The 922,746-nt window shown below is 51.5% G+C and carries 840 protein-coding genes, 17 tRNA genes, 2 other RNA genes, 4 pseudogenes and 3 riboswitches (1 of these 866 only partly in view); of the genes and pseudogenes, 351 read left to right on the forward strand and 512 right to left on the reverse strand.

The features are described from left to right. Window positions 1-264 (forward strand): sensor histidine kinase (locus LG202_RS02660; protein ID WP_459724347.1); only part of this gene is annotated, 264 nt, incomplete at its 5' end. 7 nt (window positions 265-271) lie between these two features. Here LG202_RS02660 and LG202_RS02665 read toward each other — a convergent pair. Continuing rightward, entirely contained in the window at window positions 272-964 is a 693-nt protein-coding gene (locus LG202_RS02665; RefSeq protein WP_230346872.1) for a DUF2490 domain-containing protein, read from the reverse strand. 226 nt (window positions 965-1,190) lie between these two features. Here LG202_RS02665 and LG202_RS02670 point away from each other — a divergent pair, with 226 nt between their 5' ends. Next, window positions 1,191-1,706: a BON domain-containing protein gene (locus LG202_RS02670; RefSeq protein ID WP_230346873.1), complete on the forward strand. Its 516-nt coding sequence runs from the start codon at window positions 1,191-1,193 to the stop codon at window positions 1,704-1,706. Between the two features lie 63 nt (window positions 1,707-1,769). On the opposite strand, the gene LG202_RS02675 is transcribed toward LG202_RS02670, so the two are convergent. The 6 genes from LG202_RS02675 to LG202_RS02700 all read right to left on the reverse strand — a co-directional run bounded on the left by LG202_RS02675 (window position 1,770) and on the right by LG202_RS02700 (window position 7,697). After that, on the reverse strand, window positions 1,770-2,345 hold the full coding sequence (locus tag LG202_RS02675) for a lipocalin family protein (protein WP_459724352.1): 576 nt from the start codon (window positions 2,343-2,345) through the stop codon (window positions 1,770-1,772). Then, window positions 2,342-2,824: a YaiI/YqxD family protein gene (locus LG202_RS02680; RefSeq protein WP_230346874.1), complete on the reverse strand. Its 483-nt coding sequence runs from the start codon at window positions 2,822-2,824 to the stop codon at window positions 2,342-2,344. Before LG202_RS02680 ends, LG202_RS02675 begins: the two co-directional genes overlap by 4 nt. A 17-nt stretch (window positions 2,825-2,841) precedes the next feature. Further along, window positions 2,842-4,671 (reverse strand): DNA helicase RecQ, encoded by a 1,830-nt coding sequence (gene recQ, locus LG202_RS02685; protein ID WP_230346875.1) that lies wholly within the window; start codon window positions 4,669-4,671, stop codon window positions 2,842-2,844. Between the two features lie 12 nt (window positions 4,672-4,683). Next, entirely contained in the window at window positions 4,684-6,258 is a 1,575-nt protein-coding gene (locus tag LG202_RS02690) for a DEAD/DEAH box helicase (RefSeq protein WP_230346876.1), read from the reverse strand. A gap of 204 nt (window positions 6,259-6,462) precedes the next feature. Continuing rightward, window positions 6,463-7,176, reverse strand: coding sequence for a pseudouridine synthase (locus tag LG202_RS02695; RefSeq protein ID WP_230346877.1), 714 nt, complete (start codon window positions 7,174-7,176; stop codon window positions 6,463-6,465). Window positions 7,177-7,193: 17 nt separating this feature from the next. Further along, window positions 7,194-7,697 carry a DUF3617 domain-containing protein gene (locus LG202_RS02700; protein ID WP_230346878.1) on the reverse strand — a complete coding sequence of 168 codons (504 nt, stop codon included), beginning with the start codon at window positions 7,695-7,697 and terminating at the stop codon, window positions 7,194-7,196. Window positions 7,698-7,786: 89 nt separating this feature from the next. On the opposite strand from LG202_RS02700, the gene LG202_RS02705 reads away from it, so the two are divergent. The 7 genes from LG202_RS02705 to LG202_RS02735 all read left to right on the forward strand — a co-directional run bounded on the left by LG202_RS02705 (window position 7,787) and on the right by LG202_RS02735 (window position 11,750). Further along, on the forward strand, window positions 7,787-8,407 hold the full coding sequence (locus LG202_RS02705; RefSeq protein WP_230346879.1) for an Nmad2 family putative nucleotide modification protein: 621 nt from the start codon (window positions 7,787-7,789) through the stop codon (window positions 8,405-8,407). A gap of 78 nt (window positions 8,408-8,485) precedes the next feature. Continuing rightward, window positions 8,486-9,049 carry a LysE family translocator gene (locus LG202_RS02710; protein WP_230348029.1) on the forward strand — a complete coding sequence of 188 codons (564 nt, stop codon included), beginning with the start codon at window positions 8,486-8,488 and terminating at the stop codon, window positions 9,047-9,049. Window positions 9,050-9,079: 30 nt separating this feature from the next. Further along, window positions 9,080-9,604 carry a GNAT family N-acetyltransferase gene (locus LG202_RS02715; RefSeq protein ID WP_230346880.1) on the forward strand — a complete coding sequence of 175 codons (525 nt, stop codon included), beginning with the start codon at window positions 9,080-9,082 and terminating at the stop codon, window positions 9,602-9,604. A gap of 186 nt (window positions 9,605-9,790) precedes the next feature. After that, window positions 9,791-10,129, forward strand: coding sequence for a zinc ribbon domain-containing protein YjdM (locus tag LG202_RS02720; RefSeq protein WP_230346881.1), 339 nt, complete (start codon window positions 9,791-9,793; stop codon window positions 10,127-10,129). 3 nt (window positions 10,130-10,132) lie between these two features. Then, window positions 10,133-10,471 (forward strand): tRNA-binding protein, encoded by a 339-nt coding sequence (locus LG202_RS02725; protein WP_230346882.1) that lies wholly within the window; start codon window positions 10,133-10,135, stop codon window positions 10,469-10,471. A gap of 152 nt (window positions 10,472-10,623) precedes the next feature. Continuing rightward, window positions 10,624-11,133: a GIY-YIG nuclease family protein gene (locus LG202_RS02730; RefSeq protein ID WP_230346883.1), complete on the forward strand. Its 510-nt coding sequence runs from the start codon at window positions 10,624-10,626 to the stop codon at window positions 11,131-11,133. A gap of 188 nt (window positions 11,134-11,321) precedes the next feature. Continuing rightward, on the forward strand, window positions 11,322-11,750 hold the full coding sequence (locus tag LG202_RS02735; protein ID WP_230346884.1) for a VOC family protein: 429 nt from the start codon (window positions 11,322-11,324) through the stop codon (window positions 11,748-11,750). A 76-nt stretch (window positions 11,751-11,826) separates the two neighbouring features. On the opposite strand, the gene dhaK is transcribed toward LG202_RS02735, so the two are convergent. The 3 genes from dhaK to rpiA are packed head-to-tail and all read right to left on the reverse strand — an operon-like array spanning window position 11,827 to window position 14,174. After that, window positions 11,827-12,816, reverse strand: a complete 990-nt coding sequence (gene dhaK, locus LG202_RS02740) for a dihydroxyacetone kinase subunit DhaK (RefSeq protein WP_230346885.1) — start codon at window positions 12,814-12,816, stop codon at window positions 11,827-11,829. Between the two features lie 27 nt (window positions 12,817-12,843). Next, the gene (gene dhaL, locus LG202_RS02745) at window positions 12,844-13,482 is read right to left on the reverse strand and encodes a dihydroxyacetone kinase subunit DhaL (RefSeq protein ID WP_230346886.1); all 639 of its coding nucleotides are present in this window, start codon (window positions 13,480-13,482) and stop codon (window positions 12,844-12,846) included. Beyond that, window positions 13,479-14,174: a ribose-5-phosphate isomerase RpiA gene (gene rpiA / locus LG202_RS02750; protein ID WP_230346887.1), complete on the reverse strand. Its 696-nt coding sequence runs from the start codon at window positions 14,172-14,174 to the stop codon at window positions 13,479-13,481. The genes dhaL and rpiA overlap by 4 nt, the downstream gene beginning before the upstream one ends. Window positions 14,175-14,253: 79 nt before the next feature. Between rpiA and LG202_RS02755 the strand changes: the two genes are divergently transcribed. Then, the gene (locus tag LG202_RS02755; protein ID WP_230346888.1) at window positions 14,254-15,048 is read left to right on the forward strand and encodes a TrmH family RNA methyltransferase; all 795 of its coding nucleotides are present in this window, start codon (window positions 14,254-14,256) and stop codon (window positions 15,046-15,048) included. Between the two features lie 13 nt (window positions 15,049-15,061). On the opposite strand, the gene hslO is transcribed toward LG202_RS02755, so the two are convergent. Then, window positions 15,062-15,943, reverse strand: a complete 882-nt coding sequence (gene hslO, locus LG202_RS02760) for an Hsp33 family molecular chaperone HslO (protein ID WP_230346889.1) — start codon at window positions 15,941-15,943, stop codon at window positions 15,062-15,064. A gap of 173 nt (window positions 15,944-16,116) precedes the next feature. On the opposite strand from hslO, the gene LG202_RS02765 reads away from it, so the two are divergent. Beyond that, window positions 16,117-17,805, forward strand: coding sequence for a diguanylate cyclase (locus LG202_RS02765; RefSeq protein ID WP_230346890.1), 1,689 nt, complete (start codon window positions 16,117-16,119; stop codon window positions 17,803-17,805). A gap of 16 nt (window positions 17,806-17,821) precedes the next feature. Here LG202_RS02765 and gluQRS read toward each other — a convergent pair whose 3' ends face one another. The 3 genes from gluQRS to LG202_RS02780 all read right to left on the reverse strand — a co-directional run bounded on the left by gluQRS (window position 17,822) and on the right by LG202_RS02780 (window position 20,299). Beyond that, window positions 17,822-18,724: a tRNA glutamyl-Q(34) synthetase GluQRS gene (gene gluQRS, locus LG202_RS02770; protein ID WP_230346891.1), complete on the reverse strand. Its 903-nt coding sequence runs from the start codon at window positions 18,722-18,724 to the stop codon at window positions 17,822-17,824. Between the two features lie 64 nt (window positions 18,725-18,788). After that, window positions 18,789-19,115: a DUF3301 domain-containing protein gene (locus LG202_RS02775; RefSeq protein WP_230346892.1), complete on the reverse strand. Its 327-nt coding sequence runs from the start codon at window positions 19,113-19,115 to the stop codon at window positions 18,789-18,791. Further along, a complete protein-coding gene (locus LG202_RS02780) occupies window positions 19,115-20,299 on the reverse strand; it encodes a PilT/PilU family type 4a pilus ATPase (RefSeq protein ID WP_230346893.1) in 1,185 nt (394 codons plus the stop codon). The genes LG202_RS02775 and LG202_RS02780 overlap by 1 nt, the downstream gene beginning before the upstream one ends. A 295-nt stretch (window positions 20,300-20,594) precedes the next feature. Between LG202_RS02780 and LG202_RS02785 the strand changes: the two genes are divergently transcribed. After that, window positions 20,595-21,266, forward strand: a complete 672-nt coding sequence (locus LG202_RS02785; protein WP_230346894.1) for a hypothetical protein — start codon at window positions 20,595-20,597, stop codon at window positions 21,264-21,266. 41 nt (window positions 21,267-21,307) lie between these two features. Here LG202_RS02785 and pap read toward each other — a convergent pair whose 3' ends face one another. Beyond that, window positions 21,308-22,801, reverse strand: coding sequence for a polyphosphate:AMP phosphotransferase (gene pap, locus LG202_RS02790; protein WP_230346895.1), 1,494 nt, complete (start codon window positions 22,799-22,801; stop codon window positions 21,308-21,310). A gap of 252 nt (window positions 22,802-23,053) precedes the next feature. On the opposite strand from pap, the gene LG202_RS02795 reads away from it, so the two are divergent. Continuing rightward, a complete protein-coding gene (locus tag LG202_RS02795; RefSeq protein ID WP_230346896.1) occupies window positions 23,054-24,262 on the forward strand; it encodes an ammonium transporter in 1,209 nt (402 codons plus the stop codon). Window positions 24,263-24,341: 79 nt separating this feature from the next. Here the strand turns inward: LG202_RS02795 and LG202_RS02800 are convergent, their stop codons facing one another. From LG202_RS02800 to LG202_RS02820, 5 genes are all read right to left on the reverse strand, one after another. Beyond that, a complete protein-coding gene (locus tag LG202_RS02800; RefSeq protein WP_230346897.1) occupies window positions 24,342-27,548 on the reverse strand; it encodes a type I restriction endonuclease subunit R in 3,207 nt (1,068 codons plus the stop codon). A gap of 339 nt (window positions 27,549-27,887) precedes the next feature. Further along, window positions 27,888-28,802, reverse strand: coding sequence for a hypothetical protein (locus LG202_RS02805; RefSeq protein WP_230346898.1), 915 nt, complete (start codon window positions 28,800-28,802; stop codon window positions 27,888-27,890). Then, a complete protein-coding gene (locus tag LG202_RS02810) occupies window positions 28,795-29,994 on the reverse strand; it encodes a restriction endonuclease subunit S (protein WP_230346899.1) in 1,200 nt (399 codons plus the stop codon). The genes LG202_RS02805 and LG202_RS02810 overlap by 8 nt, the downstream gene beginning before the upstream one ends. A 97-nt stretch (window positions 29,995-30,091) precedes the next feature. Continuing rightward, on the reverse strand, window positions 30,092-30,847 hold the full coding sequence (locus tag LG202_RS02815) for a DUF3800 domain-containing protein (protein ID WP_230346900.1): 756 nt from the start codon (window positions 30,845-30,847) through the stop codon (window positions 30,092-30,094). Continuing rightward, complete coding sequence (locus LG202_RS02820) at window positions 30,844-32,385, reverse strand: type I restriction-modification system subunit M (protein ID WP_230346901.1); 1,542 nt, start codon at window positions 32,383-32,385, stop codon at window positions 30,844-30,846. The genes LG202_RS02815 and LG202_RS02820 overlap by 4 nt, the downstream gene beginning before the upstream one ends. Window positions 32,386-32,576: 191 nt before the next feature. Between LG202_RS02820 and LG202_RS02825 the strand changes: the two genes are divergently transcribed. Genes LG202_RS02825 through ispF form a run of 3 tightly spaced genes read left to right on the forward strand, consistent with a single transcriptional unit; the run spans window position 32,577 to window position 34,183 of the window. Then, window positions 32,577-32,957 carry a YbaN family protein gene (locus LG202_RS02825; RefSeq protein ID WP_230346902.1) on the forward strand — a complete coding sequence of 127 codons (381 nt, stop codon included), beginning with the start codon at window positions 32,577-32,579 and terminating at the stop codon, window positions 32,955-32,957. A 48-nt stretch (window positions 32,958-33,005) separates the two neighbouring features. After that, entirely contained in the window at window positions 33,006-33,704 is a 699-nt protein-coding gene (gene ispD / locus LG202_RS02830; protein WP_230346903.1) for a 2-C-methyl-D-erythritol 4-phosphate cytidylyltransferase, read from the forward strand. Continuing rightward, the gene (gene ispF / locus LG202_RS02835) at window positions 33,701-34,183 is read left to right on the forward strand and encodes a 2-C-methyl-D-erythritol 2,4-cyclodiphosphate synthase (protein ID WP_230346904.1); all 483 of its coding nucleotides are present in this window, start codon (window positions 33,701-33,703) and stop codon (window positions 34,181-34,183) included. The genes ispD and ispF overlap by 4 nt, the downstream gene beginning before the upstream one ends. Window positions 34,184-34,247: 64 nt before the next feature. Here ispF and LG202_RS02840 read toward each other — a convergent pair whose 3' ends face one another. From LG202_RS02840 to LG202_RS02865, 6 genes are all read right to left on the reverse strand, one after another. Beyond that, window positions 34,248-37,334 (reverse strand): efflux RND transporter permease subunit, encoded by a 3,087-nt coding sequence (locus tag LG202_RS02840; RefSeq protein WP_230346905.1) that lies wholly within the window; start codon window positions 37,332-37,334, stop codon window positions 34,248-34,250. Window positions 37,335-37,344: 10 nt separating this feature from the next. After that, the gene (locus tag LG202_RS02845; protein WP_230346906.1) at window positions 37,345-38,463 is read right to left on the reverse strand and encodes an efflux RND transporter periplasmic adaptor subunit; all 1,119 of its coding nucleotides are present in this window, start codon (window positions 38,461-38,463) and stop codon (window positions 37,345-37,347) included. Between the two features lie 17 nt (window positions 38,464-38,480). Then, window positions 38,481-39,782: a TolC family protein gene (locus LG202_RS02850; protein ID WP_230346907.1), complete on the reverse strand. Its 1,302-nt coding sequence runs from the start codon at window positions 39,780-39,782 to the stop codon at window positions 38,481-38,483. Window positions 39,783-39,895: 113 nt separating this feature from the next. Further along, window positions 39,896-40,435, reverse strand: a complete 540-nt coding sequence (locus LG202_RS02855; protein ID WP_230346908.1) for a Smr/MutS family protein — start codon at window positions 40,433-40,435, stop codon at window positions 39,896-39,898. Window positions 40,436-40,485: 50 nt separating this feature from the next. After that, window positions 40,486-41,436, reverse strand: a complete 951-nt coding sequence (trxB, locus tag LG202_RS02860; RefSeq protein ID WP_230346909.1) for a thioredoxin-disulfide reductase — start codon at window positions 41,434-41,436, stop codon at window positions 40,486-40,488. A gap of 44 nt (window positions 41,437-41,480) precedes the next feature. Beyond that, the gene (locus LG202_RS02865; protein WP_230346910.1) at window positions 41,481-41,951 is read right to left on the reverse strand and encodes a Dps family protein; all 471 of its coding nucleotides are present in this window, start codon (window positions 41,949-41,951) and stop codon (window positions 41,481-41,483) included. Window positions 41,952-42,284: 333 nt separating this feature from the next. Here LG202_RS02865 and LG202_RS02870 point away from each other — a divergent pair, with 333 nt between their 5' ends. From LG202_RS02870 to serS, 7 genes are all read left to right on the forward strand, one after another. Further along, window positions 42,285-42,488 carry a hypothetical protein gene (locus LG202_RS02870; protein ID WP_230346911.1) on the forward strand — a complete coding sequence of 68 codons (204 nt, stop codon included), beginning with the start codon at window positions 42,285-42,287 and terminating at the stop codon, window positions 42,486-42,488. A 152-nt stretch (window positions 42,489-42,640) separates the two neighbouring features. Beyond that, window positions 42,641-44,938 carry a DNA translocase FtsK gene (locus LG202_RS02875; RefSeq protein WP_230346912.1) on the forward strand — a complete coding sequence of 766 codons (2,298 nt, stop codon included), beginning with the start codon at window positions 42,641-42,643 and terminating at the stop codon, window positions 44,936-44,938. A 17-nt stretch (window positions 44,939-44,955) separates the two neighbouring features. Next, window positions 44,956-45,564 carry an outer membrane lipoprotein chaperone LolA gene (gene lolA / locus LG202_RS02880; protein WP_230346913.1) on the forward strand — a complete coding sequence of 203 codons (609 nt, stop codon included), beginning with the start codon at window positions 44,956-44,958 and terminating at the stop codon, window positions 45,562-45,564. A 39-nt stretch (window positions 45,565-45,603) separates the two neighbouring features. Beyond that, entirely contained in the window at window positions 45,604-46,935 is a 1,332-nt protein-coding gene (locus LG202_RS02885; RefSeq protein WP_230346914.1) for a surface lipoprotein assembly modifier, read from the forward strand. Continuing rightward, window positions 46,919-48,181: a FecR family protein gene (locus tag LG202_RS02890; protein ID WP_230346915.1), complete on the forward strand. Its 1,263-nt coding sequence runs from the start codon at window positions 46,919-46,921 to the stop codon at window positions 48,179-48,181. Before LG202_RS02885 ends, LG202_RS02890 begins: the two co-directional genes overlap by 17 nt. Before the next feature lie 30 nt (window positions 48,182-48,211). After that, window positions 48,212-49,534, forward strand: coding sequence for a replication-associated recombination protein A (locus LG202_RS02895; RefSeq protein ID WP_230346916.1), 1,323 nt, complete (start codon window positions 48,212-48,214; stop codon window positions 49,532-49,534). 51 nt (window positions 49,535-49,585) lie between these two features. Further along, complete coding sequence (gene serS / locus LG202_RS02900) at window positions 49,586-50,881, forward strand: serine--tRNA ligase (RefSeq protein ID WP_230346917.1); 1,296 nt, start codon at window positions 49,586-49,588, stop codon at window positions 50,879-50,881. A gap of 47 nt (window positions 50,882-50,928) precedes the next feature. On the opposite strand, the gene LG202_RS02905 is transcribed toward serS, so the two are convergent. The 5 genes from LG202_RS02905 to LG202_RS02925 form a co-directional block, all read right to left on the reverse strand. Next, entirely contained in the window at window positions 50,929-52,689 is a 1,761-nt protein-coding gene (locus LG202_RS02905; protein ID WP_230346918.1) for a cation:proton antiporter, read from the reverse strand. A 96-nt stretch (window positions 52,690-52,785) separates the two neighbouring features. Then, complete coding sequence (gene mltF / locus LG202_RS02910) at window positions 52,786-54,204, reverse strand: membrane-bound lytic murein transglycosylase MltF (protein WP_230346919.1); 1,419 nt, start codon at window positions 54,202-54,204, stop codon at window positions 52,786-52,788. 176 nt (window positions 54,205-54,380) lie between these two features. Beyond that, the gene (locus LG202_RS02915) at window positions 54,381-54,950 is read right to left on the reverse strand and encodes an FxDxF family PEP-CTERM protein (protein WP_230346920.1); all 570 of its coding nucleotides are present in this window, start codon (window positions 54,948-54,950) and stop codon (window positions 54,381-54,383) included. A 196-nt stretch (window positions 54,951-55,146) separates the two neighbouring features. Continuing rightward, a tRNA-Ser gene (locus LG202_RS02920) sits at window positions 55,147-55,237 on the reverse strand. A gap of 97 nt (window positions 55,238-55,334) precedes the next feature. Next, the gene (locus LG202_RS02925) at window positions 55,335-56,207 is read right to left on the reverse strand and encodes a DMT family transporter (protein ID WP_230346921.1); all 873 of its coding nucleotides are present in this window, start codon (window positions 56,205-56,207) and stop codon (window positions 55,335-55,337) included. Between the two features lie 216 nt (window positions 56,208-56,423). Between LG202_RS02925 and yegD the strand changes: the two genes are divergently transcribed. From yegD to LG202_RS02940, 3 genes are all read left to right on the forward strand, one after another. Beyond that, window positions 56,424-57,680: a molecular chaperone gene (gene yegD, locus LG202_RS02930; RefSeq protein WP_230346922.1), complete on the forward strand. Its 1,257-nt coding sequence runs from the start codon at window positions 56,424-56,426 to the stop codon at window positions 57,678-57,680. Window positions 57,681-57,947: 267 nt separating this feature from the next. Continuing rightward, window positions 57,948-62,303, forward strand: a complete 4,356-nt coding sequence (locus tag LG202_RS02935; RefSeq protein WP_230346923.1) for a response regulator — start codon at window positions 57,948-57,950, stop codon at window positions 62,301-62,303. A gap of 24 nt (window positions 62,304-62,327) precedes the next feature. After that, on the forward strand, window positions 62,328-63,425 hold the full coding sequence (locus LG202_RS02940; RefSeq protein ID WP_230346924.1) for a response regulator: 1,098 nt from the start codon (window positions 62,328-62,330) through the stop codon (window positions 63,423-63,425). Between the two features lie 74 nt (window positions 63,426-63,499). On the opposite strand, the gene LG202_RS02945 is transcribed toward LG202_RS02940, so the two are convergent. The 15 genes from LG202_RS02945 to guaB all read right to left on the reverse strand — a co-directional run bounded on the left by LG202_RS02945 (window position 63,500) and on the right by guaB (window position 84,613). Continuing rightward, a complete protein-coding gene (locus LG202_RS02945; RefSeq protein ID WP_230346925.1) occupies window positions 63,500-65,095 on the reverse strand; it encodes an ABC-F family ATPase in 1,596 nt (531 codons plus the stop codon). A 42-nt stretch (window positions 65,096-65,137) separates the two neighbouring features. After that, window positions 65,138-65,743 carry a nitroreductase family protein gene (locus LG202_RS02950; RefSeq protein ID WP_230346926.1) on the reverse strand — a complete coding sequence of 202 codons (606 nt, stop codon included), beginning with the start codon at window positions 65,741-65,743 and terminating at the stop codon, window positions 65,138-65,140. 13 nt (window positions 65,744-65,756) lie between these two features. Then, complete coding sequence (locus LG202_RS02955) at window positions 65,757-66,254, reverse strand: GreA/GreB family elongation factor (RefSeq protein WP_230346927.1); 498 nt, start codon at window positions 66,252-66,254, stop codon at window positions 65,757-65,759. Between the two features lie 221 nt (window positions 66,255-66,475). Next, window positions 66,476-68,932 (reverse strand): ferric-rhodotorulic acid/ferric-coprogen receptor FhuE, encoded by a 2,457-nt coding sequence (gene fhuE / locus LG202_RS02960; RefSeq protein WP_230346928.1) that lies wholly within the window; start codon window positions 68,930-68,932, stop codon window positions 66,476-66,478. A gap of 107 nt (window positions 68,933-69,039) precedes the next feature. Further along, window positions 69,040-69,999 (reverse strand): FecR domain-containing protein, encoded by a 960-nt coding sequence (locus tag LG202_RS02965; protein ID WP_230346929.1) that lies wholly within the window; start codon window positions 69,997-69,999, stop codon window positions 69,040-69,042. An 8-nt stretch (window positions 70,000-70,007) separates the two neighbouring features. Further along, the gene (locus tag LG202_RS02970; RefSeq protein WP_230346930.1) at window positions 70,008-70,511 is read right to left on the reverse strand and encodes a sigma-70 family RNA polymerase sigma factor; all 504 of its coding nucleotides are present in this window, start codon (window positions 70,509-70,511) and stop codon (window positions 70,008-70,010) included. 129 nt (window positions 70,512-70,640) lie between these two features. Continuing rightward, window positions 70,641-73,097, reverse strand: a complete 2,457-nt coding sequence (locus tag LG202_RS02975; RefSeq protein WP_230346931.1) for a TonB-dependent siderophore receptor — start codon at window positions 73,095-73,097, stop codon at window positions 70,641-70,643. A gap of 91 nt (window positions 73,098-73,188) precedes the next feature. Continuing rightward, the gene (locus LG202_RS02980) at window positions 73,189-74,214 is read right to left on the reverse strand and encodes a FecR domain-containing protein (RefSeq protein ID WP_230346932.1); all 1,026 of its coding nucleotides are present in this window, start codon (window positions 74,212-74,214) and stop codon (window positions 73,189-73,191) included. An 18-nt stretch (window positions 74,215-74,232) separates the two neighbouring features. Beyond that, window positions 74,233-74,745, reverse strand: coding sequence for a sigma-70 family RNA polymerase sigma factor (locus tag LG202_RS02985; protein ID WP_230346933.1), 513 nt, complete (start codon window positions 74,743-74,745; stop codon window positions 74,233-74,235). Window positions 74,746-74,860: 115 nt separating this feature from the next. Then, window positions 74,861-75,856 (reverse strand): HD domain-containing phosphohydrolase, encoded by a 996-nt coding sequence (locus LG202_RS02990; protein WP_230346934.1) that lies wholly within the window; start codon window positions 75,854-75,856, stop codon window positions 74,861-74,863. Further along, window positions 75,856-79,560 (reverse strand): PAS domain S-box protein, encoded by a 3,705-nt coding sequence (locus tag LG202_RS02995; RefSeq protein ID WP_230346935.1) that lies wholly within the window; start codon window positions 79,558-79,560, stop codon window positions 75,856-75,858. Before LG202_RS02995 ends, LG202_RS02990 begins: the two co-directional genes overlap by 1 nt. Window positions 79,561-79,689: 129 nt before the next feature. Next, entirely contained in the window at window positions 79,690-80,709 is a 1,020-nt protein-coding gene (gene trpS / locus LG202_RS03000) for a tryptophan--tRNA ligase (protein WP_230346936.1), read from the reverse strand. A gap of 59 nt (window positions 80,710-80,768) precedes the next feature. Then, complete coding sequence (gene guaA, locus LG202_RS03005) at window positions 80,769-82,349, reverse strand: glutamine-hydrolyzing GMP synthase (RefSeq protein WP_230346937.1); 1,581 nt, start codon at window positions 82,347-82,349, stop codon at window positions 80,769-80,771. A gap of 63 nt (window positions 82,350-82,412) precedes the next feature. Further along, window positions 82,413-83,138, reverse strand: coding sequence for an SIMPL domain-containing protein (locus tag LG202_RS03010; protein ID WP_230346938.1), 726 nt, complete (start codon window positions 83,136-83,138; stop codon window positions 82,413-82,415). Window positions 83,139-83,152: 14 nt separating this feature from the next. Beyond that, a complete protein-coding gene (gene guaB, locus LG202_RS03015; protein ID WP_230346939.1) occupies window positions 83,153-84,613 on the reverse strand; it encodes an IMP dehydrogenase in 1,461 nt (486 codons plus the stop codon). Window positions 84,614-84,771: 158 nt separating this feature from the next. Here guaB and LG202_RS03020 point away from each other — a divergent pair, with 158 nt between their 5' ends. Further along, entirely contained in the window at window positions 84,772-85,245 is a 474-nt protein-coding gene (locus LG202_RS03020) for a DUF4124 domain-containing protein (RefSeq protein WP_230346940.1), read from the forward strand. 32 nt (window positions 85,246-85,277) lie between these two features. Here the strand turns inward: LG202_RS03020 and LG202_RS03025 are convergent, their stop codons facing one another. Both LG202_RS03025 and LG202_RS03030 read right to left on the reverse strand, forming a co-directional pair. After that, window positions 85,278-85,613 (reverse strand): RnfH family protein, encoded by a 336-nt coding sequence (locus tag LG202_RS03025; protein ID WP_230346941.1) that lies wholly within the window; start codon window positions 85,611-85,613, stop codon window positions 85,278-85,280. After that, window positions 85,610-86,047, reverse strand: a complete 438-nt coding sequence (locus LG202_RS03030) for a type II toxin-antitoxin system RatA family toxin (RefSeq protein ID WP_230346942.1) — start codon at window positions 86,045-86,047, stop codon at window positions 85,610-85,612. The genes LG202_RS03025 and LG202_RS03030 overlap by 4 nt, the downstream gene beginning before the upstream one ends. Window positions 86,048-86,191: 144 nt before the next feature. Between LG202_RS03030 and smpB the strand changes: the two genes are divergently transcribed. Together smpB and LG202_RS03040 are read left to right on the forward strand one after the other, a co-directional pair. Beyond that, window positions 86,192-86,656, forward strand: a complete 465-nt coding sequence (gene smpB, locus LG202_RS03035; RefSeq protein WP_230346943.1) for an SsrA-binding protein SmpB — start codon at window positions 86,192-86,194, stop codon at window positions 86,654-86,656. A 108-nt stretch (window positions 86,657-86,764) separates the two neighbouring features. Next, window positions 86,765-87,205 (forward strand): hemerythrin domain-containing protein, encoded by a 441-nt coding sequence (locus LG202_RS03040; protein WP_230346944.1) that lies wholly within the window; start codon window positions 86,765-86,767, stop codon window positions 87,203-87,205. A 7-nt stretch (window positions 87,206-87,212) separates the two neighbouring features. Here the strand turns inward: LG202_RS03040 and LG202_RS03045 are convergent, their stop codons facing one another. Together LG202_RS03045 and LG202_RS03050 are read right to left on the reverse strand one after the other, a co-directional pair. Beyond that, a complete protein-coding gene (locus tag LG202_RS03045; RefSeq protein ID WP_230346945.1) occupies window positions 87,213-87,743 on the reverse strand; it encodes a thermonuclease family protein in 531 nt (176 codons plus the stop codon). 178 nt (window positions 87,744-87,921) lie between these two features. Beyond that, window positions 87,922-88,215 carry a c-type cytochrome gene (locus LG202_RS03050; protein WP_459724647.1) on the reverse strand — a complete coding sequence of 98 codons (294 nt, stop codon included), beginning with the start codon at window positions 88,213-88,215 and terminating at the stop codon, window positions 87,922-87,924. A 516-nt stretch (window positions 88,216-88,731) separates the two neighbouring features. On the opposite strand from LG202_RS03050, the gene glgX reads away from it, so the two are divergent. The 4 genes from glgX (at window position 88,732) to infA (ending at window position 92,063) form a co-directional block, all read left to right on the forward strand. Then, entirely contained in the window at window positions 88,732-90,810 is a 2,079-nt protein-coding gene (gene glgX, locus LG202_RS03055; RefSeq protein ID WP_230346946.1) for a glycogen debranching protein GlgX, read from the forward strand. A 184-nt stretch (window positions 90,811-90,994) separates the two neighbouring features. Then, window positions 90,995-91,201: a cold-shock protein gene (locus LG202_RS03060; protein ID WP_230346947.1), complete on the forward strand. Its 207-nt coding sequence runs from the start codon at window positions 90,995-90,997 to the stop codon at window positions 91,199-91,201. A gap of 333 nt (window positions 91,202-91,534) precedes the next feature. Then, a complete protein-coding gene (locus tag LG202_RS03065) occupies window positions 91,535-91,780 on the forward strand; it encodes a hypothetical protein (RefSeq protein ID WP_230346948.1) in 246 nt (81 codons plus the stop codon). Window positions 91,781-91,799: 19 nt separating this feature from the next. Continuing rightward, entirely contained in the window at window positions 91,800-92,063 is a 264-nt protein-coding gene (infA, locus tag LG202_RS03070) for a translation initiation factor IF-1 (RefSeq protein WP_230346949.1), read from the forward strand. A 122-nt stretch (window positions 92,064-92,185) separates the two neighbouring features. Here infA and ssrA read toward each other — a convergent pair. The 3 genes from ssrA to LG202_RS03085 all read right to left on the reverse strand — a co-directional run bounded on the left by ssrA (window position 92,186) and on the right by LG202_RS03085 (window position 97,115). Next, window positions 92,186-92,546: a transfer-messenger RNA gene (gene ssrA / locus LG202_RS03075) on the reverse strand. Window positions 92,547-92,701: 155 nt separating this feature from the next. Further along, window positions 92,702-94,915 carry an EAL domain-containing protein gene (locus LG202_RS03080; RefSeq protein ID WP_230346950.1) on the reverse strand — a complete coding sequence of 738 codons (2,214 nt, stop codon included), beginning with the start codon at window positions 94,913-94,915 and terminating at the stop codon, window positions 92,702-92,704. Window positions 94,916-94,925: 10 nt separating this feature from the next. After that, the gene (locus tag LG202_RS03085) at window positions 94,926-97,115 is read right to left on the reverse strand and encodes an HDOD domain-containing protein (protein ID WP_230346951.1); all 2,190 of its coding nucleotides are present in this window, start codon (window positions 97,113-97,115) and stop codon (window positions 94,926-94,928) included. 483 nt (window positions 97,116-97,598) lie between these two features. On the opposite strand from LG202_RS03085, the gene LG202_RS03090 reads away from it, so the two are divergent. Next, window positions 97,599-97,964: a thioredoxin family protein gene (locus LG202_RS03090; protein WP_230346952.1), complete on the forward strand. Its 366-nt coding sequence runs from the start codon at window positions 97,599-97,601 to the stop codon at window positions 97,962-97,964. 55 nt (window positions 97,965-98,019) lie between these two features. Here LG202_RS03090 and LG202_RS03095 read toward each other — a convergent pair whose 3' ends face one another. Continuing rightward, the gene (locus LG202_RS03095; protein ID WP_230346953.1) at window positions 98,020-98,559 is read right to left on the reverse strand and encodes a peroxiredoxin; all 540 of its coding nucleotides are present in this window, start codon (window positions 98,557-98,559) and stop codon (window positions 98,020-98,022) included. A 184-nt stretch (window positions 98,560-98,743) separates the two neighbouring features. Here LG202_RS03095 and LG202_RS03100 point away from each other — a divergent pair. The 3 genes from LG202_RS03100 (at window position 98,744) to LG202_RS03110 (ending at window position 99,454) form a co-directional block, all read left to right on the forward strand. Next, window positions 98,744-98,819: transfer RNA gene (locus LG202_RS03100), tRNA-Val, on the forward strand. A 61-nt stretch (window positions 98,820-98,880) separates the two neighbouring features. Further along, window positions 98,881-98,957, forward strand: a tRNA-Asp gene (locus tag LG202_RS03105). A gap of 110 nt (window positions 98,958-99,067) precedes the next feature. Then, a complete protein-coding gene (locus tag LG202_RS03110; RefSeq protein ID WP_230346954.1) occupies window positions 99,068-99,454 on the forward strand; it encodes a surface-adhesin E family protein in 387 nt (128 codons plus the stop codon). A gap of 39 nt (window positions 99,455-99,493) precedes the next feature. On the opposite strand, the gene LG202_RS03115 is transcribed toward LG202_RS03110, so the two are convergent. The 10 genes from LG202_RS03115 to ylqF form a co-directional block, all read right to left on the reverse strand. Beyond that, window positions 99,494-99,568: transfer RNA gene (locus tag LG202_RS03115), tRNA-Arg, on the reverse strand. Window positions 99,569-99,655: 87 nt separating this feature from the next. Further along, window positions 99,656-101,212, reverse strand: coding sequence for an alkyl hydroperoxide reductase subunit F (ahpF, locus tag LG202_RS03120; protein WP_230346955.1), 1,557 nt, complete (start codon window positions 101,210-101,212; stop codon window positions 99,656-99,658). Between the two features lie 88 nt (window positions 101,213-101,300). Beyond that, complete coding sequence (gene ahpC / locus LG202_RS03125) at window positions 101,301-101,870, reverse strand: alkyl hydroperoxide reductase subunit C (RefSeq protein ID WP_230346956.1); 570 nt, start codon at window positions 101,868-101,870, stop codon at window positions 101,301-101,303. Window positions 101,871-101,967: 97 nt separating this feature from the next. Then, the gene (locus tag LG202_RS03130; RefSeq protein WP_230346957.1) at window positions 101,968-103,158 is read right to left on the reverse strand and encodes a GGDEF domain-containing protein; all 1,191 of its coding nucleotides are present in this window, start codon (window positions 103,156-103,158) and stop codon (window positions 101,968-101,970) included. 77 nt (window positions 103,159-103,235) lie between these two features. Further along, window positions 103,236-105,140: an ATP-binding cassette domain-containing protein gene (locus LG202_RS03135; protein ID WP_459724402.1), complete on the reverse strand. Its 1,905-nt coding sequence runs from the start codon at window positions 105,138-105,140 to the stop codon at window positions 103,236-103,238. An 80-nt stretch (window positions 105,141-105,220) separates the two neighbouring features. After that, window positions 105,221-107,320, reverse strand: coding sequence for an AsmA family protein (locus LG202_RS03140; protein ID WP_230346958.1), 2,100 nt, complete (start codon window positions 107,318-107,320; stop codon window positions 105,221-105,223). 47 nt (window positions 107,321-107,367) lie between these two features. Next, entirely contained in the window at window positions 107,368-108,507 is a 1,140-nt protein-coding gene (locus LG202_RS03145) for an MFS transporter (RefSeq protein ID WP_230346959.1), read from the reverse strand. Between the two features lie 129 nt (window positions 108,508-108,636). Beyond that, window positions 108,637-110,634 (reverse strand): UvrD-helicase domain-containing protein, encoded by a 1,998-nt coding sequence (locus tag LG202_RS03150; protein ID WP_230346960.1) that lies wholly within the window; start codon window positions 110,632-110,634, stop codon window positions 108,637-108,639. Between the two features lie 174 nt (window positions 110,635-110,808). Then, window positions 110,809-111,531, reverse strand: coding sequence for a PEP-CTERM sorting domain-containing protein (locus LG202_RS03155; RefSeq protein WP_230346961.1), 723 nt, complete (start codon window positions 111,529-111,531; stop codon window positions 110,809-110,811). Window positions 111,532-111,747: 216 nt separating this feature from the next. Next, window positions 111,748-112,662 (reverse strand): ribosome biogenesis GTPase YlqF, encoded by a 915-nt coding sequence (ylqF, locus tag LG202_RS03160; RefSeq protein ID WP_230346962.1) that lies wholly within the window; start codon window positions 112,660-112,662, stop codon window positions 111,748-111,750. A gap of 259 nt (window positions 112,663-112,921) precedes the next feature. On the opposite strand from ylqF, the gene LG202_RS03165 reads away from it, so the two are divergent. The 4 genes from LG202_RS03165 to LG202_RS03180 all read left to right on the forward strand — a co-directional run bounded on the left by LG202_RS03165 (window position 112,922) and on the right by LG202_RS03180 (window position 116,942). Beyond that, window positions 112,922-113,692 (forward strand): PEP-CTERM sorting domain-containing protein, encoded by a 771-nt coding sequence (locus tag LG202_RS03165; RefSeq protein WP_230346963.1) that lies wholly within the window; start codon window positions 112,922-112,924, stop codon window positions 113,690-113,692. A 21-nt stretch (window positions 113,693-113,713) separates the two neighbouring features. Beyond that, window positions 113,714-115,231, forward strand: coding sequence for an alkaline phosphatase (locus LG202_RS03170; protein ID WP_230346964.1), 1,518 nt, complete (start codon window positions 113,714-113,716; stop codon window positions 115,229-115,231). A gap of 102 nt (window positions 115,232-115,333) precedes the next feature. Beyond that, entirely contained in the window at window positions 115,334-116,056 is a 723-nt protein-coding gene (locus tag LG202_RS03175; protein WP_230346965.1) for a hypothetical protein, read from the forward strand. 64 nt (window positions 116,057-116,120) lie between these two features. Then, window positions 116,121-116,942, forward strand: coding sequence for a class I SAM-dependent methyltransferase (locus tag LG202_RS03180; protein WP_230346966.1), 822 nt, complete (start codon window positions 116,121-116,123; stop codon window positions 116,940-116,942). Window positions 116,943-116,987: 45 nt separating this feature from the next. On the opposite strand, the gene LG202_RS03185 is transcribed toward LG202_RS03180, so the two are convergent. Genes LG202_RS03185 through LG202_RS03195 form a run of 3 tightly spaced genes read right to left on the reverse strand, consistent with a single transcriptional unit; the run spans window position 116,988 to window position 118,695 of the window. Then, a complete protein-coding gene (locus LG202_RS03185; RefSeq protein ID WP_230346967.1) occupies window positions 116,988-117,926 on the reverse strand; it encodes a YihY/virulence factor BrkB family protein in 939 nt (312 codons plus the stop codon). 23 nt (window positions 117,927-117,949) lie between these two features. Further along, window positions 117,950-118,399 (reverse strand): copper chaperone PCu(A)C, encoded by a 450-nt coding sequence (locus tag LG202_RS03190; protein ID WP_230346968.1) that lies wholly within the window; start codon window positions 118,397-118,399, stop codon window positions 117,950-117,952. Then, window positions 118,399-118,695, reverse strand: a complete 297-nt coding sequence (locus LG202_RS03195; RefSeq protein WP_230346969.1) for a hypothetical protein — start codon at window positions 118,693-118,695, stop codon at window positions 118,399-118,401. The genes LG202_RS03190 and LG202_RS03195 overlap by 1 nt, the downstream gene beginning before the upstream one ends. 249 nt (window positions 118,696-118,944) lie before the next feature. Between LG202_RS03195 and hrpA the strand changes: the two genes are divergently transcribed. The 3 genes from hrpA (at window position 118,945) to LG202_RS03210 (ending at window position 125,416) form a co-directional block, all read left to right on the forward strand. Next, window positions 118,945-123,006 carry an ATP-dependent RNA helicase HrpA gene (gene hrpA / locus LG202_RS03200; protein ID WP_230348032.1) on the forward strand — a complete coding sequence of 1,354 codons (4,062 nt, stop codon included), beginning with the start codon at window positions 118,945-118,947 and terminating at the stop codon, window positions 123,004-123,006. Between the two features lie 90 nt (window positions 123,007-123,096). After that, window positions 123,097-124,350 (forward strand): lytic murein transglycosylase, encoded by a 1,254-nt coding sequence (locus tag LG202_RS03205; RefSeq protein WP_230346970.1) that lies wholly within the window; start codon window positions 123,097-123,099, stop codon window positions 124,348-124,350. A 55-nt stretch (window positions 124,351-124,405) separates the two neighbouring features. Continuing rightward, window positions 124,406-125,416, forward strand: a complete 1,011-nt coding sequence (locus tag LG202_RS03210) for a Gfo/Idh/MocA family protein (protein WP_230346971.1) — start codon at window positions 124,406-124,408, stop codon at window positions 125,414-125,416. Window positions 125,417-125,437: 21 nt separating this feature from the next. Here the strand turns inward: LG202_RS03210 and LG202_RS03215 are convergent, their stop codons facing one another. The 3 genes from LG202_RS03215 to LG202_RS03225 are packed head-to-tail and all read right to left on the reverse strand — an operon-like array spanning window position 125,438 to window position 127,390. Further along, window positions 125,438-125,830, reverse strand: a complete 393-nt coding sequence (locus LG202_RS03215; protein ID WP_230346972.1) for a MoaF-related domain-containing protein — start codon at window positions 125,828-125,830, stop codon at window positions 125,438-125,440. Between the two features lie 4 nt (window positions 125,831-125,834). Beyond that, entirely contained in the window at window positions 125,835-126,518 is a 684-nt protein-coding gene (locus LG202_RS03220; RefSeq protein ID WP_230346973.1) for a DsbA family protein, read from the reverse strand. After that, complete coding sequence (locus LG202_RS03225) at window positions 126,503-127,390, reverse strand: MBL fold metallo-hydrolase (protein WP_230346974.1); 888 nt, start codon at window positions 127,388-127,390, stop codon at window positions 126,503-126,505. The genes LG202_RS03220 and LG202_RS03225 overlap by 16 nt, the downstream gene beginning before the upstream one ends. Before the next feature lie 110 nt (window positions 127,391-127,500). Here LG202_RS03225 and LG202_RS03230 point away from each other — a divergent pair, with 110 nt between their 5' ends. Continuing rightward, window positions 127,501-128,397: a LysR family transcriptional regulator gene (locus LG202_RS03230; RefSeq protein WP_230346975.1), complete on the forward strand. Its 897-nt coding sequence runs from the start codon at window positions 127,501-127,503 to the stop codon at window positions 128,395-128,397. On the opposite strand, the gene LG202_RS03235 is transcribed toward LG202_RS03230, so the two are convergent. Further along, window positions 128,394-129,305, reverse strand: coding sequence for a LysR family transcriptional regulator (locus LG202_RS03235; protein WP_230346976.1), 912 nt, complete (start codon window positions 129,303-129,305; stop codon window positions 128,394-128,396). The two genes, LG202_RS03230 and LG202_RS03235, sit on opposite strands and share 4 nt — an antisense overlap. A gap of 133 nt (window positions 129,306-129,438) precedes the next feature. Here LG202_RS03235 and metE point away from each other — a divergent pair, with 133 nt between their 5' ends. Further along, window positions 129,439-131,700: a 5-methyltetrahydropteroyltriglutamate--homocysteine S-methyltransferase gene (metE, locus tag LG202_RS03240; RefSeq protein WP_230346977.1), complete on the forward strand. Its 2,262-nt coding sequence runs from the start codon at window positions 129,439-129,441 to the stop codon at window positions 131,698-131,700. On the opposite strand, the gene LG202_RS03245 is transcribed toward metE, so the two are convergent. Next, the gene (locus LG202_RS03245) at window positions 131,697-132,020 is read right to left on the reverse strand and encodes a thioredoxin family protein (protein ID WP_230346978.1); all 324 of its coding nucleotides are present in this window, start codon (window positions 132,018-132,020) and stop codon (window positions 131,697-131,699) included. The genes metE and LG202_RS03245 overlap by 4 nt on opposite strands. Window positions 132,021-132,209: 189 nt before the next feature. After that, window positions 132,210-132,434, forward strand: a riboswitch (cobalamin riboswitch). 145 nt (window positions 132,435-132,579) lie between these two features. On the opposite strand from LG202_RS03245, the gene nrdA reads away from it, so the two are divergent. From nrdA to LG202_RS03285, 8 genes are all read left to right on the forward strand, one after another. Then, window positions 132,580-134,859, forward strand: a complete 2,280-nt coding sequence (gene nrdA, locus LG202_RS03250) for a class 1a ribonucleoside-diphosphate reductase subunit alpha (protein ID WP_230346979.1) — start codon at window positions 132,580-132,582, stop codon at window positions 134,857-134,859. 65 nt (window positions 134,860-134,924) lie between these two features. Beyond that, entirely contained in the window at window positions 134,925-136,058 is a 1,134-nt protein-coding gene (nrdB, locus tag LG202_RS03255) for a class Ia ribonucleoside-diphosphate reductase subunit beta (RefSeq protein WP_230346980.1), read from the forward strand. Further along, a complete protein-coding gene (yfaE, locus tag LG202_RS03260) occupies window positions 136,055-136,471 on the forward strand; it encodes a class I ribonucleotide reductase maintenance protein YfaE (protein WP_459724411.1) in 417 nt (138 codons plus the stop codon). Before nrdB ends, yfaE begins: the two co-directional genes overlap by 4 nt. Window positions 136,472-136,597: 126 nt before the next feature. Beyond that, window positions 136,598-138,835 carry a TonB-dependent siderophore receptor gene (locus LG202_RS03265; protein ID WP_230346981.1) on the forward strand — a complete coding sequence of 746 codons (2,238 nt, stop codon included), beginning with the start codon at window positions 136,598-136,600 and terminating at the stop codon, window positions 138,833-138,835. Window positions 138,836-138,894: 59 nt separating this feature from the next. Next, a complete protein-coding gene (locus LG202_RS03270; RefSeq protein ID WP_230346982.1) occupies window positions 138,895-139,860 on the forward strand; it encodes an alpha/beta hydrolase-fold protein in 966 nt (321 codons plus the stop codon). After that, window positions 139,857-140,129, forward strand: a complete 273-nt coding sequence (locus LG202_RS03275) for an iron transporter (protein WP_230346983.1) — start codon at window positions 139,857-139,859, stop codon at window positions 140,127-140,129. Before LG202_RS03270 ends, LG202_RS03275 begins: the two co-directional genes overlap by 4 nt. After that, window positions 140,126-141,685, forward strand: coding sequence for a PepSY-associated TM helix domain-containing protein (locus LG202_RS03280; protein ID WP_230346984.1), 1,560 nt, complete (start codon window positions 140,126-140,128; stop codon window positions 141,683-141,685). The genes LG202_RS03275 and LG202_RS03280 overlap by 4 nt, the downstream gene beginning before the upstream one ends. Before the next feature lie 43 nt (window positions 141,686-141,728). Next, entirely contained in the window at window positions 141,729-142,085 is a 357-nt protein-coding gene (locus LG202_RS03285; RefSeq protein ID WP_230346985.1) for a DUF3325 domain-containing protein, read from the forward strand. 15 nt (window positions 142,086-142,100) lie between these two features. Here the strand turns inward: LG202_RS03285 and LG202_RS03290 are convergent, their stop codons facing one another. From LG202_RS03290 to LG202_RS03300, 3 genes are all read right to left on the reverse strand, one after another. After that, window positions 142,101-143,159, reverse strand: a complete 1,059-nt coding sequence (locus LG202_RS03290) for an AI-2E family transporter (RefSeq protein ID WP_230346986.1) — start codon at window positions 143,157-143,159, stop codon at window positions 142,101-142,103. Window positions 143,160-143,209: 50 nt separating this feature from the next. Then, window positions 143,210-143,512: a DUF1840 domain-containing protein gene (locus LG202_RS03295; protein WP_230346987.1), complete on the reverse strand. Its 303-nt coding sequence runs from the start codon at window positions 143,510-143,512 to the stop codon at window positions 143,210-143,212. A 65-nt stretch (window positions 143,513-143,577) separates the two neighbouring features. Further along, window positions 143,578-143,754: a PLD nuclease N-terminal domain-containing protein gene (locus LG202_RS03300; RefSeq protein WP_230346988.1), complete on the reverse strand. Its 177-nt coding sequence runs from the start codon at window positions 143,752-143,754 to the stop codon at window positions 143,578-143,580. A 179-nt stretch (window positions 143,755-143,933) separates the two neighbouring features. Here LG202_RS03300 and LG202_RS03305 point away from each other — a divergent pair, with 179 nt between their 5' ends. Further along, on the forward strand, window positions 143,934-144,938 hold the full coding sequence (locus tag LG202_RS03305; RefSeq protein ID WP_230346989.1) for a CobW family GTP-binding protein: 1,005 nt from the start codon (window positions 143,934-143,936) through the stop codon (window positions 144,936-144,938). A gap of 41 nt (window positions 144,939-144,979) precedes the next feature. Here the strand turns inward: LG202_RS03305 and LG202_RS03310 are convergent, their stop codons facing one another. The 4 genes from LG202_RS03310 to LG202_RS03325 all read right to left on the reverse strand — a co-directional run bounded on the left by LG202_RS03310 (window position 144,980) and on the right by LG202_RS03325 (window position 148,395). Next, window positions 144,980-146,002 (reverse strand): CobW family GTP-binding protein, encoded by a 1,023-nt coding sequence (locus tag LG202_RS03310; protein WP_230346990.1) that lies wholly within the window; start codon window positions 146,000-146,002, stop codon window positions 144,980-144,982. Between the two features lie 164 nt (window positions 146,003-146,166). Continuing rightward, window positions 146,167-147,387 (reverse strand): zinc metallochaperone GTPase ZigA, encoded by a 1,221-nt coding sequence (gene zigA / locus LG202_RS03315; RefSeq protein ID WP_230346991.1) that lies wholly within the window; start codon window positions 147,385-147,387, stop codon window positions 146,167-146,169. Between the two features lie 31 nt (window positions 147,388-147,418). After that, the gene (gene dksA, locus LG202_RS03320; protein WP_230346992.1) at window positions 147,419-147,838 is read right to left on the reverse strand and encodes an RNA polymerase-binding protein DksA; all 420 of its coding nucleotides are present in this window, start codon (window positions 147,836-147,838) and stop codon (window positions 147,419-147,421) included. A gap of 155 nt (window positions 147,839-147,993) precedes the next feature. Continuing rightward, window positions 147,994-148,395 (reverse strand): Fur family transcriptional regulator, encoded by a 402-nt coding sequence (locus LG202_RS03325; RefSeq protein WP_230346993.1) that lies wholly within the window; start codon window positions 148,393-148,395, stop codon window positions 147,994-147,996. Window positions 148,396-148,475: 80 nt separating this feature from the next. Between LG202_RS03325 and LG202_RS03330 the strand changes: the two genes are divergently transcribed. The 7 genes from LG202_RS03330 (at window position 148,476) to LG202_RS03360 (ending at window position 158,799) form a co-directional block, all read left to right on the forward strand. Continuing rightward, a complete protein-coding gene (locus LG202_RS03330; protein ID WP_230346994.1) occupies window positions 148,476-150,344 on the forward strand; it encodes a ribonuclease catalytic domain-containing protein in 1,869 nt (622 codons plus the stop codon). Beyond that, the gene (locus LG202_RS03335; RefSeq protein WP_230346995.1) at window positions 150,344-151,147 is read left to right on the forward strand and encodes a polyamine aminopropyltransferase; all 804 of its coding nucleotides are present in this window, start codon (window positions 150,344-150,346) and stop codon (window positions 151,145-151,147) included. Before LG202_RS03330 ends, LG202_RS03335 begins: the two co-directional genes overlap by 1 nt. 18 nt (window positions 151,148-151,165) lie before the next feature. Continuing rightward, entirely contained in the window at window positions 151,166-152,323 is a 1,158-nt protein-coding gene (locus LG202_RS03340; RefSeq protein WP_230346996.1) for a THUMP domain-containing class I SAM-dependent RNA methyltransferase, read from the forward strand. After that, window positions 152,316-152,693, forward strand: a complete 378-nt coding sequence (locus LG202_RS03345) for a nucleotide pyrophosphohydrolase (protein WP_230346997.1) — start codon at window positions 152,316-152,318, stop codon at window positions 152,691-152,693. The genes LG202_RS03340 and LG202_RS03345 overlap by 8 nt, the downstream gene beginning before the upstream one ends. A 265-nt stretch (window positions 152,694-152,958) precedes the next feature. Beyond that, window positions 152,959-155,556: a bifunctional diguanylate cyclase/phosphodiesterase gene (locus LG202_RS03350; RefSeq protein ID WP_230346998.1), complete on the forward strand. Its 2,598-nt coding sequence runs from the start codon at window positions 152,959-152,961 to the stop codon at window positions 155,554-155,556. Window positions 155,557-155,642: 86 nt separating this feature from the next. Further along, window positions 155,643-158,249 carry an aminopeptidase N gene (gene pepN / locus LG202_RS03355; RefSeq protein WP_230346999.1) on the forward strand — a complete coding sequence of 869 codons (2,607 nt, stop codon included), beginning with the start codon at window positions 155,643-155,645 and terminating at the stop codon, window positions 158,247-158,249. Between the two features lie 139 nt (window positions 158,250-158,388). After that, window positions 158,389-158,799: a group III truncated hemoglobin gene (locus LG202_RS03360; RefSeq protein ID WP_230347000.1), complete on the forward strand. Its 411-nt coding sequence runs from the start codon at window positions 158,389-158,391 to the stop codon at window positions 158,797-158,799. 112 nt (window positions 158,800-158,911) lie between these two features. Here LG202_RS03360 and LG202_RS03365 read toward each other — a convergent pair whose 3' ends face one another. From LG202_RS03365 to LG202_RS03380, 4 genes are all read right to left on the reverse strand, one after another. Further along, window positions 158,912-159,328 (reverse strand): hypothetical protein, encoded by a 417-nt coding sequence (locus LG202_RS03365; RefSeq protein WP_230347001.1) that lies wholly within the window; start codon window positions 159,326-159,328, stop codon window positions 158,912-158,914. Further along, a complete protein-coding gene (locus LG202_RS03370; protein ID WP_230347002.1) occupies window positions 159,325-159,516 on the reverse strand; it encodes a hypothetical protein in 192 nt (63 codons plus the stop codon). The genes LG202_RS03365 and LG202_RS03370 overlap by 4 nt, the downstream gene beginning before the upstream one ends. 97 nt (window positions 159,517-159,613) lie before the next feature. Continuing rightward, the gene (gene tpx, locus LG202_RS03375) at window positions 159,614-160,114 is read right to left on the reverse strand and encodes a thiol peroxidase (protein WP_230347003.1); all 501 of its coding nucleotides are present in this window, start codon (window positions 160,112-160,114) and stop codon (window positions 159,614-159,616) included. A gap of 83 nt (window positions 160,115-160,197) precedes the next feature. Further along, window positions 160,198-161,343: an FIST signal transduction protein gene (locus LG202_RS03380; protein WP_230347004.1), complete on the reverse strand. Its 1,146-nt coding sequence runs from the start codon at window positions 161,341-161,343 to the stop codon at window positions 160,198-160,200. A gap of 309 nt (window positions 161,344-161,652) precedes the next feature. On the opposite strand from LG202_RS03380, the gene LG202_RS03385 reads away from it, so the two are divergent. The 8 genes from LG202_RS03385 to tilS all read left to right on the forward strand — a co-directional run bounded on the left by LG202_RS03385 (window position 161,653) and on the right by tilS (window position 175,434). Beyond that, the gene (locus LG202_RS03385) at window positions 161,653-162,033 is read left to right on the forward strand and encodes a response regulator (protein WP_230347005.1); all 381 of its coding nucleotides are present in this window, start codon (window positions 161,653-161,655) and stop codon (window positions 162,031-162,033) included. After that, a complete protein-coding gene (locus LG202_RS03390) occupies window positions 162,034-162,399 on the forward strand; it encodes a response regulator (protein ID WP_268867559.1) in 366 nt (121 codons plus the stop codon). A gap of 1 nt (window position 162,400) precedes the next feature. Further along, window positions 162,401-162,925 (forward strand): chemotaxis protein CheW, encoded by a 525-nt coding sequence (locus tag LG202_RS03395; protein WP_230347006.1) that lies wholly within the window; start codon window positions 162,401-162,403, stop codon window positions 162,923-162,925. Window positions 162,926-162,944: 19 nt separating this feature from the next. After that, the gene (locus LG202_RS03400; protein ID WP_230347007.1) at window positions 162,945-164,570 is read left to right on the forward strand and encodes a methyl-accepting chemotaxis protein; all 1,626 of its coding nucleotides are present in this window, start codon (window positions 162,945-162,947) and stop codon (window positions 164,568-164,570) included. 9 nt (window positions 164,571-164,579) lie between these two features. Further along, window positions 164,580-169,508 (forward strand): hybrid sensor histidine kinase/response regulator, encoded by a 4,929-nt coding sequence (locus tag LG202_RS03405; RefSeq protein ID WP_230347008.1) that lies wholly within the window; start codon window positions 164,580-164,582, stop codon window positions 169,506-169,508. Between the two features lie 87 nt (window positions 169,509-169,595). Next, on the forward strand, window positions 169,596-173,042 hold the full coding sequence (gene dnaE, locus LG202_RS03410; protein ID WP_230347009.1) for a DNA polymerase III subunit alpha: 3,447 nt from the start codon (window positions 169,596-169,598) through the stop codon (window positions 173,040-173,042). A 6-nt stretch (window positions 173,043-173,048) separates the two neighbouring features. Continuing rightward, on the forward strand, window positions 173,049-174,038 hold the full coding sequence (locus tag LG202_RS03415) for an acetyl-CoA carboxylase carboxyltransferase subunit alpha (RefSeq protein WP_230347010.1): 990 nt from the start codon (window positions 173,049-173,051) through the stop codon (window positions 174,036-174,038). A 52-nt stretch (window positions 174,039-174,090) separates the two neighbouring features. Further along, entirely contained in the window at window positions 174,091-175,434 is a 1,344-nt protein-coding gene (gene tilS, locus LG202_RS03420) for a tRNA lysidine(34) synthetase TilS (protein WP_230347011.1), read from the forward strand. Between the two features lie 36 nt (window positions 175,435-175,470). Here the strand turns inward: tilS and LG202_RS03425 are convergent, their stop codons facing one another. After that, entirely contained in the window at window positions 175,471-176,091 is a 621-nt protein-coding gene (locus LG202_RS03425) for an arylesterase (protein ID WP_230347012.1), read from the reverse strand. Window positions 176,092-176,093: 2 nt separating this feature from the next. On the opposite strand from LG202_RS03425, the gene LG202_RS03430 reads away from it, so the two are divergent. The 6 genes from LG202_RS03430 (at window position 176,094) to LG202_RS03455 (ending at window position 185,003) form a co-directional block, all read left to right on the forward strand. Further along, window positions 176,094-176,780: an ABC transporter ATP-binding protein gene (locus LG202_RS03430; protein ID WP_230347013.1), complete on the forward strand. Its 687-nt coding sequence runs from the start codon at window positions 176,094-176,096 to the stop codon at window positions 176,778-176,780. After that, on the forward strand, window positions 176,777-179,284 hold the full coding sequence (locus LG202_RS03435) for an ABC transporter permease (RefSeq protein WP_230347014.1): 2,508 nt from the start codon (window positions 176,777-176,779) through the stop codon (window positions 179,282-179,284). The genes LG202_RS03430 and LG202_RS03435 overlap by 4 nt, the downstream gene beginning before the upstream one ends. Window positions 179,285-179,498: 214 nt before the next feature. Further along, window positions 179,499-181,835, forward strand: coding sequence for a TonB-dependent receptor (locus tag LG202_RS03440; RefSeq protein WP_230347015.1), 2,337 nt, complete (start codon window positions 179,499-179,501; stop codon window positions 181,833-181,835). A 33-nt stretch (window positions 181,836-181,868) separates the two neighbouring features. Next, the gene (locus LG202_RS03445; RefSeq protein ID WP_230347016.1) at window positions 181,869-183,287 is read left to right on the forward strand and encodes a sigma-54-dependent transcriptional regulator; all 1,419 of its coding nucleotides are present in this window, start codon (window positions 181,869-181,871) and stop codon (window positions 183,285-183,287) included. 97 nt (window positions 183,288-183,384) lie between these two features. Then, window positions 183,385-184,587 carry a formate-dependent phosphoribosylglycinamide formyltransferase gene (gene purT, locus LG202_RS03450; RefSeq protein WP_230347017.1) on the forward strand — a complete coding sequence of 401 codons (1,203 nt, stop codon included), beginning with the start codon at window positions 183,385-183,387 and terminating at the stop codon, window positions 184,585-184,587. A 2-nt stretch (window positions 184,588-184,589) separates the two neighbouring features. Beyond that, window positions 184,590-185,003: a group II truncated hemoglobin gene (locus LG202_RS03455; RefSeq protein WP_230347018.1), complete on the forward strand. Its 414-nt coding sequence runs from the start codon at window positions 184,590-184,592 to the stop codon at window positions 185,001-185,003. A 178-nt stretch (window positions 185,004-185,181) separates the two neighbouring features. Here the strand turns inward: LG202_RS03455 and LG202_RS03460 are convergent, their stop codons facing one another. Continuing rightward, window positions 185,182-185,856: an XRE family transcriptional regulator gene (locus LG202_RS03460; protein WP_230347019.1), complete on the reverse strand. Its 675-nt coding sequence runs from the start codon at window positions 185,854-185,856 to the stop codon at window positions 185,182-185,184. Between the two features lie 188 nt (window positions 185,857-186,044). On the opposite strand from LG202_RS03460, the gene LG202_RS03465 reads away from it, so the two are divergent. Genes LG202_RS03465 through LG202_RS03485 form a run of 5 tightly spaced genes read left to right on the forward strand, consistent with a single transcriptional unit; the run spans window position 186,045 to window position 192,771 of the window. Continuing rightward, window positions 186,045-188,465 (forward strand): TonB-dependent receptor plug domain-containing protein, encoded by a 2,421-nt coding sequence (locus LG202_RS03465; protein ID WP_230347020.1) that lies wholly within the window; start codon window positions 186,045-186,047, stop codon window positions 188,463-188,465. Between the two features lie 10 nt (window positions 188,466-188,475). Then, window positions 188,476-189,561: an ABC transporter substrate-binding protein gene (locus tag LG202_RS03470; protein WP_230347021.1), complete on the forward strand. Its 1,086-nt coding sequence runs from the start codon at window positions 188,476-188,478 to the stop codon at window positions 189,559-189,561. A gap of 44 nt (window positions 189,562-189,605) precedes the next feature. Then, a complete protein-coding gene (locus LG202_RS03475; protein WP_230347022.1) occupies window positions 189,606-190,307 on the forward strand; it encodes a class II aldolase/adducin family protein in 702 nt (233 codons plus the stop codon). A 21-nt stretch (window positions 190,308-190,328) separates the two neighbouring features. Further along, a complete protein-coding gene (locus LG202_RS03480; RefSeq protein ID WP_230347023.1) occupies window positions 190,329-191,495 on the forward strand; it encodes an LLM class flavin-dependent oxidoreductase in 1,167 nt (388 codons plus the stop codon). 58 nt (window positions 191,496-191,553) lie between these two features. Beyond that, on the forward strand, window positions 191,554-192,771 hold the full coding sequence (locus tag LG202_RS03485; RefSeq protein WP_230347024.1) for an MFS transporter: 1,218 nt from the start codon (window positions 191,554-191,556) through the stop codon (window positions 192,769-192,771). A gap of 46 nt (window positions 192,772-192,817) precedes the next feature. On the opposite strand, the gene LG202_RS03490 is transcribed toward LG202_RS03485, so the two are convergent. Next, entirely contained in the window at window positions 192,818-194,206 is a 1,389-nt protein-coding gene (locus LG202_RS03490; protein WP_230347025.1) for a DEAD/DEAH box helicase, read from the reverse strand. A 39-nt stretch (window positions 194,207-194,245) separates the two neighbouring features. Continuing rightward, complete coding sequence (locus LG202_RS03495) at window positions 194,246-195,634, reverse strand: DEAD/DEAH box helicase (protein ID WP_230347026.1); 1,389 nt, start codon at window positions 195,632-195,634, stop codon at window positions 194,246-194,248. A gap of 348 nt (window positions 195,635-195,982) precedes the next feature. Here LG202_RS03495 and typA point away from each other — a divergent pair, with 348 nt between their 5' ends. The 8 genes from typA (at window position 195,983) to LG202_RS03535 (ending at window position 204,679) form a co-directional block, all read left to right on the forward strand. Continuing rightward, a complete protein-coding gene (gene typA, locus LG202_RS03500) occupies window positions 195,983-197,791 on the forward strand; it encodes a translational GTPase TypA (RefSeq protein ID WP_230347027.1) in 1,809 nt (602 codons plus the stop codon). 247 nt (window positions 197,792-198,038) lie between these two features. After that, window positions 198,039-199,760 (forward strand): tetratricopeptide repeat protein, encoded by a 1,722-nt coding sequence (locus tag LG202_RS03505; protein WP_230347028.1) that lies wholly within the window; start codon window positions 198,039-198,041, stop codon window positions 199,758-199,760. A gap of 117 nt (window positions 199,761-199,877) precedes the next feature. Then, window positions 199,878-201,221, forward strand: coding sequence for a DNA recombination protein RmuC (locus tag LG202_RS03510; protein ID WP_459724439.1), 1,344 nt, complete (start codon window positions 199,878-199,880; stop codon window positions 201,219-201,221). A 4-nt stretch (window positions 201,222-201,225) separates the two neighbouring features. Then, window positions 201,226-201,405 (forward strand): hypothetical protein, encoded by a 180-nt coding sequence (locus LG202_RS03515; RefSeq protein WP_230347029.1) that lies wholly within the window; start codon window positions 201,226-201,228, stop codon window positions 201,403-201,405. Next, entirely contained in the window at window positions 201,402-201,653 is a 252-nt protein-coding gene (moaD, locus tag LG202_RS03520; protein WP_230347030.1) for a molybdopterin converting factor subunit 1, read from the forward strand. The genes LG202_RS03515 and moaD overlap by 4 nt, the downstream gene beginning before the upstream one ends. Next, on the forward strand, window positions 201,654-202,103 hold the full coding sequence (gene moaE, locus LG202_RS03525) for a molybdopterin synthase catalytic subunit MoaE (RefSeq protein WP_230347031.1): 450 nt from the start codon (window positions 201,654-201,656) through the stop codon (window positions 202,101-202,103). 37 nt (window positions 202,104-202,140) lie between these two features. Then, on the forward strand, window positions 202,141-204,291 hold the full coding sequence (locus tag LG202_RS03530) for a Lon protease family protein (protein ID WP_230347032.1): 2,151 nt from the start codon (window positions 202,141-202,143) through the stop codon (window positions 204,289-204,291). Further along, the gene (locus LG202_RS03535) at window positions 204,284-204,679 is read left to right on the forward strand and encodes an RNA-binding S4 domain-containing protein (protein WP_230347033.1); all 396 of its coding nucleotides are present in this window, start codon (window positions 204,284-204,286) and stop codon (window positions 204,677-204,679) included. The genes LG202_RS03530 and LG202_RS03535 overlap by 8 nt, the downstream gene beginning before the upstream one ends. 56 nt (window positions 204,680-204,735) lie before the next feature. Here LG202_RS03535 and LG202_RS03540 read toward each other — a convergent pair whose 3' ends face one another. Both LG202_RS03540 and LG202_RS03545 read right to left on the reverse strand, forming a co-directional pair. After that, window positions 204,736-205,851: a PA0069 family radical SAM protein gene (locus LG202_RS03540; RefSeq protein WP_230347034.1), complete on the reverse strand. Its 1,116-nt coding sequence runs from the start codon at window positions 205,849-205,851 to the stop codon at window positions 204,736-204,738. Then, window positions 205,820-206,518, reverse strand: coding sequence for an SDR family oxidoreductase (locus tag LG202_RS03545; RefSeq protein WP_230347035.1), 699 nt, complete (start codon window positions 206,516-206,518; stop codon window positions 205,820-205,822). The genes LG202_RS03540 and LG202_RS03545 overlap by 32 nt, the downstream gene beginning before the upstream one ends. Window positions 206,519-206,651: 133 nt before the next feature. Between LG202_RS03545 and LG202_RS03550 the strand changes: the two genes are divergently transcribed. Genes LG202_RS03550 through LG202_RS03565 form a run of 4 tightly spaced genes read left to right on the forward strand, consistent with a single transcriptional unit; the run spans window position 206,652 to window position 210,241 of the window. Next, complete coding sequence (locus tag LG202_RS03550) at window positions 206,652-206,984, forward strand: MarR family EPS-associated transcriptional regulator (protein WP_230347036.1); 333 nt, start codon at window positions 206,652-206,654, stop codon at window positions 206,982-206,984. 28 nt (window positions 206,985-207,012) lie between these two features. Further along, complete coding sequence (gene gmd, locus LG202_RS03555) at window positions 207,013-208,101, forward strand: GDP-mannose 4,6-dehydratase (protein ID WP_230347037.1); 1,089 nt, start codon at window positions 207,013-207,015, stop codon at window positions 208,099-208,101. A 5-nt stretch (window positions 208,102-208,106) separates the two neighbouring features. Continuing rightward, window positions 208,107-209,078 (forward strand): GDP-L-fucose synthase family protein, encoded by a 972-nt coding sequence (locus LG202_RS03560; RefSeq protein WP_230347038.1) that lies wholly within the window; start codon window positions 208,107-208,109, stop codon window positions 209,076-209,078. After that, on the forward strand, window positions 209,075-210,241 hold the full coding sequence (locus tag LG202_RS03565; RefSeq protein WP_230347039.1) for a nucleotide sugar dehydrogenase: 1,167 nt from the start codon (window positions 209,075-209,077) through the stop codon (window positions 210,239-210,241). Before LG202_RS03560 ends, LG202_RS03565 begins: the two co-directional genes overlap by 4 nt. Window positions 210,242-210,273: 32 nt before the next feature. Here LG202_RS03565 and LG202_RS03570 read toward each other — a convergent pair whose 3' ends face one another. The 13 genes from LG202_RS03570 to LG202_RS03630 all read right to left on the reverse strand — a co-directional run bounded on the left by LG202_RS03570 (window position 210,274) and on the right by LG202_RS03630 (window position 225,327). Then, the gene (locus LG202_RS03570; RefSeq protein WP_230347040.1) at window positions 210,274-211,524 is read right to left on the reverse strand and encodes a glycosyltransferase family 4 protein; all 1,251 of its coding nucleotides are present in this window, start codon (window positions 211,522-211,524) and stop codon (window positions 210,274-210,276) included. Between the two features lie 9 nt (window positions 211,525-211,533). Beyond that, complete coding sequence (gene wecB / locus LG202_RS03575) at window positions 211,534-212,670, reverse strand: non-hydrolyzing UDP-N-acetylglucosamine 2-epimerase (protein WP_230347041.1); 1,137 nt, start codon at window positions 212,668-212,670, stop codon at window positions 211,534-211,536. A 2-nt stretch (window positions 212,671-212,672) separates the two neighbouring features. After that, complete coding sequence (wbjC, locus tag LG202_RS03580; RefSeq protein ID WP_230347042.1) at window positions 212,673-213,815, reverse strand: UDP-2-acetamido-2,6-beta-L-arabino-hexul-4-ose reductase; 1,143 nt, start codon at window positions 213,813-213,815, stop codon at window positions 212,673-212,675. After that, window positions 213,812-214,840 (reverse strand): polysaccharide biosynthesis protein, encoded by a 1,029-nt coding sequence (locus tag LG202_RS03585; RefSeq protein ID WP_230347043.1) that lies wholly within the window; start codon window positions 214,838-214,840, stop codon window positions 213,812-213,814. The genes wbjC and LG202_RS03585 overlap by 4 nt, the downstream gene beginning before the upstream one ends. Next, complete coding sequence (locus LG202_RS03590; RefSeq protein ID WP_230347044.1) at window positions 214,840-216,018, reverse strand: glycosyltransferase family 4 protein; 1,179 nt, start codon at window positions 216,016-216,018, stop codon at window positions 214,840-214,842. The genes LG202_RS03585 and LG202_RS03590 overlap by 1 nt, the downstream gene beginning before the upstream one ends. Further along, window positions 216,015-216,896 carry a class I SAM-dependent methyltransferase gene (locus LG202_RS03595; protein ID WP_230347045.1) on the reverse strand — a complete coding sequence of 294 codons (882 nt, stop codon included), beginning with the start codon at window positions 216,894-216,896 and terminating at the stop codon, window positions 216,015-216,017. Before LG202_RS03595 ends, LG202_RS03590 begins: the two co-directional genes overlap by 4 nt. After that, the gene (locus LG202_RS03600) at window positions 216,880-217,974 is read right to left on the reverse strand and encodes a CgeB family protein (protein WP_230347046.1); all 1,095 of its coding nucleotides are present in this window, start codon (window positions 217,972-217,974) and stop codon (window positions 216,880-216,882) included. Before LG202_RS03600 ends, LG202_RS03595 begins: the two co-directional genes overlap by 17 nt. After that, window positions 217,971-219,020 (reverse strand): glycosyltransferase family 2 protein, encoded by a 1,050-nt coding sequence (locus tag LG202_RS03605; RefSeq protein WP_230347047.1) that lies wholly within the window; start codon window positions 219,018-219,020, stop codon window positions 217,971-217,973. The genes LG202_RS03600 and LG202_RS03605 overlap by 4 nt, the downstream gene beginning before the upstream one ends. Before the next feature lie 2 nt (window positions 219,021-219,022). Next, window positions 219,023-220,954 (reverse strand): asparagine synthase (glutamine-hydrolyzing), encoded by a 1,932-nt coding sequence (gene asnB / locus LG202_RS03610; RefSeq protein ID WP_459724453.1) that lies wholly within the window; start codon window positions 220,952-220,954, stop codon window positions 219,023-219,025. A 24-nt stretch (window positions 220,955-220,978) separates the two neighbouring features. After that, window positions 220,979-222,253: a lipopolysaccharide biosynthesis protein gene (locus LG202_RS03615; protein WP_459724457.1), complete on the reverse strand. Its 1,275-nt coding sequence runs from the start codon at window positions 222,251-222,253 to the stop codon at window positions 220,979-220,981. 80 nt (window positions 222,254-222,333) lie between these two features. Beyond that, window positions 222,334-223,041 (reverse strand): class I SAM-dependent methyltransferase, encoded by a 708-nt coding sequence (locus tag LG202_RS03620; RefSeq protein ID WP_230347050.1) that lies wholly within the window; start codon window positions 223,039-223,041, stop codon window positions 222,334-222,336. Then, window positions 223,038-224,354: a glycosyltransferase gene (locus tag LG202_RS03625; protein ID WP_230347051.1), complete on the reverse strand. Its 1,317-nt coding sequence runs from the start codon at window positions 224,352-224,354 to the stop codon at window positions 223,038-223,040. Before LG202_RS03625 ends, LG202_RS03620 begins: the two co-directional genes overlap by 4 nt. Then, on the reverse strand, window positions 224,311-225,327 hold the full coding sequence (locus LG202_RS03630; RefSeq protein ID WP_230347052.1) for an NAD-dependent epimerase: 1,017 nt from the start codon (window positions 225,325-225,327) through the stop codon (window positions 224,311-224,313). Before LG202_RS03630 ends, LG202_RS03625 begins: the two co-directional genes overlap by 44 nt. 407 nt (window positions 225,328-225,734) lie before the next feature. Between LG202_RS03630 and LG202_RS03635 the strand changes: the two genes are divergently transcribed. The 5 genes from LG202_RS03635 (at window position 225,735) to LG202_RS03655 (ending at window position 230,697) form a co-directional block, all read left to right on the forward strand. After that, window positions 225,735-226,682, forward strand: coding sequence for a UDP-glucose 4-epimerase family protein (locus LG202_RS03635; protein ID WP_230347053.1), 948 nt, complete (start codon window positions 225,735-225,737; stop codon window positions 226,680-226,682). Next, window positions 226,679-227,230: a sugar transferase gene (locus LG202_RS03640; protein WP_230347054.1), complete on the forward strand. Its 552-nt coding sequence runs from the start codon at window positions 226,679-226,681 to the stop codon at window positions 227,228-227,230. Before LG202_RS03635 ends, LG202_RS03640 begins: the two co-directional genes overlap by 4 nt. 186 nt (window positions 227,231-227,416) lie before the next feature. Next, window positions 227,417-229,240 (forward strand): polysaccharide biosynthesis protein, encoded by a 1,824-nt coding sequence (locus LG202_RS03645; RefSeq protein WP_230348035.1) that lies wholly within the window; start codon window positions 227,417-227,419, stop codon window positions 229,238-229,240. A gap of 18 nt (window positions 229,241-229,258) precedes the next feature. Then, complete coding sequence (galU, locus tag LG202_RS03650) at window positions 229,259-230,134, forward strand: UTP--glucose-1-phosphate uridylyltransferase GalU (RefSeq protein WP_230347055.1); 876 nt, start codon at window positions 229,259-229,261, stop codon at window positions 230,132-230,134. A gap of 5 nt (window positions 230,135-230,139) precedes the next feature. After that, a complete protein-coding gene (locus LG202_RS03655) occupies window positions 230,140-230,697 on the forward strand; it encodes a hypoxanthine-guanine phosphoribosyltransferase (RefSeq protein WP_230347056.1) in 558 nt (185 codons plus the stop codon). Window positions 230,698-230,710: 13 nt separating this feature from the next. Here the strand turns inward: LG202_RS03655 and LG202_RS03660 are convergent, their stop codons facing one another. Beyond that, on the reverse strand, window positions 230,711-231,097 hold the full coding sequence (locus tag LG202_RS03660) for a response regulator (protein ID WP_230347057.1): 387 nt from the start codon (window positions 231,095-231,097) through the stop codon (window positions 230,711-230,713). 179 nt (window positions 231,098-231,276) lie between these two features. Here LG202_RS03660 and LG202_RS03665 point away from each other — a divergent pair, with 179 nt between their 5' ends. The 5 genes and pseudogenes from LG202_RS03665 (at window position 231,277) to LG202_RS03685 (ending at window position 237,827) form a co-directional block, all read left to right on the forward strand. Next, the gene (locus tag LG202_RS03665) at window positions 231,277-231,915 is read left to right on the forward strand and encodes a response regulator (protein WP_230347058.1); all 639 of its coding nucleotides are present in this window, start codon (window positions 231,277-231,279) and stop codon (window positions 231,913-231,915) included. Then, window positions 231,902-232,141: pseudogene (locus LG202_RS03670) on the forward strand (hypothetical protein); the annotation flags it as partial. The gene LG202_RS03665 and the pseudogene LG202_RS03670, both read left to right, overlap by 14 nt. Window positions 232,142-232,180: 39 nt before the next feature. Next, a complete protein-coding gene (locus LG202_RS03675) occupies window positions 232,181-233,800 on the forward strand; it encodes a PAS domain-containing sensor histidine kinase (RefSeq protein WP_230347059.1) in 1,620 nt (539 codons plus the stop codon). A 315-nt stretch (window positions 233,801-234,115) separates the two neighbouring features. Continuing rightward, window positions 234,116-236,038, forward strand: a complete 1,923-nt coding sequence (locus LG202_RS03680; RefSeq protein WP_230347060.1) for a beta strand repeat-containing protein — start codon at window positions 234,116-234,118, stop codon at window positions 236,036-236,038. 88 nt (window positions 236,039-236,126) lie between these two features. Continuing rightward, on the forward strand, window positions 236,127-237,827 hold the full coding sequence (locus tag LG202_RS03685) for a ShlB/FhaC/HecB family hemolysin secretion/activation protein (protein WP_230347061.1): 1,701 nt from the start codon (window positions 236,127-236,129) through the stop codon (window positions 237,825-237,827). A gap of 73 nt (window positions 237,828-237,900) precedes the next feature. Here LG202_RS03685 and gdhA read toward each other — a convergent pair whose 3' ends face one another. Then, the gene (gene gdhA / locus LG202_RS03690) at window positions 237,901-239,244 is read right to left on the reverse strand and encodes an NADP-specific glutamate dehydrogenase (protein WP_230347062.1); all 1,344 of its coding nucleotides are present in this window, start codon (window positions 239,242-239,244) and stop codon (window positions 237,901-237,903) included. A gap of 269 nt (window positions 239,245-239,513) precedes the next feature. Here gdhA and LG202_RS03695 point away from each other — a divergent pair, with 269 nt between their 5' ends. The 3 genes from LG202_RS03695 to ykgO all read left to right on the forward strand — a co-directional run bounded on the left by LG202_RS03695 (window position 239,514) and on the right by ykgO (window position 241,009). After that, a complete protein-coding gene (locus LG202_RS03695) occupies window positions 239,514-240,506 on the forward strand; it encodes a serine/threonine protein kinase (RefSeq protein ID WP_230347063.1) in 993 nt (330 codons plus the stop codon). A gap of 24 nt (window positions 240,507-240,530) precedes the next feature. Next, on the forward strand, window positions 240,531-240,809 hold the full coding sequence (locus LG202_RS03700) for a cupin domain-containing protein (RefSeq protein ID WP_230347064.1): 279 nt from the start codon (window positions 240,531-240,533) through the stop codon (window positions 240,807-240,809). Between the two features lie 74 nt (window positions 240,810-240,883). After that, the gene (gene ykgO / locus LG202_RS03705; protein ID WP_230347065.1) at window positions 240,884-241,009 is read left to right on the forward strand and encodes a type B 50S ribosomal protein L36; all 126 of its coding nucleotides are present in this window, start codon (window positions 240,884-240,886) and stop codon (window positions 241,007-241,009) included. Window positions 241,010-241,087: 78 nt separating this feature from the next. On the opposite strand, the gene LG202_RS03710 is transcribed toward ykgO, so the two are convergent. After that, window positions 241,088-242,266: a CynX/NimT family MFS transporter gene (locus tag LG202_RS03710; RefSeq protein WP_230347066.1), complete on the reverse strand. Its 1,179-nt coding sequence runs from the start codon at window positions 242,264-242,266 to the stop codon at window positions 241,088-241,090. A gap of 139 nt (window positions 242,267-242,405) precedes the next feature. Here LG202_RS03710 and LG202_RS03715 point away from each other — a divergent pair, with 139 nt between their 5' ends. After that, on the forward strand, window positions 242,406-242,699 hold the full coding sequence (locus tag LG202_RS03715) for a hypothetical protein (RefSeq protein WP_230347067.1): 294 nt from the start codon (window positions 242,406-242,408) through the stop codon (window positions 242,697-242,699). Window positions 242,700-242,741: 42 nt separating this feature from the next. Continuing rightward, window positions 242,742-243,233 carry a regulatory protein RecX gene (locus LG202_RS03720; protein WP_230347068.1) on the forward strand — a complete coding sequence of 164 codons (492 nt, stop codon included), beginning with the start codon at window positions 242,742-242,744 and terminating at the stop codon, window positions 243,231-243,233. 73 nt (window positions 243,234-243,306) lie between these two features. Here LG202_RS03720 and cyoE read toward each other — a convergent pair whose 3' ends face one another. The 7 genes from cyoE to LG202_RS03755 form a co-directional block, all read right to left on the reverse strand. Continuing rightward, on the reverse strand, window positions 243,307-244,227 hold the full coding sequence (gene cyoE / locus LG202_RS03725; RefSeq protein WP_230347069.1) for a heme o synthase: 921 nt from the start codon (window positions 244,225-244,227) through the stop codon (window positions 243,307-243,309). A 10-nt stretch (window positions 244,228-244,237) separates the two neighbouring features. Then, window positions 244,238-244,576 (reverse strand): cytochrome o ubiquinol oxidase subunit IV, encoded by a 339-nt coding sequence (locus tag LG202_RS03730; protein WP_230347070.1) that lies wholly within the window; start codon window positions 244,574-244,576, stop codon window positions 244,238-244,240. Next, window positions 244,577-245,194, reverse strand: coding sequence for a cytochrome o ubiquinol oxidase subunit III (locus tag LG202_RS03735; RefSeq protein ID WP_230347071.1), 618 nt, complete (start codon window positions 245,192-245,194; stop codon window positions 244,577-244,579). 2 nt (window positions 245,195-245,196) lie between these two features. Further along, window positions 245,197-247,176, reverse strand: a complete 1,980-nt coding sequence (gene cyoB, locus LG202_RS03740) for a cytochrome o ubiquinol oxidase subunit I (protein ID WP_230347072.1) — start codon at window positions 247,174-247,176, stop codon at window positions 245,197-245,199. Window positions 247,177-247,178: 2 nt separating this feature from the next. Further along, on the reverse strand, window positions 247,179-248,066 hold the full coding sequence (cyoA, locus tag LG202_RS03745) for a ubiquinol oxidase subunit II (RefSeq protein WP_230347073.1): 888 nt from the start codon (window positions 248,064-248,066) through the stop codon (window positions 247,179-247,181). A gap of 415 nt (window positions 248,067-248,481) precedes the next feature. Continuing rightward, window positions 248,482-248,970 carry a serine protease inhibitor ecotin gene (eco, locus tag LG202_RS03750; protein ID WP_230347074.1) on the reverse strand — a complete coding sequence of 163 codons (489 nt, stop codon included), beginning with the start codon at window positions 248,968-248,970 and terminating at the stop codon, window positions 248,482-248,484. 347 nt (window positions 248,971-249,317) lie between these two features. Continuing rightward, window positions 249,318-249,674 carry a hypothetical protein gene (locus LG202_RS03755; protein WP_230347075.1) on the reverse strand — a complete coding sequence of 119 codons (357 nt, stop codon included), beginning with the start codon at window positions 249,672-249,674 and terminating at the stop codon, window positions 249,318-249,320. Window positions 249,675-249,974: 300 nt separating this feature from the next. On the opposite strand from LG202_RS03755, the gene LG202_RS03760 reads away from it, so the two are divergent. Continuing rightward, the gene (locus LG202_RS03760) at window positions 249,975-252,194 is read left to right on the forward strand and encodes a RelA/SpoT family protein (protein WP_230347076.1); all 2,220 of its coding nucleotides are present in this window, start codon (window positions 249,975-249,977) and stop codon (window positions 252,192-252,194) included. 24 nt (window positions 252,195-252,218) lie between these two features. On the opposite strand, the gene LG202_RS03765 is transcribed toward LG202_RS03760, so the two are convergent. After that, window positions 252,219-252,839 (reverse strand): DNA-3-methyladenine glycosylase family protein, encoded by a 621-nt coding sequence (locus LG202_RS03765; RefSeq protein ID WP_230347077.1) that lies wholly within the window; start codon window positions 252,837-252,839, stop codon window positions 252,219-252,221. Between the two features lie 168 nt (window positions 252,840-253,007). Between LG202_RS03765 and LG202_RS03770 the strand changes: the two genes are divergently transcribed. The 4 genes from LG202_RS03770 (at window position 253,008) to LG202_RS03785 (ending at window position 256,141) form a co-directional block, all read left to right on the forward strand. Beyond that, window positions 253,008-253,862, forward strand: coding sequence for a methylated-DNA--[protein]-cysteine S-methyltransferase (locus tag LG202_RS03770; RefSeq protein WP_230347078.1), 855 nt, complete (start codon window positions 253,008-253,010; stop codon window positions 253,860-253,862). A 21-nt stretch (window positions 253,863-253,883) separates the two neighbouring features. After that, the gene (alkB, locus tag LG202_RS03775; protein WP_230347079.1) at window positions 253,884-254,531 is read left to right on the forward strand and encodes a DNA oxidative demethylase AlkB; all 648 of its coding nucleotides are present in this window, start codon (window positions 253,884-253,886) and stop codon (window positions 254,529-254,531) included. Between the two features lie 181 nt (window positions 254,532-254,712). Next, window positions 254,713-255,411 (forward strand): glutamine amidotransferase, encoded by a 699-nt coding sequence (locus LG202_RS03780; protein ID WP_230347080.1) that lies wholly within the window; start codon window positions 254,713-254,715, stop codon window positions 255,409-255,411. A 16-nt stretch (window positions 255,412-255,427) separates the two neighbouring features. Then, window positions 255,428-256,141, forward strand: a complete 714-nt coding sequence (locus LG202_RS03785) for a GNAT family N-acetyltransferase (RefSeq protein WP_230347081.1) — start codon at window positions 255,428-255,430, stop codon at window positions 256,139-256,141. Here the strand turns inward: LG202_RS03785 and LG202_RS03790 are convergent. Then, window positions 256,110-256,583 carry an HAD domain-containing protein gene (locus tag LG202_RS03790; protein ID WP_230347082.1) on the reverse strand — a complete coding sequence of 158 codons (474 nt, stop codon included), beginning with the start codon at window positions 256,581-256,583 and terminating at the stop codon, window positions 256,110-256,112. The two genes, LG202_RS03785 and LG202_RS03790, sit on opposite strands and share 32 nt — an antisense overlap. Window positions 256,584-256,716: 133 nt before the next feature. After that, window positions 256,717-257,241: a hypothetical protein gene (locus LG202_RS03795; RefSeq protein WP_230347083.1), complete on the reverse strand. Its 525-nt coding sequence runs from the start codon at window positions 257,239-257,241 to the stop codon at window positions 256,717-256,719. A gap of 172 nt (window positions 257,242-257,413) precedes the next feature. Between LG202_RS03795 and LG202_RS03800 the strand changes: the two genes are divergently transcribed. The 6 genes from LG202_RS03800 (at window position 257,414) to LG202_RS03825 (ending at window position 265,224) form a co-directional block, all read left to right on the forward strand. Continuing rightward, window positions 257,414-258,700: a TolC family protein gene (locus LG202_RS03800; protein WP_230347084.1), complete on the forward strand. Its 1,287-nt coding sequence runs from the start codon at window positions 257,414-257,416 to the stop codon at window positions 258,698-258,700. After that, window positions 258,697-259,794, forward strand: coding sequence for an efflux RND transporter periplasmic adaptor subunit (locus tag LG202_RS03805; RefSeq protein WP_230347085.1), 1,098 nt, complete (start codon window positions 258,697-258,699; stop codon window positions 259,792-259,794). Before LG202_RS03800 ends, LG202_RS03805 begins: the two co-directional genes overlap by 4 nt. Further along, window positions 259,794-262,883 carry an efflux RND transporter permease subunit gene (locus LG202_RS03810; protein ID WP_230347086.1) on the forward strand — a complete coding sequence of 1,030 codons (3,090 nt, stop codon included), beginning with the start codon at window positions 259,794-259,796 and terminating at the stop codon, window positions 262,881-262,883. The genes LG202_RS03805 and LG202_RS03810 overlap by 1 nt, the downstream gene beginning before the upstream one ends. Before the next feature lie 47 nt (window positions 262,884-262,930). Next, window positions 262,931-263,602, forward strand: coding sequence for a response regulator (locus tag LG202_RS03815; RefSeq protein ID WP_230347087.1), 672 nt, complete (start codon window positions 262,931-262,933; stop codon window positions 263,600-263,602). Beyond that, a complete protein-coding gene (locus tag LG202_RS03820; RefSeq protein ID WP_230347088.1) occupies window positions 263,599-264,963 on the forward strand; it encodes a sensor histidine kinase in 1,365 nt (454 codons plus the stop codon). Before LG202_RS03815 ends, LG202_RS03820 begins: the two co-directional genes overlap by 4 nt. Window positions 264,964-265,138: 175 nt before the next feature. Beyond that, window positions 265,139-265,224, forward strand: a tRNA-Leu gene (locus LG202_RS03825). A 43-nt stretch (window positions 265,225-265,267) separates the two neighbouring features. On the opposite strand, the gene LG202_RS03830 is transcribed toward LG202_RS03825, so the two are convergent. After that, complete coding sequence (locus LG202_RS03830) at window positions 265,268-265,573, reverse strand: tyrosine-type recombinase/integrase (RefSeq protein ID WP_230347089.1); 306 nt, start codon at window positions 265,571-265,573, stop codon at window positions 265,268-265,270. A 65-nt stretch (window positions 265,574-265,638) separates the two neighbouring features. On the opposite strand from LG202_RS03830, the gene LG202_RS03835 reads away from it, so the two are divergent. Both LG202_RS03835 and LG202_RS03840 read left to right on the forward strand, forming a co-directional pair. Next, complete coding sequence (locus tag LG202_RS03835) at window positions 265,639-266,052, forward strand: hypothetical protein (RefSeq protein WP_230347090.1); 414 nt, start codon at window positions 265,639-265,641, stop codon at window positions 266,050-266,052. 123 nt (window positions 266,053-266,175) lie between these two features. Beyond that, window positions 266,176-266,673, forward strand: a complete 498-nt coding sequence (locus tag LG202_RS03840) for a DUF2059 domain-containing protein (RefSeq protein ID WP_230347091.1) — start codon at window positions 266,176-266,178, stop codon at window positions 266,671-266,673. 12 nt (window positions 266,674-266,685) lie between these two features. On the opposite strand, the gene LG202_RS03845 is transcribed toward LG202_RS03840, so the two are convergent. Next, window positions 266,686-267,648, reverse strand: a complete 963-nt coding sequence (locus LG202_RS03845) for a hypothetical protein (RefSeq protein ID WP_230347092.1) — start codon at window positions 267,646-267,648, stop codon at window positions 266,686-266,688. A 39-nt stretch (window positions 267,649-267,687) separates the two neighbouring features. After that, complete coding sequence (locus tag LG202_RS03850; protein WP_230347093.1) at window positions 267,688-268,206, reverse strand: hypothetical protein; 519 nt, start codon at window positions 268,204-268,206, stop codon at window positions 267,688-267,690. 220 nt (window positions 268,207-268,426) lie between these two features. On the opposite strand from LG202_RS03850, the gene LG202_RS03855 reads away from it, so the two are divergent. After that, window positions 268,427-270,115 (forward strand): EAL domain-containing protein, encoded by a 1,689-nt coding sequence (locus tag LG202_RS03855; protein WP_230347094.1) that lies wholly within the window; start codon window positions 268,427-268,429, stop codon window positions 270,113-270,115. 77 nt (window positions 270,116-270,192) lie between these two features. Next, window positions 270,193-275,088, forward strand: coding sequence for an autotransporter domain-containing protein (locus LG202_RS03860; RefSeq protein ID WP_230347095.1), 4,896 nt, complete (start codon window positions 270,193-270,195; stop codon window positions 275,086-275,088). 84 nt (window positions 275,089-275,172) lie between these two features. On the opposite strand, the gene LG202_RS03865 is transcribed toward LG202_RS03860, so the two are convergent. Then, entirely contained in the window at window positions 275,173-276,366 is a 1,194-nt protein-coding gene (locus LG202_RS03865) for a pyridoxal phosphate-dependent aminotransferase (RefSeq protein WP_230347096.1), read from the reverse strand. 219 nt (window positions 276,367-276,585) lie between these two features. Then, window positions 276,586-277,638 carry a trypsin-like peptidase domain-containing protein gene (locus LG202_RS03870; protein WP_230347097.1) on the reverse strand — a complete coding sequence of 351 codons (1,053 nt, stop codon included), beginning with the start codon at window positions 277,636-277,638 and terminating at the stop codon, window positions 276,586-276,588. Between the two features lie 117 nt (window positions 277,639-277,755). On the opposite strand from LG202_RS03870, the gene uvrB reads away from it, so the two are divergent. Then, entirely contained in the window at window positions 277,756-279,795 is a 2,040-nt protein-coding gene (gene uvrB, locus LG202_RS03875; RefSeq protein ID WP_230347098.1) for an excinuclease ABC subunit UvrB, read from the forward strand. A 131-nt stretch (window positions 279,796-279,926) separates the two neighbouring features. Here the strand turns inward: uvrB and LG202_RS03880 are convergent, their stop codons facing one another. After that, window positions 279,927-282,632: an Rne/Rng family ribonuclease gene (locus LG202_RS03880; protein ID WP_230347099.1), complete on the reverse strand. Its 2,706-nt coding sequence runs from the start codon at window positions 282,630-282,632 to the stop codon at window positions 279,927-279,929. Between the two features lie 586 nt (window positions 282,633-283,218). Here LG202_RS03880 and LG202_RS03885 point away from each other — a divergent pair. The 4 genes from LG202_RS03885 to LG202_RS03900 are packed head-to-tail and all read left to right on the forward strand — an operon-like array spanning window position 283,219 to window position 286,123. Then, window positions 283,219-284,202 carry an RluA family pseudouridine synthase gene (locus tag LG202_RS03885; protein ID WP_230347100.1) on the forward strand — a complete coding sequence of 328 codons (984 nt, stop codon included), beginning with the start codon at window positions 283,219-283,221 and terminating at the stop codon, window positions 284,200-284,202. Next, entirely contained in the window at window positions 284,195-284,851 is a 657-nt protein-coding gene (locus tag LG202_RS03890; protein WP_230347101.1) for an HAD-IIIA family hydrolase, read from the forward strand. Before LG202_RS03885 ends, LG202_RS03890 begins: the two co-directional genes overlap by 8 nt. After that, entirely contained in the window at window positions 284,830-285,192 is a 363-nt protein-coding gene (locus LG202_RS03895) for a Rieske 2Fe-2S domain-containing protein (protein ID WP_230347102.1), read from the forward strand. The genes LG202_RS03890 and LG202_RS03895 overlap by 22 nt, the downstream gene beginning before the upstream one ends. Beyond that, a complete protein-coding gene (locus LG202_RS03900; RefSeq protein WP_230347103.1) occupies window positions 285,185-286,123 on the forward strand; it encodes a S49 family peptidase in 939 nt (312 codons plus the stop codon). The genes LG202_RS03895 and LG202_RS03900 overlap by 8 nt, the downstream gene beginning before the upstream one ends. 71 nt (window positions 286,124-286,194) lie before the next feature. On the opposite strand, the gene pgi is transcribed toward LG202_RS03900, so the two are convergent. Beyond that, entirely contained in the window at window positions 286,195-287,847 is a 1,653-nt protein-coding gene (gene pgi, locus LG202_RS03905; RefSeq protein ID WP_230347104.1) for a glucose-6-phosphate isomerase, read from the reverse strand. A 303-nt stretch (window positions 287,848-288,150) separates the two neighbouring features. Here pgi and rpsF point away from each other — a divergent pair, with 303 nt between their 5' ends. From rpsF to LG202_RS03945, 8 genes are all read left to right on the forward strand, one after another. Beyond that, complete coding sequence (gene rpsF / locus LG202_RS03910) at window positions 288,151-288,531, forward strand: 30S ribosomal protein S6 (protein WP_230347105.1); 381 nt, start codon at window positions 288,151-288,153, stop codon at window positions 288,529-288,531. Between the two features lie 3 nt (window positions 288,532-288,534). Then, window positions 288,535-288,834 carry a primosomal replication protein N gene (gene priB / locus LG202_RS03915; protein WP_230347106.1) on the forward strand — a complete coding sequence of 100 codons (300 nt, stop codon included), beginning with the start codon at window positions 288,535-288,537 and terminating at the stop codon, window positions 288,832-288,834. Window positions 288,835-288,846: 12 nt separating this feature from the next. Further along, the gene (gene rpsR, locus LG202_RS03920; RefSeq protein WP_230341869.1) at window positions 288,847-289,074 is read left to right on the forward strand and encodes a 30S ribosomal protein S18; all 228 of its coding nucleotides are present in this window, start codon (window positions 288,847-288,849) and stop codon (window positions 289,072-289,074) included. Between the two features lie 11 nt (window positions 289,075-289,085). Next, window positions 289,086-289,532, forward strand: a complete 447-nt coding sequence (gene rplI / locus LG202_RS03925) for a 50S ribosomal protein L9 (RefSeq protein WP_230347107.1) — start codon at window positions 289,086-289,088, stop codon at window positions 289,530-289,532. Between the two features lie 118 nt (window positions 289,533-289,650). Continuing rightward, on the forward strand, window positions 289,651-291,036 hold the full coding sequence (gene dnaB / locus LG202_RS03930; protein ID WP_230347108.1) for a replicative DNA helicase: 1,386 nt from the start codon (window positions 289,651-289,653) through the stop codon (window positions 291,034-291,036). A gap of 2 nt (window positions 291,037-291,038) precedes the next feature. Then, a complete protein-coding gene (alr, locus tag LG202_RS03935; RefSeq protein WP_230347109.1) occupies window positions 291,039-292,112 on the forward strand; it encodes an alanine racemase in 1,074 nt (357 codons plus the stop codon). Further along, a complete protein-coding gene (gene radA / locus LG202_RS03940) occupies window positions 292,112-293,473 on the forward strand; it encodes a DNA repair protein RadA (protein ID WP_230347110.1) in 1,362 nt (453 codons plus the stop codon). The genes alr and radA overlap by 1 nt, the downstream gene beginning before the upstream one ends. 150 nt (window positions 293,474-293,623) lie before the next feature. After that, a tRNA-Ser gene (locus LG202_RS03945) sits at window positions 293,624-293,713 on the forward strand. An 83-nt stretch (window positions 293,714-293,796) separates the two neighbouring features. Here LG202_RS03945 and LG202_RS03950 read toward each other — a convergent pair. The 21 genes from LG202_RS03950 to LG202_RS04050 all read right to left on the reverse strand — a co-directional run bounded on the left by LG202_RS03950 (window position 293,797) and on the right by LG202_RS04050 (window position 319,845). Continuing rightward, window positions 293,797-294,261: a type II secretion system protein gene (locus tag LG202_RS03950; RefSeq protein ID WP_459724464.1), complete on the reverse strand. Its 465-nt coding sequence runs from the start codon at window positions 294,259-294,261 to the stop codon at window positions 293,797-293,799. Window positions 294,262-294,271: 10 nt separating this feature from the next. Then, window positions 294,272-294,673, reverse strand: coding sequence for a prepilin-type N-terminal cleavage/methylation domain-containing protein (locus tag LG202_RS03955; RefSeq protein ID WP_230347112.1), 402 nt, complete (start codon window positions 294,671-294,673; stop codon window positions 294,272-294,274). Between the two features lie 2 nt (window positions 294,674-294,675). Continuing rightward, window positions 294,676-295,161, reverse strand: a complete 486-nt coding sequence (locus LG202_RS03960; RefSeq protein WP_230347113.1) for a type II secretion system protein — start codon at window positions 295,159-295,161, stop codon at window positions 294,676-294,678. Then, entirely contained in the window at window positions 295,158-297,101 is a 1,944-nt protein-coding gene (locus tag LG202_RS03965) for a secretin and TonB N-terminal domain-containing protein (RefSeq protein ID WP_230348036.1), read from the reverse strand. Before LG202_RS03965 ends, LG202_RS03960 begins: the two co-directional genes overlap by 4 nt. A gap of 17 nt (window positions 297,102-297,118) precedes the next feature. Further along, window positions 297,119-297,640, reverse strand: coding sequence for a hypothetical protein (locus tag LG202_RS03970; RefSeq protein WP_230347114.1), 522 nt, complete (start codon window positions 297,638-297,640; stop codon window positions 297,119-297,121). After that, entirely contained in the window at window positions 297,637-298,203 is a 567-nt protein-coding gene (gene pilO, locus LG202_RS03975) for a type 4a pilus biogenesis protein PilO (RefSeq protein WP_230347115.1), read from the reverse strand. Before pilO ends, LG202_RS03970 begins: the two co-directional genes overlap by 4 nt. After that, window positions 298,185-298,718, reverse strand: a complete 534-nt coding sequence (locus LG202_RS03980) for a hypothetical protein (protein ID WP_230347116.1) — start codon at window positions 298,716-298,718, stop codon at window positions 298,185-298,187. Before LG202_RS03980 ends, pilO begins: the two co-directional genes overlap by 19 nt. Next, a complete protein-coding gene (locus LG202_RS03985) occupies window positions 298,709-299,512 on the reverse strand; it encodes a hypothetical protein (RefSeq protein ID WP_230347117.1) in 804 nt (267 codons plus the stop codon). The genes LG202_RS03980 and LG202_RS03985 overlap by 10 nt, the downstream gene beginning before the upstream one ends. A 40-nt stretch (window positions 299,513-299,552) precedes the next feature. Next, window positions 299,553-301,274 (reverse strand): GspE/PulE family protein, encoded by a 1,722-nt coding sequence (locus LG202_RS03990; protein WP_230347118.1) that lies wholly within the window; start codon window positions 301,272-301,274, stop codon window positions 299,553-299,555. Further along, entirely contained in the window at window positions 301,271-302,458 is a 1,188-nt protein-coding gene (locus tag LG202_RS03995; protein ID WP_230347119.1) for a type II secretion system F family protein, read from the reverse strand. The genes LG202_RS03990 and LG202_RS03995 overlap by 4 nt, the downstream gene beginning before the upstream one ends. Window positions 302,459-302,479: 21 nt before the next feature. Beyond that, window positions 302,480-302,947: a type II secretion system major pseudopilin GspG gene (gene gspG, locus LG202_RS04000; RefSeq protein WP_230347120.1), complete on the reverse strand. Its 468-nt coding sequence runs from the start codon at window positions 302,945-302,947 to the stop codon at window positions 302,480-302,482. Between the two features lie 10 nt (window positions 302,948-302,957). Continuing rightward, window positions 302,958-303,920: a hypothetical protein gene (locus tag LG202_RS04005; protein ID WP_230347121.1), complete on the reverse strand. Its 963-nt coding sequence runs from the start codon at window positions 303,918-303,920 to the stop codon at window positions 302,958-302,960. Beyond that, a complete protein-coding gene (locus LG202_RS04010; RefSeq protein ID WP_230347122.1) occupies window positions 303,921-305,282 on the reverse strand; it encodes a TolC family outer membrane protein in 1,362 nt (453 codons plus the stop codon). 12 nt (window positions 305,283-305,294) lie between these two features. Continuing rightward, on the reverse strand, window positions 305,295-306,668 hold the full coding sequence (locus tag LG202_RS04015) for an HlyD family type I secretion periplasmic adaptor subunit (protein WP_230347123.1): 1,374 nt from the start codon (window positions 306,666-306,668) through the stop codon (window positions 305,295-305,297). 220 nt (window positions 306,669-306,888) lie between these two features. Next, the gene (locus tag LG202_RS04020) at window positions 306,889-308,640 is read right to left on the reverse strand and encodes a type I secretion system permease/ATPase (RefSeq protein ID WP_230347124.1); all 1,752 of its coding nucleotides are present in this window, start codon (window positions 308,638-308,640) and stop codon (window positions 306,889-306,891) included. Then, window positions 308,637-310,349: a type I secretion system permease/ATPase gene (locus LG202_RS04025; protein WP_230347125.1), complete on the reverse strand. Its 1,713-nt coding sequence runs from the start codon at window positions 310,347-310,349 to the stop codon at window positions 308,637-308,639. The genes LG202_RS04020 and LG202_RS04025 overlap by 4 nt, the downstream gene beginning before the upstream one ends. A 66-nt stretch (window positions 310,350-310,415) precedes the next feature. Beyond that, on the reverse strand, window positions 310,416-312,566 hold the full coding sequence (locus LG202_RS04030; protein ID WP_230347126.1) for a calcium-binding protein: 2,151 nt from the start codon (window positions 312,564-312,566) through the stop codon (window positions 310,416-310,418). Window positions 312,567-312,652: 86 nt separating this feature from the next. Beyond that, window positions 312,653-313,753 carry a hypothetical protein gene (locus LG202_RS04035; RefSeq protein WP_230347127.1) on the reverse strand — a complete coding sequence of 367 codons (1,101 nt, stop codon included), beginning with the start codon at window positions 313,751-313,753 and terminating at the stop codon, window positions 312,653-312,655. Window positions 313,754-313,934: 181 nt separating this feature from the next. Then, window positions 313,935-317,531, reverse strand: a complete 3,597-nt coding sequence (locus tag LG202_RS04040; RefSeq protein ID WP_230347128.1) for a TonB-dependent receptor domain-containing protein — start codon at window positions 317,529-317,531, stop codon at window positions 313,935-313,937. A gap of 710 nt (window positions 317,532-318,241) precedes the next feature. Continuing rightward, complete coding sequence (locus LG202_RS04045) at window positions 318,242-319,288, reverse strand: FecR family protein (protein ID WP_230347129.1); 1,047 nt, start codon at window positions 319,286-319,288, stop codon at window positions 318,242-318,244. 41 nt (window positions 319,289-319,329) lie between these two features. After that, window positions 319,330-319,845 carry an RNA polymerase sigma factor gene (locus LG202_RS04050; protein ID WP_230347130.1) on the reverse strand — a complete coding sequence of 172 codons (516 nt, stop codon included), beginning with the start codon at window positions 319,843-319,845 and terminating at the stop codon, window positions 319,330-319,332. A gap of 255 nt (window positions 319,846-320,100) precedes the next feature. Between LG202_RS04050 and LG202_RS04055 the strand changes: the two genes are divergently transcribed. The 4 genes from LG202_RS04055 to LG202_RS04070 all read left to right on the forward strand — a co-directional run bounded on the left by LG202_RS04055 (window position 320,101) and on the right by LG202_RS04070 (window position 325,586). Beyond that, complete coding sequence (locus tag LG202_RS04055) at window positions 320,101-321,042, forward strand: M14 family metallopeptidase (RefSeq protein ID WP_230347131.1); 942 nt, start codon at window positions 320,101-320,103, stop codon at window positions 321,040-321,042. 36 nt (window positions 321,043-321,078) lie between these two features. Further along, a complete protein-coding gene (locus tag LG202_RS04060) occupies window positions 321,079-321,669 on the forward strand; it encodes a YceI family protein (RefSeq protein WP_230347132.1) in 591 nt (196 codons plus the stop codon). 56 nt (window positions 321,670-321,725) lie between these two features. Beyond that, window positions 321,726-325,244 carry a DUF748 domain-containing protein gene (locus tag LG202_RS04065; RefSeq protein ID WP_230347133.1) on the forward strand — a complete coding sequence of 1,173 codons (3,519 nt, stop codon included), beginning with the start codon at window positions 321,726-321,728 and terminating at the stop codon, window positions 325,242-325,244. Between the two features lie 102 nt (window positions 325,245-325,346). Then, window positions 325,347-325,586 (forward strand): hypothetical protein, encoded by a 240-nt coding sequence (locus LG202_RS04070; protein WP_230347134.1) that lies wholly within the window; start codon window positions 325,347-325,349, stop codon window positions 325,584-325,586. A 50-nt stretch (window positions 325,587-325,636) separates the two neighbouring features. On the opposite strand, the gene ribA is transcribed toward LG202_RS04070, so the two are convergent. From ribA to LG202_RS04085, 3 genes are all read right to left on the reverse strand, one after another. Further along, window positions 325,637-326,266, reverse strand: a complete 630-nt coding sequence (gene ribA, locus LG202_RS04075) for a GTP cyclohydrolase II (RefSeq protein ID WP_230347135.1) — start codon at window positions 326,264-326,266, stop codon at window positions 325,637-325,639. Window positions 326,267-326,404: 138 nt separating this feature from the next. Then, the gene (locus LG202_RS04080) at window positions 326,405-327,454 is read right to left on the reverse strand and encodes a sigma-54 interaction domain-containing protein (RefSeq protein ID WP_230348037.1); all 1,050 of its coding nucleotides are present in this window, start codon (window positions 327,452-327,454) and stop codon (window positions 326,405-326,407) included. Between the two features lie 71 nt (window positions 327,455-327,525). After that, window positions 327,526-328,734, reverse strand: a complete 1,209-nt coding sequence (locus tag LG202_RS04085) for an acyl-CoA dehydrogenase family protein (RefSeq protein ID WP_230347136.1) — start codon at window positions 328,732-328,734, stop codon at window positions 327,526-327,528. A gap of 366 nt (window positions 328,735-329,100) precedes the next feature. Between LG202_RS04085 and ssuD the strand changes: the two genes are divergently transcribed. Next, a complete protein-coding gene (gene ssuD / locus LG202_RS04090) occupies window positions 329,101-330,258 on the forward strand; it encodes an FMNH2-dependent alkanesulfonate monooxygenase (RefSeq protein ID WP_230347137.1) in 1,158 nt (385 codons plus the stop codon). A 43-nt stretch (window positions 330,259-330,301) separates the two neighbouring features. Then, complete coding sequence (locus LG202_RS04095; RefSeq protein ID WP_230348038.1) at window positions 330,302-331,477, forward strand: acyl-CoA dehydrogenase family protein; 1,176 nt, start codon at window positions 330,302-330,304, stop codon at window positions 331,475-331,477. A gap of 125 nt (window positions 331,478-331,602) precedes the next feature. On the opposite strand, the gene LG202_RS04100 is transcribed toward LG202_RS04095, so the two are convergent. The 4 genes from LG202_RS04100 to LG202_RS04115 form a co-directional block, all read right to left on the reverse strand. Next, window positions 331,603-332,874: a bifunctional O-acetylhomoserine aminocarboxypropyltransferase/cysteine synthase gene (locus tag LG202_RS04100; protein ID WP_230347138.1), complete on the reverse strand. Its 1,272-nt coding sequence runs from the start codon at window positions 332,872-332,874 to the stop codon at window positions 331,603-331,605. A gap of 84 nt (window positions 332,875-332,958) precedes the next feature. Beyond that, complete coding sequence (locus LG202_RS04105; protein WP_230347139.1) at window positions 332,959-334,179, reverse strand: SfnB family sulfur acquisition oxidoreductase; 1,221 nt, start codon at window positions 334,177-334,179, stop codon at window positions 332,959-332,961. A 15-nt stretch (window positions 334,180-334,194) separates the two neighbouring features. Further along, window positions 334,195-334,809, reverse strand: a complete 615-nt coding sequence (locus LG202_RS04110) for an OmpW/AlkL family protein (RefSeq protein ID WP_230347140.1) — start codon at window positions 334,807-334,809, stop codon at window positions 334,195-334,197. Between the two features lie 260 nt (window positions 334,810-335,069). Next, entirely contained in the window at window positions 335,070-336,395 is a 1,326-nt protein-coding gene (locus LG202_RS04115; RefSeq protein WP_230347141.1) for an SfnB family sulfur acquisition oxidoreductase, read from the reverse strand. A 317-nt stretch (window positions 336,396-336,712) separates the two neighbouring features. On the opposite strand from LG202_RS04115, the gene msuE reads away from it, so the two are divergent. From msuE to LG202_RS04160, 9 genes are all read left to right on the forward strand, one after another. After that, complete coding sequence (gene msuE / locus LG202_RS04120; RefSeq protein ID WP_230347142.1) at window positions 336,713-337,303, forward strand: FMN reductase; 591 nt, start codon at window positions 336,713-336,715, stop codon at window positions 337,301-337,303. Between the two features lie 123 nt (window positions 337,304-337,426). After that, window positions 337,427-338,230 (forward strand): ABC transporter ATP-binding protein, encoded by an 804-nt coding sequence (locus LG202_RS04125; protein WP_230347143.1) that lies wholly within the window; start codon window positions 337,427-337,429, stop codon window positions 338,228-338,230. A 41-nt stretch (window positions 338,231-338,271) separates the two neighbouring features. Next, window positions 338,272-339,372: a dimethylsulfone monooxygenase SfnG gene (gene sfnG, locus LG202_RS04130; RefSeq protein ID WP_230347144.1), complete on the forward strand. Its 1,101-nt coding sequence runs from the start codon at window positions 338,272-338,274 to the stop codon at window positions 339,370-339,372. A gap of 15 nt (window positions 339,373-339,387) precedes the next feature. Beyond that, entirely contained in the window at window positions 339,388-340,533 is a 1,146-nt protein-coding gene (locus LG202_RS04135; protein ID WP_230347145.1) for an AMP-binding protein, read from the forward strand. After that, complete coding sequence (locus LG202_RS04140) at window positions 340,533-341,303, forward strand: ABC transporter ATP-binding protein (RefSeq protein ID WP_230347146.1); 771 nt, start codon at window positions 340,533-340,535, stop codon at window positions 341,301-341,303. The genes LG202_RS04135 and LG202_RS04140 overlap by 1 nt, the downstream gene beginning before the upstream one ends. 25 nt (window positions 341,304-341,328) lie before the next feature. Continuing rightward, on the forward strand, window positions 341,329-342,210 hold the full coding sequence (locus LG202_RS04145) for a branched-chain amino acid ABC transporter permease (protein ID WP_230347147.1): 882 nt from the start codon (window positions 341,329-341,331) through the stop codon (window positions 342,208-342,210). A gap of 21 nt (window positions 342,211-342,231) precedes the next feature. Continuing rightward, window positions 342,232-343,299 carry a branched-chain amino acid ABC transporter permease gene (locus tag LG202_RS04150; RefSeq protein WP_230347148.1) on the forward strand — a complete coding sequence of 356 codons (1,068 nt, stop codon included), beginning with the start codon at window positions 342,232-342,234 and terminating at the stop codon, window positions 343,297-343,299. Window positions 343,300-343,483: 184 nt separating this feature from the next. Continuing rightward, window positions 343,484-344,821 (forward strand): ABC transporter substrate-binding protein, encoded by a 1,338-nt coding sequence (locus LG202_RS04155; RefSeq protein ID WP_230347149.1) that lies wholly within the window; start codon window positions 343,484-343,486, stop codon window positions 344,819-344,821. A gap of 241 nt (window positions 344,822-345,062) precedes the next feature. Then, complete coding sequence (locus LG202_RS04160) at window positions 345,063-345,377, forward strand: hypothetical protein (protein ID WP_230347150.1); 315 nt, start codon at window positions 345,063-345,065, stop codon at window positions 345,375-345,377. Window positions 345,378-345,665: 288 nt separating this feature from the next. On the opposite strand, the gene LG202_RS04165 is transcribed toward LG202_RS04160, so the two are convergent. The 4 genes from LG202_RS04165 to LG202_RS04180 form a co-directional block, all read right to left on the reverse strand. Beyond that, window positions 345,666-346,754 (reverse strand): porin, encoded by a 1,089-nt coding sequence (locus LG202_RS04165; RefSeq protein ID WP_230347151.1) that lies wholly within the window; start codon window positions 346,752-346,754, stop codon window positions 345,666-345,668. Between the two features lie 279 nt (window positions 346,755-347,033). Then, window positions 347,034-348,443: an efflux transporter outer membrane subunit gene (locus LG202_RS04170; protein WP_268867561.1), complete on the reverse strand. Its 1,410-nt coding sequence runs from the start codon at window positions 348,441-348,443 to the stop codon at window positions 347,034-347,036. Then, window positions 348,440-351,553, reverse strand: a complete 3,114-nt coding sequence (locus tag LG202_RS04175; RefSeq protein WP_230347152.1) for a multidrug efflux RND transporter permease subunit — start codon at window positions 351,551-351,553, stop codon at window positions 348,440-348,442. Before LG202_RS04175 ends, LG202_RS04170 begins: the two co-directional genes overlap by 4 nt. Window positions 351,554-351,576: 23 nt before the next feature. Further along, a complete protein-coding gene (locus LG202_RS04180) occupies window positions 351,577-352,731 on the reverse strand; it encodes a MexX/AxyX family multidrug efflux RND transporter periplasmic adaptor subunit (RefSeq protein ID WP_230347153.1) in 1,155 nt (384 codons plus the stop codon). A 149-nt stretch (window positions 352,732-352,880) separates the two neighbouring features. Here LG202_RS04180 and LG202_RS04185 point away from each other — a divergent pair, with 149 nt between their 5' ends. Then, complete coding sequence (locus LG202_RS04185; protein WP_230347154.1) at window positions 352,881-353,513, forward strand: TetR family transcriptional regulator; 633 nt, start codon at window positions 352,881-352,883, stop codon at window positions 353,511-353,513. On the opposite strand, the gene LG202_RS04190 is transcribed toward LG202_RS04185, so the two are convergent. Continuing rightward, on the reverse strand, window positions 353,510-354,079 hold the full coding sequence (locus LG202_RS04190) for a manganese efflux pump MntP (RefSeq protein ID WP_230347155.1): 570 nt from the start codon (window positions 354,077-354,079) through the stop codon (window positions 353,510-353,512). The two genes, LG202_RS04185 and LG202_RS04190, sit on opposite strands and share 4 nt — an antisense overlap. A 251-nt stretch (window positions 354,080-354,330) precedes the next feature. After that, window positions 354,331-355,119 (reverse strand): lipopolysaccharide kinase InaA family protein, encoded by a 789-nt coding sequence (locus LG202_RS04195; protein WP_230347156.1) that lies wholly within the window; start codon window positions 355,117-355,119, stop codon window positions 354,331-354,333. Window positions 355,120-355,252: 133 nt separating this feature from the next. Here LG202_RS04195 and LG202_RS04200 point away from each other — a divergent pair, with 133 nt between their 5' ends. Further along, the gene (locus LG202_RS04200; protein WP_230347157.1) at window positions 355,253-355,867 is read left to right on the forward strand and encodes a LysE family translocator; all 615 of its coding nucleotides are present in this window, start codon (window positions 355,253-355,255) and stop codon (window positions 355,865-355,867) included. Here the strand turns inward: LG202_RS04200 and LG202_RS04205 are convergent. Together LG202_RS04205 and glgB are read right to left on the reverse strand one after the other, a co-directional pair. Next, the gene (locus tag LG202_RS04205; protein ID WP_230347158.1) at window positions 355,846-356,184 is read right to left on the reverse strand and encodes a hypothetical protein; all 339 of its coding nucleotides are present in this window, start codon (window positions 356,182-356,184) and stop codon (window positions 355,846-355,848) included. The genes LG202_RS04200 and LG202_RS04205 overlap by 22 nt on opposite strands. Window positions 356,185-356,392: 208 nt before the next feature. Then, window positions 356,393-358,570, reverse strand: coding sequence for a 1,4-alpha-glucan branching protein GlgB (gene glgB / locus LG202_RS04210; protein WP_230347159.1), 2,178 nt, complete (start codon window positions 358,568-358,570; stop codon window positions 356,393-356,395). Between the two features lie 201 nt (window positions 358,571-358,771). On the opposite strand from glgB, the gene glgC reads away from it, so the two are divergent. The 10 genes from glgC to LG202_RS04260 all read left to right on the forward strand — a co-directional run bounded on the left by glgC (window position 358,772) and on the right by LG202_RS04260 (window position 371,346). Then, window positions 358,772-360,055: a glucose-1-phosphate adenylyltransferase gene (gene glgC, locus LG202_RS04215; protein WP_230347160.1), complete on the forward strand. Its 1,284-nt coding sequence runs from the start codon at window positions 358,772-358,774 to the stop codon at window positions 360,053-360,055. 72 nt (window positions 360,056-360,127) lie between these two features. Next, entirely contained in the window at window positions 360,128-361,870 is a 1,743-nt protein-coding gene (locus LG202_RS04220; protein ID WP_230347161.1) for a glycoside hydrolase family 57 protein, read from the forward strand. Between the two features lie 22 nt (window positions 361,871-361,892). Then, window positions 361,893-363,914, forward strand: coding sequence for an alpha-amylase/4-alpha-glucanotransferase domain-containing protein (locus LG202_RS04225; protein WP_230347162.1), 2,022 nt, complete (start codon window positions 361,893-361,895; stop codon window positions 363,912-363,914). Window positions 363,915-363,960: 46 nt separating this feature from the next. Next, window positions 363,961-364,881 carry an ROK family protein gene (locus LG202_RS04230; protein WP_230347163.1) on the forward strand — a complete coding sequence of 307 codons (921 nt, stop codon included), beginning with the start codon at window positions 363,961-363,963 and terminating at the stop codon, window positions 364,879-364,881. Between the two features lie 97 nt (window positions 364,882-364,978). Then, window positions 364,979-365,491 (forward strand): sigma-70 family RNA polymerase sigma factor, encoded by a 513-nt coding sequence (locus LG202_RS04235; protein ID WP_230347164.1) that lies wholly within the window; start codon window positions 364,979-364,981, stop codon window positions 365,489-365,491. 3 nt (window positions 365,492-365,494) lie between these two features. Beyond that, window positions 365,495-366,469, forward strand: a complete 975-nt coding sequence (locus tag LG202_RS04240; RefSeq protein WP_230347165.1) for a FecR domain-containing protein — start codon at window positions 365,495-365,497, stop codon at window positions 366,467-366,469. 108 nt (window positions 366,470-366,577) lie between these two features. Continuing rightward, window positions 366,578-369,034, forward strand: a complete 2,457-nt coding sequence (locus LG202_RS04245) for a TonB-dependent receptor (protein ID WP_230347166.1) — start codon at window positions 366,578-366,580, stop codon at window positions 369,032-369,034. A gap of 96 nt (window positions 369,035-369,130) precedes the next feature. After that, entirely contained in the window at window positions 369,131-369,445 is a 315-nt protein-coding gene (locus tag LG202_RS04250; protein WP_230347167.1) for a hypothetical protein, read from the forward strand. 28 nt (window positions 369,446-369,473) lie between these two features. After that, window positions 369,474-371,045, forward strand: a complete 1,572-nt coding sequence (locus tag LG202_RS04255) for a PepSY-associated TM helix domain-containing protein (RefSeq protein WP_230347168.1) — start codon at window positions 369,474-369,476, stop codon at window positions 371,043-371,045. Further along, complete coding sequence (locus LG202_RS04260; protein WP_230347169.1) at window positions 371,038-371,346, forward strand: DUF3325 domain-containing protein; 309 nt, start codon at window positions 371,038-371,040, stop codon at window positions 371,344-371,346. Before LG202_RS04255 ends, LG202_RS04260 begins: the two co-directional genes overlap by 8 nt. A 76-nt stretch (window positions 371,347-371,422) precedes the next feature. Here LG202_RS04260 and LG202_RS04265 read toward each other — a convergent pair whose 3' ends face one another. Together LG202_RS04265 and LG202_RS04270 are read right to left on the reverse strand one after the other, a co-directional pair. Beyond that, entirely contained in the window at window positions 371,423-374,005 is a 2,583-nt protein-coding gene (locus tag LG202_RS04265) for a glycosyltransferase (RefSeq protein WP_230347170.1), read from the reverse strand. 42 nt (window positions 374,006-374,047) lie between these two features. Continuing rightward, on the reverse strand, window positions 374,048-375,655 hold the full coding sequence (locus LG202_RS04270) for a glycoside hydrolase family 17 protein (RefSeq protein WP_230347171.1): 1,608 nt from the start codon (window positions 375,653-375,655) through the stop codon (window positions 374,048-374,050). A 235-nt stretch (window positions 375,656-375,890) separates the two neighbouring features. Between LG202_RS04270 and LG202_RS04275 the strand changes: the two genes are divergently transcribed. Further along, a complete protein-coding gene (locus tag LG202_RS04275) occupies window positions 375,891-376,415 on the forward strand; it encodes a hypothetical protein (protein ID WP_230347172.1) in 525 nt (174 codons plus the stop codon). A gap of 32 nt (window positions 376,416-376,447) precedes the next feature. Here LG202_RS04275 and LG202_RS04280 read toward each other — a convergent pair whose 3' ends face one another. From LG202_RS04280 to queG, 5 genes are all read right to left on the reverse strand, one after another. Beyond that, window positions 376,448-377,269: a ChbG/HpnK family deacetylase gene (locus tag LG202_RS04280; RefSeq protein ID WP_230347173.1), complete on the reverse strand. Its 822-nt coding sequence runs from the start codon at window positions 377,267-377,269 to the stop codon at window positions 376,448-376,450. A 1-nt stretch (window position 377,270) separates the two neighbouring features. Beyond that, window positions 377,271-377,666, reverse strand: coding sequence for a GtrA family protein (locus LG202_RS04285; protein ID WP_230347174.1), 396 nt, complete (start codon window positions 377,664-377,666; stop codon window positions 377,271-377,273). Continuing rightward, window positions 377,663-378,634 (reverse strand): glycosyltransferase family 2 protein, encoded by a 972-nt coding sequence (locus LG202_RS04290; protein ID WP_230347175.1) that lies wholly within the window; start codon window positions 378,632-378,634, stop codon window positions 377,663-377,665. The genes LG202_RS04285 and LG202_RS04290 overlap by 4 nt, the downstream gene beginning before the upstream one ends. 35 nt (window positions 378,635-378,669) lie before the next feature. After that, complete coding sequence (locus LG202_RS04295) at window positions 378,670-380,283, reverse strand: ArnT family glycosyltransferase (RefSeq protein WP_230347176.1); 1,614 nt, start codon at window positions 380,281-380,283, stop codon at window positions 378,670-378,672. A 79-nt stretch (window positions 380,284-380,362) separates the two neighbouring features. Beyond that, the gene (gene queG / locus LG202_RS04300; RefSeq protein WP_230347177.1) at window positions 380,363-381,430 is read right to left on the reverse strand and encodes a tRNA epoxyqueuosine(34) reductase QueG; all 1,068 of its coding nucleotides are present in this window, start codon (window positions 381,428-381,430) and stop codon (window positions 380,363-380,365) included. Between queG and tsaE the strand changes: the two genes are divergently transcribed. The 6 genes from tsaE to miaA all read left to right on the forward strand — a co-directional run bounded on the left by tsaE (window position 381,431) and on the right by miaA (window position 387,899). Beyond that, the gene (gene tsaE / locus LG202_RS04305) at window positions 381,431-381,901 is read left to right on the forward strand and encodes a tRNA (adenosine(37)-N6)-threonylcarbamoyltransferase complex ATPase subunit type 1 TsaE (RefSeq protein ID WP_230347178.1); all 471 of its coding nucleotides are present in this window, start codon (window positions 381,431-381,433) and stop codon (window positions 381,899-381,901) included. Then, window positions 381,871-383,205 carry an N-acetylmuramoyl-L-alanine amidase gene (locus LG202_RS04310; protein WP_230347179.1) on the forward strand — a complete coding sequence of 445 codons (1,335 nt, stop codon included), beginning with the start codon at window positions 381,871-381,873 and terminating at the stop codon, window positions 383,203-383,205. The genes tsaE and LG202_RS04310 overlap by 31 nt, the downstream gene beginning before the upstream one ends. A 2-nt stretch (window positions 383,206-383,207) precedes the next feature. Then, window positions 383,208-384,575 (forward strand): MBL fold metallo-hydrolase RNA specificity domain-containing protein, encoded by a 1,368-nt coding sequence (locus LG202_RS04315; protein ID WP_230347180.1) that lies wholly within the window; start codon window positions 383,208-383,210, stop codon window positions 384,573-384,575. A gap of 71 nt (window positions 384,576-384,646) precedes the next feature. Continuing rightward, window positions 384,647-385,012 carry a putative quinol monooxygenase gene (locus tag LG202_RS04320; protein ID WP_230347181.1) on the forward strand — a complete coding sequence of 122 codons (366 nt, stop codon included), beginning with the start codon at window positions 384,647-384,649 and terminating at the stop codon, window positions 385,010-385,012. A 78-nt stretch (window positions 385,013-385,090) separates the two neighbouring features. Next, window positions 385,091-386,932 carry a DNA mismatch repair endonuclease MutL gene (gene mutL / locus LG202_RS04325; RefSeq protein ID WP_230347182.1) on the forward strand — a complete coding sequence of 614 codons (1,842 nt, stop codon included), beginning with the start codon at window positions 385,091-385,093 and terminating at the stop codon, window positions 386,930-386,932. Window positions 386,933-386,948: 16 nt separating this feature from the next. Continuing rightward, window positions 386,949-387,899, forward strand: a complete 951-nt coding sequence (miaA, locus tag LG202_RS04330; protein ID WP_230347183.1) for a tRNA (adenosine(37)-N6)-dimethylallyltransferase MiaA — start codon at window positions 386,949-386,951, stop codon at window positions 387,897-387,899. Here miaA and dapC read toward each other — a convergent pair. Further along, window positions 387,896-389,089: a succinyldiaminopimelate transaminase gene (dapC, locus tag LG202_RS04335; RefSeq protein WP_230347184.1), complete on the reverse strand. Its 1,194-nt coding sequence runs from the start codon at window positions 389,087-389,089 to the stop codon at window positions 387,896-387,898. The genes miaA and dapC overlap by 4 nt on opposite strands. A gap of 51 nt (window positions 389,090-389,140) precedes the next feature. After that, window positions 389,141-390,235: a PilT/PilU family type 4a pilus ATPase gene (locus LG202_RS04340; RefSeq protein WP_230347185.1), complete on the reverse strand. Its 1,095-nt coding sequence runs from the start codon at window positions 390,233-390,235 to the stop codon at window positions 389,141-389,143. 292 nt (window positions 390,236-390,527) lie between these two features. Here LG202_RS04340 and LG202_RS04345 point away from each other — a divergent pair, with 292 nt between their 5' ends. Then, window positions 390,528-392,954: an EAL domain-containing protein gene (locus tag LG202_RS04345; protein ID WP_459724477.1), complete on the forward strand. Its 2,427-nt coding sequence runs from the start codon at window positions 390,528-390,530 to the stop codon at window positions 392,952-392,954. Here LG202_RS04345 and LG202_RS04350 read toward each other — a convergent pair. Beyond that, window positions 392,926-395,004: an O-linked N-acetylglucosamine transferase family protein gene (locus tag LG202_RS04350; protein ID WP_230347186.1), complete on the reverse strand. Its 2,079-nt coding sequence runs from the start codon at window positions 395,002-395,004 to the stop codon at window positions 392,926-392,928. The two genes, LG202_RS04345 and LG202_RS04350, sit on opposite strands and share 29 nt — an antisense overlap. Window positions 395,005-395,032: 28 nt before the next feature. Then, entirely contained in the window at window positions 395,033-396,973 is a 1,941-nt protein-coding gene (gene mnmC / locus LG202_RS04355) for a bifunctional tRNA (5-methylaminomethyl-2-thiouridine)(34)-methyltransferase MnmC2/FAD-dependent 5-carboxymethylaminomethyl-2-thiouridine(34) oxidoreductase MnmC1 (protein ID WP_230347187.1), read from the reverse strand. 100 nt (window positions 396,974-397,073) lie between these two features. Here mnmC and modA point away from each other — a divergent pair, with 100 nt between their 5' ends. From modA to LG202_RS04380, 5 genes are all read left to right on the forward strand, one after another. Next, on the forward strand, window positions 397,074-397,844 hold the full coding sequence (modA, locus tag LG202_RS04360) for a molybdate ABC transporter substrate-binding protein (RefSeq protein WP_230347188.1): 771 nt from the start codon (window positions 397,074-397,076) through the stop codon (window positions 397,842-397,844). 6 nt (window positions 397,845-397,850) lie between these two features. Beyond that, window positions 397,851-398,531 carry a molybdate ABC transporter permease subunit gene (gene modB, locus LG202_RS04365; protein ID WP_230347189.1) on the forward strand — a complete coding sequence of 227 codons (681 nt, stop codon included), beginning with the start codon at window positions 397,851-397,853 and terminating at the stop codon, window positions 398,529-398,531. Continuing rightward, complete coding sequence (locus tag LG202_RS04370) at window positions 398,521-399,573, forward strand: ABC transporter ATP-binding protein (protein ID WP_230347190.1); 1,053 nt, start codon at window positions 398,521-398,523, stop codon at window positions 399,571-399,573. The genes modB and LG202_RS04370 overlap by 11 nt, the downstream gene beginning before the upstream one ends. A gap of 4 nt (window positions 399,574-399,577) precedes the next feature. Beyond that, the gene (locus LG202_RS04375) at window positions 399,578-400,126 is read left to right on the forward strand and encodes a methyltransferase domain-containing protein (protein ID WP_230347191.1); all 549 of its coding nucleotides are present in this window, start codon (window positions 399,578-399,580) and stop codon (window positions 400,124-400,126) included. A gap of 218 nt (window positions 400,127-400,344) precedes the next feature. Next, window positions 400,345-400,572: a hypothetical protein gene (locus tag LG202_RS04380; RefSeq protein ID WP_230347192.1), complete on the forward strand. Its 228-nt coding sequence runs from the start codon at window positions 400,345-400,347 to the stop codon at window positions 400,570-400,572. Window positions 400,573-400,630: 58 nt separating this feature from the next. Here LG202_RS04380 and LG202_RS04385 read toward each other — a convergent pair whose 3' ends face one another. Further along, a complete protein-coding gene (locus tag LG202_RS04385; protein WP_230347193.1) occupies window positions 400,631-401,617 on the reverse strand; it encodes a DUF4062 domain-containing protein in 987 nt (328 codons plus the stop codon). 13 nt (window positions 401,618-401,630) lie between these two features. Continuing rightward, window positions 401,631-402,410: a nucleoside 2-deoxyribosyltransferase gene (locus LG202_RS04390; RefSeq protein WP_230347194.1), complete on the reverse strand. Its 780-nt coding sequence runs from the start codon at window positions 402,408-402,410 to the stop codon at window positions 401,631-401,633. 310 nt (window positions 402,411-402,720) lie between these two features. Here LG202_RS04390 and LG202_RS04395 point away from each other — a divergent pair, with 310 nt between their 5' ends. The 3 genes from LG202_RS04395 (at window position 402,721) to LG202_RS04405 (ending at window position 403,713) form a co-directional block, all read left to right on the forward strand. Beyond that, the gene (locus LG202_RS04395; RefSeq protein ID WP_230347195.1) at window positions 402,721-403,164 is read left to right on the forward strand and encodes a hypothetical protein; all 444 of its coding nucleotides are present in this window, start codon (window positions 402,721-402,723) and stop codon (window positions 403,162-403,164) included. Between the two features lie 89 nt (window positions 403,165-403,253). After that, complete coding sequence (locus LG202_RS04400; protein WP_230347196.1) at window positions 403,254-403,490, forward strand: DUF4160 domain-containing protein; 237 nt, start codon at window positions 403,254-403,256, stop codon at window positions 403,488-403,490. Beyond that, window positions 403,471-403,713: a DUF2442 domain-containing protein gene (locus LG202_RS04405; RefSeq protein ID WP_230347197.1), complete on the forward strand. Its 243-nt coding sequence runs from the start codon at window positions 403,471-403,473 to the stop codon at window positions 403,711-403,713. The genes LG202_RS04400 and LG202_RS04405 overlap by 20 nt, the downstream gene beginning before the upstream one ends. 137 nt (window positions 403,714-403,850) lie before the next feature. On the opposite strand, the gene LG202_RS04410 is transcribed toward LG202_RS04405, so the two are convergent. The 8 genes from LG202_RS04410 to LG202_RS04445 all read right to left on the reverse strand — a co-directional run bounded on the left by LG202_RS04410 (window position 403,851) and on the right by LG202_RS04445 (window position 408,709). After that, the gene (locus LG202_RS04410; protein ID WP_230347198.1) at window positions 403,851-404,924 is read right to left on the reverse strand and encodes a zonular occludens toxin domain-containing protein; all 1,074 of its coding nucleotides are present in this window, start codon (window positions 404,922-404,924) and stop codon (window positions 403,851-403,853) included. Further along, window positions 404,921-405,196, reverse strand: a complete 276-nt coding sequence (locus tag LG202_RS04415) for a DUF2523 domain-containing protein (protein ID WP_230347199.1) — start codon at window positions 405,194-405,196, stop codon at window positions 404,921-404,923. Before LG202_RS04415 ends, LG202_RS04410 begins: the two co-directional genes overlap by 4 nt. Further along, the gene (locus LG202_RS04420; protein WP_230347200.1) at window positions 405,196-406,473 is read right to left on the reverse strand and encodes a virulence factor TspB C-terminal domain-related protein; all 1,278 of its coding nucleotides are present in this window, start codon (window positions 406,471-406,473) and stop codon (window positions 405,196-405,198) included. The genes LG202_RS04415 and LG202_RS04420 overlap by 1 nt, the downstream gene beginning before the upstream one ends. A gap of 100 nt (window positions 406,474-406,573) precedes the next feature. Beyond that, window positions 406,574-406,918: a hypothetical protein gene (locus tag LG202_RS04425; protein WP_230347201.1), complete on the reverse strand. Its 345-nt coding sequence runs from the start codon at window positions 406,916-406,918 to the stop codon at window positions 406,574-406,576. Window positions 406,919-406,924: 6 nt separating this feature from the next. After that, the gene (locus tag LG202_RS04430; RefSeq protein ID WP_230347202.1) at window positions 406,925-407,107 is read right to left on the reverse strand and encodes a major capsid protein; all 183 of its coding nucleotides are present in this window, start codon (window positions 407,105-407,107) and stop codon (window positions 406,925-406,927) included. A gap of 41 nt (window positions 407,108-407,148) precedes the next feature. Continuing rightward, the gene (locus tag LG202_RS04435) at window positions 407,149-407,310 is read right to left on the reverse strand and encodes a hypothetical protein (protein ID WP_230347203.1); all 162 of its coding nucleotides are present in this window, start codon (window positions 407,308-407,310) and stop codon (window positions 407,149-407,151) included. Between the two features lies 1 nt (window position 407,311). Continuing rightward, window positions 407,312-408,286: a phage/plasmid replication domain-containing protein gene (locus LG202_RS04440; RefSeq protein ID WP_230347204.1), complete on the reverse strand. Its 975-nt coding sequence runs from the start codon at window positions 408,284-408,286 to the stop codon at window positions 407,312-407,314. 108 nt (window positions 408,287-408,394) lie between these two features. After that, window positions 408,395-408,709: a hypothetical protein gene (locus tag LG202_RS04445; RefSeq protein WP_230347205.1), complete on the reverse strand. Its 315-nt coding sequence runs from the start codon at window positions 408,707-408,709 to the stop codon at window positions 408,395-408,397. A 123-nt stretch (window positions 408,710-408,832) separates the two neighbouring features. On the opposite strand from LG202_RS04445, the gene LG202_RS04450 reads away from it, so the two are divergent. Continuing rightward, complete coding sequence (locus tag LG202_RS04450; RefSeq protein ID WP_230347206.1) at window positions 408,833-409,240, forward strand: helix-turn-helix domain-containing protein; 408 nt, start codon at window positions 408,833-408,835, stop codon at window positions 409,238-409,240. 19 nt (window positions 409,241-409,259) lie between these two features. On the opposite strand, the gene LG202_RS04455 is transcribed toward LG202_RS04450, so the two are convergent. The 9 genes from LG202_RS04455 to LG202_RS04495 all read right to left on the reverse strand — a co-directional run bounded on the left by LG202_RS04455 (window position 409,260) and on the right by LG202_RS04495 (window position 415,435). Then, entirely contained in the window at window positions 409,260-409,691 is a 432-nt protein-coding gene (locus LG202_RS04455; protein ID WP_230347207.1) for a hypothetical protein, read from the reverse strand. A 226-nt stretch (window positions 409,692-409,917) separates the two neighbouring features. Further along, entirely contained in the window at window positions 409,918-410,694 is a 777-nt protein-coding gene (locus LG202_RS04460; RefSeq protein WP_230347208.1) for a hypothetical protein, read from the reverse strand. A gap of 61 nt (window positions 410,695-410,755) precedes the next feature. Continuing rightward, the gene (locus LG202_RS04465; RefSeq protein WP_230347209.1) at window positions 410,756-411,799 is read right to left on the reverse strand and encodes a zonular occludens toxin domain-containing protein; all 1,044 of its coding nucleotides are present in this window, start codon (window positions 411,797-411,799) and stop codon (window positions 410,756-410,758) included. Further along, window positions 411,796-412,077 (reverse strand): DUF2523 domain-containing protein, encoded by a 282-nt coding sequence (locus LG202_RS04470; protein WP_230347210.1) that lies wholly within the window; start codon window positions 412,075-412,077, stop codon window positions 411,796-411,798. The genes LG202_RS04465 and LG202_RS04470 overlap by 4 nt, the downstream gene beginning before the upstream one ends. Continuing rightward, window positions 412,074-413,381, reverse strand: a complete 1,308-nt coding sequence (locus LG202_RS04475; protein WP_230347211.1) for a virulence factor TspB C-terminal domain-related protein — start codon at window positions 413,379-413,381, stop codon at window positions 412,074-412,076. The genes LG202_RS04470 and LG202_RS04475 overlap by 4 nt, the downstream gene beginning before the upstream one ends. A 67-nt stretch (window positions 413,382-413,448) precedes the next feature. Then, window positions 413,449-413,685: a hypothetical protein gene (locus LG202_RS04480; RefSeq protein WP_230347212.1), complete on the reverse strand. Its 237-nt coding sequence runs from the start codon at window positions 413,683-413,685 to the stop codon at window positions 413,449-413,451. A gap of 57 nt (window positions 413,686-413,742) precedes the next feature. Continuing rightward, window positions 413,743-413,943: a major capsid protein gene (locus LG202_RS04485; protein WP_230347213.1), complete on the reverse strand. Its 201-nt coding sequence runs from the start codon at window positions 413,941-413,943 to the stop codon at window positions 413,743-413,745. 247 nt (window positions 413,944-414,190) lie between these two features. After that, window positions 414,191-415,087, reverse strand: a complete 897-nt coding sequence (locus LG202_RS04490) for a rolling circle replication-associated protein (RefSeq protein WP_230347214.1) — start codon at window positions 415,085-415,087, stop codon at window positions 414,191-414,193. A 72-nt stretch (window positions 415,088-415,159) separates the two neighbouring features. Further along, window positions 415,160-415,435 (reverse strand): hypothetical protein, encoded by a 276-nt coding sequence (locus tag LG202_RS04495; protein WP_230347215.1) that lies wholly within the window; start codon window positions 415,433-415,435, stop codon window positions 415,160-415,162. Window positions 415,436-415,610: 175 nt separating this feature from the next. Here LG202_RS04495 and LG202_RS04500 point away from each other — a divergent pair, with 175 nt between their 5' ends. Beyond that, on the forward strand, window positions 415,611-416,105 hold the full coding sequence (locus LG202_RS04500; RefSeq protein WP_230347216.1) for a hypothetical protein: 495 nt from the start codon (window positions 415,611-415,613) through the stop codon (window positions 416,103-416,105). Between the two features lie 330 nt (window positions 416,106-416,435). Here the strand turns inward: LG202_RS04500 and LG202_RS04505 are convergent, their stop codons facing one another. The 7 genes from LG202_RS04505 to LG202_RS04535 all read right to left on the reverse strand — a co-directional run bounded on the left by LG202_RS04505 (window position 416,436) and on the right by LG202_RS04535 (window position 421,516). After that, a complete protein-coding gene (locus LG202_RS04505) occupies window positions 416,436-417,617 on the reverse strand; it encodes a zonular occludens toxin domain-containing protein (protein ID WP_230347217.1) in 1,182 nt (393 codons plus the stop codon). After that, window positions 417,614-417,937 (reverse strand): DUF2523 domain-containing protein, encoded by a 324-nt coding sequence (locus LG202_RS04510; protein ID WP_230347218.1) that lies wholly within the window; start codon window positions 417,935-417,937, stop codon window positions 417,614-417,616. Before LG202_RS04510 ends, LG202_RS04505 begins: the two co-directional genes overlap by 4 nt. Next, window positions 417,937-419,415, reverse strand: a complete 1,479-nt coding sequence (locus tag LG202_RS04515) for a virulence factor TspB C-terminal domain-related protein (RefSeq protein ID WP_230347219.1) — start codon at window positions 419,413-419,415, stop codon at window positions 417,937-417,939. The genes LG202_RS04510 and LG202_RS04515 overlap by 1 nt, the downstream gene beginning before the upstream one ends. 104 nt (window positions 419,416-419,519) lie before the next feature. Next, the gene (locus LG202_RS04520) at window positions 419,520-419,729 is read right to left on the reverse strand and encodes a major capsid protein (protein ID WP_230347220.1); all 210 of its coding nucleotides are present in this window, start codon (window positions 419,727-419,729) and stop codon (window positions 419,520-419,522) included. Between the two features lie 234 nt (window positions 419,730-419,963). After that, the gene (locus tag LG202_RS04525) at window positions 419,964-420,113 is read right to left on the reverse strand and encodes a hypothetical protein (protein WP_230347221.1); all 150 of its coding nucleotides are present in this window, start codon (window positions 420,111-420,113) and stop codon (window positions 419,964-419,966) included. Next, a complete protein-coding gene (locus tag LG202_RS04530) occupies window positions 420,113-421,222 on the reverse strand; it encodes a phage/plasmid replication domain-containing protein (protein WP_230347222.1) in 1,110 nt (369 codons plus the stop codon). The genes LG202_RS04525 and LG202_RS04530 overlap by 1 nt, the downstream gene beginning before the upstream one ends. Then, window positions 421,223-421,516: a G5P family DNA-binding protein gene (locus LG202_RS04535; protein WP_230347223.1), complete on the reverse strand. Its 294-nt coding sequence runs from the start codon at window positions 421,514-421,516 to the stop codon at window positions 421,223-421,225. Between the two features lie 122 nt (window positions 421,517-421,638). On the opposite strand from LG202_RS04535, the gene LG202_RS04540 reads away from it, so the two are divergent. Then, on the forward strand, window positions 421,639-422,022 hold the full coding sequence (locus LG202_RS04540; protein ID WP_230347224.1) for a helix-turn-helix domain-containing protein: 384 nt from the start codon (window positions 421,639-421,641) through the stop codon (window positions 422,020-422,022). 463 nt (window positions 422,023-422,485) lie between these two features. Here LG202_RS04540 and LG202_RS04545 read toward each other — a convergent pair whose 3' ends face one another. The 18 genes from LG202_RS04545 to smc form a co-directional block, all read right to left on the reverse strand. Further along, window positions 422,486-423,004, reverse strand: coding sequence for a hypothetical protein (locus tag LG202_RS04545; protein WP_230347225.1), 519 nt, complete (start codon window positions 423,002-423,004; stop codon window positions 422,486-422,488). A 290-nt stretch (window positions 423,005-423,294) separates the two neighbouring features. Further along, on the reverse strand, window positions 423,295-425,187 hold the full coding sequence (locus tag LG202_RS04550; RefSeq protein ID WP_230347226.1) for a SurA N-terminal domain-containing protein: 1,893 nt from the start codon (window positions 425,185-425,187) through the stop codon (window positions 423,295-423,297). A gap of 199 nt (window positions 425,188-425,386) precedes the next feature. Beyond that, a tRNA-Asp gene (locus LG202_RS04555) sits at window positions 425,387-425,463 on the reverse strand. Window positions 425,464-425,513: 50 nt separating this feature from the next. Then, window positions 425,514-425,589, reverse strand: a tRNA-Val gene (locus tag LG202_RS04560). Window positions 425,590-425,609: 20 nt separating this feature from the next. Further along, a complete protein-coding gene (locus LG202_RS04565; RefSeq protein WP_011479634.1) occupies window positions 425,610-425,885 on the reverse strand; it encodes an HU family DNA-binding protein in 276 nt (91 codons plus the stop codon). 117 nt (window positions 425,886-426,002) lie between these two features. Then, on the reverse strand, window positions 426,003-428,438 hold the full coding sequence (gene lon, locus LG202_RS04570; RefSeq protein WP_230347227.1) for an endopeptidase La: 2,436 nt from the start codon (window positions 428,436-428,438) through the stop codon (window positions 426,003-426,005). A gap of 154 nt (window positions 428,439-428,592) precedes the next feature. Then, window positions 428,593-429,858: an ATP-dependent Clp protease ATP-binding subunit ClpX gene (clpX, locus tag LG202_RS04575; RefSeq protein WP_230347228.1), complete on the reverse strand. Its 1,266-nt coding sequence runs from the start codon at window positions 429,856-429,858 to the stop codon at window positions 428,593-428,595. Window positions 429,859-429,902: 44 nt separating this feature from the next. Then, window positions 429,903-430,544, reverse strand: coding sequence for an ATP-dependent Clp endopeptidase proteolytic subunit ClpP (gene clpP / locus LG202_RS04580; RefSeq protein ID WP_268867562.1), 642 nt, complete (start codon window positions 430,542-430,544; stop codon window positions 429,903-429,905). Continuing rightward, entirely contained in the window at window positions 430,544-431,848 is a 1,305-nt protein-coding gene (gene tig, locus LG202_RS04585; protein ID WP_230347229.1) for a trigger factor, read from the reverse strand. The genes clpP and tig overlap by 1 nt, the downstream gene beginning before the upstream one ends. 327 nt (window positions 431,849-432,175) lie before the next feature. Beyond that, window positions 432,176-432,379: a cold-shock protein gene (locus LG202_RS04590; RefSeq protein WP_230347230.1), complete on the reverse strand. Its 204-nt coding sequence runs from the start codon at window positions 432,377-432,379 to the stop codon at window positions 432,176-432,178. A 161-nt stretch (window positions 432,380-432,540) separates the two neighbouring features. After that, the gene (locus tag LG202_RS04595; protein WP_230347231.1) at window positions 432,541-433,212 is read right to left on the reverse strand and encodes a mechanosensitive ion channel family protein; all 672 of its coding nucleotides are present in this window, start codon (window positions 433,210-433,212) and stop codon (window positions 432,541-432,543) included. Window positions 433,213-433,399: 187 nt separating this feature from the next. Beyond that, window positions 433,400-433,996 (reverse strand): protein-methionine-sulfoxide reductase heme-binding subunit MsrQ, encoded by a 597-nt coding sequence (locus LG202_RS04600; protein ID WP_230347232.1) that lies wholly within the window; start codon window positions 433,994-433,996, stop codon window positions 433,400-433,402. A 2-nt stretch (window positions 433,997-433,998) separates the two neighbouring features. Then, window positions 433,999-434,961 carry a protein-methionine-sulfoxide reductase catalytic subunit MsrP gene (gene msrP / locus LG202_RS04605; RefSeq protein WP_230347233.1) on the reverse strand — a complete coding sequence of 321 codons (963 nt, stop codon included), beginning with the start codon at window positions 434,959-434,961 and terminating at the stop codon, window positions 433,999-434,001. A 50-nt stretch (window positions 434,962-435,011) separates the two neighbouring features. Next, the gene (locus tag LG202_RS04610) at window positions 435,012-435,884 is read right to left on the reverse strand and encodes a tetratricopeptide repeat protein (RefSeq protein ID WP_230347234.1); all 873 of its coding nucleotides are present in this window, start codon (window positions 435,882-435,884) and stop codon (window positions 435,012-435,014) included. Between the two features lie 32 nt (window positions 435,885-435,916). After that, window positions 435,917-436,717: a 3'(2'),5'-bisphosphate nucleotidase CysQ gene (gene cysQ / locus LG202_RS04615; RefSeq protein WP_459724479.1), complete on the reverse strand. Its 801-nt coding sequence runs from the start codon at window positions 436,715-436,717 to the stop codon at window positions 435,917-435,919. Further along, window positions 436,714-438,798, reverse strand: a complete 2,085-nt coding sequence (ligA, locus tag LG202_RS04620; RefSeq protein WP_230347235.1) for an NAD-dependent DNA ligase LigA — start codon at window positions 438,796-438,798, stop codon at window positions 436,714-436,716. The genes cysQ and ligA overlap by 4 nt, the downstream gene beginning before the upstream one ends. 2 nt (window positions 438,799-438,800) lie before the next feature. Beyond that, a complete protein-coding gene (locus LG202_RS04625; protein ID WP_230347236.1) occupies window positions 438,801-440,168 on the reverse strand; it encodes a cell division protein ZipA C-terminal FtsZ-binding domain-containing protein in 1,368 nt (455 codons plus the stop codon). 99 nt (window positions 440,169-440,267) lie between these two features. Further along, a complete protein-coding gene (gene smc / locus LG202_RS04630; protein ID WP_230347237.1) occupies window positions 440,268-443,774 on the reverse strand; it encodes a chromosome segregation protein SMC in 3,507 nt (1,168 codons plus the stop codon). Window positions 443,775-443,835: 61 nt separating this feature from the next. On the opposite strand from smc, the gene queF reads away from it, so the two are divergent. The 5 genes from queF to LG202_RS04655 all read left to right on the forward strand — a co-directional run bounded on the left by queF (window position 443,836) and on the right by LG202_RS04655 (window position 448,859). After that, window positions 443,836-444,255 carry a preQ(1) synthase gene (queF, locus tag LG202_RS04635; RefSeq protein ID WP_230347238.1) on the forward strand — a complete coding sequence of 140 codons (420 nt, stop codon included), beginning with the start codon at window positions 443,836-443,838 and terminating at the stop codon, window positions 444,253-444,255. Between the two features lie 32 nt (window positions 444,256-444,287). Next, a complete protein-coding gene (locus LG202_RS04640) occupies window positions 444,288-446,306 on the forward strand; it encodes an LTA synthase family protein (RefSeq protein ID WP_230347239.1) in 2,019 nt (672 codons plus the stop codon). 4 nt (window positions 446,307-446,310) lie between these two features. Next, complete coding sequence (locus LG202_RS04645) at window positions 446,311-448,593, forward strand: lipopolysaccharide kinase InaA family protein (protein ID WP_230347240.1); 2,283 nt, start codon at window positions 446,311-446,313, stop codon at window positions 448,591-448,593. 74 nt (window positions 448,594-448,667) lie between these two features. Next, a tRNA-Ala gene (locus LG202_RS04650) sits at window positions 448,668-448,743 on the forward strand. 40 nt (window positions 448,744-448,783) lie between these two features. Beyond that, window positions 448,784-448,859 (forward strand) — tRNA-Glu (locus LG202_RS04655). Window positions 448,860-448,920: 61 nt separating this feature from the next. Here the strand turns inward: LG202_RS04655 and LG202_RS04660 are convergent. Beyond that, window positions 448,921-449,967, reverse strand: coding sequence for a phospholipase A (locus tag LG202_RS04660; protein WP_230347241.1), 1,047 nt, complete (start codon window positions 449,965-449,967; stop codon window positions 448,921-448,923). Window positions 449,968-450,170: 203 nt separating this feature from the next. Further along, window positions 450,171-450,656, reverse strand: coding sequence for a hypothetical protein (locus LG202_RS04665; protein ID WP_230347242.1), 486 nt, complete (start codon window positions 450,654-450,656; stop codon window positions 450,171-450,173). 157 nt (window positions 450,657-450,813) lie between these two features. On the opposite strand from LG202_RS04665, the gene LG202_RS04670 reads away from it, so the two are divergent. After that, entirely contained in the window at window positions 450,814-451,533 is a 720-nt protein-coding gene (locus tag LG202_RS04670) for a S24 family peptidase (protein WP_230347243.1), read from the forward strand. Window positions 451,534-451,786: 253 nt separating this feature from the next. Here the strand turns inward: LG202_RS04670 and LG202_RS04675 are convergent. The 3 genes from LG202_RS04675 to LG202_RS04685 all read right to left on the reverse strand — a co-directional run bounded on the left by LG202_RS04675 (window position 451,787) and on the right by LG202_RS04685 (window position 453,207). Further along, window positions 451,787-451,874, reverse strand: a tRNA-Ser gene (locus LG202_RS04675). Window positions 451,875-451,937: 63 nt separating this feature from the next. Further along, window positions 451,938-452,471, reverse strand: a complete 534-nt coding sequence (gene def, locus LG202_RS04680) for a peptide deformylase (RefSeq protein WP_230347244.1) — start codon at window positions 452,469-452,471, stop codon at window positions 451,938-451,940. Further along, window positions 452,461-453,207: an S-methyl-5'-thioinosine phosphorylase gene (locus LG202_RS04685; protein ID WP_230347245.1), complete on the reverse strand. Its 747-nt coding sequence runs from the start codon at window positions 453,205-453,207 to the stop codon at window positions 452,461-452,463. The genes def and LG202_RS04685 overlap by 11 nt, the downstream gene beginning before the upstream one ends. A 99-nt stretch (window positions 453,208-453,306) precedes the next feature. On the opposite strand from LG202_RS04685, the gene hpnC reads away from it, so the two are divergent. From hpnC to glgA, 5 genes are all read left to right on the forward strand, one after another. Beyond that, window positions 453,307-454,161 (forward strand): squalene synthase HpnC, encoded by an 855-nt coding sequence (hpnC, locus tag LG202_RS04690; RefSeq protein WP_230347246.1) that lies wholly within the window; start codon window positions 453,307-453,309, stop codon window positions 454,159-454,161. Then, on the forward strand, window positions 454,158-454,994 hold the full coding sequence (hpnD, locus tag LG202_RS04695) for a presqualene diphosphate synthase HpnD (protein WP_230347247.1): 837 nt from the start codon (window positions 454,158-454,160) through the stop codon (window positions 454,992-454,994). Before hpnC ends, hpnD begins: the two co-directional genes overlap by 4 nt. Continuing rightward, complete coding sequence (hpnE, locus tag LG202_RS04700) at window positions 454,979-456,301, forward strand: hydroxysqualene dehydroxylase HpnE (protein WP_230347248.1); 1,323 nt, start codon at window positions 454,979-454,981, stop codon at window positions 456,299-456,301. The genes hpnD and hpnE overlap by 16 nt, the downstream gene beginning before the upstream one ends. A 17-nt stretch (window positions 456,302-456,318) precedes the next feature. Continuing rightward, the gene (locus tag LG202_RS04705; protein WP_268867563.1) at window positions 456,319-456,729 is read left to right on the forward strand and encodes a phage holin family protein; all 411 of its coding nucleotides are present in this window, start codon (window positions 456,319-456,321) and stop codon (window positions 456,727-456,729) included. Window positions 456,730-456,856: 127 nt separating this feature from the next. After that, on the forward strand, window positions 456,857-458,314 hold the full coding sequence (gene glgA, locus LG202_RS04710; RefSeq protein ID WP_230347250.1) for a glycogen synthase GlgA: 1,458 nt from the start codon (window positions 456,857-456,859) through the stop codon (window positions 458,312-458,314). A 241-nt stretch (window positions 458,315-458,555) separates the two neighbouring features. Here glgA and orn read toward each other — a convergent pair whose 3' ends face one another. Next, on the reverse strand, window positions 458,556-459,104 hold the full coding sequence (orn, locus tag LG202_RS04715; RefSeq protein ID WP_230347251.1) for an oligoribonuclease: 549 nt from the start codon (window positions 459,102-459,104) through the stop codon (window positions 458,556-458,558). A gap of 105 nt (window positions 459,105-459,209) precedes the next feature. Here orn and LG202_RS04720 point away from each other — a divergent pair, with 105 nt between their 5' ends. Genes LG202_RS04720 through queD form a run of 4 tightly spaced genes read left to right on the forward strand, consistent with a single transcriptional unit; the run spans window position 459,210 to window position 462,757 of the window. Beyond that, entirely contained in the window at window positions 459,210-460,460 is a 1,251-nt protein-coding gene (locus LG202_RS04720) for a M48 family metallopeptidase (RefSeq protein ID WP_230348043.1), read from the forward strand. 6 nt (window positions 460,461-460,466) lie between these two features. Beyond that, window positions 460,467-461,339, forward strand: a complete 873-nt coding sequence (rsgA, locus tag LG202_RS04725) for a ribosome small subunit-dependent GTPase A (RefSeq protein WP_230347252.1) — start codon at window positions 460,467-460,469, stop codon at window positions 461,337-461,339. Next, on the forward strand, window positions 461,336-462,259 hold the full coding sequence (locus LG202_RS04730) for a histone deacetylase family protein (RefSeq protein ID WP_230347253.1): 924 nt from the start codon (window positions 461,336-461,338) through the stop codon (window positions 462,257-462,259). The genes rsgA and LG202_RS04730 overlap by 4 nt, the downstream gene beginning before the upstream one ends. 57 nt (window positions 462,260-462,316) lie before the next feature. Next, window positions 462,317-462,757, forward strand: a complete 441-nt coding sequence (gene queD / locus LG202_RS04735) for a 6-carboxytetrahydropterin synthase QueD (RefSeq protein WP_230347254.1) — start codon at window positions 462,317-462,319, stop codon at window positions 462,755-462,757. Between the two features lie 10 nt (window positions 462,758-462,767). Here the strand turns inward: queD and dnaQ are convergent, their stop codons facing one another. Genes dnaQ through LG202_RS04750 form a run of 3 tightly spaced genes read right to left on the reverse strand, consistent with a single transcriptional unit; the run spans window position 462,768 to window position 464,639 of the window. Next, the gene (gene dnaQ, locus LG202_RS04740; RefSeq protein WP_230348044.1) at window positions 462,768-463,457 is read right to left on the reverse strand and encodes a DNA polymerase III subunit epsilon; all 690 of its coding nucleotides are present in this window, start codon (window positions 463,455-463,457) and stop codon (window positions 462,768-462,770) included. A gap of 8 nt (window positions 463,458-463,465) precedes the next feature. Next, entirely contained in the window at window positions 463,466-463,924 is a 459-nt protein-coding gene (gene rnhA, locus LG202_RS04745; RefSeq protein ID WP_230347255.1) for a ribonuclease HI, read from the reverse strand. Continuing rightward, the gene (locus tag LG202_RS04750; RefSeq protein ID WP_230347256.1) at window positions 463,917-464,639 is read right to left on the reverse strand and encodes a methyltransferase domain-containing protein; all 723 of its coding nucleotides are present in this window, start codon (window positions 464,637-464,639) and stop codon (window positions 463,917-463,919) included. The genes rnhA and LG202_RS04750 overlap by 8 nt, the downstream gene beginning before the upstream one ends. Before the next feature lie 51 nt (window positions 464,640-464,690). Here LG202_RS04750 and gloB point away from each other — a divergent pair, with 51 nt between their 5' ends. The 5 genes from gloB (at window position 464,691) to LG202_RS04775 (ending at window position 470,681) form a co-directional block, all read left to right on the forward strand. Further along, a complete protein-coding gene (gene gloB, locus LG202_RS04755) occupies window positions 464,691-465,443 on the forward strand; it encodes a hydroxyacylglutathione hydrolase (protein ID WP_230347257.1) in 753 nt (250 codons plus the stop codon). Window positions 465,444-465,557: 114 nt separating this feature from the next. Next, window positions 465,558-467,120 (forward strand): lytic transglycosylase, encoded by a 1,563-nt coding sequence (locus LG202_RS04760; RefSeq protein WP_230347258.1) that lies wholly within the window; start codon window positions 465,558-465,560, stop codon window positions 467,118-467,120. Between the two features lie 12 nt (window positions 467,121-467,132). Then, the gene (locus tag LG202_RS04765) at window positions 467,133-468,788 is read left to right on the forward strand and encodes a peptide-binding protein (RefSeq protein WP_230347259.1); all 1,656 of its coding nucleotides are present in this window, start codon (window positions 467,133-467,135) and stop codon (window positions 468,786-468,788) included. Between the two features lie 52 nt (window positions 468,789-468,840). Next, on the forward strand, window positions 468,841-469,860 hold the full coding sequence (locus LG202_RS04770; RefSeq protein ID WP_230347260.1) for an ABC transporter permease: 1,020 nt from the start codon (window positions 468,841-468,843) through the stop codon (window positions 469,858-469,860). Then, a complete protein-coding gene (locus LG202_RS04775) occupies window positions 469,857-470,681 on the forward strand; it encodes an ABC transporter permease (protein ID WP_230347261.1) in 825 nt (274 codons plus the stop codon). Before LG202_RS04770 ends, LG202_RS04775 begins: the two co-directional genes overlap by 4 nt. A gap of 8 nt (window positions 470,682-470,689) precedes the next feature. On the opposite strand, the gene LG202_RS04780 is transcribed toward LG202_RS04775, so the two are convergent. From LG202_RS04780 to LG202_RS04860, 17 genes are all read right to left on the reverse strand, one after another. Beyond that, a complete protein-coding gene (locus tag LG202_RS04780) occupies window positions 470,690-472,600 on the reverse strand; it encodes a putative bifunctional diguanylate cyclase/phosphodiesterase (protein ID WP_230347262.1) in 1,911 nt (636 codons plus the stop codon). A 241-nt stretch (window positions 472,601-472,841) separates the two neighbouring features. Beyond that, window positions 472,842-473,216, reverse strand: coding sequence for a hypothetical protein (locus tag LG202_RS04785; RefSeq protein WP_230347263.1), 375 nt, complete (start codon window positions 473,214-473,216; stop codon window positions 472,842-472,844). Between the two features lie 64 nt (window positions 473,217-473,280). Continuing rightward, on the reverse strand, window positions 473,281-474,051 hold the full coding sequence (locus LG202_RS04790) for an MBL fold metallo-hydrolase (RefSeq protein WP_230347264.1): 771 nt from the start codon (window positions 474,049-474,051) through the stop codon (window positions 473,281-473,283). Further along, window positions 474,042-474,818, reverse strand: a complete 777-nt coding sequence (locus LG202_RS04795) for a TatD family hydrolase (RefSeq protein WP_230347265.1) — start codon at window positions 474,816-474,818, stop codon at window positions 474,042-474,044. The genes LG202_RS04790 and LG202_RS04795 overlap by 10 nt, the downstream gene beginning before the upstream one ends. Window positions 474,819-474,863: 45 nt before the next feature. Continuing rightward, window positions 474,864-475,232, reverse strand: a complete 369-nt coding sequence (locus LG202_RS04800; RefSeq protein ID WP_230347266.1) for a PilZ domain-containing protein — start codon at window positions 475,230-475,232, stop codon at window positions 474,864-474,866. 8 nt (window positions 475,233-475,240) lie between these two features. Then, window positions 475,241-476,254: a DNA polymerase III subunit delta' gene (gene holB, locus LG202_RS04805; protein WP_230347267.1), complete on the reverse strand. Its 1,014-nt coding sequence runs from the start codon at window positions 476,252-476,254 to the stop codon at window positions 475,241-475,243. Continuing rightward, window positions 476,251-476,862, reverse strand: a complete 612-nt coding sequence (gene tmk, locus LG202_RS04810; protein ID WP_230347268.1) for a dTMP kinase — start codon at window positions 476,860-476,862, stop codon at window positions 476,251-476,253. Before tmk ends, holB begins: the two co-directional genes overlap by 4 nt. Then, on the reverse strand, window positions 476,852-477,856 hold the full coding sequence (mltG, locus tag LG202_RS04815; protein WP_230347269.1) for an endolytic transglycosylase MltG: 1,005 nt from the start codon (window positions 477,854-477,856) through the stop codon (window positions 476,852-476,854). The genes tmk and mltG overlap by 11 nt, the downstream gene beginning before the upstream one ends. Window position 477,857: 1 nt before the next feature. Beyond that, complete coding sequence (pabC, locus tag LG202_RS04820; RefSeq protein WP_230347270.1) at window positions 477,858-478,673, reverse strand: aminodeoxychorismate lyase; 816 nt, start codon at window positions 478,671-478,673, stop codon at window positions 477,858-477,860. Window positions 478,674-479,004: 331 nt separating this feature from the next. Continuing rightward, window positions 479,005-480,237 (reverse strand): beta-ketoacyl-ACP synthase II, encoded by a 1,233-nt coding sequence (fabF, locus tag LG202_RS04825; RefSeq protein ID WP_230347271.1) that lies wholly within the window; start codon window positions 480,235-480,237, stop codon window positions 479,005-479,007. A gap of 37 nt (window positions 480,238-480,274) precedes the next feature. Beyond that, window positions 480,275-480,511, reverse strand: coding sequence for an acyl carrier protein (gene acpP / locus LG202_RS04830; RefSeq protein ID WP_230347272.1), 237 nt, complete (start codon window positions 480,509-480,511; stop codon window positions 480,275-480,277). A 113-nt stretch (window positions 480,512-480,624) separates the two neighbouring features. Continuing rightward, window positions 480,625-481,359 (reverse strand): 3-oxoacyl-ACP reductase FabG, encoded by a 735-nt coding sequence (fabG, locus tag LG202_RS04835; protein ID WP_230347273.1) that lies wholly within the window; start codon window positions 481,357-481,359, stop codon window positions 480,625-480,627. Between the two features lie 21 nt (window positions 481,360-481,380). Further along, window positions 481,381-482,310 carry an ACP S-malonyltransferase gene (gene fabD, locus LG202_RS04840; protein ID WP_230347274.1) on the reverse strand — a complete coding sequence of 310 codons (930 nt, stop codon included), beginning with the start codon at window positions 482,308-482,310 and terminating at the stop codon, window positions 481,381-481,383. Between the two features lie 37 nt (window positions 482,311-482,347). Then, window positions 482,348-483,304, reverse strand: a complete 957-nt coding sequence (locus LG202_RS04845; protein WP_268867564.1) for a beta-ketoacyl-ACP synthase III — start codon at window positions 483,302-483,304, stop codon at window positions 482,348-482,350. Next, window positions 483,301-484,356 (reverse strand): phosphate acyltransferase PlsX, encoded by a 1,056-nt coding sequence (gene plsX / locus LG202_RS04850; RefSeq protein ID WP_230347275.1) that lies wholly within the window; start codon window positions 484,354-484,356, stop codon window positions 483,301-483,303. The genes LG202_RS04845 and plsX overlap by 4 nt, the downstream gene beginning before the upstream one ends. Window positions 484,357-484,429: 73 nt before the next feature. Continuing rightward, window positions 484,430-484,609: a 50S ribosomal protein L32 gene (rpmF, locus tag LG202_RS04855; protein WP_230341835.1), complete on the reverse strand. Its 180-nt coding sequence runs from the start codon at window positions 484,607-484,609 to the stop codon at window positions 484,430-484,432. A gap of 18 nt (window positions 484,610-484,627) precedes the next feature. After that, entirely contained in the window at window positions 484,628-485,203 is a 576-nt protein-coding gene (locus LG202_RS04860) for a YceD family protein (RefSeq protein ID WP_230347276.1), read from the reverse strand. Window positions 485,204-485,225: 22 nt separating this feature from the next. Here LG202_RS04860 and LG202_RS04865 point away from each other — a divergent pair, with 22 nt between their 5' ends. The 5 genes from LG202_RS04865 (at window position 485,226) to LG202_RS04885 (ending at window position 491,387) form a co-directional block, all read left to right on the forward strand. Beyond that, the gene (locus tag LG202_RS04865) at window positions 485,226-486,644 is read left to right on the forward strand and encodes an acetyl-CoA carboxylase biotin carboxylase subunit (RefSeq protein WP_230347277.1); all 1,419 of its coding nucleotides are present in this window, start codon (window positions 485,226-485,228) and stop codon (window positions 486,642-486,644) included. Between the two features lie 39 nt (window positions 486,645-486,683). Continuing rightward, window positions 486,684-488,534, forward strand: coding sequence for a sodium-extruding oxaloacetate decarboxylase subunit alpha (gene oadA / locus LG202_RS04870; RefSeq protein WP_230347278.1), 1,851 nt, complete (start codon window positions 486,684-486,686; stop codon window positions 488,532-488,534). Between the two features lie 108 nt (window positions 488,535-488,642). Continuing rightward, window positions 488,643-489,221 (forward strand): Maf family nucleotide pyrophosphatase, encoded by a 579-nt coding sequence (locus LG202_RS04875; RefSeq protein WP_230347279.1) that lies wholly within the window; start codon window positions 488,643-488,645, stop codon window positions 489,219-489,221. A 25-nt stretch (window positions 489,222-489,246) separates the two neighbouring features. Next, window positions 489,247-490,680, forward strand: a complete 1,434-nt coding sequence (locus tag LG202_RS04880; RefSeq protein ID WP_459724491.1) for a DUF4139 domain-containing protein — start codon at window positions 489,247-489,249, stop codon at window positions 490,678-490,680. 17 nt (window positions 490,681-490,697) lie between these two features. Further along, window positions 490,698-491,387, forward strand: coding sequence for an SAM-dependent methyltransferase (locus tag LG202_RS04885; protein WP_230347280.1), 690 nt, complete (start codon window positions 490,698-490,700; stop codon window positions 491,385-491,387). Window positions 491,388-491,442: 55 nt separating this feature from the next. Here LG202_RS04885 and rnhB read toward each other — a convergent pair whose 3' ends face one another. The 15 genes from rnhB to rpsB all read right to left on the reverse strand — a co-directional run bounded on the left by rnhB (window position 491,443) and on the right by rpsB (window position 505,776). Further along, entirely contained in the window at window positions 491,443-492,024 is a 582-nt protein-coding gene (rnhB, locus tag LG202_RS04890) for a ribonuclease HII (protein WP_230347281.1), read from the reverse strand. Continuing rightward, on the reverse strand, window positions 492,021-493,157 hold the full coding sequence (gene lpxB, locus LG202_RS04895) for a lipid-A-disaccharide synthase (protein ID WP_230347282.1): 1,137 nt from the start codon (window positions 493,155-493,157) through the stop codon (window positions 492,021-492,023). The genes rnhB and lpxB overlap by 4 nt, the downstream gene beginning before the upstream one ends. Window positions 493,158-493,171: 14 nt before the next feature. Then, entirely contained in the window at window positions 493,172-493,954 is a 783-nt protein-coding gene (lpxA, locus tag LG202_RS04900) for an acyl-ACP--UDP-N-acetylglucosamine O-acyltransferase (RefSeq protein WP_230347283.1), read from the reverse strand. Window positions 493,955-493,956: 2 nt separating this feature from the next. After that, a complete protein-coding gene (gene fabZ / locus LG202_RS04905; protein WP_230347284.1) occupies window positions 493,957-494,418 on the reverse strand; it encodes a 3-hydroxyacyl-ACP dehydratase FabZ in 462 nt (153 codons plus the stop codon). A gap of 28 nt (window positions 494,419-494,446) precedes the next feature. Then, window positions 494,447-495,499: a UDP-3-O-(3-hydroxymyristoyl)glucosamine N-acyltransferase gene (lpxD, locus tag LG202_RS04910; protein WP_230347285.1), complete on the reverse strand. Its 1,053-nt coding sequence runs from the start codon at window positions 495,497-495,499 to the stop codon at window positions 494,447-494,449. 25 nt (window positions 495,500-495,524) lie between these two features. Further along, window positions 495,525-496,028 carry an OmpH/Skp family outer membrane protein gene (locus LG202_RS04915; RefSeq protein WP_230347286.1) on the reverse strand — a complete coding sequence of 168 codons (504 nt, stop codon included), beginning with the start codon at window positions 496,026-496,028 and terminating at the stop codon, window positions 495,525-495,527. A gap of 70 nt (window positions 496,029-496,098) precedes the next feature. Then, window positions 496,099-498,429, reverse strand: a complete 2,331-nt coding sequence (bamA, locus tag LG202_RS04920) for an outer membrane protein assembly factor BamA (RefSeq protein ID WP_459724493.1) — start codon at window positions 498,427-498,429, stop codon at window positions 496,099-496,101. 17 nt (window positions 498,430-498,446) lie between these two features. Continuing rightward, entirely contained in the window at window positions 498,447-499,814 is a 1,368-nt protein-coding gene (rseP, locus tag LG202_RS04925) for an RIP metalloprotease RseP (RefSeq protein ID WP_230347288.1), read from the reverse strand. Continuing rightward, window positions 499,808-500,992 (reverse strand): 1-deoxy-D-xylulose-5-phosphate reductoisomerase, encoded by a 1,185-nt coding sequence (gene ispC / locus LG202_RS04930; protein ID WP_230347289.1) that lies wholly within the window; start codon window positions 500,990-500,992, stop codon window positions 499,808-499,810. Before ispC ends, rseP begins: the two co-directional genes overlap by 7 nt. A 2-nt stretch (window positions 500,993-500,994) precedes the next feature. Beyond that, the gene (locus LG202_RS04935; RefSeq protein ID WP_230347290.1) at window positions 500,995-501,822 is read right to left on the reverse strand and encodes a phosphatidate cytidylyltransferase; all 828 of its coding nucleotides are present in this window, start codon (window positions 501,820-501,822) and stop codon (window positions 500,995-500,997) included. Between the two features lies 1 nt (window position 501,823). Beyond that, window positions 501,824-502,576, reverse strand: coding sequence for an isoprenyl transferase (locus LG202_RS04940; RefSeq protein ID WP_230347291.1), 753 nt, complete (start codon window positions 502,574-502,576; stop codon window positions 501,824-501,826). A 65-nt stretch (window positions 502,577-502,641) separates the two neighbouring features. Continuing rightward, entirely contained in the window at window positions 502,642-503,199 is a 558-nt protein-coding gene (frr, locus tag LG202_RS04945) for a ribosome recycling factor (protein WP_230347292.1), read from the reverse strand. Window positions 503,200-503,229: 30 nt separating this feature from the next. Further along, the gene (gene pyrH, locus LG202_RS04950; RefSeq protein ID WP_230347293.1) at window positions 503,230-503,946 is read right to left on the reverse strand and encodes a UMP kinase; all 717 of its coding nucleotides are present in this window, start codon (window positions 503,944-503,946) and stop codon (window positions 503,230-503,232) included. Window positions 503,947-504,050: 104 nt separating this feature from the next. Beyond that, window positions 504,051-504,926, reverse strand: coding sequence for a translation elongation factor Ts (gene tsf / locus LG202_RS04955; protein WP_230347294.1), 876 nt, complete (start codon window positions 504,924-504,926; stop codon window positions 504,051-504,053). Window positions 504,927-505,026: 100 nt separating this feature from the next. After that, window positions 505,027-505,776, reverse strand: a complete 750-nt coding sequence (gene rpsB / locus LG202_RS04960) for a 30S ribosomal protein S2 (protein WP_230347295.1) — start codon at window positions 505,774-505,776, stop codon at window positions 505,027-505,029. Window positions 505,777-505,998: 222 nt separating this feature from the next. Here rpsB and map point away from each other — a divergent pair, with 222 nt between their 5' ends. Together map and LG202_RS04970 are read left to right on the forward strand one after the other, a co-directional pair. Then, on the forward strand, window positions 505,999-506,799 hold the full coding sequence (gene map / locus LG202_RS04965) for a type I methionyl aminopeptidase (protein ID WP_230347296.1): 801 nt from the start codon (window positions 505,999-506,001) through the stop codon (window positions 506,797-506,799). A 5-nt stretch (window positions 506,800-506,804) separates the two neighbouring features. Beyond that, window positions 506,805-509,375 carry a [protein-PII] uridylyltransferase gene (locus LG202_RS04970; RefSeq protein ID WP_230347297.1) on the forward strand — a complete coding sequence of 857 codons (2,571 nt, stop codon included), beginning with the start codon at window positions 506,805-506,807 and terminating at the stop codon, window positions 509,373-509,375. 65 nt (window positions 509,376-509,440) lie between these two features. Here LG202_RS04970 and LG202_RS04975 read toward each other — a convergent pair whose 3' ends face one another. The 6 genes from LG202_RS04975 to LG202_RS05000 form a co-directional block, all read right to left on the reverse strand. Further along, complete coding sequence (locus LG202_RS04975) at window positions 509,441-509,716, reverse strand: cupin domain-containing protein (RefSeq protein ID WP_230347298.1); 276 nt, start codon at window positions 509,714-509,716, stop codon at window positions 509,441-509,443. Between the two features lie 136 nt (window positions 509,717-509,852). Then, entirely contained in the window at window positions 509,853-511,022 is a 1,170-nt protein-coding gene (locus LG202_RS04980; RefSeq protein ID WP_230347299.1) for an LLM class flavin-dependent oxidoreductase, read from the reverse strand. Between the two features lie 18 nt (window positions 511,023-511,040). Next, the gene (locus LG202_RS04985) at window positions 511,041-512,099 is read right to left on the reverse strand and encodes an LLM class flavin-dependent oxidoreductase (RefSeq protein WP_230347300.1); all 1,059 of its coding nucleotides are present in this window, start codon (window positions 512,097-512,099) and stop codon (window positions 511,041-511,043) included. 246 nt (window positions 512,100-512,345) lie between these two features. Beyond that, window positions 512,346-512,993 carry an HAD hydrolase-like protein gene (locus LG202_RS04990; RefSeq protein WP_230347301.1) on the reverse strand — a complete coding sequence of 216 codons (648 nt, stop codon included), beginning with the start codon at window positions 512,991-512,993 and terminating at the stop codon, window positions 512,346-512,348. After that, window positions 512,974-513,600 carry a nitroreductase family protein gene (locus tag LG202_RS04995; RefSeq protein ID WP_230347302.1) on the reverse strand — a complete coding sequence of 209 codons (627 nt, stop codon included), beginning with the start codon at window positions 513,598-513,600 and terminating at the stop codon, window positions 512,974-512,976. The genes LG202_RS04990 and LG202_RS04995 overlap by 20 nt, the downstream gene beginning before the upstream one ends. Window positions 513,601-513,775: 175 nt before the next feature. Next, window positions 513,776-514,465: a class II aldolase/adducin family protein gene (locus LG202_RS05000; protein WP_230347303.1), complete on the reverse strand. Its 690-nt coding sequence runs from the start codon at window positions 514,463-514,465 to the stop codon at window positions 513,776-513,778. Between the two features lie 514 nt (window positions 514,466-514,979). On the opposite strand from LG202_RS05000, the gene LG202_RS05005 reads away from it, so the two are divergent. The 6 genes from LG202_RS05005 to LG202_RS05030 all read left to right on the forward strand — a co-directional run bounded on the left by LG202_RS05005 (window position 514,980) and on the right by LG202_RS05030 (window position 523,493). Further along, window positions 514,980-517,346 (forward strand): TonB-dependent receptor, encoded by a 2,367-nt coding sequence (locus tag LG202_RS05005; RefSeq protein ID WP_230347304.1) that lies wholly within the window; start codon window positions 514,980-514,982, stop codon window positions 517,344-517,346. A gap of 153 nt (window positions 517,347-517,499) precedes the next feature. Further along, window positions 517,500-519,281 carry an ABC transporter ATP-binding protein gene (locus tag LG202_RS05010; RefSeq protein WP_230347305.1) on the forward strand — a complete coding sequence of 594 codons (1,782 nt, stop codon included), beginning with the start codon at window positions 517,500-517,502 and terminating at the stop codon, window positions 519,279-519,281. Continuing rightward, window positions 519,271-521,112, forward strand: a complete 1,842-nt coding sequence (locus LG202_RS05015) for an ABC transporter ATP-binding protein (RefSeq protein ID WP_230347306.1) — start codon at window positions 519,271-519,273, stop codon at window positions 521,110-521,112. Before LG202_RS05010 ends, LG202_RS05015 begins: the two co-directional genes overlap by 11 nt. Window positions 521,113-521,333: 221 nt before the next feature. Next, the gene (locus tag LG202_RS05020) at window positions 521,334-522,377 is read left to right on the forward strand and encodes an ABC transporter substrate-binding protein (protein WP_230347307.1); all 1,044 of its coding nucleotides are present in this window, start codon (window positions 521,334-521,336) and stop codon (window positions 522,375-522,377) included. 160 nt (window positions 522,378-522,537) lie between these two features. Next, window positions 522,538-523,179, forward strand: a complete 642-nt coding sequence (locus LG202_RS05025; protein ID WP_230347308.1) for a peroxiredoxin — start codon at window positions 522,538-522,540, stop codon at window positions 523,177-523,179. Window positions 523,180-523,417: 238 nt separating this feature from the next. Then, window positions 523,418-523,493 (forward strand) — tRNA-Asn (locus tag LG202_RS05030). A gap of 19 nt (window positions 523,494-523,512) precedes the next feature. Here LG202_RS05030 and LG202_RS05035 read toward each other — a convergent pair. The 4 genes from LG202_RS05035 to LG202_RS05050 form a co-directional block, all read right to left on the reverse strand. Next, on the reverse strand, window positions 523,513-524,583 hold the full coding sequence (locus tag LG202_RS05035; RefSeq protein WP_230347309.1) for an integrase: 1,071 nt from the start codon (window positions 524,581-524,583) through the stop codon (window positions 523,513-523,515). 207 nt (window positions 524,584-524,790) lie between these two features. Further along, window positions 524,791-525,324 (reverse strand): hypothetical protein, encoded by a 534-nt coding sequence (locus LG202_RS05040; protein ID WP_230347310.1) that lies wholly within the window; start codon window positions 525,322-525,324, stop codon window positions 524,791-524,793. Further along, a complete protein-coding gene (locus tag LG202_RS05045) occupies window positions 525,278-526,126 on the reverse strand; it encodes a hypothetical protein (protein ID WP_230347311.1) in 849 nt (282 codons plus the stop codon). The genes LG202_RS05040 and LG202_RS05045 overlap by 47 nt, the downstream gene beginning before the upstream one ends. A gap of 403 nt (window positions 526,127-526,529) precedes the next feature. Further along, window positions 526,530-527,159: a hypothetical protein gene (locus LG202_RS05050; RefSeq protein ID WP_230347312.1), complete on the reverse strand. Its 630-nt coding sequence runs from the start codon at window positions 527,157-527,159 to the stop codon at window positions 526,530-526,532. A 76-nt stretch (window positions 527,160-527,235) separates the two neighbouring features. On the opposite strand from LG202_RS05050, the gene LG202_RS05055 reads away from it, so the two are divergent. The 5 genes from LG202_RS05055 (at window position 527,236) to LG202_RS05075 (ending at window position 532,737) form a co-directional block, all read left to right on the forward strand. Further along, window positions 527,236-528,108, forward strand: a complete 873-nt coding sequence (locus LG202_RS05055; RefSeq protein ID WP_230347313.1) for a phosphoribosyltransferase — start codon at window positions 527,236-527,238, stop codon at window positions 528,106-528,108. Next, entirely contained in the window at window positions 528,065-528,433 is a 369-nt protein-coding gene (locus tag LG202_RS05060) for a hypothetical protein (protein ID WP_230347314.1), read from the forward strand. The genes LG202_RS05055 and LG202_RS05060 overlap by 44 nt, the downstream gene beginning before the upstream one ends. Before the next feature lie 243 nt (window positions 528,434-528,676). Further along, window positions 528,677-529,729 carry a reverse transcriptase domain-containing protein gene (locus tag LG202_RS05065; RefSeq protein ID WP_230347315.1) on the forward strand — a complete coding sequence of 351 codons (1,053 nt, stop codon included), beginning with the start codon at window positions 528,677-528,679 and terminating at the stop codon, window positions 529,727-529,729. A gap of 505 nt (window positions 529,730-530,234) precedes the next feature. Continuing rightward, on the forward strand, window positions 530,235-531,272 hold the full coding sequence (locus LG202_RS05070) for a sulfite exporter TauE/SafE family protein (RefSeq protein ID WP_230347316.1): 1,038 nt from the start codon (window positions 530,235-530,237) through the stop codon (window positions 531,270-531,272). 76 nt (window positions 531,273-531,348) lie between these two features. After that, window positions 531,349-532,737 carry an exonuclease domain-containing protein gene (locus tag LG202_RS05075; RefSeq protein ID WP_230347317.1) on the forward strand — a complete coding sequence of 463 codons (1,389 nt, stop codon included), beginning with the start codon at window positions 531,349-531,351 and terminating at the stop codon, window positions 532,735-532,737. On the opposite strand, the gene LG202_RS05080 is transcribed toward LG202_RS05075, so the two are convergent. The 12 genes from LG202_RS05080 to LG202_RS05135 all read right to left on the reverse strand — a co-directional run bounded on the left by LG202_RS05080 (window position 532,734) and on the right by LG202_RS05135 (window position 545,574). After that, window positions 532,734-534,566, reverse strand: coding sequence for an ABC transporter ATP-binding protein (locus LG202_RS05080; protein ID WP_230347318.1), 1,833 nt, complete (start codon window positions 534,564-534,566; stop codon window positions 532,734-532,736). The two genes, LG202_RS05075 and LG202_RS05080, sit on opposite strands and share 4 nt — an antisense overlap. Continuing rightward, a complete protein-coding gene (locus LG202_RS05085) occupies window positions 534,559-536,349 on the reverse strand; it encodes an ABC transporter ATP-binding protein (protein ID WP_230347319.1) in 1,791 nt (596 codons plus the stop codon). Before LG202_RS05085 ends, LG202_RS05080 begins: the two co-directional genes overlap by 8 nt. Before the next feature lie 89 nt (window positions 536,350-536,438). After that, window positions 536,439-537,221 carry an ABC transporter permease gene (locus LG202_RS05090; protein WP_230347320.1) on the reverse strand — a complete coding sequence of 261 codons (783 nt, stop codon included), beginning with the start codon at window positions 537,219-537,221 and terminating at the stop codon, window positions 536,439-536,441. After that, window positions 537,218-538,036, reverse strand: coding sequence for an ABC transporter permease (locus LG202_RS05095; RefSeq protein WP_230347321.1), 819 nt, complete (start codon window positions 538,034-538,036; stop codon window positions 537,218-537,220). Before LG202_RS05095 ends, LG202_RS05090 begins: the two co-directional genes overlap by 4 nt. A 36-nt stretch (window positions 538,037-538,072) precedes the next feature. Further along, a complete protein-coding gene (locus LG202_RS05100; RefSeq protein ID WP_230347322.1) occupies window positions 538,073-538,480 on the reverse strand; it encodes an ExbD/TolR family protein in 408 nt (135 codons plus the stop codon). Beyond that, window positions 538,480-539,217, reverse strand: coding sequence for a MotA/TolQ/ExbB proton channel family protein (locus tag LG202_RS05105; protein WP_230347323.1), 738 nt, complete (start codon window positions 539,215-539,217; stop codon window positions 538,480-538,482). The genes LG202_RS05100 and LG202_RS05105 overlap by 1 nt, the downstream gene beginning before the upstream one ends. Window positions 539,218-539,253: 36 nt before the next feature. Next, window positions 539,254-540,084, reverse strand: a complete 831-nt coding sequence (locus tag LG202_RS05110; protein ID WP_230347324.1) for an energy transducer TonB — start codon at window positions 540,082-540,084, stop codon at window positions 539,254-539,256. Between the two features lie 34 nt (window positions 540,085-540,118). Next, window positions 540,119-540,949, reverse strand: a complete 831-nt coding sequence (locus LG202_RS05115; protein WP_230347325.1) for an ABC transporter ATP-binding protein — start codon at window positions 540,947-540,949, stop codon at window positions 540,119-540,121. Between the two features lie 414 nt (window positions 540,950-541,363). Further along, entirely contained in the window at window positions 541,364-542,410 is a 1,047-nt protein-coding gene (locus LG202_RS05120) for an ABC transporter substrate-binding protein (RefSeq protein ID WP_230347326.1), read from the reverse strand. Next, window positions 542,407-543,501, reverse strand: a complete 1,095-nt coding sequence (locus LG202_RS05125; RefSeq protein WP_230347327.1) for an ABC transporter substrate-binding protein — start codon at window positions 543,499-543,501, stop codon at window positions 542,407-542,409. Before LG202_RS05125 ends, LG202_RS05120 begins: the two co-directional genes overlap by 4 nt. Window positions 543,502-543,772: 271 nt before the next feature. Then, entirely contained in the window at window positions 543,773-544,831 is a 1,059-nt protein-coding gene (locus tag LG202_RS05130) for an ABC transporter substrate-binding protein (protein ID WP_230347328.1), read from the reverse strand. A gap of 14 nt (window positions 544,832-544,845) precedes the next feature. Next, the gene (locus LG202_RS05135; RefSeq protein ID WP_230347329.1) at window positions 544,846-545,574 is read right to left on the reverse strand and encodes a class II aldolase/adducin family protein; all 729 of its coding nucleotides are present in this window, start codon (window positions 545,572-545,574) and stop codon (window positions 544,846-544,848) included. 358 nt (window positions 545,575-545,932) lie between these two features. On the opposite strand from LG202_RS05135, the gene LG202_RS05140 reads away from it, so the two are divergent. Next, window positions 545,933-547,093 carry a sigma-54 interaction domain-containing protein gene (locus LG202_RS05140; RefSeq protein WP_230347330.1) on the forward strand — a complete coding sequence of 387 codons (1,161 nt, stop codon included), beginning with the start codon at window positions 545,933-545,935 and terminating at the stop codon, window positions 547,091-547,093. Window positions 547,094-547,145: 52 nt separating this feature from the next. On the opposite strand, the gene LG202_RS05145 is transcribed toward LG202_RS05140, so the two are convergent. The 5 genes and pseudogenes from LG202_RS05145 to LG202_RS05165 all read right to left on the reverse strand — a co-directional run bounded on the left by LG202_RS05145 (window position 547,146) and on the right by LG202_RS05165 (window position 551,637). Then, window positions 547,146-547,748, reverse strand: a complete 603-nt coding sequence (locus tag LG202_RS05145) for a DUF5610 domain-containing protein (protein ID WP_230347331.1) — start codon at window positions 547,746-547,748, stop codon at window positions 547,146-547,148. A 156-nt stretch (window positions 547,749-547,904) separates the two neighbouring features. Further along, window positions 547,905-548,456, reverse strand: a complete 552-nt coding sequence (locus LG202_RS05150; RefSeq protein ID WP_230347332.1) for an NADPH-dependent FMN reductase — start codon at window positions 548,454-548,456, stop codon at window positions 547,905-547,907. 201 nt (window positions 548,457-548,657) lie between these two features. Further along, window positions 548,658-549,422: pseudogene (locus tag LG202_RS05155) on the reverse strand (methyl-accepting chemotaxis protein); the annotation flags it as partial. A 294-nt stretch (window positions 549,423-549,716) separates the two neighbouring features. Beyond that, a pseudogene (locus tag LG202_RS05160) lies at window positions 549,717-550,214 on the reverse strand (Tar ligand binding domain-containing protein); the annotation flags it as partial. Between the two features lie 169 nt (window positions 550,215-550,383). Next, window positions 550,384-551,637, reverse strand: coding sequence for an adenylate/guanylate cyclase domain-containing protein (locus LG202_RS05165; RefSeq protein WP_230348047.1), 1,254 nt, complete (start codon window positions 551,635-551,637; stop codon window positions 550,384-550,386). 129 nt (window positions 551,638-551,766) lie between these two features. On the opposite strand from LG202_RS05165, the gene ffs reads away from it, so the two are divergent. The 4 genes from ffs (at window position 551,767) to recR (ending at window position 554,652) form a co-directional block, all read left to right on the forward strand. Then, window positions 551,767-551,864, forward strand: an RNA gene (gene ffs, locus LG202_RS05170) — signal recognition particle sRNA small type. 116 nt (window positions 551,865-551,980) lie between these two features. Further along, window positions 551,981-553,681, forward strand: coding sequence for a DNA polymerase III subunit gamma/tau (gene dnaX / locus LG202_RS05175; RefSeq protein ID WP_230347334.1), 1,701 nt, complete (start codon window positions 551,981-551,983; stop codon window positions 553,679-553,681). Between the two features lie 21 nt (window positions 553,682-553,702). Then, complete coding sequence (locus LG202_RS05180; protein WP_230347335.1) at window positions 553,703-554,029, forward strand: YbaB/EbfC family nucleoid-associated protein; 327 nt, start codon at window positions 553,703-553,705, stop codon at window positions 554,027-554,029. A 23-nt stretch (window positions 554,030-554,052) separates the two neighbouring features. Beyond that, window positions 554,053-554,652 carry a recombination mediator RecR gene (gene recR, locus LG202_RS05185; protein WP_230347336.1) on the forward strand — a complete coding sequence of 200 codons (600 nt, stop codon included), beginning with the start codon at window positions 554,053-554,055 and terminating at the stop codon, window positions 554,650-554,652. Here recR and LG202_RS05190 read toward each other — a convergent pair. From LG202_RS05190 to LG202_RS05280, 19 genes are all read right to left on the reverse strand, one after another. Continuing rightward, window positions 554,649-555,356: an HAD family hydrolase gene (locus tag LG202_RS05190; RefSeq protein WP_230347337.1), complete on the reverse strand. Its 708-nt coding sequence runs from the start codon at window positions 555,354-555,356 to the stop codon at window positions 554,649-554,651. The genes recR and LG202_RS05190 overlap by 4 nt on opposite strands. Window position 555,357: 1 nt before the next feature. Then, entirely contained in the window at window positions 555,358-556,077 is a 720-nt protein-coding gene (gene ubiG, locus LG202_RS05195) for a bifunctional 2-polyprenyl-6-hydroxyphenol methylase/3-demethylubiquinol 3-O-methyltransferase UbiG (protein ID WP_230347338.1), read from the reverse strand. Then, window positions 556,044-557,414, reverse strand: a complete 1,371-nt coding sequence (locus tag LG202_RS05200; RefSeq protein ID WP_230347339.1) for a TRZ/ATZ family hydrolase — start codon at window positions 557,412-557,414, stop codon at window positions 556,044-556,046. Before LG202_RS05200 ends, ubiG begins: the two co-directional genes overlap by 34 nt. A gap of 57 nt (window positions 557,415-557,471) precedes the next feature. After that, a complete protein-coding gene (locus tag LG202_RS05205) occupies window positions 557,472-558,566 on the reverse strand; it encodes an OmpA family protein (RefSeq protein WP_230347340.1) in 1,095 nt (364 codons plus the stop codon). A gap of 80 nt (window positions 558,567-558,646) precedes the next feature. Further along, on the reverse strand, window positions 558,647-559,357 hold the full coding sequence (locus LG202_RS05210) for a (5-formylfuran-3-yl)methyl phosphate synthase (protein ID WP_230347341.1): 711 nt from the start codon (window positions 559,355-559,357) through the stop codon (window positions 558,647-558,649). Then, a complete protein-coding gene (locus LG202_RS05215) occupies window positions 559,354-559,929 on the reverse strand; it encodes a DUF447 domain-containing protein (RefSeq protein WP_230347342.1) in 576 nt (191 codons plus the stop codon). Before LG202_RS05215 ends, LG202_RS05210 begins: the two co-directional genes overlap by 4 nt. Beyond that, the gene (locus tag LG202_RS05220; RefSeq protein WP_230347343.1) at window positions 559,926-561,443 is read right to left on the reverse strand and encodes a DUF6513 domain-containing protein; all 1,518 of its coding nucleotides are present in this window, start codon (window positions 561,441-561,443) and stop codon (window positions 559,926-559,928) included. The genes LG202_RS05215 and LG202_RS05220 overlap by 4 nt, the downstream gene beginning before the upstream one ends. After that, window positions 561,419-561,967 carry a flavoprotein gene (locus LG202_RS05225; protein WP_230347344.1) on the reverse strand — a complete coding sequence of 183 codons (549 nt, stop codon included), beginning with the start codon at window positions 561,965-561,967 and terminating at the stop codon, window positions 561,419-561,421. Before LG202_RS05225 ends, LG202_RS05220 begins: the two co-directional genes overlap by 25 nt. Before the next feature lie 7 nt (window positions 561,968-561,974). Continuing rightward, window positions 561,975-563,297, reverse strand: coding sequence for an adenylosuccinate synthase (locus LG202_RS05230; protein WP_230347345.1), 1,323 nt, complete (start codon window positions 563,295-563,297; stop codon window positions 561,975-561,977). Between the two features lie 21 nt (window positions 563,298-563,318). Beyond that, complete coding sequence (locus LG202_RS05235) at window positions 563,319-564,482, reverse strand: ATP phosphoribosyltransferase regulatory subunit (protein ID WP_230347346.1); 1,164 nt, start codon at window positions 564,480-564,482, stop codon at window positions 563,319-563,321. Window positions 564,483-564,502: 20 nt separating this feature from the next. Further along, window positions 564,503-564,688 (reverse strand): DUF2065 domain-containing protein, encoded by a 186-nt coding sequence (locus tag LG202_RS05240; protein WP_230347347.1) that lies wholly within the window; start codon window positions 564,686-564,688, stop codon window positions 564,503-564,505. Window positions 564,689-564,703: 15 nt separating this feature from the next. Then, window positions 564,704-565,588 (reverse strand): protease modulator HflC, encoded by an 885-nt coding sequence (gene hflC, locus LG202_RS05245; protein ID WP_230347348.1) that lies wholly within the window; start codon window positions 565,586-565,588, stop codon window positions 564,704-564,706. After that, window positions 565,588-566,763: an FtsH protease activity modulator HflK gene (hflK, locus tag LG202_RS05250; protein WP_230347349.1), complete on the reverse strand. Its 1,176-nt coding sequence runs from the start codon at window positions 566,761-566,763 to the stop codon at window positions 565,588-565,590. Before hflK ends, hflC begins: the two co-directional genes overlap by 1 nt. Window positions 566,764-566,801: 38 nt before the next feature. After that, complete coding sequence (gene hflX, locus LG202_RS05255) at window positions 566,802-567,917, reverse strand: GTPase HflX (RefSeq protein WP_230347350.1); 1,116 nt, start codon at window positions 567,915-567,917, stop codon at window positions 566,802-566,804. Window positions 567,918-567,939: 22 nt separating this feature from the next. Beyond that, a complete protein-coding gene (gene hfq / locus LG202_RS05260) occupies window positions 567,940-568,185 on the reverse strand; it encodes an RNA chaperone Hfq (RefSeq protein ID WP_230347351.1) in 246 nt (81 codons plus the stop codon). A gap of 262 nt (window positions 568,186-568,447) precedes the next feature. Then, window positions 568,448-569,845 (reverse strand): glutamate--tRNA ligase, encoded by a 1,398-nt coding sequence (gene gltX, locus LG202_RS05265; RefSeq protein WP_230347352.1) that lies wholly within the window; start codon window positions 569,843-569,845, stop codon window positions 568,448-568,450. 153 nt (window positions 569,846-569,998) lie between these two features. Next, window positions 569,999-571,444, reverse strand: coding sequence for an efflux transporter outer membrane subunit (locus LG202_RS05270; RefSeq protein WP_230347353.1), 1,446 nt, complete (start codon window positions 571,442-571,444; stop codon window positions 569,999-570,001). Further along, entirely contained in the window at window positions 571,441-574,554 is a 3,114-nt protein-coding gene (locus LG202_RS05275) for an efflux RND transporter permease subunit (RefSeq protein WP_230347354.1), read from the reverse strand. The genes LG202_RS05270 and LG202_RS05275 overlap by 4 nt, the downstream gene beginning before the upstream one ends. Window positions 574,555-574,566: 12 nt before the next feature. Beyond that, window positions 574,567-575,775 carry an efflux RND transporter periplasmic adaptor subunit gene (locus LG202_RS05280; RefSeq protein WP_230347355.1) on the reverse strand — a complete coding sequence of 403 codons (1,209 nt, stop codon included), beginning with the start codon at window positions 575,773-575,775 and terminating at the stop codon, window positions 574,567-574,569. 130 nt (window positions 575,776-575,905) lie between these two features. Between LG202_RS05280 and LG202_RS05285 the strand changes: the two genes are divergently transcribed. Together LG202_RS05285 and LG202_RS05290 are read left to right on the forward strand one after the other, a co-directional pair. Beyond that, window positions 575,906-576,538, forward strand: coding sequence for a TetR family transcriptional regulator (locus tag LG202_RS05285; RefSeq protein WP_230347356.1), 633 nt, complete (start codon window positions 575,906-575,908; stop codon window positions 576,536-576,538). Between the two features lie 65 nt (window positions 576,539-576,603). After that, a complete protein-coding gene (locus LG202_RS05290; RefSeq protein ID WP_230347357.1) occupies window positions 576,604-576,924 on the forward strand; it encodes a hypothetical protein in 321 nt (106 codons plus the stop codon). Between the two features lie 27 nt (window positions 576,925-576,951). Here the strand turns inward: LG202_RS05290 and rimO are convergent, their stop codons facing one another. After that, window positions 576,952-578,277 carry a 30S ribosomal protein S12 methylthiotransferase RimO gene (gene rimO / locus LG202_RS05295; protein WP_230347358.1) on the reverse strand — a complete coding sequence of 442 codons (1,326 nt, stop codon included), beginning with the start codon at window positions 578,275-578,277 and terminating at the stop codon, window positions 576,952-576,954. A 58-nt stretch (window positions 578,278-578,335) separates the two neighbouring features. Then, entirely contained in the window at window positions 578,336-579,118 is a 783-nt protein-coding gene (locus LG202_RS05300) for a ZIP family metal transporter (RefSeq protein WP_230347359.1), read from the reverse strand. A gap of 182 nt (window positions 579,119-579,300) precedes the next feature. On the opposite strand from LG202_RS05300, the gene LG202_RS05305 reads away from it, so the two are divergent. The 11 genes from LG202_RS05305 (at window position 579,301) to LG202_RS05355 (ending at window position 588,803) form a co-directional block, all read left to right on the forward strand. Then, complete coding sequence (locus LG202_RS05305) at window positions 579,301-579,525, forward strand: hypothetical protein (protein WP_230347360.1); 225 nt, start codon at window positions 579,301-579,303, stop codon at window positions 579,523-579,525. 143 nt (window positions 579,526-579,668) lie between these two features. After that, complete coding sequence (locus tag LG202_RS05310; RefSeq protein ID WP_230347361.1) at window positions 579,669-580,364, forward strand: PEP-CTERM sorting domain-containing protein; 696 nt, start codon at window positions 579,669-579,671, stop codon at window positions 580,362-580,364. A gap of 88 nt (window positions 580,365-580,452) precedes the next feature. Continuing rightward, window positions 580,453-581,073, forward strand: a complete 621-nt coding sequence (locus LG202_RS05315; RefSeq protein WP_230347362.1) for a PEP-CTERM sorting domain-containing protein — start codon at window positions 580,453-580,455, stop codon at window positions 581,071-581,073. Window positions 581,074-581,106: 33 nt separating this feature from the next. Beyond that, complete coding sequence (locus LG202_RS05320) at window positions 581,107-581,730, forward strand: PEP-CTERM sorting domain-containing protein (RefSeq protein WP_230347363.1); 624 nt, start codon at window positions 581,107-581,109, stop codon at window positions 581,728-581,730. Between the two features lie 136 nt (window positions 581,731-581,866). After that, the gene (locus LG202_RS05325; RefSeq protein WP_230347364.1) at window positions 581,867-584,077 is read left to right on the forward strand and encodes a TonB-dependent receptor domain-containing protein; all 2,211 of its coding nucleotides are present in this window, start codon (window positions 581,867-581,869) and stop codon (window positions 584,075-584,077) included. A gap of 42 nt (window positions 584,078-584,119) precedes the next feature. After that, the gene (locus LG202_RS05330; RefSeq protein ID WP_230347365.1) at window positions 584,120-585,163 is read left to right on the forward strand and encodes a hemin-degrading factor; all 1,044 of its coding nucleotides are present in this window, start codon (window positions 584,120-584,122) and stop codon (window positions 585,161-585,163) included. Between the two features lie 7 nt (window positions 585,164-585,170). Beyond that, window positions 585,171-586,013, forward strand: coding sequence for an ABC transporter substrate-binding protein (locus tag LG202_RS05335; RefSeq protein ID WP_230347366.1), 843 nt, complete (start codon window positions 585,171-585,173; stop codon window positions 586,011-586,013). Then, a complete protein-coding gene (locus tag LG202_RS05340) occupies window positions 586,010-587,113 on the forward strand; it encodes a FecCD family ABC transporter permease (protein WP_230347367.1) in 1,104 nt (367 codons plus the stop codon). The genes LG202_RS05335 and LG202_RS05340 overlap by 4 nt, the downstream gene beginning before the upstream one ends. A 14-nt stretch (window positions 587,114-587,127) precedes the next feature. Further along, on the forward strand, window positions 587,128-587,913 hold the full coding sequence (locus tag LG202_RS05345; protein WP_459724652.1) for a heme ABC transporter ATP-binding protein: 786 nt from the start codon (window positions 587,128-587,130) through the stop codon (window positions 587,911-587,913). A gap of 18 nt (window positions 587,914-587,931) precedes the next feature. Beyond that, window positions 587,932-588,294 (forward strand): VOC family protein, encoded by a 363-nt coding sequence (locus LG202_RS05350; RefSeq protein ID WP_230347369.1) that lies wholly within the window; start codon window positions 587,932-587,934, stop codon window positions 588,292-588,294. A gap of 86 nt (window positions 588,295-588,380) precedes the next feature. Beyond that, a complete protein-coding gene (locus LG202_RS05355; protein ID WP_230347370.1) occupies window positions 588,381-588,803 on the forward strand; it encodes a cupin domain-containing protein in 423 nt (140 codons plus the stop codon). A gap of 16 nt (window positions 588,804-588,819) precedes the next feature. Here LG202_RS05355 and pgeF read toward each other — a convergent pair whose 3' ends face one another. Then, window positions 588,820-589,554 carry a peptidoglycan editing factor PgeF gene (gene pgeF / locus LG202_RS05360; RefSeq protein ID WP_459724654.1) on the reverse strand — a complete coding sequence of 245 codons (735 nt, stop codon included), beginning with the start codon at window positions 589,552-589,554 and terminating at the stop codon, window positions 588,820-588,822. Beyond that, window positions 589,544-590,614: a 23S rRNA pseudouridine(1911/1915/1917) synthase RluD gene (gene rluD, locus LG202_RS05365; RefSeq protein ID WP_230347372.1), complete on the reverse strand. Its 1,071-nt coding sequence runs from the start codon at window positions 590,612-590,614 to the stop codon at window positions 589,544-589,546. The genes pgeF and rluD overlap by 11 nt, the downstream gene beginning before the upstream one ends. An 85-nt stretch (window positions 590,615-590,699) precedes the next feature. Between rluD and LG202_RS05370 the strand changes: the two genes are divergently transcribed. Further along, window positions 590,700-591,503: an outer membrane protein assembly factor BamD gene (locus LG202_RS05370; protein ID WP_230347373.1), complete on the forward strand. Its 804-nt coding sequence runs from the start codon at window positions 590,700-590,702 to the stop codon at window positions 591,501-591,503. Window positions 591,504-591,591: 88 nt separating this feature from the next. On the opposite strand, the gene der is transcribed toward LG202_RS05370, so the two are convergent. From der to rnr, 13 genes are all read right to left on the reverse strand, one after another. Further along, complete coding sequence (gene der, locus LG202_RS05375) at window positions 591,592-593,085, reverse strand: ribosome biogenesis GTPase Der (RefSeq protein ID WP_230348048.1); 1,494 nt, start codon at window positions 593,083-593,085, stop codon at window positions 591,592-591,594. Then, window positions 593,085-594,257, reverse strand: a complete 1,173-nt coding sequence (bamB, locus tag LG202_RS05380; RefSeq protein ID WP_230347374.1) for an outer membrane protein assembly factor BamB — start codon at window positions 594,255-594,257, stop codon at window positions 593,085-593,087. Before bamB ends, der begins: the two co-directional genes overlap by 1 nt. A gap of 32 nt (window positions 594,258-594,289) precedes the next feature. After that, window positions 594,290-594,916, reverse strand: coding sequence for a YfgM family protein (locus LG202_RS05385; protein ID WP_230347375.1), 627 nt, complete (start codon window positions 594,914-594,916; stop codon window positions 594,290-594,292). 14 nt (window positions 594,917-594,930) lie between these two features. Then, window positions 594,931-595,746, reverse strand: coding sequence for an ABC transporter ATP-binding protein (locus tag LG202_RS05390; RefSeq protein ID WP_230347376.1), 816 nt, complete (start codon window positions 595,744-595,746; stop codon window positions 594,931-594,933). After that, window positions 595,746-596,579, reverse strand: a complete 834-nt coding sequence (locus LG202_RS05395) for an ATP-binding cassette domain-containing protein (RefSeq protein ID WP_230347377.1) — start codon at window positions 596,577-596,579, stop codon at window positions 595,746-595,748. Before LG202_RS05395 ends, LG202_RS05390 begins: the two co-directional genes overlap by 1 nt. Then, window positions 596,576-597,835: a histidine--tRNA ligase gene (gene hisS / locus LG202_RS05400; RefSeq protein WP_230347378.1), complete on the reverse strand. Its 1,260-nt coding sequence runs from the start codon at window positions 597,833-597,835 to the stop codon at window positions 596,576-596,578. Before hisS ends, LG202_RS05395 begins: the two co-directional genes overlap by 4 nt. Before the next feature lie 25 nt (window positions 597,836-597,860). After that, window positions 597,861-599,147, reverse strand: a complete 1,287-nt coding sequence (ispG, locus tag LG202_RS05405; protein WP_268867567.1) for a flavodoxin-dependent (E)-4-hydroxy-3-methylbut-2-enyl-diphosphate synthase — start codon at window positions 599,145-599,147, stop codon at window positions 597,861-597,863. Window positions 599,148-599,150: 3 nt separating this feature from the next. Beyond that, on the reverse strand, window positions 599,151-600,089 hold the full coding sequence (locus LG202_RS05410; protein WP_459724514.1) for a RodZ domain-containing protein: 939 nt from the start codon (window positions 600,087-600,089) through the stop codon (window positions 599,151-599,153). A 2-nt stretch (window positions 600,090-600,091) separates the two neighbouring features. Next, window positions 600,092-600,835 carry a type IV pilus biogenesis/stability protein PilW gene (gene pilW, locus LG202_RS05415; RefSeq protein WP_230347380.1) on the reverse strand — a complete coding sequence of 248 codons (744 nt, stop codon included), beginning with the start codon at window positions 600,833-600,835 and terminating at the stop codon, window positions 600,092-600,094. Further along, window positions 600,832-601,920, reverse strand: a complete 1,089-nt coding sequence (rlmN, locus tag LG202_RS05420) for a dual-specificity RNA methyltransferase RlmN (RefSeq protein WP_230347381.1) — start codon at window positions 601,918-601,920, stop codon at window positions 600,832-600,834. Before rlmN ends, pilW begins: the two co-directional genes overlap by 4 nt. A gap of 10 nt (window positions 601,921-601,930) precedes the next feature. Continuing rightward, the gene (gene ndk, locus LG202_RS05425; protein ID WP_230347382.1) at window positions 601,931-602,356 is read right to left on the reverse strand and encodes a nucleoside-diphosphate kinase; all 426 of its coding nucleotides are present in this window, start codon (window positions 602,354-602,356) and stop codon (window positions 601,931-601,933) included. A 229-nt stretch (window positions 602,357-602,585) separates the two neighbouring features. Further along, window positions 602,586-603,341, reverse strand: coding sequence for a 23S rRNA (guanosine(2251)-2'-O)-methyltransferase RlmB (gene rlmB / locus LG202_RS05430; protein WP_230347383.1), 756 nt, complete (start codon window positions 603,339-603,341; stop codon window positions 602,586-602,588). Between the two features lie 4 nt (window positions 603,342-603,345). Then, window positions 603,346-605,712: a ribonuclease R gene (gene rnr / locus LG202_RS05435; RefSeq protein WP_459724656.1), complete on the reverse strand. Its 2,367-nt coding sequence runs from the start codon at window positions 605,710-605,712 to the stop codon at window positions 603,346-603,348. 199 nt (window positions 605,713-605,911) lie between these two features. Here rnr and LG202_RS05440 point away from each other — a divergent pair. Both LG202_RS05440 and LG202_RS05445 read left to right on the forward strand, forming a co-directional pair. Continuing rightward, window positions 605,912-605,998 (forward strand) — tRNA-Leu (locus tag LG202_RS05440). A gap of 773 nt (window positions 605,999-606,771) precedes the next feature. Then, a complete protein-coding gene (locus LG202_RS05445; protein ID WP_230347385.1) occupies window positions 606,772-607,749 on the forward strand; it encodes a hypothetical protein in 978 nt (325 codons plus the stop codon). 115 nt (window positions 607,750-607,864) lie between these two features. Here LG202_RS05445 and LG202_RS05450 read toward each other — a convergent pair whose 3' ends face one another. The 7 genes from LG202_RS05450 to LG202_RS05480 all read right to left on the reverse strand — a co-directional run bounded on the left by LG202_RS05450 (window position 607,865) and on the right by LG202_RS05480 (window position 612,305). Beyond that, a complete protein-coding gene (locus LG202_RS05450) occupies window positions 607,865-608,629 on the reverse strand; it encodes a plasmid recombination protein (RefSeq protein ID WP_230347386.1) in 765 nt (254 codons plus the stop codon). 26 nt (window positions 608,630-608,655) lie between these two features. After that, window positions 608,656-609,288, reverse strand: a complete 633-nt coding sequence (locus LG202_RS05455) for a Rha family transcriptional regulator (RefSeq protein ID WP_230347387.1) — start codon at window positions 609,286-609,288, stop codon at window positions 608,656-608,658. Then, window positions 609,285-609,569 carry a helix-turn-helix domain-containing protein gene (locus LG202_RS05460; protein ID WP_230347388.1) on the reverse strand — a complete coding sequence of 95 codons (285 nt, stop codon included), beginning with the start codon at window positions 609,567-609,569 and terminating at the stop codon, window positions 609,285-609,287. The genes LG202_RS05455 and LG202_RS05460 overlap by 4 nt, the downstream gene beginning before the upstream one ends. Window positions 609,570-609,571: 2 nt before the next feature. Beyond that, window positions 609,572-609,790: a helix-turn-helix transcriptional regulator gene (locus LG202_RS05465; RefSeq protein WP_230347389.1), complete on the reverse strand. Its 219-nt coding sequence runs from the start codon at window positions 609,788-609,790 to the stop codon at window positions 609,572-609,574. Between the two features lie 78 nt (window positions 609,791-609,868). Next, window positions 609,869-610,627 carry a hypothetical protein gene (locus tag LG202_RS05470; protein WP_230347390.1) on the reverse strand — a complete coding sequence of 253 codons (759 nt, stop codon included), beginning with the start codon at window positions 610,625-610,627 and terminating at the stop codon, window positions 609,869-609,871. A gap of 89 nt (window positions 610,628-610,716) precedes the next feature. Beyond that, window positions 610,717-610,974: a hypothetical protein gene (locus tag LG202_RS05475; RefSeq protein WP_230347391.1), complete on the reverse strand. Its 258-nt coding sequence runs from the start codon at window positions 610,972-610,974 to the stop codon at window positions 610,717-610,719. A gap of 113 nt (window positions 610,975-611,087) precedes the next feature. After that, window positions 611,088-612,305, reverse strand: coding sequence for a tyrosine-type recombinase/integrase (locus tag LG202_RS05480; protein WP_230347392.1), 1,218 nt, complete (start codon window positions 612,303-612,305; stop codon window positions 611,088-611,090). A 638-nt stretch (window positions 612,306-612,943) separates the two neighbouring features. Between LG202_RS05480 and LG202_RS05485 the strand changes: the two genes are divergently transcribed. The 3 genes from LG202_RS05485 to LG202_RS05495 all read left to right on the forward strand — a co-directional run bounded on the left by LG202_RS05485 (window position 612,944) and on the right by LG202_RS05495 (window position 613,862). Next, on the forward strand, window positions 612,944-613,225 hold the full coding sequence (locus tag LG202_RS05485; RefSeq protein ID WP_230347393.1) for a hypothetical protein: 282 nt from the start codon (window positions 612,944-612,946) through the stop codon (window positions 613,223-613,225). A gap of 120 nt (window positions 613,226-613,345) precedes the next feature. Beyond that, window positions 613,346-613,430, forward strand: a tRNA-Leu gene (locus tag LG202_RS05490). 183 nt (window positions 613,431-613,613) lie between these two features. Then, complete coding sequence (locus LG202_RS05495; protein ID WP_230347394.1) at window positions 613,614-613,862, forward strand: hypothetical protein; 249 nt, start codon at window positions 613,614-613,616, stop codon at window positions 613,860-613,862. 2 nt (window positions 613,863-613,864) lie between these two features. Here the strand turns inward: LG202_RS05495 and LG202_RS05500 are convergent, their stop codons facing one another. The 3 genes from LG202_RS05500 to LG202_RS05510 form a co-directional block, all read right to left on the reverse strand. Continuing rightward, entirely contained in the window at window positions 613,865-614,464 is a 600-nt protein-coding gene (locus LG202_RS05500; RefSeq protein WP_230347395.1) for a YbhB/YbcL family Raf kinase inhibitor-like protein, read from the reverse strand. A 58-nt stretch (window positions 614,465-614,522) separates the two neighbouring features. Next, window positions 614,523-615,737 carry a PQQ-dependent sugar dehydrogenase gene (locus tag LG202_RS05505; RefSeq protein ID WP_230347396.1) on the reverse strand — a complete coding sequence of 405 codons (1,215 nt, stop codon included), beginning with the start codon at window positions 615,735-615,737 and terminating at the stop codon, window positions 614,523-614,525. A 70-nt stretch (window positions 615,738-615,807) separates the two neighbouring features. After that, window positions 615,808-618,165 carry a TonB-dependent receptor gene (locus LG202_RS05510; protein WP_230347397.1) on the reverse strand — a complete coding sequence of 786 codons (2,358 nt, stop codon included), beginning with the start codon at window positions 618,163-618,165 and terminating at the stop codon, window positions 615,808-615,810. A 342-nt stretch (window positions 618,166-618,507) separates the two neighbouring features. Here LG202_RS05510 and LG202_RS05515 point away from each other — a divergent pair, with 342 nt between their 5' ends. The 4 genes from LG202_RS05515 (at window position 618,508) to sugE (ending at window position 624,720) form a co-directional block, all read left to right on the forward strand. Then, window positions 618,508-619,953 (forward strand): TolC family protein, encoded by a 1,446-nt coding sequence (locus tag LG202_RS05515; protein WP_230347398.1) that lies wholly within the window; start codon window positions 618,508-618,510, stop codon window positions 619,951-619,953. Continuing rightward, the gene (locus LG202_RS05520) at window positions 619,950-621,002 is read left to right on the forward strand and encodes an efflux RND transporter periplasmic adaptor subunit (protein ID WP_230347399.1); all 1,053 of its coding nucleotides are present in this window, start codon (window positions 619,950-619,952) and stop codon (window positions 621,000-621,002) included. Before LG202_RS05515 ends, LG202_RS05520 begins: the two co-directional genes overlap by 4 nt. Window positions 621,003-621,015: 13 nt before the next feature. Further along, window positions 621,016-624,156 carry an efflux RND transporter permease subunit gene (locus LG202_RS05525; protein WP_230347400.1) on the forward strand — a complete coding sequence of 1,047 codons (3,141 nt, stop codon included), beginning with the start codon at window positions 621,016-621,018 and terminating at the stop codon, window positions 624,154-624,156. Window positions 624,157-624,402: 246 nt separating this feature from the next. Next, window positions 624,403-624,720 carry a quaternary ammonium compound efflux SMR transporter SugE gene (gene sugE / locus LG202_RS05530; protein WP_230347401.1) on the forward strand — a complete coding sequence of 106 codons (318 nt, stop codon included), beginning with the start codon at window positions 624,403-624,405 and terminating at the stop codon, window positions 624,718-624,720. Between the two features lie 12 nt (window positions 624,721-624,732). On the opposite strand, the gene LG202_RS05535 is transcribed toward sugE, so the two are convergent. From LG202_RS05535 to LG202_RS05615, 17 genes are all read right to left on the reverse strand, one after another. Further along, a complete protein-coding gene (locus LG202_RS05535; protein ID WP_230347402.1) occupies window positions 624,733-626,523 on the reverse strand; it encodes a TadG family pilus assembly protein in 1,791 nt (596 codons plus the stop codon). A gap of 8 nt (window positions 626,524-626,531) precedes the next feature. Beyond that, on the reverse strand, window positions 626,532-626,804 hold the full coding sequence (locus tag LG202_RS05540; protein WP_230347403.1) for a DUF3613 domain-containing protein: 273 nt from the start codon (window positions 626,802-626,804) through the stop codon (window positions 626,532-626,534). Continuing rightward, window positions 626,801-627,562 carry a tetratricopeptide repeat protein gene (locus tag LG202_RS05545; RefSeq protein ID WP_230347404.1) on the reverse strand — a complete coding sequence of 254 codons (762 nt, stop codon included), beginning with the start codon at window positions 627,560-627,562 and terminating at the stop codon, window positions 626,801-626,803. Before LG202_RS05545 ends, LG202_RS05540 begins: the two co-directional genes overlap by 4 nt. Before the next feature lie 2 nt (window positions 627,563-627,564). Then, window positions 627,565-628,467 carry a type II secretion system F family protein gene (locus LG202_RS05550; RefSeq protein WP_230347405.1) on the reverse strand — a complete coding sequence of 301 codons (903 nt, stop codon included), beginning with the start codon at window positions 628,465-628,467 and terminating at the stop codon, window positions 627,565-627,567. A gap of 1 nt (window position 628,468) precedes the next feature. Then, window positions 628,469-629,380, reverse strand: a complete 912-nt coding sequence (locus LG202_RS05555; RefSeq protein WP_230347406.1) for a type II secretion system F family protein — start codon at window positions 629,378-629,380, stop codon at window positions 628,469-628,471. 8 nt (window positions 629,381-629,388) lie between these two features. Next, window positions 629,389-630,642: a CpaF family protein gene (locus LG202_RS05560; RefSeq protein WP_230347407.1), complete on the reverse strand. Its 1,254-nt coding sequence runs from the start codon at window positions 630,640-630,642 to the stop codon at window positions 629,389-629,391. Further along, window positions 630,639-631,892: an AAA family ATPase gene (locus LG202_RS05565; RefSeq protein ID WP_230347408.1), complete on the reverse strand. Its 1,254-nt coding sequence runs from the start codon at window positions 631,890-631,892 to the stop codon at window positions 630,639-630,641. Before LG202_RS05565 ends, LG202_RS05560 begins: the two co-directional genes overlap by 4 nt. Then, window positions 631,892-633,310 (reverse strand): type II and III secretion system protein family protein, encoded by a 1,419-nt coding sequence (locus LG202_RS05570; RefSeq protein ID WP_230347409.1) that lies wholly within the window; start codon window positions 633,308-633,310, stop codon window positions 631,892-631,894. The genes LG202_RS05565 and LG202_RS05570 overlap by 1 nt, the downstream gene beginning before the upstream one ends. Next, a complete protein-coding gene (cpaB, locus tag LG202_RS05575; RefSeq protein ID WP_230347410.1) occupies window positions 633,311-634,210 on the reverse strand; it encodes a Flp pilus assembly protein CpaB in 900 nt (299 codons plus the stop codon). Between the two features lie 41 nt (window positions 634,211-634,251). After that, window positions 634,252-634,746, reverse strand: coding sequence for a TadE family protein (locus LG202_RS05580; protein ID WP_230347411.1), 495 nt, complete (start codon window positions 634,744-634,746; stop codon window positions 634,252-634,254). Beyond that, window positions 634,734-635,228, reverse strand: coding sequence for an A24 family peptidase (locus LG202_RS05585; protein WP_230347412.1), 495 nt, complete (start codon window positions 635,226-635,228; stop codon window positions 634,734-634,736). The genes LG202_RS05580 and LG202_RS05585 overlap by 13 nt, the downstream gene beginning before the upstream one ends. Window positions 635,229-635,240: 12 nt before the next feature. Then, window positions 635,241-635,429, reverse strand: a complete 189-nt coding sequence (locus LG202_RS05590; protein ID WP_230347413.1) for a Flp family type IVb pilin — start codon at window positions 635,427-635,429, stop codon at window positions 635,241-635,243. A 217-nt stretch (window positions 635,430-635,646) separates the two neighbouring features. Next, window positions 635,647-636,021, reverse strand: coding sequence for a 4a-hydroxytetrahydrobiopterin dehydratase (locus tag LG202_RS05595; protein WP_230347414.1), 375 nt, complete (start codon window positions 636,019-636,021; stop codon window positions 635,647-635,649). 12 nt (window positions 636,022-636,033) lie between these two features. Further along, the gene (locus LG202_RS05600) at window positions 636,034-636,663 is read right to left on the reverse strand and encodes an amino acid kinase family protein (RefSeq protein WP_230347415.1); all 630 of its coding nucleotides are present in this window, start codon (window positions 636,661-636,663) and stop codon (window positions 636,034-636,036) included. Further along, a complete protein-coding gene (gene pabB, locus LG202_RS05605) occupies window positions 636,650-638,032 on the reverse strand; it encodes an aminodeoxychorismate synthase component I (protein ID WP_230347416.1) in 1,383 nt (460 codons plus the stop codon). Before pabB ends, LG202_RS05600 begins: the two co-directional genes overlap by 14 nt. Beyond that, window positions 638,032-639,105, reverse strand: a complete 1,074-nt coding sequence (locus LG202_RS05610; RefSeq protein WP_230347417.1) for a hydantoinase/oxoprolinase family protein — start codon at window positions 639,103-639,105, stop codon at window positions 638,032-638,034. The genes pabB and LG202_RS05610 overlap by 1 nt, the downstream gene beginning before the upstream one ends. After that, window positions 639,098-640,084: an ATP-grasp domain-containing protein gene (locus tag LG202_RS05615; protein WP_230347418.1), complete on the reverse strand. Its 987-nt coding sequence runs from the start codon at window positions 640,082-640,084 to the stop codon at window positions 639,098-639,100. Before LG202_RS05615 ends, LG202_RS05610 begins: the two co-directional genes overlap by 8 nt. A 37-nt stretch (window positions 640,085-640,121) precedes the next feature. Between LG202_RS05615 and LG202_RS05620 the strand changes: the two genes are divergently transcribed. Then, the gene (locus LG202_RS05620; protein WP_230347419.1) at window positions 640,122-640,826 is read left to right on the forward strand and encodes a HisA/HisF-related TIM barrel protein; all 705 of its coding nucleotides are present in this window, start codon (window positions 640,122-640,124) and stop codon (window positions 640,824-640,826) included. Window positions 640,827-640,911: 85 nt separating this feature from the next. Here LG202_RS05620 and fae read toward each other — a convergent pair whose 3' ends face one another. The 10 genes from fae to LG202_RS05670 all read right to left on the reverse strand — a co-directional run bounded on the left by fae (window position 640,912) and on the right by LG202_RS05670 (window position 650,221). Beyond that, window positions 640,912-641,448, reverse strand: a complete 537-nt coding sequence (gene fae / locus LG202_RS05625) for a formaldehyde-activating enzyme (protein ID WP_230347420.1) — start codon at window positions 641,446-641,448, stop codon at window positions 640,912-640,914. 346 nt (window positions 641,449-641,794) lie between these two features. After that, on the reverse strand, window positions 641,795-642,340 hold the full coding sequence (gene hxlB, locus LG202_RS05630; RefSeq protein WP_230347421.1) for a 6-phospho-3-hexuloisomerase: 546 nt from the start codon (window positions 642,338-642,340) through the stop codon (window positions 641,795-641,797). 117 nt (window positions 642,341-642,457) lie between these two features. Beyond that, window positions 642,458-643,087 (reverse strand): 3-hexulose-6-phosphate synthase, encoded by a 630-nt coding sequence (hxlA, locus tag LG202_RS05635; protein ID WP_230347422.1) that lies wholly within the window; start codon window positions 643,085-643,087, stop codon window positions 642,458-642,460. 144 nt (window positions 643,088-643,231) lie between these two features. Beyond that, window positions 643,232-644,182, reverse strand: a complete 951-nt coding sequence (gene tal / locus LG202_RS05640; RefSeq protein ID WP_230347423.1) for a transaldolase — start codon at window positions 644,180-644,182, stop codon at window positions 643,232-643,234. Between the two features lie 136 nt (window positions 644,183-644,318). Continuing rightward, window positions 644,319-645,167: a triphosphoribosyl-dephospho-CoA synthase gene (locus LG202_RS05645; protein WP_230347424.1), complete on the reverse strand. Its 849-nt coding sequence runs from the start codon at window positions 645,165-645,167 to the stop codon at window positions 644,319-644,321. Then, a complete protein-coding gene (locus LG202_RS05650) occupies window positions 645,164-646,087 on the reverse strand; it encodes an ATP-grasp domain-containing protein (protein WP_230347425.1) in 924 nt (307 codons plus the stop codon). The genes LG202_RS05645 and LG202_RS05650 overlap by 4 nt, the downstream gene beginning before the upstream one ends. Next, window positions 646,087-647,070: a methenyltetrahydromethanopterin cyclohydrolase gene (gene mch / locus LG202_RS05655; RefSeq protein ID WP_230347426.1), complete on the reverse strand. Its 984-nt coding sequence runs from the start codon at window positions 647,068-647,070 to the stop codon at window positions 646,087-646,089. The genes LG202_RS05650 and mch overlap by 1 nt, the downstream gene beginning before the upstream one ends. Then, a complete protein-coding gene (locus LG202_RS05660) occupies window positions 647,051-648,193 on the reverse strand; it encodes an ATP-grasp domain-containing protein (protein WP_230347427.1) in 1,143 nt (380 codons plus the stop codon). The genes mch and LG202_RS05660 overlap by 20 nt, the downstream gene beginning before the upstream one ends. Before the next feature lie 26 nt (window positions 648,194-648,219). Then, window positions 648,220-649,116 (reverse strand): NAD(P)-dependent methylenetetrahydromethanopterin dehydrogenase, encoded by an 897-nt coding sequence (locus LG202_RS05665; protein WP_230348050.1) that lies wholly within the window; start codon window positions 649,114-649,116, stop codon window positions 648,220-648,222. Window positions 649,117-649,210: 94 nt separating this feature from the next. Next, on the reverse strand, window positions 649,211-650,221 hold the full coding sequence (locus LG202_RS05670; protein ID WP_268867568.1) for a beta-ribofuranosylaminobenzene 5'-phosphate synthase family protein: 1,011 nt from the start codon (window positions 650,219-650,221) through the stop codon (window positions 649,211-649,213). Between the two features lie 257 nt (window positions 650,222-650,478). On the opposite strand from LG202_RS05670, the gene LG202_RS05675 reads away from it, so the two are divergent. From LG202_RS05675 to LG202_RS05695, 5 genes are all read left to right on the forward strand, one after another. After that, the gene (locus tag LG202_RS05675; RefSeq protein WP_230347428.1) at window positions 650,479-651,774 is read left to right on the forward strand and encodes a molybdopterin-binding domain-containing protein; all 1,296 of its coding nucleotides are present in this window, start codon (window positions 650,479-650,481) and stop codon (window positions 651,772-651,774) included. 21 nt (window positions 651,775-651,795) lie between these two features. Next, entirely contained in the window at window positions 651,796-653,472 is a 1,677-nt protein-coding gene (locus LG202_RS05680; protein WP_230347429.1) for a formylmethanofuran dehydrogenase subunit A, read from the forward strand. Then, window positions 653,472-654,380 (forward strand): formylmethanofuran--tetrahydromethanopterin N-formyltransferase, encoded by a 909-nt coding sequence (gene fhcD, locus LG202_RS05685; RefSeq protein WP_230347430.1) that lies wholly within the window; start codon window positions 653,472-653,474, stop codon window positions 654,378-654,380. The genes LG202_RS05680 and fhcD overlap by 1 nt, the downstream gene beginning before the upstream one ends. Further along, complete coding sequence (locus LG202_RS05690; RefSeq protein ID WP_230347431.1) at window positions 654,377-655,183, forward strand: formylmethanofuran dehydrogenase subunit C; 807 nt, start codon at window positions 654,377-654,379, stop codon at window positions 655,181-655,183. Before fhcD ends, LG202_RS05690 begins: the two co-directional genes overlap by 4 nt. A gap of 163 nt (window positions 655,184-655,346) precedes the next feature. Beyond that, entirely contained in the window at window positions 655,347-656,003 is a 657-nt protein-coding gene (locus LG202_RS05695; RefSeq protein WP_230347432.1) for an OmpA family protein, read from the forward strand. 85 nt (window positions 656,004-656,088) lie between these two features. Here the strand turns inward: LG202_RS05695 and LG202_RS05700 are convergent, their stop codons facing one another. The 3 genes from LG202_RS05700 to LG202_RS05710 all read right to left on the reverse strand — a co-directional run bounded on the left by LG202_RS05700 (window position 656,089) and on the right by LG202_RS05710 (window position 659,220). After that, entirely contained in the window at window positions 656,089-656,649 is a 561-nt protein-coding gene (locus LG202_RS05700; RefSeq protein ID WP_230347433.1) for an IMPACT family protein, read from the reverse strand. A 32-nt stretch (window positions 656,650-656,681) separates the two neighbouring features. Next, window positions 656,682-658,175, reverse strand: a complete 1,494-nt coding sequence (locus tag LG202_RS05705) for a helicase HerA-like domain-containing protein (RefSeq protein WP_230347434.1) — start codon at window positions 658,173-658,175, stop codon at window positions 656,682-656,684. A 106-nt stretch (window positions 658,176-658,281) separates the two neighbouring features. After that, on the reverse strand, window positions 658,282-659,220 hold the full coding sequence (locus LG202_RS05710; RefSeq protein ID WP_230347435.1) for a CysB family HTH-type transcriptional regulator: 939 nt from the start codon (window positions 659,218-659,220) through the stop codon (window positions 658,282-658,284). 155 nt (window positions 659,221-659,375) lie between these two features. Between LG202_RS05710 and LG202_RS05715 the strand changes: the two genes are divergently transcribed. From LG202_RS05715 to fdxA, 6 genes are all read left to right on the forward strand, one after another. Next, the gene (locus LG202_RS05715; protein ID WP_230347436.1) at window positions 659,376-660,173 is read left to right on the forward strand and encodes a sulfite exporter TauE/SafE family protein; all 798 of its coding nucleotides are present in this window, start codon (window positions 659,376-659,378) and stop codon (window positions 660,171-660,173) included. 10 nt (window positions 660,174-660,183) lie between these two features. After that, on the forward strand, window positions 660,184-661,860 hold the full coding sequence (locus tag LG202_RS05720) for a nitrite/sulfite reductase (protein ID WP_230347437.1): 1,677 nt from the start codon (window positions 660,184-660,186) through the stop codon (window positions 661,858-661,860). Further along, window positions 661,853-662,476, forward strand: a complete 624-nt coding sequence (locus LG202_RS05725) for a DUF934 domain-containing protein (protein WP_230347438.1) — start codon at window positions 661,853-661,855, stop codon at window positions 662,474-662,476. Before LG202_RS05720 ends, LG202_RS05725 begins: the two co-directional genes overlap by 8 nt. 120 nt (window positions 662,477-662,596) lie before the next feature. Then, window positions 662,597-663,532, forward strand: coding sequence for a sulfate adenylyltransferase subunit CysD (cysD, locus tag LG202_RS05730; RefSeq protein WP_230347439.1), 936 nt, complete (start codon window positions 662,597-662,599; stop codon window positions 663,530-663,532). A gap of 101 nt (window positions 663,533-663,633) precedes the next feature. Beyond that, a complete protein-coding gene (gene cysN, locus LG202_RS05735) occupies window positions 663,634-664,932 on the forward strand; it encodes a sulfate adenylyltransferase subunit CysN (RefSeq protein ID WP_230347440.1) in 1,299 nt (432 codons plus the stop codon). A gap of 117 nt (window positions 664,933-665,049) precedes the next feature. Then, window positions 665,050-665,373, forward strand: coding sequence for a ferredoxin FdxA (fdxA, locus tag LG202_RS05740; RefSeq protein ID WP_230347441.1), 324 nt, complete (start codon window positions 665,050-665,052; stop codon window positions 665,371-665,373). A 74-nt stretch (window positions 665,374-665,447) separates the two neighbouring features. On the opposite strand, the gene fabV is transcribed toward fdxA, so the two are convergent. The 3 genes from fabV to LG202_RS05755 form a co-directional block, all read right to left on the reverse strand. Continuing rightward, window positions 665,448-666,641, reverse strand: a complete 1,194-nt coding sequence (gene fabV, locus LG202_RS05745) for an enoyl-ACP reductase FabV (protein WP_230347442.1) — start codon at window positions 666,639-666,641, stop codon at window positions 665,448-665,450. Between the two features lie 76 nt (window positions 666,642-666,717). Then, a complete protein-coding gene (locus LG202_RS05750; protein ID WP_230347443.1) occupies window positions 666,718-667,911 on the reverse strand; it encodes a multidrug effflux MFS transporter in 1,194 nt (397 codons plus the stop codon). A gap of 60 nt (window positions 667,912-667,971) precedes the next feature. Then, on the reverse strand, window positions 667,972-669,168 hold the full coding sequence (locus tag LG202_RS05755; protein ID WP_230347444.1) for a class I SAM-dependent methyltransferase: 1,197 nt from the start codon (window positions 669,166-669,168) through the stop codon (window positions 667,972-667,974). A 160-nt stretch (window positions 669,169-669,328) separates the two neighbouring features. Between LG202_RS05755 and LG202_RS05760 the strand changes: the two genes are divergently transcribed. Next, window positions 669,329-669,949: a phosphoadenosine phosphosulfate reductase domain-containing protein gene (locus LG202_RS05760; RefSeq protein WP_230347445.1), complete on the forward strand. Its 621-nt coding sequence runs from the start codon at window positions 669,329-669,331 to the stop codon at window positions 669,947-669,949. A gap of 86 nt (window positions 669,950-670,035) precedes the next feature. Here the strand turns inward: LG202_RS05760 and LG202_RS05765 are convergent, their stop codons facing one another. From LG202_RS05765 to gyrA, 11 genes are all read right to left on the reverse strand, one after another. Further along, entirely contained in the window at window positions 670,036-671,481 is a 1,446-nt protein-coding gene (locus tag LG202_RS05765) for a DUF6056 family protein (protein ID WP_230347446.1), read from the reverse strand. Between the two features lie 472 nt (window positions 671,482-671,953). Beyond that, window positions 671,954-673,147, reverse strand: coding sequence for a pyrroloquinoline quinone biosynthesis protein PqqE (gene pqqE, locus LG202_RS05770; RefSeq protein ID WP_230347447.1), 1,194 nt, complete (start codon window positions 673,145-673,147; stop codon window positions 671,954-671,956). 53 nt (window positions 673,148-673,200) lie between these two features. Further along, window positions 673,201-673,524 carry a pyrroloquinoline quinone biosynthesis peptide chaperone PqqD gene (pqqD, locus tag LG202_RS05775; protein WP_230347448.1) on the reverse strand — a complete coding sequence of 108 codons (324 nt, stop codon included), beginning with the start codon at window positions 673,522-673,524 and terminating at the stop codon, window positions 673,201-673,203. Beyond that, entirely contained in the window at window positions 673,496-674,248 is a 753-nt protein-coding gene (pqqC, locus tag LG202_RS05780) for a pyrroloquinoline-quinone synthase PqqC (RefSeq protein WP_230347449.1), read from the reverse strand. Before pqqC ends, pqqD begins: the two co-directional genes overlap by 29 nt. A gap of 9 nt (window positions 674,249-674,257) precedes the next feature. Beyond that, complete coding sequence (gene pqqB / locus LG202_RS05785) at window positions 674,258-675,175, reverse strand: pyrroloquinoline quinone biosynthesis protein PqqB (protein ID WP_230347450.1); 918 nt, start codon at window positions 675,173-675,175, stop codon at window positions 674,258-674,260. A 69-nt stretch (window positions 675,176-675,244) separates the two neighbouring features. Continuing rightward, window positions 675,245-675,316 (reverse strand): pyrroloquinoline quinone precursor peptide PqqA, encoded by a 72-nt coding sequence (pqqA, locus tag LG202_RS05790; protein ID WP_081774944.1) that lies wholly within the window; start codon window positions 675,314-675,316, stop codon window positions 675,245-675,247. 224 nt (window positions 675,317-675,540) lie between these two features. Then, the gene (hisC, locus tag LG202_RS05795; RefSeq protein WP_230347451.1) at window positions 675,541-676,650 is read right to left on the reverse strand and encodes a histidinol-phosphate transaminase; all 1,110 of its coding nucleotides are present in this window, start codon (window positions 676,648-676,650) and stop codon (window positions 675,541-675,543) included. A gap of 44 nt (window positions 676,651-676,694) precedes the next feature. Next, window positions 676,695-677,846: a diguanylate cyclase domain-containing protein gene (locus tag LG202_RS05800; protein WP_230347452.1), complete on the reverse strand. Its 1,152-nt coding sequence runs from the start codon at window positions 677,844-677,846 to the stop codon at window positions 676,695-676,697. 139 nt (window positions 677,847-677,985) lie between these two features. Further along, complete coding sequence (gene pheA / locus LG202_RS05805) at window positions 677,986-679,053, reverse strand: prephenate dehydratase (RefSeq protein ID WP_230347453.1); 1,068 nt, start codon at window positions 679,051-679,053, stop codon at window positions 677,986-677,988. A gap of 10 nt (window positions 679,054-679,063) precedes the next feature. Further along, complete coding sequence (gene serC / locus LG202_RS05810; RefSeq protein ID WP_230347454.1) at window positions 679,064-680,146, reverse strand: 3-phosphoserine/phosphohydroxythreonine transaminase; 1,083 nt, start codon at window positions 680,144-680,146, stop codon at window positions 679,064-679,066. A 17-nt stretch (window positions 680,147-680,163) separates the two neighbouring features. After that, a complete protein-coding gene (gyrA, locus tag LG202_RS05815; protein WP_230347455.1) occupies window positions 680,164-682,728 on the reverse strand; it encodes a DNA gyrase subunit A in 2,565 nt (854 codons plus the stop codon). A 242-nt stretch (window positions 682,729-682,970) separates the two neighbouring features. Here gyrA and LG202_RS05820 point away from each other — a divergent pair, with 242 nt between their 5' ends. After that, complete coding sequence (locus LG202_RS05820; protein WP_230347456.1) at window positions 682,971-683,573, forward strand: peroxiredoxin; 603 nt, start codon at window positions 682,971-682,973, stop codon at window positions 683,571-683,573. A gap of 68 nt (window positions 683,574-683,641) precedes the next feature. Here the strand turns inward: LG202_RS05820 and LG202_RS05825 are convergent, their stop codons facing one another. The 23 genes from LG202_RS05825 to LG202_RS05935 all read right to left on the reverse strand — a co-directional run bounded on the left by LG202_RS05825 (window position 683,642) and on the right by LG202_RS05935 (window position 706,618). Further along, window positions 683,642-683,863, reverse strand: coding sequence for a hypothetical protein (locus LG202_RS05825; RefSeq protein WP_230347457.1), 222 nt, complete (start codon window positions 683,861-683,863; stop codon window positions 683,642-683,644). 34 nt (window positions 683,864-683,897) lie between these two features. Further along, window positions 683,898-684,188 carry a sll1863 family stress response protein gene (locus LG202_RS05830; protein ID WP_230347458.1) on the reverse strand — a complete coding sequence of 97 codons (291 nt, stop codon included), beginning with the start codon at window positions 684,186-684,188 and terminating at the stop codon, window positions 683,898-683,900. A gap of 74 nt (window positions 684,189-684,262) precedes the next feature. Beyond that, entirely contained in the window at window positions 684,263-685,441 is a 1,179-nt protein-coding gene (locus LG202_RS05835) for an O-succinylhomoserine sulfhydrylase (RefSeq protein WP_230347459.1), read from the reverse strand. A 201-nt stretch (window positions 685,442-685,642) separates the two neighbouring features. Continuing rightward, complete coding sequence (purF, locus tag LG202_RS05840) at window positions 685,643-687,178, reverse strand: amidophosphoribosyltransferase (protein ID WP_230347460.1); 1,536 nt, start codon at window positions 687,176-687,178, stop codon at window positions 685,643-685,645. 58 nt (window positions 687,179-687,236) lie between these two features. Then, window positions 687,237-687,728: a CvpA family protein gene (locus tag LG202_RS05845; RefSeq protein WP_230347461.1), complete on the reverse strand. Its 492-nt coding sequence runs from the start codon at window positions 687,726-687,728 to the stop codon at window positions 687,237-687,239. Between the two features lie 6 nt (window positions 687,729-687,734). Beyond that, entirely contained in the window at window positions 687,735-688,427 is a 693-nt protein-coding gene (locus tag LG202_RS05850; RefSeq protein WP_230347462.1) for an SPOR domain-containing protein, read from the reverse strand. 25 nt (window positions 688,428-688,452) lie between these two features. Continuing rightward, entirely contained in the window at window positions 688,453-689,754 is a 1,302-nt protein-coding gene (gene folC / locus LG202_RS05855; RefSeq protein WP_230347463.1) for a bifunctional tetrahydrofolate synthase/dihydrofolate synthase, read from the reverse strand. A 15-nt stretch (window positions 689,755-689,769) separates the two neighbouring features. Beyond that, window positions 689,770-690,639, reverse strand: coding sequence for an acetyl-CoA carboxylase, carboxyltransferase subunit beta (gene accD / locus LG202_RS05860; protein ID WP_230347464.1), 870 nt, complete (start codon window positions 690,637-690,639; stop codon window positions 689,770-689,772). Between the two features lie 106 nt (window positions 690,640-690,745). Continuing rightward, window positions 690,746-691,552, reverse strand: a complete 807-nt coding sequence (trpA, locus tag LG202_RS05865; RefSeq protein WP_230347465.1) for a tryptophan synthase subunit alpha — start codon at window positions 691,550-691,552, stop codon at window positions 690,746-690,748. A gap of 13 nt (window positions 691,553-691,565) precedes the next feature. Beyond that, window positions 691,566-692,768 carry a tryptophan synthase subunit beta gene (gene trpB / locus LG202_RS05870; protein ID WP_230347466.1) on the reverse strand — a complete coding sequence of 401 codons (1,203 nt, stop codon included), beginning with the start codon at window positions 692,766-692,768 and terminating at the stop codon, window positions 691,566-691,568. After that, the gene (locus LG202_RS05875) at window positions 692,755-693,378 is read right to left on the reverse strand and encodes a phosphoribosylanthranilate isomerase (RefSeq protein WP_230347467.1); all 624 of its coding nucleotides are present in this window, start codon (window positions 693,376-693,378) and stop codon (window positions 692,755-692,757) included. Before LG202_RS05875 ends, trpB begins: the two co-directional genes overlap by 14 nt. Window positions 693,379-693,455: 77 nt before the next feature. Continuing rightward, window positions 693,456-694,241, reverse strand: a complete 786-nt coding sequence (truA, locus tag LG202_RS05880; protein WP_230347468.1) for a tRNA pseudouridine(38-40) synthase TruA — start codon at window positions 694,239-694,241, stop codon at window positions 693,456-693,458. Between the two features lie 64 nt (window positions 694,242-694,305). Further along, window positions 694,306-697,392, reverse strand: a complete 3,087-nt coding sequence (locus LG202_RS05885; RefSeq protein WP_230347469.1) for a FimV/HubP family polar landmark protein — start codon at window positions 697,390-697,392, stop codon at window positions 694,306-694,308. 161 nt (window positions 697,393-697,553) lie between these two features. Beyond that, window positions 697,554-698,666: an aspartate-semialdehyde dehydrogenase gene (asd, locus tag LG202_RS05890; RefSeq protein ID WP_230347470.1), complete on the reverse strand. Its 1,113-nt coding sequence runs from the start codon at window positions 698,664-698,666 to the stop codon at window positions 697,554-697,556. A 56-nt stretch (window positions 698,667-698,722) separates the two neighbouring features. Beyond that, window positions 698,723-699,778 carry a 3-isopropylmalate dehydrogenase gene (gene leuB / locus LG202_RS05895; protein WP_230347471.1) on the reverse strand — a complete coding sequence of 352 codons (1,056 nt, stop codon included), beginning with the start codon at window positions 699,776-699,778 and terminating at the stop codon, window positions 698,723-698,725. A 75-nt stretch (window positions 699,779-699,853) separates the two neighbouring features. Beyond that, window positions 699,854-700,492 carry a 3-isopropylmalate dehydratase small subunit gene (leuD, locus tag LG202_RS05900; protein ID WP_230347472.1) on the reverse strand — a complete coding sequence of 213 codons (639 nt, stop codon included), beginning with the start codon at window positions 700,490-700,492 and terminating at the stop codon, window positions 699,854-699,856. Between the two features lie 20 nt (window positions 700,493-700,512). Then, on the reverse strand, window positions 700,513-700,626 hold the full coding sequence (locus tag LG202_RS05905) for an entericidin A/B family lipoprotein (RefSeq protein ID WP_459724658.1): 114 nt from the start codon (window positions 700,624-700,626) through the stop codon (window positions 700,513-700,515). A 23-nt stretch (window positions 700,627-700,649) separates the two neighbouring features. Beyond that, window positions 700,650-702,056, reverse strand: a complete 1,407-nt coding sequence (gene leuC, locus LG202_RS05910; protein WP_230347473.1) for a 3-isopropylmalate dehydratase large subunit — start codon at window positions 702,054-702,056, stop codon at window positions 700,650-700,652. A gap of 75 nt (window positions 702,057-702,131) precedes the next feature. After that, window positions 702,132-702,626 carry a YajQ family cyclic di-GMP-binding protein gene (locus LG202_RS05915; RefSeq protein WP_230347474.1) on the reverse strand — a complete coding sequence of 165 codons (495 nt, stop codon included), beginning with the start codon at window positions 702,624-702,626 and terminating at the stop codon, window positions 702,132-702,134. Between the two features lie 275 nt (window positions 702,627-702,901). Continuing rightward, window positions 702,902-703,213, reverse strand: a complete 312-nt coding sequence (gene ppnP, locus LG202_RS05920) for a pyrimidine/purine nucleoside phosphorylase (RefSeq protein ID WP_230347475.1) — start codon at window positions 703,211-703,213, stop codon at window positions 702,902-702,904. A 25-nt stretch (window positions 703,214-703,238) separates the two neighbouring features. Continuing rightward, complete coding sequence (locus LG202_RS05925) at window positions 703,239-704,459, reverse strand: argininosuccinate synthase (protein WP_230347476.1); 1,221 nt, start codon at window positions 704,457-704,459, stop codon at window positions 703,239-703,241. A gap of 40 nt (window positions 704,460-704,499) precedes the next feature. Continuing rightward, window positions 704,500-705,420, reverse strand: a complete 921-nt coding sequence (argF, locus tag LG202_RS05930; RefSeq protein WP_230347477.1) for an ornithine carbamoyltransferase — start codon at window positions 705,418-705,420, stop codon at window positions 704,500-704,502. Window positions 705,421-705,439: 19 nt separating this feature from the next. Beyond that, on the reverse strand, window positions 705,440-706,618 hold the full coding sequence (locus tag LG202_RS05935; RefSeq protein WP_230347478.1) for an aspartate aminotransferase family protein: 1,179 nt from the start codon (window positions 706,616-706,618) through the stop codon (window positions 705,440-705,442). Here LG202_RS05935 and LG202_RS05940 point away from each other — a divergent pair. The 4 genes from LG202_RS05940 to LG202_RS05955 all read left to right on the forward strand — a co-directional run bounded on the left by LG202_RS05940 (window position 706,618) and on the right by LG202_RS05955 (window position 709,855). Beyond that, entirely contained in the window at window positions 706,618-706,905 is a 288-nt protein-coding gene (locus tag LG202_RS05940) for a hypothetical protein (protein ID WP_230347479.1), read from the forward strand. The two genes, LG202_RS05935 and LG202_RS05940, sit on opposite strands and share 1 nt — an antisense overlap. A 155-nt stretch (window positions 706,906-707,060) precedes the next feature. Continuing rightward, window positions 707,061-708,185, forward strand: coding sequence for an aromatic ring-hydroxylating oxygenase subunit alpha (locus tag LG202_RS05945; RefSeq protein WP_230347480.1), 1,125 nt, complete (start codon window positions 707,061-707,063; stop codon window positions 708,183-708,185). Between the two features lie 64 nt (window positions 708,186-708,249). Beyond that, window positions 708,250-709,113 carry a DMT family transporter gene (locus LG202_RS05950; protein ID WP_268867569.1) on the forward strand — a complete coding sequence of 288 codons (864 nt, stop codon included), beginning with the start codon at window positions 708,250-708,252 and terminating at the stop codon, window positions 709,111-709,113. Between the two features lie 31 nt (window positions 709,114-709,144). Continuing rightward, window positions 709,145-709,855, forward strand: coding sequence for a hypothetical protein (locus tag LG202_RS05955; protein WP_230347481.1), 711 nt, complete (start codon window positions 709,145-709,147; stop codon window positions 709,853-709,855). Between the two features lie 4 nt (window positions 709,856-709,859). Here the strand turns inward: LG202_RS05955 and LG202_RS05960 are convergent, their stop codons facing one another. Then, complete coding sequence (locus tag LG202_RS05960) at window positions 709,860-710,498, reverse strand: response regulator (protein ID WP_230347482.1); 639 nt, start codon at window positions 710,496-710,498, stop codon at window positions 709,860-709,862. Window positions 710,499-710,502: 4 nt separating this feature from the next. After that, entirely contained in the window at window positions 710,503-712,212 is a 1,710-nt protein-coding gene (locus tag LG202_RS05965; protein WP_230347483.1) for a PAS domain S-box protein, read from the reverse strand. A 137-nt stretch (window positions 712,213-712,349) separates the two neighbouring features. Between LG202_RS05965 and LG202_RS05970 the strand changes: the two genes are divergently transcribed. From LG202_RS05970 to LG202_RS05980, 3 genes are all read left to right on the forward strand, one after another. Next, window positions 712,350-712,505, forward strand: a complete 156-nt coding sequence (locus LG202_RS05970) for a DUF1757 domain-containing protein (protein ID WP_230347484.1) — start codon at window positions 712,350-712,352, stop codon at window positions 712,503-712,505. 5 nt (window positions 712,506-712,510) lie between these two features. Beyond that, a complete protein-coding gene (locus tag LG202_RS05975; protein ID WP_230347485.1) occupies window positions 712,511-713,122 on the forward strand; it encodes a DUF2238 domain-containing protein in 612 nt (203 codons plus the stop codon). A 107-nt stretch (window positions 713,123-713,229) separates the two neighbouring features. Then, window positions 713,230-713,913: a hypothetical protein gene (locus LG202_RS05980; protein ID WP_230347486.1), complete on the forward strand. Its 684-nt coding sequence runs from the start codon at window positions 713,230-713,232 to the stop codon at window positions 713,911-713,913. Window positions 713,914-713,975: 62 nt separating this feature from the next. On the opposite strand, the gene LG202_RS05985 is transcribed toward LG202_RS05980, so the two are convergent. Next, window positions 713,976-715,844 (reverse strand): PQQ-dependent dehydrogenase, methanol/ethanol family, encoded by a 1,869-nt coding sequence (locus LG202_RS05985; protein WP_230347487.1) that lies wholly within the window; start codon window positions 715,842-715,844, stop codon window positions 713,976-713,978. A 244-nt stretch (window positions 715,845-716,088) separates the two neighbouring features. On the opposite strand from LG202_RS05985, the gene LG202_RS05990 reads away from it, so the two are divergent. Both LG202_RS05990 and LG202_RS05995 read left to right on the forward strand, forming a co-directional pair. Then, window positions 716,089-716,778, forward strand: a complete 690-nt coding sequence (locus LG202_RS05990; RefSeq protein ID WP_230347488.1) for a PEP-CTERM sorting domain-containing protein — start codon at window positions 716,089-716,091, stop codon at window positions 716,776-716,778. A 183-nt stretch (window positions 716,779-716,961) separates the two neighbouring features. Further along, entirely contained in the window at window positions 716,962-718,584 is a 1,623-nt protein-coding gene (locus LG202_RS05995) for a Na/Pi cotransporter family protein (protein WP_230347489.1), read from the forward strand. On the opposite strand, the gene LG202_RS06000 is transcribed toward LG202_RS05995, so the two are convergent. After that, window positions 718,581-719,738: a methyltransferase gene (locus LG202_RS06000; RefSeq protein ID WP_230347490.1), complete on the reverse strand. Its 1,158-nt coding sequence runs from the start codon at window positions 719,736-719,738 to the stop codon at window positions 718,581-718,583. The genes LG202_RS05995 and LG202_RS06000 overlap by 4 nt on opposite strands. A gap of 92 nt (window positions 719,739-719,830) precedes the next feature. Between LG202_RS06000 and LG202_RS06005 the strand changes: the two genes are divergently transcribed. The 3 genes from LG202_RS06005 to LG202_RS06015 all read left to right on the forward strand — a co-directional run bounded on the left by LG202_RS06005 (window position 719,831) and on the right by LG202_RS06015 (window position 722,579). Continuing rightward, window positions 719,831-721,147 carry a PQQ-dependent sugar dehydrogenase gene (locus LG202_RS06005; protein ID WP_230347491.1) on the forward strand — a complete coding sequence of 439 codons (1,317 nt, stop codon included), beginning with the start codon at window positions 719,831-719,833 and terminating at the stop codon, window positions 721,145-721,147. Window positions 721,148-721,272: 125 nt separating this feature from the next. Then, window positions 721,273-721,818 (forward strand): DUF3828 domain-containing protein, encoded by a 546-nt coding sequence (locus LG202_RS06010; RefSeq protein WP_230347492.1) that lies wholly within the window; start codon window positions 721,273-721,275, stop codon window positions 721,816-721,818. 137 nt (window positions 721,819-721,955) lie between these two features. Further along, the gene (locus tag LG202_RS06015; protein ID WP_230347493.1) at window positions 721,956-722,579 is read left to right on the forward strand and encodes an HD-GYP domain-containing protein; all 624 of its coding nucleotides are present in this window, start codon (window positions 721,956-721,958) and stop codon (window positions 722,577-722,579) included. Here LG202_RS06015 and glnE read toward each other — a convergent pair whose 3' ends face one another. Continuing rightward, complete coding sequence (glnE, locus tag LG202_RS06020) at window positions 722,580-725,321, reverse strand: bifunctional [glutamate--ammonia ligase]-adenylyl-L-tyrosine phosphorylase/[glutamate--ammonia-ligase] adenylyltransferase (RefSeq protein ID WP_230347494.1); 2,742 nt, start codon at window positions 725,319-725,321, stop codon at window positions 722,580-722,582. Between the two features lie 113 nt (window positions 725,322-725,434). On the opposite strand from glnE, the gene acs reads away from it, so the two are divergent. Next, window positions 725,435-727,399: an acetate--CoA ligase gene (gene acs / locus LG202_RS06025; RefSeq protein WP_230347495.1), complete on the forward strand. Its 1,965-nt coding sequence runs from the start codon at window positions 725,435-725,437 to the stop codon at window positions 727,397-727,399. Between the two features lie 89 nt (window positions 727,400-727,488). Here acs and LG202_RS06030 read toward each other — a convergent pair whose 3' ends face one another. The 5 genes from LG202_RS06030 to LG202_RS06050 form a co-directional block, all read right to left on the reverse strand. Continuing rightward, entirely contained in the window at window positions 727,489-727,833 is a 345-nt protein-coding gene (locus LG202_RS06030; protein WP_230347496.1) for a protein tyrosine phosphatase family protein, read from the reverse strand. A gap of 64 nt (window positions 727,834-727,897) precedes the next feature. Continuing rightward, entirely contained in the window at window positions 727,898-730,084 is a 2,187-nt protein-coding gene (gene mtlD / locus LG202_RS06035) for a bifunctional mannitol-1-phosphate dehydrogenase/phosphatase (RefSeq protein ID WP_230347497.1), read from the reverse strand. 293 nt (window positions 730,085-730,377) lie between these two features. Further along, window positions 730,378-732,858, reverse strand: coding sequence for a TonB-dependent siderophore receptor (locus LG202_RS06040; RefSeq protein WP_230347498.1), 2,481 nt, complete (start codon window positions 732,856-732,858; stop codon window positions 730,378-730,380). Window positions 732,859-732,955: 97 nt separating this feature from the next. Then, complete coding sequence (locus LG202_RS06045; RefSeq protein ID WP_230347499.1) at window positions 732,956-733,954, reverse strand: FecR domain-containing protein; 999 nt, start codon at window positions 733,952-733,954, stop codon at window positions 732,956-732,958. Next, the gene (locus LG202_RS06050; RefSeq protein WP_230347500.1) at window positions 733,951-734,460 is read right to left on the reverse strand and encodes a sigma-70 family RNA polymerase sigma factor; all 510 of its coding nucleotides are present in this window, start codon (window positions 734,458-734,460) and stop codon (window positions 733,951-733,953) included. The genes LG202_RS06045 and LG202_RS06050 overlap by 4 nt, the downstream gene beginning before the upstream one ends. A 290-nt stretch (window positions 734,461-734,750) precedes the next feature. On the opposite strand from LG202_RS06050, the gene LG202_RS06055 reads away from it, so the two are divergent. Continuing rightward, a complete protein-coding gene (locus LG202_RS06055; protein WP_459724659.1) occupies window positions 734,751-735,446 on the forward strand; it encodes an MBL fold metallo-hydrolase in 696 nt (231 codons plus the stop codon). Window positions 735,447-735,597: 151 nt separating this feature from the next. Further along, a complete protein-coding gene (locus LG202_RS06060) occupies window positions 735,598-736,323 on the forward strand; it encodes a Crp/Fnr family transcriptional regulator (RefSeq protein ID WP_230347502.1) in 726 nt (241 codons plus the stop codon). 2 nt (window positions 736,324-736,325) lie between these two features. Here the strand turns inward: LG202_RS06060 and LG202_RS06065 are convergent, their stop codons facing one another. The 4 genes from LG202_RS06065 to LG202_RS06080 are packed head-to-tail and all read right to left on the reverse strand — an operon-like array spanning window position 736,326 to window position 740,120. Continuing rightward, window positions 736,326-736,979 (reverse strand): hypothetical protein, encoded by a 654-nt coding sequence (locus LG202_RS06065; protein ID WP_230347503.1) that lies wholly within the window; start codon window positions 736,977-736,979, stop codon window positions 736,326-736,328. Then, window positions 736,976-737,344 (reverse strand): response regulator, encoded by a 369-nt coding sequence (locus LG202_RS06070; protein WP_230347504.1) that lies wholly within the window; start codon window positions 737,342-737,344, stop codon window positions 736,976-736,978. The genes LG202_RS06065 and LG202_RS06070 overlap by 4 nt, the downstream gene beginning before the upstream one ends. Window positions 737,345-737,356: 12 nt before the next feature. Next, a complete protein-coding gene (locus tag LG202_RS06075) occupies window positions 737,357-739,531 on the reverse strand; it encodes an ATP-binding protein (protein ID WP_230347505.1) in 2,175 nt (724 codons plus the stop codon). Further along, window positions 739,506-740,120: a biliverdin-producing heme oxygenase gene (locus tag LG202_RS06080; RefSeq protein WP_230347506.1), complete on the reverse strand. Its 615-nt coding sequence runs from the start codon at window positions 740,118-740,120 to the stop codon at window positions 739,506-739,508. Before LG202_RS06080 ends, LG202_RS06075 begins: the two co-directional genes overlap by 26 nt. Before the next feature lie 253 nt (window positions 740,121-740,373). On the opposite strand from LG202_RS06080, the gene LG202_RS06085 reads away from it, so the two are divergent. The 3 genes from LG202_RS06085 to LG202_RS06095 are packed head-to-tail and all read left to right on the forward strand — an operon-like array spanning window position 740,374 to window position 743,591. Further along, the gene (locus LG202_RS06085; protein WP_230347507.1) at window positions 740,374-741,948 is read left to right on the forward strand and encodes a peptide chain release factor 3; all 1,575 of its coding nucleotides are present in this window, start codon (window positions 740,374-740,376) and stop codon (window positions 741,946-741,948) included. Between the two features lie 5 nt (window positions 741,949-741,953). After that, window positions 741,954-742,349: a YchJ family metal-binding protein gene (locus tag LG202_RS06090; RefSeq protein ID WP_230347508.1), complete on the forward strand. Its 396-nt coding sequence runs from the start codon at window positions 741,954-741,956 to the stop codon at window positions 742,347-742,349. Window positions 742,350-742,352: 3 nt separating this feature from the next. Further along, a complete protein-coding gene (locus tag LG202_RS06095) occupies window positions 742,353-743,591 on the forward strand; it encodes a glycosyltransferase family 4 protein (protein ID WP_230347509.1) in 1,239 nt (412 codons plus the stop codon). On the opposite strand, the gene LG202_RS06100 is transcribed toward LG202_RS06095, so the two are convergent. After that, the gene (locus LG202_RS06100) at window positions 743,578-744,981 is read right to left on the reverse strand and encodes a sensor histidine kinase (RefSeq protein ID WP_230347510.1); all 1,404 of its coding nucleotides are present in this window, start codon (window positions 744,979-744,981) and stop codon (window positions 743,578-743,580) included. The two genes, LG202_RS06095 and LG202_RS06100, sit on opposite strands and share 14 nt — an antisense overlap. A gap of 2 nt (window positions 744,982-744,983) precedes the next feature. Beyond that, window positions 744,984-745,667 carry a response regulator transcription factor gene (locus LG202_RS06105; protein WP_230347511.1) on the reverse strand — a complete coding sequence of 228 codons (684 nt, stop codon included), beginning with the start codon at window positions 745,665-745,667 and terminating at the stop codon, window positions 744,984-744,986. 178 nt (window positions 745,668-745,845) lie between these two features. On the opposite strand from LG202_RS06105, the gene LG202_RS06110 reads away from it, so the two are divergent. Both LG202_RS06110 and LG202_RS06115 read left to right on the forward strand, forming a co-directional pair. Further along, window positions 745,846-746,391, forward strand: coding sequence for a Spy/CpxP family protein refolding chaperone (locus LG202_RS06110; protein ID WP_230347512.1), 546 nt, complete (start codon window positions 745,846-745,848; stop codon window positions 746,389-746,391). 122 nt (window positions 746,392-746,513) lie between these two features. Then, complete coding sequence (locus LG202_RS06115) at window positions 746,514-747,113, forward strand: EF-hand domain-containing protein (protein ID WP_230347513.1); 600 nt, start codon at window positions 746,514-746,516, stop codon at window positions 747,111-747,113. A 72-nt stretch (window positions 747,114-747,185) separates the two neighbouring features. On the opposite strand, the gene LG202_RS06120 is transcribed toward LG202_RS06115, so the two are convergent. The 5 genes from LG202_RS06120 to LG202_RS06140 all read right to left on the reverse strand — a co-directional run bounded on the left by LG202_RS06120 (window position 747,186) and on the right by LG202_RS06140 (window position 751,294). Further along, on the reverse strand, window positions 747,186-747,467 hold the full coding sequence (locus LG202_RS06120; RefSeq protein ID WP_230347514.1) for a type II toxin-antitoxin system RelE family toxin: 282 nt from the start codon (window positions 747,465-747,467) through the stop codon (window positions 747,186-747,188). Then, window positions 747,457-747,705, reverse strand: a complete 249-nt coding sequence (locus LG202_RS06125) for a type II toxin-antitoxin system Phd/YefM family antitoxin (protein ID WP_230347515.1) — start codon at window positions 747,703-747,705, stop codon at window positions 747,457-747,459. The genes LG202_RS06120 and LG202_RS06125 overlap by 11 nt, the downstream gene beginning before the upstream one ends. Before the next feature lie 99 nt (window positions 747,706-747,804). Continuing rightward, on the reverse strand, window positions 747,805-748,722 hold the full coding sequence (locus LG202_RS06130) for a hypothetical protein (RefSeq protein ID WP_230347516.1): 918 nt from the start codon (window positions 748,720-748,722) through the stop codon (window positions 747,805-747,807). Between the two features lie 52 nt (window positions 748,723-748,774). Continuing rightward, window positions 748,775-749,341: a hypothetical protein gene (locus tag LG202_RS06135; protein ID WP_230347517.1), complete on the reverse strand. Its 567-nt coding sequence runs from the start codon at window positions 749,339-749,341 to the stop codon at window positions 748,775-748,777. Between the two features lie 51 nt (window positions 749,342-749,392). Further along, window positions 749,393-751,294, reverse strand: coding sequence for an ATP-binding cassette domain-containing protein (locus tag LG202_RS06140; RefSeq protein ID WP_230347518.1), 1,902 nt, complete (start codon window positions 751,292-751,294; stop codon window positions 749,393-749,395). A 219-nt stretch (window positions 751,295-751,513) separates the two neighbouring features. Between LG202_RS06140 and LG202_RS06145 the strand changes: the two genes are divergently transcribed. From LG202_RS06145 to LG202_RS06170, 6 genes are all read left to right on the forward strand, one after another. Next, window positions 751,514-755,368, forward strand: a complete 3,855-nt coding sequence (locus tag LG202_RS06145) for a YhdP family protein (protein ID WP_230347519.1) — start codon at window positions 751,514-751,516, stop codon at window positions 755,366-755,368. A gap of 66 nt (window positions 755,369-755,434) precedes the next feature. After that, window positions 755,435-756,292, forward strand: coding sequence for a carbon-nitrogen hydrolase family protein (locus LG202_RS06150; protein ID WP_230347520.1), 858 nt, complete (start codon window positions 755,435-755,437; stop codon window positions 756,290-756,292). 230 nt (window positions 756,293-756,522) lie between these two features. Beyond that, complete coding sequence (gene tldD, locus LG202_RS06155) at window positions 756,523-757,998, forward strand: metalloprotease TldD (RefSeq protein ID WP_230347521.1); 1,476 nt, start codon at window positions 756,523-756,525, stop codon at window positions 757,996-757,998. Window positions 757,999-758,076: 78 nt separating this feature from the next. Beyond that, complete coding sequence (locus LG202_RS06160; protein WP_230347522.1) at window positions 758,077-758,352, forward strand: DUF2934 domain-containing protein; 276 nt, start codon at window positions 758,077-758,079, stop codon at window positions 758,350-758,352. Between the two features lie 153 nt (window positions 758,353-758,505). Further along, window positions 758,506-761,910, forward strand: a complete 3,405-nt coding sequence (gene mfd, locus LG202_RS06165) for a transcription-repair coupling factor (protein WP_230347523.1) — start codon at window positions 758,506-758,508, stop codon at window positions 761,908-761,910. Window positions 761,911-761,912: 2 nt separating this feature from the next. Beyond that, the gene (locus tag LG202_RS06170; protein WP_230347524.1) at window positions 761,913-762,551 is read left to right on the forward strand and encodes a DedA family protein; all 639 of its coding nucleotides are present in this window, start codon (window positions 761,913-761,915) and stop codon (window positions 762,549-762,551) included. 160 nt (window positions 762,552-762,711) lie between these two features. Here the strand turns inward: LG202_RS06170 and LG202_RS06175 are convergent, their stop codons facing one another. From LG202_RS06175 to LG202_RS06185, 3 genes are all read right to left on the reverse strand, one after another. Then, the gene (locus LG202_RS06175; protein WP_230347525.1) at window positions 762,712-763,659 is read right to left on the reverse strand and encodes a choice-of-anchor A family protein; all 948 of its coding nucleotides are present in this window, start codon (window positions 763,657-763,659) and stop codon (window positions 762,712-762,714) included. Window positions 763,660-763,931: 272 nt separating this feature from the next. After that, window positions 763,932-767,306 (reverse strand): UvrD-helicase domain-containing protein, encoded by a 3,375-nt coding sequence (locus LG202_RS06180; protein WP_230347526.1) that lies wholly within the window; start codon window positions 767,304-767,306, stop codon window positions 763,932-763,934. Beyond that, window positions 767,303-770,056: a PD-(D/E)XK nuclease family protein gene (locus LG202_RS06185; protein ID WP_230347527.1), complete on the reverse strand. Its 2,754-nt coding sequence runs from the start codon at window positions 770,054-770,056 to the stop codon at window positions 767,303-767,305. Before LG202_RS06185 ends, LG202_RS06180 begins: the two co-directional genes overlap by 4 nt. A 114-nt stretch (window positions 770,057-770,170) precedes the next feature. Between LG202_RS06185 and greB the strand changes: the two genes are divergently transcribed. Genes greB through efp form a run of 3 tightly spaced genes read left to right on the forward strand, consistent with a single transcriptional unit; the run spans window position 770,171 to window position 772,393 of the window. Continuing rightward, entirely contained in the window at window positions 770,171-770,668 is a 498-nt protein-coding gene (greB, locus tag LG202_RS06190) for a transcription elongation factor GreB (RefSeq protein WP_230347528.1), read from the forward strand. 7 nt (window positions 770,669-770,675) lie between these two features. Further along, on the forward strand, window positions 770,676-771,776 hold the full coding sequence (gene earP / locus LG202_RS06195; protein ID WP_230347529.1) for an elongation factor P maturation arginine rhamnosyltransferase EarP: 1,101 nt from the start codon (window positions 770,676-770,678) through the stop codon (window positions 771,774-771,776). A 59-nt stretch (window positions 771,777-771,835) separates the two neighbouring features. Next, window positions 771,836-772,393, forward strand: a complete 558-nt coding sequence (efp, locus tag LG202_RS06200) for an elongation factor P (RefSeq protein ID WP_230347530.1) — start codon at window positions 771,836-771,838, stop codon at window positions 772,391-772,393. Between the two features lie 78 nt (window positions 772,394-772,471). Here the strand turns inward: efp and LG202_RS06205 are convergent, their stop codons facing one another. The 4 genes from LG202_RS06205 to LG202_RS06220 all read right to left on the reverse strand — a co-directional run bounded on the left by LG202_RS06205 (window position 772,472) and on the right by LG202_RS06220 (window position 776,679). Then, the gene (locus LG202_RS06205; RefSeq protein ID WP_230347531.1) at window positions 772,472-773,110 is read right to left on the reverse strand and encodes a hypothetical protein; all 639 of its coding nucleotides are present in this window, start codon (window positions 773,108-773,110) and stop codon (window positions 772,472-772,474) included. Then, window positions 773,107-774,435 carry an ammonium transporter gene (locus tag LG202_RS06210; RefSeq protein WP_230347532.1) on the reverse strand — a complete coding sequence of 443 codons (1,329 nt, stop codon included), beginning with the start codon at window positions 774,433-774,435 and terminating at the stop codon, window positions 773,107-773,109. The genes LG202_RS06205 and LG202_RS06210 overlap by 4 nt, the downstream gene beginning before the upstream one ends. 70 nt (window positions 774,436-774,505) lie before the next feature. After that, complete coding sequence (locus LG202_RS06215; protein ID WP_230347533.1) at window positions 774,506-775,423, reverse strand: TIGR03915 family putative DNA repair protein; 918 nt, start codon at window positions 775,421-775,423, stop codon at window positions 774,506-774,508. A gap of 20 nt (window positions 775,424-775,443) precedes the next feature. Beyond that, window positions 775,444-776,679 carry a putative DNA modification/repair radical SAM protein gene (locus LG202_RS06220; RefSeq protein WP_230347534.1) on the reverse strand — a complete coding sequence of 412 codons (1,236 nt, stop codon included), beginning with the start codon at window positions 776,677-776,679 and terminating at the stop codon, window positions 775,444-775,446. A 206-nt stretch (window positions 776,680-776,885) separates the two neighbouring features. Between LG202_RS06220 and LG202_RS06225 the strand changes: the two genes are divergently transcribed. Beyond that, complete coding sequence (locus LG202_RS06225; protein WP_230347535.1) at window positions 776,886-779,519, forward strand: chemotaxis protein CheW; 2,634 nt, start codon at window positions 776,886-776,888, stop codon at window positions 779,517-779,519. Window positions 779,520-779,547: 28 nt separating this feature from the next. On the opposite strand, the gene LG202_RS06230 is transcribed toward LG202_RS06225, so the two are convergent. From LG202_RS06230 to LG202_RS06315, 18 genes are all read right to left on the reverse strand, one after another. After that, window positions 779,548-780,486, reverse strand: coding sequence for a response regulator transcription factor (locus tag LG202_RS06230; protein ID WP_230347536.1), 939 nt, complete (start codon window positions 780,484-780,486; stop codon window positions 779,548-779,550). Next, window positions 780,473-783,916, reverse strand: a complete 3,444-nt coding sequence (locus tag LG202_RS06235) for a hybrid sensor histidine kinase/response regulator (protein WP_230347537.1) — start codon at window positions 783,914-783,916, stop codon at window positions 780,473-780,475. The genes LG202_RS06230 and LG202_RS06235 overlap by 14 nt, the downstream gene beginning before the upstream one ends. 152 nt (window positions 783,917-784,068) lie before the next feature. Continuing rightward, complete coding sequence (locus tag LG202_RS06240) at window positions 784,069-784,635, reverse strand: HupE/UreJ family protein (protein WP_230347538.1); 567 nt, start codon at window positions 784,633-784,635, stop codon at window positions 784,069-784,071. A 26-nt stretch (window positions 784,636-784,661) separates the two neighbouring features. Continuing rightward, entirely contained in the window at window positions 784,662-785,273 is a 612-nt protein-coding gene (ureG, locus tag LG202_RS06245) for an urease accessory protein UreG (RefSeq protein ID WP_230347539.1), read from the reverse strand. A 34-nt stretch (window positions 785,274-785,307) separates the two neighbouring features. Further along, on the reverse strand, window positions 785,308-786,033 hold the full coding sequence (locus LG202_RS06250; RefSeq protein WP_459724527.1) for an urease accessory protein UreF: 726 nt from the start codon (window positions 786,031-786,033) through the stop codon (window positions 785,308-785,310). Next, a complete protein-coding gene (ureE, locus tag LG202_RS06255) occupies window positions 785,978-786,469 on the reverse strand; it encodes an urease accessory protein UreE (RefSeq protein ID WP_230347540.1) in 492 nt (163 codons plus the stop codon). The genes LG202_RS06250 and ureE overlap by 56 nt, the downstream gene beginning before the upstream one ends. Before the next feature lie 145 nt (window positions 786,470-786,614). Next, the gene (gene ureC / locus LG202_RS06260; RefSeq protein ID WP_230347541.1) at window positions 786,615-788,318 is read right to left on the reverse strand and encodes an urease subunit alpha; all 1,704 of its coding nucleotides are present in this window, start codon (window positions 788,316-788,318) and stop codon (window positions 786,615-786,617) included. Beyond that, window positions 788,315-788,623: an urease subunit beta gene (locus tag LG202_RS06265; protein WP_230347542.1), complete on the reverse strand. Its 309-nt coding sequence runs from the start codon at window positions 788,621-788,623 to the stop codon at window positions 788,315-788,317. Before LG202_RS06265 ends, ureC begins: the two co-directional genes overlap by 4 nt. Before the next feature lie 249 nt (window positions 788,624-788,872). After that, window positions 788,873-789,175: an urease subunit gamma gene (gene ureA, locus LG202_RS06270; protein WP_230347543.1), complete on the reverse strand. Its 303-nt coding sequence runs from the start codon at window positions 789,173-789,175 to the stop codon at window positions 788,873-788,875. A gap of 75 nt (window positions 789,176-789,250) precedes the next feature. Then, a complete protein-coding gene (locus LG202_RS06275) occupies window positions 789,251-790,120 on the reverse strand; it encodes an urease accessory protein UreD (protein ID WP_230347544.1) in 870 nt (289 codons plus the stop codon). 75 nt (window positions 790,121-790,195) lie between these two features. After that, window positions 790,196-790,885: an urea ABC transporter ATP-binding subunit UrtE gene (gene urtE / locus LG202_RS06280; RefSeq protein ID WP_230347545.1), complete on the reverse strand. Its 690-nt coding sequence runs from the start codon at window positions 790,883-790,885 to the stop codon at window positions 790,196-790,198. Between the two features lie 64 nt (window positions 790,886-790,949). Then, window positions 790,950-791,693: an urea ABC transporter ATP-binding protein UrtD gene (urtD, locus tag LG202_RS06285; RefSeq protein WP_230347546.1), complete on the reverse strand. Its 744-nt coding sequence runs from the start codon at window positions 791,691-791,693 to the stop codon at window positions 790,950-790,952. Continuing rightward, entirely contained in the window at window positions 791,690-792,850 is a 1,161-nt protein-coding gene (gene urtC / locus LG202_RS06290) for an urea ABC transporter permease subunit UrtC (protein ID WP_230347547.1), read from the reverse strand. The genes urtD and urtC overlap by 4 nt, the downstream gene beginning before the upstream one ends. A 15-nt stretch (window positions 792,851-792,865) precedes the next feature. Further along, entirely contained in the window at window positions 792,866-793,783 is a 918-nt protein-coding gene (gene urtB, locus LG202_RS06295; RefSeq protein ID WP_230347548.1) for an urea ABC transporter permease subunit UrtB, read from the reverse strand. A gap of 118 nt (window positions 793,784-793,901) precedes the next feature. Continuing rightward, complete coding sequence (urtA, locus tag LG202_RS06300) at window positions 793,902-795,146, reverse strand: urea ABC transporter substrate-binding protein (protein ID WP_230347549.1); 1,245 nt, start codon at window positions 795,144-795,146, stop codon at window positions 793,902-793,904. A 61-nt stretch (window positions 795,147-795,207) separates the two neighbouring features. Further along, complete coding sequence (locus tag LG202_RS06305; protein WP_459724528.1) at window positions 795,208-795,558, reverse strand: FmdB family zinc ribbon protein; 351 nt, start codon at window positions 795,556-795,558, stop codon at window positions 795,208-795,210. A 46-nt stretch (window positions 795,559-795,604) separates the two neighbouring features. Further along, window positions 795,605-796,828 carry a formamidase gene (gene fmdA / locus LG202_RS06310; protein ID WP_230347551.1) on the reverse strand — a complete coding sequence of 408 codons (1,224 nt, stop codon included), beginning with the start codon at window positions 796,826-796,828 and terminating at the stop codon, window positions 795,605-795,607. A gap of 71 nt (window positions 796,829-796,899) precedes the next feature. Continuing rightward, a complete protein-coding gene (locus LG202_RS06315) occupies window positions 796,900-798,078 on the reverse strand; it encodes a porin (protein WP_230347552.1) in 1,179 nt (392 codons plus the stop codon). 212 nt (window positions 798,079-798,290) lie between these two features. Here LG202_RS06315 and LG202_RS06320 point away from each other — a divergent pair, with 212 nt between their 5' ends. After that, window positions 798,291-798,854, forward strand: a complete 564-nt coding sequence (locus tag LG202_RS06320; RefSeq protein ID WP_230347553.1) for a hypothetical protein — start codon at window positions 798,291-798,293, stop codon at window positions 798,852-798,854. A 171-nt stretch (window positions 798,855-799,025) separates the two neighbouring features. On the opposite strand, the gene LG202_RS06325 is transcribed toward LG202_RS06320, so the two are convergent. The 5 genes from LG202_RS06325 to LG202_RS06345 form a co-directional block, all read right to left on the reverse strand. Continuing rightward, on the reverse strand, window positions 799,026-799,610 hold the full coding sequence (locus LG202_RS06325; protein ID WP_230347554.1) for a LexA family protein: 585 nt from the start codon (window positions 799,608-799,610) through the stop codon (window positions 799,026-799,028). A gap of 89 nt (window positions 799,611-799,699) precedes the next feature. Continuing rightward, window positions 799,700-799,945: a hypothetical protein gene (locus tag LG202_RS06330; RefSeq protein ID WP_230347555.1), complete on the reverse strand. Its 246-nt coding sequence runs from the start codon at window positions 799,943-799,945 to the stop codon at window positions 799,700-799,702. A gap of 85 nt (window positions 799,946-800,030) precedes the next feature. Next, entirely contained in the window at window positions 800,031-801,290 is a 1,260-nt protein-coding gene (locus tag LG202_RS06335) for an MgtC/SapB family protein (protein ID WP_230347556.1), read from the reverse strand. Window positions 801,291-801,359: 69 nt separating this feature from the next. After that, a complete protein-coding gene (locus LG202_RS06340; RefSeq protein ID WP_230347557.1) occupies window positions 801,360-802,649 on the reverse strand; it encodes an LLM class flavin-dependent oxidoreductase in 1,290 nt (429 codons plus the stop codon). Between the two features lie 10 nt (window positions 802,650-802,659). Further along, the gene (locus tag LG202_RS06345; protein WP_230347558.1) at window positions 802,660-803,445 is read right to left on the reverse strand and encodes a 3-oxoacyl-ACP reductase; all 786 of its coding nucleotides are present in this window, start codon (window positions 803,443-803,445) and stop codon (window positions 802,660-802,662) included. A 44-nt stretch (window positions 803,446-803,489) separates the two neighbouring features. Further along, window positions 803,490-803,595, reverse strand: a riboswitch (TPP riboswitch). 105 nt (window positions 803,596-803,700) lie between these two features. Then, window positions 803,701-803,805: riboswitch (TPP riboswitch) on the forward strand. A gap of 46 nt (window positions 803,806-803,851) precedes the next feature. Between LG202_RS06345 and LG202_RS06350 the strand changes: the two genes are divergently transcribed. Continuing rightward, window positions 803,852-805,303: a sodium:solute symporter family protein gene (locus LG202_RS06350; RefSeq protein WP_230347559.1), complete on the forward strand. Its 1,452-nt coding sequence runs from the start codon at window positions 803,852-803,854 to the stop codon at window positions 805,301-805,303. 83 nt (window positions 805,304-805,386) lie between these two features. Here LG202_RS06350 and LG202_RS06355 read toward each other — a convergent pair whose 3' ends face one another. Beyond that, complete coding sequence (locus LG202_RS06355; protein ID WP_230348055.1) at window positions 805,387-806,943, reverse strand: protein adenylyltransferase SelO; 1,557 nt, start codon at window positions 806,941-806,943, stop codon at window positions 805,387-805,389. A 265-nt stretch (window positions 806,944-807,208) separates the two neighbouring features. Here LG202_RS06355 and LG202_RS06360 point away from each other — a divergent pair, with 265 nt between their 5' ends. Beyond that, the gene (locus tag LG202_RS06360; RefSeq protein ID WP_230347560.1) at window positions 807,209-808,207 is read left to right on the forward strand and encodes an LLM class flavin-dependent oxidoreductase; all 999 of its coding nucleotides are present in this window, start codon (window positions 807,209-807,211) and stop codon (window positions 808,205-808,207) included. 48 nt (window positions 808,208-808,255) lie between these two features. Here LG202_RS06360 and LG202_RS06365 read toward each other — a convergent pair whose 3' ends face one another. Next, window positions 808,256-808,900, reverse strand: coding sequence for a PEP-CTERM sorting domain-containing protein (locus tag LG202_RS06365; protein WP_230347561.1), 645 nt, complete (start codon window positions 808,898-808,900; stop codon window positions 808,256-808,258). A gap of 229 nt (window positions 808,901-809,129) precedes the next feature. Here LG202_RS06365 and LG202_RS06370 point away from each other — a divergent pair, with 229 nt between their 5' ends. After that, a complete protein-coding gene (locus tag LG202_RS06370; RefSeq protein WP_230347562.1) occupies window positions 809,130-809,837 on the forward strand; it encodes a Crp/Fnr family transcriptional regulator in 708 nt (235 codons plus the stop codon). A gap of 3 nt (window positions 809,838-809,840) precedes the next feature. Here LG202_RS06370 and LG202_RS06375 read toward each other — a convergent pair whose 3' ends face one another. Beyond that, a complete protein-coding gene (locus LG202_RS06375; protein WP_230347563.1) occupies window positions 809,841-810,854 on the reverse strand; it encodes a LysR family transcriptional regulator in 1,014 nt (337 codons plus the stop codon). A 270-nt stretch (window positions 810,855-811,124) separates the two neighbouring features. Between LG202_RS06375 and LG202_RS06380 the strand changes: the two genes are divergently transcribed. The 4 genes from LG202_RS06380 (at window position 811,125) to LG202_RS06395 (ending at window position 817,999) form a co-directional block, all read left to right on the forward strand. Further along, window positions 811,125-811,937 (forward strand): alpha/beta hydrolase fold domain-containing protein, encoded by an 813-nt coding sequence (locus tag LG202_RS06380; protein ID WP_230347564.1) that lies wholly within the window; start codon window positions 811,125-811,127, stop codon window positions 811,935-811,937. Window positions 811,938-812,058: 121 nt separating this feature from the next. Next, entirely contained in the window at window positions 812,059-813,297 is a 1,239-nt protein-coding gene (locus LG202_RS06385; protein ID WP_230347565.1) for an efflux RND transporter periplasmic adaptor subunit, read from the forward strand. A 24-nt stretch (window positions 813,298-813,321) separates the two neighbouring features. After that, the gene (locus LG202_RS06390; RefSeq protein ID WP_230347566.1) at window positions 813,322-816,510 is read left to right on the forward strand and encodes an efflux RND transporter permease subunit; all 3,189 of its coding nucleotides are present in this window, start codon (window positions 813,322-813,324) and stop codon (window positions 816,508-816,510) included. Between the two features lie 13 nt (window positions 816,511-816,523). Further along, a complete protein-coding gene (locus LG202_RS06395) occupies window positions 816,524-817,999 on the forward strand; it encodes an efflux transporter outer membrane subunit (RefSeq protein ID WP_230347567.1) in 1,476 nt (491 codons plus the stop codon). Window positions 818,000-818,179: 180 nt separating this feature from the next. On the opposite strand, the gene LG202_RS06400 is transcribed toward LG202_RS06395, so the two are convergent. Beyond that, window positions 818,180-818,503 carry a BON domain-containing protein gene (locus tag LG202_RS06400; protein WP_230347568.1) on the reverse strand — a complete coding sequence of 108 codons (324 nt, stop codon included), beginning with the start codon at window positions 818,501-818,503 and terminating at the stop codon, window positions 818,180-818,182. Window positions 818,504-818,760: 257 nt separating this feature from the next. On the opposite strand from LG202_RS06400, the gene LG202_RS06405 reads away from it, so the two are divergent. Together LG202_RS06405 and LG202_RS06410 are read left to right on the forward strand one after the other, a co-directional pair. Continuing rightward, window positions 818,761-818,994 carry a hypothetical protein gene (locus LG202_RS06405; protein ID WP_230347569.1) on the forward strand — a complete coding sequence of 78 codons (234 nt, stop codon included), beginning with the start codon at window positions 818,761-818,763 and terminating at the stop codon, window positions 818,992-818,994. Window positions 818,995-819,295: 301 nt separating this feature from the next. Further along, window positions 819,296-821,242: a putative bifunctional diguanylate cyclase/phosphodiesterase gene (locus LG202_RS06410; protein ID WP_230347570.1), complete on the forward strand. Its 1,947-nt coding sequence runs from the start codon at window positions 819,296-819,298 to the stop codon at window positions 821,240-821,242. 60 nt (window positions 821,243-821,302) lie between these two features. Here LG202_RS06410 and LG202_RS06415 read toward each other — a convergent pair. The 7 genes from LG202_RS06415 to LG202_RS06445 form a co-directional block, all read right to left on the reverse strand. Continuing rightward, window positions 821,303-821,378, reverse strand: a tRNA-Gly gene (locus tag LG202_RS06415). A gap of 26 nt (window positions 821,379-821,404) precedes the next feature. Next, a tRNA-Cys gene (locus tag LG202_RS06420) sits at window positions 821,405-821,478 on the reverse strand. 77 nt (window positions 821,479-821,555) lie between these two features. After that, window positions 821,556-821,631 (reverse strand) — tRNA-Gly (locus LG202_RS06425). Between the two features lie 60 nt (window positions 821,632-821,691). Next, window positions 821,692-822,258 carry a CDP-diacylglycerol--glycerol-3-phosphate 3-phosphatidyltransferase gene (gene pgsA, locus LG202_RS06430; protein ID WP_230347571.1) on the reverse strand — a complete coding sequence of 189 codons (567 nt, stop codon included), beginning with the start codon at window positions 822,256-822,258 and terminating at the stop codon, window positions 821,692-821,694. Next, window positions 822,258-824,057: an excinuclease ABC subunit UvrC gene (gene uvrC / locus LG202_RS06435; RefSeq protein ID WP_230347572.1), complete on the reverse strand. Its 1,800-nt coding sequence runs from the start codon at window positions 824,055-824,057 to the stop codon at window positions 822,258-822,260. The genes pgsA and uvrC overlap by 1 nt, the downstream gene beginning before the upstream one ends. Window positions 824,058-824,113: 56 nt before the next feature. After that, window positions 824,114-824,299 (reverse strand): tautomerase family protein, encoded by a 186-nt coding sequence (locus LG202_RS06440; protein WP_230347573.1) that lies wholly within the window; start codon window positions 824,297-824,299, stop codon window positions 824,114-824,116. A gap of 32 nt (window positions 824,300-824,331) precedes the next feature. After that, window positions 824,332-825,282 (reverse strand): cation diffusion facilitator family transporter, encoded by a 951-nt coding sequence (locus tag LG202_RS06445; RefSeq protein WP_459724531.1) that lies wholly within the window; start codon window positions 825,280-825,282, stop codon window positions 824,332-824,334. A 215-nt stretch (window positions 825,283-825,497) separates the two neighbouring features. Here LG202_RS06445 and LG202_RS06450 point away from each other — a divergent pair, with 215 nt between their 5' ends. Then, complete coding sequence (locus tag LG202_RS06450) at window positions 825,498-826,343, forward strand: 23S rRNA (adenine(2030)-N(6))-methyltransferase RlmJ (protein ID WP_230347575.1); 846 nt, start codon at window positions 825,498-825,500, stop codon at window positions 826,341-826,343. 44 nt (window positions 826,344-826,387) lie between these two features. Beyond that, window positions 826,388-826,927 (forward strand): TIGR00645 family protein, encoded by a 540-nt coding sequence (locus tag LG202_RS06455; protein WP_230347576.1) that lies wholly within the window; start codon window positions 826,388-826,390, stop codon window positions 826,925-826,927. 39 nt (window positions 826,928-826,966) lie between these two features. Here the strand turns inward: LG202_RS06455 and LG202_RS06460 are convergent, their stop codons facing one another. The 6 genes from LG202_RS06460 to LG202_RS06485 are packed head-to-tail and all read right to left on the reverse strand — an operon-like array spanning window position 826,967 to window position 831,233. After that, on the reverse strand, window positions 826,967-827,749 hold the full coding sequence (locus tag LG202_RS06460) for a sulfite exporter TauE/SafE family protein (protein ID WP_230347577.1): 783 nt from the start codon (window positions 827,747-827,749) through the stop codon (window positions 826,967-826,969). 3 nt (window positions 827,750-827,752) lie between these two features. Further along, complete coding sequence (locus LG202_RS06465; RefSeq protein WP_230347578.1) at window positions 827,753-828,169, reverse strand: DUF6691 family protein; 417 nt, start codon at window positions 828,167-828,169, stop codon at window positions 827,753-827,755. 10 nt (window positions 828,170-828,179) lie between these two features. After that, window positions 828,180-828,605 (reverse strand): YeeE/YedE family protein, encoded by a 426-nt coding sequence (locus tag LG202_RS06470; protein WP_230348056.1) that lies wholly within the window; start codon window positions 828,603-828,605, stop codon window positions 828,180-828,182. Further along, window positions 828,602-828,799, reverse strand: a complete 198-nt coding sequence (locus LG202_RS06475) for a YgaP family membrane protein (RefSeq protein ID WP_459724532.1) — start codon at window positions 828,797-828,799, stop codon at window positions 828,602-828,604. The genes LG202_RS06470 and LG202_RS06475 overlap by 4 nt, the downstream gene beginning before the upstream one ends. Before the next feature lie 30 nt (window positions 828,800-828,829). Then, complete coding sequence (locus LG202_RS06480; protein ID WP_230347579.1) at window positions 828,830-830,503, reverse strand: bifunctional protein tyrosine phosphatase family protein/NAD(P)/FAD-dependent oxidoreductase; 1,674 nt, start codon at window positions 830,501-830,503, stop codon at window positions 828,830-828,832. A 43-nt stretch (window positions 830,504-830,546) separates the two neighbouring features. Next, window positions 830,547-831,233 carry an MBL fold metallo-hydrolase gene (locus LG202_RS06485; protein ID WP_268867570.1) on the reverse strand — a complete coding sequence of 229 codons (687 nt, stop codon included), beginning with the start codon at window positions 831,231-831,233 and terminating at the stop codon, window positions 830,547-830,549. A 169-nt stretch (window positions 831,234-831,402) separates the two neighbouring features. Here LG202_RS06485 and LG202_RS06490 point away from each other — a divergent pair, with 169 nt between their 5' ends. Continuing rightward, window positions 831,403-832,728: a sigma-54 interaction domain-containing protein gene (locus tag LG202_RS06490; RefSeq protein ID WP_230347580.1), complete on the forward strand. Its 1,326-nt coding sequence runs from the start codon at window positions 831,403-831,405 to the stop codon at window positions 832,726-832,728. Here the strand turns inward: LG202_RS06490 and LG202_RS06495 are convergent. Next, entirely contained in the window at window positions 832,725-833,246 is a 522-nt protein-coding gene (locus LG202_RS06495; RefSeq protein WP_230347581.1) for a DUF3016 domain-containing protein, read from the reverse strand. The two genes, LG202_RS06490 and LG202_RS06495, sit on opposite strands and share 4 nt — an antisense overlap. A gap of 107 nt (window positions 833,247-833,353) precedes the next feature. Here LG202_RS06495 and LG202_RS06500 point away from each other — a divergent pair, with 107 nt between their 5' ends. Beyond that, window positions 833,354-833,713: a VOC family protein gene (locus LG202_RS06500; RefSeq protein WP_230347582.1), complete on the forward strand. Its 360-nt coding sequence runs from the start codon at window positions 833,354-833,356 to the stop codon at window positions 833,711-833,713. A 63-nt stretch (window positions 833,714-833,776) separates the two neighbouring features. On the opposite strand, the gene acnB is transcribed toward LG202_RS06500, so the two are convergent. Further along, entirely contained in the window at window positions 833,777-836,344 is a 2,568-nt protein-coding gene (gene acnB, locus LG202_RS06505; protein ID WP_230347583.1) for a bifunctional aconitate hydratase 2/2-methylisocitrate dehydratase, read from the reverse strand. Between the two features lie 544 nt (window positions 836,345-836,888). Here acnB and purB point away from each other — a divergent pair. The 9 genes from purB (at window position 836,889) to LG202_RS06550 (ending at window position 847,253) form a co-directional block, all read left to right on the forward strand. After that, on the forward strand, window positions 836,889-838,259 hold the full coding sequence (purB, locus tag LG202_RS06510) for an adenylosuccinate lyase (protein WP_230348059.1): 1,371 nt from the start codon (window positions 836,889-836,891) through the stop codon (window positions 838,257-838,259). After that, window positions 838,243-840,075 carry an autotransporter assembly complex protein TamA gene (locus LG202_RS06515; RefSeq protein ID WP_230347584.1) on the forward strand — a complete coding sequence of 611 codons (1,833 nt, stop codon included), beginning with the start codon at window positions 838,243-838,245 and terminating at the stop codon, window positions 840,073-840,075. Before purB ends, LG202_RS06515 begins: the two co-directional genes overlap by 17 nt. After that, window positions 840,075-843,245, forward strand: coding sequence for a translocation/assembly module TamB domain-containing protein (locus tag LG202_RS06520; RefSeq protein ID WP_230347585.1), 3,171 nt, complete (start codon window positions 840,075-840,077; stop codon window positions 843,243-843,245). Before LG202_RS06515 ends, LG202_RS06520 begins: the two co-directional genes overlap by 1 nt. A gap of 46 nt (window positions 843,246-843,291) precedes the next feature. After that, a complete protein-coding gene (locus LG202_RS06525; protein ID WP_230347586.1) occupies window positions 843,292-843,744 on the forward strand; it encodes a cysteine peptidase family C39 domain-containing protein in 453 nt (150 codons plus the stop codon). A 5-nt stretch (window positions 843,745-843,749) separates the two neighbouring features. After that, a complete protein-coding gene (wrbA, locus tag LG202_RS06530) occupies window positions 843,750-844,349 on the forward strand; it encodes an NAD(P)H:quinone oxidoreductase (protein WP_230347587.1) in 600 nt (199 codons plus the stop codon). A gap of 78 nt (window positions 844,350-844,427) precedes the next feature. Beyond that, window positions 844,428-845,171: a 5'/3'-nucleotidase SurE gene (gene surE, locus LG202_RS06535; RefSeq protein WP_230347588.1), complete on the forward strand. Its 744-nt coding sequence runs from the start codon at window positions 844,428-844,430 to the stop codon at window positions 845,169-845,171. A gap of 2 nt (window positions 845,172-845,173) precedes the next feature. Beyond that, window positions 845,174-845,845, forward strand: a complete 672-nt coding sequence (locus tag LG202_RS06540; RefSeq protein ID WP_230347589.1) for a protein-L-isoaspartate(D-aspartate) O-methyltransferase — start codon at window positions 845,174-845,176, stop codon at window positions 845,843-845,845. Further along, the gene (locus LG202_RS06545; RefSeq protein WP_230347590.1) at window positions 845,845-846,882 is read left to right on the forward strand and encodes a peptidoglycan DD-metalloendopeptidase family protein; all 1,038 of its coding nucleotides are present in this window, start codon (window positions 845,845-845,847) and stop codon (window positions 846,880-846,882) included. Before LG202_RS06540 ends, LG202_RS06545 begins: the two co-directional genes overlap by 1 nt. A 29-nt stretch (window positions 846,883-846,911) precedes the next feature. Continuing rightward, entirely contained in the window at window positions 846,912-847,253 is a 342-nt protein-coding gene (locus tag LG202_RS06550) for a hypothetical protein (RefSeq protein ID WP_230347591.1), read from the forward strand. Between the two features lie 82 nt (window positions 847,254-847,335). Here LG202_RS06550 and LG202_RS06555 read toward each other — a convergent pair whose 3' ends face one another. From LG202_RS06555 to LG202_RS06585, 7 genes are all read right to left on the reverse strand, one after another. After that, on the reverse strand, window positions 847,336-848,121 hold the full coding sequence (locus tag LG202_RS06555; protein ID WP_230347592.1) for a PEP-CTERM sorting domain-containing protein: 786 nt from the start codon (window positions 848,119-848,121) through the stop codon (window positions 847,336-847,338). A 297-nt stretch (window positions 848,122-848,418) separates the two neighbouring features. After that, complete coding sequence (locus LG202_RS06560; RefSeq protein WP_230347593.1) at window positions 848,419-848,787, reverse strand: thioredoxin family protein; 369 nt, start codon at window positions 848,785-848,787, stop codon at window positions 848,419-848,421. Between the two features lie 59 nt (window positions 848,788-848,846). Beyond that, window positions 848,847-849,449, reverse strand: a complete 603-nt coding sequence (locus LG202_RS06565; RefSeq protein ID WP_230347594.1) for a nitroreductase family protein — start codon at window positions 849,447-849,449, stop codon at window positions 848,847-848,849. 4 nt (window positions 849,450-849,453) lie between these two features. Further along, on the reverse strand, window positions 849,454-850,530 hold the full coding sequence (locus tag LG202_RS06570; RefSeq protein ID WP_230347595.1) for an alkene reductase: 1,077 nt from the start codon (window positions 850,528-850,530) through the stop codon (window positions 849,454-849,456). A gap of 83 nt (window positions 850,531-850,613) precedes the next feature. Further along, window positions 850,614-851,195: a YceI family protein gene (locus tag LG202_RS06575; RefSeq protein WP_230347596.1), complete on the reverse strand. Its 582-nt coding sequence runs from the start codon at window positions 851,193-851,195 to the stop codon at window positions 850,614-850,616. A 38-nt stretch (window positions 851,196-851,233) separates the two neighbouring features. Continuing rightward, entirely contained in the window at window positions 851,234-851,800 is a 567-nt protein-coding gene (locus LG202_RS06580) for a flavodoxin family protein (RefSeq protein WP_230347597.1), read from the reverse strand. 26 nt (window positions 851,801-851,826) lie between these two features. Next, window positions 851,827-852,540, reverse strand: a complete 714-nt coding sequence (locus LG202_RS06585; protein WP_230347598.1) for a pirin family protein — start codon at window positions 852,538-852,540, stop codon at window positions 851,827-851,829. Window positions 852,541-852,678: 138 nt separating this feature from the next. Here LG202_RS06585 and cysZ point away from each other — a divergent pair, with 138 nt between their 5' ends. The 5 genes from cysZ (at window position 852,679) to LG202_RS06610 (ending at window position 855,801) form a co-directional block, all read left to right on the forward strand. Further along, window positions 852,679-853,440, forward strand: a complete 762-nt coding sequence (gene cysZ, locus LG202_RS06590; RefSeq protein ID WP_230347599.1) for a sulfate transporter CysZ — start codon at window positions 852,679-852,681, stop codon at window positions 853,438-853,440. Beyond that, window positions 853,437-854,342 (forward strand): LysR family transcriptional regulator, encoded by a 906-nt coding sequence (locus tag LG202_RS06595; RefSeq protein WP_230347600.1) that lies wholly within the window; start codon window positions 853,437-853,439, stop codon window positions 854,340-854,342. The genes cysZ and LG202_RS06595 overlap by 4 nt, the downstream gene beginning before the upstream one ends. A gap of 132 nt (window positions 854,343-854,474) precedes the next feature. Then, the gene (locus tag LG202_RS06600) at window positions 854,475-854,930 is read left to right on the forward strand and encodes a phosphate-starvation-inducible PsiE family protein (protein WP_230347601.1); all 456 of its coding nucleotides are present in this window, start codon (window positions 854,475-854,477) and stop codon (window positions 854,928-854,930) included. A gap of 99 nt (window positions 854,931-855,029) precedes the next feature. Beyond that, window positions 855,030-855,530, forward strand: a complete 501-nt coding sequence (gene tadA / locus LG202_RS06605; protein ID WP_230347602.1) for a tRNA adenosine(34) deaminase TadA — start codon at window positions 855,030-855,032, stop codon at window positions 855,528-855,530. Window positions 855,531-855,582: 52 nt separating this feature from the next. Further along, entirely contained in the window at window positions 855,583-855,801 is a 219-nt protein-coding gene (locus LG202_RS06610; RefSeq protein ID WP_230347603.1) for a hypothetical protein, read from the forward strand. A gap of 6 nt (window positions 855,802-855,807) precedes the next feature. Here LG202_RS06610 and LG202_RS06615 read toward each other — a convergent pair whose 3' ends face one another. Further along, complete coding sequence (locus tag LG202_RS06615) at window positions 855,808-856,881, reverse strand: rhomboid family intramembrane serine protease (protein ID WP_230347604.1); 1,074 nt, start codon at window positions 856,879-856,881, stop codon at window positions 855,808-855,810. Window positions 856,882-856,960: 79 nt separating this feature from the next. Next, complete coding sequence (locus tag LG202_RS06620; protein ID WP_230347605.1) at window positions 856,961-857,647, reverse strand: Bax inhibitor-1/YccA family protein; 687 nt, start codon at window positions 857,645-857,647, stop codon at window positions 856,961-856,963. A gap of 348 nt (window positions 857,648-857,995) precedes the next feature. Between LG202_RS06620 and LG202_RS06625 the strand changes: the two genes are divergently transcribed. Next, on the forward strand, window positions 857,996-858,514 hold the full coding sequence (locus tag LG202_RS06625; protein ID WP_230347606.1) for an FxDxF family PEP-CTERM protein: 519 nt from the start codon (window positions 857,996-857,998) through the stop codon (window positions 858,512-858,514). A gap of 63 nt (window positions 858,515-858,577) precedes the next feature. On the opposite strand, the gene nagZ is transcribed toward LG202_RS06625, so the two are convergent. From nagZ to LG202_RS06680, 11 genes are all read right to left on the reverse strand, one after another. After that, window positions 858,578-859,627, reverse strand: a complete 1,050-nt coding sequence (gene nagZ / locus LG202_RS06630; protein WP_230347607.1) for a beta-N-acetylhexosaminidase — start codon at window positions 859,625-859,627, stop codon at window positions 858,578-858,580. Window positions 859,628-859,658: 31 nt separating this feature from the next. Then, complete coding sequence (locus LG202_RS06635) at window positions 859,659-860,357, reverse strand: queuosine precursor transporter (RefSeq protein WP_230347608.1); 699 nt, start codon at window positions 860,355-860,357, stop codon at window positions 859,659-859,661. Window positions 860,358-860,381: 24 nt separating this feature from the next. Next, on the reverse strand, window positions 860,382-861,176 hold the full coding sequence (locus LG202_RS06640) for an ABC transporter permease (protein WP_230347609.1): 795 nt from the start codon (window positions 861,174-861,176) through the stop codon (window positions 860,382-860,384). Beyond that, the gene (gene nikB, locus LG202_RS06645; RefSeq protein ID WP_230347610.1) at window positions 861,173-862,084 is read right to left on the reverse strand and encodes a nickel ABC transporter permease; all 912 of its coding nucleotides are present in this window, start codon (window positions 862,082-862,084) and stop codon (window positions 861,173-861,175) included. Before nikB ends, LG202_RS06640 begins: the two co-directional genes overlap by 4 nt. Then, on the reverse strand, window positions 862,077-862,559 hold the full coding sequence (locus LG202_RS06650; protein ID WP_230347611.1) for a L,D-transpeptidase family protein: 483 nt from the start codon (window positions 862,557-862,559) through the stop codon (window positions 862,077-862,079). Before LG202_RS06650 ends, nikB begins: the two co-directional genes overlap by 8 nt. Next, the gene (locus LG202_RS06655) at window positions 862,560-864,059 is read right to left on the reverse strand and encodes an ABC transporter substrate-binding protein (protein WP_230348060.1); all 1,500 of its coding nucleotides are present in this window, start codon (window positions 864,057-864,059) and stop codon (window positions 862,560-862,562) included. It lies immediately after the preceding gene. Next, window positions 864,059-865,396 carry a 23S rRNA (uracil(1939)-C(5))-methyltransferase RlmD gene (rlmD, locus tag LG202_RS06660; protein WP_230347612.1) on the reverse strand — a complete coding sequence of 446 codons (1,338 nt, stop codon included), beginning with the start codon at window positions 865,394-865,396 and terminating at the stop codon, window positions 864,059-864,061. The genes LG202_RS06655 and rlmD overlap by 1 nt, the downstream gene beginning before the upstream one ends. Window positions 865,397-865,430: 34 nt before the next feature. Next, the gene (locus LG202_RS06665; RefSeq protein ID WP_230347613.1) at window positions 865,431-866,207 is read right to left on the reverse strand and encodes a 3'-5' exonuclease; all 777 of its coding nucleotides are present in this window, start codon (window positions 866,205-866,207) and stop codon (window positions 865,431-865,433) included. A 25-nt stretch (window positions 866,208-866,232) separates the two neighbouring features. Further along, entirely contained in the window at window positions 866,233-866,649 is a 417-nt protein-coding gene (locus LG202_RS06670) for a YdbL family probable chaperone protein (protein ID WP_230347614.1), read from the reverse strand. After that, entirely contained in the window at window positions 866,650-866,844 is a 195-nt protein-coding gene (locus LG202_RS06675) for a hypothetical protein (RefSeq protein WP_230347615.1), read from the reverse strand. It abuts the gene before it with no gap. A 74-nt stretch (window positions 866,845-866,918) separates the two neighbouring features. Next, window positions 866,919-868,742: a hypothetical protein gene (locus LG202_RS06680; protein WP_230347616.1), complete on the reverse strand. Its 1,824-nt coding sequence runs from the start codon at window positions 868,740-868,742 to the stop codon at window positions 866,919-866,921. A 178-nt stretch (window positions 868,743-868,920) separates the two neighbouring features. On the opposite strand from LG202_RS06680, the gene LG202_RS06685 reads away from it, so the two are divergent. Next, a complete protein-coding gene (locus LG202_RS06685) occupies window positions 868,921-869,229 on the forward strand; it encodes an antibiotic biosynthesis monooxygenase family protein (protein WP_230347617.1) in 309 nt (102 codons plus the stop codon). A gap of 103 nt (window positions 869,230-869,332) precedes the next feature. On the opposite strand, the gene cysM is transcribed toward LG202_RS06685, so the two are convergent. Both cysM and LG202_RS06695 read right to left on the reverse strand, forming a co-directional pair. After that, window positions 869,333-870,220: a cysteine synthase CysM gene (gene cysM, locus LG202_RS06690; RefSeq protein WP_230347618.1), complete on the reverse strand. Its 888-nt coding sequence runs from the start codon at window positions 870,218-870,220 to the stop codon at window positions 869,333-869,335. A gap of 50 nt (window positions 870,221-870,270) precedes the next feature. Next, the gene (locus LG202_RS06695) at window positions 870,271-870,771 is read right to left on the reverse strand and encodes a disulfide bond formation protein B (RefSeq protein WP_230347619.1); all 501 of its coding nucleotides are present in this window, start codon (window positions 870,769-870,771) and stop codon (window positions 870,271-870,273) included. 109 nt (window positions 870,772-870,880) lie between these two features. On the opposite strand from LG202_RS06695, the gene xseA reads away from it, so the two are divergent. The 10 genes from xseA (at window position 870,881) to LG202_RS06745 (ending at window position 881,581) form a co-directional block, all read left to right on the forward strand. After that, entirely contained in the window at window positions 870,881-872,080 is a 1,200-nt protein-coding gene (xseA, locus tag LG202_RS06700; protein ID WP_230347620.1) for an exodeoxyribonuclease VII large subunit, read from the forward strand. 1 nt (window position 872,081) lies between these two features. Further along, a complete protein-coding gene (locus LG202_RS06705; protein WP_230347621.1) occupies window positions 872,082-872,414 on the forward strand; it encodes a TfoX/Sxy family protein in 333 nt (110 codons plus the stop codon). 88 nt (window positions 872,415-872,502) lie between these two features. Further along, window positions 872,503-874,380 carry a potassium transporter Kup gene (locus LG202_RS06710; protein WP_230347622.1) on the forward strand — a complete coding sequence of 626 codons (1,878 nt, stop codon included), beginning with the start codon at window positions 872,503-872,505 and terminating at the stop codon, window positions 874,378-874,380. Window positions 874,381-874,475: 95 nt separating this feature from the next. After that, a complete protein-coding gene (locus LG202_RS06715; RefSeq protein WP_230347623.1) occupies window positions 874,476-875,321 on the forward strand; it encodes a M48 family metallopeptidase in 846 nt (281 codons plus the stop codon). A 107-nt stretch (window positions 875,322-875,428) separates the two neighbouring features. Continuing rightward, the gene (dapD, locus tag LG202_RS06720; RefSeq protein ID WP_230347624.1) at window positions 875,429-876,253 is read left to right on the forward strand and encodes a 2,3,4,5-tetrahydropyridine-2,6-dicarboxylate N-succinyltransferase; all 825 of its coding nucleotides are present in this window, start codon (window positions 875,429-875,431) and stop codon (window positions 876,251-876,253) included. 399 nt (window positions 876,254-876,652) lie between these two features. After that, on the forward strand, window positions 876,653-878,791 hold the full coding sequence (locus LG202_RS06725) for a putative bifunctional diguanylate cyclase/phosphodiesterase (protein ID WP_230347625.1): 2,139 nt from the start codon (window positions 876,653-876,655) through the stop codon (window positions 878,789-878,791). A 41-nt stretch (window positions 878,792-878,832) separates the two neighbouring features. Then, window positions 878,833-879,183, forward strand: a complete 351-nt coding sequence (locus LG202_RS06730; RefSeq protein ID WP_230347626.1) for an ArsC family reductase — start codon at window positions 878,833-878,835, stop codon at window positions 879,181-879,183. Next, on the forward strand, window positions 879,180-880,307 hold the full coding sequence (gene dapE, locus LG202_RS06735) for a succinyl-diaminopimelate desuccinylase (protein WP_230347627.1): 1,128 nt from the start codon (window positions 879,180-879,182) through the stop codon (window positions 880,305-880,307). Before LG202_RS06730 ends, dapE begins: the two co-directional genes overlap by 4 nt. Beyond that, window positions 880,304-881,203: a 50S ribosomal protein L3 N(5)-glutamine methyltransferase gene (prmB, locus tag LG202_RS06740; RefSeq protein WP_230347628.1), complete on the forward strand. Its 900-nt coding sequence runs from the start codon at window positions 880,304-880,306 to the stop codon at window positions 881,201-881,203. Before dapE ends, prmB begins: the two co-directional genes overlap by 4 nt. Window positions 881,204-881,218: 15 nt before the next feature. Continuing rightward, window positions 881,219-881,581, forward strand: a complete 363-nt coding sequence (locus LG202_RS06745) for a YidH family protein (protein ID WP_230347629.1) — start codon at window positions 881,219-881,221, stop codon at window positions 881,579-881,581. Window positions 881,582-881,629: 48 nt separating this feature from the next. On the opposite strand, the gene LG202_RS06750 is transcribed toward LG202_RS06745, so the two are convergent. The 10 genes and pseudogenes from LG202_RS06750 to LG202_RS06795 form a co-directional block, all read right to left on the reverse strand. Then, complete coding sequence (locus LG202_RS06750; RefSeq protein ID WP_230347630.1) at window positions 881,630-884,008, reverse strand: restriction endonuclease subunit S; 2,379 nt, start codon at window positions 884,006-884,008, stop codon at window positions 881,630-881,632. Then, window positions 884,001-885,041 carry a PDDEXK nuclease domain-containing protein gene (locus LG202_RS06755; protein WP_230347631.1) on the reverse strand — a complete coding sequence of 347 codons (1,041 nt, stop codon included), beginning with the start codon at window positions 885,039-885,041 and terminating at the stop codon, window positions 884,001-884,003. Before LG202_RS06755 ends, LG202_RS06750 begins: the two co-directional genes overlap by 8 nt. Beyond that, window positions 885,038-886,401, reverse strand: a pseudogene (locus LG202_RS06760) (type I restriction-modification system subunit M). Before LG202_RS06760 ends, LG202_RS06755 begins: the two are co-directional and overlap by 4 nt. 25 nt (window positions 886,402-886,426) lie before the next feature. After that, the gene (gene hsdR / locus LG202_RS06765; RefSeq protein WP_459724663.1) at window positions 886,427-888,820 is read right to left on the reverse strand and encodes an EcoAI/FtnUII family type I restriction enzme subunit R; all 2,394 of its coding nucleotides are present in this window, start codon (window positions 888,818-888,820) and stop codon (window positions 886,427-886,429) included. Window positions 888,821-888,919: 99 nt separating this feature from the next. After that, window positions 888,920-890,080: a pseudouridine synthase gene (locus tag LG202_RS06770; RefSeq protein WP_230347633.1), complete on the reverse strand. Its 1,161-nt coding sequence runs from the start codon at window positions 890,078-890,080 to the stop codon at window positions 888,920-888,922. A gap of 69 nt (window positions 890,081-890,149) precedes the next feature. Continuing rightward, complete coding sequence (scpB, locus tag LG202_RS06775; protein WP_230347634.1) at window positions 890,150-890,704, reverse strand: SMC-Scp complex subunit ScpB; 555 nt, start codon at window positions 890,702-890,704, stop codon at window positions 890,150-890,152. Window positions 890,705-890,707: 3 nt separating this feature from the next. Then, window positions 890,708-891,508 carry a segregation and condensation protein A gene (locus LG202_RS06780; RefSeq protein WP_230347635.1) on the reverse strand — a complete coding sequence of 267 codons (801 nt, stop codon included), beginning with the start codon at window positions 891,506-891,508 and terminating at the stop codon, window positions 890,708-890,710. 84 nt (window positions 891,509-891,592) lie between these two features. After that, complete coding sequence (locus tag LG202_RS06785; RefSeq protein WP_230348061.1) at window positions 891,593-892,231, reverse strand: site-2 protease family protein; 639 nt, start codon at window positions 892,229-892,231, stop codon at window positions 891,593-891,595. After that, complete coding sequence (locus LG202_RS06790) at window positions 892,231-892,860, reverse strand: L-threonylcarbamoyladenylate synthase (RefSeq protein ID WP_230347636.1); 630 nt, start codon at window positions 892,858-892,860, stop codon at window positions 892,231-892,233. The genes LG202_RS06785 and LG202_RS06790 overlap by 1 nt, the downstream gene beginning before the upstream one ends. Window positions 892,861-892,873: 13 nt before the next feature. Beyond that, window positions 892,874-893,728, reverse strand: a complete 855-nt coding sequence (locus LG202_RS06795) for a 3',5'-nucleoside bisphosphate phosphatase (RefSeq protein ID WP_230347637.1) — start codon at window positions 893,726-893,728, stop codon at window positions 892,874-892,876. Window positions 893,729-893,827: 99 nt separating this feature from the next. Here LG202_RS06795 and LG202_RS06800 point away from each other — a divergent pair, with 99 nt between their 5' ends. From LG202_RS06800 to LG202_RS06825, 6 genes are all read left to right on the forward strand, one after another. Then, window positions 893,828-894,364 carry a septation protein A gene (locus LG202_RS06800; protein ID WP_230347638.1) on the forward strand — a complete coding sequence of 179 codons (537 nt, stop codon included), beginning with the start codon at window positions 893,828-893,830 and terminating at the stop codon, window positions 894,362-894,364. 1 nt (window position 894,365) lies between these two features. Beyond that, window positions 894,366-894,668 carry a YciI family protein gene (locus LG202_RS06805; protein WP_230347639.1) on the forward strand — a complete coding sequence of 101 codons (303 nt, stop codon included), beginning with the start codon at window positions 894,366-894,368 and terminating at the stop codon, window positions 894,666-894,668. Then, entirely contained in the window at window positions 894,665-894,943 is a 279-nt protein-coding gene (locus LG202_RS06810) for a BolA family protein (protein WP_230347640.1), read from the forward strand. The genes LG202_RS06805 and LG202_RS06810 overlap by 4 nt, the downstream gene beginning before the upstream one ends. A 19-nt stretch (window positions 894,944-894,962) precedes the next feature. Beyond that, a complete protein-coding gene (locus LG202_RS06815) occupies window positions 894,963-895,814 on the forward strand; it encodes a peptidylprolyl isomerase (RefSeq protein ID WP_268867572.1) in 852 nt (283 codons plus the stop codon). 79 nt (window positions 895,815-895,893) lie between these two features. Further along, window positions 895,894-897,648 carry a M61 family metallopeptidase gene (locus LG202_RS06820; RefSeq protein ID WP_230347642.1) on the forward strand — a complete coding sequence of 585 codons (1,755 nt, stop codon included), beginning with the start codon at window positions 895,894-895,896 and terminating at the stop codon, window positions 897,646-897,648. Window positions 897,649-897,695: 47 nt separating this feature from the next. Continuing rightward, window positions 897,696-899,642, forward strand: a complete 1,947-nt coding sequence (locus tag LG202_RS06825; protein ID WP_230347643.1) for an FTR1 family protein — start codon at window positions 897,696-897,698, stop codon at window positions 899,640-899,642. A gap of 116 nt (window positions 899,643-899,758) precedes the next feature. On the opposite strand, the gene LG202_RS06830 is transcribed toward LG202_RS06825, so the two are convergent. The 7 genes from LG202_RS06830 to sucC are packed head-to-tail and all read right to left on the reverse strand — an operon-like array spanning window position 899,759 to window position 905,592. Further along, window positions 899,759-900,139, reverse strand: coding sequence for a VOC family protein (locus tag LG202_RS06830; protein WP_230347644.1), 381 nt, complete (start codon window positions 900,137-900,139; stop codon window positions 899,759-899,761). A gap of 18 nt (window positions 900,140-900,157) precedes the next feature. Next, a complete protein-coding gene (locus tag LG202_RS06835; RefSeq protein WP_230347645.1) occupies window positions 900,158-900,502 on the reverse strand; it encodes a DMT family protein in 345 nt (114 codons plus the stop codon). 14 nt (window positions 900,503-900,516) lie between these two features. After that, on the reverse strand, window positions 900,517-900,855 hold the full coding sequence (locus LG202_RS06840; RefSeq protein ID WP_230347646.1) for a P-II family nitrogen regulator: 339 nt from the start codon (window positions 900,853-900,855) through the stop codon (window positions 900,517-900,519). 33 nt (window positions 900,856-900,888) lie between these two features. Then, the gene (locus LG202_RS06845; protein WP_230347647.1) at window positions 900,889-902,502 is read right to left on the reverse strand and encodes an NAD+ synthase; all 1,614 of its coding nucleotides are present in this window, start codon (window positions 902,500-902,502) and stop codon (window positions 900,889-900,891) included. Window positions 902,503-902,547: 45 nt separating this feature from the next. Next, window positions 902,548-903,501: an ankyrin repeat domain-containing protein gene (locus LG202_RS06850; RefSeq protein ID WP_459724538.1), complete on the reverse strand. Its 954-nt coding sequence runs from the start codon at window positions 903,499-903,501 to the stop codon at window positions 902,548-902,550. Between the two features lie 46 nt (window positions 903,502-903,547). After that, window positions 903,548-904,426: a succinate--CoA ligase subunit alpha gene (gene sucD, locus LG202_RS06855; RefSeq protein WP_230347649.1), complete on the reverse strand. Its 879-nt coding sequence runs from the start codon at window positions 904,424-904,426 to the stop codon at window positions 903,548-903,550. A 2-nt stretch (window positions 904,427-904,428) separates the two neighbouring features. Beyond that, on the reverse strand, window positions 904,429-905,592 hold the full coding sequence (gene sucC / locus LG202_RS06860; protein WP_230348062.1) for an ADP-forming succinate--CoA ligase subunit beta: 1,164 nt from the start codon (window positions 905,590-905,592) through the stop codon (window positions 904,429-904,431). Window positions 905,593-905,723: 131 nt separating this feature from the next. Here sucC and serB point away from each other — a divergent pair, with 131 nt between their 5' ends. After that, window positions 905,724-906,596, forward strand: a complete 873-nt coding sequence (gene serB, locus LG202_RS06865) for a phosphoserine phosphatase SerB (RefSeq protein ID WP_230347650.1) — start codon at window positions 905,724-905,726, stop codon at window positions 906,594-906,596. 10 nt (window positions 906,597-906,606) lie between these two features. Beyond that, complete coding sequence (locus LG202_RS06870) at window positions 906,607-907,164, forward strand: peptidylprolyl isomerase (protein WP_268867573.1); 558 nt, start codon at window positions 906,607-906,609, stop codon at window positions 907,162-907,164. 40 nt (window positions 907,165-907,204) lie between these two features. Here LG202_RS06870 and LG202_RS06875 read toward each other — a convergent pair whose 3' ends face one another. The 3 genes from LG202_RS06875 to fabA form a co-directional block, all read right to left on the reverse strand. Further along, window positions 907,205-908,623 (reverse strand): aminotransferase-like domain-containing protein, encoded by a 1,419-nt coding sequence (locus LG202_RS06875; protein WP_230348064.1) that lies wholly within the window; start codon window positions 908,621-908,623, stop codon window positions 907,205-907,207. Between the two features lie 108 nt (window positions 908,624-908,731). Next, window positions 908,732-909,955: a beta-ketoacyl-ACP synthase I gene (gene fabB / locus LG202_RS06880; protein WP_230347651.1), complete on the reverse strand. Its 1,224-nt coding sequence runs from the start codon at window positions 909,953-909,955 to the stop codon at window positions 908,732-908,734. A 60-nt stretch (window positions 909,956-910,015) separates the two neighbouring features. Further along, window positions 910,016-910,531, reverse strand: a complete 516-nt coding sequence (fabA, locus tag LG202_RS06885; RefSeq protein ID WP_230347652.1) for a 3-hydroxyacyl-[acyl-carrier-protein] dehydratase FabA — start codon at window positions 910,529-910,531, stop codon at window positions 910,016-910,018. A gap of 247 nt (window positions 910,532-910,778) precedes the next feature. Here fabA and LG202_RS06890 point away from each other — a divergent pair, with 247 nt between their 5' ends. The 8 genes from LG202_RS06890 to LG202_RS06925 all read left to right on the forward strand — a co-directional run bounded on the left by LG202_RS06890 (window position 910,779) and on the right by LG202_RS06925 (window position 917,158). Further along, window positions 910,779-911,795: an AAA family ATPase gene (locus LG202_RS06890; RefSeq protein ID WP_230347653.1), complete on the forward strand. Its 1,017-nt coding sequence runs from the start codon at window positions 910,779-910,781 to the stop codon at window positions 911,793-911,795. Window positions 911,796-911,800: 5 nt separating this feature from the next. Beyond that, window positions 911,801-912,661, forward strand: a complete 861-nt coding sequence (locus LG202_RS06895) for a DUF58 domain-containing protein (RefSeq protein WP_230347654.1) — start codon at window positions 911,801-911,803, stop codon at window positions 912,659-912,661. Between the two features lie 2 nt (window positions 912,662-912,663). Continuing rightward, window positions 912,664-913,614, forward strand: coding sequence for a hypothetical protein (locus LG202_RS06900; protein WP_230347655.1), 951 nt, complete (start codon window positions 912,664-912,666; stop codon window positions 913,612-913,614). Continuing rightward, window positions 913,611-914,591, forward strand: a complete 981-nt coding sequence (locus tag LG202_RS06905; RefSeq protein ID WP_230348065.1) for a vWA domain-containing protein — start codon at window positions 913,611-913,613, stop codon at window positions 914,589-914,591. Before LG202_RS06900 ends, LG202_RS06905 begins: the two co-directional genes overlap by 4 nt. Continuing rightward, window positions 914,582-915,118 carry a hypothetical protein gene (locus LG202_RS06910; RefSeq protein ID WP_230347656.1) on the forward strand — a complete coding sequence of 179 codons (537 nt, stop codon included), beginning with the start codon at window positions 914,582-914,584 and terminating at the stop codon, window positions 915,116-915,118. The genes LG202_RS06905 and LG202_RS06910 overlap by 10 nt, the downstream gene beginning before the upstream one ends. Before the next feature lie 7 nt (window positions 915,119-915,125). Beyond that, window positions 915,126-916,085 (forward strand): vWA domain-containing protein, encoded by a 960-nt coding sequence (locus LG202_RS06915; protein WP_230347657.1) that lies wholly within the window; start codon window positions 915,126-915,128, stop codon window positions 916,083-916,085. Between the two features lie 162 nt (window positions 916,086-916,247). After that, window positions 916,248-916,691 carry a hypothetical protein gene (locus tag LG202_RS06920; RefSeq protein WP_230347658.1) on the forward strand — a complete coding sequence of 148 codons (444 nt, stop codon included), beginning with the start codon at window positions 916,248-916,250 and terminating at the stop codon, window positions 916,689-916,691. Continuing rightward, window positions 916,685-917,158, forward strand: a complete 474-nt coding sequence (locus tag LG202_RS06925) for a hypothetical protein (RefSeq protein ID WP_230347659.1) — start codon at window positions 916,685-916,687, stop codon at window positions 917,156-917,158. Before LG202_RS06920 ends, LG202_RS06925 begins: the two co-directional genes overlap by 7 nt. A 65-nt stretch (window positions 917,159-917,223) precedes the next feature. Here LG202_RS06925 and LG202_RS06930 read toward each other — a convergent pair whose 3' ends face one another. From LG202_RS06930 to LG202_RS06940, 3 genes are read right to left on the reverse strand one after another with little or no spacing between them, the layout of a single operon-like run. Next, a complete protein-coding gene (locus LG202_RS06930) occupies window positions 917,224-917,820 on the reverse strand; it encodes a hypothetical protein (protein WP_230347660.1) in 597 nt (198 codons plus the stop codon). 1 nt (window position 917,821) lies between these two features. Beyond that, window positions 917,822-918,328, reverse strand: a complete 507-nt coding sequence (locus LG202_RS06935; RefSeq protein ID WP_230347661.1) for a type II toxin-antitoxin system YhaV family toxin — start codon at window positions 918,326-918,328, stop codon at window positions 917,822-917,824. After that, window positions 918,325-918,654 carry a type II toxin-antitoxin system PrlF family antitoxin gene (locus LG202_RS06940; protein WP_230347662.1) on the reverse strand — a complete coding sequence of 110 codons (330 nt, stop codon included), beginning with the start codon at window positions 918,652-918,654 and terminating at the stop codon, window positions 918,325-918,327. Before LG202_RS06940 ends, LG202_RS06935 begins: the two co-directional genes overlap by 4 nt. A 219-nt stretch (window positions 918,655-918,873) precedes the next feature. Between LG202_RS06940 and LG202_RS06945 the strand changes: the two genes are divergently transcribed. Next, entirely contained in the window at window positions 918,874-919,248 is a 375-nt protein-coding gene (locus LG202_RS06945) for a hypothetical protein (RefSeq protein WP_230347663.1), read from the forward strand. Window positions 919,249-919,325: 77 nt separating this feature from the next. Here LG202_RS06945 and LG202_RS06950 read toward each other — a convergent pair whose 3' ends face one another. Both LG202_RS06950 and LG202_RS06955 read right to left on the reverse strand, forming a co-directional pair. After that, window positions 919,326-920,018, reverse strand: coding sequence for a DUF2490 domain-containing protein (locus tag LG202_RS06950; protein ID WP_230347664.1), 693 nt, complete (start codon window positions 920,016-920,018; stop codon window positions 919,326-919,328). A 65-nt stretch (window positions 920,019-920,083) separates the two neighbouring features. Next, entirely contained in the window at window positions 920,084-920,554 is a 471-nt protein-coding gene (locus LG202_RS06955) for a protein YgfX (protein ID WP_230347665.1), read from the reverse strand. 14 nt (window positions 920,555-920,568) lie between these two features. Between LG202_RS06955 and ygfZ the strand changes: the two genes are divergently transcribed. Continuing rightward, window positions 920,569-921,573, forward strand: coding sequence for a CAF17-like 4Fe-4S cluster assembly/insertion protein YgfZ (ygfZ, locus tag LG202_RS06960; RefSeq protein WP_230347666.1), 1,005 nt, complete (start codon window positions 920,569-920,571; stop codon window positions 921,571-921,573). Window positions 921,574-921,642: 69 nt separating this feature from the next. Beyond that, window positions 921,643-922,002 (forward strand): DUF3147 family protein, encoded by a 360-nt coding sequence (locus LG202_RS06965; protein ID WP_230347667.1) that lies wholly within the window; start codon window positions 921,643-921,645, stop codon window positions 922,000-922,002. 33 nt (window positions 922,003-922,035) lie between these two features. Here the strand turns inward: LG202_RS06965 and LG202_RS06970 are convergent, their stop codons facing one another. Further along, on the reverse strand, window positions 922,036-922,746 hold the 3' end of the coding sequence (locus LG202_RS06970) for a sensor domain-containing diguanylate cyclase (RefSeq protein ID WP_230347668.1). Its footprint extends 738 nt past the window's final position; 711 of the gene's 1,449 nt are visible here — the last part of the coding sequence; the start codon falls outside the window, past its right edge; it ends in the stop codon at window positions 922,036-922,038.

The raw sequence follows: 922,746 nt of genomic DNA on the forward strand, positions 1-922,746 counted from the left end.
GTCGTGCAGGAAAGCCTGAATAATGCTAGCAAATACGCCTATGCGACCAAGGTGTCAGTGCATATGGTGGATGAGCTGGATTACCTCAAGCTGGAAATTGAAGATAATGGTGTGGGCGTTGATCTTGCCAAGACGGTGGCAAGCACTCATGGTCTTTCTGGTATTCGTAACCGCATTATGGCGATAGGGGGGCGCGTGGATATTACCAGCGCCCCTAACCAAGGTTTTCACCTGTTGGCGATCATTCCTACCAAGCTGTCGTAGTGTCAGCCTAGAAACGCAGGAACAGCGAAGTCGACAGGATATGGTTCATGCGGTCAAAGCTATTGCCGCGTACATATTGATTGACATAGCCGATCTCGAACCTGGCATTGGAGGCCGCTTGCCATGCCACGCCGGCAAAGGCACGGTTCTGGTCAAAGCCACTGAGAGCACCCCAATCCGTGCTGCGGGTGCTGACAAACAACTCATCCCATACCAGCCAGCTCAGCGATTCGGAGCCTTCGATTTTCTTGATCGCGCGTACCAGTTGGCGTACACGGTGTCCTGTATCATTGCCAATATCAAAATTACGCTGTTCCAGCCGGGTGCGGCTGGTGATGACGATCCCGTTTGCTGTAGGTGGGAAGGTATACATGAACTGCTGCCACCAGCGTTGTTCGTGATTAGACCCTTGTGCGGTGTGTGTCCTGACATCGGCATAACCCAGCCAGATACTGGCCCGGTCTGAAATCCAGTAGTTGATGGCGGGGCGGATGATGGTTTGGTCGTGCTCTCTACCCTCCTCTTTTAGGCGGGGCTGTAGCTCTGCGTACCAGCCGACATGATTTTCCTTCGATACCATGCCTTCCATGGTCAGATTGATCCAGAAGCGACCATCTTCCTCGACTTCGGCGTTTGCCAAACTGCTGGCACCCAGTGTGGCCATCAGTAACCCGTGCATCAGGCGTGTATTCAATTTCATGCAAATTCCTTGTTGTGACTCAAGCCATAGTCTTTACGACGACTATGGCAAATTGTTGAGGGGGGACTGTACCTTACACATGTAAAAAACGCGAATTGAAAGAGGCATGAAGTGTCAGTTGCTTCTGACATGATGTATAGCGATAGGCCGACGGTGATGGCTGTCGGAAGACATTACCATGCAGTCATGGGTAGTCATTTATCGTTGCACTTTTGAGGAGAGTAATATGCATCGTCATATCAAGACCAATATGATTTCTGCTGTTATCAGCGTGTTACTGGGCGTTGCGGCAAGCAGCGCATGGGCAGTATCCATTTCTGATGAACTGAATCAGAGCCCCGACGTCAAGCAGTTCCACGAGCTTGATACCAATAATGACGGGCACTTGAACTACACCGAGGCCAGTCGGGATAGCTTTTATACCAAAGAGCACTTCAATGCTGCCGACAAGAACAAGGATGGCAAGCTGACCCAGGAAGAGTACAGTAACTACAAGACTGCACAGCAGAAAAAAGAGGTAGGCCGCATCGTGGATGACAGCACGATCACAACCAAGGTCAAAGCCAATATTCTCAAGGAAGAGGGCTTTAAGGGCTTGCAAGTGAGCGTGGAAACCTACAAAGGTGTCGTGCAGTTGAGCGGCTTCGTGAATACCAAGGCCCAGATCAAGAGAGCTGGCGAGGTGGCAAAGGCAGTTGAAGGCGTGAAGTCGGTGAAGAATAACCTGATCGTCAAGAGCTAACTGCCTCGATGGAAAACAAAAAGCCTGTGGTTAGCCACAGGCTTTTTGTTTTGTTGGTGCGTGTTAGTGGCGCATGGTGTCCTGATGGGGCAGCTTCATCCCTGTCTGGATGTTATGTTCGACAAAAATGAGTTTGCTCGTATCGAAACCTAGGTGTTGTGCCCTGGCAATCAACTCAGCCTTGACCGGGTAGGAGAGTTCCGGGGTACGCGACAGTATCCAGAGATAATGACGATCAGGACCGGCGACCAGCGAAAAATTGTAATGAAGGCGGTCCAATACCAGAATGTTGTAAGCACCATAGAATGGCCCAAAAAATGAGACTTTCAGTTTGCCGATATTAGGGCCATCAACAAAATAGGCTTTGCCTTCTGCTTCTTTCCAGCGTTGCTTTACCGGGTCGTAGCCACGGTTGATCACCTTCAGGCCACCATCTTCGCGTTTGCTGTAAGTTGCTGTTACTTCGTGCAAGCCGCGCTCGAATGAGTGATCCAGGCGGGCGATTTCATACCAAGTGCCCAAATATTCATCTGGCTTGAAGTCTGCTACAGGGCTTAAGCCCTCGGGTGTTCCGGTACCCGTGCAAGCCAATAGGCAGCATGAGAGCACAAGGCACAATATACGTTTGATAGTCATCATGTTTTTTTTACATCTGGCTGGTTTGATGTTGTTGTCGCATTCCGGGCAATAAAGCGGTCCAGTGCCGCCGCAAATGCCTGTCTATCTGCCTGGCTGAATGAAGATGGGCCACCCAGTTCAACGCCACTGTTGCGCAAGTCTTCCATCAAGTGCCGCATGGCAAGCCGTTCGCCTATACTGCCCTTGTCATACATTTCCCCACGCGGGTTAAGCGCATGGGCATCGTTGGCGATGACTTCTGCCGCGAGTGGAATATCTGTGGTAATGACCAGATCACCCGGCTGAAGTTTTTGCACGATTTCCTTATCTGCGACATCAAAGCCGCCAGGCACCTGCAAAGCGCGGATATGCGCTGAAGGCGGTACACGCAATAGCTTGTTGGCAACCAGTGTCACCATGATGCCGGTACGGTCAGCTGCGCGGAACAGGATTTCTTTCACTGCCACCGGGCAGGCGTCTGCATCAACCCAAATCTGCATGATAGTCGGCCTTTGTGTTAATGGGCATGTTCTTCCAATACCTCCAGGAATTCATCGCCATATCGTTCCAGTTTGCTGGTGCCAATGCCGCTGATCCGGCTCATTTCATCTAGGCTGCCAGGGCGGCGATTGAGGATTTCCAGCAAGGTGCTGTCGTGGAAAATCAGATACGGCGGCACTTCTTGCTCTCGGGCCAGCTCCAGGCGCTTGGCCTTGAGGGCAATCCAGAGCGGGTCATCCTGCACCTCCTTGTAAGCCTCGCGGCTGCGGCTGGCGCGCTCGGCAGTGCTTGCACGCGCATCGGGAGGATCGCTGCGGAGCCAGATTTCACTTTCACCACGTAATAGTGGTCGGGCTTCCTCAGTGAGGCGTAGGCCGCCATAGCCTTCCATGTCAGTCGAAAGCAGGCCGGCTGCGACCAATTGGCGAAACACGCTGCTCCATTGCGTCTGGCTCAAGCTTTTGCCAATGCCAAACGTGGATAACGATTGATGGTTAAAGCGCTTGATTTGTTCGGTGGTCTTGCCCAGCAAGATGTCGATGAGGTGGCCTGCGCCAAAGCGTTGCCCGCTGCGATACACGCATGAAAGCGCCATGCGGGCAGCCTCTGTGCCGTTCCAGGTGTCCACTGGGTTGAGGCAATTGTCGCATTGCCCGCAATTACCTGGATGCTGCTCGCCAAAGTAACGCAAGATACCTTGGTGGCGGCAGGCCGTGGATTCGCAATAGCCGAGCAGGGCATCTAGCTTCTGGCGCTCTAGGCGTTTTCTTTCTTCTGGCGTATCGCTGCTGTCTAAGAGCTGGCGCATGCTCACCAAGTCGCCCAAGCCATAGACCATCCAGGCATTGGCATCCAGCCCGTCGCGGCCTGCACGGCCAGTTTCCTGGTAATAGCCCTCCATGCTCTTGGGCAAGTCGAGGTGAACGACAAATCGCACGTTGGGTTTATCTATGCCCATGCCAAAAGCAACGGTAGCCACCATGATGATACCTTCCTCGCGCAGGAAACGCTGCTGGTTGGCCTGGCGCACGCTTGCATCCAAGCCAGCATGGTAGGGCAGGGCATCCCAGCCTTGTTCCTTGAGCCAGGCTGCTGTTTCTTCCACCTTGCGCCGTGACAGGCAATAGATGATGCCTGCATCGTTGGCATGCTCGGATTCGAGGAAGTTGAGTAATTGCTTGCGGGCGTTGTTTTTCAATGCCACGCGGTAGCGAATGTTAGGGCGGTCAAAGCTGGAAATAAACTGACGGGCGTCTTCCAGGTTGAGGCGCTCGACAATTTCACTACGAGTCGGGGTATCTGCCGTAGCGGTCAGCGCAATGCGTGGTACTGCGGAGAATTCCTGGTGTAGCACCGTGAGCTGGCGGTATTCTGGCCGGAAATCATGGCCCCATTGCGATACGCAGTGCGCCTCGTCAATTGCAAACAGGGCGATGCCAAAGCGCTGCTGGATTTCATGCAGGGTGCTGAGGAAATTAGGCGTCATCAGCCGCTCGGGAGCAACATACAGTACCTTTAGCTCACCACGCATCAATGCTTGGTAAACACTGCGTGCCGTTTCAACATCCAGGCTGGAGTTGAGAAAGGCAGCATTAATGCCGAGCTGGCGCAAGGCATCCACCTGATCCTGCATCAAGGCGATTAATGGTGAAACAACAATGCCGACGCCTGGCCGCAGCAGGGCCGGAATCTGGTAGCAGAGTGATTTGCCACCACCCGTCGGCATCAGTACCAGAGCGTCGCCACCGCCTACCACATGATTGACGATGGCTTCTTGTTCGCCACGAAAGGCACTATAGCCGAAGGTTTGCTCCAGCAGTTGCTGGGCAGCAGTGTTCTCCTGCATATGGTTCAAATGCTAGCGGCGACCCCGATTAGGGCGCTGCCCGGAGTTGTTGTTAAACTGGCGTTTGGGTGGCTGTGGCGGCACGAATAGGCCCACCTGTGGCATGGCCTGGTGGCGAGCAGCTTCGGACAAGAATTTTTCTGGCTTTTTCTTGGATTGATCCGCTTGCCCTTGAGGCTTGTTGCGCTGACCTTGATGCTGGGCGGGCTGTTGTTGGCCTTGAGCACGCTGAGGCCTAGCTTGGTTTTTGGCCTGGTTGTTCCTGCCTTGACGTTGCTTGTTGCTGCGCGGTTCGGCACTATTGCCTACGCTATCGTCACGCTCGCGCTGACCTTGACCTTGCGGACGGTTGTTCCTAGCCTGGCGTGATGGTGCCTGTTGCGGTCTTGGTGGGCGGCTTTCTACAGCGGGTTTTTCGCTAGGGACGAACTCACCAGGAATGTCCAATTTCGGAATTTCACGCTTGATCAGGCGCTCGATACCCTTGAGCAGTTTGACTTCCTCGCCATCCACCAGTGAAACGGCAGCACCTGAGCAACCAGCGCGACCAGTGCGGCCAATACGATGCACGTAGTCTTCCGGTACATTGGGCAGCTCGAAGTTCACTACTTGTGGCAATTGGTCGATGTCGAGGCCACGTGCAGCAATATCGGTTGCGACCAGCACTGGTAAAGTGCCGTCCTTGAACTCAGCCAGTGCCTTGGTGCGAGCAGATTGGCTCTTGTTGCCATGAATCGCGGCGGCGGCAATGCCGTCCTTGCTGAGTTTTTCTGCCAGGCGGTTGGCACCGTGCTTGGTACGGGTAAAAATCAGCACCTGCTTCCAATCGTGGTGGCGAATCAGGTGTGCGACCAAGTCACGCTTGTGACTTTGGCTAACGAGGTGCACGGTCTGATCGACCAGTTCCGATGCCGTGTTGCGGCGAGCCACTTCTACATAGCCAGGGTTGTGCAGCAGGCCATCAGCCAGTTCCTTGATTTCATCTGAGAAGGTGGCCGAGAACAGCAAGTTTTGCCGTTGCTTGGGTAGTAGCGCCAATACACGCTTGATGTCGCGGATAAAGCCCATGTCCAGCATGCGGTCGGCCTCGTCCAGCACCAGTATCTCAATCGCGGAAAGGTCTATGGTTTTTTGTGCCGCGTGATCAAGCAAGCGACCAGGTGTTGCGACCAGGATATCGACCGGTTTTTTCAGGCGCTCGATCTGCGGGTTGATACCTACACCGCCAAACATCACCATGGATTTCAATGAAAGATGTTTGCCGTAAGTTTGCACCGATTCTTCCACCTGCGCGGCAAGCTCGCGCGTCGGTGTCAGGATCAGGCAGCGTGGCTGGCCTGCCTTGGACTTGAGTGGCTTGCTATGCAGCAAGTGCAGCAAGGGCAGGGTAAAGCCTGCGGTCTTGCCCGTTCCGGTCTGTGCGCCTGCTAACAGGTCGCCGCCATTGAGTACTAGCGGAATAGCCTGGGCCTGGATCGGTGTTGGGTTGGTATAGCCAGTATCGGCAATCGCACGCAGAATAGGTTCTGCCAGGCCGAGGTCGGAAAATTGTAGGTTGGAAAGCGCAATGCTCACGTCAGAAGACAAGCTGAAACTCCATTATATTCAAGGGTGTTTTGTCGGCCTGTTACGATGACATAACTCCAATCTAGGCAGACAGCAGGAAGGTGTCTTTGGGATTCAAGACCGCTGCGCGGATTGGATGTAGCGCAGGGAAAGCAAATTATACGGCAAAAATATGCCAGCTGGGCAAGGAATGCATGAGATGTTTTTCATGCATTCCCATCGTGGTTATGCCTGGCGTACTGGAGAAACGGCCTCCAGCATGGCGGCATCCAGCCAGCGCCATTCGCCTTCGGCGAGGTCATCAGGCAAGGTCAGGTTGCCAATGCGGATGCGCTTTAATGCCTCAACGCGGTTGCTCACCGCAGCCAGCATACGCTTGACTTGGTGGTATTTACCTTCTGCCAGTGTCAGGTGCAGCACATGGTCGCTGATGATGTCAGCGGCGAGTGCTGCAACAGGAGCTGGTTCATCCAGCAACTGCACGCCGCTCAGCAGCAAGGTGATTTGCGCCTCATCCAACGGATGCTTGGTGGTAACTTCGTAGACTTTGGGCACTTTCCATTTCGGCGAGCTCATGCGGTGGATGAATTGGCCATCATCCGAGAGCAGCAGCAGGCCCGTCGTGTCCTCGTCCAGCCGGCCTATGCTTTGTACGCCGCGCTCCAATAAAGCAGCAGGTAGCAGGCTAAAAATACTGGGGTGGTGCTGAGGCTTGTGTGAGCATTCGTAATGCGCTGGTTTGTTGAGCATCAGGTAAGCTTGGGTGCGGAATTGCCAAGCTACGCCACGCACCGTGAAGTGCAGGTTGTCTGTCTCGAATTCAGTGAAAGGGAAATCGCAGAGTTCGCCGTTGACCGTCACTTCGCCGTGGCGAATCATGGAGCGGCAAATCTTGCGGGAGCCAAAGCCCTGCGAATGCAGGATACGTTCTATTTGCATAAGTTGATTCAAACCGGTTATGGCTGGTAAGTTGGAATATCAGCATCGCAAGCAGGCTTTACCCATTTGCCGCTGATGGAAGAATTCTGGTTGACGGGCAGGCCTTGTGCAGTTCCCTGCATGGATATATTGCCCTGGAAGGTACTTTCACTGAGCAACGTCATATCGAAGCGGCCATTACCCTTGATGGCACCGTTGCAACTAACATCGCCAGTGACTTTATCACCTTGATGCTTGTAATTGCGCACACTACAGCCATCTTCTGTCTGCGGCAGCAGCGGTTGTTTCAGCTTGGCTTGTTCCGGTGTGACGCATTGTTGCGTTGCGATGGCATTGCCGCCCACGGGCAATTCAATACCGAATTGGCGTAATTGTTCCAGCTGCTCAGGGGCAATGGCGGGTAGTCCCTGGAGTGAAACTGAAATTTCCCACTGGCCTGGCTTGATCTGGTCTACGGCGAAAGTCGGCAGTGAAACAACGGAGAGAAGACATAAAAGTAGTGCGGCAATACGGTTTGGCATGGATGGGCTCATCAAAGAGGCAGCCAAAGTATAACACTTGCCAACAGTGAGGCTGTAGAGTGGTCGCATAATGAAAGAGGATAGTTAGGATGAAGCTTTATTCCTATGTGGTAGATCATGATCGTGGTTACGCGCCAAATCCAGAAGATGGATTGTGTACCTTGGTGTACTGTAAGTTCAGTCACCATGGGCAACGCCGCAATATTGTTGAAACGGCTGAGGTTGGCGATTGGGTGCTGGGCACAGGTGGTCAAAGCAGTGAAAGCTCTGGGAACGGCACGATTATTTATCTCATGCGTGTAGATGAAAAATTAGCATATGCTGATTTCTTGCTAGATCCTCGTTTTCACAAGCATATAGACAATAGTGTGCAACGCACAGATGATGCAAAAGCGCTTATTTCAAACACTTTTTATTACTTTGGTAACCATGCACCCAACATTCCAATTCAGTTTCGAAAGATGTTGCTTGAGAAAAGGGGCCCCGGGTATCGCGCTGATCTTTCACCAGATCACCTTCAGCAATTGATAGCATGGTTTCAAGAGACTTACCAGCTTGGAAAGCACGGAGAACCATGCTCTCCCCCTAAGGACAACACTCAATCGTGCATGCATGCTTGTGCATCCTCATGCGAAAAAAGCTTACCAGCTCCAGCGGAGATCAATAAAAAATATGTTAAAACTATGGTTGATAGTCTTGGGGATTTTTAGATAGAAGAGGTAGCATAGTCATTGATATTTGGTATCCAGAATTATGGCAGTTTTATCCTTGCCACCCTTATCTACCAGATGATTCCAGGCCCCGGTACGATAGCAATTTTAAACGCTGCTTCACGTAGTTATGTAGCTGGCATGGCCGCAGTAGCTGGCACTTTGTTGGGCGACATGGTCTGGATGATCGCGGCACTCGCCGGGCTGGCTGCTCTGATGCAGGCACACCCCTTGCTGTTTTCATCCTTGCAGTGGTTGGGCGCTGGTTATCTGTGCTGGATAGGCATACAGTTGTGGCGTACCAGATCAGGTGCAGCGGTCGAGTTAAAGGGGGTCATGCCTAGTGGAGGCGCATATTTTCGGCTTGCATTCGCGGTTTGTATGACCAACCCCAAGGCAGTACTATTTTTCTTTTCCTTCTTTCCTTTGTTTCTTAAGCCAGATGTTGCTGTAGGCACATTGCTGATCATGATGTTGCATGTCACGCTCGTATGTTTGTTTTATCAAGTGCTGCTGGTGTGGCTGGGGAGCAAGGTTACCCAGCGTTTAGGCAGGCGATCGGATTTATCGCTATGGGGCAGGCGGGTCGCAGGGGTTGCCCTAATTGCTTTTGGCATCAAGTTAGCACTGCATAATCCATAATTACGTTTTTGTAGGGGAGTAATCGCGAAAATGGATGGTTTCAGCATAGACCAAGCGACTGAACTAGATGCTGATGCAATTGCGTCACTGGTCAATCAGGCATACCGCCCTGAAGGGCATGACTATGGGTGGACACACGAAGCAGCATTGGTATCAGGCCTGCGGATATCGCTTGCACAGGTTCGTGCGCTTTTCCGGGTAGGCTCAAGTGTATTGGTGATGCGTAGCGAGCATGGTTTGCTGGCTTGCGTGCATATCGAACAAGCGGGGCAAGCTTGTTACATTGGTATGCTGGCCACTTTGCCGAGCACACAGAATCAAGGTTTGGGCAAAGCCATGCTGCAAGCCGCCGAAGCACTCGCTACCCAGCAATATGGTGCCAATAGTCTAAAAATGCTCGTGTTGTCCTCCAGGCCAGAGTTGCAGGCTTATTACGAGCGCAGGGGCTATACCTTGACCGGACATCGTGAGCCTTATCCTCTTTATGCCGGGGTGGGCGTACCCCGACGGGATGACCTGATTGTTATGGAAATGAGCAAGCCTGTTATACAGTGAGTCATAAGGGTAATTTAGATGTAACGTATCTTTGCAATCCACGATTGGCTGAATTATTGGGCTTACCCAGTTCGATTTGAGATAATCCCTGGCGAAACGGCATGCAGCTGCATTACCGCAAGCATTTCAGCCCGAGATCAAGGCCGCATTGCCTCAATATAACCATGATTTGAATAGGTGTTAGTAATGAGTGAATTACCCAATTGTCCACAATGCAGTTCCACATATACCTACCAGGACGGTGAATTATTGATTTGTCCGGAATGCGCGCATGAATGGAGCGCTACTAGTGAAGAGTCCACGGCGAGTGATTTCATCGTCAAGGATGCCAATGGCAACCTGCTGCAAGATGGTGACACCATTACCGTGATCAAGGATCTCAAGGTGAAAGGATCATCGCTGGTGGTCAAGGTTGGCACCAAAGTGAAGAACATCCGCCTGGTGGATAGCGATCACAATATCGACTGCAAGATCGACGGAATCGGCGCGATGAAGCTGAAATCGGAGTTCGTGAAGAAGGCCTGAGCCATGAACGACATCAGCTTCGAGGATTTTCTCAAGGTGGAATTGCGCGTGGGCGAAGTGGTTTCCGCCGAGATATTCCCCGCAGCCCGCAAGCCCGCCTACATATTGCATATTGATTTCGGCCCGGAAATAGGGGTCTTGAAATCCAGTGCCCAAATCACTGTGCATTACCAGCCGGATGAATTGGTCGGCAAGCAGGTAGTGGCGGTGGTGAATTTTCCTGCGAAGCAGATCGGCCCGATTCAGTCGCAATGCCTGGTGACTGGGTTTCATGATGAGAACGGGGCAGTGGCTTTGTGCGTGCCGGATAAATTGGTGCCTAAGGGGACGAAGCTGCTTTGATATGACAATGAGTTAAGCCTGTTAACTAGGCGGTCTAAATGGCCTAACACCAAGCCTGTGATATTGGATGATTCGCAGAGTTATTGATTTGACTCGTTAGGCTTTCATACTGTGCGAGCATCTAAAATATGATTATGTTTTTGGAGAAAATCGTGACGTTTGCTGACCTCATCAGAAAAATATTGCATGAGCATCCTGAAGGGATGACTCCGCAGCAGGTACGAGATATGGTCAAATTAAATCATCCAGATTTCTATGGTACGGAATCACATCGTCGAAATGTTGAAAAGGGCCACTATAAAGACCTAGATCATGCGCTCTTGGCTCAGATATATGTTGCTTCTCGAACAGGTGGGCAGATTTTTGTGGATAAATCACAAAAACCAATTCGCTTATCATTGGCTCTTGGTGTAAACCAAGATGTAAGTGTTCCAGACGAAGAAATAGATACAGAAAACTTAGAGAGGCTTGAGGCAGGTATCGGAAGGCTTTATGTCTTAGGGACAGCTCTTTATACAAAGAATGGAGAGGAAATAGTAAAAATAGGCATTACTACTGGCGCAGTTGAAAGTCGAATTACGCAACTCTATACAACCGGAGTACCGTTTCGATTTAGAGTGATAAAAGACATCGAGAAGAAAAATTACTATACTATGAGTTAGAGCAATCACTTCATAAGCTGCTCGACCCTTATCGAATAAATAAGTCACGTGAGTTTTTCACCGATAAATGTATGCCGTATATTGAGAAGATCGTTGCGATACACAATGAAATTCATGGCAATGCATGATAACTCATGCCATGCAGCGTACATTTGACGACGTGCTTGAGTCGTCACTAGGGGTACTTTATGGAAACGCAAGAACTGCATCGAGGTCGTCTGATTGATCATATTCAGTTGGTAGTGCAAGACCTTTCTGCCAGCCAAGCCTTTTATGCCGCTGTCCTTGACGCTCTCAATGTGCCTATGGGTGGTGTGGGTGATGGTTACTTCTGGGCCGATGAGCTGTTTGTCACTTCTGTTAATAGTCCCGCAGCGCTAGGGTCATTAACTGGTCGCCATCACTTAGCGTTTCAAGCGCAAGATCAAGCGATGGTCGACAACTTTTACAAGGCGGCGCTTGCGTATGGTGGCAAAGATAATGGTGCTCCTGGGGAGCGTGCTTATCACCCGGGTTACTACGCTGCTTTTGTCTTAGATCCAGACGGTAACAATATAGAAGCTGTTTATCACGGTGAGGCGACTCGAAGCTCTGGTTCTGTGATGATTACTTTCTAGCCGTGATTTATCAATGAAATGCTTAAACTAAAATAAACATGCCGCATTTAGCGGCATGTTTATTTTATGCGGCGCCTCAACACTGCCAGCGCAACGCGGCCGTATGTACCGGGCTATCCCAGTGCTGCCTGATTTCATTATCAAGCAGGGTGACGGTGATAGAAGCGCCCGCCATGTCTAGGGCGGTGGTGTAGTTGCCTACCAGTGAGCGGCTGATAACCAAGCCATGCGCTTGCAGCAGCCTTGCTGCGCTGTTGTAGAGCAGGTACAGCTCCATGAGTGGGGTGGCAGCAAAGCCATTGACCATGAGCAGTACTTCGCTGCCCGGCGTCGGCTTGAGGTCTTCCAGGATGGCGGTGACCAGGTCTGCGACGATGGCGTCGGCGTTTCTCATTTTTTCGCGCTTGCGACCAGGTTCACCGTGGATGCCGACGCCCATTTCCAGTTCTGTTTCGTCAATATCAAAAGTCGGGCGACCCGCTGCGGGAACGGTACAGCTAGTGAGGGCAACGCCCATGGAGGCGGTGCGGCTGTTGACCTTGTCTCCCAGCGCCTTGCAGGCGGAAAGGTCGGCGCCGGTCTCGGCCAGGCTACCGACCACCTTCTCCACGATCACAGTGCCTGCAACGCCGCGGCGACCGGTGGTGTAGGTAGAGTTTTCCACGGCGACATCGTCGCTGGTGAGCACGGTGGCGTTTTCGAACGGCAGCATTTCAGCCGCCATTTCGAAGTTCATGACATCTCCGGCATAGTTCTTGACGATGAACAGCACGCCCTTGCCAGCATGTACGGCTTCAGCCGCTGCAAGCATCTGGTCTGGGGAAGGGGAGGTAAACACGTGGCCAGGACAAGCGGCATCCAGCATGCCGTAACCGATGTAGCCGCTGTGCAGTGGCTCATGCCCAGAACCACCGCCTGAGATGATGGCAACCTTGTTTTCCGCTTTCTGTCTGCGCGTAAGGAAGTGCGGCTCTAGGTTAAGGCTGACGATGTCAGCATGCGCTGCGGCAAAGCCGCTTAGGCTCTCGGTGAGAATATCGTCGACGTTGTTGATGAATTTTTTCATGTTGTTTTCTCCTCCTTTGAGCTGGCTTCAGGCGGCCTGATGCTGTTTTGCCAGTTCGGTAATGGTGTGGATGATGATCTGGCTGCTGCGCGCCCCTGGGTCGATATGGCCGATGGCGCGCTCCCCGAGGAAGGCGGCGCGGCCCTTGGTGGCGATCATTTCCTTGGTCGACAGCATGCCTTGCTCGGCGGCCTGCTGAATGGCATCGAATACCTGGGTCGGTTCGGCGTTTGCTGCTGTGAGGCGGCTAAAAGTGTCCGCTACCGGGATCAGGGTATCCAGCATGGTTTTTTCACCAGCATTGGCCTTGCCGCGCTGCTTGATGGCCTCGACGCTGGCAGTGAATGCCATGGATATTTCGGCTAGTGTGCTGATGTCGCCAGCTTTTTCCACCTTGGCCATCGTCATGAAGAAGGTAGCGATCAGCGGGCCCGAGGCGCCGCCTATGGTGGATAGTAGTTTCATGCCGATGCGCTGCAACGCGTCGGCGGGTGGTAGCGGCGCAAGCTCCTCACGCATTGCGAGTAGGGTGGCGCAGCCGCGCTTGAGGTTGATGAAGTGATCGCCGTCGCCGATCTCGCGATCCAGCGACTCCAGTTCGGCCTCGCTATTGAGCACGGCATTGTTGACTGCGGTAATGGCTGCAAGGATAAATTCAGTTCTCATTGGCTATGCTCAGTTGTCTTCCAGACTTCTTCCACTTGGCCTTGATCGGCAACAAATACGGCATCAGCCAGCTCCTCGAAAACGCCATGTTCAACAATGCCAGGAATATCGTTGAGCAATTGGTTGAGTTCTCTGCTCTGCAATGTCTTGGGTAGCGTCAGCTCAAGTACCAGGCTGCCATGCGAGGTAATGGCCCACCCATCCTTGGCGGCATTTTGCCGCAGGCTGCTTGCGATACCCAGTTGTTGCAAGGAGGCCTGAACCAGTTGCCAGGCAAAGGGAATAACTTCGACCGGGATGGGAAATTTCTCACCCAGGTGGCCCACCAGCTTGCTTTTGTCGACCAGTACAATGAAACGATCACTGGCACGCGCCAAGAGCTTTTCACGCACCAGGTCATAGCCACGTCCCTTGAGAAGGGCAAGATTAGGGGTGACTTCATCTGCGCCATCTACATAAAGGTCCAGCGTGCCCAAGTGCTCAAGCGCAACTAGGGGCAAGCCTTGCTCTCGCGCCTGGATAGTACTAGCCACCGAGCTGGCAGTTGCAGTAATGCGCAGGCCCTCTTCACGATGGCGGCGTGCCAGTTCCGCGATAAAGTAATTCGCGGTTGACCCTGTGCCTAGGCCTACTACCATGTCATCTTGCACATGGCGTGCCGCCTGGATGGCGACCAGTTGTTTGTCGTTCATGAGTTCTCCTCCGTCGTGACGGGTGTTTTGATGCGGATGCGGTAAAATGGCCCGCATCTTGTGCTGAATGCGATTTTTCATGACATTTAAACATATCACCTCTCGCGATAACAGCCTGTTCAAGCAATTGAAAAAGCTGGCTGACAATACGCGGGAACGCCGCAAAAACAATGAAACTCTGTTGGATGGCGTACATTTGCTACAGGCCTATATTGAGCATTTTGGCCTGCCCAAGTTGTTGATCACGGCAGAGGGAGAGTCGACATATGAGGTGGGGGCCATCTTGCAGGAGTTGTCTGATGTGCCAACCGTGATGTTCACCACCCTGATGTTTGCCGAGCTATCGCCCGTGGCAACGCCGACTGGGATTCTTGCCCTGGTGGATATTCCGAGTTTGCCAATGCCTGAGCAAGCAGATTTTGTGCTGATGCTGGAAGACATCCAGGACCCAGGCAACCTGGGTAGCATGCTGCGTTCTGCGGCAGCGGCTGGGGTGGAAGGCGTGTATCTTTCTATGGGCTGCACCGATGCCTGGTCGCCCAAAGCTTTACGTGGCGGCCAAGGCGCGCAGTTTGTGCTGCCTATCGTCGAACGTGCAGATCTAGTGGAGGTAGCACAGGAATTTGCTGGGCAGACCCTTGCGACTACGTTGGCTGGTGACTCTCTCTATAGTCTTGATTTGCAGCAGCCTACTGCATTCGTGATCGGCAATGAAGGTGCTGGCTTGAGTGAGGCGCTGATTGCGGCTGCTAGTCAACAGGTGAGTATCCCGATGGCAGGGCAGGTGGAGTCACTGAATGCCGCAGCAGCGACGGCGGTGTGTCTATTTGAGCGTAGCCGCCAGAAGGCGACCACTACTCAATTGGGAGATTGATCGAAAAGTGAAATTAGTGACGGACGTTGTTACCGGGTAGCACAATTTCCGTGCTGAACAATTGTTCGGCATCTACTTGGTCAAAATGATATTCGGTGTTGCAGAAGTCGCAGTTGATATCAATCGTATGCTGCTCTGCCAGAATCTCGGCCACTTCTTCTTCACCGAGCATGCGCAGCATGTTGCCTACGCTTTCACGCGAGCAGTTGCAATGAAACTTGAGGGCTTGCTCCTTGAACAGGCGAACATCTTCCTCATTAAATAAACGCTTGATCAATGAAACAGCAGCGAGGTTAAGCAGTTCTTCATCTTGCACGGTATCTGCCAGCATGGCGATACGATTCCAGGCATCTGGGTCGGCTGCATCGGGCTGGTCTGGCAACTTCTGCAGCAACATGCCCGCAGCACTTTTGCCATCGCAGGCAAGCCACATACGCGTATCGATTTGCTCCGAGCGTTGCATGTAGTTCTGCAATATCTCGGCGATGCTGTTTCCCTCGACCGGCACAATTCCCTGATAAGGCTGTCCACCATCGCGTGGGTCCAGGGTAATGACGAAATGTCCGTCACTGACCATATCGCTGAAGCTCATCTCATTGAGATCGTCAGACCATTTTGCCGTGGCGCGAACGCCTAAGTCAGCCGTGCATTCCACGACCAACAGCTTGAGCGGGCCTTTGCCTTGTACCTGCAAAATCAAGGCACCGCCTTGCAGTTTGAGTGTGGCAGCCAGCAATGCACTGGCTGCCATCAATTCGCCAAGCGATTGGCGCAAGACCGCAGGAAAATGATGGTGCTGCAAGGCCTGGGTAAAACTATCGTCCAGATGAACAATATTGCCTCTGAGAGGGGTGCTTTCAAATAGGAAGCGGTGCAGTTGGTCGCTGATTTGCATGGATATCTTAGACTTTAAAACGCGGATGGCTAAGATGGAATGATACCATTTGTGCTAAATCTCGAAGAATGGATTGCACATATCGTGTAGCCAGCTGGCTTGCCCAGCTAAAATAATTTGACTATAGTGGTCTTGAAATTGACTATTTTAATTTATTTGAAAAAGCAAACTGAATGGCAGTGAACCAGTATTGGAAAAAGTGGTGGGCAAAGATACAAAAATGGCTGGCATTGCGCCACTTGGCGTTAATTGTTGTGTTGACATTGGTACCTTCGTTCTTATGGATGATGAACCGACTGACAAATGAACTGATCGGCTCGCGCAATTTATTGGAACATACCTATCAGGTGCTTGCCCGGATTGAGCATTTGCGAACCGACATTGATGCACTTGAGCTGGGACGTATCAGCTATTTCGTCAGCCACAACATTGAAAGCTTGCAACAGACTAATCACGCCAGAGGATTGCTTGGTGTTGAAATTGAAGAGCTCAAGGCGCTGACATCCAATCATTACCTGCATAGAAAACTGAACCAGTTTGAACATGTGGCCAAGGCCTTACTAGAAGAAACCGCACGTAATATTGAAGGCTTGGATCTCGGTAATACCACGTATACAGCATTTAGCCATCAAGCGCAGATGTTGATGCTGCAGGCACGAAGCCTGCTGGAGGAAATGCATCGGCATGAAAACTCCTTGCTGAGCAGTCGCATGGATAGCAGTAACAGCAAGGAGCTGGAGTGGGAGCATATGTTGGGCCTGACCGGGATCAGCTTATTATTGATGCTTGGCTTCATCTTGATTCATATGTATCGCGAGATCGTGCAGCACCGCCGCTTGGAAGTGACATTGCGGGAGATTCAGGGGCAAAACCAGGTCACCTTGCGTAACCAGGCCTTGATGGGGGAACTGAGTAGTTTGCTGCAGGCTTGTAGCAGCGTTGATGAGTCACTGGGCGTGATCCGGCAATTTGCCATGCAATTGTTCAATGTTGATGCTGGTGCACTTTACCTGTTCCGCGAATCACGCAACCAACTTGAGGAAAGAATGAGTTGGGGCATAGGCCTCAAAAGTGAGCCTGTTTTTCAACCCGAGAGCTGTTGGGCTTTGAGGCGAGGGGAAATTCATGTCATGAATGGCCAGCCTGAGTCCTTGACATGTCGTCATGTGCAAGTGATCGAAGGCGTTTGTTGTCTTTGTGTGCCTATCATCGCCCAGGGAAATGTATTAGGCGTACTGTATTTAGAAAATCACCATGAGCAGGTTTTCGATGATGTGCAATTGAAGCTGGCTTCTACCGTCACTAATCAGGTGGCATTGACGCTAGCTAGCATGAAAATGCAGGAAACCCTGCGTAACCTCTCGGTGCGGGATCCACTCACAGGGTTGTTCAATCGCAGGTATATGGAAGAGTCGTTACAGCGCGAGCTTGCCATTGCCCAGCGTAAACAACGCCAGTTGGGTGTGGTGATTCTCGATCTAGATCATTTCAAGAATTTCAATGATACCTTCGGCCATGATGCGGGTGACTTCCTGCTGCGCGAAGTAGGAGCGTTGCTCGTGTCAAACTCGCGTTCCAGCGATATTGTGTGCCGATTTGGTGGCGAGGAGTTTGTGCTGATTTTCCCGGAAACTGAAGCTGAGATCATGATGGAGCGCACAGAGCATTTGCGCAAAGTGATTTTTGCTTTGCAGTTACAGCACTTTGGCCGTTCGCTAGGACAGGTTTCGGCCTCGTTTGGCCTGGCTTTCTTCCCCGTGCATGGGAGCACGGCGGATGAGCTGCTCAGGTTGGCGGACAAAGCACTTTACCGTGCCAAGGCAGCCGGGCGTAATCGCCTGGAAATGGCAGCGCGTCCTTAACTCCTGAATTGCTGGGCTAGATCACGATAGCGCGTTGCCGCGGGATATGAGCGGGTTGCCAATGCGACAAAGCCCACTGCCATATCGCTGCATGATGATCTGTTTGGAGTTCGGCTGGCGGCTCTTGCCCCAGGAATGCCAGCACCTGCCATAAATCATGGCTTGTATTATCGCTATCTAGCGCTTGCGCCAGTGTTTGCTTGCTGAGTTTTTCGCCGGCCGTATTGGCTGCCACTGGCACATGCAGGTAAGCCGGATGAGCGTAGCCTAGCGCTTGTTGCAGGAAAATCTGTCGAGGGGTCGAATCCAGCAAATCAGCACCGCGCACGATATGCGTGATGCCTTGCATTTCATCATCTACCACTACTGCGAGTTGATAGGCAAACAACCCATCGGCACGCTTGAGGACAAAATCGCCGATATCGCGTGACAGCACTTGGCTGATTTTTCCTTGTACCGCGTCATGGAAATGGATAGGTGTATCGTCTACCTGAATACGCCATGCGCGCGCATCTTTCCCTGAGGCCAGCCCTCGACGACAGGTGCCGGGATATACCAGGCCATCAATGCCGTGTGTGGCGGAATCGGCGATTTCCTTGCGTGAGCAGCCGCAGGGGTAGACCAAGCCACGTGTTGCCAACATGTGCAAGGCATCCTGGTAATAGTGATCGCGTTGGCTTTGGTATATCACTTCGCCATCCCATTCAAAGCCATAGGCTTCCAGGGTGCGTAAAATCAAGTCGGCAGCGCCGGGCATTTGCCTGGGGAGGTCTAAGTCTTCAATACGTACCAGCCATTCCCCTTGATTGCTGCGCGCATCCAGATAGCTTGCTACTGCAGCAATCAGCGAACCGATATGTAACGGTCCCGTAGGGGAGGGGGCAAAACGGCCCCTGATGTTGCTAAGCTGTGACATCATCGAGAAAGGCTGGGTTAATGTCTTTTTATGGGCAAGTTGCTCTGCTAATGCAGATGATGTAGCGCTAATACAGCGGGTTGGACGGCACGGGTTGCAAATAAGGTGGGATATGCCAGCTTTGCAAATGGCGGCCCAGCATGACCAGTTCACATGACAGGCGATCACTACCGCGGGCACTGACTTCAAATTGATACGTACGTTGTAATTGCATGCGCCCACGGCTGTTGCGTCCAAACCAGACCTTGCTGCACGAAACGGTTTCGTCCAGCAATTGCAGGTTCCAGCGCTCTGCCAGTTCGCGCCCACAGGCAATGGCTTGTTCACGGCTGGAAATGCTGTCTATCCAGTACCAGGCGCCGATGATTGCAATGATGAGTAAATAGAGTTCCATTATGGTGTCAGTGGGTCAGGTTCTTCTTCGGGTTCTTCTTCGGGTTCTTCTTCATGCAGTGATAGTGCATCCACGCGTGCGTTGTTATCTTCGGCAGCGGCGTGTTTGCCATGCAACTTGAAGCGCAGGCGTAGCTCGTTATAGGAGTCAGCGTTGCGTAATGCATCCTCTTCGGTAATGCGGCCTTCTTCACATAGGGTAAATAGGGCTTGGTCAAAGGTCTGCATGCCCAGCTCGACCGATTTTGCCATGGCATCCTTCACCATGCCGGTTTCGCCTTTGAGGATGAGGTCGGCCACTAGCGGTGAATTGAGCAGAATCTCAATGGCCGCACAGCGCCCACCGCCTTTCTTGGGAACCAGGCGCTGCGAGATAAAGCCGCGCAAGTTAAGCGATAAATCCATGTGTAGCTGGGCATGGCGCTCTTCTGGGAAAAAGTTGATGATGCGGTCTATCGCCTGATTGGCGCTGTTGGCATGCAGTGTTGCCATGCATAAGTGGCCAGTTTCGGCAAAAGCCAAGGCAAATTCCATAGTTTCGCGGTCGCGGATTTCGCCGATGAGAATCACGTCAGGTGCTTGGCGCAAGGTGTTCTTGAGTGCGCTAAACCAGTCGTTGGTGTCACGTCCGACTTCGCGATGCGTGATCAGGCAGTTCTTGCTGGCGTGGACATATTCCACCGGGTCTTCCACGGTGATGATATGGCCATGGCTGTTTTCATTGCGGTAATCGATCAACGCGGCCAGTGTAGTGGATTTACCGGAACCGGTGCCACCCACCAGGATCACCAGGCCACGCTTGGCCGAGATCACTTCCTTGAGTACCGGCGGTAGGCCCAGATCATCAAAGCGCGGTATTTGCGTGGTGATGGTGCGCAATACCATGCCGACTTTTTCCTGCTGGATAAAGACATTGACGCGGAAGCGTCCTATCTCCTTGGGCCAGATGGCAAAGTTACATTCTTTGCTTTGCTCGAATTCCAGACGTTGTTTGTCGTTCATCAGCGCATAGGCAAAAGCTTTGGTGTGTTCGCCACTCAGCTTCTGCTGGGTGACTGGCGTCATCTTGCCGTCTATCTTCATCGCCGGGGGGAAGTCTGCGGAAATAAACAGATCGGACGCTTTTTTCTCCAGCATCGAGCGTAGCAATGTATGCATATAGGCCAGGGCTTGTTCCTGATTCATGCCAAATCCAATCCGTGATGCGGGTTTAAAGGGCAGACGCCATATTAAATGAGGTTAAACGCTGCTGTCATTATGTATGGCTGGGCTGGTAACGCAATGTCATCCTATGTGGTTTCTTATCCTGGACAGGTGATTGGCAAGAAAGACTGGAATAACGTGTGATATGAGGTCATGTATTCCTACTATCAAGTCCCTAAATTTCATTTGGAGGATGTCGCTAATATGCTTACACTGCGATGGTATCCCGATTGGGAGCAGTTTTCTGAATTGACCGTAAGCGAGTTGTACCAAGCCCATGAATGATATCCGCGAACGCGAGGCCATGACCGCCTATCTCAGGTTGCTCAAGAACAAGGGCGTTGATGATGAAGGGCTTAAAGAGCGAGAGCATTGGCTACTCGCGTTGATTCCCGCGATTACCGGGCAACCGGTAGATGGCCTGATTTACCGGGAAGCCGTTGAGCAGCTGTTGACCGAAGTAGAGCGCGAGCAATGGCCATTTTTCCTCTCTGTGGTACGCGAGTACTACCACTTCTGGAATCAGGATATCAAAGCGATTGCCGCTTTGAATGCTGGGCATGAGTTTGAGCTTAACCCAACGAAGTGGCAGCCCGTCGAGCACGATCTCAAAACCTTGTGGCAACGCCTTGATAGCGAGAAGTTTGGTGTGGCGGATACCTGGCCGCTCAAGGCTTATAGCCATGCATTGCGCCAGGAGGGCGCTGACCAGGCATTGGTTGATACTCGATTGCGCTTAGTCAAGCTACTACTACTCAAGCTACGCGACGCACCAGAGCGCGACCATAAAGTTTACCGGCATGCGGTGGATGCCACGGTAGGTGTTTTTACCATGAAGCCTACCCAGCGTTTATTCCTGGCCGTGGTGCGGGAGTTTTACTATTTCTGGATCGGCGATCCAGATGCCATCCAGCACATCCAGATTGAACGGGCAGAAAATATTGCCTGAGGATGTGAATCCCACATAGCTGCGCGCGCTACTGAGGTGTGTTACTTCAGCGTTTCAAGCTTACGCTCTAGCTGGTCGCAAATCGTCTTGAGTATTTTGATGCGTGCGTATTTCTTGTCATTGGACTCTACCAATGTCCAGGGTGCCCGCTCGGTGCTGGTGCGGTCTATCATGTCGCAGACTGCTCGTTGATAGTCGTCCCATTTCTCACGATTGCGCCAATCTTCGTCGGTGATTTTGTAGCGCTTGAACGCGGTGTCTTCCCTTGCCTTGAAGCGGGCCAACTGCTCTTTTTGATCTATATGCAGCCAGAATTTCACCAGTACGATGTCGTGATTGAGTAATTGTTCCTCGAAATCATTGATTTCTGCGTAAGCACGCATCCAGTCTTGAGTGCTGCAGAAACCTTCCACCCGCTCTACCAACACCCGGCCATACCAGGTTCGGTCAAAAATCGTGACGCGCCCACGGCGCGGTAATTGTCGCCAGAAACGCCAGAGATAGGGTTGAGCATTTTCTTCATCTGACGGAGCCGAAATAGGGATGATGCTATAGGTGCGTGCATCAAGCGCCTGGGTGACGCGGCGAATGGCGCCACCTTTGCCAGCGGCATCTACACCTTCAAAAGCAACAATTACTGAAAGCCGGTTGAATTTTTCGTGCCGGGTGAGCAGGTTAAGTTTGCCTTGATATTCCTCAAGCTGATCTTCGTAGTCATCCTTGTCCAGGGATTTGCTCAAGTCCAGCGTATTGAGCACATTGAGATCGTCCACGGGTTTGAGCGCCAGGGCAGGCGCAGCTGCCTTGCGCAGCGGGGGGGCTTTGCTATCAAGCCGGGCGCGGATGATATCGAGCAAGTATTTTCCTGTTGTCAGGCTGCGATAGTTGGGGTCAAACCCCTCAATCACCATCCAGGGCGCGTTGGCAGTGCTGGTTTCACGCAGGATATGACCAGTCAGCGTGCGGAACTCGTCATAGTGCTTCAGATGTTGCTTATCTTGCTCTGTGACGCGCCAGCGTGTCTTGGGATTGGCTTCCAATTCGGCAATGCGGTTTTTCTGCTGTTTTTTGGAAAGGTGAAACCAGAGCTTGATGACCAGTGCGCCTTCATCGGTCAGCATACGCTCGAAACGCACAATATCGCTGAGATGGCTATCCAGCTTTTTACGCAGTTTTCCACCTTCCAGATTCTCCAAAATCGGTGCGGTATACCATGAGCCGAAGAAAATACCGATTTTGCCCTTGGGGGGTAATTCCCGCCAAAAGCGCCACATATGCGGGCGTTCAGCTTCATCCTGCGTGGCCGGACCAAACGCACAAGTGTGTATCAGGCGTGGATCCATCCACTCATTGAGCAGGTTCGCTGTTTCTCCCTTGCCCGCACCATCCACACCACCAATCAGAATCAGCACGGGGAAAACCTTGGCCTCAGCCAGGTCGAACTGAAGGTCAAGCAAGGCTTCACGCAGAGCAGGAAGCTCTTTTTTGTAGAGGTCATCAGGGATGCTATGGCCAAGTTCGGCTGATTCAAACATGCGGTCACTTTCCGGTTAGAGGCCTGTTGAGACCGGTTCATGGTGCATAAATTCATGATAGGTGTCAAAACTGGAAGTGGTGAATTCAAAATTGCACTTTATTGGTGCGATGCACGGTCGATGGTTTTAATTTGGTGCGTTGTGTGGTTGTGTTGGTAGGTAAGTTATTAATAAACAATTGGTTATTGATTGGCCTGGTTTTTGCTAAGAATACCGCACTATAAAAATAGCACGATGAATCTAGGAGATAAAATGGATACTACGCAGTCAGGAAATGACGTATTTTTTATATTGCTAGGCGCTATTATGGTGCTTGCCATGCATGCCGGTTTTGCCTTCCTTGAAGTTGGCACAGTGCGCCGCAAGAATCAGGTCAATGCGCTGGTCAAGATCATGGTGGATTTTTCAGTGTCTACCATTGCTTACTTTTTCATTGGTTATAGTGTGGCTTATGGTGTCGGTTTCCTGCAGGGGGCCGAAGCGCTCTCTGCACACCATGGTTATGAGTTGGTGAAGTTCTTTTTCCTGCTGACGTTTGCCGCTGCTATTCCTGCCATTATTTCAGGTGGCATTGCCGAGCGAGCCAGGTTTAATCCCCAATTGGCAGCAACCTTTGCCATTGTCGGGCTGGTTTATCCTTTCTTCGAGGGTATTGCCTGGAACGGTCATTTTGGTTTCCAGGATTGGCTGGAAGCCTCTTTCGGTGCGCCGTATCATGACTTTGCCGGCTCTGTAGTTGTGCATGCCATGGGTGGCTGGATCGCCTTGGCGGCCGTATTGTTACTTGGGCCGCGTATTGGGCGTTACAGCAAGGATGGAAAATTGCACGCTTTCCCACCCTCCAGCATCCCTTTTCTTGCGCTTGGCGCCTGGATACTGACTGTGGGCTGGTTTGGCTTCAATGTCATGTCTGCCCAGACTGTAGATGCGGTCACGGGCCTGGTGGCGCTCAATTCACTGATGGCGATGGTGGGTGGCACCCTGGCCGCCTTGCTGGCAGGCAAGAATGACCCTGGCTTCGTACACAATGGTCCTTTGGCTGGCTTGGTTGCTATCTGCGCTGGCTCTGATGTGGTCAATCCGCTTGGGGCCTTAGTGATTGGTCTGGTAGCCGGGGCAGTATTTGTCTGGACTTTTACCCTGACACAGAACCGCTGGAAGATTGATGATGTGCTGGGCGTGTGGCCTTTGCATGGGATATGTGGTGCCTGGGGCGGTATCGCCGCTGGCATCTTTGGAGCCACTGCACTGGGTGGTATGGGTGGCGTCAGCCTGGTATCACAGGCATTAGGCACTGCACTGGGTGTGGTGGTTGCGCTGGCTGGTGGTTTTATTGTGTATGGCACACTCAAGCTGGTTGTTGGTTTGCGGTTAGATGCCGAGCAGGAATATGATGGCGCGGACTTATCCATCCACAAAATTGCAGCTACGCCTAACCTCGCTGCTGGGCAGGATGAATAGTCACCTGCAGTCATTGTATATATCCGCAAAGCCCTGCTAGGCAGGGCTTTGGGTTTTCTTTTATCAAATTAACGAAATATTAGCGTTGCAACTCAGCCGCAATCAATTCTGCCTGGCGAAGTACTGTTTCAGTTGCCAGAATTTCCATATCAGGTGGATAACCAAAATGACGTAAAGTGCGTTTGACGATCACTTTCAGTTTGGCTTTTGCACTTTCTTTAATGGTCCAGTCTATAGATGCATTTTCCCGTACTTTTTGCAGTAATACGACGGCTAGCTCCCTGAGGTTTTCTTGCTGCATCAGCTCCCGAGCACTATCGTTATTCGCAACAGCAGTATAGAAAGCAAACTCTAGCGGGGTGAGTTTTAAGCGTTCAGCTTCACTATCACCATGTACAATTTCTTTACTGACTTTGATGAGTTCATCCATCAATTCAGCGGCGGTGATAATTTTGTTCTGATAGCGCTTGATGGAGTTCTGCAGCATTTCCATCAAACTGCGGCTTTGAATCAAATTAGTTCTTTCACGAACTTTGATTTCTTCACTAAGCAGCTTTTTTAGCACTTCGAGCGCAATATTCTTGTGCTGATGGTTTTTGAGCTCCAGCAAGAATTCTTCACTCAATATCGAAATATCAGGTTTCTTAATTCCTGCTGCATCAAATACATCAATGACTTGCTCACTGACTAACGCCTGGTCGATTACCTGACGAATTGTGGTTTCAATTTCCTCACTAGTTCGATTTTTTCCAGTGCCATCAAACTTGGCCAGTCTTGCCTTTACTGCCTGAAAAAATGCCACGTCATCTTTTGCATCCATCGCCTGCTCATGTGGAATGGCAATCGCAAAAGCCTGAGAGAGCAGGGTGACTTCATTGAGATAACGCTTTTTGCCATCATCCAGCCCAAGAATATGCTCCTCGGCAGCCAGGATCAGGGATAATTTTTTCGAAGTGTCTGCATGAAAATAAGCCTTGTAATCAAAGCCGTGATATAGGTTGGCGACAACTTCCAGTTTTTCCTGCATCAATTGTAGCGCCTGCTCCTGCGCCACTGCAGGGTCTCCCTTGCCACCTGCATCCGAGTAAAAAGACAGCGCTTGCTTTAAGTCTGCTGCAATACCAAGGTAATCCACCACTAGCCCGCCCGGCTTATCTTTGTAAACCCGATTAACACGGGCAATCGCCTGCATCAGGTTGTGGCCCTTCATGGGCTTGTCGATATACAAGGTATGCATGCTGGGCGCATCAAATCCTGTCAGCCACATGTCACGCACAATCACCAGTCTGAGCGGGTCTTCCGGGTCTTTCATGCGCTCTGCCAATGCACGGCGTTGTTGCTTGGTGGTGTGGTGCTTGGCAAGCGCAGGGCCATCGCTAGAGGATGCTGTCATCACCACTTTAATTGCACCCTGGCTCAAATCATCTGAATGCCATTCTGGCTTGAGCTTGATGATCTCGGCATATAGCGCAGCTGCAATGCGGCGCGACATGCTCACAATCATGCCTTTGCCTGCAAATACCTCTTGCCGCTGTTCAAAATGCGTGACGATATCCCGCGCGATATTCTGCATGCGCCTTTCACTGCCGATTAATGCTTCAATCTGTGTCCAGCGGGCCTTGGCTTGTTCTGTCTCGTTGAGATCATCATTCGCCAGTTCCTCATCCAGATCTGCCACCAGTTTGCGGCCCTCATCTGAAAGCTGCACCTTGGCCAGGCGACTCTCGTAATAAATCCTTACAGTGGCGCCGTCTTCCACCGCCTGGGCAATGTCGTAGATATCCACATAATTTCCAAACACCGCTGGCGTGTTCACATCGGTGCTTTCAATCGGTGTGCCGGTAAAACCGAGGTAAGTCGCATTGGGCAGGGCATCGCGCATATATTTGGCAAAGCCATATACAATTTTCTGACCAATCACCTCACCATCTGCATTTTTATCCTCAACGGTTTTTGCCTTGAAGCCATATTGGGTGCGGTGCGCTTCATCAGCAATGACTACAATATTGCGACGCTCAGACAAGGTTTCATACACATTGCCTGCTTCCGGCTGAAATTTCTGGATAGTGGTGAAAATCACGCCGCCTGAGGCTACTTTAAGCAGCTCTTTCAGTTGTAGCCGGTCTTCCACTTGCCGTGGTTCCTGCCGCAATAGCTGGCTAGATGCTGCAAACGTATCAAACAACTGGTCATCCAGATCATTACGGTCAGTAATCACCACAATGGTCGGGTTGTTCAACGCCAGCACAATCTTGCCGGTGTAAAACACCATGCTCAAAGATTTGCCGCTGCCTTGCGTGTGCCACACCACCCCTGCTTTGCGGTCACCCTTGGGCTGAATGCGTACATCAGGCAAGCCGTAACTGGCTGGCGGCTCCTCAAGCACAGTAGCTGCAGCACTCGCACGCAAGGTCGAGGCCACCGCTGCATTCACTGCATAATACTGGTGATAGGCTGCCAGCTTTTTCACTGTGTTGATGCTGATCTGCTTAGTGACTGGGTCTTCTCTGGATGTTTTTTCAAACACAATAAAATGGCGAATCAAATCCAGCAGCGTAGCCTTGTTCAACATACCCGCAATAAGCGTTTCAAGCTGGCTGGTCAGATGTGATGCATCAGCTGTGCCATCAGCACTTTTCCAGGCCATAAAACGGCTTAAACCTGCGGAAATACTGCCTGCTTTAGCTTCCAAGCCATCAGACACCACCACAAACCCGTTATAGGTAAACAAACTTGGGATGGTGGATTTGTAAGTGCTGATCTGCTGGTAGGCGTTACGGATAGTTGCGTTCTCATCCACCGCATTCTTCAGCTCCAGCACCACCAATGGCAAACCATTCACAAACAAGATCAGGTCAGGCCGCTTGTTCTGATTGCTTTCGATGATGGTGAACTGGTTCACCACCACAAAATCATTATTGCCCGGCTTTGCAAAGTCCAGCAGCCATACCTTGTCACCACGTGTTACGCCATCTTGCTGATAGCTGACATTAATGCCTTCTGTCAGCAGGCGGTGGAAGGCCTCGTTGTTGGCAAGCAATTCAGGTGAACTGATACGTTGAACCGTCTTGATTGCCTCATCCAGAACAGCAATGGGCAGGGAAGGGTTGATGCGGGCAGCGGCATCACGCAAACGCTCCAGCAACAGCACATCAGCAAAGCTCTCGCGCTCGGGTGTTACAGCATCTGGTGCAATGTCCGGGCCATACATATAGTCATAACCCAACGCCTGCAAATGCTCGATGGCAAGCGTTTCAATCGCAGATTCTGTTAATTTTGCCGACATCAAGCATTTCCCAATGTATTAATTTCTTTTTCTAGTGCATTCAAGGTAGGTTTCATCTTATTGGCTCAAAGCCTCCAATGCCTGCACAATCAAGCACAAGTATTTGGTTGGAAAACCTGAGCATACTATTCTGGGCCAAATCTAGAGAGCGGATTGTCAATTTGCTGGCGCGCAAAGTGGCCAGCTAAATCACTGGATGAGAATTTCCACCCCTTGCCGTGGTCATGTGTAAATTAAAGTGCTGATTTATATATGTTTTTTCATATGGTAAATATAAACAAATATCTAGAAAAAGTATAGGATTTTTCTAGATATTTCATTGTACTTATTAGCTTTAATTTATGAATTTCCTTCATCATCTCTATCGAACAATGATTGTTGATCTCTCTTTTCTTTTTTCTTATACCCAAGAGATCTGAGTGTGTAATTTGTCGAACCACTTTCTTTTGTTCCATAAACCTTCTGTACTGAATAACTTCGGCGTTTTTCATCACCAAATTCATCGAAAGTTGTAGTTACCTGTAATAAGCAATTCATTACAAAACCGTTAGCAAACTGATGCTGTCCATTAATAACTTCGTTCTTAAATTTTGCATCTCCCATGCTAAAGTCAATTCTTTGCTCTTTATATGAACCACGCCAGTTAAATGTACCCTCTTTTAAAACAGGAGAAATAATTTCAATCTCTGCATCGTCATCTTCAGTGACTGTTTTATCATCGACCAAAATAAAATCTTTAAATTTGCTTCTTGGTATAACGATCTCTTCAGTTTTCCTGCTCAAGTTTTTGAAACCAACTCTGTCTATTTTCTCGTACCCAAGAATTCTTGAGTAATAGTTTGAAACATGCTTTTTAACCAGTTTGTCCTCTAAGGAATTGGAAAATTTATTTTCATAATCAAGCTCTTTTAATGCATTGTCGAGTTGCAAACCTTTTAGAGTTTCTTCTTTGATTGCGTCATCAGTTTTATTTTTTGTGAAATGGTGCTTTAGAATCTCATTAATTGCGGGTGATAAAAAAATTGCAACTGCACTTAGACTTGGAACTATGAGATTTAATGTTTCAATCAAGCCACCTTCTTTAAATGCCTCTGTTTCAATTTCAGCGGCTGTGCTTGTAAGTTCTAAAATCCTTTTTACCGCTTCTAATAAATCTTTCTCAGCGCGATTTCTAACAAATGCATTCATTGAGTGACTGTCGTCATCAAAGTAATAATGTACTTGAAACTTCTGAGACAGATTTTCTTTAGCCATTTTTTATCCTTATTTCCCCGCTCATTAGTTTGGGAAGCAGATTATCACGGAGATTTTCTAAGGTTTGGATTTGTTCAATGTTCTTAAACTTCTTACTAAATAAGTCCTTGGCAATGTCTGTGAAACTTTCAATTTTATCTTTAGGCGGCAAGAAAAACTCAAAAGCTGGTATAGCTTGTTTGCTTAAATGCAGAACCGTTGATCCATTTGAGTAACCTAAGCAATGCTCTTTAAATTCTCTAGTTCGCATCATTCGGTATAAAAATTCCTTTGATAGCCACTCAAATTTGGATTTAACTTTTACCAAATCCATTGAAATAACCATATGCTCATATCTTACATCGTTAACGACCAACACCGGGTTTCCTATCACTTCTGCATCTTGAGTAATATCGGTGTGCGCCACAACCAAGTCACCTTGAGCCACAATATGCTGCTCCTTAAAGCGTCCAGTAAACTCTTTAAATCCGTCTAATCTAAAGCCACCATTTCTATCAAAGCTTTTTAATGTCACCATCGCAATTTTTGAAGGGTTGAGTTCCGAGCTTTTGTAAGATACGCCATTAAAACACTCAACATATTCACCTAGCTGTACCAAATTCCAATCTTCTTGAGCCTCTTCTAAAAACCACTGTCTAAACAGCGTTTCTGCCATGCATTCTAGGGTGGTGTTTTGGCGGTGGAGCAGGTCGATTTTGTCATCCAAGCTGCTGAGGACTGAGACGATGGCTTTTTGTTCTTTCTTCTCAGTAGGCAGATAAAAAGGTATTGAGGTTAAAGAAGCTTTATTGAGTTTGGGCTGAACAGCACCAGTTATGAACTCATTCAGATCTAGATTTCTGAAGTAATGGATAATTAAATTATTGTGGAAGTCCTTTTTTCCTTTGATAATGTGAGCATGATTATTAACCCAAAATTTACCAGTTGCTTTAAATGCAATGGGAGTATTGCGTGATTTAAGATTTTCACCATCTTCTGAAATCAACACATATTCTCCATCAAAAGTATAATCATCAATATGGTCAACAATCCCTGATGCACCATAGTATGGGTAGATGCCTTTTCTCTTTGCGCGTTGCATGCTACTTAGAGGCACTCTTTTGGTATTGTGAATCTCGGCTAAATCTTCGAGATAAAATTCTTTCCACTCACTCATTGCTTCATCCTCGCCAAGCCCTTGATTATTCTTCATGCTGGTTTATTTAACACTAATTGTTTGTTATAGTACGCCCATGGATTGGGAATGCCCGGTCGGCGGACGTTTTCTGGGAAACTGGAAGCGTCCGTTTTCATTTGGGGTATACCTTAAGCCCATTGATCTTGCCTGATGTATAAATGTGCGGCCTCACAACATCGAATGCCTGATTGGCTATATCCGGCTTGAGTAAGTGGCGAGCCGTAGGGTGTGCGCATAGATCGGCCACCTGGATGCCACTGATGTTATCTTGTTTGCGCCGGAAGCTGATCGGGCAGATGAGTTTCTGAAAACGTTCTGCGCTGTTGTAATAGGTGCCTTGAGTCATCAGTTTATGAAAGCTGGCCCTCAATGCATCGTCTTCTTGCTGGCCCCGAGCTTCAGCAATAACGGGTAGCTGGCTTTCCTGTTGAGCTTCCATAAAGTGCAGTATCCGTTCAAAGCTATATTCAAGCGCTACATCGTAAGGGTTTCTGGCTTCCTTGCCATAGCGTGCAGCATAAGCATTTTTATGGATGGCGGTAATAAATAGGGTAAAGGGTAGTGTAGCCATTAGCTTGCTCAGCTCTGCAAGGAAGCTCTGACGTACACCGGCGTTTTGCAGAATGCTGAAAGGGCCTTCTGCCTTGCGAATTTCACGACTATGCAGGTTGATGCCTTCATGTGCGAAGTAGCGAAGTTTGAATTGTGCCAATGCGGGAATGATCTGCCGGGCATAGGCGTCTCTTTCGACAATCACTGTGCAGAGTAGAAATAACGGAAAATCCTTATCAATTTTGGTGAGTGAGTGGTCTCCGCACTCATCAAAAAATGCAATGAAGCGTGACTGTGAAAGGCATGTATCTGTCATAGCTTCACTCTTGCCAGATTCTCCAGAATTGCTTTGTTTAGTTTTTCTTCTTCAACCAGCTGTGCTTCAAACTCTGCTTTAAGTGCGTTAAAGCGCTCGACAAAGTTAAAGTCATCTTCATCATCGGGCAGACCAACATAGCGGCCTGGGGTGAGCACGTAATCCAGTTCTTTCACACGTTCCAGGCTGATGGAGGCGCAGAAGCCTGCAATGTCTTGGTATTCTCCCTTTGGGTTTCGCCAGTTGTGGTAGGTATCGGCGATTTGTTTTATATCTTCGTGGCTCAGCTCTTTGGTGCGGCGGTTGATGAGGTGGCCGAGGTTGCGGGCGTCTATAAACAATATCTCATTGCTGCGGTTTCTGAATTTGCCATTGGTTCTGTTGCGGCTCATAAACCATAGGGCGGCGGGGATTTGTGTATTGAGGAACAGTTTGGCAGGCAGGTTCACAATGCAATCAATGACGTTGCCTTGCTCAATCAGCGCTTTACGGATTTCACCTTCGCCACTGGTTTTGCTGGTGAGTGCGCCTTTGGCCAGCACCACGCCTGCTTGGCCTGTGGGCGAAAGGTGATAGATAAAGTGTTGCAACCAGGCAAAGTTGGCATTGCCTGCGGGAGGGGTGCCGTATTGCCAGCGGCCATCGTTGCGCAGCAGTTCGCCTGACCAATCGCTGACGTTAAAGGGTGGGTTGGCAATAATGTAATCGGCTTTTAAATCTTTGTGCGCGTCGTTTAAAAAGCTGCCTTCGTTGTTCCATTTCACCTGGCTGGCTTCAATGCCACGAATGGCAAGGTTCATTTTGGCGAGGCGCCAGGTGGTCTGGTTGCTTTCCTGACCGTAGATGGAAATGTCGTTGACCTTGCCCTGATGTTCCACCACAAACTTTTCAGATTGCACAAACATGCCGCCGGAACCACAGCAGGGGTCGAACACGCGGCCTTTGTAGGGCTCCAGCATTTCTACCAGTAACTCAACCACTGAGCGGGGCGTGTAAAACTGGCCGCCTTGCTTGCCTTCTGCCAAGGCAAATTCGCCAAGAAAATATTCAAATACATGGCCCAGCACATCAGCACTGCGGGCTTTGGCTTCGCCCAGGGCTATGTTGCTGATGAGGTCGATCAACTGGCCCAGGCTGCTGGGGTCAAGGTTATCGCGTGCGAACACTTTGGGCAGCACGCCCTTGAGAGAAGCGTTTTCACGTTCAATGGCGTCCATGGCGTCATCCACGGTTTTGCCAATCGTAGGTTGCTTAGCATGGCTGCTCAGGAAACTCCAGCGGGCGGATGGCGGCACGAAGAAGATATTTTCGGCGGCGTATTCATCTTTATCTTCTGGGTCGGCACCTGCATATTCGCCCTCACCGGCCAGCAATTTTGCGTGATGTTCTTCAAACGCATCGGAGATGTATTTGAGAAAGATCAGCCCGAGTACGACATGTTTGTATTCTGCGGCATCAATGTTCTTGCGCAGTTTGTCTGCGGCTTTCCATAAGGTTTTTTCGAGGGATTCTTGTTTGATTTGTTTTTGTTTTGCCATGAGTCCAGATGCTGTTGTCACTAAAAGTTACTGGAGATTATAAGAGATTATGACGGATGGGATATGGGGCAGCTCATCGTGGCCTGTTTAGGTATCAAATGGGAGGGGGGCTTTATCGGGTCAATGATTAGGGTTGGGCGTTTAGCCTGTCGCCGTGGTATCTTCGGATTGTTGTCGATTTCAGGTGTTGTATGCTCAGGCAAACCAAGATTTTGTTATGGCGTTTGTTGGCCATTATTTCATTGATATTGGGTGTGATTGGTGCCTTTCTGCCCATCATGCCCACTGTGCCTTTTGTCTTGGTGGCCGCATGGGCGGGCGGTCATGGCTGGCCTGCGTTGGAGCATTATCTGCTTAATCATCCCAAGTATGGTCACCATATTCGGGACTGGCGCGAGCGCGGTGCAGTGTCGCGCAAAGCGAAGTATATTGCCATTTTTATGATGTCATGCAGTGGCACTGGGTTGTGGTTTTCTCCTGCGCCGCTGTGGGCGAAATGGGGTGTCAGCCTCACCATGGCGACGGTGGCGCTTTGGCTATCATTGCGGCCTGAGCCAGTGCCTTGCAAATAGCCTGCTCCTGCTGCGGCAGCGCGATTTGCCCATGCTAGAATGCCGCCCATGTCGAAATTTCATGTCCTGATCCCCGCCGCTGGCTCTGGCAGCCGAATGGGGGTTACATTGCCCAAGCAATACTTACCCTTGAACGGCAAGCCGCTTATCCATCATGCCTTGTCTCTGTTTGCTGCTGCGCCTCGTATTACCTCCGTGCATGTGGTGATTGCGCCAGACGATGCCTTGTGGACAAAACATGAGGTGGATCACGGCAGCAAGGTGGTGGTGCATGCGCTGGGCGGAGCTACCCGTGCCGCGACGGTGTTGAACGGCCTAGAAGCGATTGCGGGCCAGGTGGCAGAGGATGACTGGATATTGGTGCATGATGCAGCTCGACCTGGCTTGAGCATGGCAATGCTGGATCGCCTGCTGGACAGCTTGCAGGAAGATGCCGTAGGTGGCCTGTTGGCTATACCGCTGGCGGATACACTCAAGCGTGAGGGTGCTGGTCAGCGTGTGGCTAGGACAGAGCCACGCGATGGCTTGTGGCAAGCGCAAACACCGCAAATGTTTCGTTATGCCTTGCTGAAGCAGGCGCTACAGCAAGCTGGTGGTGCGCCGACAGATGAGGCGCAAGCCGTAGAGGCGCTTGGATTTAGTCCTAAGCTAGTGCCGGGCGAACTGCGCAACCTCAAGATTACTTACCCGCAGGATTTGCAGTTGGCCGAGGCGATCCTGCTTGCAGATGCAAGGAGCAATACATGATCAGGATAGGAAATGGGTTTGATGTGCACCAATTGGTAGAGGGGCGCCCGTGCATTATCGGCGGGGTGGATATTCCTTTTGCCAAGGGCCTGAAAGGCCATTCGGATGCGGATGTGTTGTTGCATGCGATTAGTGATGCCTTGCTGGGAGCGGCTGCGATGGGCGATATTGGCAAGCATTTCCCAGATACCGATGATAATTTCAAGGGTGCGGATTCACGCCTATTGCTGCGCCATGTGGTGGCTTTGCTCAAGGTTAAGCATTACAACGTCGTGAATATTGATGCCACCATTATTGCCGAAGCGCCGAAGATGGCACCGCACATTGCGCAGATGGTGCAACATATTGCAGGTGACTGTGATATCCCCGCTGATTGCGTTAACGTGAAGGCGACAACCAGTGAAAAGCTGGGCTTTACTGGCAGAGGTGAAGGTATCGCAGCGCAGGCGGTATGCCTGATTCAGAAGTACCAGATTTGAGTAATTCACTTTATAAAAAAAGCCCATGGTATCTACCATGGGCTTTTTTATTGCTGAAAATGGCTTAATCCCTACGTTCTTCAGAAAAATATGGATAGAGCAAAGGCAGTAACAGTAAGGTGAATAGTGTAGCGGAGACTAGGCCGCCGACGATCACGACGGCAAATGGGCGCTGGGTTTCCGAGCCTATGCTGTGGGAGAGGGCAGCAGGCAGCAGGCCCAGGCCAGCCATGAGGGCGGTCATCATGATAGGCCGCAGGCGGGCTACTGCACCTTCAATGACGGCCTTCTTCATGGCATAGCCTTCGCGCATCAGATGCTTGATCTGCTCCACCATGATGACGCCATTTTGCACCGAGACACCGGCAAGGGCGATAAAGCCCACGGCAGCAGAGACGGATAAGTGCAATCCAGCCAGTCCCAGCGCAGCCAGGCCGCCGATCAGAGTGAAGGGGATCATTAGTAGTACCAGCAGGGCATTTTTCACTGACTTGAATGCCATGAACAACAAGACGAAGATCAGCATCAGCGACAGTGGCACGATGACTTGCAGGCGCTTCATGGCGCGTTGCTGGTTCTCGAATTGCCCGCCCCAGGTAATGCTGTAGCCAGGCGGCAATTTCACTTGTTGCTTGACCTTGTCCATGGCCTCGGCAACGAAGCTGCCCTGGTCGCGGTTGATGAGGTTGGCTTTGATGGCGACGATGCGGGAGACACCCTCGCGGCTGACGCGTGATGCGCCCTGCTTGATGCTGATGTCGGCAATTTCGCCTAGCGGAATGGTGCCAGCATTATCTGGCAAGGCCACCGGAAGCTCGGCAATATCATCCACGCCATCACGGTATTGCCTGTCGAGCCGCAAGGTGACATCAAAGCGGCGGTCACCGTCATAGAACGTGTTGGCGGCATTGCCAGCCAGCGCAGTCTGGACGGTGGCATTCACATCATTGACGCTCATGCCGTAGCGCGCGAGTTTGGCTCGATCCAGGGTGATGTCGAGTTCGGAGTTGCCGGAGATGCGGATGGCGGCAACATCGGTTGCACCCTGGATGCTGTTGAGCACATCGACTACTTGGTCAGCCTTGTCCTCAAGGATGGCTAGGTCAGGGCCGAATATCTTCACCGAGATTTCCCCCTTCACGCCGGATAGCGCTTCTTCCACGCTGTCTTGAATGACTTGAGAGAAGTTGGTGGGGATGCCGGGAATCGTGTGTATCTTGGCTGAAATGCTCTCGATCAGTGCTTCTTTGTTCTTGAAGCGCCATTCGTCATGTGGCTTCAAGTCAGCGAGGATTTCGATATTGTTGGGTCCCTTGGGGTCTGTGCCATCGTCGGGGCGGCCTACATGGCTCACGACCAGGCGTACCTCAGGATAGCTTTGCAGAATGCCGCGCACATGCTGCTCGACTTCCTTGGTTTTCAGCAGGCTGGTCGAAGGTGGCAAGCTGATCGTGAGCCATATGTTGCCTTCGTCCAGCTTGGGCAGAAACTCGGAGCCAAGTTTGGGTGCCAGCAACAGGGATACGACCAACAATGCGATAGACGCACCTGTCAGGGGCCAACGGATACCAGTGGTTTTGAGCAATAGCTTACGATAGCCCTCTTGCAGCTTATGCATCCATCCGCTGTGTTTTTCTGCCATGTCCTCGCGGCGCATGGTGTAGGAGAGTAGGGCTGGCACCAGGGTGAGCGTGAGCAGAATGGCGCCCAGCAAGGCAAAGCTCAGCGTAAAGGCCATGGGCGAGAAAATCTTGCCCTCTACCCGCTGGAAAGTGAAGATGGGCAGGAAGGCCAGGATGATAATGGCCTTGGAAAACAGGATGGGGCGACCCATTTCCACGGCAGTTTGGCGCAAGGTGTGCAGCCGCCAGCCATAGGTAGCCTGTTGCGGCATCTTGTCGACTTGTGTTGTTGCTAGCCTCACCATGAGGGCCTCTACCAGCACCACGGCACTGTCAATAATGATGCCGAAGTCCACAGCGCCAAGTGAGATCAGGTTCGCAGAAACGCCGCGGATATTCATGACGACGAAGGCGAACAATAGCGACAAGGGAATAACCGAGGCCACGATGAGTGCAGCACGCCAGTTGCGCAGGAAGACGATGAGAATGGTGACGACCAGTAGTGCACCGACAATCAGGTTTTCCGTTACGGTATGTACAGTGTGCTGGATCAGTGTTGTGCGATCATAGAAAGGCGCAATGCTGACGCCTGGCGGCAGCTTGCTGTTGATCTCGGCCACTTTCTCGCGCAGGGCATCAATCACCCGGGCCGGGTTCTGGCCCTTGTTCATGATGACGATACCTTCTACCACGTCATCTTTTTCATTGAAGGCGACAATGCCCGAGCGGGTACGATCACCGATCACCACCTGGCCAATATCGCTGACGAGAATAGGTTTGCCGCCGCGTGAATCAATGACGGTGTTGGCAATGTCATCCAGGCTTTTGTAAAGGCCGATGCCACGCACAACCAGGTCCTCATCGCCCCGGTGCATGAGTCCCCCACCAACATTGCTGCTGTTGCCGCTTAGTGCCTGGTTGACCTGATCGACAGTAATGTCGAATTTCCTTAATAAATAAGGATCAAGCTTGACCTGGTATTCCTTCACACTGCCACCAAAGCTGGTGATATCAGCGACGCCGGGCACGGTGCGTAGCATGGGGCGGATCTGCCAATCCTGGATGGCGCGGATCTCGCGTTGCGGCATGTCCTTCGGGGCTTCAACCAGGTAACGGAAAATTTCGCCTACGGCGGTGGATAGAGGTGCCAGTGTTGGCTGGTAATCTGGCGGCAGGTCGGCGCTTTGCAGGTGCTCCAGCACTTGTTGGCGGGCAAAGTAGTCATCGGTCTTCTCTGAAAAGGTAAGGGTGATGACGGAGAGGCCAGTGATGGAGACCGAGCGCATCTGGGTGAGGTGGGGCACGCCGCTCATCTCGTGCTCAATGGGCAAGGTGACGACGCGTTCGACCTCTTCTGGTGCCAGGCCAGGCACTTGTGTCACGATGCCGACGTGCACGTCCTCAACATCGGGAAATGCCTCGATCGGCATATTATCCACGGCAAAATAGCCGGAAATGATCAGGGCCAGGGTGCCAAGCAGCACGAAAACGCGCTGTTGTAGCGAGAAGGTAATCAGTTTTTCCAACATGATGTGGCCCTTATTTGCCTGCAGCGAGTTCGGAATTCAGCAGGATGGCGCCGGATGTCACCAAACGCTCGTTCTTGATCAACCCCTGCTTGACGGTGGCGAAATCACGCCCTTGTACATCCAGCGTGACTCGGCGTTTCTTGATATGGCCGGGGCTGGTTTCCACGAAGACGTAACTGTATAAACCTTCAGTAATCATTGCGCTATTGGGGATGCGGATGACTTTGCGCTGGTCCAGGCTGAGCGGCGTAATGCGGGCATACATTTCCGGCTTGAGCCTGCCTTTGCTCTCGATGGCGCAACGAATCGGGATGCGACGTGTGGTGGGATCTATCATGCCGCCAATTGATAACACCTTGCCAGTGAATGTCTCGCCTGGGTAGGCGTCTACTTCTACGGAAATCGGCTGGCCGATGCTGACCTTGCCAAGGTCACGTTCGGGCAGATCTATACTGGCCCAGAGATGATTGGGATCGGTGATGATGAATAATGGATTTGCGGCGTCTGGGCGGATTTCGCCACCTGGGTTCACTTGCCTGTCTACAATGATGCCAGCTAGGGGCGCGCGAACAGTATAGCTTTCGCTGCTGTTGTGATTGGCACCGAGGTTGTTGATACGGGCATTGGCACGAGCGGCTTCTGCAGCGGCCTCATCCAGGTCGGCCTTGCTGGCTTCCAACTCCTTTTTCGGGATTACGCCGCCATCCAGCAGCATATGGCTACGATCATATGCCTGCTTTTTCAGGGCCAGTTCTGCTTGCGCCTTGCGGGCATCCGCGAGTGCGCTACCGAGGTCTGGCGAATCCATGGTCATGAGGGCTTGTCCGGTTTTGACGCTATCGCCAATTTCGGCGCTGATCTTGAGTGCGCGGCCAGCAACAGGAGAGCTGATCCTGGCGGTGTAGTTCTCGTTGAAAATGATCTTGCCATTCAAGGGTGATGCAGCGGGGGCGATGATTTCGCTGACGGTCTCAATCTTGAGGCTGGCTAGTTGTGGAGCATCCTGGGCAAGGATGATTTCATCAGAAGGTTTTGCTGGGGCTTTGGCAGGGGGGGCAGGTTCAGCGGCCAATGCAGTGTTGCTGGCGAAGGCAATGGATAGCAACACTAAGATAAGTTTTTTCTGCATGCTTCAGTCTTTCGTGATTATTCAGTCGTGTTGCTATTCAAGGCGGCATGCCAGTTGGCAAGGGATTTGGCAAAATCGGCATGTGCGGTCGCTGCATCTAGCTGCAAGGCACGCAATACGCGGCGTGCATCCAGCAGGTCGGTCACTCCCATGGCACCATGCTGGTAGGCAAACTCCGCTGCCTGCGCCGTTTTTTCCGCTTCCTGCATCATGTTCTGGTCGTAGCGGTCCACTTTTTCGATAGCCGCATCAAGATCAGCGCGTGCACGCTGGACTTCACTTGCAGCATTGGCGCGTATGCGCTCTTCTGCCTCAATGGCGGTGGTGTAATCCACCTCGGCACGGGCGATCTCCCCCTGGTATTGGTAACCGGTAAACAAGGGGATGCTGAAGCCAGCGCCTATGGTATTGCGTCCGTTATTATTGCCGCCTCCACCGCCGCCCATGCTGGGGTAGTGTTCGTACTGCATGCCGATGGTGATGTCGCGCACGGTTTGGGCTTGTGCCAGCTTGCGGTTTTCATTCGCTATCTGGATGCGCGTCATGGCTGCCTGGATATCCGGGCGTTGATCCAGGCTGGCGGCATTAAGCTCTGCGAGTAGGGAGGCTGTGTTGGGCCAAGTGTCGCCGATGACAATACGTTGTGCCTCCTGCTCCTTACCCATTAAGTAACCAAGGTCGACCTGGGCTTTTTCCTTGTCGGCACGCGCTTGCCGCAGGTCATTTTGCGCGCGCAGCACATCAATCCTGATACGGGCGGCATCGGTAGCAGCGATATCTCCCGCCTTCAGGCGCAATTCAGCGGCCTTGAGCATATTGTCGAACAAGGCTTGGTTTTCCAGCAGGATGCGCTCGATTTCTTGTGCCAGAAGCAGATCGTAATAGGCACCATGAAGAGAACGCTTTTGCTGACGCAGGCTGTCGCGTAAATCCAGTTCACTGGCTTGCAGGGCATTATCTGCAACCGCCATGCGCAGGGCGCGCTTGTTTCCGCGCTCAATCGGTTGCTCAATGCGGGCGATTGTATCCAACGTGCGATCATTGATACCGCCGTCGCCATTGCTGCCACTGAGCTTGAAATTATTGGAGTTAAGGGAGAATGTGGGGTTGGGGCGTTGTGCTGCGGTGAGGGTGTCGGCCTTTGCGCTATCTACTCCACGTTTGGAAAGCAGTAATTCTCGATTATTGCGGTTAAATAGCTCGCTTGCCTTGGCCAGGGTCAGGCTGCCCAGATCATCGGTTTCTGCAGCCTGGATGATGGTCGAGATGCTTAACCCTAGTAGCACCATGCCGACACACGTCAAATGACGCAACTGCATCTTGTTATTCTCTCTTTCAGACAAGCACCACGCGGTGCGAAGCATATAAACGTGAGATAACTACTTTAGTTTACAGTCGTACGAAGTTTATTTTATCAGGTCATGTGCAACGCTTATGCCTTGAGTAGCACGATGACAGCGCCACTGCCACCATCTTGTTGCCGCGCTTGCGCATAGGCAATCACTTCATCCTTTTGCATCAACCAGTTACGCAATTTGTGTTTGAGCACAGGCTCGCGGTTGCGTGAGCTCAATCCCTTGCCGTGAATGATACGCACGCAACGAATACCGCGTTTCTTGCAATGGGCGAGGAACTCGGCAACATAAAGCCGGGCTTCGTCGCTGACCATGCCATGCAAATCAATGGCCGCTTGCACCACCCAGTGTCCACGGCGCAATTTGCTCAGGATGTCGGGAGAATGACCATCGCGCAAGTAGAGTAGCTCTTCGCCACTCTCCAGCTCGTGAGCGGGGATATAGCCATCACTCAAGGAATCAGCCAATGCCTGGCGTTCATCACGCAGAAACTGTTTGGGGATAGGTTTGGGATTGGGCGCTTGGTGATACAGTCGGCTGGGCTTGAGCGGACGCACATCCTTGACTGCATCAAGGAACAGCCGGTTCTCTTCGTCCTTGTCGTCGTGATCTGCCATCTACTGCAACCAGAAAAGAAGCCCGCAGGGAGGCCCTGCGGGGGTAGGATTTAGGACAATTGATCCAGGTAACGCTCGGCATCCAGTGCTGCCATGCAACCTGTACCAGCGCTGGTGACAGCCTGGCGATAGATGTGGTCTTGCACATCACCAGCAGCGAATACACCAGGTACGCTGGTGGCAGTGAAGTTGCCTTCACGGCCAGCCTTAGTGATGATGTAGCCGCCTTCCATGTCCAACTGGCCTTCAAAGATATCGGTATTGGGCTTGTGACCAATCGCGATGAATACACCCTTGAGGGCGATTTCCTTGGTGCTGCCGTTGTTGGCATCCTTGAGGCGCATGCCTGTTACGCCAGAGTCATCACCTAGCACTTCATCAAGGGTTTGGAAGGTTTCCAGCACAATACGGCCTTCCTTCACGCGTTCCATGAGCTTGTCCACCAGGATCGCTTCTGCCTTGAACTTGTCGCGGCGATGCACCAGAGTCACCTTGCTGGCGATATTGGCCAGGTATAAGGCTTCTTCCACGGCTGTATTGCCGCCACCGATAACGGCGACTTCCTGGTTGCGATAGAAAAAGCCATCGCACGTTGCGCAGGCAGAAACACCTTTGCCGGCAAACGCCTCTTCTGAAGGCAAGCCAAGGTACTTGGCAGAGGCACCAGTGGCGATAATCAACGCATCACAGGTGTATTCGCCAGCATCGCCCACCAAACGGATTGGCTTTTCGGTGAGATGAGTCGTGTGGATATGATCAAAGATCATTTCCGTGTTGAAGCGCTCAGCATGCTTCTGGAAGCGTGCCATCAACTCTGGGCCTTGAACACCATCAGCATCAGCAGGCCAGTTATCTACCTCGGTTGTGGTCATAAGCTGGCCACCTTGGGCGATGCCAGTGATCAGTACTGGCTTCAGGTTGGCACGAGCTGCATAGACAGCCGCAGAGTAGCCTGCCGGGCCAGAACCCAGGATCAGCAAGCGAGCATGTTTTGTTGCCATACAGTGAGTACTCCTAGAATGCGATATTTCAAAAAGTCAGAATGTTAGGGTTTTTCTAGCAAGCTACGCAACATCCATGCGGTTTTTTCATGGATTTGCAGGCGCTGGGTCAGCAGGTCGGCTGTGGCTTCATCCGAGGCTTTTTCTGCTGTGGGGAATACCGAGCGGGCAGTACGCACCACAGCTTCGTGGCCTGCAACCAGCTCCTTGATCATGTCTTGCGCATGAGGTACGCCATCTGTTTCAGCAATCGAAGTCAACTTGCTGAACTCCTTATAAGTGCCTGGCGCTGGGAAATCCAGTGAGCGGATGCGTTCTGCAATCTGGTCTACTGCTGTCCATAGTTCATTGTATTGCTCCTCAAACATCAGGTGCAGGGTACGGAATTGCGGGCCAGTGACGTTCCAGTGGAAATAATGTGTCTTGAGATACAGGGTGTAAGTATCTGCAAGAAAGCGGGAAAGTCCTTCGGCAATCTTCTTGCGGTCTTTTTCACTGATGCCAATGTCTACCATCTTGTTCTCCTTTATTTGAGGTGAAATGCAATCCGCAAGCTTGTTCATGCGGAAAGGTTGTGGATGAGCTTAAGCCTGTTTTCTAGCAGACAATCATTACAATTCTTAGTTTCGCTAGTGTAGGCGTCGCCACAGGTGAGTGCAAATTGATTGTGTTGATGTGACTGATAAGCTGGATTAATCATCCTGCAGAGTGCCTGAGTCCACTAAAGCCAATCAGTACCTGCCTTAGGGGCGCTGTAGGAACTATCTGACGCTGATGTCATCCAACCTAATGTGCGAAACACAATTTCGTGCAATTTGGTTGTCATCTCCCAAAAGGAAATTTACATTATGTTGGTATTAGCAGTTCGTTCACAGCCTAGCCCTGCGCCTGTCATTCAGCCCATGGATACCGTGGCTACTCGTTTACATCACTCCGATTATGTTCCCGCTGAAAATGTTGCAGAAAAAGAAGCGGCATTTGATCGTATCAGTTTCGCGGGAAATCGACGTGCGTTGGTGAAAAATATTGATGCATTTTGTGATTGTGTCTGAAGTCTTTTGTTGGTATCCCTGACAGTGGTTAAAGCAGTCTTCGGTCACTGTGGGAGTATCACTGCCAGCCACTCATCAGTACGCCAGACCGAAACAGGATTGATGCTGATATAATCAGAGCAGCTTAATTTTGTGCCGGGTACTGAATCATCTTGTTTTTCCAGAAAAAAAGCACGCCGCTCAATAGCCGTCGTCAATCCGAACCTGAACCGACCCCTGGTATTGTCAAGGAAGCCTGGTGGTTGGTGCTTGTCGTCGTTGGTCTCTATCTCGCCCTGATTTTATTCACTTATCACAGCACCGATCCCTCATGGTCGCATAGCACTAGTGATGGCGATATTACGCAAAATGCTGGTGGTGCGCTAGGTGCATGGTTATCTGATATCTTATTGTATTTATTTGGATTCTCTGCCTGGTGGTGGGTTGTACTGGCATTTTATGCCATGTGGTTGGTTTACCTGCGACTTGAGGTTGTAGAAGCTGAACGTAAGCCATTGATCTGGCTTAATCTTGCTGGCTTCGCCATGTTGTTGCTGTCTTCTGCTGCATTAGAGGCTGGGCATTTTCATGCCATGGCGGTGGAGTTGCCGATGGCGGCTGGCGGGATGCTGGGATCACTGGTCGATGCTGGCTTACAAGCCATCCTGGGATTTGCAGGTTCCACATTGGTGTTGTTATTGCTGTTGGCTGTGGGCTTCAGCCTGTTTACGGGCTGGTCATGGATAGCCATTGCGGAGAAATTTGGTGCTGGCCTGGAGTTTAGCTATCACTACGTCATTCAGCGCTGGCAGGATTACCAGGATCGCAAGCTGGGTAAAAAGGCCGAGCAGGAACGTACTGAATTTGTCGTGAGCGAACGCAAGCGCACGGAAGACAGGCCACCGGTGCAGATTGAGGTGCCGCAGACTTTTGAGATTGTGAAGAGTGAGCGGGTGCAACGCGAAAAGCAGACCCCCTTGTTCGAGACCTTGCCAGATTCGCCTTTGCCACCCTTGCATTTGCTGGATGAGCCAAATGGTGTGGTAGAAGTGCAATCTGCTGAAACCCTGGAATTCACTTCGCGCCTGATTGAACGCAAGCTCATGGATTTCGGGATTGAGGTCAAGGTAGTAACGGCGCTGCCTGGCCCCGTGATTACGCGTTATGAAATTGACCCGGCTGCAGGGGTCAAAGGTAGCCAGGTGGCTAACCTTTCCAAAGACTTGGCGCGCGCCTTGTCTGTGGTGAGCGTGCGCGTGGTGGAGACGATCCCAGGTAAGACTTACATGGGCCTGGAAATTCCCAACCCCAAGCGCCAGATTGTGTACTTGTCCGAGATACTCGGTTCACAGGTTTATGCCGATGTCACTTCGCCGCTGGCCATTGCGATGGGCAAGGATATTTCCGGCAAACCAGTAGTGGCGGATCTGGCCAAGATGCCTCACGTGCTGGTTGCAGGTACAACCGGTTCAGGCAAGTCCGTGGCGATCAATGCCATGATATTGAGCTTGGTGTACAAGGCAGAGCCTAGCAAAGTGCGCCTAATCCTTATCGACCCCAAGATGCTGGAGCTATCGGTATACGATGCTATTCCGCACCTGTTAGCTCCGGTGATTACCGACATGCGCCAGGCAGGCAATGCGCTCAATTGGAGCGTGGCCGAGATGGAGCGCCGCTACAAGCTGATGTCCATGCTGGGTGTGCGTAATCTTGCCGGATATAACCAGAAAATTCGTGATGCTGAAAAAGAGGGTACGTCTATCCCGCATCCGTTTAGTTTGACGCCGGACGAGCCTGAACCATTAGACGAATTGCCATTGATCGTGGTGGTGATTGACGAACTGGCCGATCTGATGATGGTCGTTGGCAAAAAGGTGGAAGAGCCGATTGCGCGCTTGGCGCAAAAGGCACGCGCTTGCGGTATTCACCTGGTGGTGGCGACCCAGCGACCTTCTGTAGATGTCATCACTGGCCTGATCAAGGCCAATATCCCTACCCGGGTGGCGTTCCAGGTATCGAGCAAGATCGATTCACGTACCATTCTGGACCAGATGGGGGCGGAAGCCTTGCTGGGGCAGGGCGACATGCTTTACCAGCCACCAGGAACCAGTGACCCACAACGTGTACACGGTGCCTTTGTTTCTGACCAGGAAGTGCACCGCGTGGTTGAGCACCTCAAGCAGCAAGGCGAGCCGAATTACATTGAGGGCATTCTCACTGGTGGTAGTGAAGATGGCGGCGAGGCTGGAGAGCTTGGCGAAAGTGGTGGCGAGACAGATCCGCTCTACGATGAGGCCGTTGCCATTGTGCTCAAGTCGCGGCGTGCCTCTATTTCATCAGTGCAGCGCCAGCTACGAATTGGTTATAACCGTGCTGCGCGCCTGATCGAGGAGATGGAGCGGGCCGGCTTGGTGTCCGCGATGCAGAGCAACGGCAATCGCGAAGTGATTGCGCCGAATAATCATGATTAAGCACGAAAGATAACAAGATGAGATTGATGGCAGGGGCATTGCTGATGGTGATGCCGTTCTTGGCCCATGCAGATGGCGTTGCATCGCTCAAGACTTTTTTCAAGGCGACCAGTGCCATGCGGGCGCATTTTCACCAAGTGGTGACCGATGCGCAGGGTAATAAGGTGCAGGAGGTCGAGGGCAATATGCAGTTGCAGCGCCCGGGCAAGTTCCGCTGGGATTACGATAAGCCTTATGTGCAGCAGATCGTGGGCGATGGCGAGAAGGTCTGGCTGTTTGATCCTGACCTTAATCAGGTGACGGTGCGTGCCATGAGCAAGGCGATTGGTTCAAGCCCTGCGTCATTATTGGCGGGCGCTCAGGATGCAGAACGTAATTTTACCCTGACTACCGTGAGTCGTTCTGATGGCCTGGAGTGGGCACAAGCCGTGCCTAAGGCTGAGGATAGTGGTTTTGATAAGGTCTTGTTGGGCTTCAAGGGCGACGAACTGCAAAAGATGGAGCTACACGACAGTTTCGGTCATACCACCAGCATTCAGTTTAGCAAGCTGCAGCGTAACCCATCCATTGCCAATGGTAGTTTCAAGTTTGTCGCTCCTGCAGGGGCTGATGTTGTTGGCGAGTAATCCAGAGTGCTTTACCAGTCTATAGGCAGTAGCAAAACCATGCTGTACAAGGCTGCCGTTGTCGGGGCAGCCTGGCTATTGATGGGAGAGGGTGTTGCCTTGGCGCAGGATACTGATGTGCTGCACAAAGCTAGCCAACTGATCAGCAAGCGGGATTATGCAGCGGCCTATGGATTGCTGGAGCCGGTGGAGTCAGATCATTCGGGTAATCCTGAGTACGACATGTTGTTTGGCTTAGCTGCCATCGATAGCGGGCATGTCACGCGAGGCGTGTTTGCGCTGGAACGTGTGCTTGCCTTGCAGCCAGATAATGCCAATGCCCGTGCGCAAATTGCCCGCGCCTATTTCCTGCTCGGCGAGCAAGATGCTGCCCGTGCTGAATTCAGGAATGTATTGAACCAGCAGCCGCCTGAGGATATCAGCAAAGTCATCAATCGTTATATGAGCGCTATCGACAAGGCGCAAGGGCTGAAGACGAGTTACTCGGCATATCTGGAAGGTACTGTGGGGCATGACAGCAATGTCAACAGTGCGACTACTGCGGCTTCAGTTGCAGTGCCTGGCATCGCCAATAACCTTGATTTGGTATTGTCGCGGGCTTCCCGTGCGAACTCGGATAATTTCATGACGCTGGCCGGTGGTGTATCGGTGAGTACGCCGGTGACTACAGGCTTGTCCGCTTTTGCTGGCCTGAATGCGTCGCAACGCTCGAACCATCAAGAAAGGGCATTCGACATAGGCTCGCTGGATGCGAATGCCGGGTTACGCTATCGGCGCTTTGTCGACACCTTCACACTGGCAGTGCAGGATGCCAATATCTGGGTAGACGATAAGCGCTTCAGGCGTGCCTATGGTTTTAACACGCAGTGGCAGCACGATATCAGTAACCAAGACCAGATCAACCTATTTGCCCAGGCATCTCGTATCAGTTATCCAGATAACGAGATTCGCGATGCCAACCGCTATGTATTCGGCGGTGGTTGGGCGCACGTATTTTCCGGGGATAAAACGCCAGTGCTATTTACCAGTGCTTATGCTGGTCGTGAAAAGGTAAGGTCGTCCGGGTACGATTTCCTTAGTAACGATCTCTATGGTGCAAGAGTAGGTGGGCAGTTGACGCTCAAGCCATCACTCGTCGCTTATGGCATATTCAGTTACGAGCATCGCCACCATGATGATGAAGACCCATTTTTCCTCAAGGCCCGCGAGGATAATCAATACGATATCAATCTAGGCTTGAGGTATCTGGTAGGCGGCAACTGGTTGATCAGGCCGCAGGTGAGCTATATCTGCAATGATTCAAATACCAAAATCAATGATTTTGATCGTTATATGTTCTCAGTGAGTGTGCGCCATGATTTCAATTGGTAAAGCCAGGGAGGGCGTGATGTATCGTCCAGATATTCGGTTGTATCGCATGACATTGAAGTTACTAGCTTTCTGCCTGCTCATGCCAGCATTGGCGATAGCAGCCGCTGGCAAGGTCGAATTTGTTGCAGGCGATGCCCAGATTTTGGATGCCTCTGGTACAGCCAGGCTTGCCAGCAAGGGCAGCGAGTTTGATGCTGGTGAAACCCTGCAAACTGTAGATGGGCGGATGCAGGTGAAATTTATCGACGGTGGTTATATTTCCTTGCAACCCAATACCAGCTTCAGAGTCGAGGAATACCATTTCAACGGGCAGGCAGATGGTAGCGAGCGCGGCATTTTCCACCTGATCAAAGGCGGTTTGCGGGCGATTACTGGTGTGATCGGTCATGCCAACAAGCCTAATTACCGCATGGATACACCGGTGGCTACCATCGGCATACGTGGCACTGAGTTCACGGCATCACTTAACGACGCGCAGCGACTATTGGTAAAAGTGGGCGATGGCGCGGTATTTATGGAAAACAACGTGGGCAATCTGGTGCTCTACAAGGGGCAGGCGGGTGAGGTCGGCGAGCTGGTCAAACCGACGTATAGCGAGCAACAGCCCTTGCTGGCGGCTGCAGGCCCGAGTGGTGCTACGCCCGAAGATGCGCAACAACATCAACAACGCGAACAGGCAGAAACCCAAGGGTTTGTGCTGGGAGATAACAAGAGTATTAGCGGAGGTCCTTGTCTTGGTGGGCTGGGCGGCAATTGCGTCTGGGGTAGTGATCCGACGGAGCGCCTGATCAGTGCGTACAACCTTGCGGGAGTGCAGGGGCAGTGGTCAGGAAATGCTGATAATGTACAAAGTAGCAACGGAACGGTGTCGGCTAATGGATTGCTTAATGTAGATTTCAGTCGTTATAACGCGACATTTGTATTAACACTCACGAATCCTTTTGATAATCCGGGATGGAATAGCGAGGCCATGACAGGGACTGCAACAGGTAGACTAAACCCCCAAAATGGGCGTTTAAGTTTTGCTGACACTACTATGGGTGCAGGGCTTGGGCGTGAAGGAGTTTGTACCAATGGCGGATGTGATTTGATTGTAAATCAGGGGCAACTTGGCGGTCGTCAGTTTTCCAGTGCAAATATTAATTTTACCGTTAGGGCGAATAATATACTTGATAGTCCACAACCATTTATTGATCGCCATGACCTAGAGTTGCAGCGTGTTGATGGCTTATCTAATCTACGTTAATCATGATGCTTGTCCTAATATTGTATTGAAATGACCGGACTATTTGAACCCATCACTCCTCAAGCACCGCTTGCGGAGCGCTTGCGTCCTAAATCTCTGGATGAGGTGGTTGGGCAAAAGCACCTGCTGGGCGAAGGCAAGCCGCTACGGCTAGCTTTTACCTCTGGCAAGTTGCCTTCTATGATCCTGTGGGGGCCGCCGGGCGTTGGGAAAACTACGCTGGCGAGGTTGATTGCGAATACTGCCGATGCCGAGTTTATTCCTTTATCCGCTGTGCTGGCTGGCATCAAGGATATTCGCGAAGCTGTGGAGCGTGCTGAGCATACATTGCAGCAGTCAGGGCGTAAAACGATCTTGTTTGTCGATGAGGTGCATCGCTTCAACAAAGGTCAGCAGGATGCCTTTCTGCCGTTTGTCGAAAGTGGCTTGATCACTTTTATTGGTGCGACCACGGAAAATCCTTCATTCGAGGTCAACAGTGCTTTGTTAAGCCGGGCGCAGGTGTTTGTGCTCAATGCTTTGTCCGAGGATGAGTTGAAACAGCTGCTCGAACGTGGCAAGCAGGAAATGCAACTTGATATTCCATTGAGTGATGAGGTCGTGGAGCAAGTGCTGGGCTATGCTGATGGTGATGCCCGGCGTTTGTTGAATTTTGCCGAAGGCTTGTTCAATGCCGCAATTGCTGCTGGCGTGGCAGAAATCAATGCTGAGTTCCTGCAATCGACCATGGCGAGCAAATTGCGCCGCTTTGATAAAGGTGGTGAGGCATTCTACGACCAGATTTCCGCCTTGCACAAATCTGTGCGCGGCTCCAATCCAGATGCGGCTTTGTACTGGCTGACCAGAATGCTGGATGGTGGCGCTGATCCTCGCTATTTATCCAGAAGAATTATTCGCATGGCTTGGGAAGATATCGGGCTTGCTGATCCACGGGCCATGCAAATAGCAAATGATGCAGCCTTAACCTATGAACGCTTGGGTAGCCCTGAAGGTGAGCTAGCCCTTGGGCAAGCGGTGATCTATCTGGCTGTGGCTGCAAAGAGCAATGCTGGCTACATGGCTTACAACCAGGCCAAGGCGTTTGTCGCGAGCGATAAGTCGCGCCCAGTGCCACTGCACTTACGCAACGCACCGACCAAGCTCATGAAACAACTGGATTATGGCAAGGAGTACCGGTATGCCCACAATGAGCCAGGGGCTTATGCGGCAGGCGAGGACTACTTTCCCGACGATCTTGAGGCAATTCAGTTTTATGTGCCCACGCCACGCGGGCTTGAAGGTAAAATCAGCGAAAAAATGGCACATCTAAGAGCGCTGGATGACGAAGCCCGCGCCAGTAAGCGGAAGAAATAATTTCATATTCAACGTGCACTAGCACATTTGCAATCAAACCCAGGAATTTTCATGTTAGACATCCAGCAGTTACGCAATGATCTTGATAACGTCGTGACACGTCTTGCCATTCGTGGCTTTTCTCTTGATACCAATGCCTTTACCGCGCTGGAAAACGAGCGTAAGACCGTGCAAACCCGCACCCAGGATTTGCAGGCCAAGCGCAATGCTACTTCCAAGCAGATCGGCATTGCAAAATCCAAGGGTGAAGATGTGGCACCTATCATGGCGGAGGTAGCTGGCCTGGGTGCGCAGTTGAAGGCGGACGAGGAGCGGCTTGCCGCGATTCAGGCAGAGCTGCAGCAATTGTTGCTGAATGTACCTAACCTGCCGCATGAGAGTGTGCCTGTAGGCAGATCTGAGGAGGAAAATGTCGAGGTGCGCCGCGTAGGTACGCCTCGTAACTTCGATTTCGAGATCAAGGATCATACCGACGTTGGTACGCCGCTGGGTCTGGATTTTGATACTGGTGCAAAACTGGCCGGTGCGCGCTTTACCCTGATGCGTGGTCAGATTGCTCGCCTGCACCGTGCACTAGCGCAATTCATGCTGGATACGCAGACAGACAAGCACGGCTATACCGAATGCTACACGCCTTATATCGTCAATGCTGATACCCTGCGTGGTACTGGTCAATTGCCCAAGTTTGAGGAAGATTTGTTCGCGGCGCAGAAGGGTGGGCAGGAAGGGGAAAGCAACGAAGCGCTTTACCTGATCCCGACCTCTGAGGTGACGCTGACCAACACTGTGCGTGATGAAATCGTGGCGCTGGATAGCTTGCCGATCAAGCTGACTGCCCATACGCCGTGCTTCCGCTCCGAGGCTGGCTCCTATGGTAGGGATACGCGCGGCATGATACGCCAGCACCAGTTCGACAAGGTGGAGATGGTGCAGATTGCCCATCCCGAGCAGAGCTACACCGCCCTCGAGGAAATGGTCGGGCATGCAGAGCATGTATTGCAGGCGCTTGGCTTGCCTTACCGTGTTGTGCTGCTATGTACTGGTGATATGGGGTTTGGTGCAGCCAAAACTTATGATCTGGAAGTCTGGTTACCTGCCCAAAATACTTATCGCGAGATTTCCTCTATTTCCAATTGCGAGGCCTTCCAGGCACGCCGCCTGCAAGCGCGCTTTCGCAATGAGGCTGGCAAGCCAGAATTGGTACATACCTTGAACGGTTCTGGCCTTGCTGTTGGACGTACCCTGGTGGCCGTGCTAGAGAACAACCAGCAAGCGGATGGCAGCGTAATCGTGCCGGAAGTGCTGCGCCCTTATATGGGTGGCCTGGAAGTGATTAGCGCCAAATAATATCACTGGCGCTGTAGTTTGCCGCACACAGCATGTGTGCGGCAGTTTTAATGTTCTTCTTTTTCCTGGTTCAATGTCTCGATCAAGGCAATCTGCATGCGATAGTGCAGCACCACGAACCAGCGCCACAGCAGGGTGATCAACCCAGCAACTACCAGTAAGACAATGACCCAGACATCCAGTGGCGGCATGATGCTGTTCCCCAATGCCAGGATCAACAATATCATGCCAGCTCCAGCCAAGGCATTGACTGTCTTGGCAATAAAGCGCTGCACGCGGCCACAGTCGTTGCCTGTCATGCCTTGTGTGGTGTGATCCGCCAGCAGCAAGCCCAGCGATTGCAACTTCCTGAATGCGGCAATGAGGAAAGGGGTTGCCAGCAGTAAAGTGCTACCCCAGATAACAGCTTGTTGCCACATGATGTCACGCATGGGTGATGGCATGCCTACCAAGTACACATTGACCAGCCATGCCGCTGCCAGAAACAAGGCGCTCACCATGCACAGGTTGACGAAGACTTGCAGTAGTAACTTGCGGTAAATTCCGGCGAGGATGGCTTTATCGCTATCGGGTGCATGGTCATTCGAGGCTAGCCAGTCGCTATACAGCCGGAAGAATTGCGATATCTTGCTCGGCATGTTGCGCGCCAAGATACCGGAAAGTGGATCAGCCGCCTTGATGAGATAGGGCGTGGTTAGCGTGGTGATCACAGAAGCCGCTACGGCGATGGGGTAGAGAAATGAACTAGTGACGCCAAGCGTCAGCCCTAGAGACGCGATGATGAAGGAAAACTCGCCGATCTGCGATAAGCCCATGCCTACGCGCAACGAGGTGCGGCCATCATTACCAGCCGCCATGGCACCCAGCGTGCAGGCGAATATCTTGCCGAAAATGATGACCAAGATGACTACCATTACTGGTTTTGCATGTTGCATGATGATGGCAGGGTCAAGCATCAGGCCAATAGCGACAAAGAAGATCGCGCTGAACATATCGCGAATCGGCATGATCAGCCGCTCGATCGCACGAATTCGACGTGATTCCGCCATGATGGCACCTATCATGAAGGCACCGAGGGCTACGCTGTAATCGAGTTTGATCACCAGCAGGCAAAAGCCAAAACATAAGCCGAGGATGGTGATCAGCAGCATTTCATCACGCTTGAAACTGGCAACGTATTCCAGCAATTTTGGCACCAATATGATGCCCAGTACCAAGGCGACCACCATGAACAATGTGAGGTTTGAGATGGTGATGGCTGCATCCAGCGTAGAGACATGGCCAGTGGCGGCGATGCCAGAGAGCAAGGCAATGATGCCGATGCCTAATATATCCTCGACGATCAGCACGCCGAAGATCATTTGGGCAAAGCGCTCATGCTTCATGTTGAGCTCATCGAGCGCCTTGACGATGATGGTGGTGGAGGAAATGGCAAGCATGGCTCCTAGGAAGATGGCATCCATGGGCTTCCAGCCAAAATAAGTGCCGATTTCGTAGCCCAGCCAGACCATCACCACAATTTCCACCAGCGCGGCTACGACGGCGGTTGCACCAACTGCCCGTAATTTTCGTAGGCTGAACTCCAGGCCAAGGGAAAACATCAGGAACACAATCCCAAGCTCTGCCAGGATTTCAATCGTATGGTTGTCTTGCACCATGGAAAATGGTGGCGTATGAGGCCCAAGGATCAGGCCTGCAAGGATATAGCCCAGCACCACCGGTTGTTTCATGCGGTGGAAAATGATGGTGACTATGCCTGCCACCAGCATGATGACAGCCAGGTCCTGTATGAAGGCGGCAGCGTGCATAAATGTATGTTTTCTTTATTTTTGAGGCTGGTTCAGGCCTCTATTTTATAACGATCCTGGCTGCGGAAATGGCAGGATAGCGATTGATAAGGCTGCTTATTCCTGGCTAGGGGCGTTCGCGATACCATTCAGCCCGGCGACTTCAAAGCTGGGAAAGATCGGTGTGTGCCTTGGTTCGCGTCGTGCAAGTATTTTGTGATACGTACGCACAGACTCGACAAAGACAACAGGTGCTCCACCACGTGCAAACCCATATTTCAGGTTGGAGAAATGCTCCTCCTTGCTGAGCATGGGCAAGGCTTTCTTCACATCGACCCACCGATCAGGGTTCAACTTCAGCCGCTTGGCCAGTATTCGTGCATCCTGCAAATGCGCATAACCAATGTTGTAAGCAGCAAGTGCCATCCAGGTACGGTCCGGCTCGTGTACTGTATCCGGGATCAAGTCCTTGAGCATAAGCACATATCGTGCCCCGGCGACGATACTTTGACGCGCATCCAGGCGGTCAGTCACACCTAGTCGATCAGCTGTATCTTCTGTCAGCATCATCATGCCGCGTACATTGGTAGGAGAGGTATTGAACCTATCCCAATGTGACTCCTGATAGGCAATGGCTGCCACCAGGCGCCAATCCAGCCCAGTTAGTTCTTGAGCTTCATAGAAGTAGCGTTTGTACTGAGGCAAAAGTGTCTCAGAACGCTGCATGAAGGCCGTGACATCTACTGGTTTCAGACGGTCAGCATGACCATAGTAGCGATCAATGAGGTTGCGTAAGGTGCCATCTTGGCTAATGCGGGCAAAAAAAGTATTGGCCTTGTCGTAAAGCCATTTATCGCCAGTTTTGGGAAAAGCCCATGCGACCTGTTCTGGTTTACCCAATCTTAGGCTTGCACCAAGATTGGGATAATAGTTTTGTACCAGTGATATCAAGTGTCCATCGGCGACCGTGTAATCCAGCTCTCCTTCTGCCACTTGTGCCATCAACTCATCGGAGTTGGCATGAGAGGTTTCGGTCCAATGAAGCTGGGGGTCTTTTTCCCTTAAACGTTGCAGGCGTTCCGAATAACTGGTGCCAGAAGAAACAGTTATTTGCTTGCCGAACAGATCCTTAACTTTAGTGGGGGCCTTGGATAGCTCGGTATTGAAGACGATTTGTTGCTGTACCTGATGATAAGGCTTGGTGAAGCTGACCAAGTGTTCGCGAGTGCTCGTGATAGTGAGGTCGGCAGCAGCAAAATGCGCTTTGTGTTTAAGCAGGGCGGGGATGACTTGGGAGATATTATGAACGACCAGAAACTTTACACTGTATTCTGGACCAAGCTCCCGCACGAAATTGCGGACCAAGTCGTGCTCAAGCCCGGCATATTGATTATTGCCACTATAGTAGTAAGTGCTAGGGCCATTGTGGGTGACCACAATGATTTCCTTGGTTTGGCGCGGGTCTGCAAGCGGCTTGGGTGCTTCCTTACAACCCATCAGCAACAGCGCTAATAAAAAGATAACGAGTGAACGCATTCGATCAAGTTTCCTAAAGATTGCTCTCTTTGTCCAGTATGAGCAATGTTTAGTTCTTGATGCGTGATTAAAAACAATGGGATAGCAATCACAAAAGTGCTGTAAACCTGTGTTTGATGAACGGCACCCATAAAAAAGGCTGCGGAAACCGCAGCCTTGAATCGAACTGGATGCTATTAAGCGAACTTGCTTGCGTTCTTGCGAGCGCGAGCAGCAAAACCAACCAAGCCAAGACCTAGAGCCAGCATGCCGTAGGTGGATGGTTCTGGAACAGCTGCGGTGAAGGTGATATTGCCACCATAAGAAGATTTGTAGCTGGGCGTTGACTGATCACCGGCAATTCCAGATACAGTCAATTGATAAGTACCAGCAGTCAAACCATCCAAGGAAAATGTATACGTTTCACTTGTTCCGCTAGCACCTGGTACACCAGTTGTTTGAAACGTATGATTAGCACTAACACCTGCCAAGACTACGCTGGTCAGATCAACCCCGTAAAAAACCGCAGAGGCACCAAAGCTGAAGTAAGTAGAACTAGCTGTGCCGGAAACATCAGTGGGGGCCGTCAAGGTGAATTCAAATACATCAGTAAATGTACCTGGAGTCCCGAAGTCATTACCGAAGTAAATTTTACCATCGGTTGCTGTAATGATAATTGGATCAGCGGCAAATGCACTTGTTGCCGCAAGGGAAGTCAAACCAAACGCCAGTGCAACGGCACCTTTTTTGAAAGTTGTAGCTAACATAGTAAACCCCTATAAAAGTTGAGTGTAGAAACAATATCAAGCGTTTATTGAAGTTATAGTTGGCTTGTGAGACACATACTCCTTGATCTATGAATTGCACTCAATAGTGCAAATGGACTAAATAGTCTGATTGGACTAAAGGCTCATAATGTATTGTCACAAAAAGGGATATTGCGGGGAAAAGCGGGTATGCGGCTGGCGGAGAGGGAGGGATTCGAACCCTCGATACGCTTTCACGTATGCCTGATTTCGAGTCAGGTACATTCAACCAGCTCTGCCACCTCTCCGGGAGCGCGGATTATAGCTTACGGACATGTCTAAGTAAAACTGCCAGCAATCCGTATTGATTGATCCAGCTCGGTTGGTGACCGGCATTGAATCCGGCTAGCTAGTCGATCTAGGCCGTTGGGACAATGTCAGTATTCCGCTTACGCAAATGATGGTGATGCCCAGGAAGCCATAGCGGTCGGGCATGTGGCCGAACATGATGTAGCCGATCAGCCCAGCGAATATCAATTGACCATAGGTGAACGGGGCCAATGTGGCTGGATTGGCATGGTGGTAGGCTTCTGTCATCAGGAGGTGACTCAGCAATGCTGATATCCCTAATCCCAGCAGTAACAAAGCATGGAATGCGCTGGGTGTTTGCCAAAAAAATGGGGCAACAAAGGTTAGCACTGTACTGCCGACTAGTCCGCTAAGCAGGTTGGTGGTGGCGGAGCTATCTGTCGCATTGAGCTTACGGGTGATCAGTTGATAAAGGCTGAAACTGAAAGCCGCACCCACTGCGAGCAGGCTAACAGGCGTAAATAGTACACCTCCAGGCCGTAAGATCACTAAAACACCAACAAAACCCAGGGAAACAGCAAACCATTGTAATGGCCTGACTCTCTCGCCTAGTAACGGTCCTGACAGTACGGTGACGATTAACGGCGTCAGATAGATAATGGCTGTGCCTTCTGCCAGCGGTATATAGCGCAGCGCAGAAATGAACAGCATGTTAGTGCCAACCATGCACAGCCCACGTAATAGCTGTAGGCCAGGGCGACTTGTCTTAAAGATAGAGAGGCCATGGCGGGGTAATAGCACACTGAGCATGAGGCCGCTATGAATGACATAACGTACCCAGATCACCATGACGACAGCATAGAATCCGGCCAGGTATTTTGAAAGAGCATCGCTGCCTGCAAAGAGGAAAATCGCACCACAAATATAAAGGACGCCTTGAAGAAGTTGTGCTTTTGTGTCCTGGGTCATGTGGTGAAGCGTCGAGTGTGCTGCGAAATTAAGATTGGCGAGGAGTGTATCACGCGGCTTATTTGCATTGATGTTCTTGCTGAATGAAATACAAGTGGCAAGAAGAGGTTACTTTGCCGATTTTTGCCTGACTGATTGGCTGCTGTATGCGCGAGCGCTACGCGTATAATCTCGTTTTTTGTTCAACGGCTTCGGCCCATTCAGCAGGTAGTAAAGATGCATTGTGGAATAGATTATGGCACCTCGAACTCATCCCTTGGCGTAGTCAAGGCTGGCAAGGTAGTGCAAGCCATGCTTGAACCGGGGGGAGTGTATCTCCCATCTGCTATTTATCGTGCATTTCCCGAGCATGAACTCAACGATGATATTGAGTCGCGTACTATTCGCCAGCAGTTGGGAAATGCGCAGGGGTTGGTATATGGCACCGAGGCGATTAATGATTATATTCGTCATCCTGGTGATGGCTTGTTTATGAAGTCGCCTAAGGTGTTTTTGGGGAGCGATCTCAACAAAGACCAGATGGACTTCTTTGAGGTCATCATTGCCAAGATGATGACGCATATTCTGGAACAGGCTAGGCAGTTTTACGGGCATGATTTACGCCAGGCTGTGATTGGGCGACCCATTCGATATCACGGTATTCGTGGTGAGCAGGGTGATCAGCAAGCCTTGGCGATTATGCAACATGCCGCTGCCGAGGCTGGTTTGGACGAAATAGTGTTTATGTATGAGCCCTTGGCGGCTGCATTAGATTATGAGCAAGGGCTTGATCAGGACGAAGTGCTGTTGGTGGTGGATGTTGGTGGCGGCACGACCGATTGTTCCGTGGTCAAGGTGGGGCCGTCTTATCGTGATAAGCGCGAGCGCAGCGATGATCTGCTGGCTTATTCAGGTAACCGGATTGGCGGGGTCGACCTGGATATCAATCTGGGTTGGCACAGTATCATGCCTTTGTTCGGGCGAGGGACTGATGAGTTACATAACAAGGCATTTGATGCGATTGCCGTGAATAGCATCCCTAGCCAGCAGGCATTTTATTCCCGGTTTGAAATGCCGATACACGCCAAGGCAGATGTCGTTAGAGAGCGGCTTTACAAGGTATGGCTGGATAAGCTCAGTAGCCATTTGGTGCGCAGTGCAGAATTGACCAAGATTGCTTTGTCCTCTGCCGAGTTGGATGCACTTGACTTGGCGTATGTCGAGGATGGCTTGCAGGTGCAGGTGACGCGCGAGGATTTTCGTGAGGCAATTGTGCGATCTGCCGAGAAAATTCGTCAGGTGATTGATGACGCGCGCCAGGCGAGTGATACCCGTATCGACAAAATTTATCTCACCGGGGGGTCTGCAGTATCGCCGGTCATTCAGCAACTGATCCGAGAGGTGGTTGGTGATCAGGTGCCATTTGTTTCCGGCAATATGCATGGCAGTGTTGCTTGTGGCTTGAGTGTATTTGCCAGCCGTCATTTTGCTTAGTTCTTGATGACACCCTGTTGAATCATATAGAGTATTGATATGTGATACAGCCTATATATTGCTGCAAGTTGCAGTTACTCGTTTGTTACAATGGGGCGGCAGCTTGAATATCGTATAGATTGTTTGATCTGAGCGTTGGGCACGGATATTTGGGGAGATCCGATTGCCTAGTATTTTAAGTACCAGTAGAAGCATTGTCGAAGAAGCTATGGGGGCAACTTGCCCGCATCCCATGCTTCATAACAATTACACTGAACGAAAGTGCTTATGGGGAAGAAAAAATATGGGTGGTCATGGGCCGCAGGTGTATTTATCCTCGGTGTGGTCGTAACGGCAATCATCGCCCGTGCTCAGTTTTATAACAGCAGCCTACAGTCCCGTCAGTTCGAGCTGGTACACACGGCTAGTCAAGAACTCCAGCATTCCATCCAGTCTGAAATCCAGCATTCCATAGACTTTGTGCAGGCGACGGGATGGTTGTTCAATGCTAGTCAATCTGTCAGTCGCAAAGAGTTTGCCGAGTTTGCCGTACAGGCACTCCAGCATAGTCATATGCTCACTGAGTTACAGTGGAGGCCCCGCGTCAAGGCCGCCGAGATACCGGGTTTGGTAGAGGCGGCTACGCAGGATGGGCTGATAGGCTTCCGCTTGCTGGAACAGTCTAGCAATGGTGCTTTTGTTCCCGCCCATGTTCGCGCCGAGTATTTCCCAATTTTCTATAGTGAGATGTCCTTTGAGGAAACAGCCAATCCTTCCTTATTGGGGGTAGATACTGCTGGAATGCCTGATTTTGAGGTGCTTGAGCAGGGGGTGGCTAATGGACATACGGTGATGGTGAGCCAGATGGATACTCGCCAGATCATGGTCACTGTGCCTGTTTTTTCAGGGGGTGAGCGCAATATGGCTGCCCTTACTGGCTATGTGGCTGGTCGCTTATCTCTACAGCAATTATTGCATACTGTGGAGCAGCAGGCTGAAAAGCTGGGCCTGGATGTCATCCTGCTTGACCATGCAGGTATGCGGCTGCCTGTCCTGCAAGTCATTGGCCAGAATAGTAGCTTGCTTCAGCTAGATCCCAAACAAGCTTATGAGCCAGGCGTATTCGATGTCAGTCTGCCGTTCAATGTTGCCGATTTTTCTGGCACTTTGGTGGTGCATCCGCATGCGGGATTGTCTGATCAACATGCGTGGTCGCTAGTGGCGATTGTTGGGATGGGCGTTTTGATTTCCTTGCTGCTTGCAGGTCTGCTGTATCGCATGTTGGGTGAGCAACGTGCTGTCAAACTGTCGCAAGAGCAGTTGGATAGCCTGACTGGCAATTTACCTGTGGGAGTTTTCCAGATCCATGCCGGCAATGGTACGCCCGCGCGTTTTACTTTTGTGAACGCCAGTGCCTGCCAACTGCTTGAGGTGAAAGAACAGCAGATATTGGCGAATTGGCAGGAGGCTTTTGCGCATGTCGTGCTAGAGGATAAACAGGATTTATTACTAGCATTGCGTCACGCCAAGGATCACAAGCAGTTGTGGGAGGGTGAGTTCCGCTTGCAAGTAGGCGATAAGTTTCGATGGATACGTGCTCGTGCCATTCCCAGGCATACCCTGCTAAGGGAGTTGGTATATAACGGTTTTCTCGAGGATGTGACTGAACACAAACGCATCGAGACGGAAATTAGGTCACAAAGCCTGTTCTTGCAGCAACTGATTGATAATATTCCCAGCCCCTTGTTCTTCAAGGGCAGTGATAGCCGCTTTCTTGGGTGTAACCGTGCTTATGAGCATGAGTTTGGTATTCCCCGAGATCACATGATTGGCAAGACAGTATTGGAAATGGAGTATTTGCCATATGAGGATCGCTTGGCTTATCAGGATGAAGATGAGCACGTAATCGCGACGGGTGCCACGGTGCATAAAGCCCTGTCATTAAGGTTTGCCGATGGAAAAATGCATCAGGTGCTGTATTGGGTCAGTGGCTTCAAATTGCCAGATGGGACGATAGGTGGCTTGGTTGGGTCTATTGTCGATATTACCGCGCAGCGTGAAGCTCAGCAGGCGCTGAGCCTTGCCATTGACCAGCAAAAAGCTTTGTTTGATTCTGCTCCATTGGGTATCTTGGAGTTGAGGAATCGTCGTGTTATCCAGTGCAACCGCAAATTTGAGGCGATGTTGGGCTATGAACCAGGTGAGTTACTCGGGCATTCAACCCGGGAGTGGTTCTCGAGCGATGAGGATTTTGCCCTAGTAGGCAAAAGTTACGACATGTTGCGGCACGGTGAGACTTATATCGGTGAACATCAATTCACCCGCAAGGATGATAGTAAGTTGTGGTGTCGGATTTTTGGTCATGCCGTCGATATTCACGATCCTGAGCATCATAGCGTGTGGCAGTTTGAGGACATTACGGAAAAACGCCTAATCGATGAGCAGTTGCGTCTGGCACGTGACATGGCAGAAGAGGCGACCTTGGCTAAGTCGATGTTCCTTGCCAATATGAGCCATGAAATCCGTACTCCAATGAATGCAGTCATTGGTTTGGCACATTTGGCCTTGAAAACTGAGTTGGACCCCAGGCAGCGTGATTACATTACCAAAATCCACAGCGCAGGTATTTCATTACTGTCAGTCATCAATGACATCTTGGATTTCAGCAAGATCGAGTCAGGCAAGATGGATCTTGAGCAGGTGGAATTCTCGCTTGACCAGGTCTTGAGCAGTGTCACCAATACCTTGGTACATCCTGCGAGTGATGCCAGCTTGGAGTTGTTGTTTGATGTAGCGGATGATGTGCCACGTAACTTGGTCGGTGATCCTTTACGATTGGGGCAGGTTTTACTTAATCTGGTTAGCAATGCCATCAAGTTCACCCACGACGGTGAAGTCATTATTCGCTGCCAACTCCTGGATTCCAATGATCAACAGATCAAGTTGCAGTTTTTCGTGATCGATTCCGGGATTGGCATGGATGAGGAAACCTGCTCGCGCCTATTCCAGCCATTTGTGCAGGCCGATGGTTCCACTACGCGTAAATATGGCGGTACCGGCTTGGGCCTGACCATATGCAAACGGCTGGTTGGCATGATGCAAGGGGATATTTGGGTAACCAGCATGCCCGGGCAAGGCTCCACATTTACGTTTACTGCCTGGTTTGGCAATGGACAGCCAACTAGGCCTTATATCCTCACCAATGAACTCAATGACCTGCATGTGTTGGTGGTGGATGATAACCTCACGGCCAGGAGCATTCTTGCTAGCCAATTGAGCTTCCTGCCTTGCAAGATCAGCCATGCCAATTCAGGCATGGAGGCGGTGGCGACAGTCAGGGATATGCAACATGTCTTGCCTGTAGACCTAGTGTTGATGGATTGGAAAATGCCCGGCTTGAGTGGGCTAGAGGCTGCTCGCCTGATCAGACACGACAGTAGCTTGAGCAAAATGCCTGCCATTATCATGGTGACAGCCTATGGGCGTGATGAAATCATCAAGGAATGCGAGGATTTGAAGCTAGAAGGTTTTCTCATCAAGCCTGTGAGCCAATCCACCCTGATTGATACATTGGTCGGTATCTACAGTAAGCCCATGGAAAACTGGGAGTACGTGCCTCAAGGCGAGCATTATGATCTCACAGGCATGCGCTTGTTGGTGGTCGAGGATAATGAAATCAATCAGCAGATTGCTGCTGAGCTACTACAGGCTGTGGGTGCAATCGTACAGATTGCTGAGCATGGTCAGGTTGCACTAGATAAGCTTGGTGAGCCAAGTGCGCATTATGATGCCGTATTGATGGACTTACAGATGCCAATCATGGATGGATACGAGGCAACACGCCAGATTCGAGCCAATCCAAGTTTCGATCATTTGCCGATATTGGCGATGACGGCGCATGCCACCATGGAAGAGCGCCAGCGCTGCATAGAGCTTGGCATGGTGGCCCATATCACCAAACCGATTGATCCAGATATGCTCTATCAGGCTCTTGCCTGTATTTATGTTCAACATGAGTCTGCAGTTGAAAATGCAGCATACATTGCAGGGGAATATACAGTGCTGGAAATTCAAGGGTTTAATGTCTCAGATGCATTACGGCGTGTTGCGGGTAACCAGGAGTTGTATCGTCGTTTGCTGATGCAATTTAGTCAGAGCCAGCAAGGCACAGTGGAGCAGATACGCAGCAACTTACTGGAGCATCGTCAAGCTGATGCCATTAGGCTGGTACATAACTTGAAAGGTGTGGCGGCTAACTTGGGGGCACAAGGCTTGGCTGATGTGGCTGCAGAGCTTGAGCAAGTCTTGGTCGAGGCAAGGGATGAGAAGGCAGTGCTGGAGCAGCTTGATGTAGCGTTGACGGATGCCATAGCAGCGGTGATGCGCGTATTGGCACATCCAGTTGCCGAAACCTCGGCGATTCAACTTACACAGCAGGAGCGGCAGCGATTGCTACAGCAGTTAAGTCAATATCTGGAAGCAAGAGATGCCAGTGTGCAGGATTTTCTTACTCAGCAGTCAGCGGAGTTAAGGTCGATGTTGACTGCACAGCAATATGGCAGGTTGATTGAGTTTGTCAGCGTTTATCAATTTGATGCGGCTTTACTGTTGGTGAAGCCATTATTGGTCACAACTTCTCATTAGAAAAATCTCCTAGGAATCACGGCGATGCACAATATACCGGATACAAAAAGCAAACAAACGATCCTGGTCATTGACGATACCCCGGAAAATCTCTCGGTGATTAATGCCTTGCTGCGTGAGTTCTATCAAGTCAAAGTCTCCACCAGCGGGGTGGATGGCCTCAATGTAGCGCAGATGCAGGCACAGCCTGACTTGATCTTACTCGATATCATGATGCCGGATATTGACGGTTATGAAGTCTGCCGACAGCTCAAGGCTAATCCGGTGACAGAAAATATTCCTGTCATTTTTCTGACGGCCAAAATTCACATGGAAGACGAACAACGTGGTTTTGATGTAGGTGCAGTGGATTACATCGTCAAGCCCATCAGTCCTCCCATTGTATTAGCCCGTATCCAGACGCATCTTTTTCTCAAGGATCAGCGCCGTTTCCTGGAGTACCAGGTTGAGCAACGCACGCGCGAGATCGCACTGATCCAGGACGTAACCATCTATGCCTTGGCCTCGCTGGCTGAAACACGCGATAACGAGACTGGAAACCATATTCGCCGTACGCAGAATTATGTGCGGTTATTGGCGGAAAAGCTGCGCGATCACCCGCGATTTTCTGCGCAACTGACCACTCCGGTGATTGCGTTGCTATACAAATCTGCCCCATTGCACGACATTGGCAAGGTAGGTATTCCCGACCATATTCTGCTCAAGCCCGGGCCATTGACGGCGGAAGAGTACGAGATCATGAAAAAGCATGCCCAATTGGGTGCCAATGCCTTGATTGAGGCAGAAAAGCTGATTGGGCGCGAAAACAACTTCCTGCAATATGCGCGCGAAATCGCCATGTGGCACCATGAGCATTGGGATGGTTCAGGGTATCCGGATGGGCTGCGTGGTGAAGATATCCCTGTTTCAGCACGTTTGATGGCATTGGCTGATGTCTATGATGCCTTGATCAGTGAGCGGGTATATAAACAGGCATTCGATCACGATGTGGCGGTGCAAACTATTATTGAGGGGCGCGGCACGCATTTCGATCCTGATATCGTTGATGCATTTCTTGCTGTGAAAGATCAGTTCCAGCATATTGCTGAGCAATATCATGACCGTTATACCAAACTCAAGTGAATAGGCAGTGATGAGCATAAAAAAAGGATTGCAGATGCAATCCTTTTTTATTTAGACAGAATATTCAGGTCTGATTATTCAACACCTTGGCTGGTGAGGTAGTCTTCATAATTGCCACTGAAATCGACAATGCCATCGGCCTTGATTTCAATGATGCGGGTAGCCAGCGAGCTGACGAATTCGCGGTCATGGCTGACGAAGAATAAGGTGCCCTTGTATTTGTCCAGCGCAGTATTCAGTGCTTCGATGGATTCCATATCCATGTGGTTGGTGGGTTCATCCATCAGCAGCACGTTACTGCGAGCCAGCATTAGCTGACCATACAGCATGCGGCCCTTTTCACCACCGGATAATACCTTGACGGACTTTTTGGTATCCTCGCCGGAGAACAGCAAACGTCCCAACATGCTGCGTACGGATTGATCGTCATCGCCTTGTTGCGTGAATTGCGACATCCAGTCGAACAGGTTGAGGTCTTTCTCAAACTCGTATTCGTGATCCTGCGCGAAATAACCCAGCTTGGCCTTGTCCGTCCACTTGATTTCACCGTGATTCGGTACTAGGTCGCCGGCCAGGCAACGTAGGAAGGTGGTTTTACCAATGCCGTTTTCCCCGATGATCGCGACCTTTTCACCGGCTTCAAAAATTAATTCCACGTCATTAAACAATTGGCGATCAAAACCATGGCTGACTTTCTTCAGTTCCACAGCGTTGCGGTGTAGCTTGTCGCGCTCGTCATATTCAAAGCGGATGAACGGATATTGACGGCTTGAAGGCTTGAATTCTTCAATCTTGATCTTGTCGATCTGTTTGGCGCGGCTGGTTGCCTGCTTCGCCTTGGAGGCGTTTGCGGAGAAGCGGCGCACGAACTCTTGCAGGTCGGCAATTTGTTGCTTGGCCTTGGCATTGTCCTTGGCTTGTTGCGCGCGTGCCTGGGCTGATGCTTCCATGTAGTCATCGTAATTGCCGGGGTAGACGGTCAGCTTGCCAAAGTCCATATCCGCAGTATGCGTACAGACTTGATTCAGGAAGTGTCGGTCGTGTGAGATGATGATCATGGTGCAATCACGATTGTTCAGCACATCTTCCAGCCAGCGGATGGTGTTAATGTCCAAGTTATTGGTTGGCTCATCCAGCAGCAGAATGTCAGGGTTGGCAAACAGCGCTTGTACCAGCAATACCCGCAATTTCCAGCCTGGCGCTACTGCGCTCATGAGGCCATTGTGTTGTTCAATCGGGATACCCACACCAAGCAACAGTTCGCCTGCACGAGCTTCAGCGGTATAACCATCATATTCTGCATACACGCCTTCCAGTTCGGCGGCACGCATGTAATCTTCTTCTGTGGCTTCAGGGTTCATGTAGATTTCATTTTTCTCTACATTCGCCTTCCACATTTGCTCATGGCCCATCATCACCACGTCGATCACGCGTTGATCTTCATAGGCAAATTGATCCTGGCGCAGGAACGCCATGCGTTCATTGTTATCGAGGGAGATGTTGCCAGAGGTGGGCTCCAGCACACCCGCCAGGATTTTCATGTACGTCGATTTGCCACAGCCGTTGGCGCCGATCAGGCCGTAACGGTTGCCGTCACCAAACTTGACCGATACGTTCTCGAATAATGGCTTGGCGCCAAACTGCATAGTGATGTTGTTACTGATTAACACGGTGTTTTCCTAAAAAGCCTAAAAATATTCTGTGTTTAAGTGTTACTTGAATGTATTGCGAATGACCACTTCGTCCAGCGATAATTGACCGCCGCGTGGGCGTGCTGGCTGGATGGCCTTGCCAATGGCAACGAACATCGCAGGTGTGTGGTCGGCAGGTAAGTTAAGTAGTTTTGCAACTGCATCAAAGTCAAAGCCATCCATGGGACAGGAGTCATAGCCCAGTTCCTTGGCAGCTAACATCAGCGTAGTCGCTGCCATACCACAGGAGCGCATGGCCTCATCGCGTTGCACCTGTTCCTTGCCTCGATAATAGCCATCAATCGCATTCACCAGATAATCTTGTACGGGCTGTTCCGCATTGCGCCAGTAACGGCGCGGCTCTTTTTCCCAAGCCTTGAGGTCAGCAGTGAGCACCACCAGCAGGGAGGCATCGGTCACCTGCGCCTGGTCCCAGCTTGCCGCGCGCACCTGTTTGCGCAGCTCCGGGTCTTGCACCAGCACGAAGCGCCAGTTCTGGATGTTGAAGGCAGTGGGAGAAAGCACGGCCAGCGACAACAACTTGTCGATCTCCGCCTCGGACATCGTGTGGCTGGCGTCGTAGGCTTTCACCGAGCGGCGACTTTCAATGGCTTCAATCACATTCATGGTATGTCATTCCTCAATAATGAATCGCAATAATTTCCAGCTCCAGGTCGCCCAACGGGCGATGCCAGGTGACGCTATCGCCGACTTTCTGCCCGATCAGCGCCCTGGCCAGCGGCGATACCCAGCTGACGCGGTTGCTGCTGATGTCGGCCTCGTCTTCTCCCACAATCATGAAGCGATGGCTGTCGCCGTGTTCATCTTCCACATCTACCGTGGCACCGAATAGCACCGTGCCAGCCGGTTGTGCTGTGGGGTCGACCAGGATTGCCGATTCCAGCCTGGCCTGCAAATAGCGCAGGTCGCGGTCTATCATGGCCAGCCGTTGCTGAGCTACTGGGTCTTCCTTGCGTTGAGTCAGCGGCAGGCGCTCCTGCTCCAACGCGCTGGCTTGTTGTTGCAACTGCTGTAAACCATTGGGCGTGAGGTAATTGGGGTGTGGACTGAGCGGGCGTTCCGGTAAGTCCGTGCCCGCATGCTCCAGATCATCCTCTTTTACAAATCCACGGCTCATCGCACATGATCCATAAAACCTTGAATTATAACCTAAGAGGGCGACGAAGTCCCAGACTCGGCTGATCTACCCATATGCAGCAAGAAAACGTGGAAGATTTGAGATGTCGATGATGATATTCGGAAGCGCTGTGGGATTGCGCTGCCAGCTACTTTTTGCGACAAATAGCGTCACTTTGAATGCAGGCACGCAAAGTGACGACTAAGAATACAGGGCTTGATCTAGAATGTGTAGGTCAGGATGGCCTGTAGGTTTCTTGGTGTACCCCAGATGCCTTGCCCATACCAGTTGACAGCGGTTTGGTACTCCTTGTCGAACAGGTTGTTCACGTTGATCTGAGCAGACAGCGTGGGCGAGAATTGATAACGGGCCATCAGGCTTGCCAGCAGATAGCTCGATTGCTCCTGTTTCTCGCCGTTGGGGCCGATGTTGTCATAGTAAATGCGGCTTTGCCAGTTTGCACCGCCACCCACCGTTAGATTGCTCCACTCTCCCGGCAGCCTGTAGGTGGTGAACATGCGTAACATGGTGCGTGGAAGAAACGTATTCACGGCGTTATTATCCGCATCCTTGGCGCTATAGCGAGTAGCAAAAAAGAAAGCATTCCAGCCACTGGCAAGTTCTCCAGATAGCTCTAGTTCGGCCCCCTTGGATGTAGCCCCTTGAGCGGCGTAATAGGCTGATGTGGAGGTGCCGGGAACTAAATAACCAGTGTCTTGTTGGGCGAGGTTGTCCTGCTCAATCTTGAACAGTGATACTGATCCATTCAGCCGACCTCCCAAGAGTTCACTTTTGAGTCCGGTTTCGTAGGCCTTGCCTATAATTGGCGCTAGCCATGCTCCGCTGCGGTCGCGGTAATCCTGGAAGTTGAAGATGCTGGTATAGCTCGCGTAAATTGAGTAGTTCTGGTTCAGGTCATAGACTAATCCCGCATAGGGAATGAATTTGTGGTCCTTATAGCTGTACTGACCTGAAGATGCCCAGCCAGCGCCCTCGCGGTCATACTGGGTAAGGCGGCCGCCAAGTGTTAGTTTCAGAGGGTCAGAGAGAGATAGGCGCAAGGCGGCATAACCAGCTTTTTGTTTGGTGTGGTTGCGCTCGGAGAGTGTGGTGGTTGAATAGTCCCACACCGGTTCCGACACATTGCCGAAGTCATATACGCTTAATGGGGAACTCCAAGGCGTACTTGCGCTTGCTCCTATCCGGTTGAAAGAATATTCATGATTAAAGTAGCTGAAGCCGATGACAGCCTCGTGCTCACGCGCAAATAGATGGAAGGGGCCGGACACGCGGGCATCAAAGCTGTTCTGTTCACGATATCCAGGGAACCGGGCCCGGGAAGGGGTTCTGCTGATTAAGCCGGTGTCGGGATCGGGAACTCCCCAGACAAACAGTCTTTTATTGTCGACGTCATTGCGTGTGCGCATCATGCGCAATTGTGCTGTCCAGTCGTTGTCGAAGCGGTGGTCTAGGTTGGCGAAAAGGTTTTTTGCCTCAATATCTTCACTGTTCCATTTCGGAGCTACAGTGAACGAACGCTTGAAGTCTGTCCGGCTACCATCTGAGTACCAGAGTGGTACGCCGCCATAGGTGAGTCCTTCGGCATTGCTTTTTTGATAGCTTGCGCCCAAGCTCAGCGTCGTGGCATCAGTGAGGTCGATATCAACGACGCCGTATATGGCCTGGCTTTCTCGCGAATAGCGTTCAAAGAATGCATGCTTGTCTTGATAAGCCGCTACGATACGACCACGCACGCGGCCGCTTTCTGTCAACGGTGTCGAAAGGTCAATGGTGCCTCTGTAGTTGTCCCATGATCCGGCACTGATTGAGGCCGTGCCCTTGAATTCCTTGCTGTCGGCACGTTTGCGCACCAGGTTGATCGAGGCCGAAGGTTCGCCTGCTCCAGTGAGCAGGCCGGTGGCGCCGCGCACGATCTCGACGCGGTCATAGATAATAGAATCTAGTTCGGATTCTCCTGCGGCGTAATTGCTTTTGTAATAAGTGGAAATACCATCATATTGAATATCTGCAATGGAAAATCCACGCGAGGAAAATGTGATGCGTTCACTATCTAGCTGCAGTGTGGCAATACCAGCAGCATTGCCGAGAATATCCGCCACGGTGACTAGGTTTTGATCTTCGATTCGCTGTCGAGTGAATACACTGACTGCCTGTGGAGTTTCACGGATGGATAGAGGTAGACCTGTTGCAGCCGCTGTCGTGCGGGTAGTGTAACTGCCACTACCTTCTGTTATTGCATCACGTTTTGTTGTTGCAGTGACAGTCACTTCCGGCAACATGTCGGTGCGCTCTTTACTACTGATTGAGACATTGGTAGGTCTAATCAGGGAGTATTGGTTGTTCTGGTTCTTTTTAACGGCAAGGCCGGTTCCTACGAGCAGAGTGTCGAATGCCTGCTCCAGTGTGTATCGGCCATTCAGGCCTTTGGATTGCTTTCCCGCTGTTTGCTCTGGGGTGAAGGTGAGTACGATGCCAGCTTCACCTGCTAATGTCTGCAAAGCTGTGCTTAGCTCTCCTGCGGCAATGTTGTATTGCTGTGTGGCTGCCTGAGTGCTTGTGGTGGTTTCTGCTGCAAAAGCTTGATGTGCAAAGCTGGTATTTAGTGCCATGAACAAGGCGAGTTGCAGTGTTTTATATTTGTAATGGGGGTGATTCATGGTGCTCCCTGATGGTTGATTAAAGGATTACATCAGGGAGGTCACTTGAGAATGAGAATCGGGCAGTGTTTTTTTAAATTTTTTTGCGATGACGGCTTGATGATGCATTAAACCGCATGATTTTGCGTGATGCGCACCCAGTAACGGGTACGGTAAACAATGTTTACCGGCAAGGAGTTGGGGATGGCATCAAGTGCCTCTGTGGTGTCTTGCAGCGGGAATACACCGGATATCTTTAGCTCTGCGATAGCTTTATCGCAACGGATAAAGCCAGGGCGATAGCGTTGTAACTCCTCTGCTAGATCAGCCAGCCGCATATCGTTTGCAAATAATAACCCTTTGCGCCAGGCACTGACTTGCATAGTTGCTGTGCTGATTGGTGCTATTACGTTGCCAGTAAACGAAGTGTGCTCAGCCGCATGCACAATGGCTTGATTGCCATCTTGTGAGGTCACTTTGACTGCACCTTCCAGCACGGTAACTTGGGTGTTGGTATCGGTGAGCCTGACATTGAACTGTGTGCCCAGCGGCGTGATATTGCCGTGTGCCGTGGCAACAGTAAAAGGGCGCTGTTCGCCTGCTTGATGGCCGGTGGTGACCATCATCTCGCCATGCAGCAAGGTAACCAAGCGATGTGTACCGCTGATGCGCACATCAATCGCACTGCGCATATTTAACACAATGTGGGTGCCATCCTCCAGCGTGATGTCTTTCAACTCCCCAGTGCCAGTGCTGTAATCCGCCATGTGTAATTGCCATGTTTCAGTGCGACTGGCTAATAGCCCGCTACCAGTGAGCAAGCCTAGCCAGGCCAGTGCCTTGAGTGTGGAGCGTTTCGATGTAGAGTGAAGTTTAGATAAGGTCTGTGCAGCAGCCTTGCCATGCAGGCGTTGCAGGTTGCCGCTGATGTGTTCTATATGTTGCCAGGCACGCTCGTGTTCCGGGTCCGCATTACGCCATTGTTCTAGGCGTTCGATATCCTGCTGGCTGAAATCTGCATCCATGCTCAAGGTCAGCCATTCGGCAGCAGCCTTGGAAACGTCAGGTGAAAACTGGGAGGAGTGCATCTTGCAAATTACAGCATGGAGAAAAAGCACTGCTGATTGGCGCGGGTAAGGTATTGCTTCACTGAGCTGGTGGACACCTGCAATTCCACTGCGATTTCTGCATAGGATAGGCCTTCTAGGTGGGCAAGCAGGAAAGCCTGCCTGGCCTTGATCGGCAGCTTGTTCAGGGTATGGTCTATTTGCTGCAATAACTCCAGTGCCAAGGCGCGTTCTTCAAGGGATGGCACCTGGGCTTCGGGCAATGTTGCCAATGCATCCAGATATGCTGCTTCAATCACTTGCCGCCTGTGGTAATTGGCAACCAGCCGCCTTGCAATGGTTGCGAGGAAAGGGCGCGGCTCGAGGATGTCCTGCACATTGTTGGCGTTCAGTATGCTCAGAAAAGTATCTTGTGCCAGGTCTGCCGCCTGTTCACTTTGCTTCACCTTACGGCGTAACCAAGCTAGTAACCAACCATGATGGTGACTATAGAGGCGATGAAGTAACTGTTCTTGAGGTTGGTTGACAGACATGAATGAGGAATAAAACTGCGAATATTTCTCATTCTATTGTGTGGGTAAAGTTTTGTATAGGCGAGAAGAAGTGTAAGACATGCAAGCTGGGCGCTACTGTTTATGTAGCGCCCAGGAGGTTAAGCAGGGTTAGAAATCTGCAGAAACGGAGAGCAGGACAGTACGGGGGGCTCCAATAGTTAATCCTTCACGGGCTGCAGACAACCAATAGTTTTTGTCGAACAGGTTTTCTATGGTACCCCTGACAGTGATCGGGGTTTTGCCTGCAACGAATGCATAACGTGCACCCAGGTCGTAGCGGTTCCATGAGGGTAGGTTTTGTGTATTGCCCGCATCGACATATTGCATGCTGGTATGCAGCATGCGCGCTGTCAAGGTCAGGCCTGGCAGGAAGGGCGCATCCCATTCACCAGCAAGGTTTAATTGAAACTTGGGCACGGCAGGCGCGATGTTGCCGTCATTGGTACCATCTTCAGTTTTTGTCAGCTTGCCCTGGGTCCAGGCCAGGCCACCCAATACACGGACGTGGTCGGCAACTTCACCCTGAGTCAGGAGCTCAATGCCGCGATTGCGCTGCTCACCATTCATGCTGAAGCGCAATGTGTTGGGATTAGTTAAGCCACTGGGCTTGGTAATCTCAAATGCACTCAGCGTGGTGCTAAAACGACCGGCATCATATTTCACGCCAGCTTCGCGTTGCTTGGATACTGCGGGTGAGAAGATTTGCCCCGCATTTACTGCACCTGTTGGGGCGGTGGAGCCTTGATTCAGCGCTTCAATATAGTTGCCATAGAAAGAGAGTTGCGCTGTTGGCTTGATTAATACTGCAATCGCAGGTGTTAAGTCAGATTTGTCATAGTGAGCAGTTCTGATGCCTGTGGCACCATTGAAGCCAGAAACCTCAACTTGTTGATGACGCATACCCAAAGTCAATTGTAATCTGCGATCCAACATTGAGATGGTGTCAGCAATGGCTAGGCTTTGTAATCTGGTTTCACCGACTTTAGGCAAATTCCCCGATAAGCTGAGGTTGGGTTGAGCGGTTTCCAGAATGTTATAAATATTGGTGTTAGTGAAACTCACATTAGGTGTGCGTAATAGCCGGTTTTCTTGCGAGTAATTGCTAGTGCTGAAAACAACATCATGCTCAATGGTGCCGGTAGTCAATTTACCTTTCACGCCTGCTTCGGCAGAAAATGTCGAAATGGCTTCATTAAGACGATAGGGGCGATAACGCAAGCTGCCTTGAGTTGTGAAAAGTTGCATTTGTGTTTGCAAGCTTTTGAAGTCGTATTCTTGTCCACCGAGTGCACCATAGAGCGTCCAGTTTTTGCTGACGTCAAACTCTGCCCGTAATGCACCAGAGACTTCATTGGTTTTCCAGTAGGTCCATTTCTGGATGAGGTTTTTATCTGCATCCGGCGCCGAGCCAATTTTAAAGCCTGAGGCCGCAAAGAGTAGAGCACCGCGACCTTGAGTGTTGCGATGCTGGTAATTGACATCGCCTTCAATACGAAAGCGCTCACCCTGGAAATCTACGCCAAGTGCCATGGCATCCAGGTTTTCCTTGACGTTGTCGACGGCGGTATCACCGTTGCTGGTGATGGCGTTGAATCTGATACCCATTTGTTGCTCTGACCCGAAGCGGCGGCCAATGTCGATATGTGTCGCTAATTGGCTGTCATCCATATAAGACACTGTGAGGCGGTTAAGCGGGGTTGCGCCTGCGCGCTTGGGCACAAGGTTAATGGAGCCGCCTACCGAGCCAGCGGGGGCCATGCCATTCAGCAACGCATTAGGCCCGCGCAGGAGTTCAACGCGTTCAATCCCGATGAGTGATCCCGTGTTGCGTGGAGAAACACCATGCAAGCCATTGAAGAGTACGTCGTAATTGAACAGGGTAAAGCCGCGGATGTTGAATTCGTCCCGCCCGGAGCTGCGGGAGTAGGTATTGCGGATAGAGGGGTCATTGACCAGGACATCGCCAATGCTCTGCGCTTGCTGGTCTTCGATCAGCTTGGCAGTGTATTGGGTGACGCTGAACGGCGTATCCAGATTGTCCTTATTGCCTAGTAGGCCTATCTTGCCTCCGCGTGCAGTCTGCCCACCAGCATATTCAGCAGGCAGGGCACTGCTGGCAACATCGCGAGCAGCTTGTACGTCGACTATCGGCAGGGTCTTGCCTTGTGCATCACCCTGGATCACGGAGGCTTTGCGCAAGATATAGCCTCCACCTGTCTGGGCCACAGCTTCAAGCCCACTACCGTTCAACAACACTGCCAGCCCGGAGGTAACGGTATAGCGACCTTTGATGCCAGCCGTAGTGAGTTTTTCTAATAGGGGAGCCTCGTAACTGAGGTTAATATCAGCTGCTTTTGCAAACTGGTTCAGCGCAGTATCCAGCGCACCTGCTGGAATGTGGTACTCCTGGGTGTTGCTATTACCTGCTTGTGATTCCTGGCTGGTGGCTGCCCAGGCAGTGCAAGCAAGGGTGGTTGTACCGATGCTGATGCCAAGCATGGCAATAGCAAGTTTGCGCATGACCAGCTTGGGCTGCGTCGTGTGGGTATGGTGTTTGTTTGTCATGTGAATCTTTCTACAAGATAGTGAGTCATGAAATGCTTCTATCTGGTAGGCCGATTGAGATTGCCAATCCCCTCAGTTTTTCTGAAATTTTTTATGACTGGGTGGAATGAGTGTGGGCAGGCCCTACGCTGACCCAGAAGCGGGTGCGGTAAGTCAGGGTGATGGGCTGGGTATGGGCAATGAATTGCAGCGCCTGATCTGTATCCTTGATATGGAACAGACCAGACACTCGGAGATCGGCCACCTGGCTATCGCAATGGATATAGCCATTGCGATAGCGGGCTAATTCCATCATCAAATCTCCCAGTCGGATGTTCTTACCTGAAATCACGCCATCGGCCCAACTGCCAGCATCGAAGCCCTGCGAGATAAAAGGCTCAGTTCCCTGGTCACGCAACCATTGGCTCGTTCCAGCCTTGACGATGTAGCTGGCGCCCTGGGCGGGGTATAACGCAACGGCATGCTCTTGTACAGTGATCAGGGCGGCATCGCTGGTCAGGCGCACGATGAAACGGGTGCCTAACGCTTCAAGCTTGCCAAAAGGGGTATATACCAGGAATGGGCGTTTATTGGGCTGGCTGGCATCTTGGCCCGTGGATACCATGATTTCACCACGCAACAGCATGATGATGCGGTGCTGGCCTGTCATCTCAATGCGTACCGCGGTGTCTGTATTGAGGGTGAGAGCCGTGCCATCTGCCAGTTGCAGTGTTTGTTGTTCACCTACACGTGTGCTGGCATCAGCCACCAGGCGTTGCCAAGGGGTATAGCTGCGAATGCCCCAGCCGCTACCCAAGATAATGCCAGCGAGAGACATAAGCTGTATGGTTTTCCGGCGCTTGAGCAAGTGCTGCTGGCGTTTGCGCTCTGTTTGCTCCAGTGTTGATAGCACAAGACTGGCAGGAATGCTGGCCTTGGCAAAAGGATCGCCCAAACTATTGATGCGCTCCCAGGCACAGGCATGCATGGGATTCGCTTGTAACCAGTCATTGAATTGCAGAAGAGTTTGCTGAGTGGCGTGGTTGTAATTGAGTTTGATCGACCAAGTGATGGCGGCATCAATCACCGTATCAGGCAATGGGGCTACCATCTCTGGGTTGGAAGCGATCTTTCCCACAATCAAGCCTCGACGGTTTTATGATTCAAAGCGAAGGGCATAGCAGTGGCGTAATGCCTTGGCGATGTAGCGCTCCACGGTAGCCAGGGAAAGCCCTAGCTGCTGGGCGATCTGCGGGCAGGTGAGTCCATCTAGTTGCGCCATGAGGAAGGCCGTGCGTATGGCTGGCTTCAAACTATCCAGCATGCGATCAATCTCAATCAGCGTTTCAAGGAATATCAGGCGATGCTCAAGGGCTGGTGTTTCTGCCTCAGGTAATGTGGTCAGGGTTTCAAGCCATGCTAGTTCTAATTCCCGTCTACGCCAGTGCTCTACAACGAGTCCATGCGCAATGGTGGAGAGAAAGGCGCGCGGTTGATGGGCTTGAATGGGCTGTTTGCGCAATAGCAAGCGCATGAAGACATCTTGTGCAATATCTGTGGCATCTAGTGTGCTGCCCAGCTTGCGCCTGATCCAGCCTTGTAGCCAATGGTGGTGATCCACATACAGGCTGTGTACTTCTTGATGCAGGGTAAGGTTTGCGTCTGGCACGAGAGAGTCCTGCGTAGCCTTGATTATAAATGATAATGGTTATTATATTTCTTCCATTTGGTGGTGCGCAATAGATTGAGAAGACGTGAAACAAATTCCTGACACGATAGCGTCGTTACACTTCACGCCAATCTGCCGTTGTGGCAATGATGTCATCGACGCAGCGCATCAGGGCATCGACAACATCTGGGTCGAAATGCTTGCCGTTTTGTGACTGGATGAAAGTGAGAGCCTCTTCTATTGGCCAGGCTTTCTTGTAAGGACGGCTATTTGTGAGGGCGTCAAATACGTCGGCAATTGCCACGATGCGGCCCTCGATGGGAATGTCATTACCTTTGAGTCCGTGTGGATAGCCACTGCCATCCCATTTCTCGTGATGGGTGAGGGCCAGTGAGCGCGCCAACTCTAGCAAGGGGGAGTTTGACTCGCCGAGAATGGCGGCACCGATTTCTGGGTGCTGTCGCATGATGCGTAGCTCTTCTTCGTCCAGCTTTCCAGGCTTGAGCAGGATGTTGTCCGGGATGCCTATTTTGCCAATATCGTGCATGGGGGCCGCTTGGCGTAAATCTTCAGCATAGGTTTCAGTGAATCCCATGCTGAGGGCAATAATTTTGCAGCTATGGCTCATGCGCATGACATGTAGGCCGGTTTCATTGTCCTTGTATTCGGCGGCACGCCCCAGGCGGTCTATCAGCTGTGCATAGGTTTGCTTGAGTTCTTCTGTCTGCACCAACGAAAGGTGGGTTTTGATTCTTGCTCGCGTAATGCTGGCCGAGACTGGTTTTGTCAGATAATCCACTGCCCCGGTTTCAAAGCCTTTTGCCTCATCCAGATCATCGTGGAGTGCCGTGACGTAGATCACCGGAATCCTGCGGGTGGTTGGGTCGCTTTTCAATGCTGCACATACTTCAAACCCTGTCATGTCCGGCATCATGATGTCGAGCAGTATCATGTCGGGAGCTTCACGCTGGGCAAGCGTCAACGCATCCTTGCCATTTTTGGCAAAGCTCAATCGATAATCGTTTTGCAGAATCTGGCGCAGGATTTTCAGGTTCGTGGTTTCGTCATCTACAACCAGAATACGTGGTGCAAGGTGAGTCGCGTGTGTCATCAAGATTCCTCTACAGCCAATGCCTGTTGCAATGTGCTAATCAATACTTGTGCCTGTTCGAATTCAAACTCGTTGAATGCCTGGGCAATCTTTCTGATCTCACTGAGATAATCTGCTGGTGCCTGGCTTAATAGTTTTTCAAGTAGCTGGTCATTCAGTTCTGCTTGGGAGGCTTGTGTGTGCAGTATTGATAAACGTCCCTGTAGTTCAGCCAATGTACATTCAGGCGCTATTGACGGTGTATGTTTGCCCAACGATGAAGCATTGAGAATGCTCAATTGCACGCGGAAATCGGCGTGTGCTTGCTCCAAGTTGATAAGCTTTTGTGTCAAAGCGCTGTGGTCTTTGATCAGGGAAAGTGATTCTATCTGTCCATACAACTTATATAGCGTGTCTAGCGCAAGGTTGCCACTGACGCCTTTGCCCGCGTGGGAAAAACTACGGATACCGGCATAATCTTTTAGCTCTAGCAACTCCCTGAAATGTGTCCCATGTGCAAGGGTTTCAGTGCTGAAACGTTGCAATTCATGCAGGTATATATCTCGATCTCCCCAGAGCGCGATGCCTTTATCCATGCGAATGCTCGCTGTGTCATCTTGCCGCGAAGGTTCATGCTTGATGGCGTTGGCGCTTGGTATGTCCAATGCCAGTACACGGATAATTTCTGTCGTCAATGCGGCCATGTTGATGGGCTTGCTGGCAAAACCATCCATGCCGGCCTGCTTGGCTGCAATGCGGTCTTCGGCCAGTACGCTGGTCGTTAGGGCGATAATCGGGGTGTGGGCCTGCTTGCGTTGGGCTTCAATCAAGCGAATGTTGGAGGAGGCAATCAATCCATCCATGCCTGGCATTTGTACATCCATCAGGATCAGGTCGAATTGTTCTTTTTGAAAAAGTAGGACAGCTTCGGCACCATCTCGGGCTATGTTGATCGTGTGTCCCCCTTTGCTGAGTAACACGGTGAGCAATTCTATGTTTTGCTGGATATCATCTGCCACCAGGATATGCAAGGGGGGTAGCTGATGCTGTATCGCCTCTAAGGTAGGCGCTGGATCTTGCACGCTGACAAGTGGCAATATAACGGTGAAGCAGCTGCCCTGGCCAATGCTACTTGTTGCTGTGAGGCTGCCTCCCATCAGTTCTATCAGTTGTTTGCTAATGGTGCTGCCCAGTCCAGTGCCGCCAAAGCGGCGGCTCATCGAGGCATCCGCTTGTGTGAATGGTTCGAAGATGCTTTCCAGTCGATCAGCGGCAATGCCAATCCCAGTGTCTTCAACATCAAACTGCAGTGTTTGGTCATCAAGTCGTTGTATCTTTAGCATCACATGGCCTTGCTCAGTAAACTTGATGCCGTTACCTAGTAAGTTCATCAGCACTTGGCGAATGCGATCCGGGGCGCCATGGAAGCTGCCTTTCACCTCGGGGGCAATATCAAGCTTCAACTCAATGCCTTTACGTCGCGCTTGTATCCACAGCGTCGAGATAACGTTGTCGACGAGCTCTGTCAGGCCAAAGTCCAGCATTTCCAATTCCAGTTTGCCTTTTTCCAGCTTGGCGCTATCTAGAATGTCATTGAGCAAGTGCAGCAAGGATTTTGCAGACATGCTGATGGTGTTCAAGTAATGCCGTTGTTCTTCTGGCATAGGGGAGTCAAGCAGGACATCACTAAAGCCGATGATCGCGTTCATTGGCGTGCGGATTTCATGGCTCATGTTGGCCATGAAAGAGGATTTGACGCTGGAGGCTTGCTCAGCACGTTCTTTGGCCACTTTGAGGTCATTTTCCATGCTGATGCGCTCGCTGATATCGATCATAGACATGATGATTTTGCTTACCTGGCCATCGACATCAAATACGGGGCTGTAATACGCATTGATCCAAATATGGCGACCATCCTTGGCTAATCTCAGATATTCGCCCTGTACATATTCTCCAGCACGCAATGCGCGCCATTTATCTTGATAGGCTTGGCTGGGTTGGGTTTCAGGAGTGCAGAAAATTGCATGATGCTTGCCGACGATCTCATGCAATTGATAGCCGGTGACGTGCAGGAAGTTGGCATTGGCATGGATGATGTAGCCATCAATGGTGAATTCGGCCATGCTGGTAGCATAGTTCATGGCCTTGACCACGCTCTCGAACTCGGCATTGCGTAGCTTGCTTTCCGTCGTATCGATAATGACGCCGTCCAGCCAAATGAGATTGCCTGTTTCATCACGAACGCCACTTCCTGTTTCTGCAACCCAATGTTCATGACCATGTTTGTCATAAATCCGGTATTCAATCGAGTAGTGGTTTTCACTGAGTAGTGCTTGCGAAATTTCGTCATGAATACGTACGGCATCATCAGGATGTGTGATATCAGCGAAAAAGATCGTGCCATTCATAAACTCACTGGCCGACCATCCAGTGATGTTTCTCACTGCATCGTTGATCAACAACATGGTCCATTTGGCATCAAATTTGCAGCGGAAAGTGATGCCTGGCATGTTCGACATAAGCGAGTTGATTTGGTCATGCTGTTCTTTGATCTTGGCTTCAGTACGCTTCTGTGCCGTGATATCACTGATGAAAGTGACAAACAGCATTTCACCGGCAATCATCGCCTTGTTCATGGAGATGGTGGCAGGAAAGATTTCCCCGTTTTTGCGTAACCCCTGGACTTCTTGATTGCTGCCCAAGATCGTACTCTTACCGGTTGCAAGGTATCTGGATAATAATCCATCATAGATCGCATGATAGTGGGCAGGCATGAGTAGAGTCGCTTTCTTGCCCAATATGTCTACCATGTTCCAGCCAAATAATTTTTCTGCTGCAAGGTTGAATGAGTGGATGTTGCCCTGTGCGTCAACGGTGATGATGCCATCTACGGCGCTGTCCAGAATAGTAGTCAAGCGGGTTTCGCTTGCCGTCAGGCTTTGCAGGAGCTGGCGATAGCGAAACAGCAGGTTAGAAACAATGGCCAAGATACCGATTAGGATAGTGACTATTGCAATGCTGAGCCCGAGGGCGTCGGTTTTGTTCTGTGACGGATCAAAGAAGGGGTCTGCTTCACCGATGTATACCGCAGCCGCCATGCCAGTATAGTGCATGGCTGCAATAGCGCATCCCATCAGGATGCCGCCTAACAGTAGCGAAGATAGCGGACGAATTTTGTTACGCTTGAGGTAGAACACCACCCATAAAGCAAGTGTAGCCAGTGAAATGGCCACGAGTAATGAAATCAGAAAGCCAGCTACATTGAAGCGTAGTAATGGTGTCATATTCATTGCCAGCATGCCGCTGTAATGCATCATGCCAATGCCAGTGCCCACGACGATGCCTCCTGTGATCAAGCGTAGGAGGCTGACGTGATCCCTCGTTAGCAAAGATAGGGCATACCACGAGGCAAAGATGCCTGGCAGTATTGATAGTATCGTGAGGCCTGGAAAGTAGCGAATCTGGAAACAGAGCTGGTATGCCATCATGCCGATAAAATGCATGGACCATATCCCTGCACCGAGAGCGACAGCGCCTGCCAATACAATGAGTCTCTTGCCTAGTGTGGAAGATTGCGCCAGCGACATACGGGAGAGCTGCAGGGCAATGATGGATGAAGTAATGGCTACCAGGATGGATAAGGCGACCATCCAGAGGTCATAAAAGCCTGTGATAAATGGAAGTGCTGTGTTGGCTTGGTAAAAGAACTGATCGAAAACATTCATGTCAGTTCTGCTAACGGTATTTGATTGTAAAACTTGATGTAATACCGATTAATTTATTCCAAACGAATATAAAAAACGCCCGGTTCTGCCGGGCGTTTTTGTTTACAAGAGAGCAAGTCTGTTTCGGTGTTAAAAGTAATTCAACCCCAAGGCAGCCTTGACCTCATCCATGGTGTTGGCTGCGACCTCACGCGCTTGTTCGGTACCTTCGCGCAGTAATTGCAGAATGTAGCCCTTGTCTTCAGCGAGTTCGGCACGACGCGTACGGATAGGTTCCAGCATTTCCTGCAATACCGCCTCCAAGCGCTTTTTCACAATGCTGTCGGCGAGGCCTCCGCGCATGTAATGGGCTTTGAGTTCAGCCACTGCAGCCTTGTCGGTATCGAAGGCATCGAGGTAGGTGAACGCGATGTTGCCTTCTACATGGCCTGGGTCTTCAATCTTGAGGTGTAGCGGATCGGTGTAGACTTTCTTCACTGCTTTGCTGACTTCATCAGCGCTAGCGCCAAGATTGATGACGTTACCGAGTGACTTGCTCATCTTGGCTTTGCCATCAATGCCGGGTAGGCGGCCGATTTCTGGCACCAGGGCCTTGGTTTCCACCAGGATTTCTGCCTTGGTGCTGGGGTTCTTATACTGGCGGTTGAAGCGACGGACGATCTCGTTGGTCTGCTCGATCATCGGGATCTGGTCTTCACCCACCGGCACCAGGGTTGCCTTGAAAGCAGTGATGTCTGCAGCCTGGCTCACGGGGTAAGTCAGGAAGCCAGCAGGGATGTCGCGCTCGAAATCACGCAGGCGGATTTCCTCCTTCACCGTCGGGTTGCGCTCCAGGCGTGCAACAGTCACCAGGTTGAGGTAATAGAACGCCAACTCGGTAAGCTCGGGCACTTGCGATTGGATGAAAATCGTCGAGAGCTTGGGATCAATGCCGACAGCGAGATAATCCAATGCCACCTCAATAACATTGCGGTGCACCTTGTCAATGTCGTCCATATTATCGGTGAGGGCCTGTGCATCAGCCAGCATGACATATTGCTTGTATTCATGCTGGTAATGCACGCGATTACGCAGGCTGCCAACGAAATGGCCTAAATGCAGCGGGCCGGTAGGGCGATCGCCGGTGAGGATAATGGATTTTGTGCTCATCGTTTTGTTCTCGGTTTTCTGAAGCTAGGCAAGCAGGCGTGGGTGGCGATGTGTAGCCATTACTCCCATTCGATGGTTGCTGGTGGCTTGCCAGAGATGTCGTATACCACGCGGTTGATACCACGTACTTCATTGATAATGCGGTTGGATACCTTGCCCAGCAGGTCGTAAGGCAGTTCAGCCCAGTGTGCAGTCATGAAATCAGTGGTGACAACAGCACGCAGCGCGACTACATAATCATAGGTGCGGCCATCGCCCATTACGCCTACGGACTTGACTGGCAGGAACACGGCGAAAGCTTGTGAAGTCTTGTCGTACCAGGATTTGCCATCGGCATCCTTGGTGTTGCGCAGCTCTTCGATGAATATATGGTCAGCACGGCGCAGCAGATCAGCGTATTCACGCTTTACCTCACCCAGGATACGTACCCCAAGGCCAGGGCCAGGGAAGGGGTGACGGTAGACCATCTCGTGTGGCAGGCCAAGCGCTACACCCAGTTCGCGTACTTCGTCCTTGAATAGTTCGCGCAATGGTTCCAGCAATTGCAGCTTCAAGGTATCAGGCAGGCCGCCTACGTTGTGATGGCTCTTGATGGTGTGGGCTTTCTTGGTCTTGGCACCGGCGGATTCAATCACATCGGGATAAATCGTGCCTTGGGCCAGCCACTTGGCTTGTGCTAGTTTTGCGGATTCTTGCTGGAATACTTCTACAAATTCACGACCAATGATTTTTCGCTTGGCTTCCGGGTCGCTGACTCCAGCCAGGTCACCGAGGAATTTTGCACTGGCATCGACGTGGATCACCTTGACGCCAAGGTTCTTGGCGAAGGTTTCCATCACTTGCTCGGCTTCATTAAGACGCAATAGGCCGTTATCAACGAATACACAGGTCAACTGGTCGCCAATCGCACGGTGGATCAGGGCCGCAGCCACTGAGGAATCAACACCGCCGGAAAGTCCGAGGATGACTTCGTCACTGCCTACTTCATCACGGATGCGTTGTACGGCGGTTGCCACGTAATCTGGCATATTCCAGCTTTGGTCGCAGCCACAGATGCCGTGTACGAATTGGTTGAGCAGAGCCTTGCCTTGCTTGGTATGAGTCACTTCTGGGTGGAACTGCACGGCATAGAAGCGGCGGCTTTCATCCGCCATGCCTGCAATCGGGGTGGAGCTGTTGCTGGCAATGATCTTGAAGCCTTCCGGCAAGGCTGTGACCTTGTCGCCATGGCTCATCCAGACATCCAGCAGGCCGTGACCTTCTGCATTGCTTTTGTCCTGAATATCCTTGAGCAAGGCAGAGTGGCCCTGGGCACGGATTTCGGCATAGCCAAATTCACGCTTGGCTGCATTTTCCACTGAGCCTCCAAGTTGGGCTGCCATGGTTTGCATGCCATAGCAAATGCCTAATACGGGTACGCCCAGCTCAAACACGCTGTGTGGTGCACGAGGTGTTTCATCCTCGTAAACCGAGTTAGGGCCGCCGGAAAGAATGACGCCAGCTGGGTTGAATTCACGGATGAAATCATCGCTGACATCCCATGAATGCAACTCACAGTAGACATTTGCCTCGCGGATGCGGCGGGCAATCAGTTGGGTGTATTGGGAGCCAAAATCAAGAATCAGAATTTTTTGTTGCATGGAAGCTCAAGCGCGGGAATAAGGTTGAAAGGAAACAGCCAAGTAGCATCGGCTCACTTGGCATCAGTCGGAAAGGTAGTACTCTACCGTGGATACTACACGGACTTTTTTGATGTGCTGGGTGCCAGCATCACGATTTTCAATGCTGAACGTGCCCTGGTTTGCACGCTTGATCTTGCCCAGTGTGCTGTCAGAATCCTTGGCGAACTTGTTGGCTGATTCACGCGCACTCTTGGTGGCTTCTTCAATCATGGCAGGCTTGATGTCGTTCAGCTTGCTGTAAATGAATTGCGTGTTGTAGCTATCGCCTGCAATCGGGATGCCTTGTTGCCCCAGTTCGGAGACCTTGATCATGGTGTCTCTCACCTTGTCGACCTGGCTGGAGTACACCGTAATGGTGGAGCTGGCAGTATAGCGGTATTTGGAATTGGCACCGGCGTCGCCGTATTCGCGAGCCTGCTTGTCTACAACAGAAGGTGCAGAAATGCTCGCTTCGTCAGCATTGAAGCCGTTGCTTTTCAGGAAGGCGAGTACACTGGCGTTCTTGTTCTGGATGTTCTGGTACAAGGCACTGAGGTCATTATCTGCAATGCTGAAGGTAATCGGCCAGATTGCAATATCAGCCTTCACCTCGCGCTCGGAAAGTCCCTTGACTTCCACAGTGCGCTCAAGTTGCTTGATTTGCAGTGCGCTGTGAGAAAGTTGGTAGCCGAGACCACACAGCCCCGCGAACAGCAAGACACCAAGAATGGTATAAGCGGGGATGGATGTGGTCTTTTCGGTTGCCATGGCTTTCTCAGTGCTTAGTCGACGCGATAGTTAGGCGCTTCTTTGGTGATTTGTACATCATGCACATGGGATTCACGCATCCCGGCGGCGGTGATTTGTACAAATTCCGCTTTGTTACGCATTTCATCAATAGTGCTGCAGCCGACATAACCCATGGAGGCGCGCAAGCCACCCATCAATTGATGAATTACGGCCAGGACACTGCCTTTGTATGGCACACGGCCTTCGATACCTTCAGGCACCAGCTTGTCGGCATTGCCATTGTTGTCCTGGAAGTAGCGGTCGCTGGAGCCTTTTTCCATGGCGCCGATGGAGCCCATGCCGCGGTAGGACTTGTAGGAGCGGCCCTGGAACAGCTCGATCTCGCCAGGCGCTTCTTCAGTACCGGCAAACATGCCACCCAGCATGACAGAGTATGCACCTGCTGCAATTGCCTTGGAGATGTCGCCAGAGAAGCGGATACCGCCATCGGCAATGAATGGCACACCAGTGCCACGCAAGGCTTCTTCAACATTGCTGACTGCCGTTATTTGTGGCACGCCAACACCGGCTACGATTCGGGTAGTACAGATGGAGCCAGGACCAATACCTACCTTGACGCCATCGGCACCAGCATCAACCAATGCCTTGGCCGCGCTGGCAGTGGCGATGTTGCCGCCAATGACTTGTACTTGCGGGAAGTTCTTCTTGACCCAGTTGACACGATCAAGCACGCCTTGGGAATGGCCATGGGCGGTATCAACCACGATCACGTCTACACCGGCTTCTGCCAATGCAGCTACGCGTTCTTCCGTGCCTTCGCCTACACCAACAGCAGCACCAACGCGCAGGCGACCTTGTTCATCCTTGCAGGCATTAGGATGGTCGCTGGATTTCTGAATATCCTTGACGGTAATCAGGCCCTTTAGCTCAAAGGCATCGTTGATGACCAATACACGCTCCAGGCGGTGCTTATGCAGCAGTGCAGTGGCTTCTTCCAGGCTTGCACCTTCACGCACAGTCACCAGACGTTCGCGCGGCGTCATGATGTTGGAGATGGCTTGGTCAAGATTGGTCTCGAAGCGTAGGTCACGGTTAGTGACGATACCTACGACATTTTTGCCGTCCACGACCGGTAAGCCGGAAATCTTGTGGCGACGAGTCAATGCCAAGACATCACGCACAGTGAGGTGTGGCTGGATAGTCACCGGGTCATTGACGACACCAGATTCGAAACGCTTCACGCGGGAAACGTGCGCAGCCTGGTCGGCAATGGTCATGTTCTTGTGAACAATCCCCATGCCACCTTCCTGAGCCAAGGCAATGGCCAGTGGGGCTTCCGTCACGGTATCCATGGCGGCAGAAATCAAGGGGATATTGAGAGTGATCGAACGGGTAAGTTTGGTAGCGAGGCTTACTTCGCGGGGCAGCACGTTGGAGTGTGCGGGAACCAGTAAAACATCGTCAAAAGTAAGCGCTTGTTGCAACAGACGCATAGAATATCTTTCCGGCAAAAGGCAATTATACCGGGTAGTGTGGCAACGGTAAATCTCCCTGATATTTTGCCGATAATGGAGTGGGTGTAGTCGTTTTTATTGACGGCGCTGATGAAGCTGCTTAGTGTGTGACGGGATTGTTATGGTTCGGGGGAGGCATGAATAAAACGCGATGGCTGGCATGTGGCATGTTGCTTATATTGCCGTGGATGGCTGATGCCCAGGTATACAAGTGGAAGGACAACAAGGGGGTGACCCTCTATGCTGATTCTCCACCACCGGGCAATATTCCTTATGAGGTGGTTGATAATGTACGTTCTGCGCCTAAAACCACTTCAGCTCCCGCTGCTGGCGCTGACTCGCAGGCAATGCGGAACGCCGCCGCCTTGCGTCGCCAAATAGATGCTGAGCAGGAACGGCGCAACGATGACAAGAAAAAATCTGAAGAGGATGCCAGGCGTATTAACTGCCAGAATGCCAAGGCCAACTACCAGAACTTCAAGATAGGCGGGCGCATTTACAAGATGAACGCTCAGGGTGAGCGGGAGTATCTTGGCGACGAAGATATACAGCAAGGCCTGGAAGATGCGACCAAGGAAGTGAAGCAGTATTGTACTGGTGAGGATAATTGATAGCGTTGCTATTAAGCTCGCTACATCAGGCACTAACGCGTTCTGATTGAAACTGGCGGGGCTTTGCGCTGTATTTTCCTGGCGGTAGCAGTTTGCTTCGCTCGGTTGCGTCTTGCCAATTTGGGGTCGGCTTGTAATGGGCGATAAATTTCAAGCCTGTCGCCCGGCTGCAATACGGTATCTGCTGTCACAGGCTCACTAAATATCCCCAATTTGCTCGCTCGTATATCCAAGCCGGGAAAATGCTCACTGATCCCGGATTGTAGCGCGGCCTCAAGTGCAGTGGTGCCAGGCTCTACCTCAATAAGCAATATCAGTTGTTTTTCCGGCAAGGCATAAGCCACTTCAATCGAAAATCTGCTACTCATGGCGATAGGGGCTGAAGGTCAGCTTGCTGCACAAAGGCTTCGACAAACGTATTGGCAATGTGGCTAAACACAGGCGCAATCAATCGATCCAGTAGGGAGCTGGAGAATTCATAGTGCAATGTGAATTCTACCTTGCAGGCATCCTCGGCTAGTGGGGTAAAGCGCCAGAAGCCTTCAAGGTGCCTGAATGGCCCGCTTTTTAGCTGAATCTTCATGTCTGTCGGGAATGTCTTGAGGTTTTCTGTGGTGAAATTCTGTTTGATGCCGTGATAGTCAATATGCAATGTAGCTTCAGTCACCACTTCATCCTGACGGTGCAGATCCACGCCGCCACACCAAGGTAGAAAGCTTGGATAAGCCTTCACATTGTCTACCAAGTGAAACATGCGCTCCACCGAGTGTCCCACCAAGACTGTTTTTTCAACCTGTGCCATTCGTGTTGCGATCTAGAGTAAAATGCCAATTTTAAGTCATATTTTCCCGATACTAGCAAAATATGCCGCGAATTGACTTTATGTCGTATCGCTAGCAAGCACGCGCCGCGGAACCTTGACCTCATCATTTAAGTCATTAATACCATGAGCATTGCCCAGAACAAAAAAGCCTTTCACGATTATTTCATCGAAGAAAAATACGAAGCCGGGATTGTGCTGGAAGGCTGGGAAGTGAAGGCGATCCGTGAAAATCGCATCCAGCTAAAAGAGGCCTACGTCATTATCCAGCGCGGCGAAATTTACCTGATTGGCTGCCATGTGACCCCGCTGGGCTCAGCTTCTACCCATGTACGTCCTGATGCCATCCGCACGCGCAAGTTGCTGTTGCATTCTGAACAGATTGTCAAATTGATCGGCAAGGTCGAGCGTGCAGGCTATACCCTGGTGCCGCTGGATATGCATTACACGCGTGGTCGAATCAAGGTGCAGATTGGTCTTGCCAAGGGTAAAAAACAATACGACAAGCGTCATACCGAGAAAGAAAAAGACTGGAAGCGTGAGCAGGGTTCGTTGATGAAGAAATACGTCAAGACCCAAGTTGGCTCCTGATCCTCAAGCTCCTAAGAATTATCCGACAATCATTCTAGATAGGCGCTGACTGGCTGCCAGCTGGTTCCCTGATAAGGTGTTGCTGACACATTCCTCAGGGGTAAGCACATGAATATCTTCGAAGCCTTGCGACAAAGCCATGATCGCCAACGCGAGCTGCTGGAGCAATTGGTTGCTACTAGCGGTGATACCCCTGAGCGCAAAGCGTTATTCCAGGAAATACAAGTTGAGTTGGCTGCGCATGAGAGGGCAGAAGAGCGACATTTCTATCGCCCCATCATGCTGGATGACAATGGAATCGAGCCGTCGCGCCATGGTATTGCTGAGCATCATGAAATTGACGAAATTCTAGAGTTGCTGAATGAGACAGAGCTTTCTTCTCCAGCATGGCTGGTACATGCCAAGGAGTTGCACCACAAGGTGTTACATCATTTAGAAGAGGAAGAGCGCAAATTTTTCCAAATGGCAGGCAAGATACTCAGTCAGCAGGAAAAGCAGCAGCTCTCAACCAAATACCTGCACGATTATCAGGATGCGCTGACGCAGTAAAGCTTGGTCATGGCCGTGAGCGACGATATTGCCACGGCGGTGTCGGCTTGGCATCTTGCCATAATCCCAGCTTGTCACGCTGGGCCTGATATTCTGCCTGGGCATAGCGTGAGCGATCTTCTGGCTCCTGCTCGCGCTCAAAATATGTATAGTGCCAAGCCATGCCTTTCTGGATTTGCTGTAAGTTGATATCTATTCCGTTATAAACCACCTTGCCGATGATGCGACCATAATCATCCCGCTTGTTCCATTCCACCGTGACATACTTGCCATTGATGGCGCGATTAAGCGCTACTCGTGATTGCTTGCCATAGGCCTGTGTTTTTTCGGGGGCGTCTATGCCAAGTAACCTGATCCTGTGCTGGCTCTTGTTGACCATGATGGTCACGGTGTCGCCATCTGCAATATGGATGACTTTGCCAGTCAGGGTTTCAGCTCTGATGTCGAAACTGAACAGTACGATCGACAATGTCATCAATAGGGTGCTGAATAAGCCGGGCTTGGGGTAGTGTAGGTAACGTGAGGTGGCAGAGTTCATGACTGAATTATTGCGTGCAATGAAGGATGATGTCCACCAAGCCCTGGATGATGAGCGATGCCTAACTTGATTTATCGGCAATCAGTGAGTGAATGCCAGAGGAAAGCGATATTTATGGACGGAGCAACAACAGCCACTGATCGCTGAAGTACCAGTGACTGTAGCTGTTGGAAGCTGATTACAGTGTCAATATCCACTCAACGATGGTTTTAATGTCTTCATCTTTGACGTGGGAGTTTGGTGGCATTGGCATATCACCCCATGTACCACTACCGCCCGCTTTAATCTTGGCTACAAGTTTGGCTTCTGCGCCTTTGTCATTTTTGTATTTGGCCGCGACATCCTTATAAGAAGGCCCCAGCACTTTCTTATCGACATTATGGCAAGCAAAGCAGCCACTCTTTTTTGCCAGAGTCTGGCCCGCATTTGCCTCAGCTGCATGGACAGCAGTGGAAAGCATGGCATGCGCCATGATTCCGGCCAATATAAATTTCTTCATCATTACCTTTCTCCAAATGTTTTTATTCAAAACTTTCATGTCCTACCTAGCGTGAAAAACCATTTTCTAGGCAGCGTCAAATAATAGAGGCAAGAGCTGGCTTGATGAATGTGGCAAATTGTCACAGCGCTTAACAGGCATGTGATATGGAATAGGCTTTATAACTTGGTATGGCTTGAGCTTGAGGCCAATGTTGAGTGTTGTTGATTTGCAGCCTGGATAACTAATCAATGCTTCAGAATCGTCTGACACGCAAACCAGACATTCCCTGATTCATGGTATTGGCTGATGAGTCGTATGGTGTATTCATCATGATGATAGGGGACGGTCATGTTCAAATTCAGCCTCACGGAAATTGCCATTTTGTTCGTTGCTATGTTGTGGCTCTCTTACAATTTTCTTGCGTTATAGGCGGGTATTTTGGCTTTTGCTAGCCGAGATTGAGTTTATTTCACTATATGCAGCCCTGATCATGAGGCAATCCACAATATGACAACTGTATTAAAAGAAGGCAAACCCTATCCACGTGGTGCATATTTTGATGGGAAGGGGGTGAATTTTGCCCTGTTTTCAGATCATGCTACCAACGTTACGCTCTGCTTGTTTGATCAACACGGTGACGCAGAAACCGAGCGAATTACCCTCAAAGAATGCACCAATGGAGTCTGGCATGGGTATGTGGAAGGATTGCAGCCGGGGCAAGTCTATGGCTATCGGGTAGATGGTCTCTGGGCGCCAGCGGATGGCCTGCGTTTCAATCACAATAAACTCCTGCTGGATCCATACGCCCGAAAACTGAGCGGCCAGTTGCAATGGAATGACGCTCTATATGGATACACGATTAACGACGATCCCGATGCAGACTTGCATATGGATGAGCGCGATAGTGCCAAGTTTATGCCTAAAGCAGTCGTGGTTAATCCAGATATCTTGGTCAAATCTGCCAAACCGGACATCCGTTGGCCTAGAACCATTATTTATGAAGCCCATGTACGTGGCCTGACAATGCAGCATCCCTTGATCCCTGGCGATATTCGCGGGACGTTTGCGGCGCTTAGCGATTCCGCCATGATTAGCCATTTGCAACGTATTGGCATTACCGCTATTGAGCTTATGCCTGTGCATGCTTTCGTTCATGATCGCCATTTGCAAGAGCGGCAATTATCGAATTATTGGGGATACAACACCTTAGCGTATTTTGCGCCAGAGCCTGCATACTTGAGTTCCGGCGCACTTGAGGAAATTGCCAAAACGGTTGATACCCTGCATGAGGCTGGCATAGAGGTGATTCTTGATGTCGTTTATAACCATACCTGTGAAGGCAATCACCTGGGGCCCACACTATGCTGGAAAGGCATAGACAATCTCAGCTACTACCGCGAGCTTCCGGGTAACCCACGCTACTACGATAATCTGACAGGGTGTGGCAATGCCCTGAATACCTCGCATCCCAAGGTCATGCAGATGATCATGGATAGTTTGAGGCTATGGGCCTCGGTATACGGTATTGATGGCTTCCGCTTCGACTTGGCACTGACCTTGGGCCGGAATGAAAACGGCTTTAACCGAGATCACGCCTTGTTTCATGCGATGCTGCAAGACCCTGTACTCACTCGGTGCAAGTTAATTGCCGAGCCGTGGGATGTAGGGCCCGGTGGTTTCCAGCTGGGCTCTTTTCCCCCGGGTTTTTCAGAATGGAATGGTGATTATCGCGATGTCACACGCGAGTTCTGGACAGGCAAGGAGGGTATGCTGTCACGCTTCGCAAGCCGCTTTGCAGCTTCTAGCGATTTGTTTAATGACCAACATCGTCGACCATGGTCTAGTGTCAATTTCATCACGGCGCATGATGGATTCACATTGCATGACTTGGTTTCTTACAATGACAAGCACAATGAAGCTAACGGTGAAAATAACCAGGATGGCGCGAATGACAACCATAGCTGGAATGGCGGTGCAGAAGGGGAAACCGAGCAGCAAGAGATACTGGATTTGAGAGCCCGGCAAAAACGAAACTTCCTTGCTACCTTGTTTATGTCGCAAGGTATCCCGATGCTGCTTGCCGGCGATGAGCTTAATAATAGCCAGCAGGGTAACAATAATACTTACTGTCAAGATAATGAGCTAGGCTGGATCAATTGGCATAAAGCAGGAGATGGATTGATTGATTTTGTCGGTGAGCTTGCACAATTGCGTAAGCATCATAGTGCCATCTCGCGCGCAGAATTCGTCACTGGTAAGTTGAATGAGCAAGGAAACTCAGACATTGCTTGGTTCAATGTCAACGGCGAGCCCATGAGCAATGAACAGTGGAACGATCCACAGAACAAGGCAATGACGGTCAAGTTTGTACCGCCAGATAAAACTGGCTGCGCTATTCTTGTTATGCTTAATGCTTCCCATGTAACAGTACCTGCGCGTTTGCCATATTGCGATACCTATGATTGGACCTTGATGCTGGATACCACACTGAACCCGATCCAGAATCAAGAAGCAGATCAGTTAATCTTGGAGCCGCGATCTGTCTATATTTATGAGGGGCAGTTGATTCGGCAGGAAAGGCCCTGAGATAGCTGATTGATTCTTACTTTTCTCATCTACCCATGGGTTTCATATGAAGATTTGGGCAATGATGTGGCAAGCAGAAAACAATTTATCAATAAATGGGATATTTCTGAATAAAATCGGCTAACTAGCTCATATTGGTGTAATATGCTAGATCGCATATATAGAAATAGAATTGGAATACAACGTGGCAACAGGTATTGTAAAGTGGTTTAACGATGCAAAAGGTTTTGGCTTCATTACCCCTGATGAAGGCGGTGCTGATCTTTTTGCTCACTTCTCTGCTATTCAAGGTGAAGGCGGCTACAGAAGCTTGGCTGAAAACCAGCGTGTAAGCTTTGATGTCATCGACGGACCAAAGGGCAAGCAAGCAGGCAATATTAAGCCTGCTTAATATAAAGCTTTAAGCTGTCTTGAAAAGCCCGGCATGCCGGGCTTTTTTATATTCACCAACAAAGCACAATTAAATAAATTCGACATTATTGTGATAACCCCGTAGACTTACCCCATTAAGTTGTGCTTTTCCTCTGATATTGTCTGAATATGTTGCGCTAAGTTTGCAGCAACACCCCACCGTTTCCAAATGAAGTCTTTGTTGGTGGACACACTTTTCCTAGTGGCACGCCTAATAATGGTCGGCACCAATCCGTCCACCATACTTTGCTGCTGATGCAGCACAGCCTCCTAATTGAAATAGTGGCCTTTTGAGGCTACGCGAGATTAATGAATGAGTTTACAAGTGCCGCAGTCATTTACTGCAGGGCGATATGTTATTACGCCCATTTCCCAAGCCATAGGTAATGGGAAGTTTTCGTCTGTCATTCTGGTTCGTAGTGGGCAGGGTACTACTACACATTCCAGGATTTTTAGCTTTACATCTGAATTCAACTCTATTGAAAAAGCGATAGACCATGGTGTGTTAAGAGCGCAGCAGTGGTTAAATAATCAGCAGATATTTGCATCAAAAAATTAAGATAAGGTGAAGGAAAAATATGGCAAAAGAAGAATTGATCGAAATGCAGGGAAAAGTCGACGAAGTTTTACCAGATTCACGCTTTAAAGTAACGCTGGAAAATGGACACACCCTCATTACCTATACTGCAGGAAAAATGCGGAAAAACCATATCCGTATTTTGGCAGGTGATAAAGTCACTGTCGAACTTTCACCTTACGATTTAGGCAAAGGGCGCATTATATTTCGACATATCGAAGCCTCAGCACGCGGCCCGCAGCCAGCAAGAAGGTCTTTCCGTTAATTCTTGCAATAGAGCAATTTATTGCTACAAAGTCGCTTAAGCGGCTCAAATAAAAAACCCGGTAAATCCTTAAGATTTACCGGGTTTTTTTGTGCTGTTCTATATCACATTGAACAGGTATTTGGTGGAGCCGGCGGGAATCGAACCCGCGTCCGCAAGCCCTCCACAGACAGTTCTACATACTTAGCTGTGTTGTTTGATTTAACCTGATGCTCACCAACGAGCAAGCAAACAGCAGGCGAGTTACCTTGGATTTAATGTTGCATTAAGTAACCCAATGCAACACGATCCTCTCTAAATGACGCTGCTGCGGTTACCCGCCCGGCCGAGAGGCTCTCCGGTGCAGCGTCCAGCCGGGATTAAGCGGCTAGAGCGTAAGTTTCGTCGTTTGCGACTATACTTGTTCTAGTTTATTTACGAGGTGACTAGGCCTCGGTATGCCCTGCGCTGCTTTGCAACCCACGTCGAAACCTGGTCGGCCCCTGATGGTATAAAGCTATTGTTATGACTCACCTTGAAAACGAAAGTTCTCAATAGAGCCAAGAGTTGGATTATAACCTTTTCGCAGACTCCTCGCCTGCATTTTGGTAGGTGGAGGCTGCATTGTTAATTATCAAGTGGCTGGGATGTGTTGGTGGTTAATGCTGGCTGATGAGTAGGCTGTTGGGTTCGCCATTCTTTTGAAACAGGTTGGCTTGGTGCTTGAGTAGATTGGTGATGCTGTGAGCTGGCAGTGGTTTGCTGAATAGGAATCCCTGCATTTTGTTGCAACCCATTCTATGCAGTGTTTTCATTTGCTGCAGGGTTTCTACACCTTCTGCGATGAGGTCAAGTTTGAAGCCTTTTGCAATGCCAGAAATGGCGGTGATGATGGGGACGCTTTCATCGTGGCTATTGATATCGCCGACGAATGATTTATCGATTTTGATGTTGTGGATCGGGAATTGCCTGAGGTAGGAGAGGGATGAGTAGCAGGTGCCAAAGTCATCAAGGGCAATTTTGATACCTTGCTTGCCCAGTGCCTTGAGCTTGGCAACAGTATTTTCCAGGTCCCTGACCAAGAGATTTTCGGTAATCTCAATTTCAAAAAACTCGGGTTTGAGCTGCTGGGCCTGGATGTAATCCAGCGTTTTTGTGACGAAACTTTCTTCTTCGACCAGTTGCGGAGAGATGTTGATGGCTAGCCTGAAGCTTAATAATCCTGCTTGATCCCATATCTGCATCTGTTTGCATGCTTCTTCTAACAGTATGTCGCTCAGCGAGAAAATCAAGCCGGTTTCTTCAGCAAGGGGAATGAATTCGGTTGGCGAGATGATGCCTAGTTCTGGGTGATGCCAGCGGGCTAGCGCTTCTAGGCCAATGATTTTGCGGGTTTCTACATCTACCTGGGGTTGGTAGTGCAAGATGATTTGTTTTTTCTCAATCGCGCGCCTGAGCTCGTTCTCCATAGAAAGCTTTTTATGGAACATGGCATTCATGCTGGCTTCATAATATTGATAGCCGTTTTTGCCGCGCCATTTAACGTGATACATGGCGATATCTGCGCTTTTGATGAGCGTTTCAATCGAGTCGCCATGGTCTGGGTATAGCGCAATGCCGATGCTGGAAGAAATAAAGATTTCACGCTCATCCAGCAGGAAAGGGCGCTTGAGCTCTTCTACAATCTTGGCTGCCACCAGACTGGCATCTTCGGGTTGTTGCAAGTCATGCAGTAGCAGCGTGAACTCGTCGCCCCCCATGCGAGCCAAGGTATCTTGTGCACGTAGGCAGCCTGAAAGCCGCTGGGCGACGTGCTTAAGCAATTCATCACCGTAAAAATGCCCCAAGGTATCGTTAACCCATTTGAAGCGATCCAGATCCAGAAACATGATGGCGAGTTGCTGCTGATTACGTTTGGCATGATTCAATGCCACGTTGAGCCGATCTTTGAATAGCGCGCGGTTGGGGAGACCTGTCAGGGTATCGTGATATGCCTGGCGCGTGATAACTTCTTCTACTTTTTTACGATCACTGATATCACGAGCTACGCCATAAGTGCCGCTGAAAGGCGTGCCTGATTCATGTGTGCCAGCGTAAGTGCCAGTGGCGTTAAGGACGACAGTAATGAAGTTGATTTCAAAGTGGCGTACTTCGGTTTCTTTATCCTTGCATTTCAAGCGTAGCTCAATATTACGTGTGGCACGGTTGCCGGTGCGGCGTTCATTGAAGGCATAGGACGCGCGGTCAAAGTCATCGCTATAAATGATTTCAGTATAGTGCTTACCGATCAGCGACTCCCGTCTGTAACCAAGCAAGGTTTCCACACGATGATTAATAAAGGTAAAGCGACCATTGTCATCCAGGGTGTAAATGATATCTGGCGAACTGTTGACCAAATAGCGATAGAGATTTTCAGATTCTTCCAGCCTAGCGTGAATGCTGCGATTCTGGGTTTCCAGGCGAGATTTTTCTATCGCGTTTTCAATAGTATGCAGCAATTCTTCGGGCTGGTAAGGCTTGCGGATGAAGTCGTAAGCCCCCAAGCGCATGGCTTCAATAGCAGCATTCAGCGTTTTAGTACCACTGATGACAATCACCGGTGGTGGCGATGTGTGGGTGGCAAGCTCGGTTAGGACATCAAAGCCATTCATATTGGGCATTGAGAGGTCGAGCAACATCAAGTCAAACTTGATATCCATGACCAGTTGTAATGCATCTTCGCCCGAGGAGCATATTTCAGCGTTATAACCATGCAGTTGCAGCAATTGTTGCAGGCTTTGTGCCAGTCGCTCGTTATCATCAACAATCAGTACATTGGGCCTGGACATGAGTTTGTTCACGATGTGCTGGGAGTTTGAATGTTGAGCGGCCATGAAGTTTGCCTTAGTTGATCAGTGCTGCTTGCGAGCTGGCTTGTATGGGCAGGCGAATATCAAAGCTGGTTCCTGCACTTGAAGTTCTGCAGGCAATGCTGCCACATAGGCCTTTGATCAGATCATGGCTGATGGATAGCCCGATGCCACTATGTTTGCCGCCCTTGGTGGTTTCCACGGGGGTGAAGATTTTGCTCAGCACGCTGTCAGGAATGCCAGGACCTGTGTCACTAACCTGAATCAGGATGCCTTGACCTGCATCAGACTGGCTTTCCATGAAGGTGGCAATGCTGAGCTTGCCACCACGTTCCATGGCTTCTGCTGCATTACGGATCAGGTTAACGAGTACTTGGCGCAACTGATAGGGGATAGTCGTGATCTTGGGTAAGCCGGAAGATAGATTGAGCGTGACTTCAACGCCAGCAGGCTGCAAGTACGTTTGTCGGTGTAGCGCGACGATATCCTGAATTAATTGGTTGACGTCCGTACTAGCGGCAATATGGTCTTGTTCATTCGAGTAAAGATTGCCAATCAAAGAGCCGACACGGTCAATTTCTTCGTTGACGATGGCAATATCACGATTAGGCATGCCATTGAGCAGCATTTTTTGTTCAAGGATAGCGAGGTAGTTCTTGATGGTGGATAAAGGTGTGCTGGTTTCATGAACAAAACGCTTAAGGCGCTCTTCATGTACGGCAGCTTCAAGTTCAGGTTCGCTTTGCTGTTGTTCAGGTATAAGCCTGGAAGCGACAATTCTTGCCAATGCCGATTGCACATTGAGCTGTTGTTTTGCGATCAGGAATTCTGGCTGGTTCAGTGCAAATACCATGACGCCGACGATGGTGTCTTTGGCAAACATTGGGAAGCACAGAATGCCATCTACCTCGCATAACCGCATGATCTGCTGATCTGGTAATGATGGCTTGAAACCTTCAAATGCTTGAAAGCTGTGGCAGTGTGCTTTTTTGATCCAAGCTGCTGTGATGATGCTGGTGGCAGGTTTGATGGGGAGCTTGAAGCTCTCTACCCATTCTTGGCCTTCAGCAATCGATTTGCCAGCAAGATGTTGTCCTGTCTCGTCTGGTGTAAACAGAATGACTTGTTTTGCATTGCAAAGTAGTCTTGAGAGTTTTGATAGCAACTCAAAAAATCCATCTGCTTGATCTTCTTGATTGCAGGTGGATTCAATGTGGTTGATCAAGGCAGTATCTATAACGCCTTTCACCAATTTATTGGTACTGGAAGACGAGGCAGCACGAGTTGGGGTGAAGTTTTTGCTCAATGCCTGCACGAGTGCTTCGATATCAGGCTCATGTTTGTCCCAATTGTGTTGGCTGGTGTGCGCCGTACCAATATTGATGCCAAGTGAGTCTGACAAGATATGCACTTGGGATACGGCCAGACTCATGATCTCATTGATCACAGAGCTATCAAGCTCGAACCATTTGTTTGCCAATATCAGCGCCGATTGTCGTTCTGACCTGCGTTCTGTTAGCAATAGATTCGCAAGGTAGACAATCTTGACTAAAGCAGGCGTATGCTCAACCTGGGCGGCAGGCAAGTGGTGATATGCCACTGCATCTTCAAGAAACGATTTGATATTCCAATCTCGAATGATCCAGGCACCGAGTTCACAATGGTCAATACCAAAATGTGCGACTTCACTTTCCATATAGCCAGGTAGCGAGTCATCGATGGCAAAGAAAGGGGGATATTTGTTCTTGAAGCCTGCAAGTAAGCCCAGCCTGCCAATATTATGCAATAGGCCTGCAACATAGGCCTCATCTGGTGATGCTGCGCCAGTACGCGCTGCTAGGGATTTTGCGATGACGGCACAGCGTAGCGAGTGATACCAATAATGTTCAATGTCCAGATTGCTCTGTTCATAGTAATCGTTGAACATGCGTTGGCAGATAATGCTGAGCGTCAGCATTTTGACCATGTCCCAACCTAGGATGATGATGCCCGTACGTATAGACAGCACAGGGTGGCGATCACGGCGATAGGCTGCGGAATTGGCTACTTCCAGCACGCGAGCGCTGATGACCACATCCATTTCGATCAGGTTGGCCAATTGCTCTAGGCCAGAGTTCTCGTCCTGCAGCGTTTCCAGCAACTTGGTGAGGATTTGCGGAACGGAAGGTAATGCGCTGATCGTGGCATTATTCAGAACAATTTGAGCTCCTGCTGCACTGCACATTCTCTAAACATTCCCCATTCGGTGTTTGCATAGTAGGCCGTCGACTTGTTGCAGGCTTAAATTATTGGTTATGGGTGCCTGACTTATTTCACTCATTACAAACCATATAGGCAGTAGAGCTCAAAGGCCTTATACCATTAAAGGTTAATTAAGGTTATCAATAAATCAATTTTGCATCATTGTTAATAAAGTACTTTAACATTGCCTTGCAAGATAGTTAATACTTTTTTGCAACAAACCTCGGGGGTACCGTAAGTAACGGCGGCGGCTGGGGTTTATTTAGTATCGCGATTAATTTTTTTCATTCTACGGTCTTGTATGACGATAACATGAAGGCTGGAGTTGGTTCTTTTTCGGTCAAAACACTCTGCTAATGACGGGAGGTTTTGACATTGATCGTCAGTTGGAGGGGCTCTAGACTGTAGTAGCGACGGCGTGTCGCATGAGGCCACAACAACGATGAAGTAGAACCGAGGAGTCATCATGGCAGTACAGCATTTAAACAAAAGCAATTTCAAGCAAACGATAGAAGGCAATGCGTTTGTGATCGTGGATTTTTGGGCTCCTTGGTGCGAGCCCTGTGTTTCTTTTACGCCTACTTTTGAAGCAGTATCAGAGGCCCATCCTGACATTGTATTTGCCATGGTCAATATTGATGAAGACCCTGAGATTAGCAATTATTTCAATGTGAAGCAGATTCCTGCGGTGATGCCGATTCGGAATCAAGTGGTTGTGGATGCGCAAGTGGGTGAAATGAGTCAGGGCGAACTAGAAAGCGCCCTCAAGAGCTGGGGAGAGTTTGATATGGGCGAGATCAATCGCCATTTTGACGAAAAGGCTTCAGCATAAATTAAGGTGACATGTAATGTAAGAAACGCCGGGAAGCCCCGGCGTTTTTTTATGGCTATTGAGATGCTTTGAGTTGTTTTAAGTCGTCAATGATCTCTTGCGAGTGACGTGATGTGTCAACACTGAGATAAGCCTTGGCGATATTGCCTTTGGGGTCAATCAGGAAAGTGTAGCGTTTAGCGATCTTGATAATGCCAAGATTAGTCAGCGCACCATAACTATCTGCTACTTTTCCATCAATGTCAGATAGTAGTGGAAACGGAAGATTGTATTTTTCCGCAAATTTCGCGTGCGAATCGGAGTCGTCTACACTGATGCCCACAACTTTTGCACCGAGTTTTTCCAGTTGGAACAAATCATCCCGAAAGCTGCATGCTTCCTTGGTGCATCCTGGAGTGTCATCCTTAGGATAAAAGTACAGCACCAGCCATTGCCCAGCATAATCGGTAAGACGATGTTGTTCTTTCTTTGCATCTGGCAAATGAAAGCTGGGAGCAGGGGAACCTGGCTTGGGTGTCGAGGCTGCGTGTACGGAGCGGAAAGCGATCAAGGCGATTAAGCCCAATATCATCACGACCGAAAAAATTTTTAGCATGGGTTCTCCTGACTGATTGCCTGAAAATCATAGCAAGTGATTGAAATTGAATGACATCAGTATAACTTAGCAAATCGCTTGACTGGCGTGGCATGCAGAGCGATTTAAAAAAATGCAAAAAATCTATGCAGACCTCTTCCCAAATCAAAAAAATGCTGTAGAATGCCGCTCCTCAGTCAGGCACGGGTGATTAGCTCAGTTGGTAGAGCGTCGCCCTTACAAGGCGAATGTCGGCGGTTCGACCCCGTCATCACCCACCATCCCTTGCCTGATGAGAAAAGCAGTAAAGCCATCAGAGATGACAACCTGATGCAGAGTCATGGAGCGGTAGTTCAGTTGGTTAGAATACCGGCCTGTCACGCCGGGGGTCGCGGGTTCGAGCCCCGTCCGCTCCGCCAGAAAAAGCGAACCTTCGGGTTCGCTTTTTTATTTTCTCTGCGGCATTTGACTGATATGTCTACCTCCTGTTTTGTTGCATCATCAAACAAACGATCAGGAGTGTACGCACATGTATCCATTCATCATCTTGTCAGCTGCAATACTGTTGGCCCCAAGCTCTGTTTCTGCAACAGAGTGGGAGTCGTTAGTGAAGAAAGCTGATACCGAGCTGTTGGTTGATCTTGATTCCTACGACGAAAAGGGCGCTTATTCATCAATTCTTGCCAAGCGTGAAACACACGGCAAGCAAACTATTGCAAAACAGACCAAGCTGGAGTTTGATTGCAGTAAACAGACTTATCGCACATTAGCAACGGCAACATTTGATGCCAAAGGTAAGCTATTGAGTCAGACTGCGGGGATGAGGGATTTTCAGTCGCTGCAACAGGATGATGATGCAAAAATGATCGCTGGACTTGTTTGCCAAGTCAGGCGGATGGTCAATCCGTCATCTTAATAGGATGTTGTAGCAGGAGTTTTTGCGAGTAATTGGAGTTGGCGTCCCCGTCAGGACTCGAACCTGAAACTGACCCTTAGGAGGGGCCGGTGATATCCGTTTCACCACGAGGACATCCAAGGGCGCTATTCTACCTTTTAAGGCGCTTGAGCGGTACTGTTTCACGCGATTTTTGGCTGGAGAAACAGTACCGGGGCGGGTTTAGTGGCGAATCAGGTGTTCGAATGCGCCGAGTGCGGCTTTGGAACCCTCACCCATGGCGATGATGATTTGCTTGAAGGGAACGGTAGTGACGTCACCTGCGGCAAATACGCCTGGTTCTGAGGTTTGGCCTTTGTCATCCACTTCAATTTCACCGAATTTGCTCAAGGTGATTGTGTCCTTGATCCAATCAGTATTGGGCACTAAGCCGATCTGGATGAACACTGCAGCCAAGTCGACCCGGTGTGATTCGCCGGTTTGCCGATTGGTATAAGTCAGGCCGTCAACTTTTTCTCCATCACCATTGATCTCGGTGGTTTGTGCACCAGTGATGACAGTGACATTCGGTAGGCTGAACAGTTTCTTCTGCAATACGGCATCGGCACGTAGTTCTCCGTTGAATTCGATCAAGGTGACATCCTTGACGATGCCAGCAAGGTCAATCGCCGCCTCAACACCAGAATTGCCGCCGCCGATGACAGCTACGCTTCTGCCCTTGAACAATGGGCCGTCGCAGTGAGGGCAGTAGGCCACGCCGCGTCCACGGTATTCTTTTTCCCCGGGGACGTTGATTTCCCTCCAGCGTGCGCCAGTGGCGATGATGACGGACTTGGCTTTGAGTACAGCGCCGCTTTCGAGCTTAACCTCGTTGAAGCCGCCATTCTCATGCGCCGGCACCAAGGCTGCTGCACGTTGCAGATTCATAATGTCGACATCGTAGCTTTTAACGTGTTCTTCCAATGCTGCAGCCAGTTTAGGCCCGTCGGTTTCCTTGACTGAGATGAAATTCTCAATCGCCATGGTATCCATGACCTGCCCGCCGAAACGGTCGGCAACTACGCCAGTGCGTATGCCTTTGCGGGCGGAATAGATGGCTGCCGATGCGCCTGCTGGGCCGCCGCCGACGATCAAGACGTCGAACGGTTCCTTGGCCGAGAGTTTTTCGGCTTCTTTCTTGATTGCACCGGTGTCGATCTTGTTGAGGATTTCCTGAACGCCCATACGTCCATGGCCGAACTCCTGACCATTGAGGAAGATCGTAGGCACGGCCATGATCTTGCGCTCGTCCACTTCCTTCTGAAACAACGCACCGTCGATCATGACGTGGCGGATGTTCGGGTTGATCGCAGCCATGAGGTTGATGGCCTGTACCACCTCGGGACAGTTGTGACAGCTTAACGAGATGTAGGTCTCGAAATTGAATTCGCCTTCAAGGTTGCGGATTTGCTCGATGATTTCTGGCTCGGCCTTGGGCGGATGACCGCCTACCTGCAACAACGCCAACACAAGCGAGGTGAATTCATGTCCCATGGGAAGCCCGGCAAAGCGTATGCCGAGGTTTTTTCCTGGGCTGTTCAAGCTGAAAGAGGGCTTGCGTTGCGTGACATCATCACTTTGCTGGACGGTAATGTGCGCAGACAGGCTCTTGAGGTCGTTCAGCAACTCCAGCAGCTCGCGGGATTTATCGCCGCTATCTACAGAAGCGGTGATTTCGATAGGCTGGGTGAGTTTTTCGAAATAAGCCTTTAATTGTGTCTTGATGTTTGCGTCCAACATGATGTGCTCTCAATCTTGTATTGATAGTGCTACAAAAAGTGCCCGGGCAGATAGGCAGGGAGTTTGTGTTTGCCCGGGCCGTTACTGCTTAGATCTTGCCAACGAGGTCGAGGGAAGGAGCCAATGTAGCTTCGCCTTCTTTCCACTTGGCTGGGCATACTTCACCTGGGTGAGTGGCAACGTATTGTGCCGCCTTGATCTTGCGTACCAGGTCAGCAGCGTCGCGGCCAATGCCTTCTGCGGTGACTTCAATCGCCTGGATGACGCCATTGGGGTCGATGATGAAGGTGCCACGGTCAGCCAAGCCTTCTGCTTCGCGCAATACGCCGAAGTTGCGTGTCACAGTCGCTGTCGGGTCGCCGATCATGGGGAACTTGATCTTGCGGATGGTATCCGAAGCATCGTGCCACGCCTTGTGGGTGAAGTGGGTGTCAGTGGATACGGAGTAAACTTCAACACCCAATTTTTGCAGTTCGTCGTAGTTGTCAGCGATGTCGCCAAGCTCTGTTGGGCAAACAAAAGTGAAGTCGGCAGGGTAAAACACCACGGCAGCCCATTTGCCCTTGAGGTCGGCTTCAGTCACGGTGACGAATTCACCGTTATGAAAAGCAGTTGCCTTGAATGGCTTGATTTCGGTGTTGATGAGGGATGTTGTCATTGCAATCTCCTAGGGTGTTGAAATAGTGAGATTGCAGTGTAGGGATTTTATTTAAATAAATAAAATTGATTGTTTAAATTTATTTAATAAGTAATTTTTATTGATTTTGGCGGTCAGCTTCGATGTTGTATTGCAGCATGCAGTTTCTTCCTGCTGCCTTGGCTGCATATAGCGCAGTATCGGCACGATGGAGCATCGCTTCCCAGCTTGTCGCGAGATCAATATGGGGGTTCCAGGTATAGAGCCCCAGGCTGCAAGTGACTTGGCGATTGTCGCAAGCTGGGTGGCGCAGGTTGCGCATAGCTTCCAGCACGCGGTCTCCCAATGCGATGGCTTCCTCTGTTGTGGTATGCGGACAGAGAATGCAGAGTTCTTCACCACCGTATCGTCCGATGATGTCAGTGTTGCGGCAGGTGTTACTCAAAGTCAGTGCCACGCTGCGTAATACTTTATCGCCGACGTCGTGCCCGTAGGTGTCATTGACCAATTTGAAATGATCCAGGTCGAGCATGAAGATGCTGATAGGCTTTTGGTAACGTAGAGCAAGGTCTACTTCACGGCGTCCAAGGTTGACCAGTGCACGGCGGTTATAAAGCTTGGTCAGTTCGTCATGCGAGGCGAGGTGCTCTTTTTCAAGGATGATGGATTCGAAATACATCAAGAGCAAGCCAAGGGAACCCAGCAGGTTACACCACATGGGGATCAGGTAGAGCCCGAATACGTTGATAGGGTCATGGCTTTGTGGTGCAAGGTCAATGCCGCCGCTGATCGCGAGGATACCGCGCAGGATGAAATCAGCGGCGGCTAGTGTATAGGCGATGATGACGAGGCTATTGGCAAAGGATAGCCGGATGCCCCTTGCCTTGACGACCTCAACCACATTGAGGAACATCAACGCGGCGAGCATGAGAGAGAACAGCAGGGTGCGTATGCCTACTGTTAATTGCAGCAAAATGCTCAGGCTATAGGCAATGAAAAAGCCCAGGATCAGGTACCAGCCAATATGAGCAGGGTGCTTGCCGAAGAATGCCTGCGTTCCCCACCATTTTGCTGTCATTGCAGCGATCATGAGTGTAGAGCCAGTGATGAGCGGCAAATGACCAAACTTTGAAATACTGAAGGCAGTGAGCGTGGAGCCAAAGATGCTCAGTAAGCCGGAAAGTGCCCAATAGCGGGTGGAGCGTTCAGTCGGGGCGAGAAAATACAGGCCACCCATGATGATGGCAATGCACAACTGGCTGATTGCATAAGCAATATTGGCTGTATATGAATTCCACAACGAATCCAAACGGTTGCTCCCTCAGGTCAATCAGTCAGTGGGCACAGCTTATTGATGGCATAGGCTTGCACACCATCGTGCCCACTCTACGCTAAATTACGGTTTTCCAGTTCTTCCCACCGCACCATGGCCTGTTCAATTTCGCTGCCGATCTCGCTTAACCTCTGTTGCAAGGTGCGTGCCTGATCAGCGTTTTCCCGGTAAATATCTGGGTTGGCCAGGGCTTGGTTGATGGTGCTTTGTTCTGTTTCCAGGGCTTCAATTTTGGCAGGCAGGCTTTCTAATTCTCGGGCTTCCTTGAAGCTTAGCTTGTTAGCTACAGGCTTCTTGGCTGATGTTTCCTGCTTTGGTTTTTCGCTGGCAGCCTTGGCAACAGTTTTTGCGGCAGCTTGCGATTGGGTGTGGCGGAACCAGTCGTCGTAGCCGCCCCCAAATTCACTCAGGGTGCCATTACCTTCAAAGGCAATGATCTGGGTCACGGTGTTCTCAAGAAAGGCGCGATCATGGCTGACCAGGAACAAGGTACCTGCAAATTCTTGTAGTAGGCTTTCCAGCAACTCCAGGGTTTCGATGTCGAGATCATTGGTAGGCTCATCCAGCACCAGTACATTGGCAGGGCGCGCAAATAAACGTGCCAATAACAGGCGGTTGCGTTCACCACCTGAAAGCGATTTTACTGGCGAGCGAGAGCGCTGCGGTGGAAAGAGAAAGTCTTCCAGATAGCTGATGACATGCTTGCGCTCATTGCCGATCTGCACGAATTCGGAGCCGGGGCTGATGGTGTCAGCCAGAGTAGCTTCTTCATCCAGTTGCTCGCGCATCTGGTCAAAATAAGCCACGTTGAGGTTAGTGCCGCGCTGGATGGAACCACTATCGGGTTCGAGTTCACCCAGGATCAATTTGAGCAGGGTGGATTTACCGGCACCATTGGGGCCAATCAAACCGATACGGTCACCGCGCATGATGCGCGTGCTGAAATCTTGAATGAGCGGCTTGTTGTAGGCGAGCGAGACATGATCCAGTTCAGCCACCAACTTACCCGATCGCTCACCGCTATCCAGCGTGAGCTTGACGTTGCCCTGGCGTTCGCGCCGAGCGGCACGCTCCAGGCGCAGGGCTTCCAGTCGGCGAACACGGCCTTCGTTGCGCGTGCGTCTTGCCTTGATGCCCTGGCGTATCCAGACTTCTTCTTGTGCGAGGAATTTATCAAACTTGGCAGCATGGGTGGCTTCCACTGCCAAGAGTTCTTCTTTCTTGATTTGGTATTGGCTGTAATTGCCGTGAAAATCCGTCAAGTGGCCACGATCAAGCTCCACGATGCGTGTTGCCAGGCGGTCAAGAAAACGTCTGTCGTGGGTGATAAACAGCAAGCTGCCCTTGAAATCCAATAGTAAGTTTTCCAGCCACTCAATTGCGGCAAAGTCCAGATGGTTGGTGGGCTCATCCAGCAACAAGACTTCAGGTTCTGCCACCAAGGCGCGTGCAAGCGCCACGCGCTTGCGCCAGCCACCTGATAACGTGGAAATTTTGGCCTCGGGGTCGAGCTGTAAGCGGCTTAATACCGCTTCCACACGTGCTTGCGATTGCCAGCCACCTTGCGATTCCAATTCGTGCTGCAATGTCTGCATGCGAGCAATCAAGCTATCGAGGTCGGCATCAGGCTCTGCCATTTGCTGTGATACCTGGTGATACTCCACCAAGGCCTGGCGCAAGTTGCCCAGGCCTTCGGCTACAGCCTCAAAAATAGTGTGTTCAGGCTCAAGCGCGGGTTCTTGCGGCACATAGACAGTACGCGATTTTGGGGCGCGCCAGAAAGTGCCATCATCCAGCTTGCTTTCGCCGGCAATGACTTTGAGCAGGCTGGATTTGCCTGCACCATTACGGCCAATCAGGCCAACTCGTTCACCGGCATCAAGCTGGAAGTTGGCATGGTCGAGCAGGGGGTAGTGTCCGTAAGCCAGGCTGGCTTGGTCGAGGGTGATGTAAGGCATGGTCAGTATTTTATCAGTAGGGGTTTAATCGGCAGTATGGCCCGTTTGGGCCTATTGCCGCTAGCATATACAACTTGCTTTTAGTGTCCAGGAATGGCAGGGGCAGGCGATGGTTGTGTGCTTGGAATGGTCTTGTCTGGTTCGCTTTTAACTGGTTTCGGGGTATAGCCATGGAGCGCCTGGCTGCAATTGTAAGAGTTGCTCTTGGAGCCCGTATCAAGATAGGGCAGGATTGCGGCCAGCGGATTAACGAAAGCCAATGCCACACTGCCCAGCAGGCGCGCCGCAATCGGGGCGGCTTCTGGACGTACCTTGGGCTCGACAAAACTGCCTTGTACCTTGATAGGAGAGCGCACGGTAAGCGGTGAGAAGTTCTTGGGTTTTGCCGCCAGCAACAGGTCTAGTTTTTCTTGTCCCAGGTCAATATTGCCATTGATCAAGACCAGTGTGACCGGGGTGTCGATCAGTGCTACTTCAGGCTTGATGATGCCGTTGCTGGCCTTGAGGTCCATCACTGCGCATTGCAGGCGCTGAGATTTGTCTCCACCCAACCAGGCGCTAACGCTCTGGGCAATATCCAGCCCGAGCAACTCCATTACTAGCCGGGATATTTCGCCTTGCTCAATGAATAAGGTGGTATTGCCGTTGAGTGAACCCAGCAGTTCAGCGGTGGTATTACCTTTGCCACTTAGTTCGGTGCGCCCGTTCAGGGTGCCGGTGATATATGGAGAGGCTTCCTTGCCCTGTTTCTTGGCCGCTTCCTGGCGCTCCTTCGAGACTTGTAGCCATTTGCCAAGCTCTATGTCTTTCCAGCCTAGCTTGATCTGCCATTGGGGAGGGTAGCGTTTTGCATTGCTATCCTGGGGTTCATGGGCATCTATGATGAGGCTACCGGTCAGTTTGCCATCCGCAGTGTTGGCTAATATGTCGCTGATGCTGAGTTTGCCCTGATTCAGGCTGAGCTTGGCCTTGAATGGTGCCACTGGCAAGGCGAAGGCGTTGCCCAGGTTCATGTAATCCATCTTGATGGTGATATCGGCATCCATGAAGTTGAGCGAGGGCAGATCCAGTGGGCGATTTGGAATAGCACGCCCTTCAGTAGGCTGGGCCGGGGTGCCATCGGATTGCAGGGTACCGAATGCCGGCGCAAGGTCGGCGAGAAAGAAGCGGCTACCATCGATTTTACCGCTCAGGAGCGGCACTTGGCCTGACTGGCGACGCGGGTCATATTGAAGCGTGGCGCTTAGGGTACTTTTGCCTATCTTGGCGGAGTCTACATTAACGTCCCAAATATCAGCGTGTTTACTGAGGGCAGCGCTGATGCGGAAGGAATCGGTAGTAGGAAAGACACTGCCCGTAAGGTCGCCTAATACTGATAGCGATGGGCCGGTAACAACAGCATTGCCGACAATATCTTGCCGACCAAAGAGATCGGATATTTGCCCATTGAAATCTACTCGTAGTTTGGCGTATTCCAACCAGCCCTTGGATTTGATTGGTGGAGCATCAGCATCTTGCGTGGCGATAGGGAGAAAGCCTGGTGTTTCAAGGAATGCTTTCAGTGGCTTGCCCTGGAATTGCCCGTTGATGCTAACTTCCGAACGTAGTTCTTCCTGGCTGCTGCCTTCTTCCGTCTTGAATTTGGCTTGTAGCCTGGCCTGGCTGATGACATCGTCTATGCGGCTATTGCCGTTCTTCACGATCAGGGTTTCGATCACGGGAAGCGGGCTATCAGGCGCGTTGTCATCTTTGGGGAATTGCCAAGTGGCTACTCCATCGGCATGGCGGATCAGCTGCGCATCAATTTCCTCCACCTTGATTTCGCGGATGCGTAAGCTGCTAGTTTGCTTGAAATGCCAGAGGTCTTTGTAACGCAGCTTGATGCTGATGTTCTCCGCATCAACCAAGTGCGGAACCTTGAACACAGCCGGGGCTGAGATATATAGGTGTCCCAAGTCAAGCTGCATGCCTGCCCACAGATGCAGTTTGAAAGGGGCATCCAGCTTCACTTCGCGCTCCAATTGCTTGGTCAGCAGCTTTTCTGCGGGCTCACGTAGGAACGTCCAACCCTGGATTTCACACGCAATGAACGCCACAATCAGTGCCATCAATAGCCAGAACAAGGCTTTCACAAACCTGAATGTGCTGTGCCTCAATTGTCCGGATTGTTGATGTGCCATGGTTCACCCTTGCGTGCTAGATCCAGCTCAGGCAAGTGAGCTGAACGTTATTTTGTCTGTTTTCCGTAGTGTTGCATGCTGTATAAAGTCAGCAAAGCCCCGCAAATGGCAACCGCCGCGCTGGCTAATGCAACGGCTGGCAGGCCGAAATCAAAATGGATCACGGCGCCGCCCAAGAAGGCACCACCTGCATTCCCGAGGTTGAAAGCGCTCTGGTTGACTGTAGAAGCCATCAACGGAGATTCACCAGCTTGGGCCATGGCATTGGTTTGCAGGCCAGGGCCAACGGCAAAACTCACCATGCCCCAAATAAATGCCGTGGCAATCGCTACCAGCGTGAATTGCATACTCCATGCGAACACAATGCCTAGCAAGGCCATGCTTATTAGTGAGAGGGTGATTGTGGGCAATAGTTTCCAATCTGCCATTTTTCCGCCGATATTCAGACCGATGGTGGCAGCAATACCCATGGCAATCAGCATGAAGCTGACATGGTGGGGCGAAAGCCCGGACATATCTTCCAGTATCGGCGTGATGTAGGTAAATATCGTGAATACCCCGGCAAAACCAATCGCGGTAATGGCCATGGCCAGTAGCACATTAGGCTGGAGCACGGCTTGCATCTCCTTACGGATATCCGGCTTGGGCATGGCGCGGAGATCGGGAATAAAACGCCAGATGGCATACATGGCAATCGCGCCGCAGGCGGCAACTGTCCAGAATGGAATGCGCCAGCTGGTTTCCTGGCCTAGCAGGGTGCCTAGCGGTACGCCAAGCACATTGGCCATGGTCAGGCCGGTGAACATCAGTGCCAGGGCACGGTTGCCCTGGCCGGGCGGTGCGAGATGCAGTGCGACCACGGCAGCAATGCCAAAAAATGAACCATGGCTTAATGCGGTGAAAATCCGCGCCGCTGCCAGGGTGAGGTAATTGGGGGCAAGTGCGCAGAGTATGTTGCCCAGGGTAAAAATCGCCATCAGCCCGAGTAGCGTAGCCTTGCGTGGGCGGTTGATCGTGATGGCGACCATCAAAGGGCCGCCGATTACCACGCCCAGGGCATATACGGTCACCAGGTTGCCTGTAGCGGGAATGGAGACATCCAGGCCATGGGCGATGTCGGGTAATAAACCCATGGGCAGAAATTCGGTCATGCCGATGCAGAACGCACCGGCTGCTAGTGCAATCATCCAACTGCCCATTATTACTTAGCTCACTATGTCTTGAAATGGTTGAAAAAACAGCCTGGAAAGGCAAGCCTGTACGTCCGAATGAGCGGAGGTGACAAAGGGGCTTATCTACAGGAGCTACTATTAAAATTAGGTGTTTTGTCCGCCTAGCATGGCGCGAATTTGGGCCATGCGCTGGCGCGCATTTTCCTTGTTTGCCACTGGGTCGTTTTGCGGCTGACCGGAATGGCGAACGTCATCCTCTGGTAGTTCAGCGATGAAACGGCTTGGCTCGCAGGATTCATGCTCACCAGCGCGCTTGCGGCGGCGACACCAGGAAATATGCAGCGATTTCTGTGCTCGGGTGATGCCGACATACATCAGGCGGCGTTCCTCCTCGATCTTGCCCTCATCCACGCTTTCGCGATGCGGCAGAATGCCTTCCTCACAGCCGATCAAGAACACATGGCCGTATTCCAGGCCCTTGGAGGCGTGCAGGGTAGATAGTTTTACCGCGTCGGGTTCTTCATTATCGCGGCCTTCCAGCATACTCATGAGAGAGATCATCTGCGTGAGTGCCAGCAAATTCTTCTCGTCCTCGTCGCCCTTGCGCGTGAGCCAGGCGACGAAATCCAGCACGCTCTTCCATTTGTTTTCTGCGCTACGAGGTTCTTCCGTATCGTAGAGGAAAGCCTCGTAGTTGATAGCGTTCAATAGGTCGTTCAGTACTTCGCCTGCCGGGTCTTTCTCGGCGCGCTCCTGGATACGGTTGATGAACTGGCAGAAAGTCAGTAAGTCTTCCAGTTGGCGATTGCCCATGGTGCGCTGGAAATCGCCTTCAAATGCAGCCTCAAAGAGCGATATCTTGCGTTCACTGGCAAACTCACCCAAGCGCTCCAGTGTGGTATTGCCGATGCCTTTTTTGGGTGTGGTGGCAGCGCGAATGAAGGCAGGGTCATCGTCTTCATTGGCGATCAAGCGTAAATAGCTCACTAAGTCCTTGATCTCAGCCTTATCAAAAAAGGATTGACCGCCGGAAATGGTGTAGGGAATTTTTTGCTGGCGTAGCTGTTGCTCAAAAATGCGTGCCTGGTGATTGCCACGGTAAAGAATCGCGTAATCAAGAAACTTGGTGCGATGCTCGAATTTATGGGCGAGTAGCTTCATGACGACGGATTCCGCCTCATGATCTTCATCCTTGGCGGCACTAATCTGGATCAGGTCGCCAGTGCCCAGCTCGCTCCAGAGCTTTTTCTCGAACAGCTTGGGATTGTTGGCAATCACCTGATTGGCGGCACGCAGGATGCGCACGGTGGAGCGGTAGTTCTGCTCCAGCTTGATTACCTTGAGGCGACTGAAATCTTCAGTGAGCTGGCGCAAGTTTTCCACGTCAGCACCACGCCAGCCGTAAATCGCCTGATCATCGTCGCCCACTGCGGTAAAGCGGCCTTCAACGCCAGTGAGCATTTTTACCAGTTTGTACTGGCAGGCATTGGTATCCTGATATTCGTCGATCAGGAGATACTTGAGTTTGTGCTGCCAGCGACGTAATGCTTCCGGATGTTGCTCGAACAATTCCACTGGCAGCTTGATCAAGTCATCAAAATCTACAGCTTGATAGGCCTTCAGCGTCTGCTGGTACACTTGGTAGACTTTGGCAGCTGCATGTGTCAACTCCTCATCAGCCGTTGCTGCGGCCTGGTCAGGGTTGATGAAGGCATTTTTCCAGCTTGAGATTTGCCATTGTGTTTTGCGTAGCAATTGCTTATCGGTAGTCGCCAGGGCATCCGAAAGAATCTTGAAGCTATCTGATGAGTCGAGGATGGAGAATTGTGGCTTGTATCCCAGCAATTCGGCTTCCTGGCGCAGCATCTGCAAACCCAGTGAGTGAAAAGTGGCGATGGTGAGGCCCTTGGCATTGTTGCCTTGTAACAGTTGCCCGACACGCTCCTGCATTTCACGGGCTGCCTTGTTGGTAAAGGTAATCGCGGCAATTTCCTTGGGGGAGTAACCGCACTTCTCAATCAGGTAGGTGATTTTTTGCGTGATGACGCGGGTTTTTCCGCTACCCGCACCAGCCAATACAAGGAGGGGGCCATCAAGATACTTCACAGCTTCGCGCTGCTGGGGGTTCATCGAGTTCAACATGTTGATTTGCCTGCAGGCTCAAGAGTCAATCAGAAAGGGCTGCTACAAGCGTGTAACAACATCATGGAGGATTTTATCTTGAGTGAGTATTTGAGGCTAGCAGAGAAGCGGAGTGATGGACATAAAAAAGCCTCACCCAATGCCGGGCGAGGCTGAAAAGTGTCTTGATTTGACTTAGACGTACAAGTTGCTTCTGTCGCGGCGGCGTGCCATGAAACCAACCAAGCCAAGGCCAAGTGCCAGCATGGCGTAGGATTCTGGCTCAGGAACGGCGGTCACGCTGTAGAGGGTGAAGTCTGATTTATCTGCATGGGAAGTCAGGGTAAATGATTTCACGGCAGTATTACCAAATGGGTTGTCTACACTCCATACACCACCCATGCCATCCGAAGCAGGGCTCAGGTTGGTGACGACGCCAAATCCACCAGTCCATAATGCAAGGGTTTCACCTTGTGCTTGCAGCTTGAACTCTTTGGTGCTGTTATCGAAGTAGGTGACAGTGAAAAATGCCTTTTCTTTGCTATCGCCATATTCTGGGCCATCAAAGAGCAGGCCTAGCGTCAGGTTGCTAATCACGCGTGAGTCAGTGAACTCCGCAAAAATCCACTCATTCTTATCGATTTCACCGACAGTGACATCTCCACCTTTCAATGGAGAGACACCTACACCTTGAAATCCATCCTGCGCCGGTTTGTAGCTGAATACCCCGTCAATCAGCTTGTTCTTGTTGTTACCAGTCTTGGCGCTAAATGTCACGCTGGTACCATTAATGGTAGTTGTGTGGCTCGGACCATTGCCGAAATCCTTACCATAGACGGTATCAGCAGCAAAAGCCGATGCGGATGCTGTTAGCAATACACCAGTGGCGGTGGTTACCAATAACTTGGAAATATACATGTGATACTCCTCATAGCAGTTGAATTAATCAATTGAATTAATTGTTGTTTTATTCACAGCAATTCCATGCTACTGCTGGCATGAGGAGGGCTCAATAGTCTGTTGTGGCTGATACGTTTGGACTAATAGCCTGAAGTTTTACGAGAGGTTTGTTGTGCTAATGGTATGAATTAATAATATTTTTTAAAAAATGATAAAAATGAAATTGTCAATGATTTAGTCCGTAGATTGATCTTCCTCTGCACTTTCTTCCGCTAAAAGTGCCTGTTGCTGTGCTTCTGCCATCATGATCGCACGGGATTCTGGTGTTTCCAGGCTTATGCGGCCCAGAGTGCCGGAGCGGTAGTCCACGAGAAACGCCATGGCGGTTTTTTCCATATCCAGCTCTCCGCCTTTCAATAAATAGCCACGGCGCTTGCCGACAGCTTCCAACAGGTCAATGGCATCCATATTGCTCACATCGGTTTTATAGCGTGCTTGTAGCAGGGCGGGGTAGCGTTGTAGCAGGATACCGGCGAGGAATTCAGCCACTTCTTCATCGATGACGGCATTGCGGCCTATGGCATGACTGGCAGCGAGCATATAGCCGTCGCTTTCATATTTGATCTTGGGCCACATCATGCCGGGCGTGTCGGTAATAGTGAGTTGTGGGCTCAGTTCAAACCGTTGCTGGCTCTTGGTGACAGCAGGCTCGTCGCCTACCTTGGCAATCCTGCGGTTGAGCAAGGCATTCATGAGGGTAGATTTACCGACGTTAGGGATTCCCATGATCATCATGCGCAAAGGCTTGAGATTTGTCCCTCGATGCGGCGCAAGGCTACGGCAGAGACCGGGAATCTTCTTGGCATCGCCTGGTTTCTTGCAGGAGAGGGCAACGGCTTTTACGCCATCCTGACGATTGAAGTGGTTGAGCCAGGCCTGTGTGGCTGCTGGGTCGGCCAAGTCTGCCTTGTTGAGAATCTTCAGGCTGGGGCGCTGACGATAGAGGCGCAAGTCTTCAATCATCGGGTTGTGGCTCGCTTCTGGTACGCGTGCATCCAGTACCTCAATCACGATATCGGTGAACTCCATGGTTTCTTCCGCTTTCTTGCGTGCGGAGGTCATGTGTCCGGGGAACCATTGAATTGCCATGATGAGGTGCTCTATGTGGAATGCGTTGATAAAAAGAATCGCTTTTTTTGCGTGTGATCAGTGATAAAGCTGACTCAGGCTGTCATTTTAGCATCCTGCTTGCTATCCCTGCCTTATTTTGCATCTTTGTTGCACAAATGAGGTTGTTGCAATATCTCTGAGTAGTCCATTAGGACTATTTTGTATCCATATGGCTTACACAAGTGCTTCCTAGTATGGCCCCCGAATCGTTTTCTACTCTCGTTAAAGGGGAATTACCATGAAGTTCCAAAAACATGGCGTAGCGCTGGCTTTGGCTAGCTCCGTGCTGTTTGCTGCTCCTGCGTTCGCGCAGGAAGTGATCGTGAATGGCGGTTTTGAGGCTGATGCCGCTGAAAGCTACAGCCCGCAAGGCTGGAAAGTGGCTGAGCAAGGCATTTCCGGTTCTGTATTGGCGACTGATGCTACTGAATCCTATGCCAGCGGTTACAAGACCGTAGGTGCTGCCAGCGGTCAATATTATGGCTTCCTGGACTCCTCCTATGCCAGTAGTCAAGTGTTGTACCAGAACTTCTCCATCAGTGCTGTGACTTCTGCTGTGTTGTCTTTCCAGATGTTCGTGAATGACCAGAGCGATAACGGCATTGTGTATATCAACCAGGCTGGCCTGGATGCAACGACTGGTGGCACTTACGCTGCTAATCAGCACGTTCGCGTCGATATTTTGCGTGCTAATGCTGATCCGTTCTCGGTTCATGCTACTGACATCATCGGTACTTATTATCTGGGCGGAGCCAATGGCCGTCGGTTTGATGGTGATGACAACGTCAATCGCTACGTGGATTACAGCTTTGACGTGACTGACCTGCTTGCTGCTGGTGGTGACTTTAGCTTGCGCTTTGCTGCCGTGAGCAACCAAGGAGCACTGCAAGTGGGCCTAGATAACGTCAGCTTGAATATTGCAGCCGTGCCTGAGGCTGATACCTACGCCATGTTGTTGGCTGGCTTAGGTGTATTGGGCTTGGCATTGCGTCGTCGTCAAACTGTTTAATCAAAAGTGGGAGTGCATAAAATGAAAAAGGCAACAATGAAGGTATCCGCCCTGGCGGTGATGATGGCGCTGTGTGGCCAAGCCATGGCAGAAGATGCCAACACTTGGTATCAAGATGGCCAGGAAGCGTTGGCAGCTGCCAAGAAGCTTTACCCGAACAACCGCAAGGCCAAGAACGTGATCTTGTTTGTTGGTGATGGCATGGGTGTGTCTACCGTGACTGCTGCGCGTATCCTGGAAGGTCAATTGAAGGGCCGTGATGGCGAGCGTAACAAGCTGGCTTTCGAGAAGCTTCCTTACTTGGCTTTGTCCAAGACTTATTCTGCTAACCAGCAGACGTCTGATTCCGCTCCAACTATGACTGCTATTGTCACTGGCGTGAAGACAAATGATGGCGTGATCTCTGTTGATCAACGCGTTGCAAATGGCGATCGTGATAACAGCAAGGTACAAGCTGCCAAGTTGGCAACTATTCTGGAGCTGGCTGAGCAAAATGGCCGTGCTACAGGCGTGGTTTCCACAGCGCGTATTACTCACGCTACACCTGCAGCCACTTATGCCCACACTTCTGCACGTGACTGGGAATCAGACAACAACGTGCCTGCTGGCGCTGATGTTAAGGACATTGCTTCCCAATTGATCGACAATTTTGGTCAAGGTGGCATTGGTGATGGTATCGAAGTTGTGCTGGGTGGTGGCCGCAGCCGTTTCTTGCCTAATACCGTGGATGATCCTGAAAATGCAGGCCGCAAGGGTGACCGTCGTGATGGCCGTAACCTGGTTCAGGAATACGTGAACAAGTTCAACGGCAAGTTCGTCTGGAATCAGGCACAGTTTGATGCGATCAATCCAGCGAATACCAACCGTCTGCTGGGCTTGTTTGAGCGTTCCCACATGCAATACGAGCATGACCGTCCGAGCGACACGGGTAAGGAGCCATCCCTGGCTGACCTGACTGGCAAGGCGATTGATATCCTGCAGAAGAACCCCAAGGGCTTTTTCCTGATGGTGGAAGCTGGCCGTATCGATCACGGTCACCATGCTAACAATGCCTACCGTGCCCTGACTGACACCATTGCTTTGTCTGATGCAGTGAAGAAGACCCTGGAAAAGGTTGATCTCAATGACACTTTGGTCATCGTTACCGCTGACCACAGCCACACCATGACCATTGGTGGTTATCCAGAGCGTGGCAATCCTATCTTGGGTAAGGTGGCTGTGGATGGCCGCCTGAGCAAGGCAACGGATGGCAACCCATACACCACTATCTCCTATGCCAACGGTAAGGGCTACTACCCTAATGTTCCTGGTGAAACTGTATACAACTTCCCGGCACGTAGCGGTCGTATCGCCGACATGACCAATGTGGATACCAGTGATCCTGATTTCCACCAGGAAGTGACAGTGCCATTGGATTCCGAGACTCATGCTGCTGAAGAAGTTGAAATCTTCGCAGGTGGTCCTAAGGCTCACCTGTTCCAGGGTATCCAGGAACAAAGCTACATCTTCCACGTGATGAAAGATGCCTTTGGCTTCTAATGCAGTGGTTTGATGTTGTGTAATAGATGACGGATGGAATGGCCTGGCCATTCCATCCATTTTGCTTTTTAGTCTATGAGAGTATGAAGAATGCAAAACCACATGAAATATAGCGCGCTATTGCTGCTTTCCCTGTTGCCTGGCTTTGCTGCGGCAGAAACCTTGCCTAACCTGGATGCCCGTTTTGAGACCTCGCAATGCGAGGTGCCATGCAAGCACCCAGTGAAGCGCGAGTGGCTGATGTTGCGTGGTGAAAACCAGGTCGAACTGCGCGATGCCAATGCCAATCGCAGTGATCTCTGGCAGTGGCAGGATGATACGTTGGACTACGTCTACCTGATGCATGGTCAACAACGGGCAATTGATTACACCTCGATTGACCTGCGCTTGTTGGGTATTGGCGCTAGCGAAAGCAAGTGGCAGGCACTGGCAAAGCTGGTGACAAGCAGCGAGCTGGCCAGCCTGGAGAAAAAGCCCGGTCAGCCTTATGAAAAGATGGCAACCGAGATTTATCAGGGCAAATTAAATGGGGTAGAGACAAAGCTGACCTGGATACCTGCCTTGCAGATTCCACTACAGGTGGAATACCGTTATCCCAAGCATGTGGTGACTGTAAAAATGGTAGAGCGTTATCAGGGTAAGCTGCCCGTGGAAAAGACCACGGCCAAGCAATTGCAGGCGTACCAGCATGTGGATTTCGTTGATATCGGCGATATGGAGCATGACAAGCATGCGGTGGCCTGGCTGGCAGAAGCCAAGGATGCGCCGGGCGTGCATGTGCATCCTCATGAACATGCTGAGCACCACGAGCATGAAGTGAATTGATGCGTTAAGGCCCTAAAGGCTCGGCATATGACTGAGTGAATGAGCGTAATGCTAGAATACTGGCATGACGCTCATCCCAGAAATCAAGCCCCAACAATCCCTGGAACTACTCAAGGAGCTGCATATCCTCACGCGGGATGGCAAGCTCAATCAGGATACGCGGCGCAAGCTCAAGCAGGTGTATCATCTCTATCACTTCATCGAACCCCTGTTGCAGGAGGTGATGGAAAATAACGCCAACCCGTTGTTGGTCGATCACGGTGCAGGTAAGTCCTACCTGGGTTTTATTCTCTATGACCTGTTCATCAAGCAACAGTCCGCGGGCCGCATTGCCGGCATAGAAACTCGTGGTGAACTGGTAGAGAAATCCCGCACGCTGGCTGACAAGCTGGGGTTTAGCCGCATGGATTTCCTGCACTTGAGAGTGGAGGAGGCGATTACCTCCAGCACCCTGCCAGATCAGGTGGATATCGTCACTGCCTTGCATGCCTGCAACACAGCGACGGATGATGCCATACGTTTTGGATTGGAGAAAAAGGCGCAGTTTATGGTGCTGGTACCTTGTTGCCAGGCCGAGGTGGCTGAAGTGTTGCGCCGACACAAGAATGAATCTTTCGGCAAGACACCCTTGTCTGAAATCTGGCGTCACCCCATCCATACACGTGAATTTGGCAGCCAGATCACCAACGTATTACGTTGTCTGCAACTTGAAGCCCATGGGTATCAAGTGACAGTGACAGAGCTGGTGGGCTGGGAACATTCCATGAAAAACGAGCTGATCATCGCTCGTTACAAGAACAGCCCAAGGCGTAATGCGCAAACCCGGCTGGAACATATCCTTGAAGAACTGAATCTACAAGATTTACGGCACCGCTTTCTTGATTAAGTGCTGAGTGCGGTGACTTGTGAAGTCGGACGAATCAAGCCCGACTTATTTGCGTGGTAGCTGGTCGCTTGGGATGTTTTGCAAGCTGCCGAAGGTCAGCGCATATTGCCGCGTGATTTCAGCACCAAAGAAGAAAATCTGTGCAGAGTAGTAGACCCATAGCAGTAGGGCAATTAAGGAGCCTGCTGCGCCAAAGCTAGATGCGACAGCACTATTACCAAGGTAAAGGCCGATCAGTGTTTTGCCCAGGCTGAACAAGATGGCGGTAAAAGCCGCACCCACCCATACATCTGACCACGGTAGTTTGACGTCGGGCAGCATCTTGAAGATGACGGCAAACATTGAGGTGATCACGCCAAAACTCACTAGTGCCGAAATATGCTTGAATACGCCAATTGTCGTGATGAAGCGGCCGACAAAATCAGCAAAGAATTGTTCGATAAGCGCCAGGCCTGCATTTACCAGCAATGATGTCAGCAGCAGAAATGCCAGTGAAATGATAATGCTGAAGGAGAGCAGGCGGGTCTTGATCAGGTTACCGATTGCTTGCTTGCTGCCCTGGGCCTTAGCCTTGGTGGTTTCCCAGACTTCATCCAGGCTGGCCTTGAGCTCGGCAAATACGGTGGTTGCGCCTACAAAGAGCAAAGCGGAGGCAATCAAGGTGGCAATAATGCCAGACTTTGGGTTGCTGGATTTTGCCAACATATTCTGGATGACCTGTGCACCACTTTCTCCTACCAGGTCAGAGATTTGTGCCACGATTTCGCCATGAGCGGCGCGCTCACCAAGGAAATATCCCGCAATCGCAATTACCAGCACCAGGATGGGCGTGAGCGAAAACATGGTGTAAAAGGCGAGCGCCGCTCCCTTGCTGGTGGCGCGGTGTGAAAACCATGACAATACTGATTGCACCAGCAACTGGCGCAGGCATTTAAGCCGATACAGGGTTTGCTGGCTTAGGCCTTGTATAAACTTGGCAATCAATCGTGCTCTCCTGGGGGAATAATTTAGTGGGCGTGGTGCCCCATTTCCTGATGGGTAATATCACGTCCATTAAACGTGATAGCTACGCTGTCCTGGCTGGCCTTTTTGTCCTCAAAAACCAAATTCAATGGAATCGTATCACCAGTTTTGACCGGGCTCTTGATGCCAAGCAGCATCAGGTGCAGGCCGCCGGGCTTTAGCTCTACAGGGGTGTTGGCCTTGAGCTCCAGTTGCTTGATCGGGCGCATCTTCATGACGCCATTCTCTACCGCCATTTCATGCAGTTCGACCTTGTCGGCAAAGCTTGAGTTCGCCGAGACCAGGATAACATCCTTGTCAGAAACGATGCGTACATAGCCCGCAGCGACTTTTTGCCCTGGAGCAGTGGTACGCACCCATGGCTCTACAACAGTAATTTCTGCCTGTACTTGCAAACTGCAAAGCAATAGCAGGCCTGACCAGATGTATTTCATTATTGCGCTCCTGTCATAGACGATTCAAAGTTGGCATTGATGCTGGGAAGCCCGTAAGTCAATGGGCCGATCAAGGATGCTTGCGAGATCAATTGATTGGAAAGTGCTATACAGGCAGCGCAGGGGGTAGTGTTGGTACGGGTATTGTCGATCACCGAGCACACCTCACCAAAAAAATCCTGATCTGCCGGATCGGCGCCCATGGTGGCAGTTTGCAGCAATAACCAGCAACCGAATCCAAATAGCAGGAAAAAAGCGCTCAGCCCGCCAACCAGCTTTAATTGATCAAACTCCATCCTGCTATCTTAACATGTGCAGCAATGCTCGCCTGCCTTGTGCTATTGGAGCAAAGGCAGGCGACCCTGCATATGATTGCGTGATGAGGGCCATGGATATCCATTGCAGGCAAAAATAGCAAGGATGCTCTGCTGATGCGCGAAGGCAAGGAGTAGCCATGCTAAAATCCATCCCCATCTATGAGTACCTCTAATTCCGTTTCAGAGCGCCAGTTGTTGCAACGTCTCAAGGCGCAAATTCCCGAGTGCATGTTGCAGGATCAGTTTGTGTTCAGGCGTCGCTTACAGCAGCTGGATGCGATGTTGGCGCAACAGAAGCCAATCGACCACGCACTATCTGAATTGTTTACTAAGATTCAGGCCTCCAGCCAGCGCCGCCAGGCACGGCTGGCGCAGTTGCCCAAGCCCGAGTATCCATTAGAGTTACCAGTCAGTGGGCGCAAGGATGAAATTGCGCAGGCGATTGCCAAAAATCAGGTAGTGATTGTCAGTGGTGAGACTGGGTCTGGTAAGACCACGCAGTTGCCGAAGATTTGCCTGGAGCTGGGGCGTGGCGTGGCAGGGCTGATTGGGCATACCCAGCCTCGGCGAATTGCTGCACGTTCGGTGGCTTCGCGCATTGCGCAGGAGTTGAAGTCTCCGCTGGGCGAGGCGGTGGGTTACAAGGTGCGATTCAATGACCGCCTGTCGGAATCCAGTTATATCAAGCTGATGACAGATGGCATCTTGTTGGCGGAAACGCAGGGCGACCGCTTTCTTAACGCCTACGACACTATCATCATCGATGAGGCGCACGAGCGCAGCCTGAACATTGATTTCCTGCTTGGCTACCTCAAGCAATTATTGCCGCGTCGGCCAGACCTTAAAGTGATTGTGACGTCTGCCACGATTGATGCCGAGCGTTTTTCCCAGCATTTTAATGGTGCGCCAGTGATTGAGGTTTCCGGGCGGACATATCCGGTGGAAATCCGTTACCGTCCCTTGGGCAGTCGCCGCATGGTGATTGCGCCGCCAGCGCCAGTGGTGACGCGGGCACCTGTGGTCAAGGTGCAGGAGGATGAGCCGCAAGACGATATTCTTGATATAGGCATCAAGCGCAAGGCAAGTCATGTGGATTCATCCAGCAGCACAGTGCTGCAAGATGATGAAGATGTGGAACTGCTGGGCCAGGACATTATGGGCATACAGCGTAAGCCGCGTGCCGAGGCCAAGTGGCTGGAAGAGGATGATGCCGAAGAGGCCATGGAGGAAGCGATCCTTGATTCCGTCGAGCAGTTATCGCGGCTTGGAGGTGGCGATATCCTGGTATTCCTGCCTGGCGAGCGTGAGATTCGCGATACCGCTGACTATCTCAACAAGCACTTGCGCCATGTGGAGATATTGCCGCTGTTTGCGCGCCTGTCTATAGAAGACCAGCAAAAGGTGTTCCGTTCCAGCGGCGGGCGGCGTGTGGTGCTGGCGACCAATGTGGCAGAAACTTCGCTGACAGTACCCGGCATTAAATATGTGATTGATACCGGCCTGGCACGTGTCAATCGCTACAGCGCCCGCGCCAAAGTCGAGCAATTGCAGATTGAGAAGATTTCACAAGCGGCGGCGCGTCAGCGTGCAGGTCGTTGTGGGCGTGTATCTAATGGTATTTGTATCCGGCTTTATGACGAGGCTGATTTTAACAATCGCCCTGAGTTTACCGACCCTGAAATCCTGCGCTCATCGCTGGCAGCTGTCATCTTGCGCATGGCTGCGCTCAAGCTGGGCCAGGTACAGGAGTTTCCGTTTATCGAAGCGCCGAGCTCGCGCTTGATCGCCGATGGCTACCAACTTTTGCAAGAGTTGGGTGCTGTGGATGCAGAGCAGAACATTACCGAGACAGGTCGCCAGTTAGCACGCCTGCCGCTGGACCCGCGCGTTTCGCGCATGATCCTGGAAGCCAAGAAGCAGGGTTGTGTCAGGGAAATCCTCATCATTGCCAGTGCCTTGGCAATTCAAGACCCGCGCGAGCGGCCCATGGATAAACGCGAAGCCGCCGACCAGGCGCATGCCAAGTTCAATGTCGAGCATTCCGATTTCCTCGGCTTCATCAAGCTGTGGGAATGGTACGAAGATGCTTTCAAGAGCAAGAAATCCAACAAGGATTTACTCAATAAATGCCATAGTAATTTCCTTTCCTTCCTTCGGCTCAAGGAGTGGCGCGAGCTTTATCAGCAATTAAAGGAAATTGCAGATGAGCTTGAACTCAAGCTCAATGTGGAACCTGCTTCTTACGAACAGGTACACCGTGCCTTGCTGGCTGGCTTGCTGGGCAATATTGGCTTCAAGGATGGCGAGGCAGACAATTATCTTGGTGCGCGTGGCATACGCTTCCATGTCGCGCCTGGTTCCACACTGAAGAAGGCTAGGCCGAAATGGGTGATGGCTGCCGAGTTGATGGAAACCACCAAACTCTATGCGCGTTGCGTTGCACGCATTGAGCCGGATTGGATAGAACCGTTGGCGCGCGGCCTGACGCAAAGTCATTACAGCGATCCGCGTTGGGATCGCAAGCCTGCGCAAGTCGTGGCGTGGGAGCGTGTCAGTCTCTATGGCCTCACTGTGGTGCCGCGCCGCCGCGTGCATTATGGGCCTATTCATCCGCAGGAAGCGCGCGAGATATTTATCCGTGAGGCGCTAGCGAATATGGAGTTCGATACGCGTGCGCCATTCTTCGCGGCTAATCGTCGCCTGATCGCCGAAATTGAAGAGCTGGAACACAAGGCGCGTCGGCAGGATGTACTGGTAGATGAGCACACCTTATTTGCGTTTTACGATGGAGTGGTACCCCAAGGGATTGTTAACGGTGCTGGTTTTGAGAAGTGGCGCGAGGATGCGGAACAAGCCAACCCCAAGCTGCTGTACCTCACGCGCGAACACTTGATGCGTCACGGCGCTGCAGGCATTACCGAGGTACAGTTCCCGGAAAGCCTGGCACTGGATGGCGTCACTTTGTCGTTGAAATACCGCTTTGAGCCAGGGCATGCACTAGATGGTGTTACGGCGACCGTGCCGCTGGCATTGCTCAACCAGTTGAATCCGGTTGAGGCGGAGTGGCTGGTGCCTGGCATGATCCGCGAAAAGGTCACGGCGCTGATCAAGGCCTTGCCCAAGACATTGCGTCGCGTTTGTGTGCCGGTGCCCGATTTCGTCACTGGCTTCCTGGAAGCTGCACCATCCAGGCAAGGACCATTGCTGCCCGCGATGGCTAACTTCATTCAGCAGCGCACTGGGCTTAAACTCAGTGCCAGTGAGTGGGAGGCCAACGCGCTTGATGCACATCTCTACATGAATTTCCGCGTGGTGGACGAGAAAAACCGCGAGCTGGGTAGTGGGCGTGATTGGCACGCCCTTAAAGCCCAGCTTGGCCAGGCAGCACAGCTAACCTTCCGTAGCAGTTCACCCAGCATCGAGAAATCTGGCCTCAAGCAGTGGGATTTTGGCGACTTGCCACCGACCTTGAGTTTTAGCCGCGACGGCCGCCAATTGACCGGTTACCCGGCGTTGGAAGACAACAGCGATAGCGTTGCCATTAAGCTGTTTGATACTGAACTGGTGGCACAGATATCTCATCGTGCCGGGGTGCGCCGCCTGATGCGTTTTGAACTCAAGGAGCAGATGAAGCAACTGGAAAAAGGCCTGCCCGGCTTCAACCAATATGCCTTGCAACTGCGCAACATCATGAACCCCGATGAGCTGCGCGAGGATATGCTCATTGCGATCAGCGATCGCGCCTTCATCGGCGAAGATGCCTTGCCACGTAATAACCAGGATTTCATGGCGCTCAAGACCCGTGCACGAACCAGGCTACCAGCCGTGGTCGATGGAGCGGGGCGGCTGGCAACGGCGATTGCTGCCGAATACACCCTGCTTGCACAAAAGTTGAACGCTGCACCAGCCAACCTGTCCAGAATCAAGAAGGAGTTGGAAGGCCAGCTTACGCACCTGCTGCCCAAGCGTTTTTTCAGCGCGACACCGTGGGAAACCCTGCAACATTTGCCGCGCTACCTCAAGGCCATGCGTTTGCGCCTGGAGAAATACCCTGGCAGTGTCGAACGTGATGCCCGTAGCGGACAGGCCGTGCAGCAGGTATGGGATCGCTGGGAGGCGCGTCTGCAAAGCTTGCGCAAGGCGAATCATGAAGTGCCGCGAGCCTTACTGGACTATCGTTGGTTGATTGAAGAGTTGCGCGTCTCCTTGTTTGCCCAGGAACTGAAAACCCCATTTCCGGTATCGGTCAAACGCCTGGATAAAACCTGGGAAGATGTGGTTCGTAGCTAATTATATTGTTGATCATTAAATGGCTGATCGTTGTAGAGATGAAGCATCAGCGCAAGCTTGGTGGCAAGCAATGAATGGAGAGGAGTTTTGTTGAAATTACATCGTTCAGTAGCGAGTTTTTTGGCTGTTGGCCTGATGTGCGGGGCGCTTGCTACTCATGCTGATGAACCAGGGTTTGATGCGTGGTTGCAGGATTTTTACCGTGATGCGCAGGCACAGGGTATTTCTGCGCAGAGTCTACAAGCGGCCCTGTCCGATGCTCGTCCTATAGACCGTATTATTGAGCTGGATCAATCACAGCCAGAGTTTGTGCAGACTTTTCTGACTTATCTCAACCGCCGCGTGACGGCGAAGCAGATTGCTCGCGGCCAGGCGTTGTTGCAGGAGCAAGGGCCTTTGTTACAGGCCGTGGAGCAGAAGTATGGCGTGCCAGCTGCGGTGCTGGTGTCGTTCTGGGGGCTGGAAACCAATTACGGACAAACCCTGGGTAACTTTTCCACCCCGCAAGCATTGGCCACACTGGCCTATGAGGGCCGCCGCCATGCCTTTTTCCGCAGCCAGTTGCTGGATGCCTTGCGCATCCTTGATGCCGGGCATATTGCTGCGAGTAACATGGTGGGCTCCTGGGCTGGTGCGGTTGGGCACATGCAGTTTATGCCTTCGACCTTTCTAGCTTATGCCGAGGATGGTGACGGTGATGGCAAGATCAATGTCTGGCAATCCATTCCCGATGCCATGTATTCCGCCGGGCGTTACTTGAGTGCGATTGGCTGGAAACGTGATGAGGCGATTGCCGTTGAGGTGAGCCTGCCGCAGGGGTTTGATTGGCAGCAAGCCGTGATTAGCCAGAAACGCACGGTCGCTGCGTGGCAGGCGATGGGAGTACAGGCGATTGGACAAGGGCTACCATCGGCAGACCGCAATGCGGCGATTATTTTGCCGCAAGGCTGGCGTGGCCCTGCATTCATGGTGTTCGACAACTTCAATGCTGTCATGCAATGGAACCGATCAACCAGCTACGCCTTGACCGTGGCTCACCTTGCCAGCCGTTTACAGGGAGGCAAGGCATTGAGTGGTGGCTTCGAGGCAGAGCAGGAGCCAGTGAGCATTGATGCTATCAAGCGCTTGCAGCGACAGCTGACAGAGCTGGGCTTTGATACGCGTGGCAGCGATGGATTACCCGGCCCCAATACCCAGGCTGCCATTCGGATATACCAGCAGACGCACGCTTTACCGGCTGATGGTTATGCCTCACCAAGCCTGATGCAGCATGTGGCCACCACGTTGGCTGCACAAACCGTCGATACCGAGCTGATACCCGGTTTCCCCGGCACTCAGCCATGAGCGTGGCGGGTGATCTTGATGCAACATGGATTAACTATTTAAAGGAGAAATGCACATGAGTGAGCAACGTAAGCTACGCTGGGGCATATTGGGCGCAGCGCGCGTCAATGAGCGCCTGCTGCCTGCCATTGTCGATGCTGCCAATGCCGAGCTGGTGGCGATAGGCAGCCGCCGTGCAGGGGCAGCCGCTGCAATGCTTGAAAAGCATGCGCCTGGGACGGCGGGGGTTAATCTTTATGATGATGCCGAAGCCTTGCTGAATGACGCGCGTGTTGAGGCAGTTTACCTGCCCATGTCCAACCATGAGCATACGGAATGGGCCTTGAAGGCAATTGCCAAAGGCAAGCATGTGCTGATCGAAAAGCCCTTGGCGCTGACCGTGGCCGATGTCGATGCGATTGCCAGCGCGGCAAAGCAACAGGGCGTGACGGTGATGGAAGGCTTTATGTATGCTTTCCACCCGCAGTTCGCCCGCGTGCAAGAGTTGCTGCGCTCTGGCGTGATTGGTGAGGTGAAGTTCGTACGTGCCAGCTACTCTTTCCTCATGAAGCCCGCGCGGCTTTATCGCCTAGAGCGTAATGTCGATGGCGGCGGCGGGGCGATGTGGGATATTGGCCCTTATGCCATCCACTCATTGCGCAGTTGTTTCGGCACCGAGCCTGAAAGTGTGGTGACGATTGCCAAATACACCGATAGTGGGGCGGATATCGCCACCAGCGGCGTATTTGATTTTGGCGAGGGCAAACATGGGCATTTTGACATCAGCTTCGAGACCTCGCGCCGCTCCGAATACCAGGTGACTGGCAGCAAGGGCGGCCTGAAATGCCACACTGTCTGGCAGCAGGCGGGCGACGTGCCTGTCATCACCTGGTGGACGGAAGATGGCCGCTTCTGGGAAGAGCGTTTGCCCGTGAGCAATCATTTTGTCGCTGAAATCGAGCATTTCAGCGATTGCGTACTGAACGGCAAGCCGCCATTCCTTAGCCTGGAAGATGCACGCGGCAATTGCCAGGCGATCGTGGCGGCCATGCAGTCGGCAGCCCAAGAAAGTAAGGTCTATATCTAGCTGCATGCAGCAGCATGGCAATCAATGCTGCTGCTGAGTGTCCAGTTGCTTGATGCTGCCGCTCATGGTGTAAAACTCCATCTTGGGCGTGGTGTAGTTGGAATGCGATAGCCCTTGCTGGAAGTCGTCCAGATGCGTGACAGTGCCACCATCTTTTTCCTGCCAATAGATCAGGTAAGCCCCAGGCCTGATCTCGCGGTATTGATACTTGACCTCTCCGGTTAAGCCCTTGAGCGGACCTTCGGTCACAATAAAGCGTATGGTATCGGCGGAGATGAAGCTATCTTGCGCAGCAAAGCCATCGTACTGGAATAGATAAGTGTGGCCGATGAAGGACGGGGTGTCAGCCGCCCAGCTTGCGCTGGCAGCCAGTAACGCTGCTAACGTGGTCAGTCTTTTAATCTTGATCATCATAAAATCAGTCTTTCGTGGTGGTGAATGCTATTTGTGCTGCGATGAAAGCGCACCACGAGGCTGGTTTGCCCAAATAGTGACTTGCGTTCAGCACTTGCAGGGCTTTGCCCGGTTGTTCAAGCACGAAACTAGGAAAGCCATTGCCGTCTATCTGTGCCAACAATTCGCGGCTTTGCTGAATATGTTGTGCCGTAGCGGTTGGGCTAAGCTCGGCAAATCGCTGCGCAAACTTCGTTGCATCCATGCCTAGTTCGTTAGCCAGTGCAATCAACACCTGCTGTTCTGCCACTTTCATGCCATATTGATAATGGGCGGCTTGTATCTTCTCCAGCATGGCTAGCCCTAGGCCTTGCAGGGATTGTGCGCATAACACGGCGGTAATAGGCGGTGTTGAGTCCAATATGACGTTGCCATCTTCCAGCAAGCCTTGGAAATAAGCATCGCCGAATATTTGTCCGCTCAAGGCCGCAATACGCTTATCGTGTGGCAGGACATAATCACGCCAAGCCGGGGACATCTGGCGACGGTTATGGTCGCTCAACATGCCGCCACCGTGCAGGCTGAGCAGCAAGCCAGGAATGTGGCTTGCTGCTTGCGCCAATGGCGCAGCAGCGTAACACCAGCCGCACAAAGGGTCATAGATGTAATGCAGTGTGGCGACTGGCGGCGTACTTATTCCGCTGGCCATTTCATTTCGCCCTTGATCACTTTTGCACTCAGTTCCAGCGAAGTCTCTTCTGCCAGGGAGGGGTATTGTTGCTTCATGGCTGATACCAGTTCTGCCGAGTTTTTGCTCTTGTTTGCGGTTTGTTCGAAGGCTTGCAGGTATTCACGTGTAAATGTAACCGCACCTAATCCTGTGGGTACATCGCCAAGATAATGACCAGGAATGATGGTTTTCGGCTTGAGTGCTGTAACCTCATCCAGGGTGGTCAGCCAGTCCTGGCGCGATGCGGTGGTTTGAGTATCTGCTATCCAGACGTGAATCCCGCTGGACAAGATGACGCCACCGACGATAGCCTTCAATGACGGAATCCACACATAGCTACGATCTGGTGCGTGGCCTTGCAAGCCTTTGACTTCCAGCGTCTGGCCCTCAAGATCGATCTTGTTGCCCTTTAGTACTTCCGGTAGCACCAACGATTGTGGCGCGTTGGCGCCAAGTTGAGGCCCCCAGTAGTCTTTTTTGCCCTGGCTCGTTGCCTTGATGGCTGCAACGGTTTCTGCAGTCGCGATGATCTTGGCCTTGGGGAAAGCTGCATGGAGTACATCCAGCCCGAAATAGTAATCAGGGTCGCTGTGGCTGATATAAATGGTAGTCAGGCGTTTACCGGATTGCTGGATGCGCTTGACCAATTCCTGCGCATGATTGCGCTGAAATTGGGCGTCAATCAACACAATATCGTGCTTGCCGCTGATCAATTCCGACGATACCGGGAAAAAGCCTTGCTCGCCTGGATTAAAAATCTCCAATTTCAATGGCTCAGCGGCTACAGCATGTTGGCCGACGATACCGGTCATGAATACACTTGCCAGGAACAACATGGATTTGAGGCGCACAGCAGACTCCTTACTTGATGATGAGCAGCATCATAGGATTTTTCTTTCATGATAAAAATCACCTAGAATGCAATTGTTTGTTGCATAAATCGATCAAATAAGGGCTGTGCATGGATAGGATTACCGCGGCAGAAGTATTTGTGTGCATTGCAGAGCAAGGCAGCATGACGGCTGCGGCGCAGGCCATGGATATGTCTCGCGCCATGGTGACGCGGTATCTTGGCCAAATGGAAGAATGGGCAGGTGTACGCTTGCTGCATCGCACGACGCGCAGGATGACGCTGACTGAAGCCGGGCAAGCGATCTTGCTGCGCTGTCGCGAGATGCTGGCGATTAGTGCAGAGATGAATCTCGCACAACAGTCAGGGGATGAGCCGCATGGCTTGTTGCGTATCAGTTGTGCGCAATCTATTGCCCAATATGGGCTGGCGGCGCTGGTTGGGCGTTATTTGCAGCGCTACCCGATGGCGGCTGTGGAATTGCAGATCAGTAATCACACCATCAACCTAGTTGAGGATAGGATCGACCTGGCTATCCGTATTACCAATGATCTGGCCCCAGGCCTGATTGCCAAGCCTTTGGGCACTTGCCATTCTGTTGTTTGTGCTGCCCCGGCCTATATCGCTCGCCATGGTGCTCCCAGGACGGTAGAAGAACTGGGCATGCACCAATGCCTGACCTATTCATATTTTGGTAAGAGCCTGTGGACGTTTTTGCACCAAGGCAAGGAATACCATGTGCCTGTCAGCGGCAGCCTGACGGCTAACGACTCTACTGTGCTCCTGGCTGCGGCGATTGCCGGGGCAGGGGTGAGCCTGCAACCAGTTCATGCGGCGGCTGGACCCATCAGTCGAGGGGAGCTAGAGGTGCTGTTGCCCGATTTTAAGCCGCGTTCGCTAGGTATTTATGGGGTTTACCAGACACGCAGCCATATGCCGCTGATCTTGCGTTCTATGCTGGACTTCATGGCTGAGCATTGGGCAGAGAGTATGCCTGACACAGCTTAGAGTAACTTGATCTCGCTGAGTTTTTCCAGGCAGGTATCGCGGATGATGCGCGCCAGGTCTTGGGTGTATGGCCGAGCCATGATGTCCGGCATGCCGAGAGCATGTAGTTCCGACCACAGGCCTTTGCGGCCTATAGGCTTGGCAATCACATATTCGTGATCTACATAGCTTTGTATGCCCCAATTAGGTAGTGCAGCGATGCCGCGGCGGCTGGCTACCAATTGCATGATGGCAATAGTCAGCTCGCTGGTACGACGGGTGAATTCGATGCCAGCGGGTTTGAGCACCTGGCGGATGACGTCGATGCGCTCTTCCGGCACTGGATAGGTAATCAGCGTTTGTCCGGCAAAGTCCTCTGCCATTAATCGTGGTTTGTTACGCAATTCATGCTCGGGCGGCAACACGCCCATGATCTCGAACTTGAATAGCGGAATCGCGCTCAGTTCGCGTAATTTCTCCGGCAGGCTGCCGATGACAAGGTCGGCTTTGCCTTCATGCAGCAAGTGCCATGGGTCGCTGTGGAATCCGGCAACCAAATCCAGTTCGACTTCTGGCCAGGCGCGGCGGAAGGCATCCATCACCGGCGTCAGCCAGTCAAAGCAGGTGTGGCACTCCAGCACTATTCGCAATTCCCCTGATTGATCGCTCTTGAGGCGAATCAGGTCACGCTCGGCTTTTTCTTGCGCTTCCAGCACTTCCCTGGCCAAGGCCAGCAGACGCTCTCCAGCAGGTGTGAAGCGAATGCCATGCGCTGTGCGCTGGAACAAGGGGGTGTCGTAATGATTTTCCAGCACGCGTATCTGGTGTGAAAGCGCTGATTGTGTGAGGAATACCCGCTCGGCAGCATGAGCCAGCTTGCCGGTCTCGGCAATCGCAATCAGGGATTTCAGGTGGCGGATTTCCAGCATGGTGTGCTTGTTGGTATGAATTTAATTCAAGTTTATCAAAAAAACTTTCGCTTTTTTAAATTTATTGCATCCGTGAAAATTCCTGCACTTTTTCAATGAACTCATTCACATCATTCAAGCAAGGGATTCAAGCATGGCAATTGCACATATTCTGGGATATCCACGGATCGGCGAGAAACGCGCACTCAAGTTTGCCCAAGAGGCATTCTGGAAAGGGGAGCTCAATGCGACAGGTTTGCAGGAGATAGGCAAGGGCTTGCGCGAGCAGCATTGGCAAAAGCAATCAGGTTTGGGCTTCATCACCGCTGGTGATTTCACGTTTTATGACCACGTGCTGGATCACGCCGTGATGTTTGGCGCAGTGCCGGAGCGTTTTGGCTTTCAAGGGGGAGTATTGTCGGAGGAGCAATATTTCGCCTTGGCGCGAGGCAATGCCAGCCAGCCTGCGATGGAAATGACCAAGTGGTTTGATACCAACTATCACTATATCGTGCCGGAGTTGAGCGCAGACACACGGTTTTCCATCAATGCCCATGAATTCCTTAGCCGCCTCGATGAAGCACAGGCACAAGGAAAAACGGTCAAGCCCGTGTTGTTGGGGCCAGTCAGCCTGCTGTACCTGAGCAAGGCCAGGGATCATGATCGCCTGCAATTGCTGGATGGACTGGCAGAGCAATATGCCTATCTGTTGCGCGAGCTCTACCATCGCAAGATTGAGTGGTTGCAGATCGATGAGCCAGTATTGGCGCTAGACCTCGATGATCAGTGGCTGAAAGCATTTGAGCGTACTTATGCCTGGTTGCGTACGCAACGCCCGAAGATTCTGCTGGCGACTTATTTTGCCAATGTATCTCGATATCAAGGTTTCATCACAGGCCTGCCGGTCGATGGCATTCATCTTGACCTGGTACGTGCGCCTGAGCAACTGGCACCATGGCTCAATGCCTTGCCGGGACACTGGGTGTTATCCGCAGGGGTAGTGGATGGCCGCAATATCTGGCGCAACGATCTGCGTCGCAGCCTCGATATCTTGCAACCACTGGCACAAAAGCTGGGTGATCGTTTATGGGTAGCACCAAGTTGCTCGTTGTTGCATACCCCCGTGACTTTGGCACATGAAGAAAACCTTGATCCCGAAATCAAGCACTGGTTGGCCTTTGCGGATGAAAAAATTGCCGAAGTTGCGACCTTGGCGCGCGCCTTGAATGAAGGCGAAGGTAGCATCGCTACCGAGCTGGCCGCATCTGATGCTGCTGTGCAATCACGCCGGACCTCAAGCCGGGTACACAATGCGGATGTGCAGGCTAGAATTGCTGCCTTGGATAAACTCAATCCAGAGCGTCATCGTGCTTTTGCTGAGCGTAAAGCTGTGCAGCAAGCTCGCTTCAATCTGCCTGCATTGCCAACGACGACCATAGGTTCCTTCCCGCAGACCGCGGATATCCGCGCCAGTCGTGCTGCCTTCAAGCAGGGAAAGCTATCGACCGATCGTTATCAGCAGGATATGCAGCAGCACATCGAACTCGCTATTCGCGAGCAGGAGGCCCTGGATATTGATGTGCTCGTGCATGGTGAAGCCGAGCGCAACGATATGGTGGAGTATTTTGGGGAGCAGCTGGCAGGCTATGCGTTTACCCAATATGGCTGGGTGCAGAGCTATGGCTCGCGTTGCGTCAAGCCTCCTGTGATTTATGGTGATGTTTATCGTCCGCAGCCGATGACGGTAGAAACCGCGCGTTATGCTCAATCGCTCACTAGCCGCCCGGTTAAGGGCATGCTGACTGGCCCGGTGACGATGTTGCAATGGTCTTTTGTCCGAGACGATCAACCGCGTCAATCCACAGCAATGCAGCTTGCATTGGCAATACGCGACGAGGTGGATGACCTGCAACAGGCAGGTATTGGCATTATCCAAATCGACGAGCCAGCGCTGCGTGAAGGCTTGCCGTTACAACAGGCCGAATGGAAGCAATACCTGGATTGGGCAGTGAGGGCATTCAAGCTCAGTGCCAGCGTGGCTGAGGATGACACCCAAATCCACACGCATATGTGCTATTCCGAGTTCAATGACATCCTGCCTGCGATTGCAGCCATGGATGCCGATGTGATTACCATCGAGACTTCTCGTTCGCACATGGAGCTACTGGATGGCTTTGGCGAGTTTACTTACCCGAACGACATTGGCCCCGGTGTATACGATATTCATTCCCCTCGTGTGCCGACGATTGCTGAAATCGAGGCATTATTGCGCCGTGCGGCCAGTGTCGTGCCTCTTGCGCAGTTATGGGTTAACCCGGATTGCGGCCTCAAGACGCGCGGCTGGGCGGAAACACGTACTGCGCTGGACAATATGGTGAAGGTGGCAAAGCAGTTGCGCAACGAATTGGCTGCTTAATCAGGTGACAGGGTTGCCTGGAGTAGCGTGGTGATCGTTTCCACGCTTTCCGGCCGCACTACACGACCAATTTCTACGCCATTGTGCAGCAAGATCAGGGTGGGCCAAAGCTTGATGCGGAAGCTGCGGCCCAGCCGCTTGCCGGGGCCATCTTCTATGCGTTCGTGCCGCAACTTGGGGTGAGCCTGCAGCGCGGTGTTCAGCAGCGGCTGTGCACGCTGACAAAAGCCGCACCAACTTGCGCCAAATTCAAGCAATAACGCACCTGGTATCTGCTCAATCTCTGCACGGCTAGGTTCGGGAGTGGTGGCTGGTTTCATCGCTGGTCTTTATTTATTACTCATTTTTACGCGCCTGTCTTGGCGAAAATATCGTTTCATGATAGCTCAATTCATGATGCAGATATGGCTGGAAAATTCTTCAAAAAATTTCTCCTTAAAAATCCTGTATATACCTCAAAAAATCAATATATAGTGTTTTGTTGGCTACACAAGCACATTTTATTGCGCTATATTCCATCCCACTACGGTGTTCGACAGCGGTTCGATTTAGTCGGGAAAAGGGAATGTGGTCACGGGTTTATGCCTATTCAAGCCACAGCTGCCCCCGCAACTGTAACCGGAGAGTGGTATGCCATTTCAATTGTCACTGGGCCTGTGAGTGTAGGGCCTGGGAAGACCGGCCAACCACGGTGACCCGGAAGCCAGGAAACCTGCCGTAGATTATTTTCATAACGTTTGAGGCGGGGTGTCCTCAGCAAAAGCTATCGTGGCCAGTGCCGCGAAGCAGTTCATTTTGCTGACTCCATGCATGTAGGCTTGACCAGGAATCTGGTCGCCAAGGCATGGAGACACCTTGCTTCCTGACAGGGAGCCTTAGATGACAAAGTATGAATCCATGAATGCCACCAAGCGGGATGGTCGCCGTGAGCCGATCAACCTGGACAAGATCCATCGCGTGATCGATTGGGCGGCACAGGGACTGGACAATGTATCGGTATCGCAGGTCGAGCTGAAGTCGCACATCCAGTTCTATGACGGGATTCGTACCGATGTCATTCATGAAACCATTATCAAGTCCGCGGCTGACTTGATCTCGGAAGAGACGCCGGATTACCAGTACCTAGCTGCTCGCCTGTCCATCTTCCATTTGCGCAAGATCGCCTATGGTCAGTTTGAGCCACCGCACTTGTTTGACCATGTGACCAAGCTCACTGAAATGGGCAAGTACGACCAGCACCTGCTTGCCGACTATAGCCGCGCAGAGTTCGATGAGCTGAACGAGCATATCGACCACTGGCGCGATATGAATTTCTCTTACGCTGCCGTGAAGCAGCTGGAAGGCAAGTACCTGGTGCAAAACCGGGTGACCAAGAAAATCTACGAAAGCCCGCAATTCCTCTACATCTTGGTAGCGATGTGCCTGTTTGCCAAGTATGAAGGCAAGGCGCGCCTGGAATACATCAAGCGCTTCTACGATGCGGTATCTACCTTCAAGATTTCGCTGCCTACGCCCATCATGTCCGGTGTGCGTACGCCTACGCGCCAGTTCAGCTCCTGCGTTCTGATCGAATGCGATGACAGCCTGGATAGCATCAATGCGACTACCAGTGCGATTGTGAAGTATGTTTCGCAACGTGCCGGTATTGGCGTGAATGCAGGCCGCATTCGCGCTGTTGGTAGTGAAATTCGCGGTGGCGAGGCCCAGCACACTGGCTGCCTGCCGTTCTACAAGTTGTTCCAGGCCGCAGTGAAGTCCTGCTCGCAGGGTGGAGTGCGTGGTGGTGCAGCGACCTTGTTTTACCCGTTGTGGCACCTGGAAGTTGAATCGTTGCTGGTGTTGAAAAACAACCGCGGCGTGGAAGAAAACCGCGTGCGCCACCTTGATTACGGTGTGCAGATCAACCGCTTGTTGTATCAGCGCCTGATCAAGGGTGGCGATATCACTTTGTTCTCGCCGCACGATGTGCCTGGCCTTTATGACGCTTTCTTTGCCGACCAGGACGAGTTCGAGCGCCTGTATACGCAATACGAAGCTGATGACAGCATCCGCAAGCGTACCTTGCCAGCGGTGGATTTGTTCTCATTGCTGATGCAGGAGCGTGCTGGCACCGGTCGCATCTACATTCAGAACGTCGATCATTGCAATACTCATAGCCCGTTCAACCCCAAGTTGGCACCAGTGCGGCAATCCAATTTGTGCATGGAAATCGCGTTGCCAACGCATCCGCTGGACGACATCAATGACGAGCATGGTGAGATTGCATTGTGCACCTTGTCCGCCTTTAACCTCGGCGCGCTGGAAAACCTCGGCGAGCTGGAGGGCTTGGCCGACCTCGTGGTGCGTGCACTGGATGCATTGCTTGAGTACCAGGATTACCCGGTCAAGGCGGCGCTTAATGCCACTGACAAGCGTCGCTCGCTGGGCGTGGGCGTGATCAATTACGCTTATTACCTTGCCAAGAATAGCACTGGCTACACTGATGAAGCAGCGCTAGGCCTGACCCACCGTACTTTTGAAGCAATCCAGTATTATCTCTTGAAAGCTTCGGTACAGCTTGCGCGCGAATTCGGCCCTTGTGGTGCGTTTAATGAAACCACTTATGCGCAAGGCATCTTGCCGATCGATACTTACAAGAAAGACCTGGATGCAGTGTGCAATGAAGCACTGCAACTCGATTGGGAGCAATTGCGCAAGGATATCGTCGCCAACGGTTTGCGTAACTCCACACTCACTGCGCTGATGCCTTCCGAGACTTCCAGCCAGATCGCCAATGCGACCAACGGTATTGAGCCACCGCGTGGCCTGGTGTCGGTCAAGCAATCCAAGGATGGCATCCTGCGCCAAGTGGTGCCCGAGATTGAGCGCCTGCGGCATCAATACCAATTGCTGTGGTCGCTGCCCAATAACGATGGCTATCTCAAGCTGGTGGGCATCATGCAGAAGTTTGTCGATCAGTCGATTTCTTCCAATACCAACTACGATCCCAAGCGCTTTGAGGGCGGCAAGGTGCCAATGAAGCAATTGCTCAAGGATTTGTTGCAGGCTTACAAGCTTGGCGTCAAAACCCTCTATTACCATAACACCCGTGATGGCGCGAGTGAGGGCGGTAGCGAGGCGGAAGACGACGGTTGCGCCAGCGGTGCTTGCAAGATCTAGACCGGCAGTTGACGGGTAGGGCGGCGCTAATGTGCCGCCCTGATTGAAGAATATCGAGACAAACCATGGCCTACAGTATTTTTTCCAAGATAGACAACGAACAAATGAAAGAGCCGATGTTCTTCGGACAGCCGGTCAATGTCGCGCGCTACGACCAGCAGAAGTACCCGGTGTTCGAGAAGCTGATCGAGAAGCAGCTTTCATTTTTCTGGCGTCCGGAAGAAGTTGACGTTTCGCAAGATCGTATCGACTACCAGGGTTTGCCTGACCATGAAAAGCATATCTTCATCAGCAACCTGAAGTACCAGACGCTGCTGGATTCTATCCAGGGGCGCAGCCCCAACGTGGCGTTATTACCATTGGTATCGTTGCCAGAACTGGAAACCTGGATTGAGACCTGGGCTTTCTCCGAGACCATACACTCACGCTCCTATACCCATATCATCCGCAACATCGTTTCTGATCCCTCACTGATCTTTGACGATATTGTGCGCAATGAAAACATCGTGGCGCGTGCCAGCGATATTTCAAGTTATTACGATGACCTGATTCACTACACCATGCTGTATTCGCAGCTAGGCGAGGGCGATCATGTGATCAATGGCGAGGTCAAATCGGTCAACCTGCATGAGCTGAAAAAACTGCTCTACCGTTGCCTGATGAGCGTCAATATTCTGGAGGCAATCCGCTTTTATGTCAGCTTTGCCTGCTCGTTTGCCTTTGCTGAACGCAAGGTGATGGAAGGTAATGCCAAGATCATTCGCCTAATTGCGCGTGACGAAGCGCTGCATCTGACTGGCACCCAGCACATGCTCAATATCATGCGCAACGGCCAGGATGATCCTGAGTTTGCCGAGATCGCCGCCGAGTTGCAGCAGGAGTGCTTCGACATGTTCAAGAATGCTGCGGAGCAGGAAAAGAAATGGGCAGAATACCTGTTTAAGGATGGTTCCATGATTGGCCTCAACAAGGACATCCTCTGCCAATATGTCGAGTACATCACTAATAACCGCATGACAGCGGTTGGCTTGGCTCCTGCCTTTCCAAATGCCAAGAGTAATCCTATCCCCTGGATCAACACGTGGTTGGCCTCTGATACTGTCCAGGTGGCGCCGCAAGAAGTGGAGTTGAGCTCTTACCTCATCGGCCAGATTGATTCCGAGGTCAGCTCTGACGACCTCGGTGATTTCGAGCTTTGAGCACAGTCCGTACCCAGCACACCAGCTTTAACCTCATTCCGCACGAAACGCTACTCGATGGCCTGGAGCGTACAGGCCACGAAGTGGAATACCAGTGCCGGGGCGGATATTGTGGCATTTGCCGGGTACGCCTGCTTGATGGCGAGGTGCAATACCTTGAGCAGCCATTGGCATTCATTGCTGCCGATGAAATCTTGCCGTGCTGTTGTGTACCAAAATCTGATGTCAGGGTGGAGTGCGAGCTCAGGCCTGAAATGCGCGTTTGGCAAGGACAAGAAGATATGTTCCCTGTTCAGCAGTCGCTTTTTGCTGATGCGTTTTCTCACGCAGAACAGTTTCCCCCAGTGAAAAAATGGCGTAGAAGAAGAGCGACTAAGTCTGCTACGTCGGCAAATAATTTATCTCTGTTTTAGAAGTGTTGTTTTTTTGCACAGCTTAGCTCAACAAAGTGTAAATAAAGTGTAAAAATTATCATTTGCTAATATTATTGAGAATGATTTTTAATAAAATCGCTGCTTTTCATTCTTCAGGGAAAAGCAATGAAGCAAACTCCAATATTGGCAATTCAAAAGCCAAAGCTCGTATACCTCATGGTTAGTGCACTCTTTGCAGTGCCTGCGATAGCCGCCGATAGCAGCAGTTCAGTATTACCAGAAGTCGCAGTTGTTGGCGCCAAGGCTGCGAGTGAAAGCGACACTTATGTTGCAAAAAAATCCAAAGGCGCAACCAAGACCGATACCTCCATCGTTGAAACACCACAATCGATCTCTGTTGTTGATCGCAAAGAGCTGGATGATCGTAATGCGCAGAATTTGAATGACGCGCTGGGATATACAGCGGGCGTGCGCACAGAGGGGCTGGGAATGGATAGCCGTGCTGAGACATTTGCTATTCGAGGCTTTAAAGCTGGTATGGATGCTGATGCAGGAACATCTAACTTATTCGTTGATGGTTTGAGGGTGCAAGCCGGTGGGCAGTGGAATCGTGCATCTTTTGATACGTATGGTCTGGAGCGTGTCGAGGTGCTAAAAGGCCCATCAGCCGCAATATATGGGCAGATTTTGCCTGGAGGCATGATCAATCTTGTGAGCAAAAAACCAACGGCTAATCACGTTAATGAAGTGCGCTTGCAAGCGGGCAGTTTTAATCAGTACAAGGCGGCTTTTGATATCGGCGGTAGTTTGGCGGATGACCAATCTGTGTTATTCCGGTTAGTAGGGTCTTTTAATGATGGACAGTCACAGCTGGATCACACGGATTTACAGCGTACCTATTTTGCCCCTAGCTTGTTATGGCAGATTTCTGATAACACTAGTCTTACCTTGCTAGCCCAATATCAGCGGGATAAGGGTGGCTCTACGTATCAGTTCTTGCCTTACTTCGGTACAGTGAAGGCTAGCCCTGCAGGTGGGCGCCTGAGTATTGATACTTTCTTGGGGGAGCCTAGCTGGAATTTATTTGATCGCGAGCAGTCGCTGGTGGGATGGGCATTTGAACATCGCTTCAACAATACGTGGCAGTTCCGTCAGAATGCCCGCTATACGAGCGTTGATAGCACTTATAAAGGTGTGGTGATTCGCGGAAGTAATGGCTTGAGTGGACTGCTCAATCGAGTTGCGGTGCTTGGGGTTGGTCAATCTGAAGGGGTGGCTATTGATAACCAGCTTCAGGCAGATTTTTCTACTGGTGCATTGAAACATACTGTTCTGGTGGGGTTGGATGCCCAGCGTATCAATTGGCAGAATGTCAGAACTCAGGTTGCTGTTAGTGCTATTTCTATGTTCAACCCTGTATACACTGGAATTGGCAATGGAACATGGACCACATCATATAATCATGATGCGGATCAAAAGCAGACAGGAATCTACGCGCAAGAGCAATTGGAATGGGGAAAATGGCGATTGAGTCTAGGTGGACGATATGATCGTTTTGATAACACGCTGCAAAATACCACAACAAGAGTAGTGCGCAACGGATTTGATGATCATGCTTTCACTTGGCGTACAGGGGCGGTTTATCTCTTTGATAATGGATTTGCGCCTTTTGCAAGTTACTCGACTTCGTTTGACCCAGGTCCTCTAGGTATTGCTACTTGGAATGATGTATCACTCAAGCCTATCAAAGGCAAGCAATACGAGGCTGGGGTGAAGTATCAGCCTGTGGGAAGCAACAGTATGATCAGTGCTTCTGTATATGAGTTAACTCAAGAAAATCGCACCGTTACCGACTCTCAGCATACAGGTTGTGCTGCAAGTACGGATGGCAGCTGCTATACGCAGGTTGGCGAAGCCAGGATCAGAGGGTTTGAGTTAGAGGGGAAAGCTGCCCTAAATGCTAACTTGAGCTTATTGGGTAGTTATACCTATATGGATACCGAAATTACCAAGGCACAATCTGCTGCAGATAGAGGTAGTGAATTGCCAAACATTCCCAAGCATATGTCCTCGTTATGGGCGAATTATGCATTCACTACAGGTGTGCTTGATGGTTTAAGCATCGGTTTGGGTGTCAGGTATGTAGGTGGATCATTTGGGTTGACAGCCCCAACAGCTACTGTGGCTGTTGGTAATGAAAAACTTTATACAGAGGCATATACGTTGTTTGATGCAGCTGCACGCTATGACCTCAAAGCTTTTGGGTGGAGTGGTGCAGAGGTTGCTGTGAATGCATCTAACCTCACAGATAGAGACTATGTTGCAACATGCGCTACTGCTGCATCAGCGTGTTATTACGGTATGGGCCGTGTAGTTAACGCTAGCCTCAAGTACAACTGGTAAGTCGATTTAAAGCGATTGCCCGCATTTGGCGGGCAATCGCTTTTTTATGAATGAATAAAGTGAAACTAATCCCTATTTTGTTTGCTGGTCTTCTACTGTCATGGGTCATGCAGGCGCATGCCAGCAGTGATGATGCAGATGGCACATGGCAGGAGGCACGGGTGCCATTAGCGCAGCAGCGCGATATCCGCTCGACTGCTACAGGTAAGACTTATCGTATATTGATTTCCAAGCCTGCATCTGAGCCTCCTCCAGAGGGCTTTCCCGTTATTTATGTGCTGGATGGCAATGTCTTGTTTTATCCGGTTTCTATGCTGGTACATGGGCAGTCCCAGCGGCGCGAGGCCACCGGTATAACGCCAGCAGTGGTAGTGGGGATTGGTTATCCCACTCAGAAGATGCTTGATGAGGTGTCACGCGCTGAGGATTTGACGCCCCCAGCCCCTGATCTTTCTGATACTGGCGACCAACGTGCACCCAGACAAGGTGGGGCAGACCGGTTTCTGGATTTTGTTGAGCAGGAGTTGAAGCCCCTGATTGCCAAGGAGGTCAATATCAACCCTCAGCAGCAGGCCTTGTTTGGGCATTCCTACGGTGGCCTGTTGACTTTGCATACCTTGTTTACGCGCCCACAGGCGTTTCAGGTTTATATTGCCTCCAGCCCTTCCATCTGGTGGAACAAGCAGTTCATCCTGACCGAACAGCAAGCTTTCATGGCTGCATCTTCATTTGATTTATCTCACTCACGGTTATTGTTGATGGTGGGTGGGCTCGAACAAGGAAGGCCTGTCGCAACTGATGCGACTGCTCTAAGCAATACACCCACGCAACGTCGTCAGATGGTAGATGCCACAAGAGAATTGGCGAGCCGTTTACAGCAGGCCAAGCCACACGGCTTGAGCACTTTCTATCAATTGCAGGTAGGTGAAAACCATGGCACGGCAATGTGGACGGGCAGTATCAGGGCGGTGGAGTTTTTTATTGGTCGCTTTGATAAGTTTAATGCAGAGGTGTCGCAGCCATGAAGCCATCTATGGATATCGGCTTTCGGGTGCTGGCGGCATTTGTCGGTGGCTATCTGTTAACGGCCTTGTTCAACTTGGTGTGGGTGTTGTGGTGGCCTGGTCACCGGGCTGATGCGGTTTTCTATGGTGTGTTGTTGCCGTGGGTGGTGTATTGCCTGGTGATGATCTGGGCTTTTGCTGCCCGCAACGCCTTGCGTGCCTGGGGTTGGATAATCCTGGTTGCACTGATGTTGACGGTATTGTTGGGATTGGCCAGGTGGCTAAAATGAAAAAGACATTCTCTCTTTCCATGGCCTGGCTGCATACTTGGTTTGGGTTGTACCTGGGCTGGCTATTGTTTGCCGTTTTCCTGACTGGCAACATGGCAGTGTTTGAGCATAGCATCACGCACTGGATGCAGCCCGAAGCGAGAGTCGACCACTCTTTGCCTATGCCTAGCATGCTAGAGCAATTGGCTCAGGGCCAGGCTTATCTGGAGCAGCATGCGCCGCGCGAAAAAGGCAGCATGTGGATGATACGTCCCATCTCGGATAATCATCCTACGCTGGAGGTTATCTGGCGAAAGAAAGGTGAAGCGCATGAAGTCGTGCTTGACTCACATTCCGGCCAAGTGCTCAAGGTGCGCGAAACCGAGGGCGGGGAGATGCTGACGCATTTCCACTACACCTTACTGGCTGATCTCACCGGCACCATCATCGTCGGGCTGGCAGCGGTGGTCATGTTGGTTGGCTTGATCAGTGGGGTGGTGATTCACAAGCGTATCTTCAAGGATTTTTTCACCTTCCGTCGGCAATCTTCTTCCCAACGCTCATGGCTGGATGCCCATAATGTAGCAGGAGTGATGATGTTGCCTTTCCTGTTCATGATTACCTACACCGGGTTAGTGATGCAGCCACTGGTATTCCTGCCATTGGGTATCAAGGCTGTTTATGACAACCCACGTAGTTTGCGTGCCGATGCAGTTCAGTCCTTTGAGCGACCTTATGCCGCTGAGGCAGCGCCCATGGTCAATATTGCCACTTTATTACCCAAGGCGCAGGAAGCACTCGGTGCTGTGGAGTGGGTGGTGATCCAGAATGGCGGGGATGTCTCGGCTGTGGTCGAGTTTTTTTCCGGCGTGGGCGGGCGGATTTCTGCTGTGGCGGATCATGCGGCTTTCAACGGTGTGACAGGTGAGTTACTGGGTGTGCAGACCAAGTGGCGTGATTCGGCTTATGTATTCCGTGGCTTTGTTGGCATTCACGTTGCCATGTTTGGTGGTTGGGTAGTTTCCTGGCTGTATTTCTTCGGCGGGTTGGTGAGTTGCGGATTGATTGCCACAGGCTTGATCTTATTTACCATCAAACGCCGTAAGCGGCCAGAGAATGAATTCGGCGCAGCTAGTGTTCGAGTATACCGCCTGATTGAGGCGCTCAATATTGCAGCCATCATGGGCAGCATCAATGCCATTCTGGTTTATTTCTGGGTCAATCGTCTATTGCCAGCTGATCTGGAAGGGCGTGCAGGCTGGGAGGTGCGTGCATTCTTGCTCACCTGGCTGGTGAGTTTGCTGCATGGCCTATTGCGTAAACCATTGGCTGCCTGGCGCGACCAAATCCTGTTGGCGGTGATGTTGTGCTGGTTATTGCCGCTGTGTGCGTGGCTGAATGGCCTGCCGACCTTGCTGGAGTTCTGGCGTCTAGGCGATGGCATTGCCTTTGGCGTCGAGGCGACCATTTTGGTCATAGGCCTCTTGCTGGCCATGGCTATTCCCAAGGTGTCCAAGGCCATGCGTGGTACGTCATCCATACGTAAAAAAACTTTGCCCAAGGAGGGATGGGCATGAAGGGGATAGCATATCTATTGATGTACGTGAGGAGGGCAGGCCAGTGAGTCATACTTCAATCTGGCCAGCGGTCATGATGGGCTACACCTTGGCCTATACTGGGATGGTGGCCTTAAGCTTGGGCATGCAAAAGCATTATGCCCAATTGAACGCTCATGCTGAGTTACCCTCCAGCAGGAAAGTGTTGTTCAAGGCCTTGGGTTGGAGCTTGTTAGCATTAGCCTTGTTGCCTGTAATTCAGGGCTGGAGCTTGGCGATGGGGCTGGTGATCTGGGTAGGCTTGATTTCAGTGGCGGCGATCAATGTCGTACTGGTGCTTGCCTATGTACCTGGATTGCTCGCCTGGTTCGGGGTTGCCGTCAGCATCGCTTTGTTTGTATTGCTGACTGCAAGCGGGTAGCGATTTTGCTGTTGGCTAACCTCTATCCAAGGGGCGGGATGCAGAAAAAATATCCCACATGGTAATGAATAGGGCCGCAATCAGCGGGCCGATGACGAAGCCATTGAGCCCAAACACGGCCATGCCGCCGAGTGTGGAGATCAGTACGACGTAATCCGGCAGCTTGGTATCCTTGCCAACCAAAATGGGACGCAAGATGTTATCTACCAAGCCAATCACGAAGACGCCAAAGGCAATCAGGGTAATGCCTTGCCATAATGCGCCGGTAGCGAGAAAGTAGATGGCGACCGGGGCCCAGATCAGGCTTGCGCCCACGGCTGGTAACAGCGACAGAAAGGCCATAATGACAGCCCAGAGCAGGGCTGCCTGGATGCCTAGTATCCAGAAAATTAGCCCACCTAAAGCGCCTTGTGTGATCGCAACCAAGATATTGCCCTTGACTGTGGCGCGAATCACAGTAGTGAATTTGTTGAACAGGTGACGCTTATGCTCAGCACTGAGTGGAATAGCTTGTTTCACGCGCATGGACAGTGTCGTGCCATCTCGCAGCAGGAAAAACATCAGGTACAACATGACAGCAAAGCCAACCACAAACTGAAAGGTATTCTGCCCAATACTCAGTGCCTTGGTCGCCAGCAATTGGCTACCCTGCATGGCGATTTGTGAAAGCTTGTCCTGAAAGCTTTTGACATCCGTTAGGCCGACGCGCTCCAGCACACGATGAATAGGTGCTGGCGCTGCATCCAGGATTTCCTGTGTATAGAGCGCTGGGTTGATTTCGCCTGACTTCACTTTCTGGAACAGCGTTGCCCCCTCATGTACCAGCGAGCTGGCAATGATGATCAGCGGCAGGATAACAATGATGATACAAGCCATGAGCGTGCCGAGCGCTGCGAGGTTTTTGCGATTGTTTGTCTTGAGTAGCAGTTGTCGGTACAAAGGCGTAAACAGGATAGAGAGAATCACCCCCCAGAACACCGCGCCATAAAAGGGCAGGAGGATGACGATCAGTCCGGCAGACACCAGAAGCAGCAGGAAGATAAAAGATTTATTGTGGAAATCGGCGCTATTCATAAGACAGGAGTGTACGCGTTAAATATCTGATGGAGTATTGCTACACGCACTTATTTCCACATGACGTCACTATGGTTCTGGATAGCGGATTGCAATAGTTCTATCAATGGTAATGCACGCTTCTTCAGGCTGATATGAATAGGCTCTGCTTCAGCTTCTGTTTGTTCGGTGCTTTCTGGGGAGGTGGAGCTTTTCAGGCCTTGTTGCAAGCCTTGCAGCGCTTTGGGTACATCGTCTGCCAGGATAGCGCCGGGGATGGTGCCGCTATGGCCCATCAGTTGAAGAAGTTGCTTGGCAACATCGCCGAACAGCATGATGTCGCTATAGCGTGAGGTAGAGAATGTCACGAGCATGTGTGTGGGCCTTGAGAGATAATAGGCAGGCTACCCAGCAAATGCTTGGCAGCCTGTCATGTGGGTTAGTCAGTTTTGCTGCCAGGGCCAGCCAAGTACCAGACAATCAAGCCGAGAACGGGGAAAATCAGTACGCCAAGAATCCAGAGAATTTTCTTTATCGTATCCGCAGAGCTTTGGATAATCTTGATGATGGCGTAAATATCTGCAACGAGGATCAATAGGGCGATAATGCTTTGCATGATGTTTTCCTTTTTCTTGGTAGTGAAATTGACGGCAGGCTCCCTGCTGCAGTTCGGATGGGAGCGTACGCCGCACATGCAATTCGTAATATCAGACTACACTGAATTACACGTAGGACTTTACCGACTTGCCACGATCATTGGCAAGCGAAGATTATGCTGTGGGCTGGAGCAGGTTCATGATTGATGTCATGCGCTTGCCTGTCACGGTGCTGACTGGCTTCCTCGGCTCAGGTAAGACCACCTTGCTCAACCAATGGCTACGTCATCCGCAAGTGCAGGATACCTTGGTGATCGTCAATGAGTTTGGCGAGGTTGGTTTGGATCATTTGTTGGTTGCCCATCAACAGGATCAACCCATGGTGGTGGAGTTGAATAATGGTTGCCTGTGCTGCCAGTTGCGCAGCGATCTCAAGCAAACTTTGAAAGACATTCACTGGCGCTTTTCCCGCAATGGGGTGCGGCAATTCAAGCGCGTGGTGATAGAGACCAGCGGCCTGGCAGACCCAGCGCCCATCTTGCACACGCTTATGACGGATTCCTATGTGGCCGCTGCCTACCAATTGGATGGCGTGGTCACCGTGGTGGATAGTCTGCTGGGCAGGGCGACGCTGGAGCAGCATCCCGAAGCAGTTAAACAGGTGCAAATGGCTGACCGAATATTGCTCTCGAAAACCGATCTTGTTGATAATCCAGCGCGTAAGGAGTTGCATGCCGCATTGCAACGATTGAACGCCATGGCTCCTATCAGCCAGCTGGATACAACGCTGGTAAATACAACAGGCTTGGGACTACTGTTTGGCATAGGGGTTGAGCATAGTTTCCCGCATTGGTTGTCAATGTTGGCTGCCCCAGTCTCACATGGAGCCGAGGTGACTACGCTGAGCCTGGAGTTACAGCAGCCTATTCCCAACGTGGATTTTGAACAGTGGCTTGCGTTATTGCGCGAGTATGACAACCCTCGTTTGTTACGCTTTAAGGGGGTATTCCAGATTGAGGGAGAGCAAAACCCTGTTGCCGTACATCGCGTGCAACATGTATTGCATACGCCTGAGCCGTTGCGGCATTGGCATGGGCATCATCAACGTAGCCAGTTGGTGATGATTACCCAATCTGGAATAGGCCAGGAAGAGAGGCAGTTATTGCAGCCGCTAGCCAGGTTTGTTGGCTTACGCATAGTTTGATTGCTACAAAGCGCTGCTTCTCAAGTCATCCCAATACCACGCTATATTTGCATTAAGGCATCACGAATCTTGATTTCGTCCAGCCCTTTGCCGATCAACACTATGCGGGTAATGGGCTCATCCTCGTCCCAGCCCTCCAGCAAGTTAGGGGGATAAAGCGTGTTATGCACCGCATGTACTGCCAGCGGCGCTGGCTGGTCTTCTGCATGAATGATGCCCTTCATGCGCAGCAGGTTTTCGCCATGGGTTGCGCATAGCCATTGCAGCACTGGTTCCAATTGCATCCAGGTCAATGGCTTGGGCATGGTGACGGTAAAGCTGGTGATCTCGTCCTCATGTACGGCTTGGGGCAGCATGCCGCGCGTGGCCTTGGAGCGAGAGGGGGCTCGTAGCCAGCGTTGCGGTTGGGCTTGCGCGCCGTTGGGGCTGAACAGTCCGGCATCAATAATTGCGGATGGGTCGATGTCGCCGTGGGTAATGCGATATTGGGTGGCGCCTGGGTTGAGCTTGGTCAGCGCCTCTGACAATGCATCCAGGCTTTCTGGCGATGCGAGGTCGGTCTTGGTGATCAGCAGCACATCGGCTACGGCAGCTTGTTTACGTGCCTCGCCGTGTTCGGCAATTTGTTGCAGGCCGTAAGTACTGTCGATGGTGACGACGACGGCATCCAGGCGGTAAGTAGAGGAAATTACCGGCTCATTGAGCAGGTTGGCCATGATAGGGCCTGGGTCTGCCATGCCGGTGGTCTCGATCACCAGCCGAGAGAAACTGGGGATGGCCTGCAACTGGCGCTTGAAGAACAGGTCGCGCATGGTATCGGCCAGCTCGTTGCTGAGCGTACAGCACAAGCAGCCGGATTCCAGCAGCACGGTATTGTCGGCAATGTGCTGGCTTTCCACGGTGCGGGCCAGAATATGATCCAGCCCGGCGCTGCCGAGCTCATTGATGATGACGGCGGTATCCTTCATGCCGGGGTTGTGCAACAGTTTGTTCAGCAAGGTGGTCTTGCCGCTGCCGAGAAAGCCGGTCAACAAGGTCACTGGGATGCGATGGTCCAACGTCATGGCGTGGGATTTCCTTAGCTGGATTGAAAACATAAAAATGCCGCCAGGGTGGCGGCAGCGGTATTTTAAACGAGAACGCTGGAGACTGCTCCTGCAAGACGGCCTGACAAGCATGCATCGGGCTGGGTCGGCATGGTCAGGCTCACTCCACGATGCGTTTGGACTCAGGCAGTCGCTTCTTCCTCATGCCTGTCCCATTGCGGGAATGGGTCGATGAAATCGCTCCAGCCAGCCATGCCGAGTGCCAGCTCGGCATCGGTGAGCAGGCACTGGTCAAATTGGCTGCGTAGCGCCGCCTCGTCCATATTCATGCCGATGAGGACGATTTCCTGCTGGCGGTCGCCGAATTCGCCATCAAAACGGGCGCGTACCAGGGCCAGCGATTCACTGTCCTGAGGCCAATAGGCCTTGGGCGTTGCCGCCCACCAGTAGCCTGCCAGGCCGTGCCGTGTCACCGAGCCTGCTTGTGACCAGTTGCCGCAATAAGCCGGGCGGCTGGCGATCCAGAAATGCCCCTTGGAGCGTATGACCCCGGGCCATGCCTGCTGGAACCATTGCCATAGCCGTTGCGGGTGGAAGGGGCTGCGGGTGCGGTAGACGAAGCTGCTGATGCCGTATTGCTCGGTTTCCGGCACATGTTCGCCGCGTAGCTCCTTGAGCCAGCCAGGGGCATCCTGGGCTTCTTCAAAGTTGAACAGGCCGGTATTCAATACCCGGTCAAGCGGGACGCGGCCAAAAGCACTTTCTATAATCTGCGCGCGCGGGTTGAAGGTTTTCAGGATGCCGTGCAATTGCCTAAGTTGCTCTGCGCTCACAAGGTCGGTCTTGTTGAGGACGATGACGTCGCAGAACTCGATTTGCTCGATCAACAGGTCTACTACGGTACGCTCATCCTCTTCCCCCATGGAGGAGCCACGTTCGCTCAGCAAGTCGCGCGAACTGTAGTCACGCAGGAAATGCAAGGCATCGACCACGGTCACCATGGTGTCTAGTCTGGCAAGATCGGACAGGCTAGTGCCATCTTCATCACGAAAAGTGAAGGTTTCGGCGACCGGTAGTGGTTCGGAGATGCCTGTAGACTCGATCAACAAATAGTCGAATCTCCCTGCCTCTGCGAGGCGCTTGATCTCGACCAGCAAATCTTCCCGTAGCGTGCAACAGATACAGCCATTGCTCATTTCGACCAGTTTTTCTTCTGCGCGTGATAAGTCGGCACCGCCTTCGCGTACCAGTTGCGCGTCAATATTCACCTCGGACATGTCATTGACGATCACCGCCACGCGTCTGCCTTCGCGGTTGTTGAGGATGTGGTTGAGCAGGGTGGTCTTGCCCGCACCGAGAAAGCCGGAGAGGACGGTGACCGGGAGTTTGGTAGAGGTATGCATGATGATTCCTGAAATGCGCTTGAATAGTGAGTTAATGGCTGAATTGCCGCTCGCGCCTTTCATGGCGTTCCTGCGCGTCAATGGAGAGTGTGGCGGTTGGACGAGCCAGCAGGCGTTTTAGGCCGATCGGCTCGCCACTTTCTTCGCAATAGCCATAGGCATGATCGTTGATGCGTTGCAATGCGGCATGGATTTTCTTTTCCAGTTTGCGTTCACGGTCACGCGTGCGTAATTCCAGCGTATGCAGTTCTTCCTGCGTGGCCCGATCTGCCGGATCAGGGAGTTCTTGTTGTTCTCTCAGATGTTTGCCCGTCTCGGCTGCATTGTCATGAATGTGCGCAAGTTGTTGTTCAAGCAGGTGCTGGAAAAAAGCGAGTTGCTGCACATTCATGTACTGCTCATCAGGCATGGCAAGTAGTTCGTCGATACTGATGATGTCGGGTTTTGTCATGGATGAAGTTAATTTCGCAACAAAGTTGCATTCTATGCTGGATTTGATTAATTGTGCAACTGTGTTGCGAATTGTGGGTGTTACAAGATATGACGTTGAGGAGGCTAAAAAGAAATCAGGCCCTTGTGATTAGCTTGGGCCGGGATAGCTGGAGATCAGTTTTTTGCGGAATTACACTGGTCGCATTGACCTTTTATATTGAGTTCGACCGACTCAACGGTAAAATGGGAGGGTACGCTGTTGGGAATACGCGGTTTGACTTCGTCTAGGCAAAAAATCTTGCCGCAGGACGAGCATTCGAAATGGGCGTGATGGTGCTTGGCATTGCGCTGCGTGAGCTGAAAGCGCCTGGCACGATCATCACCCAGAATGGGGTGTACTAGGTTGCACTCCACCAGCCAATCAAGCACGCGATACAAGGTCACGCGGTCAAAAGGTGCTTCCTGGGTCAAGGTTTGCAGTAGCTCGTGGTGCGTGAGCGGAAATTCCGACTCCATCAGGACATTCAATACAGCAACACGGGATGAGGTCGGGCGTTGCCCAATCTCATGTATCATTCGTTCGGCGTTATGCATAGGCGCTAAATTACAGACAATCATCACGTGCCGTCAACTGGGCACGTCCAAAAAGCAGGATTATGAACGTATTTTTTGAAGAAGAGGGCAGTTTCAAGGTGGCTTCGGTCATGACGGAAAACCCAGGCTCTCTCCAAGTAGAAGCGATTTCCGGCAAACGCTCCAAGATCAAGTCTGCCAATGTGTTGATGCGTTTCGAGGGTGCATTGTCGGGCTTTATGGAAAGCGCCAGCGCCGAGGCTGAAGGCCTGGATGTGCCATTCTTGTGGGAGTGTTGCGGCGAACCGGAGTTTGGGTTTGAAGAGCTTGCGCAGGAATATTATGGCAGCAAGCCGGCCTCTATACAGGCGGCAGCGGTGGCTATTCGCCTGCATAGTGCTCCCATGTATTTCTACCGCAAGGGCAAGGGACGCTATAAGGCTGCACCGGAAGAAACCTTGCAAGCTGCCTTGGCTGGCCTGGAAAAAAAGCGCCTGCAAGCCGAGAAGGTGGCGCAATACGTTGAACAACTCAAGGCAGGGCAGTTGCCAGCCGAGTTCGACAGCAAGGTGATCGATGCCTTGCTTTACCAACCTGACAAGAACGCCCTGGAGTGGAAGGCTTTGGAGCAGGCTGCGAGCGAGCAAGGCGAACATGTGGTACGCGTGCTGGCTTCCTGCGGCGCGATAGCCTCAGTGCATGATTATCACTTAGGCGCGTTTCTGCGTGAATATTTTGCCGAGGGGCAAGGCTTCCCACCACTCGATGCGCCAGTGGTGCCACTAGACTTGCCGCGAGCCGAAGCTGAGGCATTCAGTATCGATGACAGTACAACCACAGAGATTGACGATGCGTTTACCCTGGTGCCGCTGGCAGATGGCGTGACCCGTGTAGGCATCCATATTGCTGCGCCCGCATTGGGCATACTTCCAGATACTCCATTGGATCAAGTGGTAATGCAACGGCTTTCTACCGTGTATATGCCAGGTAACAAAATCACCATGTTGCCCGAGAACGTGGTGACGCCATTCAGTCTGAATGAGGGCGAGTGGCGGCCTGCGCTTTCGCTTTATTTAGATGTTGCGCCTGACTTGAGCATCATCAAGCGGGAAAGCCGCGTCGAGCAGGTGAAGGTGGCCGAGAATTTGCGCCATGACACGCTGGAGCCTTTTTTCAATGAAAATACGCTGGAGCAGGATAGCGGCCATCCTTATTGGCAGCGCTTGCTGTTCCTGTTTCGTCTTGCCGAATCGCTGGAAAAGGCGCGCGGCAAGTATGACCCGACACGCCCGATCCAGCTGGATTACAACTTCTACGTTGAGCATGGCCAGGTACGTATTGTGGGCCGCCGCCGTGGTGCGCCTATCGACAAGCTGGTGGCCGAGCTCATGATAGAAGCTAATAGCCATTGGGGCGGCCTGTTGGCTGAACACAATGTGCCGGGTATCTATCGTGCCCAGAACGGTGGCAAGGTGTATATGACAGTCAAAGCCGAACCACATCAGGGACTGGGCGTCAGCCAATATAGCTGGAGTACCTCACCCTTACGCCGTGCGGTTGATCTGGTTAACCAGCGTCAAATTGTATCTGTGGTGCAAGGTCTGGAGCCTGTTTATGCACAAGGCAGTGATGAGCTCGCTGTAGTAATGCGTAACTTCGACATGACTTATAACGCCTATAACGAATTCCAGACACGCATGGAGCGCTATTGGTGCTTGCAATACCTGTTGCAGGAAAGTATTCAGGAGATTGGTGCTACTGTGTGGCGAGAAAGCTTGGTGCGCCTCGATGGCATGCCGCTGATTACTAAGGTGCACGGTATGCCCGAGTTGCCGCAAGGAGCGCGCGTGACGATAGAAATCCAGAAAGTTGATACCTTGTTGGTTGAACTGGAAAGCCGCTTTAAATCTCTTGAACATGCTGAGTCAGCGACAGAAAGTGAGGCTGCTTAATGTTCAGGGTAGGGCGCAAAATTGCACGCAGCATACACAAAGCGGTGACTAACGAAGATAGCGTTGATGTCAGTGAAGTCGATGGTGTACGTTCGCTGCACCTGGGGTCAGATACTATCCAGAGTTCGATGCGCGTCAAGGATCCTTACGCGCTGGAGTTGCGCTATTCGCGCGGCATGATGGTATTTCTGCTGTTTCAGAAGCAACCGCGTGACTTGGTAGTTTTGGGACTGGGTGGAGGTTCTATTCCCAAATATGTGTATCACCACTTGCCTGAGGTGAAAACACGGGTGGTTGAGATCAACCCCCGTATCATTGAGGTGGCACGTAGCCACTTCCTTACGCCGGACAATGATGAGCGCTTCGAGATTATAGAAGGCGATGCGGTAGCTTTCCTGCGTGATCACCCTGGCACCACTTCCATGCTCATGATGGATGCTTTTGGCAGTAATGGCTTACCAGCAGAGCTATGTTCGCAGGATTTTTTTGACTCCTGCTTCGAGGCGTTGACGCTAGATGGTATGTGCGCCATTAATCTCTGGGGAAGTGACAAGAATTATGATGCTTACCTGCAACGCATCGAGACCAGTTTTCATGGTCGCATGTTGGTGATGCCGACAGGCCGGCCAGGCAATGTGGTTGTCTTTGGCTTCAAGCGTGCGCCTAACGATTTGCGCTGGAGCACATTACGCGTGCGTGCCAAGGCACTTGAAACAGAGCACAAGGTTGAGTTCCTTGAGTTCGTCGAGCGCTTGCGCGAGCATAACCCGAGTACCAGCAACCGCTTGTTGCTGGAGTCCTAACAGCGATCAGGATATTTCATGCACTATCAGTTTTTTGCCACTTGCCCGCGAGGGCTTGAATCCCTGCTCGAAGATGAGCTAAAAAGCCTGCATGCGCGTCAGATCAAGCCTACCGATGGCGGTGTAGGGTTTGCCGGGGATATGCTGCTTTGTTATCGCGCCAACCTTGAAAGCCGTATTGCCACGCGTATCCTGCTGCAAGTGGGCAAGGGGCGCTACAGCAACGAAGATGAGCTATACCAAGGCGCATACAAGATAGACTGGGCGCAGTGGTTTGATGTCGAACAGGACTTCATGGTCAAGGTAACTGGCGTGAAATGCCCGCTCAAGAGCCTGGAATTTGCTACTTTGCGTATCAAGGATGCCATCTGTGACCGCTTCCGTGAGGAGGTCGGCAGCCGACCATCTATTGATACCCGCGAGCCAGAAGTGCGTGTGCATGCCTATCTAGGCGCAGAAGAATATCAACTGTATGTGGATACCTCAGGTGCCGCACTCTACCAGCGTGGCTTGCGTCGTGCCAGTATCGAGGCTCCCCTGCGCGAGAACCTGGCAGCAGGCATACTCAAGCTTTCCGGCTGGCAGCCCGGTACGCCTTTGCTCGACCCGATGTGTGGCAGCGGTACCTTTTTGCTGGAAGCCGCCATGATGTCCCTGGATATTGCGCCTGGTAGCAATCGCCACTTTGGTTTTGAGCGTCTGAAGAATTTCAATGTTGGTGCCTGGCAATCTTTGCTCAAGCAGGCAAAAAATCGCGCAAGGCCAGTCACATTCCAGAAACTATATGGCAGCGATGCCGACCTGAGGGCGGTGCGCGTGAGTCGCCAGAACCTGCAACAGGCGGGCTTGCTGGATTGTGTACAACTGGCACATACCGAGTTTACTGAGGTAATACCGCCAGCTCCTGAAGGCGTGCTTGTTGCTAACCCACCTTATGGCGTACGTATCGGTGAAGATGAAGACCTCGCGGCGCTTTATCCCAAGATGGGCGAGGCATTAAAGAGGAAGTTTGCCGGGTGGAATACCTATTTCCTTACCAATGACATGCGCCTGCCCAAGCTGATGCGCTTGTCGCCCACCAAGCGCACGCCATTATTCAATGGTCCGTTGGAATGCCGGGTATTCGAGATCAAGATGGTCGCAGGTTCTAACCGCAAGGAAAAACCCAATGACTGACGAGCGTAATCGGGCAGACTCCCTGGAAAACCTGCGTGCCAGGGTTAACCACTTTGTGGCTGAACGGGATTGGGCGCAGTTTCATACGCCCAAAAACCTGGCGATGGCGATGATTGTTGAAGCGGCAGAAGTGGTGGAACACTTTCAGTGGGATAGCCCGGCTGAAAGTGCAACATTGAGTGATGAGCGCAAGATCGAGATCGGGCATGAGCTTGCGGACACCTTTGTCTACCTGTTGCGTATCGCCGAGGTGTGCGGCATAGACCTGATTGCCGCAGCCAATACCAAGATAGATCTTAATGCCAAAAAATATCCCGCTGACAGGGCACGTGGCAGCAATGCAAAATATACGGCTTATCAAGATCAATAACGCCCTGTGTCATGCTTTAGGGTTGTCAGCAAGATATCAGCATGATCTCGTGCCCGCATGAAAAGAAGCGACGAAGTACCAGCCTGTGTGGATCAGGTGATTTTCCTAATGTAGTGCCACAGTATCTGTGGTTTGATATCGGCCATCATAATGATCATTTTAAAATACATGGCCCGGTGCTTATGTTGGTGTGAGTCTTAGCAGATCAGCATTATTCGGGGAGTTGTTTGTTTGATTGTGTAACGATGACTTTGCTGGAGAGTGCATGTCTACCAACAATATCAATGAGCTACCCGATATCCCTGCGGTACCTGCGCACCTGCGATTGGCTGGGCTGGAACAGGCCTTAGCCATTGCGGAGTTCTCCCCTGATGGCGTATTGGGGTGGGCCAATGCCCATTATTGGGCTTTGCTGGGCGATGCGGATGCTGAAGTCATAGGGGGTCATCATCGCAGCTTTTGCTATCCTGCGCTGGCCGGAAGTGGCGATGAAGATGCTTTCTGGGCAAGACTGCGTAATGGGGAGATATGCTCAGGGCAGGTGGAGCGGATAGATCACGCTGGCAGTCGTTGGCTGGAAGCAACGTATATCCCGGTGCCGGATGAGCAGGGCACAGTGATACATATCTTCAAGATGGCAATTGATATCAGTGCCCGATTGCAGGCTGAGCGAGAATACCACGAAAGCCTACATAGGCTTTCACTGGCGGCTGATGCCAGTGATACTGCGATTGCCATTTCTGATTCCAAGGGCAATATCATGTATGTGAATCGCGGTTTCAGCCGGATGTTGGGGTGGCATCTGGATGAAATCAATCGGACAATTTCCGAGTTGCTGATGCCTGATGCCGAGCATGCTGCGCAGTATGACTATTACGCGGGATTGGATACGGGCGAATCCACCGCCTGGGAAGATATCGTGGTCGGGCAAGATCAACAGCGTTACTGGGTGAAGATCGTCAGCAATCTGGTTACCAGTAAGGAAGGTTGTTGGCAATATACAGTCACGACGTTAACGGATATTACCCAGGTGAAGCTATATGCTGCATTGCAACAGCCAACCCTGGATGCCATGGTGCAAGAGCTTCCCCTGGCAGAGATATTGGAGATTATCTGCCTCGAGGCTGAGCGTATCGTGCCTGACATGGCGACCTCTATTCTTGAGGTGGATGCAGCAGGGAAGTTGCATCCATTGGCAGCCCCTAGCTTGCCATATGCGTATTCGAAATCGCTGGACGGGGTGGAAGTCGGTCCAATGGTTGGATCTTGTGGTTCGGCAGCCTGGTTGAACGAGACGGTCAAGGTCAATGACATCAAAACAGACCCGCGCTGGTCGCCTTTTTGCCATATGGTATGGCCGCTCGGCTATACCGCATGCTGGTCTACGCCAATTTGCAATTCCCATGGGATGGTGGTCGGTACATTTGCATTCTATTTCCATGAAAATAATCGACCAGTTGCCGAGCGTTTTCATCCGCTCCTAGTTGATGCTTGCACAGCACTTTGTGCATTGGCGTTAGAGCGCGAGCACTCTAGGCAGCGTATCCGGCAATTGGCTTTTTATGATGAGCTAACAGGTTTGCCTAACCGCAATCTGCTCTATGCCAAGGCTGAGCAGGCGTTAGCGGCCATGGCTCGCAATGAGCAGGCGCTTGCTGTGCTGGTCATGGATATGGACCATTTCAAAAAAGTGAACGACTCCCTGGGGCGCTCCGCAGGGGATGAACTGCTATGCCGGGTGGCAGCCAAGCTGAAGAAAGGCATGCGCGCCATGGATATGGCGGGGCGCCTTTCTGGTAATGCTTTTGTTTTGGTATTGCCACAATGTGATGCCGCTCAGGTGCAGCATATCCTCGCGCGTATTCGTACTTTACTGATGGAACCAGTGTTGTTGGCTCGCTCCTCCTTGTCTGTGTCAGCCAGTGTCGGGATTGCTATGTTTCCTGAGGATGGACGCGATGTGGGGACATTGCTGCATCGGGCAGAAATGGCGATGTACCAAGCCAAAAAGGCGGGTCGTGGCCAGTCTCGATTTTTTAGCAATGAAATCAATGTGCGCGCGCAAGAGCGCTTGATGTTCGAAAATGCGCTACGCGATGCATTGCAGCATAATCAGTTGCATCTGCATTACCAGCCGCAGATGGGGCTTTCCACAGGTGACTTGCATGGCGTTGAGGCCTTGGCCCGCTGGAATCATCCCGCCATGGGGGAAGTGCCTCCCGCACGCTTTATTCCACTGGCGGAGGAGTGTGGCTTGATTAATGAGCTAAGTCGCTGGGTATTGCATGAGGCATGCCGCCAGCTTGCTTCATGGCGTGACGCAGGTTTGCCTATCCCTTGTGTTGCCGTGAACCTGTCGGTCAGTAATTTTCAGGATGTTCACCTTCCCAGCCTGATTGCCCACGTGCTAGAAAGCAATGGCTTATTGCCAAAGGATTTGATTGTAGAGCTGACCGAAAGCATGTTGCTGGACAACACTCCAGGTGTTATGCAATCCATTGAGGCAATAGATGCGTTAGGCGTCAGGCTTTCCCTTGATGACTTTGGAACGGGCTATTCCAGCTTGAGTTATTTGCGTCGCCTGCCCGTATCTGGACTCAAGCTTGATCGCAGCTTTGTGGTTGATCTGGAACATGACGAGGCAGCGCAGGCCTTGAGTAGTGCCATTCTCGAGATAGGCAGGAGCTTGCATCTTAACGTAGTGGCAGAGGGGGTTGAAACCCCGGCACAACATCATATGTTGCTTGAGCTGGGCTATCCTGTGGCGCAAGGCTATTTGTATTCGCCCCCACTGCCTGCAGACCAATTGACTTCATGGGTGCAGTCATCCAAGGAAGCAATACGAGATAAACACAAGGCTTAAATTGCTGATCTTGTGGGTGAGGTGCCTGAAACCATAGCTCAGGCCGTATACTATCGGCATATTTATTAACCAAGAAACGCCTGTCCATGCTTCCAGACACCCAAGCTGCCCCCAATACGATTTACCTCAAGGATTACACTCCCGCGCCTTACCAGGCATCGAATATCAGCCTTAAGTTTGCATTGTTCGAGGATAAAACCATTGTCAGGTCGGAGGTGACTTACGTTAAGGCACCAGATGCAAGCTCAAAGCAATTAGTGCTTCACGGTCAGGATCAAGTCATTATCTCTGCGGAGCTTGATGGAAAGCCGTTTGATGGTTATCGGTTGGAAGAAGGCACACTGATCATCGATCAAGCAGAGGATCAGTTCACGCTCACCATTACCTCTGAGATCCACCCCGAGGCCAATACCGCGCTGGAAGGCTTATATAAATCCCAGGGTACTTTCTGCACGCAATGCGAGGCTGAAGGCTTCCGCCGTATTACTTACTTTCAGGATAGGCCAGATGTGTTGGGCGTTTTCTCGGTGCGCATCGAGGCGGATAAAGCGCGCTATCCGGTACTGCTTTCCAATGGCAATCTGGTGGCCTCAGGCGAACTTGATGCGGGGCGGCATTTTACCGAGTGGCATGATCCATTCCCCAAGCCTTGTTACCTATTTGCCTTGGTGGCGGGTGATTTAGTCAGAATTGCTGATCGTTTCACCACACAATCTGGGCGTGATGTTGATTTGCACATTTATGTCAGGAAAGGCGATGAAGGGCAGTGCGACCATGCCATGGCTTCGCTGAAAAAGGCGATGAAGTGGGATGAGGAAAAATATGGCCGGGAATATGCACTGGATCTATTCAATATCGTGGCTGTCAGCGACTTCAATATGGGCGCGATGGAAAACACCTCGCTCAACATCTTCAACACCAAGCTGGTGCTGGCACACCAGGAAACGGCAACCGACAGCGATTTCATCAGCGTTGAGGCGGTGATCGCGCATGAGTATTTCCATAACTGGACCGGTAACCGTGTCACCTGCCGCGATTGGTTCCAGCTCTCCCTCAAAGAGGGTCTCACCGTATTCCGTGACCAGGAGTTCAGCGCCGATATGAACTCACGTGCGGTGCAGCGCATCGATGATGTGGATCAGCTGCGCAGGCTGCAATTCCCTGAGGATGCCAGTCCGCTGGCGCACTCGGTGCAGCCGGATCATTTTATCGAAATCAGCAACTTCTACACCATGACCATTTATGAGAAAGGGTCTGAGCTGATTCGTATGCAGCATACCTTGCTGGGGGCGCAACAATACCGCCAGGCGACCGATCTCTATTTCGAGCGCTATGACGGTCATGCCGTCACTATTAATGATTTTGTGCAATGCATGGCTGATGCTTCCGGGCGCGATATGTCACAGTTTTTCCGCTGGTATAAGCAGGCTGGCACTCCCAGTTTGCGAGCCAGTGGTCGCTACAATGCCGAGGCCAAGCAATATACCCTCACATTCAAGCAATCACAGCCGGATACACCTGGGCAAACGGATAAACAGCCTTTGCTGATTCCAGTGGCAGTTGGCTTGCTCAACGAAGCGGGTGACGAAACGCATGCCACCCAAGTGCTGGAGATGACGGAACGAGAGCAGAGTTTTACGTTTAGTGATGTGGCCTCGCGCCCTGTGCCTTCCATCTTGCGTGGCTTCTCTGCGCCAGTGAAGCTGAGTACTGACCTGAGTGACGACGACTTGCGCTTGTTGCAGTTGAGGGATACGGACGGATTCAACAAATGGGAGGCCGGGCAAACCATTGCACTGCGTACCATCCAGCGCTTGATTGCCGACCCTGCCAGTGATACCACGCAATTCGTCGATGATTTCGGCGTTTTGCTAGAGCAGGGCGCGCATGATGACGTAGACAAGGCGCTATTGGCTCGTGCTTTGTCGTTGCCATCCATCGCAGTAATTGCACAAGCACAAGAGGTGGTGGATCCGGCCGCGATTGATAATGCCCGTAGCAGCTTGCTCAAGGCGATCAAGCGTGCTCATAAGGATATGCTGGCAAAGCTGTATGAACATCATCACAGTGCAGGGGCATTCTCCATTTCACCTGCTGCAATGGGGCGTCGCGCCTTGCGCAATACCTTGCTGGAGCTACTGACTGTCACTAACGGCACGGGGTGTGCTACACGTGGTAAGGCGCATTACGATCAGGCTGACAACATGACTGATCGCGTAGCAGCCTTATCTAGCCTGGCGGATAGCCAGCAGCCACAACGTGATGAAGTATTTGCTGATTTTTACGAGCGCTACAAGGGTTACCAACTTGTGGTGGATAAATGGTTCTCGCTACAGGCCATTGCGAATCGTGACAGCATCTTCGCTGACTTTGCCAGCTTGCGCCAGCATCATGAGTTCAATATCCGCAACCCGAATCGCGTGCGAGCTTTGTATTCAGCGTTTGCCGTGAATAACCCAGTGAAATTCCATGACCCTAGTGGTCAAGGCTATGCTTTGCTCAGGGATGCCATTATTGAGCTGAATGCCATTAATCCGCAGATTGCTTCACGCCAAGTAACGCCTTTCCGCGAGTGGAAGCGCTACACGCCAGTGTTACAAGTACATATGCAGCAGGCACTGCAAACCATCATGGATACCCCCAAGCTCTCTAGTGATGTGTTTGAGGTGGTGAGCAAATGCCTGGCACCATAAGTTACCTGTCATGATGATATAAACAAAACCCGGTCTGGCAACCTGTGTTGTTATCCCGGGTTGTTTTTTTGCCTTATTGTTGTATATTTAATGAAACAATTGGGGTGTTTATCCGCGTATAAGCTAGAAGGAGAGAGCAATGAGTCAACATGCAATTTGTACCGAAGATGAAATCAAGTCGCTGGTCGATGCTTTTTATACCACCGTCCGTCAGGACGAGCTTCTAGGGCCGATATTCAATGGGCATATCCATGATTGGGATACCCACCTGAACAAGCTGGTGGATTTCTGGTGTGCGATCTTGTTGGGTAGTCGCCGATTCTCGGGGACCCCTATGCCTAAGCATATCGCCTTGCCGGATTTGAGTGCGGAATTGTTCGAGCACTGGCTGTCTTTGTTTCATCAAACACTGGCCGAACAGCCTAATCGTGCCTTGCAGGCGCAGGCCGAGTTGATGGCTGGCAAGATTGCCAATAGTTTATGGATGGGTTACCAGATGCAGCATAAACTTGGGGAGTTATCTACTGAATTGGAAATTATTAAGGATTAAAGGTATTTATTTGGGTTAGTAATAATTTTAGGGATAGTTTGAACAAAATGAAGTAATAGGTAGCTGCTTAAAAACGAATGAAGATTATATTCTGTAGTTGTAGTGAGAAGTTTTACAACGAAGATTTTAATATTTCATTACACAAATGTTGTGCATGATACTTTCTAACTTCACTTGTAGGTCCACTCATATCTACCACAACCCCATTTCTAATGATAAACGCCCAAGCCTCAGAGCCTGTGTAGCCACCATAGCTATTTTTTGCATTCACTAGAGCACAAACGCCATAGCCAAATTTTCTTGAAGACTTAGAACCTATCCAGAATTTTTTTGGACTATTTTGAAAGTTAATTTTTGCACTATCAGGATCTTTTAATGAGTATGTAAGAGTGTTTTTTACAATATCCTCATAATTTTCTGGATACGTTCCATAATCTGCATTAGATATTTCTGTTAAGGTTGGAGGAGTACTAGAGCATCCTGTGAATAGGACAATACTAAGAAATATAGCGGGAAGTAGTGATTTCATTTTGAAAATTCTCCAACTTGACTTTTGATGGTTGAAAAATAACGTTCCGCCTCGGAAAGGGTATAGAAAATTTTAGGCTGGCTGGGAATATCAATTCGTTCTACTGTGTAGGTAGTTGAATGACCATCAGGTGTTGGGATCGCTTTTAATCGGATGCTATTCTCTTCTTTTAGAGTTTTTATTGTCATGTTCGTATTCTCTACAAGTTTTTGTTCAGCAACTAAACATCTTATAAAAAGTATGAAGGTTGCAATTGGATATTGAATTACAACCTTCAGTATATATTTATAGTACTGCCAAGGCAGCGTCGTAATTTGGTTCGTTGGCGATCTCGGAAACTAGCTCGCTATGCAGTACCTTGTTGTTTTCATCTAGCACAACTACCGCGCGTGCGGTCAAGCCAGCCAGACTGCTATCAGCGATCTGTACGCCATAATCCTTGGAGAATTTAGCGGTATCACGGAAGGTAGAGAGGGTCACGACATTATCCAGGCCTTCAGCACCGCAAAAGCGACTTTGCGCAAATGGTAGGTCAGCAGAAATGCACAAGACCACGGTATTGGCGATACCACTGGCCTGCTTGTTGAAGGTACGTACGGAAGTGGCGCAGGTTGGCGTGTCGATACTAGGGAAAATGTTCAATACCTTGCGTTTGCCAGCAAAATCAGCCAGGCCAACTAGATTGCGCTTGGCATCTGCCAGCTGAAAGTCGGGAGCGGTTGCGCCTGGCTGTGGCAGGTTGCCGCCGATCTGTACTGGGTTGCCTTTGAGGGTGACGGTTGCCATTAATATAGTCCTTTTCTATCTGGTTAAGTGGGGTTGGATGCCTGACCTTGCATCAAAGTTTCGCGATCACTCAAGCTTCGCCATCATACAGCTTCGCTCAAGTAGCCTATGGTCATGGTCTGGTTATGCAGCACATTATCCGTGGTATTGGGCCGCGGACAGAATTCCCCATAAGAGTAAAAGCCGGTCAATACGGTCTGGTTACCCAGCGTTTGTTGTACCGCATGAATCTCATCGGCGATCTGGTCGGCCATCACCAGTTTGCGCCCGACGCAGCTGACACACAAGGCTAGTCCGGGCTGATTGGTGTTCAAGTTGCCAGTGACCAGTTTGGCAGCGCCTCCTGCACCTTCTACCAGACGGTCATGTGTGGTCTGGCAGAGGCGCACGGTTTCGCCTTCTTCCACGTTGCCAGCAAAGGTCAGGCTATTCTTGGCGGCGTCGATTGAAAGTAGGGTACGGACTTTTTCTACCTCACGCTTGCCTTCTTCAATCACTGCAAACGGGAAGCGTAGGCCAGAGCCAGGTAAAGTCTTGGCGTTTTGCTCGCCAATATACATGCGGTAAAGTGGCAATGCAGGTTTGCCATCCATTTCGTAGACGACGTTTTTTTCCGACTTGGTGATCTTGCGTGGCGGGCCGTAAGGCTTCCAGCCTCCGAGTGCACCGCTGGCGGTAATCAAATGATCACCATAAAGGCCGATAGCAATCACCAGCCCTTCTTCTACACTGTCGTTGAGGAGTTGCAGGGTTCTGGAGAATTCGGCATTGTCACCGGCCATGCCGCCAACGATAGGAATATCGCCCAACACGCTCTGAAAGCCTTGTAACAACTCGGAACCATTGATGTGCAAGCCGTCAGAGAATACCAACACAGTGCGCAGGCTTTCTGACTTCAGTTGTTTTGCAAGGTTGACGGCGGTATCGGCAGAGCTTTGCATATTGTTGGCACGAGCGTAGGTTACGCGTTGCATGGTTTTATCCCATGCGATGGCGGTAATTTGCAGGCTGTCGTCGCTGACACCGTGTGGGCCAATTTCACCTGAGGTGGTACAGCCGACGATCTGGGCAGAGGGGTAGCGCTCCTTGAGCTGAGCTGGCAGCTTGGCATCGCCGAATCGCCTGACTGAGCCAAATACCAATACCAGGTTGGCATTGGGTAGTGGCGATGATGACGGTAAATCCTTGATACTCATCTTCGCCGTGAGGGCTTCCTGTCTGACTAGCATGATCTCCGTTCCCTAAATGCCGCGGCCCATAGACGCGCGACGCTTCTGGTTATTGTTGTTTTATGCGACTATGCAGATGACAAATCAAGTCATCATGCCTGATTTCAGCAGGTTATTTAACCTTTTTGTCTGCAGATTGACAACCTGCTTTTTGTGTTGCCAGTATTGCACGGCGTTGAAGTCTGTAGATAGAATGGTACGAAAATCCGGTGCTCGCCTTGAGCGCCAAGAACAAGCCTGCTGCTCAATGCAGCCTGTCAATACAGGGGATAAAGGGTGGGGGAAACGGATATATCAGGTGTGAAAGTAATGGTGATTGACGACAGTCACACCATTCGTAGGAGCGCCGAGATTTTCCTGAAGCAATCAGGGTGTACTGTGTTTCTGGCCGAAGATGGCTTCGATGCCTTGTCCAAGATCGCGGACCACCTGCCAGATGTCATTTTTGTCGACATCATGATGCCACGCCTTGATGGCTACCAGACTTGCTCCCTGATCAAACGCAATGCACGTTTCAAATCCATTCCCGTGATTATGCTTTCCAGCAAGGATGGCTTGTTTGACCGTGCCCGCGGACGCATGGCGGGGTCTGATCAATACCTGACCAAGCCTTTTACCCAGAATGCCTTGTTGGATGCAGTGCGCCATTACAAGCTCAGCCCAGGTGCATTAACAACGGAACAAGAGTAAATGACGATCAAGAAAATCCTGGTGGTAGATGATTCAGCAACTGATCGCTTGTATTTAAGCGAGTTATTGCAAAAGGCTGGTTTTGAGGTGAGTACGGCGGAAGATGGTCAGGATTGTCTGGATAAGGTCAGTGTTGCCATACCAGACTTGGTATTGATGGATGTGGTCATGCCTCGCCTGAATGGCTTTCAGGCGACGCGAGCTTTATCCAAGAACCCTGCCACCGCGCATATTCCCGTGATCGTCTGCACTGGCAAGGAGCAAGCAACTGACCGCATGTGGGCATTGCGACAGGGCGCCAAGGACTGTGTGATTAAGCCTGTCGATGCCGACGAGCTACTGACCAAGATTGCGGAGCTAGGCTGAGGTGGCTAAATCCAGGCTCAATCTCCAAGCCTATCAGAAAGGTATCCTGGAACGCCTGCAACAGGTGACGGCTGAGCCAGGAGCAAACCGCTCCAGGTTGGCTGTGTATGCAGGTAGTGAGCGATATTTGCTGGATTTACGCGACATCAGTGAAGTCTTGCCCGTGCCGACAATCCAACCAGCACCATTGGTGCAGCCTTGGTTCTTGGGAATGGCGAATATTCGTGGCAATCTCTATGCAATCACTGATCTGGCAAGGTTTCTGGGGGTAAGCCAGCAGGCTGCCGTTATCACTGTTGAAAGTCGTGTGTTACTTGTGCATGGTGATTTTGGCATCAATGCTGGTTTTCTCATCGATAACCTCGCCGGCCTGCGTAGCCTGGATGAGTTCAAGCTGCTGAACATGGTGGCGGATGTGCCATCCCATGTGGTCGGGCGTTATGAGGATCAGCAGCATTATCAATGGGAGGTGCTGGATATAGCCCTCATTCTTGAGAAAAAAGAATTTCTGCAGGTCGCTGCCTGACAGAAAGCGGGAGACAAGTATGGCGCTGAACTTTGCAATATTCAGGAATCTGTTGGGTAAGAGGAAGGTCGCTGATCAGGTGCTTCCTGAGGTAGGAAAGACCAGTCGGGGAGTGTTGGGCGCTTTACTATTGGCCTTGGTGCTGGCTTTGTTGGGGCTGCTGCTTAATCAACTACAAGTTGCGCGTAATCATCAATTCACCGATCTCGTCACCAACCTGAAGGTGGAAGCGCAGCAAGTTGCACGCGATGCTGCGCTAAGCGCTGGAGGCGATGCAACTGCCACAGGTCGCATCTCTACTACCCTGGAGCAGGCTGCCGCTCATCTCACGCAGTTACATGACTTGCAGCAATCCGCCTTGCTAGAAACTGCAGAGGTGAGTCAAAAGCTTAAACAGTTGGATGAGGCTTGGGCTGATTTGCGTGCACAGGTATCTTCATCTGGTGGGCTAGGGCAGCTCGCGACCACAAGCGATTTGACGGTGCAGGCGACACACCAGGCCTGGCAGGCTTATCTGGAGCAAGGCAAGGCTGGCTGGTGGTTGGCCCTATCTGTGGTGTCTGGCCTCCTGGCATTGGCGTTGCTGGTACGTATTGGTTATCAGCAGGTGGGCACTGCCCGAGGCCGCTTCGAGGAAATTGAGCAGACTAACCTGAATAATCAGGAGGCCATCCTTAACCTGCTGGATGAAATGGGTGACCTGGCGGATGGTGACCTGACGGTAAAGGCGGAAGTGGCTGAAAACATCACAGGCGCGATTGCCGACTCGATTAACTACACGATAGATAGCCTGCGTGATCTGGTGACCGAGATCAACCGTGCGACTGAGCAGGTGAACCAGGCCACGGCCCAGGCGCAAGAAACCTCCAGTGCGCTCCTGAACGCCGCGGAGTTACAGTCGCAACAGATTACGGAAACGGGCGAAGCTGTTAACCATATGACCCAGTCCATCATGCAGGTGTCGAGTAATGCGGAAGAGGCTTCTGACGTGGCACGGCGCTCATTGGATGCCACTAATCAAGGAACGAGGGCGGTACAGAATACAATTGTTGGCATGAATGAAATTCGTACGCAGATTCAGGAAACCTCAAAACGTATCAAGCGCCTAGGTGAGAGCTCGCAAGAGATTAGTGAAATTGTGGACCTGATTTCCGATATTACCGAGCAGACGAATATCTTGGCATTGAATGCTGCCATCCAGGCAGCTTCTGCCGGTGAGGCGGGTCGCGGGTTTACCGTGGTGGCGGAAGAGGTGCAGCGTCTTGCCGAGCGCTCTTCCGAGGCGACCAAGCAGATTGGTGCGATTGTGAAGACTATTCAGACTGATACCAACAGTGCCGTGGCGGCGATGGAGAAAAGCACGGAGGGTGTGGTGGAAGGTGCGCGCTTGTCCGATGCGGCCGGGAAGGCACTGGGGGAGATTGAGAGTGTAACCAATAACCTGGCCCGCTTGATTGAGGAAATCTCGCATGCGACTGAAGCCCAAACCAAGGCAGCTGCAACGGTGAGTTTAAATATGCAGCAGATTCATAGTATTACATCTCAAACTTCAGATGGAACTAGAAAAACAGCCAACTCTATTGGCCAGCTTACTAGCCTTGCTGAGGAGTTGCGTGCTTCGGTGGCGGGTTTCAAGCTCAACTAGGATAGAGTGGTGGAAGATTTCGACATCGGCCCGCTTAGTTGGGTCAAGGGTGAAATAGACCAGGCTTTGGAGCAGGTATTGCTACAGTTAGCAGCCCTCAGCACCAATCCTGGGGATTTGTCGCCCTTGCGTTTTGCCAAGACCCATCTCTATCAAGTCAATGGCGCGCTTGACATGGTGGGATTGGAGGGCTGCAAGCGCTATTGCAGCGAAATTGAAAGCATTGTTTCCAAGCTAGAGAATGTTGAACTCGCTTTTGAGCCTGAATACCTTGATGTGCTCAAGCATGCCATCCTGCATTTGCAGCAATATTTGCAGGATCTGATGCATGGGGAGCCAGACCAGCCGTTGCGGTTATCGCGCCCATTGCAGCAATTGGCTGCCTTGCATGGGGAGCCGCTGGAAGACTCCGAGCTGTTTTTTCCTGATACCAGCCAGCGCCTGCCACGCGATATCCCTACCGCAGCATTGGAGCCGCAGGCCATATTGGCAATCCTCAAGGAGCAACGAGCCCAGTTCCAGAAATCCTTGCTCGCCTGGCTGAAGGGGGATGAGCAAGCCTTGCAGGAAATGGTGGCTACGCTGGACCGTGTGCAACAGGTGCACTCTCAGGTTGTCCAGAAAACCTTGTGGTGGGTGGCGATGGCATTCATCGAGACCATGGCGGAGGAGTCGCATCGCCATGATGCCGGTGTCAAGCGACTCTGTCGCCGCCTAGATCAGGAATTGCGCTCCAGCAGTGAAGGCACCAGTCGCCCGGCCAGCGTTCTGTTGCGTGATCTTTTGTATTTTATTGCCACCAGTACCCTCGCTAACGAGCGCATTGCCCAGGTCAAGTTGTTGTTTGAACTCGATGCCTTGATTCCCAAGGCTGCGACTTTTGTTCCTGATGTCGAGGAGCAGCAATACATTAAGCAATGTCGCATTGCGCTTGAGGCGCTCATTGAATTGTGGGCGCGTGCGGATGCGGGCGAAAGTGTGCTCCATGAGTTCATGACCCGTTTTGCCGGTATCCTCAATACCTATCCTGCACTATCGAATGCGCCGGTGAAGAAGTTGTTTGCCGCGGTACATGAATTGGCGTCTGTCTTGCAGCAAGGGCCGCATCCTCAACAAGAGGTTGCCCTGGTGGAGGTTGCTTCTGCCTTGACCTTGTTGTCTGCTGCCTTGCAGCATTATGGCCAGCAAAGCGAGCAGGCCGAGCTTGATATGCACCTGCAGCAACAACGCTTGCAAGCCTTGGCACAAGGGCAGTTGCCGGAACTGGCACCAGCACCTGCGGTGCAACAAGCGGCACAACAGGCATTGGCCCGTGAGACCGCAGCCTCTCTGCAAGCAATAGAACAAGCCTTGGATGCCTATTTCCGTCAGCCAGAAGAGCTTGATTCATTAGCGCAGGCGGTCATGCCATTGAATCAAGTAGTTAGTGCGCTGGATATTTTGGAAATGCCAGAATTGAAAGCGCTGGCGCAAGAGGCGCAGCAAGTGGTGTTAGGGCTGCAAAGCAGCCAAGTGGAAACTCGACAGGACGTGTTCGAGGCACTGGCAGATGGCCTGAGCTTGGTTGGCATGTATGTCGAGCAGTATCCGCATAGAGTGAGTGGTACCTTGGCACTTGAGGATGCTTTGGTGCGCTTGAAGGCTGTGCATGGTGAAGATGTGGATACCCGGCCTGCTGACACGATAGTTACGCCTGCTCCCCAGACATTTGCTCCCAGCTTGCCCGATGATGAGCTGCTGGATATTTACCTGACAGAGGCAGAGGAAGTATTAGCAAGTGTGGCGCAACACTTGCAGGCCTTGCGCATCAATGCGACGAACCACCATGCCTTGGTCGAGGTGCGGCGTGGATTTCATACCCTCAAAGGCAGTGGCCGTACGGTTGGCCTACTTGATCTTGGCAATGTGGCGGCGATTGTCGAGACTTTACTTAATCGCGTGATTGAAAGCAGATTCATGCCGAGCAGCGCCATGATGGCATTTGCCGAGGATGCAACCGCTGCATTCGCGGGCTGGGTGGAAGCCTTGCGCAAGAATTCACACCAACTTGTGGAGGATACGCTGTGGCAGGCGCGTGCAGATGAGTTGGCATCCAGTTTGTCTGGGGATCAGGTCAGTGAACAAGCCGAGGAAGTTCTGATCGGTGGCACACGCAAAATCAGTCGCGCCTTGTTTGAAGTGTTCCTGCAGGAGGCTGGGCAGCACTTGGAGCAACTACAGGATTGGTTGCAAGTGGTATTGCATCGTAGCGAGCCAGTGGAGGCTCCAGATCAAGATACCTGTCGGGCAGCGCATACTCTGGCTAGTAATGCTGGTGCGACGGGTTTCAAGGCATTATCCGATCTTTCTCGTGCGCTGGAGCATTGGCTGGATGTGCATCAGGGGAATTGGACTGAGCAAACCGTTACTTTGCTAGAGAATACGGTGAGTGCGCTGGAAAAAATGTTGGATAAGGCGCGTGAGCGTAAGCAGTCGCGTGCGGCGACTGCCTTGCTGCGCGCCCTGAAGAAAGCCGCGGCAGATGCAGTGATTCCTTCGATTGATGCCAGCACTGGCAGTAATGTGGTGCCATTGGCGCCACGTATTGCCAAGGCTGAAGATGTGATGGTCAGCCTCCTGGAAGCTGAGGCTAAGGTCAACAGCTTGATAGATCAGGTACAAGAGCCTGATCTAGGTGCGGCAGTCGCGGATACGGCGCCTACAGCCTCTTTACCAGAGCAAGCTGAGGTTGAGACACTGGAGGATGTTGTTCCCACTGCGCAGCAGGCGGTAGACCAAGAGCTTTTTGCCTTGTTTGTTGAAGAGGCCAGCGACCTCATGCCAATGATAGGGAGTGAGTTGCGTGCCTGGCAGGCTTATCCGCATGAAGCTGAGCATCCTGATATGTTGCAGCGCGCACTGCATACGCTTAAGGGTAGCGCCCGCATGGCAGGCCAGGGTGCATTGGGCGATGCCGTGCATGGTATGGAAGACATGGTGATGCGAGCTTTGAGGCAATCACCGCAGCCTGACGACTTTGCCGAGATGTTCGAGGGCCTGGACCATGTGGGAGGCTTGCTGGAAGAAGCTTTGGGTGGGCAAACTACGCTGGTGACAGGCAGGCAGTCGCTTGCGCAACGTACCGGGCTGGATCGCCGTACGCAATACTTGCGGTTGCGTGCCGAAATGCTGGATGGACTGATTAACGAGGCTGGGGAAGTCAGTATCGCGCGGTCACGCCTGGAGCGTGAAATGCAGGCATTCAAGCAATCTTCGCAGGATTTGACAGAAAGTGTGCAGCGTTTGCGTGGCTACCTGCGTGAGCTGGAGATTGAGGCGGAAAGCCAGTTGCAATCACGTATGACCTTGTTGCAAGAGTCGAATGAGACATTCGATCCGCTCGAGTTTGACCGTTTTACCCGTTTGCAGGAACTGACCCGCATGATGGCGGAAAGCGTCAATGACGTTTCCACCATTCAGCAGGGCCTGCTGCGCAACTTGGATGAGAGCGATGCTGCCTTGCAGCAGCAGGCACGCATGAGCCGAGACCTACAATATGGGCTGATGAACATACGCCGTGTGCCATTTTCGGTGATGACGGAACGTTTGCATCGCATCGTACGCCAAACTGCCCGCGAACTTGATAAGCAGGTTGAGTTGGCGTTGCTGGGGGCTGATACTGAGATTGACCGTAGCGTGCTTGACCGCATGGGGGCCGCCATTGAGCATATCCTTCGCAATGCGGTAGCGCATGGCATAGAAGCGCCCGAGGCGCGGCGCAAGCAAGGCAAGTCGCCGCTAGGCAAGATTACACTCAAGGTACGCCAGGAGCATGATGAAATCTTGCTCACGGTGAGCGATGATGGCGCAGGGGTAGACTTGGGGCAGGTACGTGAACGGGCGCTGGCGCAGCATCTCTTACATGCGGAGCAAGAGGTTAGCGATCAGGCCTTGTTGGCATTGATTTTTGAGCCTGGCTTTACTACCGCCCGCACTGTGTCACAAATTTCAGGCCGTGGAGTAGGGCTGGATGTGGTGCGTAGCGATATTACCTCACTTGGTGGGCGTATTGATGTCAATAGCACCCAAGGTACCGGTACCCTTTTCAGCATTTATTTGCCTGTGACGCTTTCAGTCGCGCAGGCGGTGCTGGTCAGGTATGGCAGTCGCCAATTTGCCCTACCTGCCGCCTTGGTAGAGCAGGTAGTCAAACTTAAACCCGATGTCTTAAGCGCCGCCTATGCCGATGGCAGGTTAAGCTGGTCTGGCCATGACTACCCGATTTCTTTCCTGGGTAGGCTGTGTGGCGATATGCAAGCTGCTGCAGAAAACCAGCGTTATACCCCGGTGATGTTATTGCGTAGTGGTCAATATCGCATTGCTCTGCATGTGGACGACATCCTAGGCAACCAGGAAGTGGTGATGAAGCACATTGGCCCGCAACTGGCACGTGTGCCAGGCTTGATGGGAGCCACGGTGCTCGGTGATGGTGGCATTGTCTTCATCATCAACCCCTTGCAGCTTGCCAATCGCGAAGCCTTGTCGGCAGGTAGCCTTAATCTTGCTATCACGGTTGATAAGCCCCTACCACCTGGCAAGCCACTGGCATTGTTGGTGGATGATTCCTTGACCATGCGCAAGGTTTTGGGGCGCTTCCTTGAGCGTGAAGGCTATGAGGTTGTTACCGCCAAGGATGGTATGGAAGCGATCCAGGCGATGCAGCAAACCCTGCCCACCGTGATCCTGACAGATATCGAGATGCCACGCATGGATGGCTTTGAGCTAGCGCGCAATGTGCGGGACGATGAGCGGACACGCGATATACCATTAATCATTGTCAGTTCGCGCACGGCAGAAAAGCACCAGGCACTGGCCAAAAGTCTGGGGGTGAATGCCTTCTTTGGCAAGCCGGTACAGGAGGACGATCTGGCGGTGACGTTGCGCCAGTTGCTAGGTTGAAACTGGTCTATTGACCACTCCGATTTCTGGCCGTTGATGCAATCTCCTGACATCAAGACAGCCCGAATCAGGTAAAATTGGCGCAGTATGTCGAATCCCTCATTCATCCATCTGCGCTGCCATAGCGAGTATTCCGTGGTCGATGGCACCGTGCGCATTGGCGATTACGTCAAGCAGGCGGTGGCAGACCAAATGCCTGCCTTGGCATTGACTGACCTGAACAATCTGTTTGGTGCGGTCAAGTTCTATAAATCATCCCGCGGCAAGGGTATCAAGCCACTCATTGGTGCCGATATCTGGCTGGAGAATGAATCCAAGCGTGACCAGCCATACCGCCTGCTTCTGCTATGCCATACCCATGCTGGCTACTTGCGCCTGTGCGAACTATTGAGCCGCGCCTTTTTGCAAAACCAGTATCGTGGACGTGCGGAAGTTAAGCGCGAATGGCTGCGTGAAAATGCGGAAGGCTTGATCTTGCTTTCAGGCGCCATGAGTGGCGATATTGGCCAAGCATTGTTGCAAGGCAATCTAGCCCAGGCAAAAGTGTTGGCAGAGCAATGGTCAGCTTTGTTCCCGCAGCGCTTTTATATTGAGTTGCAGCGTGCCGGGCATGCGCAGCAGGAAGCCTATATTGCCAGTGCATTGGCCTTGGCTAGCGACTTGGAGCTTCCTGTTGTTGCGACGCATCCAGTGCAGTTCATGACGCCTGATGACTTCAAGGCGCATGAGGCCCGTGTCTGTATTGCAGAAGGTTATGTGCTAGCTGATAACCGTCGTCCCAAGGTATTTACTGCCGAGCAATATTTCAAGACCCAGGCACAGATGGCGGAACTGTTCGCCGATATTCCCGAGGCGCTGGCGAACAGCGTGGAAATTGCCAAGCGCTGCAATCTCACCCTGACCTTGGGCAAGAACTACCTGCCGCAATTCCCCACACCGAATGGCGAGAGCCTGGATGAATACCTGGTGGCCCAGGCCAAATTGGGTTTGGAAGAGCGTCTCAAGGTGTTATACCCCGACGAGAACAAGCGCGAGGCCCAGCGTGCGGAATATGAAGCACGCCTGGCGTTCGAGACTAATATTATCATCCAGATGGGGTTCCCAGGTTACTTCCTCATCGTGGCGGACTTCATCAACTGGGCCAAGAACAATGGCGTGCCAGTGGGGCCGGGCCGGGGTTCAGGCGCTGGCTCGCTGGTCGCTTACAGTTTGGGGATTACCGACCTCGACCCCATGCAGTATGCACTGCTGTTCGAGCGCTTTCTTAACCCAGAGCGGGTTTCGATGCCCGACTTCGATATTGACTTCTGCCAGGAAGGCCGTGACCGCGTCATTGATTATGTGAAGCATAAGTATGGCTTGGATTCGGTGTCACAAATTGCCACCTTCGGTACCATGGCCGCCAAGGCCGTGATCCGTGATGTGGGCCGGGTGCTGGACCTACCATTCAATTTCGTCGATAGCGTGGCAAAGCTTATCCCTAACGAGCTGGGTATCAGCCTCAGCGATGCCTTGGAAAAAGAGCCGCAGCTCAAGGAGCGCCGCGAACAGGAAGAAGAAGTTGGTGAGCTGCTAGAGCTTGCATTGAGGCTGGAAGGCCTGACCCGCAATATCGGTATGCATGCAGGTGGGGTATTGATCTCTCCAGGCAAGATTTCCGATTTTTCACCAGTGTATTGCCAGGCTGGCGGCGAGAGCGTGGTTAGCCAGTACGATAAAGATGACGTTGAGGCCGTGGGACTGGTCAAGTTCGACTTCCTGGGCTTGCGCACGCTGACCATTCTCGACATGGCGCTGGAAAGTGCCAACCTGCAACGCGCAGAAAAGGGTCAGGAACCGCTGAGTTTTGAAACCTTGCCGATTGATGACAAGGCAAGTTACCAACTGCTCAAGGCGGCCAATACCACGGCCGTGTTCCAGCTAGAGTCGCGCGGCATGAAGGACATGCTGAAGCAGGCCAAGCCGGATGTCTTTGAAGACATTATTGCGCTGGTGGCGTTGTATCGCCCAGGCCCGATGGACCTGATCCCGGATTTCTGTCGTCGCAAGCATGGCCTGCAACGCGTGGAATATCCCCATCCAGCGACCGAGTCTATCCTGAAAGAGACCTATGGCATCATGGTCTACCAGGAGCAGGTGATGCAGATCGCCCAGGTGGTAGCAGGCTATAGCCTAGGTGGCGCGGACTTGCTGCGCCGCGCGATGGGTAAGAAAAAGCCCGAGGAAATGGCGCAACAGCGCAGCATTTTCGTGGAGGGCGCAGTCAAGAACGGTACCCCGGAGAAGCAGGCGGGTGAGCTGTTTGACCTGATGGAAAAGTTCGCGAGCTACGGCTTCAACAAGTCACATGCTGCTGCTTATGCGCTGGTGGCTTACCATACTGCCTTCCTCAAGGCACATTATCCTGCAGCCTTCCTCGCCGCCACTATGTCGGCGGATATGAACAATACCGACAATGTCCATTTGTTCTTCGATGATTGCGTTTTCAATGGACTTGAGGTGCTGCCGCCGGACATTAATGCCAGTGAATACCGCTTTAAGCCCATCAACGCCAAGCAGATTATCTATGGCCTGGGTGCGATTAAAGGCACCGGTTGGGCCGCGATCGAGCTGATACTCGCCGCTCGCAAAGAAGGTGGGGACTTCAAGGATCTCTTCGATTTCTGTAGTCGCCTGGACTTGCGCAAGGTCAATCGTCGCGTGATCGAATCGTTAATCAGGGCTGGCGCATTTGACAAGCTGGAGCCTAACCGAGCAGCCTTGCTTGCTGGCGTTAGCCTGGCCATCAGCGCTGCGGAGCAGAGTGGGGCCGCGAGTGGGCAGGATAGCCTGTTTGGCTCCATCATCGATAGCGCTGCACATGTGTTGCCGGAAACACCACCCTGGCCAGAAAAGCAGCGCTTGCAGGAAGAGAAGATCGCACTGGGCTTCTATTTCAGCGGGCACCCTTATGCGGATTACCAGAAGGAAGTTGCGACCTTTGTACGCCAGAATCTTTCTAACCTCAAGCCTAGCGATCAGGCACAGTTGCTGGCTGGTGTCGTCATGGGTGTGCGTGTGCGCATGACTGGCCGTGGCAAGATGGCGATTGTGACCCTGGATGATATGGCAGGGCGCGTGGATATCGTGGTGAGTGGCGAGGTGCTGCAAGAGAGTGTCTCCTTGATCAAGGAAGATCAGCTTCTTATTGTGGAAGGCCGGGTTAGCCATGACGACTTTTCGGGAGGCGTGCGTGTGAATGCGCGTCGTGTTACCGATATTGCCGGTGCCCGCAATATGTATGCCAATTTGCTCAAGTTGAGCTGCAATGGCCAATCCGATGCAGATAAACTACGAGGCTTGCTGGCACCTTATTGCTCAGCGAGCACACCGGAAGCCAAGCGGGGTTGTGCCGTGAAAATTGCCTACCATAACCAGCAGGCGCAGGTGGAGCTGATGCTGGGCGATGCCTGGCGTGTGGAATTGCAGGATGAATTATTGCATGGGCTGAAAGGATGGCTCAGCGATGAAAACGTGAAAATACTTTATAATTGACGCCCTATGAACGCCAAAACCAACAACGTAAAAACCAGCTTCCTCGATTTCGAGCAACCGATTGCCGAGTTGGAAGCCAAAATTGAAGAGCTGCGCTACGTGCAGGATGACTCCGCACTGGATATCTCCGAAGAGATTGAGCGCTTGCAGCAGAAGAACAAAACACTGACCAAGGATATCTACGCCAAGCTGACTGCCTGGCAGATTTCCCAGGTGGCACGCCACCCACAGCGGCCTTACACTCTGGACTACATCCGTGGCATCTTCACTGATTTTGAAGAGTTGCACGGGGATCGTGCTTTTTCCGATGATCCTGCCATTGTTGGCGGTCTTGCCCGCTTCGAGGGCCATCCGGTCATGGTGATCGGCCACCAGAAAGGCCGTGACGTGAAGGAGCGTCAATACCGCAATTTTGGTATGCCGCGCCCAGAAGGTTACCGCAAGGCTTTGCGTCTTTATCGCCTGGCTGAGAAATTCAGGTTGCCCATCATTACGCTTATTGATACCCCGGGTGCTTATCCAGGCATTGGTGCGGAGGAGCGAGGTCAATCCGAGGCGATTGCCCGTAATCTCTATGTGATGGCTGAGCTGACAGTGCCGATTATCGGTGTCATTATTGGCGAGGGTGGCTCTGGTGGTGCATTGGCGCTGGGTGTGGTTGATCATCTCATGATGCTGCAATATTCCACTTATTCCGTGATTTCGCCAGAAGGATGCGCTTCTATTCTTTGGAAGAGCGCAGACAAGGCCTCTGAAGCGGCAGAAACCTTGGGCATCACGGCGACGCGTCTCAAGACCCTGGGCCTGGTAGATCGCATCGTGCCTGAACCTATGGGTGGTGCACACCGTGCGCCAGAGGACATGATGCAGAATTTGCGTCGTGCTTTGGCTGACGAACTTGCCCATTTGCAGGTCAAGTCGGTTGATCACTTGCTGGAGGCGCGTCATGAGCGCCTCATGAGCTACGGCAAGTTTAAGGAAGTCCCTGTCAAATAAATCATTATCCGTGAATGGAGGGCAGCCCCTCCATTCACGTGAGCCTGTAGTAATGCCCACCGGCTTGCCCGAGTTGGTGCGCCGCGTCTATCGTTTCCTCTCACTTCACACCCAGCCTGGACAGCGCTTGCTGCTTGCGTTCAGTGGTGGCCTGGATTCTCGTGTTCTCTTGCAACTACTCGCAGAAGCCAGACCTAGCCACAATATTGTGCTGGAGGCTATGCATGTCCATCACGGCCTAAGTCCGAATGCCGATGATTGGTCAGTATTTTGTGCAACAGAGTGCGAAAAGCTGGATGTGCCATTTCATTGTGCCCGTGTGGATGTTGAAAAGCAGTCAGGCTTGGGGATAGAGGCAAGCGCAAGGCGTGCACGGTATGCCGCCTTGTTGGCGTATCCTGCTGATTATGTCTTGCTGGCGCATCACCAGGATGATCAGGCAGAAACCCTGCTGCTGCAATTGCTGCGAGGTGCTGGTGCCAAAGGTTTAGCTGGGATGGCGATGCACGATGCTTCACGTCGTTTGTTGCGTCCTTTGATGGATGTGTCCCGTAGCGAGATTGAGACTTATGCCAAGCTGGCAGGCCTGCAATGGATAGAGGACGAAAGCAACCTTGATACGCGCTATGACAGGAATTTTTGCCGTCATGAGATCATCCCCTTGCTGGAACAGCGTTATCCCGCAGTAAAGAGCACTTTGGCCCGCTCAGCAGCACATATAGCTGAGGCCATGGCCTTGCTTGATGAACTGGCAGTCATTGATGCTGATGCCGTGATTGTTGATGGCAATATCCGAGTGGCTAGCTTGAGAACTTTGTCTGATCAGCGAGCACGCAATCTGTTGCGTTGGTGGCTGGCCTCTTATGGCTTGCCAATGCCCGGTTTGCCACGCTTGCAGGAAATGCTGCATCAGTTATGTCATGCAGGAGATAAGGCGCTGCTGAAGGTCCAAGTGCATGAATACACTTATCTGCGGCGTTACCAGGGGTTGGCTTACTTGAGTATGGAGCCACCATTAACAGGATTGGCCACTTTGCAATGGCAAGGTGAGCAAAGCTTAAGGCTACCTGCTAATGGCGAATTGCTGCTTCGATACGATGTAACGGCCGGGCTGGCAATCTCCAGGCTGCAAGGACGCAGCTTGACCATACGCTACCGTAGCGGAGGCGAGCGTTTCAAGCCAGATGCTCGGCGACCAACGCGCACCCTCAAACAGCTTTCCCAAGAGTTCAATATTGCTCCCTGGCTGAGGGAGCGCATGCCCTTGATCTATCTGGACGATGAGTTGGTACTGGTGCCTGGCTTTGGTGTAGCCGCAGGCTGGCAAGCGCAGCCCGGCGAGCAGGGGGTGCTGCTGGATTGGCAGCCTCTGCAACCAAGTGCCATCATGCCTTGATTGTACAGGCCAACGTAGATCGGGCTAATAGCGCCGCTATTTCACTGTCTTGAGCAGAGGCTTGAGTTGCTTCCAAACATTGTCCAGTATGCGTTCCTGGGCATTAGCATTAGGGTGCAATCCATCAGCTTGTGTCAACTCAGCCTTGCCAGCAACACCGTCCAGCAGAAAATCAACTAGTGGCAATTTGTATTCTTTTGCCAGAGTGGCGTAACTGCTGGTGAACTCTCGCGTATATTTAGGGCCATAGTTGGGTGGAATCATCATCCCGACCAGCAAGACCTGCGCTTTTGCTTCCAGGCTGGCTTTGATCATGCTGGTGAGGTTATTGCGCATGCCAGCGATAGGCAGTCCACGCAGGCCATCATTGGCACCCAGTTCCAGAATGACAATGTCGGGTTTGTGCTGCTGGAGCGCGGCTTTGATCCGGCTATTGCCGCCGCTGGTGGTTTCCCCGCTGATGCTGGCATTGATCACCTGATAGCTGGGATACTGCTGCTTGAGACGGTTTTCCAGCAGGCTTACCCAGCCGTGTTCGCGAGGTATGCCGTAAGCCGCAGACAGACTATCGCCATATACTAGGATAGTCGCGGCATATGCAGCATTGCCGCAGCATGTAAGAGCCAGACTGAATAACAATATGAAACGGAACATCATTGATGCAAACACCTTTGGCAGTTGAGGCGGTTAATCTCGATAAATATATAGAAAACGGGGCTGGTAAGCTTGATATTTTGCAGGCGCTTTCGCTCCAGGTAAAAGCCGGTGAGAAGGTTGCTATTATTGGTAGTTCGGGGTCAGGGAAGTCAACCTTGCTGAGCCTGCTTGCCGGGTTGGACAGCCCAAGTCATGGAAAAGTGCTGATCAATGGTACTGAGATCAGCGATCTGGATGAAGATGGTCGTGCTGCTGTACGTGGCAGGAGCATGGGCTTCGTTTTTCAATCCTTCCAGTTACTGCCATCTCTCACTGCGCTAGAAAACGTCATGCTTCCCTTGCAACTTGCTGGCCGCAAGGATGCTCGGGAAAAATCCAGTGCCGCCCTCGAACGTGTAGGGCTGGGGCAACGTCTCTCGCATTATCCCCGCCAATTGTCCGGTGGTGAGCAGCAGCGGGTAGCGATTGCACGTGCCTTTGCTCCACAGCCCGCCATCCTGTTTGCCGACGAGCCCACGGGTAACCTTGATGAACATACCGGTGAACGTATTGTGGAGTTGCTGTTTAGCCTCAATGCTGAATCTGGCACGACCTTAATTCTCGTTACCCACGATATGAAGCTGGCAATGCGTTGCCAGCGTCGCTTACGTCTGCATGATGGACAATTGCATGAAGAGGAGGCTGCATGACAGCCTTCTTGATCGCCTGGCGAAAGTTGCGTAGCCAGTGGGCTGCTGGTGAGGTAAGGGTGCTGGTGCTTGCCTTGGTGCTTGCTGTTGCCGCTACAAGCTCGGTGGGGTTTTTTACCAACCGTATCGAATCAGCCTTGGTCAGGCAAGGTGGGATGTTGCTGGGCGGTGACCTCATGGTGGCCGCAGATCATGTTATGCCAGAGCGCTATGCGCTTGAAGCCAATCAACGTGGCTTGCAATTGACGCGTGCGGCGGAGTTTCCGAGTATGGTGCTCTATGGCGACGATAGCCAGTTGGTGGAAATCAAAGCCGTGGAGGCTGATTTCCCCTTGCGTGGTGAATTAACGATATTGCAGCACAAGGTCGAGCCAGCCTTGATGCTGACAGGCGGGCGTGCCGCCCGAGATATTCCAGCGCCGGGTACGATCTGGATAGAGCCTCGCCTTGCAAGTCGTTTGGGTGTGAATATAGGTGATCAACTTGAGGTTGGTGAGCGACAGTTGCTGGTGTCTGCCATCCTGCAACGCGAGCCTTCCCGTGGCGGCGATATGTTCAGCATTGCGCCGCGATTGATGATGAATATGGCAGATGTAGCCTCAACTGGCTTGATTCAGTTCGGTAGCCGGGTTAAATACCAATTGCTGCTCGCTGGAGATGCTGAGGCGATTGATGATTACGCCAGCTGGCTCAAGCCTCAGCTCGCACGTGGCGAGCAAGCGCAGAAAGTGACCGATGCACGGCCTGAAATGCGCAATGCCATGGAAAAGGCCCAGCAATTCCTTGGCTTGTCTGCCATGGTGAGCGTGATCTTGGCGATGGTGGCTATGTTTCTCGCTAGCCAGCCGTATGTACAAAAAAGCCTGGATGGTTATGCCCTGATGCGCTGTTTTGGCGCTTCGCGTCGCTTTATCCTCGGTATCCTCATCAGCCAGACCTTGATGATCGCTGCGTTGGGCAGTGGGGTAGGCGTATTACTTGGTTTTGCGGCCCAAGCAGGATTGGCTGTGCTGGCTAGCCGCTTGTTGCTCGAGACTTTGCCTGCTCCCGGCATTGTGCCTGCGTTTGCAGGTCTGGCAGCAGGGTTTGCCACCATGCTGGCTGTGGTGTGGCCACACTTGCTCCGGCTCCGTGATGTGCCTGCACTACGCATTCTGCGTCGCGATCTCGGTGAGCAATATCAGGCACGTTGGCTGCATTTTGTCCCCGCACTATTGGTGCTTGCGGCCTTGATTTTCTGGCAGGCCGGGCATGTAAAGCTAGCTGTGATTGTGTTGCTGGCCCTGCTGGGATTGTTGTTGGTCATTGCGTTGGTCGCTTGGTTGGGTCTGCGCTTGTTAATGCGCTTGCCACCCAATGTCACAGGCGCTTGGTTGTTGGGGTTGGCAGCCTTGAAACGCAGGCCTGGCTTGGTGATCGCTCAAGTGATGGGCTTTAGTTTGGGGCTCACTGCACTGATATTGCTGACGATTGTGCGCGGGGATTTGTTGTCGAGCTGGCAGCAAACATTGCCAGAAGATGCGCCAAACCGCTTCATCATCAATATACAGCCAGACCAGATCAACCCGATCAAGCAATTCTTTGAGCGAAATGACTTGCAGCATGTCGAGATATTTCCTATGGTGCGCGCACGCTTGCTGGATATCAATGGCAAGGCACTTAATCTTGATGGGTATCAGGATGACAGGGCGCGCAGACTGGCAGAGCGTGAGTTCAACCTCTCATGGGCGGCCGAGATGCAACAGGACAACCAATTGCTAGAAGGGCGTTGGTGGTTGCCTGCGGAGCATGGCAAACCCTTGCTTTCGCTTGAGGAGGGGATCGCCAAAGACTTGCACCTCAAATTGGGTGATGTGCTGACTTATGATGTGGCTGGCACAAAGCTGGCACTGGAAATCAGCAGCATACGTAAAGTGGAGTGGGATACCATGCGGGCGAATTTTTTCGCAGTCACACCTCCCGGTGTGCTGGATGGCTATCCCGCCAGCCATATCACCAGTTTTCATTTGGCTGCTGGGCATGAGCAACTGCTCAATCAATTGGTCAGGGAGTTTCCCAACTTGACTATTATTGATGTAGCGGCATTGCTTGATCAGGTGCGCGAGATCATGAACAAGATGAGTCATGCATTGGAATATGTGTTTACCTTTAGCTTATTGACCGGCTTGGCAGTACTGTATGCCGCCTTGGTGGCAACTCGCGAAGAACGTGTCAAGGAGGCGACCTTGTTACGTGTGCTTGGCGCTTCCCGGCGGCAAGTGGTGCAATCACTATGGACGGAGTTCGCCGTGATAGGTGCATTGGCGGCAGTGGTGGCGACATTGGCTGCCGCGATCATGGCGTATTACTTGAGTAGCCAGGTATTCAATATTCCCTATCATTTCAACATGCAGGGGGCGATGTTTGTCATCATGCTGGCAGCGCTGTTGGTGCCTGCTGCTGCGTGGTTTGGTATGCGCCGCTTCCTTAACCTATCTCCTCGGGCTGTATTGCAAAGCATCTAACCATATTGGCTATATACAGCCAATATGGTTGCATATAGCCATGTAAATTGGTTGTATATAACCAATTTACATGCGATGCTTACGCCATGCTGCATAGAGTTCCATTAATACAATCACTTACCATCCAGCTGAAATCAGGCATGAAACTTGATAGTTGGAGGTGCTGGACCAAAAAAAACAAACTAGCCCATCATCACTACTATGGAAGGATTGTATGTTAAAGAGAGAGAGCCTGAGGCTGAGCACGGTTGCCGTGCTGGTAGCCAATGCCTGTATCAGTTTCCAGGCACACGCTGCGGATGCCATCACGACTGACAAGATCAATGTCGTGGGCACCACACCACTGCCATCACTTGGTTTGCCATTGGAGCAGGTGCCTGCTGGTATCCAGCTGATTACTGGTCCCCAGTTGAAAAAACAGCGTAGTGTCACGATTGCAGATTATCTGCAAAACAACATTGCTGGTGTCAATGTCAACGATACCCAAAATAACCCATTCCAGCCGGATGTCAGCTTTCGCGGCTACTCCGCTTCTCCATTGCTGGGTACGCCACAGGGCTTGTCAGTCTATGTGGATGGCGTACGTGTCAATGAGCCTTTCGGCGATGTCGTAAGCTGGGACTTGATTCCCGTGAATGCGATTGCCAGCACCTCATTGATTCCAGGCTCCAACCCGTTGTTTGGCCTCAATACCCTGGGCGGTGCTTTGTCGATCCAGACCAAGAGTGGCCGCGACAACCAAGGTGCAGCGGTTGAAGCCAGTGTTGGTTCCTGGGGCCGCAAGACTGGTTCAGTGGAATACGGTGGTGTATCTGAAGATGGTTCGGTTGATTTCTTCATCACCGCGAATTCCTTCCGGGAAGATGGCTGGCGTGATTATTCTCCAACCGATGTGCGCCAATTGTTTGCCAAGGTGGGTTGGCAGAACGAAACCACCAAGCTGGACCTGAGCTACACTGGCGCTGACAACGATATGATCGGTAACGGTCTGACACCATCCGAGATGTTACGTACACTGGGCCGCAAGACTATTCTGACTCGCCCGGATCAGACACGTAATACACTTTCATTCCTGAACTTGACTGGCTCGCATTGGTTTAATAATGACGTGATGCTGAGCGGTAATGTTTACTATCGTCAATCCAGAACTCGTACGCTAAATGGCGATGGCAATGATGATGTTGATGAAGATGCGATTGATGATGTCGGTATTTGCGGGACAGATATTAACTGGGATATTGAAGACTCATGTAATGGTGCTTTGAATCGCAGTAAATCTCGTAAAGACTCTTATGGATTCAATACTCAGCTAAGCTTCAATCAGGATTGGTTTGCACGTAAAAATCAATTTATCGTTGGTCTAGGCTATGACCAAAGCAAGACACGCTTTAGTCAATATACAGAATATGGTGTTGTAAATGCCAGCCGTGGTGTTGATGGCATTGGTGTGTTTAATGAAGAAGATGAGCAGGTGCAACTGACTGGTCGTACTAAAACCTATAGCGTATTTGCAACTGACACTCTGTCGTTGACAGATCTATGGCACTTGACACTGTCTGCTCGATATAACCACACGCGGGTGGAGAACACCGATCACATTACGCCTAGTGGTGATGAATCCTTATCTGGTGATCACAGCTTCAACCGTATCAACCCTGCGATCGGCTTGAACTTTACGCCAACCAAGGATTGGACATTCTATGGTGCCTATAATGAAGGTAGCCGAGCACCGACTGCGATTGAGCTAGGCTGTGCTAATCCTGATGTACCGTGTAAGTTGCCAAATGCGATGGCTGGTGACCCACCGCTTAAGCAAGTGGTCGCCAAGACCTATGAAGCAGGTGTGCGTGGCAATCTGACTGAAGCATTGCGTTGGACAGCGAGTGTCTACCGGGCACAGAACTATGACGATATTCAGTTCATTTATGCTAATGCTACCAATGGCATGGGATATTTTGACAATGTTGGCAAAACACGTCGTATGGGTCTTGATACCAACTTAATGGGCAATCAGGGGGATTTCAACTGGATGCTGGGTTATAGCTATATCAAGGCAACATATGAAAGTGATTTGAGCTTGGCCAATGAGGTCAATACTTCATCTGACGGTGACAGTATCAGTGTTAGCAAAGGTAGCCGTCTTGCAGGTATCCCAGCCCATCGCCTGAAGTTCCGTGGTGAATATGCGATTACACCGAAGTGGAGCGTAGGTACCAACATTCTGATGTTCTCTGATCAGTATTCTCACGGTAATGAGAATAATAAGGATCAAGGTGAAGGTGCCAAGCTCGGTGGTTATACGGTTGTTAACTTGGATACACGCTACAACTTTGGTAATGGCTGGCAATTATTTGCCAAAGCCATCAACATCTTTGATCGTGAATACAGTAGCGGTGGCATGCTTGGCGAGTCATATTTCCAAGCAAATGGTACATTCGATGGCGGTGACGACCATCGTACCAGCCTGCGTGCTCCAGGTGCTCCACGTGCAGGCTGGATTGGCGTGCGCTGGGAGTTTGGTGGCCCGAAGAACGTAGCCTCTTCCAACTAAGTTAAACAGGTTGTATTAAGGAATTACCTCACGATGCAGGCGCAAGCACCAGGACAAGAGCAGAGGTTTAAGCCAGGGCGGGTAAGCCCCAAGGTGCGTGTCCTGCTGGTTGAGGATGAAGTGATTTTTGCACGCGCCGTCGCCAAGCGCTTGCAGCAGGCCGGGTATGACTGTGAGCATGCTGCAACGCTTGAGGATGGCCGTGAACTTGTGCGTCAGATGGTGCCAGATCTGGTATTGCTGGATATGCGCCTACCTGATGGCAATGGTCTGGATTTATTGCCTGAGCTAGTTAGCAAAGGTATAGCCGTCATTTCCATGACCGCTTATGGTGAGGTGACAGATGCCGTCTATGCCATGAAATTGGGCGCTACGGATTACCTTAAAAAACCAGTCGATTTAGAAGAATTATTGCTGGCGGTTGAAAAAGCGCAAACCGCCACGCAACTGAAACATCATCTTGATTACTCCCGGCAGCGCAATATGCATGCTAGCGAGGGGGTCGAGCTGCTTGGCGATAGTCCTGCGGTGAGTAGTGTGCGGGCACAGATTGAGCGTTTTGCGCAATTAGTCTCGTTCTCTGATGCCATTCCTCCTACCGTGCTGATTCAAGGGGAAACAGGAACGGGTAAGGACGTGGCGGCACGTTTGCTGCACCTCTCTTGCGCTAATAGTGATAGACCTTTTGTCCATGTGGATTGTGCCTCCTTGCCAGCAGAGTTGATCGAGAGTGAGTTGTTTGGCCATGAAAAAGGCGCGTTTACCAGTGCGCAGGCTTCACGTTACGGCCTGATCGAGGCTGCCGAGGATGGCACCTTGTTTCTGGATGAAATTGGCGAATTGCCTTTGCCCTTGCAAGCTAAGCTGCTGAATGTACTGGAAAGGCGCAGGGTACGACGCTTGGGCTCTACCAAAGAGCATCCCGTCCAGGCGCGTTTTGTGGCAGCTACCAATCGCGACCTGCATCAAATGGTACTAGAAGGGCGCTTTCGCTCTGATCTATTTTATCGCCTGAATGTGTTGACCATGCAGATGCCGCCATTGCGGGAGCGCGGCGACGATATCTTGTTGCTGGCCAAGCACTTCGCAACCCAGACAGAGCGTCGCTACGGCTTGCAGCCTAGACCTTTTTCCATCGAAGCCAGTCATATGATCCGCGATTATCAATGGCCCGGTAATGTGCGCGAACTCAAGCACCAGGTGAGTCGTGCGGTACTGCTCAGCCGCGAAAGCCAGATCATGTCTCATGACTTGGCTTTGCCAGGCAGCTTGCAAGCCTCACCTCCCATGGTGGCACCAGAGCCTGGCGTGACTCTGGAATCTGCCGAAAAAGTCCTCATCGAGAATGCATTGCGTCAGTCCAACAACAATGTTTCTGAGGCTGCGCGCCAATTGGGCATTACTCGCATGGCGATGCGTTATCGCATGGAACGCCACGGCCTTAAATTATAAGCTCCTCTAGTCGCTCCAATAGCGCTAGGCCTCAACGGTAGCAAGGTGCTCGTGGTATCATTCCGGGCAATTCCACGCATTCAATTCCGGAGAGTTCATGAAAATCGGTACCCCCCTCAGCCCTGTTGCCACACGTGTCATGTTGCTAGGCAGTGGAGAGTTGGGCAAGGAAGTGATCATTGCCTTGCAACGACTGGGCGTCGAGGTGATTGCGGTGGATCGTTACCAGAATGCTCCTGGTCATCAGGTGGCACATCGTGCTTATGCGATTGATATGACTGACCCGGTTGCCTTGCGTGCTGTCATCGACCACGAAAACCCACATCTGATTGTGCCTGAGATAGAGGCCTTGAATACGCAATTGTTGGCAGAAGTCGAGTCTGCTGGACATACGCGTGTGATTCCCACAGTCAAAGCCGTGCAACTTACCATGAATCGCGAAGGCATACGCCGACTGGCTGCGGAAGAGCTCCAATTGCCTACTTCGCCTTATGCCTTTGCTGATAGTGAACAGGCATTGCGTGCCGCCATTGAAGGTGGTATTGGTTATCCCTGTTTCATCAAGCCCACGATGTCGTCATCCGGCAAAGGGCAGTCGCGCTTGACTGGCCCGGAGCAGATTGCCTCTGCCTGGGAATATGCAGCAACGGCGGGTCGTGTGAATCAGGGCAAGGTCATTGTGGAGGGCCAGATAGATTTTGATTATGAAATCACCTTATTGACCGTACGCGCCCTGAATGCCAAGGGTGAGATGGAAACCAGTTTTTGTGAGCCTATCGGTCATTTGCAGGAAAAAGGTGATTATATTGAAAGTTGGCAGCCGCAGCCGATGATGGCGCTGGCTTTGCAGCGTGCCCAAGAGATTGCGCATGCAGTGACGGAAAGCCTGGGAGGGCTTGGCTTGTTTGGCGTTGAGTTATTTATCAAGGGTGACCAGGTATGGTTCTCTGAAGTCAGCCCGCGTCCGCATGATACTGGCATGGTGACGATGGCCAGCCAGCGTTTCAGCGAGTTTGATTTGCATGCACGTGCTATCTTGGGGTTGCCTGTGAATGTCTCCCTTAGTCGTCCTGGCGCCAGCGCCGTGATCTATGGTGGGTTAGATAGCGAGCAGTTGGTGTTTGATGGTGTCGAGCAGGCGCTTGCCGTGCCGGAGTCGGATATTCGCCTGTTTGGCAAACCCGAGTCATTTGAGCGACGCCGCATGGGGGTCGCACTTGCCAACGCCGAGAATGTTGAACAAGCAAGAGAGCGTGCTCGCCAGGCTGCTGGTTTGGTCAAGACAAGAGACGGACAGTAGACATGCTGGGCAAGATAGGTGAGCCAGGGAGCAGCAAGGCAACCCTGTTTGATATGTTGGGTGGAGTAGAGCAGGTGCGTGCCATCGTGGAGCGCTTCTACGACATCATGGATAGCGATCCTCGCGCTGCAGGTATTCGTGCCATGCATGCCCCTGACCTGGCTTCTGCCCGCGAAAAACTGTTCATGTTTCTTACTGGCTGGACTGGTGGCCCACAGCTTTATATTGAGCAGTATGGGCATCCGCGCTTACGCATGCGGCACATGCCATTTCCGATTGATGAATCGGCCCGTGACCAGTGGATGTATTGCATGATCAAGGCGATGCATGATACTGGCGTTGAAGAGGTGATGATTGAGAAGATGGGTGCTGCGCTATACGGCGTTGCCGATTTCATGCGTAACCGCCAAGGTTGAGTTGCCTGTAGCAAGCGTCTGTTGACGCTTTTCCCGGCGTTGGGGTTGCTATGCAGCCGTTCAAGGCAACCGCGCAATGCAATCCTGATCTCCACGCGAATACCGTGTCGTGTGTGCATCCAGGCTATCATTGCAGGGGTGGGCCGGGTTCAAGCCCGGCACAGCAGCAAGCCAAGCCCTAGAGAAAACTTCCTCGCCAGACCACGCGGCCGACGATATTGATGGCTGTACTGTCGATTTCTGTAGTGGGGTAGGCCGGGTTGTCGTTGATGAGTTGCAGCTTTCCCCCGAGTTGGCGGTAAATGCGCTTCAAATGCAGGGTATTGTCATCTTGTATGGCATAGATGCCGCCATCAATGAGCTCTGCTTTCTTGATATTCATCAGGACGATGTCACCATTCTTGATCGTGCTGTCCATGCTGTTGCCGCTTGCAATCAGCGCGACTAGCTCGCGGATATCAAACTCTTTGCTGGCCAGCCACCGATAACAGAATGCCATGCTGGTCAGGTTGCTTTGTTCTGCCGCAGGCTGCTGCACCTGGTAGAACGGGATGCGTACCAGTGTCGTGCTGTTGAGGTCGGCAATGGTGGCAGGGATGTAGGAATCCATTTCTCCATAGCCTGTGATCAGCCAGTGCAGATTGATATTGGCGGCTTCAGCCAATGCAATCAGCATTTTCCTCGTGGGTTCGCCACCCGCGAAATAACGTTGTATTCCACTCTGGGAAATACCGGCTTTTTTTGCTAAAGCACTTACACTACCTACTTTAGCGGCAACTTTGCGCAGGCGATTGATAAAGGCCTGCGTATCTTGGTTTTCCGTTGATTCATCTATTTGGTGTGGGCTTTTCATATCCAAATTCCAGAATATCTATATGCAATTATAGTATAAAAAATTTCTTGACTCCTAATGTTATGAATAATTAATATCCCTATAGAGATTTTTTTATCTTTTTAGGGGTTATTAATACTTTATAGAGTTTTGTCACCTGTCTTGCAACTGTTGATTCGGGTGGTACGCCATGGCATGGGAGCCGAGAAATGCATTTTTATAAGAAAGTAATTTATCAGGCGGTGCTGGCATCGCTGGCGGTGATGGAGTCCAGCGTGCTACTGGCCGATGAGGCGGGAGAATCGCTGGACTCCATCGTGGTGTTGGGAACAGCACGCAAGGATCAGACGGTGTTGACCAGTGCTGCACCGATAGACGTGATTACCAGCCAGAGCCTGCAAAAAACCGGGGCTGCCCGCCTTGACCAGGCCTTGCAGCAATTATCCCCCTCATTCAATTTCCCGCAGGGAGGCTATGTCAACAATGGCGTCAAATCTGCCACCTTGCGTGGCCTGGCACCTGACCAGGTGCTGGTGCTGGTGAATGGCAAGCGTCGCCATGCGTCTGCTGGCGTCAATACTTCGGGTTTTGGCCGTGGTGCGCAGCCGGTCGACCTGAGTACCATCCCCATCAGTGCGATAGATCACGTGGAAATCCTACGCGATGGCGCTTCGGCGCAATACGGCTCCGATGCGATTGCCGGGGTGATCAATATCGTGCTGAAGGAGGCGAAGGAGGGCGGTTCGGTTTCTGCACAGACCGGTGTTTTCAAGGCCGGGAACCAAAGCCTCAATGGCAACCTGAATGGTTGGTATGGCTTTGAGCTGCCCGGCGACGGCTTCCTGACACTGAGTTTTGATCTCTACCGCGAAAGACATCCAGAATCTGGCGTTGATGATCCACGCCAGTGGTACTTTTCAGGGGATGCGCGTGAAGCCACGGCTGACAAGAGCAATGTGAAATGGGGATATTTGCCTGACAGGAATTCTTATAACATCCTGGCCAATGGCGAAGTGGGCTTGAGCGACCGTGTGCGCACATATAGCACCTTGTCTTTCAGTCATAGCGTCAACTGGGCGGCAGAAAATTTTATTACCCCCCGTGACAATGGCAACGTACGGCAACTTTATCCCGATGGATTCCAGCCCAAAGGGCGCTTTGAAAAAGAAGACACCACCGCTGTGGTGGGTGCCCGCTACAGCGATGAGGCGCTGGGCAATTTCGACCTGAGCGCGAGTTACGGTATCAACCACCAATGGCTAAGCGTCAGTCCCTCGGTCAATGCCACCTTAGGCACTGCAAGCCCGACATCATTTGATGTGTCCACACGCGTCAATCGCTTGTTCAACTATGCGCTGGACTACCAGAAAGATGTGGCGGTCGCTGGCTGGGCCAAGCCGCTCAGTATCTCCTCCGGTATTTCATACCGGGACGAGAATTTTTACACGCGTGCTGGTGATTATGGCTCATGGGCCGCAGTGGACGGGGCTGTCATCCTGGACGGCCCTAACGCCGGCCAAACGCCATCACCCGGAGCGCGAGGCAATACCGGCTTGTCCCCCCAGGACGTAGTCAATTACAGCCGTCACGTCAGCGGCATCTATCTGGGAGCTGAAGCCCAGATCACCAAGCAGTTCCAGTTAGGTGCCGTCGGGCGCTACGAGCATTATTCCGATTTTGGCGGCACATCGACCGGGAAGATTTCAAGTCGCTACGAAGTGACACCCTCTTTTGCCGTGCGCTCTTCTTTCAGCACAGGCTATCGTGCGCCTGCACTTGGCCAGTCCGGCTATGCGCTGACGGGTATCCAGGCGGGTACAGGCCTGACATTTGTCGAAACACGCGGCCTGCCGGTGGATAGCGCGGCTGCCCGTGCCCTGGGGGCTACGGATCTCAAGCCGGAAAAATCAACCGATTTTTCCCTGGGTTTGGTCTGGCAACCGGTGAGGAATGCATCCGTCACACTGGATGCCTATGTCATCAACATCAAAGACAGGATTACATTGTCCGATAACCTTGGCGGTTCTTTTGTTACCAACATCCTGACGGCAGCAGGATACCCGCAGGTGACCGTTGCCAATTTCTTTACCAATGGCGTTGATACCCGCACTTCAGGGGTGGATCTGACCTCGGCCTACCAGCTTGACCTGGAAAGCCATGGCCGACTGACCTTGAATGCCGCATTCAGCAGCGCGCGTACCGAAGTGATCGATATCGCAGCCAATCCGGCTCCACTGGCTTCTTCTGGCCTGGTCTTGTTCGGGCGCCAGGCCATCGGCTATATCGAAGATGCGGCACCTAAGAACAAATGGGTCCTGGGCCTGCGCCACCAGCTGGCGAATTGGGATGTCACGCTGAACACCATACGCTACGGGACTTTCATCGACAGGGATGCCAGCAATGCAGCCTATGACCAGAAGTATTCGGCGCAGTGGGTGACCAACCTCGATGTTGGCTATCAACTCAGCGATGCCTGGCGTGTGAACCTGGGAGCAAACAACCTGTTCGATACCTATCCAGACAAGCAGATTCCGCAACGGCGTACCTTGGGCCAGACCAAGTATTCCCCATTGTCACCGGCAGGCTATGACGGCCGCTTCGTCTACGCACGCCTGACCTTTGATTTCTAGGAGGCCATCGATGGCGCAAGTGGATGCACAGAACCCGCGTGTGACGGTCTGGTACACCCGTTGCCCGGTGCCGACCGGAATGGGGCTTGCCATCCATCTCGGTTTGCTGGAGCGGGAGTTTGCCGGCGATCAGGCTGCCGAGTTGCGCTTGTTGCAAAGTGCGACCCAGCCGCAGATACTGCAATCGCATTTTACCCACACTCTGGACAACTCGCTGCGCCATGGCGGCAATATCCCCGCGATCTGGGCCAGGGCCAATGGTGCGGATACGAAGGTCATCGGCCTGTCCTTCGTGCGTGGCCCGCAAACCGTCCTGGCCTTGCCTGGCTCGGGCATCCGCTGCGCCGCAGACCTCAAGGGCAAGCGTCTCCTGCTGCAACGCCGCCCGGATGAAGACATCGATTTCGTCTATGCCACTGCCTTGCGCACCTATGAGCAAGCCTTGCAGTCGGTGGGCCTGGGCTTGGATGATGTCGTCCTGGTCGAGCAGGTCATCCGCCGGCGCTTCGTCGCCGACCGCTTGAGCAGCCTGGCGACAGGCGGGGGCGCATGCACGCCGCCAACGGGGGCCGTAGGGCGGTATAGCGAATTGCTGTTTCCCCTGATTCGCGGCGAGGTCGATGCCATTGCCTCCGGCACCATAGGCTCGCCTACACCGCAGATGGAGTTCTTCTTCGGCCTGCAGCGGGTATTCGACCTGGCGGACCTGGATTTGCCAGCGCGTGCGAACAACAGCACACCGCTGACGTTTGCGGTGAGCCGCTCCCTGATCGAGCAACATCCCGCGCTGCTGGAGAGGATACTGCTGCGCATCTTGCAGGCGAATCACTGGGCAGCCGGCCATAACGAAGAAGCCCTGCGCCTGATTGCCAAAGAGCAATCCACCGCAGAAACCATCGCCTCGGCAGCATTTGGCCAGGATATTGCCAGCAGCTTGGCGCTGGATTTTGATGCTTACAAGATAGCGGCGCTCAAGGCGCAAAAGGATTACTTGCTGCACCTGGGCTTGCTGCCTGCAGATTTTTCCGTGGACGACTGGTTGGACCCGCACCCGTTGCAACAGGCACAGGCCTTGTTTGCCAGGCGTGTCGCTTGAGCCGGTTTACCCGACACTAATTTCACTCTATTAAGGAACGCATCATGACAAGCAAGACATTGCCGACAGACAAGCTGGCATTCAGCCAATATGTGGATCGCGAGCTCATCGAGGCCTCTCGCATTTTTCGTGAAACCGGCGTCTATCCCACCCTGATCGGCAACGGTGCCTGGCGCGTGCCGGGCGCGGATGACCAGCTGGCGATTGGCGGCTTCCAGAGCCCTTTATCCAGTAAGCGTGCCGGGGTGGTGATCCTCAACTTCAAGGGCGAGGTGCTGCATGGCGAGTTCAACCATAGCTTGCTGGAAGTCGTGCCTATCTATATTGCCATTTTCCAGACCCGGCCCGATGTACAGGCGGCGATCCACACCCATTCGACCTATCTGGCGGCTTATTCCGTGGCTGAGCGGCCATTGCAGAATCACCATATTTCCCTGCCCAGGTTTGGCATTCGCGACGAAATTCCCGTGGCTGCCTGGAGTACGCGCTACGACGGCACGACCATTGCCAACATCCTGCAGGAAAAGCCCGATGTTCCTGCGGTGCTGCATGCCAATCATGGTGCTTTTATCTTCGGCGACAGTATCGTCGAGGCAACACGCCATGCCGTCTTCTTTGAAGAGGGAGCCAAGATCCTGCTGCTGGCCGAACAGCTCGGTGGCATCAAGCGCTTGCCTCCCGATGCCTATGAAGCGATCCAGGCCGGATTGCGTGCACCGGCACCCCAGATTGTTTCCCCTAATTAATACAGGCAAAAGGATAGTTTCATGAAGGTCTTGTGGTACATCAGCCCGGTGGATGGGCGTTTTCCCTGGCATGCAGAAGGACGCTACGAGGTGGATCATCATCGCCTGCGTCGCCTGGCGGCCTATATCGATCGTGCCGGTTTCTATGGGGCCCTGATCGGCACCTATGCCCATGATGTGCTGGTAACGGCTGCATCGTTGATCGCCGTGACCGAGCAACTGCGTCTGCTGATCCCCATCTATCCCGGCGTGACGCCGCCGGCCTTGCTGGCACAACAAGCGCTGACTTTCGATGATTATTCCGGTGGTCGCTTGCTGCTGAACCTGGTAAACGGTACCGATACCGTGCTGGCGAGGTATGGCGTGTTTATCGAGCGCGATGAACGCTATGCGATGAGTGCGGAGTATTGGAAGCTGTTCCGGCAATTGTATGCGGGCGAAAATGTGAGCCACCAAGGGCAATATCTCGCACATAAGGGCTTACCCAAGCGCGATGAAAACAATGCCTTCCCCCCCACGCAGCTCCCGCTCGGCCCCATCCAGCTGCCCTCCATTCCTCTGTGGGGTGCGGGAGCTTCTGAGGCCGGTATAGAGCATGCCGCACAAGTGGTGGACACTTACCTGACTTTCCTCCAGCATCCGGAACGGCTGAGGCCGCAGATCGAGGCAGCGAGAACGCGTGCCGCCGAGCTTGGGCGCAATCTGCGCATCGGCACCCTGGCCAGTGTCATCGTGCGCGAGACCGAAGAAGAAGCCAAGGCGCACCTGCGTTGGCAATTGCAGCATACCGATGCCCAGCGCCTGGCTGAGCAGATTGATACCAGCCTGATACAGCGCGGTATTGAAGGCGGTCTGGAAGCACTCAAGCACGACGACCCCAAGGTGCAGGCCAGGATTGATGCCCTTAAGGCCGGGCGCCTGCCTACCCTGGAAGAACTGGAGATCGCCCCCAATCTGTATGCCGGGCTGGCTGTGTGGTCGCAGTTCGATGTGCAGGATACCGGCGGCGGCACATATCTGGTCGGCAGTGCAGAGCAAGTGGCAGCCCGCATGCGCGAGCTGCAGCATGATCTCGGCATCGAGGCCTTTATTCTTTCTGGCTGGCCCCTGAATGAAGAGGCGGGTTACGTGGCTGAGCTATTGCTGCCCTTGCTTGAGCTGGACCATGAGCCGCCAGTGCTAGCATGAGAAAGGCCGCGATGAGCTATTGCCGTGATGTTTCCCCCGTGACCAGGAGTGTATCGTCTTGCAGAGTCTGATAAACAATCGTTGGTTCGTGCTGGTGTTCTTTTCTCTTCTGGCCATGGTATCCACCCTGGATCGTTTCATGATTGCCCCCCTGATCACCCCGGTGAAACTGGATCTGCAATTGAGCGACCAGGAAGTGGCCAGGGCCATGATGGCATTTACCTATACCTATGCATTGCTCGGGCCGCTGTTTGGCTTTCTGGGCGATAGAGGCAAGCGCAAGCCCATTATCATCGGTGCCTTGTTATTGTGGTCTGTGGCCTCGCTGGGGTCTGGTCTTGCAACCGGCTTGTTCAGCCTGCTGCTGTGGCGTGTGCTAGTTGGTGCGGGCGAGGGCGCGCACAACAGCCTGGCATCCAGCTGGGTGGCCGATAGCTTTGCTTCCGGCCATAAGAAAATCGCGTTTACCGTCATTTCCATCGTCGGGCCCATGGGATACTCCCTGGCCTTGATTGCTGGTAGCGCCATTGCGCAGTCCCATGGCTGGCGCACGGCCTTCTTTATCTCCGGCGTCCCCGGCCTCATCCTGGCCGTCATCCTGTTTTTCATGCGTGAGCCGGTACAGCAGGCTTACCGCGATCCGCAGGATCATCCCCCCAAACCCAGCAGCACCGATATTCGTGCCCTGATCAGGATGCCGGCGTTTTTATTGATGATCCTGGCAGATACCTTGCTGGAGGTGGGCCGGGGGACCGCCAGCTTCTGGGGGGCGACGCACCTGCACCGGGCATTCGACATCCCCAATAGCGAGGCTGCCGCATTCTGGGGTTTCGCATACCTGATCTTTGGCCTGATTGGCCCTGTCGTCGGTGGCTTTGGTGTTGCCCGGTTGTTGAAAACGCGCGGTGTGTCTGCCTATCCCCTGTGGAGTGCGGTCAGCTTGCTGCTGTGCATTGCAACCGGTGTTCCTGCCTTGTTGGCCGATACCCTGGCGCAGGCAAAATTCTGGTATGCCCTCAATGTATTATTTGCCACAGCCGGGTTTGCCCTGCATGTCCTGTTCCTGTTTGAAGTCGTGCCGGCCAACCTGCGCGGCACTGCGCTCGCCATCAAGGTATCGGTCATGACAGTCGCTGCCAACCTGATGATCACGGAATTGGTGGGTGCCTTGTCAGACCGCTTTGGCCTGTCGCTGGCCATGTGGACCAGCCCGGTAGCCTTTACCTTGGCCTTGTTCACCATGTTGCTATTGGCGGCATGGTTGGCGAGAAAGTGACAAGGGATGGAAGGGTAATAAAAAAGCGCCATGAGGCGCTTTTTTATTACTTGCGATTCAAGCCGCCAAGCAATGCTGGGATTTCTTTCTTCGATTTTTCCCTGGAGTGCATGGGCTTGGGAGCTGGGGCATCGGTGGATGGCTCATAAGGTTTGAAGAACCACTCATCTTCCTTGTTTCGCGGTGCCATGCGCGGACGTGGGCTAGAGTGAGTAGGGGCGCTAGGTGCTCTTGTGCGTTGACTGTCATGTCGATCGCGCTGGCCATCGTGGCTATGACGTAAAGACTGGGGAACACCGGCTTGTTCCTTGGGGAGTTCACGCTTGATGAGCTTTTCGATTTCCTTGAGGAATTTTTCTTCTTCGCTTGCCACCAGAGAGATGGCAATCCCGGATGCGCCTGCGCGACCGGTACGACCAATGCGGTGGACATAATCTTCGGCAGCGCTAGGCAATTCGTAATTGATCACCATGGGTAACTGATCAATATCCAGGCCGCGCGCGGCAACATCAGTAGCAACTAATGCCGTGATCTTGTTTTGCTTGAAGGCATCCAGCGCCTGGATGCGCTCAAGTTGGCTCTTGTCGCCATGGATCGCACCGGCTGCAATGCCTTCACGCTCCAAGTGGCGTGCCAAACGACTGGCCGATAGTTTGGTCTTGGTGAAGACGATAACCTGGGTAGCTTCCTTGCGTAGCAATTCAGCTAATACATGCTGTTTGTGCTCGGTCTCCACCAACAGGATTTTTTGTGTAACGTTTTCAGAAGTCGCATTGCTGCGTGCAACTTCGATCAATGTGGGCTTGCTCAGGAAGTCTTCGGAGAGCTTCTTGATTTCTGGTGAAAAAGTGGCAGAGAACATGAGGTTCTGGCGCTTCTTCGGTAGCAAGGCAAGAATGCGCTTTAGGTCGGGCATAAAGCCCATATCCAGCATGCGGTCAGCTTCATCCAGTACCAGCATCTGCACTTGGCTAAGTTGCACGGTGCGTTGCTCAACGTGGTCAAGTAGGCGGCCTGGCGTTGCCACCAGAATCTCCACCCCTTTCATAAGGGATGGGGTCTGGGTCTTGATGTCAACTCCACCGAAAACAACGAGTGAACGCAATGGCGTATGTTTGGCATAAGCCTTGACACTTTCTTCCACCTGGATCGCCAGTTCGCGGGTTGGCGCAAGTATCAGTGCGCGAACCGGGTGTCTCGCGGGAGAGGCACTGGTGCTGGCGAGCGGAAGCAGTTTTTGTAGCAAGGGCAGGGTAAAGGCAGCGGTTTTTCCGGTGCCGGTTTGTGCTCCTGCCATCAGGTCACCACCCTCAAGCACCACAGGAATTGCCTGGGCCTGGATTGGCGTTGGGGTGGTGTAGCCTGACTCATCCAGCGCCTTCAATAATTCAGGCGCGAGGTTGAGTGATGCAAAGCTGATAGTGTCTGTATTCACGTTGTCTTCAGGTTGAGTGGTCACAAATTAACGATACGATTAGGCAAAGCTACGTGGGCGGCGTGCTGGACGATCACCATCATGACGCTTGGCTGGCGCACGGTTGGCATCGGTGCGGCCACTGGCAGCACGGTCACCAAAGGTACGGCCTTCTGAGCGATTGCCGTCACGTTGACCGTCGCGGTTGCCAAAGCCTTGTCCACGAGACTTATAGCCGCCGCCATTACCACCTGGGCGTTGACCAGGGCGACCACTGCGTGGCTTGTCGTTGCGCTCCATACGAGGCGCTGGGCGCTTAGGCTCCAGGCCTTCAACTACGGAAATTTCCAGACGCTGGCCGGTGTATTGCTCGATCTTGCGCAACTGGTGCCTATCCATGTGGGAGGCGAAAGACAAAGCCGTGCCTGTGTTGCCGGCGCGGCCAGTACGACCGATACGGTGAACATAATCTTCTGCAAATTTTGGCAGATCATAATTAATCACATGCGTGATGCCATGTACGTCGATACCACGTGCCGCCACATCCGTGGCTACCAATACACGCACATCGCCATGACGCAGCTTGGTCAGGGTACGGTTACGCGCGCCTTGGGTCATGTCGCCATGCAAGGCGGCTGACTTGTGGCCTGCGGCGTACAAATCTTCTGCCAGCAAGTCTGCGTGACGCTTGGTTGAAGTGAACACGATGGCTTGATTAACTTCAGGTGCAATCAACAAATGCTCCAGCAATTTGTTTTTATGTGCCATGTCATCAACGAACAGCAGCTTCTGCTCGATGTTGGCATGCTTTTCCTTGACTGCAGCAATCTGGATTACCTTAGGATTCTTGAGCAAAGTCTTGGCGATGTTAGCAATCTGGCCTTCGAAAGTGGCAGAGAACATCAATGTCTGGCGCTCACCAGGCAATGCAGAGGAAATACGCTCGATATCGGGCATGAAGCCCATATCCAGCATGCGGTCAGCTTCGTCAAGGATCAGCATCTGCAGGCGGGACATGTCAATGCGGCCACGCTCCATGTGATCCAGCAGACGGCCAGGAGTAGCGACCAGGATATCAATCGGTTGTGACAGCAGCTTGTTTTGCAGCGGGTATGGCATGCCGCCGACGATGCTGACAGTACGAGCGCGCAGGAACTTACCATACTTACGTGCGGCTTCATTGACCTGAGCGGCCAGTTCACGTGTTGGCGTCAATACCAGGATGCGTGGGCCACGGCTCTTGGCTGGGTGTGGTGTTGCCAGCAGGTTGAGTGCTGGCAGGGTAAATGCTGCGGTTTTGCCAGTGCCGGTCTGGGCAGAGGCCATCAGGTCGTGACCTTCCAGCACTTCAGGAATTGCCTGGGCTTGGATAGGGGTAGGAGAGTTGTAGCCAGCCTCGGTTAATGCACGCAGGATGGATGGGTGTAGGTTCAAGCTTTCAAAAGACACAAAATTCCCTTTCAAGGAAAACTGACAAGGCCTTGAGTTCAAGGCCCAAAAGGGCGCAAGCAGCCATAGTGACCCTGCCTGGTGGGCAGTATCAGTATTAGGCGCAATGACTAAAATTTTTTTAGCATTCTTACCGGCGCACGGGCATAGCCACTAACCGGTAACAAATACAAGAGAGCCGTAAAATTGCACAGGCTTCGAGAGGCTAGGGCGATGAATCATCAATTCGTCTGAATTGAATCAGACCGGCAGTATATAGCTTGTCCTTAATTTGTCAAAGGTTTTCACGCGGATTTAATCAACTCTGTGTTAAAATCGCGCACTTTTTCGCCAATAGAGTAATTACACATGTCGCGCGCCCTTCGTAATATCGCCATCATCGCTCACGTTGATCATGGCAAGACCACCATGGTGGACAAGCTCCTGCAACAGGCTGGCACATTTGCCGCCCACCAGCAGGTTTCAGAACGTGTCATGGATTCGGGAGATATTGAAAAGGAACGCGGTATTACCATCCTAGCCAAGAATACCGCCGTCAATTACGAAGGCACGCACATTAATATTGTTGATACACCAGGCCACGCTGACTTTGGTGGTGAAGTTGAGCGCGTATTGGGCATGGTGGATGGCGTTGTGCTGTTGGTTGATTCCGTAGAAGGACCGATGCCTCAGACTCGCTTCGTCACCAAGAAGGCGCTTGCACTTGGCTTGCGTCCTATTGTTGTGATTAATAAGGTGGATCGTCCCGGTGCGCGCCCTGACTGGGTGATCAACCAGACTTTCGACCTGTTCGCCAACTTGGGCGCAACAGATGAGCAGCTCGATTTCCCAGTTGTCTACGCTTCCGGCCTGAACGGCTTTGCAAAGATGGATCTGAAGCAAGAGTCGGACAATATGCGTCCCTTGTTTGAGACCATCCTTAGCCACGTGCAGCCGCCTGCAGGTGATAGCAATGCCGGATTGCAACTACAGATTTCTGCACTAGATTACTCTACTTACACTGGTCGTTTGGGCGTGGGCCGCATCCGTAATGGCCGTATTAAGCCTGGTCAGGTAGTTTCCGTGATGAAGGGTGACGAGCAAGTTGCCCAAGGCCGTATTAACCAGGTACTGGGTTTCCGTGGTTTGGAGCGTGTGCAGGTAGAAGAAGCTGAGGCTGGTGATATCGTTATTATTTCCGGTATCGAGGAAATAGGTATTGGTGTGACCGTGGCTGACCGTGACAATCCTGTCGGCCTGCCTATCCTTGCCGTGGATGAGCCTACCCTGACCATGGACTTCATGGTGAACACTTCACCACTGGCCGGTACCGAGGGCAAGTTCGTGACTAGCCGTCAGATCCGTGATCGCTTGACCAAGGAACTGCTGACCAACGTAGCGCTCAAGGTGGAAGATACAGCCGATGCTGACATATTCCGTGTGTCTGGCCGTGGTGAGTTGCACTTGACCATCTTGCTGGAAAACATGCGTCGTGAAGGCTATGAAATTGCTGTAGGTAAGCCTCGCGTAGTGTACCGTGATATTGATGGCCAGAAGTGTGAGCCTTATGAAATCCTGACGGTTGACCTGGAAGATGACTGCCAGGGCGCTGTGATGGAAGAGCTAGGCCGCCGTCGTGGCGAATTGCAGAATATGGAATCCGACGGTAATGGTCGTACCCGCCTGGAATACAAGATTCCAGCGCGTGGCCTGATCGGTTTCCAGAGCGAATTCCTTACTATGACCCGCGGTACAGGCCTGATGGCGCATATTTTTGATGAGTACGCGCCTGTCAAGGCTGATATGCCTGGTCGCCGTAACGGTGTACTGATTTCTTCTGAGCAGGGTGATGCAGTCGCTTATGCGCTGTGGAAGTTGCAGGATCGCGGTCGCATGTTCTCCGTACCTGGCGACAAGCTGTATGAAGGCATGATCATTGGTATCCATAGCCGTGACAATGATTTGATCGTTAACCCGATCAAGGGTAAGCAACTCACTAACGTGCGTGCGTCCGGTACTGACGAAGCTGTACGTTTGATCCCGCCAGTGCAGTTGACTCTGGAATCTGCTGTTGAGTTTATTGATGATGATGAATTGGTGGAAATCACACCTAAGAACATCCGTATCCGTAAGCGTCACCTGCTGGAGCATGAGCGCAAGCGTGCGGCTAAGGATTAAACTTCCTTAGTATGTTTCCCAGAAAACCCCGGCTTGCCGGGGTTTTTTCTTTTCAGGCGTCGAGATGACAAGCCGTGCTAAAATTGTTTCAAAATTGTAACAACAACTATTGCCATGGGGGTATGCCTTCATGCAGAATGCACATGTATATACAAAATTGTATATAGCCCGGCCCCGCTCAGCGGGACGGTTTTGCATGAGCAGCCATCAGAGCTGCAATGCATATAATGGACTATGGAGATGTGCAATGAAGCAAGGTGTGCAGACGGCGAGGCAGCCTGGGCAGGGAGAAGTGCACGCGCTTTTCAACCTATACAATACGGGCCAACTTCAATCGGCGGAAGCAAAAGCCCGTGCCTTGATCAAGCAATATCCCTCCGCGTTGGTAGTCTACAACGTATTGGGTGTCGCGTTGGAAGGACAAGGTAAGTTTGAAGAAGCGGTACAAAGCTATCGCAGGGCGCTAGCCATTAACCCAGCTATTTCTGAAATGCATTTTAACCTGGGGTCGGTGTTGTCGCAGCTTGGGCGAGATGATGAGGCGATGACCGCTTATCAGCGAGCGATTGCGATCAGCCCCGGCTTGGCTGTTGCGCATTTCAACCTGGCGGCACTACTACAAAAAAAGCAGTTGCTGGAAGATGCCATCAAACATTACCGGCAAGCTGTGGTTATCGAGCCAGGGTTTTTTGAAGCTTATGGTGCCATGGGTACTGCCTTGCAACAGCAGGGGCATCTTGATGATGCGATTGCATGTTATCGTCAATCACTGGCAATTTCTGACCATGCCTTGGGGCATTTCAATCTTGCGACTGCATTGCGTGACCGCGGTGCCTTGGAGCAAGCTGTGTCGCATTATCGCCAGGCGATTGTTATGCAGCCAAATTATCCTGATGCTCACAATAATCTCGGTGAGGTGTTCCGGGATCAGGGAAATATGGAAAATGCAGTGGCTTGCTATCTGCAGGCGTTACGCATGCAGCCAGGCCACCAAGCTGCCTCGTTCAATATGGCGCAATTTCTCTATGATGCCGGGAAGTTCATTGAGGCTATTCCGTATTTTGAGGATGCACGTCAGGAGGATTGGCAGGAGCGCATTCTCTATTGCCTGTACAAATCCGAACAGTACGAGATTTTTCGCCGCCGCTTGATACCGATGCTTGAGGTAAAAGAGCATGTATCACCATTCCTGGCGACCTTGTCCACGCATTACGCGACCAATTTTCATATCGATGATAGCTATCGCTTTTGCAAGCAGCCCATGGATTATGTATTCCATCGGAGTATCAAGGCATTAGCCGAACCGGATAGCCCGCTACTGGAGCAATTGCTGAGAGACATCAACCTGACCGAGATTGCCGAGCGCAAGCAAGGACGGTTGCATCATGGGATGCAGTCCGCGGGTAATCTGTTCAAGCGCAAGGAAGATGCATTCTGCGAATTGGCAGATTTGATTCGTGCGGAAGTGCTTGCCTATGCGGAGCAGTTTAAGGGGCAGAATTGCGATCTCATGCGACACTTTCCTGAACAGGTAGAGTTTGCAAGCTCCTGGTATGTGCGTATGCGTCAGGGTGGGCATCTTACTTCGCATATTCATGAGATCGGCTGGCTGAGTGGATGTGTATATCTGGCGCTGCCGCAGCAAGTGCAGGGACAGCATGATGGTTGCATTGAATTCAGCACCCATGGCGATGACTACCCCAAGTTGCATGATGATTTTCCGGCCAAGACAATCAAGCCAGTCGTGGGGGATATCGTGCTGTTTCCCTCCTCGTTATTTCATCGCACCATTCCGTTTCACTCTGACGAAGAGCGCATTTGTATTGCGTTTGATATCAAGCCAGCGACAACATTTGCACAAAAGGCATTAAGCTTCAATAGCATGAAAGTGCTGCTGTTTACAGCGTTCAACCTGGTTGTGGCGGAAATTGCCGAGATAGCGGCCTGGTCACTGCGTTTGGTGGTCTAGCCAGTTTGCTGGTTGCTCCGGGATTCTCCTTGCTTTCCCTGACCTAGCCCGGGGCGACCATTTTTCTCAGTGGGTTTTTGGCTAACTGCCGGATGCATGGCGGCTGGCTGGCGAGGGATGCGCTATAATTCCATCCCTATGATAGATACATTGCTTCTCATCGCCGCGCTAGTCTCACTGATTATTCTGCTCTGGCTTGCCTATCGTCAGTTGAATAGCGCTAATGCCAGTCAGCAATTGCTGCAGCAACTCGAGGCAAAGCACCGCGAGATGCTGCGCGACCTCAATGATGGCCTCAACAAATTGGGCGATCGCCTGAATCAATCCTCAAATGAACAAGCCGAGCGCTTGCGTGCTGCAGTAGCGCAAGAGCTGCAACAAACACGTGATGCCATGAAGGTGCTGGAGTTGAGCCAGACGGAAAGCCTGGCTCACACGCGTGAGACGATGCTGGAACGTCTGCATGTGACACTGGCAGAGCAGGGCAAGGCAGAGCAGGCGTTGATTCAGGATACGATGCTCAAGGCGACTACCCAACTTACCAATAGTATTGAGGCGTTGACCAAGACGGTAGATGGTCGCCTGGAGCAAATTGGCGGCAAGGTGTCAGAGCGCCTGGATGAAGGTTTCAAGAAAACCAACGATACCTTCGTGCGCGTCATGGAACGCCTTGCTACTATCGACGAGGCACAGAAAAAAATTGATGGCTTGACGACCAATGTAGTGAGCCTGCAAGAGCTACTGGGTGACAAGCGTTCACGCGGCGCTTTTGGCGAAGTGCAACTAGAAGCCTTGGTACGTAATGTATTACCTGTCACTTCCTATGCCATGCAGCATATGCTGGGCAACGGTACGCGGGTAGATTGCGCGTTGTTCCTGCCTGAGCCTACAGGCACGGTGGCGGTTGATTCCAAGTTCCCGCTGGAAAATTATCATCGCATGCTGGATCGTGACATCACTGATGCCGAGCGTGTGACGGCGCAACGTCAGTTCAAGGCTGATGTCAAAAAGCATGTGGATGATATTGCCAGCAAGTACATCATCCCGAATGTGACGTCAGACGGAGCGGTGATGTTCATCCCTGCGGAAGCCGTGTTTGCCGAGATTCATGCTTATCATCCTGACCTAGTTGATTATGCGATGAGTCGTCGGGTATGGGTGGTGTCGCCTACAACGCTGATGGCAGTACTGAATACAGCACGTGCAGTGCTCAAGGATGTGGAAACCCGCAAGCAGGTGCATATCATCAAGGATGAGCTGGGCAAACTTTCCAAGGAGTTTTCGCGCTTCGATGTGCGCATGAAGAAGCTTGCTGACCACATTCGCCAAGCCCATGAGGATGTGCAGGATGTGCACACCACAAGCCAGAAAATCTCGCGCCGCTTTGCGCAGATTGAGCGCGTAGAGCTCGAAGGCGAGGCGCAGGGCCTGGCGTTACCGGATAACGATCTAGAGGAGTAGTAACATGAGTGATGAACAAGGCTTGATCATGCTGATCCAGCAATATGCCAGCAAATTTGGCATTACCTTCAGTTCCAGCTTGATGGACAACGAAGAGCACAAGCAAAAATTATTGATGCTGATGATGGATGCCATCAACGGCAAGCGCGGTCCGGTGACCGATCAGGATGTGACCGGCGCATGATCCAGTTGCTGTACTTTGCCAGGCTACGTGAGGCGTTGGGCAGTGATGGCGAAAGCCTGGACTGGCAGGAGCCAGGTACAGTTGCTGAACTGAAGCAAAAATTGGCCATGCGTGGCAGTGTTTGGCAGCAGCAATTTGCTGGCAATGCCAGTTTGCGTGCAGCTGTTAACCAAGTGTTGGTGCCGGAAACGATGCTCGTACAGCCTGGTGATGAGGTGGCATTTTTTCCACCTGTGACAGGGGGCTAGATGATGGTGCGCGTACAGCAAGAAGATTTTGACGTTGGGACAGAAATCACCCGGCTACGCTTGCAATACCCCCAGGCAGGGGCTGTAGTTTCCTTCACTGGACAAGTACGCGACCTGAATGACGGTCAATCCGTGGCGAGCCTGACGCTGGAGCATTATCCCGGGATGACCGAAAAGTCCCTGGATGCAATTGTTGTGCAAGCCAGGCAACGCTGGCATATATTTGATGCTCTCGTCATCCATCGCATTGGTACCTTGCCACCACAGGCACAAATCGTGCTGGTGATAGTCGCAAGTGCCCATAGAGGCGACGCTTTTGCTGCCTGCGAATTCATCATGGATTACCTTAAAACCGAAGCGCCATTCTGGAAGAAGGAAGTCACGCCAGAAGGAGCCAAGTGGCTGGATGAACGTGCGAGTGACTACGCTGCACGCGAACGCTGGCAATAATTACTTTACAACCTCAATCTCATACTTTCCCATCTGAATGTTAAGCAAGCTTACAGCGCCACAACTCAATATATCCATTGATCCAACCAGCCTGGGCTTTGCAAGCACGGCTGAATTATTAACCGAGATCGATAGCGATCACCTGGCCTGGATTGGGCAGGAGCGTGCATTGTCCGCCGCTAGCTTCGGCCTGCGCATGCAACAACCTGGCTATCACATGTTGGTTATTGGCGAGCCTGCTTCCGGGCGTACCTCATTGCTCAAGAGCGTGGTCGGGCAAATGCTGAAGCAGCAGCCTGTGCCGCCTGATCTTGTCTATCTGCAGAATTTCCTGCTGCCAGAAAAGCCGCTGTTGTTGCGCTTGCAAGCAGGTAAAGGCGCTGAGTTGCGCCAGTTGTTGGAGCAATTTGTGCGTAGGCAATTGCGCACTATTCCGGCATTGTTGCAGATCAAGCGATCCCCCGAGAGGCAGCCAGAGACTTTGCATGGCGACAGCGTTCCCGCAGCCAAGCTGAAGTCTTTTCTGGAGCAGGAACTGGCAACCATTCGCGAGCAGATATTGCCAAACCTGATTGATCATGCTGTGTTTGAGCGCTGGTCAGCGCGACTGGTGCAAGAGGTGGTTGATAATGCAGACCTGTTTGCCACGAGTAATGAAACAGACGACATGCTTGAGGCTTTTCTCGGACGTTGTCGTGTCAATCTGCTATTGAGCCATGATGCTCTTGGCGGGGCACCCATTGTGTATGACGATGACCCCAGCCATGCGTCCTTATTTGGTGGTATAGAAGCTTCGGCTGATCACCTTCCTGATTTCATGCGACTCAAAGCAGGTAATCTGCTGCGGGCCAATGGTGGTGCGCTGATCTTGCATCTGGAAGATATTCTCGCCGATCAGCAATCTGGAGCGAATCCATTGTTGGAAAAGCTGGGGCGTGTGTTGCGTAATCGCAAGTTGCAGATCGAGGATAGTGGCAGTGCCTCAGGCAATGCAGCGTTGAGTACCTTAACCCCCGATGCTTTGCCATTAGACTTTAAGTTGATTCTGATTGCCAGCCGCGACGATTACTATCATTTGCACGAAGAACATCCAGCCTTTTTAGAGCATTTTCGTACCAAGGTTGAGTTTGCCGACAATGCCAGGGCCACGCCAGCGCTATATCGCCAGCTTGCTATCTATCTTGCGCGCTATTGTGCTGAATCTGGGTTGCCGCACTTTACAGCTGCTGCCGTATCACGCTTGTTGCAAGTCTTGCATGAGTGGGAAGAGGACCAAGCGCGTGTCAATCTTGCATTGGGGGCGTGGTTGCCCTTGGTGCAGGAAGCGGCTGCTTTGGTTGCCGATGATCAGCTCGTTGACGTGGCAGAGGTTGAGCTGGCCCTTGCGGCAATGCGACATCGGCATAGCTATGCCGAGGAACAAATTCGTGACTCTATTCTCGATGGCGAGATCAAGATTGCCGTGACGGGGCAGGCAGTCGGCCGTATTAATGGTCTGACGCATATTGATATGGGTGATGCAGAGTTTGGTTCACCGGTACAGATTTCCGCCCGTTGCCACCCTGGACGGCAGGGCGTGATTAATATAGATCGCGAGGTTAAGCTCACCGGGCCGCAGCACGACAAGGGCATGTTTATTTTGCAACACTGGCTGGCAGCCATGTTTACCCCGCAAGCGCCGCTCTCTCTCAATGCCTCGTTGGTGTTTGAGCAGGAGTATCACGGGGTAGAAGGCGATTCTGCTTCTTGCGCAGAGTTATATGCATTGCTTTCCAGCCTGTCGGGTTTGCCATTGTCACAAGGCATTGCGGTGACTGGCGCCTTGAACCAGCATGGGGATGTGCTGCCGATTGGTGGCATCAATGAAAAGATTGAAGGCCATTTTCGCTTGTGCGAAAAACTGGGCCTGAATGGAGAGCAGGGTGTGTTATTACCTGCAAGCAACCTGCGGCATGTGCTATTGCACCAGGATATTATCAATGCCGTGACGAATGGCATGTTCCATATCTACGCCATGGAGCATGTGCTGGATGGTATTGCGTTACTCACCGACCTGCCAGCGGGCGTGGCAGATGCTGATGGCGCTTACCCTGATGGCACGGTGCTGGGCCATGCACAGCAAGGCTTGCAGGTGTATCGGGATATTTACCAGCGTAACCAGCAGCCTCAAGGGCTTGCACATGACTGAGCAGGATAATAAGTGTCGCTTGGACAAATGGTTATGGGCGGCACGCTTCTTCAAGACGCGCAGCTTGGCAACTGATGCTGTGGATAGTGGCAAAGTACATGTGGATGGCGACCGTGCTAAGCCAGCCAAGGAAGTTCGCCTTGGGCAGGTAATTCATATCCGCCGTAAAGAGCTGGAAGTAGAAGTGGTGGTGCGCGGCTTGAGCACTCAACGCCGTGGTGCGCCAGAAGCGGCGCTATTGTATGAGGAAACACCCGAGAGTATCAGCAAGCGGGAAAATCTGGCCGTGACACGTGAACATGAGCATGGCCAGCGTGAGCGTGGGATGGGCCGCCCGACCAAGCGCCAGCGCCGTGATATCAAGAAATTCACCGGTATTGATTGGTAGTTTTTTTAGCTGCTTTCACTCTATTAAATCAGAGACGTAGTTAAAGCTCTACCTGATTAAAACAGCCCCAGTTGCTCTGGCCTTTCGGGTGGTTTGAAGAGCGCAGTGTTCATCTCCAGGCTACGCTTGTTAAGCCCAAGTTTCTTGGTCATCAGGCTAAACCGTTGCCTGATCATATGTGCGAACAATCCGGTACCACGCATGCGTTCGTGAAAGTCAGCCTGATTGTTTTTACCATCACGGCTTTGGCGGATGATGCTCATGACATGATTGGCCTTGAGTGGATAATGGTGCATCAGCCACTCCTCGAATAAAGGCGCAACCTCCAAGGGTAGCCGTAACAACACATAACCCGCATTGGTTGCACCGGCTTCATGGGCTGCTGTTAATATTTTCTCAAGCTCGAGGTCAGTCAGCACAGGAATAATGGGCGCTGTCATCACCCCGGTGGGAATACCTGCCTCATGTAACCGCCTGATGGTTTCCAGCCGGCGTTGCGGTGCAGCTGCTCTGGGTTCAAGGGAGCGGCTGAGTTTGTTGCTCAAGGTGGTAACAGAGATAAAAACCTGCGCCAATCCTGCACTGGCCATCTCAGCGAGAATATCAATATCACGTTCTACCATGGCTGATTTGGTGACTATGCTCACCGGGTGCTGAAACTCTGCCAACACTTGCAGCACTTGCCGTGTGATTTGCTGCTGTTTTTCCAGTGGTTGGTATGGGTCTGTATTCGTCCCCATGGCGATGGGCATGCAGTGATAATGCTTGTTGCTTAACTCCTTGCGCAGTAGCTTGGCTGCATCAGGCTTGATTAAAATCCTGCTCTCAAAATCCAGCCCAGCTGATAAGCCAAGATAGGTGTGGCTGGGGCGGGCAAAGCAATAGATGCATCCATGCTCGCAGCCTCTATAGGGATTGATCGAGCGATCAAAGGGAACATCAGGCGAGTTATTCCAGTTGATGATGCTACGTGTGTTGTCGATCAGCACCTCGGTGGCTATCGGTGCCAAGTCTTGTTCTGGATTGTCCCAGCCGTCATCGGCATCCGTATGCTGCAACTTCTCGAAGCGGCCGCTATGGTTGCTTATCGCGCCACGCCCTTTGTAGATAAGCGGGCGCGGCATGTCATGTGGGTTGTTACTACCAGGGGATTTCTTGTCCATCATATGCATAAAACTTGCCTGCATCGGCAATCGTGGCCTGATCAATTACTTTGCGTAAGCCGCTGATACTTTGCTCGGTGTTGATCAGCGCATTCGGCCCACCCATATCCGTTAATACCCAGCCAGGATGCAATAGAAGGGTAGTAATGCCATCTTTTGCTAATTCGATAGACAGGCTCTTGCTGATCATGTTCAGTGCTGTTTTACTAGACCGGTAGATGTAGCTACCACCGCTGGTGTTGTCGGCAATGCTACCCATTTTGCTGGTCATGTTGACCAGTTTCTTGAGCGTGCCTTGTTGCAGGTGTGGCGTAAAAGCCTGTGCTACCTTGAACGGTGCTACGCCATTAATACGGAACGCCTCCATCCATGCGGCATAATCAGCTTCGCTAAATACCTGGTTCGGGCTATCAGGATAGATACCTGCATTATTAAGCAAAACATCAATTGGCTTGTCTGCCAGGGATGCCGCCAGATTATCTATCTGCTGGAAGTCACCCACATCCAGTTGATGTACGCTAACCAGCTCTTTGAACTGCATAGCAAGTTGCAATAGTGCTTCCGAAGATTCCGGCTGGCGACAACACGCCAATACCTGCCAGCCAGCTTCGGCATATTGTTTGGTGAACTCAAGGCCCAGGCCGCGATTGGCACCAGTGATCAATACGGTTGGCATAAGTCAAAACTCCTTGTCATAGCTTGTTTCTAGCATACCATTTTGCCTGTGAATTTTTCAGGCTTGTGAGCTAATGTGAGTTTAGGTACACTGCGTTCATCAATTGAACGAAGTATTCAATATTTCATTTCCAATGCTCACCGACGAATATCGTTACAAGATACTCAAGCTAGTTCAGGAAAAGCCTGACATCAGCCAGCGAGAGCTGGCTAAAGCCTTGAGCATTAGTCTGGGGAAAACCAATTATTGCCTGAAGGCATTGGTTGAAGTCGGCCTGCTCAAGGTATCCAACTTCCGTAACAGTCAGAACAAGCTGGCCTATATGTACGTGCTGACCCCAACAGGTATTGAGCATAAAGCCGCTGTGACCATCAATTTCCTCAAAGAAAAAATCAAGGAATACCAGCAACTGGCCAGTGAAATTGAAGAGTTGCGCAGTGAGGTAGCGAGCGACGTGGAGAAGTAGGGAGATGACAATTAAACAGGATAAAGGTATGACAAAGAAAGTCGCATTGATTACCGGAGTGACCGGTCAGGATGGAGCCTATCTCTCAGAGTTTCTCTTGAAAAAAGACTATGAAGTTCACGGCATCAAGCGCCGTGCATCCTTGTTCAATACTGATCGTATTGATCATCTGTACCAAGATCCGCATGTCGACAACAAAAACTTCATCCTGCACTACGGCGACCTGACCGACTCCACCAACCTTATCCGCATCATCCAACAAGTCCAGCCAGACGAAATCTACAATCTCGCCGCCATGAGCCACGTAGCCGTTAGCTTCGAGACCCCCGAATACACTGCGAATGCCGACGGCATCGGTACCTTGCGCATCCTCGAAGCCATCCGTATCCTTGGCCTGGAAAAAAAGACCCGCTTCTACCAAGCCTCCACTTCCGAGCTCTATGGCTTGGTACAAGAAGTCCCGCAGAAAGAAACGACCCCTTTCTACCCACGTAGCCCCTATGCTGTGGCTAAGCTTTATGGCTACTGGATAACCGTCAACTACCGCGAAGCCTATGGCATCTACGCGTGCAACGGCGTCCTCTTCAACCACGAAAGCCCGTTGCGTGGCGAAACCTTCGTTACCCGCAAGATCACCCGTGCATTGGCTCGTATCAAGCTCGGCCTGCAAGACAGTCTCTACCTTGGCAACCTTGATGCCCTACGCGATTGGGGCCACGCCAAAGACTACGTCGAAATGCAATGGCTCATGCTGCAACAAGACCATCCAGAAGACTTCGTTATTGCCACAGGCGTGCAATACAGCGTTCGTGACTTCGTCAATGCTGCTGCCAAGGAACTCGACATCGCCATCACCTGGAAAGGCCAAGGCGTCGAAGAAAAAGGCTATGACAGCAACGGCAAAGCCATCGTCCAGGTAGACCCACGCTACTTCCGACCTACCGAAGTCGAAACCCTACTGGGTGACCCGACCAAAGCCAAACAAAAACTCGGCTGGACCCCCAAGACCACCTTCCAGGAACTTGTCTCTGAAATGGTGCGTGAAGACCTCAAGAGTGCCCAGCGTGACGAACTCGTCAAAAAGCACGGCTTTGCTGCCTACGACTACAACGAGTAATCTGCATGGACAAACACGCACGCATCTATGTGGCAGGGCATCGAGGACTCGTTGGCTCTGCCATTGTCAGAAACCTCGAAGCTAAGGGATACACCAACATCCTCAAGCGCACCCATGCCGAGCTGGACCTCACTGACGACAAAGCCACCGACCAATTCTTTGCGGAATACAAGCCGGAATACGTCTTCCTGGCCGCGGCCAAAGTGGGGGGTATTGTCGCCAACAACACCTACCCAGCAGAATTCATCCGTGACAACCTCGCCATCCAGAACAGCGTCATCCATAGTGCCTGGAAGCACGGAGTCACCCGGCTCCTGTTTCTCGGCTCCAGCTGCATCTACCCCAAACTAGCGCCACAGCCGATGCAGGAGCAACACCTGCTCACAGGCCCATTGGAACCGACCAATCGTCCTTATGCGCTTGCCAAGATTGCTGGCATCGAAATGTGCTGGAGCTACAACCGTCAATACGGCACACAATACCTGGCGGCTATGCCGACCAATCTCTATGGCCCTGGTGACAACTACCATCCCGAAAACAGCCACGTCATCCCGGCCCTGCTGCGCAAGTTCCACGAAGCCAAGCAACACAACCAACCAACTGTTACCGTTTGGGGCACTGGCACCCCCAAACGCGAATTCCTCTACAGCGACGACATGGCCGATGCCTGTGTCTACCTCATGAACTTGCCAGCAGACCAATACCAAGCCTTACTGGGCAGTGATGAAAGCAAGACTGGTAGATTTGAACCGCCCCTCATCAATGTAGGTGTGGGTGAAGACGTCACCATCAAGGATCTGGCTGAGCTCGTCAAGCAGACAGTGGGTTATGAGGGTAGCATTGAGTTTGATACTACCAAGCCGGATGGCACGCCAAGGAAGCTCATGGATGTAACAAGGCTGGGTAATGCAGGATGGAGCGCGATAACATCTTTAAGTAATGGACTAAAGTTTGCATATACGGATTTTTTACAATGAAAATTGCTATTGCTGGAACGGGGTATGTTGGATTATCAAATGGAGTATTGCTCGCTCAACATCACGAGGTCGTTGCATTAGATATAGTCCCAGCAAAAGTTGAGATGCTTAATCGCGGGGAGTCACCCCTCATTGATGATGAACTACAGTATTACCTCAAGAATAAGTCCCTAAATTTTAGGGCTACTCTTGATAAGAGTGATGCTTATACAGGGGCAGAGTTCGTCATTATCGCAACGCCAACAGATTACGATCCAGACACAAACAATTTCAATACTGAATCAATCGAGGCGGTTATTCGTGATGTAATCTCAATTAACCCGACTGCTGTAATAGTTATCAAATCGACGATACCGGTAGGGTATACACTCAAGACCAGTGAATTGCTTGGTACAAGTAATCTTATATTTTCTCCCGAGTTTCTACGTGAGGGGCGTGCCTTGTATGACAACCTGCATCCGTCAAGGATAGTGGTTGGGGAAAGGTCAGAGCGTGCAGAGCGGTTTGCGGCACTTATGCAACAAGGGGCAATCAGCAAGGAAATTCCTGTGCTGCTAACCGACCCAAAAGAGGCTGAGGCTATCAAATTGTTTGCCAATACCTATCTAGCAATGCGCGTATCATATTTCAACGAACTGGATACTTATGCCGCAGCCCACGGGCTTGATAGCAGGCAAATTATTGACGGAGTCTGCCTGGATACACGGATTGGCCATCAATATAATAATCCCAGCTTTGGATATGGCGGTTATTGCCTACCCAAGGATACCAAGCAATTATTGGCGAATTACAATGATGTACCGCAAAATCTCATTCGGGCAATTGTGGAATCAAACACCACGCGCAAGGATTTTATTGCAGATGAGGTTATTCGCATGAAGCCTGCGATCGTCGGTGTCTATCGGCTCATTATGAAAGCTGGCTCAGACAACTTCCGATCCTCCAGTATTCAGGGAATCATGAAGCGCATCAAAGCCAAGGGTATTGAAGTGATAGTGTATGAACCAGTGCTGAAAGAAGACAGGTTTTTTAACTCACGCATCGTCAATGACCTTGAGCAGTTCAAGGCTGAGGCGGATGTCATTTTGACCAATCGCCACACTGATGCCCTCAGTAGTGTTCAGCACAAGGTATATACCAGGGATTTGTTTGGCAAGGATTGAAAGCCGATAACCCCTTGGGGCTGGCTGGCTTTTCAGCTACCTGAAATATGACGGGTTGTCTTGTGTAATACCATGTTGGATAAAAGTGATTCAAGTTTATTCATCAATTTTGAACGATTGAACTCTCTGGCAGCATAATCTTGCCCACTGGAGCCCATCCTTCGTCTATCCTCATTGCTTAGAACTGCCATTTGCTCGATATTTTTCGCAAGCGTCACCCAATCACCAGCGGGTGATACATAACCTGCCTGTGCTTCATTGATGATATTGGCTCCTTCTCCATCCAGCATGGCCAGAAGTGGAATGCCAGATCCAAAGTAGGCTTGTACTTTTCCGGGAATGGTCAGGGAAAACACTGGGTCTGGCTTCAGACTCACGAGCAATGCATCAGCATGTGCAAAAAATGCGGGCATGCGCTCTAAATCATGTCTTCCTACCATGCTGATGCGTTGCTCCAGTCCGCGGGATTGTATTTGCTCAGCAACCCAACCTGACATGCGGCCATCCCCTACGATGATCCAGCGAATATCGCTGCGTACTTTAAGAGCCTCGGCGGCATTGAGAATGGCAGGAAAGTCTTGAGCCTCCCCAACGTTACCTGCAAACATGATCGTGAAAACACCAGGGGCTAATGTAATCTCAGGTGCGGGATATGCAGGTATGCCTGTGTCAAATACCTCATCTGCCCAGGCTGGGAAATAGGTAATATCAGCTTTTTTTGGAGCATGTCGGGCAATGCTGGCAGTAAATTGCCGTGATTGGCCCAGGATCAAGTCACAGTGGCTATAAATCCAACGCACCAGGCCTTGTATCAAGGAGAAAACATACCGGGATTTCACTACCCCAACGGCATGCAAGGTTTCTGGCCAAAGATCCAGTACCCAGAAGGCCATTGGACATTGCTTGATGGCTCGCAAGAGGATTGCTGGTATCCCGACAGTGATGGGGGAGGGTTGATAGGCCAGGATGGCATCAAATACCTGTCCGCGTAATTTCCATGGTCCCAGCAGGCTGGCAAATATTGCAAAGGATAGGTAGTTAAGCAACAGGCATAGCGTGCCTGAACCCCTGGCTAGTAAGGGAACCCGGACAATATGGACTCCTCGATATTGTGCATATGCACCCGGATTATGTTGGAAATGGCTGTCTATTTTCCCAGATGGGTAGTTAGGCCACCCTGTCAGCACCGTGACCTCGTGCCCCCTGATGCGGAGATCTTCAACCAGTTCATTGATTCTGAAGTTTTCCGGCCAGAAGTATTGGCTAACGATAAGCAAACGCATGGGGAAAACCTAGTACTTTTTCCAGACAACCCGGTTAATGTAATCAGTATAGCTATGGATAATGCGTACGACCTTATCACTGACGTTTGGCATGCTGTAGTCTGAGACTAGGCGCAACGTGCGTTCTGCTCCGCGTGACTGACCTTGGAGAATAGAGAGGCCCTGCCTTACACGATCCATCTCAAGACCTGTCATCATGACAACAGCTTCCTCCATGCCTTCTGGACGTTCGTGCGCTTCACGGAGGTTCAGTGCAGGGAAGTTCAGGATAGATGATTCTTCATTGATGGTGCCACTATCAGACAACACGGCCCGGGCTTGTGTCTGGAGTTTGACGTAATCATGAAAGCCCAGTGGCTTGAGCAATCGTACTTGGGGGTGGAATGTTGCACCTACGTTGTCGACGCGTTTCTGGGTGCGTGGATGAGTCGATACGATCACCGGCAGATCATGGTCTGTGGCGACCGCATTAATGACGTTGACCAGTTTCGCAAAGTTCTGGTCTGACTCGATATTCTCTTCACGGTGGGCACTGACGACGAAATACTGCCCTGGCTTCAGGCCAAACCGAGATAGGGCATCTGAAGCCTCAATTTGCGTAAGGTAATGATGCAATACCTCATACATGGGGCTTCCAGTCTTGATAACCTGATCTGGAGGTAATCCTTCTCGTAACAGGTAATCGCGCGCAATCGTGCTATAGGTCAGGTTGATGTCTGCAGTATGGTCAACGATGCGCCGATTGGTTTCTTCTGGCACTCGCTGATCGAAGCAGCGGTTGCCTGCCTCCATGTGAAAAATGGGTACCTTGTGGCGCTTGGCGGGAATGACGGAGAGACAGCTGTTTGTATCGCCCAATACCAGCATGGCTTCGGGGTTAACTTCACTGAGCACACTGTCAATCGCCGTGATCAGGTTGCCTATGGTATTAGCTGCACCCTTGCTACCTTCGGCGCTATTCAGGAAATAATCTGGCTTGCGTATACCCAAGTCGTCAAAAAACACCTGATTGAGTTCATAGTCGTAATTCTGGCCTGTATGCACAAGAATATGCTCGCAATGACGATCTAGGGCAGCCAGTACACGGGAGAGGCGGATAATTTCCGGGCGTGTCCCGACCACGGACATTACTTTAAGTTTTTTCATCTTCAAACCTTGCTTGCAATGGTATCGGGGTGTTCGCGATCAAAGTTTTCATTGGCCCATAGCATAACCACCATTTCACTCGTGCCGGTATTGGTGATGTCATGCGACCAGCCAGGAATTGTATCGACTATTTGCGGCTTTTCCCCGCAAGTGCGCAATTCTATTCGTTCATCAGTCAGCAAGTGACGAAAGCGAAATAATGCCTCACCCTTGATGACCAGAAACTTTTCGGTCTTGGTGTGATGGTAGTGTCCTCCACGAGTAATACCCGGGTGAGCGGTAAAGTAGCTGAATTGGCCACTATCAGGGGTTTTGAGCATCTCGACAAACACACCTCGTGCATCTCCATGCTGGGGAATGTCGTAATGGAAACGCTCACTGGGCAGATAACTGATGTAGGTGGCATACAAGGCACGCAGGAAGCCTGTGCCGACATGATCGGTATACAAGCTAGTGCGGTCTTTATCAAACGATGAAATGTGGGCAGCCAGCTCTCCCAGCGTCACCGTATACTCTGGAGTGATTTCCATGCTTGTCACTCCGATGGGCGCTTTATGTATTGCTGAGATCAGTGCCTGTGCCACATCGTCGATATATGCAAGTTGCAGTGCGCGAGCAGGGTCATTCACCTGGATAGGCAGGCCCCTGGCTATGTTGTAGCAAAAGGTAGCCACGACAGAGTTGTAGTTCGGTTTGCACCATTTACCGAATACCCCCGGTAAACGGAAGATTATAGCCGGATTGCCAGTTTCCTCAGCCAGGGATCTAATACTGTGTTCTGCAGCCAACTTGCTGCGACCATAAGGATTATCGATTTCCGCCTGGGTGGATGAGGCTAGAATCAGCAATACATTGCGCCCAGTAGAAACTTTATGTTTCTTGATGACATTGCACAAGGTTGCGGTGAGGCCTGCATTGACGATAGAGAATGCCGCTTCATCCTGTGGGCGGTTCTCGCCTGCCAGGTGAATGACGGCATCAGCTTCTGCAATGAGCGCAGGCAGGCAGGCTACATCGTCGCCACGGGCGAAGGTCGAAACAATGTATTGTGCAGACTCTCCAAGCCTGGCCAGCAGGTTCTTGCCAATAAATCCCTGGCTTCCCGTGACGAGTACGCGGTAGATAGGGGAGGGCGTTACGCTCATTCTTCGGGCTCCACATCTTCTCCCTTTATCGCGGCCTGCATAAAGCGTAGCTTGGTGAGGAGGTTTTTCATGCCTTCCACATCAAGGCGCGTTGTGTTGTGTGAACTGTACTCTACAGCCTCGGAAATCTTGATTTCACCTTGCTCCACAAATTTGCCGTAATTCAAGTCACGGAGGTCTGGCGGTACACGGTAGTAACCTCCAAGATCCTGTGCCGATACCATTTCTTCCCGGCTCAGTAACACCTCAAATAATTTTTCTCCATGTCGGGTACCAATAATATTGATTGGGTGCGATGGTTGTTGCAGCAGTTCGGTCAATGCCTTGGCAAGCGTTTCTATGGTTGCGGCTGGTGCTTTTTGTACAAAAATATCGCCTGGATTACCATGCTCGAATGCATAAAGCACCAGATCAACGGCATCATCCAGAGTCATCATGAAGCGCGTCATGAGCGGGTCAGTAATGGTGATGGCCTGGCCAGCACGTATCTGTTTGGTAAATAGTGGAATCACCGAGCCGCGGGAGGCCATGACATTTCCATAGCGGGTAGCACAGATGATGGTACTGGTACTCGAGCGAGACTTTGCGACGATGACTTTTTCCATCATCGCCTTGCTGATTCCCATTGCATTGATGGGATATACCGCCTTGTCAGTGCTGAGACATACAACATGCTTGACGCCACAATTGATCGCTGCTTCCAACACATTCTCGGTGCCCAGCACATTGGTCTTGACTGCCTCCATGGGATGGAATTCGCATGATGGCACCTGTTTGAGCGCTGCTGCATGGTAAATATAGTCTACCCCACGTACCGCATTCAATACAGATTGATAATCTCGTACATCGCCGATGTAGAACTTGAGCTTGGGGCTGTTGTACTTCTTGCGCATATCATCCTGCTTCTTTTCGTCACGGCTCAGGATGCGAATTTCCTGCAGATCTGAATCAAGGAAGCGGCGCAGCACTGCATTGCCAAATGAGCCTGTACCGCCGGTAATCAGCAGCGTTTTGTTTTTAAACATTAAAATCCTCCTTCGTGCTGACGCACGACATGTTCGATAAATTCAAAAGTGTCGTTTGCACATGTTTTCCAGGAATAGGCATGTGCTTTTTGCCACGCGGCTTGCGCCAACTTTGCACGCATTGCATGATCCTCAGCCAATTGTTGCAGTGCATGAGTGATGGATGCTACCGATGATGGATCAAAATAAGTACCCGCATCGCCGAGGACTTCTGGCATGGGGCCTAGGTTAGAGCAGGCAATGGGCAATCCGGCTGCCATTCCCTCAATCAGGATGTTGGGCAGGTTTTCGCAACTGGATGCAAATACAAAAGCGTCTGCCTCATGGTACAGCTCGTGGAGTTTCTCGAACGGAGCATGGCCGGTATATTTCAGCATTCGTGCTTCGGGATCAAGCTTCCGCAGCAGTTGTTGAAATGTTTTTCCATATTGCCCCCAGGGTGCACCAATAAAGTTTGCTTCAATCGGCATCCCCTGTTTTTGCAATGCTGCAATGGCTTGTGCAACCTCAATCTGGTGCTTGTATGGCATTAATATCGAGACATAGATAACACGGAACGGCCGTGCTTCACTGCAGTCCTCCAGCCGCCGTTGTGGTCGCGGCGCACGCTTGAAACGTTCTTCTATTCCATGCGGTATCAGTGCGGTACGGGGTGTGACCGTTTTCAGTAGACCCTCAATGGCATTGCGTGCGTAGTTGGTCAGGAAGATCAGGCCTTGTGCACGCGAAAATGATGCACCCTGGCTGTATCTCAACAGTTGCATCTTCAGGCGCATCAAACTCCAGCGACCAAATAAATCAGCCTGCAATGGTTCAAAGGGCAGCATGTTCTGGGACATCGTGACCGTAGGTACCGGGCACTGCCAGGGCAGAGTGCCTCCCGGTGAAAACAGTACGTGGCATCCAGCAATTTTCAGCTCTCGAGGCAAATGATACTGCTGCCCTATGGCTTGATGCAGGAGGCCACCATTGCACCAGGCAGGCGTGACCGGGGTGATCCATGCATGCCTGGGTAGTTGCTGGGCCGTCCTTGAACTGGTCCAGATGGTGACTCGTGCCAGGGAAGTCCCGTCCTGGTCTGCAGCATTCAGCAGGCGAACAAGGTGGGTCAGCCCGCCGCCGGAGCGGATGTTGCTGGCATCGATACCAATATGCAGCTTGCGTCGTGACAGGCTCATTTAGTCTGGGGTTCGTTCATGGCGACCAAGCCATTGCGTACCGGATACCGTGTTTGGCAGTTCTTGCATTCCAGATGCTGTACCTGATGTTCAAGTTGATCGCATCGGCAGGCTGGGCATAGCAGTAGTGGGAAGACGTCAATGATCTGATTTCTCTTTCTTTGTGACAGCAGGTTGCGGATTCCCAGCCTGATCCATTCACGGAAGCGGGACTTCAATGATAGGAATGTGTCGGGACGTATCTGTTTTGGAGGTGTCCAGTTGGCATCTGCATCCGGATTGGTCACACGGTAGGCAATGCTGTCCTGCCAGTAATACCGCACGTGGAATTCAAATGGACGCTTGGGCATCAACAGGGTGGTCATGTAGCGCTTGACACGATGTTCATACAACTCGACCAATCCAGGGTCATTGATCCAGGCTGTTTTCTTGGTGATGATCAGGGTGTTGTCTCTGACCGTAATTTCCAGTCGATGATCGCGGTAAGGATTTAGGCGTTCAAACAAGGCATCCGGAACTTCGATATATCCTGCCTTGGCAACCCGTTGCAACTCAGTGAGAAAGCGCTCGGGATCGGTTGAGTGTTCCAGTACATGCGACGCGATCACGAAATCAAACGCCTTGTCCTTGAAGGGCAGATTTTCGACAAAGCCCAATACCGTTGGCCGATCTGATGTGAGTGGAACCCAATGTCTCTCACGCGTATTCTCGTAGGCATCCAGCAATACGTTTGCACGGGGGTAAGGGTTACCACCCGATCCAACTTCCAGTACCAGGGCATCTGGATGTACTGGTGTATGGAATCGTCGCAGTGCCCAAGCCATTGGCTGGAGACGCAAGGCTAGCATGAGCTTCATGGCTCTAGAATATTGATGCATGGTGTTTTCCTGTTTCTTCTTTAATCCAGTTCATCAGCATAGCCGCCCTTGAATCAATGTCATGGCCTGCGCTGATGACTTTTCTGTAGCCAGCTTCAGCCACCTGGGATGCTTTGTCAGGGTTGTTTATGTAATAGTCAATCTTGGCCAGCATTTCTTCCCGCGAGCGGAAGTAATCGGCCTCTACGCCCTCCAGGTACAGTGAAGCCAAATCTTCTGAATATTCCGACAGCATCAGTGTTCTCGTGGCAGGGATCTCGAAACAGCGGCGTGTGTAGGTATCCCGGTTCAATTTCGAGAAAAAACATAGCGCAATTCTTGCACCACAAAGAGCACGATTATAATCTTCACGCCACACCATGCTCGTTGGCGCAAGGTGCTGAAGCACGGTGGAATGAGCCAATGGCTTTTTCCAGTATTTTGTCGGGCCGAATAATCTTAATTGATGACCATGCGTGACAATGGCTTCCAGGTAATCCATACGTTGGTCGGGTTCGTAGTGTCCTATGAATACCACATCTGTTTTAAACATGGTTTGCTCTTCTGAGGTCAGTGTTACGGGATGGCTACGATCCGGTACATACCAGGAACGCAACAACTCAACCCGACGTGCACCCGCCTGCATGAATTCCGGCAAGTTGGCGTGCCGGTAGGCAAGCATCAAGTCATAGTCCGGGATAGCTGCCATGAAGTGCCGCCACAGGTAGCGCGGCTGAGTTGGTGAAAATGGGTCGTCATTGTTGTAGCCAACTAGCACGCATCCAGGTAATTGCTGGCGAATGTTACGCAGCGTGGCGGCGGTAATGTGGGTGCCCCGATAAATAAAGATAGCGTCAGGCTTTTGTGCGAGTGCCAATGTCAGGAGATCCTGATTGATCAGGTCAATTACCTTGCCAATAACAAATTTGTTCTGGATACGCTGCAGCAGACCCGAGAGCAAACCTGCATGCTGGGAAGCATCTGTAAAGTAGTGAAACCACTTGAATTCGATCACGTCATGGCCGAGGCGACGGAAGGACCGGCTCAATTCCTCCTCATGCAAATCGGAATGCCAGTCACCAGCAATGAGCAGCTTCACGAGGATTTTCCCCTCGCTGCGCCAAGCCGTGGAGTGTGTCCCAGCTTATTTTTGATCCATATGATCAATCGATCCAGTCGCTCGGGACCTACCAGCAATAAGCCCGTGAAATAAGCATGAAAGAGCGGGGAGCGCCAGAATCCCAGGCGTGCTAGCGACACGCCATACTTCAGGAACACGCCTAGTGGTTGTTTTGCCTGGATGGCAAGAATTGGGTATGAATAGGCTCCAATATCAGCACGGATTGCATTATATACAGCCATGCCAGTCTGGATTTCAATATACCGGGCAATATCTAGCATCCCGTGCATGAAATGCAGGGAGGATGCCGGGGTCTGGTTCTGTGGAACAAACTTGCCGCGCTCGGCCGCGCTATTACCGAAGTCTGGCGGGGTACCATCCCGTCGCAGTGCGATGATGTTTGGGGTGAACACCACGCTGTGGTGGGCCAGAATCATACCGACCAGATAGAGCTGATACAGTAGGGTGCCATCAAACCGATCGGTGGAAAATCCTGCCGCGGCATCACGTTTGATGACCATGCCAGGAATGACGACCGAACGTCGATAGCCGGCAGCAATGGCAGACTGGCCCGCAGGGAAGACATGCTCTTCAGCATAATAGCGAAATACTTGCTTATGTATCGATGGGTCAGTATCAAATGTGGCGTAAGTGCGTACGATCACTCCGCAGTCATCAATCCGTTGTGCGATGTCAGCAATAGAAGAGAGGGCTCCTGGACATAATAGGTCATCATTGCCCATAAACACGCAGAATTGTCCGCGACTGCATTCCACCAATTCACGAATGTTGCCATCATAGCCGAGGTTATTAGCATTCTCACGGTAACGAATCCGGCCCGGATATCGAGCGCTGAAATTCTCCGTGACCTGTCTGATCGCATCGCGCTCAGGCGAGCCATCCTCGCAGATAAGAATTTCAAAGTCCTGGAAATCCTGCTGGACGATGGAATTCAGCAATGGTGCTAGAAGCTGTGCCCTGTTGTATGCAGGGATGCAGACGGTAAGTAATGGTCTTGTATTCATTTTCAAGCGTTTTTCAAGGCAATCGCCAACATGATTAATGCAAACAGGCGGCCACCATTGGCCCTGCCTGCCATGTGTCCCCTGACCAGGGCACGTACTTCATCAAGATTGAATAGCGTTGGCAGGCTTTCCATGCGGCTCATCAGGTCTGCTTCCCCGGCCTGGCGCAACCATTCGTTCAGCGGAATGGAGAAGCCTTGTTTACGCTTGACATCCAGATCGCCGGGTAGCCAGCGACGTGCCAGTATACGCTGCAGGCGTCTTGATTCCCCATTCTGAACTTTCCAGCTGGATGGAACGCGGCCGAATGCAAACTCGATCAAGCGATGGTCGAGAAATGGTGCCCTGACCTCAAGACTGTGCGCCATGCTTGCCCTGTCAACCTTCACCAGGAAATCATCCGGCAATATGCTATTGAAGTGCGTACGCGTCATGGAGTCTACGGGATCACTGCCTTGCAGAAACTGCTGCAATAAAAACTGTTCTGCCTGGCCCAGCTCTTCCCCGAGTGCATTCACAGCATCTCGGTGCAGGATACGTTGCCGCAATGTCATGTCGAAATATGGACGCCCCCATATCATCTGCTGCAATGGGCCGTGCCGTAATGATGCTAGGCGGTTGCGGCCGCGAACCCCGGCAGGCAGCATGGCCGCTGCGCTGGCAGCTCCCGCCATTATCGTCGATGGAACCCAGCCCCAGCGGCTGGCGTCGGCTAAGCTGGTGGTGTAATCGGAATAACCGCCAAATAATTCATCACCGCCATCCCCTCCGAGGGCTACCGTGACCTGTTGGCGCGCAAGGCCAAATACCATCCAGGCTGGTAGGATCGAGGAGTCGGCGATGGGTTCATCAATAAATGGGGCAAGCCCATCCAGTAATTGCAGGCTGGTTTCCTGTAAAGGCAGCACGTGATGACGAGTGCCAAAATGCGATGCCACTTTTTGCGCATGATGCGCTTCATCCAAGTGCGAGCCGGGAAGCGAAATTGTGAATGTTTGAACCGGGTTGGCGCTAACGCGGGCAGCCGCTCCTACAACAAGGCTGGAGTCCAGTCCGCCAGATAGCATTACCCCAACTGGGACATCGGCTACCAGCCGAAGGCGTACAGAGTCTTCGATGAGTGCAGCAGCCTCGTCTGCGAGTGCTTCGCCATCCTCCAATCCTGAGGATTGATTGGGTGGCAATGACCAATAACGCCAGATATCCAGCTTGAAGGTATTCAGTGAGAGCTTGGCACAGTGTGCCGGGGGTAGTTTTTGCACACCAGAAAAAAGACACATGCCTGCTGGAATGTATCCCAGCGATAAATAATGGTTGAGTGCTTGCAAGTCAATCGCAGACTGGTGGGGCAGGGCCTTGAGTTCAGATGCGAACCAGAATTCGCTCGCGGAAGGTGCAAAATAGAGTGGCTTCTCGCCCGCACGATCGCGTGCAATAAATATGGAGGCAGGTGTATGCGCATTTCCTCTGTCATGGATGGCAAAGGCAAACATGCCGTTCAGGTACTCTAGGCAGGCAGGTCCCCAGTGAATGAAGGCGGCAAGCAGAACTTCAGTATCACCTGTTGATTGAAAGCTGTGCCCAATACTGGATAGTGTGTGGCGCAATGCCGCAAAGTTGTATAGCTCTCCATTGAAAATAATCGTGTAACGCCCATCCGGGCTGATCATCGGCTGCTGGGAGTGGTTTGATAGGTCAATAACGGACAGGCGGCGGTGACCAAAAACAACCCTGCCACAATGGGATGACCATAGTCCATTGCCATCGGGTCCGCGATGGATAAGCTTGTTCAGCTGTGTTTCCAGCCTGGCTGGGTCAGCAGACGTAGAATGGATAAATCCGGCGATACCGCACACGATATTTAGTCTTTTCCCTGTTGGCAGCAATTGGCTGGGCCATTGCCGAGTTGATGAACAGATTTGCCCGAACGACACCAGGGCATGGGTAATGTCATGTTGTTAACGCTCATGCAGGCCTCTTGATGCTGTACCAGATATGCCTGAGGCCGATCTCGCGCGTAAATAGGTAATGATGAACATGCTGCCAGCGACAAGGTGGCCGAGAATTAATGTCAGGATAGCACCGTCAAGTTGATATTCCTGGACTGCACCATAGCCGAAGGCGAGGCTGAAAATCCCGGGTAGAGTATTTGCCAGCAATAATGAAGATATACGGCGCTGGGCATAGATGGCGTAGATCAGGATGGAGCAGATGGCACTAAAGGATGCAGATGCGACAATCCACGGCAACATGTGGGAATGTACTGCATATTCAGCCGCAGAAAGCAGTGAAACCAATTCCTTGTGCCACCAGCCTGCAGCCAGCACGAGCATGGAGAATGCTGGTATGCAATACACTGCCACTTTCACGACAGCATCCAGCGATGATCCCTGATGCTTGTTTTCGCGTTCATACAGGATGGGCACAATGTATGTCACGATCACGCCGAGCAATGCAGTGACGGGAAAACTTGCAATGGAAACCAGGACGCCATACTCCGCTACTACTGAGAGGTCAGTGAAATAATCAAGTAGCCAGCGATTGGACATGTTCTGTAACCAGCCGAACAGGCCCCATATGATCATGGGCCAGCAGAATGTCAGTGAGTCGTGGAGCGTAATTCGGATGTCCGTCCAGGAAAATCGAGCGACAAGATCACGCTGCCCCAATAGATAGACGGATGATGCAGCCAGGCTAGACACTGCCAGTAGGCCAATGATCATCGTCGGGCTGGGGGATGTATACAAGGCGAGCAAGGATAAAATCAATATCCTGCTTGTGTAATCAACCCCAGTCGCGATGGCGATCAAGGTGCGGGAGCGTAGCCCGCTTGCCACTGTCAGGTTGAGGTTCTTGATTGCATCGCAGGCTAGCCAGAATACCCATGGTATCAACACCGTGTGCAGGGAGTTGCCCAATGACCCCATAGTCATGATCAGGCTTACTATTACCCCAAGAGTCAAAGCCAGTAATGCATAAGCAGTCACCATTGCGGAATAACGCCGAGGCAGAATAGTGTGCTTGCTGTAATCGGCGATATTCCGCAGTAAACCCTGGTCAAACGCGGAAAACGAGGCGGTCAACACCACGGCAAGCAGCGACGATGCCAATAGGTAGCTACCCATGTCGGCTTTGGTGATGGATATGGCTAGCAGCTTGAGAAACATAAGGCTGCCCAGTGCATCAATCATTCGACCAACTACAACAATGATTTTTTCCGATGTCAATTTCATAAGTGAAGTGGAAAGCCCTGATTTCCGTATTGTGTTGGTGGGCTAGTCGTCATGCAGCCGTTGCGTGGAGGCTGAATGAATTATTGGGCATCATGCTTGTGGGCCTGAACCATATAGCCGTAACACAACAATTGACTGCTGCCCCGGTCTTGCTTGCTCAGAATGCCGAGTAAAGCGCGCATCGGATAGGATGCTGCAAGTAATAGCCATCCCAATAAGGGAGAGGCATAGCTGTGACTCACGAATCGGGCACGGCTCAATTCTTGACCGACAAATTCGAACCAGTTGCCATTGGCGGTGATTTCTTTAATGACCATGCCACGACGTGGCAAATGCTCTTCATACCAATATCGGTTGAGGCCGGAGGCGAAATGATAAGGGGCAAAGTGTGTCAGCGAGCAGAAGGGGGCTGTGAGTAACAGGATGCCACCGGGTTTCAGGATGCGGCAGAACTCTTCAACTGCCGTCACGGGGTTGGGGATATGTTCAAGCACCTCTGTGCAAAGTACTACATCAAACGATGCATCTGGCACTGGAATCGATGCAATGTCAGAGACAATATCAATGTGTGTGGTATCCCATGCACCAACCTGTAGTGCTTGACCATCGCCTTTCCCTTCATACTGGCAAAAATCCTGTGATACGTAATCGAGATGCGCACAATAGGGTTTCATACGCAATTCACCAGCACCTGCATCCAGAATGCGCTTGCCTGTCGGAATGTTACTCAGGGCTTGGATAACCCATTTGATGCGGGTGGCGTCACTATTCGATCCTGCAAGTGTCATGGCGTGTTCTCCTGGGTCAGGTTGAGGTTCATGAAGGTATGGTGTAAACGGTTGATCCAGGTGTCACGTGTCAATGCCTTGGCATGTCCTGCAGCTGCTACAGACTCCAGCGCTTTCGGATGGGCGAGATAGTAGTGGATTTTAGTGGCTGCTTCATCCGGAGTCATGTAACACTCAATCTCTACAGCCTCTTGGTATAACTTCAGCAAGTCTTGTGATCTGTGCGTGAGGTATAGCGCGCCTGACATGGGAGCATCGAAATCCCGTAGCTTGAGTGTAAACACGTCATCACAATAGCCAACGGTACCTACGCCAAGAATAATGCGGGCACGCTTGAACAATACGGCAGATTGTTCGGCTGTCGCAGGGCCATTGGGCCAGCCCGCACCATAGCATTCCACTTGAATGCCATGCTGAGCCAGGCCATCAATGATCTCTGCACGGATCCCGTATTTATTGCCGATGAAGAGCACGTCAATATCACGGGGCGCCTCGGTATCGGGCTTGAATACGGAGGGGTCGCTTGCCAACGGCCAGAAGATGGCGGGGCAACCCTCGACTGCATACCAGGCGCAGGTTTCGGAAGAGGTGGTCAGCATCAGGTCGGTATGTTTTGCCAGTCCAACTGCGCCAAGCCTGACACCCTCGCGATGAGACCAATTATCGGGCAGCCTGTCGTCCATGGATATATTGATGACAGGTATTCCCAATGCCTGGACCTTGGCGAGTGCTTCTTGCGAAATATAATTTGCCCACATCTGCCCCATCAGGAGATCAATTCCACCATCCTCGAGTGCTGATGTCAGCTGGTTGAGCAACTGCTGGTCGTTTAATTCAATGATGGTTGGGTCATAGACTTGTACCCGGCCATACTCATCCTTGTACCATTGTCCATAAGTGCCAGTGTGATTGTAAAACTCCGTTACATGAGCCTGTTGCCGCAGCGCCTGTAGAAACCCAGATTTATCTTGGTCCCTGTTGGCACCTACCCAGAATATGCGCAATGGCATTTGGGGGAGGGTGTCTCGCTGACGCCATCGTGCCGCCAGGCGCTGTCTGGCTTCCTGCCAGGCGGTATTCTCATCATATGTGATGGCTTGCGCAGTAGCCATGCGCCCATAGTGCGAGTGAAGCTGGCGCAGACCCGCTTTTAACTGATATGCCTTGATAATGCTGTTGACCCTGCCCAGAATGGGCAGGCGACGGGCTTGGTCCTTGGCCAGGGCAAGATGATGTTTCAGGCGTTGGGATAGCATTGTGTAATCGGTATCAAGCTTTTTGCGGCAAATAGTGGTCCAAATACCACTCAACATATTGCGCAATACCCTGCTTGACCGGAGTTGTGGGGTGGTAATCAAACTGAGCCACCAAATCGCTGACATCTGCATATGTGTCAGGCACGTCTCCAGGCTGCAGGGGCAGAAAATCAACATTCGCCTTTTTATTTAGCGCGGATTCAAGTGCATCGATGTAATCCATCAGTTCGACAGGCTGGTGATTGCCTATGTTGTAAATTCTCCAGGGAGCGAGGCTGCTGCTGGCATCAGGCGCATCCCCAGTCCAGTCGGAGTTGGGTTGGGCAGGCTGGTCAATCACCCGTATAACGCCCTCCACGATGTCATCAATATAAGTGAAGTCGCGCCGATGTTTGCCATAATTGAAAGCTTGGATATTTTCTCCAGCCAGGATTGCCTTTGTGAATTTGAACAAAGCCATGTCTGGCCGCCCCCATGGGCCATACACAGTGAAGAAGCGCAAGCCAGTCGTTGGCAGCTTGAAAAGATGACTATAACTATGGGCCATCAATTCATTGGATTTCTTGGTTGCTGCATAAATGCTGAGCGGATGATCGACATTGTCATGCACGGAAAACGGCATGCGTGTGTTGGCACCATACACACTGGAACTACTGGCGTATACCAAATGCTCTACCTCGTGGTGCCTACAGGCTTCAAGGATATGGGCAAAGCCAAGAATATTGCTATCTATGTATGCAAGTGGATTCTCAATGGAGTACCGCACTCCCGCCTGTCCGGCCATGTTGATCACTCTTTGCGGCTTGTGAGTGGAAAAGCAGTCGAAAATCGCGCTCCTGTCAGCAAGGTCTATTCTCATGTGGGTGTAATGCGGGTGATGGGAGTGTCTTGCCAGTCGAGCATCTTTTAATGCTGGATCGTAATAGTCATTGTGATTGTCAATGCCAATGACTGTATCACCTCTTTCTAGCAGACGTAGTGCTAGTGCGGAACCTATGAATCCTGCGGCACCAGTGACAAGAACTTTCAATTGATCGCTTTCAAATAGGTGGTAGTGGGATGTTGAAGTACCCACTTTGGGGAAATATTCTGCATACGGTGATATGGGCTGTAACGATAATAATTGAGCAAGCTTTTCTGTTCATCAGTGTTCAATTAATGAACGCATTTTCTCACAGCATTATCTGTTTGAGAAGTTTTGCATTTGAGAATAGCTGCTAGATATAATCATTAGCATTAATTTAGAGACATAGCTTACAGATTATGTAGTGTTCAATTTGAACTAATCATGCGGTGTGTTGCGAGAGTCCGCTAGAGGCTTAAGCACGGCGTGATAGTATTAGACAATTGATATTGATTAATTTGAATGTATCACTATGTACTGTAACTATTTCATAGCAATTGCAATTTGTAGTAAAGATTACGCTTGATATTTTCATGAAATATATATTAATTACTGGTGCCACAGGATTTGTTGGGAAAGCCCTATCTGTTGCAGTGCAGCAGAAATTTGCTATGGTTCGCAAAGTTTCACGTTGTTCCACAATAGATAGTCTGGAGCAGTATGTGCAAATTGACGACATAGACCAACATACTGATTGGGCTAATGCTTTGCACAATGTAGACATTGCCATTCACCTTGCTGCCAGGGTGCATATTATGAGCCATGAGAAAGGTGGAGATTTAGCTACTTATCGAAGAACTAATGTTGATGGAACATTGAAGCTTGCTCGTCAAGCAGCACAGGCTGGGGTGAAGCGATTTATTTTCCTCAGTTCTATTAAGGTGAGCGGTGAACAAACTTTAGGTTCCAGACTTTTTAGTGCTGATGATCTGCCAAGTCCGGAAGATCCATACGGTATTTCCAAATATGAGGCGGAAGAGGGTTTGTTAGCCTTAGCTAGGGAGACTGGGATGGAACTGGTAATTATTCGCTCTCCACTGGTTTATGGGCCCGGGGTTAAAGGTAATTTTGCCAGTATGATGAAGTGGGTACAGACGGGTTGGCCATTACCTTTGGGGGCGGTTAAGAACAGGCGTTCATTGGTGTCTCTGGATAATTTGATCAGTCTGATCATGACTTGCATTGATCATCCGGCAGCGGCAAATCAGATTTTTCTTGCGAGTGATGGTGAGGATTTATCTACTTCTGATTTATTGCGACGCTTGGCGGATGCTGCTAGGGTTCCATCCCGACTGATTCCAGTGCCCGTTGGCGTGTTGAACACTGGTTTAAGTTTGATTGGGAAAAAGGCAATTGCCCAGCGCTTGTTGGGGTCGTTACAGGTAGATATTGCCAAGACTCAAAAGCTACTGGGGTGGACTCCGCCTATTACGGTAGATGAGGGTTTGCGGCGCTGTTTTGTGACAAAAGGTTCATTGTGATTCGATTGTTTGATGTGATGCTTGCTGCGCTAGGGTTGATTCTTGGTGCGCCGGTATTGTTGTTGATTTATATCTTGGGGTTGATGGATACAGGGGAGCCTTTATTTCGTCAGGTACGTGTGGGACGTTACCAACAGCCTTTTACATTGGTGAAGTTCCGTACTATGCGATTAGATACTGCCTCTGTTGCCAGTCATTTAGCGTCGTCTTCTTCTATTACTAAGTTGGGACGTTTTCTGCGCAAGACTAAGCTGGATGAATTACCTCAGCTCTGGAATGTGTTGAAAGGCGAGATGAGTCTGGTGGGGCCTCGCCCGAATTTGTTTAACCAAGAAGAGTTAATTTCGGAGAGAGCCGCGCGTGGTGTATATGATGTTCGCCCAGGTATTACAGGGGTTGCACAGGTGAATGATATTGATATGTCTACCCCACAACTGTTGGCTGAAACAGATGCGTTGATGGTGCGCGATCTCCGGCTACCACTCTATTTTAAGCTGTTATTGCAAACACTCCTGGGCAGGGGGCGTGGTGATCGTGTTGTACGTTGACTCTTGGGGCAATAGTTAATTGTTGTGAAGAATGGGTTATTGGGAAACGGTTTTTAGTAGAATGCATTTATTTCATTTTGGGTTTTGTGCGTGCTGAATATTCATCCCATCTTCAAGTGGTCGAATTATATTAGTGTGAGAAACCCACGGTCTTTAAGCGCTTGGTTGCACGATATCGTGGTAGCCATGCTGGCATGGTGGGTAGCCTTTCTTTTCCGATTTAATTTTGACATCCCTGATAATTTCTCGCAGAGCATGCTGGAAAGTGCTGTTTGGGTAATTCCCCTGCAAGCCCTAGTGTTTTTGTTTGCTGGTCTTTATCGTGGGGTTTGGCGCTTTGCCAGCTTGCCTGATTTACAACGCTTGATACGAGCGATTGCTATCAGTTCGGCGTTGGTGGTTGCGATTTTGTTCATGTTCAAGCCGCACGGCGTTGTCCCAAGGTCTGTGCTGATTATGGATCCTATGCTGCTGTTATTGCTTATGGGGGGTAGTCGTTTTGCCTATCGTGCATGGAAAGAGCATCGCCTGTATGGATCTGCGCAGTTTTCTGGCAAGCCAGTCTTAGTGTTGGGGGCAGGAGAGGCAGCGGTTGCCTTGCTGAAGGATCTTTCCAAAAGCCGGGAGTGGAATGTAGTGGGCTTGCTGGATGACAAGAAGGCGATGCGCGGTCGTGAGTTGCTGGGTATCAATGTCCTGGGGAGCATTGAGCAGCTCCCGAAATTGGCCCATGCCTTATCTGTGGAGCATGTGATCGTCGCAATGCCTTCTGCTCGCCACCAACGCCGCCGTGAGGTTGTGGAGTTGGCTAATCAGCATGGGTTAAATGTCCTGACCGTGCCTTCGTTTGATGATTTGATGAGTGGACGCGTCAGTATGGCGCAGCTTAGGCCTGTCGAGGTAGAGGACTTATTAGGCCGGGAGCCTGTCACATTAGATGGCGAGGGCTTGCAGCACTTGATTGAAGGTCAAGTCGTGCTGATCAGCGGAGCAGGTGGCTCCATTGGTTCAGAGTTGTGTCGCCAGGTGTTGAAATATCATCCGCAGTGCCTAGTTTGCCTAGATCAGTCTGAATATGCCTTGTATCGTTTGGAGCAGGAATTTTCAGGCCTTGCAACTCATACCCGTATTGAGTATTTGGTGGGTGATGTCAGGAATGCGCGGCGTGTTCAGCAGGTGTTGGGTCGTTACAAGCCCGATGTAGTTTTTCACGCTGCGGCTTACAAGCACGTGCCCATGATGGAAAACTGCAATGTGGCTGAGTCATTGTCAAATAATGTCAATGGTACTTACACCATTGCGCAGGCGTGCAAAAATACAGGCGTTGCCAAATTTGTACTGATTTCGACTGACAAGGCGGTGAACCCGACCAATGTCATGGGGGCAAGCAAGCGCTTGGCGGAGATGGTGTGTCAGGGGTTGCAGGAGGATGCTGGTACTCGCTTTGTGGTTGTGCGTTTTGGCAATGTTTTAGGTAGCAGTGGTAGTGTTATCCCTAAGTTTCGTGAACAAATTGCTGCAGGTGGACCGATCACGGTGACTCACCCAGAGATTACCCGCTATTTTATGTCGATTCCAGAGGCCTGCCAGTTAGTGATGCAGGCAGGTTTGATGGGGGATGGCGGCGAGATTTTTGTGCTGGATATGGGAGACCCTGTCAGAATTGTGGACTTGGCGCGTGATATGATTCGACTATCCGGTTTTAATGAAGATGACATTGAGATCGTATATTCTGGGTTGCGTCCCGGTGAGAAGCTCTATGAGGAACTTTTGGCCGATGACGAGCTCACTTTACCAACGCCACACGATAAATTGCGTATTGCCGTGGCGCGTAACGTAGATGAGGCTTGGGTGCATGCATTGCTGAAGTGGATCGATAGAGCATCGTTAATAGATGAAACCGTGATCAAGCAAGAGCTGGGTATGTGGGTGGAAGAGTATGCGGGGGACATCCATGCTAACCCAGCGTTAGTATTGCCACCTGAGGTTGAATCTCCAACCATACATTAACAAGAAAGATATGAAGAGATGACCAAAAAGATTACCAAGGCAGTATTCCCTGTGGCTGGTTTGGGTACCCGCTTCTTGCCAGCAACTAAGGCAAGCCCGAAAGAAATGTTGCCTATTGTGGATAAACCTTTGATCCAATATGCAGCAGAAGAGGCTGTGGCGGCGGGCGCAACTGAGTTGATTTTTATCATTGGTCGTAACAAGCGCTCTATCCCAGATCATTTTGACAAGTCGTTTGAGCTTGAGGCAACACTGGAAGCTGGCAAGAAGACTAAGATGCTAGAAGACATTCGCAATATTCTGCCCAAGAATGTTTCTTGCATCTATATTCGTCAGGCCGAAGCCCTAGGCTTGGGTCATGCCGTGTTGCTAGCTAAATCCGTGGTGGGAAACGAGCCATTCTCCGTGATCCTGGCAGATGACTTGATTGATGCTGACAAGCCTGCGATGCAGCAGATGACCGAGCTTTTTGCACGGCAGGGTGCCTCAATCCTAGGGGTTGAGGATGTGGATCCTAGCGAGACTGCGAGCTATGGCATTGTTGATGCAGCAGAAGTTGATGGCCCAAATGTACTGGAGCTGAATGGTATTGTTGAAAAGCCTCAACCAGAGGAAGCGCCATCCAACCTTGCCGTGGTGGGGCGTTACATTCTCACTCCAGAAATTTTTGCATGCCTGGAAAATGTCAAACCAGGCAAAGGCGGTGAGATTCAACTTACCGATGGTATTGCCGCCCTGATGGAACAGCAAAAAGTATTGGCTTATCGTTTTGATGGCAAGCGTTATGATTGTGGCAGCAAGCTAGGTTACGTTAAGGCCAATGTTGAATACTCCTTGAAGCACGAAGAGTTTGGCACAGAGTTTGCCGAGTATTTACGTGACTTGACGAAGTAAGCTCGTTGACCGCATTGCATTCCAACCCAGCTATTATCTTTCAACAAGCAAGCTTGGTTCACGATGAAGCAACTGTGAACCAAGCTGTCACTAGGCTTGCACAAGGCATCACAGAGATGTTGCATGATGAAAAGCCTTTAGTACTGTGTGTAATGGGAGGCGGAGTAGTATTTACCGGCCAATTATTACCGCAATTGCTATTTCCCCTTGAGTTTGGCTATGTGCAGGCTAGCCGCTATCACAATCGCACACATGGTGATGAACGGCTGGTGTGGAGAGTTAAGCCTGGTGAGGAGGTAAGAGATCGGACGATCCTGGTGCTGGATGATATCTTGGATGAGGGTGTGACGCTGGCCGAAATCAAGGCACAGTGCCTAGCACTTGGGGCTAAGCGTGTTGTAGTGGCTGTATTGGTTGAGAAGTTGTTGGGTCCGGATAAACTGAAACCAATCAAGGCTGACTTTGTTGGTTTGCAGGTGCCTAATCAATATGTCTTTGGTTGTGGCATGGATGCTTACGGTTGGTGGCGTAATCTGCCGGCCATTTATGCTATTGCAGACTGATATGCGCCTAATGCTATCTGTATTGCAAACGCTGCCCAGACAATAGCGATTCTACAATTTCTGCCAGTTTGATGGGGCTGAATGGTTTGACCAGATACTCGTCACATCCTGAGCGATATCCATCCAGCATGTCTTGTTCTTGCGCACGAGCGGTTAGGAAAATAATTTTTGTGTTTTTGAAGTCATCTTCGTTTTTGAGTTTGTCACATATCTGGTAGCCATTCATGAGCCCAGGCATCATGATGTCCATTAATATCAGGTCTGGTTTGAATTGTTGTGCCAATGCCAAGCCACTATCTCCATTGTTAGCTTCGTAGATTGTATATTGCTCATCGCCGAGGCTAAGATGAATAAGTTTACGCACATCCTCTTGATCTTCAATAATGAGTATCTTGTGCAATTCTTGCTCCCCGGATTCTTGATTTATTTTGCATGGCACTATTATGATTAATGATTTTTATCATTTTTATCATATTGGTTTAATATGTCAACGTGTTCTGTGGCGGGGTCAATCTATCTGATTGATTTTTATTTGTAAGTAAGGATAATGTGAATATATTACATTCCAATAATGTCGTCATGGTTAATCAAGATACAGGGAAGGAAGAGTTCATATCCACAAGAGATGCCTCTAAAGTATTAGAGGTTTCCTTGCGAACAGTACAGTTATGGGTTGAGTCCGGTGTCCTGAAAGCATGGAAAACAGCGGGAGGTCATCGCCGGATCGCGCGTTCTTCGATTGACCATATTCTCAGCCAGCGTCGACAAGCCATTATCCCAGCAACTGGGCAGACCTCGGAGAAGAGGGTATTTCACATTCTCTTAGTGGAGGATGATAGCGCCTTACGGAATTTATTCTCTTATTTTTTCTCTAGCTGGAAATACCCTGTCCGTATCAATGTGGCTACAGATGGGTTTGAGGGTTTGATTAGCTTGGGACGCGAGGTGCCAGATTTATTGATCACGGATTTGAATATGCCGGGAATGAGTGGTTTTGAGATGCTCCGTCACCTGAAGAGTTCAAATCAATTCAGTAAGTTAAACATTATCGCCTTGACCGCTTTGAATGATGATTATATTCAGGACAAAGGCGGGCTACCGGAGGGCGTGTTATTGTTTCGTAAACCTGTGGCATTGAGCCAGCTTGAGCCACTGATTGAGGCGATGATTGCGAATGTCACAGGGCAAAGTCAGTTTAAAGCGCATGCGTCAATTTAGGCCCGCGCTACAGCTTCCTAGTCCCACGCCAGATTTCCTGGCTTTTTTCCCCTTTCATGTCATTGTTGATGAGCATTTAATTATTCAGGAAACAGGCCATGGTCTGCAGTCGCTGGATTTTGCTCAATGCCATGGACGTAACATTGCAGATCTATTCGATATACTGGCGCCGATAGAATTTTTCTGTCTACAGGTATTATTATCTGAACGAGAGCAGACCTGCCTCTTGCGCCACAAAGCGACGGGTGTTTTGCTCGGGGGGAAGGTGACGAAGCATCATCAACGCTACGTTGCATTCTTGTTGATTCCTTGGGTTGCAGATACCGCTGATATCAAACATATTCCTCTCCAGCCCAAGTCCATTAAGCGTGCTCAGCGACAGTTGTTTTATTCCTCTCTGTTGAATACACGCAAGTTGAATGTGCAGAAGAAGCAATTGTTCCAAGCGCATGCTTTGCTATCCATGCGTGAATCTGAGTCAAGGACGCTGACACATATTGTCTCGATGACGGATAACTCAGTCATCATCGCTAACGCACTGGGATATATCGAGTGGGTGAATGAGGCTTTTGTGCGCCGTTCAGGGTATCTGCCTGAAGAGGTGATGGGTCGTTATCTAGGCGACTTGATGGATGGTGACGAAGATACCGCGGAGCAAATTAAGCGGCAGCTTCAGCTCAAGCAAAGCTATCATGCCGAGTTGCTGAGGACGGCAAAAGATGGCACAAGCTATTGGGTTGATCTGGATATTGAGCCTTTGTTTGATGCGAATGGGCAAGTTTTTAATTACATTGCTGTTGCGCGAGATATTACAGAAAGAAAAACAGCACAAGAAACTTCTAGTCGCCTGCATGGCATCATGCAAAGCACCTTTGAGTTGAGCCCGGATGGTTTTGTCACCTTTAATAAAAAAGGCGTATTGAGTTCGTTCAACCCTGCTTTCCTGAATATGACCGGTTTGCAACCTGAGCAACTGTATGCCATTCCCCAGGATGAATTTGTCAGGCTATTAAAGTCGCTTTGTCAGGACGATGAGACTAGCGCTGCACAGCGTTTGCCCGATGCAGTTGTATTGCGCATGACAAAACCTAAATTAACAGTCATCAAGCATTCTGTGCGCGAGGCGCAAGATTCCGATGATCGTTTTGTTGGCACTATCCATTATTTCCGTGATATTACCCAAGAGTCAGAGCTGCATCGCATGAAAGGAGAGTTCCTGTCGATGGCAGCCCATGAGTTGCGTACCCCCATGTCCAGCATCCATGGATTTACTGAGTTACTCCTCAAACGGGAGTTTAATGCTGATCAGCAAAAGGATATGTTGGCAACCGTGCATCGACAGTCCGTGCGGTTGACCAAGTTAATCAATGATCTGTTGGATTTGGCCAAGATTGAGGCTAGAAAAGGCATGAGTTTCGATATCAGGCCTTATCGTCTGACAGATATCGTTGATACAGCACTCAAGGAGTTTCTTGTCAGCGGCGAAGGTAGGGCGATTAGCTTTAATTTTAATAATCACGCGTTGAAGGTGTCGGCCGATTTCGACAAGCTGATACAAGCGTTGGTCAATGTGCTATCCAATGCACATAAATATTCTGATCCAGGTACGGAAATCCGCTTGCATATTCATGAGCAACAACAATATCAACATACCTATGTGGGTATTGCTGTTGAGGATCATGGCATCGGGATGAGCAAAGAGCATATGGATCATTTATTTGAACGCTTTTACCGTGCTGACACTTCCGGCAGTATTCCTGGAACAGGTCTAGGCCTTTGCTTGGTCAAGGAAATCATGGAGATTCATGGTGGCTGGGTAGACGTTTCGTCTGTGTATGGCGAGGGTAGTGTCGTGACGCTCTGGTTAAAGAAACTGAAAGACTAGTTGCTAAGAAGACACACTTTGCAAAGTTTCAATTTCTTGCAGTAATTTACTTCTCAAATTTAGTAGCGAAGCCATTTCTCGAGTGATTCGGGAAATGGCTTTTTTCATTTCTAGATGTCCTATCTCTTAAAATAATTGACACTTTTGATAAAAGTGATAAAAATGATAATTATGTGGCCCGTCAATAAGTTTTAAGAGCCACTTGATTGACAGCAAGCAGCCAATAAATAGCGCATGTTTTTAGGGCTACTTGAGGTTATGTACGGAACGGAACCAAGTAGCAATTGGCTCCATTAACGCTTGAAGGGGAACGAAATGTCCACCAAATCAAAAGTGCCGCTGAATAACGCCATCAGTCTGGCTGTCATTTGTTCTTCCATCGCATTGATTGGTTGTGATGGAGGGGGTAAAAGCAATGTTAGGCCGACAACATCCAGCAATCCACCGGTTGTGACGACAACCAGCAATACACTGAATGACACCATTGATACGGTCAATAATCTCACCAACAATGTAGTAGAGCCTGTCACCACTGCTTTGCAACCTGTGACGGATCCATTGGGTGGAGCGTTAGAACCAGTGCTCAATCCGGTTGTATCTGCGTTGCAGCCCGTGCTGAATCCCGTGGTGAATACCGTTAGTCCATTGACAGCGTCACTCGCGCCAGTGACGGATAGCTTGTTGCCTATTACCGGCGCCTTGGGCGATGTGGTGGCACCGGTCTCAACAGCACTGGGGCCAACCTCCGAAGCTTTGTCCGGTGCAGTGGCACCATTGGCAACAGCACTTGGGCCTGTGGCGGACGGGTTGAACACCGCATTATTACCTGTGACATCTGCAACCGGAAATGCAATTACACCTGTATTAAGCGGGGTGGGAACCGTGCTGGAGCCAATTGCCGGCCCACTGGCTCCTGTGATCAATACTGCAGGCGGTGTGTTACAGCCTATGCTTGAACCAGTGGCTGGCATACTTGCACCAGTGGCGCAAACACTGGCTCCGGTGACAGACACACTTGCACCTGTGGTGAATACCGTGGCTGGTGTGGCTAATCCTTTGCTTAACACTGTGACTGGAGTGACAACACCGTTAGCTTCAACCCTGAGTCCTACTCTAGAAACCGTAGGCAACACCGTCGGTTCACTGGCGAGTGTCACTGGCACAGTTGGTAGTACTGCGGATGGTGTGGTTACTCCATTGACTACAACCGTCGGCGGTGTGGTTGGTCAACTGGGTTCGACGTTGGCTGGCGCTATACCAGGTGCTGAAGGTGGATTGAGTCCAGTGACTGATTTACTAGGAGGTGGTCAAGGTCTGCCAGGTCTTGATAGTGGGTTAGGCAAGGGCTTGATCGTTCAGGTCGCTGATACCAGCAAGTATGCGGTGGATAGTGTGGCAGGTCTTGCCAAGGGATTAGTCGGTGCTGTTGCCGGCAATGGTGCCTTGGCACCTGTCACCCAGGTATTGGCGGGTACTAATGGTGTGCTTGACCCACTGATTGGAACCAATGGTGTCCTGCCTTTGACCACTGCAGGAGGTGATCAGACATTGCTAGATCCATTGGTCGGCAAGAATGGCGTATTGGCACTGACCAGTGGTCAGGCCAGCAATGGTCAGCCTGCTTTGCTTGACCCTCTGATTGGTGAAGGTGGTGTACTGCCACTGACCAGCTCAGAAGGTAATAAGACTACATTGGACCCATTGATTGGCCAGGCAGGAGTTTTACCTCTAACCAGCAATGTGGCCGCGAATGGTAATGGCGGTGTCCTTGCCCCGGTATTGAATCTTTCCTCAGGTAACCTGGGGGGCTTGGGTAATGCACTCGCACCTGTCACCAATGTACTGGCTGGCGGCAACATCAATGGCTTGAATGGATTGTTGGCACCTGTGACCGGCTTATTGGGAGGTGGAGCATTGCCGAATAGCAATTTGTTAGCGCCTGTCACTGGTTTACTGGGAGCTGGCACATTGCCTAGCGGCGGGTTATTGGCTCCCGTTACTAATGTGTTGGCGCTGGGTTCTACCGAAGGTGGCGCTCCTGCGACAAATTTACTGGCACCAGTCACTACGCTGCTGTCAGGCAATAGTGGTGGTGGTCTGCTTGCTCCAGTGACCAATATTCTGGGTGGCCTTACCCAGAGTGTGGGGGGGACTTCTGCAAGCGCATCTGCGTCTAATAGCGGGAACGTAACGGTAAATGGTTTGCCTGCGCTGTTAGGTGCTCTGTTCGGGAACTAATACCCGAAAGCCATAAAATCCCGGCAGTAGTTTCTACTGTCGGGATTTTTATTGGAATTGCATATGGATTGACTGCATAGGGGAGAAGATGCAGAAAACGAAGAAAAGCCCAGGCAGGGCAGTGATTGCTGTGCTGATTGGCAGCATATTGATTAACCCGCCTTACTTATTAGCAGTAGAAAATCCAGTGGATACTTTGCCCAAGGCTGAGGCCCCCAAGACTAGGCCACAAGCTGAGGTACAAGTGGAGAAGCAAACTCAGATTTCTCCTGAAGTACAAAAAATATTGGAGACGGAAGTACAGCCAGCCAGTTTTGGTATTTATGGAGTTAAAGCTGTACCGTTTGAAGAAGTGAGTGCTTTTTTTGCGCCTTATGCCAATAAGAAAATCACGATTGCTAAGATTATTGAATTATCCAACCAGGTCACAGCTTTTTATCAGCAGCGCGGCCTCCCTTTATCCTTTTGTTATATTCCTGCTCAAAATTTTAATGAGCCAGTGATCACGGTGGTCGTGATAGAGGGGCATATCGGCTCAGTCAAGATTGAAGGAAACCCGGGAGCGACTGAAGGCAAGATACGCGAGATTATCCAGCCGTTATTGACTGAAAAACCGCTGACCCGGCCAACAATGGAGCGTTATACGACCATGCTGGGTTTGTTGCCAGGACTGAAAATCCAGGCTTCCTTGCCACTGCCACAACAGATGGATGGAGCATCAGAATTGACGCTCAAGGTAGATCGCAAGCCGATTGAAGCTTTGGGACGTTTGGAAACTGTGCAACCATTCACGCGAGGTATTTTTACTGTCAAGGCGAGTGGCAACACTAGCTTGGCGGAAGAAATCACGGCATCTACCCTGATCTCTGCCGAGAATGAACAGTATTATGCACTGAGCTATGCACAACCTATCGGTAAAGAAGGATTGATCGTCAGGGTAGATGCCTCCGATTATGATGGCAAGCCCACGGCGGAGCTGGCATCGGGCCTGGGGCGCAAGGTGAATTCGCAGCGCTTAAGTATAGGGCTGAGTTATCCTTTGATGTTGCGGCAAGATAAAAGCCTGCTGCTTTCAGCATCTTTGACAGCCAACAACTTTGAAGATGAAATCCGCAGCAAGCAGAGCGGTGCTGCAATTACGACTACTTCCGATATACGTACAGTTTCCGTAGGGGCAAGCTACAGTGATACGACCGCGCGCCGAGGCCGTCGATTGCAATTGTCCATGAGCCGTGGTTTGGATGCCATGGGGGCTTCCAAGGAAATCTCTACCAATTTCCCATCGCAACCGATTACCAGCAACATTGACTTGAACTTCTCAAAGTATTTAGTCAATTTTGTGCAGCGCAATTATTTGGATGGTGCGTGGGGAACATCAGTGTCCGGCACGGTTCAATATTCACCCGATGATTTACCGATTACCGAGAAAATACAGTTCGGTGGTTACCAGCACGGGCGTGCTTATCGTCCTGGTCGTCTGGTGGGTGATTCGGGGTGGGGAATTACCCTGGAGTTGAATCGCACCATACCATACAACTACACATTGCCCTTTTACCAGATGGTGGGCTTGCAACCTTATGTATTGCTTGAATCGGCGCGTATTTACGAGCATACCCAAACTCAAGAGTTAGAAAAAATGAGTTCCGTCTCGCTAGGTGTACGCTTGATTAGTGATCAACCTGATCGCACCAACCTGGATTTTTCGATTTCCAAGGCGATCACGTCAGGGGGACGCAGTAACGCGCTGAAGGACCTGGCGTTTGGTTTCAATTTTGGCATACCGTTCTAGCCGAGTGGTAACGGCCAGGAATAAAAAAAGAGCACCGGAAGGTGCTCTTTTTTATCTTCGTACTAATAGATGCTTAGATCACACCCTGCGCCAGCATGGCATCTGCCACTTTGACGAAGCCAGCGATGTTAGCGCCATCTACGTAGTTGACGCTACCATCTTCCCGTGTACCAAACTTGACGCAGGCATCGTGAATGCCCTTCATGATGTCGAACAGGCGGGCATCAACTTCTTCGCGTGTCCAGGAGAGGCGCATGGCATTTTGCGTCATCTCAAGGCCTGAGGTAGCCACACCGCCGGCATTGGTTGCCTTGCCTGGAGCGTAAAGAGTACGGTTTTCATCAAACAGTTTCATCGCTTCGGCGGTACATGGCATATTTGCGCCTTCCGCGACACAGAGAACGCCATTGGCGATCAGGGTGGCTGCATCATCCTTGTTCAGTTCATTCTGGGTAGCACAGGGCAGGGCAACTTCCGCTTTTACGCTCCATGGGGAAGCGCCTTCTACAAAACGTGCACCAACACGTTCTGCATAATCTTTGATGCGACCATATTCCACATTCTTGATCTGCATGAGGACTTGCAGTTTTTCCGTGGTGAAGCCGGCTTCGTCAATCACTGTGCCGCTGGAGTCAGAAGCAGTAATGACTTTTGCACCCAATGCCAAGGCTTTTTCGATGGCATATTGCGCGACATTGCCAGAGCCAGAGACGGCTACGCGTAGCCCTGCAATGGTACGACCACTATGACGCAGCATCTCTTCAGCAAAGTAAACAGTGCCGTAACCTGTGGCTTCTGGGCGAATCAATGAGCCGCCATAGCTCAGGCCTTTACCCGTAAAGACACAGTCTGCACGATTGGTGAGTTTCTTGATCATGCCTGCCATGAAGCCGATTTCACGCGCACCTACGCCAATATCACCAGCCGGTACATCTGTATCGGAACCGACATGACGGAACAACTCGCTCACGAAGGCTTGGCAGAATCGCATGATTTCGCCATTGCTCTTGCCTTTGGGATCAAAGTCCGAGCCGCCTTTACCACCGCCCATAGGCAATGTGGTTAGTGCATTCTTGAAGGTTTGCTCGAAAGCCAGGAACTTGAGAATGGAGAGGTTAACTGAGGGATGGAAGCGCAAACCGCCTTTGTATGGGCCAATCGCACCATTATGCTGGATGCGGTATCCACGGTTTACCTGGACTTCACCTTTATCATCCACCCAGGAAACGCGGAACAAAATAGCGCGTTCTGGTTCGACCAAGCGGTCGAGAACGCCATGCTCAGCATAACGTGGATTTTGGCTGATAAATGGCCACAAGCTTTCCACCACTTCAGTGACTGCTTGTAGGTATTCGGGTTGGCCGGGGTTTTTCTTTGCGACGACGGCTAAGAAATCATGTGCCGATTGATACTTCATTCCCTCTGTTCTCCATGGTCATGATCAAAAATAGTGCATTTTCTCTTATTGATTATAAAAATGCACCAAAATAATTCATTTTCAGATGGTTGTGGTGCCCTAAATGAGTGCATCTTTGACGTGGGAAAGAAAAGCTACCTTGATCATGTGGTCGAAAACGGATTTTTGCTTGAATAGGCGCCGTGATAAGCTATGTCCCACGATTAGACTGAATGCTAATACGATAGCTTCGCCTCGTTTTATCTCTTCATTTTGCAAAGTACCTTCTGATGACCACAGCGCCATTTTCCACCTTAACGCCAGACCTGATCCTCGATGCAATGGGTAGCGTTGATATATTGGGTGATGGGCGCTTATTGGCATTGAATAGCTATGAAAACCGCGTTTACCAAGTGGGTGTGGAAGAGCAGCCTCCGGTAGTAGTCAAGTTTTATCGTCCTGACCGCTGGAGTGAAGCACAGATATTGGAGGAGCATGCTTTTTCGCTGGAATTGGCAGAGGCAGAAATCCCCGTGGTGGCACCGCTCATGCTGGGAGGCAAGACGTTGCAACAATATCAGGACTTTCATTTCGCGGTATTTCCCCGGCGTGGTGGGCGTATCCCTGAACTCGATCAAGAGGGTAGGCTTGAGTGGATAGGCCGTTTTCTAGGACGTATTCACGCGATTGGGGCACAAGCCTCTTTCCAGCATCGTCCTGCGATAACGATTGATAGCTTTGGTGAAGAACCAGCCCAGTGGTTGATCAACCATCAGTTTATTCCTGCTGACTTGCTGCCCGCCTATCGCAGTGTTGTTACGCAGGCCTTGGACGGTGTCAGGGCCTGTTATGAGCGTGCGGGTGATTTGGCGGTGCTTCGCCTGCATGGGGACTGTCATTTGAGTAATATGCTATGGACAGACGATGGCCCACATTTTGTCGATTTCGACGATAGCAGGATGGGTCCTGCGATTCAGGATTTATGGATGTTGTTGTCTGGCTCACCTGCGGAAATGAGTCAACAATTTGCCGAAGTGCTGGAGGGCTATGAGTCTTTTTATGATTTTAATCCAGCAGAACTGCACTTGGTTGAAGCATTGCGTACCTTGCGCCTTATCCATTATTCCGCCTGGTTGGCCAAGCGCTGGCATGATCCTGCTTTCCCGATGACATTCACTTGGTTTAATACCCAGCAGTATTGGCAAGATCGTATCCTGGAGCTACGCGAGCAGGTTGCCTTGATGCAAGAACCACCGCTGTCGATCGCTGGTGGCAATCGCTAATTTCTTTATTTTCAGGAGATTGATATGAGCACGATTAAAGTTGAACACCATCCCACTGAAGAGCAATTAAATGCCTTGGGTGTTTCCGGTTGGCCCACGTGGTCCAAGGAGGTGTCCGTATTCCCTTGGCATTTTGGTGAGCAGGAAATCGCCTATATTTTGCAGGGCGAGGTAACCGTTACTCCTGATGGCGGGGGTGATCCAGTGAGCTTCGGTAAGGGCGATTTGGTGATTTTCCCTGCAGGCTTATCTTGCAAATGGAATGTCAAGCAGGCATTACGTAAGCATTATCAATTGGGATAATGGTTTAATTGCAACATTGTTGCAATTTTGGAGTGAAGCAGGGATAATTGGCCTATCCATATCGAGGGGGCATTATGAAAATCCTGTCATCACTGAAATCTGCCAAGACACGTCATCGGGACTGCAAAGTCATCAGACGTCATGGCAAAGTGTTTGTCATCTGCAAGAGTAATCCGCGCTTTAACGCTCGTCAGCGATAGTATTTTTTTCAGCGCATATTGCATATTACAAAGGGAAGCTAACTAGCTTCCCTTTGTTGTTTCTGTGTTGTTTTTGATCTAGTTTTCCAGCACAAAACGCTGAGCACCTGCTCGGCTGCCGTGGTACAGGCCCACCAAGACAATTGCCGTGATCAACCAGCCTGCATCATGCCAATGACCGCTAGCTTCATGCATGAAGCCCATGAGTAGTGGTCCCAACGAGGCCAAGATATAACCTAAACCTTGTGACATGGCAGAAAGCTGCGCAGCTTGTGCCGGCGTGCGAGTACGTAAGACGATCATCGTAAGCGCCATGGCAAAGCCACCGCCTTGACCCAGCCCCAGCAACACCATCCATGACCATGCTTGTTCAATAGGTGCATAGATGGCGCCCATCAGGCCAATATAAATCACGATGAACATCAGTTGATTCATGATTTTCTGGTTCCGCATCAAGGAACATAGCCATGGTACCAATAGTGCAGAAATAACCTGCATCATGACAGAAGCCGAAAGTAGCAGGCCAGAGTCGGCAGCTGTAATGCCTCGATCTTGCAGGATGGTTGGTAGCCAGCCAAAGACGCAGTAAGCCAGCGCACTTTGAGCTGCCATGAACAGGGTGACTTGCCAGGCTGTAGCATCACGCAACAAAGAAATGCTGTTAGTCTGTTGTGCACCACTGACAGGGGGGTCTCCCAAACGGCGAAGGGGCCACCATAGCCATGCTGTGACTAATGCTGGTAAAGACCAGAGTGCCAAGGCCAGTGGCAAACTACCCACCGTGTGTAGTAATGGCACGGCAAGTCCTGCTGCGAGTGCTGTTCCCAGGCACAAAGCCATGGTGTACACCCCAGTCATGAGGTCAGGGTGTTGGGGAAATTCTCGCTTGATGACGCTAGGCAGCAAAATACCCAGCAATCCTATGCTGATGCCTGCCATGCTTGTGCCGACAAAAAGGCTAGTGGTGTTCCATATACCTCGTATAGCAAGCCCTGCCGCCAAGAGTAAAAGTAAGGGGGCAAGTAGTTTTTCTACACCGTAGCGTTTTGCCAACCATGAGGCAATAGGGGCAAATAATCCGAGCAAGGCGACGGGCAGGGTGGTGAGTAACCCTGCGGTACTGCTGCTCAAGCCCAAGCTGAGACGGATATCGGCTAGCAGTGGAGAGACACTGGAGAATGCCGGTCTCAGGTTAATGCCGATTAAGATAATAGCGAGCACTACTAATGCAGTGTGTGGGCGGGGATGAGGGGTCATTGGTCTTGGCTTTATCGTATATCAACGTCAGCCCTGTCTGACGAGCGATTCAGAGTAGGCTGATAGGGTAAGGGTTTATTCATCATTATGCTATCTGCATGTGGATAGCTCGCAGTTCAGCGTTAATGATGGAGGCTATATGCGTCAATTTTTCACAATGATCTTGGGTAGTGTGTTTGCTATAACCGCCATGCATGCGATTGCGGTTGAGTTGGAGCTTGATCCCCCAATTTCTCCTGATAAACGAGGTTCTGAAGTGCAGCCTCCATCTCCTCCTGATAACACGCGAAATAAAGACAAACTTCAGCGCCCGGCACATCCTGGTACAGGACAAAGAAAGCCAACTGGCGATATACATCCACCAGATCGGATTCCTCCTGCTATTGACCCAGATGCAGAGCAGGTCAATCGTGGTGCAGTTAGCCCTCAATAGATGTGGAGGCATTGGCAATTTAGCGAATCGAAAGGAACCAGCATGTCAGAATATCTGGATAGCGTGACGGGCATTTATCCTACGCTTGATGATGCTCAGAAGGCAGCTCAAGAGTTAATTGATAAAGGCTTTAGCCGGGACCAAGTTCAAGTGGCCATCGGACGTACTGACCATATTGAACAGGATGAAGATGACAAAGAGGCATTGAAAAATGTTGTTGTTGATGGTGCGATTGGCACTGTCGTTGGCGCAGGGGTCGGCGCTTTGGGGCAAATGGCCATTGTCGCAGCTAATGTGAGCTTGTTTGTAGCCAGCCCGCTTGTAGCTCCCTTATTCATGGTGGGATGGGGAGCAGCGATCGGTGGCTTCATTGGTGCCGGTAAAGGTATTTCTAACCAAGATCGCCGCTATTCAGAACTGCTCGCGAATGCAGTGGAGCAGGGCCATGCAGTCTTGGTTGCCAATGCCAAGACGGAGGAGGAGGCCGAAACTGCCCGTGCGGTTATCGGCTCATCCATGCAGCAGTTTGCTTAACAGTAATATAGATAAATAAAAAGCCGTTGCATGCAACGGCTTTTTATTTAATCAAGTGCAAGTCGGATGATGCTTAATCTACCTTGACCTGATGCTCAACGACTGTAGGCATTCGCGCGGCCACCCAGACGCCATCCTTACGTGGTTCCTGAAAGTCGATCGACATCATGACGCTCAAGGCAGTAATGGTGACGATAGAAAACATGAACAGTTTTTTTGCCCATACTTGGTCATCGTTGGTTTTGTAGCCTGCCAACGCCATGCCCAGCCAATAAATACTGATCACGCCAGCAACCACGAGGTAATGGTTCCCCGTATAACCGCTGAGCGTCAGCATGACAGCGGCGATCACGAAGGCCACGATCCATAGCACGATATGCTTCTTGGTAGCGAGAATGCCTTTCTTCACTGGCAGCACTGGAATGGATGCCGCCGTATAGTCTTTCAACCTGAAGATGGCAATGGCATAGGAGTGCGGCATTTGCCAGAGGCTGAAAATCACTAACAGGATAACAGCACCCATATCGAACTCATTGCTGACAGCACAGTAGCCAATCACCGGAGGTGCGGCACCTGAGAGGCTGCCAATCAATGTGCCATAGACTGAATTACGCTTCAGGTAGAGGCTGTAGGCCCCGACATAAATCGCAAAGCCGAACAGGGACAACCAGACGGTCAACATATTGGTAGTCGCGTAGAGCAGGGCGATGCCGATGATACCCAAAAGGCTGCCGTAGATTACGGCATTCTTGGCTGGAATCAAGCCGCGGACCAGCACGCGGTTGCGTGTGCGCTCCATCTTGCTGTCGATGTCACGATCAATATAGTTGTTAAGGACGCAGCCAGAGGCAATGACCAGCGAGATACCGATAGCTGTAGCCAGAAACAAGGCAACATCAATGTCGCCGCGTGATGCCAGAAAAAAACCTCCGGCAACCGAGATCAGGTTGCCGAAGATAATGCCTGGCTTGGTGATGAGTAGATATTGCTTCATCAGTCTGGCTTTAGAAATGCCTCATCATATTGTGGTTCAGATGGAACATGACCCACAAAGAACCCACTACCACGATCGCGAGGATGATGACGGTGAAGATGAAGGCCGTGACGTTCCAGCTTTGCTCGGATGAGGTGTTCATGTGCAGGAAGTAGACAAGATGCACCACGATCTGTACCACGGCAAATATCAGGATAGTTGCCAGGATGGTGGATGAAGACAGTTCGTTGGGGAACATCAGTAACCCGAACGGAATGACCGTCAGAATCACGGAAAGAACAAAGCCGATCAGGTAAGACTTAACGCTACCATGGCTTGCGCCTGCGCGCTCAGCGTGTCCGTGTGACATTTACAGCACCCCCATCAGATAAACAACAGTAAATACGCAGATCCAGACAATATCCAGGAAGTGCCAGAACAGGCTTAGGCACATCAGGCGTGTATTGTTGGTGTCGGTCAGGCCTTTGCTCCAGACTTGTGCCATCATCACAGCCATCCAGATCAGGCCGCAAGTCACGTGCAGGCCGTGAGTACCGACCAGAGTGAAGAAGGCAGACAGGAATGCGCTGCGGTCAGGACCAAAACCTTCATGGATCAAGTGATGGAATTCATTGACTTCCATCACGATGAAGCCCAGGCCGAAGAGGAAGGTGACGGCGAGCCAGTTCAGCACGGCCTGCTTGTTGCCCTTGTGTTGGGCAATCATGGCAAAGCCATAGGTGATGCTGCTGAACAGCAACAGGAAGGTTTCGCCGAGCACATAATCAAGCTCGAAAATATCCTTACCAGTGGGGCCGCCGGCAAAGCTGTGGCTCAGGACTGCATAGGTCGCGAACAGGGTCGCGAACAAGATCAAGTCCGTCATCAGGTAAATCCAGAACCCGAATATCTTCGTGGCTCCAGCGTCGTGGTGGTGCTCATGCCCATCGGCATGAGCGTGTTGTGTATGCAAAGTTTGACTAGACATGATTACGCCTGACTCGCTTGTTTAACTTGAATATGCTTGTTTTCAATGGCCTTGATTTCCTCAACCGGCACGTAGTAATCGACATCTTTGTTGTAGCTACGTGCAATGACGGTAATCAACATGGCTGCTGTACTGACGATGACCAACCACCAGATGTGCCAGATGAAGGCAAAACCGAATACCAGGCTGAATGCACTGATAATCACGCCTTCAGATGCATTCTTGGGCATATGGATTTTCTCGTACTTGGCAGGTGCCTTGGTAGCGCGGCCATCCTGTTTCATTTCCCACCATTCATCAAGGTCCTTCACTTCTGGTACATGAGCGAAGTTGTAGAAAGGAGGTGGGGAAGAAGTCGACCACTCCAGCGTGCGGCCACCCCATGGGTCACCAGTCAGGTCGAGGTTCTGCTTGCGGTCACGTACGCTGACATACAACTGGACTAACTGCACCAGGATCGCAGCACCGACGATGAAGGCACCACCCAATGCAACATATAGTAATGGGGTCCAGGCTGGGTTGTCGTAGTTGTTCAGACGGCGTGTCATACCCATGAAACCAAGCATGTACAGCGGCACGAACGCAACGAAGAAGCCGGAAATCCACAGGTAGGCAGCAATGCGGCCAAGCTTTTCATTCAGCTTGAAGCCAAATGCCTTGGGGAACCAGTACACAAAACCAGCCAAGTAACCGAACACCACGCCACCAATAATCACGTTATGGAAGTGGGCAATCAGGAACAAGCTGTTATGCAGCACAAAGTCTGCGCCAGGCACGGCCAGCAATACGCCCGTCATACCACCGATGGTGAAGGTGATCAGGAAACCAACGGTCCAGATAATAGGCGTGGAAAACTCAATCCGGCCACGGTACATCGTGAACAGCCAGTTGAAAATTTTCACACCGGTCGGGATCGAAATGATCATCGTGGCAATGCCGAAGAAGGCGTTGACGTTTGCACCAGCACCCATAGTGAAGAAGTGATGCAGCCATACGACGAACGACAGGATGGTAATCACTGCGGTAGCCCATACCAGGGAAGTGTAGCCAAACAGCTTCTTCTTGGTGAATGTGGCGACGACTTCGGAGAAAATACCGAAAGCAGGCAGGATCAGGATGTAAACCTCAGGGTGACCCCAGATCCAGATGAGGTTAACGTACATCATCTGGTTACCACCAAGCTCATTGGTGAAGAAGTGGGTGCCGAGGTAACGATCCAGCGTCAACAGCGCGATGGTGGCTGTCAGCACAGGGAAAGCAGCCAGGATCAGGATGTTGGTGCACAGAGCCGTCCAGGTGAATACAGGCATCTTCATCAGCGACATGCCAGGGGCACGCATCTTCATGATGGTGACGAAGAAGTTAACACCCGTGAGCAATGTTCCTAAGCCTGAAATCTGCAAACTCCAGATCCAGTAGTCAACACCAACGCCTGGGCTGTATTCAATGCCTGAAAGCGGAGGGTAGGCCAACCAGCCAGTTTGGGCAAACTCGCCGACGCCAAGGGAGATGTTGATCAGCGCAACGCCTACCACAAACAGCCAGAAGCTCAGGGAGTTGAGGAAGGGGTAAGCAACGTCACGTGCACCAATTTGCAGTGGCACCACGATATTCATCAGGCCCACCATGAATGGCATAGCCATGAAGAAAATCATGATGACGCCGTGGGCGGTGAAAATTTGGTCATAGTGGTGTGGTGGCAGGAAGCCTTCAGCACCGGAAGAAGCAACAGCAAGTTGACCGCGCATCATGATCGCATCGGCAAAACCGCGCAACAGCATGATGAAGGCAACAGCGATATACATGATACCGATCTTCTTATGGTCAACTGACGTAAACCATTCAGACCAGAGCCATTTCCATTTTTTGAAGTGGGTCAGGGCAGCAACGATGCCCAAACCCAGCACGCCGACGACTGCCAGCGTGATCATCACAATCGGTTCATGGTAGGGAACCGCATCCAGGGTTAATTTGCCAAACATTTTTACTCCTTACCCTCCGAGTTTGAGAGCGCATGCGAACCAGTAGAATGGGTGTACTTCGCAACAATGCCGTCATACAGGTCGGGCGTTACACTGGAGAAACGCTCAATCGGATTGTTGAAAGAAGCTTTTTCGAGAGCGGTGTACTTGTCAGCATCTAGCGTAGTCGAGGCTTGCTTGACTTGCTGTACCCATTCATCAAATTTTTCTTGCGAAGTCACATTGGCATTGAATTTCATGCCGGAGAAACCGTGACCGCTGTAGTTGGCAGATAACCCGCGATAAACGCCTTCTTCATTGGCGATCAAGTGCAGTGTGTTTTTCATGCCTGCCATGGCGTAGATTTGGCTACCAAGCTGCGGAATGAAGAAAGAATTCATTACTGAACCGGAGGTAACTTCAAACCTTACTGGCACATTGGCAGGGAAAGCCAGTTCATTGACGGTGGCAATGCCTTGTTCTGGGTAAATGAACAGCCATTTCCAATCCAGCGAGACAACTTGCACTGTCAGGTGTGGTTGCTCGGATTCTATTGGTTGGCGCGGATCAAGGGAGTGCGTGGTTTTCCAGGTGATGGTACCCAGTACCAGGATGATGATGACCGGAACCGTCCAGACAACAGCTTCGATTTTATTGGAGTGTGCCCAATCTGGGGTGTAGGTGGCTTTGGTGTTGGAAGCGCGATAGCGCCAGGCAAATACGATCGTCATGATGATGACCGGAACCACGACAATCAACATCAGTAATATCGCGGTAATGATAAGAGATCGTTCTTCAACTCCTATCTGGCCCTTGGGATCTAGTAGCACAAAGTCACAGCCGCTTAGCAACAACGTGATACCTAGCGTAGACAATAGACTGAAAAGTCTGGGATATCGCTTTTTTATCATTTCAGCATCTCAACATGTAAAAGACATAAAAACCACTGCCACACACCCCTGGACGGTATTGCTGTGCCGTCTCAAGGATACCTATCATCGGCTGGTAAGCCGCCGATATTTGAAATGTCGCTGGTAAGAGACATTTCAGGCGGGTCATGAATTGCCCCCATCGATATTACTCAAGGATAGGGGTAATCTTTAAGAAGGGAGGAATGTTTCTCCCCATGATTGCCCCTGACTCCTAGGGCAATCTCCTTAACCCTATAGTTTATACGATTAAGCGAATTAGGCCCATATCAAATAAGGACAATCTCCATTCTGGAGGCAGGTTTTGGAGGGCTTTTTATAATAAATAGATGTTTCTGTCGTTGGGCGGGAACAGGTTGCGATAGTTTTGCTCTGTCCAACTTGATTGGGCACAGAGTTACTCTGACGTAATTGCTTGAAACTCCTGAGCGGGTTGCCAGGTGCGGTATCTCAATTCAAAACCTTTGGGGATATAGACCACTACTGGAAGCTTGCTGTTGTAACGCACGATAAAGCCTGTCCCATTGGCGGCAACAAACTTGGTGGTTTCTGCGCCCTGCGGGCAGGCCATGCGGGTGGAAATTGGGCCGCTGATATTCTTCACTTCATAATATGGGTAGCCCCACCCTTGTACGGTATGTTCAACGAGTGATGCGCCAAAACTATGACGATTGCAGTCGACCTGCATGGTTTTCCCGACTTGCAATTCCAGCTTGATATCATTTTCTTCTGCTAATGGTGGCAGTTGTAGGACATGGCGCTGACTATCTGCTCCGGCTTTGGGGTAGGGGACCTTATCATCAAGCTTGGTGGCATTCGCGCAGCCATTGGCGCTGGCAAGTAAGGCGAGGGAAGCGACAATAGTCGTAAGGCGACGTAATAACATGTCTAGGGTCTCCGCAAGTGGATGATGCCACTACTTTACCTGTTGGGCCTAAGTTTGATAAGCCGCATGACATCTATAACAATCGCGTTTTAGGGCTGCCTGGATAACTCAATGATTTCCACCACCCAGTAAGCCAGAATGAAAACAAGGATGGCGGCAATAGTGAGGATAAGGGTTTTATGCATAGTCGTACTCCGCAGGATGCTCAACTAACATTGCATGATGAGGAGTTGGGGAGCATCTAGTATTCGGTGAATCTCCGAAACTCGTGTCGGATAAAGTGACTGTTCAGATACAAAAATGGCGCCATTCGAGGCGCCATGGTGCATCATTCCTACGAGATATGCTTATACGCGTTCAGGTTGGAATGGCTCCAGTACGCAACGTATTTCCAGTACCTTGGCTTCATTCTCTACGCCTTCCTCCTTGGTAAAACTTACCTTGGTATTGCGTGGAGCGGTGTAGACAATGTTTCCTGCCTGTTTGATCTGTTCGGCAGTATTTTGCAGGCGGGCAGAGCAGGATTCAATATCGTCATGCACCGATGTTTTAAGCAGGTAGTGGTTTTCTAGGTGGTCGAAAATTGCAATCACTGTGCTCCATTGACCAGGCTGGGGATTAAGCTTGGATACGTCTTCAGCGGCATAGGCCTGTGCGGAAAAGGCACCGATCATGGTCAGCGCGGCAAGAGTACGTTTCATCATGTTAGCTTTCCTTATAATAGGTTATTCATTTATTGGTTGTTGCACGAGTAACTAGACCATCTGTTACGCAAAAAGTGCCCATATTGTTCAAACTGCATTCGCTCACATATTCTGTGGATAAGATTGTGGGTGGTATCAGGATTAGCGTCTTAAGTGCTTGTCATGACAATACAAGCTCAAGCTGATCATATTTTCAGCAAGGCTGCATAAGGCTTTTAGGGCAATTGGGAACTTTATGTTGGATAAAAGGTAAAAGAGGGTGCCGGATACAATGTTGGCAATTTGATGACATAATGCGCTATGGTTTTTGTCCCTGATCTCCTCTCTCAAGCCAGCGAGCAAGGGGTACTCGATATCGAGTCCTGGCTTGCCTCGCTGGATAAGCAATTTAGCCCTGAAGATACCGCGCTCATCCGTAAGAGCACGGAATTTGTTGCGCCATGCTATGCCGATAGCCATGAAGTGACTGCCGTGCCAGTGTTGCACCATGTGCTGGGAGTGGCTTCTATCCTCGCGGGCATGGGCATGGATGCTGAGACAATTGCTGCAACCATCCTCCATGCCTGCCCGGAACACCTGGCTGATTGGAAGGAAAAGTTGCAGGAAGCCTTTAACCCACAAGTTGTGGCATTGGTGGAAGGCATTGCCCGCATGGAGGAAATCCAGGGATTCAGCCGCCCCGATATCGGTCACGCCAAAGATAGGAAGAAAGATAGCGAGGCCCAGCAGGCGCAAGTAGAAAGCTTGCGCAAGATGTTGCTGGCTATGGTGGAGGATATCCGCGTAGTGCTGATCAAGCTGGCAGATAGGGTGGAAACCTTGCGTAGCCTGGCTGGCGCATCCGAGGCGGATCAGCAGCGCATTGCATATGAAGCGAAGACGATTTTTGCCCCTTTGGCTAATCGCTTGGGTATTTGGCATATCAAGTGGGAGCTGGAGGATCTTTCCCTACGTTTTCTTGAGCCGCAGCTATATAAAGAGGTTGCCAAACTGCTGGCGGAAAAGCGTGTCGGGCGTGAGCAATATATCAAGGAGGTGCTGGATATATTGCAGGATCAACTGCAGGTTGCCGGGATTAAGGCAGAGATGATGGGCCGTCCCAAACATATATATAGTATCGTTAACAAGATGCGCCGTAAGCAGCTTTCATTTAATGAGCTATATGACGTGCGAGCGGTACGCATCTTGGTGGACGATATCAAGGATTGTTATGCCACACTTGGGTTGATCCATAATCTTTGGCAGCCTATTCCAAAGGAGTTCGACGATTATATTGCTCGCCCCAAGAGCAATAACTATCGTTCATTGCATACCGTGGTGATCGGGCCGCGCAACCTGCCACTGGAAATACAGATCCGCACACATGAGATGCACCATCACTCAGAGTTGGGTGTGGCAGCACATTGGCGCTATAAAGAGGGCAGCAAGGCTGATAGCAAGTTTGATGACAAGATCGTCTGGCTGCGGCAAATCCTGGAGTGGAAGCAGGATGTTTCGGATGATGGCGGGGCGATTGGCCAATTCAAGAATGAATTGTTTCAGGACAAGGTGTATGTATTGACGCCGCAGGGCAAGGTGGTTGATCTGCCACGTGGGGCTACGCCTGTGGATTTTGCCTATATCTTGCACACCGATCTTGGGCACCGCACCCGTGGTGCCAAAGTGGATGGCAGCATCGTGCCACTCAATTACAAGCTGCAAAATGGCCAGCGGGTCGAGATTCTCGCAGCGAAGCAGGGCGCGCCCAGTCGCGACTGGCTTAACCCTAATCTCGGCTATCTGCAAAGCTCGCGTGCCCGAGCCAAAGTAAGGCACTGGTTCCGTTACCAGAATTTCGAGGAAGATGTCGCCCAAGGGCGTGCCCGTCTCGACAAGGAGTTGCATCGCCTAGGTGCGGTTGACATCAATCTGGAAAAAATTTCCCAAAAGTTGCATTACCCCAAGCTGGAAGAGCTGCTGGCGGCGATTGGACGTGGGGAAGTTGGGGAGCACCAGATTACCCAGGCCGTACAAAGCGAACTGCCGGCCAAGCCTGAGCAGGACGTGCCGTTCTTGCTCAAGTCGGGAAGTGATACTGATTCTTCAGGTGTTTTGGTAGAAGGTGTCGGCAACTTGATGACGTATATGGCAAAGTGCTGCAAGCCTGCACCGCCAGATGCCATTGTTGGTTATGTGACCAGAGGGAGGGGAGTGACGATTCATCGCCAGGCTTGCCCCTTCATTAAACGCTTGCCAGAAGAAAAAAATGATCGTTTGCTAGCCACTCAGTGGGGTAATCGTCAGGAAAAACTGGCCGCCGTTGATATTGATATTGAGGCTTATGACCGCCAAGGCCTACTGCGGGACATTAGCGATCTATTCGCGCGCGAGCGGGTGAATGTGACTCAGGTGAAGACGCAAAGTCGCAATAACCAGGCGAGAATGAGCTTCTCTATCGAGATTGCAGACCTGGATCAATTGACCAAGCTATTGACCTTGTTACGCCAGGTACCCAGTGTCAACGTGGCAAAACGCCATTAAACTTTTCTTGCGCCTGCTTTTTAGTCAACTGGTGTAGTCACGGGGCACCTGCCAGAGGTACCAGGCAGCAGTGCTGCGGTACGGACGCCATGCCAAACCGATCTCTTTCAGGCTACGTGCAGTAGGTGCGGTGCTCAGGCCTTTCATGCGGCGATACCCTTCCCTTACGCCAAGATCGTCAACTGGCAGAATGTCAGTACGGCCCAGGGTATGCATCAGCATCATTTCTACTGTCCAACGACCAATGCCCGGCAAGGCAGTCAATTGGGCGATCAGCGCTTCATCATCCATCGCGAGAGCCGTTACATAATCTGGAATTTCCCCCGCAAGGGATGCCTCGGCCAGATTGATAATGTAGCTGATCTTGCGACCAGAAAACCCGCACGCACGTAAATCTGTAGTATCGCTTGCGAGCAAGGCCGCAGGTTCAGGGAATCGCCCGCCGTACAAGGCGAGCAGCCTGCCAAGTATGGCAGCGGCAGCTTTGCCATGTAATTGCTGATAAGCCACCGCCCTGATCAGGGCTTCATAAGGTTCCTGTTGCGTCGGCGTGCTGTCAGGTTTTAGCCCTATAAGCTTGATCAGCCTGGCCCAATCGGCATCTATAGCGGCGAGGAACTGGCTGGATTGAATCGAGGATGACATTGCTACTATCCATGAAAAAGTGTTGATAAAGCATCAGGATAGCGCGCTTCAGAGGGCCTGTGACAAGGTAAATGCAATAGCAAGAAACGCGAAGCTTACCCCGTGCCAGTTTTGCTAGACTGCTTGCATAAAGGAAACAGCGGCTTTAAATAGTGAGTTAAATATCACATGCAAGATGACAAGACAGTAATCAACCCTGATGCCAAGCCAGTGCTTCATACGATCATGATTGCTGAGGCATGCAGGTTATTGGATGAGAATCCGGCGATGCTGTTGAGCCAGCTGGCGCGAGCTGTGGGTATCAGCCAATTTCATTTCCATCGGGTATTTAAGGCCACAATGGGCCTGACGCCCAAGCAATATGCCAATGCCGTGCGTATGCGTAAGGCTAGGGAAAGCTTGCAGCAAGGAGTAAGCGTGACGGAAACAATCTATGAATCAGGGTTCAATACCGCTAGCCGCTTCTATGCCCAGGCAGAAGGTGCCATGGGCATGACACCATCCAGCTACAAGCAAGGTGGGGCGGGGCAGGCGTTGCATTATGGCTTTGCCAGTTGTAGCTTGGGGAAGTTGATTGTGGCGGTTACCGCCAAGGGCATTGCTGCTATTTTACTAGGCGATAGCACCGAGGCATTGTTGAGTGATTTGCGAGCCATGTTTCCGCGCGCTGAATTGTTGCCTGGGGAGAGTGGGTTCCATACATTGTTGGCCGAGGTGGTCACGCTGGTAGACGAGCCCGGCCATGCCATGGCACTGCCTCTCGATATTCAGGGCACTGTGTTTCAGCAGCGAGTTTGGACACTATTGCGTAGCATCCCCTCAGGCCAAACTCTCAGTTACAGCGAGCTTGCACAAAAACTGGGCAGCCCGCGTGCCGTACGCGCTGTGGCCAGCGCCTGTGCCGCCAACAAGCTCGCAGTCGCAATACCTTGCCATCGTGTAGTACGCACGGATGGCAAGTTGGCTGGGTATCGTTGGGGTCTTCACCGTAAGCAAGCCTTGCTGGACAAGGAATCTCAATAAGCCGAGATCAGGGCAACCGGTATGCATGACGATCTGTTTAGCCATCTTACTTCCATACCCGCCGAGCCACTCGTGCCGGGAGCTTACCTACTGCGTGGCTTTGTTGGCCAGCAAGACCACCAATTGCTGCGTGAGCTGCAACAGATACTGGCGCAAGCCCCGTGGCGACATATGCAGACACCAGGCGGCTTGACGATGTCGGTTGCCATGAGCAATTGTGGAAAGTTGGGTTGGGTGTCTGACCGCCGAGGTTATCGATATGCAAGCGCAGATCCTTTATCCAGCCTACCGTGGCCGAAGATGCCGCCATCTTTTGATGCGTTGGCTCAATCTGCAGCTGCTATTGCGGGGTTTGACAAGTTTAAGCCTGATGCTTGCCTGATCAATCGCTATGCATCTGGTACCAAGCTCAGTTTGCATCAAGACAAGGATGAGCGGGATTTTGCGCAACCTATCGTCTCCGTATCGCTGGGGTTGTCCGCCATATTCTTGTTCGGCGGATTAAATCGTAGTGATCCGGTATTACGCACTGAGTTAGCGCATGGCGATGTCGTGGTATGGGGTGGCCCCAGCAGGCTGCGTTATCACGGCATTGCGCCGCTTAAACCTGGGGAGCATCCATTGACGGGGCGGGTGCGTATCAACCTGACTTTTCGTGCGGCAGGCTAACGGCCTGTTGATCACTTAATGCCCGAAGTTATGCGGCGCTAACGAAGTGATTCATTCAGACGATGATAGGCATTAAGCCTCTATCGTTGAGGCTGAGTTTGTTGTTAAATGCAGCCATTGTGCTCCATCATGTTGCACCGACAGCCCCATTACAAGCCGCCGCCATTACAAGGAAGATGTCATGAAAACCGCGATTGCCTTGCGCCACATTGCATTTGAGGATCTTGATGGTATTGCACCATTACTCACTCGTGCTGGCTATGATGTGCATTACATTGATACGCCCAATGCTAGTGGTAACGAGCTGAAGCAAGCGCGAGATGCCGATTTGCTCGTCGTGTTAGGTGGCCCGATCGGTGTATACCAGACGACGGATTATCCTTTTCTACAACCCGTGATAGACCTGACGGAAGAGCGCTTGCAGCACGGGAAGCCTACCTTGGGGATATGCCTAGGTGCGCAGATCATGGCGCGGGCATTGGGGGCAAAGGTTTATGCTGGTGACGCAGGCAAGGAGATAGGCTGGAGTCCACTGACGTTGACATCCGAAGGTCATGAGTCGCCATTGGCAGCCTTGGGGCAAGGGGATGCGGTGCTGCATTGGCATGGCGATACTTTTGATTTGCCGCAAGGGGCGGTCAGGCTGGCTTCTTCTGCGCTATATCCCAACCAAGCTTTTTCTTATGACAAGCATGGGCTGGCTTTGCAATTTCATATCGAGGTGACGGCTGATGGCTTGGAGCGCTGGTATGTTGGGCATGTAGGCGAATTGAGCGGTTTCTCGGTGCCCGAATTACGTCAGCAGGGGCAGATGCTGGCGCCACGCTTGGCACCTAAGCTAGATCAGGTGATGTCGCAGTGGTTGAGCCAATGTGCTTAAGCAGATGAATCAGCGCATGAATGAATATGGGCAGCCCATTGGAGAGGCCCTGCCAAACTGGGTGTCGCCACCATTTCCTTCCCCTGTGGTCTTGCAGGGGCAGTATTGCAGGCTGGAACCTATCGCTGATCGCCATGCGGATAGCCTGTTTGTAGCTTACCAGCAGGCCCCGGATCATCGTGACTGGACTTATATCCCGCTGGAGCGTCCAGAAGATCTTGCACAGTTTCGTCAATATGTAGCGTCATTGGCCTCATCGGTTGACCCACAGCATTATGCGATCATCGACCCTGCAAGCTCTCAGGCAGTGGGGACATTGGCCCTTATGCGGATCATGCCTGTGGTAGGCTCAGTCGAGGTTGGCTTTGTCATCTATTCTCCGCTGATACAACGCTCCACCATGGCAACTGAGGCCCAGTTTCTGCTGATGCAGTATGCCTTTGACAAGTTGGGTTACCGGCGTTATGAATGGAAGTGCGATAGCCTGAATAGCCCATCACGTAAGGCGGCTTTACGGCTGGGTTTCCAGTTTGAGGGTATTTTCAGGCAGGCGGTGGTGTATAAAGGACGCAATCGAGATACCGCCTGGTTTTCCATCATCGATCGCGATTGGCCAATGTTATCGCAGGCATATCAACAATGGCTTGCACCTAATAATTTTGATGCAGCTGGCAAGCAGCGGCAGCGTTTGCAGGATTTTATGCCGCTGCGTAACGTGCTTGAGGAATAAAGTCCTGGTTTGATGGCTGCATGAGCAAGCGTCGTTTGATGTGGGTGAGTGAGTCCAGGTTTTGCTCGGTCAAACCCAATAGTGGATTGCATTTAACCAGGCGATTAAACCGCTCAGGAAACACGCCATCATCCAATATCAACCATTCTTGCTCGCTACCGCAGTATTGCAGCCAATCGAAAATTTCCGTCAAGCGCCAGTAATCGTCATTTGCCTGGTGGCGCACCGCCGGGGTGACGCCCACAATCCTGAGCTGAATATCCTGGCTGAATAATCGTTGTAATTCAGTCATGCCCATGTGATGACGCCATTTGCTGCTGATGACGATATCAACATCGGGATGCTGCCTGAGCCATTGCTCAAGCAGGCCCAGCTTGGTGAAAGTGGGCTGACGGTTTCCTGTGGCGTGTAATACACCATCGAAGCTTAGAAAAAGAATCATCCTGGTCTCATGATGCTACCTTTTCAGGCGGGATCATTGTATTAAATGGATGCGAGGAATATATCGGGTAAATGTGATCTCAATATGACAGTGGGGGATAAAGTACAAATGGCCCGTCAAGGGCCATTTATATTTATTGAAGCTCGTTCAGTTTGCCGAGTTCTTTGATGAACTCCGTAATGTTGTTCTGGATGGATTTTTCATTGGCGATCCTCAGACGGGCGATTGCAACCGCAGCATCGGAGAAGGTTGCAGTGCCAGTTGCCTTGATAGGTAAGATCTTTTCAAAACCATCCTTGTAAACACGGTAATTAACATTGGATACTACGTCAAATGTAAGTCCCACTAGTGGCTGATCCAAGGAGACGAGGTTGGCATCAATCTTATATTGACCAGCTTGTGTGTCCACTGCGGTTAAGCCTGCGATTGCCAGAGATTCCTTTAATGCACTTTCAAAATTCTCCTGACTGACTTGTGACGTCCACATTGGGTTTGTTGCTTTGCCACCTGTCACAGAAGCAACTGTAAATTTCCCCTTTTGAGCTGGATTGGTATATTGAGTAACTGTTGGTGAAATAAGCATACCTTCTTTGGTTGCTGGAGATGCGCAACCGGTTACTGCAACAACGAGTAATGCAAGAACAATATTATTTTTCATTTTATTAACACACCCTTGAGTTATCAATTGTGATGCAAATGCATCGCATTATATTTTATTGTATATCCAGCCTCATGTCCTGATGAATTGCGGTTGTTAGCTAGATTGGTCAGCTTTTTGTCAGCTAATATTAAGGTTGGTGTATGGTCCTGCTACTTACACTCAAGGCATCATGCAGAAAAGATGCCATCGTTTGCTTTGCCTGGCCTTGCTCTCGTCGATATCCTTATGGGGTACTAGAGTAACGCTGGGGTGGGCGGCAGAACCTGAAGCACTGACTTTGCGTCACCTCGCGCAGGAGTTGCGTGCGCGTAACCCGCAGTTTGTACAGGCCGAGCAGGAGCGGGCCCAGATCGAGGCACGTATTCCGCAAGCGCTGGCTTGGGATCAACCCATGATAGGCATGGAGCAAACGCCAATGCCGCGTAGCCCGCTCAATATCAACGGTTCGCAAGGTATGAGTTACCGCCTGACGCAAACTATGTCCTTCCCTGGGAAAAAGCGCCTGGCGGCAGATATCCTCGAAGCCGAGGCGGGCAGTGCGGGAGCGCAGATTGACGGCTTGTACGTGGATTTGCTCGCAGAGCTCAAGCGCCAGTATTACCAGTTGCTGGCCTTGCAGCAACAAGCTGCGATTAACCACAACACCCTGGAGCGCCTCAACCAGATCAAGCAGGTCGCCAAGGTGCGTTATGCCAACAATGCGGCGGCATTTGTTGATTACATGAATGCTCAGGTGGCGCACGGTAGCGCCGAAAATGATGTCTACCAAACGCAGCGCCAGATCGAGCAAACCCAGCAGGCGCTTAATACCTTGATTGGGCGCAGCCCAGCCCAACCATTGGCGGTTGCAGTGGAGCCATTGCTTGACTTGAACTTGCCACCACTTGCCGAGCTGACTCATCAAGCCCATAGCTTGCATCCCAATGTACGTGACTCTGCCTATCGCCTACAAGCCGCCCGCAAGAGCCTGGATCTTGCGAAGAAAGCCTATTACCCCGACGTGCAGGTCATTCTCACCAAGAACAGCAACCATCCGCCCTATGGCCTCTCTGGCAACGAATATGGCGTGGAAGTCGATTTGATCTTGCCTACCTGGTTTTTCGAACGCGAAAAAGCCGGGGTAAGCGAGGCCAATGCAGGGGTAATTTCTGCCCAGGCTGGTGCTGAGCTGGCCTGGCGTCAAGTGCAATTGGGCATCGCCAATGCCTATAGCCAGTTGCAACAGGTGATCAAGGAAAAGGAGTTGTTGCAGCAACGTCGTATGCCAGAGGCGCAAGCGGCTTATCGCCTGGCGTTGAATACTTATGCCAACAATGCGGGGGAATTCAACGGTTTGCTACTGGCCCAGCAAAACCTGCGCGATACCGAGCTTTCAGCTGCCTGGGTTGATAGTGCATTACAACAAGCCAAGGCCGCACTGGACGCTGCTGTAGGGCTGGGAATGGAATCACCATGAAAAAACTACTGTTGCCACTGATCTTTATTCTCGGGATCGCTTTAGGGGGCTGGCTAGTGCCACTCACCTATAACACTTCGCATGCGCCTGAAGCGGTGATGCCGGTACCGCAAAAGCCAGAAGTATTGAGCGCAGACAAAGTGGCCGCAGATTTCTTTGCCAGTGCCTTGCCTGAGCAGCGTGAAATTGATGACGTGGTGCCATTGATGGGGCGGCTGTCATTCAATGCTGAAAAGATACACCTTGTATCAGCACGGATTGCAGGCAGGCTGGATCGCATTCTGGTATTCGAGGGGGCTCAGGTACGTCAGGGACAGCCGTTGGCTGCGCTGTACAGCCCTGAATATATTTCAGCGCAGAATGAATTGCTGCTGGCACGTAATACCTGGCGCACGTTGCAGGCAAGCAAGGCAACCCAGGAGCTGGCGCAGGATGCAGAATCTACACTGCAATCGGCACGTGAGCGCATGCGGGTGATGGGGGCATCCGAGCAGGATGTCGCTACGCTGGAGCAAAGCGGGCGCGTGAATGAGCATTTGCTGTTGCGTGCACCGATTAGCGGTGTCGTCACGCAGCGCAACCTTGACCCCGGTGCTTTCATCAATTTGGGTGACAGTTTCATGTCGCTGGCCGATACTGCCACGCTGTGGTTCTTCGGCAATGTCTATGAACAGGATTACCAGCGCATCCGCCAGGGGCAGTCATTGCAACTGCATGTGCAGGCACTACCGGGCAAGACCTATCACGCAAGAGTGGATATCCTCTCGCCCACTCTGGATATAGAAACCAACACACTGCGCGTACGTTGTCTGGTGGTCAATGATGGCACTTTACGCCCGGATTTGTTTGCTACCGCCAGTCTTAGTGTTGGTAAGCATCGCGCCTTGTTGGTTCCTGTGGATGCGGTGGTGCGTTCGCAACAGGTGGATTACCTGATCATCGAAACAGCGGATGGGAATTATCGTAAGCGTCAGGTGAGCATTAAGCCGTATCAGGAAAACCTGGTAGCTGTGACTGAGGGCTTGTCTGCGAATGAGAAAGTGGTGATCCGCGGCGCAACCCTGCTTAACCAGAAACTCTCGGGAGCGATGTAATGCAGGCAACGGGCGCGTTCATCGCGGGCGTCTTGCGCAGGCGCTTGCTCATACTCGGGCTGTCACTTGGCTTGCTGGTGCTGGGTTATGTCAGCTTTACCAAACTGCCGATCGAGCCTTACCCGAATATATCACCGCTCAATGTGCAGGTGATTACCCAATGGCAGGGGCGCGGCACCAATGAGGTGGAGCGGCAGATCACCGTGCCGGTGGAAACAGCATTAGCTAATTTGCCCAAACTCAAGACATTCCGCTCAGTGTCGTTGTTCGGCTTATCGGTAGTGACGCTGCAATTCGAGGATGGCACCGACTCCTTCACTGCGCGGCAAAACGTCCAGCTTCACCTTGATAGTGCGGAACTGCCGGATGGCGTGCAGAGTGAGCTAAGCCCAGATGCCGATGCGCTGGGCGAGGTGCTGCGTTATCGCGTTGCCTCGGAAAGCGGCGACGATGTCATGGTGCTCAAATCCTTCCAGGATTGGGAAATTTATCGCCAGCTCAAGACAGTGCCTGGCATTGCCGACATCAATAGCTTTGGCGGCCCGACCAAGCAATATCAGGTGCTACCAGATATACGCAAGCTGCAATCCTACAATATCTCGCTCAACGAGCTTGTTGAAGCCTTGAGTAATGCCAATGCCAATGCGGGTGGCGGCAACCTGAGGGCAGGGGAGCAGCAGTATGTGGTGCGCGGCATTGGCCTGATCAAGACCTTGCAGGATGTACGCAATATCGCGATTGTCTCGCGCAATGGCCTGCCTATCCGCGTGGGGGATGTGGCACGCGTTGAGTTTGGTTTTGCGCCTCGGCTGGGCGTGGTGCAGTACAACGACGACCCGGATGCCGTCGAGGGCATTGTGCTCATGAGGCGCGGCGGCAATGCCTCGGAAATGCTGGAGCGGGTTCACAATAAAGTGGATGAAATCAACCGTGGTGGCATTCTGCCGCAGGGCATCAAACTTGAGCCTTTCTACGATAGGCAGGAACTGCTCGACCTGACCATGGGCACGGTGCACCACACTTTGCTGTTTGGCATGGCGCTGGTCTTGATCGTGTTGTTTGTGTTTCTTGGCAGTTTTCGTGCCGCGCTGGCAGTGGCCTTGGTGATTCCGCTTGCGCTTAGCGTTTCTTTTGCCGGCATGGTGCTCGCTATCCCGGCGAACCTTATCTCGCTAGGGGCCATTGATTTTGGCTTGATTGTAGATGCTGCCGTGATTGTGATCGAAAACATCATGCGCCGTATGGAAAATAGCACCAGCAACCTGCGTCAGACCATCGTTGCAGCAGCGGCAGAAGTGCAGCGGCCAATGATTTTCTCCACCATGATCATCATCATGGCCTATGCGCCGTTGTTTATCATGGGCGGTGTGGAGGGCAAGATTTTCCACCCCATGGCTTATACCATGGGCTTGGCCTTGCTTGCTTCTATGGTACTGAGCCTGACCTTCATTCCCTCTGCGGCATCCTTCCTCTTCAAGCCCGATAAACTTGAGCATCGCCCTGGCATGATCAATGTGCTGATCAAGCTCTATCGACCTTTACTGGCAAAGCTGCTCCGCAATCCAGCCCTTGTGGCTGTGGCGGCCTTGCTGGCTTTTTCTATCGCCCTATTCGGTGCAAGCCGGCTAGGCACCAGTTTCCTGCCAACGCTGGAAGAGAACAATCTCTGGTTGCGCATCAGTCTGCCCAATACGGTTGACCTGCATTATTCCTCTGATTTTGCCACCAAGGTACGCGGCTATCTGCTCAAGCAACCTGAGGTGAAAACTGTTGTGGCGCAAATCGGTCGCCCAGATGACGGTACTGATGCTACTGGCGTATTCAATGTCGAGTTTGGCGTCTACCTGAAAAAGCCCGAGCTATGGCCCCAAGGCGTCACGCGTCTGGACCTTATCCGCCGGGTCGAGGGCTATTTGCAGGAAATCCCTGGCATTGAGTACAACTTCTCGCAATATATTCAGGATAACGTCGCTGAAGCCTTGTCGGGAGTGAAGGGGGAGAACTCAGTCAAGATTTTTGGGGATGACCTGGAAGTACTGCATGCCAAGGCCCTGCAAGTGCAGGCTATCCTGCAAGGCATAGAGGGTATGACTGATGTTGGTATCTTCCGCGAGCTGGGCCAGCCCACCATGAACATCCGCGTGGATCGCGAGGCGAGCGCACGTTTTGGCCTCAATGTGGCTGACGTGCAGGCACTAGTGGTACATGCCATTGGTGGTAACCCAATCAGCAAGGTGCTCGAAGGCGAGCGTACTTTTGACCTGGCTTTGCGCTTTCCTGAAGGCCAGCGCAACCGGTTGGACCTGATCCAGCGCCTGTTCGTCGATACGCCGGATGGTCAGCGTATCCCGCTTTCCATGGTGGCGCAGGTGGAGCTGAGTGATGGACCATTCTTTATTTACCGTGAGTCTGGGCGGCGCTTTATCGCCATTCGTTTTGGCGTACGTGATCGCGACCTGGGTAGTGCCGCTGCAGAAGCGCAGAAGCTGGTGAGCGAGCAGGTTGAGTTGCCACGTGGTTACCGTACGCAATGGGATGGGCAATTCAACCAGATGAAGGAGGCACACAAGAAGCTGGCGATCATTGTTCCACTCACCTTGCTCGCGATCTTCATCATGCTGTATTCGGCTTTCGGCTCAGCCAAGGATGCCAGCCTGGTGCTGCTCAACGTGCCATTCGCCACTATAGGCGGCATTGCCGCGCTATACCTGGCAGGTGAGGAGCTATCGATTTCCGCAGGCATTGGCTTCTTGTCTCTATTTGGCATTGCCATCCAGGATGGGGTGATTCTCATCTCCTATATCAAGAGTTTGTATAATCAGGGCGAGCATGCGCTGGAAGAGGCGATTCTGGAGGGGGCATCCATGCGTTTGCGCCCGGTGTTGATGACTGCCATGCTTGCAGGCTTGGGATTATTGCCCGCAGCCTTGTCGCAAGCCATAGGTTCGCAGGCGCAGCGCCCATTAGCGCTGGTGATTGTCGGCGGCATGGTGACTACTACTTTCCTGACCCTGTTGGTGTTGCCAGTAATCTTTGGCTGGATTTATCGCCATTATCCCAAGAGCGTGAACACCCAGAGCGCCTACTAGTGTCTGTTAATATTCACCACTCGTTGCTATCAACCTCAAGGAGGACTATGCGCATATTGGTTGTTGAAGATGATGCCATTCTGGCAGAGGGTACCTGTGAGTCGCTGACCAAGGCAGGTTATGCCGTAGACCTCGCAGAAACTGGCACCAAGGCCAATGCCATGATAGAGGCGGGGCAATATGACATGGTGTTGCTGGACATCGGCCTGCCCGGCATGGATGGTTTTGAAGTCTTGCGGCGCTTGCGTAAGCACAACAGCAATATTCCGGTGCTGATTATTTCTGCGCGTGATGATGTCGATTTCCGTATCTACGGTCTTGATCTGGGCGCAGATGACTTCATGCTCAAGCCCTTTGTGCTAGCTGAGTTGCATGCGCGTACCCGCGCCTTGCTGCGCCGCCATACCCTGAGTGAACGTAATACCCTGGCTTGCGGCAAGCTGGTGGTTGATCTTGGCGCTCAGCGCGCCAGCGTTGATAGTGAACCCATTGAGCTTTCCATCCGCGAGTGGGACGTATTGGTTTACCTGCTGCGCAACCTCGGCAAAGTGGTGCGCAAGGAAGCCATCATCGAAACGCTATGTGATTGGAAAACTGATATCAGCCTCAATGCTGTCGAGGTTTATATCTCGCGCCTGCGCAATAAGCTTGATGACCACGGCATTCACATCCGCACCGTGCGTGGTTTTGGCTATTTGCTGGAAGAGCCCGCTGCATGATCAAAGCTGCCAATAGCCTCAGGCAGAAGCTGTTGCGCTGGCTGCTGGTGGCGCTGGCCGCGCTGGTGGCTGTCGGTATCCTGACTGATTATTTCATGGCATTGGAGCCAGCCAGGGAGGTATACGATCAACACCTGCTCAAGCTCGCGTATAACATGGAGCGCTCTCTGCCGAATGAACCGGAAAAATGGCATGACGCCTACCCGCAAATTGAGCATAACTTGTTGCGCAGCGAGCAAGATGACTATGACTCGGCCAAGGCCGCTATTTTTGACGTGCAAGGACAATTGATCGCGGGCGTGGCAGATCTGCCTATCCAAGTACCCACGGCAGACAACAAACCGTATTTCTACGAGGCTGAATATCAAGGTGTTCCGATTCGCGTAGTTGCCATCAAAAGCCCAACGTTGAATGCCGTGCTTTACCTCGCGGAAACTACCTACAAACGCAATCGCCTAGTGCAAAAAACGCTCATCCACATGATCGTGCCTGAGTTGATCTTCGCAATTTTCTCCATTGTGGTGTTGTGGGTTGGTGTGGGGCGTGGCTTGCAACCCCTTGCGCAAGTTCGCGCTCAGATCAATGATCGTTCAGAAACCGACTTAAGCCCGATTGATGAAGGCCAAGCCCCGGTGGAAATTCGCGAGATTATCGTTGCCCTCAATTCACTGCTGGCGCGGCTGGATCACTCGCTTAAGCTGCAAAACCAGTTTCTTGCCAATGCCGCGCACCAGCTGCGCACACCGCTGGCAGGCCTGCAAATGCAACTCGAACTTGCCTCCGAGCAAACCCCGGAAGAACGTGCACAATCACACGATCGCATGCTGGTGAGCACGCGGCGCATCGTACGCCTCGCCAACCAGCTACTGGCGCTGGCACGCGCGGAGGGCGAGGGCGAGGTCAATAAATTCATTACCCTGGACATCAGCACCGCTATCGAAGACATGGCGGCAGAGTGGCTATCTCGCGCTTATGCCAAAGGGATAGACCTTGGCCTAGACCTTCAACCTGCCAAGGTCAATGGTAGTCTATGGCAAATTCAGGAAATGCTGGCCAACCTCGTCGATAATGCCCTGCGCTATACCCCAAGCCATGGCAACATCACTATCCGTTGCACGCAGCAACACCAAGATGTGTTGGTGGAGGTGGAAGACAATGGCCCTGGCATCCCACAAGAGCAACGCGAAAATGTCTTTAATCGCTTTTACCGCCTCGATGAAGGCCCCGAAGGCTGCGGCCTGGGCCTAGCCATCGTTCGCGAAATCGTCCGCCATCACGGCGGATACATCACGCTAGAACCAGCCAGTCAGGCGCAAGGCCTTATCGCTAGGATAAAGTTACCTAGCATGACAGTGGAGTGATTGAGATAGCTTCTTGTAAAGGTATTTGTCATATTTAAATGTTGCTGCTTATGACTCATGCAGATTCGGCTGGGAACAGCTTCCAGGCTAGGCTTAGTTAATTTTATCTACTCAATAATGACAGTCCGGTGATAGAATACGGCCTCGCTTTGTTCGAGGCGATTCAAGCACCCTTGCCCGGGTGGTGAAATTGGTAGACACAAGAGACTTAAAATCTCTCGCTCTTTGGGCGTGCCGGTTCGATTCCGGCCCCGGGCACCATGAAAAATCAATGACTTAGATTTTTCACCTTCGTTTCAAATTCCTATTGTGTCAATAAAGTGTCAATCTTCAATCGTGCAAGCGGATTGAGTGTCTTTGCTTCTTGCAGATGATCTGGTGCCATGTGTGCATAGCGCATGGTCATGGCCAGGGTGGAATGTCCAAACAGGCGTTGCAGTACCAGGATATTGCCACCGTTCATCATGAAGTGGCTTGCGAAGGTATGGCGTAGCACATGGGATAGCTGACCTCTTGGCAGTTGTAGATTGCTTTTTCGATAGCGCAACCAAGTGAAGTGCCGCCGGGCCCGGGCATTATTCAGATATTGGTCTTTAGTATGTGTCTGCATGTTACATTCTGAACCTAGTTTTATATTGATAGTCTCTGGATGTGACATCCAATCATTAGGTCATCATGAAAAAAATCATATTCTCTGCGCTTTTGCTTGCTCTTGGCGCATGTGCTGGAGTTCCCTTACAAGGTATCTCCAGTAAACCTGTGCCGCCTGATCGGGTATATGCCAGTTATCCGAAGTTTTTTACCGGGGCTTATGTGACAGTGCGTCGTGATGCTTCGCCGCAGGAGATTGGAATAGGCTGCGAGAATGAGCTTTATATCGACAACATTCGTTCTTTTACGATTATGCCGGGGGAGTATGTGACGTTTTTCCTCACCGATGGCAAGCATGTGCTCAAGGTGGATACTGGGCGCGGCTCTTGCCAGGGTAGGCCTGGCTCAGAGGAGATCAGTGTTTCGAATGGTATTTCGCAGGAATACAAGATTTTCAGCCCGCCGGGCGATACCTTGCGCTTGTTCCGCATCATGTGAGGTTGATGTGTGCCACATGATGCGATCGGTGGTGGAATGTGAGTTAAATGAAAAAAGTGATAATCTTGCATTTCGCGACTCAATGTCGTGCTTGATAACACCATTTGTAAGAGGAGATCGTCAATGCTGAAGAAAACACTTGCTATCTGTATGTTGGTCATGTGGGGCAATGTTTATGCTGCTGCACCTTCTGATGAGCTGATTTTCAAGTTCATGGAGGTTTCTAACGTCAAGGGTGCATTGGACACCATGCGTGCTAATGCCGATACTGCATTGCGCAACAATCTTTTGCAGTCGCTGCAATATCCGCAGTTGAATGACAAGCAGAAGAAAATTGCAGAAGAGGCTGGCGATAAAGCAGTGAAGATTCAGCAAGAGAATTTGTCTTACGATGCCATCGTCAAGCTGGTGTTGCCACTGTATCGTCGCACTTTCACGCAAGAGGAATTGCAGGCGGCCATTAATTTCTATAGTTCTCCTGCTGGTCGCTCTATCAATCAGAAGATGCCGCAGTTGGCGACTGGGTCCATGAAGCTGACTACTGAGTTAAATCAGAAGGTGATTCCGCAATACCAGAAGATTGCGCAGGAGGCGGTTGAGCGTATCAAGCAAGCTAAGTGACAAGGAAACAGATTAGTCTGCTTTTTTCTTTTCCGGGTCAGTTGCGGGAGCATTATCAACGGGTGTGCCGATGGAGTCAATGCTTTGCGGCTCTGTACGTAGCATCATGATAGCGTCCAGGCCCTGTTGCTCCTGCTCGCCGAAATGAGGCTCTCCAGGCTGTAGCAGTGAGTGCCAATGCGATTGCACGACACTTTTAACCTGTCGTGCCTCTTGCTGCAAATCCAGCAATACCGGTAATTTGATGAGGCCGGTATGAGAGATGGCAAAGAATGCGATAGCAATCGTTAGTGTGGCGATGACGAACTGAATGCGTGCGCTGTCGCGATGTCGGCGATTTTCTTCCTGAAAATCGCTCAGGCTCTTCCATGCCAAGCCTGTCACTTTGTAGCTGCCTTTGGCAGTGATTTCCAGATCATGTGTTTCTACCAGCGAAGCCAGCTGGTATTTCATTTTTTGCAGATACCAAATACGGTCTTCTTGTGTGAAACAGAGGTAGCCGACCATTTCTCCCATGAGTTCATTTAGCGTAAAAGGTGCATCTGAGACGGCTTTGTGCGCCACGATATATCTGAGTAGCTCATAGCGTTCGCGGGTTTCGGCAGGCCTACGGTTGAAGAGTGCACTGGCGATAAAGTGCTTGATATTGGCGGTCCAGCGATAGATAGGTGTCAGGATAATCGGCAGCTCAAATAGCAGGCGGGCGATTGAGGTGTATCGGCGGAAGCGATTGGTGCCTGCGACGGCATAGCGGTATTCGACGACAATATTCTGGTAAGGAAAACGCTCGATTGGGCTGGCAATCACGTTGCGTGACAGTGCCCCCTCAGGGTTAAGGGATTGCCCGTAAACGTTGCTGCCATCAACTGCCAAGATTTTCTGTACGCCATATTGCGAGGTGGTGGCGACGATGTTGAAAACCCGCTCGCGCCTGCCAAGTAACATGATCATCAGTAACCAGAGGTTGAGCTTCATCAATAAGCCGCGATAGTCAATAGTGTCATTGGAAGTTGGCTATTTTACCGCGTAATCGTAACTAGTTGAGAAGCTATGCAGTTTTCCAAGTTTGATGGAGATTTTCATCAATTGGACAATGTCTTCCCGCGTGAGGTGGGCTAGGTTCCTCAGGCCGGTGGGATTGTCCTGAATCATGCCGATGAGCACATTGTAGCAATCTACCGCATAGCCGATTTGTATTTGCTCCAGCGAGGAGGAAAACTCGGCACCATAAATATGCCTACAGGCTTCCATACAGTGATGGAGCAATCCCTTGTTTATCTGAAGGCTGGATGTGAGTCTTTCAGCCTGCACGGGCGGAGCGCTTGGCGGCGGAGGCTGCCCGCTATCAGATGTCCACCATTCTTTTGCAATGCCGGTCGTCTGGATCAATAGCTGGAAATTGGCTCCGCGCGGCTTTCGATCATGTTTTATCCATTCATGAACCGTTTGCACTGGCAAGCCATTTTGTTCGGCCCAGGATTTTGCAGATTGATTGCCAATGACCTGGAGCAACTTCTTTGAAATTCCACTCATCCGATTTTTTATACAAGTCGGAAATTTCGGGGGGGAGGGGTAAATATCAAGAACTTATTGATAGATTTTAATTTCAACGTTTGTTTTTCTCCGATATTGCAAATAACTTTCCGACTTTTTACTATTGACATCCGAATTAGGATGTTTTTAAATAGCCCATCTTTATTGATCATCTATCAGGGTTGTTTGACAACAAGTCGCTATGAATGATGAAAAAAAATTGACAACAAGAGATTGGCATCGGGCAGACATTATTGCTGCCGTGCGCAAGACCCAAACCAACTTACAAGCGTTGTCCAGGCGACATGGCTTGTCGCGCACAACGCTGAGTAATGCTCTTTACAGCCCATGTCCTCGCTATGAGCGACTGATCGCCGAGCAAATAGGCGTAACTCCACAAACAATCTGGCCTAGCCGCTATCATCTTGATGGATCTCCCAAAAGTGGCAAGGGAGAGCGCAAGTCGGATGCGTGTGACCATTACATGGGTAATGTTAGCATTGCCAGTGATTCTCGCAATCCATATCCGACCCAACCCCAGCAATTATTTGTTGCTGGCGCTTTGAATGATGAGAAGTACTGCCTCCATGTCTCTGATCCCGCATATGACATGATAACCGGCTTGCCGGGAAAACCGCTTTTTCTAGAACATCTTACCCAATTTGTGCATTACGCCAAGCAGAGTTCTGTGCGTAAGGTAGCTGTCTTGGTGGTGAAGGTGGGGCGGTTTGAACATGCGGCAGAAATTTTGGGGGATAAAGCAGCTGCGGCTTTGCTGAATGATATTGCACTGCGTTTGAATGAGCGTATGCCGGTAGCCCATCTCAGGCGGGATGAGTTTGCCGTGTTGCATACCAGTCATGACGTACCTGATGCCGGTGTTTTCAGGGCTGTGGAAGAAATCAAATCAGTTTTTTCCTCGCCTTTCAAGACCGACGGTGGCGAGGTACTTCTTTCATGCAATATTGGTGCATCGGTATATCCATGGCATGGGGATGAAAGCCAGGAGTTGCTTGCTCATGCTACTTCTGCGCTGTTGTCATGTCGTAATTTGAGCTGTCACGGTGTTCATATCTATTCCGAGCAGGCGATAGGGAGTGAACGGGAGCATTTGTTCCTTGAGGCGGCTTTACATCGTGCATTGGAGCGGAACGAGCTTAGTTTGCATTTTCAGCCGCAAATGGATGTGCAGGCCAACAGCATTATTGGCGCAGAAACCTTGCTGCGCTGGAATCAATCTGAACGAGGCATGATTTCTCCTGAACGCTTCATTCCCATCGCGGAAGAAAGCGGCCTTATCTTACCCATCGGCATCTGGACTTTGCGGCAGGTATGCAAGCGTCTGCGGGTATGGGATATGCAGGGAATGAGGCTGGAAAGAATAGCGATCAATATTTCTGCCAAGCAGTTCAGCGAGCCACGTTTTGCGGGCATGGTGGAAAGCATACTGCGCGAATTCAATGTTGACCCCGATCGCCTTGAGCTAGAGGTGACGGAAAGTCTGCTATTGGAGGATCTTGATGTCGTCGTGGGTATCATGACCCAGTTGCGCAAGCTAGGGGTGCATATTTCGCTCGATGATTTCGGCGTGGGCTATGCCAATCTTTGTTATATCAGTTGTCTGCCGGTCGATAGCATCAAGATCGACAAATCCTTTATTAGAAATATTGCTTCTGACCCTGCAAGTATGGCGATTGCCGAGGGCATTCTTGCCATTGCCAAGCGTTTGGGGCTACGCGTGATTGCCGAAGGTGTCGAAACGCAGGAGCAGCTAGATATCCTTACCAATAGCGGCTGCCATCTGGTCCAGGGATATTACTTCCATAAGCCCATGCCTGATCATGTTTTTTCTAAGGTGCTAGGCCAGGCTTGCATAACCCGCTGCCATATCCCACTTCGTGCCAATTAGCTTTGTCCGGTTGGTCTTGCCTGACCGGACAGCTTTTCGTTTTTTCACTCATTCATCAATCCTAAGGGGGGACTACGGTGAATAACACTTATAAAACCATATGGAATGCGGCTCGTCAGATGTATCTGGTGGTGTCAGAAACAGTAGCTAGCCAGGGCGGGCGAGGGGTGCTTGCTAGCAGCATGATGACTGCTGGGCTGGTATATGCCGGGAGCCATGCTGCAATAGCGCTTGCGGATTCCACGGTATATACCCCTTACGAAGTGAGCATGAATCCATCCGCCTGGACACAGGATAGAGGTGGAAGTCCGGCGTTGGCTTTGGTCGAGTGGGAAGGGCGCGATGCGTTGAAGTTGTCGGTCAATCCTCCAGCAACAACTGATTCCTTCAATAATTGGCAGGGTTATTCTCAGCGCACCACGGTTTCCGCAGGCGCTTCTTTCCTGCGTGGCGACTTGTGGATCAATAGCGATTGGCAAACTGGGACTTCGACTGATTTTGTTAACACGGGTATGTGGGGCAGTGCCATGCCCGAGTCAGTGGCGGCGGCAGGCAGCTATGTGAACAATGAGGCTGCATTTCCCATCATTCATTTCAGTAATCAGGATGGTGCTGGCCATTTGCGTGTCTGGGATGAAGGTGAATGGGTCGACTTGCTGCAAACCGCCAGCCTGATCAATTACGGCAGCTGGAATACTCTGGATTTGAGGCTGCTGCCTGCTGAAAATCTGATCGAGTATTACTTCAATGGTGAGTTGGTTTATTCATGGAACCCACCTGAGACAGCCAGCGGTACGCCATCGCAATTCTGGGCCATGTATCTGAAGGCTAGGAATAATGGCGTCACGGTCTTTGATACATATTGGTCGAGATTGCTGGCTGGGCAGGTGTATGTCAATGGCGATATCGTCGGCGATACCAGCGGTGATGTTGTTGTCGATGCTGGTGCCATAGCGCAGGTGGCTTCCGGGGCGACTATTGCAGGTACTTTGTTGGCGGAGGGGAGTACAACACAGCAGGCTGGTGCTAATTTCGCTGGCAGTGCGGTTGTCACTGGTAGTTTGATCGGCGATAACGCTAGTTTTGTGTTCAGTAGCAATGGCAATGATGTCGTTAGCATTGAAGGCAATGTCGAACTGGAAAATGGGGCATCAGCCAGTGGCGGTAGCAGTACGCAACCTATCCAGGTTGGCGGCAACATCAAGCTTGATGGCGCAACGTTGGGCGGGAGCTGGGCGGTGGAGCATGGCTATCTCATTGCTGCGAACGATTCTGTAGCCTTGCTTAATGCAAGCCATTTCAGTGGCACGGTGAATGGAGCAGCGAATGGCGTTGTGAAATCCGATGCCAGTGGTATTGTCATGAGTGGTGGCTCGGTGAGTAATGCTGGCACCGGCAGTGCAGTAGTGGCTGTGTCTGGTGGCAGTTATGAGGGTTTGGGGGTAGATATTGCCACGACAGGTGCAGGTGCTTATGGTGCGGCTGCTTATAGTGCAGGCGAGATCAATCTGCATGATGGTAGCGTACAAACTTCAGGGCAGGCCGCCCATGGCCTCGTTGCTGATGGCAGTGGCAGTGTGGCCGAGGCGACGAATACCGAGATTAGCGTAGCAGGTAGCCGTGCCTATGGTGCCAATGCCAGCAATGGCGGCCAGGTTAACCTGGAGGGCGTGACCATTAACCAGAGCAACCTGGGTGCCTATGGACGTGGCGTTAGTGCGACAGGCACTGGTTCAAGTGTTGCCGCGCATAACACCGAGATCATCATTAGCGGGACTGGCACCAATGGCAGTGATGCACCTGTTGGCGCGGTTGCTACCCGTGGTGCCAGCGTAGTGCTGGAAAATAGCACCATCAGCATGATAGGCAGCAACCGTAGCTATGGTGTGCGTGCTGATAGTGGCGGTAGCATGACGCTTAACGGTGTGCAGGTTTCCACTATCGGTACAAACTCTCATGCTGTATTGGCCTGGGCTGCGACTAGCGGTGATACAGTAGGGCAGGAAACGACAGTTAATATCGATGGCGTGCGTATCTTGACCAGTGGCGAGAACTCCTACGGCCTGTTTGCGCAAAATGCTGGTGCCCAGGTAGAAGCGGCCAATATTAGCATCACGACCACGGGTGCAATTGGTCGCGGTTTATATGCCTACAACGGGGGCCAACTCGAGGCGACGACAGGTGTGATCAATACCTCGGGTGATGATGCTGTTGGCATACAGTCTAGTGGTACGCACTCCTTGATCCACGCGAACGGGATAGCTGTTGCGACCAGTGGTGAACGCGCCCTTGGGGTATCAGCTGGCTGGCCTGATGGTGCTGAAGGCATCGTGGTGTTTGACCATGGCAGTATTATCACTTCGGGGCAAGATGCTTATGGGGCATCAGCTATCTTGGGTGGCCTGGTGCGCTTGCAGAATTCATCTGTCGTGACTACGGCAAGCAATGTGGCAGCGGCATTTGCTACGGCCGGCGGCCAGCTTGAGATCAGCGGTTCTAGCCTGACATCCCAGCAGGGAGCTGGCATTTATCTGCTGAATAATGCCACTGCTACATTGATCAGTACTCGTGTCAATGCCGTTGGTGCTTCCATTTTGTCGGAGTTGACTGAGGCAGGGCAGGTGCAGAATATCGTGGTGGGCGCAGGTTCGGTACTGACGCAGAATAACGGTGTGCTATTACAGGTTAATCGCAACAATGACGGGCTGGATGGCATCATCAACCTCACGCTTGCCAATGGCTCGGTATCCAGCGGCGATATTGTCGACCTGGATGGCATGGAAGCAGGCCGCACTGGCCTGACTAATCTCGTAGTTGGTGCTGGTGCGCAGTGGATAGGCGTAGTCAGGGGCATACATGATGTTAGTGCGGAAGATGGTGCTACCGTGGTCAATACCGATGGCAGTCCGATTGCAGGCAGTGTCAGTGGCGGAGAGGGTACAACTATTGTCTTCACCAACGGTGCGGATATTGAGGGCGGTGTGGTGGCAGGCTCCGGTTCTACCGTTAATTTTACTGGTACGACGACCATTGCTCAAAGTGTGGCAAGCGATGGTGCAAGTTACACATTTAATGGCGATACCAGCATTGGCAGTAATGTCAGCGCCACTGATCATGCTCAATTGCAATTTAATGGCAACACCACGACGGTGGCTGGTGGGGTATCAAGCAGCGACAGTACCGCCCTGCAATTTAACAGCAGCACAACCACTATTGCTGGCGAGCTTAACCTTACTGGTGCATCCTCCGCTGTGTTCAACGGTGCGGTTAGCATTGATGGTGTCGTGAATGCAAACCAGAGCGCCCTGACCTTTGCTAGCGCCACGACGTTGAATCATGGATTGATTGCCGAAGGTGCGCAGGTGTTGTTCAGCCGCACTGCGGCGACCACGATTACTGGAGATGTAAGTCTCAGCCAGGGTGCGGTGACGCACGGCGGTACCATTGCCACACCTATCGTGGTCACAGGCAATGCGGTTGTTGATACGAGCGCCACCCTGGGGGGGAACTTCATCTTTAGTGGCACACTGACTGGTAGTGGCACCATAGGCCCAGGTAACTCTGTTGGTACCCAAACGTATGGATCAGTTGCAGGTTTCAGCGGCACTTATGTGGCGGAAGTCAACGCTGCTGGTCAGTCTGACTTGGTGCATATTACCGATACCGGTGTTTCCAATCTTGGTGGCATCACATTGGCTGTGACGCAGGAAAACGGTAATGGCGGCTATTTGCTCAACCATCGCTACACCATCTTGACGACTGATGGCACTTTGGGCACGCCGTTTTCGTCCAGCTCATGGACGGGTGGCGGATTAGTTAGCCTGAACACTTTTTATAATCTCGATAATGTTGAAGTCAGCTTATCCATCGACCAAGCCGCTGTTGATAACGTGCAATCCAGCCTGAATCACAATCAACGCGCTGTGCTTGGTGGTGCTTTAATGGTGGCCGGCAGCAACTCGTTCCTTGATGCCGCACTGCAACAGCAGGATACTGCGGCCGCATTGGATCAATTATCGGGCGAGATCCATGCCTCAGCGCGCAATACCTTGATCGAAGACAGCCGTTTTGTACGCAATGCCTCTTTGGATCGCGTGCGCCAGGCGTTTGGCTCAGTCGCCGCTATGGGCAACAACAGTACCGTGGATGGCGGTGCATATACCACCTGGACGCAGGTGGTTGGCAATTGGGGGCACGATAGCGGTACCCAGAATGCAGCACGGTTGAGCCGACGTACTGGAGGGTTATTGTTTGGTGCAGATACTCAACTGAGCAATAACTGGCGCGTGGGTGCTTTGGGTGGATATACCGACAGTAATCAAAGCCTGAGTGACAGGCGCTCTTCTGCCAGCGTGCGCAGTTATCACTTTGGTGTTTACGGCGGAACAGAGTGGGATCAGCTTAGCCTGAGGCTTGGGGCTAGCCATAGCTGGCATGACATCAGCACGCAACGCAATGTGGCTTTTTCCGGTCTTTCAGCACAAAGCAAATCTGACTATGATGGCCGCACTATGCAAGGTTTTGCTGATTTGGGCTATCGTCTGGATGCTGGTCGCCTGGCATTGGAGCCATTTATTACACTGGCGCATGTTTACGTGCATACCGATGCTTTCCAGGAAAAACAAGGTGCCGCACTACATGGCCGCAGTCAGGGCACAGATACTACCTTTGCCACTCTGGGGCTACGTGTAGCACAGCAGTTAGGGCAGGGACAAGGTAGTGCCGTTTTGCGTGGCTCGCTCGCTTGGCGTGCTGCAAGTGGTGATACCCGCGAGCGTGCCCAACTTGCCTTTACCGGCGGAGATGCGTTTTCCATCTCTGGTACGCCAGTGCGTCGTGAGAGTGTGGTGCTCGATGCCGGAGTCGATATCTATGCGACAGACCGCGTCAACCTGAGCTTCTCCTACATCGGGCAATATGCACCCAGGGCGGAGGATCATAGCGTTCGAGCTAATCTGAGTTGGCAGTTCTGATGACATCCGCTTGAGTATTTGCATCACTAATAAAAAAGCCTGCTTGAAGCAGGCTTTTTTATTAGTGATTTATTTTACTTCGACTTAAGCCAAGGCGCGCTCGATACGTGCAAGTGCGTTTTTCAGGTTGTCCATCGAGGTTGCAAAAGAGATACGGAAGTAACCTTCTGCACCAAATGCCGAGCCAGGTACGACGGCAACGCCTTCTTGTTCCAGCAGGTATTCAGAAAGGGCCATGTCATTGGCAGCCTTGATTTTGCCTGCAGCGAACAAATTGTTGATCGCTTCGCGAGCATCTGGGAAGGCATAGAATGCACCACCTGCCTTGATACATTTCAGGCCCTTCATTTCGTTGAAACGTCGGACGACAAATTCATGGCGTTCGCGGAAGGCTTCCAACATGGGGGTGATGCACTCCTGCGGGCCTTCCAGTGCGGCTTGTGCCGCTACTTGTGAGATAGAGGCCGGGTTGGAAGTGGATTGTGATTGCAGGATTTCCATGGCCTTGATGATATGGGCAGGGCCAGCGGCATAACCGATGCGCCAGCCAGTCATGGAGTAAGCCTTGGAAACGCCATTTAGCACGATGCAGCGATCCTTGAGCTCTGGGGTAGCATTGAGAATGTTGTAGAACTGTTCGCCAGTCAGGTTGACGTGTTCATACATATCATCCGTTGCTACCAGCACATGAGGATGCTTTTTCAATACTTCACCCAGCGCCTTCAGCTCATCCAGCGAGTAGACTGCGCCGGTAGGGTTGGAGGGCGAGTTGATCATGAACAGTTTGGTTTTTGGGGTAATCGCCGCTTCCAGTTGTGCAGCCGTAAGCTTGAAACCTTGCTCAATACCGCACTCAATGATCACTGGTTTGGCACCTGCCACCAAAGCGATATCTGCATAAGAAACCCAGTAAGGAGCAGGCACGATGACTTCATCACCTGGGTTCAACACTGCAAGGGCAAGGTTGAAAATACATTGCTTGCCACCCACGCCGACGATCACTTCTTTGTCAGTATAGTCAAAGCCGTTTTCGTTCTTGAACTTGGCAACAATGGCCTTTTTCAGTCCGGGAATGCCCGCAACAGGGGTGTATTTGGTAAAGCCCTGATCAATCGCTTTTTTTGCAGCGTCTTTAATATGCTGTGGAGTATCGAAATCCGGTTCACCTGCACCCAGGCCAATAATGTCACGGCCTTCTGCCTTGAGTTTTGCGGCACGGGCGGTGACAGCCAAGGTAGGTGATTCTTTGATGGATTGAACGCGCTGCGAGAGTTCCAAGATCTAAAATCCTATAGATAAATAATGAAGACGACGGCAAAACGTTAATTTTACTCACATTATCCATAATGCGGAATATGAAGCTGCACGATATTTTGCCGGGAGAGGTGCATATGTGAGCGCGACGATCTTTTAAGGGCACGCCTGAGTCGATTATGCCCTGGATGTTACTACTAACACTTTGACGTTGTGGATGTGATTCACACTGTCGGCCAGGCATTAAGGGGTCGCAGATGTTGGCTGATCCGGTGTCACAGGGCAATCCGAGGCGCAAGTGGTGGCTTTGCGTAACTCCATAGCCAATTGCTCGCTAATACGACTTAGCGATTGCGTCATGGCTTGGACTTTGGCTTGATTACCTTGTTGTGCAGCAAGCAAGCCTAGGCGGAACATGGCATCAGTGTTTTGTGGATCGAACGTCAAGGCATGTTGATAGCTGCCTTCAGCATCCTTAGCCTGCTTGAGTTGTTCTTGCGCGTAGCCCAACTCATACCATGCCTCGCTATTGTCAGGTTCGGCTGCTGTCCATTGCGAAGCAACTTGGAGTAAAGCGGGCCAGTTTTGCTGGATTTCAGGCATTGCTATCATCAGGAAATAAAGTCGTGACTGTTCTGTTGCTTCCCATAAGGTTTGCCCGATCAGAGGAAAGCGTGTTTGCGGCTGACGCATTTCCACTTGTTTTAACCATTCGATAGGCAGGGCATAGTAATAAGCTTGGCGCCCCAGCGTCTTGAACGTATTGATACCAATCAATTCACCGGCCTCGTTATACAGGCCGCTACCGCTGGCGCCTAGGGCAAAGCGTGCGCTGCTACGGATGATGTGGGCATCGTCCAAGGCATAGAGGGACTTGATGTTTCCTGCCGAGATTAAAGGTGCAGCTACTCCGTTGGAGTGTCCGATAGCAATGACTTGCTCGCCTTTCTTCAATGCATTGCTTGATCCCAACGTCACAGGCTTGAAGGGAAGGGGATCTGTGTGTAGCAGGCAGAGATCGTGCCAGACATCTGCCTGTACAGACTGCACGTGATAAACATCTTCCCCTCGCGATATCCAGGGCTTGCCGGATTCACGGAGTACATGGCAATTGGTCAATACCTTGTCACTGGCGACGATGATGCCAGAGCCATAGCCCAGGCCGCCATCGGTGCGATAGGCACGCACCATAACAGTGGAGAAGAATGGTTCTATGAGCTTTTCCCGGTCAATCGCCCAGGCAGAGGCAATCGGAAAAAGTAACCATGGCACGGCAAACAGCAGCAGATAAGGCATATTCGCTCCAGGCTAACCCAGGAAAAAGATGCAACATGCTGGAAAGAAGCACAGGAACAGGCGCGCAGAAGGGCATTGGCCTGTTAAAATCCTGATTCCTTCTCATAGGTGATTGATGTGATTGTCACTTTCCCAAACAGTAAATACAAGCTTTTTCAGCCATTCCCACCTGCGGGGGATCAACCTACAGCTATAGAGCAGTTGACCGAGGGAATCAACGAGGGCTTGAAGTTTCAGACCTTGCTGGGTGTTACAGGCTCCGGCAAGACCTATACCATGGCCAATGTCATTGCCCGCACAGGTCGGCCTGCGATCGTGATGGCACCGAACAAGACGCTGGCTGCCCAGTTGTATTCCGAATTCAAGGAGTTCTTTCCCGAGAATGCGGTTGAGTATTTCGTTTCCTATTACGATTACTACCAGCCTGAGGCTTATGTGCCGTCGCGTGACCTGTTCATTGAGAAGGACTCCAGCATTAATGACCATATCGAGCAGATGCGGCTTTCTGCCACTAAGGCATTGCTTGAGCGTGAAGACAGTATCATCGTGGCGACAGTGTCAGCGATTTACGGTATTGGCGACCCAGGTGAATATCATGGCATGGTGTTACATATTCATCTGGGCATGAAGATCAGCCAGCGCGATATCGTCAATAAGTTGATCGCGATGCAGTATGAGCGCAATGACTTCGATTTCTCGCGTGGCGCGTTCCGTGTACGTGGCGACGTGTTGGATGTATTCCCTTCGGAAAATAGCGAGACTGCAGTACGTATCAGCCTGTTTGATGACGAAATTGAAGGGATCACCCTGTTTGACCCACTCACCGGGCAGATTTTCAACAAGATTCATAATTTCCGCATTTTCCCCTCCAGCCACTACGTGACAGCCCGCGAAGCGACCGTGCGCGCGATGGAGACTATCAAGCAGGAGTTGCGCGATCGTGTCGATTTCTACATCAAGAACAATAAATTAGTAGAGGCGCAGCGTATTGAGCAGCGTACACGCTTTGACCTGGAAATGCTCAACGAGATAGGCTTCTGCAAGGGTATTGAGAATTACAGCCGTCATCTGACGGGGCGTAATCCAGGGGATGCGCCGCCAACCTTGATCGACTATCTGCCGAAAAATGCTCTGATGATCATTGATGAAAGTCATGTCACCGTGCCTCAAGTCGGCGGCATGTATAAAGGTGACCGCGCACGTAAGGAAAACCTGGTCGATTACGGTTTTCGCCTGCCATCGGCGATGGATAACCGACCGCTGAGGTTTGAAGAGTTTGAGCGCATTATTCCGCAATGCGTCTTTGTGAGTGCGACTCCGGCTGATTACGAAGCGGCGCATCAGCAGCGTGTGGTCGAACAAGTGGTCAGGCCAACTGGCCTCGTGGATCCTGAGATTACGATTAAGCCTGCCGACACTCAGGTTGATGATTTGCTCTCGGAAATCAAGCTGCGCGTGGATGTGGGCGAGCGTGTGCTGGCGACGACATTGACCAAGCGCATGGCGGAAGACCTGACTGATTACTTGTCTGATCATGGAGTGAAAGTACGTTATTTACACTCTGATATTGATACCGTGGAGCGGGTCGAGATTATTCGTGATCTGCGCCTTGGTGAATTTGATGTTCTGGTGGGTATCAATTTGCTGCGTGAGGGCTTGGATATCCCCGAGGTGTCTCTTGTTGCAGTGCTGGATGCTGACAAAGAGGGCTTCTTGCGCTCATCGCGATCGCTGATTCAGACAGCAGGCCGTGCTGCGCGTAACCTGAATGGCAAGGTGATTTTCTATGCCAACACTGTCACACGCTCCATGAAGCTGGCGATGGATGAAACCCAGCGTCGCCGCGAGAAACAGATGGCTTTCAATGCAGAGCATGGTATTACGCCCAAGGGGGTTAATAAGCGCATCAAGGACATCATTGAAGGTGTCTACAGCAAGGAGGATGCGCAGCGCGAGCGCAAGGCTGCCGAGGAGCAAGCCAGCTATGGCCAGATGAGCGAGAAGCAGCTAGTGAAGGAAATGAAGCGTCTGGAAAAAGCCATGCATGATAGTGCCAAGAATCTGGAGTTTGAAAAGGCTGCTGATTATCGCGACCAGTTGAAGAAGCTCAAAAACAGTTTTTATGGTGCGGATGTGCCGGATGAAATGGCAGAGTAATGACGCGTGATCTGCTTTGATGATCTGACTAGCTTAATAGCCTCTGCTTGTCTAAGGTACTAAGTAGTTAGAGCCAGCCCTTGGAAAGAAAAAAGCCCTGACAAGTCAGGGCTTTTTTATGGTGGTTTATTTTACTTCTGTGTTTCTACCATCACCAGTTCTGCGCTGCCAGCTTCATCCTTGGCGGCCTTTTGCTGCCAGGCTGCGGGTTTGCGTGCTGCACGTTTTGCAGGTGCTTCTTCTACAGGAGCTGCGGCTTGAGCTGTATCCGCCTTGGTTTCTACCAGTTGCAAACCTGAGTCAGCCAAGTCTGCAGGCTTTTCTGTTTCAGCCTTGCGGCGACGTGGTGCACGAGGCTTCTTCTCAGGCTTCGCAGCAGCAGTTTCCGTTGTAGCATCCTCAGTTGCAACCTCAGTCGCTTGGGCTGGCTCAGCGGTTGCAGGTACCTTATCTCCAGCAGGCTTTTTGGCAGATGTTTTCTCTGCTGGTGCTTGCTTGGGAGCTGTCTCCACTACAGTCAAGTTTTCTTCAACAGCTGCCGCTTCTGTTTTAGTCGCAGGCAATGATGCTGGCGTCTCAGCTGTTGTTGTGGTTTCAGCAGGAGCTGTTTCAGCCTTTTCCTTGACGACCGGAGTAGGGGTGGTTTCAGCGATCACAGCTGCCTTTGGTGCTTCCGCGGGCACTGGTGTCTCTGCTGGAGCTACGGCCTCAGGGGTAATACGTACATCTTCTGCCACTTGTTGACGGTTTTCACGATTCGCATTTTCGTTGCGTGGCTGACGCTCACGACGACCATTACGACCACGACGATTACCGCGTTGCTCCTGGCTTGCCTCTACAGGTGCGTCTGCTTGGGCCGATGGATTTGCCAACGCTTGTTGCGGCTTAGGCTGGCGTTCGTTTCGTTCTGGACGCTCTGCTTTTTCCTGGCGAGGCTGCTGAGCTCGCTGTTCAGGCTGTTGCTGGCGGCGTTCTTGCTGATTGCCACGTTGCTCTTTGCGCGGTTCTTGGCGAGCTTCATTCTGCGGCTGACGCTCATTGTTGCCATTACGTTCGCTGCCGTTACGCTCATTACGACGGTTATTATTGCGTCGCTGGTTACGGTTGTTGTCGCGTCGCTGGCTTTCTTCCTGTGGCTTAGCTTCTGGCTTGGTCGCAGTAACACTTGCCAGCCAGGACTTGAAGCGACCAAGTAGGGAGGTGCTGCTTGGCTTTTCCTTGGCTGCCGGAGCAGGTGAAGCCGGGGTAATACCCTTGACGGCTGCTTCTGGCTTGGCAGGCTTGGGTGCTTGTGCGATAGCGGTTTCAATGGTGTCGGACGGTAGCTCGACCATTTCATAGCTGGCACGACCAGTTTCTTCTACATCATCGTGACGGATGCGCAGGATGTTGTAGTTAGGGGTTTCCATGTGGATATTGGGGATCAACACCACTTGTACGCCCATGCGTTGCTCAATCTTGTGGATTTCAGAGCGCTTTTCGTTGAGCAGGAAGGTAGCGGCTTCGACAGGCAGTTGTACCTGGATGATGGCGCTGTTTTCCTTCATGGCTTCTTCCTGTGTGATGCGCAGGATATGCAATGCAGTCGATTCAATACCGCGAATATGGCCGGTGCCATGGCAGCGTGGGCAAGGAATGTGGTTGCTTTCACCCAAGCTAGGGCGCAGGCGCTGGCGGGAAAGCTCTAATAGGCCAAAGCGCGAGATCTTGCCGGTCTGTACGCGGGCACGGTCATGGTGCAGTGCATCGCGCAGGCGGTTTTCCACTTCACGCTGGTTGCGCTGGCTTTCCATATCAATGAAATCAATGACGACCAAGCCACCCAAGTCGCGTAGGCGCAATTGGCGGGCCACTTCATCCGCAGCTTCCAGGTTGGTATTGAATGCCGTTTGTTCAATGTCGCTACCCTTGGTGGAACGGCCAGAGTTAACGTCAACCGACACGAGTGCCTCGGTGTGGTCAATGACGATAGCGCCGCCAGAGGGTAGGCGTACTTCGCGGGCGAATGCTGATTCGATCTGGTGTTCGATCTGGAAGCGGGAGAATAGCGGGATTTCATCGCGATACAGTTTGACGCGTGACACATTATTGGGCATCACATGATTCATGAACTGGATGGCTTGTTCATGAATGTCAGGGGTATCAATGAGGATTTCGCCAATGTCAGGCTGGAAATAGTCACGGATAGCGCGAATAACCAAGCTACCTTCCTGGTAGATCAGGAAAGGACCACTCTGGATGGTAGAAGCGCTTTCTACAGCAGTCCAGAGTTGCAGCAGGTAGTTAAGATCCCATTGCAGCTCTTCCACGCTACGTCCAATACCAGCGGTACGGGCAATAATGCTCATGCCACTTGGCACTTGCAGTTGAGCCATGGTGTCGCGCAATTCGTTACGCTCTTCGCCTTCAATACGGCGAGAAACACCACCGCCCCGTGGATTGTTAGGCATCAATACCAGGTAACGGCCTGCCAGTGACACAAATGTCGTCAGAGCTGCGCCTTTATTGCCGCGCTCGTCCTTGTCGACCTGAACAATCAGTTCCTGGCCTTCTTTCAGTACATCCTGGATGCGTGGGCTACGGCCTGCATCGCCATCATTCTGAAAATAACTACGAGCAACTTCTTTGAAAGGAAGGAAGCCATGGCGATCAGTGCCATAGTTGACAAAGGCGGCTTCAAGGGATGGTTCTATGCGGGTGATGACACCCTTGTAGATATTACTTTTGCGCTGTTCTTTGCCGGCGGACTCGATGTCGAGATCGATGAGTTTTTGTCCGTCGACAATCGCGACGCGTAATTCTTCTGATTGCGTCGCATTAAATAGCATGCGTTTCATTGTGGGCTCCCGCGCTCTTCAAGCGGGTAGCAGGCCGTGGCTTTGGGGCAGCAGCGGTATGACTGAAACTTCAATGTATGCGCCTGCTCAATGTAGGCGGGCGATAACAACACGATACGAGCAGATCAAAGTCCGCAGGAGGTAACGCGAAGCAATAGTTTCTCAATTTTTCACCTAGGCAGTTCTTTGCCTTCAGGCTGCTTTTTCCTAATGTGCGTTTTAGTGCAGTTTGTAAGGTGTCGTCTTGGGCCACCCGGAAAAAGATTTTCTAACACCGTTGTGCCACGGTATCAGCTTGAATTTGTTAACGAAAGCTTTCGTAAACTATTGGGTCTAAACCCCGGTACGTCTATTTCTGTCTCGGATTAGCCGTCATTATCGGCTAATATGCTATTTTTTCAGTATATCCTGGGCTGATGCGCCACATGAGCTATTTGGTCTGCGGCGGCTAGAGCGCATTTTTATTGCAAATCGCTACTTGATGTTCATTGGCGAGCGAGTTAACCAAGGTATTTTTTCATTCCAGTTGTCATTCTTGAAGAAGCGCTTAGCGCATTTACCTCAAGATGGTCGTAGTATAGGTGAGATGACTAATTTAAGCAAAACAAGAAATCAATTTAATCCCGCCGCTGTCAACCTGCTTACCGTAGATGAAGCCAGTGAAGGTCAACGAATTGATAATTTCCTGGCCAAAATCCTCAAAGGTGTCCCCAAAAGCCATATTTATCGCATCCTGCGCAGTGGTGAGGTGCGTGTAAATAGCAAGCGTGTTGATTCCAGCGCTAAGTTGAATCTAGGTGACCAGGTACGTGTGCCCCCGGTGCGTATGGCGCAGCAGCCGCAGGTAGAGTCTGTGGCCAAGCCACAGGTGTCAAAGTTTGATGACGCCATTATTTTTGAGGATGAGGCACTGCTGGTAATCGATAAGCCTGCAGGATTTGCCGTACATGGCGGTAGTGGCATCAGTCGTGGCGTGATTGAGCAGTTGCGCCTAGAGCGCCCTCATGCCAAGTTTTTGGAGCTGGTACATCGCCTGGATAGGGAAACTTCCGGTGTGCTGCTACTGGCCAAAAAACGCGCCGCACTCGTTAACTTGCATGATGCGATTCGTAATAACCAGACTGACAAGCGCTATCTGGTGCTGGTGCATGGGAAGTGGACTGACCAGAAGCGTCGAGTTAAGCTGCCTTTGCATAAGTTTGTACTGTCCAGTGGTGAGCGTCGAGTAGCGGTGCAGGATGATGGGCAGGACTCAGAAACAATTTTTTACCTGCGTAAGCCGCTTGGTGAGTTTACTTTGCTGGAGGCTCAACTTGTGACTGGTCGCACGCATCAATTACGTGTGCAATTGTCGCACCTGGGCTTCCCGATCGCGGGGGATGATAAGTATGGAGATTTCTCCTTAAATAAATCCCTGCAAAAACGCGGATTAAAACGCATGTTCCTACATTCTGCCGAAACGAATTTACGACATCCAGTGAATGGAGAAAAATTGAAATTAATCGCACCGTTACCGAAGGAACTTGAGAAATTTGTTCAGGTGTTAAGCGCGGAGCCTACACATGACTAAGCGTTTTGACCTGATTGTTTTTGATTGGGACGGTACGCTGGCCAATTCCACGCAGATTATTGTTGATAGCATTCGTAAAGGGGCTGTTGAGGCGGGCTTACCTGATCCAGGGAATGAGGCTGCCAGCAGTATTATCGGTTTGGGGCTGAGAGAAGCCATTCAGCAATTATTCGGTGTGATTAGCCAGGAACAAATCCAGCAGATGGCAGCGCGTTACAATGTACATTACAGTGCGCATCAGGATGATGTCGTATTGTTTGATCAAGCGTACGATACGGTTGCCAGGCTTAATCAGCAAGGGTACATGCTGGCTGTGGCGACAGGTAAAGGTCGTCGTGGCCTGAATCACGCACTGGAACACAGTGGCTTGGGTGAGTTCATGCATGGAACGCGTTGTGTAGATGAGTGCCAATCTAAGCCTCATCCGCAAATGCTTCTTGAGTTGATGGATGAGTTTGGCGTTGAGCCTGAACGTGCCCTGATGGTCGGTGATACAAGCTTTGACTTGCAAATGGCGCAGAATGCCAAGGTTGCTAGCTTGGGCGTGACATATGGTGCACATCCCCTAGAGCGCTTGCTCGCGCATTCTCCGCTGGCGCATTTCGATGATTTTGCTACACTCGGTCAATGGCTGGAAACGAACGCCTGATTTGCTTAAGCCAGGATTTGGTAGATGGAGGTAATGGTGTGCGCTTCGATCTTCCGGAGCTTGGTCAGTATGTCACTGGATTTGTAGTCCGATTTGGTGGCAAGGTCTATGCCTACGTCAATCAATGTGCCCATGTTCCGGTAGAGTTGGATTGGAATTATGGCGAATTTTTTGATTTCACGCGGCAATATCTGATCTGTGCGGTGCATGGTGCGCATTTCCGGCCTGAAACTGGTTTCTGTGTTGCAGGTCCGTGCCATGGACGTAAGCTGCGCTCTGTACCAGTGCAAGAGTTGGGACAGCAAATATTGATTAACCTGGAAAACTTAACGAATGTCTGACAATTATCCTAATAGCTCCAACTGGGAGCGTGAAACATTGCATCAGCTTGCCTTGGCTTCGGTCAAGGAGCAGCGGCGTTCACGGCAGTGGGGCATTTTCTTCAAGTCGCTTGGGTTTCTTTACCTGTTTATCGTGCTTTTTTATGTCACGGGTTGGAGCGAAGGGTCTAGTGCCTCGGTGGAGCATACGGCATTAATCGATATCAATGGCGTGATTGGCAGTGATGATGTGGTGAATGCGGATACCGTGATTGCCAGCTTGAAGTCTGCCTACGATAGCAAAGGCACCAAAGGTATCATCCTGCGTATCAATAGCCCTGGTGGTAGCCCAGTACAGGCGGGCATGATCAATGATGAAATTAAGCGTCAACGTAAGCTGCATCCCAATATTCCGGTTTATGCTGTGGTGCAGGATATTTGTGCTTCAGGTGGCTATTACATTGCCGTTGCAGCCGACAAAATTTATGTAGATAAAGCCAGCATTGTGGGCTCAATTGGCGTGTTGATGGATGGTTTTGGGTTTACTGGGGTCATGGAGAAGGTTGGTGTTGAGCGTCGTTTGATGACGGCAGGTAGTAATAAAGCCATGCTGGACCCGTTCTCTCCTGTGAATCCTAAGCACAAGGAATTTGCACAGCAGATGTTGGACCAGATCCATGCACAATTTATTACCGTTGTGCGTGAGGGGCGTGGTAAGCGCCTCAAGGAAACTCCAGAAACCTTTAGTGGTTTATTTTGGAGTGGCGAGAGCAGTGTGGAGATGGGCTTGGCCGATGCTTTCGGTAGCTCTGATTATGTTGCTCGTGAAGTGATCAAGCAAGAGAACTTGGTAGATTTTACCGCCAAGGAAGGCTTGGCAGATCGCTTTGCCAAGCGACTGGGTGCAAGTGTCAGTGCAAGTTTTCTCGGTAAGAAATTTGGTTTGGAATAAATAATTTCAACTAGACAGTGCAATAAAAAAGCCACGAATATTCGTGGCTTTTTTATTTTTAGATCAATACATTATTTGCTGAACTTGAAGTAATTCATCAATCCGTTGGTGGAGCTGTCATACTCGGTGGACTCCTTGCCATCGTCTAGCTGAGGCAGGATCTTCTTGGCGATTTGCTTGCCGTATTCCACGCCCCATTGATCGAAAGAGTTGATGTTCCAGATAATGCCTTGCACAAATATCTTGTGCTCATAGATAGCAATCAGCTTACCCAGCATCCTTGGGGTGAGCTTCTCGAACAAGATTGTGGTGCTGGGTCGGTTACCTTCAAAGACCTTGTGAGGCAGTAAGGTTTCCAGCTCTTCGCCACTGAGACCTTGTGCAACCAATTCAGCCTTGGCTTCATCCAATGTCTTGCCTTGCATCAATGCACTGGTTTGTGCGAAGCAGTTGGCAAGCAAAATCAGGTGATGTTCGTTGCCGCCTTTGCCCACACTATATTGGCTTTCCAGCGGCATCATGAAGTCGCAAGGAATCAGGCGATTGCCTTGGTGGATGAGCTGATAAAACGCATGCTGGCCGTTGGTGCCAGCCTCACCCCAGATGATAGGGCCAGTGGTGCATTGCACGATGCGGCCATCGCGGGCAACGAACTTACCATTGCTTTCCATATCTGCCTGCTGCAGGTAGGCAGGAAAGCGTGCCAGTCCTTGATCGTATGGCAGTATGGCAACACTGTCTGCACCAAAGAAGTTGTTGTACCAAACACCCAGCAAAGCCATGATCACAGGAATGTTTTGTTCCAGTGGTGTGTTCTTGAAATGCAGGTCAATATCATGGCCACCTTGCAATAGTTCCTCAAAATGGTCCATGCCGATGTAAATGGCAATTGATAATCCAATCGCAGACCAGAGCGAATAGCGTCCGCCCACCCAGTCCCAGAATTCAAACATGTTGTCAGCATCTATACCAAACTTGCTGACTTCATTTGCATTGGTGGAAATGGCAACAAAGTGTTTTGCAACGTGTGCTTCATCCTCGGCTGCTTGCAAGAACCATTGGCGCGCGGAGTGCGCATTGGTCATGGTTTCTTGGGTGGTGAATGTCTTCGAGGCGACGATGAATAGCGTCGTTTCTGGATCGCATTGCTCCAGTGTTTGTGCAAGGTGGGTGCCATCAATATTGGAAACGAAATGGACGTTCAGGTCAGCTTGAGCATAAGGTTTGAGGGCGCCGCAGACCATCACTGGGCCAAGATCAGAGCCGCCGATGCCGATATTGACAATGTCAGTGATGCGCTTGCCTGAGTAGCCTTTCCATGCGCCAGAACGGATGCCGTTGCTGAATTTGCGCATTTGCGCCAGCACACGGTTGACCTCGGGCATGACGTCCTTGTCGTCAACATATATAGGTGTGTTGCTGCGGTTGCGGAGGGCGGTGTGCAATACGGCACGGTTTTCGGTGAAGTTGATCTTCTCGCCGGCAAACATGCGGTCACGCCATTCTTCTACCTTGGAGTCGCGTGCCAGCTTGAATAGCAGCGGCAATGTCTCATCGGTGATGCGGTGCTTGGAGTAGTCCAGCAGCAAGCCTTCGGATTTCAGGGAGAATTTTTCAAATCGACGCCCATCCTTGGTAAACATATCCCGCATTTGCAGGGGAAGGATTTCTTGATAGTGGGCGCTAAGGTCATGCCAGACCGGACAGTTTGTTGGGTTTGTCATTGCGGCTTATAGGTTTATTGGTAATCTTTTTAAAGTGGGTTGGTCATCGCGTGTTGAGGTATTGGCGTAAGCTGGCATGTCAATCCGAACAGCTTGCTGCATATAAATGACCAGATTCAATCCTAATGATTCTATTCAATTCTGAGTAAATAGACAATTTTAGTATGTGGGGCATTATTTTGAGGGTAATGGCGCGATGCAGGTTGTGATTGATTAATTGATATTTTTTAGCTATAGTTGCGGGTTTTCCACCTTGCCTTACCGTTGCGCATACGGGAGGCTGTTAATCCAAAAGGAGTTTCTATGCGACATTATGAAATCGTTTTTATCGTCCATCCGGACCAAAGCGAGCAAGTGCCAGCGATGATCGAGCGTTATCGCACACTGGTGACTTCCAATGGCGGTACTATCCATCGCCTGGAAGATTGGGGCCGTCGCCAACTGGCATACCCAATCCAGAAAATCCACAAGGCACATTACGTGCTGATGAATATTGAAGCTAGTCAAGCAGTGTTGGATGAGCTTGAGCACGCATTCAAGTTCAACGATGCAGTATTGCGTCACCTGACACTGAATACTAGCGAAGCAGTCACTGCGCCATCCCCAATGATGAAGGAAGAGAAGTCCAAGTCATTGTTGGCTAAGGATGATGCTGCCCCTGCAGCAGAGCAAGCTACAGCTTAAGTAGTGAGTTTAAATCGGCTGGAGTTGAGTGGCGAGTTCGCGCAAGTTGCCGAACTGCGATACACCCCAGCAGGAATACCAGTATTGAGTTTCGTCCTGAAACATTTATCTGAACAGGTCGAAGCGGGAATGAAGCGCAAGGTTGAATGTGATGTGTCCAGTGTGGCCATAGGGCCGTTGGCACTGGAAGTGCAGGAGATCAATTCGGGTACCCAGGTGAAAGTCACCGGGTTTCTGGCAAAGCGCAGTCTCAAAAGCTCACAACTGGTATTGCATATACAAACATTAGAAAGAATTATCTGAAAGGTTTTTATCATGGCACGTGACATGTTCAAACGCCGCCGCTACTGCCGTTTCTCGGCAGAGGGCATCAAGCAAGTAGATTACAAGGATGCTGATCTGTTGAAGGATTTCATCAACGAAAATGGCAAGATCATCCCAGCTCGTATTACTGGTACCAAGGCCAAGTATCAGCGTCAGCTGACTACTGCAGTGAAGCGCGCTCGCTTCCTTGCTCTTCTGCCATATACTGACAAGCACTAAGAGGTGACACCATGCAAATTATTTTGTTGGAAAAAGTAGTTAATCTGGGCAATCTTGGTGACATCGTTAAGGTAAAGGACGGCTATGGTCGTAACTTCCTGATCCCTCAAGGCAAGGCCAAGCGTGCAACTGAAGCTAACAAGGCTGAATTTGAAGCGCGTCGTGCAGAACTGGAAAAGCAACAGGCTGAGCAATTGGCTGCTGCACAAAAGCGTGGCGAAAAGCTGGCTGGCTTCCTGCTGCAAGTGTCTCAAAAGGCAGGTGTGGATGGTCGTCTGTTCGGTTCTGTGACTACTGGTGATATTGCTGAAGCTCTGACTGCCCAAGGCTTTGAGACTGCTAAGGCTGAAGTTCGCCTGCCAGACGGTCCTTTGAAGGTGATTGGTGATCACCAAATCAACATTGCGCTACACCACGATGTTGTCGTTGAAATCACGGTTTCCGTACTCGGCGAATAAAATTAGACAAGGCTTTTACGCCATTGAAAGGGCTGCTTCGGCAGCCCTTTTTGTTTTTTGTCGACGACTTATATTGCAGTGCAGCACCAAGCCATAAGCCTAATTGCTATAATGCGCCATGGCTGATGACACACTAGAATCCCTAAAACTTCCCCCGCATTCCGTAGAGGCCGAGCAATCCGTATTGGGCGGCTTGTTGCTTGAAAATGAAGCGATGGATCGCATCGCGGATGTTCTCGGGCCTGATGATTTTTACCGGCATGACCACAAGCTGATTTTTCAGCATATCGGCCGCCTGTTCGAGCGCAGCAGGCCTGCGGATATTGTAACCGTAGCAGAGTCGCTGGAAAACTCTGCTGAGCTTTCCAGCGTGGGCGGCTTGGCATACCTCGCGGCATTAGCGCAGAACACGCCGACCGCAGCCAATATTCGCCGTTATGCCGAAATCGTGCGTGAACGCTCTGTGATGCGCAAGCTGGTTGAAGTTGGTTCCAATATTGCCGAGAGTGCTTACAACCCACTGGGGCGCGATGCCCAGCAATTGCTGGATGAAGCCGAGGCCAAGATTTTCCAGATTGCCGAAGGCGGCAAGCGCTCGACGCAGGGTTTTCTGGATATGAAGACCCTGTTGCCTCAGGTGGCTGACCGCATTGATTACCTCTACCAGCGTGACAATCACAGCGATGTGACGGGTATTCCTACCGGCTTTACTGATCTGGATGGCATGACCTCAGGTATGCAACCGGGCGATTTGATCATCGTGGCAGGGCGTCCATCCATGGGTAAGACTTCCTTCTCGCTGAATATTGCCGAGAATGTCGCCCTCGATACTGGCAAACCCGTTGCGGTATTCTCCATGGAAATGGGTGCCACACAGCTCGTGACGCGTATGATTGGTTCTATCGGCAAGCTTGACCAGCATAAAATGCGTAACGGTAACCTAGAGGACGAAGACTGGGTACGTTTGACAACGGCGCTGGGCAAGCTCAATGAAGCGCCTATCTTTATTGATGAGGGTGCAGGCCTCAGTTCTTTTGAAGTTCGCGCACGTGCGCGCCGGTTGCACCGGCAAGTAGGCGAACTTGGCTTGATCGTCATTGACTACTTGCAGTTGATGACTGGCACATCCACAGGTGGCAAGAGTGAGAACCGTGCCACGGAAATTTCTGAAATCTCTCGCTCGCTCAAGGCCTTGGCGAAAGAGCTGAATGTCCCTTTGATCGCTTTGTCACAGCTTAACCGTAGCGTGGAGCAGCGCCCGGACAAACGCCCGGTCATGTCGGATTTACGTGAATCCGGGGCGATCGAGCAGGATGCTGACTTGATTTTGTTCATCTACCGCGATCAAGTCTATAACCCGGATAGCCCGGATAAAGGTACTGCTGAGATCATCATCGCCAAGCAACGTAACGGCCCAATTGGGCGCGTGCGCTTGACCTTCCTGGGCGAAAATACCCGCTTCGAGAATTTCGTTGGGCAATATCACGATAACTATGATGAGTAAGCATGCGCGCAACCAAGGCGACAATTGACCTAGGCGCTTTGCGCCATAATTTACAATTGGTGCGGCGTCATGCGCCTGCTTCCAAGGTATTGGCTGTGGTTAAGGCTGATGCCTATGGGCATGGTTTGTTGCGTGCCGCACCTGGCCTGGAAGATGCCGATGGCTTTGGCGTGTTGCGCCTGGGCGAAGCATTGGCTTTGCGTGAAGCGGGGTATAGCCAGCAGTTATTGTTATTAGAGGGCGTATTCAGCGCAGATGAGTTAGATGCTGCTGCCATGCATGATGTCAGCATTGTGGTGCATCATGATGCCCAACTAGCCATGCTGGAGGCGAAGGCCGCAACACTGCCCAAGCCTGTTTCAGTGTTTCTCAAAATGAACAGTGGCATGAACCGCTTGGGATTTAAGCCGCAGACATATAACGCTGCTTTGCAACGGCTTGAAGCCTGCCCAGGGGTAGCTGCTATTCAATTGATGACGCATTTTGCGACAGCAGATGATGAGGGCGGTATTGCTAGCCAGTTAGGTGTGTTCGATGAAGCAACTGCAGGTACATCTTATCCCGTAAGCCTGGCAAATTCAGCCGCTATCTTGCGCTTCCCGGAGGCGCATCGCGACTGGGTCAGGCCAGGTATTATCCTTTATGGTGCCACACCGGTAACTGGTGTGACGGCTGCCAGCTTCGGTTTGCAGCCAGCCATGCATTTCACGACTGAGGTGATTGCAGTTCAAACCCTGGAGCCCGGTGAAATTCTCGGTTATGGCGCTAGGTTTACTGCTACACAAACCACCAGGGTGGCGATTGTAGCCTGCGGTTATGCAGATGGTTATCCACGCCACGCCCCCAATGGCACGCCTATCGCAGTTGATGGGCAACTGACACAAACGCTGGGCCGTGTTTCCATGGATATGCTGGTCGCGGATATCACTCACTTGCCCAATGCTGGTGTCGGTAGTGTTGTTGAGCTGTGGGGCGGGCTAGTCCCTGTGGATGCCGTGGCAGAGGCGGCGGGTACGGTTGGATATGAATTATTGTGTGCCGTGGCGCCACGTGTAGTGTTCAAGGTGACGGGCTGATGGCAAAAGCAAAAACGGTATATAGCTGCACCGAATGCGGTGGGCAAACCCCAAAGTGGCAAGGGCAGTGCCCTTCCTGCATGGCTTGGAATACACTCGTTGAAAGCGTAGTTGAAACTACCACCAGTCAGAACCGCTACGCAGCTCTTGCCCAATCCAGTGGCTTGCAAAAGCTAGCTGATGTCGAAGCGGCAGATGTGCCACGACATCCAACAGGTATCCATGAGTTTGATCGTGTCCTCGGTGGCGGCTTAGTACCCGGTGGTGTAGTGTTGATTGGTGGTGATCCAGGCATCGGTAAATCTACCTTGCTGTTACAGACCTTATGCCATATCAGCAGTGCACGTAAGGCGTTATATGTGTCGGGAGAGGAGTCCGCACAGCAGATTGCCATGCGCGCCAAGCGATTAGGCCTTGACGCCGGGCCGGTAGAGCTATTGGCCGAAATCAGCCTGGAAAAAATCCTCGCTACCTTGCAACAACACAAACCCGAGGTTGCGGTAATCGACTCAATACAAACCCTGTATTCCGAGGCTTTGCAGTCTGCTCCTGGTTCCGTAGCGCAAGTACGTGAGTGTTCCGCGCAACTGACACGTTTTGCCAAGCAGGCTGGCGTCACCATGATCCTAGTTGGCCATGTGACCAAAGAAGGTGCATTGGCCGGGCCACGTGTGCTGGAGCATATTGTTGATACCGTGTTGTATTTTGAGGGTGACCAGAACTCCAGCTTTCGGTTGGTGAGGGCTTTCAAGAACCGCTTTGGTGCCGTGAACGAGCTGGGCGTATTTGCCATGACGGAAAAAGGCTTGCGCGAGGTCAGCAATCCTTCCGCCTTGTTCCTGTCGCACCATGCCGAAGAGGTAGCAGGCTCCTGTATTACTGTGACGCAGGAAGGTAGCAGGCCTTTATTGGTGGAAGTGCAGGCATTGGTTGACGAGGCCCATGCGCCTAATCCCAAGCGACTGTGCGTTGGTTTGGAACAAAACAGGCTCGCCATGTTGCTCGCTGTCTTGCACCGTCACGCCGGGGTTGCCTGCTTTGATCAGGATGTATTCATCAATGCAGTGGGCGGTGTGAGAATCAGTGAGCCTGCGGTAGACCTGGCCGTATTGCTTGCTATTGTTTCTTCGCTGAAAAACAAACCCCTGAACAATAAATTAATCGTGTTTGGCGAGGTCGGTTTGGCAGGGGAGGTTCGCCCAGTCCAGCGTGGACAGGAGCGCTTGCGCGAGGCAGCCAAGCTTGGCTTTACTCATGCGATTGTGCCCAAGTCTAACTTGCCTAAACAGGCGATTGCTGGCATGGAGGTCAAGGGCGTTGAGCGTCTGGATCAGGCCTTGCAGTTATTGCGTAATGGTTGAGAGCTAGTTAATTGATAACGCAATGATTTGGCAGCATTTATGATTTTTTGGGAGCTTTATCAACATAGATTGCATGATAAAAATAAGCGTTTTTAGCCAAAACACTTGGTCTGTTCCGGAGATTTAATATATAATCCGGCCTCGTTTTGCGGAGAGGTGGATGAGTGGTTTAAGTCACCACCCTGGAAAGGTGGCACAGGGGCAACTCTGTCGAGGGTTCGAATCCCTCCCTCTCCGCCAGGATATTAAAAAGCCCCGATCATTGATCGGGGCTTTTTTTATTTGTGCAGAGCATTTGTTGTTTCCTTTTCTTGCATGGGTGCTTATTCAGTAGGCATGGTGCTGTTATCCATCTCTGGCATATAAGCAAATATCCAATCGATATAGGCTTTTTTCTTTTCAAAGTCTTGGTAGGGTGCAGGGAAGTTACGTGTTTTGAAAGGGCGTCCCCCTGATAGGCTGTAGATGCCCATAATACCGCCGCTTGGGGCGTAGAGCAGGCCCCAGCCTTCTCGTTGTGTCACGGGGTCGATATAGAGCTTGCGCAGGTGGCGTTGCGGGTTGGGGAAGCGGTCATCTTTCAATAATGATTCCAGTGTGGGAGGGAATTGCTTCACCATGCCGGGCGATAAATTGTAATAGCTGCCTATGGCCTTGCGGATGGTATCGCCGACCTTGAGCAACTCTTGCTCGCGTTCACGTCTTTGCATGTTGCTCCAGCGGTTGCCTGCCTCTGCCAGCGCCAACCCCATGAGTAGAATGACAAATAGCGCTCCTATCAGCGCCATGCCTTGTTGCTTACCACTCCGCATAGTAGCTGCCGTCCAAGGCCATGGCTTCCGAGCCACTGCGAATATCGTAGACCTGACCGGGAATATTGGCGTCATCCGGTGGGACAAGGAGCCAGGTTTCTGTGCTTTCGGTGATGGGGTCTTCCGGGATGGCGCGTAGGTATTTGCGCTGCACAAGGTCGAACAAAGTGTCTGGGTAACGCCCGGTATCGCTATAAAACTTGTCGATGGCATCGCGCATGACAATCAGGTCGTGCTTGAGCGAGTGTTCGCGGGCGCGGTCTATGCTGGAGAAGTAGCGCGGCGTGACAAGGCTCAGGAGCGTGGCGATGATGGCTAGCACCACCAATACCTCGATCAAGGTAAATCCTAGTCTTTTGTCTGTTGCTCTCTCTCGCCTTGGTTGCATGCTTACCATTCCCGATAAGGCTGCTGGTTGAGCCCGGTATCGCTGGAAAGGGAGTAAACGTCGTAGACGTCATCGCCCTCTGCAGGCTCTTCAAACGAGCTGGTGTAGCTGCGTTTTCCCCAGCTCGCCTCGTTGCTTAATTCCGGATCGGGTACAAATGGGTCACGCGGAATGCTGCGCAGGAAATGTATCTTGCGTTTCTTGGGATCACGCGGGTTTTCCACGCCCTGCACCAGTATTTGCAAGTTGGGTGGGTAGCCAGTTTGGCCTGGGCTTTTCTTGATCAGGCCGTCATCCACGGCTTTCTTGTAGGCATCGATGGCATCACGCAGTTGCCAGAGGTTGCGCTTGAGTTCCTGCTCTTTGGTTCGCTTGGCTGTGATTTGCATGACAGGCGCAGCCGAGCTTAGGATCAGCGCCAGTAATACTAGCGCCACCATGAGCTCGATCAATGTAAAGCCGGAGGGTCTTTTCGATGACGGCTTCATCGTTGCTCGTCCGGGCTGGCAATATCCTCCACGGGCCGCATGACAGAACCAGCAAATGAACGGTCCGACTCTGCACGTTCTGCCTGGATTTCCTGTGCGCTCTTCACCGGGGCAGCAGGTGCAGCTTGGGCGGTGACGGCGGCTGATTCTCCACTGCTACGTCCAGAGCGTGATGCACTGCGATCAATGCCAGCGGGAAATGCAGTGTAGACAGCACTTTCGGGAGTGAGGTTGTTGATGATGCGCGGAGTGATCAGCAGGGCAATTTCCTTTTTGCTATGGTCATTGTTACGGTCACTAAATAGTTTGCCGACCAAGGGCAGTTTGGACAGTCCTGGTACGCGATTGGAAACTTTTTGTTCATCGTCGCGCAGCAGGCCGGCAAGAATTTGTGTTTCACCATTTTTCAGGCGCAGGATTGTGCTGGCATTGCGGGTGCCGATGGTATAGGTCACAGTCCCCGAGCTGGTAGTCATGCGGTCTGTCTGGTTGCTTACTTCCAGACCAACCTTGATTGACACTTCGTCGCGCAGCAAAATTGTCGGCTCAACGTCGAGCTTGATGCCGACCTCAATATAATTCACTGTTTGTGAGACAAAGCCGGTGGAGTTGGCGACGCTGGTGAGTACGGGGATGCGGTCACCAACGTGTATCTTGGCCTTTTCACGGTTCTTGACGCGGATATGCGGGTTGGCGAGCAGATTGGTATCAGTGTCCTGCTGTAACAGATTCAAGGCCAGCACAGGGTCGCTGATACTAAACACCCCGAGGTTGGAGTTGAAGTTCTTCAGCTCATTGATTGTGAGTTTGCCTGGAGAGAGGGTAGTAGTGCCATTCACTGTATCGCGCCCTTGCACGCCTATGCTGGCCGTTGTCGGGTAACGGATACCAATGTTTTCCAGGCTGCGGCGATTGATCTCCAGCACTTCCACTTCCAGCATGACTTCTGGCTCTGCCATGTCTTGCGACATGATGAGTTTTTCTGCGGTGCGGATCGCTTCAGGCGTGTCGCGCATTACCAGTGTGTTGAGCTTCTCGTCGATATAGATATCCTTGGTTTTGACTACCGTCTTGATCATATTCATCAGCTTCTTGGCATCTGTATTGCTGAGATAGAAGCTACGTACGAAGGTCTCCTGGTATTCCTGGCTCCGGCTCATTGGATAGATGAGCAGGGTGTTGTCGTTAAGGACTTTCTTGCCAAGTTGGTTACTCGCGAGGATGACGTCAATGGCTTCCTCAATAGGAGTATTGCGCAGGAAAACACTGGTACGCTGGTCGCCGCGTAGTTCCTGGTCGTAGGTAAAGTTAATTGCCGCCGCTTGGGAGATAAACTCGAATACGGATTTGATGGCGACATCCTTGAACTCAAGCGAGATGGGGCGCTTGAAGGCGGAGCGGATGTGGGGCGGGTTCACTACTTTATCCATGCGTTTTTGCTCGATCTGCTCGAATAGCGCACGTGCACTGCGGTTGCTGGAATCTTCTGCCAATACGGTGCGGGCCAACAACTGTGCACCTTCCCAATCTTGTTTGGCTAGCATGTCATCTGCACGTTGCAGCATGGCTTCATGTGTGGCCGCGATGCGTATCTGATGAATACCGTTTTGCGCACGCTGGTTTTGCCCATCCAGCTCCAGTACGTGCCGGAAAGCGATCTCGGCCTCGCCCCAGCGTTGTTGCTGCTTGAGCTGGTCCGCGTCCCGTAATTGGATAGCAAGCTGGAGATCTTGTTGTTGCTTCAGATAGTTGCGGTATTCCGGGTTGTCGGGAAAAGTCCGCACCAGGCTTTTCAGTCGCTCTATCCCAGCCTCTGTCTGCCCGGCGTTGATCATATCCCTGGCTTGCTGTAATTCCAGGTTGCCTTGGTTTTGCCGCATTTCTGTAGATGAACAAGCGACCAGCATGATGGCAAGCAATACTGTGCTGAGTTTTGTCATGGTGTGCAGTGAGGTGTTCAATGGTGTTCTCCAATCAGCAATGGCACATCAGCACGTAATGGCTGATAGCTCAATATCATGCGGTTTGCGTCAATTTCCTTGACCTTCCAGTCGCCGACGGTATCCCCGGTCTTGACGCTCATGTTCTTGTCTCCCATCGAGAGGAAGACAGTGTATTGCCCGTGATCTTCCAATTTGCCTGCATAAGTGAAAGGTACGGGTGGGATCTCCATGGCCTGCTGTACGATGGGTTGTTCAGGCAGTTCGGCTTGTGCAACGATTTGGGCATGACTGAATAGATTGTGCTCGCTGTCTTGCCAAGGCGTACGTTGCAACTGCCTCATATCGAGCATGGGTGTATCTGAGTGTTTAACGCTACCGGCCTGCGTTCTTGTAGTTTGGGCTGCAACAACACGATGCTGTGCGGCGGCAACCTGCACGGTATCGGCTTCTTCGTCGTGCAAGGCTGTCCATAACGTAGTCGCTAGCGTGATCATCAAGCCTGCCCAAATCAAGCGTTGCCTTTGCACTGGCTTCATTGCTTATCCTTGCGCAGGTAAAGTGTGAGCCTGAGCTTGGCTTCCACTTGATCGCTCATCATGTCTTCCCGCTTGAGTGCAATATCATTCAGGGCTGCCGAGGGCAGGGTGGCCATGACTTCTGCAATAAAGTGCCGGATATCCAGATAGCTTCCATGCACAGGTAGGCTGAGTTGATACTTCGAGAATGAGGCTATAGGTTGTCGGCTCAGGGCATAATCGACTTTTTCTGGCACAAGCCCATGCTTTTCTGCAATATCCAGCACCTGATTCAGTAAGGTGGTGGCTTCATGCTCGGGCGGTAGAAATTGGTAGAAGGTGTTGAGAGAGGCTTGCGGCGAGCGATCTATCCACTGCCCTTGATGCTGCGGCATGGCATGGTGCATGTCAGCAACATCCAGTTGGAGCTGCTGTAGGGCCCTGGCTTGGGGCCACGCATAGGTCAGGGCAATGAGCAGGCAAGCGAACAATAGGCCAAAGGCCAGCTTGCTCAAACCATCGAGCTGGCTAATGCGGTAACGTAATTTGTCTATCTTGCCAAAATTCATGGTTGTGGCACCCATGCGGCCTCCACGACAAAATGTACCGGCATGGGCTGATCGTGATGAAACTCATGCGACATGAGCAAAACATCATTAAAAATAGGCTGTTCGGACAGGCTACGCACATACTTGAACATATTGACGACTTCATTGGTGTTCGCGGTAATGCGCAGCTTGTGCTGCCTTGGATTAGGCTCAATGCTCGCCAACTTGATCTCGTTGTCCTTGATGTTTTCCAGTGCCAGGAACAGCCTTTGCCAAGGTAGGGCGAGTTCATGCATCGCGGCTTGCACAGCAGCGATTTCCTGTTGCTTGGCCTGGCTTTCCTTGCCGTTAAGCTTGGGCATAGCAGTCGGGGCCTGCATCTGTTGCAGGTCGGCATTCAGCCGCTGTTGCTCGGTATTGAGTTGTTGCAGCCAGGCGAACAATCCCAGGCTCGCAACGATGCCTAGGGCAAGCAGTACGATACCCTTGATCGCACGGTCATGCTGGATCGGGGCGTGGTTGATGGAAATGATGGGTAGCATTATTGCCATGCCTCCATGCCATGTTGATCTTGTCGGTGCGGTACGATGTTGTGCACCTTGCGCTGAGGCAGCTGGAGTGATGTGAGGTGATTTGCGCCTGCGGCATAGAACACCACCGGCCACTCGCTATTGTCGACACCGGCAATGATGGACTCCCTGTCCAGCAGTGCCTGCAATTGGTTTTCAATATCGCTTTCTGCTGCATAGCTTTGCAGGCTTAGCCATTGTCCATGTTGAATCAGGGCAACTACTATGCGGTCATTTTCCAACATGACGAAGTTCAAGGCATTGGGTAATGGCGTACGCGCCAGTTTTTGCCTGATGACATTGGCAGCTACCATCAGGTGTGGATGGATATGATGGACAGGTAGCCCGGCCCGGGAAAACTCCTCGCGCAAGGCCTGTAGCAATTTCTCGTCAATTGCACTGGCAAATGTGGAGTGACCATAAGTCATGGGAGTGGTGCGGATATCCCATGCGCGGGCGAAATCACCATAAAGCTGGGTGAAGTAATGCCTGACGAAGGCGCTTTGCTCCTTACGGCTATGCAAGCTGGCATTCCACGGCACGATCGCATAGTGCGCAAATTGGTTGGATACCACTACCTTGGGCTGGCATCCGCGCCATTGCCGTGTTTGTAATTGCTGATGCAAGCTGGCAATGGCTGGTTGCCAGAACTCCCCGCTTGTTGGTGTTTCACTATTCGCCTCCAGGGCAATCTCTTCCCTAGCCACGGCTAGTGGCTTGATGCCACGCTTTATCCTGAGCAGGCTGAGAGAATGGGGCTGAATGAGGACACGCAACTCGTCCCGCCATGGGAAGCTCCATGATGCTGATGGCCAATTAAACGAGCGAGGTAACACGATTGATCTCCTGTAGGGTGGTTTCGCCGCGCTTGACCATCTCGAGGGCGGCTTCTCGCATGCTGCGGGTTCCATTGGCGCGGGCGGCTTCCTTCACCTTGCGCACAGGTTCTCGCGTCACAATGAGTTCGCGGATGCTGTCGTTGAACACTAGTAGCTCGGCTACGGCCTTGCGGCCCTTGTAGCCAGTGCCATGGCACTGTCCGCAGCCTTGGCCACAGCGGAAGCGGTATTCATGAATGGACTCCGGAGCAATGCCAGATTTGCTGATCAATGCAGCATCCGGGGTATCGTTGATCGCACAATGCTGGCAGATGGTGCGCACCAGACGCTGCGCCATGATGCCGTTGATCGCGGAGACAAAGCTGTAAGGGTCGACATTCATATTGGTAAACCGGCCAATGACGTCGAATACATTGTTGGCGTGTACCGTTGTCAATACCAAATGGCCGGTGAGCGCCGACTGCACAGCAATCTGTGCGGTTTCAGGGTCACGTATTTCCCCTACCATGATTTTGTCCGGGTCGTGACGCAGGATAGAGCGCAGGCCACGGGCAAAGGTAAGGCCTTTTTTTTCGTTCACCGGGATTTGCAACACCCCTGGCAATTGGTATTCCACCGGGTCTTCAATGGTGATGATCTTGTCCTGGCCATGGTTGATTTCCGAGATTGCGCCATACAAGGTGGTGGTTTTGCCTGAGCCGGTGGGACCTGTAACCAGCAACATGCCATAAGGCTCTTCTGCCAGCAGGCGGAATCGCGCCATGATCTCGGGTTCGAAGCCCAGCACATCCAGGCTTAATCCTTGTGCTTGGTCTGAGAGCGCCTTGCGGTCAAGGATACGCAATACAGCATCCTCACCGAATACGCTGGGCATGATGGAAACGCGAAGGTCTACCTCGCGCCCCTGCGCCATGACCTTGAAGCGGCCATCCTGAGGAATACGGCGCTCGGCAATGTCGAGCTCGGACATGACTTTGATGCGCGAAACTGCTTGTTCGGCCTGCGTTATGCCGTGAATACTGCCGACATGACTGAGTACGCCATCAATCCGGTACTTGATGCTCAGCCCTTGCGCGTCGGTTTCCATGTGGATATCGCTGGCTCCGGCCTTGAGTGCGTCATATAGCGTGGAGCGCACCAGCTTGACCACGGGCGAAGTGTCTTCGGCGATGGAGCGTAATGAGATATCCTCAATTGCACTAGTGCCGCTTTCGCTATCCGTGTGTTCCGGCAGCAGGCCGTCCATGGCGCGCATGCTTTCCTCAAAGCGGGAGAGGAAAGCAGCAATGTCCTTGCGGTGGGCAATACTCCATTGCGTTGGTTGCCGTAGCAGTTGGTTCATGCGGCTGTAAAGCTGCGCATCGAATGGGTTGGCAAATACCATATGCAGCTTGCCATTCAGATCACGTAAGGCGATACATTCCTGGCGACTGGCTTCGGCAAAGGACAGTAATTGGAAATCCGGCTGCCATTCGTAAAGCTGCAATATGCCCAGCACGGGATAGCGCATGAGCTTACCCAGCGCCTGCATGAAGGCTTCGCTATCTAGCCCGGAAATTTCTTCCAGTACATCCAGCAGCGGTTGTTGGCCTTGCTGTGCAAGTGCACGCGCTTGTTGCACTGTTGCCAGGGTGATTTGGGCTGGGCTGGTTTCAGCAATGGCTTGCAACAGGGGTAGCTTATCCATTGGCTGATTCATTGGATGCTGCCTGCCAGATCGAAGATGGGCATGTACATGAGCACCACCACGATGCCGATGATCAGCCCGATTACTACCATCAACAGTGGTTCCAGCAGGCGGGTAAACCAATCCACGGCGCGGGCGATTTCCTCATCGTAAAAGCTGCCGATGCGCTCCATCATCTCGCCCATGCGCCCGGTGCGCTCCCCGACGCGCAACATACGTAAAGCAATAGAAGTTGTCATGCCATGTTCCTCCATGGCGTTAGATAAGGGCTTGCCCTCGCGGATGTCATGCTCAGCCAATTGCAACTGGTGCCGCAGGCTGGGTTGCAATAAGGATGCGACCATCTGCATACCGGTGACCAACGGGATGCCACCTTGGAGCAGCATACCCAAGGTGCGGTAAAAGCGGGCAAGCTGGTAGATGCGCATGGTTTCGCCCAGGGCAGGTATCTTCCATAATTGTTGTAGCAGAGTGTGGCGCACCATGGGGCGGCTTAATACGATAGCCAACAGGGCCAACACGATGACAGAGGCAAGTAGCGCAAGCTGCCCATGTTCATGCAGCAATCGTCCCCAGCCCAACAGCAGTTGTGACATCCATGGCAGGTTATCGCCTGCACTTTCGTAGATGGCGCTGAAACGTGGCACGACATAGCCCAGCAGGAACAGCATAACTAAGCCTCCTACCGCAATCAGTAATACCGGGTAGATAGAAGCAGTGGTGATTTTCTTTTTCACCGTATCGATCTGTCCTTGATAAGTCACGTGACGGCCTAAAGCCTGCACCATGTCCCCGGTGCGTTCACTGCTGCGGATCAGGGCCACGTAAAGCGGCGGGAAGGTGGCGGGAAATTTCTCCAGTGCGCCAGAGAGCGGCAAGCCTTCGTAAAGCAATGCCAATATCTGCTTGAGCAGCGTGCGCGATTCGGCATGGCCTTCTTTCTCTGCAAGGGCCTCAATGGCCTCTACCAAGCTGAGGCCGGAATCAAGCAGCGATAACAGCTCCTGACTGAATAGCATCAAGTTGAATCTCGGCTTGCGTAAACGTGTGCCTATGCCTGCAGTACCTAATTGCTTCAGTCCGAGCACGCTATACCCCTGGGATTCAGCTTGCAATTGTGCTTGCAGGACGTTGCTGGCCTCCAGGGTTAGCGATTGCACTTCAGTGCCGCGTGCCACTTTAAGCTCGAATTTCATGCGGGGTACGCTCCGTGCAGCCTATTGCCAGCTCACGATATCGGCAGCTTCTTCGGTGCCGCCCAATTGTCCATCCTTGCCGAATGACCATAAGTCGTAATCGCCATGTTCACCGGGAGAGCGATATTGGTAAGCCTTGCCCCATGGGTCTTGTGGCAGGGCTTTTTGCAGGTATGGGCCATGCCAGCGCGACCCATCTGCAGGTGGTGCATTGAGAACTGCTAGGCCTTGTTCCGTGCTGGGGTAGCTACCGGTATCCAGGCGGTATTGATCCAGAGCCTTGCCCAGGGCCTCAATTTGCGCCTTGGCAGTCTTGGCTTCAGATTTGCCGATCTGGGCGAAGTATTTGGGGCCAACATAGCCTGCCAGCAGGCCGATAATGACCATTACCACCAGCAACTCAAGCAGGGTGAACCCCCGATGGCGCAGACTGCGTGTCTGGGAGTTTCTGATGAGCGTATCTGGCGAGTATGTTGCGGGCAGTGGCATGGCGGTATCCTCAAGGTTGCGTTGTTTCAGTGGAGTTGGAGTTGCTTGGTACGAAGCCAGGCACATTAAGCTCAATAAAAGGGGATATAGCCTGACGTAAGCGGATGGTTTCAGGCTGTTCTGTTGGAGGGGCGCTGCTACAGGCGGCCTTGACGTACATCATGGGCGAAGCAGGGCGCTTGGGTAGCCCGATCAATGTAGTGAAGTTGACCCAGTTTTCATTGAGCGAGGCACTTTGCTGCCGGAACTCAGGGGTGATGTGCTCTGTCGAGTCCACGCCGTTGATAGCATTGTGGAAGGCAGGTTCGATCAGTGGCTGGCGCTGGTAACCCGGGCGTTTGTAATACTGGACCGCCGTATAGCTGCGTCCGACACGATAGATAGGCTCGGCACCCGATGCCGTCAGGGCATAGGCAACCTCAACCTCTCGGCCAGCAAAGCCACCGCGGGTAATGTCGGTAATACGAAAATACTGCTTGCCGGGTAGTTGATCGTTGTAATCAGCATCTGCGCTGGAGAATGCCAGCACCCTAGTGCCGTAAATGCACTCGCCACTGGCCTGATTACGCCAGACAATATCCAGCACACTGGCAATTTTTTTATCAGCATACCCAGTCAGTGCGTTTTTCATTACCACTTGGCGGCTGGCGTGTTTCAGCAGGTTAAAACCGGGCAGTGGGGCGGCAATGTCATTGGCCGGGAAAATAGCGCAGGTATTGCTCTGGCTGGGCGTAGGCTTGCGCGGGATGTTGTGGTTCTTACTCTCATCAAATTTACCACTAGCATTGCAGAGAATATAGGCGCTGGTGCCGTCGTCACGCAGCACGCCGCTGATGGGCAATGGTTCAAAGCCTGTAGCAGAGGTAGTCAGGGGAGATAGCCATAATAGTCCGAACCCAGTCGTGGTGAGAATGCCGCTGGCCATCTTGAGCATCGTGCGTAAAACTTGAGGAGTAGGCTTTACGGGCAACATTCAATTCACCGCAAAATACTGGTTCAGGGCGTGTAGTTGGGCCTCGTTGAGCATTCCCGCAGCCTGCTTGAGATTAATGATGTCATTGACTAGCACGTACTGCACACGGCTTAGCTCCAGGCGGCTACGGAATAGTTTCTGCTGTGCGTTCAATACCTCGATATTGGTACGTGTGCCTGCAGCGAAGCCTTTTTCTGTGCCCTCCAGAGCAATTTCGCTGGATTTCACCGCTTGACGATAGGCAGAGAGTGCCAGCAGGCCGCTGCGTATGCTATTGAGGTATTTCTTGGTATTGGCCTCGATGTCACGTGTACGCAGATTGAGCAACTCCTCCGCAGCATCTACCTTGTTGAAGGCCTGACGTACGCTGGCGCTGGTAAAGCCACCGGCGAACAAGGGCATATTGAGTTGCAAGGATACGGTGGTAGTGTCGAAGCGCGAGCCCAAGGTATTGTTACTGTCGTTTTCGCTGAATGAGCGTACACCTACCAGATCCAGCGTCGGGAAGTGGCCAGCGCGCTTCTTTTCGACATCTTGGCGAGCCACTTCGACTGACAAGCGGGCAGCGGTGATTTCGGGATTATTACCCAGTGCCTGTTGCAGCCAGAAATCCAGCTCTTCTGACTCCGGCACTGTCATGGGCAGTTGGGCAGTATTGATCGGCGCAATTTCTTCCACCTGGATGCCAACCATGTTACTCAGGGTCTGCTTGAATACTCCTAGCGAATTCTCCGTGGTGATCAGTTCAGCCTGGGCGAGTTCAAGGTTGGCCTGAGCTTCATTGACTTCGGTAATGGTGCCTTCGCCGTGGTCATAGCGGCGCTGTGCTTGATCGCGCTGTTGGCTGGTGGCCTTGATGTTGCTGCGCAGAACGGTAACTTTTTCTTGCGCGTACAGCGTTTCAAAATAGGTGGCAGCTAGCCGTGTGATCAAGGTGGCGTTTTCCTTCAGGAGCAAGGCTTCCTTGCTCTGCACGTTTGCCTCTGCACCACGATAAGTGGCCATGGTTTCCTTGTTGAACAAGGGTTGGCGCAGGCTCAAGGCATAGTTGTGGATGTCATAGTTGAGCTTGGTATCAATCGCACCCAGGTTGGTTTGCGTGGTACGGTCAGTGTTGCCGCGGCCAACGCTGGCACCAAACTGCACCCGGGGCATGAACAGGGCGCGGCTCTTGTTGATCTCCTCACGTTCAGCGGCCATATTCGCTTCGGCTGTCTTGTATTGCGCATCGTATTGCACGGCTTTTTCGTAGAGGCTGAGCAGGTTTTCCGCTGCTTGTGGCGAACTAGCTGCACATAAGAGCGCTACACCCAGGATGCAACGTGATATAAAGTGGAGCAGTTTGTGAAAGCAATGACTCATGTGGCTAATCCCTTACTCTTCCTTCATCGAGGCGGCAATGCGTTTCACCAGCGGATGCATCAGGTAGGTAAGCAGGGTGCGCTCCCCGGTGCGGATGACTACCTGCACTGGCATGCCAGGTTGCATACGGCGCTTGCCCAGGGTTTTCATGCCTTCTTCAGTGACAGAAATGCGTGCTAGGTAATAGCTGGTATTGTCTGGGTCTACCAGCAAGTCATTGGATACGGTCTTGATCTTGCCTTCCAGTAACAATTGCGGCGTATTGGCAAAGCTGGAGAAACGTATATCGGCATCCTGACCAGTATGGATTTTGTCGATGAGGTGAGGAGGAATGCGTGCATCCAGGATCAAGGGTTCATCGAAAGGCACGATGTCCATGATCTTCTGCCCAGGCTGGATCACCGCGCCTATGGTATGTACCTGCAAGCCGACAACCTGGCCGCTGACAGGCGCGCTGACGGTGACGCGTTGCAATTCATCCCATAATGGCTTGTATTTCTCGGCATCCGCCTGCACGGCAAGCTTGACCTGTGCCATTTCGGTATCAATTTCCTTTTTCTCGGTTTGCTCGCGTGCGGTAATGCGTTGCTGCAACTCAAGAATGGCTTTGCGGCTGCGCAGGATATTGGAATCATTCGTGGCAATCAGCCCGTAGGTTTGTGCCAGCTTTTGTTCCAACTCATTTTGCTGGTTGCGCGGGGCATAGCCTTCGCTGACAAGTTGCTTGATACCCGTCAGTTGTTGCGTCAGCAAATCCACTTGCGAGCGATAACTGCTTGCTACGCCCTGATAGCCCTCTATCAAGGCCTGCTGGCCCTCGATAGATTCGCGCATGGCTTCCACATCGGCACGTAACGCTTGCTGGCGGGCGCGTAATAATTGGGATTGATTCAGCATCAGCTGTTGCACATAAGGGTCTGCTTGCTGCTTGATCAGTTCAGGGTGGAAGGTGATGCTGCCTGCAGCGGATTTTTCTGCCAGCAGGCGGCTTTCATGGGCGAGCAAGCCCAGATAGCGTTGGCGTACTTCATCAAAGCGTGCCTTGCTGGCAGTCGCATCTAGCGTAAACAAGACATCTCCCGCCTTGACTGGCTGGCCTTCGTGCACCATCAATTGGCTGACAATACCGCCTGTGAGGTGCTGTATGGTTTTATGTCGCCCCTCCACGGTAACGACGCCTTCAGTGGGTACCCCCTCGTCCAATGGTGCCAATGCTGCCCAGGCGAGGAAGCCGCCAAAGCCAAGTAGTAGGATGATCAGCCCCAGTTTTGTTGTGCTGCGTTCATGCCCGATCTCATTTCCCTGTTCATGCAGGGGTACTACATTGGAGGTGGGTGCAAGCATGCCGGGCAATGTGTGTTGTACAGCTTGAGTCATGTTGTTCATCCCTAGAGCCTGTTCAATATCTTTTCATGGGCACGCATGGCTCCAAAATGCGTCCGATCAAGGCGCAGTCCGCAGGTAATGCTCATTGCCTTGCCAAGGGCTGCAACGTAGAGCGGGCGCGTTTTGGAGCTATGCCCGTAGGGTTGCCCCGGCAGCGCAGCCGCTGCTGCGTTGCAAATCCTCGCCGGGCAATAAGCACGTCTGCGGTTTGCGCCTTGCATCACCTGCCCTGCCGGGGCAACGTGCCCATGAAAAGATATTGAGCAGGCTCTTGTGCCACCTTGCTTGCCGGGCTTTGCCTGGCATGATTGATTTCCGCAAGCACTTGTTCACGCGGGCCATGCCACAGCATGTTGCCTTGGTCGAGTACCAGTAACTTGTCCGTGATATTGAGGATATGTGTACGGTGCGAGACGAGGACGATGCTCTTGCCCTGGTTTTTCAGCAGCAATAGTGCGGTGATCAGGCTGGCTTCGCCCTGATCGTCAAGGTGGGCGTTGGGCTCATCAAGCAGCAGGATGGCGGGTTGCTGGTAGATCGCCCGCGCCAGGCCAACTAGCTGGCGCTGCCCACCTGAGAGCACGGGTGCTTCGGCGCTCAATCGGGTGTCATATCCCTTGGGCAAGCGCAAAATTGCCTCGTGAATGCCTGCGGCTTGTGCAGCCTGTATCACTTTCTCAGGTTCCGGCTGCGTAAATCGCGCAATATTTTCGGCAATACTGCCTTCCAATAAGGCGGTTTCCTGCGGTAGATACCCGATGGCTGAGGCATAGAGGTTTGCGGGCAAGCGAGAAAGCGCAATGCCGTCGACCAATATCTCGCCCTCGCGCTGATCGCAGGTGTTAGCAAAGCAACGTAGCAGTGTGGTTTTGCCGGAACCAGAAGGGCCGAGGACGCCGAGAATCTCGCCGGGCTCGATCTCAAGGTTGAGCGGTTTTAACAATGGTGTGCCATGATTGGTCTTTACCGCCACCTGCACCAATGACAGCCTGCCCTTGATAGCCTCATTTGGCGTTACCAGTTGGGTAATGTCGTCATGATCGGTGCCAGTGGCTAGCAATTGGTCGATGTTGCCTGCTGAAGTCTTGGCTTGGATAAATTGCTTCCAGGTGCCCACGATCACGTCAAATGGCTGTAATGCTCGCGCGATCAGCACATTGGAGGCAATCATCGCACCAATGGAAATGTCTCCCTTGACCGCTAGTAGGGCTGCCATGCCCAACATGCCGGATTGCATGGTATAGCGGGCAAACTTGTTGACCTGCTGATTGCGGCTTTGTACCTCGTTGGTTTTTGCATCCAGCGCGTGCCAGCGGCCCTGAATGGCTAACCAGCGCTGCCTGAGCTGTGGCAGCATGCCAAGCACATGCAGGGTGTCAATGTTACGCAGCTTGCTATCGAGGAATTGCAAGCCATGTTGGCGTGCTTCTGCTGTATCCGCTAGTGGTTGCGCAGTGCTACGCTGGTTCCACAGTGCAAGGCCAAATTGCACTATACAAAGGGCAATGGCCAAGGCTCCCAGTATCGGGCTGAGGATGAATAACACGGCAATATAGAGCAAGGTCCAAGGCACATCGAAAAAGGCAAACAAGCCGTTACCAGTGATGAAGTGGCGAATGAATGTCAGGTCCTGCATGGCTTGCTGTGTGCCTTGTGCTGCTTGCCTCGTCAGGCCTAGCGAAAACAGCCTAGACGTCAAAAGCTTGTCGAAGCGCACTCCTGCCTTGATCGCGACCAGGGAGCGTACCCAGTCGGAAAATGCCATCACCAGGAACAGGAAGAGGGTGATCAAGGTCACTGCCAGCAGTGTCATCTCGCTACGGCTCAGCAATACACGATCGTACAATTGCAATAGATACAGCGTGGGAGCGAGCATCAAGACATTGGTCACCATGCTGAACAGGGCAATACTCCAAGCTTCATGCTTGAACAATGCCAAGTAACCGCGCAGGGAGATGGGCTGGGTGCTCATGTCTGCTTCCTTTGTGGAGTGGCAGCTTGTTGCAACGAGGCTAATACTTCCTCAGTCTTGCCATAGCGGAGCACTTGGCCTTTCATCATCACCATCATGCTTTCGGCCATATGGCGGATGCCTTGCAGATGGCTGATGATGATAAAGGTGGTGCCTTGACTCTTGAGCATGCGCACAGCTTGTTGCAGGCATTGCTCACTAGCCTCATCCAGGTTGGCATTGGGTTCGTCAAGCACCACGATAGTGGGTTTACCATACAAAGCTCTTGCCAGGCCGATGAGCTGCCTGCGACCACCTGATAGCAGGTAACCTTCATGGCCTATGTGGGTATCAAGCCCATCGGGCAAGCTCTCTATCCAGGTCTGTAATTGCAGCAGCTCAATGACCTCGGTCAGCTTGGCATGGTCTGGCGTGCCAAAACGGCAGATATTCTCGGTAATGGTGCCATCCAGCAATTCAATGTCTTGCGATAGGTAACCCAGGTATGGCCCAAGCTCGGCCTTATCCCATTGAAAGATGTCTACGCCATTGAGTCGCACCTTGCCCGTACTAGGCTGTAATAGGCCTACCAGCAATTTGGATAATGTGGTTTTGCCAGAGGCTGAGGGGCCGGTGATGAGTAGCAATTCGCCAGGACGCAGGCGGAACTGGATATTACGCAACATAGGCTCGCGGGCGTTTTCTGTCAGGGAATAGCTGAGGTTTTCCACCGTAAGCTCGCCTGTTGGTGCTGGTAATGCCATGCCTCCCTGTTTGGTTGGATGCTGCTCTAGAAGCTCATTCAGGCGGTCATATGCCTGCAGGCCATTGGCAATGCTGCGCCATTGCGCGATCAATTGGCTGAAGGGGGCCAATACGCGTGCAGCAAGAATGGATGCAACGATCATCATGGCCGCGCCGTTGATCAAGGTTTGGCTGATCACCAGATAACAACCTAGCCCTAATACCAGAGAGGTGAGGCTAATCTGGAGAAACTTGGAATATGCCGCATGTTGGCCAGCAATCTCCGAGGCATTCGCCTGCTTGTCGAGAAAGGCTTGCTGTTTGTCTTGCCAGCGGGTTTCTAGTGCCGCTTGCATGCCCATGGCACGTGCCACTTCTGCATGCTGCTGGATATTGCTGAAATAACTCTGTGCTGCCAGTGCATGCTGGTTGGCCTCTTGCAGCAGTGGCTGCACGCGCATCTGGTTCAGCAGGGCGATAATGGTTTGTACTGCCAATCCAAGTAGGGTCAGGTAGCCCAGGCTGCTATGAATAAAGAAAATAGCGACAAGAAAAATCACGATAAAGGGAATATCAATCAGGCCTAGCAGGGCAGGGGAATAGAGCATTTCCCTCATGCTGCGATAATCGGCAAATACACGCTGCGCAGGGAAGCCGGCATTGCTTAGCTTTGCTGCGAACGCTGCATTGAAAATAGGTTGGCTCAAGGCTTGATCAAACCGGTTGGCGGCTTGCAGCATCATGCCGCGGCGCACCCATTCCAGGCTTTCCATGATCAGGTAAATAAAGATCACCATCATGGTGAGCATGAGCAAAGTCGCAAGATTACGGCTGAAAATCACCCGGTCATAGACTTCGAGCATGTACCACGATGGTGCCAACACCAGCAGGTTGGTAAAAAAACCGAAGAAAATCACTCGATGAAAGAGAGAGGTAAGATCCATCAAGGATTTCTTCAGTACAGCGGAGTTATTATTTTTAATCACGTATGCAGTATTCCTGGTGAAAATCAGGACACTGCCGGGCCGGTGTTGCCAGCCCGGCACCCCTAATTAAACAACCACGATATCCGCTGCTGTGATTGAGCTAACGCCAGTCAGGATGGCGATGTCAATGGCTGCGCTACCACCGTTACCATCTGCGTAATACTGAAGGGTATTGGTGGAAGTGTTGAACACCAGGTAGTCATCTGCATCAAGCGGACCAGTGCCAATCACCAGGTTGCCAGCATTGAAGCCGACCAACGAAGCGAATTGATCCGCATTAAGCTCAATCTTGTCCACGCCGCTAGCGAAGTCGGTGATGGTGTCGGTATCAGCGTTGGTGAGATCAACCCCAACATTTTCATACCATTGCACTTCATCATCATCGCCAGTCACGGTTTGTGTCCAAATCTTGCCGAAGGCGAACGTATCGGACCCAGAGCCACCAGTCAGAGTATCGTGCCCGCCATTGCTGACGAAGCGGTCATCCTGAGTGGTGCCAATGAAGGTCTGGGTGTTGCCGTTACCTTCAAAGGTCAGGCCGTTGGCTGTTACGCCGGAAGCATCAACGACCACATTGTTGATCGTGCCGCCATTATTGCCCTTGGCATTGGAGAGATCGGCTACCGTACCGCCAGCATTGAAGTGGTAATTGTTATTCAGCAACTGCAAGGCTGTGTTTTCCACATTTAGGCGACCAACAGTACCACCCACTTGCACCACTTCCATTTCCTGGAAGTTAGCGTCGTTGAGGATGATAGTGCCAGCAGTTTGGTTGTTAGCACCGATGCCAGTAGTAATACGCAGGGTATCAGTTCCTTCACCGCCAACGATCACATCATGCTTAGCGCCAGTGGCGATCCACTCAGGGTTACCATCGTCAGCCTTGGATGTGGTGCCTTGCACGCCACTACCAAAACCAGTGATCAAGAAGATATCGTCGCCTTCACCGCCGTCAAGGTAATCCGCACCGCCGTGACCAACCAGCAAGTCGTTACCACCATTGCCGTAGACCACATCATCACCCAGGCGTGCAGTGACATAATCTACGCCATCGCTACCCAGCACAATCTCGCGGGCACCATCGGTTTCATTGGCACCGTCGATACGAACATAGCTGCCAGCTTCGCCTTCCGTGGCATCGTAGATGATGTCCACGTTGTGGAAGAGCTCGGCAACAGAGTAGTCGTCTACCTCAAATTCAGCTGCCAAGTACTCTACCTCGTCTGCACCATCGACATCAGGCTCGAATTCTTCCTCCTCGAACTCCAGCTTGATGGTGACGGATTCGGTAGGGCCGCCAGCGACGCCGTAGATATGCGTACCTGGGTTGAGCTCTCCACGACTCAATGATTCGCCGTTTTCTTCTAACTGCTCAGCGGACAAAATAATATTGACACCACTGGCCAACTCAATGCGCTCGATTCCGGAGAATACTAATGACTCTGAGAAGTCGCCGGACTGAGTAAATTCAATAGTGTCTACTGCGTTATAACCAGCAATTGTACTGGCTGCTGTACTGATTTGACTTGAGCCTGGGCGAGTAACAATGTTAATGCGAGCATCAGTTTCAGTTTGCTCAGAAATTTCAATGTCATCAAGAAGAACAACTTGGCCGGTAACCGTATCGTAAGCAAACAATTCTTCTGTTTCTTCGTTTTCTGTGACATCAACATAGCGAGCTTCATTTCCTGAGTTATCCAGTCCTGATACACCACCCATGATGACAACATTTTCAGCTTCGGCACCAATTCTGAATGTGTCGTTTCCACTTCCGCCAATCAAAATATCATTGTCGGTAACTAAATAGAGGTTACCAACAACTGTTTCGTCACCAAGTGTGCTTGCGCCACCATAAACGATGTCAAAGCCCTCACCACCGCTTAATATGTCATCGCCATCATCGCCAAAAATGACATCGTCACCACTGCCTCCGAATATGATGTCGTTCCCAGCACCGCCAAATATGTTATCTGAACCACTGCCGCCAAAAGCAATGTCATTGCCAGCTCCTAAATCAATGACATCATCACCTCCACCACCAAAAACAATATCATTGCCATCGCCAGCAAAGATGGCATCATTACCACTGCCGCCAATAATTAAGTCATTTCCGCCCGCACCATCGATAAAATTTCCTAAATTATTGCCGATAATCAAATCAGCATTTGCTGTACCGGTATATTCAGTTTCCGTTGCATTGAAAATCTTGATAGCCATTTTATTCTCCTAAAATGATTTAATTCGCAGCGAAAATTTAGTTATTTCGCTGCGATATTTCGATTCAATAACGTATTAACTATTGTTTAAAATGGTGCAACGCTTGACGGTGTTATTGCTGGTTGTCCAGGCAATACGTAACCGCTTGTTCCCACTGATATAAATGGTGATTTTTCCTGTGCTGTTTGACGCAGGCGAATAGCATCAGCCCTTGTCCAACCACCGGGATTAGTAGTTGGGTTGTAGACAGAGTTAATGGTGGCTGCTGTATCGGTATTGCAAGCAATTTTTACGTAAGTCATTGCTGAAACAGGGTTTGAACTGCCATCGTCATCTACTGCATTGGCATCAAATGTGAAGTCAACCCAAGCATCATCTACATTGGCTGTTTGTTCTGCTGCAACTGGGTTGGACAGTGGCAATGCATTCGCTGTAGTTCCGGTGAATCGATTGACACCATTGATTGAAGCAGTAGACCCTGGTGTGGTCGGTAGGGTTAGATATCCTGTTCCCGGAAGGGCTCCGCCTTGATCACCAAAAGTTGGCGAGGCTGCAAAAGCTCGATGTTGAACTGAGGTATAAGTTCGACCTATTCGATATACAGGTGATGCTGTTGATGTAGTTAAAGCATATGCAGCATCGACTGTTAGACCATTTAGGCCACCACGTGCCAAATCATTGACCTCAAATCTTGCACCTGCTAAATCACCAGCGCTACTGTAGGCGATATTGGTTAACGATACTCGCGCACCAATGATGCACATAGGTGTTGCTGTTACTGGGGCGGAGGCGGCAGGTTTACGCCATACGACTTCGAAAACATTCCCCACAGTGACATTGCCGGCAGTGTAAATGTTATTGATGACAATAGGCCTTGTTGCTGAAGCTACAAAAGCATAATTTGTCTCAGGGGAGCCTATATCGCTGGAGGGAGCGGGAACAATAGCGCAAGTATTGTTGGCGCTAGTGGTTGGTGTTGGTGCTGGATTGCCATTGCCAACGCTGCCTGAGCCAAAGTTGCCAAAGGTGGTAGGGTTCCCTCCAATAGTCGTCGGTTGCGCCATGCAAGGGGTATATGCGCTAGTTCCAAAGCCAGCGGTAGGAATATTCACAAAGGCAGCACCGGACTGAGCTGATGCCATACTGAAAACTCCAAGAACAGCTAATTTTAATGTAGCGTTTTTCATTGGTAATTCCTTTACGGTACAATTAGCAGGCATTATGGTTGCCTGCACCACCAGTTCTCCTAATCAGTTCAAGTCGTTGAGTGTGCTTTAGTTGATCAGGTCGAACGCTGAAGGGCAGTCATAATGCCCTTTAATCTTTTCTAGATTGATTTTATTTAAGTCATTGATTTTCAAAAGTTAATTATCTTTTATTCGGTGAAAATTCATATCTCAAAGTGAACCATGCTGCTCTAGGTGCACCTGGCGCTAAAAAGTTAGAGCTTAGCCACTCATCTGAATTATGGTTGTAGCCACCAGCACTAATAGCACCATTGATACTTGGTGAAAACGGGTTGCGTCCCAATCTACCTGCTGTGAAATATTCTTTATCGAAGATATTATTAATTAGTAAAGTGGCGATCCATTCAGAATTGAATTGATAACTTGTCTGGAAATTAAATATTGTATAACCATCCACTTTTCCAGGATTGTTGAATGGTTGTCGCGCAACCAGGTCACCGACATTGTTAACATAATATTCAGTTACTCCTGCTTGATGTTTGTTATTCTCATTTCCACGAATGAAGCTTTCGGAGTGTAATACAGCGCTTAAACCCACTCGCCATTTATCCGTTATTTCGTAACTTACAGTCGCATTTAAGTTATGCAAAGGTACTCCTGGCATACGGTCCCCTGGCTTAACAGTAATGGATCGGAATGCTTCTCCATTTACTCCCGCAAGCCCATTTGCAAGGTTTACCACAGCACTACTGTTATGGTCTGATATCATGTCAAAAGTATCTTGGAAAGTGGCATCAGTCAGTGCATAGTTCATGCCAAAGCTCAGCTTATTCCATTTGCCAGATAGTCCGGCCTCTATACCCCTGCGACGAGTCTTACCAATCGTGTCAAAGAAGCTGTTAGCGGCTCCAATAGTGACTAAATAAATATCGTCTTTTAAATCTGTTTGGTAAGCACCAATATTCCAACGCAAGTTTTCACCGATAATGCCTCGCAGACCTATGTCATAAGTTGTTGCTTTAATTTGCGGCAGATAAGGATCGCCAGATAAGGTAGTGGGTAAAGTGCACGAACGATTCTGGGCAAGACTATTTGGGATATCTACCATTTCCTCTGGATCAGGCAAACCATTGCCATTTTTATCCCCGCCCCATGTCTTACTACCACTGGGTCTACCATCGAATGCGCAACCAAGTTCTACAACACTAGGTGTGCGTGTACCTTGTGCCCAGTTGACATAAAAATTGAGATCTTTCTTGACATCCCAAGTTAATCCGAGAGAAGGATTAAGGGAATAAAAACTAAATTTTTCTGTTTCAGCCGGCTTTAATAGACTGCTACCATCGCTACGTCTATATCCTGTAGATGGACAGTTATCTGCGCTACCTAGGCACAGGTTAAAATCGTCAGGCCTTGCAATATAAGCGCCTAATTGATAATAGGTAAATGCTGTCCGTGTTGCGATTTTATTTTTTACTTGTGTGGCGTTATAGCGTGCTGATCCGGTAATGTGTAGTGTTTCAATAGGACTCCAGGTTTCGCTGGCATAAATACTTTTTGTTGTAGAGGTGCCACTAAAATTATTATTGGAAATTGGGGAGTCTGCTGCGACATACATGTCAAGAATATTTTCTGGAGATAAATACGCTTTTCGATCTTCATTAAACAGTCCAAAACGTTGACTATTGGAATAACTAGCTTTAGCTATGTCAATAGAAGCGCCAACCATGAATTTATGTTTCTCAAAGTTCCAATTAAACTGTAATGAAGCACCTTCAACTTGCTGTCTAATTTTGTTGTCAGTTAACACTGCTACTGGTATACCATCTATTTGCCCTGTTCCTCCATGTCCTGCACCATCAGCATTAACTGGTAATCCATTCCCACTCCTTGTGTAGTCTGTCAAATCAGCTTGTGCTCCTTGACAAGTATTTTTATTAAGAGGAGAGCGAGTAAGTACTACGTGTTTCACACCATCTTCCGTGTAGAAGTAATTCATTTGAGGTTCAAATCCTGTGTTATCAATATCGAGAACATTAGTTCTGAAAACATCATATAAATTACCCAGTGTCATATAAGAAAAATCTCCATTAGAGTAATCCGTTGGATCTCCCCATTGTGATGGTGGTGGAATATTATTTTTTTGAAATAATGTTGAATCCAATGAGTTTTTCCAATAATTGAAATTATCCTTAACACCTTTTGCATATTCCGCTGATAAATTTCCATTAAGTGCATCAGGTGCATACTGCGAAAGTGCAGCCTCTAGGTCATAACCTGGGTTATTACTATTGGAAAAAAAGTCTTGAAGAAATGGATGGGAGGTTGTGTCCCATTGGTCAGATAGTGCAAAAACATAATAGTCGGGGATCCCGTAGGAGTTGGTACTGAGAAATTGGCAACTTACCTCCTCACCCGGTGCTAAATTACGCTGTAATTCTTGCGTACTGGGAAATCCATCTGTATAAGCATCCGCACCCAACGCACGTCGATTACTATTTCTCCTATATATTTGGCCCGTTATTGTGAAGTTTTCATTGACGAAGTAGCTACTGGAAAGTTGGAACTGAGTGAGTCTGTTTTCAGTCGTGTCTTCTGAGGTAAACGATGCATTACGGTCTTGCTGGTACATTTGATTAGGAATTAAACCGTTGCCTACCAAGTCGGTGCCTACCCATAGTGTGCTCAGATTAAGGTCAAGTTTGTCACCACGGTAGCTGGCTTTACCAAAAAACTGGTTTACTCGACTTGGCGAATTTTCCCGCCAGCCATCTTCCATGAAAAAATTTCCTGCACCGAATAGAGCTATTGTTCCATTATTCCATCCAGCTTCAGCTTGAAGATATTTTCTACCAAATGATCCAGTCAATACTTCTGCACTAATGCCAGTATTATTGAAGCCATCCTTAGTTTTCATGGTGAGTGCACCACCCAGTGTATTCAATCCAAAAATCGGATTTGATCCTGGAAATACATCGAAACTCTCCAAGGCATTCATGGGAATCATGTCCCAGTTCACCACGTCACCGAAAGGTTCATTTACCCGGATACCATCAAAAAATACGGATAATCCTTGTGGTGTGCCAATCTGTGGTCCTGCAGTAAAACCCCGATACTGCAAGTCCATTTGAAAAGGGTTTCCTTGATAATCATTAACGGTAACCGACTGAAGTTTTTTATTCATTAAGTCTGTGATGCTTAATGAATGAGATTCTTTAATTTCCTTAGCCGATATACTTTGAACATTGCCAGGGATTTGTTCTTTTGTGAGACCTAAACCAGGCAACGGACCAATCTCGTAAAATCGCTTCGCGCGCACTTCAACTGCATCTACTTGCTGAAAATCTATCGCTGGTTGTTCTGCCGCAGCTTTAATGACGGCATTGTCTTGATTGATTGTAGATTCCAGGCCACTACCTGCAAGCAGCATTTTGAGGGCTTGGTCTGGCTTCATGCGGCCCTTGACTGCGGGAGCGGTCTTGCCTGTGGCAAGATTGCTGTCGAAGGCGACGCTGATGCCTGTGGTGCGTGCAAGTTGCTTGAGTGCGGCATCTAAAGGTTGGCTGGGGATATCAATGTTGCTGGGCGCGAAAGCGCCGGTGCTCGCATTGCTTTTTGGCAATGTGGTATCAAGTTCCGCTGCTTGTGGTTGAAGTGGCATGACTCCTACCATTGCTGTCAGTATTACCGCGCGCTTATGGCTATAAGCGCGGCACAATGCGCGTGATAGCTTTTTGAGTGGTGGTGGTTCATGAAAAATTCTCCCTCTCCTGGTCATCCCATTGCTCCATGTATTTAATAATTATTTATTCTTATTTTTATGATCTAACTTTTAATTATTGAAGGTTCTACCTGGCAAGAAGCAGGCTGATTAACCTCGTATGCAGGCGACAAAATTCGCCTTACATGCTTGTTTAACTGTTCAGTTCAAGAAACCCTGATGGGTTTTTTTTGAGAAAAACTAGAAATTGATGAACTTGGATAATTGTTTATTAAAATCAATTGTTTGTATTGATGGGAAAGTTTCCTGATATTTTTGGGATTTGCGGAAATGCGGTTGGGACGTGGGGAATTAATATTGATGAGGTGTCGCAGTGTGGAGGAGATGTAGGGATCAAAGGTACGGACGGGATGGGAAGTTTGGCTTTGCAGTCCTTGATGCCTGCTTAGTTATAGAGAAAGCGAGAGGGTGCCGAGCAGTATGATGAATAGTAGCCCTACCAATGCGATGACTATGCGGTACATGATCTTGAAAATATCCAATTCATTTATCTCCTTAAAAATTATTCCTACTATCGATATAACCTTTAGGAAAGCAAAACCCTGATGTCTTGGATACAAGTTTGGAAATATTTTTATGGTGAAGTGAAGCTAAGGGGGGGGATTGGTAAGTTGAGTTGTATTGCCATGCATAATTTGTAGGGCATTTTGTTGCAACTAGTGTTTTACCAACGGTGATGCTGCATGAAGCAAGTTATCGTGCAGATGTTATGGCTTGCGGGAGGTTTGCATCTTCTTCGGGGTTAGGAGAGTTGCGTTGCGATCGGTGTTGACCTTGACCGGGGCAATGATGGGTAATTCGCTGATGAAGCGTTCTATATATTTAGCTTGAATGACGGCAGTGATACTGACATCGTTTGCCGTATCAAATTGCGCTGTGACCGGGAGCTGGCGATAGCGCGAAAGGGTTTCTGCGATTTCTTCCAACCCGGCTTGGTCAAACGTAATGGTGCCAAATTCAAAGCTGAAGGCATCGGCTGCCGGGCGTTGCAGGCGCTTGGATTGGCCATTGAGGTTGAATTCAGCTACTTCATTGTCGCGTAGCGTCAATACATGCTCAGCGTAGCGATTCACCCCGGTCAGCTCGGTGGTGAGGTATTGCTGAGGTTCTACCCGCACAACGCCATGATCCACGCTAATACGTACTTTGCTGCTGAATTTATTGACGGCAAAACGTGTACCCAGCACGGTGATTCTGGCAAGGCCGCTATCGACGACAAACGGGCGGTCAGGATTTTTGGCAACATCAAAACTCGCTTCGCCTTGTTTCAGGATGACGCGGCGTTCTTTGCGGGTGTAGGTAATCTCAATATCGCTATTGGCATTGACCATGAGCTTGGTACCGTCTTCCAGCACTTGGGAGCGGATTTGACCGATTGCCGTGTTGGCCACCATGTGCATGGTTGGTTGGCTCTCCCAGGCTTCATAGCCGTAATAAGTGCTGATACCAGCCACGGCAAAGAACATGACGCTCAGTGTGCGGGTAATGATAGTGCGGATTTTTTTGCTGCGGTCGGTTTTCTCGATAAAGATTTTCTGCTGCATGGCACTTTCAAGGTGCAGCAGGCGATCAGGCGAATCAAGGTCTTCCCATAAATTGCATACTTCTTGATAAGCCCGCTGGTGTGCCGGATGGGAGAACAGCCACTCCTCGAAACGGCTACGCTCAGGATGCTCAATATCGGCATCTTGCATAATGACAAACCACTTGATGGCGGCCTGGCGTGCGCTGCGTTGTAAAGAGATATGGCTCATGCTGGTGAGATTCAGGTCGTGCCGATAGGAGGCCAGAACGGTTAGTTGATGAGGTCCTTGGCTTCAAGCAAATCTAGCATGGCACGCATGATATGTTTTTGCACCATATTAATGGAAATGCCTAATTTCTCAGCTATTTCCTGTTGCGATAATCCTTCGATGCGGAAGAGCAAGAATACTTCCTTGCAGCGTGCCGGCATGTGGTCAATGATGTTGAGCAGTGCGGTGAGCCTCTGTTGCATGTCGATGAGGTGTTCGGCAGAGGGCGCTGCTGGTTGATTCAGTTCATGGTTTTCCCCGGTTTCTTCATCCACCAAAGGTAAAAAGCGCGATTGCTCCTGATAACCATCAATCAGTAGGTTGCGCACGATGGTGCGCAAATAGGCATGGGGTTGCTCCAGGCGGCCTGGGCTGCTCGAAATGGCAAAGCGGATCAAGGCATCATGCAATACATCGCATGCGATTCGATGATAGCCCGTGTGACGATAAATGGAGGGGAGCAGATCTGAATAAGCCCATTGTAAATCGATGCCATGCCAGGTTGGATTGAGTCTCATGCTGATCTGCTCTACAAAAGATAATCTTGTGAGAATAGATAGCAATAAGCGGGCCTGATACGTCAGTTTTTTGTCAGGTTGCGATATGGCGGGCGATTGCGCCGGTATGGTGATGATTATTGAGCGAGCATTTGGTTGTAGTTGGTGGCTGTAAACAGCCAATTGGTTGTTTACAGCCACCAACTATTGGGATTTGCTTAATCTGATAGATGCCATGACATTGCAAAAAGCGTGGCTAAACGGGGATAATCAGTCATGAGCCTTCATTTTGAATCTATATCATTCAGCGGCGTGCAAGCTGGCAAGCGCCTCATCGTATTGGGCGGTGTGCATGGCAATGAGCCGTGTGGCACGATGGCGATTCGCAGGGTGATCAGCGACATACAGCGTGGCGAATTGAGCTTGCTTGCTGGCAGCGTCACCTTTGTGCCAGTGTGTAACCCGCTCGCTAGGGCGCAATATACCCGTGTTGGCGAACGCAACTTAAATCGTAAGCTATTCCCGACCGAGCATCCTCAAGAGTTTGAGGATCATGTTGCCAATTGGCTGTGCCCGTTGCTGGCTAATCATGATGTGCTACTGGATTTGCATTCCTTCCATACGCCAGGCGAGCCATTTGCGATGCTGGGTCCCAACAATAATCAGGGTAGCCTGGAGCCTTTTGCTCATGAAGCCGAGGAGGAGGCATTAGCACGGCGACTGGGCGTCAAACTATTTGTGGACGGCTGGTTGGATACTTATGCCAATGGCGTGGCGCACCGACAAGCCCGGGCGGCTGGTGCGGACGCCGATGTACGCTATGGCGTTGGCACCACGGAGTATATGCGTAGCCAAGGTGGCTATGGCTTGACGCTGGAATGTGGGCAACATGAGGATGTGTCAGCGCCAGAAGTCGCTTACCAAGCGATTTTGAATACCTTGGCATGGCTGGGACTGAGTGATCAGGCTGTTCCGCTCGAAACGCCTGGGCGTAGAACCTTGCGTTTATTCGAGGTGGTGGATCGGGATGCACATGCAGACACTTTGGCGCAGGAATGGCGTGGTTTTGAACGACTGGAGCCTGGTACATTGATAGGCACGCGTGCAGATGGCCGGGAAATTCGAGCGAGGGAAGCTGTCTATATCGTGTTTCCCAATCCAGGGGCGGAACCAGGAAGTGAATGGTTTTACCTTGCCAAGGAAATTGACCGAGTTTAAACATGAATAACAATCAATATAGTAATGGAGATTGAGATGAAAAAGTTTTCTGTAATTGCCATGGGTATGCTGGGCATGGGGTTGTTGTTTTCTCAGGTCGCTAGTGCAGATTGGACCTTGAATAACGATAGTTCAGTCTTGAATTTTGTATCCATCAAGAAAAACACCATTGGAGAGGCGCATCGTTTTAACCAACTGGCTGGCACACTCAGCCAGAATGGCGCTTTCAAGGCAACGATTAATCTAGCAAGCGTCAATACCAATATCCCCGTGCGGGATGAGCGCATGAAGAGCATGTTGTTTGATGTTGCCACTTTCCCCCAGGCGGATATTAGCGGTAATGCCGTGAATACATTCAAGGCACCTGCCGCTGGTGAAGCCAAGATCGAGGCGGTGAAGCTGCAGCTGGTGATCAACGGTAAGACAATTCCTCTGGAAACCAGACTGCGCGTGGTTGGGCTGGGCAAGCAAGGCTTGCTGGTCAGTACGATAGAGCCTTTATTGCTGGATGCAGCAGCGTTGGGCTACAGCGAAGGTATAGATAAGCTGCGCGAGATCGCGCAACTTCCTTCTATTAGCACCGTGGTGCCTGTCACTTTTAGCTTGGTCTTTGATCACGCGCATTAACCATGACGGCAAGTCATTAAAATCAATAAGCTAGCGGACTGGCGAGGAGAGCACTCATGGCTGATAGGAAGATCATTGCAGGAAACGTCTGGCAGGCATTGACTAGCCTACCTTTCCTGATGCTGCTTGGTTTCTGGGTGTCTTATCTTCTATTTGGCTATTTTGCTGTCAATCCGATTGCGCAGCGTTTGTTGCCTTGGGTGGCTGAAAACAAGCTGACCAGCCGCTTGCAGGTTGAACGCGTCGATTTTGATCCCTTGCGCCTGGCCGTGACGGTCAAGCAGTTACAGCTCACAACCCCTGAGGGTGCTTCACTTGCTAGTGTTGAGCGTTTGCATGCTGATCTTGAGTTAAGTGGTTTGTTCCGTTTTGCATGGCGGCTCAAGGATATTCACTTGGCCGCGCCTCATGTCAGCTTTGAGATATTGCCAGGTGGTGAAAGCAATTGGGCGGCATTGATTGCCAAGCTCAATGAAAAGCCGGATGAGCCCAAGAGCGAGGGCATGGCACGCTTGTTGGTTGACCATATCTTGATTGAGCGGGGCGATGTTGAGTATGTTGACCGCAATCGACCAGAGGCTTTCCGGGCAGTACTAGAGCCACTGGGGCTGGAGTTGGATGGTTTTTCCACATTGCCGGAAGATCTTGGGGATTACGCTATCTTGGCGAAATTACCTGAGCAGGGCGGCACCCTGAAATGGAAGGGCGAGTTGGGACTCAACCCCGTGGTGTCTAGTGGCAGGTTTGAGCTGGAAGGTCTCAAGCTTGCCAAGTTACTGGCAGTGTTGCCACCTGATGCCCTGCCGATCAAGCTAGCGTCGGGACAACTCAAGACCAAGCTGGATTACCAGTTCGCCATCGTGCAGGACAAGCCCGAGGCCACGATCAACAATTTTAGCCTGGTGCTGGATGATGCTGCAGCAATATTGCTGCAATCGCAAGCACAAGAGGGCAAGCTGGAACTGAAGCAATTGGCAGTTGAGTTGCCCAGTTTGCAGTTCAAGATGCAGGAGCAAGCACAAGTGCAGTTTGACGCACTCAAGCTTGCATTGGCAGATATCAAGCTAACGCAACATGGTAAGCCTTTGCTGGCGCTGCCATCTATCACGGTAGAGCAAGTGGGCCTGGATTTGCAGGCACATCAGCTGGATATAGGCAGCCTGGCTGTGGCGCAAGGGCAAGTGAATGCGACACGACTAGGCGATGGTCGTGTCAATTGGCAACAGTTACATGCGGCATCAGCGCCGGATGATGGGCAGCCTAGTGCAAGTGAGGATAGTGATCATGCCAGCCCTTATCCATGGAGCATTCATCTCAATCAAGCCAACATCGATGGCCTCAAGCTGGACTACACAGATGAGACTTTCAAGCAGCCACTGCAAGTTGCAGTTGATAGTTTATCGCTCAAGTTGAAGTTTTCCAGTGAGCAAGGACAAAGCCGCGTTGAGGAGATTGAGAGCAATATTGGGCCATTCTCGCTACACTCGGGAGCTAATAACAAACCAGTGGCTCATCTTGAGCGCTTGGCTTTGCAGGGTGGGCAAGTAGATATTGCTGCGCAGAAAGCCAGCCTGGAAGCGCTTATTTTAAAGGGGCTGGGAGCCGATGTGCTACGGGATGCCAAGCAGGTGAATTGGCAGGCCATTCTGGAGCCAGCGCAGCCCACTGCGCAAGGCCAAGCGCATCAGGCCAAGACAGCACAAGCCAGGCCTGATGTGGAGAAGGGGGCACCTTCCTCCTGGGCATTCGACCTCAAGCGTTTTGCGCTGGAAAATGCTGGCCTACACTTCAACGATACAAGCACTAAAACCCCAGTGGCGTTGGATATTGAGCAGGCTAGCCTGGAAGTCAAGGATGTCAGCCTGGATACCAAGCGTACGCTGCCTGTGAGTGTTGCTTTCAAGGTCAAGCAAGGTGGTAGTTTCAGTGCGAGTGGCAAGCTGGCACCGGAGCCTATGAGCGGGGATATCAATCTTAAGCTTGCAGGTTTCTCGCTCAAGCCTTTTGCGCCTTACGTCAATCAGTTCGCCATGCTCAAGTTGAACAATGGCGCGGTGAGTACGCAAGGTAAGCTTAACCTTAAGCAGGCTGAGCAACTGGCTATGCAATATCAAGGTGGCTTTAGTGTTGATCAGCTCGATATCGTGGAAGAGGACACCGGGCAGGCGTTCTTGGGGTGGCGCAGCCTTTCCACCAACAGCCTCAAGCTGGCCTTGGCGCCAGATAGCCTGCATATTAACGAACTCAAGGTGAACCAGCCGCGTGGCAAGTTCATTATTTATGAAGATCGCACCCTGAATGTCCAACGTATTCTGCGGGAGCAGCCAACCGGCACAGCGCAGGCTACGCCGGTGCAAGCATCGACAAAAGCTGCCGATCCCTTCCCGGTCGCCATTGAGCGCATTCGCATTGACAATGCCAATCTAGAGTTTGCCGATTTGTCGCTTACTCCGCAGTTTGGCACGCATATCAACACCTTGTCGGGTGTCATCAATGGTATGTCCACCAAGCCCACTACGACGGCGCAAGTTGAGCTGGATGGCAAGGTGGATGATTATGGATCTGCGCGCATTCGCGGTTTGGTACAACCATTCCAGGCTACCGAGTTCACTGATCTCAAGTTGATATTCCGTAACCTGGAAATGAATCGCCTAACGCCATATTCCGGCAAGTTTGCTGGTCGTCGCATCGACTCGGGCAAGCTGTCGGTAGACCTTGAATACAAGATCAAGAATCGCCAATTGGCCGGGGCGAACAAGTTTATCGTCAACAAGCTCAAGCTGGGCGAGAAAGTGGCGAGCGAGGATGCGGTTAACTTGCCGCTAGACCTGGCGATTGCGTTGCTTGAGGATAGCAACGGCGTCATTGATCTTGATCTGCCAGTCGCAGGCAGTTTAGATGATCCTGAATTCAGCTATGGCAAAATCGTTTGGAAGGCGATCGTCAATGTACTGGGTAAGCTGGTGACCTCGCCGTTCCGTGCGTTGGGCAACTTGCTCGGTATTAGCTCGGATAAGCTGGAAGCGTTGGTGTTTGATCCAGGTAGTGCTGAACTTGCACCACCAGAACAGGAAAAGCTCAAGGTCATCAGCGAGGCCTTGGCCAAGCGGCCTGCATTGGTATTGCAAGTGGCTCCAGTGCTTGATGACAAGGCCGATGGTCGTGCCTTGCAGGTGCAGTTTGTGCGTAACCAGGTTGCGGCGAAAATGGGTATCCAGCTACAGCCTGGTGAAAAGCCGGGGCCAGTTGATACCCACAATAAAAAAGTACGTTCAGCACTGGATAAGCTTGGCAAGGAGCAGTTGGCACCTGAAACCCGTGACAGCATCAAACAGGAGAAAGATGACGCTGCTTATTATGAAAAATTGCTAGATGCCCTCAACAAGCAAGCCAAGTTGGAGCCATCGTGGCTTGAGGCGCTGGCAAATGCACGTCAGGAGGCTGTGCGGCGCTACCTATTGGAGACATTATCCTTGGATACTGGCAAAGTGCAGGTGAAGCCTTTAAATCGAATCTCGACGGATGAACATGAGGTCAAGATGCCGCTGGAGCTGGGCGTGGAGCGGAAGGACTAACACTGCACTAGCAATGGCACTTCTTCTTGATCATGTGGTCATATCAGGGTAAATAGCTTGGCTAGCAATGCTTTTTTGAATATCAACCAGGTGGAGATCATCATGAAAGTCGATATCTATAAGAGTGCGACCAGTAGTAATAAATATATCTCGGTGAGGGCAGGGGCTGATGTTTCCAAGGTGGATGTGTCAGACCCGGATTATGCCAAGTTGATTCACCAGACTTCTGATGTCGAGGTGAACAAAGAGGATAGGCACCAAGATTATGATGCCAGCCTGATTATCAAGGATATTGAGCAGCATGGTTATCATCTGCATCATGTGAAGAGGAATTTCAATTGATTAAATAAAAAGAGCGGTTAACCGCTCTTTTTATTTGTGTACTTCGCTAATTACAGCTCGCCAAAATCTGGGCTCTGCATCTCTGCCTGCGAGAAAAAATGCCCTAGTTTGTCGCGCTTGGTCAGTAGGTATTGCAGGTTATCCTGGTTAGGCTGGATCACCAGTGGAATACGTTCATGAATGGTCAACCCAGCTTGTTGCAGGCTGGATACCTTCTCTGGATTATTGGTGAGTAGGCGCAAGGAGTGCACGCCCAGATCCTTGAGAATATCTACGGCAGCCGTATAACTACGCTGATCAATCGGTAGACCCAGATGCAGATTAGCATCGACAGTATCCAACCCTTGGTCTTGCAGTGCATAGGCGTGGATCTTGTTGGCAAGGCCGATGCCGCGCCCTTCATGTCCCTTGAGATACAGCAGAACGCCTTGTCCTGCTTCGGCAATCATGCTTTGTGCCAGCACTAATTGCTCGCCGCAATCACAACGATTAGAAGAGAAAATATCGCCCGTCAGGCATTCTGAATGCACCCGCACCATGACGTTATCATTATTAAGCACATGGCCTGCCACCAATGCGACATGTTCTTGGCCGCTTTGTATATCGTGATAGACATGGATGATGAATTGACCGTACTTGGTAGGCAGGGTAGAGGAAGAAATTTTACTGATCGTGCTCATGTCGAGTAGTGCTATGGTTGAATGCTGCTGCAAAATGCAGATAGGCAGATTAAAGTAAATCAGCCCTTGATGCTACCGTTTTATTGGGTGCCGCCGTGCTGTGATGATGCAACGGCGGCTCATCGCTAATATCCAGGATTATTTCAGCGCAGAAATTGCGCCCATCTTGATCAGCCTTGCCCGCACGATATTGCGGCTGACTCCCAGCAAGCGTGCTGTTTGCACCTGATTATTGTGGCAATAGTGATAGGCTGTGCGGACGACAGTATCTTCTATATGTTCGTAAAGAGTTTCGTGTCCGGCTTCAAATAGCTGATGCAAGGCATGTTGCAGTGAGTCGCTACCACCATGGCCATCATGTTCATGGCGGCTGCGGTGGAATAATTGCATGGACGATAGTTGCAAGTCCTCGTTACGCAGCCGGTTGCCCTTGCAAATCAGCAGTGCATGGTGAATTGCATTTTCTAGTTCGCGGATATTGCCAGGCCATGCGTGTGCAAGCAATTTGCGTTTTGCATCCTCGTCGATTTCTACTTCGCCATAGCCGAGGCGGCGGCGGTATTCGCTCACAAAATATTGCGCCAAGGGCAGGATGTCGCCAGGACGGTCACGCAGGGTAGGAATTTCCAGATGTGCGACGCGCAGGCGGTAGAACAAGTCTTCGCGGAAATGCCCGGCTAATACAGCTTCCTCCAGTCGCACGTTGGTCGCAGCAACCAAGCGTACATCTATTGGTGTCGGCTTGCGTGCGCCTAAACGCACGACTTCGCGCTCCTGCAATACGCGCAGCAATTTGACCTGGATACTCAAGGGCAAGTCACCAATCTCATCAAGGAAAATGGTGCCGCCATTGGCAGCCTCGAACCAGCCTGTCTTGGCCGAGAATGCGCCGGTGAATGCGCCTTTTTCATGGCCAAATAGTTCACTTTCTACCAACGTCTCGGAGAAAGCACCGCAATTGACGGCGACGAAAGGCTTGCCCTTGCGATGGCTGAGATCGTGCACATGGCGGGCGATCAGTTCCTTGCCTGTGCCGGTTTCTCCAATGATCAGCACATTGGCATCGCTAGGTGCTATTTGCTGAATGCGTGCAAGAAGCGCTAGCGATTTCGGGTCTTCAAACACCTGGGCTGTGGCACGTATTGAGGTGCTGAGCGACTGGGAGTTGGGTAGGGTTAACAAATTCATGTCGTCCTCTTTCGAGTAAATGCTGTCAAATTCGCGATGGGTCAGTCCCATATAGTCGTTGTCCAGTAAGTTCATGAGTAGAATGTTGGCGTCGGGTACTGTTGTTTCAGTGCCCATTCGCCTAGCTCCTTGATTTTGTAATCGAGAGGGTCGTGCAATGTGTGGGTACGCAGGTTGCGCCAGTGCCGATCTAGCCTTAGGCCAGCATGGGTGGCGCGCGAGCCAGCCACCTCGAACATGCGGCTGGTAATGTCTAGCCCGATGCGTGTGGCAATAATCTTGGCTGAGGTGATGTCGATAGCGACTTCACCGCGTTCAGCCTCTGTCAATTGCTCTTGCTTACTCCATGCTTCGTCAAATTTGCGGGCAGCGATGTCGGTAAGCACACGTGCGCTTTGCAGGCTCGCCCAGAACTCGCCGTAATGCGCTAGGATGTAAGGATCGTCCGCTGGGTACTCTTGTCCAGAGCGGTGCCAAGGCCTTGCTTCATTGAGTGTGTAGTGGCGCGCATCGTTGAAGGCACCTTCCGCAATGCCAAGATAGATATTTGTCAGGATTAATTGGGCGAGCAATGGGCGCAGGCAAGAGAAGGGTGTGCTGAGCGGCCCAGGGTCAGCCAAAATATCGCTAGCCTCGACACGTACTTTCTCGAAATTGACGCTGCCGCTATCTGTCTGGCGTTGGCCGATGTTGTGCCAATCCTGCAATACACTGATCCCCGTCCTGCCTGTCGGCAGGGCGGCAACAACCAGCTCGCGTGTATCTTGGGCATAGGCAGAAACAATCAACATTTCTGAATCTAGCGCACCAGAGCAAAAACTTTTCTTACCGGAAAATTCATACCAGTGACCTACGTGCCGACTGATAGTGCGTTCGTCCAATGGATTAAGCGCATTACCCCAAAACCAGTTCAGGCGTGCGGTATGCTCAAACCAAGGCTGCCATTGGTCCGGGCGGGCGAATAGCCTGATGGTTGCCAGCATGAGGTGATGGAAGGCAAACACATGCGCAATAGAGCTATCTACCTGGGCAAACTCTCGAACGACTTGCATGACATCCTGCCAGTTGGCCCCCAGGCCACCTTCATGTTTCGGGATGGATAAAGCGAGTAGGCCACTATGGCGAATCAGGTCACGCTCGGCCTTCGGTGTGCCACCTGCTTCGTCACGTTCCACAGCGGTGAGGCGGAACTCGGCCACCAGCGCTTGCGTAATATCTCGAATAGATAGCGCTTGCGGCTCTTCGATGTTGCCCTGCAGTTTAATATTTGAAATAGCCAAAAGTTATATCCGTCAGTTAATTAATAAGGATGTAGCAGCTATCGTGCCAAAATTCAGTACAGGGGGCTGATTGATTTGCTGCTGCCTGGGAAGCAGCCTGCCAGGCCAATCTGGGCTTGGTCCCGAGGAAGAGCTGTTGCTATCTGTATTGTTAACTGTTGCTGAATAATCAGCACCGGCGCGTTATTCTTCAGAGGCAGTGTGCTGGCATATCAGCAATTGAGCAATTTCTTGCTGATTAAGCAGCAGTTCTTGAAAAGTGGTTTTTATAAGTGTTTAAAAAACATTTACTTAGCTGATGGCATGGAGCTTGCTGAAACTGGGTAGTTGGTTTTTTGATGTGTTTACTCAGACAAGGACAGCAAGATGGATATTTTCTGGTTTCTTCCTACTCATGGCGATAGCCGCTATTTGGGCACGAGCCATGGTGGTCGTGCCGTCAGCCACCATTACCTCAAACAGGTGGCCCAGGCGGCGGATGAGCTTGGTTTCAAGGGCGTTCTGATCCCGACTGGACGTTCGTGCGAGGACTCCTGGGTGGTAGCATCATCGCTGGTCAATTTCACCAAACGACTCAAATTCCTCGTTGCGATCCGGCCAGGCACAATTTCTCCGACAGTGTCTGCCCGTATGGCCGCAACATTGGATCGTATTGCGGATGGCCGCTTGCTGATTAATGTCGTGAGCGGAGGCGATCCGGATGAGCAGCATGGTGACGGCAGCTTTCTGAGCCACGAGGAGCGTTACGCTGAGGCTGATGAGTTCCTGAAGATTTGGCGTGGTGTTGCTGCTGGCGAGTCTGTTGATTTTGAAGGGAAGTATTACAAGGTCAAGAATGCCAAGAATATGTATCCGCCGGTGCAAAAGCCTTATCCACCATTATTTTTTGGCGGCTCCTCGCCTGAGGCTGTAGAGCTGGCAGCGGAACAGATTGACGTTTATCTCACCTGGGGTGAGCCGTTGCACGCAGTGAAGGAAAAAATAGAAATCGTCAAGGCAAAGGCTGCTGCACATGGGCGTACGCTCAAGTTCGGCATTCGCATGCATGTGATTGTGCGCGAAACGAGCGAGCAGGCCTGGCAGGCTGCGGATGAGTTGATTTCACATGTTACCGATGAGACCATTGCTGCGGCGCAGAAGGCATTCTCGCGCTTCGATTCAGAAGGCCAGCGTCGCATGTCCTCCCTGCATGGTGGGCGGCGCGATAAGCTTGTCGTGGCTCCCAACCTTTGGGCCGGGGTTGGCCTGGTTCGTGGTGGTGCTGGTACTGCACTGGTGGGTAGCCCGCAAGAGGTGGCAGATCGCATCCAGGAATATGCCGCACTGGGGATAGACTATTTCATCTTCTCGGGCTATCCACATCTAGAGGAAGCTTATCGCGTCGCTGAATTGTTATTCCCTTTACTACCTATCGACCAGCAGCGTGCGCTGGGTAGTATTAACCTTACTGGCCCATTCGGCGAGATGGTCGCGAACGATATCGTGCCCCCGCCAGCCGCAGGTAAGCTGACGGCAGTCAAATAGGAGCAAAGTCTTGAATCAAATTGAAGCATTACCCTTGGCAGAGATGAGGCCTGCTGAGCCTGTTGATCCCAAAACTGTAGCCCAGGCCTTGGCGAACGAATTTGCCAAGACAGCTGTCACCAGGGATCAATTAGGCGGCACGCCCAAAGCTGAACGTGACCAGATTCGTGCCAGTGGACTACTAGGGCTTATCATTCCTTCGGATTTGGGTGGCTTGGGCGCCAGCTGGACCGAGACCCTGGATATCGTACGCACCTTTGCTCGTGTGGATAGCTCGATCGCCCAAGTGTTTGCCTTCCAGCACCTCATGCTGGCAACAGTACGGCTTTTTGGTACCGAGGCGCAATGGCATCCCTGGTTCCGCCAGACTGCGAAAAACAACTGGTTCTGGGGCAATGCGCTCAACCCGCTGGATACCCGCACCAGTAGCGAGATTGTTGCCGGGCAGCGCGAGTTTCACGGCAAGAAGAGCTTTTGTTCTGGTGCTACCGATTCCGATATGCTGATCGCCTCCGCCATCGATGCCGAGAGCCAAAAGCTGCTGATTGCCGCTATCCCGACCACGCGCCAAGGCATCATTCTGCATCAGGATTGGGACAATATCGGCCAGCGCCAGACCGACAGCGGCAGTGCTGACTTTGAGCATGTGCGGGTGGACGAGGCTGAGTTGCTGACGCAGCCCGGCCCGCTCAGCACGCCTTTTGCCTGCCTGCGTCCGCTTATCGCCCAACTGATTTTTTCCAACATCTACCAGGGCATTGCTGAAGGGGCGCTGGCTGAGGCGCGGCAATATACCCTCAAGCAGTCGCGCGTCTGGTCTGCTTCCCTGGCGAGTGACATTGCGTCCGAGCCCTATACCTTGCTGCATTACGGTGAGTTCTGGGTACAGCTGGAAGGCGCAAGGCTGCTGACCAACCGTGCCGCCGAGCTGCTGGACCTGGCCTGGGGCCGGGCCGAAGCGCTCACGGCAGCAGAGCGGGGCGAGCTTGCGGTGGCCGTGACTGCGGCCAAGGTGGCCACCACCAAGGCCGGCCTGGACATCACCCAGCGCATGTTCGAGGTGACGGGCGCGCGCGCCACCACGGCTGCTTTGCGGCTGGACCGTTTCTGGCGCAACCTGCGGGTGTATACCTTGCATGACCCGGTAGATTTTAAGCTGCGTGAATTGGGCGATTGGGCCTTGAACCAGCAATATCCCAATCCTTCATTTTATTCTTGAAGATTAAGTTTTAGTGATTTGATTCTATAAGTAAAAAATCCCGGAAATCCGGGATTTTTTATTGCTGCAGCAGGCTAGGCACACTATGCTGGGGCAAGCCCGGCATGGTGATGGCGGTCCGGGTGTTATACCTGGGCCAGGGCCTGTTCCAGGTCGGCAATCAGGTCGTCGATATGCTCGATACCCACCGACAGGCGCACCATATCCACGCTCACACCGGCATTGGCGAGTTCTGCCTCGCTGAGCTGGCGATGGGTGGTGGTGGCAGGGTGGCAAGCCAGGCTCTTGGCATCGCCGATATTCACCAGTCGCGTGAATAGCTGCAAGGCATCGATGAAGCGCGTGCCGCCTTCGCGGCCATCCTGTACGCCGAAGGAGAGAATGCCGGATGCCTGCCCCTTGAGATAGCGTTGCACCAGGGCATGCTCGGGGTGGTCTGGCAGCCCGGCATACTTGACCCATTGCACCTTGGGATGCTGCTTCAGGTATTGCGCCACCTTGAGCGCATTCTCGCTATGGCGCTCTATACGTAGCGCGAGTGTCTCCAAGCCTTGCAGGAAGAGAAAGGTGTTGAAAGGGCTGATAGCGGCACCGGTATTGCGTAATGGCACGACGCGGGCACGGGCGATAAAGGCGGCGGCACCCAGGGCCTCAACATAATTGACACCGTGATAGCTGGGATCTGGCGTATTGAGGCTGGTGAAGCGCTCTTTGTGTTCGCCCCAGGGGAAGCGGCCGCTATCGATAATGGCACCGCCGATGGAATTGCCATGGCCGCCGATGTACTTGGTGAGCGAGTGCACGACGATGTCCACGCCATGATCGAACGGGCGGCACAATAGTGGCGTTGCCACGGTGTTGTCGACGATGACAGGCACGCCATGCGCATGGGCGATGCTGCTGATGGCTTCCAGGTCGACGATATTGCCCAGCGGGTTGCCTATGGTCTCGGCAAATACCAGCTTGGTGCGGCTGTCGATCAGCTTGGCCAGGCTGGCCGGGTCGCGATAATCGAAGAAGCGTACTTCTATGCCTTGCTTGGGTAGAGTGTGAGCGAAGAGGTTATATGTGCCACCGTAAAGCGTAGAGACGGAGACAATATTATCGCCTGCTTCGGCAATGGTCTGGATGGCATAGGTGATGGCAGCCATGCCAGAAGCCAGGGCCAATGCACCGATGCCGCCTTCAAGCTGGGCCAGGCGCTCTTCCAGCACTGCATTGGTGGGGTTCATGATGCGGGTGTAGATGTTGCCCTGAACCTTGAGATCGAATAGGTCAGCCCCATGCTGGGTGTTATCAAAAGCGTATGAGGAGGTTTGGTAAATCGGAACGGCAACAGCCTTGGTCGTCGGGTCTGGTTTGTATCCGGCATGAATGGCCAGAGTTTCTGCTTTCATGATGTCTCCTAGTTGATTGATTTTTATTGTGCTGGATATGATAAACGCTGGGCAGGCCAGCGTTTATATTGATTGCTTGTTTGCTTATAGCCAGGGATGTCTGGGTGGATTCACCTCGTTCAGGTAGTAATTGCCAATCGCATGGTATTTCCAACGCACAGGGTCATGTAGCGTGTGGGTGCGGGCATTACGCCAATGGCGATCAAGGTTGTATTCTTCCAGCGTGGAGCGCGTGCCAGACAATTCGAACAGCTTGTTGCTGGCCAACAAGGCAATCTCGGTGGTGAGTACCTTGGCTTCAGCCACAGCAATCGAGGCAGCCGCTACAGTTGCTTCTGTTGCCTGTGCATCCGCAAGCTGGATTTTATCGGCGGCACGATCAAGCAGGGCCTCAGCCGCATGCAGGCGTAATTTCAGATCGCCTACTTGCTGCAGTGTGTATGGGTCATCGCTGGCACGCTGGCTTTGCTTATCGTCAATCCACGGACGAGCGTGCTGGCGTACATATTCAATGGTCGCTTCAATAGATGCCTGGGCAATGCCAGCATCCACCGCAGCCTGAATGAATTGCGAAGTAGGGCCTCCAACTGTCGGGCGTGCAAACGCCTGGTAAATCGGGACGACATGTTCCTTCGGCACTTTGACCTGATTGATGACGACAGTGCCGCTGGCCGTTGTACGTTGTCCAAAGCTGGACCAATCATTGATCACTTCCAGGCCTGGGGTGCCATGCTCTGCCAATGCCAGATGAGGCAAGCCAGCCACGTCAACGGTGACAATAGGGATCCAATGGGCAAGCAGGGCGCCTGTCGAGAAGAATTTGGTGCCATTCACCACATAGCCATTGTCCTCCGGGGTGATCAGGGTGGCAAACTCGGCGACGGTTCGGCTGCCTTTTTCTGAAAAAGCATTACCAAAGCGTGCGCCCTTGAGTACCAGATCAAAGAAAAAGCGCTTTTGCTCTTCTGTCGCATCCAGCTTCAGATGCTCTACCACGACCAGATGATTCTGTGGCAATTGCCCGAGTGATGGATCTGCGGCGGAGATGATGCGAATGACCTCACCCAGCGTGCGATAGGAAACATCTGCACCTCCATATTCTTGGGGGACGGTAATTGCCCATAAACCGCTTTGGGAGAATGTATCAAGTTCAGTGATGGGCAGTTTTCTGTGCTTGTCGCGTTCTGAGGCACCCTGGCGGAACTGATCTGCCAGGCGATGCGCGACTTCTATCGCCTCTTCATCACTGCGGATAACGTGGGCGACTGTGGTCAGGCGCGGTTGTTTAATCGTGAGTTGAGTCATGGTGATTGCTCCTCATTAAAATCGATAGCCAACATTGAGGGTGTATACGGTCGGGTTTACTTGAACATCACCGACATCGGCCCCGTTGATCTTGACCGGCGCAATGATGCGGGCATAGCGAATGTCTGCGCCTATGGTCCAATGCTCATCCAGCGCAAAATCCAGCCCTGCCTGCAATGCAGGCCCCCAGGAATCGCCGACTTTAAGCTTTGCGCCGTTATCCAACTTCTCATCGAGAAACGTGGTGTAGTTGAGGCCAACGCCTACATAAGGACGGAGCGTTGCCTCTGGCCTGAAATGATATTGAAGGCTCAGGATGGGTGGCAGGTGCTTGGTTTCACCAGCATGGCTACCATTGACATTGATCTGGTGTTTGAAGGCCAGCCCGCCGAGTAGGTCAATTGCCCAGTTCGGTGTAATGAAGTAAGCAATATTGAAGGTGGGGCCTGCACGATTATCGATCGACAGGTTGGCAGTGTGATCAATGATCGCCCCATTGTCAGATTTGGGTGCAATCAGGGAAACACCGGCACGTAGTTGCCAGGGAGATAAGGCGCCTATATCAGCGCTAGCGGTGATGGGCAGTAAGCTGCCAACAAAGAGGGCCAGGGGTAAAGATTGCTTGAGCATGTATTGTCCTTTTGTAATTATCGAAATAATTGCAAAAGTGCCAGCCATTGGTAGAGGTATTGCACTTAGCAATACGTGTTTACGCATTTTGCATGCCATTTTTAATTTATTGATTTTATTGTGATTAATTGTTTTTGTGCCGCTTATATTTCAGCAGATTGCTGATTTTCTGCTGAAAATGATGATGTTGTTATAAGGACGTAAAAAAACAGCACCTGGCATGGGTGCTGTTTTAATTGGTATTACCACGCAGGGTGAACTTAAATCCAGGGATGGCGAGGTGGCTTGGCTTTGTTCAAGGCGTAATTGCCTACCGCATAATACTTCCAGCGCACTGGGTCATGCAGGGTGTGGGTGCGTGCATTGCGCCAATGGCGATCGAGGTTGAACTGGCCCAGGGTGGAGCGTGTGCCAGCCAGCTCGAACAGTTTGCTGCCAGCAAGCAGGGCGGTTTCTGTGCTCAGTACCTTGGCTTCTGCCACGGCGATGGAGGCCGCGGCCACCGTGTCTTCATTCGGTTCGCGCTGGGCAATATCAAGGAACTCGCCAGCACGGCGCAACAGGGCATCGGTGGCGTGTACGCGGATCTGCAGATCGCCAATATCGCGGATGCTTAACGGGTCTTCGTAACCATGTTCCTGTTGTGTGCTGTCTATCCATGGGCGGGTGTGGTTGCGCACGAAATGGATGGTGTCGCGCAGCGCGGCGCGGGCAATGCCGGTATCCACCGCGGCCTGGATGATCTGTGCCACCGGGCCCATGCTGGTAGGGCGATCGAAAGCTAGGTGGTGCAGCAGGATGTAATCCGCAGGCACAAAAATGTTTTCCAGGATGGTGGTGCCGCTGGCCGTAGTACGCAGGCCGAAGCTGGACCAATCATCAATGATGGTCAGGCCGGGCGTGCCTTTTTTGACGAAAGCAACAATGGTGTTGTCATGCTCGTTCTTGGCAATCACCGGCACCCAATCGGCGAGCAACGCGCCAGAGGAGTAAAACTTCTTGCCCGAAAGCAAGTAGCCGCCTTCAGTTGGCGTGATGCGCGTCAGCACGTCATTGACGCTCTTGGTGCCGACCTCGGAAAAGGCATTGCCGAAGCGTACGCCCTTGAGCACCAGGTCAAAAAAGAATTTTTTCTGCCATTCGGTGCCATCCAGGCGTATGCCTTCCACCATATAGAGGTGGTTCTGTGGAATCTGGCCGATGCTGGGGTCGGCTTCGGAGACGATGGCGATAACTTCCGCCAGCGTGGTGTTGGAGACGGCAGCACCGCCGTATTCCTTGGGCACGGTGATGCCCCACAGGCCGCTTTGCGAGAACAGGTCAAGCTCGGGCTTGGGCAGGCGGCGCTCCGCATCGCGGATGGCGGCTTCCTTGGCAATCTCTGCCGCCACCTGGTGCGCCACTGCTATCGCCTCGGCATCGTTCTTGATGATGTGCGCAGGCGGTCTTGGCAATGCCTGCTCCTGGGATTCTTCTATTGCTAATGATGTCGTTGTCATGGCTAGCCTTTCAATGATGAACTCAATAGTCGGTATACGACGATGTTGCATCAGGCTTGCATATAGCGTGCCATGGAATAAAGTCATTAAAAATCAACAGATAAGAAAATAACGTGTTGTATTCCCTCATGCGCAAGCAGCAGTTTGCTGCCTGGCTGCTGATTATCCAGCAGTCCTCGACAGAGATTAACGGTGCCTCTTCAGCAGTAGCTAGTCTGGGTTGCTGGTATAGCAGCACATTTTCAGCATTCAGTCTGCTTAGCAACAGGGTGAATTGCTTGAATATTTTAATAAGATATTGAATTAAAAGTAATTGTATCGCTGGCACACTTGCTGCTATCTACTTATTGTTATTTGCGGATCAGAAAAACACCGCATTTTGGAATAAGTGGACAGGAGCAGGCATGAGTAAAAAATTGAAACTGGTGGCCGTATCGGGAAGCTTGAGCAGCCCATCGCGCACCACCGTGCTATTAAATGCCATTGTGGCTGAGTTGCAGCGCAAGCTGCCCCTGGAGGTGCATCTCATCGAGTTGCAGAAGCTGGGGCCATTGCTAGGCGGCAGCCTGAGCCGCCTGGAGCTGCCGCAAGCTGCGATCAAGGACATCCTCAAGATAGAAGAGGCTGACCTGCTGGTCGTTGCCACCCCGGTCTACCGCGCCTCCTTTACCGGCCTGTTCAAGCACTTGTTTGATTTTGTTGGCCACGAAAGCCTGACCAACATCCCTGTGCTGCTTGCCGCTACTGGCGGCAGCGAGCGCCATGCCTTGGTGATTGATCACCAGTTGCGCCCCTTGTTCAGCTTCTTCCAGGCCTTGACCCTGCCATTGGGTGTCTATGGCAGCGAGGCGGATTTCGAGACGCTCGACCTAGGTGGTTATGCGATTGCCAGCGAAGCCCTGCATGAGCGTATTGCGCTCGCGGTAGAGCGAGCATTGCCTTATCTCGCCGTGTCATCTCAGACCATCGCTTCTGCGGCAAAGGCCAGGGCATGAGCAAGACCATACGCTTCAGCGCTTTTGAAAGAGGTGGCGTTGAGTTTTTGTCCCAGAGCCTGCCATCTCTATCACAGGTTAGCGTCACTATGGTTTTGCCTAATGCCGATCAGGAGACCTGAGATGAGTGCACGAACCCGGGCGTTTCCAGAGGCGGCAGGGTCGCTGCATGCTGAACAGCAATCGGAAGCGCTGTTGCGCGTGAATGACATCGAAGTCATTTATGACGGAGCCATCCTGGCTGTGAGCGGTGTTTCGCTGGCTGTACCGAAGGGTAGCATCATTGCCCTGCTGGGCGCCAACGGCGCGGGCAAGAGTACTACGCTGAAGGCGATTTCAGGGCTGGTGCGCGCCGACCGCGCTGACATCAGCCGCGGCAGCATTCACTTCAAGGGCCAGCTCAGTACAGATACGTCGGCCAATCTGCTGGTGCAGCAGGGCATCGTGCATGTGCTGGAAGGCCGCCATGTGTTCCCTCACCTCACGGTAGAGGAAAACCTTATCAGCGGTGGCTTTGTGCGACGACCCGGCCGGCCGGCACTGCAAGCCGGGCTGGAGCGTATTTATGCCTGGTTTCCGCGCCTGAAGGAAAAACGCAAGGTGCAGGCAGGCTACACCTCGGGTGGCGAGCAGCAGATGGTGGCCATCGGCCGTGCCCTGATGACCAAGCCTTCGCTGGTATTGCTGGACGAGCCCTCCATGGGGCTGGCACCGCTGATCGTGGAGGAAATCTTTGACATCGTCAGCCAACTCAACGCCCAGGAAAACGTCAGCTTCCTGGTGGCTGAGCAAAACATCCCTGTAGCGCTTAAACATGCCCATTACGGCTATGTGCTCGAAACCGGCAAGGTGGTGCTTGCAGGTAGTGCAGCAGCCCTGCTGCAAGACAGTGCTTTGCAAGATGCCTATCTAGGCAAGAAGCAATGAATATTTAAGTGAGTCAACGACATTAATTGAAAGGATACATCATGAGCAGCAATCGCAAGGAAGACATCAAGTTTGCCTATTGGGTGCCCAATGTGAGTGGCGGCCTGGTGGTGAGCAAGATCGAGCAGCGCACCAGTTGGGATATTGATTACAACATCAAGCTGGCGCAATTGGCAGAGCAGAATGGTTTTGAATATGCCTTGAGCCAGATTCGCTTTACCGCAGGTTATGGAGCGGAGTTCCAGCATGAGCCAGTCGCATTTTCCCATGCCTTGTTGGCAGCCACGACCAAGCTTAAGGTGATTGCTGCCATTCTTCCTGGCCCATGGAACCCGGCGGTGGCAGCCAAACAGTTGGCAACGATAGATCAACTAACCAAGGGCCGTATTGCCATCAATGTGGTTTCTGGCTGGTTCAAGGGGGAGTTTCAGGCGATTGGCGAGCCATGGCTTGAGCATGATGAGCGCTATCGCCGCTCAGAAGAGTTTATCCGCGCCCTGAAGGGAATCTGGACAACGGATAACTTCACCTTCAAGGGTGATTTCTATCGCTTCCATGATTACACGCTGAAACCCAAGCCCTACAACACCAATCCGCACCCGGAGATTTTTCAAGGGGGTAGTTCTCGTGCCGCGCGCGACATGGCATCCAGGGTATCTGACTGGTATTTCACCAATGGCAACACGGTAGAAGGCATCAAGGCCCAAGTGGATGACATCCGAGCTAAGGCTGCTGCCAATGGTCATCAGGTCAAGGTGGGGGTCAATGCCTTCATCATTGCGCGCGATACAGAAGAGGAGGCACGTGCAGTGCTGAAGGAAATCATTGATAAGGCTGACCCGGAAGCCGTCAATGCCTTTGGTGATGCTGCGAAGCAGGCAGGCAAGGCCAGCCCTGAAGGCGAAGGCAATTGGGCAAAATCAACTTTTGAAGACCTGGTGCAGTACAACGATGGGTTCAAGACCAACTTGATTGGCACGCCACAGCAAATTGCAGAACGTATTGTTGCCTTGAAAGCCGTGGGTGTTGACCTGGTGCTATCTGCCTTCCTGCATTTCCATGAGGAAGTCGCTTATTTCGGTGAAAAAGTCTTGCCGCTGGTGCGTGAACTGGAACAAAAACAGGTCGCATTGGCTGCTTGAAGCAAGGAAATGCATATGGCAAGCAATACCTTACCGCACTGGCTGATTCAGCATGCGAACACGCAGCCACATCGTGTGGCGTTGCGTTACAAGCAATTGGGCATCTGGCATGAACAGCACTGGAAATCGCTGCATGAAGAAGTGGCGCAATTAGTGGCAGTGCTAGGCCAGATCGGATTTGAGCGTGGCAACACGCTGGTATTGCTGACGCATCCACGGCGAGAGGCCTTGCTACTCTCGATTGCGGCGCAATGGTTGGGTGGCATAGCCGCGCCATTGGATCCATCAATGGAAGAGGATGCGCTTGCCTTGCTGCTGGCGCACCTGGCACCCGCATTTGTATTTGCCGAGGGCCAGCAACAGGTGGAGCAAACCTTGGCAAGTAGCCCTCAAGGTGTGCGTGTGATTTATGCCGAGGCTCGCGGCCTTGCAGGGCAGCAACCATCGTCATTACGCCACTATTCATCGTTGCTGACAGGAGGCAGTTTGATAGCTTGTGAACCCGTGTCAGAGGCCGGGCAGACTGCGTTTGCGCTATATCGTGTTAACGGCGAACGTAGCGTGCAGGTGGAGCATTTTCGACATGATGAGCTGTTGGAAGAAGGGCGCCAATTGGTATTGGCCGAGCGTCTCGGGCGCTACGAGGAGGCTTTTGTTGCTCGCGTGTTTGCCACCAGTGGCCATCTACGTTACTTGTTGTCACCATGGCTGACGGCGGGATTTACGCTCAATTTTCCCGAGAGCATCGTCACAAGAGATACTGATAGGCGTGAGCTTGGGCCTACGCTGGTTGTTGGCACGCGAGAAACCTATCTCAGGCTTGAAGCCATGATCAGGGAGCGCCTGCCACTGCCAGATAGTTGGCTTGGTCGGGTGGTGACTTATGCCTTGCATCGGGATGGGACGGTGTTACAGGGTTTTCTTGGATATTGGCTAATAAGGCGCCCCTTGCGTGACGTCATCGGTTTTAGCCGAATCAGGGTGCCATTGCTGATAGGCCCGGCCTTAACGGCAGACTCAGTGGCCTTTTTCAAGAGCCTGGATATCCATATCCGCACCTGGGATAAGGTCGCCAACTGGCGTACCTTGCCAACCACGACCACCAGGCAAATTCCAACCGTGCACGATGACCTGGTAAGCACTGTAAGGAGAGCATCCTGATGACAGCCCCTTTGCTTGAGTTGCAAGATATTTCCCTTTCCTTCAAGGGTGTTAAGGCAATCAGCGATATTAGCTTTACTGTGAAACAAGGCGAGATATGTGCGTTGATTGGTCCGAACGGAGCGGGCAAGAGCTCTTTGCTTAACATTATTAATGGTGTCTACCAGCCTGACATCGGGTATATCCATTTCAATGGTGCTAGTCATCGCAAGATGCGTGCGAATCTTGCTGCAACACAAGGTATCGCGCGTACTTTCCAGAATATTGCCTTATTCAAGAGCATGACGGTGCTCGATAACGTGTTGACTGGCCGCAATCTGCAAGTGAAAAGCGGTTGGCTGGAACAGGCCTTGCGTTTTGGTCGCGCAATCCCGGACGAAAACGTACAGCGTCGCAAGGCAGAGGAAGTGATTGATTTTCTGCGTATCAATCAGTGGCGCAACAGTATTGTGAGCACCTTGCCTTATGGCTTGCAGAAACGCGTAGAGCTTGCTCGTGCCTTGGCCTCGGAACCGAGGTTGCTGCTCTTGGATGAACCCATGGCTGGCATGAACAGCGAAGAAAAGGCCGAGATGAGTGGTTTTATCCTGGATACCCAGCGTGAGTTCGGCACCACCGTGGTGTTGATCGAGCATGACATTGGCGTGGTAATGAATCTCTCTGACCATGTGGTGGTGCTGGATTATGGCCGCAAGGTTGGCGATGGCACGCCCGATGAAGTGCGCAATAATCCGGAGGTGATCGCCGCCTATCTTGGGGTAAAACATTAAGAGTGATGGATAAGGAAATGAAATAATGGAATTTTTCCTTGAGGTTTTGGCGGGTGGCCTGCTCGCTGGCCTGATGTACTCCCTGGTGGCGATCGGCTTTGTGCTGATCTACAAGGCCTCGGGCGTATTCAACTTTGCACAGGGCGCCATGGTGCTGTTTGCCGCGCTGACTTTTGTCAGCCTGCTGGAGCGCGGCGTGCCATTCTGGGCGAGCTTTGCCATCACCTTATTGGCGATGGTGGCGCTGGCATGGGGCATAGAACGCGTAGTGCTGAGGCCCTTGGTCAACAAGCCGCCGATCACGCTGTTCATGGCTACCCTGGGCCTGAGCTACATCATCGAGGGGCTGGCGCAGTTTCTCTGGGGTGCACAGGTGCACGGCCTGGAGCTGGGCATCAGCGATGAGCCGCTGGAAGTCGGCGGGCTGCTGCTATCGCAGTTCGACCTGTTTGCCGCCACCACCGCTGGCGTACTGGTGTTGCTGCTGTCTTTGCTGTTCAACAAAACCAGGATGGGGATTTCCCTGCGTGCAGTAGCAGATGACCAACTGGCGGCGCTATCAGTGGGCATCAAGTTACAGCGGATATGGATGATCGTTTGGGCAGTGGCGGGCTTTGTCGGTCTGGTGGCTGGTCTATTGTGGGGCGCTCGCTTGGGTGTGCAGTTCTCATTGTCGCTGGTCGTGCTCAAGGCCTTGCCGGTGTTGATTATCGGAGGATTCACTTCCATCGGTGGCGCGATAGTCGGCGGCCTGATCATAGGCGCATCGGAAAAGCTGGCCGAGGTCTACTTGGGGCCGCTCATCGGCGGAGGCATCGAAAACTGGTTCCCTTATGTGCTGGCCTTGTTGTTTCTGTTGGTCAGGCCGGCCGGGATTTTTGGCGAACGCGCCATTGAGCGGGTATAGCACCGCGTATAGGACACCATCATGATCTATAGAGAATCCGGACAATTCATCACCTCGTATCGCGCTGACCAGCGTATCTTTAAGCTCTGGCAGCAGCGCTGGGCCTTTTATGCCTTGCTGGGCTTTGCGTTTGCCGTTGTGCCCTTCATCGGCAACGATTACTGGTTCAGCGCCATCCTCATTCCTTTCCTGGTGCTGTCGCTGGCAGGTCTGGGCCTTAATCTGCTCACGGGGTATGCTGGGCAGCTCTCATTGGGATCGGCAGCCTTCATGGCGGTAGGTGCGTTCGCTGCCTATAACTTTCATCTCCGCATAGAAGGCTTGCCGTTACTGTTGAGCTTTGGCCTTGGTGGAATCACGGCGGCCTTGGTTGGCGTGGTGTTCGGCCTGCCCAGCCTGAGAATCAAGGGGTTTTACCTGCTGGTGTCTACGCTGGCTGCGCAGTTCGTCGTCACTTGGGTGCTGACCCAGTTCGGCTGGTTCTCCAATTACAATGCTTCCGGCGTCATCAGTGCGCCGCCGCTGGTGATTTTTGGTCATGATTTCAGCTCACCAGCCGGGCGCTACCTGCTGACCCTCGGTGTAGTGGCAGCACTGGCACTGCTGGCACGTAATATCGTCCGCAGCGAGCTTGGCCGCCACTGGATGGCGGTGCGCGACATGGATACGGCAGCCGCCGTCATCGGCATCCCCATTCTCAAGACCAAGCTTCTGGCCTTTGCCATCAGCTCCTTTTTCCTGGGGATCGCCGGTGCGTTGTGGGCTTTCACCTATCTGGGCACGGTAGAGCCGCATGGCTTTGATCTCAATCGTTCGTTCCAGATACTGTTCATCATCATTATCGGCGGCATGGGCAGTATCTTGGGCAATTTCCTCGGTGCTGCCTTCATCGTGCTGCTGCCTATCTTGCTTTCCAATCTATTCTCCAGCCTGCTGGCGGGCGTGGTAGACCCCGGTCAGCTGGAAAACCTACAGAAGATGATTTTTGGCGCAGTCATCATTTTCTTCCTGATCAAGGAGCCTGCCGGCTTGGCGCGCCTATGGCAGAGCTTCCGTGAGCGTAGCCGTATCTGGCCACTGCGTTTTTAACGTGGCTATCAATGTCGCAGATACCTATTTCCTGATCGCCATCTAGATCGCGCCATGCCTATGGCATGGGTAGGGGATTTTACGTCTTGTTTATATATAAACAACTTTAGGAGAGTGTTTTAATGTGTTGAATTTTAATGATTATAAAATCTCATGAATATAATATTTGAATAGGAGTATCAACATGTTGTCTTTGATTAAAAAGCCAATCTTCCTGCTAGGTGCAATGGCATTGGGCCTAGGCCTTGCTGCCGGAGCAGCGCAGGCAGCCAACGAGCAATACTTCCCCTTGCAGAGCTACCGCGTCGGCCCTTATGCCGCCGGTGGCACCGGGTTCTTCGGTGGTTTCATCGATTACCTGCAATACGTCAACCTCAAGGAAGGCGGCGTCAATGGTGTCAAGTTCACCTGGAGCGAGTGCGAGACCGAATACGTGGTGGAAAAGGGCGTGGAGTGCTACGAGCGCCTGAAGAAAGGCCTCAACGGAGCACCTGCGGCCGCAACCAATCCGCTATCCGTAGGCATCGCCTATGCCACGCTGGAACGCTCCGCTGCTGACAAGCTGCCGCTGATTACAATCAACCACGGTCGCACCGACTCCACTGACGGCAGCGTCTTCCCCTACGTGTTCCCGCTACAGCTTAACCCCTATAGCGAAGTATCCGCCATCATTAACTACATCGCGGACAAATCCGGCGGCCTTGATAAGCTCAAGGGCAAGAAAATCGTCACCCTGTTCCACGGCTCACCCTACGGCAAGGAAACCAACCCCATCCTCGAACTGCTGGCGAAGAAATATGGCTTCGAGCTGACCTTGCTCGAAGTGCCGCACCCAGGCAACGAGCAACAATCGCAATGGCTCAACATCCGCCGCATCAAGCCGGATTGGGTGATCCTGCGCGGTTGGGGCGTGATGAACCCGGTGGCGCTGAAAACCGCGCAAAAGACCGGCTTCCCCGCTGACCATATCATCGGCAACATCTGGAGCAACTCGGAAGAAGATGCCGCCCCAGCCGGCGCTGCTGCCAAGGGCTTCATCTCCATCACCACCCATCCTTCCGGTACCAACTTCCCCGTGCTGCAAGACATCGACAAGACTGTCCTTAAGGCAGGCAAGGGTAACCTGCAAGACCCTAAACGCTTTGGCACCGTGTATTACAACCTCGGCGTGGTGAACGGCATCCTCAATGTAGAAGCCGTGCGTGTGGCGCAAGCCAAATTCGGCAAGCGCCCATTGACTGGTGAAGAAGTGCGCTGGGGCTTCGAGAATATCCGCCTGGATGATGTCCGCCTCAAACAACTCGGCGCTTATGGCTTGGTGCAACCGCTGAAATTGTCTTGCTCTGACCACGAAGGCGGCGGCGCAGTACGCTTCCAGCAATGGGACGGCAAGCAATGGAAAGTGATCTCGGATTGGGTACAGGCAGATCGCAAACTGCTGCGCCCGATTATCGAGGAATCATCGCATAAGTACGCCAAGGAGAAGGGCATTACGCCGCGTGATTGCAGCAAGGAGTCCTAGCCTCCTAATAACACAGGTCTTCCTGCGCCTGAGGGGGACCTATGTTATATGTAGATAAAACAGAGTCGTCGTTCCCTTTCATGAATGCCATTGTGTATTTTCCTGCAAAATTTTAAACGATCTAAATCTTGATGTATCAATGATGATATTTAGATCATAGGCAAGTACGTTGACTTAGCTCTACCTCATCCCATACGATCGGGCTATCTAAAATATTGTTGAGTCTATGAGGAGAATTTTGATGTTTGAAAGTGGAATAGAAAAAACGATCATCATCACCGCTATCATTATTTGGTTTGCTCATGGATGGTACCTCAATGAGCGCCTTAAGAATGTGCACGAAAAACTCGACCGTGTTCTCGACACTTTTGACGGTTTGCGCGATTACCTTTACGACATCGACCCACAATTTAATGATGAACGCCAATTGCTCGAAGACTTACGCGAATCGCTTGATAACGGATCTGTAAGTTTTTCTGGGATGAACCATATGGAACTAATTGAGAAGAAAAAGCATGCAGGTAAAAGAACGCTCGACATACCTTTTATCCGGTAAAACTTATGGTCCAATAAATCATTCTAGCGGACTGTCAAAAATCTACACTTTTTGCCGTCTGCTGAATTCTCAATTGCTCGGTTTATGTCTTTGGATAAGTTATTTTTAAATGTAATCCAGATACGTCGCTGAGGTTCTGAAGAGAGCGAAAGATTATTGTGATATCTGTAGTAATTCCTATGCCATTTCTTCGCGCAAATTGTTCTTGTGTGTGGCATTTGCTTTAAGTGCTAGGACTCTACACGGTGATATAAACCATGAGTGGTTCCACTCATGGTTTTTTTGTTTTTAGAAAAAGTGCGCGATATGGAAACGCACTGCAATACCGTCAATATCAGGCTGGCCCAAGTTACGGGTTTCCTTGTAGTAGTAGGTGTCTATGCGTAGGTTGCTGCCATTGATGAGGTAGCTGAAGCCTAGGTCGTAGCGTTTGCGTTCTAAACCTGCTATGGCGAGGGCATTGTTTTCGTCGTTTTTGAATTGTTCATAGACGAACTTTGGCTGGATCTTACCGATGCCGATCTCTTGCGGGAAGGCGTAGCTGCCCGTGAGGAAGAAGCCCTTTCCTTTGGCTATATCTGGGTCTTGGGTATTGTCGTTGTCATAGCGGTAATACGAGCCTTCCGCGCCGATGACTCCGCCGCCGGTGATGGCTTTTTCCAGCCGTCCATCCACGTTCCAGTAACGGTAATCACCCGGGTTGGCCAGTGTACCTGCTCCATCTTTCTGGAAGCGGTAGGAAGCGCCGACCGCCAGAATATCTTTTGCGCCGTCATAGCTGGCGATGTTGTAAAAGCCAGGTTCTGCATCCCAGAAATTGTAGGAGAGGCGACCAGAGAAGGAGAGGTTATCGGATTGATTGGATGTGGTTGATCCGCTGCGCCCCTCGAATGCGCCAACGTGGTATTTGAGCTTCTGGTTCAGCAGCACCCCCCAGACCGAGGCTCCGTTATCACGGCCAGCAAATTTGCTGGGCGCCTGCTCCGAGAATGGGTAATCGAAGGTTGGTGGATAGTAGGGCGCAGATGCGGAAGCGCGGCTGGCCGGTGGCAGGAAGCGGCCAACGAAAATGTTGAAGTGTTCATTGAGTGCCAGCCCGATGCGGCCATCCAGTAGCTTGATGTCGTCGTTGGCGTCTTTTTCGGTATTGAGCTCGAAAGACACGTATTTGTGCAGTTTGCCGTTGGTGTAAAGACGGGCGCTTTCAATATCGAAATCGTTGGATCGGTCCTTGCCATTGGGGGCCGCGTCTTTTTCTGAGCGGTAGCTGGCACGTGCGGCTACGCCAATATTGATGAACTGGTCATCGTTGCGGGCAAAGGTGGGGTCGGCATAGGCCGGCGAGGAAAGTACGCCCAGGCTCAGCAGTGCGGGCAAAAGCCTCGGTCGGGAAGGAAGTTGCTTGTCATCATGTTCTATACACCCTGAAATTAAATGGAAAATTCGGCAGGGCTGGCGATGTAAGCCGCCAGGATTTACCTGCGCTAAGGGGTGTATAGGCATTTAGTGTGCCTGTATTAAATTGTATTTAAATTCAATGCATTAAATTATTTATTTCAAGTGATGTGTTGCTGGTGAAAAAGCAAGGTGAGGAATGCATGCTGGCCTGTCAGCAGGCAGCTTGATTGCGCAAGCCATCCGCTGATAATCATTAGCTCAGGAGGGCTGCCACTCTCCACCGAGCACCTTGAATAAATTAATACTGTTGGTCAATGAGAGTTGCTTGAGTTGGACAAGTTGTTGTTCAGAATCAAACAGGCTACGTTGAGCATCCAGTAGCTCAAGATAATTGGCAACGCCTTTGTCATAACGACGCAGGGCTAATCTCAGGCGCTCGCGATCTGCATTGGTGATGCGAGTTTGCGCTGCAATTTGTGCCTCGACTTGTTCACGGCTTAGCAACACATCTGAGACTTCGCTGAAAGCGCTCTGAATAGCCTTTTCATATTCGACAATGGTGATTTCCTTACGCACGCGAGCCAGATCCAGGTTAGCCTGGTTACGACCATAGTTGAATATCGGCAAGGTAAGCTGAGGTGTGAATGACCAGGCCTTGTCACTGCTGCCGGAAAATAGTCCGCTCAGGTGCTCATTAACCAGCCCAACATTGGTGGTGAGCTGAATACGCGGGAAAAATGCGGCACGTGCTGCGCCGATGTTGGCATTGGCCGCCTTCAGCCTATGCTCGGCGGCGCGAATGTCTGGCCGCCTTTCCAGCAGGGTGGATGGCAAACCAGTGGGCAAGGGGCTGAACGCCAGGCTATCCAGTTGCTCCTGCGGCACGGCTACTCCCAGGCCAGGTTTGCCAACCAGTAGCTGCAATCCATTGATGGCTTGTGCATATTCGCGCTGCAAGGCGGCAATGCTGGCTTGGGCCGTTTCCAGCTGCATTTCTGCAGTCTTGAGGTCCATGGCATTGTCCAGGCCCGCCTGTTGGCGCCGCAGGATGCGGGAATAGGCCAGGTTACGTGCCTGCTCGGTGTCCTTGGCAAGTGTTAATCTTTCCGCGAGCGCGCGTACATTGACATAGGATGATGCTACCTCGGCAATCAGGCTGGTGCGTGCGGTTTGCTGCGCCTCCTGTGTGGCGAGATATTCTTCCAGCATGGCTGTCGTCAGGCTTTTGACACGGCCAAAGAAGTCCAGCTCGAAGCCGCTGATGCCGACACCAACGCGGTAGAGGTTTACGTCAAAAGTTTGCCCTTGGGAAAAGATCATCTTGCTACGATCGTAAGTGCCTGTAGCTTCAATGGTCGGCAATCGGTCTGCACGCTGGATGCCATATTGTGCCCGTGCCTCTTCAATACGCAGGGCGGTGATGCGTAAGTCACGGTTATTGGCTAGCGCAGTATTGATCAATGCTTGCAATGCTGGGTCGGTGAAATACTCCTGCCAGCTTGTAGCCTGTACATTGGTTTGTGTTCCGTCAACAGGATATTGGGCGGGAACGGGGGCTTCTGGCCGCTGGTATTGCGGGTTGAGCGAGCATGCTCCCAATAGCAGGCTAATGGCAACCACCAGCGGTTTCACAGCCGGTTTTAGGGGGGATGTTAATGCAATGTTCATGCTGGCTCCTGCACATGGTGCCGCGGGCGCTTGATATAGCGGCCAATCACGGCAAAGAACAAGGGAACAAGGAAAATAGCGAGTAGGGTAGCGGTGATGATGCCGCCCAGAACGCTGGTACCGATCGCAGATTGCGCGCCGGATGCAGCCCCTGTCGCGATGGCGAGTGGCAATACGCCAACGCCAAATGCCAGCGAGGTCATCACGATGGGGCGTAGCCGCAGCCGTGCTGCTTCCAGTGTGGCATCAAGCAAGCTCATACCATCGGCATACAGATCCTTGGCGACCTCGACAATCAGGATCGCGTTTTTGGCTGATAGGCCGATGGTCGCGATCAGGCCGACCTTGAAGTAAATATCGTTGGGCATCTCGCGTAGAGTCACGCCTAGCAAGGCCCCCAGGACACCTAGTGGTACCACCAGGATGACCGCCAGAGGAATCAGCCAGCTTTCATATAGGGCGGCAAGTGCCAGGAAGACGATAAGTACCGACAAGCCGAACAGTATCGGGGCCTGGGCGCCTGAGCTGCGTTCTTCCAAGGATTGGCCGGACCAGTCATAGCCGATGGTGCGGGGCAGACTACGTGCAATGTGCTCAATCGCTTGCATGGCTTCACCACTGCTGTAGCCTGGAGCTGCACTGCCATTGATAGTGAATGACGGGTAGCCATTGTAACGCGTGAGCTGCGGCGGACCTGAAATCCACTCCATCTTGACGAAAGAGGCGAGTGGCACAAGGTCGCCATTGCTATTGCGCACCCTGAGCTTGCGGATATCCTCAAGCTCCAGTCTATCCTTGCCATCTGCCTGCATGATGACGCGCCGCACCTGATTGCCGTGCATGAAGTCACCGATATAGTCAGAGCCAAACATCGCCGCCAGGGTGGAGTTGATTTCATCCATACTCACGCCCAAGGTCGCTGCTTTGCGGCGGTCTATATCCAGGCTTACCAACGCTGCCTCGGGCAAGCCCGCGAACATGAGGTTGGTGAGCACGGGGCTTTTCATACCTTCAGCCATGAGTTGATCCTTGGCTGCCAGGAATGCCTCATAGCCAGCTGATCCGCGATCTTGCAGGCGAAGGTCAAAGCCATTGGATGAGCCAAGCTCTGGCAGGGGCGGCGTATTGATGGCAAATACCATGGTGTTCTTCATCCCCATGAACTGCATGTTGACGCGGTCAACGATGGCCTTGACGTGCTGCTCGGCACTCTTGCGATCTTTCCAGTCCTTGAGGGTGGCAAAGATCATGCCGCTATTGGAGCCGGTGCCATAGAAACTGAAGCCACCCACTTCATAAACATATTTCACGGGTTCATGTTCATTCAGGTAGCCAGCAATCTCTGACAACGTGCCCATGGTTTCATGCATGGTTGCACCGGCAGGCAGCAACACCGTGATCATGAAGTCGCCCTGGTCTTCATCGGGCAAGAAGGCGGTAGGCAGGCGCACAAACATGAAGGCGACGACTGCAATGATGGTGCCATATACAAGCAGCCAGCGCAGCGGCCGCCTGATAATGGTGGAAACGCGCTTCTGGTAACGACCTGTCAATGCAGCAAAACTGCGGTTGAACCAGCCAAAGAATCCACGTTTTTCATGATGGTCCTGTGTAATTGGCTTGAGCAGGGTGGCGCATAGTGCGGGAGTCAATGAGAGCGCCAGGAAAGCTGAAAAGGCAATCGACACTGCCAGCGACATGGAAAACTGGCGATAGATATTACCCACCGCGCCGCTAAAGAATGCCATGGGCAGGAATACCGAGACCAGCACGACAGTAATGCCGATGATTGCACCACTGATCTGCCTCATGGCTTTCTTGGTCGCCTCAAAGGGCGAGAGACCTTCCTCCGCCATGATGCGTTCTACGTTTTCCACCACGACAATGGCATCATCCACGACGATACCAATCGCCAGCACCATGCCAAACATGGTGAGCACGTTGATGGAAAAACCCGCCGCAAACATCACGGCAAATGTGCCCAGCAGTGCAATCGGCACGACGATGGTAGGAATCAAGGTGGCGCGTAAATTCTGCATGAAGAGGAACATGACAAGAAACACCAGTACCACGGCCTCGACCAGTGTACTGACGACTTTCTCAATCGAGATTTCAACGAAGGCAGAAGTATCGTAAGGGATCTGGTAATCCACGCCAGCGGGCAAATAGCGCACCAGCTCATCCATGGTGGTGCGGATGCGCTTGACTGTGGCCACGGCGTTGGAGCCTGGGGCCATCTTGACTGCCATGCCAGCTGCATTGTTCCCATTAACACGCGAAACGAAAGAATAGTCGCTACCACCGTATTCGATACGTGCGACATCCTTGAGCAAGATGGCGGAGCCATCGGCCTTGCTACGCAAGGGGATGTTCTCGAAGTCTTCAGGCGTTGTCAGGGCGTTGTCGGCAATGACATTGGCACTAATGGGGGCACGATCAGGCACAGCACGATTGCCAAGATCACCTACCGTGACACGGGCATTTTGCGCACGAATGGCCGATGCAACGTCTGAGGCAGTCAGGTTCATCGCCGTTAGCTTGGCTGGGTCAGGCCAGATACGCATGGCATATTCCGGGCTCCATAACTGCACTTTACCGACACCTTCAACCCGGCGCAGTGCCTGCAACACATTGGCAGATGCCAGCTCTCCAAGCTCGATTTCACTCAAGCGATTGCCTTCCGAAGTCAGGGATACGATCAACTGAATGCTATCCGCGGACTTTTCGATGAAGATGCCATTGCGGCGAACAACTTCAGGCAAGCGGGCTTCGACCGTTTTTAGGCGGTTTTGCACTTCGACCGCGGCAAGGTCTGGGTTGGTACCCTGGCGGAAAGTCAGGCTGAGCGAGGCGGTTCCCGGGCTACTGGTCGCCGAGATATACATCAGGCGTGGCGCGCCATTCATCTCGCGCTCGATAATCGCAGTGACCGATTCCTCGATCACTTTGGCAGAGGCGCCAGGATAGCTTGCGGAAATATTGACTACTGGCGGGGCGATGTCAGGGTATTGGGCAACCGGCAGGCCGCGAATCGCCAGCAGGCCAGCGAGGATGATCAGCAGTGAGATCACCCAGGCAAAGACCGGGCGTTCAATAAAAAATCTAGCCATGGAATTCTCAGTTCAAAAAATCATTAAGGCTGTGTGCCTGTTGTGTCAGCTTTACGTACCGAGACTTTGGTGCCTGGGGCCATCATGGCCGGATTAGTCACGATGATGCGTTCACCGCCCTTGAGGCCGCTGGTGATCATCCATTGACCATTAAGCATAGTCGGGGCCGTAACGGGTAAAGCTTGTACCTGATCCTGCTCGTCAGCAATCATGACGCTACTGGATTCTGCAGTCCGTATAAGAGCATCGCGCGGCACCAGCACCGTGGCAGGATTTTCTGCCTGCTTTAATTGCACTTGTACATAACCGCCGGGTAGCAGCTCGCGGTCAGGGTTGCTGAATAGGGCACGCATAGCCACAGTATCTGTGCTGCTATCCACAGCAATGTCGGAGAAGAAAAGCTTGCCTGCATGGGCATATTCAGAGCCATCCGGGAAGACCAGCTTTACCGCGATGCTGTCGCGTGCAACACCTTTCATCTTCCCGCTCTTGATTGCACGCTGCAGTGCCATGACCTCGCTGGCTGGCTGCGAGAAATTAACGTAGATCGGGTCGATCTGTTCCACCGTCGTCAGTGGAGTGGGGGAGTCTAGCCCGACCAAGGCACCTTCCGTCACCATGGCGCGGCGGGTACGACCATCAATCGGGGAAATTACCTTCGCGTACCCAAGGTCCAGCTTGGCCTTGTCCAACTGTGCTTTTGCCGTCAGCACTTGTGCCTTGGCTTGCATCTCCTCGGAGACTGCTGCCTGGTAATCGCGTTCACTCACGGAGTGGTCAGTGGCAAGGTCACGGTAGCGCTCCAGCTTGTCGAGGGCATTGCGGTGATTAGCCTCTGCACTTGCCAAGGTGCCAGCCGCCTGGTCACGTGCCGCTGTTAATAACTCAGGATTGATCAGAAATAAAGGTGTACCTTTCTTGACCTCTTGACCTTCCTGGTAGAGGCGCTCGGTGACGATGCCAGCAACACGTGCCCGCACTTCTGCCTGCCGATAGGCTTCCAGGCGACCGGGTACGGATATTTCAATAGGGCTGGTTGTCATCTCTGCGATATACACCTCAACTTCAGGAGGTACGGCATTCTCTGCCTGCTGTTGCTCTTGGCTGCATGCTGATAGGCCAAGAATAATTGACGCACATAGCCAGGTGGTTTTACGCCCAAACAATGGTGATGACATAAGCTTGCTCAATGAGGTGTTAAGTTGAAATGTTAGCTGGAGTTAATTTAACAGCTGAATTTTTTGCACTATATCATAATCAATCATGACTGATTAATTAATTTTTTGTTATGATATCCGAATGATGAGTAGGGTAATACGGAGTTGCTGTGGCTAGGAAAACTAAGGAAGATTCACTGCGTACGCGCTCAGCGATCCTTGATGCTGCTGAGCAGGTAATCCTGCGGCGCGGTATCAGTTATGCGACGATGTCGGATATTGCGGATGCAGCCGGCATCTCGCGCGGAGCGGTGTATGGTCATTTTGATAACAAGATCGACTTGGCTACCGAGATGTGTCAACGCGCATTGACATTGGCTATCCCTCCGGAACGCGACCCAGCATTATCGGCGCTGGAGGCTTTGCATCAAGAAGGAATGTATTTCCTCAAGCTCTGTGGCGAGCCGGGGCCAGTGCAGCGTGTATTGCAGATACTATATATGCAGTGTGACTGCAACGAAGATAACAAGCCCCTGCTGGATATCCGCGATGACTGGGAGCGTCAGTCCAGGGAGGGAATAGAGGTGATGATACGAGAGGCGATGTCGGAGGGGGACTTGCCCGCGGATATTGATATCCATCTTGCTACGCTTTATCTATTCTCGCTGTTCGATGGCATCTACAGCACGCTGTTTTGGGTCAACCGTGTCAAACAGGATCGCTGGGAGATCGCAGAGGCTTTGTATCGTGCTGGATTTGCCGCTTTCACTACCGCACCTGGATTACTTGCCAAAAAAGCTTAGCCAGCACCAGACAAATGTTTGTATAAGATCAGGCTGCCAATACCAACCAAGATCAGACCGCCTATGATTTCTACGGTATGTTTGGAGGCCGCGCCCAGCATACGTCCCAGCATGACGCCGATACTTACCATCAGGCAAGTCACCAGGCCAATGGCGAACGCTACTGGAATAATATCAACGTCAAGAAATGCCAGGCTGGCACCAACGCTCATGGCGTCAATACTGGTGCCCAGCGCAGTGGCAGCTAGCAGGATAAATGAATGGCTTTGAGGTTTTTCCACAGCCTCTTCATCTGGTCGTAAGCCCAGCCAGATCATGCGCAAGCCCAATATGGAAAGTATGCTGAAGGCAATCCAGTGATCCCAGGCTGTCACATAATCAGCCGCAACCCGGCCCAGGCTCCAGCCCACCAGTGGGGTGATAGCCTCAATGACACCGAAAATCAAACCGGTGCGCAAGGCTTCCAGCAACCTGGGGCGTTGCAGCATGGCACCTTTGCCAATAGCCGCAGCAAAAGCATCGGCCGACATGGCCAATGCCAAAAACAAGATAGAAATAGTATTCATGGATTCAGTACGTGAGGTTGGGCACAGTCAAATGGTGACTAGGACGCCCAACCTGAACGTACTAGCCTCCATTAGTCTCGCCAACCAGAATGGCTACCCGCACCACGACAAACGTCGATTATGTTGATACGGGCGCTTCGGAAAGAAGCAGGCTACTCCCTAAAAGATGTGCGCATTTTACTCATAAAACTCCTGAGGCGCTATCTCATGTTGATGTGCCGTAGCTTGTTGAAGTGCTGCCAGGATGAGGATTAAGCTTTTTTCTTGCGTTCAGAGCGAGCATGGATATGCTTCGCTATCCACTTCATCGGAGAGCTTAGCTTGCTTGCACCATAATACTGCTTGAGAAAATAGAGCCGGGTAGTGCGGCTCAGGTGTATGAGATCTCGGTTAAGTGTAGCCAAGTCTTGTAGAGTGCGTAGTACAGGAAGTAGCCTGATACGTGCTTTTTCCAGGTCAATCAGGACGCTTTCGAAATGACCATCTGGCATTTCCCTGACGAAAATATGCTTGGGGTAAAGTGCACGATGCTGAAAGCGCGCATGATGCAGTTTCATGATGGTTGCGGCAACCGAGGCAGTGAGTTTACGTTGTCTTGAGACACTGACTCCTGGCTTGAAAATGCTCGGAGCGAGTTGATCCAATGGGGTAAAGCCAACCAATTCGGCGGTCAGTAGCACGGCATTGACATCATCACCCTCTTTCTTTTCCGAGAAGAAAAGTGGTGCCGGGACAGGAACTCCGCGTTTGGAAAGTTGCAGTAGATTCTGGTATTCGCAATTAAATGTCGAAATGCCGCTCCATGGGTGGCGCCACGTTTTGCGCATGAAGTTGTGCTGGCGCTTGAGAAACGCATACAACGGCCTGCTCTCATCCACAGTCTTGAACATAATACGGCTGACGCCACTCCATCCCTGGCGGTGTTGATTAGGCGTCTCGAACCAATCCGCGGTATGGTTCCAAAGGCTATCGAAGTCGAGTTCAGGCGTAGCGGGTAGTTTGCGATAGGGCATAAATGGCTTCAGTGGAATCAATGTCATCAAATATTCCTTCATGCTACTTAATAATGTCGTTAATCAGTGTTAAAGGAGTAACGGGCGATGAGGTTTTTTTGTGTAAAACACAACGGTGTTGGTATAAATACAACAGTTATCTAGGCTAGGTGAATTTTTGATGTCTCATTTTTCGGTAGAGCTGCTTTTGGGCTTGGTCATGTTTTCCTTTGTGTCATCCATCACCCCAGGGCCGAATAACTTGATGATGATGTCATCCGGGCTCAACTATGGATGGCGACGATCAATGCCTCACTTGCTGGGCATCAGTAGTGGATTTTTTGTGATGCTGTTTGTCGTTGGGATGGGAGCCCAAGGTTTGTTTGCGCACTATCCTTTTGTGCAGATAGTAATGAAGTATGTCGGTGCCGCTTATCTATGCTGGTTGGCATTCAATATTGCAAAAGCCCCCATTCACGGTCAGCGAGGCGAAGTGGAAACATTAGGAAAGCCATTCAGCTTTTTGCAAGCGGCGGCATTCCAATGGGTCAACCCCAAGGCGTGGGTAATGGCGTTGGCTGCACTGGCAGCCTATCTGCCACATCCCTCAAGCATGCTGGATGTAGCGATATTAAGCGCAGTGTTTACCTTGGTGGGCGCACCTTGTGTGGGGGCTTGGGCTGGGTGTGGTGTGATGTTGCGCAAGCTGCTCAATGATCCGCTGAGAATGCGTATTTTCAACGTGGTCACCGCTTTACTCTTGCTGGCGTCTATTTACCCGATACTAACGATATGAGCACCATGAAGATATGACACGTAATAGAACATGACCGGGCTGAGCAGTAAATTCAGGATGCTCAGGCAATCCACTGCCTGGTGCAGGCGTAGCAGGTGGTGATGGCGTTGCAGAAAGCGCTGCCTAAACTGGCTCCCATCTTCTTTTTTCACAGTCTTGATATCAAAGATGTAGCGATCGGTGATGAAGTTTAGGCACATGGCGATGGCAGTGCATAGCACCATGAAGCCCAATGCAATGAAGAATACATAGGGATCATCAAGAATATCCGTCATCAAGAAGGCAATGATCGGAAAAATATAGCCAACAAGCAGCATAAAGAAGCTTGAATAAACATATCGCCTGGCCAGGGCTCTGAGCTCACTCATCGGGGGGGAAGGGAGGTAAATGGCAATGCGTGAATATATCACTTCAGCCCGATCTACGGGGATAGCCAAGCGAGATATTTAGCGTGGCTAAATCAATTCCATTACCTTTTTATCACTGCTAATGGCTAATCGATGAGGTGTGTCGATGGCATCAAGCTTACGTCGGCTGAATGATGATGCCTCCTAGAGGCGGGAGTGTGACCAATAACGATTGCTGGTGATCCATCCAGGCTTGTGGCTCCGTTTGCAAGCCATTGCCGTTGCCTTGGTTGCTACCGCCATAATATCCCGCATCGCTATTGAAGATTTCCTGATAATGCCCGGCGTAAGGTACGCCAATCCGGTACCCGCTTCGCAATACCGGGGTAAAGTTGAGTAGCACCAGCACGATGCTGCCATCCCTGCCGCGACGCAAATAGGTGAGGATGGATTGATCGCTGTCATTGCAATCTATCCATTCAAAGCCCTGAGGATCAAAGTCGAGCTCATGCAGTGCAGGCAATTGGCGATAGAGGTGGGATAAATCCCGGTTCAAGTGTTGCACACCTTGGTGCCAGTGCAGGTCTAGCAGTGGCCAATCCAGGCTGCTGTTGACGTTCCATTCTCGCCCTTGTGCCAGTTCATTGCCCATGAAATTGAGCTTTTTGCCGGACATGGTCATTTGGTAAGTCATGAGCAGGCGCAAGTTGGCAAACTTCTGCCACGCATCGCCAGGCATTTTATCCAGCAGAGATCGCTTGCCATGTACAACTTCATCATGCGAGAACGGCAAGACAAAGTTCTCGCTATAGGCATACAGCTGGCCAAAGGTGAGTTTGTCGTGATAGTAGCGGCGGTGAATGGGATCATGCGCGATGTAAGCCAGCGTATCGTTCATCCAGCCCATATTCCACTTCATGGAAAATCCCAGCCCCCCAAGATAGACCGGACGTGAAATCATAGGCCAGGAGGTGGATTCTTCGGCAATCGTCAGGGCTCCTGGGAAATCCTCATGTACCATGATGTTGAGCTGTTTGAGGAAATCGATGGCCTCCAGGTTTTCACGCCCGCCATGTCGATTAGGCAGCCATTCGCCAGGCTTGCGCGAATAGTCGAGGTAAAGCATGGAGGCGACGGCATCCACGCGTAGGCCGTCAATGTGGAACTCTGAGAGCCAGTAATGAGCGCTCGCCAGCAAGAAATTACGTACCTCATTGCGACCATAGTTGAAGATGTAGGTGCCCCAATCCTGATGTTCACCTAACCGTGGATCTTCATGTTCAAACAAAGCTGAGCCATCAAAACGTGCCAAGGCCCAATCATCTTTGGGGAAATGTCCAGGAACCCAGTCTAGGATGACGCTTATCCCTGCCTGATGGCAGTGGTCGATGAAGTAACGCAGGTCATCTGGGCTCCCAAAGCGATTGGTCGCGGCAAAATACCCCGTCGTTTGATAACCCCATGATTCGTTGAGTGGGTGCTCGGAAACTGGCAATAGCTCAATGTGCGTATAGCCCATTTCCTGAGCATAAGGCACCAATTCATGGGCAAGCTCGCGGTAGCTCAGGAATCCGCCCGCATTATTGCGACGCCATGAGCCAAGATGAACTTCATAGCAGTTGAAAGGCGCATGCAACCAATCGGCCTGCGCACGCTGCTGTAGCCACTTTGCATCCTGCCAGGTGTGGTGGCCATTGTCAGTGATTTTTGCTGCTGTGCCTGGGCGTGCTTCAAAGCTGAAACCGTAAGGGTCAGTCTTGGTCAACACCTGCCCGCTATGGCGATTGCGTATCTCGAATTTATAGAGGTCGCTGGTGGTAAGCTCGGGAATGAAGAGTTCCCAGACGCCGCTGCTGCCATGGACACGCATCTGGTGGATACGGCCATCCCAGTGGTTGAAGTTGCCGATGACGCTGACGCGTTCTGCACTTGGTGCCCAGACCACGAACCTCACGCCATTGACACCTTGTTGCTCACACAAGTGTGCGCCAAAGGTACGGTAAGCCTGTTTCAGGCGGCCTTCGCCGAACAGGTATAACTCATCTGGTGACAAGGCAGTCCAGAATGAATAGGGGTCATGCGTTTCCCATTGGTGTCCTTGCTTCTCTAGCTTGATGCGGCAAGGCACATGCGGTGGAGTGCTGCCTTTCCATTCAAACAGCCCGGCATCATGGCTAAGCTTTAGCGGTTCCCAGCCTGATGTAGTTTGTAGCCATATTTTTTCTGCAAATGGCTGGAATACGCGCAGGACATACTGGTTCTGGACTTGATGCAGTCCAAGATAGGCAAATGGATCATGGTGCCGCGCATTGAGTATGTGGCTAAGCTGAGGGTCTTGCTTGGTTTTGGTCAACATGGGATTCCAGTACTCTGCAGAGATGGTAAGTTTCCTAAGCGCTAGCTGGGAAGCGCTTTTCCAGTCATTTGCCTATAGCTTAGTAAGAGGCTTCGTGCCTATAATGGTTCTACAGAAGCTGAAATAGATCAATGCGAATAGGCCCGGTTCGCACCCTGTTGTTACAACGTATGTCCAAACTATAAATCAGGAGGGGCAAAAATGCAGCAGCATGAATTGAGTTCTTCTCGTTTTGTGAGCACTTTGACCAAGAACACGGTCGCGCTCATCCTCGCTGGCGGTAAAGGCAGCCGTCTCAGGGATCTGACTAACTGGACCGCCAAACCAGCCGTACCATTTGGCGGCAAGTTCCGCATCATTGATTTTCCTTTGTCCAACTGCATCAATTCCGGCATTCGACGCATTGGCGTGGTGACGCAGTACAAGGCGCATACACTGATCCAGCATATCCAGCGCGGCTGGGGTTTCTTGCGTGGCGAGTTCAACGAATTTGTCGAGCTATTGCCAGCCCAGCAGCGCATTCAGGAGGAGTGGTATAAAGGTACGGCTGATGCGGTATTCCAGAACCTGGACATCTTGCGCCAGACCAGTGCGGAATTCGTTCTGATCCTTGCTGGCGATCATATTTACAAGATGGATTACGGTCAGATGTTGGCGGCCCACGTGCGCAACAAGGCAGATATGACAGTGGCCTGCATCAATGTGCCCCTGAAGGAGGCTAGCGCCTTTGGTGTCATGGGGGTAGATGAACATGACAGGGTCGTGGATTTCAAGGAAAAGCCTGCCAATCCTGACGGTTTGCCTGATGATCCAGAACATGCCTTGGCCAGCATGGGTATTTATGTATTCAATGCTGCTTTCCTCTACGAGCAATTAATCCGTGATGCTGACGATCCAAAGTCATCCCATGATTTTGGTCATGACATCATTCCTTACCTGATCAAGAAATACCGTGTGTTTGCCCATCGATTCACGGATAGCTGCGTCGGTGCAGCGGATGGTAACTATTACTGGCGCGATGTTGGTACGGTAGATGCTTATTGGGAAGCAAACATGGAGCTGACCAAGGTCGTCCCTGAGCTCAACCTTTATGACCGGCAATGGCCGATTTGGACTTATCAGGAGCAATTGCCGCCTGCCAAGTTCGTTTTTGATAATGAAGAGCGCCGTGGGCAGGCGACAGACTCGCTAATTTCAGGTGGTTGCATCGTGAGTGGCGCGAGCATCAGAAACTCTGTGCTGTTTTCGGATGTCAGGGTAAATAGCTACAGCAGCATCGAACATTCGGTAATCTTGCCCAAGGTCGATGTGGGGCGCCATGTGACATTACGGCGCGTGGTGGTAGATAACGGTGCACGTATCCCCGATGGCATGGAAATCGGCATGAACCTGGAGCTGGACCGTAAGCGTTTTCACGTCACGGAGGAGGGCGTAGTGTTGGTCACGCCCGATATGTTGGGGCAAAGCCTGCACCATTTTCGTTGACCTTTAAACCCGGCGCAGATCGGGCAGCATGATCAAGACTTTATTTACGAGTAACAACAAGTAAAGGGTGATATGACTGCATCGCTTCCAAAGCTGTACCTTAATCTGTATTGGCACATGCACCAGCCGGATTACCGCGACATTACCAGCGGTGAATATGTGCTGCCCTGGACGTATCTGCATGCCATCAAGGATTACACGGATATGGCCTATCATCTGGAAAGCAATCCAGGTGCGCGGGTCAGCTTCAACTTTGTGCCAGTGCTACTGGATCAACTGGAGGATTACGTCGAGCAGTTTGACAGTGGCAATATCCGTGACCCTTTGCTAGCCCTGCTTGCCAAGGATGAGATGAAGTCGCTGACCCAGGATGAGCGTTGCCTGATCCTGCATAGCTGCTTCAAGGGGCATCATGAAAAAATGCTCGCACCCTTCGAGCATTACCAGTGCCTCTACAATATGTACGTCAAGCTCGAGCCGCACGGCAAGAGCATGTTCAATTATCTTTCAGGCCAATACATGGCTGATTTGCTGGTCTGGTATCACCTGGCCTGGACCGGCGAAAGTGTGCGGCGTAATAGCCCCGAAGTGCAGGCACTCATGAATAAGGGGAGCCAGTTCACGCCAGAAGATAGGCAAACCTTGTTCAAGTTGATTGCCACACTGATGCGCGACCTGATTCCCCGTTATCGGGCGCTGGAATCTGCAGGGCAGATCGAGATTTCCACAACGCCGCATTACCATCCCATCCTGCCTTTGTTGCTGGATTTTCGATCTACGCGCGATGCCATGCCCTATGCGCCATTGCCGCATTATCAGCATTATCCGCACGGCAAGCAGCGCGCACGCCTGCATATCGAAGAAGCGCAGGTTTCGCACCAGCGCCGCTTCGGCAAGCCAGCCAATGGCATGTGGCCAGCGGAAGGTGCAGTGTCACACGATGCCTTGTTGCTGCTGGCTGAACATGGTGTGAGCTGGACGGCAACGGGTGAAGGCGTGTTGGCGAATAGTTTGTATAAATCATTTGATCGCAGTGAGCTGCCGCCGCGACACGAATATCTCTACAAGCCTTATCGGGTGGGTAATGCTGAGCATGAGATTCTTTGCTTTTTCCGTGATGATCACTTGTCGGACAAAATTGGGTTCGAGTATGCCAACCAGCATGCGGATAATGCTGTCGCCGACTTTATCGGCAGCCTGGAAGCTATCTATGCCCAGAGTAACGGCGAGCAATCTCCTGTGGTCAGCGTGATTCTCGATGGTGAAAATGCTTGGGAATATTATCCTTACAACGGCTATTACTTCCTTAGCCAGCTTTATGCCGCATTGAGCCAGCATGAGCATATTGTCATGTTGACGCCTAGCGAGCTGGCTGAGCGCTCCCTGAATGGCAGCTTGCCACTGAGTGAGTTGCCAGCTGTGGCTGCAGGTAGTTGGGTATATGGCAGCTTTAGCACCTGGATCGGTAGTGCCGATAAAAACCGGGGCTGGGATTTGCTTTGTGCGGCCAAGGAGGTATTTGATAGTGTTACTCAGCAAGGGTTGTTGACGGAGAAGGAAACCCAGGCAGCCAGCAGGCAATTGGCGATTTGCGAAGGTTCTGATTGGTTTTGGTGGCTGGGAGATTACAACTCGGCCTTGAGCGTGAGCAGTTTTGATCAATTGTTCCGTCAAAACCTTGCCAATCTTTACAGACTCCTCAAGCATCCGGCCCCAAGTAACTTAGGCTTGGCAATCAGTAGTGGTGCAATTGACTCTACAGCCGCCAATGCCGGCACCATGCGCCGCGGCCAGGCTGCGGAATCACCCACTTAATCTCATCAAACAGGAGCAGGAATTGGCTAGAACCATTGCATTGCTACTTGGTGTGCATGCCCACCAGCCAGTGGGTAATTTCGAAAGCGTGTTAGAAGATGCGCATGCCCGCTGCTATGGACCGTTTATCAGGGTGTTGCATGAGTATCCGGCGTTTCATTTTGCTATCCACATCAGTGGCTGGTTGCTGGAATACATGCTGGAACATTTCCCTGAAGATATGGTCTTGTTGCGAGAAATGGTGGAGCGCGGGCAGGCTGAGCTCTTTGGTGCTGGTTTCACTGAGCCTGTGCTGGCCTCTATTCCGGTTCAGGATAGAGTAGGGCAGATCAATGTTCTTTCACGCTTTCTCAAGAGCGAACTGGGGCAAGCGCCGCAAGGCGCATGGTTGACGGAGCGTGTCTGGGAGTCAAGCGTGGTGCCTGCCCTGGCAGAGGGAGGCATTGAATATGTGACGGTTGATGATTACCACTTCATGTGTGCAGGCAAAGAGGCTGGTGTATTGAATGGTTTTTATACGACAGAGGAAGATGGCCGTCATATCGACTTGTTCCCTATCTCCGAGGCATTGCGTTACCGCTTGCCCTTCTCACCTGCGGATGAGGTGGTGGCTTATCTTGAAAGCTTGGCAAGCGAAGATGGCCAGGCGGCTGCGGTGTACTTTGACGATATCGAGAAATTCGGTATCTGGCCTGAGACTTATCAGTGGGTATATGAACGTGGCTGGTTGCGCCAATTCATAGAGGGCGTGCTGCATTCAGATGTGATCAAACCTATGCGCTATGCCGACTACCACCAGCGTGCGCGGACAAAAGGCATTGTCTATTTGCCCACTACCTCTTATATCGAGATGAATGAGTGGACATTGCCGGTGCCTGCTGCCCACCATTATGCGGACTTGGTTGCCCAAGAGCGGGAGCACCAACGATATGAAGTGACCAAGCCATTCGTGCGTGGCGGCATCTGGCGCAATTTTCTTATGCGCTATCCAGAGTCCAACTGGATGCATAAGCGCATGTTGGGCTTATCCAAGCGTTATCACAGCCTGAAGCCCAGCCAACACAGTGTCGAGATGCTGAAGCTGCTGTATGAGGCCCAGGCTAATGATGCCTACTGGCACGGCTTGTTTGGCGGCCTTTACCTGCCTCACTTACGTCGTGCCGTCTACCATGCCATCATCAGGCTGGAGGGTTTGCTTGACCAAGTGGATAAGCGTGCGGCAACAGAGATCGTAGACATCGATATTGATGGATACGATGAACTGTTGATCCAGAACGGGATAGTGCAAGCAGTGATAAAGCTAGATGATGCCGCTGCGATCGTTGAGCTTGATAGCTATACATTGCATCATAATTTTGGTGATACGCTGACGCGGCAGGCGGAGCATTACCATCGCAAGATTCACGCTGCGCCAGAACATCACCAGCCAGGTGAGGGGATTGCCAATCCTCATGAGCAAATGGGTTCCAAGCATGAAATCCTGCCTGGTGATCTTGAAATCGATCTTTACCGCAAGGCCTTGTTCCATGATAGTTGGCTGGATCAAGGCGCTAATATTCCGCTGCGATACCAGCGAGAAAATGCAGAAGCCATTCGCTTTGTCGGACATTTGCCTGATGGCTCTGCTCCCATTTTGTACAAGCAATACAAGCTTGAACAAGAGACATTGCAAGTCCGCTATCAATTACAAGAGGGTATGCAGGTTTCAGGCAGACTGCGTGTTGAGATCAATCTTGCCATGCCTAGTTGTGATGGCCCTGCCGGACGTTTCCGCCAGGGGCAGGAAATTTTGGGTGGCTTTGGCCAAGCGTTGAGTCAAGATGACTGGCAGGAGTTATTTCTGGATGACGATGTGTTGGGTGGTACCTTGCACCTGCAAACTAATGCTCCGGCGAATTATTTCAGCTATCCACATTTTTCCGTTTCTCAATCTGAAGCCGGGTTTGAAAAAATCATGCAAGCTGTGACGATCGTGTTGGAATGGCATCATGAGCAGTTAATTGATGGTATAAGCGTGAAATTAAAATTTATTAAAAACAACTAATTGTTATTTACTCTGAATCTAATAGTTAATATGTGACTAAGGCTTTATGGCAAAGTTAAACATAGGCGTGGATATTGGTGGCACCAATCTCAGGGTAGGGGTGGTGCAAGATAAAAAAGTCATTCATGAACAAAGATTTCCTGCTGATTTTTCATCCATTTGCAAGCAGCATGCCTCGGCGATTGCGTTGCAGGAAATTCTCAGGATCAGTTTGTCGGCATTGCAGCAGGCAATGAAACAGTATCCTGACGTGAATGGTATCGGCATTGGTTTTCCCGGCTTTATTGACCCAGTGGCTGGGCATGTCGTGCAATCTCCCAATTTGCCAGGCTTGCGCCATGTCGATATTGCAGGGGAGCTTTCGCGATTGATCGGGTTGCCGGTCGTCATGGAGAATGATGCTCTGGTGGCGGCGTTTGGGGAATTCCTGCTATTGCCACAGGCTCCGCGCAGTATGGTCTATATTGGCCTGGGGACAGGGGTTGGTGGCGGGTTTATTCATGCCGCAAAACCTTATCCTGGCGAGCATGGTATTGCCATGGAAGTCGGTCACTTGATTACTGAGCCCAAGGGGCGCCTCTGTGGTTGCGGTAATCATGGGTGCCTGGAGCAATATGCTTCAGCTCCTGGTGTTTCCCTGAGCTACCACCAGGTGACAGGGGAAAGCCTTTCTGCGCAAGATATTGCAGAGCGAGCAGCACAAGGAGATAGTGCGGCGCTTGATGCCTATGCGCTTGCAGGTCGGCATCTTGGCTTGGCTATTGCCCACCTGGCAAAAATACTTGACCCCGAGGTAGTGTTGATCGGGGGCGGAATGAGCCAGGCATGGCCATATTTTTCGCCGACACTGTTCCAACAGTTGCATGATGACTCTATTCCCGTACTGCGTGACAAAATTGATGTACGGGTATCCAATAGCAGTGATCAGGCAGGCATTATTGGGGCGGCGCATTTAGTTAATTATTGATCGTAATACACCTTCGTCCAAGATAGCGTTCACTCTATCTTACAAATAGAAACTACCTTAGAATAATAATAATTCGCATTTTTTAACTATCCCATCTATGAAAAATCCGCAGGCCTTGAGTCTGTGCGCCATCAGCCAGCTCTATACGGAGCATCATCGCTGGTTAGTGCAGTGGCTGTATCGCCATCTTGGCTGCCCGCATCATGCGGCTGACTTGGCTCAGGATACCTTCACCCGCCTCCTGACCGCGCGTGAACGGCTCTATATTGATGAAGCCAAGGCCTTGCTGACCGTAGTGGCCAAGGGGTTGGTGATTGATTATTTCCGCAAATCAGCATTAGAGCAGGCATTTCAAGAGGCCCTGAGTCAATTGCCAGAGGCCGTTGTGCCATCGCCAGAAGCGCAAGCCCTGGCGATGGAGGCTGTGGTGGCGGTTGATAGAATGCTGGCCCAGTTGCCTAGTAAGGTGCGTCAGGCTTTCTTACTATCTCGTATTGATGGCCTGAACTATGGCGAAATTGCACAGCAGCTGGATGTCTCTGTCAGCTCAGTGCAGCAATACATGATACGGGCATATGGTGCTTGTTACGCCGCTGCTTTCCCCGCTTGATTGATGCAAGCTGCTCCTTCTCCACAGGTGATTGAGGAAGCCATCCGCTGGATGGTGATCTTGCAATCTGGTCACGCTAGCCCCGAAGATTATGAGGCTTGCGAGCGCTGGCAAGAGGCGCACCCACTACACCAGCTTGCCTGGGATCGTTTGGGACAACTTGATCAGCAGGTAAGGCAAATCCCTGCTCCACTGGCTAGAGCTACCTTGCATGACGAAAGGCGTATGAGCCAGCGCATGAATAACATGCTGCAACGTAGGCAGGTGCTCAAATTGGCAGTGTTGGTAGGAGGTAGCGCAGGGTTATTGGGCTTAGGGTACCAGAAGGTGCCATGGCGCCCGATGTTGGCGGATTACACAACCGCTGTTGGTGAAAGCAGGCATGTGGCATTGATGGATGCCACCGACATTCACCTCAATACTGCCAGCGCTTTGGATGTTGATTATGATGCCAGCGTGCGACTATTACGCTTCTATCAAGGTGAAATCCTCTTGACCACGGGCCATCAGCAGGCATTTGCCCAGCGCAATTTTATTGTCGAAACCAGCCATGGTCAGATACGGGCATTAGGAACTCGCTTCCTGGTGCGTGACCATGAGAATGGCATACTGGTCAGTGTCTTTGATGGAGCGGTTGAGGTGGTGGCAGCGGGGATGAAGCGTATCGTACAGGCCGGATATTCATTGGTTTTTAGTCGGCAACAGCTTGGCCCTTTGCTGGAAGCCAGCCGTGATAGCCTAGCCTGGCTGAATGGCGTTATCGTGTCGCGCAATATGAAGTTGATCTCATTGCTGCAAGAGTTGGAACGTTATCGCCATGGCACGATACGATGCGGCGCAGAGGTGGCCGAGTTGCGTATTTCCGGTGTATTCCCCGTTCATGATATCGACAAAGCGCTAGATGCCGTGGCAGATACGCTAGGTTTGGAGATCAAGCGCTCTTGGTTCTACCGGACCCAACTTGATCGCGTACGTTAATTATCAGTCGCCACCATATTGCTCAATATTTTTTGCAGCGGACTGTAGTTTTTTATTCCTGCTTCGGTATGTCAGTTGAACCACTTCATTTTGATTGAGGAAACTATCATGACATACCAAGTGCAGGGACAATCTTCCCAGCCACTTTCAACCAGGAATAGCATCCGGCAGGCTGTATGCCATGCTTTAGTAGCACTATCGCTAGGGGGCAGCTTTTTGCCACTTTCCCATGCTCAGGAAATTGTGGCAGAGCAACAGCAATATCGCATTGCCGCAGGCTCTCTGGAAGATGCTTTGGCTGAGTTCGCCCAACAGGCAGGCATCCTGATTTCATTCGAGCCAGAGCTGGTGGTGGGTAAGCAAAGTAGCGGCTTGCAAGGCAACTACACTGCTAAACAGGCACTCAGCAAGCTATTGCAGGGCACGGGCCTTGATCAAATTGCGCGCGACAACGGTAGCTGGGGGTTGCGGAGGATTTCCACTACACCATTGCAGCATGGCGGCAGCCTGCCAGAGGTTAAAGTTCGTGCTGCAAAGCAGAGTGAATCCCTGGAGGATTTGCCATCAGCCTATCGTGGTGGCCAAGTTGCCACAGGGGGGCGTGTGGGCTTATTGGGTAATCTAGCCTACCAAGACACTCCATTTAGCATCACGAGTTACACGAGGGAACTGATACAGAATCAGCAAGCCACAACGATTGCAGATGTGGTGGCAAATGATGCTTCGGTGCGTAGTGCCAATCCAAGGGGCGGGCGTTTTGATCAGTTTTCCATTCGTGGGTTTACAGTAAGCAATGGTGATATAGCCTTGAATGGCTTATATGGCTTGCTATCCAATTATGCTGTAGCAGTGGAAACGATAGAGCGTGTAGAGGTTCTCAAGGGCACCAGTGCTTTATTAAATGGAATGGCGCCAAATGGTGCTGTCGGAGGTGCGATTAATGTTGTGACTAAACGTGCGCAGGATGTTCCAATCACTCAATTGACGACGACCTATGCCAGTAAGGCGCAGTGGGGTGCGCATGTCGATGTGGGGCGCCGCTTCGGTCCGGATAATAGTGTGGGTATCCGAGTTAATGCGGCATACCGCTCGCCCGGTGAAACTGCATTTGATCACCAATCAACTGAGCAGAGTATTGGATCAGTTGCGCTTGATTACCGTGGTAATGATTTGAAGTTATCGTTGGATATGGGACATCAAGAACGCAATGTTGATGCACCACCAGAAAAAGTCACTTTGGCTGCAGGTGTTGCAGTGCCTGATGCAAAACGGATCGGGAAAAATTTTGCTCCGGCTTGGACGTATACCAATACTCGAGATACATATGCGGCCATTCGTGCGGAGTATGACTTTAATCCCAACTGGAGTGTATATGCTGCTATTGGTGGTAAACGGGCTGATTCTGACTTTTTGCGAGTGAATCCCAGAGTCAGTAATAATGCTGGTAATTTTACTGCATCACCATTTGTCTATTTGCGCTACGAAGATGTGTTTACTGCTGAGGCGGGGTTGCGTACCAAGTTTGCTACTGGAGATGTGCAGCATGCTGTGAATTTGGCTGGCAGTAAGTTCCGCCTGGATCATGGTGGTGCTTTCTATTATTTTTCTAATAGCATTTCCAATATCTATCAACCTCCAACTCTTGCACGCCCGAATACCCATGGATTATCCCAGCATATTCCGAAAGCCGGATTAGTGGAGTTGAACAGCATAGCCTTGACGGATACTTTATCCATGATGAATGATCGACTGCAACTCATCATTGGTGCACGCTCACAACAGGTACAAGTGGATACTTTTGATAGCTCCACTCGTATCAGTCACTACGATAAGCAGGCGTTGACGCCTGCTACTGCTGTTGTTTTAAAGTTAAATCAGCATGTTTCTTTATATGGAAATTATATTGAGAGTCTCTCTCAAGGACAGACCGCACCGACCAATGGCACTGTAGATAACGCGGGGCAAGTATTACCTCCAATAAAATCCAAGCAGCTTGAAGCCGGAGTAAAGATGGATTGGGGGCATTATGGTAGTACTCTGAGTTTATTCCGCATTGAGCAACCTAGTGCTTTTGCCGAGAATCGTATATTTGCGTTGAATGGTGAGCAACGCAATGTAGGTATCGAATGGAATGTGTTTGGTGAGCCAGTGGCAGGTTTGCGTACATTGGGAGGCATCATGTTGCTCGATAGTAAGCTGACCAGTACCCAAAATGGCACCAATGATGGTGCTAAAGCACCGGGTACGTCGCGTAGCAATTTTAACTTCGGTGTAGAGTGGGATGCTCCAGCAGTTGAGGGATTAACACTGACTGCTCGCACCCTTTACAGCAGCTCGCAATATATGGATGTGGCTAATACTCAGAAAATACCAAGTTGGGTCAGATTTGATATCGGCGCAAGGTATGCCATTCATCAATACCATTGGCCTGTGACTTTACGTGCATCGGTGGAGAATTTGTTTGACAGAAGTTATTGGGCATCTGCTGCTGCACCATCTGGTGCAAGTGGCTTGACCATTTCAACACCAAGAACGCTATTGCTTTCAGCCACAATTGATTTCTAGGTAATGACTCCAGGCTATCACAATTGGGATAGCCTGGCATTGGTCATACATAGTCTAATATAATCACGCCCATCTCTTTGAATGTAGCTATTCTTCATGACAGTGAACTCAGCGCAGCAGGATAAGAAACATAAACCAACATCCTGGCTAGCGATCTTTTTTCATATTACTACTACCGTGATTGGCGGATATTACCTGACTGCGCTCGTGGTGCAGTTTCTGGCCCTGGGCTTAGCTAAGCTTGGCATGCTTCGTAGCGAAGCCGTCGTTGCCAGTGCATTGTTGGCTTTCCTGATTTACCTCGTTATTCTTCTATGGGCATTTGCCGAGCGCCGTTTGCTGCGCATCTTTATGATGTTGTGCCTGTTTCCCTGTTTACTTTATCTGCTGGCTGACCAGTTCAGTAGATGACCACTGTTTGTATTGTTGATCATTGCTGATGGAACCCTCTTTGCGTAAATCCATGGCGCTGTTGCACACCTGGGCAGGCGTTGTGTTGGGTAGTGTGTTGTTTGCGATCTTCTGGATGGGGACCTTGTCTGTGTTTGACAAGGAAATTGACCGCTGGATGATGCCTGCAACGCGGGTAAGTATGCCTGATGCCCCGGTGTCGCTAGATAAAGTAGTCTTGCCTCTGATTGAGGCAAGCAAGTTGTCTGGTAATCAGTGGGGCGTTACCCTGCCTAGTGAGCGTGCCCCAGTGTTTACGTTACGTTATCGCACTGAGCAGGGTGATAATGTCCGCCGTTATATCAACCCACATAATGGTGAAATCACGGACGAGCGCTATACGTTGGGCGCCACCGGGTTTTTCTTTCCATTTCATTTTCGCTTGCATATTCAATGGCTGAAGCTGGGGTACTGGATAGTTGGTCTTGCCGCGATGGGTATGTTGGTGCTGCTGGTTTCAGGCGTGATTATTCACAAAAAGATATTCACGGATTTCTTCACTTTTCGCCCGCAAAAGGCGATGCAGCGCTCAGCGCTGGATTTGCACAACCTGAGCGGTGTGCTGGCCTTGCCTTTTCATTTCGTGATCACGTTGTCTGGCCTGATCATTTTTGCTGCCACGTATTTTCCCAATACCAATAAGCTGGTTTATGCGGGTGATGAAGCGGCTTATGAGGTTGAAATGACCGGGCGCTACGATATCAAGCCAGCAGGTGAACCTGGTCAGCTAGCATCGCTGGATGCCATGTTGGCGCAAGCGAGGCAGCTGTGGGGTGGTGGACAGCCTTATTTCCTGCGTGTGCGTAATGCCGGGGATGCCCATGCCTATGTCGAAATCCGCCGTTCCTATGAACAAGATGTCACCATGAATCTTGATACCATTTATTTTGATGGGATTTCTGGCGAAGTCTTGAGCCGATTCGAAGCCAAACCCGTACTGACAGTTCAACGCTACATCGCGGGGATGCACTTCATCCAATTCAATCATTGGCCATTGCGCTGGCTGTATTTCCTGGCTGGCCTGTCGGGATGCATATTGATTGCCACTGGTTTCTTGTTCTGGCTGGAGGCGCGTCGCGTGCGTCATGCCAAGCAAGGCTTGAAAGGCGTAGCGATTGTGCACGGCCTGACCATAGGCAGTGTCACTGGCATCATCATCGCTACGCTGATGTTTTTGCTAGCCAATCGATGGCTGCCTGCAAACGCAGCCCTGCTGGGCTATGAGCGTGATGCACTTGAAGTCTGGGTATTCTATTTAACTTGGCTTGCCACCTTTGCCCATGCCTGGTTGCGTAGCCGTGCAGCATGGCGTGAGCAGGCATGGTTAATAAGCCTGTTGGCATTATTCGCTGTCGTTTCCAACGCAGTAACAACTACTCCGTTATGGCACATCCTGGCAGGGCACGACTATGCGACGGCAGGCATGGATATTGTTTTGTTGCTCGGAGCTACTCTGGCCGCTTATGCGGCTTGGAAGCTAGGGCAGCGCAATAGCACTAGCCAGCGCAAGAAAACTACGCCAGTTTCACCCTCCAGCATGGGGCTTGGGAAACATGAGTAATACCATGTGGATACATGCTATCGGGCTGGCTGCTGCCTATTTAGGCTGGGCCAGTTTGGCCTTGTCGCAGGAAAAACACAGATTAACGGTCACTGTGTCGATAGTTGCTCGAGTCAAGCAAGCACGCCTGCTGGGTGCAGGTTTGTTGCTGCTGAGTATGGTGGCTAGCTGGGTGACAGATGGCGCCAGTTTTGGCTCCTTGCTGGGAGTCATACAACTCAGCTTTGCGGCCATGATGGTTGCGCTGACCCTGGCTTGGAGGCCGGCTTGGTTGCGATGGTGGGCGAGGCGGCTATCTTGAAGATGGATTAGTTATAAAAAAACGGCGGCGAGATACACATCTCACCGCCGTTTTTGTTTGCCTGCAATAATAAAAGCTATGCTTGTTCAGGCTTGCTATCAGGCAATTGCGCGATGATCTGGCAGGCCAGGGTGCTCCAGTAAGGCATGGATTGCAAGGTCAGCATGGTCACCCAAAGCTGTGCATCCAGGTTGCTGAAGCCGCGGGAGTAGAGCATGGCCCCAGCAGCAACGATCAGTGCCAACAGTAGCAGCACTTCTTCGCGGATGGGTGTGAGCAGGCCGAAGATACTACCCTTGACTGCCTTGCCCTTGTTGGTGGTCTTGAATACGCCACGCTTCTGGATCAGGCCCATCATGATGCCGCGTGCGATGGTGTGCGAAAGACCAAGGCCTGCTAGCGATGCTCCCAGGATGTCAGACCATTTGCAGTCTTTCATGGTTTTGCGATACAGAATGGGGCCTAATGCTCCCTTGACCACAAGGAAGCATAGTACCGGTGTCAGCATGATGGAAACCGGCAGGCTGAATGATTTAGGGAAGGCAAGCATGGCCAAAGTCCAGCCAATGGAACTCATGGTGAAGATCAATTGCAGGCCGTCACCCAGCCAGCTTAGCCAGCCAGTCAGGAAGTGGTAGCGTTGACCGAAGCTGAGCGTGGATTTGCCGAGCAATTTTGGCAAGTGGTGCTTGAGGATCTGCATCGCACCAAATGCCCAACGGAAGCGCTGTGATTTCAGCGCTTCAAAGTTGGCGGGAGTAAGGCCGCGTCCAAAGACACGGTCAATATAACGCAGCTCGTAACCGCCTTCGAGCAAGCGCAAGCCTAGTTCGGTATCTTCGCAGATACACCACTCAGACCAGCCGCCGAGATCAACCAATGCTTTGCGACGCACCAAAGTCATGGTGCCGTGCTGTATGAGCGCATTGCGCTCATGGCGGTGATGCATGCCGATACGGAAGAAGCCTTCAAACTCCCAATTACTCATGCGACGGAAGAAGTTATTCTCAAATTCGCGGTGTGCCTGTGGTGCTTGCACTACCGCAACGCCTTGATCCGAAAAGTGAGGAATCAACACAGCCAGCCAGTCGCGCGTGACGACGTAATCGGCGTCTACTACACCAACGACCTCTGCTCTGGGATCGGTTTCCTGCAAGGCAAAATTAAGCGCCCCAGCTTTGAAGCCCGGCCATTGTGGCAAGTGGTAGAACTTGAAGTTGTCGGGCAACTTGGCCATGTATTCTTCTACAGGCTTCCACTTGCTTTCGTCCTTGGTGTTGTTGTCAATCACCAGCACTTCGTAATTGGTGTAGTCAAGCTCTACTAGGCTTTCTATGGTGGCAATCACCATTTCCGGCGGTTCGTTGTAGCAAGCCAGATGAATAGATACAAAAGCCTCTTTTTCCGGTGGCACTGGTGCCGCAGGCTTGTAGGCGCGAATCCAGTAGCCCTTGAACATGACCTCGCTGAACTCAACGGCATAGGTCATGAGTACGGCTGTGGTCATCAGCAGGGCAAGAATCAGCCCCACAAGGATGATCATGTCGCGCAATGAATAATAGTAATCACCCGGCAGGTTCCAGGTTACAACCAAGACGGTAATACAGGCTTGCAGCAATACCGCCAGTGAGACCTGTGCGCCTGTACCCCAGCTACGGAATCGTACTGCTAGGAACAATATCGGCAGGAAGGCTAGAATCGAACCCCAGAGTGCTTTGGAAACCCAGCGTAGATCTTTGGGCACTGCGCCGTGCAGGGAGTACTTTTCCTGGCGCTCAGCATCAAACATGCCCCAATATGCACCAGCCCAACCTTCGATCTTAACCTTCCATGGCTGATCAATCGCTTCCATCAGGTAGTAGTCGAAAGGCTCATGAGCGGTTTTGGCCAGGAATTCGCGCACAAACCGTGCCTGGTTGACGTTGGATGCAACCGAGGCATCAATGGTTGGCCCTTTGCTTGGCCAGCCGATTTCGCCAATCACGATCTTCTTGCGTGGATACTTGTCCAGCAACTCGTGATAGCGCTCAAGTGCGTAATCTACGGCCTTTTCGGCAGGTAGGCCTTCATGATAGGGAAGCAAGTGCACGGTGATGAAATCGACATGCTTGACCAATTGAGGGTAGCGTAGCCAGACATGCCAAGGCTCTGCCGTCGACACCGGTACGCGCGCTGTGCGCTTGGCTTCCTCAAGATAGGCAACCATTTCATCGGCTGTAAGGTCACCGCGCAAGATCGCTTCGTTACCAACGATAATGCGCTCAATATTGGGATAGACCGCTGTCCTGGCCAGCAGGGCATCCAGTTCACGCTTGTTGTCATCGTGATCTGGCCCCAGCCAGGCGCCTGCGGTGACTTTAAGACCAAGGCGGGCGGCCAAGGCGGTGGTTTCAGGGTTTTCCAAGGCGCCGTAGATACGGATGCGGTTGGTATATTTCTTCATCAGCTCCAGGTCTTTCAATATCTCAGCAGTGCTGGGATATTTACGTTCCTGTGGGCTTTGCCCAATCTGGTAGCCACTGTAAGCAAAGCCATTGACGATAGGGGGCGCATCAATCAATGGCAGTGCGCGATTGATGACTTCCCATATACCAAAATGCAGCAGTGTGACTGCCAAGGCAATAAAAAGGGCTTTGCTATATTTATTGATAAATTTCATATGCTTGTCTTTTATTTTTCACGGATGATGCCAGATGCCCCCTCAAACCCTGGCTCCCTTGCGTGGCCAACTTGCATAGGCCAGCAAGATGATCACGCCTAGCCATAAGAGTGCATGTGTGTTCAACGGTTCCAATATCAAGCAAATCAGTGCCGTCACCAGGGCAACTATATTGAGTTTGCGATAGCGCCCGAACGTAGTGCGATGCAGTAGCCCCAGCAAGCTGAAACCAATGGCATATTGCAATGCGGGCAGGGCATACAATGTCAGCGGGAAATTGCGATAACGGCCATCCATCATGTAAATGACGTGCACAATCATGGGGTGTAGCTCAACATCACGCGGAATGAAGCTCATCTTGGGAATCAGGAGGAAGCTCGTGATCATGCCTGCCAGTACGAGGATAAACAGTAGGCTGTGTGTAAGCTTGTTTTGGCCGCGTGTAATCAATGATGGGATATTGAGCAGGGCAATGATGCCAACCAGGCTAATGCCGATCAAGACAGTCCACTCCGTTGTATCGCGGCAAGCGGCAATCAGGTATCCCCACTGCACATAAGCCGTAGCACCCGTCAGGGCACCCAGCGAGCCAGTCGCCAGCAAAGCCGGCAACCTGTTTTCCTTACGTGCCAAGGTGAGGATGATGAAAATGATCAGGCCTGCAAATCCCCAGATCAGCGGTTTGACGCCATCTTGGCGTTCAGCCACTGGACCCTTGAAGTCAAACTTGCTATTCAGCTTGGTATCGTACAGCCCCCAGTAACCACCAACCGTACCTTCAAGATCGCGCTTCCAGGGTTGGTCTATTGCTTCAATCAGGTTGTAGTGCCAACCTTTATTGTGAGCAACCTGGATAAACTGGCGCAAGTAGGATGCCTGATTGACTAGGCTGGGCACAGAGGCATTGCGGTGCTTGCCGACAGAAGGCCAACCAGTTTCACCGATAAACAAAGGCTTGGTGAATGTGTGGCCCAGCTTATCCATGACATTTTCTGCATGCTGGATGGCATTGTCCACGCTTTGCGGATCATCTTCCCAGTAAGGCAGCACATGCACGGTAATATAGTCTACAGTTTGTTCGAGGCGAGGGTGCTTGAGCCAGAATTCCCATACATCGGCATAGGTGACGGGCACTTCAGTACGCTGTTGCGCCTCTTGCAGGTAGGCTAGCATGACTTCTTCTGTCTGTTCTTTGCGTAGCAGTACCTCATTGCCAATGATCAGCCCCTTGACCGTGTCGGGATAGCGGTTTGCCAGCTCAATCGCCCGCTCGAACTCCTTGTCGTTCTCAAGCTTGGTGTAGCCTATCCATGCGCCAAGCAAGACCTTCATTCCTAGCTTGGAGGCTACCTCGGGTACATAATCCAGCCCTTGATTGACCGAGTAGGTGCGAACGCAATCAAAACGCTTGGAAAGCAGGCGCAAATCCTGCTCCACTCTGGATTTTTCCGCCACGGTTGTCGCAATGAAGGGCGTTTCGCCTTCGCCATAATAAGGTGCGTAGGAAACACAGTTAAGCTTCCCATTCGCAGGCAGCTCGGGTTCAGTGAGCGCCACTGGCTGGTTTTGTTGCCAGAACCAATGCGCGAGGAAAGCAATGAGTAGAAAATTGAAAATACTGTAACGCCACAAGGCCGCAGTTTTTAGCATGGTTGAATTTTGAGAGTCTGTTGGTATTGTTGAGTGTCGCGAGAGTATTGTTTGATCAATGGTTTTGCGACGCAGCTATATTAAATCACCTCGTCCGCAAATACAAAAAATGCAGGGTGTTGAGAGAGGGCAATCTCGCTGGATATCCCGCGAAATATTTGTGCAGGCTTGCAGAGATGACATATATACGCGTTACAATAGGCCGCTATTGCAACAATAATTCAGAGCCCTTCGGATGAAAAAAGTAATCATCGTCTCTGCCATGCTGGCCTTTTCCAGTTTGGCGCAAGCAAAACCAGCCTTTACCGGCGTCAATTACACAGGACTTTATGAGTGCAAGGGTGAAAACTCCGCTATTGGCGCTTATGACCTAGTCGTTGCCTTGCGCCTTAATCGCGTCAGTAGCCATGGTAAGTTTGGTGCTTATTATTATGAAACTGAAACCGTGAATTCCACGGTTTACCATGGACAAGCCGTGGTTGTGGGCAATCGCATGGCGATTAGCTTCAATATTCGCGACAAGAAAAACAACGTCGATCATAGTACAGGCCTTGCCACGATCAAGAAAGTTGGCAAGGACAGGTGGAGCTTCCGCAAGGAGTATTTCGAGCCCGATGACAGCGGCGGCAGCTATGGCACAGAAGAGTGCATCATGAAGGTGCTAAGCCCGGAAGAAAAACAGGCCCTGGAAAAGAAAAGCCAAGATAAGTCCCCACCCAAGCCAGCTGCAACCACACCCCGCAGCAGCAAGGCGCAATAAATAAAATCACAGGCCCTTTGGGGCCTGTTTTGTTATGCCTTGGCGAACAACTCACTGCCTTTTACCGGAATGATATTCAAGGCAGCCAAGCTCTCGTTAAAAGCATCACTTGCTAATACTTCATATTCAATTGGGCGGGCCTGGCCGATAGGGTCTGTCTGATCTGCACTCACTAGCCCAGGGTGGCACATGAGTGCGTATGGCTGACCTTTTGCATTGCCACTAGCAACTACTGCAAGCCATTGATTGAGTTGTTCAAGGTAGCTCTCGGCATTGCTGTTGAAGCCATACACCCCGAGCAAGGTACGCGTGGTAGAAAATCTGCGCTTTAATGCCAGCTTGCGCATCGTGCGGCTGCCTAATGCCGAGATGACAAGCCCCTTCATGCCATCATGAGCAGGGTGTGAAATCCTGAGCCATGGTCGCTTGCCTGAATAGCGAGATTGCAGTTCGCTCAGCAAGGTATCCCGGATTTGCGGGAGCTGGTGTACATGCTGATGGCCATCAATATAATCGGGCGGACTACCGATTTCTTTCTCAAAAGCATCCAATTGCAATCTGATAGAAGCTTGTATTTGCTCCTGATTTAGTTGTCTGAGCAGGCTGCGGATTACCAACTGCGGGTGTGGGAGTCTCAGCGGATAAGAGAATTGGGTGAAATCCAGGTGCAAGCCTATGTCTGCCTGTTGGCGGATATCTGGGCTAATCGCAGCTGCAGCCTCACGCCAATGCGGACTGAGGCTGAGGCAGGAAGTCGCGGTGAGGCGGCCCATGCGGATCAGCTTGAGAATGCCATGGTCAATGTCTACTGACTGAGCATAATCATCAGCACTGAGTATCAATGGAATGGCCACCTTAAACTCCTTGTTTGAAGGCCCAGAAACGGCTGAGTAGATAGGTCGATACTGCCACGATAACCATGACGATTGCTAGAGCAAGCCAGAATGGTAATGGCGTGAATTGCAACAAGCTCAGCAAGAGGACTTGATTGCCAATAAAACCAATACAAGCCACCAGCAGAAAGCGGGGCAGAGCATGTCTATGCAGTTGTCGACTACCGGCAAAGGACAAGGTGTGATGCCCGATATAGCTCACCGGAAAAGCTAACAGGAACGCAAAGAAGTTGGCATTACCGGGGCTTATTTGCAAGCAACTTTCAAAAAAAATGGCGCTGACATAATGGACTAAGGCGGCCACGGCTCCGACGATGGTAAACCAGGATACCGAGCGTGCATGTGAGGCCGCACTCATGCCTGTGACTGTTCCTCAGGTTGGGGAGGGGCAACTTCGGCAACGATATAGGTCGGGCGGCCCTTTACTTCATCATAAATACGCGCGATATATTCACCGAGAATACCAATAAACAGGAGTTGTACGCCGGAAAAGAACATCAGGCTGGCAACGACGGTAGGCCAGCCCGGGATGGACTCATGGAAGAACATTTTTTCCAGGATCACCCAGATACCGTAGACGAAAGCCAGCAATGCCAGCAGGCCACCTACGGCGCTAGCCAGGCGTAATGGGATGACGGAAAAACTAGTGATGCCTGTCCAGGCCAGCTGCATGAGCTTGAGACGGGAGAAAGTGCTCACGCCATGGCTGCGAGGTAGCGGGGTATAGGGAATGCCGATGGATTTGTAACCCACCCAGGCGTACATGCCCTTCATGAAGCGGTTACGCTCAGGTAGTTTACGCAAGGCATCCACGACATTGCGGTTCATAAGGCGAAAATCACCGGCATCACGCGGAATGCTGATACGCTCTCCTAGGGTCATGATGCCGTAAAAAACGCGTGACCCCCATAGCTTGAAGTGCGATTCAACTTTGCGATCCTGGCGCACGGCGTAGACCATGTCATATCCCTCGCGCCACTTGTCCAGCATGTCGTTGATCAAGGCAGAGGAGTGCTGGCCATCTGCATCCATGCAGATCACGATATCGCCACTGGCATATTCCAGCCCTGCGCTAATCGCGTACTCCTTGCCAAAATTGCGTGAAAAACGAATCAGTGTCGTACGCAAATAAGCAGGCAGCACCTTGATAATGTCGGCGGTTTGGTCACGGCTACCGTCGTCAATGACGACGATATCCCAATGCGGACTCAACGTGGCAAGCTGGTTGGCAATGTTTTCCACGGTTGATGTAATCGCAGCTGCTTCGTTGTAAGCAGGAATGATTACGCTGATATGTGGGTTGGATTGGCTACGATCTGTTGTCATCAATACGCCCTCGCGTCTGAACGGCATTTTTGAGTTTAATGGGCGCTACCCGGGATGCGCGGTTTACGCTGGTGAGCCAGCAATTGGCGCCGGTCTTTAACCACTGCCAGCACTACTCCCATGCGCTCCACTTCACCAATTGTCGTGCCTTTCATGACATCATCACAGCCCATATTGGTGGTGGAAAGGTAAAAGTCGGCTGCTTCCCAGTTCTTGGTCACGGTGAAACGGTTGTCAAGGTATGCTGTCCCTTGAATGTTCTCGGCACACACAGCCACCAAGTACGGCACAATCTCACCATTAGCATCGCGTCTAGGCTTGCTGGAGATTTCCTCCTCCAAGATGTCTGCGGCCTCACGCAGGCTGCTGGACCAATAATCGCCTTCCCATTCCTCCTCAGCCTCGGCCATGGAGCCGGCAAGATTGTTGTAGTAGATATATTCGTAAGGATGTAAGCGCCAAAGCGTGGCAAGCGTCAAAAGGCATAATGCGGCACAACCTACGGTGAGCCCTTTGCGCAGGCGGGGGAAACTATGCAATGCATCCCAGCTCAAGGAAAGCCCCAGGCCTGCCAATACAGCAATCGGCGGTACAACAAAAGTGAAGTGACGGATGCCATTGTATAAAGCAGGCTTATCAATTACGTTGAAGGCGATCGGGAACACGGCAGCAATGATCAGCGCCAGCCAAGGCAAGAACTTATCCTGGTGAGTAGATAGCTTGTGCAAGCGAGTCGCGGCAATCAAGACCAGGCCGAGCAATCCCAGCAGGAAGATTTCCGGCAAGCGAACGAGGAGGTAGGCAGGTAAGTAATAGCGAGGCACATCGCCGATGGGCATGACCCGGCCATCCATGATGGTGAGCATACTGAATGCAAAGTGTGAGAAAGACTTGGCTGCCAGCAGCGGATTCTCAGGTGACATCACACCCCATGGCCAGAAAATAGCCATCAGGATAAAAGCAACAATACCTGCCGGAATCAGGTGAATGACGCTATTCAGCCAATAGCGCAGGCGCGCTTGCCAGCCTTTTACCTGGATAAGCCCTGCGAGGCCCAGTAACAAGAATAAGTAGATGACGGCAAAAGCACCACCAATACGTAATCCCAGCGCACAACCTACCGCAACGCCCAGCTTGATTGTCAGCTTGAGCGGTGGGTGCGGCAGCTTTTCCATGATCAGCATCGTGTAATACAAAGCCCAGGCCATACACGTAGCAAAAGGGACATCCTTGGTGTGTGTGAACATGGCGCCAGACCAGGCACCAGTGATGGCAAGCAATAAAACCGTGAAGAACCCTGCACGCTCCCCCCTCAGGCGCCGTGCAATCTTGTAGGAAGCGATAATCCCAGCCAACCCGAACAAGGCGGATAGCAGGTGACGCATATCCCAGACCCAGATAGGCAATATGCGCTCAAGCAGCGCAGCAATCAGGTCGAACAGGCCACCGTAAAGGAAGAGGTTGCGGTATTCGAATGCAGAGTGATCTGTGAAGCCAGAGCTATAAAAATCCAGCAGCAAGCGGCCATAGATATGCTGTACTTCCTCATCGTTGCTAATGCCATACTGGAAGAAGGTAAAGGCAATAAAAAGGCCCAGGGCTGCAAACAGCGCTAGGCTCAAACGGCGAAACACGGATGGCGTGAACATGTGCCGATCTTTATTCAAATTTGGAGCGGCGATTATACAATCGGGCCAGATTTTTTTAATACGGTTGAATAAATAATTTTCATCGTTGTTTTGCATGTTGATTCAATGCCCATATCACGTGTTCACGAACCAGTTCAGAAGGATCATTGCGCCGGCATTCCAAAGCCTGGATCACCTCGGGAGAGGTGGCTGCATTACCCAGCCCCACCGCGATATTGCGCAACCATTGTGCATAACCGATACGGTAGATGGCACTGCCTGCCATTTTTTCCATAAAGGTCTTTTCGTCCCACTGAAACAACTCGACCAGGCTAATGTTATCCAGGCCGTGGCGTACCTGGAAATCAGCTTGTTGCGTCAGTTGCGCAAAACGATTCCACGGGCAAGCCAGTTGACAATCATCACAACCATAGACACGGTTGCCAATCAGTGGTCTCAATGATTCGGGAATACTCTCCTTGAGCTCGATCGTGAGATAAGAGATACAACGCCTGGCATCTACTTTATACGGCTCGATAATCGCTTGTGTCGGGCAAACATCAATACAGGCCGTGCATTTGCCGCAATGTCCCGAGGTGGGCTCATCTACAGGCAGTGGCAAGTCAGTATAGATTTCGCCAAGGAAAAACCAGGAGCCTGCGTTCCTTGATAGTAATAATGTGTGTTTGCCGCGCCAGCCCAGGCCCGCTTTCTGCGCCAGCTCAACCTCAAGCACGGGAGCGCTGTCGGTAAATACGCGATAACCGAATTCGCCAACTTGTTGCGCGATTTTGTCGCTTAGTTGTTGCAGGCGGTTGCGCAACACCTTGTGATAGTCGCGCCCCAAGGCATAGCGCGAAATAAACGCAAGATCAGATTGCTGCATCACCTCTTCACTATCACGCGCTGCAGGCGCCATGTAATCCATGCGAGCAGAAATGATGCGAATGGTGCCGGGCACCAATTCCGCAGGGCGTGTGCGTTTCTCGCCATGTTTTGCCATATAATCCATGGCACCATGAAAACCTTGCGCAATCCATTCCTGGTGGCGTGGTTCGGCAGCCGAGAGGTCTGTATCGGTGATACCGACCTGGCCGAAGCCCAGCTCCAGCCCCCAGCGCTTGATATCCGCTGCGAGAGTTTCCAAGTTGTTTAAAGTTTGAGGCATATGAACGAGAATTTTACACTGGCCTTGGCCGATGAGGCAGCTACGCTGGCATTTGGTGGCAAGCTTGCCGAAGTGTTGACGCCGGGAACCAATATCTACCTGCATGGCGACTTGGGCGCAGGCAAAACAACCCTGGTGCGTGGCCTGTTGCGAGCACTTGGGCATGCAGGAAAGGTCAAAAGCCCGACCTACACACTGGTTGAACCTTACACCATTTCTAGATTAAACTTATATCACTTTGATTTATACAGATTTGTTGATCCGGAAGAATGGGACGCTGCCGGATTCAGAGATTATTTCAATCCAGAGTCCCTATGCCTGGTCGAATGGCCGGAAAAGGCGCAAGAGCTTTTGCCTGCGCCTGACATCGATATCCGCCTCCAGCCTGAAGGTGAAGGCAGGCGGGTCATAGCAAGTGCCAATACTGATTCAGGAAAGCAATGTCTTACAAAACTCAATCTTATTGCCTAAGCTGTATGTTGCTGGCCTGGACGCTGGTTCTAGGCCTTTTGCCTGCTAATGCTGCCGACATTGTGCAGGTCGCTGCAGCACGAGTATGGCCCGCCGAAGACTATACCCGAATCACGCTGGAAACCAGCAAGCCTCTCAATCACAATATGGTGATGCTGAAAGATCCTGAGCGCTTGGTACTGGATCTGGAAAATGTTGAGCTGGGGGCCGTACTCAAGAGCTTGGGTGAGAAGATCAACCCTAATGACCCGTACATTCGTCAGGTACGTGTTGGCAACTTTAAGCCGGGCACGGTACGCATCGTGGTTGATCTCAAGGCTGAAATCAAGCCACAGGTATTTACTTTGCCACCTGCCGGTGAGTATCGCGATAGATTGGTACTGGATATTTATCCGGCACAAGACCCATTGATGGCAATGCTGGAGCAACGCGACAAACCAGACAATGCCCAGGCACCTTTGCCGGCATTGCAGGTCGCCCCCGAGTCGCCAGCGATTGCGAATGTTTCCCCAGATGTGGTGCCTGAGTCTCCTGCGGCAAACAAGCCATCGGTAATTGTGGCACCTCCCAGTAATAAAAAGCCCAGTGCTCGCATGATCACCATCGCGATTGATGCCGGGCATGGTGGCGAAGATCCTGGGGCCAAGGGAGCCAAGGGCTCTTACGAAAAAAATGTCACCCTGGCGATTGCACAGAAATTAAAGGCTGCTATTGATGCGGAACCTAATTTGCGAGGGGTATTGACCCGCGATGGCGATTATTTCATTCCCCTGCATGGTCGCGTGGTCAAGGCCCGAAAAATGCAGGCTGACTTGTTTGTTTCCATTCATGCCGATGCAGCATTGAGCGCGCAAGCAAGGGGGTCATCGGTATTTGCCCTGTCTGAAACCGGGGCGACTAGTGCCATGGCACGGCTGCTCGCGCAGCGTGAAAATGAATCAGACCTCATCGGTGGGGTCAGCTTGGGTGTGAAAGACCCCAACCTAGCCCGTACATTGCTCGATTTATCGCAAACCGCCACGATTAACGATAGCCTTAAACTTGGTAAATTGGTGCTTGATCATATGGGCACCATTAACACCTTGCACAAGCGCCATGTTGAGCAGGCTGGCTTTGCTGTGCTGAAATCTCCCGATATTCCTTCTATCCTGGTTGAAACCGCGTTCATCACCAACCCGGAAGAGGAGCGCAGGCTCAACGACGGCGCACATCAGGATAAACTGGTGAATTCCATTTTGTCGGGCATCAAGAAGTATCTTGCAGCAAATCCACCCTTGGCTAATACCAGAATGGTAGAGAGATAAGCATGAACATCACCTTCCTGGGCGCTGCTGGCACCGTGACTGGCTCCAAGCATCTTGTGACCAGTGGCAATCGTCGGATTTTAATTGATTGCGGCTTGTTCCAAGGCTTGAAGGTATTACGCCTGAAAAACTGGGAAAGACTGCCTGTTGATCCAGCCTCGATAGATGCTGTTGTATTAACTCATGCCCACATCGACCACACCGGCTACCTGCCGCTGTTGGTGAAACAAGGCTTCCGCGGCAAGGTCTATTGCAGCGAAGTCACCTTGGCGCTATGCCAGCTGTTGCTGCGTGACTCGGCCCACCTACAGGAAGAAGAAGCACGCTATGCCAACAAGCGTGGTTTTTCCAAACACAAGCCCGCGTTGCCGCTTTATACCAAGGAAGATGCCGAGGCTGCACTGGAGCACCTGGTAGCTGTGCCATTGGGGCAAGAAGCCACAATTCTGGACGGCATCCATATCAAGCTACAACTTGCTGGTCATATTCTTGGTGCATGTACAGTGCTGTTGAGGGATGAACAAACATCTATCCTGTTCTCGGGTGATCTTGGCCGCATGCAAGACCCCTTGCTCTACGCGCCCACGCCGCCGGAGGCCGCCGATTACCTGGTGGTGGAATCCACCTACGGCAACCGCCTGCACGAGAAAGCCGCGCCTGAAAGGCAGCTGGCCGAGGTCATCAACCGCACAGCGAAGCGCGGCGGCATTGTATTGATACCGGTCTTTGCCGTGGGGCGCGCACAAGAGGTGCTGTATTACCTGCACAAGCTCAAGCAGGAAGGGACAATTCCCGATCTGCCGGTTTACCTGAACAGCCCGATGGCAGTCGATGCCACGCTGATTTTCCTCAGCCATCCGGCCCAGCACAAACTCACTGCAGCGCAGTGCCGCGAGCTGGCCAAAACTGCCAAGGTGGTGAGCTCCATCGAGGAGTCCATGTCCTTGAACGAATTGCGCCAACCTGCCATCATCCTGGCTGCCAGCGGCATGGTGTCCGGTGGTCGCGTGGTGCATCACCTCAAGGCACTGGGCCCAGATCCGCGCAACACCGTGTTGTTTGCTGGCTTCCAGGCGGCCGGCACACGAGGTGCAGCATTATTGGACGGCGCGGAAAGCGTGAAAATTCATGGTGAATATGTTCCTATGCGCGCAGAGATTGCTTCCATCGATAATTTATCTGCGCATGCGGACTATCAGGAAATCATGCACTGGCTAGAGCAATGCCCCCAAGCACCTAAGCAAACATTCATCGTGCATGGTGAACCTGTAGCAGCGGATGCACTCAGACACAGGATAGAGGAAGAAAAGAAATGGAAGGTAACAGTTCCCGAGTATCTACAAACGGTGGAACTGCGTGGCCATTCCTAGCCAGCCAACCTATGCTGGCATAAAAGGTGCGTACCAAAAGTACGTGAATGCGGTAATCAAGGAACGATGCAATGAGTAAATATGCGCTGTACATCAAGTTGGAAGCCAGGCCTGAAAAGCGCCAGGAGCTTGAAATTTTTCTAAAACAAACCCTGCCGACAGTGAAAGAGGAAGACGAGACCAAGACGTGGTACGCCTTCAAGGCAGCAGAAAATATCTATGTCATTTTCGATACATTTGGCAGCAAGCTTGGCCGTGATGCACATTTGCAGGGCAAGGCTGTCGAGGCATTGCACCAAGTAGCGGATGACTTGCTGGTGCGTCCACCCGAGTTTGTGCCTGTAGATCTACTGGCACAAAAAGTGGGCCTGGAGAGTGAAGTACTCTCAGATGTTGATGTGAAGAAATACGACCTACGCTTCATTGACGGACTGTAGACCGACGCTAGATTCGCCTATATGGCATGCTGAAGGTAGAATAGGCGGCTTGATCGTCAGTGACCCTGCCTTCCCAGTATGCCATCCATCAAGCTATTACCAGACCAACTTATCAGCCAGATTGCCGCGGGTGAGGTAGTCGAGCGACCTGCATCTGCACTGAAAGAAATCCTGGAAAACAGCCTTGATGCAGGGAGTACCGACATTGCCGTGGCCTTGCAATCTGGCGGCATCAAGCAAATCAAGGTTAGTGATAACGGCAGTGGCATCGTGCGCGACGAGCTCAATCTTGCATTGACGCGCCATGCCACCAGCAAGATCGCCAGCCTGGAAGATCTGGAATGCGTTGCTAGTCTTGGTTTTCGTGGTGAAGCCCTGGCGAGTATCGCGGCTATCTCCCGCACCCAGATTACTAGCTATCATGCCGATGAAAAGCATGCTTGGCGGGTTGCCTCCGAAGGCTCTTTTTTAACCGATATCGAGCCTGCTGCCCTGGATGTTGGCACTATCGTCGATATTCAAGATCTCTATTTCAATACGCCCGCGCGGCGTAAATTCCTCAAGACTGAAAATACCGAATTTGGTCATTGCGAAGAAGCTTTTCGCCGGGTAGCACTATCCCGCCCCGATGTGAGCCTGTTATTACAGCACAATGGCCGGGCAATCATGCGCCTTGCTACAGGCAGTGCAGAAAAGCGGTTTGAGGATATTCTCGGCAAGGATTTTGCTGCTGAGGCGTTTTACCTGGATGAATCGGCAGCCGGTCTCAGGGTGTGGGGGATGGCGGCAAAACCCACATTTTCGCGTCATGCACGTGATACGCAATATGTATACGTTAATGGGCGCTTTGTACGTGATAAATTGATCAGTCACGCCATCCGCCAGGCATATCAGGATGTCTTGCATCATGATCGCCACCCTGCATTTGTATTGTTCCTGGAGCTTGATCCGGCCCTGGTTGATGTCAATGTGCATCCCAGCAAGACCGAGGTGAGATTCCGCGATGGACAGGCTGTGCATCGCTTCATCTTCCATGCACTTCATAAATCATTGGCAGCGCCTGTTGGCTTGCCAAGCTCATTAACGCCAGATGTTGCGGCGACGCTTCAGCAGGCAGCGCCAGTGCCTGAAATCAATTATCCGCGCTTCCAGAATAATATTGACCTGCGGGCCAATGAGGCCTCGAGCCAGTTCTATCAAACGCTATTTGGTAGTCTGCAACCTCAAAATACCAATAATGGAGAGCAAGCCAGCCGGGATACTGGAATACCAGATAATGCTGCTCAAGTCCTGCAGGCAGCACAGGGCGTAGCCCAAGGAGAGGATTTCCCTTTGGGCTTTGCCGTGGCGCAGATTCATGGTGTTTATATCCTGTCGCAAAATAAGCTTGGGCTGATTGTTGTTGATATGCATGCCGCTCATGAGCGCATCATGTACGAAAAACTTAAAAATGCACTGGATGCCAGCAGGGTGGCGATGCAGCCATTATTGCTGCCCGTGAGCTTCCATGCTGACCGACTGGAAGTGGCAACCGTACAGGAACAGCAAGCCCTGCCAGATAATGGCTTGACCCAGCTTGGTTTTGATATTGCTGTGCTATCCCCAACCACGCTTGCCGTGCGCTCCATTCCCGTGATGCTCAAGGATGCCGATGCTGTCGCGCTGGCGAGAGACGTATTAGCAGACTTACGCCAATATGGCGCCAGCAGGGCCTTTACCGAGCGGCGCAATGAACTGCTGGGCACCATGGCTTGCCATGCCGCTGTGCGGGCCAACCGTATTCTCACCATCCCGGAGATGAATGCCTTGCTACGCGACATGGAGGCGACCGAGCGTTCTGGGCAGTGCAATCATGGCCGCCCAACTTGGTTCCAAATGACCATGGGCGAGCTGGATAAAATGTTCATGCGCGGCAAATAAGGGAGTTGGTTAACTGATGCCTGTTGCACATCCTCCCGCTATTTTCCTCATGGGGCCAACCGCTAGTGGCAAAACGGGACTGGCTGTTGAGTTGGTACAGACCTTGCCGTTGGAAATCATCAGTGTCGATTCGGCGCTGGTCTACCAGGACATGGACATTGGTACAGCCAAGCCAGAGGCCGGGATATTGCAGCAAGCACCTCATCACCTGATTGATGTGATCGACCCAACCCAAGTCTATTCCGCAGCCCAGTTCCGTACTGATGCCTTGCGCTTGATGGCGGAGATTACTGCGCGTGGCAAAGTACCATTGCTGGTCGGCGGCACCATGTTGTATTTCCGTGCGCTGGAGCAGGGCTTGAGCGGTTTGCCGGAGGCAGACGCTAGCGTACGTGCCGCACTAGACCTAGAGGCAGCCGAGATAGGCTGGCCCGGCATGCATGCAAAGCTTGCCACCATAGACCCTGACACGGCCGCACGTTTGCAGCCGACTGATTCACAACGGATACAGCGTGCGCTTGAAGTGTATCAACTGACAGGGCAGACCATGACGGCGCTGCACCAACAGCAGGCCGCTGAAACCCTGCCTTATCGGTTACTTAAAATCGCTTTGCAGCCATCTGACCGTGCGGTGCTGCATGCACGTATCGCAGAGCGCTTTAGCATCATGATGCAAGGAGGTTTGCTAGAGGAGGTGCAAGCTTTACTGCAGAAATACCCTGGCCTGCATCCAGATATGACCTCCATGCGCTGCGTTGGGTATAGGCAAACACTGGCATACATTGCGGGAGATATTGATGAGGCCGACTGGCAAGCGCAGGGCGTTGCAGCCACTCGCCAGCTCGCCAAGCGCCAGCTCACATGGCTGCGGGGAATGGATGATACCCTGGCACTGGACTGCCTGAGCGAGAGCCTCTATGCCCAAGCGTATCAAGTGATCAAAGATTTCCTGGATGCTTCTAACTAGCCTTGACTCTTGGCTAGTTGACGGATGCGCTCTGCAGCTTCAACACATTCTGCCAGTGATGCCACCAATGCGATGCGTATAAAGCCTTGCCCCGGGTTAACGCCGTGAGCCTCGCGCGCGAGGAAGCTACCCGGCAGCACAGTGACGTTGTAGTCGCGATATAGCTTCAAGGCAAACTCAGTATCAGATTGCCCGGTATAGGCCCAGAGATAAAACGCTGCATCTGGTAATTCGACTTCCAGCACGTCTTGCAGCATAGGCGTGACTACTGCGAATTTTTCTGCGTAAAGGCGACGATTTTCCACCACATGCACTTCGTCTTGCCAAGCCGCAGCGCTGGCGGCCTGCACGGCAGGGTTCATCGCACAACCATGGTAAGTACGGTACAGCAGGAATTTCTCAAGTATCTTGGCGTCACCAGCAACAAAGCCTGAACGCATGCCAGGTACATTAGAGCGCTTGGAAAGCGAGCTGAAGACAACCAGGCGACTGTAATCTCGACCAAGCTGATGTGCAGCCTGCAAGGCACCCAGTGGGGGGGTAGCCTCGTCAAAATAAATTTCCGAATAGCACTCATCAGCAGCGATCACGAAGCCATAACGATCAGACAGCGTGAAAATCTCTTTCCACTGTTCAAGGCTTAATACCTTGCCCGATGGGTTGCCCGGGGAGCAGACATAAACCAACTGTGTGCGTTGCAATACACTCTCGGGCACAGACTCAAATGCCATGCCGAAATCATTGCCGGGCAGGGTGTTAAGGAAATACGGTTCAGCACCTGCCAGCAAGGCAGCCCCTTCATATATTTGGTAAAAAGGATTGGGGCTGATCACCACCGGTTGCGGCAAGCTGCTGTCAATCACGGTTTGCGCAAACGCAAACAGGGCTTCACGACTACCATTGACAGGAATGATCTCGGTTTCCGCATTCAGTGCCGGGATCTGGTAGCGCTTGGCAATCCACGTAGCGATGGTTTCGCGCAGCTTGGCAACGCCCAGGGTTGTTGGGTAAGTCGCCAATCCGGCCAGGTTGTCCGCAAGTGCTGATGAAATCAGCGTTGGGGTGGCATGTTTGGGCTCGCCAATTGACAAGTTGATCGGTGAATAATCCGGATTAGGGGTAGTGCCGGCAAATAAATCACGCAAGCGCTGGAAAGGGTAGGGCTGGAGTTTGTAGAGATCTGGATTCATGGTACACATTATAAACGCTGTCGCTGCGTGACAGTAATAAGCAGAAGGCAGTTAAGAGCTAAAGCCTCCGGTGGCGCCTTGGTGACCAAAGCGGATTTTCAATGACAAATCGTTGCGGGAGTCAGCGCTTGCCAAGGCATTGTCCTCAGTGATATTACCTTGGCTGAATAGCTCGAACAGCGATTGGTCGAAGGTTTGCATACCGATATCCTGGTTATTGGCCATCACCTCCTTGATTTCTTCGAGCTTGGATTTGAGGATAAGCTCGGAAATATAAGGCGTATTGATCAGGACTTCAGTGGCAACGACGCGCTTGGTCTTGATGCCGGGCACTAGGCGCTGCGAAATGATGGCTGCGAGGTTGAGCGAAAGTGAAAGCTGGATACTTTGCTTACCATCCGGCGGGAAGAAGGAGAGGATACGCTCCAGTGCCTGGTTGGCATTATTGGCATGCAATGTTGCCAGGCAAAGGTGCCCTGTCTCGGAATAGGCAATCGCGTGCTTCATGGTCTCCATGTCGCGGATTTCGCCAATAAGGATGACATCAGGTGCCTGGCGCATGGCGTTCTTGAGGCCATTCTCGAAGCTCAAGGTATCAATACCTATTTCACGTTGGTCGACAACAGATTTCTTGTGGTCGTGAATAAACTCAATCGGGTCTTCCAGGGTGAGGATATGCCCATCACGGGTGGTATTACGGTGGTCTATCATGGAGGCGAGGGTAGTTGATTTCCCCGAGCCTGTAGCCCCCACGACTAGCACCAATCCACGCTGGCGCATGATGAGTTCGTTCAGCACAGCAGGTAAGCCCAGGCTTTGCAGGCTGGGGATGATGTGCTTGATATAGCGCACCACCATGGCAACTTCACCACGCTGGCGGAAGACATTGATGCGAAAACGCCCAATACCATGCAGGCTAAGGGCGAAGTTCATTTCCAATGTTTGTTCAAATTCGTTTTGCTGGGCTGGCGACATCAGGGCATAGGCAATCTCACGCACCATGCCTGGGGACATCACCTGGGTGTTAATGGGGACCGTTTGACCTTCGATATCGATATGAATGGCAGTGCCGGTACTGAAGAACAGGTCGGAACCATTTTTCTCGACCATGAATTTGAGTATGGGGGTGATATCGATAGCCGCCATTGTTGCTTTCCTGATTTTTATTGGAGGCTACTTTATCACAAGGAGCCAGCGCCATGCTGGTGCACGCATCGCACTCAACATCAGCATGCGCACCAAAGCAAGGCACAACTTTCTTAGGGGCTTGGCTAGGTGCTCTTGCATTTAGGCTGAGAGCCTAGTGTTAGCGATATTTTCCCTTCAATAACAGAGCAGAAACTCAAAAAAGGGGCTTTAAGCCCAATATCGTTATTTGGCTGGCATAAGGATTGCATTGTCTTGCTCAAGATTTCCCATTTTTCGTATGAACAGGCCCATGCAGCTCTATATCAAACTCCTGAGTCACCCCTTGCAATCTGCTCCACAAATGCTGGCCACTCAAGGGGCGGCACAGCCTTGTGTCATGGCCTTTGCATGCCAGGATGACCAAGAGTTGTTGCAAATCCTCGACAAGCTATCTGCGGAACATTCGGAGCAGGTGCTGGACGAGGCTTATGTCTGGTATGGCGAAGAGGGCAAGCTAGACATTGAGGAAGTGATGGCAGCTATCATGCCATTCAATACTTTTTATGCTCGCATGCGCCATCCATGGCTGCTGGAAGACTTGAGCCGGCATGTAGAAATGCATTTCCAGCCTATTGTCGACTTCACCCAGAACGGCAAGATTTTTGGTTACGAGGCCTTGTGCCGCTTACGTGACCCTGATGGCAAGATGCTGAATGGTGAAGATGCGTTTCGTCTTGCCAGGCAGGTGAACCGCGCCGTTGAACTTGATATTGCCTGCCAGAACCTGGCTTTGGCAGGCAAGGCCAAGGCAATTCCTCATGGCACTCCCTTGTTCATCAATGTGTTGCCGCAAACCATTATGCGTGGCGATTGGCTGTCGGTGATGCTGGATGCACTTGATCGCCATGGCATGGAGCATCGCGACGTCGTGATTGAGATTGTAGAGAGCGAAGAGGTCTCGCCGGATGTACTCGCCAAACACTGCGACATGATACGCACCCAAGGCTTACGCATTGCGCTGGATGACATGGGGTCCGGGTTCAATGGCCTGAGTACGCTCGCTGTCGTCAAGGCCGATTTCATTAAGATAGACAGGACGATCGTCCATGAGGCGCAAGGTAGTCGTGTGCGCACTGTGCTGCTAGAAGCCATTATCTCCATGGCCCAGCGCCTGGGCTGCACAATCGTGGCAGAAGGGCTGGAGCGGGTAGAGGATATTACCTATTGCCAGGATTTAGGGCTGGTCTATGCGCAAGGGTATTATTTCGCCAAACCCGAGGCAGTACCAGTGCAAAATGTGACAGCGCTGCCGGCTCGGGATGAATCGCATCGCTCACCTATTCCTGATGAGTTCCGCATTAATGAGTTCGTTAGTCGTGGCCTTACTATCGAGGTGAATACGCCTATCGATCATGCAAGGAAAACCTTTATCGAGAATCCCGATATTGCTTGCGCAGTGGTGCTGGACAGCTTGCGCCCTATCGGCTTATTGAAGCGAGGCAAGGTATTCACGCATCGCAACGATGCACTGGGCAATTACTGTGATCCCTTGCCACGCATGATCACATCTCGCATGCCTTCTTCTACCTTGGCAAGGGGGCTTTACCTGGAACGAGGGGAGATTGAGCCATGGATCATGGTCAGCGACGATGGCGTGTATATCGGCATTGTCCATCCACTGGAAATCATGTCACAAATCATCAGTCGCAAAACCAGCTCTGGCAACCTGCACCCCTTGAGTCACCTGACCACAGGGCCGACATTGCGTCAGTCACTCGATGTGAGTTTGCGTAACAACCCCACCACGCAATTGGTGTATATCGACCTTGATCACTTCAAGGCCTATAACGATCGCTATGGCTTTATCCGTGGCGATGCCATGATTCGCCTGCTGTCAGAAATTGTGAGGCAGGAATTCCACAATCGTACCGGTGTATTGGTTGGTCATATTGGCGGTGATGATTTTGTCTTGATTCTTGATCATGAGGATCCCGGCCTGGTCAACTTGCTGTTGAAGGTTGTAAGCCATTTTCAGGCCTTGGCGGTACATCTCTATGATAGTAGCGATCTGGAGCGTGGCTTTTTTACCACCGAAGATGGCAAGGATCACCCAGTCGCCAGCGTATCCATTGCCGTAGTCAATGGTAGCCAGGGACGCATTTCGAATAGTGTGGCCGCAGCGGAAAGAGCCGCTACGCTCAAGAAAATTGGCAAATCCAATATCGGCAGCATTATCGTGGTTGAGTCTACTCCGCCACGGCTGATCATTCCGCGTACTGATGAATACAGTAACTGGCAAGCCAGGGCGCTGAATGCACTCAAGACATTACAAACTTTACCGCGCAATGCCGATGCACACTGCCTGGATAGCTGTTTCTCGGATTACCCATTCTTTGAAGTCGTGTTCGAGCTCAACCCCGATGGCACCCAGCGTTTTGCCAACTGGATCAACCCTAATATGTACGGCAAGATCAAGGCTGGCGGGGCAGGGGCTGACCGTAGCCTGCAAACCTATTACAGCGCCGTACGCGATTCAAAGAACCCCTATATTTCGAGCATTTACCTTTCTACGGCAACCGAGGACTTTTGCCTGACAGTGTCATTGCCATTGCTTGATACCAACGGTGCCTTGAGCAGCATTTTGGTGGCAGACATCAACATCGCCGCCATGGCCATGTTGAGCAACCTGCCTAGCGAGGAGTCAGAGCTTACCTTGGCGTTGACTGCGACAGCCTGAGATACAAAGCCTCCAGGTCGCGGGTAAAGCGCGTGGTATCAAACAATGTACTTGTTTCGCGTTGGCTGAGTAGGTGCTCGCGATATGCCTGTAATTGCTGGGGATGATGAGCCAGTTTCAAAGCCAGGGCCTCATAGGCAGCAAGATCTGTTGTGACGAGCTCAGCCAGCCCAGCCGCTTGTAGCAAACTGGCTGCCACTCGGCTAGCAAAAGTATTGCCACGGTATGTAATCAATGGCAGCCCCATCCAGAGCGCATCGCTGGCAGTGGTATGTGCATTGTAAGGGCTGGTATCAAGAAACAAGTCAGCGTGGGCATGCCGGGCGAGGTGCTGTTCCATGGGTACGCGGGGAGCAAAAATGAGGCGCGTCGCATCTATGCCGTAGCGTTCTGCAGCGAGTCGCAAGTGTTGACTGGCACTGGCATGGCTTTCCAGTAACCAGAGCACACTGTCAGGCGTGGCTTGCAGTAATCTCATCCAGCATGCGAATACCTCAGGCGTGATCTTGAAGCCCTGGTTAAAACAGCAGTAGACAAACGCCCCCTCTGGCAAGCCGCAAGATTCCCGGCTAGGAAGATCAGCCACAGCACGCTTGCGATCATTAGGCTGATAGGCATGCGGCAACAACGCCAGTTGTTCCGAATAATATGCTTGATCAGACTCCGGTGAGATGACGGCATCACTAATCAGGTAATCAACAAAAGGCGCGCCCATGCTGCCAGGAAAGCCCAGCCAGGAGGCTTGTATCGGCGCCGGACGGAATGCCAGGATGCCGCTACGGCTAGCCTGGGTATAGCCGGTGAGATCAACCAGAATGTCTACCTGATCAGCCTGGATTCTTTCTGCTGCTGCTTGTAATGATAATGGGCGAATATCAATAAAATGATCCACGGCCTTTTGCAACCGCAACCGAGCAGGCGTTTTGTCGTCTATGCCATAAGAGTAAGCGCTGATGTTGAAGTTATCACGATCATGCAGTTCCAGCATTTCGGTCACTAACGAAGCCAATGGATGCAAGCGAAAGTCGCAGGATAAGTAACCGATATGCAGTTTGCCTTGGCGAGCTAATTTTTTCCTGGCCAGGGGCCGGGTGGATAACAGCTTGCCGTGGCGACTATTTGTCCAGTTTTGTGCGCATTTAAGTTGCTCCGCAGGCGTGGTGCCTGGCATTGCCAGGAAGGCAAACGGGGAAACCTGTGCGGCGGGCACTTCTTTAACCCAGCGACGTATTTCGGCGATCTCCACATCAAGGCCTTGCCAATCGCAAAGATGCTGGCGCTGATGCACGAGGTGAACCCTGGCGTGATATAGCTTGGGGTTGATTGCCAGGGCTTTTTCATAGCAGGCAATGGCTTCAGGTAATTGCTGCAATTCACGGAGCACATTGCCGAGGTTGTTATGCGTATCGGCGTCATGCGGGCTGATCGCCAGGGCGCGACGATAGCTTTCTGCAGCCTGCGCGGCCTGACCTTGTTCGCGCAGCGCATTACCCAAGTTGTAGTGCCAGGCCGCATTGCCAGGCTGTAGTGCCACAAGCTCACGAAAATGATGCTCGGCTTCGGTAAAATTTCCAAGCTGATGTGCCTGATTACCCAAGGCTTGTAATGCAGTGCATAAGCCAGCATGGATGTCGCTATCCTGCGGTGAACGCTGTCTGGCTTCAAGATAGCTGGTTTTAGCAGCGCCAAGCTGGCCTAATGCGAGCTGTGCGCCAGCAAGGTTTTGCCATAAATCTGCATCATCGCTTGCCAGTGCAAGCCCTTGGCGGAATTGGTCAATCGCGGCATTCAGCTGACCACTGGCACGCAAAGCTAGGCCCAGGTTGTTATGCTGATCGGCATCGCCGGGATTGGCACGAATTGCCTGGCTTATTAGTTGAATAGCCTCCTGCGACCGGCCAGATTGGTAGCAGAGTACGCCGTAATAATGCAAGCCATAGGCATGCCGCGGAGCCAAGGCCATTAACTGTTGATAAAGATGTTCTGCCTGCTTGAGTTGCCCCTGGCGGTGTGCATCAAGTGCGGAGTGGAATAGCTGGTCTGGATTCATGCTCTGCATTAAACCATATTAGCAACCATCACCGTAGGGGATAGCAGGCCAGCCCACGCACCATCCGCTTCAAGCCTAGCTTGCGGAGCAAAAAGCGGTTGGGGTCCAGGGCCGCAAGTAGCTCACTATCAACGGGTGCAGGCTCCTGATGAATGGCGCAAGCCAGCATTTCCGCAGCAATAGGCGCGGTAGTCAGCCCCTTGGAACCATGGCCGGTATTGACGTAAAGACCTGGCAACCATGGCAGATTTGAAGCAGGGTCGGCGGTATAGCGAGGTGGCTTGCTCTCCAAGATTTCGGCGTCCAGTACCGGGCCAACCAGTGGAAGATAATCTGGACTAGTGCATCGGATGGCGGCACGCCCTGTAGGCATTTGCGGCATTAAGGCTGCATGTAGCGCAGGGGCCATACGGTGCAGCATTTCCAGGTTTTGCTGGTGCTCTTCGGCGCGCACTGTGGTGGTGGTATCTCCCGGCACAAAAGTGGCACCCAGGCAGTAACTTCCGTCAACCGGGGGGCTGATGTAGCCATCGGTGCATAGCAGCGTGCGAAGGGCGGGCATGCCCGTTATCTGCTTGAGTTGGCTAATTTGACCACGCACCTGCTCCAGGAGTAAGTGACGCGTCTGCGCGAAATTGGCGGCTTGGCCCGCATTGGCAATGACGACGATATCTGCTTCATCGAGTAACTGCCCGCCTGCCCAGACTTGCCAACTATTGCCACATTGCCTGAGCTCGGTAGCGTGGGTTGAGAGGGTCTGCGTGATATTGGAATGCTGGGCCAGCGCGGCACAATAGGCTTGTGGCTTAACCCAGCCTGCCTCAGGGAAAAACAGCGCTCCGTGCGACAGTGGAACGCCTGCCATTTCGCTTGCCTCATCTTTTTCCATCCAATATAACAACTCAGCGGAAAATCCTTGCGCAACAAGCCGCTGGCAACGCTCAAACTCTTGTTCATCAAACGCAAGCTGCAACATGCCGCATCTCATATGCGATGCTTGATCCAGTGCAAGCCGCTGTAATAGCTGTAAGCTATGCAGATAGCCTGTCAGGGATAAGCGGCTCAATGGCACATCATTACGTGCAAGCTTGGGGTAGAGCACGCCGACTGGGTTGCCTGAGGCATGTTGGGCCAAGGCTGACTCTTGTTCGATCAGGTTGACCCGCCAGCCTCGTTCCGCGAGCGCATAGCTAGTGGCAGTACCTGCAATGCCACCGCCTATTACAATTGCACGCCCAGCCTGGATGGCAGGGCGCTCATGGCGGGCGAAAGTGCCGCACAGCATTTCACGCTTGCGGCCATGGCCAGCCACCTTGTTTACCTCAAAGCCCGCAGCTTGCAAGCCACGCTTGACGACACCCGCACTGGTGAAGGTGGCAAATGTAGTGTGCTGGTGTGAAAACATTGCCATCTGGGTAAATAGCCCGTCCTGCCACATATCGGGGTTGCGCGATGGCGCAAACCCGTCAAGAAACCACGCATCAGCTCGACTACTCAACCGCGGCAGCAGCTCAAGTACATCACCAACCAGCAGCGTCAGTTGAACGCGTCCCTGGCAAAATACCAATCGTTGCCAACCGGGCACGATTTGATGATATTGCGTCAGCAGGGCCTGACTGTACTGCCTTAGCTCAGGCCATAAATCCAACGCGCGAGCGAGGTCGGCATGGTTGAGCGGAAATTTCTCAATGCTGACGAAATGCAATCTCGCATCTGCTGGTGCTGTTTGCTCCCAAAGCTGCCAGGCACAAAGAAAGTTGAGACCAGTGCCAAAGCCTGTTTCCACAATGGTGAACGTCTTATGTGACAAACTCTGCCAGCGCTCGGCTAGCTGGTTGTGGTGAAGGAATACGTGCCGCGTCTCCTCCAGCCCACTTTCGCGCGAGAAATATACGTCCCCGAAATGTGCAGAATAAGGTTGGCCTTCATGCCACTCCAGCATGGCCTGAGAATGGGGTTGTATAGACATGTTCTTTTTTGGCTGGGTTTATTATAATATTTCGTTATATTTCAAAAGAAATAATGAAGTGTTTTTCTAACCACCATCATTCCCGCAGAAAGCTGATTCCATGCATCATATTGTCTTACGCCTAGCGTTATCTTTGAGTTTAATATTCAGTACGTTGGCATATGCAGAGCCAGCGCGTGTTGCTGCCGCAGCTGACCTCAAGTTCGTCCTCGAAGAACTCACCCAGGCTTTCGAGAAGCAGGGTGGAGAGAAGCCTTCAGTCACCTATGGATCATCTGGCGCGATTACAACTCAAATCAGCAACGGTGCTCCTTTTGAATTGTTTCTCTCTGCGGATGAAGATTACGTCACCAAACTCAACGCTGGCGGTTTTACCAAGGATGAGGGCGTATTGTACGCTACTGGCCATCTGGTGATCGTGGTACCCAAGCAAGCTGCATTGGAAGTTGACCCAGAGCTGAAAGGTTTGCAGGCGGCATTGAAGGCTGGCAAACTGCAACGCTTTGCTATCGCCAACCCAGAGCATGCGCCCTATGGGCGTCGTGCCGTTGAGGTGCTCAAGCATGCAGGCATCTGGGAGCAAATCCAGCCCAAGTTGGTATTGGGTGAGAATGTCGCCCAGGCTGCCCAGTTTGCGACCAGTGGCTCCACCGATGGTGGCATCGTGGCACTATCCTTGGTGAAGTCACCGCAATTAATGAATAGCGTGAAATATGCAGAAATCCCCGAAAGCTGGCACAGCCCCCAGCGCCAACGCATGGTGTTGCTCAAGAACTCAGGTAGCAATGCCAAGGCATTCTATGATTTTCTCCAGCAACCAGCAGCTAGACAAGTGTTCAGCCGCTATGGTTTTGTCCTGCCGGGAGAGTAGTGACTGATGGATTGGGTTGCCTTAGGGCTGTCACTCAAGCTGGGGGGCATGACCATTCTTGTGCTCATCCCGCTGGCGCTATTGGCAGCCCGGTGGTTGGCTTATCGCCAATGTATGGGTAAACCAGTGATCGAAGCCTTGTTGGCAGTGCCCTTGGTGCTGCCACCTACTGTCGTTGGTTATTACCTGCTAGTAGGGCTTGGTAGTCAGTCATGGCTTGGGCAATGGCTAGCGCAATGGACAGGCCACTTGCTCGTCTTTCACTTTTCCGGTTTGTTGATTGCCTCCATCATCGTCAACATTCCCTTTGCTGTGCAGCCTATCCAGCGAGGATTCGAATCTATTCCACAAGAAGTGCGCGACGCTGCTGCGTGTTGCGGCATGTCCTCTTTACGCACGCTGTTGACAGTTGAACTGCCTTTGGCTTGGCCAGGTATCGTGACAGCCATGGTACTGACTTTTGCCCACACCCTGGGCGAGTTTGGCGTTGTCTTGATGGTTGGTGGCAGCTTGCCAGGTGAAACCAAGACGATTGCCATCAGTATTTATGACCGTGTACAAGCACTGGATTTTGAGGCGGCAGGTAACATGTCGCTGATGTTGCTGGTGTTCTCAATTATTGTGCTGGCGCTTGCCAATAGTCTCTCACGGCGCTTTGGCCGACGCGGTAATTATCATGACATCTGAACTCCGGCTCGACATTAGCCAGCAACGGCCTTTTGCATTGAAGGCTACACTGAACTGCAAGGCAGGGGAGTTGTTGGCATTGCTGGGACCATCAGGTTGCGGAAAATCGACTTTGTTACGCATGATCGCAGGCTTGCAGCATGCCGAATCTGGATATATCCGCCTGAATAATGAGATCTGGTGCAATGAGGTAGTCAAGTTAACACCTCAGCAACGTCATATTGGATACGTCCCGCAGCATTATGGCCTATTTCCTCATATGACCGCGCTGCAAAACGTAAAGGCTGCGCTACATGGTTTGCCGAGCCAGGAGCAATCAACCCGCGCCCAAACATGGCTGAAGAAAGTAAAACTCAGTGACTTGGCTCATCGCAAGCCAGCCACGCTCTCTGGAGGGCAACAACAGCGTGTTGCCCTGGCCCGGGCGCTTGCTGCCCATCCAAGCATGTTATTGCTGGATGAGCCATTTTCAGCGCTAGACAGCATGACACGGGAGGACTTGTATCGTACCCTGGCAGAGCTAAAACCTCAGCTCAACATTCCCATGATATTGGTGACTCACAACCTGCATGAAGCTCAATTGTTGGCAGACCATATTGCCGTAATGGGGCAGGGTTGCATTTTGCAACAGGGTACGCCTGATGCAATCATGCAGCGTCCAGTGAATAGGGCAGTGGCTGCACAGGTTGGGCTGCGAAATATTTTCTCCAGCACGGTTGTATCTGTAACGGAAAACCATAGCCTACTATCGCTGGGCAGCCAGACACTAGCAGTAGCACACAGGCTTTCTGTTGGCTCAACGATAGAGTGGTGCGTGCCTCACCATGCTTTGCTTTTGACTCATCAACATGAAGAAGCCACTCATCTCACTGGGAACATTGATCAATGCCTTCGCTTGGGAGATCAGTGGCTGGTCAGTATCAACCTACCAGGTACAAGCCAGCGATTTGAACTACAGTGTGCGAGCTCCATGCCACTGGCAACTCATCAACCAGTCAGCATGTTATTAAACACTAAACATATCCACATTCTTCAGGCTTAATCTCGTGAATCATTCAGCATTAATGACATCACAGCCCTCCGCGTGGCTTATGCAGTATAGCCATTACATCAAAACAGGAGGAAAAGTTCTGGATGTCGCCTCAGGGCATGGGCGTAATGCAATATGGCTTGCCCAGCAAGGGTTTAGGGTCACTGCTGTGGATCGCGATGCAGCTGCGCTGAGCATTCTTAAAAACCAAGCGCCTAGTGTTGATACCCAGCTACAAGACCTAGAACAAGGATACTGGCCTTACTCGAAAGAACAGTTCGATGCCATTATCGTCTGCCGCTACCTTCATCGCCCTTTACTCCCCTTGCTGGCGAATAGCCTCGCATCTTCCGGCGTACTGATTTATGAAACCTTTATGGAAGGTCACGAGCAATATGGTCGACCAAGAAACCCAGACTTCCTACTAAAAAGCAATGAATTATTAATCAGTTACATTCCCTTTCTTAAAGTCATTGCCTATAGTGAAGGGATAGTAGAGCAAGAAGAATCTCCTGCCGTTATTCAGAGATTGGTCGCTATCAAGACGAGTAATCGGTTGAGTTAAACAAACCTCAAGAAAAGCACGATCATGCATATGATCAGGTGAGGGCAGATCCCGCAGGATTCACCTGAATTGAAGATAAGGCCCCTTTCGGGGCTTGGCTCGATGAAAGCGTCTCTAGCTTTTTCCTGCGCTGGATCGTTATGAATTGCTTGTCTTCATTATCAAGGCGTTACCGACGTCCAGACTGGGTAAGTCACAAGCCGTACCTGTGGTATTTCATGCTGCGCGTGGAAAAACCAAAATCGGCAAAGCGTAGAAAGCTCTATAGATGGATTGCCAAGGAAAAACTAAGACTTGCTGAAATGGGGATTGATCAAGAGTTGATAGAAGTGACTTCCAGATACTTATGCAGCTATAGCGTCGTTGCTGGCAGAAAAATGATCGAATTGATGGATGCACCCGTAGTGCAATTGAGGCTCGATTTTCACAACCATGATGATTTTTAGCTGATCATCATGTTTCGTATAATGGGTAATTACGTTATCTATATTAAATAAAAAATGATTATTTCCGATTTTTAACAGTTCTAAGCTGCATCATCAATGATTTACCAGAAGAAGTTAATTGCCAGAAGAGTGCATATCCATTATTTACAGTTTTTAGACGGTTAACTTCAATTAATTTCAACGCCATAAATTGAATTTTAATTGTATTGAAATTTTGCTCAACGATATCGCCTGAGTAGAAAAAACCACCTTCTAATTCAATTAACTGTCTTGCAATATATGATTGCATGTATGCATCTGTACGGCTTTCCAGTAGAGTCGGACTAAATATAGCAAATAGTTCACGCCAAGAAATTTTTACACTGCGTGTTGTTTTTGATCTGGGGTTGTAATCTTTTCTATACTCAATTGAGAGCGTTATAACTTCATCGATATTTACAAGGTCAATTTCTTTCTCTATCACAGAAGGAAGCTTATCCAGCTTTTTCTTCAATTCATTATTTTCATTAGAAATTCTACCAATCTGCTCAATTAGTGGGGAAATGTCAGGCTGTTTATCTGAGCGAACCCATCCATGTAAATTGTAGCGCCTCTCTAATTCTCGGATTGATTCCAATATGGCAATTTTAATATCTTTACAATCATCTACTGTCTTAGATATTCTTGATAATACTTTGCTTTTGAAAGATTTATATTTTTCCACTTCGCTTTCAGTGAATTCTTTTTTCTCAATAGCATTCTCACTAAGCACGACTGCAAAAACTGGCTTTCCTTTACTGACTGCATAGTCATATTCATGTTCTGTATAGCTAATACCATTTGCTGGGTTTATGGAGCCATACCTTGAACCTAATATCAGCATGTAAATATCTGAATCATCAATCCATCTCTCAATAACGACAGTTTGTGCATCATTTCCTGCTGCAAACAATTCCATGCCGGCTGGTATATGCCCGGAGGACAAAATTGCTTCAACTGCTGCTTGTCTTTCATCTTTTAAATCGATAAAAGTGGAGGAAATAAATATTTGATGTTTTTTTTGCATAATTATTTAGTTTTTAAAAGGGAATATCATCTTCTAAGTTGTCATTGTTTTCTGGCTTTAATAATACAAATCTTGATTCATTTTCTTCAATCCACTGCCAGCCTTTATTGCTCACCGTTAAAACATTGTATGAATAGCCTGAGTTCTCATCTAGCTCTTCAACTTCTTCGATTAGTTGTTTGCTGGTCAGTTTCCTAATAGCAAGGTTAAAGCCAATATTTGTGATATTAGCTCTTTCGGAATCAGTTTTTGCCTCATAGAAAGTAATCGTTGTACTTGACGAGGATGAGCCTCCTGCAATTACAGCTAACACCATCAACTCATGCTGGCTTAACCCTTCAACAGGGGCTATTGGTGTGGATTCTGAAAGTTTTTGCAACCTATTATCTTTAGCTATTAAAGCCTTTATTTTTGTAGTAATTGTGTGTTTTAGCTTCTCAAAATCACTGGGAGAGTCAGCTTGGTATGGAATGATGTTGCGATGCTGAATATCAAAAGGGTATTTTTTTCCTGGTCTTTCGTCTGAACAAACCATGACAACGGGAGTGTTTGAAGCAAATGCATATCCTAATTCGTACCATACATTAGGATTGTCGGATGTAATGTCAGCCAGACAAAGTGTCGCTTCTTTAATTCCACTCTCAATCGATTCAATAGGAATCGAAACACTTGGGTCTTTATCTACTCTATAGGCTTCATATCCAGCAGCCTCAATAGCCGGCTTGTAAACATCATTGAATCTTTTATCGTACTTTCCATTATCGAAAGGCTGAATAACAAAGCAAATAGGCATTCTAGACCTGTTAATAATTATTAAATTTTGACTATGCCATAGAAATGCATTGGTGTCACAGCTCTCCTGGCATAGGACACACTGACACCAATCGCTAGAACCATTAGAGCAAATAAGCATCAAGACCGCTCTTAAACGGTTTCCTCCCCGCGTTGCGGGTCCCCTCCATTTACGCGCCCCTTCGGGGTTTCAGTCTTGACCCTTATTTCCTCCAATGTTGCTGGTCGGCCATGCCGTATGGCGAGGGCTGTACCCCGTTGGGGTACGCCTTCACCAACGGCAGACCTTCAACGCGAAAAGGACTAATGAGATGGCAAAGCAGCTTGTAGATGTTTCAACCAGGGAGATGGCACTGGATGCGGATTGGCCCAGCATGGATAAGGTGGAGAGCAAATTGCTGGAGGTGTCGGAGAAGATCAGGCAACGGCGCGATGAGTGGAACCGGGTGCAGGCGCAGTTGCTGGCCCTCAAAAAACAGGGCCTCACCTACGCCGGCACAACCTGGAAGAACGGCAAATATTTGTACCTGGTCTATCCAAGCAAAAATGGGGAGCCGAGAAAGCGGGTGTACATCGGCCAGGACGAGGAGAAGGTACGCGAGGCGTTGGCGGGGATTGAGAGGGGAGAGCAGTACTTGCAACTGGAGGAGCGGGCAGAGTGGTTGCAGCGGCAATCGCAGCTTGCAGGGTATCACTGCATGAATCTGCTGGATTATCTGGGGGATGGGGTACAGTATTCTCCTGGACAGCGCTGATCTGACACCAATTGGTGACAGTTGATGATGTACCAGGTAATTATTTGTCACCAATTTATATATAATTGGTAGCAGTATGAGGAGTTGAGATGCCAACGATTTTATTGACGCAAGGCTTCCGGTTCTTCTTTTTCAGCATGGAGGGCAATGAACCTCCCCACATTCATGTGGAGCATGGCGATAAGGTGGCTAAATACTGGTTGAATCCGGTGGAGCTTGCCAGTTCGGAGGGTTTCCGTAGCCATGAGATGAAGCGGCTGCGGATGCTTGTGATTGAAAACCGGGAACTGTTTTTGGAGAGATGGAATGAGTACTTTAGCAATTAGGCTTGATGCTCACGCTGTTGAGGTCAGTTTTGCGAATGATGCGCTGCATATGGTGCTGGCTGATGGCCGCGAGATTTCCGCGCCTTTGGAGTGGTTCCCCAGGCTGCGCGATGCGAACGACTCACAGCGCCATAACTGGCGGCTGATCGGGAAGGGTATCGGTGTGCATTGGCCGGAGATTGATGAAGATATTGCGGTCAGTACGTTGATGCGCAACAGCTAGAACAAAGCCCTCGCAATGAGGGCTTTTTTATTGGTGTCAGATCCCGGCCTGGTCCAGATCTAAATTGACACCAATGGTGTCAGGAAACCGGTTGGCCAGCTCCTGCAGGAGGATTTTTTGACACCAATCCCATTTGATCACATTGGAAGGACATTGCCTGTATCCGTCACGCCACCGCGCAGTGGCGCGGCATCGTGCCGGTTACAGGCCGCGGTGACGTGTGCGCCGTTGAAGAACAGGAAGGCAGAGCATTCATTCGGCTGGTTGATGACGTAGCCCAGGTCAGTGAGGTCTCTGTCCGTCACATCGATGTCCTGGCCGTCGCCATTGCTCAGGCGGTAGTAGGTGACTTTCTTGGTGGAGCTGGTGATGGTCGCCATGATGATGAACTTGTATTGCATATACGGGTGTTCGACCTTGAGCGGTGGTGCCGGCCTGGTGTCGACGGCGTGCTGGAGGTCGGGCGCCTGGTCGCTGCCGATCAGGTTAAGCGATTGCTTGACGTCGAGCTTGGGTGTTTCTTCCTGGACAACGGTTTCGTTGCGGTCAGTGTGGCGCTTATAGTTGCTGTAGACGCCATAGCCCTGGTAGAGGGTGAAGCCCACGGCTACGGGCAGAAAAAGCCATACGTAATGCAGTCGATAAGGCTGCTTGGTGTGGAGCTCAGCAGATTTGTAATTATTAAAAGACTGCTTAGGAGGCTTAAAACGGCGTACAGCAGCATCGGCATAGTTGGCTTTCGTCTTGACGTCAGTGAACTCTGGCCACTCGAACAGCTTGCGGCCGGTGAAGGTGTTGCGGATGTGGATATGACGGCCGCAGAGCTCACGGATATGGGCGTCGATGAGCATGGGCTTTTGCGTCATTAGCCAGAAGTCCACGCCGGTGTGGCGGTGGGTCTCGTGGGCTGCGACATGTGGTGGCACCTTGGTTGTGCTGGCGCGAGGTCGGTATACGCGCTGGGCTTCGTCAATGATGATGATGGAGTTGGGCGGGAAGGTGAAGTAGTCGAGCTCGACGCTAGGGTCATTGGGGTCCGGCCGTTTCTCGGTCCATTCGACAATCGGCGGGACTGGCGAATGATCCAGGGCAAGGTCCGGGATACCCATAACAAAAAACGGTCGTTCGCCCTTTTCCAATTCCTTCATCATCATTGACACAACAAGGCTTGTTTTGCCCATGCCTGGGACGCCGGTAATGATGGTAATCATAACGGGCTCAGTATCTTGAGGGACTTCAAGGCCAGGCGCATGGAGATGGCGCCAAGGACGATCTTGGCGTACTCGATGAAGCCGTACAGGGTGGCGATCTTGAGTATGGAGCCAGGCAGTCCGCCAATGTTGCCATTGATGGCGTTATAGAACTGCTCCTGGAGCTCGGTGACGCCGGTATAGACCAGGAAACCGAATCCCAGGGCGGTGAGGATGCGCCCAGCAGCGTAAACGCTGAGGGCGGTCAAGATGGGGGCGAGTGGCAATGGCATCAGATGGAATCCTTCCTGGCTCCGACGATGATGAAGGCAGCAGAGAGCCAGGCTGCTGCAATCACTAAGGGCTTGAACGCGCTGGCGTATTGGCAGATCGGGTCAAACGATAGGGTGATGGTGTGGCCGCCGATGGTGTAGGTCAGCGGGGCGGGGCAGGAGTTGTCGCTGGGGAGCTCGCGCAGCACGATGCTGCTCATGTCGATTTCCTTGGTTTCCAGTGGCTCGAATTCAGGTACGTCGCCCATGACCTGGCAGCCGATCGCATCGGGGTATTTGTCGCAGTCGGTTTTTGCATCCTCCTGACGACATACCTTGTGCGTCGGGTTGGCCTGACAGAACGCGTCTTGGCTTTGCTGGGTTGATGTGCTTGAGCCGTCTGCATTGGTGGTGGTTTCTGTAATGGTTGGCGCAGTGCCAGCAGGTGAACCCGCTGGCGCTGGCGTGATGGTAATCACCGGTGAGGGTGTTTCCGTCACGACAGGTTCAGGGTTAGGGTTCTCGGGTGTTGGAGCTGGAGTGTGGGTTTCAACCTTGGGCGGGTCTTGTTTCTTGACCGGCTCACTGCCCGGCGTGCCGGGTTCGAGGCAGACGGCGACGCCTTGCATGACGGCGTAGCTTTTACCTTGATCTTGGCAGGCGCACTCAGGGCACGGTACAGGGTCAGGCGTGACGGTTTCCTGCTCTGGGGTGCAGGATGCGCCGGTGTTTTCTTGTACGGTCATGTATGCCCTGCTCTGACCGTTAGCGAGTTCAATTTCCATGCCACCGCCCAGGCGGTAAATGCATTGACTGATGCAGGCGAGTGTGCGCAGCCGGTTGAATGTCTTTTGCTGGCCGCAAGCACCATTGCAACCAGGTTCACATTCCGGGGGCGGAGGAGCACCACAAGAGCCGTCAGGCTGGCGCACTTCAGGAGGAACGCAGACAGGGACAGTGCAATAGTATTTTTCGTTATTGCCAGAGTTCCAGACGGTAAAAGGCGTACAACCCCATTGACGGGATACAGAAAAACTACCATCTACATTGGAAGCATTTTTTACCTGACAAAGACTGGTTTGATTATTAACTGATGTCACAAGGCCAGTGTAGGTATAAGTCTTGTGTGCAGGTAATGCGGCATTATTCTGGTTAGTCGCATGAGTAGGGCCAAAAGCATCGCATGCTTGTTGAGCAGTGGATGAAAAACCGGTTGCACCCGAAGCATTGGCAGACCATCTATAGGTAGCCTCTATTTGCTCTGTTGCAGCCGATGCATGAGCGATGAATAAAAGCATGCAACACATGAATAAAAGACGGGCTATTTGCATAGGATGTAGGTCGGCAGCACGGCCAGCAGGAAGCCAGCCCATTCATAAATATCAAGCGGTGTCATGGTCAGTTCCTGTATGGCCTGATGGCGCGTAAACACCACATCAACACCATGGTGGTAGCGACTACGCCGCCTAGTTCCAATCCGTGCATGAATTGCGCATATGGGTATGCGTCTTCATCGCAGGTATTGAATACCGGGTAGGTAGGTTGGGTCTGGTAGGTGATGGTGCGGTTGCCAGAGAGGTCCATGGTGGACTTCTGGAATATCCATTGGCCTGACACGAGCTGGTATTCGTACATGGTCAGGCCGTTGATGTCCTGGAACAGGATTGGGTTATGGCTACCGTAGAAAGCGTCCAGCGCCTGCTGTTGCGTGGCGTGGCAGAATCCCTTGTAGTCATAACCCATGATGGCTTAGGCCTTGCGCTTGAGCCAGAACACGACGCCTACGACCACGGCCATGCCGAGCAGCAGGTAACCCAGTTCCTGGCCATCTGCCTGGGCAGCGGCCACACTGGTGCCGATATTCTCAGGCAGCGCAGCAAACGCGGACATTGGGGCCAGGGCAACAACTACACTTCCGATTTTTTTCAACATTTTGATTCTCCAAGTTAATGCCAGTGGGCGACTGGCGGCGCTTACAGGCCGCTGATGAAGGCGAGAGCGCCCCCGATCAGCAGGCCAATAACCAGGGCCGCGAGGTTGTTGCGAGCGCGGCGGTTGCGTTTGGTGTCACGGTGGATCTGTACCTGGTCACGATCTGACACCAAATAGGGGTTGCTGCCTGGGTGGTAGTACATGTCAGGCCACCTTTTGGCGGTAGGCGTCGAGCTCGTGGACCAGGATGGTCCTGACGCGCTGGGTCAGGTTCATGACGTTGCATGGTGAGCTGATGTCCACGCCGTATTCCAGGAGCGCAGCGCGAACCCGGTAATAGGCGCTCTTGCTCATGTAGGTCTTGGGGTCTACGCCATCGCGCCACATGATGGCGTGTTGGCGGAGGCGGGTAGGGATGTCAGTCCAGGTCTCGACGGTGGCGTTTTCCGCGAATGCCTGGCTTGCGAACTTGCCATAGACGATTTTTTCCATGTCGTTCTTCCAGTTGATCAGTTTGTTGAGGCCTTTTTGTCTGAGGTACTCGCTGCCTAACTGCACCTCGAAGCGGGCAGTAGTGGCCTTGGGGTGGGGCGTGCGCAGCCCTCCGAGTTCGGCGAGCTTGTCGTAGAGCTTGGCTTTCCAGTACTGGCCGCGCTTGGTGTCATAGCCCCAGGTCGGGCCGTACTTGCCTATGCGGGCGACACGTTGGCCGATGCGACGGGAGGCCAGTTGGTTGGAGAGTTGCAGGTATTCGTCGGTGTGGAAGTTGGCGGCGAGGTCAACGCGGGTGAGGTAGGTGCCGTATTCGCCGATGGTGCCATCACGGACGGTGGTGCCGAGGAAACGCAGGTCTGCGCCGGGCAGGAATGCGCGGATGAAGGTGGCTGCCTTGTCGAAGCATTGTTGCAGGGTGTGGCCTTGCAGGTTGTTGGCTTCGCGGAATCGGCCGATGTTGCCCTGGAACCAGATGTGCTTGCCATCGCATTTGATGCGGATGGAGGTGTCGGAGCTGGAGCACTTGATCTGTTCCCATTGCTGGATTTCGTTTTCGATGACGCCATTGCGGTCGATTTTGAGTATTTTGCCTGCTTCCAGGACAGGGTTTTCCGTGTAGGGCTGGAAGTCATGACGGAATGAAAGCCAGTCGCAAATGACGCTGTTGAATTTCATGTCGTGCATGTGTGTTTTTCTCCCCATTTTTCCCACTTCTGGGAATTACTTGCAGTGGTACTAGCACTGCAAGTTTTTTCCGTTGTACGTTCGTCCAATATTTTGGTGTTTTTTTGACTAGAGCGTTTCGACGAAAGTCAGGGTGTTGGTGACGTACAAATTGCCGTTGTAGCGACGGCCATATCCGCTGATGACGACCTTGGCGCGGATAACGTCGCCTTCGCGGCAGAATGGACGCTGGGAGGCGGGCTGCGATATCTGGATGGAGCCGGGCGCGGTGTACTCGTCGCGGGCCTTGAGCTGGACGGTGAAATAGGTCCAGTCGCTCTCCTGGGGTTGTTCGATGCGCTGCACGCGCCCTTCTACAATCGCTTCCAGGAGGCCGATCTTGCCGGATGGAAGGGGTGAGACGTTGGTTTGTGGGTCTGCCATTTTTCAGTTCCTTAGGTAGTTGTACTACCGAGGTTGGTAGTATGTGTGCCTTTATACTTACAACCTTGGAATATTGTCAACCTATTTTTCAGGTGTATGATGCTGACAACCGTAGGAGCAAAAATGAGACAGATTGAATATTTCGATGAATGTAAGAAAAAGCTTGGGATTACAAGCAACTATGCGCTTGCCAAAGCTTTGGATTTATCGGAATCCCGCGTTAGTGATTATTACAAGGGCCGACACACGCCTGATAATTACGCCTGTTTCAAAATAGCTGAGACGCTAGAAATTGATCCTGCTGTAGTGATTGCTGAAATTAGCGCCGAGAATGAAAAGAACGAGAAAAAGCGAGAATTCTTCAAGGTTTTTCGTGGTGCCTGTGGGAAAGCCGCCGCAGGTATCATCCTGGGTCTGGCCTTAAGTTTTTCCTTGCTGAACGTGCCAGGGGATGGCGCGGTAAATCTTAACGGCAGCCTGGTTGCCGTGACGGCAGCAGCCCTTTTTTATTATCGCCGTTACTTCGCATAATGTATATTATGTTAAATCATCAGGTAATGAGATTATCGTCCTGGCTATTAAAATTGAGCCTCATCTGGGGATTGGGATTGTCAATCACCTCTTGCAGACGCCGGCTGCTAACGATGCTGAGTTCACAGTAATACCTACATATCGCATTCACTAGCTCCACCTCATATCCCATTTCCACCAAACGCAGCTTTTCCTTAAAGACATATCTGTAATAACGCCTACGCTTTACCCTTGAGTGTCGCTCGACACGAATCACCCAATACAAGTGTCTTAGCTTTGTTGCCCAATCCGGCACATCTACATGCTCCGTCTGTTTTGGTTGATAACTCATAAAGCGATTTTTCTTGTTATTGATACGTCCCGGGCAGATTGCGACAGCCGTGATTCGTTGCTCGGTTGCAATGTGTCCGTAATATAAATCTAGCGGACGCGCTTCGCGCCTCCTCGTCATTCTTCCTCGTCGTTGCCTTGCGCAGCCGATAAAAAACCCTTGATAGGATACCTATCGAGGGTTTTAGTGGTATCGGCTAAAAATGTATCTCTTTCTAGTCTACAGGGCGCGTTAAAACGGTTGGTTTAGTACTGTGATATCAACGCACGCGGAAAAAAGGCTTTAAGCACTGGAAACGCCGCTGGTCTATATGGGGACTTAAAGCAGTCCCCATACCCCTGCAAATTTAACCACTAATGAAATCTCGTATCTTTCTCCAGCTTTTAATTAATGCAACGCCAGGCAGTTGAGCTACTAACCCATAAGAAAATGAAATTAAGCCAATTAAAAAATGAGAATCTATAGAGGTAACAAAAGGTAAAAGTATTAAACCTGACAAACACCCCATCATCCCTGCATGATTAGTTGGAATTCCCAAAATCGTAGCTGAAGGTTCCTTGTATTCAAGCCGAACACCTTTTGCGTTGATAGACATGTATATATAAGGATGACCTACGTGATCATTATTTGTAGAGTTTAAATAACCAAATTTAATTGTCTGCCCACGGTTAATAACAGGTATTAAATAACACCTTTGAGATCTGTACGTTTGAATTTGATAGTCAGTAGGTGGCTCACCCTTATCCAAAGACAATAACTCTTTAAACTCTTGAGTATATTGAACAATATCAGGAGTGTTTTGGATATGTGTCTGCTCGGAAAATAGTTTAGTTGTATTGGTATAAATTTTTACAGTTATATTTTCATAATCTTTGGCACTGCGATTTGTTAACTCAAGAGTAGATAAATATAAATTAGGTACAGCGTTACCATTAAAAGTTACCAGAACTTCACCAAAAACAGTGTCATTCGCACTCATCCCAACCGTATTATGAGTTGTGTAATACGTAAATAAACCACGCCGATTTAAAATAACTTGAAGAAACCAAGATAATACCGCCCCTACAATTAAACTTATGAAGCTGGCATATATCGGATCTTTTAATATTGAATAAAACTCCATTTAACACTCCCCGCTAATTATTATGATGAATAATTTTTGCAGGTATATCTTACACTTTAATCTAGATAGACTCTCCATTCTCTTTATCTTTGATAGATGCTTGGACAGGCATCCCTCGACCAGCCCAACGGTGTTCGATACCTGATCTGCAAGCAGTTTCAGGCACATCCAGACGTTCGCCTTCATCGCCATAGCAACGGCATTCACCTTTGAAATCAACGCAGGCCGCAATAGCAGGCCATGCAACAGACGAATCAACCAAACGTAGAGATTTGGTGATCACAACAGGTTCTGACGGTTGGACGCCCTCTTGTTCTTGAAGCTTAGCTTTCTCAGCCTCGACTTGTTCCGGTGACATAGCAGTCACGGTTTGGGTAATGGCTGGGATTAGTTGGTCCTGGACGATTTCCGCGGATTCTTTTTCCTTGAATATGCCCATTTTTCCCATGACGCGATTCACAGACAGGTAGCCCATGATCGGGATGATGATCAGCATGGCAATAAACACCTTAAACATCATCGGTGTCTTGTGCTTGATCTTGGTATGGATGCTGGCAGATTCGTAGAGCGGGAATACATCTTTTGGGATGGTGTACCGGGTAATCACTGCAGTGGATATGGCTGACTTGGTGGACGGGTTTTCCTGCCATTCTGGCCACTCATTCAATGTGCGACCATTCCACGTGCTACGTATATGAATATGCTTGGTGACCAGCGCCCTAACGGTCTTATGAATCAAATGCGGGTATTGCGTCATGATGACGAAATCAAGGCCGTGATGGCGATGTTCACATAGATATTCTATGTATTGCTCCATCGTGGTCCCGCCGGGCTTCCAGCTTTTCTGCACCTCATCGACCACGATCAATGAGCCCTCTTGGAAATTCTTCAATAATTGAACTTCATCCTCATCATCGGGGTTTTTCTTGGGTTCCAGCTCATGCCAGCGCTCGAGGTCTTTACGGCTGATCTGGATAGCGGGTAATGTCAGCTTGGGTATACCGCAGTAGTAAACCACCCTCTTTTCCACTTCTGGCCTGATGTAGTGCCACACCACATGCGAGGTTTTACCGTTGCCGGGCTGGCCTGTAATCAGGGTAATCATTTAGGAATCACCCCCATCTTGGACATGCTCAACAGAGTAACGCGAAAGGCCAGAGCGCCAGCGATCATACCCATGGCCTCCCCTACTCCACCAAGCCCAACAAAGGCAGCAATATAGCCACCCAGCCCAGCATAGGCATTTTGCGCATAGGAAATAGCGGTTTGCATGGCAGTGGCTACCCCTGCATAGGAAATCACACCAACACCAATGGCTGACAACATGCGCTTGGCAATGGCCCCGGCGGAATTGGTGAAGAACGTACCTAATAGGAATTTCATTCTTTCACAGCCCCCACGATGATAAATGCCGAAGCTAGCGCGGCAATAATGAGAACTACAGGACGTAGCATAGTCAGTCCATCGCAAACGGTATGCACCGGAATAACGAGAGATTTACCAAGCACAGATACCGCAGGATCACCGGGACAAGAGCCGCCTCCCCATGAGTCATAAGTGAAGGTGTCAGGGACTTCATACGTCTCTAAATCCGTGTCTTGGACATTGTCGGTTTCAATATCCTCGGGGTCTTTATCGGTCTGATCTTCATTATTTGGCAACGTGGTCTCGGAAACGGTCGTTGTCGTCGTGTTGTTGGTAATGTTCGTTTCAGTAACAGTGGTAGTTTCAGTCACGTTAACGGTAGTAGGACCAGACGGTGTGATCGTGACTGTTGTGTCCGTGGTTTTAGTGCCTATGGGCTCACCCGTACCATTCCTAATAGTTTCAGTAGTGGAGCCAGCCGGGCCGGGAACGGTTTTAGGATCAATGGTCGGCGTATCAACAGGGACAGGCTCACCGCCATCCAGAATGTCGGGTATTAAACCGGGATCATGAAGGCCCGGATTATCAGGAACAGTATCCCAATCGCCGGGCACAACAGGCCGATATTTAGGACCATCATCAGTTTTACGACAAACAGTACCATCAAGCCAATATCCAGATGCACATCCGGTGGTTCTTGCAATATTTTGGACAATGGTTGATGGATTGCTTTGATAAGCACAACCACCATAACCAAAAGCGCCACCTGGCCTAAAAACATATCCACCAGTGGCGACAGGCGGCGGGTAATTAGCTTCAGCATACTTGCAAACCAACTCAGGTGTAGGCTGCAGCCTACTTGGTTGTTGCATTTCAGTATTACAACACCAATAGCCATAAGGGGGCGTTTCACTAGGATAATCTGGATCGGGTTCTTCGACTTTTTCCCAAGTATTAGAACCGTCACGGGCAGGGCAAATGGTTTCCAGACTGCATAACGCATCAGCGATTGTGAAAGCAACACCCACAGGGCCAAGACGCTTAGCCAGATTAACAATCGGGCCACCTAGCTTATTCAGACTAACAGGAGTTTTCTGATTGATAGTGACAGGTAGGCGACCCTTGCTTGTGGGGACGTTAATATCTCGCGGATTGTTTTCCATACCGGGCCAAGCCACGCGAGGAGATTCACGCTCATTGCCGGGGAAATACCAAAGTTGATCACCCACGGGCCGGATATATTGCGGCGTGCCAATTTCAATAGTGGCAGCTTGAGCATTTGCCCCGATCAGGAGCAAGGGAATCAGGGCTAGGAATTTCATCTTGTCAGTACCATGGCGGCGATAATGAGGGTAGCAACGATGGCTTGTGCGTATAGGTCAATAGGCATTATTTGATTGGCCTCTTGAGGATAGACATGCACCAAGCAGCAATGATGACGCCTACACACAACCAAGCCAGTTGCATGGCATCGGCATATTGCGGGACACATTCAATCAGAGGCGGGGTTACGTCGATCTGGCGACTAAATGCACCATCGCTTGTGATGATGGAATAGCCGGTTTGCGTGGGTGTGCAGGTGATGGCCTTGCCATCGTTGGTGCTAACAGGACATGAAGCAGCCATATGTTGATATAGCTGCTCCACTTCTCCAAAACACAGATTGTGATGGAGGTATGCCATTTACTTGATTGGACGACGCATCCAAGCGAAGGCAGCAATACCGACCACAACCGCCAGAATCAAACCACCAATAGTGCCGACATCTTCAACGGCGGTTGTAATGGTGCTGGTCACAGAAGCCGGGACTTCTGCCATTGCTTGCATGGAAGTGAAGCCAATCAAGGCCAAGAAGGTTGCAAATAGTGCTTTCAATGCTTTCATTTTGAATACTCCTTGTGAATGCCAGTGTGCGACTGGTGGCGCTCTCCCCTACTCGGGTTGATCGGTAAAAATCTGGCTTAAAATTGCTACCAAAACGACTAAACAAAATGTCCAAAGACAGAAGAAAAACACTATCTCAGGCATGCCTAATTCAAAATCAGGGGCGGGAATCATGCGGCCCCTAATACCAGCAATCCGCCAATGACAAGGCCAATAGCCAGAGACGAGATATTGATAATCAGCCTTTTCATATGAAGCCCCTTAAAATCAATACGTCTGTTTCGCGATTCCAGAGCTGGTAATCGTCGACACGAATTCCCATCAAGTCAGCAATTCCAACAACTTGCTGCATTGCTTTTAAGAAGGTGCCTTCTTTATGGATGGCTGCAAATGCGCCAAGGTACTGTCGAGTGATCTTTGGTGCTGGAATGCCTCTACTTGCCTTGTAACGACGCTGACCTAGCTGATCATCGTGTTCAAAAGTCTTAGCAATATATTTAGAGAGATAAGCCGCAAGCTGGAATGCTGTATAAACAGGCGTATTACCAGACCAGCGCTTTTTCTGGAAACGTAGGTCAACTTGCCCTTTTGTATTCGCCCCGGTATCAGTGGCATTTCCGCCAATCGCTTCATACCAGCAGGCGCGAAGATAAGGTAAATCTTGAAAACCAACGCAGGCCACATGCATATGTAGCGCCCCACGCTCTTGATATTCTTTGACGGCAACATAAAGCCAATTGGGATATTTGCGTCTTACCAGACGAATAAATCTAGTAAAGTCAGCATTGAGTACGTCTGTATCTTCAACATTTTCACGGTATGTGAGTGTGAGCAGGTGATCAGCTCCAATTGACTGTATTAGCTCCCTCACCTTCTTTTTGGCACGTCTAGCAGCACGTAGACGGTTTTCTGCATCTTTGGCGGCTTGCTCTTCTTCGGTCAATTCTGGCTTGTATGGCACACCACGGAGGCCGTCAGAACGGGCTTTCCGGAGTTCTTCCATAAAGTTGACCTTACGCATGACCATATCAATGATGCCAGTGGCATATTCCTTAATAGTGAGCTGATAATCAGGACAGCCCAAATCCTCATATGTTGGATAATCAGTTTCAAAAACAATGTCTTGTGATAAACTTAGTTCCATGTTTAGCGAACCTCAGATTCGTTAAATTAGAAACCCCGGAAGGTTTGCCGACTTTCCGGGGTTTTGTTTTTTTTAAGCTTGCGCCCTTTGGGCTGGGGTTACTGCTTTCAGATTGCTCAAAGCGAATTCAACAGCGCCACGATCAGCAGCGCGAGGAGCCAACTCCCCCATATACATACCAGGCTGCAAAGCCTCTAGAGCTTCTTTTTCGCCATATACAGAATGATTGCCTGCGATTTGATCAACGAAGACTTGCAAAATGCGGCGGTTCCACGGTTGACCACTACGATTTTGACCAGAGGTAATTTCACCAACAGCAAGAACTTGCAATTTCACTTGAGTAGCCATTTTTTAATTCCCTTTTCGTGATGTTTATTTAGCCTCTAATGGTGGTAGCTCCTAGCCCGAGGCCATTTAGCTGGAGTGTCAATTATTGATTGACACTATGTCATGTATTAACTGACATTGTCAATAGATAACTGACATGACAATATGACGTCAATTAAAAACTGACGAGAATGCTATGGAAGCTCCAGCTAGATACATCGAAACCCCCGCTAAATTCTTAGATGAAGTAAAAGCAATAACGGGCAGCGACAATCAAACAGCCATTACATTAGGAGTGACTAGGCAGACAGTTTCAGCTTGGAGATATGGACACGCACTACCAAGCAATACACACCTCTTAAAGATGTGTTGGATTGCGGGAAAAGATTTTGTTAGGGCTGTAACAATTTTTGAAATGCAAAGAGACTCAGCTACTGGCGACCCAGACCTATGGGAACAATTCCATGAAGATGGTGGTAGCGATTATTTACAAGAAAGAATCAATGGGAAATTTGAAAACACCAAACTAGGTGATATCAAATGGAAAAAAGCAGGATTTGCAACACTACCATTAATGGCGACACTAAGCTCAATTTCAGGACTGACATTGATGACTACGTCATCACTACCCTACGAAGCCCTTGCAGCAGGCCTCGCATGCGTCAGCAGTGTATATTATGTAAAATCATAAGGGCATTTCTTTACAGCCTACGGCAAAGGCTGAAATGGAAAATGGAACAAAAATGTTCCCTACTTTACGTGTAACTGGCACGTAAAGTTTTTTGGAGCCGTCAGCTAACTTGCACCAGATCGCAAACTTCAAAAACACAAAAGCCCCAATCGGGGCTTTTTTCTTGTCTACAGGGCGCGATATAACGATCGGCTTGATACTCAGGTATCAATTCTCGCGTTAAACGCCTCTACGGGCTTGGAAGTCGTCGGTCTACATGGTGGGCTAACGCGCCCCCCATACCCCTGCACACAGTCATTGCAGCGCCGCCTACGGCTGTCGCAGCAATGCCTATGAGCTGGCTTCTTTATATGCCCAAGGGCTTTGTTGCATGCGTTGGCGCGTAATGGCGCTAGGCTTCGGCGTTTCATCCGCTGGCGCTTGTTGCTGGACTTGCACAGGCTGAGCCGCTGGCTTTTCAGCATCAAGCCTATCCATTGATCGCTGATGATCATCTGCTACGCGCTGGCGTTCTGCCGCCTGCCTTTCAGCCACTTCTTGCTTGCGCTGGGTTTCCGCTACGCTTTGACCTGGGTCAAAGTCGATGAAGAACCCCTTTGCGATGATCTGACGGCACAGATGCTCATCCGTGTTGAGTTCTGTTCCTTGCTGGGTGTAACACTTGCATTGCCCCCTGAAATCGACGCAAGCAGCGTTAATTGGGGCCGTCACTGGCTTGGTGATTTCATCATAGGCAGGTTTTGTATGTGGCAAGCCGGGTACGCGCTCGACCTGTTTTGCGTACCAGTCCAGTTGTGGCAGTGGCTGGGCTTGCGCAACGGTCTGAACTTGTTGCGCTTGCTGGGCTTGCGCTTCTTTTTCGGCTTGTTCAGCCGCTACTTGCGCATCAGCATCGGCGCCTATATTCAGAATGACATATAAGCCCCCTGCTATCGCGCTGATTAAAATCAACGGCAGCAGGATGATGAGGAATAACCGGGCCGGGAGGCGTTTTTTTACAGTGTGAAGGTCCGCGGACTTATACCAGCCGAATACCTCTTTGGGATATGGAAACACCTTCTGCATACTGCCCTTAGTGTTCTTATCTACGTTGTCCCTGACTTGTGGGAATTCATGGATAACGGACTTCTGGAAACCATAAAAGCGATTCACATGGTAATGGCGACCAACCAGCCGCCGCAGATTACCATCAAGCAACATAGGATGCTGGGTAATGATGAAGAGATCATGGCCATCATGGCGATGCACTTCGAGCTGGCTTACATGCTTAGGCACATTAGCGCCGTTAGCTCGTGGACGGAATGTCGATTGCGCCTCATCAATCACGATGATTGCGCCCTTGGGACATTCCGTCCAATCCTCAGCTTTTTCCATTTTCTGCCAATCGAGTGACAGTTCAGGAATGCCGTGATAGAACACCAGGCGATGCTCTCTATCAGCCAATTCCTTGACTGTCTTGAGGGTAAACAGGCTTTTACCGGAGCCCGGCAAACCAGTGATTAGGGTGATCATTGTTTAATTTCCAGCTTGGTAAATTGACCGTTTGTTACACCCTTTAAGATCAGCCGCACCATGAAGGCGCTTGATATGACATTCAAGCATTTATCGACTTTAAGCACGCCGAGCATGCCGACCATCTCCGGAGGCAAGCTACCGAGATTGACTTTGATACCGGTTAAAATCTGTTGAATGACAACATCAAGGCCTTGATACATGGCCCAGCCGATACCCATTGCTGTCAGGAATTTGACAATGCCTTCCATCAACCCCTTGGAAAAACCCCCTACTATTGCCGCGACTAGCCACGCGGCTGGCGTACCGAAGATGCCCATTACCATATCCCCACGATTCTCAATGCCCACAGATAGGATGCAGCCAGCAAGGCAAAACCGAGCATTTCAAACAGGCTGCACAGCTTGGATAACGGGAGCGTGAAAGCCGCGCCCATTATGTTGACAGTGAGATCAGACCAGCACTGAGCGCTGAACTGATATTCACCTGATTCCTTAATTTCATTGGCGAGGTTGATAGTGCGTTTTGAATCGCCTTCCTTATTCATCCAGTTTTGAACATCTTCATCTTGTTCACCCATCAAGATGCGCCTGCCCTCTTCTGCTGCTGGGTTAAATTGCTTTAATTCAGCAAGATCGTCACAACGGCTTTGATGAATCTTTTTAGCAATAGCACACTGCACACCATCACCAGAGCAAAGGAAGCCTGATTCACAACTACCCCGGAAGTCACCACCACCAGAACCACCATTGCCAGTGCCTGTTGATTTACAAGTACTGCTGGTTGCATTGTTCTTACAGTATTCGCCCATGCCGGTTGTGGTCGTCGTGGTGCTGCCATCCGGGTTAGTCGTTTCCTCTTTGACCGTAGGTTCACCACCATTGGGATTCGGGATTACTGTGACTGTTGGCGATGGCGTGACGGTTTTTGTGGGGTCTGGATTAGGGTTTTCAGGAGTGGGTTTAGGTTTGTCTTCTTTGATAGTTGGTGCTGGCTTGGTCTGCACCGGCAATGTGCCAGGCGTACCTTTGGGCATGCAGCGATCAACACCATTGACTTGACCCCATGAGCCGCCCGACTTCATACAGTCACAAGCAGGACAAGGGCCACGGTCAGCGGGCGGGGTTTTTGTAGGGGAATTATCCGGTGAGCAGCTTTCGCCCTGATCGATATAGTCACCCGGCAACACGTAGCTGCACACGCCGATCGTGCCAGCACCACCAATGGAACAATCCATTTCAGGCGCACCGCCACCATTAGTTAAATGCGCATAGCAGCCACGGATGCAAGCCAATGGTGGCAATGCACCATCTCCATCGGTATCCGCAAAAGGACCTGATTCCAGAATACGGCCTTGCTGACAATTGACAGGCGGGCCACAGGAACCATCAGGTTTCCGAACCTCAGGAGGAACACAGGCAGGGACAGTGCAATAGTATTTTTTGTTATTGCCAGAATTCCAAGTGGTGTTATCACATGACCACTGACGATTCACCGTAAAACTAGCATCAACATTTAATTGATTCTTGACTAGGCATAAATAGGTCTCGTTATTAACAGCTTGTATGCCGGTATAGGCATAGGTCTTATGGGCAGTAGGAGCTGAGGCATTCTGATTATCGGCATGAGTTGAACCATAGGAATCACAAGCGAGTTGGGCAGTGACATGAAAGCCCGCATTTGACCCCGAAACATTCACTGACCAGCGATATTTAGCCTCGATTTGTTCAGTTGCAGCTTGAGCAATACCAACAACTAAAAAGAGAATTGCAACGATCACGCGTTGAACAATATCCATAGCGCCCCCAGTATCCCCAACATCACAATCCAGCCATCCATACAGCCCCCAGAATAAAAAAGGCCTTGAGGGCTTTACGCTCAAGGCCGATTGGTCTTTTAACCTTAACGAGCGATGAGGCCGAAGACTTTCTTAGTGCCCCATACGCTCAGGACTGCAACACCAATGGCTGTTACAGCAGCCACGCCAGTACCGATGACGGTCACAACAGCAGACACGTCAATTTCAGCACGAGCTGGGATGCTCAACAGGCCAACAGGTGCGGCTACTGCCAAACCGGTTACAAATTGCTTTGCTTTTTGAAACTTATTCATTTGATTCTCCAATCTTTGATGATAGTTGTTGATTTAGCACTCGGAAAACGAATGCCACCGCCCAAATTGTCCCTATTGCGATGGACAATTGAACCCCTTGCGCAGCCGACAGGTGATACATGTCGAACTGCAATTCAGTAGGACTCACCACGAGCATGCTGCAAGTGGTGTAGTCGCTTGGTTGTGGTGCTTGCACTTGATAAGTGCCAGAACCTAGATCAATGAGGCATTGCATTACGCAACCGCCCATAAAAATCTTGATAAAGAAAAGATCAATAAAATGATGGAGCTAAAGAACAGGCCAAGGAACAAGGCAACGAATAAAGGCATTGCGTCATCAAGTAGATCATTGGCTTGCTTAATAAATAGCTTGGTTTTTTCCATCACGCAGCCCTCAATTCAGGCTTAATTTGGCTATTCCAGTACCATGAAGGCTCAACAGCAGCCTTCAATTCGATAACTTGAACTTGGGTGGCAAGTCGAACGGCGTTGGATGGTTGCTTGATGTCGATGCCATAGCCTAGTAGCTGTTTGCGCCATCTGGCGCGTGTTTGTCGGGTGACTGTGGTATCACCCCATACATCAATACCGGAACGCCAATCTCTGGCGATTCTGCCTATATTGCCAGGAATGTCTTCTAGTGGTGTGCGGACTGCTTGACCGCGCTTTAATACGTCACTGAACCTTCTATAAATCACGTTTTCCATGGTCGGCACCTCTTCATGTTCTTCATCCCAAACGACCCACTCATTGTGTTTCCAGTCGTTGATGTGTCTTAAGCCGTTCTGTGTCAGATAGCGGGATTTCAAGCTGATTTCATGGCGCACTATTCCGCTTTCGCGCGCCCATTCTGTTACTTCGGGTGATACGTCATTGCCGAGGGATTCGGCCTTGATATACATCTTGGAATACCAGTACTTAGAGCCTTCATTCCACGTTACGCCGTTTTCACCGTACTGCTTGGCACTGGCTCGGCGGCCTGAATCTTGTCCAGCGAAGTAGTGGATAAGGCGGACAGCGTTCTTGTGCGAACCTGCTGCATAGTTTTTGGTGAGATCGACCCGCGTAATGATGCAGCCGTTTGGTATATAACTATCGCCTCTCGTTGGGATGTTTCGCTCATGAGTGAACGGAGGGAGGCCCAAGATTTCGAGAATCGCATTAGCCCGTTCAATACAAGCGCAGACGCTATAACCAAACACGTTATCAGGCCTGCCCCAGCGCCCGATATTCCCATCGAAGCTAACCCTGTTTCCATCACATTTCACCCTTATTTTGGTGCCATAACTGCCTTCGTAGTCGAAGTGTTTTTGCGTTGTCCACTCGATCTGTGAGGCATCAAAAATCATCCGATACTCGCCCGTTTCCGGGTCGATGAATTTCTTAACTGCATCGGCCTCGAATTGGGCGACACACCCGTTATTGATGACGGGTAAGCCGCCCCCTGCGTGGTCTTGATAGCAGCTAAGCCAGTCGCAGAACGCGAAAGACATTTAAGCCGCCGCTGACACTTTGGCTTGGAGAGGTAGCAGGACTAAGCGCCCTAATGACAGGCGACCAAAGTCACCGACATAAAGGCTAGCAGGGGAAATTTGATAATTGCCTACGGGGTAAGGGGCTTGTCCATCTTCTAGGGTGATGGTGATGCGCTCGGGGTAAGCATTAAGATTACCATTGCGGCTATGTGTATGAGCCCATGCGGTTTGACTACGCATAGTCCAATCACGACCATTTCTGTTACCGCTCCGAGTCTCTACGGTCTGGTCCTTAATTTCAATCTTGATCATTTCTCGGTTCCTTTATTGAACTAAAAGAGGACGATTTGTCCTATGCGAATCATGAAGGACAATTTGTCCTCTTGTCAAGGAAAAAATGGCGTAAAATGCAACAAACAAAAGGAGCACCTAAAATGAGCACTGCCGACCTATTTGAAGAAGCAAAAATAGCCAAGAAAGCAAAGACTTGGGACGATCTTGCGGATGAAATCGGGATTACAGGGAGGGAGCTTAGGTTCTATCGCAAGGGAGAACGGGTGCCAGACGTGTACACCTGTTTTAAATTGGCTGAAATTCTTAACAAGTCACAAGCGGAAGTGCTTGCGGCTTTTCATGCGGAAAAAGAGAAAAACGAAAGTAAGAGGTTGTATTTTAAGCGTTTTTTTTCGACTGCGGCCCTGTGGATTATTCTGGTAGGTCTATCGGGCAGCTTCACAACTTTCTCAGAGAACGCGCACGCCCATGGCACTGGCGAAAAAGTCGTTCAAAATCATAGCGTTACCTGTGTGTTATGTTAAATAATCAGGTAATGAGATTATCGTCCTGGCTATTAAAATTGAACCTCATCTGGGGATTGGGATTATCGATCACCTCTTGCAGACGCCGGCTGCTAACGATGCTCAATTCGCAGTAATACCTATATATCGCATTTACTAGTTCCACTTCATATCCCATTTCCACCAAACGCAGCTTTTCCTTAAACACATATCTAGTGTCTTAACTTTGTTGCCCAATCTGGAACATCTACATGGTGCGTCTTTTTTGGCGTGTAACTCATTTCTAGGAGCGATTTTGTTGTTGTTGCCGATACCTTACCCTTAAGACACCTTTTTAAATGCGTCATGAAACGGGCGAATCTTGGCTTGTTTGCGGTTAGCTGCCAGATTGGCAGGCATGAGACGATGTTTGTCTATAGGACGCGTTGGAAACGCAAGGACGTCGGTCTACATGGGGGCTTAAGGCAGCCCCCATACCCCAGCATCATCTAAATAATCGCTTTATCCGCACTATAAGTTTTTTGGATAAGCTTTCAGAGCGAGGGAAAATTCTTAAGCTATCTTTTAGATCTATGAATAAAGGCTCCGAAACTCTAAAAATTATTCGTCTTGAATCCAAAAAGAATTTCCTCTTCTGAGCATATTCAGCATCAGTTTTTTCCAGATCCTCATATTCAGAGTAGCAACTAACAAATCCCATCAAGAGTTTGGATAACTGATCCAATCTCTCAACAATCTCATCCGTAAAATAGATGTCTGCTAACTGACACTGATAAAAAAAAGTAGTGATTGCGTCATCTGCCTCACTAAAGCTTTTTGCCAGAGCTACATCTGTAACTGTTTGTTTCATTTCTTTATAAAGGTCATAACGCTTTTCATGGATAGCTATTGCATTCTGCCGCCTAGTTTCTTCCAAAGCATAATTTGAACGCTTATAAGCCAACAAAGAAAATACTAAGCCAACCCCTGTAAGTATTAAAGAATATATATCTTTCGTTTCCATTTATCCCTCCCTAGCCAGAGGATAAATACAAATAAGTAATAATGCAAAAGCCCCGAAAGGGGCCTTATATTCAATTCAGGTGGATCCGTAGATCTCGCGGCAAGTGATAATGCTTGGTCTGCGGACTGTATACCGCCTGCGGGATCTGCCCTCTTCTAATCATCTGCATGATCGTGGAGTTCTTCAGGTTGCGCTGCCGGCAGAAGGTGTGCAGCCTGATGTGAAGTATTTGTAAAATAAAAAAGGCTCTAAAAGAGCCTTTTTTATTAGATTTAGATAAAGTCCAAAAGTTAAGGATTTGCCTGATCTGATTTAAGCAATTGATTATTCACTGTGATTTTGCTTTTTTGTTTAAGTGAATTAATGTATGCATGCCTGTATTCTGCCGCCAGTGCAGTTTGTAATTGTGTTTTTGCAGCACGTTGCTCTTCGTCGCTTTCGACTGCAAATTTCACGGCAGTAACTTTAGTTAATAGATATCCATTGCGATCAGAAACACCGTTATAAGCTGGTAGCTTTGAGGCATCTGCCTTAAATGCAGTTGATACAGATAAGTCAGTTAAGCTTTGTGGATTACGGCGATCAACAGTGACAGCCTCTGTCCAGCTTAATGATGGAGTTTTGCCAGCACGTAAATCGGCAAGAGCTGTTTCACCCTTTTCCTTTGCTAGCTTGGAGGCTTTTTCTTGCTTTAAGAAGTCCTCTATGCCAGTCTTCACCTCTTCAAAAGAACGTGCCGCTGCGGGTTTATATTCTGCAACCCTAGCAGATATCAGATTATTTGGCGAAACCTCCACCGCTTCAGTATTGCGCTTTTCTTTCAATACTTCGTCACTGAAAACAGCATCCATCAACTTATCATTTTTAAAGAATTTTGCACCATCAGCTCGGCTTAACCACCCACTGTTTTGAACCTGCAAACCAAATTCCTTGGCAACAGGCTCTAAGCTGTCAGCCTGTTCATACACCATGTTACTGAAGTTCTCTGCTTGCTCAGAAAATTTGGCCAAAGCTTTTTGATACATCAGCTCAGCACGAATTTGACCTTGAGTGCTTTCAAAAGATTGAGCATTACCGTGTATTTCGGTCAGTTTAATGATGTGGTAACCAAAATCAGTTTCTACTAAGTCGCTGATCGTGCCAGGCTTCATTGAGAATACTGCATCCTCAAAAGGCTTCACCATGGCACCAGGACCAAACAAGCCTAAATCTCCCCCTTTGTCTTTTGAACCTGGGTCTTGCGAGTATTGATGTGCCAACTGTTCAAATTGCTCGGGATTTTTTTTCACCAATGCCAAAACTTCCTGGGCTTTTTGCTTGGCTTTTTGTTTTGCATCTGGCGATGGGCTGACTCCAAAGCTGATTAAAATATGGCTGGCACGACGCTGCTCATCACCTTGGAACTGGGCGGCATTCTGAGCGTAATAATCTCGTGCTTCCTGATCAGTCACTTGCTGACTAGCAATTAACGCATTGGCTGAAAGTAGCACGAACTCAAGCTTAACTTGTTCAGGCACCTTGAATTTCTCTTGGTGCTCTTTGTAATAAGCCTTCACTTCATCGTCAGTAACCTTGACCTGGGAAATATAGTCCGCTGTCTTGAACTCAGCAACGCTTACCTCGCGTGACTGATGTTCAATTTTGATGGCATTGTTAGCAACACCATTCGGCACAAAAGCTAATGCAGATAGTCCTTCACGTGCTTGCATTGTCAGTAGATCACCACGTACTTCATTTTCAAATTGGGACGGAGTGCGACGGCGATCTGCCAAGAATTGATCGTATAACTCTTGTGAAAACTTACCGTCCTGATGGAAAGATTCTTCTCGCGTAATGTAATTGGAAAGTTGCTCATCACTGACAATGAAATTTGCGCGCTTAACTTCAGCTGCCAATAATTTCCCTTCGACCAAATGATCAATCACGGCCTGTTTCAATTCAGGACCGTCAATCACCGCCTGGTCAACCTTCCCTTCACTTTGAAGACGATTGCGAAGGTTCTGCAAGGCATTGCTGTACTCTTGTACGGTAATAGAGTCCTTCCCTACTTTGGCCACCGCAACATTTGAGCCGGCATCGCGCAAATAACTATCAACGCCGACAAGCGCAAATGGGATAGTAATGGCTGCCAGAATGGCTTTGGCTAACCATCCTTTGGATCGATCACGAATTGCTTCCAACATAACAATGTGCCTTCTTTATTTTCAATCTTTGAAATGATCAGCCAACCAAGACTGACTTGTAAACCCAACTCTTAAATATACCACACATGCAGTAAGCAAGACATGCCTGAGGCAATAGTGACGTGTTGAGGTGAAATATGAAGTGTATGGGGAAGTGAGAGGGAATAAAAAAAGCGAACCGACTGGTTCGCTTTTTTCTTGGCGGAGCGGACGGGGCTCGAACCCGCGACCCCCGGCGTGACAGGCCGGTATTCTAACCAACTGAACTACCGCTCCTTGACTTTGCGTTGCTTTCTCCAAAACTCAACGACTTTTACGATGATTGATGGTGGGTGCTGACGGGGTCGAACCGCCGACATTCGCCTTGTAAGGGCGACGCTCTACCAACTGAGCTAAGCACCCGCTTCAACCAACGAAGACCGCTAGTTTACAGCATCTTTCAGCGCTTTGCCAGCCCTAAATTTAGGAGAATTGGCAGCCTTGATCTTAATTGTGGCACCAGTACGGGGATTACGACCATTGCGTGCAGCACGTTTACCAACATAAAAGGTACCAAAACCGATCAGGGTGACAAGCTCCCCTTTTTTCAATGATTTGGTAATTGCAGCAGTTGTTGCATCTAAAGCACGACCAGCAGCAGCTTTGGATAGACCAGCAGATTTAGCGATTTGCTCAATCAGTTCAGACTTGTTTGCCATGTAAATCCCCTTTCGACATTGTTTAAGAACAGGTGCGAAAAGACCCTGTGCCCTGCTTTATATCAAGCGGAAAAAGGCTATGTCAAGCCTTTCCCTCGCTTATTACATTGACATTGCTTAATGTTTAGTCACAGGAGACGGTTTAGTGCTTTTACCTTTCGGTTTGACTTCCGCCACAGTATCATCAGCATCAGTTGACTCTGGCACCCTCTCCAGTGCTAGTTGCAATACTTCATCAATCCATTTCACTGGGTGAATATCAAGATGATTCTTGATATTGGCAGGAATGTCACTCAAGTCTTTCACATTTTGCTCAGGGATCAAGACTGTTTTAATGCCGCCACGGTGGGCAGCAAGTAATTTCTCTTTCAAGCCCCCAATCGGCAGCACTTCACCACGCAAGGTAATTTCACCAGTCATTGCTACATCAGAACGAACGGGGATGTTACTTAAGACAGATACCAATGCTGTTGAAATGGCGATGCCAGCACTAGGACCATCTTTCGGCGTAGCACCCTCAGGCAAGTGAATGTGGATGTCATTCTTCTCGTAAAAATCCTCGGAGAAGCCCAAGCGCTTGGCTCGGCTACGCACCACACTCATTGCCGCCTGGATGGACTCCTGCATTACCTCGCCTAGCTTGCCGGTGGTAATCACCTTGCCCTTCCCTGGCAATAGAACGGACTCAATCGTCAACAGTTCACCACCTACTTCAGTCCATGCCAAGCCTGTCACCTGACCAACCTGGTTTTCCTTAGCTGCGACGCCATAGTCAAAGCGCTGAACCCCAAGATACTTTTCCAGATTTTTAGGTGTTACGGTTACCTTGCGCGGAGCAGCCCCAGCTTTAGGCTTGGATGTCAGGATTTCCTTAACCACCTTGCGGCATATCTTGGATATTTCACGATCAAGGCTACGTACACCAGCTTCGCGAGTATAGAACCTGACGACATCCCGGATAGTAGCTTCAGAAACACTAATCTCGGTTTCCTTCAAACCATGTGTCTTAAGTTGCTTGGGCAACAAATAACGCATGGCGATATTGACCTTTTCATCCTCTGTATAGCCCGCCACACGAATGACTTCCATACGATCCAATAATGGGCCAGGAATATTCAAGGAGTTTGCTGTTGCTACAAACATGACATCAGAAAGATCGTACTCTACCTCGACATAATGATCGACGAAGGTATGGTTTTGTTCAGGATCCAGCACTTCCAACAGCGCCGAAGAAGGGTCGCCGCGGAAATCCTGCCCCATCTTGTCAACTTCATCGAGCAGGAATAATGGGTTTTTAACACCCACCTTATTCATGCTTTGAAGAATTTTTCCCGGCATGGAACCAATATAAGTACGGCGATGACCACGAATTTCAGACTCATCGCGCACACCACCCAAGGCTACCCGTACGAATTTGCGGTTTACAGCCTTGGCAATACTTTGGCCCAATGAAGTCTTACCCACACCAGGTGGCCCGACCAAGCACAAGATAGGTGCTTTGAGTTTATCTACACGCTGTTGCACCGCGAGATACTCAACAATACGTTCCTTCACTTTTTCCAAACCGTAATGATCGGCATCCAAAATATCTTCTGCGATACCAAGGTCACGACTAATCTTGGTTTTCTTCTTCCAAGGTAAGCCAACCAAGGTTTCGATGTAGTTTCGCACTACAGTCGCCTCGGCAGACATCGGAGACATCATCTTGAGCTTCTTGAGTTCGGCATTGGCCTTGGTCAATGCATCCTTAGGCATGCGAGCATCGGCAATACGCTTTTCCAACTCATCAATATCAGCATTTTCATCCTGCTCACCGAGTTCTTTCTGGATAGCCTTAACCTGCTCATTTAGGTAATACTCGCGCTGACTCTTTTCCATTTGGCGCTTTACACGGCCACGGATACGCTTCTCCACCTGCAGGATATCAATTTCTGATTCCAATAAACTCAGCAAGTGCTCGAGGCGTTCAGATACGCTGAACATTTCCAGAATTCTTTGCTTTTCTTCCAACTTCAATGTCAAATGCGCCGTGATGGTATCAGCGAGGCGACCAGCATCATCAATAGTGGCTAGTGATGTCAGGATCTCAGGTGGAATTTTCTTGTTCAGCTTGACGTATTGATCGAACTGCGTGAATACAGTACGCATCAAGGCTTGAGTCTGGCTATCATCGCCTGCCGGACTTTCTATCATTTCTGTTTTTGCGGCAAAGCACTCCTGAGTTTCAACAAACTCCAGCACTTTCACTCTATGCAAGCCTTCAACCAGCACTTTGACAGTGCCATCAGGAAGCTTGAGCATTTGCAATACTGTTGCTACGGTACCAACATCATAGAGGTCTTCCGCATCAGGCTCATCCTTGTTGGGAGATTTTTGAGCCACTAACAGGATTTGCTTATCCTGCTCTGAGGCAAGTTCGAGCGCCTTGACGGATTTTTCGCGGCCAACAAACAATGGGATGACAAGATGTGGGTATACCACTACGTCGCGCAAGGGCAACAAGGGCAATAAGCCAGATTCTGGGGAGAAAGCCGGTAATGTTTGTTCTGTCATGGAGAAACTTTCAATGTTGTCAGCAGCTGGGCAACATGCCGAACGCTTTATACATCAATGGGGACAAGCGCTGCCACTTCAAGTGGCAGCGCTTAGATTTTCACATAAAAAAGGCTGCAAAGCAGCCTTTTAATTTGATTGAGTACGTCAAGTCTTAACTTGCAGTCTCAAGTTTAGGTTCATCAGCATAGATGAGAATAGGAGGCGTATCACCTTTGATCACTCCTTCATCCACAACAACCTTGCGCAGGTTTGGTATGGAAGGCAAGTCATACATGATCTCCAGCAAAGAGTGCTCCATGATGGAACGTAAGCCACGAGCACCAGTCTTGCGTTCTAAGGCCTTTTTCGCAATCAGGTGAAGAGCCGCTTCTCTGAACTCAAGATCAACGCCCTCCATCTTGAAGAGCTTGGTATATTGCTTAGTTAGCGCATTCTTTGGCTCAACAAGAATTGTCACCAAGGCGGCTTCATCCAGAGACTCAAGTGTTGCCACTGCTGGCAATCGGCCAACAAACTCAGGGATAAGGCCAAACTTGATCAGATCCTCAGGCTCAACATCGCGCAGTACCTCACCAATAGCACGTGCATCTTCCTTGCTCTTCACTTCAGCGCCGAAGCCAATACCACCCTTCTCGGAACGACGACGGATGACCTTGTCCAGGCCGTCAAAAGCGCCACCGCAAATAAAGAGGATATTGGTGGTATCCAGTTGCACAAACTCCTGATTGGGATGCTTGCGACCACCTTGAGGAGGCACGGAAGCTACTGTGCCTTCAATCAACTTGAGCAAGGCTTGCTGCACGCCCTCCCCTGATACATCCCGAGTAATGGAAGGGTTGTCAGATTTACGTGAAATTTTGTCAATTTCATCAATATAGACAATCCCGCGCTGTGCCTTTTCAACATCGTAGTCGCACTTTTGCAGCAACTTTTGCATGATGTTCTCGACATCCTCGCCAACATATCCAGCCTCAGTCAGCGTTGTTGCATCAGCCATGACAAAAGGCACATCCAGCAGGCGTGCAAGGGTCTGCGCCAACAAGGTCTTGCCTGAGCCAGTCGGTCCGATCACCAGGATATTGCTCTTGGCAATTTCAACATCATCTTTCTGGCCGCCTTGTTCCAGGCGCTTGTAATGATTGTAAACTGCTACAGCCAAATTCTTCTTGGCTTGTGTTTGCCCAATCACATACTGATCAAGGATGGCGCAAATCTCCTTAGGAGTTGGCAATTTCCCACTCTTAGGCTTGAGGCCATCTTCATCCTGAATTTCTTCTCGGATGATATCGTTGCACAAGTCAACGCACTCATCGCAGATGAATACGGACGGGCCAGCAATCAGTTTACGTACTTCATGCTGGCTTTTGCCGCAAAACGAGCAATAGAGTAATTTTTCGCTCTCGGCTTTTGTCGTCATCAAACTATCCTAAATAAACTAAAGTTTTGTCTACTATCTTATGCTTATGCAGCATCCGCACGGCTGGCAATCAACTTGTCCACCAAGCCATACGCCACAGATTGCTCTGCACTCATGAAGTTATCACGATCGGTGTCCTGCGCAATTTTCTCAATTGGCTGACCGGTATGGTGCGCCAAAATGCCATTGAGTTTTTCACGCAAGAAAAGGATTTCCTTTGCATGAATCTCAATGTCAGAAGCCTGACCTTGGAAGCCACCCAATGGTTGGTGAATCATGACACGAGAGTTAGGCAGGCAGAAGCGCTTGCCCTTGGCACCTGCCGTGAGTAGCAATGCCCCCATGCTTGCAGCCTGACCTACGCACAAGGTGCTGACATCGGGCTTGATGAATTGCATGGTGTCGTAGATGCCCATACCCGCAGTCACAGAACCACCAGGAGAGTTGATATAGAAATAGATATCCTTGTCAGGATTTTCCGCTTCAAGGAACAACAATTGGGCGACGACTAGGTTAGCCGTTGCATCATTGACCGGCCCAACGAGGAAAATAATACGTTCCTTGAGCAGGCGTGAATAAATATCGTAAGAGCGCTCGCCACGGCCACTTTGTTCAATGACCATAGGGATATACCCCAGGCCTTGTGCCTCAAATTGACTTTGTGCGGTCGAAGGGTGATGAATCATTAGCTATTTCCCATCAGGTCGTCAAACTTGACTTTCTTGTCGGTGACTTTTGCAGACTTCAATACCCATTCCACGACATTGTCCTCAGTTGCCAGAGCAGCTGGCTCATCCAGGCGCTTGGTGTCTGCATAGTACCAAGCCACCACGTCATCTGGTCTTTCAAAGCTTTGCGCAAATACATCTACCATGGCGCGAATCTGATCAGCGTTGGCTTGCAGATTTTCACTATTGACAAGCTCAGAAAGCACAAGGCGCAGACTAGCGTTACGCTTGGCCTGCTCTTCAAACAATGCAGGCTCAAGGTTGACGTTTGCCAAATCAACTCCACGTTGCTTGAGGTTGTTTTGTGTACTTTGCATCAAGCGGCCAATTTCTGCATTAATAAATGCCTTAGGGACTTCCAGACTAGTACCATCTAACAATGCTTGGAAGGCTTGTTCCTTGAGTTTGGCACGAACACGCTTTTCCACTTCTTGCTTCAAGCTGGCAGTGATTTCCTCGCGCATTTTTTCTACATCGCCATCTTCCACACCTAGGCTACGAGCAAAATCTGCATCAAACTCAGGTAGCTTAGCTTGCTCTACCGTATTGAATGTCACATCGTAGCTGACGGTTTTTCCAGCCAGCTGCTCTGGCTTGTGATCTTCTGGGTAAGCAATCTCAAACACTTTGTTGCTAGCCGGCTTGTTACCGGAAAGCTCGCTTTCAAAAGCAGGGAAACGCCCACCTTCACCAATGACCAAGTCAAGGCCTTGCTCATCAGTACGCTCAACTTCTTGGCCATCAATCGAAGCGATCAAGCTGATGTTGATCTTGTCACCCTTCTTGGAAGCACGCTTAACTGGCTCGAATGTTGCACGTTGGCGCAACAGTACATCAATTGTTTTCTTGACTTCAGCTTCGCCTACCTCAAGTGCAGGACGCTCAATCTTGATCTTTGACAGATCGCCTACCTTCACTTCAGGGAACACTTCAAAAGTCGCTGTGTACTCAATCTGTTGATCTGTTTCAGCATAAGGCTTGTGCTCAATGTTGGGATAACCAGCAACACGCAGCTTATTTTGCTCAACGGCGTCATTGAAGCTACGCTCCACAGCATCAGAAAGCACTTCGTTACGGACTTGCGCACCATATTGTTGGCGCACCATATTCAACGGCACTTTACCCGGACGGAAGCCAGGCAGCTTGGCAGTACGTGCCAAGCGATTGATACGCTCATTGACTTCAGATTCCAGAGGCTGTACTGGTACGGAAACCGTCATCCTGCGCTCAAGATTGCTGATGGTCTCAACGGTTGCTTGCATTGCTGTGTTCCTTAAATCGAGTTTTTGAGCTGACGCTCTACACATCTGGTGCGAGAGTTAATCCAGCCAAGTGATTGAAAATAAAAAATTTGCAAAACCACAATGGTGGTTTTACACCAGCATTCGCCGCCATCTTACCCATCGCTGGTTAAGAATTGGACATGAATATTAACTAGAGATTCTAGCATAGGTTATAAAACATAATATCGGGAAAAGCAGGGAAATCATCGGGAGGGGATCGGGTGAGATTTAATTGGGACTAAGTCCAAGCCGAGGCATGGATAAAACAAAAGGGTTGAGACGATCAACCCTTTTCAACATCAATGATTAAGCTTTTTGAATATTGGAGGCCTGCTTGCCTTTAGCTGTCTGTGCGATTTCAAACTGCACCCTGTCATTTTCCTTGAGACTTTTATACCCACTGCTCTGAATTTCCGAAAAGTGGGCAAATAAATCGTCGCCTCCTTCGTCGGGTGAAATAAATCCAAACCCTTTTGCATCGTTAAACCACTTAACTGTACCAAGTGCCATTTCACTCTCCCAAATAGTATGTGACTGATTGCAACTGCATGCTAAAACAACGACACACTAGGGAAGATAAGCAATAGCTGATTATGATGTAGGCACATTCCTACAGATAGAAACGCTCAGAGCCGCATAGCGGCTCTGATAGAGTTTGAAGAAACTACACCTTATTTGCGCTTGGATTGCATTTCCTCAATCAGGCGGGCCGCCCTCTCCTTGCCTCCCAGGCCAAAAGCAATGGCCAGCGCCAGAAAGATAGCGCCAAAGACGATCACAAATAATGCAGTTAATAACTGTGTGCCAATATCCAATTGTTCCAGGGCAACAAACAAGGCAAAAATCTGGATACCATACTCTACGGTCGTGCTGATTTTGAGCGCACCGTCATACTTCATGCCGTGTAGCCACGCGAATACCAAGCGATTCACGAAGCGTGCTAGCAAGGTACCAAAAATCAACACTAGGATAGCAACAATAATCTTAGGCAGATAATTGGCTAAGTTGTTGAGCATGTGAGCAACTTCGTTGAGTCCTAATGTATTGGCACCAGTGATGACAAACAGCAGAATCACCAACCAATAGATCACTTGGCTGATTACGCCACTCAATGTCAGATCAAAATCACCGTGCTTGAGAAATGCTTCAAGGCCAGAACGATCAGCAAACTTATCAAATTGAGCCAGCTCCAGTATGCGCTTAACACCTAGGCATGCCACCTTGGCACAGATCCAACCAAATCCCAGGATAACAATCACGGCTAGCAATTTAGGAAAAAAGTTAGCGACTTGGGTCCAGAACTCATTGAGGGATGTGAGAAAAATATCAATCTGCTGCTGCATATACACACTCCTTATATATTTATTGATGACCTTGATTTATCAGGTCTTTTGGGCCGGGGCAATAAGCCCAGCGTATCAGGATTGGAGAGGCATTTTCTCGTAAATGCAGATTGTTCGCAAACAAATAACCCATAAAGAATTAAATTACTTGATGAATATTAATTTTTAACTAATTGGTTTTATTGAATTAATATCTCACCAAAAAGCTTTTACAAAGCCGCACAGACAATAGAGCAAAAACGATCATGGCATATAGCAACGGCTGTGATAGGTCTTGCTTTACTAACCAGAAATAATGCAGAACGACCAGAATGGCAATCAGGTAAGTGAGCTGATGAAGTTTTTTCCAGCGCTTTCCCAACGTGCGCATCATGGCATCGCTTGATGTTGCAGCAAGCGGAATGCTCAATATAAAAGCCAGGAAGCCAACCAGAACGTAAGGATGCTTAGCGATATCGCGGGCGATTCCCCCCCAGTCAAACCAATGATCCAGCCAGATATAGGAAATGAAATGTAGGCAGGCGTAAAAAAACATGAACAGCCCCAGCATACGACGAAAGGACACTAGCCACTTCCTGCCTGATAACCAGCACAAAGGCGTGATCGCCAAACTACCTAGCAACATCACAAGGGACCATGTTCCTGTGGAGTGCTCAATAAATTCTACCGGATTTGCTCCCAGCCCATCCACACTCCCCAGCCAGAATAGCCTGACGAGTGGCACCAATGCCAAGCAGAACAATCCACGCTTACCCCAAAGTAACAAGGACTTTTGCGAAGACATATCTAGAAATGCTTGCGCAGATCCATCCCAGTATAGAGATGTGACACCTGATCGGCATAGCCATTAAACATCTGGGTGGGAATGCGTCGAGTGAAAAGGCTGCTGCCGATACGCCGCTCAGTGGCTTGCGACCAGCGAGGATGATCAACATTGGGATTAACGTTGGCATAGAATCCATACTCCTTGGGGCCCGCACGCATCCAAGTGGTTTGTGGCATTTTTTCCACGAAGCGGATACGCACAATAGATTTTCCACTCTTGAATCCATATTTCCATGGCACAACCAAGCGCACTGGAGCGCCATTCTGTGCAGGCAGGAGCTCACCATAGAGCCCGACCGCAAGTAACGTCAGCTCCTGCATGCCCTCATCCAGGCGCAACGCCTCAAGATAAGGCCAATCAAGGATAGGCACGCGAACACCCGGCATGGTCGCTTCGTCCGCGACAGAGACAAATTCGATAAATTTGGCGTTTGCAGTAGGCTGTACCAGCTTGATCAGTTTAGCAAGTGGAATGCCTACCCAAGGAATCACCATAGACCAGCCCTCCACGCAGCGCATGCGATAAATTCGCTCCTCCAGCGGAGCAAGTTTCAATAGGTCCTCTATACCTAACTGGCGTGGCTTGAGTACCTCACCCTCAACCGCAATTGTCCAAGGTGATGTCTTGAATTGACCAGTGTTACGTGAGGGTTGCTCCTTGCTGGTACCGAATTCGTAAAAATTGTTATAGCTGGTGATATCCCGGTAAGAGGTCAGTTTTTCATCCTGGCCATACAGGGTTTTCTGGATGTTGTGGATGGCAGGCTTGTGTAAAGATTCTGTCGTCCAGCCTTCGCGGCTCCACCCACTCAAGCCTATCACCCCACCCAACCCAACGGCCTTGAGCAAGGCTCTTCGCCGCTTGAACAAGGGCTCGGGGGTAATCTCGGTGCTAGCTACATCTACAGGCTTACCTATCAACATATCCTAACCTTTCAATCAGTTAGCTGACGAGCAACAGCCCACCAGGGGGATTAAGGTTGTGATAGATTCTGCAATTGTAAGTTCACTTCTGCCGTTAGCTTTTCTGCACCAATCGCTTCACCAATCTCCAACGCTTGGGCTAGCACTTCCTTAGCTTTCATGGCCTGGTTAGCGGCAATAAAGTTGAGTCCGAGATAGTAGTATCCTTTGGCAACCCAGTAGCCATCTCCGGCATCCTTGGCTTTTGCTATGATTTTATTCAGGTTTTTCTCGGCGCTACTAAAGTCTTTTGCGCCGATATACAAGAAGCCAAGCTCCAAACCAGCATTGGCATAGCTATCAAAGTCCCCATCACTTGCCTGCATTACTAATGCCTTGACTTGATATGCGATCGCATCGTCATAACGACCTTGCTTGGCTTTGAGCTGAGCCAAGTGCTCATTGACATCAGCACGCTCGTTATTGTTGCCTGCCAGCTTCAGTGCACTCTCATAATAACCTTGTGCTTCTAATAGCAAGGACTGTTGCACCAAAGCTTCTCCTGATAGCAAGCTCGCAATCACCTGAAATTTATGATTTTTTTCCTGCTGTGCCAATAACAGTGCTGCTTGATAACTCGCTTGTGCTTCTGCATATTCGCCTAGCGCTTTATAAGCGTTGCCTTTGAACAAATGAACTAACAACCTGTCATTCGCTGTCGCAGCTCCAGGTTCGGCTTTACTAAAGCTATTAAGCGCTTCATTGGCCTTTCCCATACTGAGTGCCGCCCTGCCCTGGCATAGCAATAAATCTCGCTGCATAGGCTCTTGTGCTAATCCTTGCTCTGCTTGGGCCAAGGCAGTCGTCGCATCGTTTTCATTAAGCGCTTGGAGGCAGGCTTCAGCGGGATTGCTAGCCGCATTCGCAGCGTTACCTGTCAACATGAGTATGATAAAAGCTCTAAACAACGGCATTGTTACTCCAGATATTGGTTCCAGTCATGAGCGGTGCGTCCGCGGGCAAAAAACTCGGGGTTAAGGATGGTGTCTTTACGATTGTATTGCAGAGGAAGCCCATGACGATCCACTAATAGGCCACCAGCACTTTCCAGGATGCATTGTGCCGCAGCGGTATCCCATTCTGAAGTCAAACCAAGCCGCGGATATATATCCGCCTTACCTTCAGCCACTAAGCATATTTTTAACGAGCTTCCCATATTGATGACATGCGGCTCACCATGTTGCACTGAGATATTGTGCAACATGGCCTGTATTTTTCTGCCTGGGTGGGAACGACTAGCCGCGACGGTGATGTTATCTAAACATAACTCGCGAGCATGAATCCGCTCGACAGCATTGCCTCTTTGCTGCTTGAAGGCCGATAGACCATCAGCAAAATAATCCAGACCAAGTGCAGGAGCATGCACAACCCCTAGAATGGGGCGACCTTGATCTATCAGGGCAATATTGACGCTAAATTCACCATTGCGCTTGACGAACTCGCGGGTGCCATCCAGGGGATCAACCAGCCAGTATTGCTGCCATCGCTGACGCTCTGCGAAGGAGGCGAGCTCGCACTCCTCTGATATCAATGGCAAGTCGGGTGTTAGATGTTGCAACCCCTCCTGGATGATGCGATGCGCTGCCAGATCAGCCTCGGTCAGGGGTGATTGATCTGCTTTGTGCTGGACTGCAAAATCACCATGATAGACCTGCATAATAGCTTCGCCAGCCTGGTGCGCCAGCTGTATCAATGCCTGAAGCAGGCCAGCTCTCATTCAGCGAGCAGGCTAAGCAGTCCTGCTTCATCCAGAATGGTTAAACCTAGCTCTTGTGCCTTGGTCAGCTTGCTCCCCGCTTCGCTGCCCGCAACCACATAGCTGGTTTTCTTGGAGACGCTGCCGCTAACCTTGCCGCCGGCAGCTTCTATGCGTTCCTTGGCATCATCGCGTGACATGGTGGGAAGTGTGCCTGTTAGCACAAAAGTCTTCCCCTCTAATTGACCAGAGCTTGCCGGTTGCCCTTCACTTTCTGGCCACAGTATGCCAGCCTCGACCAGCTTGCTGATGACTTCGCGGTTATGCGGCTCAGCAAAGAACTCGGCTATAGAGCGAGCCACCACAGGGCCGACATCCGGCACTTGTTGCAGCGCTTCTGCACTCGCTGCTTGCAATGTTTCCAGCTTGCCAAAATATCGTGCCAAATCCTTGGCTGTCGCCTCGCCTACATTGCGTATGCCTAGCGCATAGATAAATCTATTCAGCGTGGTTTGCTTACTGTGCTCTAAAGCATCCAGAAGGTTTTGCGCGGACTTTTCAGCCATGCGATCAAGCTCGGAAAGAGTATCAAGATCAAGACGATAGATATCCGCCAGCGTTGTTACCAACTGGCTATCCACCAACTGGTCTACCAGTTTTTCACCCAAACCCTCAATATCCATGGCCCGGCGAGAAGCAAAATGAAGAATGGCCTGTTTACGCTGTGCTGGGCAAAACAAGCCACCAGTACAGCGCACAGCTGCTTCATCCGGCAGGCGTACAGCATGCGAGCCACAGATTGGACATACATGCCCGATCGCGTCCAGCAGGATGTAAGGCCGGGCATTAGCCGGGCGTCTCTCAGTCACCACGGAAACTACCTCGGGGATAACATCCCCGGCACGCCGCACCACAACAGTATCACCGATACGAACATCTTTGCGGTCGATTTCATCCTGATTGTGCAAAGTGGCATTAGTAACCGTTACACCACCAACAAACACAGGCTTGAGGCGCGCAACTGGGGTAATCGCCCCCGTGCGCCCTACCTGTACGTCTATCTGCTCTAGTACCGTCATTTCTTCCTGGGCAGGAAATTTATGCGCCACAGCCCAATTTGGTTCACGCGAGCGAAAGCCAAGCTCGCGCTGCAAATCAAGACGATTGACTTTGTAAACCACCCCATCAATGTCGTAAGTCAATTGATCTCGCTTGGCTGCAACTGCCTGATGAAAAGCTGCCAGAGACTCTGGCCCCACACCCACAGTGCGCTCCTGGCATACTGGGAAGCCAACATCCTTCAGGGCGTCTAGCATCTGGGCATGAGTAGGAGGCACCTCCCAGCCCTTGGTTTCACCAAGGCCATAGGCAAAAAACGATAAAGGGCGTTGCGCGGCAAGTCGTGGATCAAGCTGACGTATGCTGCCTGCCGCGCCATTACGCGGATTCACGAGAGTAGCCTTGCCTTGCTCACGCTGGCTGGCATTGTAGCGCTCAAAATCAGGCCGGCTCATATACACCTCGCCCCTCACCTCAAGCACCTCGGGCGCAGCGCCATGTAACTGCAGCGGAATCTGGCGTATGGTACGAATGTTATGCGTGACATCTTCACCCATCTCACCGTCACCTCGCGTTGCGGCTTGTACCAGCTGCCCATGCTCATAGCGCAAACTGAGCGCCAGGCCGTCAAACTTTAATTCGGCGGCATATTCAATCGCTGCATCTTCCGGCAACAATCCGAGCTTTTTACGCACACGAGCATCGAAATTGTGTGCACCTTGAGGTGTAATGTCGGTTTCTGTTTCTATCGACAGCATGGGAATGCGATGCCTGACTGGCAATAGCCCGCTCATGGCAGCCCCACCTACTCTTTGCGTCGGTGAATCTGCCGTGATCAGTGCAGGATGTGCTTCTTCCAGGGCCTTAAGCTCGCGGAATACGCGGTCATATTCGCTATCGGGGACGCTAGGTGCATCCAGTACATAATATTCATAGTCATAGCGCTGGATGGTTGCGCGTAAGACAGCGGCCTGCTCAGCCACATTGGAGGTTGTGACTGCTGGCGTAGATTCCGGGAATAAGCCGGCTTGCATATCCGACATACTCAGGAGAACAAGCGCAAGGCATAAGCCTGGCCAGGAACAATGCCGTGGGCAATCATCTTGTCATGAATCAGCTTGATTTGATGACGGATATTGTCGATCTGCGCATCGCTCAACTGGCGCTGTTTATCGTCCACAAGGTGGGCACCCAAGCTATGCTCCATCTGCCGCGCCAGCAATACCATATGGTTATACGCCTCGGTGTAATTCTGTACTCGGGGGATATCCAGCTGGAAGGTTAGGCCACGAATCACTGAGGTGCGCAGCATGTCGACACTGAAAGGCTGGTTATCATGGTTAACTACAGAGAACAGTGCTTGCGGATTGCCATTCCCATCTTCAGCCATGTAGTGGTAAACCCCGTCCTCACCCAAGATCAAGCCTCCCGCCTCTGCCAGGCCACGGAACTTGGTACCTGTGAACGGACCGCTAGCTCCCTGTGTGAGATGAAATCCGACCATCTGATCCACCTCGATGCAGAACTGATCCAGCTCGGTTGCTTGCTGCACTGGGTTCTCGGTATTCAACCATTCGACAGAGGCGTCCAACGATTTAGCTAACTCTTCGACTGCGAGGTGGAAGCGTGACAAAGTGCCGGTCGAGACTGCACCTGAACGATCCGCAAGCTGCAGACTACAAATCGCTGCGGTGAAATAGGCAGACTCTTGTTCCCTAGTCAGCAAGTGCCAGCGCTGATCACCACCTAGACCGTAGGCATAAACAGGCTTATCAATATCGGTAATCGACAACAGGAACTGACGTAATGCTTGGCCACTGGCTGACGCGGGCAAAGATAGTACGCCGACAAAATCAATCTCGGGGTTTACTTCAGGCGGGATGGTAAGCACTGGCTGAGCAATTGCGGGAGAGACTGCCATCGGTGCTGGTTCTATATCCAATTGCTCCTCGTTCTGATGAGCCTCTATATCCTCCTCCCAAGGAGGTAGTTCTGTGGTTGCCGCAATATGCTCTTCCTCAACCCATGCATCTTGCTCAAGGTCAATATCGCTTACAGGAGTATCGACAGCTGCTACTGTTGGCTCACTTACATCTTCCGATGTCAATGATGTCTCATTTTCTGCGGAGTGATCGGCTACAGGATCATATTCACTCTCGGCCTCATCAAGTTGCTTGAGCTCGGTATGTTCGGGCAAATCATCTTCATCATCCCTCACCGCATGCGGGTCTATATGAAACTCTTCATTACGCCGGATGGCATGCGCCTCTTCCATCAGTGCGTCATATTGAGGCTCATCAAAGCGTTTGAAGGTTTCCCTCCTGAACTTGCGTTCCTGCCACCAGTTAAATGCCAGCACAGCGCCAATAATTAATGTGCCCAGTCCCAGTAAGGCCCAATGTAGATCAGTCATTATTTTAATACTCCAAGCTTCTTGATCTGATAAATGATCCAGGTTTATTCAAGAGTGTTGCCGATGCGCCATGCGTAAGCGCCAAGGGCGAATCCTGCCTTATGCCGCTTCATGCATCTGCAATGCAGCCGCAATATCCACCTCCACAATACGGGAGACGCCGGATTCCTGCATGGTGACTCCGATGAGCTGCTGAGCCATTTCCATGGTTATTTTATTATGGCTGACAAATAAAAATTGTGTGCGCTCCGACATTTTTTTCACCAAGGCGCAAAAACGCTCGGTATTGCTGTCGTCCAATGGCGCATCGACCTCATCCATCAGACAGAACGGAGCCGGGTTGAGGCGGAACAAGGCAAACACCAGCGCCAACGCCGTCAGCGCCTTCTCGCCGCCGGATAGCAGGTGGATGGTGCTGTTCTTCTTGCCCGGCGGCTGGGCGAACACCTGCATGCCGGTATCGAGGATTTCATCGCCCAGCATTTCCAGTTTGGCCTGACCTCCGCCAAACAACTCCGCGAACAATTCCGCAAAGTTACGGTTAGCCTCGTCATAGGTGTGCTGCAGGCGGCTACGCGTTTCGCGGTCTATACGCCGTATTGCGTCCTCAAGCGTGGAGATGGCCTGCTCCAGGTCGGCTGACTGACTGTCCAGGTATTGCTTGCGCTCACGCTCGCTTTCCAGTTCCTGCAAAGCAGCGAGGTTGACCGGGCCGAGCACCTCGATTTCCGCACCTAATGTCGTAATCCTGCGTTCCAGGTCGCTGGTTTTTGTATTAACCGTCAGCCCCTGCAACAGCGTGCCTTCCTCCAGCCTGCATTCCTGCAGGTTTTGCTGGCATTGCTCAAAGTGTAGGCGCGTCTGCTGCTCATTAAGACGCGACTGCTCCAGCTTGTCGCGCAAGGGATGCAGACCCTGTTCGTATTGCATGCGGCTGCGCTCCTGCTGCTGCAATGCATTGTCGGCCTCTGCCAACGCATCGCGTGCGGCAGCCAATGCAGTCTCCTGCTGCTGCTTGTGGATGATCGCGGCTTCCAGGTTGGTCTTGAGGTTTTCCATTGCTGCATCCTCAAGCAATGCTTGCGCCTCCTGGTGGCGGATGACGAGGTTTTGCTGCTCTTCCTGGATGGCGTTCAACCTGCTCTGGCTATCCCTTATGCTGGTCGCCAGAAGCTTGTGGTTAAAGGTTTTTTCCTGCGCCGCTCGCTCGGCTTTTTGCAAGGCGATCCGTACCGCATTCAGCTCGTTTTCAGCAGCATGGCGCCTGGCTTGGGTTTCCTGGCGTTCGGCTTGCAATTGACCGAGGGATGCCTGCAACTTGCCGAGCTTTTGCTGCTGCTGTTGACGACCCTGCTGCAACTCTTCGTGTTGCTTGCCAAGGATGGCAATGTCTTTCTCCAGTCCCTGGCGGCGCTGGGCGAGATGCTGCCTTTCCTGGGTGAGCTGCTGGATCTGCAAGCTACGCTGGTGTTGCGCCTGTGTCGTGCCGCGTAATTGTTGCTGCAATTGCTGTTGTTGCTGGCGAAATTCCTGCTGCTTGAGTTCTGCCTGCTGCAAGGCATACTTGGCATCCTGGAGCGCCTGCTGCAATTGCGGCAGGCTCGCCTCAAGCATATCCAGCTCGCGCTGGCGTTCCAGCACGCCGTGCAATTCCGAGTTCTGTGCGTGCAGGCTGATGCTGTGACGGTCGTAGATATCTCCTGCAGCAGTGACCACACTATGCCCGTTTTCCAATGACAAGCACATCTTCCCTGCTTCTTCTGCCGTTTGCGCGACCCAAATGTTTCCCAGCCAGTTTGCCAGCAGACTCTGCAATCCCGGCTCCTGCACCTCCACCATGGTGCTTAATTGTTGCGCATGGACGGGAGTCGACGCTGGATTGCCTGGAAGTACAAGTACCAGCGCTGCGGGAGGACGATCTGCCACAACACGTGCCATGTCCTGCTCCGGCCGGCCGGCAATCGCATTGAGGCGGGCGCCAAGCACCGCCTCGACCGCGGTTTCCCATCCTGGGGTGATTTTAATCTTTTGCCAGAGACGCTGACTGTCATGCAGGCCATGCGCGCGCAGCCACCCCTCCAATTGCCCCTGCTTGCCCAGACTGGCCTGTATCTTGCGCAGGGAAGCAGTCTCGGCTTCCGCCTGCGTCAGACGGCGTTCATGTTGCAGTTGTTGTTCTCGCAAGGCCTTGACCTGATCGGCCTGTTGCTGCTCTTGCTCACGTAATTGCTGCAAGTCTTGTTCAAGCCCGGCTTGCTGTCCAACCGCCTGCTTGAATTCGGCTTCCAGCCCATGCAGCTTAGCCTCATCCGGCATCTTCAGGTTGCTCGCGTCCTGCTGCATGCGCTGTAGACGCAACTTGGCATCCTCCAGGCTACGCTCGGCATGCTTAAGGTTGGTCTCTTCCAGACGTATGGCCTGCTCCGCCTCATGCAATGCCCGTTGAGCGGCAGAGTGGATATGCAGCGCGGACTGGAAGGCGCGCTCCATTTCCGGCAGCTTCTGCTTCAATGCCTGCAGTTGCTCACCTGCCTCGACTTCCTCGGCGCTGGCTACCTGCTGCTGGCCTTGCAGTGCCTGCAGCTTGGTGCTGAATTCCTCATGCTGCTGGTCGAGCTTGTGCGATTGAGACGCTATCTGCTGTAGTTGCGCCTGCAGGCGCGAGCTTGCCTCCTGTGTGTGGCGCAACTGCTGCTCTTGGTTGGAGACTTCCGCGTTGGCTTCGTAATATGCTGCCTGTGCTTGCTGTAATTGCTCCGAAGCTGCATGCTGCTGCTGGCGAAAGCTTTCAAGACCACTCTCCGCTTGCCTTAGGGCTGCCATCTGCGCTTCAAGCTCAACATTAAGCCGCTGCATTGTGGTTTGTGATTTCTCCCACTGGTTGCCGGCATCGCGTTTCTTCAACAACCATAACTGCCCTTGCGCCATCTGCAGGTTGTTTTGCAGGCCCTGATATTGCAAGGTGACCGCGGCCTGCGCTTCTAGGCGCATGATCTGCTTATCCATTTCCTGGCGGATATCCTCTACCCGCACCAGATTGTCGCGCGCGTCTCGCAGGCGGTTTTCGGTCTCGCGGCGACGCTCCTTATACTTGGAGATACCCGCAGCCTCTTCGAGGAACACGCGCATTTCCTCAGGTCTAGCCTCAACAATCCTGGAAATCGTATTCTGGCCAATGATGGCATAGGCACGACCGCCCAACCCTGTGCCCAGGAACAGGTCGGCCACATCGCGGCGACGTACCGCCGTATTGTTGATGAAATAGCTGGAGCCTTTTTCGCGCTCGATCACGCGTTTGACAGAGATTTCGGCGTATTGCGACCACTCCCCTGCTGCGCCGCCCAGGCTGTTATCAAAAATGAGCTCCACGCTAGCACGGGAAGCTAGCTTGCGGTTGCCGGAGCCGTTGAAGATGACATCGGCCATGGATTCGCTGCGCATTTCCTTCGCGCTGGACTCGCCGAGCACCCAGCGTATGGATTCCATGACGTTGGATTTGCCACAACCGTTGGGCCCTACCACGCCTACGCGCTGGCCATGGATGTGCAATGTAGTGGGATCGACGAAGGATTTAAAACCAGCGAGCTTTAGATGAGTCAGGCGCAATTGATGAAGGTCTTGGCTATAATGGCACTTTTTTGATAATCCGATTTATACGGTAGCCCTTATGTCTAGTCAACCCAGCAAAGCTTTGGAAACCTTCGACAACCCTAACCCTGGACGCGATTTCCATATTCATATGGAAATCCCAGAATTCACCTGCCTCTGCCCGAAAACCGGCCAACCGGATTTTGCAGTGCTTTATCTTGATTACATTCCCGATCAACGCTGTGTGGAGCTGAAAAGCCTCAAGATGTATATCTGGTCCTTCCGTGACGAAGGCTGCTTCCATGAGGCTGTGACCAACCGCATTCTGGATGACCTGGTTTCTGCGACTGACCCAAAATTCATGCGCCTTACTGCCAAATTTTATGTGCGCGGCGGCATTTTCACCAATGTGGTTGCCGAACACCGCAAGCCAGGCTGGCAGCCTCAGCCTCGCGTAGAACTGGCTGATTTTGCGCCACAATCCAATATTCGCGGCTAACCATTTATCCCGCTTAGGAAAGAACACTCATCATGGCCAGTGTATTAGGACGTAGCCGCAATTCGCTTTGGAGGTTTGCAAGTCGCTTGGGGCCTTACGCACCTTTGCTGGTCATGACCGTGGTGAGTTTTGCTATTTTCAGCCTTTCCCGGGCAGGTTTATTGCTCTGGCAATATCCCCGCATTTCTGCCGTCTCCAGTTGGCAGGAAATCATGCTCGACGGCCTGCGCGTTGATAGTATCCAGATCGGCTTGATGTGTCTTCCGCCCTTACTTCTGGCCCCTGTACTGGCTGTCGGCAGATTCTGGCGCGCATGGCGTGGGCTGACATTTTTCTGGGTAGTCCTTTGCATCAGCATCATTACGTTGCTGGAGCTGGCAACTCCCGGATTTATTGCTGAATACGATGCCCGGCCTAACCGACTTTTTGTAGAGTATCTCAAATACCCTAACGAAGTATTTTCCATGTTGTGGAGTGGCTTCAGAGCCCACCTATTTGTAGGTGTCATCGGCACTTTGCTAGTAGCAGTCACATCGGGATGGTTGATGGCTCCATGGCTGAAGCAGGAACCACGCTGGAAAAACTGGACCATCTGGCTAAGTTGGCCCCTGATCTTCTTGGTGGCAGCCTTGGTTGTACGCGGCACGATTAGCCACCGCCCTGCTAACCCAGCCATGTTTTCACGCACTACCGACTCCATGGTCAATAGCATCATCCTCAATTCATCATGGTCACTCGTGCATGCGGTATACAGCCTCAAGCATGAAAATAAGTCGAGTGAAATGTATGGCATCCTCCCTGATGAAGACGTCTACCGTATTGTGCGAGAAACCCGCGCACGGTTCGATACCAGCTTTACCCCTGTAGATCATCCCGGCCTGCCAACACTTTCCCAACTCACGCCCTCACGCACACGTGAACGCCCTCTCAACCTCGTCATCATTCTAGAGGAAAGCCTGGGGGCAACATTTGTAGAGTCCTTGGGTGGCGTACCGGTCACCCCCAACTTGGAAAAACTCAAGGAACAAGGATGGTGGTTCGAGCAACTATATGCAACGGGCACCCGTTCAGTACGCGGCATTGAGGCTGTTGTAACAGGCTTTCAGCCCACACCCGCGCAAAGCGTCGTCAAGCTATCCCTGTCCCAGCAACACTTTTTTACGCTAGCCTCCCTACTTGAGCAATATGGCTATAGCACCGAGTTTATCTATGGTGGTGAGTCTCACTTCGACAATATGGTCGGGTTCTTCATGGGCAATGGTTTCCAGCGAGTGCAGGACCAAAAAGATTACGTTAAGCCTGTGTTTGTTGGTAGCTGGGGAGCTTCGGATGAGGATTTGCTTAACAAGGCACATGATGAGATTAGCGCCAGCCACGCTAGCGGCCAGCCATTCTTTACCTTGGTATTCACCTCATCCAACCATGCGCCATTTGAATTCCCAGATGGCCGTATAGACCTTTACGATCCGGTCAAGGCAACTGACAACAATGCGGTCAAATATGCCGACTATGCACTGGGACAATTTTTTGCCAAGGCACAGAAAAGTGCCTACTGGCAAGACACCCTGTTCATTGTTGTAGCCGATCACGATATTCGCGTGCATGGCCACGATATGGTGCCTATTAACCACTTTCATATCCCCGCGCTGATTCTTGGCGCAGATATTGAGCCGCGAAAAATACAAACCGTGGCAAGCCAGATTGACCTGCCAGTGACTGCTCTTTCGCTCATGGGTATCAAGGCGCAGCACCCCATGACGGGGCGTGACCTTAGTATTGGTGACGGCCAGCAAGCAGGTCGTGCCATGATGCAGTTCGAGAACAACTTTGCCTGGATGGAAGGCAATCAAGTGGTTGTATTGCGCCCTGGCAAAGAGCCAGCACACGGCACATGGAATCTGAAGCAAAAGAAATTCACCTTGTCGCCACAATCTACACAAGATAGCCAAGCGTTTGCAGAACGGGCATTGGCAAATTCGCTCCTCCCCTCGTTGTTGTACCGTGAGCGCCTTTACCACGCCCTGCCTCAAGAAACTCCTCACCAAGAATAATTAGATGGACATCATTCATAAAACAACATCCCCACAGGAATACGCTCAGCCCAGCGGCCCAAAGACACAATCGCGTCAACCTTCGATGCTGACCTGGGAAATCATACGCAAAGGATTGGCGTATATCCTCAAGGGTAAAATGATGCTACCAGATAGCCACTTGCCACCGGCAGCACATGATGTTCCTGTTAACTTTGCGGGTGTAGGCGTGGCAACATCGGGCAACCCGGAGGTTGATGATTATGTGATTGCACGCCTGGATGAGCTCGGCCTACGCCAAGTACGGCTCGACTTCACCTATAGTGATATCGGACATGATGCAGCTCGTTTTCTGGAGCGTCTCCTTGAGAAAGACTTTAGCGTCATGTTGCACGTGGTTCAGCCATTTGATGCGGCCATCAATATGGAAAATGCTGCCGCCCAACAAACATGGCATCACTTTTTGCAGCAGGTACTAGCTCAGTATGGCAACCGCGTTGACATGATAGAAATTGGCTCGACCATCAATCGCAAGCGCTGGGCCGGCTATACCCCGCAGGGCTTCCTCAAAACCTGGGAAATTGCCTACCATGAGATAAAACAGCATGGCATCAAGTTGGCTGGGCCTAACATCAGTGATTTTGAACCGCTATATAACATTGGCCTATTGGAAATCCTACAAGAGCGTGGTCAGTTACCTGACGTGCATACTAACAACCTGTTTAGTGAGCGATCCACGGAGCCTGAGCGTTTTGATCATCGCATTCTGAAATATCGACAAGCCACTGCACTGAAATTCAATCTAGTCAAAAAGGCACGGTTGTTGCACAAAATCACGGCAGACTATGGTGTTAAAGAAGTCATGTCGCCATCCGCCTTCTGGACATTGCCGCGCATTCTGCGTCTATTGCCAGATGGCGAGCAAAAACAAGCTGATTACCTGGCACGCTACATGATCCTTTGCGCCGCCTCTGGTGCCTTAAGCCAAGCTTTTTGGGGTCCACTGATCTGCTACCGCGAAGGCCTGATTGATGATGGCAGCGAAAGTTACCCCGAACTGGAACGTATCACCCACTATGCTAGTGTGACGGGAGATATTAGGCAGTTTAGGCCCAGGCCGAGCTTTTACACTATGCAAGCCTTTATCAGCCTGATTCCTGGCCGCCATTATCTAGGCGCTTTGCGCAGCAGCCATGGATTGGAAATACATGCTTTCAAAGACCAGAACACCTTGGTGCATGCGGTCTGGACTACCAACGGTAAAGGCGCGGTACTGGCAGACCATTATCAACTCAATGACCTGCAACAAGCCCAATACACTAGCCGCGAAGGAAAAGAGCCATTGGCAAGGCCTGGTTTGGCAAGCGAATCGCCACTCTATATCACCTGGCCATCGGGAAGGAACATCACCTTGAAAACAGAAAAAGGCCTATTCGCCAACCTATCGATTCAGCGTCATGGTGAAGAAAAGCACCATCACGCTTATCAAGATCATGAATGGCGTGGCATCCTAGTCGCAAGCAATGACGAAGAAGCTGCTTTGCTTAGTCATACCCTGCATCCATCGCGCCTGCCCAAGCCATCCAAGGATGCTATCTTGCGCAAGGCACGCAATGCAATCTGGACGATAGATGATCCACGAGATCCTGGCCGCAAGTTGGTGGTCAAGCAACCGGTCAAAATGCATGCTCACAAAAAACTGTTTGATCAATTCAAGTTATCCAAAGCCAAGCGTAGCTGGAACGGTACCAACGAGCTGTTACGTCGAGGTGTAGACGCCGCGGCACCCGTTGCCTACTTTGAAATGCATGGCGATCGCTCCTTGCTACAGAACTACTATATCTGTGAATTTGTTCCGACAGATTTCTCGATCAGGGATATTTTTGCAGCATTCAACAATGGCGAGACTGCCTATTTGGGAGTGACTGCTGAGCAAATCTACCCGCAACTGACACGCTACCTGCTCAACATGCATGCCAAGGGCGTATTCTTTCGTGATCTTTCTGGCGGCAATATTCTGGTGACAAAGCTCGAGAATGAGCAATTAGGATTCTCCCTGATCGATACCAATCGCGCCCATTTCTTTAACCATGGCACACCTTTGCCCAAACGGCTTTCGGACCTGACGCGTGTATGCGTAAAGCTCCCCTGGCACAGCCGTAATCAACTGGTTGGTATGTATTTAAAAGAGCTCAATCAACCGTTTGGGTGGCGTCAACGACTGCCTTTTCATCTTTATGATTTCAAGGTTGGCATGAAGAAGCGAATTGGGCGTAAAGCGATCAAACGCCTGTTTAAGAAAAAATAGCATTTTATTTGTATTAATTGGCTTGTAAGCGTTGACAGGCAACATCTGGATCATTAATATAGCGGCTCTTTTTCGGGGGTATAGCTCAGCTGGGAGAGCGCTTGCATGGCATGCAAGAGGTCAGCGGTTCGATCCCGCTTATCTCCACCAAAAATAGATATTCGGATTATTCTGGATATCTGACGATGAAGTCCCCATCGTCTAGAGGCCTAGGACATCGCCCTTTCACGGCGGTAACCGGGGTTCGAATCCCCGTGGGGACGCCAGTAAATAAAAAACCCAGCATTAGCTGGGTTTTTTATTGCCTAAAATTACGCCAAATCAGCATTATCGCGTCACAGAAATCCCCAATCTAATCTGGGTATCCCTTTCCTTATCATAATCAAGCAGCGTTTCGCCATAGCCCGAGAAAAGTTGTAGATGGGCAAATGTGCCTGTACGCGACAGGATACGATCACTCAGAGGATATGAAATATCCAGCTGCCCTGAAGCGTAACCCTTGGTACCTTGCCGGTAAAGCCCCGTTACCATCAAGCCATCTTCTCGCCCATACCGTAACTGCCAATCTGCATATCCACGATAATGCTGAATATCAGGGTTTTCATCCTTGTCGAGATAGGCATAAATTTTGGGAGAAAATGTCAATCGACGACCATTGGCGAATTCCATATGCCAACTTGGGCGCAGGTAGGCAATATTAAGCGATCGAGAGTCTACTCCTCCCTGCCCGTTTGACTCATGTTCAATACCTAAACGCCAACTATCAGGAAACAAGCCATGAGAGCTTCCTGCCCAGCGATAAAACAATCCTGGCCTGTAACTGGTATCTCGGAATGGGCTAGAATCCCCTCCAATATCCCAGAGTGTGGTTTGGGTGTAACTGAAATATAAATTACTCAGGAATGGAGCATATTGCGCCACAGATCCTTTAGGCTCAAATGGGCGATATTTAAAACTAATCTGAAAGCGCGCATCTGCACCATGTTCCTCGCCATTGCCGAAGACAAAATAAATCGGCTCTTCCGGGCTTAATGCAGGTTCATCACCTGGGGCAGCAATCACAACCTGCGGTGCCACATTAGAGGATGCTGCAGTCTTATCCAGCTCTTCAGCTTGCAATGCAGCGGTTTCTACAGGTGCATTTTCAGTATTAGCTAATAGTAAAATAGTATTGGAAGATTGCCTCGTCAATGTCGCGCGCACCACGCCAGCAAAGCTTTGTCGAGGCGTTCCGATGTATATCCTTCCTAATGGATTTTCATCACTACTTTCCTGTAGCGTTAACTCGACTTCATCGCTAACACCAGCCCCTGTCAAACTTAACTGTATAACTTGCGGCCACCCTTCATTACTGTTGGGCTTGATGATTTGCATGGATAGGGCTTGCCCGACATTGACAGACTCACCTTGAGCAACCATCAACCACTGTGTTTCAGCCCATGTTAATTGGGATGGCAGCACCAATATAAAACCCATCACTACCGCGCGCAGATAATGAGGAAAATGCATGTTTTTCCTGATCTATAAGTTAAGGATATGTCGACATACTAATCGGGATATGGCTTAACTTGGACAATTCAGGTGATATTTTGTGCCCGCTGCTCATCATCGTCTTGTACTCGATATTCGAGATAGCGCAATGCTGCCTGAAAAATGGCAGCATCTTCAGCACCCCACACATTGCCAGCATATCGCAATATAAAAGCAATCGCGACAATACATCCCTTTCCATTTCTCACCGGTGCTGCCAGATAGCTGCCCCGAATCTTATCGCAACCATGCTTTGATTTTGCCTCCATATACACAGCATAAGAAACGCTCGCATATTGCAAAACATCTTCCTTTGATATGCCAATATATTGCTGGAGGTACAGATATTTTTCCTCAAGAGTATGAGTAAAAATAGCCGATGCAGCCAATATCTGCTGGATAGTTTGAAGTAGTTCGGAGTTACGTGATGGTAGCGAAGGATTTATTAAATACAGTTGCCTTATTAATAAAACAAAAGCATACGGCCCCATATATGGGTTGCATATAGGAACATCAAGAGTATGATAATCCATTGACACTGCTTGCTTTAATTCCAGTTTCAACTGGAGCATAGCTGCATAATTTATTGGGGAAAAGGGTTTAAATTGTATACAACTCTATGCAATCGAATCCAAACACTATAGTAAATAAGCAAGTGTTAATTGTCAAACATTAAATCGATAATTTATTATGAAAACCTCTACCCCCCCTGAAGTTGAGAATGAAGAATCTTATTTCTCGTGCAAAGAACTTGCTGAATTACGCCTACCCGGAAAGCCTGGCACCCGCCAAGGCTGGGATGTGATTGTTAATGCAGAAAAATGGCCTTATATCGAAGTGGCAAGCCGAGGTAGAAAAGGCAGGACAAAGAAATACTTACCACCCTCTATTGTGTTGCAGTTAATCAATAAGCAATATCCCAATGGTCGACCTGCCCCTTATCGATATGCAACAGGCCCAGGCAGCAAAGCACATATAGCCAATGATTATTTTGTTTCCTCCAGCAAAGTTGATCGATACAAAAAACCTAATTATCGCTATGAATCCCTGGATGAATATTTGGTAGAAAGTATTGACTTCAATCCATCCAGCAGCCAGTTAGATACTCCATTTCAGCATCTAAAGATATTCACGGTGAAAGGAACTAGCCTAGAGCCTTCTATGCATGATGGCGATGAGGTGTTGGTTGATATACGCTGCCGTGCTTTCGATGACAATGCTGTATATGTGATTGGACAGAATGACTTTATCCGCATAAAACGCGTGCAATTACGCTTGGATGGCACCGTTGTTGTCAGAAATGACAATGACGGAGATTTACCGCCGGAAATCTACAGTGCAGAGGAAGCCAAGTGCTTCAAAGTCATCGGAAAAGTTATTCCATTCAAGTTTGGCCGCTTCAAGTTATAGTAGAACTATTTTGAAGTTGGGATAGATAAACGGGGTAGCGACTTATGTCGCTACCCCGTTTCATGAATGCCTGCTAATAATCTCAAAAACTATCTCAATAGACTATCAAGCCGCTATTTATGGAGTGGCTACTACAGAAACAGGCTGATTGGGCAAGTTATTCGAGAGCCTAAGGTAAATAAGCGCTAAACGCCCCAAATATGCCCCAAGAAAATTCTGACTTGCTTGAAACCGCTAGCTGACGCGGTTTTATTGGCGGAAGCGGTGAGATTCGAACTCACGAACCCTTGCGGGTCGCCGGTTTTCAAGACCGGTGCCTTCAACCACTCGGCCACACTTCCGTTTTGAGAGTTTAATACCATTCAACCGTGGTTTGGCTGAAAGGCCGCCATTCTAGCACAAGATTAATCGTCTTCCACAACCATCCCGGGGAAAAGTACATCTGTAAAGCCAAACTGCGCCAGATCACGAATGCGCATGGGATAGAGAATGCCATCAAGGTGATCACATTCATGCTGTACCACTCTTGCATGAAAACCGCTCACGAGACGATCTATGGGCTTGCCATATTGATCAAATCCACTGTAATGCAATCGTTGATAACGCGGCACCACGCCACGCATGCCAGGAACCGAAAGGCAGCCCTCCCAACCATCTTCCAGCTCTTCGCCAATCGGGGTTAGCGTTGGGTTGATCAATACGGTATACGGAACTTGCTCTGCATCTGGATAGCGTGGATTATGACCCACGCCAAAAATCACGATGCGCAGGCTTACTCCGATTTGTGGTGCAGCAATACCAGCACCGTTCAGGTGCGCCATTGTGTCCTCCATATTCTTGATCAAAGCGTGGAGTTCAGGTGTATCGAATTGCTGGATAGGAGCTGCTTTTTGCAATAGCAGCGGCTCCCCCATTTTCAATACAGGCTTAACAGGCATGGCCGACCACTACCCTTTCGATGAGGTTACGAACGCGTTGCATGGCTTCATTCAATACATCACCCATGTGATCGTACTGGATTCCATGCACACTGCTCCCCCTGCCTGCCGCATGATTGGCTACCGGGCAAATGGCGGCATAATGCATGTCGAGCTCGCGTGCGAGCGCTGCTTCCGGCATACCTGTCATGCCTACCATGGTTGCGCCGTCCCTTTCCAAGCGATTGATTTCCGCTGCCGTTTCCAGGCGAGGACCTTGCACGCAAGCATAGACTCCCCCATCAATCACTACCTCATCAATATTTACCGCGGCCTCCAGACATAAGTTACGCAACCTTGCACTATAGGGCTCAGTAAAATCAATATGTTTCACTGGCAATTCACCACCATCATAATAGGTGTTTTTGCGACCATGCGTATAATCAATGATCTGGTCTGGCAAGGCAATCGCGCCGGGATTAAGGCTTTCATGAATACCGCCAACGCTTGCGACAGAGACAATATCGCGCACGCCTTCAGAATGCAGCGCCCAGATATTGGCGCGATAATTGACGATATGAGGTGGAATGGTATGCCCATGCCCATGCCGTGGCAGGAAAATGACTTCGTAGCCGCAAATATCCCCATAGGTTAATGGGCCGGAAGGTTCGCCATAGGGCGTACGTACAATCTGCCTGCGTTTAATCTTGAGATTAGCCAGCTTGGTTAGCCCTGTACCACCAATAATACCTAGCATGAAAACTCCACTGTGACGGATGAACACATTGTAGCGCAACAATCTTCACTTGCCACAAGACGCGATGACAGGCGTTTTATGGCATACTTTAGGCCGCTTATGACCACATCCACTCAAGCTACTATCCAGCAGAGCATGGCGCTTGCCAAAGCCCATTACGAAAACTTCCCAGTCGCCTCTGTGCTTCTTCCCAAGGATTTGCGTACTCCCGTTGGCTTGATCTACGCTTTTGCTCGCCAGGCTGACGACTTTGCCGACGAAGGTGATTTATCTTCCGAAGAGCGTCTAGCCTTGCTCGATGGCTTTCGCACACAACTTGATCAAATCAGGAGTAATGCAACACCTGACACTCCTTTATTCCAGGCGTTGCAAGCCATGATCAAGGAGCGTAGCCTGCCACTGGACCCGTTTTACGATTTGCTTTCCGCATTTAGCCAGGATGTTGTCAAAGCACGCTACGCCAATTTTGGCGAAGTCATCGATTATTGCCGCCGTTCAGCCAATCCAGTCGGGCGGTTGATGCTGCATTTATACCAGGCTGCTACGCCCCGCAACATTGCCTTGTCAGACGCAATCTGCACCTCGTTGCAGATCATCAATTTTCTACAGGATGTTGAGATCGACTATCGCAAGGATCGCATCTACCTGCCGCTGGATGAGTTACAAAAATACAAGGTGAACGAACAGCAGATTGCCAATAAAAACACCCAGGGCACATGGAGCTTGTTAATGGAGTTCCAGATCAACCGTACTCGCAAGCTACTGCAATCTGGCGCGCCGCTAGGCTTGGCCTTGCCTGGGCGCATCGGTTTGGAAATGCGCATGATTATTGCCGGTGGGGAGCGCATTTTGAAAAAGCTACACCATGCCCGAGGTGATGTTTTCAACCAACGTCCAGTCCTTAAACCAACGGACTGGGCCTATATGCTGTACCGCGCGGTGAGGAAAAAATGAGTCCGCAAGAATATTGCCAGAAGAAGGCCGCAGCCAGCGGCTCGAGCTTTTATTACAGCTTCCTGTTTCTACCCAAACCTAAGCGTGAGGCTATCACTGCGCTCTATGCTTTTTGCCGCGAAGTAGATGATATTGCTGATGAAGTTCAGGATATGCATGTCGCACAGACCAAGCTTAATTGGTGGCGCGGGGAAATCATCAACCTTTATGCAGGCAAGCCTCAGCACCCGGTCACACAGGCTTTGCAAACACCGGTCAATGCACTCAACCTTAAACAGCAGCACTTTCTCGACATCATCGATGGCATGCAAATGGACCTGGAGCAAAATCGTTACCGTGATTTTGCTGAACTTGAACTGTATTGCTATCGCGTTGCCAGCGTAGTCGGCTTGCTCTCTGCCTCCATTTTTGGCTATAGCAATCCGCAAACCCTGCAATATGCGCTGGATCTGGGCATGGCTTTCCAGCTCACCAACATTACCCGCGATGTGGGTGAGGATGCCCGTAGAGGTAGAATTTACCTGCCGCTGGACGAAGCTGCACGCTTCGGTGTCAGTGAGCAGGATATCCTGCAAGGCAAACCCTCTGACAATATGCGGCAACTACTGGAATTCCAGGCAGAACGTGCTGAGCGCTATTACGATAAAGCGCTGGCTGAACTGCCTCCAGAGGATCGCAAGCCGCAGCGCACCGGCCTCATCATGTCTGCGATTTACCGCACCTTACTCAAGGAAATCAAGGCAGATGATATTCAGGTAGTACTCAATGCCCGTGTTTCCCTTACCCCTATTCGCAAACTCTGGCTCGCCTGGCTAACATGGGTTCGCAATTAGCACCGCGTGTCGCGGTGATTGGCGGCGGTTGCGCAGGATTAGCGACTGCCGTCAGACTGACTGAAGCTGGCATCCAGACTTCCCTGTTTGAATCCAGCCACCAACTGGGTGGGCGAGCACGAGGTATCACCTGGCAAGACACAACACTAGATAACGGCCAGCATATCCTGCTTGGTGCTTACGCGCAGACACTGCAATTGCTGCGCGCCTGTGGTGTGGATGTTGAATCTGCTTTATTACGTTTGCCTCTGAAGCTGGAAATACCAGGTAAATTTTCACTTGCAAGCCAGTCAAGTCTACCTGCCCCCTTCCATATTTTAGTTGGGCTATTGCAAGCTCAGGGCCTTAGCCTGCGTGAGCGCTTGGCCGCAGTACGCTTCATGGCAAGCCTGAGGCTGAAGCGATTTAGCCTGCCCAAAGACATTGCATTGCAACAACTGCTTGCAAACCAGCCACCTAGACTCATCAGCATGCTGTGGGAGCCACTCTGCCTCGCAGCGCTCAACACTCCAATTACTACCGCAAGCGCGCAAGCTTTTCTCAACGTGCTACGAGATAGTTTTGCAGACAAGAAATCGGATAGCGACTTACTCTTGCCTCGCGCTGACCTATCGACATTAATTGCTGAACCGGCCGCCAAGTTTATCAAGTCACATGGCGGCAAGATTTACCTCAATACAGCAGTAGAAAGTTTACGTACGCTAGAGCATGGGATAGAACTGCAACTCAAGGGCGAACGGCAGGATTTTAGCCATGTGATCATCGCTACCTCCCCTTTCCGAGTGGCTGGATTGCTGGCATCGTTGCCGGGTACGGATCATATCGTCAGTCAATGTCAATCTTTGCAATATCAGCCTATTTATACGATATATCTGCAATACTCTCCTGAAATAGCCTTGCCTCAAGCCATGCAAGGTTTGACTGGCAAGCTTGGACAATGGGTCTTCGATCGTGGACAGCTGTATGGGCAAGCGGGCTTGCTCGCGATTGTTATCAGTGCCGAAGGCAAACATCAGGCATTGACTCAGTCCGACCTTGCCCTCAAGCTACACCAAGAACTACAAACTGTTTTTCCTGTACTGCTGAAGACTACACCCCTATGGCATAAAGTCATTGCAGAAAAGCGCGCCACCTTTGCCTGCACAGTAGCGCAGGAGCGCCCAGGCCAAGCCACGATGTACCCAGCCATCCAGCTAGCTGGAGATTATGTGGGTACTGGAAACCCTTTATTAGACTATCCTGCCACCATAGAAGGCGCGATCAGAAGTGGCTTTCAAGCTGCAAAAAATATTATCAACTCACATTAAATTAAAAATACAATATTATGATTTCAAATGATATTTATGATTTTATATTGCACTGGGGAATCATGAGCCTATGCTTATGGATTGCCAGCTTGATTTTCCCTGGCCTCAAATTTTCTTCGCGGCTTTCCTTGCTGATCTCGGCTCTGGCATTGGGTTTCGTCAACGCCGTTATCCGCCCTTTATTACTTGTACTTACCTTCCCACTCACCCTAGTGACATTCGGTTTTTTCGCACTAGTCGTGAACGCCTTGATGATTATGCTGGTAGCCAAGCTTATTAAGGGATTTGAGCTATCCGGCTTCTGGACAGCTTTCTTTGCCAGCATCTTCATTGCTTTGCTCGGCTTTTTGATCGAATGGCTCCTACCCAGCCAAGGCGTTGCACTGACAATGCCTATTGGCAGCAGCCCGGATACCATCTCGATCTAATGCCTCCTGCTCATTCAAACCGCCTTTAATGGCGGATGTTCGCTGCCATGGTTATTTGATATGCTTCAATAGATAACGCACCAACACAGAGCCACTTCTACTTCAAAAAAGCAAAGAGTCCATCATCTTGCGTATCCTTTTTGTCAGTTCCGAAGCTTATCCCTTAATCAAGACCGGCGGCCTGGCCGATGTCAGCGGCTCCTTGCCTGCCGCCATTCGTGATCTGGGTATGGATATCCGCATCTTGCTACCAGGCTATCCCGCAGTGCTGGCAAAGCTGCAAGACAAGCACCTCATTACCCAGATACACCACCTACCAGAAGTTGGCAGCATCAACTTGTTAGCAGGCAAGATGCCTGATACTGGCGTTGATGTCATGGCCATTGAGAGCGCTCAATTATTTGATCGGCCCGGTGGCCCATATACTGACGGCCATGGCAATGATTGGAACGATAATGCCTTGCGCTTTGGCATACTGTCCAAAGTAGGTGCACTATTAAGTAGCGAGGACTCCCCCCTTCGTGATTGGATCCCTGATGTTGTCCATTGCAATGATTGGCAAAGCGGTCTTACCCCCGCATTCCTGCATCATTCAAGCACTCACCACGCGACTTCCATCATCAGCATTCATAACCTGGCATTCCAGGGTAATTTTTCTCCTGATTGGGTACAGCGCTTAGGCTTGCCCGCTCATAGTTACCAGATGAATGGCGTTGAATACTATGGTCAGATGTCATTTCTCAAGGCTGGCATTTACTACGCTGACAGTATCACCACGGTGAGTCCGACTTATGCTCAAGAGATACAGACCGAGCAATATGGTTTTGGCATGCAAGGCCTCCTTGCCGCGAGAGGTCAAGAGATTCGTGGCATTTTGAATGGCATTGAGATTCAAGAGTGGAACCCGGCTACCGATCCCTATCTCGCCAAAACGTATAATCTCGAACACTTGGCTGACAAGAAAATTGTCAAAAAAGCGCTTCAAGTGCAGTTGGGATTGGAGGCCGCCCCTCACAAACCCTTGCTCGGCGTAGTCAGTAGGCTCACGCACCAGAAGGGATTGGATATTTTCCTGGAGGTTGCAGAAAAGCTGTTGGCAAAACATTGCCAAATTGCCGTGCTGGGCAGCGGTGAAACACACATGGAAAATGGTTTCAAGGAACTCGCCAAGCGTCACCCACGTCAAGTCAGTGTCAGTATCGGCTATAAAGAGCCTTTATCGCACCAGATCATGGCTGGCGCGGATATATTCATCATGCCTTCTCGTTTTGAGCCATGTGGGTTAAACCAGATGTATGGGTTACGCTATGGCACGCCGCCTATCGTCACACACACCGGCGGCCTCGCCGATTCAGTGCGCGATAGCAATAGCAGTACCATGAAAAACAACACGGCAACAGGATTTGTCATGGAGTCCGCTGAAGCACCGCAATTATTAAGCGCTGTAGAGCGTGCCTTGGTGTATTACCATGACCCTAGGGCCTGGCGCAAAATCCAGCGTAACGGTATGCGACGCGACGTTAGCTGGGCCAATAGCGCTAAACTTTACCTTGATCTATACAAGGCGTTGGCGAAGCGCCCCTAGAGCAGCAGGCTCAGCAATCCAGATAAAATAGCAAACTGTTACAACTATTTAACAGTTTGCTAACCATTTCACCCGCCTCGGCAATAATTCAGCAACACTTCCGCCCTATTATGCTACCTAACGCAGAGTAAATGACATGCAACACTGCTCTTTGAAATGCGAGCTTTCTCCAAAGCTATACTTCTCCTCCCTTAGTGGGTGCGCCTGACGCACCCCTTTTTTTGCCCGCTATTCCTGACACCTACTCCATGCGAATGAAGTGCTCACGGTAATATTTGAGCTCATCAATAGATTCATAAATATCAGCCAGCGCCTCATGCTTGCTGCTTTTCTTGAAGCCGGCAATCAGAGCTGGGCGCCAACGTCTTGCCAGCTCCTTGAACACACTGACATCCAAGTTGCGGTAATGGAAATAAGTCTCCAGCTCAGGCATATAACGCGCCATGAAGCGCCTATCCTGGCAAATGGAATTACCACACATTGGCGACTTACCCGCGGGTACAAACTCCTTAAGGAATTCGATCATCTGTTGTGAAGCTGACGCCTCATCCAGGGTGGATGCCTTCACCTTGTCGATCAAGCCAGAACGCCCATGCGTGCCCTTATTCCAGGCATCCATGCCATCCAGCACGGCATCAGACTGGTGCACAACCAATACTGGCGATTCTCCTAAAACATTCAGCTCAGCGTCGGTAACCACAGCCGCCAATTCCAAAATACGATCGCTATCCGGCTGCAAGCCACTCATTTCCATATCTAGCCAGATGAGGTTGTCGTTGTGTTGTGCCATAATGATTTCCATTAAAATGTGACCGAATGTAAATAAAGGTGAACCTTCCACCCGGTTCTTGCTTCAAAATAAACACAATATTTTAACTGATAAATAAGCACAATGATGGCTACGAACCTCACTATCCTGTTCATCTCGCTCTTAGCACTGACTACAATGATTCGGCTATGGCTGGGTCGACGACATGTGCACTATATCCAACAGCACCGCAGCAAGGTACCGGATGCATTCAGTGCAAGCATTAGCCTGGATGCCCATCAAAAAGCCGCCGACTACTCATCCGCGAAGACACGCCTGGCTCTGATTGAAACCATTGCGCAGGCAGTGCTTTTGTTGTTACTGACCATTGGGGGCGGCTTACAACTCATCGATAGCGCCTGGCGTGGCATATTGCCGGAGTACGATATCATTCGCGGCGCAGTCGTCATCCTGAGTGCATTACTGGTCAGCAGTATTATTGATTTACCTTTCGACTATTACCGCACATTCGTCATTGACCAGCATTTCGGCTTTAATAAAATGACACCTGCCATGTACTTCAAGGATATGGTCAAGCATGCGATCGTCGGTTTGCTACTCGGTGCTCCGCTACTGTTCGCCGCGCTATGGCTGATGCAGGGAGCTGGTGACTATTGGTGGCTATATCTATGGGTAGTCTGGAGTGTATTTAACCTGCTGATGCTGGCGATCTACCCAACCTTCATCGCCCCAATGTTTAATAAATTCTCGCCACTGGGGGATGAGTCCCTGAAAAACCGTATTGAAGCCTTGTTGACCAAATGTGGTTTCAAATCACAAGGGCTATTCGTGATGGATGGCTCCACACGCAGTAGCCATGGCAATGCCTATTTCACCGGCTTTGGCTCAAGCAAGCGCGTGGTTTTTTTCGATACGCTGTTGGACCGCTTGAGTGGCGATGAAATTGAGGCCGTGCTGGCGCACGAACTCGGCCACTTCAAGCATAAGCATGTAATCAAGCGCATTGCGCTGATGTTTTTCGTCAGCTTCATCGGCTTAGCACTGCTCGGCTGGTTAACGCAACAGACATGGTTCTACGCAGGGCTGGGCGTTGAACAGCCGAGCAACTACATGGCACTTATTTTATTCTTGCTAGTCAGCCCGATTTTCCTATTCCTCTTGCGTCCATTACTGGCTGGCTACTCTCGCAAAAATGAATTCGAGGCTGACGAATACGCCGCGCAAAATGCAGATGCACGTTACTTGGTGGAGGCATTGGTTAAACTATACCGTGACAATGCATCTACACTCACGCCAGACCCGCTGCATTCGGCATTTTACGATTCACATCCGCCAGCCAGCATCCGCATTGCCCGGCTCAGCACCTTTACAGCGTAGTAAGCCTTGTCAAATGCATTATTAAACGGCCTGGTGATTGCCTCATACGGCAAACGCTATGGCGTAGAACTAGAAGATGGCACTGAGTTAAGCTGCGTTACCAGGGGCAAGAAAACCGATCTTGCCTGTGGTGACAAGGTCAAGGTCAAGCTGACTGGCCCGAATGAAGCTGTGGTCGAGCAGCTCGAGCCCAGGAGCAGTTTGCTATACCGCAGCAACAGCTTCCGCAGCAAGATGCTGGCAGCCAATGTGAGCCAAGCTGTGATCGTACTAGCGACACAGCCAAGCTTTTATGAAGAGCTGTTGAATCGCTGCTTGGTTGCCTGCGAAGCTGCCGGGGTCAAGGCAGTGATCGTACTCAATAAGTGTGATCTGGATAATGCCGATGACGTGCTGCTACGGCTACAAGACTATGCTGGATTGGGTTACACCATACAACCACTCTCGGCACGCGGTAACATCGCCCCCCTGAAGCAATGGCTACAAGGTGAAACCAGCGTCTTGGTCGGTCAATCAGGAATGGGGAAATCCACCATCGTCAATGCCTTGCTGCCAGATAAAATGGTAAGAACGCAGGAGGTCTCTACTGTCCTAGATAGTGGAAAGCACACCACAACGGCGGCACACCTCTACCATCTCGATGCGCAAAGCAAGCTGATCGACTCCCCTGGGTTGCAGGAATTCGGCCTCAATCACCTAGATGCCGAACAACTGGAGCTAGCCTTTGTCGAGTTTCGTCCGTATCTTGGCCAATGTCGCTTCAACAACTGCCGCCACTTAAAAGAGCCTGACTGTGCGATCCAGGCAGCAGTTGATGCCGGGGCTATATTGCCACGGCGCCTCGGCTTCTATCAGCAATTGCGGCAAGAAATGGCATGAAAACGGCACTGGTGTCCCATCCTGATACGCTGCTACATGTCATGGATGGCAAGCACCCGGAATCTCCAGCTCGCATCACGGCAATTATGGATGCACTTGCCGAGCAAAAACTTCTTGATAAGCTACAACGCCATGACGCCCCCCTAGCAAGCGATGAGGCATGGTTGCGTGTGCACGATGCCGCGTATGTTCAACACATCCGCAGTATTGCCCCACGTGCGGGTATCGTGCGACTAGATCCCGATACTGCCATGGGACCAATGTCACTTAGTGCCTGCCAGCATGCGACAGGCGCAGTCATCAAAGCCGCCGATTTGGTGATGCAACACCAAGCTCGCAACGCGTTTTGCTGCGTCAGGCCACCAGGGCATCATGCTGGGAAAGCACATGCTGCCGGTTTCTGCATCTTTAACCATATTGCTGCTGGTGTTGCACACGCGTTGGCCAGTTATCAACTTGATCGTATCGCTATCCTTGACTTCGATGTGCATCATGGAGATGGCACCGAGGATATTTTCCGCAATGATCCACGCATCATGCTTTGCTCCACCTTTCAGCACCCCTTCTATCCACATCGTGGCGCTGATACTCGTTCTGAGCATATGATTAATGTGCCTCTGGCTGCGGGAAGCAATGGGCAGGTATTTCGCGAGGCGGTATTGCAGCACTTTGCGCCAGCATTGGAGCGCTTTCGGCCACAGATGCTATTTATTTCTGCTGGGTTCGATGCACATGAAAACGATCCTCTGGCCCAGCTAAAACTCAACACCGAGGATTACCGCTGGATCACCGAATTTGCCATGTCTGTAGCAAAGCAACATGCCCAGCAGCGCATTGTCTCTGTGCTCGAAGGCGGCTACCACCTCCCCTCACTGGCGGCATCCGCCACCACGCATATCCGCACGCTTGCCGGGCTTTAAGAGTCTGAAAATTCAGTGACATGAGGCCGTCACAGTCTTTGCTGCTATAATCGCGCCATGCAAATCACCACCCGCCTTGAATTCGATGCTGGTCATCGTATCCCCAGTCATAAAAGCCAATGCCGTAACCTGCATGGACATCGCTATGCGATGGAAATCACTCTTTCTGGCAACATCATCGAGCTGGAAGGTGCTTCTGATAACGGGATGGTGATGGATTTTTCTGACGTCAAGGCGATTGCCAAGCGCTGCGTGGTGGACCAATGGGATCATGCCTTTCTGGTGTATCAGGACGATACAGCGGTATTAGAGTTTTTGCGCAGCCTGCCCGAGCATAAGACAGTAGTGTTCAATCGCGTTCCCACTGCTGAAAACATGGCCGCAGAAGCATTCCGTATCCTCCAAGCGGAATACCACGACACCTATGGCACCCGACTCAAGCTGGAACGGGTACGCCTCTACGAAACTCCCAATAGCTGGGCGGATGCCTTAGCCTGACATCTACTGGTCATTGCGACCATATACAAGCACCACCCTTGGTCAGTGCCTGCAAATACTCCTGATGAGCTGCCTGCTCAACATCACTGGCGGCCAAGACCCTCAGTGGCTTACTTCGCGTTAATTGAAGCTCGTGAATATTTTCCGCTGGGCCTTGGTCCAGCATATCGATGATCAGACTTTCCTGGCCGCGAGTCATGGCCATGTAGACATCAGCCAGCAATTCCGCATCAAGCAAAGCGCCGTGTAGTGTGCGCGAAGAATTGTCTATGCCATAGTGTCTACATAAAGCATCTAGGTTGTTACGTTGACCAGGCCGCATTTCCTTGGCCATTTTCAGCGTATCGATAATTTCCTCGACGCTCTGCTCAATGTTGCGTCTATCTATCCTCGTCAGCTCGGAATTTAGGAAACCAATATCGAAAGGCGCATTGTGGATAATCAAGTCTGCCCCAGATACGAATTGCAGAAAGTCATCCACAATATCGGGAAAACGAGGCTTATCCTGCAGAAACTCTAGGGTGATGCCATGCACCTCCTGCGCGGCCTCGTCAATCTCGCGGTCTGGATTAAGATACACATGAAAATGGTTGTTAGTCAGCCTGCGGTTGATCAACTCAACCCCGGCAATTTCGATAATACGATGCCCCTGGGCGTGATAAAGCCCGGTTGTTTCGGTATCGAGGAAAATCTGTCTCATGCCCATTTTTATGCCACCTCTCGTCCCAATACCTGATCTACACCCTTATTGGCAAGCGCATCAGCCCGCTCATTACCAGCGTTATCCGCATGCCCCTTTACCCATATCCACTCGATCTTGTGCTGTTGCACCAAGCTATCAAGGGCTTTCCAGAGATCTACATTTTTGACTGGCTTTTTATCACTGGTCGTCCAGTTTCTTGCCTTCCAACCATGTACCCACTCCGTGATGCCTTTTTGCACGTACACGGAATCGGTATAAATCCTAACCTTGCATTCCCGCTTTAAAGCCTCTAGCGCACGGATTACTGCGGTAAGTTCCATACGATTATTCGTAGTATTCAACTCCCCACCGTACAGGTCTTTTTCATGTCCTGCTACCGACAACCAGGCTCCCCAGCCACCAGGCCCGGGGTTGCCTTTGCAAGCACCATCGGCATAAATCTCTACTACACTGCTATCACTCATGTTTTTTCTGTATATCCGTTCTTTGGGTTGGTGTTGGCAACAAGCCAGCTTTGAGCTTGGATTTATTCCAGGCTGGCTTGATGAGGCGCATACCGATAACGCGTTTTTTCGCCAAGACAAAGTATACCCCACCCATCAATGGCCAAAACCGGGATCCCAAGCGCTCAATCGCGCCAAGTCGGCCTTGCCCAGAGCTATTACGCAATGGGGGCATATGACATGCCATCTTTACCTCAATAATTTCAAAATCCAGAAGAGTAAGCCAATCCTTTACCCGCATTAGGCTAAGAAAGTTGGCATCCCAAGGATAATCATCGTTATCGTTCGCCAGCCTGCGCAAGCCCCATGTACTCACAGGGTTGAAACCAGTGATGACGATATGCCCCTCCGCCACCAGCACACGGGCAGCTTCACGCAACGTCTGGTGCGGATGCTCACTGAAATCCAGGGCATGCGGCAATAATAGTAGATCCAGACTATCAGCTTGAATCGGCAACTGATGTGACTCGCATTGTATCGCCCCGTGATCAACATCAGCATTGAATTGAAAAGGAATACGGCAATGTCTTAATAAGGGCATGCCCAACACGCCAAATTGCATGGCATGAAAGCCAAAAATATCATGCACAACCCTGTCAAACAATGCTTGTTCCTGCTCCTGCAGGTATTGTCCTAATGGGCTGGCAAGCCATTGTTCTTGCTTCTCTGTTGACATCAGGGCCCTAACCTATCATTAATAGGCATCATCTATTGCTTAATCACTTCGATGCCTGAAATTATCCCGATTCCCGCTTTTGACGACAATTATATCTGGCTATTACATCATGATGGCCATGCCATCGTGGTGGATCCTGGGGATGCACAACCTGTGCTAGATGTATTAACAGGATTGAATCTACATTTAGATGCCATCTTGGTAACCCACCATCATGCTGACCATATTGGTGGTGTTGAAGCATTAATTGCAGCCACCTCTGCTCAAGCTTACGCCCCGAAAAAAGAACGATACGTTTTCCCTCACGAGGCTGTCAGCGCGGGGGATCAATTAGAGTTTGTTTCATTAGGGCTATCGCTCTCCGTATTTGATATCCCCGGACACACCCTAGGGCATGTCGCCTATTATGCCCAGGGCATATTATTCTGCGGCGATACCTTATTTGGAGCTGGTTGCGGACGTTTATTTGAAGGCACGCCCTCGCAAATGCTGGCTTCATTACAGCAGCTCGCAAGCCTACCAGACGATACCGCCGTTTATTGTGCCCATGAATATACTCAACACAACCTCAGGTTTGCCCTATCGCTAGAGCCTGATCATGCCGCTTTACAGACACGAGCAGAAGCTACAGGCACCCTGCGCGCCCAAGGCTTGCCCAGCCTGCCGTCAAGCATCGGATTGGAGCTTGCCACCAATCCTTTCCTGCGTTGTCATGAACCTGGTTTGGCACAAGCTTCAGGTAGTAAAGATCGTGATGTCCTGAGTGTTTTTACATCTATCCGAGATTTAAGAAATCATTTTTAATCATTGAGATAATGATATGACTTCAAGTGAGATGTTTATTTTCCCCATAGACTTGACGCTGCATTCCCTCATTCGCTACTATCCTAGCACCCGAAGCCATCACGAGAAGTGTGAATGACTGTGAAGTCCCTGCTGAAGCTGGTATTACTAGCATCACCCATTATTACAGCTCCCGCAGCTTATGCTGTCACCAATGTGGTCGGCGACGAAATCGTCATCCTTGGCGATTATCCTAGTGACGATATTGCCGGATACATGCCGGATGGCACTAACCTCAAAAGCCAAGATAGCCTGGCTACCTTTGATCTATGGCAACGTATTCGTGATGGCTATGGCATCCCTGAATTGCAATCGCCAATAACCAGCACTCATGAGAGTTGGTATTCATCTCGCCCTGATTATGTCAAGCGCATGATAGATCGCAGCCAGCGCTATCTCTACCATATCGTTGAAGAAGTGCAAAAGCGTGGCATGCCTACTGAAATTGCCCTGCTGCCCATGATAGAAAGCGCATTCAACCCGCAGGCACTATCCCGAAGCAGCGCCTCTGGCATCTGGCAGTTCATCCCCTCTACTGGCAAGAATTTTGGCCTGAAACAGGACTGGTGGAGTGATGGCCGCCGTGATGTCACCGCTGCCACCAATGCGGCACTCAACTACCTGCAAAAACTATATGTCATGTTTGGTACGTGGGATCTTGCCCTGGCCGCCTATAATGCTGGCGAAGGTACGGTAAGCCGTGCAATTGCACGCAACCGCAGCCTGGGTCTGCCAACTGACTATCAAAGCCTAGAACTTTCTGACGAAACAAAGAATTACGTTCCCAAGCTGCAAGCGGTCAAAAACATCATGACCAATCCACAGCGTTATGGATTAAATATACAAAGCATTCCCAATCGGCCTTACTTCGTCAAAGTCACTGCACCCCAGCAAATTGACGCCAAGCTTGCGGCAGAGTTGGCTGAAATCTCTGCAGAAGAGTTTGCCTCGCTCAATCCTGAATACAATCGTCCTGTGCTAACTGCTAATGGCAAGGTGCATGAAATCCTGCTACCTATCAGTGCAGCCGAAATATTCAGCAACAATTTAGCTGTTTATGACAAACCACTTGTCAGTTGGCAAACCTACCATGCGAAACGAGGTGAGCGTATGGACAGCATTGCGCGGAAATTCGGCATTGACACGGCAAAGTTGCGTGATATTAATGGCTTGAGTGCAAACAATATCGCTAACAACACGCCATTGCTGGTACCTGTTCAGTCAGAGAGTAATCGTGATGCAATGATTGCCATTGCAGACCACGGACAAATTTCCATGCCAAGCACCACCTTGGCTCCTCCCACTACGATCAAACACATTGTCAAAGCCGGCGATACCATCAGCAGCATTGCCAAGAAATACAGCCTAAGTAATCAGCAAATTCTTAGTGCTAACGGCCTAAAATCCAGCAATCTCAAGCCAGGTCAAATCCTTGCTATTACTAGCAGCCAATCAACCCCGAGCCAAGCCAAATCCATAGCAACCCGCCACTATGTGGTTAAGCGTGGGGACACTCTGGATAGCATTGCACGTAAATTTGACGTTCAAAGTAAAGACTTGAGGCGTTGGAACAACCTGACCGGCTCCCAGATATCACCCGGCAATAAACTGACCGTCTCCCGTCCTGGCGAGGCCTAATGCTTATTTTTCATGCGTGAATATTCCTCTGTTTTGAATTATCCCGCCCTATTGAGTCTATTATTGGCAATAGGCCTGTCAGCCTGTGGTCGTCCTAGCGCTGATCAAGTAGTCAATTACGATCTGGAATATCCACCAGAAAATGGTGGAACGATGATTGATGCCACGCGTGGTGAACCCAGCGGCTTGATTACCATGATTGCAGGCGAAGCTGCGGCATCTGCAGTCGCACAGAATATCTTCAGCAGTCTATTACGCTATGACAAGAACCTGGAGTTTGAAGGTGAGTTGGCTGAATCTTGGAATATCTCAGCGGACCAGAAAGTCATCACGTTCAAGCTAAAGCCCAATCTCAAATGGGCTGATGGCAAGCCACTGACCAGCGCAGATATCTTGTTTACCTGGAAACTGATTACCGACGATAAAACACGCACGCCCTACGCCTCCGACTACAAACTCGTCATTAAGGCTGAAATCCCAGATGCCCGTACTTTCAGGGTCAGTTATGCCGAACCATATGCTCCGGCAGTCAACTCCTGGGCAGGCCTTGATATCCTGCCCAAGCATCTGCTTGAGGGTAAGGATATCAACAATACAGCCTTTGCCCGCAATCCCGTAGGTAGCCACTACTATCAACTCGAAAAATGGCGCCCAGGTGAGCAGATATCATTGGTGCGTAACCCGCTCTCGACGCAGGGCCAGCCGCGCATAGACCGGCTAGTGAGTCGCTTTATCCCGGATGAAGCCTCTCAATTCCTGGAGTTGATGGCGAATAATATCGACACCATGGGTCTCTCCCCTGTGCAATATGCGCGTATCTTCCCGGCACGTCCGGAGTTGCAAAAAAAATTCTCGCTCTATAAGGAACTGGGAAATAGCTATACCTATTTAGGTTTTAACCTCAAGCACAAGCCGTTTGATGATATTCGCGTGCGTAAAGCCATCAACTACGCTATTGATAAACAAGAGTTGATTGATGGTGTATTGCTAGGAATGGGTGAACCTGTTGCCTCACCTTACAAGCCAGGCACACGTTGGTCTAACCCCAACCTGAAACCCTATGCTTACGACCCTGCAAAAGCACTCGCCTTACTGAAGCAAGCTGGCTTCAAGAAAAACCAGGATGGTATTCTGGAGCGAAATGGCAAGCCTCTTTCCTTTGAAATCCTTACCAACCAGAATAAACAGCGTGAAATGAGTGCCGTCTTGATTCAGCGTAGGCTTAAGGAGATCGGCATTGATGTGAGAATTCGGGTATTGGAATGGGCCAGTTTCATTGGTCGTTTTATCAAGACCGGTGACTTCGATGTAGTATTACTTGGATGGCAGCTTGCGATTGATCCTGATCAATATGCTATTTGGCACTCTTCACAACAAGCGCCTGGCCAATTCAACTTTGTTGGCTACAAAAATCAACGTGTTGATCGCCTATTGGAACGCGGCCGTATGGAGCTCAACCCTGATAAACGTATGAGCATCTATCATGAATTTGCCGAAATCCTACTGGAAGACAGCCCTATCGTTTACTTATTTGCTGGTTATGGCTTACAAGCCATGCATAAACGCATCAAGGGTATAGACAACCCGGCACCACCTGCTGGGATTGGGCACAACTCGCAGGATTGGTACATTCCTAGGCCATTACGGCGCACGGAGATCAGCCAGTGATATCGATCACCATTTCGACTGATACTCCATTAGCTCGCCTGGAAGCTGCAACATGCTGAAATATTTGTTGAAACGTCTTTTCTGGATGGTACCACTGTTGATCGGCATCAGCTTGGTGTCCTTCCTCATTATCCACCTTGCTCCCGGTGACATTACCATGACCGAGGCTGGTTTTGACCCTAAGGCCAGTGAAGAATCACGCCAAAAACTGCGCGAACTGTACAACCTGGATAAACCCGTCATCGTGCAATATGGGTTGTGGCTGAAGCGTATGGTGAAGCTAGACTTTGGTACTTCCTTTGCCACGCATCAGCGCCCTGTATTCTGGCAAGCCAAGGACAAGGATGGTAATGTCACCCCAGGGATGATCCAGGAGGCCTTACCCATTACCTTACTGATCAATATCCTGAGCCTAGGGCTCATTGTTATCGTTGCGCTACCACTAGGTGTCATCTCGGCGCTCACGCAGAACCGTTTGCCGGACCGTGCCATTAGCCTCTTTGTTTTTGTCGGATTCGCCATTCCTGGTTTCTGGCTAGCATTGTTACTCATGTATTGGACTGGCGTGATCAATGACTGGCTACCTATTTCAGGGCTGCACAGCCAAGGTGCAGAGCATATGCACTGGCTGGCCTATGCCTGGGATGCGTTGAAACACATGGCTTTGCCAGTCTTCATTTCTGCATTGAGCGGCCTGGCTGGCATTTCACTATTTGTACGCAATGGCATGCTGGATGTATTGCATCAGGACTACATCACGACGGCTCGTGCCAAAGGCCTGCCAGAGAACAGCGTGGTGTATGGCCACGCCTTGCGTAATGCCTTGTTGCCGCTGATCACGATTTTTGGCCTCTCCATCCCTGGCTTGATTGGTGGCTCCGTTATTGCCGAATCCATCTTTGCCATTCCCGGCATGGGGAAACTATTTTATGATGCCGTGCTGATGCGCGACTTCCCTGTCATCATGGGCATACTCACCATAGGCTCAGCACTAACGCTTATCGGCAACTTGCTAGCGGATCTTGCCTATGCCTGGGCAGACCCTCGTGTTCGCCGTGGAGTCATGCAATGAAACGTGCACTTTCCAACCCCTTGGCGCTTGCCGGTTTCATCATTATCACCAGCATCTTCCTGTTGGCGTTGCTTGCCCCCTTGATCTCGCCTTACGATCCGGATGCCATTGACGTTAAAGCAATCTTGCTAAGCCCTTCACCCAGCCACTGGATGGGCACTGATGCATTGGGACGGGATGTCTTCTCACGCATGCTGTTCGGTGCACGTATATCCCTGTTGGTAGGCTTGGTCGCTGTTGGCATCGCTACCTTCATTGGCATTATCCTGGGCGCGATTGCAGGCTATTATCGCGGCTGGGTAGATGTAGTGATCATGCGCACTGTCGATGTGATGTTATCTATCCCCACCTTTTTCCTTATTCTGGCAGTGATCGCATTCCTGACACCATCCATCTGGAACATCATGATCATCATTGGGTTAACTTCCTGGATGGGCGTCACTCGACTCGTCCGCGCCGAATTTCTCAGCCTACGTAATCGTGAATTCGTCATGGCATCAGAAACTCTAGGGGCCAGCGATAATCGATTGATTTTCAAGCACCTGTTACCAAACAGCATGACACCGGTGATTGTCAGCTCAGTTTTGGGCGTAGCTAGTGCAGTGCTGATCGAGTCGGGCTTGAGTTTCCTTGGCTTAGGTGTGCAAGCCCCACAAGCTTCGTGGGGCAATATTCTCACTGACGGCAAGGAATATATCCAATTCGCCTGGTGGCTATCTTTATTCCCCGGGCTGGCCATCCTGATTACCGTGCTTGGCTATAACCTGTTCGGTGAAGGCCTGCGTGATGTCTACGACCCACGCTCTTCGCAATCCCGCTAGTGAATAGATTAATGCAGCAGCCCATGAAACTCTTCCAATGGCAAGGGCCTTGAGAAAAGATACCCTTGGAATGCCTTGCATCCGTATTGCCGCAAAATTTCCATCTGTTCTTGACTCTCCACGCCTTCAGCTATCACCTCTAGGTCGAGTGCAGCTGCCATTGCAATAATAGCTCGCACAATCACGGCGTCATTAGGGTTGTTAACGATATTACCCACGAAACTACGATCAATCTTAAGTTGATTCAAAGGCAAGCGCTTGAGATGCACCAAAGAAGAGTAGCCAGTGCCAAAATCATCCATGGCAAAGTGAATGCCAAGTTGCTGCAACTCCAACATTTTCTTGGCATTATCTGAAGTTCCATCCATGACAAGGCTCTCAGTCAGCTCAATTTTAAGCTTGCTTGGATTCACTTGAGTCACCTCCAGTATATCCTTGATCTGTTTAACAAAGTCATCCTGACATAACTGGCGAATACTGATATTGACCGATAATACCAAATCACGAGTACTTTCACTCTGCTCCCATGCCTTGAGTTGTTGGCAGGCACTCATCAAAACATAATGTCCAATCGGCAAGATCAAACCTGTTTCCTCCGCTAGGGAGATAAACTGTGTTGGTGGTACCAGACCGCGCTCCGGGTGCAGCCAGCGTAGTAGCACTTCAGCGCCGTAAGCACGTTGCTCAGCATCAACCTGAATCTGATAATACAGAAGGAGTTGATTTTGATTGACCGCCACTCGTAAATCAGCTTCCAACCCGGCCTTATGCTCTATCATCGCTTGCATCTGTGGATCAAATAGGCAATAAGCATCTCGCCCCGTCTGCTTGGCGTGATACATCGCGGTATCCGCACGACGAAGGACTTCATGAATATTATTATTTCCACCACTCAACAAGCTAATACCGATACTAGCCGTACAGTGATAATGGTAGCCTTTGAGCTCGTAAGTATGGCGAATTGCCTGACATACCTTTTCCGCTACCCTCAAAGCACCTTGCGTAGCAAGTTGCTCATCACTGCTGATATCTTCCAATATGACAAGAAACTCATCCCCACCGAACCGCGCCACCATATCACTCTGCCGCACTGAACTACTTAACCGTGAAGCTACCTCCATGAGTAGCAAGTCACCGAAATCATGTCCTTTGGTATCATTAAGAGTCTTAAAATTGTCCAGATCGATAAACAAAATAGCGCCATAACTTTTGTTTTTCTGGCTATTCACCAACGCCAGTGAAAGCCGGTCCATCAACAGCCGGCGGTTTGGCAATTGGGTCAATGGATCATAAAAAGCCAGACGATAGATGTTCTCGTTGGCCTCCTTCTGCTGGCTTACATCAGAAAATGTGGCGATATAATTAATGACGTGATGGCTGTCATCAGTAATCGCCCTGATCGTCAAAAGTTTAGGATAAATTGTGCCATCCTTGCGCTTATCCCAAACCTCTCCTTGCCAATAGTGATGCTCGCGCAACTCAATCCACATTTTGCGGTAAAAATCTGCATTTTGCCGCCCCGATTTCAACAATGACGGGGTCATACCTAATACCTCGTCCTGTCGATATCCAGTCAGTCGGGTAAAAGCGCTATTGACCTTCAAAATGATATTGTTGGCATCTGTGACCAAGATACCATCCTGACTTTCAAAAGCATGCCGTGTAATCCTGAGTTCATTTTCTGCCTCAAGAAGCTGCTTTTTCAAATCTGAAATCTCCTGTTGTAGGAGGTCATACTGTTCTTGCAGCCCCATACTGGGCAATAAGTGCTGAGCCAACTTCCCTAGCCATTGCTGCCATTTAAAGCTTTGCATCCCCGCCAAGACATCAAAAAACACAAGCCTACTAGTAGTATTCCCCATGAAAAACGTCATTCCATCACTTTCGGTTTTTATTAATAGTGTGACGACTGCAAACATAAAACCATTATATAAAAGTGGTTATATTGGCAAAAATATATCCCAAATTTTTATAAGGCCCTCAATGTGTATCAGATCCTTACAATTTCAGATTTCATCTTAAATTGCTACCAAATAAAGCGTCAATCAATTTCTGCAAATAAGAATTAGTACATTTGGCCTATTCATCATTTTTAATAATGAACTAACTGATTAATACCCCATTGAATTAAATAAAAAAGCCGGGAAATCCCGGCTTTGATTATCTGTTATTAAAGAATGCAATATTGACACATCGGTCATTTACAAACGTCAATTCAATGGTTTTATAAGTTCGCTTAGCATCATACTTAACGAGGTCTTTGTAGTACCACATCTCCACCTGATCTGGCTTTCCCTCTTTATCTGTAGGGCGACCAATCACAGTAGATGCATTACTTGGCTTAACCGACTGTTCTTTCTTGAGTGGATCACCTAATTGCTTGGCGACTACGCTGCGCGTCTTGTTGCCAAACGCACTCAGGAACTCTTCTTCAGTATAGGTTGTTTTTTTAGGCTCGGCCATCACCGGTGCAACCACCATGATAGATGCAAGCAAGGCACCCATGACCAATAAAAATTTCTTGCGCAATACCATTACAACGACTCCTTCTATCCTCTGTGTATCAGGCTTGTCCGTTAGTTGTGGCAAACCCTTGTCATTAAAAATCAGCTATTTCAAGCGTGAGTCCATCATACCCTACCTGTACCGAGGATGGCAGCATTTTGCTGACAGCTTCGTACTCCATTTCATGGGTCATGTGGATGAGATATGTTTGTTTTGCGCCAATGATTGCAGCCTGCTCAAGACTTTGCTCTAGGCTAAAATGCGTGTAATGCGGCGTGTAACGCAAACAATCCAGCAACAAGACATCCACATCGTGCAGCAGTTCCAGCGAAGTTTCTGGAATCGCAGAAGCATCGGTCAGATACGCCAGCTTACCGATACGGTAGCCATACATCTCTAATCGCCCATGCAAAATAGGCACCGGTACAATTTGAGTGCCAAATAACTCGAACATCTGTTCAACAGGGTTAACACTGAGAATCGGTAAATCCCAATAATCCCCGGCTTCACGAATGGCGTAGCCAAATTTGTTGACAATATGTTCCATCGCATCAGGTTTTCCGTATAACGGGATTTGCTGACGCTGCTTCTGGCAAAACGCACGCAGATCATCAATGCCGTGCAGGTGATCTGCATGCGTGTGGGTATAGAGTACGGCATCAACATGTGAAATGCCTTCCCGCAAGGCTTGCAAGCGAATATCAGGACCAGTATCAATCAGGATATTCTTGCCATGACTAAGGGTGATCAATGAAGAGCAACGGCTACGTTTGTTCTTAGGGTTGTCGGACATGCAAGTGGCACATTGGCAGCCAATCACCGGGGTTCCGGCGCTGGAGCCTACGCCCAGCATGGTCAGGCGCATGGACGCGCATCCTTGAACAGGCGAAAGAAGTTTTCCATGGTCACCTGTTCTACTTCCTGATAACTGATCCCTCGTAGATTAGCGATCTCCTCGGCAACGTAGCGTACGTAAGCAGGCTGGTTGAGCTTGCCTCGAAACGGCACTGGAGCCAAGTAAGGGGAATCCGTCTCAACCAAGACGCGATCTAACGGTACAGCCTTCGCCACCTCTTTCAATGCCACGGCGTTCTTGAACGTCACAATGCCGGAAAAAGAGATATAAAACCCAAGCGCTATCGCTGCCTGAGCCACTTCTAGACTCTCAGTAAAACAGTGCATGACGCCACCGACCTGATCTGCCCCCTCTTCGCGCATGATGCGCAAGGTGTCCTCCGCTGCATTACGCGTATGAATCACCAAGGGTTTCTGGGCGCGGATAGCAGCACGGATATGCAGGCGAAAACGCTCACGCTGCCACTCCAAATCGCCAGTCAGCCGAAAATAATCCAAGCCTGTCTCGCCAATGGCCACCACTTTTGGATGTGCTGCCAGATTCACCAATTGATCCTCAGTGAATAGCGGCTCATCTTCATAATCAGGATGCACGCCAACAGAAGCGTAAAAGTTATCATGTGCTTCAGCGACGGCTAACACCTCGGGAAAATCAGGCAAGGTGACAGAGATACATAGCGCATGCCCGACACGCTCCTCCTGCATAGCAGCACGCAAGGCGGGGAGGTTTTGGCGTAACTCAGGAAAGTTTAAATGACAGTGGGAATCAACCAACATAAATAAATACAATCAATAACTTAAAAATATATATAACCTAAGAGATTACATTGTATGTGTAGGACGCTGCGACTTTAATGCATTACCGAGCAAGCCTTCGATCTGGTTGCGAGCCTGCAGACCGCCCTCTTTCTCGCTTAACTGCACGCCTATACCTTGTGGACGATTACCATGCGTCACCGGGCTGATCCAGATAACACGCCCCGCCACCTTGAGCTTGTCCGGACTATCCAGCAAGCTTAGTAGCATGAAGACCTCATCACCAATATTGAAGGCCTTATTGGTAGGAATAAACAAACCACCACCCTGGATAAAAGGCATATAGGCAGCATACAAGGCTGCTTTTTCCTTGATGGCAAGCGACATGACACTCGGCTTTGCCGCTTGCTTACCTACTGTGTCTTGCTCGCTCATGTTGACCTCTAGCTGGAAAACAACTTGCTGTACTGCAACAACAAATACTCAAGTTGCAGCTCATTATTCAAAGGATGATTAGCTGAACGCCTTGCATCATCTACCTGCCGCTGGAAGATCAGTAACTTGCTCAAGTCTACGCGCTTGCTCAAAGCCTGCAAAGCAGCAATATCGCGCACATGATATCTTACTGTTGCATTCAAGCTGACAGCCAACAAGTCATACAGCCACTTCTGTATAGCGGTCATGACTTCCTCCATGCCAATAGCAGAAAACTCACTAGCAGAGGTAAAGGGATCAAGCCTGTGCCCCTGGGCAAGGCGTGTAGCGATTAACTGCACACGTTCATTGCCAGCATGAGCCAATTCTGCAGCACTTAGCGGCGAACCACCGCTATAAGCAAGCCAATAATCCCCCTGCACCACGCCCTGCTGCCCCAACCATGCCAATGCTTCTTGCTCAGAAGGTGTAGGCATTTCAAGCTGCTGGCAACGACTCATGATAGTTGGCAACAGGCGCTGAGGATGACTGGTAACAAGGATAAAGATCACATCCCCTGGCGGCTCTTCGAGCATTTTCAGCAAGGCATTGGCCGACGTCTGATTCAAAGCATCTGCCGGATGAATCACAACGATGCGTACGCCATCTTGCTGGTGGCTGGAAAGCTCAAGGAATCCCGCCAACTCGCGAATTTGCGCCACAGATATTTGTGTACTCTTGCGTACCGGCTTTTTAGTGACAGGTGCAGAATCAGTTGCATCAGGTGATTCTTGCTCAGGCGTCAGCAAGCGGTAATCAGGGTGACTATGTTGTAAAAACCAACTGCAACTAACACAGTGACCACACGCATATCCTGCTTGATCTGGAGCTTGGCACAACAGGGCTTGGGCCAAAGTGTTGGCAAACTCCAGCTTACCTATGCCTTGCTTGCCCCGCAGCAGCAAGGCGTGGTGCCTGCGCTGGCGTGACTGCTGCAAGCGCTGCCAAGTACTGGCATGCCAAGGATAACGCTGGCTCGTCATGCACAAAACTTCTGCAGGATATCCACTACATCTTGTCTAACAGCATCTAGAGGGCGATTGCCATCAATCAGGCGAAAGCGCTGCGGTTGGGCTGTGGCACGGGCAAGATAGCCATTGCGGATACGACGGAAAAACTCGGCACTCTCGCGCTCGAATTTATCGGGCACCCTGGCAGTGGCTAAGCGCGCTACGCTGACCTCTACAGGCACATCAAACAATAACGTCAGGTCAGGCTGCAATCCTTGCTGCACCCAAGTTTCCAGGGTTTCCACCTTTTCACGCGGAACACCTCGTCCGCCACATTGATAGGCAAATGAGGCGTCAGTAAAGCGATCAGAAACTACCCAGGCACCGCGCACCAAGGCAGGCTCTATGACGGTCGCAATATGTTCACGCCGCGCCGCAAACATCAACAAAGTTTCCGTTTCAGCGTGCATGCTCTCATGCAGTAATAGCTCACGGAGCCTCTCGCCCAGCTGCGTACCACCTGGCTCACGCGTGGATACCACCTCTAGCCCTCGCTCCTTTAAGGTTGCGATGATGCTCTCTATGTGCGAGCTCTTGCCCGCGCCATCCATGCCTTCCAGCGTAATAAATCTACCGCGCATTGCCGCCCTTCAATTGATAGCGCACCACGGCGCGATTATGTTCGTCGAGAGTACGGGAAAACTGGTGGCTGCCATCGCCCTTGCCGACAAAATACAGTGCATCGGTCTTAGCTGGGTGCAATGCCGCCGTAATCGCGGCATTGCCTGGCATGGCAATCGGTGTAGGTGGCAGGCCTGCCCGTGTGTAAGTATTGAACGCGGTATCGCGCTGTAAGTCGCGCTTGCGTAAATTCCCATCGAATGTCTCGCCAAGCCCATATATCACTGTAGGGTCAGTCTGCAACCGCATGCCAATGCGCAAACGGTTGAGAAATACTCCGGCAATGACAGGGCGTTCACTGGCCTTGCCCGTCTCTTTCTCTACGATAGACGCCATAATCAGCGCCTCATAAGGGGAAGAATAAGGTAAACCCGCAGAGCGTTGCTCCCAAGCTGCCTGCAGACGATTCTGCATCGCTACATAGGCGCGCTTGAGAATGTCCTGGTCACTCATGCCCTTGCTAAAAAAATATGTATCAGGAAAAAACAACCCCTCTGGCAATTGATCAGCAGCACCTATATTGCGCATGATTTCTTCATCGGTATAAGCCATGGTGAGATGGCGCACCGAGTCATGATTATTCAGCGCCTGGCGCATCTGGCTAAATGTCCAGCCTTCAATAAAGGTAATGCTATCCTGAGTAACATTACCGTTACTGAGGGTAATGAACAACTCATAGGGTGTCTGGCCAGACTCCAGCAAATAGTTACCCGCCTTGATCCCTCCCGCCATTTTCATGACACGCACAAGGAGTATGAAACTCCAAGGCTCATTTAACACACCCTGATCGACCAATTGCTGGGAAATGGTACGCAGACTGCTCCCCATGCGCAGATCGAACTCGACGGTCTTGGTAGGAAACTGTAATGGGGTGGTAACGAAGTAAGCCATCCATGCGGCAAAGGTGATTACCAGCAAAGTCACCAGTACCAACAAACTCTTCAATATGCGCATGCTATTCCTGCAAAAATTGCCGCAACCTGCCAGCCAATTGGCCTAACGGCCAGGTGCGACCATTGAAATCTATGACTTGCCAGACGCCATATAAGCTATTACACATCAAGACCTCATCAGCATTCATCAACTCGGTGAGCGTCAACGATGTAATGGCTGGAATCAATCCAAGAGTGGGGGCGATAGCTAGAATACGTTGGCGGGTAATACCATCAACACCACAACGATCCAGATCAGGTGTCGCCAATATTGTACCTGAGCGTATCAGGATATTGCTCATTACCCCTTCTATCACCAAACCATCCTGATCCAGCATCACCCCTTCACTGATGGCCGGATCACTCCACTCCTGCCTGGCAAGAACATTCTCCAATCGATTTAAGTGCTTGATACCCGCCAGCAAAGGCTGGTGTGCCAGCCTGGTTTTACACAGGTATGCACGTATGCCATGACTTGCATTACGGTCAGGATAGTCTGGTAGCGAGCTACGGATGACGATACGCGTAGAAGTAGCATGATCCCCCACCGCATAACCACGCTCGGCAATGCCTCGGGTCAACATAAGCTTGGCGACACCATCGCCCTGATCTGCGAATAATCGGCCCAAATCCTTTAGCCAGCCTGCAGCTTCAGGACAGGGTAAGTGGAGGCGTCGACTATCCGCAAGCAGTTTAGCGTAATGTGCTTGCCATGCAATTGGCTGCCCATCTATGACGCGGATAGTGCGAAAGATACCATCACCATAGGCTAGGCCTCTATCCAGCGGTGAAATCAAGGCATTAGATACACCATTGATCAGGAATGTCGTTGTGCTCATGGGAGTAGATGAAATCAACAGCCGTTCATGCTAAAGCATATGCACCAGCTTAGAAAGAATTTCTCTCCACAAAAGCTGTGGATAATTTTGTGGATGGAGTTCGGAAAGCATGGCTAAACCACCGTCACCATTATAGTTTTCTAGAATCGCCCAGTTTTTAGGCAGATAATTTTTATTATTAATATCAATAACTTAAAAAAACATCCATATAAACAAGCAATAAAGCCGACTTCTTACTGTCATATGCAACAAATCTGTGCATAAAGGCCCGTGACTCTTATAAAGAGTGCACGGGCCTTTATGATTTTTGCTTCCTATTGAAGCAGGAAAATTAAATCTTGCGGAACACCAAGCTACCGTTCGTACCACCAAAACCAAAGTTATTTTTTACCGCAGCATCAATCTTCAAGTCCCTGGCTTCGTTAGCGCAGTAATCCAGATCACACTCAGGATCCTGAGTGAAGATATTGATGGTAGGAGGCGAAACCTGATGATAAATGGAGAGCACTGTAAATACAGACTCCAACCCGCCTGCACCACCAAGCAAGTGACCAGTCATAGATTTGGTTGAGTTCACCACCAAGCTCTTGGCATGGTCACCAAATGCAGCCTTGAGCGCATTGGTTTCGTTCACGTCACCAAGTGGCGTGGACGTACCATGTGCATTCACGAACTGGATCTGGTCAGGATTAAGGCCTGCGTTCTTCAAGGCATTCACCACAGAGCGGCGAGGCCCATCCATGCTCGGAGCAGTCATATGGTAAGCATCAGCACTCATGCCATACCCCACTATTTCAGCATAAATCTTGGCACCACGCTTCTTGGCTGACTCATACTCTTCGAGGACTAATACACCAGCCCCCTCCCCGATCACGAACCCATCGCGGTCAGTGTCCCAAGGGCGACTGGCCGTTGCTGGATCATCGTTACGGGTCGACAAGGCACGCGCAGCAGCAAAGCCACCGACGCCGAGCTCGGTAATTGGCGCCTCGGCACCCCCCGCCACCATAATGTCGGCATCACCATATTCAATCATGCGAGCTGCGTCACCAATCGAATGCGTGCCTGTAGTACAGGCAGTCACGATGGCAACATTTGGCCCCTTGAATCCATACATGATGGAGAGGTTGCCCGAAATCATGTTGATGATGGTGCCGGGAATGAAGAACGGCGAGATCTTTCTCGGACCAGACTCGTGATAAATCTTGTCTGTATCCTCAATCAATTGCAGGCCACCAATGCCAGAACCGATGGAAACTCCAATCCGTTCAGCATTTTCCTCAGTCACTTCAATACCCGCATCCTTCACCGCCTCAATCGCGGCCGCCATGCCGTATTGGATAAAAGTATCCATACGACGAGCTTCCTTGGCGGGAAGATATTGCGATACGTCGAAGCCCTTCACTTCACCTGCAATTTGCGAGGCAAAAGGGCTGGCATCGAATTTAGTGATGTTGGTGATACCGGATTGACCGGCCACAAGATTGGCCCAGGATGTTTGTACACCGATACCGACTGGTGACACAACGCCTAGGCCAGTTACAACTACCCTACGCTTGGACAAGGCAACTCCAAGTAAAAACGGAAATTGGGAAAAAAGCTTATTTCAGGTTTGCGTTGACGTAATCAATCGCTTGCTGAACTGTGGTGATCTTTTCGGCTTCTTCATCAGGAATTTCGCAGTCGAATTCTTCTTCCAGCGCCATCACCAATTCTACGGTGTCGAGAGAATCAGCACCCAGATCGTCAACAAATGAGGAAGCGTTCTTAACGTCAGCCTCGTTTGCACCCAGTTGTTCGGAAACGATCTTTTTAACGCGTTGTTCGATGTCAGACATCTAAATTATTCCTTTCAAGTTAAGTCGCTTAAAAAAGCTCGGGCTATTCTATCAAAAGTCCCGAGGAATTCAAAAACAGAATGACTAAGTGGTATAGCACGTCATGCATGGCATTAAGCCATGTACATGCCGCCATTCACATGTAATGTTTCACCAGTAATGTAACCAGCTGCCGATGATGCCAGGAAGCCAACTGCAGCGGCGATATCCGCAACATCACCAAAACGCCCTGCCGGCACACGCTTCAATAGTTCCTCACGGACATTGTCAGGCAGTTCGCGCGTCATATCCGTATCAATAAAGCCAGGCGCTACGCAGTTCACGGTAATGCCACGACTACCGACCTCTGCAGCTAGCGAGCGCGTAAATCCTGCCATGCCCGCCTTGGCTGCCGCATAATTCGCCTGACCTGGGTTGCCCATATGGCCGACCACGGATGAAATATTGATGATACGACCATTTCTCGCCTTCATCATCGGGCGTAAGACAGCCTGCGACATGCGATAAACCGATGTCAAGTTCGTTGCAATCACAGCATCCCAATCCTCGTCCTTCATGCGCATCAGCAGGGTATCGCGGGTAATCCCGGCATTATTGACCAAGATACTGACATCGCCAAACTGGTCTGCGATGCTCTTCAATACAGATTCAACCTGGCCCGCGTCATTGACATCAAGCGCCAAACCAATGCCTCCGTGTGCACCCAGCGCCTGCGTGATGTTGGCCGCCCCCGACTCGCTGGTCGCAGTGCCCACTACCTTAGCGCCTTGCTTTGCCAACGCCAATGCAATTGCAGCACCAATACCACGGCTAGCACCAGTGACCAACGCAATTTGTCCTTCCAGCATGATGGCCTCTCCTCTTAATTTCTATTGATTGAATTGTGCCTGAGCTTCCGTCAGCGCTTCTTGATTAACCAACGCCAGACATGGCAACTCGGCGACTGTGCGCTTGACCAACCCAGCTAACACCTTGCCTGGGCCACATTCTGCAGTCGCAACTACACCAGATGCATGTACAGCCTGTACTGTCTCTACCCAGCGCACAGGGCTATAAAGCTGGCGTACCAAGGCATCCTTCACCTTGGCTGCATCGTCATACGCAGCCACATCTGCATTATGCAGTACCGGAATTTGAGCAGATGCAAAGTCTATATCTTGCAGATAACCCGCCAACTCATCTGCCGCCGGCTTCATCAGCGCGCAATGCGATGGCACACTGACTGGCAACAACAAAGCACGTTTGGCACCCTTGGCCTTGGCAGTCTCGATGCCACGTTCTACTGCGGCTTTATGACCAGCAATGACCACTTGCCCCGGGGAATTCAGGTTAACAGCCTCTAGCACTTCCCCCTGCGCTGCTTCAGCACATGCTGCACGCACAGTATCGTCATCCAATCCCAATACAGCCGCCATTGCGCCTACGCCTTCAGCCACAGCACGCTGCATCACCTCGGCACGGAAACGCACCAGAGGCAAGGCCTTCTCATAAGACACAATGCCAGCCGCAACCAATGCCGTGTATTCGCCAAGGCTATGCCCTGCCAACACGGCTGGCAGGCTTCCACCCTGGGCTTGCCATGCGCGCCATGTTGCCACGCCAGCAGCCAACATCAAGGGCTGGGTATTAGTCGTCTGGTTCAACGCATCGTTGGGCTCGGTCGCCATGCGCCAGAAATCAACACCTAAAGTATCGGAGGCCTCAACAAAGGTATCCCTGATGATGGCAAGATCACCAAATCCCTGCATCATGCCGACAGATTGGGAACCTTGCCCGGGAAAGAAAAAAGCAAATTTCATGAATGCGGCCTTTTTAGGTCGTAAGAAATCGTTTGAATTAGTACTTGATTAGCGCGGAGCCCCAAGTGAAGCCACCACCAAAAGCTTCCATCAGGACTGTTTCGCCACGCTTGATGCGGCCATCACGTACGGCAACATCCAGCGCCAGAGGAACGGAGGCAGCCGAGGTATTGCCATGCTGATCCACAGTTACCACCACCCTGTCCATATCCATGCCTAGCTTGCGAGCCGTGGATTGCAGGATGCGGATATTGGCCTGATGAGGTACAAGCCAATGGATATCAGACTTCTGCATACCATTGGCCTCCAGCGTTTCATCAACAATGGCATCCAGCGTATTCACTGCTATTTTGAATACGGCATTGCCTTCCATATGAATCGTTTTACCATCGCCCTGATTGGAAACACCGTTGGGCACATTGAGAAGCTTGGTATAACTGCCATCCGCATGCAAGTGGGTAGAAATGATGCCTGGCTGATCGCTAGCGCCCAGCACTACCGCACCAGCCCCATCTCCCCATAAGATACAGTTACTGCGGTCAGTCCAGTCGGTAATGCGCGACATGGTTTCCGCGCCAACAACCAGCGCAGTACGGGCTGAGCCGCTGCGAATAAAATTATCTGCTGTAGCAATCGCATAAATAAAGCCGCTACACACGGCCTGCACATCAAATGCAGCAGCACCGGAATTACCCAGCTTATGCTGCAACAAACAGGCAGTGCTAGGGAATACGCGATCAGGCGTCGTGGTAGCAACGATTATTAAGTCTACGTCACCCGCAGTAACGCCAGCGGCCTCAAGAGCACGCTGTGCAGCATGCAATGCCAGATCACTAGTATATTGATCATCTGCTGCAATATGGCGTTGACGAATGCCGGTACGGGTATAAATCCATTCATCCGTCGTGTCGACCATGCTTTCAAGATCAGCATTCGTCAGGATCTTTTCTGGCAAGTAGCTACCTGTGCCCAAGATACGCGAGTAAATGGTCATATACCCTCTTTTGTGGGTTCAACATCTTGTAAAGCAGCCTGCGGCTTGAGATGTTCAATTTCAAGTTGTTCTGTAATACGGCTCAATACACCACTACGGGACTCTTCTGCCGCAGCGCGGATAGCATATTGAAAGGCTAGGCTATCCGCCCCGCCGTGGCTTTTTACCACAATGCCACGCAATCCAAGGAAGGAAGCACCGTTATAGCGACGCGGATCCAGCCTGCGCTTAAAGGCCTTGAGTACGGGTATGGAAACCAGCGCCATGAGCTTAGTCAACCAACTGCGCTTAAATTCCTGCACAAGGAAACGGTTGACCATCTGCGCCAAACCCTCAGAGGTCTTAAGGGCAACATTGCCGACAAAGCCATCACAGACGACGACATCGGTAGTCCCTTTATAGATGTCATTACCCTCAATATTGCCATAGAAATTAAGATGGCTAGCACGCAGCAACTCGCCGGCCTGCTTCACCACCTCATTGCCCTTGATGTCTTCCGAGCCGATATTGAGCAAGCCAACACTAGGACGTTCCTTATGCTCGACACAGGAAACCAACATGGCACCCATAATAGCGAATTGCAACAAGTGCTCCGGGGTGCAATCGGCATTGGCACCCAGATCCAGCATATGCACCGTTCCCTTCTGGGTCGGCAAAATGCCTGCAATTGCAGGCCTATCGATGCCTGGTAATGTCTTGAGGACGAATCGTGCGGTCGCCATCAAGGCGCCGGTATTACCCGCACTAACACATGCATTGGCTTCACCACTCTTAACGAGATTAATCGCCACACGCATGGAGGAATCTTTTTTATTCTTGAGCGCACTCTGTGGTGACTCATCCATCGCCACAACTTCGCTGGCATGATGAATCCGGAGACGAGGACCGATGACTGCCTGATGGGCAGCTAACTCCGCCTCAATGACATCCTTCAATCCGACAAGAATGACGTTTAATTGGCTATCTTGCTTGATAGCGTTGAGCGCTGCGGGAATGGTGACATGAGGGCCATGATCGCCTCCCATCGCGTCGATAGCAACAGTTATATCCATGCTCACAATCGGAGGTTAAATACAAAAGCGCCAGCCGTGAAGGCTGGCGCATATACCTGAAAAACCAGGGAGATTACTCACCCTTGGCTGGCAATACCTTACGACCACGGTAGTAGCCATTGGGGCTAACATGGTGACGCAGGTGAGTTTCGCCAGTCGTTGGCTCAACAGCCAATGGTGGGTTTGTCAGGAAGTCGTGTGAACGGTGCATGCCACGCTTGGATGGTGACTTTTTATTTTGTTGAACGGCCATAATTTACTCCTAATTAAACTAATCGTTTTGGCTTTTGCCAGCTTTAAACCCTTTTAACACAGCAAAAGGACTTGGTTTTTCCAACTCAACCCTGCCAGCACCAACACACTCTTTTTCAGCATGCTTAGGGGCCAATGGTAAGGTCAGCAATATCTCGTCTTCTACCAGGTCTATCACCGGCATTTGCGTTTCCGCCACCAAGTAATCCACCTCATCGTCATATTCATCTGAATCTGGCGATGGAATCGCGTCTTCACTGGTGACGATTACAAAATCTGCAGCCACATCCAGCGGGTATTCAAATGAATCCAGGCAACGCTGACAAGTCATCTTGAGCACACCATGCACTTCTAGATGAAGTGTTGGCTTGCCTAACTCGTCAACCCTCCCAATCAAGGTGATCTCCAGCGAACCATTGGTATCGGCCAGATACTCACCCAGGCGAGAAAATCGCAAGAGCGGGAGTATATCACGAAATTCTTGCGCTTTTCTCGAGAAGTCGAGACTGTTGATAACGGGCATATTGATTGCTTGTGCAGTCATAAGCCGCGCATGATATAATTTGCCGGTTTCCCTGTCAAAAATCAGTACCATTTTTCAGGTTTAGGTTTACTACGTGATCAAAAAAATTCTAATTGCCAATCGTGGCGAAATCGCCGTGCGCATCGTTCGCGCCTGCTCCGAGATGGGCATCAAGTCCGTTGCCATTTATTCAGATGCTGACCGTCATGCATTGCATGTCAAGAAGGCTGACGAAGCTTACAACATTGGGTCAGATCCAGTATTGGGTTACCTGAATGCACATAATATAGTCAATCTGGCCGTTGCATCGGGGTGTGATGCACTACATCCGGGCTATGGGTTCCTTTCTGAGAATCCCGAGCTTGCAGAAATCTGTGCTCGTCGCGGCATCAAGTTCATCGGGCCGGACTCCAAGGTCATTCGCCAGATGGGCGACAAGATCCAGGCTCGCACTGCCATGATCAAGGCTGGTATCCCCTGTGTGCCAGGCAGTGATGGCAATCTGGAAAACCTGGAAGAAGCGCGCAAGCTTGCAGCCAAGATCGGCTACCCTGTGATGCTGAAAGCCACCAACGGTGGCGGTGGCCGAGGTATTCGCCGTTGCAATGACGAAAAAGAATTGCTGGGCAACTACGACCGTGTAATATCAGAAGCCAGCAAAGCATTCGGCAAACCTGAAGTTTTCCTGGAAAAATGTGTTGTCAATCCACGCCATATTGAAGTACAGGTACTTGCTGATAGCCACGGTAACGTGATTCACCTGTTTGAGCGTGATTGCTCCATCCAGCGCCGCAATCAGAAGCTGATTGAGATTGCACCATCGCCCCAGCTCAGCAAAGCACAACGTGAGTATATTGGCAATTTGGCAGTGAAGGCCGCCAAAGCCGTGGGTTATAAGAATGCTGGCACTGTCGAGTTCCTTCTGGACTCCGACAATAACTTCTATTTCATGGAAATGAATACCCGCTTGCAAGTTGAGCATACCGTCACGGAGCAAATTACCGGTATCGACATCGTGCAGGAGCAGATTCGCGTGGCCGATGGCCAACGCCTGCAATACAAGCAATCCGAAGTGCAGTATCGTGGCTTTGCGATGGAATTCCGTATCAATGCGGAAGACCCCAAGAACGACTTCCTGCCCAGCTTTGGCAAAATCACGCGTTACTATGCCCCAGGTGGCCCCGGCATCCGGATGGATGCTGCCATGTATAGTGGCTATGTCATTCCACCCTATTACGACTCCATGTGTGCCAAGCTCACCGTTTGGGCACTGAATTGGGAAAGCGTGGTCGAACGTGGCCGCCGCGCGCTCAATGACACCGTGGTCTATGGCGTCAAGACAACGATTCCTTATTATCAGGAAATCCTTAAGCACCCTGACTTCCGCAATGCTCAGTTCAATACTAGCTTTGTAGAAGCTCACCCCGAGCTTGCCAACTATGCGACCCAGTTCCCTCGCGAACTGATTGCTGCGGCGATTTCAGCCGCCATAGCTGCCCACGAGGGTATCTGAGGCTTAATAATTAACACCTTGAAGTGGTAGATAAAGATTATGGCAAAAGTACATGTAACCGATGTAGTTCTACGTGATGGTCATCAGTCGCTGATTGCGACCCGCATGCGCACTGACGACATGCTGCCCATCTGTTCCAAACTCGATGCAGTCGGCTATTGGTCGCTGGAAGCTTGGGGCGGCGCAACATTTGATGCCTGCGTACGCTACTTGCGTGAAGACCCGTGGGAGCGTTTGAAGAAGCTGCGCAAGGCCTTACCCAACAGTCGTCTCCAGATGCTGTTGCGTGGGCAGAACCTGCTAGGCTATCGCCACTACTCCGACGATGTTGTGCGTGCTTTCGTGCAAAAATCCGCAGACAACGGTATTGATGTATTCCGTATCTTTGATGCGATGAACGACTTGCGCAACCTCAAGGTCTCGATCGAATCCGTCAAAGCAGTCGGCAAGCACGCAGAAGGCACTATCAGCTACACAACCAGCCCTGTGCATGACATCCCTTATTTCGTTAACTTGGCAAAAGAACTGGAAAGCTTTGGTTGCGACACCATTGCCATCAAGGACATGGCCAGCCTGCTAACACCAGAGGTAACCGGCGAATTGGTCAAGGCCTTACGCGAAGCTGTCAGCCTGCCCATTCACTTGCATGCTCACGCCACCTCTGGCCTGGCCAGTATGTCGATTCAGCGTGCCGTGGATAATGGTGTTGCGATTGTTGACGGCTGTATCTCCTCATTTGCCGAGGGCGCTAGCCTGCCTACCACTGAAAGTATCGTGGCGGCACTCAAGGGCACCGAATATGATACCGGCCTCGACATCGGCCTATTGCAAGAAATTTCTGCCTACTTCCGCGAAGTACGTAAAAAATACTGGCAATTCGAGAGCGAATTTACAGGTGTGGATACCCGTGTGCTGGTTAATCAAGTACCAGGCGGCATGATCTCCAACTTATCCAACCAATTGAAGGAACAAGGCGCACTAGATCGCATGGATGCTGTGCTGGATGAGATTCCTCGTGTGCGCGAAGACTTGGGCTACCCTCCGCTGGTCACGCCTACTTCCCAAATCGTAGGGACTCAAGCAGTATTGAACGTCATGACTGGTGCACGTTATAAGTCGGTCACCAATGAAGTGAAAAACTATCTGCTTGGTCATTACGGCAAGGCACCTTCTACCGTCAATCCTGACGTGCGTAGCCTGGCTGTGGGCAATGCAGAGGTTATTGAATGCCGCCCAGCAGACCTGCTGACAGCAGAAATGGAAAAGCTGCGTAATGAAGTAGAAGGCCTGGCCAAGAGCGAGGAAGATGTCCTCACCTATGCCATGTTCCCCGATTTGGCCAAGACATTCCTGCAAGAGCGTAACGCTGGCACCCTGAAGCCAGAACCCTTGCTAGACAAGGAAGCCGTGACTTCCAGCGAATCGCACTCACGTTTTGCGCCGACTGAATTCAACGTCACATTGCATGGCGAAACCTTCCACATCAAGCTGACTGGTAGCGGTCACCATGGTGAAGAACAACGTCCATTCTACGTGTCTGTGGATGGTGTGGCAGAAGAAGTGGTCGTGGAAACACTCAATGAAATTGAGGTGTCTGGTGGTCAGGGCAATGGCGAGGCGAAGAAAAAGGCCAGCAGCAATACAGGCAGCGGCCGCCCGCGCCCATCACACCCAGGTTGCGTCACTACCGCAATGCCAGGCACCATCGTTGACGTCAAAGTCAATGTTGGTGACAAGGTCACGGCTGGTGATGCTGTTCTAGTGATTGAAGCCATGAAGATGGAAAATGAAATCCAGGCATCAAAGAGCGGCGTGGTGGTTGCAATCAACGTGCAAAAAGGCGATAGCGTTACTCCAGACGAAACCCTGCTGGAAATTCAGCCAGACTAATATCTCACTAGTCTGTCGTACAAAGCCGGCCCGGGCCGGCTTTTTTATTGGCATTTTTGCCCTCAATGAATACTACATGCCACAATGAAGTTTTAAACGCCGACTTTTATGCAATCTCTTATCCTAGCCTCATCATCACCCTATAGACGTGAACTACTGTCCCGGCTGCAAATTCCCTTTACTGTACAATCGCCTGATATCGACGAAACACCAATGGCAGGTGAAGCTCCCGAGCAAACCGCATTACGTCTTGCCCAGGCCAAGGCTCGTAAGGTTGCCGAAGCATATCCGGCAGCCTTGATCATTGGCTGCGACCAAGTTGCTACCCTGGATGGCTTGCAACTAGGCAAACCCCTGACGCATGACAATGCAGTCAAACAACTCACTTTTATGCGTGGCCGCAGCGTTATTTTTCATAGTGCGCTATGCCTGTACAATGCCAGCAACCAGCAGATGCAGGCTGAGGTTGTGCCTTTTACGGTGACTTTCCGCAATCTGAGCGACGCACAGATCGAGAACTATCTACAAAAAGAACAGCCTTATCAATGCGCTGGCAGTGCAAAATCAGAAGGCCTGGGAATCGCCGTGATTGCGAGCATGCAAGGCGATGACCCCAATGCCCTGATTGGTCTGCCCTTGATCCGCCTGATCGACATGCTGGCGCAGCAAGGCGTCACTGTCATATAACCTTGTCCCTGATTGAGGAGATTCCATGATCTTGAAGCGTACGACTATCGCCATCTGTCTAATGACCACTTTCCAGGCGCTGGCTGCCCAAGACGAGATTCGTAGCACCTTGCATGATCAGCAAAGTGTCGCTGTCACGATTTATAACAACGACCTAGCCTTAGTCAAGGATCAGCGCAAGGTGAATCTGCAATCTGGTATCAATGCCTTAGCATTGCGTGATGTCAGTGCGCAGATTCGCCCAGAAACCGCTTTGCTACGTAGCTTGAAAGGGCAATTGCAGACGCTGGAACAAAATTTCGACTACGACCTGCTCAGCCCGGAAAAATTGCTAGAAAAATATATCGGCCAGACGGTACAAGTCATTCGTACCAATCCGACAACAGGTGTCGAGACTATAGAAAGCGTAGTGGTACTGGCTGCCAACAATGGCACCGTCCTCAAGATGGGTAACCGCATAGAAACCGGCATTCCTGGCCGTATTGTCTACCCCGATGTTCCCGACAACTTGCGCGATCGCCCTACGCTGGTTACCTTGGTCTCCAGTAAGCAATCTGGCCCACAAGAGGTAGAGCTTAGCTATCTGACCCATGGCTTAGGTTGGAAAGCCGATTATGTGGCAGAACTCAATGCTGCAGAAGACCACCTGGATTTGTCTGGCTGGGTCACCCTCACCAACACCAGCGGCACCACCTACCGAGATGCAAAACTGCAATTGGTTGCTGGTGATGTGAATCGCGTTACCCCACCCCCAGCCCCCATGGCATTGATGCGCAAGAATGAATTGATGATGGCAGATGCCGCAGCTCCTGCAATGGCAGAAGAAGCCTTGCTGGAATATCATCTCTACTCTCTGGAACGCCCCACCACCCTTGCCGAAAATCAAACTAAGCAAGTTGCGCTGCTCAGCGCACAATCAGTACCTGTGCGTAAGGAACTGGTATTAAGAGGATCACCTTATTATTACCAGTCCAGCCAAGGAGACCTGGGACAAAAATTGAAACTAGGGGTTTTCGTCGAGTTTGATAATAAAGAAAGCGCCAAGCTAGGCAAACCGCTACCCAAGGGCATCATGCGCGTCTATAAACAAGATAGCCAAGGCAATGCCCAGTTCGTCGGCGAAGATAATATTGACCATACCGCAAAGAATGAAACCGTTCGCCTCAAGCTGGGCGAAGCTTTTGATGTCACCGCCAACAAAAAGCAGACTGACTTCAAAAAACTACCCAGCCCAGCCAAGGGCAATAGCCAGTTCGAGAGTGCTTACGAAATCGTTCTCAAGAATGCCAAGCCACAGCCAGTCACTGTCAAAGTCGTCGAGCCTATTCCAGGTGACTGGAATCTCCTGGCTCAGAGTCACCCAAGCACCAAGAGCAGTAGTAATACCGCTAGCTGGAACATTACTATCCCAGCCAATGGCAGCACGACACTCACTTACAAGGTACAGGTGAAGCATTGAGTACCGGCACGCTATACATGCTCCCAGTCACACTGGGATCAGACAATGTCTTGCAGGTATTGCCACAAGAGGTGATTCAACTGGCGCAAGGCCTGGACACCTTCATTGTCGAAAACGAGAAAACCGCGCGGCGTTTCCTAGGCTTGATCAAAACAGCCAAACCAGTGCGGGAACTCAGCCTGCTGACGCTGAATGAACATACGACTGACGCAGAACTCCCCGGCCTGCTGGCGCCCTTATTGGCAGGAAAGCATGTTGGATTGATGTCGGAGGCGGGTTGTCCAGGCATCGCAGACCCAGGCGCACGACTGGCAGAGCTTGCCCACAGGAAAAATATCCGTGTCGCCCCGCTAGTGGGCCCCTCTTCCATTTTATTGGCACTGATGGGATCTGGGCTCAATGGTCAACGCTTTACTTTCCTGGGTTATATACCAAGTGATAAACAAGCCAGGATTCACCGAATCAAGGAAATTGAGCGCCACTCTAGGCAACATCAGGAAACGCAAATTTTTATTGAAACGCCATATCGCAACCAGCATTTATTGGAAGATATGCTGGAGCATTGCGCCCCGGAGACCAGGCTATGCGTTGCACGCAATATTAGCCTGCCCACTGAGCTGATTCTCAGCAAACCTATTAAAGACTGGAAAAAATCAGAGCTGCCAGAACTACACAAGCAACCAACGGTATTCCTGCTGCTGGCCTGAGACTAGACTCTTCAAGCTAAACCATGCCTGAGCTTAGGCCTAGCACAAATCGCACCTAGATCAGGCCCAAGATTCTCTTGACTGGTGCGTAACTGCGCCGATGAATATCGCAAGCACCATGTTCAGCGAGTAGCTTGAGATGATGGGTGGTAGGATAACCCTTATGCTTGGCAAAATCATATTGAGGGTAACGTGCATGCATTTCGACCATTTCATGGTCCCGCGCTGTTTTCGCCAAGATGGAAGCAGCAGCAATTTCCTGCACCTTGCTATCACCTTTGACAATCCCTTGTGACGAGATGCTAATCTTTGGGCAATGCAGGCCATCAACCAGTACCTGTGTAGGCTGCACAGTCAATTGCTCAATAGCGCGCTTCATCGCCAGCAAACTTGCTTGCAAGATATTGATTTCATCAATCTCTTCAGCACTACAAGAGGCAATCGCCCAAGCCAGCGCATGTTGCTTGATCTCGATGGCCAATGCATCGCGCTTTTTCTCACTCAAGGTTTTGGAGTCAGCAAGCCCGGCAATCGGGTGCCGAGGGTCCAGAATCACGGCTGCCGCATAAACAGCGCCAGCCAGTGGGCCGCGACCGGCCTCGTCCACACCACAGATGATTACGTGATCGTTATTCATTTGATAAACGACAACACAGCCTGGGCAGCCTTTTCTTCGGTGTTCTGCCGCAGTAACTCATGCATGCGACGGAATTCGCTCTGAATATCGGCGATCTGGCTTTTATCCTTGAGCATCTGCAACAAGGTCGCCGCCAGTTTTTCCGGCACGGCATCGTGTTGCAATAATTCAGGCACAATAAAGCGGCCAGCCAAGACGTTAGGCAAGCCAACATAAGGCAGGTATTTCATGCGTTTCAATATCTGCCAGCTCAAGTTAGGCATGCGATAAGTGATAATCATGGGTCGCTTAATCAAGGCAGCTTCCAAGGTGGCCGTACCCGATGCCACAATCACCGCATTTGCGGCCTCCATGGCTCGATGAGCATGACCGAACATAATATTGATGGGTAAATCATAACCCTCGTTCGCATACAAGGCGCGCTCAAAGATGGCGCGTGTCTCACGGGTAATCAAGGGCACAAGGAACCGTGCATCGGAACGCTCTGCCACAATCAACTTGGCAGTCTTGATATACAGATCAGCCAGCTGTTGCACTTCACTCTGGCGACTACCAGGTAGCATGGCGATCACTAGGCTATCAGCTGGCAACTTAAGCTCTTCTCTGGCGCCGTCGATATCAGCCTCCATAGGCAGCATATCCGCCAATGGGTGGCCAACATAGGACACCGGCACACCAGCTTGCTTGTAGATCTCCGGCTCGAAAGGAAAGAGTGCCAGCATATGCGATACGGCTTGCTGGATTTTCTTGATCTTGCCACGCCGCCAAGCCCAGATAGAAGGGCTAACATAATGTACGGTGGGAATGCCCTGGAGCTTGAGCTTGCGTTCCAGCGAAAAATTGAAGTCAGGTGCATCGATCCCGATAAACACATCCGGGCGATGCTCAAGGAAATAGTCCCCTACCTGCCTGCGAATCTTGAGCAGACCTGGCAAATGACGCAGGACTTCAACGTAGCCACGTACAGAAAGCCTTTCCATCGGGAACAAGGTCTCTGCCCCTTCGGCGATCATCTTCGGGCCAGCAATGCCTACAAACTTAAGGTCGGGACGTTGCTTCTTCAACGCCCGGATTAAATGACTACCCAATAGATCGCCAGAAGCCTCTCCGGCCACAATACCAATGGTCGGCATGCAACACCCTGCTTCTAGCGGACAATACCGCGCGTTGAATGATTAAGGAAATCAACCAGGATATTGAGTTCTGGTGATGTCTTTTGCTGTTCTGATAACTGCTGTTTGGCTTCTTCCAGTGTCAGGCCATTACGATACAGGGTTTTGTATGCGCGCTTGATCTGCAAGATATTGTCGGCAGAAAATCCGCGTCGCTTCAAGCCTTCAGAATTAATACCATGCGGCTTGGCATCATAACCAGCAGCTGTGACATAAGGCGGGATATCCTTGAACACCACCGAGCCCACAGCAGTAATCACATGGGAACCAATCTTGCAGAACTGGTGAATCAAGGTGAAACCACCAAGAATGGCATGATCATGCACATCGACATGGCCTGCCAGGGATGAGTTATTGGCAAAAATAGTGTGATCGCCCACCAAGCAATCATGGGCGATATGTACATAAGCCATGATCCAGTTATGACTGCCGATCTTGGTTGTGCCTTTATCCTGTACGGTACCTCGATTAAAGGTACAGAACTCACGGATCGTATTGCCATCACCAATTTCCAGTAACGTTGGCTCGTCCTTGAATTTCTTGTCCTGAGGTACTTCCCCCAACGATGAGTACTGGAATATCTGATTATTCTTGCCGATCGTGGTTGGACCTTTGATCACCACATGGCTGCCCACTCGGGTACCGGCATCAATGCGAACACCCGGCCCCACAATACTGAAAGCCCCGACCTCAACGCTAGAGTCCAGCTCAGCCTTGGGATCAATAATCGCTGTAGGATGTATCCTGGGTTCTGTCATACTTAAGCAATCGCCTTCAGAATACACATCATTTCAGCTTCGGCAACGACAGCGCCATCTACCAGAGCCTCACCTTTATATTTCCAAATGCCACGTAAAACGCGATCAATGCTGACCTTGAGAATCAATTGATCTCCTGGTGAAACCGGCTTCTTAAACCGAACATTATCCATGCCTGCAAAATAATAGACAGACTTATCATTTGGCTTGGTATCCATAGTCTTGAACGACAGGATAGCAGCAGCCTGCGCCATAGCTTCCACAATCAACACGCCGGGCATCACTGGATGGTAAGGAAAATGACCAGGGAAGAAAGGTTCGTTGATCGTGACATTTTTGACAGCCACGATCTCTTTGTTTAACTCCAGCGAAAGCACACGATCCACCAATACAAAAGGATATCGGTGTGGCAGGTAATTCAGTATTTCATGAATATCCATGCTCGTCATAGCTTGTTCAGTCATGGCTTTTCTCGTTTCTCAACATCAAATATTATTTATCGTGCTGGGCGTCAGGTGCTTGCAGGGATGACAATTGCTTTTCCAATTGCTTGACCCGCTCTGCAAGCTCTCCCAGTCTCCTGATACCCGCAGCAGTCCTGAGCCACTCATCATGACTCTGGAACGGCATTAATGCCGTGTAGGTGTCCGTTTTGGTTAACGAACGTGTAATCATACTACCTGGCGACACGGTCACGCCATCAGCGATTTCAAGGTGCCCCAGGATCATGGCTGCGCCACCAATACGGCAATGTTTGCCCAGCACAGCACTTCCAGCAATGCCCACACATCCAGCGATCACAGAATGAGCGCCGATGCGGCAGTTGTGTCCGATCTGTACTAGGTTATCAATCTTGCAACCCTCGTGGATAATGGTGTCGTCGATCGCGCCGCGATCAATCGTGGTATTGGCACCAATATCCACGTCATTCTCAATCACGACACGCCCGACCTGGGGAATCTTCACCCAACGCCCATTGTCCGGGGCATAACCGAAGCCATCCCCACCAATCACACTGCCTGAGAATATGCTACAGCGCTCACCAATCACGCAGTGATGGTATAGCGTGACGTTGGCATGCAATACCGAATCTGCACCGACCTCTACCCCCTCACCAATCACACAGCCTGGATGCACTACAACACGCTCACCTAGCACCACATTCGCACCAATGACTGCGTGGGCCATGATAGTACAACTCGCAGGCACTGTCGCACTTGGTGCAATGCTAGCGCCCTGGTTAACGCCTGCCTCGTATTGAGGCTGGGGGTTTAGCAGGTCTGATACCTTGGCAAAATAGGCGTAAGGATTATCCGTGACAATTCTCGGCAAGGAGGTGATATCACGGTTCTCTGGGGTCAATATCACTGCACTTGCCTTAGTTGTAGCCAGCATGGAGCGATACTTAGAGTCGGTCAGGAAACTAATCTGCCCTGCCTGAGCATTGGCAAGGGAGGCAACGCGAGAGATATGGACATCATCCATCCCCAACACATCCCCTCCCAGCCTAGATACAATCTCCCGCAGGGAATACGACGTACTCATTGAATAAAATAGCGACGAACTGAGCTTACTTCTTGCCCAATGATTTCAATACCTTGTCGGTAATATCAATCTTTTTGTTGGCATACGCGACACCACCGTATACCACCAGATCGTAGCCCTCAGCTTCAGACACAGATGTCACTGCCTTGTTAATACGATCCTGCAACACGCCCAATTCTTCGTTCTTACGCAGGTTCACATCTTCGCGCAATTCACGTTGTTTGCGTTGAAACTCGATCTTAAGGTTGGAAGCATCTCGCTCTTTGTTGCGGCGATCAGCCTCAGACATGGTCAAGCTATCTTTTTCCAGCGCAGTCTCCAGATCACGAATCTGCTTTTGCAAGCGATCCAACTCAGTCGTACGCGGACCAAATTCCTTTTCCAGCTTCTTGCCGCTTTCCGCTGTTTGTGGCGCTTCCTGCAGGATCTTGTCAACCTGCACATAGCCAATTTTCAACTCGGCGGCCTGAGTACTGGCAGCAAAAGATAAAGCACTAGCGACCAACAGACTTTTCAACAACTTATTCAATTGACTTTCTCCTGATATACAAGCTTTTGCTTCAATAATTCAAATTTAACCAAATCATATTTAGACGAGCTTAGAACTGTTGCCCCATCTGGAATTGCAACATTTGTGTACGATCACCATCCTGTTTATTCAGTGGCTTGGCCAGCACTAACTTGATTGGACCAAATGGTGACAGCCAGCTTACCCCAACACCTGTAGAGTAACGAATATCACTGAGGCTGGTAGAGTAATTTAAGCCGGCCTCATTAATACCGTCACCCGCAATAGAACCCGCATCGACAAATGTGCTCAAGCGCAAGGCATTGTTATCCTTCATACCAGGAATTGGGAAGTACAACTCTGCATTCGCAAGTAATCGCTTGGTACCACCGGCGGCAAAATCACGATAGCCTAAACCTGTTGTGTCATAGATACGAGGGCCAATCGAGCTTTGCTCATAACCACGCACCGAGTTCACACCACCGGCATAGAAATTCTTGAAGAACGGGAAATCCTTGTTGCCATAAGTATTACCATAGCCGATCTCGCCATTGAGCATTAAGGTCACGCTCTTGCTGATATCCTTGTACCAAGCATGCTTGTATTCAAGCTTGTAGTACTGCAAATCTAGGCCAGGCAAAGCAATCTCGGAGCTGATACGCTGTAGCACACCCTTGCTTGGGAACATGATGTTATCCCGCGTATCGTGCGTCCAAGCCAGGTTAGTAAACCAAGAACTATTACTGCAACTATTCGCGTCTTCAGAACTGCTGCAATAGCGCCTGAACTGCGGAGGACTGTTACTGCTCAACTCAACATCCGTGTAATCGAACGTCAGACCTGCACTAATAAAATCACGCTCATTCAATGGCATACCGAAGTTTACACCTGCACCATAAGATGCAGTTTTGTAATCACCTGTACGCAGGTAGGTCGTGTCGACTTTGCGATGATAAACATTGAAACCACGGCTGATACCATCAGGTGTGAAGTAAGGGTCAGTATAGGTCAGCGAGTAAACCGTATTGATGCGGCCAGTATTTACCTGCGCAGCCACTCGGTTACCAGTGCCAAGGAAGTTATTCTGGTTGATGGTGACGCCCAGCACAACACCTTCAAAGCTGGAGAGACCAGCACCAAACATCACGCTACCTGTTGAGCGCTCCGTCACGTTGATATTGAGATCAACCTGATCATTGGTACCAGGCACTGCTGGTGTTTCGACGTTGACATCGGAGAAATACTGTAAACGCTCAAGACGCTGCTTGGAACGCTCGATCTTGTCCGCACCATACCATGCAGACTCAAGCTGTCGCATTTCGCGACGCAACACCTCGTCACGTGTCCGCGTATTGCCAGTTAGGTTGATACGGCGAACATAAACTCGACGACCTGGATCAATAAAGAAAGTAAAGGCAACAGTATGCTTTTCCTTATTCACCTCAGGAATGGCGTTAACATTGGAGAATGCGTAACCATCATTACCCAGGCGATCATTGATGGCTTTGCTAGATTCAGTCACACGTTGGCGATTGAACACTTCACCAGATGACACAGAAATCAGGTTACGCGCCTCTGCTTCAGGGATCAACATTTCACCGGCCAGCTTGACGTCCGTTACGGTGTACTTTTCGCCTTCGGTAACATTGATGGTGATATAAATATCACGCTTATCAGGGGTAATAGAGACTTGAGTGGAATCAATATTGAACTCAAGATAGCCCTGATTCATGTAGAAAGAACGCAATGCCTCCAAGTCGGCTGTCAGTTTCTGGCGAGAATATTGATCATTTTTATTCCACCAGGTCAGCCAGTTAGGCGTTGTCAGCGTCAGCTTTTCCAGCAATTCATCCTTCGTGAATTCCTTGTTGCCGACAATGTTGATATTGCGAATTTTGGAGACTGCACCTTCTTCAATATCAAACCTTACAGCAACGCGGTTACGCTCCAGTGGCGTCACTGATGTCTTGACCGAAGCACCATACTTACCCTGAGATAAATATTGGCGCTTAATTTCCTGCTCGGCACGATCCAGCATGGATTGGTCAAAAATCAACCCTTCCGCCAAACCAATTTGCTTTAGGCCTTCCTTCATTTTATCCGTGGGAAAGGACTTGTTGCCATTGAATACCAGTTGGGCAATGGCTGAGCGCTCTTGCACCATCACCACGACAATGCCATTGTCGGATTCAATGCGAACATCCTTGAAAAAACCCGTGCCGTAAAGGGACTTGATAGCCTGAGTGGCCTTTTCCTCGGTCATGGTATCGCCGACACGGACAGGCAAATAGTTGAATACCGTGCCAGCTTCAGTACGTTGCAGGCCTTCTACGCGGATATCCTTTACCACAAAAGGATCCTGGGCTAGTGCCGCAGTGGAATATAGAGCCAGGACAAGTAGTGGGATATGCTTAAGCTTCATGCCAAACTTCATTAAGATCAACCTGTTATAAACCTGGTTATGTCATTGTAAAAAGCAACCGCCATCAATAAAGCCAATATTGCCAAGCCTATACGCTGGCCCACTTCCATAGTGGCTTCAGAGACGGGGCTGCCCTTGAGAATCTCTATCATATAATACAACAAATGCCCCCCATCCAACACTGGCACAGGCAAGAGATTGAGCACACCAAGACTAATGCTGATCAAGGCCAGGAAGCCAATGAATGACTTCCAACCGATGTGGGCACTCTGCCCCGCATAGCTCGCAATCGTTACTGGGCCGCTCACGCCCTTCCACGATGCCTCTCCTGTCACCATACGCGCCAGCATTTTGATACTGAACACAGAGGTTTCCCAGGTCTTATCCACGGCACGGGTAAAAGATTGCAAAGGCCCATAACTGACCGTGATACTCAACTTTTCCATCAAGGCCTCATCCACCTGAAAAGCGGCGCCTATCCGGCCTATCTTTGTGCCATTTTCGTCAATAGCTTGCGGGATAACCACAGCATCCAATTCTTGCTCGTCCCTTTTCAGCCTTAGCATCAACGGCTGCTCAGGCCGCTCACGCACCAAGGTCACAAACTGTTCCCATTCAGTAATAGGCTTGTCATTAACCGCCAGTACCACATCGCCCGTTTGCAAACCAGCCTTGTCTGCCATACCATCAGGCACAATCTCCCCCAGACGAGCAGGCATAGGAGGTCGATAAGGGCTCAAACCAAGCTTCCCAAGAAAATCAGACTCGAAGTCTTCCTTCTCAATACTATCCAGCCTCAACTCCGCATCATGCTCATGCAGTGCTTCATCTCTCACCTTGACGACCACCAAAGGAGACTTGATTGCCTCTTGCAATAATATCCAGCGCACATCCGTCCAGCTGGAGACTGGCTGCCCCGCCACTGCCGTGATTAAGTCATTTTCTTGCAACCCTGCCTGGGCAGCAGCTGTCTGCACTGGAACATTGCCAATGATGGGCTTCATACCAGGTACTCCCTGCATGAATAATACCCAATACAAGAAAATTGCCAGTAACAAATTGGCTGCTGGCCCGGCAGAAACAATGGCTATTCTTTTCCAGACAGATTGTCGATTAAAGGCCCTAGCCAAGTCAGCCTCTGCGACATTGCTAGGGGATGTTAATTCCCGCTCATCCAGCATCTTGACGTATCCACCCAGTGGTAAGGCAGAAATGACGAATTCGGTATTGTCCGCGCCGAAATGCCGCCTGAATATTGGCTTGCCAAATCCAAGCGAGAAACGCAGCACTTTGACATTGCACCAACGCGCCACCTGAAAATGTCCGTACTCATGAACGGCTATCAGAATACCAAGCGTGACAAGAAAGGCGAGTAAGGTCAGCATGCTTCCAACTGCCTCCACTCCATGGCATATGCTCTCGCCACGGTATCTACCTCGATTAATTGCGGAATAGATGTCACCGCCTCAACATCCATGCGCACCAATACTGACTCAATCAAACGAGGAATATCCTGAAAACCAATCTGTTCATTGAGAAAAGCCTCAACAGCCACTTCGTTCGCTGCATTGAGAATAGCAGGAGCTGTACCCCCCTGACTTAATGCTTCGAAAGCCAGCCGTAAACATGGAAAACGCGCCATATCTGGTGCCTCGAAATCCAGCCGCCCAACCTGGAACAAATCCAAAGCCTTGACCCCGGCATCCAACCGTTCTGGGTACCCTAGGCCAAATGCAATCGGGGTACGCATATCAGGGTTGCCCATCTGCGCCAGTACGGAACCATCCACATATTCCACCATGGAGTGAATAACGCTTTGCGGATGCACAACCACCTCAATTTTGTCGGCAGGAGCATTGAACAACCAATGCGCTTCAATCACCTCCAACCCCTTGTTCATGAGGGTGGCAGAGTCAATCGTGATTTTGGGACCCATGACCCAATTGGGATGATTTAGCGCCTGCGCTGGCGTAACGGCAATCAACTCTGCAGCGCTAGCTTTGCGAAAAGGCCCACCAGAAGCCGTTAACAGAATGCGCTTTACGCCGCCATCTTCAAGGGCAGCCAAGCGAGTTGGTGGCATCACTTGAAAGATAGCGTTATGTTCACTATCGATCGGCAGGAGGGTGGCACCACCCTCCTCCACAGCCTGCATAAATAGCTTGCCCGCCATCACCAGCGTCTCTTTGTTGGCGAGCAAAATCCGCTTGCCAGCATGTGCTGCGGCTATTGACGGCCTTAATCCTGCCGCCCCTACAATTGCCGCCATGACCACATGCACCTCAGGGTGAGCCGCTACATCTTCTAAAGCCTCCACACCCGCAAGCACCTGCGTATCGGTTCCTTGCAATTGATGCTGAAGCTTCTGTGCTGCATGCTCATCAAGCATCACCGCATAGCGAGGACGATAGCGTAGGCAAAGCTCAGCCAGTTCATCAACACGAGAGTGAGCAGTCAGTGCAAAGACACGATAGCGCTCAGGATGCCTTGCAATGACGTCCAAAGTATTGAGGCCGATCGTGCCAGTTGCCCCCAGGATGGTGACATTTTGTAGCATGGGCATGATTACGCGGAATGCATCCACGCCTGATAATAAAGAGGGAAATGCAGAAAAAATGCAGCAATAGGCAGACTGGAGGTCAAGCCATCCACACGATCAAGAATACCGCCATGGCCCGGTAACAGACTACCACTATCTTTAAAACCAGCCTGGCGTTTGATCAGGGATTCAAGCAAATCTCCCATAATGCTGAAGACCGTCAATATCCAGAAACCTACGATCAGCAATAGATTGAGCTGAAAAGCGAAACAGAGGGCCAAGCCATACAAGCTCACTACCACCAACGCTCCCAATACACCTTCCCAGGTTTTTCCAGGACTAATATTGACTGCAAGTTTACGCTTGCCAAAACGCTTGCCAGCAAAATAAGCCGCACTATCAGCAATCCAGACCACAAGCATAATCGCCAATAGTAACCAAGGACTAATGGCTCGCAAGCTGATTAAGGCGAGCCACAAGGGCAGCACAATCCACCATCCCGCAAGCATTATAAGATAGACATTCTGGATGCGTGCTCGACTCCATAGCCATAAGGGTGCCAAAAAAAGCCAGAAAGCAGCCGCCAGCGGCAACCCCCAGTACAAGGCATACTCTTGCATAAACGCATTTTCCGGCCCTTGCCAGAAAGTGAAGAACACGCCAGCCACAGCAGATGCCGCGATATAAAGGTAGCGTACTGCAGGCTTGAAGCCAGCCATGTGAGCCCACTCGCTCAAGCCGATCAAGACACCAACCAGCATGAGTAAAGACCAGTAAGGCTCAGGCAGGAGAAACAGGACGGCCAGAAAAGCAGGAATCAGGGCCGCAGCGGTTAATAAACGTGTCTTTAGCATATTAATCTGCAACCAACTGCTCGCTGGTACGCCCAAATCGGCGCTCACGCTGCTGATAAGAAGTAATAGCGCGTTTGAATTCAACCTCGTCAAAATCAGGCCATAAGGTCTCGGTGAAATACAACTCGCTATAAGCAAGCTGCCACAGCAGGAAATTGCTCACCCGCTGCTCACCACCAGTACGAATGAATAAATCCGGCTCTGGAGCATAGTGCATACTGAGGTAAGTCGCCAGATCAGCCTCAGTAAAACTCTCGGCTAACTCCGGCTTCTCTGCCAACAGGCGCTTCATCGCCTGCATAATGTCCCAGCGACCACCATAATTGACGGCAATGGTAAGGGTCAGGCCATCCTTATTAGCTGTTTGTGCCTCAGCCTCTGCAATCTTGGCAACCAGCGCAGGATCAAAACGAGAGCAATCCCCGATCATGCGCAAGCAGATATTGTTTTCAGCAAGCTTCCCAACCTCTTGCTGCAATGCTTCCATGAACAAGCCCATCAGAAAACTGACCTCATCTGCGGGACGACGCCAGTTTTCACTACTAAAGGCAAATAGGGTGAGATATTTCACACCATGATTGGCGCACAAACGCACGACCTCGCGCACAACCTCGACACCACGCTTGTGTCCCGCAACACGAGGCAGAAATCGCTTTTTAGCCCAACGACCATTACCATCCATAATCATGGCAATGTGCTGGGGAACCTCACCCGTTACCGGGATAGTTTGGGTGGAGCTGGAAAAAAGTGCCACTCAATGCTCCGCAGGGTAGAATCAATTAAAACTGCAAATCAAGAAAAACAAAATCAGCGCCGTAATTAAACAGCCATCAGCTCGGCTTCTTTGGTTTGCAACAGCTTGTCAATTTCAGCAACAAACTTGTCTGTCAGCTTCTGCACTTCATCTTGTGCACGGCGCTCATCATCCTCACTGATTTCCTTGTCTTTCACCAGCTTTTTCAAGGCATCATTGGCATCGCGGCGCACATTACGTACTGCCACTTTTGCATTTTCCGACTCACCACGCACGACCTTGATCAGGTCACGTCTACGCTCTTCAGTCAACATTGGCATTGGAACACGGATGGTTTCGCCATTGGTCGCAGGGTTCAAGCCAAGATCAGAGTCCCGAATCGCTTTTTCCACTTTGGCTGTCATGGTTTTCTCATAGGCCTGCACATTGAGGGTGCGTGCATCACCCAAGCTCACATTAGCCACCTGGTTGATGGCTACCATGGAGCCATAATATTCAACCATGACATGATCAAGCAAACCGGTGTGCGCACGACCAGTACGCACCTTGCTCAAGTCAGCCTTTAGTGCTTCTATGGATTTCTGCATTTTTTGATCTGCAGTATTTTTTACGTCTTGTATCATGATGTCTCCTACTAAGCGTGTATGGGGTGGTTATGGCAGAACACGAGTGCCTTCATCCTCACCCAGCACAACCCGTTTCAGCGCACCTTGGCGGAAAATGCTGAATACAGAGATTGGTAACTTTTGATCGCGGCACAGTGTCAATGCCGTCGCATCCATGACTTTCAGGTTCTTGATGATCGCCTCATCAAAAGTCAGCGTCTTGTACCGCATCGCCTCCGGATTGCGCTTCGGGTCATCCGTATAGACCCCATCCACCTTGGTTGCCTTCAATACAATATCAGCGTTGATTTCCATACCACGCAACGCAGCCGCAGTATCGGTGGTAAAGAATGGATTACCCGTCCCCGCCCCAAAAATGACCACACGGCCTTCTTCAAGATAACGGATAGCTTTGCCACGAATGTAAGGCTCAGCCACCTGCTCAATATTCAATGCAGATTGCACTCGGCTTACCAAGCCTACATGCCGCATGGCATCCTGCAAGGCTAGTGCATTCATGACGGTTGCCAGCATGCCCATATAATCGGCAGTAGCTCTATCCATGCCCTCTGCTGCCGGTGCCACTCCACGGAAAATATTACCGCCACCAATCACCACTGCCACTTCCACGCCGAGATCAACTACTTCCTTGACCTCTTCAACAATCCGGGAAATGGTCGCTCGGTTAATACCATAGCTATCATCACCCATCAGGGCTTCACCAGAAAGTTTCAATAAAATGCGTTTATAGGCGGGAGTGCTCATGGGGCTCCTTATTGTTATGCAAATTGTGCAAAACGTGAATCATCCCAACATAAAGATGACCCACGTTCATTGACTACAGGCAGGTCGCAGGTGCGACCATTAGTTTACACCTTTGCTGCAGCAGCAACTTCAGCAGCAAAATCGGTAACAACCTTTTCAATGCCTTCACCAACAACATACATGGTGAAAGAAGCGATGCTGGCATTGTTGGCCTTGAGCAATTGCTCAATCGTTTGCTTGTCGTCCTTGACGAAAGGCTGGCTCAGCAACGTTACTTCCTTGAGGAACTTTTGCACGGTACCTTCAGCAATTTTGTCCAGCATGGCATCTGGCTTACCAGCTTCCTTGGCCTTTTCAATAGCAACACGACGCTCAGCGTCGATCAGTTCAGCAGGAATACCGCTGGCATCCAGTGACTTTGGTTTTGCAGCGGCAATATGCATGGCGATATCCCTACCAAGCGCCTCATCACCACCAACCAGATCAACCAGCACACCGATCTTGGCACCGTGAATATAGCTCGCCAACTTGCCTTGCGCTTCTGTCACAACAAAACGGCGAACAGTGATATTTTCACCGATCTTGCCGATCAATTGCGTACGGATATCTTCAACGCTACCGCCTTCGACATTCAAGGCGGACAAAGCGGCAACATCAACTGGTTTTTCGCTGGCAGCAACGTCAGCCACTTGGCCAGTGAACGCCAGGAAATCTGCATTCTTAGCACAGAAGTCGGTCTCGGAGTTGATTTCAACGATTGCACCCAGCTTGCCATCGGCCTTGATGCTAACAGCGACAACACCTTCAGCAGCAACACGACCAGCAGCCTTGCTTGCCTTGTTACCAAAACGTACACGCAGGATTTCTTCTGCACGCGCCATATCGCCTTCAGCTTCTGTCAGCGCTTTTTTGCAATCCATCATGGGCGCATCAGTGCGCTCACGCAACTCCTTAACCATGCTTGCGGTAATTTCAGCCATTATTTACTCCTTGAACATTATTTTGTTGGCAGTTTGCCAAGTTTGATTTGCCAAATTCAGATACAAAAAAAGGGGGCCAAAGCCCCCTTTGAACAGGGTCTTACTCTGCCGCGGCTTCCTCAACCTCGACAAATTCTTCTTCAGACGCTGCCTTAACAATCTCATTGATACTTTGGTTACGACCTTCCAATACCGCATCTGCAATACCACGTGCATACAGGCGAATTGCGCGACTGGAGTCATCGTTACCAGGAATAACGTAAGCTACGCCATCAGGAGAGTTATTGGTGTCAACAACACCGATCACTGGAATACCCAGCTTAGCAGCTTCAGTTACCGCACCACTTTCATGACCAACGTCGATGATGAAAATAGCATCTGGCAAGCCACCCATTTCCTTGATACCACCGATGGAGCGCTCAAGCTTCTCAACTTCGCGCTTGTAGCCCAGAGCTTCCTTCTTGCCGAACTTTTCAATGCCACCATCTTGCAAGAGTGCCTCGTATTCTGTCAGGCGCTTGATGGACTGCTTAACAGTCTTGAAGTTTGTCAGCATACCGCCCAACCAGCGATGGTTAACATAGGCGCAGTTAGCACGCTGAGCTTCTTCCTTGATGATGTCGCGTGCTTGACGCTTGGTGCCAACGAACAGGATACGGCCCTTGTTTGCAGCCAGTTGACGCACATACTTCAATGCATCTTCAAACAGCGGCAGGGTCTTTTCCAGGTTGACGATATGAATCTTGTTGCGGTCACCAAAGATGTATTGAGACATCTTGGGATTCCAGTAGCGAGTTTGGTGACCGAAGTGGACACCGGCTTCCAGCATTTGACGCATGGTAACGGACATTTTAATCTCCAGTAAGGGTTATTGCTTCCATACACCCAACAACATCCGCATTCTCAGCGGACACCCTGTACGGGGTATATGTGCAGATTTGGCAGCCTTCTCACGCTAGAGTTGGCTGCAGATTACGCCTGACAAGCATTATTCCTGCCAAACGGGTGCGATATGCTACCATAAGCAGCTGTACGAACTCAAGGAAAACCTGGGCGCAAGCCTTGCAATACCATGGCAATCAACATCAAGACTGAAAAAGATATCGAGAAAATGCGCGTAGCCTGCAAATTGGCTGCTGAGGTGCTAGATTTTATCACACCCCATGTTCAACCCGGCATTACCACCGGCAAGCTCGATGAGCTCTGCCACGACTATATGGTCAATGTGCAGAAAACCATCCCTGCACCGCTCAACTACGCTCCCCATGGGCATACTCCATATCCTAAATCCATCTGCACTTCAGTCAATCATCAAATCTGCCATGGCATTCCTGGCACAAAAGTGCTCAAGAATGGCGACACATTAAATATCGACATCACAGTGATCAAGGATGGTTACTACGGTGATACCAGCCGCATGTTCCATGTGGGCGACATTTCCATTCAGGCCAAGCGCTTGTCTGAAATCACCTACGATTGCATGTGGCTGGGCATTGACCAAGTCAAACCAGGTGCGACTCTAGGCGACATCGGCCACGCCATTCAAACTTATGCAGAGAAAAATGGCTTTAGCGTAGTGCGTGAATTCTGTGGTCACGGCATTGGCAAAAACTTTCATGAAGACCCACAAGTGTTGCATTACGGCCAGCCTGGCAAAGGTGCCTTATTAAAACCTGGCATGATTTTCACTATTGAGCCAATGATCAATGCAGGCAAGCGTGACATCAAACAACTGGGCGATGGATGGACCATCGTCACCAAGGACCACAGCCTGTCTGCGCAATGGGAACACACTATCCTAGTCACTGAAACCGGATACGAAGTGCTTACAGTTTCAGCAGGAACTCCGCCAGCCCCTGCATTAATCAAATAACTAATATGCAACCAGCCACTCGCGCAGATAACAATTTGGCACGCCATTGGCGCCTGGAGCTACAGACCGAGCAAAAAGCGCTCCAGCAGGCGTTCATGCAAAAACCCAATGTGAGCCACCTGCTGCAAGCCCAAGCCACATTGACCGACCGCATTCTGCGTGCGTTGTGGCAAACCTTTGAACTGGATAACGAAGCGACGCTCATTGCCGTAGGGGGATACGGCAGGGGTGAACTATTCCCCTACTCCGATGTTGATATTCTGATCCTGCTAGGAAACGAGGCATCGCCAGAGACCAATCGCAAGATCGAAGAATTGATTGGCGTGTTATGGGACACTGGCCTTGCGATCGGCCATAGCGTTCGAACCCTGCAAGAATGCCTGATAGAAGCACAAAGCGATGTGACAGTGCAAACCAACCTGCTGGAAGCCCGCTATCTGGATGGGCATCAGGCTCTCTATGCCAATTTCCTCCAAACGGTAGCCTCTTCAATGAATGTGGCAAAGTTTTTCGAGGCCAAGATAGAAGAGCAGCACCAGCGCCATGCCCGTTTCAACGATACTGCATATAACCTGGAGCCCAACATCAAGGAAAGCCCTGGGGGCTTGCGCGACTTGCAGAATATCATCTGGATCGCACGTGCCCTTCATCTTGGCAGCAACTGGCGAGAACTGGTCAAGAACCGCATTTTGTCCAAGCATGCTGCGCAGCAATTACGCCGTCATGAGCGCAATCTACAAATGCTGCGTACACGCCTACATTACCTCGCAAATCGCCGAGAAGACCGACTACTGTTTGACTTCCAAAACGAGCTTGCAGCCCAACTCGGATTGACCACCACGTCGCGTAGACGCGCCAGCGAACAATTGATGTTTCGCTTCTACCAAAGTGCAAAGTTCGTCGGATTGATCAACGAAATCCTGCTGCAGGTATTGCGTGAACGCATCTATCCTGAACAGCATACAGTCGTCAGCATCACCAACCGTTTTGAAGCTGTTAATGGCCTACTGGAAACCAAGAGCCCTACCCTGCTCTATGATGAACCTTCCGCCATCCTGGAGAGCTTCCTTGTCCTGCAACAGCACCCCGAGCTCAAAGGCATGGGTGCTGAACTATTGCGCGCACTACATCGTACCAAGCATGAAATTACGCCACAATTCCGTAGCAACCCCAAGAACAAAGCCCTGTTCATACAAATCCTGCAACAATCCAGAGGCATCACTCACACCCTGAAGCGCATGAATCGCTATGGCATACTTGGGCGCTATATTCCAGCTTTTGGCCGAGTATCGGGCCAGATGCAGCATGACTTATTTCATGTATATACCGTTGATGAACACATTCTCAACGTACTTGCTAATCTAAGGCGTTTTGCACGTGCGGAATGTGCGCATGAATTCCCGCTCTGCAGTCGTTTATTTCAGGAGTTTCCCAAGCCATATCTGTTATATCTGGGCGCATTGTTCCACGACATCGCCAAGGGGCGTGGCGGCGACCATTCAACATTGGGCACGATTGATGCGCGACGTTTCTGCAAACAGCACCAGTTACCTGCGGAAGATACTGAACTAGTCGCATGGCTAGTAGAGGCCCATCTGGTGATGTCCAGTACCGCGCAAAAATCTGACTTATCAGATCCTGCTGTCGTCGAAAAATTTGCCCAGTATGTTTCTACCGAACAACGCTTAATCGCCCTTTACTTGCTTACCGTAGCCGATATTCGCGGCACCAGCCCGAAGATATGGAATGCATGGAAAGGCTCCCTGCTTGAAAACCTGTTCCGCGCCACACAACGCATCCTGCGTGGCAGCAACCTGAATGAAGAACTCAATGCACGGCAGCAACAAGCCAAGGAAATCCTCAGCTATTACGGTGTGGTAGAACAAGCCTACCAACCTTTATGGCAGCAAATGGGGCCTGCTTACTTCATGCGCCACGAAGCACAGCTAATTGCGTGGAATACCAGGCTGCTGCTCACCCACATCAACACCCAGACCCCGATTGTACGTGCAAGACTCAGCCCGGCTGGCGACGGCATCCAGACCATGATCTACATGCCTGACCAAGCCGACATTTTCGTCCGCATCTGCAGCTTTTTTGGGCGCCTGGGTTACAACATCGTTGAGGCCAAGGTATACACAACACAAAATGGCTACGCATTAGACAATTTTTTAGTTCTTGATCAATCGGATAGAAAAATTACTTATCGTGATTTATTAAGTTTTATCGAATATGAGCTGACACAAAAACTGATTAGCCAAGCGCCACCCGATGCGCCAGTGCAAGGCCGTATCAGTCGCCAAGTCAAGCACATGCCCATCAAGCCTGAAATTACCATTAAGCAGGAAACCGAAAGCCAATATACGCTGCTGGACATTGCCACCAATGACAGGCCTGGGCTCCTTTCCCGCATTGCTCATGTATTGCAGCAACACCATATCCGCCTGCATACAGCAAAAATCAATACGCTAGGCAATCGGGCCGAAGATACCTTCCTGATCTCAGATCAATCCGGACAACGGTTAAACCAAAATACACTCAGCCAATTGGAAGTATCACTTCACACGCAGCTTTAATGGCGCCAAGGCGTAAAAAAAGCCCCGCCATGATGGCGGGGCTTTTTTCATTGCACGTAAACAGATTAACCGTGCTTGTAGTGCTTGCGCAGTGGCTTTACTACTTCCCAGCTGCTTTGCAAGCCAACAGGGAACACAACCAAGTCACCAGGAACAATACGCACTGGCTCGCCACCCTTAGGGGTAACCAATATTTCGCCTTCCAGAACATATGCAGTTTCCTTGATACCGAAATCCAGTGGGAACTTGGAGATTTCCTTTTCCCAGATAGACCAGTTCGCAACGCCCAGTTCCTTCAGTTTTTCTTCACTTGGGTTGTGCTCGATGATAATTTGGCTCATTTAAACATCCTTATTTTCTAAAATTAAATAGCCGCATAAAACGACTTGGCAGAATTCTAGCATGCAGACCACCTCCAGGGGATGATTCAAGCACCGCGAAACTTCATTAGGATTAGAAAAGTTGCTTTCTAATCAATTAGCCAATTGCGCGCAATGCAGGTGCACCAACGTGCCCCCTCACCAATGGCAGCACCTCTTCGCCTACACGATAAGCCTCCTCCAAATGAGGCGTGCTAGCCAATATAAATGCATCAGCTCCCAGCTTGACCAGGTCATCCAACCGCTCTGCCACTTGCTCGTAACTGCCGACAATGCCTTGAGTCTGACCACCTCGTAGCAAGCTCAAACCCGACCAGACATTAGGATGGATAATAAAGTCACGATAGTTATTTAACTCCTTGGGCGCATTGTTGCGTTGGCGGCTAGCCCCTACCGAATCACCTGTCTGCTGCGCAAATCGCTTATAGCGCTCGCGCTCCGCATCACTCAGACTCTCGAATCCTCGCTGCACTTCACGCCAGGCCTCTTCTTCAGTGCGGCGAGCAATAATATCTACCCTTACTGCGCATTTGATCTGGCGACCCAACGCTTCCGTTCGCTCTTTGACGCGATCAAATTTCTCACGCAACTGGTCGAAAGGCTCCAGCCACGAGAGATAATACTCAGCATGCTTGGAGGCTGATGCCAGCGCAGCATCAGATGAGCCGGAGAAGTAAATCTCTGGAAACTCCTGGCCTAGCAACTGTGCCGGCAAGGCTGCATTCTCAACCTGGTAGAACTTACCCTGATAGGAAAAACGCTCGCCACTCCATACCCCACGCAGCACATCAAGAAACTCAGTGGTACGGGCATAGCGATCATCATGACCTGCAACATCTCCCCACCATAACTGAGCAGGGCCACCGCCCCCGGTAATAACGTTATACAACGCCCGACCACCAGTAGCGCGTTGCAGACTGGCCGTCATGCGAGCAGCCACCACGGGATTAAGAAAACCAGGCTGGAAAGCAATCATGAAGCGGAAAGTGCTAGTTTCGCGTGCAAGAAAAGAGGAAATGGCCCAAGGCTCATCCGTCATCGGAAAAGAAGGTATTAACCCTCCCTGAAAACCAGAAATCTCTGCGGCACGCGCCACTTCCGCAATATAGTCAAGATTGGTGAAACCATCGCCATTGCCACCACTCAAGCCTTTGTGCACAATATGGTCACCTTCCTGCTGCGACCAGTCGCCACGATGACGCAACTTATTGCGTAAAGAGCTTGGCTCACCGTGGGTAGGAATTCTCCAGAATACATCAATTGTCATTATTCATTACTCCTTGAATCAAGCGGCCTGCTGGGCTTGCAAACCCAGTCTTGCACGCAGGGCAGGCAAGATATTCTCACCAACACGATAGGCTTCTTCCAGGCTGGGCACGGCCCCCAGGATGAACTGGGTCACCCCGGCATCGGCATAACTTGCCAATTGCTCCTGTACCTGCTCGAAACTACCCACCAAACTCGCCTTGGCACCGGTGTGCGCCGTGGTCAAGCCATCCCACAACCCTGCCCGGCTTAAAACAGACAATTGGGCCTGCGCCGCATGACGCGTGGCATCAAAAATAGCCTCTTCCTCGGTTTCGCGAGCTAACACATCAATGCGCAGCCCCACTTGCAAGCTACGTCCTTCCTGCTTTGCCAACGTTTGTAGTGCTGCAATCGCTTGCTGTATATCCTGCAAAGGCAACGCGTCCAGGACATGCACATCTGCCAAGCGCGCAGAAATACCATAAGCCTCCAGGCTACTGCCCGTGAGATAAACAGGTGGTACCTTTTGCCCCGAAAGTGGACCCTGGAACCCACCTTGCAATACCTGGAAAAAACGCCCTTCAAAATCGTAACCAGTACGCGTAATGACATTCCTGGCCACCGTCACAAACTCCTCGACACGCGCATCGAGATCGGCATCATCAACAAAATCCCCCTGCTGATGGCGGCGTTGTGCATCACGCTCCACCCCGATCTGCCAAGCAAAACGCCCGCCCGTGAAGCGTTGATAACTCACCGCATTCTTCGCGGCATACACAGCAGACCCGCGTGAGGCATCAAACTCGGCAAGCACCGTAATATGGCGCGTAGCACGGCTCAAGTACCCGGCAACGATCCAGGACTCATCCCCTTCAGGATCATTCCTTACCTGCAAACCATCAAATCTCGCTAATTCAACCGCTTTCGCAATCTGGTGCAGATGATCAAAATAATTGAACCGATTGCCCCTAGGGTCTGTTACCCCAGGAAGAAAATAAGGTTCTCCATCCTTACGCTCACCACGAATGTGTTTTTGCGTGTCGGCATATCGCCCATCGCCTGAGGTAGGGACCAACCAAAAAAACTGCGTACTCATGCAACATCTCCTAACAACATTCATTTGTCGTAATGGAATATCGCAGAAAGCATGCCATCGCCATAAAATAACCATAAATAAAAGATGGTATTTTTTACACCATTGTTTTTATTAAAAAAATAGTAATTTCTTCTCCAGTTTTTATAGCGCTCCTCATATTTAATAAAAAATATCGATGTGATAACTGTTGGATATGAAACAGATGCAATGCGTCATGTGTTGTTTTTGAAACAACGGGTGAAAAAATCAACACTGGCTCAATTGTTGCCAATCTTGTGCACGATGAAAGTAGTAGGCAGGCGATTCTGGTTGAAGCTCCTCAATCCCGCCATACCCCCACAATACAGCACCAGACTGAAGGCCATATTGATGCGCCGCACGCAAATCCACGGCTCTGTCGCCGATCATGACACTACGGCTGCTAATACATTCTTGCTGCGTTAATTCGGCGATCTGCTGCCACTTTTGAATCCCGATATCACCGCCGCTGACAAACCTGAAATGATGGAAGATGGAAAAATGCTGGAGGATTTTCTCGGCGAGATATGCCGGCTTCGAGGTACAGATCGCCATCACTGCACCAGCTTCTCCAAGGCGCTGCAAACTTTCGGCGACCCCTTCATATAAACGATTCTCGGCATAACCTATCTGCTGGTATCGCTCTCTATACTTCAGAACCAGTGCAGAAATCTCTTGCTGGGTACATTCACCTATCATTTCCTTAAAAGTTTGATCCAGTGGAGGCCCAACAAAGCGCGCCAGCACACCTTCATCCCATACAGGGTGACCAAAGTAGCTCAACGCATAATTGATACATGCTGCAATGCCTGGCAAAGGGTCACTCAAGGTGCCATCAAGATCAAACAGCAGCACATCATGTCGCATTGGATTCATCAGGAAACTTAAACGCTCCCTCTGTATATAAACTACCCAATGGCTTTCTCGTCGTTGGCGTTTCACGCAAACGGATATCCTCGGGCAACGCGCCAGGCTCGCCCTGCTTACCAATCGCAATCAATATTTCAATATGAAAATCTTCAGGAATGATGAACTCCTCACGCGCGCGGTCACGATCAAACCCGCCAATTGCATGAGTAATCAAGCCTGTATAGGTGGCCTGCAATGCAAGATATGCCCAAGCAGCACCTGTATCGAATGAATGATTGCGTAAGGGAGTCGCTACAGTATCGCCCTTACGAACATGACTGGTTTTGGAGACCAGCAAGGCCAATACACTAGCCTCTTTCGCCCAGCGCTGATTGCCTTCATTCGCCAATAACAACAAGCGTTGCCAGGCCTCTGTGCCTTGATGGGCATAGATAAAACGCCACGGTTGAGAGTTATTGCCAGAGGGAGCCCATCGCGCTGCCTCAAACAAGCTTTGCAACGTCATGTCATCAATGGGTTCCCCAGTAAACGATCTTGGCGACCAGCGACTGAGGAATAAAGGGTGGATGGGATACTGAGACTCGCGATATTGCAAGTCATTGTCATGGTTCAATTTATGCTTCCTTAACAAACTGGATCAGGAAATATCCAGCCTCCACCAACAGGGAGTAAGAACAAAACATCAATACCACTCCGACCACGGCACAAGGCAAGCTCTTCGCAATATGCATGAGTGGGATGATGGGGCTGAATTTATATCTGTATAAGGCAATGCCGAATGCCAATGGTCAGGCAATATCCTCAAGATAACGACCGCTATACTCCTTCGACTTTTCCAACAAGCCAGTGCGCTTCCATTGAAGCTCCAGCGCGCCAGGGGTATAAAGCTGTGCACCGCCAATTTGCTCTGCAATCGCTTGATAGCGTGCTGCTTCCTCTACAAACAAGATAAGTTCAGATGTACGCAGAATGCCCTTACCCCAGAAATTGACCCCACCATTAGACTCAAGCAAGGCAGGAGGTGGTGCCAGTTGAGGGTACTTATCCAAGCGCTCACGAATCACATCCAGCACAGAGCGTGTGCGATCAAGGTGGTTGGGAATCTCGCGTGCCAGGATATGACGTGCTGCAGCAACATAAAGAATGGGAAACGGCTTGTGTGCCAATGACCAGGCAGAAAGGTAATTGGTGTGGACATGAATGGCAGTGTCGGCATCCAGGCGAGCTTCATTCAGGATGTGCTGCTTCTCATCCGAAAAGCGGGTAATGTTAATAGTCGGTGATTGATCCCGAGCCAAACCACCGGGAAAGCGGATATGCAATAACTTATCATGGCCAGGAATGCGATGCGTCACATGGAATGTCAGGGTAGCTGACAAGCTACGATTATCACGCAGCACATTGAATGCATGGATAGCATCGGCTTTGGCATCATCAATATAAGAGATCAAATCGATCTCGGACAAAATATCACTCATCACAAAACTCCTTGGCGTCGATTTATTGATACTTGCGTATGAATATTAAGAACGTCATTCACACACAAATCCAAACAAAGGTTTTGCAAGTGGCATGCCAACAAATTCCAGTGACAATTACCTATAAATTACTTTAATTAATATAAACAAATAATTATTTAATAATAAAAAATTAAAATTTTATTTTATTGATCATAATCGCAGGATGTTGAGCAAGAAACAATTACCTGCACAGAATTCAACACCTGCTGATATTCCCCCATTCATTTCTACCCCTCGTGCTGATTCCAGAACACCAGCAAACTAAACTGCATGAAAAACAACATGTGATGATCAAACAACACTAGACGCTGCTTCCAGATCAGCAGAAACAAACCTAGATAAAATCCATAAAAATAAAAAATAAATAAATTTCAATAAGTTAAATAAAAACATTATCACTGGCATGGTTCCTGCCAATCCTGCTTGACCTCTCACAAGATGAGCTCTCACTTATTCAATTGCAGGGAAATTTATGCCATCACATAAAACAACATCTATCTCGTTTATCCGTAAACCGATCACCAGCGCAGTGATTGGCGCACTGACAGGCAGCTTGATCATTGGCGTTGCTTATGCCGCAGATGAACAAGACAAAACTACAAGCTCTGCCGAAACACAAACGAACGCTCAAGAAAACAGCAATATCACTCCAGCCCAACCCAAGGAGGTCGAGTCTTCCCTGGGTAGCGTTGTTGTTACAGCACAGCGTCGCGAAGAAAATGCCCAGGAGGTACCAACTGCGATTTCGGTACTGGGTGGCGAAGAACTGCAACAACGAGGCATTGGCCGCTCTGCCAGTGAAATCCTGAACAATGTTCCCAACTCGTCGGCTGGTACTATCCAGAATGGCCGCCCACGCTGGTGGATCCGTGGCGTGGGTGCAGGCCAGCAGCAACTGGACTTCCCCAACCCTATTGGCTTCTATATTGATGATGTATTCATCAGCAATGCCAGCGCTACCGGCCTGCCTATTTTCGACCTTGAACGTGTAGAGGTCTTGCGCGGCCCGCAAGGTACGCTATGGGGTAAAAATACAACCGGCGGCGCGATCAATATTGTTTCCAAGAAACCTACTTTCTCGGAAAATCCGGAAGGCTATGCCAAGGTGGATTACGGCAGCTTCGGCGATAAGATAATTCAAGGCGCGGTTGGTGGCACCATTGTCGATGAACGCATCGCAGGCCGTATTTCGTTCTACAACCAGGATCTAGATGGTCGCTTCACCAATCAATTCAATGGAAAAACCAGCGGCGGCGTTGAAGACTCGGTCATTCGCGGGCAATTGTTGTTTGCACTGACGCCTGACCTTGATGCTCTGCTGAACGTTTATCACCGTAAATACAAAACCGACGGCAATGTTGGTACTGTCTATAGCCGCACTGGAGAATTCCGCAATGGTTACAGACCCAGCCGAAATATCAATCATGTCAGCAGCAATGCGGAAGAAAGTAACGATGTCACGCAAAACGGTATTTCGCTGAACGTTAACTGGCAGCTTGGCAAACTAACCCTAACGTCAATTACGGCTTATGCTGATTACAAAACAGAAGCATTCACCGATACTGACAACTCTCCCTTGGAAATTGGCCGCGGTTACACGGATGCAAAAAGCAAACAATGGACACAGGAGTTCCGTCTTGCATCGCCTCGTGAAGATCGCTGGAATTGGTTGACTGGTTTCTTCTACTTCAAGGAGGATATTGACTCCTACTCTGCTGCTGCACGCCTTCCCAATACAGCTGTCGCACAGCTGGCTGGCTCTTCGCAGCCTAATAGCTTTAATGCAACCGACCTGTCTCATGAAACTGAAAGCTATGCGATATTCGGCAGCACCACTTATAACTTCACCGATAAATTCGATACCACTCTGGGAGCACGCTGGACAACGGAAGAAAAGAAATACGATCTCAATCGTATCAACAGCAGTAGCGCTGGAGCTGCCTCTTGGTCTGATTATGGATCATGGTGGAGCAGCTACAACGGCGGCATTGGTGGCTCAGGTACATTCACAGATGCACGCGATAAGCGTTGGAACGCCTTTACGTACGATATCACCCCGCAGTACAAGATTACGGACACTGATCGCGTCTACTTCAAATTCTCTCGTGGCATCAAGTCCGGCGGCTACAACACCGCTGCCGCCAATCCATTGGCCTTGAATACACTGAAACCAGAAGAATTGAACGCTTATGAAATCGGCTATAAGTCCGAGTGGTTGAATGGTCGCTTGAATTTCAATGCTAACGCCTTCTACTACGACTATAGCAATGTTCAGGTTAACGTTGTCGGTACTAATCTGGCAGTGCCTATTTCCTATCTGCAGAACGTAGAAAAAGCCAGCGTCAAGGGTGCCGAATTTGAGGTTGAAGCTCTGCCTACCAATAACCTTCACCTCAATGCCAATATCGGCATACTCAAGACAGAGTTTGAAAAATTCGATATCCAGAATGGTGGCGGTAACCACGATGGCAATGAGTTTGTACGAGCACCTCGCTGGAGCGCTCAATTGCGTGGCACTTACAACATCCCGCTGGCAAACGGCAACAGAGTACTGTTGGGAGCGGATGCACGCTATCAGGGCAAGCAATATTTCTTTGTTGTGCCACAGGATAACGACTTGCTGAACCAAGGAGCCTACACATTGGTAAACGCACGTATCAGCTACCTGACCAAGAATGACAAGATTGAGCTGACTGGCTACGTCAACAACCTGTTCGATAAGGAATACCGCTACCACGCGCTGCCAGCCAGCGCTCCAGCCGGCACAGCGATCTCAGGTAACACGGTTTATTGGGGTAACCCAAGAACTATAGGTGCTTCTTTGACTTTCCGTTTCTAAGCGCTCCACCACTTAGCAACAATAGTAAAGACTGCATGAAAAAGAACAGCCTGATTTCCAGGCTGTTCTTGCTTTAAACCCTTGCTCCACCAATCCAACCGATAGCTTGCCTGTCTGTTGGTCCGTTTATATCCTCATGAGTACTCAGGTCATATGAAGCAATACCCTCTCATCCGCTGCCTGCTTTTGTATCGCTACATGCCATACAAATTTGCATTGACTGCGATCTTATTTACCTTCGTCAATATCGGCATGGCATGGCAGCTATGGCTGGTTGGCCATGCAGTTAACGATGTCCAGAGCGGTAATGCCATTTCCAGGCTGGCAGACGGCAGCCTGGAATATTCACAGACGCTACACTGGATCGTGTTGTTACTGCTAGTCGCACTTGGCAGGGGCATATTGCAATATATCGGCGGCCTGATGTCGCTGGTGATAGGCCAGGATCTGCTCACCATCCTGCGCGAGCGCATCCTGCACCAGGTACAGCGGCTGGATCTTGCCTATCACTGGCGGCACGGCATGGGGGAAATGGTCACACGCACCACGCGCGATGCCGACAAGGTGCGCGATGCGTTGATCAACTTCTGGCGCCAGGTGTTCGAGGCCAGCCTCTGGGTGCTGGTTTCCGTCGCCCTGCTCTCCTGGTATCACCCATGGCTGGGCCTAGGCACGCTGGCGTTCACGCTGGGCGGCATTGCATTATTTGTGACGCAGACAGAAAAACTGGTGATGCTGGATCGTGCCGTAGGCACAGCCTACGACGCGGTCAATCAAGAACTAAGCGAAGGCGTGAACGGCGTGCGCGTCATTAAGTCTTTTGGCCTGGAACAGCAACGCGTCGCAGTTTTCACGACGCTCGTACAGAGCTTCATGCAGAACGCGCGCAGCGCGCTGTCCTATGCCGCCTTGCGTATTCCTCTGCCGCAGACTGTGGTCGCCTTGAGCCATGTCTGGATACTGGCTGTGGGGGCATATCTGGTGCAGCAAGGCACGCTGAATATCGGTGAGCTGGTTGCCTCAGTGCTGGTCGCCAATACGCTGGTGTTCCGCATTGAGGGCATCGGCCGTGTGATCCAGATTTTCGCCGATGCGCGGGCATCGGCCGCCCGCATCTGGGAGCTGCTCGACGAACAGCCGACGATCAAGTCTGGCACCGACTCCGTTCCAGAGGGAGCATTGGGCATCCGCCTGAATCATGTTGGCATTCAATCCCCAGGCCAGGGCAATGCGATATTGCAGGATTGCAACTTGGAAGTCGCCCCAGGCGAAGTAGTGGCGATCGTGGGCATGACAGGTTCGGGTAAAAGCAGCCTGGCAGGATTGCTACCGCGCTTACTGGATGCGGATGCCGGCATTGTGGAAATCGGTTCGCCTTGGGCTGGATGGAAAAACATAAAATTATTTAATCTAAATAGCTTAAGAAAAAATATTAATGTCGTTCCTCAAGAAAGTTTCTTATTCTCCGACACCCTGGAGGCCAACCTGCGGTTAGCCAAGCCGGAGGCAAGTCAGCAACAAATCCTGCAAGCCTTGGAGCAAGCGGGCGCAACGGAAGTGCTCGACCGCCTGAGTGACGGCCTGCAAACCAGGATCGGCGATCGCGGCATCACCTTATCCGGCGGGCAGCGGCAACGTATCAGCCTGGCACGCGCATTTCTTGCAGAGCCCTCCATCCTGGTGCTGGACGACGCCACCAGTGCACTCGATGCCATTACCGAACGCCAGGTTTTGGACAACATCCGCAAGCTGCGCAACAGCAACGGCCAGCCCATCACGGTCATCCTGATTGCGAGCAAACTTTCCACCATCCTGCTGGCAGACCGTGTCGCCATGCTCGACCAGGGCCATATCCGCGCCCAGGGCACTCACGAGCATTTATCCACCACCAACGCGCAATACCGCGACTTACTGGGAGTCAGCCATGGCCAATGACTTTCGCGGCGACAAGCCGCTCAATGACATAGAGCTGGAACAGGCCTTTGCCCGCAAGAAGCTCGACCGCAGCATGTTCTGGCGTTTGCTACCATTGCTTCAGGATGTGAAGGGGCGTATTTTAGCGGTCATCCTGCTCGAAATCGTGCTGGTCGGCGTGATCTTCATACGCCCGTGGTTCCTGCGCGAAGTCATCGATAACGGCTTCATCCAAACTGCGCAAGGCATCGTTCTCAATACCCCGCTCCTGGTCTGGATGTCGGTCGCCACCGGGTTGAGCTGGGTATTGCGCTTCGGCGTGGGCAGCTTCTCGCAATACCTTGCTGGGACGGCAGCCATCAGCATCCTCAACAAGCTGCGCATCCGCGTATTCAGCCATATCCAGGCACTGAGCGTACGCTACTTCGACCAAACCAAGGCCGGTCGCATTATCTCCCGTGCTGACCGAGATATCGATACGCTGGAACCTTTGCTGGTGCAGGGGCCGCCTGAGCTGTTCTCGGCCATGCTGCGCTTGGTCGTGGCCTCAATCGCCCTGTGGTGGATTTCGCCCAAGCTGTTCCTGGCCTTGGCCAGCATCGTGCCTTTCCTGATTTTGGGCACCTGGCTGTTCAAGCGCATCTCGGAGAAAATCTGGGGCCGTGTCGCCGAGGCGCGTGCGCGCTTTACCGCGCACCTGGTAGAAACCGTATCCGGTGTACGTATCCTCAAGCAGACAGTCAACGAATCCAGCAATGCGCGCCGTTATCGTGGATTGCTGGAAGACTTCAACAATATCCTCATCAAGGGTTCAATGAAATCAAGCTGGTTCCTGCCATTGACGCAGGTGCTCAGCACAGTCGGCATGGCCTTCTTGCTCATGGTGGGTGGTATCGGCATCGCGGACCAGGAAATGACGGTCGGCCAGCTCGCACAGAGCTTATTCTACGTCCAGTTGTTCCTCGGGCCGCTGCAGGAGCTGAACGATTTGTTCGAGCGCTACACTTCCGGCGCTTCATCCGCGCAGCGCATTTTCCTGATGCTGGATACGGAACCTGAAATACAGGACCCGCAGACCCCTGCAATACCCAAGCAGCAATCCGGCAAAGTCGAATTCGATAACGTCATCTTCGGATACCTGCCGGAAAAGCCCGTAATACGTGGCTTTAACCTCGATATCCACCCTGGCGAAGTGTTGGCAATCGTCGGGCCAACCGGTCATGGAAAAAGCACACTGGTACAGTTGCTGACGCGCTTTTACGAAGTTAATGCTGGCGCAGTCAAGATTGACGGCCAGGATGTGCGTGAATATGCGCAGCAGGATTTACGCCGCAAGGTAGGCATCGTGCTACAGGACAACGTCCTGTTCTCAGGTACGGTGCTGGACAACCTGCGTCTGGCAGCCCCTGAAGCCGGCGATGAAGCCCTGATTGCCGCCGCACGCGAACTGGGTGCCGATGAAGTGCTGGAGCGACTGCCCGCGGGCTACCGTACCGCAGTCGGCCCGCTAGGTGCATTCCTCAGCCACGGACAGCGGCAACTGGTTTGCCTGGTGCGCGCCTATCTCGCCAACCCGGCCGTGCTGGTGCTGGATGAAGCCACTTCTGCTGTAGATATCCATACTGAACGCCGCATCCAGACCGCCCTGCGCCGCTTGTGCGAAGGCCGCACCGCCATCATTATTGCGCACCGCCTTGCCACTATCCGGGATGCAGATCGTATCGCCGTCATATGGGACGGCAATATTCAGGAACTCGGCAATCATCAGCAACTGATTACCCAAGGCGGCGCCTATTCGCGCCTGTACCAGGCGTACGAAGAAGCCTCAAATACCAACAACCAGCCTGCTTAGGCAATAACCATGGCTACTGCTTCACTATCAACAGTAGCCATGTGGAGTGTTGTTGCAGCATCACAAAAAAATCATAAATAACATTAATAAAATAATTTATTTAATTGATATTTATGTAATTTTAATAATTAAAACCTCCAAGTCTATATTGGCATGGAACATGCCAATACTAAGGCTCCAACCTGCTCATCTGCGCAGGCTCAATTACAAGGAGACTCTTCATGTCGTCAGCAAGCTCTCAAAACACATCCATTGATACCCTTTGGTACACACGCTGCCCAGTTCCCACCCCTCTCGGCCTTGCAGCGCGCCAGGACTGGTTTAAGCAGGAATTCCAGCCAGACAACATTACGATCAACACCCTGCAGGAAACCCGCGACCCAGAACTACTCGAATCACATTACGACCACAAGCTGCCGCACTCCTTCCGCCAGGGCGGCAACGTCCCGGCCATCTGGGCCCGCGCCAATGGCGCAGACACCAAGGTTATCGGCCTCAACTGGGTCGACGAAGCCCAATTGATCCTGGCACTGCCTTCCTCCGGTATCAAGGAACCCAAGGATCTCAAGGGCAAGAAAATCGCATTGCCATTAAACCGCATCAGCATCGACCATCAACGCGCCAGCGCATTACGCGGCATTGTCGTCACGCTGGAAACAGCAGGCCTTTCCACCAAGGATGTGGAATTAATCGATTTTGAAGTACCGCAATCCGCGCCTGGATTTGGCTGGGGCAATGGCACCCGCGTTTCCTATGCGCCCGAGCTTGAAGCGCTCAAGAGCGGCAAGGTCGATGTCATCTTCACCAAGGGCGCACGCGGTTATGAAGCCGCCGAAGCCAACGGCTTGACTATTGTCTACGACGTACGCAACCATCCAGACCCGCAAGTCCGCGCGAATAATGGCGCTCCACGCCCTATCACGGTCGATGGCGAACTCCTGCGCCAGCGTCCTGACCTGGTAGCCCGTTTTCTGCGTCGCATCGTCGATGCTGGCGACTGGGCAGCAGCCCATGAGGCGGATACCGTGGCCTACATTGCCAAGGAATCCGGCTCTACCGACGAATACGTGCGCAAAGCCTATGGCAACGACATCCACCTGCATCAAGGCACCGATCTGAACCCGGAACTCATCGCCGCGCTGGAAGGCTACAAGAACTTCCTGCTGGAGTGGGGCTTCATCAAGGCGGACTTCGACGTCAAGGCATGGATAGACCCGGCCCCGCTGGCCGAAGTTCTGCGCTCGCTTTCGCAAAAGGCAGCCTAATAAGGTTATAACAAACAATCATAACAACTCGTTGTTGGCTATGGTTAAATCAAGGCAGCTTCGCGTCGCATGAAGCTGCCTTATTCATTCCTGGTAGCATCCTGCTCGCCAAGGTACTACCCATTACAGCAACAGCTGTATTTATTTAGGAGGCCTTATCATGGCAACACTACGCTTAGGCGATACCGCACCCGACTTTACCCAGGACTCCAGCATCGGCACGATCTCATTCCATGAATGGCTGGGCGATAGCTGGGCCATCCTGTTCTCCCACCCTGCGGATTACACACCTGTTTGCACCACAGAGCTCGGCGCTACCGCCAAGCTCGGGCAAGAATTCAAAAAGCGCAATGTCAAACCCATTGCTCTTTCAGTTGACCCGGTGGACTCCCATAAAGGCTGGATTACCGATATCAATGAAACCCAGGGCACGGAAGTCAACTTCCCCATCATTGCCGACGCTGACCGCAAGGTATCTGAGCTCTACGACCTGATCCACCCCAACGCCAGCACCACCGCGACCGTACGCTCTGTATTCATCATTGACCCGAACAAGAAAATCCGCCTGACGCTGACCTATCCCGCCAGCACTGGCCGCAATTTCAACGAAATCCTACGTGTGATTGACTCTCTCCAGTTGACCGAGTATCACAGCGTTGCCACACCCGCCAACTGGGAAGATGGTGACGATGTTGTTATCGTCCCGTCAATTACCGACCCAGAAGTGCTCAAGCAAAAATTTCCCAAAGGCTACAAAGCCGTCAAGCCTTACCTGAGACTCACCCCTCAGCCAAATAAATAACAGCACCACCACAAAATCATGCCCGGCACTTCCGGGCATGATGCATTTTGAATGCATAAAAAATGCCGCCCTACCCCAAAAGTATCCAGTCAGCTCACATGACAAGAATATTTGATTCAAAAAGGAAATTTCCGCTCGGGCCAAATAGGCTTAAAACCATCATTAAAAAACTGTCACTTTTTTTGCAGAAAATAGTTGACCACTCCCCGCCAGGCCAGTATAGTAGCGGCTTCTCGATTCCCCGATAGCTCAGTCGGTAGAGCAACGGACTGTTAATCCGTGTGTCCCTGGTTCGAGCCCAGGTCGGGGAGCCAAATAGAAAAAGGCCGGTGCTTATGCACTGGCCTTTTTTACTTTAAGGCCATGACTAAAACGTGAAAACTCGATCACGTTCATTTCATCTTTCCCCTGCTCTATTCTCGAAGCAGCAAACGCAAGATTCTCAGTTGCGTATTTTGCATAACGATCCACCATAGAACGTGTTTTCCACCCGCCTAGGTCTTTCAGTTCATCGCAGCTTGTTCCAGCCTGCCTATGCCATGAAGCCCAGGTGTGCCTCAGATCATGAAAACGAAAGTCTTCAATCCCTGCCACGCTAAGCGCGTTGTACCAAGCAGTGTTGCAGTTACTGCGCTTGATGGGTGCGCCCATATAGGTAAAGCAGTATCGGGAATGCTTTCCGATGTGCTCCTCCAACACCATGATTGCATCGTTATTTAACGGAACACCTCTCGGCGTGCCATTTTTGGTTTGGTTCAACCAAGCAGTCTTACGCTGTAAGTCCACTCGGCTCCATTCCAACTCAGTAATTTCCCTTGCTCGGCATCCTGTAGCAAGTGCGAATTTGACCAATGCGGCTAGATGAGGAGGACAAGCATTAATGAGTTTGCTTGCCTCGTCCTTATTCAACCAGCGATCACGCTCGACTTCGCCTGTTAGTAGCTTGATCTTAGGAATACTGTCTATCCATTGCCACTCGTCCCGTGCCATCTTGAGCAAGTTACGAATCAGCGCAAGATAGCGGTTTACAGTGGCAGGCTTAATACCGCGCTTCAACTCCCCTTGTACGATAGTCCACACCACATCCCCATTAACTTGGTTCAGGGTGAGATTACACATATAAGGATCAAGGAAGCGGCATATGCGCCTGATATCCTGAATACTCCTCAAACCAGCTTTAAGCGTTAAATACCGAACAACGGCTTCCTGCCATGTACGTTGAGGTTTGATACCGAAGTGAGTTTCGCGATAGGCATCCAGCTTAAGTTTTGCTAGATAGGCTTCTGCTTCCGCTCGGTCTTCAGTCCCAGAACTTTGGCGTACTCTCTTGCCGTTTGCGAGTGTTGCATTGATCCACCAATAGCGTGAATCCTCGCGTTTGTAGATTCCGGTTTCTCGGGCCATGTTATTTCCTTTTTAGCCCACCTTCGCTCGCGATGCTTATATTCATCCAGCCATTGATCCAAGTCAACTTTGTCATAGACCAAGCGCCGACCAAACTTCACGGCTGGAATTTGCAGTTCTGCCAATAAGGTCAATCCTATCCCTAGATAATTAGCAGCCTCTTGCTTTGAAAGACAACGCACCTCAGGCAAAGGCAGGTTGCTATCATCACTCCCCATCAGAGGCTTCTCGATAAGCTTTGGCGGCTTCTTCAAGCCAATACTCATCATCCTTGTTTTGATCGTCCAGATTGTTGAGGGTATTGAATTGCCTAGCCTTGATTGAGACTTTATCATTCACTAGGTCTTCAAACGCCAATCCCGAATCCATAGCACGGTTATTAATGAAGGCCACTAAGGCAGACACGAATGCTGGTCTAGCAATATCCCAATCTCGATACCCATGTGCAGCCATCCATGTCGTTAATCCACTAAAAGCGCGCTTAAGAGCAATTCGATCGTCTGGGGAGCGTTGATTAGAAAAGCGGTTTTGCAGTGGCCCACCCTCAGTTTCCCAATCTATAGTGGCCAAGGTCGCCCATAAGGGATGAATTGGCCAACGTGCACGTGTTTTGTCTTCAAAATTAGGGATAGTGAGCTTGAGGCTCTCAGTGGTCGCGTAAGACCATAATCCATCCAGATTAGCCAACACATCACTAAGCCGCGAAACCCTTTTGGGTAAGCAGTTGCCGTTTGTATTCAAACTCCAAACGCCATATAGGTTCACCGATCACCCAGCCTGCCTTTTGCCATAGGGGAATCAGGTAACTCTTATTGCTTTTGGTGATCTCAAGAAGCTTGTCATAAAGGCGGCCAGCCATCACACCACCAAGACCTATCGCCCAACCCGTAAAGTGGTTGTCCACGGCGTAGCTGTTAACACTAGAGGCATGAGTAACCCATGATTCCCTAGTCCAGCTCTCCATATTTAGATCGGAGGAGAAATCTACAAAGAGATCGATGCGGCTTACATTGGCAGATGATTCAATCACACCAAGGTTTGATAGCACCTTATATAAAGCCTCTTCAGCGGCCGCTGGCGTCTTGTAGGTGAGGTATTCACTGGAAAGCTTGATATAGGCCATAGGAGCAGCCTTACTAGGGCGGGAAAGCTGAATTCTGAAAGCATTATCTTCAATGACGTAGCTAAACATCGAAGAGCCTTTATCTTTAACCTCGAAAAGATGCTCTCCAACGCTGAACTGTGCTTTGGCTTGTTCTAAGGGATTTTCTGATTGAGCTAGACGCTTTAGATCTGCTAGCTGCTGATTAACCTCTGGATGTAGGTTGCCCTGATAGGATAGATACAAACTATCTACACCCCATCTTAAAAACTTAATCAGACCCGATAAGCTATTGCAGTTATTAATAGCTGTGTTACTGGGCACCGCTTCCACCACCAGGTCAGCGTCCGCCCGGCTTGCGCCGGTACGGGCGGCTTCCCCAGTGGTGGCTTGATCTAGTATTTCATCATTAATGCTACTCTTAGCTTTTGGGGTTTGCATATCCACTTACTCCGCTTGAGGAATACCAGCATCCCGAATTGGTTACTGGAGTGGATACGAATTTTGTAGAGGTATAACGACTGTTACGATGCCGTCAAAAAAACATTACTGCATTGACACCCTGTTATTTCCCTGATACCTCCGATAATCTCTCAATCTTTTAGTTATGTAATTAACATCCTCTATTCTATTTTGCCATTTGTCTAAGTCGGCCTGCTCACAAATTGTCAAAATCTCAGAATGAGTTAGGTCATTAAGCCAGCAAAGAGAGTCAAGAAGTGAAAAAACCAAATACACTCCTAGATAACGTATCTTCCCAATGAGTCCAGGCGTTGAATTAATTTTTAATAAGCGTGTTAGGAAAAATTTCTCTGCATTAAGCTGAGCCCTCTCATAACGCTGTTTAAAATATTGGATGATTAATGACTAAGGATCGATCAATTTTGGTAGCGCGAAAATAGGCCTCATCATCACCCTGAATAGCCTTAGGAACAAGAGACGTCATTTTTTCTCCATTAACCATCAATGAGAATAAATTATGTAAGCTTGAAAATATATGAAGAAATAAATATGTTCTTTGCTCAATCAAAAGTTTTTGGTCTTCAGAACTCAATGCTTTAAATTGAGATATTGCATGATTTTCTTCTTGTTGAGTATCAGGCCAATCACCCAGAATTTCATCAAGCCAAGTCAAATCACTTTTAATGAAATAACCAGTCCAAGAATTTAAAAAATCACCTTGCTCAGAGGGGGAAAGAAAACCAACTTCCTTTTCCCAATTTAAATACTCACTCTTACCCATAATGAAATACATCAAGCATGCAAGAATTTTTCCTTCGCTCTCATACAATAAAACATAATTATCTATTTTTAGGTTTGATTTAATTTTTTGCAAATGGCTCGGCATGACAAACCAACCACCTGCGTCAAATTGAAACTCTTTGAACAATTGCAAATATAAAGGAGCGAAAGAAACAACTAGCTGAATTGCTAGATCTTTTTTAACCTTAGTCATAGGAACTAAAATTTTCATAAAAATCAATTAGTTATAAAAAAATTGACATTAAATAAATACTTGTTAAAAATACAAGTATATAAGTAGGCGAAAAATGCAAATAGAACTCAATTTTATGAATATTGATATTAATAAAAATTTAAGTCAAATTGAATTGCTTGAAAATGTTCCTTGGCTGGCAAGGGAGCGTTACTCGATAGCAATTAACAACTTATTTTCCGAGTGTGATACGGATGATCAAATTTGGTTAATTTGCAAGCTTTTATCAGAATTTAAATTGCTAAATTCTACAGAATTTACTGACTCTATAACGCTGATTGCCAAACACATAAATTCTGTATGGTGTTTTAAAGATGATGCAATAATATGCGCGACCTCAGACTCTGACAAACCAGATGGATCACAAAGTATAATTCGGGCATTGGAAGTTGATCTTAATCCTAAAAATTACAATGCCATTTACAACAACATCAGTCCTGCATTTTTCAACAAAAAAAATAGTTCAACAATATTATTGGTTGATGATTTTTTAGGCACAGGTACTACTATGCTTAGAAAAATTCAAAGACTTAAAAATCATTTAGAAAAGAAAGATGTTATCCCAACAATATATTTCGCGTGTCTAGCTGGAATGAATGAAGGGTTTGAGAACTTAAAAAAAATACTTGGTGATAAAAATGTATTTATTCCAATTATTTTTACAAAAGCAATTTCTGAAAACATCACAGATGATGAACAAAGAAAAAAAGCAATTAATGCAATGCTTGAACTTGAATATAAGATTTTACCGATAACACCATATCCTAGAAAAATAAACTTTAAAGAATATAATTTTGGATTCAACCTTAGTGAAGCACTTTATTGTCAAGAAGGTGCAAATATTCCAAACAATGTATTTCCAATATTTTGGAAAGGAAATTTAAGTGGCGAATCAAAATCGAGAAAAGCCTTATTTCATAGAGTCTGATGACTTGTTAGAACGTTGGGAAGACGATAGATACCTGATTGATAGAAGAAAAATATTAACACTCTTACTTAAGTCGGAAAAAGTAATTAATTTAAACGAATTATATTTAGCTTCTGAAGTATCTATCGTTAGCTTTTCTAAAGCATTAGTTGAATTAAAAAATAAGAAAATTGTTATCCAAAAAGATAAATTCACTTTAGAGCTATTAGAAAATGCAAAAAAAATTATTTTGGCTAATAGTAAATTTTACTTTTCTCCATCATTAAGTAGATCTTGGAATACTATCCCAACATCAATGCTTTATAGAGATAAAGAAATTAAATAAGTAAATATATAATTTACATAAAAAATATATACAGGTATCATACGTTCGCCTCACTCTTTAGCCAGAGGTGAAGTCGCCTCGGGAAGTAAGGGAAGATTCACCTTCCCACCCTCTCTGATAAAAGGCCATCAGAGAGGGTAGCATGGCAGATAAAGCCTGCCAGCTGGGTAAAGATTAGTATCCACTAATCTTTACCCGTATAAACAACTACTTCACTATCAAAATGTAAAGAGTGAGGCTCCATTGCTTGAAATTAATGAAGAAATTTATGAACATCTCTCATCGCATATGGAGCTAGATCAGCGAGATGATCTTTTAAAGTTAATACAAAAATTTGATGATATGCAAATTCCTGCAATTATCACATTTGATATTTTTGCTAGAACAGTTAATATCAATAAAAAATCTTTAGCTGCAATGTGTTACGGAGCTGAAAAATTTTACAGAACTTTTAAAATTCCAAAACGTAGTGGCGGTATGAGACAAATTGATTCTCCATTCCCCAGCTTGTCTTTAGTTCAAAAATGGATATCTAATAATATTTTAGAAAAATTAGATATCGACAATGAATCTGCCTGCGCTTATATCAAAGAAAAATCCATTAAGAATCATGTTGAAAAACATATTGATTCAGCGTTTATCCTTAAAATTGACCTCCAAGATTATTACCCCACAATTTCTACACGTGACATCATTTATACATTTTCAGAAATTGGTTACCCTGTAAATATTTCCACCTCAATTGCTCATATCCTAAGCTTAAATGGAGGTCTTCCTCAAGGAGCACCTAGCAGCCCTTTATTAAGTAATATTATTACACTTGGTCTTGATGTAAAAATAAAAGAATACTGTCAAAAAAATAATTTTTTATACTCAAGATATGCTGATGATCTGGCTATATCCGGCGAAAATATATCTGAGGATAATATTTTAGAGATTTATAGGCTAATCAGTTCTGAAGGATTTATTGTCAACACAAGTAAGTCTAAGCTCTACACTCCTAAACAACCGGTTCGTCACTTAACTGGATTAATAATTAATAATGGAAAAATTAGAATACCTAAACAAACAAGAAAAATGGTAAGACAAAAATTATTCTATATAAGAAATTATTATTTATCAGATCTGGAATCATCATCTAATCATAACCTTTTTTCTTTACATGACCCTCTATTGTTAGAGAGAGTTTTAGGATATTTAAACTTTTGGTTATGGATTGAACCAGACTCAGAATTTGCAACAGTTTCGATTCAAGAAATTAAATCAATAAAAACAAAACTTCTCGAGTCAATCTAATTACTTCCTCGTATCAAAAATTGTTACTGAGGCTTGCTTTTTTGTCTTTGGTCCTGAAAGCTCTTCTGTGACTGTATTGACGAAAGCTTACGACCACGTGCGAGCGATGGCGAAATTTAATTAAATAAATCAATATTTTATGTGGAATTTTAATCCGTGTGCCTCTGGTTCGAGTCCAGGTTGGGGAGCCAAATAGAGAAAGGCCCACAGCAATGTGGGCCTTTTTTCTTTCTTCCGCAATATTCCACTTTTGCCGCAAACCACTTAAGTTGGCCATAGCCTTAGTGTTGCATTTTTACCACGCTATCGCTTAACCCATCCCTTAGCATCCCAGCTCACACGACCTATCACCAATGGTATATTGCATGGCGAAGCTTGATCTCCAGTCCCAATTTCCTGGTTTTCAAATTTATTAAATTTTTTGACCCGCCAAGTCTTTTGTAGTCAGAACCCAGCCAATATTCACATGGCTGCATAAAAGACCGCTCAATTTACCCACTACATCATGATGTATTTAAATATTTTTCTTGTTGCTTTCCTTGCATTCTCTTTGAGCATGATTTGCGGCGGCGGTGCTGGACTGTTGCTAATACCCATCCTGGGTTATGTCCTACCAGCAGCACAGGTGCCCGCTGCCCTGTCCATCGGAACCTCCATCAGCTCTGTTACCAAGCTATCCCTATTTTTCCGGCAGATTAATTGGCATATTGTGAAACACTTCTTGCCTTTTGCACTGCCGGGCGTGGTGCTTGGGGCATGGCTGCTGAGTTATTTGTCTCCCATGTACATAGAGTTATGCATGGCACTATTTCTTGTGTCCAACTTACCCTATGTATTCAGAAAAGAACCAGCAGCATCACCGAAGAATACCTCTCGGCACTCAAACCACTTTCTAAAATTTATCGGGCTTCTGGCTGGATTTATCTCGGCACTCACGGGTGCTGTAGGCGTTTTATTTAATGGTATATATCTGCGTTATGGGCTAACGAAAGAGGAAATAGTTGCAACCCGGGCAGCTAATGAAATCATCCTGCATCTTGTCAAATTATGCCTATATGTCTCATTTGGGCTGTTTACGCTGAAGGTGTTTTATATCGGCATGCTGGTTGCAATAGCAGCTGTGGCATCAACCTACCTGATGAAATACGTTTTGCCTAAAATCTCCATCAGGGTATTTAGCAAGATCGGTTATAGCGCCATGGTAGTGTCAGGCATATTGCTATTAAACAGTGCCCTAGCTAGGATTCACGAGGCCCACAATCCAGACATTGATATTATCAGAGTATCAAAGGGTTACGACGCTACATTCAACTGGGATGATTTGATCTATACCATTGAATTTAAGTATGGTGAAGGTTTCGAGTTCGAGAAAATCATTCCATTCTCAGAGCTTGATGAGGCACGCCAGGCCTATGTACGCTCACAAGATGCAGCAGCAGCCAAAATTGTGATTGAGAAAGTCTACGCCTTGAAAAAGATTTCTTACGAAGCGTATTACTACGATGACGATAATCAACTGATTAAGAAAATCAAGTTTCCATAACCTGATTAAATATATAGTAAAACAAGAGAAAACTTTTACATCCTATTGAATATAATAAAATTATATTTCTCCCTTTATGTTACCTGCTTACGTACTGCTAGACCTTGAAACCACTGGTGCAACGCCTACCACAGACCGAATCACAGAAATTGGGTTGATCCGGTATGAAGATGGGGTTGAGGTGAGGCGCTGGCAAACCCTGGTCAATCCTGAAAAGCAGATTATCCCCTTTATTGAGAAAATCACCGGCATCAGCAATGCCATGGTAAAAGATGCACCCTTGTTCAAGGATATCGCACATGAGTTGCTGAGCCAGCTGCAGGGCGCAGTGCTATGCGCCCACAACGTGCGCTTTGATTATGGTTTTCTCAAGAATGAATACAAGCGGCTAGGGTCAACCCTACAGCTTAATGTATTGTGCACAGTGAAACTCTCTCGCCGGCTTTATCCTGAATATAAAAGCCATGGCCTGGATGCCATCATTGCGCGCCACGGCATCGTCTGTGTAGCCAGACATCGCGCCATGGGCGATGTGGAGGTGATGACAGAATTCCTGCACATTGCAGAAGCCGAGCATGGACTGGCAACATTAAAAGCCACAGCTGAAGAATTGCTCAAAAGCCAATCTCTACCAGTCGGCATTGACCCACAATTGATAGAAGACATACCAGAAACACCTGGCGTCTATCTCTTTTATGGCGAAAATGCCCTGCCTCTCTATGTAGGCAAGAGCATCAACCTGCGCAGCCGGGTGCTATCGCATTTCAACAGCGATCATTCGCGCGCCCGTGGCATGCGGATTGCCCAGGAAATCAAGCATATTGAATGGATAGAGACTGCCGGGGAGTTTGGGGCATTGTTGCTGGAAGCCAGGCTGATCAAGGAACGCCAGCCGATACATAACCAGCAGTTGCGACGCGAGCAGCAGCTTTGCTCCTGGCATTTGTTACCTTCTGCCGACCAACGCCCCCTGCTGACCCTAGTCACCCAAGATGACATGACACAAGAGTTGCTGGGCACACTCTACGGCACTTATCGTACCAAGCGCCAGGCCACTGCCACATTACGCCAGCTTGCCCAGGCCCACGCACTATGTCCGCAATATTTGGGGCTGGAAAGCGGAAATGGTCCTTGCTTTTCATATCAGCTCAAGCGTTGCAAAGGCGTATGCTGTCACCAGGAGTCTCCAGAATTGCACTACCTGCGCCTGAAGCAGGCGCTGATCAGCCACCAATTGAAATCTTGGCCCTACCCCGGCAAGATCGGCATCCGCGAAAGCAATGCCAAGAATGGAAAATCCGCAGTACATGTGTTTGAGCACTGGTGCTACCTTGGCACGGCGGACGACCACGACAGCCTGGAGATGATGCGCCATACCAAGACGGCGTTCATCTTCGATATTGATACTTACAAACTGCTGCTGAAACAGCTCAACAAACCTGGCCTTCAATTGTTGCAGCTTTAAAACTCCTGCCCGGCCTCATAAGCATGATACAACGCGGCATAATGTCCGCCCTGGCGCATCAATACGTCATGCGCGCCCTGCTCCACCACCTGGCCGTCGCGGATCACGGCAATGCGGTCGGCATCACGGATGGTAGCAAGCCTATGGGCGATGATGACTGCAGTCCGTCCCTCGCATAAGCGCCGCAAAGCATGTTGTATCTTGCGCTCGGTCTGGATATCCACAGCGGACGTAGCCTCGTCGAGAATCAGGATGGCCGGGTCTGCCAGGTAAGCCCGCACCAGGCAGACCAGTTGCCGCTGCCCATGGCTCAGATGGCTACCCAAGGCGCCCACCTCCGTCTGGTAGCCATGCGGCAAGCGGCTAATGATGTCGTGTACGCCCAGTGCCTCGGCCGCGTCGATCAGCTCCTGATTGCTGGCGTGCGGCCTTGCCAGCCGCAAGTTGTCGATAATCGTGCCGCTGAACAAGACGTTGTCCTGCAGTACCACGCCCACATGATGGCGCAATTCATGCTGCGCCACAGACTTTACATCCTTGCCGTCGACCAACACCGCGCCGCCCTGCACCTCGTAGAAGCGTGTCAGCAATTGCACCAGCGTACTCTTGCCATGTCCCGTAGGCCCGACAATCGCCAGCACCTCGCCAGCCCCCACCTTGAGATTCAGGTTGCGGATGACCGGGTTTTCGCCGTCCGGATGATAGGAAAACACCACGTCGCGGAATTCAACATCGCCCTTCACCTGTCTTAACGGTATTGGATGCTCGGCATCACGTATCTCCGGCTGGGTATCCAGCAGTAGGAAGATGCGTTGGGCAGAGGCCACACCGTTGATGTAACGCTCGAACAGGTCGCCCAGCTCCTGCAACGGCCCAAGGAACATGAAGACATAGAACATGCTCGCGGCCATCTGCCCAAAACTGATATGTCCCAAGGCGACTTCGCGGCTACCGAAGACGATGAGCAGCATCATGCCCAGGGTCGTCAACACGCCGGTGAAATGCGAGAACCAGCCCGACATCAGGGTATTGCGGATCAAGGCGTTGATAAAGTCCTGGATCAGTACGCGGTAGCTGGCACGGTTGTTTTCCTCCTGTACTGCCTGCTTGATCAGGCGCACGCCGGCCACCGTCTCGACCAGGTGCGCAGTGAAGCGAGCGCGGTTTTCCGCCACCCGAGCGTAATTTCTCTGCGCCAGATATTTGAACAGCCATGTCGCCCCGAATAACAAGGGAATCACGGATGCAAGACTGAGGAACAATATCGGCGAGGTCAGCCAGAGCAATATCCCAGCCACTACGCTGCGCAGCAAGGCCGACAGCAGCTCGGGCGGCCCTTGTATCATCAACGGCTCTAGGCTGTCGACATCGCGATCTATGCGCGAGACGATGCGGCCAGACTTGGTGCGGTCAAAATACCCAACACTCAAGTGCTGCACATGATTGAACACACTCACGCGCAAGCTGTTCAACACCCGGATCGCCGCCGAGCCGGAAAGATATTGGGAAACGCCTGCCAGACCAAAACGCCCGGCCCAGGAAATGGTCATGCCGACCAAGGCCCACACGATGATGTGAGTATTGAGGCTATAACCTCCCGTCAGGCCTTTCACCAAGGCATGGTCGATCACCTGCTCGATCATGTAGGGCCGCAAAAATACGAGCGCGACCAGCACTATTTCAGCCAGGATAGCGCCAATGACAAAATGTTTCACTGGACGTAGCAAGGGTAATAGACGCCAGAACATACCCCGCTGCAATTTCTGCTGCGCCAGCATTTCCTCCAGCTCAATGTCAGACATGACCCGCGGACCTGATGTTTTACTCATGAGTATCTCCCACTCCCATCAACTCCCTGTACTCCACGCTTTCTGCAACCAAATTTGCGTGCGTCCCTTCCGCAATGATCCTGCCGCCCGAAAGCACCAGTACGCGATCTGCCAACAGGATGGTGGAGAGTTTGCTGGCAATCATCAGTACCGACACCGCCTGGCCCTTGTCCTCAGGCAGGCGGCGAATATTATTCAACACCGTGCGCTCAGTCACGGCATCCAGCGCACTGGTGGCATCATCCAGCACCAGGATCGAGGGCTTTCCTATCAAGGCGCGTGCAAGGCATATCCGCTGCCGCTGCCCACCCGAGAGCGTAATGCCTCTATCACCGATGCGTGTCTCCAGGCCAGATTCCAATCGTGCCAGCACTTCTTCTGCCGATGCCATGCGTAAAGCCCACAACAGCTCCTCATCCGTTGCCTCTTGGTCCGCGAGGCGCAAATTGTTGGCCAGGCTGTCTGAAAACAAGAATCCTTCCTGCGGCACGACATGGATCGCGCGCCTCAAGGCGTCCAAGGTGAAATCGCGAACATCGTGCCATTCATCATCCCACCTCAACTCGAGGTTGCCGGTTTTGGCATCGGCAAGCCTAGGTAGCAAGCTTGCCAGGGTGCTTTTGCCAGAGCCTGTCGCCCCGACCAGCGCTACAACTTCGCCGGGCTTGAGTTCAAAACTGCATTGATCTAGCACCGGGTTGCCTCCGCCTGGAGGCTCGACAGCCACATGCTGCAGCCGGATGCCAAGCGCCTTGCCCTGAGGAATATCCCGCGTTCCACCTTCAATCTCGGGCAAAGCATCCAACAGTTCCCATATGCGCGCCGCCGATGAACGTGCATCGGCAAACACTTGCATCACCCGTCCCACGCCTTCCACCCTGAACACCAGCGTAGTAGACATCAATAGAGAGGCCACCAGCTCTCCGTAATTTAAATGTCCGGTATAGACCAGGTATGCGCCTACGCCGAGCACCCAGACTTGCCCGAGCCCCACGACGAACTGGGGAATGGGGATCCTGCTTGCCGAATAGCGCAATGCCTCCAGGGCCTGGCTGACGAAGAAACGGACATGGCGCTCGAACTGTGCCACGCGGGTGGACTCAAGGCTAAACGCCTTGATCACGCGCACGCCGCTTACCCCTTCCGTCAGGTCCTGGTTGACGCTGTCGAACGCCTGCCCTACGGCACGGTCGAGCTGTACCAAGTGATCGGTCTGGCGAAACAGGATATAAAAGCCTAGGGTCGTCAATAACAAGGGGCCGATACCCAGCAGAGGGTGATACCAGAACAGAAAGCTGACCGCGGCGATGACGATAAACGAAGTATCGACAACCTGCCGCCAGAAGCTGATCAAGGCATCGCGCAACTTATCGGCATCGCGCGTAGTGCGCGTCACGATCTCGCCCGCGCCGTGCAGCCAGTGGTAGGCCAGATCTAGGCGCTGCACCTGCACCAGGATCATCTCGCGCAAATATCCCAGCAGGTCTTGCTGAATTACCAATGATAGCCAACCGACAAAGTACATGAGTAACGCCCGGCCTGCGGCAATGCCCACAATGACCAACAGCCAATGCCAGGCAACGCTGGCATCTAGGTTACCTGCCGCATCGGTGACGACCGCCACGCCCTGCTCCACATCATGCACTGCACGCGCAATCATGCCTTGCTGCCAGGCCAGCATGAAGTTGGCAAGGGCAAACAAGGCTGCGGAAATCCAGAAACGTACGGGCGTACGCCGATACAGCCACAAACATCGCAACAAGGGATAGGAATGGAGATTCACAAACCGGGCTTTCATACGGCAGGGTTATGCGCCATGCCTGGGGAATCAGGCATGGCTAAGAAACACGCTATAACAATTTGAGGGATAGACTAGCGCAGGTTACGCCAGCGGAACAAGTAGCGGCCAGCGCGCTGGATAACCAGGTTCATCAGGTAGCCCAACACACCAATCAAGGCGGTAAGGATGATAAGAATATCCATGCGTGACGCCGCCTGCGCATTCATCATGATGTTACCCAGGCCAGCACCGGCGCTGAACAGGATCTCACTACCAATAGTCGCTAGCCAGGCAAACGCCAACGCAAATGAAATACCGGTAAAAATGCTGGGCAATGCTGCGGGCAGGAGTATCTTGAAGAAGGTCTTGCGACGACCAAGCTTATAGACATCCCCGACCTCCTTGTACTTGCCTTCCACCTGATGCAAGCTTTCATAAGTCGCCAGCACCATGGGATAAAATGCCGACAGGCACACCACCAGCAGCTTGGATGGATCGCCATTACCCAACCAGAGGCTGAACAAGGGCACCAGACCCATCAAAGGCACCTGGCGCAGCATATGGTAAAGCGGCCCGATCAACACATCCGCCACGCGCCATAACGCCATCACCGCACCAACCCCAAAGCCGATTGAGCCGCCAATCAGTAGCCCAAGGAAAGCACGCTGTAGGCTGGCAGCGACACCTTGCTGCAACTCACCTGTCGAGATGATTTCCAGCAAGCCGTGGTAAATCTGAGAGATAGAGGCAAATGCATAAGCATTTTCCGCGCTCTGCCGAGACATGACCTCCCACACCAGCAATAATGCCACTGGGATCAGCCAACCACGTCCACTTTGCAAAATACGGTATCGGGATAAATTTTGCGTTGTCATTTTGCCTCCACCTTGCGCCAGGGAATCAAATTAGCCTCACCCCACTTGAACAGGCGGTCGATGCCGAAACCGATGAGCCCGGTCAGCACCACGCCGACCATTACGATATCAATGCGGAAAATCTCGCGCCCCATCTGCATCATATGACCAAGCCCGCTGTCAGCGGCAAGCAACTCCGCTGCCACCAGAATGGTCCATGAGCGTGCAAACGCGATACGAAAGCCAGTCAGTATGGGTGGCAGGATCGCGGGGATCACCATCTTGGTATACAAGGTACGGTTGGGCAACTGGTAGGCCTGTGCCACCTCGAAATAATGCCTGGGTATGCCCTTGGTAGCCTCGTATGAAGCCAGCGCTACGGTAAAAAAGGCAGCCTTGACCACGATGGCGATCTTGAATACCTCCTCAATACCGAAAAGCAGGATGAAGATCGGGATCAAGGCGATGGTCGGTACCTGGCGTAATGCCTGGAACAGCGGCGAGAAAAAGTCCTCTACCGTGCGCGACAATGCCATGAGGATACCGAACAACAAGCCAGAGCTCGCGCCAATTAAGAAGCCAACACCTAAGCGAGATAAACTGACTGACAAATGCGCCCACAACTCGCCCGAATCCAGCAGCTCATGCAGGCTGGCGAGCACCTCCCACGGTGACACCAGCAATTGCGGAGAAAAAATCTCCAGCTTGGTGACCCATGCCCATAGCAAAAGAAATGCTATAGGGGAAATAAACGCTGCCAAGCGCAACCTGCTGCGACGGCGAAACACGGGGTCGGCCTGATTAATGCCAAGTGCAACCCTGATACCTATGCTCATAAACTCAACTCTTTCCTGCTAGACAATATCAGAGATTTATTCTGCCTGGGTCAGCACAGCCAGCTTGGTAATGCCAGCGCGTTCAATCGCAGCCATCACTTTGGCAACCACGCCGTAATTAACAGCCTCGTCTGAACTCAAGTGCAGTGCCAGATCAGGATTCGCTGCCTGGCGCGCCTTTAACTCAGACTCAAGTTGCGCTACAGGCACTTCTTGCTTGTCTACAAATACCTTGCCTTGCGCATCCACGCTTACCGTCACCGGTTTCTTTGGTTCTGGTGGTTGCGTTGCAGCCGTTTTGGGCAAGTTCACCGTAATGGCATTGTTGAGTACTGGAATGGTGACAATGAAGGCCACCAGGAGCACCAACATCACGTCAACCAAAGGTGTAATGTTGATTTCACTTAATACTTCATCAGATTCACTACTGGTCGAGAAAGCCATTATGCAACCGCCTCATTTTTCAGGTTAACCACGGAAGACGATGTAGCTTCATGCTTGACTGCACCAAGCTCAACAGGCTTGCTGCCAGCAAAGTTTGCCTTGCGGGACAAGCGGATCAGGTCGGCAGCAAAATCATCAAGGTCGCCGTTGATCAACTTGAGACGACGGGTGAAAAAGTTGAATGCCAATACGGCTGGCACCGCAACCGCAATACCGAGGCCTGTAGCCACCAGTGCTTCACCGATAGGGCCAGCAACAACTTCCAGGCTGGCAGAGCCCAATGCGCCGATATTGGTCAACGCATTCATGATGCCCCATACCGTACCGAACAGACCAACAAACGGTGACGTACTACCAATACTGGCCAACACGGCAAGACCGCTGTCCAGGCTACGACGTTCCTTGAGGATTTGCTGACGCAGGGAGCGCTCCAGTAAATCCTGACGATCGCCCGTGTGCTCAAGATCATGGGAAGCATGGCCGTCTACATCACGCAAGGTATTAAAACCGGCCTGGGCAACACGTGCAGCCGGACCGTCAACATCATGAATCTCAGAAGCGGCAATGATATTAGGTGCGCTCCAGAATGCCTGCTTGTAACGCTTGCTCTGGCTGGCTGCACGCCAATGTTGGTAGCCTTTTACCAACAGCAATGTCCAGGTCACCACGGAAAAAGCGATGAGTGCATACAGCACAGTATCAACGATCAATGAATTGGATTCTGCAATATCAAACATCTTTATGTTCCTTCAATTGTTTACGTAAATAAGGCTTTATGAAGCCAATTTGAATTCAATAGGCACCGTAGCCCAGCCATCAATCGGGGTATTTCCGCGCTTGGATGGCGCAAACTCCCAGCCTTTTACAGCCTCTAGTGCTGCATCATCCAATGTTTTGCGGCCACTGGACTTCTTGACTTCAGCACTTTGCACACGACCATTGGCCAACACACGTACCCGCAGTACCACGGTGCCTTGCCAACCTTGCCGTTGCGCAAATGACGGATATTTTGGTGCCGGGTTATTCAAGTAACCTGCATATCCCATTGCCTCTGTCACCGGCTCCTCTTTCACTGGCTCAGGCGGTGGCGGCGGTGCTGGTGGCGCCGCCTCTACTGGGGCTGTGGTTTTTGCAGCGGTCGTGTTTTCCTGCACCACAATGTCATCCGGCTTGATGTCAGGCTCGGCTTGCGGTGTTTTCAATGCCGGTTGCGGCTTTGGCTGCGGTGGCGGCTGCTTCACCACTTTCTTGGGCGGTGGAGGTGGCGGCGGCGGTGGTTTCACTTCGGGTGGTGGTTCAATCACCGGCTTGATAATCTCGATTTCCACCGGCCGGGGCTTGGGCACAATAGGCGCATGTTCTGCATTGATATAAAAATAAGCGCCGACCACATGCACAGCAATCACCACCAAGCCCAGGGCAAGGTAGTTCCTGCCACCACCGGGGATGGCCACCTCATCTTGGAATTCTTTCTGACGTAAGGCAAATGCCTGGTCAAACCGCTTGCCTGCCTCGGCAACACGTTTTGCCAGCTCATCTCTTTTAGGCAAGATGTCACCAGTCTCAAGCAGACCACCAGCAGGCCTCAAGGCAGATGTAGACACGTATATCCTCCTTTGTAAATTCTGTTGCAGCGTGCTAGACGAAATCCGTCAGCACGTCATCCTTGATACGCTGGAATTCCAGCGTGGAACGCACGCGTGGCCGTGGCAGATCGACTGGAACGATACGCTTGATGCGGCCTGGATGTGATTGCATCACCACAATACGGTCACCCAAAAACACAGCCTCCTCCACATCATGCGTCACTAGGATGGTGGTCAAGCCCTCCTGTTCCCACAAGCGTTGCAGTTCCTGTTGCAGCTTCAATCGGGTCAAAGCATCCAGTGCCGCAAATGGCTCGTCCAAGAGCAGCAACTGTGGACGCAATACCAACGCCCTGGCAATCGCCACGCGTTGCGACATTCCGCCGGAAATTTGGTGGGGGTAGGCTTTCTCAAAACCCGACAATCCCACTAGGTCTATCTGTGCCTGCACGCGGCGCTTGCGCTCTGCCTTAGTGATATCCGTGGCTGAAAAAGCCAGTGCGATATTGGCTTCCACTGTCAACCAGGGGAACAAGCGGTGCTCCTGAAACACAATCCCGCGATCAAGATCAGTGCCCTGAATGCGCTTGCCCTGGTACACGATGTCGCCCGCATACTGAGTATCCAGGCCGGCAATCAGCTTCAGCAAAGTTGATTTGCCGCATCCGCTGGCACCCACGATCGAAATAAACTCGCCCGCGCGAATGTCCAGGTTAATGTCAGAAAGCACCTGCAAGCGCTCGCCTGACAGCTGGAAGGCCTTTTCAACACGCTCTATCGTCAAGGCAATAGGCTTCAGAGCCAATTGCTGGTTTGCACTTTGCAACTCAGCATGCAGTGCCTGTTCCCTTTTAAAACTCAGCACTGTATTCAATGCACTCATTCTTGCTTCTTTCTGCCGCCTGGGCTTTTAAGTGCCCTGCGGCACATCATTCCAAATAACTTTTTTCAACATCTCTTAATAAAAACATATAAAGAGAATTAAAAATACAATTTGGTTATATATCTGCAATCACCGTGCCAAACCCTTACCCAGATTAACTTCTTATTAAAATTCATTCACTTGGAAAAATTCAGAAAGGGCGTTAGCGATAAAACTGTTGCTATAGCATCAAAAAACTAGAAAAAGTGCTGCTATAAAAACAGACTCCACTGATGAAAATGAAACAGCAGTGCTAAAGCAGCACTGCCATCTATACCGTATAAGAATCACCCGGGCGCCGACCCTACGTTGCCATACAACTATTCTCCGGCAAGGTACTACCTGGATCACTCAGCTGAATTTGATTGATTGCGCCTAGTGTGGAACCCAAAAACCTTCAAGCTTGAGATCACTCAATGCCCTAGTGACAAAACGCGGATTAAGCATCTGCTGGACGTCCGCTTGCGTTCGCGTCAATCCGGATGCCTGTGCATAGGCCACTGCATTGCGATAATGTTCCTGCAAGGCCGCATCGTAGAGCGGGGACCAGCGCTGACGCCAGATGACATTGTCCTGCTCATATTCTCTGCGGTTCACGCTTTCGGGATAGATCTTGTTGGAATATTCCCGGATATAGGTTTCCTTGTTTTCATCCTGCGCCACCCAGTGCACACTTTTCAGGTAGGCAGTCACAATAGCCTGGGTCACCTCGGGGTTCTGCTTCACAAAATCATTGCGTGCCCATACCCCCCCCATTAGCTTCCAGTCCACCGGGGCAGTCTTGGTGGACCAGATGATTTTGCCCACGCCCCTGTCCTCTAGGATATAGGAGTCGAACAGGCTGAAAAAACCATCGACAGTGCCGCTCGCCAAGGCAGCAGCACCGACCTGTGGGTTAACATTGACGATCTTGAAGTCCTTGAACGTCAGGCCCTCGCTCTGCAACAGGTTAGAGAAAGCCAGCTCCCACGGTCGACCGCGGTGCAAGGCGATCTTTTTACCTTTCAGGTCCTTGATGTTCTTGGCAGTCGAGTTCTTGGGAACCACGAGATATGAATTGGATGTTGTACCCCAAGGCGCCACCAGTTGGACGGTTGGCTTGCTGGCATTAAGAATGATGGGCGGCAAATCGCCGTAGATGCCAAAATCAATCTTGCCACTGGCAAAGCCTTCGTTGATGACTGGGCCGACAGACGCCATCGCCGCAGGCACCCATTCCACCTTGATGCCTTGCTTGCGCAGCTCCTCGGGGAAAGTACCATTAACGACAAGAGAGGCACTGCCGGTATACACCGTCTTGCCGCCGACGTTAGTCGCCACCGAGGCGATACGGACCACCTTGAGGTCTTCGGTATGAGCAATAGGAAAATAGCTCAAGAGCCCTGCTAGTAAGAAAGCAGGCAATACAGTCAACTTCATCATTTCCCCTTACCCACTGCTGGACTAAGCTGAGCCTGCTTGATCTGCTGACTTTGCCAGTAATGCTCAAGGTTCAGCTCTTTAAGCGCATGCTCAACAAACTTGGGGTTAAGCAATTGATCCAACTTGACTTCGTTACGCACAAGACCTGACTGTCGGGCATAGCTTGCCACCCGTTGATAGTGTGTCCTCAATGCATCGTCATAGAGAGGAGACCAACGATCTTTCCAAGCAACAATGTCATTGTCGTAATCCTTGCGTACCACCTCTTCCGGCAAGGCATTGGTAGCATATGTCTTGATGTACTTGTCCTTGTTCGCATCCTGCGAAGTCCAGTAATTGGTCTTCACATAGGCAGTCACAATAGTCTGGGTAAGCTCGGGGTATTTCTTGACGAAATCGTTGCTCGCCCATAAACCGCCCATCAACTTCCAATCAGGCGGCGCATTTTTGGTGGACCAGATAATGCGCCCTACTTTGCGCTGTTCCAGGATATGCGCATCGTTCAGGCCAAAGAACCCGTCTACGGTACCACTCGCCAACGCAGCAGCGCCAACTTGGGGGTTCACGTTGACGATCTTGAAGTCCTTGAAGCTGAGACCCTTGGACTCAATCAGGTTAGCAAATGCCACTTCCCATGGACGCCCACGGTGCAAGGCAATGCGCTTACCTTTCAAATCTTCGATGCGGCTGGCCTTGGATTTTGCAGGTACCACAAGATAAGAGTTGCCGCTGCGCCCCCAGGGCGACACCAATTGTACGGTTGGCCTGGAAGCATTCAGGATCACGGGAGGCAAATCACCATAAGAAGCAAAATCAATTTTGCCGCTGGCAAAGCCTTCATTGATGATCGGGCCCACGGCAGAATGCGAGGCTGGCACCCATTCGATTTTCACGCCTTTTTTCGCGAGCGTCTCTTCCAGCCCGCCTTCGGTCAGCACTGCGGCGCCGTTGAGGTAGGTGGTTTTGCCCGCAATGTTGTATACCACCGCCGCAATCCGCACGACTTTGGGTGTTTCCTCGGCAAAGACAACCGAAGCAGGCAATGCCACCATGGCAGCCAGTGCCAGATGATAAATTTTTTTATGCAACATTTAAATCACTCCAAAACATGTCAGTCCTGTTCCAAAATCCAATGCCGGGTATTTGAAACTCATGAAAATTCAATGAAAAAACAGTGCGCTCGCCCGTTGTCGGGTAAAACACACCATAAAGAGACAGTCTTGAAACTCATTACTGCTGCTCACAACACGACCATCCAATTAAATAGAGCGGCTAACAAAACTCAGGAAGCGGTCCTGGCAAGGCGCTACAAGTAGTACAACAAGGCAAAGCAGCAACGCCAGAGAGTTTTGTGAACCGCGCTTAAGCGACCTTGGCCTCTAATTGCCTCCTGGCCTCCTGCAACGGACGTTGATCCACCCATGCGTCAAAATCGAAATCACGATCCAGCAAGCCATGAATCCACATGAAATTCTTCTGCTTACGAAATAACTCAAGGCGATCCGGTGTTAATGTCGGCTCAAGATGCAGGTGGAAATCGTTGCGATATGCCGTCGCCACGCTCTCGGCGCCGGCAAAGGTCTCGTCCTGCAGAATGCTACGCACGCCTTCCAGGTTGTGTTTGGCCCAATCGGCCGCACGCAGCGTCTGGTAAAGAAAGCGGACCACCAGGTCGAAATGGTTCTCCAGCAAATCCTCGTGCACAGTGATTGGTCGCGGCGTGCCATTGTTCACCCGCACACTCTTGTCGGGATAGCTGTCGAGGTCAATCCCAACCACAAGCCCTAAGCGCTTGGCTGCCTCGACGGCGGAAGCACCCTTGACGTAGACCGCATCGACATTTCCTGTAACCAGTTCGTCCAACCCTGCCCACAAGCTACCCACTACCTCACGGCTACGCCTGCCATCTCCACGACCTGCCCCAGCTGCGGCAACCTCGACGAGTTCGACGTCATCCAACGTCAAGCCTGCGATGCCAAGCGCACCTTTGTATCCATGCAGGCTCATGCCGCGCGCGATGCTACTGCCGCGCACATGATCCTTGATCGGGTGATCAACAAAAGCGGGCAATGCCAGACGTTTGCCCTTGAGCTGGTGCGGCTCGGTAATGCCGGAATCAGGCCTCACCAAGATCGCCTGCCACTCGTCTATCCATGTCAGGCCAATCAGGCGTGTCGGCGCATATTGCGCACGCGCTGCGATCGCCAGCAAATTGCCCCCCTCACGGATGAGGGTAGGCAACTGGTGGTCATAGTGATGCCGGTTGTATTCTCGTGGGCCGTCCTGCAGAGTTGAGACGGTAATGCCATCCTTTGCAAACTCTTCGTCCAGCCAGCCCAGCTTATAAGCAATGCCGGTCGCAGTCGGCACCGGGCAACGGGTAAACCATATCTGGTCTACGCTATTTATTAGTTCGCTCATTGCCGACCCCTCTATTAACGCAGGTCAGTAGCTGGTAACAGGTTCAAGTCCTTGGCCTGGTCATAAATCTTGGCCATCTTCCATTGCTGCGCCAATACGCCAGGGCCGTAATCACGGGAGCCTCCGATCGCGTCAGCCAAGGTCTGGATTTGTGCACCTTCTTCAAGAATTAGGATAAATTCAGCAGTCTTGCGCAACCCCTGCTTGCCCCAGACGGTAGAGCCTCCATTGGCTTCCAGAATTGCGGTGTTATGCGGATTGAGCTTGATCTGATCCAGGATGAAATCCACCTCTTGCTGTCGGCGATCTATATAAATAGGAATTTCACGAATCAGGTTATAACGCTGCACCGGAACATAACGAATCGGCAGTGTACGATGGGTTTGCGCCCAAGCACCCAGATAGGGGGAATGCACATGTGAAATCGTCGTGATATCCGCATGCTCCTTGAAGAGCTTGGTATAACGGGTCGAGCCAGCCCCGGTGCCCTTGCCTAATACCACATTACCCTCAAAATCTACTACAACAGCCTGCAATTCACGGCCATCCCAATTAAATGGGCCTGGGTCATTCACGATTACCAGCTTCTCCTCGCCGGGTACGCGCTCTACAAAACCTACCGTCCCGTTTGCAGTAATGGTGCCGGTGTTGCGAAATGCGGCAAACGCGATCTTGGCGTCAGCCAAGACCTGTGCAGCAAAAGCTTCTAGATCGTTTTCTGTCTCAATTGCGGTTACGGTCATCACTCACCTCTATAGTCGTCATGAAAAGCTGGCAAAGTTGCAAGCATCTTGATGACAAAGTTGGCAAAACACATGCCAAGAGCGAAGGGCATTCATTAAAAACAAAATAATTGTTTTATTTCATATAGATAATTATTTACTTGCAAAAATGACTTCTCATCCAACCTGCTACAAAATCAACACCTGCTGCAGAATCAACAGTGAGCTTCGCCGCTGAACTGCGTCAGAATCAACAACATGCTGTGAGGCGCCACTTCTTTATTTCAAATAAGAATATAGATATGAAAATATAGTTTTAGACCAGCTAAAGGATTATGCGTATATTGGGCAAAGTTTCTACACTGAAAGTCCCCAAGCAATGCATGCTGAACTATGGAATTATGAGCGGGCATTCGAAAGTGCTGATCACGTCATCACGCACCCCAACCCCAGCTCTGTCAGCCTATCTGTGCGCGCAAGCGCACTGGTTTTCAGCGACCCAAGGTCCCAGGCCCTATTGAATCTGATTGAGAAAATTGCCGCCAGCAACGCCACCGCTCTGATTATTGGCGAGACAGGCACAGGCAAGGAACTGATTGCCCGTCATATCCATGCACTGAGTAACAGGAGAGATGGCCCTTTCCAGGCGATCAATTGCGGAGCTTTCTCAGAAACCTTGGTAGAGAGTGAGTTGTTCGGCTATGAACGTGGTGCCTTCACCGGCGCAACCAGTGCCAAAACAGGATGGTTTGAATCAGCCAACGGCGGCACATTGTTTCTTGATGAAATTGGAGATCTGCCCCAGTCAACCCAGGTCAAACTATTAAGAGTGTTGCAGGAGCGTGAAGTCGTTCGACTTGGTTCACGCAAGGCCACGCCAATAGATGTACGCCTGATTGCCGCTACCAACGTAGACCTGGAAGAAGCCGTACGTGCTGGACGATTCCGTGAAGATTTATACTACCGCATCAAGGTAGTACCTATTGACCTGCCTCCTCTGCGCGAGCGCCCGGGCGATATCTTGCCTTTGGTAGAGCATTTCCTGAATGTCTACAAGTCACGCTTGCATACAGATATTCCCAAGCTTGCACCCGACACTATTCAGCAATTACTGCACTATCCTTGGCCAGGAAATATTCGAGAGCTCGAAAATGTCATTCATCGCGCATTACTGATTTCAACCTCTGGAACCTTATACCCAAAAGATTTAGGTTTGCCACCGATAGGAACAGCTCCACTCGAAAAACCAGAATTAAAACCGGTGTTAACAGCGTATGGAACCAGCAAGTTAGAAAATACGACCTCTCAGGCAAGTGATTTAATACCGTCACTGACCACACTGGAGACCTACCAGCTAGAACGCATTCTTAACCAGTTTTTTGAATCACCCCCACCCAACCTATTTGAGCTGGTCAATGCACTTTTGGTAGAAAAGGCCTATGAATTCAGTAACAAAAACCAGGTACATACCGCCAAGCTCTTGGGGATTAGCCGCAATATCTTACGTGCAAGATTAAAGGAACTGAATCTGATTGCCTAAGCACTGAAATAACAAAACCACCCTAAGGTGGTTTTGTTATTTTCTTGAATATTCACGCTTGTGAAGTACTCGACTGATCAGCCTCTCCACGGATGGCGGCTATTTTTGTTGTGAGGAAATCATCAAAACCTTTTTGCACCAGCTCATAGGTTTTAGCAATACCCGCAGCAATATCACTACCCTCTCCCAATACATTCAGTCCAGTCAGGATATCTTTAGCCTCAGCATACCCCTTCTCGAAACCACCACGGATTAATGCCACGAAATCACGCGCTACTGTTTCCGGATCTTTATCCGGGTAACGCGCAGCATAGGCATCAAAAAAACCTGTAGACATCGACAGAATACGTCCAGCTGTAGCTTCGGCACTATTATCCTGCCCCATCGCTCTCCCAATTGCATTCGCACCCAATTCAGGCTGTAGCACAGCATTTAAGTGCTCTACAGCCGAGCGATAAAGCAAGGCCAATCCATCATTTCCTGACTGGATCGAAACCTGTAGTGAAGCTTGCAGAATTTGTGCGTTGAGTACTGATTTTTGCCCACCTGGACTAGATTCTGCAGCTTTTTTCGCCTCATTAAGCGTGTCATTAGCAGATATCGAAGTTACTGGAGTCATGCTGCCAGTAGTGATGCTGTTGCTGGATGCAACCATAGTATCCTCCTCAAATTATCTTGATGGTATTTATCTATATCGGCCACCATCAGAATAAATGAAGGCATTTCTAATCTAATCAATGTAGTACAAACTCAACAAGCAAAAAGGGAGCCGTAAACAGCTCCCTTTTTTGTATAACCCTGCGCTATGTCTTTATGCAACCAAGGTATGCGGTACCTCTTGTCTCAACAAGAAAACTGCCTGCTCAACAGCGACATCTATGCGCTGACGGATAGTATCGCTTGTTAATTGATAATGACTAAATTCGGTATCCTTGGCATAGATTGCCGTAGGAGTGGTATAGACATTGAAAAAACTTGCCAACGTGCGTAGTTGATAGTCAACCACCATGGCATGTTGATCACTACCACCAGTTGCAGCCAAGATGGCAACCTTACCGACCAATGCTTTTGGGTCAAGTAAATCAAAAAAATGCTTCAGTAACCCAGTATAAGAAGCCTTATATACAGGGCTTGCAATCACAAGCAAATCTGCCTCTTGTACTTTCTTATATATCTCCGTTAATTCCGCTGGAAAACTTCCATAAGACACTGTACTACCCAATACTGGTGCAATCTCGGCAATATCAATCACCTCGGCAGGCGCATGTAATTGATGTGATGCACGGGCAGTAACTTCCTCAACAAGCGATTTTGTCCTAGACGGCTGCGACAAACTGCCTGAGATACCTACTATTTTTGCCATACCAACTCCTACTTCCATTAATTGACTCAACTCATGCCAAGGCATGCATTGAATAAATTCAGCAATAAAAGTGCCAGGGCAAAATATGATTATAAATCAATTAGGAGCAATACCAATATGCCAATAGCCTTGAATAAGGTGCTGATTAACCAACATCACTTCAACAGTACTGCTGTTTAATCAGCACATTCTTTAGCTTTATCAAGCAACCTTGAATATTTCTACGGCTTTCTTCAGGTTGTTTGCCTGCTCATCCAATGCAGTAGCTGTCGCAGCTGACTCTTCTACCAACGCAGAATTTTGCTGGGTTGCATCGTCAATTTGTGTGATGGCAATCTTCACATGCTCAATCCCAGTAGCCTGCTCACTAGAGGCAGAAGCAATTTCCTCGATCAAGGTAGCAATCTGGTTTACAGAAGTCGAGACCCCAAGAATCGTGTTACCTGCCGCAGTCACTTTACGAGTTCCAGTCTCAATGACCTCACCAGAAGATGCGATCAACGTCTTGATTTCCTTAGCAGCACTTGCACTGCGCTGGGCTAATGAGCGTACCTCACTCGCCACGACAGCAAATCCTTTACCCTGCTCACCTGCGCGAGCAGCCTCAACCGCAGCATTCAGTGCAAGGATGTTGGTCTGAAATGCAATACCGTCAATCAAGCCAGTGATTTCCTCAATCTGCCCAGATTTGTTACTGATTTCCTGCATGATCTGGACTACCTCGCCCATAGCGCTTTCTCCTTGCCGGGCAACCTGGCTGGCATTTTGTACCATCGCTGTTGCGGCACGTGCGTTCTCGGCATTATTCGAGACAGTTTCTGCCAACTGCTCCATACTGCTCACTGTTTCTTCAAGCGAACTAGCTTGTTCCTCAGTGCGGTGAGACAAATCATTGTTACCTACCGCAATTTCACCAGTACCACTGTTGATCTGTTCAACGCCTGCACGTACCTGAAGCACCATTTTTGCAAGACTCTCTTTCATATCGATCAAGTATGGATATATCTGGCCAGGACAGTTTTTACCGAATGGTTCGATATGAAACGTTAAATCCCCATCGGCAATTTTTTGGAAATACTCTTTTACCTGATCTAGAGGAGTTCTTACAAAATACACAATATACCGATCAGCCAATACCAGAAGAATCACACAGATCAGCAATACCACGGCAACAACCACAATAACCTGCATGCGGTTATTTTTTGCCGTCTGCAGCATCTGGAGATAGCGTTGTTCTAATTGTCCATCCATCTGTTGAATGGTGTTGGCAAACTGACGGCTAGCCCCCACAACAACGGCCATCTCGTGTTGCTTATATTGCGCAAGGTTTCCCTGTTCCAGCAACTCAAGCGAGTTTCCCAAGCCCTCATCCACCAAGGCGTTGTAGTGAGCCTTGAGTTGCTGAATCTGTCCGGGATCCACAGATGCGGCATGCTGCATGAAGTCATCAAAACCATGATTGGCTTGTCCCAATGCTTCCTTGACGCCTCTTACCTCTTCCTGGCTAGCTACGTGATCACCTACCTCAAGACTCTCTGCCAGCCTCACCATCCTCAGCCTTGCACGCAGCAATTGGTCATTGACCTGAGCCAAGGTTCGAGTTTGTTGTAGCATTGAATAACTCAGATCAAGCTCATGCCCTGCTGTCGTCACTCCCTTTAAACCTACCCCAGAGAGCGTAAGGATCATGATACTGATAAACACCAGTACAATAAGCACCATGCGATGCACTGTGATATCTCGTAGGTACTGTTTCATATTGACCCTTCGTTATATGTTCATTTATTGGTAAGCGAAACAATCGCACCATCTAACTAAAATAACGGAGGAAAAAAGGGAAAATTTAACAAAATGTTACAGTTTGTAATATTTTGTATATTTGCTGAATTTACTGATTTTATTAGACTATTCGCATTACCACTAACAATTACTTTTTGCTTTTAAGCCAATAAGTACTCACCACACCCTTGCCTTTAATCTCGACCCCATTGCGAGGCTCGAAAACATAATCCTGACTCAATAACGTGTAAGTGGAAGCAGAAACCTGGATTTGATTAGGCAGGCCTGTATGCTCCATTCGACTGGCAAGATTCACGGCATCACCCCATAAATCGTAGCTAAATCTGGTGTTACCAATGATTCCAGCTACAACTGCCCCACTATTGATACCAATGCGCATCTCCAATGACTGACCAATCTCATGGGAAACCTCCCTCAATAAAGCTGGCATAGCCAATGCCATATCGGCAATTACTTGAGCATGGTCATGACGAGGGTTCGGGGCTCCTGCAATCACCATGTAAGCATCCCCTATCGTCTTGATTTTTTCTACTCCATATTGCGCAGCAAGTTGGTCAAAACGTGAAAATACGTGATTGAGCATGTCGACCACCTGGGTTGGACTCATCGTGGCAGATATCTGGGTAAAGTTAACAATATCGGCAAACAGGATAGTGACTGCCTCATGACTGTCCGCAATGCGAGTACCCTGCGCTTCGTGCAATCGCTGCGCGACTGAATCGGGCAAGATGCTGCGCAATAACTGTTCTGACCGTGATTTCTCAATCGCAAGTGCCTCTAGCACTTTTGCTTTTTGCGATTGAAAATAACGCATCACGATATAAAGGATGCCCGATACTCCGGCCATATTGATCGCGAAAAATGCATCCCTGATGTCGCTGGGAATAGGCATTGCGTGCATAGAAAACAGGGAGTTCAGCCACCATGACAACACGGCCAACACACCAAACAAGATAAACCAAGGGGTTGATTGCCGAGTCCCTAATATCATCAGGGCCCCTACGGGAGACAGGATCGCCCAGAATGCAACGCCACTAGAAGCCTGAAAACCACCAATGATCCACTGCATGAAAAATGGCATCACCAGCAACATCACCAACTGAGTAAAAGTGAACGCATCAAATCGCTTGAAATGGTAAAACACCAATAAACTACTATAGGAAATGATGATGTAGATATAAGGCACAGCAGCCATTACTGCATAACCCTCACCCAGGCTGGATAAGCTGAATATCCAGAATACACAGGCCAAGCTTTCTGCCAACACCAGAATAGATAAGATCACCACCCCAAGCACTACCGTCTTGGCAACCTCAGGTGGCTTACTCCCCAGAAAAGGCTGGATTAGCCGTAGGAAATAACGGTCAGCCTGATGCATGATGACGTTCTCTTTTTTCTTGTAATTCAATTGATTTGATCAATATAGCTCAAGGTCAATCGTTAATCCATCCCTCCCTTGGCCTATGAAAGCACTGGCTGTCACACGTCCATTTGAGTTAGAATGGTGTCTGGCGGGCCTCCCCGCATTGCAAAGTAGCGAACCTGGTCAGGTCCGGAAGGAAGCAGCCACAACTATTGAAGCAAGTGCCGGGGGTTTGGCTCGCCTCTTAAACGAATCGAAAAACCTGCCAGGAAAGATCATGCCGAAGTACTACTGGCATTGCATCAACCGCAAGCAACGGCAGGTACCTGCAACGCATGACACCCATTGAGTTTATACACCTATGAGCTATCAGGTTCTTGCCCGCAAATGGCGCCCAAAATCCTTTGATGCGCTGGTAGGCCAGGAACACGTGGTTCGTGCGCTCACCAATGCCCTGCAACAGCAACGCTTACATCACGCTTACCTCTTCACTGGCACACGTGGCGTTGGCAAGACTACGCTCTCCCGTATTCTGGCAAAATCATTGAATTGTGAACAAGGCGTCAGCGCAACGCCTTGCGGTCAATGCGCAGCCTGTGTTGCCATTGATAAAGGCAGCTTCCTGGATTATGTCGAGATGGATGCTGCATCCAACCGCGGCGTAGAGGATATGACGTCACTGCTGGAAAAAGCCATTTACGCCCCGACACAAGGCCGTTATAAAGTGTATATGCTTGATGAAGTGCACCAGCTGACAGGCCATGCCTTCAATGCCATGTTGAAAACGCTGGAAGAACCACCGGCTCACGTCAAATTCATCCTGGCCACGACTGACCCACAAAAAGTACCAGTCACCATCCTCTCGCGCTGCCTACAATTCAATTTACGTCAGATGTCGAGCAACGGTATCGCCGAGCACCTGCAGCATGTGTTGACCGAAGAAAACATTGTCTTTGAGCCAGTGGCGCTACAGCTAATTGGCCGCTCAGCCAATGGTAGCATGCGCGATGCGCTCTCCTTGCTGGATCAGGCAATTGCCTACGGTGGCGATAGTGTCAATGAAAAAGAAGTCCGTGCGATGCTGGGCGCCATTGACCAGAGCTACCTGTTCGACTTGCTCAATGCTCTACTCTCTCAAGATGGCAACGCCGTGCTGAGCCAAGCCCGCGCCATGGAGCAACGCGCGATCTCTTTTGATGCAGCATTGAATGACTTGGCTAATCTGCTGCACGAGATTGCGATTGTACAAGCCGTGCCTGATAGCATCGCGCACGATCATCCAGAACGCCAATCCATGCTTGATCTCGCATCGCGCATGGGCGCAGAAGAATTACAGCTGTATTACCAAATTGCCCTGTTGGCAAGACGCGATTTGGGCTTGGCGCCTGATGAATTTGCAGGCTTTACGATGGCGCTACTACGTATGCTGGCGTTTAATCCAGGAGAGCAAAAGCCTCCAGCACGCGCAAAACCAACACCTGCCGCAGCCACAGAAAATGTTCCACCTCGTGCCAGTGCGGCCCTGGCTATTAGCCAACCAGCCACCAAGGTGATTGCACCCAGCACCACCGCGTCAGTCTTGGAGACAACACCTCCACCCGCAACAGCATTAACGCCACCTCAGCCAACAGTTGCTGCTACTCCGGCACCTATTGAAGACTCTTCTACACCAACGATTACACGCGCATTTGACGGCAATTGGCGCGCGCTGGTCGATCGCCTAAAGCTGGGGTTGGCACGAGCACTGGCACAAAACTGTGAGCTGGCAAGCTTTGATGAGGAACATATTGCATTTTCAGTACCCCCTTCGCAAAAGCATCTGCTCAATATGGGCTACGAAGAAAAATTGCGAAGCGCAGTTGAGCAACACTTCGGCCGCAAGATCAAGATGACATTTTCGCTAGGCGGTAGCGGCAATACGCCTGCCCAATTAATGAGCCAGGAAAAAGCAGCCTTACAGGCTGATGCAGAAGATGCTATTCATAACGATGGCTTTGTACAGGCACTGATCAAGGATTTTGGTGCCCAAATCATTCCATCCAGCATCAAACCACTTCAATAATTACGTTCGGAGGAAAGACACATGATGAAAGGTGGCTTGGGCAATCTCATGAAGCAGGCCCAACAAATGCAGGAAAACATGAAACGTGCGCAGGAGGAATTGGGCAAGGTTGAAGTTGAAGGCCAATCCGCCTCGGGCCTCGTCAAGATCACTATGACTTGCCGCCATGAAGTGCGCCGCGTCAGCATTGACGATAGCCTGCTGCAAGATGACAAGGAACTGCTGGAAGACTTGATCGCCACCGCATTCAATGATGCGGCACGCAAGGCAGAAGCCACAAGCCAGGAACGCATGAGCAGTCTCACCGCAGGCCTGCCTATTCCGCCTGGCATGAAACTACCTTTCTGATCTAGGTTTTCAACATCAGTACCATGCATAATCCACCTGCACTGGAACAATTGGTTGAAGCCCTGCGCTGCCTACCCGGCGTGGGCCCAAAATCCGCCTTGCGTATGGCGTACTACCTGTTGCAACGGGATAGGAAAGGTGCGGGACTACTCGCTAAATCTCTAGATCAGGCCTTACAGGTCGTCAGTCATTGCAGTCTATGCAACAACTTCAGCGAGCAAGATATTTGTCCGCTGTGCGCCTCTCCCGCCCGCGATCATACCCTGCTCTGCATCGTGGAAATGCCTAGTGATCTCATGATGCTGGAGCAAACCCAATCTTACCAAGGCATGTATTTTGTCCTGATGGGCAGGCTATCTCCCTTGGATGGCATTGGCCCTCGCGATATTCACCTGGACAAGCTGCTCAAGCGCGCCCAGGACGGTGAAGTGGAAGAAGTCATCCTTGCTACCAACTATACAGTTGAAGGTGAGGCAACAGCGCACTATGTCAGCGAACTATTACGTGCCCGCGGCATCAAGGTAAGCCGTATCGCACGCGGCTTACCCATGGGTGGAGAAATCGAGCATGTGGATAGCGGCACCTTGGCGCAAGCCCTATTGGAGCGCCGCAACGTACGCTAGTTAGCTGTGCTTGTTACAGAAACAGAATTGCGGCTCGCTAGCGCTTGCTGCCAGGCAACCAAGCAGGTTTCTATCTCTGGGACCTCATCCACCACATAATCCGCCCCCCATTCGAGTGGACGGTCTGTCTGATCCAAATATCCATACAATGCAACGATAGTTGGCATACCAGCAGCCACTCCGGCCTCTATATCACGCTGGGCATCACCAACATAAATACAATCATCAGGCTGCACACCGACTTGCTCGCACGCCATCAATAATGAATCAGGGTGGGGTTTGGCACGAGGCGCATCATCCGCACAGATCAAGCATGCCATGCGTTGATCCAGCTTCAATGCCGCAAGCAATGGAGCAGAAAACCGCCTGGGCTTATTGGTGACCACACCCCACCGCATACCTGCCGCCTCAATACGATGCAACAATGCATCCATCCCATCAAACAACAAGGGAGCACGTGTATGCAGCTCATCATATAAAGCCAGATACTCATCCCTCATGGCTGCAAAATTCGCATCCTCAGGCGTAATATCAAACCCTATACCCAACAACCCCTTAGAACCGTGTGAGGCATAAGGGCGGATGATTTCCTGATCCAGAAAAGGCAAGCCATGCCGCTTGCGTTGCAGGTTTAATGCTAGCCCAAGATCAGGGGCCGTATCCGCCAAAGTCCCATCAAGATCAAATAACACTAAACTTGCCATACTACTTCACCGTTTGCAGGATATAGTTAACCGAAATATCATCGTTCAACTTGTAATGTTTGGTCAGTGGGTTATATCCCATTCCTTTTGAACCCGTGACCTCCAACCCAGCAACACGTGTCCAAGCCGCTAGTTCTGATGGCTTGATAAACTTCTCATACTCATGAGTACCTCGCGGTAACAGATTCAACACATACTCAGCCCCAAGAACCGCAAAAAGATACGCCTTGGGATTACGGTTGATCGTAGAAAAAAACACTTTACCACCAGGCTTTACCAATTGGGCGCAAGCACGGACAACAGCTGCCGGGTCCGGCACATGCTCCAGCATTTCCATACAGGTCACGACATCAAAGCTTTCAGGAGCCTCTAAAGCCAAGGCCTCTACTGAGATCAAGCGATAATCTACCTTTGCCCCACTTTCATACTGATGCAGTTGCGCCACTTTAAGCGCCTTTTCGCCGAGATCAATGCCCGTAACCTCTGCGCCACGCTCACTCATGGACTCTGACAATATCCCACCGCCACAGCCAACATCCAATACACGCTTGCCAGCCAAACCTGCATGCTCATCTATATAATTGAGACGCAAAGGGTTTATTTCATGCAATGGCTTGAATTCACTGTTCTTGTCCCACCATTTGTGGGCCAACTCGGCAAATTTCTGCAACTCTGCCTGGTCTACATTCATGCCAGATACTGACTCAGTTGGGTTTGCCATTCGGTACTAATCTCCTTTAACTCAGCAGGCTCCATATTGGCATAAATGCCTGCCTGCCCCTGTAACTTCTGATATTTCAATTCACCGGCTACCCAGACATGGGTCACATGCTCACGTCCCGCACTGTAGACCAAATGCGAAATGACATTAAAACAAGGTTGCAGCTCAATGGCAGCCAGATTGACTGCGACAATATCAGCACATTTCCCACGCTCCAATGAACCGATGTCTGCCTCTTGGCCCAAGGCCTTTGCAGCATTAATAGTCGCCATGGCCAAAGCCTCTGCAGCAGATACACTTTCTGCGTCACTACTGGCCCCTTTGGCCAGCAACGCTGCCAGGCGCATTTCCGCGAACATGTCTTGACGATTATTGCTTGCGGCACCATCGGTGCCTATTGCTACATTTACCCCAGCATTAACAAGCGCTGTCACAGGTGCAATGCCACTGGCAAGCTTGAGGTTAGAAGCGGGACAATGTGCAATATGAGCACCATTTGCCGCGAGCGTCTTCATCTCAGCCCCCGTCAAGTGCACTCCATGTGCCGCCACTAGGTTGGGGCCAAGTACGCCAAGCGCCTCAAGACGTTGCAAGGGTCGCACGCCATATTGCTTGATACTATCTTCAACCTCTGTATGTGTCTCATGCAAATGCGTATGGATATTCAATCCCAATTGCTCTGCATAAGTCACAATATTCACAAAAGTGCTATCGCTAACAGTATAAGGTGCATGAGGCGCAAGACTTGCCCTCAACAGCCCGCTGTCACGCCAATCATCCCTGGCCTGCAAACCTTTTTGCACATAATCTTCCGCATCATGTGCATAAGCAGTTGGAAAATCCATGACCACTAAGCCAATATTGGCGCGCATACCAGATTGAGTCGCAGCCTCAGCTACCGCTTGCGGGAAGAAATACATATCACTGAAGCAGGTAGTACCGCCAGCCAGCATTTCAGCACATCCAAGCAAACTCCCTTGGCGCACAAATCGCTCCGAAACGAAACGCTTTTCCACGGGCCAGATATGTTGTTGCAACCACTGCATCAAAGGTTTGTCATCAGCCAGCCCTCTCATCAGGCTCATCGCCGCATGAGTATGCAAGTTAATTAACCCGGGAATCAACACATGATCATTTAGCACGATCACCTGTACCAATGGATATTTTTTCTTGGATTGTTCTGACGGAAGAATGTCGAGAATGCGACCAGCTTGAACAATGACAGTGTGCTGCTCGAGCACTTGTCCATACGGTAGCACTGGTACGACCCATCGTGCCTCTAATGCAAACACATTAGATTGCTCAGCGGAATATTGATGTTTTAAAGTTTGACTCATGGATAACCATATAAAAAAGCCCCGCATGGCGGGGCTTTTTCAACACTCAAGCTTTGATTATTCGCTAGCGCGTTGTACTTCGATTTCAACCACTACACGACGGTTAGGTTGCAGGCACTCAATTGCCTTCTTGCCACGAACAGCTGTGCACTCAACAACAGGCTCGGCTTCACCCTTACCAACAGCATGCAGACGGCTCTCTTCAATACCTTGGGAAACCAGGTACTTCTTAACAGTGTTAGCACGACGCTCGGACAGCTTTTGGTTGTAGGAGTCGTTACCAATGCGGTCAGTATGACCAGTGATCAGAACCAGCTCAACTTCTGGGTGAGCCTTCATCTTTTCAACAACATCAGCATTCAGTGCAGACTTGCCTTCTTCCTTCAGATTGTCCTTATCGAAACCGAACAGAACTTCAGAAGAAAGAGTAACCTTCTCAAATGCTGGCTCAGCAGGACCAACAGGCGCTGGAGCTGGCTCAGCAACTGGTTCAGGAGCTGGCTCTACAGCAGCAACTGGCTCTGGAGTTGGCTCAACTACCGGTGCTGGCTTAGGAGCACCAAAGCGGAAGATCGCACCCAGGTTGAGGTAAGTATTGCTCAGTGTTGAAGTATTGCGATCACCTACAACACCTGTCTCACCACGGCTCCAAACTTGACGTACGTCAGCTTGCAAACCGAAAGATTCATTGAACAAGTATTGTGCACCGAAGCCAACATTAGCCATCCAGGAAGTCTTCTTACCACCCCAGTCAGCGCCAGTTGCAGTTTCAGTGTAATCAATTTTATTACGTGCAGCGCCAACACCGGCCAGTAAGAACGGACGGAACTTGTCACGGCTAAAGAAGTACAGTGCATCTACACCGAACAGAGTCTGGCGATATTTACCATCGCTGAACTGGGAACGGTTTTCATCAGCACGGTTGTGGCTCAAGCCGATTTGAACATCCCAATGCTCGCTGATTTCCTTACCAAACTTCAAGAAACCACCAACACTTTGATTTTCAGCCTTGGCATCGTTGTCGGCATTCAGCACATTAACGCCTGGTAAAGCATACCAAGCACCGCTGTATGCAACGTCATCAGCACTCGCTACGGAAGTAGCAAATGCAAATGCGCCAGCAACTGCAAGACCAATCAGATTTTTTTTCATTCGATTTAACTCCTGATGACTAACGGACGACTTGACTATACTCAATGCATAAAAGCCACGCAACGATATAGTCGAGGAAATCAAGCCAGATCGGCACTTTCAACCGACTTGTTGTAATTATACAACAACACCCTTAACGCAGACACCCTGCTTTTACAGAGTTTTGCAACACGATCAAACCCTTCGCATACCGCGCCACGAACGCCCACGTAAGAGGGTTTCATTTTAACTATATTTTCAATATTTTCAATATTTAACGATCCGGCCAAGCCAGTTTGCATACCTGCGGCTAAATGCACAAACTCTTGGAGTTCTTGTTCGCTCATATGAGAAAGCAAACTACTTCCATCCTTGTGTGCCGTATCAAGCATCACGCCCCAAAAACCAGCCTCTCGCAGCAATGGTAGCAAGGTAAGCTGTGGAGCAATATCCGCCATGAGTACCGCGACCATTGCCAGCTTGTGTTCAGCAATTAACGACTGTAAGGCATGAATGCACGCCGTATTATCGCGCTCATTCCCAAAAAAACCGACCTTAATAATATCCACGCCTGTCATTTTCATTTGCATGACAGCCTGGCAAATCAATTCAGGTTGCATAGGCAGATCACCTGTAGTCGCACTGGTTATCCGCCTACCATCAACTGCCTCAACTGCCTGCTTGACGACCAAATGCGGCAATGCACCTAATGCACCCTCTAGAGGATTTTTCATATCAATGATATCCGCACCGCCTTCCAAAGCCATCAAGGCTTCTTCAGCCGAAGTCACGCTGATCAGCAATTTACTCATGCTTGGTTTTCCCCTGTGATCATGGCTTTGTGATTTTCAACCTTATCGACTAGCCACTGCCAAGCCTCTAACTCACGCTCCCCTGCGGTCTTCTCTATCGCAATTTTCAGGTAATTAAGCTCGGTCTCGATTTTATCCAACGGTAGCATATGCAAACGACTGACTAGCACAGCTAATTCGATCACTGCTGCTTGTGCGCGGTTGAATCCACGAAATGGGGCATGAGTTTCTTCGTGCACAACCCGAAAATAAAGCTCCGGCCGAACCTGATCTTCCTTAACCTCCACCAGTGCCAACTCTCGATGCGTCAATGCTGAACTCAGCACCACACCATCAATCTTGCTGGCTTTGGTTAACGGCCAATCACGATGTCCAGATAAACTACCAGCGAACACGCGTACATCATCCGTAAAATTAAGCACCGCATGCCGGGTCGACAATAGATTATCCAACGTCACTGAAGGGCGAAATGGAGCAATCAATATCAAGCCATTACGCTCCCTCACACCAAAAGGTGCAATGTGTGGAACACCTTCTGGGCTTAGTGTAGTCAGTATGCTTTCGTAAATCATGCGTCTGGCATCTTTCTTGTGCTACGCGGCCCGCAGGTCACATCCTCGACAGGCGGCTCGATATTAGGCTCTTTTTCAATCCGACGGGGGCCGCACGTCGCTTCTGCATTATTGTGCTCGGCCCGCTTCTCTTTTTTATCCTTTAGTGCCGCATCCCGGTGTTCTACCCTGCCCTCAGGGTCTTTCGCCAATGTGGCACACCCCCATTCCAACTCTTCATCCTGGCTATAACGCTTCTTTAACTGCCACGCAATTTGTGCGCGCGCCAACTCAACCCCAAGATAGAAAGCATGTGATCCATCATGATCCACATTGAGGTAAGGATATAACCTGAAGGGATCGGTCTCACAATGAATGCCATCGCGATTGAACACATGCATGCCATCTTTGCTGATAATGATACGAAAGCTGGGATCCTTGATCTGGCTTGCCAACTCTTCCACCTCTTCCGGCGTATAGGTAAAAGGACGCCTATCATGCAGCCCTAACAAGCCATTACTGTAGTCGCGGGGCAAACGGTTTTCTTCGCGTGCAGCATACATGACGCGACGCGCCACATCAGCCTCGGCAACAGCAAACGTGGCATGCGCGCTTACCGAGGTGGCGAGCACAGCATTGATCTTAAGCTCAGTAATCATGCCAAACAACATCGCATTGATGCCGGTAGTATCAGCGTCAGTCAACTCAGTCAGGTTGCCCACGCCCATCATGATCTCGATATCTGGATAGCGTTTTCTCAGACGCTGATAACGCACGATAGAGTCAGTAAAACCAAACGGAATGGGATCAAGGATAGCATCGGCAATGAATGGCTTATTGCGCTTCAACATGCCTTCAATCGCACGATACAAAGATCTAGGATTGGTGGGGGTAGTAGGAATCAGGATGGGGATAGATTCAACCTCATCGGCGATCCACAAGGTTTTTTCCGTCAGGCTTAATAGATAATCGGCCCCTGCCCTGCCCGCCAACAGCAAATCATCTGCATTTAAGGAATCAACGCTGACCTTGAAGCCCTCTTGCTTCAAAGCCTGTATTGACTCCTTAAGGTGAGGAAAAGGTGTATTGGGCAAACAACCCAGATCCACCACATCTGCACCTTGCCGACGAAACTCCTGCGCGCGCGCAACCACGCCATCTACAGAAAGCTGTGGTGCTTCTACAATCTCGGCAAAAATCTTGACGTCGTACATGGATAAATCTGCCTGACGGCCTCCGCGACCAAAAAACTGCGGCAAATCCTTAAGGTCTTCAGGCCCACGCTGGACTGGCACACCATACTTTTCTTCCAGCGGGGCCAAATCACCACGACATAAGCCTGGTACGATAATCCGATCTGCATCACCAGCATCTGGCAACCTGCGCATAATCAGTTGCGGCGTCAGTAATGCCGCCACTGAAACCCCAAGCTGGGCAACTCTATAATTGAATTCCGTCGGCTGCATATCTGCCAGCACTTTGTGCAGGCTTTTTTCCGCAAGCTTTCCGGTCAGGAAGAGGAGGTTTTCAGACATGCGAGTCTGGCCTGGATCGCGGCCTGCAATTGCTGCATATCACTGACTACCGTGGTGTCTTCAAATGTTTGAAGTCTTTCGATATTCTCTAAGTCAACCCTACGCGGATATACCTTGACCATATTGTCCCGAGGCGCCTCAGATTCTACCTCAGGCGCTGTATCACAGGCGAATACAATGCTGGGTACACCACATTTGCCAGCCTGGGCATATACATTGGTCACCAAGGTATCAGAAATACCGCATACCATCTTGGCAATGGTATTGGAGGTTGCGGGCGCGATGACTACCGTATGATAGTTGCCGTAATAAAACATCTCTACTGGCACCGAGCTTGCAGTTTTATCCTGAAACACCTTAGCAACCTGATGTCGGTAGCCGTACTGCTGAAGCACTTCCGCCCCTGCGCGGCTCAGGAACAAATCCACATCTTCCAGGCCATCAATAATTTCAATGCATTCACGGAGATAATGACCTGAGCCAGTAATAGCCCAGGCCAGCCTTGGTTTTTCTACTGTTTTCACGCTAACCTTACACGCCGAAAGGATGGCGCAATACGATAGTCTCATCGCGTTCAGGACCTGTGGAGACAATATCCACGGGAACTTCGCACAAAGCTTCCAGACGCTTCAGGTAATTGCGGGCATTCTGCGGCAAATCTTCCCAGCGGCTAACACCGAAAGTATTTTCATCCCAGCCCGGCAAGGTTTCATAAACAGGCTTACAGCGCGCGACATCATCAGCCCCAACTGGCAGCAAATCAACAGGTTTGCCATCCAGTTCATAGCCAGTACAGATATTTAGCTCCTTGATACCATCCAACACGTCCAGCTTGGTGATACACAAACCAGTCAAGCCGTTGATGCGGGCAGAGCGACGCAATGCCGCAGCATCAAACCAGCCACAACGGCGCTTACGCTTGGTCACTGTGCCGATTTCACGACCCTTGTCAGACATCTGGAACCCGGGAGTATCCTCAGTTTCGATATCCAGTTCACTAGGGAAAGGCCCTCCGCCAACACGTGTGGTATAGGCCTTGGTAATCCCGAGGACGTAATGCAGCATGCTGGGGCCAACACCTGTACCAGCAGCAGCTTGGCCAGAGATACAGTTGGAGGAAGTTACATAGGGGTATGTACCATGGTCAACATCAAGTAACGTCCCCTGCGCGCCTTCAAACAGGAGGTTTTGGCCTGCCTTGTTTGCATCATAAAGTGCAGCAGAAATATCCGTGACCAATGGTTGTAGCAATGGTGCCTTGGATAAGGCGCTGTCCAGTTGTTGCTGGAAATCCACCGCTTCGGCATTCAGGTATTTGGTGAGAACGAAGTTGTGATAATCCAGCACTTCGCGCAGCTTTTCTGCAAAACGCTCTGGATAGAACAAATCATAGACACGCAATGCACGACGTGCCACCTTGTCTTCATAGGTTGGGCCAATGCCCTTGCCTGTAGTGCCAATCTTGCGGCCTGGGTCACGCGCTGCTTCACGCGCCTTGTCCAGACGTACGTGATAATCCAGAATCAATGGGCAACCTGGGCTTACTTTCAAGCGGTTGCGCACTTCCAGACCTGCCTTTTCCAGGCCATCGATTTCGAACAGAAGATGGCTTGCATCCAGCACCACGCCGTTACCGATATAGCAATTGACGCCTTCGCGCACAATACCGGAAGGAACCAGATTCAGCTTATATTCCTTCTGGGAGGCACCTTGACCGATCACCAGGGTATGACCAGCGTTATGACCACCTTGAAAGCGCACAACACCTTGTGCATGGTCGGTCAACCAGTCAACGATCTTACCTTTACCCTCATCGCCCCACTGGGTACCGATAACAACGACGTTCTTGCTCATGAATAGATCCAATAGATAGATTTATAACGCGGGAGCGGCCACGACGACCCACTCTCCATTTTGCTGAACCAGGATGCGATCGCAACCCAGCTCCGCACGATAAGACTCTTGCCCAGGCAGTTCCTGAATCACCACTTGTCCTTGAGAGCGCAGATGCTCAACAGCCAAACTCAATGAAACATCGGCAACAGCAGGTGCAAAAATCGCAGTTGCCATTTCAGCCGCTGGCAACGAACTCACTACGCCACGCAAGTCGAGACTGAAACCAGTAGCTGGTCGGGCGCGTCCAAAAATAGCACCGACTTCATCGTAGCGACCGCCCCTAGCCAATGGCCCTGCATATCCTTGCGCATAAGCAGCGAAGACAATGCCACTGTGATAATGATAACCACGCAATTCTGCCAGGTCGAAACAGACCTTCACATCAAGGTCTGCCAAACCTGTACCCACTGACTTGAGATCACGTAGTGCCTGCTGAATGGCTTCAATGCGTGGCAAGCGTTTAGCCGCTTCTTCAAGCACACTGACATCACCGTTCAACTCCGTCAGGCTGGACAATGCCGCTAATGTTTCCTGGGTTAAATTCTTGCCCAGTTCACGTACTGCCGACTGATCCTTGCTTTGCAAGGCAGCATAGAGTTCTTGCTCCTGCGCCTCGGCAATGCCGGCATGCTCAAGCAAGCTAGCAAAGATACCGACATGGCTCACGTCTATGTATAAAGTGCTCAAGCCAACGGCATGCAGGGCTTTGATCATCAGGCGCTGGATTTCGATATCGCTCTCAACACCGGCATGACCATACAGCTCTGCGCCCACATGTAAAGGCTCACGGCTACGCGCAAGACCATCCGGCGCAGTACGCAACACGCTGCCGGCATAACATAGGCGTGTCACACCTTGGTTATTCAGCATGTGGGCATCAATACGCGCAGTTTGCGGTGTCATGTCAGCACGGATACCCATGAGCTTTCCGGTCAGTTGATCAACTACCTTGAAAGTCGCAATATCCAGATCATGGCCAATACCAGTCGTCAGTGATTCCATGTATTCCATCATGGGTGGAATCACATACTGATAACCATGAACCTTGAACAAATCCAGCAAACTGCGGCGCAATTGCTCTACGCGCGCAGCCTCGGCTGGGAGTACATCTTCGATGTATTCGGGAAGTAACCAGTTACGCATTTTTCTATGAGATTTAAGGGCTAGTGCACAAAGAGCACGATCAACAAGCCTGCCAGCATGGATGCCAGCCCGACGAAACGTAACTGCCCATCCTTCATTTCCACCATCCGTTGAAATGTCTGCCTCCAAGCTTGGGGAGCAACTAAAGGCAACACACCTTCAATCACCAATACCAAACCAAAGGCAAGCAATAGGCTGGAAGTCAAGATGGGCGTTCCTGCTTATTTGGCTGCGCTACCAGCGCGACCAGAATTGCGCATGTACTTAAAGAAATCAGAGCTAGGGTCAAGTACCATGACATCACTCTTGCTCTTGAAGCTATTACGATAGGCATCAAGACTACGGTAAAACGCATAGAACTCAGGGTTCTTGCTGTAAGCCTGGGAATAGATTTCCGCAGCCTTGGCATCACCTTCACCCTTGGTCTTTTGCGCTTCGCTAAAAGCCTCGGCAATAATCACCTCGCGTTGCCTATCCGCATCCGCACGAATCTTTTCCGCTTCACCGGCACCCCTGGAGCGCAATTCATTGGCAACCCGTTTACGCTCGGCCTCCATACGCTGATAGACAGACTCGCTGACCTCTTGCGGCAAATCGACGCGACGCAAACGCACATCCAGCACCTGGATACCCATTTGGCGTGAATCGCGATCTGCACGCTGACGCAGGATTTCCATGATCTTGCTACGCTCACCAGACACAACCTCGTGAATGGTGCGTTTACCAAACTCGGCGCGCAAACCATCATTGACTGTCTGCGACAAGCGTCGCTCCGCCTGCAACTCATCCCCCTTCACGGAGACATAATATTTCGCAGGGTCAACAATACGCCACTTGATGAAAGAATCGACCAATACGTTTTTCTTCTCACTGGTCAGGAAGCGATCAGGCTCCACCCAGTTCAACGTGAGAATACGCTTGTCGAAATAGCGTACGTTATCCACCAACGGTACCTTGAAGTACAGGCCTGGCTCTTTTTTCACAGAAACGATCTCACCCAAGCGAAACACCAGGGCATATTCACGCTGATCTACACTAAAAGCAGATAAACTCAGTAGCAGCAAAGCTGCAATCAGGCCCAAGAGCACTGTTCCCAGATTACGCATTATCGGCTCTCCCTGTCTCGACTACGGAATGAGTCGCGTGAACGCTGAATATTGGTATCAAGCTCAGGCACAGTGCTAGGAACTACAGGCTGTACGTTAGGATTAGCGGCTGGGCTTGCTCCTGAAGCGGAAAGTAATTTATCAAGAGGCAAGTACAGCAAGCTGTTGTTACCCTTTTGATCAACGACAACCTTGCTGACACTAGACATAATCTGCTCTTGTGCATCTAGGTATAAACGCTGACGAGTCACCTCAGGAGCACGTTGATACTGTGCCAACACCTGCTCAAAGCGGCTGGCATTACCCTTGGCTTCGTTTTCTACTCGCAGCTTGTAACCTGCAGCCTCTTCCAACAAGCGCGAAGCAGTACCACGAGCACGTGGAATCACATCATTGGCGTAGGCATAACCTTCGTTCTTTTGACGCTCAAGATCCTGTCCCGCCTTCACGGCATCATCAAATGCTGCCTGTACTTGCTCTGGCGGCTGGGCATTCTGCATGGTGACATTGACAACATTCACACCAGTGGAATAACGATCCAGAATTTCCTGCATCAATTGCTTGGCCAATACCGCAATTTCCTCACGACCTTCATAGAGCGCAAAGTCCATCTTGCTCTTGCCGACTATCTCACGAATCGCGGTTTCTGCAATGCCTCGCACGGACTCTTCCGCAAAGCGATTGTTAAACAAGGCTTCTTCAACATTCTTCAAGTTGTATTGCACGGCGAATTGCAGGTCGATGATATTTTCATCATCAGTCAGCATCAGGGACTCTCGAAGTTCACGACCACGACCCGCGCCACCCTCTGCAGAGCGATACCCTACTTCAATGGTACGCACCTGCTCCATATTCACCACAGTCACACTTTCCACCGGATAAGGCAAATGCCAACGGGGGCCAGGCATAGTGGTCTCGACATGCTTGCCAAAACGCAACACGACGCCACGAGAACCCTGATCAACGATATAGAAGCCAGTGGCAAACCAAATGACAGCAATCAGGCCCAATACAGGCAACACAGGGATCGTCCTGGACTCAGGAGCCGGGCCGCCACCATCATTACCACTCTTGCCGAACAAGCCATTCAGCTTCCTGCTGAACTGTCGGAATACTTCATCCAAATCGGGCGGACCATCGTTGTTACGATTGCCCCAACCGGGATCGTTAGCCATGCATCACTCCGAAAAAATCAAAAAATTATGCGATTAGGTTAGGATAGCGCCAGCTTTTCTTGCAAGCCTTGCTGATGCTCAAGCAAAACTTGGCGCAAAAGATCAAGCCCCTCGCCTGTCTTGGCAGAAACTCGCACTTTCGAGATTCTACCATATTCGTCGCGATCAAGCCCCGGCGGGATTCCGACACGATCAATCTGATTCAGAACCAACACCTGCGGAACATCCTGGGCACCAATTTCAGAAAGCACCAAATTGACTTGCTCAATTTGATCATCACGACTATCACTCGCCACATCGACAATATGGAACAGCAAGTCAGCCTGCACAGCCTCCTCCAATGTTGCACCAAAAGCCTCGACCAAGGCGTGCGGCAAATGCTTAATAAAACCAACAGTATCTGACATGACGACTGGCCCACCATCGGGAATGTAAAGCTTGCGTGAGGTTGTATCGAGGGTGGCGAACAATTGATCAGCCGCATAGACGCCAGACTGGGTCAAGCGATTGAACAAGGTAGACTTGCCGGCATTGGTATACCCGACAAGAGAGACAGACAACACCAGGGAACGGCGACGCGCACGGCGCTGCATGCCACGTTGCAGCTTGAGCTTGGCCAGCTTCTCCCGCAACTGCTTCACGCGTATACGCAGCATCCGCCTATCCAGCTCAAGCTGGGTTTCACCTGGACCACCACGAACACCGATACCGCCTTTTTGACGTTCAAGGTGAGTCCAGCCACGCACCAGGCGTGTAGACAAATGTTCCAGCTGGGCAAGCTCCACTTGCAGTTTGCCTTCATGGCTTTGCGCACGCTGTGCAAAAATATCGAGAATCAGACCGGTACGATCTATGACACGCGCTTCAAGCAAGCGCTCAAGATTTCGTTGCTGGGAGGGACTTAAATCGTGATTGAACACCGCGACCTTGGCATCCGCCGCCTGCATCGTCGCGAGCAACTCTTCCGCCTTGCCACTGCCCACGAAAAATTTTGGATCAGGCTTGGGACGGCGACCTTCCACCGTCCCGACGATAGCCATACCTGCACTGATTACTAGCTGCCGCAACTCCTGCAGGCTTTCCTCGTAACCAGGATCACCCACATCCACGCTTACCAATACGGCAGCATCTCCACCGACCGGCCGATCAAACATAAGAACAAATATTTAGCAAAAATTAACCTTCAGTGGAGGAAGCTGGCCCATGGGGAATAGATACAGCACGACCTGGAACAATGGTTGAAATGGCATGCTTGTAGACCATTTGAGTGACTGTATTCTTGAGCAGAATGACATACTGATCAAAAGAATCGACTTGTCCTTGCAACTTGATTCCATTCACTAAGTAAATAGAAACTGGCACGTGCTCCTTGCGCAACGTGTTCAGGAAGGGGTCTTGTAACATCTGCCCTTTAACGCTCATTTTGATGCTCCTTTACCTTTGTAGTTGTATATATAGGGAGTTTTATTCTTAAAAGCCACTTTACGTGAAAAACTTTCCCCAAGCTAGCGCTTGCCACCGATAATCAACAATTCCTTAGTTACCCATCTGTAGTGGGGCCTGCAAGCTGAAAAACAAGTGCTCGTGACCAGCTTCCATTCAGGCAAAGCACATCAGCCTGCTCTTAGGACTACACAGAGTGCAAATTGTTCTACCTCTTTACAGGCTTTTTCTCATTCAATCACTATGCTTGCAAAACCGCCTGCATCCGTGCCAAACCTACCTCTTTACCTAAAAGGGCCATCACAGCATCAATACTGGGCGATTGCGCGCCGCCAGTCAGCATAACGCGCAAAGGCATGGCCACCTTGGGAAATTTGAGCCCATGACTTGTCACAGCAGACTCAATCGCCGCATGCAATACCTCCTGCGTCCAATCCAACGCCTTTAGCTCGTCAAATAAAGCATGCATGACAGGCAAAATTTCAGGCGTAACATGCTTCTCTAATGCTGCAGCATCAATCTGCGGCATCTGGTAGAAGTAGGCAATACTGCTGGCTAGTTGATTAAGCGTGTTTGCGCGATCCCGATAAAGCGCAATCACCGCCTGCAAATCCACGCGACCATCAACGGCAATACCAGCAATGGCAAGTCGCTCGGCAATATCTTCAGCCAAGCGTTGCAAATCAGCCTGCTTGATATAGTGCGCATTAAGCCAGTTCAGCTTTTCCGTATTAAACTGGGCTGCCGAAGGCGTGACATGATCCAGACCAAACCACTCACAGAATTGATCCATACTGAATATCTCATCATCACCATGCGACCAACCTAGACGGGCCAGATAATTCAACACAGCCTCAGGTAAATAGCCCTCTTCGTGATATTGCATCACACTCACAGCGCCATGGCGCTTGGATAGCTTCTGTCCATCATCCCCCAGAATCATGGAAAGGTGGGCATATTGAGGAATGGTAGCGCCGAGAGCGTGTAATAGATTAATCTGGCGTGGCGTGTTGTTGACGTGGTCATCGCCGCGTATGACCTGCGTAATCCCCATTTCCCAATCATCGACAACAACGCAGAAATTATACGTTGGCGTACCATCGGCCCGCGCAATGATCAAGTCATCTAGTTCTTCATTAGAGATACTGATCGTCCCCTTGACCAAGTCATCCCAGACTACATTGCCCGCCAGTGGATTCTTGAAGCGCACAACAGGAGGAACGTCGGCAGGCACCGCTGGCAACACCTTGCCTAGCTCGGGCCTCCAACGACCATCGTAGCGTGGCTTTTTACCCTCCTGCATTTGCTGCTCACGCATGGCATCCAGCTCTTCCCGGCTGCAATAGCAGTAATAAGCGCTACCTTCATCCAGCAACCTCTGGATTACTTCCTTATAGCGCCCCATGCGCTGCATTTGGTAGAAAGGGCCTTCATCCCAGCTCAATCCCAGCCAGTTCATGCCATCGAGGATAGCTTGCACAGCTTCAGGTGTCGAACGCGCCACGTCTGTATCTTCAATCCGCAAGATAAACTGCCCAGCATGCTTACGGGCATACGCCCATGAGAACAAGGCGGTACGGGCACCACCAATATGTAAAAATCCAGTGGGGCTAGGAGCAAAACGGGTACGAACAGTCATGGGGAAATCACAATGGATATAAACAGGCAATTTTACCATGGCACCGCCAGAGGCGGGATTGATGAATTACAACACTGGCGCATAAAAGAAAACCGAGGCAAGCCCGGTTTTTCTTTTATATTGCGCTTTAAACGCTAGCAGACATCAGTGCTTTCATTTACTTGCCTGCTTTTCAGGCTGATCATACTGAGCAGTTTTCCATCCACCACCCAACGCCTTGAAAAGATCCACGGTTGCCGTCAATCTGGATTGGCGGCTCTGGATAAAAGCTAATGCAGCATCGTTGTAGACTCGTTGTGAATCAAGCACATCAAGATAAGCAGAATAACCTGACTTATAACGATTTTCTGAAACCTGCAACGCCTTCTTTGCAGCCTCCTGGCTAATATTCAGGGCATCTTCACGCTCTCGGCTCTGACGCACCGTTACCAAGGCATCGTTTACTTCCCTGAATGCGGTTTGGATAGAGCTTTGATAGCTTACCAAAGCCTGCTTTTGCCTTGCAGTTGCCTGGTCAACCCGGGCGGACAATCTGCCAGCATTAAAAATGGGCAAACTCAAGCCCAGACCGGCAGACCAGATACGTGATGGTGCGTGCATGATTTCATTCAAGGCTGCGCTTTCACCACCATAGGTTGCTGTCAGGCTGATGGTTGGGAACAAAGCAGCCTTGGCAACACCAATCTGGGCATTCTCAGAAATCAAGGTTTGCTCGGCCTGCCGGATATCAGGCCGCGCTTCCAACAAGCTGGAAGGCAAATTTGCTGGTGGCACGGGAGGTGCTGGTAATTGATGTATATCAGCGCCCTCTGGCACCTTGAGCTCAAGATCACCAGTCAGCACAGCCAACTGGTGCTGCACAATTTCGCGCTGACGCACCAGATCTGCAATTTGCGCCACCAAGTTGGAATTGGCAACATCTGCCTGGTGCACATCGAGAATGGATGCCACGCCGCCTTCCAACCTGCGCTTGGTCAACGCCAGGCTTTCCTCACGGCTTTTCAGGCTATCCCGAGACACGGCAATCTGCGCTTCCAGACTGCGCAATAAGAGATAATTACTGGCGACCAGCCCTGATAGTGACAAGCTCACCGTATCCTTGGCAAAGTAAGTACCCAAGGCCTGGGCACGTGCCGCTTCACGTGCACGGCGTAACCTACCCCAGAAATCTAGCTCGAAATTGGTTCCCAATTGCAAGTTATAGTTTTCACGGAGAGCTGGTACATGGGATGGCAGAGGAAAAGCTCCAGTTTGTGTGACTTTCTGGCGCACGCCATTTCCACTCAGGGTCACCTCAGGAAACAGGGCAGCCCCCGCTTCACGCATCGCAGCATCGGCCTCTTCTATGCGTGCGACTGCCTGGGCAATATCCAGGTTATCGGCAAAAGCCTTATCCATTAACCCATTCAGAACTGGATCCTGGAAAGTTTCCCACCATTTATCCAGATTTAATGCAGCCTGCCCCTCTGTCTGCGTAGCTTCAGCAACATTAAAATGCGCTGGCAGCTTCGTCTCAGGTCGATGGTAATCTGGCCCGACCATACACCCAGATAAGGCCAATGCTACAGCAGCATAAATTAAGTTATGACGCATCATCATGCTGTTTCCTTTTGATCATCGTGATGCACACGGCTGCTGGTCTGCCCAGACAACCAGGTAAAGAACATCGGGATAAAGATGGTGGCAATAAAAGTAGCCAACAACATGCCACCAAAGACGCCTGTACCCATTGAACGACGGGCGGCAGCGCCTGCCCCTGTTGCAATTACCAAGGGAACAATACCCAATACAAATGCCATGGACGTCATGACAATTGGACGGAAGCGCAAGCGTGCGGCTTCAATCGCAGCCTGCTTGATTGGCAAGCCCTCTTCCAGCTTCTGGCTCGCAAACTCAACGATCAGAATGGCGTTTTTCGCGGCAAGACCCACCAATGTCACCAACCCAATCTGAAAATAAATATCATTGGGCATGCCACGGAACATCACGGCCAGCAAAGCACCAACCAAGGCAAATGGTACAGCCATGATGACAGCCAAAGGTAAGGCCCAGGTTTCAAACTGAGCAGCCAGAATCAGGAATACCATGATGATGGCAAAGCTGAAGGCAAAGATAGCGGCATTGCCAGTGAGCTTTTCCTGATAGGCCTGGCTAGTCCACGAAAGCTGATAGCCATCTGGCAAGGTCTGCTTGGCGACCTGCTCAATCAACTTAATCGCATCGCCCGAGCTGACACCATAAGCACCGCCGCCCATCACCTTGGCAGCCAACAAGCCTTGGTAGCGTTCCAACTGCTCGGCACCAATCACTTCTTGCACCTTGCTCAAGGCTGACATCGGGATCATTTCACCCTGTGCTGACCGCACATAAACCCGGCCAATATCTTCTGGCTTCATGCGATAGGCTGGCTCCGCCTGCAATTGCACACGATAAGTACGACCAGAGCGATTGAAGTCATTGACATACAAAGTACCCATGGTGCTTTGCAACGTCGCATAAACATCTGCAATCGGCACACCCAGAGACAAAGCCTTGGCCTCATCCACTTCAATCAGCAGTTGCGGCACGGTCGGGCGGAAGAAAGTATTGATACCAGCCAGACGCGGCTCTTTGCGCAAGGCATCAATAAAACTATTGACCACTTCGGCAAGATGCTGCGGATTAGTATCTTCACGACTCTGCACGTACATTTCCATGCTACCGGAGCTACCCAGACCACGAATGGCTGGAGGATTAAACGCAATGGCCATGCCGTCTGGCTGCATCATGCCGATGCCAAACAAGCGTTGCACGATCTGCTCGGCAGTCGTCGTGCGCTCATCCCAATCTTTCAACCGCACAAACATCGTCGCTGCACTCGTCTTATTGCCACCACCAATAAGGTCAAAACCATTGATGACGAACTGGCTGGCAACTGCAGGATCTTCGGCGATCGTCTTGCGCACATTCTCCATAGTGTTGCTGGTACGTGTCAGGCTTGCACCATCCGGCATGATCGCGGCTGTCACCACATAGCCTTGATCTTCAGGCGGAACAAAGCTAGTTGGCACGACACGGAACAAGTAAATCCCGGCAGCAATAATGCCAGCAAACACCAGCGCGCCTATGATACGGTGCCTCAAGGTTAATCCAACAACAGAAGTGTAGAAGTTGGTCAACTTATCGAAGCCACGATTAAATGGTTTAAAGAACTTGGATTCGCCATGGACATGCTTGAGCAGGATTGCACAAAGCGCTGGCGTCAATGTCAACGCGACCACACCAGAAATCACAACCGCCACCGCCACAGTCACGGCAAACTGGCGATACAACTCACCGGCAATACCGCCCATGAACGCAACTGGGATAAATACCGCGCACAGTACCAGTACAATCGCTACCACGGCACTGGATACCTGCTCCATCGACTTGATTGCAGCATTCAATGGCGAGAGCTTTTCTTGACTCATCAGGCGCTCAACATTTTCCAGTACCACAATCGCATCATCAACCACGATACCAATCGCCAGCACCATGGCAAACAAAGTCAGGGTATTGATAGAAAAACCAAACAGCCATAACCCCGCAAATGTGCCAACCAAGGAAATAGGCACCGCAATAATCGGAATCAAAGTAGCACGCCAGCTTTGCAGGAACACAAATACCACCAGCACTACCAGCACCATAGCCTCAGCCAAGGTATGTACTACTTCGCCAATCGAAGCCTTGACGAAATCGCTGGTGTCATAAGGGATGCGGTAATCAATATCCTCAGGGAAACGCTGCTTCAATTCCTCCATCTTGGCCTTGATCGCTTCAGCAGTCTCCAGCGCATTGGCTCCCGTTTGCAGGAATACCGGAATACCCACACCAGGCTGACCTTGCAGAGTCGTACGGATATTGTAGTTCTGTGCACCCAGCTCAATCCTAGCCACATCCTTGAGATATAGCACACCGCGCGGACCATTGGCCTTGACGATAATATTGGCAAACTGTTCAGGATCAATCAAACGCCCTTTTGCAGTGACCGTGTAAACAATTTGCTGATCATCCGGCGCGGGGTCCTGACCTATGCGGCCAGCGGCATACTGCGCATTCTGCGCTGCAATGGCCGCAGCAATATCACTGGTAGTAACACCGAGCTGAGCCATGCGGTCTGGACGCAACCAAACACGCATGGAGTAATCCTGGGTGCCAAACACTGTAGCATCACCCACACCCTTGATACGCTTGAGCTCATCCAGCACATTCAGCGTAACGTAGTTACTGAGATAAAGCGGATCATAGGTCTTATTAGGTGAAACCAACATCAATGCCATCAAGATGTCATTAGAGCGCTTCTGCACAATCAAGCCAGTCCTACGTACATCTTCCGGCAGTCGCGGCGTCGCAATATTGACGCGGTTACTGACGTTGAAAGTCGCTTGATTGACATCCGTACCAGTCTCAAATGTGACGGTAATTGTCAATGTGCCACTAGAGTCAGCACTGGATTGGTAGTACAGCAAGCCTTCCACACCGCTTAACTGTTCTTCAATCGGCGCTGCAACTGTCTTGGCCAGCGTTTCAGCACTAGCTCCAGGATAAGTTGCCGTCACAATTACCGTCGGCGGCGCAATTTGTGGATATTGTGCGATTGGCAACTGGAAAGCCGCAGCTAACCCAGCCAGCACAATAATGATCGATACAACCGATGCAAAAATCGGCCTCGTGATAAAAAATCTCGTCATGATTGTTCTCGCTTACGCCAACTTACGGCTGGTATTGGCTGCGGACTTCTGTGGCTCAGCGTTCCCTGTAGCAGCGTCTTGCGGGCCAGCAGCAGGATGAGGCTGCAATGGAGCACCAGGGCGGATCTTGATCAGGTTATCCACCACCACCTTCTCACCTGCATTCAAGCCCTTGAGAATCACCCAATCACGCCCCATCCAGTCACCTGTGACTACAGGACGCACGGTAGCGTGATTACTCTCATCCAACACATACACAAAACGACCCTGCTGAGAATTCATGACAGCAACTTGCGGCACCAGGAAAACGCCATCACGCTCCCCAACAACGACTTTGGCACGCACAAACTGACCAGGCAGCAGCTTTTTATCTGCATTTGCAAATGTTGCACGCAACTGTTGTGTACCCAAGGCAGGATCAATCTGGCTAGAAGCAAAATTCAACTTCCCAGCTTCGCCATACTCGGAGCCATCCGGCAGTTTCAAACTAATCTTCTTGACCGTTTTTTCAGTCACAGGGCCACCAAGCTGCTGGATTTCATTATCAGAAAGACTGAACCGTACCCAGATTGGGGATAATTGCACGACTGTAGTGAGCAAACTACTGTTGGCTGAAACCAATGCACCTTCAGAAAACTGGAAGCGACCTGAAACCCCACCGACAGGTGCTGTGACCTTGGTGTATGAAAGATTCAACTCTGCTTCTCGCACACTGGCTTGCGCCTGCACCAAAGAAGCCTTGGCTACATCGTTATCTGAAGTCGCATTGTCATACTCACGCTGGCTGATGGAGTTGGATTCCAACAAGCCCTTCAGTCGCCCAGCCTCGCGCTGAGTCTGGGCGATTCTCGCTTGAGCCTGGGCTAACTGCCCTTTGGCTTGCTCCAACGCGATCTGATATGGTTCAGGATCAATCTGAAACAATACTTGCCCTTCTTTTACGGAGGAGCCCTCTTCATATAAACGCTTCAGCAAAATTCCTCCCACGCGAGGGCGAATCTCCACTTCACGCGCACCTTCTGTCTGCGCCACCGCCTCAGCAGAAACAGGCACACTGGCAGGCTGTAATTCGACAACACTGACAGGCAATGCCTGAGGCCCCGCCTGCGCCGCTTGTTGCTCACCCTTGCTACAGGATGCCAACGTACAAGCCGCCATCACGGCAAGCAGGATTTTTTTATTGAAATCAAATCTTGTTGTATTGGTATGATCTTGACTCATCACGCGCACCCTCATTTATAACTCCATGTCTTATAAACAAATTACTTGCTTACATTCATCAACGAATGTATATTATATACAATCATGTTTGTATGTAAAACTATTTTGATGTTAGGGATATCTTAAGCACATGGCACGTAAAACCAAAGAGGATGCTGAACTCACCCGTCAGCGGATTATTACTGCGGCCCGTGAAGTTTTTGCGAAACGTGGCGTCAGCCACACCACGATGGAGCAAATCGCCACACATGCCCAAGTTACCCGCGGCGCAGTTTACTGGCACTTTGCCAATAAAATTGAACTGTTTCATGCCATGCGCGATCAAGCAATGCTGCCCTTCATTGAACAAATGAATGCGGCCGTACTAGATGATCAGAGGGAAGACCCGCTAACATCCATGGAACAGTATTTTTGCAACACCATTAGTACGCTACAGCAAAGTGACTCCACCCGCCAAACTTATGAAATCATGATGGCAAAATGCGAATATGTAGATGAATTCAACGATGTACTACAGCAACTGCTGATCAATTGCCAAATATTCATCGAAAAAACGCAGCTACTTTATGAGAAGGCACAACAAAAAGGCCTGATTCACCCAGATATTTCTCCTTCTGCACTTGCAATGGATACTCATCTTTTTTTTGGAGGGCTGATTCACCTTTGGATCAAAGACAACTCCAATCTAGGGTATCGTGATCAAGCCATAGAACATATCAAGCAACATATCCGCCTGCGTCGAATTCTTCGACCGCAAATCTGATTCAAGCACCTTGTAAAGTCCATCCCATAACGATATGATTAAAAAAGTATTGGGAAGGAAATATCTTGGACATTCACGCTGGCGAAATTTATGGCAAGCAAACGGGCAGCAAGTTTGTCATGTATAACGTGCTGAAGGTTGGCAAGCAATCCATCACTTTGCAGAACATAGATAATCCGCTCAGTCTATTTGAGACTACGCCAGCCAAACTGCAAGCTTCGGGCTATGTGCGAATTAGCCAGACCCCATACGTGAATATGCAGGTCACAGGCAAGAAGCGTAAATCCATGCGTAACCCTACACGCTGCCCTCTTACACTGGATTTTCTTGAAGAGAGGGCAGATTCCGAACGCCCTGCTCCCATCATGCCTGACTTATTCAATTAAACCAGGCACGTTTCCCCTCATACCACTTTAATCTCGCACTGGGGGTGACGCCCACAGATCATGACCATCTGAACTCATGATCTGCGCTTCAACCAAGTCACCTGGCTGCAATCCATCCGCACCGGAAAGATAAACTACCCCATCTATCTCGGGCGCATCTGCTGCAGTACGGCCAATCGCCTCATCGCCATTGACCTCATCAATCAATACCGTTTCGATACGCCCAATTTTGCTCTTCTGCTTTTCTGCACTAATCGCTTCCTGAACCTCCATGAAGCGCGCCAAACGCTCCTGCTTCAAAGATTCAGGTACATGATGATCCAGCGCATTAGCTGCAGCACCATCTACCGCAGAATACGCAAAGCATCCGACGCGATCCAGCTGCGCTTCCTGCAAGAACTCAAGCAAGTGTTCGAAGTCATCTTCTGTTTCACCGGGGAATCCAACGATGAACGTGCTGCGAATAGTGATGTCAGGACAAATCTCGCGCCACGCCTTGATGCGCGCCAAGTTATTTTCGCTGCTGGCTGGACGCTTCATGGCCTTAAGAATACGCGGGCTGGAATGCTGTAACGGCACATCCAGATAAGGCAGGATCAAGCCATCGGCCATCAACGGGATGATTTCATCCACGTGAGGATAGGGATAAACATAATGCATACGCACCCAAACACCCAAGTCACCTAATGCACGCGCCAGTTCGGTCATCCGGGTCTTGACCGGCCGGCCATTCCAAAAACCAGTGCGATACTTCACATCCACGCCATAAGCACTAGTATCTTGCGAAATTACCAACAGCTCAGCCACACCAGCATTGACGAGATTTTCCGCTTCGGTCATCACATCGCCAATCGGGCGGCTAACCAAGTCACCACGCATGGAGGGAATAATGCAGAAACTACAGCGATGATTACAGCCCTCTGAAATCTTGAGATATGCATAATGCTGAGGTGTCAGACGAATCCCTTGTGGCGGCACCAAGTCAGTGTAAGGATCATGCAGCTTGGGCAAATTGGCATGCACAGCCGTCATCACCTCTTCCAGGGCATGAGGTCCTGTCACCGCAAGCACTCCAGGGTGTGCAGCCTTAACCACATCACTCTTGGCTCCCAAACAACCCGTTACAATCACCTTGCCATTTTCAGCTAGGGCCTCGCCAATCGCATCTAACGACTCTTCGACAGCGCTATCAATAAACCCGCAGGTGTTCACCACCACCAAGTCTGCGTCATCATAACTACCAGAAATTGCATAACCCTCAGCCCGCAACTGGGTCAGGATACGCTCAGAATCAGAAGATGCCTTGGGACATCCCAAGGACACAAAACCAACTTTTGGACTTTGCAAACTCATATATCAATTCAGTTTAGTTAACATTAAATAGAAAGCATGCTTTAAAAAGCATTTCAAATCAGTGCACCAATTCGCCGGCCATCCATATGGAAGCGATACCGAGGCCGATGAGGCACACCTGCTGCAAGGTAGCGCGCAACTCTGTTCGCTTGTGCAACCCCGGGATCAAATCCGCGACTGCGACATAAATCATACTGGCAGCGGCCAGACCAAGAATGGTAGGAATCCACTCCTGCAACATCCCAAGTGCAAAATAAGCACCGACACCGCCCACCAAGGTCGCCATACTTGAAACCAAATTGAACAGCAACGCCTGCTGCTTGCTATAACCGGAATGTAACAAGATGAGAAAATCTCCAACTTCCTGAGGAATCTCGTGCGCAATAATAGCAACGGCCGTCACGAACCCTAGACGTACATCCACCAAAAACGCGGCAGCGATCAATATGCCATCGACAAAATTATGAAAAGTATCGCCGATCATGATCATCATCCCGCTACGCCCATGATCATGCTCACCATGATGGTGATGCTCTACCTCTGCCGCATGCACCTCGCATGTATCGCCATGGCAATGTCGCCATAGCACTAGTTTTTCCAGCATAAAAAACAGCAAGATACCCAACAGCACTGTGGCAGACATGACCTCAAGACTGCTAGCAATCTGAAATGCATGAGGCAGAATCTCCAGGAAAACAGCCCCCAGCAATGCGCCTATCGCATAACTAATCAGCATTGGCACCCAAGCGGCTTTAGCCTTCAAGGCAAAAAATGCAGCTGCCAACACGCTTAATAGCCCGCCAGCGACACAAACCAGAACAATAAGTAGCAATATCGGCATAGCCGAGAATTATACGGGATAGGTGCCTGTTTCTGCTGGAGGAAATTGTTTTATCTTTACCAAACAATACAAATAAAAATCAATATTCCTACGCCCAATATTGCAATCGTTAATAATAATTGTTATTATTAACCTTAATATTTAAATGCAATACCTTATTGTCATCTTGCAGATATTGAATCATGTTGCCACCGAAAGCCCCTGTTAAAACCTGCTTAATCAACCTACTAGACGAGTTGGTTGAGCATGATGGCTTTGGTAGCCTCAAGGTCGATATACGTCTGCTACGTCGCGGACAAAAAGAAATCATCATTGATTGTGGCAAGCAGTACCGCTTTGTAGTGGATTTTCAGCCTGCCAGCAATGAGCCGGAACAAAGCAACACATCACAACAACCAGTTATTTGAATTGGATTTTGGTCGCCCCCGTTCATAGGGTGAGTGGCCATTGAATGCTCAACGGTGTGGGTCCGTGAGCCTAAATGTTGAATAAGGTGCCATCACCTTCAAGAGGAAGGGATAAACAGCACCTACCTGAAAAAGGTTTAATCATGAAAACTTCAGCTTTAGCTCTCGTTGTTGGCCTAGCCTTCAGTTCCGCTGCATTCGCAGCCCAAGACCAATGGGATAGTGCTTCTACTCCCTGGGGCAGCGCAACACTGACCGACTATGCAGAATGGAACTTTTTCGAGTCCTTGACCCGCACTGGCCCACAACCAAACGTCGGCAACAATTACGTTTCCAACTACACTGCCTCCTCCCCTGACGTAGCTGGTGAGACTGACGGCGTACTGACCGCAGTTGGCTCCCCTATTGTTACCTCCACCAACAACATCTACAGCTTCCGTGAAAATGCCACTGCCTACACAGCCACGCTGACTGGCACAACTGGTGGTGTATTTGATGTTTATCTACGAGTAGCAACGCTGGGGCTTGCTCCTTCTACCAGCGCTTACCTAAATGGCGTTGCTGCTACTGCAGTACAAACATTCTATGAATACAACGGTACGCAATTTGGCCTGGAAGATTCCGAGCGTGAGTTCTACTTCGTGTGGAACAACGTAACTGGCGCTGACTTGTACACCTTCACATGGACAGACCTTACAGCCCATACCAGCCTAGATCAACTAGCACTGGCGACTGTTGCGGTAGCTGCCGTTCCTGAACCAAGCACCTACGGCATGCTGGCGCTTGGCCTGGGTATGCTTGCTTTTACTGGTCGTCGCTCCCGCAAGAACAACGCTTAATCAATCAAAGCAAAACAAGCAACACCAATGTACTGGCCCGCGCTCATAGCGGGCTGGTACTTTCTATTTCTATCGGGGTAATACCATCATGACATTGTCGACAAAACTTTCTGCCATTGCTTTGGCAGCAAGCACCACTTTTGCCACATCCGCCTTCGCCACTGCCAACGTTTGGGATTCTGCAACACCTTGGGATAGCTCCCTGATTTCCCAATTTGCGGCCTGGGATAACTTCAGTTCCTCATTCCACAATGCAACAGCAGAGTTCGGCACAGGCGCAAGCTTGACCGAAACCAGCACGACTGCAAGCCTGACCAGCACGAAGAATATTTACAACGCCTCTGGCACCAGCAACTTTATCGCGACCCTGCTCGGCACCAGCGCCACAGGTGTTTTTGATGTCTATCTGCGCGCTGCAACCACCGGCACGCTACTGAACACTACTGCCACTCTTAATGGCGTAGCCGCCACGGTTGTTGAGACTTATCTCTCCTCTGGTCGTGGTGTCGAACAGGAAGTCTACTGGAAGTGGAGCGATGTCAGTGCCGCCAGCCTATATGTCTTTAACTTCAAGGCTGCAGAAACCCACTTGAGCCTAGATCAGCTGGCATTAGCTGTAGTCACTGCGGTACCTGAACCAAGCAGCTACGGCATGCTCGCTCTCGGCCTGGGTCTGATCGGTTTTGCCGCTCGCCGCAATCGCGTTTAACAAACTCTCTTTAACGAAAATTAGGCATTTACCATGAACAACAAGCTCTCTTTGATCGCTCTTTCAGCTTCTATCCTCTTCAGCAGCTCAGCCATGGCGGCAGGCGATGTATGGGATTCCGCCACACCTTGGGGTTCCAGTACTCTGGCCCAATATGCAGAATGGAACACTTTCAGCAGTGCCACTTTTGACAACACTCCAGAAGCCGGCGCTGGCACCATCAGCCTCTCCCCCGCAGGTGGTTTCCTGTTTGACAACAACATCTACACTTTCAATAGCATTCCTACCGTGACTGGCACCCTAGCTGGCACCGCAGGCCTGTTTGATGTGTATCTGCGTGTTGCTACCCAAGGTAACCCTCTGGTCAGCACCGCTACCTTGAATGGTGTGACTGCGAGCAGCGTGCTGGCTTACTCCGCTGCCGCCGATCTTGGCGCAGGCTCTGAGCAGGAACTGTATTGGGTATGGAAAGACGTGATAGGTGCTGACCTTTACACATTCCAATTCCAGGCCGCGACTGCGCACATCCTGATTGATCAGGTAGCTCTGGCTACCGTGGCTGTCGCTGCAGTGCCTGAGCCAAGCAGCTATGCCATGCTGGCGCTGGGCCTGGGCATCTTGGGTGCTGCTGGTCGCCGTGCCCGCAAGCAAGCGTAATACCTCAAGTAGTTGATTACACCGGCATGTAGAAAACTGCATGCCGGGTTCTGTTTCTTTTTCGGTGCCTTTCCAAGTCATGATAACCAATGCCAGACCTCGTAGCGCTTATCATCGCCTCGTCATGGCATTAGCAATGATATTTTCGCAATCAGTTGCCTGGGCTGATGCCGACGATCAGGAGGATCAACAGCCTCCCGCTGCAGCTGTGACTAAGCCCAGCCAAAATCCTAACACTGCCGTCAGCACCTTGCCTGAGGTCAGTGTGCGCAGTAGCCGTATTCGCGAAGAGCGTGTCAATCCCACACAATCGATTACCAAACTCACTTCAGAAGACCTTGAGCGCATGCAGGTCTCCAATGTCTTCGATGCTGTGCGCGGTACACCTGGAGTCAATATCGCTGGCGGGCCCAGGCTGAATGGCATGGCTTTTAATATCCGCGGTTATACCGAAACCGATGTTGCTGTATCAGTCGATGGCGTGATCAAGAACTACGACAAGTATCGCTCCAAGGGCACTTATATCGAGCCTGACCTGCTGAAATCCATAGAGATCAGCCGTGGACCACAAATCAGCACTAATTCTGGTTTTCTCGGTGGCGCCGTCAAGACAGTGACCAAGGATGCTGAAGACTTTTTGCTTCCTGGCCAAACCGTGGGGGGCAGAGTTAAGTTCGGTTATGGCAATAACAATGATGAATACCTGCGCTCATATATCGCTTATGCCCGTCCCCATGAGCGCATAGATTTGCTTTATAGCTATACCAACCGCCAATCCAACGACATCACACAGGGTGACGGTGAAAAACTTGCCAACTCGCAGGTAGGTACGGTGGCCGAACTCTACAAGTTCACGATCATTCCAATAGACTCATTGCGCATTTCGACATCACTAAGCAAGCTAGTGCAAAGTCCGACTGTACAACTGTACGATACCGTCACAGCCTCGCTATTCACTAGTAGCCCTTATGTATTGCGCGCGATTGATGAAGAAACCATTGCCCAGACCATACAGTTCACCCCAGATAATCGTTGGATCAATCTCAAAGCGACGCTGGGCATAGGCCATACTAAGCAGGATGAGACCCTGCCTTTTGGCTGGATAGGGAATACCAACCATCCCGCCTCCCACTGCATAGGCTATACGGCGTATAGCAATAGCACCAACCTCCCTCTATCACCTGCACTCTCTGCGAGTCGTTGCCGTGGAGACAGACTGGATGCCTACAATTTCAAAAACAAGAATCTAGACATTGCCAACATTGCTCGTGTTTATGAAAGCAAAGACATTAAGATTTCCTTGCTGACTGGCCTACAATACTTCAAGCAGGAGCGCGATCTGGAACGCAGTTTTGGCAATCCTGCTTCCACCTCGGTCTCTCAGGAGCCCGCTACCGGCACCCAGACTACAAACTCTTTTTATATTCAGCCAGAATTCCGCTACAAACAGTTAACCATCACGCCTGGCTACCGTCGTGACTTCATAACCCTCAAGGCCACCGGCGAAACCAAGGAGATGCTGGAAGCAGCTAACCAGGCAGCCGAGGTCAATCTGCGAGAGGAAATATTCAATCTGGGCCTGACGTTCGAAGCCATACCGCGCACCGTGACCTTATTCACTCATTATGCGCAAGGTTTCCGCGTTGTGCCTATTAGTGTGCTATGGGCCAATAGTGGCCGCGATAGTACACGCAAGCTGCAAAGCACCAGCTCCTGCCCAACCGATGGTAGTTCCTGCGATAGCATCTACAAAACCCAACGCGTGGAAAATACCGAAGCTGGCCTCAGCTATACCACCCCCAATTTATTTGGCCAGGCAATAGAGCTGCATTCCAAGGGTACCTTTTTCCATAGCCACACCAGTAACCTGATTCAGGAAAGCGGCTTGCAGGACTCCATGGAAATACGCAATGGCTTTGAATTCGAGAACAGCCTGTATTACCGTCACTTCTATATGCAAGCAAGTTACTCACGCATGAATGGCAAGATTTATTATTTCAACGCCAAGGTGTCTAATCATCTCTACACCATTCCTGGCAACAGCTTTAATCTGGTACTGGGCAGCAAGCTTGGAGAGAATTGGGATGTCAACCTGAATTACCGTCATGTACAGGATCGCTATTATTCCGCGGATATTCCCGGCCCAACCTCAGGTGTGGAGGTACAGTCTGGCTATGAATTATTCAATGCGGGTATACGTTGGGCACCCAATAAACACATGAACTTCAGACTGGTAGGTGAAAACCTGGCAGACAAGTATTACAACCTGGATGGTGGCTTCGCCGGACAGCTTGGCCTGGTAGCCCCAGGTCGCAATATCAAGTTTTATGCAGAATTTATTTACTAATCACCCTAATATCTCTTTAACCAGCGCTAACGAGGAAAAGACATGAATCAACTCGCTACACCTGAGCAGCAATACCACGCGTTCCACACAGCGAAGAAGGAACAAAAACTACGTAATCGTGAAGCCGCCCATGCCATCGGCATCAGTGAAGGCCAAGCGATTGCCAATGCAATTGGTCGGGAAGCCATACGTCTGAAAGGTCCATTTCACGAGATTATTGCTGATGTGCCCAAGCTAGGCCGCGTCATGGCGTTGACCCGTAATGAAAGTACTGTCCATGAAAAAATCGGGAAATATGAGAATGTCTCATACGATCACCTGGGGTTGGTAGTTGGCCCGGATATTGACCTACGCATTTTCTACTCGCAGTGGAAGCATGGTTACGCGGTAACCGAAGAATCAGAAAAAGGTGCGCAACGTAGCCTGCAATTCTATGATGCCACAGGCACTGCCGTTCACAAGATTCACCTCAAGGATTTCAGTCATATCGATGGCTGGCATGAGCTAGTGCAAAAATATCGCAGCGATGACCAGTCACCCGGTCAGGAAATTGAAGCGGCAAAACCTATCTCAAGCTTGAAACCTGACAGTGAAATTGATCAAGAAAGCTTTAAGGCTGCGTGGCTCGCCATGAAGGATACGCACGATTTCTTCATGCTGTTACGCAAGTTCGGCGTTGGCCGCACCCAAGGTTTACGTTTGGCGCCTGAAGGCCATGCATATAAGGTAGATAACAATGCAACCAAGCAAATGTTAGAAGCTGCCGCCGCAGATGGCACCAGCATCATGTGCTTTGTCGGCAATCCGGGCAATATCCAGATCCATACCGGGCCGATCAAGAATGTTAAGGAACTCGGCCCCTGGATCAACGTGCTGGACGAGACTTTTAACCTGCATCTGCGCACCGACTTGATTGTAGAAACCTGGGTCGTCAAGAAACCTACTGTCGACGGGGTTGTAACTTCACTGGAAGTGTTTGATCAACATGGCGAGATCATGGCGCAGTTCTTTGGTGAGCGTAAGCCTGGTAAGCCCGAGCTTGAGGCATGGCGCCATATCGTCGCGCAATTGCCATCCCAGGCATAAAAGGAAGATGATGAACATACGTACCTTCCTGTTAGCTACCAGCTTATTGCTAGGCAGCTATCCGGCTCTTGCAGCAGAAAAGCTGCTGACAGTAGGCGGTGCTGTCACAGAAATTGTCTATGCCCTAGGCAAAGGTAATGAAGTGATTGCCAATGACATCACCAGCGCCTATCCGGAGGAAGCGGCCCGCAAGCCCAAGGTGGGCTATATGCGCACCTTATCTGCAGAAGGCCTGGTTTCCACTGGAGCAACATTGATCATCGCTGAAGCTGGCGCAGGACCACGCAATGTGATTGAACAAGTACGTAATGCAGGAGTCAAGGTATTACAGTTACCAGAGTCCGCCCATACTCCACAGCAAGTCGCCGCTGATATTCGTACTGTAGGCCAACAATTAGGGGCAGCCAATACGGAGCAAGTTGCCAAGCAATTTGAAGTAGCCTGGAAAGACGCAGAGGCCAAACTTGCGAAGTTACCTGGTAAACCAAGAGTGTTATTCGTCATGAATAATGCCGGACGCGGTGCTCAAGTCGCTGGTGATGAAACAGCGGCCTCCGCAGTCATGAAGCTGGTGCATGCCGAAAATGTCGTCACCGGACAATACAAAGGCTATCGCCCTCTTACCGCTGAGGCTTTGGTGGCTGCCGCCCCTGATGTCATTATCACCACCAGTGAAGGCCTGGAAGCCAGCGGCGGATTAAGTGGTTTTCTAAAAACCCCTGGCATCGGCATGACGCCTGCAGGCAAACACAATCGGATTGTCAGCATGGATACACAATATATTCTTGGCTTTACCCCACGCCTGCCAGCTGCACTTGTTGAGCTAGGGCAAGCCATCCGTAAGCAATGAGCAAGGCAGCCTCTACCCTACCCTTGGTTTTGCCAGCTAGTCGCAGCCTGCAGCTACGCAGCCGTGTCCTGATTGCACTGGGCCTGACGTTGTGTCTGCTGGTTATATTGGCAGCAGGGATAGGTGCAGTGAGTATTGCCCCAGCCCATGTCATCAAACTGCTATTGATCCCGCCAGGCTCTTCCGGTTGGCAATCCATCCCGCAAGAGCACATGCAACAAGCCATGGTACTGTGGAATATCCGCCTGCCCCGCCTGGCCCTGGGTGTGCTCACTGGTGCAGCGCTCGCGGTATCGGGTGCAGCAATGCAGGCCTTGCTGCGCAACCCATTGGCAGAGCCTGGCCTGGTTGGCGTATCGGGAGGCGCAGCCCTGTTTGCAGCACTTGCCATCGTACTAGGCGGCACTTGGATGCCTGCATTGCACAATGTGATTGGCGAGTTTGCCCTCCCCATCTTCGCCTTCATCGGTAGCCTGCTTGCCACCATCCTGATTTTCGTCATTTCAACGCGCCAGGGGCGTACCTCGATTGCCTTGATGCTGTTGGCAGGTATTGCGATTGGTTCATTGTGCGGTGCGCTGATCGGCTTGATGACATTCATCGCTTCGGACTTGCAAATGCGCTCGCTCAATTTCTGGTCCCTAGGTAGCCTGGGCGCGGCTACTTGGCCTATGGTCACGATGGTGGCATGCCTAAGTGGCAGTGCTGTCCTGATACTGCTCAGACAATCTAGCGCGCTCAATACATTGGCGCTTGGCGAGGTTCAAGCCAGTCTACTCGGGGTTTCCGTTCGCCGCCTCAATCAAGTGTGTATTGCGGCGATTGCACTGGCGGTAGGTGCAGCAGTATCGGTCACTGGCATCATTGGCTTTATTGGCCTGGTTGCCCCTCACTTGGTCAGACTCGCGATTGGCCCAGATCAGCGGCTGGTAATGCCGGCCTCGGCACTGGTAGGTGCCATCCTCGTATTATTGTCAGATCTGTTGGCACGTACTATTGCCGTGCCAACAGAAGTTCCCGTCGGCATCATTACGGCCCTGCTCGGCGTGCCCTTCTTCCTGGCCTTGCTGTTCCGGATGCGCCGCAAGATCGGATTATAGGAGCATCTCTCATGCTGAAGGTCATCAACACTGGGCTTAATATCGGCAGCAAAACCTTGTTACAGGACATCAACTTTACGATTGTCCCGGGTGAGCTCGTCGCGATCTGTGGCCCCAATGGCGCTGGCAAGAGCTCATTGATTCGTCTGCTGTCCGGAGAATTGAAACCCACGCATGGTGAAGTGACCTGGGACAATCAGCGCCTCTCGGAATGGAACCTGCTCAAGCTCGCACGCCAGCGCGCACTCATGCAACAACACGCAGAAGTCGGCTTTGCTTACACCGCCCTGGAAATCATTCTCTTGGGGCGTCATCCGCACCATCAAGGTGCAAATCGACCACAGGATTACCAGATTGCTATGGCTGCCATGCAAGAGGTAGATGCAACACACTTGGCCGAACAGGTTTACACCACCCTCTCAGGCGGCGAACAAGCGAGAGTGCAAATGGCACGCATATTGGCACAGATATGGGAAGCTGGTGCAGGTCCTAGACTGCTATTGCTTGACGAGCCCACTGCGGCACTTGACCCTCGTCAACAGCATCGCATCCTCAATATCGCGCGTAAATGGGCAGACAAAGGTGATGTGGCTGTGATCGCTATCGTGCATGATCTCAATCTCGCAGCGCAGTATGCTGACCGTATTGCGCTACTGCGCGATGGTCGCCTACAAGCGATTGACCGGGTGGAAGCCATCATGACTCCCGCCATGGTAGAAGCCTGTTTCGATCTACCGTGTGTATTGCTTAATCACCCTGATGGCGGGACTCCCATGATTGCTGCACGACGACATCATTAACCCCACGAACATCACAACATGACACTCAAGACCATTGAAATCAAAACTTTTGTGCCTGCCAAGGATTTCCAGCTTTCCCAGCAGTTTTATCAAGATATTGGCTTTGAGAAACGCTCCGAAGGTGGCGGTGTAGCCTACTTTTGCGTGGAACATTGCGCTTTCTTGCTGCAAGACTTCTATGTGCAAACCTATGCTGACAACTTCATGATGCATCTACAGGTAGAAGATGTCGCAGCATGGTATGCCCATATCCAACAATCCGGCATTGCAGAAAAATACGGCAGCAAAATCTCTGCACTGGTCGACCAGCCATGGCGCATGCGGGATTTCGTCTTTAACGATCCCAGTGGTGTACTCTGGCGTATCGGGCAAAATATCTAGGCAACTGTTCAATATTTACCCTGGCCCGCTCCTTGCTTCAATAGCACTGTATGACATTGCTATCAGTGAGAAAGGAATGGTGCCTCATGAAAACTTTCTGGACATTGTGCTGTATTGCAGGACTTCACCTTTTCAGTACAACTGTATTTGCGGCCTCTGAGCCACAACTGCAAGTTGAACCTGTACTGAGAGCCGTCAAGGCTTGGGATGGCAAGGGCTATGCCAATTACCCTGGCGGCAAGCCAGAGTTGAGCGTGTTGCGCTTTACCATTCCAGCCAACACTTCATTGCCATGGCATAGCAACCCTATTCCTAATGTCGCCTACATCTTGTCTGGTGAAATTACCGTAGAAAAGCAAGGCACTGGTGAAACAATGCGCCTCGGTCCGGGGCAAGCGCTCCCCGAAATGGTGCATGCTGTGCACCGTGGATATACAGGAAGTAGCCCCGCTGTCGTGATTGTGTTCTATGCTGGCGGAGAAGGCATTCCGCTACTGGAAGAACAATAAGCGGGTGATGGTAGCGTTATTCTAGCCAGATCAGGCTAGCCATTCGGCCTGTAGCCTGATCGCGGCGGAAAGAGAAAAACCGCTCCGCATCTTGATAAGTACATAAGCCACCGCCATAGATATTGGTGACACCCATGGTCGCCAGACGCTGTCGCCCCAGCATAAACATATCACCCAGCCACTTTCCAGCAGATGTCGGCTTAAAGGCTTTTACAGCCTGAGGGTCTCGCGCCAAAAAGGCCTCCCTAACCTCATCGCCAACCTCAAATGAATCCGGCCCGATAGCTGGGCCCATCCAGGCCAAAAGCTGATCGCCAGGCTTACCCATTTCCAGCACTGTAGCCTCTATCACACCATCCAGCAGGCTACGCCAGCCAGCATGCACCGCAGCCACAATAGTGCCCGCCTTATCGCACAGTAACACGGGCAAGCAATCTGCCGTCATTACGGCACATACTGTATGACGAGTGCGGGCAAAAGCGGCATCGGCATCTGGCACACAACTGGCAGTGCTTGCATCCACCACAGTGATTCCATGCACTTGATTGAGCCATACCGGCTCAGTAGGTACATAGCGATTCAGACGCTGACGGTTGGCGGCTACATCCAGTGGCTCATCAGCCACATGCATGCCCAAATTAAAACTATTGTAAGGTGCCTGGCTGATACCGCCCTGCCGCGTTGTTTGCAACGCCCTGACATTAGGCGGTGCAGGCCAATCAGGAATGATCAGATGCCGATCACTCAGCATCATCTTCCTCCTCGTCGTCATACCAGTCATCACCCTCGTCTTCGTCATACTCGTAGGCGAATTCGTCGTCATGCACATAGAAGGTTTCTGCCTCTTCTGGCGGCACATTTTCTGCACGAATCGCCTCTAGTAGCACCTTCATATCAGCTGCAAGCTCTACTTGCCACTCCATGGACTCACCAGTGGCGGGGTGCTTCAACCCAAGCCGGATAGCATGCAATGCCTGACGCTTGAAGTCGAGCAACACGCTCCTGAGATTGTCAGAGATATGACGTAGCGGCAATATGCCACGGATGCCATAGACCGGATCGCCAACAATCGGCGCCTTGAGGTGTTGCATATGCACGCGGATCTGATGCGTACGGCCCGTTTCGAGCAAGCAGCGCATATAGGTATGTACGGAAAAACGATCAAGCACTTCATAATGCGTCACTGCTGGCTTACCCATCTGGTTCACTGCCATTTTGGTGCGCGCATGCGAATGGCGGCCAATCGGCTGATCGACCTTGCCATTCCGCCATATTTGGCCCCAAACGATAGTACGATACTCCCGTTTAACAGTGCGTGCCTGCAATTGCCTTACCAAATTAGTTTGTGCCGCCAGCGTCTTGGCCACGACTAACAAACCACTCGTATCCTTATCCAGCCTATGCACGATGCCAGCACGTGGTACATCCTTGAGCTGCGGAGCGTGGTAAAGCAAGGCATTGAGCAATGTACCGCTCCAATTGCCCGCAGCAGGGTGTACTACCAGGCCGGCAGGCTTGTTGATCACCAAGATATGCTCATCCTCGAACACGACGTCCAGCGGGATGTTTTCAGGCTCGAATGCCAATGCTTCAGGTGCTGTTTGTGGAGTAATCTGCACCAGCTCCCCTCCCCAGACCTTGAATTTAGCTGTTGGGGTTTCATTGGCAATCGTGACCAAGCCATCCTTGATCCAGCCTTGAATGCGCGAACGTGAATGTTCGGGCATCAAGCGTTGCAGCGCCTGGTCGAGACGCATGCCCCCAAGCTCCTGGGTAATTGTGAGGGTAATAGGCGTTGCGGTGTTGCTCATCGGTTATAATCAATCTTTATGCGCCGCATCAAGGCGGCGGCATTGTGTTAAACGGCACCCACAACCTTAATCATGGATTTTGTAAATGAAGCATAGTTTAGCGTTAATTGCAGTACTCTGGCTCACAGGCTGCGCGATTTTCGGCTCTCCAACAGAACTGGATGAAACAAAAGGCTGGCCAGTACAGCGCATATATGCGGCTGCGGCAGAAAACATGACCACCCGCGATTATGAAAAAGCCATCAAGTATTTCCAGATTCTTGAATCTCGCTATCCACATGGTCGCTATGCCACCCAGTCACAGCTCGAAGTCATTTATGCACATTACAAGAAGAACGACCCGGCTGCCACCATGGCTGCGGCAGACCGCTTCATCAAGCTACACCCAAACCATCCCAATGTAGACTACGCCTATTACATGAAAGGCCTTGCCACATTCAATGAACGCGGCATCATAGAAAAACTCACCAAACAGCAAATCAGCGACCGCGACCCCAAATCCCTGCGCGAATCGTTCCTGGCTCTCAAGGAGCTAGTGAATCGTTTCCCCAATAGCCGCTATATCAAGGATGCTACCTTGCGGATGAGCTATCTGGTGAACTCCCTCGCCGAGCATGAACTGCATGTTGCGCGTTACTACATGAAGCGCCAAGCGTATGTTGCTGCGGCCAATCGCTGCAAATACGTGATGGAGTTCTACCCTGACACCCCACACATCGAAGAAGCCTTGGTGATTCTGATCAGTGCCTATGATGAAATGGGCATGAATGACTTGCGCGACGATACCAAGCGCGTGCTGGCACAAAACTATCCTAATAGCCCAATGCTAGGTGCTAATGTCCCCAAAGACGAACGCGTCTGGTGGAAATTCTGGGAAAGCCTGTTTTAAGCAACATAAGCAAAAAGTTTAAATAATTTGGCCGGGCATTGCCCGGCCAAATTATTTCACGTCTCGCCATTAAGACCCATCAATTACTTTACTTCTTGATTGAGGGCTTTTTTACATTCCGGGCATTAGCGACAACGCCAGGCTTTTTCTTGACCTTGCGTCCCTGCTCTTCATTCTTGCGCGCATTCAGCGCAGCACGCTCAGCTGTCTTGCGTCGGCGCATACTGACAATCCCCTCACCCTGCTTACGTTCTTCTGGCTCGGCAAAAGGATTATTGCCCTGATTGAACTGCACGCGTAGTGGCGTACCTGTCAACTGGAAGGCCTGGCGGAACACCCCTGCCAAATAGCGTCGGTAACTTTCCTTGATGCCATCCACATGATTACCGTGTATGACCACGATAGGCGGGTTGCTACCGCCCTGATGGGCATACCTCAGCTTGGGACGTATCCCTTTGCTGATCGGCGGCTGGTGCTGCATGGTGGCATCCTCCAGCACACGTGTGAGCTGCGGAGTTGATAGCTTGGCCATGGCAGCTTTATAGGCACCATCAACAGACCCAAACAACTCGCCCAAACCCTTTTTACGCAAGGCAGAAATATAGTGGAACTTGGCGAAATCAAGGAACTGCAGTTTACGGTCAATTTCTCGCTTGATCCACTCGCGCTTGTCCTCTTCCAGGCCATCCCACTTATTCACTGCGACCACCAATGCACGACCACTATCCAGGATATAGGCGGATACATGCGCATCCTGCTCGGTAATCCCCTCCTGCGCATCAACCACCAAGATGGCAACATTCGCCTCCTCGATGGCCTGCATGGTCTTGATCACGGAAAACTTCTCAACCGCCTCAAATACTTTGCCACGCTTACGCACACCGGCAGTATCGATAATAGTGTAATGCTTACCGTTGCGCTCTAAATCCAGATAGATCGAGTCACGAGTAGTACCAGGCTGATCGAATGCAATCACGCGCTCTTCGCCCAATAAGGCATTGACTAGCGTAGATTTCCCCACATTCGGACGACCGACGATTGCCACCTTAGGCACCTGGTTAGCCTTGGTTTCTTCTTCCTCATCTGGATCAGGAAAGTTCTCCAGCGCAAGTTCTACTAGGTCACGGACACCTTCGCCGTGTGCAGAGGAAATCGACAAGGGATGACCCAAGCCCAGCTCGTGAAACTCGGCACTGGCGATTGCGCGTTGCATACCTTCTGTTTTGTTGACAGCCAGCAAGATAGGCCGCTGGCTCTTGCGTAGCCGCTCCGCAATCACTTTGTCTTGAGGAGCCAGGCCGTTGCGGCCATCCACCAGAAAAATCACCACATCGGCTTCATCAATCGCCAGCAATGTCTGGCGCGCCATTTCCTTGAGAATGCCGCTATCGACTAATGGCTCAAAACCACCTGTATCAACAACTAAATAAGGCTTGCTGCCAACTACGCCGCGACCATAGTGGCGATCGCGCGTTAAACCTGGCAGATCGGCGACCAGGGCATCACGGGTTTTAGTCAGCCGGTTAAACAATGTCGACTTACCGACATTGGGCCGCCCCACGAGAACAATCGTTGGTAACATCATTGTGGAACTACTGAAACTGCGTACAGGCCGCCCTTGCGGGTCTGAACCAGGAAACCATTGGTACCAATTGCCACTGGCTGAGGCATGATGGCACTTTTTTCTGTTTGTATTCTGGCAACAAAATTACCTTCGTCCCTATCCATGAAATGGATATAGCCCTCAACATCACCCACGGCAACCACGCCACCCATAGGCAATGGTGCACTCAACAGGCGGTTCTTTAGATCAGGCTGGCGCCAGAAAGTACGGCCACTGGAATAATCCAGCGCAAATACAGCGCCGCTCGCATGTGAAACGTAGACGCGAGCCTCTTCTGCACCTAAGCCGGTATAGCTCGAAATATCACGATTCCAGGTCACTCGGCCAGTGGTACGCTCAACAGCGGCCACTCGGCCCTGATACGCAACAGCATAGACCAGCGGGCCATCAACGACTGGCAGGCTGGTAATGTCGGCAATACGTTCCAACTCTGTCGTCCCTTTGGGCAAGGCCACCGATGCCTCCCACAATGTCTTGCCATCCTCTGCCCGCAAGGCAACAAGTTTTCCACCGGCAAAACCAGCATAAACAGCACCGTCGGAAATCGTCACCCCAGCACTGCTACGCAAGGTCAAGGTTGGTGTTGCGCGCTCATACACCCATTTACGCGCACCATCTTTGGCATTCAAACCAAAAATCCGGCTATCGCCACAACGTACCACCACCACACCGTTATCCACTTGTGGTGCACTCAATACTTCGCTACTGACCTTGGACTTCCACAGCAACTTACCGTCCAGGTTGTATGCCAGCACATAACCCTTGGGGGTACCGACCAGCACTAATTGGCTACCTAAGCCAACACCGCCGGTCAGCGTTTCGCCTGCATTGATTTTCCACACCTGCTTACCGGTGATCGCGTCAAACCTGGCAATTTCACCATCCCCGCTAGCGGCATAAACCGCACCTTCAGAGGTAGCTGGCATAAAGTCTGCCAATTCTGAGTCTCCCAGTTTGGCAGACCAGACGATCTTGGGCTTTAATGTTGGCTTGAAATCGACCAGTTCGGCGGGAGGGTCAACCTGGTCACGCCCGAACACTCGCTCTGATATATCGGTCTTGAGATCAGTGATGGTACTGCAACCACCCATCATCAGGGCGGCGGCAACTAGCAATGAAATTGAACGCAAACTTAGCTCCACTTAATTCGCTTTATATCGGCTTAGCTGCCGAGTGCTTCCAGCTTGTGCTCGGTATACTTGTAGTAATCACCTTGCATATCAAGCTTGGTCAGCGCGTCTTTATAAGCGGCCTTGGCATCTTCCGTCTTGCCTTGCGCCACGAGCACATCGCCTTTGAGGTCGGCAATCAATCCTGCATAACCTGCGTCAAGCTTTTCAGACAAGGTCTTTAGTGCTGCGTCATACGCTTTTTCTTCATATTGGATAGAAGCCAGCTGCAGCGATGCAATGGCACGCACAGCGTCTTCCTTCGCATTCTTGGTTGCCCAAGTCAGTTGCGACTTGGCGCTTTCCAAATCCTGCTCCTGATAATTGAGCTTGGCGACAGCAACGGCAGCGCGGCCTGCATACGGCGTAGAGGAATATTTATCGATCAGCTCAGCAGACAATGCACGGATCTTGGCAGCATCCTTAATATCAGTGTTGGCCATGTTCTGGTATTGCACAGAAGCCGCTGCCGATTGTTGATACTGATAGTACTTCCAGCCTTCGTAGCCACCAAAGCCTACCAAGGCAACAGCTGCTACGCCAACGATGGCATTGCCATTACGTTTCCACCAGCTCTTGAGTGCATCCAGCTGATCCTGTTCTTCCAAATCGTATGCCATGCTCTTTCCTAAAATTACGCTGCCAAGGACTTACGTCCAGGGATAGAATTCAACAAATTGCGGGTGTAGTCTTGGGTCGGAGTATTGTAAATACTCTCAACTTTCCCCTGCTCTACGATGCGCCCCTTGTACATCACAGCAATATCATCCGCAATATGACGTACTACACGCAGGTCATGGCTGATAAAGATATAGCTCAATTCCATCTCCTGCTGCAGGCTTTTCAACAACAACAAAATCTGCGCCTGAATCGATACATCCAGGGCAGAAACTGGTTCATCACACACCACCACCTTGGGTTGCAGCACGAGTGCACGGGCAATGCCAATGCGCTGACGCTGACCGCCGGAAAACTGGTGGGGATATTTATTCATATCGGCAGCGCTCAAGCCAACTCGCTCCAGCATCTGCACGACCTTGTCTTGCTGCTCTTTTGCCGTGCCAATTTCATGGATCACCAAGCCCTCGGCGACAATATCCCGCACTTTCATGCGCGGGTTGAGCGAAGCAAATGGATCCTGGAAAATCATCTGCAAGTGCCGACGCTCTTGCCGCAGTGCACTACCCGAAAGACCTGCCAGATTATTGCCCTGAAAAATGACTTCGCCACTATCCAAGGGCTGCAATTGTAACAGACAACGCGCCAAAGTGGATTTGCCGCTACCAGACTCCCCCACTACCGCCAGCGTACTGCCTGCACGCAGCGAAATATTGACCTCATCCAACGCCTTGACCTTGGTGCTGCCGAAGCCAAAACGTCCGCTACGCTGGGTATAGGATTTATTAAGACCGCGTGCCAGGAGGATATATTTGTCTGGTGTAGCACTCATCACGCAACTCCTGTGTTCAACCAGGCATAATCGATAGGTTTGAGTGGTTTTTTGCCCTCGGCATCAGGCACGCAATCAAGCAAAGCTTGAGTGTAAGGATGCTGCGGGTGTTGTAGCACGGCTTTTACCGGCCCTGCCTCAACAATTTCGCCGCGGAACATGACCACCACGTTATCAGCAATGTCAGCCACCACGCCAAAATCATGCGTGATGAACAACATGCCCATATTCATACGCGTTTTTAGGTCATCCAATAGCTTGAGTATTTGTGCCTGCACCGTCACATCCAATGCAGTTGTCGGCTCATCGGCAATTAACATGGCAGGCTCGCAAGCAATGCTCATGGCAATCATGACACGTTGGCGCTGGCCACCGGATAACTCATCCGGATAACTATTGGCGCGCTCTGGCGGGATGCCAACCTGTTGCAACAAACTGGCTACGCGTGATTTAAGCGCAGCGCCGGTAAGCTTGAGATGCTGGGTCAGGCTTTCGCCTATTTGATAGCCTACGGTCAATACTGGATTGAGGGAGGTCATGGGCTCCTGGAAAATCATGCCGATTTCCTTGCCACGGATTTTCTGCAACTGGGCATGGCTGGCCTGCGCAATATCACGCCCCTTGAAATGAATGCTGCCGCTTTTCAATTGCAATTGATCCGAGAGCAAGCCCATCACCGCCAACGCTGTCAGGCTTTTACCACTACCTGACTCCCCCACGATACAAGTGGTCTTACCCGCTTCCAGCGCAAAAGAAACCTGCTTAACCAACAAGCGCTCCGGCTCAGCCTTAGGCGTGATAGTCAGGTTCTCAATGCGCAGCAGTTCGGTCATGTATGTAATGCCTCTATCGCTTGGGACAGCGACATTCTGCGTTGCTCGCCATTTTCGCGCAATGGTTTCAGGCACACTTCATTCGCTGCCACTTCATCATCGCCCAAAATCAATGCATAAGGTGCGCCACTCTGATCGGCTTTTTTCATTTGTGATTTGAAGCTGCCACCGCCCGCATGCAGGTTAACGCTCAAACCACTATCCCGCAGCGCTTCCGCAATCGCTAACGCCGCTTTGCTGGCGACATCACCGACATTCACCAGATATACATCGGGGCTATTGCTCGCCTCAATACCGCACTCTTGCATGAGCAGGAACACGCGCTCCAAGCCAATACCAAAACCACATGCTGGTGTTTCCTTGCCACCAAGGCTTTGCACCAGACTATCGTAGCGCCCACCGCCTGCTATCGTGCCTTGGCTACCCAGCTTACTGGTCACCCATTCGAACACGGTGCGATTGTAGTAATCCAGGCCCCGCACCAAGCGCGTGTTCAAGGTCCACTTAACGCCCAACTGGTCAAGCTGGTGGGTCACGCCCGCGAAGTGAGCGCGGCTTTCCTCACCCAGGCTGTCCAACAATTTAGGTGCGGCTTCTATCATCGCCTGCATCGCAGGGTTCTTGCTATCTAGGATACGCAAGGGGTTGGCATGCAGGCGACGCTTAGCGTCATCATCCAGGATATCTGCGTGTTGCTCAAAATAACGGATCAGCACTTGGCGATACTCCGCACGCTCAGTAGCATCCCCAATTGTATTCAATTGCAGCTCAACTGCATCTGCCACGCCTAGCTCACGCCACAATCGGGCGAGCATGGCAATCTGCTCAGCATCGACATCAGGCCCGGTATAGCCAAATGCTTCAGCACCAATCTGGTGGAATTGGCGCTGGCGGCCCTTCTGCACATTCTCATGTCGGAACATCGGGCCAATGTACCAGAGACGCTGTGGCCCGTTGTAAGTAAGACTATGCTCAACCACCGCACGGACACAACCCGCAGTCCCCTCTGGACGTAAGGTAAGACGATCACCATTCAGCTTGTCTTCCCAGGAGTACATTTCCTTCTCAACAATGTCGGTGTGCTCACCCACCCCACGGATAAAAAGCTCTGTCGGCTCTACGATAGGCAGACGGATATTACGATAGCCATACTGGGCCAGCACACGCCGGGCGGCATCCTCCAGCCGTTGCCACAGCGCGGTATCGGCTGGGAGAATGTCGTAAAAACCCTTGATACTTTGAAACTTATCAGACATAGATACTTAATGAATTTATAGTGTTCTAGATGGCTTTAACCGGGATGGTTTTCAGGCCCTTGCCGGATACCTGCTGGCGCAAACGCCCGCCTTCGGCATAATTAACGCGGACATACTCTTCCACGATCACCTTGAAGTCATCAGCAATAGCTTCGCCCTTGAGGGTGACAGTTTTTTCGCCGTCCACATACACTGGCGCAACTGGCACTTCTCCAGTTCCTGGCAGGCTAATACCAATATTGGCGAGCTTGGATTCACCAGGACCATTCACGACACAGCCCATCACAGCCACACTCATGGTCTCAACGCCAGGGTATTGGCTACGCCAGATCGGCATCTGATCACGTAGATAACGCTGGATGCTTTGTGCAAGCTCCTGGAAAAAAGTTGATGTCGTACGCCCGCATCCAGGGCAAGCTGTCACCAAAGGCGTAAAAGAACGTATGCCCATGGTTTGCAATATCTCCTGCGCCACCACGACCTCCTTGGTACGAGGTTCGCCTGGCTCGGGTGTCAAGGAGACACGGATGGTATCACCTATGCCATCCTGCATTAGCACAGATAAGGCGGCTGTGGATGCCACAATACCTTTGGATCCCATGCCAGCCTCAGTCAAGCCAAGGTGCAATGGATAATCACAGCGACTACCCAGATCACGATAAACCTTGATCAAGTCTTGTACCGCGCTTACCTTGCAGGAAATGATGATGCGGTCACTTGGCAAGCCCAAGTCTTCTGCCTCGGCCGCATTTTCCAAAGCGGATTGAATCAGCATTTCGCGCATCAAGGCATCTGCCGTCAATGGCGCTGCACGCTTGGAGTTTTCATCCATCATGCGTGCCATCTTGGCTTGATCCAGGCTACCCCAATTAACGCCAATACGCACCGGCTTGTTGTAATCAATCGCTGCCTTGATCATGGCAGAGAATTGCTCATCACGCTTGGAACCCTTGCCTACATTGCCGGGATTAATGCGATATTTCGCCAAGGCCTCGGCACAATCGGGATATTGCGCCAACAATCGATGCCCATTGAAATGGAAGTCACCAACCAGCGGGACATTACAGCCAAGATCATCCAACTGACGGCGGATGCTAGACACTTGTGCAGCTGCCTCTGGCGAGTTCACGGTAATACGCACTACTTCGGAGCCTGCACGCCACAGCTCATATACTTGCTTTACCGTCGCAGCTGCATCTGCAGTATCGGTATTGGTCATGGATTGCACCACGACCGGTGAACTGCTACCAACTGGCACATGGCCAATCATGACGGTCTTGGTGTTGCGACGACTGAGTGTTTGATAATCCAAGACTTACTCCAACCTCAGACGAGCCACATTTACCTTGGTATAAGGAGCAAGGTCAACGGGGCTATTATTGTATTCGAGCTTGGTGCCATGAATATTACCGACCACAATCCTGAATGGAGGCTGACCAGCAATCATTTCCTCGCTACTCGGGGCGAGTGTTTTATTCAAGATTTGCTTGCCATTACCATCAAAAACACTAACCCAGGTCGCTTCAGTCACAGAAAATTTAAGCCGGGAACCCTCAACCTGTGGTGAAGCTTGCCCCCCCTCACTGGATGAAGGCTGCGGAACAGCCGCTTGGACAGGTGATATTGCAGGCTCTGTCGTAGTTTGTGGCGCTGTTGCAGGGACAGAAGCTGCTGCTTGTTCTGGCGCAACTGCACTTTCAGCGGACGCTGGGGATACAGGCTCTGATGGCGCTACATTTTCCAATGCTTGCCCTTCGATCACACTATCCTGCTCAACGATACTAGACACTGGCGAATCTGCTAATGCCGGTACAACATCATGCTTCTGGAAAAAATCGACATAGAGTATCCAGGCTGCGAGCAACACTACCAGCAAAACACCGAACCAGACATAAGGTCGCCATGACATACCAGGCTCACCGGAAATCACGATATTGGCAGAGGGAATGCTGATCGCCTGGCCATCTTGAGCAGGGACATATTGGCTATAAACCCGCAACAACGGTGTAGCATCAATATTGACCAAGCGTGCATAGTTACGAATAAAACCACGCGTGATGACAGCTTCAGGCAATACAGCAAAATCATCATTTTCCAAGGCCTGCACTTGGCGCAGGCTTAGACGCAGCCGGTTGGCAATATCTTCCGCCACCAGCCCAAGATTTTCCCGCGCGGCCACCAATGTGGGTCCAATGCGGTCAATATAAGTTGGCGCTACTTGTACATCCTGTTCAGGAGAATCGTGCTCACTCATCATTACTGTCCTGACAATAATTGTTTTGTTTGCTCGGCGTTAGGGAATTTTCTTCTCAGCTGCAAGGCATAACTGGCTTCACTATCCCGATCCCCAGTCTCTCGCGCTAGCTTGATACCCAACCATAGCATGTCGGCAGTCGGGCTATTGCTTTCCAAAGCGGGGTTGAGGTAATTACGCGCAATACCATACTCGCCACGGCTATGCGCAATGACTGCCAATTGATAACCAGCCTGGAATAGTTGTGGCTGCAATTGCAGCGCATGTTGCAGATAAAGCTCGGCTTGCTTGATATCTTTCTTGCGCAACAAGCAAGTACCAGCATTCATGTAAGCCACGCCAGGCGTCACGTATAGCGGGTTCTTGACTGCTTCGGTGAATTGAACGATAGACTCATCAATTCGGTTACGGGCGCAGAGAAAGCTACCGTAATTATTGCGAGTTTCAGAGCTTTTGGGGTCTAGCTGCAACGCCTTGCGGAAAGCTGTATCCGCCTTCTCATCCTCGCGCAATGTGCCGTAAACCAAGCCCAATCCATTATATGCAGGGGCATAGAAAGAATTGATCTGCGCAGCAAGCTCAAACTCTTCAAGTGCAACTGCAATCTGGTTCTGGGCGTAATATCCGGCCCCCAGCTCAGTATGCACACGGGCACGCTCGCGACTGGCTTCGGTATCTTGCTTGGTTTCAGTAGCGGCACATGCAACAAGCAACAACCCGGCAACAGCAACCAGGTACTGCTTCATGCAATCGCCTCCACCTTGATACGGCGTAACGAGCGCTTGGTCTTGTCCTGCACCTTGCCAGCCAACTGACCGCAAGCTGCATCAATATCTTCGCCACGCGTCTTGCGTGTAGTGACGATATAACCTGCCTGCATGAGAATGTCGCGAAAACGGCGGATATTATCTGGTTTGGAAGTATCGTAGCCGCTATTGGGAAAGGGATTAAAAGGAATCAGGTTAAACTTGCATGGCACATCCTTGACGATGCCCAGCAATTGCTTGGCATGCTCGACAGTATCGTTGACTCCATCCAGCATCACGTATTCAAACGTCACAAAATCGCGTGGCGCTTTTTCGAGGTAACGCTGGCAAGCTGCCATCAATTCAGCAATCGGATACTTGCGGTTGATAGGGACAATCTCATCCCGCAACGCGTCATTCGGCGCATGCAGGGAAACCGCCAGTGCTACCGGGCACTCCTCACGCAACCTATCCATCGCAGGCACCATGCCAGAAGTAGACAAGGTCACGCGACGGCGACTCAGACCATACGCGGAGTCATCCAGCATGATATTCATGGCAGCGACGACATTATCAAAATTGGCCAGCGGCTCACCCATCCCCATCATCACCACATTACTGATGATACGGTCGCCTTTGGGGTCACGCCCCAAGGCTTTGTTAGCCACCCACAACTGACCGATAATCTCGGACACGCTGAGGTTACGGTTGAATCCCTGCCGACCGGTGGAGCAGAATGTGCAATCCAGCGCACAGCCTACTTGCGATGAAACGCATAACGTCCCGCGCTCATCCTCGGGAATAAAAACGGTTTCAACGCCATTGCCTGCACCTACGTCAATCAACCACTTGCGCGTACCGTCTTCCGATATTTGCTCGAGATGGACTGACGGAGGCACAATCACGGCCTCCTTGGCGAGCTTTTCACGCAACGCCTTGGCTATATCGGTCATCTCCCCAAACTCTTTCACGCCAAAGTGATGCATCCAGCGCATCATCTGTTTGGCACGAAATGGCTTCTCGCCAATACTTTGGAAGTATTCGGCGAGCGAAGCCTGGTTCAAGTTAAGGAGATTGACCGTCATGCGCTAACCCTTAGCGGCTATATACGTTGGATTGCGCGAAGAAATAAGCGATTTCGTTCGCAGCGTTTTCCAGGGAGTCAGAGCCGTGAACAGCATTAGCATCGATACTGTCAGCAAAGTCAGCGCGAATCGTGCCAGCATCAGCCTTCTTAGGATCAGTTGCACCCATCAGATCACGATGCTTGAGCACAGCATTTTCGCCTTCCAGCACTTGCACAACCACTGGACCAGAAATCATGAACTTGACCAGGTCGTTAAAGAAAGGACGCTCTTTGTGAACAGCGTAGAAACCCTCAGCATCAGCCTGAGACAGTTGTACCTGCTTGGAAGCAATGATCTTGAGGCCAGCATCTTCAAAACGGGTGTAGATCTTGCCGATCACGTTCTTGGCAACTGCATCGGGTTTGATAATGGAAAGGGTACGTTCAACAGCCATGATGACTCCAAAGATAATATTTGAGAAAACAACTACGGAAAGACCGATAAAATAACATTTTAGCGGCCCAAAATAAAGCTAGGGCACAATATTTACCCTGTATGTTGGGGCAAGCGCCACGCACTTGCCCCGCTAGTATCAACATGCATCATGACAGGCTCACGACAGATTGAGCTGCATTCAAAAACTCAATCTCGAGAATTAAAAGAATCCCACCATGGGCAGGAGATCAACCCTGCTGTGATATTCGCTGCCTGCGTGCTTCGTACAAGCAAATACCGCTTGCCACCGAGACATTCAGACTCTCAACCGATCCAAACATGGGGATGCTAATTAAGCTATCACAGTTTTCCTGTGTCAATCGGCGCAAGCCAGTACCCTCTGCCCCCAACACCAGAGCCAACGGGCCTGATAAATCAGTAGCGGGTAAATCTGCGTTAGCCTCAGCAGCAGTTCCTACAACAAAAACACCAGCATCCTTGAGCTCTCGCAGGGTGCGTGCCAGGTTGGTCACCGCGATAAATGGCACAGTTTCCGCCGCACCACAAGCAACCTTACGCACGGTAGCATTCAAGCCCGCCGCCCTATCCTTGGGGGCAATCACGGCATGCACCCCCATTGCATCAGCCACGCGTAAACATGCACCGAGATTATGCGGGTCTTCAACACCATCCAGCACCAGGAAAAATGGTGGCTCTTTGAGGTCAGATTCAAGAATATCGTGAATATCCTTGTAGGGAATCGGTGTATCAATCGCCCGTGCAATCACCCCCTGATGGCGCGCATTACCACCCGCCATTCCATCCAGCCGCGCACGCTCTACTTGCATCACACGCACATTGGCATTTTCTGCCATCTGCAATAAATCCTTCATCCGCGCATCCACCCTGTCCTTGTCGATCAGGATTTCCTGAATGCTCGCCCCATGCTGGCGCAAACGGCTCAATACGGCATGAAAGCCAAACAAAATACGTGCATCACTCATTCAATTAACTAGCTTTCTTCTTTGTGGTTACTTTAGCGCGGGATTTTCCATTACTTGCGCGCGGCGGCTTTGTCCGCGACTTCTTGGCCGTTGGCGTCGTGGCCACTTTGCGTACTTTCGGCTTACTGACTACTTCCTGAACCAATACTTCCAGCAAGGACACAGATTCCTTAACTGCAGCCTGGCGACGTTTAGGCTTTTCCACCACCTGCTCAGTCACGGTCTTAGCAGCCTCAACCGCAGCACCTTGCTTGCCGCGACGACGCTTGGTAGATGAATCTTCGGGGGCGGATGATGCCTGCAATTGATCCTCTCTGGCAACTAGGCTGAAATCCACACGGCTGGTTTCAAGGTCGACACGCGCTACCTTGACGCGCAGCCTATCTCCCAAGCGGAAGCGCACTCCAGTCCGCTCGCCCAGCATTTCATGCCTGACCTTGTCGAAATTGAAGTAATCATTTCCCAGCTCAGTGACGTGCAGCAAGCCCTCCACGTAGACACCATCCAGCGCAACAAACAAGCCAAAACTAGTCACGCCTGCGACGGTACCATCAAACTCCTCACCGATTTTATCCTGCATGTAGTAGCACTTGAGCCACGCTTCCACATCGCGCGTCGCATCATCAGCACGCCGCTCGGTCATGGAGCAATGCTTACCCAGCTCCTGCCAATCACCTGCCTTGTAGGTTTCACCATTTAACACGGCCTTAATAGCGCGATGTATCAATAAATCCGGATATCGACGAATTGGCGAAGTAAAGTGCGCATAGGCCTCATACGCCAAGCCAAAATGGCCAATATTATCTGGACTATATACTGCTTGCTGCATGGAGCGTAGCAATACGGTTTGCAACAGCTGCTCGTCGGGACGCCCCTTGATTTGGGCCAGCAATCTGCCATAGTCCTTGGCATGCGGGCTATCGCCGCCGCCCAGCGTAAAACCAAACTCGCCCATGAAGGTACGCAAGGCCTCCAGCTTTTCCTCAGTCGGGCCATCGTGAATACGATACAAGGCAGGATGCTCACGCTTGCCAAGAAAATCTGCGGCACAGACATTGGCAGCCAACATACATTCTTCAATCAAGCGATGCGCCTCATTGCGCGAAGTCGCCTCAATGCGCTCAATCTTGCCATTATCATTGAACACCATCAGGGTTTCGTTGCTTTCAAACTCAATCGCCCCACGCTTCTCACGTGCCGCAAGCATGATCTTGTATAACTTATACAAATGACCAACATGCGGCACCAGCCAATCATATTCACGCGCAACCTCGCCCTGGGGGTTGCTGATCATGTCAAACACGTTGGTATATGTCATCCGCGCCTTGGATCGCATCACCGAGGGATAAAACTTATATTGTTTGATGCTGCCAGTGCTGCTAATTTGCATATCGCAGATCATGCAAAGCCTGTCCACATCGGGATTAAGGGAACACAGACCATTTGACAAGGCTTCAGGCAGCATGGGAATAACCCGACGTGGGAAATAGACCGAATTGCCACGCTCATAAGCATCTTTATCCAAACCATCACCTGGCTTGACGTAAAAACTGACATCGGCAATCGCCACCACCAGCCGCCAGCCTGTGCCCTGTGGCTCACAGTAAACCGCATCATCAAAGTCGCGCGCAGTTTCACCGTCAATCGTCACCAAAGGCAGCTCGCGTAAATCTATGCGCCCCTTCCAATCTGCCGCACGCACTTGCTTGGGATATTTTTGCGCCTGCTTGAGCGCTGCTTCGGAAAAATCATAGGGTAAATGATGCTTGCGCAGGGCGATCTCGATTTCCATGCCAGAGTCAGCATAATTACCAAGAATTTCAATCACCTTACCTACTGGTTTGGCATGCGGGGATGGTTGCTCTGTTAGCTCCACGGTTACCACCTGCCCATCCTTCGCCTCCATATCAAGGTGATAAGGAATCAGGATATCCTGGTTAACGCGCTTATCCTCGGCTGCCACGATAGTGACGCCATGACTACTGATCACACGCCCTACAAGCGTCTTGGTCGAGCGCTCCAACACCTCAACAATCCGCCCCTCTGGCCGACCACGCCGGTCCACGCCAGCAGGACGCACCATGACGCGATCACCATGCATCACCTGAGCCATTTCACGCGGAGAAAGGAACAAATCATCCCCTCCATCATCGGGAATGAAAAAGCCGAAGCCATCCGGATGCCCCTGCACCTTACCTGCCAGCAGATTCACCTTACCAGTAATACACAAGGCCCCTTTGCGATTCTGCAAAATCTGTCCATCTCGCTCCATCGCGGCCAAGCGGCGACCAAAAATCTCTTGCTCAGCTTTTTTAATGCCAACCAGCTTATAAAGCTGATCCACGGTCACAGGCACCCCCTGCTCTTCCATCACAGACAAAATAAACTCTCGACTAGGCAATGGGTTATCGTATTTTGCAATCTCTCGCTCTGCATGAGGGTCTTTGGCCCGAACTCCTTTGGGCTTACGTGACGAAGTGGTTTTTTTCACAGCTATCGTTTTAATCTGCTTTTTTTTCGTTGACAAAATGTAACTTTCCTATAGAATGCGCGGCTCATCGATATTCGATGCCCAGATGGCGGAATTGGTAGACGCGCTAGGTTCAGGTCCTAGTGGTGGTAACACTGTGGAGGTTCGAGTCCTCTTCTGGGCACCAAATGATTGATCAAAATGCGCACCGTTACTGAATTTCAGGCGGTGCTTTTTTGTTTCTATACCTAAAAATATACCTTCCAGCACTTCCCTAGACCAAAACTGTAATCTCATAAGCGGGCATTGTCCCACTAAAACCATTACAGGTCTAAGACAATATCTGCTGCACGCCACCAAGGCATCAAACCTAGCTGGCCCTCGCCTTTTACCGAGTCCGAAAACTCCCGCATTTTTATCGAGTCAGATAATTGTAGACATTACCCACTGCCATATTCATGGGAAACAAAATTTACCTGCACTCGAAAAAGCAACCTCCAGGTAATTTATTGATTAATGGCCAATACAATTCATATCCAACTATTGCACTCGTTAATGTCTGTGAAAGTAAATGTGTATGCCGGGTGAAGGTAACTTGGGAAGCGCGGGAATAAAGAATGCCTGAAAGGTCTGGACTTAATCCGGCCCCATGTAGCTGAGCGACCATTTCACCCAGTAATGATCTCCGCCCTTCGCGGCCCTCGCTGCGTAGAAAGGTATTGAAGAGAGCCGCTCTCTTTTGCGTGCTGCTTCCCGCGCGATAGGGACGTGACGATCTGGAAAGCTCGGCAGCAATTCTTTCACGATCTTCAGTAGTGAAGGGTCTGTCGTCAACGTACTCGAATTGTCGTGATTCTTGAGTGGGATTGCCATTAAAGAAACCTTTCAAGGCCATTAATACCCTAAGGCAAATACATGGGTAAAGCTAAGATGTGGTCACCATTTACTTGAGACACATCAATGATCGCAATTGAAATGCCACAAATCCGCTATGTAATGGGTAGCGAGGCCAAGCGATATTCAACCTGGGCGGATGTTGGTTATGGCAGCCATTATAAGTCAGGAAAGTTTCAATATAAGCATGCTCCTGCCGTTGCATTGATAGCTGCTGCAGGCACTGTTAAAGCTGGTATTGCTGCCGGCGGCCTTCTCGGTGGCATTATGATTACAGGCGGCATTGCTTCTGCTCTTGGCACCATTACTGGCAATAAAACGCTCTCAACTATTGGGACAGTCTCTAGTCTAGCCAGTGTAGGTGCTACTGCATTCATGGATCAGGCAAAGAATTTTGTAAACCCACTTACCAATTTTGGCGACTCCATGATGGGGAGCGCCTTAGGCAATATGAAGGATGGAATTGGTAAATTCTTTGGCGACCTTACCAACAACTCCAATCAAACAGCCTCTTCTGTTGGAGTGCAAACCGGCGATATGCTTACAAAAGCTGCAGCTGAAGCAATGCCTGATACTACACAAAAAGGACTAATCAACAGTTTAGTTGAGTCTGGAAGTAAGGGCGGAATCAAATTAGGAGCGGATGTGTTTGGTAAGTCAGTTTCGACTAATCCTGGGTTGCTTAACTCGATCCTCGATAGCAAAGATATGCTTAATCTTGGTGTTGGATTATCTAATGGATACTACGAGGGGCAGAAGATGGAGCAAAACCAACCTCTAGTTGATGCTCAAACTGGTGCTTACAATGCCAACGCCAACAAAACAAATTATGAAGTCCAGCAACAGCAACAACGAACAGCCAATCTACAAGCTCAGCCTGAAATTGGGCTAATGGTAAATCCAAATGCAAATGTATTTTCCGGTAAAACACAACCTCAAGGGAAGATGCTCGTTAACTTTAATGGAACAAGCATGTTTATTACCCCAGAGGAAGCGCAAGCTTTGAACACCCAAATCAATCAAAGCGGGCTACTTTATTCATAAACATAAGATGTTACGGATTACTTGAAAGTCTTTACTGTGTGAATGAGCTTGATACTACTGAAAAGTAAATTCCCTATACACAGGATAGGGAATTGTGTTTTTTTGCTCTAATTCCCTATATAGGGTTTTGTATTTTTCCATGTCCAACTGAGGTCATAATCTGCACGAAAGATTTCCTTTTACGCTTGCCTGGCAAGTGACTTAACGCCAAGTGCTCGGCATAGGGCGCAGGGTCAGCATGAATAGCATCACGCACAAAAGGCCATAACGCAGAATGTTGCACCGGATCACTAGATAGAGACTTGATTACATCCCTTGCAAGCATGGCTTTGTCCCGCTCATTTATCTTGGCATTGACCTGGCTTAATCCATATCGCCTTGCCACTTCGCTATAGAACAGGCTACGTAAGCGGTTCATGTTGCCTGTATTGCCAATCAGATCACTACCTTGCATATGTCCTTTAACTAGCGGCAATATCACGGCATGCGCATGCGGCGCTGACTCATCCAAGTGAACATCGAAAGCCAGCAGCTCGCCCTGCATGTTGCGTTGCACCCATGACAAACAATCCTGAAAGAATGGCCGAGTGTCATGCTGGTGGCGATCAATAGGCAAACTAAAAAGGATTTCCACGCCCATCACGCCATTTTTACGTGGAGTTTCTATTCCAGCTTCAAGCATGGCGACTTTGGCGCGAACGGCGATTTCTCGTGCACATCCATCACCATGCAGAGAGTAATTGAGCGTGATTCTTGTCGGGTCAATATGCCCACCGGTACCACGCTCTTGCTGAATTTCTCTACGATTGTGCTTGAGTGCTTCCTCTATACCATTCTTACCCTTGATGCGTCCCAGCCGGAATAAGTGACTGGCGGCCATGGATTAGCCTATCCAAGTCGCTACGGTCATGACTGACTCTCCTGGGCAAGTTGCATTGCTGGTGGGATTAATGCCTGCAGTGCGTCCTTGGCCTTCTGGTATGCCTCCTTGCTGTTGCTGGCAGTATGAGCCGCACTCGCTGCAATGAATTGGGCAGCCACCAGCATGCTCTTGTGTGGAAATGGCAAAGAGTTACGTTCACCAGATCCAATCCCTACCGCCTTGTTCACCAGCCTATTGAAGTTCATGTGGATATGGCGGCTATTGGCATCGAGGTGAGCCAATTCGTCGTGCATGGCATGATAGCCTGGTAGGTACTCGGTTTGATGGCTTTCCAAGGCTTTACGAGCATCACGGAATGCCTGGACCAGCTTCACCTTGATGGCACGCACCTTGACAGTATTACGGCTGTAGACCAGCAAGAGATAGGCTTGATCTTCGTTGAGCATGGCGTAATGTTCCGGCCTGCCACCAGCTGAACCCTTGGGAGGTTTTCCGGTTTGAAACCGGATTACCCCTAATTGCTCAAAGTCACCTTTATAGTCTTTGATTAACCCATAGGTGTTCTGGTGTTTCACTCCCAGGCTATCAGCGATCAAGCGACTATCAATGCGCGGCTCGGATTTAACCTGGATATGGATTAATGGCTGGTGGTTCATGCTGCCATCCTCCATACATAACGAGCTACGCGGTGCTGCTTGCCCTGCTCTGTGATATCGCTAGTCCAAACGGTATCAATTTTGCATCCTTGCTGACGTAGTTCATGAATACGTGCTGCTGGCATCATGATGTCAAGCTCACGCCGAGCTTCGATAGTGGTGATTGAGTTCCACACTACAAGAAAATCTAGCAACCTTTGTCTTTGTGCTTTTGCTGTATTATCGTTATGGTTGTAAGTACGGTTTAAGGCTGCCTTTAGGTGGCCTTTTTTCTTATCCATAATTAGGCGGCCTCCCTACCTTGGCTAGCATCAATACGAGCTTGTGCCCAGGTTTCAACGTCTGAGGCTTTCCAGGCAGTGATATTGGCAGATAGCTTGATTGGCTGTGGAAATTTATTCTGCTTTACCCAGCTCCAAATGCTAGAACTTGAAACACCCAAACGAGATTTGAGTTCAGTAATACGGTAGAACTGTGGTGCTTGAAGATATGTGTTGCTCATGCGTGGTTTCCTTATTTTGATAACCCAGTCCCGCTTGTTTGCATCCAATGCGGTTCTGCATGAGCACATCGTAGTTTTCTACGAGGATGAAGGGTGAGACGTTAAAACCAAATTATTTTTGCCTTTTAAGGTCGCAAGAATACTACGTACAGATCTGTCACTGGCATCGCCATCAAGAAACACTACATTAGCAATAGATGCAAGGTGTGCATTCAATGGCCGGCCAATCATTGTGGTGCCGTCCGCTCTCCGTGCCATTAGAAAATAACTACCCAAACAAACAATAAATTCTCTCTGCTGTGGATTTCCTACATTCTTTCTTGCTGCGCCAGTCTCACTCATTACCTTACCGGCTTTATCTTTTGCAAGCTTGGCAAAACCTTCTAACAGCCCTGATGCACTTGGCCAATAATGTAAGACATTTCGCGCCAGACTCTCTCGATCCACAGCATGAAGACTATGAAGTTTTTTCAACCCAAGAATAGTCAATTCATCGTCATCAAGAAGCATATAGGCTGGTACGTCTAAATTTTTACTTGTACGAACTTTTCCAGCCAGCAGGTTAAATGTTTTGCTTAGATCCAATAAATCTCTCTTAATATCCTCTCTATTTTCGCGCGGCATTTTCTGACTTTTAAGCTTTGCATGACATATCCAACTCCATAGCTCAAGCCAATCCCTCTCTGAGCTCAGATGCTTACCCAGTGCTATCCATGCCTTATTCATATTTTCATCTTCAACATTAAGAAGCCTTCCTAGAATCACTTTTCCAGGGAACCTCCTACTCTCAGAATACTTTTTCACTAATACATTAGGTACATGCTCTGAGTATTTCATTACGCATCTTTCAAAGACGAGCAATCCCGGGCAAGGAGGTTTCCGCTTTTCGCCTGGCCAGATTGGGGATGCTCGATCAGCTTAATAAATTAATCCAAATAAATTGCAGCCGCTCCATATTTATTTGCCATTAACTGATGTGCAACTTTTGCAGTTGTATAGTTAAACCAAGGTGTTCGATGCTCTTTGCCATTTTTCACAAAGAGGACACAACATCTAACCTTATGCCGGTGGTCGTTCCAAGTTAATACACTTTCAGATCGTGCTGCCAAATAGTCTTTACGCCATTTAGCTTTTCTTTCACGATTAGATATCAATCTTGATGGTGTAAAATCGGCGTCAGCCATAGCGTGATACTCCTTTTCAGTATTGCGTTGTGGTGAGGGTTGGCTGGTGGACCTCTCACAGTTAACCAGCCTTCCCGCTAATGCCTGATACCGTCAGGCGGCGGTGTTGCTCTTTATGCCGTTTTCAATGGGATGACTTTCGCCCCACTCTGCACTGCATCAATGTAATCTGCCCATCGCTGAATAATCTGGTGGCGCTCTTCCAGAAATTGCGCGCGATCATAGGCGGCCTGTATCTCATCTTTCTTGGCATGGGCTATTTGAGCTTCCAGCACGTCAGGATCAATCCTCAAGCGCTCACGAGCGATGGTTCTGAATGTCGCCCTGAAGCCATGGGAAACTGTCACACCACGCAAGCCAGCCTCTCGCAGCGCCTTGCTGATGCTATCCCGATTCAGGTGCTTACCCATTGGGTCACGCTCACCAGGGAACACAAATGGAGAGTTGCCACTGTAGGCAATCGCTTCTTGCAGCAATGGGATTAGTTGCTTAGGCAATGGGGTAATATGGTCATTGCCTGTTTTCATGCGCTTGGCTGATACGTGCCACTCCCCTGCCTGCAGATCCAGTTCTGATTTGAGCATGCCCGCCACCACACCAGGACGCGAAGCGGTATATAGCAGGGTTTGCACTGCAACTCGCATTTTGTGGGAGTCGATATCGTTGATCTTGTCCAACATACTGGGCAAGTCGTTGGTTTTGGTCACTGCCGCGTAATGTGCCCTCTCTGTCTTGGGCAACACACCCTTGAGGGATAGCAGCTTGCCATCTTCGCGCAAGCCTTCCTGAATGGCATAGTCAACAATCTGGTTCACGTATTGCCTGGCTTTCACGGCCAATCTCGGGCCGCGCTCATGGACATACAGCAGCACAGGTTTGACATCAGCGCTGGAAAGCTCAGAAATCGCTCTAGGGCCAATTTTAGGGTAAAGGTAATCGTCTAGTACCTCCCTAGCCTTTCGCGCCGTCTCTGAGGCCCAGCTTTTCGATTTGTGGGCATGCCATTCCTCACCCACTGACTTGAATGTTCCCCTGATGCTGGCTTTGAGTTGCTGCTTGGCTTCTTGCTTTGCGACAGCAGGATCAATCCCAGCGGCAAGCCTCTCCCTCTGATCCTGGGCAAGTGCTCTAGCCACAGGTAAAGAGGTTTCAGGATATGAGCCGAGGCCGATCCAGTTCCGGCGGCCATCAGGGCGCGTATAACGAAACACCCAGCGCTTATTTCCACCAGCATCAACAACCAATGACAAACCACGCCCATCAGCCAGCGTCTTTCCTGGCTTGGCAGCATCAATCTGCTTGATTGTTAGACCTTTGGCGAGTTTAGGCATAGCGTTCGGGTACTACCGAAATTTATATACCGAAAAATATACCAAAAACTTGCTGGATTGTGTTGGACTATTTTGGATGGCGTTGCACAGTATTTTCTACAACACCCTATTATGAAAGGATTTTGCGAGGATATTTTTGGATTAGATCAGATTAACCTGGATGACTATTCTGGTTTTCTTCTGGCACCAAATAGTTGATAACAAAGAGGCACCGTTACTGAATTCAGGCGGTGCTTTTTTATTGTCATCGTTACCAAATACCTCTTTCAACACTTCCCAAACCAACACTGTAATTTCATTAGCGGCCATTGTCCCATTAAAACCATTACAGGTCTAAGACAATATCTTCGCCAATTACCTTGATTGCGAACAAACGATTGCAAGAGCAATCTGCCCACACCCTTCATTAAGCATGTAATGGTCGGACTTATCTTACACAAGCTCGGCATCCGCACTGATAGTAGCGCCTGAGCAAAGCACCTACATTAGCACCACGTACAGCAAATTGATTTTGTAATTTCTGCACGATTACAGTAAGCGCCGTGTATGCATGTTGCTGACGATCTACATTACCAAAATGATCAACAAAATATGTGATACCCCGCTTCAGAGTGACCTATGCTTTGGGGAGAATGATCATGGACAGACTTTTGGAAATTTTACGCAGGATAGAGAATGGAGAAACTACCTTCCAACCTTCCAACCAACAAGATATGGTTCGATTCCAAGTAGAGGTTGTATGCTTGCAATATGCCCATCGCCAAGGTCTGATTAAACAACCTTGGTTTGTTACCAGCACATCCCACGAATATCCTTGGCAAATTGAGAAAGTGTCCATTTTAGTATTGACTGATTTAGGTCGTAGATTCGTCAAAATACAATCCCTCAAAAGCAAAAGCGCCACGACCGAGAAAGGCTGATCAAGAATTTACAGCTTTATCAGAAAATCTATACTTAGATTAGCTACACAATTAAAACTGCGCTATAATCCGATCCCTTCGTAGATGCTTAGAGGCATATCTACACTACGAACATGGTAAGCGAAAGTGGCGGAATTGGTAGACGCACTGGATTTAGGTTCCAGCGCCGCGAGGCGTGAGAGTTCGAGTCTCTCCTTTCGCACCAGTGACTTATGAGTAATTAATTCAGTCGAATTAAAGCGTGTAGTCACTCGTGTAGTAAAAATCATTACCTCATCAGACAAAAGCCTAATCCTTCAACCCGCCCATCTATAGGGTTGGCTTATTTGACACATTCCTCAAAGCTAGACAATATCAACACTGTTCAATGCACTAAAGAAAGTAGTTTATGCAAAGCACGATCAATCAAGATGAAATCAATATGTTGCGGGCCGAACTTGAGATTCTCATGCGGGAGCGCCAATCATTATTGAAAGTTACTGGTGCTGCTGCTGGGTTGATTGCTGAGCTGGATAGCCATGATCTACCAGCAGGTACCGAAGAGGCTGCTGAGTTACTTGCAAGCAACATCAACAAGCTCTCGGAGGAAACGCTACAAGATGCATTGAACTCGGTTCAGGCGATTATTGCGGGCTAACGCTAGTCGCGGGGAGACTCATAGACTCCCTCAAGTTTTCCTTTTGCCAGTACTTTTCCTCGCAAGGCTTCTACAAACTGTTCCCGTGACACTCCTTCTGGCACAGCCAAGATATTATCCAGGGCATACACTTGGAAATAGTAATGATGAGTACCCGTCAATGGACGCGGACGCGGGCCAAGATAACCAGTCCTCCCACTGATAGTGACTCCCTGTAATACGCCATCAGGTTTTATCAATTTGCCATCTTTAGGCAAATCGGCAGGCAAAGAAGTTACTGTGCCAGGAATGTTGTACACCACCCAATGCACGATGGGCTTACCATCCTTGATACCATCTTCATCCTCCAGCAATATCGCATAACTCTTGGTACCTGCTGGTCCAACACTCCAGGATAGAGCTGGAGATAATGAGTCACCATAGCTTGAGTTTTCCAAGGGAATACTCTCACCATGCTTGAATGTGGCCGATTTTACTTCCAGCACAGTGTCAGTTCTTGCCTGGATACTGTTATATGTCAGGTCTGCTTTTACTTGATCAGCCAACGCCACATGGCTGCTGACAATCATCACTCCCAACCCCCATATCCATAAATTTTTCACATTATTCTCCTGTTTTAAAATACAAAACCCCGCAAACCTATTACGGGGCATAGTTCAATTAACGCTTTGGCGGCTCGATCTTGTAAAGCGCTCCATTGGGATCATCTGTCAGCACATAAATAAAACCATCTGGACCTTGACGCACATCGCGTATACGCTGCGCCAAATGAGCCAGCAGGCGCTCTTCATGAACGACCTTGTTACCATCCAGCTCAAGACGGATGAGCTGTTTGTCCGCGAGGGACCCTAGCAACAAGTTGCCTTTCCACGCCGAGTCAGCAGTCACAAATGTGAGGCTGGATAATGCCGGTGATTTTGCCCAGTAATAAACCGGCGGCTCAAATCCGTCCCCACGCTTGTGAGGTCCTTTGGTTTCTGCCGTCTGCTTACCCGTGTAATCAACGCCATAACTCGCGATCGGCCAACCATAGTTTTTACCAGGCTGTACGATATTGAGCTCATCCCCACCACGAGGCCCTTGGTCAGTCGTCCAGATTTGGCCTGTAATAGGATGAAAACCTATGCCTTCGGCGTTGCGGTGGCCATAGGACCAAATCTCTGGGCGAGCACTCTTCTTGCCAACAAATGGGTTGTCCTTGGGGACAGATCCATCAAGATTCAGGCGCACAACTTTACCGGCAAGTTTATCCAGTTGTTGTGGGGCAAGATTAACGTGATTGTCGCCATGCGTGATGAACACATGCCCCTTGTCATCAAAAAGGAAGCGGCCACCGAACTCCCAGTAAGGAGACTCTGCCTGCTTGGGTTCCTGACGATAGATCACCTTAAAATCCTCGAGACTACCTTGCTCCAATCTTGCTGTTGCTACGGCAAGCCCGACGGGCTCATCATCGCCAGTACCTTCCGAATATGACAGATAAACTGTCTGGCTTTTCTTGAAGTCTGGTGCCAATGCAACATCCAGCAAGCCGCCATGACCGCCAACAAAGACCTTAGGCACTCCTTGAATGGGATCAGAAACCTCACCTTGCGGAGTAATGCGGCGTAACTTCCCTGTTCTCTCGGTGATCAAGAAATTGCCATCTGGCAAGAAAGCAATCGACCAAGGATGAGAAAGCTTGTCCGCGATTTTGGTGTGATGGATTGTTCCAAGTTGTGAGCCAGCCTGCTGACGCTCGCCCTTGATACTAGGGGCGACTCTTAAGGGAGCAGGCAGGTCAGCAATAGTTGCCGTACCAGCAATCACAGGCATGGAAAACAGGTAAAGAGTAGTCGTCAGACCACTCATTAGCAGTGAAAATTGCTTATTCATTATTCATTTACCTCTACGGATATGATGTAAGTGGAATGGCCATTCGGCGAAGGCCAACTCCTTGGATTGATTAAAAATTAAGCTGCAGGCTACCGACGATAGTCCTGGGTTCGGCTAATACATAAGTGGCAGGGCCAACGAGTTGAGACGGTGCCAAGCTGGGATCAGAGGAAAAACGCCCTGTATTCACTCCCTGTAGATACTGTTTATCAAACAGGTTGTTGACGTTCAGGCTAAAGACCCCACTCTTGAAATAGCGACCAAGATTATTCCAGCGATAACCCAAGGCAAGGTTGACGGTGGTGACAGCAGCAATCTTTTCATGGTTAGTTAGGTCCCCGTAAAGGCTACCTTTATAAAAAGCACGGATATCGCCATATAAACTGCCATCGTCATACCCTATGCCAATCGTCGCCAAGTGCTTGGGCGTGTTGAACAATTGCTTACCCTTGGTTGGCAGGGCATTTCGCCCACCAACAGTAACGCCCCCCTCCAGCTCAAAATCTTCCTTTTGGGTAGCCGCAACATAGGCGTACGAAGCGGCATAATTGAAGTTATGAGGCAGCAAACCATTCAAGGCAAATTCAGCCCCTTTGGTCTCGACTTTTCCGGCGTTGTAATACGCAGTGACAAAACTAGGCGTTTGGTAAGAGACTTGACGATTCTTGAAATCATCAAGGAACAAAGCCAGGCTAGTGCTCAAGCGACTGTCGCGGTAGCGCCATCCCACCTCCTGGTTAATGGTGGTTTCTGGTTTTTGTGAAGTACCCACAGCACCATATAGCGAAGCTGCTGCAGGTATCCGCATATTGGATGAGGCGCTGTAATAGACTTGGTTGTTCTGGTCAGCCTGATAATCCAGCGAAAAAGCCGGCAAGAAGCGCTCATAAGTCGCATCACGCTCATAGCCTGGATTGCTGTAATTAATTGCACCACTACTCAGGACTTGCCCAATATTCTTACCTTCCAGCTTGGTATGCTGATATGCCAATGCAGCCGTAACTTTCAATCTCTCAGTCGCATTCCAGATATCCTCAGCCCAAAGCTTGAGCGTCGGCGAGTCAGTGCGCTGGTCAGACATATAGATTGGGTTGCCACGCCCATCTGACGCAATATTGCTCTCTCCGTTGGTCGTATAGGGTTTACCGTTAGACTTGATCGGAACATAGGAGAAGGTCTGTCGTGAATGCCAACGCTCATACCAAGCCCCCAACTGCAGTTTATTGGTAGCGGTAAGTTGCCAATCCAATCTTGCTGAAATACCTGGCCGATACTGAGCCGGTAACATCTGGCGTGCAAATGGCACTCCGGTGTCCAGTTGGTCACCATCTCGATTCAGGTCGACATTGAGCAGCGTTTCATTTAATGCAAACGGCCCTGCCGAAGATGTTCCTCCACGAATCCGCTGAAAATATGGATCTATGGAAAGATCGAGATTGTCGGCAAGCTTGAAGTGGCTATTGATCATGTAGTTCTGCACATGAAAGCTTGTCGACATCAGCCATTGGCTAGATGGTGTCGTACCATTCACAACATTGTCATTCACGCCAGTGGTACCAGAATAGGTCGGGTAAGTAGTCAGCGCATAGCCACTGCGATAAGGCAATGAATCAAACTGGGCCTTGGTCTTGGGCATGGTGCTCCAGTTTTCCAGCTCCTGTGTGGAAATGATCAAGTTGATGCTGTTTTCATTCCATGCATATTGCAGGTTTGCGCCCGCACGCTTGGTTTGCGCCCTCAAGTCACTCGCTTGCCAATTGTCATATCGGCTATCAGAAACCGATATCCACCCTGAAAATCCAGCATGTTCACCAAAATTCACTCTGGCATAGGTTTTTTGGACATCGTTATTACCAAATGTCTGCTTGAAAAACACTCCAGCCTCTGGCGTAGGGGCAACGGTTTTCAGGATGATGCTACCCCCACTAGCAGTCACACTAGGCAAGGAGATTGCTGAAGAACCATAGATCAAGCTGATCGACTCATAGTCCTCTGGGTCGCCAATCACACTGCCAACTGCCATTTGGAACAAGGGATCATTCAAGGGCAATCCATCACGCACAATCCCAATTTGGCTGCCACTAAACCCACGAACAGTGAAACCTGCACCACCAGCTCCCCATGAGTTACCCCCCTGTGAATTCACGCCTGGCAGAAACTTTAGCGAATCATATACAGTGCCTATTCCTCCCAGCTTCTCCAATTGAAACTTGGTCAACGTAGCACGTGACCCAGGTGTTGTTTCAATCTTGGTATCCCCTAGATAGGTATCGCTGATTTTTTTATCGCTCACCACGACGACTGATCCAAGGTCTGCGGGTTCAGCCTCCGCCTCACTTTCTTCCGCATAGCCGTGATGGGCATATAGCACCAGCGCAAGCTGAACTAAAGAGCTCAAGCGCTTGGTACCCGTTGGTATTTGCCTCATTGCATTACTCCCCAAGAAAATTTATGGATCCAGCTCACGAAGCTGGATCAGCGCATGACGCTGACTTGGGGATGGCAAATTTCATTCCACCATACAATTAAACTAAATCAAACAATTAAGAACATCTCTTAATTTCATGATTTATATATTTCTATATCCACTTTAATTTTGTTGCACCACAGAAAAACCTTATCTATTACTGCAACAACAGCAACACGCCCTTGTTGCAGATGGAACACGCAGCGTATTGGATAGCAACATTCATTATCTTGTGTATTGACGCCATTGCCGCCAACTCTGTCAGGTTGTACCATCGGGCATGGAGTGAATAATGACGGCGCGATGAAAACAATAAAACAGCCGCCCGGACGATGGACGACAATCACGCTGTGCAGCTTGCTGGCAACAGGATGTGGCTATCAGCAATACCAAGCTCATCCTATTGCGGCAGCACAGGGGCATGTTTCGTTACGGGCACACGATACGGGAGATAGCGGCTTTCTGGCTTATTTGCAGGCAGAGGGTCATCACAACTTACCTGGGGAATGGGGATGGCAGGAGCTCATGCTCTGCACACTGTATTTTCATCCCGACCTTGATGTTGCCCGCACCCAGCTTAGCCGTGCCATGGCCTCCATCACAACGGCAGCCCAACGGCCCAACCCCGGGATATCGATGGGTGCTGGTCGTCGCAATGAACCTGAGGTTCCTGAAGTCTATAGCCTGAGTTTTAATATCCCGATTGAAACGGCTGGCAAGCGCCAGGCGAGGATTGATATGGCGACGAACCTATCAGAAAGTGCTCGCCTCAATATTGCCCAAACCACATGGAATCTGCGTTACCGCTTGCTTTCAAGCTGGATTGAGTTCAATGCAGCTCACCAGAACCTGGTCCTGCTCCAGCAAGAAGCCAAGTTACGTGAAGAGATTGTCACCATGCTTACGCTGCGCTTGCAGGCTGGCATGATTTCCAGCGTCGAATTGAGTAATGCAAAGCTGCAATGGCAGAAAACAGAGCAGGCAGTGGTAGAAGAACAAGGGCGCATGGACGAGCTCAAGACCCAGCTTGCCAGCAATGCGGGCTTACCACTCAATAAATTTGATCAATTGCAGTTGAGATTAGACACTGTGGATCAGTTGCTGGGCATGCGGCACGATACCGCCATGATCAACACGCTTAACCCAGCCACGCAAGATGCCGCACTGTTGAACCGGGTTGATATACGGGCAGGGCTGGCAAGTTATGCTGCAAGCGAGGCACGCGTGCGACTCGAAATTGCACGCCAATATCCTGACATCAGCCTTGCCCCTGCTTATAACTATGAAGAAGGATTCCATATCTGGTCATTGGGCATTAACAGCCTTTTGCATATCCTGCACCGTAACCAAGGCCAGATTGCCGAGGCAATCGCATTACGCGAAACAGAAGCTGCACAATTTGAAGCTTTACAGGCACGCGTCATCGCCGCCATGGACAGCTCCAGGAGCCGTTATCGCTCAGCCTTGCAGGCACTGGAACAAGCTCGCCATGTATATGAAGCACAGCAAAACCAGACAGAGCAAGCCAAACTACGCTTTGAGCATGGGTTTGCTGACCGCCTGGAGTTGTTTACTTATCAGTTGGAAAACCTGCTTGCCAAGCAACGGCTAATCTCGGCTGAGTATCAGATACAACGCGCCGCAGCTGCGCTTGAAGATAGCATGCAGCTGCCTATGGAGAATCTCAAGTCCATGCCAGCCGATGCTGAACACCCCACGCCCAAGCCTCGCCAGGAAATCACGTCATGAGTAAAAAAGCCACCGCCGTCATCATCATCCAGGCTGGCCTCATCGTTGTATTGCTTTGGTTGCTGGTATTGTTCAGTAAAGATGAATTCGAGGCATTCAATGAAGAGGAAGAAATTGAAAGCCCGCAACGTGTCCATACCGAGGCTGGCATCAGCACGATCATCCTGAGTGCAGAAACCCAACAACAAAGTGACATCCGTACCGAACCTCTCAGCATGGCAAAATATCAAACAACGCTAGAAAGCCTGGGGAATGTGTTAAGCCTGGATGGCTTATTGGGCCTGCGTAGCCAATACATGAGTGCACTGGGTGACCTCGCCGTGGCACAGGCAGCCCTGGCTAACAGTAAAAATGACTACGAACGCCTGTCGTTGCTCAATCAGCATGAGCGCAATATCTCAGACAGAATGGTCATATCCGCCGAAGCGCTCTACAAGAGTGACTTGGCCAAGCTACAGGCACATGAAGCGGCACTCGATAACCTGCGCTACACAGCACGACAGCAATGGGGAGATCGCCTTGGGCTAGGCATGCTAGAGCCCAAGCCAAGTGCCGAGATCAATGCTTTGCTGGAGTACAAGCAAGTGTTGTTACGTATCGCCTTGCCTACACAACAAACCCACCCCACCAGCACATTACACGTTACCCCGGTTGGGAGCGGTATTCCACCCATCACGGCGCATTTACTTGCCCTCTCGCCACAGGCGGACCCTGTACTGCAAGGCAAAACTTATTTTTACACGGCACCAGCGGCCAACCTGCGGGCAGGCATGCGACTGAGCACTCAAGAGCTTGATACGGCCAACATGATGAGCGGGGTGATTGTACCGCCACAAGCCGTTGTCTGGTATGGCGGTAAGGCATGGGTATATCGTCAGTACACGACAGAAAAATTTGTACGCGAACCCATTGATACAGATAAAGAAAGTGATCAGGGATGGTTTAACAGGGATAAATTCAAGCCCGGAGATAGCATCGTCATCCATGGTGCCCAGCTCCTGCTTTCTGAGGAACTCAAGTACCAGATCAAGAATGAAAATGACGACTAGGAGCTGAATAACCATGATGTCAGCCCTGATCCGTTTTTCAATACGCCATAGTGGCGTGATGATGGCGCTCGCCATCATGTTGGTGGTCTATGGTGTCTACAAGACGATTCATAGCCACCTTGATGTATTCCCTGAGTTTGCCCCCACCCAGTTGATCATCCAGACTGAGTCGCCCGGCCTGTCTGCCGAGCTGGTCGAGTCACTCGTCACACAGCCACTAGAGAACGGTATTGCCGGGACTGTCGGCATCAGCAGCATACGGTCGCAATCTATCCCCGGCCTCTCTGTTATCACCGTGATTTTTGATGAATCCACGGATATCTACCGCAATCGCCAGGTTGTCGCAGAGCGGCTTGCCACGCTCAATAGCATCTTGCCAGCCGGCATTGTCCCCAATATCACGCCACTCACATCCTCCGCCAGCACTGTATTGGGCATCGGCCTTACCTCTGACGTCAGGAGCTTGAGTGAGCTGCGCACGCTGGTGGACTGGACAATCAAACCGCACTTGATGGCAGTGCAAGGGGTTGCGGATGTCAATGTGTTTGGCGGTGAAGTGCGCCAACTCCAGATACAAGTCAACCCAGCCAAACTGGTGCGCTACAACCTTTCCCTGCAGCAAGTCGTCGATGCCGTGAGCCGCAGCACCGGCATACGCGGAGCTGGTTTTATCGAAAACACCAACCAGCGCATCATCATCAATACTGAAGGCCAGGCACTCAACCCCCACCAACTATCACGTACTGCACTGCTACATGTCTCAGGCCAAACCCTGCGGATTGCCGATATCGGGCAGGTTGTTGAAGGCGCGGTGCCCTCCATTAGCGCTGCGGCTATCAATGGTAAAACGGGGATATATCTCTCGGTGCAATCCCAGCTAGGCGCGAATACCAAGGGGGTCACCCAGGCGGTTGAGGCAGCCCTCGTTGAACTTGGCCCGGTACTGGATACCAAGGAAGTAACGCTGCACCCTGCACTATTCCGCCCAGCCAATTTTATCGAGACTGCCACCAAGAGCGTGCAAATCGACATTCTCATCGGCTCTGCCCTAGTGATCGGCATCTTGTTTTTGTTCCTGTTCAACGTACGTGCTGCATTCATTTCCGCCACCGCTATTCCACTCTCTTTACTGACAGCCATCGTGGTCTTGCAGCACTTTGGCATGGGCCTCAACATCATGGTGCTGGGCGGCCTGGCGATTGCGCTGGGCGAAGTGGTTGATGATGCCATCATTGACTCAGAAAACATCTTTCGCCGCATTCGCGAAAACCGGTTATTGGCTAACCCTGCTCCATTACATCACGTGGTATTCCAGGCATCGATGGAGGTGCGCAGCTCAGTGGTGTATGCCACCTTCATTGTGGCGCTGGTTTTCCTGCCTTTGCTAACCATAGGGGGGGTCGCTGGCAAGCTGTTTGCCCCGTTGGGTATTGCTTATATCCTGGCTATCATGGCGTCATTGCTGATTGCGCTCACGATCACCCCTGCTCTCTGCTATTTACTGCTTGGCAAATCCGCCAACCTGAAAACAGAAGACTCTCCCATTATCCGCATGATCAAGCGCTGCTATGTGCGCTGCCTGCGCAGCATTGAACCACATTACAAACTGCTGATCGGTGGCACCCTGCTATTCATTGCACTGGGCCTCACTACGCTACCACTGTTCAAGAGCCAGTTTATTCCCAGCCTGCATGAAGGTCATTACATCATGCACATGACTGCAGTGCCGGGCACATCTGAACAGGAGTCCCTGCGTATCGGCAAAAAAGTCACCGAAGTCTTGCAAAGCATAGAAGGCGTACGTTCGGTTGCCCAGTGGGTAGGGCGTGCTCCCAATGGCGCAGATACCTTTGGCACGCATTACAGTGAATTCGAGATCGAAATCGGTGCCCTGTCAGGTGCGGAGCAACGTCGCATCCTGGAAGATATTCGTGAAAAACTATCCGGCATGGATGACGATGGGCCAGGTTATCCCGGATTTGTCGGCGTCAACTTTGCCATCAACACCTTCCTGACAGAACGTATAGAAGAAACCATCTCTGGCTATGCTGCAACCCTGGTCATCAATATTTACGGGCGTGATCTCGATGGCCTGAATCGCGATGCGGCAGCAGTCGCGGCCGCCCTGGCGGATACGCCAGGAGCTACCGATGTCATGATTCAATCCCCACCGGGTACTCCACAGCTAGTCATCAGGCTATTACCAGAGAAGCTGCTGCAATTTGGCCTGCACCCCAGTGATGTGCTGGATACCATCCGCATCGCCTATGAGAGCATGCCAGTCAATCAGGTTTATCAGGGCAACCGCGTCATCGGTGTTGCCGTGGTGCTTGCTCCGGAAGCTAGACAACATATACAGCAGGTAGGCAAATTACCCTTGCGCAATAATGAAGGCCGTATGCTTCAGCTCCAGGACGTTGCAGACATCCGGCAGGAAAATGGTCAATCCAAGATCCTGCACTTAGGAGCCAAACGCATCCAGACCGTCACGGCTAACCTGCGGGAAGGTGATGTCCACGACTTCTACCAGCGTGCGCGCCACAACATCAATCGCGAGGTCACGCTTTCTCCAGGCAATTACCTTGCCTTCAGCGGTGAAGCGCAAGCCGAGAGTCAAGCCAGTCAAGACCTTATCGTGCATTCCCTGCTGGCTTTTGGCGGAATATTCCTCCTGCTATACATCGCACTGGGAAACTTGCGTAACCTGGTACTCACCTTTTTCAACCTGCCATTTGCCTTGATAGGCGGCATTTTTGCCGCCATTCTGGCAGGTGGCTGGATATCCATAGGTTCCATGGTCGGGTTTGTGACCCTGTTTGGCATCACCCTGCGCAACTCCATCATGCTGATTTCACACTATCAGCACCTGATTGATCACGAGGGCTTGGAATGGAACCTGGAAACCGCCATCCGCGGAGCAACGGAGCGCTTACCCTCCATCCTCATGACAGCCTTGGTAACAGGCTTGGGCTTGCTGCCACTCGCTTTGGGCAGTGGCGAGCCAGGGCGCGAAATCGAAGGCCCCATGGCCACCATCATCGTAGGTGGTTTAGTTACGTCTACCCTGCTCAACTTGCTCGTTATGCCTGCCATCATGCTGCATCTCGGGCGCTTTGAAAAACGCCCCATAGAACAACACGACACTGTGGCATAAGCGTCGTAATTCTCTGTAGAATATCGCCATGAATCCGGCATGGCGATTGATATTACTAGGTTTAATATTATGCTCGGCACCGCTCGCTGCGGCGCCTGCTCCCTGGTATCTCTGGCAAAGCAAGCTGGATAGCAAACTGGTCTGCCTACAAACCTCACCTGGCCATGGCTGGGTGCAAATCAAAGGCCCCTTCAAGGACAACAACTGTCGTCATTAGGACAGTGCATCAAATAATCAGGATTTTTCATGGATTGGCTTATCCTTACCATTGCAGGTCTGCTTGAAGTCGTCTGGGCAGTTGGCCTCAAATACAGCGAAGGCTTCACGCGCTTATGGCCCAGCGTAGGCACCGTCGTTGCAATGGTTTTAAGTGTTGTACTACTCAGCATAGCGATGCGTTCATTGCCCATGGGCACCGCCTATGCAGTGTGGGTTGGCATCGGGGCTGTAGGTACCGTCATCATGGGGATATTCCTCTTTAACGAACCTACCAGTGCGATGCGGCTAATCAGCGTCGCCATGATCATCATTGGGATTGTCGGGCTGAAGTTAGCAACGCCTTGAATGAAAAAATTATTACCGCAGTAATGGCTGTGCCGCTCTTAAACTTACATCATCAAGTATCACGGTCATACCAGCAATATTGATCCCAAGTAACTTTAGTAGTGGATCAACCACGGTAGTGCTCACATTAGCTAATAATGGTACGACCAATCCAACCACAACATCCTTGAGCACATTGTTAACAAGGTCCCCCACCAATCTCTCGGTACATACTTCAAGCAGCGGTATTCCTAATAGGCTGATTCCAGCCGTACACACATTCAACCGCAATGCCGTACTCGAAGATGTCAAACCATTAAGGCTCTGTCCCAACCCAGCATAAGTATTGCGACACTGCGGCAGAGATTGGTTAGCAACACACGAATCTACCCTTGTCACAGGATGTGCAATATCAAACACCAAATTACCAGGCGCAGGCTGCGTCAATGGCACATTTAGCTGTATATCGGCCTTTAACACGGACAATCCCAACAAACCAAGGGCATTCACTCCAACATTAATCCTTGCCGGAGCATTGCCCGCAGTGTTAGTCAGCGCGACCGTAGCCAAGCCAGGATAAGTATCCATCGTCACATGCGTATTAGCTCCCTGTGCCACGATACTACGCAGTTCGGCGCGTCCTTGTGCCACCTGAACACGCAGCATCAAATCAACTGAAGTACCTAGGAGGTTTGCCGTGCTCACCATAGTATTTACTCTGACTTGGGCTGTTCTCGCGATCGTGCATGCAGCTCCTCCTTGTACGGCAGGTGGCCCTATCACTAATTGGGGAGGCTCTATTACCTGAATACTGGTACTGATATTTGCCAGGCCAAGCAGGCTGACCCCTAGTGGCAGATTAATAAAATTGTTGCCGTTGGCAACAAGAGCTGCTGTCTGGATCAACGATAGAAGGTTAATTCCTGTAGCAGCTACCGCACTGGAGTCTGGGTTACTCACCTGCAATATATTTCCAAGCCTGACTTGTGTGGTGTTCACCGACCCTAGTAATTGGCTCAAGGCACTTTGTACAAGCCCCCTGTCTACCCCTCCAAGCAGGGACGCCTGGCTTCCCTCTTGAGTCACAGCAAGATTCAATATCTGCATGAAGTTGTTAAGTGCAACAGGCGCGTTCAACAACTCTGATACAGATCCAACATTCAAGTCACGCGCGTCACCAGCTCGAACCAAATCCAGCAGGGTGACATTGGTATTCGCAAGGCCTCGGTAATCAATCGCCCTTAAACTCAGGTTGCTACCCAATACCCTACCTAGCAAATTATTCAACAATGCAGATTCTGCAGTATCAATCGCTGCAGCAGTAGAACCCACTCGGAACGCCGCGAATGGCGTACGAATAGCCGCCATGGCCTCGGCTTGGAGCAATATCCTTTGATTGAAAATACCCCCTGCAAACAAACTAGAAGGTATCTCTCTGGTGGCTAATACCCGAACAGCACGGCGTTCCGTATTGCTTGCCATGAAAGTACGCACACCACTGTCATCTGTGGCATAAGTACCCAACTGCACGGCATTCGGTGCGGCAGCGAGATCACCCTGAAAGCCATTGGCCATGGCAGCACTTTGGGCAGCCGCCACGATCAACTGTTGCTGGATATTGCTACCACCGCCCTGCCCACATCCTCCCGCTTGCCCTCCCGCTGCAATCGCGGCCATATCTGCAACATTCTGTAGCTGGCGCTTGACCATCCACATCCGTCCGCTATCAACGGCCACGGCGACAAATAACACAGCCATCATGAGGGTAAGTACGCCAAACAGGCCGATAGCGCCTTGTTGTTGCTTCTTGGAGTGTCTAGACATGGTCAGCATCATTGTCGGTTGAACTGACCGGGATCAAAGCGCTCTGGGATGGGGCGGGTAAAGCTCTCAAGATAACGCTTATGAATATTTTCCATGGCAGGGCCGGACAAAGGTTGTTTATTGAGCGATGCTTGGCTGCCTTCGCGCTGCAATGCCAACCACGCCTCTGCTTGAGAAGGCGTACTAGCCGTTTCTGCCTTCTGTGAATCTTGATCAGCAAAGGCAGCGGTTGCCATGTATAAGGCCAGCACTGTGATTGTCTTCTGCAATTTCATCATCATTGCACTACCTCCAATTGGGGACTCAAAATGCCGGTGCAAAGCTGGGTATTGCCATAGCAGCTACCCGATGAGAATTGCTGGCGCTGATTGATCTTGAATGCAGGCAAGCCACTTTCTCGGCGAATACCTTGCAGATGTTGCTCCGTGATGTTGAAGTCGCTTGCGAGTTGGGTAGCACGCTCATCCTGCCCCGTCTTGTACATGAGCATGATGAGGTTATGGATGGCAAGCCGATTGCTGCCATCCAGCTCAATCGCGGTAAGCAACTCGCTGAGAGCAGGCTGATGGTCGCCATACATCATCAAGACATAGCCGTAATCGCCTCGCACCTTGCTATCCACCGGCAGCATCCGGCTGGCAATCTTGAGGAAACCAATAGCGGTATCGTGCTGTTCCTGCATTTCTGCAAGCAAGCCCAGCCCCTGGTATGCCAAGCCGCCGACACAAGTCGCAAGCAACTGCTGGTATAACTCGCCCGCCTGGTCAAATTGCGCAGTCTGGCGCAAGGCATGGGCTCGATATAAGCGAGCAACAGGAGTATCCAGCTTGGCGGCATCAAGGAATGCTAAGGCTGCATAGGCTTTACCTTCTCCCAGCACCTTGGCAATCATCTCCAATTGCGTACGATCTTCCTGGCTTGCGGCTGTACAACTCTGCTTGCCGTCTTTCTGTTCCTTACCATCCGCGAATGTTGTCAACGCCGCCAGGGAGAAGCTGGCTACGCACAACATCTTGGCCCAATAGCATTTTTTCTTCATGTTCACCCCTGCCCACTCAATGCCTTGCCCAAGCCGATAAAGCCAGGGCCAGCGATAAAGATCATCAATGCCGGAAACATGAAGATCATCATCACGATGGTCATCTTGGCCGACAACTTGCTAACACGTTCGCGCAACATGGAAAACTGCCGCTCCTCAATCAGTGCGGCATAACGCATGATGGAATCCCGCACATTGCCACCTTGCTGTGCCACCTGCTTCAGCATTGCCACAGCTTCCGTCAATTCGGGAATATCCAGCATTTGGCTCATACTCAGCAAAGCCTCGCCTTGATCCTGCCCAGCCCTGATCCGTGCCAGCACGCGCTCCAATTCTTGCGCCAGTTGCGGCATGATGTCAGTTGCCTGCTCCACCATGATGCGCAGGGAATGCTCAAGGGATAGGCCAGAATCAAAGAGCATGACCAGCATGTGGAGAAAAGTCGTGATTTCCTTGCTGATCAGCTTGCAGCGGCGAGCTGCCAGTCTCCGCAACAAGTAACGGATGCCAACATAAAAAAATGCAAACGCGAACAAGGCAAACAAGAGGCTACGTAGCAAGTCATGCCCTTGTATCAAATTGATCAACAACACCAGCACTGCTGTCACCAGTGGCCCAAGCCGGATTACTGCATTGAAAATAATACGTGCACGCCCTCTGTAGCCTGCCTGCACCAATAGCTTGAGGATTTCCTTATCCTTGCTTGAAGGCAAAATGGAGAGACGCTCAATGAAATGTTCAAGGCCTCGCTTGGGAGACGGCAGATGAACACCCCGCTTGCGCCCAAACACTTCGTCAAAGCGTGCATGCGCATCATGGCGGGTTCGTTTGGAAAACTCCGCAATCATCAACAGCGCACTGCCTGCCAACAAGCCCAAGACACTGATCCATACCCAGACATTCATGCTAGATGCTCTTCATCATGCGCCAGAAGATCAGGATGCCCACGCCCTGCATGATCAAGGCGGCCTTGAATATGAAGGCTCCTGATGGATCATGCAGCATCATGTCGATATAGCCAGGGTTGGCAGTAAACATATAAACGACAATCGCCAGGGGGGTGAGTGACAATACCCAGGCCGTGATCTTGGTTTCGCCTGTCATGGCAGCCAGCTCACGTTGAGCCTGCTCATGCTGGCGTATCATCTGCACGATGCTCTTGAGCATCTCTTGTGGTGAACTTCCGTAATTACTGCTAATGCGGATAGCCAATGCAATCAGTCCTAACTCTTTGACGCGATGTAGCTCAGCAGCTTTCTGCATAGCATCGGCAAAACTTGCCCCCAAATCGGTGGCGCGCACTACACGATCCAAGACCGCTCGTAATGGCATCTGCATATCTTCTGTCACCCCCCGTACCGCACCCTCTACACTTTTACCGCTGGACAAGGCGCGTGAGACTTGGTCAATAAACAAGGGGATTTGCGTCACAATCATGCGCTGACGGCGCCGCATGCGGATATAAGGGATAACCACAAGCAGTAGAAGTGCCAATATCAGCGTAGAGGCCAATGCAGGCAATATCGACATGTAGAGATTACTGAATCCCAGCATTAGCAAACCCAGGCAGATAAATGTCACGGTATGCCATGGTGCAAGATCAAAACCGTAAATAACAGAAAAACGTAGCTTGGCACGTGCTACCCAGCCCTCATCTCGCCCTGGTAAAAAACTCTCTATATGCCCAAAATAAGGCAAGGCCTGCTCAAAATTGACTCTGGCCTTGGCTTGCACCTCTTTCTGCTTACTTGCCGACCACAGCAATAAACCCAGCACCAGAAACATGAGGCATAGCGATAGCAATATCCATCTATTCATGACTCCTCCTAACTGAAAGCAAGCGCTCCACGGAGCTTGGGATTACTCGGCGTTACTGGCAGGCTGGCAAACTGCTCTATTTCCAGGTCGTAATTGAATAACTCATTGGTCACAAAACGGTCATCCCGTATCCCGACGACTTCCACAATTGAGGTAATTCGACGTCGACCATCAGGCATACGGGTCACTTGAACGATCAGCTCAATTGCGGCTGCGATCATCTTGCGCATGGTTGCCTCCGCCCCTTGGAAGCCTGCTAGGCCTGCCAGGGTTTCGAGTCGTAATAAGGCATCGGAAGGATTATTGGCATGCACGGTACTCATGCACCCCTCGTGACCGGTATTCATGGCCTGCAACATGTCCATCACTTCCTTGCTACGCACCTCGCCTAGGATGATGCGATCTGGCCGCATGCGCAGGGCATTGCGCACGAGGTCATGCGCCGTCACCTCCCCAACGCCATCGAGGTTATGTGGCCGTGTTTCTAGGCGTACTACATGCTCATGTTCCAGTCGCAATTCAGCAGCATCCTCAATCGTGACAATACGTTCACCTGAGGGAATTGAACGGCTCATGAAGTTAAGCATGGTGGTCTTGCCGGCGCCGGTACCGCCGCTGATGATAGTATTGACACGGCGCTGGGCCGCATTGGTAAGGAAACTCAACATTTGTGAGTTCAGGGTGCCGTAAGCCAAGAGATCATTGCCTAGAATCGGCGTCTTGCGAAATTTACGGATGGACATGCAAGGTCCATTCAATGCCAAAGGCGGAATGATGACATTAAGCCGGCTACCATCCGGCAAGCGCGCATCTACGGTCGGGCTGGCCTCATCCACACGGCGCCCCAATGGCGACAAGATGCGGCGAATCACCCTCAGGACATGTTCGTCATCAATAAAGCGCAACTGGCTTTTTTCCAGCTTGCCCTTACGCTCGACGAAGATATCCCGCGCGCCATTAACGAGAATATCGTTGATGCTGTCATCCTTGATCAAGGTTTCCAGCGGGCCGAAGCCAGCGAGCTCATCTACCATTTCCTCGGTGAGCTTTTCCAGATCATAGGCACTCACCACCAATTGCTTTTCTGCCACATAGCGATACACCTTGCTATTCACATAGGTGATCATCTGCTGGCGCGACATATTGGCCAGGTCTGCTCTGTCCTGCTCGATCTCGGCAATCAGGTAGCTATGCAGCAGGAGCTTGGTATCTTGCGATTGCTCCGCAGCCTTGAGATCAAAGCGATATTCAGAGAGTCTCATGATAGCAATTTGGATCTGGAGATATGCCAATCACTGAAAATACGCTGCAGGCTCGCCAGCAGGCCTGGCTTACGCGTATATTTATCCTTGCTGTCCTGCAAGGTCTGTGCAAGCTCACGTATGCGAACCGCATATTGGCTTTTGGGACTTAACTCCAGGATGCTATCGCCAGTATTTACCGAGGACAGACGTATCATGCCCGCCGGGGGCAGCATCGTCAGTAGCGGCAAATCAAATGAGCTAGCGATGTTATCCGCATCCGGCAATAAGCGTGGGAGATAGTGATCCAGCACCAATCCAGTATTTTGCAGCTCATTTTGCGCCCGCAAAGCACGCAGCAGCTCGTAATTACGCTTACAGCTAGGTACGCTCTGCTCCGCCACCAATATGGTGCGATCCACCGCTGACAACAACAATTGCAGGAAATCCACGCGCGTCACGCCTCCCAAATTGATCACCACTTGGGAGAAATGCTTCCTCAACGTGCGCAATACGGTGTAAATGTCCGCAGGGGAAATCTGGAAGTCGTCCTCTGGATCATCCGGCATGGACAAGACAGACAAGCCGGAACGATGGCGTGCAAAACCAGTATCGATCAAGGTCGCATCCACGCGTGCGAGGTTACGCATTACATCCACAAAGCTGTATTTACCCTGCAAACCCATGAACAACAGACTATCGGCATGAGGTATGCCCAGATCCACCAAGAGAGTCGATTCCGTTTCCTGCATTGCCTGGGCTAGGTGAATAGCCAGCATCGCCGAATCAGGGCTTGGGCGTGCGTTGATAATGGCAGTAATCTGCCCAGACTCCAGCTGAGGGGTAGACTGTTCACGCCGGATGGCGTGGCGCAGGCTATAGCGCCCCAGGATGGCAAGCAGCTCGTTTTCCTTGGTGCCGATACGGATAAAGTCCCTCGCACCCGCCCGCATAATCGTCAAGAGCAATTGCTCATCCGCAGTCTCTGCCAAGGCAAGCACTGGCAAATCAGGTCGCGTAGCGCTAATTTCCTCGATGAAAGCGATCTCCTGCAAAAATGCAGGCGACAATGCGACTTCCTGACGGAAATCCTGTGAGCGCATATGCAGCAAAACAGCATTAATATCCACGGCGTCCACTAGTTGCAATACCTTGCGGATATCCTGCTCTTCCACAAAGATAAACTTGCTGGAATGGTCGGAAATGTTCCTGAGCCAGCGTATGCATTCATCGCCATTGCTGACTACGATATAGTTTCGGCTTTCCTGCATTAGCGTGACATCCCGGTTGAATGTGGTTTTGGATAGGCATCACGCGAGAGGAAAAACTCGCTGAATGATGGCTTGAAGTGCTTGAGTTCATCTCCCGGCAACGTTGGCAATTCAGCATTGCGGGCAATTGGGCGGACCAGGCGCGGCGTCACCACCATCAATAGCTCCTTGTCCTCGCGATCAAAGCGTTTGGAGCTGAAAAAAGCACCGATGATGGGGATATTGCCCAGCCAAGGCATCTTGTCGATGTTGTTCACGGTATTACGGCTCACCATGCCACTGATGACGAAGCTCTCACCGTTGCCAAGCGATACGCTGGTTTCTGTGCGCCTTACCTTAAGGCCAGGTACAGAGACACCACCGGTTTGCACCGCATTGGCAAAATCCAGCTCACTCACTTCGGGAGCCACCTTGAGAAAAATCCTCTCGCCACTGAGGATAGTGGGTGTCAGCATCAGGCGAACGCCATACTCTTTGTAGCGAATAGTGATAGCACTATCCGCCCCACCACCGGTCCTGATCGGCACCGGAAATTCACCACCGGCAAGAAAGGTAGCGGTTTGGCCTGAAATGGCAGACAAGGAGGGCTCGGCCAGTGTGTAAGCGAAGCCATTACCCTCTAAAACACTCAAGGTGCCAAGTAACCCTGAACCTTTATTACCAACTGCTAAATTAAATGCATTCAGAATTGGTAAAAACCCAGATCCACTTGCAAAGTTAAATCCTTTGCCAACGTTGTTAGCCGCTGAACCTTGCCCCGGAAAATCACCATCACTGATGTGATTGCTATTGGTAACACTACTTAGATTGTTAGGGCTACCAATTACAAATCCTGACTTATCTCCACGTCCTATATTGCTTTGCCCCAGAGACAATCCAAAGCGCATGACATTCTGCCTGCTGACCTCCACCACCTTGATGTCAATCTGCACGTGGCTCTCGAACTCGCTGCTTGCCACATCCAGAGCACCCTTGCGGTCTTTCTGTAACGATGCCAATGCACGTGCATGCTCTTCCAATGACCGAGCTTCACCCACTAGGGCCACACCATTTCCAGCTGGCTGCACATGCAGATCATTAGCATCGGCCGCCTTCAACCCCTGGTTTTCCAATGCGAGCGATGGAGCCACACTCACTTGCAACACGCGCGCTGGCTGGGTAGCCGTGCTATCCCACAAGCTGATTTCTGTCGCGCCCACCGCCTTGGGAACGATCATCATCGTCTTGGGGCTAGTCATGGTCACTGCAAGCACCTCAGGATTGGCAATCGCAACGCGTTGCAATGCCACTGTGTGCTCATAAAGCTTTTGCTGCCCAATGCTGACAAGCATCTCCTCGGCACAGGCCGATTGTGCGACCATTAGCCAGCATGCGCCTGCCACACCGGCCAGTTTTCCCCGTGAATAGAATGCAGCCATTTACCGTCCTTTGAAGCTGATGGTTTCTGTCTTATCACCGGCATGGACAATGACATTGACCACTTCGGTATTTTTCTTTGCAGGCATTGCTTTTATTGATTTAGGTACTACAGGGGGCTTGCTTGATTGTTGTAAACCAGTAATTTCGGAGAGACGTACCAAGTCATTGGATGTCTTTGGCGTATCTGGGCTGGCGCCACGCAGGGATAAGCGTAGATTTCCACCGCTAGCTGCCAGCATGAGGCGCGAGACATCCTCCTCCTTGACGGCGATGACAGCAGAATGTCCACTCAATGCCTGCGCCTTGCCACCTTCGCTATCAGCAAGGATAGAGGCTGATCCGGGGGAGATACTTGAGGAGGAGACATTCTGCTGCAACACTTCACCGTAACTAATCACGCGTACATCCTTGATGATGGACTGCGCGAAGCTATCTGTTGTCATGCCATTACTGCTATTGATATACACCAGCACATCAACATGGTCGCCCGGCTGGATAAAGCCACCAACACCAATCACCTCATCGACCTTGATGGCAACGCCTCGCTCCCCATGCTTGAGCAATTGCGCGGCTGGGCCACGCTGAGCGAAGTAAGTAGAAAGCACAGGGGCATCTTTCTCAATCGCAGTTTCCACCATGCGACCTATCAAGTCTGCCGTGGTGCTATACGCCAATGAGTTCTGGCTGTCGCTTTCCTTCATTGCCAGGTCCTCCGGCAACAATACATGCCCGGCTGGAATATCCTGCCGCGCCACCACCTGAGAATGGCGCACGACATTCACTGGGGCTGGCGCGTGCACCTCGGGCTGCCGATGACTCGCCCGGATGCCATACCATCCCACCAATACCGCCCCGATGAATAGAAGGATTGCTGTAATCCTTAATGCATTTCCGCTCATTTTTATTATGGCCCGCTGTTGAAATCAGCAGTAATGCCAGCTCAAACAAGATTGATTCTGGCATTACCTTGTAAATCCAGTGGCATAGGCAGCATCGGCCCATAGCCGGGAATATTCAGGATAGGGATCACCGGATTATTGTTGTAATTGGGGTACACCACCCTTACGGTCAGGCTGCTCCCAACCACATCCACCACCACCTTGCTATTGCCTGCACCCAGCACATGCTCACGCACGCCTTGCGGCAACCAGGTCAATGCATTCCCAACTGTATGCCTCACCCGCGAGGTAATGCCTTCGCTGGCATATTGAGCGCTACTGCCATACGCCATGGGATCTACCGCAATGGCAGCGCGCGCGCCCTCTGAAGCGGCAAACACAAAAGACGACTGCAACAAGAACAAAATGGCATACGTCACCAACGCGTAGAACAAGGTGAAGAACAACATAAACAGCATGGCAAACTCAATGGCCGCCGCACCTGATTGCCTGCGTCTGGATGAAGATTGTCTCGAAATGCATGTTATAGATGCCATGATTCCATCCCCCATATTTCCGGAAACAAGATGACAACGCCCATTGCCAAGGCCAATGCGGCACCAAATGGGATATACCGCCGCTTGTTGCTTTCCCTGCTTACCGATACCCAACCAGAAGTCACCAACTGCGGCTTCAATTGCCACCAAATCATCAAACCTGCCAGCACGCCAAGCGATGCCAACACAAAACTCGCCACGACCACCTTCACGCCACAAAGCACAGCTATCGCTGCCAGCAATTTGACGTCCCCACCACCTAATGTTCTGGTGGCATATCCAGGAATCGTCAGAAGAAAAGCTACGGCCAGACCCCAAAAGGCAGAGGAGATGGGTTGGTCGTAGTAGAAAACCTGCCCAGTCATCAACAGATAACTGAAACCGAATAACAATGCTCCCAAGCTGAGTAGGTTGGGAATGCGCCTTTGCGAGAAATCATAAAAAGCCAGCAATCCCGCCCAGATACATAGCATCGTTAGCATCACAGCTGCCTTTTAAGTAGCAGCAGTAGTCAGTGCAGTACTAATGTTTGTGAAAATTGTTGTGACTGCGGTTCTCACATTGCCAGACAACCCAGCAATTACCACGGCTACCATGGCTGCAATCAAGGCATACTCAATACCACTCGCACCTTCTTCATCCTGGTAAAGGTTCACCAGCCACTGCTTCATCACTGAAAACATGTCTATCTCCTTTAGCTACTTAGTCAATTTATGCTGGGCATTTTGCATAACTCTGAAACACAGCATACACATTTTGATAAATACAGTAAATATGAAAAATATGATAATTACAAAATATCTATCGGCAGTAGTATCAAATTCTTTAAAGGCAGAAATAAAAAAACGGCCAGGATTCATCATCCTGGCCGTTTTTGGTTTGCAAGCGAGTCGCTAGCGATTAATCGTATTTGATATATTTGAAGCGCGCATCCTCATTTGGTGTGCCTTCTAGAGCACCTTGTTCTTTGGCAGGCTGCCACTGGATCACAGACTCTATCTTATGCGCCAGCTCCCAATCCTTATCGGTAATGCCCTTGGCTGTATGCGTAGAAAGCTTGACGATGACAAAAGCATAGGAAACGGTGAGGTCGGGATGGTGCCAGGCAGCTTCGGCAAGATGCCCCACCGTGTTTACCACCATCAGGGTCGCTTTCCAGCCACTAGTTTTGTATTTGCGGCGAATCCAGCCATCTTCGTAATACCAGTGCGGCAATTCTTTCTGTAGCCTAGTCTGGATTTCCGCTTCACTGTAGGTACGTTCGGCTTCACTCATCGCATATCTCCTTTAATTCCAGGCACATCGAACTGGCAAACCTACCCTTTCCAGTTCTGCCTCGCTAAAACCATCATTGAATGCCACGCAATCCTGCCGCCCAACCACCCAGGTGTTGAATGCCCGGCCAGCAATATGATCACCAAAGGCACTATCGACAAAACCTTCCTTGGTGAGTTTTTCAAGGGATACTTGCTGGTCTGCATCAGGGCGTGAGGACTTCACCAGGATCAGGTGCTCGGCATTGAGCTTGGCAGCTAGGTAGGCAGCCAGGCTGTCAGAAGTAATGCCCCAGTTCATTGGAATGCTTTCATCGGCGCAGATCATGTCGCTCGGCAACCAGACAATGCCACGGTGCTGCCAGCCGCGCTCAGCGATTTCCAGCTCGCTTTTGGCTGTCACCAAGCGTGGGCTAAGGCCCGTCATCAGCACACCATATTGATCCATCGCCATCACCGCCATGCGGTGTGCGGTCGCATCATCAATACCACTGCTGATCTGCGCATCTCGCACCGCATCGGCAAAGATGCCGCCGCCAGGCACGATCAGCACCTTGCCATCTCCATGGCGCGCGACAATATCCAGCCAGAGATTAAGCTCAGATGAGCCGAGAAGACTACCGCCCAGTTTAATTACCCACATCTTGGTCACCCCGAAAATGTTCGACGAGTTTTAGCATGGTTGATGCTTTATCCCAGGTTTCACGATATTCTTTATCGCCTTCCGAATCCGCTACGATACCACCTCCAGCCCAGAAACGGATTTCCCCGTGTGAATAAACGGCAGTGCGGATGGCAATATTGGTATCCATATTGCCATCAAAACCGATATAGCCAATGGCACCGCAGTAGATACCGCGACGATGCGGCTCCAGCTCTTCAATGATTTCCATCGCCCGTAGCTTGGGCGCACCTGTGATGGAGCCACCGGGGAAAGCGCCGCGCAGCAAGTCAACCGCCTCGTATTGATCAGCCAGCTTGCCCGTCACCGTGCTCACCAGATGATGAACATTGGCATAGCTCTCCAGCACGAACAGGCGATCCGCCCGCACCGAACCCGTCGCACAACTCTTGCCTATATCATTGCGCAGCAAATCGACGATCATCAAGTTTTCTGCTCTATCCTTCAGACTACTCTGCAGGTCTGCCGCTTGGCGAGCATCCTCACCAGCATCGCTTGAGCGTGGTCGCGTACCTTTGATTGGGCGGGTTTCCACATGACGACCACTCACCTGGAGAAAGCGCTCTGGTGAATCAGACAATACCTGCACCCCTGGCAGGTTCATGAAGGCCATGAATGGTGCCGGGCCTATTGCACGCAGGTATTGATATGCCTGCCATGCATCGCCCTCTGCCGCAGCACTAAAGCGCTGCGCCAGATTCACCTGGTAGCAATCGCCCTCGTGGATATAACGCTGGATGCGCTCAAATGCCTGCTGATAAGTCGCCGCATCAACATTAGAACGGACAGGCGAATTGATCGAAAAAGCAGCAATCGGTTGCTTACCGGCATGTGTGAACAATGCAAATAAGGTTTCCCACTCAGCCTTGCGCGCTTCGGTAATGGCGCAAGACACAAGCCAGGCTTGCTGTTTACGGTGATCAACAATGACTGCCCAGTCATAAATACCCACCATCAACGCGGGAATACGCTCACCATCGTGGGCCTGGGCAGGTAAGGATTCAATATTGCGCGCCAGATCGTAACCAAAGTAACCAACAGCACCACCCGTGAAGGGTAAATCTGACTCTAAACGAGGGTATTGCTGTAATGCCTGTTTCAATAGCGAGAAAGGGTCAAGGTCCGACTCATGTACACCCTGCTGGTCCTGTATTTCAGTGACACCATCCCGTGTCGTCAACGTCATGACAGGATCAGCTACCATAATGTCATAGTGCCCGTATTCATTGCCGGGGCGCCCACTATCTAGATAAATTGCCCAGGGTCGCTGGGCGATCTTGGCAAACAGTGTGGAGCTATCTGCGTAATATGGCAGTTCTCGCCTAAGCATCACGCCTCCCCACCCGTCGCAGGAATACCCAGGTTAGCCACTGCATAAGCAGGCAGGCAAACCCCGGCCCAATTTCTCACTTGATCAGACTCGGCTTTTATCAATGAACTCGCAGCAATAAACTCATGGCCCAATTGCTGGGCCAGCTCGCGCACTAGGAAAGTACCAGCACCTGCGCCAATAAATGGTGTGCCTGGCCGAATCAGGTTACGTGACAGATTGCGCAAAGTCGCATGGCGCAGCAAGTCCAGCTGCTGCTGCTTGAATGCCTGCGCCAGATGGATCCAAGCAGCTCTATCGGCATCACCAGCATCCCATCCCACCATGCGTGCCAGACGCCTGCTGGTCTCTTCCACACTTTTCCCTGCACCATCGGCAGTTGCAGCCATGTCTTCCTGCGGGTCAAGCTCCCCTAGCAAACGATAGACATCGGCTGTGGTGGCAAAATGCTCTGCCGCAAGATTGTGCCATTGCCCGGCGAAAGGCACCCGGGAAGCCAATGCCATGAGTGATGTACGCACCACGCCGGTGTAAACTAACTCTTCTTGCTGCATGCGTTCGGCATCCGTTGTCCCCAAGTTGGCTGGCTGCGCATCCTGCAACAAGACAAAATCGGCTGTGGTGCTACCAATATCGACAAACAGGCCCTGCTTCAACCTTCGGGCAACAAAGGCCGCACTGGCCAGCCAATTGGCTGATGCAATCACATGACTGTGAGCCTGCACCTGCGCCAACGGGACGAAACCATCAGCACCGGCAAAAAACCATACATCTCCACTCAACTTGGCATGTACGCGTGTGGCGATCTGCCATACACCCGTTGGGCGATCAGGGAAAATATCGGCCAGTTCACCCGTCATGGTCACGCTATGGCGTACACCCTGCGATACATTCAACTGCGCAAGTGCTGCATCCAGCGCCGCATCCAGCTGCTCAAGCCCTTGCCATAATGGGCAAGGCACCTGCACTACCTTGACGGCAACACCATCTGCGCGCACTAATGCCGCTTTCAGATTGGCACCACCTATGTCCCAACCAAGATATTGTTGGGCTGACGGGGTTGTTTCAGTCATTCAGATTGATTTCAATTCGGTTGCGCTGCAACTCGGCGGGCAGCGTAAAGTCTGTATTATAAAGCAAGTCCAGCAACAGCCGCGCCGGGTTATAGGCCATTGCCGCTTGCAATCCGGCAAAAGAAGTCGTCAGGCGAGGATTCACCTCCAGCACATGCAATCGACCATCAAGACCAACGATCAGGTCTACCCCGACATAACCAAACAATCCAGGAATAGCAGCAGCCACCTGCTGCGCAATCCCGTCAAATTCTTGCCAGTACCCAATCAAGCCATTCACTACTCCACCACAATATGCAATCTCGCCTTGATCGAACTCAACCACCTGTTGATTACACGCAAGGAGCCATGATTTTCCGTCGCGACAAAGCATGGTCAGGCTGGCTGCTTGCCCTTCCACATAAGGCTGGATGACGTAATCCGCTGGCATATCGCTTAACCAGCTCTCTAACGCAGCAACCTCATGGAAATAACGTGCGCCATCACAACTCACGCCATCGTCAGGCTTAACCACCCAGCCCTGTGTCACTGCAGGGTAAGCAGGTGCACGCGTTGTTTCTACCACGGCCATACCAGCCCGATGCAAGTGCTGGAAGGTTTGCCACTTGCTGCTGGTCACTTCAACTGCTGATGAAGCACTAGAAAGCAATATTTTTCCAGATGACTCTACTAGTGCCGTCATCTGCAATAACACGCCAGCACTTTCCGGGGCGACCAACCAGATGAGATCGACCTCTGCCATGAGTGATGTCCACACCTGCCAAGGCATATCGTCACCCTGCAATACATGGCACGAATCTACATGCCCTGGAGATGGCACACGGTCATCATGTATCGTGAATATCCGTACCCCAGGCATGTGGCGCATGGCATCCAGCATCGCATCACGCATCAGGACGGCCTCTTTCACCAACATTGGGGGAATAGGCTCACGGTATAATCCCCCTGCCGTCAGGTATTCACACACCAGAATACGCATAGAAGCCGGTAATCGTGTCGAGTAAAAAGGAGTATTTGTGCAAGTTATACCTGTGGTTGATCTGATGAATGGCGTCGTCGTTCACGCCCGCAAAGGCAATCGTGCACATTACCAGCCGATTCTATCCAGCTTGTGCCAGGGCAGTACAGTCTCAGACATTGTGGATGCCCTGCTTGGATTATACCCATTCCCTAGCCTCTACATTGCTGATCTGGATGCCATACAACAGCGCGGACATCATCGCCCCCTCGTTGGCGCTTTACTGGATGCACACCCGAGCCTGGAAATATGGATTGACGCCGGGACTCACTCAATGACAGATATCGAACTCTGGCAACATGAACGCATACGCCCGGTATTAGGGACCGAAAGTATTCCTGACATCAACATTTGGCATCAACTTTCGCTGGCCTGTGCGAACCGCCATATTCTGTCACTAGACTTTACCTTCGCTGGCTACCAAGGCCCAGAGGAGTTGCTAGAAAATGCTAGCTTATGGCCACAAGAGGTCATCATCATGAGCCTGCCACAAGTCGGCAGCAATAATGGCCCGGATATTGATCGATTAAAAGAATTGCGCGCCCGCGCTCCAAATCACCAACTCTATGCTGCTGGCGGTACTCGCCACCTAGCCGACCTACAGTTGCTGAATCAACTAGGCATAAAAGGCAGCCTTGTTGCCAGTGCCCTGCATCAAGGAGATTTAGATACCGCAAGCTTGCATTCACTGGGAAGCCTATAAAACAAAAAGCCCTGATAGCAATATCAGGGCTTTTATCTGGTGTCCGGCATCATGATGGCGATACCGGATCTTCCAATCTAAATGATTACTTAGCTTGGAATGGGTGAGCAGATTCCTTGTAGCTCTTCAGTACATCAGCTACCTTAGGCTCACGTGCAACAGCGTTCTTGATCGCTTGCTTAGTTGCTTGGTAGTTCCACTCTTGGATACGCTCATCGATGTCAGCACGGCTGTCGATGAATACACCTACGGAGATGAATACGTCATCAGCTTCTTCTTGTGGGATGGTGCCATCAGCAACACAATCCATCACAGCCATCGCGATACCGCGTTGTGCTGGGCCAAACATCTGAACAGCTTGCTTACCGTTCTTGATAGTTACTTTGTTGAACATCACAGTAGCAGGCTTCACCATCAGGTTAGGAGCCACGATAGCCAACAGGCCGTTTACGCCTTCCTTTTGGTCGGTCAAGGTACGGCAGAAAGCATCTTCTGCAGCGCTACCGCGTGGTCCAATAATCAGATCGATGTGAGCTACGTTCAGCAGGTCGAGGCCGCTGCCGTCAGGACGATTGTCAATAACAAGAGCTTCACCTACTAAAACGCGATCAATAACTGCCATTTCATTCTCCAATATAAAGTTTCCGTAGAAACACGTCGACATTGCTGGGTTAGCTATGCCATCTAACTGCCTTACGTCTGTTTAACGTCAAGCCTGAAAATTTGCAAATATTATACATAGTTTATGAAAACTATGTGAATCCGCACGATAATAATTTGCTTCCATACAAATTCAACAACGACCTCCACCCGTCGCATTAGCACAGCTGCAATTCCGACGATGATAGAAAGGTAACGGCGAGTTAGTGTAATACTTTAAAAATAAGTTCACACAGGATTGAAAAATAAACAACAAAAAACCCGGAGGCCTCAGGCACATCCGGGTTTTCATTCACCAAGAGTGAAAATTACTCGAGGTTCGCATGAATCGCGCGCATACCTTCTTCTGTCAGACCTTTTTGATCTACCAGCTTGGCAATAGTCGCTTCGAGGAACCACAGGGTGGACAACTCGAAAATAGTACCCATAGGCATACCATGAGTCTTGTCAAATGCATTGGCATCGTTGCCACCAACTGGCACAACCAGATCAGCCAATTCAGCCATTGGGGACTGAGCCTTCATGGAAATAACGATAATCTTGGCACCTTGGCTCTTTGCCTTCTTAACCAAAGGCATCAGGGTTTCTGTGCTGCCAGAGCCAGAGATCACAATGAAAAGATCACCAGCTTGGATACTTGGAGTAACAACTTCACCGACCATGCTAACTTGGTAACCTGCATGCACCAAGCGCATTGCAAAGAAACGGGAAACCAGCAAGGAACGGCCAGCACCACCGATAAATGTACGGCCGGCTGCATCGACTAGACTCAAAATCTTGTCGTCATAGCCTTCAGCAGTGTTATTGATAACATTGGTCAGCTTGCTGACCACGAGCTCTTGATATTTGTTCATAGCATTCACCTTAAATAAACGATGATGAAATTCTAAAAGACCATAACAAAAAATCCACCAACTTAGCTCTTACGAGCTACGTATGGTGGATTTTTTTAGCTTAGCTTAAGCGAAAAATTACTTAGCCAGGCCAGTGATTTCAGCAGCAGCAGCAGCTGGGTCAGCAGCACCGTAGATAGCAGCGCCAGCAACGATGATGGTAGCACCAGCGTCTTTAACTTGTGCAACAGTAGCAGGCTTAACACCACCAGCTACGGAAACTTCCAGACCCAGGTTCAGGCCAGTTACAGTTGCCAGGTCAGCAAAAGGAGTTTGACCAGCAGCTTGTTGGTCCAGACCAGTGTGAACGCCGATGATGTGCGCGCCCAGCTTAGCAACTTCCTTAGTACGAGCAGCCTTGTCACCAACATTGATCAGGTCGATCTGTGCCTTCTTGCCGTACTTGTTAGCAGCGTCGATTACGCCTTTGATTGTACCCAGATCAGCTACGCCCAGAACGGTAGTGATATCAGCACCAGCCTTGTAGAAAGGCTCAGCTTCGTAGAAGCCAGCATCCATAGTCTTCAGGTCAACCAGGATCTTGTTGTTAGGGAACTTTGCGCGCAGAGTTTCCAGCAACTTGATACCGTTGTGCTTGATGCATGGTGTACCGATTTCAAGAATGTCAACGTGTGGAGCTACCTTTTCAGCCAGCGCAACAGTTGCGTCGAAATCCAGTGAATCTAATGCCATTTGTGTCAATGCCACGATACTTCCTCCAAAAGGGTTACAAATTGAGTACTACTAAAAATCAAAACTACTTTTTATACAAAAGCGGAACGGCAATGGTAATCGCCAAGCGCGCCGGATGTCAACGCCAATGAGGCGCTGGCATCTAGGCGATTGAAACGATTACAGCTTTTCAGCCAATGCCTTTTCCAGCTTGTTCTGGTCAACCACGAAACCACGGATGCCTTCAGCCAACTTTTCTGTTGCCATCGCATCTTCGTTCTGATCAAAACGGAATTCCTTCTCTGTCAACAGAGCAGGACGTTGCTTGGTTGCACCATTGTCCACCAGTACGCGTGGCAGGTTACCTTCGGTAGCCTTCAGCTCTTCCAGCAGGTTAGGAGAAACTGTCAGACGGTCACAACCAGCAAGTGCAGTAATTTCACCAGTGTTACGGAAGGAAGCGCCCATCACGACGGTCTTGTAACCGTGCTCCTTGTAGTAAGCGTAGATCTTGCGAACAGACAACACGCCTGGATCAGTTTCAGAAGTGTAGTTTTCACCAGTCTTGGCTTTGTACCAATCGAGGATACGACCAACGAATGGGGAGATCAGGAATACACCAGCTTCAGCACATGCACGTGCTTGAGCGAAGCTAAACAAGAGTGTCAGGTTGCAGTTGATGCCTTCCTTTTCAAGGATTTCACCAGCCTTGATGCCTTCCCATGTGGAAGCCAGTTTGATCAGCACGCGGTCCTTGGAAATGCCAGCATCAGCGTACAGCTTGATGAGCTTGCGACCCTTTTGCACCATAGCATCGGTATCAAAGGACAGACGCGCATCCACTTCAGTGGAAATCTTGCCTGGGATGTGCTTGAGAATCTCTTGGCCAATCAGCACAGCCAGCTTGTCAGCAGCATCTTCGATTTGTTGTGCCTTGTCACCGCTTTGGGACTTGGCATAAGCAATCGCTTCGTCGATCAGCGGAGCGTATTGTGGCAGTGTGCTTGCCTTCAGCAACAGGGATGGGTTGGTGGTTGCATCGTAGGGCTTAACGCTCTTGATCGCTTCCACGTCACCGGTGTCAGCCACGATCGTGGTGAATTCCTTAAGTTGATCGAATAAATTAGCCATATTGCTCCTCCTTGAGAAAATACAGAAATATTACGCTTGAAAATTTGCTTGCCCAGCTTGGAGGCTGTTCAGGCCACGAATAGGCCCGAGACCCCTCCCAGGGAATCGGGCTAGTATAACTGAAATTCGGGTATAACTATAGAGCATCACTTTGTGACAAAGTATAGGCCAGCAAGGTGGCCACCGTCAGATCGGCACTGGTTCCCGGGTTAAGCTTTTGCGCCTTCAGCTCTGCGTCAAACTGCAGCAATGTGCGCTGATACAGCTTGGGGTTTTCATGGGAAAGCAAAGCATGAAGATGCGCAGCAGCCTGACGGCTGACCTCTTCTGCACGTACTTGATCATATTTCCGCTGGATATGGCTATCTGGAAACTCGCTCAGCAATGTCAGATAAAGCACCGTCGTTGCCCAAGCCGGATTTTCCCACTTGTTCAGCGCCTGCGTATAAGACTCAACACCTACGCCAAAAACATCCTCGAAGCCGTGCGCATACTGCCAGGCAATACGGTCACGCTCAGCAGCAGCCTGCATGGCAACAAGCAAGCTGATCGTGGGTGCCTCATGCACATCATGTACATCAGCATCACCCAAACCTCCGGGAGCAGCACGGGCTATCGCCTTGAAAGCAAGCGTAGCGTCATCAACATCCAACTCGGCCAATACAAGCTGCAATTTCTCGCGTAGCGAGCCTGTGGCCGTATTGGATAAAGCCGCATGAATCAAGGGGGCAGACAGCAGAACAATGCCAAGATTGGTATTGCAATCCACCACTTTCCAGGTTGCCTCGACAGAGGCCAATATCCGCTGACCTACCGATAAACCAGGCTGCGCAATCACACCAGCCACAGCATCGGCACTATGGATGAACTCCTGCACAACCATGCCATGACCATCGGCAAAAATATGTACATTGCCAGGCTTAAGGCTGCTCAGTTCCGCCATGCAAGCCACACGAAACGCTTCAGCAATACGTTGATGCATCATGAAACAACCGTCAAAGCTGGCTGTGTATGCATGTACGACAGAAAATCATCAACAAGCAGCTGCCCAATATCTACGCCGGTAGCGCCCTGCAATCCTTTCCAGGCTGGAATGCTGTTGACCTCCAGCACATAAAGCTTACCGTCACCATCACGAATTACATCCACACCACAATAATCGACATTGACCGCCCTGGCAGCAGCCTCGGCCAATTGTGCCAGCTCACCCTGTGCCTCAATCGCCTCACAACGTCCACCTTGGGCCACATTATTTACCCAATGGCTACCATGGCGAATCATGGCAGCTACCGCCTGCCCCTTGATCACAAACACGCGATGGTCATGCCAGGCCCCTTCGCCGCTATCAATATAGCTCTGTAGATAATAAAGGCCATCTACATACTGCTCCATGGGGATAGGGAATGGAGTTTCATGCGTAAGCTTGCGTATACCCTGACCCTGCGAGCCGAATAAAGGCTTGAGCACCAATGGGCGCCCTGCCATGGTTTCCCGCAGATAGATTTCCTGGGCCTGGTAGCGCGACTCGCAGACCCAGGTTTGCGGCGTAGGCACATGGTTTAGGTGTAGCAGAAAACTGGTCATGGCTTTATCAACAGTGCGCTCGACCGCATACCCGTCGTTATACACCACCACGCCAAGCAACTTGAGTGCATGCAGGATATCCAGCCGCGCAATCACACGCTGCAACGTGCCGCCAGGCACTCCTCGCACAAAGACGCCTTTGGGCAACTCACGCTCAAACCCTGGAATCAACACTGGCGGCAAACCATTGCCCACCAGATTCAATGTGCACTCTTTCAGTGAAACAAATACCGCTTCATATCCACGCGCAGCAAACGCCTCCTTGAGGCGCTTGCCATGCCATCCGGGATCGTCGGTAAAAACCGGAATGCGTTGATTCACTATGCACTATAACCAAATGACTGATCCAACAAGGCCGCATCCAGCTTACCACCAGTGAAGCTCTTGCCCGACTCAACCGCAGTCACGGTCACTGCAGCAGGACTGAACAACATCGGGTCAATCTTGTAGAAGTCCATATTGACGGCCTTGAACACTTCAGCAAAGGGGCGACCATAATCACGGGAAGCGCTGCTTGGCAACTCCTTAGCCAGCTTGGCCGCCGCTTCATCGCTGCCCTTAACGAAGATATGCGCATGACCACCAAACAGGATCGCATCGTTGGTACGTCCCATGCCGATCAGGAAATCCGGTGCTGGCGGTGGCAATGGCGCACTCGCCATACCGTCAACCACATTCTCCAATGGGAAATGCAAGGTATGGATTTTGTGCAAGGCAACTTCCAGCACACGCGCCACAATCTGCACAGTACCAGCGAGGCTACGTGTAGGCGTCAGGATAAAAGTCAGGTTTTCTGCCTTGACACCAGTATCACGCGCCACCTTTTCCACCACTTCCTGCGGAGGTACCTTGTCGCTTTCCAGCACAAGCACGGCAGCATCAGCACTGTCTTTGTAACCCAGCTCTTTATAAAGCTCTTCACGGCCAGCCAGCGCACGACCAGGCCCAGAGCCTAAAGAGAAAAACTTCTCATGAGACAGGCTCCAACCAGCATATTGGCTACCCAGGCAAGACAGCACTGGATTATTGGAATGCACGGATAGTGCCCACGGCCAGTGCGGGAATGTGTTGGAAGATTGCAGATTGACATGACCCAAACCACCCATGCAGATTTCGGCAATCAATCGCCCCGCTTCCAGACCACCCTCAGCATTGATGCCCGCATCAATGACAGTAGCTCCACTTGGCAATTTCTCTACCAGCAGGCGCAAGGTCTTGGCATTATCGACCAGATATTTAACCAACGGATTGGTAAGCTGATTAACGCTAGGCCAGTAACTGGTATCAATCGCAGCCTCGGACATGAGATTCTCCTAATTTATCTATATCAATGGTTGTATATGGCTTGAGCATAGCGCTCAATAATGTCATACGTGTTTTTGCAAGCGCTTCTGCCGCATCCACATCACCAGCCTCGGCTTGAACACTACAAAGCGGCATATCGCGTGCGATCAGGGTATGCGCCAAAGGCTTGTCCACTACCCATTCAGGCCATGGAAAATGCTGCGGAATGCGTATATCGAAAGGAGCGTAGAATACCAGATTCGCCGCTGCTTGGATTAGCGCTATTGGGTGAGAAATTAAAGGCTTTCCTGATATATGCGCCGCCAGCCATTCTGCTTGCCAGGCAACAGGATACAAGCCCAGGCTTGCACTCAGGCGCGGATTCACCTCCAACACCCAAAACTGTTCGCCCTGCACCATCACATCCAGACTGTTCAAGCCACGCAAGCCCAATGTCGCAGATAAATCGCGCGCAGCCTGTATCAGGCCCTGCTTGATGCTATCAGGCAACACTAACGGCCCTGCTAGGCCACCGTAACGATACGGCAGTTGATTGGTCGGAGATACCACTTGCCTCTGAAAGCCTAGTACAGAGACACCCGACTCGTGAGCCATGAACAGCAACGAAACTGGGACACCATCGACAATTCGCTGGAAATAGACATCGTCATCACGCACTGATAAATCCACGTGCTGAATATGCATACCACCACAGCCCCCCTGGCGCTTGCATATCCAGCGAGACAAGTCATTTGGTGGAATAGCCGAGGGGTCAACACAGGTATCTGGCACAGGGATGTCATATTGACGGCATCGCTGGAAAAAAACAGGGGCGTTTTTGCTAGCAACCACAACCTCTGAAGCATTGCCAATCAAATTAACTTGCGAAGCGATTTGCGCAAGTAAGGTAGGCTGAGACTCGAAACCGCTGCCATACAGCAAATCTTGGGCGCCGAACTCACGCATTGCAGGCAAAAGGCAGTGCAATATTGCATCTGGCACAAAGCCCTGCTTGCCATAATCCAGCACAAGATGCTTGGCACTGGCTTGCAACGTATTTTCGTCACCAAAAACATCGGCAGCCAGGACTTGATATCCTGCTGCCGACGCTGCAACAACATAAGGGCGGACATTCGCCGCCACGATTGCAATTTTATGATTCAGTTGAATTACACGAGCTCTTTACGTGCCAATTCAAAAGCGGTCATGAAGTCGATGTAAACATGGCTTTGACCTTCAAGCATACGCTTGAACAGGCGTTGTTGCGTTTGGTACTTGATGTTACCAATCGCCAATGCACCTACACCATAAATCTCGGTACCTTCGATCAATACGCCATCAGCCATCACGCCCACACCTTCAGCACCTGTCGGTGGTACGGCATTCACGTCAGCGACAACTTTTAATGTCTTGGAGCTTTTCATTTGCTCAATAGTCAACACGCGAACACCAGCTGCTGCACAGCAAAGCGCGATGTCGGTGCTTGCCAAAATCTGGGTCTTCAGCTCATCGCTGCTACCGTCCACGCAGACAATATTGGTGCCATAACGCTTGTTGTATGCTGCAGCCTTTTCTTCAACATCTGCCATGGTCTTGTGTGCCACCATCTGCACAGTCGCACCGTATTTGGATGCAATCACGGCAGTACAGCCACCTACAGGACCGGTAGCACCAAAGACGCTAACCTTACGGCCTTCAAGCGTGCCACCAAAATTCTTAATCAGCAGTTGCTCAACGCGGGCCATCATGGCAGCAGAAGTAGTGAAAGCGCCGGATGGATCGGCAAACACGGAAATCTCGAATGGAGGCACCATGGACTTCTTGGCTGTTTCCAGCATATCCATGGCCAAATCAACATCACGACCACCGATCAGCATGCCAGTACGCCATACGCCGCGAGGACCGCGAGAGAAAATGGCATCTTGTACCAGGCCAGTCACTTCGCTCAATTGCACATTGGTATATTGTGCAATGGCATCGTAACCTGCATCGTATGCCATGTTGACATCAAAAGGACTCGCGTTCTTTGATGGCGTAATAAAGTGTAATACATAAGGCTTTTCCAATTTGGTCCCTTCCATTTCGCTTGCCCTCATTTAATGCGGTGCTTCACGTTGAATAAATAATGGCAACCGCCATCGTTTCATAAAATCTTCAAGACTATTCCACTGAGCAGGTACTGATCTGCGCACCAGAATTAATCCCCTGACACAAGACAAATTCCACTTGTGGAAAATGGGAATATCGGGATTCTAGCGCGTCCAGCAGTGCTCGTGCATCTGTTTCATCGGCACAGATAGCAAAACCTGTAGGTCCCCATGAGCTTTGACCTAGGCAATCCACCCCATCGGCCTCAAGTTGGCCCAGAATCTTTGAAATTGCAGGGCTGGCATAACGCCCCCCCTGCGCTGGTGCAAAATGATCGCCAGTACGCCACTGCAACTCGCGGATTGCCTGTCCAAAAGCCGGTAAATCATGCTCCGCCAAAGCTGGCAAAGCCTGCATCAGCAAATGGCGGCACAAGATAGCCGCACTATCGGCAGGGAACTCTGGCAACCTGCGGAAAGCCTCCAACTCCTCTGCGCCATGCACACCGGTATGGCTACGATCAAACATCAGGATAATGCGCCACTCTGGAGGAAATTCTGATCGCGCAATGATAGGAGGCACATCCGTACCCTCGCCACGACCGCCGTCAACAATGACCCCACCTTGCGCAAAAGTCCCTAGCCCTATGCCCGATCTCGCACCACGAGATGTCAGCACGGCAATATCTCGCAGACTTAAGCCGAGATTGAATAGCTGATTGATTGCCGAGCCAACGGCTAATGACATTTGTGTACCGGACCCCAGGCCTGCATGCTCTGGAATGGCAGTTTGAATGCGGATATGAAATCCATGAGAGATATCAAGTGACTGTGCAATCGCCTGAGCAATTTTCAAGCCACGCTCAGCACTGGGGCCCTCAACAGAAATAGCCTCTGCAGCAAATACCTGCAAGGAAGTGGCAGGTTTGTCCAACGACACACCGATACTACCGAACTTGCGGCCCAAATTACCGTTGAGATCAAAAAACCCCATATGCAACCGTGCCGTGGTAACAACACTGACGCCCTGCTTATTGATAATAAATTCCTTCAGCTTGCGAGAAACCGGCACTTGTGATGCCAATAATCCGCCATTGTAGCCCAGCCCGCTTAAGTTTAAAAAGTGCGGACTAAGAATTTCCTGATTTGAAGCACAATGAAATCAGCTGTATCTAAAGTAGCTGTTAACGTGCTTTCAAGCTGTTTTCAGGCAGAATCACGGAGTATAATCCCTAAGCCAAGCACAACAGGCTTGTACGATAGCAATCGGTGTCACCGGTTTGCACCATGCCTGATCAAGGCATGATCCTTGAGGAACTAACCAGTTTTCGGATGGAGAACATGACGCAATCAACCCATTTTCCAGCAGCCTCGCTGGAAGCCGTGCCCTATCCTGCCGACGGGCTACTAAGCGACGACCTTCGGCTCAATCGCGATAGCGCAGGCACCCTTTCCCTTGAATCTCCAGACTGTCCCAAAAGCAAGGCCTTTTTCGAGAGCACCTATGCTGACGCATCACCAACCATCAATGGACAAGCCACGACACTAGAAGCTGCAATCAAGAAAGCAACTGAACTGTTTCGTGATGCCAAGCATCCGCTGCTAAGCGGCCTTGCCACTGATGTATACGGCATGCGTGCCGTTATGAATCTTGCCGAAAGCACAGGCTCGACCATCGATCACATGAATTCCAAGAGTTCCATGAAGAACATCTTGGTGATGCAAAACTCCGGTTGGTATGTCACCACCCTCAGCGAAGTCAAGAATCGGGTAGATCTATTATTGGTGGTTGGCACCGATATCGTCAGCTATTTCCCACGTTTTTTTGAGCGCATGATCTGGAACAAGGAAGCCATGTTCACCGAGAATACGGCTGAACGTGACATTGTTTACCTAGGTGGCCGCAACCTGAATACGGTTCCAGGCGTTTCCCCTACGGGTAAACAACCCAATGTTTTGCCCTGTGACTTGGATAAAGTACCTGAAGTGCTCGCGGCATTGCGCGCCATCGTGGCTGGCAAGCCGCTCAAGGCTGACAACATCGCCGGAGTTTCACGTCAGTCACTGGAGAAACTGGCAGAGCGCCTCAAGGCAGCAAAATATAGCGTTGTGGCATGGACAGGTAGCGCACTAGATTTCCCACATGCTGAACTCTCTATCCAGAATATCGTCGGCATCGTACAGGAGCTGAATAAGACTACCCGTAGCGCAGGCTTGCCACTCAGTGGTAATGATGGCGATGTCACGGCATATAACGTCAGCACCTGGATCAGTGGTTATCCTTTCCGCAATTCCTATCGCCGCGGCTATCCCGACTACGATCCATATCATTACGATACCTCCCGCTTATTGGCGGAAGGCGAAACCGATATCCTGGTCTGGATCAACAGCTTCAATCCCGAGCGCCTGCCGCCCCAGAGCAACGGCCCCACAATTGTCATTGGTCATCCTGGCATGCAATTCAAGCAGTCCCCGGATGTCTTCATCCCGATCGCGATTCCCGGGCTGGAAGCCAATGGTGCGCAATTCCGCAGCGATAGCTCGGTCACATTGCCGTTGCGCAAATTGCGCGACACCAGCCTGCCCACACTCGCCGATGTGCTCTCTTCCATAGAGTCTGCACTCAAGGCTGCTTAAGCAAGTCAAGGAACCAGAAACATGCTGATTAAACTGACAGGTGGCCGGGTCTACGATCCAGCCCACCAGATTGACGGCAAAGTCATGGATATTTATGTCCGTGATGGCCGCATCATTGATCGCCCTCGCGACAATGAATCCATAGACCAAGAATACGACCTGCGCGGCAAGGTTGTCATGGCAGGTGCCATAGACATGCACACCCACATCGGTGGTGGCAAGGTCAACATCGCCCGCCTCATGCTGCCTGAAGATCACCGCAGCTCTGCCACTAGTCATAGCGATGCCTGTCGTGCAGGCTGTGGCCATGCCGCTCCTTCCACGCTGAATACCGGCTATCGCTATGCTGAGATGGGATACACCGCAGGTTTTGAGCCTGCACTCTCCCCGGTCAACGCTCGCCAATCCCACCTGGAGATGTGCGACATCCCCATCCTGGACCGTGGTGGTTATGCCATGCTGGGTAGCGATGACTACTTCTTGCGTATGCTGGCCGCCAAGAAAGACCAGAATGCCATCAATGACTACGTTGCGTGGATATTGCATGCAACCCAAGCCATCGGCATTAAAGTGGTTAACCCTGGTGGCATCAATGCCTTCAAGTTTAACCAGCGCGCATTGAACCTAGACGAACAGAATGTGCATTACCAGGTGACACCACGCGAGGTGCTGCAATCCCTGACTCGCGCAGTGTATGAACTCGGCATTGCCCACCCGCTGCATGTGCACGGCAACAATCTGGGCGTACCAGGCAATGTTGACACCACACTCAAGACCATGGGCGCAGTGGAAGGCTACCCGGTTCACCTCACGCATATCCAGTTTCACAGCTACGGCACCGAGGGCGACCGCAAGTTCTCTTCTGGAGCAGCAGCGATTGCAGAAGCACTCAATAAGCACAAGAATGTTTCTGCCGACGTAGGCCAGATTTTGTTCGGCCAAACCGTCACCGCTTCTGGCGATAATATGCGTCAATACGCCAATTCCGGCCACGCGTCGCCCAACAAATCAGTGCTGATGGATATTGAGTGTGACTCCGGATGCGGCGTCGTGCCATTCAAGTACAAAGACAAGAATTTCGTCAATGCGCTGCAATGGGCGATTGGCCTGGAAATCTTCTTATTGACTGAAGACCCATGGCGCATCTTCCTCACCACCGATCACCCGAATGGCGCACCGTTCACCAGCTACCCGCACCTGATCCGCTTGCTGATGGATAAGAGCTTCCGCAACGACATGTTCACCAAGCTCAACCTGGATGCCCAGGCCATGAGCACGCTGACGTCTATCGAGCGCGAATACAGCCTCTACGAGATCGCCATCATGACACGTGCTGGTGCAGCCAAGCTGGTCGGCCTGCATGACCGTGGACATCTCGGCGTTGGAGGTGCTGCTGACATCACCGTATATACCGACAATCCAGACCGTGAAGCGATGTTTGCCAAACCTGATTATGTATTCAAGGACGGCGAGCTGGTAGTCAGGGACGGCCAAGTGGTCAAGGTAACCTGGGGCAGCACGCATACAGTCAAGCCTGACTTTGACCGCAGCATAGAGAAGGATCTCAAGCAATATTTCGACCGCTATCACACCATGAACATGGAAAATTACAAGGTCAACGCCGCCGAGCTTGAAGACGGTGGTCGTGGCAAGGTCATTGTTCAGGAAGCCAAGGGTCGCAGGGAGAAAACAGCATAATGATTATTAACGGCGTCACCATAGACGACACCTTTGCCGAAGCCTTTGGCATGCGCGGCACCCGTGTCATCATCACCGCGCAGAACCTGCGCTGGGCCTACAACGCTGCACGCGCCATGACCGGCTTTGCCACTTCGGTGATTGCCTGCGGCGTAGAAGCTGGCATTGAACGTGAGCTCACCGAGGATGAAACTCCGGATGGCCGCCCTGGCGTATCCATCCTCATGTTTGCCATGAGCAGCGCAGTGTTGATCAAGCAACTGGAAACCCGCATGGGGCAATGCGTATTAACTTGCCCTACTGCTGCGGCATTCTCCGGCATCAATGATGGCTACGAGGAAATCACCAAAATCAACCTCGGCAAGAACCTGCGTTTCTTTGGTGATGGATTCCAGATATCCAAGCAGTTCAACGGCAAGCGCTACTGGCGCGTGCCGGTGATGGACGGCGAATTCCTCACTGAAGAAAGCACGGGCATGATCCGTTCCGTGGGCGGCGGCAACTTCCTGATCCTCGCAGAATCTCAACCACAAGCCCTGGCAGCCTGCGAAGCCGCCATCGACGCGATGAGCAAGGTGCCCAATGTCATCATGCCATTCCCCGGTGGCGTTGTGCGCTCCGGCTCTAAGGTCGGCTCCAAGTACAAGGCATTGATCGCGTCGACCAACGATGCGTTCTGCCCCACACTCAAGGGCATCACTAAAACCGAGCTTTCGCCCGAGATTGAATCCGTGATGGAAATCGTCATTGATGGCCTCACCGACCCCGATATCCGCGTTGCTATGCGCGCAGGCATTGCAGCAGCCTGCGAACTCGGTGCCAAGAACGGCATCAAGCGTATTTCCGCAGGCAACTATGGTGGAAAACTCGGTCCTTATCACTTCAAGCTAAGGGAGATCATGGCATGAGCGCTTTGACCTTCACACTCAACACCACCCTGCAACAACGCGTAGATTTATCCCCACTCACGCCTGACAACCTGGCAGGCAAAAGTCTGGCGGATATTGGCAGCCTGCTGCTTGATAGCGGCCGCCAAAAGTTACGCGTTGATAGCCTGTTCGATATTGCCGGAGACGATGCCGCAGAGATCGTCTTCAATAATGCCAATGGCAAACTGGACTTTATCGGTAGCCAGATGAAATCAGGCCGTATCACAATCAATGGTAGCGCTGGCTCGTATCTTGGCTTGCAAATGCGTAATGGTCATATTGTGCTCAATGGCAACGCTGATGCTTTTGCCGCAAGTGGTCTGGCAGGTGGTCTCATCGAGATTAAGGGCAACGCCGGAGACTTCCTTGCCGCAGCATTGCCAGGTGACCGCAAGGGCATGAAAGGTGGCGTCGTACTGATTAGCGGCAATGTAGGTGAGCGCGCGGGCGACCAGATGCGTCGCGGCATCATCTTGATTGAAGGCAATGCAGGGAGCTACCTCGCCTCTCGCATGCTGGCTGGTACCATTGGTGTGCTGGGCAGTGTCGGTGAATATGTCGGTTACGGCATGCGCCGTGGCACGTTGCTGCTCACGCAAGAGCCTCAACTACATGCCACCTTGCAAGACTGTGGCACTCACACCTTGCCTTACCTCAGCTTGATGTTTAAGTCATTCCGCAATTTGCCAAGCAAATTTGCCAGCATCAGCAAAAACCGCGTACAGCGTTATGCTGGCGATATTGCCAATGATGGCAAGGGTGAAATCCTGGTGTTCAAATAAGCTTCATTGCATCACACCAGATAAAAAAGCCCGTGCCTGCCTGGACGGGCTTTTTTCATTTTTCCAATCAAATATCAACAAATGTTAATCACTGAAATAGCGAACTTATGCTGAGTTAAACTGACAAAAGCATTAATGCGTTACCCAACAATAAAGGAAGATCATGAAAACTCAACTGACCATTAGCGCACTCGTCACAGCCCTGATATTAAGCGGCTGTGCCAATATGTCTGAAACTCAGAAAGGTACCGCAAAAGGCGCTGCAATTGGTGCAGGTGCAGGCGCTGTAGTAGGTGCTATCGCAGGCAAGGGCAAAGGCGCAGCGATTGGCGCTGCCGTCGGTGCTGGTGCTGGTGCCATTGCGGGCAATGTATGGTCCAAGCGCATGGAAGAACAAAAGCGACAGATGGAAGAAGCCACTCAAGGTACTGGCGTGCAAGTCTCTCAAACTGAAGACAATCAGCTCAAGCTTGCGATCCCTAGCGATGTATCTTTCGCGTCCGGCAAGGCAGATATCCAGCCTAATTTCCGCCCGGTGCTGGAAAGCTTTGCCACGACACTGAAAAACAACCCACGTACACTGGTCACCATTATTGGTCACACAGACAACACCGGGTCTGATTCCATCAATAACCCACTCTCTATCAACCGTGCTGCCAACACACGTGATTATCTGACTGCCCGTGGTATTGCTGCCAATCGCTTTACTATTGATGGCCGCGGCTCTCGCGAGCCATTGGTGGCCAACGATACAGCAGCCAACCGCGCCAAGAACCGCCGCGTAGAGATTTTTGTCGCAGAGCCTGCACCCGCGCAGTAAAACCTTTACTCAAGCGACTGTGATTGAGTAATAAAAAAGCCCGAGTTTATCGGGCTTTTTTTATGGGGAATTGCCAAGAAGACATCTAGCCATACTTTTGCTGCAAGTATGGAATTTCGCTTGCAGGTACCGCAGCAATCACGGTCACATACTCAGCAAAAGCCTTGCCCAATATCTCACCTTGCATGCGAGCAACATCGCGAGTAAACGTATCCAGCTGCTTGTAATCCAAATCCAGGCGCACTTTCTGCATTTCGATAAACGGCCCGATGCTTGCAGCATCCAGCGCCATTTTTGCAGTGCCTCCATAAGCACGCGCAAGGCCACCTGTTCCCAGATTAATACCTCCATAATAGCGGATGACGCCGACGCAGACATTAATCAGGTCGCGCCCTTCCAAAAACTGCAACACCGGCTTTCCCGCAGTCCCGGATGGTTCCCCGGCATCACTGAAGCGTTGAACGATGCCTTGTGGTGTCTTGAGGCGAAACGCATATGCAAGGTGATGTGCACTTTGATGCGCCGCCGCGAGCCGACGTAATGACATTCCCACCGCCCGCTCATCAGCGCAATATTCAGCGATGGCAACAAAATGGGACTTATTGATGGTTTGCTCGGCTTGACCTGCCTGTACGATAATCTGCAACGCTACTACCCTAACTAATCTCTAATCCGCGATCACTTGCGGCCCTTGCCTCCAAGAATCGACCCAAGCACACCGCGCAATATCTGCCGCCCCAACTCGGAACCAATGGCACGTGCAGCGCTCTTGGCTGCAGTTTCCAGCACCCCTTGGCGATTGGCGGGCTTTTTCCCTTTTGTGGATGATTCGGCATCACCGCCAAATAAATCACCCCAATCAAAACCTTTGTCAGCATCTTCTTGCTCAGCAGGCGTTTCCGTTGCGCGCCCCTTGAGAATTTCATACGCTGATTCACGATCTATGCTGTTTTCATAATGCCCATAAATGATGGAGCTCTTGATCAATTTCTCGCGCTCAACCGCCGTGATCGGGCCAATGCGACTGCCTGGTGGGCAAATGAAGGCACGCTCCACCGGTGCAGGCCGGCCATGATCATCAAGAAAAGAAACTAGCGCTTCCCCTACAGCCAGCTCAGTGATCACCTCGCTCACTTTCACTGTCGGGTTTGCACGGAAGGTTTCTGCAGCCGCCTTGACTGCCTTTTGATCGCGCGGTGTAAAAGCACGTAATGCATGCTGCACACGATTGCCCAATTGCCCCAGCACCACATCAGGGATATCAAGTGGATTCTGGCTGACAAAATACACGCCTACGCCCTTGGAACGGATGAGGCGCACCACTTGCTCAATTTTATCCATCAAGGATTTAGGTGCATCGTTGAATAACAAGTGTGCCTCGTCAAAAAAGAAGGCAAGCTTGGGTTTTTCCAGATCGCCCACTTCCGGTAATTTCTCGAACAACTCAGACAACAGCCATAGCAACAATGTCGCATAGACACGTGGAGAATTGTAGAGGGTATCCGAAGCAAGAATATTGACCATGCCCCAACCTCTGGCATCGGTCTGCATCATGTCATCCAGATTCAAGGCTGGCTCACCAAAGAACTGGTCCGCCCCTTCATGCTCCAGTTGCAGCAAAGCACGTTGAATCGCCCCAACGCTGGCACTGGAAATATTGCCGTATTGCGCGCTGTACTGCCCTGCATGCTCGGCAGCATGCTGGATCATCGCGCGCAGATCCTTGAGGTCTAGCAGCAGCCAGCCATTGTCATCTGCAATCTTGAATACGGCAGTCAGTACACCAGACTGCACTTCATTGAGGTTGAGCATGCGCCCCAACAACAAAGGTCCCATTTCGGCAATGGTGGTGCGGATAGGATGGCCTTGCTTGCCAAAGACATCCCAGAACGTCACCGGGCAAGCGTTAACACTGAAGTCTGACAAACCCAGCTGGGCCACCCGGGCATCAACCCTGGCATTGCCTCCACCCACCTGGCTAATGCCAGCAAGATCTCCCTTCACATCGGCCATGAATACAGGCACCCCCATACGAGAGAAACTCTCGGCAATGCTCTGCAGAGTGACCGTTTTTCCCGTCCCGGTCGCCCCCGCGATCAAGCCATGGCGATTGGCCATTTTGGGCAACAGGTAAAGAAAATCAGCACTTTTAGCTAAAGGAGTCAGTGTCATATCGCCTCGAATAATCCAGTGTTTAGCCTCAGGGCACAATCTCTAAAAGAGGAAGTATTGAATGCTTATGCCGTTGACGTCATATCACAGGCACAAGGATTACATCTTACGATGCATTGTAACCGCTGTTCTTTAACTCAGACTCTATCGCCTGACGGGAATAATGGGGTGCCAGCAATTCGATAAATGCATAAGAATATCCACGTAAATAGGCATCACGACGCAAACCAATATAGGTCGTGCTAGGAGGGAATAAATCACTCACATCCAGCATTGCCAAATGACTATCTCGTTGTGGGTCGTAAGCCATATTAGCGAGCAATCCAATTCCCAATCCGAGATTGACATAGGTCTTGATCACATCGGCATCAATCGCCGTCAATACCACATTCGGGGTTAATCCTGCTTTTTCGAATACCTTGCTGACCAGTGAGCCACCGGTAAAAGCGAAATCATAAGTAATCAGTGGATAACGCGTGATCTTCTCTAAAGTGACTGGCTGTTCTGCCAGTAAAGGGTGCCCCTGCGGCGTAACTACGCAGCGATTCCATTGATAACATGGCAGACACAGAAGATCGTCATAGCTGCTGATAGACTCGGTAGCAATACCGATATCCGCCTCCCCTTTTTGCACTTGCTCTGCAACCTGTGTCGGATTTCCCTGATGAATAGTCAACTTGACCTTGGGATAACGCTGCATGAACTCCTTGACCGCAGCAGGCAAGCGATAACGCGCCTGGGTATGGGTAGTGGCAATTGTCAGGGTGCCTGAATCCTCATGGGAAAACTCATCACCAACACGCTTGATGTTATCCATCTCCATCATGACGCGCTCTGCCAATTGCAATATAATCTTACCTGGCTCTGTCACACCAATTAGCCGCTTGCCATTACGCTTGAATATCTGCAAATTCAGCTCTTCTTCCAACAACTGGATTTGTTTGCTCACCCCCGGCTGGGAAGTATGCAAGGCCTCAGCGGCAAGAGATACGCTCAAGCCTTGGCGAGCGACTTCACGGATATACCGTAACTGATGTACTTTCATCGTAATGTTCAGCCTTAGTGTTATAACAAAATCACATATACATAGCATAACATACTATTAAAATATTGAATTAACCTGTTATAATGTAAGGCTTTTTCTGGCATAGTTTTTAAACTGGACAACCAGATGTCCCAGATAAAAACAACAATCAACTCATGGACATAGGTTACATTCTCTCCGGCTTTGCCGTAGGTTTTCTTGTTGGCATTACCGGGGTAGGCGGTGGCTCATTGATGACGCCCTTGCTCGTATTCCTGTTTGGCTTCAAGCCAGTAGTTGCAGTTGGCACCGATTTGCTATTTGCTGCACTGACCAAAACGGGTGGTGTATGGGTGCACCACGGCACGCATAAATCGGTCGACTGGAAAGTAGTTGGCTTGCTCTCTGCTGGTAGCCTGCCAGTATCGGTAGCCACGATATATGTCATCAAGCACTTGATGGCAATAGGCAAGGAAATCACCGGTGTGATTACCTATTCGCTTGGCATTGCGCTGATCCTGACTGCATGCGCCCTGTTGATTCGCAGCATTATCATGCGCAACAAGCAACGCGAAGTGGAAGAAGGCACCACGAGCACAGGACGCTTTACAGGCAAGACGCAAGTCGCTGCGACCATATTGACCGGTATGGTACTAGGTGCGTTGGTGACATTATCTTCTGTTGGCGCAGGGGCACTTGGCACGATTGCCATCCTCCTGCTCTACCCGAAGATGAGTACATTAAAAGTGGTGGGCACAGACCTTGCCCACGCTATTCCGCTCACGGCCATTGCCGGTATTGGGCATTGGACACTCGGTCACGTAGATTTTACCTTGCTTGGCAGCCTGCTGATCGGCTCGCTACCTGGCATCTGGATTGGCAGTCACTTGAGCGCCAAAATCCCAGAGAAAGTATTGCGCCCGATCTTGGCATTGATTCTGCTGCTGATCGGTTTGAAATTTGTTTTAGCATAAAAGTGAACTCATGTATAAATACGACGAAATTGACCAGGCTATCGTAGACGAACGCGTCAGGCAGTATCGTGATCAAACTCGCCGCTTCCTTGCTGGCGAGCTGACCGATGAAGAATTCCGCCCCCTGCGCTTACAAAACGGCTTGTACATTCAGCGCCATGCGCCGATGCTGCGTATTGCAGTGCCCTATGGCATGCTGTCTTCCAAGCAATTACGTAAACTGGGCGATATCGCCAAGCGGTATGATCGAGGCTATGGTCACTTCAGTACCCGCCAGAACCTGCAATTGAACTGGCCCAAGCTGGAAGATGTGCCCAACATTCTGGAAGAGCTTGCCTCGGTTGAAATGCACGCCATCCAGACTTCCGGCAACTGCATCCGCAATATCACGACCGATCAATTTGCAGGCGTCGCACCTGATGAAGTGGTCGACCCGCGTGCCATCGCTGAAATTGCACGTCAATGGAGCACCTTTCACCCTGAATTCGCCTTGCTGCCACGCAAATTCAAGATTGCTGTTTCTGGCACCAAGCAAGATCGCGCATTGATCCAGGCACACGATATCGGCCTGGAGTTCTACCGCGACCAGGAAGACAAAATGGCCATTCGCGTTTGGGTGGGCGGTGGTCTTGGCCGTACCCCTATCCTGGGCTCCGTTGTGCGCGAGCACCTGGAATGGCAACATGTATTGACCTATTGCGAAGCCATCATCCGCGTCTATAACCTACATGGCCGCCGCGATAATGCCTACAAGGCACGTATCAAGATTCTGGTAAAAGCACTGGGCATTGAGGAATTCCGCCGTCAGGTGGAAGAAGAATGGCAATACATCAAGGACAGCCCCAACACCATCACAGAAGAAGAGCTCGTCCGGGTTGGTAAATATTTTACCAAGATGCCTTATGAAACACTGCCAGCGCATGACGCCAGCTTTGACAGCGCAGTGGCAAGCAATCCAGCCTTTGCTGCCTGGGTTAAACGCAACACCCATACCCACCAGCAACCTGGCTATCGTGCCGTGACATTGTCACTCAAGACTCATGGGCACCCTCCAGGTGATATTACTTCCGAGCAGATGCACATTGCGGCCGACTTCGCCGATGAATACAGCTTTGGTGAAGTACGTCCATCGCACGAGCAAAACCTGATCCTCGCCGATGTCAAGCTATCCGACCTCTTCCCATTATGGGAAAAGGCACGCGCTGCCGGACTGGCAACACCGAACATCGGCTTGCTGACCGACATCATTTGCTGCCCCGGTGGCGACTTTTGCTCACTGGCCAATGCCAAGAGCATCCCGATTGCCGAAGCTATCCAGCAACAATTCGACAATCTTGATTATCTCTATGATATTGGTGACATCGAATTGAACATTTCGGGCTGCATGAACGCCTGCGGTCACCACCACGTCGGGCATATCGGCATCTTGGGTGTGGATAAAGACGGCTCCGAGTGGTACCAAGTTACCCTGGGTGGGAAGCAAGGTAACGATGCCAGCATCGGCACAGTACTTGGCCCATCGTTTGCCGCTGAAGAAATGCCAGGCGTGGTACAAAAGCTGATTGACGTTTACGTGCGCGAACGCACCCCTGAAGAACGCTTTATTGATACGGTGCGCCGTCTGGGTGTTGCACCGTTCAAAACCCATGTGTATGGCGAGAAGAAAAAGGAAGTGGCCCATGCCTAACAAGTCAAACCTGATCCTGAACAACGCCATCGTTGAGGATGAATGGACGCTGGTCACCATGCCCGCAGGTGAAGAAGTCGTCAAAAAACAAGCCGGCAAGGTCGTCCTGTTCAAGCTGACTGGTGAAAACAGTCATACCGCAGAACAAATTACCAATACCGAGATCCCTGCCACAGGCAAGATTCTGGTACCGCTCGCAGTATGGATCGCCCGCAAAGCAGAACTGGCACCACGCCATGCTGCTGGCGAATTAGCCATCTGGCTGGATACACACGAACTGCTTGAAGACCTCGTAGCCTCTATCGAGGACATCAACAGCCTGCCATTGATCGCCGTGCATGTAGAGCGCTTTGCCGATGGCCGCATTTTCTCCATCGGTAACCTGCTACGTACGCGTCACCACTACAAGAACAACCTGCGTGCGTTTGGCGATGTGTTGCGCGACCAATTGTTCTTCCTCAAGCGTTGTGGCTTCAACAGCTACCTGATTCGCGCAGACCGCTCTGCGGAGGATGCCTTGGCTAGCCTGAATGATTTCAGCCAGCCTTACCAAGGTGCTGTTGATAACCAATTGCCTGTCTGGCGCCGTGTGCACAGGCAACCATCGGCACAATAACCCTACGCAGGCTGGTCACCACACACACGCCAGCCTGGCTTTGCAAGTTGTAGTTTTGTTTAGGAATCCTAACTGGAGATGTGAGCTGACAAACAGCAGCAGTTTCAGCACAAAATCGATATGACAACCTTGACTCAATCCACCCTCTCCCACCTTGACTGGCTGGAAGCCGAAGCTATCCATATCCTGCGTGAAGTCGCAGGCCAATGCGCCAACCCCGTACTGCTGTTTTCTGGCGGCAAGGATTCGCTGTGCATCCTACGTCTGGCTGAAAAAGCCTTTCGCCCAGGCCGCTTCCCTTTCCCGTTGATGCATATCGACACTGGTCATAACTACCAGGAAGTCATCAACTTCCGCGATCAACGCGCCGCTGAACTAGGCGAGCGCCTGATCGTGCGCTCAGTGGAAGACTCCATCAAGCGCGGCAGCGTGGTATTGAAGTCAGCTGATGAATCACGCAACAAGCATCAATCCGTGACTTTACTTGAGGCGATTGAAGAGTTTGGTTTCGATTGCTGCATCGGCGGTGCACGTCGCGATGAGGAAAAAGCACGCGCCAAGGAACGCATCATGAGCTTTCGTGATGAGTTCGGCCAATGGGACCCAAAGAACCAACGCCCGGAATTGTGGAACCTCTACAATGCCCGCGCTCACAAGGGTGAAAACATCCGCGCCTTCCCGATCTCGAACTGGACCGAAATGGATGTTTGGCAATATATCGAACGCGAACAACTGGGCTTGCCCAGCATCTACTTCGCGCACAACCGCGATATCGTCATGCGCAACGGCTCCATCTTCCCGGTCAATGTGCCACTCACTAACGGCGAGGTCATCAACCAGCCTAAGGCCGATGAGGAAGTGATCAGCATGCAGGTGCGCTTCCGTACCGTAGGTGATATTACCTGCACAGCGCCAGTACCGAGCGATGCCGACACATTGAACAAGATTGTTCTGGAAACTGCGACGACCACCATCACCGAGCGTGGTGCCACCCGCCTCGATGACCAGACATCGGAGGCTTCCATGGAGCAACGCAAGAAGGAAGGCTACTTCTAGGCCACTCCCGATACGAGATGACGGCCTGAACGTGAATCGACGCAAGATTCATCTGCCGACCAACTAACCCGCTGCATAGCGACAAGTTTAAAGAGTATGAGATGTCCAAACTAGAAAATCTACCTGCACACAACGATAGCCTGCTGCGCTTCATGACCTGCGGTAGCGTGGATGACGGCAAGAGCACATTGATTGGCCGCCTGCTGTACGACACCAAAACCATCCTGGCAGATACCCTGACCCAGATCGAACGCACCTCGCAAAAGCGAGGCATGGAATCGGTTGATCTCTCCCTGCTCACCGATGGCCTGCAAGCCGAGCGCGAGCAAGGCATCACCATTGATGTGGCTTATCGTTACTTCAGTACCGGCACGCGCAAGTACATCATTGCCGATGCTCCTGGCCATGAGCAATATACGCGTAACATGGTAACAGCCGCCTCCACTGCCAACCTTGCCATCATCCTGATTGATGCACGCCGTGGTGTATTGACGCAAACCCGTCGTCACTCCTATTTGGCAAAACTAGTAGGTATCCCCCATATCGTGGTCGCCATCAATAAAATGGACTTGGTGGATTATTCGCAAGCCGAGTTTGATCGTATTCGCGCAAGCTATCTTGAATTTGCCGAGCAAATCGGCCTGCAAGGCAATGGTCGCGATATCAGCTTCGTTCCCATGTCCGCCCTCAATGGCGACATGATCGTGGACCGCGGTGACGCCATGCCATGGTACCAAGGCCCAACCATTCTGGAGTTGCTCGAATCTGCTCCTCCTGCGCATTCTGAGCGCACTGAGTCTTTCCGCTTCCCCGTACAGTTTGTTTGCCGCCCTCATGCCTCTGATGACCCTGAACTCCATGACTTCCGTGGCTTCATGGGCCGCGTCGAATCAGGCGAGATCAAGGTGGGAGATGAAGTCACAGTACTGCCCTCTGGCCTGAATTCGCGCGTCAAGGCAATTCAGCTGGGTGACGCGACACTGCAACATGCCATTACCGAGCAATCCATCACTATCCTGCTTGAAGATGAAATTGATATTTCGCGCGGCGACATGATCGTGAAAAAAGATCATGCGCCAGCGCCCGCAAAGCAATTGAATGCCATGGTGTGCTGGCTGTCAGAAACACCTCTTTCCCCTGCTCGTACTTACATCATTCGCCATACCACACGCGAATCCAAGGCCAAGGTGGGCGCCATCGAGTACAAGATTGACGTCAACACCACCGAGCAACTGGCAGCCGAAGGCGGCTTGAATATGAACGACATTGCCCGCCTCAGCTTCAAGCTGGCGCAGCCGCTGATGGTAGACCCTTATGAGATTAACCGTGCCACCGGCTCATTCATCATCATTGATGAATCTACCAACAATACTGTCGGTGCAGGCATGGTTCAGGCCTGAGTTTAATATCAGCAAAACCAAACAGGCTTATTGTAAAAATCAATAAAGACCGAATTTAATATCGCTTATAATCCACGCACGAAAACAAGTAGTGCTAAGACCTTTAGAGGAATATCAATGGCATACGTAGTGACTGAAAACTGCATCCAGTGCAAATACACCGATTGTGTCGATGTTTGCCCGGTTGACTGCTTTGTTGAAGGCCCCAACTTCCTGGCCATCAACCCGGATGAGTGTATTGACTGCACACTGTGCGTGGCAGAGTGCCCTGCAGAAGCTATCTTCTCGGAAGATGACGTCCCCGAAGACCAACAAGAGTTTATTGAACTGAACGCACGCCTGTCCCAAATCTGGCCTGCCATCACTGCCCGTAAATCACCATTGCCTGATGCCGATGCCAATAATGGTACGCCAGGCAAGCGTGAATTGCTGGTTGAATAAAATAACCTGCATCCCAATAAAAAAGCCCACGTAAGTGGGCTTTTTTATTGGGGTTTGGTGTAGATCGCGCTATTTTACGCTTGTACCAGATTAGGAATCTGCACGTCAGGATTCACATCAGCCTCGTAATCAACACCTTCAACACCAAAGCCAAACAAGCGCAAGAAATCGGACTTGTAGCCAGCAAAATCAGTCAACTCATAGACATTGCCATCCGTGACCATATCCCACAAGGCAGCAACCTCTTGCTGAATTGCCGGCGCCAACTCCTTGTAATCCGCACGCAAGCGGCCCTCTTCATCCACAATCGGCTTGTCATTGTAGAGGCTGTCCCGATAGAGACCATCCACTTGCTCAATGCAGCCTTCGTGCGTTCCTGCCTGCTTCATCACCTTAAACAACAATGAGAGATAAAGCGGCATCATCGGGATCGCTGAGCTTGCCTGGGTTACCAAGGCCTTGAGTACGGCGACGCGGGCATCTCCGCCCTTGGTAGCCAATTGCTCGCGAATTTGCAATACACGGTGATCCAAATCTTTCTTGGCTGCACCTATCGTGCCATTCCAATAAATATCATGGGTAATCTTCTCACCCAAATAAGTAAAGGCCGTGGTTTTTGCACCATCGGCCAATACACCAGCCTGGTCCAGTGCCTCAATCCACATTTGCCAGTCTTCACCGCCCATCACGGCAACTGTGTTGGCAATTTCCTCTTCAGTCGCTGGCTCAATCATGTTTTCCTTGATCACTTCCTTGTCGGTATCCAGTCCGCGCTGATGCAATACCTTGCCTATCGGCTTGAGCGTAGAGTTATAAATGTGACCAGTCTTGGGGTGCGTGCGACGCGGCGCGGCCAGGCTATACACCACCAAATCAACCTGACCAAGATCACGCTTGATAATGTCAATCGTCTGCTGCTTAACGGCATCAGAGAATGCATCACCATTGACGCTGCTGGCATACAAACCCTCAGCTTCCGCCAGCTTGTGAAAAGCAGCAGAGTTATACCAACCTGCGGTGCCTGGCTTAGCACCCTCGCCTGCACGTTCAAGAAACACCCCCACTGTGGCTGCACCACTGGCGAATGCCGCGCTGATACGCGCCGCCAGGCCATAACCGGTGGAAGCACCAATTACCAGGACGCGCTTAGGGCCATTGAATGGCCCTTGTGCCTTCACATAATCAATCTGTTGCTTAACATTGGCTTCACAGCCAGTCGGGTGAGCTGTAACACAAATAAAGCCGCGCACGCGGGGTTTGATGACCATGAATACCTCTTCTCGAAATCGCGGCAGCCGGGCTGCCTGGTTGGGTGTGCTGAAGTATCAGCAATAAAGTCGGCTATTATAAAGGGCTATCGGGTTTCTGCATAAATAAGCGGGTACGCTGAACTACCAGCCAGCCCAGCAGCAAGTACCCCAGCATTGCCCAAGCCAACCCAGCTGGGTGATACCATACCAGCGGCGCAATCAGGCCTGCCGAGATCGTGGAGAGCAACATCTGCACAAATGCCTGTCCCGAGGCAGCAGTACCACGGATTTTCGGGTGGCAATCCAAGGCACTAATAGAGAGTATCGGCATCGCGAATGCCAGGCCAACATTAAACAAGGCAATTGGCAAAATACTCAACGCAGGGTGCATCAAGGGTAACAGGCTAATCACTAGATTAAATGCCGCCATCAGCGCCATCCAGGCATAGGCAAAACGCAATATCTGCCTGCCGTTGTAGCGCCCTGCTGCACGCTTTGCCAACCATGAGCCCAGTACCATCCCTGCAACCGTCGGCATAAACATCCATGCAAATTGCTGGGAGCTCAAGCCCAAGTGCTGAATCAGGAACACCGGGCTTGCCAGCACATATAAAAAGAACGCAGAAAAATTCGCACCAATGGCCGTGACCAGCAAGCTGAATTCACGATGACCAAAAATCGCTTGGTAATTGCGACATACATTACCCAGCGACAACGGTGTACGTTTTTCTATGGGCATGGTCTCAGGGAGATAGCGCGATGCAGCCCAACCGATAATGAGGGCATACAAGGCCAGAAACCCAAAAATCGCTTGCCAATGAATCCCTAGCAACCAACCACCTATGATGGGGGCAATGGCAGGCGCTATGCCAAACAACATCTGCACCGTGGCCATGACGCGTTGCGCCTCCACTCCCTGAAACAAATCCCGCACCATAGCACGGGCCACAACATTGCCTGCCCCGGCAGATAAGCCTTGCAACACGCGCATAGCCCATAGTGTCTCGACATTGGGTGCCAGCATGCAACCGATTGAAGCAAGTACAAATACTGCAAGCCCCCAGCGTATCGTCGTAATGCGCCCCACCGCATCGCTGATCGCACCATGAAACAAGGTCATCAGGGCATAGGGCAAGAGGTAAAGCGTGAGGCTATGCTGAATCTCCACCGTCGTCGCACCAAGGTCACGCTCTAATAGTGGGAAAGCTGGCAAATAGGTATCAATGGTAAATGGTGCCAGTGCCGTGAGACCGGCAAGCACATAGACCAGCAAAAAGGAATGGCGCATATTCTTGAGCAAGGCAATCGGCGTGAAAATGCTTCACGGCAAAAGCCTCAAGAATATCGCCTAACGATAGATATGGCTACGGTTATAGGGGTAATTCAATATTCCCTGAGCATCGGGCTTACCCGCCACGATCTGGAACAGCGCCAGCCAATTGTGATCAAACGCATAAGCAGAGCCCGCCATGTAAATACGCCAGATGCGATACTTGCTTTCGCCTATCATCGCCAATGCCTGCTCACGATGCGCCTCCAGCCTATCTACCCACTGCCATAAGGTCTTGCCATAATGTGGACGGAGATTTTCGGCATCCAGTGGCTCCAATCCAGAGGTAGCAAGCTCGGCCATGACATGAGAAACATGCGTAAGCTCACCGCCGGGGAAGACATACTGATCAATGAACTCGGAAATACCATTGCCCAGACCACTGCTTTTGAGCGCTACCGAAGTGATCCCGTGATTCATCACCAGGCCACCGGTATTGAGCAGGCGGTAAATCTTGTCAAAATACAGCCTGAGATTCTTCTTTCCCACATGCTCGAACATACCAACACTGGCAATTTTATCGAAGGTTTCACTTTCCGGCAGGTCGCGATAATCCATCAGTCGAACCTCTAACCTATCGTGCCAGCCTCGCTGTTCAATCAAGTGTTGGACATGAGCGTGCTGATTATCTGACAAGGTAATCCCCACCGCTTTCACACCATAATATTCCACGGCATGCAGCACTAACCCGCCCCAACCACAACCAATATCAAGAAACCGCTCGCCCGGCTTCAACATCAGCTTGCGGCAGATATGATCCAGCTTCTTCTCCTGCGCCTGCTCCAGGGTTTCATCACCATTGGCAAAATAGGCACAGGAATATACGCGACGCTTATCCAGCCACAAGCCGTAGAAATCATTGGACACATCATAGTGATAATTGATATTGCGTCGATCACGCGTACGGGTGTGGCGCCACCATCGCCAATCCTTGCGCGTATCGGCATCGTCACTTGCATCGACACCGCAATAGGCCTGCCCCAACGCTAGGATATCCTGTGCCTTGCCTTGCAAATCCACCCATCCCTCGACGTAAGCCCGCGCTAAGCCACCCAAAGTAGGTTTGGCCAACACCGTCAACACCTTTGCGTCCTTGACCAAGATAGCAACCTTCGCATCAGCATCTCCTGCGAGTCGTTCACCGTTCCAACTGACAGAGACGGGTAAACCAGTCAAACTCTTCTGGATCTGGCTTTGCAATAGGGCACTGAACATCCTGACCTCCTCGGTTAAATGTTGAATCCTTTATCAAGCTGATGTCATGGCAACGCCAAGTGGCAATGATCATTCGAATGTAATCAAGCGCAACGCTTTGCTACAATACGTCACTTAACTTATGCCGTTATCATACGGGCACGACAAACTGGAGTACAACATGCAATTGGATTTGGGAAAGATCAACGCAGAACTCGGCCACGACGCAGAAAAGCTTGTGGAATGGGCCTTGGGCTTGAATAAAAAAGCCATCGTCACAACCAACTTTCGCCCTTTTGAAGCCGTCATCCTGCACATGGTTGCCAAGGTGCAACCCGATACTCCGGTCATCTGGATGGATAGCGGCTACAACACCGTAGCAACCTACCGCTTTGCAGACGAAGTCACTAAACAACTCCAGCTGAACCTCACTGTCTATCTCCCAAAGCGTTCGCGTGCCCATCAAGAAGCCGTAGATGGCCCTGTGCCTGCGTTGGACGATCCACGCCATGCTGCTTTTACTGAGGAAGTAAAGCTAGAACCCTTCACCCGCGCGCTGCGAGAAACCGCGCCAGAAGTCTGGTTCACTGCCCTGCGCGCCACTGATACTGCCGTCCGCGCCCAAATGGACCCCGTGAGCATCAATCCAGATGGCCTCATCAAGGTTGCCCCGCTGTTGCACTGGAGTTCAAAAGACCTCTATCAATACCTCACTGCTCACAACCTGCCCAACAACTTCGATTATGTTGACCCGACCAAAGGTGAAGAAAACCGCGAATGCGGTCTGCATCTGGCGCACTAAGCTAGCCCGGCCGCCAAGGCCGGACTAGCTGTATGAAGTCATGTATTAGAAACGAGAAAAACAAGTGGGCTTGGTGCCCACCTTGATCAGTGCACTGTCTTCGTAAGAATTTGCTGCAAACCGAAATAATTGGAAAAACACGTATTTTCCCATTGTTGTGTATCAGGTGTAATGTCGCTGAAGAAAGTAATCGGCTTACGCGGCGCAGCATAGGCATCCACTTCCAGCGATGAGGATTTACCAGCCTGGCTGACTTGGAAAAAACGCTGGTCCATAAACTGACGTAATTCAGCGCTAGCACGCACATCGCCCATCACTTGACCCCAGCTTTGGTTGGGATAGCGTATATATGCGCCTAAGAGTACCAAACTCACCATCGTCACCATGACAATACCCCATACTGCAGGCTGACTGGCATTCTGTGGCTTGCCGGGGTGATCTACTCTACCACCAAGACCCCATTTGAAATGGCCATATCGAGTCATGCAAAATGCCATCAGAATAATCAGCATAAAATCTTGTGTACGCGTACGGCTGGGACCCAAATCCCCCATGACATAGGCACGCGCGAAGATGCCAGCCCACAATGCAAAAAATAGCAACAGCACAAACACCAGCTTATAAGATGGCGCCACTGCAGGTGCTGGCTTGGTAGAAGGAAAAAGCCGGAAAAAGATATGAAACACCACAATCAGTAAAACCAGGGCCAACAAGTAGCGGCGCACAATCATCACCAGTGAGAGCCATACTGCCTGAAAAACGCCTAAATGTTCGTGCATGATGGAAGCACGGGCAAAATTACCTGGTGCAGCACCAGCAACCAATGCTGCCAGAATAGCAGCAGCAAGAACCCACAACATTTTCTTGCTTTGGTGAGTGGTGTAATGCAACAGGGCTAGCGGAAGCAGCAAGGCAATATGTGCCAGCATGGCACCTTCATTACAGCCTGCAAGCAAAATAGTACCGGCACAAAGGGCGGTTAAGCGCTTGGTTGTCGCAGGCACACGACCAACTAGTATCTTGAACTCTTCAGCAATCAATAATAGAAAAATGCCACTGGCAATGCCATAGGTAGCACCGCCGGCAAGCCAGAACAGGGATTGACGCATCTGGAAGAAAGCGAGTAGCAGCGCAGAGACACCTAGCCAGATGATGAGCCTGTCTTCGCAAAATACACTGAGCAAGCGCCTTACTGCATAGATATTCAACAGCAAGATACTCAACGGCACCAGGAAATAGTAGTGCAGCAGCGTACGCTCGGAACCCCCAAACAACGTAATGAGGAAAGTCGCCGTATAACGGCCGCTCCAGTGTTGGTAGACATCAATCACATTACCCAGGACACCATTGAGCTTACCGCCGTACCCATAACAGAAATCATCAACGGCAGGGATAGCCTGAAATGCATTCCATAATACCCAGGCTAAAAACAAGGCCAAGGTAACGATCCATATACCCCGCATCATGAACATCATGCCGAGTGGCAAAGAGAACGGCTGGATTCGTTGCCAATATCGCGCGGCGCCCATCATTGTGAGACTCTCCGCCAGCCTAATCCATCACCCGCCATCCAATAATAGTGCGACAAGTTCCCACTTTGTACCGACAGGGCTCCTCTCCCTCCGGGCACAATCACCAATACTGCCATACATCTCCCCAACAAAATCTTTAAGTTATTTTTTGTAAATTTTTGTAAGGAAGAACTCTAGAGCAAGACTAAAAATTTTGCAATTATTGTTTCAATTTTACAATTAAATAGTTTTAATTAAAGTCAATACCTACTGTAATAAAAATGACATCATCGATTCTTGAGCATCAGTACAGAGAGGGTTAGAAGGAAAGCGATCATGAAAATGAAAATAGCATTACTGGCATATAAGAACTGCCAAACTTGCTTATCTGGGAGGGTTTACAAAGTGTCAGCAACATCCCAACATATTAACTCCCTATTGAAGTAGCCATTGCAGCTTACTTTGATCGGGAGCTATGGGCCTGCAAACCACTTCAGGGTAATGCGTGGAATTCTTCCACCAACTCCTTGTGCTCGCCCTCGATGAGTTTGCGCGAGTTCTTGTCATTACGGAAGAAAATAGGCTGCGCTTGCAAGTAAGGCTTTTGCGCATTGGCAATGGCTTCATCGATGAAGTGACGGTGCGGTGACTTGGTGCAGACCGGGTCGGCAGCCTCGGCGTCGCCCGACAGCAGGAAGGCCTGACAACGGCATCCGCCCAAGTCCTTCTCTTTCTCTGAGCAACTGCGGCATGGCTCCTTCATCCAGGCATCACCACGGTATTTATTGAAGGCTGGCGACTCTTCCCATACCCACTTGAGACCATTCGCCTTGACATTGGGGAAAGCCATGTTGGGCAGCACACGTGCAGAATGACAAGGCAGCACATCGCCATTGGCAGTGACAATCATGAAGACTTCGCCCCAGCCATTCATGCACTTCTTGGGGCGATCAGAGAAATAATCGGGCACAACGAAATACACTTTCATCTTGTTGCCCACTCGCTTGCGGAATTCGTTGGTCACTGCTTCGGCTTCGTCGATCTGCTCCTTGGTGGGCATGAGCTGGTTACGGTTGACCAATGACCAGCCGTAATACTGGGTATTGGCCAACTCGACAAAATCAGCGCCCAACGCCTCGGCCATTTCGAGGATTTCCTTGACGTGCTTGATGTTGTAGCGATGAATCACGACATTGAGCACCATGGGATAGCCATGATCCTTGATCATCGCCGCGACCTTCTTTTTCAGCTCGAAGGTACGAGTGTTGGTGATGAAGTTATTGATCTCTTCAGTGATGTCATGCATGGAGAGCTGGATGTGGTCCAGCCCACCCGCCTTGAAGGCACTGATGCGCTTTTCCGTCAGGCCAACGCCCGAGGTGATGAGGTTGCTGTAATAGCCCAAGCGACCTGCCTCAGCGACGATTTCCTCGATATCGTCACGCAACAAAGGCTCTCCACCGGAAATACCGAGTTGCAAGGCCCCCAGCTTGCGCGCATCGCGCAAGACTTGTATCCACTGCTCGGTAGTGAGCTCGTTCTTGGTGTGCTTGTCGTAATCGGTGGGGTTGTAGCAAAAAGCGCAATGCAGAGGGCAGCGATACGTCACCTCCGCCAGCAGCCACAAAGGCTGGGTGTTGGTCTTGGAAGCGGCTACGCCGTTATTTTGTTGTACTGTTGTACTCATTATTTGCTCCTCCGCGTAATGCGCCTGCCACAGGCCACTTGATTACGCATGCATCATGCACGCTTTTCCAGCCATGCTTTTTCTACAGCCAGGTTTAGCATGGCGATCACATCGGCCTCAATACCGCCAACGTCAGGAAAACTGGATTGTACGTCGGCCACGATATCAGCGACGCGACGCTGCCCATCGACGCGCTTAATCACTTCGCCCGCTCCGCCATTGAGCTTGATCATGCCTTCAGGAAACAACAGCACATAGCAACCCTGTGCCTCTTCCCATTGAAAACGGTAATGGCGGGCAATCGCGTAAACGTCATCAATAGCAACACCAGGATTAGCTTGGTTAGCGTTATCTTGGCTGTCTGAGATAGTCGACATTGTTTTCAACCTTTATATCTGTAGAAGCCAACATGATGGCGTCGGCAATCACCCAAAGTACATCCAGCTTGAATTGCAGGATATCCAATGCTTTTTCCTGTAATTCCCGTGTCTGACTAAAGTAATCCAGCGTCACAGCCAGGCCCTGCTCAACATCACGACGCGCTTCGGTCAGGCGCTTCTTGAAATAGATCAGGCCTTCTTCCTTCACCCATGGATACATGCTGGGCCAGGAGCTTATGCGCTGCTGGTGGATATGCGGCGCAAACAGTTCGGTCAAGGACGAACAAACGGCCTCCTGCCATGGGCGTTGCTTGGCAAAATTCACATAGGCATCAACGGCAAAGCGCACGCCAGGTGTCACAAACTTGAGGGAAGTCACATCTTCACGACTAAGGCCAACGGCTTGGCCAAGCTGTATCCACGCCTCAATACCACCAACATTATTGGCATCGCCATCATGGTCGATAATGCGCTGTATCCAGCCTTTACGGATTTCCTTGTCCGGGCAATTGGACATGATGGCCGCATCTTTTTGCGGAATGCTGATCTGGTAATAAAAACGGTTGGCCACCCAGCATTGCAATTGCTCACGGTTGAGCTTGCCTTCATACATCATCACGTGAAAGGGATGATAGATATGGTAGCCCCTGCCCTTATCGCGCAGTTGTTGCTCGAACTCTTCACGAGTCCAGGGAGTATGTCCAATCACAGGTGCATTCATGCTTAACTCCTAGAGAATGATGTCCATGCCGTCATAGGCGACCTCGATACCATGGCTATTTAATTCTGCCCGCTCGGCAGAATCTTCGCGCAGTATGGGGTTGGTGTTATTGATATGAATCAGCACACGGCGTGCCTGGGGATAGCCATCCAGCACCTCCATCATGCCACCAGGGCCTGATTGCGGGTTATGGCCGATGTCGCGCGCCTTCTTGGTCATGAGGCCCATGTCGATCATCTCGGTATTGGTCCAGAACGTGCCATCCACCATGATGCAATCTGCCTGCTGCATAAGCGCAGGTAGATGTGGCTCAATCTCGCCCAGGCCAGGAGCATAAAATGCCTTCTTGCCATTATTGGTGTCCTCAATCAGCACACCAATGGTATCGCCGGGATGGGGATCATTGCGATGCGGGGAATATGGTGGTGCAGCACTCTTGAGGGCAACCGCGGTAAACCGCAAACCAGGGGCACCTTCAACAGTGAAGCTATTGTTGCCGTCAATAGGTACATCATGGCGATTTACGCCACAGTAATGGCCGAGGATATTGAGCAATGGATTACCGCTCGTGAGATCCTGGTACACCATATCGGTACAGTAAATCTCGCGCCTGACTTGGCCTTCGCGCAGCATCAAGAGGCCGGTGGTGTGGTCAATCTGCGCATCGATCAGTACGATGCCAACTATACCGCTATCGCGGATGGCACGCCCTGGTTGCAAAGGAGCGAAATCCTGAATTTGCTGCAGAATATCGGGAGAAGTATTGAACAGCACCCAGTTGATGCCATCGGCGCTGACACAGATAGACGACTGTGTGCGCTTTGTTGCCTTGATTGCCCCTTTACGCAGGCCGTCGCAATTCGGGCAGTTGCAGTTCCATTGTGGAAAACCACCACCTGCTGCCGATCCTAGAACATGAATATGCATATCAGCCCTTACTAAAACTCAATTTACTACTGGCAATCAGCCGGGAAAACTCCCGGCTGTTACCGTCACTTAGCGGTTACAAACGTACATAGTGACTTCAAATCCGAAACGCATTTCAGTAACTTCTGGCTTTGTCCACATGATACTCTCCTTAAATTGAGTTGATTTATATCGCTGCCACCGAGAAAACACTTAGTCACAACGTGGGTACATTGTGCAGTGCAGACGGCAGGCGAAACAGGGCAAAAACACCGAAACTCATCTCATGATTATCATGAGTCAACGCAAAACAGCTGAGCAGAACAAGGGCCAGAAAAGCGTCAGGCCTCTTGCGAGGCCTGATCAATAAAGGTAGAAACAATAAATTAACTGCGTGCTTGCAATATCTGCTCCAGCACTTCGAGGAAACGGGCATTTTCCATATGCAAGCCGATACTGACTCGCAAGTAATCCGGCATCTCATAGGCTGCTACAGGCCGTACAATCACGCCGCTCTTGAGCAACTGCTGATACACATCTCCTGCGTTGCTCACATGAAAACTGACAAAATTACCGTATGAAGGGATATAGCCCAGCCCAAGTTTGGCCAGACCTTGGGTAATTTGCAGCATCCCTGCCTGGTTCAGCGCGTAACTACGCTCAACAAATTCGTCATCCTGTAAAGCAGCCACTGCAGCGGCCTGGGCAACACTGTTGACGTTGAATGGCTGGCGTACACGATTCATCAAATCTGCAATCGCAGGCGAAGTCACACCGAAACCAACGCGCAACCCTGCCAAACCATAGGCCTTGGACAGTGTCCTCGAAATCAGTAAATTGTCGAATTCGTCAAGCCATGACAATGCCTCGGACTTGATATCCGCAGCCAAATATTCGTCATACGCTTCATCAAGCACAACCAGCACATGCTTCGGTACGCTTGCAAGAAAATCCCGCAAGGCCTGTTTACCTATTAATGTGCCAGTGGGATTATTCGGGTTGGCAATGAAGACAATGCGGACCTTATCTGTAATAGCAGCCAGCATGGCATCCAGATCATGTCCGAAATCCTTGGCAGGCACACTAATGCCTGTTGCACCAGTGGCTTGCGTCACAAGCGCATAGACAGCAAAAGCATGCTGCGCATAGACCGCTTCAGTGCCGGGTGTCAGGAATGCACGCGCGGCAAGCTCCAGGATATCGTTGGAGCCATTACCAAATACCAGTTGATCAGGTTGCAGCTTGAATTTGCGGCACACACAGTCGCGTAATGCAAAGCTATTACCATCGGGATAACGGGCAATGTCCTCCAAGGCATGTTGCATTGCTTCATATGCCTTGGGACTTACACCCAAGGGATTTTCATTGGATGCAAGCTTGACGATGGATTCAGGCTTGAGGCCCATTTCCCGGGCAAGCTCGGTAATCGGCTTGCCTGGCTGGTAAGGTGCAATCGCACGGATGTTGGACGGCGCGAGGTCGCACAGCCTAGTCACGATAGGTTTCCTTTATAGATTTAAGTATGAAGATTAATTAAGACTTAAGCTGGCTCACGCCTGCTTTCACGCTTGGCATCATACATGGCATGATCGGCGCGCCTAATCACATCCACGGCTGATACATCGCGGTACGGGAAGACACAAATGCCAATACTGGCAGATAAATCGCGGATCGGTGGCAGGCCATCCAGAATGATAGGCGCAAGGAATTGCCGCTTGAGCTTTTCAGCCAATATTCCCGCAGCCTCCGGGCTGCCGATATCGCGTGCTAGCACAAAGAACTCGTCACCACCAAGCCGGGCCAGAGTATCTGCCTCACGCACGGTATATTTAAGCCGGGTTGCCACTTCCTTTAACACGATGTCGCCGATCAGGTGACCATAGGTATCATTGATGGGTTTGAACTTATCAAGATCAATAAATAAGCCAGCACATAATTGATCATTACGGGCAGAGAAGTTAATGGCCTGCTCTATGCGATCCAGTAACAACTCACGGTTGGGCAAGCCTGTCAGGCGATCATGCAAGGCACGCTCCTGCTGGCGCTGGCGTTCGTTATCCAGGTCTTTCTCCCGCAAGAACAACTCACGGCTCTGCTTTTCTGCCACATAGCTTGCAAAGCCACCAACAATATTGGCCGAAAGCAGAAACACGTCATAGATCAATACTTGCAAGGTCGGCAACGCACTGAATAGCAAGAACATGGCATTGAACACAATCAACAACACGATGCCGACCAAGGTCGAATTAAAAAAGCGCAAGCCAGAGAATGTATACGTCCAGAACACCATGACCACCAAGCCGGTGTAATAGAAGTTGATCGCTGCCACAGGCATATAACTAACTTGGGCCAATAGTCCTATGCCACCGAACAGGGATACAACTGCGAGGAACAGCTGGTTGTATTTCAGGAAGTGCCGATAGAAGGAAAGCCAGAACACGGCAAAAAACAACATCACTGTCATGGTACGGATATACCAGACGTGGACAAAAGCTTCGGGTTTGACGAACAATGGATCGAGCAAACCATAGAGCATGGTCATGACTGCCCCGACGACCAGAGCTAAACGCGAATGCCGACGCAGGCTGGAAATAGCATGCAACTGATATAGCGCCTCCAGGCGCTCATTCTCGAAATTCAGCGTCCATTTGCGTAGCGAAGCAGACCATAACAAGTTCTGGCTAATCGGCATACTTCCCCTTCAACAGCAGATCATATTTAGCTGACAATACTCAGCACATACTCTTCAGTTCACAGTGTCGCAGCATCGTCAACCTCATGGCTACTGCTACGCCAACCCGGCGCCAGACATTGCATCTGGCACAACCGCATCATATTACGGCAACTGGGTAGGAACCAAGCACCTTGAGCAACGAGGCACATTGCTCAAGCTCGTATAATGCCTTGGCAATCCTGGGATCCTGATAATGTCCCTCGATATCGACAAAAAACACATATTCCCAAATGCCGAGCTTGGAAGGACGGGACTCAAACTTGGTCATATCCACGCCATGTTGAGCCAGTGGCGCCAGTAAACTGACGACAGCACCAGGTACATTCTTGGCTGCCAGCAGCAAAGATGTCTTATCCTTGCCGGATGGCTCAACTTCATGCGGAGAAAGGACGAGAAAGCGCGTCACATTCTTAGGATCATCTTCAATATTTTCTGCAAGGATAGTCAGATCAAAAATCTCGGCTGCACGCTTGCTGGCAATTGCAACGGCAAATGGATCCTGCGCTGCCAGCTCTGCTGCCTGAGCATTACTTCCGGTGCTGACACGCTCTACCCCTCCTAGGTTGAGATTCAACCATTCATGGCACTGCCCCAGCGACTGCGCATGGGAATAGACACGCCTGATCTCGCCATGGCCATCCTGACGGCGCAACAGGCAATGATGAACTGGCAAAGTGATCTCGCCACAAATATGCAGGCTGGTCGTGGTCAAGAGATCAAGTGTGCGCCCAACAGCACCCTCGGTAGAGTTTTCCACGGGCACCACAGCATAATCGGCTCCACCAGACTCGACCATGCGAAAGACTTCATCAATCGAGATGCAAGGCTTGGGAGAACTCAAGCCGCCAAATTGCTTATTGGCCGCCTCTTCGCTGAAAGTACCCTGCGGCCCAAGAAAAGCCACGGCAAGCTCGCGTTCCAGCGCCCGGCAGTTCGACATCACACTACGAAAAATGGAGGTAACAGCTTCTGCAGAAAGAGGCCCGGTATTCTTCTCCAGCAGGCGTCGCAACACTTGTGCTTCGCGTTCGGGACGATAGATAGGCCCTTCTCCCTTGAGAGCACCAATTTCACGCGCCAATGCCGCACGCGCATTGATTAGCTTGAGCAATTGCTCGTCAATTGCATCAATCTGGTCACGGCAATTTTTTAAGATATCGCTCATGCAGGCCTCTCTAACCGTGAGTACGCTCGAAATCCTGCATGAAGGCAATCAGCGCCTTCACACCTTCCAAAGGCATAGCGTTGTAAATAGACGCCCGCATGCCACCCAGCAAGCGATGTCCCTTGAGCTGCAATAAGCCTTCAGCTTGTGCCTGCTTAAGAAAATCCGCATCCAAAGCGCTATTTTTCAGCGTGAATGGAATATTCATGCGCGAACGATTTTCCAAAGCGATAGGAGAACTATAAAAATCTGTGCTATCAAGATAGTCATAGAGCAGGCCTGACTTCTTGATATTCAGCTTCTCAATACCCGCTAGACCACCTTGGGCTTTCAGCCACTTGAATACGAGGCCGGCGATATAGATACTATATGTAGGCGGGGTGTTATACATAGATTCATTGTCTGCATGAACCTTGTAATCCAGCATCGTTGGCGTACCGGGGATCGTCTGCCCGATGAGGTCATCACGCACGATGACAATCGTTAAGCCTGCTGGGCCGATATTTTTTTGCGCACCCGCATAGATCAAGCCATATTGGCTCACATCTATAGGGCGTGAAAGAATGTGGGAGGACATATCCACTACCAGAGGAACATCTCCCACTTGCGGGGTCCAGAACATTTCCAAGCCGCCAATGGTTTCATTGGAGGTATAGTGCACAAATGCAGCATCTGGATTCAACTTCCATTGCGACTGCTGCGGCACCTGCCGGTATTGCTGCTCGGCAGCAGAAGCGACCACGTTCACTTCACAGTATTTTGCAGCTTCTTCTATCGCTTTCTGCGCCCAGATACCAGTATCGAGATAATCCGCTGTCTTTTTGCCGCGCAATAGATTCATGGGAATCATGGAAAACTGCGCATGCGCCCCGCCCTGCAAGAACAATACCTTGTAATTGGCGGGGATGCCCATCAGCTCGCGCAAGTCTGCTTCAGCCTCTTGTGCAATGCTAATGAATTCCTTGCCGCGATGGCTCATTTCCATCACTGACATGCCAGAGCCATGCCAATCCAGCATCTCCTCACTGGCTTGTTGCAAGACTTCCTTGGGAAGTACGGCTGGACCTGCAGAAAAATTATAGATTTGCGTCATAAATACCGTACTTGACCTTACTCAGCGATAGTTTCGTTCTCGTTGTCATCATCTGTTTCCACGACCTTTTCCAAGCCGGAGAGCTTCTCGCCCTCACCGAGGTTGATCAAGGTCACGCCCTGGGTCGCACGGCCAAGCTCACGGATTTCCCTGACACGGGTACGGATGAGTACGCCACCCGTGGTAATCAGCATGATCTCGTCGTCGTCACCAACTAAGCGCGCACCGACAACCACACCGTTGCGCTCACTGGTTGCAATCGCTTTCACACCTTGTGTGCCTCGGCCAGAATGACGGAAATCGGCTAGCACAGTACGTTTGCCATAGCCATTTTCAGTCGCCACCAATACGGTCTGCTTATCGTTTTCCGCGATCAGCAGGGAGATCACCTGCTGCTTGGCCTGCAACTTCATGCCTCGCACGCCGCGCGCAGCACGCCCCATCGCTCGTACGTCTTCTTCGTCGAACCAGACTGCCTTGCCGCCGTTAGAAACAAGCACAATATCATTCACGCCGTTGGTAACTTCAGCACCGATCAGGTAATCCCCATCATCAAGGTTCAAAGCAATAATGCCGGAACGACGAGGATTGGAGAATTCGGTCAGTGCCGTTTTCTTTACAGTACCCTTGGCGGTTGCCATAAATACAAAGTGGTTCTCGTCAAACTCCTTGACTGGCAGGATAGCGTTGATCTTTTCGCCCTCATCCAATGGGAACAGGTTGACGATAGGCTTGCCTCGGCTGACACGGCTACCTTGCGGCACTTCATAAACCTTGAGCCAGTAAACACGCCCCCTGCTCGAGAAGCACAAAATGTAATCGTGCGTATTCGCGACGAACATCTTGTCGATAAAATCATCTTCCTTGGTCGCAGCAGCTTGCTTGCCACGACCACCACGACGTTGCGCGCGGTACTCTTCCAGAGGTTGGGACTTCACATAGCCAGTATGCGAGAGCGTCACCACAACATCCTGTGGCGTAATCAGGTCTTCCAAAGAAAGATCTTGCGCATTGTGCACAATCTCACTACGACGCTGGTCGCCAAACTGCTGGAGAATGACAGACAGCTCTTCTACGATAATCTGCGTTACGCGCTCTGACTTGGCAAGGATATCAAGCAAGTCGGCAATAACATCCATTACTTCCTTGTATTCATTGACAATCTTGTCCTGCTCAAGACCAGTCAAGCGTTGCAAACGCATCTGCAGGATTTCTTGCGCCTGCACATCAGACAATCTGTAACCATTCGGCGTCATGCCAAAATCGACAGACAAGCCTTCAGGGCGCGAGGCTTCCATCGCTGCACGCTTGAGCATCTCCTCAACCACTGGCGATTTCCAGGTACGCGCCATCAATTCGCGCTTGGCTTCTGGCGGTGTTGGTGCAGCCTTGATCAAGGCGATCATTTCATCCACATTGGCCAACGCGACAGCCAGGCCCTCCAGCACATGACCACGCTCGCGTGCCTTGCGTAACTCGTATACTGTGCGGCGCGTCACGACTTCGCGGCGATGGCGCAGGAAGGCTTCCAGCATCTGCTTCAGGTTGAGCAGACGCGGTTGACCATCCAGCAATGCCACCATATTCATGCCAAAGGTGTCTTGCAGTTGAGTCTGCTTGTAGAGGTTATTCAGCACCACCTCGGGGACTTCGCCACGCTTGAGCTCGATCACCACGCGCATACCCGATTTATCGGATTCATCGCGCAGATCGGAAATGCCCTCGATCTTCTTTTCGTTGACTAGTTCGGCGATTTTCTCGACGAATGTCTTCTTGTTCACCTGGTACGGCAACTCGTCCACGATCAGTGCCTGGCGGTTGCCCTTCTCGAGGTCTTCGACATGAGTACGTCCGCGCATCACAACACGACCCCGGCCTGTGCGATAACCTTCCTTCACCCCTACCGTGCCATAGATAATGCCCGCAGTTGGGAAATCCGGTGCAGGAATAATCTCAATGAGTTCATCCACCGTGGTTTCAGGGTTCTTGAGCAATGCCAGACAGCCAGCAATAACTTCGTTTAGGTTGTGAGGTGGGATATTGGTCGCCATCCCAACAGCAATGCCGGAACTACCGTTAATCAGCAGATTCGGGATGCGCGCTGGCATGATGAGTGGTTCGTGTTCCGAACCATCGTAGTTCGGACCGAAATCGACGGTTTCCTTATCGATATCAGCAAGTAACTCATGAGCAATCTTTGCCATGCGGATTTCGGTATACCGCATCGCCGCTGCATTATCGCCATCCACCGAGCCAAAGTTACCCTGACCGTCGACCAGCATATAGCGCAAAGAAAAGTTCTGCGCCATACGTACGATGGTGTCATATACCGCAGTATCACCGTGAGGGTGGTACTTACCGATCACGTCACCTACGATACGCGCAGATTTCTTGTAAGGCCTGTTCCAATCGTTGCTGAGCTCATGCATCGCAAAGAGAACGCGACGATGTACAGGTTTCAGGCCATCTCGCACATCCGGCAATGCACGCCCCACGATCACGCTCATCGCGTAATCAAGGTAGGAACGACGCATCTCGTCTTCGAGGCTGATAGGGAGGGTTTCTTTGGCGAACTGATCCATTATTTGCTATCGGCTTTAAAGTGGCTTAAAGCCATGGATTCTAGCACGATACGCCCGCCAAAGCATGCCAGGATTTAACCCTTGATCCGATAGGAGATTTCAGCCCCGCGAGATATCAAAGAAACCAGCAGCTACTTGGTATTCAGCTGAATGATTGCAAAAATCTATTAGAGTTTTATCGGGAGTTGCTTTAGGCTATTGAGCTTCGCATACTTCATTCAAACCTAAAAGGAGAAAACACAATGGCCGTTTTAGTTGGCAAACCAGCTCCCGACTTCACCGCTGCTGCAGTATTGGGCGACAATTCCATCAAGGAAGATTTCAATCTCTCCCAGTTCATCAAGGGCAAGCCAGCCGTTATCTTCTTTTACCCACTAGACTTCACTTTCGTCTGCCCTTCCGAGCTGATCGCATTTGATCACCGCCTGGAAGAGTTCAAGTCTCGTGGCGTTGAAGTGATCGGCGTTTCCATTGACTCGCACTTCACTCACCTAGCATGGAAGAACACCCCTGTAGACAAGGGCGGCATTGGCAAGGTTGGTTACCCGCTGGTTGCCGATATCAAGCACGATATCGCCAAGGCATATGACGTTGAGTCTGATGGTGGTGTTGCCTACCGTGGCTCTTTCCTCATCAACAAGGACGGCGTAGTCGTACACCAAGTGGTCAATGACCTACCCCTTGGCCGTGATATCGACGAAATGCTGCGCATGGTAGATGCACTCCAGTTCTTTGAAGCCCACGGCGAAGTTTGCCCAGCAGGCTGGAAGAAAGGCAAGGCTGGCATGAGCGCTTCTCCTGAAGGCGTAGCCAAGTACTTGGCAGAAAACGCTTCCTCACTGTAATCACAGCAGTAACGTCATAAAAAAACGGGACATGATGTCCCGTTTTTTATTTACTAATGGGCAATGCACTATTTCTTGCGTGCGCCCAATGCCACTACCGCAATACCTGCCACAATCGCGATTATCCCTAATACCTCTGGAATCGCCACGTCGTTTTCAACCTCGGCAGTGGCTTTCAATGGCCCAATCTGTGCCACCGTTTCCTCTGTCGTAAAGCTGAACCCTTTGTAAACCAACGCCGCAGCACCCAATACAACCAGCAACACTCCAACGATTATTGATGTTTTCATTGTGGCCTCCTCGCCTGTAGTCAAGCAATATATATTACTCGTTGAACTTCTTCCTAGCCTCTGCAATAGCGTGCTTAATAGCCTCCCACGCCTCGTCGCTACCCTTCTTGAGTTCTTTCCAGGCTTCACCTGCTGAAGATTGAATCTCACCCAGTTTTACCTTGGCATCTTCCCGCTTGTCTTTCAAGGTAGCAATCTGCTCATCATACTTGATACGTAACTCAGCATCCGCCTTGCGCACCTTGGCCTCAAGCACATCAATATCAGCGCTCCATTCATCCAGTTGCGCTTTCAGCTTCTCAACGTATTCATCTTTCAAGCTCATATTGTTCTCCTTATTTGATCAATCAGGTTATATCCTAGCATTAGGACATGCTAACGCTGCAATAGTGCCCCACTTTAATCCTGCGTACCAAGCCAGGCAAGGTCAGCCTTGAGATCATCGATATGCTCCAGCCCTACTGCAATACGCACCAAGCCGTCGCCTACCCCAGCAGCGGCCCTGGCTTCAGGGCTAACACGACTATGCGTTGTCGTAGCCGGATGCGTAATCGTGCTTTTTGCATCACCGAGGTTAGCCGTAATCGAGATCATCTTGGTTGCATCAATCAAATGCCAAGCAGCAGGCTGCCCACCCTTAACGTCAAAAGACACAATGGCACCACCACTCTTCTGTTGCTTCTGTGCCAGCGCATATTGCGGATGAGAGGGCAATCCCGGGTAATACACGCGTTCGACACGGGGCTGCTGCTCCAACCATTGAGCCAGCGCCAACGCATTACGCGCATGCGCTTCCATGCGCACATGCAAAGTCTCCAAGCCCTTGAGGAACACCCAGGCATTGAATGCGCTCATGGTAGGGCCTGCAGTACGCAGAAAGCCATAGACTGGCTCCAGTACATCCTTGCGCCCTAACACTGCACCACCCAGGCAACGTCCCTGCCCATCGATGTATTTGGTCGCGGAATGCACCACGATATCGGCACCTAGCGCCAGGGGCTTTTGCAATGCCGGCGTGCAGAAACAATTATCCACGGCAAGCAGGGCTCCCGCCTGATGAGCAATCTCAGCCACTGCCGCAATATCGCAGATTTCGGTCAACGGGTTAGAAGGGGTTTCCAGGAAAAACAACTTGGTATTGGGCTTGACTGCAGCCTTCCAGGCCTCCGGGTCTGAGAGCTGAACAAACGTAGTTTCCAGCCCCCAGCGCTTGAGAATATTGCTAAACAACTGTACTGAGGTGCCGAAGATGCTGCGCGAAGCAACTACATGATCGCCAGCAGAACACACGCCCATAACGCACGCAAGAATGGCAGACATACCCGATGAAGTGGCAACACAAAACTCTGCACCTTCCAACGCGGCAAGCTTGTTCTGAAACATGGTGACCGTCGGGTTGGTGAAACGCGAATAGATATTTCCCGGCTCTTGACCGCCAAAGCGCGCTGCCGCTTGAGCGGCACTCGCAAAAACAAAACTGGAGGTCAGGAACATGGCCTCGGAATTTTCACCAAATGGCGTATGCTCGCTACCTGCACGTACGCTCAATGTCTCTGCATGCCATTCATGCTGACTCATAACTTCTATACCTTCCCACCCACGTTGGGCTCAATAACAAAAAGGACGGGCATAAAAAAACCCGCTGTAGCGCCTTGGCTAAAACGGGTTTTCAATGTCAACTCGCTTTAGCAGTATTTATATTGCGCCCGCAAGCTGAGTGCTACTACTCCTCAAATCGGCGCATGGATTGATATTAGTCCTGCCAGAGAATGACGTCAACTATACCAACTCCTCCTCTTCAGCTCCAACAAGGTTTAAATCAAGTTGGGTTGTCGAATTGGCAGGACGCTTTTTCGCAGCATCATCACCTCGCACGGTTTCTGCGCGTGCCAGATAAGCTTCATCAATATCACCGGTAATATACTTGCCATCAAAACAAGAACAATCAAACACCTTGATATCCGGATTACTTTTTTGCACTGCAGCGATCAAGGCATCCAGGTCTTGGTAGATCAAGGCATCAGCACCGATCTCGGCACAGATTTCCTCATCGGTACGATCGGTAGCCAGCAACTCGTTGCGCGATGGCATATCGATGCCATAGACATTGGGGTAGCGCACTGGAGGTGCCGCGGAAGCAAAAAACACCTTGTTGGCACCGGCATCGCGCGCCATCTGCACGATCTGCTGGGAAGTGGTGCCACGTACAATCGAATCGTCTACCAACAATACGTTCTTGCCCTGAAACTCCATTCCGATCGGGTTGAGCTTCTGGCGCACCGACTTCTTGCGCAGCGCCTGACCTGGCATGATGAAAGTACGACCAATGTAGCGATTCTTGATGAACCCTTCGCGATAGGTCAGGTTAAGCTTGTTTGCCAGTTCCAACGCACTTGGGCGGCTGGTATCCGGGATCGGAATCACCACATCAATCTTGAGATGCTTCCATTCCTGTGCAATCTTGTCTGCAAGGCTTTCACCCATATGCAACCGGGTCTGGTAGACAGAGACATTGTCGATAACGGAGTCGGGGCGAGCCAGATAAACATACTCAAAAATACAAGGAGATAGCTGAGGTGCCTCAGCGCATTGACGTGAGAAGAAATTACCATCTAGATCGATGAAAATAGCTTCGCCTGGCTCGACATCCCGCACTAGGGTAAAACCCAATACATCCAGCGCCACGCTTTCTGAAGCCACAATATACTCGGTGCCCTGATCGGATTCATTCTTGCCGATCACCAAGGGACGAATACCATGCGGATCGCGGAATGCCAACAAACCAAAATTGGCAATCATGGCCACGACAGCATAAGCCCCACGGCAACGCTTGTGAACACCAGCAACCGCCTCAAAAATCATATCGGTATTGAGGACAGCGTTATGCGAGGAAGTCTCGATCTCATGAGCAAGCACATTCAACAGCACTTCCGAATCGGAACTGGTATTGATATGACGCAAATCCTGCCTGAACATCTCTTGCTTGAGCTGTGCGGAATTGGTCAGGTTGCCGTTATGCCCCAGCACAATGCCAAATGGGGAGTTTACGTAGAAAGGCTGAGCTTCGGCTGCAGACGATGAACCTGCAGTCGGGTATCGCACGTGAGCAATCCCTGCGTTACCGATCAGACTACGCATATGCCTAGTCCGGAATACATCTTGGACCAAGCCATTATTTTTATGCATGAAGAAGGTATTGCCATCACAGGTAACAATCCCCGCCGCATCCTGACCTCGATGCTGCAAGACCAGCAGCCCATCGTAAAGCAGCTGGTTAACTGGGTTTTTACCGACTACACCGATAATTCCACACATGAGCTATATGCCTTAAAAACGAAAATCTGGAGCAACTAGACAAGCCATTGGGCTCAATCTAGTCGTATTTAATATGTTTTGCAATATCCTGCGGAAACCAGGGCAACATGCTCGCCACCATTGCCTCCAACGGCGCACTAAACATGGCATTCCGCCAACGCGGATCTTGCGGTAACGATGTCAAACCGCCTAACAACACCAAGGTCAGTACAATCACCAATCCCTTGGCAAATCCAAAAAGACCACCCAGCCCACGATCCAACGCACTCAAGCCTATGGTCTTGAATATCTGCGCGATCGCAATAGCAAGTAGGCTACATACCAATAATGTGGTCAAAAATAAAATTAAAAAGGCGGCAAGGAATTTTAATTCCTCAGCCGGAATGGAATCGGGCAACATTGCCGACACTTCTACCGTATAAAGCTTTGCCACCACGAAGGCAATCACCCAGCCTGCCAATGCCAACACCTCGCGTACAAACCCTCGCATCATGCTGAGCAGGACAGAAAGCCCAATAATCACAAGTATTGCGTAATCAAAGCCCGTCATTGATTGCTATTTATTACTGATGACCATCCCGGACAAGCCGGCTGCCTTCACCTTGTTCAATGCCTGCTCTGCCGCCTCGCGGCTAGCAAAAGGGCCAATGCGCAAACGGGTTTTGTCGCCGCTGGCGGTAGGAATCATTTCGGTATGCGATTTCAAGCCCTGACCAGATAGCTTGTCCTGCAAGTTCTTGACGTTGATCGGATCGGAGAAGACTCCAATCTGCACCAAGAAGCTACCCGCATTAACTAGCTTGGTTTCCACCGGCTTTTGTTTTTGTGGTTCAGGCTTGGTGGGCTCCACTTTGGTGGCAAGCTGCTTAGCCTCTGGCTTAGCAACTTCCTTCTTGACTGATGGCTCTGGCAATGCAGGTTTGACAGACTCCTGCTTGGAAGCTGGCTGTACAGGGGCCGCCTCGAAATCGGGCTCATTATCCGATGGTTCTGGTGCCGACAATACTGGTTCAGAAATGATTTCCTCAACCGGTTCGCCTTGTGGGGCTACTTTGGAACTAAATTCAGGGCCATCTTGGCTAGGAATATTAATGGCGATTTCCTGCGGAGGCACTTTGCTACTACGATCATCCAAGACCATAGGCAAGATGGTAACCATCAACAATACCAGTGCAACCGCACCTACCAGGCGCCTACGCGCACGTTTCTTGAACTGAAGTTCCTGATCACTCGACTGGTCAGATGCCATCAAAAATCCTACTATCCTTGTTGAATCAGTGCGTTGCTATCTTTTCACAAGCAGCCATATCAAGCTCACGCATGATATCGGCCACAGTGAAGAACGAACCAAAGACGATAATTCTATCATTTTCGCCTGCTTCGTTACAGGCTTGCTGATATGCCGCCCTAACATCCGCATGCATTACTACAGAGGCGTCAGTGGCCTGGTTTTTTACATATTCATGCAATTGCTCGACTCCAGCACCTCGCCCATGTGTCACCCTGGCGATGTACCAAGCATCAATATGTGGCGCTACAGCTTGCACCACTCCTGCAATATCCTTATCGCCCAGCATGGAAAATACCGCCAGGGTGCGCCCTGTCACTGGGTATTGCGCCAGATTGGAAGCCAATGCTCCGGCAGCATGAGGATTATGCGCGACATCAAGCACCACTTGAGGTTGATGACGACAGATCTGGAAACGCCCGCTCAGAGCAACCTGTTGCAGACCCTGCTGCATATGCTCAAGCGTAACAGGCAGCTTCACCAATAGAGCATCCACGGCATTGATGACACAAGCTGCGTTATTGAGTTGAAACTCGCCTGCCAAAGCGGGCCATGGTAGTGCATACTCATGACTGGGTGATTGATATTGCCATCCAGAGGCTAGCCGTTTAAAGCTGAACTCATGCCCGATCAGGCGCAAATCTGCGCCAATGTCATTGGCATACGATGAGAGAGATAACGGTGGATGATCATCACCGCAGATTGCAGGAACACCAGGGCGGAATACACCCGCTTTTTCCCGGCCAATACACTCCCGGTCATTACCAAGAAAATCCATATGATCAAGATCAATACTGGTAACAATGCTGCACACCGGTGAAAATACATTCACGGCATCCAGCCGCCCACCGAGGCCAACTTCCAGGATAGCAATATCTACATTAGCTGCGACCATACTCCAGACAGCGGCCAATGTACCAAACTCGAAATAAGTTAGAGCGGTTTCACCGCGTGCTTGCTCAATCGCCTCGAATGCCTCGACAAGCACGGCATCCTCGACCTCTACACCGCCAAGCCGCACTCGTTCGTTATAGCGCACGAAATGAGGCGATGTGTAACAACCAGTCTTGTAGCCTGCAGCTTGATAGATGCTTTCCAGCATGGCACAAGTTGACCCCTTGCCATTGGTGCCTGCAACGATCACGATAGGAAACTGTGGTTGCAGGCCCAGGCGCTGGCGCACCAATTCGACGCGCTCCAGCCCCATTGCGATGGAGGCCGGATGCAGGGCCTCTATATAGGCAAGCCAGCCCGCGAGATCACGAGCAGCAGGTAAAGAAGATGTCACAGAAGCTCGAATAATTTATGCAGCGCTCGCGGGAAGTCGCATCATGCTGGCCATCAAGGTCGCTAGCTTGTCGCGCATTTCTCGCCTATCCACGATCATGTCAATGGCACCATGCTCCAAGAGGAACTCAGAGCGCTGGAATCCTTCTGGCAAGGTTTCACGCACCGTTTGCTCGATCACGCGAGGACCAGCAAAACCAATCAAGGCTTGAGGTTCAGCAATGATCACGTCGCCCAGCATGGCAAAGCTTGCCGACACACCGCCCATGGTCGGGTCAGTCAATACAGAGATATAAGGCAGGCCAGCCTTGCCCAACTTGGTCAGCGCAGCACTGGTCTTGGCCATTTGCATCAGGGAAAACAAGCCCTCTTGCATCCGTGCACCGCCACTGGCAGAAACGCAAATGAATGGTGTACGGTTATCAATAGCAGCTTGAACGCCACGTGCAAACCGCTCACCAACGACAGACCCCATAGAGCCACCCATGAACTTGAATTCAAAGGCAGCGGCAACCACACCCACGTTCTTGATGCTGCCTTGCATCACGATCAATGAGTCAGTCTCTTCCATCTCAGTTTGCGTAGCCTTCAAGCGATCAACGTAGCGCTTACTATCCTTGAACTTGAGAGGATCAACAGGTTGCACCTCGGCACCAATTTCCGAGCGCCCTTCTGGGTCCAGCAGGAAATGCAAGCGTGTACGTGCAGAAATACGATTATGGTAAGAACACTTGGGACAAACTTCAGAATTACTTTCCAGATCAGTACGATAGAGCACCGCCTCACAAGAAGGGCACTTACTCCACAGCCCCTCAGGGACGGTCTTGCGATTATTGCCCACCGGGCGATTGATCTTTGGAGGCAGAAGTTTTTGCAACCAGCTCATGGTTTATCCTTTATTCAGACATGAAGCGACCAGGCATCAAGCTGGTAACGCTTATGTTCAATTAGCGTTCAATGTGCCGGACAATCACCTGCCCGACCTTCAATGACTAATGCGTTGCTGCATCAACGGCGGCACGCAAAGTTTGCGTCAAGCTCACCACATTGCTTAACAAGTTATCTTCAGTAGAATTTTCGATTTCCTGGATCATGCGGCTACCGATCACCACAGCATCAGCCACCTCCGCCACTGCCTTGGCAGTCGCAGCATCCCGCACCCCGAAACCTACACCAATCGGCAAGTCTGTTTGCGTACGAATCGCCTTGACCTTTGTCCCCACTTCGACAATATCGAGATTCTTGGAACCTGTTACACCCTTGAGCGACACATAGTAAACGAAGCCAGCAGCCTGTTGCACAATCATGTCAACACGGTGAGTGTCTGAAGTTGGAGAGAGCAGGAAGATAGGATCCAGTTGCTGTGCTTTCAACAGCTGCACAAACTCCCCGGATTCCTCAGGCGGATAATCCACCGTCAGCACACCATCCACACCCACTGCCCGGGCGCGCTCAGCAAATTTAGCCTGCCCCATGGCCTCTACCGGGTTGGCATACCCCATCAGGACGATAGGCGTTTGATCATCTGTGAGGCGGAATTCGCGTACCATCTCCAGCACATCACCCAAGCCTACCTTGTGCACCAGCGCCCGTTCAGTCGCACGCTGGATGGTTGGACCGTCTGCCATGGGGTCAGAGAATGGCACGCCAAGCTCAATAATATCGGCACCAGATTGCACCAAGGCATGCATCAACGATACGGTATGCCTTGGATGAGGGTCACCAGCGGTGATGTAAGGGATGAGGGCTTTTTTGCCTTGCGACTTGAGCGCCGCGAATGTTGCTTGAATACGTGACATGTGAAGCACCAAGTTACAGGGTAATGCCAGCCAGGCCGGCTACAGTGTTGATATCCTTATCGCCGCGCCCGGACAGGTTAACCAGCAAGACCTGATCAGGCGACATGGTGGCTGCCAGCTTCATGGCATAGGCTAATGCATGGCTGGATTCCAACGCGGGAATAATGCCCTCGGTACGACACAAGGTATGAAATGCATCCATGGCCTCATCATCCGTCACCGCGACATATTCGGCACGCTTGATATCCTTGAGCCAAGCATGCTCAGGACCAACACCAGGATAATCAAGGCCAGCGGACACAGAATGGGTCTCCACAATCTGACCATTCTCATCCTGCATCAGGTAGGTACGATTGCCATGCAATACACCAGCTGGACTGTTGGCAGTCAAAGGTGCAGCATGTTTGCCAGTTTCGATACCATGTCCGGCGGCTTCCACGCCAATCAAGCGCACACCCTCAACATCAATATAAGGGTAGAAAATACCCATGGCATTGGAACCACCACCAACGCAGGCGATGACGGCATCAGGTTGGCGGCCAATCATTTCCTGCATCTGCTCCTTGGCCTCAATGCCGATTACCGCCTGAAAATCCCGTACCATCATGGGATAAGGGTGCGGGCCAGCCACCGTGCCGATAATATAGAACGTATTGGAAATATTCGTGACCCAATCCCGCATGGCTTCATTCAGAGCATCCTTGAGGGTCTTCGAGCCACTTTCTACCGGCACGACAGTCGCACCCAGTAGCTTCATGCGAAATACGTTGGGTGCTTGGCGCTTAACGTCTTCCGCGCCCATATAGACGACACACTCCAGGCCAAGACGGGCCGCAATCGTAGCTGTTGCCACGCCATGTTGACCTGCCCCCGTCTCGGCAATCACGCGAGGCTTGCCCATGCGTTTAGCCAACAAGGCCTGCCCAATGGTGTTATTTACCTTGTGCGCGCCAGTATGGTTCAAGTCTTCCCGCTTGAGATATATCTGGGCACCACCGATTTTTTTGGTGAGGCGCTCGGCATGATAGACCGGGCTTGGGCGACCAACAAAGTGCTTGAGGTCGTAGGCGAATTCGGCAAGAAACTCCGGATCATGGCGATAGCGCTCATACATGACGCGCAACTCTTCAAGCGCCTCCACCAATGTTTCGGCAACGAAAATACCGCCATACGGGCCAAAATGGCCACGCGCATCTGGCATGTCATAAAGCTGCATTCTGTACTCCTTGCATGAATGCGGCGATCTTGGCCGCACTCTTGATTCCTTTGGATTCTTCAACACCACCACTGACATCTACCGCATAGGGCCGCACTTGGCAAATCGCCCCTGCTACATTATCAGGAGTGAGCCCACCTGCAAGCACTAGCGGAACTGGCAATTGCTGCGGGATCAAGCTCCAGTCAAAGACATGACCTGTGCCCCCCGCCACGCCAGGCAAAAAGGCATCGAGCAATAAGGCGCGGGCATCTTGGTATTGAGTGGCGTATTGTAGCAAATTTGTATCGTCCCTGACGCGTACTGCCTTCATATAAGGCAGGCCATAAAGACGGCAAGCATCAGGCGACTCCTCGCCATGAAACTGTAATAGGTCGAGCTGGACCTCTGCGAGCACCGTGTTTATTTCACCAGGCATGGCATCCACAAACAAACCGACGCTGCTGACAAAAGGTGGCAAGGCAGCCACAATTTCTGCGGCGCGCTGTATATCAACATTTCTGGGGCTTGGTCCATAGAACACCAGACCAATGGCATCACAACCATGCGCGACAGCAGTAAGCGCATCTTCAACGCGGGTGATGCCACAGATTTTGACGCGGGTTCTCAAGCTGATAATACGCCTGTCATAGAAAGGCGCTAGGGTACCTTAAAATCGCGCCTAATGGCACAAAATCCTGCCAAACCTCAAGCAATTCCCAGCTGCAATTTACGCTCAGTAATAGGCAATCCCCACCGCGCATCATAGCCAACCCCTGTGAGGTAAAGGCCATCAGGAGCAAATGTGGGTGGTGAAAGTGTGCGATCCCTGGCAGCAAGTAACTCGGCCATAAACGCCGGAGGATATTTCCCTTTGCCTATATACACCAGCGCTCCCACCATATTGCGCACTTGGTGATGCAGGAAGGCATTAGCACAAAAATCAAATACCAAACTACTGCCAAAAGCGTTCACCGAAGCTTGATGCATAGTTTTCACCGGTGATTTTGCCTGACACTCTGCGGCACGAAACGCGCTGAAATCGTGCTGCCCGTGTAAATAAGCAATAGCTTCCTGCATGGCTTGCAAATCCAGTGGCTGATGGAACCACCCCGCCTTCCCGGCCATCACTGCAGGGGCTACTGGCTGATTAACCAGCCAGTATTGATAACTGCGCTGATAGGCATCAAATCGCGCATGAAATTGCTCATCAACTTGGGTGGCCCATAACACGCGAATTGATCGCGGTAGCTTGGTATTCACGCCGCGCACCCAAGCATTGCATGGCCTTATTGCCGTCGTATCGAAATGAACTACCTGAGATAAAGCATGAACCCCGGTGTCAGTGCGCCCGGCTGCCGACACCTTGACACGATGACCCGCCATCGCAGACAAAGCCAACTCCAGCGCATCTTGTATTGTCTGACCATTAGGCTGACTCTGCCAACCACAAAAACCAGCACCATCATATTCAATACCTAATGCCAACCTCATCCATGCCTACCTGATATGAAAAAAGCCGGGCAACTCCCGGCTTGGTATTGCAACACTAGCTGCCTCAAGGGAGACTATCCAGAATGGATTGAGCCTTTTGTTTCTGCCGTGGGCCACCTTCGTTGAGGATTTCCTCCAGCAACTCACGCGCACCCTCGTTGTCTCCCATATCCATATAGGCGGTGACGAGATCAAGCTTGGTATCAACATCAGGAGACTCATCCATTTCACTCTCAGGCTCGGTTGACCCTGCCTGCTCATCTGCCACATCCAGACTAATTCCGGAAAGGTTGATATCACTAGCTGTGGGTGTTGCAGCGACTTCGTCATCAATCTCCAGATCAAAGTCCGGGAATACAATGCTTTCCTCGCGAGTCCCTGCTGCTTCTGTAGCAGCTTGAGTATCGCCACCCAAATCTATACCAGCAAAATTGAAGCTAGGCTCACTCGTTTCTAGGGCGCCACCTGCCTCAACTTTCGGATCTGGCACAGCCGCATCTGCCTTGGGTAATTCAGGCACCTCAGCGACATCAGACAAAACATCATCCGCTGGTACATCGTCAGGGAAGCTGATCTCTGGCAAATCAAAATCAATATCCGGCAAGCCGTCATCGTCCAGCGAGTCACCCACTTCGGTAGCAAAGGTTTCAGCAGCAGGAGTAGATACCTCAACCGCAGGCAATTCAATCTCTGGTAAATCCAGATCGACATCAGATGTTTGCAACGGCTCATTACCCACTGCAGTCTGACTACCAATCTCATCAAGCTCAGGAATGAAGAACTCAGGGACTGCCGTTTCTTCCGCTTGCACTTCGTCACCATTAGCCTCAGTAGGTAAGTCAAAGTCAGGGATAGCCGCATCAAGCTCTGCAATATCCAATTGCATGCTGTTTTCTGCAGGTGGCTCTGGCAGATCAAGCGTGAAATCCATGCTGTTTCCGGCATATTGATCAGCAGCTTCTTCCACTTGATCAGGCTCAGCAACAGCCGTATCCAGATCAAAGTCTAGTGCTGGAAAATCCTGTTCACCGTTATTATCTTCACCAGGCTCAGCAAGCAAAGCATCTTCCAAGGATTGGTCTTGCTCGCTATCATCATTCATCAAGCCCGCAGTAGCGGCGACCGCAGCCCCTGCCAATATCGCACTATCAAGGCCAGCACTGGCTTCAATTGGCTTTTGCTGCACAGCCTCATTGGCTTGCGCGACACCCAGCGTTGCAGGAGCACTCGCCTTATCAGCAATGTTATCTTCGGAGTACAGAGGATTTTCTGGTTCCAGCTTGCGCCCCATCGCTGCAACCTTGCCCCAGACAGGATCGGCAGCACCCAGCGTGGTATACATTTCGCCGGCAACGGTTTCAAACGCAGAGGTATCGTTGCGAGCAGCATAAATCTCGAGCAACTTGAGGTGCAATTCATGACGCTGCGGCTCCTTGACGATCGCGTCCTTGAGGATTTCCTCGGCCTGGGCATCTCGCCCATATGCCATATAAACCTCTGCTTCAGCAATCGGGTCAACATCGTGCGTATCGATCATGCCGCCAGTATTCTGCGAGAAATCATTTAGGAAAGAGGTATCTCCCGTATTCACGGTAGCACCAGCAGTGTTGCCAAATACCGTATTAGGCTTGAGCCCACCTGCGGTCAGGATGCCTTTCTCGAAACTATCCAGCTCACGCTTGCGCTTGTTACGCATGTACAACCAGCCACCAAGCAACAGGAGTATGCCGCCTCCAGCCAGTGCTAATGGCAATGGGTCGTCACCAACCAGCTCATCGAAAAGGCTAGGCTCCTCTACCGGCGAAACGACTGGTGCAGGCTGATTTTGAGGTTTGACAGGTTCCACTGCATCACCAACAGATGCTGCATCCGGCTTACTTTCTTCGGCTGTAGGCTCTGTCGCTGCTGTAATATCTTCGGGCTCTGGCTGGGGATCAGGTGTAGCCACAGCGCGTTCTGGAGATGTTGCGGGCTTGGCGGCAGGTTCATCTGCGTTCTGCAAATTTGCTAATGCCTGGTTCTTGATCGCCAACAGCTTTTGCATGTCGGCAATTTGCTTTTCCAGCATCGCAGTCCGCTCAGCAGCCTCTTTGAGGCTCTTATCCTTGGCGGTCAGCTCTTCCTGCATCGAATTCAGCTGTGCCTGATTTGCATTGTTGCTCGACAACCTGACGACATCACGCGGGCCTGCCGCAGGTGGCGTAGCCCTATCAGTAGCAGGAGTCGAAATACGTCCGGAAGCAGACTGTTGAGCGCCACCATCGGTGGAGGGTATGGATTCAGCAGCCAAGTCCGCCAAGCGATTGCGATAGGCATTCCAATCAGACGTTTGCACCTTGACCTCGCGCGTGGCTTCGGCAGGTGCGATCTGCTGCAGCTCACTCGCACTAGGTACGCGCAGAATCTGCCCCACCTTGAGGCGGTTCATGTTCTTGCCAGCAAAAGCATCCTCGTTAGCGCGATACAGACCAACCAGCATTTGATCAAGACTGACGCCTTGTACTTGATGCTCACGCGCAATCGCACTTAAGGTGTCGCCGCGAGAAGTGGTGTAATGTGGTGCTGAAGTATCTGGCGCAGGCGCTGGCTTGGCCTGTGGTCGAGTCGGGGTTGGAGGAACCGGGGCAGTACGTGATGGAGTAGTATTAACGGCTGACTGGGCTTGCTTGGGCACTTCAGCAGGTACAGGGATAGCAGGCGCGGCACTAGGGGGTAGCTGCACACCGTTATACACTTGCGCCTGGTTATTATAGCCAGGAGGATCAAGCAATACCGTGTATTCACGCAACAACCGTCCTGTTGCCCAATCGACCTGAATCAGCATATCCAGGAAAGGATCGCTGATTGCCTGCGATGAGGTGAGCTTAAGAACAGCGGCACCATCAGCACGCTTGCTGACCGCTACCTTGATGGCGTTATGAATGGCAGTACGCTCTACCCCCTGCACATTGTAAGCTTCCTGCGGTGCAATCCCCGCAGTGAGAGAGGCTAGTTCATCTGGTGTCGTAGAAAGAAGTTCAATCTCAGCAGAAAGTGGCTCACCAAGTCCGGATGTGACGGTCAAGCGGCCAAGGCCAGCAGCCTCACCCATCATTGGCACAAACGCCAACAACACCGCAAGCGCGACCCCTTTAAATTTGGACTTATGCACTATTCCACCCTTATCAACTTTAAATAGCATTATTAAGCTAACATCAATTAGTTACGGTTTCAAGCTAATACATCGCTTTACATTCCCAATGTTAGCCCAAGCTTCATGGGGCCGGTACCACCCCATGAGGCAAAACAGCAAGGGCATCAGCGCTAATACAATCAAGCCTCGACCAGAATGCGCAGCATGCGGCGTAATGGCTCTGCAGCACCCCACAAGAGCTGGTCACCTACCGTAAATGCGGAGAGATATTCACCACCCATGCCCATTTTTCGCAAGCGGCCCACTGGTGTTTGCAAGGTGCCAGTCACGGCGGCAGGGCTTAGACGTTTGACTGTTTCATTACGCTCGTTTGGCACCACCTCTGCCCAGGGGTTTGCTTCTGCCAACATGCCTTCAATTTCGTTCAACGGCACGTCCTGCTTTAACTTGATGGTCAGTGCCTGTGAATGACAGCGCATGGCCCCGATGCGTACACACAATCCATCAATCACGATAGGATTGGCATCACGACCCAGGATTTTGTTGGTTTCAGCCATGCCTTTCCACTCTTCCTTGCTTTGCCCATTCCCCAGATCCTTGTCTATCCATGGGATCAGGCTGCCAGCCAAAGGCACACCAAAATGATCCACCGGAAAATCTGCGCTACGCAGGGTATCTGCTACCTTGCGGTCAATATCAAGGATGGCAGAAGCGGCATCTTGCAACTCAGCAGCGACACCAGCGTGCACTACGCCCATTTGGCGAATCAATTCCCGCATATTTTGTGCACCAGCACCCGATGCAGCCTGATAAGTCATGGAGCTTGCCCACTCAACCAGGTTTACCTTGAACAAACCATTCAACGCCATCAGCATCAGGGAAACCGTGCAGTTACCACCTATCCAATTGCGACCACCTGTAGATAGAGACTGTTTGATCACATCCAGATTAACCGGGTCTAGGATAATGACGGCATCTTTCTCCATCCGCAGTGTAGAGGCAGCATCAATCCAATGCCCCTGCCAGCCATCGGCACGCAACTTAGGGAATATCTCGCTGGTGTAGTCGCCACCCTGGCAAGAAACGATGATATCCATGGCCTTGAGCTCGGCAATAGCCTTGGCATCTTTGAGCGCAGGTGTATCGCGACCAATCGCAGGGCCTGCACCACCAGTCTGTGAGGTCGTGAAGAAGATGGGCTCGATATCCTGAAAATCACCCTCTGCGATCATGCGCTGCATAAGCACAGAACCCACCATACCGCGCCAGCCGACAAACCCTACTTTGAACATCGTCTCTTCCTGGTTAAATGGCCTTGTACAGGCCTATCATTGTGTTTGATTGATGATTATAGCGCTGCGACAACCGCATCACCCATTTCGCTGCACTTGACCTTATTAGCTCCCTCAGTCCAGATATCGGCAGTGCGATACCCTTGTTCCAAGGCTTTCTTCACGGCATTTTCCACGCGCAAGGCATTAGCTTCATCATTGAAGGTGTAGCGCAACATCATGGCAGCGGAAAGGATAGTCGCTAATGGGTTGGCAATATCCTTGCCTGCAATGTCTGGAGCAGAACCGTGGCTAGGCTCATACATACCCTTGTTGTTCTGGTCCAGTGAAGCCGAAGGCAGCATGCCGATGGAACCAGTCAACATAGAGGCTTCGTCAGAAAGGATGTCGCCAAAAATGTTGCCAGTCACCATGACATCGAACTGCTTAGGAGCGCGAATCAATTGCATGGCGGCGTTATCCACATACATGTGGCTAAGCTCAACATCCGGATATTCCTTGGAAACTTCTATCATCACTTGGCGCCAGAGCTCAGTCGTTTCCAGCACGTTAGCCTTATCTACAGAGCAGACCTTTTTATTGCGCTTTTGCGCAATACTGAACGCCACATGCGCAATGCGACGAATCTCGGATTCGCTATAACGCATGGTATTAATACCTTCGCGCTCGCCATTTTCCAGAGTGGAAATGCCGCGTGGCTGACCAAAGTAAATATCGCCAGTCAGCTCACGGACGATCATGATATCCAGGCCTGAAACCACTTCTGGCTTCAAGGTGGAAGCAGAAGCAAGTTCTGGATAGAGCAAAGCCGGACGCAGGTTTGCAAACAGGTTTAATGCCTTGCGGATACGCAACAGGCCACGTTCCGGGCGTTGGTCACGTGGCAGGCTATCGTATTTCCAATCACCCACGGCACCTAACAACACAGCATCAGCTTCCTGTGCCAGCTTTAATGTCGCTTCGGGCAAAGGATCACCTGCTGCCTCGTAACCAGCGCCGCCGATCGGTGCCTCATGCAACTCAAGGTTGAGGTCTAGCGCCTTCAGTACCTTGACAGCTTGCGCAACAATTTCAGGACCGATGCCGTCGCCCGGCAATACCGCAATCTTCATAAACGTGTTCCCAGATATTGATTTGATGTAAACAGGAGCACCCATGCTATTCAATGAAATAGCATAGGTCAGGATTTAGTTGAACAGCCAGGGCTGCGTTGCCTTGTGCTTGGCTTCAAAGACCTTGATTTCATCCACATGCTGTAAAGTCAGGCCAATATCATCAAGGCCATTCAAAAGGCAATGCTTGCGGAATGGATCAATCTCAAAAGCGTAGCTATTGCCGGCAGGTGTTTGCACGGTCTGTGTCTGCAGGTCTATCAATAACTGATAGCCTTCCTTGGGCTCTGCTTCCTTGAACAAGCTATCGACAATCGCTGCATCGAGCACGATCGGCAAAATGCCGTTCTTGAAACAGTTATTGAAGAAAATATCGGCAAAACTCGGGGCGATAATGGCGCGGAAGCCATAGTCAAGCAAAGCCCATGGCGCATGCTCGCGGCTGGAACCACAGCCGAAATTCTCGCGCGCCAGTAAAACGCTGGCCCCCTGGTAACGAGGAAAGTTGAGCGGAAAATCAGGATTCAGCGGACGCTTGCTATTGTCCATACCTGGTTCGCCCTGATCCAGATAACGCCACTCGTCAAAGGCGTTAGGGCCAAAGCCCGCTCGCTTGATTGACTTCAAAAACTGCTTGGGAATGATGGCATCGGTATCGACATTTGCGCGATCCAAAGGGGCCACTAATCCATTTAATTGGGTAAATGCTTGCATATTGATCCAATAACGATTCGTTACTTGCTTGATTTCTGTATGGCTTCGCCAGCCTTCTCAATATCCTTGCCCACACCATTGATGGTATTACAGGCCATCAAAGGCATCGCCAATAGTGAGAGTGCTGCCATCATCAACATTTTTCGCATCATCACACTCAATTCAACAATTGGCGTACATCAACGAAATGTCCTGTAACAGCGGCGGCAGCAGCCATTTCCGGGCTGACCAAGTGAGTACGGCCACCCGCGCCCTGACGTCCCTCAAAGTTACGATTCGAGGTTGAGGCACAGCGCTCGCCAGGCTCCAGGCGATCAGCATTCATGGCAAGGCACATCGAGCAACCAGGCTCACGCCATTCAAAACCGGCTTCTTTGAAAATCTTGTCCAGGCCTTCATGCTCAGCTTGCTCCTTGACCAGGCCTGAGCCAGGCACCACCATCGCCAACTTGACGTTGGGTGCCACATGCTTGCCCTTGGCAACAGAAGCCGCCGCACGCAAATCTTCAATTCGCGAGTTGGTACAAGAACCAATGAATACCTTGTCAATCGGGATCTGCGAGATCGGTGTATTGGCCTGCAAGCCCATATACTGCAAGGCACGCTCCATGCCGCTACGCTTGGTCGGATCGTTTTCCTTGGCAGGATCCGGCACGATACCGTTCACAGCAGTCACCATTTCTGGAGAGGTTCCCCAGGTGACTTGAGGTTCAATTTCCTCCGCACGCAACTCCACGACAGCGTCAAACTTCGCGCCCTCATCGCTATGCAGTGTGCGCCAGTAAGACACGGCAGCATCCCATTGCTCAGGCTTGGGCGCATAGGGACGACCCTTGACGTAATTGATCGTGATGTCATCCACAGCGACCATACCAGCACGTGCACCTGCCTCAATTGCCATATTGCACAGAGTCATGCGCCCTTCCATGCTCAGGCCACGGATGGCAGAACCCGCAAACTCGATTGCATAGCCAGTACCGCCCGCAGTGCCCATCTTACCAATAATCGCCAGCGCAATATCCTTGGCTGTGACACCTACTCCAAGCTGTCCTTCCACCAACACTTGCATGGCCTTGGATTTCTTCTGCACCAAGCACTGGGTCGCCATCACATGCTCAACCTCGGAAGTACCAATACCATGCGCCAACGCGCCAAATGCACCATGGGTACTGGTATGGGAATCGCCACAGACCACCGTCATGCCCGGCAGGGTTGCTCCCTGCTCAGGGCCCATCACGTGGACAATCCCCTGACGCGCATCACCCATCTTGAACTCGGTCACGCCAAAATCCGTACAGTTCTGATCCAGAGTTTCTACTTGCAAGCGCGAAATCGGGTCAGCAATGCCTTGGCTACGATCGGTTGTAGGGACATTATGATCTGGCACAGCCAGCACAGAGTTGATGCGCCAAAGCTTGCGACCCGCCATTTTCAGGCCTTCAAATGCCTGTGGGCTGGTAACTTCATGCACAAGATGACGGTCGATATAAATCAACGCAGCACCGTTTTCCTCACGTACCACGTGGGAATCAAATAATTTGTCGTAAAGCGTTTTGGCTGACATACGATCTTTCTGAAACTAAACCTGCTTAAATACTGTGTTCAACGCTGCAATAGCAACAATGGTTGAATCGGCCCATCAATCGCGAAAATTACCGAACTGCAAAGGGAAATCCGTAATGGATTTACGCACAAAGGCGATCGCCTCTTGCAGCACATCACGCTTGGCGCCCGTCACACGTACCTCATCGCCCTGGATGCTCGCTTGCACCTTGAGGCCACTATCCTTGAGTAATTTGACGATTTTTTTCGCCAACTCGCTATCGATACCAGCCTTGATCTTCAACACCTGCTTCACCTTGTTACCAGAAATCTTCTGCACATCCTGGTGATCCAGCCGCTTGGCGCTATCGGCCTCTTTCTTTTCCATTGCGGGCAGCAAGATGGCCTTGATCTGGTCCAGCTGGAAGTCAGAATCACCATGCAGCGTGATCTGATTGTCTTTTTCGTTCAGCTCGACATTGGCACTGGTGCCCTTGAAATCATAGCGATTGGTGATCTGCCGACCGGTCACATCCACTGCATTTTTCAATGCAACCATATCGACTTCAGAAGAAATATCAAATGAAGGCATCGTTTTCCATCCTCATCTCAATCCACTCCAACGTAGCAGGCATCATTCGCATATTGCCTTTAGGAGCATCGTCACTCACTTCATCAAACAAAGTGGGCACTAAAAATCGAACACTGGTATTTAGATCAGCTATTGCTGCAAACTACCCAGCATTACGCGTAAATTGAAAAACGCCCCGCGCTTGGCGTTGCGTTTTTCCACCGGAAGCCACTAACGGCCACCTACTCTCACTTCATTGATATCACCTGGGCAATATCAACACACAACAGGTACGTTTACTCAAAATGGCAAACGTAATCCAGCGTTTCCACCGTTTCGATATCAAAGCTGGAATTGCCAGGCACAGTAAATTTCTCGCCTGCGCTGTATGTTTTCCATTCGGTTTCACCGTTGAGTCTCACCTTGCAGACACCACCATTGATTTCCATCAACTCTGGGGAGCCGGTGTTGAACGTCAAGGCGCTAGGAAAAATCACGCCTACTGTCGCACGTGTACCGTTAGGGAACAGCACAGTATGGCTGACACACTTGCCATCAAAATACACATTGGCTTTTTTCTTAACACTGACATTGTCGAACTGGGCCACGACGCTTCTCCTAAAATCCTGTTAATTAGTTCTTGTTGCGCAAGTTCGCGGCAATCCGCATACGCAACGCATTCAACTTGATGAAACCACCTGCATCGCGGTGATCATAGGCACCGGCATCATCTTCAAATGTCGCGATATTGGGGTCGAACAATGAATCCGTCTTGGAATCGCGGCCGGTGACGATGACATTGCCCTTGTACAGCTTAAGCTTGACCCAGCCATTCACGGTGCTTTGAGTATGATCAATCAGCGTTTGCAACGTCACACGCTCAGGGCTCCACCAGTAGCCGTTGTAAATCATGCTTGCATAGCGTGGCATCAGATCATCCTTCAAGTGCGCCACTTCGCGGTCCAACGTAATAGACTCGATCGCGCGGTGCGCCTTGAGCAAGATGGTGCCGCCCGGCGTTTCATAGCAGCCACGTGACTTCATGCCTACATAGCGGTTTTCCACCAAGTCCAGGCGACCAATACCATGCTTGCCACCTAGGCGATTCAACTCAGCCAGCAACTCATGCGGCTTCAGCGCCTTCCCATTCAATGAGATGGGGTCGCCATTGCGATATTCAATCTCTAGGTACTCCGCTTCGTCAGGAGCACGCTCAGGCGATACCGTCCAGCGCCACATATCTTCCTCTGCTTCCGCAGCGGGATTTTCCAAATGGCGGCCTTCGTAAGAAATATGCAGCAAGTTGGCGTCCATGCTGTATGGGCTACCACCTTGACGATGCTTCATTTCGACGGGAATGCCATTCTTCTCAGCATAAGCCAGCAACTTCTCACGACTGAGCAAATCCCATTCGCGCCATGGCGCGATAATCTTGATATTGGGGTTAAGTGCGTAAGCGCCCAATTCGAAACGCACCTGATCATTACCCTTGCCGGTCGCACCATGGGACACCGCATCAGCATTGGTTGCCTGGGCAATCTCGATCAAGCGCTTGGCGATCAGGGGACGAGCAATAGACGTGCCCAGCAGGTATTCGCCTTCATAGACAGTGTTGGCACGGAACATCGGGAAGACGAAATCACGCACAAACTCTTCACGAAGATCGTCAATATAGATTTCCTTCACGCCAAACTTCTTGGCCTTCTCACGCGCAGGCTCCAGCTCTTCGCCCTGGCCGATATCTGCAGTAAACGTTACCACTTCACACTGGTATACATCTTGCAGCCACTTCAGGATCACGGAGGTATCCAGGCCGCCGGAGTAAGCCAGCACGACCTTCTTCACATCACTCATTTGACGGTTTCTTTCTCAATTAAATCCAGTTTACCCAGGCTTATGCCTGTACTTTGCCTAACAACAAGTATTCCATCAGGGCCTTTTGCGTATGCAGGCGGTTTTCCGCTTCATCCCACACCACGGATTGAGGCCCATCAATCACATCAGCAGTCACTTCTTCACCGCGATGCGCTGGTAAACAATGCATAAACAAGGCATCCTTGCCTGCGATACGCATCATGTCTGCATCGACTTGCCAATCATGGAAATCGCGGCGACGCTCTTCATTTTCCGCTTCAAACCCCATTGAGGTCCAGACATCGGTCGTCACGAGGTCTGCACCACGTGCAGCCTCCATCGGATCGGTAAATTCTTCGTAATGGTCTGTACCATAAAGATTGGCGCGTTCAGGCTCGACCTCGTAACCGGGCGGCGTAGAGACATGCACATTGAAATCCAGCACTTCAGCAGCTTGCAACCAGGTATTACAGACGTTATTTGAGTCGCCAATCCACGCTACTGTCTTGCCCTTGATGGAACCGTGGTGCTCGATATAAGTGAAAATATCGGCAAGTATCTGGCAAGGGTGATACTCATTGGTCAGGCCATTAATCACTGGCACGCGAGAGTTTGCAGCAAAGCGCTCAATGATTTCCTGTTCAAATGTACGGATCATCACGATATCGCTCATGCGCGAGATTACCTGCGCAGCATCTTCCACCGGCTCGCCACGCCCAAGCTGGGAGTCGCGGGTATTGAGATAGATGGCGGAACCACCCAACTGCTGCATACCTGCCTCGAACGACAAGCGAGTACGAGTGCTGGCCTTTTCAAAAATCATTACCAGGGTGCGATCTGTCAGTGGCCAGTACTGCTGATAGGCCTTGAACTGCTCCTTGATCCAGCGCGTACGGTCAAAGATATGCGCTAGCTCATCCGCATTCAGGTCGTTGAACTGTAAGAAGTGTTTGATTGCCATAGCGTTTTTATTCCCGCGACTAAGCAAGGAATTTCTTGATTAAAGGTGTCAGTATATTTACCAATTGTTGCGCTTCTGACTCACTCATGATGAGCGGTGGCAACAAGCGAACTACTTTATCTGCTGTTACATTGATCAGCAAACCAGCCTCAAGTGCTTGCTTGACCAAGTCACCACATGGCCTGTCTAGCTCTATACCTATCATCAGGCCCGCATTGCGGATGACACTCACACCAGCCACGCCCTGCAGGCTGGTTGCCAATGCCTCACGGATGTAATTACCCAGCTGCTCGGCATGCGCTAGCAAGCCATCAGACTCGATAATCTCCAGCGTTGCCAGGGCTGCTGTGGAGGCGAGTGGATTGCCGCCAAAGGTAGAGCCATGCTTGCCATATGTGAACACTTCTGCAGCCGCGCCTCGTGCCAAACAAGCACCAACAGGCACACCAGAGCCCAAGCCCTTGGCGAGGGTCATCACATCAGGCACAACATCGGTGTGCTGGAAGGCAAACCAGGTACCGGTACGCGCCACGCCGCTCTGCACTTCGTCCAACATCAGCAGCCAGCCATTGGCATCGCAAATCTCGCGCAAGCCGTTGAGGTAAGCAGCGGCATCGCGCGGCACATTGATACCGCCCTCGCCCTGAATAGGCTCCAACAGGATAGCCACAACATTCTTGTTGCGTTGAGCCACTTGACGAACTGCCTCAAGATCATCAAAAGGCACACGTATAAAACCACTCACTAAGGGCTCAAAACCGGCTTGTGCCTTGCGGTTGCCAGTAGCAGACAGTGTTGCCAGGGTACGGCCATGGAACGCACGTTCCATGACGATAATTTCAGGGTTTTCTACCCCTTTGTTATGCCCATAAAGACGTGCAAGCTTGATGGCAGCCTCGTTGGCCTCACAACCGGAGTTACAGACAAACACATTATCCATACCGGAAATTGCGCATAACTTATCTGCCAGCTTGCCTTGCTCTGCAATGCCATAAATATTCGAGACATGGATCAATCGGCTAGCCTGCTCACCTATGGCAGCTACCAGGCGAGGATGGGCATGGCCCAAACCATTCACCGCTACCCCGGCCAGTGCATCAAGGTAACGCTTGCCTTCGGTGTCCCACAACCATGCACCCTCACCTTTGGTGAATGTCACAGGTTGGCGGGCGTAGGTATTCATCAAGTGTTCAGACATTGCAGTATCTAGCCTCTAGGTTCGATCAAGTTTTAAAGCTCAAAAACAAAAACGGCGGCACCAGCCGCCGTTTACAGCATGACGCGGCACTCTCAGCGGACGAGCGCGCGCTTTTTCAGCAGTCGAATGGCTGCCAGCAGAGCAATACCAGTTGCTACCTTGCGCACTACAGTCTTCATGAGGTCACCGCCGAGAATCTTAAAATGGAAACCCGGCTTAAACTCATTACAGCGCCGGATTTTGCTCAACATTCAAGCGACTTAATACTTTTCGCTTCAAGGGATTGAGAGTAGCTCAAATCCTGAGTTTAGGCAAGAATTGGCAATAGGATTTATGCAGCAAATACCCGCTACGCTGCAGGGTGGGTTTCAAATTCCTTGAGTTTAGGGCAAAATCTAATGTTCGCTTGAATTCAAGGCGTCAATTCACAACACTGCACTATATGGTATCGCTAGCCTCTGTGACCAAGCTGCCCACCCAGGGCCACGATTCGCAATTCAGCACCCAGCTGCCGGTCTCCTGGTACACGGATCCCGCCATTTATACGCTTGAACAACAACACCTGTTTGCCCATGCGCCGCATTATATTGGGCACGAACTGATGGTGCCTGAGGTTGGCAATTATCACAGCCTTTCGTGGATGAATGACGCCAAGGCACTGATTCGCAATGAAAGTGGCATCGAACTGATCAGCAATGTCTGCCGCCACCGACAAGCACTCATGCTCAAGGGTAGCGGCAAAACCAAGAACATCATCTGTCCGCTACACCGCTGGACTTATGACACCCACGGCACATTGCTGGGCGCCCCACACTTCAAGGAAAACCCCTGCCTGCACCTGAACACCTCCTCGCTGAAAAACTGGCAAGGGCTGTTGTTCGACAGCAAGCGTGATATTGCACAAGATTTACACGCACTTGGCTGCAAGCAGGATTTCGACTTTACCGGCTACATGCTTAACCGTGTCATGGTCGATGAATATCATTTCAACTGGAAAACCTTTATCGAGGTTTACCTGGAAGATTACCATGTTGGTCCCTTCCACCCTGGCCTTGGTCACTTCGTCAATTGCGATGACCTTAATTGGGAGTTCGGGGATTGGTATAGCGTGCAGACCGTAGGCGTGCACAAGGCCCTGCAAAAATCCGGGTCGCTCATCTACGATAACTGGCACAATGAAGTGCTGCGCTACAACCAACAACAAGCTCCCAAATATGGGGCAATCTGGATGGTGTATTACCCATTCCTCATGATCGAGTGGTACCCCAATACACTGGTAGTCTCCCACATCATTCCACGTGGGCCGGATGCCTGTACCAATGTAGTCGAGTTCTACTACCCCGAAGACATCGCACTTTTTGAAGAAACCTTCATCGCTGCACAGCAAGCTGCCTATACCGAAACTGCCGTGGAAGACATGGAGATCTGCCAACGTATGCACGATGGACGCCACGCGCTGGCCTCTCAAGGCATTGATGAGCGCGGTCCCTACCAGCATCCGATGGAAACTGGCATGCAGCATTTCCACGCGTGGTTACACAGACAACTAGACCCTCACCTGAAATAAGCCTTCAGGCAAACGCTTAGCTGCTTAATCTCTGCAGCCTGCATGGCAGGCCGGAAGGAAAATTTTGAATCTACCCAGACTTGGCAGCCTATGGATGCTAGTGGCTGCCTTTTTCTTTGCCATCATGGGCGTGCTCGTTAAGTTGGGAGCGGAAAAATTCAGCAGTGCCGAGCTAGTATTCTACCGCTCCCTGTTTGGCCTGCTGTTTATCCTTATTGTCACGCAATTGCGTGGCGGCTCTCTCAAAACCAAACTCATTAATACGCACATGAAGCGTGCGATTCTTGGATTTGCATCGCTGATCTGCTTTTTCTTCGCCATCAGCGAACTGCCCCTTGCCACGGCCATCACACTCAATTACACCTCGCCCTTGTTCCTTGCTATGGCCATGCCGTTCATGCTGCATGAAAAGCCACGCAAGCTCCTGCTGTTAGCGGTTGTCATCGGTTTTGTTGGTGTCACCCTGTTGCTTAAGCCCAGCTTGCATGTGGATGAGCTCATCGCTGGTGCAATCGGTTTGTTATCGGGCGCAATGGCGGGTATTGTCTATCTCCACGTCACACAACTTGGCCGTGCGGGAGAGCCAGACTGGCGCACCGTGTTTTATTTCACACTGGTATGCACCATAGGCAGCGGCCTATGGATGCTTTTCTACCACTTCACACCGCCCGATTGGCAAGACCTGCTCGTGCTACTTGGCTTGGGTGGCTCAGCCACTGTTGCGCAACTTGCCTTGACCCGTGCGTATCGCACTGGTAGCCCGCTGGTTGTGGGTAGCCTGGCCTATACCACGGTAGTGCTTGCCAGCCTGTTTGGCATCCTGATCTGGGGAGAAACCCTCTCAGCTGATCGCTGGCTTGCGGTTGGCCTCATCATTCTGAGTGGGATTATCAGCGTATGTGCCACGCCCAGGCAAAATAAAGGTTAAACTTCCAACGCGCGCATCCGTAGAAGAACTCATGAGCCGATTATCTGCACAATGGTCGAATACACGCCACGCCGTGATGGTGGGCATGCTGGCATGCAGCCTGGCTGGCTGCGTGGGCGGCCCGATTGCGCAACAAGTGGCTTCATCGCTATTGATGCGGGCTGCAGACAAAGCCACTTCCGATGCCTACGACAACTATTTACTGAACGACACCGGCCACTCGTCCTCTACCACCAGCACCAACATGATCCCAGGTCACGGTAACACTTACGCTACCGCCTCCAGAGCCACACCACAGATGGATGAATATTGGGCAGCATTCCTCAATACTGGCTTTACCGAAATCAAGCCTTCCGCAGAACCTTTGCCTGCCCATGCTTCGAATGCCACAGAAGTAAACAACCAGACCATTAGCGCCAGCGCACTGGTCACAGTAGAGGTGTGGAATCTGCTGCTGGGTGAGGAAAAAACTACCGTACTAGAAAAAGCCAGGTTACGCGGGAATGACATTTCGCAGCTTGAAGCGTTGGCGCAATGGCAGGTTGCCATCGGTGCTATGGCTAGCTCGCCACAATCCACAGTCACTATTCTGATCCCGCCTGAATTTGGAAGAGTTAATAGCGGTCAGGAACTCTTGGTGGAAGTTTCAGAGCATAGTGACTTGCATATCGCGCGCTATCGGCTGGAAACACAACGCGCATTCAAACAAGCTTCGGGCAACAGCATATTCACCCAGCCCTGAACGGTCAGGGATCAATCAAGCCAGAACGCATGGCAATCAAGGCAATCTCCGCAGAATTGCTGGCATTCAACTTCTGCTTGATATTGTAGAGATGGGTTCCCACGGTACGCGGTGACAAGGATAAAGTCTCAGCGATCTCATTGGTAGTCTTGCCCTTGGCCAAGGCCATAAACACCTCAAACTCACGGTCAGATAGCACATCCACTGGGTTCTGCTGCCCGGAAATCTGCTGGATCGCCATCTGCTGCGCCACATTGGCTTCAAGGTACATCTTGCCGCTTGCCACAGTATGAATCGCCTTAATCAATTCTTCAGCAGCACTGCGCTTGGTCAAATAGCCCATCGCGCCAGCGTTCAGTACACGCTTGGGATGCACCGAATCCTCGTGGGCAGACAATACCAGGATGCGCGCATGCTCGTCCTTGGCACGAATGCGGTCTATGGCCTCTAGGCCACCGATGCCTGGCATCGTAATGTCCATGACGACCACATCAGGCTTATGCGCCTGATAAAGCTTGATACCCTGCTCACCGCTCTCGGCCTCGGCGACCACCTGTATCGCTTGATCAGATTCCAGCAATAACTTGAAGCCCATGCGAACCACCGCATGATCATCCACCAGCATTACCTTGATTGCACTCATGAATTCATTTCTCCGGAATCGTCACCGATATGGTAGAGCCCTGGTCCGGCAGAGAATCTATGCTGAACGTGCCATACAGCGCTTGGGTGCGCTCACGCATACCCAACAGGCCGAAATGGCGACTCTGGTCCACATTGCACATATTCATGCCGATACCGTTATCCTTGATCAAAAGTGTGAGGGTACCATTTTCATGCTGTGAAAGGCTGATCTCAATCCTGTCAGCCTGGGCATGCCGCAAGGCGTTGGTCACCGACTCCTGCACAATGCGATAGAGATTAATATTCAAACTTTCGCCCAGCGTATCCAGCTTGCCCTGCAAATCCAAGCTAAATGCCACTTGCGGGTTTTGCGCCTGCCAATCGGCAACAGCATCGCGCAAGGCCGCGGATAAACCCAGGTTATCGAGCGAACCTGGCCGCAAATGCCGGATGATATTGTGCATGCCGTCATAGATATGATTGGCCGCAGACACAATGGTTTGCGCGCTATTTTCGATGCTGGGCATTTCAGTTCTGGCCTTGTTGGCAATCGCCACAGCAAAGGTCTTGATCGCCGTCACATATTGCCCCAACTCATCATGCAGCTCGCGCGCGAGGCTGCGGCGTTCATCCTCGATATGGCGCTGGATCAAGTGCGTTAACTGGCGGTTTTCCTCCAACTTACGTGCCGTTTCCTCTGCCAGCTTGCGCTCGGTAATATCGCGCATGCTACAAATTTCACCAATGATCTCGCCTGTCTTGGGGTCCATTAATGGCGCTGCCGACAAGGATACATCCAGTAACTTACCGTCACGCGCCACGCGCTGTGTATCGTAATATTCCACTTGGCTATTCGCCACGATCACCGCCATATTGCGCGCCTGCTCACTCTCATGATCTGGCGGCATCAGCAGGTTGGCAGACTTGCCGATGATATCTTCAGGAGCATAGCCAAACATGCGCTGTGCAGCCGGGTTCCAGAACGAGATATTACCGTTGAGATCATGAATCATGATCGCATCTGCGGTCTGTTGCACAATGAGGGCCAACCTACGGTTCTCCTCGGTGCGATCACGCAAGGACTCCCCCATCAGGTTGAAGTTTTGTGCAATACGGGAGAATTCAGGCACCTTGTATTGTGGCAGCTTAACCTCCAGATTGCCTTGCTCAACCTGGGAAATAGCCTTGAGAATATCACCCGCGGGCCGCAGCCAGCGCCCCAGCATCCAGTAAATCAAGGCATTCAATACCACAAAGAACCCACTCTCGATCCAGAGCAGGCTCTTGAACGAAACCCAAGATTCACGAATCGCCCCGGCAGCATCCGATGCCACAACCAGCATGCCAAAGCGAATACGGCGCGACACGACTTCAGGTTCAGGCTCCACCATCCGCGCAAACCAGCGTGGCGGGTTCTCATCGGCACGATAAGTTGATGGTGGCGATTGATACATCAGCGCCCCTTGGGCATCGTAAAGCAAAATCTCGCTGCTGCGCACATGTCCCAGCGATTGCAGGAAAGTATGCATCACGTCATGGGTATAACCCCACTCAGGATTCTGCCGTGAATTAATAATCACGGTATCGAGCAACTGCACCGTTACCCTTGTCGCAGCTTCCACACTTTCCTCGGTGGAAATCCGCATCCCCTTGATCACCACATAGCCAACCGCCACCATCAACATCAGTAGCAAGGTCGTTATCAGCAAGTTGAATCGAACACGTAAACTCATAGATTATCCGATAAGCGTGCAACGCCTTGTCTTCGCCATAGCGATCAAAGTACATGAGTATAAAGCATGTCCATCGCTGTGCCAGCGCATGGGTAACACACCTCCGTTGCTCAGGCTAATTCCCTTATAATCACCCCATGCCAAACAAATACAAAGAAATATTCAATCTCAGCGTCGCCACTATCCTAGGGACAGCCATCGGCCTGAGTTTTGACAACCTGGCACTGGGTGCCGTGGTAGGGATCACGCTTGGGATTGTATTCTCCCTGTTCAACAAGCCTGACAAGGATTAAGCCAGATGATGCAGGTACGTTGCTTGCAGCTGGGTAGCCTAGCCTTGATTGCGGTACTGATCGCATCTGGGATTCATCCCTTTGACCGCTCGACCTGGCTCATGGAAGTTCTGCCTGTGATAATAGTGCTGCCGCTGTTATGGGCAGGCTACCGTCGTTACCCGCTCACCGCCCTACTCTATAGCCTGATCTTCCTGCATGCCTTGGTACTGATCGTGGGAGGCGCCTATAGCTACGCACGCGTTCCATTGGGGTTTGAAATAGCCCAATGGCTGGGCCTGGATCGCAACCCCTATGACAAGATCGGACACTTCATGCAAGGCTTTGTCCCGGCCATTGCTGTGCGAGAAATCCTGTTGCGTGGCGCTTATGTGCGTGGCAGCAACATGCTGGCATTTCTGGTGATCTGTGTCGTACTCGCCATCAGTGCCAGCTATGAGTTGATCGAATGGGCTGCGGCATTGTGGATGGGGCAAGGTGCGGATGAGTTTCTCGGTACGCAAGGATATGAATGGGATACGCAATCCGATATGTGGTTTGCATTACTAGGTGGTATTTCTGCATTGCTATTGTTACCCCGCTGGCATGATCGCTTCTTGGCACGACTAAACAAATAAGCATGCTTGCAATGAGAGCACAAGCCATGAAACATGGCCGGCCCATTGAGTTGAAATAGCCTGCCAACCAAGCGATGATTCAGGCTCTATCATGGAAGGAAAGCGGCATGTCTCTTACCGATCAGCAGAAAATTGACCTCTTTGACCGCATCTGGCAAGAGTATGTCAGCACCCATGGCCTGGGTGGCATGGCAAAAAGCGACTTTGACGCCTTGCTACTTTGGGAATATGCACAAGCGTTGCAGACCGCTGACACTTTTCGCCTAAGCGCAGTCTTCCGTATCCGTGAATCACGTGCAAAAAGCCTGCTGGAAAGTGCTGCGATCAAGTTTGGACAGCTGACAGAAGCCGAGGCCTGGACTCAATTACTCGCAGCATTGGCCCAAGTAGACTTCCATGTGGAAAGCGTAGAAAAAGGCCAGATGCGCTTTCACCTGAAAACACCCCTACTATTCCGTCACCTGCAAAACCAGGCTCGACTGATAGACGACAGCCTGAGCTTTAATGCTGCCTCCGAATATGTCGTGGGCAATTTGTCTGCGCTATATCGCATCCTGGACCGCTGCTGGGAAGAAGGAATTTTTGGTGAAGAATGGCAGGGAAAGCGGCTGGAGCAAGCACGTCAACATATCCGCGCCATTATCGGCAATATTGGCCAACAGATTGCAGAAAACCATCTGGAAGCATTGAAGTCACATAAGAAATCAAAGCTACCAGCTATCCTGGAATATGGCAGCAAGCTCAGCGGTATTGGCGGCTTCATCAAGGGATTGCTGGATTCAGCATCTTGACGGCCTTTTGATTTCCTACAGGTGCGTTGTAATGAGCAACTGCAATGCCACCGCTTGCCTATCTACAATGCAAACACATGAAGTGCGCCGCTACCCGGTGCAGCATTGTAGTGGTTCAACTCCCGGAAAGCGCCAGCCGTACCCGCGCCTTCACTATCGCCAGTAAGGCCTTGATTGAGCGCAATGCCTGCCCAGCCACCGACACCGGAGAAGACACCAACATATTGCTTGCCACGGTGTTGATAGGTCATCGGGTTACCCACGATCCCTGAACCCACCTGAAAGCGCCATAATTCCCTGCCATTACGCGCATCTAAGGCCTTGAACCAACGATCCAGCGTGCCATAAAACACCACTTTCCCGGCTGTTGGCAAAGCCCCACTCCACACTGCAAACTTTTCGTGCTTATACCAAACAGACTTGGCTTTCAGCGCATCCCAGGCCATGAAGGCTCCCATGTCACCATCCGATCCCGGCTGCATGGTAAGGCTGGCTCCGGCCCAAGGTTGCCCTGAGACGTACTTGGCTTCCACGGCCTCATACGTCATACACAAATGATTGAGTGGCACATAAAACCAGCCTGTTTGCGGCGAATATGCCGCAGGCTGCATATTTTTGGCACCTATAGCTGAGGGACAAATACCACTGGTTTCCTGATCTTCGTGCGTAGCATAGCGCGCATCCTTCACGGGTATGCCGGTTGGCAGGTCAATCCCTGTGGCCCAGTTTACGAAAGGGTGCATTTTTGCTGCGGAAAGTAAGCTGCCAGTTCGCCGATCCAAGGTATAGGCAAAGCCATTGCGATCAAAATGCGTGGCCAGCTTTTGCTGACCATGGTCCCAGAGAATCAGCTCATTGACACTGTCATAATCCCATTCATCATGCGGCGTCAATTGATAGCCCCAGCGTGCCATGCCGGTATCAAGATCGCGGGCAAACAGCGTCATCGCCCATTTATTATCTCCCGGGCGAATATCGGGATTCCAGACTGAAGGGTTACCAGTACCGTAATAGACCAAATTCAACTTGGGATCATAAGAAAACCAGCCCCATACTGGGCCGCCCCCATGCTCCCAGCCATGCGCGGTGGCCTGCGGCTTGAGCCAGGTTTTTATACCCAAGTCAGGTGCTGGAAACTTCAGTTTTTCTTTAGGCAAGGCACGAAACGACCCACCCTCCTTGTTGCCACCTGCGACATTCTCATACGCAGACAAAGCACTGTAATGCGGATTCTCGGCATTGAAGCCTGCACCTATCAACACCTCGCTATCTGGCCCAGTGCTATAGGCTTTCCATTGCAGTTGACCATCATTCAAGGCATAGGCCGCAAGAAAACACCGCACGCCAAACTCGCCCCCGCTACAACCCGTCAGCACCTTGTCACGAAACACATAAGGCGCATTGGTATTGGTAGCACCAATATTGGGATCATTTACCTGCACCTGCCATACCTGATGTCCATCGCGGCTATCCAGTGCCAACAAAAGGCCATTATTCTGTTGCAGCAATATCTTGCCATCACCATACGCCAAGCCACGACTCACATTATCGCAGCAAAGGATCGCCTCAATATCGCTGGATTGCTTGGGGAAATAGGCCCATAGAATCTTCCGGTCATGATCTAGGTCCAGCGCATAGACATGATTGGGAAAGGCTGTATGCACATACATGACATTGCCCACTACCAGAGGAGCCCCTTCGTGACCACGTTGAACACCAGTGGAAAAACTCCAGGCCAGCTTTAGTCGCGAGACATTGCGATGATTAATCTGGTTAAGGCGGCTATATCCCTGATTGTAGTAATCCTTGCGTGGACTTACCCATTGAGTGTCATCCTGGATCAAGGCTTGCAGGGAATCAGCGGCAAATCCATTGGTAGCAACAAAAACAAAAGAGAGCAGGAATAAAACAGGAGCGGAGCGAATACACATCTTAAAGATAACGCTTTGCACACACCCTGGATGACAAGCTCTGCAAAACACGAACAAATTCCATGGCAAGAAAAGGGTTGACACTTATCATTTTTTAAACATAATACAAATCATTCTTATTTATGTTAATAAAATAAGAATTTGCCAGTAGGCCCTTGCGCTTATTGCCAGGCTACTGGTGAGGATATCCGGATTTTCATTGGGAAAGCCCGGTTAATCACTATCAACTAAAAGGAAAAATCACATGAACATTACTGCCATGCGCATTCTAATGGGTGCCAGCCTGCTTGCTGTAGCTAGCCTCGCCCAGGCGAACGCAACTCACGATAGCTTTATCGACGTAGCAAACTCTGTATCTTTCGACGGCTGGAACCAACTAAACCGCAATCGTGTAGACGCGAATGGCAACGCAGCTCCGCTGACCGCAGCACAATTAGCTGCTGGTACCGTAGCCAATGTTACAGGCTCTGACGATGCAACGCTAAAGCTGGTCTCTGGCAACTACTCCCCTGCTTCAGCAGGTTTATATGGCAGTGGCTATTTGACATTTACTGACAATACCGTTGCCAACGACATCACTTCGATTGTTTTCCAAGGCATTATTAATGACTTTTACAATATTCCTGGGTTTGGTAGTGGTGTGCCATTCTCCATCAGCTTGAATTACAACGATGGAAATCAAGCGATTGCAGGCACATTGGTAAGTTTCGTAGATACAAATGCTGTAGCTGATTACTATCAATATACGTGGGATCTCAGCGGCATCTCCAGCCCGATTACATCGTATACGCTCAACTTCAACATTGGCTTCTCTCAGTCACTGGCTTTCCAGGTCGATCAAGTTGCCGCTGTGCCTGAGCCATCCACCTATGCCATGCTCATGCTGGGCCTAGGTGCTGTAGGCTTCGCGGCACGCCGTCGCAAGCAAGCCTAAAACTGCACGTGCACTGCTGCAACATATGTAGTAGTGCACTTTTACCCCTCCCCTCTACGTCATATATCCACTGCACACGCCTCAACCATCCATTCTCTTGAATTAGTCATACGCTGACAGAGCAAAGCAACACTTCAGGTTAAACTAGCGCCTTTATTCCATACACAGGCACTCTCAAACTTCATGTGGTATGACCTTTTCATGGGCCTGGGTGCCATCGGCCTAATGCTGCTCGGCATTGACTGGATGACGCGCGGGCTAAAAACAGCTGCTGGCCCCAGTTTCATGCAACTACTGCAACGCTGGACCGGCACACCGATGCAAGGCATTTTCATCGGTAGCGTCAGTACACTCGCCGTACAATCATCCACCGCGATTACCGTGGCAACCATAGGCTTTGCCAATGCCAACATTTTGTCGCTTTCTGCTGCGGCTTTTGTCATTTACGGCAGCAATTTGGGTAGTTCCCTGAGTGCGTGGCTAGTAGCTGTGGTAGGCGGCAGTATCAAGCTGGATGACCTGGCCCTACCCATACTCGGTATTGCCGTCATGCTAAAGCTATTGAGTAAACAATCGCGGAAACAAGGAATTGGTGAAGCATTAACCGGTTTTGCACTATTGTTTCTGGGGTTAGGCTACCTGAAAACAACCTTCGATTCTGCATTTGTTAATGTCGACTTCGCCTACCTGACCAGCCTGGGTGTCTGGGGCATTGTGCTTTCCATGCTGGCTGGCGTGTTACTGACAGTGATCATGCAAGCTTCACTGGCCGTCATCGCCTTGGTAGTCACGGCGGTATCTACAGGCGCAGTACCACTGGAAATCGGGGCTGCGGTAGTGATCGGCTCCAATGTCGGCACAACCTCCACTGCCCTGCTGGCCACCCTGGCTGCCACAGCCACAGCCAAGCGCGTGGCCAGTTTGCACGTGCTATTCAACGTGCTCACTGCGATTGTGGCCCTACTACTGCTCAAGCCTCTGCTTTGGGGCATTCAGGAAATTGCCCAGTTGGTCTTCAATGACACCCAGCCGCAATTCATCCTGGCCTTGTTCCATACCATGTTCAATGCATTAGGTGTGGTCTTGATGTACCCGCTGACACCGCCCTTGATCCGCTGGCTGGAAACCAAGTTCAAGACACCTACCCACATGGGTTCCTTCAGTCTCGACCAATCCAGCCTGGCCATCCCCAGCTTGGCTATTAAAGCCATGAGCCTGGAAGGTATGCGCGCCGGACAACTGATCGCGCGCCTGGCACTTGTGATGGGGCAACAACGTCATCTGGACAGCCAACTACTGGAAGATAACCGCCAAATCCTACAAAACCTGCACCACTACATCGCACAGCTTGCCCAGCAAGGCATGTCCGCCCAAGAAGCGGAGTTGCTCAACCAGCTTGTCCAAAACCAGCTACGCTTGTCGATGGCCTTACAACTACTGCCTAGCTTGGCACGCCACCTGGATCATGATCAGACAGCCTTTGAGCTAGAGCTTCCTTATTGGCAAGCCCTAAGCGATAGCCCCTTGCCACCAGACCGTGCCGCCTTGCGCAATGCTTACCGACAATTCGTACACGAACGCCAGCAGAAAAAGCAGATGATTTTTGAAGAAGTGCTGCATGAACGCAAAGGCCATGAATCTGGCGGCGATGACTTGCTGAAACTCGCAGAAACACGACGCTTTAATCAACAATTGACCAAAGCGCTGCTTGCATTCGATAAATTGCAGGCCAGCTTCGACAAGCACAACACGGCAGCCGATAACACCACCGCTGAAGAGATTGAAGAAAACTCAGGAACGGTCTAAATCACGCTCAACCGCCATAATGAAGTGACTTCTGCCGATCTCGCCTGATGCAGGGGATCGGTATTGTCACTTGCACGACCATGCCTTGGCCGGGTATCCAGCTTGGCAATCACCTTAAGGCCTGCACTCTCGAACATCTGTAGTAATTGCTGACGAGTGCGTAGGCCCAGATGCTCTGCAATATCAGACAAAATCAGCCAAGCTTCGCCATGCGGCAGCAGATGTTCCGCAACTCCGTTGAGAAATCCTTGAAGCATCGCGCTACCAGGGTCATAAATCGCATATTCAATCGCCGCATTGGCCTTGGCTGGAATCCAGGGTGGGTTACACACCAACAACCCTGCCTTGCCGTCGGGAAACAGGTTGCACTCCATCACTTCCACCTGCTGCGCCAACCCCAACCGCTGCATATTCTCACGGGCACACGCCAAAGCGCGAGCATCCTGGTCAGTGGCGATCACTTTCTTGACGCCTCGCTGCGCCAACACCGCAGCCAATACACCACTACCAGTGCCGATATCAAATGCCAGTTCGCTATCTGGCAAGGCAGCCTGTGCCACGAGATCGACATATTCCCCACGTACTGGTGAAAACACACCGTAATGCGGGTGAATTCGCGCACCCAGTGCAGACACTTCCACGCCCTTCTTGCGCCACTCATAAGCGCCAATCACACCTTGCAGCTCACGTAGTGAAATCAACGATGAATGCTCAGCTTCGCCATAAGCCTGCAAACAAGCTTCCTTCACATCGGGTGCCCGTCGCAAGGCAATGGTGTAATCCGCCTCCAACTCAACCAACAACATGCCCAATACACGGGCCCGCTGCGCCATTGCCTGCCGATGCAAATTGAATGCATCCAATAGCGAAGATGAAGCCTTAGCTGGCTTGCGATCCATTCTCCGCGCCATCGCTTGCAATAACTGGCGGGCATTCTGAAAATCACCTCGCCACAACAATGCTGTACCTTCACACGCTAAACGATAAGCATGATCTGCCTTGAGCGTGTCATCAACGACTTGTACACGCACCGGCGGCTTGCTGTGGTTTTCCGATCGCCACTGAGCCTGATGTAATACAGAACCCTCCTGCCAGGAAACCAGCGAGGTATCAGGGAGAAAAGATGTCGTCAAATCAGAACTTTCTTTAAGCATGATGCGTCATTAAACTGCGCATATAAACAAATCCATACGCTCATTATAGAACATGAGCGCCCCCTATCTGGATGACATCAAGGACTCTCATCATGCATCGACTATTGCTCCCTGCCCTGATTACCCTTTCCCTCAGCGCCTGTGGCGATGTTGCCAAGCTATCTATCTCGGCAGGCACTGGCACCAAGCCGGAATTGCCAGAGCCACGCAGCAGCCTGATTCCCACTGTTCACGTCGCCAATGCCGTGGGCTGGCCCGCAGAAGGCAAACCACGTGCCGCCGAAGGCACCACGGTCAATGCTTTTGCCAAGGACCTTGAGCATCCACGCTGGCTTTATCAATTACCCAATGGCGACATTTTAGTGGCAGAAACCAATAGCCCTCCCAAAGGTGATGACAGCTTCAGCCTGAAAGGCTGGATTGCCGGAAAGTTCATGGCACGAGCAGGTGCTGGCACGCCTAGTGCCAACCGCATTACCCTGCTGCGCGATACTGATGGAGACGGCATTGCCGACCAGCGGTCGGTTTTCCTCAAGGATTTACACTCCCCATTTGGCATGGCACTCATCGGCAATACGTTTTATGTCGCCAATGCCGATGCCGTGGTGACCTTTCCCTACCAGGAAGGAGCCACAAACATCACCACACCGCCCACCAAGCTGGTAGACCTCCCCGGCCTGCCGCTCAACCATCACTGGACCAAGAACCTGATCGCCAGCCCAGATGGTAATAAGCTTTATGTCACCGTCGGCTCCAACAGCAATATCGGGGAAAACGGCATGGAGATCGAAACAGGCCGTGCCGCTATCTGGGAGGTGGATGCCAAGACAGGTGAGCACCGCATTTTTGCCTCTGGGCTGCGAAATCCAAATGGTCTAGCCTGGGAGCCAGAGAGCGGCATGCTGTGGACCGCCGTGAATGAACGCGACGAAATCGGCAGTGACCTAGTGCCGGATTACATCACTTCGGTACAGGATGGTGGCTTTTATGGCTGGCCTTATAGCTACTATGGCAACCATGTTGATGTACGTGTGCAACCACAAAAACCAGAGTTGGTTGCCAATGCCCTGGTGCCGGATTATGCACTCGGCCCACACACAGCATCGCTTGGCTTGGCTGCAGCCGCAGGTAATCAATTACCCAAGCAATATGCCAATGGCATGTTCGTCGGCCAACATGGTTCCTGGAACCGCAAGCCCAGCAGCGGTTACAAAGTGTTATTTGTACCATTTGAAGATGGTAAGCCATCTGGCTACCCCGTCGATGTACTCACCGGATTTCTCAACCAGAAAGGTGAAGCCCAGGGTCGCCCAGTCGGCGTTCTGGTCAATCAACAAGGTGCCTTGTTGGTAGCAGATGATGTAGGCAACACTATCTGGCGTGTGACTGCTGAAAAATCAGCAAATTAATGAAGCAGGATACGGATTTTTTCCCGATTTAGCAGACAAGCCTGAACAAGGCTTGCCTGCCATTTTGCCCACATGCTCTAATGCGCCATCTTCATCCCATGACCGCATTTACCGGAGCCGCCCCTATGATCAGGCCTTCCCTTGCCATTGCACTTACACTGTGCTCATTATTTGCCTTCCCAGTGAATGCCGCAAAGTCAGACAAGGACGAGGCCAGAGAAGCTGCCGTCAGGTTCTTTGATGATTACGCCTCCCTGCAGAAAAGCAGCAAAGTCGTCGGGCTACCCAATATGCAGCAACTGGACACGATTTCCCAGCACTTCATCCCCAAATTACACCGAATTTTCTATATCGCGTTGCGCGAGCAGCACCGCTGCCGCTCCAGGGATAAAATGACCCCTTGGACCAAAGGCGATCTATTCACCTCAAATGACGCAGGATTCACCAGCTTCACCATAGACCCCAGCCTACCCAACCAGTTTGGACGCCAATCAACCATCCATTTCACTCTGGAAAAAAATGGCAAGACCCAGCGCTGGGATGATGAAGTGATCCTGAGGAAAGAGAACGGCGAGTGGATGGTATATGACATTGAATACCATGCACCTTTCGCCACAGAAAAAGCCGGCAAGAGCCTGCAATCCATTATCGACAAGAATCCCGCCTGTTGACCTGACTATTTCAATCATTACGAGGCTATGTTAATCTACGCCCTAATATTAAGGTTACGTAATATCTAGCTTCGAACTGATTGAGATTGAAAGTTGTACTCCTCCAGCACCTGTAAAATAACTGCAGGGGGTTGGCCTTGACAGACAGTGTTTCACACGCAGTTGCCCCAACCTCCTTTGAGTCTTATCTTGCTGAATCCGCACAGGCCTTATTCCTTGCCCTGGATGAGCGAGATGCCTATACCCATCAGCATTGTGACCGGGTTTCCCTGCTCGCCCGCGAGATCGGCATGTCATGCAGCCTCAGCCAGCAAGAACTCGACCTACTCGCCTTCGGCGCACGCTTTCATGACATAGGAAAAATTGGCATCCCGGATAGTGTCTTATTAAAACCAGGCCCCCTGGACGCCAAGGAATGGAGCATCATGAAGATGCATCCGGTGAAGGGAGAGCGCCTGTTTCGCAATACCTTGCATCCGTATGCAGATGAGATTGCGAATATCATTCGACACCATCATGAATGCTTTGATGGTAGCGGCTATCCTGATGGACTGTCGGGCAGCAATATTCCGCTGGCCTCGCGCATCCTGCTGATTGCCGATGCCTATGATGCCATGGCAACTACACGCCCTTATCACCGCGCTCGCAATCATGGCGAAATCATCGAAACACTGGCGGCAGAAGAAGGTATCAAGACGGACCCTGATATCCTGGCGCGGTTTATGCGCGTGATCGCGCACAGTCCGGCCCGCGTAGATTAGCTAGCTCGCTGCGCCGAATACCTGCAGCCACAAGCGACGTACTGCCAAGACTCCCTGCTCTACCTCAGCCAATGGCACACGCGCCTTCTGGTCTCCCTGTAGCCGGATGGCGTGCTGACGCCGACGGTAATCTCGATAGACCTGTGCCACCTCATGAGCCAGCACTGCATCAATCAGCTGCAAGTTCCCCAAGATATCAAGCAAGGCAATATTGCCCAGGTTTCGTGTCAGTTCAGGATATTGCGACGCATACGCCAGCACTAAGTACTGCACGATAAACTCGACATCGACTATTCCACCACGATCATGCTTGAGGTCAAATAGCTCGCCATGATTTGGATGCGCTTGATGCATCTTATGGCGCATGGAGACAACCTCTGCCGCTAATGCTTGCTGCTCTCGTGGCTGACGCAATACGCTGTCGCGGATACGCTCAAACGTCGCACCAATCTGCTGGTTACCCGCGCAGAATCTGGCACGTGTCAGCGCTTGATGCTCCCACACCCAGGCTTTTTCCTGCTGATAGGTTTCAAATGCCTGTACTGAACTGACCAATAATCCGCTCGCACCATCTGGGCGTAATTGCATATCCGTTTCATAGAGCATACCCGCCGACGTCATGCTGCTCAGCCATGTATTCACGCGCTGCCCAAGCTTGGCATACACCTCGCCAGCTTCTGGCACATCATCGTCATAAAGAAAGATGATATCAAGGTCGGAAGCGTAGCCCAGCTCCTTTCCACCCAGCTTGCCATAGCCAATGATGGCAAATAGCGGCTCATCCCGATGGCGATGGCGCAAACCAGGCCAGATAGCCTTGATCGCCACATCGAGAATGATGTCGGCCAACGCACTCAGGTAATCCGAGAGTGTTTCCAGTGCCAGTTCCCCAGCCACATCCTTGGCTGCAAAGCGAAATACGGCAGCATGCTTGAAATGCCGCATTTCATCCATTTGTCGCTCCACATCCCCGGATAGCAATGTCAATCGCTGTTCCAGGTCTGCATGCATGGCAGCAAAATCAGGGGCGGCATAGAGATTACGTGTGTCTAGCAATTCATCCAGCAAAATCGGATGCTGGGTCAAATATTGGGCCAGCCAGGGACTAGCGCCGACAATACGCGTCACCAAGGTCAAGGCTGAGGGATATTCGGCCAAGAGCGCCAGGTAGCTGGCACGTCGGCAGATACTATCCAGTAAATCAGCGACACGGATGAGGGCCTGGTCCGGCTTAGGCTCCTGTGCAGCCTCTCTGATCGCCAATGGGATCAGGGTATCGAAGCGCTGGCGGCTAAGCTCGGGCAATTGCTTGTAGCGTGGGCTGTCGTGCAGGCTGAGTAACTTGCGCAAGGTATCGGCTGGCTCCTGATAGCCTAGCTGTGCCATAACGCCAACCGCATCGTCGCCTTCCACCAGGCGCTTCCACAATGCAGCCTCACTTTGGCGAGGTGCTTGCTCTGCCTGACTGTCGTCGCTCGGTTCGCTGAATACCTCCTCAAAATGCCGCTGCACCACGCTGCGATGTAGCTCCAGGATGTTGAGGAAATCCTGCCACGTTGCATAGCCCATCCCCAGTGCAATACGTTGCCGACTTTCGTCATTTACAGGCAAATCCTGGGTTTGCGTATCCTCTAGGTATTGCAGCCTATGCTCAAGATTGCGCAGGAAGATATAAGCCGCACGCAGCTCCTGAACTGCACTGGTAGGCAGCAAGCCTTTTTCGTCCAGCAATTGCAATACAGACAAGGTAGGCTTGACCTGCAAGCTGGCATCGCGCCCACCGCGAATCAACTGGAATACCTGGGCAATAAACTCGACCTCACGGATACCGCCACGCCCCAGCTTGATGTTGTCGTGCATATCGCGACGATTGACGTCACGCTGGATCTGGACCTTGAGATCGCGCATGGAAGCAAACGCGCCAAAATCCAGATATTTGCGAAACACGAAAGGCCGCAGCATCTGGCTCAAGCCCTGGTCAGGCCCTGCCACCACCCTGCCCTTGATCCAGGCATAGCGCTCCCACTCACGCCCCTGGTTCTGGTAATACTCTTCAAGCATGGCAAAGCTGCACGCCAGTGGCCCCTCGGAGCCATAAGGGCGCAATCGCATGTCAACACGGAAGACAAAGCCATCTTCGGTGATCTCGTCAATGGCGGCAATCAGGCGCTTGGCCAAGCGGGTAAAAAACTCGACGTTGCCGATGGCCTTTGCGCCGTTGGTCTCGCCATCTTCGGCGAAGGCAAAAATCAGGTCGATGTCAGACGACACATTGAGTTCATGGCCGCCCAGCTTACCCATCCCCACCACAGTAAAATGCTGGCGCTCGCCGCTATCCTCGCCTATAGGCTCACCATACTGCGCTTCCAGCCAAGGCGTCAGGTGCTGTAAGGCGTATTGCAGGGTGACTTCCGCCAACGCACTCACCACCACCATCACTTCATCCAGCCCACCCAAGCCATTCAGGTCGCGCACGATCAGGCGCAACATGACACGCTGGCGTAACTTGCGCAATGCGCGCTTAAGGCTGGCATCATCGACAACCTCTTGTTGCGCCAGCCAAGTTTGCATTTCAGCTGTAGACCATGCCCGATGCAAGCTTGCCGCTAACTCGGGCAATAGTTCTACATCACTATTGATCAGGCGGGCGATAAACGGGCTGCACTTGGTCGCATGCAATAAATATTCTTCGTCAGTGGATAAGGCTGTATCTGGTTGCAAAATCTGTGATAGTGTGCGCATCTTGAAATTGTAAATGAAATGTTATAATTCGCTTCCTAACATTATCGGTGATGCCTGAGCGATTGCCACCACCGCTATTCATAACCTCATTATAGAGTTTTGAAGGAGTTTGTATGTCGTCCATTGAATCCGTGCTGACGGAAACGCGCATTTTCGCGCCACACGAAACATTCCGCCAAGCCGCCACTGTATCGGGACTGCCAGCCTACCAGGCATTATGCGATGCAGCTGAGCAGGATTACACCGGCTTTTGGGCAACGCTTGCCCAACAGGAAATCACCTGGCATACCCCCTTCACCGAAACCCTGGACGAATCAAACGCGCCATTTTTTCGCTGGTTTGCCGATGGCAAGCTCAATGCCTCTTATAACTGCATTGATCGGCATCTGGAAAAGCGCGCCAACAAGATCGCCCTGATTTTTGAAGCCGATAATGGCGATGTCACCAACATCACCTATAAAGAACTGCATCAACGCGTCAGCCGCTTTGCGAATGCGCTGAAAAAGCAAGGCATAGGTCTGGGCGACCGCGTCATCATCTACCTGCCCATGAGCATAGAAGCCATCATCGCGATGCAAGCCTGTGCCCGCATCGGTGCGATTCACTCCGTGGTATTCGGTGGATTCTCGGCCAAGAGCTTGCATGAACGCATTGTGGATGTCGGTGCCAAGCTGGTGATCACCGCCGACGGTGGCTTGCGTGGAGGCAAGGCAGTTGCGCTGAAATCAGCCGTGGATGAAGCACTAGCTTTGGGTGGCTGCGAAGCAATTGCACATGTCATCGTCTACCAACGCACTGGCGTGGATATTGCCTGGAACCCGCAACGCGATTTGTGGTGGCATGAAATCGAAGCTGCCGAGAGCGACTATTGCGAACCAACCTGGGTCAATGCCGAACATCCTTTGTTCATCCTCTACACCTCAGGCTCCACTGGCACTCCCAAGGGCGTGCAACACTCTACCGGCGGCTATTTGCTCGGTGCCATCATGAGCATGAAATGGGTGTTCGATCACAAGGCCAGCGATATTTTCTGGTGCACGGCAGACGTGGGCTGGATTACCGGCCACAGCTATGTCGCTTATGGTCCATTGGCGCTTGGTAGCACTCAAGTCGTGTTTGAAGGCGTACCCACCTACCCCGATGCAGGCCGCTTCTGGCAGATGATAGAACGCCACAAGGTGAGCATTTTCTACACTGCGCCTACCGCGATCCGCTCACTGATCAAGCTAGGCGGCGACCTGCCTAACAAATACGACCTCTCAAGCCTGCGCCTGCTAGGTACTGTGGGCGAACCGATCAACCCCGAAGCCTGGATGTGGTATCACAAAGTGGTGGGCAAGGAGCGTTGCCCGATTGCCGATACCTGGTGGCAAACAGAAACCGGTGCGCACATGATCGCCCCCTTGCCCGGTGCGATTGATCTTAAGCCAGGCTCCTGTACCCGCCCCTTGCCCGGTATCATCATGGATATCGTCGAAGAAGACGGCACCCATATTGAAGGTACTGGTGGTGGCCTGCTGGTGGTGAAAAAGCCTTGGCCTTCCATGATTCGCAACATCTGGGGCAATGAAGAACGCTTCAAGAAATCCTACTTCCCAGAAGAGCTCAAAGGCTTGTATTTGGCTGGTGATTCCGCACACCGCGATGAGGATGGCTATTTCTGGATCATGGGCCGCATTGATGACGTGCTCAACGTATCAGGCCACCGCCTGGGCACCATGGAAATCGAATCGGCGCTGGTCGCCAACCCACTGGTTGCAGAAGCAGCGATTGTCGGCAAACCACATGAGATCAAGGGCGAATCCATCGTCGCTTATGTCGTGCTTAAAGGCGAACGACCCGAAGGCGAATCAGCCAAGGCCATTGCCACACAATTGCGTGACTGGGTAGGCAAGGAAATCGGCCCGATTGCCAAGCCAGATGAAATCCGCTTTGGCGAGAACCTGCCCAAAACCCGCTCTGGCAAGATCATGCGCCGCCTGCTGCGCTCGCTGGCCAAGGGTGAGGAAATCACCTCGGATATTTCCACGCTGGATAATCCTGCCATCCTGGAGCAACTGAAACAGGCCGCAGGGTAAAACCTTCTGGCTTCAACAAAAACGGCATCCTGGTCGGAAAGTACAGGATGCCGTTTTTATTTACCTGTTGAATCGCTCAATATCGACTATCAGCTCCTGGCGTGTGCCTGCTGATAGATATTGACGGCCCTGGCACCCAGCTTGCAGAAACCCAGGATAGGAGTAGGCAAGTCTGGTAACAAGCCTGCAAGCTCATCGACCTGAACCAGCGTCAACTGGCCAGGTACCACGGGAATATGTACATACCGCAGGCCATGAGCCTCTGCTGCCTGGCGAATTTCATCGCCCTTGGGTTGTTCTGGGCCACCTTCACCGTCAGGGCGGTTATTGATGATGGTCTTGAAACCAGCGGCAGCGGCCTCGGCTACTTGATCAACATGCAGTTGTGGGCAACTGCTGAATTGATCACTGATCTTGTTGATTGCAATCGTCATGTGTTGTGTCATTCCTTCCGTAAGGTCTCGCCAATATACCACGCACACCACCCAGGCATGCCCATCAAGACGCCAACTCCTCGGCATAGTTATAGCTCAAGGGCCATTGCCAATGTGCGGACGCAGGATTGGTCAACTGACGTAGATGCTCAGCGATACGCTCAATCAGCGCACTATCCTGCACTTGATCCAGCCCCTGATAAGGCTTGCCATGATAATCGCCATGCAAGGCCAATACATCCGCCACATTGCCATGCTGCTCGAACACGGCCTTGATACGCTGGCACTCCTTATCTTCAGGTGTCACGAGGCGCAATGCATACAAAATGCCCAGCGCAGCACCAAACTCCAGCATGGGGGTTTGAATGCCATATCTAGCCGCGAGCTTGATGCTGCCCATGATGCGCTCATTGCGCTGCAGCTTGCGCAGCGGATCGCGCCCGATACGGCGGCATGGATCTTTGAACGAAGCCTTGCAGCGTGCGATAAAACTATTCACGAAGGAAGTGTTGATGTACTCCGCCAATGCAGGGTTTTCCTGCAACATGGCCGGCTTGATCTCATTGTTCACCAGACGCTTGACCAACATCACCACGCGCTCGTCACCCATGCCTTGCCCTATCGTCTGGTAGCCCAGCAGGCTGGCATACCAAGCGATGATCGCATGTGTACCGTTCAGCAACCGGTTCTTGATTGCCTGTATCTCGGCAATATTGTCCACGGTCTGCACTTGGCGCAAACGCTCCAGTATCTTGCCACCCTTTTTGGCATACAACACCATGTCCGGACCGCTTTCAAACAAGGTCACACCGAGCTGATCCAGCGCACGGTTGAGGTGGGAAGCATGCTTGAGCTGGCTCACGATCTTGCCCAAACCGGCCTCGGCCAACAGCGCAGATTCCTGCTGCATAGGCGCCATATTGCCAACAAGCGTCAGGCTTTTTTGCTGGGTCTGCTTCTCAAAACTAGCGAAATTAATCCTGGCCTGCTTCAATAGAATTTCTTTCGGTATTTTTGACACCATGCGGTTAACAACCGTCTCGGTAAAACACGCGCTCTCCATCACCTTCTCTGCCTGCTGCACATCCAACAGGCGCAGCATCGCTTCCCTCACCTGCCGCTTAACGAATGCCGCCCCACCCACCTTGTTGAGAATCACCAGAATAGTCAGTGGCCCCGCCTCATTCTGATAGCGAGCAATTAATGCCTTTGCCACCACGGTAGCTTGTTGCTTGATAGCGGATTCTGGCAGGCAAAGCCCAATGATCTCGCACACCGCATACATCTCGCACACGGCGGCCTCATCCGCCATGTCGATCAAGCGGATACGGTCTATGGTCTGATGAAAAGCCAGGTTGCTGTAATGCACATCATATTTGCCAAAGGCATTCACGAGGCTACGTAGCGTCGTGTTATTGCTGGCACCGATGATTTCCCAAGGCCGGGTATAGCCATCCCAGTGCGAGAATATCTGCGCCAGGTAACCACCGCCCATGGCACCAAAACCATGAATCCCAGCACGTATATGATTGATGGTCTGGGGGAAGGCGTCCGTCAACTTGGGCTTGGGCAAGTTAGGCGTGAACTTCACAAGGTCAGCCAGGAAATCCGGCATGCTGTCATAGGCTTGATAGGCCAAGGCCTTGATCTCGGGCCTGGGCTCCTTGATATCCTTGATCAAGATCGGCAATCCACCAGCCGCGGAAGCTGAGCGTAAACCATTTTCCGAATCCTCGAACATCAAGCAGTGTTCGGGCAAGCAGTTGAGCTCCCCGGCAGCGGTACGGAAGATTTCAGGATGCGGCTTGCCCTGCTTCACCTCGTCGCCACAGACTGTCATGTCGAAATACTTCATGACATTGGCATTGATAAGATACTCCTCGGCAATGGCACGTCGGCTAGAGGTAGCCACTGCCATCAGCAAGCCATTGCGCTTGAGGCGCTCGAGGATTTCATACAGGCCGGGCTTGACCGGTACCCCGTGCTTGCGCACATGGGCTAGCTCCAGCTCATCGGCACGTTTACGGATATCGGCATAAGGATAATCCTCGCCATAACGCTTTTTGGCGAGCTCTTCCGCCTTTTTTGCGCTCAAGCCTAAGGAGCCGAGCAGGATTTCATCGCTGATGGTTTCGCCGAACAGTTCGGCAGAAGCTTGCTTGAGAGTGGTGAATCGGAGGCGTTCTGTATCGAACATTGTGCCATCCATATCAAAGATGGCGGCATGGATAAGTCTTTCCTTGAAAATCATGTAACTTCCTAACGTGATTAACTAATGTTGAGGTTCACCTCGAGTGTGAAATGAATGATGACTTTTTTACCATACCATATTTTTCCCAAAAATCAGGACACTTTGGTCTTTTAATTCAATCTGATGCAATAGACACAAGACAAAATTAGGCAGGAAGCTAATGATTTTTCAAACCGTCAATATGTAGGACTGACGCGACATTTGCGTCAATGAGAAGAGGTGTTGGGAAGTGTAAAAAAACAAGCATGAGGCAACAACCCGGAGCCGGGCTGCTGCCATGATCAGTTCAAGACTTACCAGCGATAGGTCAAAGTGCCAGCCACATTGCGGCGATAACCCCATTTACAGCCATCACCATAGTATCCACAGGTAGCAACATATTCCTTATCGAATAAGTTGCTGGCATTGAGGGCAAATTTCCAGCCCTTCCATGAACTCCCGAGGCTAGCCATGTCGTAATCCACGACAAGATCAACCAAGGTATAAGCAGGCAACTTATAGCCATTGTCATCATCACCATAGCGGCTGCCGATGTAGCGCAAGCCGGCTCCTACTGTCATACCTGGCAGCAAGGTAGCGGGCAGATGGTAGTTGCCCCACACGGCTGCGGCGTACTTGGGTACATTATTAGGCGTATTGCCTTGTACACCGTCATTGCTCTTGGTGATGTCCATCTGCGTGTAGGTATAACTGGCAATAAGATCCACTCCGCTATCCAGCTGAGTCTTGGCCTCTGCTTCAAAGCCGCGTGAACGCACTTCACCACGCTGCATGCTGGAATTACCACTAGGATCCTGCAAATCTGCCGTAGTCAGGTTTTGCCGGGTCAGGTCGAATAGAGAAAAAGTCAGCATAGTACGCTGACCTTGTGGCTGGTAACGCACGCCGACCTCATATTGCTTGCCAGTCTCGGGGACAAACGGCTTCCTGCCACGGGCCTCCGAAGTGGTTCCTATGACCGGGGTGAAAGATTCGGTATAGCTCGCATAAGGCGCCCAGCCATTATTTGCCAGGAATACCACCCCTGCGCGCCAAGTGGTTGCTTGGTCATCCTGGTCGCTGTCGTTAGATGCATTGCGATGATCATCCGTTGAGGTATTCGCCCAATCACGCCTTGCCCCCAAAGTCAGCACCCATTTCTGTGCGATCTTGAGCTGATCCTGGAAATAGAGTCCCGTTTGCCTGAGTTGTTGCGTCACATCCCTATTCACATTGGGAATGGGAAACGGCCCAACGCCATACACTGGGTTGTACAAATCTAGATCACTATAGCTCGCGAAAGTACCCTTAACATCGGCCTTCATACGTTGCGTATCTAGGCCGATCAAGGCGGTGTGTTCAAAGATGCCAGCTTGCCATTTCATTTGCACATGGTTATCCAGCGTGAGATTGTTTACATCCTCATCACTACCACCGCCATATCGGCTTACCGTGCGTTGATCAGCTTGCAATGGCCGCATATACACAGAAAATGCATCAGTATTCATACGCTGATAGCGTAGGTTCTGCCGGAACAACACGTTGTCATTGAAGATATGTTCAAACTGGTAACCCAGCGAATAACGCTCTTGGTCGAACTTGTCGAGACCAGGTTCACCAACGAAGCGGCTGGTAGATATCTTGCCGTAAGGGCTGCTATACAAAGTGCCGACACGTGGCCATGCCTGGTAGCCCTGGCCGCGCTTGTTCTTCTGATAATCACTCAATAAGGTCAGCGTGGTGTTGTCATTAGGACGCCAAGTCAACGCAGGGGCAATAAAGACTCTGTCATTTTTTACATGATCAATCTGCGTATCGCTATCGCGCAATAATCCCGTAAGGCGGTACGTCCAGGTGCCGTCATCCGTCAATAGGCCACCAAAATCAGCCGCTATCTGCTTCCAATCATAGCTGCCCGCTTGCAGCTGCACTTCATGTACCGGCTTATCGGTAGGACGCTTGCTCACCAGATTGACCAAGCCACCTGGACCACCTTGACCATAGAGTATGGATGAGGGTCCACGCAACACCTCTACCCGCTCCAGGCCATAGGTCTCGACTACGCTACCTCCCTGATTGCCAAAAGCATAAGTACGCAAACCATCGCGGTATTGGTCGCGACCATTCGTATCAAAGCCACGAATCGCAATCACATCGGCACGCGGATCAGGACCATTCGACTCAGACAATACCCCAGCGGTATAGCGTAAAGCCTCACCTACCGACTGCACATTCTGTATGGTCATCTGGTCACGCGTCACCACGCTGATCGACTGAGGTGTTTCTATAATAGGAGTATCGGTTTTAGTGGCAGTCTGCGTTCGCTTGGCGACATAACCAACAACAGGCCCCAGAGCAGTTTCACCGATGGATGAAGCTTGCACTTTTACCTCGGGCAATTTTTCGGATTTCGATGCTGATGGCACGGTAATCTTGCGCAAAGTATAGCCGCCATCTGATGTCATTACGGCTTCCAGCCCACTGCCAAGCAACACAGCATCCAACGCAGCACGAATACCATATTGCCCATCAAGGCCAGCACTCTGCTTACCTGCTGTCACAGCTCCCTCAACAGAAAGTAATATTCCCGCTTCTCCCGCCAACTGGCTTAATACCCGGCTCAATGGCCCTGCAGCGATCTGATAACGCTTGACGGTATTATTGTCTGCCGCCGCCACTTCTGCTGCCACAGCATGCGTCAGCCAAGCTGGCGTAGTGAATAGTAAAGGCATAGACATCAAGGCAGCGTGCACCGCACGCCGCAAGATAGTTTGATCAAAAACAGGGGATTGCATAGAGATTCCTTTTTTCAATATTGCGCCTGGGCATCAGGCAAAGCATTCATTGCTTATGCCAATCCAATCTTGAAAAAGGGAACCGGAATAGAAATCTTTATCGAGTAGCCGTAGATACAGGATGAGCCACATGATCAAGCGGCTCTAATGTAATCCACCATGGCAACAAGCGATTGACCTTAATGGGCAGGGTTTGCGCCAGCGTATGCAACACACGATCCAGGTCATCCAGGGGAAAAGCGCCGACTACGCGTAGCGTTGCCACCGCCGGATCACACGCCAAATGACCGCGGAAATAACTGCCCAACCACCCAACCACCTCAGCTAATGGCAAGTTATCCGCCACCAGCATGCCTTTCAGCCAGGATTGCATGGCAGGATCGGCCGCTTGTATGGGGCCACTCTGTCCCGCATTAAAACTGGCCTGCCGGCCTGCCCCCACCACCAGCTTGCCGAGGCCATGTTGAGGGCGCACCTCAACAGCACCTTCAAACACAGCCACATGCACCACCTGCCCCTGATCACGCACAGCGAAGCGCGTGCCCAGCGCCGTCAATACACCATGCCGGGTATGCACGCTCAATGGTCGTGGCGGCTGCTGTGTATCACGCGCAGTCTCTATCCAGACCTCACCGCTGATCAGCTCAATCAATCGCTCTCTGGCTTTGTAATTGATATTCACCGCGCTAGCGCTATTGAGCCAAAGTTGACCACCATCTGCCAGCATCACTCTTTGACGCTCACCAGTCTGCGTACCGTGATCAGCCAGCAAAATATTGGACCATTGACGCATAGCTGGCGCTTGCCACCAAGAAAGCGATAACACAGACACCCCACCCAATGCCAGCATGGCCTTGAGTACGCGCCGCCTGCTGCCAGGATGGCGCACCATATCGCGCGCCAATGGGTCATCCAGCGTGTGAAAACGCTGCATCACCAACTCGACACGCTGCCACGCTTGCAAATGACGCGGGTCCGCCTGCAACCAGGCTTGCCATGCTTGCTTCTGAGGCTCGCTTAGCTCACCATCCTGCATACTTGCAAACCACTCTGCAGCTTGCTCCAAGATACGATGCTCGTGCGTAACGCTATTCATGACTCCATCACGGTGATGCAGGCCAGCATCGCACGTGCCATATACTTTTTGACCATACGTTCGGAAACGCCCAACTGATGCGCAATGTCACGATAGGCCATCCCATCCAGTTGAGAACATAAAAATGCCTGCCGTACCTTTTCCGGCAAACCAGCCAGCATACGTTCGATCTCGAACAGTATTTCAAGCACAAGCACACGCTGCTCCGCACTTGGCGCCATCTCCTCTGGCAAACCCAGTAATGCCTGCATGTAAGCTTGCTCTATCTCACGGCGACGCAAATAATTCACCATCACCCCATGGGCAATCGTCGTCAGGTAAGCTCGCGGCTCCCTTAAAATATTAGGTGGCTGTTTGACCAGCAACTTGATAAACACATCCTGCGCCAAGTCTGCCGCCTGATGACTACATCCCAACTTGCGTTGTAGCCAAGCAGCCACCCACCCATGGTGATCTTGGTAAAGACTATCTACCTGCTGATCAGGAATGGAGTGAATCATCGTCATACAACATCTCGTTCAAGGTGCTTTGATTCCAGGTTTCAAGCTGGCACATGACCAATCACCACAACAGATTGCAAGCCAAGCACCGCCACCATTAAAAATAAAAACTATTATCATATTAACATTCAATACCTACATCACCCTACCACTCAGTACAACACTTTCTACTCATCATCCTCCAGCTTGTCAGGGAACAAGCTCTGCCTCTTGATTGTCTTTTCATCATATGGGCCATGATGTGGGAGCATCGTAAGAAGGCATCAATACTGTCACTGCAAGAAGGGAAACTCATGATTTTCAAGCAACTGTTCGATGATGCATCTTCAACTTATACCTATCTGCTAGGGGACTCATCCAGCAAGGAAGCATTGTTGATTGATCCAGTGGACTCGGCCCTGGAGCATTACCTGCAATTGCTCGATCAATATGGGCTGGTACTCAAATACTCGCTAGAAACCCATGTGCATGCAGACCACATTACTGCCAGCGGGATGTTGCGTGAAAAAACGAATACGTTGACTGGCATTGGTAGCCGCTGCAATGCACTGGCGGCTGATTTGCAGCTTCGAGATGGCGACCAGCTTACGTTGGGAAACACCCCTATCAAAGTATTGGCTACTCCAGGACACACCTTGGGCAGCGTCAGTTATTTGTTGGCTGATCGCGTCTTCACAGGAGATGCACTGCTCATCAATGGTTGTGGCAGGACAGACTTTCAGGGCGGTAACCCCGGAACACTTTACGATAGCATTACCCAGCAGTTGTTTACGCTGTCGGATGAAACCTTGGTATATCCGGGTCACGACTACAAAGGCCATCGCGTGAGTTGCATTGGTCAGGAGAAAGCCATTAACCCACGATTGGCAGGCAAGAGCCGCGAGGCATTCATCGCTATCATGAACGCCTTGGACTTACCCAAGCCAGAGTCGATAGATATTGCCGTGCCTGCCAACCAGCGTTTGGGCATAGAGGCATTGCCTCATGGCTAGCCTCCATTAGCTTATATCCCACTCAACCCAGCTTGGCACACCTACCCGCCCCACAAGGGAACTACCGCCAGCCATCAGTTATCTATAGCTACACCCGACCATGACGTTGACCAAGCAGCCGGACAGCATATAAACACAATAAGGAAGCCACATGGATGATCTCACCACCTACCTACGCCAACAAAAAAGCTTTAAGGATCACGAGCCAGACGAAATTGCCTTTATCGAGCAACTCAAGCTACGCCAAGTCACCTTACCTGCAGGCAAGATCATTGTGCAGGAGGGTGCGACCACTTCTCAGCTTTACACTTTGCTGGATGGCTGGGCATATCGTCATCGCACGCTGAAAAATGGTAACCGGCAGATTCTGAATTTCCTGTTTCCCGGCGATCTCATTGGCTTGCAGCAGAACCTGCTCGACAATAGCAGCAGCAGTGTACAGGCATTGACGCCTGTCACCCTATGCGAACTGGATAGACAGAAACTGTGGCAGCTTTACGAGCATCACCCAGCGCTGGCCTATGACATCACATGGCTATGCGCCCAAGAAGAGCAAATTGTTGATGACAACCTCATCAATGTTGGGGCGAGAAGTGGGCTGGAAAAAGTCGCAATGCTGCTACTCCACCTTTACAAACGCTACAAAGCCATCTACCCCACCCCGGGCAAGACGATTCCATTTCCCCTTACCCAACAGGAAATTGCAGATGCATTAGGGTTATCGCTCGCGCACACGAACAAGACCTTGCGTAAGCTGGAGCAACTAGGGCTGCACAGTATCCGCAATAATGCGCTCACGATCTATGACGAACATATGCTGGCAAGCCTGACGGATTATTATCACGCGCCGGTCAAGCAACGACCGTTATTGTGTTAAGGCTAAGCCCATGTGAAAGATAATTGCCGGTGACCGTATTGCATCGTCCATCCGGCATGCTGGGCCAGCATATGCAAAGCCTCTTGGTCGATCAACAAACCAGAGGCATCAATAGCGGGAGCATGATCAGTAGTAACAGTCTCAGGTAAAGTAACAACGAGCTCTTGATTTGCTGGGGACGGACTTGCTGTAATGCTCAATACGGCCTGGCCTCTGATGCTGTCCTGGCAATGGCACAACACACCCAACCAAGCATATAAAAAAGCGCGTTGCGCAACTGGGGTTGGGGACAATGAGCTTGCCCAATCATTCGCCAAACTCACCTCTATTTGGCTCATGGCAAAAGGCGTGGTCATGATCTGCAAGCCTTGCTGGATGAGGTCAAGCGGGTTGGCCAACTCGTTGGCAGCAGGCTCCCATGATTGCAGTGCACGTATCGCCAACACTGCCTCTTGTAATTGCTGGTCAATGCGGGCAACTTGTTCCGCAATGCCAGGCTGCCCCTCCTTGGTCAATAGCTTGCGGACAATGCTGGTACTCATCCGTGCGATCGAGATTGGCCCCACCAGCCCATGGCGCAGGCTAGGAAAGATACGCATGAAAATCGCATGCTGTATACCTGCCAACTGCCAATATTGTGCGTTTTCGCTGCTCATGACAGTGATTGCAACACCCGCTCTAGGCTAGGCAAGTCTAGCGGTTTTTCCAGGTAGGCATCAAATATAGTATCGGCTCCCACAACATCTGCTGCCGCAAACCCCGTGAATGCAACAAAGCTTGGCATATGCTCTTGCTGCAAGCGTTCCCGCAAGTGATTAACCAAGGTTAATCCTGGAATATCTGGCAGGTTGATGTCCATGAACACCACATCATAGCGCTTGCTCGCCAATGCCGGCTCCACGTCAGCCCCTTGGGTGACATAATCAGCCTCATGCCCCAGCATCTCCAGCAATTCCTTGAAGGTTTCCGCTGCAGCCTGGTAATCCTCTACGATCAATGCGCGCCGTCCTTCTGTCGTCAACGCTTTTCCCCTTTAAGCCTGCCACATTGGCAGTGCAACACTGAACACAATTTCGCCATCCACATAGTCATAGCGAATCTCTCCTTGATGACCTTTCACAATCTCATGCGCAATATACAGGCCCAAGCCCAAGCCATTGCGGTTACGCACGCTGGACATACCATGACGCTTGAAAGGGTTGAACAAGACCTCCACCAACTCTGCTTCAATCGGCCCACCAGCATTATGTACAGTCATGCGTAGCAGGCCATGCTCAGTCCAGAGCTTGACCATCACCTCGCACCCCGGCTCACCATGATGCCGGGCATTGCTGATCAGGTTGGCAATCACCTGCGCCACACGATCAGAATCCAAGCTCGCCAATACACCACTGGCAATCTCGGTCTTGATATGTACATCAGGATAAGCCGTGAGGTTTTCTTCCACTAGATCCTGCAATAGCGCAGAGACATCCGTCTCGGCAAATCCCAGGTTCAGTCCCAGCCCAGTCTGCAAGCGGGCCATATCCAGCACTTGGTTCACTAGGCGCTGCATGCGCCCGCTAGAACTCTTAATGCGCGCGCTCATGCGTGAAGTACCAGACTGCATTTCCATCATTTGCGCAGCCATGCTGATTGAATTCAAGGGGTCGCGTAAATCATGCCCTAGTACCGCCATCAACTGGGAACGCATACGTTCGGTTTCAGCATTGCGCGTATTGCAGACTTTAAGCAGGTCATGCTGCAAATCGCGCGCATCGGTAAGATCAGCCCGGCTCCACGGCTCGGCCTGTCCTTTGACGGTTTCCTTCCATTCATCGAACGAGCCACGCGGCGTCAGCCTGGGGCCTAGTGGGCCAGGTTGATAGATTTTTTCCGGCTTGCCACCCCAACTAATGGTATGCACCTGCTCCAAGCGCAGTAGAATTAGCCAACTCTGGTTGACCTTGTCGATATTGAACGCCAGCAGGCCGCAAAATCCGCCCATGTGCGGCACCAACTCGGCAGGTAGATCATCCAGTTTTTCAGCATGGTAGAAATCACGGTTACTCAACTCATCATTCAACCATTGCAATAAATGCTTGACCAAAGCTGGGGGCGTAGCCTCCGACACATGCAACTTGCCGCCATGTGTCATCATCATGGCATCGCAAGGAATCAATTCGCGAATCGCCGCAATACCCGAGAATAACGCCGAAAAAATATCATCCGACTCCATCATCTTAAGCACCAAGGCTGCCCGCTGGCTGGCAGCTGCAACCTGTCGCTCTGCGCTCAGCCGAGTCTCCAACTGTTGGATATCACTGGCGAGAATATGGCACAGCACATCACACGCCATCCTTATCGAATAAGGCACCTGATGGGCCGACATGTGATGACAGGCCATCATGCCCCAGAGCTTTCCGTTCAACACAATCGAGACACTCATGGAGGCACCAACCCCCATATTTTGCAGATACTCAATATGAATCGGGGAAACGCTGCGTAGCACGCTACGGCTCATATCCAGCGGCTTGGTATCTGTTGCCTTGAGCACAGGCACCGCCTGCGCATTGACATCCACAATCAGACGCAGGGTATTTTCAATATATAAACGCCTGGCTTGCGCCGGAATATCACTAGCAGGATAACGACGCCCCACCAAACTATCCAAGTCGGCACGCTTGGCTTCAGCGACGATCTCACCACTATCATCGTGCCTAAAACGATAAGCCATCACGCGGTCAAAACCGGTCAGCTTGCGAAACTCCTCTGCCGCGGCATTGAGTAAACCGTTAATCGTCGTCTGGCACTTGATGGCACTAATCGCCTGCTGTGCCTTGGAGGAATAGATATTGATATGCTGGTCCTCGCCCAGCCTTAACTCGAACTCGGCAATCACCAAACCCTGATAGCCATGCAATACCAAATCAAATAGCTTGCCCTGAATCGTCACCTCATGCGTATGCATCAAGCCATAGCCTGCAGATACATCTCGCAAGCAAGCGGAAACTTCAGCATTGGCCTTGGGAGCCAGCGTCATATGGTTGGCCTGCAACACCTGCCCTAGTTCCGGCAGTGTGCCAAGCACGGCATCCGCACCCATGCTGCAATGCATCAGCCGTGCATCGAGGTCAAAAGCCAGCAAGACCCCATGCGACTGGATCAAGCCGGGAATATGAATCGGTTCCTGGCTGCAATTATCAAGCGTAACGCTGGCTAGACTCATATTGATCCTGTGGAGCATCACTCATGAGCAGCAGAAAATGCTCAAATGCCTGCCTTGCGGCTTGCTCAGCACTCACGATGTCTTGCTCCGAGTTCACCACGGTCGCAATATCCTGCCTGAATTGCTTGCAGCGTAAAGCACTGCCCTGGCTGCGTTCACGAAAGAACTTCATCGGGCAACGTATTGAGCGGAGCTCGGCAAAACGCTTAAACAACTCACTGGCTCCCAAATAGGAGCCTTCAATGACATATTGCACACCCCAAGCGGCAGCATGGTCAGGTGTGAGGGAAAATGATAGATAAGAGTGCGGTAACGCCATGCCTGCGACCTGCATATCCTCTGCCAGCCAAGTCAGCGACTGTTGGTTCTGGTCAAGGTAATCTTGTGGCAAGTGTGCTTGGTGGATCAGTGTCTCCTGAATGGCAACCAGCCATTGATAAAACAGATGGATATGTTGAAGGTAATCGCACTCCTTGGCCAAAGGGTTCGCCAGCGGTAACTGCTGGTCTAGCTGGGCATGCAGGAAGCCCGTCGCTTGCTTTAAGCGCGATAAAACGTCTGGAGCCAGTTGATTATTATTGTGCGTCATCCTGCCCTGCCTCTGTTTGTTATCAAGCATTATAGGAAACCCGCAGGCATGTCGATATGACATTTCACATAGGGATATAACAAAGGCCTACCTTCAAGCACAGTCCTCATCAAATACTAGTGATGAGTATTACTATTTTTGCAATATTCTTCTTTATTCCTTACTTCAGGTCAAATCCCTCACGACAATTAAGCGATAGTCATATTCACAAACAAGGTAAAATGCTCGTTTTTGCTCATCGTTCACGGTAGATATGTCCAGTTTCACTTCAGAAATCCAGCGTCGGCGCACTTTTGCGATCATTTCCCACCCGGATGCGGGTAAAACCACGCTTACCGAGAAGCTGCTCTGGTTCGGCGGCGCCATTCAGGTCGCCGGTGAGGTACGTGGCCGCAAGGCCGCACGCCATGCCACCTCGGACTGGATGGAGCTGGAAAAGCAGCGCGGTATTTCCGTGACCTCTTCGGTCATGCAGTTTCCCTACCGCGAACACATGATCAACCTGCTCGACACCCCCGGTCACGATGACTTCTCGGAAGATACTTATCGCACACTCACCGCAGTGGACTCAGCCGTGATGGTGATCGACTCGGTCAACGGTGTAGAAGCCCAGACCATCAAGTTACTCAATGTCTGCCGCATGCGCGATACGCCCATCCTCACCTTCATCAACAAGCTGGATCGCGAGTCACGCGCACCAATCGAGCTCCTGGATGAAATCGAATCCACGCTGGGCATGCAATGCGCGCCCATGACCTGGCCGATCGGCATGGGCAAGAGCTTCCGAGGCGTGTACCACCTATACAACGACACCATCAGCTTTTTCGACCCGCATGCTGAAAAGGGCACCGCAGAAATTATCCAAGGCCTGGACAACCGACGCCTGGATGAACTCATCGGCTCGCAGGCTGAAGAACTACGCATTGATGTAGAGTTAGTGCGCGGTGCCTCCAATGCCTTCGACAAACAAGCTTATCTTGATGGCAAGCAAACTCCCGTGTTCTTTGGCTCGGCCATCAACAACTTTGGTGTGCAATCGTTGCTGGACGCCGTCGTTGAACTCTCACCTGCGCCATTGTCACGCAAGACCGCCAGCCGCGAGGTACCGCCTACCGAAGATAAATTCTCCGGCTTCGTGTTCAAGATCCAGGCCAATATGGACCCCAAGCACCGTGACCGTATTGCCTTCCTGCGCATCTGCTCAGGTCGATTCGAGCGCGGCATGAAGATCAAGCAGGTTGCCAGTGGCAAAACTTTATCAGTAAACAACGCCATCACTTTCATGGCACAAGATAGAACCACCATGGACGAGGCCTATTCCGGCGATATTATCGGCATCCCCAACCATGGCACGGTGAAGTTAGGCGATACTTTCACTGAGGGTGAAAACCTCAAGTTCATCGGCATCCCCTCGTTCGCGCCGGAATATTTCCGCCGTGCACGCATCAAGAACCCGATGAAGATGAAACAATTGCAGATCGGCCTCAAGCAATTGGCTGAAGAAGGCGCTTCGCAGTTGTTCCGTCCCTTGTTGTCCAACGATCTCATCCTGGGCGCCATCGGCCTGTTGCAGTTCGACGTCGTTGCTCACCGCTTGGAACATGAATATAGCGTAGACGTCGCATTTGAAAGTTACGATTGCGCCACTGCGCGCTGGTTGCGCGGGTCAGATGCCGATCTCAAGGCAATTGCGGATAAGTATGGCTTCAACGTCGCCCTGGATGGTAACGAAGAGTATGTCTACCTCGCGCCCAATCGCGTCAACCTGCAAATGGCGCAAGAGCGCTATCCGGACATCGAGTTCCTCGAAACGCGCGAGATTTTCTAAGCAGAATGAAACCGAGCAGCGTCACCTGCCCTTGTGATAGCGGAGCGCCTTACGCAGCATGCTGTCAGCGCTGGCACTCTGGGCAGGCAGCGCCCGATGCCACAGCGCTCATGCGCGCTCGCTATGCAGCCTATGTGCTGGGATTGACGGATTACCTCCTGCAAACCTGGCACGCTTCCACCCGCCCGGCTTCATTGCAGGATGACGCGAACGCGCCACCGCTGAAATGGCTGGGGCTCAAAGTCCTGCACGATAAACAACTCGACAATAGCAATGCCAGTGTCGAGTTCATCGCCCACTACAAGGTAAATGGCAAGGCAGAAAAACTGCACGAGCACAGCCGCTTTGTCCGTGAACAAGGACAATGGTGGTATGTCGATGGCGACTTCCTCGAAGGCTGAAACATGAACATTCTCTTCATTCATCAGAATTTTCCCGGGCAGTTCCGCCATATCACCCAATCCCTGATCGATGAAGGCAAGCATCAAGTATTGAGTCTATGCGAGGCCCATGCACCCGGCATGCAGGGCGTGCAGCGCATAGAATATACCCCCGCGCGCAACGGCACGCCTGGCGTACACCCCTATCTCGCCCCGGTAGAAGAGCATGTCATTAGAGGACAAAGTGTTGCCAGGGCGCTGCTGCACCTAAAGGAAAAAGGCTACCAGCCCGACATCATCGTCGCCCACATGGGCTGGGGCGAAGCGATTTACCTCAAGGACATCTACCCCGACGTACCGTTGGTCACATTCTTCGAGTTTTTTTACCAAACAACAGGCGCCGATGCCGGCTTCGACCCTGAATATCCGCTCACGCTGGATGATCTACTGCGCATCCGCACCAAGAACATCACGAATCTGCTCTCGCTGCATGCCGCTGATATGGGCATCAGCCCCACCTCATGGCAGCGCAGTTTATATCCCGCTGAATATCAGGGGAAAATCCGCCTTATCCATGAAGGCATTAATACCGAGGCTGCCCAGCCTGACTCCACAGCATGGGTACAACTAGGTTCCGGCCTGAAATTAACGCGCAAGGACGAAGTCATCACCTATGTGTCGCGCAATCTCGAGCCCTATCGCGGCTTTCATGTCTTCATGCGCGCATTGCCAGAAATCCTCAAGCGTAGGCCTAACTGCCATATCTTGATTGTGGGTGGGGACGAGGTAAGTTATGGCCGCAAGTTGCCACCAGGCGAAACCTACAGGGCCAGGCTGCTGCAAGAAGTACAAGGGCTGGATATGAACCGCGTACATTTCCTCGGTAAACTGCCCTATCAGCAATATTTGCGGGTACTGCAAGTTTCCTCAGCACATATCTACCTCACCGTGCCCTTCGTGCTGTCTTGGTCCATGCTGGAAGCCATGTCAGCAGGCTGCCTGGTGATAGGCTCACGTACCGCGCCTGTGGAGGAAGTGATCGAGCATGGGAAAAATGGGCTGTTGGTAGATTTCTTTTGCGCCACGGAACTAGCAGATGCCATTGATCAGGTATATGCCTCGCCGAACCAATTGCAGGAGATACGCAATGCTGCGCGCCAGACGATTCTGGCACACTATCCATTGGCACAAGGCATTCAGGCTTATCGGCAGCTATTCAATACCCTGCTACCCACAGCAAGTGAAGACCTCACCCAGCCATAGGTAACGCAACTTCGACCAGCAAGCCGCCGCCCTGACGGTTTTGCAGCGTGATCCTGCCGCCATGCAAATCCAGCACCTGCTTGGTAATTGCCAGCCCCAACCCATGCCCGGTCACGCTGCCAGCACTATCGGCGCGATAAAAAGGCTGGAAGATATGAGTCAGTTCTGATTCAGGAATGCCCGTACCACGATCTAAAATCTGCACCACCAGCCAATTGTCCCGGCGTTGGGTTTCCAGGGTTACCTCACCATAGTCAGGACTGTATTTAATGGCATTGCGCAGCACGTTCTCCAATGCCCGGTACAAGATATCAGGCTGTGCCTCTATTTCTGCATCCGCCCCAATACGGCTCTGAATAGTCACATGCTTGGCCGAGGCCTCAAACCGCGCATCTTCTACCGCCACTTCCAGGAGCTCACTGATCATGATTTTCTCCTTCTTGACGGCCATCACACCCGATTCCAGTCGGGATAGCTCCAACACCTCGCCTAACAGCTTATCCATGCGCATGGACTCAACCTCAATGCGATCCAGGCTATCTGCGCGTCGTTCGGGGCTTTGCTTAGCCAGGCCTATGCCCATTTGTAGCCGTGCCAATGGTGAGCGCATTTCATGTGACACATAATGCAGCAGGCGCTTTTGGCCTTGCATCAACAAGTACAACTGGCTCGTCATCCGGTCAAAACTGCGGCCTAGATCAGCCAGCTCATCGCGGCGCTTACCCATGGCGGGGCTCACCTTATCTTCAAGATTACCGCCCGCCACGCGGGCAAATGCCTTGCGCAACTCCTTGATCGGCTTTGAGACATACCAAGCCAGCAAGGCCGCAAATACCAGGCTGGCAATCAGGCCAGCCCACACAGGTGTCCAGGGAAAAATCGGCCCCACCGGCCTGGGTGGAGGTGGCCCCATGCCATTAGGCTCGCCTGGAAGACGCCTTCCCTCCATCGCTTGCGGACCAGGCATCGGCCCACCAAACCCTGGACCGACGGAGCGACGCTCTAGCGTGAAAAGCCTGATTGCCTGACCATCACTGCCATGCACTGTCAGCACGCCGCGCCCTGCATGCAGGATATCTTCCATGTCATCCGGGAGGGAGCGCGCCAACACCTCCTGCCCATTTTCCTTGACCGCATACACCTGGGGCATATGCTTATCAGACCACTGATGCAGCAACGCCGATAAAGCAGGCTCGCCACCATGCTGCAATGCACTATGCGCCGCTTCCAGCAAGGCCATTTCCATTGGGCCGCTGCGCAACTGCTCATTAGCATGTCGTTCATTGGCTTGCTGTTGCGCAGAAACCCAGAAAAACAGACTGACACCAATAATGGAAGTCATCTGCGCAAAGAAAAAGAAGAAAAAGAACTTCCAGAACAAACGCCCCATGGCTACTCTTTGATCAATTGGTAACCCATACGATACACGGTCTGGATACATTGACGACCATCAGCGAGCGTACCCAGCTTCTGACGTATGCTGCTCAGGTGAACGTCTATCGTGCGGTCAAAGCGTGACAATGGTCGCCCCAAACCCAGCGTAGAAAGATCGCTCTTGCTGACGACACGACCTGCCTGCCTGACCAGTACTTCCAGCAAATTGAACTCGGTGCTCGTGAGGTTAACAGGCTGCCCCTCCCACTCCACCAGACGTCGCTCCGGCCATAACGCAAGCGGGCCGACATTGATCTCGGCCTGCGTCTGCTCAGTGACTGGTACGATGCGTCGCAAGATAGCCCGAATGCGGGCGATCAGCTCGCGTGGGGTACATGGTTTAGGCACATAGTCATCCGCACCTAACTCAAGCCCAACAATACGATGTTCATCGTCACCTTTTGCGGTCAACATCAAGACCGGGACATTGCTGGAAGCTCGGATGCGTCGCAATACCTCTATGCCGTTGAGTTTAGGCATCATGACATCCAACACAATCAAGGACGGCGATAATGTTTCTGCATAGATGATGCCGGTTTCGCCGTCATGGGCACACTCCACGTCAAACCCTTCTTGCATCAGGTATTCCCTGATCAGGTTAACCAACTCCACATCATCATCAATCAAAAGTACTTTTGTCATAAGAATTCTGAACACTGTTTATGCAGCCATATCATAACCATTCACCCCTCAACACGACATGCCCCAGATGGCAAATTTACCTATCTTTACCCGCAGTTAACGGCAATTAACACCAGCCAGCAGCAAAATTTCCGCTCACATGTTTCGTCATTATTGTGCCTGAGAGAAAGGAAAGAACATGAACACCCACCACACCCTAGTCCGTATCCTGATCACCAGTGTATTAACGCTATCTAGCACCTGGGTAAACGCAGAGCCCCCACATCCAGAGGACGCACCACCGAAAGCAGGCCCAGGACTTGTGCAGGAAACCCCTGGATTTGGCTTGCCGCCTCATCTCGCTGCATTGGGATTGAGCGAGACCCAAGAAGATAAAATCTTTTACATCCTGCATGCAGAAGCACCTGCAATACGTAACAACTTCAAGCAACAACGCAAGTTGCGCGAAGAAATCGACAAGCTTGTCGCCGCCCCTAGCTTCGATGAAAAGAAAGCAAGGCAATTGAGCACAGAGCTAGCACGCGCTCAAGGCGAGGCTATCTTCTCTCGTATCAACACCGAATCACGCATTCGCGCCCTGCTCACAACAGAACAACTCATCAAGCTTGATGAAAAACGCGAGCTAGACAAACCACGCCCCGAGGCTCGTCCAGAGCACCCCCCACTACCAGCCAGCAAGTCATGGGAAAACCGTCCCAGGGAGCCAATACTCAAGCAGATGTAGGGTTTACATAGCTTTACCCGGCTTTACACCTCACAGGCAAAACTTGGGCGCATCATATCCGTTAGCAACTCCATGAGCAGGGCAACTGCCCTGCTGAGAACACCAACAACCAGGAGAACAACATGATCAGTAGTATTTCGGGAAGTGCGTCCCAGATAGCCAGCTCGATTTTCAGCAAGCTGGATACCAGCAACAAAGGATATATTGAGCAAGCAGACCTGCAATCGGCCCTAAGCAAGATCAATGGCAACGATGACAGCAGCAATACTGATGAATTGTTCAGCTCGCTGGATAGCGACAGCGATGGCAAACTGACGGAATCAGAACTCAGCAGCGGCATCAGCAACCTGCTGAGCGAACTGAACAGCCAGTTCAACAACTCACGCGTGCAAGGCGGTATGCCACCGCCTCCTCCGCCACAAGGCGAAGAAGAGGATGAAGGCTATACCCAAGACGAACTGGAAAGCATTGCCTCCAGCACAGATGATAGCCAACTATCCAGCCTAATGAGCACCATCGCCGCCAACTTTGAAGCAGCGGATACCAACCAAGATGGCAAAGTGAGTGCCAAGGAAGCCATGGAATATCAGCGTCAGAATGAAGGCAATCAAGCCAAACCATCAGAAGATAACAGCATCAACCGACAGATTGGGCAATTGATTGCAGCCTATGGCAGTAGTGATAGCACAAGCAATACGAGCGCTCTGAGTTTGGCAGCCTGATTAAGCTTAAAAACATTAAAGGCACCTTTAAAAGTGCCTTTAGTTTCATTCCTCGCTATTGTTCCTGCCTCGCTAACGCTTTACCGCAGCCTTATATACCGCGTTCCGCTCACGCTTGCCAACGGCCACCACAATAACAATCAGCTCATTGTCACGGACCTCATACACAAGCCTATAGCCCACACTACGCAGCTTGATCTTGTAACGGTCTTTCTGACCACTTAACTTGGCAGCAGGCACACGCGGATTCTCTAACCGTTCCGCAAGCTTGGCCTTGAATTGCTCGCGAGTGTTGTTGTCCAGCTTACTCCACTCCTTTAAAGCCTCTTCCAGAAAACCAAGCTCAAATCTCATCAAGCTGAACCCTGATGACAGGCTGTCCTTCACGAGCATCCGCAATGGCATTCAGCTCCATATCTTCGAGCTTCTCAAGCAAGGCCTCGTAAGCCTTCGCAGGAACGCAGTAAAAGGCAGGAGCATTCCGATTGAGAATCGCCACTGGGAACCCTTCCCCAGCAGCAACAGTACCCATGGGATTCTTTTTTAGTTCGGAAATGCTGGCAGTAGTTTCGGCTAATATCAAGTTGGACATGATTATTCCAAGGTCTATTTAATAACATTGATAATAGTACCTTTAAACGGTCTTATCAATGTTGATCGCTAAATCCACTTAATTTGGTTGCTTGATTAGCTAACGAACGAATGAATTAAATCCGCTTAGGGTACACTCACTTGACCGAATGCTTATATCATGAATAGACGTGAACAACTCCGCCACCAAGGGCGATTCGAGCTTGAAATCTAAATTTGAGAGATCCGGTACTCTAAAGAATGTTTCTCCATCATCAGGTACAACCATTGGCAAAACCTCTCCACGTTTGTGGCATTCCTCCATGACTTGTACAAGCTTAGCCTTGTGAAGGCTTAAGTCCCGGATGTCGATAAAGTGGGTGCCGTGTAGCACATCATCGTTAACGGATAGATGTGGTTTCACTATTGCTATCTCTTCCGAAACGCCCTCTGCAAAACCACAGCACGCCATTGATAGTAGTGGAGTTGACGCTGTGTGATGCCTGTATATAAACTCGCAAGCTTGACTACGCAGTTCTTTGTTGCGCACAGCCCCAATGCCGCTTGCAAGCACTTCCGTTAATGGACGAACGCCTAGCGTTTCGCCTAACCAATATCTCTCCATCCAATCGGTCTCCTTGGAGGTCAAATAAGAAGTGATCCATTCTGAGTCAACTCGAGTTAAATGGTTTGCGGAAAAATCAACTGGCGATATGTATTTCTTCTTGTCAGGGATTTTCCAACGCTCAACAGCAGCATGTGCATCAGCTTCGCTTTCAAAAAAGTACACACCTGTAAGCCGAGAAACAGACCCTCTTGCTACTTGCTGACGAACTTGCTCAAGCTTCAACTCATTGAGAAAACGCCCATCACTCCCATCAAGTGCGAGACGACGGAGATGCGAATACATCCAGACTGATGTTCCATATGTGTAGCTGTTTATGTCGCAACTTGATTTGATGCGTCCAATTGCCACTTCCCATGCCACTAGTGGATTGTTGATGTTGAGGTAAGCATATAAACGAATGTTTGTTCCCATAGTTATTTTCTATTAACTTTCATAAATAGGCCAAACTAAAGATGACCTACACCTACTCACTCGCAAACGCCTCACACAGCATACTAAGCAACGCCCCCAGCATCGGTACCAATTCTTCCTTGTCGAATGGCGCTTCTTCATCCGTCGCGGCGATCACAAATGCCATCAGCACTTTCTCAACATCTTGGCGGTAATTCATCCAGTGTTCCGCTTCGGCATCGCCGATGAGCTGATATTTATGGTTGCCGGATTCGATAATTTCGGCCAGCTCTTCATTTTCCAGCTCGGCGAACAATGATCGGGCAATGGTGATGGCAGACGCTTTGTAATCTGGTTCTATGCCTTCGTCACCCAACGGGAGTGTCAGGTAGGTATACACCAGCATGGCATATGCCTGATAAACCGCCAGCATGTCGAAGTTTTCCACGCGCTCATCGGCTGGCGAGCGCCCCGCCTGTTTGATCGCTCGGAAAGTGATGTAACAGGCCAGGTAGGTCGAGGCTTCCAGCGCATCGTAATCTTCCAGATTGGTACTAGGTGGCTCGCCTGCATTGGTGCGGGCCTCATTGAGGCACAAGGCATAAGCCAGGCTTAATCTTTGTGAATAGCGTATTTCCATGGTCTTCCTTTGTACTTCGTCTTGAATTTAGCTTGAGAATGATAGTGTCTTTTAGCTGATTTCCGGCAACGCTTCTAGCTGCTCGTGCAAGCTCAGCCAGCGCTCTTCCGCTTGACCCAAGTGCTGTTCAAGCTCAGCCTGGCGCTTTTGCAGGTTTAACAAACGGGTTTTGTCTGCCTCCTGGTATAACTCAGGTGCCGCCAAAGCTTGCTCCAGTTGATTTTTCTCCGGTTGCCAAGCTGCCATTTTCTTTTCTATCTGCTCCAGCTCTTTTAGTAGCGGACGGCGCTCCTGCAGTCTGGCATGACGCTCGGCCTTGCTTTGCGCCCTGGCATTGGGTACGGCTTCTGGCTTGGATTTCTCCTCTTCAGCCTTGTCCCGCAGTCGTTGCTCGTTAAGCCAATTACGGTAATCTTCAAGATCGCCTTCAAACTCCTGCACCTTGCCATCAGCCACCAGCAGGAAGCGATCACAGGTAGCACGCAGCAAGGCACGATCATGCGACACCAGCACCATGCCGCCCTGGTAATCCTGCAATGCCATGGTGAGGGCATGGCGCATTTCCAAGTCAAGGTGGTTGGTCGGCTCGTCCAGCAGTAAAAGGTTAGGACGTTGCCAGATCAACAATGCCAACGCCAGCCTGGATTTTTCCCCTCCGGAAAACGCGCCCACGGCACTGGTCGCCATATCACCACGAAAATCAAAGCCTCCAAGATAGTTGCGGTGCTCTTGCTCGCGTGTTTCCGGGTCCAGCCGCAGCATGTGCTGCAAGGGTGACTCGTCAGGGCGTAGTTGTTCCAGTTGGTGCTGGGCAAAGTAGCCCAGGCGCAAATCCTTGCCTTCCACGCGCTTGCCTTGCAGCGGTGCCATGGTATTGGCGAGTAGCTTGATGAGGGTAGATTTACCCGCACCGTTGCGGCCCAGCAAGCCAACCCGCTCACCAGGGCGCAAGGTCAGCATGATGTGCTGCAAGATGATGGTAGATTGGTAGCCCGCATCGGCCTGATCTAATACCAGCAATGGGTCTGGCGCCGAAAGTGGTGCGCGAAAGCTGAAACTGAACGGGCTATCCACGTGCGCCGCATTGATCATCTCCATGCGTTCCAAGGCTTTGATACGGCTTTGCGCTTGTCGTGCCTTGGTTGCCTGGGCGCGAAAACGGTCAATATACTTGTGCAAGTGCGCCACTTCACGCTGCTGGCGCTCATAACTTGCCTGCTGTTGAACCAGGCGCTCGGCACGCTGTCGCTCAAAATCAGAGTAGCCACCGCGATACAAGGTCAGCTTTTGCTGCTCGATATGCGCAATGTGGTTGACGATGGCATCAAGAAAATCGCGGTCATGCGAGATCAGCAGCAAGGTGCCGCGATAATCCTTGAGCCAGTTTTCCAGCCAGATCACGGCATCAAGATCGAGGTGGTTGGTCGGTTCATCAAGCAGCAGTAAATCAGAACGGCACATCAAGGCCCGCGCCAGGTTGAGCCGAACGCGCCAGCCACCAGAGAAATCAGATACGGGCCGCGCCAGATCAGCAGTGCCAAAGCCCAAGCCATGCAGCAACTCTGCCGCACGCGCCCGGGCGGAATATCCATCAATCTCCCCAAGGCGGGCATATAACTCCCCGACCTTCTCACCCTCTCCTGCCGCTTCAGCCTCACGTAACTGGGCCTCAACCTGCCTCAGTTCAACATCACCATCAAGGGTAAACTCTATCGCGGCATCGGCCAGTACAGGGGTTTCCTGGGCAACATGGGCAATGGTCCAGTGAGCTGGAATATCCAGCTCACCCGATTCGGGATGTAGCTCCCCGCGCAACATGGCAAATACGCTGGATTTTCCTGCGCCATTGGCGCCGGTCAGGCCAACCTTGTGGCCAGGATGAAGCTGGAAGCTTGCGCCTTCAATCAGGCACTTTACGCCACGATATAATTTGATGTTTTTAAGCTGAATCAAGAATGTCTACTCAATCAATGGACCAGGGGAAGAGAGGTTGCTAGCGGAACAATCAGGCAATATTTTGTGAACAATTGTTATTGTAAGCTAAACCTGGCAACTTTCGCCCTTCAAGCGTTGACCAACACCCGTGCCAATGAAATACTTCGGCATACTGATAAATATATAGCTCACAGGCACAAATCGTGCGGCTTCCGGCGATGATGATGCAATAAAGATATGGTCAAAAAGTCCCTGCTATGGTGTTACCGCACCACCCTCGCCCTGCTATGGTTTGCCATCATTGCATTCTCGATTATCGTCCTTGGGTTGCGCTACCTGATCCTGCCCAATATCGGCGATTACCGAGACCGCATTGCAGCCAAGGTGAGCACCGTTCTCGGCCAGACCGTGACTATCCAAGACCTGCATGCCAGCTGGAATGGTCTCAACCCGCATCTCTCATTGCGCAATATCGATATTTACGATGCCGATCAACGCGTCGCATTGTCCTTTCAGCACATTGAAGCCAGCGTCTCCTGGCTCAGTATCCCCTTACTGGAACCACGCCTCAGTTCATTGATCATTCATGATCCCGCATTGAGCATACGCCGCGAGGAAGATGGCACGATCTATGTCGCTGGCATGGCGACCAATGGCCCATCCAGACCGGAATTTGCCAATTGGTTGCTACGGCAAGCCAGCATTGATGTGCGCAATGCCAGCATCACCTGGCATGACGCATTGCGCAAAGCCCCTGCCCTCAGCCTGGACCAACTCAACCTGCATATAGAAAACCCGGCATGGAGCAGCCTGATAGGCCACCACCGTTTTGGCTTGCAAGCGATCCCGTCGGTCGCAGCCTCGGGGCCAATAGATGTACGCGGCAACGTTTACGGCAAGGATATCGGCCAGCCTGATGACTGGCGCGGCACCTTGTATGCCCATGCCGATGGCACCGACATTGCCGCATGGCGTCAATGGCTGCCCACAAACCTGATTGATATCCGCCAAGGCTATGGTGCTATGCGTGCCTGGCTGGAATTCGCCAATGGTGCGCCAAGAAAGCTCACCAGTGATGTCATCCTGCACAATGTTGTCAGCCACATCATCAAGGATCAACCAGAAGCCCGTTTACAACAGCTATCCGGCAGGTTGCAATGGATCAAGCACAAGGATGGCCAGGAGCTGACTGCCGATAGGCTCAAGATCGTCACGCCAAATGGCCTGGATATGCAGAATGGCACCATCGCACTGCGTGAGCGTCATGCAGGCGAACAACAAACATTGGAAGGCAATGTCGCGCTGGATGACATTTCACTGCCATCTGCGTATTTGCTTGCCTCCCATCTGCCACTACCTGAAAAACTCAAGCAAACCCTTGAAGAAATCAAGCCAGTAGGCGAATTACACAAGCTCAACATGGCCTGGACCAGTCATGGCGGGTTTCCGGAAAAGTATAAGTTGAGTACCCAGTTCAGTGATCTGGGCATGCGCCCTTATATGCACATCCCCGGCTTCAAGCAATTAAGTGGCAGCATCAATGCTGACCAGGATGGTGGCAGCCTGACGCTTAGCTCACGCAATGCCGAGCTTGAGTTCAAGGACATCTTGCGCTGGCCATTGCCTGCGGACAAACTCACCGGCCAGGTGAAGTGGAAAACCAATGAAGGCAAACCGGAAATCCGCGTCAGCAACCTCAATATTTCCAACCGTCACCTGGCTGGTGCCATTAATGCAAACTTCCAGCACAACCCCACGCAGGGCGACATGCTGGAGCTAGTCGGCAAGCTTAATCGTGTGAATGGGGAATATGCCCGCTTCTATTACCCATTGATTCTGGGCGAACAGACTTTGTCATGGTTGGATACATCCATCCTTGCCGGTAAAAGTGAGGATGTTAGCGTCATCATCAAAGGCAATCTGCGCGAATTTCCTTTTGATGGCAACAAAAACGGCTTGTTCCAGGTCAAGGCCAAGATTCATGATGGCCAGCTGAAGTTTGCCCCCGAGTGGCCAAAGATCGATAACATCGCTCTCGATATGCTGTTTGAAGGCAATCGCATGGAGTTAAATGCCAACAAGGGCAATACACTAGGCACACAAGTCATCAAGAGCCAGGTAGTGATTCCCAACCTGGCTTCCCACCAGCCCGTCCTGAGCGTAGTCAGCGAAGGGCAAGGCCCCATTAGCAATGGCATCCAATACCTCAACTCCAGCCCGCTGGTCGAGATTGTGGGTGGATTCACGAAAGGCCTGGAAACCAGTGGCAATGGTAAGCTGGCACTGGATTTGCAGATTCCACTCAATGATGTCGATGCGACCAAGGTCAAGGGTAGCTACACCATCATCAATGGCAGCCTATCGAGCGATGACACCCCACCATTGACACGCATCAATGGCAAACTTGATTTCACTGAAAGTGGCCTGCGTGGGCAAAATATCGGTACCTGGGTCTATGGCGGGCCTGCACAAGTCAGCCTGAGCTCAGGCAAGGATAAGTCGGTGCGCATCAGTGCACGCGGGCAAGTCAGTGATGCTGGTTTGCGCTCCAGCTTTGATACGGGCATATTTGACAGGATATTTGGCACGGCAGATTGGACCGGCAATATCAATGCCAGCCCCAATGGCGTGGATATCCTGATCAACTCCACCCTGCAAGGCATGACCTCCAGCCTGCCCTTCCCGCTCAACAAGGCCATGAACGACAATGTGCCTTTGCGCATTGAACGTAAACAACCCAACCCCAATCGGGACAATATCAGCGTTAACTATGGCAGCAACCTGGGCGCAGTATTCGTGCGTACCAAGCAGGGCAATGGCAACTGGCAGATTGAACGTGGCGATATTGGCCTGAACGTGACACCAACGCTGCCTCAACAGCCCGGCATTAGCGTACATGGCAAGATGGATCTACTTGATGTAGACGAATGGCGCGAACTCTCCAGCAGTACCAAGGGCAAGAACCAGCAAGCCAACGATAGCCTCAATATCAGCAAGGTAGACCTTGCTATCAACAAGCTGGATGTGTTTGACCGCCGCATCAATGACCTCAAGCTCACCGCCACGGCGATCAAGGATGGCTGGCAAATGCAGGCGCAAAGCAAGGAGCTGACCGGGGATATTCAATGGCTGAGCCAAGGTAGCGGCAAAGTGCTGGCCCGCCTCAAGCGCCTGAGCATTCCATCCTCTACGCCCGATACTGCACAGTTGCGCACCCAAGGCCAATTCAGCCAACAGAGCAATGTCAGCGAATACCCTTCGCTAGATATCGTGGCCGAGAGTTTTGAATATGGCACCAAGCAACTGGGCAAGCTGGAGTTGCTTGCCAACGAGCACAATAATGACTGGAGCATTGAAAAGCTGCGCATATCCTCCCCTGAAAGCGAACTTAATGCCGATGGCGAATGGCACAACTGGAAACGCGCGCCTAATACCAGACTCAATATCAACTGGAAAATCGCCAATGTCGGCAAGACCCTGGAGCGTTTTGGCTATCCCAATGCCATCAAGGACGGCAACGCCAACCTCACCGGCCAACTCAAGTGGCCGGGTAGCCCACATGACTTTGAGACTACCCGGTTAAGCGGCGACTTGCAGCTGGATGTACGCAAAGGCCAGATTCTCAAGATACAGCCTGGCGTTGGTCGCTTGTTCAGCGTACTGACGCTGCAGAACCTGCCGCGCCGCCTCACCTTTGATTTCCGTGATGTATTCAGCAGTGGATTTGCCTTCGACAAGATTGGCGCCAATGTCCGTATCGATAATGGCATCATGCGCAGCGACGACTTCCGCCTGGAAGGTCCGACTGCACTGGTACAAATGACAGGCGAAACCGACCTGCAAAAGGAAACCCAGCACCTCAAGGTCAAGGTAACACCTTATGTCAGCGACAGCCTATCGATTGCAGCACTGGCAGGTGGCCCCGTGGTAGGTGCCGCCACTTATATTGCCCAAAAGCTGTTGAAAGACCCTTTGAACCAGATTGCCTCATCAGAGTATGAGTTTGTCGGCACCTGGGACAACCCGGTTGAAATCAAGGCAGGCAGCAAGCGTGACAATAACAACCAAACGCCACTGCCACTAGGGCGATGAGTGATGTCGCTCGTACAAATGCAACAAACTAACCCGATAATTCGTCATCCGTCCGGAAAATAAAACATGGCTATCAAATCAAGAGAAAAAGTTGCCAAGAGCAAAGCCAAGAACTCCATCCCTGGCATTAATCGTATTGCAGCCATCCAGATGGCCTCTGGCCCTTACGTTGCTGCCAACCTGAGCGAGGCCGAGCGCCTAATCGAAATTGCCGTCAATATGGGAGCAAAGCTGATCGCCCTGCCAGAATATTTTGCCATTATGGGCATCAAAGATACTGACAAGGTTGCCGTCCGTGAAAAAGAAGGCAGTGGCCCTATCCAGCGTTTTCTTGCCAAAACAGCCAAGAAGCACCAGGTATGGATCATCGGTGGCTCGGTGCCCCTGGAGTCAGATAATCCAGACAAGGTACGTAACGCCTGCTTGGTATACGACGACAAGGGCAAACAGGTAGCACGCTACGACAAGATCCACCTGTTTGGCTTTGAGCAAGGCCAGGAGCATTACCAAGAAAAGAAAACCATTGAGCCTGGCGATGCCGTTGTGACAGTGGATACGCCTTTCGGCAAGCTGGGGCTTTCCATCTGCTATGACTTACGTTTCCCCGAGCTGTACCGCGCCATGGGTGATGTCGACATCATCGCCGTGCCGTCCGCCTTCACCGAAACCACCGGTAAAGCCCATTGGGAAACACTGATCCGTGCCCGCGCTATCGAGAATCTCTGTTACGTGATCGCCCCCGGTCAAGGCGGCTACCACGCTTCGGGGCGCGAAACCCATGGCAACAGCATGATCGTGGACCCCTGGGGGGTCGTACAGGATAGGCTACCTCGTGGCTCAGGTGTCGTAATTTCATCCATCAACACCGCCTACCTCAAGAGCCTGCGCAAAAGCCTGCCAGCTTTGAAACACCGCAAGCTATAAAGCTATCGCGACTAGGTTCTGGCTTCGTTACTCTGCCTTTTATCACGACTTATATGATGGCAGAGCAACTAGCCAGGATCACTCGAATATTGTTCGTTAATACGACTATCTGGCTTGAAAAAGCGCTGATCTACTCCATCTCTTGAGCATCATTTACAGAAAATACTTATGTTCCGTCATCCCAACGCACTGTTATGATGGAATCCATGCAACTTGGAAGACGCTTTACCATGAAACCCGATAGCTTACCCACCGCCTCCAGCCCTGCGACAGATTCGCACTTCAACACAGCGACAGAAACCCTGCTCGCCCCCAGTGGCCTGGATGTTGGCCAGCTACAAGGCGTGATTGGCAATATCATGTCGCATCAAGTCGATTATGCCGACCTGTATTTTCAATACAGCCGGGCGGAAAGCTGGGGGCTGGAAGAAGGCCAGGTGAAATCAGGCAACTTCAGCATAGATCAAGGCGTAGGCGTGCGTGCCGTGAGCGGCGAGAAAACCGCATTTGCTTATTCCGACGACATCAACCTGCCCGCACTCAAGCAGGCAGCCAATGCTACGCGCGCCATTGCTGCACTTGGCGAAGAAAAACAAGGCCAGGCGGTTCAGCGCTTTAGCGCTCCCCAGCTTTATGTGCCGCAAGACCCCATCGCATCGCTCAGCGCCGAGGCCAAGGTCAAGTTGCTAGAGCGCCTGGAGATGTATGCCCGTAAGGCAGACCCTCGCATCACTCAGGTGATGGCCTCAGTCGCGGGTGAATATGAAGTCATTATGGTCGCGCGTCATGATGGGGTAATGGCAGCGGACGTGCGCCCCTTGGTGCGTCTCTCGATCCAGGTCATCGCCGAACATAATGGCAGGCGCGAGCAAGGCTCTGCAGGCGGCGGCGGACGTTTCGATTACAGTTATTTCACCGATGAGATTTTACAGGATTATGCGCAGAAAGCCGTGCACCAAGCCCTGGTCAACCTTGAGGCTCGCCCTGCGCCAGCAGGCAGCATGACCGTCGTTCTAGGCTCAGGTTGGCCCGGCATCCTGCTACATGAAGCGATCGGGCATGGACTGGAAGGTGACTTCAATCGCAAGGGCAGCTCTGCATTCAGCAATGCCATTGGCCAACAGGTAGCTGCCAAGGGATTAACAGTGGTCGATGACGGCACCATCAGCAATCGTCGCGGCTCGCTTAATATTGATGATGAAGGCAACCCTACCCAGCGCACTGTGCTGATCGAGGATGGCATCTTGCGCGGCTACATTCAGGACAGCCTCAATGCACGCCTGATGAACATGGCGCTTACCGGCAATGCACGCCGTGAATCTTATGCCCACATCCCCATGCCGCGCATGACTAACACCTACATGCTCAACGGTAATATGGCACCAGAGGAAATTATCAAGTCGGTAAAGAGGGGCTTGTATGCAGCCAACTTTGGCGGTGGTCAGGTCGACATCACCAGCGGCAAGTTCGTCTTCTCCGCAGCTGAAGCCTGGATGATCGAGGATGGCAAACTCGCCTATCCGGTCAAGGGCGCAACCTTGATCGGCAATGGCCCTGATGTTCTCACCCGCGTTTCCATGATAGGCAATGATATGGCGCTGGACAGCGGCGTTGGCACTTGCGGCAAGGAGGGCCAGAGCGTGCCTGTCGGTGTGGGCCAGCCTACACTACGCATTGACGGCTTGACGGTGGGCGGAACGGTTTAATATGATGGAGGTGAAGGTTATCGCCTTCACCTACCCTGAACGCTGCATAGAAGTCCCGACCACAAGAAAGGATTCGACATGGCTACACCCAGCAAGAGCACCACTGCAAAAAAAACTGCCGCGCCCAAGACCTCCACAGCCAAATCTGTGACCCCCAAGAAAACCACTACCAAAAAAGCCAGCACCAGCAAGGCCAAGACAACGGATACCGCTAGCCAGATCAGTCCAGAAGAACATTATCGTATGGTCGAGGTTGCCGCGTATTTTCTTGCTGAACGTAATGGCTTTGCTGGCAGCCCGGTGGAATACTGGACAGCCGCTGAAGCGCAAATCAACAAACTGCTTAGCAAGTAATAGTAATTCTGTCTTCTGGCATGTCCGCAAGCGGACAGCCTGGAAGGCATCTTGAAGCATTGCAACAACTACACCTGCCCAATGCACTATTAGCCGCGCTATAAGGTGAAAAGGCTATAATAAGCCGTTTATTCCATCTATCACGGCAAAGCAATGCAGTTTTCCCTGCCCATCCCGGCAACTGGTCAATCCAACCGACTTGATCCACTAACACCTGGCACGGATAGCCTGGCCTTAGCCCGGCTGGCCATAGAACGATCACAGGTATCGGCAAAATCGCCTATCGTCGTCATTACCTCCAATGCCTTCGATGCCCAGCGACTCCTGGAGGAAATTCCCTGGTATGCGCCGCAATTGCGGGTGCATATGCTGCCGGACTGGGAAACCCTTCCTTACGACCATTTCTCACCGCACCCTGACCTGATTTCTGAACGGCTAGCCACGCTGTACCAGATCAGCCAAAACAGTTGCGATATTGTCCTTGTGCCAATATCAACAGCACTGATACGCCTACCGCCCAATGCTTATTTGGCAGCGCATACCTTCATGCTGAAAAAAGGTCAGACACTGGATATCGAAGCATTGCGCAACCAATGCGCCAATGCTGGCTATCACCATGTCAGCCAAGTCATGAGCCCAGGTGAATTCAGCGTGCGTGGCGGCCTCATCGACCTGTTCCCAATGGGTAGCACATTGCCCTACCGCCTGGACTTGTTTGATGACGAGATAGAAACCATCCGTACCTTTGATGTCGATAGCCAGCGCAGTCTCTACCCAGTCGCCGATATCCGCCTGCTGCCTGCCAAGGAGTTCCCGCTCGATGAAAACGGTATTGCCCGTTTTCGCCAGAACTTCCGCGAGATATTTGAGGGTGATCCGTCGCGCAGCCGTATTTACAAGGATGTCTCCAAGGGTATCGCCAGTGGTGGTATCGAATGGTATCTGCCTTTATTTTTTGAGCAGACGGCTACCTTGCTGGATTATGTCCCAGCAGATGCCCTGCTCTGCCTGCATGGCAATCTTGACCAGGCAGCACAAGCCTTTTGGCACGATGCGCAATCACGTTATCGCCAGTTGGCGCACGACCCTGAGCGCCCCATCCTCAAGCCAGAAATCCTGCTGATCAAAGCGGATGAACTCTTCAGCCAAAGCCATGCCTGGGCTAGGTTGCAATTGAGCCTGGATGCAGAAAAGAAACTGCCTGCATTGGAGGTGGAGCGCCGCTCGGAACAACCACTGCACAAGCTGCAAGACTACACGCGCCGTTTCAAGGGTCGCACCCTGATTGCTGCCGAAAGCCTGGGCCGCCGCGAAACCATGGCCCAGCTATTCAATGATCACGGCATCACTTATGAGCCCTGCGACGACTGGCAAAGCTTCCAGGCTAGCAAAGCGCCTGTGATGCTGGGCATCAGCCCCTTGCATGGCGGTTTTGTCCTGGATGACGTGGCCGTGATCACCGAGGCCGAGCTATATGCCAACACCGTACGCCAGCAACGCCGCCGCGACAAGGAGAAACAACGCAACACCGAGGGCATGCTCAAGGATTTATCCGAACTGCGTGAACATGACCCGGTCGTCCATGAGCAACACGGTGTGGGGCGTTACCGTGGCTTGGTCAATATTGATTTTGGCGAAGGCGAGACCGAGTTCCTCTTGCTGGAATATGCAGGCGACGACAAATTGTATGTTCCCGTCTCGCAACTATTCCTGATCTCGCGCTATTCCGGCGGCCCACCGGAATCCGCCCCTTTGCACCGCCTGGGGAGTGGTCATTGGGAAAAGGCCAAGAAAAAAGCTCTCAAGCAAGTGCGGGATACTGCCGCAGAGTTGCTCAACCTTTACGCCCAGCGAGCTGCGCGCAAAGGTCACGCCTTCACCTTGGGCCTGCATGACTATGAAGCCTTTGCGGAAGGTTTCCCCTTCGAGGAAACGACAGATCAACTTGCCGCAATTGAGGCCGTCATCAGCGATATGCAATCTGGCCGCCCCATGGATAGACTGGTTTGCGGCGATGTCGGCTTTGGCAAGACAGAAGTGGCGCTACGCGCCGCGTTTGTTGCTGTCATGGGTGGCAGGCAGGTAGCCGTGCTGGTGCCTACCACACTCCTCGCAGAGCAACACTTCAATAATTTCAGTGACCGTTTTGCCGATTGGCCAATCAAGATTGCGGAAATTTCACGCTTCCGTACTGCCAAGGAGCAAACCCAGGCACTCAAGGGTCTGGAAGATGGCAGCATCGATATTGTGATCGGCACTCACCGCCTGATACAAAAAGACATTCATTTCAAGAATCTTGGCCTGGTCATTCTTGATGAGGAGCACCGTTTTGGCGTGCGCCAGAAAGAACAGCTTAAGGCCATGCGTGCCGAGGTTGATGTACTAACCCTCACCGCTACGCCAATTCCTCGTACGCTATCCATGGCAATGGAAGGCCTGCGCGAATTCTCCGTGATTGCTACACCACCGCAAAAACGCCTGGCAATCAAGACCTTTGCTACGACTTATTCCGAAGGCATTATTCGCGAAGCCGCCATGCGTGAATTCAAGCGCGGTGGACAAGTGTATTTCCTGCATAACGAGGTGGATACCATCTTCGTTATGAAGGAAAAGCTGGAAAAAATCTTGCCCGAAGCGCGTATTGGCATCGCCCACGGCCAGTTACGCGAACGTGAACTTGAACATGTGATGCGTGACTTTTACCAGCAGCGTTTCAACCTGCTGCTGTGCACCACCATTATCGAGACCGGCATCGATGTGCCCACCGCCAATACCATCATCATGAACCGCGCTGATATGTTTGGCCTGGCACAATTGCACCAGTTACGTGGTCGCGTAGGCCGCTCACACCATCAGGCCTATGCTTACCTGCTTACCGACCCAGACCGCAACATCACGCCGCAAGCGCAGAAACGCCTGGATGCAATCCAGTTACTGGAAGACTTGGGCGCAGGCTTTCACCTGGCAATGCACGATCTGGAAATCCGCGGTGCGGGCGAACTACTGGGCGATAGCCAAAGTGGTGAAATGCAGGAAATTGGTTTTACCCTTTACTCCGACATGCTCAATCACGCCGTGAAACAGCTCAAGGCAGGCAAGGAGCCTGACCTATCGGCACCGCTCGGCGTGACTACCGAGATCAACCTGCATACGCCTGCCTTGTTGCCGAACGATTATTGCCCTGATGTGCACGAGCGCCTGGTACTCTACAAGCGACTAGCCAACTGCAACGACGATGACGACCTCGACACCATGCAGGAAGAGCTGATTGACCGCTTTGGCTTACTCCCGGAGCAAGGCGAAGCCCTGATGGCTTGCCACCGCTTGCGCATTGCGGCAAAACCACTGGGAATCAACAAGATTGACGCCAGCGATTCAGCAATCCAGCTGCACTTTGCGCCGAGCACAGAGCTAGACCCAACCAAACTCATCGCACTGCTGCAACGTGACCGCCGCTGCCGCATGAATGGGCCGGACAAACTCAGGGTTACGGTACAATACCCCAGCATCGCACAACGTGCGGACTTCATCAAAAACCTGCTCAAGGAACTCATCTAAACATGTTGGAAAAAATCATCGCCGCAGTAGCGGCCTGGATCATGGGCATCATCTCCACCATGGGGTATGGTGGCATTGTGCTGTTGATGGCGATTGAGTCCGCCTGCATTCCCCTGCCTTCAGAAATCATCATGCCATTTGCTGGCTACCTGGTTTTCACAGGTGAGCTGACATTATGGGGCGTGGCACTGGCTGGTGCTGTGGGTTGCGTGGTTGGCTCTATCCCTGCCTATTACCTCGGCATGTTTGGTGGACGTCCCTTGGTGGAAAAGTACGGCAAATGGGTACTGATTTCCCATCATGACCTGCACCTGGCTGACCGCTGGTTTGCCAAGTATGGCGAAATCATTATCTTCATTGGTCGCCTGTTGCCAGCAGTGCGCACCTTTATTGCGTTCCCCGCCGGTGTTGCCCGCATGGCAATGGGCAAGTTTATCGCTTACACCTTCGCTGGCTCGTTGATCTGGTGTTATTTCCTGGCCTATGCCGGCATGAAGTTCGGACAGCATTGGGAAGCTCTAGAAGTCTATTTCCATCAATTCCACATGGTGCTGGTTGTAGCTGGCGTCATATTCGCTGTCTGGTATATCCGCCGCCACCTGAAGGCAATCCGCCGGGCGCATCACCACGATCATCACTGAGTATTCTGGGTAGTCTTGCATCTGTCTAGGCGACCAAGACTAAGCATTAAGCATTAAGCATTAAGCAAAAAATATAAACGCCAGAAAGGAAAAAAGCGTGGGTAGTGATACCCCACGCCTTTCTCCTCCTCTATCCCCCCCGGGATTCAGATGGTATGGCTTAACTTCTCGCCAAAATCCTCTTGCGACGGGTTGCTGTCAACCCAATCACACCTAAACCAGCCAGCAACAAGGCATAATCATGTGGCTCTGGTACAGCAGCCGTTACACCAGCAAACAATGCTGTCTCTGCCGTAGTAAACCCACCGTTACCCAATGTAAAAGCATTGTTCCAAGTATTACCAACCACTGTTCCGTACAAATTGCCAGAGCCATTGATCGTAGCATCCACTGCCAAAATATTGGCATACAACGATGCATTTTGCAGTGTCACGCTAGTTGCTTCATAAAAGTTGAACAAGACGTTGTAATTGCTACCCAGGCTTTGCCATTGCCAACCCAGCGTTGCGCTCGAGCCTGCCACATTGAAAATCAACGTAGTACCAGCAGCGATGCTGGAGAAAGCCAAATTGTTAAAACTGGAAAATTCACTGGCATTCAAGGAGAAGAACTCAACACTAGCCCCTGATCCTGTAAACACCTTGCTAGTCGGATTCCATTGATCCTGAGCAGCATAAGTTCCTGTTGCACTTACACCGGCCAAACCGCTAGAGAGCGAGGTCAAATAAGTTTTGGCAGCCGCAAAATCTACAGGTGCGGAGACTGTCGATGCGGTATCCACATGCCCAGAAACCGTGTAGTTTGAACCTTTATTATTGGTGCCACCAACCCATAGGTTACCATTAGCACTACCACCCCATGGTGTTCCACCCAAGTCTCCACCGATGACTGCGCCATAATAATTGCTCTTGTTGTTTCCAATGCTGTGACCGTTGATATTGGCGTTACCACCAATAGCCAAGGCACCCGCTGTTGAGTTGCCGTTTGTAGCGTAGTCACCAAAAATAAAGGCGTTGTAATTTGAAGCAACCCCAAGGTCAATCGTGCCCGCAGCTGCCGGAGCAGAGATTGCTGCCAATACCGCCAACATACTTAACTTCGTTTTCATCTTTCACTTTCCTATAGTGGGGTTGTGTTCGCCTTACTATAAGCAACCCCTGTACCACATCATGCCAGGAATCTGTCCATGCCTGGATAATTATAAAAAAATTTATTAAATTCAAAAAGTTAAAATAAATTAATTTTTCCGTCTTATCCAACCAATGTCGCCTAACCCCACAACCAGCCTGCGTTATATCGCGCTAATATGACAAAATTTCCACACCCTGATCAAAATTCTGACAATGTTTGTCATGATTTCGTCAATCGCATCAGGCTAAATCACGGCAGTTCACATAACTTGCCTAAGGCCATGAAATAAACTGCCTTGCGCAAGGGAATGCCCTCATCAGCAAACAATGCCGCATACCCAGCAAGTTGGTCTTCATAGGCTGTCGCTGCCGTAAGCATCATGCCAACATCAGCATCGGCAGGTAAGCGTGTTGATTTATAATCAATAATCCAACGCTCGCCATGCTCAATAAAGCAACGATCAACCACTTGCGGCTTGAATCCAGCCTCCCCTATATGGCCCATTGCAAGCTCGGCAGCGGCCTCTGGCCGAGGCGAGAGCACCCAGCGGCCATCAGCACTTTGCAAGGTCAACGCCAGCAATTGCAATACCTGCGCGGCTGCCATGTCGGCAACATCAAGTGCATGTCCTTGCCTGGCCAGCCAGCGCACCGTCGCAGGTTGCAGGCTAGGCAAACGTGTTAGCCAGCTTTCAAAGTCGGGATTAGCTGCTATTAGTTCCACATATTGATGCGCAAGTGTGCCGATATGCGCCTCCAATCCAGCTTGCCTGCCGAACACCGGCGTTTCGCCATGGGCCTGACCGGAGGAAATCGCCTCGTGCCTGCTTTCGGCATAGATAGCAGGGAGCCCAGGCTCGGCAACCCGGATCAACTTGGGGATGAAATCAGCGAGCGCTACCCCCTGTGGAGTTGGCTGCGCTGGCTGTGCATCTTGTGCAGCGACCTCAATAAATTGCCCCGCCAGGTGTGGCCAGAGCGAATCGAGGAAAGTCCCGCTAGCTGGCTTCAGCTCCCCTTTGGCATTAGGGCTGACGCTACCCAACAAGTGCAGGCAGCGTTCAGTACGCGTGGCCGCCACATATAGCACCCGCGCACTTTCATGATCAGCACGCTCTTTTTCCAGCATTTTGAGATAACTGTAAGGACTAGGCTCATCGCGCCCGTTTGCACCTTTAGGAATAAACGGAGCAGTCACCAATTCAGTGCTGACGCCATGTGCAGTTTCCATTGCCACTTCCTCCCAGAGCAATAATGGCGTTTCACCATTGCGCGGGCGGCGCTCCAGGCCTGGCAAGATCACAGTATCAAACTCCAGGCCCTTGGACTTGTGGATGGTCATGAATTGCAACTGCCCATTGGCCTGTATATCGGGTGCGGCATAGAGCTTTTCCACTTCTTGAACCAAGCGCTCCAGGCTGAAACGGCCTTGTTGATCAAGCTGGTCGACGAGAGCAAAAAACGCTTCCACATCGGCAATATCGCTAGCCTGCCAGAGAGATTGCGCCCCGCCCAGCATGAGCCAGGCACTTTCCAGCCAGCGACTCAATGGCATACGCCCTTGCTGCCCCAGCACTTCTGTCAACACTTGCACAAGATGTTGGCTACGCTGACGGCCATCCTCGCTCATACCTGCCAGCACAGCTGCATCATGCAGCAATGACCAGATGGTGCGATAGCGCTCACGCCCAGCCAAGACATGCAGGTCAGCAAGCTGCAAGCCACACCAGGGCGCACGCAACATGGCCAGCCAGTTGACGCGATCTGCACGCTGTAACAAGGCATGCGTCAAGGCCAACAGATCCTGCACACTCTGGCGCCCGGCAAGCTGCTCTATTTCTACGGCCTGGAAATGCAGGTCAGGATGATGACGGCGAATTTCTGCCACCAGTGTGTCAAGATGCGCCCGCGCTCGCACCAGCACGGCAATATTGGCAGCGGGCTTGCCTGCCCAGGTTTGGCGGATGATCTCGACTACATGAGCCGCCTCACGCATGCGCAATGCCTCTGCATCTTCGTCAGGCCCGGCAATCAGCGGATGTACTTTCACGCCAGCATCAGCCTCTGCTGCACGGGTCGCCACGAATTCGCGATAATGAATCGCGCCCTGTACCACGCTATCCTGCACGGGGAACACATGCTTGAAGGTAGCATTGATCCAATCCACTACCGGCGGAGATGAACGGTTGTTGCGGCAAAGCTGCAAGCGCTCCAGCGGCAGATCGCCTATGCCATCCTCGGCTACCTCTAGGAACAGGCCAACATTGGCCTTACGGAAGCGGTATATCGACTGCATGGGGTCGCCCACCGCAAACAAGGTATGTCCATCGCCCGGAGCCCAACCTGAAGTCAGTCGCTGCAACAGCTTGACCTGCCCTGGGCTGGTATCCTGAAATTCATCCACCAGCAGATGTTGAACGGGATAATCCAGGGCCAACTCGGTAGGCATCTCGTCATCGCCCAGTGCTTCCAATGCACGTAGGGACATTTCAACAAAATCCACCTCCCCTGCCTGCTGGAACACCACCCACAATTGAGCCACGGCAATCTTCAACAACTGCGCCAGTGCCGCCACCATCTGCCAGCTTTGCTCATCCTGACGTAACGGCAGGCTACGCAGGCGCTGCAAGGCAGCCTCGGCACCTGCCGTCTGCTGCAAGGTGGCGATAATCTCGGCAAACTGCTCCTTGAATGGCTTGGATTCCGGTGTAGCGGGAAAACCGTTTTTCACATTGACAGTCTTGCGCAGCGTGCCCGTGCCAGTCAGCAGCAGATCGCACACTGCCAGCCATGCCGGGAGTGCTTGGGAAGTCGCAAGCAACGGTGTTTCCCAATCCAACAGCAAGGCTTGCGGCACATCGCATGCAAGGTGACTCGCTGCATAACGCGCCACTGGCATTAAGGCGCTTTGCACGCGGCCTGGCAGCATGGCAGCCGCGGCATGCAAATCCTGGCTGATCAGGTGCTCCAGCGCCCGCTCCGCAGCCTGCTGCAAATCACCATGATTAGCGTATTCCAGCCACTGGTCGCGCTTGCCAAGCATATCCACCAATAGGCTGGTGAGTTTTTGCACGTCATTGTCGACATAGCCTAGCGCCAAGCGCACAGCCTGCCCTAGCCCATCTTCGTCTACCAGCGCCAGCGTGCGCTCAGCGGCCAATTGATAATGCGGAGCAGCATCCTCACTGATTGCTGGCTGGCTGCCAAATCGGCTCAGCAATGGCATCTGCCGCGCCAGGTGCCCAGATAAGGAATCGATGGTAAATATTTTCAAGCGCGAGGGATTATCCAGCAGTTGCCAATCCAGGCTGGCCGCATGCTGCAACGCTGCCACGCCCAGGCGGAAAGTCTGCTGCTTGTGGGGCGCTTGCGGCATCTGGCCGCTGGCCGCCATCACCAGGCTATCCAGTATGCGTGAGCGCATCTCGGCTGCCGCCTTGTTAGTAAACGTAATGGCAATGATCTGCTCAGGGGCCGATACGGTAGTCAGCAGGCGCAGGAAGCGTTGTGTCAACAGCTCGGTCTTGCCTGCACCAGCAGGGGCCTCAACAATAAACGAAGCCAGCTCCAGAGCACGTTCACGACTGATGCGATCCAGTTCCAGCAAATCCACGGCATTGGTCATGATGCCTCCCCCTGCTGCAAGCGCTCGAACTGTAACTGCCTTTCCGGCAAGCGCAACAACGGCAACACCTCGCAATAGGCAAGCTCTTTTTCATCCTGCAACACGACTGCCGCCTCCCCACGCTTGAGTTCATTGACAACATTCGTGATGCTGGTATGCCAGTGTTCAAGCACGCTGTGCCAATCGGGGAAATCCCCCTCGGGAAATACATCCCGGGTTTTCTTGTCATCCAGCACCGGCATGGCGGGCAAGACGTCATCACTGGCAAGCCCGGCAAACGCGTGCTCTTCCAGCTTGACCATGGCGAATGCAATGGCGGCGACTTCTGCGCTGTCATCAGCTGGGTCTTGCGTAGACAAGACAAATGCCGCGTACACTGGCAACTGTGGCTCGGTGATGCGGCTTTGCGCCCAGTTTTTCGTATCTGGCTTGCGGCCTGTCTTATAATCAATGACGATACGGCGGCCATCTGCCAATTGGTCGATACGATCGATGATGAGCGTGATTTCTACCCCTTCGATCATGATCTTTTGCTGCTGCTCGCTGGCCAATACGGTAAAAGGCTGATCGCGCGTTTTCTCCAGCGCCAGCCAGCCTTTGAGCAAGCGGGTCAAGCGCATGGTTTCCAGTTCGGAAAAAGCGTCGCTCAAGGTCTCGTCACAGCTTGCAATATATTCGATCAATGATACCTGCACGGCCTCAGCCAATGCCTGCTCCAGTTGCACTTCATCCATCGCCAGCAGGTCTTGCAGGCCACGCCCTTGCCAGAAATGCTCCAGCACAAGGTGAACCAGGGTACCGCGCTCAGCCGCATCCAGGCCGTTGACTGGTGTTTTCAATGCCCGCGCATGCAAGCGATATTGGTAATAAGCCCAGGCCGGGCAAATGGCCTGCGCCTTGAGTAGACCTGTGCCACCCGAGATATGCTCACCCTCTGCCACGGCTGGCGCCTGGTGGTCGTCCAGCCATTGCAATGGCTTGGCATCCTGCAAAGCCAACCTCTGCGCCAGGCTTTGGCTGGCAGCAGGTACTGCATCTGACAAGGATATGTCTTGCAGCATCGGGCTAATGCGCAGCTCACGCTCACCATCCTTCGCAGCACTGGAAAACACAAGCTGATGCGCACTATGCAGCAAACGCTGGTGAACGACCTGGGCAAACGCAGTCTGCACGGCGCTATCCGCATTTGGAACACCATGGTCGCGCTGCATGCCCGCAGGTAGCAAGGGATTAGGCCGTGGTAGCGGTGGCCAACTATGATCATTCATGCCCATCACCCATAGACCATCCAGTGGCTGGCTCACACTTTCCAGCATGCCCATCACCTGGAGCCGCACTTCACCTTCGGCCTCGGGCTGGTATATCTGCTCCTGCACCAGTTCGCGCAGCCTGGCCAAGGCCTGGGAAAAAGACATAGGCTGCTGCAATACATCCAGCGCCGCCAGCGCCTGCAAGACCTTGCCGAATGCCTGGATCGCCTGGAACTCGAAGCTGGAAAGACTACGCTGCTTGCCCGGCCACTCCAGCGCATCCAGAGCGCGCTGCATCACGTCCACCCAGGCAGAAGGCAGTTGTTGGGCTGGCTGCGCCTGCAAAATCGCTAGCGCTGCGGCAATATGCCCTTGCAAGCCAGCAAGCGACAATGGTGCCTGCTCGCTGCCAGCTTCTCGCCGGATAAAACGCTGCAGGCGCGACATATTGATGGATAAAGGCAATCGCTCCCGCATGCGGGCATCAAGCTGGGCACGCGCATCCGCTTCGGTCACGGCATGCGACCAGTAAGGCTGTTGCAGCAATTGCGAGAAATCCTGCTGTTCCACTTTATCTTGCCGTCGGTGCTGGCTGAAGAAGCGCAACAAGGTCAGCGCTGTTTGCACCACGGGCTCACGTTGCAAAGGCTGCCCAAGGGAAAAATCATACTGTCGCGGCGCCTCCACCATGGCAGGGCGCACCCATGCCGGGTGCAAGGCATCATCCAGCAAGCGTGCCAGTGCACCTCGCAGCTTGGCGAGTTCCGGGACAACAATCCCTATTCTGGCACCAGGATTATCAGCAAGCTGTTGTTGCGCCCAGGCCACCGCAGCACGACACTCTGCCTCCTGATCTGCCAATAACACCCGCTGGGCATGACCACTATCAGCCAGTGTGGTTTCATGGCGCTGTACATTGACGTTGCGCTGCTGCAACACTGCACGTAACTGCGCCATCTGTGGCGTGATGCGGTCGAACCCGGCAAAAGCAATGGACTCTGGCAAGACTCCGATGCCCTGCGCCAACATCGCCACTTGCCAATCAACATAGCGTGGCGCTTCCATCCAGCCGCCTTGTCGGCAGCGTGACAAAAATTCGCGCCGCCAGGCAATGAACTGGCGGGTTTCTTCGCTGTAACTAGCGTCAGGCAATGGCAAGCGCCACTCGAGCAATAATTGGTTGGCCTCCTGCGCCATGCGCGCCAGCCCCTTGATGTCAAACAGCGCACTCGCTACATCGCTCGCCAGCACATCCTCGATCACAGCCTCCCACAACAGCCGCTCCTGCACATTGCTCAGCACACCCTGTGGTACTTGTTGCAAATCCAGCTCGCCAGAAAGCATAGCCTGATCAAACAAGCCCTCCAACCATTGGCTGATGGTCATGATATTCAGCAAAGTCCATTGCTTCAGGCCCTGAGCTGATTGCGCCCTGGCATGGTCTAGCTGCAACGCGCGGGCGAGACGCGCGGTCGCACAGAGAATAAGGTGATTGTTCATGGATGAGGATTTTACTTGATTCAAGCGGGGTTGGCCTTGCGTGTCCCCCCTACTGTCAAATGCTTCATAACTACAGCTTGACAGCCACGGCCTTGCCGCCTACCTTGCGAGCCTATGGCTGAGCAGAAAAACTACATTACGCCGGAAGGCTACGCACGTCTCAAAGACGAATTCGAGCAGTTATACAAAATTGAACGGCCCAAGGTGGTCAGCGATGTTTCCTGGGCCGCGAGCAATGGGGACCGCAGCGAAAACGGCGATTATATCTATGGCAAGAAGCGCCTGCGCCAGATCGACTCGCGCCTGCGCTTTCTCATGAAGCGCATGGATATTGCCGTGGTGGTAGACCCTCAAACCCAACAAGACCTGGAAAAAATCTATTTTGGCGCTTGGGTGGAGTTGTATTCCCTGGAGAAAGATAGCGAACATCATTACCGCATCGTCGGCCAGGATGAGCTGGACCCAGGCAAAGGCTATATCAGCTGGATTTCCCCGCTGGCGCGCGCGCTGCTCGGCAAACAACCTGGTGATGTCATTCGAGTGGAAACCCCGGCTGGTGAGGAAAGTTTTGAGGTCGTCGACGTCAGTTACCACGCCCCGGCAGAAGGCTGATTTGAGCATGCGCTGGGATATTTTTTGCAGCATTGTCGACAACTATGGCGATATAGGCGTGTGCTGGCGCCTAGCCAAGCAATTGACACGCGAGCATGGCATCAAGGTCAGGCTCTGGGTAGATCAACCCAGCGTTGCTGCCAAGTTGATCCCCGGACTGGACCCAACATTGGCAACGCAGCAAGTCGCCGGAGTGGACGTTTGCCGCTGGAGTAGCCCGTTTCCTCCCGTAGAGGTTGCAGATGTCGTCATCGAGGCATTCGCTTGCGAATTACCTGAAACTTATCTTCACGCCATGCAAGATCGGCGGCCTGTGTGGATCAACCTGGAATATTTGAGTGCAGAATCATGGGTAGATGACTTTCATGCAAAACCCTCTATACACCCACAACTAGGCCTGACTAAACACTTCTTTTTCCCAGGCTTCACCCCGGCTTGCGGTGGCCTCCTCCGCGAAAACCACCTGCTGGCAGAGCGATCACGCTTTCAGCAAAGCAAGGTATCGCAAGCTGCCTTTTGGCATGGTCTGGGCATCATGCCCAACCAGGCCTATACCATCAGCCTATTCTGCTATCCGCAAGCTCCAGTAAACTCCTTGCTGGAGGCGATCGCGCAAACAGATCAACCAGTACTGTGCATTATTCCCCAGGGCCCCTCTGCCGACCATGCCATGCAATGGCTTGATGCCCACCCCACCCAGGATAGGCTCAGAATCGCCACGATCCCTTTCCTTTCCCAAGAACAATATGATCAACTGCTTTGGGCTTGCGACCTCAACTTTGTCCGTGGCGAGGATAGCTGGATCAGGGCCTTATGGGCGGGCAAACCAATGATCTGGCAACCGTATCTGCAAGATGAAGACACTCATCTCGTCAAGCTGGAAGCCTTCCTGCAACGCTACTGCCAAGATAGCCCATCAGACTTGGCTATCCACATGATGGCTGCCCACCGTGCATGGAATCGCCATGGCTTCACGCCCTCTGCCTGGCAGGCGGTTCTGGCGGCCCTGCCAAGCTGGCAGCGTCAAGCACAAACCTATGCAGAACACCTGGCAAAAGAAACGGACTTGGCCGCTAAGCTGGTGATTTACTGTAAGAAATTTTTCTAAATTTCGGGTATAATGCGCGACTTTTTACACTTCACCCTTTTTAAGTCTCAGGACATCACATGAAAACAGCTCAGGAACTTCGCGTAGGCAACGTATTTATGGTAGGTAACGACCCTATGGTCGTACTGAAGGCCGAATACAGCAAATCGGGCCGCAACTCCTCCGTGGTCAAGATGAAATTCAAGAATCTGCTCACCGAATCCCCGAGCGAAGCCGTTTACAAGGCTGATGACAAGTTTGACGTTGTCGTACTGGAAAAGAAGGAAGTGACTTACTCCTACTTCGCTGACCCAATGTACGTATTCATGGACGCTGAATACAATCAGTATGAAATTGAAGCGGAAACCATGGAAGATGCGCTCAACTTCCTGCAAGACGGCATGGAATGTGAAGTGGTGTTCTACAACGGCAAGCCTATCTCCGTTGAACTGCCAAACTCTGTTGTACGCGAAATCACCTACACGGAACCTGCCGTCAAGGGTGATACTTCCGGCAAGGTAATGAAGCCAGCCAAGATCTCTACAGGCTTCGAGCTGCCAGTGCCATTGTTCTGTGACATCGGCGACAAGATCGAAATCGATACCCGCACACTGGAATACAAGAACCGCGTGAAGTAAGGTTCAAGTATCTCAACAAGGGAGCCCATCTGAGCTCCCTTTTTTATTGCCTGCTTTTATTAATCACTGCTGACCTAGCTACAACAAATCGTGTACCCGGAAGCTCAGGTGAGAACCCTGGACATCTGCTTGCCGAATCGCATTGGCAAGTAGCCGATCTGCCTTCACCGGCCCACGCGCTTCGCACATCACTACATAAGCTTGGTTCACCAGGGCCTGCAATAATTCCAGGTCGTAGTTTTGCGTCAGGGCCGCAACATCGCCTGCAAGCCAGTCTTGCATGACTTGGTGTGGCTCAAGCTCAAGTGTCTGCTTGGTGAGCTGTTGCAGCAGGCGGCTACGTATGATGGATTGCATGCTGGCATCGCTCAAGCTAATGAGGGTAGAAAGCAAAAGGGAGAACATTTGGGTCTGATCATTGAGCCTAGCGTGTTCAGCAATAGGTGCAAGGGCTTCGCCGTGGCTACCTGGGTCGGGTAATAATTGGGACGGTGGCAACTCCATGGCGGTAATAATTGCCCGCAGCATCTGCCCCCGTTGCGCCTTGAGTTCAGCCCTGGCACAGCATTTGGCGACAAAGCCACTGAGCGCAAATGGCGGCTGGTTAGCATATTCACGCGCCCACAGCGCCACTGCTGAGAACAGCGCATCATCATCGAGAAATGGCCGTAGCCCGGTCAATATTGCCCGGCGACGCAATGCAATATCCACGGTCATAGTTTACTCAGTTGCTCCACATGCTCACGCTGGTAAGCCGCATCGCGGTTGAATTCTGGATAGCCCACTTCACCGTGTTCAGTAATATCCAGCCCGCGCTGCTCATGCATGGTGCTGACACGCAAGCCTATCGTGCGTGCCAGCAAACCATACATCAGCAATGCACTGAGAAAGACCCATACAAATGCCACGGCCACACCAATCAACTGCACAATGACCTGATTGAGATCGAACATATTGCCTTTGAGGAACAAGCCCGCCGCCAATGTCCCCCATACACCGCTAACACCATGCACAGCCACCGCACCTACGACATCATCCAGCCTGAGTTTTTCCAGGCCCCAGGTGGCGCACATGGTCACAATACCGCCAACAAAGCCGGTCAGCATTGCATAGGGTACTTCCATGCTGGCGCAACCTGCCGTGATCGCTACCAAGCCTCCCAGGCTGCCATTGACCACCGAGCTCATCAACACGGGCTGGCGTGTCATCCAGGTAGTAAGCAATGCCCCCACCGCACCCGCAGCGCCAGCCATGTGGGTATTCAGCAAAATCGGGCCAATCTCCGTGCCTGCCGCTAAAGTGCTACCCCCGTTAAAGCCGAACCAACCGAACCAGAGCAGGAAACCACCCATGGCAACCAAGCTGAGATTATGGCCCGGGATCATATGCACCTCACCCTTGCTACCGAATCGGCCTAGGCGTGGCCCGAGTACCATGATGCCCGCCAAGGCGCACCATCCACCGACAGAATGCACCACCGTAGAGCCTGCAAAATCAATAAATCCCATCTGCTTGAGCCAGCCATGCTCATTCCATGCCCAGCTACCAAACACTGGATAAATGACCGCCACAATGCCGCAAGCGCCGAATAAATAGGGCATGAAACGGGTTCGCTCTGCCATGGCACCACTGACAATCGTTGCAGCAGTCGCGGCAAACATCAGCTGGAAAAACATCATGCTGGCAGTCCAATCTGAGCCATAGGCCAGTGCAAAATGATCCTGGCCTATCCAGCCAGTAGGGTTATGGCCGAACATCAAGCCATAGCCGATTAGCCAGAACAGCACAGCCCCGACCGCAAGATCCATATAGTTTTTCATCATGACATTCACGGCATTTTTTGCCCGCGCCATGCCACTTTCCAGCATGGCAAACCCTGCCTGCATCATAAAGACCAACGCGCCTGCAATCGCAATCCAGGCCGTATCAACAGCCTGTATATCAACTGCACTGTCTGCCGCCAGCACACTGGTTGGTAGCAACAGATGAATAATCAAAAACGCCAGGGTATGGAAAAAAATGGGAGCCGGATGATTGCGCATGGTTCGTCCTGTGATAACAGCCAGCACTTCAAAAGCACAAAAAATGCCAAGCTGCGAGCATGAAGCAGTGCTATGGCTTACGCTGATAGCGCACGATTTTTCGCCTGGGCAGCTCGGGCACACGCTCCAGCATTGATTGGGTACGGCTCCCAGCACTCGCAATCAATGACGTAATGAGCGCTGCTTCGGGCAAATGATGCCAATATTTTTTTGGCATTTCCTTTTGCATGGCTTTGAGCTTGAGCCGGGCCGGATTAAAAATATGCTGGTAATAGCTCAGCCATAAGGCTTCACTGGCATCCTCCGCTGGCAGGGTCTCAGACTTGCCACCAGGCAAGAAATGGAGGTGGCTACCGTCCCAATGCATCCCCATGCGTGGGCTCATGATGGTCCAATCCATGGTCGCAAAGCGGCCGATAAAGAAAGGTGCAACCGCTGCCATGATGTGGTGCGCGGGCTCAAACCACGCCAGATAACGTGGGTGTTCATCCACCATGGTTTCACGGAAACGCACAAATGCCTTCATTTTATGCATGTCGCGTCGCACCGACTTGACCATGGCATGCAGCCTTGCCACATCGGCATCTCCCGCCAAGCGCATCAAGCCACGCTCCCCTTGCAAGCGCCACAGCACGCGATACAGCAACCCGAAGCGCTCTGGCGCCTGGTGCAATAGCGCTGGGCGAAGCAACTCGACAAATTGGCGTGACACCATCAATGGCTGGATACCTGCAGCAGTAGGCACGGCCTGCCTAGTAGCCGATAGAGACTTCGTCTCAGTAGCCTCATTACTCATGGATACTTGAACACCTACGCAAGATGCAGCTTCACCTGCCATCGCAAAAAAATCTTCTTGCCCCCCCGCATCCTGCGATGGCTTGACGTACCAATCCACTTCGTGCGGGGCAATTCCCTGATGTAGTAAGTGACGTGCCGCAGTGCGCCAGCCTTCGACATCGGTTTCGTTCTGTAGATAAACATTGTGCATGCAATGCCTCCAAGCAATATCTAGATGAACAACCCTAGCTGCTGCGGCGCAGCGGATATCTTGCTGAGCCGCGCAGGCAAGCTAGCTGCATCTAGCGTCGCACCTGGATGATGATCTGGCAGCTGAATAAACGGCAGCATGCGCTGAATAGGCGCGCGCATGTGTACCAGATCATCCAGCCGTACTGCACGTACACGGCGTGCAGCCAGGATACGCTGCACATTACGCACACCCAGCCCAGGCACGCGTAGCAAAATGGCCTTAGGTGCACGATTGATGTCGACAGGGAACATGGCGCGATGTTGCAACGCCCATGCCGTCTTGGGATCCATATCCAAAGCCAGCATACCTTTCTCGCTGGTCACGATTTCATGCGACTCAAAACCATAAAAACGCATCAGCCAATCGGCCTGGTATAGCCTATGTTCCCTGACCAAGGGAGGTGACTGTAAAGGCAACACCGGGCTGGCATCAGGGATGGGGCTGAACGCAGAATAATAAACACGCCGCAAACGATACTGCCCATAGAGCTCAGCACTGGTGGTGAGTATGGTCTTATCGTCAGTGGCATCTGCACCCACAATCATTTGCGTGCTCTGCCCGCCTGGAGAGAATTTTGGCGGGCGCTTGCCGCTCGTGCTTTTATCTTTGCCCGCATCAATCCGCTCACGCAACCGTGCCATGGAAATGCGGATAGCCGCACTATCCTTTTCTGGTGCCAGCGCAGAGAGGCTAGTAGCCGTGGGCAGCTCGATATTAATGCTCAAGCGATCTGCATAGCGCCCTGCCCTTGCCAGCAAATCCGGGCTGGCGTCCGGGATGGTTTTCAAATGAATATAGCCACGGAAATCATGCTCTTCACGCAGGCTACGCGCGACTTCCACCACTTGCTCCATGGTGTAATCCGGGCTCTGGATAATGCCCGAACTCAAGAACAGGCCTTCAATGTAATTTCGGCGATAAAACGCCAGCGTCAGCTGCACCACTTCCTCGGCACTGAACCGCGCCCGTGGCACATTGCTGCTCACACGATTGACGCAATACACACAGTCGTAGAGACAAAAATTGGTGAGCAATATTTTCAATAATGAAATACAGCGCCCATCGGGTGCATAACTATGACAAATCCCAGCACCCGTGGTGGAACCAATGCCCTTGCCATCGCGTGAATTGCGCTTTTCAGTACCACTGGAAGCACACGAAGCATCATATTTAGCAGCATCCGCCAGTATTTCTAACTTCTGTTTAATCTCCATGATTAATTGTACGTTCGTACAGTAAAATTGACTAGTGCCTGGTCATTGATGGCATTGAAAAATGTAAACAGAGACATGTAGAGGGGCAACTTAAAGAGGGTGCTTTGCGGCTCTCTGCCTAAATCCAGAGCGGCTGATGACCGGTATCACACCCGGGCATGATATTTGCTGCCTTATGGGTAGGCATCATTATAAGAAAGCATCATATGACCACCACAAACTCCAACCTTGCTGCCATGAAGCAGAGCATGAGCAGCTTGAATCGCTATCGCGAATCCCTACAGCAATTGCAAGGCACTTGGGACAATCTTTCCCTGCTCAGCCAGCTTTCCGGCACAGGCACCGACATGAGCGAAACCCGCCAAGCCTTCGGAAAAATCACCACTGACGTATTGGATAGCCTAGCCCAGGAAACCTTGAACAAGACCATTACCGCCATCACGGCCAAGGCCCAGGTTGCCGTGGATATCGTGGTGCGTAACCTGTTTGAGCGCACGGCTGATATCGGCTTTCTTTCCACTGACGATAATCTCAGTAACTTCCTCGACAAGCATTTAGCTGGCCTTGCCGAAGCACATGACATTATCCAGCTCCGTGAACGCTTTAATGAATACGTCCAAAAGTACTCGGTGTACTTCAATGTGATCCTACTTGATGCAGCAGGCAACATTTTGGTGCAACTAGATGATACCAACCCGACTACCCAATCCCACGATCCCTTAATCAAGGAGGCACTGCATTCAAACGCCGCGTATATCGAGGCTTTTCACCACAGCGACCTCGCCCCGACACACTCATCCAGCCTGATCTACGCTCGCAAGGTCTGTCACGACGATAGCGATGCCGCGCTGGGCGTGCTTTGCCTCTGTTTCAAGTTTGAAAATGAAATGGATGGTATTTTCCAGGACCTCATCGGCAAGAATGAATGGTGTGTGGGGCTGCTTTTGGACGAGCAAGACCGGGTTATCGCCAGCAGTGATCATTACCAGATTCCCCTTGGGGCTACATTGGAGCATGCCCAGGGCCAGGACTGGATAGTCACGCGCTTCGCTGGCAGGCTATATCTGGCGGTCACGCGTGAAACCAAAGGCTACCAAGGCTACATGGGTCCGGGCTGGCGTGGGCATGTCATGATCCCGCTTGAGCATGCTTTTGAGGACAATGTGTCCAGCATCATTGCCGGTATCGATACCAAACTGCTGAAGAAAGTCATGCGTAGCCCTTTGCTCTTCTCGCAAACCCTGCTTGGCATTCCCAAGCAGGCAGCCACTATCCAGAGCAAGCTCAACCAATCCGTATGGAACGGCAATATCTGGCAAAAGCGCGATGCTAGCCACAATGCACAGCAAAACAACTTCTCAAAGATGCTGTTGTGGGAAATCAGCAATACTGGCTTCAAGACACAGAATGTCGTAGAAAAAACGGTGGCTGATCTCTACCAAACCGTGGTCGCCGTGATGCTGGAGAACTCACGCTTTTTTGCCTCACTGGCCGTCGACATCATGGATCGCAACCTGTACGAGCGCGCCAACGATTGCCGCTGGTGGGCATTGACGGCAACATTCCAGCGTTTACTGGCCAAGCCAGAACTCAGCTCCCAGGAAAAAAGTGCGATCACCAAGGTGTTGGTCTATATCAACAAGGCTTATACCGTGTATTCCAACTTGGTAGTCTTTGACCGCAATGGTTATATTGTCGCCACATCAAACCCGGCTTACCAACGCATGGTGGGTGAAACCATCACTGCCGATTGGGCAAAAGCAGCCTTGCAATTGCGCCAGTCCCAGGATTACGTCGTCTCGGATTTCGAGCCCAGCCCGCTATACGGCAACCAGCCTACTTACATCTATGCGGCTGCTATCCGTCACCAGGAGCAAACCGTGGGCGGCATCGGCATCGTCTTCGACAGCACGCCACAATTTTCCGCCATGCTCATGGATGCCTTGCCACATAACGCAGATAACGATGTCGTTAAGGGCAGTTTTACGCTCTATGTGGATGAAAAATTGTGTGTCATCTCATCTACATCCCGTGATTTTGCCGTGGGTAGCCACTTCACCGTACATCCTGAACTCTGCAAGCTGACACCGGGCAGTACGGGCTTTGATATCGCCCTCTACAACGGAAACTACTACGCCGTGGGCGCACGTGCATCGTCTGGCTACCGTGAATACAAGGGTGCTGTTGACAACTATAAAAACCATGTCACTGCGCTGATCTTTATTCCACTAGGCAAGGCTGCCGACATCAACGCCATGATTGATTCAGAAAACCTGCTACAACAAAACCAGTTCAAACCAGCAAGTAACATGACCACTGCTGACAATGCTGAAGAGTATGCTACCTTCTATATCGACAAGCACTGGCTGGGCCTGCCCGCCGCGCACATTGTCGAGGCTATCCAGGCCAATAATATCAAGCCCCTGCCTGATACCTCATCGGTACTGGAAGGCATGTTCAAACATGGGGATAACGTCGTGCCGGTGCTCAATCTCGCCCGACTCACGGGCATCGATTTTCAGGCGCCTGAGCAAGATAAGCAAATCATCATTGTACAAGCCGGGCCCAAGCTACCGAAATTCGGCCTATTGGTCAGTGCACTGGGAGAAATCCCGGCCATTGCACCTAACGCCATTGAGCCGCTCTCTGCCTTTTTTGCGACCATCAACATCCCAGCCGAAGGCATTGCCAAGGTGATGACAGATAAGGGGGAGAACTTGCTTATCCTGCTATCGGCCATTAACCTCATCACGCGCATCAGCGAAGCGGCGCAGCAGGCGAATAGCCAGACGTCAGCTTCCCCTGTGAACACAGATGAAATTCTGGAGCAAGCCGCCTGAACCTGAGCATTTTCACTCTGGGGTAGGATCAGCCACCCGCCTTGAGGTTGCGTAGCTTGCTGGTAGCAAGTGCCGCAGCCGCAGTGCGGGTTTCCACGCCCAGTTTGGCAAAGACATGCTCCATGTGCTTGTTTACGGTGCGCGGGCTGGTGCCGAGGATATCGCCAATGTCGCGGTTGGTCTTGCCCTTGATCGCCCAGTAGAGCACTTCGGATTCGCGCTGGGTGAGGCCAAAGGTTTGCATGAGTGCCTCGATCTGGGCAGCGTCAGATTCTTCCCTGAGGATAATGATCCATTGCTCTTCGGCATTCAGGTCTGCCATGGAAAAAATCAGGCGCCCGCTCCCCTGCACGACAGAGAGCGGCAAGCTCTCCGTACCAGGATTCTTCAGGGTACCTAACCATTTGAGTAATGCAATTGGCGTCAAGGTATCCGTATCAATATCACTGGCCGTGAAATAACGATGCATCCAGTCACGTGCCAAAGGCGTTTGCCAAACGATGCGCCCACTATGCGGCAACACGGCAATCGCCGCCTGCCCAAAGGCATCGAGCGCACCACGTGCCTGGTGCATCTGGCGTGATGCCTGCAAATGTGTGCTGATGCGTGCCAACACTTCGGCGGTGCGAATAGGCTTGGTAACGTAATCAGTGCCTCCAGCAGCAAAGCCTGCCACGACATTCTCGGATTCAGTTAGTCCTGTCATGAAAATCACCGGGATATGACGGGTATTGAGGTTGGCCTTGAGCCTGGCACAGACCTCAAAACCATCCAGCCCCGGCATGATCGCATCCAGCAGGATAATATCTGGGCGTGCATCTTCCGCACGGCGAAGCGCGGTTTCGCCATTATTGGCCACCAGCACCATGTAGCCAGATTCATCGAGTGCATCATGTAGCACGGCCAGGTTATCCGGCACATCATCCACAATCAGCACCACCGCGGTCTCTTTTCTAGCCTCCATCATTCACTTCTTCCAGCATTCTCTGCATTGCTTCAAGTTCAAATTGTTGCGATAGCTTACGCATGGCTGCAACAAAGGTTTCATATCGGTCATCCTGGCCGATCTCGTCGAGCTTGCGGGTAATGCCTTTTACATATCCCACCTTGATCAGCGCCATCAATTCGTCTCTTTGCTCCCTGGATGGTGTCTCCACCTCACTCGTTTCAAGCTTGGCAGTCACATCGGCATCGGTCACCACACTGCCTACCTCGGTCACCCACTCCAGCTTGAGCTGTTCACCTATCCAGCGTAGCAGTTCCATTACATTGACCGGCTTGACGATGAAATCCGATGCCGGGATGCCCGCAGTATTCTCCAAGCCCTTATCAAAGGCATTAGCCGAAACGATGGCGATTGGCACATCCGACTGATGTACCTTGCGTATCATGTAGCTCGCTTCCCAGCCATCCATGTCCGGCATGGCCAGATCCATGAGGATAACGTTGGGCTTGAATCCGGTATACACCTGCAAACACTCACGCCCGCTTGCCGCCTCTGCCACTTCAAACCCCAGTGGTTGAAGGATATTCTTCAGTAACTCCCTATCCACCTGCTCATTATCCACCACGAGAATCCGTCGACGTGGGCCTTTGTAAGCCACAGGCATGGGCATGGAGGCATTCTCGATTTCTTCCGGCACCCGCACCTGGGAAAGAAACAGGCGGATATGAAACTGGCTACCTTGGCCAGGGGTGCTACGTACCGTGAGCTGCCCGCCCATGAGTTCAGTCAGCATCTTGCTGATGGTAAGGCCAAGGCCTGTACCACCAATATTACTGTTGGCCGCGGCCGAGCCGCGGGCAAACGGCTCGAACACCTTCTCAATTTCCTCAGGCGCAATGCCGGGGCCAGTATCCTCAATGCTGATATTCAACATCTCACGTGCATAGCGCAACTTGAAGGATACCCCGCCCTGACGCGTGAACTTCACGGCATTGCCAAGAATGTTGATAAGAATCTGGCTCAGGCGTTTCTGGTCGATACGCACCACCTTGGGCAAGTCACCCTGCAATTCATATTGAAAACTGATGCCCTTATTATGGGCCTGCAACTCGAACATGCTCACCAACTGCTGGATAAACTCCGGGAAGCGCACCAGGCGCAGGTCGAACGTCAGCTTGCCGCTTTCGATGCGGGCAATGTCCAGCGTGCCTTCGATCAGCGATAACAGGTGCTCGCCGCTGCGGCGGATCACGCGTATGGATTGGCGGCGGTTTTCCGGCACGCTAGGGTCGTTATCCAGCAACTGCGCATAGCCGAGAATGCTGTTGAGCGGTGTGCGCAGCTCATGGCTGATGCCGGTGATATAGCGACTCTTGGCCTGATTAGCCTGCTCGGCCACCTGGCGCGCACGTTGTAGCTCTGCATCAGTCTGGCGGTGCAACATGATTTCACGCTGTAACAGGTTAGTCTGGCGGTTGGACTCTTCCTGCGCCACCCGGCGACTTTCAGATGTCAGCACAATCCACCAAGCAATAATGCCACTGGCAAACGCAAGCGCAGCGAATACCTTGAAATACCCCAACCGGAGTTCAGGCAGCAAGGCTTCTTTCTCACCGGTGAAAGTGAGCGACTCATGAAAATAGATCAGGCCGAACAATGCGCTAAGGAAAGCCAGCGTCACCGCCATCAGTAAGAGGTAATGCCCCAAGCCGCTCTGCATAACCTCGACCCAGCTTTCCGGCAATACGCGTCGCATGACACGCTGCCACTGGTATTCAATGCGCCCGTGGGGCTTGCACGTATCGTTGCAGCGCGCATCCAGGGAGCAACACAACGAGCAGATGGCACCCTGGTAAGCCGGACAATCCGCCATATCGTTGACTTCATATTCTTTTTCACAAATGCTGCAACGCTGCACGCGGATGATCGGCTGATACATCACTGGCTTGCGGGCAATGTAATAGCGCCCCTTGGTCGCCCAGGCAATCAGTGGGGATGTCACCAGTGCAGTACTGAGCGCGATCATGGCAGAAAAGGCCTCGGCTTCGACACCGAACAGGCCAAAAAATGCCATCACGGACAATAGTGAGGCAATGCCCATGGCCCCCACCCCCACCGGGTTGATGTCATAAAGATATGCCCGTCGGAACTCAATGCCCTTGGGGCTCAAACCCAACGGCTTGTTGATGACGAGATCGGCCACCACAGCCGTGATCCAGGAAATAGCGATATTGGAATACAAGCCCAGGACTTGCTCCAGCGCCTGGAATACGTCCATTTCCATGAGGATGATGGCGATCATGGCGTTGAACACCACCCAAACCACGCGCCCAGGATGGCTGTGGGTCAGGCGCGCAAAAAAGTTGGACCATGCCAGAGATCCGGCATAGGCATTGGTCATGTTGACTTTGAGCTGAGAAATAACCACAAAAAACACCGTCACGGCCAGCACGACTTCCGGGTTGGCAAATACCTCGCTAAAGCCCACCAGGTACATCTGGTTAGGGTTCACCGCCTGCTCAAAGGAACGTGCGCCCTCCACTGCCAGGTAGGCCAGCAGGGCTCCACCCAGCATCTTGAGCATACCCAGCGAAATCCAGCCCGGCCCTGCCATCAACACGCCAAAGTGCCAGCGGAAACGGTTTTTCTGGGTTTTTTCCGGCATGAACCGCAGAAAATCGACCTGCTCGCCGATTTGCGGGATCAACGCCATACCCACTGCCATCGCTGTACCAAACATCAGCAGGTTGAAGTCACCATCATAGCCAGACTTACCAGCAAACTCGGTCAAGCGGCCAATCACTTGCGGATCTTTATAAACAATGAAGATATATGGCAAAGCCAACAACACCAGCCAGATTGGCTGGGTAATCATCTGGATACGGCTGATCAAGGTCACCCCATGCGTCACCAAGGGTACGATGACCAGGGCGCTGACCAGATAACCTGCATAGAGTGGCAAATCAAAATACAACTCCAGCGCATAAGCCATGATGGCGGCTTCCAGCGCGAAGAGAATGAAGGTAAACGATGCGTATACAAACGACGAAATGGTAGAACCAATATAGCCAAACCCGGCACCCCGAGTGAGCAGGTCCATATCCAGGCCAAAGCGCGCAGCATAGTAACTGATGGGCAAGCCGGTCATGAAAATGACCAAAGCGATGGCCAGAATGGCCCAGAGAGCATTGGTAAAACCGTAGTTGATGGCCAGCGTACCACCAATGGCTTCCAGCACCAGGAAAGAGATGGCACCAAATGCCGTATTGGCGACGCGGAAGATAGACCACTTGCGGAACGCCGATGGCGTATAACGCAGTGCATAGTCTTCCAGGGTCTCGTTGACGACCCAGGTGTTGTAGTCGCGACGCACCTTCACGATGCGTTGTATCGGCTCTGCGACTTCACCAGTGTGTTCAGCCGCTCCTCTTTGATGATGAATGGCAGTCATGCCGAATGATTTGTTTCTATGAGTGAATCCTGCCCTATTGCGAGCAAATTTCAAGCCAACTGCGCACCGAAATAAGGCAACCGATGCAAGACGACCATAATGACAATTAAATCAGATACCTGGTGGGAGCTTCCAGCCACCAGGCTCAATACTCAAGCAACCATCAACCAAGCACCGAGCACCACCATGGTGCAGCCCAATGCAGACTGTGCACGCGCAGGCAAGCGCAGACGGCTTGTTGACAATACGAGACCCAATGCATGCAACATTGCAGTGGCTACCAGCATGCCAGCCATCACGGCCATACCTTGCACGCCCGCCAACTCACCACCGTGTGCCAGGCCATGGAACAAGGCAAACAGCGCAACCAGTCCTACCTGGATAGCGCGTGGCAATTTGATGCTGATTGCCAGTAACACACCCAAGGTCATCACGCTGGCCGCTAACAAGGTTTCAATCATGGGCACGCTATAGCCTGACATTCCCAATACAGCTCCCAGCGCCATGACAGCAACAAATGTCGCAGGCAATTGCCAGCGTGCAGCGCCACCTATCTTCCCGGCCCACAAGCCCACAGCCAACATGACCAGCAGGTGATCCAAGCCACTTAACGGGTGCATGAATCCAGCGACAAAACCATGTGCCTCATGGCCAGGGTGAGCCACCGCCAGCGGAGAAAATGCCAACAAGCCTAATGCCAGAAAACGGGTGATATTCATATAACTCTCCTATTTAACTCATTCGCTTAGAGCATCAAGCCCTGTTTTTCAATAAAGCTGACGATCTCTTCCAGGCCCTGCTTTTCCTTGAGGTTGGTAAAGATGAACGGACGCTCGCCACGCATCTTGCGCGCATCCCTATCCATCACCTCAAGCGAAGCCCCCACCAGTGGTGCCAGGTCAATCTTGTTAATCACCAGCAGGTCAGACTTGGTAATGCCTGGCCCGCCTTTGCGCGGAATTTTCTCCCCAGCCGCGACATCAATCACGTATATCGTCAGGTCGGAAAGCTCCGGGCTAAATGTCGCCGCGAGGTTGTCGCCACCACTTTCGACAAAGACAATATCCAGCGGATTGAAGCGCTCGCTCAACTGCGCCACGGCCTCAAGGTTCATCGAGGCATCCTCGCGAATCGCCGTGTGCGGGCAACCGCCGGTCTCCACCCCGATAATGCGCTCAGGCACCAATGCCTCGTTACGCGTCAGAAACTCGGCATCCTCCTTGGTGTAAATGTCGTTGGTAACTACCGCAATGTTGTAGACATTGCGCAAACGCTGGCACAAAGCCAATGTAAGCGCCGTCTTGCCCGAGCCTACTGGGCCGCCAATGCCAACACGTAAGGGTTCTTTAATCTGCATTAGTCCATCCAATAATATTAATTAACTACGGTCATCACGAACGGAATAGTCGACTGTACTGTGTTTCATGCCTACACCCCGCAATCGTCAACGCCGGACAAAAATTACTGATCATGAAATCCGGCATACGCATCGCCTCTTCCACCAATGCGGGAATCCTGTCGGCTACATCCAGCAATATCTTCTGCCCTGCCACCTGCCCAAGCGGCACCGCCTTCATCGCCGCGCTGGCCTGGTTTTCCAGCCACGACCAGGCATAGGCCTGCAAAGCATCTTGCTCATCAATTCCCCAAGCCTGGCTGATACCCGCATACAAAGCTGGAAATGCAGCATTGGGTAATTGCTCCATCAGCGTTTTCCAAATGCCTGGCAAGTCATCAAACTCCAGCAGCAAACGCTTGAGCGAATACCCCATTTGCCGACTCTCGGCCAGGGCCTCGGCATTGTCACGCCCAGCCAGGTAAAACGCATTCCACTCATTCAATGCAGCAGCATCGCCACGCTGCCAAGCCCGGTAACATCTGCTCAACAAGGGCAACTCATAACTGCCTTGGTAAATCTGCAATACATCGCCTATCCAGGCCTGTGCACTGGCAAGATCATGCACTTCGCCTGACTCTATGCCCCACTCCAGCCCCTGCGAATAGCTATAAGCTCCCACCGGCAACATAGGACTTGCCAGTTGTAGCAGCCGCACCAGTGATTTATTCATGCGCCCGCGAGCGTGATGGTGGCCGTATTGATGGCGCATCGTCATCATGGTGGTGCCTGTGCCCGCCACCATAAGCGCCAGCCTCCGGCTCAAAAGGCGCCATCTGCCCTTCCACCTGAACACCCAGCCCGAGCAGCATCTCCTGCAAGACATGGTCCTGCTCCAGCCGCAGCCAGCCTTCGCCCACCTCAAGTGGCACATGACGATTACCCAGGTGATAAGCCGCCCGCGCCAGCTCGCGCGGTGTCGATGCCGTCACTCGCAACACAGGCTCATCCGCCGCGACCACTTGCACCACGCGCCCGTCCTCCGCCTGCAACACATCGCCACCACGCAGCACCGTACCGCGCTCCAGCAACAAGGCTGCCTCGGTGCCTGAAGCCAGCGTAACGCGCAAACGGCTCTTCTGCCTGCGGTCAAATGGCAACACCAATTGGTCGTCAACCTGGCTGGCACTTTCTATTTTCTTGCTGATCCCTAACATTCAAATTCCATATCGACCAATATTTGTTTTAACCACTATCCCTTAAGCGTGCAGGATAGTGTTCATGGCAAGGCGCTTTAGCGCAGACAGTACATTAAGTACGGCAAGCTAAAGCAACGCCGCCAGGGACACTAGCCTGCACGCGCTAAAACAGGAAGTAGCGTTGGGCCATGGGCAGCACCTCCGCCGGCTCACAACTCAGCACCATGCCATCCGCCCGCACTTCATAGGTTTCCGGGTCAACGTCAATCTTGGGCATCCAGCCGTTGTGTACCATATCTGACTTCTTCACCCCACGTGTGCCCTTGATCGCCACCAGTGGCTTTTTCAGGTTCAATGCCGCGACTTCCGGGTTGCTCAACGCCGCCTGCGAAACAAAGGTCACGGAAGTCTGCAACGCCCCGCCATAGGAACCAAACATCTGACGGTAATGCACAGGCTGCGGAGTCGGGATAGAGGCATTCGCATCACCCATCACCGCAGCCGCGATCATGCCGCCCTTGAGTATGGTCGAAGGCTTGACGCCAAAAAATGCCGGACGCCAGAGCACCAGGTCAGCCAGCTTGCCCACCTCAATTGAACCAACCACATGGCCAATACCATGCGTCAACGCAGGATTGATGGTGTATTTGGCGATATAGCGCTTGATGCGGAAATTGTCGTTGCGCGCACTGTCTTCGGGCAATGGGCCGCGCTGCACTTTCATCTTGTGCGCGGTCTGCCAGGTGCGGATCACCACTTCGCCCACGCGGCCCATGGCCTGCGAGTCGGACGACATCATGGCAAACGCGCCAAGGTCATGCAGAATATCTTCTGCCGCAATCGTCTCTCGGCGGATGCGGCTCTCAGCGAATGCCACATCCTCAGCAATCGCTGGGTCCAGGTGGTGGCAAACCATGAGCATATCGAGATGCTCGTCTATGGTATTGATGGTGAAAGGCCGGGTCGGGTTAGTGGACGATGGCAACACATTGGGATGCCCCGCCGCGCGGATGATGTCCGGCGCATGGCCGCCGCCTGCACCTTCGGTATGGAAGGTATGGATGGTGCGGCCCCTGAACGCATCGAGCGTGGTTTCGACGAAGCCGGATTCGTTGAGGGTATCGGAATGGATCGCCACCTGCACGTCCATTTCCTCGGCGATGCTGAGGCAATTGTCGATCGCGGCCGGCGTCGTGCCCCAGTCCTCATGCAGCTTGAGCCCGACCACGCCCGCCTCGACCTGCTCGCGCAAAGGCTGCGGCAAGCTGGCGTTGCCCTTACCGAGAAAGCCTAAATTCATCGGAAAGGCATCTGCCGCTTGCAGCATGCGGTGAATATGCCAGGGGCCTGGCGTACAGGTAGTGGCAAAGGTGCCGGTCGCCGGACCAGTACCGCCGCCTATCATCGTAGTCACGCCCGACATCAGCGCTTCCTCAATCTGTTGCGGACAGATGAAATGAATGTGGGTGTCTATGCCACCCGCGGTGACGATCATGCCCTCGCCCGCGATCACCTCGGTGCCCGCGCCAATAGCAATCTCCACGCCAGGCTGGATATCGGGATTACCTGCCTTGCCGATGGCCGAGATATAACCGCCCTTGATGCCGATATCGGCCTTGACGATGCCCCAATGATCAACAATCAACGCATTGGTAATCACGGTATCGGCCACTTCACTCGCTACGCCCTGGCCTTGCCCCATGCCGTCACGGATCACCTTGCCGCCGCCGAACTTCACTTCTTCACCGTAGATGGTGTAATCCTTCTCCACCTCCAGCCACAGCTCAGTGTCAGCCAGGCGCATGCGGTCACCCACCGTCGGGCCGAACATTTCAGCATAGGCGCGCTTGTCGATTTTCACACTCATTTCAGCGCCCCCATGACCTTACCGGCAAACCCATACACTTCACGCTTTCCGCCCAATGCCACCAATTGCACGGTCCGGCTCTGCCCCGGCTCGAAGCGCACCGCCGTGCCTGCGGCAATATCGAGACGGAAGCCATAAGCCAGTGGCCGCTCGAACGACAAGGCCTCGTTGGTCTCGTAAAAATGATAATGCGAACCCACCTGAATAGGCCGGTCGCCGGTATTCGCCACTTCCAGCGTCACCGTCTCGCGCCCGTCGTTAAGCAGGATGTCGCCTGCGTCTATGTTCATTTCACCTGGGATCATCTGTATTGCTCCAGTCACGCTAATTTACTTTTTTCAATTTCACACTGTCCTGAGTGGTTCACAATCCATTGCTAGCAAGGCGCGCCGACACAGACAGTAGTCCAGCAGAACACAAGCCAGCGATGGCTTTTCATTCACGCCTCAAGCATGGCACTGCAAACGTGGAGGGCAAGGCGCAAATTCGCAGACAGTACGTATGAGTACGGCAAGAATTTGCAACGCCGCCATCCGCGTTTGTAGTGCCATGCCCTACGGAATCGGTTGGTGGACGGTGACCAGCTTGGTCCCATCTGGAAACGTCGCCTCCACCTGTATCTCCGGAATCATCTCCGGCACACCCTCCATCACGTCGTCACGGCTCAACAGCGTCGCGCCATACCCCATCAACTCCGCCACCGTCTTGCCGTCACGCGCGCCTTCCATGATCGCGGCGCTGATAAACGCAATCGACTCCGGGTAGTTGAGCTTGAGGCCGCGCGCCTTGCGCCGCTCCGCGAGCAGGGCTGCGGTAAAGATCAGCAGCTTGTCTTTTTCTCTTGGGCTTAATTCCATAGATAGTTCTTTTTCATAGATTCAATATGATGCGACTCAATCTGATGCCAATCACAGCAATAGGCGCTTGGCAAATCAGGTATTCCAAATCCGCGGCCGCACGGCAGGGCGCGCAGCATACCACGGCCGCAGCACTTGCCAGAGCCCCTCGAAATATTCTCGCGCGGCTTCCGAGGAACGACCAATGTAACGCGCTGAAAATATCTCCGGCAAGGCGCTAACGCCATAGTACGCATCGCCTTTTGCCTTGATTTCCCGACAAGCTTCCAGCACCTCAGTTGGTACAACCCCCGCTGCCACGACCAGACTGCCATTCACCGGCATGCCTTTCAAGCCAACACCGGAACGCATCACGACACTGTCCGGCTGGGCAAATAGTCGCTCATTCCAGATCAGTCGCCCTTCACGCCGAACCTGCATGCTTTGTCGCAATTCACCTTGCTGCCATTGCTCACCACGTGCCTGCCTGCCGAAACAGACAATATCCCAGCCACAAAACACTGCAGTTTCTGCAAGGTCTATCTCATTACTGAAATGCACTGCACTACCATCGAACAGGATGTTTTCCTGCGGCAGCCATTCCAGGCAACTGTTCGCCGCTAGTTGAAATCTTATTTCCTGACTGGCATGTAATTGATTGGCCTTGTACCACTTTCCTGCTCCGGGCGTCGTCAGCAAGGCAGAAGATGCACTAGCCAGTGTGGCGTGCAATTGCAAATGATCTCCCCCCGCCACGCCGCCTGGGGGATGAATGATGATGCCATGACAAACATCATCACCTTCAGGATAGAACATTTTTTGTACGACCAAGGGCCCTTGATGACGCTTGCCGACCAATGTCGTGCGCCCGGACCTTGCTGCAAAATCCAGTGCCAGCATGGCTTGCCAGCGCTTATCACTCCATGCCACCGTTTTTGTTTGTGCATCATCCATCGGCAGCATCATATCAATACATTACTTCAGATAACAAAAAAGCCTCACTGACAGCAATACGCCGCCAGTGGGCTTTGACCATATTGCTTAAACGGATAAATATCCCTTTATCTTGGCGGCATCCACTTCGCTGCGCTTGTTTTCGTGGATGAAATTACCCTTATCAATGACGATAATGCGGTCAGCAATCTCCATGGTGAAGCTCAGCACCTGCTCGGAGACGATGATGGTGATCTCACGCATCTTGCGGATTTCATTCAGCACCTTGGCAATATCCTTGATGATGGACGGCTGAATGCCTTCGGTCGGCTCATCCAGCAATAACACTTTAGGGTTGGTCACCAAGGCACGGGCAATCGCCAATTGCTGTTGCTGACCGCCGGACAGGTTGCCGCCCTTGCGGTTGCGCATGTCATAAAGCACCGGGAACAACGCGTAGATATCCTCGGGAATCTGGCGGGATTTGGACTTCTCTAAGCCGGTCTCGATGTTTTCCTGCACAGTCATGGTCGGGAAAATCATGCGACCCTGCGGTACATAGGCCAGGCCTTTTTGCACGCGCTGGAAAGTTTCACTGCCGTTAATGTCTACGCCGTCCACGCTGGCCTTCTTGCTCTTGCTCGGCAGGATGCCCATCAACGACTTGAACAAGGTGGTCTTGCCCATACCGTTGCGGCCCATGATAGCCAGTGTTTCGTTTTTGGCAGCACTAAAGCTGATGCCGTGGATCACTTCACTTTGTCCGTAGCTGACTGTCAGGTCTTCAATCTCAATCATTTTCTATCCTTTCATTGTCCGGGCTGGCGGCGCGAGACTTCAGGCAACGCGCCGCATATTTACATTAGTGGCCCAGATAGACCTCAATCACTTTTTCGTTAGCCTGCACCTTGTCCATGGCACCCTCGGCAAGAATCTTGCCCTGGTGCAACACGGTGACCTTGTGCGCGATCTTCTTGACGAACTCCATGTCATGCTCGATCACGATCACAGAGCGGTTCTGGCAGATACGGTTGAGAAGTTCCGCCGTCTGGTCACGCTCCTTGGCGCTCATGCCAGCCACGGGCTCGTCCAGCATCAAGAGCTCGGGGTCTTGCATCAACAACATGCCGATTTCCAGCCATTGTTTCTGGCCGTGGCTCAGCAGTGCGGCTTCCATGCCGAGGATATCTTCCATCATGATTTCCCTGGCAATCTTGTGCACCTGTGCCACCACGGCATCGCTGCGCTTGAAGAACAGGCTGCCAAATACGCCACGGCCCTTGGGATAAGACACCTCCAGGTTCTGGTACACCGTGAGGTTCTCGTAGATTGACGGTGTCTGGAACTTGCGGCCTACCCCGGCGCGCACAATCTCGTGCTCGGAGAGCTTGGTCAGCTCACGATTCTTGAACTTGATCGAACCTGCGGTAGATTTAGTCTTGCCGCAGATCAGGTCCAGCACCGTGGTCTTACCCGCACCGTTAGGGCCGATCACCACACGCAACTCGTTCTTGTCGATGTACATATTCAGCTTGTCGACTGCCTTGAAACCGTCGAACGATACGGTCAGGTCTTCGATAGCCAGTACGAAATCGGTATTACTCATGCTTTCACCCCTGCTTCCTTGGTTTCAACTGGCACAGCCTCAGCCTTCTTGGCCTTTGGTGTTTCTTCCGACAACTTGCGCAGGAAAGGTACTTTTTTCGCATATTTGTCGTAGATACCAGCCAAGCCATTCGGGAAGAACATCACCACGGCAATGAACAAGCCCCCCATCAGGAACAACCACATTTCAGGATAGGTTTCGGAGAACATGGTCTTGCCCGCATTCACTAACAAAGTGCCATATACCGCACCGATCAGGGACATACGACCACCTACAGCCGCGAAGATCACCATTTCAATCGAAGGCACGATACCGATGAAGGTAGGTGACATGAAGCCTACTTGCAGGGTAAACATCGCACCGCCAATCGCCGAGATCATGGCAGACAGGCAGAAGATGAATATCTTGAAGTTAGACACATCGTAACCAGAGAAACGGACACGCTCTTCCTTGTCACGCATCGCCAGCAGCAACATGCCGAACTTGCTGGACAACACATAACGAGACAACAGGATGCAACCAATCAGCAATGCAGCATTGACGTAATACAACACATACTTGGCGCTGTCAGTACGGATATCCCAGCCCAGCAGTGTCTTCAGGTCGGTAATACCATTCACACCGCCGGTGTAACCTTGCTGACCAATAATCAGGATGCTCAGGATCAAGGCAATGGCTTGCGTGATGATGGCGAAATACACGCCACCGACACGACGCTTGAACATGGCATACCCGATAAAGAAAGCAAACAGGGTAGGCACGACCAGAATAGCGAGGATAGTCAGTGGCAAGCTCTTGAACGGCTCCCAAAACCATGGCAGTGCGGTCAGCTGATTCCAGTCCATGAAGTCAGGGATGCCAGGGGTGGACTGGATCGCAGTACTCACTGGGTCAGACGCTTCCAGCTTGAGGAACATCGCCATCGCATAACCACCGAGGCCGAAGAAGATGCCCTGCCCCAGGCTCAAGATACCGCCATTGCCCCACAACAACACCAGGCTAACTGCCACGAAGGCGTAAGTCAGGTATTTACCTACCAATCCAAGACGGAAGGGTTCCAGCCCCAGTGGCAGCACCACCAGGATCAGGGCGGCGAGGATGCCGAGACCGATGGCCCCTTGTTTCCCGCCTAATATTTTGCTGAGTGTTTCATTCATGTTGTTCCCCTAACCTTACTTACGGACTTTGGATGCAAACAGGCCTTCTGGACGCATCATGAGGATGCCGACGATCACCATCAGGGTCGCGACCTTGCCCATGGAGCTGGTCATGAAGAACTGCAGGATGGATTGCGCCTGGGCAATGCCGAAGGCAGAGGCAATCGTTCCCAATACACTGGCGGCGCCACCGAAGACCACAACCATGAAGCTGTCGACGATATAGAGCGAGCCTGTGGTCGGGCCGGTAGAGGCAATGGTGGTAAACGCGGCACCAGCGACACCGGCAATGCCACAGCCCAGCGCGAAGGTCACGCGGTCCACCTTTTTGGTGTTGATGCCAACGGCACCTGCCATCACACGGTTCTGCACCGTGGCACGCACACGCAGGCCCCAGCGGGAGCGGAACATGAAGATGAAGACCCCCAGGGTGACCACGGCGGCGAGCACCAGCACGAAGACTCCATTGATGGGGATGTCGATATCCGGTGTTGGCTGGAAGGAGCCCATGAGCCATTCTGGCAGCACAGCGCTGACTTCCTTGGCGCCAAAGGTGGAGCGGAATAACTGCTGCATCACCAGGCTCAAGCCCCAGGTGGCCAGCAGGGTATCCAGCGGCCGCTTGTAGAGATGCCGGATCAGGACAAACTCGACGATATAACCAATGATGAATGCGATGATGAAGGCCGCGACAATCGCAAACAGGAAGTAGTAATTGACGATTCCGTAAGTCTCGGCAACCCGGGAAAGAAACACGGTGGTATAGGCGCCTATGGCCATGAATTCGCCGTGGGCCATGTTAATCACCCCCATCTGCCCGAAGATGATCGCCAGGCCAAGTGCCATCAGGAGAAGAACGCTGAACAGGCTTAATCCGGAGAAAGCCTGCATGACAACGATATTGCCTATCTCTGCCATTGAATAATCAAACATAATCGGCCTCCAGCCTTTTACTTACAGATTTAAATTCTGGTACTGCATACTGCTACTGCACGTCACAACAACCCCGTGCGGGGCTGTCGTGATTTATTGCATGTAAACCACTAGGTGATTATTGGTAGCCCTTTGGGAATGGATCAGGCTTGATCAACTCGGACTCGTAAACCACATCCGCTTGACCATCAGCACGCCACTTACCTACACGCAGCTTGCTTTCCAAGTGATGGTTAGGATCAACCTTCACGTAGCCTTCTGGTGCTTCCTTGAACTCGTAGCCAGGCAATGCAGCAGCGGCCTTGTCTACATCGAAGCTACCCGCACGCTCAACCGCAGCCTTCCACAGCCATGGGCCTAGGTAAGCAGCTTGTGTCACGTCACCAATCACAGCCTTAGGACCCCACATCTTCTTGAACTCAGCAACGAACTTCTCGTTGTTTGCGTTCTTCAGGGATTGGAAGTACTTCATCGCGGAGTAGAAGCCTTCCAGGTTTTCACCACCAATGCCCAGGACTTCATCCTCGGTCACGGAGATGGTCAGCATGTTCTGCTTCTTGGAATTCAAGCCAGCAGCGTTCAATTGCTTGAACCATGCCACGTTACTGCCACCCACAACCGCTGCGTAGATCACATCTGGCTTCTTCAGCTTGATCTTGTTGATCACGGAGCCGAACTGGGTATCACCCAGGGCGATGTACTCTTCACCCACGACCTTGCCACCTAGATGCTGCTCAATGTGCTTGCGGGCGATCTTCATGGAGGTACGTGGCCAGATGTAGTCAGAACCGATCAGGTAGAAAGTTTTGGCCTTCTTTTCCTTAGCTATCCAGTCCAGGCCTGCCAGGATTTGCTGAGTGGCTTCCTGGCCGGTGTAGAAGACGTTCTTGGATTGCTCCAAACCTTCATAGAAAGTTGGGTAGAACAGCAAACCATTGTCTTTCTCGAACACTGGCAACACAGCCTTGCGAGAAGCTGAAGTCCAGCAGCCGAATACAGTCGCTACCTTGTCCTTTTCCAGCAACTTCTTGGATTTTTCAGCGAAGGTTGGCCAATCGCTAGCGCCATCTTCCTGAATGATTTCGATCTTGCGACCCAGCACACCGCCCATGGCATTGATCTGGGCAATCGCCAGCTTCTCAGCCTGGATGGAACCGGTTTCACTGATCGCCATGGTGCCGGTAGATGAGTGAAGAATGCCTACCTTCACAACCTTGTCGGTGACAGCCAAGCCAGTGGTATTGACCTTGGCGGTTGAAGTATCGGCAGCAAAAGCGCTACCAGAAATAATGCCTGCTGCGAGCATTGCCCCCATCAGGGCGCCTGTCTTGGTGATGAACTGGCGTCGATTTGTCTTACTCATCAGATTTCTCCTGAAATTAAAACTAAAAAAGTGGGGTGTTCAACTAATTAACTACCGAACCCTAGTGACCAAGCATCCAAGGTCTGGCGGTCTTCTTGGTTTGCATCTGCAATAGGCTTCCTTTCTCTTTTCCCTGAGTGGATTGCTTCGAAGTCGATGATGAACCGCAGGTATGACCCCCAGAGCACCCACAGCTAGAGCGGCGGGTAGCCCGGGGTTCATGGGCAGATTTTTCGTTGCGTTCATGCGCACTTCGTTGCGCCTTGCCCATGATGGCCAGGCGTGGTGCCGAGACAATGCGCTCACTCAACTCGCCGCAATCCGGACAGATCGTAGGCTCACTGGATGTACTCATTTTCCCCAGTGCGGAAAACACTCCGCACTCATCACATCTGTATTCATACATAGGCATGGCGCTTCCCCTTATGCTTTCAAATCGTCAATCAAGAAATCTATGATCAGGATGTCTTGGCAACATCCACGTTGCCGGTGATGATCTTCACTGGGCCATCGGCATTCGGCTTCAGGTCAAAATCAAAGATCTCGGTTGGCAACCACAGAGTGGCACAGGCATTCGGGATATCCACCACGCCGCTGATATGGCCTTCAACCGGTGCAGTACCCAGAATCGCCACGGCTTGTTCGCCGCTGTAGCCAAATTTCTTCAAGTACTCAATCGCGTTGAGGCAAGCCTGGCGATAAGCCACTTGTACATCCAGGTAGTGCTGCTTACCCTGCTCATCCACGGAAATACCTTCAAAAATCAGGTAATCACGATAGTTAGGTGTCAATGGGCTAGGCTGGAACAGTGGATTCTTGACGCCATACTTCTTCACACCATCCTTGATCAAGCTGACCTTGATATCGAGGTAGCCAGCCATTTCGATCGCGCCACAGAACGTGATTTCGCCATCGCCCTGGGAGAAGTGCAGATCGCCCATGGAAAGACCACCATCCTTGACGTAAACCGGGAAGAAAATCTTCGAGCCCTTGGTCAAGTTCTTGATATCGCAGTTACCACCGTGATCGCGTGGAGGCACAGTACGTGCGCCTTCCTTGGCTGCTGCTGAGGCCTCTTCGCCACTCAGGCGCCCCATGACGGCACCCGTTGGGTTAGGAGGCAATCCCAATGCTGGCACACGATCAGGATCAGTAGCGATCAATTCAGCTTCGCGCTTGTTCCATGTATCCAGCAACTCACGGGATGGCAAGCAGCCAATCAAGCCTGGGTGCATGATGCCGGCGAACTTGACGTTGGGAACATGACGGGAGGTGGTATAGATACCGTGAAAATCCCAGATACTTTTTGCTGCTTCAGGGTAATGATCAGTGAGGAAACCACCACCATTTTCCTTGGCAAACAAGCCATTGAAGCCCCATTGTTGATCTTGCAAAGTACCTACATCCAGGATGTCCACTACCATCAGGTCGCCTGGCTCAGCACCTTCAACACCAATCGGGCCACTCAGGTAATGCACCTGCAACAGGTCGACATCACGAATGTCGTTTGCGCTATCGTTGTTGCCGATCTGGCCACCGGTCCAATCCATGCACTCAACACGGAACTCGTCTCCAGGCTTGACCATGGCGACCATGGGCAAATCAGGGTGCCAACGATTATGAATCTGGCCGTCCTGTTCCCAGGCTGGCTTGTCAAAATCCAGCTTAATCAAGGTCTTCATCTATACATCCTCCTTAAAAAACTCAACTCATGACGGCCGTCATTCCATCCAGGAATGACGGCCATTCCCAACTAGAATTGCAACTGCAGACCTACTGTGAACTTGTCGATATCGCTCAAGCCCTCAGTCTTGGTCTTGGTGTAGACGGTGCTGATACGGGCGTTATGGCCGTCAATGATGTAGTTCAGGCCTACGTCGTACTCTTTCTGATCACGGCCAATCGTGCCGTCTGCATCAAACTTCTGGTAACGGCCATAGGGTTGGAACTTGCCCCAGCCCACGGTATCGCCAAACATCCAGGACACTAAGCCGAGGTAAGCCTTGCCTGGTACGGCACCAGTGAAAGTACCGCCACCAGCAACGACTGCTGCGGAATCTGCAGCAACGGCTGCATCACTGAAGTTGTATTTGTAAGCAGCCCCTTCGAGGTTCAGCACACCTGCAGCAAATTTCTTCTCGAATAAGGCATCCACGTTGTAAGCCTTGTAGTCATCACTGTTGCCAGCAATACCTACTGCGTCCTTCTGGAACATCCCGACCAGTGCGATGGAGAGCACGTCCTTGCCGTAGTACGCACTGCTGGTGTAGTAGGCTGGATCGTTGTTTGCATCCAGGAAGTCATACTGGATACGACCGCTGTACATCAGGTTGTCGGAACGGTTGGGGTTCAGTGCACTGTCATTGTTGAAACTGGAAACGCGATTACCTTCATAAGCACCCACGGAGTAAACCAGGCGCTTGTCGAGCAACTTACCCCAGACGGTCACACCAATATCACGGCCAACGAACTTGTTCTGGTAGCGAGACACCACACCTGGGTAAGACCAGGCATTGAGGAAGAAAGGACCATCCAGATTGGCACGGTCTGATGGTGGCAACAACTGACCCATCCAGATATTGAATTCATCCATGAACTCAAATTGCAGATAAGCATCCAGGGTGCTGATGTCATCCTTGCCGCTACCATCATTAGTGGTAGTGAAAGTATTGAACGTCGCCTTGATATACTTGTTGAAAGAAGCATTGATGTAGATACGCGCGTCATCCACATCAAAATCCTTGGAACGTGAGCTACCATTAGGTGCTGCATCCTCAACGCTGGTGAATGCAGTACGCACGCCCAAGCCGATGCTGATAGACTTATCTTCACCGAAAGTGATCGTGCCTGCAGCTTGTGAATTCATGGATGGCAACGCAGCGGATGTTGCCAGTGCCACCATGAATGCACACTTCTTCATCTTGAATTTCATTTCCCTTACCCCTTAATTTAAGTTTCACCAAAAACCATCAAACCGAACGGTGAACTACCCGCTAAATCTTTCGTGTTGCCAGATTAGCGATTGAGGGGGTCGGCTTAAATACGTCATATTGCGTACATGCCAGAATCAGGCCGCATGGTAATTTGGCCTCGTCGACAATCAATGCCTATGCCGGGGATGGCATGGGAAATATGGAAAAACACATGAATAATCAAGGATTACTAACGACAATCCCTGCCGCCATAACCCTATGCTTGGTATTGGCAGGATGCGGTGGTGAATTTGCATATAAAAGAGGCGCTGGCGTACACGACCTCAACACGGCAAAAAATGCATGTCAGGCACAAGGCCTGCAAGGCAATGCATTTGCACAATGCATGGAAAACAATGGCTGGGTATTCCACAACCCACAGGACAACCTGGATGATGATGACCCTGTCATCAAGGCATCACTAAAGAATGACTATCGAGATACCTCGACAGTGCAGGAACCAGCACCTGTTGTCGCAATCGCTGCCGACGCAAAAACCAGCGTAACGCAAGAATCACCGGCACCAGCACCCAAAAGCCCGCTGGATATGTTTACTGTGAGCTCATGGTGGAAAATTGGCAGAGGTGCAGACAATCTCAAGGCTGATATTCAGCAATGCGTGGCAAAGCTGGGGCCGGAACACCAGCCTGATATGTCAGGTACCACGGCAAAAGCGAGCCGAGGCTTGTTGCTCTGCATGAGAGAGCTGGGTTGGAAAGCGCTACAGGCGCAGTAAACCAGCGAATAGTCTATACACAGCGCCCCACAAAATCTGTGCATAACTTTGTGGGCAGTCTGGGGATGGCAAAATTAACTTGCTGATGCAATAAAGAGAAATGCCGCTGCCTATTTTCTAGGCAGCGGCATCATTTTAGGCGTAATACAGAGTGGCTTAAGCGATGTGGACTTAGCTATATTTGCGGAACTGCCCCACCACCACCCCAAAAATCTCGAAATCACCATTGGGGCGAATCACCGGAAAATCCTTGTTGGCAGGAATCAGCACAAACTGCCCATCTTCCTTACCCAAGGTCTTGAGCGTAAATTCGCGGTTGAGGATAGCCACGACAATATCGCCAAGATTGGCAAAAGGACGTTTTTCCACAATCACGACATCGCCATTAAAAATCCCCGCATCCTTCATCGAGTCACCACGCACTGTGATGAGGATGGTTTGCGAGGGCTTTTCGATAAGGTAATCATCAATACCCATCGTGTCTAGGGTATCGCCATATGATGGTGTGGCAAACCCGGCCTGTACCGTGCTCTCAGCCAGAATCCGCTCGAAAAAACGCCTACCCGGCTTGAGCCGCTTATCAGGCGCATAGTCGAGGAAGCCCTGTAACTTGAGCCGCGCCACGAACGATGTCACCGCATTCTTAGATTTAAACCCAAGCAATTGCGCGACATGGCTAAAAGTCGGCAATGTCTTGTGTTCGGCGAAATAGTCCTGGATCTTGCCCAGGTATTCAAAGTCTTTGTCTTGTCCCATGGGTGAAAATTTACTGTACGAATGTACACAAAGTCAAGCTTTGGGACAGAGTTTTTTTCATCACAACACGGCATGCATCATGCCCGTGATCATTCCGCCTTGACTGGTTTGTCTTGTTTATCCTCTGGTGGAGCCAACTGCAAGAGGAACTCTGCCACCTGACGAGCACACTCCAAGGGAAACAAAAGCTCCTGTTGGCGAATGTTTTCCATCGCGCCATCCATGCCAATCACCGTCATCCTGACTTCCTTATACTCTGTCGTTTCTACGGAGATCATGGGGCGATCAAGGATCACCAGATTGGCCTTGTTCTCTTTTTTCTGATTGTCTGCCATGCGTGCTCCTTTATGCAAAAAAGGGCGGCATGATAACAAATTCCTGCCTGCTTAATACCTTTACCGTGAACAATCTAGCCACTTCTCAGGTAAGCAACATCACTAATAAACCAGCAGCCAAAGCGACACCAATCACAGGATAAGTACGCCAAGCCAGTGCTTTGCCTCCAATAACACCGACTAAAGCTGCCTTCACCACACTATTGCTGATCACGGCCAGCACAATACCCTGCGTCGCCACGTTCATCCCCAACTCGTGCAAGGCATTACGCGATAAAGACAAGCTGATGGCATCGACATCGGTTAGGCCAGCAAGGATAGAGACCAAATAAACGCCAGCATCCCCCATATAGCGCCTGCCCGCCTCAACGAGGAACAAGATCAGGCTTAACAGCAAGGCAAAACGGATAGCTGGCCTTAACTCAAAAGGGTTGCGTAGTGGTGTTTCTGCATTGGCTGGCTCTTCCTTGATAGCCCTTAGCCAGAAGACCCCGGCTCCGGCAAGATACACTAAACACATCACACTCAATGGCCAGGCAATATGCGGCAATATGGAAATATTCACCGCGGCCACAATCAGCAAGACACGTGGAAACATCAAAGCTGATGTCGCCAGCAGGCCTGCTGACAATACATTCTGCAATGGCTTGCTGGACAAGCGTGACAGGGTAAGCGTCATGGCGGTGGAAGACACCAAGCTACCAAGGATAGCCGTCAACATCAGGCCATAGCGTGTGCCAGTAAGACGAATGGCGATATAGGCAATGAAGCTCAGCGCGGCGATCAGCACCACCATCCACCACGTGGTATAAGGATTGAACACGCCCCAGGGATCATAAGTCTCGTTCGGTAATACGGGCAGCATCACCACGGAAATGAATAGCAACTTGAGCGCACCGGAAACTTCGGCCTCACTCAAGCGCTTGAGCAGGGAATGCAATACGTTTTTCAGGCTGAGCAACAAGGCCACCACCACGGCACCAGCGCTTGCCAGCATCACGTAGCCAGACAAAGCAAGACTGCCCAACAGGAAGGTGATCAGCAAGGCCAATTCGCTGGTGATGCCATGGTCACCAGTGCGGCGCACATCCACAACGTACGCAATACCCACCACCAGCATCAATGCCGCCAGTACCGTCACCCATACGACCATGCCCATCTGCTGCCCCAGCAAAGTGCTCAAGCCTCCCAGCAAGCCAGTCAAGGCAAAGGTGCGGATGCCTGCACTTTGGTATGAGTCGTTTTCATCGCGCTCTTGCCAACCGCGCTCAGCGCCGATCAATAGCCCAGCACCCAGTGCAATGAGCAGGTGCAGCATGGTGTCGATAGCAAAGGTCTGGTGCATTGATTAGGCTCTCGGTTATATCTGCAAGCATGATACCAAGAGCCAGCATCCTCTGGCACAAAGACAATGCTAGACGCGTACCGGCCTAGCCAGCCCTAGATGACTGCGCAAGGTGGCATGCTCATAATCGTGGCGGAACAGGCCGCGCTGTTGCAGGATGGGAATGACATGATCGACAAAGTCCTGCACGCTTTCGGGTTGCATCGGCGGCATCAGGTTAAAGCCATCTGCCCCGCCATTGCGGAACCAATGCTCCATCTGGTCTGCCACCTGCTCTGCCGTGCCAACCATGGTGCAATGCCCTCCCCCCGCAGCCAGGCGGCCCAATAGCTGGCGCACGGTAGGCTTTTCGCGTTCAATAATGCGTAACACGGTGGCATAGCGGCCCTTGGGGCCGGTAAAGGCCTCCAGCGGCGGCAAGGGTGGCACTGGTGCATCAAGCTCCCAATCCATGCAATCCTGATCGATAAACAACTGTAATTGCCGCAGGGATGTTTCTGCAGGCAATAGCTCATCCAGCGCCCGCTGCTTGGCACGCGCCTCGGCCTCAGTTGAGCCAATAAAGGTCACAAGACCTGGCAGGATAGGCACATCCACTTGTCTCCCGGCAGCTTTGACTCTAGCCTTGACGTCGCCGTAATAGGCCTGGGCCGACGGCAGGTCATAGGCCACGGCATAAATCGCCTCAGCATATTTCGCGGCGAGTGCGCGGCCATGATCGGAAGCGCCCGCCTGGAACAGCACAGGATTACCTTGAGGTGGGCGCGGTACGGTCAAGGGGCCATCAACGAGGAAATGTGCGCCTTGGTGATTGATCTGCCGAACCCGGCTTTCATCAACGTAATCTCCCGCGCGGTCGTTGAGCAATGCACCATCATCCCAGCTATCCCACAGTTGCAATACCGCCTGGATGAATTCCTCAGCCCGCGCATAGCGCTCAGCATGGCCGGGCATCGCTTCATAACCGTGGTTCCTTGCTTCAACATCAAACATCGACGTCACCACGTTCCATCCTGCACGTCCACCGGAGATATGGTCCAGCGATGCCATCAGTCTTGCTGCATGGAAAGGTGTGTAAAACGTGCTGGAAATGGTGCTCACCAAGCCGATGTGCTTGGTAGCACGGCTAATGGCTGTCAGCATGGTCACTGGCTCGAGGAACCAGCGCGGCCCATCAGTAATGTTATTGGTCGCATGCCCATCGGCAAAGAACACCGCATCCAGCTTGCCACGCTCGGCTAGCTGGGCCATTTCCTCGTAATAGCGAATATCACCCAGGCGTTCGACCTGGGAATCCGGGTGGCGCCAAGCAGCGTTGTGGTGGCCGCAACCGAACAGGAATAAATTGATGTGCATCATCACCACAGCCCTAATTCTTCACCAAGCCACCATCCACAACGAGATTCTGCCCCGTCACGGCACGCGACCAGGGCGAGGCGAAAAACAGCACCGCATCGGCAAACTCTTCTGGTGTCGTCACGCGGCGTAATGGTGTACTGGCAGCAATCAGATCAAACACGGCCTCTGGCGTGGCAGCAGAAGCATCGGTTGTACGCAGCAAGCCGCCCGACACCATATTGACAGTAATGCCCCCCGGCCCCAAATCTTGTGCCAGGGTACGTGTGAGTGACAACAAGGCCGCCTTGGCAGCAGTGTAATCGTGATAAGGCACTACCGGGTTCTGGAACAAATTGGTGCCGATATTGATCACCCGCCCCCAACCCTGTGCACACATGCCAGGCAAGGCCGCCTGCACAGTATTCAACGCGCCCTTCACCACCCCATCGAACTGTTGCTGCAGGCTTTCCCAGCCAAGATCGGCAGCATGAGCTCGGGCATCGCCATTGAACTTGAAATCCGGCAGCGCATTGTTGACCACCGTCGTCACTGGCTGAGCGAAATGTGCCTGTGCCTGCTCCAGCATGCAACGCACAGCCTTTGCATCGCTCACATCCGCACCTATCGCCAATGCACGTTCAGGCGCTTCAGCCACGAGCCTGGCCGCGGCAGCCTCGCTATGAAGATAATTGATGACGACCCTTGCACCCTGATCGAGGAAGGCACGGGCAATATGCTGGCCCAGCCCGCGTGCGGCACCGGTGACGAGCACGACTTGGTCTTGAATACGGAGTTGTGGGGCTGATGGATTGTTCATGTCATTCCTTTGCAGTAAATCATGACAAAGGAAGACACCGCAGCCAGGGCTGCGACAGGCATTCCTCCGCCAGTATGATCTGGATCAGGTATACGGGTTTGCTCTCAGCCCTGTGGAAACCATTCCATCAGGGCACCCCGTGCCGAAAGGTTGAACCATAGCACGGAATATGAACGATTCACATCCAATGCATTGTGAAAATCGTGATGAAAGTCGTTATAATCCGGCACCAGAACGGCCACTTGCTATTGGCCCGTTCAATCCTGGGGGAGCCGATCACGGCTGAGAAATGGCAATGGGCCATGACCCTTAATACTTGATCCAGATCATGCTGGCGAAAGGAAGGAAGTACCGCATCGGGTTTGCGTACTCCTTGTCGTTCGTTGATTACAGGAGTCACCACAAGATGCTCAGTACACAAGCCACGCTCGCTTGGCTGATTTTTTTCGCCGCCGCTTTCGCCATTCTCGGCATGGCTTACTCGCGCCGTTATCGCGGTAATCTTGAAGAATTCATCGTCGCCCGCAACAGCCAAGGCTCCATTGCCAGTGTCATGGTGCTACTCGCCTCTTCCCTCGGTGCATGGATATTGTTCTCGCCAGCTCAAGCGGCTACCTGGGGCGGCCTCACCGCGGTGATCGGCTATGCCCTTGGCGCGATGTCGCCGCGCATTGCCATGATCCCGCTCGGCAAGCGCATGCGTGAACTCATGCCCAATGGCCACTCCCTTACCGAGTTTCTCATCGCGCGCTATGGCAAGCCAATGTATCTGCTCGCACTCAGCATCATGCTGTTTTACCTATTTATCGCCATGAGTGCGGAGATCACCGCCATCGCCAAGATGGTGACCATCCTTGCGCCAGTGCCGCTCTGGGCCACGGCAGCCATCGTGCTCGGCTTCACGTTGCTCTACACCACTTATGGTGGCTTGCGTGCCTCTATCTTCACCGACAAAGTGCAGATCGTCATCATCATCCCGCTGCTGGCAGCACTGGTATTTATTGGCTGGAAAGCAACCGGTGGCGTGGTGCCTGTCATGGACAAGCTGCGCGAAACCGCACCGCAGCTCATCGACCTACACGATATTGGTGGCATCAAGGCCGGGCTGACCTTCTTCGTCGCCATCCTGCTCACCGGCATCTTTCATCAAGGCAACTGGCAACGCATTTACTCTGCGAAAGACATCCCTGCCATGCGTAACGGCTTCCTGCTGGGTGGTTTGCTGGTCGTGCCATTCATCTTCATCATGGGCTTGTTCGGCCTGGCCTTCATGGCGATGACACCACAAGGTGATAGCTCGGTAGCGCTGTTCAGCGTGGTCATGCCCAACATCCCGCTTTGGCTGGCCATTGCGCTGATTCCACTCGGTATATCCCTGGTGATGTGCAGTGCAGATAGCGCGATCAGCGCGATTTCAAGCATTGTGGCTGTGGATATCGGGCGAGTGATGCCTAAGCGTAGCGCTTCGAGCTTGATGCGATTGTCACGCTGGCTAGTGCTGCTGGTCGCAATCCCGGTGTTGATTGTTGCTGCACAGGGCTACAGCGTGCTTTACCTATTCCTGCTCGCCGACCTGCTATGCTCGGCGGCGGCTTTCCCGGTCTTTTTCGGCCTGTTCAGCCGCTCGCATACCGGGCGAGAAGCGGTCATGGGCACCATTGCCGGACTGGTCGCAGGATTGTCCATGTTCCCCACGCCAAATGAACCCGCGACCCACTTGCTAGAATCCTTCCTGCTGGCGGCCTTGACCCCCGTAGCAGTCATTACCATCACCCGCCTGCTCAAACGTCGCAAGGAACACTTCGAGCTTGCTTCGTTGACACATGCAAGCCGCAGGCTGGATCAAGAGCAACTCTAACGACCCTAACAACTCAAAGGGCGAGCGCAGCGATTGGGCATCGCTGCGCTCGCCCTTGATATTATGTGAAGTGAAGTATTAAATCAGGAACTACAAGACAGCATCGAGCATCCAGCCTTGTGCTTGGCCCAATCCGGTCGCAAGGCAGCAAAGCGCTCCTTGCCTGGCTGTTCGTCGTAAGGCTGGCGCAACACTTCCAACAACTCTTCTATCAAACTGTTATCACCAGCATCTGCCAGATCGATGGCTTGTTGCGCCAGGTAGTTGCGCAAGACATACCGCGGGTTGACACGGTTCATGGCCTCTTTCCTGGCTATTGGGTCACGTCCATCTGCAACCGTTGCCTGGCTATATTGCTTGAGCCAATCACTGAACCTGGGCTTGAAGGTTTCCCATAGTGCATCGCTATAGGCCCCGCTTTCCAAGATGTCCAAGTCTGGCTGGGTGGCTTCGATCAAGGCCAGCTTGCGGAAAAATTCGGTCATGTCGATCTCGGCCTGGGTCATGAGATCGAACACTGCGGTGAACAAAGGCTCATATTCATCGCGCCACTGGCTAAAGCCAAATTTGGCAGCCAACACGGCACCCCACTCTTTGTTGTAAGCCTGGTCGAATAGCATCAGGCCTTCGTCGTAAATTTCCCGCTCTGGCTTCAAGGCATACAACGCTTGCGCCAAGCGCTCCAGATTCCAGCGGGCAATCTCGGGCTGGCGACCAAAACAATAACGACGGCCTGCGGCATCAGTGGTATTGGGCGTCCAGCCAGGGTCGAAGTTATCCACCCAGCCGTAAGGGCCATAATCAATAGTAAGGCCGAGAATCGACATATTGTCGGTGTTCATCACGCCATGGACAAAGCCCACGCGCATCCAGTGTGCGACCAGGCGCGCAGTGCGTACACAGACAATGGCAAACCACTCGGCTAAACGCTCATCTTCGGGGAAATCAGCCAACTCAGGAAAATCACGGTGAATAGTGAAATCCACCAGCGTTTGCAGCGTTTGTTTATCCTGGCGCATGGCAAAAATCTCGAAATTGCCAAACCGGATAAATGAGGGCGATACACGGCATACGATTGCGCCCTTCTCAGCCTGCGGGTTGCCGTTATAAAACATATCGCGAATCACAACATCACCGGTCTGCACCAGGCTCAGGGCACGCGTAGTGGGAATGCCAAGATGGTGCATCGCCTCGCTGCAAAGAAATTCGCGTACCGATGAGCGCAACACGGCACGGCCATCCGCCATACGTGAATAGGGTGTCACGCCCGCGCCCTTGAGTTGTAACTCCCAGCGCTGACCCTGGCTGTTTACTACCTCGCCAAGGCTGATCGCGCGGCCATCGCCCAACTGCCCGGCCCAATGTCCAAACTGGTGACCTCCATAACACATGGCATAAGGTTCCATGCCTGGGATAAGGCCATTGCCAGCCAAAGCATTCACCCAGGCCGGGGACTTAATGTCTTCCTCACTCAAGCCCAGTGCCTGCAACATCTCGGACGAATAAGCCAGTAACTTGGGAGCGGATACCGAAGTGGGCATCACACGTGACCAACAGGCGCCATACACCTGACGCAACTGGTTAGTAGTATCCGGGTCACCAGGCAAATCCCGCAGGAAACGGTTATCAAAAGTAGGCATCATCACAGTGGGGATTTCATTATCAAAGGTCATATAGAATGACAGCGTTGCCTATTGTATGTTCTCTGCTGAGATAAATTAAGTTGGCAGGCTGCACAATAAATAGGCAATAGCAAATTCCACATGATATAACAACCGTTTAGCCAGCTCATGCGCATGCTGCCCACAAAGTTACCCACAGAAATTGTTGAGCTAGTACTACTTTCATCAGAACCATGGGAATATGGCAATGTCTCTGCAACATCCACCTGGATATTGAAAAGCGATGATTCCATTTTCCATTCTTGATCTCTGCCCTATTGTGCAAGGTAGCACGCCAGCAGAGGCCTTCAGCAACTCCGTCGCGTTGGCCCAGCTTGCCGAGGAGCTAGGCTATCGACGATTCTGGCTGGCAGAGCATCATAATATGCCGGGCATTGCCAGTGCAGCCACTTCTGTCGTGATTGGTCACGTTGCCAGCCACACTAGGACAATACGCATCGGCGCTGGCGGCATCATGTTGCCCAACCATGCGCCACTGGCGATTGCCGAGCAATTCGGCACGCTGGAATCCATCTACCCTGGGCGCATCGACCTTGGGCTGGGTCGTGCTCCCGGTAGCGATATGACCACAGCGCGCGCTTTGCGACGCGACCTGCATGCCCATGGGGAAGATTTTCCGGACTTAGTCGCAGAGCTCCAGCATTACTTCGCCCAGCCCCAGGCGGGCCAAAGCATCCGTGCAGTGCCTGGAGCCGGATTAAACATCCCCCTGTGGATATTGGGCTCTAGTTTATATGGTGCTCAATTTGCCGCAGCACATGGCCTGCCATTTGCCTTTGCTTCGCATTTTTCACCCACGTTCCTGCTACAGGCACTTGATACCTATCGCCGCAATTTCCAGCCATCAGCCTCGTTGAATAAGCCTTATTTCATGGTCACGGCCAATATCCTGGTAGCCGATACCGATGAGGAAGCGCGCTATTGGTTCAGTTCGCAGCAACAAGGCTTTACCAACTTGCATCGTGGCACGCCGGGCCAACTGCCACCACCCGTAGATGATATTGAGCAATACTGGACACCTGCCGAGAAATTAAGCGTCGAGCGCATGTTGGCTTGCTCGCTGGTTGGCTCTGCTACCACCGTAAAGGCCGGGTTGAGGAAACTACTGAATGACCTCATGCCTGACGAATTAATGGTGACTGGCCATGTGTTTGACCTCGCAGTACGCTTGCAATCATATCGTGCCGTTGCCACCATTCGCGAACAACTGTCCACAGAATGAAAAAAGCCAGGCAATAAGCCTGGCCAGGGGCATGTATACCACTAGGTGTTAATACAGGTGATGTTGATCCTGCTGGCGTTTACGCCTGCTGATCAACCCCATCACGCCTAGCCCCAATGCCAGCATGCCATAAGTGCTAGGCTCAGGTACTGCGGTGACCACCACACCATCGAGGAAAGAACCATAGGAAGGTGCATTCTGTGGCTCAATCGAAGTGAACTTGAGCGTGGTAAGCGCATTAGAAGCTACCAGATTGCTGAAGTTATAGATCACCCATCCGCTGTGAGAGGTAACTGAAGTTGCAACCACCTGGTTCCCGCCCCAATACACTTCCAGTGCGCTATTAAGCCCCCCCGGAGTATCGGAACGGCCTGAGTAGGCAAAGCTCAAGTTATAAAGCTGCCCTGTTGTTGTCGACAAATCCTGCCAGATTGAAGTCAGGTTGGTAGAGTTCAACTCCAGATATTGCTCGCCATCGTATGCAGTATTGAACGCTGACCAACCACCATGATCGCTGCCACGCTGTATCTCAAACAGACCGTCAGAGTACCAGCCAGTCACATTAGCCAGTTGCTCATAAGCACCCGAAATAGTATCGGCCTCAAAACTACCATTCACCACGATATTCGCTGCATTTACCCCGCTACTTGCAGCTAGTAGTGTTCCACAAGCTACCATCGTCAATTTATTCATTTTCTCTTCCTTCTCACATTAAACATGCTTAAGAAAATTACATAAGCCCAGCTATGAGCGCCAGGTTGGATGAGCATGCATGGCAGCCAAACTCCCCACTGTGCGATACCGAACATAACTTAATGATTTATAGGAAAATTAGCCCAATCGGACTAATGCAGGGAAATTGAGCGCTCAAGGTTAAATTGATCGGCATATACTGAATTGCAGCACCTTGGCTGGAGGCTATATGGATATACCGCTCACCCCACATCACAACACCTTGATCAATGCACTGCCACTGGTAGATCAGGAGCAACTAATAGCAAGCCTGGAGCCATACTCCATGCAGTTGGGTGATGTGTTGTACGAATCGGCACAAGTATTGAAATATGTGTATTTCCCGGCCGATGCTATCGTGTCATTGCTCTACGTGATGGAAAACGGCGCATCCGCAGAAATTGCCGTTGTCGGTGGTGAAGGCATGGTGGGCACACCCGTGATCATGGGCAGCAACACCTCATCGTGCCGTGCCGTGGTGCAAAGCGCAGGATATGGCTATCGCATCCGCGCCAGCACGCTCAAGCATCTTTTTGATCACAGCCATACCGTTGCGCATTTACTCCTGCGATACACCCAGGCATTGATCACGCAAATAACCCAGACCGCCGTCTGCAACCGTCATTGCGTGCTGGAGCAACAGCTTTGCCGCTGGCTATTGCTCAGCCTCGACAGGCTACAGAAAACCGAATTGATCATGACGCAGGAACTGATCGCCAATATGCTGGGCGTCAGGCGTGAAGGCGTCACGGAGGCTGCTGGCAAGCTACAGCGGCAAGGCTTGATCAGCTACAGTCGAGGCCATATTCATGTGCTGAACCGTTCCGGCCTGGAGCGCATGGCATGCGAATGCTATCAGGTCGTCCGCCAGGAATACGCCGCGCTGTTGCATGCATGAGGCCTAGAACACAGCCTCGGCAGTGTTATTACGATCAATGATTTCGCGAATGGTGTTGCCCTGCTCGCATTGTGCGAAGTGACACTCCTTGTCCAACATATTGTCAGGACAACCGCTCAACAACGGGCAATGACCGAACAATTCAGCAATCCAGTCAACGAAAGCCCTGACTTTTGGAGACAAGTGCCGATTATGCAGATACACCACTGAAATCGGGTGGCTGGAGGGCTGCCACTGCGGTAAGACTTCTATCAACTCACCAGATTCAAGATGCGGTAACACCATGTAGCGCGGCACCTGAATCAAGCCAAAACCTTGCTGCGCACAGGCAACATAGGCTTCACTATCGTTGACGGCTACCTTCCCTGTCATTTTCACCTCGGTCACATGGCCATCGACAACAAAATCCCAATCCATGTTCCGCCCGGTGCGGCTGGAGAAGTAATGCACGGCATGATGATGCTGTAAATCTTCCAAGCTCTGTGGCACACCGTGCTGCTCCAGATAACGCGGAGCAGCACAAGTCACGAGATGAAAAGCACCGATACGTCGCGCCACCATGGTCGAATCCTGTAATTCACCAACACGCACCACGCAATCAACCGCCTCCTGCACCATATCCACCGGGCGATCGCTCATGCCCAGCACCAGCTCTACATCAGGGTAGCGCGTATAAAAATCACACAGTTTGGGAATAATAATCAAGCGCCCAATTGAGGCAGGAACATCAATACGTAGCCGCCCACTTGGGCCGCGTGTCACGTCGCGGAACAAAGCCTCGGTTTCGTCCACCTCGGCCAGGATACGCATGCAGCGCTCATAGTAGGCAGCCCCATCTGGGGTCAGGCTCAAGCGACGCGTGGTACGGTTGAGCAAACGCACCTTGAGCAGTCCCTCCAGCGCCTGGATGGTAGTCGTCACCGTCGTTCGCGGCAAACCGAGGCTATCTGCAGCACGCGTGAAACTATTGGCATCCACCACCCGGGTGAACACCTGCATTGCCTGAAATCTATCCATAGAGATGTCTTAATTTATATATCAATTATTCTTCATTCTACTAACAATCAACATACAAATTAATACATTATTCAAAAATAAACAGCAGTGCACACAGCTATACATGCAATTATCTATTCTGTAATTCTTACCGCATAAACCCATGCTGATGACTTGCTGGACACAATTGTTAGTAAATTACGAACAGTGTTTCCACATTTAAGAAGATTATTAAATTAGCAACAACGATCACAATGTGTCGCATCCAGTATCAGCGAATGCAGACCGATTGTGAACGAACCGCGCGTTTCCCGTGAAGACTTCATCATCCCCGGACCCGAGGGAGCGATCCCCGTTCGGCTGTACCGTCGCGCGCAGGCGGACGGCAACGTGCCGTTGGTGCTGTATTTCCACGGTGGCGGCTTCAATACGGGCTGCATCGACGATGCAGACTTTCCCGCCAGTTTTATCGCACACCATTGCCCTGCCGTCGTCCTTTCCGTCGGCTATGCCCTGGCGCCACAGCACCCGTTCCCCGCGGCGGCGGAAGATGCCTACGCCGCTGCGCAATGGGCCGCACACAACGCACGCCGCCTGAACATGTCCGCCAAGCTGCTTGTGGTAGCAGGGGACGATGCGGGCGGCAGTATCGCAGCGGGCCTGAGCATGATGGCGCGCGACCGCAGGGAATTCAGCATTGCCGCGCAAGTGCTGATCGCGCCGATGCTGGACCCGAGCATGACCCTGCTGGGCGACGCCGCTAGGCTCAAGTCAGAGCTCACCTCGGCGCAATGCGCGCAGCGCTACCGGCAATACCTGCCCAAGTGCACGCAACGCATGCATCCCTATGCCGCACCGCTGGAATCGCTGCGCCTTGCCGGCCTGCCCGCCGCCATGATCGCCACTGCCGGATGCGACGTGCTGCATATCGAGGCGGAAAAATACGCCAGCGCCTTGATCAAGGCCGGCATCCCTACCCAGGTGTCGCGTTTTGCCGGCGTCCAGCACGCCGAATTGCCCGCCCACCAGCCCATGTTGCGCGAGGTAGTCGATTTCCTGCGCCGCCAGGCTGGGCACGCCGGTTTACCTATTAACAGCGGCTAACAAAACTCAGCGAAGTGTTCCTGACCAGGTGCTCTGCAGACAGTACAAGTAGAGCAACAACGACAGGAGCGTTTTTTAGCCGCGCTAAATTTTGATTTCAACATTGAAGATGAGGAACATCATGTCTAAACCACTGCAACAAAAGAAATTGGCCGCCCTGCTGGCGGCTGCCCTGGCAATCTCGGGGGGCGTCATCTTGTGGTCGCCCACCAGCCACGAAGCCCAGGCCGACACTGCTGTCGCCAGCAATGCCGTTACCGTGGACGTTGCCGTTGTCTCGCAGCAGGACATCACCGATTGGCAGGATTATTCTGGCCGCCTGGAGGCAGTCGAGCGTGTTGAAATCCGCCCCCTGGTTTCTGGCACGCTGACCAAGATCTATTTCAAGGATGGTGACCTGGTGAAGAAAGGCGACGTGCTGTTCACCATAGACCCGCGGCCATTCGAGGCGGAGGTCGCGCGCGCCCAGGCCCAGTTGAGCGGTGCCGAGGCACGACTGGACTACACCAGCCACGACCTGGAACGCGCGGAGCGCCTGATCGGCGACAACGCCATTGCCCGCCGCGACTTCGAGGAAAAGCGCAACGCGGCGCTGGAGGCGAAAGCCGCATTACTGGCAGCCCAGGCCGCATTGCAGACGGCCCGCCTCAACCTGGAATACAGCCGCATCACGGCACCGGTATCCGGCCGGATTTCGCGTGCGGAGGTGACGCTGGGCAATATCGTCTCCGCGGGCGCCAGCTCCACACCGCTCACCACACTGGTGTCTACCGACAACATCTACGCGGCGCTCGAGGTGGACGAGCAAAGCTACCTGAAATTCATCCAGCCCGGGCACACCAGCCAGCTCAAGGTATTACTGGGCCTGGCGAACGAGGACGGCTATAGCCGCGAAGGCCGCATCGGCTCGGTCGATAACCGCCTCGATACCGCATCGGGCACCATCCGCGTGCGCGCCGTGTTCGACAACCGCAAGGGCGACTTGCTGCCGGGGCTGTATGCGCGCGTCAGGCTGGGCAGCGGCAGCACCCACCCGGCGTTACTGATAGACGAGAAAGCCGTGGGCACGGACCAGGACAAGCGCTACGTGCTGGTGGTCGATGCGCAGAACCAAGCCAATTACCGCGAGATACGGCTAGGTGCGGCCCATGGCGAGCTGCGCGTGGTGGAAAGCGGGCTGCAGCCAGGCGAACGCATCGTGGTCAACGGCCTGCAACGGGTGCGTCCCGGCAGCCAGGTCAGCCCGCATCTGATCGCCATGCCCGGCAGCGAGTCGCCACTGGCCCAGGTCCAAGCAGAGGAAGCTGTCCACACGATCCGCAGCCTCCCCAATAAACAGCAAAAGGCCGTCAACGCCTAAGAACCATCTTAGGGAGAATCCAATATGAATATCTCAAAGTTTTTCATCGACCGCCCGATCTTTGCGGGCGTATTGTCGATGCTCATCTTGCTGGGCGGGGCGCTGGCCATGTTCCAGCTGCCCATCTCGGAATATCCCGAAGTCGTGCCGCCTTCCGTGGTGGTGCGCGCGCAATATCCCGGTGCCAACCCCAAGGTGATCGCCGAGACGGTAGCCTCGCCGCTGGAGGAATCCATCAACGGCGTGGAAGACATGATCTACATGCAGTCGCAGGCCAACAGCGACGGCAACCTCACCATCACCGTCAACTTCAAGCTCGGCGTGGACCCGGACAAGGCGCAGCAACTAGTGCAGAACCGCGTTAACCAGGCGTTGCCCAGGCTGCCGCCCGATGTGCAGCGGCTGGGCCTCACCACGCTGAAAAGCTCGCCCACCCTCACCATGGTGGTGCACCTGGCCTCGCCGGACAACCGCTACGACATGACCTATTTGCGCAACTATGCCGTGATCAACGTCAAGGATAGGCTGGCGCGCATCCAGGGCGTGGGCGAAGTTGGCCTGTTCGGCTCTGGTAACTACGCCATGCGCGTCTGGCTAGACCCGCAGAAAGTTGCCCAGCGCGGCATGACCGCATCCGACGTGGTGCAGGCGATCCGCGAGCAGAACGTGCAGGTGGCGGCCGGCGTGATCGGCGCGGCGCCCAACAATGTGCCGCTGCAACTCTCGGTCAATGCCCAGGGTCGCCTCAAGACCGAGGAAGAGTTTGCCGCGATTATCCTCAAGACTTCCGCTGATGGCGGCATCACCCGCCTCTCAGATGTAGCCCGCATCGAACTGGCTGCCTCTGAATACGGCCTGCGCTCGTTGCTGGACAATAAGCCCGCGGTCGCCATCCCTATCTTCCAGGCGCCCGGCGCCAATGCGCTGGCGATTTCCGATGCCGTGCGCGCCACCATGAAGGAGCTGGCTGCCGATTTCCCCGAATCGGTGGAATACCACATCGTCTACGACCCGACGCAGTTCGTGCGCTCCAGCATCCGCGCCGTGGTGACCACGCTGCTAGAAGCGATCGCCCTGGTGGTATTGGTGGTGATCCTGTTCCTGCAAACCTGGCGTGCATCCATCATCCCTTTGCTGGCAGTGCCGGTCTCCATCATCGGCACGTTCTCGCTGATGCTGGCGTTCGGCTATTCCATCAACGCCCTGTCGCTGTTCGGCATGGTGCTGGCGATCGGCATCGTGGTGGATGATGCCATCGTCGTGGTGGAAAACGTCGAGCGCAACATCGCATCGGGCCTGAGCCCGCGCGACGCCACCTACCAGGCCATGCGCGAGGTAAGCGGGCCCATCATCGCCATCGCGCTGACCCTGATCGCGGTGTTCGTGCCGTTGGCGTTCATGACCGGCCTTACCGGGCAGTTCTACAAGCAGTTCGCCATGACCATTGCCATTTCCACCGTGATCTCGGCGTTCAACTCCCTGACCTTGTCCCCTGCCTTGTCCGCCATGCTGCTTAAGGGCCACGGCGACAAGAAGGACTGGCTCACGCGCTTCATGGACCGCTGGCTGGGCGGCTTCTTTGCCAGATTCAATAACCTGTTCAGCCGTGCCTCCGACAACTACGGCAAGGGAGTCAAGGGCATCATCAACCATAAGGGCACGGCCATGGGCGTCTATGCCGTGCTGCTCGGCCTGACTGTGGGCGTCTCCCTGATTGTGCCCGGCGGCTTCGTGCCGGCGCAGGACAAGCAATATCTGGTGGGCTTCGCCCAACTGCCTAGCGGCGCCTCGCTGGAACGCACGGAGGAGGTCATCCGCCGCATGAGCGACATTGCCTTGCAGCAGCCCGGTGTGGAAAACGCGGTCGCCTTCCCCGGCCTCTCGATCAACGGCTTCACCAATAGTTCTAGCGCCGGCATCGTCTTCACGCCGCTCAAGCCGTTCAACGAACGCAAAAGCAAGGAATTGTCGGCCGCCGCGATCGCGCAATCTCTGAACGAGAAATTCGGCCAGATCCAGGACGCCTATATCGCCGTGTTCCCGCCGCCCCCGGTCATGGGCCTGGGCACCATCGGCGGCTTCAAGCTGCAGATCGAGGATAGGGGCGCGCTGGGCTATGCCGAACTGGACAAGGCGGTGAACGCCTTCGTCGCCGAGGCTTCCAAGGCGCCGGAGCTGGGCCCCATGTTCACCAACTACCAGATCAACGTACCGCAGCTGAACGTGGACCTGGACCGTGCCAAGGCTAAGCAATTGGGCGTACCGGTAACTGAGGTGTTTGACACCATGCAGATCTACCTCGGCTCGCTGTACATCAACGACTTCAACCGCTTCGGACGCGTGTTCCAGGTGCGCGCGCAAGCCGATGCGCCCTACCGCGCAAAAGCCGAGGACATCCTGCAACTGAAAACCCGCAACATGGCGGGCGATATGGTGCCGTTGTCCTCGCTGGTCAAGGTGACCCCTACCTACGGCCCGGAAATGGTGGTGCGCTACAACGGCTATACCGCCGCCGACATCAACGGCGGGCCGGCACCCGGCTATTCCACCGGGCAGGCACAGGCGGCAGTGGAAAGGATAGCCGCGCAGACCCTGCCGCCCGGCATCAAGTTCGAGTGGACCGACCTGACCTACCAGCAGATCCTCGCGGGCAATGCCGGCATCTGGGTGTTCCCAATCAGCGTGCTGCTGGTATTCCTGGTGCTTGCGGCGCTGTACGAAAGCCTGGCCTTGCCGCTGGCGGTGATCCTCATCGTGCCGATGAGCATACTGGCGGCGCTCACGGGCGTCTGGCTGACCAAAGGGGATAACAACATCTTCACCCAGATCGGGCTGATGGTGCTGGTGGGACTGTCCGCGAAGAACGCCATCCTCATCGTCGAGTTCGCACGCGAACTGGAGTTGCAAGGCAGCACGATTGTAAAAGCTGCCATTGAAGCCAGCCGCCTGCGTTTACGCCCCATCCTCATGACCTCCATCGCCTTCATCATGGGCGTGGTGCCGCTGGTGACGTCCAGCGGCGCGGGTTCGGAAATGCGCTACGCCATGGGCATCGCCGTGTTCTTCGGCATGCTGGGCGTGACCCTGTTCGGCCTGTTCCTCACGCCTGTGTTTTACGTGCTGCTGCGCAAACTGAGCGGAGGCCGTCCATTGCACTCGGCAACAGAACACAAACCACACCTTGCCGGCCCGGTGGCCAGCCATCTTATTTAGAAAGCACACCACGATGAAACCGACCAAGACATTATCGCTATTGACCGCAACGCTGCTGCTGGCGGCATGCTCAGTGGCCCCGGTCTACGAGAAGCCCCAGGTGGCAACGCCGGCGCAATTCAAGGAAGCCTCCCTTCATGCGACTGGAGAACAGTCCAGCCAGTGGAAGACTGCAGAGCCGGCGGAGCTCAACCACCGCGGCCAGTGGTGGCAGGTCTTCAACGACCTCACCCTGGACAACCTGGAGGACGAGGCCCTGGCGGCCAACCAGAACCTGCAGGCCGCCACCGCCAGGCTGGCGCAATCGCGCGCCTTGTTCAAGGACGAGCGTTCCAACCGCTACCCGCAACTGAGCGGCGGCATCAGCCCCGGGCATCAACGCGTATCGCCAGATGCCCAGCGCACCGAGAACGGCAGCGAACAGACATTGTGGCGCGCGCAGGCGCAATTCGCCTATGAGGCAGACCTGTTCGGCCGCGTATCCTCGCTGGTCAACGCCGCCCAGGCCGATGCGGAACAGAGCGCCGCCCTGCTGCGCTCGGTCCTACTATCCCTGCAGGCGGATGTGGCGCAGCAATACTTCACTATCCGCGAGCTGGATGCCGAGCGTGACATCTACCAGCACACCGTCAAGCTGCGCGAGCAGACCGTGCAGCTGACCCAGCACCGCTACGACGCCGGCGACATTAGCGAACTGGAACTGGCGCGCGCCAAGACCGAACTCGCAGCAGCACGCTCGGAGGAACTGGGCGTGACGCGCCGCCGCGCGATTGCCGAACACGCCCTCGCCATCCTGCTGGGCAAATCCCCGGCGGAATTCAGCCTGGCAGCGCTTCCATTGCAACGCATCAGGATCAACGTGCCGGCAAGCCTGCCGTCCTCGTTGCTGGAGCGCCGGCCAGACATCGCAGCCGCCGAGCGCGCGATGGCGGCGGCGAATGCGCGCATCGGCGTCGCCAAGGCAGCCTATTTCCCGCGCCTCAACATCACCGGCGCGCTCGGTTACGAATCCTCCGAGCTGGGCAGCCTGTTCGAGTGGTCCAACCGTACCTTCCTGCTCGGCCCCTTGATCGGCACCATGCTCTCGATGCCAATCTTTGACGGTGGCCGCCGCGAAGCCGGGCTGGAACGCGCACGCGCCGTCTACGAGGAAGACGTCGCCAAATACCGTCAGACCGTGCTCAACGCCTTTGGCGAGGTCGAGGACAATCTGGCCAGCCTGCGCATCCTCGACAACCAGTCCGAAGTGCAGGACACGGCCGTCGCCTCGTCGCAACGCGCCAGCCACTTGGCGCAAAGCCGCTATCGCGAAGGCCTAGTGAGTTATCTTGAAGTGATTGATGCAGACCGCACTCTGCTCCAACAAAAGCGGGTGACGTTGCAATTGGACGGCGAGCGCGCACGCGCCACGGTCAACCTGATCCGCGCTCTGGGCGGCAGCTGGGAACAGCCGCAGCAAGGCACGCCCTTGGCATGGCATCAACGCTAAGCGGTATATAATGTTCCAGTTAGTGCAGGGAATAAGGTAGTAAGCCTGCTCGCAGGCCGATGAGCCGTCATTGACCCAGTGTGACTCTGCCGATATAGATTGGGCGCACTAACTCAAGTTAACATATCAAAGCCAATAAGCGATTTCAGCCTATTGGCTTTGATACATCCCCTTTCATCATTACTTTATTTTTGTGTCAGGCGCATCAATCACGATATCGTTCTGTACCGATACAACACCGCTGACATTCCTTGCCACAATCGCCGCTTGGCTTACCTCGGCCTGCGACTTCGCAGTGCCACTCAAATGGACCGCACCCAGGTCATCGGACTTCACCTTGATATCAAGAGCACTCAGCATCACATCCTTGGCTAATGCAGCCTTCACCTTGCCCGTCGTCGCCATATCTTCGGTATCACCAGTTAATGGCCCTATGTTTTCTGCCAGCACGGGAAGCGGCAACCCAAGTACCAGTATTAAATAAAGTGTATTCATCACGCGCATGCGTACCTCCTCAAGATATTCATGTGACATATCTCATGTAGTGTATGCAGCCGCGACCATTGCCACCAGCGGATCACTTCTGACTGATGTGTAGGAATTCTTTAATCCTTGATGAGCTTCGTGAGTTCGAATCCCACCGCTTCCATCACATGACATCCCGTAGAAAACAAAAATTGAGAAAAGCACTGGCGCGGCCTGAACAACGCCATGTAACATGAATAGAGATACAGCAATATCCCAGTGGAAGGAACACAGCAATGTCCTCGTTATACAAGAGCCGTGAAGAGCGCGTACAAGATGTGGTCAAGGCCTACATGAACGAACAAAACACAGTGCGCCACTCCCTGACATTTGGCGGTCAGTTCCTGCCTTACACAGAATCAGAAAAAGCCCTCATGCGCGAGGAGCGAGCCTGGGCACTGGCCCGGCTGGCGATAGACAAGATCATGCGACTGCCGCACATCGTTATCAAGCCTCTGTCAGAGACTTAACCATGATCGCGAATACTTAGTTGACCATATAGGCCTGCCTCCGTCAGCGAAGCAGGCCAGACACGCTCGAAACGCCTTCATCTGCCTACTGCACAAATAAAAAATGTAGGCCATTCATTTCCTCGAAATTACACCGTTAGCTATTACATAAGATCAATATTTACGCCCCTGACGTATTGATCAATAATGTCTTGAAAGCCTATTAACTGTCTTTTCGAAGATACGTAAACCCTGCAAAGAGGCTATTCAAGGCACTCCCTATAAATAAAACGCATCAAGCGCATCATTTTGGAGGGGTAACATGGCATGGCCTGCTGACTTATGGAATTGCCTGAGAAAAGGCTTTTCCATTGAAAAAGACAAACCCCAGTTACTCACGGCCCAATTCAAAGCATTCTCCAAGCAACTGCCGTTGATGTATGTCATCCTGCTCATCAATAGCTGGATACTAAGCGCAACACACATGTCCAGCGCTCCCCGATGGCTGACCCTCGACTACCCGATTGTATTGACGGTGATATGTATCATTCGATTCTCCTTCTGGTTTCGCACCCGCAAGCATGAGCCTAGCTTGGCATCGACCATGCATGCACTCAATCGCACTACTCTGATTGCAGGCCCTATCTCATTAAGCTTCACCATCTGGGCCATCATGCTGTTTCCTTATGGTGATGCCTATGCTCAATCCCATGTTGCCTTTTATATGGGGATCACCGTGATTGGCTGCATCTTCTGCCTGATGCACTTACGCCCGGCTGCGCTCATTACCGCAGCGGTAGTCAATATAAGCTTCATCATCTTTTTCGCCTCCACCGGCAAGCCTACATTCATCGCAACGGCCATTAATGTAGGCTTGGTATCCGGCATCATGCTAATGATCCTGCATGTTTATTATCGCGACTTCACCCGGCTAGTGGACGCCCAAGCCCAGGCAGAGGCATTGAGCAATGAAAACCTGCGCTTGGCCAATATCGATAGCCTGACCATGTTGCCCAACCGGCGCAAATTCTTCAGCGAACTCTATGCCTCTTGCATGCAGGCAGAGCAGGATGGCAGTCGCTTTGCCGTCGGCATCCTCGATCTGGATGGCTTCAAACCCGTCAATGATCTTTATGGTCACAGCGTGGGAGATAAACTGCTATTTGCCGTAGGCCAGCGCTTGCTTAAGCTTTGTGACGAAGATACCCATTTGGCGCGGCTGGGTGGGGATGAATTTGCCATCATCATTACGCGAGAAATGGACGATCAGGCGCTACTGCTCTTTGGCACCCAATTGTGCGAGTCCTTGCGTCGCCCTTTCATGATTGCAGATACCCTGATACAGATTGCGGCCTCCATGGGCCTAGTTACCTATCCCGATATGGCAGGGAATGCGACTGATCTATTTGAGCATGCCGACTATGCGCTTTATCACGGCAAGCGCAATCATCGCAGCATGGTCACGGTATTTTCCACCAGCCATAGAAACATGATCCACCTGGATGCCAGTATTGAGCAGGCGCTAAGGAAGGCAGATTTTTCCGAGGAACTGGAAGTCTACTTCCAACCCATTGTCGACATCACGACAGAAAAAATCATTGCCTTTGAGGCCCTGGCGCGCTGGGTCAACCCCATATTAGGGCCAGTCTCCCCTACTCAGTTCATCCCGGTAGCAGAACGCACTGGCATCATTAATCAACAAACACGCATCCTGCTGGAAAAAGCGCTCACGGCAGCAGCCAAATGGCCAGCACATATCCGGCTATCATTTAATCTATCAGCGCACGACCTGAGCTCTCCGGACATCGTGCAGCGCATCGTGCAAATCATCGAGCAATCCAAATTTAACCCACGGCAACTGGATATGGAAATCACTGAAACTGCCGTCATGCACGACATAGAGCAGGCAAAATGGGCGACAGAACAGATCAGGAAACTAGGCTGCGGCATTACACTGGATGATTTTGGTACTGGACACTCCAGCCTGAGCCAACTGCACGCTTTATCTTTGAGCAAGATTAAGATAGATCGCAGCTTTGTCACCAATATTGAGAAAAACCCAGCCAGCCTCAAGATCGTGAAATCCCTGCTGGCCCTAAGCCGGGACATGGAGCTGGACTGTATTATCGAAGGTGTTGAAACCACCGAGGAAATGGCCGTCATTAAGGAGATTGGCGGCTCCATGGTACAAGGCTATCTATACTCTAAGCCCATGCCGGCCTCAGGCACTGAACAATGGCTGCACAAAAACGCCATGGTGACAGCATAAAAGTATGGATAGATATCTAGATATGAAAAAAGGGAAAGCATGAGCTTTCCCTTTTTAATTTGGAGCGGGAAACGAGTCTCGAACTCGCGACCTCAACCTTGGCAAGGTTGCGCTCTACCAACTGAGCTATTCCCGCATTGCTTGACAGCAAAATCATTTACCTGGAGGCGCGAGCCGGAGTCGAACCGGCCTAAACGGCTTTGCAGGCCGCGGCATAACCGCTTTGCTATCGCGCCATAAACAGTATCAGATTAACCTTTCGGACATCTGATAAAAAAGGAAAGTGCTTGCTGCCACTTTCCCCTTTAAATCCTGGAGCGGGAAACGAGTCTCGAACTCGCGACCTCAACCTTGGCAAGGTTGCGCTCTACCAACTGAGCTATTCCCGCATCGAAAGAAGGCGCTATTCTAAGGATTTTCAGCACTGTGTCAAGCGTATTTCAGGCTGATTATCCAGCCTTCATGCGTGGCCAGGCAGCCTTCAAATAGTAAGCCATTGACACCAATGTCAAAATCGCCGCGATATAAATTAATACCTCGCCATAAAAACTGATATCCAGCGGCCCCAGTGGATCGAAATACAACAGGAAAAGGATAGCGGCCATCTGCACTGCCGTCTTGATCTTGCCTATAAATGCCACTGCCACACTGCTACGCTCGCCCATACCTGCCATCCACTCACGTAAGGCACTAATCGCGATTTCACGTCCAATAATGATCAAGGCAACGACTGCACCAACACGGTCAAGCTCAATGAGTAACACTAAGGCAGCAGCCACCATCAACTTGTCGGCCACGGGGTCAAGGAAGGCCCCGAATGCAGACGTCTGGTTAAGCACGCGCGCAAGATAGCCGTCAAACCAATCAGTAATTGCCGCAAAGGCAAAGATGAAGGTAGCCAGCACATTCTTGTCATGCATAGGCAAGGTAGTTTCCGGGAAATAGAATATCCCGACAAAAAGCGGTATACATAAAATACGCATCACCGTCAGACTATTGGGGACATTCCAGAACATCAGTGCAACTCCTCATAAATTTTCTGCGCCAGCGCATGGCTGATGCCATCCACCTGCGCAATTTCATCCACGCTGGCATTCTTGACGCCATCCAGGCCACCAAATCTGGTCAACAGGCTCTTGCGACGCTTGGCGCCTATGCCGCTGATATCTTCCAGGCTGGAATGCATGCGTGCCTTGCCCCGCTTGGCACGGTGTCCAGTAATGGCAAAGCGGTGCGCCTCATCTCGAATCTGCTGCAGTAAGTGCAAGCCTGGGTGATCTTTTTTCAGGCCTACCGGCTCTTCACGCTCGGGGAAGAACATCTGCTCCAGTCCCGGCTTGCGCTCTTCACCCTTGGCAATGCCGACCAACTGGATATCCAGCAGACCGACTTCATTCATCACCTCAACCGCCACGCCCAACTGCCCCTTGCCACCATCAATAAACACCAAGTCAGGGCGTTTACCCTCACCCGCAGCGACTTTACGGTAGCGCCTGGTCAGGGCATCGCGCATCGCCGCATAATCATCGCCCGGCGTGATGCCAGTGATATTGTAACGGCGATACTCGGAATTCTGCATATTGCCCTTGTCAAAGACCACGCAGGAAGCCACCGTGGCCTCCCCCATGGTATGACTGATATCGAAGCATTCAATGCGCTCTGTGCCTTCAGGCAAATCCAGTGCCTCGCGCAACGCGATCAACCTGGCCTGCTGGTTGGCCTGTTGAGCCACGCGCTGACTGAGAGCCAACTCTGCATTGGTTTGTGCCATCTTGAGCCATACACGTTTATCGCCAATGGGATTGGTGTTGATCTTGACCTTGCGCCCGACATGCTCGCTGAACACTTCCTCCATCGCCGCGGTTTCCAGGGCAGCACCCACGATCAATAACGGCGGTATTGCGCCTGCCATGTAATGCTGCTCAAGAAACGCCTCCATGGTGGTTTCCAGATCAGCGCCATCGGCATTCTTGGGAAAGAAGCTCTTATCACCCAAATGATGGCCGCCGCGGATCATGACCAAGTTCACGCACCATTGGCCTTGTAGTTCAGCACAAGCAATCACATCCGCATCACTGACATTGAAATCACTGACGAACTGTTTGGCCTGCACCTGGCGCAAACTCTGGATACGATCACGGTAGACAGCCGCAAGTTCGTATTCCATTTGCTCTGCGGCCTCGTTCATCTTATCGCCAAGCTCGTCCATCACCTGCTGCTCCTTGCCTTGCAGGAACAGGCTCGCGTGCATCACGTCACGGCGGTAATCATCTTCCGTAATGAAACCGACGCAAGGGGCGGTGCAGCGCTCAATCTGGTGCAGCAGGCATGGTCTGGAACGGTTGGCGAACACGGTGTTCTCGCAAGTACGCAGGCGGAATACCTTCTGCAAGAGTTGGATGCTTTCGCGTACCGCCACTGCATTAGGGAAAGGGCCAAAATAGCTGTTGCCCTTGCGTTGTGCACCGCGGTGGAAAGCCAGGCGCGGAAAGGCATCCCCGGTTAGGGCGATATAGGGGTAAGACTTGTCATCGCGGAACAGTACGTTGTAGCGCGGCATGAAGCCCTTGATGAGATTGTTCTCAAGCAGTAGCGCCTCAGCCTCGGAACGCGTCACCGTGGTTTCAATACGCGCAATATTGGACACCATCAAGCGCGTGCGCGCAGAGGGCAGGTTTTTCTGGAAATAAGAGGAAACACGCTTCTTGAGGTCACGCGCCTTGCCCACGTAGATCACTTCATCCTGGGCATTGATCATGCGATACACGCCAGGCAGGTTGGGCAGGTTTTTCAGTACCGGTTTTGGGTCAAACATAAGCAATCATAGCTATCAGGCGGCTGGCAGCCACCCAGGAAAGCAAGGTCATTAAATTAATCACTGTCCAGTAGATCGCCAGCCACAGCCCAGTTTTCACCTGCCACTTCGGTGAACGTAATATAGGTATAAGACTTGGGTTTCTTGGCAATACGCTCCAGGGTATCGGTGACTTCTTCAGCGATCTTGGCTTTTTGCTCGCGGGTCAATGTACCAGCCACTTTAATATCAACATAGGGCATTTGTTCGTTCTCCTGCTTGGGTAGTCGGGATGTCAGTGCGCGTGATGACCATGTGCGTGGGTGTGCTCATGATCGTGGTCATCATGATGCCCATCGCACTCATGGCTGTGGTCTTGCACATGCTCGGTATTGCTCGTCAGCCAGCAGTTGGCATTGGCATCGCTATGCGCCGTGCCGACCTCTGGCTGCAAGGTCACATGCTCAATATTGAAACGTTCGTGCAGCATATGGCTGAGGTTATTCAATACCTCATGCCAGTCATGCATATTTTCCAGCACCACGTGTGCCGACAGCGCGGTTTTCTCAGATGATAGCGACCAGATATGCAGATGATGCACACCACGTACCTTGTCACTCACGGTCATGGCATGCTCAACCGCCTGTGCATCCAGATGCAAGGGCACACCTTCCATCAGCACGTGCAGCACCTCGCCCAATAGGCGCAATGTAGACACCAGGATCAATACAGAAATGAAGATAGACAAGATGGGGTCGATTGGCATCCAGCCCGTGAAGTAAATCACAGCCCCGGCAATAATCGCCACCACCGAACCGAGCAGATCGCCCAACACATGCAGCAAGGCAGCACGGCTGTTGAGGCTGCTATGACCACTATGCAGTATCCAGGCCACCAGAATGTTCACCAGCATGCCGATAAACGCGATCAGCATGACTTCAGCACCCTGCACCGGCTGCGGATCGGCAATACGCTGCAAGGCCTCGTAGACAATACCCACTATCACCGCCAGCATCAGCAAGGCATTGACCAAGGCGACGATGACCTCGGCACGTACCAGGCCAAAATTATGCTTGCGCGTTGCTGGCTTGCGCGCAATCCAGCTGCCTAGCCACGCCAACCCCAGGGCAAAGGCATCCGACACCATATGGCCCGCATCACTGAGCAATGCCAGTGATCCCGTCCACCAGCCGCCAATGGCCTCAACGACTGCGAACCCGGCAATCAGCAGCAATGGTAATAACAAGGAAGGCTGGCTGCCTCCGTGCGAGTGTGAATGTCCGTGATGATGATGAGCGCCCATAAGGATGTAATGCTAGCAGGCATGGCTGCAATTAAAAAGCTGCGGCTATAAATATCTGCCTCACAGGCTAGCGATAGCAGCGGTTCGGGAAGTGCATGAATAAACACAATATCCACCCCGTCCTTTATAATGTCGCCACTTTTCTTTAGTCCCTGCCCATGCTCAGTTATCGCCACGCTTTCCATGCCGGCAATCATGCCGATGTCCTCAAGCACTTTATCCTGCATCAAGTACTTGCGTATACCAACCAGAAGGACAAGCCCTACTGGTACATAGACACGCATGCGGGTACAGGGATGTATGCGCTTGATCATGGTTATGCCACGCAGAATGCAGAGTTCGAGCAAGGCATTGCGCAATTATGGCAAGCTGACGATCTTCCTGCCCCGCTGCAATCCTTCGTTAACCTGCTCAAGCAGATTAACCCAGGCCCCACGCTCAAGCGTTACCCTGGCTCGCCCGCAGTCGCACAGGAGCTATTGCGCAGCACTGATCGCGCGCGCCTGTTTGAACTGCATCCCACGGATGCCAAGCTGCTCAGGCAGCACTTCAAATCTGCAGGCCGCCAGGTGCTGATCGAGCAAGAGGATGGGTTCGCCGGGCTCAAAGCCGTACTGCCACCACCACCGCGCCGTGCCGTGGTGCTGATAGATCCACCTTATGAAGAAAAACGTGATTACCAGCGCGTCATCGAGGCATTGAAAGATAGCCTGCAGCGCTTTGCCACAGGCACCTATCTGCTCTGGTACCCATTACTGCAACGCCCGGAAGTGGAATTGCTCGCCGACAGGTTGACCAAGCTCGGCGCACCAAGCTGGCTACATGCCACACTCAGCATCCATGCGCCGTCACCTGATGGATTTGGCATGCATGGTAGCGGCATGTTCTTGATCAACCCACCCTGGACATTGCCAGCTATCCTGCAAGAAACCCTGCCTTATATGGTGGAGAAGCTGGCAGTAGATGATGGCGCTGAATATACGCTGGATCATCACATTTCCTAACGATTACCGCCTTGAATAGCCTCTAGCACGAAAGGAAATACCCTATGTCATCTCCACAACCGCAACGCCCCGCCAGAATGAGCCCGCTTAGCGCCGTGCTATTTGGTAGCCGCTGGCTGCAATTGCCACTCTACCTGGGCTTGATCGTGGCACAAATCGTCTATGTCATCTTGTTCATGCAGGAGCTGGGCCACCTCATCGAGCGCCTGCCGCAACTGCACGAAGCCGACATCATGCTCATGGTGCTAGGCCTGATCGACGTGGTGATGATCTCCAATCTGCTGATCATGGTGATTGTCGGCGGTTACGAAACCTTTGTTTCCCGCCTCAACCTGAATGGCCACCCGGATGAACCCGATTGGCTATCCCATGTAAACGCCAACCTGCTCAAGGTGAAGCTGGCAATGTCTATCATCGGCATCTCCTCCATCCACCTGCTCAAGACGTTCATCAACGTCGAGAATCTGGATGACAAGACCCTGATCTGGCAAACCATTATTCATATGGCCTTTATCGCCTCTGCCGTCTCCATCGCCTGGATAGACCGCATCATGGCGCATCCCGATAGCCACAAAGAGCATTAAGCCAACGCACTCCAGGCCTTATCAAGGCCTGGAGTGCGGTCAAGAGATTGCCCTGACCACCATCATCACCGCTACAGTAGCCGCGACAACAGCAAAACCTCTTTTCAACGATCTTGCCGTCAAGCATTGCGTCCATCGACGCCCCGCCAGCATTCCCAGCATGGCCCCAGCGACAAAAGGCAACGCCAGTCGAATATCAAAGCTGCCCCACAGCAATGCACTACCCAGGCTGGATAATGACACCAGCGCAATCACCGCCAGTGAAGTGGGAATAACCGAATGCATACCCAAATTGGAAAGCCTGCCCAGCGCAGGCACAATGACAAAGCCACCGCCCACCCCTACCAGGCCAGAGAGAAATCCTGCCACCCCACCTGCCCCCATTAACGAGAGCGAACATCGACTGGTCCAGCGCAACTTGCCAGTAGCTGGGTCAATCAGGCAAGCCTGACGCTCCACACTGGCCAGCCGATTTTTCTGGACAAGATTTTCTGCGGCAACCACCAGCAACAAAAGTGCAAATACGCACATCAGCAGACGGTTATCCAGTTGATGCGCCACCCATAAACCCAAGGGTGCCATCACAACCCCAATCCCTGCCATCACACACGCCGCACGATAGCGCAACATGCCTTGCCTCAATCCAGCCAAGGCACCAATACTGGCTGCAACTGCCACGGCAGTGAGTGCAAGTGGCGCAGCCGTAGTCACGGGAATTCCGGTAAAAAACACCAGCAATGGCACCGCCAGTATTCCGCCACCTGCGCCGGTCAAGCCCATCAGGAGCCCAACCACGATGCCTAACAGACACAAGGTCAACATGGCTTACTTCCACATGCCAGACAACATCCGATGCAGCCACATCCCCACCACCATGGCGATTGAGAAGATCACAGGGCTCATCCACCCGGTCAACAGACTGGCCAATGCAGGGCCAGGACAATAGCCTACTAAGCCCCAGCCAGCGCCAAATATGACTGCCCCCAGGACTAAGCGGGCATCGATCAACCGCTTGGTCGGGACCTGCACCTCTTGCCCCAAGCAAGTATGGTGACGCTTTTTCATCATGCTGTAAGCCAGTGCCATCACCGGGATAGCCCCAAGCATGACAAATGCCAGGGATGGGTCCCATTTTCCTGTCACATCAAGAAAAGCGAGGACTTTTTGTGGATTGGTCATCCCAGAGACAATCAGCCCGACCCCAAACAAGAGACCAGCCAGCAATGCCGTGATCAAATACATGCTTGCCCCCTTACATCCAATGCCGAAAATAAACCGTCAACATCGCCGTTGCCATGAATACCATCGTTGCCACGACTGAGCGTGGCGACAGCCGGGCAATGCCGCATACACCATGACCACTGGTGCAGCCTCCGCCCAACCTGGTACCGAACCCGACCAATAAACCAGCGATGATGAGCAAGCCCGCACCTTGCGAAACTTGCGCCACAGGCAAGGCAAACGCCTGCGAATACACCCACGGGGAAGCCACCAGCCCAAGTAAAAAACAAACCCGCCAGGCGCTATCTGATGCGGTAGGTTTGAGCAACCCGCCAAGAATGCCACTAATACCCGCGATACGGCCGTTAAACACTAATAGCAACGCTGATGCTGCCCCAATCAACACGCCACCAGCCAATGCGCTGACAGGCGTGGCACTTGCCCAATCCAGTATCACTTGTCGCTGCTCCTGCACGTACATACTCCCAATAAGGAATATGCAGGACACCAACGCAGCAGGCCGCTCAGCAAGAGCAATACGCCAACATAAGCCCACACTGGCCCTTGAAAAAATACTGTCCAGGCAATCAACCCCAGCCCAATCAATATGCGTAATGCACGATCAACCCCACCTACGTTGGCTTTCATCATCCCTACTCCTCACGCAACATTGTGCTTGTTTTAGTCATCGGACTTAACTGGCTTGGCAGGCCCCGCCAGCCACTCGCGCCCCTTGAGCATGGCTTTCCAGTACACGGGTGGCAATATTCTCTCCTTCAGCCACCATGCCAAGCGTGATGGCCGCTGCCCATTGATGAACCAGCGCGGGAAGCTGGGCAACAACTTGCCGCCATAGCCGAATTCCGCCAGCACGATCTTGCCCCGCTCCACTGTCAATGGGCATGAACCATAGCCATCATAGATTGCTTGCATCTCTTTCCCCGCCAATGCGACGATCACATTCTCTGCCACTACGGGGGCCTGCTTGCGGGCCGCCGCTGCGGTCTTCGCATTCGGGGCATTGGTCACATCACCCAAGGCAAACAGATTGGCGTATTGCTTGTGCCGCAAAGTATATTGATCAACATCAACCCAGCCAGCAGCATCAACCAGGGGGCTGGCCCTGACGAAATCAGGCGCTTGCTGTGGTGGCACCACATGCAGCATGTCGAACCCTGTTTCTACTGTACGCTGCGCTCCATCAGCCTCTGTCACGGCAAACCAGGCACGTTTGGCCCTGCCATCCACCTTGGTCAAGCGATGACCAAAATGCAGATGCGCATCGTAGCGCTCCACATACTCCATCAACGCGGGCACATATTCCTTCACCCCGAACAACACAGGGCCACTGTTGTAGAAGTCGATCTGCATATTGGATAAATGCCCGCTACGTCGCCAATGATCTGCCGATAGATACATGGCCTTTTGTGGTGCGCCAGCGCACTTGATGGGCATGGGTGGCTGGGTGAATACAGCCTTGCCGCGCTGCATCTGGCTCACCAGTTGCCAGGTGTAAGGAGCGAGATCGTAGCGATAGTTGGACGTCACGCCGTTTTCGCCCAAGGTGTCCACCAGCCCCTCAATACCATGCCAATTGAGCTTGATGCCAGGGCACACCACCAAGACGTCATAACTCAGCGGCTTGCAGCCTTCCAGCAAGAGGCGATTATGATTCGGTTCAAATGCGGCGACTGCCGCCTTGATCCACTTCACCTGGGTAGGAACCACTGACGCCATGGTACGTACCGTGGTTTCTGGGCGAAAAACACCACCGCCGACCATGGTCCATCCTGGTTGATAATAATGAATCTCTGCCGGGTCTATGATGGCAATATCCAGGCCAGGGTCACGTGCCAGCAAGCTCGATGCTGTGGCAATACCAGCCGCCCCCGCCCCCACGATCACGATTTGGTGATGACTCATATTGGCTGGCATTTCGCCTCCGCCCGCCAGCCGGTAAGTCAACCCGCTTAAGTCATAACCGGCAGCTTTTGCGCTGGCAAGCACCGCTTGCAGCCCCAGAGTGGGAGCCTGGCTCAAGCCCCACAACGTCACGGCCCGCATGCCAGAACGGCAATAGGCCAATGCTGGTTTGGGCATGCTGGAGTAAGCCTGGGAAAATGCCTGCACATCCTCGTCCGATACCTTGCCACTTTCGACGGGTAAATACCGCATCTCCATACCTGCCTGCTTTGCCAGGGCATCCAGTTCAGTAAATGTCGGCTGATCTGCCCCCTCGCCATCTGGCCGATGACACAAGATAGTCTTGAAACCAGCCGCTGCCAGCGGCTCGATATCTTGGGGGAAAATTTGCCCGCTCACGCTGAGGCCTGCTGCTATTTTTTCTATTTTCATACACGCTCTAATGGGTTCAATCAATCAACAATCGCCTTGTTGATCAGGATAAACGCCCGCATGCCTGGTTGGCAGGCAAGGCCACATCAATCTTCTTGGGGTAAGCCAGCTTGAGCTCGGACATCAAGGTAATGAAGTCCTCACGGCTACGACCACCTCCCAGGCGCTGATTGTGCAGGCGCTCATGCCCCACTGTCGAGTACAACCTGCCATGATAATCGTGGCCGGGATAGACCTTGGTATCATCCGGCAGGCTGAAGATTTGCCGTTGTATACTGTCGTAAAGCTGCCCGGGATTACCCATCTGGAAATCAGTGCGACCACAACCATCAATCAGCAAGGCATCGCCGGTGAACACCTTGTCAGCGCAAACATAACTGACGCAGCCATTGGTATGCCCTGGTGTATGGCGCACCTCAATATCCAATGTCCCCACGATCAGGTGAACGCCATCCGTCACCAACAGATCACCACACATCGCGCCTGCATCCCGGTGCACCACGCTCTTGCTGCCCAGCCGCTGCCGCAGTAGATCAGCGCCAGTCACATGGTCTGCATGCACATGAGTTTCCATGGTGTATACCAGCTTGTAGCCATTAGCCTGCAAGTCGGCAATATAAGTTCCCACCTCAGATGCCACAGGATCAATCAGCACAGCCTGCCGGGTTTTCTCGCAACCTAGCAAATAGGTATAGGTTGAACTCTCCGGCTCGAAAAACTGCTTGAACATGATATGCCGCTCCAAACGAATAGATACGATTGATTCAGCAAAAACGATGCCATATTCATTTGTTATTAATAATCAATGAACAAAAGCATTCATTCACGAATAAACGTTTCATAAATATCAAAATGAAACATATCAAATATGTTTCATGATATAAAAATGAAACACCAATATGAAACACCATGTCATTATGTCTACGCCGCTTGCAGCCCAAATCGCCCAGCTCATGCCAGATGCCGCAGTGATTACGGTCAACCGCGATTGCAGCGTTCAATACTGGAGCCCCGGTGCTGAAAAACTGCTGGGCTTCCCGGCAGAAGATGTCATGAGCCAGGCTGGACTATCAGGCGAGCATTGCGATAGCTGCCAGGCAGCTTATGAAGTCACGGCGAATGACAAGCCAGAAGGCCGCATCCTTACCTTGCAAACGGCTGGCGGCCAGCCGCGCGTCGTCAAGAAATACACCATGCCGTTGTTTGATAATGAGGGGCGATTCGATGGCGGCATTGCCGTGCTGATTGCCTATCCTGCCATACCAGCAGTGGAAACAGCCCCCCCGGTACCAGGTAAACCTTATCACGGCATGATGAGCCATGATCCACTCATGCAAAATGTCTTCGCCATGATCAGCCGGGTCGCGCAGACTGACCTGCCGGTGCTGGTACGCGGTGAATCCGGCACCGGAAAGGAACTAGTCGCACGCGCCATCCACGAAGAAAGTGCGCGCAAGGGACAGGCTTTCGTTGCCATCAACTGTGCAGCGCTCAACCCCAACATCCTGGAAAGTGAATTGTTTGGGCACGCCAAGGGGGCGTTCACCGGCGCCATACGCCAGCATATTGGTGTCTTCGAGCAGGCGCGCGGTGGTACGCTATTTCTGGATGAGATTGCAGAAATCCCGCTAGACCTGCAAGCCAAGCTGTTACGCGTACTGGAAACAGGAGAGTTCACCCCGCTAGGTGGCGAGCGCAGGCTCATTGCCGATGTGCGCATTATTACTGCGACCCATCGGGCATTGCGCGAGGAGGCGAAATCCGGGCGCTTTCGCCATGACCTGCTTTATCGCCTGCGTGTCATCCCGATCTTCCTGCCACCTTTGCGTGAGCGGCAGCATGATATCCCTTTGCTGACCAAGCACCTGCTGCAAGAACAAGTCCACGGGACTGCCACGCCACAGGTCAGTCACGAAGCCATGCAGCGGCTGATGCAATATGACTGGCCGGGTAATGTGAGGGAGCTACGCAATGTGCTGAGCTATGCCTGGCTGATGGCAAACAACAGCATGATAGACCTGCAACACTTGCCTGGCGAATTCATGCAAACGGCAGCAAGCAACCATATCCAGCATCATACAAGTTCAGGCAGCAGGCGGCGCCAGTGGGATGTAGACGAAATCCAGGCCGTGATTGCCCGCCATCATGGCAACCTCACGCAAGCGGCGCAGGCCTTGGGTATCAGCCGCACCACCTTATGGCGTAAGCTGAAAAACACAGGCTAATCTCCCTGTGGCGCTGGTCGGCCTGCGAATAGTTTTTCCAGCCACTCATCGACCAGGGCTTTTTCATACCGCATGGCGTCAGCACTATTCAAGGTGGAATTGAATTGATAGTTCAGGTCGGTCAAATGCACATCGCCCTGCGCAAGCACATTGCCTCCGGCATTTTTTAATTGATAGCTCAACGATATCCTAGGGGGATAGATATGCCTGATCATGCGGATATCATTTCCCGGCGTATTCCATGGCTCAAAACTACCTGCCATGTCGATATCCGTGATCGCGATGCTCAATTGCTCATCCTGTGCAAGATAGCTCGCCGCTTTTTTCATGATGTGCTTGCTCAACTGGTCGAGATAGCTTTGATTAGGTGGCCCATGCTCTGTGCTGGCAATATCGGTAAATTGCTCCGGCTGGATATAATCAATTTGCACGGATTGCCTAGGTAACTCCGCGGCTAGCATGCCTACCTCTGGATACAAAAAGATAAGCAACACTGGTATATAACGAATATGTCGCATCCGATATCCTTCGCTGTGATTGCCAGACTTTAGTTTTACCTTAAAACTGCATGTGTTTTACGTGCACTAACATCACGCCAACCAGACTCATCCCCAAGGAATCATCGATGTCCAACCATGAGAAAATCAATTATGTCGAATACCCAGCCCATAATCTAGCAGCCACCAAGACCTTCTTCCAGCAGGTATTTGGCTGGACTTTTGAAGACTTTGGCCATGATTACATTGCGTTCAAGAACGATATCCTTGAGGGTGGTTTCTTCAGGTCAGAGTTGCGTGCAAGCACTGATCACGGCAGCGCGCTATTAGTGTTTTACAGTGAAGAACTGGAAGCAACCCAGGCAAAAATCCAGCATGCTGGCGGCAGCATTATCAAGCCCGTGTTCTCTTTCCCTGGTGGCAGGCGCTTTCATTTTACGGAGCCAAGTGGCAATGAATTTGCCGTGTGGGCACAGCCTGCCGATTGATGGCAGTAACAATAAACAAAAAATAAGCCGCTTTAAGCGGCTTATTGTCAGGAAGACAGCAATTTAACTTGCCACTTCAGCGATCGGGATAATCTTCTTGGCGTATTCTGGCATCTGGTCAAAGTTCAAATACTTGTAGATGTTGTCAGCATTTTTGCTGAGCTTGTCACCTACGGTATCCAGGTACTCTTGCTGGTTAGGGATACGTCCCAGGCGCGCACATACGGCGGCCAGCTCGGCAGAACCAAGGTAGACGCGGGCATCCTTGCCCATGCGGTTGTCGAAGTTACGGGTGCTGGTCGAGAACACGGTAGCCTTGTCTGCCACACGCGCTTGGTTACCCATGCACAAGGAGCAGCCAGGCACTTCGGTACGTGCACCCGCTACACCAAACACTGAGTAAACCCCTTCATCACGCAGCTGGCTCTCATCCATACGCGTCGGCGGTGCAATCCATAGGCGGGTCGGGATACCTCCCGCACCTTCCAGCACCTTGGCAGCCGCACGATAATGGCCGATATTGGTCATGCAGCTACCAATGAATACTTCGTCAATTTTGTCACCCACCACCGCAGACAATGGCTTGATGTCGTCCGGGTCGTTCGGGCAAGCCACCAATGGCTCCTTAACCTCATTGAGGTCGATCTCGAGCACATAGGCGTATTCCGCATCCTTGTCGGCTTCCAGCAATTGCGGGGCGGCCAGCCAGGCTTCCATCGCCTCGATGCGGCGTTGCAGCGTACGTGCATCTTCATAGCCGTTGTCTATCATGTTCTGCATCAACACGATATTCGACTTGAGGAACTCAATGACCGGCTCTTTGTTCAGGTGCACGGTACACCCATTAGCAGAGCGCTCAGCGGATGCATCGGCAAACTCGAACGCCTGCTCCACCTTGAGATCAGGCAAGCCTTCGATTTCCAGGATACGGCCATTAAAGACATTCTTCTTGCCCTGCTTGCCAACGGTCAGTTCACCTTTCTGGATGGCAGCATAAGGAATCGCATTCACTAGATCGCGCAAGGTAATACCGGGCTGCATCTCGCCCTTGAAGCGCACTAGCACTGATTCCGGCATATCTAGCGGCATTGCACCCATCGCTGCAGCAAACGCCACCAGGCCAGAACCCGCCGGGAAGGAAATACCAATCGGGAAGCGGGTGTGCGAATCGCCACCAGTGCCGACAGTATCGGGCAGGATCAGGCGATTGAGCCAGGAGTGGATCACACCATCACCAGGACGCAGGCTGACACCGCCACGGCTGGAAATGAATTCCGGCAGACTGTGCTGCAACTTGATATCCACAGGCTTGGGATAAGCGGCGGTGTGGCAGAAGCTTTGCATCACCAGATCAGCTGAGAAGCCCAGGCAAGCCAATTCCTTGAGTTCATCGCGCGTCATCGCGCCGGTCGTATCTTGTGAGCCAACGGTTGTTATCTTGGGTTCGCAATAAGTACCAGGGCGAACACCAGTGCCTTCGGGCAGGCCGCAGGCGCGCCCAACCATCTTTTGCGCCAGGGTATAGCCCTTGCCCGTGTCTTCCGGTGCAATTGGCTGGATGAACAAATCAGAAGCTGGCAGCCCCAGCAACTGGCGCGCATTATTGGTCAGGCCACGGCCCACGATCAAGGGAATACGGCCACCCGCGCGCACTTCATCCGGCATGGTCAAGGGTGCAAGCTCAAAGCTGGCGATTTCTTCACCTGCCGCATTGAGCACCTTGCCATCATAAGGACGCACGGTAATCACGTCGCCAGTATTCATGGCGCTTACATCACACTGGATAGGCAGGGCACCGGAGTCTTCTGCAGTGTTAAAGAAGATAGGCGCGATCTTGCCGCCCAATACCACACCTGCGGTACGCTTGTTGGGGATGTAGGGAATATCGTTGCCCATATGCCATTGCACGGAGTTGATCGCAGACTTACGCGAAGAACCAGTGCCGACCACATCGCCAACATACGCCAAGGGCAGGCCTTTAGCCTTAAGCGCTTCCAGCGTTTGCAAACCATCTGCCATCTTGTTGATAAGCATGGCCTTGGCATGCAATGGAATATCTGGGCGCGACCAGGCTTCCTGCGCTGGAGAAAGGTCATCAGTATTGGTTTCACCTTCCACCTTGAACACCACCAGTTGCATTTCTTCCGGCAACTTGGCACGGCTGGTAAACCACTCACCAGCCGCCCAGGATTCGATCAAGGTCTTGGCATAGGTATTACCCGCCTTCATTTTTTCAGCCACATCATGGAAGGCATCAAACATGAGGATAGTGTGAGAAAGCGCCTTGACGACATGCGCTGCCAGCGGGCTATCAAGCAAGCCCACCAAGGCCTGCACGTTGTAACCACCCAGCATGGTGCCCAGCAGCTTCACGGCATGCTCAGGGCTAACCAATGAAGAAGTCGCCTCACCCTTGGCAATATCGGCAAGAAAAGCCGCTTTCACATAAGCAGCCTGGTCAACACCGGCAGGAATACGATTTTCCAGCAAATTGAGTAGGAATTGCTCTTCACCCTTGGGAGGATTTTTCAACAACTCCACCAGCGCAGCAGTTTGCTCTGCATCCAGTGGCAAAGGGGGAAGGCCAGCAGCGGCACGTTCTTCTACATGTTTACGATAAGCAATTAGCATGGTTTTCCATTGAGTCGTGATAGCAATAGCCTGCAAACCGCGTAAGTGCTGCTATATCGCACCGCTTTGATCCATGGAAGTAGCCCAATGGCAACCAGGATGGTTTGCATGACCTGAATAAGCGAATTATACAGTGTTGCGACTGGCTTATAAATCGTCAGCCTTTTGCTGCATGCAATGAACATGCCTGTTTTTACAGCCTTTTTACGAGAATGAATCTTGTTTGCAAAACAAGCCTGGGGACGCACCTATCGGGAACGTGCCTGCTTACGCTGCAGGCTCATCGTCACATTGGCTTAACCAACATTGCGGATAATCCCTACTGAGTTCATGCCGCAAACGAGCACCAGTACTCGCACTCACGCACTGGTTTGGCGCACGCCAGACATGCTATTCCGCCTGTAAAAACCTATTGAGTGAATCCATGATTTTGTCAATCGCAGATGTCAGGTAAAATCACGTTTTTTTCAACGCTGGCTGAGTTGCTTACATGGGAGCCACTCACTCTGCCCGCATTCACTTTGCCATGCAAAAAGGTTTACTGATGGAGCTTACCCCTCTTAACGCACTTTCCCCCCTCGACGGTCGCTATCAATCCAAGCTCGATCCATTACGCCCCTATTTCAGTGAATACGCACTGATCCGCTTCCGCGCATTGATCGAGGTCGAATGGCTCAAAGCACTCTCTGCCGAAACCGAGCTCAAGGAAATCGCGCCATTCAGTGCTGGCACCATCGCAGAGCTGGACAAAGTCATCGCTGCTTTTGGTGAAGCTGATGCGGCCCAGGTAAAGGCGATTGAAGCACGCACCAACCATGACGTGAAAGCGCTGGAATATTGGCTCAAGGAACACTTCGATGGCAACCATGAAATCCGCGAAGTCAGTGAATTCATCCATTTTGCCTGCACTTCGGAAGACATCAATAACCTCTCGCATGCATTGATGCTCAAGCATGCACGTGACGAAGTCATCGTGCCTACCATCGACAAGATCATTGCCCGCCTGACTGAGCTTGCTCATGCATTGGCCGATGTACCCATGCTGTCACGCACCCATGGCCAGACCGCCTCTCCCACCACACTGGGCAAGGAGCTTGCCAACGTGGTGTACCGCCTGCGCCGCCAACGCGAGCAACTGGCAAAGAATGAAATCCTCGGCAAAATCAACGGCGCCGTGGGCAACTTCAACGCCCACCTGTCTGCATACCCGGAATTCGACTGGGAAAGCTTTGCACGCAAGTTCGTCGAGAGCCTGGGTTTGGGCTATAACCCCTACACTATCCAGATCGAGCCGCACGACTACATGGCTGAACTATATGACGCCGTTGCCCGTATCAACACCATCCTCATCGACATTGACCGCGACATCTGGGGCTACATCTCCCAAGGCTACTTCAAGCAGAAAGTGAAGGAAGGCGAAGTTGGCTCTTCCACCATGCCACATAAGGTCAACCCCATCGACTTCGAGAACTCCGAGGGCAACCTGGGCCTGGCCAATGCCGTACTACGCCACCTGGCAGAAAAACTGCCTATCTCCCGCTGGCAGCGCGACCTCACTGACTCCACGGTGCTACGCAACATGGGTGTGGCGCTGGGCTATGCCCTGCTTGGCTACGACTCCTGCCTCAAGGGTCTGGGCAAGCTGGAAGTCAACCTGCAACGCCTGGAAGAAGACCTAGACAGCAATTGGGAGGTCTTGGCGGAACCAATCCAGACCGTCATGCGTCGATATGGAGTGCCTAACCCTTACGAACAACTCAAGGCATTGACGCGCGGCAAGGGTGGCATCAACAAGGAATCCCTGCATGCCTTTATTCAGGACCTGAAGATTCCCGCTGACGCCAAACAAGCCCTTCTGGAGCTCACCCCTGCTACTTACACAGGAAAAGCCGCAGCACTTGCGAAATCGATCTAGCCTGCCAACCATGATGGCCCATGCGGCCATCCATCACCCTATCAAAGCACCGGGCCTGCGTCGCATCCTTTACTGCATCCAGGCCTGGTTGCTGTTCAGCTTACTGGCATGGTCTAGCCAAGCTAGCGCTGATACTCGCTACAGCGTCAACATTGATGCCCCTTCCTCGGTAGAAGATTTGCTGGAAAAACACATGGATATCATGCGCTGGCTCAATAACCCGCGCATGAACAATGCTGAATGGCATCGCCTGCTACAAGCCGCCCCACGTAATATTGAGGATTTGCTCGCCACCGAAGGCTATTTCTCGCCCAGTATTGAGCAAAGTCTGGAAACCAGCACAGAAGGCAACAGCACCCGAAACCGCGCCAAATTCACGGTCAATCCAGGCGACCCAGTCACCATTCAAGAGGTGGATATCCGCTTCACTGGCGAGATCACAAGCCAAGGCAGCGACGAACAGCCCTCGACATCGGAGCTAATAGAAAGCTGGACGCTCAAACAAGATAGCCGCTTCAGCCAGGATGCCTGGACCAGCGCAAAACGTAAGCTACTTAGCGGCCTGATGTTGCGACGTTACCCTAATGCCAGAATCACCAACAGCAAAGCCGAGATCGACGCTACTAACAACAAGGCCAAGTTGGTGGTGGAAATTGATAGCGGCGCACCTTTCCGCTTTGGAGGCCTGGAGGTGAATGGCTTGCAACGCTACCCGCGCAGCCTGGTCGAGAATATCAACCCGATCAAGCCCGGCGAGCCCTATAGCCAGGCACGACTGCTATTTTTCCAATCTGAACTGCAGGCCAGCGGCTATTTCAGCAATGTCGAGGTGACATCGCGCACTGACGATGCCGACCCGGAAGCTGCGCCTATCGTCGTCAACGTCACCGAGCTGCAATCAGTACAGATAGGCATCGGTGTCGGTGCCAGTACCAATACCGGCGCCCGCACAACGCTGACCTACCAGGACCTTAACCTATTTGATCGTGGCTGGCGCTTCACCAATACCTTGAAAATCGAACAAAAAGCCCAATCGCTCAACTCGCTGATCCGCCTGCCTACCGACCAGAACGGTTATCGCGACAGCTTCAATGCCGATCTCAACCGCCTCGATATCGAAGGTCAGACAACTTCTACCCTCGGCACCGGCGTCAAACGCTCCTGGGGCCCACGCAGCTTCGAGCAAACGGTAGGGGCAGCCTATTTGCTCGAACATGTGGCGATTGATGGCAGTGAATCACAAAACAACTATGCCGCGACTATCTCCTACGGCATCACCTTGCGCCGCATCGATAACGAGCTCAATCCCACACGCGGTTACTTGTTCAATGCCTTGTTCACCAGTGCCCCGCTCGACGTCATGGCCACTGGCAAATTCCTGCAAAGCTACGCCAAGACCCAAGCCTATTATCCGCTCACGCGCAGCACGCAATTGATCACCCGGCTCGAAGGCGGCATCGTCAGTGGTGCCGATAATGCCCCGGCCACTTACCTGTTCCGCGCTGGTGGCGATCAATCGGTGCGCGGTTATGCTTACCAAAGCCTGGGCGTTGCCGATGGCGATGCCGTGATTGGCGGGCGCTACCTCGTTACGGGAAGCATCGAGGTCATTCAATGGCTAACAAGCTCATGGGGCGCGGCGGTATTTGTTGATTTTGGTAATGCCGCCAACACGACCCGCGACCTCAAACCTGTCTATGGCTATGGCCTGGGCGCACGCTTCAAGAGCCCGGCAGGCCCGATCGGCGTTGATATCGCCCGCGGCCAGGAAACTGGCGAATACCGCTTGCACTTCAACCTGGGAGTCGTGTTCTGATGGCAAAGCGCCTGCTGATCACTCTGCTGATATGGTTCCTGCCCTGCATTGCGCCAGCCTATGCCTTGATCCAGCTCAGTTCCAGCCTGCAGGATCTGCACTACGACGCCGGCAATATGGAAATCGACCTGTTACAGTTTGACAGCCACCTGCGCTTACTGCCCACGCGTGAAGGCCGCTTGCGCGTCGACCGCTTGCACGCCCAACGCCTGGTCATCACCATGAAACAGGTGCCAGCAGACGATAAATCGGATGAGCCTGCGAGTAGCCTGCCAGCATTGCCCGAGACCATCCAGGTGCCGTTCCCGATAGAAGTGGAACAAGCCTCTATCGATGAAATCGAGATCGTCTCCGGCAACACTCGCCAAGTGTTGCAGCATGTCACGCTCAACATGGCTGCGGACAGCCAAACCATCCGCCTGCAACTGTCCCGCGCGGAAACCCCTTGGGGTGAAATCACGGCTGCAGTTTCCTTGCAAAATCGCAAACCCTTCCCGCTTTCCGGCAACATCCAGGCGCGCCAGACACAAGGCACCATGCCTTATGACCTCAACACCATACTCTCGGGCGACCTCACGGCATTACGCTTTGAGATGCGCAACCTGTTTGCCATGCAAGACAAGCTGCCTGCCATGGTGGCAACAGATAGCCCACTCCCTGCCGCGGGCAAACTCGATATTGTCGGCGAAGTGGCGCTGGAAGGTGACCTGCCGATCAAGCTGGATATCCGTCTGCGCGACCTGGATACCAAGGCACTAGGCCAGGCAACTGATGCCAAGCTGAGCACCGACATCAGCCTCAACGGCAAGCTACTGCCGACTACAGACCTGAACCTGACGTTCAACAGCCTGGATAGCCAGTGGCGTGGCCAGCCGCTGCAAGCCAAGGCTGACATACACTTGCTCGACAATCTCCTGAACAACATCCAAGTGGATGCCAAGCTAGGCAGTAACCGCATTACTGCCAACGGCAGCCTGGGCAAGCCGGATAGCACACTCGCCTGGCAAGCAGTATTGCCCGCGCTCAATGCCCTGGGGCCTGCATTTGGTGGCAAGGCCGAAGCTAGTGGTACCGTAAGCGGCCAGCTAGATGACCTCAAGGCACAATTCCAGCTACTAGCAGAAAACCTGCGCCTGCCCGGCAATATCACATCACGTAAACTCACGGGCAATGGTAGCCTGCATACCATGGGTGACCTCAACGCTGCCCTCAATGCCGAAGGCTTACGTATCAACCAAGGTAGCTTCATGAATGGCAAGCTCACCCTCAACGGCAACCGTGCACAGCATGTGCTCAACCTTGAGGCTAACGGTACAGGCTTACAACTCAGTACCAGACTAAGTGGTGGCATGGATGACAGCGGTACCTGGCTAGGCACCCTGGAACAACTTGACTACCAGGCAGATGCCCCGATCAAGCTGCAAGCACCTACACCAATCCGCTATGACACCACCGGATTGGCGATTGACAACCTCGCCCTGCAATTCAAGCAAGGACGAATCAGCCTTGATACCTTGCGCCAAGGCCCTGCAGGCTTGCAAACGCATGGTCGTATCGAACAATTGGCCTTGCGCGATATACCGCCCATGCTGCTTTCACTGCCTGCCAACCTCAAGGGTAATCCGGTATTTTCGGGACAATGGGATATTAATGCCGCAGAGGCACTCAATGGCACTATAACGTTACAGCGTGAATCCGGCGATTTGACCGTTGTACGCGAAGGCCAGCCCGAACAGCCACTCGGTCTCAACGAGGTGAAATTGCTGTTGACCATGCGAGATAACCAGATTGACCTGAGTACGAATATCCAGGGCAATAAACTGGGCACGATCACAGGCAAGCTGTATACCAGCGTTACGAGCTCTGCGGGCAGTTTCAACCTGGAAAGCAATGCGCCATTGCAAGCCAGCCTGGAGGCCAATATCAACAGTCTTGCTTGGCTACCCTCTCCCGATGTCCAGGCAGATGGCACGCTCAACATTAACATCAATGCAAATGGCAGTATCGGCAACCCTAACCTTGGCGGCAATATCCGTGGTCGTAACCTCAGCGTCAGCCTGCCTGCTGAAGGCGTTAATCTCACCAACGGTCAATTGGATGCATCCCTGTCGGGCGACAGGCTTACCCTAGACACGCTGCGCTTCACTGGCGGCAAAGGCAGCATCAACGCCAGCGGCGGTATCAGTCTCGTCGCGGGCAAACCGGAAATGGACATCGACTGGCTACTGGATGATTTCACAGCCGCTGAACGCACGGATCGCACCCTGGTATTGAAAGGCAACGCAAAAACTACCTTGAAGGACAATCACCTCATGCTGGACGGTGACTTGCGTATTGTGCGTGGTTTGATCGAGCTAGCCCCTGAAGGCGCGCCACAGCTAGGCAATGACGTCATCGTGGTTGGACGTGAGCGCGCGGAAGACACCAGCCCGCTGCAATTTACTATCGGCAGACTCAGGATCAACCTCGGCGACGAAGTAGTCGGCATCGTTGATCCCGGCAAGCAATTCCTGCTACGTGGTTACGGGCTGGATGGCTATCTTACCGGTATCCTTACCCTATCTGGCAATGTCCCGAACAGCCTGCGCGCAGAAGGTTCCATCGTCGTCGGTGGCACCTACATGGCCTATGGGCAGTTGCTCAACATCACCAAGGGCATCGTCAACTTCAGCGGTCCTGTCGACAATCCCGGCCTCAATATCATTGCCATGCGCCAGAACCAGACCGTACAGGCCGGCGTCGAGATCACTGGCAATGCCCAGATGCCTACCGTCAAACTGGTATCCACACCCACGGTACCGGACAGCGAAAAACTATCCTGGCTAGTGCTGGGCCACGGCTTGGACCAGGCAGGGAAGAACGAATTCGCCATGCTTTCGCTCGCCGCCGGCGTCCTGCTCTCTCAGGGCGACTCCGTACCGTTGCAGACCAGGATGGCCCGCGCTGCCGGACTAGACAGCTTCAGTATAGGCGGCAGCGATGTGGAAAGCTCTACCGTCAACTTTGGCAAGCGCCTGTCCTCCAAGCTCTACCTAAGCTACGAAAAAAGCCTGACCGGCCTGCTCAACGTCGCAAAGCTCACCTACACCATCAGCCGCAATTGGTCAGTCGTATCGCAGGCAGGGTCGGAAAGCGCGGTAGATGTGCTTTATACGTTCCGCTTTCAATAGCAACGTGATTGTCGTACCCAACTCGAAAAGCCCAGCAAGAAAGCGAATGATGAAAGTTGTCGTACAAGAAGAGGAAACCGGCTGTGGCATTGCCGCAGTGGCTAATATTCTCGGCAAGAGTTATGCAGAAATGCGTGAGATTGCCAATAGGTTGGGGATTCAGGCAGCAGATACCTCGCTATGGTCTGACACCCAGTATGTCAGGCGGATGCTAGACCAGGCTGGCGTCCACACCTCTGCTGGTGAAACCCCGTTTACCTCCTGGGATGCTTTGCCCGCCCTGGCATTGCTTGCCATCAAGTACCATGAAGAAAATGGCAAACATTTCTGGCATTGGGTGGTGTTTAAAAGAATAAACCATCAGTGCCTAGTGCTGGACTCGGCGAGCTATCTACCCTGCAACATCAGGACGGATTTCACAGAAATGCAGCCCAAGTGGTACATCACCGTCTCAAGCCCGGCAGCAAACCAAGTTGATTCATTACATTTACAAGGTTAAATGACATGGCAGAAATACTGATCCTTTATTACTCCCACGGCGGCGCAACTCGCGACATGGCCAAGCTAATCGCACGCGGTGTGGCTTCTATTGAAGGTGCACAACCGAGATTACGCACGGTGCCCAAGGTCTCTGCCAACCATGAAGCTACCGAGCCTGATATCCCCGAGAGTGGCGATCCTTACGTTGAGCTCACCGACCTGGAAGAATGTGCAGGCCTGGCATTGGGCAGCCCCACCCGCTTCGGCAATATGGCGGCACCGATGAAATATTTCCTTGATGGTACCAGCGGGCTTTGGCTTCAAGGAGCCTTGATTGGCAAGCCTGCTGCGGTATTCACGTCTACCTCGTCCATGCATGGTGGCCAGGAGAGTACCTTGCTTTCGATGATGCTTCCCCTGCTGCACCATGGCATGCTCCTCCTCGGCCTACCCTATTCCGAGCCTGCACTGGCCGCCACCAGCACGGGCGGCACGCCTTATGGTGCCAGCCATCTTGCCGGGGTGATGAACGACAAGCCAATCAGCGCCGATGAAAAAGCACTGTGTATCGCCTTGGGCAAACGGCTGGCAGAGACGGCAATCAAGCTCAAGCACAGCAATTAAATCACTGCTGCAGATTTTTTCCTGATTGTCAGTAAAAGAGGCGTGAAAAGCGCCTCGTCACTCGGTTATAATAAAAAAATGCGTATTCTTCTTTCCAATGACGACGGCTATTTTGCCCCTGGGCTCAATATCCTGGCCCAACATTTATCCAAGGTAGCCGATATCGTGGTGGTTGCGCCTGAACGTGACCGTAGCGGCGCCAGTAACTCACTGACACTTGATCGGCCACTCTCAGTGCATAAAGCCAGCAATGGCTTTTATTATGTCAACGGCACGCCAACAGACTGCGTGCACCTTGCTGTCACTGGCTTGCTCGACGAACTACCGGACATGGTGATTTCCGGCATCAATGATGGTGCCAATATGGGTGACGACACGATTTATTCAGGCACTGTTGCCGCTGCCACCGAGGGCTTCTTGCTGGGTGTGCCGTCATTTGCTGTCTCGATGTCACGCCATGGCGTGCAACATTTCGAGACTGCTGCACGCTTCATGGTGAGCCTGGTAGAGCGCTACCAACAAGACCGTTTTCCGCCACCTGTATTGCTGAACATCAATGTGCCAGATGTGCCATTCGATCAGATTCAAGGCACCGAAGTCACCCGCCTGGGCAAGCGCCACAAGGCAGAGCCTGTGATCAAATCCGCCACACCGCGTGGGCAAACGGTTTACTGGATAGGAGCAGCAGGTAGCGCACAGGACGCTGGCGAAGGCACAGACTTCAACGCCGTGAACCAAAACCGCATTTCCATCACACCGCTGCAAATCGACCTCACGCAATATAGCCAGCGTGAACAGGTCAAGAACTGGCTTGCGCTATAACCATGAGTAGTCCAGCATTACGCGGCATTGGTATGACTTCCCAGCGTACGCGCGAGCGCATGCTGGGGCGCTTAAGCGAAAAAGGCATCAAGGACGAAGTGGTGCTGGCGGCTATCGGCGCCATTCCCCGCCATATATTCGTTGATGAAGCACTGTCCTCACGCGCCTATGAGGACGGCTCGTTGCCGATTGGCTTCGGCCAGACCATTTCCCAGCCCTATATCGTGGCACGCATGACTGAGATATTGCGTAATGGTGGCGCACTGGAAAAAGTACTGGAAATAGGCACCGGCTGCGGCTATCAAACCGCCGTACTATCCAAGGTCGCCAAGGAAGTCTATTCCGTCGAGCGTATCCGCCCTTTGCTCATGAAGGCGCGGGGGCATCTGCGCGAATTGCGCCTGGCCAATATCAAGCTTAAACACGCCGATGGCACCATGGGTTTGCCGGAAATGGCACCTTTTGACGGTATTATTGTCACAGCGGCTGCACGTCATATCCCGCAAGAGTTGCTGGAGCAGCTTGCCGTCGGTGGTCGCATGGTGATCCCCGTCGGCACCGAAGAACAAATCCTGTACCTGGTTGAACATATCAAGACAGCTACAGGCTCTGAATACAGACAAAGTAAACTGGAAGCGGTGAAATTCGTGCCGCTGCTAGGTGGAACCAACTAATGCAATGGACAAAACAAGTCAATAAATCCTGGCTGATCAGCCTGTTACTCATCGGTTGTAGCACTACCGAGCATGCACCGGTAGTGGATAGAGCCCCGGTTGCTAAGAAACCGGTGACCACCACCCCAAGCAAGACAAGCACCAGCGCAACCGCTGGCAGTGACTGGCGCCCGAATACACATACCGTCAAGAAAGGCGATACCCTTTACAGCATTGGCCTGGAATATGGCTTTTACTATAAGGACATTGCCCAGCTGAATAATATCCAGCCTCCCGCTTACACCATCCATATCGGCCAGCAACTCAAGCTGCCCGCGCGTGCAGCAGACACGAGCACGGCTACTGCAAGCCCTATCCCTGGGCAACCTGCCAGCATGGCCGATGGAGATGTCATCATCACCCCGCTCAACCTGGATGGTGGCAGCCCCTCGACAGTGACCAGTCCTGCAGAAAACGCCATGCCTGCCCCTGGTCAACCGTTATTGGTCGTTGAACCCAAGGCATTGCGCCAGCCTTACAGCGAAGCTGCCTTGAATGCGCCTGTTGCGGCACCACAACCGCAAGTAGCGGCAGCACCAGTACCGGCCGCAACAAACACCACCACACCTGTAGCCACAACTCCTGCCACCTCTACCAGCACATCGGCCACTAATAGTGTGGAAGGCATACAGTGGGCATGGCCAACCAACGGCAAAGTCACGGCAGGGTTTAATGACTCGGCGAGTACCAAGGGCCTGGATATCAGTGGCACCATGGGACAGGCTATCAACGCTGCAGCCCCTGGCAAGGTGATTTATAGTGGCTCTGATTTACGTGGCTACGGCAAGCTAGTGATCATCAAGCACGACAATACCTTTCTTTCTGTCTATGCCCACAATAGCAAAGTGCTAGTGAAAGAAGGCCAGCAAGTGACACGAGGCCAGAAGATCGCAGAAATGGGGGACTCGGATACAGACAAAACCAAGCTGCATTTCGAGATCCGCCGACAAGGTAAATCCGTAGACCCGGCAAAATACCTGCCAGCATCACCAGGCTAATCACACCCCCGCTTCAAGGAGCCACTGTCATGAGCAAACCTGTGCAAAATCCCGAGGCGAAACCAGAATCCCTGCTCTCCACATTACTTGCAGTGCTCCGGCTGGGGCTGATGCTCATCGGCATCATCGGCCTTGCAGTACACCTGTTTCATGACGAAGGTTGGCTGGATCAAGCTCTGGCCTGGATATTTTCCGGCACCTGGACAATGCTAGCGATTCCAGGCGCAATATTGGCGCTTTATCTTGCCAATCGCTGGCTCACAACACCCAGGCGTGGTGAGTTGAGCAAACGCGGCGACCTGCCACTTTATCTCATGATGGGTATAGGGGTGTTTTTTCTGTTTCGATTATGCAGTACGGGCAGCTTTTAGCCATTGGCAACAAATTTTCAATAAAAAAGCCAGCCGCTTTATCAGAGCGCTGGCTTAGCATAACTATCATTAAAAGAAGCGGTTATGCGATGCGATTGCGGCGACGAACCACAGCCCCCAACAATCCCAAACCTACAAGCAGCATGGCATAAGTATCAGCCTCTGGCACGGGAGCACTAATCTGATCTACCCCGCCAGCAATAATAGCGGCATTACCATTAGCAAAACGTGCCAAGACCACTGCAGGATTTTCACCGGACAACTGTGCTCCATACTCTACAGCAGCAGGGTCATAAGGAAATGTCACACCTGCCGTAATGGAATGTACATCACCATAGCTGGTACGGTTAATGTCCAGATTTGAACCACCTTCAGCATACCCAGATACGCCAGAGTGCCCATTAATCAGCCCTATCGGGTTGTTACCATCATCATTGGAAGCATATGCTGCAAAAGCACCACGATACTCACCAAGATAACCCTTACCGGCACCTCCAAGAACAAATGCCAACGCATTACTGAATAACAGGTTGGTGTTGGCAACGCCAATGTCATCCTGGAAATCGCCATTAAAAAGAACGACATTACCCGTCACATAACTTTTCACATTGGCGGCTGCATCCACTGATAAGCCGCTACCAAATGAATATCCATCCCGTGTATAGATAAAAGCATCAAAACCATCCAGGAAACCAACCGTTGCCAGTTGTGAATCATTTACATAGGTGATGGTATGACTGCCACCGGCTATGCTGCTATAAAAATCCCCGATATTATTCTGTCCGAAAACTGCAAGATTTGCCGCATTAGCTGCAACACCGTTCATCAACAACACAGCAGAAACTAATAATGCAATTCGTTGTTTCATGATTTCCCCCAAAATTAACCATGCTGTTATAAAAAAACTGCCTTTGTGCCTTGCCTTTCAACATCACTACCTATTGGTAATACTTGATAAATAAACAATTTATATATACCTATATAAGCAGCGAAATCATCATATCCCAGCCGCTATAAATTGCTATCGCCCCCAGCTATTAAGCACTAGTCCAAATGGACTAGCTTAGCCCATTCGGACTAATTAAATTGTATATGGCAGTAATAAAAAAGCCGTTCACTTTGCAGTGAACGGCTCTTATGGGTATATCTAATAAACCGTAATGGACTACTCAGCAGCAGCCTGCTGTGCATAATACTCGCGCACCTGAGTCATGTCATAGGCTCTTGCCCATTCAATCATTTTCTCCAGTGCAGGCGCACCTACCTCACCCACCTGAGCATGAATCCCGGCTTGCTCCCTGATGATGAGGATGCCTGGAATTTTGGTCACTTCAAAATACTCGCTGATTTCCGGGTCTTCCTCGGTATTCACCATGCCAAAGACGATATCTGGGTTTTGCTCGGCAGCAGCCTCAAAAATCGGTGTAAAAGCAACACATGGCTGGCACCAAGGGGCCCAGAAATCGACAATGACAAAGTCATTACTCTCAATGGTTTGCTTGAAGTTGGCTTTGTTGAGCTGCAAAACAGGCATGATTAAATCCCGGCTTGTGGATGGAATTTTTCATTATAACAGACCTGTATACCTGCTACTCAAGCAATAGGCTTGCCCCAGGCGCTATCAAAGAACAACTCACCCAGCTCGCGACGGGTACGTGGTGCCAACTCGCGCTCCTTGATCTCGCCTTCCAGGGTGGCAGGATCTGCAGCATAGCCCACTGAGATCAGGGCAATTATCTGGATCTGCTCTGGCACAGCAAAGGCGGCACGTAGCTTATCCGCATCAAAGCCTGCCATCTGGTGTGCTTGCAAGCCTAGCGCTGTTGCCTGCAGGCAAAGGTTCTCCGCTGCTGCACCGCTGTCATAGGCGGCAAAAGGATTGGGCTTGCCATTGTGGTGGAACTTGGTATCAGCAGCGATCAATACCAGTACTGGGGATTCCTTCACCCAGCCTTGGTTGAATTCGACCAGGGTTTCAAAGGCTTTTTGCCAGGCGGCTGCATCCTTGTTCTTATCCCAGACGATGAAGCGCCAAGGTTGGTCACCATAGCAGGAAGGTGCCCAGCGGGCAGCCTCGAGCAAGGCAATGGTTTGCTCATGTGTCACTGGCTTGCTGGCATCATAGGCGCGGCCACTCCAGCGCTCGGCAATGGTGTTATCAATCGCTACGCTGGTGACGGCTGGTTTTCTTGACATATTGTTATCCTTTTAGGGTTGGGTAATCAGTGTAGCCTTTGGCATCGCCACCGTAGAAGGTGGCTTGGTCAGGCGTATTCAGCGGCGCATCCTGTTGGAAACGCTCGACAAGATCAGGGTTGGCAATATAGATAGCACCATAGGCAACAGCATCAACATGCCCAGAAGCAATCGCCGCATTGCCCTTGGCCTTATCGTAGCCAAGGTTGGCAATATAAGCGCCTTGGAAATGTTGGCGCAAGTCGGCAAAGTCAAATACTGGTACGTCAGCGCCCCCCATACCACCTTCGACAACATGAAGATAAGCCAGGCCAAACGGATTCAAGGAATCTGCCACATGATTGAACAAGGCTTGAGGGTTGGAATCACTGATATCGTTAAACGGGTTGAGCGGAGAAATGCGTACGCCCACACGGTCAGCGCCAGCCACTTCAACCACTGCCTTGGTCACTTCCAATAACAGACGGGTACGGTTGACGATACTTCCACCGTATTCATCAGTGCGGTGATTAGTGCCATCACGCAGGAACTGATCCAGCAAATAACCATTGGCAGCGTGAATCTCAACGCCGTCGAACCCAGCTGCTAATGCATTGCGAGTGGCAATCACATAATCTGCAACAATGCCTGGTAACTCCTCAATGGCCAATGCGCGCGGTGTAACGAAATCCTGCAAGCCTTCATAGGTGAAAGCCTGCCCGGCAGGTTTAATAGCAGAAGGTGCTACAGGCAAAGCATTGCCTGGTTGCAAGGATGGATGCGAAATCCGACCGACATGCCAGAGTTGCAGCACGATCTTGCCTCCCTTGGCATGCACGGCATTGGTCACCAACTTCCAGCCTTCAACTTGCTCAGCATCATGAATGCCAGGTGTGGCAGGATAACCATGGGCAGTGGCAGAAATCGGCGTAGCCTCGGTAATAATTAACCCAGAGGAAGCTCGCTGGGCATAATATTCAGCATTGATCGGCTGCGGCACATTGCCTTTACCCGCTCGGTTACGGGTCAAGGGTGCCATGATGATACGGTTCTTGAGTGCGATGCTGCCCAGTTTGACCGGGCTGAATAAATCGTCGGACATTCAACTCTCCTCTTTCAATCAATTCAATAACAAAACGCCGTACTTGCAGGGCAAGACGGCGTTGATGTCGTGGGTATGCTGCCTTATTTCTTGATGCCTTCGATCAGCAAGGTCACTTCAATATCATCCCCTACGGGCGAACCAGGCTTGCCCCAACCATACCCATAATCAGAAGCCTTGATGATAGTCTTGGCTTCAATGCCGGTACGCACACCGCCCCATGGATCCTTGCCAAAGCCCAGCACCGCAAACGGGAAAGTGACTTCCTTGGTGACGCCATTAATAGTGAGCTTGCCAGTGACGTTGCCTTGGCTTGTTGTCGTCGGCACGATCTTGCTGCTGACAAAATGCATCTCGCCAAACTTGCCAGCGTTCAGGTATTCCTCTTTCTTGATGTGTTCATCACGCTTCTCATTACTGGTATTCACACTCAAGACATTGATCTTGGCATCCACGCTGGAATTGGCGAGGTTGTCCTTGTCGATGACCAGCTTGCCTGTCACATCGCTGAATGTACCGGAAGTTTTGGAAACAACGTGGCGAATCGCAAAATTGGCAAAACTATGTTTGTTGTCGATTTCATAAGTTTCAGCTGCGGCAAATGCCAAGCTGCTAGCTGCGAATAAGCCTGCTACCAGGCTTAGTTTGGCGATGGAATGATGCATTGGAACTCCTCTCTGATGATCAAAATTCATTATTCGTTTTAGGCGCGTAACTTATTGGTGATATGGGCAACACGCTCACCCAGGTGTTCGGCAGTAAGCAAGTCGCTTTGCAATGGGGCCACATCAGCACCCTGATCACTATTTGCCTGCGCCAGCGCCCCCAGGAAACCGCCAAGACGGTTCAAATCATTGACCGAGCCTGTGCTGCTATTGTTCCCTGGCAGCAAGTCATTTCCTACCCAGATCATGCCATGCTGGGCTGCGAAAATGGTCAATTGCACAATCGTATTGAGTTTATCCCCGCTCTGGCTAGCAGAGGTTGTGAAGCCCGCAGCGACTTTGTCTTTCCAGCCACGCTGATACCAAATGCTAGAGCTCGCCTCCATGAATGCCTTGAACTGGGCAGAGGCAGAACCCATATAGGTTGGACTGCCAAAGATAATCGCATCGGCTGCGTTAAGCGTATCCCAATCCTGCTGCGCCTGCTCGGAATTCAAGAGCGTTACCTCAGTACCTGCCACCTTCTCTGCACCACGTGCAACTGCCTTCGCCTGAGCCTCGGTATGACCGTAGCCACTGTGATAAACCACTACAACTTTCGTCATAATGCTTCCTTTCTAATGACACAAGATTAATGGGATTGGTGTGCTGGCAAGTCAAATAAGAGGAGTTCTGCCTCCTCCCCTGCCGTTATCTCGATCTGCTGCTGGGCATCGACCTTGGCTGCATCACCAGCTTCCAGCAACAAGCCATTCAACGCGATACTGCCACGCGCCACCTGCAAGTAGACGCTACGTCCTGGAGATACACTGTATCCGAGCTGCTGATTCTCAGTCAGCACTGTTGCATACAATTCAACATCTTGATGGATATGTAAAGAATCCTCCCGGCCATCACGTGATGCAATCAAGCGCCAACGGTCTTGCTTTTGTGCTGCTGCAAAATGCTTTTCTTCATATCCAGGCGTTATCCCATTCTTCTCGGGTAGTAGCCATATCTGCAAGAGATGTGCCTGGGTAAGATCAGACGCATTGAATTCGCTATGAACGATACCGGTACCTGCACTCATACGCTGCACATCACCGGCGCGGATCACCGAGCCATTGCCCAGGCTATCCTCATGGCGCAATTCGCCCTTGAGCATATAAGTGATGATTTCCATATCGCGGTGGGGATGCATGCCAAAGCCCATACCTGCTGCAATGACATCCTCGTTAATCACACGCAGGACGGAATAATGCATGTGCTCTGGGTCTTGATAACTGGAAAAGGAAAATGAATGGTAGCTATCTAGCCAGCCATGATTTGCATGGCCGCGATCCTGTGCTTTGCGCAAACTGATCATGCTATACCTCCTCATCTTCAAGAATATTGAACGTGAGCAGGCATAGTAGATAATCGCTGCCAGTATGAATAGCAAAGAATTTTGTATATATTGTTCAAAAATTATGAACATGTTGCGACTGCACCGCTCATACACGTCATGAACACTGCTATTCACCCTCGCCCGCTCTCCGGGCCGCAATATTTAATGCAAGGCCTAAGGTTGGTGCTCAGCCCTGGCTTGCGCCTATTCGTGCTGTTGCCATTACTCGCCAATCTCGCACTTTTCATTGGTATGGTCTATTACAGCGTGCAGCAATTCGGCCAATGGCTGACCAGACTATTGGCCACCCTACCCGGTTGGCTAGATTTTCTTTATTACCTGGCCTGGCCGCTATTTGTCCTCCTGCTGGTTCTCATCATCTTTTTTACCTTCAGCTTGTTTGCCAACCTGATTGCCGCCCCTTTCAATGGCCTGTTGGCAGAAAAAGTCGAGGTCATGGTGCGTGGCGAGGATGATTTCCCTCCCTTCAACCTACAAGAACTGCTTGCTATGGTGCCAAGAACATTAAGCCGCGAGCTACGCAAACTCATGTACTTCTTGCCACGTGCGCTTGGTTTACTGATTTTGTCATTGATCCCAGGCATCAACCTGCTGGCTCCGCCATTATGGCTGCTATTTGGCATTTGGATGATGTGCGTGCAATACCTGGATTATCCGGCAGATAACCACAAATTAAGTTGGCAGGCCATGCTGACCTGGCTACGACAAAAGCGCTGGAAAAGCCTGAGTTTCGGGGCCAGCGTCTATGCTGCCTTGTGGATACCCGGCCTCAATGTCTTGATGATGCCTGCGGCGATTGCGGGTGCCACATTGTTCTGGGTACATGAGCGTGATGTCACCAAGATAAGCCAGCCATGAGCATCAAGCTTTCTATCGAGGCACTGGAAGTGCTGGATGCGATTGATCGCGAAGGCAGCTTTTCCGCAGCCGCGGAAAGCTTATATCGCGTACCGTCTGCCATCACCTATACCATACGCACACTGGAAGACAGCCTGAATATCAAACTGTTTGACCGTAGCGGCCACAAGGCCAAGCTTACCGAGGCCGGGCAGGAACTGTTGCGTGAAGGCCGCCACCTGCTCAAGGCAGCAAGCGAACTGGAATGTCGCGTACGCCGCGTAGCTACCGGCGTGGAGACCGACATCAGCATCGCCATCAGTGACATTTTGCGCATGGAACCGCTCTACGACATCCTTGAGCACTTCTACGCCCAGAATTTTGGCACCAGGGTGCGATTGTTGAAGGAAGTATATGGCGGTAGCTGGGATGCCATTATCAGTAACCGCGCCGATATTTCCATCGGTGCACCAGGTGAAGGCCCTCCAGGTGGTGGTTACACAACCCGCCTGCTTGGCTCGCTGGATTTCGTGTTTGCCGTCTCACCTCGGCATCCGCTGGCACACGCCCCTGAACCACTTTCAAATCACGATATCCAGCAATACCGCTCAGTTTCCGCTGCTGACAGCTCACGCAGCTTGCCACCCAAGACTTCCGGCATCCTCGATGGCCAGGATGTGCTCTCAGTACCCGACATCCCCGGCAAGGCCCTGGCGCAGATCAAGGGGCTGGGCGTAGGCTACCTGCCGCGTAAACTGGCTGAATATCATGCAGCCCGTGGCGAGTTGCTGATCCGCGAGGTAGCAGAGCCCAAACCAGCAGTCATTGCCTATATTGCCTGGCGCAGCAATGGCGGCAAGGCACAGCGATGGCTGTTGGATGAATTACAGAAAGTCGAGATGGCAGAGTTCCTGCTAGGGTGAAAGACTGACCAGTATTTATTCATGCAAAATTTGGTATATTGCACAGCGGCATCTCATCTCAACAATAAAGTAACGATGCCGTTGAATAACAACAGTCAATAAAGACAAATAAAGGGGAGACAGGGCACAACCATGGCACAAAATCATTTTCCACGCGAATTCAATGTCATCAATCGCTACACCATACGCGCCATGCTCTGGCTCAATGGTTTCGCGCACATCACGATCGGCCTCGCGCTTGCCGTATCGGTCATGATGTTCGCATGGCTGTTTTTCCTGGATGTCCGCACTGCCTTTGCAGCAAACAATCTTGTGCATGGATTCCTCAATGCGCTAGGTACACTCATGCTGCTCTGGTCGATTTCAGCCTTGATCTCCGCGGAAATCCGCTACCTCATGGGTGCCAAGCTGGAAGTAGAAACCTTTATTGAAGTCGCCATGGTATTGGTGCTACGCAAGCTCATCATCATGCCAGTGCAAGAAGTCACGCCAGACCCGATGGAGGTTTTGCTTTGGGTAGGTGCAGGCCTGATGCTTGGATTGACATTCGTCTTGGTGCGCTTGGGTCAAAAACAGCGCATCGATTAAGCTTACGCACCCTGCACAATCACGGCAAATATCGCGGGCCACATGCCCATGCCAAAACCATGGCAAAATAATGGCCTTGATCAGAACAATGGATACTTGATGTTGGGCCTGCATTCACCTCTGCCAATCACCGATGAAGATTTCATGCGTGCTGCATTGCAACTGGCAGCAGCAGCAGCGCATGCTGGTGAAGTGCCCGTAGGCGCAGTGGTAGTCAAGGATGGTGAAATTATCGGGCGTGGCAGCAATGCGCCCATTACAGGCCATGATCCCAGTGCCCATGCCGAAATCCGCGCCATGCGTGATGCAGCAGCAAAACTCGGCAACTACCGCCTGGTAGGCTGCACTCTCTACGTGACGCTGGAACCCTGCGCCATGTGCGCGGGTGCCATCCAGCATGCCCGCATCGCCAGGCTGGTGTTCGGCGCACACGACTACAAGACCGGCGCATGCGGTAGCGTCATTGATCTCATGGCCGAGGATAAACTTAACCATCACACCACAGTAGAGTCAGGCCTGCTGGCAGCAGAGTGCAGCGCTACCCTTTCCGATTTCTTTGCTGAACGCCGTCGCTTGCAGAAAACAGCCAAGACAGGCTGATTGCCCTAATCACGCATATGATTTCAGCAGTCTAACAAGGAGAAAAACAGCCATGATCCCCGAATCCTATCTGGTCATCTATTTCGTCTCACTTGGCTTGTGCCTGCTTTCCACAATCTACAAAACCACTTGCTTCAAGAACATGCTTTGCCGGCAAATCCTTGGCAACGTCTTCTGGAGCCTGATCCCGGTGATGAACACCTTCAAGGCATTGCTGTGGCTGATGTCGTTGGTGATCGTCGGCCTGGATAAACTCCGCTCCAAGGCCTGACACAAGTTAAGGCAAAGGCTTAGCCGGGAGAGCGGGTTGTTTACCCTGCTTCAATTCCTCGGCAATGGCGCGAGAAGCATCGCGCTTCTGCTTGGTATATTGCAAAATACTTTCCAGTTGTGCAGCGGATGGCAGATTCGAGTCATAAGGCAATTTCGACAAAGCCTCGTAACGCTCCTGATAGCGATCAGTAATATCACTCTCGATCTGTTCACCTAACTCAAGATAAGTCACACTCCCCTGTTTGCTCTCGTGCATGATATTCAACCAGGAACGATTAATCGCCTGGTCTTCCTGGATAAAGGCATTGATCTGCTTTTGCAGCAACAACTCCTCTCCCCAATTGTACTTTGGCTCAGGCAGCTTGATCAGCATAAAACCTACTGCCGCTGCCAGCACTGCACCAGCCACCAGCCTGGGTAAACGCGGGATCACGGCGTGCTCTTGCAACCCTCGCATCAACATCAAGCCAGATAACAAGCCAGTCACAAAGCCGCCAATATGCGCGGCATTATCAATGCTAGGAATCATGAAGCCCAAGGCAATCGTCGCGATCGCAAATACACAAGCCCCGCCGAACAACCAGCGGAATTCGTGCCTATCCAGCACAGCCCGCTCCTGCCAGAGAAATACAATCAGGGCGCCATAAATACCAAAAATTGCCCCTGAAGCCCCGCCAGACACCGCCTGATTGCCTTGCCACACCAGCGACACCAGGTTGCCTAGCAGACCACTCACGAGATAGATCATGAGATAGCGCCAGTGCCCATACATGCGCTCGACCAACTGCCCACCATCCCAGAATGCAATCATGTTCAATGTCAGGTGCACAGCGCCAAAGTGCAGGAACAAGGCAGTAAACAAACGCCACCATTCGCCATCTTGAGTCGCAGGGCCAAAATTAGCCCCCCAGGCCAACTGTATATTGTTGGGCGAATGCCAGAAGCCAGCCCCATTGAACAACATCAGCACAAAAACCAAGAGATTGGCCGCAATCAGGCACTTGGTCACCGGGATACCCGGTGTGCGTTGTTTGATGGCAGCCCCCAGGGAAGGCCAGTTTTTGGTTAGATCACTCATGCATTTAATTTAACAGGTAATACAGAAGCTCAAATAAAAAACCCGCCACAAGGACGGGTTCTTGATCAGCGAATAACGCTTAGTCACGCTCACCCATGAATGCCATCAGCAATTGCAGCAGATTGACAAACAAATTGTAGATATTGATGTACAAAGACAAAGTTGCCATCACGTAGTTGGTTTCGCCACCACGTACAATGCGATTTACATCAAACAAGATGAAGCCAGAGAATAACAATACGGCAATCGCGGAAATCGCCAACGAAGCAGCAGGCACCTGGAAGAACAGGTTAGCCAACGAAGCAACGATCAACAGAATCAGGCCAACCATGAGGAAATTCCCCATGAAGCTGAAATCCTTCTTGGTCGTGGCGCCAATACCAGCCAGGGTCATGAAGATCAGACCAGTACCACCTGCAGCCAAGCCAACCAGCTGACCGCCATTACGCAGATTCAATGCCACTTGCAGGATAGGACCAAGCATCAGGCCCATAAAGAAAGTCAGGCCCAGCAGTAAAACCACGCCGAAGCTGTTATTGCGGTTAGCAGAAATAGCGAAGAACAGGCCAAACATCACGGCCAGCATAATCAAGGAAGACATGATCGGGCTAGCAGCCATCCATGAAAAATTCATGGACATGCCGACCAGTGCGCCAATCACGGTTGGGATCATGGTCAAGCCCAACAACATATAAGTATTGCGCAATACCTTGTGCGCGCCCGCTGGCAGCGTTTGTGTATTAGCGACTTGGTAATTCGTTTGCATCTATGGTACCCCCTAGGAAAAAACTGAAACTAAGCCTAAGACTAGCTAATAACTGTGAAAGTTTCAACCGTTTACACTGAATCAAACCCAGCAAAACCATTGTCATTCGTCATATTTGCTCAGAACTTACATTTTTAAATGTTGGCGTATTGTTAAACATCCAAAACCTGAAATGTCATAATCGCTGAAACCCGCTCTCAATCAAGTAAATCAACCCTGTTAGTTCCTTCGGGCTATTGCTGCCCCAATCGCTCCATCATATTCTCGCCCCATCAATTTAAAACAATATCAACTTGATATTAATTTCGCTGTTAAATTTCTCTTTAGGGGCAATACAAAATGAAGGCAATGAATCTGAAAGCAATTCTGTTGGCTGTTTCACTGATCGGTGCAGCTGCTAGCGCGCAGGCTGCTGCAGTTGTTGAATTTGATGCTGATAACTCAACAGCAACTGAACAGCTTTACACATTTCAAAGCAAAAACCTGACTGGCGGTAGTTTTGATGATTGGATTTCTTTCTCTGTTGATAGCTACGCTGCTCTTAGCGCAGGCATCAACGGCAATAGCACCAAAAGTGTAATTTTTACTGCTTTCGATCTTTATGATTCCCAAAATGGCACACGACTGACCATTGGTGATCTTTCATCGTACTCCGCAAAGCTGACTTACGGCGCTATTGAGGTTGACTCCCTAGCTCCAGCACAATACTGGATCAACATCAAGGGTAACTACACAGGCGTTCCTTCATACACTGGCAACATCGCCCTGATTGCTGCTGTTCCAGAGCCAAGCACTTACGGCATGCTGGCACTGGGCCTGGGCCTGATCGGTTTTGCAGCTCGTAGCCGTTCCAAGTTCTCTGCCTAATCTGGCATTGATCCAATAATAAAAAACCCGCTTAGGCGGGTTTTTTATTATCTATCCAGCAACTCAAACAAACGGTAGATTCCCATCTGCCTTGCCCACCAAGCCAACCCTGTGCACTGCGTGCATAAAATCTGGATCCTCGTGCAAGGCAACCATGCCAGATGGGTGGCGGCCACCATGCATGCGGGCAAGCCTGGCGAGGCTTTGTGCCTGGATATCCCACTTCAAGTTAGCCAATAGTTCATCGGCCTTGTCAGGTTGGTTGCAGAGCAACACCATATCGCAACCAGCATTGAGGGCAGCCAGTGCACGCTGGGTCACATCCCCTGCTACACCGGCTCCTTCCATGGATAGATCATCGCTAAAAATAACGCCATTGAATTCCAGACGCTGGCGCAGGACTTTTTGCAGCCAACGCTCGGAGAAACCGGCGGGTTTGTCGTCGACCTTGGGATAGATAACATGGGCAGGCATGATGGCCTGGATGCCATCATCAATCAGTTGGCGGAAGGTTTGCATATCCGTTGAGGCAATCTGATCGAACTCGCGCTCATCCACTGGGATAGCCACATGCGAATCCGCCACCACATACCCATGGCCAGGAAAATGCTTGCCGACAGCCGCCATGCCGCCGCGTTTGAGGCCTTGGATCAAGGAAAAGGCCAGCTCGTTAATGGCTTGCTTGTCGCCGTGGAAAGCGCGATCACCGATCACTTGGCTTTCACCGTAATCCATGTCAAGCACGGGTGTAAAGCTGAAATCAATGCCATGGGCGCGTAGCTCTGCCGCAATGATCCAGCCAGCCTCCTCTGCCAACTGCCTTGCCTTGCGCGGATGCTCATCCCAAATCTTGCCAAACTCGCGCATGGGCGGGATACGTGTAAAACCCTCACGAAACCGCTGCACGCGCCCGCCCTCGTGATCAACAGCAATCAGCAAGGGTGGCTGACGCACAGCATGAATGCTGTCGGTCAAGGCCTTCAGTTGGGAAGGTGACTCAAAGTTGCGTGCAAAGAGAATAACACCGCCCACCAAGGGGTGACGGATACGGCGTATGTCTGCTGGAGTGAGCTCGGTGCCGACGACATCGAGCATGATAGGGCCTAGGGTCATGTTTTTTCTATCAAATTAATATAAAAACCTGCTATTGCAAGCGGAATGGATTGAAATCGGTATGCCTGTCGTAGTAATCCTCGCTCTCGGCACGCTTGAGGAAAGCCACGACGCGATAGGTCACGGGCGTCAATACTACCTCAACCCCGGTCTTGGCGAGAAACTGGGCAAACATCACCAAGGGCAATTTGTCATCGGGAATAATGCCACTGCCATAAAACGCCAAAGGGTAAAACAGAAGCGAATCAACACCTTCGCCAACGACAGTGGAACCTATGGTGCGCGTCCATAGCCACTTGCCCTCAGTCCAGACCTTCATCTTGGCCAACACCATGGAGTTCACAAATTCGCCACAGGCAAAGGCGATCAACCCAGCCAGGGAAATGCGCCAGGCTGAGCCGAAAGCGACTTCATAAGCATGCTGGTTATGCCAAAACGGTGCAGGTGGCAAGGCAACGATAATCCAGGCCATGGCGGAGGCAAAAGCCAAGGCGGCAAAACCAGTCCAGATCACCCGGCGTGAACGCGCAAAGCCATAGACCTCGGTCAATACATCACCAAATACATAGGAAATAGGGAAAAACAGTACGCCCGCACCAAAGGTAAGGGTGCCGATAAAGGGCAAGTCAAGCTGGGCAATCTTGGCAGGGCCAATCAGGTTGGAGCAAACTAGCACTACCACAAACGCCACCATCACGAAGTCATAATATCGATAAGTGCGCTGTTGCATGAATCGCTCCCTCGTTAATCCGTATTAGTCCCGCATACGCCTGACATCCCAGGCATCGCGCAGTTGATCGCCCAACACGTTGATCGCAAGCACCACCGACATCAGGCTAATCCCAACAGCCAGCACATAATGCGGTGCCACCAGCAAATAGCGCACACCATCCCGCAACATGGAGCCCCAGGAGGCGTGTGGTGCCTGTATGCCAAGCCCAAGAAAAGACAAACTAGCCTCGGCAATGACCAAACCCGCAATGCTGTAAGTCGCTTCAACAACCAATGGCGCCGCCAATAGCGGTAGCATGTGCTTGCGCATAATACGGCCTGCCGATGCACCCAGCGATTGCGCTGCCTGTACATGCTGGCGTTGGCGCAAACTCAAGGCCTGGGCACGCGTCAAACGTGCATAACCCACCCAGGAAGTCATGCACAACGCCAACAGCAAGTTATCCAGGCCAGGCCCCAACACGGCTGCGAACGCAATCGCTAGCAAAATACCTGGAAATGCGAGGAAGACATCCGTCACCTGCATCAGCAACCGGTCAACCCAACCACCACAATAGCCAGCCAGCAAGCCAATTGCTGTGCCTAGCGTCAGCGTCACCAGGGTCACTATCAAGGCTACCAACAACGAAACTCCTGCCCCGGCAGCCAGGCGGGCAGCAATATCGCGTCCAAGATCATCATGACCAAGCAAAGCGCTATGCCCAGGCAGTGCCAGCACTTGTTGTAGATTGATGTCATCTGGCCTGAAGTCAAATAACAGAGAACACGTCACGACCATCAACCAGAAAGCCAAGACCCAATACGGCCAGCGCTTCATGTTGCCAGCCTCACCCTGGGGTCGAGCCTGACGTAAAGTAAATCGGTGAGCAGATTGATGACAACGTAGCTCAGGGCAATCACCACCACGCAGGCTTGCGTCACCGGGTAATCACGCTTTTCTATTGACTCAACCAGCAGGCGGCCTATGCCTTCCCAGCCAAACACGGTTTCAGTAATTACCGTGCCCGCCAGCAGGCTACCTAATTGCAAGCCAACAACAGTCACGATAGGCAGCAAAGCCGCACGTAATGCATGGCGCAAGATCACTTTACGCTCGCTAACACCCTTGGCACGTGCGGTACGAACAAAATCCTCATTGAGCACTTCCAGCAAGCTGGCACGGGTCATCCGCGTGAGAATGGCAGCCAAGCCGAAGCCTAGCGTCAGAGCAGGCAATATGATGGCCCCAGGCTCACTCATACCGCTGACTGGCAACCAGCCCAGCCACAAGGCCAGCAGCAACATCAATAACGGCCCAAGCCAGAAATGCGGCATGGCAGACAAACTCAGGCTGAGCAAGGTTGCCAGCCCATCTGGCCAACGCCCCTGCTTGAGCGCCGCGATAATGCCCAATGGCAGGCCTATACCCACCGCAATCAACAAGGCACATAGTGCCAAGCTAGCCGTAGCAGGCAATCGCTCTAGCAAAGTGTCGGCAATGGGCTGGCGACTATGAATGGAACGACCGAAATCGCCTTGGGCCAATGCCACCAGATAATGGCCGAACTGCACTGGCAACGGCTGATCCAGCCCCAATTGCGCACGCAACTGTTCACGATCTGCCATGGGGGCAGATTCTCCCAGCATCACCTCAACCGGGTCACCGGGCACCAGGTGTACGAGCAAAAAGGTCAGCAGCAAAACACCAAAAACAACGGGAGCTATGCCCACTACGCGTTTAAGCATCCCGCACCATCACGGGGGTATGCAATGGCACCAGATCAAACAAAGCCTCCACGTCGTCATTACGCATGCGGATGCAGCCATGCGAATGCGGCTCGCCCATAGGCTCGCTATCAGGAGTGCCATGAATATAGATGTAGCGCTGCATGCTATCGACATCTCCCAAGCGGTTGAAACCCGGCTCGCATCCTGAAAGCCAGAGGATGCGGGTCAGTATCCAATCTCGCCCAGGGTATTGCACATGCAACTCAGGCGTCCACACTTCACCCGTAGGCCTGCGGGCTTGGAACACCGCCCCCAGCGGCTGTCCATCGCCTATCTTGGCGCGCACCACATGCATGCCACGCGGGGTGCAATAACTGTTTTTCTGCTCGCCTACCCCCTTGAGCGCTGTCGATATCGCGAACTTCCTGAGCACTTGCCCAGCATCATCAAGTAGGCACAAGGTCTGTGATGGAATAGAAACTTCTATCTGCATCTAGAAGCCCTCCAGGGTATTCTTTCCAGGGAACACAGACTTCAATTTGCTGCGCTTAACGTCCACCAAACCATCCCAGCTACCGTCCGGGTGCAACTGGTAGCCCAGGATGTGCTGACGCGTGGCTGCGAATTGACCTTCGTACCACAACGGAATATAGGGCAACTGCTCATGCACACGTGCGGCCACCTTGGCCCAATCGCTCACCATAATCAGCTCATCAGTTTTCTCGTCCGAATAATGACCACGGTTGGCACCTTTAGGCGGGATGGAGGATGAATGAAATGCCAGGTGGTAAATTTCCGGCGTCTTGATGCCTACCCACATCAAGCCATAGAGCTGGAAATTGCCACGCTTAATGTCATCGAAGAAAGTCCCCCAATCCAGGCTGCGAATTTCCAGCTCAATGCCAGCTTCGCGCATCTGCGCTTGCATCATGGTGGCAAGCCTGACGCGTTGAGCATCAGTAGACGTTTTATAGACCAGCTTGAGTGGCAGGCTTACACCAGCACGCTGCAACAACTCCCGCGCCAGTGCTGGGTCGTATTGATAAGGCACCAGCTCACTGTTGCCCGCCCAATGTTCTGGCGGCAGAATGGTTTCTGCTGGGCGGCTGCCTCCAACCAGAGTATGACGGATGATGGATGCACGGTCGATAGCATGCGCCAAGGCTTGACGTACCAGCGGCTTTTGCAATGCTGGATCTTGCATATTCAGGCCAATATAAGCGAAATTGGAACCTTGAGATTCCTGCACCTGCAGCCCAGGCTGTTTTTTCAGATATGCCACCAGCTCGGGAGGCAAATCCCCCTGCAAGATGTCGGTTTCACCACGCACCAGCTTAAGCACACGCACTGTCGGGTCACGGATTTCCTCGAAGACGAAACGCTTGCGGTCAGACTGGCGCTCCAGATTAAGCGAGCGCTGCCAGGAGATAAACTTGAAGGGCCCACTGCCAACAGGCTCTCGGGAAAAATCATGCGCACGTGCGATCAACTCAGCCGGGAGAATGCCAAGGATTAGCCGCGAAGGAAAGTTGCTGTCCGCGTCCTTGAGAAAAAAATCCAGCGTATTCTCGTCACGCACCTCAATCTTGCTGATATTGGAAAACTCAGCAGCATGTGGAGAATCTGCTAACTCAAGTACAGATTGATAGGTAGCAGCGACATCCTCAGCAGTGAGGTAGCGCCCGTCATGAAAAGTCCGCCCCTGCTGGCCCAGTGTAAAGCGAAACAGGCGTGGCGAAAGCACGCGCCAACTTGCCAATGAAGATGCAGGGTGAGAATTGGCATCAAAATCGACTAGCGAGCGATAAAGCAGACGATTGACGCGTGCAGAAGCCGCATCCGTGGCGTAGCGAGGGTCCAGCGTTTGCGGCAGTTGACTGACCGCGCTGCGGATTTGCACCGGGGCAGTATCGCGGCTACAGGCATCCAGCAATAGCAGCGATGCCACCATCAGGGTAGCCAGGCTGCCAAGCCGCCATGCCTGCCGCCACATCACGGGGCTGCTCTCTCAAAGAGTGCGATGGACTCCACATGCGAGGTATGCGGGAACATATTGATTACGCCACTAGCGAGCAATCGATATCCCTTGGTGTGAACCAGGATGCCAGCATCGCGCGCTAATGTAGCAGGGTTGCATGAAACATAGACAATCCGTTGCGGCACATGCGAGGTATCGGCTGCGGTATCTTCCGCATCAGGCAATGCCTTCACTAGCTCGATGGCTCCATCGCGTGGTGGATCAATCAACCACTTGTCAAACTTACCTAGCGATTGCAGAAGCTCAGGCGTCATCTTGAACAAGTCGGCCTCCTGAAACTCCACCTGCCCGCCCAGGCCATTGAGTGCAGCGCTTTCATGCGCACGCGCCACCAGCGCTGCCGAACCTTCCATGCCAAACACCGAGGCTCCGCTACGCGCAATCGGCAGCGTAAAGTTGCCCAGACCACAGAAGAAATCAGCAATACGCTCACCAGCTTGAGGTTGCAGCAACTGCATAGCGCGGCGCAGCATCACGCGGTTGATATGCGGGTTAACCTGGGTAAACTCGGTAGGCTTGAACGGATAAGTCAGATTGAATTCTGGCAATGAATAACTCAAGCCTGGCCCTTGCTGCGGGTAGAAAGGCTGCACAGTATCCGGCCCCTTACTCTGCGTCCAGATTTCCACGCCGTATTGATCTGCAAACGCCTTGATAGGCGCGGTATCCTGCGGTTGCAATGGCTCTAGGATGCGTAACACCAGCACGGTAGCCAATTCACCCACCGCCACCTCGATCTGAGGTACGCGATCACGGATGCTCAGCTTGCCCACCAGATCCTTCATCGGCTCGATGAGATTGGAAATGGCTGGCGGCAAGACTTTGCAGCTATCCATGTCAGCGACAAAGCTACTGGATTTCTCATTGAAGCCGACCAACACTCCGCCCTTTTTTTCTACATAGCGCACACGCAAGCGCGCCTTGTGACGATAGCCCCAAGCAGGGCCATAGATAGGCGGCAGCATACGCTCAGAATGGGTCTTGCCGATATGCCAGAGATTACCCTCCAGCATGCGCTGCTTGGCAGCCACCTGACCGGAAAACTCCAGATGCTGCAAGGCACAACCACCACAGATACCGAAGTGTTTACAGGCTGGCTCGGTACGCAAGTGCGAAGGCTGCAACACGTCTACCACGTCAGCCACCTCGTATCTATCCTTGCGGCGACGAGTCTTGTAGGTCACGTGCTCACCTGGAAGGGCACCGTCGATAAAAATGGTCTTGCCCTCAACGTGGGCCACGCCTCGACCTTCGTGGTCAAGTGATTCAACTAATGCGATTGTATTGCTCATGGATTGTGTCAAATAATGCCAGGCACGCAGTGATTTATTGCTGCCAGTGAGTTAAGAATTCCTGCCAATGCTGACCGGGATAGCCAGCCAACGTGTCGCGCACCAATGCCACCTCTTGCTCATAGGCAGCTTGATCCAGCACGCCACGCATACGCTGGAAGCGCAAGTAAACCAGATAAGTATTGGCTACGTCGGTTTCACAATAATCCCGGATCGCGTTGATTTCGCCACGCACAAACGCATCCCAGACCTTGCTGCCATCCATGCCGAGCTTGCCGGGGAAACCACACAATTGCGCGATTTCATCCAGCGGTGCATTGGCACGGCCATTGTAAAGCGCCAGCAAATCCATCAAATCCAAGTGGCGTGTATGGTAGCGGCTGATGTAATTATTCCACTTGAACTCGCGGTCATCGTCACCCAAGTCCCAATACCGTGGTGCACTGATGCCATGCACCAATGCACGGTAATGCAGCACTGGCAAGTCAAAACCGCTGCCATTCCACGACACCAGGTTAGGCGTATATTTCTCGATGCCGTCATAAAAGCGCTGGATGATCTCCTGCTCTGTCGCATCCGCACTGCCCAGCGTCCAGACGCGGAAGCTATCGCCCTCACGCAAGGCGCAGGAAATCGCCACCACACGATGCTGGTGCAAAGGCAGGAACTCGCTGCCATTGTGCTGACGACGCTTGTGGAATGCCACGCGCGCCACATCTTTATCCGTAGTTTCGGCTGGCAGGCTGTAAAGCTTGCGCAAGCCATCAGTGTCCGGGATAGTTTCTATGTCAAATATCAGCGTTGGGGTCATGTACTTGCTTTGCTTGTTTGCATGCTTATTTCTTCACCCAACCGCTACCATCCTGGTAATACCAGCCGCCCTGGGCCTTCTGTATCCAACGCTGGGCAAAGGTACTGCGCACTTCTGCTTCCCACTCCGGGTGGCTGTTGGCATTGGCGATTTCCTTGTATAACGCATTGCGGTCATTGTTTTCTGCCGCCACCAGCGCATTCACGCTTTGGCGCTGCGCCAGCGGCACCGCATTGGCGTCACGCACCGCCACCAGGCCATCGCGGGTGAAGCCGACCGCGCCGCTGGCATAAAAGCCAGACAACTGGGCATGGCGTGACTGCATACTGTTCTTGATATTGGAAATCGCCGGAGTGTTGATTTCCAGATCAGCCGCCGCCTGCACCAAGGGAGCCACCATCAATCCAGCCAACAACATGCTGTATGCAATAAATTTTTTCATTTACTTTGTCTCCTGTTGGCTAGTGGCAGGCGCTGCCTTGCCATCGGTTTTTTCCTTGAGCTGCCAGACATCGTCAATAATCCGGTCAGCCGCCTTTTCTGCGGCCGCAGCCGGAAAGTAAATATTGATCGTGACGCAAGCAGGTAGTGCCATGATGCTTAATGCCACTAGCGCTAATTTCCAGTTTTTTTGCATTACGTGTTCCTTGAATGCTATCGGACAGAATTGTACCCTAGTCAGTGTTTTCCCGGCAGAGCTGGTCAGCAGAGCTACTTGATGATCGGCTTGCTATTGCCTTCAGTCACCCGCTTGAGGCGAGCCAGCAGATCGCTCCAGCCCACATTGTGGTTGTAGCCCATCACCGTAATCGCCGGAATGCCGCTGCCCTTGACGATCACATAGCCCTGCGGCGTATATTCCACGCCGCTCATCAGGCAGACATCATTCCGTAGCTGACAATTCCAGCCGATCTGCTTGTAATTGAACTCACTAAAAAACCGTAGCACGCTACGCTGTATTGCCGCAGCCGCCCCAGCGCCACCTAGAGCGGTAATGTTCTCCACCGCACGTTGTGAGATTTTTTTACGATAACTGCCTGGGCTGCTATAAAGCCGTGCATCAAAGCTCACCGGCTGCCAGTTTGATAATTCCAGGTTAGCCACATCGCCATCCAGCTTGCCCTCAATTGCACCAAACGAGAACGTGCGCGTGATGTCGCCCAGGTCCAGCTTGCGCATCTGCACATCGGCATGCAGCCTGGAAGCCGCACCCAGCGGTGTTTGCATGCTGAGGTTGCTCACCGAGATATTGCCGTTGAACATCTGGAACAACAAATCGCCATTCGTCGTCAGATTGCCCCGGCTATAAATCACCATGGGAATCGCCGCCGCCACCTTGCCTTCCATACGCGGCCAGCCCAACGCTCGGCTCAGCGCTGGCATGGAGATAGGCACCAGGTTGGCGCGCAAATGCCAGTGCCACTCCCCTGCCGCCCGGGTAGCAGAGACATCCGTAAGGCTCAATGCGCCGTCAAGAATAGGTAGGTAAAGCTGCGACATGGTGAGGGAATAACGATTGAGGTCTGCCAGCACACTGGCCTCCCCCAGCGGAATCTTGAGAAAATGCCCGCCCGCATAGGCAAGCTGCGCCACCTGCGCCTCGTCATAGGACCAGGGAATATGGCTATTGAGCTTATATAAGGCAAAGCGGCCATCCTGGTCCTCTAGGTCCACCTCATTGAGCGCCAGCAAGGCAGACACCGGCTCGCCATTGCGCAGCTCAAACTTGGCACTCGCCTGCCCACCAATCTCCAGCTTGTTCAACGCACTATCTGCCAACAACGGCTGCAATAACAAATGATAAAGCGGTGCCAGCTCCAACTGCGTGGCATCGACAGATAAATCCTGCAACCCGCCCGCCTTCCAGCGTGCACTCAACGCCGCCTTGCCCACCTTGGCCAGCGTAATCTCGGCAGCATCTACCTTGAGTTCATCCGCGGCATATTGCCCACGCGCCACCAGACGGTGCCCACCCTCGGCAAAATACCAAGGCTGCGAATACAATTCCCCACTGCGCCAATCCACCGCCGCCTGCCATTGCCAGCCATCAGCCTGCTGACGCAACTCCAGCGTTAAATCAGCATTCAACTTCTCCGCCGCCTGCGTCCCGGCCGCGTTACTGAACGAGGCATCGCGCAGCGTCAACATCACTTGATATTCCGGCTTGACAGCCTTGCTCTGCTTGAGCACCAAACTAAATGGCAACTTCAAATTAGCCGCCTTTAACTCCCCACGCTCACAACGCCACTCATCCACCACCAGATGCAAAGCCTGATTACAAGCCAAGCCCAGCGCCTGCCAATCTGCATCCGCCTGCTGTTTCAAGTCCGCCTGCAACCGCACTCGCCCATCTAGGCCCAGCTCACCCTTGAGCTTGCGCAAACTGACCGAGGGCGCTTCAACTGTGTCGGCTTCTATGGTGATACTGCTGATGGCGTGTGCAGGAAAGGCCCAGGACAGCATGAACCACATCAGGCCTAGGCTGATCAAGGCAAAAGCTTGCCTAGCTTTGCTCAGTATATTTTGATCAATCATCGAAACAGAATATAACACCGCGCTTAATCGACATAGGCAGTCAGCCTAAATTGAACTTAACGCACTCTCTCGAGTAATCATGGAGGAGAAACTTACTCTTATTACCACTTCGATATAGTGGCCTTTTCCAAGCTGACACCCTTATGTCAAACTTTAAGCTTTTTCCTTGGAGTCACTTGTGATCACCGAAATCGCGCAGTTACAAGTTAGGCCAGAACTAACGGTTGAATTCGAGACTGCATTCAACACAGCACAAGCGATCATATCGTCCATGCCGGGGTATTTAGGGCATGCACTCCAGCGCTGCATTGAACAACCAAGCCACTACATGCTGTTGGTGCGCTGGGAGTCGGTTACACACCACGAAGTGGGCTTTCGTCAATCAGAGCAATATCAAGAATGGCGCCAGCTATTGCATCACTTCTACGATCCCTTTCCGACTGTGCTGCATTACGAGCTGGCCAACGGGCCGGGCTTTCACGATTAGTCTAGCGGGGCATTGCACACGGACACCCATGCCTACAGCCCTATTCTGTCTACGCTTTCAAAGCATCAAAACGATTGATGATATAAAGAGCCAGCTCTTTATATTACGCAGGAAACACCCCGGTCGACAGATACCGATCACCCCGATCGCACACAATCGTCACAATCACGGCATTCTCGACGCGCTTGGATAATTGCAATGCAGCGTACAGCGCACCACCGGAGGAGATGCCAGCAAAGATGCCCTCTTCTGTTGCCAGCTTGAGAGTAGTTTTCTCGGCATGTTGCTGACTAACGTAAATCAGTTCATCCACACGTTTGGCGTCGTAAATCGTGGGAAGGTATTCTTCTGGCCATTTGCGAATACCGGGAATTTGCGCGCCTTCTTCTGGCTGCACGCCGACGATGCGGATATCAGGATTTTGTTCCTTGAGGTAACGCGAGGTGCCCATGATAGTGCCAGTGGTACCCATGCTGGAGACGAAGTGGGTGACTTTGCCTTGGGTATCGCGCCAGATTTCTGGGCCGGTGCCTTCGTAATGCGCCAGGGGGTTATCGGGGTTGCCGAATTGGTCAAGCACGATGCCCTCGCCCTCTGCCTGTAGCTTGGTCGCCACATCGCGTGCCAGCTCCATGCCACCATCACGCGGGGTCAGCACCAGCTCGGCACCGTAGGCTTTCATGCTCTGGCGACGTTCAATGCTCTGGTTATCCGGCATCACCAGCACCATTTTGTAGCCGCGCATGGCGGCGACCATGGCGAGTGCAATGCCGGTGTTACCGGAGGTGGCTTCAATCAGGGTATCGCCGGGCTTGATGTCGCCGCGTGCTTCAGCACGCTTGATCATGGAAAGAGCGGGCCTGTCCTTGACCGAGCCAGCAGGATTATTGCCTTCCAGCTTGAGCAAGATGGTGTTACTGGTCTTGCCAGCCATGCGTTGCAGCTTGACCAGCGGGGTGTTTCCTACAAAATCATCCAGGGTTTTATACATTTAATTTCAATCGATTACGAGGCAGGCCAAGGCCTACCGGGAGTTCAGAATCAGGCCTTCTTGCCGAATGCGAGCAGGATAGCAAACACAGCTAAGCCAGCGAAGGCAATCAGGGAAAGCTGGGGAATGGTGAGGCCGAACAATGTCCAGTCTATGGCCGAGCATTCACCCGTACCCTTGAAGATCAAATCCAGCGCTTTTTTCAGCGGGAAGGTTTCCATGATGTAATCAAAGCCCGCGCCGCATTCTGCCATGACTTTGTCGGGGTTAGCCTGAATCCAGATATGACGCGCTGCAATGCCAATGCCGGTGACCGCAGCCACTACATGCAATAAGCCATAGACCTTGCGTCCCAGGCCACCTGGGTTGTGCAAGGCGGCAATCAGGAACAATAAGCCCAGCGCCATAAAGGCAATACGCTGGGAAATACACAGCGGACAAGGCTCCAGGTTGTATTGCTGTTGGATGATCAAGGCCAATGCCACCAGGCCAAAACTGGTGATAAAGCCAAGAAAGTAGCCACGACGCCCAGCAAACAGCTTATTGCACATAAACAAAGCCTCAGCACTTATAATAGAAGTCCCGCAATTGTAACGGATACACCCCGGTTAGCACCAATCCAGGCTGCAAGCCCCGGGCAAAGCCGATAGTAAGCCCCATATGGCAGACCCCCAACGCATCCTCAGCGTCACCGAACTCAACCGCATGGCGCGTGAAGTACTAGAACAAAGCTTTCCCTTGTTCTGGATCAGCGGTGAAATTTCCAACCTCACGCGTGCCGCCTCGGGGCATTGGTATTTTTCGCTCAAGGACCAGGGTGCGCAGGTGCGTTGCGTGATGTTCCGTGGCCGTAATGCCTACCTGGACTGGGTTCCGCGAGAAGGTGACAAAGTTGAGGCTAGGGCCGTGGTCACGCTCTACGAAGCACGTGGTGACTTCCAGCTCACCATCGAATTCCTGCAGCGTGCCGGACTAGGCAACCTGTTCGAGGCCTATGAAAAACTCAAGCAACAGCTTGCCACAGAAGGCTTGTTCGCCGCCGAGCATAAGATTGCTATTCCCACACATCCTCGCACAATCGGGATTGTGACCTCGCCTGATGCTGCCGCCTTGCGCGATGTGCTCACCACGCTGCGCCGCCGTATGCCTTCGGTGCATATTGTGATTTACCCGACCCCGGTGCAGGGTAAGGGAGCAGCCAACCAGATTGCCTCAGCCATACGCACGGCCGACCAGCGGGCGGAATGCGATGTGCTGATCGTCTGTCGCGGTGGAGGCAGTATCGAGGATTTATGGCAGTTCAATGAGGAAATCGTCGCCCGCGCCATCCATACCTGTAGCCTGCCCGTGATCAGCGCCGTGGGGCACGAAACTGATTTCACGATCGCAGATTTTGTTGCCGATGTACGGGCACCCACGCCAACAGCCGCTGCCGAACTCGCCACGCCAGATCGCAACAGCTTGTTACGCAATCTGCAGCAAAGCCGCGAGCGCCTGGCACGCAGTATGCAAAACCGCATGCAACAGCGTAGTCAGCAGCTTGATTACCTCAGCCGTCGCCTGCTCTCTCCCATGCAGCAGGTCGCACACAAGCAGCAACACCTCGCACAATTACGCCTGCGCCTCATGCAAGCCATGACGCGGCAACTACAGAAACAACATCAGCACTTGCAAGCCGCGCAGCAAAGCCTGGCCCACCTGAACCCGAGCGCGGTATTGCAGCGTGGTTATGCCTTGGTTGAAAAGCTCAACGGCGAACTGGTGCAAGACAGCGCACAGCTTTCGATTGGTGACACGGTCAAGCTCACGCTGGGTAAGGGCAGCGTAGAGGCTGACATTCGCGACATCCTCCCTCGCTAACATGAGTGAATTTACCGACTATCTGCAAGAACTACTGCGAGACTTTGGGCCTATCCAAGCCAAACGTATGTTTGGTGGCTATGGTATTTATCATCAAGGACTCATGTTTGCACTGATTGCCGACGATACGCTCTACCTCAAGGCAGATGATCAAAACCGCGGTGAATTCACACAACTGGGCTTACCCGCATTTTGCTATGTAAAGCAAGGCAAGGAAGTCACGATGTCTTATTATCAAGCCCCAGCTGACATGCTCGAGGAGCCAGAACAAGCGATTTATTGGGCGCGCCTGGCGTATGCCGCCGCCCTGCGTGCCCGTCCACTAAAAAAGTAAATCCCTTAGCAGACCATGGACTTACATGTGCTATCTAAGCCTGTGCAAGGCGCGTAGAATGGCGAAAATTTTTCACTGAGCCTGCCCTATGCAAGCTACAAGCAACACCAAACCCGCCCTCCCACTCCTGGCTCTCGCAGCACTAGGCGTGGTCTTCGGCGACATCGGTACCAGCCCGCTGTACACCATGAAAGAAGTCTTCGCCGTGAGTCCGCACCCAGTGCCGCTCACGCATGACAATGTCTTTGGCATTCTGGCCTTGATTTTATGGTCGTTCATCATGGTGGTTTCGCTGAAATACACCGTGTTCGTCATGCGCGCTGATAACAATGGCGAAGGCGGCATCATGGCGCTGCTTGCCTTGGCAAGCCGGAATATCAAGGGCGAGCGCAAACGGCTGGTGATGTATGCAGGCATCATTGGCGCCTGCATGTTCTATGCCGACGGCATGATCACTCCAGCCATCTCAGTGTTATCGGCGGTGGAAGGCATGGAGGTTGCAGCTCCAGGACTGGATCAATTCATCGTCCCCATCACATTGGCGGTACTGTTCGCCTTGTTCTGGCTACAAAGCAAGGGCACCGCGGTGGCAGGGGCACTATTCGGACCTGTCATGTTGTTGTGGTTTGGCACCCTGGCCGCACTCGGCGTCGCCAATATCATGCATGAACCCAGAGTACTGGAAGCCCTCAACCCGCTGTATGCCATCCAGTTCTTCATCCATGCCCCATGGGTCGCCTTCGTTGCGCTAGGCTCAGTAGTATTGGCTGTCACCGGCGTAGAGGCACTATATGCCGACATGGGCCACTTTGGCCCCAAGCCTATTCGCTACGCCTGGTTTGGCTTCGTCCTGCCTGCTTTGATACTGAACTATTTTGGGCAAGGCGCACTGGTGCTGCATGATGCAGAAGCAATCAAGAACCCTTTCTACCTGATGGCGCCAGAATGGATGCTGTATCCATTGATCACCCTGGCAACACTTGCCACCGTCATCGCGTCGCAGGCTGTCATATCAGGTGCTTTTTCCATCTCGGCACAGGCCTTGCAATTGGGTTATTTGCCGCGCATGCGCATCCTGCACACTTCCGAGCAGCAAAAAGGCCAGATCTATATGCCTTATATCAACTGGAGCCTGATGATCGCAGTCATGGCGCTCGTTGTTGGCTTCGGCTCATCTGGTGACCTCGCTGCCGCCTATGGCATCGCAGTGACAGGCAACATGCTGTTCACCACACTATTGGCAGGGATCGTGTTCCATGGCATCTGGCGCTGGAGCTGGCCACGCACGATTGCACTCATCAGCATATTCCTCATCATTGACCTCGCTTTCTTCAGTGCCAACATCCTGAAAATTCCCGATGGCGGCTGGGTGCCTATCCTGATCGGTATTGTCATTTTTACCTTGATGACCACATGGAAAAGCGGACGTGGGCTGTTACTCGAGCGCCTACGCGATGAAGCCATGTTACTGGAACCTTTCATTGATGCCATTGGTGCACACCCACCACAACGCGTGCATGGCACTGGCATTTTCATGACGCCGAATCCCCATGGGGTTCCCCATGCCATGCTTCACAACCTCAAGCACAACAAAATATTGCATGAGCGCAATATCTTGCTCACTGTCAATATTGCAGATGTGCCCTATATTGAAGAACGCAGTCGCCTGGGGCTGGAAGAGCTACGCCACGGTTTCTACCGCATTACTGTCAACTATGGCTTCAAGGATGATCCTGACCTGCCAGGCGACCTGGAACTGACCAAACAACTCGGCCTGGAACTCGATACCATGGAAACTTCGTTTTTCATTGGTAAGGAAACCCTCTTTGTCAACCGAAGCTCTGGCATGGCTTACTGGCGCAACAAACTGTTTGTCGGCATGTTCCGCAATGCCGACAGTATTACCAACCAATTCAAGCTACCGCCAAACCGCGTGATTGAACTAGGTACTCAAGTCACTCTTTGACCTGACGACACTTGAGAAAGATTGTCGGCTCATATGGCCCGGTCTAGAATGGCGCCTAATACGGTTGTTATCAGGTTTTAACAAAGGCTGTTCACATGAAAAAATCCATCAAACTTACCCTGATCGCTCTGGTTCTGGCTCAGCTCACTAGTTGCACCACGGTGAGCACGACAAATAAAGGCAATGTCGGTGTCGATCGCAAACAATATGTTGGCCTTGTGTCCGAGCAAGAAGCCGTGGAGCAATCCGCCCTGGCTTACCAGCAAACCGTCAAGGATGCACAAGCCAAGAAGCTCCTCAACACAGATAGTGCAGAAACCAAACGTGTCCGCGCTATCGCTGACAAGCTGATCGCCCATGTCGGCGTGTTCCGTTCTGATGCCCCAAGTTGGAAATGGGAAGTGAATGTGCAGGAAAGCAAAGAGATCAACGCCTACTGCATGGCAGGCGGCAAGATCATGGTATATACAGGCTTGATTGATCAGATCAAACCTACCGATGACGAACTCGCTGCCGTCATGGGTCACGAAATCGCCCACGCCCTGCGCGAGCATGTACGCGAGCGCATGTCACGCGCCAAGGCCCAGCAGTATGGATTGCTAGGCTTGGCAGCCGTCGTTGGCCTCAGCACCAAGAATGCGGACAATGCCGTGCAGGCGCTGGCACTTGGCGGCACCGTCGCAGCCGTGGCACTCACCCTCCCGAATAGCCGCACCGCAGAACATGAAGCTGACCAGATTGGCCTTGAACTGGCTGCCCGTGCTGGCTATAACCCGAATGCTGCATTGACGTTGTGGCAAAAAATGAGTGCTGTCGGTGGTGATAAGCCACCTGAAATCCTCAGCACACACCCTTCGGATGAATCACGCATGGCCGATATCAAGCGCCTGATTCCCTCCGTGATGCCACTGTATGAACAAGCCAAGAAACAAGGTAAATAAGGCAATTCAATCGCTTGCCTTTCGCTAAATCGTGGTAGCTCCCCATCCTGGGGGGCGTTTTCAGGTAAAATGACGGTTTTATCTGAAGCGACTCCTAGGAATCTTAGATGAGCAATTTGCAAACCATTATTGAAGACGCGTTCGAGCGTCGTGCCGAGATTACCCCAGCCACTGCCAGTGCAGAAATCAAGGAAGCCGTATTCAGCGTGCTTGCCGATCTCGACAGCGGCAAGCTTCGTGTGGCAGAACGCACAGACGGCCAGAACTGGGTCACCCATCAATGGATCAAGAAGGCCGTGCTGCTCTCCTTCCGCCTGGAAGACAATGTATTGCTGGATGACGGCGTCACCAAGTACTTTGACAAAGTCCCGCCAAAGTTTGCCAACTATACCGAAGCCGACTTCAAGGCAGGTGGCTTCCGTGTCGTGCCTAACGCTATCGTACGTCGTGGCTCCTACATCGCCAAGAATGCAGTCCTGATGCCTTCCTACGTCAATATCGGTGCCTACGTTGGCGAAGGCACCATGGTAGACACTTGGGCAACTGTCGGCTCCTGCGCTCAAATTGGTAAGAACGTACACCTTTCCGGTGGTGTAGGTATTGGCGGCGTACTTGAGCCTGTGCAAGCCGGCCCCACCATCATTGGTGACAACTGCTTTATCGGCGCACGTTCCGAAGTGGTGGAAGGCGTTATTGTCGAAGACAATTGCGTGATTTCCATGGGCGTTTACATTGGTCAATCCACCAAGATTTACGATCGCGAAACCGGCGAAGTAACCTATGGCCGCGTACCTTCTGGCTCTGTCGTCGTCTCCGGCAACTTGCCTTCCAAGGATGGCAGCTATAGTCTCTACTGCGCCGTCATCGTCAAGAAAGTCGATGAAAAGACCTTGGGTAAAGTTGGCATCAACGAACTATTGCGTGGCATTTAATTTAAAGAATAATTGAACATACGTTCCCAAGGTCTTTCGGTGCAGGCTAATTCGGGCAATTGCCCGAGTTAAGGCAAAGCCGGGCCGTAGCCAAAAAACGCTTGGCAAGGTTGGTATCAACGAGTTGCTACGCGGTATCTAAACCCCAACCTCTTTCACTGGTGTCAATATTTTGACACTGGCGTCGAAGCTCCAACAAAAACCTGCCTTTTGGCAGGTTTTTTATTATCCGCCACTTCATATATCGGCCTATCTTATAAAAAATAACCCAATGTTTTAAAACAAAAAAACCAGGTCACTCCAGACATCAGCTGCCCACACGCCCTCAAGATTATCTGCGGCACAAAAGTTGCCACATCAATATCAAGTCCATATTTTTACAGGCAGTTCAGGATAACCATGACGGGCAGCTACGATTACAAACTGGTGCTACTTTCGATTGTGATTGCATTCATCTCATCGCTAGTAGCGTTCATGTTCACCAACCACGCTATGCATCGTCAAGGCTCCTCATCCAAAGCGTGGATGGCGCTTGGTGCAATCGCAATGGGATCGGGGATGTGGGCAATGCATTTCATCAGCATTCTCGCCTGGTCATTATCCACGCCCATCTCTTCTCTCTTTGATGACAACATATTGTCATGGCTGATTGCCGTCAGTATCTCCTGGCTGGCACTAGACATTACCAGCAGGCCTGGTTTCAAACTGCAAGCACTCGTGACTGCCGGTATTATCATGGGGCTGGGTATTAGCGGCATGCATTACACCAGCATGCACTCGATGCAGATGTTTTCGGAGATCACCTACAACACAACCTTGCTCGCGCTATCGCTAGGGATTGCCGTCATTATTTCGATCGTGGCACTGGCATTTATGTTCCATACAGACCATCAATCAAGAAATCCAACATTGCGGTCTCGCCTTTATGCCGCCACGATGATGAGTGGCGGCATTGCCTGCACACATTTCACCGCCATGGCAGCCATCGGTATTCCACCTCAGGCGGCCTTAAGTACAAACACAACACTACAACCCGGCTTGTTTTCAGTAATCATCGCAGTGGGTATCTGCATCCTGATCCTGCTCACAGCAATCCTCACCATTATAGATACGCGTAATCGTGATAAAGATAACTGGCTGCGTACCGACACGCAGGATAAGCTAAGCCGCATGAGCATGCTGGATGCGCTGACCCAATTACCCAACCATCGCTACTTTCAGCATCACCTCAATATTGGTATCCGCCGCACTACGCGCCTAGGCAACGCGCTAGCAGTCGCAATTATCAATCTCGACAACCTCAAGCAAATCAAAGAGGAATTAGGGCAGCATATCAGCGATGAAATATTGTGTGCCGCTGCAAAGCGCATCCAGGAAACTATTCGCGGCTGTGATATGGCCGCTTATAACGGCAATGAGGCGTTTCTCGTGCTATTTGAAGACATCAAGCATGAGCAAGACATTGTGCCGGTCATGGAGCGAATCATGCAATCATTGCATGCCACATTCCGCGTTGATCATCATGATGTTGCGTTGAACGTCAGAGCCGGACTCTCGCTCTACCCTAAGCATGGTCATGCTGATCGCCTACTGACCTATGCCGAGGCAGCCATGCACCGCGTCAAGCCCAATGACAATCAAGGCTTCCGCCTGTTTGATGACAGGCTGGAACCTACCTCATATGACCTACTGGAAACACAGCAGGAGCTACGCCACGCCATTGCCAATAAAGAGTTCGTGCTCTATTTCGAGCCACGCATGGATATTCTCGGCAATAGCATCACCGGCCTGGAAATTCATGCCCGCTGGTTGCACCCGACCAAAGGCGTTATCCCAGCAGCCACTTTTGCCCCCATGGCAGAGAATATTGGACTGATGGATGACATCAACACCTGGGTGTTGGAGGCAAGCTACCGCATGACGCAGACACTGCGCCAGCAGGATATTCGTCTGCCGATTTACCTGCCACTTATGCTTAGTCAAGTACGCAATCCGAATCTTGAGCAGCAGATCGTGGCAAGGCTGAATCAATTCAGCCTACCCGCGGATGCCTTGATCCTGGAAATCGCAGAGTCTGCCTTCATGCATCAACCCGAGCACTATGTTGACCTGCTCAAACGCTTACCTGCCATCAGCTTGAACATCAGTCTAGAAAATTTCGGCACTCGTTTTTCCAGCTTGCCATATATGCAACACCTCAACCTAAAAGCACTCAAGCTGGATCACAGCTTTACCCAAGATATCCTGACTAACCAGAAAGCGCGTGCTATCGCCGGCGCAATTATCGAATTAGCTCATGCCCACCACGTGAAAATCATCGCCGAGCATGTCTCCAGCCAAGATGAACGCAATGTGTTGTTATCGCTTGAGTGCAATGAAATACAGGGAGCATTCTGTGCGAACCCCGTACACCAGGCCCAATTGGCAGAGTTCCTGCGTGATAGCCAACTAGCCGTGCCGTACGGCAAAATCAAACATGAAGAAAATAGCTGGTCTGCATATAGCATCGCAGCAGAAAGCCTCTCTGTTGCGCGCTAGTGTAAAATATCGCATACCTACTACATTCAAGATGCACACTCATGAAGCTCTACGGTATTCCCAACTGTAATACAGTAAAGAAAGCACGCACCTGGTTGGACGAACACGGCATTACTTACGAATTTCACGATTTCAAGAAATCCGGGATTAGCAAAGAAACTCTCCAGCAGTGGCTCGGCCAAGTAGACTGGGAAAAGCTAGTCAACCGCGCAGGCATGACCTGGCGCGGACTAAGTGATGCAGAAAAAGCTGCAGTTACCGATCCCGCATCAGCCATCACACTCATGCATGACAAAACCTCCGTCATCAAGCGCCCTGTGCTGGTTAAGGATGAGCAGATTCTGCATCTGGGTTTTACCGAGGCAGCTTATGCCAAGCTGTTTAATACATGAGCAGAACACTAGCACTCGCCCAGGACCTCATCTCCCGCCGCTCTGTCACGCCTGATGACCAAGGTTGCCAGGCGCTTTTGATTTCACGCTTGGAACCCTTGGGGTTCAAGATTGAACGCATGAGATTCGGTGATGTAGATAATTTCTATGCCCGTCGTGGCAACAGCGGCCCACTGCTGGTATTTGCCGGACATACTGATGTCGTTCCTACCGGACCGGTAGATCAATGGCATACCCCGCCTTTTGAGCCCACCATCAAAGATGGGATGCTCTATGGCCGTGGTGCTGCTGACATGAAAACCTCATTGGCCGCATTCATCACTGCAATCGAAGATTTTGTCGCAGCACATCCAGATCATCCTGGTTCGATTGGCCTCATCATCACCTCAGATGAAGAAGGGATTGCCATCAATGGCACCGTCAAAGTCGTTGAAACACTCAAGACACGCAACGAGCTGATTGACTATTGCATTGTGGGCGAACCCACCTCAAGCAAGGTCGTGGGCGACATGATCAAGAATGGCCGCCGTGGCTCGCTTTCGGGCAAGCTCATTGTCAAGGGTATACAAGGGCACATTGCCTACCCCCATCTAGTCAAAAACCCTATCCACATGGCTGCGCCTGCAATCAAGGCACTGGCTGATACAGTATGGGATGAAGGCAACGAATATTTTCCACCTACCTCCTGGCAGATATCCAATATTCATGGCGGTACAGGCGCTACCAATGTTGTTCCCGGAGAAGTCGAGATTCTCTTCAACTTCAGGTTCTCCACCGCCAGCACAGCAGAAAGCCTCAAGGAACGTGTGCATGCCATCCTCGACAGCCATCAACTGGACTACGACCTGGCCTGGGAGCTTTCTGGCAAACCATTCCTGACCCCAAAAGGCTCCCTGGTCACTGCCATTTCTGCGGCTATTGAGCAGGCATTTGGCGTAACACCCGAACTTTCCACCAGTGGCGGCACTTCTGATGGTCGATTCATCGCTGATATTGCACAGCAAATCGTTGAATTCGGCCCTCTCAATGCCACTATCCACAAACTTAATGAATGTGTGGCTATTGCAGACATAGAACCCCTGCAACAGGCATACAAGCTCACCCTGGAAGCGCTACTGTCATGATGAGATTTCCCGGCATTACCGAAGAACTTCACACTATTCGCGATTGGTTACGCTTTGCCGTCAGCCGCTTTGAAGAATCCAGCATCTTTTTTGGCCACGGCACGGACAACGCCTACGACGAAGCCGTATGGCTGATCTTGTCTGCCCTGCATCTGCCGCATGACACTCTGGAAAACTTCCTTGATTCCAGGCTCTTACCGCCAGAACGTACACGTTTGAAAGAGCTGATCCGCCGCCGTATCACAGACCGCACACCAACCGCTTACTTGGTAAATGAAGCATGGCTAAAGGGCTTCAAGTTTTATGTGGATGAACGCGTCATCGTGCCGCGCTCCTTCATCGCAGAACTGCTGGAGGACGGCCTCAACCCATGGATTGAATACCCAGAAATGATAGAAAGCGCTGCAGACATCTGCACCGGTAGCGGCTGTCTGGGCGTATTGCTGGCCAACGCCTTCCCCAATGCACAGGTGGATGTCGTGGATATTTCACCCGATGCCCTGGCGGTAGCCAACATCAATATCCGTAACTACGGCCTGGAAGACCAGATCAACGCCATTCAATCCGATATGTTCAGCAAGCTGGAAGGCAAGACCTACGACCTGATCATCAGCAACCCTCCTTATGTAGATGGCCCCTCCATGGAGCTGCTACCACAGGAATATCGCAATGAGCCCCAGATTGCACTAGGAAGCGGCGATGCAGGGCTGGACCACACTCACACCTTGTTGAGTGAAGCGAAGAAACATCTCAATGACAATGGCTTATTGGTCGTGGAAATTGGCCACAACCGTGATGTCCTCCTGGAAGCCTACCCTCACCTACCATTCACCTGGCTGGAAGTAGACTCAGGCAATGAATTCGTCTTCCTGCTCACCAAAGAACAACTTCCCTAGGACGCTTACCCCCCCATGTCAGACCCCAGAGTATTCTTCGCCGCCGAACGCACATTGCTGGCATGGTTGCGCTCTGGCCTGACCCTCATGGCACTTGGTTTTGTCGTAGCAAGGTTCGGGCTATTCCTGACATTGCTGTCACCTGGTCAAGTTGAACACCTCAACTCGCATCGCTGGCTCTCTGACCTGCTAGGCTTGGTCCTGGTGTTAAGTGGTGCCGCGGTCATACTCTGCGCGCAATACAATCACCGCCGTTACGTGCAGACACTGCCACCTGAAGATGTTCCTCAGATGGCCCTGCCCTGGCTATCCTCAGTATTGTCGATCGCCGTTGCTGCCGCAGGCACTTTGCTGGCAATCGACCTACTGTTGTTTTGAATACCATCCCCACTTGACCATGGTTTACCGCTACAACCAGGCTAAAATTTAAGTCATGCTTGCTTTGTGTACTCCAAAACCAAATTGACCTTGCTGTATGGTTCTTGGCAACCTACCCTGAGGTACAAACTGGTGCATACGAAGCCATTCAAGCCATTGACTCAGCGCATCTGATGTAAATCTTGCTTTTCGCTCATGCCAGTTTTCACGAACATCGGAGATGATCTGCGCATCCGTCGGTTGAACACCATCGATCAGAAAATCGTTCCAGACCGCGAAAAGTGTGGCGATGATCTCGACTTCTTCGGTCTTCTTGCCTGCCAGGGCGTAGATCAGACGGTCAAATTCAGTCCTCTGGCCGGGCGTCATCAGGACTTCGGCTTTGGCCGCGGGCTCCGACAACGCCGACAAGCAGCGGTATTCCGTCTTTTTCCTGCCGTTGGCCAAGGTCTTTTCATTGACCTCGAACCAGCTCCGCTCTTGACCTTGCCGCTCGAAATCATAAATCCAGGCATCCAGTGGCCCGGCAGCTTCACGCTCGGGTTTCAGATCCAGTTCCAAGCCTACGTAGGCTTGCGCCAGGTATATCACCTTGGCGGCAGCAGTTCGGCCGAAGTATTGGGCGTTGGCGAGCTTGCTGAACGCATAGCAGCCGATACTGGCCCGGTAGGTAGCCAGATCAATGACTTCAGCTTTTGAATGCGATGCTTGCTGTGTTTGCTCAGTGCGATACTTTTGCAATTGCGCATGAACCAGAAAATTCAGAAATTCGGTTTGTTTGGTGGTTGTCGCATCGATTTTTCGATTCAGCGAATCACATAATTTCATTAGTTGCTCGATTTTGGCGACGATTTGGCGTTGCGCAGCGAGTGGAGGCAATGGGGAAATGGTAGAGCGAAGATTGTCCTGTGTGATTTGGTTGATGGTCATCGTATTGACCTCATCAATCATTTTCCGAAATAGCGGTGAGTTGATGAAGTGAAGCAAGTACGGATTGAAGCGACTTCGAAAAATTGCCATAAAGGCACCAAAAGCCATTGGCTCAGTGAGATCGGCAATTAGCGCTGTCTTTCCGACCAGTGCCTTGCTGCCGTTTCGCGCGCAGATCAGCAGATCACCATCATGAACTAGCGTTGATTCCTTAACTTGCATCTGGACACGTTTCAAATCAGACAGGTCGAGCTTTCCATTTTTGATATTGTTTGATCGAAGGACTGGAATGCCTGTCTCGGAAACATCCGCTGGTGAGTAGGTTAAGCCAATGTTTGTATAACCAATATCACCCAACCTCACCCATTCCCAACCCTGGGGTAGCGCATACGGTACTTCTTCTGGTTTGATCGGTGGCAAGGGTTTAAGCTTCCTGATCTTGCCTTCCTTCACCAGCCGCTGCTTCTCGGCTTCGATTTCTTTCAGCAGCGCGCTAGCGGGCTGGTCGTCCGGATTTTGCGGGACGAGCTTGCCCATCACCGCCAGTTGCAGGATGGCCTTGCGCAATTCGGCGACGTTTTCCTTGACGGCGTAGAGCTCGTCGAAGTGTTCGGCGAGGAAGGCCTGGGCGCGTTGGTGCTGATCCGGTTCGGCGATGTTCAGCAGTTGCTTGATGGCTGCGGCATGAACGGTCAAGCGCGCTCCCTGCTGTGCAGTACGCAGTTTTTCCAGTTCATCACAACGCGCCATCAGTTCGTCGATTTTGGCGATGATGCGGTGTTGCTCCGAGGTTGGAGGCAGGGGAAAGGCAATCGAGGCAAGTGCCTTGCTCGACATATTTGATATTCCAACCCCTTTTCTATACTTATTTATTTCCCCGCTAGCGTTAATCTTCTCGAAGAATCGATAAGCAAAATATGGATTAACGTCTTTGTATAGCCGGGCACGATGCACGTGGTTCTGGAAACAAATTTCTTCAGGTAGCTCCCAGACAGCGGCGCGTCCCGCTTCTCCACCTTCACAGATGAGCAAGTCTCCTTTTCGTGCCGAGCATTTATCTAGCTCGTCTTCACGAATTAGCATTTCCCGGACGTTATTGAGCTGAAATTTTCCCCAATAAACATTCGATGTAGTGATGTATCTCCTCGGAAGTCCAGTATTTCTACCGCCATCAAGAGTTTTGCCAGAGTTATGCTGGGCAATTTCTCCAAAACGCACCCACTTCCACGCCATCGGCAGTGCGTAAGGCTTCTCCTGCTCCGTCACCGGCGGCGAGGGCTTGGGTTTCTTGATCGTGCCCGCCTTCACCAGCCGCTGTTTCTCAGCCTCAATTTCTTTCAGCAGTTCACCGGCGGGTTGCTCGTTCGAGTCTTGAGGAACCAGCTTGCCCTGCATGGCCAGCGTCAGGATCAGCTCGCGGAGTTTCTTGATGCCATCGGGTGCGGCAAAGGCGGTATCGAAATGCTTTTCCAGTAGTTCAGCGGTGTGTTTATTCATGCTCGCCCCCCAGTTCACGCTCGATCTGTTCGATGCTGGGCAGGCTGGTTTGCAGTTCTTCAGGCAGGGATTCGATCAATTGGTATTCCGCTACGCCGATGGGCTGGGTCTTGTCGCGCAATGCGTATTCGGCCACCACGGTGTTTTTGCTCTTGCAGAGCAACAGGCCGATGGTGGGATTGTCCTGTTCGGCCTTGACCTGCATATCCACGGCGGTGAGGTAGAAGCTCAACTGACCGAGGTGTTCTGGTTTGAACTTCTCGGCTTTCAGTTCGATGACCACGTAGCAGCGCAGCTTGAGGTGGTAGAACAGCAGGTCGATGTAGAAGTCGTCATCGGCCACTTCCAGATGAAACTGACGGCCTACGAAGGCGAAGCCCGCACCCAGCTCCAGCAGGAACTGGGTGATGTGCTTGACCAGCGCTGACTCGATTTCCCGTTCGTTGGCTTCCTGGCCAACATCCAGGAAGTCGAACAGGTAGGGATCCTTGAGGGCTTGCCGAGCCAGATCGGTTCCCGGCGCGGGGAGACGGTCGGCGAAGTTGGTGATCGCCTGGCCTTCCCGCTCCAGCAGGCGGGATTCGATATGGATTTCCAGTGTGGCGCGAGACCAGCCGTGTTCCACGGCGCGCTGGGCATAGGCCAGGCGTTGTTCGGGTTGCTTCAGTCTGGCCAGCAGCACCAGGTTGTGGCCCCAGGGCAATTGTCCAACAGCCTGTTGGACAATTGCCGCGTCCGGCCAGGCGTCGGCGAAGGAGCGCATGTACATCAGGTTGGCACGGGAAAAGCCCTTCATCTCGGGGAAGGCTGTCCTGAGATCGTGCGCCAGCCGCTCGATGATCTTGGCCCCCCAGCCCTGCTCGGCCTGCCGTTGCAGGATGTCACGGCCAATCTGCCAGTAGAGCAGCACCAGTTCGCGGTTGACGGCCAGCGCGGCCCGCTGCTGGGCACTGTGGATGCGGTTCTTCAGCGCGCCCAACCAGTTGGCGTAACCTTCCGGCGCTGGAACGAGGGACACGGGCTTGTCGCTCATTCCGCCTCCCCGCTGGTGGCCTTGAGTGCGGCCAGCAGTTCGGTTTTCAGTGCTTGCTGAGCAGCTTGTAACTGGCGGGTGATGTCCTGGTATTCGGCCATCAGTTCGTCCGGATCACCGAGTTCGACGGCCACCTCGTGCGGGTTCTTGCAGTCCAGGTTGTAGTTGCGAGCAGCCAGATCCTTGGCAGAGACTTTCCAGGCATGCTCGGTGGTCTTGCGCCCCTTACGCTGCGAGCCGCCCCACCAGGTTTTCTCAAGATCGAATTCCTCAATGGTCAGCGGCTTGGAGCGCGAGTAGCTCTTGTAGCCTGCCGGGTAGGGATGCTCGAAGAACCATACGTCCTTGGTGGGCCCGCCCTTCTCGAAGAACAGGATGTTGGTGGCGATGCTGGTGTAAGGGGCGAACACGCCCTTGGGCAAGCGCACAACGGTGTGCAGGTTGAACTCTTCCAGCAGTTCACGCTTGAGCGTAGTCTTCACCCCCTCGCCGAACAGGAAGCCATCCGGCAACACCACCGCAGCGCGGCCCGTGTCGTGCCTGAGCAGGTGCATGATCAGCGCCATGAACAGGTCGGCGGTCTCGCGGGTCTGGTGCTTGGCAAGAAAGTTCTTCTCGATGCCATCCTCTTCCATCCCGCCGAACGGTGGGTTGGTAATGATGATGTCCACCCGGTCGCGCGGGCCATAGTCCTTGAAGGGGCGAGAGAGCGTGTTGTCGTGGCGGATCCGGGTAGGCACGTCGATGCCGTGCAGCATCATGTTGGTCATGGCGAGCATGTGCGGCAGGCCGGATCGAGGATGCTTTCGCCAAGTTTTGGGTCGAGGATATCGACCATGAACTGCGTGACCGCGCGCGGGGTGTAGTACTCGCCAGCGTTGCCGGCCGACTGCAGGTCGGCAAGGATTTTCTCGTAGATATCGTTGAACAGGTGCCGATCGCTGGACGAGTTGAAATCCACGTCTTCTTCGATGGTGTTGATCACCTGGCGCAGCAGCGTGCCGGACTTCATGTAGTTGTAGGCATCCTCGAACACCGAGCCGATCACCCGGCCTTGCGCGGACACGCCCGCCTTAGTGGCAAGCTGTTTCAAGGCAGGAAAGAGGTCATTGTTGACGAAGTCGATCAGCTCTTCGCCGGTCATGCCTTCCGGATCCTTGGCCCAGTTGCTCCAGCGAAAGCGGCTTTGCAGCGGCGAACGGTAGCTGGACTGGGTCAGTTCCCACTCCTGTTCCTTGTCGTCGAAGATTTTCAGGAACAACAGCCAGCAGATCTGGCTGATGCGCTGGGCGTCGCCATCGACGCCGACATCCTTGCGCATGATGTCCTGGATGGCTTTGATAAGAGTTGCGAGTGACATGAATACTTCCTGGGACTAGTTCTGGTCAGGCGCGGTAGAGCTCACGCTCGAGCTCGCCAACGGCCTGTTGGTATTGGGTCTTGCCGCCAAAGGCACGTACCAGTTCGATCGGTGTGCCCAAGCGGTTGAAGGGAGCGATGGCGAGGATTTGCGTTTCCTCGATGGCGGCCACGCCTTCGTCGGCATACTTGTCGAGCAGGGCTTCGAGTACCTTCTGCGCCTGCTCGCCGTACTTGGCGAAGTAATGGCGCCTCTTGACCTGCTCGGCCCGCTCCTTGCGCGTGAGAGGGGGTTGATCCCAGGCCACGTGGCACAGCAGATCGAAGGGGTCGAAATCCTTGCCGGCTTGCTTGTCCACCTCGTCGGCCAAAGCCTCGAAGAAGATGCCTTGATGGGCCAGCTCGTCGATGATGGCCTGCTTCTTCTCGGCCTTGCTCCAATGGCGCAGGAATTCGTCGAGCGATGCGAACTCCTTGGCCAGGGTGTTGCGGGTGTAGTCCTTCAGGGACTCGGTGATCAGTTTGCCGCTGGCGTCGAAGTACTGCACCCGCTCGGCCACCATCTTGACCTCGACATTGGCGACAACGTAACGGCGCACGCTGCTGCCTTCCTCGCCTGGCAGCGGTTCGGCTACGCCGCCGGGGGACGTGGGGTTGTCGTCAGGCGTGGGATAGGTGAGTTCATCGTCAGGCGACGTCTCCTCACCTTCCTCATCAGGAGGAAGCGGTGGCTCGCCTGGGCCTGGCTCATAGATTTGCACGGGATCGCCGTCGAAAGCCGGATCGGCGAACAGTTCGGTCGCTTTCTTGAAGTCGAGGATGGTGAACCAGTACTTGTCGAAGTCTTCGTTGATGCGCGTTCCGCGACCGATAATCTGTTTGAATTCAGTCATGGACTGGATGCGCTGATCCAGCACGATGAGCTTGCAGGTCTGGGCATCGACGCCCGTGGTCATCAGCTTGGAAGTGGTCGCGATGACGGGGTATTTGCTTTCCGGGAAGATGAAGTTGTCCAACTCCATCTTGCCTTCTTCGTTGTCGCCGGTGATGCGCACGACATAGCGGTGGTTCTGCGCTACCAAGTCGGCATTTTCATTGACCAGCGCCTGGCGCATGCGCTCGGCATGGTCGATGTTGTCGCAGAAGACGATGGTCTTGTCGAAGCGATTGCTGGCTTTCAGGTATTCACTGATCTTGCGCGCCACCACGCGCGTGCGCTGTTCCAGCACCAGCGTCTTGTCGAAATCGCGCTGGTTGTAGATACGGTCTTCGATCTCGTTGCCGTGCTTGTCGAGCATGCCCTTGTCGGGACGCCAGCCGGTCAGGTCTTTATCCAGGTCGATACGCACCACCTTGTAGGGTGCCAGAAAGCCATCATCGATGCCCTGGCGTAGCGAGTAGGTGTAAATGGGCTCGCCGAAGTAGTCGATGTTGGATACGTCCTTGGTTTCCTTGGGCGTCGCGGTCAGGCCGATCTGTGTGGCGGAGTGAAAATACGTCAGAATCTCGCGCCAGGCCGAATCTTCGGCGGCGCTGCCCCGGTGGCATTCGTCGATCACGATCAGATCGAAGAATTCCGGGCTGAACTGCTTGTAGATGTTCCGTTCTTCTTCGTTACCTGTGACGGCCTGGTAAAGCGACAGGTAGATTTCATAGGACTTATTGGCCTGCCGCTTCTGGATCTTGGTCATCGCTGCGCCGAACGGCTTGAAGTCGTTGGTCATGGTCTGATCGACCAGAATGTTGCGGTCAGCTAGGAACAGGATGCGTTTCTTGGCCCGCGACTTCCACAGCCGCCAGATGATCTGGAAGGCGGTATAGGTCTTGCCTGTGCCCGTGGCCATCACCAGCAGAATGCGCTTCTGCTCTTTGGCAATCGCCTCGATGGTCTTGTTGATGGCGAGTAATTGGTAGTAACGGGGCGTCTTGTTGCTGCCATCGCTGTAGTAGTCCTGGGCTACCAGGGCCTGTTGCTGCGTGCTCAGCCCCTGATGCTCTGCCCACCATTGCCACAGCGTATCGGCACTGGGGAATTCATCCAGGCTCAGTTCGCGCTCGATAACACCGTCCTTGGCGATCTTGTTGTGGAACAGGAAGCCATCTCCATTGCTACTGAACACGAAAGGCACTTGCAGCATTTCGGCATAGCCGAGGGCCTGTTGCATGCCAGAGCCGATTGCATGCTTGTTGTCCTTGGCTTCGATGACGGCAATGGGCAGGTTGGGCTTGTGGAACAGCACATAGTCGGCGCGCTTGTGCTGACCACGCGTGTGCAGTTTGCCGCGCACGATGATACGCCCCTTGGTCAACAGGAACTCTTCGCGTACCTGCGTTAGAACGTCCCATCCGGATTTTTCCAGAGCCGGCGTGATGAACTTGGTGCAAATATCTCTTTCAGAGAGATTTTTCTTGTTCATGATTTGAATATCACAGTTACCAATCCCAACTTGCACTATGCAGCAGATTCCCAGCAAATTCCACTGAGATTCAAACTATAAACAATACAAGTTAACACTCAACTAGCTCTTTTTACTGCGTCGTATTTTACTAGATGCTGATATATCTGTAGCTTGCCTAATACGGCGATTGGCAGGTTTGCGTGCTGGTTTGGTTGCCTGCTTGGGCTGCCTGGCAGGACGCTGCATCTCAGCTGGCTCAGCAGCCTGGGAAGAACGTGCGCGGCGTCCCGATTGCTGCTTTTCTATATCCTGACGCATTCCCTCTTCTCGGGTTTTCGTGACTCGTCTAGGGCCACGACTTTCCAGGCCTGCCTCAGCATCAAAGCGTGATTTTTTTGCCTTGGGCGTGAAGACCGAGCCTAGTTTTTCCTTCTCTCGAGCGGAAAGCTGACGCGGTGGGCCTTTAGGGACAGCAAGCTCTGCCCACTCCATTAAGCCAGTGACTTCTTTTACGCCCAAATGCAGCATTTGCCCACGCTTGAGGCGTGGTGGCAAATTTACTGGTCCAAAGCGAACGCGAATCAAACGACTCACCGGCTTCTGGAACGCCTCGAACAAGCGTCGCACTTCACGGTTGCGACCTTCGCGCAGAATCACTTCATACCAGTGGTTGGCACCCTCGCCGCCTTGCGCGCGGATGCTGTCAAAATTGGCTGGGCCATCATCCAGCTCAATGCCATAGGTAAGCTGTGCCATCTCGCCATCGGTCAACTCACCGAAAATACGCACGGCGTACTCACGTTCCACCTCATAACGCGGATGCATAAAGCGGTTTGCCAACTCGCCTGAAGTGGTAAAAATCAACAAGCCGGAGGTGTTCATGTCTAGACGGCCAATCGCGATCCATTTGCCATTGCGGATGCGCGGCAATTTATCAAATACGGAAGCACGCTTTTCAGGGTCATCCTGGCTCACGATTTCGCCTTCTGGCTTGTGATAAAGCAAAACCTGCGGCAACTCAGGCTCGAATGGCAGATGCAATGGACGGCTATCCAGTCGTACTACATCGCTAGGCACTACACTGGCACCCACCTCGGCAGTCTTGCCATTGATGGTGATACGCCCGCTGGCAACCAGATTTTCCATTTCGCGACGCGAGCCGAACCCCGCCAACGCCAATAGTTTATGTAGCCTTTGTGGCACGGCATCAGGATCAACCGCCACAGGCTTGGCAGGAGAGGTATTGCGGGGATTGCGTTGTTGCTTGAACGGACGGGCCATGAGGTCAACCTTGAGAATATTGCCTATATTATAAGCCAGAGCACCCCTATTCCGCCCGGCTAGTTCATATTAAGCAATATCGAGTGGAATTTCTTGCTGGATAAAATGCTGGATAGGCGGTAACTCGGACAAGGAGCGCAAGCCAAGATCATCGAGAAAAGTCTTGGTCGTGGCGTAAAGCGAAGGCCGCCCAGGCACGTCGCGCTGCCCGACAACATCAATCCAGTTGCGCTCAATAAACTGGCGCATGATATTGGGGTTGACCGCCACACCACGGATTTCTTCAATATCACCACGCGTCACCGGCTGACGGTAGGCAATAATTGCGAGTGTTTCCAGTGCCGCGCGCGAATAGCGCATGGGGCGCTCAGGACTGAGGCGAGCGATGAATGGCGCAAGATCAGCACGCGCCTGGAAGCGCCAGCCGCTGGCAACCTGGACCAGCTCCATACTGCGCCCCTGCCACTCCTGACGCAGTTCATCCAACAGCATACGCAAGGTGGCACGTTCCATGCGGCCCTCGAAAGGACGCAACAGCACCTCCAGAGAAAGAGGCTCACCCGCCGTCAGCAGCACTGCCTCCAGCACTTGCTTCATTTCATGAATACTTTGCGCTTCACTCATGGCTTAATTGGCGCTCATCAATGGCACATCGGCTGCCTGCAAATAAATCGGGCTGAAAGCTTGCTGCTGCGTAATACGCACTAGACCCTCACGCGCCAACTCAAGAATGGCGAGAAAAAACACCACTAGCTTGGGTAGTCCATCATGTACAACATCAAAGAGCGCCGTAAACTCCAGTAGTGATTCCTGCTGCAAACGGCGCAATACCAAGCTCATATGCTCGCGTACTGAAAGTTCGGCCCGGCCAACTTTGTGGTGCTGAAAATGGCTGGCACGCTTCAGCACCGATTGCCAAGCCGCCATCAGCTCATCGAAACTGACCTCCGGCCAGCTTGTGTCAGCAATGTGCTCATAATAGGCTCGTGCCACCTGGATTTCCCGACCTGCCACGGGCAAGGTATCCAGGCGCTCGGCAGCCAGCTTGATCGCCTCATACTCCATCAAGCGACGCACCAATTCAGCACGTGGGTCTTCTTCTTGCTCTATGCTTTCCGGCTTGGGCAGCAGCATGCGCGACTTGATCTCGATCAGCATGGCCGACATCAGTAAGTATTCTGCCGCCAACTCCAGCTTGTTTTCGCGCATTTTCTCGACGTAATCCATGTATTGCTTGGTCAACTGCGCCATGGGAATATCAAGAATATCAAGGTTATGCTTGCGTATCAGATACAGCAGCAAATCCAACGGGCCTTCAAAAGCCTCTAAATAGACCTCAAGCGCATCAGGGGGAATGTAGAGGTCTTGCGGGATAGTCTCTAGCTGTTCGCCATAGATGCGTACATCGAATGCAAGTTGGGTCGCCACGATGGCCTCAGCTTCGCGCTTGCCGACACATGATCAACTGCAGCACGTCAGCTCTCTTCACCGCCATGCGCGCCCCTGGCTGACTCAACCGAAAATACCGCCGAACATGGCTAGCAAGACCAGGATGAACGGCATCATGATCTTGGACAGGATGCCAGTGAACATCAATACCAGCAGAATGATGAAACCGTAGCGCTCCACCTGGGCAAACTTGTAGGCCATCTGGTTAGGCATCAAGCTGACCGCAATGCGGCCACCATCCAAGGGAGGCAACGGCAGGAGGTTGAGCACCATGAGCACAACATTGACCAGGATACCAGCTTGCCCCATGAGGGCGAGCGGCACAGCAAAATCCCCTGCCATGGCAGAAAACTTGTATACCACGGCCCAGAAAATCGCCATAAGAAAATTAGATGCAGGCCCGGCAGCAGCCACCCAGCGCATATCGCGCTTGGGATTACGCAAACGCGAAAAATCCACCGGTACCGGCTTGGCCCAGCCGAACAAGAATCCTGTCCCAGAAAGCACCAGCAACGCGGGCACCAGGATGGTACCTATCGGGTCGATATGCTTGATCGGGTTGAGCGTAATGCGACCCAGGCTTTCAGCCGTGGTATCGCCAAAATAACGCGCAATATATCCGTGCGCAGCCTCATGTACGGTAATCGCAAAAATCACCGGCAAGGCATAGATCGCAATTTTCTGGATCAAGGTGAGTTCCATCATGCCTCCAGCCCGAACGGTGCGGGATCGCCTGCACCCAGGCGGATCAGGCTGGGGCTTTCCGCCGTCAGGTCGATCACCGTAGTAGGCTCGATCGAGCACGCACCAGCATCAATCACCAACTCAACTTGGTGCTCCAGTTGATCACGGATTTCCCAGGCTTCATTGAGCGGGGCTTCTTCTCCTGGCAGTTGTAGTGTCATGCTCAACATCGGCTCGTTCAACTCTTCCAACAGTGCCAGGGTCACGGCATTTTGCGGCACGCGCAGGCCTACAGTACTACGCTTTGGATGCTGCAAACGGCGCGGGACTTCGCGTGTGGCCTTGAGAATAAAGGTGTACTGCCCTGGAGTATTAGCCTTGAGCAGGCGGAACTGGCTATTATCCACCTGGGCATAGGTCGCCAGCTCAGCCAGATTGCGGCATACCAGGGTGAAATGATGGCTATCGTCCACACCACGAATGGCGCGGATGCGATCTTGAGCTTCCTTATTGCCCAATATGCAACCCAGCGCATAGCTAGAGTCAGTAGGGTAAGCAATCACGCCACCATCGCGCAGGATGGCAACCGCCTGATTGATCAAGCGCGTCTGCGGGTTGTCAGGGTGAATCACAAAATATTGCGCCAAATTGACTCCATCGTTAACTGTTAAGCGATTGGGTTTCCGGCCAATCCTGCCAGACCGGGATGCAACCGCGCGGCAAATCGGGCAGCCGACCCATTTCAATATAGCCATGGCCCGGCCCGTGGTAATCCGAACCCATGGAAGATTGGAGACCAAACATATGAGCCAGCTTGGCGTACTCCTGGAATTGATCAACCGTATGGCTGCCGGTGACGACTTCAATCGCCGCGCCACCCAAGTTGCGAAACTCTTCCAGCAACAGCAGCATATTGCTACGGCCTATGTCATAACGACCAGGATGTGCCAGCACTGCCACCCCGCCACTACCGTTAATCCAGTTGATTACGTCCTCAAGCTCAGCCCAGTGATGTTCAAAGTAGCCGGGCTTGCCTTTGATCAAGTAGCGCTTGAATATGCTTTTCATATTAGAGGCATACCCCTGCTCGATGAGATAACGCGCAAAATGCGCACGACTGATGATGCCCTGCTGGGCATGAGCATAGGCGCCTTCCAGGCTACCGGTGATGCCAAACTTCTCCAGGCTGGCTGCGATTCCTACTGCACGTAGATGGCGTCCGGCACGAATTTTTTCAAGCCCATCATGCAGCGGCGCATAAAGGGGATCAACGCGCAGGCCAACAACATGGATAGTACGCCTGCGCCAGGTAACAGAAATTTCCACGCCATTGATAAACTGCATGCCGTGTTCGGCTGCCACCTTTGCAGCCACGGCCAACCCCGCCGTATCATCATGATCTGTCAGGGATAATACCTTCACTCCTTGTGCAGCGGCATGCGTTACCAACGCCTCTGGTGCGAGTAATCCATCAGAAACCGTGGAGTGACTATGCAAGTCGATCAGGGAGGGCATGGGGGCGGGTTGGTAGTACAGCTTGTTAGTCTTGCCGAATCATAGCAAAATACCGCATCAACTTAAAACCTATCCTAGCGCACGGCCTGCGGACAACACATGAAGTTTCTCTACGACTTATTCCCTGTCATCCTGTTTTTCATCATCTACAAGCTGTTTGGCATCTATGAAGCCACGACTGCCGCCATCGTCGCCACCATTGCGCAGATCATCTGGGCCAAGGTCAAGACTGGCAAAGTCGATAATGCCCTGATCGTCAGCGGTGTCATCATCGTGGTATTTGGTGGCGCAACCTTATGGCTGCACGATGAAAGCTTTATCAAGTGGAAACCCACTATCCTCTATTGGGTATTCACTGTCGGCTTACTCGGTAGCCAATGGCTATTCAAGCGCAACCTGATCCGCAGCCTGATGGAAAAACAGGTTGCCATGCCAGACCCCATTTGGAACCGGCTAAACCTGGCCTGGGCCTTGTTCTTCCTGGCACTGGGCTTTCTCAACTTGTATGTTGCATTCAATTACTCCACGGACCTCTGGGTAGATTTCAAGCTGTTTGGCACCATGGGCTTGATGTTTGTATTCGTCATCGGCCAGACCCTGCTGCTCAACAAGCACATCACCGAACAGGATAAATAATATGTGGTACGCCATCATTGCGGAAGATGCGCCTAACAGCCTGGAAAAGCGCCTAGCTGCCCGCCCTCCCCACCTTGAACGCTTGCAGGCATTACAACATGCAGGCCGCCTAATGCTGGCTGGACCTTTCCCCGCCATCGACAGTAATGACCCAGGCACGGCCGGCTTTACCGGCAGCCTGATCGTAGCTGAGTTTGACAGCCTGGAGGCAGCACAATCTTGGGCCAATGCCGACCCTTTCGTGAACGCCGGGGTTTACGCCTCTGTCACAGTCAAACCTTTTCGCAAGACATTACCGGCATGACCTTGGTAGAAGAAATCCGCAGCAGGCTCTCGGTGCTGGCACCTACCATACTGGATATCCGCGACGATAGCGCCCAGCACCGGGGCCACGCGGGCAACAACGGTGGCGGTCATTTCTTCCTGACCATTGCCAGCGCAGAGTTTTGCGGCAAGTCACAAGTCATGCGGCACCGCCGGGTTTATGCAATACTGGGCGACTTAATTCCACAGAGAATACACGCCCTTAGCATCCAGGCAATTGCGGCAGATGAACCTCTGCCTGTCACAATTGACTGATACGTTTGTAGTTCCATTTATGACATCCATTTCAACAAGCCAAGGAATTTTCATGAAACTCACTACCAGCGCCCTGATTGCCACGGTTGCTTTCGGTATCCTGCAACCTGCTTTTGCTGCTGGCACTTCTGGCAGCGTTGCCACTGTCAACGGCAAGCCAATCAAGCAATCCCTGTATGACTACATTGCCAAGGAAGCCTCCTCACGCGGGCAGACCGTTGATGACAATGTGAAGAATGTCATCATCAACAAGCTGATCGGCAGCGAGTTGATCTATCAGGAAGCTCAGCGCACTGGCCTGGACAAGCAGCCTGACTACCTGGCAAAGGAAGAACTGACCCGCCGTGAACTGCTAGTCAACACCTTCCTGCAAGACTACATCAAGAAGCACCCTGTCAGCGAAGCAGACACCAAGCTAGCCTACGAGAAATACAAGCAGGAACTGGGCGACAAGGAATACAGCGCACGCCATATCCTGGTACCGACCGAAGCTGAAGCCAAGGACATCATTGCGCAACTCGGCAAGGGTGGCGACTTTGCCAAGCTCGCCAAGGAAAAATCCAAGGATCCTGGCTCACAGGAAAAAGGCGGCGACCTGGGTTGGTTTGCCCCTGCTGGCATGGTCAAGCCATTCAGCGATGCTGTCGCCAAACTGCAAAAAGGCAAGTACACCACGGTTCCGGTACAAACCCAGTTTGGCTGGCACGTGATCAAGCTGGAAGATACCCGCACCACCCAGCCACCTTCTTTTGACGAAGTCAAAGACGGCCTGCAAAAGCAATTGCAGCAGCGCAACCTGGAAAAACTGCTGACCGACTTGCGCAGCAAGGCCAAGATTGACGCACCGGCTGGCACCAATATCGCCAAGTAATACCTAGCTTGCCATCAACAAGCCCGCCCAGCGGCGGGCTTTTTTCATATTGCTACTGACTGGATTGAGCTGACTGCCGATGAAGCCACACGATATTCACTATGCCGTGCGTTTCAATACGCCACAAAACCACCTGTTCGAGATTGAATGCCACATTGCCAAGCCAGCAACGGAAGGCCAGCAGCTTTCACTGCCTGCCTGGTTACCGGGCAGTTATCTGGTGCGGGATTTTGCACGGCATATCGTCAGCATCCAGGCCAGTAGCGATGGCAAAGTCATCAAACTGGCAAAAGTCGACAAAAGCACCTGGCGCGCAGCACCATGCCCAGGGGCACTCGTCATTCGCTATCAGGTATACGCCTATGACCTCTCGGTACGTACTGCCTACCTTGACCATAGCCGCGGCTACTTCAATGGCAGCAGTCTGTTTCTGCAAGTTGCAGGACAAGAGCATAAGCGGTGCAGCGTCGAGATTCACCACCCAGGCAAGGCCTATGCTGATTGGAGCATCGCTACCACCCTGCCTATGCTTAAAACCAACGCTCGCGGCTTTGGCACTTATGAAGCCGATAGCTATCAGTCACTGATCGATTACCCAGTAGAAATCGGTACCCTGGCAATCGCCGAATTCAAGGCCATGGGTGTACCGCACCGCCTCATCGTCTCTGGTAAACATGAAGCGGACCTCAAGACCATCAGTCGTGATCTCAAGAAAATATGCGAACACCATATCCGCTTTTTTGGCACAGCCCCATTCCAGCACTATGACTTCCTGCTCTATGCTGCGGCCGATAACCAATACGGTGGGCTGGAGCATAGGGATTCCACTAGCCTGATCTGCCCGCGCAGCTGGCTACCCGTCAAGCATGAGGAACACGATAGGCAGCAGTATCAGGATTTCCTCGGCCTATGCAGCCATGAGTACTTCCATGCCTGGCACGTCAAGCGCATACGTCCCAGCGTATTTGCCGACCCTGACTTGGGTCACGAAGCGTATACCCGCCTACTGTGGGTATTCGAGGGCTTCACTGCCTACTACGACACCCTAGCCCTGGTACGCAGCAGCTTAATGTCAGAGCAGGAATACCTTGCAACCTTAAGCAAAGACATCACGCGCTATCTACGCACCCCAGGACGCAAAGTGCAGGCACTGGAAGAATCCAGCTTCGATACCTGGATCAAGCTCTACAAGCCGGACGAGAACACCCCTAACAGCCAGATCAGCTATTACCTCAAGGGATCGCTGGTTGCGTTGGCAATGGATATCAGCCTACGCCTCAAGGGCCGCTCGCTGGACGAAGTCATGCACGCACTCTGGCAACGCTATCAATCAGGGCAGCTGGTTGATGAAGGTAGTATGCAGGCCTTGATCAGAGAAACCTGTGGCGACAAGCTATCAACCCTGTTCCGCGATTGCGTGCAAGGCTGCGAAGACCCACCACTGGAAAAGCTTCTGGCAAAATTCGGTATCAGCTTTTCCTCGCCCAAGGCCAATGATGCCGATACGGTGCGGCAATGGTTAGGCCTGCAATTAGCCAATGATGACACCCGTATTAGTCATGTTTTCAGCGGTAGCGCGGCAGAGCAGGCAGGCCTTGCCGCAGGAGATGTCATCATTGCCCACGACCAGCTCAAAGCGAGTAGCAAGAGCCTCAAGCAACAACTCAAGCGTGGCCGCAAGCAGATCAACCTGCACTTCTTCCGCCGCGATGAATTGATGACCACCAGTATCAAGCCACATGACCATGCCCTGGCCAATGTCTCGCTCACGCTCAGTGACAAACGCAAACCGGAACAAGATCAATTGCGGCAGGACTGGCTGGAGATAAGTTGATAGAATATAAAATTAATCGCATTTGCATTAAATTAAGGTCAGATCGCATGATAGCCACATCTCTTTCCCGCCTGTTAAGGTCATTATCAGCCCTCGCACTGGGCAGTTTGATCTGGCTAGCGGGTTTTCATACTGCCTATGCTGTCACCAATGAAGAAAAAGCCCAAACCGCAGTCCACATGCTGGATTACGTCAGCGTGGACTACCCGGAGTTTGTGCAGAATGGTGAAGTACTCAATCCGGAAGAGTATGAAGAGCAACTAGAATTTGCCACGCAATCTGCCACATTGATTGCAGAACTACCTGCACTACCCCAGCAAGCCGATTTATTGAAGCAAGCAACACAACTACGCGAGCATATCCTCGCCAAAGCCGATGGCAAGACGGTATCGGCCGCTGCCAATAACCTGCGCCTGGCCGTGATCCAGGCTTACAAGATCACGGTAGCCCCAAAAGACATTCCCGACCTCAACCGTGGCGCGCAACTATTTGGTGAAACCTGTGCGGCCTGTCATGGTGCGACTGGGCACGGTGATGGCCCGCTGGCCAAAGGATTGGAGCCTGAGCCGAGCAATTTCCACGATCAGGACCGCATGCGCATGCGCAGCATCTACGGCTTGTACAACACCATCACCCTGGGTGTGAATGGGACGCCCATGCAGTCGTACGCGCAACTGCCTGAAGCAGACCGCTGGAGTCTGGCGTTTTACGTGAGCACCCTGCGTTCCACAACCGAGCAGCAAACGAGCGGCGAACAATCATGGCAGCAAGGGCGCGGCAAGACAGAGCTGGGCAACCTCAAGCAACTGGTCATGCAAGCCCCTGCCGAAGTTGAGCAGGCAGGCCTGACTGATGTTCAGGCTTATCTGGCAGCACATCCTGCCTCCTTGAAGGCCATCGCAGGCAACCCGCTCAATATTTCACGTGAGCGGTTGGCATCAGCGCTAGCTGCTTACCGCGAGGGTGATGAGGCCAATGCACGCCAGCATGCCATCAGTGCCTATCTGGAAGGTTTCGAGCTGGTAGAAAACAGCCTGGACAATCTGGACAAACCGCTACGCCTGAACATTGAGCGCCATATGATGGACTTGCGCAGTGCTATTGCCCGCCATGCCAGCGTTGCAGACATCGAAACACAGATTGAAAAACTCAACGAGCTGCTAGACGATGCCGATGAAACCCTAGGCTCTGGCAGCCTCACCGGTGCCACGGCTTTTGTCAGCTCATTGCTGATTCTGTTGCGCGAAGGCCTGGAAGCCATCTTGGTACTGGCTGCCCTGAGCGCATTCATCAGCAAAACCGGGCGGCGTGACGCGCTACCCTACTTCCACCTGGGCTGGATTTTTGCCGTGATACTTGGTGGTGCTACCTGGTTTGTTGCCAGCTACCTGCTCACTATCTCCGGGGCAGGGCGTGAAATGACCGAGGGCATTACCGCGCTGATTGCCGCGGCCATGTTGCTCTATGTTGGCTACTGGCTGCACACCAAATCCAGCGCCAATGCCTGGCAACAGTTCATCAACAGCCACGTTAAGGCAGCGCTCAACAAGCGTACCTGGTGGGCGATTGCCGGGGTTTCCTTCCTCGCTGTCTACCGCGAGTTGTTCGAGGTGATCTTGTTCTACCAGGCGCTGTGGTCACAGGCGGGTCCCGAAGGCCAAGGTGCTGTACTTGCCGGAATTGTCGCCGCAGCCGTGTTACTGGCTATCATCTCCTGGGCCATCCTTAAATACAGCATCCGCCTGCCGCTGGGCAAGTTCTTCGCCACCACTGCCGGGCTACTGGCACTACTGGCCGTAGTCTTCTCTGGCAATGGCATTGCAGCACTGCAAGAAGCCGGGATCATTGCTGCTGATCGCATCCATTTCATCAGCGTTCCCTTGCTCGGTATTCACCCAACCATCCAAACGCTGACTGCCCAGGGCATTGTGCTGGCACTCATCGTGGCTGGCATGCTACTCAATCGCCAGCAGGAGAAAAAGTCGCAGCATTAACTTCTGCTCAATGTGCATACTAAAAAGCCTGGCATGTACAACATGCCAGGCTTTTTTTATTCGTCACCAATATAGTCCGCCATTCGGGCGTAGGAATGTCAGTGACAATCCAGTGACTAATCCATTTTTACCGCAGAAAACTCCAGGGCATTACCATCAGGGTCACGACAGAACAGGGCTGCACGTCCGGACATGCTCATGCTGTACTCCACACCAGCCTCGTCGAGTGCCTGCTTGATAGGCATTACGTCATCCACGGCAAAGGCCACATGATAGTCGCGCCCACCATGGGCAGGTAGTTCGGCATCTGCGTAGGGGTTGGGCACCACCATGAGGTGAAGCTGGTTAAGGCCAATGTCATACCAAACACCCTCGAAGTTCATGGCAGGGCGCTTGTCACTCGGCACCAAGCCAAGCAGGCCTTCGTAAAATGCACGGGAGCGAGCGATATCAGCGACAATAATGCCGGTGTGCAGCAGGCGATTGATCTTGATCACTTTTTCTCTCCTCAACACTCACATCGAGCGGAACATGAAATAAACAGCACCCACCAGGCACAAGCCAGCCCAGAGAAAATCCAGCTTGATCGGCTGCTGCATGTAAAACATGGCAAATGGCAGGAAGACGGTCAAGGAGATCACCTCCTGCAATATCTTGAGTTGGGGTAAGCTAAGCGCCGTATAACCGATGCGGTTGGCCGGCACTTGAAACAGGTATTCGACCAACGCAATCCCCCAGCTCAGGAAAGCGGCGATATACCAAGGCTTGTCGTTGAGATTCTTGAGATGGGCATACCAGGCAAACGTCATGAACACGTTGGACACGCTCAATAGCAAGATCGTCTTCAACAAGACTGGCATCAGGCACTCTCCGTCTAGATCGCGGCTTCGTCTGTCTCACCAGTGCGAATGCGGATGATCTGCTCTACTGGCGTGACAAAAATCTTGCCATCACCAATCTTGCCAGTGCGGGCAGCCTTGATGATGGCCTCAACCGCAGCATCAACCACATCGTCGGTCACAACCAATTCAACCTTGATTTTGGGCAGGAAATCCACGACATACTCGGCACCGCGATATAGCTCGGTATGGCCTTTCTGGCGCCCAAAACCCTTAACCTCGGTCACGGTGAGACCGTTTGCGCCGATTTCAGACAGTGCTTCACGCACTTCATCTAGCTTGAATGGTTTGATGACTGCCTCAATTTTTTTCATAACTCGCTCCTTCTCCTAATATTGGTTCCATCTTCACGCTATCTCATTGAACACATATCGATTCGTCAATGGATAGCGCCTGTCCTTGCCAAATCCACGCTGCGTCACCCGGACTCCGACTGGGGCCTGGCGACGCTTGTATTCATTGCGGTCTATCAATCGCGTCACCCGCAGTACGTCCTGCTCTCGATAACCTAACGCCAGAATATCCTCCCAGCTCTTATCGTGTTCGACATACGCCTCCATGATGCCATCCAGTACCGCATAATCCGGCAAGCTTTCCTGGTCTGTCTGTCCATGTCGCAACTCGGCAGAGGGTGGTCGCACAATGATACGCTCAGGAATCACCGGGCTGATCTGATTACGGTATTTGGCGAGCTGGTACACCAGCGTCTTGGAGACATCCTTGAGCAAGGCAAAGCCCCCAGCCATATCACCATATAGTGTCGAATAGCCTACTGCAGTCTCGCTCTTGTTACCTGTGGTCACGACCATATTGCCAAACTTGTTGGAGATCGCCATCAACAATGTGCCTCGCACACGTGCCTGCAGGTTTTCCTCGGCAGTGTCGAAAGACTTACCCGCAAACTCCGGAGCCAACGCCATGCAGAAAGACTCGAATACCGGCCCAATGGCAATTTCGCTATATCGCACATTGAGGGCTGACGCCATTGCCCTGGCATCTTCCAGGCTAATCGAGGCAGTAAACTCGGAAGGCATCATGACGGCCTGCACCTTATCGGCACCCAAGGCATCCACAGCAATCGCCAAGGTCAGGGCAGAATCAATGCCTCCGGACAAACCCAGCAGCACACCGGGGAAATTGTTTTTCAACACATAGTCGCGGAAGCCCAGGCTCAGTGCCTTGTAAACTGCGTCTTCCAGCTCCGGGACTGGATGAATCTCAGCGCGCTCTGGCGCTCCATGACTAAAGGACACCATGCCCAGCATCTCTTCAAAAGAAGGCAATTGCTGCACCAAGGCTCCTTCGTCATTCATGACGAACGATGCACCATCGAACACCAGCTCATCCTGCCCGCCCACTAGGTTGGCATAGACGACAGGCAAGCCGGTTTCACGGATACGATCACGCACCACGGCATGGCGCTCATGCTGCTTGTTGATGTGATAGGGAGAGGCGTTCAATACCAGCAGCACCTCTGCGCCCGCATCGCGAGCACGCCGGGCGGGCTCGGGAGCCCAGACATCGGCACAAATCACAATGCCCAGCTTGCAGCCCTGGTGATTAATCACTAAAGGCTGGCTACCTTCACTGAAATAGCGCACCTCGTCAAACACACTATCATTCGGCAATAACTCCTTGTGGTAGGTCTGGCGTACTTGTCCAGCCTGCAACACGGAGGCAGCGTTATAGCGATTGCCCAGATATTTGCGCGGATGCCCCACTATCACCGTCAGTTCGCCGGGTAGCTCGCGCGCCAAGGCGTACAATGCGCGATCGCACGCAAGGTTAAAATCATCACGCAGCAACAAATCCTCGGGGGAGTATCCAGACAATACTAATTCAGGACACAACAACAAGGTTGCACCAGCCGATTGTGCATGCTGGGCCTGCTCAATAATCTTGGCCGTATTGCCCTTGAGATCGCCAGCCGTGGCATTAATTTGCGCGATCGCGATCTTCATTTCACGCGTGACCCGGCAAGAAATAACTTCCGATATAGCTGCACGTTAATAGCTACCGCCAGCATCCTTGATCAGTTGCACGATCTCGGGTTTCTTACCCTTCAAGGCATACACCAATGCAGTCAGGCCATATTGATCCCTCACCTTCACATCTGCCCCGCTATCCAACAACAGCTTAACCAGATCAACATTGCCATCAGTAACAGCATATTGCAGGATGGGCGTGCCTTCAGAATCCTTGTGGTTAACATCGGCACCCTTGTCGAGTAGCACCTTGGATGAGGCGATTTGGGATTTCTTTACCGCCCAGGAAAGTGCAGTCCACTTGGTCTTGTCCTGCGCATCTATCTTGGCGCCTCTTTCTAGCAGCAGCGAGGTAGCCTCGGCATTGCCTTCACGCGCAGCATACATCAACGCCGTCAAGCCAAAGCGATCCCGGGCAGCAATGTCAGCGCCTTGATCAAGCAAAGTCTTGATCGTTTCAATGTCGCCATGTCTTGCGGCATACATGAGAATACTCTTGCCGTCGTCACTCTTGCTGCTGGGGTCTATCCCACGCTGCACCAATAGACCCACCATTTCACTATAGCCCGAGGTTGCCGCCATGCCCAAAGCGCTCCAGCCGGATTCATCGCGCACCTTGGCATCTGCTCCATGCTCCAGCAACACCTTGGCTGTCGCCACAAAGTTTTTCTTAGCAGCAAACATGAGGGCCGTCCATCCGCCTGCATCCTTGGCGTTGACGTCAGCACCTTTTTCCAACAGTGCACGGGCCACATCGGCCTTGTCCTTGCGTGTGGCATACATCAGGGCCGTGATCCCCTCAGCATCCTTGGTGTTAGGGTCCACTCCGCTACTGAGGAGAGACTTGACCGTAGCCAGATCACCCTTGGACGACACCGTCAGCAGATAAGGCACCTGGTCTTGTGCCATGGCGGGTATTGCCACCACGCTAAGCAATGCACTACACAGCACGACAGCAGTTAAACGACGCAACATAGAAATTTCCATGGCTGATAAATGAACCCTATTACCCACTTGATATTTACTGCTTGGCCTTGATGGCAGCTTGTACTGCCTCACCAAGCCCAGCTGGCGAGCTTGCCACTACCACGCCCGCTTGCTCCAGCGCCCTGATCTTGTCCTCAGCCTTGCCACTACCACCGGAGATGATCGCGCCTGCATGACCCATACGCTTACCTGCTGGTGCCGTTTGGCCAGCAATGTAGCCTGCCACCGGCTTGGTGACGTATTGCTTGATATATTCAGCAGCGGCCTCTTCATCACTACCACCAATCTCGCCCACCATGATAATGGCTTCGGTTTCAGGGTCAGCCTGGAACAGCTCAAGACAATCGATAAAGTTCATGCCGCGAATGGGGTCCCCACCTATGCCTACACAGGTAGATTGCCCCAATCCGAGAGCGGTAGTCTGGTGCACAGCTTCATAAGTCAAGGTACCGGAACGCGAGACGATGCCTACCTTGCCACGCAAGTGAATACTACCGGGCATAATGCCTATCTTGCACTCATCCGGCGTAATGACGCCAGGGCAATTGGGGCCGACCAGGCGTGCACCATTGGCCTTGAGCGCTGCCTTGACATTGAGCATATCCAGCACTGGGATGCCTTCAGTGATACAGACGATCAACTCGATGCCAGCATCACAGGCTTCCAGAATAGAATCGGCAGCAAATGCAGGTGGCACATAGATCACCGAGGCATTGGCCGCGGTTTCGCTCACCGCAGCGCGCATGGTATTGAACACAGGCAAGTCGAGATGGCGTTGCCCCCCTTTGCCTGGCGTTACGCCGCCTACCATCTTGGTACCGTAGGCCAGCGCCTGTTCGGAGTGGAATGTGCCCTGCTTGCCGGTAAAGCCCTGGCAAAGCACCTTGGTATTATTGTTGACCAATATTGCCATGATTATGCCTTCACTGCTGCTACTGCCTGCTGCGCGGCATCGGTAAGGCCGGCTGCAGAAATAATCGATAAACCGCTTTCGCTCAACATCTTGCGACCCAGCTCCACGTTGGTACCTTCCAGGCGTACCACGACAGGAATTTCAATACCCACTTCCTTCACTGCGGTAATAATGCCCTCGGCAATAATGTCGCAGCGCATGATGCCGCCAAAGATATTGACCAGGATGGCCTTGACGTTAGGGTCGGCAAGAATGATCTTGAAAGCACGCGCGACCGTTGTTGCAGTGGCCCCGCCACCCACATCAAGAAAATTGGCGGGTGCGCCACCGTGCAGCTTGATTAAGTCCATGGTGGCCATGGCCAAGCCTGCGCCATTCACCATACAGCCGATGTTGCCGTTGAGCGCGATGTAATTGAGGCCAGCATTGTGTGCCTCTGCCTCCTTGGCATCGTCCTGACTCCAGTCACGCTGTTCCGCCAGTTCGCGGCGACGATACAAGGCGTTGTCATCTACGCTCATCTTGCAATCCAGCGCCATCAGGGCACCCTCAGCAGTGACGATCAACGGATTAATCTCCAGCAGGGCGAGGTCGTTTTCCTTGAATAAGCGGTACAAGCCCTTGGCCAGTCGCGTGAAAGCGGCAATCTGGTCGCCCGCCAAACCCAAGGCAAAGGCAATATTGCGTGCTTGGTAATCTACCAAGCCATTCAGAGGGTCACAGACTTCTTGCAGAATCTTCTCTGGGCTGTGCTGGGCAATTTCCTCGATATCCATGCCACCCGCTTCGGAGGCCACCAGCACGATACGCTCCAATGAGCGATCCACCAGCATAGATAGGTAAAGCTCGCGGGCGATCGGCAAGGTTTCCTCGACCAGCACTTTTTCTACCGGTTGGCCATCGGGGGCATTCTGGTAAGTCACCAGGCGTTTGCCGAGCAGGCTGACAGCCACATCCTGCACCTCATCAAGGCTACGCACCACTTTCACGCCACCCGATTTACCGCGGCCTCCTGCATGTACCTGGGCCTTGACTACCCAGGCATTGCCCTCTAACGCCCTCGCAGCTTCAATCGCTGCCTGTGCGGTTTCCGCCACCTGGCTACGCGGTACGGGAATGCCATAACGCTGCAACAAAGCCTTGGCCTGATACTCATGCAAATTCATGTTTTTACTTTTGTAATGACCTAATAGCGTATTTTCGCGCAAATCCCCGTCTTGCGCCAGCTTGGCGGCCTGGCAATAGCGCAACAGATGTATAATGAAAAACAATTTTTCACTCCCACATTGTTTTGACTATGCGCCTCGTTATCCAGGGCCCAGGCATCAGCTTCCAGCAACTGGCCCATATCCACCAGCTCCTCAGCGCCAGCCACCAGCAGTTCATCCAGATCGGCGAGCATGCTTACCAACTGGCCAATCAATCCGAAATCCCGCCTGAACTACATGCCTTCTGCCTGGATCAGCGCATTGATATTGCCCTCGTCGATGACCTGCACAACCTGAATAATCTGGGCTTGGCAGTAATGGACATGGACTCCACGCTCATCACCATAGAATGCATAGACGAGATTGCCGACATGCAAGGCTTGAAGCCGCAAGTCGCCGAGATTACCGAAAGTGCGATGCGCGGCGAGATTGAATTTGCCGAAAGCCTGCGCCGACGCGTGGCCCTGCTTGAAGGCCTGGATGCCTCAGCCCTGCAACGCGTGATTGACGAGCGCCTGCAACTAACACCAGGTGCCCAGGCCTGGATTTCCGCCTGCAAGCAACACAATATCAAGACGATGCTGGTATCAGGTGGCTTTGATTTCTTTGCTGATCGCGTAAAAGCCATGCTGGGCCTGGATGTTGCCAAAGCCAACTCACTGGAAATCATCGAGGGCAAGCTGACTGGCCGCGTGCTGGGCAATATCGTCGATGCCCAGGCCAAAGCAGATTACCTCGAGCGCTTCCGTCAGGAATTAGGCCTGAGGCAAGATCAAGTCGTCGCCATTGGCGATGGTGCTAACGACCTGACCATGATGTCAGCCGCAGGTTGTGGCGTGGCCTACCATGCCAAGCCCGTAGTGCAAGAAAAAGCCACGTATGCGCTTAACCATACCAACCTGGAGGGCCTGGTCTATCTGTTCAGCCCCTTATCTGCGTCTTCAGCTCAAACCTGTCATTGAGGAATTGTCTATGTTATCTACCTTTTTGCGCCTACCCACGCTCATGATCCTGCTTTTGGGCAGCCTGCATGCCATGGCTGAACCCTTGGCTGAAATCCAGACCAGCGAAGGCTTGATCGTGGTTGACCTGAACAGCGAGAAAGCCCCTAACAGCGTAGCCAACTTCATTCGCTACGCAAAGGAAGGTCATTATGCAGGGACGATTTTCCATCGTGTGATTGCCGGCTTCATGATTCAAGGCGGTGGCCTTGATACCAATTTCGAGCCAAAGCCGACGCATCCGCCGATCAAGAACGAAGCCGACAATGGCCTCACCAACGCCACCGGTACCATTGCCATGGCACGTACCAGCGACCCGCACTCAGCCTCGGACCAGTTCTTTATCAATGTTGCCAACAACGCCTCGCTTAACTTCAGCGAGCGCTCGAGCACCGGCTGGGGTTATACCGTATTTGGCCGAGTGATCAAGGGCATGGATGTGGTACAGCGTATTGCAATCATGCCGACGGATGGCGGTGATGCTCCCTTCCAGAACATCTTGATCCAGTCCGTCACGATCAAGGAGTAAAGCCATGCCTGGCTAAAGCCGGGCATGCTCATCTTATCCATCAGGGCCGCATGGCATCAATCAATCGACCTAAAGTCCTGAATGCTTGTTCCACAGGCGCATCGACAGGCTTACTGTAATTGATGCGTATGCAATGACGGCACTGACGCCTCACCGAGAACATCGGGCCGGGCGCAACGCTCACCCCCTGCGCCAAGGCTTGCTGGAACAAGGCCAGCGCATCCACATGCTCCGGCAATGCAGCCCAGAGGAAATAACCGCCATGAGGCCGTGTCACCTGTGTCTCTGCCGGGAAATATTGCGCAATCAAGTGCAGATACTGATGTTGCTGCAATTCAAACTTGGTACGTAGTTTGCGCAAGTGTCGGTCATAGCCGCCATGTTGCAGAAAGTCTGCCATGGCTGCCTGCGCAATCGTACTGGTAGAGAGCGAGGTAATCACCTTGAGGCGCTCTACCCCCCGCTCAAAACGGCTCGGCAACAAGGCCCAACCTATACGGTAGCCCGGCGCCAGGGTCTTGGAGAACGAGCTGCAATGCATGACATACCCCTCTTGGTCATAGGCCTTGGCAGGCCTGTGCTCCTGCATGCCAAAATACAGTTCGCCATAGACATCATCCTCAATCAGTGGCACTTGGTAACGTGTCAGCAACGTAACCAAGGCTTGCTTGCGTTCCGCTGGCATCGAAACCCCCATGGGGTTCTGAAAGCTGGTCATGCTCCAGCAAGCGCGTATCGGCGCTTTTTCCAGCATTTGCGCTAGATAATCAAGATCCATCCCATGGATTGGGTCGACAGGAATTTCTACCGCCTTGAGTTGCAAGCGCTCCAGTGCTTGCAAGCAGCCATAAAACGCTGGTGATTCGATAGCAACCAAATCACCAGGCTGGGTCACCGCCTCCAAGCACAGATTCAGCGCTTCAAACGCGCCATTGGTAATCAGGATGCTATCGACATCCGCCTCTATGCCCTGCATAAGATAACGCCGGGCAATCTGCCGACGCAGATCATGATTCCCCGGTGGCAATGATTCAACAATCGCCGCAGGCCCCATATCGCGCGTGGCATGCGCAAGGGAACGTGAAAGCCGCTCCAGCGGGAACAAACCCGGCCAGGGAAATGCAGACCCCAATGGCACGGTATCTGGGTCCTTGATAGAGCCGAGAATGGAAAACACCAAATCAGAGATCGTGACCTCAGTGCTCTCCTGCTCCGGCACAGGCGTACTCTTGGACGCTAGCTGCTTGATGGCATGATTACTGACGTAATAACCAGATTTGGGCTGGGCACGAATCAACCCCAGGTTTTCCAACTCGTAATACGCCCGGAACACTGTAGCTGGGCTGAGTTTGTGATGGAGGCAAGCCTGACGTACAGAGGGAAGTTTTTCGCCTGGTGCCAGCACTCCAGAGCGAATGGCAGTCGAGATATCATGCACCAGTTTTTCATAGCGTTTCATGCCGGTTGCTGCCTTATTTCTATCATTCCAGGAGTGACCGCCTTCAATCGCTATCATTGCGGTTCCCAGAAACGACAACGGGGCATTAGGCCCCGTTATTTTAGATCATCACGCGAGTTGCCTGCGCGAGAAGGTCAATGTCGCATTGGTGCCACCAAACCCAAAACTGTTGGAAACAGCAGTCTGGATATTGGCATTATCGATGCGTTTGCGCACGATGTTGAGTCCTTCGGCGGCGGGGTCAAGATTCTCAATGTTGGCAGAAGCCGCAATGAAGTTGTTTTCCATCATCAGCAAGGTATAAATCGCTTCATTCACGCCCGCAGCACCCAGCGCATGGCCAGAGAGGGACTTGGTAGAGGCAATGGCAACATCGGTGCCACCGAATACCGCACGAATAGCTTCCAGCTCCTTGACGTCACCGACTGGGGTACTGGTACCATGGGTATTGATATAGTCCACAGGGCCTTCAACACCTTGCAGAGCCAAGCGCATGCAACGCTCCGCACCTTCACCACTTGGCGCCACCATGTCATAGCCATCAGAAGTGGCACCATAACCAACGATTTCCGCATAAATCTTCGCGCCGCGTGCCTTGGCATGCTCATACTCTTCCACCACCAGGATGCCACCGCCACCAGAAATGACGAAACCATCGCGATCAACGTCATAAGTACGGGAAGCCTTGTCCGGCGTGTCGTTATACTTGCTCGAAAGCGCGCCCATGGCATCGAACATGAAGGAAAGCGTCCAGTGCTCTTCTTCACCACCGCCAGCGAACACGATATCCTGCTTGCCAAGCTGAATCTGCTCCACCGCGGCACCAATACAGTGAGCGCTGGTAGCACAGGCAGAGCTGATACCGTAGTTGATACCCTTGATCTGCGCTCCAGTCGCCAGGCAAGCAGAAACACCACTCGCCATCGCCTTGGTCACCATATAAGGCCCTACACGACGCACACCCTTGGCACGCAACGTATCAATGCCTGAGAGAATGTTCTCGTGGGAAGCGCCACCCTGGCCGACAATCAAGCCCGTGCGTACATTTGAAACCAGCTCTGGGGGCAGGCTGGCATCGGCAATCGCCTCCTGCATTGCCAACCAGGCATAAGCATGGCCCTTACCCATGAAACGCAACAACTTGCGGTCAATCAGGGCTTCAAGGTCCAGATTCTCAATGGAACCAGCAACATGCGAGCGCAGCCCCTGGTCTACATATTCCTGTTGAAAGCGAATGCCTGAACGACCTGCTTGCAGGCTATCCAGGACTTCAGACTTGTTGTTACCGAGACTGGAGATGATGCCCATCCCGGTGACGACGACACGACGCATTGCGTGCTCTCCTACATTAATTCAATCAATACCAAGTTACTGAACAGCAGAACTTATCTGCTAGAAATTATCAGTGCGGGTAAACAAGCCAACGCGTAAATCATTGGCAGCATAAATCTCGCGCCCGTCAATTTCCATGTGGGCATCGGCAATACCCATCACCAGCTTGCGCATAATCACGCGTTTCAGATCAATGCGATAGGTAATCAGCTTACCAGTTGGCAACACCTGACCGGTAAACTTCACTTCTCCTGCACCCAAGGCGCGACCACGACCCTTGCCACCCATCCAGCCCAGGTAAAAACCCACGAGCTGCCACATGGCATCCAGGCCAAGACAGCCGGGCATAACTGGATCACCCTCAAAGTGGCAGTTAAAAAACCACAGATCGGGCCTGACATCCAACTCAGCCACAATCTGGCCATGACCATACTTACCACCATCTTCTGTAATGGAGACGATCCGGTCAAACATCAACATAGGTGGCAGGGGCAATTGTGCATTGCCTTCCCCAAACATTTCGCCACGACCGCAGGAAAGCAGTTCCTCAAAGGTAAAACTATTCTGTTTTTGCATTTAATTATTCTGTACTGGTAATCCCGTTATTTTCGCCTGAAATGCCATTTAACAAAAGCCCTAAGCAATGAAAGTATCAATAAATCTACTTGAATGCTGTTTCAATTTCACCCGGCTATCCCCCTCCAGGGCAACAAACACCGGGCAAACAAGGAAACTATACAGATCTGTTTACACCATGAATCAAAACCCCTACCATACGGGAAAATTTCCTTACACCCATTAACCTAGTACTGGAATCGACCACATGAGTGACCGTCAATTGACCGACTGGCGTGCGCAGGCATTGCAATTAGAGAGTAATGTTAACAAGGTGGTTGTCGGTCAGGCCAATGCCGTGCGCCTGATCACGACGGCCATTTTTGCCCGTGGGCATGTACTACTGGAAGGTGATGTCGGGGTTGGCAAAACGACCTTGCTGCGCGCCTTCACGCGTGGCATTGGCGGTGGCTACCAGCGTATCGAGGGCACAATAGATCTGATGCCCAACGATCTGGTATACCACACCTATCTCGGGGATGATGGTCGCCCACACGTCAGCCCGGGCCCGTTGCTGTCGCATGGCACCAATCTGTCGGTGTTTTTCTTCAACGAAATCAACCGTGCCCGTCCGCAGGTGCACTCGTTACTGTTGCGCGTCATGGCAGAGCGCACCTTGTCAGCATTCAACCGGGAACATCACTTCCCCCACATGCTGGTATTTGCTGACCGCAACCAAGTGGAAAAAGAAGAAACTTTCGAGATTCCTTCCGCCGCCCGTGACCGCTTCATGATGGAAATCCCCATCACCGTCCCGGCAGACATCGACATCATGGAATCTCTGATTTTCGAAACCCGCTTCCACGATGTGGATGCTCTGGTAGACCAAGTGACGCCTGACATCCTGCAATTTGATGGTCTCAACCAAGTCGCAGCCCTGATCCAGTCCAGCGTGCAAGCCAGCCCTGCCCTGCGTCGCTATACGCTAGATCTCTGGCTGGCCACCCGCACCCCAGCCGATTATGGCCTCAAGGTGGAGGGTGTAGACATTAAGCGCCTCGTTGTTGCGGGCGCCAGCCCACGCGGCATCGCCATGATGATGCGCGCTGCACGCGTCAACGCCTGGCTCAACGGGCGCGAAGCAGTGTTGCCCGAGGATATTCATGCCGTGTTCCACGAAACCATTGCACACCGCATGGTATTTAACCCCATCTATGAAATGCGCCGTACCGAGATCGCCCGCGAGCTGCTCAACCAGGCCATTCATAGTATCAGCGCCACCTGAACACCATGCATGAGCTAGCCAAGGAGTTCAGCTACCAGATCGGCTGGCGCTCCCGCGGCCGCCACCCTGGTCGCCATGCCAGTGCCCAACGCGGCCTAGGTATGGATTTTGTCGGCCATGCGCCGCTGATTTCCTATCCCGATCCACGCCGTATTGATCTGCGCCTCAGCCTGCGCGACCCGATGGAGCAGGTGTATGTGCGGATTTACAACCAGCGTAGTGCAGTGCCTGTATTGGTGGCTTGTGACTTGTCTGGTTCCATGGGATTTTCCGGTCACGTGAATAAACTGAAGATTGCCGCGGAAATCACCGCCTCAGCCGCGCAATCCGCCTCACGCGTCAATGATCCATTCGGCTTCATCGGCTTCGACGACACCGTGGGCGATGAGTGGATCATCCCCACCAGCACACGCGTACAAGCGGCTTATTTACTCGCAGAGCAACTACAAGATTACCGTCCTCCCCATGTTGGTGGTGCAGGCATCCTGCAGGTCAGCCGTCACTTGCCGCGAGAACGTGCCTTGGTGCTCCTCGTCTCGGATTTCCATATGCCACTGGAAACGCTGGAAGAAGCCCTGCTCTCCATGCAGCGTCATCACATTGTGCCCATCGTGCTGTGGGACGCTGCCGAATATAGCGCTATCCCCGAGTTTGGGCTAACACATGTCACGGACAGCGAAACTGGCGAGAAACGCACACTATTGTTGCGCAAAGCGACCCATGCCCGCATACAGGCGGCATTTGCCGAGCGGCGTGCCGCCCTCAACGCATTGTTCATGCGTTATGACTTGCCCCCTTTCTTTATTGAGCAAGGCTTCGACGCAGATGCCTTGACGGAATACTTCTACCAGTTTGTCACGGCCTGAACATGCGCACATTACCTAGATTCCACCTTCTACTGCTATTAGCCGCCATGCTCGCCAGTTCCTTGGCGTGGGCCAAAGATACCCCTGCGCAAACATCAGATGATCCACCCGTTACCATCACCGCCATTAACCCGGCTCGCGACGTCGGCTATCACGTCGGCGATATCCTCACCCGCACCATCACACTCAAGGTGTCTGACCAATACAGACTGTTGCCCACGTCATTGCCTATCCCCGGCAACCAGAAACGCCGTCAGAACAAGGAGCAAGGGATAGAAATCTATGCCAGCAAACTGAGTGAATCGCACAAGAATGGTCAAAATATCTACACGCTCGAACTCAGCTATCAGGTATTCACCTCCAGTATCGTCGCCAAGCCAACAGCCCTGCCTCCCGAATTCGTGAAATTTTCAGGCAATGGCAAGTTGTTCCAAGTCCGTATCCCGAGCTGGAATTTCCGCATTTCACCATTAGCCGTTTATGGCTCAGTTAATATCAGCAAGGACATGAGCCCATTTCGTGGCCCCTTGCTGATCAGCGATAGCAAACATCAACACGCCCTCATTGCAGCATTTACCGTGCTGGGCGTGAGCCTGCTCGGCTTGCTCTACATCCTGGGCAATCATGCCTGGCTACCGAAAATGGGCGGGCCATTTGCCAAGGCATATCGCAAGGTCAGGAAAACCAGCGCAGATACCCCCGGGTTGGAAAACGCCATCAACCATCTACATCAGGCTTTCAAACATAGTTGTGGGCAAAGCGTCTTCAGTGCAGAAGAGATTATCCAGATCAAACCTGCTTTCGCGCCGCTGGCTGACGATATAACTCGCTTCTTTTTATTGTCCCGCGCAATATTTTTCGATAGCTCGGAGCAAAACATCCCGGCAGATCCGCATCTATGGCTGCGCCAGTTCAGCCGCCGCTGCCGCGACATCGAGCGGGGGATGAAGTGAGCTTCACCCATGCCTGGTTGCTCATGCTGCTGCCTCTCAGCTTGGTGCCGTTATTGCTGGATCGCCAGCATAGCCGCAGCTATTCTTGGCTAGGCCTGTTGCCGCGTGACCGCATATCCGATCTCCTTGGCATCCTGCTGAAAATCCTTGCTGCACTGGCATTGTGCTTCATGTTGCTAGGAGCAGCCGGGCCGGCCACTGATGCGCAATATATCGAGCGCATTGGCCAAGGTGCGCAACTGGTGCTAGTGATTGACCGTAGTGCCAGTATGGACGAGGCCTTCTCCGGTGCCGAGGCCAGCGGCGTTGCCGGGGAATCGAAAGCCGCTGCTGCCGAGCGCCTGATCACGCGCTTTGTGCAAGAGCGCAGCAATGACATGTTCGGCATGGTGACCTTCAGCAACTCTGCCATGCACGCCCTGCCATTGACGGACAATCGCGAGGCCATATTGGCGGCCATCCGCGCCGCAGGTGGTGCTGCCTTGTTCCAGACCAATATAGGCAGCGGGCTTACCACAGGGCTTGCCCAGTTCGACAAGACACCAGATTCAGGCTCACGCGCCATCATCTTGCTCTCTGACGGCGGTGGCCGCATGGGTGCCAACACGCAGCAGAAAATCCGTGACTGGCTGGAGCGCATGAACGTCACACTGTATTGGATTGTGCTGCGTCAACCAGGTGCAACCAGCATCTTCGATACCAGCTATGTACCACCCGAGGACAAACCCTTGCCCCCGGCACTGGAGCTGAATGATTTCTTCAAGACACTGCGTACTAGCTACCAGGCCTACGAGGCCGAAGACCCGAAATCGCTGGCTACCGCCATCGAGGACATCAACCGCAAAGAAAAAAAACCTATCCGCTACCAGGAAGAAATTCCTGGTCGTGATTTCGCTCCCTATTGCTACCTGCTGGCAGCCATGCTGTTGTCATTGCTGCTGCTAGCCAAATTCATTGAGGTCAGAACATGGCACTAAGCGCCAGAAAACTCACCTGGGGGCTTACCCTCCTCGCCCTTGCCTCTACAGGCATCGCCGGTTGGCAGGTGTTGCAGATCAAACAGATTGCTGCATTCAACCAGGCCATCCAGCAGGGCAAGACCCCGAGCACACGCCAGGATAGCTATGAAGCCAAGTTCGCAGTCGCTTATTGGCAGGCACGCAACGGGCGCTACCAAGAGGCCACGCAACTGTTCGGGCAACTGTTAGACAAAGGCAACCATACCCAGCAATCCGCTGCCCAATTCAACACAGGCAATATCTTCTTTTTGCGTGGCCTCATTATTAATGGCCGTGATCTCACTGTACGCGACGAAACCGAGTATCTGCTCAACCAGGCACGCACCGCCTACGAACAATCCCTGCGCCTTGACAACAACTTCTGGGATGCCCGCCACAACCTTGACCGCGTGCTGAGCATGCTGCCATCCAATCCTACACCGGGGTCAGGCGAATCAGACTCGCCCGGCCTGATCATGGGCAACATCCCGGTAGGATTGCCATAGCCCCATCATGCTACCAGCCCACCTCAAACCTTATCTGCACCGCGAAACCCTGCTGCCGCTGCTGGCCTTGCTGCTGCTATTGGCCGCCGCATGCAAGCCCACTATCCCGGTGCCGCACAATATCTACAGCACCATGCTGGTCATCGACATTAGCCAGAGCATGAATACCAAGGGCATGAGCTGGCGCGGCGACGATATTTCCCGGCTGGAATACACCAAACACATTGCCCACGACCTGGTCGCCAGCATGCCCTGCGGCAACCGCGTCAGTCTGGCCTTCTTCTCCGGGCTGAGCGTAGCAGCCCTATATACGCCAATCGAAGTCTGTGCAAATTATGCCGCCATCCAGGACACCATTGCCCGCATTGAATGGCGCCAAGCATGGGCAGGCAACACCCGCCTGCGTGAAGGCGTTGACTCCCTCGCCCGCCTGCTACGCACCATGCCAGAACCCACCCAGGCTATCTTCTTCACCGATGGTGAAGAAGCCCCGCGCCTGCACGCCTTCAATACCCGCGACCTCAGCGATTTCCAGAAAGACGGCGATTGGCTGCTAGTCGGCATTGGCAGCAAGGAGCCACACCCCATTCCCAAGTTCGATGAAAATAATAAGCTACTGGGTTACTGGTCAGCTGAAAACTTCGTCCTGCAACCCGGCGTAGCGCAAATCTCCCAGCAAAACCTTGGCACACGCGACAAGGGCACCGCAGTATCGGAAAATGACCGCTACCAATCCACCCTGGATGAGGAATACCTGATCAAACTCAGCGAAGAAATCGGCGCTACCTATGTCAATGGTGACAGCTTGGAAGATGTCAAAAGCGCCATGCACGAACTCAAACCCAGCCGTCGAGACTTTGCGCCAATGCAGATTGACTGGCTGCTTGCGATAATTGCTGGGGGATTAGTGCTTGCTTCGTATACGCCGCAGCGATTGAGGAAAGTGTTGAAACACGTTTTGCATTAAAAATAAAATAGTAAAAATTTTATAAATAAGCAAAAATCATTACCTAAACACTAATAGCATCAGATATCATACTGCACTAATCCCTGTTAGTTATCACGCTCTACATAAGCTACTACTATAGCCCCCATACATTTGACATAGTTATAACCAAAAGAATTAAAAATGAAACACTTTCTATTAGGCTTGCTGTTGGCAGGAACATGTCTATCAGCATCAGGACGAGAATTCCACATTTGTGACAGTAAAGTTGATGGTACTTCAATTTGCGTTTTACAAAGTCAATTCGCCGAATACATTAATAAGAACTCCCCAACAAGCAGAGGAAATGTTCTAATCCTTACAGCGACAGCAATTGATAATGTTGTTCTAATAAATGGTGTAATTCAATCCCCAACACAAGAACTTCTTAAAGAGTTTAAGGTAAAATCTAAAAAAGAGCTTTTCGCCGCGGCAACCTCTGCAATGTCCAGAAACACTTCTAATAAAGAAATATGTACTCTAGGCTCTTCGTCCAGAAGTCTTATTGAGGCTGGTGGAGAAATGATTTATAACTTCAAGCTAGCAGATGGTACTCCATTCGCCTTATTACTGGTTAACAGATGCTAAGAAACAATAAATCACATTTATTAGTTAGTACAATTCTAGCGCTAGCTGGATTATTTTCACTCAGCCAATCAATTGCAGCAGAAAATCCTGCCTGTAAAAGCCAACTTAGAGGAAAATCAATATGTTTCTGGGCAAAACAATATGCTGAAGTAGTAGCAAAGCAAGTTCCGATGAAAACTGACAATGTCACGACAATTGTCTCGGCAGTAAGTGTGGATAATCGCATAGGATTTCATTTAGTTCTTGATGCTTCTGAAACTGAATTAAGTGACAAGCTTAAAGAAGCCACCCCTGCAGATATAGCCCGCTTCAAAACTATATTACTAGAGCAAGCTACTAATGGTCTCTGTACCATGAATAAAGATACCAAAGCATTCATCCAAGGTGGGGGAGAGGCTTCGTATACGGTGACTGATAATAGATTTAAGGCATTATTTACTTATATAGTAAATAAATGTCCAGCATGAATGACTAAACACTCTACGATATAATCATTGTTTATTTTCCAACTCTCATGTTATTGAGTTAGCTACTACAATAATTCCTTATTTTTCATCGTCAGGTAGAACTCTTGCATCCTTTCCATATGCCCCCAAACATCTGGATCTACCACTCCTAAAAACTCTTCATTTAACTCATCTATTAATAGTTCAATAGAGTTGCGTATTTCCACAACAAACAGATCATTCCCAATTGTTGAGCTATAGTGAATTTCAGCCTCATCCCACTCAATAAATAGAGGAAATAACACTTGATCCGCATCAAAGGAATAACGAAGCAACACATTGAACGACTTTAATTTTTCAGTAAGAGTCTCATAAATTTCTCGACTGTGCATCCAGCTAGCCATTTTCGCTAATTTCTCAATATCATGGCCAGCTTTTCGTATAGCCTTATATACAACTTTTGGGTCATCACTTTCCCTTGTCATTGCAACATGCGCTTTCAACACACATTCACAAGCCATAAGTAAGTCTATAAAACTTTTTATTCTTCCAGACTTATGAAGCATTTCTTCTCGTAACAAGTCGAATCTTTTAACAAAGTCTCGCGCATCTTGGGTATACGACTCTGCGATTGTTCTGACAATTGAATTAGGTAACATTTTCAAAGAGTCTTGATTGTTCATATTATGGCGCAATACTGGCAGCTAACTGCTGCAAGCGTAACGCTTCAGCCTTAGCCTCTAACAGCAACTGTTTCCAGTCATCAGGAGGATGCCCACTTTCCAGCATCTTACGGAATACCCGATAAGCATCGTCACCACTTTCGTAAGCACGTTTGGTGTCTTCGTCATTCACCCATGCAAACACGATCACCTTGCTTGACGCGTGGTAGCGGAAGAATAAGCGGTACTGCTGGAAGAATTTGGCACGGAACCAGTGTTTGTGTTCATCACCCAAGGTATTGCCTTGTCGATATTCTGCCCGTGTTGTGTCTTGCGGAATGATATCGAATGCGAGTTTGGTAATGGCCGCCAGGCGCTTGCTGGCATTTTTCTTGATGTATCCGACCGGGTCCTTGTGCTTGTGCGACTCTACCTGCTGGGTCAAGATTTCAAGTTGTGCCAGAAACAGAGGGTGTGCGAACACTGTCCAGCCGTGAATGACCAAGAGCGCAGGCCTGCTCTCGCTCATTCATCGTCCGTAGACAAGGAGGCATTGAGATCAACGTCGATACCAGCAGTCAGTGATTGCAGGCGCTGCACGAAACTGGCATCAATGGCGTGAAGATGCTCTGGGTGATTGGCGATATCGCGGGCAAGAAAGCTGAGAAACTGACCAAGCGCAGGGTCATCATTCTCATTAGCTTCAGCACGTGTCAGCACCACCTCACCGCTGGGGCGGATCGAATAATGGATTTTGTCGCGTTTTCCTAGTTGTAATACACGGCGCACAGTTTCTGGCACCGTAGTCTGGTAACGGTCAGTCAGTGTAGATTCAACTTCAAGGGTAGCACTCATGTGGCTCTCCATATTCATTGGTGAACACCAATCATCATAATGCAAGTGCATTACCATGTAAATGCACTTGCATTACCTCCATCTCAATATTGCTACAAGTTCTGCACAAGCATAATTTTGGCAAGCATTGCGCTCACTTTATTTGATAGACAACGATACAACAGCAATAAGCTCATCAATACATTACAATCCCAAGCCTATCTATCGCCAGGAAATAGTATGAAGTTGTTTGCCATTGCTTTTTCAGCATGCTTGTTGGTATTTCTCAATCCAGTGCACGCAAGCCCTTATACCGATAAGAAAACATTCGAGGACGCTGCCAAGCAGGATATGCTCAAGGGACAGTCCAACCGCGATAGCGTCCAGTTTCAAGGTTTGCTTGTGACGGAGTTTGAGGACAGCCAGAATCTGTGTGGTGAGGTAAAACAACCAGATGAGCCAGAATGGAAGCGCTTCATCAAGATTTTTGATAAGGATACCGAGCGTTTTGAATCGGTGTGGATAGAGCCTAGCGACACTTCATATGAGGTTGAAGAGTTCAAGCGAAACCAGTTTGATTACTACTGGGATCGCCGCTGTTCCAGCATCAGGTAATCAAACACAGCAGCTCATTATTACAAGCCCTCATCATGAGGGCTTTGTTTTTCGGCATACCTGTGCGCAATATCCTGTTAGAAATTAATACCGAGAGTAGTCGCGAGTACGTGATTATCACGATTGACAGTTTGGGTATGGATGAATTGATTGAGATAGCCAGCCTCTATGCTAGAAGTCTGGTTGAATTTCCAGTTCAGCCCGACAAACAGACGGTTTTGGTCAAACCCGCGCGCACTGCTCCATTCGGTTTGATTGAGGTTGATAAACAGCTCATCGGAAGCAATCAAGGCAAGATGATGCTCACTCGATAATGGGGTGCTGGCCTTGACCATTTGCCGCAGCCGGTATCCCAGCCCATGATAGCCTTCACGATGGCGTTGCTCGATGCGGGTGCGGTTGGTAAATGTCACCTCGGAGACCGGGTCAAATTGATACTGGAATTGCTGCCACAAGCGATATTCGTGAGACGGTGATTTACCTGCGGAATGCCGGACAATATTGTCATGCCCTAGCCAGATACTGGTTTTTGGATTGACCTTGTAAAACACGGATGGCCGCAGATACAACTGGTCCAGATGACCGCCCTCATCCCGCCAGCGCGGGTTAGTGTCCATGCTCCAGTGCAAATGCTCCACAGGCAAATCACCTTGCATGTGAACATTGAACCAGATAGCCCCATCTTCCTCTACTCCAGCGGCATGTCCAGTTTGTGTAGCCAACACTGACCATAAGGCCAGCAGCCATTTACAACGCGCGATGACAGTCATGCAAACTCCAATAAAATACCTTGCTCAGATCAATTGATAACTGGCTTGGTTCCCTTGCAAGGTCATCACACCTCATCAGAGGCTTCTCGTCGCCAACGTAACCAGACGCGCAAACGTCGAAACTCATCCGGATCAACGGCATCCGACGTAATCAGACAGGTGGCTTTGCCATGTTCCAGCTTGAGATTTAATACGGTCAGCTTGGCTGTGACCAAGCTACTATACTGCACTTGTGCCGCATGCCGCGTGCCATTGCGTATGGTCAGCCACAACTTTCCATCGCGAGTCAGCTCAATGATTAATGGTGATATAGGATGCATTTGCCAAGCATCACGCCGGATATGCCACATAGTGACAGCGCTAATGCTCAATATCGCCATGAGCTTGATCCACCACGCCCAAGGCAGCAGGGCAATCGCCACTGCCGCCATCAACCCGATGAGTGCAAACAGGATGGCAAGCACGCATGAAGGCCCGAGAATCAAGGTAACCGGCTTCACGTTATAATGGTGCGAAGTTTTGTGTAGTTTATTCATTCAAAGGATGATTCATGAATCCATGGCAGCAATTCCTGACCGAGCAAGGTGCAACAGTGCAGGATGACATTATTCACTTCCCCGGCCAGGCCAAGGCTGACGACAGCATCATCGTTGATTTATCGCATTATGGCTTGTTGTCGCTGGAGGGAGAAGATGCCGTCACCTTCCTGCAAGGCCAGGTGACCAATGATGTAAAAAAGCTGGATGGCAGCACCAGCCATTATTCAGGCTATTGCTCACCTAAAGGTCGTTTGCTGTCATTGTTCTTTGCATTTGCTCATGATGGAAAACTATTTCTGCAATTTGATCGTGGACTGATTGCTGCCATTGCCAAGCGCTTGCGCATGTATGTGTTGCGCTCCAAGGTCGTGATTACCGACTTGAGTGAGGAAACAGTGCGTATTGGTGTAGCAGGCAACCAGGCAGAGGCTGCACTCAAGACAAAGTTTTCCAGTATCCCAGAAGCTGAACGCTCCCTTGTGCATGAAGACGGCATTATCCTCATCCGCCTTCCCGGCGCACTGCCCCGCTATGAACTGATTAGCCCAACCTCCCAGGCAAATGAACTTTGGCTGACATTAAGTCAGCACTTGATGCCTGCAAACAAAGCGGATTGGGATTGGCGCGAAATCCAGGCAGGCATTCCCGAGATTGTGGCAGCGACACAAGAGGCCTTTGTGCCGCAAATGGTCAACCTGGATATTCTTGACGGAATCAACTTCAAGAAGGGCTGCTACACCGGACAGGAGATCGTCGCCCGCACGCATTATCTGGGCAAGGTCAAGCGCCGCACCCAGCTTGTCCATATTGAGAGCGAGCTTGCGCCGGCAGCGGGAGATGAAGTGCTGGATGCCAGCGGCAGCGTTGCAGGTCAGATTGTCCGCAGCGCACGCCATCCTGACGGTGGGTACGACGTGCTGGCAGAATTACGGCTGGAAAGTGTAGAGGCCGGTAATTTGAGCTGGCAAGGCCAAGCACTGGAAATACGCACCTTGCCTTATTCACTGGAAAAATAAAGCAAGAAATTAACCCCTGGCAGGCCGGGCTGGTTTGCAAGTGATATTTTCCCTTCAGAAGCAAGTAGCATGGGGTGGTTGATCACTAAATATTTGCTGACAGCAGGTGTCGTCGTGCTGGTGTCGGAAGTTGCCCGGCGCAGCGACAAGCTGGGAGCCCTGCTGGCAGCGCTGCCATTAGTCACGCTGCTTGTATTGATCTGGCTACATCTTGAATCTCAGGCAGAAAGCAAGATCGCCAATCACGCCTGGTATACCTTCTGGTACGTCATCCCCACCTTGCCGATGTTCCTGGCATTCCCTTGGCTATTACCACGACTGGGTTTCTGGCTGTCTATCCTGGCAGGGATTGCCATTACCTTGCTAAGCTTTGGCCTATTGGCACTGCTGTTGCGTCAGTTCGGCATTGAATTGTTGCCTTGGGCATAGTCATAGCAACTGACCATGATGCACTTACAATTATCAGGTGCGACTGACACTTACTTGATTACGTCCAGCCATCTTGGCGGCATACATCGCCTGGTCAGCACGTTCTAATACTGGTTCAAGCTTTTCCCCAGCGCGAGCCACAGCGACGCCCAGGCTCGCAGTCATTGATATCTGTGTGCCTTTGTAGTCAACCAGCTCATGCTCGATGGCACTACGTATCTTCTCGGCCAACAGCATGGCGTTGTGCTCATCGCAATCCTTCATCACAATGAGGAACTCTTCCCCACCCCAGCGGCAAACAAAATCAGCGGCGCGGGTATTGGCTTTGATCGTACGTGCCATCTGGGTCAGGACATGGTCACCGCCCAGATGTCCCAACCTGTCATTAATGGACTTGAAATGATCGACGTCGAGGACAATGAATGCCAGGGTGCTACGCGCACGCTCGTTCTCGTTAAGGAAGACATTAATCACGACGTCGAAAGCACGACGGTTAGGCAAGCTGGTCAAGGTATCTGTGGTAGCCATCTTTTCCAGCTTATCTTGATATCTGCGTAGCGCTACGTGGGTCAATGTCACCACAATCGCAGTGATCACCAAGCATAGTAAAAGATTGATATGCAATGCCTGGCGGATGTCACTAGTGGCCTCTTGCTCATCCTGCCCCACAAATAAGTACCAGTGCAATTCAGGGATATAGCGCACATTGACTAGCTGTTGGGTCTCGGCATCCTCATATTGAAA

The organism is Methylobacillus methanolivorans (assembly GCF_054588515.1).

What these genes read in the sequence shown, in the direction of transcription:
- LG202_RS06910 (WP_230347656.1), top strand. Translation starts at nt 914,582, where the DNA reads ATGGCACTAAGCGCCAGAAAACTCACCTGGGGGCTTACCCTCCTCGCC.
- trpA (WP_230347465.1), bottom strand. Translation starts at nt 691,552, where the DNA reads ATGTCACGTATTCAAGCAACATTCGCGGCGCTCAAGTCGCAAGGCAAA.
- LG202_RS06500 (WP_230347582.1), top strand. Translation starts at nt 833,354, where the DNA reads ATGTCCAACCATGAGAAAATCAATTATGTCGAATACCCAGCCCATAAT.
- LG202_RS05275 (WP_230347354.1), bottom strand. Translation starts at nt 574,554, where the DNA reads ATGACGAGATTTTTTATCACGAGGCCGATTTTTGCATCGGTTGTATCG.
- LG202_RS03755 (WP_230347075.1), bottom strand. Translation starts at nt 249,674, where the DNA reads ATGATGAAACGTACTCTTGCCGCGCTGACCATGATCGGTGCCTTTTCC.
- LG202_RS03800 (WP_230347084.1), top strand. Translation starts at nt 257,414, where the DNA reads ATGCAGAAAAGATGCCATCGTTTGCTTTGCCTGGCCTTGCTCTCGTCG.
- LG202_RS04175 (WP_230347152.1), bottom strand. Translation starts at nt 351,553, where the DNA reads ATGGCTAGATTTTTTATTGAACGCCCGGTCTTTGCCTGGGTGATCTCA.
- LG202_RS05005 (WP_230347304.1), top strand. Translation starts at nt 514,980, where the DNA reads ATGCCATCACATAAAACAACATCTATCTCGTTTATCCGTAAACCGATC.
- LG202_RS04880 (WP_459724491.1), top strand. Translation starts at nt 489,247, where the DNA reads ATGATCTTGAAGCGTACGACTATCGCCATCTGTCTAATGACCACTTTC.
- LG202_RS03635 (WP_230347053.1), top strand. Translation starts at nt 225,735, where the DNA reads ATGAAATATATATTAATTACTGGTGCCACAGGATTTGTTGGGAAAGCC.
- LG202_RS05270 (WP_230347353.1), bottom strand. Translation starts at nt 571,444, where the DNA reads ATGATGATGCGTCATAACTTAATTTATGCTGCTGTAGCATTGGCCTTA.
- LG202_RS04475 (WP_230347211.1), bottom strand. Translation starts at nt 413,381, where the DNA reads ATGAAATTCCTAGCCCTGATTCCCTTGCTCCTGATCGGGGCAAATGCT.
- LG202_RS03140 (WP_230346958.1), bottom strand. Translation starts at nt 107,320, where the DNA reads ATGGCACATCAACAATCCGGACAATTGAGGCACAGCACATTCAGGTTT.
- LG202_RS05995 (WP_230347489.1), top strand. Translation starts at nt 716,962, where the DNA reads ATGTGGTATGACCTTTTCATGGGCCTGGGTGCCATCGGCCTAATGCTG.
- LG202_RS06115 (WP_230347513.1), top strand. Translation starts at nt 746,514, where the DNA reads ATGATCAGTAGTATTTCGGGAAGTGCGTCCCAGATAGCCAGCTCGATT.
- LG202_RS03210 (WP_230346971.1), top strand. Translation starts at nt 124,406, where the DNA reads ATGAGTGAGCAACGTAAGCTACGCTGGGGCATATTGGGCGCAGCGCGC.
- ureA (WP_230347543.1), bottom strand. Translation starts at nt 789,175, where the DNA reads ATGGAATTAAGCCCAAGAGAAAAAGACAAGCTGCTGATCTTTACCGCA.
- LG202_RS03990 (WP_230347118.1), bottom strand. Translation starts at nt 301,274, where the DNA reads ATGAATCAGCCAATGGATAAGCTACCCCTGTTGCAAGCCATTGCTGAA.
- LG202_RS02850 (WP_230346907.1), bottom strand. Translation starts at nt 39,782, where the DNA reads ATGCAGTTGCGTCATTTGACGTGTGTCGGCATGGTGCTACTAGGGTTA.
- LG202_RS06835 (WP_230347645.1), bottom strand. Translation starts at nt 900,502, where the DNA reads ATGCCAGTCTTGTTGAAGACGATCTTGCTATTGAGCGTGTCCAACGTG.
- ureG (WP_230347539.1), bottom strand. Translation starts at nt 785,273, where the DNA reads ATGCAGATTAAAGAACCCTTACGTGTTGGCATTGGCGGCCCAGTAGGC.
- LG202_RS06550 (WP_230347591.1), top strand. Translation starts at nt 846,912, where the DNA reads ATGAGCAAACCTGTGCAAAATCCCGAGGCGAAACCAGAATCCCTGCTC.
- LG202_RS02680 (WP_230346874.1), bottom strand. Translation starts at nt 2,824, where the DNA reads ATGCAGATTTGGGTTGATGCAGACGCCTGCCCGGTGGCAGTGAAAGAA.
- LG202_RS03345 (WP_230346997.1), top strand. Translation starts at nt 152,316, where the DNA reads ATGACTGACGAGCGTAATCGGGCAGACTCCCTGGAAAACCTGCGTGCC.
- LG202_RS03135 (WP_459724402.1), bottom strand. Translation starts at nt 105,140, where the DNA reads ATGCCTTACATCACCCTCGACCAAGCCAGCCTGGCTTACGGACACTAC.
- serB (WP_230347650.1), top strand. Translation starts at nt 905,724, where the DNA reads ATGCGCCTCGTTATCCAGGGCCCAGGCATCAGCTTCCAGCAACTGGCC.
- LG202_RS05540 (WP_230347403.1), bottom strand. Translation starts at nt 626,804, where the DNA reads ATGATGATGAAATTGCAGAAGACAATCACAGTGCTGGCCTTATACATG.
- LG202_RS06265 (WP_230347542.1), bottom strand. Translation starts at nt 788,623, where the DNA reads ATGATCCCAGGTGAAATGAACATAGACGCAGGCGACATCCTGCTTAAC.
- LG202_RS04730 (WP_230347253.1), top strand. Translation starts at nt 461,336, where the DNA reads ATGAAAACGGCACTGGTGTCCCATCCTGATACGCTGCTACATGTCATG.
- LG202_RS06815 (WP_268867572.1), top strand. Translation starts at nt 894,963, where the DNA reads ATGACATCCATTTCAACAAGCCAAGGAATTTTCATGAAACTCACTACC.
- clpX (WP_230347228.1), bottom strand. Translation starts at nt 429,858, where the DNA reads ATGACGACAAAAGCCGAGAGCGAAAAATTACTCTATTGCTCGTTTTGC.
- LG202_RS03045 (WP_230346945.1), bottom strand. Translation starts at nt 87,743, where the DNA reads ATGAACTCTGCCACCTCACGTTACCTACACTACCCCAAGCCCGGCTTA.
- LG202_RS02665 (WP_230346872.1), bottom strand. Translation starts at nt 964, where the DNA reads ATGAAATTGAATACACGCCTGATGCACGGGTTACTGATGGCCACACTG.
- LG202_RS02675 (WP_459724352.1), bottom strand. Translation starts at nt 2,345, where the DNA reads ATGATGACTATCAAACGTATATTGTGCCTTGTGCTCTCATGCTGCCTA.
- LG202_RS05325 (WP_230347364.1), top strand. Translation starts at nt 581,867, where the DNA reads ATGATATTTTCGCAATCAGTTGCCTGGGCTGATGCCGACGATCAGGAG.
- def (WP_230347244.1), bottom strand. Translation starts at nt 452,471, where the DNA reads ATGCCTGTTAAGCCTGTATTGAAAATGGGGGAGCCGCTGCTATTGCAA.
- LG202_RS05835 (WP_230347459.1), bottom strand. Translation starts at nt 685,441, where the DNA reads ATGAGTCAGCATGAATGGCATGCAGAGACATTGAGCGTACGTGCAGGT.
- LG202_RS03435 (WP_230347014.1), top strand. Translation starts at nt 176,777, where the DNA reads ATGACAGCCTTCTTGATCGCCTGGCGAAAGTTGCGTAGCCAGTGGGCT.
- urtA (WP_230347549.1), bottom strand. Translation starts at nt 795,146, where the DNA reads ATGAGTAAGACAAATCGACGCCAGTTCATCACCAAGACAGGCGCCCTG.
- fabA (WP_230347652.1), bottom strand. Translation starts at nt 910,531, where the DNA reads ATGCAAAAACAGAATAGTTTTACCTTTGAGGAACTGCTTTCCTGCGGT.
- LG202_RS04395 (WP_230347195.1), top strand. Translation starts at nt 402,721, where the DNA reads ATGGCAAAGCAGCTTGTAGATGTTTCAACCAGGGAGATGGCACTGGAT.
- dnaX (WP_230347334.1), top strand. Translation starts at nt 551,981, where the DNA reads ATGAGCTATCAGGTTCTTGCCCGCAAATGGCGCCCAAAATCCTTTGAT.
- LG202_RS02735 (WP_230346884.1), top strand. Translation starts at nt 11,322, where the DNA reads ATGGAAACGCAAGAACTGCATCGAGGTCGTCTGATTGATCATATTCAG.
- pgi (WP_230347104.1), bottom strand. Translation starts at nt 287,847, where the DNA reads ATGACAAACCCAACAAACTGTCCGGTCTGGCATGACCTTAGCGCCCAC.
- LG202_RS03810 (WP_230347086.1), top strand. Translation starts at nt 259,794, where the DNA reads ATGCAGGCAACGGGCGCGTTCATCGCGGGCGTCTTGCGCAGGCGCTTG.
- LG202_RS05965 (WP_230347483.1), bottom strand. Translation starts at nt 712,212, where the DNA reads ATGAGTTTACGTGTTCGATTCAACTTGCTGATAACGACCTTGCTACTG.
- LG202_RS03350 (WP_230346998.1), top strand. Translation starts at nt 152,959, where the DNA reads ATGTCTACCAACAATATCAATGAGCTACCCGATATCCCTGCGGTACCT.
- rpsB (WP_230347295.1), bottom strand. Translation starts at nt 505,776, where the DNA reads ATGTCCGTTACCATGCGTCAAATGCTGGAAGCCGGTGTCCACTTCGGT.
- LG202_RS04860 (WP_230347276.1), bottom strand. Translation starts at nt 485,203, where the DNA reads ATGGTACTGATTTTTGACAGGGAAACCGGCAAATTATATCATGCGCGG.
- LG202_RS03230 (WP_230346975.1), top strand. Translation starts at nt 127,501, where the DNA reads ATGGATAGGATTACCGCGGCAGAAGTATTTGTGTGCATTGCAGAGCAA.
- LG202_RS03530 (WP_230347032.1), top strand. Translation starts at nt 202,141, where the DNA reads ATGTTAAGCAAGCTTACAGCGCCACAACTCAATATATCCATTGATCCA.
- LG202_RS05555 (WP_230347406.1), bottom strand. Translation starts at nt 629,380, where the DNA reads ATGAATAGATGGATATTGCTATCGCTATGCCTCATGTTTCTGGTGCTG.
- LG202_RS04045 (WP_230347129.1), bottom strand. Translation starts at nt 319,288, where the DNA reads ATGAGCCATATCTCTTTACAACGCAGCGCACGCCAGGCCGCCATCAAG.
- LG202_RS06745 (WP_230347629.1), top strand. Translation starts at nt 881,219, where the DNA reads ATGTCAGACCCCAGAGTATTCTTCGCCGCCGAACGCACATTGCTGGCA.
- alkB (WP_230347079.1), top strand. Translation starts at nt 253,884, where the DNA reads ATGCATGACGATCTGTTTAGCCATCTTACTTCCATACCCGCCGAGCCA.
- LG202_RS05370 (WP_230347373.1), top strand. Translation starts at nt 590,700, where the DNA reads ATGAAGCATAGTTTAGCGTTAATTGCAGTACTCTGGCTCACAGGCTGC.
- LG202_RS05545 (WP_230347404.1), bottom strand. Translation starts at nt 627,562, where the DNA reads ATGAAGAAAAAATGCTATTGGGCCAAGATGTTGTGCGTAGCCAGCTTC.
- acnB (WP_230347583.1), bottom strand. Translation starts at nt 836,344, where the DNA reads ATGCTAATTGCTTATCGTAAACATGTAGAAGAACGTGCCGCTGCTGGC.
- LG202_RS03870 (WP_230347097.1), bottom strand. Translation starts at nt 277,638, where the DNA reads ATGCCTTATCTGCTGCTGTTTGCCGTGCCATGGTTACTTTTTCCGATT.
- dapE (WP_230347627.1), top strand. Translation starts at nt 879,180, where the DNA reads ATGAGCAGAACACTAGCACTCGCCCAGGACCTCATCTCCCGCCGCTCT.
- wbjC (WP_230347042.1), bottom strand. Translation starts at nt 213,815, where the DNA reads ATGAGCGTAACGCCCTCCCCTATCTACCGCGTACTCGTCACGGGAAGC.
- fae (WP_230347420.1), bottom strand. Translation starts at nt 641,448, where the DNA reads ATGGCAGTTATTGATCGCGTTTTAGTAGGTGAAGCTCTTGTTATTGAC.
- fhcD (WP_230347430.1), top strand. Translation starts at nt 653,472, where the DNA reads ATGATTATTAACGGCGTCACCATAGACGACACCTTTGCCGAAGCCTTT.
- LG202_RS06810 (WP_230347640.1), top strand. Translation starts at nt 894,665, where the DNA reads ATGACCTTGGTAGAAGAAATCCGCAGCAGGCTCTCGGTGCTGGCACCT.
- LG202_RS03275 (WP_230346983.1), top strand. Translation starts at nt 139,857, where the DNA reads ATGAAGCCATCTATGGATATCGGCTTTCGGGTGCTGGCGGCATTTGTC.
- LG202_RS06665 (WP_230347613.1), bottom strand. Translation starts at nt 866,207, where the DNA reads ATGACCCCAACGCTGATATTTGACATAGAAACTATCCCGGACACTGAT.
- map (WP_230347296.1), top strand. Translation starts at nt 505,999, where the DNA reads ATGGCAATCAACATCAAGACTGAAAAAGATATCGAGAAAATGCGCGTA.
- asd (WP_230347470.1), bottom strand. Translation starts at nt 698,666, where the DNA reads ATGTTCAAAGTAGGGTTTGTCGGCTGGCGCGGTATGGTGGGTTCTGTG.
- LG202_RS06180 (WP_230347526.1), bottom strand. Translation starts at nt 767,306, where the DNA reads ATGACCAATGCCGTGGATTTGCTGGAACTGGATCGCATCAGTCGTGAA.
- LG202_RS03510 (WP_459724439.1), top strand. Translation starts at nt 199,878, where the DNA reads ATGCGCTATAATTCCATCCCTATGATAGATACATTGCTTCTCATCGCC.
- LG202_RS05285 (WP_230347356.1), top strand. Translation starts at nt 575,906, where the DNA reads ATGGCACGTAAAACCAAAGAGGATGCTGAACTCACCCGTCAGCGGATT.
- LG202_RS02840 (WP_230346905.1), bottom strand. Translation starts at nt 37,334, where the DNA reads ATGTTGGAAAAACTGATTACCTTCTCGCTACAACAGCGCGTTTTCGTG.
- LG202_RS03585 (WP_230347043.1), bottom strand. Translation starts at nt 214,840, where the DNA reads ATGTTTAAAAACAAAACGCTGCTGATTACCGGCGGTACAGGCTCATTT.
- LG202_RS04490 (WP_230347214.1), bottom strand. Translation starts at nt 415,087, where the DNA reads ATGGAACTAAGTTTATCACAAGACATTGTTTTTGAAACTGATTATCCA.
- LG202_RS06355 (WP_230348055.1), bottom strand. Translation starts at nt 806,943, where the DNA reads ATGCCTACTTTTGATAACCGTTTCCTGCGGGATTTGCCTGGTGACCCG.
- LG202_RS05715 (WP_230347436.1), top strand. Translation starts at nt 659,376, where the DNA reads ATGGACATAGGTTACATTCTCTCCGGCTTTGCCGTAGGTTTTCTTGTT.
- LG202_RS06235 (WP_230347537.1), bottom strand. Translation starts at nt 783,916, where the DNA reads ATGACTGCCATTCATCATCAAAGAGGAGCGGCTGAACACACTGGTGAA.
- rpsF (WP_230347105.1), top strand. Translation starts at nt 288,151, where the DNA reads ATGCGACATTATGAAATCGTTTTTATCGTCCATCCGGACCAAAGCGAG.
- LG202_RS05135 (WP_230347329.1), bottom strand. Translation starts at nt 545,574, where the DNA reads ATGACCGTAACCGCAATTGAGACAGAAAACGATCTAGAAGCTTTTGCT.
- LG202_RS05915 (WP_230347474.1), bottom strand. Translation starts at nt 702,626, where the DNA reads ATGCCTTCATTTGATATTTCTTCTGAAGTCGATATGGTTGCATTGAAA.
- LG202_RS06160 (WP_230347522.1), top strand. Translation starts at nt 758,077, where the DNA reads ATGGCTACACCCAGCAAGAGCACCACTGCAAAAAAAACTGCCGCGCCC.
- LG202_RS06800 (WP_230347638.1), top strand. Translation starts at nt 893,828, where the DNA reads ATGAAGTTTCTCTACGACTTATTCCCTGTCATCCTGTTTTTCATCATC.
- LG202_RS04350 (WP_230347186.1), bottom strand. Translation starts at nt 395,004, where the DNA reads ATGAATCCAGACCAGCTATTCCACTCCGCACTTGATGCACACCGCCAG.
- LG202_RS03805 (WP_230347085.1), top strand. Translation starts at nt 258,697, where the DNA reads ATGAAAAAACTACTGTTGCCACTGATCTTTATTCTCGGGATCGCTTTA.
- ureE (WP_230347540.1), bottom strand. Translation starts at nt 786,469, where the DNA reads ATGTTAGGGATCAGCAAGAAAATAGAAAGTGCCAGCCAGGTTGACGAC.
- lon (WP_230347227.1), bottom strand. Translation starts at nt 428,438, where the DNA reads ATGACAGAACAAACATTACCGGCTTTCTCCCCAGAATCTGGCTTATTG.
- LG202_RS06620 (WP_230347605.1), bottom strand. Translation starts at nt 857,647, where the DNA reads ATGCAAACGAATTACCAAGTCGCTAATACACAAACGCTGCCAGCGGGC.
- LG202_RS03820 (WP_230347088.1), top strand. Translation starts at nt 263,599, where the DNA reads ATGATCAAAGCTGCCAATAGCCTCAGGCAGAAGCTGTTGCGCTGGCTG.
- LG202_RS05560 (WP_230347407.1), bottom strand. Translation starts at nt 630,642, where the DNA reads ATGAGACTCTCTGAATATCGCTTTGATCTCAAGGCTGCGGAGCAATCG.
- LG202_RS04320 (WP_230347181.1), top strand. Translation starts at nt 384,647, where the DNA reads ATGAGTAAATATGCGCTGTACATCAAGTTGGAAGCCAGGCCTGAAAAG.
- LG202_RS06715 (WP_230347623.1), top strand. Translation starts at nt 874,476, where the DNA reads ATGAAAAAATCCATCAAACTTACCCTGATCGCTCTGGTTCTGGCTCAG.
- LG202_RS03305 (WP_230346989.1), top strand. Translation starts at nt 143,934, where the DNA reads ATGATTGATGTCATGCGCTTGCCTGTCACGGTGCTGACTGGCTTCCTC.
- cpaB (WP_230347410.1), bottom strand. Translation starts at nt 634,210, where the DNA reads ATGAGCGGAAATGCATTAAGGATTACAGCAATCCTTCTATTCATCGGG.
- LG202_RS03815 (WP_230347087.1), top strand. Translation starts at nt 262,931, where the DNA reads ATGCGCATATTGGTTGTTGAAGATGATGCCATTCTGGCAGAGGGTACC.
- LG202_RS03445 (WP_230347016.1), top strand. Translation starts at nt 181,869, where the DNA reads ATGCAGGCGCAAGCACCAGGACAAGAGCAGAGGTTTAAGCCAGGGCGG.
- tldD (WP_230347521.1), top strand. Translation starts at nt 756,523, where the DNA reads ATGAAACCCGATAGCTTACCCACCGCCTCCAGCCCTGCGACAGATTCG.
- LG202_RS06240 (WP_230347538.1), bottom strand. Translation starts at nt 784,635, where the DNA reads ATGAATATCACCCGTTTTCTGGCATTAGGCTTGTTGGCATTTTCTCCG.
- cysN (WP_230347440.1), top strand. Translation starts at nt 663,634, where the DNA reads ATGTCCAAACTAGAAAATCTACCTGCACACAACGATAGCCTGCTGCGC.
- mnmC (WP_230347187.1), bottom strand. Translation starts at nt 396,973, where the DNA reads ATGTCTATACAACCCCATTCTCAGGCCATGCTGGAGTGGCATGAAGGC.
- LG202_RS06120 (WP_230347514.1), bottom strand. Translation starts at nt 747,467, where the DNA reads ATGAGATTTGAGCTTGGTTTTCTGGAAGAGGCTTTAAAGGAGTGGAGT.
- LG202_RS05280 (WP_230347355.1), bottom strand. Translation starts at nt 575,775, where the DNA reads ATGAGTCAAGATCATACCAATACAACAAGATTTGATTTCAATAAAAAA.
- LG202_RS06955 (WP_230347665.1), bottom strand. Translation starts at nt 920,554, where the DNA reads ATGAATAAACTACACAAAACTTCGCACCATTATAACGTGAAGCCGGTT.
- LG202_RS04385 (WP_230347193.1), bottom strand. Translation starts at nt 401,617, where the DNA reads ATGCAAAAAAAACATCAAATATTTATTTCCTCCACTTTTATCGATTTA.
- LG202_RS05710 (WP_230347435.1), bottom strand. Translation starts at nt 659,220, where the DNA reads ATGAAAGTACATCAGTTACGGTATATCCGTGAAGTCGCTCGCCAAGGC.
- LG202_RS03145 (WP_230346959.1), bottom strand. Translation starts at nt 108,507, where the DNA reads ATGATTGCACTAGCAGCCGGTGCGTTCTGCATCGGCATGACCGAATTT.
- LG202_RS05975 (WP_230347485.1), top strand. Translation starts at nt 712,511, where the DNA reads ATGATGCAGGTACGTTGCTTGCAGCTGGGTAGCCTAGCCTTGATTGCG.
- nagZ (WP_230347607.1), bottom strand. Translation starts at nt 859,627, where the DNA reads ATGACCCTAGGCCCTATCATGCTCGATGTCGTCGGCACCGAGCTCACT.
- LG202_RS02710 (WP_230348029.1), top strand. Translation starts at nt 8,486, where the DNA reads ATGATTCCAGGCCCCGGTACGATAGCAATTTTAAACGCTGCTTCACGT.
- LG202_RS03595 (WP_230347045.1), bottom strand. Translation starts at nt 216,896, where the DNA reads ATGCATCAATATTCTAGAGCCATGAAGCTCATGCTAGCCTTGCGTCTC.
- LG202_RS06595 (WP_230347600.1), top strand. Translation starts at nt 853,437, where the DNA reads ATGAGCATCAAGCTTTCTATCGAGGCACTGGAAGTGCTGGATGCGATT.
- LG202_RS04160 (WP_230347150.1), top strand. Translation starts at nt 345,063, where the DNA reads ATGTTTGAAAGTGGAATAGAAAAAACGATCATCATCACCGCTATCATT.
- LG202_RS04035 (WP_230347127.1), bottom strand. Translation starts at nt 313,753, where the DNA reads ATGAAAAACGCTACATTAAAATTAGCTGTTCTTGGAGTTTTCAGTATG.
- LG202_RS06750 (WP_230347630.1), bottom strand. Translation starts at nt 884,008, where the DNA reads ATGAATAAACACACCGCTGAACTACTGGAAAAGCATTTCGATACCGCC.
- LG202_RS05610 (WP_230347417.1), bottom strand. Translation starts at nt 639,105, where the DNA reads ATGACTGAAACAACCCCGTCAGCCCAACAATATCTTGGTTGGGACATA.
- wecB (WP_230347041.1), bottom strand. Translation starts at nt 212,670, where the DNA reads ATGAAAAAACTTAAAGTAATGTCCGTGGTCGGGACACGCCCGGAAATT.
- LG202_RS02950 (WP_230346926.1), bottom strand. Translation starts at nt 65,743, where the DNA reads ATGAATGTGATTGAAGCCATTGAAAGTCGCCGCTCGGTGAAAGCCTAC.
- pap (WP_230346895.1), bottom strand. Translation starts at nt 22,801, where the DNA reads ATGTTTGAATCAGCCGAACTTGGCCATAGCATCCCTGATGACCTCTAC.
- lpxB (WP_230347282.1), bottom strand. Translation starts at nt 493,157, where the DNA reads ATGCCGACCATTGGTATTGTGGCCGGAGAGGCTTCTGGCGATCTATTG.
- LG202_RS03235 (WP_230346976.1), bottom strand. Translation starts at nt 129,305, where the DNA reads ATGCTGGAAATCCGCCACCTGAAATCCCTGATTGCGATTGCCGAGACC.
- argF (WP_230347477.1), bottom strand. Translation starts at nt 705,420, where the DNA reads ATGGCAATCAAACACTTCTTACAGTTCAACGACCTGAATGCGGATGAG.
- pepN (WP_230346999.1), top strand. Translation starts at nt 155,643, where the DNA reads ATGCTTCCAGACACCCAAGCTGCCCCCAATACGATTTACCTCAAGGAT.
- LG202_RS06010 (WP_230347492.1), top strand. Translation starts at nt 721,273, where the DNA reads ATGATCAGGCCTTCCCTTGCCATTGCACTTACACTGTGCTCATTATTT.
- LG202_RS02870 (WP_230346911.1), top strand. Translation starts at nt 42,285, where the DNA reads ATGTTGGTATTAGCAGTTCGTTCACAGCCTAGCCCTGCGCCTGTCATT.
- LG202_RS06875 (WP_230348064.1), bottom strand. Translation starts at nt 908,623, where the DNA reads ATGAAACGCTATGAAAAACTGGTGCATGATATCTCGACTGCCATTCGC.
- LG202_RS02855 (WP_230346908.1), bottom strand. Translation starts at nt 40,435, where the DNA reads ATGGCAGATCACGACGACAAGGACGAAGAGAACCGGCTGTTCCTTGAT.
- LG202_RS03455 (WP_230347018.1), top strand. Translation starts at nt 184,590, where the DNA reads ATGCTGGGCAAGATAGGTGAGCCAGGGAGCAGCAAGGCAACCCTGTTT.
- hslO (WP_230346889.1), bottom strand. Translation starts at nt 15,943, where the DNA reads ATGCAAATCAGCGACCAACTGCACCGCTTCCTATTTGAAAGCACCCCT.
- gspG (WP_230347120.1), bottom strand. Translation starts at nt 302,947, where the DNA reads ATGCCACTGCCCGCAACATACTCGCCAGATACGCTCATCAGAAACTCC.
- LG202_RS03830 (WP_230347089.1), bottom strand. Translation starts at nt 265,573, where the DNA reads ATGCAGACACATACTAAAGACCAATATCTGAATAATGCCCGGGCCCGG.
- LG202_RS02925 (WP_230346921.1), bottom strand. Translation starts at nt 56,207, where the DNA reads ATGACCCAGGACACAAAAGCACAACTTCTTCAAGGCGTCCTTTATATT.
- LG202_RS02785 (WP_230346894.1), top strand. Translation starts at nt 20,595, where the DNA reads ATGAATGATATCCGCGAACGCGAGGCCATGACCGCCTATCTCAGGTTG.
- LG202_RS06730 (WP_230347626.1), top strand. Translation starts at nt 878,833, where the DNA reads ATGAAGCTCTACGGTATTCCCAACTGTAATACAGTAAAGAAAGCACGC.
- LG202_RS02940 (WP_230346924.1), top strand. Translation starts at nt 62,328, where the DNA reads ATGCACAATATACCGGATACAAAAAGCAAACAAACGATCCTGGTCATT.
- tpx (WP_230347003.1), bottom strand. Translation starts at nt 160,114, where the DNA reads ATGGCAACCGTCACCCTCAAAGGCAACCCAGTACAGATCGGCGGCAAC.
- recR (WP_230347336.1), top strand. Translation starts at nt 554,053, where the DNA reads ATGCATAATCCACCTGCACTGGAACAATTGGTTGAAGCCCTGCGCTGC.
- rseP (WP_230347288.1), bottom strand. Translation starts at nt 499,814, where the DNA reads ATGCTGACCTTACTCGCCTTTCTTGTCACGCTTGGTATTCTGATAGCC.
- urtB (WP_230347548.1), bottom strand. Translation starts at nt 793,783, where the DNA reads ATGTTTGATTATTCAATGGCAGAGATAGGCAATATCGTTGTCATGCAG.
- miaA (WP_230347183.1), top strand. Translation starts at nt 386,949, where the DNA reads ATGCCTGTTGCACATCCTCCCGCTATTTTCCTCATGGGGCCAACCGCT.
- LG202_RS03475 (WP_230347022.1), top strand. Translation starts at nt 189,606, where the DNA reads ATGACAAGCAAGACATTGCCGACAGACAAGCTGGCATTCAGCCAATAT.
- LG202_RS03665 (WP_230347058.1), top strand. Translation starts at nt 231,277, where the DNA reads ATGGTTAATCAAGATACAGGGAAGGAAGAGTTCATATCCACAAGAGAT.
- LG202_RS02670 (WP_230346873.1), top strand. Translation starts at nt 1,191, where the DNA reads ATGCATCGTCATATCAAGACCAATATGATTTCTGCTGTTATCAGCGTG.
- LG202_RS04285 (WP_230347174.1), bottom strand. Translation starts at nt 377,666, where the DNA reads ATGAGTGCGGCCTCACATGCACGCTCGGTATCCTGGTTTACCATCGTC.
- LG202_RS04055 (WP_230347131.1), top strand. Translation starts at nt 320,101, where the DNA reads ATGAGCCTTCATTTTGAATCTATATCATTCAGCGGCGTGCAAGCTGGC.
- LG202_RS06370 (WP_230347562.1), top strand. Translation starts at nt 809,130, where the DNA reads ATGGATATACCGCTCACCCCACATCACAACACCTTGATCAATGCACTG.
- LG202_RS03645 (WP_230348035.1), top strand. Translation starts at nt 227,417, where the DNA reads ATGCTGGCATGGTGGGTAGCCTTTCTTTTCCGATTTAATTTTGACATC.
- pilO (WP_230347115.1), bottom strand. Translation starts at nt 298,203, where the DNA reads ATGGGTGCCACAACCATGAATTTTGGCAAGATAGACAAATTACGTTAC.
- LG202_RS04535 (WP_230347223.1), bottom strand. Translation starts at nt 421,516, where the DNA reads ATGATCAAGATTGAAATTAAGGACCAGACCGTAGAGACTCGGAGCGGT.
- LG202_RS05800 (WP_230347452.1), bottom strand. Translation starts at nt 677,846, where the DNA reads ATGCCGATTAGCCAGAACTTGTTATGGTCTGCTTCGCTACGCAAATGG.
- LG202_RS04985 (WP_230347300.1), bottom strand. Translation starts at nt 512,099, where the DNA reads ATGAGTACGCAGTTTTTTTGGTTGGTCCCTACCTCAGGCGATGGGCGA.
- truA (WP_230347468.1), bottom strand. Translation starts at nt 694,241, where the DNA reads ATGAGGTTGGCATTAGGTATTGAATATGATGGTGCTGGTTTTTGTGGT.
- LG202_RS03400 (WP_230347007.1), top strand. Translation starts at nt 162,945, where the DNA reads ATGGCGCTGAACTTTGCAATATTCAGGAATCTGTTGGGTAAGAGGAAG.
- LG202_RS04310 (WP_230347179.1), top strand. Translation starts at nt 381,871, where the DNA reads ATGTCTTACAAAACTCAATCTTATTGCCTAAGCTGTATGTTGCTGGCC.
- LG202_RS02885 (WP_230346914.1), top strand. Translation starts at nt 45,604, where the DNA reads ATGCTGTACAAGGCTGCCGTTGTCGGGGCAGCCTGGCTATTGATGGGA.
- LG202_RS06110 (WP_230347512.1), top strand. Translation starts at nt 745,846, where the DNA reads ATGAACACCCACCACACCCTAGTCCGTATCCTGATCACCAGTGTATTA.
- LG202_RS02975 (WP_230346931.1), bottom strand. Translation starts at nt 73,097, where the DNA reads ATGACAAACAAACACCATACCCACACGACGCAGCCCAAGCTGGTCATG.
- LG202_RS05020 (WP_230347307.1), top strand. Translation starts at nt 521,334, where the DNA reads ATGTCGTCAGCAAGCTCTCAAAACACATCCATTGATACCCTTTGGTAC.
- rlmD (WP_230347612.1), bottom strand. Translation starts at nt 865,396, where the DNA reads ATGAGCAATACAATCGCATTAGTTGAATCACTTGACCACGAAGGTCGA.
- LG202_RS05830 (WP_230347458.1), bottom strand. Translation starts at nt 684,188, where the DNA reads ATGAGCTTGAAAGATGAATACGTTGAGAAGCTGAAAGCGCAACTGGAT.
- LG202_RS04270 (WP_230347171.1), bottom strand. Translation starts at nt 375,655, where the DNA reads ATGCTAAAAACTGCGGCCTTGTGGCGTTACAGTATTTTCAATTTTCTA.
- LG202_RS06950 (WP_230347664.1), bottom strand. Translation starts at nt 920,018, where the DNA reads ATGACTGTCATCGCGCGTTGTAAATGGCTGCTGGCCTTATGGTCAGTG.
- LG202_RS04405 (WP_230347197.1), top strand. Translation starts at nt 403,471, where the DNA reads ATGAGTACTTTAGCAATTAGGCTTGATGCTCACGCTGTTGAGGTCAGT.
- LG202_RS03175 (WP_230346965.1), top strand. Translation starts at nt 115,334, where the DNA reads ATGAAATATAGCGCGCTATTGCTGCTTTCCCTGTTGCCTGGCTTTGCT.
- LG202_RS06315 (WP_230347552.1), bottom strand. Translation starts at nt 798,078, where the DNA reads ATGAAATTCAAGATGAAGAAGTGTGCATTCATGGTGGCACTGGCAACA.
- LG202_RS05595 (WP_230347414.1), bottom strand. Translation starts at nt 636,021, where the DNA reads ATGAGTGAAGCCGAACGTACCTACAGTGAAGCGGAAATCCAGACTAGG.
- LG202_RS04240 (WP_230347165.1), top strand. Translation starts at nt 365,495, where the DNA reads ATGCAAGCTGCTCCTTCTCCACAGGTGATTGAGGAAGCCATCCGCTGG.
- LG202_RS06725 (WP_230347625.1), top strand. Translation starts at nt 876,653, where the DNA reads ATGACGGGCAGCTACGATTACAAACTGGTGCTACTTTCGATTGTGATT.
- LG202_RS04590 (WP_230347230.1), bottom strand. Translation starts at nt 432,379, where the DNA reads ATGGCACTTGGTACAGTTAAGTGGTTTAACGATGCAAAAGGGTTTGGA.
- LG202_RS03150 (WP_230346960.1), bottom strand. Translation starts at nt 110,634, where the DNA reads ATGTTGAACTCGATGAACCCCCAGCAGCGCGAAGCTGTGAAGTATCTT.
- LG202_RS04775 (WP_230347261.1), top strand. Translation starts at nt 469,857, where the DNA reads ATGAAACGTGCACTTTCCAACCCCTTGGCGCTTGCCGGTTTCATCATT.
- LG202_RS04340 (WP_230347185.1), bottom strand. Translation starts at nt 390,235, where the DNA reads ATGGCGGCTATCGATATCACCCCCATACTCAAATTCATGGTCGAGAAA.
- tig (WP_230347229.1), bottom strand. Translation starts at nt 431,848, where the DNA reads ATGCAAGCAACCGTTGAGACCATCAGCAATCTTGAGCGCAGGATGACG.
- ndk (WP_230347382.1), bottom strand. Translation starts at nt 602,356, where the DNA reads ATGGCTGTTGAACGTACCCTTTCCATTATCAAACCCGATGCAGTTGCC.
- gloB (WP_230347257.1), top strand. Translation starts at nt 464,691, where the DNA reads ATGCCTGAAATTATCCCGATTCCCGCTTTTGACGACAATTATATCTGG.
- lpxD (WP_230347285.1), bottom strand. Translation starts at nt 495,499, where the DNA reads ATGAGTACGTCGTATTCCCTGCGGGAGATTGTATCTAGGCTGGGAGGG.
- tal (WP_230347423.1), bottom strand. Translation starts at nt 644,182, where the DNA reads ATGGCTAATTTATTCGATCAACTTAAGGAATTCACCACGATCGTGGCT.
- LG202_RS04990 (WP_230347301.1), bottom strand. Translation starts at nt 512,993, where the DNA reads ATGAATCCAATGCGACATGATGTGCTGCTGTTTGATCTTGATGGCACC.
- LG202_RS06150 (WP_230347520.1), top strand. Translation starts at nt 755,435, where the DNA reads ATGGCTATCAAATCAAGAGAAAAAGTTGCCAAGAGCAAAGCCAAGAAC.
- queF (WP_230347238.1), top strand. Translation starts at nt 443,836, where the DNA reads ATGTCTAGTCAACCCAGCAAAGCTTTGGAAACCTTCGACAACCCTAAC.
- leuD (WP_230347472.1), bottom strand. Translation starts at nt 700,492, where the DNA reads ATGCAAGCATTTACCCAATTAAATGGATTAGTGGCCCCTTTGGATCGC.
- LG202_RS06465 (WP_230347578.1), bottom strand. Translation starts at nt 828,169, where the DNA reads ATGTATTTGATCACGGCATTGCTGGCTGGTCTCTTGTTTGGGGTCGGG.
- LG202_RS06655 (WP_230348060.1), bottom strand. Translation starts at nt 864,059, where the DNA reads ATGTGGCGGCAGGCATGGCGGCTTGGCAGCCTGGCTACCCTGATGGTG.
- LG202_RS03615 (WP_459724457.1), bottom strand. Translation starts at nt 222,253, where the DNA reads ATGAAATTGACATCGGAAAAAATCATTGTTGTAGTTGGTCGAATGATT.
- tmk (WP_230347268.1), bottom strand. Translation starts at nt 476,862, where the DNA reads ATGCGCGGTAGATTTATTACGCTGGAAGGCATGGATGGCGCGGGCAAG.
- LG202_RS06460 (WP_230347577.1), bottom strand. Translation starts at nt 827,749, where the DNA reads ATGTTGACCTTGTGTCTGTTAGGCATCGTGGTTGGGCTCCTGATGGGC.
- LG202_RS06600 (WP_230347601.1), top strand. Translation starts at nt 854,475, where the DNA reads ATGGCACAAAATCATTTTCCACGCGAATTCAATGTCATCAATCGCTAC.
- LG202_RS04150 (WP_230347148.1), top strand. Translation starts at nt 342,232, where the DNA reads ATGATCTATAGAGAATCCGGACAATTCATCACCTCGTATCGCGCTGAC.
- LG202_RS03365 (WP_230347001.1), bottom strand. Translation starts at nt 159,328, where the DNA reads ATGAAATCACTACTTCCCGCTATATTTCTTAGTATTGTCCTATTCACA.
- rnr (WP_459724656.1), bottom strand. Translation starts at nt 605,712, where the DNA reads ATGGAAGAGCAGGGGGTGCCTGTGACCGTGGATCAGCTTTATAAGCTG.
- LG202_RS05145 (WP_230347331.1), bottom strand. Translation starts at nt 547,748, where the DNA reads ATGGTTGCATCCAGCAACAGCATCACTACTGGCAGCATGACTCCAGTA.
- LG202_RS05055 (WP_230347313.1), top strand. Translation starts at nt 527,236, where the DNA reads ATGCAAATAGAACTCAATTTTATGAATATTGATATTAATAAAAATTTA.
- LG202_RS04670 (WP_230347243.1), top strand. Translation starts at nt 450,814, where the DNA reads ATGAAAACCTCTACCCCCCCTGAAGTTGAGAATGAAGAATCTTATTTC.
- LG202_RS06065 (WP_230347503.1), bottom strand. Translation starts at nt 736,979, where the DNA reads ATGAGCAGCGAAAACGCACAATATTGGCAGTTGGCAGGTATACAGCAT.
- frr (WP_230347292.1), bottom strand. Translation starts at nt 503,199, where the DNA reads ATGATACAAGACGTAAAAAATACTGCAGATCAAAAAATGCAGAAATCC.
- LG202_RS04800 (WP_230347266.1), bottom strand. Translation starts at nt 475,232, where the DNA reads ATGAGCGAGCAAGACACAGTAGGTAAGCAAGCGGCAAAGCCGAGTGTC.
- LG202_RS04220 (WP_230347161.1), top strand. Translation starts at nt 360,128, where the DNA reads ATGACTGCATCGCTTCCAAAGCTGTACCTTAATCTGTATTGGCACATG.
- nrdA (WP_230346979.1), top strand. Translation starts at nt 132,580, where the DNA reads ATGACAAAGTATGAATCCATGAATGCCACCAAGCGGGATGGTCGCCGT.
- LG202_RS04595 (WP_230347231.1), bottom strand. Translation starts at nt 433,212, where the DNA reads ATGCAGCAGCAGATTGATATTTTTCTCACATCCCTCAATGAGTTCTGG.
- gyrA (WP_230347455.1), bottom strand. Translation starts at nt 682,728, where the DNA reads ATGGATCAGTTCGCCAAAGAAACCCTCCCTATCAGCCTCGAAGACGAG.
- LG202_RS03040 (WP_230346944.1), top strand. Translation starts at nt 86,765, where the DNA reads ATGAATATCTTCGAAGCCTTGCGACAAAGCCATGATCGCCAACGCGAG.
- LG202_RS05495 (WP_230347394.1), top strand. Translation starts at nt 613,614, where the DNA reads ATGCAAAGCACGATCAATCAAGATGAAATCAATATGTTGCGGGCCGAA.
- LG202_RS05825 (WP_230347457.1), bottom strand. Translation starts at nt 683,863, where the DNA reads ATGAAAACATCAATAATCGTTGGAGTGTTGCTGGTTGTATTGGGTGCT.
- LG202_RS03795 (WP_230347083.1), bottom strand. Translation starts at nt 257,241, where the DNA reads ATGAAAAATAATATTGTTCTTGCATTACTCGTTGTTGCAGTAACCGGT.
- LG202_RS03710 (WP_230347066.1), bottom strand. Translation starts at nt 242,266, where the DNA reads ATGACCCCTCATCCCCGCCCACACACTGCATTAGTAGTGCTCGCTATT.
- rnhB (WP_230347281.1), bottom strand. Translation starts at nt 492,024, where the DNA reads ATGAATAACGATCACGTAATCATCTGTGGTGTGGACGAGGCCGGTCGC.
- pgeF (WP_459724654.1), bottom strand. Translation starts at nt 589,554, where the DNA reads ATGCTGAGTGATCGGCATCTGATCATTCCTGATTGGCCTGCACCGCCT.
- LG202_RS03550 (WP_230347036.1), top strand. Translation starts at nt 206,652, where the DNA reads ATGCTCACCGACGAATATCGTTACAAGATACTCAAGCTAGTTCAGGAA.
- LG202_RS04625 (WP_230347236.1), bottom strand. Translation starts at nt 440,168, where the DNA reads ATGACTGATCTACATTGGGCCTTACTGGGACTGGGCACATTAATTATT.
- earP (WP_230347529.1), top strand. Translation starts at nt 770,676, where the DNA reads ATGCGCTGGGATATTTTTTGCAGCATTGTCGACAACTATGGCGATATA.
- cysZ (WP_230347599.1), top strand. Translation starts at nt 852,679, where the DNA reads ATGAACACTGCTATTCACCCTCGCCCGCTCTCCGGGCCGCAATATTTA.
- LG202_RS03165 (WP_230346963.1), top strand. Translation starts at nt 112,922, where the DNA reads ATGAAGTTCCAAAAACATGGCGTAGCGCTGGCTTTGGCTAGCTCCGTG.
- LG202_RS03720 (WP_230347068.1), top strand. Translation starts at nt 242,742, where the DNA reads ATGTCAGAATATCTGGATAGCGTGACGGGCATTTATCCTACGCTTGAT.
- LG202_RS04290 (WP_230347175.1), bottom strand. Translation starts at nt 378,634, where the DNA reads ATGACAACAGATCGTAGCCAATCCAACCCACATATCAGCGTAATCATT.
- accD (WP_230347464.1), bottom strand. Translation starts at nt 690,639, where the DNA reads ATGAGCTGGTTGCAAAAACTTCTGCCTCCAAAGATCAATCGCCCGGTG.
- ygfZ (WP_230347666.1), top strand. Translation starts at nt 920,569, where the DNA reads ATGAATCCATGGCAGCAATTCCTGACCGAGCAAGGTGCAACAGTGCAG.
- LG202_RS04020 (WP_230347124.1), bottom strand. Translation starts at nt 308,640, where the DNA reads ATGAGCACCCAGCCCATCTCCCTGCGCGGTTACTTGGCATTGTTCAAG.
- oadA (WP_230347278.1), top strand. Translation starts at nt 486,684, where the DNA reads ATGGCAAAAGTACATGTAACCGATGTAGTTCTACGTGATGGTCATCAG.
- LG202_RS06305 (WP_459724528.1), bottom strand. Translation starts at nt 795,558, where the DNA reads ATGCCTATGTATGAATACAGATGTGATGAGTGCGGAGTGTTTTCCGCA.
- LG202_RS03265 (WP_230346981.1), top strand. Translation starts at nt 136,598, where the DNA reads ATGAAGCAAACTCCAATATTGGCAATTCAAAAGCCAAAGCTCGTATAC.
- gltX (WP_230347352.1), bottom strand. Translation starts at nt 569,845, where the DNA reads ATGACTGTTCGTACCCGTTTTGCTCCTAGCCCCACTGGATTTTTACAT.
- LG202_RS06095 (WP_230347509.1), top strand. Translation starts at nt 742,353, where the DNA reads ATGAACATTCTCTTCATTCATCAGAATTTTCCCGGGCAGTTCCGCCAT.
- LG202_RS06825 (WP_230347643.1), top strand. Translation starts at nt 897,696, where the DNA reads ATGATAGCCACATCTCTTTCCCGCCTGTTAAGGTCATTATCAGCCCTC.
- LG202_RS04265 (WP_230347170.1), bottom strand. Translation starts at nt 374,005, where the DNA reads ATGAAATTTATCAATAAATATAGCAAAGCCCTTTTTATTGCCTTGGCA.
- LG202_RS05025 (WP_230347308.1), top strand. Translation starts at nt 522,538, where the DNA reads ATGGCAACACTACGCTTAGGCGATACCGCACCCGACTTTACCCAGGAC.
- LG202_RS03300 (WP_230346988.1), bottom strand. Translation starts at nt 143,754, where the DNA reads ATGCAAAGCATTATCGCCCTATTGATCCTCGTTGCAGATATTTACGCC.
- LG202_RS05115 (WP_230347325.1), bottom strand. Translation starts at nt 540,949, where the DNA reads ATGAGTGCATTGAATACAGTGCTGAGTTTTAAAAGGGAACAGGCACTG.
- LG202_RS05330 (WP_230347365.1), top strand. Translation starts at nt 584,120, where the DNA reads ATGAATCAACTCGCTACACCTGAGCAGCAATACCACGCGTTCCACACA.
- LG202_RS03465 (WP_230347020.1), top strand. Translation starts at nt 186,045, where the DNA reads ATGCATTTTTATAAGAAAGTAATTTATCAGGCGGTGCTGGCATCGCTG.
- LG202_RS03460 (WP_230347019.1), bottom strand. Translation starts at nt 185,856, where the DNA reads ATGAAAAGCCCACACCAAATAGATGAATCAACGGAAAACCAAGATACG.
- LG202_RS06650 (WP_230347611.1), bottom strand. Translation starts at nt 862,559, where the DNA reads ATGCAGATAGAAGTTTCTATTCCATCACAGACCTTGTGCCTACTTGAT.
- LG202_RS02800 (WP_230346897.1), bottom strand. Translation starts at nt 27,548, where the DNA reads ATGTCGGCAAAATTAACAGAATCTGCGATTGAAACGCTTGCCATCGAG.
- LG202_RS04100 (WP_230347138.1), bottom strand. Translation starts at nt 332,874, where the DNA reads ATGAAAGCAGAAACTCTGGCCATTCATGCCGGATACAAACCAGACCCG.
- LG202_RS05200 (WP_230347339.1), bottom strand. Translation starts at nt 557,414, where the DNA reads ATGAGTCAAACTTTAAAACATCAATATTCCGCTGAGCAATCTAATGTG.
- cyoB (WP_230347072.1), bottom strand. Translation starts at nt 247,176, where the DNA reads ATGTTTGGCAAATTAACCCTGGATGCGGTTCCCTACCATGAACCGATT.
- LG202_RS06275 (WP_230347544.1), bottom strand. Translation starts at nt 790,120, where the DNA reads ATGATGCTGCCGATGGATGATGCACAAACAAAAACGGTGGCATGGAGT.
- LG202_RS02820 (WP_230346901.1), bottom strand. Translation starts at nt 32,385, where the DNA reads ATGGCAAAACAAAAACAAATCAAACAAGAATCCCTCGAAAAAACCTTA.
- LG202_RS03335 (WP_230346995.1), top strand. Translation starts at nt 150,344, where the DNA reads ATGTTCAGGGTAGGGCGCAAAATTGCACGCAGCATACACAAAGCGGTG.
- LG202_RS06900 (WP_230347655.1), top strand. Translation starts at nt 912,664, where the DNA reads ATGCGCACATTACCTAGATTCCACCTTCTACTGCTATTAGCCGCCATG.
- LG202_RS03340 (WP_230346996.1), top strand. Translation starts at nt 151,166, where the DNA reads ATGCACTATCAGTTTTTTGCCACTTGCCCGCGAGGGCTTGAATCCCTG.
- LG202_RS05480 (WP_230347392.1), bottom strand. Translation starts at nt 612,305, where the DNA reads ATGCCTAAACTCGCCAAAGGTCTAACAATCAAGCAGATTGATGCTGCC.
- LG202_RS06640 (WP_230347609.1), bottom strand. Translation starts at nt 861,176, where the DNA reads ATGAAGCGCTGGCCGTATTGGGTCTTGGCTTTCTGGTTGATGGTCGTG.
- pqqC (WP_230347449.1), bottom strand. Translation starts at nt 674,248, where the DNA reads ATGAATGCACCTGTGATTGGACATACTCCCTGGACTCGTGAAGAGTTC.
- LG202_RS05945 (WP_230347480.1), top strand. Translation starts at nt 707,061, where the DNA reads ATGGTATCGCTAGCCTCTGTGACCAAGCTGCCCACCCAGGGCCACGAT.
- plsX (WP_230347275.1), bottom strand. Translation starts at nt 484,356, where the DNA reads ATGGATATAACTGTTGCTATCGACGCGATGGGAGGCGATCATGGCCCT.
- mltG (WP_230347269.1), bottom strand. Translation starts at nt 477,856, where the DNA reads ATGCGCATATTGAAGAGTTTGTTGGTACTGGTGACTTTGCTGGTAATC.
- LG202_RS06045 (WP_230347499.1), bottom strand. Translation starts at nt 733,954, where the DNA reads ATGAATAGCGTTACGCACGAGCATCGTATCTTGGAGCAAGCTGCAGAG.
- LG202_RS03290 (WP_230346986.1), bottom strand. Translation starts at nt 143,159, where the DNA reads ATGAATAGCGCCGATTTCCACAATAAATCTTTTATCTTCCTGCTGCTT.
- LG202_RS03085 (WP_230346951.1), bottom strand. Translation starts at nt 97,115, where the DNA reads ATGTGCAGTGCAGCAGGAGCTCAAATTGTTCTGAATAATGCCACGATC.
- LG202_RS04665 (WP_230347242.1), bottom strand. Translation starts at nt 450,656, where the DNA reads ATGGATTATCATACTCTTGATGTTCCTATATGCAACCCATATATGGGG.
- LG202_RS06845 (WP_230347647.1), bottom strand. Translation starts at nt 902,502, where the DNA reads ATGAAGATCGCGATCGCGCAAATTAATGCCACGGCTGGCGATCTCAAG.
- nrdB (WP_230346980.1), top strand. Translation starts at nt 134,925, where the DNA reads ATGGCCTACAGTATTTTTTCCAAGATAGACAACGAACAAATGAAAGAG.
- LG202_RS06680 (WP_230347616.1), bottom strand. Translation starts at nt 868,742, where the DNA reads ATGATTGATCAAAATATACTGAGCAAAGCTAGGCAAGCTTTTGCCTTG.
- LG202_RS03535 (WP_230347033.1), top strand. Translation starts at nt 204,284, where the DNA reads ATGACTGAGCAGGATAATAAGTGTCGCTTGGACAAATGGTTATGGGCG.
- LG202_RS03195 (WP_230346969.1), bottom strand. Translation starts at nt 118,695, where the DNA reads ATGGAGTTTGATCAATTAAAGCTGGTTGGCGGGCTGAGCGCTTTTTTC.
- LG202_RS03050 (WP_459724647.1), bottom strand. Translation starts at nt 88,215, where the DNA reads ATGGCGCATGCCATGCTTTCCACTGCTGTCCATGCAGCTGAGGCAAAT.
- LG202_RS06610 (WP_230347603.1), top strand. Translation starts at nt 855,583, where the DNA reads ATGATCCCCGAATCCTATCTGGTCATCTATTTCGTCTCACTTGGCTTG.
- LG202_RS05615 (WP_230347418.1), bottom strand. Translation starts at nt 640,084, where the DNA reads ATGCGTATTCTGGTGTGTGAATACCTGACGGCAGGGGGATTATACCGT.
- LG202_RS05680 (WP_230347429.1), top strand. Translation starts at nt 651,796, where the DNA reads ATGCTGATTAAACTGACAGGTGGCCGGGTCTACGATCCAGCCCACCAG.
- LG202_RS04500 (WP_230347216.1), top strand. Translation starts at nt 415,611, where the DNA reads ATGGAAGCTCCAGCTAGATACATCGAAACCCCCGCTAAATTCTTAGAT.
- LG202_RS02705 (WP_230346879.1), top strand. Translation starts at nt 7,787, where the DNA reads ATGAAGCTTTATTCCTATGTGGTAGATCATGATCGTGGTTACGCGCCA.
- glgC (WP_230347160.1), top strand. Translation starts at nt 358,772, where the DNA reads ATGCAGCAGCATGAATTGAGTTCTTCTCGTTTTGTGAGCACTTTGACC.
- LG202_RS04295 (WP_230347176.1), bottom strand. Translation starts at nt 380,283, where the DNA reads ATGTTCACGCCATCCGTGTTTCGCCGTTTGAGCCTAGCGCTGTTTGCA.
- LG202_RS04750 (WP_230347256.1), bottom strand. Translation starts at nt 464,639, where the DNA reads ATGTCAACAGAGAAGCAAGAACAATGGCTTGCCAGCCCATTAGGACAA.
- LG202_RS04760 (WP_230347258.1), top strand. Translation starts at nt 465,558, where the DNA reads ATGACTGTGAAGTCCCTGCTGAAGCTGGTATTACTAGCATCACCCATT.
- greB (WP_230347528.1), top strand. Translation starts at nt 770,171, where the DNA reads ATGGCTGAGCAGAAAAACTACATTACGCCGGAAGGCTACGCACGTCTC.
- LG202_RS04780 (WP_230347262.1), bottom strand. Translation starts at nt 472,600, where the DNA reads ATGTTTGCAGTCGTCACACTATTAATAAAAACCGAAAGTGATGGAATG.
- LG202_RS03545 (WP_230347035.1), bottom strand. Translation starts at nt 206,518, where the DNA reads ATGCCAACCGTATTGATCACTGGTGCCAATCGCGGCCTGGGCCTTGAG.
- LG202_RS04430 (WP_230347202.1), bottom strand. Translation starts at nt 407,107, where the DNA reads ATGTTGAAAAAAATCGGAAGTGTAGTTGTTGCCCTGGCCCCAATGTCC.
- LG202_RS05450 (WP_230347386.1), bottom strand. Translation starts at nt 608,629, where the DNA reads ATGGCCGCCAGTCACTTATTCCGGCTGGGACGCATCAAGGGTAAGAAT.
- LG202_RS05750 (WP_230347443.1), bottom strand. Translation starts at nt 667,911, where the DNA reads ATGCGCCATTCCTTTTTGCTGGTCTATGTGCTTGCCGGTCTCACGGCA.
- LG202_RS03770 (WP_230347078.1), top strand. Translation starts at nt 253,008, where the DNA reads ATGCAAGATGACAAGACAGTAATCAACCCTGATGCCAAGCCAGTGCTT.
- LG202_RS05935 (WP_230347478.1), bottom strand. Translation starts at nt 706,618, where the DNA reads ATGTCTGAACACTTGATGAATACCTACGCCCGCCAACCTGTGACATTC.
- LG202_RS04205 (WP_230347158.1), bottom strand. Translation starts at nt 356,184, where the DNA reads ATGCTGCTTGTTGGCTATATTTTTCCGATCATTGCCTTCTTGATGACG.
- pabC (WP_230347270.1), bottom strand. Translation starts at nt 478,673, where the DNA reads ATGAGCACAACGACATTCCTGATCAATGGTGTATCTAATGCCTTGATT.
- pabB (WP_230347416.1), bottom strand. Translation starts at nt 638,032, where the DNA reads ATGCTTAGGCGAGAACTGCCATATTACGCAGATAGCTCCACACTGTTT.
- LG202_RS06920 (WP_230347658.1), top strand. Translation starts at nt 916,248, where the DNA reads ATGAAACACTTTCTATTAGGCTTGCTGTTGGCAGGAACATGTCTATCA.
- LG202_RS04485 (WP_230347213.1), bottom strand. Translation starts at nt 413,943, where the DNA reads ATGAAAGCATTGAAAGCACTATTTGCAACCTTCTTGGCCTTGATTGGC.
- LG202_RS03540 (WP_230347034.1), bottom strand. Translation starts at nt 205,851, where the DNA reads ATGCATATGATGGACAAGAAATCCCCTGGTAGTAACAACCCACATGAC.
- LG202_RS05510 (WP_230347397.1), bottom strand. Translation starts at nt 618,165, where the DNA reads ATGAGGCAAATACCAACGGGTACCAAGCGCTTGAGCTCTTTAGTTCAG.
- LG202_RS05390 (WP_230347376.1), bottom strand. Translation starts at nt 595,746, where the DNA reads ATGAGTGCTACACCAGACAAATATATCCTCCTGGCACGCGGTCTTAAT.
- LG202_RS02995 (WP_230346935.1), bottom strand. Translation starts at nt 79,560, where the DNA reads ATGAATGTTTTCGATCAGTTCTTTTACCAAGCCAACACAGCACTTCCA.
- pilW (WP_230347380.1), bottom strand. Translation starts at nt 600,835, where the DNA reads ATGAAGCAGTACCTGGTTGCTGTTGCCGGGTTGTTGCTTGTTGCATGT.
- LG202_RS03960 (WP_230347113.1), bottom strand. Translation starts at nt 295,161, where the DNA reads ATGAAGCCGTCATCGAAAAGACCCTCCGGCTTTACATTGATCGAGCTC.
- LG202_RS03080 (WP_230346950.1), bottom strand. Translation starts at nt 94,915, where the DNA reads ATGGCCGCTCAACATTCAAACTCCCAGCACATCGTGAACAAACTCATG.
- LG202_RS06585 (WP_230347598.1), bottom strand. Translation starts at nt 852,540, where the DNA reads ATGATCAGTTTGCGCAAAGCACAGGATCGCGGCCATGCAAATCATGGC.
- LG202_RS05720 (WP_230347437.1), top strand. Translation starts at nt 660,184, where the DNA reads ATGTATAAATACGACGAAATTGACCAGGCTATCGTAGACGAACGCGTC.
- fabB (WP_230347651.1), bottom strand. Translation starts at nt 909,955, where the DNA reads ATGCGTCGTGTCGTCGTCACCGGGATGGGCATCATCTCCAGTCTCGGT.
- LG202_RS04440 (WP_230347204.1), bottom strand. Translation starts at nt 408,286, where the DNA reads ATGCACGACATGAAATTCAACAGCGTCATTTGCGACTGGCTTTCATTC.
- LG202_RS05120 (WP_230347326.1), bottom strand. Translation starts at nt 542,410, where the DNA reads ATGATGAAGTTGACTGTATTGCCTGCTTTCTTACTAGCAGGGCTCTTG.
- LG202_RS05395 (WP_230347377.1), bottom strand. Translation starts at nt 596,579, where the DNA reads ATGACCGAACTGCTGCGCATTGAGAACCTGACTATCACGCCTAAGGCT.
- LG202_RS02755 (WP_230346888.1), top strand. Translation starts at nt 14,254, where the DNA reads ATGACATTTAAACATATCACCTCTCGCGATAACAGCCTGTTCAAGCAA.
- LG202_RS02815 (WP_230346900.1), bottom strand. Translation starts at nt 30,847, where the DNA reads ATGACAGATACATGCCTTTCACAGTCACGCTTCATTGCATTTTTTGAT.
- LG202_RS03835 (WP_230347090.1), top strand. Translation starts at nt 265,639, where the DNA reads ATGAAAAAAATCATATTCTCTGCGCTTTTGCTTGCTCTTGGCGCATGT.
- bamA (WP_459724493.1), bottom strand. Translation starts at nt 498,429, where the DNA reads ATGAAGCTTAAGCATATCCCACTACTTGTCCTGGCTCTATATTCCACT.
- LG202_RS04970 (WP_230347297.1), top strand. Translation starts at nt 506,805, where the DNA reads ATGCAACCAGCCACTCGCGCAGATAACAATTTGGCACGCCATTGGCGC.
- der (WP_230348048.1), bottom strand. Translation starts at nt 593,085, where the DNA reads ATGTTACCAACGATTGTTCTCGTGGGGCGGCCCAATGTCGGTAAGTCG.
- LG202_RS04095 (WP_230348038.1), top strand. Translation starts at nt 330,302, where the DNA reads ATGAGGCCTGCTGAGCCTGTTGATCCCAAAACTGTAGCCCAGGCCTTG.
- LG202_RS05035 (WP_230347309.1), bottom strand. Translation starts at nt 524,583, where the DNA reads ATGGCCCGAGAAACCGGAATCTACAAACGCGAGGATTCACGCTATTGG.
- LG202_RS03430 (WP_230347013.1), top strand. Translation starts at nt 176,094, where the DNA reads ATGCAAACACCTTTGGCAGTTGAGGCGGTTAATCTCGATAAATATATA.
- LG202_RS06225 (WP_230347535.1), top strand. Translation starts at nt 776,886, where the DNA reads ATGACCACCACAAACTCCAACCTTGCTGCCATGAAGCAGAGCATGAGC.
- LG202_RS06135 (WP_230347517.1), bottom strand. Translation starts at nt 749,341, where the DNA reads ATGGAAATACGCTATTCACAAAGATTAAGCCTGGCTTATGCCTTGTGC.
- LG202_RS05535 (WP_230347402.1), bottom strand. Translation starts at nt 626,523, where the DNA reads ATGTCTAGACACTCCAAGAAGCAACAACAAGGCGCTATCGGCCTGTTT.
- LG202_RS04465 (WP_230347209.1), bottom strand. Translation starts at nt 411,799, where the DNA reads ATGATTACCCTGATTACAGGCCAGCCCGGCAACGGTAAAACCTCGCAT.
- LG202_RS04250 (WP_230347167.1), top strand. Translation starts at nt 369,131, where the DNA reads ATGACAGTGAACTCAGCGCAGCAGGATAAGAAACATAAACCAACATCC.
- modB (WP_230347189.1), top strand. Translation starts at nt 397,851, where the DNA reads ATGGATTGGGTTGCCTTAGGGCTGTCACTCAAGCTGGGGGGCATGACC.
- ahpC (WP_230346956.1), bottom strand. Translation starts at nt 101,870, where the DNA reads ATGACAACATCCCTCATCAACACCGAAATCAAGCCATTCAAGGCAACT.
- hpnD (WP_230347247.1), top strand. Translation starts at nt 454,158, where the DNA reads ATGAGTCCGCAAGAATATTGCCAGAAGAAGGCCGCAGCCAGCGGCTCG.
- urtD (WP_230347546.1), bottom strand. Translation starts at nt 791,693, where the DNA reads ATGAGTAATACCGATTTCGTACTGGCTATCGAAGACCTGACCGTATCG.
- LG202_RS06615 (WP_230347604.1), bottom strand. Translation starts at nt 856,881, where the DNA reads ATGAGTGATCTAACCAAAAACTGGCCTTCCCTGGGGGCTGCCATCAAA.
- LG202_RS06400 (WP_230347568.1), bottom strand. Translation starts at nt 818,503, where the DNA reads ATGCGCGTGATGAATACACTTTATTTAATACTGGTACTTGGGTTGCCG.
- moaE (WP_230347031.1), top strand. Translation starts at nt 201,654, where the DNA reads ATGATGGTGCGCGTACAGCAAGAAGATTTTGACGTTGGGACAGAAATC.
- LG202_RS05130 (WP_230347328.1), bottom strand. Translation starts at nt 544,831, where the DNA reads ATGAGCGAACTAATAAATAGCGTAGACCAGATATGGTTTACCCGTTGC.
- LG202_RS04505 (WP_230347217.1), bottom strand. Translation starts at nt 417,617, where the DNA reads ATGATCACCCTAATCACTGGTTTGCCGGGCTCCGGTAAAAGCCTGTTT.
- LG202_RS06375 (WP_230347563.1), bottom strand. Translation starts at nt 810,854, where the DNA reads ATGGATAGATTTCAGGCAATGCAGGTGTTCACCCGGGTGGTGGATGCC.
- LG202_RS02700 (WP_230346878.1), bottom strand. Translation starts at nt 7,697, where the DNA reads ATGCCAAACCGTATTGCCGCACTACTTTTATGTCTTCTCTCCGTTGTT.
- LG202_RS04610 (WP_230347234.1), bottom strand. Translation starts at nt 435,884, where the DNA reads ATGTTGACAGGTAACGCTGCGAATGCGGCTAGCAATCCCGCTGAAGCC.
- purT (WP_230347017.1), top strand. Translation starts at nt 183,385, where the DNA reads ATGAAAATCGGTACCCCCCTCAGCCCTGTTGCCACACGTGTCATGTTG.
- LG202_RS04145 (WP_230347147.1), top strand. Translation starts at nt 341,329, where the DNA reads ATGGAATTTTTCCTTGAGGTTTTGGCGGGTGGCCTGCTCGCTGGCCTG.
- LG202_RS04195 (WP_230347156.1), bottom strand. Translation starts at nt 355,119, where the DNA reads ATGACATTGATTCCACTGAAGCCATTTATGCCCTATCGCAAACTACCC.
- LG202_RS02825 (WP_230346902.1), top strand. Translation starts at nt 32,577, where the DNA reads ATGCTCAGGCAAACCAAGATTTTGTTATGGCGTTTGTTGGCCATTATT.
- cysD (WP_230347439.1), top strand. Translation starts at nt 662,597, where the DNA reads ATGACAACCTTGACTCAATCCACCCTCTCCCACCTTGACTGGCTGGAA.
- LG202_RS03605 (WP_230347047.1), bottom strand. Translation starts at nt 219,020, where the DNA reads ATGAATACAAGACCATTACTTACCGTCTGCATCCCTGCATACAACAGG.
- LG202_RS03155 (WP_230346961.1), bottom strand. Translation starts at nt 111,531, where the DNA reads ATGTATATTTCCAAGTTATTGGTAACCACCGCCACTGGTGTATTGCTA.
- LG202_RS04070 (WP_230347134.1), top strand. Translation starts at nt 325,347, where the DNA reads ATGAAAGTCGATATCTATAAGAGTGCGACCAGTAGTAATAAATATATC.
- LG202_RS04470 (WP_230347210.1), bottom strand. Translation starts at nt 412,077, where the DNA reads ATGAAATTCCTATTAGGTACGTTCTTCACCAATTCCGCCGGGGCCATT.
- LG202_RS05845 (WP_230347461.1), bottom strand. Translation starts at nt 687,728, where the DNA reads ATGACGGGCTTTGATTACGCAATACTTGTGATTATTGGGCTTTCTGTC.
- LG202_RS05410 (WP_459724514.1), bottom strand. Translation starts at nt 600,089, where the DNA reads ATGAGTGAGCACGATTCTCCTGAACAGGATGTACAAGTAGCGCCAACT.
- LG202_RS06485 (WP_268867570.1), bottom strand. Translation starts at nt 831,233, where the DNA reads ATGTTCAAGCAGTTTTTCGAGCCGGAGAGTTCAACCTATACCTATTTG.
- fhuE (WP_230346928.1), bottom strand. Translation starts at nt 68,932, where the DNA reads ATGAATCACCCCCATTACAAATATAAAACACTGCAACTCGCCTTGTTC.
- LG202_RS06145 (WP_230347519.1), top strand. Translation starts at nt 751,514, where the DNA reads ATGGTCAAAAAGTCCCTGCTATGGTGTTACCGCACCACCCTCGCCCTG.
- uvrC (WP_230347572.1), bottom strand. Translation starts at nt 824,057, where the DNA reads ATGTTTGACCCAAAACCGGTACTGAAAAACCTGCCCAACCTGCCTGGC.
- LG202_RS05760 (WP_230347445.1), top strand. Translation starts at nt 669,329, where the DNA reads ATGCAATTGGATTTGGGAAAGATCAACGCAGAACTCGGCCACGACGCA.
- LG202_RS05585 (WP_230347412.1), bottom strand. Translation starts at nt 635,228, where the DNA reads ATGCTAACGATGCTATGTATCTGGGCGGGATTGCTGGCTTTTTATGAT.
- trxB (WP_230346909.1), bottom strand. Translation starts at nt 41,436, where the DNA reads ATGGCAACAAAACATGCTCGCTTGCTGATCCTGGGTTCTGGCCCGGCA.
- ligA (WP_230347235.1), bottom strand. Translation starts at nt 438,798, where the DNA reads ATGTCGGATATGCAAGCCGGCTTATTCCCGGAATCTACGCCAGCAGTC.
- purF (WP_230347460.1), bottom strand. Translation starts at nt 687,178, where the DNA reads ATGTGTGGAATTATCGGTGTAGTCGGTAAAAACCCAGTTAACCAGCTG.
- LG202_RS06205 (WP_230347531.1), bottom strand. Translation starts at nt 773,110, where the DNA reads ATGACCGTGGATATTGCATTGCGTCGCCGGGCAATATTGACCGGGCTA.
- mch (WP_230347426.1), bottom strand. Translation starts at nt 647,070, where the DNA reads ATGTCCGAGGCTGCGATTGATACCAGTTACTGGCCTAGCGTTAATCAG.
- LG202_RS04770 (WP_230347260.1), top strand. Translation starts at nt 468,841, where the DNA reads ATGCTGAAATATTTGTTGAAACGTCTTTTCTGGATGGTACCACTGTTG.
- LG202_RS06410 (WP_230347570.1), top strand. Translation starts at nt 819,296, where the DNA reads ATGGCATGGCCTGCTGACTTATGGAATTGCCTGAGAAAAGGCTTTTCC.
- LG202_RS04425 (WP_230347201.1), bottom strand. Translation starts at nt 406,918, where the DNA reads ATGGGTTATGACTACAAGGGATTCTGCCACGCCACGCAACAGCAGGCG.
- LG202_RS05125 (WP_230347327.1), bottom strand. Translation starts at nt 543,501, where the DNA reads ATGTTGCATAAAAAAATTTATCATCTGGCACTGGCTGCCATGGTGGCA.
- rplI (WP_230347107.1), top strand. Translation starts at nt 289,086, where the DNA reads ATGCAAATTATTTTGTTGGAAAAAGTAGTTAATCTGGGCAATCTTGGT.
- LG202_RS05315 (WP_230347362.1), top strand. Translation starts at nt 580,453, where the DNA reads ATGACATTGTCGACAAAACTTTCTGCCATTGCTTTGGCAGCAAGCACC.
- wrbA (WP_230347587.1), top strand. Translation starts at nt 843,750, where the DNA reads ATGGCAGAAATACTGATCCTTTATTACTCCCACGGCGGCGCAACTCGC.
- rimO (WP_230347358.1), bottom strand. Translation starts at nt 578,277, where the DNA reads ATGAGTTTGCAAAGTCCAAAAGTTGGTTTTGTGTCCTTGGGATGTCCC.
- LG202_RS05385 (WP_230347375.1), bottom strand. Translation starts at nt 594,916, where the DNA reads ATGGCATACGATTTGGAAGAACAGGATCAGCTGGATGCACTCAAGAGC.
- LG202_RS06105 (WP_230347511.1), bottom strand. Translation starts at nt 745,667, where the DNA reads ATGACAAAAGTACTTTTGATTGATGATGATGTGGAGTTGGTTAACCTG.
- hxlB (WP_230347421.1), bottom strand. Translation starts at nt 642,340, where the DNA reads ATGAACAAATATCAAGAGCTCGTGGTCAGCAAGCTGACCAATGTTATC.
- LG202_RS03030 (WP_230346942.1), bottom strand. Translation starts at nt 86,047, where the DNA reads ATGGCACAGGTTGAAAAAACAGTCTTGGTGGGACACTCGGTGGAGCGC.
- LG202_RS04110 (WP_230347140.1), bottom strand. Translation starts at nt 334,809, where the DNA reads ATGCTCAAGCAATCTTTACCCCTGGCCCTCTTTGTTGGCAGCTTACTG.
- pheA (WP_230347453.1), bottom strand. Translation starts at nt 679,053, where the DNA reads ATGAGCGATATCTTAAAAAATTGCCGTGACCAGATTGATGCAATTGAC.
- LG202_RS06540 (WP_230347589.1), top strand. Translation starts at nt 845,174, where the DNA reads ATGAGTAGTCCAGCATTACGCGGCATTGGTATGACTTCCCAGCGTACG.
- LG202_RS05725 (WP_230347438.1), top strand. Translation starts at nt 661,853, where the DNA reads ATGCCTAACAAGTCAAACCTGATCCTGAACAACGCCATCGTTGAGGAT.
- LG202_RS04125 (WP_230347143.1), top strand. Translation starts at nt 337,427, where the DNA reads ATGAGTGCACGAACCCGGGCGTTTCCAGAGGCGGCAGGGTCGCTGCAT.
- leuC (WP_230347473.1), bottom strand. Translation starts at nt 702,056, where the DNA reads ATGTCAGCCAAAACGCTTTACGACAAATTATTTGATTCCCACGTGGTA.
- LG202_RS03330 (WP_230346994.1), top strand. Translation starts at nt 148,476, where the DNA reads ATGAACGTATTTTTTGAAGAAGAGGGCAGTTTCAAGGTGGCTTCGGTC.
- LG202_RS04015 (WP_230347123.1), bottom strand. Translation starts at nt 306,668, where the DNA reads ATGAACAACATGACTCAAGCTGTACAACACACATTGCCCGGCATGCTT.
- holB (WP_230347267.1), bottom strand. Translation starts at nt 476,254, where the DNA reads ATGACGAGCCAGCGTTATCCTTGGCATGCCAGTACTTGGCAGCGCTTG.
- LG202_RS04410 (WP_230347198.1), bottom strand. Translation starts at nt 404,924, where the DNA reads ATGATTACCATCATTACCGGCGTCCCAGGCATGGGCAAAACAAGCCTT.
- LG202_RS04765 (WP_230347259.1), top strand. Translation starts at nt 467,133, where the DNA reads ATGCGTGAATATTCCTCTGTTTTGAATTATCCCGCCCTATTGAGTCTA.
- LG202_RS03890 (WP_230347101.1), top strand. Translation starts at nt 284,195, where the DNA reads ATGACTAAGCGTTTTGACCTGATTGTTTTTGATTGGGACGGTACGCTG.
- LG202_RS06080 (WP_230347506.1), bottom strand. Translation starts at nt 740,120, where the DNA reads ATGACGCACAATAATAATCAACTGGCTCCAGACGTTTTATCGCGCTTA.
- xseA (WP_230347620.1), top strand. Translation starts at nt 870,881, where the DNA reads ATGGCAGACCCCCAACGCATCCTCAGCGTCACCGAACTCAACCGCATG.
- LG202_RS04980 (WP_230347299.1), bottom strand. Translation starts at nt 511,022, where the DNA reads ATGACAATTGATGTATTCTGGAGAATTCCTACCCACGGTGAGCCAAGC.
- ispC (WP_230347289.1), bottom strand. Translation starts at nt 500,992, where the DNA reads ATGCCCATGCTACAAAATGTCACCATCCTGGGGGCAACTGGCACGATC.
- LG202_RS06005 (WP_230347491.1), top strand. Translation starts at nt 719,831, where the DNA reads ATGCATCGACTATTGCTCCCTGCCCTGATTACCCTTTCCCTCAGCGCC.
- surE (WP_230347588.1), top strand. Translation starts at nt 844,428, where the DNA reads ATGCGTATTCTTCTTTCCAATGACGACGGCTATTTTGCCCCTGGGCTC.
- LG202_RS04200 (WP_230347157.1), top strand. Translation starts at nt 355,253, where the DNA reads ATGTCTCATTTTTCGGTAGAGCTGCTTTTGGGCTTGGTCATGTTTTCC.
- LG202_RS06250 (WP_459724527.1), bottom strand. Translation starts at nt 786,033, where the DNA reads ATGATGACGATGCGCCATCAATACGGCCACCATCACGCTCGCGGGCGC.
- LG202_RS04785 (WP_230347263.1), bottom strand. Translation starts at nt 473,216, where the DNA reads ATGGTATTGCGCAAGAAATTTTTATTGGTCATGGGTGCCTTGCTTGCA.
- LG202_RS06125 (WP_230347515.1), bottom strand. Translation starts at nt 747,705, where the DNA reads ATGTCCAACTTGATATTAGCCGAAACTACTGCCAGCATTTCCGAACTA.
- LG202_RS05050 (WP_230347312.1), bottom strand. Translation starts at nt 527,159, where the DNA reads ATGAAAATTTTAGTTCCTATGACTAAGGTTAAAAAAGATCTAGCAATT.
- LG202_RS03360 (WP_230347000.1), top strand. Translation starts at nt 158,389, where the DNA reads ATGAGTCAACATGCAATTTGTACCGAAGATGAAATCAAGTCGCTGGTC.
- LG202_RS05350 (WP_230347369.1), top strand. Translation starts at nt 587,932, where the DNA reads ATGACACTCAAGACCATTGAAATCAAAACTTTTGTGCCTGCCAAGGAT.
- LG202_RS04845 (WP_268867564.1), bottom strand. Translation starts at nt 483,304, where the DNA reads ATGACCATTTACTCGCGTATCTTGGGCACAGGTAGCTACTTGCCAGAA.
- gdhA (WP_230347062.1), bottom strand. Translation starts at nt 239,244, where the DNA reads ATGAAGTATCAATCGGCACATGATTTCTTAGCCGTCGTCGCAAAGAAA.
- LG202_RS04390 (WP_230347194.1), bottom strand. Translation starts at nt 402,410, where the DNA reads ATGCCTATTTGCTTTGTTATTCAGCCTTTCGATAATGGAAAGTACGAT.
- LG202_RS04565 (WP_011479634.1), bottom strand. Translation starts at nt 425,885, where the DNA reads ATGGCAAACAAGTCTGAACTGATTGAGCAAATCGCTAAATCTGCTGGT.
- rlmN (WP_230347381.1), bottom strand. Translation starts at nt 601,920, where the DNA reads ATGACGGTCAATCTCCTTAACTTGAACCAGGCTTCGCTCGCCGAATAC.
- LG202_RS05600 (WP_230347415.1), bottom strand. Translation starts at nt 636,663, where the DNA reads ATGTGGGTAATTAAACTGGGCGGTAGTCTTCTCGGCTCATCTGAGCTT.
- rluD (WP_230347372.1), bottom strand. Translation starts at nt 590,614, where the DNA reads ATGAGCAACACCGCAACGCCTATTACCCTCACAATTACCCAGGAGCTT.
- LG202_RS05095 (WP_230347321.1), bottom strand. Translation starts at nt 538,036, where the DNA reads ATGAGCATAGGTATCAGGGTTGCACTTGGCATTAATCAGGCCGACCCC.
- LG202_RS05765 (WP_230347446.1), bottom strand. Translation starts at nt 671,481, where the DNA reads ATGATGGGCGCCGCGCGATATTGGCAACGAATCCAGCCGTTCTCTTTG.
- LG202_RS03310 (WP_230346990.1), bottom strand. Translation starts at nt 146,002, where the DNA reads ATGACGTTGGACCATCGCATCCCAGTGACCTTGTTGACCGGCTTTCTC.
- LG202_RS06850 (WP_459724538.1), bottom strand. Translation starts at nt 903,501, where the DNA reads ATGTTGCGTCGTTTAACTGCTGTCGTGCTGTGTAGTGCATTGCTTAGC.
- LG202_RS06170 (WP_230347524.1), top strand. Translation starts at nt 761,913, where the DNA reads ATGTTGGAAAAAATCATCGCCGCAGTAGCGGCCTGGATCATGGGCATC.
- LG202_RS06365 (WP_230347561.1), bottom strand. Translation starts at nt 808,900, where the DNA reads ATGAATAAATTGACGATGGTAGCTTGTGGAACACTACTAGCTGCAAGT.
- pyrH (WP_230347293.1), bottom strand. Translation starts at nt 503,946, where the DNA reads ATGAGCACTCCCGCCTATAAACGCATTTTATTGAAACTTTCTGGTGAA.
- LG202_RS03995 (WP_230347119.1), bottom strand. Translation starts at nt 302,458, where the DNA reads ATGAAATTCGAGCTTAAAGTGGCACGCGGCACTGAAGTGCAATCGCTA.
- LG202_RS05985 (WP_230347487.1), bottom strand. Translation starts at nt 715,844, where the DNA reads ATGTGTATTCGCTCCGCTCCTGTTTTATTCCTGCTCTCTTTTGTTTTT.
- fabG (WP_230347273.1), bottom strand. Translation starts at nt 481,359, where the DNA reads ATGCTGGAAGGACAAATTGCGTTGGTCACTGGTGCTAGCCGTGGTATT.
- LG202_RS05565 (WP_230347408.1), bottom strand. Translation starts at nt 631,892, where the DNA reads ATGCAGGAAAGCCGAAACTATATCGTAGTCAGCAATGGCGATGAATGC.
- LG202_RS03765 (WP_230347077.1), bottom strand. Translation starts at nt 252,839, where the DNA reads ATGTCATCCTCGATTCAATCCAGCCAGTTCCTCGCCGCTATAGATGCC.
- efp (WP_230347530.1), top strand. Translation starts at nt 771,836, where the DNA reads ATGAAAACAGCTCAGGAACTTCGCGTAGGCAACGTATTTATGGTAGGT.
- LG202_RS06040 (WP_230347498.1), bottom strand. Translation starts at nt 732,858, where the DNA reads ATGCAATCCCCTGTTTTTGATCAAACTATCTTGCGGCGTGCGGTGCAC.
- moaD (WP_230347030.1), top strand. Translation starts at nt 201,402, where the DNA reads ATGATCCAGTTGCTGTACTTTGCCAGGCTACGTGAGGCGTTGGGCAGT.
- LG202_RS06965 (WP_230347667.1), top strand. Translation starts at nt 921,643, where the DNA reads ATGGGGTGGTTGATCACTAAATATTTGCTGACAGCAGGTGTCGTCGTG.
- dapD (WP_230347624.1), top strand. Translation starts at nt 875,429, where the DNA reads ATGAGCAATTTGCAAACCATTATTGAAGACGCGTTCGAGCGTCGTGCC.
- hflC (WP_230347348.1), bottom strand. Translation starts at nt 565,588, where the DNA reads ATGCGTAATCTGGGAACAGTGCTCTTGGGCCTGATTGCAGCTTTGCTG.
- sucC (WP_230348062.1), bottom strand. Translation starts at nt 905,592, where the DNA reads ATGAATTTGCATGAGTATCAGGCCAAGGCTTTGTTGCAGCGTTATGGC.
- LG202_RS04495 (WP_230347215.1), bottom strand. Translation starts at nt 415,435, where the DNA reads ATGGCTACTCAAGTGAAATTGCAAGTTCTTGCTGTTGGTGAAATTACC.
- LG202_RS04645 (WP_230347240.1), top strand. Translation starts at nt 446,311, where the DNA reads ATGGACATCATTCATAAAACAACATCCCCACAGGAATACGCTCAGCCC.
- LG202_RS05485 (WP_230347393.1), top strand. Translation starts at nt 612,944, where the DNA reads ATGGACAGACTTTTGGAAATTTTACGCAGGATAGAGAATGGAGAAACT.
- LG202_RS04720 (WP_230348043.1), top strand. Translation starts at nt 459,210, where the DNA reads ATGGCTACGAACCTCACTATCCTGTTCATCTCGCTCTTAGCACTGACT.
- LG202_RS03700 (WP_230347064.1), top strand. Translation starts at nt 240,531, where the DNA reads ATGAGCACGATTAAAGTTGAACACCATCCCACTGAAGAGCAATTAAAT.
- LG202_RS06895 (WP_230347654.1), top strand. Translation starts at nt 911,801, where the DNA reads ATGCATGAGCTAGCCAAGGAGTTCAGCTACCAGATCGGCTGGCGCTCC.
- LG202_RS04640 (WP_230347239.1), top strand. Translation starts at nt 444,288, where the DNA reads ATGGCCAGTGTATTAGGACGTAGCCGCAATTCGCTTTGGAGGTTTGCA.
- sugE (WP_230347401.1), top strand. Translation starts at nt 624,403, where the DNA reads ATGGATTGGCTTATCCTTACCATTGCAGGTCTGCTTGAAGTCGTCTGG.
- LG202_RS03010 (WP_230346938.1), bottom strand. Translation starts at nt 83,138, where the DNA reads ATGGCAACCGAAAAGACCACATCCATCCCCGCTTATACCATTCTTGGT.
- LG202_RS03515 (WP_230347029.1), top strand. Translation starts at nt 201,226, where the DNA reads ATGAGTGATGAACAAGGCTTGATCATGCTGATCCAGCAATATGCCAGC.
- LG202_RS06555 (WP_230347592.1), bottom strand. Translation starts at nt 848,121, where the DNA reads ATGAAACAACGAATTGCATTATTAGTTTCTGCTGTGTTGTTGATGAAC.
- LG202_RS06545 (WP_230347590.1), top strand. Translation starts at nt 845,845, where the DNA reads ATGCAATGGACAAAACAAGTCAATAAATCCTGGCTGATCAGCCTGTTA.
- LG202_RS05320 (WP_230347363.1), top strand. Translation starts at nt 581,107, where the DNA reads ATGAACAACAAGCTCTCTTTGATCGCTCTTTCAGCTTCTATCCTCTTC.
- LG202_RS02720 (WP_230346881.1), top strand. Translation starts at nt 9,791, where the DNA reads ATGAGTGAATTACCCAATTGTCCACAATGCAGTTCCACATATACCTAC.
- LG202_RS05300 (WP_230347359.1), bottom strand. Translation starts at nt 579,118, where the DNA reads ATGCCGATATTGCTACTTATTGTTCTGGTTTGTGTCGCTGGCGGGCTA.
- LG202_RS06770 (WP_230347633.1), bottom strand. Translation starts at nt 890,080, where the DNA reads ATGGCCCGTCCGTTCAAGCAACAACGCAATCCCCGCAATACCTCTCCT.
- LG202_RS05015 (WP_230347306.1), top strand. Translation starts at nt 519,271, where the DNA reads ATGGCCAATGACTTTCGCGGCGACAAGCCGCTCAATGACATAGAGCTG.
- alr (WP_230347109.1), top strand. Translation starts at nt 291,039, where the DNA reads ATGCGCGCAACCAAGGCGACAATTGACCTAGGCGCTTTGCGCCATAAT.
- LG202_RS06220 (WP_230347534.1), bottom strand. Translation starts at nt 776,679, where the DNA reads ATGGAGATTAAACAGAAGTTAGAAATACTGGCGGATGCTGCTAAATAT.
- LG202_RS06935 (WP_230347661.1), bottom strand. Translation starts at nt 918,328, where the DNA reads ATGAGCGAGAGCAGGCCTGCGCTCTTGGTCATTCACGGCTGGACAGTG.
- LG202_RS06335 (WP_230347556.1), bottom strand. Translation starts at nt 801,290, where the DNA reads ATGCACCAGACCTTTGCTATCGACACCATGCTGCACCTGCTCATTGCA.
- LG202_RS03385 (WP_230347005.1), top strand. Translation starts at nt 161,653, where the DNA reads ATGGTGATTGACGACAGTCACACCATTCGTAGGAGCGCCGAGATTTTC.
- trpS (WP_230346936.1), bottom strand. Translation starts at nt 80,709, where the DNA reads ATGAGCACAAAATCCATTATCCTCACCGGCGATCGCCCTACCGGCCCG.
- ispD (WP_230346903.1), top strand. Translation starts at nt 33,006, where the DNA reads ATGTCGAAATTTCATGTCCTGATCCCCGCCGCTGGCTCTGGCAGCCGA.
- LG202_RS02915 (WP_230346920.1), bottom strand. Translation starts at nt 54,950, where the DNA reads ATGTTAGCTACAACTTTCAAAAAAGGTGCCGTTGCACTGGCGTTTGGT.
- LG202_RS05045 (WP_230347311.1), bottom strand. Translation starts at nt 526,126, where the DNA reads ATGCAAACCCCAAAAGCTAAGAGTAGCATTAATGATGAAATACTAGAT.
- LG202_RS06030 (WP_230347496.1), bottom strand. Translation starts at nt 727,833, where the DNA reads ATGACGATTGCAATCAACAAGATCAGTGATCAATTCAGCAGTTGCCCA.
- ahpF (WP_230346955.1), bottom strand. Translation starts at nt 101,212, where the DNA reads ATGTTGGACGCAAACATCAAGACACAATTAAAGGCTTATTTCGAAAAA.
- LG202_RS05980 (WP_230347486.1), top strand. Translation starts at nt 713,230, where the DNA reads ATGTCTCTTACCGATCAGCAGAAAATTGACCTCTTTGACCGCATCTGG.
- LG202_RS04515 (WP_230347219.1), bottom strand. Translation starts at nt 419,415, where the DNA reads ATGGATATTGTTCAACGCGTGATCGTTGCAATTCTCTTTTTAGTTGTT.
- LG202_RS03850 (WP_230347093.1), bottom strand. Translation starts at nt 268,206, where the DNA reads ATGAGTGGAATTTCAAAGAAGTTGCTCCAGGTCATTGGCAATCAATCT.
- LG202_RS06360 (WP_230347560.1), top strand. Translation starts at nt 807,209, where the DNA reads ATGATTCCATTTTCCATTCTTGATCTCTGCCCTATTGTGCAAGGTAGC.
- LG202_RS04275 (WP_230347172.1), top strand. Translation starts at nt 375,891, where the DNA reads ATGAAAAAAGTAATCATCGTCTCTGCCATGCTGGCCTTTTCCAGTTTG.
- LG202_RS03955 (WP_230347112.1), bottom strand. Translation starts at nt 294,673, where the DNA reads ATGCAACCAAGGCGAGAGAGAGCAACAGACAAAAGACTAGGATTTACC.
- LG202_RS04060 (WP_230347132.1), top strand. Translation starts at nt 321,079, where the DNA reads ATGAAAAAGTTTTCTGTAATTGCCATGGGTATGCTGGGCATGGGGTTG.
- ureC (WP_230347541.1), bottom strand. Translation starts at nt 788,318, where the DNA reads ATGAGTGTGAAAATCGACAAGCGCGCCTATGCTGAAATGTTCGGCCCG.
- LG202_RS05445 (WP_230347385.1), top strand. Translation starts at nt 606,772, where the DNA reads ATGATCGCAATTGAAATGCCACAAATCCGCTATGTAATGGGTAGCGAG.
- LG202_RS03025 (WP_230346941.1), bottom strand. Translation starts at nt 85,613, where the DNA reads ATGAGTAGCAGATTTTCGATTGAAGTGGCTTATGCCTTGCCGGAAAAA.
- LG202_RS02990 (WP_230346934.1), bottom strand. Translation starts at nt 75,856, where the DNA reads ATGACACACGCGACTCACCTTGCACCACGTATTCTGGTTGTAGATGAC.
- hpnC (WP_230347246.1), top strand. Translation starts at nt 453,307, where the DNA reads ATGACCACATCCACTCAAGCTACTATCCAGCAGAGCATGGCGCTTGCC.
- LG202_RS02905 (WP_230346918.1), bottom strand. Translation starts at nt 52,689, where the DNA reads ATGCACGCTGCCGCCTTCATACAGGACCTGGCTGTCATCATGCTGGTG.
- LG202_RS05675 (WP_230347428.1), top strand. Translation starts at nt 650,479, where the DNA reads ATGACGCAATCAACCCATTTTCCAGCAGCCTCGCTGGAAGCCGTGCCC.
- LG202_RS05990 (WP_230347488.1), top strand. Translation starts at nt 716,089, where the DNA reads ATGAACATTACTGCCATGCGCATTCTAATGGGTGCCAGCCTGCTTGCT.
- zigA (WP_230346991.1), bottom strand. Translation starts at nt 147,387, where the DNA reads ATGCATACCTCTACCAAACTCCCGGTCACCGTCCTCTCCGGCTTTCTC.
- ribA (WP_230347135.1), bottom strand. Translation starts at nt 326,266, where the DNA reads ATGAGCACGATCAGTAAAATTTCTTCCTCTACCCTGCCTACCAAGTAC.
- LG202_RS03370 (WP_230347002.1), bottom strand. Translation starts at nt 159,516, where the DNA reads ATGACAATAAAAACTCTAAAAGAAGAGAATAGCATCCGATTAAAAGCG.
- LG202_RS04420 (WP_230347200.1), bottom strand. Translation starts at nt 406,473, where the DNA reads ATGCTTTTATTCATCGCTCATGCATCGGCTGCAACAGAGCAAATAGAG.
- fabV (WP_230347442.1), bottom strand. Translation starts at nt 666,641, where the DNA reads ATGGTCATCAAACCCCGCGTGCGCGGCTTTATTTGTGTTACAGCTCAC.
- LG202_RS05075 (WP_230347317.1), top strand. Translation starts at nt 531,349, where the DNA reads ATGTTACCTGCTTACGTACTGCTAGACCTTGAAACCACTGGTGCAACG.
- LG202_RS04660 (WP_230347241.1), bottom strand. Translation starts at nt 449,967, where the DNA reads ATGCAAATCATCAAGCCCAACAGTAATGAAGGGTGGCCGCAAGTTATA.
- ylqF (WP_230346962.1), bottom strand. Translation starts at nt 112,662, where the DNA reads ATGGCAATTCAATGGTTCCCCGGACACATGACCTCCGCACGCAAGAAA.
- lolA (WP_230346913.1), top strand. Translation starts at nt 44,956, where the DNA reads ATGAGATTGATGGCAGGGGCATTGCTGATGGTGATGCCGTTCTTGGCC.
- LG202_RS06840 (WP_230347646.1), bottom strand. Translation starts at nt 900,855, where the DNA reads ATGAAAAAAATTGAGGCAGTCATCAAACCATTCAAGCTAGATGAAGTG.
- sucD (WP_230347649.1), bottom strand. Translation starts at nt 904,426, where the DNA reads ATGGCAATATTGGTCAACAATAATACCAAGGTGCTTTGCCAGGGCTTT.
- LG202_RS05150 (WP_230347332.1), bottom strand. Translation starts at nt 548,456, where the DNA reads ATGGCAAAAATAGTAGGTATCTCAGGCAGTTTGTCGCAGCCGTCTAGG.
- LG202_RS03715 (WP_230347067.1), top strand. Translation starts at nt 242,406, where the DNA reads ATGCGTCAATTTTTCACAATGATCTTGGGTAGTGTGTTTGCTATAACC.
- glgB (WP_230347159.1), bottom strand. Translation starts at nt 358,570, where the DNA reads ATGTTGACCAAAACCAAGCAAGACCCTCAGCTTAGCCACATACTCAAT.
- LG202_RS06130 (WP_230347516.1), bottom strand. Translation starts at nt 748,722, where the DNA reads ATGGGAACAAACATTCGTTTATATGCTTACCTCAACATCAACAATCCA.
- LG202_RS03880 (WP_230347099.1), bottom strand. Translation starts at nt 282,632, where the DNA reads ATGAAACGCATGCTATTTAATGCGACGCAATCAGAAGAATTACGCGTC.
- rpsR (WP_230341869.1), top strand. Translation starts at nt 288,847, where the DNA reads ATGGCACGTGACATGTTCAAACGCCGCCGCTACTGCCGTTTCTCGGCA.
- LG202_RS05465 (WP_230347389.1), bottom strand. Translation starts at nt 609,790, where the DNA reads ATGAGCAACACATATCTTCAAGCACCACAGTTCTACCGTATTACTGAA.
- LG202_RS03170 (WP_230346964.1), top strand. Translation starts at nt 113,714, where the DNA reads ATGAAAAAGGCAACAATGAAGGTATCCGCCCTGGCGGTGATGATGGCG.
- rlmB (WP_230347383.1), bottom strand. Translation starts at nt 603,341, where the DNA reads ATGAGTGATGCACGTATTTTGTTTGGCTTTCATGCCGTATTGAGCCGT.
- acpP (WP_230347272.1), bottom strand. Translation starts at nt 480,511, where the DNA reads ATGTCTGACATCGAACAACGCGTTAAAAAGATCGTTTCCGAACAACTG.
- LG202_RS05235 (WP_230347346.1), bottom strand. Translation starts at nt 564,482, where the DNA reads ATGCGTAACTGGTTACTTCCCGAATACATCGAAGATGTACTCCCAGCC.
- LG202_RS03325 (WP_230346993.1), bottom strand. Translation starts at nt 148,395, where the DNA reads ATGATACATGAGATTGGGCAACGCCCGACCTCATCCCGTGTTGCTGTA.
- LG202_RS03470 (WP_230347021.1), top strand. Translation starts at nt 188,476, where the DNA reads ATGGCGCAAGTGGATGCACAGAACCCGCGTGTGACGGTCTGGTACACC.
- LG202_RS03730 (WP_230347070.1), bottom strand. Translation starts at nt 244,576, where the DNA reads ATGTCACACGGACACGCTGAGCGCGCAGGCGCAAGCCATGGTAGCGTT.
- LG202_RS06330 (WP_230347555.1), bottom strand. Translation starts at nt 799,945, where the DNA reads ATGGCAGACAATCAGAAAAAAGAGAACAAGGCCAATCTGGTGATCCTT.
- LG202_RS06230 (WP_230347536.1), bottom strand. Translation starts at nt 780,486, where the DNA reads ATGATGGAGGCTAGAAAAGAGACCGCGGTGGTGCTGATTGTGGATGAT.
- LG202_RS06710 (WP_230347622.1), top strand. Translation starts at nt 872,503, where the DNA reads ATGCAAGCTACAAGCAACACCAAACCCGCCCTCCCACTCCTGGCTCTC.
- LG202_RS06795 (WP_230347637.1), bottom strand. Translation starts at nt 893,728, where the DNA reads ATGCCCTCCCTGATCGACTTGCATAGTCACTCCACGGTTTCTGATGGA.
- LG202_RS04935 (WP_230347290.1), bottom strand. Translation starts at nt 501,822, where the DNA reads ATGCTAAAGACACGTTTATTAACCGCTGCGGCCCTGATTCCTGCTTTT.
- LG202_RS06930 (WP_230347660.1), bottom strand. Translation starts at nt 917,820, where the DNA reads ATGAACAATCAAGACTCTTTGAAAATGTTACCTAATTCAATTGTCAGA.
- LG202_RS03790 (WP_230347082.1), bottom strand. Translation starts at nt 256,583, where the DNA reads ATGATTCTTTTTCTAAGCTTCGATGGTGTATTACACGCCACAGGAAAC.
- LG202_RS06340 (WP_230347557.1), bottom strand. Translation starts at nt 802,649, where the DNA reads ATGATGCACATCAATTTATTCCTGTTCGGTTGCGGCCACCACAACGCT.
- orn (WP_230347251.1), bottom strand. Translation starts at nt 459,104, where the DNA reads ATGGCACAACACAACGACAACCTCATCTGGCTAGATATGGAAATGAGT.
- serC (WP_230347454.1), bottom strand. Translation starts at nt 680,146, where the DNA reads ATGACGCAAATCTATAATTTTTCTGCAGGTCCAGCCGTACTTCCCAAG.
- LG202_RS06785 (WP_230348061.1), bottom strand. Translation starts at nt 892,231, where the DNA reads ATGGAACTCACCTTGATCCAGAAAATTGCGATCTATGCCTTGCCGGTG.
- LG202_RS06945 (WP_230347663.1), top strand. Translation starts at nt 918,874, where the DNA reads ATGAAGTTGTTTGCCATTGCTTTTTCAGCATGCTTGTTGGTATTTCTC.
- LG202_RS06675 (WP_230347615.1), bottom strand. Translation starts at nt 866,844, where the DNA reads ATGCAAAAAAACTGGAAATTAGCGCTAGTGGCATTAAGCATCATGGCA.
- LG202_RS06490 (WP_230347580.1), top strand. Translation starts at nt 831,403, where the DNA reads ATGAAACACCATGTCATTATGTCTACGCCGCTTGCAGCCCAAATCGCC.
- LG202_RS04790 (WP_230347264.1), bottom strand. Translation starts at nt 474,051, where the DNA reads ATGCGCCTGACCATGCTGGGCGTAGGCTCCAGCGCCGGAACCCCGGTG.
- LG202_RS05310 (WP_230347361.1), top strand. Translation starts at nt 579,669, where the DNA reads ATGAAAACTTCAGCTTTAGCTCTCGTTGTTGGCCTAGCCTTCAGTTCC.
- LG202_RS05070 (WP_230347316.1), top strand. Translation starts at nt 530,235, where the DNA reads ATGATGTATTTAAATATTTTTCTTGTTGCTTTCCTTGCATTCTCTTTG.
- LG202_RS05690 (WP_230347431.1), top strand. Translation starts at nt 654,377, where the DNA reads ATGAGCGCTTTGACCTTCACACTCAACACCACCCTGCAACAACGCGTA.
- LG202_RS06000 (WP_230347490.1), bottom strand. Translation starts at nt 719,738, where the DNA reads ATGCTTAAAGAAAGTTCTGATTTGACGACATCTTTTCTCCCTGATACC.
- LG202_RS02865 (WP_230346910.1), bottom strand. Translation starts at nt 41,951, where the DNA reads ATGGTAGACATTGGCATCAGTGAAAAAGACCGCAAGAAGATTGCCGAA.
- LG202_RS06100 (WP_230347510.1), bottom strand. Translation starts at nt 744,981, where the DNA reads ATGGGGCGTTTGTTCTGGAAGTTCTTTTTCTTCTTTTTCTTTGCGCAG.
- LG202_RS03970 (WP_230347114.1), bottom strand. Translation starts at nt 297,640, where the DNA reads ATGAAGCCAGTGCAAAGGCAACGCTTGATTTGGGCAGGCTTGATGATC.
- LG202_RS06325 (WP_230347554.1), bottom strand. Translation starts at nt 799,610, where the DNA reads ATGGGACAAGACAAAGACTTTGAATACCTGGGCAAGATCCAGGACTAT.
- LG202_RS02935 (WP_230346923.1), top strand. Translation starts at nt 57,948, where the DNA reads ATGGGGAAGAAAAAATATGGGTGGTCATGGGCCGCAGGTGTATTTATC.
- LG202_RS05905 (WP_459724658.1), bottom strand. Translation starts at nt 700,626, where the DNA reads ATGATGGCAGCACTCTCACTATTGGCGATGCCTTTGATGGCCTGTAAT.
- LG202_RS04600 (WP_230347232.1), bottom strand. Translation starts at nt 433,996, where the DNA reads ATGTCTTCGCAAAAGTCCTTGTTACTTTGGGGTAAGCGTGGATTGTTC.
- LG202_RS05220 (WP_230347343.1), bottom strand. Translation starts at nt 561,443, where the DNA reads ATGTCTGAAAACCTCCTCTTCCTGACCGGAAAGCTTGCGGAAAAAAGC.
- LG202_RS06440 (WP_230347573.1), bottom strand. Translation starts at nt 824,299, where the DNA reads ATGCCCTATGTTGATATTAAAGTGGCTGGTACATTGACCCGCGAGCAA.
- radA (WP_230347110.1), top strand. Translation starts at nt 292,112, where the DNA reads ATGGCAAAAGCAAAAACGGTATATAGCTGCACCGAATGCGGTGGGCAA.
- LG202_RS03415 (WP_230347010.1), top strand. Translation starts at nt 173,049, where the DNA reads ATGAACGCCAAAACCAACAACGTAAAAACCAGCTTCCTCGATTTCGAG.
- LG202_RS04480 (WP_230347212.1), bottom strand. Translation starts at nt 413,685, where the DNA reads ATGGCTGCTTCATGTCCTGTTAGCACCAACGATGGCAAGGCCATCACC.
- LG202_RS05340 (WP_230347367.1), top strand. Translation starts at nt 586,010, where the DNA reads ATGAGCAAGGCAGCCTCTACCCTACCCTTGGTTTTGCCAGCTAGTCGC.
- LG202_RS04530 (WP_230347222.1), bottom strand. Translation starts at nt 421,222, where the DNA reads ATGTCTTTCGCGTTCTGCGACTGGCTTAGCTGCTATCAAGACCACGCA.
- LG202_RS06635 (WP_230347608.1), bottom strand. Translation starts at nt 860,357, where the DNA reads ATGCAACAGCGCACTTATCGATATTATGACTTCGTGATGGTGGCGTTT.
- LG202_RS05100 (WP_230347322.1), bottom strand. Translation starts at nt 538,480, where the DNA reads ATGGCTTTCTCGACCAGTAGTGAATCTGATGAAGTATTAAGTGAAATC.
- LG202_RS04400 (WP_230347196.1), top strand. Translation starts at nt 403,254, where the DNA reads ATGCCAACGATTTTATTGACGCAAGGCTTCCGGTTCTTCTTTTTCAGC.
- modA (WP_230347188.1), top strand. Translation starts at nt 397,074, where the DNA reads ATGCATCATATTGTCTTACGCCTAGCGTTATCTTTGAGTTTAATATTC.
- recQ (WP_230346875.1), bottom strand. Translation starts at nt 4,671, where the DNA reads ATGCAGGAGAACACTGCTGCCCAGCAACTGCTGGAGCAAACCTTCGGC.
- LG202_RS06890 (WP_230347653.1), top strand. Translation starts at nt 910,779, where the DNA reads ATGAGTGACCGTCAATTGACCGACTGGCGTGCGCAGGCATTGCAATTA.
- ssuD (WP_230347137.1), top strand. Translation starts at nt 329,101, where the DNA reads ATGGATATTTTCTGGTTTCTTCCTACTCATGGCGATAGCCGCTATTTG.
- LG202_RS04230 (WP_230347163.1), top strand. Translation starts at nt 363,961, where the DNA reads ATGGCAAAGTTAAACATAGGCGTGGATATTGGTGGCACCAATCTCAGG.
- LG202_RS03680 (WP_230347060.1), top strand. Translation starts at nt 234,116, where the DNA reads ATGTCCACCAAATCAAAAGTGCCGCTGAATAACGCCATCAGTCTGGCT.
- msrP (WP_230347233.1), bottom strand. Translation starts at nt 434,961, where the DNA reads ATGTTGATAGGTAAGCCTGTAGATGTAGCTAGCACCGAGATTACCCCC.
- LG202_RS03840 (WP_230347091.1), top strand. Translation starts at nt 266,176, where the DNA reads ATGCTGAAGAAAACACTTGCTATCTGTATGTTGGTCATGTGGGGCAAT.
- msuE (WP_230347142.1), top strand. Translation starts at nt 336,713, where the DNA reads ATGAGTAAAAAATTGAAACTGGTGGCCGTATCGGGAAGCTTGAGCAGC.
- LG202_RS04080 (WP_230348037.1), bottom strand. Translation starts at nt 327,454, where the DNA reads ATGAATTTGTTAACCCTACCCAACTCCCAGTCGCTCAGCACCTCAATA.
- LG202_RS04460 (WP_230347208.1), bottom strand. Translation starts at nt 410,694, where the DNA reads ATGGAGTTTTATTCAATATTAAAAGATCCGATATATGCCAGCTTCATA.
- LG202_RS05010 (WP_230347305.1), top strand. Translation starts at nt 517,500, where the DNA reads ATGAAGCAATACCCTCTCATCCGCTGCCTGCTTTTGTATCGCTACATG.
- LG202_RS03885 (WP_230347100.1), top strand. Translation starts at nt 283,219, where the DNA reads ATGACTAATTTAAGCAAAACAAGAAATCAATTTAATCCCGCCGCTGTC.
- tsaE (WP_230347178.1), top strand. Translation starts at nt 381,431, where the DNA reads ATGAACGAGAATTTTACACTGGCCTTGGCCGATGAGGCAGCTACGCTG.
- hflK (WP_230347349.1), bottom strand. Translation starts at nt 566,763, where the DNA reads ATGGCTAACGATCCCGGTTGGGGCAATCGTAACAACGATGGTCCGCCC.
- LG202_RS05505 (WP_230347396.1), bottom strand. Translation starts at nt 615,737, where the DNA reads ATGAATAAGCAATTTTCACTGCTAATGAGTGGTCTGACGACTACTCTT.
- acs (WP_230347495.1), top strand. Translation starts at nt 725,435, where the DNA reads ATGTCGTCCATTGAATCCGTGCTGACGGAAACGCGCATTTTCGCGCCA.
- LG202_RS05820 (WP_230347456.1), top strand. Translation starts at nt 682,971, where the DNA reads ATGGCCGTTTTAGTTGGCAAACCAGCTCCCGACTTCACCGCTGCTGCA.
- LG202_RS06320 (WP_230347553.1), top strand. Translation starts at nt 798,291, where the DNA reads ATGAATAATCAAGGATTACTAACGACAATCCCTGCCGCCATAACCCTA.
- LG202_RS04135 (WP_230347145.1), top strand. Translation starts at nt 339,388, where the DNA reads ATGGCAAGCAATACCTTACCGCACTGGCTGATTCAGCATGCGAACACG.
- rpmF (WP_230341835.1), bottom strand. Translation starts at nt 484,609, where the DNA reads ATGGCCGTTCAACAAAATAAAAAGTCACCATCCAAGCGTGGCATGCAC.
- LG202_RS03505 (WP_230347028.1), top strand. Translation starts at nt 198,039, where the DNA reads ATGAAGCAAGGTGTGCAGACGGCGAGGCAGCCTGGGCAGGGAGAAGTG.
- LG202_RS03215 (WP_230346972.1), bottom strand. Translation starts at nt 125,830, where the DNA reads ATGATGATCAAGATTAAAAGACTGACCACGTTAGCAGCGTTACTGGCT.
- LG202_RS06450 (WP_230347575.1), top strand. Translation starts at nt 825,498, where the DNA reads ATGCTCAGTTATCGCCACGCTTTCCATGCCGGCAATCATGCCGATGTC.
- trpB (WP_230347466.1), bottom strand. Translation starts at nt 692,768, where the DNA reads ATGCAGCTTTATGACATGCCAGATGCGCGTGGCCATTTTGGCCCGTAT.
- LG202_RS03425 (WP_230347012.1), bottom strand. Translation starts at nt 176,091, where the DNA reads ATGATGTTCCGTTTCATATTGTTATTCAGTCTGGCTCTTACATGCTGC.
- LG202_RS04885 (WP_230347280.1), top strand. Translation starts at nt 490,698, where the DNA reads ATGCTCCCAGTCACACTGGGATCAGACAATGTCTTGCAGGTATTGCCA.
- LG202_RS03900 (WP_230347103.1), top strand. Translation starts at nt 285,185, where the DNA reads ATGTCTGACAATTATCCTAATAGCTCCAACTGGGAGCGTGAAACATTG.
- leuB (WP_230347471.1), bottom strand. Translation starts at nt 699,778, where the DNA reads ATGAAGATTGCGGTATTGCCGGGCGACGGCATCGGTCCTGAAATTGTT.
- LG202_RS04010 (WP_230347122.1), bottom strand. Translation starts at nt 305,282, where the DNA reads ATGAGTCATTGCTTTCACAAACTGCTCCACTTTATATCACGTTGCATC.
- cysQ (WP_459724479.1), bottom strand. Translation starts at nt 436,717, where the DNA reads ATGAGAGCTGGCCTGCTTCAGGCATTGATACAGCTGGCGCACCAGGCT.
- hrpA (WP_230348032.1), top strand. Translation starts at nt 118,945, where the DNA reads ATGTTGCAGGATCAGTTTGTGTTCAGGCGTCGCTTACAGCAGCTGGAT.
- hisS (WP_230347378.1), bottom strand. Translation starts at nt 597,835, where the DNA reads ATGTCTGATAAGTTTCAAAGTATCAAGGGTTTTTACGACATTCTCCCA.
- LG202_RS06940 (WP_230347662.1), bottom strand. Translation starts at nt 918,654, where the DNA reads ATGAGTGCTACCCTTGAAGTTGAATCTACACTGACTGACCGTTACCAG.
- mutL (WP_230347182.1), top strand. Translation starts at nt 385,091, where the DNA reads ATGCCATCCATCAAGCTATTACCAGACCAACTTATCAGCCAGATTGCC.
- LG202_RS03780 (WP_230347080.1), top strand. Translation starts at nt 254,713, where the DNA reads ATGAAAACCGCGATTGCCTTGCGCCACATTGCATTTGAGGATCTTGAT.
- LG202_RS06870 (WP_268867573.1), top strand. Translation starts at nt 906,607, where the DNA reads ATGTTATCTACCTTTTTGCGCCTACCCACGCTCATGATCCTGCTTTTG.
- LG202_RS03895 (WP_230347102.1), top strand. Translation starts at nt 284,830, where the DNA reads ATGGCTGGAAACGAACGCCTGATTTGCTTAAGCCAGGATTTGGTAGAT.
- LG202_RS06525 (WP_230347586.1), top strand. Translation starts at nt 843,292, where the DNA reads ATGATGAAAGTTGTCGTACAAGAAGAGGAAACCGGCTGTGGCATTGCC.
- LG202_RS03760 (WP_230347076.1), top strand. Translation starts at nt 249,975, where the DNA reads ATGGTTTTTGTCCCTGATCTCCTCTCTCAAGCCAGCGAGCAAGGGGTA.
- LG202_RS03980 (WP_230347116.1), bottom strand. Translation starts at nt 298,718, where the DNA reads ATGGCAATAATGCTACCCATCATTTCCATCAACCACGCCCCGATCCAG.
- hpnE (WP_230347248.1), top strand. Translation starts at nt 454,979, where the DNA reads ATGGGTTCGCAATTAGCACCGCGTGTCGCGGTGATTGGCGGCGGTTGC.
- typA (WP_230347027.1), top strand. Translation starts at nt 195,983, where the DNA reads ATGTCGCGCGCCCTTCGTAATATCGCCATCATCGCTCACGTTGATCAT.
- LG202_RS03190 (WP_230346968.1), bottom strand. Translation starts at nt 118,399, where the DNA reads ATGAAATACATCTGGTCAGGCCTGCTATTGCTTTGCAGTTTGCAAGTA.
- LG202_RS06075 (WP_230347505.1), bottom strand. Translation starts at nt 739,531, where the DNA reads ATGAGTCTAGCCAGCGTTACGCTTGATAATTGCAGCCAGGAACCGATT.
- LG202_RS06915 (WP_230347657.1), top strand. Translation starts at nt 915,126, where the DNA reads ATGCTACCAGCCCACCTCAAACCTTATCTGCACCGCGAAACCCTGCTG.
- LG202_RS06480 (WP_230347579.1), bottom strand. Translation starts at nt 830,503, where the DNA reads ATGAAAATAGAAAAAATAGCAGCAGGCCTCAGCGTGAGCGGGCAAATT.
- hfq (WP_230347351.1), bottom strand. Translation starts at nt 568,185, where the DNA reads ATGAGCGTTAAAGGGCAGATGTTACAAGACCCCTTCCTGAACACGTTG.
- LG202_RS06060 (WP_230347502.1), top strand. Translation starts at nt 735,598, where the DNA reads ATGGATGATCTCACCACCTACCTACGCCAACAAAAAAGCTTTAAGGAT.
- ispF (WP_230346904.1), top strand. Translation starts at nt 33,701, where the DNA reads ATGATCAGGATAGGAAATGGGTTTGATGTGCACCAATTGGTAGAGGGG.
- sfnG (WP_230347144.1), top strand. Translation starts at nt 338,272, where the DNA reads ATGAGCAGCAATCGCAAGGAAGACATCAAGTTTGCCTATTGGGTGCCC.
- LG202_RS05190 (WP_230347337.1), bottom strand. Translation starts at nt 555,356, where the DNA reads ATGGCAAGTTTAGTGTTATTTGATCTTGATGGGACTTTGGCGGATACG.
- glgX (WP_230346946.1), top strand. Translation starts at nt 88,732, where the DNA reads ATGACAACTGTATTAAAAGAAGGCAAACCCTATCCACGTGGTGCATAT.
- LG202_RS02970 (WP_230346930.1), bottom strand. Translation starts at nt 70,511, where the DNA reads ATGTCTGTCAACCAACCTCAAGAACAGTTACTTCATCGCCTCTATAGT.
- LG202_RS06175 (WP_230347525.1), bottom strand. Translation starts at nt 763,659, where the DNA reads ATGAAAACGAAGTTAAGTATGTTGGCGGTATTGGCAGCAATCTCTGCT.
- LG202_RS04245 (WP_230347166.1), top strand. Translation starts at nt 366,578, where the DNA reads ATGACATACCAAGTGCAGGGACAATCTTCCCAGCCACTTTCAACCAGG.
- LG202_RS02695 (WP_230346877.1), bottom strand. Translation starts at nt 7,176, where the DNA reads ATGCAAATAGAACGTATCCTGCATTCGCAGGGCTTTGGCTCCCGCAAG.
- LG202_RS02965 (WP_230346929.1), bottom strand. Translation starts at nt 69,999, where the DNA reads ATGCACTCCTCCCAGTTTTCACCTGACGTTTCCAAGGCTGCTGCCGAA.
- LG202_RS04705 (WP_268867563.1), top strand. Translation starts at nt 456,319, where the DNA reads ATGATTTCAAATGATATTTATGATTTTATATTGCACTGGGGAATCATG.
- lpxA (WP_230347283.1), bottom strand. Translation starts at nt 493,954, where the DNA reads ATGACAGAACCCAGGATACATCCTACAGCGATTATTGATCCCAAGGCT.
- dapC (WP_230347184.1), bottom strand. Translation starts at nt 389,089, where the DNA reads ATGAATCCAGATCTCTACAAACTCCAGCCCTACCCTTTCCAGCGCTTG.
- metE (WP_230346977.1), top strand. Translation starts at nt 129,439, where the DNA reads ATGGCAATTGCACATATTCTGGGATATCCACGGATCGGCGAGAAACGC.
- LG202_RS04235 (WP_230347164.1), top strand. Translation starts at nt 364,979, where the DNA reads ATGAAAAATCCGCAGGCCTTGAGTCTGTGCGCCATCAGCCAGCTCTAT.
- LG202_RS05755 (WP_230347444.1), bottom strand. Translation starts at nt 669,168, where the DNA reads ATGTTCAGTGCCCTATTGCAAAGCCAGATCCAGAAGAGTTTGACTGGT.
- LG202_RS03065 (WP_230346948.1), top strand. Translation starts at nt 91,535, where the DNA reads ATGAGTTTACAAGTGCCGCAGTCATTTACTGCAGGGCGATATGTTATT.
- LG202_RS05210 (WP_230347341.1), bottom strand. Translation starts at nt 559,357, where the DNA reads ATGAGTAAATTGCTGATCAGCGTGACTTCGGCTGAAGAAGCCTTGATG.
- pqqD (WP_230347448.1), bottom strand. Translation starts at nt 673,524, where the DNA reads ATGTCGACTATCTCAGACAGCCAAGATAACGCTAACCAAGCTAATCCT.
- LG202_RS04510 (WP_230347218.1), bottom strand. Translation starts at nt 417,937, where the DNA reads ATGGGCATCTTCGGTACGCCAGCCGCGTGGCTAGTCGCGGCAATAGTA.
- LG202_RS03590 (WP_230347044.1), bottom strand. Translation starts at nt 216,018, where the DNA reads ATGAGCCTGTCACGACGCAAGCTGCATATTGGTATCGATGCCAGCAAC.
- LG202_RS04520 (WP_230347220.1), bottom strand. Translation starts at nt 419,729, where the DNA reads ATGAATAAGTTTCAAAAAGCAAAGCAATTTGTAACCGGTTTGGCAGTA.
- LG202_RS06575 (WP_230347596.1), bottom strand. Translation starts at nt 851,195, where the DNA reads ATGCATCATTCCATCGCCAAACTAAGCCTGGTAGCAGGCTTATTCGCA.
- nikB (WP_230347610.1), bottom strand. Translation starts at nt 862,084, where the DNA reads ATGCTTAAACGCGTAGTGGGCATAGCTCCCGTTGTTTTTGGTGTTTTG.
- serS (WP_230346917.1), top strand. Translation starts at nt 49,586, where the DNA reads ATGTTAGACATCCAGCAGTTACGCAATGATCTTGATAACGTCGTGACA.
- LG202_RS03685 (WP_230347061.1), top strand. Translation starts at nt 236,127, where the DNA reads ATGCAGAAAACGAAGAAAAGCCCAGGCAGGGCAGTGATTGCTGTGCTG.
- LG202_RS06405 (WP_230347569.1), top strand. Translation starts at nt 818,761, where the DNA reads ATGTCCTCGTTATACAAGAGCCGTGAAGAGCGCGTACAAGATGTGGTC.
- LG202_RS06085 (WP_230347507.1), top strand. Translation starts at nt 740,374, where the DNA reads ATGTCCAGTTTCACTTCAGAAATCCAGCGTCGGCGCACTTTTGCGATC.
- LG202_RS02765 (WP_230346890.1), top strand. Translation starts at nt 16,117, where the DNA reads ATGGCAGTGAACCAGTATTGGAAAAAGTGGTGGGCAAAGATACAAAAA.
- yegD (WP_230346922.1), top strand. Translation starts at nt 56,424, where the DNA reads ATGCATTGTGGAATAGATTATGGCACCTCGAACTCATCCCTTGGCGTA.
- LG202_RS05355 (WP_230347370.1), top strand. Translation starts at nt 588,381, where the DNA reads ATGAAAACTTTCTGGACATTGTGCTGTATTGCAGGACTTCACCTTTTC.
- LG202_RS05460 (WP_230347388.1), bottom strand. Translation starts at nt 609,569, where the DNA reads ATGGATAAGAAAAAAGGCCACCTAAAGGCAGCCTTAAACCGTACTTAC.
- urtE (WP_230347545.1), bottom strand. Translation starts at nt 790,885, where the DNA reads ATGATTGAGATTGAAGACCTGACAGTCAGCTACGGACAAAGTGAAGTG.
- LG202_RS06495 (WP_230347581.1), bottom strand. Translation starts at nt 833,246, where the DNA reads ATGCGACATATTCGTTATATACCAGTGTTGCTTATCTTTTTGTATCCA.
- LG202_RS06215 (WP_230347533.1), bottom strand. Translation starts at nt 775,423, where the DNA reads ATGCACAATGTTTATCTACAGAACGAAACCGATGTCGAAGGCTGGCGC.
- LG202_RS05305 (WP_230347360.1), top strand. Translation starts at nt 579,301, where the DNA reads ATGTTGCCACCGAAAGCCCCTGTTAAAACCTGCTTAATCAACCTACTA.
- LG202_RS05475 (WP_230347391.1), bottom strand. Translation starts at nt 610,974, where the DNA reads ATGGCTGACGCCGATTTTACACCATCAAGATTGATATCTAATCGTGAA.
- prmB (WP_230347628.1), top strand. Translation starts at nt 880,304, where the DNA reads ATGATGAGATTTCCCGGCATTACCGAAGAACTTCACACTATTCGCGAT.
- LG202_RS05180 (WP_230347335.1), top strand. Translation starts at nt 553,703, where the DNA reads ATGATGAAAGGTGGCTTGGGCAATCTCATGAAGCAGGCCCAACAAATG.
- LG202_RS03785 (WP_230347081.1), top strand. Translation starts at nt 255,428, where the DNA reads ATGAATGAATATGGGCAGCCCATTGGAGAGGCCCTGCCAAACTGGGTG.
- LG202_RS05525 (WP_230347400.1), top strand. Translation starts at nt 621,016, where the DNA reads ATGATGTCAGCCCTGATCCGTTTTTCAATACGCCATAGTGGCGTGATG.
- glnE (WP_230347494.1), bottom strand. Translation starts at nt 725,321, where the DNA reads ATGCGCACACTATCACAGATTTTGCAACCAGATACAGCCTTATCCACT.
- LG202_RS06050 (WP_230347500.1), bottom strand. Translation starts at nt 734,460, where the DNA reads ATGACGATGATTCACTCCATTCCTGATCAGCAGGTAGATAGTCTTTAC.
- LG202_RS06560 (WP_230347593.1), bottom strand. Translation starts at nt 848,787, where the DNA reads ATGCCTGTTTTGCAGCTCAACAAAGCCAACTTCAAGCAAACCATTGAG.
- dnaB (WP_230347108.1), top strand. Translation starts at nt 289,651, where the DNA reads ATGGCTGATGACACACTAGAATCCCTAAAACTTCCCCCGCATTCCGTA.
- LG202_RS04545 (WP_230347225.1), bottom strand. Translation starts at nt 423,004, where the DNA reads ATGGAAACGAAAGATATATATTCTTTAATACTTACAGGGGTTGGCTTA.
- LG202_RS05205 (WP_230347340.1), bottom strand. Translation starts at nt 558,566, where the DNA reads ATGAAAAAAAATCTGATTGGTCTTGCAGTTGCTGGCGCATTTGCATTT.
- LG202_RS04105 (WP_230347139.1), bottom strand. Translation starts at nt 334,179, where the DNA reads ATGACTCAACTCACGATTAAACAACCGCGCCTGACCACAGTCGCCCAC.
- LG202_RS06625 (WP_230347606.1), top strand. Translation starts at nt 857,996, where the DNA reads ATGAATCTGAAAGCAATTCTGTTGGCTGTTTCACTGATCGGTGCAGCT.
- LG202_RS06475 (WP_459724532.1), bottom strand. Translation starts at nt 828,799, where the DNA reads ATGATGAAAGCCAACGTAGGTGGGGTTGATCGTGCATTACGCATATTG.
- LG202_RS04115 (WP_230347141.1), bottom strand. Translation starts at nt 336,395, where the DNA reads ATGACTTTATTCCATGGCACGCTATATGCAAGCCTGATGCAACATCGT.
- LG202_RS04525 (WP_230347221.1), bottom strand. Translation starts at nt 420,113, where the DNA reads ATGGAAAAAACCAAGCTATTTATTAAGCAAGCCAATGATCTACTTGAT.
- cysM (WP_230347618.1), bottom strand. Translation starts at nt 870,220, where the DNA reads ATGTATAAAACCCTGGATGATTTTGTAGGAAACACCCCGCTGGTCAAG.
- dhaK (WP_230346885.1), bottom strand. Translation starts at nt 12,816, where the DNA reads ATGAAAAAATTCATCAACAACGTCGACGATATTCTCACCGAGAGCCTA.
- LG202_RS05230 (WP_230347345.1), bottom strand. Translation starts at nt 563,297, where the DNA reads ATGAGCAAGAACGTCGTTGTTATCGGTACCCAGTGGGGCGATGAGGGT.
- LG202_RS06580 (WP_230347597.1), bottom strand. Translation starts at nt 851,800, where the DNA reads ATGACGAAAGTTGTAGTGGTTTATCACAGTGGCTACGGTCATACCGAG.
- LG202_RS05140 (WP_230347330.1), top strand. Translation starts at nt 545,933, where the DNA reads ATGCATGCTGAACTATGGAATTATGAGCGGGCATTCGAAAGTGCTGAT.
- galU (WP_230347055.1), top strand. Translation starts at nt 229,259, where the DNA reads ATGACCAAAAAGATTACCAAGGCAGTATTCCCTGTGGCTGGTTTGGGT.
- LG202_RS04260 (WP_230347169.1), top strand. Translation starts at nt 371,038, where the DNA reads ATGAGTAATACCATGTGGATACATGCTATCGGGCTGGCTGCTGCCTAT.
- LG202_RS05590 (WP_230347413.1), bottom strand. Translation starts at nt 635,429, where the DNA reads ATGTTTTCAGTGATGAAGCAGTGGCTGGTGAACCTTTACCAGGATGAA.
- LG202_RS05215 (WP_230347342.1), bottom strand. Translation starts at nt 559,929, where the DNA reads ATGATTTACGAAAGCATACTGACTACACTAAGCCCAGAAGGTGTTCCA.
- guaB (WP_230346939.1), bottom strand. Translation starts at nt 84,613, where the DNA reads ATGCGTCTGTTGCAACAAGCGCTTACTTTTGACGATGTTTTACTGGTT.
- LG202_RS04030 (WP_230347126.1), bottom strand. Translation starts at nt 312,566, where the DNA reads ATGGCTATCAAGATTTTCAATGCAACGGAAACTGAATATACCGGTACA.
- LG202_RS06210 (WP_230347532.1), bottom strand. Translation starts at nt 774,435, where the DNA reads ATGCGCAATCATCCGGCTCCCATTTTTTTCCATACCCTGGCGTTTTTG.
- LG202_RS04050 (WP_230347130.1), bottom strand. Translation starts at nt 319,845, where the DNA reads ATGAGACTCAATCCAACCTGGCATGGCATCGATTTACAATGGGCTTAT.
- dhaL (WP_230346886.1), bottom strand. Translation starts at nt 13,482, where the DNA reads ATGAGAACTGAATTTATCCTTGCAGCCATTACCGCAGTCAACAATGCC.
- dnaQ (WP_230348044.1), bottom strand. Translation starts at nt 463,457, where the DNA reads ATGAGACAGATTTTCCTCGATACCGAAACAACCGGGCTTTATCACGCC.
- LG202_RS04180 (WP_230347153.1), bottom strand. Translation starts at nt 352,731, where the DNA reads ATGTCATCACCATTGTTTGGGCGTAAAACCACCTGGCTATGTGCGTCA.
- LG202_RS06520 (WP_230347585.1), top strand. Translation starts at nt 840,075, where the DNA reads ATGGCAAAGCGCCTGCTGATCACTCTGCTGATATGGTTCCTGCCCTGC.
- mltF (WP_230346919.1), bottom strand. Translation starts at nt 54,204, where the DNA reads ATGCGTTCACTCGTTATCTTTTTATTAGCGCTGTTGCTGATGGGTTGT.
- LG202_RS02795 (WP_230346896.1), top strand. Translation starts at nt 23,054, where the DNA reads ATGGATACTACGCAGTCAGGAAATGACGTATTTTTTATATTGCTAGGC.
- LG202_RS06565 (WP_230347594.1), bottom strand. Translation starts at nt 849,449, where the DNA reads ATGTCAAGAAAACCAGCCGTCACCAGCGTAGCGATTGATAACACCATT.
- LG202_RS05090 (WP_230347320.1), bottom strand. Translation starts at nt 537,221, where the DNA reads ATGACAACGCAAAATTTATCCCGATACCGTATTTTGCAAAGTGGACGT.
- LG202_RS04155 (WP_230347149.1), top strand. Translation starts at nt 343,484, where the DNA reads ATGTTGTCTTTGATTAAAAAGCCAATCTTCCTGCTAGGTGCAATGGCA.
- LG202_RS06670 (WP_230347614.1), bottom strand. Translation starts at nt 866,649, where the DNA reads ATGAAAAAATTTATTGCATACAGCATGTTGTTGGCTGGATTGATGGTG.
- LG202_RS03095 (WP_230346953.1), bottom strand. Translation starts at nt 98,559, where the DNA reads ATGCTAAAAATTTTTTCGGTCGTGATGATATTGGGCTTAATCGCCTTG.
- LG202_RS03695 (WP_230347063.1), top strand. Translation starts at nt 239,514, where the DNA reads ATGACCACAGCGCCATTTTCCACCTTAACGCCAGACCTGATCCTCGAT.
- LG202_RS05705 (WP_230347434.1), bottom strand. Translation starts at nt 658,175, where the DNA reads ATGACACTGACTCCTTTAGCTAAAAGTGCTGATTTTCTTTACCTGTTG.
- LG202_RS04435 (WP_230347203.1), bottom strand. Translation starts at nt 407,310, where the DNA reads ATGTACTACCACCCAGGCAGCAACCCCTATTTGGTGTCAGATCGTGAC.
- LG202_RS03560 (WP_230347038.1), top strand. Translation starts at nt 208,107, where the DNA reads ATGGACAAACACGCACGCATCTATGTGGCAGGGCATCGAGGACTCGTT.
- LG202_RS04445 (WP_230347205.1), bottom strand. Translation starts at nt 408,709, where the DNA reads ATGGCAGACCCACAAACCAACGTCTCACCCCTTCCATCCGGCAAGATC.
- LG202_RS04450 (WP_230347206.1), top strand. Translation starts at nt 408,833, where the DNA reads ATGAGACAGATTGAATATTTCGATGAATGTAAGAAAAAGCTTGGGATT.
- LG202_RS03280 (WP_230346984.1), top strand. Translation starts at nt 140,126, where the DNA reads ATGAAAAAGACATTCTCTCTTTCCATGGCCTGGCTGCATACTTGGTTT.
- LG202_RS06925 (WP_230347659.1), top strand. Translation starts at nt 916,685, where the DNA reads ATGCTAAGAAACAATAAATCACATTTATTAGTTAGTACAATTCTAGCG.
- LG202_RS03950 (WP_459724464.1), bottom strand. Translation starts at nt 294,261, where the DNA reads ATGGCGCTGATAGGAGCGCTATTTGTCATTCTACTCATGGGGTTGGCG.
- LG202_RS03110 (WP_230346954.1), top strand. Translation starts at nt 99,068, where the DNA reads ATGTATCCATTCATCATCTTGTCAGCTGCAATACTGTTGGCCCCAAGC.
- LG202_RS02805 (WP_230346898.1), bottom strand. Translation starts at nt 28,802, where the DNA reads ATGGCTAAAGAAAATCTGTCTCAGAAGTTTCAAGTACATTATTACTTT.
- LG202_RS03570 (WP_230347040.1), bottom strand. Translation starts at nt 211,524, where the DNA reads ATGCGTTTGCTTATCGTTAGCCAATACTTCTGGCCGGAAAACTTCAGA.
- fabD (WP_230347274.1), bottom strand. Translation starts at nt 482,310, where the DNA reads ATGAAATTTGCTTTTTTCTTTCCCGGGCAAGGTTCCCAATCTGTCGGC.
- guaA (WP_230346937.1), bottom strand. Translation starts at nt 82,349, where the DNA reads ATGCAACAAAAAATTCTGATTCTTGATTTTGGCTCCCAATACACCCAA.
- LG202_RS05960 (WP_230347482.1), bottom strand. Translation starts at nt 710,498, where the DNA reads ATGAGTGCAATCAAGGTAATGCTGGTGGATGATCATGCGGTGGTTCGC.
- LG202_RS02845 (WP_230346906.1), bottom strand. Translation starts at nt 38,463, where the DNA reads ATGCAGAAAAAACTTATCTTAGTGTTGCTATCCATTGCCTTCGCCAGC.
- fmdA (WP_230347551.1), bottom strand. Translation starts at nt 796,828, where the DNA reads ATGAAGACCTTGATTAAGCTGGATTTTGACAAGCCAGCCTGGGAACAG.
- LG202_RS06350 (WP_230347559.1), top strand. Translation starts at nt 803,852, where the DNA reads ATGCTCAGTACACAAGCCACGCTCGCTTGGCTGATTTTTTTCGCCGCC.
- LG202_RS04345 (WP_459724477.1), top strand. Translation starts at nt 390,528, where the DNA reads ATGCAGCTCTATATCAAACTCCTGAGTCACCCCTTGCAATCTGCTCCA.
- LG202_RS06185 (WP_230347527.1), bottom strand. Translation starts at nt 770,056, where the DNA reads ATGAACAATCACCTTATTCTCTGTGCGACCGCGCGTCTCGCCCGCGCG.
- LG202_RS05470 (WP_230347390.1), bottom strand. Translation starts at nt 610,627, where the DNA reads ATGAAATACTCAGAGCATGTACCTAATGTATTAGTGAAAAAGTATTCT.
- gmd (WP_230347037.1), top strand. Translation starts at nt 207,013, where the DNA reads ATGACAAAGAAAGTCGCATTGATTACCGGAGTGACCGGTCAGGATGGA.
- LG202_RS04380 (WP_230347192.1), top strand. Translation starts at nt 400,345, where the DNA reads ATGCTGCGCGTGGAAAAACCAAAATCGGCAAAGCGTAGAAAGCTCTAT.
- LG202_RS02810 (WP_230346899.1), bottom strand. Translation starts at nt 29,994, where the DNA reads ATGAAGAATAATCAAGGGCTTGGCGAGGATGAAGCAATGAGTGAGTGG.
- pqqB (WP_230347450.1), bottom strand. Translation starts at nt 675,175, where the DNA reads ATGCATATTCATGTTCTAGGATCGGCAGCAGGTGGTGGTTTTCCACAA.
- LG202_RS04875 (WP_230347279.1), top strand. Translation starts at nt 488,643, where the DNA reads ATGCAATCTCTTATCCTAGCCTCATCATCACCCTATAGACGTGAACTA.
- ubiG (WP_230347338.1), bottom strand. Translation starts at nt 556,077, where the DNA reads ATGGCAAACCCAACTGAGTCAGTATCTGGCATGAATGTAGACCAGGCA.
- mtlD (WP_230347497.1), bottom strand. Translation starts at nt 730,084, where the DNA reads ATGATTTTCAAGGAAAGACTTATCCATGCCGCCATCTTTGATATGGAT.
- LG202_RS06385 (WP_230347565.1), top strand. Translation starts at nt 812,059, where the DNA reads ATGTCTAAACCACTGCAACAAAAGAAATTGGCCGCCCTGCTGGCGGCT.
- LG202_RS05580 (WP_230347411.1), bottom strand. Translation starts at nt 634,746, where the DNA reads ATGGCATCTATAACATGCATTTCGAGACAATCTTCATCCAGACGCAGG.
- LG202_RS04040 (WP_230347128.1), bottom strand. Translation starts at nt 317,531, where the DNA reads ATGACCAGGAGAGGGAGAATTTTTCATGAACCACCACCACTCAAAAAG.
- LG202_RS05850 (WP_230347462.1), bottom strand. Translation starts at nt 688,427, where the DNA reads ATGGCATCTGACCAGTCGAGTGATCAGGAACTTCAGTTCAAGAAACGT.
- pgsA (WP_230347571.1), bottom strand. Translation starts at nt 822,258, where the DNA reads ATGTTCTGGAATGTCCCCAATAGTCTGACGGTGATGCGTATTTTATGT.
- LG202_RS04540 (WP_230347224.1), top strand. Translation starts at nt 421,639, where the DNA reads ATGAGCACTGCCGACCTATTTGAAGAAGCAAAAATAGCCAAGAAAGCA.
- LG202_RS03020 (WP_230346940.1), top strand. Translation starts at nt 84,772, where the DNA reads ATGAATAAAACGCGATGGCTGGCATGTGGCATGTTGCTTATATTGCCG.
- LG202_RS05520 (WP_230347399.1), top strand. Translation starts at nt 619,950, where the DNA reads ATGAGTAAAAAAGCCACCGCCGTCATCATCATCCAGGCTGGCCTCATC.
- LG202_RS04455 (WP_230347207.1), bottom strand. Translation starts at nt 409,691, where the DNA reads ATGACGAGGAGGCGCGAAGCGCGTCCGCTAGATTTATATTACGGACAC.
- LG202_RS04255 (WP_230347168.1), top strand. Translation starts at nt 369,474, where the DNA reads ATGGAACCCTCTTTGCGTAAATCCATGGCGCTGTTGCACACCTGGGCA.
- urtC (WP_230347547.1), bottom strand. Translation starts at nt 792,850, where the DNA reads ATGAATGAAACACTCAGCAAAATATTAGGCGGGAAACAAGGGGCCATC.
- LG202_RS03295 (WP_230346987.1), bottom strand. Translation starts at nt 143,512, where the DNA reads ATGCTCGTGACATTCTCTACCTCACGCTATAGCGACATCATGCTGTTC.
- LG202_RS05515 (WP_230347398.1), top strand. Translation starts at nt 618,508, where the DNA reads ATGAAAACAATAAAACAGCCGCCCGGACGATGGACGACAATCACGCTG.
- dnaE (WP_230347009.1), top strand. Translation starts at nt 169,596, where the DNA reads ATGTCGAATCCCTCATTCATCCATCTGCGCTGCCATAGCGAGTATTCC.
- mfd (WP_230347523.1), top strand. Translation starts at nt 758,506, where the DNA reads ATGCAGTTTTCCCTGCCCATCCCGGCAACTGGTCAATCCAACCGACTT.
- LG202_RS03380 (WP_230347004.1), bottom strand. Translation starts at nt 161,343, where the DNA reads ATGCTAGTCAGACAGGAAGCCCTCACGGCGAAGATGAGTATCAAGGAT.
- fdxA (WP_230347441.1), top strand. Translation starts at nt 665,050, where the DNA reads ATGGCATACGTAGTGACTGAAAACTGCATCCAGTGCAAATACACCGAT.
- LG202_RS04140 (WP_230347146.1), top strand. Translation starts at nt 340,533, where the DNA reads ATGACAGCCCCTTTGCTTGAGTTGCAAGATATTTCCCTTTCCTTCAAG.
- LG202_RS02725 (WP_230346882.1), top strand. Translation starts at nt 10,133, where the DNA reads ATGAACGACATCAGCTTCGAGGATTTTCTCAAGGTGGAATTGCGCGTG.
- LG202_RS06455 (WP_230347576.1), top strand. Translation starts at nt 826,388, where the DNA reads ATGTCATCTCCACAACCGCAACGCCCCGCCAGAATGAGCCCGCTTAGC.
- LG202_RS03845 (WP_230347092.1), bottom strand. Translation starts at nt 267,648, where the DNA reads ATGAAGCTCAACCTCTGGTTACTGATGATCATGTTACTTGGCAGGCGC.
- LG202_RS02890 (WP_230346915.1), top strand. Translation starts at nt 46,919, where the DNA reads ATGATTTCAATTGGTAAAGCCAGGGAGGGCGTGATGTATCGTCCAGAT.
- LG202_RS05550 (WP_230347405.1), bottom strand. Translation starts at nt 628,467, where the DNA reads ATGAATGTCTGGGTATGGATCAGTGTCTTGGGCTTGTTGGCAGGCAGT.
- LG202_RS06570 (WP_230347595.1), bottom strand. Translation starts at nt 850,530, where the DNA reads ATGTCCGACGATTTATTCAGCCCGGTCAAACTGGGCAGCATCGCACTC.
- LG202_RS03220 (WP_230346973.1), bottom strand. Translation starts at nt 126,518, where the DNA reads ATGGCCAGCGGAATAAGTACGCCGCCAGTCGCCACACTGCATTACATC.
- clpP (WP_268867562.1), bottom strand. Translation starts at nt 430,544, where the DNA reads ATGATTCATCACCCTTCGACCGCACAAAGTCAATTTGAGGCACAAGGC.
- tilS (WP_230347011.1), top strand. Translation starts at nt 174,091, where the DNA reads ATGCCCACCGGCTTGCCCGAGTTGGTGCGCCGCGTCTATCGTTTCCTC.
- LG202_RS03480 (WP_230347023.1), top strand. Translation starts at nt 190,329, where the DNA reads ATGAAGGTCTTGTGGTACATCAGCCCGGTGGATGGGCGTTTTCCCTGG.
- LG202_RS05925 (WP_230347476.1), bottom strand. Translation starts at nt 704,459, where the DNA reads ATGAGTGATGTGAAGAAGGTCGTGCTGGCTTACTCCGGCGGCCTGGAT.
- LG202_RS05645 (WP_230347424.1), bottom strand. Translation starts at nt 645,167, where the DNA reads ATGATGCATCAACGTATTGCTGAAGCGTTTCGTGTGGCTTGCATGGCG.
- LG202_RS05335 (WP_230347366.1), top strand. Translation starts at nt 585,171, where the DNA reads ATGATGAACATACGTACCTTCCTGTTAGCTACCAGCTTATTGCTAGGC.
- LG202_RS03245 (WP_230346978.1), bottom strand. Translation starts at nt 132,020, where the DNA reads ATGAAACCAGCCACCACTCCCGAACCTAGCCGTGCAGAGATTGAGCAG.
- infA (WP_230346949.1), top strand. Translation starts at nt 91,800, where the DNA reads ATGGCAAAAGAAGAATTGATCGAAATGCAGGGAAAAGTCGACGAAGTT.
- LG202_RS06695 (WP_230347619.1), bottom strand. Translation starts at nt 870,771, where the DNA reads ATGTGCAATAAGCTGTTTGCTGGGCGTCGTGGCTACTTTCTTGGCTTT.
- LG202_RS05080 (WP_230347318.1), bottom strand. Translation starts at nt 534,566, where the DNA reads ATGAGTAAAACATCAGGTCCGCGGGTCATGTCTGACATTGAGCTGGAG.
- dksA (WP_230346992.1), bottom strand. Translation starts at nt 147,838, where the DNA reads ATGACAAAACCCGACATCATCAGTATCGACGAACTACTTGCCATGCCT.
- tsf (WP_230347294.1), bottom strand. Translation starts at nt 504,926, where the DNA reads ATGGCTGAAATTACCGCAAGCATGGTTAAGGAGTTGCGTGAGCGCACT.
- eco (WP_230347074.1), bottom strand. Translation starts at nt 248,970, where the DNA reads ATGTTATTACGTCGCCTTACGACTATTGTCGCTTCCCTCGCCTTACTT.
- LG202_RS02715 (WP_230346880.1), top strand. Translation starts at nt 9,080, where the DNA reads ATGGATGGTTTCAGCATAGACCAAGCGACTGAACTAGATGCTGATGCA.
- tadA (WP_230347602.1), top strand. Translation starts at nt 855,030, where the DNA reads ATGTTGGGCCTGCATTCACCTCTGCCAATCACCGATGAAGATTTCATG.
- LG202_RS06090 (WP_230347508.1), top strand. Translation starts at nt 741,954, where the DNA reads ATGAAACCGAGCAGCGTCACCTGCCCTTGTGATAGCGGAGCGCCTTAC.
- LG202_RS05105 (WP_230347323.1), bottom strand. Translation starts at nt 539,217, where the DNA reads ATGTTTGATATTGCAGAATCCAATTCATTGATCGTTGATACTGTGCTG.
- LG202_RS06820 (WP_230347642.1), top strand. Translation starts at nt 895,894, where the DNA reads ATGAAGCCACACGATATTCACTATGCCGTGCGTTTCAATACGCCACAA.
- LG202_RS05970 (WP_230347484.1), top strand. Translation starts at nt 712,350, where the DNA reads ATGCCAAACAAATACAAAGAAATATTCAATCTCAGCGTCGCCACTATC.
- cyoA (WP_230347073.1), bottom strand. Translation starts at nt 248,066, where the DNA reads ATGATAAAAAAGCGATATCCCAGACTTTTCAGTCTATTGTCTACGCTA.
- pqqE (WP_230347447.1), bottom strand. Translation starts at nt 673,147, where the DNA reads ATGAGTACAACAGTACAACAAAATAACGGCGTAGCCGCTTCCAAGACC.
- smpB (WP_230346943.1), top strand. Translation starts at nt 86,192, where the DNA reads ATGAGCATTGCCCAGAACAAAAAAGCCTTTCACGATTATTTCATCGAA.
- queD (WP_230347254.1), top strand. Translation starts at nt 462,317, where the DNA reads ATGCAAATCACCACCCGCCTTGAATTCGATGCTGGTCATCGTATCCCC.
- LG202_RS03440 (WP_230347015.1), top strand. Translation starts at nt 179,499, where the DNA reads ATGTTAAAGAGAGAGAGCCTGAGGCTGAGCACGGTTGCCGTGCTGGTA.
- LG202_RS03565 (WP_230347039.1), top strand. Translation starts at nt 209,075, where the DNA reads ATGAAAATTGCTATTGCTGGAACGGGGTATGTTGGATTATCAAATGGA.
- LG202_RS06345 (WP_230347558.1), bottom strand. Translation starts at nt 803,445, where the DNA reads ATGAACAATCCATCAGCCCCACAACTCCGTATTCAAGACCAAGTCGTG.
- hflX (WP_230347350.1), bottom strand. Translation starts at nt 567,917, where the DNA reads ATGTTTGATCGGCCGGTCGGTGGAGATGCTGCCGTATTGGTAAGCGTG.
- LG202_RS02895 (WP_230346916.1), top strand. Translation starts at nt 48,212, where the DNA reads ATGACCGGACTATTTGAACCCATCACTCCTCAAGCACCGCTTGCGGAG.
- fabZ (WP_230347284.1), bottom strand. Translation starts at nt 494,418, where the DNA reads ATGACTGAACAAGCTATGACGAGCATGGATATTCATGAAATACTGAAT.
- queG (WP_230347177.1), bottom strand. Translation starts at nt 381,430, where the DNA reads ATGCCTCAAACTTTAAACAACTTGGAAACTCTCGCAGCGGATATCAAG.
- LG202_RS04685 (WP_230347245.1), bottom strand. Translation starts at nt 453,207, where the DNA reads ATGCTAGGTATTATTGGTGGTACAGGGCTAACCAAGCTGGCTAATCTC.
- LG202_RS04190 (WP_230347155.1), bottom strand. Translation starts at nt 354,079, where the DNA reads ATGAATACTATTTCTATCTTGTTTTTGGCATTGGCCATGTCGGCCGAT.
- LG202_RS04170 (WP_268867561.1), bottom strand. Translation starts at nt 348,443, where the DNA reads ATGAACATTGCATTAACATCCCCCCTAAAACCGGCTGTGAAACCGCTG.
- LG202_RS04005 (WP_230347121.1), bottom strand. Translation starts at nt 303,920, where the DNA reads ATGTTGCCCGTAAAGCCTACTCCTCAAGTTTTACGCACGATGCTCAAG.
- LG202_RS02955 (WP_230346927.1), bottom strand. Translation starts at nt 66,254, where the DNA reads ATGAGCCGTGGATTTGTAAAAGAGGATGATCTGGAGCATGCGGGCACG.
- LG202_RS06395 (WP_230347567.1), top strand. Translation starts at nt 816,524, where the DNA reads ATGAAACCGACCAAGACATTATCGCTATTGACCGCAACGCTGCTGCTG.
- LG202_RS04415 (WP_230347199.1), bottom strand. Translation starts at nt 405,196, where the DNA reads ATGCCATTGCCACTCGCCCCCATCTTGACCGCCCTCAGCGTTTACGCT.
- LG202_RS03625 (WP_230347051.1), bottom strand. Translation starts at nt 224,354, where the DNA reads ATGTTGAGTGGTATTTGGACCACTATTTGCCGCAAAAAGCTTGATACC.
- LG202_RS06805 (WP_230347639.1), top strand. Translation starts at nt 894,366, where the DNA reads ATGTGGTACGCCATCATTGCGGAAGATGCGCCTAACAGCCTGGAAAAG.
- LG202_RS05570 (WP_230347409.1), bottom strand. Translation starts at nt 633,310, where the DNA reads ATGGCTGCATTCTATTCACGGGGAAAACTGGCCGGTGTGGCAGGCGCA.
- purB (WP_230348059.1), top strand. Translation starts at nt 836,889, where the DNA reads ATGGAGCTTACCCCTCTTAACGCACTTTCCCCCCTCGACGGTCGCTAT.
- LG202_RS04315 (WP_230347180.1), top strand. Translation starts at nt 383,208, where the DNA reads ATGAACATCACCTTCCTGGGCGCTGCTGGCACCGTGACTGGCTCCAAG.
- ykgO (WP_230347065.1), top strand. Translation starts at nt 240,884, where the DNA reads ATGAAAATCCTGTCATCACTGAAATCTGCCAAGACACGTCATCGGGAC.
- LG202_RS06755 (WP_230347631.1), bottom strand. Translation starts at nt 885,041, where the DNA reads ATGAGCGACAAGCCCGTGTCCCTCGTTCCAGCGCCGGAAGGTTACGCC.
- LG202_RS06705 (WP_230347621.1), top strand. Translation starts at nt 872,082, where the DNA reads ATGAGTGAATTTACCGACTATCTGCAAGAACTACTGCGAGACTTTGGG.
- LG202_RS03620 (WP_230347050.1), bottom strand. Translation starts at nt 223,041, where the DNA reads ATGACACTTGCAGGATCGAATAGTGACGCCACCCGCATCAAATGGGTT.
- LG202_RS05000 (WP_230347303.1), bottom strand. Translation starts at nt 514,465, where the DNA reads ATGAGTGATATTTTGTCCGAGATCGATTTGATCTCTTATATTGATGAT.
- LG202_RS03180 (WP_230346966.1), top strand. Translation starts at nt 116,121, where the DNA reads ATGACGCTCATCCCAGAAATCAAGCCCCAACAATCCCTGGAACTACTC.
- LG202_RS02775 (WP_230346892.1), bottom strand. Translation starts at nt 19,115, where the DNA reads ATGGAACTCTATTTACTCATCATTGCAATCATCGGCGCCTGGTACTGG.
- LG202_RS02780 (WP_230346893.1), bottom strand. Translation starts at nt 20,299, where the DNA reads ATGAATCAGGAACAAGCCCTGGCCTATATGCATACATTGCTACGCTCG.
- LG202_RS03090 (WP_230346952.1), top strand. Translation starts at nt 97,599, where the DNA reads ATGGCAGTACAGCATTTAAACAAAAGCAATTTCAAGCAAACGATAGAA.
- LG202_RS04795 (WP_230347265.1), bottom strand. Translation starts at nt 474,818, where the DNA reads ATGTTGGTTGATTCCCACTGTCATTTAAACTTTCCTGAGTTACGCCAA.
- rnhA (WP_230347255.1), bottom strand. Translation starts at nt 463,924, where the DNA reads ATGAGTGATAGCAGTGTAGTAGAGATTTATGCCGATGGTGCTTGCAAA.
- LG202_RS03390 (WP_268867559.1), top strand. Translation starts at nt 162,034, where the DNA reads ATGACGATCAAGAAAATCCTGGTGGTAGATGATTCAGCAACTGATCGC.
- LG202_RS04975 (WP_230347298.1), bottom strand. Translation starts at nt 509,716, where the DNA reads ATGAGCCAAATTATCATCGAGCACAACCCAAGTGAAGAAAAACTGAAG.
- LG202_RS04550 (WP_230347226.1), bottom strand. Translation starts at nt 425,187, where the DNA reads ATGTTGGAAGCAATTCGTGATCGATCCAAAGGATGGTTAGCCAAAGCC.
- LG202_RS03735 (WP_230347071.1), bottom strand. Translation starts at nt 245,194, where the DNA reads ATGTCTAGTCAAACTTTGCATACACAACACGCTCATGCCGATGGGCAT.
- LG202_RS05455 (WP_230347387.1), bottom strand. Translation starts at nt 609,288, where the DNA reads ATGAACCACCAGCCATTAATCCATATCCAGGTTAAATCCGAGCCGCGC.
- LG202_RS06390 (WP_230347566.1), top strand. Translation starts at nt 813,322, where the DNA reads ATGAATATCTCAAAGTTTTTCATCGACCGCCCGATCTTTGCGGGCGTA.
- rpiA (WP_230346887.1), bottom strand. Translation starts at nt 14,174, where the DNA reads ATGAACGACAAACAACTGGTCGCCATCCAGGCGGCACGCCATGTGCAA.
- LG202_RS04370 (WP_230347190.1), top strand. Translation starts at nt 398,521, where the DNA reads ATGACATCTGAACTCCGGCTCGACATTAGCCAGCAACGGCCTTTTGCA.
- LG202_RS03965 (WP_230348036.1), bottom strand. Translation starts at nt 297,101, where the DNA reads ATGACAAAACTCAGCACAGTATTGCTTGCCATCATGCTGGTCGCTTGT.
- cyoE (WP_230347069.1), bottom strand. Translation starts at nt 244,227, where the DNA reads ATGAAGCAATATCTACTCATCACCAAGCCAGGCATTATCTTCGGCAAC.
- LG202_RS05955 (WP_230347481.1), top strand. Translation starts at nt 709,145, where the DNA reads ATGAGCCGATTATCTGCACAATGGTCGAATACACGCCACGCCGTGATG.
- gluQRS (WP_230346891.1), bottom strand. Translation starts at nt 18,724, where the DNA reads ATGATGTCACAGCTTAGCAACATCAGGGGCCGTTTTGCCCCCTCCCCT.
- LG202_RS04065 (WP_230347133.1), top strand. Translation starts at nt 321,726, where the DNA reads ATGGCTGATAGGAAGATCATTGCAGGAAACGTCTGGCAGGCATTGACT.
- scpB (WP_230347634.1), bottom strand. Translation starts at nt 890,704, where the DNA reads ATGAGTGAAGCGCAAAGTATTCATGAAATGAAGCAAGTGCTGGAGGCA.
- LG202_RS05695 (WP_230347432.1), top strand. Translation starts at nt 655,347, where the DNA reads ATGAAAACTCAACTGACCATTAGCGCACTCGTCACAGCCCTGATATTA.